This window comes from Nocardia sp. NPDC057668 (assembly GCF_042799795.1).
In the GTDB taxonomy this organism is placed as follows: domain Bacteria; phylum Actinomycetota; class Actinomycetes; order Mycobacteriales; family Mycobacteriaceae; genus Nocardia.
This window is the reverse complement of record NZ_JBHVIC010000001.1, coordinates 2,136,499-2,830,725: the sequence shown is the minus strand read 5'-3', so window position 1 is coordinate 2,830,725 and position 694,227 is coordinate 2,136,499. Positions and strand designations below refer to the sequence as shown.

The 694,227-nt window shown below is 69.3% G+C and carries 606 protein-coding genes, 6 tRNA genes, 2 rRNA genes, 2 pseudogenes and 1 riboswitch (1 of these 617 only partly in view); of the genes and pseudogenes, 358 read left to right on the top strand and 258 right to left on the bottom strand.

Annotation, left to right across the window (positions count from 1 at the left end; genetic code table 11):
- The 7 genes from ACFVBH_RS12925 to ACFVBH_RS12895 all read left to right on the top strand — a co-directional run.
- Positions 1-1,029 (top strand): 23S ribosomal RNA (locus ACFVBH_RS12925); the annotation flags it as partial.
- Between the two features lie 124 nt (positions 1,030-1,153).
- Positions 1,154-1,270, top strand: a 5S ribosomal RNA gene (gene rrf, locus ACFVBH_RS12920).
- A gap of 153 nt (positions 1,271-1,423) precedes the next feature.
- A complete protein-coding gene (nucS, locus tag ACFVBH_RS12915; protein WP_354984681.1) occupies positions 1,424-2,104 on the top strand; it encodes an endonuclease NucS in 681 nt (226 codons plus the stop codon).
- Between the two features lie 10 nt (positions 2,105-2,114).
- The gene (locus tag ACFVBH_RS12910; protein ID WP_379001532.1) at positions 2,115-2,420 is read left to right on the top strand and encodes an ATP/GTP-binding protein; all 306 of its coding nucleotides are present in this window, start codon (positions 2,115-2,117) and stop codon (positions 2,418-2,420) included.
- 120 nt (positions 2,421-2,540) lie between these two features.
- A complete protein-coding gene (locus tag ACFVBH_RS12905) occupies positions 2,541-3,017 on the top strand; it encodes a hypothetical protein (RefSeq protein WP_379001530.1) in 477 nt (158 codons plus the stop codon).
- A gap of 118 nt (positions 3,018-3,135) precedes the next feature.
- Positions 3,136-3,576: a hypothetical protein gene (locus ACFVBH_RS12900; RefSeq protein ID WP_379001528.1), complete on the top strand. Its 441-nt coding sequence runs from the start codon at positions 3,136-3,138 to the stop codon at positions 3,574-3,576.
- Positions 3,577-3,592: 16 nt separating this feature from the next.
- Positions 3,593-4,027, top strand: a complete 435-nt coding sequence (locus ACFVBH_RS12895) for a hypothetical protein (RefSeq protein ID WP_379001526.1) — start codon at positions 3,593-3,595, stop codon at positions 4,025-4,027.
- Between the two features lie 121 nt (positions 4,028-4,148).
- Here the strand turns inward: ACFVBH_RS12895 and ACFVBH_RS12890 are convergent, their stop codons facing one another.
- Together ACFVBH_RS12890 and mce are read right to left on the bottom strand one after the other, a co-directional pair.
- Entirely contained in the window at positions 4,149-5,123 is a 975-nt protein-coding gene (locus ACFVBH_RS12890) for a hypothetical protein (protein WP_354984676.1), read from the bottom strand.
- An 86-nt stretch (positions 5,124-5,209) separates the two neighbouring features.
- Positions 5,210-5,680: a methylmalonyl-CoA epimerase gene (mce, locus tag ACFVBH_RS12885; RefSeq protein ID WP_379001524.1), complete on the bottom strand. Its 471-nt coding sequence runs from the start codon at positions 5,678-5,680 to the stop codon at positions 5,210-5,212.
- Between the two features lie 113 nt (positions 5,681-5,793).
- Here mce and ACFVBH_RS12880 point away from each other — a divergent pair, with 113 nt between their 5' ends.
- The 3 genes from ACFVBH_RS12880 (at position 5,794) to ACFVBH_RS12870 (ending at position 8,488) form a co-directional block, all read left to right on the top strand.
- Positions 5,794-6,975, top strand: a complete 1,182-nt coding sequence (locus ACFVBH_RS12880; RefSeq protein ID WP_354984675.1) for an acetyl-CoA C-acetyltransferase — start codon at positions 5,794-5,796, stop codon at positions 6,973-6,975.
- Positions 6,976-7,203: 228 nt separating this feature from the next.
- Positions 7,204-7,578, top strand: coding sequence for a DUF3817 domain-containing protein (locus ACFVBH_RS12875; protein ID WP_379001522.1), 375 nt, complete (start codon positions 7,204-7,206; stop codon positions 7,576-7,578).
- Between the two features lie 58 nt (positions 7,579-7,636).
- Complete coding sequence (locus ACFVBH_RS12870; protein ID WP_354984688.1) at positions 7,637-8,488, top strand: tetratricopeptide repeat protein; 852 nt, start codon at positions 7,637-7,639, stop codon at positions 8,486-8,488.
- Between the two features lie 108 nt (positions 8,489-8,596).
- Here the strand turns inward: ACFVBH_RS12870 and ACFVBH_RS12865 are convergent, their stop codons facing one another.
- The 4 genes from ACFVBH_RS12865 to ACFVBH_RS12850 all read right to left on the bottom strand — a co-directional run bounded on the left by ACFVBH_RS12865 (position 8,597) and on the right by ACFVBH_RS12850 (position 13,882).
- Positions 8,597-8,845 (bottom strand): hypothetical protein, encoded by a 249-nt coding sequence (locus tag ACFVBH_RS12865; protein ID WP_379001520.1) that lies wholly within the window; start codon positions 8,843-8,845, stop codon positions 8,597-8,599.
- Positions 8,846-8,946: 101 nt separating this feature from the next.
- Positions 8,947-11,148 carry a 1,4-alpha-glucan branching protein GlgB gene (gene glgB, locus ACFVBH_RS12860; protein ID WP_379001518.1) on the bottom strand — a complete coding sequence of 734 codons (2,202 nt, stop codon included), beginning with the start codon at positions 11,146-11,148 and terminating at the stop codon, positions 8,947-8,949.
- Complete coding sequence (locus tag ACFVBH_RS12855) at positions 11,145-13,148, bottom strand: alpha-1,4-glucan--maltose-1-phosphate maltosyltransferase (protein WP_354984671.1); 2,004 nt, start codon at positions 13,146-13,148, stop codon at positions 11,145-11,147. The genes glgB and ACFVBH_RS12855 overlap by 4 nt, the downstream gene beginning before the upstream one ends.
- A gap of 74 nt (positions 13,149-13,222) precedes the next feature.
- Entirely contained in the window at positions 13,223-13,882 is a 660-nt protein-coding gene (locus ACFVBH_RS12850; protein WP_379001515.1) for a PaaI family thioesterase, read from the bottom strand.
- Between the two features lie 185 nt (positions 13,883-14,067).
- Here ACFVBH_RS12850 and glgP point away from each other — a divergent pair, with 185 nt between their 5' ends.
- Positions 14,068-16,635: an alpha-glucan family phosphorylase gene (gene glgP, locus ACFVBH_RS12845; RefSeq protein ID WP_379001513.1), complete on the top strand. Its 2,568-nt coding sequence runs from the start codon at positions 14,068-14,070 to the stop codon at positions 16,633-16,635.
- A 110-nt stretch (positions 16,636-16,745) separates the two neighbouring features.
- On the opposite strand, the gene ACFVBH_RS12840 is transcribed toward glgP, so the two are convergent.
- Positions 16,746-18,665, bottom strand: a complete 1,920-nt coding sequence (locus ACFVBH_RS12840; RefSeq protein ID WP_379001511.1) for an AMP-binding protein — start codon at positions 18,663-18,665, stop codon at positions 16,746-16,748.
- Between the two features lie 295 nt (positions 18,666-18,960).
- On the opposite strand from ACFVBH_RS12840, the gene ACFVBH_RS12835 reads away from it, so the two are divergent.
- Complete coding sequence (locus ACFVBH_RS12835) at positions 18,961-20,322, top strand: NCS2 family permease (protein WP_354984667.1); 1,362 nt, start codon at positions 18,961-18,963, stop codon at positions 20,320-20,322.
- Between the two features lie 161 nt (positions 20,323-20,483).
- Complete coding sequence (locus ACFVBH_RS12830; protein WP_379001508.1) at positions 20,484-21,020, top strand: DoxX family protein; 537 nt, start codon at positions 20,484-20,486, stop codon at positions 21,018-21,020.
- Positions 21,021-21,188: 168 nt separating this feature from the next.
- Here the strand turns inward: ACFVBH_RS12830 and ACFVBH_RS12825 are convergent, their stop codons facing one another.
- Entirely contained in the window at positions 21,189-23,252 is a 2,064-nt protein-coding gene (locus ACFVBH_RS12825; protein ID WP_354984665.1) for an ATP-dependent DNA helicase, read from the bottom strand.
- Between the two features lie 235 nt (positions 23,253-23,487).
- On the bottom strand, positions 23,488-24,057 hold the full coding sequence (locus ACFVBH_RS12820; protein ID WP_379001506.1) for a nicotinamidase: 570 nt from the start codon (positions 24,055-24,057) through the stop codon (positions 23,488-23,490).
- Between the two features lie 147 nt (positions 24,058-24,204).
- On the opposite strand from ACFVBH_RS12820, the gene ACFVBH_RS12815 reads away from it, so the two are divergent.
- Positions 24,205-24,378, top strand: a complete 174-nt coding sequence (locus tag ACFVBH_RS12815) for a hypothetical protein (protein WP_379001504.1) — start codon at positions 24,205-24,207, stop codon at positions 24,376-24,378.
- Here the strand turns inward: ACFVBH_RS12815 and ACFVBH_RS12810 are convergent.
- On the bottom strand, positions 24,353-25,663 hold the full coding sequence (locus tag ACFVBH_RS12810) for a nicotinate phosphoribosyltransferase (protein WP_379001502.1): 1,311 nt from the start codon (positions 25,661-25,663) through the stop codon (positions 24,353-24,355). The two genes, ACFVBH_RS12815 and ACFVBH_RS12810, sit on opposite strands and share 26 nt — an antisense overlap.
- 134 nt (positions 25,664-25,797) lie before the next feature.
- Between ACFVBH_RS12810 and clpS the strand changes: the two genes are divergently transcribed.
- The 10 genes from clpS to rdgB all read left to right on the top strand — a co-directional run bounded on the left by clpS (position 25,798) and on the right by rdgB (position 33,173).
- Positions 25,798-26,184: an ATP-dependent Clp protease adapter ClpS gene (clpS, locus tag ACFVBH_RS12805; protein ID WP_379001500.1), complete on the top strand. Its 387-nt coding sequence runs from the start codon at positions 25,798-25,800 to the stop codon at positions 26,182-26,184.
- A gap of 22 nt (positions 26,185-26,206) precedes the next feature.
- The gene (locus ACFVBH_RS12800; protein ID WP_354984660.1) at positions 26,207-26,776 is read left to right on the top strand and encodes a DUF2017 domain-containing protein; all 570 of its coding nucleotides are present in this window, start codon (positions 26,207-26,209) and stop codon (positions 26,774-26,776) included.
- Positions 26,777-26,807: 31 nt separating this feature from the next.
- Entirely contained in the window at positions 26,808-27,872 is a 1,065-nt protein-coding gene (locus ACFVBH_RS12795; protein WP_379001498.1) for a P1 family peptidase, read from the top strand.
- A 147-nt stretch (positions 27,873-28,019) separates the two neighbouring features.
- Positions 28,020-28,436: a Mov34/MPN/PAD-1 family protein gene (locus ACFVBH_RS12790; protein ID WP_379001496.1), complete on the top strand. Its 417-nt coding sequence runs from the start codon at positions 28,020-28,022 to the stop codon at positions 28,434-28,436.
- 60 nt (positions 28,437-28,496) lie between these two features.
- Positions 28,497-28,796 (top strand): MoaD/ThiS family protein, encoded by a 300-nt coding sequence (locus tag ACFVBH_RS12785; RefSeq protein ID WP_354984657.1) that lies wholly within the window; start codon positions 28,497-28,499, stop codon positions 28,794-28,796.
- Between the two features lie 4 nt (positions 28,797-28,800).
- Positions 28,801-29,763, top strand: a complete 963-nt coding sequence (locus ACFVBH_RS12780) for a cysteine synthase (RefSeq protein ID WP_354984656.1) — start codon at positions 28,801-28,803, stop codon at positions 29,761-29,763.
- Positions 29,764-30,061: 298 nt separating this feature from the next.
- Positions 30,062-30,757: a rhomboid family intramembrane serine protease gene (locus tag ACFVBH_RS12775; protein ID WP_354984655.1), complete on the top strand. Its 696-nt coding sequence runs from the start codon at positions 30,062-30,064 to the stop codon at positions 30,755-30,757.
- A gap of 74 nt (positions 30,758-30,831) precedes the next feature.
- On the top strand, positions 30,832-31,596 hold the full coding sequence (locus ACFVBH_RS12770) for a cyclic nucleotide-degrading phosphodiesterase (RefSeq protein ID WP_379001492.1): 765 nt from the start codon (positions 30,832-30,834) through the stop codon (positions 31,594-31,596).
- Between the two features lie 192 nt (positions 31,597-31,788).
- Entirely contained in the window at positions 31,789-32,565 is a 777-nt protein-coding gene (rph, locus tag ACFVBH_RS12765; protein ID WP_354984653.1) for a ribonuclease PH, read from the top strand.
- Positions 32,565-33,173: an RdgB/HAM1 family non-canonical purine NTP pyrophosphatase gene (gene rdgB, locus ACFVBH_RS12760; protein ID WP_354984652.1), complete on the top strand. Its 609-nt coding sequence runs from the start codon at positions 32,565-32,567 to the stop codon at positions 33,171-33,173. The genes rph and rdgB overlap by 1 nt, the downstream gene beginning before the upstream one ends.
- A gap of 73 nt (positions 33,174-33,246) precedes the next feature.
- On the opposite strand, the gene ACFVBH_RS12755 is transcribed toward rdgB, so the two are convergent.
- The 4 genes from ACFVBH_RS12755 to ACFVBH_RS12740 form a co-directional block, all read right to left on the bottom strand.
- Complete coding sequence (locus ACFVBH_RS12755; protein ID WP_379001489.1) at positions 33,247-33,669, bottom strand: DUF3817 domain-containing protein; 423 nt, start codon at positions 33,667-33,669, stop codon at positions 33,247-33,249.
- The gene (locus tag ACFVBH_RS12750) at positions 33,666-34,145 is read right to left on the bottom strand and encodes a transcriptional regulator (protein WP_354984651.1); all 480 of its coding nucleotides are present in this window, start codon (positions 34,143-34,145) and stop codon (positions 33,666-33,668) included. Before ACFVBH_RS12750 ends, ACFVBH_RS12755 begins: the two co-directional genes overlap by 4 nt.
- 53 nt (positions 34,146-34,198) lie before the next feature.
- Complete coding sequence (locus tag ACFVBH_RS12745) at positions 34,199-35,074, bottom strand: oxidoreductase (protein ID WP_354984650.1); 876 nt, start codon at positions 35,072-35,074, stop codon at positions 34,199-34,201.
- A gap of 113 nt (positions 35,075-35,187) precedes the next feature.
- Positions 35,188-36,174, bottom strand: a complete 987-nt coding sequence (locus ACFVBH_RS12740; RefSeq protein WP_379001486.1) for an RNA polymerase sigma factor RpoD/SigA — start codon at positions 36,172-36,174, stop codon at positions 35,188-35,190.
- 109 nt (positions 36,175-36,283) lie between these two features.
- On the opposite strand from ACFVBH_RS12740, the gene ACFVBH_RS12735 reads away from it, so the two are divergent.
- Together ACFVBH_RS12735 and ACFVBH_RS12730 are read left to right on the top strand one after the other, a co-directional pair.
- A complete protein-coding gene (locus ACFVBH_RS12735) occupies positions 36,284-36,946 on the top strand; it encodes a TetR/AcrR family transcriptional regulator (RefSeq protein WP_379001484.1) in 663 nt (220 codons plus the stop codon).
- Positions 36,947-37,074: 128 nt separating this feature from the next.
- Positions 37,075-39,114: an MFS transporter gene (locus ACFVBH_RS12730; RefSeq protein ID WP_354984647.1), complete on the top strand. Its 2,040-nt coding sequence runs from the start codon at positions 37,075-37,077 to the stop codon at positions 39,112-39,114.
- A gap of 37 nt (positions 39,115-39,151) precedes the next feature.
- On the opposite strand, the gene ACFVBH_RS12725 is transcribed toward ACFVBH_RS12730, so the two are convergent.
- From ACFVBH_RS12725 to ACFVBH_RS12715, 3 genes are all read right to left on the bottom strand, one after another.
- Positions 39,152-40,369 carry an FAD-dependent monooxygenase gene (locus ACFVBH_RS12725; RefSeq protein ID WP_379001482.1) on the bottom strand — a complete coding sequence of 406 codons (1,218 nt, stop codon included), beginning with the start codon at positions 40,367-40,369 and terminating at the stop codon, positions 39,152-39,154.
- A gap of 177 nt (positions 40,370-40,546) precedes the next feature.
- Complete coding sequence (locus ACFVBH_RS12720; RefSeq protein ID WP_379001480.1) at positions 40,547-41,218, bottom strand: PadR family transcriptional regulator; 672 nt, start codon at positions 41,216-41,218, stop codon at positions 40,547-40,549.
- A gap of 122 nt (positions 41,219-41,340) precedes the next feature.
- The gene (locus ACFVBH_RS12715) at positions 41,341-42,138 is read right to left on the bottom strand and encodes a helix-turn-helix domain-containing protein (protein ID WP_379001478.1); all 798 of its coding nucleotides are present in this window, start codon (positions 42,136-42,138) and stop codon (positions 41,341-41,343) included.
- A gap of 122 nt (positions 42,139-42,260) precedes the next feature.
- On the opposite strand from ACFVBH_RS12715, the gene ACFVBH_RS12710 reads away from it, so the two are divergent.
- The 3 genes from ACFVBH_RS12710 (at position 42,261) to ACFVBH_RS12700 (ending at position 44,636) form a co-directional block, all read left to right on the top strand.
- The gene (locus ACFVBH_RS12710) at positions 42,261-43,346 is read left to right on the top strand and encodes an NAD(P)-dependent alcohol dehydrogenase (RefSeq protein WP_379001476.1); all 1,086 of its coding nucleotides are present in this window, start codon (positions 42,261-42,263) and stop codon (positions 43,344-43,346) included.
- A gap of 205 nt (positions 43,347-43,551) precedes the next feature.
- Positions 43,552-44,055, top strand: a complete 504-nt coding sequence (locus ACFVBH_RS12705; protein ID WP_379001474.1) for a hypothetical protein — start codon at positions 43,552-43,554, stop codon at positions 44,053-44,055.
- A gap of 14 nt (positions 44,056-44,069) precedes the next feature.
- A complete protein-coding gene (locus ACFVBH_RS12700; protein WP_379001473.1) occupies positions 44,070-44,636 on the top strand; it encodes a hypothetical protein in 567 nt (188 codons plus the stop codon).
- A gap of 247 nt (positions 44,637-44,883) precedes the next feature.
- On the opposite strand, the gene ACFVBH_RS12695 is transcribed toward ACFVBH_RS12700, so the two are convergent.
- A complete protein-coding gene (locus ACFVBH_RS12695) occupies positions 44,884-45,618 on the bottom strand; it encodes a VIT family protein (RefSeq protein ID WP_379001472.1) in 735 nt (244 codons plus the stop codon).
- 251 nt (positions 45,619-45,869) lie between these two features.
- Between ACFVBH_RS12695 and ACFVBH_RS12690 the strand changes: the two genes are divergently transcribed.
- The 16 genes from ACFVBH_RS12690 (at position 45,870) to ACFVBH_RS12615 (ending at position 61,985) form a co-directional block, all read left to right on the top strand.
- Positions 45,870-48,713: a Na+/H+ antiporter subunit A gene (locus ACFVBH_RS12690; protein ID WP_379001471.1), complete on the top strand. Its 2,844-nt coding sequence runs from the start codon at positions 45,870-45,872 to the stop codon at positions 48,711-48,713.
- Positions 48,714-48,726: 13 nt separating this feature from the next.
- Positions 48,727-49,110: a Na(+)/H(+) antiporter subunit C gene (locus tag ACFVBH_RS12685; RefSeq protein WP_354984639.1), complete on the top strand. Its 384-nt coding sequence runs from the start codon at positions 48,727-48,729 to the stop codon at positions 49,108-49,110.
- Positions 49,107-50,711: a Na+/H+ antiporter subunit D gene (locus ACFVBH_RS12680; protein WP_354984638.1), complete on the top strand. Its 1,605-nt coding sequence runs from the start codon at positions 49,107-49,109 to the stop codon at positions 50,709-50,711. Before ACFVBH_RS12685 ends, ACFVBH_RS12680 begins: the two co-directional genes overlap by 4 nt.
- Positions 50,698-51,225 carry a Na+/H+ antiporter subunit E gene (locus tag ACFVBH_RS12675; protein WP_354984637.1) on the top strand — a complete coding sequence of 176 codons (528 nt, stop codon included), beginning with the start codon at positions 50,698-50,700 and terminating at the stop codon, positions 51,223-51,225. Before ACFVBH_RS12680 ends, ACFVBH_RS12675 begins: the two co-directional genes overlap by 14 nt.
- Positions 51,226-51,229: 4 nt before the next feature.
- A complete protein-coding gene (locus tag ACFVBH_RS12670) occupies positions 51,230-51,493 on the top strand; it encodes a monovalent cation/H+ antiporter complex subunit F (RefSeq protein WP_354984636.1) in 264 nt (87 codons plus the stop codon).
- Positions 51,490-51,816 (top strand): monovalent cation/H(+) antiporter subunit G, encoded by a 327-nt coding sequence (gene mnhG / locus ACFVBH_RS12665; RefSeq protein ID WP_354984635.1) that lies wholly within the window; start codon positions 51,490-51,492, stop codon positions 51,814-51,816. Before ACFVBH_RS12670 ends, mnhG begins: the two co-directional genes overlap by 4 nt.
- Positions 51,817-52,491: 675 nt before the next feature.
- The gene (locus ACFVBH_RS12660) at positions 52,492-53,343 is read left to right on the top strand and encodes an ABC transporter permease (protein ID WP_354984633.1); all 852 of its coding nucleotides are present in this window, start codon (positions 52,492-52,494) and stop codon (positions 53,341-53,343) included.
- On the top strand, positions 53,343-54,206 hold the full coding sequence (locus tag ACFVBH_RS12655; RefSeq protein ID WP_379001469.1) for an ABC transporter permease: 864 nt from the start codon (positions 53,343-53,345) through the stop codon (positions 54,204-54,206). The genes ACFVBH_RS12660 and ACFVBH_RS12655 overlap by 1 nt, the downstream gene beginning before the upstream one ends.
- A 3-nt stretch (positions 54,207-54,209) precedes the next feature.
- Positions 54,210-55,238 (top strand): MlaD family protein, encoded by a 1,029-nt coding sequence (locus ACFVBH_RS12650; protein WP_379001467.1) that lies wholly within the window; start codon positions 54,210-54,212, stop codon positions 55,236-55,238.
- Positions 55,235-56,233 carry an MlaD family protein gene (locus ACFVBH_RS12645; RefSeq protein ID WP_379001465.1) on the top strand — a complete coding sequence of 333 codons (999 nt, stop codon included), beginning with the start codon at positions 55,235-55,237 and terminating at the stop codon, positions 56,231-56,233. Before ACFVBH_RS12650 ends, ACFVBH_RS12645 begins: the two co-directional genes overlap by 4 nt.
- Positions 56,230-57,252 (top strand): MlaD family protein, encoded by a 1,023-nt coding sequence (locus ACFVBH_RS12640; protein ID WP_354984630.1) that lies wholly within the window; start codon positions 56,230-56,232, stop codon positions 57,250-57,252. The genes ACFVBH_RS12645 and ACFVBH_RS12640 overlap by 4 nt, the downstream gene beginning before the upstream one ends.
- Positions 57,252-58,334, top strand: a complete 1,083-nt coding sequence (locus ACFVBH_RS12635; RefSeq protein WP_354984629.1) for an MlaD family protein — start codon at positions 57,252-57,254, stop codon at positions 58,332-58,334. The genes ACFVBH_RS12640 and ACFVBH_RS12635 overlap by 1 nt, the downstream gene beginning before the upstream one ends.
- Entirely contained in the window at positions 58,331-59,395 is a 1,065-nt protein-coding gene (locus ACFVBH_RS12630; RefSeq protein ID WP_379001462.1) for an MlaD family protein, read from the top strand. Before ACFVBH_RS12635 ends, ACFVBH_RS12630 begins: the two co-directional genes overlap by 4 nt.
- On the top strand, positions 59,392-60,348 hold the full coding sequence (locus tag ACFVBH_RS12625; RefSeq protein ID WP_379001460.1) for an MlaD family protein: 957 nt from the start codon (positions 59,392-59,394) through the stop codon (positions 60,346-60,348). Before ACFVBH_RS12630 ends, ACFVBH_RS12625 begins: the two co-directional genes overlap by 4 nt.
- Before the next feature lie 25 nt (positions 60,349-60,373).
- Entirely contained in the window at positions 60,374-61,033 is a 660-nt protein-coding gene (locus ACFVBH_RS12620) for a hypothetical protein (RefSeq protein ID WP_379001458.1), read from the top strand.
- A gap of 139 nt (positions 61,034-61,172) precedes the next feature.
- Positions 61,173-61,985 carry a nuclear transport factor 2 family protein gene (locus ACFVBH_RS12615; protein ID WP_354984625.1) on the top strand — a complete coding sequence of 271 codons (813 nt, stop codon included), beginning with the start codon at positions 61,173-61,175 and terminating at the stop codon, positions 61,983-61,985.
- A gap of 22 nt (positions 61,986-62,007) precedes the next feature.
- Here ACFVBH_RS12615 and ACFVBH_RS12610 read toward each other — a convergent pair whose 3' ends face one another.
- Complete coding sequence (locus tag ACFVBH_RS12610) at positions 62,008-63,024, bottom strand: AraC family transcriptional regulator (RefSeq protein ID WP_379001456.1); 1,017 nt, start codon at positions 63,022-63,024, stop codon at positions 62,008-62,010.
- Between the two features lie 70 nt (positions 63,025-63,094).
- Here ACFVBH_RS12610 and ACFVBH_RS12605 point away from each other — a divergent pair, with 70 nt between their 5' ends.
- From ACFVBH_RS12605 to ACFVBH_RS12590, 4 genes are all read left to right on the top strand, one after another.
- A complete protein-coding gene (locus tag ACFVBH_RS12605) occupies positions 63,095-64,588 on the top strand; it encodes a flavin-containing monooxygenase (RefSeq protein WP_379001454.1) in 1,494 nt (497 codons plus the stop codon).
- A gap of 25 nt (positions 64,589-64,613) precedes the next feature.
- Positions 64,614-65,258 (top strand): hypothetical protein, encoded by a 645-nt coding sequence (locus tag ACFVBH_RS12600; protein ID WP_379001452.1) that lies wholly within the window; start codon positions 64,614-64,616, stop codon positions 65,256-65,258.
- A gap of 123 nt (positions 65,259-65,381) precedes the next feature.
- A complete protein-coding gene (locus ACFVBH_RS12595) occupies positions 65,382-65,978 on the top strand; it encodes an Rv3235 family protein (RefSeq protein WP_379001722.1) in 597 nt (198 codons plus the stop codon).
- A 134-nt stretch (positions 65,979-66,112) separates the two neighbouring features.
- The gene (locus ACFVBH_RS12590) at positions 66,113-66,457 is read left to right on the top strand and encodes an Lsr2 family protein (protein ID WP_354984621.1); all 345 of its coding nucleotides are present in this window, start codon (positions 66,113-66,115) and stop codon (positions 66,455-66,457) included.
- A 93-nt stretch (positions 66,458-66,550) separates the two neighbouring features.
- Here ACFVBH_RS12590 and ACFVBH_RS12585 read toward each other — a convergent pair whose 3' ends face one another.
- Entirely contained in the window at positions 66,551-70,411 is a 3,861-nt protein-coding gene (locus ACFVBH_RS12585) for a BTAD domain-containing putative transcriptional regulator (protein WP_379001450.1), read from the bottom strand.
- A 262-nt stretch (positions 70,412-70,673) separates the two neighbouring features.
- Between ACFVBH_RS12585 and ACFVBH_RS12580 the strand changes: the two genes are divergently transcribed.
- From ACFVBH_RS12580 to ACFVBH_RS12570, 3 genes are all read left to right on the top strand, one after another.
- Complete coding sequence (locus ACFVBH_RS12580) at positions 70,674-70,907, top strand: hypothetical protein (RefSeq protein WP_354984619.1); 234 nt, start codon at positions 70,674-70,676, stop codon at positions 70,905-70,907.
- Between the two features lie 168 nt (positions 70,908-71,075).
- Positions 71,076-73,628: an ATP-dependent Clp protease ATP-binding subunit gene (locus ACFVBH_RS12575; protein ID WP_379001448.1), complete on the top strand. Its 2,553-nt coding sequence runs from the start codon at positions 71,076-71,078 to the stop codon at positions 73,626-73,628.
- A 111-nt stretch (positions 73,629-73,739) separates the two neighbouring features.
- Positions 73,740-74,243, top strand: a complete 504-nt coding sequence (locus ACFVBH_RS12570) for a PaaI family thioesterase (RefSeq protein ID WP_379001446.1) — start codon at positions 73,740-73,742, stop codon at positions 74,241-74,243.
- A gap of 16 nt (positions 74,244-74,259) precedes the next feature.
- Here ACFVBH_RS12570 and ACFVBH_RS12565 read toward each other — a convergent pair whose 3' ends face one another.
- The 3 genes from ACFVBH_RS12565 to ACFVBH_RS12555 all read right to left on the bottom strand — a co-directional run bounded on the left by ACFVBH_RS12565 (position 74,260) and on the right by ACFVBH_RS12555 (position 77,298).
- The gene (locus ACFVBH_RS12565) at positions 74,260-75,687 is read right to left on the bottom strand and encodes a WGR domain-containing protein (protein ID WP_379001445.1); all 1,428 of its coding nucleotides are present in this window, start codon (positions 75,685-75,687) and stop codon (positions 74,260-74,262) included.
- A gap of 119 nt (positions 75,688-75,806) precedes the next feature.
- Positions 75,807-76,631, bottom strand: coding sequence for an MIP/aquaporin family protein (locus tag ACFVBH_RS12560; RefSeq protein ID WP_379001443.1), 825 nt, complete (start codon positions 76,629-76,631; stop codon positions 75,807-75,809).
- Positions 76,632-76,734: 103 nt separating this feature from the next.
- Positions 76,735-77,298 carry a heme-binding protein gene (locus ACFVBH_RS12555; protein WP_379001441.1) on the bottom strand — a complete coding sequence of 188 codons (564 nt, stop codon included), beginning with the start codon at positions 77,296-77,298 and terminating at the stop codon, positions 76,735-76,737.
- A gap of 349 nt (positions 77,299-77,647) precedes the next feature.
- Between ACFVBH_RS12555 and ACFVBH_RS12550 the strand changes: the two genes are divergently transcribed.
- Complete coding sequence (locus tag ACFVBH_RS12550) at positions 77,648-79,039, top strand: sensor histidine kinase (RefSeq protein ID WP_379001439.1); 1,392 nt, start codon at positions 77,648-77,650, stop codon at positions 79,037-79,039.
- The gene (locus tag ACFVBH_RS12545) at positions 79,036-79,674 is read left to right on the top strand and encodes a response regulator transcription factor (protein WP_354984612.1); all 639 of its coding nucleotides are present in this window, start codon (positions 79,036-79,038) and stop codon (positions 79,672-79,674) included. The genes ACFVBH_RS12550 and ACFVBH_RS12545 overlap by 4 nt, the downstream gene beginning before the upstream one ends.
- Before the next feature lie 17 nt (positions 79,675-79,691).
- On the opposite strand, the gene glpD is transcribed toward ACFVBH_RS12545, so the two are convergent.
- Together glpD and glpK (ACFVBH_RS12535) are read right to left on the bottom strand one after the other, a co-directional pair.
- The gene (gene glpD, locus ACFVBH_RS12540) at positions 79,692-81,371 is read right to left on the bottom strand and encodes a glycerol-3-phosphate dehydrogenase (RefSeq protein WP_354984611.1); all 1,680 of its coding nucleotides are present in this window, start codon (positions 81,369-81,371) and stop codon (positions 79,692-79,694) included.
- A gap of 49 nt (positions 81,372-81,420) precedes the next feature.
- Complete coding sequence (gene glpK / locus ACFVBH_RS12535) at positions 81,421-82,950, bottom strand: glycerol kinase GlpK (protein WP_379001437.1); 1,530 nt, start codon at positions 82,948-82,950, stop codon at positions 81,421-81,423.
- Between the two features lie 150 nt (positions 82,951-83,100).
- Between glpK (ACFVBH_RS12535) and ACFVBH_RS12530 the strand changes: the two genes are divergently transcribed.
- From ACFVBH_RS12530 to ACFVBH_RS12520, 3 genes are read left to right on the top strand one after another with little or no spacing between them, the layout of a single operon-like run.
- The gene (locus tag ACFVBH_RS12530; RefSeq protein ID WP_379001435.1) at positions 83,101-83,865 is read left to right on the top strand and encodes an IclR family transcriptional regulator; all 765 of its coding nucleotides are present in this window, start codon (positions 83,101-83,103) and stop codon (positions 83,863-83,865) included.
- 28 nt (positions 83,866-83,893) lie between these two features.
- Entirely contained in the window at positions 83,894-85,408 is a 1,515-nt protein-coding gene (gene glpK / locus ACFVBH_RS12525) for a glycerol kinase GlpK (protein ID WP_379001433.1), read from the top strand.
- Between the two features lie 10 nt (positions 85,409-85,418).
- Positions 85,419-86,252, top strand: a complete 834-nt coding sequence (locus ACFVBH_RS12520; RefSeq protein ID WP_379001431.1) for a DUF72 domain-containing protein — start codon at positions 85,419-85,421, stop codon at positions 86,250-86,252.
- Between the two features lie 63 nt (positions 86,253-86,315).
- Here ACFVBH_RS12520 and ACFVBH_RS12515 read toward each other — a convergent pair whose 3' ends face one another.
- Entirely contained in the window at positions 86,316-87,314 is a 999-nt protein-coding gene (locus tag ACFVBH_RS12515) for an acyl-ACP desaturase (protein ID WP_354984606.1), read from the bottom strand.
- 358 nt (positions 87,315-87,672) lie between these two features.
- Between ACFVBH_RS12515 and ACFVBH_RS12510 the strand changes: the two genes are divergently transcribed.
- The 3 genes from ACFVBH_RS12510 to ACFVBH_RS12500 all read left to right on the top strand — a co-directional run bounded on the left by ACFVBH_RS12510 (position 87,673) and on the right by ACFVBH_RS12500 (position 92,028).
- Entirely contained in the window at positions 87,673-88,917 is a 1,245-nt protein-coding gene (locus tag ACFVBH_RS12510) for a KasA/KasB family beta-ketoacyl-ACP synthase (RefSeq protein ID WP_354984605.1), read from the top strand.
- Between the two features lie 142 nt (positions 88,918-89,059).
- Positions 89,060-90,943 carry a long-chain-fatty-acid--AMP ligase FadD32 gene (fadD32, locus tag ACFVBH_RS12505; RefSeq protein ID WP_379001428.1) on the top strand — a complete coding sequence of 628 codons (1,884 nt, stop codon included), beginning with the start codon at positions 89,060-89,062 and terminating at the stop codon, positions 90,941-90,943.
- Positions 90,944-91,131: 188 nt separating this feature from the next.
- Positions 91,132-92,028: a DUF5995 family protein gene (locus tag ACFVBH_RS12500; RefSeq protein ID WP_379001426.1), complete on the top strand. Its 897-nt coding sequence runs from the start codon at positions 91,132-91,134 to the stop codon at positions 92,026-92,028.
- A 13-nt stretch (positions 92,029-92,041) separates the two neighbouring features.
- Here the strand turns inward: ACFVBH_RS12500 and ACFVBH_RS12495 are convergent, their stop codons facing one another.
- Positions 92,042-93,394 carry a diguanylate cyclase domain-containing protein gene (locus ACFVBH_RS12495; RefSeq protein WP_354984603.1) on the bottom strand — a complete coding sequence of 451 codons (1,353 nt, stop codon included), beginning with the start codon at positions 93,392-93,394 and terminating at the stop codon, positions 92,042-92,044.
- Positions 93,395-93,525: 131 nt separating this feature from the next.
- On the opposite strand from ACFVBH_RS12495, the gene ACFVBH_RS12490 reads away from it, so the two are divergent.
- Entirely contained in the window at positions 93,526-94,332 is an 807-nt protein-coding gene (locus ACFVBH_RS12490; RefSeq protein ID WP_354984602.1) for an SAM-dependent methyltransferase, read from the top strand.
- A 93-nt stretch (positions 94,333-94,425) separates the two neighbouring features.
- On the opposite strand, the gene ACFVBH_RS12485 is transcribed toward ACFVBH_RS12490, so the two are convergent.
- The gene (locus tag ACFVBH_RS12485; RefSeq protein ID WP_379001423.1) at positions 94,426-95,850 is read right to left on the bottom strand and encodes an MFS transporter; all 1,425 of its coding nucleotides are present in this window, start codon (positions 95,848-95,850) and stop codon (positions 94,426-94,428) included.
- A 364-nt stretch (positions 95,851-96,214) separates the two neighbouring features.
- Here ACFVBH_RS12485 and ACFVBH_RS12480 point away from each other — a divergent pair, with 364 nt between their 5' ends.
- Positions 96,215-97,384 carry a lipase family protein gene (locus ACFVBH_RS12480; protein WP_379001421.1) on the top strand — a complete coding sequence of 390 codons (1,170 nt, stop codon included), beginning with the start codon at positions 96,215-96,217 and terminating at the stop codon, positions 97,382-97,384.
- A 49-nt stretch (positions 97,385-97,433) separates the two neighbouring features.
- Here the strand turns inward: ACFVBH_RS12480 and ACFVBH_RS12475 are convergent, their stop codons facing one another.
- Positions 97,434-98,492: an AraC family transcriptional regulator gene (locus ACFVBH_RS12475; RefSeq protein ID WP_354984599.1), complete on the bottom strand. Its 1,059-nt coding sequence runs from the start codon at positions 98,490-98,492 to the stop codon at positions 97,434-97,436.
- An 82-nt stretch (positions 98,493-98,574) separates the two neighbouring features.
- Here ACFVBH_RS12475 and ACFVBH_RS12470 point away from each other — a divergent pair, with 82 nt between their 5' ends.
- From ACFVBH_RS12470 to ACFVBH_RS12440, 7 genes are all read left to right on the top strand, one after another.
- A complete protein-coding gene (locus ACFVBH_RS12470) occupies positions 98,575-100,323 on the top strand; it encodes a GMC oxidoreductase (protein WP_379001419.1) in 1,749 nt (582 codons plus the stop codon).
- 112 nt (positions 100,324-100,435) lie between these two features.
- Positions 100,436-100,972 (top strand): TetR family transcriptional regulator, encoded by a 537-nt coding sequence (locus ACFVBH_RS12465; RefSeq protein ID WP_379001417.1) that lies wholly within the window; start codon positions 100,436-100,438, stop codon positions 100,970-100,972.
- 125 nt (positions 100,973-101,097) lie between these two features.
- Positions 101,098-101,958, top strand: a complete 861-nt coding sequence (locus ACFVBH_RS12460; RefSeq protein WP_379001415.1) for a metal-dependent hydrolase — start codon at positions 101,098-101,100, stop codon at positions 101,956-101,958.
- A 30-nt stretch (positions 101,959-101,988) separates the two neighbouring features.
- A complete protein-coding gene (locus ACFVBH_RS12455; protein WP_379001413.1) occupies positions 101,989-102,867 on the top strand; it encodes a metal-dependent hydrolase in 879 nt (292 codons plus the stop codon).
- A gap of 119 nt (positions 102,868-102,986) precedes the next feature.
- Positions 102,987-103,916, top strand: coding sequence for an SDR family NAD(P)-dependent oxidoreductase (locus ACFVBH_RS12450; protein ID WP_379001411.1), 930 nt, complete (start codon positions 102,987-102,989; stop codon positions 103,914-103,916).
- A complete protein-coding gene (locus ACFVBH_RS12445; protein WP_379001409.1) occupies positions 103,913-104,989 on the top strand; it encodes a 2Fe-2S iron-sulfur cluster-binding protein in 1,077 nt (358 codons plus the stop codon). Before ACFVBH_RS12450 ends, ACFVBH_RS12445 begins: the two co-directional genes overlap by 4 nt.
- Positions 104,990-105,023: 34 nt before the next feature.
- A complete protein-coding gene (locus ACFVBH_RS12440; RefSeq protein WP_379001407.1) occupies positions 105,024-106,229 on the top strand; it encodes a serine hydrolase domain-containing protein in 1,206 nt (401 codons plus the stop codon).
- A 19-nt stretch (positions 106,230-106,248) separates the two neighbouring features.
- Here the strand turns inward: ACFVBH_RS12440 and ACFVBH_RS12435 are convergent, their stop codons facing one another.
- Positions 106,249-107,487: an MFS transporter gene (locus ACFVBH_RS12435; protein WP_354984591.1), complete on the bottom strand. Its 1,239-nt coding sequence runs from the start codon at positions 107,485-107,487 to the stop codon at positions 106,249-106,251.
- Positions 107,488-108,236: 749 nt separating this feature from the next.
- Here ACFVBH_RS12435 and ACFVBH_RS12430 point away from each other — a divergent pair.
- From ACFVBH_RS12430 to ACFVBH_RS12365, 14 genes are all read left to right on the top strand, one after another.
- Positions 108,237-109,970: a thiamine pyrophosphate-binding protein gene (locus ACFVBH_RS12430; RefSeq protein WP_379001404.1), complete on the top strand. Its 1,734-nt coding sequence runs from the start codon at positions 108,237-108,239 to the stop codon at positions 109,968-109,970.
- Positions 109,967-110,629: an SRPBCC family protein gene (locus ACFVBH_RS12425; RefSeq protein ID WP_354984589.1), complete on the top strand. Its 663-nt coding sequence runs from the start codon at positions 109,967-109,969 to the stop codon at positions 110,627-110,629. The genes ACFVBH_RS12430 and ACFVBH_RS12425 overlap by 4 nt, the downstream gene beginning before the upstream one ends.
- The gene (locus tag ACFVBH_RS12420) at positions 110,626-111,642 is read left to right on the top strand and encodes a 3-oxoacyl-ACP synthase III family protein (RefSeq protein ID WP_379001403.1); all 1,017 of its coding nucleotides are present in this window, start codon (positions 110,626-110,628) and stop codon (positions 111,640-111,642) included. Before ACFVBH_RS12425 ends, ACFVBH_RS12420 begins: the two co-directional genes overlap by 4 nt.
- A gap of 8 nt (positions 111,643-111,650) precedes the next feature.
- Entirely contained in the window at positions 111,651-112,655 is a 1,005-nt protein-coding gene (locus ACFVBH_RS12415) for an aminotransferase class I/II-fold pyridoxal phosphate-dependent enzyme (protein ID WP_354984587.1), read from the top strand.
- On the top strand, positions 112,655-113,167 hold the full coding sequence (locus ACFVBH_RS12410; protein WP_354984586.1) for a MarR family transcriptional regulator: 513 nt from the start codon (positions 112,655-112,657) through the stop codon (positions 113,165-113,167). Before ACFVBH_RS12415 ends, ACFVBH_RS12410 begins: the two co-directional genes overlap by 1 nt.
- 192 nt (positions 113,168-113,359) lie before the next feature.
- Positions 113,360-115,162: a long-chain fatty acid--CoA ligase gene (locus tag ACFVBH_RS12405; RefSeq protein WP_354984585.1), complete on the top strand. Its 1,803-nt coding sequence runs from the start codon at positions 113,360-113,362 to the stop codon at positions 115,160-115,162.
- Positions 115,163-115,728: 566 nt separating this feature from the next.
- Positions 115,729-117,540, top strand: a complete 1,812-nt coding sequence (locus ACFVBH_RS12400) for a condensation domain-containing protein (protein ID WP_379001400.1) — start codon at positions 115,729-115,731, stop codon at positions 117,538-117,540.
- A 3-nt stretch (positions 117,541-117,543) separates the two neighbouring features.
- On the top strand, positions 117,544-119,055 hold the full coding sequence (locus ACFVBH_RS12395; RefSeq protein WP_379001398.1) for a glycosyltransferase: 1,512 nt from the start codon (positions 117,544-117,546) through the stop codon (positions 119,053-119,055).
- Positions 119,052-120,011, top strand: a complete 960-nt coding sequence (locus tag ACFVBH_RS12390) for an ATP-binding cassette domain-containing protein (RefSeq protein ID WP_379001396.1) — start codon at positions 119,052-119,054, stop codon at positions 120,009-120,011. The genes ACFVBH_RS12395 and ACFVBH_RS12390 overlap by 4 nt, the downstream gene beginning before the upstream one ends.
- Complete coding sequence (locus tag ACFVBH_RS12385; RefSeq protein WP_379001394.1) at positions 120,008-120,835, top strand: ABC transporter permease; 828 nt, start codon at positions 120,008-120,010, stop codon at positions 120,833-120,835. The genes ACFVBH_RS12390 and ACFVBH_RS12385 overlap by 4 nt, the downstream gene beginning before the upstream one ends.
- A gap of 14 nt (positions 120,836-120,849) precedes the next feature.
- Positions 120,850-122,235 carry a hypothetical protein gene (locus ACFVBH_RS12380; protein ID WP_379001392.1) on the top strand — a complete coding sequence of 462 codons (1,386 nt, stop codon included), beginning with the start codon at positions 120,850-120,852 and terminating at the stop codon, positions 122,233-122,235.
- A gap of 87 nt (positions 122,236-122,322) precedes the next feature.
- On the top strand, positions 122,323-123,330 hold the full coding sequence (locus ACFVBH_RS12375) for a diiron oxygenase (RefSeq protein ID WP_379001390.1): 1,008 nt from the start codon (positions 122,323-122,325) through the stop codon (positions 123,328-123,330).
- Between the two features lie 153 nt (positions 123,331-123,483).
- Positions 123,484-124,986: a flavin-containing monooxygenase gene (locus tag ACFVBH_RS12370; protein WP_379001388.1), complete on the top strand. Its 1,503-nt coding sequence runs from the start codon at positions 123,484-123,486 to the stop codon at positions 124,984-124,986.
- 158 nt (positions 124,987-125,144) lie between these two features.
- Entirely contained in the window at positions 125,145-126,203 is a 1,059-nt protein-coding gene (locus ACFVBH_RS12365) for an aminotransferase class V-fold PLP-dependent enzyme (RefSeq protein ID WP_379001386.1), read from the top strand.
- A gap of 377 nt (positions 126,204-126,580) precedes the next feature.
- Here ACFVBH_RS12365 and ACFVBH_RS12360 read toward each other — a convergent pair whose 3' ends face one another.
- On the bottom strand, positions 126,581-127,285 hold the full coding sequence (locus tag ACFVBH_RS12360) for a hypothetical protein (RefSeq protein WP_354984576.1): 705 nt from the start codon (positions 127,283-127,285) through the stop codon (positions 126,581-126,583).
- A 123-nt stretch (positions 127,286-127,408) separates the two neighbouring features.
- Positions 127,409-128,947 (bottom strand): carboxylesterase/lipase family protein, encoded by a 1,539-nt coding sequence (locus ACFVBH_RS12355; protein ID WP_379001384.1) that lies wholly within the window; start codon positions 128,945-128,947, stop codon positions 127,409-127,411.
- Positions 128,948-129,012: 65 nt separating this feature from the next.
- Here ACFVBH_RS12355 and ACFVBH_RS12350 point away from each other — a divergent pair, with 65 nt between their 5' ends.
- The 3 genes from ACFVBH_RS12350 (at position 129,013) to ACFVBH_RS12340 (ending at position 133,231) form a co-directional block, all read left to right on the top strand.
- Positions 129,013-130,290, top strand: a complete 1,278-nt coding sequence (locus ACFVBH_RS12350; protein ID WP_379001382.1) for an ROK family protein — start codon at positions 129,013-129,015, stop codon at positions 130,288-130,290.
- Between the two features lie 77 nt (positions 130,291-130,367).
- Positions 130,368-131,717 carry a M20/M25/M40 family metallo-hydrolase gene (locus ACFVBH_RS12345; RefSeq protein WP_379001380.1) on the top strand — a complete coding sequence of 450 codons (1,350 nt, stop codon included), beginning with the start codon at positions 130,368-130,370 and terminating at the stop codon, positions 131,715-131,717.
- Positions 131,714-133,231, top strand: coding sequence for a YfcC family protein (locus ACFVBH_RS12340; protein ID WP_379001378.1), 1,518 nt, complete (start codon positions 131,714-131,716; stop codon positions 133,229-133,231). Before ACFVBH_RS12345 ends, ACFVBH_RS12340 begins: the two co-directional genes overlap by 4 nt.
- A 3-nt stretch (positions 133,232-133,234) precedes the next feature.
- Here ACFVBH_RS12340 and ACFVBH_RS12335 read toward each other — a convergent pair whose 3' ends face one another.
- Positions 133,235-133,804 (bottom strand): TetR/AcrR family transcriptional regulator, encoded by a 570-nt coding sequence (locus ACFVBH_RS12335; protein ID WP_379001376.1) that lies wholly within the window; start codon positions 133,802-133,804, stop codon positions 133,235-133,237.
- 110 nt (positions 133,805-133,914) lie between these two features.
- Between ACFVBH_RS12335 and ACFVBH_RS12330 the strand changes: the two genes are divergently transcribed.
- Positions 133,915-135,222: a glycoside hydrolase family 1 protein gene (locus ACFVBH_RS12330; protein WP_379001374.1), complete on the top strand. Its 1,308-nt coding sequence runs from the start codon at positions 133,915-133,917 to the stop codon at positions 135,220-135,222.
- A gap of 977 nt (positions 135,223-136,199) precedes the next feature.
- Here the strand turns inward: ACFVBH_RS12330 and ACFVBH_RS12325 are convergent.
- Positions 136,200-137,669, bottom strand: coding sequence for a DUF222 domain-containing protein (locus tag ACFVBH_RS12325; protein ID WP_379001372.1), 1,470 nt, complete (start codon positions 137,667-137,669; stop codon positions 136,200-136,202).
- Between the two features lie 134 nt (positions 137,670-137,803).
- Positions 137,804-138,796, bottom strand: coding sequence for an LLM class F420-dependent oxidoreductase (locus ACFVBH_RS12320; protein ID WP_354984568.1), 993 nt, complete (start codon positions 138,794-138,796; stop codon positions 137,804-137,806).
- A 167-nt stretch (positions 138,797-138,963) separates the two neighbouring features.
- Here ACFVBH_RS12320 and ACFVBH_RS12315 point away from each other — a divergent pair, with 167 nt between their 5' ends.
- Positions 138,964-139,716 carry a dienelactone hydrolase family protein gene (locus ACFVBH_RS12315; protein ID WP_379001370.1) on the top strand — a complete coding sequence of 251 codons (753 nt, stop codon included), beginning with the start codon at positions 138,964-138,966 and terminating at the stop codon, positions 139,714-139,716.
- Here ACFVBH_RS12315 and ACFVBH_RS12310 read toward each other — a convergent pair.
- The gene (locus ACFVBH_RS12310) at positions 139,617-140,528 is read right to left on the bottom strand and encodes a sterol desaturase family protein (protein ID WP_379001368.1); all 912 of its coding nucleotides are present in this window, start codon (positions 140,526-140,528) and stop codon (positions 139,617-139,619) included. The genes ACFVBH_RS12315 and ACFVBH_RS12310 overlap by 100 nt on opposite strands.
- Positions 140,529-140,625: 97 nt before the next feature.
- Positions 140,626-141,861, bottom strand: a complete 1,236-nt coding sequence (locus ACFVBH_RS12305; RefSeq protein ID WP_379001366.1) for an MFS transporter — start codon at positions 141,859-141,861, stop codon at positions 140,626-140,628.
- Between the two features lie 286 nt (positions 141,862-142,147).
- On the opposite strand from ACFVBH_RS12305, the gene ACFVBH_RS12300 reads away from it, so the two are divergent.
- Positions 142,148-142,612 carry a PaaI family thioesterase gene (locus ACFVBH_RS12300; RefSeq protein WP_379001364.1) on the top strand — a complete coding sequence of 155 codons (465 nt, stop codon included), beginning with the start codon at positions 142,148-142,150 and terminating at the stop codon, positions 142,610-142,612.
- Between the two features lie 204 nt (positions 142,613-142,816).
- Here ACFVBH_RS12300 and ACFVBH_RS12295 read toward each other — a convergent pair whose 3' ends face one another.
- The 8 genes from ACFVBH_RS12295 to ACFVBH_RS12260 form a co-directional block, all read right to left on the bottom strand.
- Complete coding sequence (locus ACFVBH_RS12295) at positions 142,817-143,185, bottom strand: limonene-1,2-epoxide hydrolase family protein (protein WP_379001720.1); 369 nt, start codon at positions 143,183-143,185, stop codon at positions 142,817-142,819.
- A 19-nt stretch (positions 143,186-143,204) separates the two neighbouring features.
- Positions 143,205-144,425 (bottom strand): cytochrome P450, encoded by a 1,221-nt coding sequence (locus ACFVBH_RS12290; RefSeq protein ID WP_354984563.1) that lies wholly within the window; start codon positions 144,423-144,425, stop codon positions 143,205-143,207.
- 202 nt (positions 144,426-144,627) lie between these two features.
- Positions 144,628-145,761 (bottom strand): hypothetical protein, encoded by a 1,134-nt coding sequence (locus tag ACFVBH_RS12285; RefSeq protein ID WP_379001362.1) that lies wholly within the window; start codon positions 145,759-145,761, stop codon positions 144,628-144,630.
- Complete coding sequence (locus tag ACFVBH_RS12280) at positions 145,758-146,345, bottom strand: hypothetical protein (protein ID WP_379001360.1); 588 nt, start codon at positions 146,343-146,345, stop codon at positions 145,758-145,760. Before ACFVBH_RS12280 ends, ACFVBH_RS12285 begins: the two co-directional genes overlap by 4 nt.
- A gap of 7 nt (positions 146,346-146,352) precedes the next feature.
- On the bottom strand, positions 146,353-147,996 hold the full coding sequence (locus ACFVBH_RS12275) for a VWA domain-containing protein (protein ID WP_379001358.1): 1,644 nt from the start codon (positions 147,994-147,996) through the stop codon (positions 146,353-146,355).
- 62 nt (positions 147,997-148,058) lie between these two features.
- On the bottom strand, positions 148,059-149,072 hold the full coding sequence (locus tag ACFVBH_RS12270) for an NADP-dependent oxidoreductase (RefSeq protein ID WP_379001357.1): 1,014 nt from the start codon (positions 149,070-149,072) through the stop codon (positions 148,059-148,061).
- Entirely contained in the window at positions 149,069-149,620 is a 552-nt protein-coding gene (locus tag ACFVBH_RS12265) for a TetR/AcrR family transcriptional regulator (RefSeq protein ID WP_379001356.1), read from the bottom strand. The genes ACFVBH_RS12270 and ACFVBH_RS12265 overlap by 4 nt, the downstream gene beginning before the upstream one ends.
- 5 nt (positions 149,621-149,625) lie before the next feature.
- On the bottom strand, positions 149,626-150,318 hold the full coding sequence (locus ACFVBH_RS12260; protein ID WP_379001355.1) for a type 1 glutamine amidotransferase domain-containing protein: 693 nt from the start codon (positions 150,316-150,318) through the stop codon (positions 149,626-149,628).
- Between the two features lie 124 nt (positions 150,319-150,442).
- Between ACFVBH_RS12260 and ACFVBH_RS12255 the strand changes: the two genes are divergently transcribed.
- Both ACFVBH_RS12255 and ACFVBH_RS12250 read left to right on the top strand, forming a co-directional pair.
- Positions 150,443-151,369: a LysR family transcriptional regulator gene (locus tag ACFVBH_RS12255; protein ID WP_379001354.1), complete on the top strand. Its 927-nt coding sequence runs from the start codon at positions 150,443-150,445 to the stop codon at positions 151,367-151,369.
- 122 nt (positions 151,370-151,491) lie between these two features.
- A complete protein-coding gene (locus tag ACFVBH_RS12250; RefSeq protein ID WP_379001353.1) occupies positions 151,492-152,685 on the top strand; it encodes a hypothetical protein in 1,194 nt (397 codons plus the stop codon).
- A gap of 3 nt (positions 152,686-152,688) precedes the next feature.
- Here ACFVBH_RS12250 and ACFVBH_RS12245 read toward each other — a convergent pair whose 3' ends face one another.
- The 10 genes from ACFVBH_RS12245 to ACFVBH_RS12200 all read right to left on the bottom strand — a co-directional run bounded on the left by ACFVBH_RS12245 (position 152,689) and on the right by ACFVBH_RS12200 (position 169,275).
- Positions 152,689-154,452 carry an oleate hydratase gene (locus ACFVBH_RS12245; RefSeq protein WP_354984554.1) on the bottom strand — a complete coding sequence of 588 codons (1,764 nt, stop codon included), beginning with the start codon at positions 154,450-154,452 and terminating at the stop codon, positions 152,689-152,691.
- A gap of 46 nt (positions 154,453-154,498) precedes the next feature.
- Entirely contained in the window at positions 154,499-155,362 is an 864-nt protein-coding gene (locus ACFVBH_RS12240; protein ID WP_354984553.1) for a 3-hydroxyacyl-CoA dehydrogenase, read from the bottom strand.
- Positions 155,363-155,370: 8 nt separating this feature from the next.
- A complete protein-coding gene (locus ACFVBH_RS12235; RefSeq protein ID WP_379001352.1) occupies positions 155,371-156,024 on the bottom strand; it encodes a TetR/AcrR family transcriptional regulator in 654 nt (217 codons plus the stop codon).
- A 141-nt stretch (positions 156,025-156,165) separates the two neighbouring features.
- A complete protein-coding gene (locus ACFVBH_RS12230; protein ID WP_379001351.1) occupies positions 156,166-157,344 on the bottom strand; it encodes a hypothetical protein in 1,179 nt (392 codons plus the stop codon).
- A gap of 122 nt (positions 157,345-157,466) precedes the next feature.
- Positions 157,467-158,342 carry an alpha/beta hydrolase gene (locus ACFVBH_RS12225; protein WP_354984550.1) on the bottom strand — a complete coding sequence of 292 codons (876 nt, stop codon included), beginning with the start codon at positions 158,340-158,342 and terminating at the stop codon, positions 157,467-157,469.
- A gap of 82 nt (positions 158,343-158,424) precedes the next feature.
- Positions 158,425-159,387: an SDR family NAD(P)-dependent oxidoreductase gene (locus ACFVBH_RS12220; protein WP_379001350.1), complete on the bottom strand. Its 963-nt coding sequence runs from the start codon at positions 159,385-159,387 to the stop codon at positions 158,425-158,427.
- The gene (locus ACFVBH_RS12215) at positions 159,384-160,319 is read right to left on the bottom strand and encodes an SDR family NAD(P)-dependent oxidoreductase (protein ID WP_379001349.1); all 936 of its coding nucleotides are present in this window, start codon (positions 160,317-160,319) and stop codon (positions 159,384-159,386) included. Before ACFVBH_RS12215 ends, ACFVBH_RS12220 begins: the two co-directional genes overlap by 4 nt.
- Positions 160,320-160,520: 201 nt before the next feature.
- Positions 160,521-161,960, bottom strand: coding sequence for an aminotransferase class I/II-fold pyridoxal phosphate-dependent enzyme (locus tag ACFVBH_RS12210; RefSeq protein ID WP_379001348.1), 1,440 nt, complete (start codon positions 161,958-161,960; stop codon positions 160,521-160,523).
- Positions 161,957-168,556: an SDR family NAD(P)-dependent oxidoreductase gene (locus ACFVBH_RS12205; RefSeq protein WP_379001347.1), complete on the bottom strand. Its 6,600-nt coding sequence runs from the start codon at positions 168,554-168,556 to the stop codon at positions 161,957-161,959. The genes ACFVBH_RS12210 and ACFVBH_RS12205 overlap by 4 nt, the downstream gene beginning before the upstream one ends.
- A gap of 89 nt (positions 168,557-168,645) precedes the next feature.
- A complete protein-coding gene (locus ACFVBH_RS12200) occupies positions 168,646-169,275 on the bottom strand; it encodes a GNAT family N-acetyltransferase (protein WP_354990330.1) in 630 nt (209 codons plus the stop codon).
- 449 nt (positions 169,276-169,724) lie between these two features.
- Between ACFVBH_RS12200 and ACFVBH_RS12195 the strand changes: the two genes are divergently transcribed.
- Positions 169,725-171,014 carry a hypothetical protein gene (locus ACFVBH_RS12195; RefSeq protein WP_354990331.1) on the top strand — a complete coding sequence of 430 codons (1,290 nt, stop codon included), beginning with the start codon at positions 169,725-169,727 and terminating at the stop codon, positions 171,012-171,014.
- Between the two features lie 4 nt (positions 171,015-171,018).
- On the opposite strand, the gene ACFVBH_RS12190 is transcribed toward ACFVBH_RS12195, so the two are convergent.
- Together ACFVBH_RS12190 and ACFVBH_RS12185 are read right to left on the bottom strand one after the other, a co-directional pair.
- Positions 171,019-171,918 carry an alpha/beta hydrolase gene (locus ACFVBH_RS12190; RefSeq protein WP_354990332.1) on the bottom strand — a complete coding sequence of 300 codons (900 nt, stop codon included), beginning with the start codon at positions 171,916-171,918 and terminating at the stop codon, positions 171,019-171,021.
- Positions 171,919-171,954: 36 nt separating this feature from the next.
- A complete protein-coding gene (locus tag ACFVBH_RS12185) occupies positions 171,955-173,139 on the bottom strand; it encodes a cation:proton antiporter (RefSeq protein WP_354990333.1) in 1,185 nt (394 codons plus the stop codon).
- 287 nt (positions 173,140-173,426) lie between these two features.
- On the opposite strand from ACFVBH_RS12185, the gene ACFVBH_RS12180 reads away from it, so the two are divergent.
- The 3 genes from ACFVBH_RS12180 (at position 173,427) to ACFVBH_RS12170 (ending at position 179,234) form a co-directional block, all read left to right on the top strand.
- Complete coding sequence (locus ACFVBH_RS12180; protein WP_354990334.1) at positions 173,427-174,167, top strand: glutamine amidotransferase; 741 nt, start codon at positions 173,427-173,429, stop codon at positions 174,165-174,167.
- A gap of 65 nt (positions 174,168-174,232) precedes the next feature.
- Positions 174,233-175,813 carry a bifunctional phosphatase PAP2/diacylglycerol kinase family protein gene (locus ACFVBH_RS12175; RefSeq protein WP_379001346.1) on the top strand — a complete coding sequence of 527 codons (1,581 nt, stop codon included), beginning with the start codon at positions 174,233-174,235 and terminating at the stop codon, positions 175,811-175,813.
- Positions 175,814-175,931: 118 nt separating this feature from the next.
- Complete coding sequence (locus ACFVBH_RS12170) at positions 175,932-179,234, top strand: hypothetical protein (RefSeq protein WP_379001345.1); 3,303 nt, start codon at positions 175,932-175,934, stop codon at positions 179,232-179,234.
- A 282-nt stretch (positions 179,235-179,516) separates the two neighbouring features.
- On the opposite strand, the gene ACFVBH_RS12165 is transcribed toward ACFVBH_RS12170, so the two are convergent.
- The gene (locus ACFVBH_RS12165) at positions 179,517-179,747 is read right to left on the bottom strand and encodes a hypothetical protein (protein WP_379001344.1); all 231 of its coding nucleotides are present in this window, start codon (positions 179,745-179,747) and stop codon (positions 179,517-179,519) included.
- A gap of 102 nt (positions 179,748-179,849) precedes the next feature.
- A complete protein-coding gene (locus ACFVBH_RS12160) occupies positions 179,850-181,190 on the bottom strand; it encodes a putative glycoside hydrolase (RefSeq protein WP_379001343.1) in 1,341 nt (446 codons plus the stop codon).
- A 105-nt stretch (positions 181,191-181,295) separates the two neighbouring features.
- Here ACFVBH_RS12160 and ACFVBH_RS12155 point away from each other — a divergent pair, with 105 nt between their 5' ends.
- The 8 genes from ACFVBH_RS12155 (at position 181,296) to ACFVBH_RS12120 (ending at position 190,872) form a co-directional block, all read left to right on the top strand.
- A complete protein-coding gene (locus ACFVBH_RS12155; RefSeq protein WP_379001342.1) occupies positions 181,296-182,300 on the top strand; it encodes a polysaccharide deacetylase family protein in 1,005 nt (334 codons plus the stop codon).
- 330 nt (positions 182,301-182,630) lie between these two features.
- Positions 182,631-184,670 (top strand): CocE/NonD family hydrolase, encoded by a 2,040-nt coding sequence (locus ACFVBH_RS12150; RefSeq protein ID WP_379001341.1) that lies wholly within the window; start codon positions 182,631-182,633, stop codon positions 184,668-184,670.
- A gap of 162 nt (positions 184,671-184,832) precedes the next feature.
- Positions 184,833-185,681: a hypothetical protein gene (locus tag ACFVBH_RS12145; RefSeq protein WP_379001340.1), complete on the top strand. Its 849-nt coding sequence runs from the start codon at positions 184,833-184,835 to the stop codon at positions 185,679-185,681.
- Entirely contained in the window at positions 185,681-187,195 is a 1,515-nt protein-coding gene (locus ACFVBH_RS12140; protein ID WP_379001339.1) for a nicotinate phosphoribosyltransferase, read from the top strand. The genes ACFVBH_RS12145 and ACFVBH_RS12140 overlap by 1 nt, the downstream gene beginning before the upstream one ends.
- Positions 187,196-187,300: 105 nt before the next feature.
- Positions 187,301-188,473: a cytochrome P450 gene (locus ACFVBH_RS12135; RefSeq protein WP_379001338.1), complete on the top strand. Its 1,173-nt coding sequence runs from the start codon at positions 187,301-187,303 to the stop codon at positions 188,471-188,473.
- A 164-nt stretch (positions 188,474-188,637) separates the two neighbouring features.
- Entirely contained in the window at positions 188,638-189,093 is a 456-nt protein-coding gene (locus ACFVBH_RS12130) for a hypothetical protein (protein ID WP_379001337.1), read from the top strand.
- A 3-nt stretch (positions 189,094-189,096) separates the two neighbouring features.
- Positions 189,097-189,654 carry a hypothetical protein gene (locus ACFVBH_RS12125; RefSeq protein ID WP_354990345.1) on the top strand — a complete coding sequence of 186 codons (558 nt, stop codon included), beginning with the start codon at positions 189,097-189,099 and terminating at the stop codon, positions 189,652-189,654.
- A 6-nt stretch (positions 189,655-189,660) separates the two neighbouring features.
- The gene (locus ACFVBH_RS12120; protein WP_379001336.1) at positions 189,661-190,872 is read left to right on the top strand and encodes an MAB_1171c family putative transporter; all 1,212 of its coding nucleotides are present in this window, start codon (positions 189,661-189,663) and stop codon (positions 190,870-190,872) included.
- A 163-nt stretch (positions 190,873-191,035) separates the two neighbouring features.
- Here ACFVBH_RS12120 and ACFVBH_RS12115 read toward each other — a convergent pair whose 3' ends face one another.
- Complete coding sequence (locus ACFVBH_RS12115; RefSeq protein ID WP_354990457.1) at positions 191,036-191,782, bottom strand: helix-turn-helix domain-containing protein; 747 nt, start codon at positions 191,780-191,782, stop codon at positions 191,036-191,038.
- Between the two features lie 248 nt (positions 191,783-192,030).
- Between ACFVBH_RS12115 and ACFVBH_RS12110 the strand changes: the two genes are divergently transcribed.
- The 7 genes from ACFVBH_RS12110 to ACFVBH_RS12080 all read left to right on the top strand — a co-directional run bounded on the left by ACFVBH_RS12110 (position 192,031) and on the right by ACFVBH_RS12080 (position 198,697).
- Positions 192,031-192,366: a hypothetical protein gene (locus tag ACFVBH_RS12110; RefSeq protein ID WP_379001335.1), complete on the top strand. Its 336-nt coding sequence runs from the start codon at positions 192,031-192,033 to the stop codon at positions 192,364-192,366.
- A 104-nt stretch (positions 192,367-192,470) separates the two neighbouring features.
- Entirely contained in the window at positions 192,471-193,463 is a 993-nt protein-coding gene (locus ACFVBH_RS12105; RefSeq protein ID WP_379001334.1) for an alpha/beta hydrolase, read from the top strand.
- Between the two features lie 2 nt (positions 193,464-193,465).
- Entirely contained in the window at positions 193,466-194,371 is a 906-nt protein-coding gene (locus ACFVBH_RS12100; RefSeq protein WP_379001333.1) for an SDR family NAD(P)-dependent oxidoreductase, read from the top strand.
- 1 nt (position 194,372) lies between these two features.
- Positions 194,373-195,293, top strand: a complete 921-nt coding sequence (locus tag ACFVBH_RS12095) for a ferritin-like domain-containing protein (RefSeq protein WP_379001332.1) — start codon at positions 194,373-194,375, stop codon at positions 195,291-195,293.
- Positions 195,294-195,298: 5 nt separating this feature from the next.
- Positions 195,299-196,813, top strand: a complete 1,515-nt coding sequence (locus ACFVBH_RS12090; protein WP_354990459.1) for an NAD(P)/FAD-dependent oxidoreductase — start codon at positions 195,299-195,301, stop codon at positions 196,811-196,813.
- 107 nt (positions 196,814-196,920) lie between these two features.
- Positions 196,921-197,700, top strand: a complete 780-nt coding sequence (locus ACFVBH_RS12085) for a MerR family transcriptional regulator (protein WP_379001331.1) — start codon at positions 196,921-196,923, stop codon at positions 197,698-197,700.
- A gap of 142 nt (positions 197,701-197,842) precedes the next feature.
- The gene (locus ACFVBH_RS12080; protein ID WP_379001330.1) at positions 197,843-198,697 is read left to right on the top strand and encodes a thioesterase family protein; all 855 of its coding nucleotides are present in this window, start codon (positions 197,843-197,845) and stop codon (positions 198,695-198,697) included.
- Positions 198,698-198,855: 158 nt separating this feature from the next.
- On the opposite strand, the gene ACFVBH_RS12075 is transcribed toward ACFVBH_RS12080, so the two are convergent.
- On the bottom strand, positions 198,856-199,191 hold the full coding sequence (locus tag ACFVBH_RS12075; protein WP_354990450.1) for a hypothetical protein: 336 nt from the start codon (positions 199,189-199,191) through the stop codon (positions 198,856-198,858).
- A 198-nt stretch (positions 199,192-199,389) separates the two neighbouring features.
- On the opposite strand from ACFVBH_RS12075, the gene ACFVBH_RS12070 reads away from it, so the two are divergent.
- Together ACFVBH_RS12070 and ACFVBH_RS12065 are read left to right on the top strand one after the other, a co-directional pair.
- The gene (locus ACFVBH_RS12070; RefSeq protein WP_354990449.1) at positions 199,390-200,298 is read left to right on the top strand and encodes a helix-turn-helix transcriptional regulator; all 909 of its coding nucleotides are present in this window, start codon (positions 199,390-199,392) and stop codon (positions 200,296-200,298) included.
- Positions 200,288-200,497 carry a DUF397 domain-containing protein gene (locus tag ACFVBH_RS12065; protein WP_379001329.1) on the top strand — a complete coding sequence of 70 codons (210 nt, stop codon included), beginning with the start codon at positions 200,288-200,290 and terminating at the stop codon, positions 200,495-200,497. Before ACFVBH_RS12070 ends, ACFVBH_RS12065 begins: the two co-directional genes overlap by 11 nt.
- A gap of 490 nt (positions 200,498-200,987) precedes the next feature.
- Here ACFVBH_RS12065 and ACFVBH_RS12060 read toward each other — a convergent pair whose 3' ends face one another.
- The 6 genes from ACFVBH_RS12060 to ACFVBH_RS12035 all read right to left on the bottom strand — a co-directional run bounded on the left by ACFVBH_RS12060 (position 200,988) and on the right by ACFVBH_RS12035 (position 206,498).
- Entirely contained in the window at positions 200,988-201,839 is an 852-nt protein-coding gene (locus ACFVBH_RS12060; RefSeq protein ID WP_379001328.1) for a hypothetical protein, read from the bottom strand.
- Between the two features lie 558 nt (positions 201,840-202,397).
- Entirely contained in the window at positions 202,398-202,919 is a 522-nt protein-coding gene (locus ACFVBH_RS12055; RefSeq protein WP_379001327.1) for a hypothetical protein, read from the bottom strand.
- Between the two features lie 236 nt (positions 202,920-203,155).
- Positions 203,156-203,677, bottom strand: a complete 522-nt coding sequence (locus ACFVBH_RS12050) for a hypothetical protein (protein WP_379001326.1) — start codon at positions 203,675-203,677, stop codon at positions 203,156-203,158.
- Positions 203,678-203,833: 156 nt separating this feature from the next.
- The gene (locus tag ACFVBH_RS12045) at positions 203,834-204,412 is read right to left on the bottom strand and encodes a hypothetical protein (protein WP_379001325.1); all 579 of its coding nucleotides are present in this window, start codon (positions 204,410-204,412) and stop codon (positions 203,834-203,836) included.
- A 223-nt stretch (positions 204,413-204,635) separates the two neighbouring features.
- On the bottom strand, positions 204,636-205,313 hold the full coding sequence (locus ACFVBH_RS12040; RefSeq protein ID WP_379001324.1) for a response regulator: 678 nt from the start codon (positions 205,311-205,313) through the stop codon (positions 204,636-204,638).
- Positions 205,314-206,498 (bottom strand): sensor histidine kinase, encoded by a 1,185-nt coding sequence (locus ACFVBH_RS12035; protein ID WP_379001323.1) that lies wholly within the window; start codon positions 206,496-206,498, stop codon positions 205,314-205,316.
- Between the two features lie 154 nt (positions 206,499-206,652).
- Between ACFVBH_RS12035 and ACFVBH_RS12030 the strand changes: the two genes are divergently transcribed.
- Positions 206,653-208,158 carry an alpha/beta hydrolase gene (locus tag ACFVBH_RS12030; protein WP_379001322.1) on the top strand — a complete coding sequence of 502 codons (1,506 nt, stop codon included), beginning with the start codon at positions 206,653-206,655 and terminating at the stop codon, positions 208,156-208,158.
- A 171-nt stretch (positions 208,159-208,329) separates the two neighbouring features.
- Here the strand turns inward: ACFVBH_RS12030 and ACFVBH_RS12025 are convergent, their stop codons facing one another.
- Complete coding sequence (locus ACFVBH_RS12025; RefSeq protein WP_379001321.1) at positions 208,330-208,746, bottom strand: hypothetical protein; 417 nt, start codon at positions 208,744-208,746, stop codon at positions 208,330-208,332.
- 170 nt (positions 208,747-208,916) lie between these two features.
- Here ACFVBH_RS12025 and ACFVBH_RS12020 point away from each other — a divergent pair.
- Positions 208,917-209,221: pseudogene (locus ACFVBH_RS12020) on the top strand (immunity 53 family protein).
- A gap of 98 nt (positions 209,222-209,319) precedes the next feature.
- On the opposite strand, the gene ACFVBH_RS12015 reads toward ACFVBH_RS12020, so the two are convergent.
- Positions 209,320-209,502, bottom strand: a complete 183-nt coding sequence (locus ACFVBH_RS12015) for a DUF5708 family protein (RefSeq protein ID WP_354990438.1) — start codon at positions 209,500-209,502, stop codon at positions 209,320-209,322.
- Positions 209,503-209,578: 76 nt separating this feature from the next.
- Between ACFVBH_RS12015 and ACFVBH_RS12010 the strand changes: the two genes are divergently transcribed.
- Positions 209,579-210,163, top strand: a complete 585-nt coding sequence (locus tag ACFVBH_RS12010; RefSeq protein WP_379001320.1) for a TetR/AcrR family transcriptional regulator — start codon at positions 209,579-209,581, stop codon at positions 210,161-210,163.
- 130 nt (positions 210,164-210,293) lie between these two features.
- Here the strand turns inward: ACFVBH_RS12010 and ACFVBH_RS12005 are convergent, their stop codons facing one another.
- Positions 210,294-211,751, bottom strand: a complete 1,458-nt coding sequence (locus tag ACFVBH_RS12005) for a short-chain fatty acyl-CoA regulator family protein (RefSeq protein ID WP_379001319.1) — start codon at positions 211,749-211,751, stop codon at positions 210,294-210,296.
- 165 nt (positions 211,752-211,916) lie between these two features.
- Here ACFVBH_RS12005 and prpD point away from each other — a divergent pair, with 165 nt between their 5' ends.
- The 5 genes from prpD (at position 211,917) to ACFVBH_RS11980 (ending at position 220,226) form a co-directional block, all read left to right on the top strand.
- Positions 211,917-213,419 (top strand): 2-methylcitrate dehydratase PrpD, encoded by a 1,503-nt coding sequence (prpD, locus tag ACFVBH_RS12000; RefSeq protein ID WP_379001318.1) that lies wholly within the window; start codon positions 211,917-211,919, stop codon positions 213,417-213,419.
- Positions 213,419-214,333: a methylisocitrate lyase gene (prpB, locus tag ACFVBH_RS11995; protein ID WP_379001317.1), complete on the top strand. Its 915-nt coding sequence runs from the start codon at positions 213,419-213,421 to the stop codon at positions 214,331-214,333. Before prpD ends, prpB begins: the two co-directional genes overlap by 1 nt.
- The gene (locus ACFVBH_RS11990) at positions 214,330-215,508 is read left to right on the top strand and encodes a bifunctional 2-methylcitrate synthase/citrate synthase (RefSeq protein ID WP_379001316.1); all 1,179 of its coding nucleotides are present in this window, start codon (positions 214,330-214,332) and stop codon (positions 215,506-215,508) included. Before prpB ends, ACFVBH_RS11990 begins: the two co-directional genes overlap by 4 nt.
- Before the next feature lie 111 nt (positions 215,509-215,619).
- Positions 215,620-219,009 (top strand): pyruvate carboxylase, encoded by a 3,390-nt coding sequence (locus ACFVBH_RS11985; RefSeq protein ID WP_379001315.1) that lies wholly within the window; start codon positions 215,620-215,622, stop codon positions 219,007-219,009.
- 128 nt (positions 219,010-219,137) lie between these two features.
- Positions 219,138-220,226: an NAD(P)-dependent alcohol dehydrogenase gene (locus tag ACFVBH_RS11980; RefSeq protein ID WP_354989307.1), complete on the top strand. Its 1,089-nt coding sequence runs from the start codon at positions 219,138-219,140 to the stop codon at positions 220,224-220,226.
- A 101-nt stretch (positions 220,227-220,327) separates the two neighbouring features.
- On the opposite strand, the gene ACFVBH_RS11975 is transcribed toward ACFVBH_RS11980, so the two are convergent.
- Positions 220,328-221,137, bottom strand: coding sequence for a DUF1460 domain-containing protein (locus tag ACFVBH_RS11975; RefSeq protein ID WP_379001314.1), 810 nt, complete (start codon positions 221,135-221,137; stop codon positions 220,328-220,330).
- Between the two features lie 264 nt (positions 221,138-221,401).
- Between ACFVBH_RS11975 and ACFVBH_RS11970 the strand changes: the two genes are divergently transcribed.
- A complete protein-coding gene (locus ACFVBH_RS11970) occupies positions 221,402-222,472 on the top strand; it encodes an alpha/beta hydrolase family protein (protein WP_354989309.1) in 1,071 nt (356 codons plus the stop codon).
- 47 nt (positions 222,473-222,519) lie between these two features.
- Here ACFVBH_RS11970 and ACFVBH_RS11965 read toward each other — a convergent pair whose 3' ends face one another.
- Entirely contained in the window at positions 222,520-223,332 is an 813-nt protein-coding gene (locus ACFVBH_RS11965; RefSeq protein ID WP_379001313.1) for a class I SAM-dependent methyltransferase, read from the bottom strand.
- 145 nt (positions 223,333-223,477) lie between these two features.
- Here ACFVBH_RS11965 and ACFVBH_RS11960 point away from each other — a divergent pair, with 145 nt between their 5' ends.
- From ACFVBH_RS11960 to ACFVBH_RS11950, 3 genes are all read left to right on the top strand, one after another.
- Positions 223,478-223,768 (top strand): hypothetical protein, encoded by a 291-nt coding sequence (locus tag ACFVBH_RS11960; protein ID WP_354989311.1) that lies wholly within the window; start codon positions 223,478-223,480, stop codon positions 223,766-223,768.
- 195 nt (positions 223,769-223,963) lie between these two features.
- Positions 223,964-224,572, top strand: a complete 609-nt coding sequence (locus ACFVBH_RS11955) for a TetR/AcrR family transcriptional regulator (protein ID WP_379001312.1) — start codon at positions 223,964-223,966, stop codon at positions 224,570-224,572.
- Between the two features lie 19 nt (positions 224,573-224,591).
- Positions 224,592-225,212, top strand: a complete 621-nt coding sequence (locus tag ACFVBH_RS11950) for a TetR/AcrR family transcriptional regulator (RefSeq protein WP_379001311.1) — start codon at positions 224,592-224,594, stop codon at positions 225,210-225,212.
- Between the two features lie 29 nt (positions 225,213-225,241).
- On the opposite strand, the gene ACFVBH_RS11945 is transcribed toward ACFVBH_RS11950, so the two are convergent.
- From ACFVBH_RS11945 to ACFVBH_RS11935, 3 genes are all read right to left on the bottom strand, one after another.
- Positions 225,242-226,192: an alpha/beta hydrolase gene (locus ACFVBH_RS11945; protein ID WP_379001310.1), complete on the bottom strand. Its 951-nt coding sequence runs from the start codon at positions 226,190-226,192 to the stop codon at positions 225,242-225,244.
- Positions 226,193-226,493: 301 nt separating this feature from the next.
- Positions 226,494-227,657, bottom strand: coding sequence for an esterase-like activity of phytase family protein (locus tag ACFVBH_RS11940; protein WP_379001309.1), 1,164 nt, complete (start codon positions 227,655-227,657; stop codon positions 226,494-226,496).
- Positions 227,658-227,931: 274 nt separating this feature from the next.
- Positions 227,932-228,013: transfer RNA gene (locus tag ACFVBH_RS11935), tRNA-Leu, on the bottom strand.
- A gap of 389 nt (positions 228,014-228,402) precedes the next feature.
- On the opposite strand from ACFVBH_RS11935, the gene ACFVBH_RS11930 reads away from it, so the two are divergent.
- From ACFVBH_RS11930 to ACFVBH_RS11920, 3 genes are all read left to right on the top strand, one after another.
- The gene (locus ACFVBH_RS11930; protein ID WP_379001308.1) at positions 228,403-237,732 is read left to right on the top strand and encodes a fatty acid synthase subunit beta domain-containing protein; all 9,330 of its coding nucleotides are present in this window, start codon (positions 228,403-228,405) and stop codon (positions 237,730-237,732) included.
- A gap of 156 nt (positions 237,733-237,888) precedes the next feature.
- Positions 237,889-239,712 carry a zinc ribbon domain-containing protein gene (locus ACFVBH_RS11925; protein ID WP_379001307.1) on the top strand — a complete coding sequence of 608 codons (1,824 nt, stop codon included), beginning with the start codon at positions 237,889-237,891 and terminating at the stop codon, positions 239,710-239,712.
- A gap of 64 nt (positions 239,713-239,776) precedes the next feature.
- Positions 239,777-240,199 (top strand): holo-ACP synthase, encoded by a 423-nt coding sequence (locus tag ACFVBH_RS11920; RefSeq protein WP_354989317.1) that lies wholly within the window; start codon positions 239,777-239,779, stop codon positions 240,197-240,199.
- 25 nt (positions 240,200-240,224) lie between these two features.
- On the opposite strand, the gene ACFVBH_RS11915 is transcribed toward ACFVBH_RS11920, so the two are convergent.
- Positions 240,225-240,869, bottom strand: coding sequence for a TetR family transcriptional regulator (locus tag ACFVBH_RS11915; RefSeq protein WP_379001718.1), 645 nt, complete (start codon positions 240,867-240,869; stop codon positions 240,225-240,227).
- 290 nt (positions 240,870-241,159) lie between these two features.
- Between ACFVBH_RS11915 and ACFVBH_RS11910 the strand changes: the two genes are divergently transcribed.
- Positions 241,160-242,491: a hypothetical protein gene (locus ACFVBH_RS11910; RefSeq protein ID WP_354989319.1), complete on the top strand. Its 1,332-nt coding sequence runs from the start codon at positions 241,160-241,162 to the stop codon at positions 242,489-242,491.
- A gap of 150 nt (positions 242,492-242,641) precedes the next feature.
- On the opposite strand, the gene bcp is transcribed toward ACFVBH_RS11910, so the two are convergent.
- Positions 242,642-243,115 (bottom strand): thioredoxin-dependent thiol peroxidase, encoded by a 474-nt coding sequence (gene bcp / locus ACFVBH_RS11905; RefSeq protein ID WP_379001306.1) that lies wholly within the window; start codon positions 243,113-243,115, stop codon positions 242,642-242,644.
- A gap of 148 nt (positions 243,116-243,263) precedes the next feature.
- Here bcp and ACFVBH_RS11900 point away from each other — a divergent pair, with 148 nt between their 5' ends.
- Positions 243,264-243,485 carry a DUF3618 domain-containing protein gene (locus ACFVBH_RS11900; protein ID WP_354989321.1) on the top strand — a complete coding sequence of 74 codons (222 nt, stop codon included), beginning with the start codon at positions 243,264-243,266 and terminating at the stop codon, positions 243,483-243,485.
- A 78-nt stretch (positions 243,486-243,563) separates the two neighbouring features.
- Here the strand turns inward: ACFVBH_RS11900 and ACFVBH_RS11895 are convergent, their stop codons facing one another.
- Positions 243,564-243,863, bottom strand: coding sequence for an excalibur calcium-binding domain-containing protein (locus ACFVBH_RS11895; protein ID WP_354989322.1), 300 nt, complete (start codon positions 243,861-243,863; stop codon positions 243,564-243,566).
- Between the two features lie 370 nt (positions 243,864-244,233).
- Here ACFVBH_RS11895 and ACFVBH_RS11890 point away from each other — a divergent pair, with 370 nt between their 5' ends.
- Entirely contained in the window at positions 244,234-244,689 is a 456-nt protein-coding gene (locus tag ACFVBH_RS11890; protein ID WP_354989323.1) for a MarR family winged helix-turn-helix transcriptional regulator, read from the top strand.
- On the opposite strand, the gene ACFVBH_RS11885 is transcribed toward ACFVBH_RS11890, so the two are convergent.
- Together ACFVBH_RS11885 and ACFVBH_RS11880 are read right to left on the bottom strand one after the other, a co-directional pair.
- Positions 244,686-245,723 carry a crotonase/enoyl-CoA hydratase family protein gene (locus ACFVBH_RS11885; protein WP_354989324.1) on the bottom strand — a complete coding sequence of 346 codons (1,038 nt, stop codon included), beginning with the start codon at positions 245,721-245,723 and terminating at the stop codon, positions 244,686-244,688. The two genes, ACFVBH_RS11890 and ACFVBH_RS11885, sit on opposite strands and share 4 nt — an antisense overlap.
- A gap of 44 nt (positions 245,724-245,767) precedes the next feature.
- On the bottom strand, positions 245,768-246,085 hold the full coding sequence (locus tag ACFVBH_RS11880) for a hypothetical protein (protein ID WP_354989325.1): 318 nt from the start codon (positions 246,083-246,085) through the stop codon (positions 245,768-245,770).
- A gap of 107 nt (positions 246,086-246,192) precedes the next feature.
- On the opposite strand from ACFVBH_RS11880, the gene ACFVBH_RS11875 reads away from it, so the two are divergent.
- Positions 246,193-247,053 carry a GNAT family N-acetyltransferase gene (locus tag ACFVBH_RS11875; protein ID WP_379001305.1) on the top strand — a complete coding sequence of 287 codons (861 nt, stop codon included), beginning with the start codon at positions 246,193-246,195 and terminating at the stop codon, positions 247,051-247,053.
- A gap of 108 nt (positions 247,054-247,161) precedes the next feature.
- Here the strand turns inward: ACFVBH_RS11875 and ACFVBH_RS11870 are convergent, their stop codons facing one another.
- On the bottom strand, positions 247,162-247,857 hold the full coding sequence (locus ACFVBH_RS11870) for an APA family fibronectin-binding glycoprotein (protein WP_379001304.1): 696 nt from the start codon (positions 247,855-247,857) through the stop codon (positions 247,162-247,164).
- 175 nt (positions 247,858-248,032) lie between these two features.
- Between ACFVBH_RS11870 and ACFVBH_RS11865 the strand changes: the two genes are divergently transcribed.
- Positions 248,033-248,977 (top strand): SDR family oxidoreductase, encoded by a 945-nt coding sequence (locus ACFVBH_RS11865; protein WP_379001303.1) that lies wholly within the window; start codon positions 248,033-248,035, stop codon positions 248,975-248,977.
- Positions 248,978-249,195: 218 nt separating this feature from the next.
- Here ACFVBH_RS11865 and ACFVBH_RS11860 read toward each other — a convergent pair.
- Positions 249,196-249,268 (bottom strand) — tRNA-Lys (locus ACFVBH_RS11860).
- Between the two features lie 349 nt (positions 249,269-249,617).
- On the opposite strand from ACFVBH_RS11860, the gene ACFVBH_RS11855 reads away from it, so the two are divergent.
- Positions 249,618-250,841, top strand: coding sequence for an Ig-like domain-containing protein (locus tag ACFVBH_RS11855; RefSeq protein ID WP_354989329.1), 1,224 nt, complete (start codon positions 249,618-249,620; stop codon positions 250,839-250,841).
- Between the two features lie 86 nt (positions 250,842-250,927).
- On the opposite strand, the gene ACFVBH_RS11850 is transcribed toward ACFVBH_RS11855, so the two are convergent.
- Together ACFVBH_RS11850 and ACFVBH_RS11845 are read right to left on the bottom strand one after the other, a co-directional pair.
- A complete protein-coding gene (locus ACFVBH_RS11850) occupies positions 250,928-251,299 on the bottom strand; it encodes a hypothetical protein (RefSeq protein WP_379001302.1) in 372 nt (123 codons plus the stop codon).
- A 134-nt stretch (positions 251,300-251,433) separates the two neighbouring features.
- Positions 251,434-252,099 (bottom strand): cyclase family protein, encoded by a 666-nt coding sequence (locus ACFVBH_RS11845; protein WP_379001301.1) that lies wholly within the window; start codon positions 252,097-252,099, stop codon positions 251,434-251,436.
- Positions 252,100-252,232: 133 nt separating this feature from the next.
- Between ACFVBH_RS11845 and ACFVBH_RS11840 the strand changes: the two genes are divergently transcribed.
- From ACFVBH_RS11840 to ACFVBH_RS11830, 3 genes are read left to right on the top strand one after another with little or no spacing between them, the layout of a single operon-like run.
- A complete protein-coding gene (locus ACFVBH_RS11840; RefSeq protein ID WP_379001300.1) occupies positions 252,233-252,484 on the top strand; it encodes an Arc family DNA-binding protein in 252 nt (83 codons plus the stop codon).
- Positions 252,484-252,915, top strand: coding sequence for a type II toxin-antitoxin system VapC family toxin (locus ACFVBH_RS11835; RefSeq protein ID WP_379001299.1), 432 nt, complete (start codon positions 252,484-252,486; stop codon positions 252,913-252,915). The genes ACFVBH_RS11840 and ACFVBH_RS11835 overlap by 1 nt, the downstream gene beginning before the upstream one ends.
- Before the next feature lie 5 nt (positions 252,916-252,920).
- Entirely contained in the window at positions 252,921-253,799 is an 879-nt protein-coding gene (locus tag ACFVBH_RS11830; RefSeq protein WP_379001298.1) for an alpha/beta fold hydrolase, read from the top strand.
- Here ACFVBH_RS11830 and ACFVBH_RS11825 read toward each other — a convergent pair.
- From ACFVBH_RS11825 to ACFVBH_RS11805, 5 genes are all read right to left on the bottom strand, one after another.
- Positions 253,796-255,289, bottom strand: coding sequence for an amino acid permease (locus ACFVBH_RS11825; protein ID WP_379001715.1), 1,494 nt, complete (start codon positions 255,287-255,289; stop codon positions 253,796-253,798). The genes ACFVBH_RS11830 and ACFVBH_RS11825 overlap by 4 nt on opposite strands.
- A 53-nt stretch (positions 255,290-255,342) precedes the next feature.
- Positions 255,343-256,413, bottom strand: coding sequence for a Glu/Leu/Phe/Val dehydrogenase (locus tag ACFVBH_RS11820; RefSeq protein WP_379001713.1), 1,071 nt, complete (start codon positions 256,411-256,413; stop codon positions 255,343-255,345).
- A 408-nt stretch (positions 256,414-256,821) separates the two neighbouring features.
- The gene (locus ACFVBH_RS11815) at positions 256,822-260,295 is read right to left on the bottom strand and encodes an indolepyruvate ferredoxin oxidoreductase family protein (protein ID WP_379001297.1); all 3,474 of its coding nucleotides are present in this window, start codon (positions 260,293-260,295) and stop codon (positions 256,822-256,824) included.
- Positions 260,296-260,494: 199 nt separating this feature from the next.
- Entirely contained in the window at positions 260,495-260,980 is a 486-nt protein-coding gene (locus tag ACFVBH_RS11810; protein WP_379001296.1) for an Lrp/AsnC family transcriptional regulator, read from the bottom strand.
- Between the two features lie 33 nt (positions 260,981-261,013).
- On the bottom strand, positions 261,014-261,934 hold the full coding sequence (locus ACFVBH_RS11805; RefSeq protein ID WP_354989334.1) for a LysR family transcriptional regulator: 921 nt from the start codon (positions 261,932-261,934) through the stop codon (positions 261,014-261,016).
- Between the two features lie 162 nt (positions 261,935-262,096).
- On the opposite strand from ACFVBH_RS11805, the gene fdxA reads away from it, so the two are divergent.
- On the top strand, positions 262,097-262,432 hold the full coding sequence (gene fdxA, locus ACFVBH_RS11800) for a ferredoxin (RefSeq protein ID WP_354989335.1): 336 nt from the start codon (positions 262,097-262,099) through the stop codon (positions 262,430-262,432).
- A 59-nt stretch (positions 262,433-262,491) separates the two neighbouring features.
- Here the strand turns inward: fdxA and ACFVBH_RS11795 are convergent.
- Both ACFVBH_RS11795 and orn read right to left on the bottom strand, forming a co-directional pair.
- Positions 262,492-262,564 (bottom strand) — tRNA-His (locus ACFVBH_RS11795).
- Between the two features lie 54 nt (positions 262,565-262,618).
- Positions 262,619-263,251, bottom strand: coding sequence for an oligoribonuclease (gene orn, locus ACFVBH_RS11790; protein ID WP_354986598.1), 633 nt, complete (start codon positions 263,249-263,251; stop codon positions 262,619-262,621).
- Between the two features lie 179 nt (positions 263,252-263,430).
- Between orn and ACFVBH_RS11785 the strand changes: the two genes are divergently transcribed.
- Positions 263,431-265,170: a helicase HerA-like domain-containing protein gene (locus ACFVBH_RS11785; protein WP_379001295.1), complete on the top strand. Its 1,740-nt coding sequence runs from the start codon at positions 263,431-263,433 to the stop codon at positions 265,168-265,170.
- A gap of 150 nt (positions 265,171-265,320) precedes the next feature.
- Here ACFVBH_RS11785 and lysA read toward each other — a convergent pair whose 3' ends face one another.
- The 5 genes from lysA to ACFVBH_RS11760 all read right to left on the bottom strand — a co-directional run bounded on the left by lysA (position 265,321) and on the right by ACFVBH_RS11760 (position 271,240).
- A complete protein-coding gene (lysA, locus tag ACFVBH_RS11780; RefSeq protein WP_379001294.1) occupies positions 265,321-266,661 on the bottom strand; it encodes a diaminopimelate decarboxylase in 1,341 nt (446 codons plus the stop codon).
- A 228-nt stretch (positions 266,662-266,889) separates the two neighbouring features.
- The gene (gene cmrA, locus ACFVBH_RS11775; protein WP_379001293.1) at positions 266,890-267,684 is read right to left on the bottom strand and encodes a mycolate reductase; all 795 of its coding nucleotides are present in this window, start codon (positions 267,682-267,684) and stop codon (positions 266,890-266,892) included.
- A gap of 282 nt (positions 267,685-267,966) precedes the next feature.
- Positions 267,967-268,638, bottom strand: coding sequence for a VOC family protein (locus tag ACFVBH_RS11770; protein WP_379001292.1), 672 nt, complete (start codon positions 268,636-268,638; stop codon positions 267,967-267,969).
- On the bottom strand, positions 268,638-270,665 hold the full coding sequence (locus ACFVBH_RS11765) for an FAD-dependent oxidoreductase (RefSeq protein WP_379001291.1): 2,028 nt from the start codon (positions 270,663-270,665) through the stop codon (positions 268,638-268,640). Before ACFVBH_RS11765 ends, ACFVBH_RS11770 begins: the two co-directional genes overlap by 1 nt.
- Complete coding sequence (locus tag ACFVBH_RS11760) at positions 270,662-271,240, bottom strand: PadR family transcriptional regulator (RefSeq protein WP_354986592.1); 579 nt, start codon at positions 271,238-271,240, stop codon at positions 270,662-270,664. Before ACFVBH_RS11760 ends, ACFVBH_RS11765 begins: the two co-directional genes overlap by 4 nt.
- Before the next feature lie 107 nt (positions 271,241-271,347).
- Here ACFVBH_RS11760 and ACFVBH_RS11755 point away from each other — a divergent pair, with 107 nt between their 5' ends.
- Positions 271,348-272,748: an MFS transporter gene (locus ACFVBH_RS11755; protein WP_379001290.1), complete on the top strand. Its 1,401-nt coding sequence runs from the start codon at positions 271,348-271,350 to the stop codon at positions 272,746-272,748.
- Between the two features lie 69 nt (positions 272,749-272,817).
- Here ACFVBH_RS11755 and ACFVBH_RS11750 read toward each other — a convergent pair whose 3' ends face one another.
- The gene (locus tag ACFVBH_RS11750) at positions 272,818-273,438 is read right to left on the bottom strand and encodes a TetR family transcriptional regulator (protein WP_379001711.1); all 621 of its coding nucleotides are present in this window, start codon (positions 273,436-273,438) and stop codon (positions 272,818-272,820) included.
- Positions 273,439-273,647: 209 nt separating this feature from the next.
- Here ACFVBH_RS11750 and ACFVBH_RS11745 point away from each other — a divergent pair, with 209 nt between their 5' ends.
- Genes ACFVBH_RS11745 through ACFVBH_RS11735 form a run of 3 tightly spaced genes read left to right on the top strand, consistent with a single transcriptional unit; the run spans position 273,648 to position 276,269 of the window.
- Entirely contained in the window at positions 273,648-274,709 is a 1,062-nt protein-coding gene (locus tag ACFVBH_RS11745) for a ferredoxin reductase (RefSeq protein WP_354986589.1), read from the top strand.
- 48 nt (positions 274,710-274,757) lie between these two features.
- On the top strand, positions 274,758-275,906 hold the full coding sequence (locus ACFVBH_RS11740) for an acyl-CoA desaturase (protein ID WP_354986588.1): 1,149 nt from the start codon (positions 274,758-274,760) through the stop codon (positions 275,904-275,906).
- Positions 275,907-276,269: a hypothetical protein gene (locus ACFVBH_RS11735; RefSeq protein ID WP_354986587.1), complete on the top strand. Its 363-nt coding sequence runs from the start codon at positions 275,907-275,909 to the stop codon at positions 276,267-276,269.
- A gap of 81 nt (positions 276,270-276,350) precedes the next feature.
- Here ACFVBH_RS11735 and ACFVBH_RS11730 read toward each other — a convergent pair whose 3' ends face one another.
- A complete protein-coding gene (locus ACFVBH_RS11730; RefSeq protein WP_354986586.1) occupies positions 276,351-276,977 on the bottom strand; it encodes a DUF4254 domain-containing protein in 627 nt (208 codons plus the stop codon).
- Positions 276,978-277,428: 451 nt separating this feature from the next.
- On the opposite strand from ACFVBH_RS11730, the gene ACFVBH_RS11725 reads away from it, so the two are divergent.
- The gene (locus ACFVBH_RS11725) at positions 277,429-277,749 is read left to right on the top strand and encodes a hypothetical protein (protein ID WP_354986585.1); all 321 of its coding nucleotides are present in this window, start codon (positions 277,429-277,431) and stop codon (positions 277,747-277,749) included.
- 381 nt (positions 277,750-278,130) lie between these two features.
- Here the strand turns inward: ACFVBH_RS11725 and ACFVBH_RS11720 are convergent, their stop codons facing one another.
- The 3 genes from ACFVBH_RS11720 to ACFVBH_RS11710 are packed head-to-tail and all read right to left on the bottom strand — an operon-like array spanning position 278,131 to position 280,722.
- On the bottom strand, positions 278,131-279,114 hold the full coding sequence (locus ACFVBH_RS11720) for an ATP-binding cassette domain-containing protein (protein WP_379001289.1): 984 nt from the start codon (positions 279,112-279,114) through the stop codon (positions 278,131-278,133).
- Positions 279,111-279,926 (bottom strand): ABC-2 family transporter protein, encoded by an 816-nt coding sequence (locus ACFVBH_RS11715; protein WP_354986583.1) that lies wholly within the window; start codon positions 279,924-279,926, stop codon positions 279,111-279,113. The genes ACFVBH_RS11720 and ACFVBH_RS11715 overlap by 4 nt, the downstream gene beginning before the upstream one ends.
- Positions 279,919-280,722: an ABC-2 family transporter protein gene (locus ACFVBH_RS11710; RefSeq protein ID WP_354986582.1), complete on the bottom strand. Its 804-nt coding sequence runs from the start codon at positions 280,720-280,722 to the stop codon at positions 279,919-279,921. The genes ACFVBH_RS11715 and ACFVBH_RS11710 overlap by 8 nt, the downstream gene beginning before the upstream one ends.
- Positions 280,723-280,971: 249 nt before the next feature.
- On the opposite strand from ACFVBH_RS11710, the gene ectB reads away from it, so the two are divergent.
- Positions 280,972-282,237, top strand: coding sequence for a diaminobutyrate--2-oxoglutarate transaminase (gene ectB / locus ACFVBH_RS11705; RefSeq protein ID WP_354986581.1), 1,266 nt, complete (start codon positions 280,972-280,974; stop codon positions 282,235-282,237).
- Between the two features lie 133 nt (positions 282,238-282,370).
- Here the strand turns inward: ectB and ACFVBH_RS11700 are convergent, their stop codons facing one another.
- The gene (locus ACFVBH_RS11700; RefSeq protein WP_379001288.1) at positions 282,371-284,632 is read right to left on the bottom strand and encodes a protein kinase; all 2,262 of its coding nucleotides are present in this window, start codon (positions 284,630-284,632) and stop codon (positions 282,371-282,373) included.
- Between the two features lie 219 nt (positions 284,633-284,851).
- Between ACFVBH_RS11700 and ACFVBH_RS11695 the strand changes: the two genes are divergently transcribed.
- The 4 genes from ACFVBH_RS11695 to ACFVBH_RS11680 all read left to right on the top strand — a co-directional run bounded on the left by ACFVBH_RS11695 (position 284,852) and on the right by ACFVBH_RS11680 (position 288,761).
- Positions 284,852-285,556 carry an HD domain-containing protein gene (locus tag ACFVBH_RS11695; RefSeq protein WP_379001287.1) on the top strand — a complete coding sequence of 235 codons (705 nt, stop codon included), beginning with the start codon at positions 284,852-284,854 and terminating at the stop codon, positions 285,554-285,556.
- 74 nt (positions 285,557-285,630) lie between these two features.
- A complete protein-coding gene (locus tag ACFVBH_RS11690; RefSeq protein WP_354986578.1) occupies positions 285,631-286,539 on the top strand; it encodes a LysR family transcriptional regulator in 909 nt (302 codons plus the stop codon).
- A 243-nt stretch (positions 286,540-286,782) separates the two neighbouring features.
- Positions 286,783-286,968 carry a hypothetical protein gene (locus tag ACFVBH_RS11685; RefSeq protein ID WP_354986577.1) on the top strand — a complete coding sequence of 62 codons (186 nt, stop codon included), beginning with the start codon at positions 286,783-286,785 and terminating at the stop codon, positions 286,966-286,968.
- A 152-nt stretch (positions 286,969-287,120) separates the two neighbouring features.
- Entirely contained in the window at positions 287,121-288,761 is a 1,641-nt protein-coding gene (locus ACFVBH_RS11680) for a hypothetical protein (protein ID WP_379001286.1), read from the top strand.
- A gap of 2 nt (positions 288,762-288,763) precedes the next feature.
- Here ACFVBH_RS11680 and ACFVBH_RS11675 read toward each other — a convergent pair whose 3' ends face one another.
- Together ACFVBH_RS11675 and ACFVBH_RS11670 are read right to left on the bottom strand one after the other, a co-directional pair.
- Complete coding sequence (locus ACFVBH_RS11675; RefSeq protein WP_354986575.1) at positions 288,764-289,105, bottom strand: hypothetical protein; 342 nt, start codon at positions 289,103-289,105, stop codon at positions 288,764-288,766.
- A gap of 67 nt (positions 289,106-289,172) precedes the next feature.
- Complete coding sequence (locus ACFVBH_RS11670; protein ID WP_354986574.1) at positions 289,173-289,757, bottom strand: hypothetical protein; 585 nt, start codon at positions 289,755-289,757, stop codon at positions 289,173-289,175.
- A 309-nt stretch (positions 289,758-290,066) separates the two neighbouring features.
- Between ACFVBH_RS11670 and ACFVBH_RS11665 the strand changes: the two genes are divergently transcribed.
- Positions 290,067-290,534, top strand: coding sequence for a hypothetical protein (locus ACFVBH_RS11665; protein WP_379001285.1), 468 nt, complete (start codon positions 290,067-290,069; stop codon positions 290,532-290,534).
- 36 nt (positions 290,535-290,570) lie between these two features.
- Here the strand turns inward: ACFVBH_RS11665 and ACFVBH_RS11660 are convergent, their stop codons facing one another.
- From ACFVBH_RS11660 to ACFVBH_RS11650, 3 genes are all read right to left on the bottom strand, one after another.
- On the bottom strand, positions 290,571-291,182 hold the full coding sequence (locus ACFVBH_RS11660) for a dihydrofolate reductase family protein (RefSeq protein WP_379001284.1): 612 nt from the start codon (positions 291,180-291,182) through the stop codon (positions 290,571-290,573).
- A gap of 41 nt (positions 291,183-291,223) precedes the next feature.
- Positions 291,224-292,045, bottom strand: coding sequence for an alpha/beta hydrolase (locus tag ACFVBH_RS11655; RefSeq protein ID WP_354986571.1), 822 nt, complete (start codon positions 292,043-292,045; stop codon positions 291,224-291,226).
- A 129-nt stretch (positions 292,046-292,174) separates the two neighbouring features.
- Complete coding sequence (locus ACFVBH_RS11650; RefSeq protein WP_354986570.1) at positions 292,175-292,756, bottom strand: TetR/AcrR family transcriptional regulator; 582 nt, start codon at positions 292,754-292,756, stop codon at positions 292,175-292,177.
- Positions 292,757-292,856: 100 nt separating this feature from the next.
- Here ACFVBH_RS11650 and ACFVBH_RS11645 point away from each other — a divergent pair, with 100 nt between their 5' ends.
- Positions 292,857-293,894, top strand: coding sequence for a beta-ketoacyl-ACP synthase III (locus ACFVBH_RS11645; protein WP_354986569.1), 1,038 nt, complete (start codon positions 292,857-292,859; stop codon positions 293,892-293,894).
- Positions 293,895-293,983: 89 nt separating this feature from the next.
- Here ACFVBH_RS11645 and ACFVBH_RS11640 read toward each other — a convergent pair whose 3' ends face one another.
- From ACFVBH_RS11640 to ACFVBH_RS11625, 4 genes are all read right to left on the bottom strand, one after another.
- Entirely contained in the window at positions 293,984-294,199 is a 216-nt protein-coding gene (locus ACFVBH_RS11640; RefSeq protein ID WP_354986568.1) for a hypothetical protein, read from the bottom strand.
- Positions 294,200-294,411: 212 nt separating this feature from the next.
- Positions 294,412-294,729, bottom strand: a complete 318-nt coding sequence (locus ACFVBH_RS11635) for a hypothetical protein (RefSeq protein ID WP_354986567.1) — start codon at positions 294,727-294,729, stop codon at positions 294,412-294,414.
- 251 nt (positions 294,730-294,980) lie between these two features.
- Positions 294,981-295,415, bottom strand: a complete 435-nt coding sequence (locus ACFVBH_RS11630) for a hypothetical protein (protein ID WP_379001283.1) — start codon at positions 295,413-295,415, stop codon at positions 294,981-294,983.
- A gap of 561 nt (positions 295,416-295,976) precedes the next feature.
- Positions 295,977-296,050 (bottom strand) — tRNA-Arg (locus ACFVBH_RS11625).
- Between the two features lie 204 nt (positions 296,051-296,254).
- Here ACFVBH_RS11625 and ACFVBH_RS11620 point away from each other — a divergent pair.
- The 8 genes from ACFVBH_RS11620 (at position 296,255) to ACFVBH_RS11585 (ending at position 308,249) form a co-directional block, all read left to right on the top strand.
- Positions 296,255-298,294, top strand: coding sequence for a cytochrome c oxidase assembly protein (locus tag ACFVBH_RS11620; RefSeq protein WP_354986565.1), 2,040 nt, complete (start codon positions 296,255-296,257; stop codon positions 298,292-298,294).
- The gene (locus tag ACFVBH_RS11615; RefSeq protein WP_354986564.1) at positions 298,291-299,265 is read left to right on the top strand and encodes a threonine/serine dehydratase; all 975 of its coding nucleotides are present in this window, start codon (positions 298,291-298,293) and stop codon (positions 299,263-299,265) included. Before ACFVBH_RS11620 ends, ACFVBH_RS11615 begins: the two co-directional genes overlap by 4 nt.
- 122 nt (positions 299,266-299,387) lie before the next feature.
- Complete coding sequence (locus ACFVBH_RS11610) at positions 299,388-299,837, top strand: single-stranded DNA-binding protein (protein ID WP_379001282.1); 450 nt, start codon at positions 299,388-299,390, stop codon at positions 299,835-299,837.
- Positions 299,838-299,847: 10 nt separating this feature from the next.
- Complete coding sequence (gene ettA / locus ACFVBH_RS11605) at positions 299,848-301,524, top strand: energy-dependent translational throttle protein EttA (RefSeq protein ID WP_354986562.1); 1,677 nt, start codon at positions 299,848-299,850, stop codon at positions 301,522-301,524.
- 308 nt (positions 301,525-301,832) lie between these two features.
- Positions 301,833-306,734, top strand: a complete 4,902-nt coding sequence (locus tag ACFVBH_RS11600) for an NAD-glutamate dehydrogenase (protein ID WP_379001281.1) — start codon at positions 301,833-301,835, stop codon at positions 306,732-306,734.
- Between the two features lie 92 nt (positions 306,735-306,826).
- Positions 306,827-307,201: an acyl-CoA thioesterase gene (locus ACFVBH_RS11595; protein WP_379001709.1), complete on the top strand. Its 375-nt coding sequence runs from the start codon at positions 306,827-306,829 to the stop codon at positions 307,199-307,201.
- Between the two features lie 15 nt (positions 307,202-307,216).
- Positions 307,217-307,894, top strand: coding sequence for a hypothetical protein (locus ACFVBH_RS11590; protein WP_379001280.1), 678 nt, complete (start codon positions 307,217-307,219; stop codon positions 307,892-307,894).
- A gap of 148 nt (positions 307,895-308,042) precedes the next feature.
- Entirely contained in the window at positions 308,043-308,249 is a 207-nt protein-coding gene (locus tag ACFVBH_RS11585; protein WP_354986559.1) for a hypothetical protein, read from the top strand.
- 77 nt (positions 308,250-308,326) lie between these two features.
- Here ACFVBH_RS11585 and ACFVBH_RS11580 read toward each other — a convergent pair whose 3' ends face one another.
- Both ACFVBH_RS11580 and ACFVBH_RS11575 read right to left on the bottom strand, forming a co-directional pair.
- Complete coding sequence (locus ACFVBH_RS11580; RefSeq protein ID WP_354986558.1) at positions 308,327-308,644, bottom strand: AzlD domain-containing protein; 318 nt, start codon at positions 308,642-308,644, stop codon at positions 308,327-308,329.
- A 40-nt stretch (positions 308,645-308,684) separates the two neighbouring features.
- The gene (locus ACFVBH_RS11575; protein WP_354986557.1) at positions 308,685-309,386 is read right to left on the bottom strand and encodes an AzlC family ABC transporter permease; all 702 of its coding nucleotides are present in this window, start codon (positions 309,384-309,386) and stop codon (positions 308,685-308,687) included.
- Positions 309,387-309,461: 75 nt separating this feature from the next.
- On the opposite strand from ACFVBH_RS11575, the gene ACFVBH_RS11570 reads away from it, so the two are divergent.
- The gene (locus ACFVBH_RS11570; protein WP_354986556.1) at positions 309,462-310,043 is read left to right on the top strand and encodes an XRE family transcriptional regulator; all 582 of its coding nucleotides are present in this window, start codon (positions 309,462-309,464) and stop codon (positions 310,041-310,043) included.
- On the opposite strand, the gene ACFVBH_RS11565 is transcribed toward ACFVBH_RS11570, so the two are convergent.
- Positions 310,044-310,730, bottom strand: coding sequence for an HNH endonuclease (locus ACFVBH_RS11565; protein ID WP_379001279.1), 687 nt, complete (start codon positions 310,728-310,730; stop codon positions 310,044-310,046).
- A 260-nt stretch (positions 310,731-310,990) separates the two neighbouring features.
- Between ACFVBH_RS11565 and ACFVBH_RS11560 the strand changes: the two genes are divergently transcribed.
- The 5 genes from ACFVBH_RS11560 to ACFVBH_RS11540 all read left to right on the top strand — a co-directional run bounded on the left by ACFVBH_RS11560 (position 310,991) and on the right by ACFVBH_RS11540 (position 314,807).
- Positions 310,991-311,401, top strand: a complete 411-nt coding sequence (locus ACFVBH_RS11560; protein ID WP_354986554.1) for a globin — start codon at positions 310,991-310,993, stop codon at positions 311,399-311,401.
- A 132-nt stretch (positions 311,402-311,533) separates the two neighbouring features.
- Positions 311,534-313,153: a glycoside hydrolase family 13 protein gene (locus ACFVBH_RS11555; protein ID WP_379001278.1), complete on the top strand. Its 1,620-nt coding sequence runs from the start codon at positions 311,534-311,536 to the stop codon at positions 313,151-313,153.
- A gap of 77 nt (positions 313,154-313,230) precedes the next feature.
- Positions 313,231-313,512 carry a hypothetical protein gene (locus tag ACFVBH_RS11550; RefSeq protein ID WP_354986552.1) on the top strand — a complete coding sequence of 94 codons (282 nt, stop codon included), beginning with the start codon at positions 313,231-313,233 and terminating at the stop codon, positions 313,510-313,512.
- Positions 313,499-313,963 (top strand): DUF5130 family protein, encoded by a 465-nt coding sequence (locus ACFVBH_RS11545; RefSeq protein ID WP_354986551.1) that lies wholly within the window; start codon positions 313,499-313,501, stop codon positions 313,961-313,963. The genes ACFVBH_RS11550 and ACFVBH_RS11545 overlap by 14 nt, the downstream gene beginning before the upstream one ends.
- A 511-nt stretch (positions 313,964-314,474) precedes the next feature.
- Positions 314,475-314,807, top strand: coding sequence for a helix-turn-helix transcriptional regulator (locus ACFVBH_RS11540; RefSeq protein ID WP_354986550.1), 333 nt, complete (start codon positions 314,475-314,477; stop codon positions 314,805-314,807).
- Positions 314,808-314,838: 31 nt separating this feature from the next.
- On the opposite strand, the gene ACFVBH_RS11535 is transcribed toward ACFVBH_RS11540, so the two are convergent.
- From ACFVBH_RS11535 to pepN, 3 genes are all read right to left on the bottom strand, one after another.
- Positions 314,839-315,429 carry an ATP-dependent Clp protease proteolytic subunit gene (locus ACFVBH_RS11535; RefSeq protein ID WP_354986549.1) on the bottom strand — a complete coding sequence of 197 codons (591 nt, stop codon included), beginning with the start codon at positions 315,427-315,429 and terminating at the stop codon, positions 314,839-314,841.
- Positions 315,426-316,028, bottom strand: coding sequence for an ATP-dependent Clp protease proteolytic subunit (locus ACFVBH_RS11530; RefSeq protein WP_354986548.1), 603 nt, complete (start codon positions 316,026-316,028; stop codon positions 315,426-315,428). The genes ACFVBH_RS11535 and ACFVBH_RS11530 overlap by 4 nt, the downstream gene beginning before the upstream one ends.
- A gap of 246 nt (positions 316,029-316,274) precedes the next feature.
- Entirely contained in the window at positions 316,275-318,866 is a 2,592-nt protein-coding gene (gene pepN / locus ACFVBH_RS11525; RefSeq protein WP_379001277.1) for an aminopeptidase N, read from the bottom strand.
- 168 nt (positions 318,867-319,034) lie between these two features.
- On the opposite strand from pepN, the gene ACFVBH_RS11520 reads away from it, so the two are divergent.
- On the top strand, positions 319,035-319,868 hold the full coding sequence (locus tag ACFVBH_RS11520; RefSeq protein ID WP_354986546.1) for a phosphoribosylaminoimidazolesuccinocarboxamide synthase: 834 nt from the start codon (positions 319,035-319,037) through the stop codon (positions 319,866-319,868).
- Positions 319,869-319,924: 56 nt separating this feature from the next.
- Here ACFVBH_RS11520 and ACFVBH_RS11515 read toward each other — a convergent pair whose 3' ends face one another.
- On the bottom strand, positions 319,925-320,611 hold the full coding sequence (locus tag ACFVBH_RS11515; RefSeq protein WP_379001276.1) for an NAD(P)H oxidoreductase: 687 nt from the start codon (positions 320,609-320,611) through the stop codon (positions 319,925-319,927).
- Positions 320,612-320,769: 158 nt separating this feature from the next.
- On the opposite strand from ACFVBH_RS11515, the gene ACFVBH_RS11510 reads away from it, so the two are divergent.
- Positions 320,770-321,711: an AraC family transcriptional regulator gene (locus ACFVBH_RS11510; protein ID WP_379001275.1), complete on the top strand. Its 942-nt coding sequence runs from the start codon at positions 320,770-320,772 to the stop codon at positions 321,709-321,711.
- A gap of 54 nt (positions 321,712-321,765) precedes the next feature.
- Here ACFVBH_RS11510 and ACFVBH_RS11505 read toward each other — a convergent pair whose 3' ends face one another.
- From ACFVBH_RS11505 to ACFVBH_RS11495, 3 genes are all read right to left on the bottom strand, one after another.
- Positions 321,766-323,202 carry an RNA polymerase sigma factor gene (locus ACFVBH_RS11505; protein ID WP_379001274.1) on the bottom strand — a complete coding sequence of 479 codons (1,437 nt, stop codon included), beginning with the start codon at positions 323,200-323,202 and terminating at the stop codon, positions 321,766-321,768.
- Positions 323,199-323,600, bottom strand: coding sequence for a YciI family protein (locus tag ACFVBH_RS11500; protein WP_379001273.1), 402 nt, complete (start codon positions 323,598-323,600; stop codon positions 323,199-323,201). The genes ACFVBH_RS11505 and ACFVBH_RS11500 overlap by 4 nt, the downstream gene beginning before the upstream one ends.
- A 118-nt stretch (positions 323,601-323,718) precedes the next feature.
- Entirely contained in the window at positions 323,719-324,939 is a 1,221-nt protein-coding gene (locus tag ACFVBH_RS11495; protein ID WP_379001272.1) for an NAD(P)/FAD-dependent oxidoreductase, read from the bottom strand.
- A 168-nt stretch (positions 324,940-325,107) separates the two neighbouring features.
- On the opposite strand from ACFVBH_RS11495, the gene ACFVBH_RS11490 reads away from it, so the two are divergent.
- A complete protein-coding gene (locus ACFVBH_RS11490) occupies positions 325,108-325,740 on the top strand; it encodes a DsbA family protein (RefSeq protein WP_354986540.1) in 633 nt (210 codons plus the stop codon).
- A gap of 15 nt (positions 325,741-325,755) precedes the next feature.
- Here the strand turns inward: ACFVBH_RS11490 and ACFVBH_RS11485 are convergent, their stop codons facing one another.
- Both ACFVBH_RS11485 and ACFVBH_RS11480 read right to left on the bottom strand, forming a co-directional pair.
- Positions 325,756-326,994, bottom strand: a complete 1,239-nt coding sequence (locus ACFVBH_RS11485) for a M48 family metallopeptidase (RefSeq protein ID WP_379001707.1) — start codon at positions 326,992-326,994, stop codon at positions 325,756-325,758.
- Between the two features lie 445 nt (positions 326,995-327,439).
- Positions 327,440-328,522, bottom strand: coding sequence for a M48 family metallopeptidase (locus ACFVBH_RS11480; protein ID WP_379001271.1), 1,083 nt, complete (start codon positions 328,520-328,522; stop codon positions 327,440-327,442).
- 164 nt (positions 328,523-328,686) lie between these two features.
- On the opposite strand from ACFVBH_RS11480, the gene ACFVBH_RS11475 reads away from it, so the two are divergent.
- The 3 genes from ACFVBH_RS11475 to ACFVBH_RS11465 all read left to right on the top strand — a co-directional run bounded on the left by ACFVBH_RS11475 (position 328,687) and on the right by ACFVBH_RS11465 (position 330,723).
- The gene (locus tag ACFVBH_RS11475; RefSeq protein WP_379001270.1) at positions 328,687-329,160 is read left to right on the top strand and encodes a ribose-5-phosphate isomerase; all 474 of its coding nucleotides are present in this window, start codon (positions 328,687-328,689) and stop codon (positions 329,158-329,160) included.
- Between the two features lie 142 nt (positions 329,161-329,302).
- A complete protein-coding gene (locus tag ACFVBH_RS11470; RefSeq protein ID WP_379001269.1) occupies positions 329,303-330,115 on the top strand; it encodes an Fpg/Nei family DNA glycosylase in 813 nt (270 codons plus the stop codon).
- A 428-nt stretch (positions 330,116-330,543) separates the two neighbouring features.
- The gene (locus tag ACFVBH_RS11465; protein ID WP_354986536.1) at positions 330,544-330,723 is read left to right on the top strand and encodes a hypothetical protein; all 180 of its coding nucleotides are present in this window, start codon (positions 330,544-330,546) and stop codon (positions 330,721-330,723) included.
- Between the two features lie 121 nt (positions 330,724-330,844).
- Here ACFVBH_RS11465 and ACFVBH_RS11460 read toward each other — a convergent pair whose 3' ends face one another.
- On the bottom strand, positions 330,845-331,414 hold the full coding sequence (locus ACFVBH_RS11460) for a TetR/AcrR family transcriptional regulator (RefSeq protein ID WP_379001268.1): 570 nt from the start codon (positions 331,412-331,414) through the stop codon (positions 330,845-330,847).
- Between the two features lie 259 nt (positions 331,415-331,673).
- Here ACFVBH_RS11460 and ACFVBH_RS11455 point away from each other — a divergent pair, with 259 nt between their 5' ends.
- Positions 331,674-332,108: a DUF420 domain-containing protein gene (locus ACFVBH_RS11455; protein ID WP_379001267.1), complete on the top strand. Its 435-nt coding sequence runs from the start codon at positions 331,674-331,676 to the stop codon at positions 332,106-332,108.
- 226 nt (positions 332,109-332,334) lie between these two features.
- The gene (locus ACFVBH_RS11450; RefSeq protein WP_379001266.1) at positions 332,335-332,862 is read left to right on the top strand and encodes a hypothetical protein; all 528 of its coding nucleotides are present in this window, start codon (positions 332,335-332,337) and stop codon (positions 332,860-332,862) included.
- A 54-nt stretch (positions 332,863-332,916) separates the two neighbouring features.
- On the opposite strand, the gene ACFVBH_RS11445 is transcribed toward ACFVBH_RS11450, so the two are convergent.
- The 3 genes from ACFVBH_RS11445 to ACFVBH_RS11435 form a co-directional block, all read right to left on the bottom strand.
- Entirely contained in the window at positions 332,917-334,275 is a 1,359-nt protein-coding gene (locus tag ACFVBH_RS11445; protein ID WP_379001265.1) for a 2OG-Fe(II) oxygenase, read from the bottom strand.
- 76 nt (positions 334,276-334,351) lie between these two features.
- Positions 334,352-334,726 carry a cupin domain-containing protein gene (locus tag ACFVBH_RS11440; RefSeq protein ID WP_379001264.1) on the bottom strand — a complete coding sequence of 125 codons (375 nt, stop codon included), beginning with the start codon at positions 334,724-334,726 and terminating at the stop codon, positions 334,352-334,354.
- A gap of 38 nt (positions 334,727-334,764) precedes the next feature.
- Positions 334,765-335,139 carry a cupin domain-containing protein gene (locus ACFVBH_RS11435; protein ID WP_379001263.1) on the bottom strand — a complete coding sequence of 125 codons (375 nt, stop codon included), beginning with the start codon at positions 335,137-335,139 and terminating at the stop codon, positions 334,765-334,767.
- 98 nt (positions 335,140-335,237) lie between these two features.
- Here ACFVBH_RS11435 and ACFVBH_RS11430 point away from each other — a divergent pair, with 98 nt between their 5' ends.
- Positions 335,238-335,669 carry a MarR family winged helix-turn-helix transcriptional regulator gene (locus tag ACFVBH_RS11430; protein ID WP_379001262.1) on the top strand — a complete coding sequence of 144 codons (432 nt, stop codon included), beginning with the start codon at positions 335,238-335,240 and terminating at the stop codon, positions 335,667-335,669.
- A gap of 6 nt (positions 335,670-335,675) precedes the next feature.
- Here ACFVBH_RS11430 and ACFVBH_RS11425 read toward each other — a convergent pair whose 3' ends face one another.
- The 4 genes from ACFVBH_RS11425 to ACFVBH_RS11410 form a co-directional block, all read right to left on the bottom strand.
- The gene (locus tag ACFVBH_RS11425; protein ID WP_354986528.1) at positions 335,676-336,944 is read right to left on the bottom strand and encodes a glycosyltransferase 87 family protein; all 1,269 of its coding nucleotides are present in this window, start codon (positions 336,942-336,944) and stop codon (positions 335,676-335,678) included.
- 60 nt (positions 336,945-337,004) lie between these two features.
- Positions 337,005-338,342, bottom strand: coding sequence for a phosphatase PAP2 family protein (locus tag ACFVBH_RS11420; protein ID WP_379001261.1), 1,338 nt, complete (start codon positions 338,340-338,342; stop codon positions 337,005-337,007).
- 183 nt (positions 338,343-338,525) lie between these two features.
- Entirely contained in the window at positions 338,526-339,326 is an 801-nt protein-coding gene (locus ACFVBH_RS11415) for a DUF1542 domain-containing protein (RefSeq protein ID WP_379001705.1), read from the bottom strand.
- A gap of 95 nt (positions 339,327-339,421) precedes the next feature.
- Complete coding sequence (locus tag ACFVBH_RS11410; protein WP_354986527.1) at positions 339,422-340,420, bottom strand: GGDEF domain-containing protein; 999 nt, start codon at positions 340,418-340,420, stop codon at positions 339,422-339,424.
- Between the two features lie 399 nt (positions 340,421-340,819).
- Between ACFVBH_RS11410 and ACFVBH_RS11405 the strand changes: the two genes are divergently transcribed.
- Positions 340,820-340,890: transfer RNA gene (locus ACFVBH_RS11405), tRNA-Gly, on the top strand.
- Between the two features lie 47 nt (positions 340,891-340,937).
- Positions 340,938-341,014 (top strand) — tRNA-Pro (locus ACFVBH_RS11400).
- Between the two features lie 173 nt (positions 341,015-341,187).
- Here ACFVBH_RS11400 and ACFVBH_RS11395 read toward each other — a convergent pair.
- From ACFVBH_RS11395 to pflB, 3 genes are all read right to left on the bottom strand, one after another.
- Complete coding sequence (locus ACFVBH_RS11395; protein WP_354986526.1) at positions 341,188-341,856, bottom strand: response regulator transcription factor; 669 nt, start codon at positions 341,854-341,856, stop codon at positions 341,188-341,190.
- A gap of 121 nt (positions 341,857-341,977) precedes the next feature.
- Positions 341,978-342,724 carry a pyruvate formate-lyase-activating protein gene (pflA, locus tag ACFVBH_RS11390; protein WP_379001260.1) on the bottom strand — a complete coding sequence of 249 codons (747 nt, stop codon included), beginning with the start codon at positions 342,722-342,724 and terminating at the stop codon, positions 341,978-341,980.
- Positions 342,724-344,976 (bottom strand): formate C-acetyltransferase, encoded by a 2,253-nt coding sequence (gene pflB / locus ACFVBH_RS11385; RefSeq protein ID WP_379001259.1) that lies wholly within the window; start codon positions 344,974-344,976, stop codon positions 342,724-342,726. The genes pflA and pflB overlap by 1 nt, the downstream gene beginning before the upstream one ends.
- A gap of 107 nt (positions 344,977-345,083) precedes the next feature.
- Between pflB and ACFVBH_RS11380 the strand changes: the two genes are divergently transcribed.
- On the top strand, positions 345,084-346,304 hold the full coding sequence (locus tag ACFVBH_RS11380) for a GAF domain-containing protein (RefSeq protein ID WP_379001258.1): 1,221 nt from the start codon (positions 345,084-345,086) through the stop codon (positions 346,302-346,304).
- A gap of 42 nt (positions 346,305-346,346) precedes the next feature.
- Here ACFVBH_RS11380 and ACFVBH_RS11375 read toward each other — a convergent pair whose 3' ends face one another.
- Entirely contained in the window at positions 346,347-347,162 is an 816-nt protein-coding gene (locus tag ACFVBH_RS11375; protein ID WP_379001257.1) for a hypothetical protein, read from the bottom strand.
- 214 nt (positions 347,163-347,376) lie between these two features.
- Here ACFVBH_RS11375 and ACFVBH_RS11370 point away from each other — a divergent pair, with 214 nt between their 5' ends.
- Positions 347,377-347,856, top strand: coding sequence for an NUDIX domain-containing protein (locus tag ACFVBH_RS11370; RefSeq protein ID WP_354986521.1), 480 nt, complete (start codon positions 347,377-347,379; stop codon positions 347,854-347,856).
- Between the two features lie 70 nt (positions 347,857-347,926).
- Here the strand turns inward: ACFVBH_RS11370 and ACFVBH_RS11365 are convergent, their stop codons facing one another.
- Positions 347,927-350,503, bottom strand: a complete 2,577-nt coding sequence (locus ACFVBH_RS11365; RefSeq protein WP_379001256.1) for a polynucleotide kinase-phosphatase — start codon at positions 350,501-350,503, stop codon at positions 347,927-347,929.
- Complete coding sequence (locus tag ACFVBH_RS11360; protein WP_379001255.1) at positions 350,503-352,146, bottom strand: 3' terminal RNA ribose 2'-O-methyltransferase Hen1; 1,644 nt, start codon at positions 352,144-352,146, stop codon at positions 350,503-350,505. The genes ACFVBH_RS11365 and ACFVBH_RS11360 overlap by 1 nt, the downstream gene beginning before the upstream one ends.
- A gap of 252 nt (positions 352,147-352,398) precedes the next feature.
- Between ACFVBH_RS11360 and ACFVBH_RS11355 the strand changes: the two genes are divergently transcribed.
- From ACFVBH_RS11355 to clpX, 5 genes are all read left to right on the top strand, one after another.
- A complete protein-coding gene (locus ACFVBH_RS11355; protein ID WP_379001254.1) occupies positions 352,399-352,968 on the top strand; it encodes an FKBP-type peptidyl-prolyl cis-trans isomerase in 570 nt (189 codons plus the stop codon).
- 161 nt (positions 352,969-353,129) lie between these two features.
- A complete protein-coding gene (tig, locus tag ACFVBH_RS11350; protein WP_354986517.1) occupies positions 353,130-354,533 on the top strand; it encodes a trigger factor in 1,404 nt (467 codons plus the stop codon).
- A gap of 292 nt (positions 354,534-354,825) precedes the next feature.
- A complete protein-coding gene (locus tag ACFVBH_RS11345; RefSeq protein ID WP_354986516.1) occupies positions 354,826-355,410 on the top strand; it encodes an ATP-dependent Clp protease proteolytic subunit in 585 nt (194 codons plus the stop codon).
- A gap of 33 nt (positions 355,411-355,443) precedes the next feature.
- The gene (locus tag ACFVBH_RS11340; protein ID WP_354986515.1) at positions 355,444-356,109 is read left to right on the top strand and encodes an ATP-dependent Clp protease proteolytic subunit; all 666 of its coding nucleotides are present in this window, start codon (positions 355,444-355,446) and stop codon (positions 356,107-356,109) included.
- A 343-nt stretch (positions 356,110-356,452) separates the two neighbouring features.
- Positions 356,453-357,733 (top strand): ATP-dependent Clp protease ATP-binding subunit ClpX, encoded by a 1,281-nt coding sequence (gene clpX / locus ACFVBH_RS11335; RefSeq protein WP_354986514.1) that lies wholly within the window; start codon positions 356,453-356,455, stop codon positions 357,731-357,733.
- A 130-nt stretch (positions 357,734-357,863) separates the two neighbouring features.
- Here the strand turns inward: clpX and ACFVBH_RS11330 are convergent, their stop codons facing one another.
- On the bottom strand, positions 357,864-358,238 hold the full coding sequence (locus ACFVBH_RS11330; protein WP_354989933.1) for an SHOCT domain-containing protein: 375 nt from the start codon (positions 358,236-358,238) through the stop codon (positions 357,864-357,866).
- A gap of 144 nt (positions 358,239-358,382) precedes the next feature.
- Here ACFVBH_RS11330 and ACFVBH_RS11325 point away from each other — a divergent pair, with 144 nt between their 5' ends.
- Both ACFVBH_RS11325 and ACFVBH_RS11320 read left to right on the top strand, forming a co-directional pair.
- Positions 358,383-359,603, top strand: coding sequence for a cation:proton antiporter (locus ACFVBH_RS11325; RefSeq protein WP_379001703.1), 1,221 nt, complete (start codon positions 358,383-358,385; stop codon positions 359,601-359,603).
- A gap of 178 nt (positions 359,604-359,781) precedes the next feature.
- A complete protein-coding gene (locus tag ACFVBH_RS11320) occupies positions 359,782-360,690 on the top strand; it encodes a DUF389 domain-containing protein (RefSeq protein WP_354989932.1) in 909 nt (302 codons plus the stop codon).
- 54 nt (positions 360,691-360,744) lie between these two features.
- Here ACFVBH_RS11320 and ACFVBH_RS11315 read toward each other — a convergent pair whose 3' ends face one another.
- From ACFVBH_RS11315 to ACFVBH_RS11280, 8 genes are all read right to left on the bottom strand, one after another.
- Positions 360,745-362,133: an ATP-binding protein gene (locus ACFVBH_RS11315; protein WP_379001253.1), complete on the bottom strand. Its 1,389-nt coding sequence runs from the start codon at positions 362,131-362,133 to the stop codon at positions 360,745-360,747.
- A 125-nt stretch (positions 362,134-362,258) separates the two neighbouring features.
- Positions 362,259-362,828 (bottom strand): carboxymuconolactone decarboxylase family protein, encoded by a 570-nt coding sequence (locus ACFVBH_RS11310; protein WP_379001252.1) that lies wholly within the window; start codon positions 362,826-362,828, stop codon positions 362,259-362,261.
- A 340-nt stretch (positions 362,829-363,168) separates the two neighbouring features.
- Entirely contained in the window at positions 363,169-363,732 is a 564-nt protein-coding gene (locus tag ACFVBH_RS11305) for a hypothetical protein (protein WP_379001251.1), read from the bottom strand.
- A gap of 79 nt (positions 363,733-363,811) precedes the next feature.
- Positions 363,812-364,186, bottom strand: a complete 375-nt coding sequence (locus ACFVBH_RS11300; RefSeq protein ID WP_354989928.1) for a nuclear transport factor 2 family protein — start codon at positions 364,184-364,186, stop codon at positions 363,812-363,814.
- 114 nt (positions 364,187-364,300) lie between these two features.
- Complete coding sequence (fdhD, locus tag ACFVBH_RS11295; RefSeq protein WP_379001250.1) at positions 364,301-365,122, bottom strand: formate dehydrogenase accessory sulfurtransferase FdhD; 822 nt, start codon at positions 365,120-365,122, stop codon at positions 364,301-364,303.
- Positions 365,119-367,422, bottom strand: a complete 2,304-nt coding sequence (locus tag ACFVBH_RS11290) for an FdhF/YdeP family oxidoreductase (protein ID WP_379001249.1) — start codon at positions 367,420-367,422, stop codon at positions 365,119-365,121. The genes fdhD and ACFVBH_RS11290 overlap by 4 nt, the downstream gene beginning before the upstream one ends.
- 87 nt (positions 367,423-367,509) lie before the next feature.
- Positions 367,510-370,584, bottom strand: coding sequence for an AAA family ATPase (locus tag ACFVBH_RS11285; protein WP_379001248.1), 3,075 nt, complete (start codon positions 370,582-370,584; stop codon positions 367,510-367,512).
- Between the two features lie 41 nt (positions 370,585-370,625).
- Entirely contained in the window at positions 370,626-371,195 is a 570-nt protein-coding gene (locus ACFVBH_RS11280; RefSeq protein ID WP_379001247.1) for an NADPH-dependent FMN reductase, read from the bottom strand.
- 492 nt (positions 371,196-371,687) lie between these two features.
- Between ACFVBH_RS11280 and ACFVBH_RS11275 the strand changes: the two genes are divergently transcribed.
- Positions 371,688-373,145 carry a DHA2 family efflux MFS transporter permease subunit gene (locus tag ACFVBH_RS11275; RefSeq protein ID WP_379001246.1) on the top strand — a complete coding sequence of 486 codons (1,458 nt, stop codon included), beginning with the start codon at positions 371,688-371,690 and terminating at the stop codon, positions 373,143-373,145.
- Positions 373,146-373,556: 411 nt separating this feature from the next.
- Here the strand turns inward: ACFVBH_RS11275 and ACFVBH_RS11270 are convergent, their stop codons facing one another.
- Positions 373,557-374,147 (bottom strand): hypothetical protein, encoded by a 591-nt coding sequence (locus tag ACFVBH_RS11270; protein ID WP_379001245.1) that lies wholly within the window; start codon positions 374,145-374,147, stop codon positions 373,557-373,559.
- Positions 374,148-374,604: 457 nt separating this feature from the next.
- Between ACFVBH_RS11270 and ACFVBH_RS11265 the strand changes: the two genes are divergently transcribed.
- The 4 genes from ACFVBH_RS11265 (at position 374,605) to ACFVBH_RS11250 (ending at position 383,704) form a co-directional block, all read left to right on the top strand.
- Positions 374,605-375,081 (top strand): hypothetical protein, encoded by a 477-nt coding sequence (locus ACFVBH_RS11265; protein WP_354989922.1) that lies wholly within the window; start codon positions 374,605-374,607, stop codon positions 375,079-375,081.
- Positions 375,078-376,883, top strand: a complete 1,806-nt coding sequence (locus ACFVBH_RS11260) for a hypothetical protein (RefSeq protein WP_379001244.1) — start codon at positions 375,078-375,080, stop codon at positions 376,881-376,883. The genes ACFVBH_RS11265 and ACFVBH_RS11260 overlap by 4 nt, the downstream gene beginning before the upstream one ends.
- A complete protein-coding gene (locus tag ACFVBH_RS11255) occupies positions 376,880-380,431 on the top strand; it encodes a protein kinase (RefSeq protein WP_379001243.1) in 3,552 nt (1,183 codons plus the stop codon). The genes ACFVBH_RS11260 and ACFVBH_RS11255 overlap by 4 nt, the downstream gene beginning before the upstream one ends.
- 207 nt (positions 380,432-380,638) lie before the next feature.
- Entirely contained in the window at positions 380,639-383,704 is a 3,066-nt protein-coding gene (locus tag ACFVBH_RS11250) for an FAD-dependent oxidoreductase (protein ID WP_379001242.1), read from the top strand.
- A 145-nt stretch (positions 383,705-383,849) separates the two neighbouring features.
- Here ACFVBH_RS11250 and ACFVBH_RS11245 read toward each other — a convergent pair whose 3' ends face one another.
- Complete coding sequence (locus tag ACFVBH_RS11245; RefSeq protein WP_379001241.1) at positions 383,850-385,778, bottom strand: FHA domain-containing protein; 1,929 nt, start codon at positions 385,776-385,778, stop codon at positions 383,850-383,852.
- Between the two features lie 181 nt (positions 385,779-385,959).
- Here ACFVBH_RS11245 and ACFVBH_RS11240 point away from each other — a divergent pair, with 181 nt between their 5' ends.
- Positions 385,960-386,373 carry a hypothetical protein gene (locus tag ACFVBH_RS11240; protein WP_354989917.1) on the top strand — a complete coding sequence of 138 codons (414 nt, stop codon included), beginning with the start codon at positions 385,960-385,962 and terminating at the stop codon, positions 386,371-386,373.
- 211 nt (positions 386,374-386,584) lie between these two features.
- Here ACFVBH_RS11240 and ACFVBH_RS11235 read toward each other — a convergent pair whose 3' ends face one another.
- Both ACFVBH_RS11235 and ACFVBH_RS11230 read right to left on the bottom strand, forming a co-directional pair.
- Positions 386,585-388,129, bottom strand: a complete 1,545-nt coding sequence (locus ACFVBH_RS11235; RefSeq protein WP_379001240.1) for a glycerol-3-phosphate dehydrogenase/oxidase — start codon at positions 388,127-388,129, stop codon at positions 386,585-386,587.
- Between the two features lie 62 nt (positions 388,130-388,191).
- Positions 388,192-388,809, bottom strand: a complete 618-nt coding sequence (locus tag ACFVBH_RS11230) for a TetR/AcrR family transcriptional regulator (RefSeq protein WP_379001239.1) — start codon at positions 388,807-388,809, stop codon at positions 388,192-388,194.
- A gap of 141 nt (positions 388,810-388,950) precedes the next feature.
- Here ACFVBH_RS11230 and ACFVBH_RS11225 point away from each other — a divergent pair, with 141 nt between their 5' ends.
- Together ACFVBH_RS11225 and ACFVBH_RS11220 are read left to right on the top strand one after the other, a co-directional pair.
- On the top strand, positions 388,951-390,528 hold the full coding sequence (locus ACFVBH_RS11225) for an FAD-binding oxidoreductase (protein ID WP_379001701.1): 1,578 nt from the start codon (positions 388,951-388,953) through the stop codon (positions 390,526-390,528).
- A complete protein-coding gene (locus ACFVBH_RS11220; RefSeq protein WP_354989914.1) occupies positions 390,525-391,451 on the top strand; it encodes a YegS/Rv2252/BmrU family lipid kinase in 927 nt (308 codons plus the stop codon). The genes ACFVBH_RS11225 and ACFVBH_RS11220 overlap by 4 nt, the downstream gene beginning before the upstream one ends.
- 99 nt (positions 391,452-391,550) lie before the next feature.
- On the opposite strand, the gene ACFVBH_RS11215 is transcribed toward ACFVBH_RS11220, so the two are convergent.
- The 6 genes from ACFVBH_RS11215 to ACFVBH_RS11190 all read right to left on the bottom strand — a co-directional run bounded on the left by ACFVBH_RS11215 (position 391,551) and on the right by ACFVBH_RS11190 (position 398,155).
- The gene (locus ACFVBH_RS11215) at positions 391,551-391,928 is read right to left on the bottom strand and encodes a hypothetical protein (RefSeq protein ID WP_354986245.1); all 378 of its coding nucleotides are present in this window, start codon (positions 391,926-391,928) and stop codon (positions 391,551-391,553) included.
- A 240-nt stretch (positions 391,929-392,168) separates the two neighbouring features.
- Positions 392,169-392,840, bottom strand: coding sequence for a hypothetical protein (locus ACFVBH_RS11210; RefSeq protein WP_354986246.1), 672 nt, complete (start codon positions 392,838-392,840; stop codon positions 392,169-392,171).
- A gap of 124 nt (positions 392,841-392,964) precedes the next feature.
- Complete coding sequence (locus ACFVBH_RS11205; protein WP_379001238.1) at positions 392,965-394,101, bottom strand: cytochrome P450; 1,137 nt, start codon at positions 394,099-394,101, stop codon at positions 392,965-392,967.
- A 402-nt stretch (positions 394,102-394,503) separates the two neighbouring features.
- A complete protein-coding gene (locus ACFVBH_RS11200; RefSeq protein WP_379001237.1) occupies positions 394,504-395,712 on the bottom strand; it encodes a GNAT family N-acetyltransferase in 1,209 nt (402 codons plus the stop codon).
- Positions 395,709-396,998, bottom strand: coding sequence for a DegT/DnrJ/EryC1/StrS family aminotransferase (locus ACFVBH_RS11195; protein WP_379001700.1), 1,290 nt, complete (start codon positions 396,996-396,998; stop codon positions 395,709-395,711). Before ACFVBH_RS11195 ends, ACFVBH_RS11200 begins: the two co-directional genes overlap by 4 nt.
- A complete protein-coding gene (locus ACFVBH_RS11190) occupies positions 396,998-398,155 on the bottom strand; it encodes a 2-deoxy-scyllo-inosose synthase (RefSeq protein WP_379001236.1) in 1,158 nt (385 codons plus the stop codon). The genes ACFVBH_RS11195 and ACFVBH_RS11190 overlap by 1 nt, the downstream gene beginning before the upstream one ends.
- Positions 398,156-398,363: 208 nt before the next feature.
- On the opposite strand from ACFVBH_RS11190, the gene ACFVBH_RS11185 reads away from it, so the two are divergent.
- Positions 398,364-399,233, top strand: a complete 870-nt coding sequence (locus ACFVBH_RS11185; RefSeq protein ID WP_379001235.1) for a helix-turn-helix domain-containing protein — start codon at positions 398,364-398,366, stop codon at positions 399,231-399,233.
- On the opposite strand, the gene ACFVBH_RS11180 is transcribed toward ACFVBH_RS11185, so the two are convergent.
- Positions 399,190-399,981: an alpha/beta fold hydrolase gene (locus ACFVBH_RS11180; RefSeq protein WP_379001234.1), complete on the bottom strand. Its 792-nt coding sequence runs from the start codon at positions 399,979-399,981 to the stop codon at positions 399,190-399,192. The two genes, ACFVBH_RS11185 and ACFVBH_RS11180, sit on opposite strands and share 44 nt — an antisense overlap.
- 475 nt (positions 399,982-400,456) lie before the next feature.
- On the opposite strand from ACFVBH_RS11180, the gene ACFVBH_RS11175 reads away from it, so the two are divergent.
- The 10 genes from ACFVBH_RS11175 (at position 400,457) to ACFVBH_RS11130 (ending at position 414,203) form a co-directional block, all read left to right on the top strand.
- Positions 400,457-403,150 carry a valine--tRNA ligase gene (locus ACFVBH_RS11175; protein ID WP_379001233.1) on the top strand — a complete coding sequence of 898 codons (2,694 nt, stop codon included), beginning with the start codon at positions 400,457-400,459 and terminating at the stop codon, positions 403,148-403,150.
- A 101-nt stretch (positions 403,151-403,251) separates the two neighbouring features.
- Complete coding sequence (locus ACFVBH_RS11170) at positions 403,252-404,622, top strand: bifunctional folylpolyglutamate synthase/dihydrofolate synthase (RefSeq protein WP_379001698.1); 1,371 nt, start codon at positions 403,252-403,254, stop codon at positions 404,620-404,622.
- The gene (locus ACFVBH_RS11165) at positions 404,622-405,044 is read left to right on the top strand and encodes a DUF4233 domain-containing protein (RefSeq protein WP_379001232.1); all 423 of its coding nucleotides are present in this window, start codon (positions 404,622-404,624) and stop codon (positions 405,042-405,044) included. Before ACFVBH_RS11170 ends, ACFVBH_RS11165 begins: the two co-directional genes overlap by 1 nt.
- 158 nt (positions 405,045-405,202) lie before the next feature.
- Complete coding sequence (gene ndk / locus ACFVBH_RS11160; RefSeq protein WP_354986254.1) at positions 405,203-405,619, top strand: nucleoside-diphosphate kinase; 417 nt, start codon at positions 405,203-405,205, stop codon at positions 405,617-405,619.
- Positions 405,620-406,090: 471 nt separating this feature from the next.
- The gene (locus tag ACFVBH_RS11155; protein WP_379001231.1) at positions 406,091-409,384 is read left to right on the top strand and encodes a translation initiation factor IF-2 N-terminal domain-containing protein; all 3,294 of its coding nucleotides are present in this window, start codon (positions 406,091-406,093) and stop codon (positions 409,382-409,384) included.
- Between the two features lie 416 nt (positions 409,385-409,800).
- Positions 409,801-410,112, top strand: coding sequence for a 50S ribosomal protein L21 (rplU, locus tag ACFVBH_RS11150; protein ID WP_354986255.1), 312 nt, complete (start codon positions 409,801-409,803; stop codon positions 410,110-410,112).
- Between the two features lie 51 nt (positions 410,113-410,163).
- Positions 410,164-410,430 carry a 50S ribosomal protein L27 gene (rpmA, locus tag ACFVBH_RS11145; protein WP_354986256.1) on the top strand — a complete coding sequence of 89 codons (267 nt, stop codon included), beginning with the start codon at positions 410,164-410,166 and terminating at the stop codon, positions 410,428-410,430.
- Positions 410,431-410,681: 251 nt separating this feature from the next.
- On the top strand, positions 410,682-412,136 hold the full coding sequence (gene obgE / locus ACFVBH_RS11140) for a GTPase ObgE (RefSeq protein ID WP_354986257.1): 1,455 nt from the start codon (positions 410,682-410,684) through the stop codon (positions 412,134-412,136).
- 99 nt (positions 412,137-412,235) lie between these two features.
- The gene (proB, locus tag ACFVBH_RS11135) at positions 412,236-413,369 is read left to right on the top strand and encodes a glutamate 5-kinase (protein ID WP_354986258.1); all 1,134 of its coding nucleotides are present in this window, start codon (positions 412,236-412,238) and stop codon (positions 413,367-413,369) included.
- A 324-nt stretch (positions 413,370-413,693) separates the two neighbouring features.
- A complete protein-coding gene (locus ACFVBH_RS11130) occupies positions 413,694-414,203 on the top strand; it encodes a DUF4254 domain-containing protein (RefSeq protein ID WP_354986259.1) in 510 nt (169 codons plus the stop codon).
- A gap of 244 nt (positions 414,204-414,447) precedes the next feature.
- On the opposite strand, the gene aztA is transcribed toward ACFVBH_RS11130, so the two are convergent.
- Complete coding sequence (aztA, locus tag ACFVBH_RS11125) at positions 414,448-415,131, bottom strand: zinc ABC transporter ATP-binding protein AztA (RefSeq protein WP_379001230.1); 684 nt, start codon at positions 415,129-415,131, stop codon at positions 414,448-414,450.
- 51 nt (positions 415,132-415,182) lie between these two features.
- On the opposite strand from aztA, the gene aztB reads away from it, so the two are divergent.
- From aztB to aztD, 3 genes are read left to right on the top strand one after another with little or no spacing between them, the layout of a single operon-like run.
- Positions 415,183-417,180 carry a zinc ABC transporter permease AztB gene (gene aztB, locus ACFVBH_RS11120; RefSeq protein ID WP_379001229.1) on the top strand — a complete coding sequence of 666 codons (1,998 nt, stop codon included), beginning with the start codon at positions 415,183-415,185 and terminating at the stop codon, positions 417,178-417,180.
- Positions 417,177-418,085, top strand: a complete 909-nt coding sequence (gene aztC / locus ACFVBH_RS11115; protein WP_379001228.1) for a zinc ABC transporter substrate-binding protein AztC — start codon at positions 417,177-417,179, stop codon at positions 418,083-418,085. Before aztB ends, aztC begins: the two co-directional genes overlap by 4 nt.
- 41 nt (positions 418,086-418,126) lie before the next feature.
- Entirely contained in the window at positions 418,127-419,281 is a 1,155-nt protein-coding gene (aztD, locus tag ACFVBH_RS11110; protein ID WP_379001227.1) for a zinc metallochaperone AztD, read from the top strand.
- 47 nt (positions 419,282-419,328) lie between these two features.
- Here the strand turns inward: aztD and ACFVBH_RS11105 are convergent, their stop codons facing one another.
- Positions 419,329-419,745: a MarR family winged helix-turn-helix transcriptional regulator gene (locus tag ACFVBH_RS11105; protein WP_379001226.1), complete on the bottom strand. Its 417-nt coding sequence runs from the start codon at positions 419,743-419,745 to the stop codon at positions 419,329-419,331.
- 144 nt (positions 419,746-419,889) lie between these two features.
- Between ACFVBH_RS11105 and ACFVBH_RS11100 the strand changes: the two genes are divergently transcribed.
- The gene (locus ACFVBH_RS11100; RefSeq protein WP_379001225.1) at positions 419,890-420,378 is read left to right on the top strand and encodes a MarR family winged helix-turn-helix transcriptional regulator; all 489 of its coding nucleotides are present in this window, start codon (positions 419,890-419,892) and stop codon (positions 420,376-420,378) included.
- A gap of 168 nt (positions 420,379-420,546) precedes the next feature.
- Here the strand turns inward: ACFVBH_RS11100 and ACFVBH_RS11095 are convergent, their stop codons facing one another.
- Positions 420,547-422,655 (bottom strand): RecQ family ATP-dependent DNA helicase, encoded by a 2,109-nt coding sequence (locus ACFVBH_RS11095; RefSeq protein ID WP_379001224.1) that lies wholly within the window; start codon positions 422,653-422,655, stop codon positions 420,547-420,549.
- A 67-nt stretch (positions 422,656-422,722) separates the two neighbouring features.
- Positions 422,723-423,325, bottom strand: a complete 603-nt coding sequence (locus ACFVBH_RS11090; RefSeq protein ID WP_379001223.1) for a TetR/AcrR family transcriptional regulator — start codon at positions 423,323-423,325, stop codon at positions 422,723-422,725.
- A gap of 69 nt (positions 423,326-423,394) precedes the next feature.
- Between ACFVBH_RS11090 and ACFVBH_RS11085 the strand changes: the two genes are divergently transcribed.
- Positions 423,395-424,141: an MBL fold metallo-hydrolase gene (locus ACFVBH_RS11085; RefSeq protein WP_379001222.1), complete on the top strand. Its 747-nt coding sequence runs from the start codon at positions 423,395-423,397 to the stop codon at positions 424,139-424,141.
- 90 nt (positions 424,142-424,231) lie between these two features.
- Positions 424,232-424,711, top strand: coding sequence for a hypothetical protein (locus ACFVBH_RS11080; protein WP_379001221.1), 480 nt, complete (start codon positions 424,232-424,234; stop codon positions 424,709-424,711).
- Positions 424,712-424,832: 121 nt separating this feature from the next.
- Here the strand turns inward: ACFVBH_RS11080 and ACFVBH_RS11075 are convergent, their stop codons facing one another.
- From ACFVBH_RS11075 to ACFVBH_RS11065, 3 genes are all read right to left on the bottom strand, one after another.
- The gene (locus tag ACFVBH_RS11075) at positions 424,833-426,053 is read right to left on the bottom strand and encodes an RtcB family protein (RefSeq protein WP_354986337.1); all 1,221 of its coding nucleotides are present in this window, start codon (positions 426,051-426,053) and stop codon (positions 424,833-424,835) included.
- Positions 426,054-426,115: 62 nt separating this feature from the next.
- The gene (locus ACFVBH_RS11070; RefSeq protein ID WP_379001220.1) at positions 426,116-426,907 is read right to left on the bottom strand and encodes a hypothetical protein; all 792 of its coding nucleotides are present in this window, start codon (positions 426,905-426,907) and stop codon (positions 426,116-426,118) included.
- Between the two features lie 126 nt (positions 426,908-427,033).
- Positions 427,034-428,257, bottom strand: coding sequence for a glutamate ABC transporter substrate-binding protein (locus ACFVBH_RS11065; RefSeq protein WP_379001219.1), 1,224 nt, complete (start codon positions 428,255-428,257; stop codon positions 427,034-427,036).
- A gap of 334 nt (positions 428,258-428,591) precedes the next feature.
- Between ACFVBH_RS11065 and ACFVBH_RS11060 the strand changes: the two genes are divergently transcribed.
- Both ACFVBH_RS11060 and ACFVBH_RS11055 read left to right on the top strand, forming a co-directional pair.
- Positions 428,592-429,044, top strand: a complete 453-nt coding sequence (locus ACFVBH_RS11060; RefSeq protein ID WP_379001218.1) for a MarR family winged helix-turn-helix transcriptional regulator — start codon at positions 428,592-428,594, stop codon at positions 429,042-429,044.
- Positions 429,044-429,418, top strand: a complete 375-nt coding sequence (locus tag ACFVBH_RS11055; protein ID WP_354986272.1) for a DUF5313 family protein — start codon at positions 429,044-429,046, stop codon at positions 429,416-429,418. Before ACFVBH_RS11060 ends, ACFVBH_RS11055 begins: the two co-directional genes overlap by 1 nt.
- Here the strand turns inward: ACFVBH_RS11055 and ACFVBH_RS11050 are convergent.
- The 4 genes from ACFVBH_RS11050 to ACFVBH_RS11035 form a co-directional block, all read right to left on the bottom strand.
- A complete protein-coding gene (locus ACFVBH_RS11050) occupies positions 429,415-429,834 on the bottom strand; it encodes a DUF4189 domain-containing protein (RefSeq protein ID WP_354986273.1) in 420 nt (139 codons plus the stop codon). The genes ACFVBH_RS11055 and ACFVBH_RS11050 overlap by 4 nt on opposite strands.
- Before the next feature lie 160 nt (positions 429,835-429,994).
- Positions 429,995-430,954, bottom strand: coding sequence for an alpha/beta hydrolase (locus tag ACFVBH_RS11045; RefSeq protein WP_379001217.1), 960 nt, complete (start codon positions 430,952-430,954; stop codon positions 429,995-429,997).
- A gap of 70 nt (positions 430,955-431,024) precedes the next feature.
- A complete protein-coding gene (locus ACFVBH_RS11040) occupies positions 431,025-431,783 on the bottom strand; it encodes a glucose 1-dehydrogenase (RefSeq protein WP_379001216.1) in 759 nt (252 codons plus the stop codon).
- A gap of 46 nt (positions 431,784-431,829) precedes the next feature.
- Positions 431,830-432,951, bottom strand: coding sequence for an LLM class flavin-dependent oxidoreductase (locus tag ACFVBH_RS11035; protein ID WP_354986276.1), 1,122 nt, complete (start codon positions 432,949-432,951; stop codon positions 431,830-431,832).
- Between the two features lie 195 nt (positions 432,952-433,146).
- Between ACFVBH_RS11035 and ACFVBH_RS11030 the strand changes: the two genes are divergently transcribed.
- Genes ACFVBH_RS11030 through ACFVBH_RS11015 form a run of 4 tightly spaced genes read left to right on the top strand, consistent with a single transcriptional unit; the run spans position 433,147 to position 437,270 of the window.
- On the top strand, positions 433,147-433,902 hold the full coding sequence (locus ACFVBH_RS11030) for a glucose 1-dehydrogenase (RefSeq protein WP_379001215.1): 756 nt from the start codon (positions 433,147-433,149) through the stop codon (positions 433,900-433,902).
- A gap of 16 nt (positions 433,903-433,918) precedes the next feature.
- Positions 433,919-435,700 (top strand): 3-oxosteroid 1-dehydrogenase, encoded by a 1,782-nt coding sequence (gene kstD / locus ACFVBH_RS11025; protein WP_379001214.1) that lies wholly within the window; start codon positions 433,919-433,921, stop codon positions 435,698-435,700.
- Positions 435,701-435,704: 4 nt separating this feature from the next.
- Positions 435,705-436,436 (top strand): SDR family oxidoreductase, encoded by a 732-nt coding sequence (locus ACFVBH_RS11020; RefSeq protein ID WP_379001213.1) that lies wholly within the window; start codon positions 435,705-435,707, stop codon positions 436,434-436,436.
- 18 nt (positions 436,437-436,454) lie between these two features.
- Positions 436,455-437,270, top strand: coding sequence for an SDR family NAD(P)-dependent oxidoreductase (locus ACFVBH_RS11015; RefSeq protein ID WP_354986280.1), 816 nt, complete (start codon positions 436,455-436,457; stop codon positions 437,268-437,270).
- A gap of 125 nt (positions 437,271-437,395) precedes the next feature.
- Here the strand turns inward: ACFVBH_RS11015 and ACFVBH_RS11010 are convergent, their stop codons facing one another.
- Positions 437,396-439,012, bottom strand: a complete 1,617-nt coding sequence (locus tag ACFVBH_RS11010) for an AMP-binding protein (RefSeq protein WP_379001212.1) — start codon at positions 439,010-439,012, stop codon at positions 437,396-437,398.
- Positions 439,013-439,252: 240 nt separating this feature from the next.
- Here ACFVBH_RS11010 and ACFVBH_RS11005 point away from each other — a divergent pair, with 240 nt between their 5' ends.
- Entirely contained in the window at positions 439,253-441,457 is a 2,205-nt protein-coding gene (locus tag ACFVBH_RS11005; RefSeq protein WP_379001211.1) for a pyruvate, phosphate dikinase, read from the top strand.
- Positions 441,447-442,256: a tyrosine-protein phosphatase gene (locus ACFVBH_RS11000; protein ID WP_379001210.1), complete on the top strand. Its 810-nt coding sequence runs from the start codon at positions 441,447-441,449 to the stop codon at positions 442,254-442,256. Before ACFVBH_RS11005 ends, ACFVBH_RS11000 begins: the two co-directional genes overlap by 11 nt.
- Positions 442,257-442,432: 176 nt before the next feature.
- Here the strand turns inward: ACFVBH_RS11000 and ACFVBH_RS10995 are convergent, their stop codons facing one another.
- Positions 442,433-443,524 carry a winged helix DNA-binding domain-containing protein gene (locus ACFVBH_RS10995; protein ID WP_379001209.1) on the bottom strand — a complete coding sequence of 364 codons (1,092 nt, stop codon included), beginning with the start codon at positions 443,522-443,524 and terminating at the stop codon, positions 442,433-442,435.
- Between the two features lie 254 nt (positions 443,525-443,778).
- Here ACFVBH_RS10995 and ACFVBH_RS10990 point away from each other — a divergent pair, with 254 nt between their 5' ends.
- The gene (locus ACFVBH_RS10990) at positions 443,779-445,245 is read left to right on the top strand and encodes an FGGY-family carbohydrate kinase (protein ID WP_379001208.1); all 1,467 of its coding nucleotides are present in this window, start codon (positions 443,779-443,781) and stop codon (positions 445,243-445,245) included.
- 227 nt (positions 445,246-445,472) lie between these two features.
- Positions 445,473-445,643, top strand: coding sequence for a CopG family transcriptional regulator (locus ACFVBH_RS10985; RefSeq protein ID WP_354986286.1), 171 nt, complete (start codon positions 445,473-445,475; stop codon positions 445,641-445,643).
- Between the two features lie 30 nt (positions 445,644-445,673).
- Here the strand turns inward: ACFVBH_RS10985 and xylB are convergent, their stop codons facing one another.
- From xylB to ACFVBH_RS10965, 4 genes are all read right to left on the bottom strand, one after another.
- Entirely contained in the window at positions 445,674-447,062 is a 1,389-nt protein-coding gene (gene xylB / locus ACFVBH_RS10980; protein WP_354986287.1) for a xylulokinase, read from the bottom strand.
- Positions 447,063-447,078: 16 nt separating this feature from the next.
- Entirely contained in the window at positions 447,079-448,089 is a 1,011-nt protein-coding gene (locus ACFVBH_RS10975) for a zinc-dependent alcohol dehydrogenase family protein (RefSeq protein ID WP_379001207.1), read from the bottom strand.
- A gap of 255 nt (positions 448,090-448,344) precedes the next feature.
- Positions 448,345-449,295: a tyrosine-protein phosphatase gene (locus tag ACFVBH_RS10970; protein ID WP_354986289.1), complete on the bottom strand. Its 951-nt coding sequence runs from the start codon at positions 449,293-449,295 to the stop codon at positions 448,345-448,347.
- Positions 449,296-449,416: 121 nt separating this feature from the next.
- On the bottom strand, positions 449,417-451,810 hold the full coding sequence (locus ACFVBH_RS10965; RefSeq protein WP_379001206.1) for a PEP-utilizing enzyme: 2,394 nt from the start codon (positions 451,808-451,810) through the stop codon (positions 449,417-449,419).
- A gap of 165 nt (positions 451,811-451,975) precedes the next feature.
- Between ACFVBH_RS10965 and ACFVBH_RS10960 the strand changes: the two genes are divergently transcribed.
- From ACFVBH_RS10960 to ACFVBH_RS10945, 4 genes are all read left to right on the top strand, one after another.
- On the top strand, positions 451,976-453,484 hold the full coding sequence (locus tag ACFVBH_RS10960) for an FAD-dependent oxidoreductase (RefSeq protein WP_379001205.1): 1,509 nt from the start codon (positions 451,976-451,978) through the stop codon (positions 453,482-453,484).
- A gap of 174 nt (positions 453,485-453,658) precedes the next feature.
- Positions 453,659-455,416: an alpha/beta hydrolase gene (locus ACFVBH_RS10955; protein ID WP_379001204.1), complete on the top strand. Its 1,758-nt coding sequence runs from the start codon at positions 453,659-453,661 to the stop codon at positions 455,414-455,416.
- Between the two features lie 152 nt (positions 455,417-455,568).
- Positions 455,569-456,729, top strand: a complete 1,161-nt coding sequence (hsaA, locus tag ACFVBH_RS10950) for a 3-hydroxy-9,10-secoandrosta-1,3,5(10)-triene-9,17-dione monooxygenase oxygenase subunit (protein ID WP_379001203.1) — start codon at positions 455,569-455,571, stop codon at positions 456,727-456,729.
- Positions 456,730-457,584, top strand: coding sequence for an alpha/beta fold hydrolase (locus tag ACFVBH_RS10945; RefSeq protein WP_354986294.1), 855 nt, complete (start codon positions 456,730-456,732; stop codon positions 457,582-457,584).
- 45 nt (positions 457,585-457,629) lie between these two features.
- Here the strand turns inward: ACFVBH_RS10945 and ACFVBH_RS10940 are convergent, their stop codons facing one another.
- Positions 457,630-459,948 (bottom strand): LuxR C-terminal-related transcriptional regulator, encoded by a 2,319-nt coding sequence (locus ACFVBH_RS10940; protein ID WP_354986295.1) that lies wholly within the window; start codon positions 459,946-459,948, stop codon positions 457,630-457,632.
- Between the two features lie 306 nt (positions 459,949-460,254).
- On the opposite strand from ACFVBH_RS10940, the gene ACFVBH_RS10935 reads away from it, so the two are divergent.
- Positions 460,255-460,626, top strand: a complete 372-nt coding sequence (locus ACFVBH_RS10935) for an MmcQ/YjbR family DNA-binding protein (protein WP_379001696.1) — start codon at positions 460,255-460,257, stop codon at positions 460,624-460,626.
- 34 nt (positions 460,627-460,660) lie between these two features.
- Here ACFVBH_RS10935 and ACFVBH_RS10930 read toward each other — a convergent pair whose 3' ends face one another.
- From ACFVBH_RS10930 to ACFVBH_RS10910, 5 genes are all read right to left on the bottom strand, one after another.
- Complete coding sequence (locus ACFVBH_RS10930; RefSeq protein WP_379001202.1) at positions 460,661-461,605, bottom strand: alpha/beta hydrolase fold domain-containing protein; 945 nt, start codon at positions 461,603-461,605, stop codon at positions 460,661-460,663.
- 133 nt (positions 461,606-461,738) lie between these two features.
- Entirely contained in the window at positions 461,739-462,968 is a 1,230-nt protein-coding gene (locus tag ACFVBH_RS10925; RefSeq protein ID WP_379001201.1) for a bifunctional 3,4-dihydroxy-2-butanone-4-phosphate synthase/GTP cyclohydrolase II, read from the bottom strand.
- 193 nt (positions 462,969-463,161) lie between these two features.
- Positions 463,162-464,877 (bottom strand): MFS transporter, encoded by a 1,716-nt coding sequence (locus tag ACFVBH_RS10920; protein WP_354986299.1) that lies wholly within the window; start codon positions 464,875-464,877, stop codon positions 463,162-463,164.
- An 81-nt stretch (positions 464,878-464,958) separates the two neighbouring features.
- Positions 464,959-465,630, bottom strand: coding sequence for a PadR family transcriptional regulator (locus tag ACFVBH_RS10915; RefSeq protein ID WP_354986300.1), 672 nt, complete (start codon positions 465,628-465,630; stop codon positions 464,959-464,961).
- Positions 465,631-465,697: 67 nt separating this feature from the next.
- Entirely contained in the window at positions 465,698-466,534 is an 837-nt protein-coding gene (locus ACFVBH_RS10910) for an IclR family transcriptional regulator (protein WP_354986301.1), read from the bottom strand.
- Between the two features lie 246 nt (positions 466,535-466,780).
- Between ACFVBH_RS10910 and ACFVBH_RS10905 the strand changes: the two genes are divergently transcribed.
- The 6 genes from ACFVBH_RS10905 (at position 466,781) to ACFVBH_RS10880 (ending at position 472,263) form a co-directional block, all read left to right on the top strand.
- Positions 466,781-467,293: a flavin reductase family protein gene (locus tag ACFVBH_RS10905; protein WP_379001200.1), complete on the top strand. Its 513-nt coding sequence runs from the start codon at positions 466,781-466,783 to the stop codon at positions 467,291-467,293.
- Between the two features lie 109 nt (positions 467,294-467,402).
- Positions 467,403-468,563, top strand: coding sequence for a Rieske 2Fe-2S domain-containing protein (locus tag ACFVBH_RS10900; protein ID WP_379001199.1), 1,161 nt, complete (start codon positions 467,403-467,405; stop codon positions 468,561-468,563).
- Between the two features lie 11 nt (positions 468,564-468,574).
- Positions 468,575-468,820, top strand: a complete 246-nt coding sequence (locus ACFVBH_RS10895) for a hypothetical protein (protein WP_354986304.1) — start codon at positions 468,575-468,577, stop codon at positions 468,818-468,820.
- Positions 468,821-468,980: 160 nt separating this feature from the next.
- Positions 468,981-470,093, top strand: coding sequence for a 2Fe-2S iron-sulfur cluster-binding protein (locus ACFVBH_RS10890; RefSeq protein ID WP_379001198.1), 1,113 nt, complete (start codon positions 468,981-468,983; stop codon positions 470,091-470,093).
- A gap of 52 nt (positions 470,094-470,145) precedes the next feature.
- On the top strand, positions 470,146-471,024 hold the full coding sequence (locus tag ACFVBH_RS10885; protein ID WP_354986306.1) for a VOC family protein: 879 nt from the start codon (positions 470,146-470,148) through the stop codon (positions 471,022-471,024).
- Between the two features lie 207 nt (positions 471,025-471,231).
- Positions 471,232-472,263 (top strand): zinc-binding dehydrogenase, encoded by a 1,032-nt coding sequence (locus ACFVBH_RS10880; RefSeq protein WP_379001197.1) that lies wholly within the window; start codon positions 471,232-471,234, stop codon positions 472,261-472,263.
- 158 nt (positions 472,264-472,421) lie between these two features.
- Here ACFVBH_RS10880 and ACFVBH_RS10875 read toward each other — a convergent pair whose 3' ends face one another.
- Positions 472,422-472,799, bottom strand: coding sequence for a nitroreductase family deazaflavin-dependent oxidoreductase (locus ACFVBH_RS10875; protein ID WP_354986338.1), 378 nt, complete (start codon positions 472,797-472,799; stop codon positions 472,422-472,424).
- A gap of 327 nt (positions 472,800-473,126) precedes the next feature.
- Positions 473,127-474,182: pseudogene (locus ACFVBH_RS10870) on the bottom strand (NADH:flavin oxidoreductase/NADH oxidase family protein); the annotation flags it as partial.
- Positions 474,183-474,299: 117 nt separating this feature from the next.
- Between ACFVBH_RS10870 and ACFVBH_RS10865 the strand changes: the two are divergent.
- Positions 474,300-474,878 carry a TetR/AcrR family transcriptional regulator gene (locus ACFVBH_RS10865; protein ID WP_354986308.1) on the top strand — a complete coding sequence of 193 codons (579 nt, stop codon included), beginning with the start codon at positions 474,300-474,302 and terminating at the stop codon, positions 474,876-474,878.
- Positions 474,879-474,951: 73 nt separating this feature from the next.
- Here ACFVBH_RS10865 and ACFVBH_RS10860 read toward each other — a convergent pair whose 3' ends face one another.
- A complete protein-coding gene (locus ACFVBH_RS10860; protein ID WP_379001196.1) occupies positions 474,952-475,812 on the bottom strand; it encodes a ribokinase in 861 nt (286 codons plus the stop codon).
- A gap of 488 nt (positions 475,813-476,300) precedes the next feature.
- Here ACFVBH_RS10860 and ACFVBH_RS10855 point away from each other — a divergent pair, with 488 nt between their 5' ends.
- Positions 476,301-477,017: a helix-turn-helix transcriptional regulator gene (locus ACFVBH_RS10855; protein ID WP_379001195.1), complete on the top strand. Its 717-nt coding sequence runs from the start codon at positions 476,301-476,303 to the stop codon at positions 477,015-477,017.
- Positions 477,018-477,070: 53 nt separating this feature from the next.
- Positions 477,071-477,481, top strand: a complete 411-nt coding sequence (locus ACFVBH_RS10850; RefSeq protein ID WP_379001194.1) for a hypothetical protein — start codon at positions 477,071-477,073, stop codon at positions 477,479-477,481.
- Between the two features lie 19 nt (positions 477,482-477,500).
- Here ACFVBH_RS10850 and ACFVBH_RS10845 read toward each other — a convergent pair whose 3' ends face one another.
- On the bottom strand, positions 477,501-479,054 hold the full coding sequence (locus ACFVBH_RS10845) for an MFS transporter (protein ID WP_379001193.1): 1,554 nt from the start codon (positions 479,052-479,054) through the stop codon (positions 477,501-477,503).
- 111 nt (positions 479,055-479,165) lie between these two features.
- Positions 479,166-481,226 (bottom strand): CocE/NonD family hydrolase, encoded by a 2,061-nt coding sequence (locus ACFVBH_RS10840; protein ID WP_379001192.1) that lies wholly within the window; start codon positions 481,224-481,226, stop codon positions 479,166-479,168.
- A 116-nt stretch (positions 481,227-481,342) separates the two neighbouring features.
- Here ACFVBH_RS10840 and ACFVBH_RS10835 point away from each other — a divergent pair, with 116 nt between their 5' ends.
- The 5 genes from ACFVBH_RS10835 to ACFVBH_RS10815 all read left to right on the top strand — a co-directional run bounded on the left by ACFVBH_RS10835 (position 481,343) and on the right by ACFVBH_RS10815 (position 486,138).
- Complete coding sequence (locus ACFVBH_RS10835; RefSeq protein WP_379001191.1) at positions 481,343-481,999, top strand: TetR/AcrR family transcriptional regulator; 657 nt, start codon at positions 481,343-481,345, stop codon at positions 481,997-481,999.
- 103 nt (positions 482,000-482,102) lie between these two features.
- Positions 482,103-483,371, top strand: coding sequence for a glutamate-5-semialdehyde dehydrogenase (locus tag ACFVBH_RS10830; RefSeq protein WP_379001190.1), 1,269 nt, complete (start codon positions 482,103-482,105; stop codon positions 483,369-483,371).
- A gap of 27 nt (positions 483,372-483,398) precedes the next feature.
- Complete coding sequence (locus ACFVBH_RS10825) at positions 483,399-484,283, top strand: MoxR family ATPase (RefSeq protein ID WP_354986316.1); 885 nt, start codon at positions 483,399-483,401, stop codon at positions 484,281-484,283.
- A gap of 4 nt (positions 484,284-484,287) precedes the next feature.
- Positions 484,288-485,790 (top strand): VWA domain-containing protein, encoded by a 1,503-nt coding sequence (locus ACFVBH_RS10820; RefSeq protein WP_354986317.1) that lies wholly within the window; start codon positions 484,288-484,290, stop codon positions 485,788-485,790.
- A 15-nt stretch (positions 485,791-485,805) separates the two neighbouring features.
- The gene (locus tag ACFVBH_RS10815; protein ID WP_354986318.1) at positions 485,806-486,138 is read left to right on the top strand and encodes an MmcQ/YjbR family DNA-binding protein; all 333 of its coding nucleotides are present in this window, start codon (positions 485,806-485,808) and stop codon (positions 486,136-486,138) included.
- Between the two features lie 63 nt (positions 486,139-486,201).
- Here the strand turns inward: ACFVBH_RS10815 and ACFVBH_RS10810 are convergent, their stop codons facing one another.
- Positions 486,202-486,978, bottom strand: coding sequence for an RNA ligase family protein (locus ACFVBH_RS10810; RefSeq protein ID WP_379001189.1), 777 nt, complete (start codon positions 486,976-486,978; stop codon positions 486,202-486,204).
- 125 nt (positions 486,979-487,103) lie between these two features.
- On the opposite strand from ACFVBH_RS10810, the gene ACFVBH_RS10805 reads away from it, so the two are divergent.
- The 5 genes from ACFVBH_RS10805 to ACFVBH_RS10785 all read left to right on the top strand — a co-directional run bounded on the left by ACFVBH_RS10805 (position 487,104) and on the right by ACFVBH_RS10785 (position 489,641).
- Positions 487,104-487,790: a hypothetical protein gene (locus ACFVBH_RS10805; RefSeq protein WP_354986320.1), complete on the top strand. Its 687-nt coding sequence runs from the start codon at positions 487,104-487,106 to the stop codon at positions 487,788-487,790.
- Between the two features lie 133 nt (positions 487,791-487,923).
- Positions 487,924-488,274 carry a hypothetical protein gene (locus tag ACFVBH_RS10800; protein WP_379001188.1) on the top strand — a complete coding sequence of 117 codons (351 nt, stop codon included), beginning with the start codon at positions 487,924-487,926 and terminating at the stop codon, positions 488,272-488,274.
- 146 nt (positions 488,275-488,420) lie between these two features.
- Positions 488,421-488,588, top strand: a complete 168-nt coding sequence (locus ACFVBH_RS10795; RefSeq protein WP_354986321.1) for a hypothetical protein — start codon at positions 488,421-488,423, stop codon at positions 488,586-488,588.
- A 186-nt stretch (positions 488,589-488,774) separates the two neighbouring features.
- A complete protein-coding gene (locus ACFVBH_RS10790) occupies positions 488,775-489,101 on the top strand; it encodes a hypothetical protein (protein ID WP_379001187.1) in 327 nt (108 codons plus the stop codon).
- Between the two features lie 27 nt (positions 489,102-489,128).
- Positions 489,129-489,641 carry a hypothetical protein gene (locus ACFVBH_RS10785; RefSeq protein WP_379001186.1) on the top strand — a complete coding sequence of 171 codons (513 nt, stop codon included), beginning with the start codon at positions 489,129-489,131 and terminating at the stop codon, positions 489,639-489,641.
- A gap of 80 nt (positions 489,642-489,721) precedes the next feature.
- Here the strand turns inward: ACFVBH_RS10785 and ACFVBH_RS10780 are convergent, their stop codons facing one another.
- Positions 489,722-490,357: a TetR family transcriptional regulator gene (locus ACFVBH_RS10780; protein ID WP_354986324.1), complete on the bottom strand. Its 636-nt coding sequence runs from the start codon at positions 490,355-490,357 to the stop codon at positions 489,722-489,724.
- 96 nt (positions 490,358-490,453) lie between these two features.
- Between ACFVBH_RS10780 and ACFVBH_RS10775 the strand changes: the two genes are divergently transcribed.
- Complete coding sequence (locus ACFVBH_RS10775; protein WP_379001185.1) at positions 490,454-491,236, top strand: SDR family NAD(P)-dependent oxidoreductase; 783 nt, start codon at positions 490,454-490,456, stop codon at positions 491,234-491,236.
- Between the two features lie 104 nt (positions 491,237-491,340).
- Here ACFVBH_RS10775 and ACFVBH_RS10770 read toward each other — a convergent pair whose 3' ends face one another.
- Positions 491,341-492,276: an NADP-dependent oxidoreductase gene (locus ACFVBH_RS10770; protein WP_379001184.1), complete on the bottom strand. Its 936-nt coding sequence runs from the start codon at positions 492,274-492,276 to the stop codon at positions 491,341-491,343.
- A gap of 111 nt (positions 492,277-492,387) precedes the next feature.
- On the opposite strand from ACFVBH_RS10770, the gene ACFVBH_RS10765 reads away from it, so the two are divergent.
- From ACFVBH_RS10765 to holA, 10 genes are all read left to right on the top strand, one after another.
- Positions 492,388-493,341: an AraC family transcriptional regulator gene (locus ACFVBH_RS10765; RefSeq protein ID WP_379001183.1), complete on the top strand. Its 954-nt coding sequence runs from the start codon at positions 492,388-492,390 to the stop codon at positions 493,339-493,341.
- Between the two features lie 157 nt (positions 493,342-493,498).
- The gene (locus ACFVBH_RS10760) at positions 493,499-494,197 is read left to right on the top strand and encodes an RsiV family protein (RefSeq protein ID WP_379001182.1); all 699 of its coding nucleotides are present in this window, start codon (positions 493,499-493,501) and stop codon (positions 494,195-494,197) included.
- Between the two features lie 84 nt (positions 494,198-494,281).
- Positions 494,282-494,926, top strand: a complete 645-nt coding sequence (nadD, locus tag ACFVBH_RS10755; protein ID WP_354986329.1) for a nicotinate-nucleotide adenylyltransferase — start codon at positions 494,282-494,284, stop codon at positions 494,924-494,926.
- Entirely contained in the window at positions 494,923-495,336 is a 414-nt protein-coding gene (rsfS, locus tag ACFVBH_RS10750; protein WP_354986330.1) for a ribosome silencing factor, read from the top strand. The genes nadD and rsfS overlap by 4 nt, the downstream gene beginning before the upstream one ends.
- A complete protein-coding gene (locus tag ACFVBH_RS10745) occupies positions 495,336-495,998 on the top strand; it encodes a histidine phosphatase family protein (protein ID WP_354986331.1) in 663 nt (220 codons plus the stop codon). Before rsfS ends, ACFVBH_RS10745 begins: the two co-directional genes overlap by 1 nt.
- Before the next feature lie 82 nt (positions 495,999-496,080).
- Entirely contained in the window at positions 496,081-496,851 is a 771-nt protein-coding gene (gene octT / locus ACFVBH_RS10740) for a diglucosylglycerate octanoyltransferase (RefSeq protein ID WP_379001694.1), read from the top strand.
- 17 nt (positions 496,852-496,868) lie between these two features.
- Positions 496,869-497,711: a DegV family protein gene (locus ACFVBH_RS10735; RefSeq protein WP_379001181.1), complete on the top strand. Its 843-nt coding sequence runs from the start codon at positions 496,869-496,871 to the stop codon at positions 497,709-497,711.
- 149 nt (positions 497,712-497,860) lie between these two features.
- Positions 497,861-499,084, top strand: a complete 1,224-nt coding sequence (locus ACFVBH_RS10730; protein ID WP_379001180.1) for a ComEA family DNA-binding protein — start codon at positions 497,861-497,863, stop codon at positions 499,082-499,084.
- 1,096 nt (positions 499,085-500,180) lie between these two features.
- The gene (locus ACFVBH_RS10725) at positions 500,181-501,155 is read left to right on the top strand and encodes a ComEC/Rec2 family competence protein (RefSeq protein WP_379001179.1); all 975 of its coding nucleotides are present in this window, start codon (positions 500,181-500,183) and stop codon (positions 501,153-501,155) included.
- A 10-nt stretch (positions 501,156-501,165) separates the two neighbouring features.
- On the top strand, positions 501,166-502,137 hold the full coding sequence (holA, locus tag ACFVBH_RS10720) for a DNA polymerase III subunit delta (protein ID WP_354991367.1): 972 nt from the start codon (positions 501,166-501,168) through the stop codon (positions 502,135-502,137).
- Positions 502,138-502,200: 63 nt separating this feature from the next.
- Here the strand turns inward: holA and ACFVBH_RS10715 are convergent, their stop codons facing one another.
- Positions 502,201-502,944 (bottom strand): LGFP repeat-containing protein, encoded by a 744-nt coding sequence (locus ACFVBH_RS10715; RefSeq protein ID WP_379001178.1) that lies wholly within the window; start codon positions 502,942-502,944, stop codon positions 502,201-502,203.
- Between the two features lie 174 nt (positions 502,945-503,118).
- Positions 503,119-503,382 (bottom strand): 30S ribosomal protein S20, encoded by a 264-nt coding sequence (gene rpsT, locus ACFVBH_RS10710; RefSeq protein WP_354991369.1) that lies wholly within the window; start codon positions 503,380-503,382, stop codon positions 503,119-503,121.
- A gap of 213 nt (positions 503,383-503,595) precedes the next feature.
- On the opposite strand from rpsT, the gene ACFVBH_RS10705 reads away from it, so the two are divergent.
- The 4 genes from ACFVBH_RS10705 to ACFVBH_RS10690 all read left to right on the top strand — a co-directional run bounded on the left by ACFVBH_RS10705 (position 503,596) and on the right by ACFVBH_RS10690 (position 507,942).
- Positions 503,596-505,236: a circularly permuted type 2 ATP-grasp protein gene (locus tag ACFVBH_RS10705; protein ID WP_379001177.1), complete on the top strand. Its 1,641-nt coding sequence runs from the start codon at positions 503,596-503,598 to the stop codon at positions 505,234-505,236.
- 55 nt (positions 505,237-505,291) lie between these two features.
- Positions 505,292-506,260: an alpha-E domain-containing protein gene (locus ACFVBH_RS10700; RefSeq protein ID WP_354991370.1), complete on the top strand. Its 969-nt coding sequence runs from the start codon at positions 505,292-505,294 to the stop codon at positions 506,258-506,260.
- Complete coding sequence (locus ACFVBH_RS10695; protein ID WP_354991371.1) at positions 506,257-507,099, top strand: transglutaminase family protein; 843 nt, start codon at positions 506,257-506,259, stop codon at positions 507,097-507,099. The genes ACFVBH_RS10700 and ACFVBH_RS10695 overlap by 4 nt, the downstream gene beginning before the upstream one ends.
- A 63-nt stretch (positions 507,100-507,162) precedes the next feature.
- Positions 507,163-507,942, top strand: coding sequence for an aquaporin (locus ACFVBH_RS10690; RefSeq protein ID WP_379001176.1), 780 nt, complete (start codon positions 507,163-507,165; stop codon positions 507,940-507,942).
- Between the two features lie 65 nt (positions 507,943-508,007).
- On the opposite strand, the gene ACFVBH_RS10685 is transcribed toward ACFVBH_RS10690, so the two are convergent.
- Entirely contained in the window at positions 508,008-508,583 is a 576-nt protein-coding gene (locus ACFVBH_RS10685) for a type II toxin-antitoxin system PemK/MazF family toxin (RefSeq protein WP_354991373.1), read from the bottom strand.
- Between the two features lie 156 nt (positions 508,584-508,739).
- Here ACFVBH_RS10685 and lepA point away from each other — a divergent pair, with 156 nt between their 5' ends.
- The 3 genes from lepA to ACFVBH_RS10670 all read left to right on the top strand — a co-directional run bounded on the left by lepA (position 508,740) and on the right by ACFVBH_RS10670 (position 514,907).
- A complete protein-coding gene (gene lepA / locus ACFVBH_RS10680; protein WP_354991374.1) occupies positions 508,740-510,584 on the top strand; it encodes a translation elongation factor 4 in 1,845 nt (614 codons plus the stop codon).
- Between the two features lie 367 nt (positions 510,585-510,951).
- A complete protein-coding gene (locus ACFVBH_RS10675) occupies positions 510,952-513,096 on the top strand; it encodes a hypothetical protein (RefSeq protein ID WP_379001175.1) in 2,145 nt (714 codons plus the stop codon).
- A 26-nt stretch (positions 513,097-513,122) separates the two neighbouring features.
- The gene (locus ACFVBH_RS10670) at positions 513,123-514,907 is read left to right on the top strand and encodes a hypothetical protein (protein WP_379001174.1); all 1,785 of its coding nucleotides are present in this window, start codon (positions 513,123-513,125) and stop codon (positions 514,905-514,907) included.
- Between the two features lie 240 nt (positions 514,908-515,147).
- On the opposite strand, the gene ACFVBH_RS10665 is transcribed toward ACFVBH_RS10670, so the two are convergent.
- A complete protein-coding gene (locus ACFVBH_RS10665) occupies positions 515,148-517,205 on the bottom strand; it encodes a glycoside hydrolase family 15 protein (RefSeq protein WP_354985043.1) in 2,058 nt (685 codons plus the stop codon).
- A 65-nt stretch (positions 517,206-517,270) separates the two neighbouring features.
- Between ACFVBH_RS10665 and ACFVBH_RS10660 the strand changes: the two genes are divergently transcribed.
- Both ACFVBH_RS10660 and ACFVBH_RS10655 read left to right on the top strand, forming a co-directional pair.
- Positions 517,271-517,507, top strand: a complete 237-nt coding sequence (locus ACFVBH_RS10660; RefSeq protein WP_354985044.1) for a hypothetical protein — start codon at positions 517,271-517,273, stop codon at positions 517,505-517,507.
- Positions 517,508-517,658: 151 nt separating this feature from the next.
- Positions 517,659-517,916, top strand: coding sequence for a hypothetical protein (locus ACFVBH_RS10655; protein ID WP_379001173.1), 258 nt, complete (start codon positions 517,659-517,661; stop codon positions 517,914-517,916).
- A 16-nt stretch (positions 517,917-517,932) separates the two neighbouring features.
- On the opposite strand, the gene ACFVBH_RS10650 is transcribed toward ACFVBH_RS10655, so the two are convergent.
- Positions 517,933-518,991 (bottom strand): M48 family metallopeptidase, encoded by a 1,059-nt coding sequence (locus ACFVBH_RS10650; protein WP_354985166.1) that lies wholly within the window; start codon positions 518,989-518,991, stop codon positions 517,933-517,935.
- A gap of 65 nt (positions 518,992-519,056) precedes the next feature.
- Between ACFVBH_RS10650 and ACFVBH_RS10645 the strand changes: the two genes are divergently transcribed.
- From ACFVBH_RS10645 to ACFVBH_RS10625, 5 genes are all read left to right on the top strand, one after another.
- Positions 519,057-519,146: an Ms4533A family Cys-rich leader peptide gene (locus tag ACFVBH_RS10645; protein ID WP_324192512.1), complete on the top strand. Its 90-nt coding sequence runs from the start codon at positions 519,057-519,059 to the stop codon at positions 519,144-519,146.
- 195 nt (positions 519,147-519,341) lie between these two features.
- Complete coding sequence (locus ACFVBH_RS10640) at positions 519,342-520,382, top strand: sulfate ABC transporter substrate-binding protein (protein ID WP_354985046.1); 1,041 nt, start codon at positions 519,342-519,344, stop codon at positions 520,380-520,382.
- A 137-nt stretch (positions 520,383-520,519) separates the two neighbouring features.
- Positions 520,520-521,314, top strand: coding sequence for a sulfate ABC transporter permease subunit CysT (cysT, locus tag ACFVBH_RS10635; RefSeq protein ID WP_379001692.1), 795 nt, complete (start codon positions 520,520-520,522; stop codon positions 521,312-521,314).
- Entirely contained in the window at positions 521,311-522,120 is an 810-nt protein-coding gene (gene cysW / locus ACFVBH_RS10630; protein WP_354985048.1) for a sulfate ABC transporter permease subunit CysW, read from the top strand. The genes cysT and cysW overlap by 4 nt, the downstream gene beginning before the upstream one ends.
- A complete protein-coding gene (locus ACFVBH_RS10625) occupies positions 522,117-523,112 on the top strand; it encodes a sulfate ABC transporter ATP-binding protein (RefSeq protein WP_354985049.1) in 996 nt (331 codons plus the stop codon). Before cysW ends, ACFVBH_RS10625 begins: the two co-directional genes overlap by 4 nt.
- 193 nt (positions 523,113-523,305) lie before the next feature.
- Here the strand turns inward: ACFVBH_RS10625 and ACFVBH_RS10620 are convergent, their stop codons facing one another.
- On the bottom strand, positions 523,306-524,469 hold the full coding sequence (locus ACFVBH_RS10620) for a CobW family GTP-binding protein (RefSeq protein WP_379001172.1): 1,164 nt from the start codon (positions 524,467-524,469) through the stop codon (positions 523,306-523,308).
- Between the two features lie 107 nt (positions 524,470-524,576).
- Here ACFVBH_RS10620 and ACFVBH_RS10615 point away from each other — a divergent pair, with 107 nt between their 5' ends.
- Entirely contained in the window at positions 524,577-526,283 is a 1,707-nt protein-coding gene (locus ACFVBH_RS10615; protein ID WP_379001171.1) for a PucR family transcriptional regulator ligand-binding domain-containing protein, read from the top strand.
- A 326-nt stretch (positions 526,284-526,609) separates the two neighbouring features.
- On the opposite strand, the gene pucL is transcribed toward ACFVBH_RS10615, so the two are convergent.
- Complete coding sequence (pucL, locus tag ACFVBH_RS10610) at positions 526,610-527,530, bottom strand: factor-independent urate hydroxylase (RefSeq protein ID WP_379001170.1); 921 nt, start codon at positions 527,528-527,530, stop codon at positions 526,610-526,612.
- A 182-nt stretch (positions 527,531-527,712) separates the two neighbouring features.
- On the opposite strand from pucL, the gene ACFVBH_RS10605 reads away from it, so the two are divergent.
- Positions 527,713-529,077, top strand: coding sequence for a uracil-xanthine permease family protein (locus tag ACFVBH_RS10605; protein ID WP_379001169.1), 1,365 nt, complete (start codon positions 527,713-527,715; stop codon positions 529,075-529,077).
- Between the two features lie 126 nt (positions 529,078-529,203).
- Here the strand turns inward: ACFVBH_RS10605 and ACFVBH_RS10600 are convergent, their stop codons facing one another.
- The 4 genes from ACFVBH_RS10600 to glp all read right to left on the bottom strand — a co-directional run bounded on the left by ACFVBH_RS10600 (position 529,204) and on the right by glp (position 532,731).
- Positions 529,204-529,632, bottom strand: a complete 429-nt coding sequence (locus ACFVBH_RS10600; protein ID WP_379001168.1) for a molybdenum cofactor biosynthesis protein MoaE — start codon at positions 529,630-529,632, stop codon at positions 529,204-529,206.
- Complete coding sequence (gene moaCB / locus ACFVBH_RS10595) at positions 529,625-530,830, bottom strand: bifunctional molybdenum cofactor biosynthesis protein MoaC/MoaB (RefSeq protein ID WP_379001167.1); 1,206 nt, start codon at positions 530,828-530,830, stop codon at positions 529,625-529,627. Before moaCB ends, ACFVBH_RS10600 begins: the two co-directional genes overlap by 8 nt.
- Before the next feature lie 304 nt (positions 530,831-531,134).
- Positions 531,135-531,521 carry a nuclear transport factor 2 family protein gene (locus ACFVBH_RS10590; protein WP_379001166.1) on the bottom strand — a complete coding sequence of 129 codons (387 nt, stop codon included), beginning with the start codon at positions 531,519-531,521 and terminating at the stop codon, positions 531,135-531,137.
- A 4-nt stretch (positions 531,522-531,525) separates the two neighbouring features.
- Entirely contained in the window at positions 531,526-532,731 is a 1,206-nt protein-coding gene (gene glp, locus ACFVBH_RS10585) for a gephyrin-like molybdotransferase Glp (RefSeq protein WP_354985057.1), read from the bottom strand.
- Between the two features lie 108 nt (positions 532,732-532,839).
- Here glp and moaA point away from each other — a divergent pair, with 108 nt between their 5' ends.
- The 3 genes from moaA to ACFVBH_RS10570 all read left to right on the top strand — a co-directional run bounded on the left by moaA (position 532,840) and on the right by ACFVBH_RS10570 (position 534,615).
- Entirely contained in the window at positions 532,840-533,898 is a 1,059-nt protein-coding gene (gene moaA / locus ACFVBH_RS10580; protein WP_379001165.1) for a GTP 3',8-cyclase MoaA, read from the top strand.
- Entirely contained in the window at positions 533,891-534,133 is a 243-nt protein-coding gene (locus ACFVBH_RS10575) for a MoaD/ThiS family protein (protein ID WP_354985059.1), read from the top strand. Before moaA ends, ACFVBH_RS10575 begins: the two co-directional genes overlap by 8 nt.
- 320 nt (positions 534,134-534,453) lie before the next feature.
- Entirely contained in the window at positions 534,454-534,615 is a 162-nt protein-coding gene (locus tag ACFVBH_RS10570) for a hypothetical protein (RefSeq protein WP_354985060.1), read from the top strand.
- A 398-nt stretch (positions 534,616-535,013) separates the two neighbouring features.
- On the opposite strand, the gene nadE is transcribed toward ACFVBH_RS10570, so the two are convergent.
- Together nadE and ACFVBH_RS10560 are read right to left on the bottom strand one after the other, a co-directional pair.
- On the bottom strand, positions 535,014-535,853 hold the full coding sequence (nadE, locus tag ACFVBH_RS10565; RefSeq protein ID WP_354985061.1) for an ammonia-dependent NAD(+) synthetase: 840 nt from the start codon (positions 535,851-535,853) through the stop codon (positions 535,014-535,016).
- Between the two features lie 10 nt (positions 535,854-535,863).
- Positions 535,864-536,478 (bottom strand): TetR/AcrR family transcriptional regulator, encoded by a 615-nt coding sequence (locus tag ACFVBH_RS10560; protein ID WP_379001164.1) that lies wholly within the window; start codon positions 536,476-536,478, stop codon positions 535,864-535,866.
- A 281-nt stretch (positions 536,479-536,759) separates the two neighbouring features.
- Here ACFVBH_RS10560 and ACFVBH_RS10555 point away from each other — a divergent pair, with 281 nt between their 5' ends.
- The 6 genes from ACFVBH_RS10555 to ACFVBH_RS10530 all read left to right on the top strand — a co-directional run bounded on the left by ACFVBH_RS10555 (position 536,760) and on the right by ACFVBH_RS10530 (position 543,292).
- Positions 536,760-537,326, top strand: a complete 567-nt coding sequence (locus tag ACFVBH_RS10555; RefSeq protein ID WP_354985063.1) for an NAD(P)H-dependent oxidoreductase — start codon at positions 536,760-536,762, stop codon at positions 537,324-537,326.
- Positions 537,327-538,098: 772 nt separating this feature from the next.
- Entirely contained in the window at positions 538,099-538,338 is a 240-nt protein-coding gene (locus ACFVBH_RS10550; RefSeq protein ID WP_354985064.1) for a redoxin NrdH, read from the top strand.
- A 56-nt stretch (positions 538,339-538,394) separates the two neighbouring features.
- The gene (gene nrdI / locus ACFVBH_RS10545; RefSeq protein ID WP_379001163.1) at positions 538,395-538,865 is read left to right on the top strand and encodes a class Ib ribonucleoside-diphosphate reductase assembly flavoprotein NrdI; all 471 of its coding nucleotides are present in this window, start codon (positions 538,395-538,397) and stop codon (positions 538,863-538,865) included.
- A 32-nt stretch (positions 538,866-538,897) separates the two neighbouring features.
- Complete coding sequence (nrdE, locus tag ACFVBH_RS10540; protein ID WP_379001690.1) at positions 538,898-541,003, top strand: class 1b ribonucleoside-diphosphate reductase subunit alpha; 2,106 nt, start codon at positions 538,898-538,900, stop codon at positions 541,001-541,003.
- Positions 541,004-541,206: 203 nt separating this feature from the next.
- Positions 541,207-542,196 (top strand): DUF2332 domain-containing protein, encoded by a 990-nt coding sequence (locus tag ACFVBH_RS10535; protein ID WP_379001162.1) that lies wholly within the window; start codon positions 541,207-541,209, stop codon positions 542,194-542,196.
- 106 nt (positions 542,197-542,302) lie between these two features.
- The gene (locus ACFVBH_RS10530; RefSeq protein WP_379001161.1) at positions 542,303-543,292 is read left to right on the top strand and encodes an alpha/beta hydrolase; all 990 of its coding nucleotides are present in this window, start codon (positions 542,303-542,305) and stop codon (positions 543,290-543,292) included.
- A 28-nt stretch (positions 543,293-543,320) separates the two neighbouring features.
- Here ACFVBH_RS10530 and ACFVBH_RS10525 read toward each other — a convergent pair whose 3' ends face one another.
- On the bottom strand, positions 543,321-543,563 hold the full coding sequence (locus tag ACFVBH_RS10525; RefSeq protein WP_354985070.1) for a hypothetical protein: 243 nt from the start codon (positions 543,561-543,563) through the stop codon (positions 543,321-543,323).
- A gap of 324 nt (positions 543,564-543,887) precedes the next feature.
- On the opposite strand from ACFVBH_RS10525, the gene ACFVBH_RS10520 reads away from it, so the two are divergent.
- On the top strand, positions 543,888-545,135 hold the full coding sequence (locus ACFVBH_RS10520; protein WP_354985071.1) for a lipase family protein: 1,248 nt from the start codon (positions 543,888-543,890) through the stop codon (positions 545,133-545,135).
- A 201-nt stretch (positions 545,136-545,336) separates the two neighbouring features.
- Here the strand turns inward: ACFVBH_RS10520 and ACFVBH_RS10515 are convergent, their stop codons facing one another.
- Both ACFVBH_RS10515 and ACFVBH_RS10510 read right to left on the bottom strand, forming a co-directional pair.
- Positions 545,337-546,611: a helix-turn-helix domain-containing protein gene (locus ACFVBH_RS10515; protein ID WP_354985072.1), complete on the bottom strand. Its 1,275-nt coding sequence runs from the start codon at positions 546,609-546,611 to the stop codon at positions 545,337-545,339.
- A 138-nt stretch (positions 546,612-546,749) separates the two neighbouring features.
- Positions 546,750-547,409, bottom strand: coding sequence for a histidine phosphatase family protein (locus tag ACFVBH_RS10510; protein ID WP_354985073.1), 660 nt, complete (start codon positions 547,407-547,409; stop codon positions 546,750-546,752).
- A gap of 487 nt (positions 547,410-547,896) precedes the next feature.
- On the opposite strand from ACFVBH_RS10510, the gene mgtE reads away from it, so the two are divergent.
- Together mgtE and nrdF are read left to right on the top strand one after the other, a co-directional pair.
- Positions 547,897-549,414, top strand: a complete 1,518-nt coding sequence (mgtE, locus tag ACFVBH_RS10505; protein ID WP_379001160.1) for a magnesium transporter — start codon at positions 547,897-547,899, stop codon at positions 549,412-549,414.
- Between the two features lie 235 nt (positions 549,415-549,649).
- A complete protein-coding gene (gene nrdF / locus ACFVBH_RS10500; RefSeq protein ID WP_354985075.1) occupies positions 549,650-550,612 on the top strand; it encodes a class 1b ribonucleoside-diphosphate reductase subunit beta in 963 nt (320 codons plus the stop codon).
- Positions 550,613-550,710: 98 nt separating this feature from the next.
- Here the strand turns inward: nrdF and ACFVBH_RS10495 are convergent, their stop codons facing one another.
- Positions 550,711-551,820 (bottom strand): ABC transporter substrate-binding protein, encoded by a 1,110-nt coding sequence (locus ACFVBH_RS10495; protein WP_379001159.1) that lies wholly within the window; start codon positions 551,818-551,820, stop codon positions 550,711-550,713.
- Positions 551,821-552,008: 188 nt separating this feature from the next.
- Here ACFVBH_RS10495 and ctaD point away from each other — a divergent pair, with 188 nt between their 5' ends.
- The 10 genes from ctaD to ACFVBH_RS10445 all read left to right on the top strand — a co-directional run bounded on the left by ctaD (position 552,009) and on the right by ACFVBH_RS10445 (position 562,641).
- A complete protein-coding gene (gene ctaD, locus ACFVBH_RS10490) occupies positions 552,009-553,745 on the top strand; it encodes a cytochrome c oxidase subunit I (protein WP_354985077.1) in 1,737 nt (578 codons plus the stop codon).
- A 216-nt stretch (positions 553,746-553,961) separates the two neighbouring features.
- Positions 553,962-555,188 (top strand): phosphoserine phosphatase SerB, encoded by a 1,227-nt coding sequence (gene serB / locus ACFVBH_RS10485; protein ID WP_354985078.1) that lies wholly within the window; start codon positions 553,962-553,964, stop codon positions 555,186-555,188.
- Between the two features lie 294 nt (positions 555,189-555,482).
- Positions 555,483-555,992: a protease inhibitor I42 family protein gene (locus ACFVBH_RS10480; RefSeq protein ID WP_379001158.1), complete on the top strand. Its 510-nt coding sequence runs from the start codon at positions 555,483-555,485 to the stop codon at positions 555,990-555,992.
- 59 nt (positions 555,993-556,051) lie between these two features.
- Positions 556,052-556,810: a peptidyl-tRNA hydrolase gene (locus ACFVBH_RS10475; RefSeq protein ID WP_379001157.1), complete on the top strand. Its 759-nt coding sequence runs from the start codon at positions 556,052-556,054 to the stop codon at positions 556,808-556,810.
- Positions 556,811-557,087: 277 nt separating this feature from the next.
- Positions 557,088-557,921, top strand: coding sequence for an ABC transporter ATP-binding protein (locus ACFVBH_RS10470; RefSeq protein WP_354985082.1), 834 nt, complete (start codon positions 557,088-557,090; stop codon positions 557,919-557,921).
- A 257-nt stretch (positions 557,922-558,178) separates the two neighbouring features.
- Positions 558,179-558,610: a hypothetical protein gene (locus ACFVBH_RS10465; protein WP_354985083.1), complete on the top strand. Its 432-nt coding sequence runs from the start codon at positions 558,179-558,181 to the stop codon at positions 558,608-558,610.
- Between the two features lie 71 nt (positions 558,611-558,681).
- A complete protein-coding gene (locus tag ACFVBH_RS10460; RefSeq protein ID WP_354985084.1) occupies positions 558,682-559,521 on the top strand; it encodes an NUDIX domain-containing protein in 840 nt (279 codons plus the stop codon).
- Positions 559,522-559,580: 59 nt separating this feature from the next.
- Positions 559,581-560,348 (top strand): enoyl-CoA hydratase-related protein, encoded by a 768-nt coding sequence (locus ACFVBH_RS10455; RefSeq protein WP_354985085.1) that lies wholly within the window; start codon positions 559,581-559,583, stop codon positions 560,346-560,348.
- Positions 560,349-560,384: 36 nt separating this feature from the next.
- Positions 560,385-561,362, top strand: coding sequence for a class I SAM-dependent methyltransferase (locus ACFVBH_RS10450; protein WP_354985086.1), 978 nt, complete (start codon positions 560,385-560,387; stop codon positions 561,360-561,362).
- Between the two features lie 13 nt (positions 561,363-561,375).
- Complete coding sequence (locus ACFVBH_RS10445; protein WP_379001156.1) at positions 561,376-562,641, top strand: class I SAM-dependent methyltransferase; 1,266 nt, start codon at positions 561,376-561,378, stop codon at positions 562,639-562,641.
- Between the two features lie 89 nt (positions 562,642-562,730).
- Here the strand turns inward: ACFVBH_RS10445 and ACFVBH_RS10440 are convergent, their stop codons facing one another.
- On the bottom strand, positions 562,731-563,723 hold the full coding sequence (locus ACFVBH_RS10440; RefSeq protein ID WP_379001155.1) for an SMP-30/gluconolactonase/LRE family protein: 993 nt from the start codon (positions 563,721-563,723) through the stop codon (positions 562,731-562,733).
- Positions 563,724-563,824: 101 nt separating this feature from the next.
- Between ACFVBH_RS10440 and ACFVBH_RS10435 the strand changes: the two genes are divergently transcribed.
- On the top strand, positions 563,825-564,277 hold the full coding sequence (locus ACFVBH_RS10435; protein ID WP_379001154.1) for a MarR family winged helix-turn-helix transcriptional regulator: 453 nt from the start codon (positions 563,825-563,827) through the stop codon (positions 564,275-564,277).
- Between the two features lie 190 nt (positions 564,278-564,467).
- On the opposite strand, the gene ACFVBH_RS10430 is transcribed toward ACFVBH_RS10435, so the two are convergent.
- On the bottom strand, positions 564,468-564,965 hold the full coding sequence (locus ACFVBH_RS10430) for an alpha/beta fold hydrolase (protein WP_379001153.1): 498 nt from the start codon (positions 564,963-564,965) through the stop codon (positions 564,468-564,470).
- Between the two features lie 80 nt (positions 564,966-565,045).
- On the opposite strand from ACFVBH_RS10430, the gene ACFVBH_RS10425 reads away from it, so the two are divergent.
- The gene (locus ACFVBH_RS10425; RefSeq protein ID WP_354985090.1) at positions 565,046-565,447 is read left to right on the top strand and encodes a TetR-like C-terminal domain-containing protein; all 402 of its coding nucleotides are present in this window, start codon (positions 565,046-565,048) and stop codon (positions 565,445-565,447) included.
- A gap of 54 nt (positions 565,448-565,501) precedes the next feature.
- Here ACFVBH_RS10425 and ACFVBH_RS10420 read toward each other — a convergent pair whose 3' ends face one another.
- The 3 genes from ACFVBH_RS10420 to ACFVBH_RS10410 all read right to left on the bottom strand — a co-directional run bounded on the left by ACFVBH_RS10420 (position 565,502) and on the right by ACFVBH_RS10410 (position 568,993).
- Complete coding sequence (locus ACFVBH_RS10420) at positions 565,502-566,761, bottom strand: PQQ-binding-like beta-propeller repeat protein (RefSeq protein WP_354985091.1); 1,260 nt, start codon at positions 566,759-566,761, stop codon at positions 565,502-565,504.
- Positions 566,762-566,993: 232 nt separating this feature from the next.
- Positions 566,994-567,644: a response regulator transcription factor gene (locus tag ACFVBH_RS10415; RefSeq protein WP_354985169.1), complete on the bottom strand. Its 651-nt coding sequence runs from the start codon at positions 567,642-567,644 to the stop codon at positions 566,994-566,996.
- Positions 567,645-567,658: 14 nt separating this feature from the next.
- The gene (locus ACFVBH_RS10410) at positions 567,659-568,993 is read right to left on the bottom strand and encodes a sensor histidine kinase (RefSeq protein ID WP_379001688.1); all 1,335 of its coding nucleotides are present in this window, start codon (positions 568,991-568,993) and stop codon (positions 567,659-567,661) included.
- Positions 568,994-569,222: 229 nt separating this feature from the next.
- On the opposite strand from ACFVBH_RS10410, the gene ACFVBH_RS10405 reads away from it, so the two are divergent.
- The 5 genes from ACFVBH_RS10405 to ACFVBH_RS10385 all read left to right on the top strand — a co-directional run bounded on the left by ACFVBH_RS10405 (position 569,223) and on the right by ACFVBH_RS10385 (position 576,205).
- Positions 569,223-570,758 (top strand): multicopper oxidase family protein, encoded by a 1,536-nt coding sequence (locus ACFVBH_RS10405; protein WP_379001152.1) that lies wholly within the window; start codon positions 569,223-569,225, stop codon positions 570,756-570,758.
- A gap of 139 nt (positions 570,759-570,897) precedes the next feature.
- Entirely contained in the window at positions 570,898-572,349 is a 1,452-nt protein-coding gene (locus tag ACFVBH_RS10400) for an MFS transporter (RefSeq protein WP_379001151.1), read from the top strand.
- Between the two features lie 106 nt (positions 572,350-572,455).
- On the top strand, positions 572,456-573,202 hold the full coding sequence (locus tag ACFVBH_RS10395) for an acyltransferase (RefSeq protein WP_354985100.1): 747 nt from the start codon (positions 572,456-572,458) through the stop codon (positions 573,200-573,202).
- Between the two features lie 70 nt (positions 573,203-573,272).
- Positions 573,273-573,818, top strand: coding sequence for a DUF1697 domain-containing protein (locus ACFVBH_RS10390; protein ID WP_354985101.1), 546 nt, complete (start codon positions 573,273-573,275; stop codon positions 573,816-573,818).
- A 95-nt stretch (positions 573,819-573,913) separates the two neighbouring features.
- A complete protein-coding gene (locus ACFVBH_RS10385) occupies positions 573,914-576,205 on the top strand; it encodes a hypothetical protein (protein ID WP_379001150.1) in 2,292 nt (763 codons plus the stop codon).
- A gap of 83 nt (positions 576,206-576,288) precedes the next feature.
- On the opposite strand, the gene ACFVBH_RS10380 is transcribed toward ACFVBH_RS10385, so the two are convergent.
- From ACFVBH_RS10380 to ACFVBH_RS10365, 4 genes are all read right to left on the bottom strand, one after another.
- On the bottom strand, positions 576,289-577,440 hold the full coding sequence (locus ACFVBH_RS10380) for a serine hydrolase domain-containing protein (protein ID WP_379001149.1): 1,152 nt from the start codon (positions 577,438-577,440) through the stop codon (positions 576,289-576,291).
- A gap of 71 nt (positions 577,441-577,511) precedes the next feature.
- Entirely contained in the window at positions 577,512-578,774 is a 1,263-nt protein-coding gene (locus tag ACFVBH_RS10375) for a glycosyltransferase family 4 protein (protein WP_379001148.1), read from the bottom strand.
- The gene (locus ACFVBH_RS10370) at positions 578,771-580,339 is read right to left on the bottom strand and encodes a 1,4-alpha-glucan branching protein domain-containing protein (protein WP_379001147.1); all 1,569 of its coding nucleotides are present in this window, start codon (positions 580,337-580,339) and stop codon (positions 578,771-578,773) included. Before ACFVBH_RS10370 ends, ACFVBH_RS10375 begins: the two co-directional genes overlap by 4 nt.
- A complete protein-coding gene (locus ACFVBH_RS10365; protein ID WP_379001146.1) occupies positions 580,336-581,118 on the bottom strand; it encodes a class I SAM-dependent methyltransferase in 783 nt (260 codons plus the stop codon). Before ACFVBH_RS10365 ends, ACFVBH_RS10370 begins: the two co-directional genes overlap by 4 nt.
- A 194-nt stretch (positions 581,119-581,312) precedes the next feature.
- Between ACFVBH_RS10365 and ACFVBH_RS10360 the strand changes: the two genes are divergently transcribed.
- From ACFVBH_RS10360 to ACFVBH_RS10345, 4 genes are all read left to right on the top strand, one after another.
- Positions 581,313-582,098 (top strand): electron transfer flavoprotein subunit beta/FixA family protein, encoded by a 786-nt coding sequence (locus tag ACFVBH_RS10360; protein ID WP_354985106.1) that lies wholly within the window; start codon positions 581,313-581,315, stop codon positions 582,096-582,098.
- Between the two features lie 36 nt (positions 582,099-582,134).
- A complete protein-coding gene (locus ACFVBH_RS10355; RefSeq protein WP_379001145.1) occupies positions 582,135-583,094 on the top strand; it encodes an electron transfer flavoprotein subunit alpha/FixB family protein in 960 nt (319 codons plus the stop codon).
- 391 nt (positions 583,095-583,485) lie between these two features.
- Positions 583,486-583,719 (top strand): hypothetical protein, encoded by a 234-nt coding sequence (locus ACFVBH_RS10350; protein ID WP_354985108.1) that lies wholly within the window; start codon positions 583,486-583,488, stop codon positions 583,717-583,719.
- Positions 583,720-583,915: 196 nt separating this feature from the next.
- Positions 583,916-584,374 carry a hypothetical protein gene (locus ACFVBH_RS10345; RefSeq protein ID WP_379001144.1) on the top strand — a complete coding sequence of 153 codons (459 nt, stop codon included), beginning with the start codon at positions 583,916-583,918 and terminating at the stop codon, positions 584,372-584,374.
- Here ACFVBH_RS10345 and ACFVBH_RS10340 read toward each other — a convergent pair.
- Positions 584,371-585,411, bottom strand: coding sequence for a hypothetical protein (locus ACFVBH_RS10340; RefSeq protein WP_379001143.1), 1,041 nt, complete (start codon positions 585,409-585,411; stop codon positions 584,371-584,373). The two genes, ACFVBH_RS10345 and ACFVBH_RS10340, sit on opposite strands and share 4 nt — an antisense overlap.
- A gap of 99 nt (positions 585,412-585,510) precedes the next feature.
- On the opposite strand from ACFVBH_RS10340, the gene ACFVBH_RS10335 reads away from it, so the two are divergent.
- Positions 585,511-586,455: an aminoglycoside phosphotransferase family protein gene (locus ACFVBH_RS10335; protein ID WP_379001142.1), complete on the top strand. Its 945-nt coding sequence runs from the start codon at positions 585,511-585,513 to the stop codon at positions 586,453-586,455.
- A 16-nt stretch (positions 586,456-586,471) separates the two neighbouring features.
- Here the strand turns inward: ACFVBH_RS10335 and ACFVBH_RS10330 are convergent, their stop codons facing one another.
- Both ACFVBH_RS10330 and ACFVBH_RS10325 read right to left on the bottom strand, forming a co-directional pair.
- The gene (locus ACFVBH_RS10330) at positions 586,472-586,888 is read right to left on the bottom strand and encodes a DUF1707 domain-containing protein (protein ID WP_354985112.1); all 417 of its coding nucleotides are present in this window, start codon (positions 586,886-586,888) and stop codon (positions 586,472-586,474) included.
- Between the two features lie 68 nt (positions 586,889-586,956).
- A complete protein-coding gene (locus tag ACFVBH_RS10325) occupies positions 586,957-587,814 on the bottom strand; it encodes a LysR family transcriptional regulator (protein ID WP_354985172.1) in 858 nt (285 codons plus the stop codon).
- 113 nt (positions 587,815-587,927) lie between these two features.
- On the opposite strand from ACFVBH_RS10325, the gene ACFVBH_RS10320 reads away from it, so the two are divergent.
- On the top strand, positions 587,928-589,220 hold the full coding sequence (locus ACFVBH_RS10320) for an NAD(P)/FAD-dependent oxidoreductase (RefSeq protein ID WP_379001141.1): 1,293 nt from the start codon (positions 587,928-587,930) through the stop codon (positions 589,218-589,220).
- Between the two features lie 114 nt (positions 589,221-589,334).
- Here the strand turns inward: ACFVBH_RS10320 and ACFVBH_RS10315 are convergent, their stop codons facing one another.
- Positions 589,335-590,039 (bottom strand): SDR family NAD(P)-dependent oxidoreductase, encoded by a 705-nt coding sequence (locus ACFVBH_RS10315; RefSeq protein ID WP_379001140.1) that lies wholly within the window; start codon positions 590,037-590,039, stop codon positions 589,335-589,337.
- A 113-nt stretch (positions 590,040-590,152) separates the two neighbouring features.
- Between ACFVBH_RS10315 and ACFVBH_RS10310 the strand changes: the two genes are divergently transcribed.
- Positions 590,153-590,821 (top strand): TetR/AcrR family transcriptional regulator, encoded by a 669-nt coding sequence (locus ACFVBH_RS10310; RefSeq protein ID WP_379001139.1) that lies wholly within the window; start codon positions 590,153-590,155, stop codon positions 590,819-590,821.
- A gap of 47 nt (positions 590,822-590,868) precedes the next feature.
- Here the strand turns inward: ACFVBH_RS10310 and ACFVBH_RS10305 are convergent, their stop codons facing one another.
- Positions 590,869-591,273 carry a RidA family protein gene (locus ACFVBH_RS10305; protein WP_379001138.1) on the bottom strand — a complete coding sequence of 135 codons (405 nt, stop codon included), beginning with the start codon at positions 591,271-591,273 and terminating at the stop codon, positions 590,869-590,871.
- 146 nt (positions 591,274-591,419) lie between these two features.
- Between ACFVBH_RS10305 and ACFVBH_RS10300 the strand changes: the two genes are divergently transcribed.
- The 10 genes from ACFVBH_RS10300 to ACFVBH_RS10255 all read left to right on the top strand — a co-directional run bounded on the left by ACFVBH_RS10300 (position 591,420) and on the right by ACFVBH_RS10255 (position 604,301).
- Positions 591,420-592,298, top strand: a complete 879-nt coding sequence (locus tag ACFVBH_RS10300) for a helix-turn-helix transcriptional regulator (RefSeq protein WP_379001137.1) — start codon at positions 591,420-591,422, stop codon at positions 592,296-592,298.
- Positions 592,299-592,411: 113 nt separating this feature from the next.
- Complete coding sequence (locus tag ACFVBH_RS10295; RefSeq protein WP_379001136.1) at positions 592,412-593,539, top strand: tRNA-dihydrouridine synthase; 1,128 nt, start codon at positions 592,412-592,414, stop codon at positions 593,537-593,539.
- A gap of 213 nt (positions 593,540-593,752) precedes the next feature.
- On the top strand, positions 593,753-594,439 hold the full coding sequence (locus tag ACFVBH_RS10290; RefSeq protein ID WP_354985120.1) for an SDR family oxidoreductase: 687 nt from the start codon (positions 593,753-593,755) through the stop codon (positions 594,437-594,439).
- On the top strand, positions 594,436-595,503 hold the full coding sequence (locus ACFVBH_RS10285) for an S-adenosylmethionine:tRNA ribosyltransferase-isomerase (RefSeq protein ID WP_379001135.1): 1,068 nt from the start codon (positions 594,436-594,438) through the stop codon (positions 595,501-595,503). The genes ACFVBH_RS10290 and ACFVBH_RS10285 overlap by 4 nt, the downstream gene beginning before the upstream one ends.
- 247 nt (positions 595,504-595,750) lie before the next feature.
- Positions 595,751-596,590: a GNAT family N-acetyltransferase gene (locus ACFVBH_RS10280; protein WP_379001685.1), complete on the top strand. Its 840-nt coding sequence runs from the start codon at positions 595,751-595,753 to the stop codon at positions 596,588-596,590.
- A 9-nt stretch (positions 596,591-596,599) separates the two neighbouring features.
- Entirely contained in the window at positions 596,600-597,613 is a 1,014-nt protein-coding gene (locus ACFVBH_RS10275) for a lysophospholipid acyltransferase family protein (RefSeq protein ID WP_379001134.1), read from the top strand.
- A 218-nt stretch (positions 597,614-597,831) separates the two neighbouring features.
- The gene (locus ACFVBH_RS10270) at positions 597,832-599,088 is read left to right on the top strand and encodes a family 1 glycosylhydrolase (RefSeq protein ID WP_379001684.1); all 1,257 of its coding nucleotides are present in this window, start codon (positions 597,832-597,834) and stop codon (positions 599,086-599,088) included.
- A 78-nt stretch (positions 599,089-599,166) separates the two neighbouring features.
- A riboswitch (cobalamin riboswitch) is annotated at positions 599,167-599,294 on the top strand.
- Between the two features lie 36 nt (positions 599,295-599,330).
- Complete coding sequence (locus ACFVBH_RS10265; RefSeq protein WP_379001133.1) at positions 599,331-600,929, top strand: ABC transporter substrate-binding protein; 1,599 nt, start codon at positions 599,331-599,333, stop codon at positions 600,927-600,929.
- Between the two features lie 10 nt (positions 600,930-600,939).
- On the top strand, positions 600,940-601,914 hold the full coding sequence (locus ACFVBH_RS10260; protein WP_379001132.1) for an ABC transporter permease: 975 nt from the start codon (positions 600,940-600,942) through the stop codon (positions 601,912-601,914).
- On the top strand, positions 601,911-604,301 hold the full coding sequence (locus ACFVBH_RS10255; RefSeq protein WP_379001131.1) for an ATP-binding cassette domain-containing protein: 2,391 nt from the start codon (positions 601,911-601,913) through the stop codon (positions 604,299-604,301). Before ACFVBH_RS10260 ends, ACFVBH_RS10255 begins: the two co-directional genes overlap by 4 nt.
- A 49-nt stretch (positions 604,302-604,350) precedes the next feature.
- On the opposite strand, the gene ACFVBH_RS10250 is transcribed toward ACFVBH_RS10255, so the two are convergent.
- Positions 604,351-604,947 (bottom strand): TetR/AcrR family transcriptional regulator, encoded by a 597-nt coding sequence (locus tag ACFVBH_RS10250; RefSeq protein WP_379001130.1) that lies wholly within the window; start codon positions 604,945-604,947, stop codon positions 604,351-604,353.
- Positions 604,948-605,001: 54 nt separating this feature from the next.
- Between ACFVBH_RS10250 and ACFVBH_RS10245 the strand changes: the two genes are divergently transcribed.
- Positions 605,002-605,976, top strand: a complete 975-nt coding sequence (locus tag ACFVBH_RS10245) for an SMP-30/gluconolactonase/LRE family protein (protein ID WP_379001129.1) — start codon at positions 605,002-605,004, stop codon at positions 605,974-605,976.
- Between the two features lie 51 nt (positions 605,977-606,027).
- Here the strand turns inward: ACFVBH_RS10245 and ACFVBH_RS10240 are convergent, their stop codons facing one another.
- Both ACFVBH_RS10240 and ACFVBH_RS10235 read right to left on the bottom strand, forming a co-directional pair.
- Positions 606,028-607,596, bottom strand: coding sequence for a sensor histidine kinase (locus ACFVBH_RS10240; RefSeq protein ID WP_379001128.1), 1,569 nt, complete (start codon positions 607,594-607,596; stop codon positions 606,028-606,030).
- The gene (locus tag ACFVBH_RS10235; RefSeq protein WP_354985130.1) at positions 607,589-608,266 is read right to left on the bottom strand and encodes a response regulator transcription factor; all 678 of its coding nucleotides are present in this window, start codon (positions 608,264-608,266) and stop codon (positions 607,589-607,591) included. The genes ACFVBH_RS10240 and ACFVBH_RS10235 overlap by 8 nt, the downstream gene beginning before the upstream one ends.
- Positions 608,267-608,380: 114 nt before the next feature.
- Between ACFVBH_RS10235 and ACFVBH_RS10230 the strand changes: the two genes are divergently transcribed.
- On the top strand, positions 608,381-608,533 hold the full coding sequence (locus ACFVBH_RS10230; RefSeq protein ID WP_379001127.1) for a hypothetical protein: 153 nt from the start codon (positions 608,381-608,383) through the stop codon (positions 608,531-608,533).
- Positions 608,534-608,541: 8 nt separating this feature from the next.
- Here ACFVBH_RS10230 and ACFVBH_RS10225 read toward each other — a convergent pair whose 3' ends face one another.
- Complete coding sequence (locus ACFVBH_RS10225) at positions 608,542-609,510, bottom strand: DUF389 domain-containing protein (protein WP_379001126.1); 969 nt, start codon at positions 609,508-609,510, stop codon at positions 608,542-608,544.
- Positions 609,511-609,738: 228 nt separating this feature from the next.
- Here ACFVBH_RS10225 and ACFVBH_RS10220 point away from each other — a divergent pair, with 228 nt between their 5' ends.
- The 5 genes from ACFVBH_RS10220 to ACFVBH_RS10200 all read left to right on the top strand — a co-directional run bounded on the left by ACFVBH_RS10220 (position 609,739) and on the right by ACFVBH_RS10200 (position 615,502).
- Entirely contained in the window at positions 609,739-610,323 is a 585-nt protein-coding gene (locus tag ACFVBH_RS10220) for a lipocalin family protein (RefSeq protein ID WP_379001682.1), read from the top strand.
- Between the two features lie 170 nt (positions 610,324-610,493).
- Complete coding sequence (locus tag ACFVBH_RS10215) at positions 610,494-611,537, top strand: YihY/virulence factor BrkB family protein (protein ID WP_379001125.1); 1,044 nt, start codon at positions 610,494-610,496, stop codon at positions 611,535-611,537.
- 210 nt (positions 611,538-611,747) lie between these two features.
- Positions 611,748-612,968, top strand: a complete 1,221-nt coding sequence (locus tag ACFVBH_RS10210) for a cysteine desulfurase family protein (RefSeq protein ID WP_379001124.1) — start codon at positions 611,748-611,750, stop codon at positions 612,966-612,968.
- Positions 612,968-614,086, top strand: coding sequence for a tRNA 2-thiouridine(34) synthase MnmA (gene mnmA / locus ACFVBH_RS10205; RefSeq protein ID WP_379001123.1), 1,119 nt, complete (start codon positions 612,968-612,970; stop codon positions 614,084-614,086). The genes ACFVBH_RS10210 and mnmA overlap by 1 nt, the downstream gene beginning before the upstream one ends.
- Positions 614,087-614,440: 354 nt before the next feature.
- Positions 614,441-615,502 carry a methionine synthase gene (locus ACFVBH_RS10200; RefSeq protein ID WP_379001122.1) on the top strand — a complete coding sequence of 354 codons (1,062 nt, stop codon included), beginning with the start codon at positions 614,441-614,443 and terminating at the stop codon, positions 615,500-615,502.
- Positions 615,503-615,670: 168 nt separating this feature from the next.
- Here ACFVBH_RS10200 and ACFVBH_RS10195 read toward each other — a convergent pair whose 3' ends face one another.
- From ACFVBH_RS10195 to ACFVBH_RS10185, 3 genes are all read right to left on the bottom strand, one after another.
- The gene (locus ACFVBH_RS10195; RefSeq protein ID WP_379001121.1) at positions 615,671-616,183 is read right to left on the bottom strand and encodes a hypothetical protein; all 513 of its coding nucleotides are present in this window, start codon (positions 616,181-616,183) and stop codon (positions 615,671-615,673) included.
- Positions 616,184-616,544: 361 nt separating this feature from the next.
- Positions 616,545-617,771, bottom strand: coding sequence for an ATP-binding protein (locus ACFVBH_RS10190; RefSeq protein ID WP_354985138.1), 1,227 nt, complete (start codon positions 617,769-617,771; stop codon positions 616,545-616,547).
- Between the two features lie 57 nt (positions 617,772-617,828).
- Entirely contained in the window at positions 617,829-618,890 is a 1,062-nt protein-coding gene (locus tag ACFVBH_RS10185; RefSeq protein WP_379001120.1) for an endonuclease/exonuclease/phosphatase family protein, read from the bottom strand.
- A 251-nt stretch (positions 618,891-619,141) separates the two neighbouring features.
- On the opposite strand from ACFVBH_RS10185, the gene ligA reads away from it, so the two are divergent.
- Together ligA and ACFVBH_RS10175 are read left to right on the top strand one after the other, a co-directional pair.
- Positions 619,142-621,232, top strand: coding sequence for an NAD-dependent DNA ligase LigA (gene ligA / locus ACFVBH_RS10180; RefSeq protein WP_379001119.1), 2,091 nt, complete (start codon positions 619,142-619,144; stop codon positions 621,230-621,232).
- Between the two features lie 269 nt (positions 621,233-621,501).
- Positions 621,502-622,032: a GNAT family N-acetyltransferase gene (locus tag ACFVBH_RS10175; protein WP_354985141.1), complete on the top strand. Its 531-nt coding sequence runs from the start codon at positions 621,502-621,504 to the stop codon at positions 622,030-622,032.
- Positions 622,033-622,121: 89 nt separating this feature from the next.
- Here the strand turns inward: ACFVBH_RS10175 and ACFVBH_RS10170 are convergent, their stop codons facing one another.
- The 3 genes from ACFVBH_RS10170 to ACFVBH_RS10160 all read right to left on the bottom strand — a co-directional run bounded on the left by ACFVBH_RS10170 (position 622,122) and on the right by ACFVBH_RS10160 (position 623,921).
- Positions 622,122-622,667: a hypothetical protein gene (locus ACFVBH_RS10170; RefSeq protein WP_379001118.1), complete on the bottom strand. Its 546-nt coding sequence runs from the start codon at positions 622,665-622,667 to the stop codon at positions 622,122-622,124.
- Positions 622,640-623,014, bottom strand: a complete 375-nt coding sequence (locus ACFVBH_RS10165; RefSeq protein WP_354985143.1) for a hypothetical protein — start codon at positions 623,012-623,014, stop codon at positions 622,640-622,642. Before ACFVBH_RS10165 ends, ACFVBH_RS10170 begins: the two co-directional genes overlap by 28 nt.
- 256 nt (positions 623,015-623,270) lie before the next feature.
- Entirely contained in the window at positions 623,271-623,921 is a 651-nt protein-coding gene (locus tag ACFVBH_RS10160; protein WP_354985144.1) for an amino acid-binding protein, read from the bottom strand.
- A gap of 243 nt (positions 623,922-624,164) precedes the next feature.
- Between ACFVBH_RS10160 and gatC the strand changes: the two genes are divergently transcribed.
- The 3 genes from gatC (at position 624,165) to ACFVBH_RS10145 (ending at position 628,018) form a co-directional block, all read left to right on the top strand.
- Positions 624,165-624,464, top strand: a complete 300-nt coding sequence (gatC, locus tag ACFVBH_RS10155) for an Asp-tRNA(Asn)/Glu-tRNA(Gln) amidotransferase subunit GatC (protein WP_354985145.1) — start codon at positions 624,165-624,167, stop codon at positions 624,462-624,464.
- Positions 624,461-625,930, top strand: a complete 1,470-nt coding sequence (gene gatA, locus ACFVBH_RS10150) for an Asp-tRNA(Asn)/Glu-tRNA(Gln) amidotransferase subunit GatA (RefSeq protein WP_379001117.1) — start codon at positions 624,461-624,463, stop codon at positions 625,928-625,930. Before gatC ends, gatA begins: the two co-directional genes overlap by 4 nt.
- Positions 625,931-626,053: 123 nt before the next feature.
- Complete coding sequence (locus ACFVBH_RS10145; protein ID WP_354985147.1) at positions 626,054-628,018, top strand: ADP-ribosylglycohydrolase family protein; 1,965 nt, start codon at positions 626,054-626,056, stop codon at positions 628,016-628,018.
- A gap of 45 nt (positions 628,019-628,063) precedes the next feature.
- Here the strand turns inward: ACFVBH_RS10145 and ACFVBH_RS10140 are convergent, their stop codons facing one another.
- Both ACFVBH_RS10140 and ACFVBH_RS10135 read right to left on the bottom strand, forming a co-directional pair.
- On the bottom strand, positions 628,064-629,410 hold the full coding sequence (locus ACFVBH_RS10140; protein ID WP_379001116.1) for an alpha/beta-hydrolase family protein: 1,347 nt from the start codon (positions 629,408-629,410) through the stop codon (positions 628,064-628,066).
- Positions 629,411-630,174: 764 nt separating this feature from the next.
- Positions 630,175-631,104 carry a hypothetical protein gene (locus ACFVBH_RS10135; protein ID WP_379001115.1) on the bottom strand — a complete coding sequence of 310 codons (930 nt, stop codon included), beginning with the start codon at positions 631,102-631,104 and terminating at the stop codon, positions 630,175-630,177.
- A 167-nt stretch (positions 631,105-631,271) separates the two neighbouring features.
- Here ACFVBH_RS10135 and ACFVBH_RS10130 point away from each other — a divergent pair, with 167 nt between their 5' ends.
- Entirely contained in the window at positions 631,272-632,498 is a 1,227-nt protein-coding gene (locus tag ACFVBH_RS10130) for a sensor histidine kinase (RefSeq protein WP_379001114.1), read from the top strand.
- A 26-nt stretch (positions 632,499-632,524) separates the two neighbouring features.
- Here ACFVBH_RS10130 and ACFVBH_RS10125 read toward each other — a convergent pair whose 3' ends face one another.
- Positions 632,525-632,674: a hypothetical protein gene (locus ACFVBH_RS10125; RefSeq protein WP_379001113.1), complete on the bottom strand. Its 150-nt coding sequence runs from the start codon at positions 632,672-632,674 to the stop codon at positions 632,525-632,527.
- A 172-nt stretch (positions 632,675-632,846) separates the two neighbouring features.
- Here ACFVBH_RS10125 and ACFVBH_RS10120 point away from each other — a divergent pair, with 172 nt between their 5' ends.
- Together ACFVBH_RS10120 and ACFVBH_RS10115 are read left to right on the top strand one after the other, a co-directional pair.
- Entirely contained in the window at positions 632,847-633,506 is a 660-nt protein-coding gene (locus ACFVBH_RS10120; RefSeq protein ID WP_354985152.1) for a response regulator transcription factor, read from the top strand.
- A 71-nt stretch (positions 633,507-633,577) separates the two neighbouring features.
- Positions 633,578-636,166: a protein kinase gene (locus ACFVBH_RS10115; RefSeq protein ID WP_379001112.1), complete on the top strand. Its 2,589-nt coding sequence runs from the start codon at positions 633,578-633,580 to the stop codon at positions 636,164-636,166.
- Positions 636,167-636,259: 93 nt separating this feature from the next.
- On the opposite strand, the gene ACFVBH_RS10110 is transcribed toward ACFVBH_RS10115, so the two are convergent.
- A complete protein-coding gene (locus tag ACFVBH_RS10110; protein WP_379001111.1) occupies positions 636,260-636,436 on the bottom strand; it encodes a hypothetical protein in 177 nt (58 codons plus the stop codon).
- 250 nt (positions 636,437-636,686) lie between these two features.
- Between ACFVBH_RS10110 and ACFVBH_RS10105 the strand changes: the two genes are divergently transcribed.
- Positions 636,687-637,568 carry a helix-turn-helix domain-containing protein gene (locus ACFVBH_RS10105; protein ID WP_379001110.1) on the top strand — a complete coding sequence of 294 codons (882 nt, stop codon included), beginning with the start codon at positions 636,687-636,689 and terminating at the stop codon, positions 637,566-637,568.
- Positions 637,565-637,765 carry a DUF397 domain-containing protein gene (locus tag ACFVBH_RS10100; RefSeq protein WP_354985156.1) on the top strand — a complete coding sequence of 67 codons (201 nt, stop codon included), beginning with the start codon at positions 637,565-637,567 and terminating at the stop codon, positions 637,763-637,765. The genes ACFVBH_RS10105 and ACFVBH_RS10100 overlap by 4 nt, the downstream gene beginning before the upstream one ends.
- A gap of 173 nt (positions 637,766-637,938) precedes the next feature.
- Here ACFVBH_RS10100 and ACFVBH_RS10095 read toward each other — a convergent pair whose 3' ends face one another.
- From ACFVBH_RS10095 to ACFVBH_RS10070, 6 genes are all read right to left on the bottom strand, one after another.
- Entirely contained in the window at positions 637,939-638,970 is a 1,032-nt protein-coding gene (locus ACFVBH_RS10095) for an ATP-dependent 6-phosphofructokinase (RefSeq protein WP_354985157.1), read from the bottom strand.
- A gap of 99 nt (positions 638,971-639,069) precedes the next feature.
- The gene (locus ACFVBH_RS10090; protein ID WP_354985158.1) at positions 639,070-639,990 is read right to left on the bottom strand and encodes a hypothetical protein; all 921 of its coding nucleotides are present in this window, start codon (positions 639,988-639,990) and stop codon (positions 639,070-639,072) included.
- Between the two features lie 134 nt (positions 639,991-640,124).
- The gene (locus ACFVBH_RS10085) at positions 640,125-640,901 is read right to left on the bottom strand and encodes a hypothetical protein (protein WP_379001109.1); all 777 of its coding nucleotides are present in this window, start codon (positions 640,899-640,901) and stop codon (positions 640,125-640,127) included.
- Positions 640,902-641,064: 163 nt separating this feature from the next.
- Complete coding sequence (locus ACFVBH_RS10080; protein ID WP_379001108.1) at positions 641,065-642,831, bottom strand: protein kinase; 1,767 nt, start codon at positions 642,829-642,831, stop codon at positions 641,065-641,067.
- A gap of 56 nt (positions 642,832-642,887) precedes the next feature.
- The gene (locus tag ACFVBH_RS10075) at positions 642,888-643,574 is read right to left on the bottom strand and encodes a response regulator transcription factor (protein ID WP_354985161.1); all 687 of its coding nucleotides are present in this window, start codon (positions 643,572-643,574) and stop codon (positions 642,888-642,890) included.
- Complete coding sequence (locus tag ACFVBH_RS10070) at positions 643,571-644,995, bottom strand: sensor histidine kinase (RefSeq protein WP_379001107.1); 1,425 nt, start codon at positions 644,993-644,995, stop codon at positions 643,571-643,573. Before ACFVBH_RS10070 ends, ACFVBH_RS10075 begins: the two co-directional genes overlap by 4 nt.
- Positions 644,996-645,184: 189 nt before the next feature.
- On the opposite strand from ACFVBH_RS10070, the gene ACFVBH_RS10065 reads away from it, so the two are divergent.
- The 5 genes from ACFVBH_RS10065 to gatB all read left to right on the top strand — a co-directional run bounded on the left by ACFVBH_RS10065 (position 645,185) and on the right by gatB (position 652,058).
- Positions 645,185-645,514, top strand: coding sequence for a hypothetical protein (locus tag ACFVBH_RS10065; RefSeq protein WP_354985163.1), 330 nt, complete (start codon positions 645,185-645,187; stop codon positions 645,512-645,514).
- A 30-nt stretch (positions 645,515-645,544) separates the two neighbouring features.
- Positions 645,545-646,315, top strand: a complete 771-nt coding sequence (locus tag ACFVBH_RS10060) for an ABC transporter ATP-binding protein (RefSeq protein WP_354985164.1) — start codon at positions 645,545-645,547, stop codon at positions 646,313-646,315.
- Positions 646,312-648,807, top strand: a complete 2,496-nt coding sequence (locus tag ACFVBH_RS10055) for an FtsX-like permease family protein (RefSeq protein WP_379001106.1) — start codon at positions 646,312-646,314, stop codon at positions 648,805-648,807. Before ACFVBH_RS10060 ends, ACFVBH_RS10055 begins: the two co-directional genes overlap by 4 nt.
- A 191-nt stretch (positions 648,808-648,998) precedes the next feature.
- Positions 648,999-650,375, top strand: a complete 1,377-nt coding sequence (locus ACFVBH_RS10050) for an alpha/beta hydrolase family protein (protein WP_379001105.1) — start codon at positions 648,999-649,001, stop codon at positions 650,373-650,375.
- Positions 650,376-650,546: 171 nt separating this feature from the next.
- A complete protein-coding gene (gene gatB / locus ACFVBH_RS10045; protein WP_379001104.1) occupies positions 650,547-652,058 on the top strand; it encodes an Asp-tRNA(Asn)/Glu-tRNA(Gln) amidotransferase subunit GatB in 1,512 nt (503 codons plus the stop codon).
- Positions 652,059-652,435: 377 nt separating this feature from the next.
- On the opposite strand, the gene ACFVBH_RS10040 is transcribed toward gatB, so the two are convergent.
- Positions 652,436-653,584, bottom strand: coding sequence for a PQQ-dependent sugar dehydrogenase (locus ACFVBH_RS10040; RefSeq protein WP_379001103.1), 1,149 nt, complete (start codon positions 653,582-653,584; stop codon positions 652,436-652,438).
- 136 nt (positions 653,585-653,720) lie between these two features.
- Between ACFVBH_RS10040 and ACFVBH_RS10035 the strand changes: the two genes are divergently transcribed.
- On the top strand, positions 653,721-654,662 hold the full coding sequence (locus ACFVBH_RS10035; protein WP_379001102.1) for a DoxX family protein: 942 nt from the start codon (positions 653,721-653,723) through the stop codon (positions 654,660-654,662).
- Positions 654,663-654,917: 255 nt separating this feature from the next.
- Here ACFVBH_RS10035 and ACFVBH_RS10030 read toward each other — a convergent pair whose 3' ends face one another.
- The 3 genes from ACFVBH_RS10030 to ACFVBH_RS10020 form a co-directional block, all read right to left on the bottom strand.
- On the bottom strand, positions 654,918-655,217 hold the full coding sequence (locus tag ACFVBH_RS10030) for a hypothetical protein (protein WP_354988540.1): 300 nt from the start codon (positions 655,215-655,217) through the stop codon (positions 654,918-654,920).
- A 12-nt stretch (positions 655,218-655,229) separates the two neighbouring features.
- On the bottom strand, positions 655,230-657,071 hold the full coding sequence (gene ilvD / locus ACFVBH_RS10025) for a dihydroxy-acid dehydratase (RefSeq protein ID WP_354988539.1): 1,842 nt from the start codon (positions 657,069-657,071) through the stop codon (positions 655,230-655,232).
- A gap of 149 nt (positions 657,072-657,220) precedes the next feature.
- The gene (locus tag ACFVBH_RS10020) at positions 657,221-657,709 is read right to left on the bottom strand and encodes a PH domain-containing protein (protein ID WP_379001101.1); all 489 of its coding nucleotides are present in this window, start codon (positions 657,707-657,709) and stop codon (positions 657,221-657,223) included.
- Between the two features lie 372 nt (positions 657,710-658,081).
- On the opposite strand from ACFVBH_RS10020, the gene ACFVBH_RS10015 reads away from it, so the two are divergent.
- From ACFVBH_RS10015 to ilvC, 3 genes are all read left to right on the top strand, one after another.
- Positions 658,082-660,034 carry an acetolactate synthase large subunit gene (locus tag ACFVBH_RS10015; protein WP_379001100.1) on the top strand — a complete coding sequence of 651 codons (1,953 nt, stop codon included), beginning with the start codon at positions 658,082-658,084 and terminating at the stop codon, positions 660,032-660,034.
- Entirely contained in the window at positions 660,031-660,534 is a 504-nt protein-coding gene (gene ilvN, locus ACFVBH_RS10010) for an acetolactate synthase small subunit (protein WP_153810031.1), read from the top strand. Before ACFVBH_RS10015 ends, ilvN begins: the two co-directional genes overlap by 4 nt.
- A 108-nt stretch (positions 660,535-660,642) precedes the next feature.
- Complete coding sequence (gene ilvC / locus ACFVBH_RS10005) at positions 660,643-661,644, top strand: ketol-acid reductoisomerase (protein ID WP_354988543.1); 1,002 nt, start codon at positions 660,643-660,645, stop codon at positions 661,642-661,644.
- Between the two features lie 81 nt (positions 661,645-661,725).
- Here the strand turns inward: ilvC and ACFVBH_RS10000 are convergent, their stop codons facing one another.
- Positions 661,726-662,391 (bottom strand): hypothetical protein, encoded by a 666-nt coding sequence (locus ACFVBH_RS10000; protein WP_379001099.1) that lies wholly within the window; start codon positions 662,389-662,391, stop codon positions 661,726-661,728.
- A gap of 78 nt (positions 662,392-662,469) precedes the next feature.
- Between ACFVBH_RS10000 and ACFVBH_RS09995 the strand changes: the two genes are divergently transcribed.
- The gene (locus tag ACFVBH_RS09995) at positions 662,470-663,225 is read left to right on the top strand and encodes a TetR/AcrR family transcriptional regulator (RefSeq protein WP_379001098.1); all 756 of its coding nucleotides are present in this window, start codon (positions 662,470-662,472) and stop codon (positions 663,223-663,225) included.
- A 57-nt stretch (positions 663,226-663,282) separates the two neighbouring features.
- Here ACFVBH_RS09995 and ACFVBH_RS09990 read toward each other — a convergent pair whose 3' ends face one another.
- Both ACFVBH_RS09990 and ACFVBH_RS09985 read right to left on the bottom strand, forming a co-directional pair.
- Entirely contained in the window at positions 663,283-663,615 is a 333-nt protein-coding gene (locus ACFVBH_RS09990; protein WP_354988534.1) for a hypothetical protein, read from the bottom strand.
- A 160-nt stretch (positions 663,616-663,775) separates the two neighbouring features.
- Positions 663,776-664,546: an SDR family NAD(P)-dependent oxidoreductase gene (locus ACFVBH_RS09985; RefSeq protein WP_379001097.1), complete on the bottom strand. Its 771-nt coding sequence runs from the start codon at positions 664,544-664,546 to the stop codon at positions 663,776-663,778.
- A 121-nt stretch (positions 664,547-664,667) separates the two neighbouring features.
- Here ACFVBH_RS09985 and ACFVBH_RS09980 point away from each other — a divergent pair, with 121 nt between their 5' ends.
- From ACFVBH_RS09980 to ACFVBH_RS09965, 4 genes are all read left to right on the top strand, one after another.
- On the top strand, positions 664,668-665,276 hold the full coding sequence (locus ACFVBH_RS09980) for a TetR/AcrR family transcriptional regulator (RefSeq protein ID WP_379001096.1): 609 nt from the start codon (positions 664,668-664,670) through the stop codon (positions 665,274-665,276).
- Between the two features lie 75 nt (positions 665,277-665,351).
- Entirely contained in the window at positions 665,352-666,320 is a 969-nt protein-coding gene (locus ACFVBH_RS09975; RefSeq protein ID WP_379001095.1) for a lipase family alpha/beta hydrolase, read from the top strand.
- A 206-nt stretch (positions 666,321-666,526) separates the two neighbouring features.
- On the top strand, positions 666,527-667,984 hold the full coding sequence (locus ACFVBH_RS09970; RefSeq protein ID WP_379001094.1) for an ATP-binding protein: 1,458 nt from the start codon (positions 666,527-666,529) through the stop codon (positions 667,982-667,984).
- A 14-nt stretch (positions 667,985-667,998) separates the two neighbouring features.
- Positions 667,999-670,938, top strand: a complete 2,940-nt coding sequence (locus ACFVBH_RS09965; RefSeq protein ID WP_379001093.1) for a Z1 domain-containing protein — start codon at positions 667,999-668,001, stop codon at positions 670,936-670,938.
- Between the two features lie 4 nt (positions 670,939-670,942).
- On the opposite strand, the gene ACFVBH_RS09960 is transcribed toward ACFVBH_RS09965, so the two are convergent.
- The 7 genes from ACFVBH_RS09960 to ACFVBH_RS09930 form a co-directional block, all read right to left on the bottom strand.
- Complete coding sequence (locus tag ACFVBH_RS09960) at positions 670,943-671,593, bottom strand: Eco29kI family restriction endonuclease (protein ID WP_379001092.1); 651 nt, start codon at positions 671,591-671,593, stop codon at positions 670,943-670,945.
- Positions 671,594-671,607: 14 nt separating this feature from the next.
- A complete protein-coding gene (locus ACFVBH_RS09955) occupies positions 671,608-672,117 on the bottom strand; it encodes a very short patch repair endonuclease (protein ID WP_379001679.1) in 510 nt (169 codons plus the stop codon).
- 320 nt (positions 672,118-672,437) lie between these two features.
- On the bottom strand, positions 672,438-673,727 hold the full coding sequence (locus tag ACFVBH_RS09950) for a DNA cytosine methyltransferase (protein ID WP_379001091.1): 1,290 nt from the start codon (positions 673,725-673,727) through the stop codon (positions 672,438-672,440).
- An 80-nt stretch (positions 673,728-673,807) separates the two neighbouring features.
- The gene (locus ACFVBH_RS09945) at positions 673,808-674,680 is read right to left on the bottom strand and encodes a GIY-YIG nuclease family protein (RefSeq protein WP_379001090.1); all 873 of its coding nucleotides are present in this window, start codon (positions 674,678-674,680) and stop codon (positions 673,808-673,810) included.
- A gap of 126 nt (positions 674,681-674,806) precedes the next feature.
- The gene (locus ACFVBH_RS09940) at positions 674,807-675,547 is read right to left on the bottom strand and encodes a hypothetical protein (protein WP_379001089.1); all 741 of its coding nucleotides are present in this window, start codon (positions 675,545-675,547) and stop codon (positions 674,807-674,809) included.
- 951 nt (positions 675,548-676,498) lie between these two features.
- Positions 676,499-677,581 (bottom strand): Shedu immune nuclease family protein, encoded by a 1,083-nt coding sequence (locus tag ACFVBH_RS09935; RefSeq protein ID WP_379001088.1) that lies wholly within the window; start codon positions 677,579-677,581, stop codon positions 676,499-676,501.
- A 107-nt stretch (positions 677,582-677,688) separates the two neighbouring features.
- Entirely contained in the window at positions 677,689-677,934 is a 246-nt protein-coding gene (locus tag ACFVBH_RS09930; protein ID WP_379001087.1) for a hypothetical protein, read from the bottom strand.
- 172 nt (positions 677,935-678,106) lie between these two features.
- Between ACFVBH_RS09930 and ACFVBH_RS09925 the strand changes: the two genes are divergently transcribed.
- Together ACFVBH_RS09925 and ACFVBH_RS09920 are read left to right on the top strand one after the other, a co-directional pair.
- Complete coding sequence (locus tag ACFVBH_RS09925; RefSeq protein WP_379001086.1) at positions 678,107-678,988, top strand: helix-turn-helix domain-containing protein; 882 nt, start codon at positions 678,107-678,109, stop codon at positions 678,986-678,988.
- On the top strand, positions 678,985-679,185 hold the full coding sequence (locus ACFVBH_RS09920) for a DUF397 domain-containing protein (protein ID WP_379001085.1): 201 nt from the start codon (positions 678,985-678,987) through the stop codon (positions 679,183-679,185). Before ACFVBH_RS09925 ends, ACFVBH_RS09920 begins: the two co-directional genes overlap by 4 nt.
- A gap of 177 nt (positions 679,186-679,362) precedes the next feature.
- Here the strand turns inward: ACFVBH_RS09920 and ACFVBH_RS09915 are convergent, their stop codons facing one another.
- Entirely contained in the window at positions 679,363-680,193 is an 831-nt protein-coding gene (locus ACFVBH_RS09915) for a DUF559 domain-containing protein (protein ID WP_379001084.1), read from the bottom strand.
- Positions 680,194-680,524: 331 nt separating this feature from the next.
- The gene (locus ACFVBH_RS09910) at positions 680,525-681,340 is read right to left on the bottom strand and encodes a nitroreductase (RefSeq protein WP_379001083.1); all 816 of its coding nucleotides are present in this window, start codon (positions 681,338-681,340) and stop codon (positions 680,525-680,527) included.
- 223 nt (positions 681,341-681,563) lie between these two features.
- Here ACFVBH_RS09910 and ACFVBH_RS09905 point away from each other — a divergent pair, with 223 nt between their 5' ends.
- The gene (locus tag ACFVBH_RS09905; protein ID WP_354988520.1) at positions 681,564-682,013 is read left to right on the top strand and encodes a helix-turn-helix domain-containing protein; all 450 of its coding nucleotides are present in this window, start codon (positions 681,564-681,566) and stop codon (positions 682,011-682,013) included.
- A gap of 129 nt (positions 682,014-682,142) precedes the next feature.
- Positions 682,143-682,646 carry a GNAT family N-acetyltransferase gene (locus tag ACFVBH_RS09900; RefSeq protein ID WP_379001082.1) on the top strand — a complete coding sequence of 168 codons (504 nt, stop codon included), beginning with the start codon at positions 682,143-682,145 and terminating at the stop codon, positions 682,644-682,646.
- Positions 682,647-682,742: 96 nt separating this feature from the next.
- On the opposite strand, the gene ACFVBH_RS09895 is transcribed toward ACFVBH_RS09900, so the two are convergent.
- Positions 682,743-683,810, bottom strand: a complete 1,068-nt coding sequence (locus tag ACFVBH_RS09895; protein WP_379001081.1) for an MBL fold metallo-hydrolase — start codon at positions 683,808-683,810, stop codon at positions 682,743-682,745.
- A gap of 595 nt (positions 683,811-684,405) precedes the next feature.
- On the opposite strand from ACFVBH_RS09895, the gene ACFVBH_RS09890 reads away from it, so the two are divergent.
- Together ACFVBH_RS09890 and ACFVBH_RS09885 are read left to right on the top strand one after the other, a co-directional pair.
- On the top strand, positions 684,406-686,442 hold the full coding sequence (locus ACFVBH_RS09890; RefSeq protein WP_379001080.1) for an ATP-binding protein: 2,037 nt from the start codon (positions 684,406-684,408) through the stop codon (positions 686,440-686,442).
- Positions 686,443-686,549: 107 nt separating this feature from the next.
- A complete protein-coding gene (locus ACFVBH_RS09885; protein WP_354988516.1) occupies positions 686,550-686,768 on the top strand; it encodes a cold-shock protein in 219 nt (72 codons plus the stop codon).
- Here the strand turns inward: ACFVBH_RS09885 and ACFVBH_RS09880 are convergent.
- Positions 686,746-687,549 carry a DNA polymerase beta superfamily protein gene (locus ACFVBH_RS09880; protein WP_379001079.1) on the bottom strand — a complete coding sequence of 268 codons (804 nt, stop codon included), beginning with the start codon at positions 687,547-687,549 and terminating at the stop codon, positions 686,746-686,748. The two genes, ACFVBH_RS09885 and ACFVBH_RS09880, sit on opposite strands and share 23 nt — an antisense overlap.
- A 616-nt stretch (positions 687,550-688,165) precedes the next feature.
- Here ACFVBH_RS09880 and ACFVBH_RS09875 point away from each other — a divergent pair.
- From ACFVBH_RS09875 to ACFVBH_RS09865, 3 genes are all read left to right on the top strand, one after another.
- The gene (locus ACFVBH_RS09875; RefSeq protein ID WP_379001078.1) at positions 688,166-689,347 is read left to right on the top strand and encodes a globin domain-containing protein; all 1,182 of its coding nucleotides are present in this window, start codon (positions 688,166-688,168) and stop codon (positions 689,345-689,347) included.
- A complete protein-coding gene (locus ACFVBH_RS09870) occupies positions 689,338-690,072 on the top strand; it encodes a DivIVA domain-containing protein (RefSeq protein WP_379001077.1) in 735 nt (244 codons plus the stop codon). Before ACFVBH_RS09875 ends, ACFVBH_RS09870 begins: the two co-directional genes overlap by 10 nt.
- Before the next feature lie 121 nt (positions 690,073-690,193).
- The gene (locus tag ACFVBH_RS09865; protein ID WP_379001076.1) at positions 690,194-690,598 is read left to right on the top strand and encodes a globin domain-containing protein; all 405 of its coding nucleotides are present in this window, start codon (positions 690,194-690,196) and stop codon (positions 690,596-690,598) included.
- Positions 690,599-690,692: 94 nt separating this feature from the next.
- Here the strand turns inward: ACFVBH_RS09865 and ACFVBH_RS09860 are convergent, their stop codons facing one another.
- Positions 690,693-691,781 (bottom strand): alkaline phosphatase family protein, encoded by a 1,089-nt coding sequence (locus tag ACFVBH_RS09860; protein WP_379001075.1) that lies wholly within the window; start codon positions 691,779-691,781, stop codon positions 690,693-690,695.
- A gap of 197 nt (positions 691,782-691,978) precedes the next feature.
- Between ACFVBH_RS09860 and serA the strand changes: the two genes are divergently transcribed.
- Together serA and ACFVBH_RS09850 are read left to right on the top strand one after the other, a co-directional pair.
- Entirely contained in the window at positions 691,979-693,577 is a 1,599-nt protein-coding gene (gene serA, locus ACFVBH_RS09855) for a phosphoglycerate dehydrogenase (protein ID WP_379001074.1), read from the top strand.
- 416 nt (positions 693,578-693,993) lie between these two features.
- Positions 693,994-694,227 carry the 5' portion of a 3-isopropylmalate dehydrogenase gene (locus ACFVBH_RS09850; protein ID WP_354988509.1) on the top strand. Its footprint extends 774 nt past the window's final position, so 234 of the gene's 1,008 nt are visible here — the first part of the coding sequence; the start codon lies at positions 693,994-693,996; the stop codon falls past the right edge of the window.

The following is a 694,227-nucleotide window of genomic DNA, read 5'->3' as shown; positions in this document are numbered from 1 at the left end:
TGGCGAAGCTGAGAATTTAAGCCCCGGTAAACGGCGGTGGTAACTATAACCATCCTAAGGTAGCGAAATTCCTTGTCGGGTAAGTTCCGACCTGCACGAATGGCGTAACGACTTCTCAGCTGTCTCAACCACAGACTCGGCGAAATTGCATTACGAGTAAAGATGCTCGTTACGCGCGGCAGGACGAAAAGACCCCGGGACCTTCACTATAGCTTGGTATTGGTGTTCGGTACGGTTTGTGTAGGATAGGTGGGAGACTTTGAAGCGGGTACGCCAGTATTCGTGGAGTCGTCGTTGAAATACCACTCTGATCGTATTGGACCTCTAACCTCGGACCATGATCTGGTTCAGGGACAGTGCCTGGTGGGTAGTTTAACTGGGGCGGTTGCCTCCCAAAATGTAACGGAGGCGCCCAAAGGTTCCCTCAGCCTGGTTGGCAATCAGGTGTCGAGTGCAAGTGCACAAGGGAGCTTGACTGTGAGACCGACAGGTCGAGCAGGGACGAAAGTCGGGACTAGTGATCCGGCACCGGCAAGTGGAAGCGGTGTCGCTCAACGGATAAAAGGTACCCCGGGGATAACAGGCTGATCTTCCCCAAGAGTCCATATCGACGGGATGGTTTGGCACCTCGATGTCGGCTCGTCGCATCCTGGGGCTGGAGTAGGTCCCAAGGGTTGGGCTGTTCGCCCATTAAAGCGGCACGCGAGCTGGGTTTAGAACGTCGTGAGACAGTTCGGTCTCTATCCGCCGCGCGCGTCAGAAACTTGAGGAAGGCTGTCCCTAGTACGAGAGGACCGGGACGGACGAACCTCTGGTGTGCCAGTTGTCCTGCCAAGGGCACGGCTGGTTAGCTACGTTCGGAAGGGATAACCGCTGAAAGCATCTAAGCGGGAAGCCTGTTCCAAGATGAGGTTTCTCACCCCCTTGAGGGGTTAAGGCCCCCAACAGACCATTGGGTTGATAGGCCAGAACTGGAAGTGCGGTAACGCATGTAGGTGACTGGTACTAATAGGCCGAGGACTTACCAACAAAGAAGCTACGCGTCCACTGTGCGGTATCTGAAACAACACACAGATCACCGAGAAGACTTGAACCCGAACACCATTCGTTGTGGGCAGGGGGAGGGGCTCTCTGTGTGACAGTTTCATAGAGTTACGGCGGCTATAGCGGTGGGGAAACGCCCGGTCCCATTCCGAACCCGGAAGCTAAGGCCACCTGCGCCGATGGTACTGCACTCGACAGGGTGTGGGAGAGTAGGTCACCGCCGGAACATCATTCACAAAGACCCCCAGCTTCGGCTGGGGGTCTTTGTCGTTTCCGGGGCCGTTTGCCGGCGAATGGCGAAAAGCGTTTCGCGAAGTCCCCGGGCATTCAGAGCGCGGTTGCATTACAGGTGGTTATGCCGCTGGCATAGACTCGACCGGTGCGCCTTGTAATAGCTCGTTGCCAGGTCGATTACGTTGGCCGTCTGACCGCCCATCTGCCCATGGCTCGCCGCCTGATCATGATGAAGGCGGACGGGTCGGTGCTGGTGCACTCCGACGGCGGCTCGTACAAGCCGCTGAACTGGATGAGCCCGCCCTGCTGGGTGGAGGAGCGCGACTCCGAAGCCGAAGCGGCGAAGCATCTCTGGGTGGTCACCAACAAGGCCGGCGAAGAGCTGCGCATCAGCATCGAGGAAGTCGAGCACGATTCCAAGCACGAGCTGGGCATCGATCCCGGTCTGGTGAAGGACGGTGTGGAAGCGCACCTGCAGGAGCTGCTGGCCGAGCACATCGAAACCCTCGGCGCGGGATACTCGCTCATTCGCCGCGAATACATGACCGCGATCGGCCCGGTGGACATCCTGTGCCGCGACGCGGACGGCGCCACGGTGGCGGTGGAGATCAAGCGCCGCGGCGAGATCGACGGCGTCGAGCAGCTGACCCGCTACCTGGAGTTGCTCAACCGCGATCCCCTCATCGCTCCCGTCACGGGCGTCTTCGCGGCCCAGCAGATCAAGCCCCAGGCGAAGGTGCTTGCCACCGATCGCGGAATCCGCTGTCTCACCCTGGATTACAACGCCCTACGTGGCACCGACAGCGACGAATTCCGGCTCTTCTAGGTTCCATGCCATGCCCCGCCGGAAGCCTCGCCCCAAGTCCTCCCAGGCGCGGTCCCAACCGGAACCGCGCCCGATCGGAGATGTCTTCGGCCGCACCGAAGACGGCCCCGGCGGCGACGACTACATAGTCCGCACCATCCCCGGAACGCGGGCCACCAAGCACTACCGCTGTCCGGGCTGCGATCACGAGATCCCGCCCGGCGTAGCCCATCTGGTGGCCTGGCCCGCCCACGGCGGCGAGGACGACCGCCGCCACTGGCACACCGGCTGCTGGAAGGGCCGCCACACCCGCAGCATCACCCGCCGCTGGTCCTAGCCCCGAAAAGCAGGGGCACCGGTTTCGTTCTGTGCCACAGCATCGCTCGCTACTCTCCCAGTGAAATTGAAGTACATGCATTTCACCTGGGAATGCTGTGGGATCGAACAGAGGAATCGGATGAGCGTGCGCCGAATCAGCCTGGGGCTGAGCACCTTCGCGGTGGTCGCGGTCAGCGTTGTCATGGGAAGCCCGGTGGCTTCCGCGGATATCACGGAGCTGTGGGTAACCACCGATACGAGCGCACACTGGCCGGGCCGGATCTTCAACGATTGGGACGCGACCGCGCGGCTGAGCCCCTGCAACACACTGCCGGTCCATTTCACGGACAACGGCAAGCCGATGCCGGGCAGTCCGGTGACCCCCGATTGTGTTACACAGCCGGGCGATGCCAATGTCTCGATCGCATTCCGCCCGACGACATTGGGTACCCATCGCGTCGTCGCGACCCAGCTGAATCCGGACGGCTCGGTCGCGAGCACATCCGTCCGCGAGGTGAACGTCGACTGCCTGCCGCCCCTCGCCGACCACAGCATAGGGTGCCGCTTCGGCTCCGGAAGCTTCGAGCATCTGGGTTCCGGAAGTTTCGGTAGCTGATCATGACAACGAATCGAATTGTCCTGGTGGCGGCCGCTTTCGCAGTTTCCTGACCTCGGGTCACCCCGGCGCCGACCGACATCGCGGCGCGGGTTCTATTTTCTCTTGGAGATTTGTCATGCGAAAAAACCGAATCGCCGCGGCCGTCGCGGGATTCGCCGCTCTTGCCGCAGTCTGGGCGGGGGCGCCCTCCGCTTCCGCCGACATCGTCGACCTGGACATCCAGTATCGGACGATCGAAGGGTCCGAATTCTTGGTGGTCACCGTCAAGACGGATGACTGCCAGCCGGTGTATCTCTACGCCGACGGCGAGTACTTCGTCAACGGGCCGCTCATTCCACAGAATCCGGCCAATACGCCCTGCACGCCCGGGACGCATGAGGGCTGGCTGGTGTGGAAGCCGAAAAAGCTCGGTATCTATCAGGTTGTCGCCGAGCAGCAGGACAGCCAGTTGAATGTCACCAGCACGATGTCCAGGCATTTCAATGTGATCCACATTTCGTGCGACAAGCCCAAGACCGCCAGCGGCGACTGTCCGTCGACCTCCGGCAGCTTCTGAAGACATGGGGTTGGAAATGAGAACGAATCGAATCGTGTTGGCGGCGGCCGGATTCGCGGGCGTAGCCGCGATCTGCGCGGGGACCCCCGTCGCGTCCGCGGATATCACCGGCGTCACCGCCCATTACGGGGTGTTCGATCTGAGCTGGGGCGGCTCGATCGCCGTGACCACCACCGACTGTTCACTGGTGCGCATCACGGTCGATGGCAAGTATCTGCCGAGTGACCCGTTCGTCCCGGTCAGCACGCGCTTCTCCGGGGAAGCGTGCATCCCGGGGGCGACCAATTACGTAGATGTCGGGTGGCAGCCGTCGACTCCCGGCAGGCACCGCATCGAGGTGGTCCAGCGGGACGCCGACGGCAAGGTCATCAGCACGAAGTCCATCGACTACAACGTGGAGTGCCCGACCGGGATGTCCGGCGGCTGTCGAGGGAACACCGGCAGCTTCTAGTCGGGAGCGTGCCCGGGCTTGCGAGCCGGGCCCGGTATCGCGCCCCATACATAAGGAAGACCGCCCCCGGACCGGGGGCGGTCTTCGTGCTTCGTTGAACGGGTGTCGCCCGGTCGGAGGACTAGCCGGAGATGTCGGCGTTCTCGCGCTCATCCTCGACGAGGTCGTCGTCGCGGACATCGAGGGCCTTGCGGTTGCTGGACTTGCTACCCAGCGAGCGGGGCTCGGGGGAGCCGTCGAGCAGTTCGCTCTCGCGGTTGACCGCGGCGAGCATGGCCGGCACGGAGTCGAGCTGGCCGCGAATGCCGAGCAGCTGGGCCAGGACGCGGCCGCGCAGCACGCGCATCTCCTCGGCAAGTTCCTTGGCGTGCGCGATCTTGCGATCGGCGGTGTTGGTCGCCGAGGTGATGAGGCGGTTGGCCTCATCGGTGGCGTCTTTGATTCGCTGGGCGGCCTCGGCGCGCGAGGTGGCCTCGAGCTCTTCCATGGCGCGGGTGAGCTTGGTGCGGCGCTCGGCCATGGTGACCTCGAAGTCCTGCTGCGCGGCCTTGCGCTTGGCCTCGGACTCCTTGGTGAGGCGATCGGCCTCGGCGTTGGCGGCCTCGACGATCTTGTTGGCCTCGGAGCGGGCGTTGGCGAGGGTCTGCTCGAACTCGATCTCGAGGGCTTCGCGCTTCTCCTTGGTCTCCGAGAGCAGCGACTCGTACTTGCCGCGCATCTCGGTCGCCTGCTGCTCCGCGATGGAGATCATCTCGGCGGCCTCGGCCTGCGCCTGGGCGCGGACCTCGGAGGCCTCGTCGGAGGCCAGGCGGAGCATGCGGGAGATACGATCCGACATGCCTTCGGCGGTGGTCGGCGGCACGGAGAGACGATCGACCTCCTTGCGCAGCTCATCGATCTCGTCGCGCGCGTCCTCCAGCTGGGCTGCCAGGTTGCGTGCCTGTGCTGCGGCGGCATCGCGATCGGTCGCGGTGACCCTCAGCTCGGCGTCGAAACGGTCGAAGTAGTTACGCACCTCATCACGGTCATAGCCCTTCCGCACGACGGTAAAGGGCAGCGCAACGAAGCGATTACGATCGGGCTCAGTGGACGACATGGCACACAAACTACAGCCTGTCGACCACTGATGGTGACCCGACCGCGAATGTTGTTACAGCCTCTTTAGGCTCGCGGAAGTCGGTACTAGTGGGTAGTTTTCGCGGCAGGTTCGACGAGTTCGACCAGCACACCGCCAGCATCCTTCGGGTGGATGAAATTGATGCGCGAACCGGCCGTGCCACTGCGGGGCTCGTCGTACAGCAAACGCAAGCCCCGTGAACGCAGATGCGTGGCGACGGCCTCGACATCGGTGACCCGGTACGCGAGCTGCTGCAGGCCAGGCCCGTTTCGATCGATGAACTTCGCGATGGTCGACGCGTCGTTCAGCGGAGCCAGCAACTGCAAGGCAACAGTTCCCGCCGGAGCGCCCGCATAGGACAGCATGGCCTCGTGCACGGCCTGCGCCTCGTTGATCTCGCGATGCGTCTCGACCATCCCCAGATTGTCCCGGTACCAGGCCACCGCCGTATCGAGATCGGGCACGGCGATACCGACGTGGTCGATCGCGGTGATGTATTCGGTGGGGATGAATTCGGTGTTCTCGGTGGTGCTCACCCTGGCAACGGTAGCGCGCACCTGAGGAAGGTTGTCCGGGTCGGTCGGGTTACCTTTGAGTAGGGCTCCGATGGTTGGCGGAGCCACGACAATCGACGTAAGCGAGGCACATCGTGACCACCACCGTCATCGTCTCCGGCGCGCGCACCCCGGTGGGCAGGCTGCTCGGATCGCTGAAGGACTTCAGCGGCTCCGATCTCGGCGGCATCGCCATCAAGGCGGCCCTGGAGAAGGGCGGCGTCGCGCCGGAACTGGTCGACTACGTGATCATGGGGCAGGTGCTGACCGCGGGCGCGGGCCAGATCCCGGCCCGGCAGGCCGCCGCGGCCGCCGGCATCCCGATGGACGTCCCGGCGCTCACCCTGAACAAGGTGTGCCTGTCCGGCATCAACGCGATCGCGCTCGCCGATCAGCTCATCCGCGCGGGTGAGTACGAGGTCGTGGTGGCCGGCGGCCAGGAGTCCATGTCCCGGGCCCCGCACATGCTGGAGAAGAGCCGTGAGGGCTTCAAGTACGGCGACGTGACCCTGCGCGACCACATGGCCTACGACGGCCTGCACGACGTGTTCACCGATCAGGCCATGGGCCTGCTCACCGAGCAGAAGAACGACACCGAGCCGATCAGCCGCGAGGCGCAGGACGCCTTCGCCGCCGCCTCGCACCAGAAGGCCGCCGCCGCGTGGAAGAACGGCCTGTTCGAGGACGAGGTCGCCCCGGTCTCGATCCCGCAGCGCAAGGGCGATCCGGTCGTCTTCAACGCCGACGAGGGCATTCGCGCCGACACCACCGCCGAATCGCTGGGCAAGCTGCGCCCGGCGTTCCGCAAGGACGGCACCATCACCGCGGGCTCCGCCTCGCAGATCTCCGACGGCGCGGCCGCGGTGGTCGTGATGAGCAAGGAGAAGGCGCAGTCCCTGGGCCTGAGCTGGATCGCCGAGATCGGCGCCGCCGGTGTGGTCGCCGGACCGGACTCCACCCTGCAGGATCAGCCCGCCAACGCCATCGCGAAGGCCTGTGCGCGCGAAGGCATCTCGCCCGCCGACCTGGATCTGGTCGAGATCAACGAGGCGTTCGCCGCGGTCGGCCTCGCCTCCACCGCGAAGCTCGGCATCGACCCCGAGAAGGTGAACGTCAACGGCGGCGCGATCGCGATCGGTCACCCGCTGGGCATGTCCGGCGCCCGCATCCTGCTGCACCTGGCCCTCGAGCTGAAGCGCCGCGGCGGCGGCGTCGGCGCGGCCGCCCTCTGCGGCGGTGGCGGCCAGGGCGACGCCCTGATCATCCGCGTGCCCTGAGCATCGGCCTGATAGCCACCGCCCCGGTTCGTACTACGAACCGGGGCGGTGTCGTGCTCGGGGGAGGCGGATGCTCCGGCCTGGGTCGGTGCGGCCGCTCACCTGGGACCCGGGGGTCCGGGGGCTGGGCACCCGGAATCCCCCCTTCTCCCGGGTCCCGGGGTGGAACCCCGGGTGCCGAACGCATGTGACCAGCTCCACGACACAGCGTCGTAGTAGTCCGGCACAATGGGGGCCGTGAATATCTTCGATCTGAGCACCATTGCCAAACGGTTCCGATTCGTCGCGGTGCTCGAGGCGGTGTCCTGGGCCCTGCTGATCGTCGGCATGATCTGCAAGCGGCTCGACGAGCCGATCATGTGGCCGGTGAAGGTGTTCGGCATGTTCCACGGCGCGGTGTTCGTGGCGTTCCTGATCGTGGCGCTGCTCGCCGCGCGGGAACTGAAGTGGCCCTGGTGGGTTGCGCTGCTCGGGCTGGCGTCGAGCATCCCGCCGTTCTTCACGGTCCTGTTCGAGCTCTGGGCCGCGAAGTCCGGTCTGCTCGGCGAGCTGAGCACCGGCCGCCGGACCGAACCTGCGAGCCCCGCACCCGTTCGTTCGTGACAGACTGGATGTCGTGACTCGACCCGCACGACGACCCTCTGCCGCCGCAGCTGCCGCCATGTCCGGCGCGGTGGACCTGTCCGCACTGAAGCAGCCGGTAGCCACGGATGTTCCCGGCGACCACGCTGTCACCGAGGCCGATTTCGAGCACAAGGTGCTGCGCCGTTCGACGCACGTGCCGGTGGTGGTGGTGCTGTACTCGCAGCGCAGCCCCGGCAGCGTCGAACTGGTGAAGCTGCTCGAGCGGCTGTACGCCGACAACGGCGGCGAATGGGATCTGGCGACCATCGAGGCCGAGGCCAACATGCGCATCGCGCAGGCCTTCGGCGTGCAGGGCATTCCGACCGTGGTGGCCGTGGCCGCCGGTCAGCCGCTCGCCGATTTCACCGGTAATCAGCCCGAGCCCCAGGTGCGCCAGTGGCTCGCGGCCGTGGTGGACGCGGTGCGCGGCAAGCTCGAGGGCGGCGCGCCCGAGGCCGAGGCCGAAGCCGAGATCCCCGAGGACCCGCGCTTCGTGGCGGCCGAAGAGGCTTTGGAGCGTGGCGATTTCGACACCGCCGTCGCCGCTTACAAGGCGATCCTGAACGCCGAGCCGGCCAATGCCGAAGCCAAGGCCGCGCTGCGCCAGGTGCAGTTCATCGCCCGGGTGCAGGAGGTCGATCCCGAGGCCGTCGCCAAGGCCGCCGCCGATCCGAGTGATCTGGACGCCGCACTGGCCGCCGCCGATCTGGAGATGTTCAACCAGCAGCCCGAAGCCGCGTTCGATCGCTTGATCGCGCTGGTCAAGCGCACGGCGGGCGACGACCGCACCCGGGTCCGCACGCATCTGCTGGAACTGTTCGAGCTCTTCGATCCGGCCGAGCCGATCGTCACCGCCGCGCGCCGCAAGCTGGCCGCGGCACTGTACTGATTCCGGCGGCTTCCGCTGCGCCGCACGGTCTTTCGGTACCACGACAGCGAAACGGGCCCCTGCCGCATACCGCGGCCGGGGCCCGTTTCGCGTGCACCCCGCTGGGAACTAGGCGGCGGGGGTGTCCGGGGTGGTCGGCGTCGCCGGGGCCTTCGAGCTGCCCGCGATCAGCTTCTGCACCAGGTCGGTGAGCGTGGTCGCCGAGGAGCCGGTGCCGTTGGGGTTCGGCTCGCCCGGCGCGATCTCGGCCACCGGCGCCAGCGCGACCTGCGCGTCGGCGGCGGCCGTACCGGCCGCGCCGCCGATGATTCCGGCGGCAGCCGCACCGATGATCGCGACAGTGCTCAGCTTCTTCATCAAGATTCGTTCCTATCCCATGAGATTCGATTGACGCCCCGACGGGAGCCAGTTCACTACACGGGAAAGCCTTTGGGCAGACCACACATTCGGTGGCACGGCTATTCGGGTGCGCGCGCGGATCGCGGCCTGGGCCGCGTCGCCGCGGCGGGCGGGTCGACCGGCACGAACCACACGCCGCTGGTGGGCGGCAGGGTGAGCACCGCCGAGGCGGGCCGTCCGTGCCAGGGATCGGCGGTCGCGGTGACCGCGCCGAGGTTCCCGATTCCGTTGCCGCCGTAGGCGACAGCGTCGGTGTTGAGGATCTCGCGCCACACCCCCGCGCCGGGCAGGCCGACGCGATAGTCCCGGTGCTCGGCGCCGGAGAAGTTGTAGACACAGGCCAGGATGGATCCGTCGGTGCCGTAGCGCAGGAACGACACCACGTTGTTCTCGCGGTCGTCGGCGTCGATCCAGGAGTAGCCGCCGGGCGAGGTGTCCTGGCTCCACAGCGCGGGGGTGGCGGTGTAGGCGGCGTTGAGGTCGCGCACCAGCAGCGCGATGCCCCGGTGCAGCGGATTCTCCAGCTCGTGCCAGTCCAGCCCGCGATCGTGGTTCCATTCCCGGAACTGGCCGAATTCCTGTCCCATGAACAGCAATTGCTTGCCCGGGTGCGCCCACATGTAGGCCAGCAGCGCTCGCACCCCGCCGGCCTTGGTGAAATCGTCGCCGGGCATCCGGGTCCACAGCGTGCCCTTGCCGTGCACGACCTCGTCGTGGCTGATGGGCAGCACGTAGTGCTCGCTCCAGGCGTAGGTGAGCGAGAAGGTGAGTTCGTTGTGGTGCCAGGCGCGATGCACGGGGTCGTGGCCGAGGTAGCCGAGCGTGTCGTGCATCCAGCCCATGTTCCACTTCATGGTGAATCCGAGCCCGCCGACCTCGGTGGGGCGGGTGACCCCGGGCCAGGTGGTGGACTCCTCGGCGACGGTGACCACGCCGGGATGGTGTTTGTGCACGGTCGCGTTCATCTCCTGCAGGAACGCCACCGCCTCCAGATTCTCCCGGCCCCCATGGATATTGGGTTCCCAGTCGGGCCGCGAGTAGTCCAGGTAGAGCATGGAGGCGACCGCGTCCACGCGCAGGCCGTCGATGTGGAACTCCTCGATCCAGTACCGCGCGTTGGCGACCAGGAAGTTCCGCACTTCGCGTCGGCCGAAGTCGAAAACGTAGGTGCCCCAGTCGAGTTGCTCGCCCCGGCGCGGGTCCGGATGCTCGTACAGGGCGGTGCCGTCGAAGCGGGCCAGCGCCCACTCGTCGCGCGGGAAGTGCGCGGGCACCCAGTCCAGCAGCACCCCGATGCCTTTCCGGTGCAGGTGATCGACGAACCAGCGGAAATCGTCCGGGCCGCCGAACCGCGCGGTGGGGGCGTAGTAGGAGGTGACCTGGTATCCCCAGGATCCGCCGAACGGGTGTTCCGCGACCGGGAGCAGTTCGACATGGGTGAAGCCCTGGCCCGCAACGTATTCCGCGAGCCGTTCGGCCAGCTCGCGATAGCCGAGCCCAGGCTGCCAGGAACCGAGGTGCACCTCGTACACGCTCATCGGTGCGCGGGTGGGATCCCGGCGTTCGCGGGCACGGACCCAGTCTTCGTCGCCCCAGGCGAAGCCGGTCGCGGTGACGACCGAGGCGGTGGCGGGCGGCGTCTCGGTGGCGAACGCCATGGGATCGGCGTGATCGACCGTGCGCCCGTCCGCGCCGTGCACCCGGTACTTGTACTTGTCGCCGGGCTCGATCCCGGGCAGGAACAGCTCCCACACCCCGGAGCCGCCCAGCCGGCGCATGGGCGCGGTGTGCCCGCTCCACCCGTCGAAGTCGCCGATGACCGTGACCCCGCGCGCGTTGGGCGCCCACACCGCGAACGAGGTTCCGGTGACCTCGCCGTCCAGGGTGGCATAACGCCGCGGATGCGCGCCGAGCACTTCCCAGAGTCGTTCGTGGCGGCCCTCGTTGAACAGGTGCAGATCCAATTCGCCCAGGGTGGGCAGGAATCGGTAGCCGTCGGCGTCGATCACCGTGCGCCCGCCCGCGTAGACGGCGACGACCCGGTAGTCCCACAACCCGTCGAAGGGCAGGACGGTTTCGAAGACGCCGTGCCCGATGTGCTCGAGCGGCAGGTCCTGCTCGCCGACGCGCGCGTGCACCGTGGCGGCGTGCGGGCGCAGCACCCGCAGCACGGTGCCCTCGGCGTGCGGGTGCGCACCGAGCACCGTATGCGGATCGGGATGGGTTCCCGCGGCCAGCAGCAGCAGATCGCGCCGGTTCATCCGAAGGATCTGCGATGGGCGAGTTCGGTGCGGGCCGCGGCGGGCACCGGGGGCAGCGTCAGGATGTGGGCGACCGCGCGCGCGGGGTCCAGTCGCACGTAATTGCTCTGGCCCCAGTGGTATTGCTCGCCGGTGATCTCGTCCAGCACTACCGGCCGGTCGTGCCATTCGCGGCCGATCGCGGGCAGATCCAGTGCGACGGAACCCTGTTCGGCGCCGAAGGGGTTGAGGTTCACCACGACCAGCACGGCGTCCCCGGTGGTGGGGTCGAACTTGGAGAAGGCCAGCAGCGCGTCGGAGTCGGTGTGGTGGAAGTGGATGCATCGCAGCTGCTGCAGTGCCGGGTGGGCGCGGCGGATCTCGTTGAGCCGGGTCAGCAGGGGAGTCAGCGATTCGCCGCGCGCGTCGGCGGCGGTGAAGTGGCGCGGGCGCAGCTCGTATTTCTCCGAGTTCAGGTACTCCTCGCTGCCCGGCTGCACCGCCTGGTGCTCGAACAGCTCGAATCCCGAGTACACGCCCCAGGTCGGTCCGAGGGTGGCGGCCAGCACCGCGCGAATCGCGAACATGCCGGGGCCGCCGTGCTGCAGGCTCTCGTGCAGGATGTCCGGGGTGTTGACGAACAGATTCGGCCGGGCCTCATCGGCTTTGGCGGCCAGTTCGCGGCCGAACTCGGCGAGTTCGTGTTTGTGCGTGCGCCAGGTGAAGTAGGTGTACGACTGGGTGAACCCGCGCCGGGCCAGGCCGTAGAGCCGGGCCGGGCGGGTGAACGCCTCGGACAGGAAGATGATCTCCGGGTTCCTGCGGTGGACCTGGGCGATCAGCCATTCCCAGAAGTCGGCGGGCTTGGTGTGCGGGTTGTCGACCCGGAAGATGGTGACGCCCAACCGGATCCAGTGCCGCACCACCCGCAGCACCTCGGCGTACAGCCCGTCCGGATCATTGTCGAAATTGACCGGGTAGATGTCCTGGTACTTCTTGGGCGGGTTCTCGGCGAAGGCGATGGTGCCGTCCGGCAGCGTGGTGAACCACTCCGGATGCGTGCGCACCCACGGGTGATCCGGAGCGCACTGCAGCGCCAGGTCGAGAGCCACCTCCATGCCCAGATCGCGTGCGGCCGAGACGAATTCCACGAAATCCGCCTCGGTGCCGAGCTCGGGATGGATGGCGTCGTGCCCGCCCTCGTCCGCGCCGATGGCCCACGGCGAGCCGACGTCGCCGGGTTCGGCGGACAGGGAGTTGTTGCGGCCCTTGCGATTCACCCGGCCGATCGGATGCACCGGCGGCAGGTAGACCACGTCGAACCCCATGCCCGCGATGCGCGGCAGATCCCGGGCGGCGGTGGCGAAGGTGCCGTGCACCGGCTTGCCCGCGGCGTCCCAGCCGCCGGTGGAGCGGGGGAAGAACTCGTACCAGGCTCCGACCAGCGCGCGCCGGCGCTCCACCAGGACGCTGAACTGCGGTCCCCGCGTGACCAATTCGCGCAGCGGGGTCTCGCGCAGGATCTCCGCGACCTCCGCGCCGAAGGCGGCGGCCACCCGGGCGGGCAGCTGGGCGTCCCCGCGCAGCGCGGTCGCCGCCGCGTGCAGCACCTCCCACTGCCGTTTGGGCACGGCCTGGGCGGCGCGGTCGAGCAGGCGGGCCCCGATCTCCAGGTCGTTGGCCAGATCCACCGCGCTCTGGCCGACCGCGAGCTTGGCCTCGACCGTGGCGCGCCACGTGGTGAGCGGATCGCTCCAGCCCTCGATGCGATAGGTCCACAGCCCGGCCTCGCCCGGGGTGAACACGCCGTTGAACACGTCGGGCTGATATTCGGGCGTCATGCGAATGCGCTGGGTGCGCGAGGAACCGGGCGCACGGACCGCCAGGGTGGCCGCGACCGCGTCGTGCCCTTCGCGCCAGACGACGGCGCGCACCGGGAAAACCTCCCCGACGACGGCTTTGCTCGGCCTGCCCCCGGGAATCGCGGGGGCGGTGTCATCGATGGCGATGCGGCCGGTCACCCCACGAACCTACTGGGTTGCCGGGTTCGCGCCGCGTTCCGGGCGCGTAGAGCCGATCGGGCGCGGCGGAAGAACTACTGCTGGCCGGGCTTCAGGAGCAGGAACAGGCCGTGGGCCTCGGCGCAGAGGCGGTCGCCGTCGTGCATGGTCGCGCGGACGAAGACCTTGCGGCCCTCCACGCGCTCGACCCAGCCGTGCACCGCCAGTTCGGTGTTCAGCGGGGTGATGGCGCGGTAGTCCACGTGCAGGTACGCGGTGCGGGTGACCGCGCGGGTGTGCACGGCCGCGGTCATGCCGAGCAGGTCGTCGAACCCGAGCCCGATGTGCCCGCCGTGCGCGGCGTTGTTGCCGCCCAGGTGGAAGGTGCGGAAGGTGATGCGCGCGTGCACCCCGTCCTTGGACGCGGAATCCACCAGAAACGGCGGCAGCGTGATGTTGCCGCGCGAGGGCAGGTCGGTGCGATGCCAGGTCGGGGCGGACCATTCGTCGGTCACCACGGTGTCGAGCTTGTCGTTGAGCTCTTTCAGAGTGGCGATGGCGTCGAGCGCGATCTCGTCGGTCGGGTTGGCCAGGCGCACCTTGTCCATCAGGGTGCGGACCTGATCGACGAACTCGCCGTAGTGCGGCCCGCCGACGGTGAAGTCGCGCCCGAGGTCCGCGATCGGGCGGAAGCCACCTTCGTGATGCTCCGCGGTGGGCACGGCGTCAACCGCCTCGACCTGCTGTTCGCTCATGAGAACACGTTATCGGTTGCCCGGAGGATGCTCCCGCCCGGGCTCGTTGCCGAGCCCGTTCACGGCCCGTCTCGTTCTGGACCGAGTGGAGCGGGGGAGCGCAGCGGAGGAGCGGAGGGAGGGAAGAACGAGACTTAGGGGGCCGTGAACTCGCCCGGAGCGAAGCGGAGGGCAGAATGGGCACCGTGAAGGCATTGCGTCGATTTACGGTCCGCGCCCATCTGCCCGATCGGCTGGCGGCGCTGACCGAGCTGGCCACGAATCTGCGCTGGTCCTGGGACATGCAGACCCAGGATGTTTTCGCGCAGCTGGACCAGGCCCTGTGGGTCGAGGTCGGGCGCGACCCGGTGCGGATGCTGGGGGAGGTGCCCGCCGCCCGGCTCGACGAGCTCGCGGTCGACGAGGCGTACACCCGGCGGGTCGACGCCGCCGCCGCGGACCTGCGCGACTATCTGGCGCGCCCGCGCTGGTTCCAGCGGCAGGAGAGCGGGCCGCGCGGGATCGCCTACTTCTCGATGGAGTTCGGCGTCACCGAGGTGCTGCCGAACTATTCGGGCGGACTCGGGATCCTGGCGGGCGACCACCTCAAGGCCGCCTCCGATCTGGGCCTGCCGCTCATCGGCGTCGGATTGCTGTATCGCTCCGGCTATTTCCGGCAGTCGCTGACCGCCGACGGCTGGCAGGCCGAGCACTATCCGGCGCTGGATCCGCAGGGGCTGCCGCTGCGGCTGCTCACCGAGGGCGGCGCGCCGGTGCTGATCCACGTCGCCATGTCCGAGGGCCGGGTGCTGCGCGCGCGGGTGTGGATCGCCCAGGTGGGCCGGATTCCGTTGCTGCTGCTGGACTCCGACATCGCGGAGAACGATCCGGAATTGCGCGCGGTCACCGACCGGCTGTACGGCGGCGATCAGGACCACCGCGTCAAACAGGAGATCCTGGCCGGCATCGGCGGTGTGCGCGCGGTGCGCGCGTACACCCGCGCCAACGACCTGCCCGATCCCGATGTGTTCCATATGAACGAGGGCCACGCCGGTTTCCTGGGCATCGAGCGCATTCGCGAATTCATGACCACCGGAATGGATTTCGACTCCGCGCTGACCGCGGTCCGAGCGGGCACCGTCTTCACCACGCACACCCCGGTCCCGGCCGGCATCGACCGGTTCGCGGGCGCGCTGGTGCGCCGCTACTTCGGCGGCGCGCACGGTGAGCGCGAATCCCCGGTGCTGCCGGGCGTTTCGGTGGATCGCATTCTGGCCATGGGCCGCGAAGCCGATCCGTCGGTGTTCAACATGGCGCACCTGGGCCTGCGCCTGGCCCAGCGCGCCAACGGCGTCTCCCGGCTGCACGGTGAGGTCAGCCGGGACATGTTCGCGCCGCTGTGGCCGGGTTTCGATCCGTCCGAGGTGCCCATCGGGTCGATCACCAACGGCGTGCACGCCCCCACCTGGGCCGCGCGCGAATGGATCGACAAGGCTCGCGCGCTCATCGGCGACGAGCTGGTCGAGGAGGCGCGCGGCTGGGAGCGGCTGTGCGATGTGGACCTGCGCGAATTGTGGTCCACCCGTAACGATCTGCGCGGCCTGCTGGTCGAGGAGGTGCGCCGTCGGGTCCGCGCGTCCTGGCTCGAACGCGGCGCCGCCCCGGCCGAATTGGGCTGGGTGGACCAGGTTTTCGATCCGAAGGTGCTGACCGTCGGCTTCGCCCGGCGCGTGCCCACCTACAAGCGCCTGACCCTGATGCTGCGCGATCCCGAACGCCTGCGCGCGCTGCTGCTCGATCCCGAGCGCCCGGTGCAGCTGGTGGTCGCGGGCAAATCCCATCCCGCCGACGAGGGCGGCAAGGCGCTGATCCAGCAGGTGGTGCGGTTCGCGGACGATCCGGCCGTTCGCCACCGCATCGTCTTTCTGCCCAACTACGACATGTCCATGGCCCGGTACCTGTACTGGGGTTGCGATGTGTGGCTGAACAATCCGCTGCGCCCGCTGGAGGCGTGCGGGACCTCGGGCATGAAGTCCGCGCTCAACGGCGGTCTCAACCTCTCCATCCGGGACGGCTGGTGGGACGAGATGTACGACGGCGAGAACGGCTGGGCGATACCGACCGCCGACGGCGTGCGCGATGACGAGCGCCGCGACGATCTGGAGGCGTCGGCGCTGTACGAACTGCTCGAACGCGCTGTCCTGCCGCGCTTCTACGACCGCGATCACGACGATCTGCCGGTCCGCTGGATGGAGATGGTGCGCCACACGCTGCAGACGCTGGGCCCGAAGGTGCTGGCCTCGCGCATGGTTCGCGATTACGCGGTCGAGTTGTACGCCCCGGCCGCCGCGGCGTTCGCGGCCGTATCGCGGGACGACTTCGCGGGCGCTCGCGAGCTGGCGGCGTATCGCCGCCGGATCGAATCCGCCTGGCCCGCGGTCAAGGTCGTCCAGGTCGACGCGTCGGGGCTGCCGGACATCCCGGTCATCGGCGCGACCCTGGACCTGCGCGCCCGGCTGGATCTGGCGGGGCTGAGCCCCGCCGATGTCAGCGTGCGGGCCGTACTGGGCCGGGTCGACACCTCGGACGATCTCTCCGATACGCACGAGGTGACCATGACGCACGCCGGAACCGATTCGGGCGCGGAGCTTTTCGAGGTGCGGACCGAGGTGCCCATCTCGGGCGCGGTCGGCTACACCATCCGGATCCTGCCCAGCCATCCGCTGCTGGCGGGTGCGGCCGAGTTCGGCCTGGTCGTCACCCCCAGCCCCTGATCCGCACCGGACCCGGAAGCCCGGGGCCGGCTACCGGGCGAGGGTGCACCCGGGGTCGCGTATCGCCATGTGCGCGAACCCCGAGCGCCCCTCGCACCCGGTGACCCGTCCTAACTCGGCTGGGCCAGGGTGCGTTTGAGGATCTTCCCGGTGGCGTTGCGCGGCAGCGCTTCCAGGAAGGTCACATCGCGCGGCACCGAGAAACGGCTCACCCGGTGCCGGATGTAGTTGCGGATCATGTCCGAGTCCAGCCCGGCGCCGGGCCGTTTGACCACGAAAGCCGCCAGCCGCTGGCCGAATTCGCGATCGGGGACGCCGACCACCGCGACTTCGCTCACCTGCGGCAGATGCGAGAGCGCCTCCTCGACCGCGCGCGGGAAGACGTTCTCACCGCCGGAGATGATCATCTCGTCGTCGCGGCCCACCGCGCCCACCGGCAGCCGTTGCCGATCCGGGTCCAGCACAGCGATTCTGGTGCCCAGCGGCGGCCGTCCGGCGGTGGTCGGGGACATGCGCAGATCCGCCGGGTCGGCGATGCTCGCCCAGCTCACCTCGGTGGAGCCGTACACGTTGTAGAGGATGTCGCCGAAGATCTCCAGGAATTGCAGCACCGAGGCCCCGGACAGCGGCGCGCCGCAGCTGGCCACCACCTTCAGGCTGGACAGGTCGTAGCGCTCGCGCACGTGGGCGGGCAGGTCGAGGATGCGATTGACCATGACCGGCACCACGATCAGGGCGGTGATCCGCTGCTCCTGGACGCGCCGCAGGCAGTCCTCGGGGTCGAAGCGGTCGTTGAGCACGATGGTGGCGCGAATCGCGGTGGCGATCTGCAGCGCCGCCAGCCCCCAGGTGTGGAACAGCGGCGAGGGGATGAACAGGGTCTCGTTGACGCCGAACGGAATTCGGGACAGCAGCGCGGCCACTGTGCCGAATCCCCTGGGGTGCGGGCGGCGCGCGCCCTTGGGGGTGCCGCTGGTGCCGGAGGTGAGCACGATGAGCCGTCCGGCGCGCGGTGGCTTCCCGCTGAGGCTCTGCCGGGCGGCGATGAGGTCCTCGATGGTGGTGCGCCCCGCATCGGGCGGCCGGTCGTCGGTGGTGAAACGCGGCAGGTCCGCGGGCGCGTACCGCACCAGGTGCTCGAATTCGCTGTCCACGAACAGCGCCGAGAGCCGGTGCCGGTGCACGATCTCCTCGATCTGGCGGGCGGGCAGTCCGGTGTTGAGCAGGACGCAGTCGGTGCCCGCCTTGCCCGCGGCCACCATGACTTCGACCATGCCGGTGTGGTTGCGGCACAGCAGTCCGACGCCGGTGCCGCCCAGCCCGAGCGCGTCCAGTGAACCGGCAAGTGCGTTGGTGCGCCCGTGCAGCCGGTCGAAGGTGCTCGCGTACCGGTCGTCGATCACCGCGGTCCGGGCGGGGGAGTGCGCCGCGGCCGCGGCGTAGCCGCCCGCCAAACTGAATCCCCATTTGGCCAGGCTGGTCAGCTGTTTGAGGCCGACGCCGGGGTTGTAGGTGCGCACCACGCCGGAGGTCACCATGCGTTTGGCGACCCCGGCCCGGCGGCGCAGCGGGGAGTCCTCGCCGTTGTCGAGGTACGCGGTCGGCGCGCCGGTGATGAGCTCCGCGGCGCGGGTCAGGCCGGTCAGTGTCCAGCCGATCACCGCCGAGTTCGGCACCTGCCGCAGCGCCGGATACGCCTGTGCGGCTTTGAAATAGGTGACGATGACCTTGGTAAGGCCACGGTCCTCGCGGAGCCGGACCGTGGCGAAACTGCCCGAGGCCGCGTGGTGGATCTCGAGGCCCTCGTCCCGGCGGCCGAGCCGGAGCTGCACCTGCAGGGTGTGAATCTCGGTGTCGGAGCTGCCGATCCGCAGATTCAGGGTGGGGTGTTCGGCGGCGGCGTCGACCTGTTCGCACGCGCCGATGCCGCGGAACAACCGCGGGTAGCTCTGCGGCTCGGCGAGCACGCTCCACAGGGCGCTGCGCGGGACCGCGTAGCCGGCGACCGCGTCGATGACATCTGTAACCACAGGCGTGCAATTCTCGTCGGCCGGTTCGAGTCTCGGGTCGGCGGATAACGTATGTGTAACGTCTCAGACAGTTACCCGCAAGCGTTTGGAAATACCGGTGGGTAATGGGTTTAATTGCCCACTGATTGCGCAGGTGATGCTGTGATTTCAAGGGTGAGGCAGGTGCGATTGCTCACGATTCGCCGGGCCGAGTGAAGTTCCGGCGAACCAGACAAGTACGGTGCCCAGGGCACCTGCTGTACCCGCCGGCGCCGCTCCCGTTCCCCGTTACCCGCCGACTGGAGACACCACACTCATGAGCACCGGCGTCCTCACGCGCACCAAGGGGCGCGTCGACGAGTACTTCGGCGTCAGCGCGCACGGTTCCACCATTCGGCGTGAGCTGATGGCCGGAACGATCACCTTCCTGGCCATGTCCTATGTGCTCGCGGTGAACCCGGCCATCCTGGGCGACGAGGGTCCGCTGGGCGACAAGGGCATGCCCATGCAGGCGGTGTTCACCGCCACCGCGGTCGCCGCCGTCGTCGGCACGCTGGTCATGGGGATCTGGGCCAAGTATCCGGTGGCGCTCGCACCCGGCATGGGCCTGAACGCCTTCTTCGCGTACACCGTCGTGCTCAACATGGGCATCCCCTGGCAGGAGGCCCTCTCGGGCACCTTGCTCTCGGGCATCATCTTCTTCATCCTGGCCATCACCAAGGTGCGCGAGAAGATCATCGACGCGATTCCGCTGCAGATGAAGCTCGCGGTCGGCGCGGGCATCGGCATGTTCGTGGCCTTCCTCGGCCTGAAGAACGCGGGCATCGTGGTCGCCAGCGAGGCGACCTTCGTGCACCTCGGCGACTTCCACAAGGGCACGACGCTGCTCGCGCTGTTCGGCCTGCTGGTGACGGTGATCTTCCTGGTGCTGGGCTGGCACGGCGCGGTGCTCTACGGCATCCTGTCCACCACCGTGGTCGGCATCGTGAGCGGGCTGGTGGAACTGCCGGGCTCGGTCGCCGCGCTGCCGCACGGGCTCGATCAGACCTTCGGCCAGGCCATCATTCATCTGCCGGACGCCTTCACCGGGCAGATGATCATCGTGGTGCTGACCATGCTGTTCGTCGACTTCTTCGACGCCTCCGGCACCCTGATCGGCGTGGCCAATCAGGCCGGGCTGCTCACCAAGGACGGCAAGCTGGAGCGCGCCGGGCAGGCGCTGGCCGCCGACTCGGTCGGCACCGCCGCGGGCGCGATTATCGGCACCTCCACCACCACCGCCTACGTCGAGTCCACCGCCGGTGTGACCGCGGGCGGGCGCACCGGGCTGACGGCTGTCTCCACCGCGGGCTGGTTCCTGGCGGCGATGTTCTTCTTCCCGCTGTTCGCGGTGGTCGCGGGCGTGCCCGCGGTGACGGCCCCGGCGCTGATCGTGGTGGGCGTGCTCATGTCCCGCGCGCTCGGCGACATCGACTGGAGCCGTTTGGAATACGCGGTCCCGGCGTTCATCACCGTGATCATGATGCCGCTGACCTACTCCATCGCCAACGGCATCGCAATGGGCCTGCTGTTCTATCCGGTGGTCATGGTCGCCAAACGCCGTGCGCGCGAGGTGCATCCGGTCATGTGGGTGCTCATGCTCGTCTTCCTCTCGTATTTCTGGTTCCTCGCCGAGTAGCGCAGGTCACATCATCGGGGTGCGGCGGGCCGGAATAGCCTGCGGCGCGGCCCAGTTGGTTCGAACTGTCGGCAGCGATGCGGACCGCAGTCCGGTTTCAGGATCGGACCGGTGCGCGGCGTTGCTTCCACGGAATCGGACCGATGAGGAATGAGAGAGCCATGACCACGATCGAAAAGGCCGCCGCCGCTCGGGAATCCGCAGCCACCGGCGTGAACGCCACCGCCTCCGATATCGGCCTGCTGGCCCTGCGGGCCGGCTTCGGCGGCCTGCTGGCCGTGCACGGCGCCCAGAAGCTCTTCGGCTGGTTCAACGGATACGGCCTGACCGCCACGCAGGAATCGTTCGAGGCGATGGGCTACAACCCCGGCGCGCTGTTCGGCACGCTGGCCGGGCTGACCGAACTCGTGGGCGGCCTGCTCCTGCTGCTCGGCCTGGCGACCCCGCTGGCCGCCGCGATCGCGCTGGGCACCATGGTCAACGCGCTGCACGCCACCTGGGGCGACGGGCTCGCGGTCTACGAACTCGCGTTGCTGTTCGCCATCGCGATCACCACGCTGGCCTTCACCGGCCCGGGTCGCTACTCCCTGGACGCGGGCCGGCCGTGGCAGCGACAGGGGCTGGTCTGGGGTCTGGGCGCGGTGGCGCTCGCACTGGCGGCCGGGGTCGGCACGCTGATTCTGAAGTGGGCGCTGTAGGAAACGACCCGAAGGTGATCTCCGCCCGGAAGTTTCGTATCCCCGCGCCGCGTGCAGGGCTTGGCGCGGGGACTACGGACACATCCGATGTGGGAATTGGGGGTCCACCGGCGTATCGACAGCCAATTTACTTCCGAACGGAAACACGAACCAACCTTGTGACTGTTCTCACACGGTAGTCGAGTTTGACGCGGCGCTATTCGTGAGGCGCTCCAATGCCTTTCGCACAACCGCGGGATCCGACGTTTCCCAATAGGGCGGTAATGAGGCCCGCAGATATCCGCCATAACGGGCAGTCGCGAGTCGTGAATCCAGAATAGCGATGACGCCGCGATCATCCACGCTGCGCAACAGCCGGCCGGTGCCCTGCGCGAGCAGCAGCGCCGCGTGATTGGCCGCGATCGAGAGAAATCCGTTGCCGCCCCGGGATTCCACCGCGCGCTGGCGCGCCACCAGAAGCGGATCGTCCGGGCGCGGGAACGGAATCCGGTCCAGGATCACAAGACTCAGCGACGGGCCCGGAACGTCCACGCCCTGCCACAGCGAAAGCGTGCCGAACAGTGAGGTTTCCGGGTCCTCGGCGAACTTGCGCACCAGCGCGCCGGTGGCATCGTCGCCCTGGCACAGGATCGGGGTGTCCAGCCGCTCGCGCAGCGCCTCGGTCGCGGCCTTGGCCGCGCGCATGGAGGAGAACAGGCCCAGGGTGCGGCCGTTGGCGGCGAGGATGAGCCGCTCGATCTCCTCCAGGTAGGACGGCGGCAGGCCGTCCCGGCCGGGCGCGGGCAAATGCTTTGCCACGTACAGGATTCCGGACTTGGCGTGATCGAAGGGCGAACCCACGTCGCAGGAATTCCAGCGCAGTTTCTCGGTGTCGGACGGCGCCTCGACGCCGCTCGCCAGCGCCGGATCCACCTTGCTCGCGTTCTCCGGCGGCAGGCCCCAGGTGACCGCGAGATTGTCGAACGACCCGCCGACCTGCAGCGTCGCCGAGGTCAAAACGACAGTGGCCGTGCCGAACAGGCGGCTGCGCAGCAGCCCGCCCACCGACAGCGGCGCCATGTGCAGGGTGCGCCGGGCCACCCCGCGCACGTCGTCGGCGGCCAGCCAGATGACGTCGCGATGGGCCGCCGGATCGGCCTCCTCGTAGGTGGTGAGCACGCGCACCGCGGCGTCGTGCACCTCCTCCACGGCCGAGAGCGCCTGATTGCGGGCCGCCGCCGATTCCGGATCGGCCTGCGGATTCGCCGAACCCTGCGGCGCGAGCGCGGTGCGCGCGTTCCAGGCTGCGTCGCGGATCAGTGCCAGCACCGGGGCCGCGCCCTCGGGCAGCCGGTCCCAGCGGCCGGGCGCGAGATCGTCGAGCAGGGCGTGCCAGGCCTCGGCCGCGCCCTCGAGCCGATCGACCTCCTGCTCGTCGATGAGCTTGGTGCAGCGTTTGGCCGCGGCGCTGATGCCGCCGGTGGAGAGTTCCGCGGTGGCGACCCCGGTGACCCGGTCGACCAGTTCGTGCGCCTCGTCCACCACGACCACGTCGTGTTCGGGCAGCACCTGGATGCCGCTGATGGCGTCGATGGCCAGCAGCGCGTGATTGGTGACCACCACGTCGGCGGCCCCGGATTCCGCGCGCGCCTTCTCCGCGAAGCAGTCCTGCCCGAACGCGCAGCGCGATTTGCCCAGGCATTCCCGCGAACTCACGCTCACCTGCCGCCAGGCGCGGTCGCTCACGCCGGGCGCGAGTTCGTCGCGGTCGCCGGTCTCGGTGTCGGACACCCATTCGTTGAGGCGCTGCACTTCGCGCCCGAGCCGGGAAATGGCGAAGGCGTCGAACAACTCCGCTTCGGCGGGTTCGTCCGGGATCGCGCTATTGATCTTGTTCAAGCACAGATAGTTGTTGCGGCCCTTGAGAATCGCGAACTGCGCCACCCGCCCGAGTGGTTCGGCCAGCGCGGCGGTCAGCCGCGGCAGATCCCGGTCGACGAGCTGGCGCTGCAGCGCGATGGTCGCGGTCGACACCACCACGGTCCGCCCCGTCCGCACCGCGTGCCGCAGGCTCGGCACCAGATACGCCAGCGACTTTCCGGTTCCGGTTCCGGCCTGCACGGCCAGATGCTCCCCGGTGTCGATGGAGTGCGCGACCGCGGCCGCCATGGTCTGCTGGCCCTTGCGTTCCTTGCCGCCGAGCGCCTGCACCGCGGTGGACAGCAGCTTGGGAACGGGAGGGAGTTCAGGCACGGCGGCCAGCCTAACGGCCGGTGCCGACAAGGTCCCGCGAACCTCGGTCCGGACCGCCCGCGCACCGCGCGGTGATCGCGAACCGACCGTGCGACGGACCGTGGATGCACTGTGCGACGTCCCGTGGATGTGCAGCGTGATGGACTGTCGCCGCGCCGTGCGACGGGCCGCGAACACGCCGCGTGACCGGCGGCAAACCTGCGCGTGACCCGGCGGTGAACGCACCCGCGGGTGGTCAGCGCTCGAGGGCTCCGGCCAGTTCCACGCCCGCGGTGCGCATGGCGTCGAGCGCGGTGCTCACGGTGGCGGGGGTGACCGCCGCGGTCAGGCCCAGCAGGACGCGGGCGTCGAACCCCGCCGCGCGCGCGTCCAGGGCGGTGGCGCGCACGCAGTGGTCGGTGGCGATGCCGCAGATGTCGACGGTGTCGATGTCGTGCTCGCGCAGCCAGTCGGCCAGGGTGGTGGAGCCGTCCGCGGCGGTGCCCTCGAAACCCGAATACGCCGCCGTGTAAGCGCCTTTGGAGAAGACCTCGGCGATGGGCGCGGTGTCGAGGCCCGGATGGAAGTCCGCGCCGGGGGTGCCGACGCGGCAGTGCGGGGGCCAGCTGTCCACGAAGTCGGGATGCTCGGAGAAGTGCGCGCCCGGGTCGATGTGGAAGTCACGCGTGGCGACCACCGCGGTGTAGTCCGAGACGCCCAGGTACCGGCTGATCCGCTCGGCGACCGCCGCGCCGCCGGTGACGGCGAGCGATCCGCCCTCGCAGAAGTCGTTCTGCACGTCGACGACGATCAGGGCTCGGCTCATTGGTCGACCTCCCGGGGCCTGCGGATGAACTGCGGCGGTTCCGCCCGCGTACTGCATTGTGCCGCCCGGGCGCGCACCCCGTCCATTCGCCCGGGCGGCGGTGTGGCGCACCCGGACGGGACGAATTCCGACAACCGGGAGAACACCGTGAATCGCATGGTCATGCTGGTGCTGTTCCTCATCGCCATGGGGATCCTCATCGACATCGCGGGCAATGACACCGTGGCGCTGTACGGCCGCGGGCTCATCCTGATCGTCCTGCTCGGCGCGGGCCTGGATTGGCTGCGGCGGCGGGTCAGCTCAGGAAAGTCGTCGGGATAGCCGGGTCGCCCGCGGAGAGTTTGAGCCCCTCCCACGGCAGGCTGACCAGCCCGCGGGCCACCAGGTCCCGGCTCTCGGCCAGCGTCGGCTGATCGGGCAGCACGGCGCCGGCGCGCACCAGCGGCGTCTGCAGGTCGCGGACCTCGTGGCCGTTCGCCGCCGGCCGCTGCGCGGTCTCGGGGAAGACGATCTCCTCGAGCAGCGTGCCGGTGCGCCGCACCAGGCGCACCGCTTTCTTGCCGCCGCCGCGAGATTCCTTGTGCGAGCTGCGTTTCGCGACCGGAATGCCCTCCACCTCGACGAGCTTGTAGACCATGCCCGCGGTGGGCGCGCCCGAGCCGGTGACCAGCGCGGTGCCCACGCCGTAGACGTCGACCGGTTCGGCGCGCAGCGCGGCGATGGCGTACTCGTCGAGATCTCCGGACACCACGATGCGCGTGCGGGTGGCCCCGAGCCCGTCGAGCTGCTCGCGCACCTGCCGCGCCAGCACCCCGAGATCGCCGGAATCGATACGCACGCCGCCCAATTCGGGACCCGCGACCTCGACGGCGGTGGCCACTCCCCGCGTGATGTCGAAGGTGTCCACCAGCAGCGTGGTGCCCACCCCGAGGGCGTCGATCTGGCTGCGGAAGGCCGCGGCCTCGTGCTGTCCGTCGGCGGCGCTGTGCAGCAGCGTGAAGGCGTGCGCGCTGGTGCCGGCCCCCGGAACCCCGAAGCTGCGCACCGCCTCCAGATTCGATGTCGCGTCCAATCCGGCGAGGTACGCGGCGCGGGCGGCGGCGGGCGCGGCGAGCTCATGCGTTCGGCGCGAACCCATTTCGATCATGCGCCGGCCCCCGGCCGCGCTCACCATGCGCGCCGCGGCCGAGGCGATGGCGCTGTCGTGGTTGTAGATCGAGAGCGCCAGCGTCTCCAGCAGCACGCATTCGGCGAAGGTGCCGCGCACGGTGAGGACCGGCGATCCCGGGAAGTACAGCTCGCCCTCGCGGTACCCGTCGATGTCGCCGGTGAACCGGTAGTCCCGCAGCCACCGCACCGTCGGTTCGTCCAGGAACTTCGCCACGACCGCCAATTCCGGTTCGCCGAACCGGAATTCGGTCAGGGCGGCCAGCAGTCTGCCGGTTCCCGCGACCACGCCGTAGCGCCGCCCGTGCGGCAAACGGCGCGCGAACAGTTCGAAGGTGCACCGCCGCTGCGCGGATCCGTCCCGCAGCGCGGCGGCGAGCATGGTCAGCTCGTACTGGTCGGTCAGCAACGCGGTGCTGTTGACTCCGTCAGCGATCATGGCCTCCATACTGCCCTGAATCGCCGCGCGCAGGACTTTGCCCGATTCCCGTTTCCCGACGCGTCGGCCCGGCGTGTTGCCTGGGTGTTGTTTCTGCTTTGTCGAGTCGTACCCTGGACCCCATGGGTCTGTGCATGGAAGACGCTGTCCGGGTCGCCGCCGGTCCGGCAGGCGTGAACGGGGTCTCTTCGGCGGCACAGGTGGCGACCCGGTTCGCCGCGATCACGGCCTCGGCGCCCCAGGCGACGCCGGAGACGGTCGAGCACACCGAAATTCTGGAGGCCGAGGACCGGCCGTGGGTCACCGTCGTATGGGACGACCCGGTCAACCTCATGCACTACGTGACGTACATCTTCCAGAAGCTGTTCGGCTACAGCAAAGGCAAGGCCACCGAGCTGATGCTCGAGGTGCACAACGAGGGCAAGGCCGTGGTGTCCTCCGGCTCGCGCGACAAGATGGAACACGACGTGCAACGCCTGCACGCGGCCGGACTCTGGGCCACCATGCAACGGGACCAGTGATCCGGACGGCTACGGTTGAACCGTGCGGAAGTGGAGCAGGAAGAACTCCCTGGGCGGGCTGAAGGTGCGTTCGGAGATGGACGAGCACGAGGCAGAGGTCCTGCGCTCGCTCATCGGGGCCGTCTCCGGACTGCTCACCGAACGGGCGCGCTCGGCCCCCGAGGACGAACTGGCGGCCCTGACCGGGCTGCAGACGGGCAACACCACCCCGCCGGATGACCCCCGGCTGTACCGGCTGCTGCCCGACTTCCACCGCAGCGAACCCGGATCCCCCGACGCCGAGCGTGCCGGACTCAACGGCGCGCTGCGCGGCCTGCACGAACCCGACATCATCGAGACCAAGGTGGCCGCGGGTTCGGTCGTGCTCGAGACGCTCCCGCCGCAGGGCGGCAAGATCGTGCTGACCCCCGAACAGGCCGACGCCTGGCTGACCGCGCTCAACGACACCCGGCTGGCGCTGGGGACCGCGCTGGAGATCGGCCCCGACACGCCCGACCATCTCGACGAGGACGATCCGCGCGCACCCAGTCTGGAGATCTACCACTGGCTGACCTGGATGCAGGACTCGCTGCTGCAGGCGCTCGCACCCTGACCCTAGTACCCGGCCACCGGAGGTGCAATCCGTGAACACCGTTGCGGGACCGCGTAATTCGATCACCGACGTGGTGGGTGTGCTGGTCGGGCACCAGCATTCGCTCGACCCGGACGCGACCCTGGGCTCCGGCGCGGCCACCGGCTGCACCGTGCTGCGCGTGCCCGGCGGCGCGACCGCCTCGGTGGACGTGCGCGGCGGCGGCCCCGGCACCCGCGAAACCGATCTGCTCGATCCGGGCAACACCGTCCGGCGGCTGAACGCGGTACTGCTGTCGGGCGGCAGCGCCTACGGCCTCGCCGCGGCCGACGGCGTCATGCGGTGGCTCGAGGAACACGGCGAGGGCATCCCCATGGATCCCACCGATCCCACCCGCGTGGTGCCGATCGTGCCCGGCGCGGTCATCTTCGATCTTCCGGTGGGCGCGTGGCACATTCGGCCCACCGCCGACTTCGGCTTCCTGGCCGCCGAGGCCGCGGCCGTCGATTTCGCGCGTGGCTCGGTGGGGGCCGGCACGGGCGCGCGGGCGGGCTCGATCAAGGGCGGGGTCGGCTCGGCCAGCGTGTATTTCACGGACGGCCCCGCGGCCGGAATCACGGTGGGCGCGCTCATCGTGGCCAATCCGGTCGGCTCGGTCTTCGACCCGCGCACCGGCCTGCCCTGGGGCGCGGGCACCGACGGCGCGGAACGCTTCGGCCTGCGCCCGGCCGCCGCCGGCACGCTGGCCGCCGCCAACGCGCTGCCGGTCAAGGGCACGGTCCTGAACACCACCATCGGCGTCGTCGCCACCGACGCCGCGCTGGACCCGGCCGGCTGCCGCCGCCTGGCCGCCACCGCGCACGACGGCCTGGCCCGCGCCATCCGCCCCGCGCATTCGCCGCTGGACGGGGACACCCTGTTCGCCCTCGCGACCGGCACCGCCTCCCCGTCCGCGGCGGCCTTCCCGCTGCCGCCCGCGTTTCCGGCCGACCTGCTCGTGCTGGACGAATTGTGCACGGCCGCAGCGGTATGCGTGGAGCGCGCGATCGTCGACGCGATTCTCTCGGCCACCGCCGTCGCGGGCATCCCGTCCTACACCGACCTGTTCGGCGGCTGACCCCGGCCCGCCGCGCGCGGGTGTCATCCGGCATGCCGGGAATAGGTTGCCTAGGCTGACCTGTTGACGACAGCGTTTCGACGCTCCGATCCGTGTGATCGAGCGACGAGCCCATCGGAAAGCACGACCCAGCGGAAGGATTCGACGGTGCTGGTGATCAGAGCCGACCTCGTGGACGCGATGGTCGCGCACGCGCGCGCCGACCACCCCGACGAGGCGTGCGGCGTGATCGCCGGACCCGAGGGCGCCGACCGCCCCGAACGCTTCGTGCCCATGGTCAACGCCGAGCGCTCGCCCACCTTCTACCGCTTCGACTCCGGTGAACAGCTGCGCGTATGGCGCGCCATGGACGACGCCGACGAGGAGCCGGTGGTCATCTACCACTCGCACACCGCGACCGAGGCGTACCCGAGTCGCACCGACATCTCCTACGCGTCCGAGCCCAACGCGCACTACGTGCTGATCTCCACCCGCGATCCCGAGGTGCACGAGCTGCGCAGCTACCGCATCGTGGACGGGACGGTCACCGAGGAACCGGTGCACCTGATCCTGCCCCCGGACTGATCCGCGGTCCCGGAAGACTTCCACCGCACCACACTCCGCCGCGACGAAGGAGCCCAACCCATGCCGGTCACCGTGTCCATCCCGACCATCATGCGCACCCTCACCGGGGGCGAGAAGCGCGTACAGGCGCAGGGCGCGACCCTGGCCGCGCTCATCGACGACCTCGAGGCCAATCACACCGGCCTCAAGGAGCGCCTGCTCAAGGACGGCAAGCTCAACCGCTACGTGAACATCTACGTCGACGACGAGGACGTGCGCTTCGCGGGCGGACTGGACGCCGAGATCACCGACGGCGGCACCGTCACCATCCTGCCGGCGGTCGCCGGCGGCGCGCCGGACGCTCCGACCGGCGGTCGGTAGTCCGGTGGCCCGCTACGAGTCGCTGATCGCCACCCTCGGCAACACGCCCCTGGTCGGCCTGCGGAATCTGTCCCCGCGCTGGGACGGTGACGACCACGTGCGCCTGTGGGCCAAACTCGAGGACCGCAACCCCACCGGCTCCATCAAGGACCGGCCCGCGCTGCGGATGATCGAACAGGCCGAACGCGACGGGCTGCTCACCCCGGGCTGCACCATTCTCGAGCCGACCAGCGGCAACACCGGCATCTCGCTGGCCATGGCCGCCAAGCTCAAGGGCTACCGGCTGGTGTGCGTCATGCCGGAGAACACCTCGATCGAGCGCAGGCAGCTGCTGACCATGTTCGGCGCGGAGATCATCGACTCGCCCGCGGCGGGCGGCTCCAATCAGGCTGTGGCGCTGGCCAAGCAGATCGCCGCCGAGCATCCGGACTGGGTGATGCTCTACCAGTACGGCAATCCCGCCAACGCGCTGGCGCACTACGAGACAACCGGACCGGAGATCCTGGCCGACCTGCCCGAGATCACGCATTTCGTGGCCGGGCTCGGCACCACCGGCACGCTCATGGGCACCGGCCGGTTCCTGCGCGAGAAAGTGCCCGGGATCGACATCGTCGCCGCCGAACCGCGCTACGGCGAACTCGTCTACGGACTCCGCAACATCGACGAGGGCTTCATTCCCGAGCTCTACGACGAATCCGTGCTGACCTCGCGTTTCTCGGTCGGGCCGTACGACGCCGTACGCCGCACCCGCGAACTGGTCCTGGAAGAGGGCATATTCGCGGGCATCTCGACCGGCGCGATCCTGCACGCCGCGCTGGGCGTGGCGAACAAGGCCGTCAAGGCGGGCGCCCGGGCGGACATCGCCTTCGTGGTGGCCGACGGCGGCTGGAAATACCTCTCGACCGGCGCGTACGACGGCACCCTGGACGAAGCCGAGGAACGACTGGACGGCCAGCTCTGGGCCTGACGTCGACCCGATGGCGCAGCGCCGCGGCCTCGCAGCCCGAGATCGCCGACGCGCTGAATCCGAGTGTGCGCGCTGCGCCGCCGCCTCGCCGCGGCGGGCACCCGTCGCGGGACGGTCCGGCCGAGCTGGTCTCGGATGGCACCGCGCTCGTGCCCGCCGGCGGAGCCCGCCGGGTGCGGCTCATCTGCCGGATTCGTCCGTCTCGACGGGCGATCGCGGGGCGTCGCCGCCCGATAGCGGCGTGCCCGGCGTGCCCGGCGGTACGCTCGGGGCAGAGTGCGGCCTAGGAGGTCTGGCTATGAGTGGCGGCGTCGGAGCGTCTTTCGACCCGGATCGAATCGGGCGGCTGCGCGGGCAACTCACCGATCCACGCTCGGCCGCGGGCGGTGGCGGAGCGCTGAAACTGTTGTGGCAGCGCGCCATTGCCATCATCCTCGCGTTCACCGCGCTGCTGTACGGGGTCGAGGGCGTCGACTCGGTAACCGGGCATCAGCTGGACCTGGCGATCGGCGTCGAGCCGCGCCGGATGGACGGGCTCAGCGGGATCTTGTTCGGCCCTGTGCTGCATGCCAATTGGGAGCATTTGATCGGCAATACGCTGCCGGTGCTGATCCTGGGCCTGCTGACGTTGCTGACCGGGATCGGGCGCGGGCTGGCCGCCACCGCGATCGTCTGGGTGATCGGCGAAACCGGCACCTGGCTGACCGGCGCGACGGGGTCGGTGCATGTCGGGGCGTCGGTCCTGGTGTTCGGCTGGCTCACCTACCTGATCTCCCGGGGACTGTTCGCGCGGAATGTGGCGCAGATCGCTATTGGCGTCCTGGTGGGGTTGCTGTATGGGTCGATTCTGTGGGGAGTCCTGCCGGGACAGGACGGAATCTCTTGGCAAGGACATCTTTTCGGGGCGGTGGGTGGTCTGGTTGCGGGGTGGGTACTCTCTGGGGATGAACGTCGTCATCGTCGAGGGGCTAACGCCGGCCGTCTCGCGTCGTAGGGGTGACGGTGGCACCGGTCGGCGATTTGGGGGATCCCTCCTTGAGTGAGACAGCAGCGTGGCAGCATGGGGGAATGCGCCTCACCGTGATCGGGTGCTCGGGCAGCGTGTCCGGCCCGGATTCCCCGGCCTCGGGATACCTGCTCACCGGCCCGGATATGACACCCACCGTCATCGATTTCGGCCCCGGGGTCCTGGGCGCGCTGCAGCGCTACCTCGACCCGGGCGAAGTGGATATCTTCCTCACCCACCTGCACGCCGACCACTGCCTGGATCTGCCCGGCCTGCTGGTGTGGCGGCGCTACCACCCGAACCCGCCCACGGGTAAGGCCATCGTCTACGGCCCCACCGACACCTCCCTGCGGATCGGCAACGCCTCCGCGGAGATCGGCGGCGAGACCGACGACTGGTCCGACGTCATCGACATGCGCACCTGGGTCGCGAACGAGCCGATCACCTTCGGCCCCGGCCACGTGGTCGAGGCCCGGCGCATGTTCCACCCGCCGGAGTCCTACGGCCTGCGCTTCAAGACGGCCGCCGGCAAGACCTTCGTTTACACCGGCGACACCGCCATCTGCGACGACGTCTTCGAACTCGCGCGCGGCGCGGACGTGCTGCTGGCCGAGGCGTCCTGGACCCACGACCCCGCGAATCGCCCCCCGGGCATTCACCTTTCGGGGCACGAGGCGGGCCTGGTCGCCGCCGAGGCGGGCGTCGGCGAACTACTGCTGACCCACATTCCCCCGTGGACCTCCCGCGAAGACGTCATCGCCGAGGCGAAGGCCGTCTTCAAGGGTCCGGTACACGCCGTCTCCCCGGGTGAAACCTTCGACATCTGAGGGGCTGGGCTCCTCCGCCTCCCCGGATATTCAGCGCACGGCCTGGGAGCCGTCGGCAGTTTCGTACGCGTGGTGCGGTTGGGTGCGCCGACGATTCTGGGCGTACCCCGGGAGTTACCCCGACACGCACGAAATCAGTTCGCCGGTTCCCCTGAGGAGAATTCGAGGTATCGGCCCCGCTAGGGTTGTGCCGTGTCTAAACGAGCCGATGGTAGGGCGGATGACGAACTCCGCGACGTGAAGATCACCCGGGGATTCACCTCGCATCCGGCGGGGTCGGTGCTGGTCGAGTTCGGGGGGACGCGGGTCATGTGCACCGCGAGCGTCACCGAGGGCGTGCCCGGGTGGCGTCGTGACTCCGGAATGGGCTGGCTGACCGCCGAATACGCCATGCTGCCCGCCGCCACGCACACCCGCTCCGGGCGTGAGTCGGTGAAGGGCCGGGTCGGCGGCCGCACCCAGGAGATCTCCCGGCTCATCGGCCGGTCACTGCGCGCCTGCATCGACCTGTCCACCATCGGCGAGAACACCATCGCGGTGGACTGCGACGTGCTGCAGGCCGACGGCGGCACCCGCACCGCCGCCATCACCGGCGCGTACGTCGCGCTCTCGGACGCCATCACCTACCTGGCCGCCGCCGGTCAGCTCACCGACCCGCAGCCCATCTCGTGCGCCATCGCCGCGGTGAGCGTCGGCGTCGTCGACGGCCGGGTGCGCCTGGACCTGCCGTACGAAGAGGATTCGCGCGCCGAGGTCGACATGAACGTGGTCGCCACCGACACCGGCACCCTGGTCGAGATCCAGGGCACCGGCGAGGGCGCCACCTTCCCGCGCTCCACCCTGGACCGGTTGCTCGATTCCGCGCTCGCGGGCTGCGAGCAGCTGTTCCTGGTGCAGAAGGAGGCGCTGGCGCTGCCCTACCCGGGTGTGCTGCCCGAACGGTCCGAGACGGGAAAGAAGAAGTCCTGATGTCGCGCCGGGTACTGGTCGCCAGCCGTAATGCCAAGAAGCTCAACGAATTGCGCCGCATCCTCGACGAGGCCGGGATCGCGGGCCTGGAAATCGTCGGACTGAACGACGTTCCCGAATACGAGGAGGCGCCCGAGACCGGCGCGACCTTCGAGGAGAACTCGCTGGCCAAGGCCCGCGACGGCTTCGCCGCCACCGGATTGGCCTGTGTCGCGGATGATTCCGGCATCGCGGTGGACGCGCTCAACGGCATGCCCGGCGTGCTGTCGGCCCGCTGGTCCGGCACACACGGCGACGACGCCGCCAACAACGCGCTGCTGCTGGCCCAGATCGGGGACGTGCCCGACGAGCGGCGCGGCGCGCACTTCGTGTCCACCTGCGCCCTGGTCGCCGACGGCGTCGAGACGGTCGTGCGCGGCGAGTGGCCGGGCGTCATCGCCCGGAAGCCGGTGGGCGACGGCGGTTTCGGCTACGACCCGCTGTTCGTCCCCGAGGGCGGCACGGTCTCCGCGGCCCAGCTCACCCCCGCCGAGAAGGACGCCGTCTCGCATCGCGGGCGCGCGCTGAAGCAGCTGCTTCCGGCGCTGAAGGCCCTGGCCGAGAACTGAATTCGGCTGTAAGACTCGAAAGCGCTCCCCGCGGTCATGGCGGGGAGCGCTTGTCGATGTACGGGGGCGTGCGTCAGATCCCGAAGGTCTTGCGGACTTCCAGGGTGCGCTTGTGCTCGAACCAGAACGACAGGAACGGAACCGTGCCCGCCAGGCAGGTCAGCGCCGTGGTGACCGGCTCCCAGCGCGCCTTGATCCCGAGGTCGACGGTGAAGACCAGGTAGATCATGTAGAACACACCGTGCGCCTGGGCGATGTAGAAGAACCACTCCGGGGCGGTGTTCTTGTCCTCGAGCAGCAGGTACTTGTAGACCATCTCGCCGGACAGCACCAGCAGCCACAGGCCGGTGATCCAGGCCAGGATCCGGTAGCGCAGCAGTGCGCCGCGGATCTTCTCGGTGGGGGCGGCGCCGGCCGGTCGGGCCGGGGTCGCGGCATCGGTGCGCACGGCGGGTTCGGCGTCCGTGTTCACGGGGGATTCGTCGCGGGTGGTCACCCGGCGCTCCTCTCGGTGTTGTTGCCCAGTCCCGCGTCCTGAATGCGTTGATCCATGTCGACGGCGTGCAATTCGGCCAGGTACCTGTTGTATTCGGTGGTCTGTGCGTCGGCCTCCGCGGCGGCTTTCGGCCGTTCGGGCAGCAGGCCCGCGGGAATCTCGCGCGGTGCGGCCGACGTCACGCGCCGCGGGCGCGGGGCGGACGCGGCGCCGTGATCGGAGGCGTCCGCGCCGCCGGGGTCACCCTGCTGTGCGACCTCGTCCCGCGCGGCCTTCTCCAGCCGCACGAAACGCACGTAGGCGAAGATGACGAAACCCGCGAACAGCGGCCACTGCAGCGCGTACCCCAGATTCTGGCCGGTACCGCTGCCGGATTCGTAGCGCGTCCACTGCCAGTAGCCCAGTGCCAGGCACGCCGCGAACGCCACGATCACGAACACGATCAGGGCCGGGCGGCGATGGGGTGCGGCGGACACCCCATCAAGGTACCCGGCTACTACGGCTCACGTAGTAGCCGGGTTGTTCCCGCTCAGAACTTGTAGGTGACACCGGTGAGTCGCTCGGACTCCTCCCAGAGGCGGCGCCAGAGCTCACGGTTCTGGGACAACTTGCTGGAGGAGGCGGCCTCGACCGGGCCCTGGGCGCCGCGCAGGCGGTTCGGGCCCCAGTAGACGGTCGGGTCGGCGTCGGTCTCGGTGGCCGCGAAGAGCGAGGAGTGCGCGGCGCGGGCGGGGGAGTGCCCGACCATCGCCACGAACGGCTTGGAGATCTTGTCCAGCGGGGTTTCGGTGCGGGCGAACAGATCGGTGGCCGAGACGCCCGGGTGCACGCCGTAGGAGCGCTTGGCCGACCCGGCCTCGCCCAGGCGGCGCTGGAGCTCGCGGGCGAACATGAGATTGGACAGCTTGGACTGCGCGTAGGCCAGATTGCGCTGGTAGCGGCGGTTCTCGTAGTTGAGGTCGTCGATCCAGAGCTTGGGGGTCTGGCGGTGCGCGATGGAGGCCAGCGTGACCACCCGGTCGCGCATCCGGTCCAGCAGCAGGCCGGTCAGCGCGTAGTGGCCGAGATGATTGACGCCCCACTGGGTTTCGAAGCCGTCGGCGGTCCGCCGGAACGGAATGTTCATCAGGCCCGCGTTATTGATCAGCACGTCGAATTCGCCCGTGCCGTCGGCGAATTCGCGCACCGAGGCCAGATCGGCCAGATCCAGCGCGGCGACCCGCACGTCACCCTCGATGCGGTCGGCCACTTCCTGGGCCTTGGCGGTGTTGCGGCAGGCCATGATGACCGTCGCGCCCTTGCTCGCGAGTACCTTGGTGGTCTGCTCGCCGATGCCGCCATTGGCGCCGGTGATCACGAAGGTGCGTCCGGACTGATCCGAGATGTTGCTTGGCTTCCATGCCATGGCTGTTGACCTCACAGGTTCGGCGTTCGATGTGCACCGTCGCACTCGCTGGCCCGTACCTTACTCCAGAGTAAGTTCGGGCGGTAGTCCGCTCGATCGGACAGTGGGCGTTCTCAGCCAAGCATGCCTTCGAGCGCCCGGGCGCGGGCCGGTTGGCGCAACTTCCCCAGCGCCTTGGCCTCGATCTGGCGCACGCGCTCCCGGGATACGCCGAAGATCCGGCCGACCTCCTCCAGTGTGCGCGGCTCGGCGTCGCCGTCCAGCCCGTATCGCAGCACGATGACCTGCGCCTCGCGCTCGGGAAGTCCGGCCAGCACGCGGCGCAGCTCGCCGCCCAGTGCGCCGTCGGTGGCCACCGCCGCCGGGTCCGGGCCCGGGTCGGGCAGCAGGGACCCCAGATCGGCGTTGTCGTCCTCGCCGATCGGGGTGTGCAGCGAAATCGGTTCGCGCGCATGGCCGAGCAGATCGCGAACCTGCGCGACCGGCAGGTCCAGCTCGGCGGCCAGCTCCTGCGCGGTGACCGCGCGGCCCAGTCGCTGGGACAGCGCGCGCTCGGTGCGCAGCACCCGGTTCAGGATCTCGGCCACGTGGGACGGCAGCCGGACGGCCCGGCCGCGCTCGCTCAGCGCGCGGCCGATGGCCTGCTTGATCCACCAGGTCGCGTAGGTCGAGAGTTTGAAGCCGCGCCGGTGCTCGAACTTGTCGATGGCGTGCATGAGCCCGAGTGTGCCCTCCTGCACCAGATCCAGCATGGACATGCCGGTGGCGGGCGGGTAGCGCTTGGCGATAGAGACCACCAGCCGCAGGTTGGCGCGCACCATGTGGTCCTTGGCGCGCTGTCCGTCCGCGCTCGCACGCAGCAGTTCGCGCCGCTGATGTGCGCTTAATTCGGTTCCCGCGCAGTCGGATTCGGCCAGTCGCTGCCGGGCCAGGACCCCGGCCTCGATGCGCTCGCCCAGGGCGTACTCGTCGGCTGCGGTGAGCAGCGCCGTGCCGCCGATGCGGCGCAGATAGTCCTTGATCGAGTCCTCGCTGAGGGTCATGGGGCTCGCTGCGCCGGCGCCGGTGGTACGGGCGGTGGTGGTCGCGGTGACGGTCATGTGCGGCTCCCTCGGTCTCGCTGCCGTCCCCGGCAACGCGATAAACATAGGTTGAGTCTAAAAATATGTCAACCACGAATTTATGACGAGATAAGCTATGCTCCTTCTCATGAGTCGACAGGCCGCCGATCCCGGCGCTCGCCCGGACGGGCTACGTGCCCGGAAGAAGCAGCGGACCAGGGAGAATATCTCCAGCACCGCCACCGAGCTCTTCCTCGAGCGCGGGTACGACGCGGTCACGATCGCCGAGATCGCCGCCGCGGCCGACGTCGCCAAGATGACCGTCACCAACTACTTCCCGCGCAAGGAAGACCTCGTCCTGGATCTGGCGGGGGAGTACGTCGGCGGGCTCGCGGCCGTCGTGCGGGCGCGGGAACCGGGGGAGTCGGCGCTGCACGCGCTGCGGCGCGCGTACGAGGCGGCCGCGCGGGAGCGGGATCCGGTAGTCGGATTCTCCGGGCCCGCCTTCGCCGGGCTGCTGGTGAGCAGCCCGGCGCTGCTGGCTCGGCTGCGGGAGTTCCACGAAGAGCGCGAGAATCGGCTCGCGGACGCGCTGGCCGCCGAAACCGATTCCGCCGCCGATGATTTCACCCCGCGCGTCGCGGCCGCGCTGCTCGGTTCGGTGCATCGCGCGCTCTTCGAGGAGACCCTGCGCCGCGCGGTCGCCGGTGAGTCGAACGACGTCATCGCCGCGGCCGTGCTCGGATACATCGCGACCGCGTTCGACACCCTGGAACCGGCGCTGGGGACGTACGCGGTGCGCGCCGGCTGAGGTCTCGCGGGCCGAGCAGCGCTGCCCCGCGGCCGCGCCGTTCCCGAGCGGCCGCGCGATGCAACCGAACGGTCTCATTTGCCGTGTCGTTGCTCAATCGCGGCTGGTGAGCGCAACATACTGGGCCGATGACCGGTGCCAGCGCAGCCGCAACCCTCCCGTCGCCACCTCAGCCGCTGAGCAAGGCCCGTATCGACATCATCTTCGGGACCGTGGTGCTCGGCATGCTCATGGCGGCGCTGGACTCCACCATCGTCGCCACCGCGTTGCCGACCATCGTCGCCGACCTCGGCGGGGCCGGGCATATGGCGTGGGTCGTGACCGCGTACCTGGTGGCCGAGGCCATCGCCACCGCGCTGGCCGGCAAATTCGGCGACCTGTTCGGCCGCAAACTCGTCTTCCAGGCCAGCGGGGCCATCTTTATCATCGGCTCGATCATCGCCGGCATGGCGGGCGACATGACCCTGCTCATCGTCGCGCGGGCCATCCAGGGCCTGGGCGCGGGCGGGCTCATGGTCACCTCCATGGCGCTGATCGCCGACGTGATCCCGCTGCGCGAGCGCGGCAAGTACCAGGGCGGGCTGGGCGCGGTCTTCGGCATCACCACCGTGATCGGCCCGACCTTGGGCGGACTCTTCACCGACCATCTGACCTGGCGCTGGTGCTTCTACGTCAACGTGCCGCTGGCCATCATCATGATCCTGGTGGCGGCCCGCACGATCCCGGTGGTCAAGAACACGGTCAAGCCGCTGGTCGACTACCTGGGCATCGCGCTCATCGCGGTCGCGGTCACCTGCCTGATCCTCGGATTGGAGTGGGGCGGACAGGAATACGCGTGGGGCTCGCCGGTGATCCTGGGACTGTTCACGGCCGCGGCCGTGCTCACGGTGCTGTTCGTGCGGGTGGAACTGCGGGCCGCCGAGCCCATGCTCCCCATGCACCTGTTCCGCAGCAACGTCTTCACCGTGTGCTCCATCCTGAGCTTCATCGTCGGCTTCGCCATGCTCGGCGCGATGACCTATCTCCCGGCGTTCCTGCAGTACGTCATGGGCGTCTCGGCCACCGTGTCCGGGGTCCGGACGCTGCCGCTGGTGGTCGGCCTGTTCTTCACCTCCATCCTGTCCGGCACGGTGGTCGGCCGGACCGGGCGCTACCGGTACTTCCCGATCGCCGGGACAGCGGTCATGGCCGTCGGCCTGTTCCTGATGTCCACGATGGACGCGAACACCTCGGTCTGGCTGCAGTCGCTGTACATGCTGATCCTGGGTCTGGGCATCGGCCTGGCGATGCAGGTGCTGACCATCGCGGTGCAGAACAGCGTGCCGTACGCCGATCTGGGCACCGCCACCTCCGGGGTGACCTTCTTCCGCACCATCGGCAGCGCCTTCGGCACCACGGTCTTCGGCGCCCTGTACTCCAATCAGATCGGGCCGAATCTCGGTGCGGCGGTGGCCGAGGCGAAGGTGCCGCCCGAGGTCGCGCAGAACCCGGAAGCGCTGCGGCAGTTGCCGCACGAGCAGGCGCTGCCGATCATCGACGCCTACGCCACCTCCATCGACTACGTCTTCCGCTGGGTGGTACCGGTCGCGGTGCTCGGCTTCCTGGTGGCGTGGCTGCTCAAGGAGGTGCCGCTGCGCGACAGCGCGCGCGGGGAGGCCACCGATGTCGGCGAGGGTTTCGCGGTACCCGACTCCGGCGACCGCGCCGTGCAACTGGAGCGCGCGGTGGCGCAGGTCCTGCGCAAACTCCGCGACAACGCCGTCCCGGACCCGGGAATCCTTGCCGCGGCGGGAAGTTCGCTCAGTCGCGACGAGGCGTGGGCGCTGGGGCAGGTGCGCCTCTATCAGAAACTGCGCGGCACGGCGACGGTCGGCGACATCGCCCGCACGCACTGGGTGCCGTCCGAACTCGTCGAGCCGGTGTACGCCAAGGCCGAACGGGAGGGCCTGCTCCGGCGCGCCGGGGACGAACTCGAACTCACCGATCGCGGCCTGCGCGAGGTCGATCGGGTGCGCGCGGCCTGGAAGCAGTGGCTCGAAACTCAGTTGGAGGACTGGGATCTCACCGATTCCAAGGACCGCGCGCTGCTCGATCAGGCGCTGGAGAACATCGCCACCAAACTCCTCGACGAGGCGGACCGCCCGGACGCGCTGCCCGCGCGCCGCTGAGTGCGCCGCCCGCCCCGCCGCCGAGTGCGGTGCGGCCTCAGGCGCTGACGCGCGCCGGCCGCACCGGGGCGTCCCAGTCGATCCGGAAGCGCTGCTCGGCCCCGAACACCTTCTCCGGGTTCATCATCCGGAACATGACCGGCATCACCGCCGACATCATCCGGCGCGCGATCGGCCCGGCCGCCTTGGTGCTGTTGGTGCGCGCCACCCGGGCCGCGACCGCCTCCACCCGCGGGCGGCGCAGCGCCTCGTAGGCGGCGAAAGCCGCTGCCGGATCGCCGATGTCACGCAGGCAGCGCGCCAACTCGATACCGCTCTCGATGGCCAGCGACGCGCCCTGGCCGGAACTATTGGACGGCGCGTGCACCGCGTCGCCGGTGAGCACCATGCGCCCGCGTGACCAGTTCGGCACCCGCGGCATGATGTACAGCCCGCCGACCACCTCGAGATCCTCGGGCCGGGTCCGCCGCGCCAACTCCGCCCCGGGGTTGTCCTGCGCGTAGGTCTCGCGCAGGATCTCCAGCCACCGCTCGGCCGGGATCGCCCGCGCCTCTGTGAGCGAGAGCTTGCGATCGTGTGGCAGGTTCGCACCCCACATCACCCGCCCGTCCGGCATGGAGCCGTACAGGTAGTAGGCCCGGTGCCCGAACGCGAAAGTCATGCTCTCCGGCGGCAATTCGAGATCGCACGTGGTGTACGAACCGAAGCCGAGCATGCGCAGATAGGTCGGCCCCGGGGCCTGCGGGTCGATCAGCGAACGCGTGGCCGAATGGATGCCGTCCGCGCCGATCAGCACGTCGGCGGTGGCGGTGGAGCCGTCGGCGAAACGCGCGGTGACGCCGTCGGCGCGCTCGTCCACCCCGATCAGCCGCCGCCCGTACTCGATCTCGACGCCCTGGGCGACGGCGTGCTCGTGCAGCACCCGGTGCAGGTCCGGCCGATCGACCAGCCGCAGCGGTTCCACCCCGGCCAGCCGGGGCAGGTCGACGTGTTTGGCGCCGATGGCGGCGGACTGGGCGCTGAACGGCGCGGCGATGGCGCGAATCGCGTCGCCGACGCCGATCACGTCGAGGGCGGCCACTCCGTTCGGAGCCAGCGCCAAGTTGGAGCCGATGCTGTGCGCGGGGCCGGGATAGGCCTCGTACACCCGGGTTGCTATGCCGGCGCGCTGCAGGGCGGCCGCGGTCACCGGACCGGAGATGCCACCGCCGATGACCATGGCGGACCGCACGCGGGCAGTGTCAATGAGGGACATGGGTTTTCTCCCTGGGTATCGATAAAGATCGTTTACCCGAATCCCTGCGCGCGCGGCGAAGCCAGTTATCCTGTAGTTGCCAAACTCGGAGCCGAGTTCGCCTGCACGAACGAGGTTCGGGACTGTGCACATCCGGGTCTCGGCGGTCGTGTTGCAGCACGCTCGCCGGGGCCCGGTCTATCGAGAATTCGTATCCGGCGGCTGCGCCCCGGGCGCTCCTCCCTCCACTTCGGTGACGACCTCGGCGGGCGTCGTTCCGGCTGGATGCCATGCGCGCCACGTCCCGATCTCCGGGAAGGTGCCGTCGGCGAGGGCGTCGCGCGTCGTGCGCGCCCAGTGCGCCTCGGCCTCGAGCATGGCCAGTTCGTATTCGTCCTCGATGAGGAACAGTCGCGGCAAAGTGCTTTCCAGCGTGGACAATTGGGCTCGCTGCTCGGCGATCGTGCGCTCCAGCGCGGCAATTCGCGTCCCGAGCAGTTCCACGACGTCGTCCGGCGGCAGGGCCGCCAGCACCGACAGGCCCGCCATGAAGGGCCGCTGTTCGGGCATGGGCGTGGAGATGAGTTCCCGTGCCCAGTCGGCGAGTTCGGCGCGACCGGCGTCGGTGATGCGGTAGATGGTGCGCTCGGGGCGCGCGCCGTCGCGCTCGCTGCCCGCGATCTCCAGGAAGCCGTGCCGGGTGAGGTTGTCCACGACGGTGTAGAGCGAGCCCCACTTGACGCCCATGTCGCGGTCCTTGCCCCACGCCCGCAATCTGGCAGCGATCTCGTAGCGGTGCATGTCCCCGGTGGCGAGCACCGAGAGCACGGCCAGGGCCATGAGATTGCCTACCTTGCGTTTGCGGGCCATCCGCGCGCCTCCTTACTCGTCTACGAATATACGTCTACGAGTATTCGAGGACAAGGGTCGCCGCGTACGACACCGGGCCCGGCGGGCAATCGCCGCCGGGCCCGGTGTCGCGTGTGCCGGGTTCAGTCCTGCGCGAAGCGGGCGCGCAGCAGGTCGGCGGTGGGCCGGTCCGCGGGCAGGAACGCCTCGAGGTGCAATTCGGCCAGGGTGATGTCGGTGGCGGTGGCGAACGAGGTCAGGGTGGTGATGAGCCGCAGTTCGACGTCCCCCTGCCGCAGCCGCAGCGGTACCGCGAAACCGAGGTGGTTCGGGCCGGGATCGACCGGCGGCAGGTACCCCGTCAACTCGGCGATGAGCGCGTCCAGCTCCGGATCCGGACTGTGCGCCGCGCGATTGCGCAGGCTGTCGACGATGTGCCTGCCCCACTCGGGCAGATTCAGCACCCGCGGCGCGAGGCCGTCCGGGTGCAGGGCCAGGCGCAGGACGTTCGGCGGCCCGGTCAGCAGCTCGGGTGCGCAGCCCTCGGTCAGCAACTCGAAGGCGGCATTGGCCGCGACCAGGACACCGTACGGGCGGGTGACGACCGCCGGGTAGGGCAGGTGGCCGTGCAGGATGGTCTCCACCGCCTCCCGGACCGCCCCGAGTTCCGGTGCGTCCAAGGCGGATTCGGGAAAGGCGGGGGCGTAGCCCGCGGCCAGCAGCAGGGTGTTGCGCTCGCGCAGCGACAGTCCGAGCGATTCGGACAGCCGCACCACCATGGTCCGCCCGGGATGCGAACGCCCCTGTTCCAGGAAGCTCAGGTACCGCTGGCTGGTCTCGGCCCGGATCGCGAGATCGAGCTGGCTGATCCGGCGCAGCGACCGCCACCGGCGTAATTGCTGTGCGAAGGGGCTCGCCGTCGCCACCGCCATGATCGTCATCCCTCCACTGTGTGCCCGGGCGCGCCGCGTCGCGATTCCCCGCGGGGTATCACGACGGCGGCCACTCGATCATTCCCCGCGGGGAATCGCACGGCGGCCGCGCGGCGCACAAACTCGGTCCCATGAGCAACGAACTCGATCAGCGCAATTCCGTCGCCGGCACTTCCCTTGCCGCGGAACCACTTCCGGCCACCTCCCGCGCCTACCGCGCCGAGCCGCTGCGCGGGCTCGACGGCCTGGTTCGGGGTGATCGGCCGGTGCCGAGTCCCGGACCGCACCAGGTGGTGGTCCGCGTCCGCGCCACCTCGCTCAATCGCCGGGACCTCATGCTCCTCGAAGGCACGTACCCGGTGCCGCTGACCCCCGGCATCGTGCCGCTGGTCGACGGCGTCGGCGAGGTGGTCGCCCTGGGCGCGGGAGTCACCCGGGCCGCGCTCGGCGATCGCGTCTCCGGCACCTACTTCGTCGCCTGGAACGACGGCCCGCAATTGCTCGCGCTGGCCTATGAGCAGTACGGCGCGAACAACGCCGGCTGGCTGGCTGATCACGTCGTGCTCGAAGAGGATTCGATTGTTCACGTGCCCGCGCACCTGACCGATGTGGAGGCGGCCGCCATGACCTGCGCGGGCCTGGTCGCCTGGTCGGCGCTGACCAAGCCGCTGCCGGTCGGGCCGGGTGAGACGGTGCTGACGGTCGGGACCGGGCCGGTGGGGCTGTTCGCCGTGCAATACGCGAAACTGCTGGGCGCGCGGGTCGTTTCGATCACCTCCTCGGCGGCGAAGGCCGAGCGGCTGCGCGCGCTCGGGGCCGACGAGGTCATCGACCGGACCGCCACCCCGGATTGGGAGCAGGCGGTCCTGGACCTCACCGGCGGCAACGGCGTGGAGCACGTGGTGGACGCGGTCGGCCTGCTCACCCTGCCGAAATCCCTTGCGGCAGCGGCATACAACGCGCAGGTGACGCTGATCGGCGCCTTCCCCGCGCCCGCCGGCGCCGAACCGGCGGACCCGCTCGGCGGCAAGTTCCTGTCCGTTCGCCGGATCGCGGTCGGCAGCCGCGCCGATTTCGAGGCGATGAACGCCGCCGTCGCCGCGCACCGCCTGCGCCCGGTCATCGATCGCGTCTTCCCCTTCGACGAGGCGGTCGAGGCGTACCGCTACTTCGCCGAGCGCGACCCGTTCGGCAAGGTGGTCATCACGGTGTCGTGACGGTCCGGCGGGTCGGCCGCGATCCGCCCCCGACCGGGGTGAACGGGTATCAGCGATCTTTCCGCAATTCTGCTCAATAGATGCTGAGCTGGAATATTCGTCTCCGGTCGAGCGCGTATAAGTTTCTGGCAAATCTGTGTACCGTGCCTGAAGGACGAGCTTTTCGGATCGGCGACAGCGCTGCTTCGAACGAAGGAGTTCCTCGGTGGCACTGGGCACGATGCAGAAGAAACCCCCCGCCGGACCGGACAACGACGGCACCCCCGGCGTGACCGAGCCCGGGGAGATGTCGCTGCGTTCGGTGGTCGTCATGGGCGCACTCGCCGTCGGCATCGCCTGTGTGCTGGTCGGCGGCGGACTGGGCGCCGGGCTCGGCGGCACGTCCGACGGGACGGAGTCCACCACCACCCCCGGATCCAAGTCGTCGACCATGCAGCCCGTCGATTCGGCGACGCCGCCCGCGCCCGCCCCGCCGCCGCCCGCTCCGGAACCGCCGCCCGCGGAGGCGCCGCCCCCACCGCCGCCGCCCGCCCCCGAGCCCGAGCAGCAGTACATCCCGCCCGCGCCCGCCGAGCCGCCGCCGCCCGAGCCCGCGCCCCCGGCGGAGCCTCCGCCTCCGCCTCCGCCCCCGCCGGTACCGGACATCCTGGCCCCGATCCTGCCGTTCCTGCTGCCCCCGCCGCCCCCGCCGCCGCCGCCCGCCCCGTAGGAGGTAGACCGCCCATGCTCGGTAGCGTTCACGAATCGAAGCCGGCGGACGAGGGCGACATCGACCCCCGGGCACTGCGCTCGGTGGCCGTGGCCTCCGGGCTGATGGTGCTGGCGATAGGCACGGGCATGCTCCTGACCGGCACCGGCGACACCGGCGCGGCCGAGTCCACCCCCACGGTCGCCCCACCCCCGATCACGACCCCCGCGTTGGTGATTCGGGTGCCCCTGGCCCCCGCCGCCCAGGTGCCGCCGGTGGCGGGAGTTCCACCGGTGGCCGGAGTTCCAGCGGTGGCAGGAGTTCCACCCGTAGCCGGGGTGCCGCCGGTAGCGGGAGTTCCACCGGTAGCCGCGGTGCCACCGGTCGAAGGTGTCCCGCCGGTCGACGGCCTACCGCCCGTCGAAGGTGTCCCACCGGTGCCCGGGTTGCCGCCGGCCGAGGTCGTCCCGCCGATCCCTCCCGCCGGCGCGGTGATCGACCCCGCCGTACTGCCCCCGCTCGACGCACCCGAGCCGCCCCCACCCGCCGAACCCGGCCCTCCCCACCCGGTGGAACCGCCGGTCCTGGTGCCGGTGCCCTGATGTCCTCCTAATCGCCGGGCCGGGGTTGTTCGACCCCGGCTCGCTGCCTGGATCGGTGACAAGGAAGTCCCGCCTCTCGGCCGCGGGTGTGGCCGGATTTCGGTCGTTCGGGCGGGTTCCGGCCGCATGCGTGCTGGGCCGAGGACTGCACACCAGCCACCCCGTCCGGTGGAAATGCCAGTGCGACATCCCCGGTCGGCCATCGGTGCACCACCCGGATCGGCGCCGGCGATCCGACGTCAGCCCGTCAGAGGCCTGACACGTCCGCCAGCTGACCGATGCCGTAGGTGACCGCCATGGCCAGCGCGCCGCCGATCACCACGCGGAGCACCGCGCGGCGGGGATCGCTGCGGCCCAGGCGGGAGCTGACGGTGCCGGTCACGGCCAGGGCCACGAGGACCGCGACGAACGTCACCGGGATCCGGTACGACACCGGTGGCAGGAGGATGGCCAGGAGGGGGAGCAGAGCGCCGAGGGTGAACGCCACCGCCGAGGACAGGGCCGCGTGCCAGGGGTTCGTGAGTTCGGTGGGGTCCAAACCCAATTCGGCTTCCGCGTGCGCCCGGAAGGCGTCGTGCTCGGTGAGCTCGGCGGCGACCCGCCGGGCGGTCTCGGCGGAGAGTCCCTTGTTCCGGTAGATCTGCGCCAGCTCGGCGAGTTCGTAATCGGGTGATTCGGCGAGTTCGCGCTTCTCCTTCGACAGCAGCGCCCGTTCGCTGTCGCGCTGCGTGCTCACCGAGACGTACTCGCCGGCGGCCATGGAGATCGCGCCCGCGGTGAGCCCGGCGATGCCCGCGGTGAGAATCGCGGAGGTGCCGGTGTTCACCGCGGCCACGCCCACGACGAGCCCGGCGGTGGAGACGATGCCGTCGTTGGCCCCGAGGACCCCGGCCCGCAACCAGTTCAGCCGAGCGGCCAGGCCCTCGGTCTCATGGGGCTCGTGCGGATGCGCCAGTCCGTCCGAATCGGTCGTTTCGGTCACTCGAAAAGCGTAGGCGTCCCGGTGCGCCGAACGGCGGGACGGCGCGCCGCCATGATGTTGCCCACACCGGCGGGTCCCTCGGCCCGTACCGTGCGCACCCGATGTTTTCGCCGGTGGGCGGGGGTGCCGCCGGGCCGTGCCCGCGGGCGACGCGCCGGGGCGTCTCACCAGCGCGATTTCAGGGCGATGTCCGAATTTGGATAGGATCCTCTCGACTTCCCGTCGACGTACCGCCGACCATCGGAGCCAATTTGCTGCCAGTCCTGCTCGCACTCGCGTTCGCCGCGCTGGCTGCGCCGTGGTGCGTCCGGGTCTTCGGTCGCGACGCTTTCTTCGGTCTGGCGCTCGTCCCCGCCGCGGGACTGCTGTGGGTCATCGCGAATTGGGGCTCCACGCAACAGGTTCGGATCGAGTGGGCGCCCGAGATCGGGATGAACATCGACCTCCGCTTCGATTCGCTGGCCGCCATCATGGCCAGCCTGGTGCTCGGCGTCGGTGCGCTCATCCTGGCCTACTGCGCCAGATACTTCGAGAACGACGAACCCCGCCTCGGTGTGTTCGCGGGTCTGCTCACGGCTTTCGCCTGCGTCATGTTCGGCCTCGTCACCAGCGACAACATGCTGCTGCTGTTCACCTTCTGGGAACTGACGACCGTGCTGTCGTTCCTGCTGGTCGGCCACTACGCCGACCGCCCGGACAGCCGCCGCGCCGCCATTCAGGCACTGCTGGTCACCGGCGCGGGCGGGCTGGCCATGCTGGTCGGCGTCGTCATCCTGGGTGAGGCCTACGGCAGCTACCTGCTCTCGGATCTGCTGGCGGCGAGCGACGTGCCCACCGGCACGGCCGTCGATGTCGCGGTGGTCCTGGTTCTGGTGGGCGCGCTGAGCAAGTCCGCGCTGATCCCGCTGCACTTCTGGCTGCCCGGCGCCATGGCCGCCCCGACCCCGGTGAGCGCCTACCTGCACGCCGCCGCCATGGTGAAAGCCGGTGTGTACCTGGTGGCCCGGCTGGCCCCGGTCTTCTCGGAGTCACCGCTGTGGCACCCGCTCGTGCTCGGGCTGGGCGTGACGACCATGGTGCTGGCCGGAATTCGTGCCCTCCAGGTCACCGACCTGAAACTCGTGCTGGCGTTCGGCACGGTCAGTCAGCTCGGCTTCCTGGTGCTGCTGGTCGGCATCGGCACCCCCGGCGCGGCGCTGGCCGGCATGACGCTCGTGGTGGCGCACTCGCTGTTCAAGGCGTGCCTGTTCATGGTGGTCGGCATCGTCGATCACAGCGCGGGCACCCGTGACCTGCGGCGACTATCGGGGATCGGGCGGCGCGAACCGGCGCTGTTCGGCATCGCGCTGCTGGCCGCGCTGAGCATGGCGGGCCTGCCGGTACTGCTCGGATTCGTCGGCAAGGAGGCCGCGCTCGGCGCGATCCTGGACGCCGGGAATCTCACCGGCATCAGTCGAATCCTGTTGTGCGCCGGTGTCGTAGCCGGTTCCACCCTGACCGTCGCGTACAGCGCGCGCTTCATCTGGGGCGCTTTCGCCGCCAAGCCCGCCACGGACGGTCTCGGCTTCGCCGACTGGCATCGGCCCGGCGCGTTGTTCCTCGCACCCGCCGCGGTGACCGCGCTCGCCGGCCTGCTGGGCGGTCTCGCGGCGCCCTGGGTCGACGGGCTCATCCGGCCCTATGCCGAGACCCTGCCCGGGGAGGCCCCCGAGCACCTCGCCCTCTGGCACGGCATCACGGTCCCGCTGGCGCTCACCGCGGGCATCATCGCCGCCGGCGCCGCGATATTCCAGTACTTCGGCCGCGGCGGTGAGTCCACCCGTTCGCTGCTGGGCAACGCGGACCGTGTCTACGACGCCACCCTGCGCGGCATGGACCGCATCTCCCTGCGCATGACCGGATCGGTGCAGCGCGGTTCGCTGCCGCTGAGCCAGGCCACCATCCTGGGCACCATGGTGGTGCTGCCCGCGGTGATCCTGGCGACCGGCACCCGCACGGGAGTCGAACTGCGCCTGTGGGATTCGCCGTTGCAGCTGGCGATCGGGGCGATCATGGCCGCGATGGCGATCAGCGCCACGGTTCTGCGCAACCGCCTCGCCAGCGTGCTCGTCGTGGGCGTCACCGGCTACGGCTCGGGCGTGCTGTTCGCGATGCACGGCGCGCCCGATCTGGGCCTGACCCAGGGGCTGGTGGAGACCCTCACCCTGGTGGTGTTCGTTCTGGTGCTGCGCGCCTTCCCCGCCGAGATCGAGGAGAGCCGCACCGCCAGCTTCAAGGTCCGCCGGGCGCTGCTCGCGGCCGGCGTCGGCGTGACGGTCGCGGTGCTCGCGGGATTCGCCATCGCGGCCCGCACCGCCGAACCGATCTGGCATCTCATCCCGGCCGCCGCCTACGACGGCGGCGGTGGCAAGAACGCGGTCAACGTCCTGCTGGTCGACATCCGCGCGTGGGACACCCTCGGCGAGGTCTCGGTGCTGATCGTGGCCGCCACGGGTGTCGCGTCCCTGGTCTTCCGCAACCGCCGCTACGGCGCTGCTCCGCGCGCCGCGGACTCGCCCGACTACAACCCCGACCTGCCGAGCTGGCTGCCCGCGGGCAGGCTCGTGGCCAGCGAGAAGCGGTCCATGGTCCTGCAGCTCACCACCCGCCTGGTGTTCCCGACCATCATGGTGCTCTCGGTCTACTTCTTCTTCGCCGGTCACAACGCCCCCGGCGGCGGCTTCGCGGGCGGGCTCATCGCCGGCTTGGCGCTGACCCTGCGCTACCTGGCCGGCGGCCGGTACGAACTGGGCGAGGCGCTGCCGGTGGACGCCGGGCACCTGCTCGGCGCGGGCCTGACCCTGGCCGCGGGCACCGCCACCACCTCCCTGCTGCTGGGCGCGCCGCCGCTGTCCTCGGCGATCATCGAGTTCACCCTGCCGGTCTTCGGGCAGATCAAATTGGTGACCGCGCTGTTCTTCGATCTGGGCGTCTACCTGATCGTCGTCGGCCTGGTGCTCGACGTGCTGCGCAGCCTGGGCGCGCGCCTGGACATGGAACTCGGCGACACCACCGACGACGAATCCGAGACGGCGACGGAAGGTTCCCGAGCATGAGCGGCCGAGCGCGATGAGCCCCAATCTGACGCTGCTGATCCTGATCGGCGTGCTGACCGCGTGCGGGGTCTACCTCATCCTCGAACGCGCCATCTCGAAGATGCTGCTGGGCATGATCCTGGTGGGCAACGCCGTGAACCTGCTGCTGCTCGCGGTGGGCGGGCCCGACGGCGCACCGCCCATCCGCGGCGCGACCGACGCCACCGACACCGAGATGGCGGACCCGCTGGCCCAGGCCATGGTGCTCACCTCGATCGTCATCACCATGGGCCTGGCGGCGTTCGTGCTGGCGCTGTCCTATCGCGCCTACATGCTCACCACGACCGAAGACGTCCAGGTCGACGAGGCCGACGCCGAGGTGGCCACCCGGCGCGACGGAGAGGACCCGGAAGATTGAACGTTTCACCGGACCTCATCCGCGTACTGGCCCCGCTCCCGGTGCTGGTGCCGCTGCTGGCCGCGGCGGCCACCCTGGTCTTCGGGCGCATGCCCAATCTGCAACGCGCCGTCATGCTTTCGGCTCTGGCCGCCCAGGTCGTCATCAGCGCCCTGCTGCTGATGCTGGCCGATCAGCACGGCACCGTGGCGCTGCAGGTCGGCGGCTGGGACTTCCCGATCGGCATCACGCTGGTGGTGGATCGATTATCGGCGGCCATGCTGCTGGTCTCGGCGATCGTGCTGCTGTCGGTCTCGCTGTACGGCTCCGGTCAGCGCCTGCGCGACAGCGGCGACGATCAGCCCACCTCGATCTACCGGCCCACGTATCTCATTCTGACGGCGGGCATCTCGGGCGCGTTCCTGGCCGGTGACCTGTTCAATCTGTACGTCGGCTTCGAGATTCTGCTCGCCGCCTCGTACGTGCTGCTCACCGTGGGCGCGACCACCGAGCGCATTCGCGCGGGCGTCACCTACGTGCTCGTCTCGATGCTGTCCTCGCTGATCTTCCTGATCGGCATCGCCCTCATCTACGCGACGGTGGGCACCCTGAACATGGCGCAGATCGCCGAGCGCACCGGCGTCGTGCCCGACGGCATCCGCACCGCGGCCTTCGCCGTGCTGCTGGTCGCGTTCGGCGTCAAGGCCGCGATCTTCCCGCTGTCGAACTGGCTACCGGACTCCTATCCGACCGCGCCCGCGCCGGTCACCGCGGTGTTCGCGGGCCTGCTGACCAAGGTCGGCGTCTACGCCATCATCCGCACCTACACGCTGTGGTTCCCCGACGGCGGCCTGAACGCGCTGCTCATGGTCAGCGGCCTGCTCACCATGCTGGTCGGCATCCTGGGCGCCATCGCGCAGAACGACATTCGCCGCGTGCTCTCGTTCACCCTGGTCAGCCACATCGGCTACATGGTGTTCGGCATCGGGCTGACCTCGCAGGCCGGTCTGGCCGGTGCGGTCTACTACGTCGCGCACCACATTCTGGTGCAGACGGCCCTGTTCCTGGTGGCCGGTCTGATCGAGCGGCAGGGCGGGTCCACCTCGCTGCGCCGGCTCGGCGGGCTGGCCGCGGCGAGTCCGGTTCTGGCCGTGCTGTTCCTGATCCCGGCGCTGAATCTCGGTGGCATACCGCCTTTCTCAGGTTTCATCGGCAAGGTCGCGCTGTTGCGCGCGGGCGTGCTGGACGGCAGCGTGCTGGCCTGGGTGCTGGTCGGCGGTTCGGTGCTGACGAGTCTGCTCACGCTGTACGTCGTCGCGCGCATGTGGTCGAAAGCGTTCTGGCGCCCGCGTTCCCAGGCTCCCGAGGGCCATCTCGCCGCCGCCCGGACCCCGACGCTCATCGAGGACACGACCGATGTGAGCTGGGACGACCGCGTGGATCCCGGCCGGATTCCCGCGCTGATGGTGTTGTCCACCGGCGCGCTGGTGGCGGTGAGCCTGAGCTTGACGATCTTCGCCGGCCCGATCCTGGGCATCGCCGATCGCGCCGCCGCGGATCTGCACGATCCCTCGGTGTACGTCACCGCGGTGCTGGGAGGTGACGCCGATGCGGATCGATAGTTCGAGCGTGATCCGGATCGGCCTGATCGGCTGGCTCGCGGTGGTCTACACGGCGCTGTGGGGCGATCTGACCGCCGCCAATCTGCTTGCGGGACTTGTGATCGGCTTCGTGATCGTGTTCGGGCTGCCGCTGCCGCGCCTGCCGGTCTCGGGCAGGCTGCGGTTGCTGCCGCTGATCGAATTGATCGCCGTCAGTACGTATTACGCGTTGCTGTCCAGCGTGCAGGTGGCCTGGTACGCGATACGGCCTTCGCCGCCACCGGTTTCCGGGGTGCTGCGCATCGGCCTGACCACCGATTCGGACCTGGTGCTGGTGCTGTGGGCCGACGTCATGAACCTGATTCCGGGCACCATGGTGCTGGAGCTGGATCGCAAGGCGTGCCTGGCCGAGGTGCACGTCCTGGACGTCGGCAGTGCGGCGACGGTGCGCAGTTTCTACACCCAGGCGCTGCGGGTCGAGCAGATGCTGATCGCGGCCTTCGAGCGCCCGATTCCCCGACCGGTCAGGAAGTGATCAGATGGCACCCGTAGTCGCTGTCATTGCCGCGGTATTGCTGGTCGCCGCGGCCATCATCACCAGCTACCGCATTCTGGCGGGCCCCTCCACCCTGGACCGGGTGCTGGGCATCGATTCGCTCATGGCCATCGCGTCCTGCGGGCTGGCGACCTACGCGGCGTTCAGTCGCAACACCACCGTGGTGCCCGCGATCGTGGCGCTGTCCCTGGTCGGCTTCCTCGGTTCGGCGGCGGTCACGCGTTTCCGGGTGAGTGACGACCGATGACGACCCTGCTGACCTGGCTCTCGGCGATCCTGATCCTGTCCGGCTCGGTGCTGGCGCTGACCGCGGCCATCGGCATCGTCCGATTCCCCGACTCCCTCATGCGCATGCACGCGGCCAGCAAGCCGCAGGTGGTCGGGCTGGTGCTGGTGCTGTCCGGCACCGCGATCGAGATTCGCGATCACCGCGACATGTGGATGATCATCCTCGTCATTCCGTTCACGATGCTGACCGCGCCGGTGATCGGGCACCTGCTCGGCCGAACCGCCTACCGCGAGAACTCGAATCGCGGTGAACTGCGCCCGATCGACAAGTCCGGCGAGTGAGGCTCACGCGTTCCAGCGATAGACGCGGCCGTCGCGGAATTCGTAGCTGTCCGGTGGCCTGACGCCCTCGCGGCCCGAGAGCAGGGCCATGACCCGGGTACGCCCACGCGTGGTGATGCCGTCCTAGGTCCAGTGCACGTACGGGTGCACCAGATTCGCGAAGCTCGTCCAGTCGTCGGCGTCGACGGCGCGGAGAATCGCCGACACGGTGTTGTCCACGGGGTCAGTGAACACCCCGGGTGTGAACTGCGCGTGGGTTCGATGCGAACCCGCGGTTCCGGTGCCCGTTTTTCCGATTGCTGCCAGTTCACTAATTTCACGGTTGGGTATGGCCGGACGGCCCGAAGCGGGTGCGCGGGGAGTTCGCCACGAGGGCGGTAGAGGCCGCATTCATAGCTGTTTCGGTCTGATAACACGTTACAGAATCCCAGGTCACATCGCGGAAATGTCCGCTGAACGGGAGTGTAGCCAGGGGTACTGGTAGGTAACTTAGAGGTCTGCATCACACCTGGAGCCGATTTGTTGTAACCGGGCGTAACCATTAGCTTTGATGGCAGGCAGTGTTGCCGATCACGGAGAAGAAGATTTGAACCTCGTCACCCGGCGTCGGCTCCGACGTCTCGTTGCAGCAGTCCCGCGTCGTCCCGTGGAATCTTCGCGAACCTCGGTCAGCGGATGACCCGGACCTTGCCGGGCCAGCGCGTACGCAAGACCTCGGCCGTCCGCATCGTGCGCGACAACTTCTCCGGCACCGCGGTGGCCTCGCTGCGCACCTTCGGCCGCGCCGCGGGCATCGCACAGGAAGCGGTGACGGGCACGTTCGGCGATATCGCGCGCGGGCAGTTCCAGTGGAAAGAAGCCATCCTGCAGGCGTGGCGACTGGTGACGGTCACCGCGATCCCGGCCATCCTGATGGCGATCCCGTTCGGCGTGATCGTCTCGGTCCAGGTCGGCAACCTCATTCACACCCTCGGCGCGGACTCGCTGCTCGGCGCGACCGGCGGCCTCGGCGTCATCAAGCAGGGCGCGCCCCTGGCCACCGGCTTCCTGCTGGGCGGAGCGGGCGCGGCCGCGCTGGCCGCGGACCTGGGCGCGCGCACCATTCGCGAAGAGATCGACGCGCTGAACACCATGGGTATCAGCCCGATTCATCGCCTGGTCATCCCGCGCATGGTCGCCATGCTGGTGGTCGCCCCGCTGCTGAACGTGCTCATCATCTTCGTCGGCGTGCTGGCCGGGTACGTGGTCGCCATCGGCGGCCAGAACGTGACGCCCGGCAGCTACTGGGCCACCTTCGGCTCCTTCACCACCACCGCCGACGTGTGGATCTCGCTGTTCAAGGCCGTCATCTTCGGCTTCATCGTGGTGATCATCGCCTGCCAGCGCGGGCTCGAGGCCAAGGGCGGCCCGCGCGGGGTCGCCGACGCGGTGAACGCGGCCGTGGTGCTCTCGGTGGTCTCCATCGTGACCGTGAACCTGGTCGCCACGCAGATCACCGCCATGTTCCTGCCCACGAGGCTGGCCTGATGTCCGCGACCTACGTCCCGAAGGGACTGCACTGGGCCGCGCGCTTCTATCACCGCCGGGGGCTGCTGCTGCGCCGCGTCGAGGGCCTGGGCTTCGTGCTCGCCTTCGTCTGGCAGGTGCTCTCGTCGATTCCGTTGACGCTGAAGCGCTATCGCGACGAGACCATGCGCGCCATCACCAACATGACCTGGGGCCGCGGCTCGATCATCGTGGGCGGCGGGACCGTGCCGATGATGATCGTGCTCGGCATGGTCATGGGCGCCTCGGTGGCCGTGGAGTCCTTCGCGACCCTGGACATGCTGGGCATGGGCCCGGTGACGGGCCTGGTCTCGGCCTACGCCACCACGCGTGAGCTCGCGCCCATCGCCGCGGCCATCGGTTTCGCCGCGCAGGCGGGCTGCCGCATGACCGCCGAGATCGGTTCCATGCGCATCTCGGAGGAGATCGACGCGATCGAATCGCTCGGCCTGCGCTCGGTGCCGTTCGTGGTCACCACGCGCGTGCTGGCCGGCGCGGTCGCGATCATCCCGACCTTCCTCATCGCGCTCATCCTGTCGTACCTGTCCTGCCGTGGCCTGATCACGCTGGTGCACGGGTCGTCGGCGGGCGTGTACGACCATTACTTCTTCCAGTTCGTCTCAGGCTTCGATGTGATCGCGGCGGTGGTGAAGGTGGCCATCTTCGCCGTCGTCGTGATCCTGATCCACTGCTACTACGGGTTCTTCGCCACCGGCGGCCCGGAGGGCGTGGGCATCGCCTCGGGTAGAGCGGTACGCGCGAGTTCGGTGGCGATCATCGCCCTGGACATGGTGCTCTCGCTCGGGCTGTGGGGATTCAACTCGGCCATCACGTTCACGGGGTAGGGGATGCCGAACTACGGAATGCCCGGCGTCGCCGTGGATCGCAAGCGATCCATGGCCGTCGGAGCCATCGCGGTGGCGCTGGTGCTCGCGGTCGCCGCGAGCTGGGCGCTGTACCGCTCGCAGAAAGCCGAAGTGGGCCTTGCGGTCACGCTGCGCACCGAGCAGATCGGCGACGGCGTGCTCGTCGGCACCGATGTGCGCATGAACGGCGTGCTGGTCGGCAAGGTCACCGACATCACCCCGGACGAGCACGGCACCCAGCGCATCGATCTGCGCCTGGACGATGCCGGGTTGTTCGGGCTGGACGACAGCCTGCGGGTGGACTACGCGCCCGCGAACCTGTTCGGCATCAGTGAGATCGATCTGCGTCGCGGGCCCGGCGGTTCGCCGCTGCGCGCGGGCGCGCTCATCGATCTGACCGGTGCCCGGGCGAGCGCCGTCTACGACGCCACCATGGGTTCGATCCTGCGCAGCGCGTCGCAGGTCGGCGATTCGGTGCTGACCCCGCAGATGGCCTCGGTCATCGCGCAGGCCGCGGCCGACACCGAGGCGCTCATGCCGCTGGCGCAGGCGCTCATCACCGCGACCCGCACGATCGCGGACAACCAGACGATGCCGCTGTCACGACTGCTGGGCGAACTCGGCCCCGCGTTCGACGGCGGCGGCCGGTTCGCCGGGGCCACCGTGCAATCGGTCGACATGATCCTGAGCATGCAGCGCCTGCAGCGCGATCGGGCGCAGTACGACGCGGGCCTGGCCATCGTCACCCAGCAGCTGCTGCCCACGCTGGCGGGCACCCTCGGCACCGCGGGGACCGAACTGTCCGGTCTCACCGACATGCTCGCGCCGGTGCTCACGATGCTGGCCCAGATGCTGCCGCGCCCACAGCAATCCGCGGTCGAACTGCGCACGCTGCTGCAGCGCCTGCACGCCGCCATGCCCGACGACGGGCAGGGACCGGTGCTGAATCTCGAGGTCGATCTGCGCGGCGTGCCCGCGGTCGCGGTGCCGCTGCTGGGAGGTGTGCGATGACCGTCAAGGGTGCGGCCTGGCGGCTGGGTCTGTTCGCCTCGGTGATCGGGGTGGTGCTGTCCCTGGTGCTCACGGCCATTTCGCGGCCGGTCTCCGGGGACACCGAAAACCACGAGGCCCTGTTCACCGACGCCAACGGCCTCAAGGTCGGGGACGACGTGCGCATGTACGGCGTGCAGGTCGGCAAGATCAAGGACATCGAGCTCGCCGGTGCGCAGGCGCTGGTGCGGCTCTCGGTCAAGACCGATGCCCCGATCTACGACAACAGCACACTGGCCATTCGCTACCAGAACCTCACGGGACAGCGGTACATCGATCTGCAGCAGCAGCCCGCGCCCGGGAACCGCCTCGCCGCGGACTCGCGGATCGGCACCGATCGCACCGTGCCGTCCTTCGACGTGACGAGCCTGTTCAACGGCCTGAAGCCGGTGCTGGCCACCATTTCCCCGGAGTCCATCAATCAGTTCAGCGCCAGCATGGTCGCGCTGATCGAGGGCGACGGCAGCGGTATCGGCCCGGCCATGGACGCGATCGGCAAGCTCGCCGCGCACGTGGAGAACCGGCAGCAGGTGATCGGCACGCTGATTCGCAACATGTCCGATCTGGACGACCGGCTGAGCGGACGGGTGCACTACCTGGTGCCGCTGCTGGCCCGGCTCAGCGACATCTTCGAAGCGCTACAGGCGAACATCGGCGGACTGGCGCACTTCGCCATGACCGCACCGTCGGTGCTCGGCCCCATCGACAATCTGCTGCGCACGCTCGGCATCACCAGCGGCAACGACGTGGACGCGCTGATCCGGCAGATCTTCCCGGATGCCGCGGAAGCGGTCGAGGTGTTCGGGCGGCTGCCCGCGGTGCTCACCGCCGCCGACGCCGCCGCGCCCGCCAACGCCACCGGCTGGAAACCGGTGTGCGCCAAGGGCAATGCCGAACTGCCGGAGCTGGTGCAGGTGCTGATCTCGGGACAGCGGGTGGCGATATGCAAGGGATGAGTGTGGCGCGCCTGCGCGACGCGCTGCGGCGCGAGGATCTGGTCATCGACGACGGCACCCGCAAGAAGCGCGAGTTGCGCCGCGGCGTGATCGGCGCGGCCCTGCTGGTCGTGGCGCTGGTCGCGGTCGGGGTGCTGTTCGTGGTGCCGTTCGGCAAGCAGACCTACACCGCCGAGCTGTCCGAGGCGCAGTCGGTGAAGATCGGCGACGACGTGCGCATCGCCGGCATCTCGGTCGGCGAGGTGAAAACGCTGGAGCTGAAACCCGATCGCGTGATCATGACCTTCACCGTGGATTCGGATGTCTTCCTGGGCGATCAGACCTCCCTGGACATTCGCATGCTGACCATCGTCGGCGGCCACTACGTCGCGGTATTCCCGGCGGGGGAGCGGGAACTGGGGTCCTCGGCCATCCCGGCGGATCGAGTTCGCCTGCCCTACAGCCTGGTTCAGACGTTCCAGGACGCGGCGGCCCCGCTCGCCGCGCTCGACGGCAACAGCCTCAACCGCAATCTGGCCGCGCTGGGCGATTCGTTCGCGGCCGCGCCCGACAGCCTGCGCACCACCCTGTCGACCGTGGGCGCCTACGTGGACATGCTCGAACGCCAGCGCACCCAGGTGTCCAACGCCGTCGCGGTGGCCGACGAGTACGTGACCATGTACGACGGCGCCAAATCCGATCTGGGCCGACTCATGGACAACGCGAACCTGCTGGTCACCGTGCTCGAGGACAAGCACACCGAGATGGCCGAGGCGCTGCGCCTGCTCGGCGGCGTCGTGGCCCGGCTGGCCGGCGCCCAACCCGCCTGGGATGAGTCGCTGAAGACCAAACTCACCGACGCGATCGACCAATTGGAAGAGCTGGGAAGGCGTTTCGAGCCCACCCTGGCCGCCGCGCAGAGCCTGCAGCACAGGTTCGCCGAACTCGTCATCCCCGCGGACGGCGTGCACGTCGATCAGTCGCAGCAGACGGTGACCGTGCCGCCGGTGTGCGTGCCGGTGCCCGGAAAGGACTGCTGATGTTCAAGCGCATGCTCGGCTCGCAGGCGTTCATGTCGGTCGCGGGCGCGGTCCTGGTGGCGGTGCTGGCCACGGTCGGCTACTTCGTCTACTTCGACCCCATGAAAAAGACCCAATCCTATTGCGCCCTCATGCCGGACGCGGTCGGCCTCTACGTCGGCAACAAGGTGACGATGCGCGGCATCGCGGTGGGCACGGTGGATTCCATCGCCGCCGAGGGGGCCAAGGTCAAGGTCGCGTTCTCGGTGGACGCGAAGTACCCGGTCTACGCCGACGCCGCGGCCACGACCGTCGCCGATTCCATTGTGGCGGACCGCAATCTGGCGGTGCTGTTCAGTGGCAAGAATGCCGCGCAATGGGATTCGAGCCGATGCATCGACAAGACGCTGACGCCCAAGAGCATCACCGAGACGCTGACCGCCATCGCGGATCTGTCCGCGCAGCTGCAGGCCGCCGACTCCCCGAACGCGCTCGAGCACGGGCTGGCCGGGCTGGACACCGCGACCGCGGGGGCCGGGCCGCAGATCAACGAGATCGTCAAGAAGCTCGGGTCGGCGCTGGCCGCGCCCGACGCGGACATCGGGCACCTGGCGGGCATCTTCGACGCCTTCGCCTCGGTCGGGGTGAAGGTGGAGCAGCACTGGGGCGATCTGCGCTCCATGCTGCTGCGCCTGGCGCCCGCGCTGAACAACGCGAGCACCGAATTGCTCGGTCCCGGAGCGGAATTGATCGACAGCCTCGGCCGGGCGCTGCCCATGCTCAACGACCTGGTCACCATCGCCGGTGATCCGATCATGCGGGCCTTGGACGACACCCTGCCGCTGGTGCGCCTGCTGCGCGCCAACGTCGGGTCGATCTCGGAGATCATGCTCAAACTTCCGGTGCTGACCGGCGCCGCGCGGTCGGTCATGGGTGACGGCGTCACCTACGGCTCACCTCGCGCGGCGTTGCCCGTGCCCGAGGCCGAACGGGTGTGCGCCGCGGTGAACGCCCTGACCCCGGGCGCGTGCACGAATTCCGCCGACGGCATGGTGAACGTGCCGCTGGTGCCGCTGGTGCTCGACATGGCAGGTGCGCGATGACAATTCGAACTTGGCAGCGGCGCGCGGGCGCCGCGGTGCTCACCGCCGGACTGCTCGCGGGCGTCGGCGGCTGCGCCTTCGACCCGTCGTCGGTGCCGGTCCCCGGCACCACGGTCTCGGGCCCCACCTATCGGGTGCACATCGAGTTCGCCAACGTGCTCAACCTGCCCGCCCGCGCCAAGGTGATCGCCAACGGCGCGCAGGTCGGTTCGGTAGCCGGTGTGCGCGTGGTGGATTCGGTGCGTGCCGGCGGCGGCCGTGGCGGTTACGTGGTGGTCGACGCCGACATCTCGGCCGATGTGCGGCTGCCCGCGACCACCATCGCCGAACTGCGCCAGAACACCGTGCTCGGCGACATCCACCTGGCCCTGACCACGCCGACCGACGGCTTCGGGCAACTGCTTGCCGACGGCGGCACCATCGCGCAGGAGCGCACCCGCCCGCCGGTGCAGCTCGAGGACACCATGGCCGCGCTGGCCGCGTTCACCCAGGGTGGCGCGGTGAATCAGTTGCAGGACATCATCAATCGGTTCAACACCGTGCTGCCCGCCGATCCGGGCGAGACCGAGCGCATCGCGCAGAACGCGGCGGCCAACGCCGTGGATCTGGCGGCGAATCTGGACTCGATCGACTCCCTGCTCGAGGGCCTGGGCACCAACGCCCAGGTGCTGCACGACCGCGCGGACTTCCTCGATCACGAGCTGAGTCAGCAGTCGGTGGACGCCATGACCGGCGCGACCGAGTCGATTCGCGGTGTGGCCCAGATCTTCACCGCGCTGGGGCAGATCGGCGGCGCGCTGCCGTGGCTGACGCCGGTGGTGACCGCGGCCGACGGCGCCGCGCAGGCCTTAGTGCCGCTGGCGCTCTCGGGCCGCCCGCTCGACACCTCGGTTCCCTCGAATCTGTCGCTGCTCGTCGCGCTGTTGCGCGACAAGCTGATTCCCTTCGTGGAACGCGGCCCGAAGGTGAATGTCACCGGGGTGCGGGTGGATTCGGTGGCCAAGGACGACCAGGTCGGAAATATCGTCTCGACCCTGCGCATGATCGGAGCGGTGCGATGAAGTGGGGATCGCTGGCCTCGCTCGGCGGTATCGCCGCCGTCACCGTGGTGGGTGCGGGGTACCTGACTTTCGGTGTGGTGCGCGCGGATCCGTTCGCCGAGTTCACGCACGCCTCGATGGTGCTCGCCGATTCCGGCGGTCTCAGCGTCGGTTCGCCGATTCTGCTCACCGGCATGCGGGTCGGGCAGATCACCTCGGTGGCGGGTACCGCGAGCGGGGTGGAGGTCGGCTTCCGGGTCGACGCCGACCGCCGCGTGCCGACCGACAGCGTGATCAGCATCGAGCAGCTCTCGGCGCTGGGCGAGCCGTACGTGGAGATCCGGCCCAAGACCGGCGCCGGGCCCTATCTGCGCGACGGTCAGCGCCTGGACACCGCCACCATCAAGTCCCCGCTGTCGATTCCCGAGGTGTCGCGTCAGCTGAACCAGGTCATGAATCAGCTCGACCCGAAGGTCGCCGCCTCGCTCGCGAGCACCCTGGGCGCGGCCTTCGACGGCACCGAGAGCGTGATGCCCCAGCTCACGCGCGCCGGTGATCTGCTGGCCTCGGCGATCATGAGCCGGGAACCGAAGATTGCTCAGCTACTGAACAGCTTCCAGGCTGCCGCCTCGAACATGGACGGCATCGGTGCGGCCACCGCGGCCGCTGCCCCCGCGTTGTTGCAGTTCACTCGGTCTCTCGAAGAGCTGGTCAACGCTGTCGGTAGACTGGTCGACCAGACCCCCGGACCGCAGTCGTATGTGGACAGCAATGGTCTGGCGCCCTTCCTGGCGAAGCTGACCGACTGGTTGCGGGCGGCCGGTCCCGAATTGAACAGCCTCGCGCCCCAATTGCAGCCGCTCGCGGATGCCGCGCGCACCACGGGCCCCCAGCTCGATATCAGCGCCCTGATCTCGCAGGCCCTCGCGGCCACCGGCGAGAGGGCGGTGCGCGTGCAGGTCAACGTCAAATAGCAGTACCCGAAGAAGGAGAACACGGATGTCCCAGGACACCGATCCGAAGCGCCCTGGCGCCGGCGAATCCGAGTCGGTGGCATCCGCCGGAGCCGCCCCCGAGGCTGCCCCGGTGAACCTGGGCAAGCCCGCCGCCGAGCCGGCGGCGGCTCCCGCCCCGGCGGCGAAGACCGTGCAGCTGAAGCTCTCCACGCTGGGCCTGGCGGCCGCCGCCGTGGTCCTGATCGGCGCGCTCTTCACCACCACCGCACTGTGGCTCTCCGCTCGGCACGACCTCGCCTCGAACGAGGCCGCCGCGAACGATGCCCGGCACGCCGAGCAGGTCGCGACCGACTACGCGGTGGGCGCTTCGAACATCGACTTCACCGACCTGAACGCCTGGAACGGCCGGCTCAAGGCCAACACCAGCCCGGCGCTGGCCGCCAAGTTCGACGCCACCGCGCCCAAGCTCCAGGAGATCCTGGTCCCGCTGAAGTGGACCTCGAGCGCCACCCCGGTCGCGGCCAAGGTCGCCACCCACGACAACGGCCGCTACCAGGTCAACGTCTTCCTGAACGTCACCTCGACCAACGCCCAGAATCCGGACGGCGTGCAGACCACGGTGACCTACAACGTCACCATCGATCCGTCGCAGAACTGGAATATCACCGACGTGGGCGGCAACCTCGCACTCCCCAAGCAGTAGCGGCGGCGCGATCCGAGCGGCAGGGCCCGGACGGCCGCGGCGCGGAAAGTGGTGCCGCACACGTCCGGTCCCGTTCCCGGGACCGGGGTACGGGACGGCCGGTATCATCGCGCGCGCTTGCTGATCACCTGGAGGAACCGTGCCCGCGAATCCCACTGCCGCCGAACTGCTGGCGACCGTCGAAGCCTCACCGCAGGCCGTAGGCGTGCACGACCGCGCCGCCTGGGTGGGGTTGTTCGCCGACAACGGCAGTGTCGAGGATCCGGTGGGCTCGCGCCCGCACATCGGCCGCGCGGCCATCGAGCGTTTCTACGACACCTTCATCGCGCCCAACGGCATCGCCTTCGACGTCGCCAATGACGTCGTCTGCGGTATGACGGTCTTCCGGGATCTGAGCATCGCCACCACCATGTCCACCGGCGTCACCCTGCACGTGCCCATGCACCTGCGCTACGACCTGGCCGAGGTCGACGGCGTGCTGAAAATCCGTGCGCTGCGCGCGCATTGGGAACTGCCGGGCATGATCGCCCAGCTGATGGGTTCGGGCGCGCAGGGCCTGCTGGCCGGCGCGAAGCTCGGTCCGCAGCTGGTGAGCAATCAGGGCGTCGGCGGCGCACTGGCTTTCATGAAGGGGATGAGCAGCGTCGGCAAGGCGGGCAAGCAGGCCGCGGCCCGGCTGCTGGACGCCATCGGCCGCGGCGAGGTCGCGGGCGCGCACGCGGCGCTGGCGCCGGTGCCGCAACTGTCGTGGGCCGGTGACGAGCGGATGTCACTGGAGGACTTCACCCTTCGCGCCAAGGGGCTGCGCTGGAGCAAGCCGCTGGCGGCCGGGCGCAATGTCACCGCCAGCGTGGAGACCCGGGAGGGTCGCGGCATCGCACAGCTCGACTTCACCGAGCGCGGCGCTCGGATCAGCGGCGTGCGGGTGTTCGTGCCGAGTCGCCAGTTGTGAACCGGGGCGCCGGGCCCGGTGGTCAGTTCGGGGCGGCGCTGCCGCGCCGGATCGCCGATGGCGTTGCGCCCCACCAGCGCCGGCAGCACCGGGTGAAGGTCGACTGTTCGGACAGCCCGACCAGCGAGGCCACCTGACCCAGGGGGATGTCGGTGGTGGTCAGGTAGCGCCGGGCCTCCCCGCGCCGCACCTCGTCCAGCAGGGTCGCGAACGAGGTGCCCTCGGCCGCGAGCCGGCGTTGCAGCGTGCGCGGGTGCAGGGTGAGCAGCCGTGCGACAGCGTCGATTTCGGGCGCGGTGGTGCCGAGCAGCTTCTGCAGCGTGGTGCGCACCCGCGGGGTGAGCGCCGCGGCCGCGCCGCCGGATTGGCGGGACAGGAACGCCATGGCGAGCTGATGCAGATTCTCGTCGCCGCCCGACAGTGCGCGCGTGGCCAGGGACGCGGGCACGCGCAGCAGCGCCACCGGCCGCTCGATCCGCACCGGCGCGCCGAAGAATTCCTCGTACACCGCGATGGGCGCGGCGGGCCGGTACGGCAGTTCGACCGAGCGCAGCCCGTAGCGCGGTTCGGCGAGCCGCGCGATCGTGTGGTGCACGAACGCGAGACCGACATCGGTGCCCTGGACGGGGATGGGCAGACCGGGCTGGGTGACTGTGTACCGCAGCGCGATGACGCCGCGATCGCCGTAGGGGTCCGGTCCCATGGTGAGGCTGAGCGAGCGCGCGTGCACGAACAGGTAGCGCGAGGTGCAGTCCAGGACGTCGGCCAGGGTGGGGGAGTTGCGAATGGCCAGCGCGAGCGGGCCGAGCATGTCCAGGTCCTGGCGGCGTGAGATGCGCAGGCCCAGATCCGGGCAGTGCAGCCGATGGGCGGCCAGTTCCATGACCGCGCCCACGGCTTGGTCCGGAACCAGCAGATCGTCGGTGTCCAGGGCTTCGATCGGCAGTCCGCACAGGGTGGCCAGCTCTTCCGGATCTCCGCCCAGCTCGCCGACCGTCGCGCGGAATCCGCGCAATCCGGCGGATCGAATGACCGACATGTCGTACAGAATCAAATACTTGTCGCCCAGAGTCAAGAATGGACCGGACGGCCGTCCCAGACTGGAAGACATGAACGCCGCGACAACCCCCGCCGAACACCTCGATGTCGTGATAGTCGGAGCCGGACTGTCCGGCATCGGCGCGGCCTATCGTCTGCAGACCGAGCACCCGGGCCGCAGCTACGCCGTGCTGGAGAGCCGCGCCGCCCTCGGCGGCACCTGGGACCTGTTCCGCTACCCGGGCGTGCGCTCGGACTCGGACATGTTCACCCTGGGCTACCCGTTCAAGCCCTGGGTCGCGGCCAAGTCCATCGCCGACGGGCCGTCCATCCTGAGCTATATCGAGGAGACCGCCCGCGAGAACGGCATCGACCGGCACATCCGCTTCGGTACCAAGGTGGTCGGCGCCGAATGGGACAGCGCCGCCTCGCACTGGGAGCTGACCCTGGAGCAGCGCACCGGGGACACCGTCGAACTGCGCACTCTCACCTGCGGATTCCTCTACTCCTGCGCGGGCTACTACGACTACGACCGCGGCCACGCGCCGGAATTCCCCGGCCTGGCCGAGTTCGCCGGCACCGTCGTGCACCCCCAGTTCTGGCCCGCCGACCTGGATTACACCGGTAAGAAGGTCGTGGTCATCGGCAGCGGCGCGACCGCGGTCACGCTGGTGCCGGCGATGGCCGAGCAGGCCGAGCGGGTCACCATGCTCCAGCGCAGTCCCACCTGGATCTCGGCGGTGCCGGGCCGGGACAAGCTCGCGGACAGCATTCGGGAGAAACTGCCCCCGAAGCTCGCGCACCGGGTCATCCGCACCAAGAACATCCTGTTCAACATCGGCTTCTATCAGTACTGCCGCCGCCGGCCCGAGGCCGCGCGCAAGCTGCTGACCGGGCTCACCACCCGCATCCTGAAGGACCGGGACCTCGTCGCCGAGCACTTCACCCCGGAGTACGACCCGTGGGACCAGCGGCTGTGCGCGGTGCCGGACGCCGATTTCTTCAAGGCCATGCGCAAGGGCCGGGCCGAGGTCGTCACCGATCACATCGAAAGCTTTGTGCCCGAGGGCATTCGCCTGAAGTCGGGCCGGGTCCTCGAGGCCGACGTGGTGGTCACCGCCACCGGCCTGCAGCTGCTGGCCTTCGGCGGCATCGAGCTGCGGGTGGACGGGGTTCCGGTACAGCTGGCCGAGGAGTTCGTCTGGCAGGGCACCATGCTCACCGGCGTGCCCAATTTCGCGGTGTGCATCGGCTACACCAACGCCTCCTGGACCCTGCGCGCGGACCTGTCCTCGCGGCTGGTGTGCCGCATCCTGGGCTTCATGGATCGGCAGGGCTACAGCGCCGTTGTGCCGCAACCGGATCGGGAGCTGCGCGAGCGGCCGCTGCTGGATCTGGCCTCGGGGTACATCCAGCGGTCCATCGGGCAGTTCCCGCGCCAGGGTGACCGGCATCCGTGGCAGGTGCGCCAGAACTACCTGATCGACGCGGCCACCACCATGCGTACCGACCTGCGCAAGACACTGCGCCCGGTGACCGCCGGCAAGGCCCTCCAGCAGGTTTGAGACACCCCTGGCTAGCATCGGGCGTATGAGTTCCACCTGGAAGTTAGTGCCCCTGGTGGCGGCCGCGCTGCTGGGCTCGGCGGCCGTGGCGACCGCCGGCCCGGCCGCCCCGCCGCCCGCTGTCGCCGATCTGTGGACGGTGCCCGCGGCCCCGGCCGAGTCCGCGACGCTCATCGTCGCGTACAGCTTCGGCAATCGCGTTCCCGCGGGCGTCGATCCGGCCCGCACCGTCGGCGAGCCGGGGCCGGTCAACACCGAACTCGCTGCCGCCGTGGTCGCCGCGCGCGGGGATCGCCGCATTCCGGTCTACGCGCAGACCGAGATCGCCGAGGTGCTGCGGTCCGCGTACGGCATGACCGATGTCATCGCCATCGATCCGGATCGGGCCGCGGACGGCACGCTCGTCTACCTCTCCACCGACGGGGTAGCGGCCAAGATCGCCGAGGTCCGGGGCGGTGCGGTCGCCGGTGACCGCGCGGCGGTGGTGGCTTTCGCCGACCATCTGTGGCGTGCCACCCGCACCACGGCCGCGCACGGCTTCGACGCCTTCGCGCCGGCGGGCGTGGCCATGCCGAATCACTACGATCCGTACTCCGGACAGCTCTGGACGACCAGCCCGGTGCTGTATCTGCCCACCGATTTCGCGGGCAGGCTGGCGCTGCTGCGCTGATTCGCCCGGCGGGCAGCGCCTTCCGGGGGAGTGCGAGGTCCGCGCTCGCCCGCGCCCGCGGCGGGTCGTGTCCGAGGATGGGTTCGAGAGAGCACGGCAGCCGAGGAACGACCGGGGGTGGCCATGGGTTCGGACGGTGGATTCCTTTCCCGCGCACCGGGGTTGGAGCCGCCGCTGGCGCTCGGCGGTGTCGCCGCCGAATACTGGACGGCCGATTTACCCACGTGCGCAACACATTGGCAAACAATGGTGCGCGGCCATTCGGTGTCGCATACGCGCCCGGTCTCCTGTCGCAATGGCGTCATACGAAAAACGGTGGATGCACGTCCCGGAGCCGTTGCGCTACAACGGGCAATAACGCCTTCGCAGCCTGCGAAATCGGTCACTTCCGGCGAAGCGCACACCGGCGCACGGCAATTCGCCCGTGCCGTGCTGCGCGTGGTCCTGGAGGTGCTGGACGGCCGCCGTTCTCCGGCGCAGTTGCGCCCGCTGGCCGAGCCTCCCGTGATCGCCGCATTGAGCACGCTGGCGAGCACGGGGGCGGCGCCCGGGCGTGAACTCGGCGGCGCGACCCTCACCAGGGTGGATGTGATCATGTCGGACTCGCGGTGGGCGGAAGTGTGTGCCGCATACGATCGAGGAATCAGACATTTCGCCCTTGCGGCGCGTATTGTTCGCGGTCGTTCGGGGTGGCGGTTGACCGCATTCCGGGTGTGCTGAAGACCGTCTGGTCTGCGCGGTAATAGCAGAATAGTCTGATCTCGGGTAATTCCAAACGTGCCTGGTTTGAAACCTTCCAGTCATGGCATTAGCATTTCGGCGAATAGCGGCACCTCTACGTGGAAGGGCAGTCCATGGCGAAGAAAGTCACCGTAACTCTGGTTGACGACTACGACGGCGAATCGAAGGCCGACGAAACCGTCTTTTTCTCGATCGACGGGATGGATTACGAGATCGACCTGTCGATCAAGAACGCCGGTAAGTTGCGGGAGTCGCTGGAAGCGTGGACCGAGAAGGCCCGCAAGGTGGGGCGCTCCAAGCAGCGCAAGGTCGCCGTGGCGGGTGGGCGTACCCGTCCGGCGGTGGATCGCGAGGAGAGCACCGCGATCCGTGAGTGGGCACGGGCCCAGGGGCATCAGGTGTCCTCCCGGGGACGTATCCCCGCGGAGATCGTCGAGGCGTACCAGCGCTCGAAGTAAAATAACGGGAAAATCCCGTAGTGAAATTCGGCCGGAGCCGGTGCCCGATGGGTACCGGCTCCGGCCTTATAAAGAGGTTCCACCAGCGCTTATTTACGCGGCACGCAGTGGCGAATCTCCGGCGCGCGGCAGTTCCGCCCGGATTCGTTCCAGCAGTCCGCTCGCCTGTTCGCGATGTACGTCCCCCGCGCCCGAGTCGCCGGCCGCGTCGGCGAGCGCTGCCAGTACCGCGTCCATGGGCCCGAAGGACGCCATCCCGGTTTCGACGCCGATGACCGTGCCGGTATGCGGCAATAGAAATTCGTAGAGCGTTCGAATCGAGTCGGTATTGCCCAGCGCGATCGCGGTATGGGCCCGCAGCGCCGACATCAGCACCGGGTACGGTCCGTCGTGCCGCGGATCGGTGCGCTCGAAGACCGCCCGCGCCGCGTCCATGCGATCCGCGTGCACCAGCGCCAGTGCGTACGGCTGCGCCATCACGCTCGGGAGTTCGGCGTGGCTCGCGGCGATCCGGTCCACCAGCCCCGAGAGATTCCCGCGCGCCCAGCCGATCGCCATGGCGCAGAACAACTCCGACTCGGTGGCGTTGGTGCTGCCCGAACGCCGTATCCGCCTGCCGAACTGCTCGTACAACCGCTCGGCCGCGGTGACCTCGCCGCGCAGCAGCTCCATGGTGGCGGCGAAGCAGCCGACCATGTCCAGCAGCGGCTGCAACTGGCCCTCGTCCGCGCATTCGAGGGTGTGCGCCGCCCGCCGCCCGGCTTCGCGAAGATCGATGCGCGCCACCGCGACCCGGTACCCCTGATAGTGCGCCAGTGCCCGGTAGTCGGCCAGCCCCGCCGCCTCCGCCACCCGTTCCATCTCGGTGGTCAGTGCGACGAACTCCGCGTCGTAGTCGAACTCGACATAGGTCAGCGCGTTGATCGCCGCGCACACCAGTTCCGCGTCGCCGAGTTCGCGCGCAAGCGCGAGTGCCTCGCGCGCGAGTGCCTGCCCCGCGCCGTACTCCTCCAGCCCCGCCTCGAACGACGCCGCGATCCGAAGCCGCACCGCCACTTCGCTCTTCGCGATCGAGCCGGCAGCGTTCACCGCCGCGGAGAACTCCCCGGCCGGGCTGGTCTGCCCGCCCGCGTCCTGCTCCGAGTGCGGTCCGCGGCGCGCTGTGCCGCCCGCGGGGTACACGCTCGCGGCCGCGTCGGCCACGAGCGCGGCGGCCGAATTCCCGGAAGCCGACGCGAGTTCCGCGCCGCCGGCGGGCTCGTCCGTGGTGGTGTAGCCGGTTGCCACGGTGTCAGCGGTCCCTGCGATCTGGTCGGGCTCTGTGGTGCGTTCGGTTGCCGTGGTGTGGTCGGGCTCTGTGGTGCGTTCGGTTGCCGTGGTGTGGTCGGGCTCTGCGGTGTGGTCGGTTGCCGCTGTCCGGTCCGTCGCCGTGGTGTGGTCGGTTGCTGCGGTGTGGGAGGCAGCCGCGGTGTGGTCGGTCGCCGCTGTCCGGTTCGTCGCGGTGGCGCCGGCTCGGTCCGCGGCCTGCGGCGGAAGCGCGTCGAGGCTCGCGAGGGCGCGCGAAAGAGCTTGGCGGACACGGTGATCCGGGTGGCGCCACTCGCGGATGGCCCAGATGACCGGCACCCGCCAGCTGGTCAGGGCGGCGTGCAGCAGCTCGTCGTCGCCGAGCTCCTCGGCCATGGTGAGCGCGCGCAGGCGTTCGGCGCGGGCCTCGCCGTGCCGGTTGTCGTAGGCGAGTGCGGTCACCAGGGTGCAGCGCAGCTCGAGCAGGGCCACGCGGTCGCGGCGCGCGGCGTATTCGCCGGTGTGCCCGGCGAGTTCGTGCAGCTGCACCGCCGATCGCAGGAGCCGGACGGTCTCGCTGCGCATGCGGTGCTTCATTCTGTGGCGGGCCGCAACCCGGACGTATTCGATGGCATGCCAGGCGGTTTCGGGGGTCGCGCCGAGGAAGGCGTGCCGGGCCAGCACTTCGGGGTCCGGGGCGGGCCGGGCGTGCGCGGCCGCCGGGGCCGCCAGGAGTTCGAGGGCCGCCCAGTGCATGCGACCGCGGCGCAGCGGCGGGATACCCAGGTACACCGCGTCGCGAATCAGGGTGTGCTCGAAGTCGATGCGCCCCGAACCCCGGGCGCCGACCAGGCCGGCCGTCTCGGCGGCGGTCACCAGATCGATCAGCGCGTCCCGCGCCACACCCGAGATCGAGCTGAGCGTCCCCAGTTCGATTCCGGTGCCCCAGATGGCGATGTGGCGCAGCACCTCGGTGACGCCCGCGGGCAGGCGCGCGACGCGATCGTCGATGAGTTCGCGGATCGATTCGGGCACCTGCTCCAGGTCGCCGTGCGCGGCCAGCAGTTTCGCCAGTTCCCGGACGAACAGCGGGTTTCCGCCGGTGCGCCGGTGCAGGCGGTGCACCAGGTCTTCGTCCACCGGAGCCAGCCCCGCGGCCCTGGCTACCTGTCGGGTGCCCTCGGGGTCCAGTCCGCTGAGCCGGAGCCGCAGCGCGGTCTGTGGCGCCAGCGCGGCCGCCGTATTGTGCACCCCCGGAACGGCTTCCGATCTGCGCGTGGTGAGCAGGACGAGCACCGGCTCGTCGCGCAGCCAGCTCGCGAGCTGGCGCAGCACCTGCAGGGTGGCGGTGTCGGCGCGATGCACGTCCTCCAGCAGCAGCGCCACCGGCGCCGCCGCACCGGCCCGGTGACACCGCTCGGCCAGCGTCCGGGACATGCCGAAGGCGTCCGCGGGAACGGGCTCGGGCGGCGTCCCGGCATCCACCGCGCCGGCGAAACCCGCTGCGGCGTCCAGTATCTCGGCCCAGGCCCAGGCCGGGGGCGCACCGTCTATCTCGGGGCAGCCGCCGATCGCGACCTGCCACCCGGTGGCGGCCAGCGCGCCCAGCGCCGCCTCGGCGAGCGTGGACTTGCCGATGCCCGCCTCGCCGGTGATCCAGACCAGGCGCAGTCCGCCCGCGCGCACACTCTCGCCGAGGGCGAGCAACTCGCCCAGTTCGGCGGTGTACCCGGTGCCGGCGGGGTGCTCCGGCGCGGCTGTGCCGGCGGATCCCGCCGCCGGTTGTGCTGCGGCACTTGCCGTATGGGTGGCCGCGGGGGTCGAGATGGCGGCTCCGGCGGTCGGCCGTGCCGTCCCGGGGGACCGGGGCGCGTCCGGCGGCGCGCGCAGTTCGGTGGCGTGATTGAGAATCGCGCTCTCCAAATGCCGCACGGCGGGTGCGGGGTCGACGCCGAATTCCCGGCCGAGGAATTCGCGGGAGCGGCGAATCGTGGTGAGCGCCTCCAATTGCTGTCCGGTGCGGTATTGCGCGGTGGCCAGCAGTCGCACGAGTTCCTCGCGGCCGGGATGTTCGTCGAAGAGTGCGCGGAGTTCGAGGACGACTTCGCCGAAACGTTCGAGTTCGAGTTTGGTCTGGGCGTTCATCTCGATCGCGGTCAGATGCAGATCGGTGAGCCGGTCGGTTTCGGCGGCCGCCCATTCGGTATCGGCGAATGCCTCGAGCGCGGGTCCGTGCCAGTGTCCGAGTACCGCGTCCAGTTCGCTGATCCGGCGGGCGGCATCCGGGCGGGCGGCGGGATTGCTGATGAGTTCCTGATACGCGCGCAACCGCTGTTCGAAATACCAGGCATCCACGGCGGTTTCGGCTATCCGCAGCGCATATCCGGACGATTCCGACACAATGTAGCGGGCGGGCGCGCGGCGCGCGCGGTGCGGTTCCAGCAGCCGTCGCAGGGTGTGGATATGCACCTGCAGGACCGCGGCGGCCCGCGGTGGCGGTTGCCCCGACCACAGGTCATCGATCAGTCTGTCGGTGGTGACGGCCTGGCCGCGGGCGACGACGAGGCGGCCGAGCACCGCGCGCTGCATGGGTGTTCCCAGTGGGGCGTCGTGGCCGTCGAGCGACAGGTGCAGCGGGCCGAGCACCCTGATCTCCGGCCCTGCCATTCCGAACGCCCTTCCCGATTCGCCGGCCAACTGGACGTTCGCCGCAAGAAGAGCACTATCCCGCAAAAAGTCGAAGATGCCAAAAGTTTGCGGAAAAGTTGTTCAATAGTTACGACCGAAGAACGGCAAGGGATGATTGCTGTGCTAGCTCCGGCCTTTTCGAACGCGAATTCATGCATATGTTCGAAACCCCGCCGGAAGAGCACCGGAAGAGGCGCGGCGGATACTTTCGGGTGGAACCAATCGAGGAAGGTGATGTGGCGTGATGCAGCAATGTGATTTCCCCGCAGGCGGATTCGGTATCGGTGGAATCGAGCCGTCGGACTCGGGGGTGTATGTGGACCGCGACGGCGATATCTGGGAGAAGACCGGGGACGGCTGGCATCTGTTGTTGCAGCAGGGTGTAGCCGTGGATCCCGGCTCGGCCTGGGATTGGACCGAGGGCTGCGTGCGTGATTACGCACCATTCGCTCCGGTGGTCGCCGAAATTCGCTGAGTCCGGTCTGTCGGCGCGGCGGGTGATGGGGGTCGCCGGGCACGAACTCGTCACGGCCCTTGCCGTGCCGAATTGGGTCACTAGGGTGGAGTCGAGTTCGCCAATTGTTTGCTGTTGCGCGGATCGGCTCGCTGATTCGCTGCCGCGGCCCGACGCGACGAGGTGATGATGACTCAGAGCTGGCCCGGTTCCCGGGGATCATTCGACTCTTTCGACGACATATTCGAGCGCTTCTTCGGATCCGGCATGGCCGCGCAGCCGCCGGTGCAACGTATTGATCTGACCCGTTTGCTGAGTGAAAGCGCGAAGGCCGTGGTCGATGGCGCCCGGGCCGCCGCGCACGAATGGGGCAGTGCGGAGATCACCCCGGAGCATCTGCTCTACGCCGCCGCCGACATCGAGCCGGGCACGAGCATCATCACCGAAATCGGCCGTGATCCCGGGCAATTGCGCGAGCAGATGCGCGCGGCCGCCGGCAGCGGGGTCGGCGCGCACGGCGCCGATCACGCCCTCGCGCTGAGCCCCGCGGCCAAGGCCGCCCTGCGCAACGCGCAGCGCAGCGCCGCGGAGGCCGGCAGCAGCTACATCGGGCCCGAGCACATTCTGCTGGGCATCGCCGCCAGCCCCGAGAGCCCGGCCGCCCAGGCCCTGTCCGGCGCCAAGCTGCCCGCCGCGAGCGCGCCCCGCCCGCCCAGCGATACCCCGACCTTGGACGAGTACGGCCGGGACCTGACCGCCGAGGCCCGGGCGGGCAAGGTCGACCCGGTCGTGGGCCGGGCCGAGGAGATCGAGCAGACGGTGGAGATCCTCTCGCGCCGGCGCAAGAACAACCCGGTGCTCATCGGCGATCCGGGCGTCGGCAAGACCGCCATCGTGGAGGGCCTGGCCCAGCGCATCGTCAACGGCGACGTGCCCGAGACCCTCGCCGGTCGCCGGGTCGTCGCGCTGGACGTGGCGTCCCTGGTGGCGGGCAGCAAGTATCGCGGCGAGTTCGAGGAGCGGCTCACCAAGATCCTGGACGAAGTGCGGGCGCACTCGGACGAGCTGGTGATCTTCATCGACGAGTTGCACACCATCGTCGGCGCGGGCAGCGGTGGCGAGGGCTCGATGGACGCGGGCAATCTGCTCAAGCCCGCGCTGGCCCGCGGCGAGCTGCACGCCATCGGCGCGACGACCATCGACGAATACCGCCGGTACATCGAGAAGGACGCCGCGCTGGAGCGCCGTTTCCAGCCGGTGATGGTGTCCGAGCCCTCGGTGCTGGACACGATCGAGATCCTGCGCGGACTCGTCGACGTCTACGAGGAGCACCATCAGGTGCGCTACGACGACGAGGCGTTGATCGCGGCGGCCGAACTGTCCGACCGCTACCTCACCGACCGCTTCATGCCGGACAAGGCCATCGACCTCATCGATCAGGCGGGCGCCCGGGTGCGTCTTCGCACGAGAACCCGCGCGCCCGAGGCGCGGGAGCAGCAGGAGGAACTCGAGCGCCTGCACCGGGAGAAGGACGCCGCGGTCAACGCCGAGGACTACGAGAAGGCCAACCGGCTCAAGGCCGACATCGCCGCGGCCGAGGGCGCGGCGGCCCCGGCCGACGCCGCCGAACTGCCCGCGGTGACGATCACCGATATCGCCGAGGTGATTTCGCGCCGCACCGGCATTCCGGTCGCCGATCTCACCGTCGAGGAACGACAGAAACTGCTGAAACTCGAAGAGGTGCTGCACAAGCGGGTCATCGGCCAGGACGAGGCGATCGTCGCGGTCGCCGAGGCGGTGCGCCGCGCGCGGGCCGGGCTCAAGGATCCGCAGCGGCCGATCGGCTCGTTCCTGTTCCTCGGCCCGACCGGCGTCGGCAAGACCGAACTGGCGAAAGCGCTGGCGCAGGCGGTTTTCGGGGACGAGGATCGGCTCATCCGCTTCGACATGAGCGAGTTCCAGGAGAAGCACACGGTGTCCCGGCTGGTCGGTGCGCCGCCCGGGTACGTCGGCTACGACGACGCCGCCCAGCTCACCGACAAGGTACGGCGGCAACCGTATTCGGTGATCCTGTTCGACGAGGTCGAGAAGGCGCACCCGGATGTGTTCAACGTGCTGCTGCAACTGCTGGACGACGGCCGGGTCACCGACTCCAAGGGCCGCACCGTCGATTTCAAGAACACCATCGTCATCCTGACCAGCAATATCGGCTCGGACATCATCCTGTCCGCGAAAGACGGTGATCTGGAGGCGATCACGCCGCAACTGGAGGAGCGCCTGCGCAAGCATTTCCGGCCCGAGTTCCTCAACCGGCTCGACGAGCAGATCGTCTTCCATCGCCTGGACCGGGCACAGCTCCGCACCATCGTGGATCTGGTGCTCGACGGCACCCGCCGCCGCCTGCGCGCCCAGGACATCGAACTCGACGTCACCGACAAGGCCATGGACTGGCTCGCGGACACCGGATATCAGCCCGAGTTCGGCGCGCGACCGCTGCGCCGGACGGTACAGCGGCAGTTGGACAACAACCTGTCGAAGAAGATCCTCGACGGTGCGCTGGCCCCCGGCGACACGGTGCGGGTGGACGCCGACGACGCGGGCCTCGTGGTCGAGGCGGTGCACCGGGACAAAGATCGGACGAGTCAGAGTTCGATCGCGACCGCGGGCGCACCCGCCGAGGGCACGACCGAGGCCAAGGCGAAGGCCGACTCCAACGGCCACGGCAAGGGCGGCGAGCACTGACCTTGCCGCTCGTCCCGGCCGGGCGCCGCGCCGAAATCCGATTCGGCGCGGCGTTCACCGCCGTACGGGACGCTTCTCGCTTTGCAACCGAATCTGAGTTAACTTGCTGACATGGACCTCGATCGCGAGTCGGCAGCGCTGCCGTTGGGTGACCTCTTCGCCGAGGGGCCGTTCCCGCCGCATCACCCGGGGTGCTTCGGGTGCGGACCGTCGAACCCGTCCTCGCCGCGCATGGTTTTCGAGCGGCGCGGAAACACGGTGCGCGCGGCGTTCTCGTTCGATGAGCGGCATCAGGGCGCGCCCGGGGTGGCGCACGGGGGCATGGTCGCGGCGGCCCTGGACGAGGCGTCCGGTTCCATCCTGCTGCCGCTGCGCCAGCCCGCGGTCACCGTGAAGCTCGATGTCGACTTCCGCGCACCCGCCCGCCTGGGCCGGGAATTCGTCGTTACTTCCTGGCTGACCGCGTCCCAGCGCCGCAAGCTCTTCATCGAGTCGGAGCTGACCGATGGCGACGACGTGGTCGCCACCGGCCGGGCCATTTTCGTGAAGGTCGAGCAGGAGCACTTCGTGAATCTGGGCGCGAATCCGGGCGAGCTGTTCAGCTCCCACCGCTAGCGCCCGGACCCCCGGTTCAGCCCAGGCGGCGGATGTCACCGCGCACGCGGTAGAAGCCGCCGCGCGCCGACTCCGAGACCGCGTCGACCACGTAGCGCGCGCCCGCCTCGCGAATGTTCTTGGGGAACTGCACATTCCAACCCTGCTGGTAGCCGGGCGAGATCACGTGCACGCGCAGGCCGCCGCCGGTGTCCACGCATTCCACCACGATGCCGTCGCCGGCCTCGGCGGTGATCTCCACCGTGGCGCTGGGGGTCACGGCCGAGAACTCCGGCGCCTTGACCGACACCGTCTGCGGCAGCACGCCCTGCTCGGCGTCGTGAATGGCGGTTTCGCTCACGTCCAGGCAGGCCAGTGAGCCGTTGGTGGTGACCAGGTAGAGCTTCTCGTCGTGGTACTGCATGGAGTACGCCGAACCGCAGCCGGTGCCGAGCTTCCACAGGCGCTGCCCGTTCGAGTCGAAGCAGTAGACCGAGGAGTAGTTGTCGCCGGCGAAGACGTAGCGGCCGTCCGGTGAAGTGGCGCAGGAGAACACGGCATGATCGCACTGGTACGTGCGCTCGGACCGGCCGTCCTTGGCCACCATGCGCACCTGGTTGTGGCTGGTGCCCGCGTACACCGCGTCGGACTCCTGCCAGCCGAACAGCACCGAGCCGCCGGTCTTGACGTCCCAGGCGTTCTTGCCGGTGGCCAGATCGTATTTGGTGACGCCCTTCGAATGCCCGTGGTACACACCGTCGTCGTCGATCCGCACCATCCAGCCGGAATCGCCGGTGCTCTTGCGGGTCCAGAGCGATTCCTCCTCGTGGTCGATCACCGTCAGCCCGCCCTGGCGATCGGAGACGCCGAGGGTGCCGTCGTGGATGTCGAGCCAGTAGATGTCCACGTTGGCGGCGATGTCGTAGGCCGCGCGCGGCACCTTGCCGGACAGGTCGTAGACGCGGCCGTCGTCGCAGCCCGCGTAGATCCAGAAGTCATCGGCCACAATGCACTTCACCGCGTCCGGGAGCTGGAAGCGGCCGGTGACCTCGCCGCCCGGGGTCAGGGTGAACACATCGCCGCGCTCGTTGCCGACCCAGCAGCGGCGCTCGTCCACGAAGATGCCGAACGCGGCGGCGCCGGAGTCGAAGGTCCACAGCACCGGGGCGGACTTGGCGGTGGAACGCTGGGAGACGATGGCGCGGCGGGTGACGGGCCGCTTGCCGCGCGCGCCCATGACGGCGGGGGCGTAGCCCTTGCGGACCTTCTCGCCGATCTTCTTGGCGGCCGCGGCATTCGCCTTCTCCACGGTGGCGAAGGAACTGACCTTTGCGGTGCCGCTCTCGCCGATGCGGCCGTAGCGAATGGTGACCTCGGTGTCGGCCACCACCACCTCGTAGAACTTGTGCGCCGAACCGCTGTCTTCCGACAGTTCCAGGTAGTGGGTGGTGGCCGTAGTGCTCATCGCGTCTCGCTCCGTGCCTGTCCGCTCGTCAACTTGTTACGAGGCGAAAACTAGCAAGTCACACCGACATTCGGGGAGTGAGCCGAAAATCGCTGGTCAGAGCTGCGGCCGGGGGCCGGTCAGAGATACAGCTGCGCGACCAGTCCGGCGAGCGCGCCGCCCAGCAGCGGGCCGAGCACCGGCACCCAGGAGTACGCCCAGTCGGCGTCCTTGTGTTGCGAATCGGCGTGCGCGGGAAGCTGTTCGGGCATGCGCTCGGCGACGCCGCGCCCGGCGTCGGCCGGAACCCGCTGCGCCGCCGGTCGTACCGCGCGGCCGGTGGGCAGCAGCGCGTAGGCGATGCGCGGGCCGAGGTCGCGGGCGGGATTGATGGCGTAGCCGGTCGGCCCGCCCAGTGACGCGCCGATGCCGACGACCAGCAGGGCCGCGGCCAGCGGGCCCAGCCCGCTCGGGGTGTGCCCGAAGGCCAGGATGACGAACACCAGCGCGAAGGTCGCGATGACCTCGGTCAGGAAGTTCCACCGGTAGGAGCGGATGGCCGGTCCGGTGGCGAAGACCGCGAGCTTCTTGGTGTCGTCGGGCTCGGCGTCGAAGTGCTGTTTGTAGGCGGCGAAGGCGGCGCACGCCCCGGCGAACGCGCCGGTCAGCTGCCCGGACAGGTACGCGACGGTGTTGCCGAAGGTCACCGGCACGCCGGGCGCGTAGTCGGCGGATCCGGCGAAGAGGTTGCCGATGGTGACGGCGGGGTTGAGGTGCCCGCCGGTCTTGTAGGCCACGTACACGCCGGCGAACACGCCCAGCCCCCAGCCGAAGGTGATGAGCAGCCAGCCGCCCTCGTAGCCCTTCGACTTGGCCAGCAACGCATTGGCGACCACGCCGGCTCCGAGCAGGATCAGAATTCCGGTACCCAGTGCCTCGCTGATGAATATCGAGCTGAAATCCATGATGGAACCTCCGATCCGGGGTGTCCTCCACCTGACGGTCGTACCGGATCAGACTCTACGGTTTTCAGTTCGGCAAATCTCTGGGAACACGCGTCGGGGCGGATCAGCCGCCGAGTGCGGCCACCCCGGCCTGCGCGAACTTCTCGTCCAGGTCCCCGCTCGGCGCACCGGCGACGCCGATGCCCGCGACCGGTGCGCCCTGGGCGGCGACCGGAGCGCCGCCGCCCAGGAACAGCGTGCCCGGGATGTCGGCGAGCTGCGGTGCGGACGACAGCCGTTCGGTCAGCTTGGAGGTCGGCGCGTTCCAGGACACCGCGGTGAACGCCTTCTCCCGGGCGGCGTCGTAGGACTGCGGTCCCGCGCCGTCGCCGCGCAGCTGCACCAGGGTGTTGCCGTTGCGGTCCACCACGGCCACGCTGACCCGCTGGTTGTCGCGCTGCGCGGCGTCGAGCGCGGCCTGCGCCGCCTTCGTGGCGGCCGCGATGGTCAGATGCGTGCTCTGCTGCAGATTGCCGTCGGAGGCGTCCGGGACGACCGGCGCCTTGGTCGCGGGGTCGGTGCCCTCGGCGTTCGAGGCGACCACGCCCACCACGCCCGCGGTGGCGGCGACGGCCGCGATGCCGCCGGCCAGGAGCCGGGTCCGGAGGCTGATGCTCTTTCTGTTCATGGTGTTTCCCTCGCGTCGTCGGGTGGTACGGCAGGCCGCCGTTCCTTCCCCGCCCATCCTTCGGCTCGGCGCGCGCGCCGACATCGACGCGGCGGCTACATCCGCGCCCCCGCCCGGCCGACACCCGGGTCAGCCGATCGGTTGATCCCGAAACCACCCGAACCCGGCACAATGAGCTGTTCGACCAGCTCACGCCCATCGAGTCGTCGGCTCGCGGGCCACCGAGTCATGGCTCGCGCCACACCGGGTCACGGCTCGCGCCACATCGAGTCACGGCTCGCGACAGATCGAGTCATGGCTCGCGACACATCGAATCGCTTGCCCGGCCCCCACGGAGGAGGTGACGACCATGCACTCCCGTACGCCGCCCGCCCCGGATGCGCGGGGCCTCGGCCTGACCATGGACATCGCCTTCTACGTCCTGCTGGCAGCGTCCCTGGCCCGCTTCCTGGTTCGCCACCAGGACACCCCGCGCACCCCGTGGGTGATCGCCCTGTCGCTGTCCCTGGCTGTCCTCTACGCCCTCGGTTCGCACCGCACCGCCACCTATGCCCCGGCGAAGTCCGCCCGGCCCGAGCTCGGCGTCATCTACTCGCCGGACTCCGCACCGGACCCGGCGGAAGCTGCCGGTTCCCGGGTGGACGCGACGCTCGTTCGCGGGTCCGGGCGCACGGAATCCCATCGGTCGCGGCCACCGGGCGAAGCGACGCGGGGTGGCGGCCTCGACGCCGCTGCGGCGGAGCCGCTTTCGCCGGTCGGCCGGGTCGACGCGCGTGCCGCGCTGTGGCTGGGGCTGGTCATCGCGGTGTGGGCGGTGCTCGTGGTCCTGGGTCCGAGCTTCGCGTGGTGTGCGGTCCCGCTGCTGTATCTGGCGCTGCGGATTCTGCCGTTGCGGATCGCGGTGGGGGTGGTGGCCGCGCTGACCGCGCTGATCGTCGTGACCCAGCTGCGCCTGGCCGGGTGGCTGGATCCGAACGTGCTGCTCGCGCCGCCGGCCGTGGCGGCGGTGGCGACGGCGATGTTCGTGTTCATGCGCCGCCAGACCGAGCGGCAGGCCGCGCTCATCGACGACCTGGTGCGCACCCGGGCGGAGCTGGCGGGCAGCGAGCGGCGCGCGGGCATGCTCGCCGAGCGGCAGCGCGTGGCCATGGAGATACACGACACGCTGGCGCAGGGGCTGTCGAGCCAGGGCATGCTGTTGCAGGCTGCGGACCGGGTGTGGGACGCCGAGCCGGAGCGGGCGCGGACGCACGTGCGCGCCGCCGCCGGGGTGACCGAGCGGAATCTCGCCGAGGCCCGGCGCTTCGTGCACGATCTCGCACCGGCCGAACTGGCCGAGAACGGTTCGCTGGCGGCGGCTCTGCGCACCCTGGCCGACCGCGCGGCCGAGGACGGCATCGCCGCGAGCTTCGCGAGCGACGGCGTCCCCGTGGAGCCGCCCGCGCGCGTCGCGGCCGCGCTGCTGCGAATCGCCCAGGGCGCGTTGGCCAATGCGCGCGAGCACGGCGCGGCGCGGACGGTGACGCTCACCCTGACGCACCTGGGCGACCAGATCGTGCTCGACATCGCCGACGACGGGCGCGGTTTCGACCCGCACACCGTGACCGCCGCCGGTGAGCGCGGCCACGGCCTCCCGGCCATGCGGGCCCGGTTGCGCCAGCTCGGGGGCACGCTCACCATCGAATCCGCACCGGGCGAGGGCACGGTGCTCTCGGCCGCCATACCCCTGGAGCCGTCGTGACCGCCGAATCGCCTGTGCGCCTGATCATCTGCGACGACCACGCGGTGGTCCGCGCGGGCCTGCTCGCCCTGCTGGGCAGCGCCCCCGGCATCGAGGTGATCGGCGAGGCGGGCGGCGGTCCCGAGGCGGTCGCCCTGGCCGAGCGGCTGCGCCCCGACGTGGTGCTCATGGACCTGCAATTGGGCGGGGACATGGACGGCGCGGAAGCGACCCGCCGCATCACCGCGCTGACGGCCCCGGCCCCCCGCGTCCTGGTGCTCACCACCTACGACACCGATGCCGACATCACCCGCGCGATCTCCGCGGGCGCGACCGGCTACCTGCTCAAGGCCGAGAGCGCCGACGAGCTGTTCGCCGCCATTCACGCTGCCGCACAGGGTCGTACGGCGCTGTCCCCGCCGGTGGCCCAGCGCGTGATGTCCCAGCTACGGCACCCCAAGCCCACCCTGACGGCCCGGGAACTCGACATCCTCGCCCACCTGGCCCGCGGCGCGGGCAATCGCGAGATAGCCCGCGCCCTGCACATCAGCGAGGCGACCGTGAAAACCCACCTGGGTCGCATCTACGACAAACTCGGCGTAGAAACCCGCGCGGCCGCCGTCGCCGTCGCCAACGAGCAGCGCCTACTGCCCTGACCGCACCGCCGCGACGCTCAGGCCGTGGCGATCAGGCGGGCCGCGTTGGCCGCCTCGTCGTCGATCGCCTCGTTGGCGGCGAGCTCGGCGTGTACGCGGTCGTAGTAGCGATTGATCTCGGTGTTGCCGCGCTCGCCGTCCCAGCCCAGGTGCGGGGCGATCAGGGCGGCGATCTCCGGGGCGGCCTTCAGGCCGCGGTCCGGCACCTCGATCGAGATGCGGGTGCGGCGGGTGAGGATGTCGTCCAGGTGCAGGGCGCCCTCGTGGGTGACGGCGTAGACGGCCTCGGCGGCGATGTAGTCGTCGGCTCCCGGAATCGGCTGCGCCAGTGCGGGATCGGCGGCGATCAGCTCGAAGATGCCCTCGCTCAGCGAGCCGTAGCGGCCGAGCAGGTGGTGCACGGTCTCGACCGGCAGCCCGGTGCGGGCGGCCACGCCTTGCGCGTCGTCCAGCATCTCGCGGTAGCCCACCGCGCCCAGGACGGGCACGTTGTCGGTGCTCGACGGCGCGACGTCGCCGCCCAGTCGCGCGGCGGCGGCGTCGACCACGTCCGAGGCCATCACCCGGTAGGTGGTGTACTTGCCGCCCGCGATGACGAACAGGCCCGGGGCGGGTTCGGCGACCGCGTGCTCGCGCGAGAGCTTCGAGGTCTCCTTGGACGCGCCGGTCATGAGCGGGCGCAGACCCGCGTAGGTGCCGACGATGTCCGCGCGCGTGAGCGGTTCGCGCAGCAGCGAATTGATGTGGTCCAGGATGTACTGCACGTCGGCGGCGCTGGCGGTCGGATGATTCTTGTCCAGCGACCATTCGGTGTCGGTGGTGCCGATGATCCAGTGCTCGGCCCACGGGATCACGAACAGCACGGACTTCTCGGTGCGCATGATCAGGCCGGTGTCCATGTTCAGCCGCTCGCGCGGCACCATGATGTGCACGCCCTTGGACATCCGCACGTGGAACGGGAACTCCACGCCGGTCAGCTGGATCATGTCATCGGTCCACACCCCGGTGGCGCTGATCACGGTCCGGGCCCGGATGGTATGCGCCGCACCGGTTTCCAGATCGGTGACCGTCGCGCCCACGATGCGCTCGCCGTCGCGCAGCAGGCCGGTGACCTTGGTGCGGGTGAGCACGGTCGCACCGTGCTCGGCGGCGGTGCGGGCCAGCATCATGGTGTGCCTGGCGTCGTCGACCTGCGCGTCGTAGTAGCGGATGGCGCCGGTCATGGCGTCGTCCCTGAGAGCGGGCGCCAATTCCAGTGCGCCGGTGCGGGTCAGGTGCTTGTGCATGGGCACCGAGCGCGCGCCGCCGAGGGTGTCGTACAGCGCCACGCCGGCACCGATGTACGCGCGTTCCCAGACCCGGTGCTGCAGCGGGAACAGGAAGGACACCGGGCGCACCAGGTGCGGCGCGAGCTTGCTCAGCAGCAGCCCGCGTTCCTTCAAAGCCTCACGGACCAGCGCGAAGTCGAGCTGTTCGAGGTAGCGCAGCCCGCCGTGAATGAGTTTGGAGGACCGGCTCGAGGTCCCCGCGGCGAAATCGCGGGCCTCGACCAGGGTGACGGACAGGCCGCGCGCGGCCGCGTCCAGGGCTGCGCCGGCTCCGGTGACACCGCCGCCGATGACCAGGACGTCGATCTCGGTGTCGCCGAGCGCATCGATGGCCCGGGCGCGGTAGGCGGGATCCAGTTGTGCGGACACGAAATTGCTCCTTGTTATCGGTTGAGCGGTGATCGAAGGTATGGGGGATTCAGTCCTGGTCGTCGTCTATATCGACCCAGTCCAGGGTTCGCGAAACAGCTTTGAGCCACCGGGCGTAGCCGCGTTCGCGGCGCTCGGTCGACCAGGTGGGCTCCCAGCGCCGGTCCTCGTGCCAGTTGGCGACGAGTTCGTCGGTGTTGTTCCAGAAGCCGACCGCCAGCCCCGCCGCGTACGCCGCGCCCAGCGCGGTGGTCTCGGGAACCTGCGGCCGCGAGACCGGCACGCCGAGGAAGTCGGCCTGAATCTGCATGGCGAGTTCGTTGGCGGTCACGCCGCCGTCGACCCGCAGCGTGGCCAGCCGCACGCCCGAATCACGCTGCATGGCCTCGACCACGTCGCGGGTCTGGTAGCAGATGGATTCCAGTGTGGCCCTGGCCAAGTGGGCGTTGTTGCTGAAGCGCGACAGCCCGACGATCGCGCCGCGGGCGTCGGGCCGCCAGTACGGTGCGAAGAGCCCGGAGAAGGCGGGCACGAAGTACACCCCGCCGGTGTCCTGGACCGACCCGGCGAGCGATTCCACCTGGGACGCACCGGAAATGACGCCGAGCTGATCGCGCAGCCACTGCACCGCGGACCCGGTGACCGCGATCGAGCCCTCCAGCGCGTACACCGGCTTGTCGTCGCCGAACTGGTAGGCGACGGTGGTGAGCAGGCCGTGCTGCGAGTGCACGATATCCGTACCGGTGTTGAGCATCAGGAAATTCCCGGTGCCGTAGGTGTTCTTGGCTTCGCCGGGCCGGAAGCACACCTGCCCGACGGTGGCGGCCTGCTGATCGCCGAGCACACCGGCGACGAGCACCGAGCCCTTGAACGGCCCGTCCGGGTTGGTGCGGCCGAAACCCTCGGGATTCGCCGACGGCGAGATGCGCGGCAGCATGGCGCGCGGCACGCCGAAGATCTCGAGCAGTTCTTCGTCCCAGTCCAGGGTTTCGAGGTTCATGAGCATGGTGCGCGAGGCGTTGGTGACATCGGTGACGTGTTCGCCGCCACGCGCGCCGCCGGTGAGGTTCCAGATGAGCCAGGAATCGGGGGTGCCGAAGAGGGCGTCGCCGCGCTCGGCCGCGGCGCGCGCACCCGGAACGTTGTCCAGGATCCACTTCAGCTTGCCGCCCGAGAAGTACGGCGCCGGCGGCAGACCCGAGCACTGCCGGATGGTGTCACCGTGCCCGGCCCGGTTCACCTCGGCGATGATGCGGTCGGTGCGGGTGTCCTGCCAGACGATGGCGTTGTAGTACGGGCGGCCGGTGCGGCGGTCCCAGACCAGGGTGGTCTCGCGCTGATTGGTGACGCCGACCGCGGCCAGATCCTCGGCGGTGAGATCGGCGGCGGCGAGCGCGGTCTTGATGACGGTGCGGCTGCGCTCCCAGATTTCGGCGGGGTTGTGTTCCACCCAGCCGGCCTGCGGCAGTATCTGCTCGTGTTCGAGCTGATGCCGGGCAACCACGTTCCCGCCGTGGTCGAACACCATGAATCGCGTGGAGGTCGTGCCCTGGTCGATGGCTCCGACGTACTGCGTCATCGCGGTCCCTTTCCGGAGACTCGTCGTTGAGTCCGTTTGCCCTGGTGAGCTGGTCGCGGCCGAGCTCTACGTCCACGCTACGAAGGTGTGGCCCGCACCGACAGGGTCTCCGTTCGACAATGCTGAATGGTTTGCTGGTAGGTTACGGACATGCCGGGTCCGATTCAGTCGATCGAACGTGCGGCGGCCGTGTTGCGCCTGCTCGCGCGGGGATCCGGTCGCCTGGGCGTGGGCGAGATAGCCGCGGCCCTGGGGCTTGCCAAGCCCACCGCGCACGGCATTCTGCGCACGCTGCAGGGGGTGGGCTTCGTCGATCAGGATCCCGTCAGCGGCAAGTATCAGCTGGGAACCGGGCTGACCGCGCTCGGCTCGCCGTACATCGATGTCAACGAGCTGCGCTCACGGGCCATCAATCGGGCGGACGCGCTGGCCGCCCGGACGGGGGAGTCGGTGCGCATCGCCGCGCCGGTGCACGGCGCGGTCACGGTGGTGCACCACGTCTTCCGGCCGGACAACACCGCGCAGGCGCTCGAGGTGGGACAGGTGCTGCCGCCGTACGCCACCGCGCTGGGAAAGGTGCTGCTGGCCTACGATTCCGAGTTCGCCGCGGCGGTGCGCGCGGGCGACCTGCCCGCGCTCACCCATCGCACGATCATCGCGCCCGCGGAACTGGGCCGGGCCCTGACCGAGGTCCGGCGCACCGGCTGGGCCGGGGACGTCGGCGAATTCCGTTCGGGGGAAGCGGGTCTGGCCGCGCCGATCCGGGGCCGAGGCGGCCTCGTGGTCGGCGCGCTCGGCATCTCCGGCGCGATCGATCGACTCTGTGACGCGAACCTCCGATTCCGCCCCGCGCTGTTGGACCGTGTCCGGGATGCGGCGCACGCGGTTTCGCGCGATCTTGGTGGTGCACAGTGAATTTCCCATTCGACGGGAGTGAACGCGCATGACGCAGCGGTACGTGCTGGCGATCGACCAGGGCACCACCTCGACCCGGTGCATCCTGTTCGATCAGCGGGCGCGCCTGGCCGGGGTGGCCCAGCGGGAGCAGCGCCAGCACTACCCCAAACCCGGCTGGGTGGAGCAGGACGCGCTGGAGATCTGGCGGAACGTGGAGCGGGTTGTTCCCGCCGCGCTGCGCGATTCGGGCATCGCGGTGGACCAGGTGGCGGCGATCGGCATCGCCAATCAGCGCGAGACCACCGTGGTGTGGGATCGCCGCACCGGCACGCCCATCGGCCGGGCCATCGTCTGGCAGGACGTGCGCACCGAGGAACTGGTGCGTGAGCTGCGGGAAACGCCCGGCGCCGAGCGCATCCGGGAGCTGTGCGGCCTGCCGCTGGCGACCTACTTCGCGGCGCCGCGACTGCGCTGGCTGCTGGACAACGTTCCCGGGCTGCGGGGTCGCGCCGAGGCCGGCGAGGTGCTCTTCGGCACCATGGAGACCTGGCTCATCTGGAATCTCACCGGCGGCGCGGATCACGGCGTGCATGTCACCGACGTCACCAATGCCGGTCGCACCCTGCTGATGAACCTCGAAACCCTGGACTGGGACGCGGAACTGCTGCGTTTCTTCGATATTCCGCGGGCCGTGCTGCCGCGCATCGAACCCTCCACCGGGGAGTTCGGCGTGGCCCGGCGGGTGGCCCCGGGCGTGCGGATCGCGGCCGCCCTCGGCGATCAGCACGCCGCGCTGTTCGGGCAGACCTGTTTCGCGCCCGGGGAGACCGAATGCACCTACGGCACCGGTGGTTTCCTGCTGATGAACACCGGGCGCGAGCTGATTCGATCCCAGCACGGCCTGCTCACCACCATCGGCTATCAGGTGGGGCCGGAGCCGGTGTACGCACTGGAGGGCCCGATCGCGGTCACCGGCTCCCTGGTGCAGTGGCTGCGCGACAACATCGGGCTGATCGCCAGCGCCCCCGAGATCGAAACCCTCGCGGGCACGGTCGAAGACAACGGCGGCTGCTATCTGGTGCCCGCCTTCTCCGGCCTCTACGCGCCGCACTGGCGCAGCGACGCCCGCGGCCTGCTCATCGGGCTCACCTCGTACGTCAACCGGGGGCACATCGCGCGCGCGGTGCTCGAGGCCACCGCCTGGCAGACCCGCGACGTCGTCGAGGCCATGAACGCCGACTCGGGACTGCACGCCGCGGCGCTGCGGGTGGCGGGCGGCATGACCTCGGACAATCTGCTCATGCAGATCGTGGCCGACGCGCTCGACATCCCGGTCATGCGGCCCATCGTCGCCGAGACCGTCTCGCTCGGCGCGGCGTACGCGGCGGGGCTGGCGGTCGGGTACTGGCCGGATTTGGAAGGCCTGCGCCACAACTGGCGCGTCGCGGCGCAGTGGATGCCGCGCATGGATCCGCGGCTGCGGGCCGCGGAGTACGACAACTGGCAGCGGGCGGTGCAGCTTACCTTCGGATGGCTGCGCCTGGAGAAGCCCTTGACCTAACGTGAAAGCTATGCGGTTGTACGTGGGATGCGCGATGTGGACTCATCCGGAATGGCAGGAGAAACCTCTTCCCCCGGCGGAGAAACTGCGTACCTACTCCTCCTGGTGCAATGCGGTGGAAGGGAATACGACGTTCTACGCCACCCCGCAGCGTCGCACCGTGGAATCCTGGTCGCGCCAAACGGATCCGGACTTCCGGTTCGTGATGAAGTTGCCCCGCACCGTTACTCACGATCGAAGGCTGGCGGGCATCGACGACGACATGAACGCCTTCCTGGAGGCGGTGGAACCGCTCGGCCGCCGCCTGCACGCGCTCTGGGTCCAGCTGCCGGGGTCGTTCACCGATCTGCGTGCGCTGGCCACGCTGCTGGAGGGACTGCCCCCGCACTACCGGGTGGCGGTCGAGGTGCGCCATCCCGCGTTCTTCGACAATCACCGGGCCATCGCGCAACTGGAGTCGGTACTGGAATTCGCGGGCGCGGAGTGGATTCCGTTCGACACCGCGACGCTGTTCGCGAGCCCGGCGCGCAGCGCCGCCGAGCACGAGGCGCAGTCCAAGAAGCCGCGGCTGCCGGTGCGGACCCGGGCGCTGACCGAGTTCCCGATCGTGCGCTATCACGGGCGGGACGATCCGGCGGCGACCGTCGCGGGCTGGCAGCCCTGGGTCGAACAGACGGTGGCCTGGTTGCGCGAGGGCCGCTCGCCGACGGTGTTCATCCACACGCCCGACAACGCCGGATCCCGCGCGCTCTCGCGCAAGTTCCACGACGAGGTGCGGGCGCTGGTGCCCGAACTGGAGCCGCTGCCGACCCCCATCCCCACCGATCCCATGACCCTGTTCTGACGATCCCGCTCCGGGATCGCGGCGCCGGACAGGTTCCGGCGCCGCTGCGGCCCTGCGGCGCACTCACCCGATGAGCAGCGAATCCCGTTCCCGCCGTTGTGCTTCGCGAGCCAGCGAGCGATCACGCTGTTCCTCGAACCGGAGTACATCGCGGCCGAGCTTCTCGATGAATTCCCCGAGCTCGTTGCGCAATTCGTCACCGCGCGGCCCGAAGTCGGTGCGCTCCCAGATGTTCCACTTCTTGAGCACCGGCTGGATGACCTCTTCCAGGTGCTGGCGCAGGTCGTAGATGCCGTGCTTGGCCATGAGCACGCCGTTGCGCCGGAAGTTCGGCATGCCCGCGCCGGGCATCTGGAACTCGGTGATGACGTGGACGATGGCCTGCATGGCCTGGTCGGGGGAGACGTCCAGGGCCGCGCCGCACATGTTGCGGTAGAAGATCATGTGCAGGTTCTCGTCGGCGGCGATGCGCTGCAACATTTTGTCCGCTATGGGGTCATTGCAGACTTTGCCGGTATTGCGATGCGACACGCGCGTCGCCAATTCCTGAAAAGTGACATAGGCGACGGAGTACATGAATCCGGCAGCGACCTGAATGGCGTTGGTGCCGACGCGTTTCTGAACCAGACTGGTCGGGTTGTATCCGTTGGTCATGTGGGCCATGCGCGCGTGCTCCAGCGCCTCGGGATCCACGCCGCGGGTGACCACCAGGTAGTCGCGCAGCACGATGCCGTGCCGGTTCTCCTCGGCCGTCCAGCGGCCCACCCAGGTGCCCCACGGCCCGTCCTGGGAGAAGTTCTCCGCGATCTCCCGGTGGTAGCTGGGCAGATTGTCCTCGGTGAGAAGATTGGTGATCATCGCGGCCTTGGCGACTTCGCTGAGAACCGACTGCTCAGGATCCCAATCGTGGCCTCCCATTGCTGAGAAGTTGCGACCCTGATCCCACGGCACGTAGTCGTGCGGATGCCAGTCCTTGGCCATGGATAGATGCCTGTTCACATTCTGTTCGGCTATCGGCTCCAGCTCGATGAGCAACTCGAGCTGCGTCAGATTCCGGGCCACGGTCGTGTGCCTCCCTCGAAATATTTCGGCGCTAGGGAATGATGGTGTAGCTCAATACCTGTCAGCCGATGGATGACGGTGGAATACGCTTCGGATACGACGTTTGCCGCCGTGGCGAAAGGGCCGCGGGGAAGTGTCCCGGGGGTGCCCGCGTGTCGCGTGAGGGGACTGGTCGGCTTCGCCTCGGATAATCTAGCCCAGTTCGCCGGAGATTGGCTTCATCCCCCGCCGATGTGTTCACGGCCGGGTGCACTCGCTAGCTGCTTACCAGTCCTTGACAAGCACGGCCAAGTCCAGACAAGTCCACGCGGATCGAATCTTGGTTCGCCGGAGCATTGCTACGGAGAGTGAACGACTCATGCAGACACCCAAACGGACCAAATTCCCCAGCGTCGTGGTGACTTCGGTGGCCGCGACCACCTCCATCGCGGGCGACATCGACTCGACCTGGAAGGGTTTGCTCAACGGCGAGAGCGGAATCGACGTTCTCGAGGACAGCTTCCTCGACGACTTCGGCCTGCCGGTTCGCATCGGCGGTCACCTCAAGGTGGGCCCGGAAGCGGTGCTGAGCCGCGAGGAATGCCGGCGCAACTCCTACGTCGAGCAGATGGCCCTGGTGCTGGGCCGCGAGGTATGGCGCAACGCCGGCAATCCCGAGGTGGACGGCGACCGCCTCGGCGTCGCGATCGGCACCGGGCTCGGCGGTGCGGAAATGCTCATCACCGCCCGCGACAAGCTCTCCAGCGGTGGCTACCGCAAGGTCTCGCCGCTGACCGTGCAGGGCATCATGCCCAACGGCCCGGCCGCGGTCGTCAGTGTCGAGCTGGGCGCGAGGGCCGGTGTGACAACGCCGGTTTCGGCTTGTTCGTCCGGTTCGGAGGCGATCGCCAATGCCTGGCAGCGGATCGTCATGGGCGATGCCGACGTGATGATCACCGGCGGCGTGGAGGGCTCGATTCAGGCGCTGCCCATCGCGGGTTTCTCGATGATGCGGGCCATGAGCACTCGAAATCACGACCCCAAGGCGGCATCTCGGCCCTTCGACCGCGATCGCGACGGATTCGTCTTCGGCGAGGCCGGCGCGCTCATGGTGCTCGAGACCGAGGAGCACGCGCGGGCGCGCGGGGCCAGGATCCACGCCCGGCTCATGGGCGCGGGCATCACCTCCGACGGCTTCCACCTGGTGGCGCCCGATCCCGAGGGCACCGGCGCGGCGCGCGCCATGATGCGCGCCATGGAGCACGCGGGCATTTCCAAAGCCGATGTGTCCCATATCAATGCGCACGCCACCGCCACGCCGATCGGTGACACCGCGGAAGCGAACGCGATCCTGCAAGCGGTCGGCAACCACGCGGCGGTGTACGCGCCCAAGTCCGCGCTCGGTCATTCCATCGGGGCCGTCGGTGCGCTCGAATCGGTGCTGACCGTCCTGAGCGTGCGCGACGGAATCATCCCGCCCACGCTGAATTTGGACAATCTGGACCCTGAAATCGACCTTGACGTGGTGGCGGGCGCGGCGCGCCCCGGCACCTACGAGTACGCGCTCAACAACTCGTTCGGATTCGGCGGTCACAATGTGGCTCTCGCCTTCGGCCGCTACTGAATGCACTTCGCCCGGTACAGAGTGACGTGGATCATGGGCACCTGCTAGTCTTCCCCAGCCCCAGCTACTTCTCGGGCTTCGGTGTCGATTCTTGTTCGGTGTCACTGCACAGTCATAGCTGTGAGTTGAAAAAGGATAGGGAATGATCGGCGAGACCTTCGATGACTATCTGGACGAGCGCGGCAATATCAAGATCCCCAGCAACCTGACGATGATCGACCTGGTCGATAAGCACGCCGCACAGGGGGACGAGCTCGCCTACCGCTATGTCGACTACTCACGTGAACGTGACGGCGAGTACCTCGAATTGACCTGGAACCAGTTCGGCGTCCGGCTCCGGGCGGTGGCCGCGCGCCTGCAGCAGGTCACCCAGCCGGGCGACCGCGTGGCCATCCTGGCGCCGCAGGGGCTCGACTACATCGTCGCCATGTACGCGGCGGTTTACGCGGGCTGTATCGCCGTGCCGCTGTTCGATCCGGATGAGCAGGGGCACTCGGACCGACTGCACGCCGTGCTCGAGGACTGCAAGCCCGCCGCCATCCTGACCGTCGGCTCGTCCGCCGCCGGCGTGCGTGAGCTGTTCCGCGATCTGCCCGCGCCCAAACGGCCGCGCATCATTGCGGTGGAAGCGATTCCGGACAGCGTGGGCTCGGCCTGGGTGCGCCCGGACATCAATATCGACAACGTGGCCTACCTGCAGTACACCTCCGGTTCCACCCGCTCGCCCGCGGGCGTGGAGATCACGCACCGGGCCGTCGGCACCAATCTGCTGCAGGTGATCACCACCGTCGGCATCACCGAGAAGGCGCGCGGGGTCACCTGGCTGCCGCTGTTCCACGACATGGGCCTGCTGACGGTCATCCTGCCGACCATCGGCGGCAAGTTCATCACCATCATGTCGCCGAGCGCCTTCGTGCGCCGGCCGTACCGCTGGATCAAGGAACTGGCCGCGCAGGAGGACGGCGCCGAGATCTTCGCCGCCGCACCGAATTTCGCCTTCGAGCACGCCGCCGCCCGCGGTCTGCCGAAACCGGGCGAGGAACTCGACCTGTCCAATGTGATCGGCCTGATCAACGGCAGCGAACCGGTCTCGGTGACCTCGATGAAGAAGTTCAACGACGCCTTCGAACCGTACGGGCTGCCCAAGACCGCGATGAAGCCCTGCTACGGCATGGCGGAGGCGACCCTGTTCGTCTCGGCCACCCGCCGCGAGGACCAGGCCCGCACGGTCTACGTCGATCGCACCGAGCTCAACGCCGGGCGCATGACCGAGGTCGCCGCCGACGCGGAAGACGCTGTGGCACAGGTGTCCTGCGGATACGTCGCGCTGTCGCAGTGGGCGGTGATCGTCGATCCGGACACCGCCGCGGAGAAGCCCGAGGGGCAGGTCGGCGAGATCTGGCTGCACGGCAAGAACATGGGCATCGGCTACTGGGGACGTCCCGAGGAGACGGTGGCCACCTTCCAGAATCTGCTCGTGACGCGGCAGCCGCGGGGCAGTCACGCCGAGGGCGCGGACGCCGACGCCATGTGGATGCGCACCGGTGACTTCGGCGCCTATCTGGACGGCGAGCTCTACATCACCGGCCGCGTCAAGGATCTGGTGATCGTGGACGGCCGCAATCACTATCCGCAGGACCTCGAGTACTCGGCGCAGGAGTCCAGCACCGCGCTGCGACCCGGCTTCGTCGCCGCGTTCTCGGTCTCGGCCAACCAGATTCCGGCGGAAACCGAGGGCGCCGGCACGGCGCCCGATCCCGGCAACACCGCCGAGCAACTGGTGATAGTGGCCGAACGGGGCACGGGCGCGGCCAAACTCGATCCCGAGCCCATCGCCGAGTCGGTGCGCACGGCCATCGCCAAGCGGCACGGCGTCGCGGTGCGGGATCTGCTGCTGGTCCCCGCCGGGTCGATCCCGCGCACCTCCAGCGGGAAGATCGCCCGCCGGGCCTGCAAGGCCGCCTATGTCGAGGGCACCCTGCGCGGCGGCCACCGTCAGCAGGCGTTCCCGGACGAAGCCGAATAGTATTGCCCCGCATCGCCGGTCGCACTTGCGCGCGATCGGCGATGCGATCCGGCGCCGGGGTTGGCCCGTCCGCGCCGGATCAGGCGCACGCCGGGCGCGGCTCGACCCGACCGGCGACGCGAGTCGATCCGGTGTCTCCCCGGCGCGCGAACTGGTGATTTCCGAGCCGGTCCGTACACTTTTCGGCCGTGTGGACTTCCGCCCGAATCGGGCTCCTGCTGGTCACGACCGCCCTGACCGTCACCGGTGTGGCGCAACCCGCGAGTGCGCGGCCGAGCCCCGCCGTGGCCGCCGCGGTCTGCGGCACCCCGCTGTCCGAGGCCGAACTCGATCGCGTCGCCGCGCTCTCGGACACCGCCGCACTGTCCGGCGACGCGCTGACCCGGCTCGAGACCGCGGTCGCGAACCATCACGAGATCACCGAGATTCTCAGTGCGCACGGGGATCGGCGCGGGCTCTTCGGCATCGGGCTGGACGGGGTCGAGCAGGCGGCGGTCATGCCGCTGCAGCGCGATCCGGCCGCGTTCCGGGACCGCGACTACGCGCACGCCATCAGCCTGGAGTTGCTCGGCCGCTACCTGGACAATCTGCACGGCGAATTCACCGGCGGCCCGGTGGAATGGCACTGGGCGCGCTACTTCGCGCAGGCCACGCGCTGCGAGATGTCCGGCGCACAGGTGGCCATGGCGGGCTACAACGCGCACCTGGCGGTGGATCTGGCCTATTCGGTCGCCGCGGTGAACACCGAGATCGACGACGCGCCGGACTATTTCGAGATCGTCGCGAGCATCGCCGCCGCGGGCGACGTGATCGTGGACCGGACCAAGGCGGTCTACGGCGCGGACCTGGGCCCGCTGTGGCGGTTCTATTTCGTCGGCGAGGGCCTGGACCTGCTGGTGGGCAAGGGCGTGGCCACGAAGCAGCTCTTGATCGCCGCCGACCTGAGTGCGAACGTGGTGATCTTCGGAAACGGCCTGGCCCTGCGGGATCCGGCCCTGCGCGAGCCCGCCGCGGTGGAGATCCGCGCGCTGTCCGACGCCGCGGACGTGGCCTTCGGGGTGCTGGCGCAGATTCACGCGCTCTGATCCGGCCCCCGGCTCAGGGCTCGGGGTGTGAGCGGGCGCCGTGGAACCGCGGTCCGGGCGGCCCGTGCGCCCGCGGTCCGCGCCCGGCCGACTTGGCCCAGTACATGCTGTAGTCCGCGGCCTGCAGCAGATCGTCGGCGGTGGTGTGCGCGGCGTACTCCTCGGCCACGCCCACGCTGGCGGTGACGGTGAGCCGGTGCCCGTTCACCTCGAAGGGCCTGGTGAAGGCGCGGCGCACCTCGTGCGACACCGCGTCGACGTCGCCGCTGGAATCCGGTACCAGGATGACGAATTCGTCCCCGCCCATGCGTGCCACCAGCCGTCCCGGTCCGGTGACGCAGGCGTCGAGCCGGTTCGCGGCCTCGACCAGCAATTCGTCGCCCACCGCGTGGCCGAAGGTGTCGTTCACGGATTTGAAGTGATCGAGATCGACGTAGCAGAGCCCGACCCGGCGGTCGGGGTCGGTGAAGGCGGCGGTGAGCGCGTCGAAGAAGCGGGAGCGATTGGCCAGGCCGGTCAGCTGATCGTGGTGGGCCCGGTAGTGCAGTCGCTCGCGTAGCGCCCGGCGCTCGGAGATGTCCTCCACCAGGATGAGCGTGTACTGCGGCTCGCCGTGTTCGCTGCGAATCAGCGAGACGTTGATATTCGTCCACACCGTGCGCCCGTCGCGGTGCGGATACGCCTTCTCCAACTGCACATTGTCGACCTCGCCGGACAGCACCGCGGCGTACAGCGGCCACATGGCCGGATCGTCGTCGGGGTGGGTCAGATCGGTGACCTCGAGCGCGCACATCTCGGCCGGGGTGTAGCCGAGCATGGTGGCGAAGGCGGCGTTCACCTCGATGATGCGGCCGGTCATATCCGAGAGCCCGGTGCCGATTCCGGCCTGTGCGAACACCGCGCGGAAGCGAGCCTCGCTGGCCCGCAACTGTTCCTGCATCCGCATCCGCGCGGTGATCTCGGCGACGCGCACGCTCTCCTGCTCCGCCAGCAGCCAGGCTCGGAAGGCGCGGACGTAGCCGGTGGTGAAGGCGCCCAGCACAGCGGCCGCGCGGTCGGGCGCGATGCCCCCGTCCTGCTCGAACCAGTCGGCGAGCACCGTGATGGTGCGCCCGAGCACCTCGTCCCCGACGAAGTGCGCCCGCGCCAGTTCGGCGCCGAGCTCGGCCACCTGCCGGGCGGAAGCGCCCCCGCGCGCGGCGGTGTCCACCCGCTCGGCCAACCGGGTCAGCAACGCGCCGGCTTCGTCCCGGCTCATGGGCACGACATGGTCGCGGGCTCCGCTGTCGAGCGCGGCTACCCACTGATCGACCAAGCCGGCGTGCGGGCCACCCTGCTCCGGCCCACCCCCGGGATCCGACGCCATGAGGGACGATGGTAGCCCGACCGGTCGGTGCCGGCGAACCCCGCCCCTGTCGCCCGACTTGGGATACCATTGCGGCGCTTCACGATTGGTTTGCGCGGCGAGTGCCGAGTGCGAAGAGGGGTAGCGGAACGATGACCAGACCGAGTTGGGCTCCCGAGGGCATCGATTTGGATCGCCCCAGCGCCTCGCGCGTGTACGACTACTTCGTCGGCGGAATGCACAATTTCGAGATCGATCGCGAATTGGCCCGCCAGATAGAGCTGTTCACGCCCAACGTCGCGGAAACCATGCGCGCGAACCGAGATCTGTTGCGCCGCTGCGTCCGCTACCTCACGGACAAGGGCATCGACCAGTTCCTGGATCTGGGCTCGGGCATTCCCACCGTCGGCAACGTGCACGAGGTCGCTCAGGCCCGAAACCCGCAGGCCCGTGTGGTTTACGTGGACATCGACCCGGTGGCGGTCGCGCACAGCCAGGCCATCCTGTACGACAACAAGCTCGCGGGCGTGATCCACGGCGACGTGGCCCGGCCCGAGACCATCGTGTCCGATCCGCTGGTCGCCGAACTCATCGATTTCGATCGGCCGGTGGCCGTATTGCTCTTGGGCGTACTGCATTTCGTGCCCGATGACGGCGATCCGGCCGGTGCGGTCGAGCGGCTGCAGGACCTGTGCGCACCCGGCAGCTACCTGGCGATCACCCACGCCACCGCCGACGGTCAGCCCGCGGAAGTGCTGGAGGCGCAGAAGCTTTCCGGCCGCACCAACACCGAGATCAGCCTGCGCACCCGCGACGAGATCGCCGCGTACTTCAACGACTGGACCCTGGTCGATCCGGGCCTGGTCCATCTGCCGCTGTGGCGGCCGGAGGATCCGGCCGATGTCGGCGAGCACCCGGAGAGCTCCGGCGCGTACGGCGCGCTGGCGCACAAGAACTGACGCCGCGGTCCGCGCGGACCGGGATTTCGTCAAGGGCCCTTACGGTTTTCGCCCGCCCACGCGAGGTGGACGGGCGAGAACCGGGTGCAGTACTCAGGCGTTCACCTCCGCCGTCCGGGCGGTGCGGCGGAAGCTGGCCACGGCGACCAGGGCCGCGAGCGCGGCGATCGCGGCCGCGCCGGTGAAGGCGGCGGCGAAACCGTCGGTGAGCGCCGCCTTGTCGTCGAGGCGTTCCGCGCCCGCCGCCGCGGCGACGGCGGTGACCGCGGCCAGGCCCAGCGCCGAGCCGATCTGGTAACCGGTGTTCACGATGCCCGAGGCCAGCCCGCCCTCCTGCGGCGGCGCGGCCGAGATCGCGGTCTGCAGCGAAGGTACGAAGGCCAGGGACATACCGAGCGCGGCGATGAGCGAGCCGGGCAGGACGTCGATCCAGAACGAGCCGTCGGGGCGCACGAACGAGAGCCAGAGCAGTCCTGCGGTCAGGACGAGCAATCCCGTCACGATCATGGTCCGAGCGCCGAAGCGCGCGAACAGCTTCGGGGACAGCGCGATCATGCCGACCATGATGAGCGCGGTCATCGGCAGCAGCGCGGCGCCGGACGGGAAGGCCGAGTACCCGAGCACCTGCTGCAGGTAGAGGTTCAGGAAGAACCACATCGGCACCCAGGCCGCGCCCAGCAGCACCTGGGCGAGGTTGGCCGCGCCCAGGTTCGGGGAACGGAAGATCGACAGCGGCATCAGCGGATCGCGCCGGCGGCGCTGCAGCACCACGAACGCGGTCAGCAGGGCGGCCGCCAGTGCCAGGACTCCCCAGGTGGATCCGGCGAGCCAACCCGCCTCGGGCGCACGGACTATGGCGAACACGGCCGCGCCGAGGCCGAGGGTGGCGGTCGCCGCGCCGAGCAGGTCCACCGTGCCGTGCGGGGCGAGTGCGCCCGCGGGCAGCAGGGCGGGCGCGGCCAGCAGCGCGAGCAGGGCGATCGGGATGTTGATGTAGAAGACCCAGGGCCACGAGGCGTACTCGGTGATGAGACCGCCCAGGAAAACCCCCGCGGTTCCGCCGGCCGGTGCGGCCGCGCCGTAGATCGCGAAGGCCCTGGTGAGCTCGCCGGGATTGCCGCCGAACAACATCATGAGCAGCGTCAGCGCCGAGGGCGCGATGAGCGCGGCGCCCACGCCCTGCACCCCGCGCCCGAGGAGTTCGACGGTGGCCGAACTCGCCAGACCGGCGACGAGCGAGCCCGCGCCGAGCACCGCCCAGCCGGTTTGGAAGACGCGCCGGGCGCCCAGGATGTCCGACAGCTTGCCGCCGAGCAGCAACAGGCCGCCGAAAACGACGACGTAGGCGTTGAAGACCCAGGACAGATTCTCCTGGGAGAAGCCGAGTTCGGTCTGCATCTTCGGCAGGGCCACGCCGATGATCGAGGTGTCCATGATGACCATGAACTGGGCCAGGGCGATCAGGGCCAGGGCGGCCCACCGTCGCGCGGACGGCGGGGCCTGGGTGGGGGTGGACATGGATGCACTCCTTCCGGTGCGCGGCTCACCGTCGGTGTGCCGCAGGGAGATTCAGCTGGTCCATGTATACCCATGGGGGGTATCTTCGGGAAGCGGGTCGCCCCGTGATTCATTTCATACCCCTAGGGGGTATTAAATAGTCGACTGACCTTCTATCCCGCGCGCGGACCCTGGGTCGCCGACAAACTGACCTGTGAATGTTTGTGATTTGTCCCAGCGAGTGGGAGTCGGGGCCGCATCGCCTGTCGGAACTGCGGTTTTTCGGTATCGTGGCGACATGCCGTGCTGTCCCGGACAGTTGTTAACGTTCGGATTCGATTGTGCGACAACTGCATAGAGAGTGTTTGTGCGAGAAGGGCAGGCAATGATGACTGCGAACACCAACCGCTTCGATGAGGCGGCGGTCGGTGCCGAGGGTTCCGGCGCGGCATACGGCGGGCTCGGCCCGGGCCGGCTGCTGTCCGCGGAGCCGATGACGGCCCGGCTGCTGCCCGGTCTGCGGCTGCCCGCGCGCGCCTGGCGTATCGGCTACACCTCCACCGCCGCCGACGGCGCGCTCCTCGAGGTGACCGGAACCGTGCTGGTGCCGCGCGCGCCGTGGCGCGGCCCCGGCGAGCGCCCGCTCATCGCCTACGCCGTCGGTACCCAGGGCCTGGCCGACACCGTGTCGGCCGCGTCCTGGCAGTTCCGGCTCGGACTCGAATACGAGTCGCTCTTCATCACCGCCGCGCTGCGCCGCGGCTGGGCCCTGGCCATCACCGACTACCCCGGGCTCGGCAATCCGGGAACGCACCCGTACGTCATGGGCCGTCATCTCGGTCCCGCGGTACTGGACTCGGTGCGCGCCGCGCGCCGGCTGCCCGCCGCCGGGCTGTCCCCGGACGGCCCGCTCGGGATCTACGGATACTCCGAGGGCGGTTGCGCCGCCGGGTGGGCGCTGCAGTTGCAGCCGTCCTACGCGCCCGAACTCGAGGTGACGGCGGGCGCGGTCGGCTCGGCGCCGGCCGACCTGGAAGACATGATCAAGTTCCTGGACGACACCCCGTACGCCTTCCTGCTGTTCTACGGCGTGCTCGGGCTGGACGCCGCGTACCCCGAACTCGATGTGCTGCAGCACCTCAAGCCGCAGGGCCGGCTGCTGGCGGCGATTCTGCGTCGCACGCACGCGGTCCCGGCGGCGGTCGCCGGCATCGGCCTGGGCGCGATCATCCCGACCAAGGTGTCGACCTACTGCTATCGCCCCCCGTTCGAGGTACCCGAGGTCAGGGCGCGGCTGCTGGAGAACAAACTCGGCGCCCTCGCGCCCGCCGCTCCCGTCCTGGTCGCGGGCGGCACCGCCGAGCAGATCATCCCCTACCCGCAGGCCGTGGCCCTGGCCGAATCGTGGCGCGCGCTCGGGGTGGACGTCACCATGCTGTCGATGAACAAGCGTGAACACCTCACCGGGGCCTTCGCTTTCGCGGGTCCCGCGATGCGCTTCCTGGCCGAGCGGTTCGCGGACGCGCGAGCGGTGGCGCTGCCGCGCGGGGCGTGAGACTCGCGGGGGTGCGTCGCCCCGCCGATGCCGGGTGCGCCCCGGCCGATCACATCCGGCGGTGGGCGCGGCGGTAGGCGGCGGGTGTCGTGCCGGTCCAGCGCTTGAACGCGTGGATGAACGGCGTCGCCTCCGCGTAGCCCAGCCGGATGGCGATGTCGTCCACCGAAAGCGGTGTGGCGGTGAGCATCTCCTCGGCCAGCGCCTGGCGGACCTCGTCCAGCAGTGCGCGATAGCTGGTGCCCGCGGCAACCAGATGCCTGCGCAGCGTGCGCGGGCTGAGGTTGAGGTCGCGGGCCACCGCTTCGAGCGTGGGCGCGGCGCTGAATCCGGTGGCTCCCGCGCCCGGCAGCAGCCGATCGCGCACCTCGGCGGCGATGCCGGTGCGCGCGCTGCGCCGATGCAGCAGATCGCGGCACTGCGCCACGCACAGCGCCCAGGTGGGCTGATTGGCCTGGGGGAGCGGTTGTTCGAGCAGATCCGGATCGATGCCGAAGATGGTGTGCGGGCGGTCGAAGCGCGGCGGAACACCGAACAGCGTGTTCAGTCGACGATCCTGATCCGTTGCCGGATAGGCGAATTCGGCGCTGGTGAAGTTCACCCGGGCCCCGAGTAGATCGCTCATGACCCGGTGCATGGCCACGACGTCGCGCTCCACCAGGAACCGCTGCACGTCGGCGGGAATGGTGTCGTGGTGAATCCAGGTGATCACCTCGCGCGGGCGGGTCTCCACGATCGGGGTGCAGAAGGCGAAGCCGAGCCGGTAGTACCGCAGCGCCAGCGAAATCGCTTCGCGCAGTGTCGGACTGGTCACGCAGGCGTAGCCGAACATGCCGAAGGTGCTGATGCGGTACCGCAGTCCCACCTCCACCCCGAGTGCGGGCACGTCCGCGAGTTCCCGGGTCAGGTTGCGCACCACCGCCAGTTCGGCCTCCGCGGGGATCTGCGCGTCCGCGTCGGTGAGTTCGCGCGCGCCGACGCCGGTGCCGGCCAGGATGGTCTCGGCCGCGACCCCGTGCTCGGCGGCGAATTCGACCATGACCGCGACGCTGGCCGTCCCGCGCGGGAAGTTCCAGGTCCGGACTTCCGGCTCTTCGACGGTACTCATACCCCGATTATGGCCGAAACTATGGATTCTTTGGCCACCGCTCTTTGTCGACCGCATCGGTGCAGGTCGTAGCGTTGAGCGCATGCGATTCGACTACGACGTCATCGTCATCGGCTCGGGTTTCGGCGGCAGCGTGAGCGCCCTGCGGCTGACCGAGAAGGGCTACCGGGTCGGCGTCCTGGAGGCGGGCCGCAGGTTCGCGGACCACGAGTTCGCCGAGACGTCCTGGCGTGCCCGCCGCTTCCTGTGGGCTCCGGCCTTGGGCTGCTTCGGGATTCAGCGCCTGACCCTGCTGAACGACACGTTCATCATGAGCGGGGCCGGGGTCGGCGGCGGCTCGCTGGTGTACGCCAACACGCTCTACGAGCCGCCGGACAAGTTCTACGCCGACCCGCAGTGGGGGCACATCACGGACTGGAAGTCCGAACTCGCGCCGCACTACGACCAGGCCAAGCGCATGCTGGGGGTGACGACGAACCCGGCGACCACCGCGACCGACCGCGTGCTGCGCGAGGTCGCCGACGACATGGGCATCGGCGACACCTTCCGCAGCACGCCGGTGGGGGTGTTCTTCGGCGGTCCCGGCCGCCGCCCCGGTGACGACGTCCCGGACCCATTCTTCGGTGGCGTCGGCCCGGATCGCCGCGCCTGCACCCACTGCGGCGAGTGCATGACCGGCTGCCGCCACAATGCCAAGAACACCCTGGTCAAGAACTATCTGTACCTGGCCGAAAAGGCCGGGGCCACGGTGCATCCCCTCACCACGGTCACCGATGTGCGCCCGCTGCCCGGTGGCGGCTACACCGTCGAGACGGTGCGCACGGGTCGCAAGATCCGCAGGCAGCGCACGAGTTTCAGCGCGGAACAGGTCATCTTCGCCGCCGCCTCGCTGGGCACGCAGCGGCTGTTGCACCGCCTGCGCGATCGCGGCTCACTGCCCGGGATCTCGTCGCGGCTCGGCTATCTGTCGCGAACCAATTCCGAAGAGCTGCTGTCGATTCGATCGCGAAACAGGGACTCGGACTTCACCAAGGGGGTGGCCATCACCTCCTCCATCCATCCCGACGCCGACACCCACGTGGAACCGGTGCGCTACGGCAAGGGCAGCAACGCGCTGGCCCTGATGACCACCGCCATGGTGAGCGGCGATCCGCCGCGCGTGGGCGCCTGGCTGCGCGAATTGGCCCGCCGCCGAAAGGATCTGGTGCGGATGCACACCCTGCGGCGCTGGTCCGAGGAGATGATCGGCCTGCTGGTCATGCAGTCGGCGGACAACTCCATCACCACCTACACCAGGCGCGGACTGTTCGGCCGCCGGATGACCACCAGGCAGGGGGAGGGCACCCCCAATCCCACCTGGGTCCCGGCCGGTCACGACGTGGCCCGCCGGGTCGCGGAGAAGATCGACGGCTTTCCCACGGCCTCGGTCACCAGCAGCGTCTTCAACATCCCGATGACCGGCCATTTTCTGGGTGGCTGCCCGATCGGGGACGCGCCCGGAACCGGCGTGGTGGACCCCTACCACCGGCTCTACGGGCATCCGGGCCTGCACGTGATCGACGGCTCCACCATTTCGGCCAACCTGGGGGTTAATCCCTCGCTCACCATCACCGCCCAGGCCGAACGCGCGATCTCGCTGTGGCCCAACCGGAACGAGCCCGATCCCCGCCCGGCTCCCGCCGAGCAGTACCGCCGCCTCGCTCCGATCGCGCCCCGATCGCCGGTGGTACCGCCCACCGCGCCCGCCGCGCTGCGGCTCTCGATCACCCCGGTCGGCCCCGGAACCCCGGCGCCGGCCGGTGCGGACGGCGAACTCCAACCGCGGGCATAGCGCGGGCGGGGCCGCGCCGCAGGGTCGCGCGGAACTCCGCGCAAACCCTGGACGAACCGCGTCGCCGTGGTGAGGATGGGACCGGAGCGAGCGTCTATTCCGAGGAGGCGATGTGGTCGAGCAGCGCGTGGATTGGCTCGCGGGCGGGGTGCGCCGGTCGATAGCCGGTGAGCGCATAGCGCGCGTCGCGGGTGAGCTGTTCCTGGCGCGGGGCTTCGATCAGGTGGGTATGGACGACGTGGCCGCGGCGGCCGGCTGCTCGCGGGCAACGCTCTACCGCCACTTCCACGGCAAGCCCGCGCTCATCGACGCGGTCATGGCCAATTCGGCCACCGCCGTGGTCGAGCGGGTGGCGGCTACGGTCAAGCGCTACGAGGGTTCGCGGCGCATCGTCGAGGCGATCCTGGTCTCGGTCACCGCGGTGCGCACCGATCCGGCGCTCGCCCGCTGGTTCGCGGACCGGACGGGTGGCAGTGACGAGGTGTTCGCCACCTCGCCCGAGTTGGGCCGGATGGCAACCATGCTCACCGGCATCGCGCCCGATGACGAAGCGGCGCAATGGATCGTGCGGGTGGTGCTGTCGCTGCTGGCGTGGCCGCTGCCGGACGCCGCCAGCGAGCGCCGCATGGTCGAGCGATTCGTGAGCTGATCGCGCGGGCGGCGCGATCGGCGCCCGGGCAGACAACCCTTGTCTAGTGTCTGGGACAGTTCTACACTGGGGTGACATCGAACACTCGGTACCAGGTACTCGGTGTTGCACCAAGGATGGTCGAGATGACAAGTGCGCCTCCCAGTGGCACCTATCCCAAAGCTCGCCGGATCAGATTCCGCTTCGAGCAACACGATTCGAACGACAGGTACTTCGTCGACGGCGACATGGTGTTCAGCCATTTCGTCGCGGGTCTGTCCGGCAGCTTCCCGCCCGGCGAGGAATCCTTCATCCGCTCGGTCCGGCGGGTGGCCGGCCGGGTCACCGACCCCCGGCTGAAGAAGCGCGTCACCGGCTTCGTCGGGCAGGAGGCCATGCACGGCCGGGAACACCGCAGGCTCAACGACAAACTGGTCGAAATGGGTTACCCCATAGGGTGGCTCGACACCGAGGCCGCCCGCGAGCGCGCGCTCCGCCTCGAGGAACGCCTGGCCCCGCTGGTCCACCTGGCCGCCACCGCGGCGGCCGAGCACTACACGGCGGTCCTGGCCCAGCGTGTGCTCTCGAGCCGTGAGATCCAGGACATCCCGGCTTCCCCCGAGTTCTGGAATCTGCTGAACTGGCACGCTTTCGAGGAACTCGAGCACAAGTCGGTGGCCTTCGACGTCTTTCGCGCTGTCGGCGGCACCGAACAGACCCGCATCGCGGTGATGGCGGTGCTGTACAGCCTCACCATTCCACTCACCTACGGCGCGCTCGCGGTCTCCCTGGCCCGCGACCCCGTCGCCCGCCGCCGGCCGGTTCGCCTTGCGCGCGAAGCATATTCGCTGTTCCGTGGCCCGATCTTCCGCGGCCTCATGGGCGAGCTCGCGCTGTACATGCGACCCGGCTTCCATCCCGACGACATCGACACCGAGGCCCTGCTGGAGCACTGGCAGCACGAGCTGTTCGGCGACGAGGGCGTCCTGGTCGATCACCTCACCTAGCAAGACATTCCATCGAGAAAGGACCGGCCAATGACGATCGGTCAGGACGCCACGTCCCTCACCCCCTACCCCAGGGTCCGGCGCATGCGTTTCCGGTTCGGGCAGCCCGAACCCATGTCGCACCATTTCGTGCGGGACGACATTCCGCTCACCCATCTCATCGCCGTACTGTCCGGCGCCTTCCCGCCCGGCGAGGAGTCCTTCATCCGCTCGGTGCGCAAATTCTCCGGCGAGATCACCGACCCCGTGCTCAAGAAGCGTGTGGCAGGGTTCATCGGCCAGGAGGCGGTGCACGGGCAGCAGCACCGGGCACTGAACGACCAGCTCATCGAGCTGGGCTTTCCCATCGTGCGCCTTTTCACCTTCGCGCCGGGCGCGCTGCGCGAGCGCGCGGTGATCGCCGTCGAGAACCTGGTGCCGCGGCATGTGCACCTGGCCTTCACCGCGCTTGCCGAGCACTACACCTCGACGCTGGCGGTGCGAGTCCTGGGCGAGGAGGCCATCCAGTCCATTCCGGGCGATCCGGAGGTCTGGAAGCTGTTGAACTGGCACGCTTTCGAGGAACTCGAACACAAATCGGTCGCCTTCGACGTGTACCGCGCCACCGGTGGTTCCGAGGCCGTGCGCATCGTTCTCATGGCGGGCACCTACGCCGCCACCATTCCGGTCGTCTCGCTCGGCGTCCTGGCCTCCATCCTCAGCGATCCGCGCAGCTGGAGGCCGATCAGGGTTGCGCGACAGTCGATTCGGCTGTATCGCGGTCCGATCGTCAAGGGCCTCATGAAGGAGATCAGGCCGTATATGAGGCCCGGCTTCCACCCCGACGACATCGACAGCACCGAACTGCTCGAACACTGGCGGCGCGCCCTGTTCGGGGCCGACGGCGAACTGCTCGATCGCATCGGCTGAGGACGGCCCATGAGCACCACGAACGACGGCAGGGGTGCGCCGGTCGGGGACCGCCCCGATCACGAGGTCATCGTGATCGGGGCCGGTTTCGGCGGAATCGGCGCCGGCGAGGAGCTCTCGTGAAACTCAACGACATCGACCCCCGCCTGGTCGTGGTGACCGGCGCGGGCAGCGGGATCGGCCGGGCGGTGGCGCGGCGCTTCGCGCGCGACGGCGCACAGGTCATCGTCTCCGACATCGACAAGGACGCCGCGCTCGCGACGGTCGCGCTGATCCAGGCCCGGGGGGACCGGGCGGTCGCGCTGCAGTTGGATGTGACCGATCCCGGGGCCTGGGCCGCCTTCGCCCGCGACGTGCACACGGACCACGGGGTGCCCGACGTTCTGGTCAACAATGCCGGAATCCTGGTCAGCGGCGCATTCCTGGACATGGAACCGGGGGACTGGGAGCGTCAGCTCGGGGTCAACCTGCTGGGCGTGGTCCACGGCTGCCGCACCTTCGGCCGGCTCATGATCGATCAGGGCAGGCGCGGGCACATCGTCAACATCGCCTCGGCGGCCGCGTTCACCCCGACCCCGGTCATGTCGGCGTACTCGGTTTCCAAGGCCGGGGTCAAGATGCTCACCGAATGCCTGCGACTGGAGTTGGCGCCGCGGGGCGTCGGGGTCAGCGCCGTCTGCCCGGGGGTGATCAACACCAATATCGGCGACCACGCCGTCACCGTCGGCGTGGATCCGGAACTGGTCGAACGCGGGAAGGAGATCGCCAGGCGGGTACAGGATCTCGCGGCCCGGCTGCCGTTCTCGCCGATGAGCCCGGATCTGGTGGCGCGCGCGGTGGTCCGGGCGATCCGGTTCGACCTCGCGGTGGTGCCGGTGCGTGCCGAAGCCTGGCTCGGCTACGTCGTCGCACGCGTCGCGCCGGGGGTGAATCGGCGTATGGCACAGCCGATCTCGGTGGAGCGCATGGAGGCGGCCGGGGCCTGGCTGCTCGAACGGTTCGGCGCGCCGCCGGTGGTCACCCGAGGGCGGGGCGGGGCGGTCGAATGAATCCTCGCGCCCATCGGCTCGAGGTGTACGAGGTCGTCGGCGAGACCGCGGAGGCGGTCTCGCTGGTCTTCGAGATCCCCGCCGGCCTCGTTAGCCGGTTCGAGTACACACCCGGGCAGTTCCTCACCGTGCGGGTACCCAGCGCCCGCACGGGATCGGTGGCGCGCTGCTACTCGCTCTCCAGCAGCCCGCACTGCGACGACCGGCTCGCGGTCACGATCAAGCGGACGCCGCTCGGCTACGCCTCGAATTGGCTGTGCGACAACGTGACCGCGGGATCCCTGCTCACCGTGCTGGAACCGGCCGGGAACTTCTCACCGCGTGCCTGGAACCGGGATCTGCTGCTGTGCGCGGCGGGCAGCGGCATCACCCCGGTCATGTCGATTCTCAAATCCGCGCTGGCCCGGGGCCGGGGAAAGATCACCCTGGTATACGCGAACCGGGACCGTGCCTCGATCATCTTCGCGCGCCAGCTCCAGCAGCTGGTGCAGCGCTATCCGCGCAGGTTGACGGTGTTGCACTGGCTCGAATCCGAGCGGGGCGCACCGACCGCGCCCGGCCTGGCGACCTGGATGCGCCCCTATCGCACTTGGGACATATACCTGTGTGGCCCGCCCGGATTCACCCTGGTCGCCAAGCGTGGCCTGGCACAATTGCGAGTATCCGAGCGCGTGATCCGCCAGGAGGAATACCGCTCACTGACGGACAACCCGTTCGAGCCGCCCACACCCGCGTCGCCGATCGCGACCGGAACCCTCGCGCCCACCGCCCCGCCGGGCGTCGCGGGCGCGGCGGGCGACGCCACCGTGCGCGTCGAGATCGACGGCGCGACGCACACCCTGCCGTGGCCACGCGGCAAGAAGCTGCTGGACGTGCTCCTGGACCACGGCATCGACGCACCGTACGTGTGCCGCGAATCCGCCTGCGGCACCTGCGTATGTCGCGTCGCACGGGGCCGGACCCGCATGCTCGTGAACGAGTGCCTCATCGACGAGGAACTCGAAATGGGCCTGACCCTGGCCTGCCAGACCCTGCCCGAATCCGACGACCTGCACATCGCCTTCGATCAGTAAAAGCCCCACCGGCCCGACAATGAGGTTGCCAGCCATGAGTACTCTGCCCGAAGGTATCCGCGGTACCGCCGATCCCCTGTTCGCCGGAACCGCACGCGTTTTCGCGCGCCTGTTCGACAGCTACCTGCGCACCGGCGGCGCGCTCTCGGTCTATCTGCGGGGCGAACCCGTGGTCCGGATCTGGACCGGCACCGCCGACGACGCGGGTGCGGTTCCCTGGGAATTCGAGACCACGGCGCTGTCCTTCTCCACCACCAAGGGCGTCACGGCGCTGGTCATCCATCGGCTGGTCGATCGCGGCCTGCTCGACTACGACACCCCGGTCGCGGAGTACTGGCCCGAATTCGGCGTGGGCGGAAAGCATTCCATCACCGTGCGCGATCTGCTCGCGCACCGCGCCGGGCTCTCGGACCTGCGTCCGCTCGTGCACGGCGCCGCCGACGTCCTGGATCACGAGCTGATGGAACAGCGCCTGGCCGCGGCCACCCCGGACTGGACCCGCGGGCTGCCGGTGTACCACGCGCTCACCTACGGCTGGCTGCTCGGCGGGCTGGCCCGCGCGGTCACCGGATCGAGCATGGCCGAGCTCTTCCGCACCGAACTCGCCGAGCCGCTGGGCCTTTCGGGCCTGCACCTGGGCGCGCCCGCCGACGGCAGCCCGGTCGCCGAACTGGTCGGACCCGGGGTCTCGGCCACCGGCACCGGCCTGGGCCGGCCGATCACCGCCGCCGTGATCCGCCTGCCGCTGGTCGGCACGATCCTGAACACGATGCACTTCACCGGGGCGCAGGACGCGCTGCGCGGACCCGCGCCCGCCCTGTCGCACTCCGAGAACGGCGCCGCCACCGGGGTTTTCAGCGCGGACGCGATCGCCCGCGTCTACGGCGTCATCGCCAACAGCGGCGAGTTCGAGGGCGTCCGGCTGCTGAGTCCGCGGATCGCCCGCGGCCTGGACCGGTACACGCGGACCAATCCCGATCCGTCCCGGCTCGCCTTCTGGCAGTTGGGCTATCACCCGCTGCCGACGCTCGGCGCGCCCCGCGGCTTCGGTCATCTGGGCCTGGGCGGCTCCGGCGGCTGGGCCGATCCCGTGTCCGGGCTGTCGGTCGGCTTCGTCCACAACCGGCTGGACATGTTCCGCCTACCGATGGACATGAGCCTGCTGTCGCTGGTGCTGCCGAGCATCGCGCGCGCCGCGGGCGTCGCCGATGCCGGGCCGGGGGCCGTCCGCGCGGCCTGACCTCGGCGCGGGAGCGTGGTCAGGACAGCGGCTCCTTCGCGAGGGCGACCACCGGTTTCCGGGCGGCGACGGCCGCCCGGAACTCGTCGGCTGTCTGCGGGACCAGCGCCGCGGCGATGATCGCCAGCACCGGGCCGATGATCATGACGGCGAACGCCGAGGTGTAGGAGAGATGGTCGGTGACGATGCCGAACGCCAGCGGGCTGACCACGCCCGCCAGCTGGCCGCCGAAGATGATCACGCCCGACGCCGCGCCCATATAGGCGCTCGGCAGCGCGCGCAACGGCACCGAGAACGCGGGCATGAAGGCCAGCCCGGCCACCAGGCTCATCACGGTGCCCGCCGCGACGAAAGCCGGGAACCATTCCAGGCGCGGCAGAATCAGCAGCATGACGGCGGTGAACGCCATGGACGGGACCACGATCACGCGCGGCCGCCCGCCGAGGCGGTCCGACATGCGCGCGCCCAGCACCACGCCCGCCGCCGCGGCCAGGGTCGAGGGCACCGCGGCCACCGCGACCAGGGTCATCGAGACGCCACGACCCTCGTGCAGGAAGGTCGGCGTCCAGGCCGTGACACCCCACACCAGGACGTCGTAGCCGAAGAAGATGGCCGCGAAGCCCAGCAGCGCGGGGGAGAACAGCACCGCCCGCCGGTCCGCGGCCGGCGGGCGATCGGTCACCGGCGACTCCTGCTGCGCGAGCGGCTCGGGCATCCAGCGCCGCCACGCGAAGATCACCCCGACCCCTAGCACCGAGATGAGCGCGAACATCGCCCGCCAGCCCAGGGTGGGCAGCATGACCCCGGCGATCACCGCGGCCAGCAGAATGCCCACGGCGTTGGAGGAATTGGTCCAGCCCGACGCCGTGGTGCGCTGCTCGGGCAGGGTGCGCTCGGACAGCGCCTTGAGCGCGGCGGCCGGGAACACGCCCTGCACCAGCCCGAACAGGAACCGCATGGCGAGCAGCGCGGAGAAGGACCAGGCCAGGGCGGTCAGGCCGGTGAAGACCGACCAGGCGAGCAGGCCGATGACGCCGATCCGGATCGAGCCGTAGCGGTCCGCCAGCAGTCCGCCGGGCACCTGGGCGATCGCGTAGGCCAGGAAGAAAACCGACACCAGGAGACCGAGCTGGGTGTGATCGAGGTCGAGTTCGTCACCGATCGCGGGGAGCGCGAAGTTGATGACCGTCCGGTCGATGTAATCGACCACCCAGGCCGCGAAGAGCAGCATGACGGTGATCCGGGTCGTGCGTGGCATCGGAGCCCCTTCATCGAATCGAGGCGTGGCGAGATGCCACGATCAGCAGCACGAACGCACCCTCCTGGATAGCCGTCTACGCCAATGCCTTCCGAACCCGCACATAGTAATGAGCGGTGCGGTCCCCGGGGTGCCCTCAAAATCTTGGGCAGCCCGCGCGCCCGGCGGGGCATCCCGGGCGGGGTGGACCCACCGGACAGGTACCTGCCGAGAACGGACATATGCCCTTTAGAGTGTGACCGTCGCCGGTTGCGAAATGGGCAACGCGGGGGCACATGAACGCGAATTCCAGCGGTTCCGGGCTCCGCCGTGGTGTGCTGTTCGCGGCCGTATCCGGGTCCGCGCCCGGCCGATGTGCACGCGCCCAATACAAAGTCTCTCGTACTGTTCTCGCGCACATCGGCAGAAGACGGCGCAGGTTTTAAGGTCCCCTCGCGGGGAGATCGCCGAGTCGATTGAACCCGCACGCCGCCCGGCTCGTTGAACCACATGAGTTGATCGCGAACCGGTTGCGGCCCACCAGCTGATCCGGCGGTCGCCGCGTCCGGATCGGGGTCCCCGCCGGGCGATGCGCGGCGGGGACATCAGGTTCGACGGCACCGCCGCTCTCGGCGTCTGCCGCTCCTAATCGCCTGTCCACCAGCGCTTTTCGAGCAACTCTGTGATTTGTGACACGTTGTTCCGGAGGTTTCGCCGGAGATACATTGTGTCCGATGCATCGCCCACAATGTAATTCGAAGGGGGGTTTCGTGTCCGATAGCAGGAGGGCTTCCGGCACCGTGGCGGATGTGATCGTGGCGCGGCTCGCCGCCCACACCGATCACCTGTTCGGCGTCGGCGGGGCCAATATCGAGGACGTCTACGACGCGGTGGCCCGCGCGGACGGTCTCACCGGCATCGTCGCCAAACATGAGTTCGGGGCCGCGACCATGGCGGACGGCTACGCCCGCGCCACCAACCGCCTCGGCGTCGTGGCCGCCACCTCCGGCGGGGGCGCGATGAATCTGCTTGCCGCGCTGACGGAGTCGTACGACTCACGGGTCCCGGTGCTGGCCCTGGTCGGGCAGCCGCCGATCGGCCAGCAGGGGCGCGGCGCGTTCCAGGACACCGGCGGCGGGCCCGGATTGCTGGACGCCGAGCGGATATTCGGCGCGGTCACCCGGCTCTGCGTGAAAGTGACGCGCCCGCAGGACATTCACGCGGCGCTGGACCGGGCCATCGCCGCCGCGCTGGCGGGCGGCCCGGTGGCGTTGCTGCTGCCCAAGGACATTCAGGCCGCGCCCGTGCTCCAGCGACCCGCCGGAACGGGCTCGGCCACGGCCGTTCCCGTGGCCGGCGCTGAATACGACTCGGCCGGAACCGATCACCGCGAACCGGCGGCGACCCGGCCATCGGCGGGCCCGGGGACAGCGCAGGTGAACGCGGCCGTCGCACTGCTGGCGGCGGCCGCGGGGCCCGCGGTCGTCATCGCCGGACCCGAGATCGCCCGCGCCGACGCCCGGGCCGAATTGGCCGCGCTGGCGGCGGCCCTGGACGCGGTCGTGCTGCTCACCCCCGATGCCAAAGACGCCTTCCCCAACGAACATCCGCGCTTCGCCGGGCTCACCGGCGTCATGGGGCACCCGCACGCGCCGGAGCTGGTGGCCGGGGCGGGGCTGGTGGTGCTGGCGGGCGCGGCCCTGCCGATGACCGCCCGCGCCGGACTGGACGACGCGCTCGCGGCCTGCCCCGCGGTGCTGCACGTCGGGGTGGACGCGCCCTTCGTCACGAACGCGCTGCGCCTGCCCGGCCCGCCGCGGGCGCACCTGCTCGAGCTCGCCGCCCGCGCCTCACGACCGGGATTCGTTGCGGCCCCGTTATATTCGGGGTCGCTGCCCGAACTCGCGGTACCCCCGGCCCCCGGAAGCGGTGTGCGCTACCGCGAGGCCGTGGCCGCCATCGCCGCGCGACTGGAGCCCGGCTCCGACATCGTCGCCGACGCCGGGAACACCGGGGCGGCCGTGGTGCACCACCTGCCGGTCCCCGACGGCGGCCGCTTCCTGATCGCCCTCGGCATGGGCGGCATGGGCTACTCCTTCGGGGCGGGCATCGGTTCCGCGCTCGGCCGGCGCCGCCGGACCGTCGTGATCGCCGGGGACGGTTCGTATTTCATGCACGGGCACGAACTGCACACCGCCGTGGAGTACCGCGTGCCGGTCACCTTCATCGTCTTCAACAACAACGCGCACGCCATGTGCGCCACCCGCGAGCAGCTCTACTACTCCGGGGACTACACCTTCAACAGATTCCGGCCCGCGGAGATCGGCGCGGGCGTTGCCGCCATGTTCCCCGACCTGCCCGCCCGGACCGCGCACACCCTCGCCGACTTCGAGGACGCGCTGGACAAGGCGGCCGCCGAAACCGGGCCGGTCTTCATCGAACTCCGTTGCGACGCGGCGGAAGTGCCGCCCTTCGCCCCCTTCCTGAAGGAGCCCACCCCATGACCGAACTCGCCGACTCCGCCGCCCAGGCGCCGGATCTGGACGTGCCCGGCGTCTATCGCATCGAGACCCTCAGCGTGAAGGAGGGCATGCCGATGGTGCTGGACATGACCCGCGCGGTGTATCCGCACGACGAGATCTTCGGCGACTACTGCACCGTCAACGAGTACATCGCCGCCCCGCCGGACGAGGTCTTCGACTACCTGTCCGACACCCGCAGCCTGGGCGAATGGACCTACAGCATGCGGGGTTTCGAGCGCACCTCCGAACCCGGCCTCTGGGTGTCCGACGACCGCATCGGCTCGCACACCCGCATCTACACCCGCACCGTTGCCAGCCGCGAGACCCGCACCGTGGACTATCACTGCGCCTGGGACCAGGGCGAACACCTGTGGATGATCTACCTCATGCGGGTGGTCGACGCACAGCTGGTGCTCGGTAAACCGGGCTCGGTGGTGCTGTGGACCAACTGTCACCATCCGTTCTACGACGAGAACGGCTACCCCGAGACCGCGCCGCAAGGCCGTCCGGTGTGGGTCGGCGACTTCTGGCACCTCTTCGCCGCCGGGCATCTGCTCGAACTGCGCAATCTCAAAGCGATCTGCGAACACCGGCACGCCAACGGCCTGCCCATCAAGCCCGAATGGATGGACCGCGCATGAGCACCGACACCGTCAGCCTCGTCGACATCGCCGGATACCTGCCCGAGAACGTCGTGTCCGCGGACTATTTCGCGCGCTACGCCGATCCCGAGGACGTCACCGGCAGCCTCATGTTCAAAGCGCCCAAGTTCCGGCGCCACGTCGCGCCGGGCGAGACCCCGGCCGACATGGCCGAGCGCGCGATCGCGCCCATCCTGGCCCGCCGGGGCCGGGAAGTGTTGCGCGAGGTGGACATTCTCATCGTGCACACCCAGCTGCCCGAGACCGGCATCGTCGGTAACGGCGGTGAAGTGGCCGCGCGCCTGGGCATCAACCCCGAATGGCTCATCGATCTGCACAACGGCGGGTGCGCGGCCTTCGTGCACGCCATGAAGCTCGCCCGGCAGCTGCTGATCAGCACCGACGCGCGCTCCGCGCTCATCGTCACCGTGCAGAATTCGGCCGGTCAGATATTCACCCAGGAGCAGGTCCGCGGGAAGCCGCAGGCCGCCATACCCGGCGACGGCGCGGGCGCGGGGCTGCTGGTGAAGTCCGGGGCCTCGCCGATCCTGGACATCGAGACCCGGCACCTGCCCGAGTTCGCGGGGCAGATGACCGTGCTCGCGGATCCGCCGCGCCGCTACTGGGAGGCGGGGCCGGGCCAGATGCATGTCGGCTTCACCGAATCCAAGATCGCCAAGGTGCTCGGCCGCGGCAATCGCATCGTGCCGGAGGTGACCCAGGCCGTGTGCCGGCGGCTCGGAATCCCCAGCACCGAACTGGATCTGCTGGTCACCAACCAGCCCAATCGCGCGTTCCTGCGCAATTGGCGTGACGCGCTGCAACTTCCGGCGGAGCGGCATCCCGACACGTTCGACGAGTGCGGAAACCTCTTCGCCGCGGGCATTCCGGTGACCTTCGACCGGGCCGTGGACGAGGGCCGGGTGCCCGCGGGCGCACTGGTGGTCTTCGCCGGGTTCGCACACGCGGGCGACTTCGCGGCCGCGGCCGCGGTGCGCTGGGGCGGGCGCTGAGGCCGGCCATGGGATCGATCACCCGGGCCGGTCACCAGTTGCAGCTCAACGAGAATCCCTACGGCCCACCGTCTTCGGTCCGCGAAGCCCTGGGCCGGGCCCTGGCCTCGGCCAATCGCTACCCGGAGTTCCTGCCCCGGCGCCTGCCCCGCCTGATCGCCGACCACCTGGGCGTGCGCGCCGATCACATCGTGGTCGGCGCGGGGGCGACCGGGGTGATCATGCACATCGTGCAGGAATTCGGTTCCGCCGGAGCGGGAGTGGTCATGGCCACCCCCACCTTCGACGGCTATCCGATCCTGACGACCATGGCGGGCGGGCGGCCGGTGGCGGTGCCGCTCACCCCGGACGGCAGACAGGATCTGGAGGCCATCGCCGACGCGGTGGACGCGGACACCCGGCTGGTGGTGCTGTGCAGCCCGCACAATCCGACCGGAACCCTCATCACGCCGCGGGAATTCGACTACTTCCTCGAGCGCGTTCCCGCGACGGTCACCGTCGTGCTGGACGAGGCGTACGTCGACTTCGTCGGTCCCGACGCGCGCATCGACGTGCTGTCGCTGCTCGAGCGGTATCCGAATCTGCTGGTCCTGCGCACCTTTTCGAAGGCGTACGGGCTGGCGGCGCTGCGGGTCGGCTACGCCGTCGGAGCGCCGGTGCTCATCCGGCGCATCGCCCGCTGGCAGGTGCCCTTCGGAATGAACGCCCTCGCCGAGGTCGCGGTTCGCGCCTGCTACGCGGCCGAACCGGAGATCGAGGCGCGGGTGGCGATGATCGGCGGGCACCGCCGTCGGCTCACCACCGGCCTGCGCGACCTCGGGCTGGCCGTGCCCGACAGCTACGCCAACTTCTCCTATCTCACGCTGGCGGAGCCGGATACCGACCGGGTGGGCACCGCGCTCGCCGGGGCGGACATCCACGTCAAGCGCTACCCGACCGGGTTGCGCATCACCATCGGCGACCGCTCGGCGACCGACGCGGTGCTCTCCACGGTGCGCAGTACAGTGCAGTAATGCCAGAAAATCCGTCTTCCGCACCCGATGGGCACCGGGCCGGAGCGGACGAGGAGATCGACTACGCACTGCTGTCGCTGAGCGCACAGCTGTGCTTCGCGCTGTACTCCACGTCGCGGTCCATGACCGCCGCCTACCGCCCCTTCCTGGATCAGATGACCCTGACCTATCCGCAGTACCTCGTGCTGCTGACCCTCTGGGAACGACCGGGCATCACCATGAAGGAACTCGGCGAGCACGTCCACCTCGACTACGGCACGGTCTCTCCGCTGGTCCAGCGACTACAGTCGCGCGATCTGGTGGAGAGCCGCCGCAGCGAGAGCGACGGCCGCGCGGTGCTGCTGCACGCCACCCCCGCCAGCCGTGAACTCCAGCTCCCGGCCCAGCGCATGATCCACGCCGTGCTGGATTCGGTGGGCATCGATCTCGAGGACATCGAGGCGCTGCGCGATCAGGTCAACGCCCTCGGGGTGCGCCTGGACGCCATGGTGAGCCTCGCGCGCGGCCGCTGAATCGGTTTTCGCCGCTGGTCCCGGGCACATCGACGTGCCCGTCTCGGTGTTCACGCGCACATTGTGATCCACGGCGCATTTGGCCAGCATTGTGAATCGGCCCGTACCCTGGGCCGCAGCAGCAGTGTGCCCGCGTTCCGGACAGCTCCACTTTCCTGCCCGTTCGGACGCGCCGAAGGAGGTAGTTGACCAGTGGTATCGCCCACGATCGCGCATCGCGAATTCACGGCCGAGGCGACGTACACCATCGCCGAGAACGCCGCCCTGACCGATATCGTCGATGACCTCGAGCGGACTTCCCCGCAGTTCGTGGCCTTCCACAAGCCCACCGCCGACGGCTACGCCGAGGTGACCGCCGCCGACTTCGCCGCCCAGGTGCGCGCGGTGGCCAAGGGCCTCATCGCGTCCGGTGTGCAGGCCGGTGACCGGGTCGCGCTCATGGCCGCCACCCGATTCGAGTGGACGCTCATCGACTACGCCATCTGGGCCGCCGGCGGGTGCACCGTCGCGATCTACGACTCCTCCGCGACCGATCAGGCGCGCTGGATCCTCGAGGACTCCGGCACCAAGCTGCTGATCGTGGAGAACGACCGGCACGCCGAGACCGTCGCGAGCATCACCACCCCCGACCTCACCGAGACCCTGCGCATCGACGGCGGCGCGGTCGCCGAGCTGGTCGCGCGCGGCGAATCGGTCGACGACGCGGCGCTCACCGAACGCCGCGCCGCGGTGCGCGCCGAGTCGCCCGCGACCCTGATCTACACCTCCGGCACCACGGGCCGCCCCAAGGGCGTCATGCTCACGCACTCGAACCTGTTGGCCGAGGCCACATCCGGCAAGCTGGCGCTGAGCCACCTGCTCGCCGAGGGCCGCACCACCCTGATGTTCCTGCCGCTGGCCCACGTCTTCGCCCGCGCCATCTCCGTCGGCGCGCTCTCGGCCAAGGTGACCGTCGCGCACACCTCGGACTGGACCACCCTGGTCGACCAGTTCGGTTCGTACAAGCCGAATTTCGTGCTGGCCGTGCCGCGCGTGTTCGAGAAGATCTACAACGGCGCCAAGCAGAAGGCGCACGACGGCGGCAAGGGCAAGATCTTCGACGCCGCGGCCGACACCGCCATCGAGTGGAGTAGGGCTCAGGAGAACGGCGGCGCGGGTCTGCTGCTGCGCGCCAAGCACGCGCTGTTCGACAAGCTCGTCTACGCCAAACTCCGTGCGGCCCTTGGTGGCCGGTGCGACGGCGCGGTCTCCGGCGGCGGCCCGCTGGGCGCGCGCCTCGGCCACTTCTTCCGCGGCATCGGCGTGCCGGTGTTCGAGGGCTACGGCCTGACCGAGACCAGCGCCGCGGTCACCGTGAACCAGGTCGGCCGGACCCGCGTGGGCAGCGTCGGCGTGCCGATCGAGGGCAACGCGGTGCGCATCGCCGAGGACGGTGAGGTGCTGGTGCGAGGTTCGGTCGTGTTCGGCGGGTACTGGAAGAACGAGGCCGCCTCCGCCGAGGCGTTCGTCGACGGCTGGTTCCGCACCGGTGACCTCGGCACGCTCGATGCCGACGGGTTCCTCAGCATCACCGGGCGCAAGAAGGAAATCCTGGTCACCGCCGCGGGCAAGAACGTCTCCCCGGCCCCCATGGAGGATTCGCTGCGCGCGCATCCACTCATCGGCCAGTGCATGGTCGTCGGCGACAACAAGCCCTTCATCGGCGTGCTGATCACCCTGGACCGCGAGGTACTGCCGGGCTGGCAGCAGCGCAACGACATTCCCGCGGACACCACCATCGAGGCACTGGCCGCGCATCCGGCGCTGCTCGCGGAAATCGAAGCGGCCGTTGCCGAGACCAACACCAAGGTCTCGAAGGCCGAGGCGATCAAGAAGATCCGCGTGCTCACCTCCGACTGGACCCAGGAGACCGGCGAACTCACCCCGAAGCTGTCGCTCAAGCGCAATGTCGTGCTGGAGAAGTACAGCGCCGAGGTGACGGCGATCTACTCCTGATTCGGAGAACAGTCGCCAGGCTCATCGCTGACTGAAACAGCGGGGGCACAACAGAATACGTAGATCACGATGAAGACCCGGACGAAACCCGTTCCGGGTCTTCATTTTTCGCTGCCTCGAGCATGGGCGGCCGGTCAGGGGGAGCGGGGATGGATCGGGAGAGGCTTCCGCGCCGCGGGTAGTCCGCCGCGGCCCCGGGATTGTGCGCCCGCGGGTGTGTTCGCGCGCGTCGAATCAGCCGAAAGTGAATGACGGACCAATTTCATACGAGAAGTGGCCGGGCACACAGTGAAAGGTGTGAGAACCGTCCGTTAACCAATTGTTAGCGTTTCGAACCGTTGCGGGATCGAGATGGAAATGGTGTCCTGGTCGAGCGCCCATCTGAGCGCCCTTCTCGGCAGCGTCGCCGCCACAATTCTCCGACCTGCTGTCACGAAGTCGCTGATCAGCGCGCAGCCCAGCCGGTGAAGGTTCGAAAGGAACAGGTTATGAACGCACCTCGCATGGCCTGTCTCCGCAAATAGCTTCCTGTTCGCCATTCACTTTTGTTTGATGAGGACGTCGCTATGGAATACACCCACCTATCCGAATTCGCCCTGCGACCGGGCGGGCTGACGCTCTGGCATCCGGAACTCCGTCCGGGCCGCGGCTGGGCCCCGGATGATCGGCCGCTCACCAGCGTCCACGCGCGGTACTGCCGCGAGACCGACGCCGGCGATCCGCGCCCCGGGCGCGGCCGCTGGATCGGCACCATCTTCGAACTCGACGCGCCCTTCGACGCCGGCCACTGGCGCACCACCGTGCGGCTGTGGCATGCCCGGCACGAGGGCCTGCGCACCACCGTGGACTGCGACGGTCCCGAGCCGCGCCGCCTGGTCTGCGCGCCGGACGCGGTAGCGGTCGCCGACACCCCCGTGCCCGCCGTCGCCACCCCCGAGGCCATCCACGCCTACCTCGCCGAGGCGCTGGAGATCCGGCTCTCGCCCCTGGTGTGGCCGCACTGCCTGCTCGCGACCGTCGAGCACCCCGAGACCGGTGACTTCACCGTGCTGGTCGCCGCCGACCACTCGGTCATGGACGCCTACTCCCAGGCCATCGTCATTCTGGAACTGCGCACGCTCTACCGCGAGGTGACCCGCGGCGAGCAGGTTCGCGAGTCGATCACCTTCGGCAGTCCCGCCGATTTCGCCGCCCTCGAGCGCAGCTCCGCCGCCGCGCTCACCCCGGGCTGCGAACCGGTGCGGCTGTGGCAGCGGTTCCTGGCCGGCTCGGGCGGCATGCTGCCCCGCTTCGAACCCGCCATCGCGCCCGGCAGCGGGCAGCCCTCCGTGCTGCCGCAGACCAGCGTGTCGCGAAAACTGCTGCCGCTCAACGAACTCGAACTCATCGAGGAGGCGATCACCGCCCGCGGGCACCGGCTCTCGGTCGCGGTGTTCGCGGCGCTGGCCATCGCGTATCGCCGCGCCTACGGGTACCTGTCGCTGCGGGCCATCATGCCCATCGCCACCCGCCCGGATCTGCAATGGCTCGAGTCCATGGGCTGGTTCGTGAACGTGGTCCCGATCGACATCACCCTCGCCCCGGATCCGGACCCGGACAGCGCGCTGGAAGCCACCCGCACCGCGCTGCGCAAGTCCCGCGTCGCCAACAACGCCACCTGGACCCGCGCCCTCGAACTTCTGGACTGCGCCGACCGCCCCCGCTTCGGCATCTCCTTCCTGGACATCCGGGTCCTGCCGGACTATCAGCTGGTGGAGGCGCTGCGCGGGCACACCCTGCGCTCGGAGTCCTACTCCGGCGACGAGGTCTTCTTCTGGGTGGTCCGCGCCGCCGACGGACTCCGCTTCTCCACCCGCTTCCCGGCCGCGTTCCCCGCCGCCGAGATGGACCGCTTCCTGGCCGAATTCACCCGCGCCATAGGCGAGTTCGCCGGGCAGCCGCCCGCCGACCGGGTCCGGGTGGTCGGCCCGGACCACACCTCGACCGCCGACTCCGCGCGCATCACCACCGCCGTCGCACCCGGCAGCACGGTGTCCGACGGTCTTCGAGAATCGGCCGGTGATCCGGCTCTCGCGGGCGTGCTGCTCACGAGCACATCGGAATTCGCCGATGCCGGGCGAGACGCCCACCTCGCACCTGAACACGAGGCCGGACGCCGGCCCGCACCCGCGGTGGCGGTCGCCACCCCGGCCCTCGCCGGTGCGGAACCCGGCCGAGCAAGCCGGTCCGGCGTCGTATGCGACCGGACGGGGCAGCCCGGTGCGGCACCCGACCCGGGCGGGCAGGGAAGCGCGCTGCGGACCGAGGCTCCGCGAGTCGACGCGGACGCGGCGAACCCGGTTGCGGCGCAACTCGTCTCCGCACCGGCGCAGGGCTGAGTCATGCGGGTGCTACTGGCCTTCGCGGGCAGTCGAGGTGACGCGCAACCGGGCGTGCTGCTCGGGCGGGAACTCCTGCGCCGGGGACACGACGTGACCTTGGCGGTGTCCCCGAACCTGGTGGAATTCGCCACGGGGCACGGAATTCCGGCCGTCGGCTTCGGGCTGGACAGCGCCGAGCTCTTGCGTGCGCAGGAAGAGGACCGGCGGGCCGGTAGCTGGAACCTGCGCGCGCGCTTCCGGGCGCTACTGGAGCTGCAGCGCCGCGGATTCGCCGAGGCCGCACGGGATCTGCTCGCCGTGGCGGACGCGGCCGAGCTGCTCGTCACCGGCATGGCCTGTGAGGAAGTCGCCGCCGAAGTCGCCCGTGGCCGCGATATTCCGCTCGCTGCCCTGCACTTCTTCCCCATACGCCCGAACCGCGCGGTCCCCGTACTGCCGACCGCACTGGGCGTCCACCTGCCCGGAGCGCTCAACCGCGCGGGCTGGCGGGCACTGACCGCGCTCAGGGCCCGCGCTCTGGCCCGGGAAATCGCTGCCGTACGTTCCGCGAGCCCGCGGAAACACCTGCAACGCACCAGTATTCAGGCATATGACGCGGGGCTTTTCCCCGGTCTCGCCGCCGAGCTCCGCGGCGACGAACCGATCACTGGCTTCCCCGTCGTGCCGGACTCGGGAACCAGGCGCACCGCACAACTCGCATCCGGTCGGGAACCTGTCCGTCTCACGCCCTCCGCCGCGTACCGCGACGCTCCGGCCGCCGGTCTCGCCGCAACGGGCGCTGCGCCGCCGGACGTTGCGATCGACGCCGCGGTCGCCGAACCGCCGTCGACCGAATCCGTTTCGCGGCAGAAAGTCTCGGCGCAGCGGCCGGGTGGAACCCGCGAACCCGCGGTGCGCCGGCCCGCCGCGGCGCCCCGGGGCATTCCGTTCGATTCCGAACTGCACACCTGGCTGGATGCCGGCGATCCGCCCGTGTACGTCGGCTTCGGATCCATGCGGGTCGGTGACCCACACGATCTCGAGCTGCTGGTGCGCACCGCGTGCAAGCGGCTGGGCCGGCGACTGTTGCTGACCGGCACGGCCTTCCGGCCCGGGTTCACCCCCGGCGTGGCCGTGGTGGACCAGGTCGACCACGGCGCGGTGCTGCCGCGCTGCGCGGCCGCCGTGCACCACGGCGGCGCGGGCACCACGGCCGCCGCGCTGCGGGCCGGTGTGCCGCAAGTGATCTGCGCGATACAGGCCGATCAGCCCTTCTGGGGGCGGCAGATCGCGACGCTCGGACTCGGCGCCGCCATGCCGTTCGGCGCGCTGTCGGCCGACCGGCTCGAACGCCAGCTGCTGCGCGCGGCCGACCCGGACGTCGTGCTGCGGGCCGCCGCGTACGCCGCCCGCTTTCGCGACGACGGTGTCGCGCGGGCCGCCGATGTCATCGAATCCCTTGTGCCGTCCGATGTTCCGGCAGCGTCGCCGGAGCGATCGATCGCACCCGTCAGGATCGGAGGTGCCTCATGAGCACCGAGTTCGCCATCGAGACCCGGGGGCTCGGCAAGAGCTTCGGGTCCCTCACCGCCGTCGGCGGTGTGGATCTGCGGGTCGCCGCGGGTACCGTGTTCGGATTGCTCGGCCCCAACGGCGCGGGCAAGACCACCATCGTGCGCATGCTCGCCACCCTGTTGCGCCCGGACAGCGGCAACGCCCTGATCTTCGGCCACGACGTGGTGCGCCAGGCCACGGCGGTGCGGTCCATGATCGGGCTCACCGGCCAGTACGCCGCGGTGGACGAAAACCTCACCGCCATCGAGAATCTGCGGCTCTTCGGGCAGCTGCTCGGACTGACCCGCCGTGCCGCCACCCTGCGCGCGCACGAACTGCTCGAGGAGTTCGAGCTCACCGCCGCCACCCAGCGCCGGGTCGGCACCTTCTCCGGCGGCATGCGCCGCCGCCTGGATCTGGCGGCCACGCTGATCACCCTGCCGCCCCTGATCTTCCTGGACGAGCCGACCACCGGCCTGGATCCCCATACCCGCGAACGCATGTGGTCGGTGGTCCGCGGTCTGGTCGACCGGGGAGCGACGATCCTGCTCACCACCCAGTACCTGGAGGAGGCCGACGCGCTCGCCGACCGCATCGCCGTCATCGACAAGGGTGTCGTGGTGGCCCAGGGCACCGCGGGCGAGCTCAAATCCTCACTCGGAGAGGAGATGCTGCGCATCGATCTCGTCGACGCGGCCCAGCGCCCGCTCGCCGACGCCGCCGTGGAACGCATCATCGGGGTGACCCCGCTGCACGGGGACACACCAGCCACCCTCGCGGTACCGCTGAACGACATCGACAGCGCCGCCGATGTGCTCACCGCCTGCCGCACCAGCGGAATCCGTTTGCGCGGCTTCGCCGTCGACCGCCCGGACCTGAATTCGGTGTTCCTGGCGCTCACCCAGCACTCGACAGACAGCAGGGCCGCGTCATGACCGTTCTCGACACCGCACCCGCCCGGCCCGCCGCACGCGTCCAGCGCCGCCCCACCGTGGTCCACCTCGGACCCCGTGCGGGCCTGCGGCAATCGCTCATCATGGCCCAGCGCGGCATGCTCACCTTCCGGCACAGTCCCCAGTTGCTCTACGACGCGGTGCTGCTGCCGATCATCGGCCCGCTGCTGTTCGGCAGCGTGTTCGGCACCGCGATCGCGGGCAGCATGCACGCCTACCTGCCCACCCTGATTCCCGGTGTGCTGGTGCAGATCGTGCTCACCTCCTCGGTGGCCACCGGCGTCCAGCTCTCGGAGGACATTCGCTCCGGCGTCTTCGACCGCTTCGTGGCCATGCCGATAGCGAGGTCGGCGCCGGTCACCGGGGCGCTGGTGGCGGGCGCGACCCGCTACGTCATCGCCGCGGTGATGGTGCTGCTGGTCGGGTTCGGTATGGGTTATCGCCCGGAGCATCCCGGCGGTCTCGTGCTCGGCGCGCTGCTGGTGGTGCTGGCGACCACCGCCATGAGCTGGATCTTCGCCTTCATCGGCGTGACCGTCGCGCGCCCGGCCGCGGTGCAGGGCATGTCCATGCTGGTGCTGACCTTCCTCAGCTTCGCCTCCAACGCCCTGGTGCCCGAGGAGGCCATGCCGGCCTGGTTGCGGCACGTCTCGGACTACAACCCCGTCTCCCACCTGGTGGCCGCGGTGCGCACCCTCGCCGACACCGGCGCCGGCGGCAGCGACCTGCTCTGGTCGGTGGTGGCCGCGCTGCTCATCGCTCTCGTCTTCGCTCCCTTGACCGTTCGCACCCTGCGCAAGCGCTGATCAGGAGGATTCACATGGCCGCACCCACCGTGTCCGCGCCCGTGTCCGCGCCGGTCGCAATGAACCGGCTCACCGCCGACGACGACCTGTTCCTCAAACTGCACGATCTGTACGGCAACGCCATCGTGAACCAGGTGGCCTGGCGCTTCGACGCACCCGTGGACCCCGCGGTCCTGGCGGGTCTGCACGCGCAGCTGGCACACGGATTCCTGGCCCGCCGGGTGCGCACCACCACCGTGCCGCTGGCCCGGCCCTGGTGGGTGCGCGCCGAGTACTCCCTGGCGCTGGGCCGGGACACCGACCCGATTCCCGAGAACGGTGTGCTGGATTGGTTTCTCGCCCAGACCCGGGTGGATTTCGATCCCGTCGCGGGGCAGGTGTGGCGCCTGTCCGCCGCGCCCACGACCACCGGCGGCACCCTGCTGTCGCTGGTCACCTCGCACGTCGGCGCCGACGGCGGCGCGGTGCTCTACGCCCTGGGCGACGCGCTGTACCGGCTCGACACCGGGGCCGCGCCGTCGGCGGCCGATGGTTCGGGCGCGCTGGTGGGCGGCACACCGCGAGATGGTCTGTACCGCAGGCATTTCGCCGACGCCGCCGCTCAGATCACCGCTGCCGCGCGGGGAGTGCGCGCGGCGGTGGCCGCCCGCGCGGTCACCGAACCCGCCCGCAATCCGCGCCCCGAAGCGCCGGCCCTCGACCTGCCGGAAACCTATGCCCCCGCCGACCTCGTCGTGGAAGTACCTCTCGCGGAATGGAACTCCGTCGCAGCCGCCCACGGCGGCACCGCGAACGGCCTCATGATCGGCGTCGGAGTCGGCGTGCTGGGCCGTTCGGGTCGCATCGCCGACGGCGCGCGGGTGCGGGTCGACATCCCGCACTCGATGCGCGGCCCGGACGACCCGCGCGGCAACGCCACCACCGGCCTGCCCATCGCGGTGCCCTACCGCGCGGGGGAGCGCACCGATCTCGCGCTGGTACGCGCCGCCATCAAACAGGCCGCGCGCGCCTACGCCGATCCCGCCACCACTCCCGCGCTGCAACACCTGCAACCGGTGCAGATGATGCTGCCGCGCTTCGTGCTCGGCTACTTCTCGCGCACCGCCAAGGCACCGGAGTGCCTGTGCACCAACCTCGGTGAGACCGGGCGCGCGGTGGCCACGATCGGCGGCGTGCGGGCGCGCACCGTGCTCATGCGCCCGGTGGTCTGCGCCGGTCCGACCGAACTGTTCCGCCGGATCGAGGTCGGCCTCAACCTGTCCTGGTCGAGTGACGGTGACACCGTGACATTGGCGGTGACCGGCGCGGATCCCGATCGCTTTCCTTCTCGCGCCGCGCTGCGCGAGTGCGTCGCGGCCGAATTCGCGGCCTGGGGCCTGGATCCGGTCTTCTGGAGCTGACCGGGCGGCACGGCGGCGGTTGACGCCTCCGGGGATAAGTGTAACCATGAGATACAGTAATTTTGGTCACTCCCAGGAGGCCTGACAATGGTGTCAGTACCCACTACCGCCGATTCCGTGCTCGCGCTCGCGCAGAGCTACGCGGACAAGGTCCTGCTGCTCTCGCAGGGCTCGGTCGACAAGCATTTCGATCCCTACGCCGACATCGATTGGGACAACTCGGCTTTCGCGGTCATCCCGAACGATCCCCGCTGGATTCTGCCCGCCGCGGGCGACATGTTCGCTCGCCATCCCTGGTATCAGGCGCAAACCGAGGATCGCAAGATCGAGATCGGGCAGTGGCGGCAGGCCAATATCGCCAAGGTCGGGCTGCAATTCGAAACCCTGCTCATCGGCGGCATGGTGCAGCAGACCTTCAAGCTGCCCAACGGATCGCCCGAGTTCCGGTACTGCACCCACGAGGTCATCGAGGAGTGCAACCACACCCTGATGTTCCAGGAGATGGTGAACCGCATCGGGCGCGACGTGCCCGGGATGGGACCGATCCTGCGGCGGCTCACCTACGTGGTCCCGCCGCTGGCCGCGCTGTTCCCGAACCTGTTCTTCATCGCCGTGCTCTCGGGCGAGGAGCCGATCGATCACATTCAGAAGGCGATTCTGCGCGCGGGTGAGGACATTCACCCGATCATGCGCGGGGTCATGGCGATTCACGTCGCCGAGGAGGCCCGGCACATCTCCTTCGCTCACGAATACCTGGAACACCATGTGCCCGAGGCGAATCAGCTCGCTCGCTTCGTGCTCTCGCTGGCCTTCCCGATCGTCATGTGGATCGGCGGGCGGGCGATCATCATTCCGCCGCGCGCCTTCTTCCGGGAGTTCGGCATCCCGGAGCGGGTGCGCAGGGAGGTCTTCTTCGGGCTGCCCGACTCCAAGGAGACCTTCGCCGGGTACTTCGGCGACGTGCGCGCGCTGGCCCAGCGCATCGGGCTGATGAACCCGATCGCCAAGACCGTGTGGAAGGTGCTCGGCATCGGCGGTTCGACCACGCGCTATCGCTCGGAGCCGGATCGCTCGGGGCACACGCGCGCCGCGTAGTCGCGGATATCCCCAGGTCGGTGGACCGCCGTCACCCGCACCCCGGACGGCGGTCCGCGGCTATAGTAGACGTTACCCCGGATAACACGTAACATCCCGGGGACGCTCGGACGACGAAGCCCGGGCGGACGACCAGACGAAGCGAGTACCTCAATGACGCGGCATGTCGACGTACTGATCATCGGCGCGGGCCTGTCCGGTATCGGCATGGCCTGCCATCTGACCCGGGAGAACACCGGGCGCAGCTACCTCATCCTGGAGCGGCGCACCGCCATCGGCGGCACCTGGGACCTGTTCCGCTACCCCGGCATCCGCTCGGACTCGGACATGTACACCTTCGGCTTCGGCTTCCGGCCCTGGATCGGCACCAAGGTCCTCGCCGACGGGCCGAACATCCGCCAGTACATCGAGGACACCGCCGCCGAGTACGGCGTCACGAAGAACATCCGCTTCGGCCGCAAGGTCACCCGCGCGAGCTTCGACAGCAACGAGAGCCTGTGGACCGTCCAGGTGCTCGACGAGCAGACCGGCGAGACCGAGACCTACACCAGCGACTTCCTGATCGGCTGCACCGGCTACTACGACTACGACAAGGGTTACCAGCCCAGCTTCCCCGGCCAGGAGGACTTCACCGGGCAGATCGTGCACCCGCAGCACTGGCCCGAGGACCTCGATTACACCGGCAAGAAGGTCGTGGTCATCGGCAGCGGCGCTACCGCCATCACGCTGATCCCGTCCATGAGCAAGGACGCCGCGCACGTCACCATGCTGCAGCGGTCGCCCACCTACATCGCGGCGCTGCCCGCCGACGACCCGGTCGCGGTCGGGCTCAAGTTCGCGCGGGTGCCCGCGGCCGTGGCGTACAAGGCGGGCCGCGCGCGCAACATCGCGCTGCAGCGCGCCAGCTACCAGCTCTCGCGCACCAACCCCAAGCTCTCGCGCAAGCTCATGCTGGCCGCGGTGCGCGCGCAGGTCGGCCCGAACATCGACATGCGGCACTTCACCCCGTCCTACGACCCGTGGGATCAGCGTCTGTGCGTGGTGCCCAACGGCGACCTGTTCCGCATCCTGCGCAGCGGCAAGGCGTCCATCGCCACCGATCACATCGAGACCTTCACCCCGAAGGGCATCCGCCTGCGCTCGGGCGAGGAGCTCGAGGCCGACATCATCGTCAGCGCGACCGGGCTGACCGTGCAGATGCTCGGCGGCGCCGCGCTCGAGGTCGACGGCGAGACGCTGGCGACCCGGGATCTGGTGGCCTACAAGGGCGCTCTGCTCAGCAACGTCCCCAACGCCATGGTGATCCTGGGCTACACCAACGCGTCCTGGACGCTCAAGGCCGATCTGGCCGCCGAGTACTTCTGCCGCCTGCTCAATCACATGAAGGCGGAAGGCTATTCGCAGGTCGTGGCCGTTCCCGAGGAGGGCGATCGGTCCGAGGCCTCGCTCATGGGCGGTGCGCTCACCTCCGGCTACATCCAGCGCGGTGACGGCGTCATGCCGCGTCAGGGCACGCGCGGGCCGTGGCTGGTCATCAACAACTACTTCCGCGATCGCGCCATGCTCCGCAAGGGCGCCATCGAGGACGGCATCCTGCGGTTCCGCCGCGAGGTGAAGCGCGAGGCCGTCGCCACGGCCGAATCACGCTCCGCCTGACTGGATTTCGACCGATCGGCGCGGCGACCGCCGACCCCCCGACGCGGTAACCGCCCCCGGTCCGCGTCGAACCGGTCGAATAACGGTGGGCCGGGAACAGACCAGTTCCCGGCCCACCGGCTCTTTTCCGGGGTCGCGGGGGCGGGGACCATGAGCTGATGACTCTTGCTCGCACCCCCGATCTGCTCCCGGCCGCGATCCGGAACGCGTTCGCGCCCAGCGTGACCTATCTCAACGCCGCCAGTTACGGGTTGCTCCCGGCGGCCGTCGCCGCCGAGGTCGCCGCGGCCGAACAGCGGCGCGTGCGCGGCGAATTCGACATCCCGGCGGTCGACGGCATCGTCGCGAACTGCCGCACGGCTCTGGGCCGCCTGGTCGGCGTGGACGCGAGCAGGGTGGCCATCGGCGCGCACGTCTCCCAATTCGTTGGGCTGGTGGCCGAGAGCCTGCCGGTGGGTGCGAATGTGCTGCTCCCGGAATCGGAGTTCACCTCGGTAATCTGGCCCTTTTTGGCGCGCAAGGATATTCGCGTGCGCACCGTCCCGTTCGCCGAGCTGACGACGGCGGTGCGCTCGGGCGACGACGTGGTGGCGGCCGCGGTGGTGCAGTCGGCCGACGGCGCGGTCATGGACGCCCCGGCGCTGGTCACCGCCGCGCACGCCGCCGGAGCCCGGGTGCTGCTGGACGTCAGTCAGGCCGCGGGATGGTTCCCGGTGCACGACACCGGCGCGGATTGGCTGGTCGGCGTCGGCTACAAGTGGCTGCTCGGTCCGAAGGGCACGGCCTTCCTGGCCGGTACGGCCGCCGCCCTCGATACCCTGCGCCCGGTCGCCGCGGGCTGGTATGCCGGCGACGACCCGTGGGATTCGGTGTACGACGCCCCGCTGCGGCTGGCCCCCGACGCCCGCCGCTTCGATCTCTCCCCGGTGTGGCCGGCCTGGATCGGCCAGCTACCCGCCCTGGAACTACTCCTGTCGACCGGCATAGAGAACATCCGCGCTCACGATGTCGCTCTCGCGAATCGGCTGCGTACGGGACTCGGTCTGCCCCTGGGGGATTCGGCCATCGTGTCGGTGCCCGCGAATCAGGCGACCCTCGATCGCCTGTGCGCGGCGAAGGTGGTCGGTGCGGTCCGCGCCGGACGGCTACGCCTGGCCTGCCACCTCTACAACACGGCCGCCGACGTCGACCACGCGCTGGCGGTGCTCGGCGGATAACATTCCCGCCCAGCAGATCACGGCACGACCCTTCCACCGTGCAGGGCAGGCGCCCGAGCGTCCCGGAGCTGTCCGACGTCAGGTGAACCGACCCACATCTCGCCCTGACCGGCTGCGGTGCGGCGGGATCAGAGGAGTGGATGCTGTCACCGAGGCTGACAGCGCACATCGGCCTGCCGAACGCTGTTTGCGGGTGGGCGTGGAACACGTTGCGGTGCTGCGGGATTCGTTGCGCAGTACAAAGCCGCCGGTGTCCGTTGCACCCGTTGCCGGACGCGGTGCGTGTTCCGGCCGGGAACTTGCCGCCGGGGACCGAGTTCACGCGAGGGTAGGCATGGCCTCGGTGCCGGGCCGCGGAGGCGCCGTGTCCGCGGTTATCAGATGGGCTGGAAGCCCGCGCCCACGCCCTTGCCCGCGTCCACCGCTGCGCGCACCGAATCGAAGGAGACCGCGACGACGGGGGTATGGAAGGGGTTCAGGGCGCTGGTGCAGGTGAAGCGCATGGCCCGGGTGTCGTTGATCAGCGGGCCGGAGACCAGGCCGACCAGCCGATCGCCGAGCAGCAGCGGGCCGCCGGAATCGCCGTAGCTGGAACAGGCCTGCTCGATGAAACCGCCGGGGCCCGCGGACCACACGACGCCGCACGCCTCGCCTATGGTGCGGCCGTTCTGGCAGACCACGTCCCAGGCGCCCGGGGGAGTGGCGGCGAGACCGGCGATGGTGGTGCCGCCCACCGAGCGCAGCGGGGTGACCTTGGCCGGATCGAATTCGATGACCGCGTAGTCGAGGGTGTCGTCGGAAGTGACCACGCGCCCGACCGCCCCGGCGTCCGGGAACTGCTCACCGGCGACCGGGGTGCCCGGTTCGCCGCAGTGCCCCGCCGTGAAGCCGACCAGGCGGCCCGCGTCGTCCCGTCCGATGGTGGTCAGGCTGCATTTTGCGTGCCCGCCGAGCACGATGCCCGAACCGCCGCCGAGTGCTGCCCGCTCCTCACCCGGCGCCGCCGATGCCGGGGCTGTCGCGGGGAGTGTGGCAGCGGCGATCAGTACGGCGGGTGCGACCCACCGGCGAAATCCGAGCATTCGAAACCATCCGTCCATCGCGACGTGCTGGGCAATCCATCCTGCCGGGGTAGTAGCCCCCAGTTTGCCATTTGAAACAGCGGGGCCCGCACGGGAGCGGCTCCGTCGCGACGGACACGCCGGTCAGGCCAGCCAAAGTCCCCGCTGAGCGGCGAACGGATCGGCCTGAACGCGCGGGTTCTCGGCCCAGATCATGGTCTCGCGGCGATCCCGGGTGTAGCGCGGCCAGCCGGGCCCGGGGTCGGCGGTGGTGATGAAGGACACCCATGCGCGGTGCACGGCGTCGGCCAGCGCCTGGGGCGGATTGTCGCCCGCGACGGCGGTGACGCCCTGCGCCCGCAGGCAGTCGAAGGCGAAGGGTAGATCCAGGCAATGGAAGGAGCTGCTCTTGTAGTCGGGAGCCGTTGAGGCCCAAGTGAATTCGTACAGCCAGGTGGCCTGGTTGTGGGCCGCGCGATCCTCGGCGACCCGGTAGGTGGGTGCGCGCAGCAGGGTGTCGCTCTGTGCCTGGCCGAGAAGTTCGGCGGCGGAATCGCCAGGGTAGGCGGCCCGGAAGGCCTCGATGCTCGCGGGCGGCAGACCCAGGACCGCGAAGGCGGAGGGCAGGGTGGCGTCGGTGACCGGCTGGTCGCGGGTCATGGCGTTGAACTCGTCGCGGGTGAAACCGAGCAGCAGCGGAACATTGGTCGCCGCACCGTTTTTCAGCAGTTCGGTGCTGTCCAGCGGGATGGTGGCCCCGTCGGCGAAGGGCGCGAGCGCCAGCGCCGGGACCGTCTCGCTGCCCGGCCCGATCTCGCGCATCTTGTCCTCGCAGGACTGGATCTGATCGTCGGTGAGATCGCGCAGTGCGGCGGCGGTGGCGGGCAGACCGGTGCGGGCGGTGAACAGCCGCGCCACCGCGAGGCCCGCGTCCCGGGAATTGGGCTGGGACAGCGCTCCCGAGGCGGAGATGCCGGCGTGGAACAGTCCGCGCGCGGACGGGGCCGCCATGAGCGCCCACACCGCGCCGCCGCCTGCGGACTGTCCGGCGACGGTGACCCGGCCGGGATCGCCGCCGAAGGCCGCGATGTTGTCGCGCACCCAGGTCAGCGCGGCGATCCAGTCGAGCACCGCCCGATTGTCGGGTGCGCCGTCGACGTGCAGGAAGCCCTCGATACCCAGCCGGTAGCCGATCGACACCACGACCACGCCGTCCCGGTTGAAGGCCGCGCCGTCGTACCAGGGACTGGCCGCCGACCCGGCCACGAACCCGCCCCCGTGAATCCACACCAGCACCGGCAACCCGGCGTCGGCGCCCGCCTTCGGGGTGAACACGTTGAGATTCAGCACCCCGTCCCCCGCGATGCTCGGCTCCGGAATAGCGGTGACCTCGGTCAGCGACTTGCGCTGCGCGGTCGGCCCGTAGGTGGTGCAGTCCCTGGGCTCCGCCCACGGCGTCACCGCCACGGGCGCGGCGAACCGCAACTCACCCACCGGCGGCTGCGCGTACGGAATCCCCAGAAACGCGACCCCCGTCTCCCGCTGCTCACCCCGGACGGGCCCCGACGCCGTGTCCACGACGGGCCCGCTCGCGCTGTTCGACTCCGTGGAACAGGCGCCGGCCAGCGCCAACACCCCCGCCCCCACGAACAGGTTCCGACGTCCGAATCGCTGCACAGCCATGTCAACCTCTGGTCGCTATTTAAGTCAATGGTTGAAATAATTGAACCTCAGCATAATCTCGATCTGTGAATCCCGCATCCGAGCCCGCAGACTCCGCCGCCGTGCGCCGGGCGAACCTCGGCCGGGTGCTGCGGCATATCGCGGAGCACGGGCCGTGTGCGCGGACCGAGATCGCCTCGGCCACCGGGTTGGCGCACGGGTCGGTGACCGCGCTGGTGGGGGATCTGATCGAGCGGGGGCTGGTCGGGGAGGACGAAGCACCGCGTGGGGGCGGGCGCGGGCGGCCGGTACGGCCGGTGCGGTTGATTCCCTTGCGGGCGTTGAGCATGGCCGTGCAGATCACCGCCGAACGACTGTGGGTGGCGGTAGCCGATCTCGGGGGAACGGTGGTGTGGCGCGCGGACGAAGCGCATCACTGCCCGCCCGGACGGCCCGAGGTCATGGCCGACGCGGTGGCCGCCGCCGTCCGCCGGGCGGCCGCGGCGAACGGCATCGCCGGGTGGATTGCCGCCGCCCCCGGAATCGATCCGGGCGCGCCGCCGCCGGAGTTGCTGCGCGTGGTGATCGCCATGGCGGGACCGGTGCTCGACGACGCGGCGCAGACCGTCGCCGTCGCACCGGATTTCGGGTGGCTGCGACCGGTGCGATTGCGAGAGCTGTTGGCGGAGCGCCTGATCGGATCCGGATATGTGATCGACGTGATCAACGACGGCAACGCGGCCGCGTTCGCGGAATTTCACGCCCGCCCGCGGGCGCGCGGGCTGGTGTTGATCGAAGCCGGGACCGGCATCGGCGGCGGGGTCGTGCTGAACGGGCGAATCCAGATCGGCAGTCACGGCGTCGCGGGGGAGCCGGGGCACATGCCGGTGGCCATGGACGGTCCCGCGTGCGTGTGCGGGGCGCGCGGATGCCTGGTGGTCTACGCGGGGCCCGAGGCCGTGCTGAACGCGGCGGGACTGGGCGACACGTTGCGCGAAGCCGGTCTGTCGGCGGCGAATTCGCTGTTCATCGCGGCCCTGACCGCGGGCGAGGCCCGGGCGCTCGCGGCGGCCGATATCGCCGCGCGGGCGCTGGGCGTCGCGGTCGTGGGCATTCACGCGCTGCTGGACGTGGAGGAAATCGTGCTCGGCGGGACGCTGGCGGAATGGTTCCCGTGGCTGCTGCCGGGCATCGAGGATCGCCTCGCGGGCCGCCGCGCGCTGACCCCCGCGCTGGATCTGACGGTGCTGCCCGCGGTGCTCGGCGCGGACGCGATGCTGCTCGGCGCGATCGAATACGCCCGGCGCGCAGTGCTCGCCGATCCGGCGGCGGTGCCGGTGCTGTCGTCGCGCACCGGTGGCTGAGACCGGCCCGCCGATTTTCTCGACAAAAGTCGCCACAGATTCGCTGATCTAGCGTTCAGTAGTGGTTTCATGAGCGGATGGATCTGCGCCCCGACCTGCGTAGCACTGTCAACGACCTCATGCCCGACCTGAAAGAGCTGCTCAAACAGCTGGTAGCGATTCCCTCCATTGCCTTTCCGGAGTACCCCAAGGCGAATGTGCAGGCGGCGCACGACCTCATTGCTGAAGAGTTGCGAAAATCCGGTGTCGAGGACATTCAGGTGCTGACGCTGCCCGAGACCTCGCCCGTCATCTACGCCCGCATCCCCGCCCCGCCCGGCGCGCCGACCGTCCTGCTCTACGGGCACTACGACGTCCAGCCCTCCGGGGATGAAAGTCTTTGGAATACACCGCCTTTCACCCCGATCGAGAAAGACGGCGCGATCTACGGCCGCGGCGCGGCGGACTGCAAATCCAATGTCGTCGCCCATATCGGCGCCCTGCGCGCCTTCGGTGGCAAGCCCCCGGTCGGGATCACCCTGGTCATCGAGGGTCAGGAGGAGTACGGCTCCGGCTTCGACGACTACCCGGCCGAGCAGCCCGGTCTCTTCCAGGCCGACGCACTGCTCATCTGCGACGCAGGCAATATCCGTGCCGGTACCCCCACCCTGGTCACCGCGCTGCGCGGCGTCGCCGATGTCTTCGTCGAAGTGCGCACCCTGGCCGCACCCGTGCACTCGGGCCAATTCGGCGGCGCCGCACCCGATGCCCTGCTCGCGCTGACCCATGCCCTGGCCACCCTGCACGACGCGGACGGCAATGTGGCCGTCGAGGGACTGCGCCGTGACACCTGGACCGGCGCGAATTACACCGACCGGGAATTCGCCGAAGTCACCGGCATGGAACCGGGCATGCCCCTGCTGGGCACCGGCCCCATCGGTGAGCGCATCTGGTACGGACCGGCCATCACCGTCATCGGATTGGACGCACCGCCGGTGAAAACCGCTGCCTCCGCGGTAGTTCCGTACGCACGCGCGTATCTGAACGTCCGCGTGCACCCCGAGCAGGATCCGGCGCAGGGTCAGTGCGCGGTGATCGAGCACCTGTCGAAGGTGAAACCCTTCGGCATCGAACTGCGAGTCACCGGCGGCGACGTCGGCGCCGGATTCGCCGCGAGCACAACGGGTCCCGCCTATTCCGCCATGCGCGAGGCCATGGGCAAGGCGTGGAACACCGAAGTCGTGGACTCGGCCATGGGCGGTTCCATCCCGCTCACCAATTCCATGGCGGCCGCCAACCCCAACTCCGAGGTGATCATGATCGGCGCCGAGGATTCCAGCTGCAACATGCACGGCTTCAACGAGCGCGTGCTGCTGAGCGAGCTCGGCAACGTGGCACTGGCCGAGGCCGAATTCTTCCAGCTGTTCGCGAACAGGATGCGCAAATGAGCGACACCGCGATCGCGGATCCCCAGCCCGCCTCACACCGGAAGAAGCGGTCCTTCCCCTCGACGTACACGATCCTCGCCGGCGTGATGGTGGCGGTGTGGCTGGCGGCCTTCGTGATTCCGGCGGGCGCCTACGAGCTGGACAAGGACGGCAAGACCATTGCCGGGTCCTACCATCGCATCGAAGCGACAAAGAGCTTCGGCGAACGCGTCCGGGATCTGTTCCTGGCCCCGATCAACGGGCTCTACGGTATCCAGGATCCCGCGACCGGGCAGGTCGCCCCGGACGTGAGCGGCGCGCTGTACGGAGCGGCGGCGGTCTTCCTGTTCGTGCTCGCGGTGGGCGCGTTCATCACCGTCGCCTTCGCCACCGGAGCGCTGGACAGCGGAATCGGCAGGCTCGCTTACAAATTGCGGGACCGATCATTCCTGCTCATCGTCGGCATCATGGTCATCTTCGCCATCGCGGGCACGGTGGAGGGCTTCGCGGAGGAGACCCTGGGCTTCTACGCGCTGCTCGTACCGCTGACCCTGGCGCTGGGGTACGACCGCATGACAGCGGTCGGTGCGATCATCGCGGGCGCCGGTGTGGGCGTGCTGTGTTCGACGGTGAACCCCTTCGCCACCGGCACCGCGTCCTCGGCCGCCGACGTGCCCATCGGCGACGGCATCGTGCTGCGGCTGGCCATGCTGATCGTGCTGACCGCGGTGACCATCGCCTACGTGCTCTGGTACGCCCGGCGGGTGAAGAATGACCCGGGCAAGTCCTGGTCGGGCTGGCAGCCGGGTGATCGCGATATGAAAGCCGAAGAGCACGAACCGGATCCGATGACCCGGCGGCAGGTGCTGGTGTTGTGGCTGGTCGGGCTGACCTTCGCCTTCATGATCTTCGCGATCATCCCGTGGGCGACCGTCATCAAGGGTGACGGCGCGACATCGTTTCCGTGGGAACTGGATTGGTACTTCCCGGAGCTGACCGCGCTGTTCCTGGTCGGCGCGGTGGTCATCGGGCTGGTCGGCGGATTGGGCGAGGGCAAGATGTCCGAAGCCATCGGCAAGGGTTTCGGCGACTTCGTCGGCGCGGGCATCGTCATCGTGCTGGCGCGCGGCGTCACGGTCATCATGAACAACACCGAGATCACCAGCACCGTGCTGCACGCGCTGGAGGGCGTGGTGACCGGCACCTCCTCGGCAGTATTCGCGGTGGCGGTCTTCCTGGTAAACGTGCCGCTCGCCTTCCTCATCCCGTCGACCTCGGGGCACGCCACCCTGGCCATGCCCATCATGGCCCCGCTCGCCGACTTCGCGAATGTGCCGCGCTCGCTGGTGGTCACGGCCTGGCAATCGGCCTCGGGGTGGGCGAATCTGGTCACGCCGACCACGGCCGTGGTGACCGGCGGCATCGCGCTGGCCAAGGTGCGCTACGACCGGTACGTGAAATTCATCGTGCCGCTCATGGGCATCCTCTTCGTGCTGATCTGTGTATTCCTGGCGGTGGCGGCCTGGATCGGGTGAGTGCTAGCGATCCCGGATCATGCTGTGCCAGGCGGCTTCCAGATGCGCCGTCATATCGAATTCGCGGTCGATGAGCCAGCGCGACTGCAGGCCATCGGCCAGCGCGAAGAAAATAGCGGCGGTGGCATCGGCATCCAGGTGAGCGGGCAGCAGGCCCGCTCCCTGTTGCCGGCGCAGCGTCGCGGCGAAGGCGGCCGTACCGCGTTCGTAGCGCAGTCGCATGTACTCGTGCGCGGGATGGCGGGGATCGGCGGCAGCGGCCTGCATGTGCGTGAAGAGCTCGATCAGGCCGGGTACCTGGGTATTGCGGCGGATCACCTGGATCAGATCGGCGGGAGTGAGGGCATCCAGCGTCGCGATATCGATTTCATCGCGTTTGCGCAGTACCGCGACGAACAGGTCCTCCTTGGAGCCGAAATAGTGCAGCAGACCGCTCTGGCTCAGGCCGGCGGCCTCGGCCAATTCCGCGACGGAGGTAGCCAGGAAGCCGCGCTCGGCAATGGTGTCCAGGGCCGCGGCCAGGATCTGTTCCCGGCGTTCGATGCCTTTGCCGTAGGGGCCGCGTTTTGCCACGAGGAGAGTCTAGAACCCCGCCGACCAGCCTTGTGTAACTAAAACCGTGCGTTGTACGGTTTTCATGCGACCCCGCGATCGGGTCGTTCACAGCGAAGGAGAGACATCCGATGCGACTCCGGCTCCACACCCTCGTCCCGGCCGTACTGGCCATCGCGCTCGCATTCGGCGCGGCCCCGGCCACAGCGGCGCCGCCCGCACAGCTCGCACCCATGGGAGAGGACTTCCTGTGGGGTGTGGCCGCCTCCGGATTCCAGTCCGAGGGCAGCGCACCGGACAGCAACTGGACGCGCTACATCGCCGCGGGCAAGACCGATGATCCGTATCGGGATTCGATCGACTTCTATCACCGCTATGCCTCCGACATTCAGCTCGCGAAGCAGCTCGGCGTGCGCGTGTACCGCATCGGCATCGAATGGGCGCGCGTGCAGCCGCAGCCCGGAGTGTGGGACGAAGCCGGACTGCGCTTCTACGACAGCGTGATCGGAGCCATCACCGCCGCGGGTATGCGGCCCATGCTCACCCTGGATCACTGGGTGTACCCGGGCTGGGAAGCCGATCGCGGTGGCTGGAACAACCCCGGCATGGTCACCGACTGGCTGGCCAACGCGCGCACGGTGGTCGATCGCTACGCGCGCTTCGATCCGCTGTGGGTCAGCTTCAACGAACCGGCCATGTACCTGATCAACGAGACCAGGCACGGCGGTCTGCCCGCGACCTCGGTTCCCGCCATGCAGGATCGAATCGCGCAGTCGCACAACGAGATCTACGACTACATTCACGCGGTACAGCCGGGCGCGCAGGTGACCAGCAATGTCGCCTACATCCCCGCGGCCGAGGACGTGGTGAACGGTCCGTTCATCGACAAGATCGCGGCCAAGCTGGACTACGTGGGCATCGACTATTACTACGGCCTGTCCCCGAGTTCGGCCGGCATGTTCACGAACTTCACGCAGCTGTGGAAGAACCCCCTGCAGCCCGAAGGCATCTACTATGCGCTGCAACACTATTCGAATAAGTTCCCCGGCAAGCCGCTGTACATCGTGGAGAACGGCATGCCGACCGAGAACGGCCTGCCCCGCGCCGACGGTTACACCCGCGCCGACGATCTGCGCGACACGATCTACTGGGTGCAGCGCGCCAAGGCCGACGGCATGAACGTGATGGGCTACAACTACTGGAGCCTCACCGACAACTACGAATGGGGCTCCTACACCCCGCGTTTCGGCCTCTACACGGTGGACGTCCTGACCGACCCCACCCTGACCCGCCGCCCCACCGACGCGGTCCCCGCCTACACCGAGATCACCGCCAACTCCGGCGTCCCCGCGGACTACGTCCCGACCCGCGCCCCGGCGACCTGCTCCCTCGTGGACGGCCTCGCCAGCTGCCTGGATCCGGCGGTGGCGCCCCGCTGATGTTTCGCGCTCTACGGGTCGCGGGTGCACACGGCAACGCTGCCGCATGCACCCGCGGTGCGTGGCGGGGCGGCAGTGGCCGCGCTTTCCTGCGTGCCGGGGTGAAGAGGGATAGGTGGTGTGGATGCGTGGCCCGGCCTGGGAGCTATCGGAGCGTCGGGAGATGGCTGAGTTGGCGGACGACTGGATAACGACAACCAGCCGGGTCCGGTAGTGAGATCGGGTGCGGTTCCAGCCCTTCCGAGGCAGAGCAGCCTGGACAGCGAAACCCAGCCGGGACCGGTTGGGGAGGTCGGGCTGTGGTTCCAGCCCTTCCGGGGGCGGGCGGCCTGGACGACGAGTACCAGCGGGGGCCGGTTGAGTGAAGGCTGCGGTTCCAGCCCTTCCGGGGGAGCGGCCTAGATAACGAGTACCAGCGGGGTGTGGTTGGGGAGGTCGGGCTGCGGTTCCAGCCCTGCCGGGGGAGAGCGGCCTGGATAACGAGTACCAGCCAGGACCGGTTGGGAGATCGAGTGCGGTTCCGGCCCTCCCGGGGCAAAAGCAGCCTGGATAACGGGATACCAGCCGGGCCCGGTGGGGAGCCTCGACGGCGGTACCGGCCCTCCCGGGCCGATAAACGTGATTCACCACCGGCGGGGGTACAAGCAAGCCTCGAATCGACTACCGCTCAACACAATCACCCTCTGAGGCAGTGCTGGTATTCAGCGATGACGGATCTTGTGTCTGTAAGTCTCGAGAAGGTGCCCACGGCCATCCAGCCAGGCTGGGAGGGCGAATCGGCTCCCAGCTGGGGAGCCGAAGTCGGGTACGGCAGGCGAAGTAACCAGCACTGCCTCGTTGTACTTGCTCGTTCTCCCGAACCCCGCTGGAAGGCGCACGGCGCGTGCGGGTTCGGGCTACGTCGGCCACTGGAGCGAACACCGATGCCGCTCTTGGCTCTTGGGGTGTGGCTTTGGGTTTCGGCTGCGGGCTGCGTGTTAGCAGAGTCGCCGCGCTGGGATACCCGGGATCCCCGAGGGGCCGCGCACTTGCGGGTGGTGACGGAAGTTCACCCGGGGTCTGCGAGCGGGATCGATATGCGGTGGTGGGATCCACCCGGTTTTGCCCGGATGCTCCGAATCTTCGGGCATGACTATCGTTTTCCAGCCGTTCGGGCCGGTCTTGACCTGGGCGTGGCAGGCATCGCAGGCGAATGTCAGGTTTTCGATGTCGGTTTCGCCGCCATCGGCCCATTCCTTGATGTGGTGCACGGCCGAGCGGGTGGCTGGGGCGTCGCATCCGGGGCGGGTGCACCCGCGTTCGACGGCGGTGAGTGCCAGGCGCTGTTCGGGGGTGGCGAGGCGTTCTCCTCGTGCGAAGTGCAGTGGTCGGCCGTCGGCGTCGATGATGACCAGGTACGGGGTGGCGTTGGCAGCGAGTTCGACCGCGTCCCGGATCGAGAGCGTGCCCCCGGTGGCCGTAGTCGCTTTGCCGGTGCGCTGTTCGAGGTCGTTGATGCTCATCGTGATCACAGTCGAGACAGGCAGTCCACGGTGGTTCCCGAGCCGGGTCGGTCCCATGTCGGGGCGCAGAAGCGCGATCACCGCGTCATGATTGCGTTGGGCGGCGGTGCGGTGATCGCGCGTGGCCGCTGCTTGCAGCTTCGCCCGCGTACCGGCCTTGGTGCTGTTCTGGTCGTCGGTGGCGGTATCGATCGCGAGTTCGGCAGCGCTCCACGGGCTCTCGGGATCGTCCGGGTTACACATGCCCGGGCGGGCGAGCTTCTCCAGGACCGGGGTGACTACCGCCTGGAACTGCGGGGTCACCCACCCTGATACCGGTGCCATCCCGTCCGCGCGCGGATGCCCGATCGTGAACCCGCGCCGCATCTGCTGATCCCGATGCTCGGTCAAAGATCCATCGGGATCGATGTGCAACAACACCCGAACACCGAGCGTGGTGATCCCGGCTGGATCTCCTTGGCGCGCGTACACGGTCAAGTTCCGCTCGACGAAGTCCTTGGCTTCCGCACCCGCGCGGGCGGGGATCTGCTTGATCACCTCGTGAATAGCCCGAATGTGGTCGAGGGAGATCTCACCGGCCCGCTGCGCTTGGGCGACCAACGGCAACACCGGCGGCCGCTCGAACGTGCCCTCGGACACCGTCGACAGCAGCTCGGTATTCCGCACCCGCGCCGCGGCATCACCGTGGGAAAGCCGCAGTGTCTCTTGCAGAAACCGGACCGGGCTCTTCACCCCCGCCCGCGCGGGCAGATTCCGTGTCCCGCATTCGAGCACGAGCCGTTGTTTCGCGGCATCGAGTTGGCGTGTGATGGTTTCGATGTCCTGCATGAGTTCGATGACCTCGTCATCACTCATCGAATACAGGGGCGCTTCGAGCAGGGTTTCCGCCGCTGCACCGAGTGCGAGTGCACCCTGCGCGGCTGTGGATTCCCCTCCCGAATTCATACCTCCATTCTACGCCTCAATAGCAATCGAGAATAGCCCAATTCGATTGTGATACAACAATATTCAGAATAGGCCGACGTCCACATTCCCGGAAGAACGCGAAACGCCGGCCACCCCTCAACCCTACGGAAACATCACCGCAGAGCCGGAATAACTTCCTTCTCGAAAAGCTCGATCCCGCTCGTGTCGTACGCCGACTCGGGGAAATTCAGGATCGTATAAGCCAGCCCCAGATCCTTGACCTTGCCGAGGTTTTCGATCACCTGCTCGGGCGTACCCACCGCAGCCGATCCCCGGAAGATGTTGTCGATCTGAGCCTTCGCCGCCTCCGCGCCGGTGAAGGGCGTCAGCCGGGCTTCCAGCGCCGCCAGGCGATCCTCGACCTCCGCCTCCGTCTCGGCGATGGCGACGTTGAAGTTCGAGCTGCGGGTGATCGCGTCGAAGTCCGTGCCCACGGCCGCGCAATGGTCGCGCAGCAGCGCCGACTTGTGGGCGAACTCGTCGAGCCCGCCCGCGAAGTTCGTGTACTGCGCGTACTTCGCGGCGATCTTCAGCGTCACCTTCTCGCCGCCGCCCGCGATCCAGAGCGGAATCCCGCCCTCCTGCAGGGGAAGTGGGCGGACGATCGCGCCGTCCACCTGATAGTGCTTGCCGTCGAGCGTGGCGCTGCCGGTCGTCCAGGCCTGCTTGAAGATCTGCACACCCTCGTCCAGGCGGCCGAGACGCTCACCGGCGGAGGGGAATCCGTATCCGTACGCCCGCCACTCGTGTTCGTACCAGCCGCCGCCGATGCCCATCTCCACGCGCCCGCCGGAGATCAGATCGACCGTCGCGGCGACCTTGGCCAGATACGCCGGATTGCGATAGCTGATCGCCGTGCACATCTGACCGAGGCGGATCCGCTCGGTCGTCGCCGCGAACGCCGACATGAGGGTCCACGCCTCGTGGGTCGCCTCCTCGGTGGGCACCGGCACGGTGTGGAAGTGGTCGTACACCCACAGTGATTCCCAGTCCGGATTCGCGTCGGCGCGCTGCGCCAGCCCGCGCATCACGTCCCACTGCGCAGCCGGCTCGATGCCGACCAGATCGAGCCGCCAGCCCTGCGGGATGAATAGGCCGAAGCGCACGAGTTCTCCTCCGTTTGCCGAGCAGTTTCCGTCCGCGTGAAGACGCGGTCCGAGATCCACTGTTCTCGCCCGCCACGCGGCGGGCAACCTTTGCGCGCCCCGCGCATCTAATTCCATCCGCCCGATGCCCGAAATGGTTGTCCCAGACGGGATAGGATGCGCCGCAGGTGATCGTTTCGACCAGTGGGGAGGGCTCGGCGATGAGCGCGATTCAGATGCCCGCACCGGATGGACCGGTATCGGCGGTATTCGAGACCCCGTCGGGGGACGGGCCCTGGCCGGGGGTCGTGGTGCTGCACGACATCGCCGGACTCAGCGGCGACATCCGGCGCAAGACCCGCCTGCTCGCGGACAACGGCTACCTCGCCGTCGCGCCCGACCTCTTCTCCCGGGGTAAGGCGCGCTGCGTGCCGAGCGTCTTCCGGGACATGCTCAGCAGCAAGGACGGCCGGGCCACCCGCGACATCCAGGCCGCCCGCGCGCTGCTGATCGCCGACGAGCGCTGTACCGGAAAGGTCGCGATCGTCGGTTTCTGCCTCGGCGGCGCCTTCGCGCTGCTGCTCGCCCCGCAGGGCTTCGACGTCGCCGCCCCGTTCTATCCCTCGGGGCGCGGCAACTACGAAGAGGTGTTGCGCGGCGCGTGCCCGATCGTGGCCAGCTACGGCGCCAACGACCCGGCCAACCGGGGGCGGGGCGACAAACTCGAACGCGTCCTCACCGAGTACGGCATCGACCACGACGTCAAAACCTATGCGGGCGTGGGCCACTCGTTCGCCAACGACCTGCCCGCCCAGGGCCTGCTGCGCGTGGCCGGGCTCGGCTACGACGAAGCCGCGACATCCGACGCCTGGGCGCGGATCTTCGCCTTCTTCGACACCCACCTGTCCCCGGGCTTCCAGCCGGGCGGCCCGAACGTGTAGCCGAGCCAGTCCCGAATCCGACCGGTGGAGCGCAGATCCCGCCACAGCGCCCCGAACTCGTAGTACTGCAGCGTCAGCAGATTGTCGCTGTCGACGTTCTTGGTGAGTCCGTAGGTCGGCCGGAAGGTCTCCGCGCGGAAGGTGCCGAACATCCGGTCCCACAGGATCAGGATTCCGCCGTAGTTCCGGTCCAAATACTCCGCGTCACTGGCGTGGTGCACCCGGTGGTGCGAGGGCGTGTTGAACACGAACTCGAACCAGCGCGGCAGCTTCCCGATCGTCTCGGTGTGCACCCAGAACTGATAGATGAGATTGAACGACCACGCCGTGAACACCATCCACGGCGCGACGCCCAGCAGCGGCAGCGGAATCCAGATGAGCAGCTCGAACCACGGATTCCACTTCTGCCGCAGCGCGGTGGCGTAGTTGAAGTACCGGCTGTTGTGGTGCACCTGGTGCGCGGCCCAGATCAGCCGGACCCGGTGCGAGGTGCGGTGGTACACGTACCAGAGCAGATCCACCCCCAGCATGACGGCCACCCAGCTCAGCGGATTGCGCGGATCGAGCTGCCAGGGCGCGTGCACGTACAGCACCGCGTACCCGAGCAGCGCCACGAACTTGGCCGCCCCGCTGACGAAGACCGAGACCGCGCCCATGAGCAGGCTGTTGCGCGCGTCGGCCCGGTCGTACCCGGTGCGGTCCTCGCCGTGCTCGCGCAGCGCGAGCACCTCGACGACGAGGGCGAGCACGAAGAACGGGATCGCGTAGGTGACGGGCTGATTGATCTGTTCCCACAGGTCCACGGTGCTCACTCCACTCCCGCGCCGATGAACACGCGGTTACTTCATCACCCCGACTGTAAGGCTCGGATCGCGGGATTCGGAAGGGGCGATCCGCGTGACCAGCGGTTCAGCCCCGTCCTGCGCGCGTGACCAGGCCGAGGCAGCCGGCCGCGGCGGCCGCCAGCGCCAGGAACATCGCCGGATAGCCGAACCCGGCGTGCTGGTGCAGCACCGCCATCACCGCCGGGACGCCGAACCCCAGGTAGCTCACGGCGTAGAAGACCGCGGTCAGGCCCGCCAGGTCGTCGGGCCGGGCCATGCGCTCGATCTCCAGCAGCCCGGCGACCAGCCCGATGCCGAACCCCGCGCCCAGCAGGACCGCGGTGGCCACGGTCAGCCACAGCGTCAGCGCACCCGAGGCCACGGTGGCCAGCAGCATGCCGGTCACGGTCAGGCACAGCCCGAGCACCGGCAGCCGCAGGGTGCCGGGCCGGTCCAGTCGGCGGGCCAGCGACTGCACGGCGAACCCGCAGCCCAGCGTGATGACGGTGATGAGCGCGGAGAAGGCGATGGGCGCACCCTGCACCTTGGGCATCATGAGGGTGGGCATGATCGCGTAAGCCGTTGCGGCGGAGGTGAACAGCCATACCGACAGCGGCAGTGCGACGAGCCGGAAGCGGCGGTTCGCGGCGGCCGGGACCTTCAGATCGTCCAGCAGCCGGGCCGTCACGGGTTGCGGCACAATCGTTTCCGGTGCGCGCAGCACCCACGCCGCCGCGCCCAGGCAGAGCGCGACATTGAGGAGATAGGGCAGGGTGTCCGGCAGCGGACCCCACTGCGCGAGCACGCCGGCGACGCCCGCTCCGACACCGAATCCGCCGGTGAGGCTCATGGCCGAGCGCCGCGCCCCCGCGCCGGCGGCGGACCCGGCGGTGTAGGGCGGTTGGGAGAGTTCCTTGAGCCAGCTGCTGCCGACCGCCATCGCCAGTCCGAGCGCGATGCCGGACAGCACCCGCCCGGCCGACAGCATGGGCACCGAGCCGGCCCCGAAGGCGAGCAGCAGCGACCCGGCCGCGGCTACCAGGGGTGCGGGCCGCATCAGCGGCCTGCGGCCGTAGCGGTCCGACAGCGGCCCGCCGATGAGCAGCGCCGGAATGATGCCGAGCACGTACTCGAACAGCAGCAGGTCGACCGTCGCCAGCGGCAGTCCGTCGCGCTTGTACATGACCAGCAGCGGAGTGAATTCGTTTCCGCCCCAGGCGATGGCGAAGATGGCGGCCGCGACGCCGACCCAGGCGCGCTCGGCCGCGCGGGTCGCGGGTGCGGTGGTGGTCAGCGCCGGTGCGGCGGACGGCGTCGGCATCGGAATCCTCTCGCGGTGCGACGCCTGGGCACTGGCGTCGGGGGTGCGGCCGGGGCGGGCGGCGAAACCGGTGGGATCGCCCGCCTCGATGTGCGCCGCGATCCGGGTGCGGACGGCGATGGGCCTCGGTCGATCCTAGGAGCGCGACCGCCGGTATTTGCTGGGATGTGGCCGGGTTCACCGCCCGGACCCGCGACCGACCGGGCGGACTTGCGCGAGACGCGCCTCACGCACGATGATCTGTGCTGTTGGCATATTGCCAGTAAGTTCAGACACGGAGGTCCGCATGGCGAACGACGCCACCCCGCCGCTGCACGAGGTAGTGAACAGCGCGCTCGAGTTCACCATCCCCATCGCGCACAAGATGGGCGTCACGGCCACCGAGGTGCGGCCGGGCTACGCGGCGACCAAGGTGCCGGCCGAGGGCAACGGCAACCACTTCGGCGTCATGTACGCGGGCGTGCTCTTCACCGTGGCCGAGGTGCTCGGCGGCGCGCTCGCGCTGGCCAGCTTCGACACCGCGAAGTACTACCCGCTGGTCAAGGACCTGCACATCTTCTTCCGCAAGCCGGCCGGCACCGATGTGATCGCCGAGGCCTCGCTGTCGGAGGCGGAGATCGCCCGTATCGCCGAGGAGGCCGACCTCAAGGGCAAGTCGGACTTCACCCTGACCGCGAAGGTCATCGACGCCAACGGCGTGGTGGTCGCGGAGACCAAGGGCCTGTACCAGCTGCGCGCCCACGGCAAGTAGGGCAATCGCACGGAACGCGACGGCCCCGGCGTCGGTATGACGCCGGGGCCGTCGCGCCAGGCCGTCTTGCCGAACCGTCGCTCCGGGACGGTCGTGCCAGGATCGCGGACGCGAAATCCGGATATCGCCGATGGTCGGCCTGAGCCGAGCCCGGCCGAGCCGCGTTGAGCCCGGCCGAGCCGAATCAGGTCCGGCTGAGTTGCGTCAAGACTGGCCGATCTGCGCGAACTGTGCCATGTCGAAATAGTCGCGCCAGGCGGTGATCTTGCCGCCGGAGACCTCGAAGATGCCCATGACCGGCAGCTCGATCGGCTTCTCGCCCAGGGTGAAGCGGTCGGTGCGCTCGTTGAGCACGGTGCCGCCGTTCGCGGACTGGTGGTGGATCGTGAACTCGATCCCGCCGAACGCGCCGATGAACCCGCGCAGGAACTCGAGGATGGCCGCCTTGCCGAGCAGCGGCGCCATCGGGATGTTGTGGTAGATCGCGTCGTCGTGGAAGTACTCGGCGATGGATTCGGGTGTGCCGGTGAGCCATTCGGCGCAGAACGCGGTGACCAGGGCTTCGGGGGACAGGTCGGTCATGTCGGGCCTTTCAGGAGATCTGCAGGGTGAGGCTACGGTGCCGGCGCGCGAACAGGCTCGGAAACCATTGCGGGGGAGCGTCGTCGGCGAGTGTGAAATGCGAGCTGCGTTCCAGCAGCGCCGTCAGCGCGGCGGTCGCCTCGAGCTTGGCCAGCGCCGAGCCGACGCAGAAGTGCACGCCGCGGCCGAAGGCGAGGTTGTTCGCGCCGCTGCGCCGGTCCAGATCCAGGGTGTCCGGATCCTCGAATCGGGCCGGGTCGCGATTGGCCGCGCCCCACAGCAGCAGCACGTGACCGCCCGCGGGCAGCTCGACCCCGCCCAGCACGGTGTCGGCGGTGACGTGGCGATGATGCGCCCGGAAGGGTGATTCCAGGCGCAGCGCCTCGTCCAGCAGGGCCGGCAGCAGCGCGGGCTCGCGCCGGATCTCCCGCTGCAGTGCGGGATCGGCGGCCAGCATGCGCGCGGCGGTGGACACCAGGCCCGCGGTGGATTCGCCGCCCGCTCCCACCAGTTGCACCAGCACCAGGACCGCGACGGTGTCGGTCAGCTCGCCGGCGGCGCACGCGCGCGCCAGCACCCCGAGCAGGTCGTCGCCGGGATTCTGCTGGGCGGCCGCGAATTTCGTGTACAGGTAGCCGGTGAGCTCGGCCGCCGCGCCCACCGAGCGGGTGAAGCCGTCGGCGTCGACCACGCCGCCCAGCATCTCGGTGCTCTCGTACGCCCACGACAGCAGTTGCGGCACATCGGCATCGGGGAGCCCGATGATGTCGGCGACCAGCGCCAGCGGCAGTCGGTCGGCCATCCCGGTGGCCCAGTCGATGCGCCCGTCCCGCAGCCCGTCCTCCCACAGCGTGCCGACCAGCGCGTGCACGGTGGGCGCGAGGCCGCGAATCCGCTTCGCCAGCAGCGGCTGTACCAGTTTGCGCTGGACCAGGTGGGCCGGGTCGTCGGCGGTGGCCAGCACGTGCACGGCCTGGCCGCCGCCGTCCATGTCGAAGGTGATCGGCGGGCCGTCGGGTTGCCGCAGCAGCACGCCGGTGAGGTTCGAGGAGAAGATCTCGGGTCTGCTCACCGCCTCGGTGACCAGGTCCCAGGTGCTGACCAGAAAGAAGTCGGTGCCCGGGACGCGGTACACCGGGGAATGTTCGCGCAGCAGCCGGTAGAGCGGATTCGGGTCGTCGAGGTGGGCGGGATCGAAGAGATCGATCGCGTCCGGTGAGATCGGTGTCATTGCCACTCCGGGTCGGGGAACCTGCCGTCGGCACACGGTTTCCCGGGGGTGGATCGGGTGTCAAGAAGTGTCTCGGTATGAGAATTTCAGAGGTACGCGCTTTCCCGGTATGACAGGGAAAGCATCGATAACACCTGGTGAGAGACATTTATCGGCGATACATATATGACAGAATGTCTCGCCTCGAGATTGCTCCCGGTTCTCAGGAGCACCTGTTGTCGCGCACACACCCGAGCAGCAGCAGTGTCACATCCGCCTTGGGTGGCGCCGTCCCGCGCGGCTGAGCGGCCAGCGGAATCCGGGCGAAGTCCGCGGCGGCGGGCGCACCCAGCTGGGTGGCCGAGCGAAAGCCGTACCGCTGCCAGGCGATCCGCTGAACGTCGGGATCCTGCAGCGCGGTGATCAGGCGCTGGGCGTCGGCCGTCAGCGCGAGCACCGGATTGCTGTTGAACAGCGTCGGATCCGGATACAGCATGCGCGTCCCGGCCAGCAGCGCGTCGGTGGCGGCGGGATTGTCGCGGTAGGCCGCCAGTTGCTGCAGGACCTGGTTCTCGTAGCCCGCGTAGAGCATGGCCGCGCCCTGGATCAGCCACTCCCGGAAGCCGCCGTTGGAGCTGTCCGACTGCAGGCCCTGGGCATCGTAGAGTCCGCGCACGGTGGGCAGTCCGGCCTTGGCTTCGGCGACGGTGGGCGGCTGGAAGACGTCGCCGGAGGCGATGACCGTCAATTCCAGTTGCAGCAGGCTGAATCCGGAGTTGGAGGTCGCGGGATCGGTGCTGGTGATGCGGATCGGGCCCGCCAGGTTCTGCGCGGCCAGCGTCTCCCACTTCTGTTTGGGCAGTACGTAGTCGAGCAGCAGGCGTTTGAGATCGACTATGAAGTAGGCGTTCTCGCGCTGGGCGACGATGCCGGCCTTGATCAGGGCGTCGGTCGCGGCCGGTCCGGCGTAGACGACTTCCGGTGTCTCCAGCACCGATTCGGCCCGGTAGCCGGGGAAGTCGTTGATGTCGTGCGTCGCCTCGAACACGCTGCGCGCGCTCGCCGAGGACGGCCACAGGCAGCCGACGCCCTGACTCCGCAATTGCGCGGTCGGCACCTGGACCAGGTCGTAGGAACCGCGCTGGTCGAACTTCACGGCCAGCCCGTAGTCGTCGCGCAATATCGCCTGGACGTCGGCGTCTGCCATGAGCGCGGACTTCTCCGAACCGCCCAGGCAGCTCAGGGTGGTGACCGCGGCCGGGGTGGCCCGGGAGCCGCGAATCACCGCGACGCCGACCACGATCACCACTATCGCGACGACGGCGGCCAGCAGCACGGGCAGTCGGGACTTGTTCATCTGTCCTCGCTCGGGGGCAGTACGGGCGGATAGCTCAGTTCCAGGCGGGCAAGATCGGTGAAGAAGGACTCCAGGTCCGGATCGCCGATCTGCTCGGCGGTATGGGCCGCGAAATGTTCGAAGCCGCGCAGTATCTCGCGGCTGCGCGCGAGCAGCCGGTCGGTGTCGCGGAAGCGCGCCGGATGCTCCTGCATCTCGAGATAGCGATCGAGCACCGATTCCACGCTCGCCAGCCCGCCGCGCAGACCCGCGGCGAGCGCCGGAAGCTGCCCGGGGTCCGCCCGCTCGGTGCGCTCGACCAGGCTCGGGATGATGTCGCAGGCCCGCAGCAGCGCCGCGCGGGTCTCGGGATCGGCGACGCGCCCCGCCCGGGCCGCCACGCGCAGGGTGGCCGCGCTCAGCTCGCGAGACAGCGCGCCGCGTCGTGCGCGGTCCGAAAGAGCCTGTCCGGCAAGCGCTGTCAGGACCGCCGCGCCGGCCGCGACGCAGGCCGCGCCGGCCGCGGAGCCCAGCATCGCGTACAACCCGAGGAAGGACAGGACCAGCACCGCCAGGGTGGTGATCAGGACGGAATTGCTCGGCAACGCGCTCCTATCGGTAACCAACGGCCTGGCGCAGGGCCGCGACCATATTGTCGGAACTGAAGTAGGAACCACCCGTGCGCTGGGCGATCTCGTTCAGCGCCTTGGTGTTCACGGCGCTGCCGAAGCCGATGGTCACCACCGGCACACCGCTGCGCGTGATCGCGTCCAGCCCGCCGCCCTCGGTGTCGGTGCCGTCGGTCATCAGGATGACCAGGCGCTTGCGGGCGGGGTCGGGCGCACCCTCGAACGCGCTCGCCGCCGAGGCGAGGCAGCGGTAGATTCCGGTGCCGCCGTTGGGCTTTCGATCGCGCACGACACCGCGCAGGGTTCGCAGGGCGGGTGCGGCGTTGCCGGCGGTCCACGGTACGGAGATGGTGACGCTGTCGAAGACCAGCACCGCGGTGCGGTCCTGCGGTCCGGTCTGCAGCAGGTATTTCTTGGACTCCACCGGGTCGAAGAGCAGGTCCGCGGCCTGCTGGACGCCGTCCCAGCCGCCGTTGGTGCCCATGCTGCCCGAGGCGTCGATGCAGTAGACCAGATCGGTCGGGGGTCGATAGGCGGTCTGGTAATTGTCCAGTGCCGCTTCGATGACCGGCGCGGCCGGATAGGTGATGGGCTGCTCGGTCAGCGTGGCGCGGATGCCGCGATCGGGATCGAACACCGCGCGCGGGGCATCGGGCAGCGACAGCCCGATACTGGTGATGGGCCGCCTGCCCAGCTCGGTCAGCCGATGCTGGGTGCCCGCGGTGAGCAGGAAGTCCTGGAGCTTGGTGAAGTTGGCCAGCTTGGCGGGATAGTCGCCGTGCGGCAGGAAGCCCAGCGGTGCGTCCGAGATGGCCAGCACCCCGCGGGGATACACGACGTGCAGCGGTTCCCGACCGGCCGCGATCAGGTCCCGATTGCGCTCGATAACCAGGTCCTCGTAGGTGAACAGCGTCCGGCACTGCTGCGGCGCGGCCAGGCATTCGTCCATGAGCAGCCCGGTCGAGGGTGGGGTGCGCGCGAAAGCCCGGGCGAATCTGGTGATTCCGGTTCGCACGGGTTCGGAGTTCAGCTGGTCGGCCGTGAGCGCCACCCCGGGTCCGTTGCCCGCGAAGTGATTCAGGAAGCCCAGCAGCACCGTCGCGCCGGAATTGGACTGGGTGGGATTGGTCATCCACGCCGTGGTGCGCTTGGCCTCCACCGCCGCCAGGATCTCTTCGATCCCCACGTCGCGACCGGTGAACCCGAGTGCGTCCAGGTCGCTCTTGCGCCCGGCGTAGACCAGCGGGGTGCTGAACATGGGCTGGACCCGCTGCAGCCGGTGCTCGGTGTCGCCGAGCTGTTGAAAGACGCTGCCGGCGAACCAGAACGCGTCGTAGGGGGCGTCGCCGCCCTGGAGCAGCCGGGCCTGATCGACCGACCCCATGGCGGTCATGGTGCACGTCAGGCCCTGTTCCCGGCACCACGGCTGCACGATGTGCTCGAAGACCGCGGCGTGTTCGGAACCGGCGACGATATTGATCACATCGGCATTCGGATCGTGCGCGGTGACGGGGCCCGTCCCCGGCTCGGACCCCGTACAACCGGCGACCAGTGCGGCCGCCGTGACCAGCAGTGCGACAATCAGTTTCGTGTGCGGGCGGACCCGCCGCGCCACCTTCCCCTCCATGTCGAGAGCCTAAACACGGCGGGGTGTGGCGCGGGTGAACGGCGGATGAGCGCCGGGCGAAATCAGTTGTGCGGTAGTCGAACCAGCATCTTGCCGGTGTTCGCGCCGTTCATCATCGCGGTGAAGGCGTCCAGGGCCTGGTCGATCCCCTCGACGATTGTCTCCTCGGTGCGCAGTGAGCCGTCGGCCAGCCAGCCGCCGGCCTTGGCGAACCACTCGGGCAGCTGGTGCATGTGATCGCTGACGTTCATGCCGCGCAGGGTGATCCGCTTGCCGATGGCCAGCGGCAGGTGACGCGGGCCGGGTGCGGGTTCGGTGTCGTTGTAGATCGAGATCGCGCCGCACAGCGCGATGCGGCCGTAGCGGTTCATGGTGACCAGGGCCGCGTCCAGGTGATCGCCGCCGACATTGTCGAAGTACACGTCGATGCCCTCGGGCGCGGCGGCGGCGAGCTGTTCCGCCAGATCGCCCGCGCGGTAGTCGATCGCGGCGTCGAAGCCGAAGTCGGTGCGCAGGCGCGCCGCCTTGCCGGGGCCACCGGCGGAGCCGATCACCTTGGCCGCGCCGAGCTGTTTCGCGACCTGCCCGGCCACCGAGCCGACCGCGCCCGCGGCCCCGGAGATGAAGACCACGTCGCCCTCCCGCACGGGCGCGATCTCGGTCAGGCCCGCGTAGGCGGTCAGGCCGGTGGTGCCGAGCAGGCCCAGATAAGCCTGTGCCGGAGCGGTTTCGGTGGAGACGACCTGCGCCGAGCCCGCGTCCAGCAGCGCGTATTCGCGCCAGCCCGCGAAATGCGACACGGTCGCGCCGACCGCGACGGCGTCGGATGCCGAGGCCACGACCGTGCCCACCGCGCCGCCGGTCATCGCCTCGTCGAGAACGAAAGGCGGAATATAGGATTCGACGTCGTTCATCCGTCCCCGCATGTACGGGTCCACGGACAGCCAGTCGTTGCGCACCAGCACCTGACCCGGCGCCGGATCGGGCAGATCGACGGTGGCGAGTTCGAAGTCCGCGGGCTTCGGTTCGCCGAACGGGCGCGCGATCAGACGCCACTCACGACTGGCTACGGTCATAGCTGTTCTCCTTCGAGATGTTTCGAGTGCATGCCGTGCAGGACGGCGGTGGCGGCACGGGGCACCAGGTCGGTGCGGCGTGCGGCGAGCAGGCCGATGGTGGTGGCCAGCAAGATGTGTGCGGTGTCCGCGGGATCGCGCAGGTGTGCGCCGGTGAGCGTCGCGGTGAGGATGCCGTGCAGATCGCCGGTGAAGCGGCGGCAGATATCGCCGTTGAGCCGGGCCTGCTCATCGAGAAGCTCGGCGGCGTGCGGAGATTCGGCGAACGGGCCGGAGGTCAGTTCGACCTTCGCCGCCAGAATCCCGTGCACCCGTTCGGCCAGTGGGGCATCCGCGTTCGCGGCCGCGCGAGCGTGTTCGAGTGCGGCGCCGTGCAGTCGCTCGGTGAGGCGCCGCACGGCATCGTCCTTGCCGCGGACGTACTGGTAGACCGCGGACCTGGAAACGCCTGTCTCGGCGGCGATGTCGTCCATGGTGGTCCGGCGCACCCCGTAGCGCAGCAGGCAGCGCTGGGTGGCGTCGAGTACGTCCGCGGTCCGGTCGGCCATCGAACTCAGAGCGCCTTCAGCAGCTCCGCCGCCAGCGGAGCCGAGGACGCCGGATTCTGGCCCGTGTACAGATTGCGGTCGACCTCGATCTTCGGCGCCCAGGGCTCGCCCTCGCGGTAGTCCACGCCGAGCGCGACGAGCCGATCCTGCAGCAGCCACGGGGCCTTGTCGGCCAGGCCGGCCTGGGTCTCCTCGGCGTTGGAGAAGGCCGCGACCCGGTACCCGGCGAACGGGGAACGCCCGTCGGCATCGGCGGTCGCCAGCAGGGCGGCGGGCGCGTGGCACACCACACCGAGGGGCTTGCCCGAGGCGAGGGCGGCCGTGAGCAGCCGTGCGGAGTCGGCGTTCACGGCGAGGTCTTCCATCGGGCCGTGGCCGCCGGGGTAGTAGACGGCGTCGTAGTCGTCGAGCCGGACATCGGCGAGGTCGATGGGCCGGGTCAGCTCGGTGGCCGCGCGCAGCGTCTCGGCGACCTTCTCGGCTCCGGCCGGGCCCCCGTTGGCATCGGCGGCGAGGCTGCCGTGATCCACCGTCGGCACGACCGCGCCGGGTGTCGCGACCACGATCTCGTGCCCGGCCCCGCGCAGTGCCTCGTAGGGTGCGGCGAACTCCTCCGCCCAGTACCCGGTCGGGTGTTTCGTACCGTCGTTCAGCGTCCAATGATCGACGCCGGTCATGACGAAAAGAACCTTGGCCATGAAATCTCCTCGAATCGGAACGGGCTGCGGACTGGATCACCTGACATTTCGTATGCGATGTGTCAGGTCGTCGTGCCACCCACGCTAGGCACTCTCGGATCGACTGACCAATAGACTCGCCTATATGAGACATAGGCAGACCGATGGTTCGGTGGATCTGGCCCAGCTGCGGACCTTCCTGGCCGTCTACCGAGCCGGATCCATCACGGCCGGCGCCGCGCAGGTCGGGCTGTCACAGCCGACGGTCACCACCCAATTGCAGGCGCTCGAGCGCGGCATCGGGCGGCCGTTGTTCGAACGGCTGCCGCGCGGGGTCACCCCGACCGCCGCCGCACACGATCTCGCCGTCCGGGTGTCCGATCCGCTCGACGCGCTGGAGATCGTGGTCGGGAACGCGCCCGCCGAGAGCGCCGCGGAGCCGCCGGTTCTGCTGGGCGGCCCGGCCGAATTGCTCGCGGCCCTGGTGTTGCCCGCGCTCGCCCCGCTGGTCGCCGCCGGTGTGCGGCTGACCGTGGTCACGGGCCTGGCCGATGATCTGCTGGCCGATCTGCGGGTCGGCAAGCTCGATCTGGTGCTGTCCACCATTCGCCCGCGCGGGCGCACGCTACTGGCCGAACCCCTCGCCGATGAGGAATTCGTGCTCGTCGCGGCCCCGGCGGTGGCGGCGGGCGTCGATCCGGAGCGTTTGCGCGCCAATGACTTCACCGGGGTCCCGCTGGTCAGCTATGCCGCGGACCTGCCGATCGTGCGCCGGTACTGGCGGCACGTGTTCGGCACCCGGCTCGAAGCCGAAGCGGCCCTGGTCATTCCGGATCTGCGGGCGGTGCTCTCGGCGGTCGTCGCCGGGGCGGGCGTGTCGGTGCTCCCGCGCTATCTGTGCTCGCGTGAACTCGCCGCGGGAAATCTCGTCCTGCTGCTGGATCCGCAGGACGCGCCGATCAACACCGTCTACCTGGCACGGCGGGTCGGGGGACCGCCGCGTGTACACGCCGATCGGATTCGGGACCGGCTGCTGGAGACGGCGGGGATCTGGCGGGCCTGCGCCGACTGACTCGGCGGTACCGGATCGGACCGCATACCTACCGGGGAGTATGTCCGTTTTGGTCTTATGCTGACCGGCAAGGCGGAACGGGATGCAGATCCGCCTGCGCACCAAGGAGATAGAGGGATTCGATGTCACCGGGATACCGTCGGCCCGACGACGACACGTGGACGCAGAGCGCCGAGCCGTGGTCGCGGGACAGCGACCCGCGGTCGCGGGAGGCCGAATCGCGGTCGCGGGACGGCGAGCCGTGGTCGCGGGACGCGGGCAGGCACGCGCCCGGCGCCGACCTCTGGTCGCAGGTCACCGATGTCTTCGAGCCCATCCGCGATGACTACGCGCCCACCGGTGACCCCGAGCCCGGCGGACCGGCCGCTACCCCGCGGTCACCCCGGCGCACGCCCGCCCGTGCTCGATCGCAGGCCGAACGGGCCGGGCTGATCGCGCTGGCGGCCGTGGTGCTGGTGGCACTGGCCGTGGGCACGTTCTTCACCACCCGGCACTTCATGGGACCGAGCGACACCGGCGTTGCGGCAGCGCCCACGGTGACCGAGACGACCCCGCCGCCGGTCACCACCACCTCGGCACAATCCAAACCCCCGGCCGCCGGGGCCGCGCTGTCCTCGGTGCTCACCTGGATCAAGGCGGGCACGCCCGCCGACGACGCCGACTTCCACACCGTGACCAACACCTCCGGCGTCACCAGCGATCTGGGTTCGGCCGTCGCCTTCACCAGCCCGACCGGCAAGATCCGGTGCATGACGCCCAAGCGCGCCAACCCCCAGCAGCAGGGGCTGACCTGCATGGCAGACCTGGACAACCCGCCCGAGCGCCCGTCGAAGGCCTCGGGCAACTGGGTCGGAAACTGGATCGACTACCCCGGGGCGACCCTGGGCATCGGGCGGATGCAGGGCGACCCCGGGCAGTTCACGCTCGGCGACGGCCACATCCTGACCTACGGCAGCCGATTGGATTTCGACGACTACGTCTGCCGCATGGACAACGCCGGGCTGTTCTGTGTCAACGAAAGCGCCGGAACGGGTGTGCAATTCAGCTCGGCCGGCCCGGTCGCCTTCGGCTGCCTGTCGGAGTACACCTCCAAGCAGTACGGACTCTGGTACTCCTGCGAAGCGCCGGTGCCGACCACCACCTCCGCCGCGCCGACCACGACCGCGACCACCCCGAGCGGGAGCGCGGGGCCCGTGGTCGCGGGCGTGGAAGGTCAGCCGTGCAAGAAGGCCGGGCAGCGGGGCCGCGCCCCGGACGGCACCGGCCTGTTCTGCGATGCCGCCGGTGGCTCGGGGCTGCGGTGGTTCGTCGAGTAGCCGCTACTTCTCGAGCAGCCCGAATTCGGTGAGCAGCTCACCGATCTCGGTGCCATCCAGCCGCTTCATCAGGCGCTTGCGCAGGATCTGCGGGCCGGGCAGGTCGATGGCCTCGCCGTCGCGCAACCGGCTGGTGGCGGCCAGCAGCGACCGGATGTCATAGGTCGAACCGAAGACCTCCGGCACGCCGCGTTCGATGTCGAGCAGCTGATACGCGGCCTCCATCCCCGTGCGCACCGAGTACTCGGTGGTGAAGATGCAGTCGCGGGTGGTCTCGGCGAACTGGCCGATGAAGGCGAAGTTCACCGCGCCCTCGGGCACCACCTGCGGGCGGTCACCGGCGGTGCGCGGCATGAAGAACGCCGTCACGTACGGCATCATGACCGGCACGCACTTGGCGGCGTTCGCGGCCAGCTCCGGAATGTCCTCGACCGGAACTCCCATGTGGTACAGCCACTCCTGGGTGATCTCCTCGCCGGTGCACTCCTGCATGGACTTCTTGACGTAGTCGCCGGGGGTGTCGACGAACAGCGCGTACACCCACACCACGATCTGGTCCTTGGGCTGCTTCTTGAAGTGCGGCTGGCGGTTCACCGTCCAGCTCATCAGCCAGCTCGAATCCTTCACCGTCACGATGCCGCCGGTGACGACCTTGCCGCTGAAGGGATCTCGCTTACAGATCTTCTGAATGTATTCGGGGATGCGCTGATCCAGGGTTGTCACCGTCGCGGATTCCCACTTGGTCTTGCTGATGTCGCCGGCGAAGACCTCGGGCCGCCCGAACGCCGGATCCTTGGCGGCTATGGTGCGCCACAGATCCCAGGCCGGGGCCGGGCCTTCGTCGAGCTTCGCCGGGGTGTGCTGATCGCCCTCGTCGGAATTCTCGGTGAGGGAGCCGATCGTCATGAGCAGCAGATCGTCCGCGCCCAGGTCGACCCCGCCGGTGACGCCCTCGGACACCCAGTGGATGCGCTTGGCCTGCTTGCGCGACGCGGTGATCTCGAAATCCACGTCGGTGACCGTGGTGTCGAACTTGAACGTCACGCCCTGGTCCAGCAGCCAGCGGTAGAGCGGCAGCACCAGCGACTCGTACTGGTTGTACTTGGTGAACTTGAGCGCCGAGAAGTCCGGCAGGCCACCGATGTGGTGGATGAAGCGGTGCAGGTACAGCTTCATCTCGAGCGCGCTGTGCCACTCCTCGAACGCGAACATGGTGCGCCAGTACATCCAGAAGTTGCTCTCCAGGAAGTCCTTCGAGAACACCTCCTCGATGCGCTTGTTCTCCATCTCCTCGCGGGTGGCCAGGAAGACCTTGATGATGTCCTTCTGCGCCTTCTCGTTCAGGGTGAACAGGCCGTCGGTGTGCGCGTCCTGACCGCGGTTCAGGGTGGCGCGCTGCAGCGAGAAATTCGGGTCATCCTTGTTGAGCCAATAGAATTCGTCCAGCACGCTGGCGTCGTCGATCTCCATGGAGGGGATGGAGCGGAACAGATCCCACAGGCACTCGAAGTGGTTCTCCATCTCGCGCCCGCCGCGAATGACGAAGCCCTTCTTCGGTTCCTTGATGCCGTCGAGCGCGCCGCCGGGCAGCTTCAGCTCTTCCAGGATGGTGATCTTGTTCCCGGGCAGCCGCCCGTCGCGGATGAGGAAGGCCGCGCCCGAGAGCGAGGCCAGGCCGGACCCTACGAACCATGCCGTCTTGTCCTCGACGCCCGCGGGCTTGCGGGGCCGGGCGAACGCTTCGTAGTTGCCGTTGCTGTAGTACATCTGGCTCCTTCTCGAATCGTTTCGAACATGGTGTGCGGCAGGAGAATTACGCCGAGTACTTGTAGAAGCCCTCCCCGGTGGCGATGCCGAGCTTGCCCTTGTCGATGTAGTTGCTCTTGAGCCACGCGGCCAGCTTCTTGCCGTTCTCGTCGTCGCTGTTGACCAGGATGTTGTAGGGCGTGGTGAGGCCGATGACGTCCAGGATCCGGAACGGGCCCATGGGCGCGCCGGTGGCGATGCTCCAGGTCTTGTCCACCGCCTCGGGATCGGCGTAGCCGCCCGCGCTCAGTGCCATGGCCGCGTTCAGCAGCGGCACGAGCAGCGAGTTGAGGACGTAACCCGCCTTCTCCTTGTGCAATTCGATCGGCACCATGCCGATCGCCGAGGCGAAGTCGACGACGGCCTGGTACACCTTCGGGTCGGTCGCGGGGGTGCCCATGACCTCGGCGGTGTTGAACTTCCACACCTGATTCGCGAAGTGCAGCGCCAGGAATCGATCCGGGCGGCCGGTGAACTCCACCATGTCGCTGGGCAGCAGCGTGGAGGAGTTGGTCGCGAAAATTGTTTTCTCCGGGGCGGATTCGCCGAGCTTGCGGTAGGTGTCCTGCTTGATGGACAGCACCTCGGGCACCGCCTCGATCACCAGGTCGGCGTCCCGCACCGCTTCGGCCAGATCCGACGTCAGCGTGATGCCGGCCGCGGTCTGTTCGGCCTTGCCGTCCCCGCCGCCGGCGACGTCGGTCTTGTAGATCGCGGCGAGTTTGTCGAAGCGGTCCTGCGCGGCCTTCAGCGCGTCGTCGCTGATGTCGTACGCGGTGACCTCGAAGCCGCTGAAGGCGGTCTGAAAGGCGATCTGCGAACCGAGCACGCCGGTTCCCAGGACGGTGACCTTGCGAATATCGATGCTCATGCTCTCTCCTATCGGTGGGTGAGTGCGGCGAAGAATCCGGTGACCAGCAGGGCGATCTGCGCCCGCAGATCCTCGATCGGGTCGTGCTCGGGATCGACGCCGGTGGCGGGCCGGGCCAGTGCCAGGTGCAGCACCGCGAAGATGCCGCGTCCGGTCAGCCGGGCCTGTTCGTCCACTCGCGGGTCGTCGATGCCACGGGCCCGGGCGTCGGCGGCCAGCCGGCCGGCGAACATCGCCTCGGCCCGTGCCACCAGCTCCAGGCCCTGGACGCGGTACTTCTCGGCCGGTGATCCGAACAGCAGTTCGCGCTGATAGATCGCGGTGTTCTCGGCGCCGCGGCGGGCGGCCGCGGTGATCGGCCGCACCATGGCGAGCAGCGCCGGTACGGAATCGGTTTCGGTGCGGGCCGCCCGGTCGCCCGCGTCGAGCGCGGTGCGGAAATCCCGGTTGAAGACCATGAGGAACAGCTCGCCCTTGGAGGCGGCGTACCGGAACAGCGTGCCCGCCGCGATGTCGGCGCGATCGGAGATCTGCTGGGTGGTGACGTTGGCGAAACCGCGCTCGGCGAACAGCGCCGCGGCGGCCTCGAAAATGCGGTCCTGCTTGTCGAGCATGCCGCGCGTACGCCTGTTGACCTGTGCCGGTTGGTTGTTGACCGCCATTCGACACCTCCGCTTCCGCATCCCGTAATGAGTGGACTCATTGAAGAGCGTACGCCTGGCTAACGAGTTTGCAACCCGCCGCCGGTCACGATCGGCACGCCGGAACCCGGCGCGGATTCGAGCTCGCGCCGGGCGGATGGATCAGAAACGCAGGACCGCGATGGCGGCCGGGGCGGCGGTGCTGGCCGGGAACAACCCCTCGATCTGCTCGGCCGCGAGCAGGTAGATCGCGCCCTTGTGTTCGAGGGTGCGCACGATGGCGTACTCGGCCAGGTCGATCACGGAAGTGCCGGGCTCGGAATGGGTTTCGACCGCGTCGGTCATTTCGTCGAAGCGGCCCCACTCGGCCGCGCCCTGGGTGACGAGCAGCGATTCGACGCGTCCCTGGAAGGCCGCGCGCACCACCTCGCCGATGGTGACCGCGACCCGGGTGGGACTGTCGGCCAGCAGTTGCGCCGCGTGCTCGACGGCGGCGCGCTGAGCGGCCTCGAAACGCGGCCGGACCACCTCGTAGGCGGCGGCGTGCAGCTTCGGCCCGGTCAGCGCCGCGGGGTTGGTGTCCACCGTGCCGGCCAGCAGCGGGCCCAGGGTGGTGCGCTTCTTGAACTGGCCGGTCATTTCCGGATCGGCGACCAGCACCAGCGGGATGGCGGTGTCGGTCAGGTGCCGATCGACGGCGGCGGCCACCTTGCCCGTCCACTCCTCGAGGGTGGTCTTGCGCCAATCCGCCGGGGTGACGCCGTAGGCCTGGGTGCTGGCGCTGGTGCGGCCGCCGGTGTGCGGGCGTGCGGCGGGGGTGGCCTGCACGCGGTTCTGGCGGTCGTCGTCGAGATTGTCGGTCGGGCTGCCGGGCAGGCCGCCGTCGTAGTCCTCGGTCATGGCGAACCGGGAGGCCGAATACAGGTGCGCGCCCTCGGCGGTCATGGTGAGAACGGCGAATTCGCCGTCGGCGGCCAGCAGCGGGAGCAGCGGCTTCACGTAGAAGTCGCTGCCGACCACCACCTGTTCGGTCAGTTCCAGGGGCACCCGGTGGCGGTACTGGGTGCCGTCCGCGCCCAGGAACAGGGCCAAGCCCTGATCCCGGTGCTGCCAGAAGGGATAGTCCTCGATGAGCGCCTCGGCGGGGGCGAGCAGCTCGCGGGCCTCGGTTTTGCTCGCGCCCGCGGCCAGCAGTGCGGTGTGCGCCTCGGTCAGCAGATTCCGGAAGCGAATCGGATCCTGCCGGGTCTGCGGCCCGCTCACGTGGGTGGGCAGAAAAATGGAAACACCGCGCCCGGGCGCGGCTTTGATCAGGGTGGAAAGGTCGGACTGTGTGAACATCGGCCGTCCTTAGGTTGAGGTTGCCGGTCATCCCCAGGCGTTAGCCAGGGTAATGGCCAGGTCCGGTTCCGGGTGGGCCTCGACCGGATTGAGATGACCTTGTTCCTCAACGAAAACCCAGATCAGACCGGTGTATCGGTGACCTTCTGTGAAGTAGCCAAGAAGTCGCGAAGAATCTCCGCGAGCCGTTCGGGCGTCTCCACGTTCGGGCTGTGCCCGGCCTCGTCGATGAGTTCGAAGCGCGCGCCCACCGCGGTGTAGCGATCGCGGGTGCGCTGCCAGTCGTACATCCCGTCGTGCCGCCCGTGGACGACGAGCGCGGGCAGCTCGGTCATCTCCAGCTGGCGGTCCAGGGGATTGGCGGCCAGGGCCCGGCGGCGAACCGCGCTGACCTCCCGATAGGCCCGCCACGACATGGCCCGATGGTCGCTGATCATCTGCGCCGGACCGGGTACGGCGGCGTCGAGATCGAAGCCGCGTGCGAAGCCCTCGGACAGCGCGCGCCGCACCAGCGGCTCGGGGGCGAGGTGCTGCACCAGCATCGCGATCGGGGCGAACGCGAGCACGGGCGCACCCGGCGTGACGGTGAGATAGCTCAGATCCGGGGCCTGATCGATGATGACCACCTCGCTGACCCGCTCGGTGCGGGCGGCCACCGCGAGCGCGGCGTCCGCGCCCCAGGAATGACCGACCACCGCCACGTTCTCGATGTCCAGGGCGGTGAGCAGGCCCGCGAGCATGTCGCCCTGGCCGTCCTGATCGAAGCCGGAACTGCCTCCGGTGCACCCGAATCCGAGCAGGTCCGGGCGGATGACCCGGTAGTCGCCGGACAGCAGCGGGGTGAGCGCGTCCCACCAGTGCAGCGAGCCCTCGAAGCCGTGCAGCAGCAGCACCGGCTTGCCGTCGGCCGGCCCGTCCTCGCGCACGTGCACCTCGCGATCGAGGACCGGGATCATCTCGCCGACCCGTGTGCGTGACCTGGTTGCGCTGGACTTCATCGTCTTCACCCACCGACTGCTCGAAATGACATGACCGTCAGTGATCCTGCCATCCCGGGCGGGCGACGGGCCGGGGAGTGTCTCAGACGTGTGCGCCGGGCTCGTATGCCGGTGGCTCCCAATAGGTTTGCAAGCCTTCCCGCTGCGGGAGCCGTTCGGCCAGGCGCTCGGCGGCGCGCAGCACCTCGGGCCGGTCGATGAGCAGGCGGCCCAGGCGTTCGAGTTCGGGGCCGGTGATCACCCGGAGTGCGCCGCGGGTGAGGTTCGGGAATGCTCGGGCCACGCGGTAGCCCACCCACGATTCCGGGCGCAGCGGCAGTACCGCCTGATTGCGCGCGGCCGCCGCGACGATCTTGCGGCCCGCCTTGTCCGGGTCCATGCCCAGGTAGGTCATGGCCTTGATCATGGCCTTCTTCCCGATCTCGACCTGATCGCCGGTGAGGGTGGCGACCGCCGCGGTGGCGGGCAGATTCGTGGCGATCAGGCCGGGGCAGACCACGGTGACGCCGATGTGCTGGGCGGCCAGCTCCGCGCGCAGGGTCTCGCTGAAGTGCTTCACCGCGGCCTTGCCGATGCTGTACGGGCCGGTGAGGCGGGCGGGTGCGAAGGCCGCCATCGAGGCGATGTTCACCAGTTGCCCGCCGGTGCCGCGCTCGGCCATCTGCGCGCCGAATATCCGGCAGCCGTGGATCATCGCCATCATATTGATGTCGATGATGCGCCGCAGATCCTCGAGCGGGACGTCGAGAAATGGCCCGCCGACGATGATCCCGGCATTGTTGACCACCACGTCCGGCACCCCGTGCTCGGCGCGCACTGTTTCGGCGAACGCTTCGAGGGCGGGAGTGTCGGCGACGTCGAGCGCGTACGCGTGTGCCGAACCACCCTGTGCGCGAATCACTTCCACCGTGTCGAGCGCGGTGGCGAGATTGATGTCGGCCACGATGACCGAGGCGTCGCGCTGGGCCAGCGCCTTGGCGATGCCGCGCCCGATGCCGCTGCCGGCGCCGGTGACCACGGCGACCCGGGGGTGGAAGTTCGTCATCGCACGGCCTCCGTGTCGGCGGGGAACTCCGCGGGCAGCAGCCGCGCGAGGGTGTCGTCGACGCGGTCCAGCACGGCGTCGGGGACGTAGTGCGTCACCAATTCCACCAGCTGCCGGGTGTCCATGAAGCGCGCGGCCAGGCGAGCGCCCGCGGGGGAGATGCGGGCCGCGGTGCAGACGAGGCGGGCCTCGATCGGGGTGACGGCGATGGCGGGATTGCGCCCGGCGATGCGAACGATGTTGCGGCCGATCGTCTTCGGGTCGCGGGCGACCAGCTTGGCGACCAGCACCGAGATGTCGCGCCCGCGCGCGGCCATCCGCGGATCCAGGCCCACAACCTGGGCCGAGGGGTAGAAGCCGGTGTTGATGAAGGCCGGAAGCACCGCTGTCACACCGACTCCGGTGCCCGCGAACTCCAAACGCAGGCATTCGGTGAGCATCTGTGCCGCGGCCTTGCTGGTGCAGTACGGCGTGCTGAGCGGAATGGGCACCACCGCGGCCGGTGAGGTGACGTTGAGAATGCGCCCGCCCGCGCCGTCGTCGACCATCTGCCGTCCGAACAGCCGGCTGCCGTAGACCGGGCCCCAGAAGTTGACCGCCATGATGCGGTCCCAATCCTGGGCCGAGTGGCCGAGAAACGGTCCCGCCGTGGTGTATCCGGCGTTGTTGACCAGGACCGCCGGGGTGCCGTGGGCGGTGTAGACGTCGGCGGCGAACTCGGTCATCGCCTCGGGGTCCGAGACGTCCACCGCGTACGGGAAGCCCTGCCCGCCCAGTTCGGCGACGGTGTCGGCGGTGCGCTGGGCGCCGTCCTTGTTGATATCGCTGATCACCACCCGCGCGCCCTGTGCGGCAAAGCATTCCGCGGTCGCGCGGCCGATGCCGCTTCCCGCGCCGGTCACCACCACGAGCTTGTTCCGGAACTTGGACATGCACTCTCCTCGGCCTCGTCGCCACCGCTGAGCCGCGACACGGCGGGCTCACCGTCCCGACAGTCTACGCCAACTGTCCCAGACAGTGAAGAGGCGGCGTGCGGGGCCGCGGGAACGAGTCAGCCGCCGACCGGAGTCGGCGGCTGAGGCGGTGCGGAAGGCGCTGTGCGGCAGCGCCTTCGCGGGTGGTGCGATCGAGTGTCAGACGGCCGCGCCCTCGGGGACGTGATTCGCGAGTGCGACCGTTTCGGCGAGCAGGTCGGCGGTGCCGAGCAATTGCTGTTCGGTGTGCTCGGAGGTGATGAAGAAGCGGAGCCGCTCCTTGCCGAGGGGGACGGCGGGGGCCGAGATGGCGCCCGCGTAGACCCCGCGCTGCAGCAGCATGGCCGAGACGAATCCGGCGCGGATCTCGCCGGGAACGATGACCGGCACGATCGGGGTGCCCTGGGAATCACCGAGATTCAGTTCCCGCTCGCGCAGGGCGGTGTGGAAGAACTCGGCATTGCGCCACAGCCTGCTGATCCGCTTGGGCTCGGCGTCCATGACCTCGAGCCCGGCCAGGGCCGCGGCGATGGTGGAGGGCGCCGGGCCGCCGGTGAGCATGGCCACGCCGGGGGCGCTGGCCTTCATGGCGGCGATGAGGTCGGCGTCCCCGGCGATGAATCCGCCGCAACTCCCCAGCGCCTTGGACAGCGTGCCCATCCAGATGTCGACCTCGGACCCGAGCATGCCGTAGTGCTCGCGAATGCCGTGCCCGCGTGCGCCGAAGACGCCGAACGAGTGCGCTTCGTCGACCATCACGGCGCAGTCGAATTCCCGTGCGACGGCGGCGAGTTCGGCGACTCGGCCGACCGTCCCGTCCATGCTGTAGTGCCCCTCGAGCACCACCAGCGCGCGATCGAAGCCCGAGCGCGACATGCGCAGCACCGCGCGCAGCGACTCGGGGTCGTTGTGCCGGAAATTGATGCGGCGGCAGCCCGCCCACTGGGTGCCCGACACCACGCTGCCGTGAATGAGCGTGTCGCAGAAGGCCACATCGCCCTCGCCGAGCAGGAAGCCGATCACCCCGGCGTTGGTGAGGTAGCCGCTGGTGGTCACCATGGCGTCGCCGACGTCGTAGGTGTCGGCGAGCCTGCCCTCCAACTCGCCGTAGAGCGGGATCTCACCCGAGACGATGCGACTGGCCGAGGCCGAGGCGCCGTACTCGTCGAGCGCGTTCTTGGCGGCCTGCACCACCCGCGGGTGACTGGACAGGCCCAGGTAGTTGTAGGCGCTGAAGTTGATCAGGTCCCCGGTTGTCCCCTCGGCCCGGATGACGGTGTCGTTGGGGCTGGTTCGCGGCAGGAACACCGGGCTCGTCATGCCGGACTGCTCGCTCATCGACGCGATGAGCGCCCGCTTCTGCACGGCCGCGGCGACCTCGGGATGGTCGGTGAACTGCCGCCCGGGTCCGCGCGGGGCCCGCGCGGCCGCACCGGACGCGCCGGGCCGGGCCGCCGCTCCCGTGCGCACCGCCGGGCCGTTCGCGGACCCGGCTCCGGGCAGCGTGCCCGGCGCCGGGCGCGGGCTGCCGCCGGACTGCGCCGGAGTTCCGTTGCCCGCCAGGAGCTGACGGGCCAGGTCGCGAGCCGATGCGGTCATGCCTGCACCTCCGTGCTGTTCGTGGGGGCGGCGGACGCGCTCACGACGAGGTCTGCGCCGTCGGAAACGAAGTCCGCCACAGTCGAATCCGATGCGCCGGCGGCGAGGTCGGCGTCGGGCAGGGGCACGGGATCGGCCGTGCCCGACGCCGTCGCCGCGCTGTCGAGAGCCGGATCGGCGGCAATCGGGGACGCGGCCGCCGGCGACGGTTCCGCCGTCGCGATCGCGGGACCGTCGGGCGTGGCCGGCGCGTTCGCCGTGGCGATCCCCGTCTCCGAACCCGTGTCCCCGACCAGGAATTCGGCCGCCCGCGCGCCCGCCTGCTCGAGGGTGAAGGTACGGCCCATCTTGAGTGAGGTCAGGTCGATGCCGAGGGTCTTGCCCACCAGCGCGCCGAACTCGACGGCCATGAGCGAGTCCAGGCCGAGTTCGGGCACCGGAACCGTGAGGTCGATCGAGTCCGCGTCCACGCCCATGACCGTCGCCAACTGCTCGGCGAGCATGTGCGCCACCACGTCCCCGCGCTTCTGCTCGTCGAGCGCGCGCAGCGCGGCCACCAATTGCGAAGCCGCCGAGTCGTCTTCGGCCGCGGCCGCGATCTGCGCGGCGACCCGGGCGAGCATGCTGAAGTGCGGCGCGGTCGAGGCGACCTTGCCCCAGTCCGTCGGAATGATGGCGACCTGGTGGTGCAGGCCGAGTTCGAGCGCCTTGCCCAGGAATTCGGTGCCCTCGTCCATGGTGATGGAGTCGAAACCGGTGGCGACCAGGTAGCGCGCCACGGTCTCGTCCGCCTCGGCCATGCCGCCGCCGGACATATGGCCCCAGCCCACGGCCAAGGCCGTGCCGCCGTCGCGCACCACCACGTCGGCGATGGATTGCAGGGCGATGTTGGCCGCGGTGTACGCGTACTGCCCGACACCGGCGAAAATGGCGCTGCCGGAGGAGAACAGCACGAACATGTCGAGTTCGGCCCCGGCGGCGCCGATCGCGTGCCGCAGCGCCTGCGCGCCCTCGATCTTGGGCCGGAACACCGACTCCAGGCTCGCGCGGTCCATGACCGAGAGCCGCTTGTCGTCGACGATTCCGGCGGTGTGGAAGACGCCGCGCAACGGGTGCTCGGGGGAGTGCGCCCGGGCCACGACCGCGGTGATCGCCTCGACATCGGTCACGTCGACTTTCTCGACGGTGACCTCCACCCCGGCGTGCTCCCACGCCGCCAGCTGATCCCGGCTCGCCGCGCTGCTCGCTCCGCCGCGCCCGAGCAGCGTCAGCCGCGTCGCGCCGAGACCGACCAGCCAGCGTCCCACGGCCAGGCCGAACGCGCCGAACCCGCCGGTGATGAGGTACCGCGCCGCGGGATCGATCCGGACACTCGGAATCTGCGGCCGGACCAGCGGTGCGGCGTGCTCCAGGCTGACGGCGATTCGGCCGATCTTGGTGGAGCGCGCCACGTCCTCGAACGCCTTGGCCACCTCGTCGGTGTCGTACACCTCGAACGGCAGCCGCCGGTAGGTGCCCTCCACCAGGTGCGTCTCGACCCGGTTCATCAGCGCCACGCTCTCGGCCCGCCGCATGCCGAGCATGCGGTCCAGGTCGAAGGAGTGGTACGAGACGTTCTTGTCGAAGTACCGCAGGTCCAGCACGCCGCCGGTGTAGATGTCCGCCTTGCCGATCTCCACGATGCGGCCGAACTCGGCCACCGCCTTGAAGTTCCGGCGCAGGATCTCCCCCGGCGCGGTGCTGATCACGACGTCGGCGCCGCGCCCGGCGGTGAGCCCGAGCACGTCGTCGGCGAAATTCAGTGAGCGCGAATCGAGTACGTGATCGGCGCCCTGGTCGAGCACGTAGGCCCGCCGCTCGTCGGTGCTCGCGGTGCCGATGACCTGCGCGCCGTGCAGCTTCGCGATCTGCACCGCGGCCGAGCCGACGCCGCCGGCCGCGCCGTGCACGAGCACCACGTCTCCGGCGCGCACGCGCGCCAGTTCCAGTAGCGCGTGCTCGGCGGTGGCGAAGGAGACCAGATTGGTGCTGAAGCCCGGCCGCGATTCGGCGGGCACCTTGGACATGAGATCGCGCGGCGCGGTGTGGAACCGGCTGATCATGCCCCGGGAGGACAGCATGACCCGATCCCCTGGGGCGAGGTCGGTGACGTTCGCGCCCAGCCGGACCACGACCGCGTCACCCTCCATGCCGGGGGTGGTGCCGAAGTAGGTGCCGGCCAGGTCGTCGGCGCCGAGCACGCCCAGCACCTTGAGCGGGTCCTTGTAGTTCAGGCCCACCGCCAGCATGCGGACCTCGACCTCGTCCGCCTCCGGGGCGCGCCGGTCGCAGCCGCGCCAGCCCAGCCGGGACAGCACCCGCGACTTGGGCAGCTCGAGGGTGAAGTTGGCCTCCGGATCATGCAGCGGCACAGCCTGATCCAGGGCATCGATGCGGCCGGGCAGCGAGGCGTCCACGACCGGGACCCAGCGCAGTCCGGTGCGCAGGAAGACCTCGTCGGTGTCGTCGTAGCCGAAGGAACCGGGGATCGCGAGCTCGGCGTCCAGTTCCGCGTCGCCGGTGTCGGGCTCGACGTCGACCAGTCGCCAGCGCAGCCGGGGCTGTTCGTTGAGCAGGACGCGGCGTGCTCCGGCGAGCGCGGCGTGCGCCGGGTCGGGCGCGGTCTCTTCGTCCGGGTGCGCGAAGGCGCGCTCGGTGACCAGGGTGACGTGCAGTGAACCGTCGCCGGTCATGGTGACCTCGACGCCGCGCCGCTCCAGCCAGGCTTCCAGGAAGCCCTCCAGGGCGACCGCGAGCCGGCGCAGCGTCCACAGCGTGTCCAGATCCGCGAAGTCGTGCCCGGCCACCAGCACGAGGTGCAGGCGGTCGATGTCCGGAACCTCCAGGGCCGCCCAGAGGCGGTCCAGCACATCGGTTTCCAGGTCGGCGCGGGTCGGATCGCCGATCGCGAGCAGCTCGCCGTGCCGCGCGGCGGACGCGATGCGGGCCGCCCGTTCGCCGGTCTCGGCGCCGAGTTCGACGACGAGGGTGTGCACGGTGTCCGCGCCGGGCAGACCGGTGCGGTCCACGGGTTCCCGCATCTCCCAGCGGTCCTCGAAGAAGAAGTCCGTCATCCGTTGCAGCGCACCGCGACCCGGGGCGATGGAGCCGAAGCGCATGCCGATGATGCGCATGACCACCTGCTGCTCGCCGTCGAGCAGGTCGATGTCCGCGGTGGGCGCGGCGGCGGTGTCGAGCCGGGCAACCACGGTCACCTCCTCGGGAATCGCCCCGAACACGCGGACCTCGTCCACCCCGACCGGAACCATGGCGCCGTCGTCCTTGGCGCCGGTGCCGGCCAGCAGCGCGGCCACGCTCTGCAGCGCCGCGTCCACCACGCAGGGGTGCGCCAGATGTCCGGAGTCCCGGGCGATGGCCGCGTCCAGGGTCGCGAGCACGGTCGCGCCCGAGACCTTGACCGAGGTGGCGCGCTGGAACGCCGGTCCGTACTGCAGTCCGCGCGCGGCCAATCCGGCGTAGAAGGCGGCGGGATCGATGGTGTGCAGCTCGTCGGTGTCGGGCAGGTCGACCTTGGCGGATTCGAACGTGCCCTCCACCAGCCTGCCCGTGGCGTGCACCGTCCAGAGGGCGTCGGGGGTGTTGCGCGAGCGGATGGTGAAGCGCCGGGTGGCTTCCTCGACCTTCACCTCCATGGTGGGCACGGCGCCGTCGTCGATGATCAGCGGTGCGACGAAGCGCACCTGTTCCACCGCGACCCGGTTCGACTCGGTGCGCACCGCGGCCGCGCTCAGGGCCGCGTCCAGGTAGGCCGCGCCGGGCAGGATGCGGGCGCCGCCGACCACGTGGTCCGCGAGCCACGGCAGGGCTTCGACCCCGAGCTGCACCCGCCACGAGGTGGTCGGGTCGTCGGCGTTCGCGTCGCCGAGCATGGGGTGACCGCCCGGGGTGCCGTACTGCTGCTGCCGGAAGAACGGCAGTTCGGTGCGCAGGTGCGTGCGCTGCCAGGGGTAGCGCGGCAGGTCGAGGTGCGGGGTGACGAGGTCGGCGAACAGCGCCTCGATCGGCAGCACGCCCGCGGCGTAGAGCCCGGCCAGGGTCTGGCGCACGCTCTCGGCGTCGGCCTGCTTGCGGTTGAGGGTCGCCACGGTGGTGCCGGTCTCGCCCGCGCCGATCAGGATCTCGCGAATGTTCGCGCCCAGCACCGGATGCGGGCCGACCTCCACGAAGACGCGATTGCCCGCCCCGATGAGTTCGGTGACGGCGTCGGCGAACCGGACCGGCTGCCGCACGTTGGCGCACCAGTATTCGGCGTTCCAATCGGCCCCGGTGACCTGTCGGCCGGTGACCGTGGACAGCAGCGGCAGCGCGGGCTCGGACACGTCGAGATCGGCGAGCACCGTGCGCAGTTCGTCCAGGATCGGATCCATGAGGTAGCTGTGGTACGGCACCTCGACGTGCAGCAGCTTGGCGAAAACGCCCTGTGCGGTGAGGTCTTCGGCGATCGCGTCGAGCCGCTCGCGCGCGCCCGCCAGGGTGACGGCGCTGGGGCTGTTGACCGCGGCGATGTCGACCAGCGGGTCGCCGGCGATGAGTTCCTGCGCCGCGGCGGGAGTCAGGCCGACGGCCAGCATGCCGCCGGAACCGGCGGTCGTGGCCTGCAGGCGCGCGCGATGACAGCTGACCAGCAGCGCGTCGTGCAGCGACAGCATGCCCGTCACGTAGGCCGCGGACACCTCGCCCACGCTGTGGCCCACCACGGCGGCGGGCCGGATGCCGTGCTCGGCCAGCACCGCGAACAGCGCGACCTGGACCAGGAAGTTGGCGGGCTGGGCGATGGCGGTCTCGGTGACCCGCGACTGTTCCTCCGGCCGCGCCAGCTCCTCGAGGATGGACCAGCCGGAGATCTCCCGGAACACGGCGTCGATGCGCTCGGCCTCGGCGGCGAAAGTGCCCCCGGCGGCGAGCAGTTCGCGGCCCATACCCCACCACTGCGGGCCCATGCCGGTGAAGACGAACACCGGTTCGGCGACCTTGGAGGCGATCACCTTGGTGGCTGCCTTGCCGCCGCCGGTGGCGAATTCGACCAGGGCGGTGACCAATTCGGTGTCGTCGCCGAAGGTCAGCCCGGTGCGGAACTGGTGGTGGGTGCGGCGGGTCCACGCGGCCTCGGCGAGCGCGGCCGGATCCGCGCCGTCCGCGATCAACTCGGCGAAGCCGCGCGCCAGCTCGCGCGCGGCCTTGTCGGTGCGCGCCGAGAGCGGCAGCACGCCGAAGTGCCGGGGTTCGCGGCCCGGGTCCGCGGTGGGCACGTACTCCTGCAGGATGGCGTGCGCGTTGGTGCCGCCGTAGCCGAAACCGTTGACGGCGATGGTCATTCGCTCGACCTCGGGCCCCACCGGCTCGGCCTCGAGCTGGAGCCGCACCCCGAGCTCGTCGAACGGGATGTCCGGGTTGGGGGTGTCGAGCCAGCCCTGCGGGGCGATGGTGCGCTTGGAGACCGCCAGCGCGGACTTGATGATGCTCGCGATGCCGGAGGCGGCCTCGGTGTGCCCGAGCTGGGCCTTGACCGACCCCACGCCCACCGGCGCGGTACGGCCTTCGACCTGCCCGTACGCGCGGCCGATGGCGCGCATCTCCAGCGGGTCGCCCACGGGCGTGCCGGTGCCGTGGGCCTCGACGTAGGTGACCTCGTGCGGGGCGATCCCGGCCCGGGCGGTGACCGTCCTGGCCAGCGCTTCCTGCAGATCGGCGTTCGGGACGGTGATGGCGGTGGTGCGGCCGTCCTGGTTGGAGCCGGTCGCCTTGATCACGGCGTAGACCCGGTCCCCGTCGCGTTCGGCGTCGGCCAGCTTCTTGAGCACGACCATGCCCGAGCCCTCGCCGCGGCCGTAGCCGTCCGCGGCGGCGTCGAAGGGCTTGCTGCGCCCGTCGGCGGCCAGGAAGCCGCCCTTGCACATCGAGACGAAGGGTTCGGGCTGCATGAGCAGGGTGACCCCGCCCGCCAGCGCGACCGAGCAGTCGTCGTTGGCCAGCGCCTGACAGGCCAGGTGCAGCGCCACCAGCGAGGAGGAGCACGCGGTGTCCACCGTCATCGCGGGTCCGACCATGTTGAGCGCGAACGCGATTCGGTTCGACAGCATGGTGTACGACGCGCCCGCGGCGGTGTGCATGTCCACGTACGGCAGGGCGGCGGTCGTGTTGGAGACCGCGAGCTGATCGAGGGTGAACGCGCCCACGTAGACGCCGATCGGCGCGCCCGCGATGCGGCCCGCGATGCCGGCGTCGTCCAGGGCTTCCCAGGCGACCTCGAGCACCAGGCGCTGCTGCGGATCCATGGCCGCGGCCTCGCGCGGTGAGATGCCGAAGAAGTCCGGGTCGAAGGCCCAGGGATCGCCGGTCATGAAGGCGGCGCGCCTGGTGTACATGCGGCCCGGCGTGCGCTTGTCCGGGTCGTAGTAGCGCGTGTAGTCCCAGCGCTCGGCCGGGATCTCGGTGACACCGTCGCGCTTATCGATAATGAAGTCCCAGAACGCTTCTGGGGAATCGATACCGCCCGCGTATCGGCACCCGATTCCGACAATGGCAATATCAGACACGACGACTCCTCGGCAAATCGGATCGAAACTGGCATTCCCCCCGAGACGTGGGTCGACTCCCCACGGTGTGTTTCCGCTGAACGGCGCGGTCAGTCGATGCCGACCGGAACCGGCGGCCGCAGTACGAAATTCATCTCCGGGCCCCTGCGCCCGATCTTGGCCCTGCGGACGAACTCGAATCCGAAAGCCTTGTAGTAGCCGACATTCGCGTCCTTGCAAATGCCGCACACCGCCGCCTGTTCGCGGTCGGATTCGGCCGCGAGCCACCGCACCAGCGCCCGGCCCACCCCGGAACGCTGTACCCGCGGCTCGCAGCCCAGGTAGACGAGATAGTTGTGGGCCGTGGCCGGTGTGGTCTCGGCGATGGTCGCGTCCACATCCATGCCGCGCCCGGTCGCCCCGGCCATGGCCCACAACAGTTGTGGCCCGGAAATCGCTTCCCGCCACAGGGATTTGCCGTATCCGGCCGGGTACCAGAGCATCGCGCCGACGATCTCGTCGTCGATGGTGGCCACCGCCGCGCCGCCTGCGGGCAGGAAGCGGTGCCGGATCATGATGCGCAGCATGCGCGGTGACCTGCGGTGCCGGTCGGCCGGGTCCGGAAAGACGTAGTCCTCGATCGGGTCGTCGGTTGCGAAGGCCCGCGAGATGATGCGCGCCATGTCGTCGATGTCGTGCTCGGTAGCACGGCGAAAAACCGGTGCGCCCAACTGATTCAAAGCCGTCCCTCTACCCTGTGCCGCCCACTGCCCGACAGGCGTCGCGGGGCTGCCGCACGCCTACGGGCCGACCCACCTTGCGATGCTACTGATCGGTAGTACTGGTCAGTAGGTTACACGCGCTCGATCGGGGTGGCAGCGGTAGTTGTTGTGGCATAAAACAATTCATGACCTATTGCCCATCCCGCCGACATGGCCTAGAGTCGCGCGATCGAAAAGCATTGGAGTGCAATGCTATTGGCTGGGACAGTGTGAAGTCCGAGCTATTCGGTGGGTTGACTGGTCAACCAGTGCGATATTTGTCCGAATTTGCGCGGAGTGGCAATGGGGCGGCCTCCGACACTCCGGGACACCGCCCGTGCGCGATGAACCCCGGATGGCCGCCCGGCGAAGTCCCGCGGGCGATCGCATCGGCCTTCGGGGGTTGTCGCCCGCATTCGATGCCCGTGATGTCACACTTGTCCATGCCGCGTCATCTATTGCTCGAGTTGATCACCATTCCGCTGTTCACCGGCGTCATCGGGTACATCACCAACTGGACCGGCATACTCATGCTTTTCGAGCCCATTCGCTTTCACGGCTTCCGGGTACCGGGCCTGCGCTGGGTCTACCCGTACCTGCCGCGCCGGATCCAGGTCCTGCCGCTGCTGTCCCACGACGGCCGCTTCGGCTGGCAGGGCATCGTGCCCTCGCGCGCGGAGAAGATGGCCAGCATCGCGGTCGACAAGGGGCTGTCCAAGCTCGGCAGCATGGCGGACTTCTATCGCGAGCTCGACCCGGACAGCATCGCCGAACAGCTGGTCGATCTGATCCGGCCGCAGATCCCCGGCATCGTGCACCGCATCATGGTGCGGCGCAATCCGCAGCTCTGGTACAACCTGCCCGCCTCGGCGCGCGAACTGATCTACCGCCGGGTCGCCGAACAGCTGCCGGTCAGCGCGCGCGACATCACCACCGGTATCGGCGAGCACATCGAGGAGCTCATCGACCCCAAATGGATGACCATCCGCCACCTCACCGCGCATCCCCGGCTGATCAATCGCATGTTCCGCGAGATCGCGGCCAACGAGCTGCGCTTCATGCAGAATTTCGGCTTCTACTTCGGCTTCCCCATGGGTTTCCTGCTGGTGGGGATCCTGCACTTCTGGCCGTACTGGTGGGTCCTGCCGCTGGGCGGGGTGGTGATCGGCTACGTCGTGAACTGGGTCGGCATCACCATGATCTACGAGCCGCTGACCCCGCGCTGGTGGGTGCCGTGGCGGCAGGGCCTGATGCTGCGGCGCCGCAACGAGATCGCCGACGGCTACGCCGAGATCATCGCGGGTGAGGTCATGACACCCCAGCGCATCGCACACGAACTGCTGGCCGGCCCGCGCGCGGATCGCACGCTGTCACTGCTGGAGTCGGTGATGGGCGCCTCGGTCGACGAGGCGGCGGGCCAGGCGCTGCACGCGGTGCGGTTCTCACTCGGCCGCGCCGGGTACGAGCGAATCAAATCCGACGTGACCCCGGAACTGCTGCTGCTGACCGAGACGGCGTTCGCCGATCCGGATTTCCTCTCGGCCCAGAGCGCGCGCGTGCGCGAGTACGTCGCCGTGCAGATGCGCGCGCTGGACCGCAAGGACTTCGTGGAACTGCTGCGCTCGGCGACCCGGCAGGACGAGTGGCTGCTCTTCGTGCACGGCGCGGCCCTGGGTGTGGTGGGCGGATTGATCCACCTCGCCATTTTCGGTGTGTGAGCGTCTATTTCGTGGTTCGTGCCAGATCGACCAGCCGGGCGCGCACCAGATCCGGACGTTCGTCGACGATGAAATGCCCGCAGCCCGACACGGGTTCGAACTCGTAGTCGTCGGCCTGCGCGGTGTCCGCGGCCGCCATCGAATGATGCACCGCCACATCGTCCACCCCGAACAGCGCGCGCACCGGAATGCCGATTCTCCGGCGCTCGGGGGTCTTGGTGGAGTTCGGGATCTCGTGCAGCCAGAAGGTGCGGTAGGTGTCGGTGGCCGCGCGTGCGCACACCGGATCGCGGAAGCGGTCCGAATAGCTGCGCACCACATCGGGACTGACCGCGTCGCGATCGGTCATCGCGCCCGCGATCAGCCGTTCGAGGAAACGGGTGCGCTGTTGCAGCGGGACCCCGACGGTCGCGATGAGCGGCTGATAGGCCAGGAACCGCCACACGTGGCGCAGCACCACCTGCGACGGCACCCACGGGTGTGCCATGTTCAGCACCAGGAAGCCGTCGAATCGCTCGGGTTCGCGCAGCACCATGCGGTAGCCGATGAAACCGCCCCAGTCGTGCCCGGCCAGCAGCACGTCGCGCAGTCCCATGGCGTCGAGCAGGGCCAGCAGATCCGAGGCCACCTCCTCCTTGGCCCAGCGGTGCGGCGGCGGCCCCGACCAGCCGTAACCGGGCAGGTCGGGGACGATCACGCGCAGTCCGGCGGGTGGATCCGCGAGTAGGTCCCGGTACGCGTAATGGTGCTGCGGCCACCCGTGCAGCAGCACCACCGGCCGGCCGCCGGCCGGCCCCGATTCGGTCACATGGAACCGCACGCCGCGCGCCTGGACGAAACTGCGGCGCACCCCCGCGATGGCCGGGGGCTCGGACGAGCTGGTGGTGTAACCGGATTCGGACATGCGATCACGATAGTCAGTGCGCGGCCCCCATCGTGACTATTGCGCGGCCCGGACCCGGCGTTCGTCCCACCTGCGGACCGCCGGTTCCAGCCCGCGTGCCGCGATCGGGCCGAAGGCGGCCATCAACAGTACGTAAGTGGTGGCCAGAGCGGCGAATTCGCCCGGCGCGGCCCCCGCCGCCACGGCCAGTCCCGCGATCACGATGGAGAACTCGCCACGGGCCACCAAAGCCGATCCAGCCCGGGCGCGTCCATACCGAGAGGTCCCTACACGCGCGGCGGCCCACCAGCCCGTCGCGACCTTCGTCGCGGTGGTCAGCACGGCCAGCGCCACCGCCCATGCCAGCACCGGCGGAATGCTGGCCGGATCGGTGCTCAATCCGAACAGCACGAAGAACAGCGCCGCGAACAGATCCCGCAGCGGCTCCAGGATTTTCGTGGCGTTGTGCGCGGTGGAATCGGAGATCGCGATGCCGAGCAGGAAAGCCCCGACCGCGGCCGAGACCTGTAGCGCCGAGGCCACACCCGCGACCAGCAGGGCCGAGCCGAGGATCTTCAGCAGGAAGATCTCGCGGTCGTCGCTGTCCACGATCATGGAGACGTAGCGGCCGTAGCGCAGCGCCACCACCAGTACGACGGTGACCGCGGCCAGGGCGATGCCGAGCGTCTGCAACCCGGCCGCGAAGCCGGCCCCGGCCAGCACCGCGGTCAGCACCGGCAGATACGCGGCCATCACCAGGTCCTCGAAGACCAGGATCGACAGAATGGTCGGGGTCTCCCGATTGCCCAGTCTGCCCAGATCGTCCAGGACCTTCGCGACGATGCCCGAGGAGGAGATGTAGGTGACCCCGGCCATGGCCACCGCGCCGGTCAGCCCCCAGCCCAGTACGAGCGCGACCAACACCCCGGGTGTCGCGTTCAGTACCAGGTCCAGGACGCCGGCGGCCCAGGATTGCCGGAGGCCGGTCACCAATTCACCGGCGGTGTACTCCAATCCGAGCAGGAGCAGCAGCAGGACCACGCCGATCTCGCTGGCCATGTGAATGAACTCGTCCGCCTGTGGCAGTTCGATCAATCCGCCGGTGCCGAACACCAATCCGCCGATGAGATACAGCGGAATGGGCGAGAGTCCGATGCGGGCGGCCACCCGCCCGAGTAATCCGAGTCCGAACAGCACCGCGCCCAGTTGAATCAATCCGAGGGCGGTGTCGTGTGCGACCATCGCCGCTTACCCGTCGGTTCGAATCAACGCGGTGGGTGGGCAGGAATTCGCGCCGCGGCGGCGGTCGGGTATCCGCTCCGCGGGGTGCGTCGTGATGGATGAAAAGCCTTTGCGCACACCGATACTCGGCTGCGGTTTCGGGTCTGTATTCACGCCCCACTATAACCGGGCAAATTGGACAGTCTGTCCGGTACGGCGAATTCTCGTGGATATCCGAGGCGGATCGCGGGGACGGGATTACGGCCGGTTGCGCCCGAACCGGGAGATCGCCGCACATAATCTTGGCTATGCCCAAGCCGTGCCTACTACTGCAGCTGCGGCCCGAGACGGCGGCCGCGGACGACGAGTACTTCGCGGTGCTGCGCAGCGCGCGCCTGGAGCCGGAGGCGGTGGTGCGGGTGCAGATGGATCGTGAGTTTCCCGCACTCGCGCTGGATGATTACTCCTCGGTCATCGTCGGCGGCGGGCCGAGCAATCTGAGCAATCCCGAACCGGAGAAATACGATTACCAGCGGCGTTTCGAACCGCTGCTGCGGGAACTGCTCGCCGAGATCGTGGCGCGGGATTTCCCCTATCTCGGCGCGTGTTACGGGCTCAGCATTCTGGCCGAGGCATTGGGCGGCACGGTCAGTGACGCGCGTTTCGGCGAGCAGGCGGGCGCGCAGACCATCGAATTGACCGCGGCCGCGCGCCTGGATCCGCTGCTGCACGATCTGCCCGAGCGATTCCGGGCATTCGTGGGGCACAAGGAAGCCTGCCAGGCGGTGCCGCCGGGCGCGATGCTACTGGCCGGATCCGCCGACTGCCCGGTCCAGATGATCAGGTTCGGGGACAATGTGTACGCCACCCAATTCCATCCCGAACTGGACGGCGACGGGCTCGCGGTGCGCATCGAAACCTACCGGCACGCGGGCTATTTCGATCCCGCCGAGGCCGACTATCTGATCGCGCTCGGGCATCGGGAATCGGTCCCGGTCCCGGCGGAGATCCTGCGGCGCTTCATTACGCGTTACCCCGCCGGCCGGTGAGCCGCGGCGGCGGGCGCTCGCGGCCGGGGGCTCCAATCCGGCTACAGCCCTGTAGTTTCGAACGTGTGAGTGCGTGGTTGGGTCGCAAGTTTCATCGAGTCGGGCGTTTCGATCAATCGGTCAGCGGGGCGGTCGCGCGAATTCCGCTGTCCGGAGCCGACGGCGGGATGCTGCGGCTGACCCGCACGGCCGACAAGGGCGTGCTGTGGATGCTGGTCGCTGCGGTACTGGCGTCCAAGCAGGGCTCCACGCGCCGCGCCGCGCTGCGCGGGGTGATCTCGATCGCCGGAGCCAGTTTCACCGTCAACCTGGTGCTGAAGAACATGTTCGCGCGGCGCCGGCCCGCGGCCGAGGAACTGCCGATCAGCAGGCGGCTGATCAATCAGCCGACCTCGTCCTCGTTCCCGTCCGGGCACAGCGCCTCGGCGGCGGCGTTCGCCACCGCGGTCGCGCTGGAGAGCCCGCGCACCGGTCTGGTGATCGCGCCCGTCGCGGCCGCCGTCGCCTATTCGCGGGTGCACACCGGCGTGCACTGGGCTTCGGACGTGTTCGTCGGGGCGGCGGTCGGCACCGGCGTCGCGCTGGCCACCAGGCTGTGGTGGCCGGTGCGCGAATCCGACGAGGCCGCCGCGCATCTGGTGCGCGAGGCGCCGATGCTGCCGGACGGCGCGGGGCTCATCGTGGTGGTCAACCCGGTGTCCGGGGACCCCGGATACGATCCGACCGCCGATGTGGCGGCGGCGCTGCCCGCGGCGACCGTGTTGCGCACCGAACCCGGTCTGGACTGCGTCGATCAGCTGGAAGCAGCTTTGGAGCAGGCGCTTTCGGGTCCGGAGAAGATTCTGGCGGTGGGCGCCGCCGGTGGTGACGGCACCATCGGCGCCGCGGCCACGGTGGCGCTGCGGCACGGGCTGGCGCTGGTGGTCATCCCGACCGGCACCCTCAATCACTTCGCCCGCGATCTCGGGGTCTACGACCTGCTCGAGGTCAGCGACGCCACCGGCGCTGGCGAGGCCGTGGCGGTCGACATCGCCTCGGTCGAACTGGAATCGGAATCCGGGACGCGCACCCACCACCTGATCAACACCGCGAGCCTGGGGGCATACCCGGAGCTGGTGCGACTGCGTGAGAAGTGGCAGGGCCGCTGGGGCAAGTGGCCCGCGTTCGCCATCGCCCTGGTGGTGATCCTGCGCCGCGCGGAGCCGATTCGCATTCGCTTCGAGGATCGCTGGCACGAGGTCTGGTTCGTCTTCGTCGGCAACGGCCCGTACCACCCGCACGGCGCGGTGCCCGCCTTCCGCGCCCGCCTCGACGCCAACCTCCTGGACGTGCGCTGGCTGCGCGCCGATGTCCGCTTCTCCCGCACCCGCGCCGTGATCGCCCTGTCGCTGGCCGCCATCGGCCGCAGCAAGGTCTACGGCGAACGCCAGGTCCCCGAACTGACGATCCACCTGGACGCTCCCGAGGCCGTGGCCGCCGACGGCGAGGTCCTCGGCGAGGCCACCACCGTCCGCTTCACCGTCGCCGGCCAGGTGACCGCCTACCGCCGCAACGAGGAGAACCCCCGCTGGGCCACCCGCCCCCGCCCCCACCACCGCGAGCTACCCCTGTCCCGCCTGGCTGCCCTCTTCAAACGCGCCGCCTGATCCCTGGCGCGTGGGGATGACCCGGCAGCTGTGACCCGGCGCGTGGGCGGATGGGTCAGTCGCCGGGCGAGCCGTTGTTTCTCGGGTGCGGCGGGCCGCGCGCGGTAGCGTGGCGGCCGTGACTGCTTCGGGGAGTGAGCTGTTGGGGGTGGTGGCCGCGTTACCCGCGCCCGCGCGGATGGCGGCGATCGCGGGCGAGGCCCGGCGGCTGGTGGGGCGGGGGCAGTTGGATCCGCTGCTCGAATCGCTGTGGGCGGGTGGGCGATACGAGCGGCGCATCGCGATCCAGATGGCGCTGTGCGGCGGGGCCCGGGATTTCCTGCTGGCCCGGGTGCAGGACCCGGACCCGGAGTTCGCGGCGCGGGCCCTCTCCGCCTCGATCCGGCTGGGCGTGTCCGCGGATGTGGTGGTGCGGCGACTGCCCGTGCTGTCGCGGTGGGCGCGCAAAGGCGTGTATCGCGCACTGAGCCGGGGTGATCGGGCGCAGGTGGCGGATGCGCTGCTGGCGCCGGTGCGCGAGCTGTACGGCGATGTCGAGGCCGCGCGGCTGCTCGTGTACTGCTCCCCGACGGTGGTGGCCGGGGCGCTGGGAGAACTGGCGTACGCGGTGCCGAGCTGGAAAGTCCTGTCCGCCAGACATATCGGCGTGGTCTTCGAGTACGTGCGGGCGGCGGCCGAGACCGCCGGGCGCGACGAATGGCGGGAGTTGTGGCCGCGACTGACCGCCCATCCGCTCGCGGCGGCCGAGCACGATTCGGCGGAACTGCTCGCGCTGGCGGCCCGGGCGATCGCGTATGTGCCGGTCGGCCGGTTGCATTCGGTGGCCGGACTTCTTGCCCGCCGTGATCCCGAGGCCGTGTTCACGCTGCTGCGCAATCCGAACCGGCACGGCCGGGACCTGATGGGACCCGCCCTGTGGCGGGCCATGCTCGCCCTGCCGGACGATCGGCTGCGCGAGCTGTACGTCGCCGCCGCGCCGCGCGAGCGTGCCCGCTTCCTGCGCCGGGTGCCGCCCGCGCGGCGAACGGCCGTCGCGGGCGCGCAGCTCACCCGGCCCGGAATCGCGCCGGGGGTCATCGATCTCGCCGAACTCGACACACTGCCGCGCCGGGACCGCGCCGTACTCGCGCGCGAACTGCTCGCGCGCCCCGGCGGCGCGGACGTACCCGGCGTCGCCGATCGGCTGACCGCGAGGTTGCCTTGGGAAGAGGCCAAACCCGTACTGCTCGAATCGATTCGACGGCCCGATGCCGACGATCGCGCGATCGCGTATCCGCTGCTCGTTACCGCCGCCGTCGGCAGCCGGGACCCGGGCGCGGTCGGCGACCTGCTCGAGCTGCTGCGCCGCCTGCGCAACGAACAGGATCCGGTGCGCCGCTGCGCGCTGCGCGCCGTTGCGGCGATTCCGATGTCCCTGTTGGCCGCGGAGCATGTGCCCGCCCTGGAACAGCTGGCCGTGGACGGCCTGGACGCACGGGACCGCTCGCACGAAACTTCCTCGGCCGTACGTGATCTGGTGCGCACCCTGCTGATTCGCGGCGCGCAGACCGGGGAGACCGACTTCACCGCGGCCGCGCTGCGCCTGATCGCTCGACTGGCCGAGCTCATGATCACCATCGACGTCCGCGGCCTGCATCGGAATCTGCCGCGCGGAATCGAAATCCGCCTGTTCGAGGCCCTGCGCCCGCGGCTGGAGGCCGACGCGGACCGCGGAAGCTTCGCGCTCGCTCTGGATCTGGCGGACGGCCTGGAGGTGCGCGGGTACGGGATCGATGGATTGCGCGCGCTGCTGCTGCGGGCCTGCACCACCACCGACGACTCGACGGTGAAGCGCGCGGTGCGGCTCGCGCTGGAAGACCGGGCCACCCGCGACGCGTGTGTGGGGGACCTGCTGCGCCGCGACCGGTCCCTCATCGCGCGGTGGGAGGTGCAGGATCTGCTGTCCTGGCGGCGCACCGATCTGCTCGACGCCGTGCTCACCGGACCGAACACGGGCCGGTTCCTCGCGCGGGATGTGCGCTTCGTCCCGATGTTCGCGGGTGGTTTCGAGCGCTGGATGCCCTCCCAGATAGAGCTTTACGCGGGCGTGCTCGCTGACTACGCCACCCACCCGAAAGTGTCGATCGGCGAACGGGCCATGGCCGTCGCGCAATTGGGCCTGTTGCCCGGTTGCTTCGATCGCGTGCTGCCTTTTCTGGCCTCGGCCGACCTCACCGTGGCCGAATCCGCGCTCACCGCGCTGGGACGCAGCGACGAGCCCGAGCGCGCCATCGCGCTGCTGAGCGAGCAGGTGCGCGGCGACCTCGCGCGGGTCACGGTCAGCGGCATCGCCTCCCGGGCCAGGTATATCTCGCCGCCGCGCCTGGCCACGGTGCTGGAACCACTACTGGACTCGCCCAAGATCACCGCGATGAAGGAGGGCCTGCGCCTGCTCGCGGTCCTGCGCGCCCCCGGTGCGGCCGCGATCATCCGCGAGTGCGCGAACCGCCCCGGCACGCACCGCGACGTACGGCGCGCCGCCGTCCATGCCACCCGCTTCCTGTTCGACGAGGACGAGACCTGGCAGCTGCTCGCCGAGCTGGCCACCGATCCGGAGGTGGCGGACGCGATCCTCGACATCGCGCCGTCGCACCTGCCGACTCGACTGCGATTCCGGTTCGCCGGCTTCGTCCGGGAGCTGGCCGCGAGCGCCGATCACCGGGTGGCCGCGCAGGCCCTGAGCGCGCTCGCCGTCTGGTACCCCTGGCTGCTGCCGAGCCCCACCGACATCCGGGTGGACCGGCTCACCGACCTCACCGAGGTCGGGCTCTGGTCCACCGCCGCCCACGCGCTGCTCACCGCCGCGTCCGGCACCGGCGATCCCGCCCCGCTGGTGGCAGCCCTCGAACGCCTGCTGGCACAGACGAACACCGACTTCCCGGATCGGGATCTACCGGCCCGTCAGCGCATCGCTTTCGTGCTGAACCGGCTGGTTTCGACGCTGTGTCTACACGAACACACCCGGCCGATCGGGTCCCGCGTCTGCGCGCTGCTCCTGCCCGACCCGCTGTGGCACGAGCAGGTCATCGAACTCACCTTCGCCGCCACGCGCTGGACCGAGATCGATGCCACCGTCGCGGCCGTTCGGGCGCTCGCGCCCATAGCTACCGGAGCCCTGACCGACTGCCCCGCACGTCAGCCGGCGTCACGATCGACGACCCCGGTGACCGAACTGCCGCCCGCCGCACTGGAATCCATCGCGAGTGCGCTGGCCCCGGATCCGGACCCGGCGACCGCCCTGACCGCTACGGCCCTGATCGCCCAGTGCGGCAGGCACTTCGGCTGGTCCCCACCCTGGACCACCCTGCTGACGACCCTGCGCGCGCACCCCGCCCCCGATGTCCGCCGCGCCGCCCACGCCGTCTTCACCGCCCCGGAGTAGGCCGCCGGGTCACTCGCCGCACCCCGGTCGGGCGAGGCCGCGTCACCCGGTGGCTCGAACCGGCAGCACGGTGACCGTGTGCCCGGCAGCGAAGGTCGGCGGTCGCCGAAAGGCCGCCGCCGTCCCGTGTCCGCGGCACGAAACCGCGCTGGATGCGCCGGGCGAAGCCGGCCGGTGTACCCGGCACACGCGCCGTGTCCGGATGGGCCGGCGCGACGTCTCACAGCGTCCCGGCGTCGGTCCCCGCCCCGAGTGTGTGCTCCGGCCGCCCCGGACTCGGCACTAGCCGTTGCGGCGACGCCGGGACATCAGGATCCCGGTCAGCCAGCCCACGGCGAACATGACCAGCAGGACCAGCCACATCGGGGAGGTGATGGTCATGAGCAGGAACTCGATCGAGACCTTGGTGCGGTTGGCGGCGATGAAGATGACCGCGACGACGACCAGGGCCAGGGCCAGCCACTGGGTGGGGGAGATGCGGGAGAGCAGCGAAGGCTTTGCCGGGGTGGTCATGCGAACTCCTCGCGGACGGTTCCGGATGGGTAGCTGATTATTCGCCACTATTCCGTACGCCGCGAGGAAATCGGACAACTCGGGCGGGTGAGTTCGGTTTCGTCAGCTGGGGTCCAGGGCCCCGGCGTGGTAGCGGGTGGCCGCGTTCCAGAGGAAGAAGCTCGGGATGCGCTGGGCGGCGGCGGCGTCGACCTGGGCTCGGACCTGGGCGTCGTTGTAGGTGAAGCCGAGGCTGAAGTCCTGCAGCCAGGGCGCTATCTGGGTGCCGGTGCCGTCGAGCAGCCGATGGAAATCCTCCAGCGAGCGGAAGATGATGTCGTACGGCTGGGCGTTGGGATTGGAGACGTCGTATTCGCCGGGATTCCAGTGCGAGGGGTACAGCATCGGCGCCACGTAGTCCACGTGCCTACCCATCATCGGGATGTCCTGGGCCACGGCGTCCGGCCGGGTGGCGGCGATGCCGAACACGGCCGCGCTCTGGAACGCCCCGGCCGCCCGCACCGGGTCGCGGCTCTCGCGCAGGAATTCGGCGATGGAGACCGTCGGCGCGTCCGTCAGCCCCGGGAACACCATGCTCGACAGCGATCCGTCGGGCCGGCGAATGTAGTCGTACATGACCTCGTCGAAACCGAGTTTCGCCGCCTCGACCGCGAGATCGATGTTGTAGCGCCGCATTTCGGCGTTGGCGAAATTGGTGAAGGCGATCGCGCCGTAGTGGCTGGAGTACGGCTGCCCGGACGGGCTCTGGATCACCCAGTCCCGCCGTCCGGAGTTCCATGCCCATTCGGCCATGGTCGGATCGCGGAACGCGACGATCCGCCCCACCACCCGAACGCCCATATCGTGCAGCTGCTTCAGCGCGTCGGGGGCGTTGTAGATCGTGCTCGCCGCCCCGGACTCGCGGGCCAGCGGCACCTGCGAGTCGTAGCCGACGACCCCGTCCTCGTCCTTGATATCGAGCTGGACGGTGTCGATGCGCCGCTCGCGCACCATGTTCAGCACGTCCTCGCGCAGCGGCTCGTACGACCAGGCGTGCGCGGTGACGTGCACCGCCCGGATCCGCGGCACCACGGCCCGGGTGGTGATCGGCTGGGTCACGGTCTTGCCGTCGGAGTCGGTGGCCACCAGCGCGCCGCCCACCGGCAGGCCCGCGAGGGTGACCTCGAACGCGCCGTCCTCGGCGAGCGGCACCGGCTGCCCGGCGGCGGTGAGGCTCTCGGCGCCGACCGCCTTGCCGCGCAGGGCGATCGGCGCGCGATAGGACGACACCGTGTCGGGCTGGCTCACCTCGAGGGCGAGCGGCAGCGCCGCGGCCTCGGTGCGCGTGGCGCCGGACCTGGCCCACAGCACTCCGGCGGCGAGCACCGCCACGACAACCATCGCCACGACAACCGCCAGGCGGCGACGCCCGGTGGCCGGGACCCGCTTCAGCAACGCGCACACCAACTCTCATTCGAAGTTCCCCAAACTATCCGCTGCCGCGGCACCGCGCGCGCGAGAATCCCGACTCTGCCCCGTAACGGATTGGCGGACATTAGAGTTCGGTGGATGGCCAGACTCGGGTTCGGCGCGGCCGGTGCCGCCGTCGTGGCACTCATGATCACCACCACCGCCTGCGGAACCGCCGACCGAGCGGCCGTCGCGCCCGAGGCGAACACCTCGGTCATCGCCCCGCCGCCACCGCCCGACCCCGCCACCGTCGGCGCGAACGAACTGGGCCTGGTGCCCATTCTGATGTACCACCAGATCACCCCCGCCCCGGCCGGGGACTACGACCAGACCCCCGAGAAGTTCCGGGCGGAGCTGGATCGGCTGCTGCGCGAGAACTATCGGCCGATCACGGTGTCCCAGTACGTCTCCGGGGCGATCGACCTGCCGGCGGGCGCCCACCCCGTCGTGCTGACCTTCGACGATTCCACCACGAGCCAGATCTCGTTCACCGCCGCGGGCGTCCCCGCGCCGGACACCGCCGTCGGCATCCTGGAGCAATTCCGCGCCGACCATCCGGAGTTCGCGCCCACCGCAACCTTTTTCGTGAACAACGAGGCGTTCTCCGGCGAGTCGCGCGCCCTGCCCTGGCTGGCCGCGCACGGCTACGAGATCGGCGCGCACACCGCGACGCACGCCAACCTGGCCCGCCTGGACAGCGCGGGCGTGCAGCGCGAGATGGTGGAGAACATTCGCGCCGTCACCGCCGCGGTGCCCGGCGGTCAGGTGCGCAGTCTGGCCCTGCCACTGGGCATTTCCCCCGTCGATCGCGCGCTGGCCGTCGCGGGGTCCTGGGGTGGACAGCCCTACGCCTTCGGCGCGGTCATGCTGGTGGGCGCGGAACCGGCCCCGTCGCCGTTCGGCGCGCTCGATCCCACCGCCATTCCGCGCATTCGCTCCGGCCGCGCCCCGGTGCCCTTCGATTCCACGCACTGGCTCGACCGGCTCGCCGAGAACCCGGACCAGCGCTACACCGCCGACGGTGATCCGGCCCGAATCTCCTTCCCGCGTGCCCTGTCCGCCGAGCTGACCGCGCGCTGGGCGGACCGGGCGACGGCGTACTGAGACGACCTCCCGGTCGCCGGCACGCGGCCGGACCGTGCGCCGATATCCGCGGAAGATTGTGCGGAAAGCGAATTCGACACTGCCCCAGACAAACTCTGCCCTCTCCAGGGCGGGGCGCCTCGGTAGCTGCGCCGAAGCGGCCGGGCCTCGGCATCCCGGTGTCCCAGCCGCGGCGGGATGGGAGCCCCGGCATCCCTTGTCCCTGACCGCAACCGCCAATCTGACAGGTGTGACAGGTCACGGTTGTGCATCGTTCGTGACGGGCGTTACTGTAGCGACTCGTTGGTAGGAACTGCGTCGTTCCTCACCACGGGGAGGATGCACGATCGCATGATCAGATATCGATTGGCGGCCAAGGTGGCGGCCGCGACCACCGCTGTTCTCACGGTGATCGCGGGTGCGGTGCTCGCCGCCGGGCCCGGGCAGAGCACGCCGGACACCGATACCCTCAATGCCCAGCTCACCGCCACTCATACTGGCCCGCAACAGTATCCGCGGGTCTTCATCGAGTGGGACGTCCCGATCACCATGAGCGACGGCACGGTGCTCAAGGCGAACGTCTACCACCCGGCCGACGCGAACGGGCAGCCGATCGCCGAGCCGACGCCGACCATTCTGAATCTGACGCCCTACACCAAACTGCTCGGCAACATCGCCGACTCCGCGCTGGCCGTCCCCGGCCTGTCCGATCTGCTCATGCCGGTGCTGGCCAATCTCGACTTCTCGGCCTTCGGCCTGGGCGGGCTCAGCGACCTCGGCAACGCTGTCTCAGGCGGCGCGGGCCGCACGTTCGCCGTCGACCGCCAGCTCATTCAGAGCGGCTACACCCAGGTCGTGGTGGATGTCCGCGGAACCGGTTTCTCGCAGGGCGTCTGGCAGGTGTTCGGCGACCGGGAACAGCAGGACGGCGCCGAGGTGGTCGACTGGGCCGCGGCCCAGCCGTGGTCCAACGGCAAGGTCGGCATGAGCGGCATCTCGTACTCGGCCATCAACCAGATGCACACCGCCGAGCGCAAACCCGCCGCGCTGAAGGCGATATTCCCGATCGTGCCCGGCAGTGATCTGATCCGCGACGTGGCCGCGCCCGGCGGCGCGCTGGGCATCGGGTTCATTCCGGAATGGCTGGCGGCGGTGAACGTCACCAAGCTGATGCCGGATCTGGTCGCGCTGCTGTCCGGCAAGTTCGACGGGGTCTGGCTGAAGGATCGGATCAAGGATCCGTTCACCTTCTTCAACGTCGTCATCGCCGCGCTCACCACCCCGAGCATCGATGAGATCCCGCCGTACCTGAACGACATCCTGGACGACGAGAGCGCGTTGCGCACCGCCTGGGTCGGCGATCCGTCGCAGATCGAGGTGCCCACCTTCATCTACGGCGGCTGGCACGACATCTTCACCTACTCCTCGGCGCGGGCCTTCAACGAGATCAACGTGCCCGACAGCCAGAAGAAGCTGGTGATGGGCAATACCTACCACGTGACCACCGGCGCGGGCCTCGGCCGGCCGGGCGCCCCGCCCGCACTCGATGTGCTGCAGCGCGCGTGGTTCGACAAGTGGCTCAAGGGCATCGACAACGGCATCGACGGCTACGACCAGGTCACCAGCTGGCAGCAGGGCGGCGGCTGGACCACGAGTCCGGCCTTCCCGCGCCCGGACGCCGATTACCGCCGGATGTACCTGAACGGCGCGCCGTCGGGTTCCGCCCCGGGCAGCCTGCGCGACGCGAGCCTGACCACGGCGCCGGGCGAGGCCGACCGGCTCACCGTCGCACCGGGTCTGACCACCGTGTGCTCGCGCGACACCGCGCACGGCACCGCGGGGATCGTCGCGGCCTTCGACATCTGCGCCGAGGACGCGCGCATCAGCGAGACGAACGCGCTGACCTTCACCACGGCGCCGGTGACGCAGCCGACCCAGATCTCGGGTCCGATCGCGGTGCATCTGAACACGGTGCTCGACGCCACCGACGGCTACTGGACGGTGACGCTGAACGACGTTGCGCCCGATGGCCGCTCGCAGGTGTGGACCACCGGTCAGCTCACCGCGTCGCTGCGCGCGCTGAACGAGGAGAAGTCCACGCGGTCGGCGAACGGCGACTACACCTCCCCGTACCCGTACCTCACCCTGGACACCCGCCGGCCGCTGGTGCCCGGCGAGGCCACCACCATCGATCTGGGCCTGTTCGCCACCGACGGTATCCTGCAGCCGGGTCATCGCCTGCGCATCGACGTCTTCGCGGGCAACTTCCCCAGCAGCATCCTGCTGCGCCCGCTACTGAACGAGAGCGAACTGCGGCCGCAGCACATCGAGATCGATCCGAACCGGCCGAGCTGGGTGAACATCCCGGTGATCGGTGATCCGGGCTGGTGAGTCAGTCCGATAGGTAGACAGAGCGGCGATGCCCGGGCCGGGTGGTCCGGGCATCGCCGTGTTCCGGGCCGGATCCCGGTGTATGGAACGCGCTGAGCTGGCCGAATGCCCGCATCGAGATTGTTCTAGTCAAACTGACTAAAACAATGCTACGGTGGTCGCATGATCGAAGCGATGGTGCGAACCGACACCGGGGCCCGGCCCGACGACGTCGAGTTCCTGCGATTCCCGGGCGGAGAGTGGTTTCTCAAGACCGGACCCGAATTCGACCCCGCCGCAGCTCGTTTCGCGGTGGTGCGCGGCGGATTCCCCGATGACCTGCTGGCCCTGGGCATGTGGTCGGATCTGGTCCGCGGGCTCGGACAGCCGGCTCGGGTCCTGATGCCGTACATACCCGCCGCGCGCACCGATCGCGATGTGCCCTGCGGCGCGGCGGTGTACGCGGCGGTCGTCACGGCCTTCGCCGACGAGCTGATCTACGCCGACATCCATTCCCCGCTGGCGGAATCGAAGCTGACCGGCACGACGCTGACGCCGATTCCGCTGGGGCCCTTGGCCGCCGCCGCGGTGCCGGGTGACTACCAGGTCGTGATCGCCCCCGACGCCGGGGCGCGGGACCGGGCCGAGCAGGTCGCCGCCGCGCTCGGCGGAATCGAGGTGCGCTACGGCCGCAAGCACCGCGACCCCGCCAGCGGACGGCTCGGCGGCTTCGAACTGGATCCCGGCGCCGTCGCCGGGCGCCGGGCCCTGGTCGTCGACGATGTCTGCGACGGCGGCGGCACCTTCGCCGGTCTGGCGGCCGCGGGCGAGTTCGCGGCAGCCGAGCGGGTGGACCTGTGGGTCACCCACGGGGTCTTCTCCGGCGGTGCGCGGCTGAGTGCCAACCTCGCGCCCTACGCCCGGGTGCACACCACCGACTCCCACCCCGGAGCCCGCGCCGGCCTGCTCGAGCCGGACCGGCTGCGCATCGTTCCCATCGTCGAACACGCTCTCACGCAAGGAATCCTGTGATGTTCCGCAACACCGTCGACCCGCTGTTCCTGACCGACGCCTACAAGCTGGATCACCGGCGGCAGTACCCCGCCGGGACCACGCGCGTGTATTCCAATCTGACGCACCGCGGTTCGCGGATTCCGGGGGTGGAGCACGTCGTGCACTTCGGCCTGCAGGCGTTCATCTCCGATGTGCTCGAGGACGCCTTCGGCCGCTTCTTCGCCGCCGACGCCGACCGCGTCTGCGCCGAGTACGAGCGCCGCGTGACCGCGATCCTGGGGCCGAACGTCATCGGCAGCGCCCACATTCGCGCACTGCACGCGCTGGGTTACCTGCCGCTGTCGATCCGGTCGCTGCCCGAGGGCACCCTCGCCCCGGTGAAGGTGCCGGTGCTGACCGTGGAGAACACTCACCCGGAGTTCTTCTGGCTGACCAACTACATCGAAACCGCGCTCTCGGCGGCGATCTGGCAGCCGTCCACCTCGGCCACCACCGCCTGGCGACTGCGGACCCTGCTGACCGAGCGGGCCCGCGCCACCGGCGCGCCGATCGAGGCCGTGGACTTCCAGGGTCACGACTTCTCCTTCCGCGGCATGCCGGGAATCGAGGCCGCCGCGGCCTCGGGCGCGGGTCACCTGCTCTCGTTCACCGGGTCGGACTCGCTGGCCTCGGAGGACTGGATCCGCTACTTCTATCCGGACGACTCCGGCGAGACCCTGCTGGCTTCGGTTGCCGCGACCGAACATTCGGTCATGTGCGCGGGCACCCGGGAATCGGAGGACGAGACGTACGCCCGGCTGCTCGAGCTGTATCCCAGCGGGATCGTGTCGGTGGTGAGCGACACCTTCGACCTGTGGCGGGTGCTGACCCACACCCTGCCCGGCCTGCGCGAGCGCATCCTGGGCCGGGACGGCACCCTGGTCGTGCGCCCCGACTCCGGTGATCCCGAGACGATCCTGTGCGGCACCGGCGCCGACGACAGCCCCGCCGGGCTGGGCGTGGTGCGCCTGCTCTGGAACGCCTTCGGCGGCACCGTCAACGCGGCCGGATACCGGGTGCTGGACCCGCACATCGGCGTCATCTACGGCGACTCCATCACCTACGATCGCGCCGATGCCATCACCGCCCGGCTGGCAGGCATGGGATTCGCCTCCACCGCGGTCGTTTTCGGCGTCGGCTCGTACACCTACCAGTACGTCACCCGGGACACCTTCGCCTCGGCGATGAAGGCGACCTACGTCGAGGTGGACGGCGCGGGCCGGGACATCTTCAAGGATCCGGCCACCGACTCGGGCACCAAACGTTCGGCGCGCGGCCGGCTTTCGGTGCTGCGGGACGACGCGGGCGAGCTCTACGTCCAGCAGCGGGCCACCCCGGAGCAGGAGGCGGCGAGCGAACTGACCGAGGTGTGGCGCGACGGCGGGTTCCTGCGCCGGGAGGGCTTCGCCGCGGTGCGCGCCCGGCTGCGGTCGGAAACGCAGCGGCACGCCGCCCGGACGGGCGGCCCCGCGATCACGACCGCCGCCGTGTGAGCGGGCGCCCGGCGGCGCCATCGCGCCGCCGGGCCGGGGTCCACCGGCGGCGCCGTCCACTCGTCCGAATGAGACCCTTTGTGGCGCTTGGGAGATGATGGGTCGGTGCTGAGCATTTTCGATGAGGAGTTCGCCCGCGATCCGTGGCAGGTGCTGCGGTCGCTGCGGGACGGTGGGGGAGCGCATCGGGTGGCCACACCGGATGGGCCGCCCGCCTGGCTCGTCACCCGGTACTCGGACGTGCGCGAGGGCCTGCTCGACGCACGGCTGTCGACGAATCTGCGCTACAGCGCCGGTGCGGACTACCGGGGCTTCGCGGTGCCCGAACCGCTGGATGTGTTCCAGCGCAGCGACCTCGACGAGCTGGCGCGCCTGCGCGGCCGGGTGACCGGGCAATTGCGCCGGGCCGGGGAATGGTCCGGGCAGGCCGGCAAACTGATGCGGGAGCGGCTGGCCGAGCTCGACGGCGCGGGCGATTTCGACTTCGTCGAGCAGGTGGCGCTGCCGCTGCCCGCGCTCATTCTCGGGGAGTTGCTGGGGCTGCCCGACGTCGAGCGCGACGCGCTCGCGCGGTGGGCCGCGGCGACCCTGCGCCCCGAGGCCGCGCCCCGCGCCCGCGACACCCTCGCGACCATGGCCGAGATCGTCGAGGCCGTCATCGCGCACGGCCGGGCGGGCTCGGCGGACACCATGCTGGGCCGCCTGGTGCGCGACGAGAGTCACGGTCCGGCAGCCGATTCCGGTGAACTGCCCGGATTGCTGTTCTATCTGCTGTTCGTCTGGTATGAGGTACTGATGGATGTGCTGGCGGGCGCGGTGCTCACCCTGTCCGGCCGCCCGGATCAGCTCGCCGCGGTGCGCACGGCAGCGGAGTCGGCCGCACCGGTCGACGAGCTCCTGCGATTCCTGTCGCCGCAGGTGCTGGCCGGGCCCCGGTTCGCCGTCACGGATCTGGTGATCGGTGGCAAGACGGTCGCCGCGGGTGAGACCGTGCTGCTGTGCCTGGCCGCTGCCAATCACGATCCCGAGCGCTTCGCCGATCCCGGTGTCCTGGACCTGGCTCGCACCCCGAATCCGCATGTGGCACTGGGGCACGGCGCGCACGCGTGCGTCGGGGCGGGCCTGTTGCGGCCGGTGCTGGGTGCGGTGCTCGCCGAGCTGTACGGGCACTGGCCGGGGCTGCACGCCACCGTGGCCGAGCGGGAGGTGCGGTGGCGGTCGGGATTCCGGCATCGAGGGCCGTTGCGCCTGCCGGTGCATCCGGGAGCGACTTCGTGAAGGGGGCGAGCGACTCTGGTCGCCCCGTTCCGACTCCGTGTACGAACCTGGTGGATACCGCTGTCCTCCCCTTCGGGGACAGCGACATCTACGAACGGAACGAAGTAGGGACGAGTATATGATCGCCATCACCACCGCTGTCAACTGCAGGAGACAGGATTAGAATGGTTGCCGCACAACAGCATCCGTTCACCAGCGCGCTCAACAGTCTCATCGGGGGCATGCATCCGCCCGTGACCAGGGACTGTCGTGAAGTGGAGATCACGCACCGGGCGCTGGCCGAGGATATCGCGCGCACCACGGGCGTCGGCCTGTCGGCGAACTATCTGTGGAAGCTGCGTACCGGGCAGACGGTCAATCCGTCGTTCGAGACGCTGGAGGCGCTGCGCGTCTACTTCGGGCTGGACAGTCTCGACCCGCTGACCAATACCGAACTCGCCGTCGCGCGCGGCCGGGAACTGGCTCTGGTCAACGCGCTCAAGGGAAAAGCCGACTCGGCGGCGCTGGAACTGGTGCTGCGCGATGGTCTGGCGCACGGTACCGTGCGGGCCGAGACCATCGTGGCGATGCTCGATGTGCTCCGGCGGATCGAGGCCGAAAACTATGGGGAAGACTTGTGAGACATGCGGATCGCGGTCTGGGAGAGCTCGGGGGATGAGCAATCCATGATGGATCATCGCCGGCTGCGGCGCGGGTTGCGCGACCTGGGCCTGCCCGGTCGCTTCACCGTCGCCGAACTGGCCGAGGCCCTGGCCCGCCGACGCGGGCGACCCCTGCGCCTGCGCCCGGAACCCTTTCCGGTGGCCGGGCTGTCCGGCGGTCTGCTCGTGACCAGGGACATCGATTTCCTGGCCTACCAGAGCAATACCAGTGAGCTGCACCAGGATCACATCGTGTGCCACGAGTTCGGGCATCTGCTCGCCGGGCACGAACCGGTCACCGTGACCGGCGAGGACGCCCTGCGCCTGCTCGCCCCGAACATCGATCCCGCGGTGGTGCGCCGCATGCTCGGGCGTTCGTGCTCCTCCGCGGCCGAGGAGCACGAGGCCGAGCACATCGCGGATCTGCTCATGGCGCACCACATCACGCGCTGGACCCCGCGTGCGGAGTGGGTGCTGCCCGACAACACCCCGGCGGGCGTCCGGCACCTGCTCGATACCCTCGGACCTGGAATCGACTGATAAACGGTGGAATTCGCTCTCGTCTACGGCAGCGTCGGCACGCTCGCCGCGGTGGTGTTCACCTGGCGTCTCATCCTGGCGGTGCGCGGGCCGCGCGGCAGCGCACGCTGGGCCGTGGCCATCGCCATCGCCTGCACGGCGGTGGGTTTCGTCACCGCCATGCCCGCCGCGTACGAGTGGATGGCACGGGTCACCGGCGTCCCCAATCTGGCCACGCTCATCGTCTACTCCGCCATCACCACCGCGGTCATGGCGCAGATCGTCTGGACCACCTACCTGGTGGGTCCGGATGATGCCCCGCCGCAGGGCCCGAACGTGAACGCCCGCAACGTGATAGTCGCGAACGCGGTGGTCGTCGCGATCATGGCGGGGCTGTTCCTGGCCGCGCCGGTGCACGACACCCCGCACGCCACCGACTTCGACCACCACTACGCCACCGAGCCCGTGGTCGACGTGTTCCTGGCGATCTATCTCAGCGCCTACACCCTCGCCCTGCTGCGCATCGTGGTGCTGTGCCGGGCGTGGCTGCCGCACGTGCGCGAACAGCCCTGGCTGCGCCGGGGCCTGCGGCTGCTGACCGTGGGATCGATCATCGCGGTCGGCTACGCCATCGGCAAGGTCGTCGCGGTGGCGGCGGCCTGGGCGGGCATCGACGCCCGCACGCTCAACAGTGACATCGCGCCGGCGTTCGCCAGCATCGGCGCGACGATCATGCTCTTCGGGTACCTGTGCCCGTCGCTGCTGCCGCAGGCCGTCGCCGCGGTCCAGCGGATCCGGGCGCTGCCGCGGTTGCGGCCGCTGTGGACGGCGCTGCGCACCGCGGTCCCCGAGGTGGCGCGGGCGGCCCCCGAGACCCGCCGTGCGCCCCGGGACCTGGTGTACCGCAGGGTCATCGAGATCCGGGACGCGCTGCTCCTGCTGCAACCCCACCTGACCCCCGAGGACACCGCCCGGGCCGAGCGGACGGTCGAACGGCTCGGGGTGCGCGAGCGCGACCGCGCCGCCGCGGTGGAGGCGGCGCGGATCGCGATGGCCCTGCGCTCCTACCGGGCCGGCGCGGTGGCCGTGGATTGCGGGGAGAGCTTCCGCCGTCCGGACCGGCCCACCTTCCTGGGCGAACTCGGTTGGCTGGTGGCGGTTTCCACCGCGTACCGCGGCTCGCCGGTGGTGCCGGCCGTGCTGCTCGAAACCGGCGATTCCCTACCGGTCGAACAGTGAAAAGCCCTGTACAAGACCGTATTACGGTCAGGTTGCGGAAATCTCTCGGTACTCCGACCTGACGAATGCGAAAGTTGGGGCTATCCTTTCCGATGCGGGGGCGGTGTTCGGTATCCCCTTCATCGAACACCGTGCCCGTCCAAATCGCTTGCACCGCTCCGGTTTACGGCCGGAGTGGTGCTTGTTCACCCGGATCCGGCAGCAGGGTGTACACCCAGCGGCCCCGGTGCGGCTCCTCGCCGACCCAGATGCGCACGTGCACCGCCCGCCAGTCCCCGCCCTCGAGCGGCCGGATGAGCATGGGCCGCCAGTCGAATTCCGCGGGCGGGATGTCGGTGTTCCACAGCCGTTCGAAATCCGGGGAGCGGGCGCACTCGCGTTTGATCTCCTCGATCCGCGCCGGATCGGTGACGCCGGGCGCCATGTGCCGGAAGGACTGCACCAGGATGTGCGCCTCGCGTTCCCAGTTGTGCAGCACCACGCGGGCACGCGGGTCCAGCAGCGTGTACGCGATGATGTTCATCCCGGGTTCGAGTCCCGGGAAGGTCTGCCGGAAGGGCTCGTTCGCGGCCAGCAGATCCAGCGCCAGCGCGGTCAGGTAGCAGGACGGGGCGGGCAGGCCGTTCAGGAATCGCATCTCGGCCGCGTTCGGCGCGGACTGCTCGATGGCGATGGTCGTCAGCTCGGGCTGCAGGACGGTGTTCGCGTAGTCCCGATACATTTGCGGCACGTTCAACGCTTCGAAGAGCGCGCTCAGCGTGGTGTGGGTCGGCGGCCGGGTGCCCTGTTCGAGCTTCTGGATCAGGCCCTCGGAGACCCCGGCGATCCGGGCCAGCTCGCTGCGGGTCAGTCGGGACGCTTCGCGGCGTTCGCGCAGGTAACCCGCAATGGCCATATGCGGCTCGACCATCCGCCCTACCTCCAAGAACCCACTGCGCACGCCTGTCGTTGCTTCCGCGACAAAACTACCCGCCGGGTGCGGCCGGTTCGCACCGGGCGGTCGCGGGGCGGTTGCCGGGCCGGGGTGCGCGGGGCGGCCGCGGGGTCCGCCGCATTGCCGCAAAAGTGATCTTTCGTGTGCCGCCCGACAAAGCCGGGGCCGGGTGATTTACTGGGGGCTTGCTGCTGGAATGCGTTCTTGTTCTGCGAGGTAGTTCGATGGCTCGAAGGGTCCACAAGCTCGGCGCCGGAACCGGTGTTGCCCACCACGGGCCGAGCGATCCCGTGCCGATGATGCCGCAATGGCTGGTCCCGCCGCCGGGATCCCTTGTCGCGCAACCGGTGTCGAATCCGGTCGGCACGCAGGGTCTGCCGCCCGACGACGGGGCTCCCGGAGGTGAGGTGCTGTTGGCCCTGCTGGGTGCGCTGAGTCTGGGCGCGGCCGCCGTGCTGGCCGCGCACGGCCACGTCCTGATCGCGCTGCTGCTCCTGCTGACCGGTGGCTTCCTGCTCCACTTCGCGAACGTCATCCGGTTGCGCCGTCGCGCGATCTGACCCGGTCGGGCGGGTGGTTCGCGCTATCCGGCGTCTCCGCGCGTGACAATCCGTAATCAATGTGCCATTGACAAATGGCGCATTGATCGATGATTGTCTGAGGTATGACGAGAACAGGGTCAAAGGCGACCTTTGTATCGGCGGTGGTACCCGAGACGGCCTCGCGCCAGGCACGGCTCGCGGCACACGCGTCGGTGGTGGGCCTGCGCCGGATCAATGGTTTGCTACCGCGCAATCGTGTCGGCATCCAGGCGGGACGCGGGCTCATCGCCGGCGTCATGGCCGCCTTCGGGCCGCCGCTGCCGGGCACCCGGGTGGACACGGTGCGTTCGGGCCGGGTGCGCGGGGAGTGGGTGCGGGCCGCCGGGGTCGAGCAGGGCGAGCGCGCCATCTACTACATCCACGGCAGCGGCTACGTGGTGTGCTCGGCGCGGACCCACCGCGGCCTGGCCTCGCGCCTGTCGAAGCTGACCGGCCTGCCGGTCTTCCTCGTCGACTACCGCCTCGCCCCCGAACACCGCTTCCCGGCCGCCGCCGACGACATCGCCGCCGGGTACCGCTGGCTTCTGGACAACGGTCACCGCCCCGAGGACCTGGTGATCGGCGGTGACTCCGCGGGCGGCCACCTGGCCATGGACCTGCTGCTGCAGAACCAGCGCGCGGGCACACCGCAGCCGGCGGGCGTGTTCATGTTCTCCCCTTTGATGGACCTCACCCTGACCCTGGCCGAGCGCCGCGATCGGGAACTGCCCGATCCGATGGCGCCCGCGCTGACCGGCCGCCGCCTGATCGAGCTGTACACCGAAGGGCAGCAGCCGGATTCACCGCGCCTGCGCCTGGACATCCCGCCGGGCTCGGCGCTCCCGCCGCTGCTGGTGCAGGCCAGCGCGGGCGAGATGCTCGCGGGCGACGCGGAACTGCTGCGCGACATGGCGGTCGCCGCCGGGGTGCGCTGCGACCTCGAACTGTGGCCCGGGCGCATCCACGTGTTCCAGGCGTTGCCGCTGCTGGTCCCCGAAGCCGTGCCGGCGCTGCGCCGCACCCGGGAATTCATCTCGTCCGCGCTCGCGGACGCCGCCCGCGCGAAAGTGAGCTGATCATGGGCATATTGGACGGGATACTGCCGGTCTTCGGCGCCCGGCGATCACATGCGGCCAAGGCCGTGGTCACGGGGGCGGGCAGCGGCATCGGCCGGGCCTTCGCCCTCGAAATCGCCGCGCGCGGCGGTGAAGTGGTGTGCGCCGACATCGACAAGGATCGCGCCGACGAGACCGCCCGGCTGATCGAGCGCACTTACGGGCGGCCCGCGCACGCGGTGTTCTGCGATGTCTCGCGCCGCGCCGACGTCGAGAGTCTGGCCCTGCACGCCGAGCTCATCTTCCACGGTCCGCCCACCCTGGTCATCAACAACGCCGGGGTCGGCATCGGCGGAAAGCCGGTGGGGCAGATCGGATTCGACGACTGGCAGTGGGCGCTGGGCATCAACCTGTGGGGCGTGGTGCACGGCTGCGAGATCTTCGCGCCGCAGCTGCGCGCCGCCGGGCGCGGCGGCATCATCAACGTCGCCTCGGCGGCGGGTTTCGCGGCGGCCCCAGGCATGGCGGTCTACAACGTGTCCAAGGCCGGGGTGCTGTCACTGTCGGAGACCCTGGCCGCGGAGCTGTCCGGCAGCGGGGTCGCGGTGACCGTGCTGTGCCCCACCTTCGTGCAGACGAATGTGGTGCGGGACGGGCGCATCGGCACCGGGGCCTCGCGCCTGGCCGCCGAACTCATGCGCTGGACCGGCTTCTCGCCCGAACGCGTCGCCCGCACCACCCTGGACTCGCACGATCACGGCCGGCTCTACGTGCTGCCCCAGCTCGACGCGCATGCGGTGTGGCTGCTCAAGCGGCACTTCCCGGCGCTCTACGCGCAGGGGCTCGGGCTACTCAATCGAGTACTGCCCCAGCATGATTCGCCCGCCCCGGCCACGACCGGGACTAGCACGGAAAAGACGGGAGTCTGACATGTCCTTCGACTTCGACAAGATGCTCGGCATGATCGAGGCCAAGCAGTGGGCGCTGGCCGATATCGACTGGGACGCACCGGGCGCCGAGCTCATCGCCCCGGACCTGCACGCCAAGCTCAAGCCCTTCATGGCCGATCTGATGTGGATCGAGAACGTGGGCGCGCGCGGGTTCGCGGCCATGGCGCAGAAGGCGCCCACCGAGACCCTCAAGCAGATCTACCGGTACTTCCACGCCGAGGAACAGCGGCACGCCAACGCCGAACTGGCGCTCATGCGGCGCTGGGGGATGCTCGACGGGGACGAGATCCCGGAGCCGAACATCAACGTGAAGCTGGTGATCGACTTCCTGGACAAGCACGCGGACGACATGTCGCTCTCGTTCCTGGGCACCGTCATCCCCATGCTCGAGGTGGCGCTGGACGGCGCGCTCATCAAGTTCATCACCGACGAGATCGAGGACCCGGTCGCGCAGGAGGTGTTCAAGCGGATCAACAACGACGAATCCCGGCATCTGGCCACCGATTACGCGGTCATGGAGCTGCTCGGGCACGCCACCGCGCGCAAGCTCGCCGCCGAACTGGTCGGCGGCTGGGTCAAGCCGTCGTTCCTCATCGGGGTGCTCAGCTACGTGCCGCTGCTGAACAAGATGCGCGACAACATCGTCGAGATGGGCGTGGACGAGGAGAAGCTCTACGCGGCCATGCGCAAGTTCAAGGCGGTGGGCGAGCGGACCCCGATCGCGAACCGGGTGCCGATGTACCGGATCGTCAAGATGCACAGCGGCTGGGTGATCAATCGCGATCATCCCTACCACCTGTTCGCCGACGCCATGGTCAAGGTGACCGCGCGGATTCCCGAACGCTTCCTGGGCGCGGCGCCGAGCTGGTCCAAGGAACTCACGTACGAGCCGGTCGCGTGAGCGCCATGAACAAGCCGCTGGACGTGGCCGTCATCGGCGCTGGATTCGCCGGTATCGGCGCGGCGATCCGGTTGCGGCAGAAGGGCATCACCGACTTCGCGATCTTCGAGCGCGATACCCGGGTCGGCGGGACCTGGCGGGACAACACCTATCCGGGCGCGGCCTGCGACATCCCGTCGCGGCTGTACTCGTTCGGGTTCGCCCCGAATCCGGACTGGTCCCACACCTACTCCGGCAGCGGCGAGATCCTGGGCTACATCGAGTCCATGGTGGAGAAGTTCGGGATTCGCCCCTACATTCGCTTCGGGCACACCGTGACCGGGATGGTGTTCGACGAGACCAGCGGTCTGTGGGACATCTCCTTCGGCGCCGGTCGGCGAAAGGTGAAGGCGCGCACGGTCATCGTCGCGTCGGGACCGCTGTCCAACGCCAGCTTCCCGAAGATGCCGGGCATCGACAGCTACACCGGGCACAAGATCCACAGTGCCCGCTGGGATCACGACTACGACTTCGCCGGTAAGAAGGTGGCGGTGATCGGCACCGGCGCGAGCGCGGTGCAGATCATTCCGGAGCTGGTGAACACGGCCGCCTCGGTCAAGGTGTTCCAGCGGACCCCGGGCTGGGTGCTGCCCCGGGTGAACCGGCGCACGAACGCGGTGACCAAGCAGCTGTACCGGCAGGCGCCGCTGACCCAGAAGCTGGCGCGCGACGCGTGGTTCTGGGGCCACGAGTCGGTGGCCCTGGGCGTCGTGTGGACCTCGCCGCTGACGCGCGTGGTGGAGTCGGTTGCACTGGCGCACTTGCGATCCCAGGTTCGGGACCCGTGGCTCCGGCGGCAGCTCACCCCGGACTTCCGGGCCGGATGCAAGCGGCTGCTGATCAGCAACGACTACTACCCGGCGCTGCAGCGCGAGAACTGCAAGCTCATCACCTGGCCCATCGCGCAGCTGTCGCCGAACGGCATCCGCACCGCCGAGGGCATCGAGCACCAGGCCGACTGCATCGTGTTTGCGACGGGCTTCGATGTGTCCAAAGCCGGTGCACCCATTCCCATCACGGGGCGGGACGGGCGCGTGCTCGGTGAGGAGTGGAGCCGGGGCGCGTACGCGTACAAGAGCGTCACCGTCGCCGGCTACCCGAATCTGTTCCTGACCTTCGGGCCGAACTCGGGACCGGGGCACAATTCGGCGCTGGTCTACATGGAAGCCCAGATCGAGTACCTGACCGACGCGATCGCGCTCCTGCTGAAGCGGGATCTGCGGATGCTCGAGGTGCGCCGCGACCGGCAGGACCGCTACAACGCCCGCATCCAGGCGCGCCTCGGGGCCACCACCTGGAACTCGGGCTGCCGCAGCTGGTATCTCACCGAGGACGGTTTCAACTCGACCATGTTCCCCGGCTTCGGCACGCAGTTCGTGCGGCAACTCGCCCGGGTGGAGCCGGACGACTTCCTGCTCACCCCGCGGGACGCGGCCCGGGTCACGGGTGCCGACCACGGAATTCCCGTCTCGCTCGGCTAATGTCGTCACCGGGGGTGCCGCCCGTCTCCGCGATGCTCACGCGTCCCGGGGCGTGGGCGGCGGCCCCGGTCGACCGGCAACCGCGCGACAGGGAGGGCGAGCACAGGATGGCGGAGTACCGCATCGACGATCTCGCCCAGGCCGCGGGGATGACCACCCGCAACGTGCGCGCGTATCAGGAACGCGGCCTGCTGCCCACGCCGACGCGGCGCAGCGGGCGCGCGCTCATCTACGACGAGTCGCACCTGGGCCGGCTGCGCATCATCGACGCGCTGCTGCAGCGCGGCTTCACCTCCGCGCACATCGCGGACTTCATCACGAGCTGGGAGACGGGCAAAGATCTGACCGAGGTGCTCGGGCTCCAGCAGGCGGTCACCGCCACGTGGGGGAAATCCGAAGCGCCACTGGAGGTTCCGCGCGAGCTGGTGGATACCTTCCTCGGTGATGCGGAGTCGGCCCCGGTGACAGGGGCCGAGCTCGAGCGCCTGGAGGACCTGGGCCTCATCCGCTCGCACGCGGACACCGTCGAATTCACCCAGCCCGAACTGCTCGCGACCTTCGCCGCGTTGCACGGCTACGGCTACGGTCTGGACGGCCTCATCGACGTGTACGCCGAGGTCGGGCAGCGGGTCGACGACATCGCCCGGCTCATGGTGACCGCGGCCAAGGATCAGATCATCACCGACCACGGCCCGGGCTGGCTGCCGGACACCGACGCCGAAACCGCCGCGCTCACGAAGATGCTCAACCATCTGCGTGAACTCGGTGTGACTGCGGTCCAGAACACCCTCGCCCAGGCGCTGGATCGCGTCCTGCAGAAGGAACTCGGCTCGTATCTGGAGACGGCCGCCGAACAGCGCGGGGCGGAAAAGCGGCCGCAGACCTGACGGTGGGCGCCGTCCGCGCGGGTCGCCGCGTTCACTTGTTCGGTGCCGCCGAGGCGTCGACCAGGGGGATCGTTGATGTGCTGGCCACGACACAATGCGAGCCGGACGTTTAGCTTGGCGAAGGGGTTGCTACCGTGACGCGGTGACCCGAGCCACTGACGCGACCCAGACCGAAGCCCCGGCGGACGACGCCGTGCGGGCGTACTTCCTGCCGCTCGGCGCGGTCTCGGACGGTTACGACCGCCTGCTCGCGACCGAGTCGACCACCAGCGTGTGGGCCTCGACCATGCAGCACGGCGCGCCGCCCTCGGCGCTGCTCGCGCGGGCGGTCGAGTTGTGCGAGCCCCGGGCGGACGCGCGCATCGCGCGGCTGACCATGGAGATCCTGGGTCCGATCCCGGTGGCGGAGATCGATGTCCGGGCCTGGATCGAGCGGCCGGGCCGTCGCGTGGAACTGGTCGCGGCCGAACTCGCGTCGATCCAGCCCGACGGGTCGCGCCGCGTGGTCGCCACCGCGCGGGCCTGGCGCATCGGCACGAGCGATACCGAAGCGGTCGCCTGGGCCGGCGACCGCGCCCTGCCGCCCGTGCCCGAACTCGACGCCATCGACTGGGAGTTCCCGCCGGGCTGGGATGTCGGCTACGTCAAGACCGTGGACATGCGCCCGGTCTCGGACGCCGGCGGCGCGCGCCGGGTGTGGGTGCGCCCGCGCGGCGTCGTCGTGGAGGGTGAGGAGATCAGCCCCCTCGTGCGGGTGTTCTCGGTCGCCGACGTCGCCAACGGCGTTGGGGCCCGCCTGGATCCGGCGCAGTACACGTTCCTCAACACCGATCTGACCGTGGACCTCTACCGGCTGCCGGTCGGCGAGTGGATCGGCCTGGCGGTCGAGACCTCCATCGGCCCGGACGGTGTCGGCATGTGTGCCACCGAGCTGTACGACGAGCGCGGCCCGATCGGCCGGGTGCTGCAGATTCTCGAGGTCCGCGCCCGCGGCTGATCCGCCGGCGGTACGTGCTGCGCTACCGCCGATGTCCCTGCGAGGGTGTGTGTCCGGAGTGTCGTCCGTAACTGGTCGCGGTGGTCCACCACATCCCGGCTCGACATCCGGCCACACCCACGGTGACAAGGCTGAGCATCCAGAGCGCGAGCACAGTCTCACCGCTCGAATTCGACGACGACATCGTGCACGAGCACGGCGAAAATGGCGGTGTCCCAGGGATCGGCGTCGGCCCCGTCGAGGATCGCGTCCAGCAGTGGCGCGTACACCAGGTTGCCCTGCCCGTGATAACCCGCTGCCCGCGCACTGGCCAGCACGGCCTGAATCACCAAGGCGTACATGCCCGCTCGCGAGGCGGCGATGACGCTACCGTCGCTCTCGATCCGCCGCAGCAGTTTCTCGGTGCACTCGATGACTTCGGTGAGCGCGCGGATCTCGATGTCGCGCAGTGCGCCGAAGTCCCGGATGGGGGTGGAGTCGGAAAGATCGAACATGGTGGGACCTCCCGTGTTTCGGGTGGTGAGGGGGGTGGATGGGTGCGTGGGGACAAGCACAGCAGCCGGTTGTGGATCGAATTGTGAATTCTGAATATTCAGATCAGTTCATGCAAAACGCCATGATGCGACTCGGATTGGCGGAGGATTGTTAGGCACATTTCGGTCGATCGATTATTCGGATTCGAGGTGCCAGCCATGCCGGAGCTTGATGAAGGTTTGTCGTCCACCCTGCTGCGTCGTCAGTTGGGTCGGTTCCTGCGAGAGGCTCGGGAGGGGACCGGCCTGTCAATCGTGAACGCGGCCAAGGAAGTTCAACTGAGTTTCAACGCGTTGCAACGTTTGGAGACCGGCCGGACGGCGAACCCGCGCCGGCAGGATGTCCGTGAGCTGTGCTCGCTATACGACGTCGACGCCGAGGAGACCGAACGTGCCGTCGGCCTGGCTTCGCGTGCCGCCGCGACAAGGGGCGAGAACGATGTGACCGCGATGGGCGGCCTTTTCTCGGACGCCTTCAACATGTATGTGGCGATGGAGCGCTCGGCTCGGCAGTTGCTCTCCTACCAGGAGCTGATCCCCGGCCTGCTGCAGACCGCAGAGTATGCACGGGCGATGACTCGTGCGTTCTTCGTCAACGGCACACACGAGGACATCGAGCGGCGCGTCCGAATCCGGCTCGATCGCCAGGTGCTGATCACCCGCAAAACGCGCCCGCTCGAGTTGGACGTGCTACTCCACGAGTCGGCGTTGCACCGCAGGGTCGGTGGCTCCGAGGTGATGGCCAACCAACTTCGGGAACTCGCCGAGGTCAGCAAACGCCCGAATGTCCGTGTCCGCGTACACCCGTTCTCGGCCGGATCGGTCTGGGGATTGCCCGCATTCCCGTTCGTACTGCTCGACTTCGGCACCGACGCCAGGGGCAAGCCCATCGAACCGCCCATCGTCTACCTCGACGGCGCGATGAGCAGCGATCTCTACATAGAGAAGCGCGAGGTAGTAGCGCGTTACCATGAGTTCGCCGATGCCCTGCGTCGCGACGCACTGGACGAGGCGACAACGCGAGACGTATTGCGCCAGGCTGCAAGGAGATTCGACAGTGAACGCTGATTCGGCAGCGCCGCGGTGGTTCAAGAGCAGCTACAGCGAGACCAGCGGCCAATGCGTGGAGGTAGCCTTCCTCGCCGCCGACGCGGTCGGCGTCCGCGACTCGAAGAACCCGTCGGCCGGCGCGCTCGTCTTCAGCTCCAAACAGTGGGCAGTCTTTACCTCGGCCCTCGGCAACAGCGGATTCGCCCCCTCCGAATAGCCCGAACGATCGAACTCACCGGCGGAAGATCATCCGGCCGGTTCGGCCAGCGCGATCGGCGGCAGTTGCGGACGTTCTCGCGCATGCGGGTGCGGATGGTTCTCTTTGGCATCGGATGGGCGGCGCACCTCGCAGCGGCGAATTATCGTGCACTATCGCCGGAGATCTGGCGGAAACCGCCACTGAAGGGCCGATAGTGCACGATAAGTAGGGAGTCGCGCTGAATTCGGCGTGTCAGTGCGTTAGCTGCTGCTGAACCGGCGTGGCCGGTTGATCTTTCGCTCGCAGCACCACGTGCGAGGTGGAAGAGGCTGCCGGTGTGCGCTTTGACGGTGGCGGCGGTGACCCGCATCCGGGCCGCGATATTCGGGTTGCCCAGCCCCTCCGCGACGGCTCGTGCGGGTGCGTCTCCGGCAGCGAACGACCGATACGGCCTGATATCGATTGAACTGCAGTTTGTGCGTATCGTCCCGGCGTCGTCGGTCGATTTCTAGGGACGCTGCCCGATGATCGAGTTCACCGCGACGCCGATGTGGTGAACGTTGGCGCGGTCCTGGTCGATCGGCGCGCTTTCCTGTTCGGACGCGGGCCCGCTCTGGATGTTGAGTATTGATCGGCCGTTTCGGTCATTGTCGACCGAGACGACGATGGTTGAGCCGTGGCTGGTGAGGCTGGTTCCGGTGAGTGCGGTGCATCGGAGGTTCTTCCAATCGATGTCGGGCGTGCGAGTGGGAATGTGCTCCAGCGCGCGCAGGGCCGCCGAGAACACTCGATGTGGCGCGGAATCCACTGGGAATCGCGCGACTTGCGCGCCCCGGACCGGGAAGATGTCGAACTCGTGGACCGTGCTGTTGCTCGAAGCCTTCAGCCGGCGGACAAACACCCAGGTTGTTCCGGCCACCACTGCCGCTAACAGACCGAAGCCCACCGCGACCGAGCCACTCGCACCGAGAATCGACACAAGCAGCCACACCGCCACCGCGGCGCCGGACACGATCGGAATGAACGAGGTCGCGCTTGGTTCCACGAAATGGCTGTCTCGAGTTCGAGTCGAGGTCTGCGAGCGACCCAAGCCCCGCTGTTCCGGCTGACTCGATATCTGGGTCTGGTTGCGTGCGCGACGAACAAGGACCGTGGCGATGACGGCCATGCCCAGAACGAATCCGGTCCCCGCGATGCCCGCTGCCACTCCCATGCTCTGCCAGGCGTCCGAGGGGGTTCCCTCGCCGACCGCGACCGTTACACCGGTCGTGTAATCGGCTGTCAGCCTGTAGATTCCGCCTTGATCGGCGTGGAACGTGTATCCCGCGCGGCCTTCGACATCGTTGATGCCGTAGGACATCGTCGAGGTGACGCTCTGTAACCGGACGAGTTCGCCGTTGGGGTCGGTCAGGGTTACGGCGACGTCCTCGGCCGGCGGTCGTTCCCCCGCGCCCGCGTATTCGAAATGAATGGTGTAGTCGCGATCCGCGGCCAGCATGATTTGACCGGAGCCGGGTGTCTCGATGCGCTGGAACTGTCCGATCTTGTCGGGAAGTTGGACCAGAGAATTGATTCCGAAGATCGCGGCACCGATGATCCCTGCCACGATCGCGGCGATACCCGGGACGATCCACCACAGCGACGGCGTGGGTTGCGGAGGCCGGGACCAGGTCGGCTGCGGCTGTGGGTATCCCGGATAGCCCATGTCGAATCCTCTGTGGCGGTGCTGGACTCGGCCCAGCACGGCGTTCCCGGCCCGGTCGAGTAAACCCGAGTAGAACGGAGCACGCCTATTTCGTGTCAATACACAACACTACAATGCGACTCCGACAGACGGTGCGGCGTTCGGGAGCGCCGCCCAGCGATTCGTTCGACCGCGACAAGCTCCGGCTTTCGAGAGACGGTGTCGGCCTGCGCGCTATCGGGATTCAGTCGGTGCCACAAGCAGACTCGGATGGTAGTGCTGCATTTCGATGAGGATGGCCTCGACCGAGTAGGGGTGAAGTCTTTCCGGGGATAGGAGTATTGCCCTATGGCCCCGAGCATTCGACGCCGTCGCTTGGAGCACAGGTCCGTCCAACGGCATTGTCGGCTCCCACGGCGCCCGCTCGTTGAGGATGATCTCGACCGTGTAGGAAGGTCCGATCCTGCGTAACCGGACCGCGGCTACCCGGTGCCAGAGAATCTTGTCCATCTCCGGAATCAGGACGCCTTCTCGGTCGAGGACGAGTTCGGGCTTGTTTCGAATCAACGCTGCCCACGAAACCGCAGTGGCTCCCAGAGAAAGCACGAGCATGCCTCCGCCGTACACGATTCGCTGCGGCAGGCCCATCTCCTCGACCAAGATAAAGAGAACGGCCATCACAACAAACACCGGGGAAAGTGCGGCGAACATGATCTGCACAGCGCGCGAACCCGGATAGATCGTCTGTTCGCTCATCGATTCCCCAACACCCAGATCTCTACCCGCGCCGCCGTGACCTCAGCACGCCCTCGGCCGCAGGATTGCTCCGAACTCGACCCGTCGCATCACCGCCCCACGGCTGGCCGTTATGCCGATCCTCCCCGACCCGGGCTCCGAACTCAACTCCCGCTGAACCGCACCCGAGCGAGCCGGCGAGCAGATCTGGAGACGTCCCATCGCATGCGAATCTTCCGGTTCAATGCTGTTGTAGGTCAGCTTGGTTCATCACTTTGGGGTCGAGTCCCGATGTCGCGCACGGCAACGCCGATGCGGTAGACGTTGGCGCGGTCTCTGCCGGGGGAGGAGGGGCGGGACGGACCTGGCGGACCGCTTTGGATGTCGACGACGGATCCACCGTTGCCATCGTCCTCGACCGAGACGTGGATGGCTTCACCGTAGCCGCTCAGACCGTATCCGGTCAGTGCCGTGCATCGCCTGTTTTCCCAATCGATCTCGACCGTGCGGGGCGGGATTTCCTCCAATGCGCGCATCGCGGCAGAGAACACTCGAGCCGGTGGTTTCGATACCGGGAAACGCGCGAACTGAGAGTCGTGGACGGGAAGGATGTCGAACCCGCGGATCTCCCGGCTGTCGAGGTGCTCGGGGCGACGAATCAGGAGCCAGATGCCGCCGACCACGATGGCGGCCGCCACCGCGTATCCACCGGCAACCAGGTTGCTTTCGCCGAGAATGACCGCCACTGCACCCACCAGGAGTGCGATACCGCTGATCACTCGGATGAATGTGTCGATAGGTACTCCCACCAGCGGCCTTTCAGTCCTATGGGATTCGAGGTGATTGATACTCGATGGAGAATCTGACGCCGGGCAGCCTCGGAGCATTCGGCCGACCACGAGATCGCCGACGAAGAAACATCATCGGCGGTGTCGCTAACCGGCCCAGAACCCGATGAGATCCTTTTTCTCGGTGACGGATCGGCGGAACCACATGGCGAGAGGACCCGCATAGCCGCCGTGGTCGTCGGGGCCCGCGGCGTTGGCTTCCCATTCGGGTAGCAGTTCGGCGCAGCTTTCCTTGCCGATAGAGCCCCAGCCGCACGAGTCGGTGAAGGGAAACAGGTCGCCATCCATGTCGCCGGCCAGGCTGAGGATCTCCTCGGGAAGTCGCTTGTAGCCGAACCAGAAATTGACGTCACCGATGTAGGGGCCGAGATCCTCGCAGACCAGTTCCAGCGCGGAGATGTAGCCATCGGCGTGGTTCTCTTCGAACGGCCCGCCGGCGAAGATCGCCTGGAGTGCCTGCGGATGCTGCGCGTCCTCGCAGCGGTAGCACTCCTCGCACTCGGCGCCTTCGCAGTCCGCGGCATCGCACGGCTCGCAACAGCCTTCGCCGGGATCATGGTTCGGCAGTTCGGCCAGCAGCCGCTCGAGAAACTCCTCGTCCTTGGACCCGATAACGGCCTCGATCTCCGCGAGATCGACCAGATACACGTGCAAGATATGTGACACGCTCGAATTCTATTCAGCACCAATGACATCTGGGCCTGGTTGAGTTGACCGCCCAGGGTTCGGCTTGGGGAATGAGGGCCGCCTTCGGGTGCGTTTCAAGGACTACCTCGTAACGGCATTCGTGTCGGCAGATCGTTGTCTAACAATCTGATTGGCCTTCCAGATAGCCGGGTAGCCACCTTCGGGGAGGAAGAGGCTGCCCGACATGCCATGTAGGCACGTTTCACTGTTCCGCGTCGCGGACCAGCAGCGCGATCTGTACCCGATTGGTGACTCCCAGCTTCGTGAACAGGTTGCCGGTGTGCGCCTTGACCGTGGCGACGGTGACACGCATCCGGGCCGCGACCTCCGGATTGCCGAGCCCATCCGCGATGGCCCGCGCGGTCTCCAGCTCGCGTTCGGACAGGGCGGACAGGCGTTTTCGTGCGGCAGCGCGGGAACCGGCGCGGGACTCGGCGGAACCCGGGCCGGTGGCCGCGGCGATCACACGTGCGGTGACCGTGGGGGACAGCACCGGGTCGCCGGCCGCGACGGTGCGTACCGCTTCGGCGATTCGAGCGGGTGGGGTGTCCTTCAGGACGAAGCCGAGGGCCCCGGCGCGCAGGGCGCCGAGTACCAACTCGTCGGAGTCGAAGGTGGTCAGCATCAGGATCGCCGGTGCGGAGGGGACGGTGCGCAGGTACCGCGTGGTGTCGACGCCGTCGCGGCCGGGCATTCGCACATCCATCAGCACCACGTCAGGACGGTATTCGTCGACGACCTCGATCGCGGCGTCCCCGTCGGCTGCCTCCGCGACGACGGTCAGATCCGGTTCACCGTCGATCACCAGGCGCAGGGCCATTCGGACCAGCTGGTCGTCGTCGACGATGACCACGCGCACAGGTTCCTGTTCACTGTGCACTCATGCTCTTTTCTCGCGGTCGTGCTCCGGCCAGGGAAGGTGCGCGGTGAGAACGTACCCGTCGTCGGAAGTGCGGTGATGGTCGAGTCTGCCACCGGCGAGGGAGATTCGTTCGGCGAGGCCCAGCAGACCGAAACCCGAGGCCGGCGGCCGGGAGACAGGCGCGGCGGCCGCTGAATTGCGGACGCTGACGTGCAATTCCCGGCCGGGCGTGCCGGCCACGGTGATGTGCACCGCCGCGGACGGCGCGTGCTTCGCGGCGTTGGTCAGTCCCTCCTGAACCACCCGATAGCCGGTCCGCCCAAGAGTTTCGGGCGGAGAGGCCGTCACCGTGCTGGCGAGCGTTATGTCCAAACCTGACGAGCGAGCGTCCGCCACCAGATCAGGGATCCGGTCCAGTGTGGGTTGCGGGGGTTCGGGGCGGTCGGTGTCGGCGCGAAGAACGCCGAGCACGTCCCGAAGTTCTTCCAGCGCTTGGCGAGAGCCGTCGGCGATCCCGCGGATCAGCGTGCGTTTGTCCGTGTCCGCGAGGTCGTCGCGGTGTTCCAGGACCCCGGCCTGCATGGCCACCAGCGAGATTCGGTGCGCGAGTACATCGTGCATTTCCCGGGCGATGCGGTTGCGTTCGGTGGCCTGTGCCTGCGCCGTGCGGGCGGCCTGTTCGCGTTCCGCGCTGTCGGCGCGGTCCCGCAGCGAGCGCAGTTCCGAGCGCCGGGCGTCGATGGCCACCCCGGTTGCCACCGCGATCCCCGCGCTCGCCACCGGCAGCGCGAGTGACAGCCAGATCGGGGCCGGTGGCGTGTCGAGGGGGTACAGGTGCTCGCTGAACTGCGCCGCCGCCACATACGCCGACACGACCACTCCCAGCTCGACCGGACGGCGGCGAGTAGCGAGCGAGCACAGGGCCAGCAGCGCCGCACCCGTGGCCAATGCCGATGCGGCCGAAGCGGTCACGACCACCAGGGCGACGGTGAACGGAAAGCGCCGCCGCCACAGCAGTGCCGTCAAGCAGCCGAGGGCGATCAGCGGATCACCGGTGATGAACCAGGAGCAGGTATCGGCCGCACAACCCACCGGCAGCGCCGTGGCGACGGAGAACCAGAAGACCGTGCCGAGTATCGCGGCCGCCGCCAGCCGCCAGGTCTGCTGCCATGCTCCGAGCCGAGGAGCGCCGACGGTGTCCATCGGGCCATTATCGCGACACCCACCCGCCGGAAGCAGCAGCCCAGCGGCCGATGCGCGATGCGACTCGGGTCGGACAGCCGCCTCGACTTTCGTCGAACACGAGGCCCCTCGCCGGAGCGATGTGCGGGCCGAGGGGGCGCGAAAGACTTGCCGTATGAGTCGACAACAGTTTCGAAATCTGAGTCTGCTGGCCGTACTCGGGCTCGCCGCGGCGCTGGTCGGGGCCTTCGTCGTGACCGCCCGGCCGACCGAAGACCCCGTGACGCAGGTGCGGTGGGGCGCTTGTCCGGAGGGCGTCGAGGATCCCGCGTCCGGGCCCGCCCGATTGCAGTGCGCGACTGTGCCGGTACCCCTGAATTACAGCGAACCCGACGGCGAGCGGATCGAGATCATGATCTCTCGGCTGGCGAGCGGGAATCCCGGCAAGCGGCGCGGGGTGTTGTTGCTCAACCCCGGTGGCCCGGGCGGCTCGGGACTGGATCAGCCCGCGTTCCTGGCCGCGCAGGGACTGCCCGCCGACGTGCTGGACAGCTACGACGTGATCGGCATGGATACCCGTGGTGTAGGACGTTCGGCGGCGGTGAGCTGCGGATTCACCGATGACCAAACGTATTTCGGCAACATCCCGCCGTATGCGGCGAACGACGCTGCGGTCACCGAGCGGGCCGCGGTCGCGCAGGGCGTCGCCGAACAGTGCGCGGCCAATGATCACGAGGGCCGGTTGCGGTACATATCGACGGCGAACATGGCCCGTGATCTGGACCGGATCCGGGCGGCGCTGGGTGAGGAGAAGGCCAGCTTCCTCGGCTATTCCTACGGGACCGCGCTGGGCGCCGCCTACGCCTCGATGTTCCCGGAGCAGGCCGACCGCATCATCCTCGACAGCAATATCGGCAACACCTATCTCGACCACGACGGGATGCGCCTGTACGGCCTCGGAATGGAGGAGACGTTCCCCGACTTCGCCGCGTGGGCCGCCGCGCGCCACGACACCTACGGTCTGGGCCGCACCCCCGAGGAAGTGCGGGCGACGTACCTCACCCTCGCCGAGCGGCTCGACGCGAACCCGGTGGATGGGTTGGACGGCGGCCTCTTCCGGTTCGGCGCCTTCTTCACGCTCTATCGCTCGACGCTGTACGCGCCGACGGCCGAGAGCTGGAAGACACTGCTGGAAACCGGACGTCCGGGACCCGAGGGCGGCCGCCCGCCCGGTACCGGCGCACCCGCGCCGACCGATAACGCCTGGACGGTCTTTCTCGCTGTGACCTGCAACGATGTCGAGTGGCCCGAGGATGTCCGGACCTACCACCGTGCTGTCGCCGAGGATCGGGAACGCTACCCGCTCTACGGCGCCGCCGCCGCGAACGTGATGCCCTGCGCCTACTGGAAGCTAGGCCCGTCCGAGCCGCCGGTACGGATCGACAACACCGGCCCGGCCGACGTACTGATCGTGCAGAACCGCCACGACCCGGTCACCCCGCTCCGCGGCGGCGAGCTGCTCGACGAAAAGTTCGGTGAGCGTTCACGTTTGGTCACCGTCGACGGAAGCGGGCACGGGGCATACGTTCTCGGCGAGAACCGCTGTGCGACCGAGGTTGTCACCGGGTACCTGGTGGAGGGCGCGATGCCGGAGAACGACCTGACGTGTCAGGCGGGCTAATGCCGGTGCCGACCCAGCATGGTTCCGGACGGTGGTCGCCGGCGCGGTCCCTGCCGTCCCGGGGCCGCTCGTCGGCTCGCACAGTCACCTGTTGCGAGCGATCGGTCGCGCTTCACCGCAGCTGTTCACCGAGAACGGGTCTGTCGTGGTGCGGCCGTGGACCTCGAACCGTCACGGACGCCAGGCCTTCCACGGTTCCGTGCTTACCGCCTCGGTCAGCGCGGTATGCGGCAGTAGCGGATGGCCACCGGTGGCGTGGACTGAACCCTCCTCGTCGTAATTCGCCTGTGGCGGGTACGGAGGATCGTCTGGAGTTTCGCCTTCGAAGATGAACCGATATGCGCGGCCGAGGAAGTCATACAACAGTTCGTCGGAATCGATCGACACACCGGTCAACTGCTCGTAGTCATCGGCAGACATCCATCGTGACTGCAAGAGTTCTGCGAACTGGGTCCTGAGTTTCGCCGGAAAGTCCGGATTCAGTTCCAAGAACCGCGGGACCTTCAGTTGATCTCGTGCGAACTCGGACCAGTCGTAGAAGATCTCGTAGTTCATCGCACCCAGGATGTACTCCAACTCCTTCTCCACACCAGCAGCTTAGGTCTCCACTCGGCAACCTGAGCACTCGACAACACACCAAACTCGGCATGTGCGGGTGTTTATCGGGACGATCGACTCGGGAGACGCAACGGTTGAGGCATCCCTGCGCAGTGCAGATTTCCGCGCGTTCGAACTCGTTGTGATTAGCATCGGCGTTCATGTCCGAGCATGAACATGTCCTCGACTGGCTACAGAGCTGGTACGCCGCGCAGTGCGACGGCGACTGGGAACACGGATGGGGTGTGCGGATCGGGACGCTCGACAACCCGGCTGGATCGTCGAGATCAACCTCGAGCAAACAGATCTGGAAGATCAGAAATATCCTCGACAGCAGATCGACCGGAGCGAGCACGATTGGGTTCATGCGTGGACCGCTGGGCGGACCTTCCACCTGGCCTGTGGTCCGCGCAACCTGACCGAGGCGCTCGCTCTGTTTCGCGTCTGGGCATCGACGCGAGACTGAGCAGTGCGGCGTCTGTGCCGATCAGCGCCGAACCCTTCAGCGATGGTGCGTTCGGAAGCGCCGGCGGCCAACCGGGTCGAGGTGTCGAGAGTCTTGCGTCACTGCCTGACCATGGCGAACCCGGATCTCGCGACCTCGAGGCCACCGATGATCGCCACCACCACGCCCACCTTGTGCAACGAGATCACCGGTGTCTCGATATCGCGGGCGAACAACCACAGCGCCAGGCCGACGGCTAGCACTGCGACGCCGATCAGGATCGAAATGACGTGGTTGCGCATGCTTCTCCTTCGATTACAGGTTTCGCACAGCCCCGCGGCTGTCATTTGCTAACACGACTGTACTACCATAACGCAGGTGCCCAAACTCATCGACCATGCGCAGCGACAGCAGGAGATTGCCGAGGCGGTCTGGCGGGTGATCCAGCGCGACGGTGTCAGCGCGGTATCGGTCCGGGATGTGGCCGCGGAGGCCGGGATTTCGGCCGGATCCCTGCGGCACGTGTTCGCCAGTAAGGCGGAACTGCTGGCGTACTCGATGCGGCTGGTGCAGAAGCGAGTTCGCGAACGGGCCGAGGCGCATGCGGCGATCACCGACCCCTGGGAACGAGCTCTCGCGGTCATCGCCGAGTTTCTGCCGCTCGACGCCAATCGGCGCTGCGAGATAGATGTCAATCTCGCACTCGTCGCCGAGAGTCCGGCACACCCCCTACTGAAAGACATTGCGCTGGACGCCTACCGGGAACTGCGCGCGGGTTGCGTGACGGTGCTGACCCGGCTGGCCGATTGTGGACTGATCAGGCCCGCACTCGACCTCGATGCCGAAGCGACCCGACTGCACGCACTGATCGACGGTGTAGCCCTGCACGCACTGATCGGCGATGCCGACGCTGCGCACACGGCAGAGGGCGTCATTGCTCATCATCTGCGGACCCTCGCCTGAAACCCGGGAGAAGGGGAGTATCCGCATGAAATCGGCCGTCACCGGTGGGCGCGGTTACGCGTCGGACCATGACTTGCGGCCGGTCCGTCCATCCTGCTTGCCAAGTGCAGTCCGGCACCGCCGCAACGAGTTACGCCTCTGTGAGAGGCATCGGCGCGTACGGGGTGGGGAAGGCGTGATTGTCGTCTACCTGGACGGGCCTGCCCAGTTGGGGGAACGCCCGCTGGCCGCAGTCGGCGCGTTCGCAGACCTTGCAGCCCGCGCCGATGGGGACCGCCGAGCGGGGATCGTCGATCGGCAGGCTGTGGGAGTAGACCAGTTTGTGGGCGTAGGCCAGGTCGCAGCCGAGGCCGATCGCGAACTCCCTTTTGGGGGAGAGATATCCGGGGGTGTTCTCGTCGGTCGTGCGGGCCAGCCACAGGTAATTGCGGCCGTCGGGCATTTGCGCGATCTGGGTGCGGATCCGGCCGGGAGTCGAGAACGCCTCGTGTACCACCCACAGGGGGCAGCTGCCGCCTACCCGGGAGAAGTGGAAAGCGGTGGCGGACTGGCGTTTCGAGATATTGCCCGCCCTGTCGGTGCGGACGAAGAAGAACGGCACGCCGCGCTCGCCGGGGCGTTGCAGGGTCGAGAGGCGGTGGCAGACGGTCTCGAAGCCGACCTCGAATTTCGATGACAGCAACTCGATGTCGTAGCGCAGGGATTCCGCCGCATCGCGGAACTGCCTGTACGGCAAGATCAATGCCCCGGCGAAATAGTTCGCCAAGCCGATCCGCAGGACGCCCTGTGAGCGTTCGGGTACCGACTCCGCCGCGTCGATGAGCGCGGCCATGGTCGCGGATTGAGTGAGAAAAGCCAGCTGCGTGGCCAATTGGAAAGCGCGCTGGCCGGGGGAGAGCCGGCGGGCCAGTACCAGCAGGCGATCGTTCGGGTCGTAGCTGCGCTTGGGGCCGGGCGCGTCCGGATCGTCCGTGCGGATCATGACCGCGACACCGTGCTGTTCCCGCAGTATCCGCGTCAGTTGCAGATCCAGACCGCCGATCGTCAAACCGTTGCGCGCGAACAGCTCTTCGGCGGCGGCGTCGAGTTCGGGTATGTGATTGCGCCGGTCGTAGAAGTAGTCCCGGACATCCTCGTAGGGGCGCGACACCGTGGGATCGGTTGTCCCACCGTCTATTCCGGCCGACATCCGCTCGATCTGCTCGGTCGCCCCGCGCAGCCGGCGATGCAGCCCGACCAGCATGTGCGCGGCCGCCGGAACGCGAGCCACCAGATCGTCGATCTCCGCCGTGGTGATCCCCGGACCGTCGGCGCCCTCGAGGCCAAGCGTCATCCCGGAGTCGTCGGCGAACACATCGTGCAGCGCGGCGATCAGCCGGGCATCGGTGTCGGCGGCGAAGAACCCCATGTCCAGATCGAAGGTGGAGTTGAGCCGCAGCAGCACCGGGACGGTCAGCGGGCGCTGGTCGTGCTCGAGCTGATTGATGTAGCTGACCGATAGCCCCAGGGTCTTGGCCATGGCGGACTGCGACAGGCCGCGCTGCTCCCGCAAAGTGCGCAACCGCCCGCCCGCATACATCTTCTGCATGTCGCCCAATCTAGCAACACGCACTTTTACAACTTTCACAGTTTCACAGCCCCGCTTCCGCAAAAATCGGCATTTGCGGGGTATTTCCGGCTTCCACGGCGCTGTGTAGCGTGCGAAAAGTACCGATGAATTCGATCCGAATCCGTTTCCAGGAGGTCCCGGCCCGTGAAGAACCATCTCGTCCGCACCCACCGCTCCGCGGAAGTCTTCCCGCGTGAGGAGCACCTGGCCTGGCGTATCGCCGAGGTCGCCGCGGATGCCGTGGAGGTTGCTCCGGAGACCGAGGAGATGATCGTCAACCGGATCATCGACAATGCCGCCGTGGCCGCCGCCTCGGTCACCCGCCGCCCGGTGGCCAACGCCCGCGCCCAGGCGCAGCGCCACGCCTACACCCCGGGCGCGACCGTTTTCGGCATCGAGGGGACCTTCTCCCCGGAGTGGGCCGCCTGGGCCAACGGCGTCGCGGTCCGCGAACTCGACTTCCACGACACCTTCCTGGCCGCGGAGTACTCGCACCCGGGCGACAACATCCCCTCGATCCTGGCCGTCGCGCAGCACACCGGCCGCAGCGGCCGCGACCTGATCCGCGGTCTCGCAACGGGTTACGAGATCCAGGTCGACCTGGTCAAGGGAATCTGCCTGCACGAGCACAAGATCGACCATGTCGCGCACCTCGGCCCCTCGGCCGCCGCCGGCATCGGCACCCTGCTCGGCCTGGACACCGAGGTCATCTACCAGGCCGTCGGCCAGGCGCTGCACACCACGACCGCCACCCGGCAGTCCCGCAAGGGCGAGATCTCCAGCTGGAAGGCGTACGCCCCGGCGTTCGCGGGCAAGATGGCCGTCGAGGCCGTGGACCGCGCGCTGCGCGGCGAGGGCGCGCCCTCGCCCATCTGGGAGGGCGAGGACGGCGTCATCGCGTGGCTGCTCGGCGGTCCGACCAAGGAATACACCGTCCCGCTGCCCGGCCCGGGCGAGGCCAAGCGCGGCATCCTGGACACCTACACCAAGGAACACTCGGCCGAGTACCAGTCGCAGGCCCCGATCGACCTGGCGTTCCGCCTGCGTGAGCGGGTCGGCGACCTGAGCCAGATCGCCTCGATCGTGCTGCACACCAGCCACCACACCCACTACGTGATCGGCACCGGCTCCAACGACCCGCAGAAGTTCGACCCCAAGGCTTCTCGCGAGACCCTGGACCACTCGATCATGTACATCTTCGCGGTCGCGCTGCAGGACGGCGAGTGGCACCACGAGCGCTCCTACGCCCCCGAGCGCGCGCAGCGGCCCGACACCGTCGAGCTGTGGAACAAGATCTCCACCGCCGAGGACGCGGAGTGGACCCGCCGCTACCACTCGATCGACCCGAACGAGAAGGCCTTCGGCGCGCGCGCCGAGGTGACGCTGAAGAGCGGCGAGGTCATCGTGGACGAGCTGGCGGTCGCCGACGCGCACCCGCTGGGCGCGCGGCCCTTCGCCCGCGACCAGTACATCGCCAAATTCCGCACCCTCGCCGAGGGCGTCATCGCCCCCGCAGAGCAGGACCGCTTCCTCGAAGTGGTCCAGCGCGCGGGCGAGCTGTCTGCCGCAGAGCTCTCCGAGCTGAACTTCGTCGTCTCGGCAGACGTGCTCGCCCGCGCGCCCCAGTCCCCGAAGGGTCTCTTCTGATGACCGGCCTCCTCGCCGCCACCACCTCCGCCGCCGACAAGCGCGCGGCTTTCAAGGCCGGACTGACCTCGGGACGCATCCAGCGCTTCCCCGGAGCCTTCAATCCGTTGGTGGCCAAGCTGATTCAAGAGATCGGCTTCGAAGGCGTCTACGTCTCGGGCGCGGTGCTGTCGGCCGACCTGGGACTGCCCGACATCGGCCTCACCACCCTCACCGAGGTTGCCGGGCGCGGACAGCAGATCGCCCGGGTCACCGATCTGCCGGTGCTCATCGACGCCGACACCGGTTTCGGCGAGCCCATGAGCGCGGCCCGCACGGTCACCGTCATGGAGGACGCGGGAATCGCGGGACTGCACCTGGAGGACCAGGTCAATCCCAAGCGCTGCGGTCATCTCGACGGCAAGGCCGTGGTGCCCACCGAGGACATGGTCCGGCGGTTGAGCGCGGCCGTCGCCGCGCGCCGGGATCCGAACTTCGTGATCTGCGCGCGCACCGACGCCGCGGGGATCGAGGGCATCGATGCGGCGATCGATCGGGCCAAGGCGTACGCCGACGCCGGCGCGGACCTCATCTTCACCGAGGCGCTGCACACCCCGGCGGAATTCGAGAAGTTCCGGGCAGCGGTCTCGATTCCGCTGCTGGCCAACATGACCGAGTTCGGTAAGTCCGAATTGCTCGCGGCCGAAGTACTCGATTCGATCGGCTTCAACGCGGTCATCTACCCGGTCACCACACTTCGCCTGGCCATGTTCGCGGCCGAGGCGGGACTGCGTGAGATCTATACGCAGGGAACACAAGCGGGGCTCCTGGACAAGATGCAGCATCGCAGCCGTCTGTACGAGCTCCTGCAGTACGAGCGCTACAACGAATTCGACACGGATATCTTCAATTTCACTCTGGGGAGGAACCAATGAGTGCCGTATCGCGGAGCGATTCTGTGGGGGGTGGTGGTCGGGCGGCGGGTGGGCCGGAGACCGCGATTCAGGCCATATACAAAGGTCTCGCCGGCGTCGTCGTCGACACCACCTCGGTCTCCAAGGTGGTGCCGGAAACCAACTCGCTGACCTACCGCGGCTACGCGGTGCAGGATCTGGCGGCCAACTGCAGTTTCGAACAGGTCGCCTACCTGCTGTGGTACGGCGAACTGCCCAATGACACCCAACTGTCACAGTTCCTGCAGCAGGAACGCGCATCTCGGCGCGCGGACCGCTCGCTGCTGTCGCTCATCGCCAAGATGCCCGACAACTGCCACCCGATGGACGTGGTCCGCACCGCCATCAGCTGGCTCGGCGCGGAGGACCCCGAGGAGTGGGACAACTCGCCGAAGGCCAACCGCGCCAAGGCTCTTCGCATGATGGCCGTGCTGCCCACCATCGTGGCCGCCGACCATCGCAAGCGGCACGGGCTCGAGCCCATCGCTCCGCACTCGCACCTGGGCTTCGCGGAGAACTTCCTGAACATGTGCTTCGGGAAGGTCCCGGCGCCGGAGCTGGTCAAGGCGTTCGAGGTCTCGCTGATCCTCTACGCGGAGCACAGCTTCAACGCCTCCACCTTCGCCGCCCGGGTGGTCACCTCCACCCTGTCGGACATCTACAGCGCGGTCACCGCCGCCATCGGAGCGCTCAAGGGCCCGCTGCACGGCGGCGCCAACGAGGCGGTCATGCACGACATGATCGAGATCGGCGATCCGGCGCTGGCCGAGGAGTGGATGCGCAACAAGCTGGCCAACAAGGAAAAGGTCATGGGCTTCGGCCATCGGGTCTACAAGAACGGTGATTCGCGGGTTCCGACCATGAAGCAGGCCTTCCTGGACATCGCGGCCGCCACCGACGGTCAGCGGTGGGTGCAGATGTACGAGATCCTCGACAGGACCATGACCGAGGCCACCGGCATCAAGCCGAACCTCGACTTCCCCACGGGCCCGGCGTATTACCTGCTGGGCTTCGACATCGAGGTGTTCACGCCCATCTTCGTGATGAGCCGTATCACCGGCTGGACCGCGCACATCATCGAACAGGGTGAATCCAACGCGCTGATCCGTCCGCTGAGTGAATACGTCGGCGTGCCACAGCGTTCCGTCGTCGCCTGATATCGACGTCCGGAACCGGGACGGCCCGCGCACACCCGCGCGGGCCGTCCACCGTTTTGCCCTGCGACATAACGCATTCGAGACTCTCCGACTCATGAGGTAGATCCACGTATGTTCTCCAAAGTGCTGGTGGCCAATCGCGGCGAGATCGCCATTCGCGCGTTCCGGGCCGCGTACGAACTCGGCGCGAACACCGTCGCGGTCTTCCCGTACGAGGACCGCAATTCCCCGCACCGGCTCAAGGCCGACGAATCGTACGAGATCGGTGAGGTCGGGCACCCGGTCCGCGCGTACCTGTCGGTGGACGAGATCATCGCGGCGGCACGGCGTTCGGGCGCGGACGCGGTGTATCCCGGCTACGGCTTCCTGTCGGAGAACCCGGCGCTGGCCGCGGCGTGCGCGGCGGCGGGGATTACCTTCATCGGGCCGTCGGCGGAGATTCTGGAGTGGACCGGTAACAAGGCCACGGCCATCGCCGCGGCCAAGGCCGCCGGGCTGCCGGTGCTCGCCTCGTGTGCGCCGTCCGCGGATGTGGACGAGCTCGTGAAGGCGTCGGAGAGCATGGAGTTCCCGGTCTTCGTGAAGGCCGTGGCCGGCGGCGGCGGGCGCGGTATGCGCCGCGTGGAGGACGCCGTGCTGTTGCGCGAGGCCATCGAAGCCGCAGCGCGCGAAGCGGAGTCGGCGTTCGGCGACCCGACGGTGTTCCTGGAGCAGGCGGTGATCAATCCGCGCCATATCGAGGTACAGATTCTGGCCGACACCCACGGCAATGTCATTCACCTGTACGAGCGCGACTGCTCGCTGCAGCGCAGGCATCAGAAGGTGATCGAGCTCGCCCCCGCCCCGAACCTGGATCCTGCACTGCGCGATCGTATCTGCGCGGACGCGGTCGCGTTCGCGAAGCAGATCGGGTACAGCTGCGCGGGGACCGTGGAGTTCCTGCTCGACGAGCGCGGCAGGCACGTGTTCATCGAGATGAATCCGCGTATTCAGGTGGAGCACACGGTGACCGAGGAGATCACCGATGTGGATCTGGTGCAGTCGCAGATGCGGATCGCGGCGGGGGAGTCGCTGGCGGATCTGGGTTTGAGCCAGGAGTCGATCGTCATCCGGGGCGCGGCGTTGCAGTGCCGCATCACGACCGAGGATCCGGCCAACGGATTCCGCCCCGACACCGGGCGCATCACCGGGTATCGCTCACCGGGCGGTGCGGGCGTGCGTCTCGATGGTGGCGCGAACGTCGGCGCGGAAGTGGGCGGCTACTTCGACTCCATGCTCGTCAAGCTCACCTGTCGCGGGCGCGACTTTCCCACGGCGGTGGCTCGAGCCCGGCGCGCCGTGACCGAGTTCCGCATTCGCGGTCTCGCCACCAATATCGGCTTCCTACAGGCTGTTCTGGACGACCCGGACTTCCGGGCCGGGCGGGTCACCACGTCGTTCATCGACGAGCGGCCCGAACTGCGCACCCGGCGCACCTCGGCCGATCGCGCGTCGAAGATCCTGGACTATCTGGCCGATATCACGGTGAACAAGCCGCATGGCCCGCGCCCGACCAAGGTGTACCCGCACGACAAACTGCCGGCCATCGATCTGGCCGTGCCGCCGCCGGCGGGCAGCCGCCAGCGGCTTCTGGAGCTCGGGCCGGAGGGGTTCGCGCGGGCGCTGCGCGAGCAGAAGGCCCTCGCCGTCACCGACACGACGTTCCGCGACGCACACCAGTCGCTGCTCGCCACCCGCGTGCGCACCAACGGCCTGCTCGATGTCGCGGGGCACGTGGCGCGCATGACGCCGGAGCTGCTGTCCATCGAATGCTGGGGCGGCGCAACCTATGACGTGGCGCTGCGGTTCCTGTACGAGGACCCGTGGGAGCGCCTCGCCGCGCTGCGCGAGGCGGTGCCGAACATCAACCTGCAGATGCTGCTGCGGGGCCGCAACACCGTCGGATACACCCCGTACCCCGAAAAGGTCACGCGCGCATTTGTTTCCGAGGCCGCGGCGACCGGCATCGACATCTTCCGCATCTTCGACGCCCTCAACAACGTCGACCAGATGCGCCCCGCGATCGACGCGGTCCGCGAAACCGGCACCACGCTGGCCGAAGTCGCGCTCTCGTACACCGGCGACCTGTCGAACCCGGACGAGGATCTGTACACCCTCGACTACTACCTGAAGCTGGCCGAGCAGATCGTGGAAGCCGGTGCGCACGTCATCGGCATCAAGGACATGGCCGGGCTGCTGCGCGCTCCGGCCGCGACGACGCTGGTGACGGCGTTGCGCCGTGAGTTCGATCTGCCCGTGCACGTGCACACCCACGACACCCCCGGCGGTCAGCTCGCGACCTACCTCGCCGCCTGGCAGGCCGGAGCCGACGCGGTCGACGGCGCGAGCGCGCCCATGGCGGGAACCACGAGTCAGCCCGCGCTGTCGGCGATCGTCGCCGCGACGGCGAATTCGCCGCACGACACCGGTCTGGACCTGCAGAACGTGTGCGACCTCGAGCCGTACTGGGAAGCACTGCGAAAGGTATACGCGCCTTTCGAATCCGGGCTGCCGGGTCCGACCGGTCGCGTGTACACCCACGAGATTCCGGGTGGTCAGCTCTCGAATCTGCGTCAGCAGGCCATCGCGCTGGGTCTGGGTGATCAGTTCGAGGAGGTCGAGGCGAAATACGCTGCTGCGGACAGGCTCCTGGGCCGGCTGGTCAAGGTCACCCCGTCCTCGAAGGTCGTCGGCGACCTCGCACTCGCCCTCGTCGGCAAGAACGTCGAGATCGACGACTTCGCCGCGGACCCCGCGCGTTTCGACGTCCCCGATTCGGTGATCGGTTTCCTGCGCGGGGAACTCGGCACCCCGGCGGGCGGCTGGCCCGAGCCCTTCCGCAGCCGTGCGCTGGCCGGGCGCGGCCCGGCCAAGCCGGAGACCCGGCTCACCGCCGAGGACGAGGCGGGCCTGAACGGCAGTTCCGAGGAGCGCCGCGCCACGCTCAACAACCTGCTGTTCCCCGGACCGACCGCCGAGTTCCGCGCGCACCGTGAGAAGTACGGCGACATCTCCGCCCTGTCCGCCAACCAGTTCTTCTACGGTCTGCGTCACGACGAGGAGCACCGCGTCCAGCTCGACAAGGGCGTCACCCTGCTGATCAACCTCGAAGCGGTCTCCGAGCCCGACGATCGCGGCCTGCGCACCGTCGTCTGCCTGCTCAACGGTCAGCTCCGCCAGGTCCAGGTCCGCGACCGCTCCCTCGCCCAGCAGGTTCCCCTCGCCGAGAAGGCCGACCCCGCCGACCCGGCCCAGCTGGCCGCGCCCTTCTCCGGAGTGGTGACCGTCGCGGTGTCCCAGGGCGACCGCGTCGAGGCCGGTGACACCGTGGCCACCATCGAGGCCATGAAGATGGAGGCCGCGATCACCGCACCCCGCGCGGGCGTGGTCGATCGCGTGGCGATCGGCAGGGGCCGGCAGGTCGACGGCGGGGATCTGTTGCTGGTGCTTTCGGGGAGCTGACCGAGCAGCTGTCAAGGCATGTGTCCACCAACTGAAACAGGTTCTAGAAATACTTGCTTCGGTCGCCTAGGGTGCAGGTGAATCGGCGTGAGAGTCGCTTCGCCGACCTTGGGAAGGGAAGTGTCCCGGTGGACATCACAGCCGCGGTTGCGCGTGGGGCGCAGGCCCCGCTCGGGCTCGAAGCCATCACCCTCGAGGAGCCCCGCGCCGACGAGGTGCTGGTGCGGATCGTCGCGAGCGGGGTGTGCCACACCGACCTGGTGACCAAGAGCGTGTTCCCGGCGGAGCTGCCGATCGTGCTGGGGCACGAGGGCTCGGGCATCGTCGAGCAGGTCGGCTCGGATGTGGACGACGTCAAGGTCGGCGATCACGTGCTGCTGACCTACAGCAGCTGCGGGGACTGCGGGCAGTGCGCGGCCGGCGTGCCGTCCTACTGCGAGAACTTCGTGGTGCGCAACACCTCGGGCGGCCGCTCCGACTTCACCTCACCGCTGAGCCAGGACGGCGAGCGGGTGATGGGCGTGTTCTTCGGGCAGTCCAGCTTCGCGACCCACGCGCTGGTCTCGCGGCGCAGCGTGGTCGTGGTGGACGACGACGTCGATCTCGTCGCCAGCTCCCCGTTCGGCTGCGGTGTGCAGACCGGCGCGGGCGCGGTCGCCAACGTCATGCGGCCTGCGGCCCATGAGTCCATCGTGATCTTCGGGGTCGGCGGAGTCGGCATGTCCGCGCTGCTGGCCGCGCGGGCGCTCGGGGTCGAGAACGTGGTCGCGGTCGATCTGTCGGCCGAAAGGCTCACCCTGGCAAAGGAACTCGGAGCGGCGGCGACCATCGACGGCGCGGCCGAGGATGTCGTGGCCCAGATCCAGGCGGCGACCGGCGGCGGCGCGAACTTCGCCTTGGACACCACCGCGGCCAATCCGGTCATCGCCAAGGCGCTGCTGGCGCTGGCCCCGCGCGGCACCCTCGTGCTGGTCGGGCTGGGCGAGGCCACCATGGACTTCGAGATCGGTCATCTCATCGGCAACGGCAAGGCCGTGCGCGGCTGCATCGAAGGCAGCTGTGACCCGCAGGAATTCATCCCGCAGCTGATCGAATGGCATCGGGCGGGCAAGTTCCCGATCGAGAAGATCTCCCGGCGCTACGCGTTCGACGAGATCAACACCGCCCTGCACGACGCCCACGCGGGTACGACCATCAAGCCCATCCTGGTGCTGTGAACCGCATGCACCCGGCGTGATCGCCGGGCACGAGATGGATCGAGGGCCGCACCGGATACCGGTGCGGCCCTCGATCGCTCATCGACGACGCGGGTGAGCGATTACTGCGGGCGCAGGACCACCAGGCCCGGGGTGGTGCCGACGTACTCGGCGAACGGGGTGTCCACCACCTGGTAGGCGGCCAGTGAACTGGCGTTGCGGAAGACCGGGCCGTTCGGCGTCCGCACGAAAATGCCCACGTGCGTGACATCGAGGCCCGGCAGATCCGCGTAGGCCGCGACGTAATCGCCGGTGCGCAGCTGCGAGACGACCGCCTCGTTCACCGCGCCCGCCGGGATGTAGGTGATCGCGCGATCCACCGCGGGCAGCCCGGGCAGGTAGGAACTGCCGTCGCCCTTGATGTTCAGCCGCTTCGGCACGCTGACCGCGGCGGCGGAGAGGGTCCCGGTGATGTCCGCGGCCGCGATCCGGGGCGTGTTCGCCCAGTCGGTGAAGAAGTGCTTGCGCTTGGTGAACGCGACTTCGCCGCCGGAGTACCGGGTTTCGACCAGGTTCGCGACGAACTCCGCGCGGGTGGTCGACCGCGTGAGGGCCTCGACGTAATCGAGGAAGGTGAAGCAGTCCACCCGGCGCAGGTCGACGATCAGCTCTTCGGGCCGGTCCGCGGCGCCGACGAGCATGTTCGCCCCGTACGGCGTGCCGAGGAAGTGGGCCGACAGCAACTCGATCAGCTCGCCCTTGCCGATGCCCGCGGGCGCGGCGCGGCGCACGGCCAGCAATTGGTCGATCTCGCCCGCGCTGACGTCGTCGATGACGGGATCCGCCGGGACGGCGACCGCCGCGGGACTCAGCAGCCCGGCGCCCCCGGCCAGCATCAGCACGACGAACAGTATGCGAGCGATGACGCGCAAATCGCCTCCACGGAAGGGCCGAGCGGTGAACAGATGCCCTCCACCGTAACCCGCGAGCGGCCGCCGCAGGGGAGTAAGACTCCGCGGGAGCAGAACAACCCCCGCTGTCAGGATTTGGAAACCTGCCGTTTATCAACGGCTGCCAGACTTCACACACCCATACCCGCCGAATCTGTCGTAGGGTGCGGGCGTCGTTACAGCTAATCGGAAGTTGAACGCCGCTGTGTGCCCCAGGCAGCGGTGCGGAAGAAGTAGGCCCAGCAGGTGTTTTCTCGCTCGACCACGCGCGCCGCGGCTGCGCTGATTGCCGCAGGCATTCTCACCGTCCTCCTGCCGTCGGCCCCCTGTACCGCCGCACCGGAACCGAGCGAACCGGGCGCCCGGCCCGGCGTGGCGGCCGCGCCGCCCGGCGCCGTGGTCGCACCCGACGGGTCGTACATCGTGCGCTCGCGGGTCGACGAGGACAGGCACCTGGAGTTCACCGTCTACTCGGTCGCGATGGATTCGGAACTCACCGTCGAGGTGCAGCGCCCGGCCGACACCTCCGCGCCGCGCCCGATCCTGTACCTGCTCAACGGCGGCAGCGGCGGCATCGGCATCGGCACCTGGGATCACCAGACCCGCGCGGAGGAATTCCTGGCGGACAAGGGCGTCAACGTGGTTCAGCCGATCGGCGGCGCGGGGTCGTACTACACCGATTGGCGCTCGCCCGATCCGCGCCTGGGCGTGGTCAAGTGGAAGACCTACCTGACCGAGGAACTGCCGCCGCTGATGGACGCGGCCCTGGGCTCGAACGGCGTCAATGCCATTGCGGGCGTGTCGATGTCCGGCACCTCGGTGCTGCAGTTGCCGATCGCCAAGCCCGGCCTGTACAGCGCCGTGGCGGCCTACAGCGGGTGCGCCCGCATCTCCGATCCCATCGGCCAGGCGTTCGTCCGGCTCACCGTCGGCTACAGCGGCAGCGACGCGGCGAACATGTACGGCGGCTCGGAGGATCCGCACTGGGCCACCAACGATCCGTACCTCAACGCGGAGGGCCTGCGCGGCATCGAGCTCTACCTCTCCAGCGGCAACGGCCTGCCCGGCCCCTACGACAAGGTCGGCGACCGCCGCATGGTCGGCACGGGCGTGGGCGCGCTGGCGAATCAGCTGCTGGTGGGCGGCATCATCGAGGCCGCCACCGATCAGTGCACCCGGAGCATGGGCGCCCGCCTGGAGGAGCTCGGCATCGCGGCCACGGTTGTGCTGCGGCCCTACGGAACCCACTCCTGGGGCTACTGGGACGACGAGCTGGTCGCGTCCTGGCCGGTGCTCGCGCGCGGACTCGGCGTCTAGCCGGACCGTGCCCGCCCCGAGTGTCGGGGCCGGGCGCGGGTCCGTGCTCAGGCCGGGTCGGTGATGAAGAGGTTGAGCTTGTAGGTCGTGACCGGCGGCGCCCAGCCGAAGAGCTTGGCGATGGCGCGGTATTTGAACGGCCATTCGCGGGCCACGGCCGGTTGCGGCTGAGCGAAGGTGCGCGATTCGCGCAGGCGCAGGCCGTGTACTTCCAGCGTGGCCGGATCGTCGCAGATCCACTGCATGCGCGCGCTGACCGCCTGGAAGACCGGGTTGCGATCCTGGCTCTTCATCATGAGCTGCCCGCCGGTGTCGAAAGCCAGTGGGGTGTCCGGGAATCGGGTGGCCAGCTGCCGCAGCACCGCGTGCACGCGCTCGGCAGGGAAGTAGAGCATGACGGCCTCGCTGAGCAGGAACAGCGGACCGGGGCGTTCGGTGACCGGCTCGAACCAGTCGGTGTCGAACAGCGAACCGGAAATCATGGTGTAGCGGTCGCCGTCCTGGAAGAACCTGCGGCGCAGGGCCATGGTGTCCTCGACATCGAGGTCGAACCAGCGCAGGCGGCCGTTGTCCAGGCGGTCGAATCGGGTCGAGAGGCCGCAGCCGAGATCGACGACGGTGCCCTCGGGATGCTCGCGCAGGAAGCCGCGCACGTATTCGTCGAAGATGGCGGCGCGCAGTACCGACCCCGACAGGGACGGACCGCGGAATTTCGTGAAGTCGTAGTCGATGGCCTCGACGAGCTCGATCGCCCGCCGGTCGTTCAGGACGCTCGGCTGTCGCCGCGCGTCCTCGGCGCGGCCGTACAGCGGAATCAACAGTGTTTCCTGGATCGCACCCAGCGATACCGATTCACCCATGATCGCAGCCTAATTAAGGATGCCCTTACCTGCCAGGGGTTTTCGTGGCGCCGGATTTCGCCCCGGCGATTCGATCGCGGCCGCCCGGGTAGTGCTGGGGCTAGAGGCAGTCGGAGCGCGCGAACGCGTGCGCAGGAGGTGTGACATGACAGAGAGCCGGACATCGGGAATGCGGTTGCGCCGGACCCCGCGCAAACACGCGGGTGAGGGCATCGAAGACGGCGTCAATGTGCTGGGGATCCTGCTCTTCGGGCTGGGCATCGTGGCCGTGGGTATGGCGCTGGTCGCGGGCGGGTACGGATTCGGCGGCTGGGCGCTGGTCGCCGGGGTGGCGGCGGCCGTGCTGTTCGTCGCCGGCGGGGTCGTGCTGCTGCTGGAGTGGCGGCGGCGGCATCCGCGGGGTGGGGTGAACGAGCCTGTCCGGCAGGGGCATTGAGCCCACTTTGGCGTGCGGTCGCCCGGCCGATGACCGATCGCCGGGCGGCGCCGGGCCCGCCGGTGTGACCGGCGACCGGGCCCCGGCTTGATAGCGTAAATATCGACCGGTTGATCGTTTATTGACGGGCGGCCGCCCGCGGGGCGGTGCGCCGCCCGGTTCGACCGCCCAGCGTGGGAGGAGTTACAGGTGGGGGTGACTCGCCGAACGCAAGCGGAGCGCCGGGCCGAGACGAGCGGACTGCTCATCGACGCGACCATTCTGACCATCCTCGAGGCCGGATACGTCGGGGTGACCGTCAAGGAGGTCTGCCGGCGCGCGGGGGTATCGCACGGCGGGCTCTTCGGGCGCTTCGACACCCTGGCAGACCTGGTGGCGGCCACCGCCGCGGAGGTCGGCCGCAGGCTCATGGAGGAGTTCATCGCGAAGATGGCGCAGCTGTCCGAACGGGGCGACGTGCACACGGTGCTGGCGCTGTGGCGCTCGGCCGCACGGGATCCGCTCAACACGGTCTGGCTGGAGCTGACGGTGGCCGCGCGCACGGATCCCGCACTACGGGAACGACTTTCGACGGCGCGAGCGGACTACGCGGCGGCCCTGCTGGCCAGCGGCAGCAAGATGTCCGCCCTGCGCGGGTTGAGCTCGGACCAGGTCTTCGTGCTCGGCTCGATGGTCGGGACGTTCTTCGACGGGGACGCCGTGCACCACGGGCCGTTCCCGCTGCCGGAGCTGGACGGGCCCCGGCTCGAGATCCTGGGTGCGATGCTCGGCCGGTACCTGGACGGTGCGCGAACGCCGGAATGAACGGATTACCGTGGGAGGTATGACCGAGGTCCGGCGCCGGACGCCCACGCAGCGCAGGTCCCGCGAGACCGTGGAGATCGTGCTGGAAGCCGCCGCGCAGATGTTCTCGCGCGAAGGACTCGCGGCGACGACCAATCGGATCGCGGAGCGCGCCGGCGTCTCGATCGGCACTCTCTACCAATACTTTCCGGACAAGCACGCGCTGTTGCGCGGGCTCGCCGAACGGCATCTGCGGGAAGGCGCGGCCCGGCTGGAGGTCGTCTTCGCCGAATTGCGCCGCACCGAGCCATCTTTCGAGCAGACCGTGCGGACGATCCTGGACACCGTCGTCGAGTTGCACCGTGATCGGCCGGTCCTGCACGCGCTCATGCACCGGGTCGCCCCTCGCGACATGGTGGAACTGGCCGAGCTGCGCGCGTTCGAGGAACACCTCGCCGACGAAGTCGCCCATCACCTCACGCGCTGCGGGCGCGGCGGCACCGACCCGGCGCTGACCGCCCGGACCGTGGTGCACGGGCTCGACACCCACCTGCACCGCGTCCTGATCCACCGTTCCGTGGACACCGACCAGCTCCTGGACCTGGTGTACCGGCTGCTCGGTGACCCGCGCCCGGAGCACCGGGTCCGACGGGCCGAGTGACGGGCGCGCCGATCGGCCGGGCGTTCCGGCTACTCGATCGTCCGTGCTGAACCCGGGGCGGGTGCGCCGGTCGAGCGCACCGCCGCGAGTACCTCGCGCAGGGCATCGCCCAGCCGATCGATGCCGGGCTCTTCGACGGGGAAGTGCCCGCACCCTTCCAAGAGGACGAGTTCGGTAGGCGCACCGAGCCTTTCGAGGAAACGAACGCTCAGCTCCGGCGGCGTCCAGCGATCCTCGGCGGGATGTACAAGGGTGACAGGGGTTTTCGGGAACAGCTCCGGTGCGGTGTGGCGGTATCGGAGGAAGCTCGACAGGAATCCCAGCGGCACCCGCACCCCGCCGCCGCGCGGATCGTGTGCGCACAGCCGCGAGAGGGCGGGGTCCAGGCTCATGTTGCGCATGTCGACCAGCCAGCGGATCGGGACCCGCACCCCGCCCAGCACCGGTTCCACCGCACCCAGCAGCGCGGGCGCGAACGGGCCGGTGAACGACCAGCGCGCGGCGGCCCGCCGGGCGTCCGGGTCCGCGGGATCGAGCAGACAGGTCGCCACGACGTGCGCCACCATGCCGGTCCGGGCCGCAACCTCGTAGGCGAGCATGCCGCCCATACTCGCCCCGAACACCACCAGCGGTCGCGGATCGGATACCGCCTGCTCCCTGACGAATTCGCACAGCAGCTCGACCCAGTCGCCGTACCGCACCGCTCGCGGCCGCGGCTCGACCGTGTCCCCGTACAGCGGGAGGTCGATGGCGAGGACCTCCGCGCCCGCCGGCCCCGCCTGCGCGGCCAGCGGCCACAGCAGTCCCGCGTGCCCGCCCCCGCCGTGGATCGCGAGCACCCGCACCGGCGCCTGCGGGTCGACCGTCCGCGCGATGTGCACCCGGCGGCCCCGCCACTCCCACCACGTCGACACAGGTTCGGTGAACGGCTCCGGCACATGCTGGGCCGGAATGAATCTCAGATACTCGCGATACTCCATGCCCCCAGCGTCATGCCGGTCGCACGCGGTGACAACTCGCGTTCACCGTCCGGAAATGGGGTCTGGAAATAGCTATCTACCTGTGGATACGGTGCACTCCCGCGCGGGGCCGCACCCGTTGCTCAGGTTCGGCTTGCGCGTCCCCCGGACCAGTGCGGCATCTGGGCTTCGTGGTGCCGAACGTGGGACCCGTCCGGTGCGCCGCCATGGACGACGCCGTCGAAGCGGCGGATGGCGTCGTCGGGGAAGCGGGTGGTGACGGTGGTGTGGGCGATGAGGGCGAGGTCGGTGCCGACCGTGCTCAGCTACCGCTGCTGATTCCGCCACCGCCACCGCTGCCGGAACCGCCGCCGTCGACCGCGAGCAGATGGAACGCGGTCTTGCCCGCCAGCCCGAAGTTGTTGTCCGACACCAGGATCAGCGAGCGTGCGCCACCGCGCAGCGCCGGGCCCCAGGTCATGCCCTCGGCGCACTGCGGATCGATCCCGTTCGCGGTGAAATCGAACAGCAGCTTCTTGCCCATCGGGCGGGCGGTCGCGGGTGCGACCGCCATGCCCGTCACCGGATCCGCACCGGCGAAAGAGGTTTCGTAGATGCGGGCGGTGAAACCGGTGCGCGGGTCGTAGCCGCGTTCCAGGGTCAGGAAGCGTCCCGCGTCGAGCGGGAGGATCTCCGCGACGCCGGCGGCGGACGGTATCGCACCCGGCGCGACCCGATCGGTCGGATAGATGTATTCGGCGAGATTCGCTCCGGTGCCGATCTGGATCTGCACCAACCGGGCTCGGCTCTCGGCGTCGGTCCCGGCGGCCGGGCCGTCCTGCACGAGCGCGTTCTCGCTGACCGCGATCAGCGCGGTGTTGTCGAACGACGGCGCCATGGCCTCGAATCCGAGATTGTCGCGAATGCCCGCGACCGGGACGCCCGCATCGTCCAGTTCCGGGGTGAACGCGGCCGGGACGGGCAGGTCGCGCACGTAGGACCCGTCCATGGCGGCCTGCCGCAGGAAACCCGGGCGACCGGTCTTGGCCTCGCCCTCGCTGGTGTAGTAGAAGCCCTGTTGTGTCGGCAGCCAGCGAATGGACTCGGTGTCCGCCGCGCGCGGCGCATACGGCTGACCGTCGATGTCGCGCAACCGAATCAGTGTGTCGAAGCGCGGATCACCCAGCTTGCCGTCCGCGCCGATCGGCAGATCCAGCGTGTAGGCCCGGACGGGACCCTGCTCACCGCGGTTGTCGCTGATCGCGAGGTAGCTTCGCGCGGCGGCGTTGTAGTCGATGCCGGACAGCCCGCCGACCTTGAAGCCGTCGAAGCTCAGCTCGTCCGGCAGTGTCACCGAATTGACGTAGCGCAGGCCGAGGCCGCCGAGGTCGGCGTGCGCGGGCGCGGGTTCGGCGATCGGGGTGATCGCGAGCCCGAGGCCGGCGGCGGCCGCGAGCAGAACGGTACTGGGTCGGGAGAACGTCATCGTCCGAGAGCCTTTGCGGATAGGGGCACTGTGCGCCGTCAGCGTGACCACCGTCCGGCCCGCCTGCCAGATCCCGTCCCGCTCAACGACTTCGCGTCGGGATTACCCCGGCGGGCCGCCGCCCGCGTGACATGATGCCGCCTCGTTCGCGGGGACCGGACCCGCGAATAGCGTTTGCCCGATAGTTACTGTCGCGCTGGGGAACTCCCTGGCAACCTGCTGAAACGGAAAATCCCGGCACCGCCGGGGTGGGCGGTTTGCCGGGATCTTGAAGTGCGCGAGGCGGGACTTGAACCCGCACGTCCGTGGACACCAGAACCTAAATCTGGCGCGTATGCCAATTTCGCCACTCGCGCTAACGGTACGACCGTCCAAACTCTACCGGGCTGAACGGGGAACCAGAAGCACCGGGCGGGCGTGGCGTACTGGTCGGTAACCCTACCTGGGCTTATAACGATTTGGTAACCGCCAATATGAGGAAGCCTCACATTTCCTTCACTCATGTAACCGGCCTCACCAGCGCCTTCAAACATGAGGGAGGGTCATGTTTCTGAATCTTCTGGTACGTACGTACCGAAATACCCGGGAGTACGCCGGAGGGCCGCGACCAAACATGAGGAGATCCTCATGATTTTGTGGAATCCTCGCCATCTACCAGGGCCAGTAGGCCGGAGGAACACCTGCGCACCGTGAGCGCGGCCCAGTCCTGTGGGGGCGGGCCGCCAGGAGAAGGAAGTCGAACGTCTTGACGATCAACGAGAGCACCGGAACCGGATCCAAGGCCAGGCTGGCGGGGAAGAGTCGGGAAAGCGGAGTCAGGTCGTCACTGCTCGATCGGTTGCTGGCGGGCGCGCCGTACGCGCTGGCCTTCGGTGGCCAGGGCGCCGCGTGGCTCAGTGAACTGGAGGAGATCGGGCGCGATTCCGCGCTCGAACCCGAGCTGACCTCGCTCGTCAACGAAGCCGCGCAGGCGCTGGAACCCGTTGCGGCGCAGCTGCTGGTGGTCCGGCCGGTCGGTTTCGACCCGGTTGCCTGGATGCTCGAGGAAGACCTCGCGGACCCGGACCAGGGGGAGGTGTCGGCGGCGCCCACAGCGCAGGTGCTGCGCTCCGCCGCCGTCTCCATGCCCGGTGTGTTCCTCACCCAGATCGCCGCCCTGCGCGCGCTGCGCCTGCAGGGCCTGGACATCGTCACCCGGCCCCCGGCCGCGGTCATCGGCCACTCGCAGGGCCGGATCGCCGCCACCGCCGCCGAGGCGCACGGGCACCGCGACGCCGAACTGCTCGCCGTCGCCCAGCTGATCGGCGCCGCCGCGGGCCTGGTCGCCCGCCGGCGCGGCCTCATGCCGATCGGTGACCGCTCCCCGATGGTCGCGGTCTCCAACGTCGACCCCGAACAGCTGCAGGCCGTCGTCGACGAGCTCGCGCTCGGCGTGGACGAGTCCAAGGCCGCCGTGCTGTCCATCCGCAACGGCCGCCGGCGCGCGGTGCTCAGTGGCCCGGTCGCCCAACTCGACCGAGTCCGTCAGCGCTGCACCGAGATCCACGACGAGCAGGCCGCCGAGCGCGAGTCCAAGAAGCGCGGCGGCGCGGTCTTCGCCCCCGTCTTCGAGGACATCCCGGTCGAGGCCGCCTTCCACCACCCCGCCCTCGGCGAGACCGTCGATATCGTGCGCGGCTGGGCCGAGCAGTGCGGCTTGGACGCCGAGCTGGCCGCGGCCCTCACCCAGGAAGTCCTCGTCGATCCCATCGACTGGGTCACCATCGTCGACACCACCGTCGCCGACGGCGCGCAGTGGATCCTGGACCTGGGCCCCGGCGACCTGCTGACCCGCCTCACCGCCGGTTCGCTCAAGGGCACCGGCGTCGGCGTGGTCGCCGCCTCCACCCGCCCCGGCCAGCGCAGCCTGTTCACCCCCGGCGCGGCCCCCGAGGTCGCCCCCGCCTGGTCCGAGTTCGCGCCCAAGCCGGTGCGCCTGCCCAACGGCCGGGTCGTGGTCGAGACCGCCTTCACCCGCCTGACCGGCCGCTCGCCCATCCTGCTCGCGGGCATGACCCCGACCACGGTGGACGCCAAGATCGTTGCCGCCGCGGCCAACGCGGGCCACTGGGCCGAGCTCGCCGGCGGCGGTCAGGTCACCGAGCAGATCTTCGCCGACCGCGTCGCCGAGCTGAAGCAGCTGCTGCACCCGGGCCGCTCGGTCCAGTTCAACTCCCTGTTCCTGGATCCGTACCTGTGGAAGCTGCAGCTGGGCGGCAAGCGCCTGGTGCAGAAGTCCCGGGCCGCGGGCGCGCCGTTCGACGGCGTCATCGTCACCGCCGGCATCCCGGAGCTGGACGAGGCCGTCGCCCTGATCGAGGAGCTCAGCGAGGTCGGCATCACCCATGTCGCCTTCAAGCCCGGCACCGTCGCCCAGATCCGCGCCGTGCTGCGGATCGCCGACGCCGCACCGGATTACGCGGTCATCATGCACATCGAGGGTGGCAAGGCCGGTGGCCACCACTCCTGGGAAGACCTCGATGACCTGCTCATCGACACCTACGCCGAACTGCGCAGCCGCGCCAATGTGATCGTCTGCGTCGGCGGCGGCATCGGCACCCCCGAGCGCGCCACCGAATACCTCACCGGCGTCTGGTCGCAGGGCTACGGCTACCCGGTCATGCCGCTGGACGGCGTCCTGGTCGGCACCGCCGCCATGGCGACCCTCGAAGCCACCACCGCCCCCGAGGTCAAGCAGCTCCTGGTCGACACCCCCGGCACCCCGGACTGGGTCGGCGCGGGCACCGCCGAGGGCGGAATGGCCTCGGGCCGTAGCCAATTGGGCGCGGACATCCACGAGATCGACAACTCCGCCTCGCGCACCGGCCGCCTGCTCGACGAGGTCGCCGGCGACGCCGAGGCCGTGGCCGCCCGCCGCGACGAGATCATCACCGCCCTGAACGGCACCGCCAAGCCGTACTTCGGCGACGTCGCCACCATGACCTACACCGAATGGCTCGAGCGCTACGTCGAGTTGGCGGTCGGCCTGGACCGGCGCCGGGACTTCGACTGCGGCGGCGACTTCGCCGACGCCATCAACGACGCCACCGCCTCGGTCTGGCTGGACATCACCTGGCGCACCCGCTTCGCGGAGATGATGCGCCGCACCGAGTCCCGGCTCAACCCGGCCGACCGCGGCGAGATCGAGACCCTCTTCGCCGACGACGCCGCCTTCGAGGAGCCGGTGCGCGCGCTGTGCACGCTGAAGGAGCGGTACCCGGCCGCCGCGGCGACCGTGCTGCACCCGGCGGACGTCCCGTTCTTCGTCACGCTCTGCAAGACCCCGGGCAAGCCGGTCAACTTCGTACCCGTCGTGGACGGCGACGTGCGCCGCTGGTGGCGCTCGGATTCGCTGTGGCAGGCCCATGATCCGCGCTACTCCGCCGATCAGGTCTGCGTCATTCCCGGCACCGTCGCCGTCGCGGGCATCACCCGCGTGGACGAGCCGGTCGGTGAACTGCTGGACCGCTTCGAGCAGGACGCCGCCTACTCCCTGGTCCGCGCGGGCGTCGTCCCGGCCGCGGTCGACGGCCGCCGCCGCGCCGACGTCACCGCGGGCGCCATCGACATCGTGCTGGCCGCCCCGGACGTGCAGTGGTCCGGCCGCACCACGGTCAACCCGATCCACCGCCTCGGCGACCTGAACGAATGGGTCACCACCGAGCAGGGCGCGAACCACCCGCCCACCGGGTCCACCCTGACCCCGGTCACCGGACCCGAATCCGACCACTCCTACGTCGAATTGGCGGTCCCGCTGCTCGGCCGTGACGCCGTCCGCATCCGCGTCACCGTCCCCGTCACCGTGTACAACGGCGGCGCGCCCGTCATCACCGAAGCCGATGCCGACGTCGCCATGTCGGCGCTGCTCGGCGTGGCCGCCGGGCAGTCCCTGCCCGAGGTCAAGGACGCCGACGGCGTCAAGGTCGCGCACCTGAACGTGGCCTGGAGCCCGGACCTGATCGCCGATCACGCCGGTGTCACCGGCTCCGGCCTGCCCGACGGCCTGAGCACCCTGGGCCGCACCGTGCCCGACGTGCTGGTCGGCGCGTGCTGGCCCGCGGTGTTCGCGGTGCTCGGCGCCACCCGCACCGCCGATGACCGCAGCGTCATCGAGGGCATGCTCGACCTCGTGCACCTGGATCATCAGATCCAGCTGAACGGTGAACTGCCTTCCGCCGCAAGCGTGCTCGCGGTCAAGGCCGAAGCCGGCGAGACTCTCGACACCGATATGGGCCGGGTCGTGGAGGTGCGCGTGCGCATCTCCGGCATGCTCGACAAGCCCGAGACCGGCATGTCCATGCCGACCGTGGCCACCCTCACCGAGCGCTTCGCCATCCGCGGCCGCACCGGGGCCAACGAACTCAGCGATCCGCCGCGCGCCGGCGGCGTGCTCTCGGAGCAGGCCAAGGACACCCCGCGCCGCCGCCGTCGCGACGTCACCCTGGTCGCCCCGCGCGCCATGGCCGCCTTCGCGCAGGTCTCCGGTGACTTCAACCCGATCCACACCAGTGACGCCGCCGCCAGGCTGGCCGGGCTGGGCAGCCCGATCGTGCACGGCATGTGGCTCTCGGCCGCCGCCCAGCACGCGGTCTCGGCCATCGACATCGCCGACAAGGTGCCCCCGCGCACACTGTCCGCCTGGACCACCCGCTTCCTGGGCATGGTCCGGCTGGGCGCGCAGATCGACGTGCGCGTGGAACGCGTCGCCATGGATCAGGGCGCGGAGGTCATCGAGGTCTCCTGCCGCATCGACGGCGATCTGGTCATGACCGCCACCGGTCGCGTCGCGCCGCCCAAGACCGTCTACGCCTTCCCGGGCCAGGGCATTCAGACCAAGGGGATGGGTCTGGACGCGCGCACCCGCTGCAAGGCCGCCAAGGCGGTCTGGGACGACGCCGACAAGCACACCCGCGAAGCCCTCGGCTTCTCGATTCTCGCCGTGGTCCGCGACAACCCGACCTACCTCAAGGCGCGGGGCGTGGAATACCGGCACCCGCAGGGCGTGCTGCACCTGACCCAGTTCACCCAGGTCGCCATGGCGACCCTCGGTGTCGCACAGGTCGCCGAACTCCGCGAGGCGGGCGTCTTCATCGAAGGCGCGATGCTGGCCGGCCACTCGGTCGGCGAGTACAACGCGCTCTCGGCCGTGGCCGGGGTGCTCCCGCTGCACGCCGTCCTCGAGGTGGTGTTCCAGCGCGGCTCGGCCATGCACGAGCTGGTTCCGCGTAATGCCCAGGGCCTGAGCGACTATCGGATGGCCGCCATCCGGCCCTCGCAGATCGGCGTCGCCGATCACGAGGTCGTCGACTTCATCACCGGCATCGGCGAAGCCTCCGGCGAGTTCCTCGAGGTCGTGAACCTCAACCTGCGCGGCGCCCAGTACGCCATCGCGGGCACGGTCGCCGGACTCGACGCCCTCGAAGCCGAGATCGAGCGGTTGCGCGCTATCACCGGCGGCAAGCGCGCCTACATCCTGATCCCGGGCATCGACGTGCCGTTCCACTCCACCGTGCTGCGCGCCGGCGTGCCCGACTTCCGCACCAAGCTGCAGGGCCTGCTGCCCGCGGACCTGCACCCGGAGGTGCTGGTGGGCCGCTACATCCCGAATCTGGTGCCGCGCCCGTTCAGCCTCGAACGCGAATTCATCCGGGAGATCGCGGATCTGGTGCCCTCCGAGCCGCTCGCCGAGGTGCTCGCCGCATGGGACGAGTGGGCCGCCAAGCCCATCGAACTGTGCCGCGTGGTGCTCGTCGAGCTGCTGGCCTGGCAGTTCGCCAGCCCCGTGCGCTGGATCGAGACCCAGGACCTGCTGTTCACCGACGTCGAGCACGGCGGCCTCGGCGTCGAGCGGTTCGTCGAGGTCGGCCTCGCCGCCACCCCGACCACCGCCAACCTGGCCTCCAATACCCTGAAGCTGCCCGGCTTCTCGAACACCGTGGTCGAGGTGCTCAACATCGAGCGCGAGTCCGGCATCGTCTACGCCACCGACACCGATCCGGCGCCGGTCGACGAGCCGGAGGAGACTCCCGCCGAGACCGCTTCCGCCGCAAGCGCTCCCGCCGCTGCCGCCCCGGCCGCAGCCCCGGTGTCCTCGGGCGGACCCCGCCCGGACGACATCGCCTTCGGCGCGGCCGACGCCACCCGCATCCTCATCGCGCTGTGGACCAAGCTGCGGCTGGACCAGATCGGCCCGGTGGACACCATCGAGGGCCTGTGCGACGGCGTCTCCTCGCGGCGCAACCAGCTGCTGGTCGACCTCGGCGCGGAACTCTCGCTCGGCGCCATCGACGGTGCCGCCGACGCCGACATGGGCGCGCTGTCCGCCACCGTCGAGCGCCTGGCCCGCACCTACAAGCCGTTCGGCTCGGTGCTGTCCGACGCCATCGGCGATCACCTGCGCAAGGTCTTCGGCCCGTCCGGCAAGCGGCCCGCCGCCATCGGCGAACGCGTCAAGAAGGTCTGGGACCTGGGTGACGGCTGGGCCAGCCACGTCACCGCCGAGGTCTCGCTCGGCACCCGCGAAGGCGCCAGCGTGCGCGGCGGGGACATGGGCGGGCTCGTCACCGGCGGGCTCAACGACGGCGCCGCCGTGGACGCGGCCATCGATGCCGCGGTCCAGGCCGTGGCCGCACGCCGCGGGATCGCGGTATCCATGCCGTCCGCCGGCGGCGGCGGGGGAGCGACGGTCGACGCCGCCGCCCTGGGCGAGTTCACCGAGCAGATCACCGGCAACACCGGCGTGCTCGCCACCACCGCCCGGGTCATCCTGGAGCAGCTCGGGCTGACCGAGCAGATCTCCGCCCCCGAAGCCTCCGACGACACCCTTGTCGATCTGGTCTCGGCCGAATTGGGCACGGACTGGCCGCGTCTGGTGGCACCGGCCTTCGACGCCCGCAAGGCCCTGCTCATCGACGATCGCTGGGCCAGCGCCCGCGAGGATCTCGCGCGGCTGTGGCTGGGCGTGGACGCCGACGTCGCCGACCTGGATGTCGAGGGGTACCTCGGCGCCGGCGCTGCCGTTGCGACACAGGCCAACTGGTGGCGTGAGCGCGCCAAGAGCGAAGCCCGCTCGGTGCTGGCCGGGGTCTACGGCCGCATCGCCGACGCCGCGGTCGCCACCGAAGAGCCGGGCGTGTGGTCCTCGGACATCGCCGTGATCACCGGCGCCAGCAAGGGTTCCATCGCCGCGGCCGCGGCCGGGCGCCTGCTGGCCGGTGGCGCGACGGTCATCGCCACCACCTCCTCGCTCAACGACGACCGCATCGGCTTCTACAAGAAGCTGTACCGCGAGCACGCCCGCAACGGCGCGACCCTGTGGGTCGTGCCCGCGAACATGGCGTCCTACAGCGATGTCGACGCGCTCATCGACTGGATCGGCAACGAGCAGGTCGACAACGCGGGCGGCGCGAAGGTGCTGGTCAAGGAGGCGATGATCCCGTCGCTGCTGCTGCCCTTCGCCGCGCCCCGCGTGGCCGGTGACCTGGCCGACGCCGGGGCCCGCGCCGAAATGGAGATGCGGGTTCTGCTCTGGTCGGTCGAACGCCTCATCGGCGGGCTGTCCAAGGTCGGCGCGGATCACAACGTGGACGCGAAACTGCATGTGGTGCTGCCGGGTTCGCCCAACCGCGGCATGTTCGGCGGCGACGGCGCGTACGGCGAGTCCAAGGCCGCGCTCGACGCCGTGGTCGCCAAGTGGCGCGCGGAGAAGTCCTGGGCCGAGCGGGTCACCCTGGTGCACGCGCTGATCGGCTGGGTGCGCGGCACCGGTCTCATGGGCGGCAACGACCCGCTGGTCGAGGCCGTGGAGAAGGCCGGCGTGCACACCTGGTCCACCGCGGAGATGGCCGACGAGCTGCTCAAGTGGTGCACCTCGCGCGCTCGCATCGTCACCGCGACCGGACCGCAGCAGATCGACCTGACCGGCGGGCTCGCGCGCGCCAAGCTGGATCTGCCCGCCCTGGCCAAGGAGGCCCGCGAGCAGGCCGAAGCCGTCGGCGCGGACGCCGAAGAGGCTGCCGCCGCGACCATTTCGGCGCTGCCCGCGCCGCCGACCATGACCTCCGCGCTGCCGGTCCCCGAATGGGGTTCGGTCACCGCCGATCTCGACGACATGGTCGTCATCGTCGGCGCGGGCGAGCTCGGACCCTACGGTTCGGCGCGCACCCGCTTCGAGATGGAGGTCTCGGACCAGCTCTCGGCCGCCGGCGTGCTCGAGCTGGCCTGGACCACCGGCCTGGTCACCTGGGAGAACGATCCCAAGCCGGGCTGGTACGACACCGAATCCGGTGACTACGTCGCCGAATCCGAGCTGGCCGAGAAGTACCACGACACCGTGGTCGAGCGCTGCGGCGTGCGCCGCTACGGCGACGACGGCGCCATGATCGACAACACGGTGCCGCTGCTCACCTCGGTCTTCCTCGACAAGGACCTGACCTTCGTCGTGAACAGCGAGGCCGAGGCGCGGGCGTTCTACGCCTCCGGCCCCGAGCAGACGATCATCACCCCCGTCGAGGGTTCGGGCGACTGGCAGGTGACCCGCAAGGCGGGCACCGAGATTCGCGTCCCGCGCAAGACCAAGCTCTCACGCTTCGTCGGCGGCCAGATCCCCACCGGCTGGGATCCGACCCGCTTCGGCATCTCCGCCGACATGGCGGCCTCGGTCGACCGGGTGGCGCTGTGGAACATCGTCTGCACCGTGGACGCGTTCCTCGGCTCCGGCTTCAGCCCGGCCGAGCTCATGCAGTGGGTGCACCCGGCCATGGTCGCCAACACCCAGGGCACCGGCATGGGCGGCATGTCCTCGATGCGCTCGCTGTACATCGACAACCTGCTCGGTGAGCCGCGCGCCAACGACATCCTGCAGGAGGCGCTGCCCAACGTCGCTCTCGCACATGTGGTCCAGAGCTACGTCGGCTCCTACGGCGGCATGATCCACCCGGTCGCGGCCTGCGCCACGGCGGCGGTCTCGGTCGAGGAGGGCGCGGACAAGATCCGGCTCGGCAAGGCCGACCTGGTCGTGGCCGGCGGCTACGACGACCTCGGCATCGAGGGCATCGTTGGCTTCGGCGACATGTCCGCCACCGCGGACTCGGCCATCATGTCCGCCAAGGGCATCAGCGACCGCTACTTCTCCCGGGCCAACGACCGCCGTCGCGGCGGCTTCGTCGAATCCCAGGGCGGCGGAACGGTATTGCTCGCCCGCGGCAGCGTCGCGCTGGAGATGGGCCTGCCCGTGCTCGGCGTCGTCGCCTACGCCCAGTCGTTCGCCGACGGCGTGCACACCTCCATCCCGGCCCCGGGCCTGGGTGCGCTGGGCGCCGGTCGTGGCGGGCCCGAGTCCAAGCTGGCCAAGGAACTCGCCAAGCTGGGTGTCGCGCCGGACGAGATCGCGGTGATCTCCAAGCACGACACCTCCACCGCGGCGAACGATCCCAACGAGTCCGAGCTGCACGAACGGCTGGCCACGGCCATCGGCCGCTCGGAAGGCGCTCCGCTGTTCGTGATTTCGCAGAAGACCCTCACCGGTCACGCGAAGGGCGGCGCGGCCGCGTTCCAGATGATCGGCCTGTGCCAGGTGCTCGAGCAGGGCGTCATCCCGCCCAACCGCAGCCTGGACTGCGTGGACGAGAAGATGCGCGCCTACCCGCACCTGGTGTGGGTGCGCGAGGCCATGGATCTGGGAGATCGCTTCCCGCTCAAGGCCGGTCTGGTCACCTCGCTCGGCTTCGGCCACGTCTCCGGCCTGGTCGCGATCGTGCACCCGCAGGCGTTCATCGAGGCGCTCGAGCCCGGCAAGCGCGAGGAGTACCAGCGCCGGGCCCAGGACCGTCAGCTCGCCGGCCGCCAGCGGATCACCGAGGCGATGTGCGGCGGCGCTCCCCTCTACGAGCGCCCCGCCGACCGCCGCCTCGGCGGCGACGGCACCCCCGCGAAACAGTCCCGCCAGCTCGAGGCCGACATGCTCCTGTCCCAGCAGGCCCGCCTGGGCAGCGACACAACCTATGTCGCCGTCCCCCCGGGACCGGCCTGCCGGTAGCGCAAGTGCCGCGCACGTCGCGGCGCACAGCTGAGTTCACGACCCGCGGAGCCTACGAAAACGTAGGCTCCGCGGTCATGAGTTGATGGTTGCTGCGGCCCGGGGCATCTCGCGGGCACACTCCGAATCGTTCGAGGATCAAGAGAAGTGGGTCCGGTGAATTACCCCGAGGCAACCGATACGGATGGACCCGCCTCGGCACGGCAATTCTCTTTCACGACCCGTCCCGTCACGGCCGTGGACGATGCGACCGGAGAGTCGATCGGACTTGACGAAATCGAATCCCGAATCGGCTGGCTTCTCGCCCTGGTGACAGTGGCGGGATCGGACTTGCTCGCACGGCTCTGGCAGCCTGCGACTTTCGACATACTCGCCACAGGTCGCGACCGGCAAGGTCGAAAGTTGCCTGCCCATGGTCACGTCGCGGCGGCGAGACTGGGCTGGACGCCGGTCTACCCGGACGGGGTCTACGTGCCGTCGAGGGTGACCCGGGTGGTGGCCACGCAGACGGTGGCCACATTGCGGACCATGGCCTACCGCGATGCCATGGTTTCGGCACATTCGGCCCGATTCGACCCAGAGCCGCGTTGTTCGGCGCTCACGGCCGGATCGGATACCGCGATGCGGCCGGGTTTCGCACGGGGAGCGCTCCGGCAGATCGTCGCGCATGCGGAGGCCGGCCACCGCGCGTTCTCGAGACCACTGCGGATCACCGACATGCAAAGTGCGCCTGGAATGGCCGCTATGGCTCAGTTGTCCGCAGCAGATCGCCAGTTCGCTCACCTCGTCGTGGTCGATGGCACACTGCAATTGACGGTGCAGCTTCCGCTCTGCTGGGCACCGACGGGGCGTACGCAGTGGAGACGCGTCCGTTTGACCGCCGTCCTGCCGGCCCATCTGCGAGGCCGAGTGGTGCGGGACTGGCACCTGCCAACCCTGATCGTCGATCGCCGGGGCGTGCTGTGGCGCTGCGCGGCAACGGAAATGGTCCCTGCCCGCGAACCCACGACGGCAACGACAGCGGTCGGAGTCGATTGGTCGCCGTCCACACTCGGCGCGGCCGCCGTCGTCCGCCGGGACCGCGACGGGTTGTTCTCGGATTTTCGCGGGTGGACCTACGATGATCGTGGGCTGGGGGTGAAGTTGGCACGACTGCAAACGGAAGGTCAACGTCTACAGCGCAAGTCAGTACGGCTCTCGCAGTTGGCTCGCCGAGCCGACCCGGAGGTGGCGGCGATACTCGAGGCGAAGATCGCGGTGCTCACGGAACAGCGGATCGCTGTGGGGGCCAAGCGGAGGCGGATAAATAGGGAATTGGCCTTCCACTTCGCACGTCAGATCACCGACTACTCCGTCACCGCGGGAGCGCGTTTGATCGGGGTGGAGGATCTGGCCACCTTCGAGCCCCGTGGGCGAGGTCGCCGGAACAACGATCGCGCGGCGCAGTCCGCTCGCGGGCAGGCGGTTGCCGCTCTCGCGCACACCGCCGCCGGAGCGGGGATCACGGTCGTATCGGTACCTGCATCGGGGACATCCGCGCTGTGCCCGAACTGCGATGAGCTCCTGTCGCGTCCGGATGGTTATCACTCCGCATGGTGTGAGCGCTGCCGACTCGGTGGGAATCGAGACCATATGGCCGGGGTCAACGTGGCCAAGCGCGCGTTGTCGGCGAAGCCGCTTGCTACTCGACGCGGCGGCAGGGTGGTGATTTCGGCGAGCCGCGTCTCCGTTCCGGTTCGCCGGTGCCGTGCGAAGAACGGACCGACGCCGCCTCGCCCGCGGCACCGTCGGGTGCGTCGTAGCTCGTCCTCGCCGGTCACGCCTGAGGGGGTGAATCTTCGACGGAACTTTCCCGCACCCCAAGCGTCGGTGTGGGACATGGTCGAACCGGCAGTGCCGCAATGCGCTGTGGGTAGCCGTGACACACGTAATTCTCGGCCGACCGCTGCATCTCCGGCGGTTGGTATGAGAGCTATGTAGACGCTCCGCTGGTATGTTGCGCCCATTCGATCGCACACAAGAAGGAATCGAGGAGTCCCCACAAGTGACAATCCTTGGTATCGGGCTGGATTTGGTTTGCATCTCCGAATTCGCCGAACAACTGGAACGCACCGGAACCACCATGATCCGGGAGAGTTTCACCGCTGGAGAACGGCGCTACTGCCAAAGCAAGGGCACCGATCCAGCACGCAGTTACGCCGCCCGCTGGGCAGCCAAGGAAGCGGTGATCAAGGCCTGGGCCTCATCACGTTTCGCGCGCAGCCCGCAGATCGGCGACAACCCGTATCCGCTCATCGAGGTCGTCAACGACGCCTGGGGCCGGCCCAGCATCAAATTGCACGGGCTGGCGGCGGAATTCCTGCCGCGGGTGCGCGTGCACCTGTCGCTGACCCACGACGGGGACACCGCGGCGGCCATGGTGGTGCTGGAAGATCCGGGTGAGCTAGCGGACCTGCTCCAGGGCTGAACGACTCGGCTCGCCTCGGGACAACTCAATTCGCCTCGGGTTCGAGGGAACTGCGCTGCCCCCCGGTGCGCGATTCCTTCTCCGCGATAAGCAGATACGCGACCATCAGTCGCTTGAGTTCGGCCACGGCGTCCTCGTGCGCCAGGCCGTCCTGCACCGAGAAATTCAGCATCGAGTACACGACGTGCACCAGCACCTGCGCCATCATGGAACGGCGCACCCGCGGCGTGCGCGGCATGAGCTGGCGCAGCATCTGCGCGACCGCCTCGGCGAATTCCTTCTCGTGAATCGCGCCGGTAGCGCGCGTGGAGGGCGTGGACTGCATCGCGAGCCACACCTCGCGGCGCGAGGGGTCCGTCATCCACAGGTCGGCCAGATGGTCCACCAGCGCGTTCATGTGCCGCAGCCAGTCCATCGACGGGATCTCGCCGTGGAAGTCGGCCAGCTCCTGTGAAACCGCCACCAGGTCTTGGCGATTGAGTTCGCAGACGATCACGTACTTGTTGGCGAAGAACTGATAGAGGGTGCCGATCGGCACTTCCGCGCGCGCGGCGACCTCTTCACAGGTGAACGATTCGAAGCCGACCTCGACCAGCAGTTCACGCGAGGACTGCAGCAGGGCGTCGAACTTGCGCTTGCTCCGTTCCTGCGTCGGACGGCGACGCGGCATGAGTTCCTGCGGGTCGTCCTGCAACTCCAACGCAGGGTCCGGTCGTCGAGTCGACCTGGTTCCCGTACGCGCATCCACGTCCACAGCCTAGAGGTAGCGACACTCCGATGACACGCTGCGGTAGTTCGTGTGTCCCTATGTCGCCCCGTTTTTTACCCATCCGCACCCGGGAATGGCGACGAACCTTCATCGCAGCTGCTTCCCGGCAGTCTCGACAAGAGGGTAATGACCAGAACTTAGCGACCTTGGAAGGCTGATCTGTGGTTCCCACCTCAGTAGTTCGTTCCGCGGTGACCATAGGTGTCGCCACCGAACGCGGCACCGTCCGTGCCGTGGCTCTCGCCGACACCGGTGACAAGTTGCCGGAGCGCGTCGTGCTGGAGCGGGTGGAGAAGATCCCCGGCGATACCAAGGCCGATCTGGCCGCCGCCGTCGAGCTGGTGCTCGAAGAGCTCGCGGGCAAGTTGGGCCCCGATCGCGAGATCGTCGGCGCGGCGGTGGCGTACCACGACGCCGCCGAGCGCCGCGCCATCGTCACCAAGCTGGCCGCCGGCCCGTGGCACGAGGCCTCGATGGTGTCGGCCAAGGCCGCGCACCTCGCGGTGGCCCGCGCCATGACCTGGGTGGACGAGTTCGAGGATCTCGCCATCTGCGAGGTCGTGCCCGGCGCGCAGACCTTCTCCCTCATCGATCCCGAGCGCAGCCGCGTGCGCGCCTCGGTCACGCTGAACGGCGGCGGCACCACCGAGGAGGCCATGCGCGCCGCGGTCACCGCGGCCTGGGATCAGTTCGACGCGGCCGGGGTCAAGCCGGACGCGGTGGTGCTGATCGGTTCCGCCGCAAGCGGTCCCGCGGTCGTCGGCGCGCTGGAGGCCGGCTTCGGCGCACCCGTGATTCCGTGCTCGGTCGCCACCGCGGCCCCCGCCATCGGCGCGGCGCTGTCCGCGCTGCCCGAGGTCGAATACGCCGGTGAGGCCGCCGAGCGGATCCGCCGGGCCCGGGGCACCGCCGCGCTCTTCGCGGCCGCGAGCGTGCTGGCCGGCGGTCTGGTCGTGGGCGGCGTCTACTCCGCGAGCAGCGGTTCCAAGACCGTGCCCGAACCCATGCTGGCCGATGCCCGGGTCACCACCGACGCGCAACCGGTCGATCACCACACCACCGCCCCGGTCGAAACCGCCCCGGTGGACACCGGTTCGGCGGGCGAGTTCGCGGACGCCCTGCCCACGGACGCCCTGCCCACGGACGCGCTGCCCGAGGGCGCGTTCGCGCCCACCGAGGCGCAGGCGCCGATGCCGATGCTGGAAGAGCCTGCCCCGGAACCGGATCCGGAGATCATCGTCATCGATCCGGCCACCCTGAACCTGGGCGGGGCGCTGGAATCCCCCGCGGATGCCCGCCCGTCGCGCCCGCTGGTGAAGTCGCAGCCCGAGCCCGAGACCGGCGCCAATTTCGACTCCATCATTCCCGCGCCGACGCATCCGGTCGGGTCGCCCACCGAGGGCGGCCTGTTCGCGGGCGAGATCGCGCCGCCGCCGGTGGGCACCGCCGAGTTCGCGAACTGGTGGGACGGGCACTGGCGCATGATGCTGCAGTGGGCCGCCCAGACCATGCCCCGCGTCTGAGGCACTGACAGCGCGGCCCGCGTTCGCGACGCGGGCCGTTCGCGGCGGAACCCGTTGCGCGGGAACCGGACTCTCGGCGCGTGCGGGGGCTGCACCGAGTTCGAGTAGTCCCGGCCCGGTGGGGGCCGGGACTTCTCTGTTCTCCGGGTGTCAGACGGACAGTTCGCGCCGCAGCTTGGCCACGTGGCCGGTGGCGCGCACGTTGTACTGCGCGACCTCGATCTTGCCGTCCGCGTCGATCAGGAACGTGGAGCGGATGACTCCGGTGACGGTCTTGCCGTACATGGTCTTCTCGCCGAAGGCGCCGTAGGCCTGCAGCACCTCTTTGTCCGGGTCCGACAGCAGGGGGAAGGTCAGTTCCTCGTTGTCGCGGAACTTGGCCAGCTTGGCGGGCTTGTCGGGCGAGATCCCGATGACCTCGAGCCCGGCGCCGTTCAGTTCGGCGAGGCTGTCGCGGAAATCGCAGGCCTGCTTGGTGCAGCCGGGCGTGCTGGCGGCCGGGTAGAAGTAGACGATCACCTTGCGGCCGCGGTAGTCGGCCAGGGACACCTCCTTGCCGTCGGCATCGGGAAGTGTGAAGGCGGGCGCGGTGTCGCCGGGACTGAGTCGGTGGTTCTCGGTCATGCCGCAACCGTAGTAGACGGGCGCGACGCGGTGTGAGCGATACACTCCACAGCACCGCTCGTAAGCGGGCGCGCAGCCGCAGTCCGGCAGCGCGCGGGGCCTCGAGACGACAGTGCCGCTGAGCGCGGCTTTCAGACAGGAGTGTGACGTGGCGAGAGATACCGAGGCGATCGAGCGGGAGATCGAGGCCGCGCGGAGCCGGCTCGCGAACACCCTCGACGAACTCGCGGTGCGGGCCGATCCGCAGCGGTTGGCCGACAACACCAAGCACGCGCTGATCGCGAAGGTGAACGAGCCCAAGATCAAGTACAGCCTCATCGGCGCGGGTGCGCTGGTCGTGACGCTGGTGCTGGTCAAGATCTTCCGCTGAGCCCGGTGTAGCGAAACCGGACGCAAGAGAAACCCCCGATGCCGACGGCACCGGGGGTTTCTCGTTGTCCGAGCTCGATCAGACCGTCGGGCAGGCGAATCCGTCGCCGTCCGGGTCCAGGTGCGGTCCGTAGCCGGGCTCGCCGCGGAAGAGCGGGGCGTGGCCGGCGTGGCGGGCCTCGTCGCAGTTCTTGTACGAGCCTCCGGCGGAACCGGTCTGGGCCAGATTGGCCGAACCGGTGGCGCCCGAGCCGGTATCGATGGTGGACGACCCGGTGCCGGAGGAACCCGTGGGCACATCGGCGAAGGCAACCCCCTGGGCTGCGAAGGTCGTCAGTCCCGCGACGCTGGCGGTGACGAGAAGCCGGCGAACGTTCATGTATTCCTCAATGTCGGCGCAATAGGTTGGTATAGGCCCGATTCGGCGCGGATTGCCACCGCTGCCGCAGGGTTGCGGCACGGTGGCCGGTACGGGTCCGGCGTCTACTGTTTCTGCGGACCGTTGCATTGTCAACCGGATGAGCTATTCATCCAGGTAAAAGCTACGGACCGACGCCCCCGCGAAGGTGTTCCGCGGGAAGGGGTCCCGTCCGTTCGCTCCGGAAATCGCTACTGCGGGTAATGATCTCCGGCCGCGCGTCTCGGACGAATTGCCCGTACTTTACGACACGTTCGGCGCCGCGGGTGTGTGCGCGCCGATACACCGACTTTAGTGTCCATGTCAACTAGTGCGGGATAGGATGAAAAGCATGGTCCGCTGGCTGAGCGACGAAGAACAGGCAACCTGGCAATCCTATATCCGGCTGCGGCAGCGCATGGATGCCGCGATCGCCGCCGGGCTGACCCGCGACGGCCTGTCCACCTCCGACTACGAGGTGCTCGTGGCGTTGTCCGCCGCGAGCGGGCAGCTGCGCGCCAAGGATCTGGGCGCGGAGATCTGCTGGGACAAGAGCAGGCTCTCCAAGCATCTGTCCCGCATGGCCGCGCGCGGGCTCATCGATCGCTGTCAGGCGGTCGACGACGCCCGCGGGCGCGAGGTGCGCCTGACCGAGGCCGGGCGCCGGGCGCTCGAGGCCGCCGCGCCCAATCATGTGGAATTGGTGCGGCGGCTGTTCATCGACGGGCTGGACGCGGGCGAGGCCGCCGCGCTGCGCTCGCTCGCGGACCGGGTGGTCGCCGAGGCCGAGCGTACCGACCTGGGCTAGCTCTCGTCCCGCGGGCGGTCGAACTGCGCGCGCTTCCAGTCGCCGAACGGCTCGTCGCGCTCGCGGACGGCCTCGCGGAAACCGGCGGTGGCCGAGCGCAATTGGAAGGCGTAGCCCTCCCTGGTGTGCCGGGAGATCCCGTCGAACACGGTGCTGATCATGCCGGAGTTGAGCACGCCCTGATTCAGCAGCGCGCTGTTGAGCGCCAGCTTCGCCATGATCAGCTGATTGATCGGCACCTGTGAGATGCGGTGCAGCAGATCCTCGGTGCGCTCGTCGAGCTCGTCCGGGGCGGGGGCCTCGATGGCCAGGCCCCACTCCGCGGCCTGCGCGCCGCTGAGGCTGTCGCCGGTGAACAGCAGGCGTTTGGCGCGCTGATCACCGACCCGGTGCGCCCACATGCCCGCGGCCGGAATGCCCCAGGTCCGGGTGGGCGGATAGCCGAACCGGGCATCCGCGGCGCAGATGATCTGATCGGCGTACAGCGCGATGTCGGTGCCGCCGGCGATGGCGAACCCGTGCACCTTGGCCACGGTCGGCTTGTTCGCGTGCAGCAGGCTGGCGAAGCCGCGGTTGAAGCGCGACATCATGGCGTAGTCCACCATGGGATCCCAAGTGCCCCACGGATTGTGATTGCGGGCCTGGACCACCGGGTCCAGGACGGTGCCCTCGGTGGGCTGCGCGCCCGGTGCGGGTTCCATGCCGTTCTCGGCGAAGATCGACAGGTCGTAGCCGCCGCAGAAGCCCTTGCCGCGCCCGCTCACCACGATGACGTGCACGCGCGGATCGAGATCGGCGCGTTCGACGGCGGTCGCCAGTTCGATCGGGGTGTCCGCGGTGATGGCGTTGCCGCGTTCGGGCCGGTTGAAGGTGATGCGGGCGATGCGGCCGGTCACCTCGTAGGTGAGGGTGCGGCCGGCGAATTCGCCGCCGGGTTCGGGGCGATCGGCGAAGAGCGAGGCGTCGCCGCCGGTCAGCTCATCGCGCCAGGCGGCGGGGCGGGTTCCCGCGTGGTTCTCGAAGTCGGGTGACACTCAAGCAGTGAACCCCCGTTCATTTCTTGCTGTCAAGGGTGCGGCTAGCTGAGCCACGGTGTGACGGGCGGTTTCACCCAGAGAATCTTCTCGTCGGCCTGTTCCCGGCGAGCCGCCGGATGCCCGGGATTGCGGGCCGCCCAGGAATCCTTCTCGGTGAGCAGGCGGGCCACCACCTGCCAGGTCTCGTCGGTACTCGGCGGATTCGCCTCGGCCGCGCGCGCTAGTTTGCGGCGTTCGGGCATGGGCATGGCGAGCAGTTCCGCTCCGGAGATGTCGCGGTGCCAGGTGTAGGCCGCCAGACGCCGGGCCTTGTCCATACGGCTGCTCGACGCGGAATCGGAATGGGCGAAGTCGTTCATGGGCTGCTCACAGGGTTGGGGATCGGGGGCAAGCCTAGTCCAGCGGGGTGACACCGATCTGCGGCAACTCCGGCCGCGGGCGCCCGGTCCGCGGTTACCGTTGGAGGATGCCGGATGCGACGGGTGCCGCTGACGTACTGACCATCGGGACGGCGACCGCCGCGGATTGGGCCGTGGTCCGCGAATGGGCGGCGGATGAGGGCTGGAATCCGGGCGAACGCGACATCACCGCCTTCTTCGCCCAGGATCCCGAGGGCTTCTTCCTGGGCCGCATCGACGGCGAGCCGGTGTCGGCGGTGTCGGTGGTCAACTACGGCACCGACTACGCCTTCCTGGGGTTCTATCTGGTGCGCCCGCGCTGGCGGGGGACCGGGCTGGGGCTGGCGACCTGGAAGGCCGGTATCGCGCACGCCGGATCGCGCACCATCGGGCTCGACGGCGTGCCGGACCGGCAGGGGGACTATCGCCGCAGCGGCTTCGAACTCGCCTATCGCAGCGCGCGATTCGTCGGCGTACCGCGCCTGCCCGGCGCCGACGGCACGGTGCGCCCGGCCACGGCCGCCGACACCGCCGCCCTGCACCGCTACGACTCCGGCTGCATGCCCGCCGACCGGCCGCGTTTTCTCGGCGCCTGGCTCGCCGAGCCCGGTCATCACACCGTTGTCCGCGAGCAGGGCGGGGTGCTGACCGGCTTCGGAACCGTCCGTCCCGCACGGGATTCCCTGCGGGTGGGGCCGCTGTTCGCCGATTCGGCCGAGGCGGCCGGGCAGCTGCTCGCCGGGCTCGGCGAGTTCGCCGCGGGCCGGCCGCTGGCGATCGACGTGCCGCTGACCAACGCGGCGGCCGTGGAGTTGGCCGAGTCTGCCGGGCTGACACCGAGTTTCGATACCGCGCGCATGTACACCGGGCCGGTGCGGGCGCATCGGCAGGATCGGGTGTTCGGGGCGACCAGTCTCGAACTGGGCTGACGTGAGGGGCTTTCCGAGCCGGGTCTGCGGGTTCGGCCGACGGGCGGGCGTTTCCGGGCCGAGCTCTCGAGTGAACGGCCTCGAACTCTGCTGCCGGCAGGGCCGGTGCTACAGGGGCCGAATCGATTCGGCCAGCCGGGCGGCCGCGGCCTGGTCGATGGGGGAGTCGGTGTCGCTGAGCCAGGTGAGCCACCAGCGCTGCTCGCCCGAGCGGACCACCGCGGTGTAGACCTCGGCGGTCGTGGCGCCGGAGTCGTCGAAATCGACCCGGTAGAAGCAGGATTTGCCGGTGGTGCCCCGGCCCGTCAGGTCGTGGCTCGACTCGTCGATCCGCTGCCCGGAATCGGGAAAGAAGAACTCGCCCATGCCGCCGCCGAGCGAGCAGGCCGCGCGGGCGTCATCGGATTCGGCCGCGGCGAACAGGGATTGGTCCAACCGGCCCAGCAGCACCATGCCGTCGGCGCCGTCGGTCCGGCGCAGTGCGGACTGACCGAAGACGAGTTCGCCGTCCTGCGGGGGGATCTCCTCCCAGCCCGCCGGGGAGACGAAGCTCATGCCCGCGGCGGCGCTGCTGATCCGGTCCGCCGCGCCGGTGTCCCGGGTGTCCCGCCACTGCCCGAGCGCGAGCACGCCCAGCGCGGCCACCGCGGCGATCAGCGCGGCGACGCATCCCAGCCCGATCCAGCGCGCGGCCCGCGGCGAGACGGTGGAGTCCGCGGTCGGCGCGCCGGAATCCGTGGCCTGAGCGGCGGAGTCCGTGGGCGGCACGGTGGGTTCCGGCGACCACTGCTGGTTGGGGTCCACCCGGCGACGCTAACAATCACGCCGAACCGGACAGGGCGGCTCGCCGCGCCGGGAGATCACGATCGGGCCACCCGAAATGTCGGAAATCTGCGGTTCCCGGTCTGGACCGGAGCCCGGGGGTAGCGTCACGCGACAGCGTTTCCGTGGAGTCGGCGACACCATTGGGAGAGTGCACATGGCAGGCAAGGTCATCGACATCGACGTCCCCGATCTGTCCGGCAGGCGCGCCGTAGTCACCGGGGCGAGCGACGGCATCGGCCTCGGGATCGCGGCCCGCCTGGCCGCCGCGGGTGCGGAAGTGCTGCTGCCGGTGCGCAATCCGCGCAAGGGCGAGGCGGCGCTCGCGAGCATTCGGGAGCGGACGCCGGACGCGCGGGTGTCCCTGCGCGAGCTGGACCTGTCCTCGCTCGACTCGGTGGCCGCGCTCGGCGCGACCCTGCGTGCGGAGGGCTCGCCGATTCACCTGCTGATCAACAACGCCGGCGTGATGACACCGCCCGAACGCCAGACCACGGCCGACGGTTTCGAACTGCAATTCGGCACCAACCACCTCGGCCACTTCGCCCTGGTGTCGCACCTGCTACCCCTGCTGCGGGCGGGCCGGGCCCGGGTGACCTCGCAGATCAGCGTCTCCGCGAACAGCAACGCCATCAACTGGGACGATCTGAACTGGGAGCGTTCCTACACCGGCTCGCACGCCTACTCCCAATCCAAGATCGCCCTGGGCCTGTTCGCCCTGGAACTCCAACGCCGCAGCGAGGCCGGCGACTGGGGCATCACCAGCAATCTCTCCCACCCCGGCGTGGCACCCACCAACCTCCTGGCGGCCCGCCCCGAGGTCGGCCGCGCCCGGGACACCCTGGGCGTCCGCGTGATCCGCTTCCTCTCGGCCCGCGGCATCCTCCTCGGCACGGTCGAGTCGGCCCAGCTCCCCGCCCTCTACGCCGCGACGTCCCCCGCCGCCCGCCCCGGCCTGTTCTACGGCCCGAGCGGCCCGGGCCACCTCGGCGGCCCACCCGCCGAACAAAAGCTCTACACCCGCCTCCGCGCCCCCGCCGACGCCACCCGGATCTGGACGATCTCCGAGACCCTGACCCACACCACCCTCGGCCCGGAATAGGTCCCGTCCGGAAATTCGGTGCCCTGCGGCTGCGATTCGCTTGGGATGGGGTGGCGGAGTGGGTGATTCGGAAACCGAGTGGGTGTGGTTCTGCTCACGTTCGGGGTGGCGGGCGGGATCGGGGGTATCTTGGCGACCCGCCGGGAGGGGAATGGGCCGGCATCGATTCGGCAACAAAAGAAGAAGGCCCCCGGCTGGTAGCCGGAGGCCTTCTGAAGTGCGCCATCAGGGACTTGAACCCCGAACCCGCTGATTAAGAGTCAGCTGCTCTGCCAATTGAGCTAATGGCGCATGCCCTGTGCTTCGTGGCCTCTCCCTCTCGGTGTTGGCCTCTCTGCGGTGCGGTAGAAACATTAACAGGCGATGCCGCCAAACATGAAATCGCCTGGTTGTTGGGGGTTTTTGCGTGGTTCGAAGATCTCGTCGAACGGTGTTAACGAAGTGCGGCCTCCAGGTGATGAACCGGTTGAACCCCGAGGGGGTGGGACGCGTTGTCGTTTGTCAGGTCGGTGGTGCCTGGCAGAATGACTTGCAGGCGTGATCTCGACCGAAACCCCGCGGGCGTGGTGGGTCGAACACGTGTGGTCGGGGCCGAATCCTCGGTGTCCAGCTGCGCACCGAGACGTGAAGTGGGGTTGCAATGAGTATTGGTCAGGGTCGGCTCCGGTCGAGCCGGCGCCGTTCGACGTGGCTGGGCTCGACAGCGGTGCTGTCCGTGCTCGCCCTCGCCCTGGTGGGCTGTTCGTCGAGCACATCCGATTCCTCTTCGGTCGCAATCGATTCCAACCCCATCAGTGAACTCGTCAAGCCGAAGCTGATCGCGCCGGTCAAGGATGGGCAGAAGGGCTTCTCGCCCGCCGACCCGCTGGTGCTCAAGGTCGAGGACGGCAAGCTCAGCTCGGTCGCGCTGACCAACCCCGAGGGCCGCGCGGTCGCCGGTGAGATGGCCGCGGACGGCCGCTCCTGGAAGCTGACCGAACAGCTGGGCTTCGCGCGCACCTACACCCTCAAGGTCGAAGCCATCGGCCTGGGCGGTGCGAGCAGCACCTCGCTGAGCTTCGCCACCATCTCCCCGAACAATCGCACCCACCCCTACCTGCTGCCCGGTGAGAACGAAGTGGTCGGCATCGGCCAGCCGGTCGCCATCCAGTTCGACGAGAACATCCCGGACCGCAAGGCCGCCCAGGCCGCCATCAAGATCACGACAACCCCCGCGGTCGAGGGCGCGTTCTACTGGGTGAACAACCGCGAAGTCCGTTGGCGGCCCGAGCATTTCTGGGCCCCGGGCACCAAGGTCGATGTGGCCGTGCAGGTGTACGGCCGCGACCTGGGCAACGGCCTGGTGGGCGACACCGACATCAACTCCAGCTTCACCATCGGCGACGCCACGGTCTTCACCGCCGACGACGACACCAAGCAGGTGACGGTCGAGAAGAACGGCCAGGTCGTGCGCACCATGCCGACCTCGATGGGCAAGAACAGCACGCCCACCGACAACGGGATCTACATCGTCGCCGACCGGCACGACAAGATCATCATGGATTCCTCGACCTACGGCGTCGCGGTCAACTCACCCGACGGGTACAAGACGCCGGTGGACTGGGCGACCCGAATCTCCTACTCCGGCATCTTCTTCCACTCCGCGCCGTGGTCGGTCGGGGCGCAGGGTTCGTCGAACACCAGCCACGGCTGCCTGAACCTGAGCCCGGAGAACGCGCGCTGGGTGTACGACAACGCCAAGCGCGGCGACATCACCATCGTCAAGAACACCGTGGGCGGGACGCTCTCGGGCGTGGACGGCCTGGGTGACTGGAACATCCCGTGGGCGCAGTGGAAGGCCGGCAACGCCGACGATAACCGCTGACCCGAAGACACGAAAGGGGCGCCGACCGAAGTCGGCGCCCCTTTCTCATGCTCGAGGTGCGTTGCGAACCCGTCGGGGGTTCGGCGTCAGAATCCGTCGCCGGGCTTCTTGTCGAGGCTGCCGCAGCCGAAGCTGGTCTCGCCGAGCACCGTCCATGCACTGCCGGTGACCGCGCAGAGCGTGTCGAACGGGCCGAAGAGCAGCTTGTCGAGGTTGGGCAGGCCGAACGAGCCGGTGCCGGTGGAACCGGTGGTGGCCAGGCCACCCGAGGTGCCGGTGTTGATGTCGTCGGACGAGCCGCCGGAACCGGGGGCGATCGTCTGCATGGGATCGTCGTTCTTCTTCTTTTCGGCGACCGAGTTCGGCACCTCGGAGAGGACGATATCCGCGCTGGCGGCGGGGGCCGCGACCATGATGGCCGCGGTGGCTAGCAATGTGGAGACGGCGGAACGATTCACGTGGTGGATCTCTCTGGTCGAGCATTGGTAAACGGGGGCCCCGACGCCGCCCGTGTGTCGCCCAGCAGTTTACGAAGATCGAGTGTTCCGCGCCACAAATTCCGATACAGTGCCACATCCGTCACAGCGAAGCGTTATGCCCGAACCCTCGCCGCGGGGTGAATCCGGGCCACCGCGCGCACCGGAGCGCCGTCCGCACCCGGGATATGCAGCGGAAACAGTGACGCTTCGACCGTGTCACCGGCCTCCTGCGCCGCCAGCACCTCCGCGAGGTTCGTGAGGTTCTCCGCGATCACCGCGTGTGCCCGGCACAGCGCCAGGGGCGCGGGAATGTCGTGCGCGGGGGTCGGGTCCACGCTGAGCGCGTCGATCCCGACGGTCCGGATTCCGGCGTCGACCAGATACCGCGCCGCCCGCACGCTGAGAAACGGATGCGCGAGATACTCGTCCGTCCCCCAGAACCGGGACCACCCGGTACAGATCAGCACGATCTGCCCCGCCGCGACCCGCCCTTCGAACACCTCCGCCCCGATGGCCGCCCGCGCCCCGAACTCGCGCGCGTCGATAACCACCGCCGCCCCCGCGAACCGTTCCAACGGCACCTCGTCCAGGGCGGGCAGCCCGTCGTCGATATGCCGGGGCGCGTCGACATGGGTCCCGCTCTGCGACCCCATATGCACCCCCAGCACGTTGACCCCGGCCCCCGCCACCGTCAACGCCGCCTCGATCACCACCTCCGGGTCCCCGGGATAAACGGGCATGCCACTGCGCAGGGGAACCGACATATCAATGAGCCGCACCCCGCCAGCCTCGCGAACGTTCCCGGTGTGCCGCAACAGGCGCGCCCACGACCTGGCGAAAGTGCCCGATTGCCGGTGATATCAGGCGGCTGAATCGCTATCATTGATAGCAAATGCGAGGAGCTGATATCAGATGAAGAGTGTCGTGGTCCGGAACCTATCCGAAGAAGTGCATCGCGCCATCAAGCAGCGCGCGGCCGCGCACGGACGCAGTGCCGAAGCCGAGCTGCGGCAGATCATCACCGATGCCGTGCTACCTCCCGGCCGCATCAAGCTCGGTTCACTCCTGGTCGATATCGGACGGGAAGTCGAGCTGACCGATGCGGAACACGCGGTCTTCGACAACCGGGACCGCACCCCGGCCGAGCCCCTGGAGTTCGAGTAGTGATCATCCTGGACACCAATGTCATCAGCGAACCCCTGCGTAAGGCTCCGGACCCGCGCGTCATCGCCTGGATCGACGCCCAGGCCGTCGAGACGCTCTACCTGACCGCCGTCACGGTCGGCGAATTGCGTTACGGTGCTGCGGTATTGCCGGATGGGCGTCGTCGTGAAGTGCTGCACGAACAACTCGAGAACCACCTGCTTCCCCTGTTCGCCGGGCGAATCCTGCCCTACGATCTGGCCGCGACCCGCCGCTACGCGCGCCTTATGGCGGCCGCCCGGGCCACGGGCTCCGCCATCGCGACGGCGGACGGCATGATCGCCGCCATCGCCGATGCCGCGGACTTCAGCATCGCCACCCGCGATACCGCGCCCTTCGTCGCGGCGGGGATTTCTGTCGTAGACCCCTGGGAGGATTCGCGGCACACGTAACGGAGATGGAGGGCAGTGCGGTGGTCGGTGTCGAGCGGAACGTCGAGAACTCGGGAATCGTGTTGAGCACGGAGGCTTTCGGGGACGCGGGGAACCCGGCCATCGTGCTGCTGCACGGGGCGGGGGACTCCATGCTGGCGTGGGACGAGGAGTTCATCGAGCGGTTGGTCGCCGGCGGACGGTTCGTAATCCGCTACGACGCCCGGGATTCGGGCCGGTCCTCCACCTTCGAGGTGGGTGCGCCGCCGCACGGGCTGGCCGACGTCATCGCGGACACGGTCGCGGTGCTGGACGCCTACGGCCTCGAGCGGGCGACGTTGTACGGGATGTCGGGTGGCTCGGCGCTGGCGCAGCTGGTGGCGCTGGCGCATCCGGAACGGGTTGCGGCACTGGTGCTTTCCTCCGGAACTCCCGGCGGGCCCGGGCACGAAGCCACCGACCTGCCGGGCATGACCCCCGAGCTGGCCGCCTTCTTCGGTGGCGAGATGCCCGAGCCCGACTGGTCCGATCAGGCCGCGGTGGTCGACTATCTCGTCGCCTCCGAGCGTCCGTTCGCCGCGACGAGCCGCCCCTTCGACGAAGCCGCCCGCCGCGCCCAGGCCGCCCGCGTCGTGGCCCGCGCGTCGAATATCGCCGCCCAGCTGACCAACCCGTTCCTCATGGACGCCGGCCCGGCCTGGCGCGATCGCCTGGCCACCGTCACCGCCCCGACCCTGGTCCTGCACGGCGACGAGGACCCGCTGTTCCCGCTCGCGCACGGGAAGGCCCTCGCCGCCGCCATTCCCGGCGCGCGCTTCCACATCCTGGCCCGGACCGGCCACGAGATGCCCCCGCGTGACGAGTGGGACGCGATCGTCCCGCAGATCCTGGCGCTGACCCCCTAGCTCACCGGCGTACCGTCCGCGACCGGCTGATCGTTCTCGGCCGGTGCGCGGCCGACCGGTTGCCTACGCAACATGGAATGTCCGCGCCCGTAGGCGAAGTAGACCACCATGCCCAGCGCCATCCAGATCACGAACCGCAGCCAGGTCTCGATCGAGAGGTTGAGCATCAGCCACAGGCAGGCGACTGCGGCCAGGATCGGGATCAGGGGGACCAGGGGGACGCGGAAGCCGCGGGGCAGGTCGGGGCGGGTGCGGCGCAGGATCGGCACGCCCACCGCGACCATGACGAAGGCGACCAGGGTGCCGATGTTCACCATTTCCTCGAGCGTGCCGAAGTCCACGAAGCCGGCCAGCAGCGCGCAGACGACGCCGACCAGCACGGTCAGCCGGACCGGGGTGCCGTGTTCGCCGGTGCGGGCCAGCGAGCGGGGGAGCAGCCCGTCCCGGGACATGGCGAACAGGATGCGCGTCTGCCCGAGGTACATGACCATGACGACGGTGGACAGGCCCGCGATCGCGCCGATGGAGATGATGTTCTTCACCCAGGTGTCGCCGTGGATCGCGAAAGCCGTTGCCAGGGTTGCATTCTCGCCCTGCAACTCGGTGTAGGACACCATGCCGGTCAGGATCAGCGAGACCGCGACGTAGAGCACGGTCACGATGGCCAGTGAACCGAACAGCCCGCGCGGCACGTCACGCTGCGGATTGCGCGTCTCCTCGGCGGTGGTCGCCACCACGTCGAAGCCGACGAAGGCGAAGAACACCAGGCTCGCCGCGGACAGCAGCCCGAACCAGCCGAACGCCGTGCCGCCGGATCCGGTGAGCCAGGCGAACAGCGACTGCCGCACGCCTTCGGCATGCTCGGACGGCTGCGGCGGCGGAATGTAGGGCGAGAGATTCGAGGCCTTGAAATAGGTCGCGCCGACCACCAGCACCAGCGCGATGACGCCCAGTTTGATCGCGACCGCCACCGCCGAAACCCGGGACGACAGTTTGGTTCCCGTGGCCAGCAGCGTGCCGACGATCGTGATGATCGCCACCGCGCCCCAGTCGAACCGCAGCGATCCGAGCTCGACCGTCACCTGATGACCGAGCAACTCGCCGAGGTATTGCGACCACCCCTTGGCCACCACCGACACCGCCAGGGCGAATTCCAGGATGAGATCCCAGCCGATGATCCAGGCGATCACCTCGCCGAAGGTGGCGTACGCGTAGGTGTACGCGCTGCCCGCCACCGGCACCGTCGAGGCGAACTCGGCGTAGCACAGCGCCGTCAGCCCGCAGGCGATCGCCGCGAAGACGAAGGCCAGCGAGACCGCGGGCCCGGCCACCGTGCCCGCCGTCCGCGCGGTGAGCGTGAAGATGCCCGCGCCGATGACCACGGCCACACCGAAGATGGTGAGGTCGCGGGCCGTCAGGTCCTTGCGGAGCTTGGAATCCGGGTCGTCGGTGTCCCGGATCGACTGTTCGACCGATTTCGTGCGGAACATGCCGCTGGTGATCGCCACGTGCTGTCTCCTCCTCGAAACTTCTTGCGCCGCGGTCAGTTCGATCGCGGGATGGCGTCCAGGCGGCGCTCGGCGAACCGGTTCGCGGCCGCGCCGGCGCCGATGCCCGCGCCGCGCGCGACGGTGATGATGTCGCGGCAGCGGTCGTAGATGCGGGCGACGTCGGCCTCCACGACCGAGGCCGGGGCGGAACGCAATTCGCCCTCGACCTGGATCAGCCCCCCGGCGTTGGCCACGAAATCGGGGACCCAGGTGATGCCGCGCTCACCGAGCGCGTGCTCCACCACCGGATGGGCGAGCTGGTTGTTGGCCGCCCCGCACACGAGTTTCGCCTCCAGTGCCGCGGCACTGTCCTCGGTGAGCGTGCCGCCCAGGGCGCACGGCGCATAGATGTCCACCGGAGCGGCGGCGACCGAGCCCAACAGCCGGACGGCCGGGTGCCGTTGCGAAATGCGCTGCAGGGCTGCCTCGTTCACGTCGCTCACGCAGACCTCCGCCCCATCGGCGAGCAGCAGTTCGACGAGTTCGCCACCGACCTTGCCCGCACCCTCCACGCCTACGGTCCGGTTGGCCAGCGCGGGCGTACCCCACACGGCCTCGGCCCCGGCGCGCATGGAGTGGAAGACCCCGAGCGCGGTGAGCCGGGCGCTGTCGCCGGAACCGCCCGCGGCCACACTGCGGCCGGTGACGTGCGCGGTGTGCCGGCCGATCACATCGAGATCGCCGGTGTTCGTGCCGACATCGCCCGCGGTGATGTAGCGCCCGCCCAGGGTGTCCACGAAGCGGGCGTATGCGCCCAGCAGCGCTTCGGTTTTCGCGAGCGCGGGATCGCCGATGATGACGGCCTTGCCGCCGCCCAGGTTCACCCCGGCGGCCGCCGCCTTGTACGTCATGCCCCACGACAGCCGCAGCACGTCCTGCAGCGCGGCGGATTCGTCGGCGTACGGGTAGAACCGGGTGCCGCCGAGGGCGGGACCGAGCGCGGTGGAATGAATGGCGATGATCGCCTTTAGCCCGGTGCGGTCGTCCTCGCAGAACACCACCTGCTCGTGGCTGCGCGGGCTCAGCTCGTGCGAGCGGGCGAAAACCCCTGCGTCGGTGTGCATTGCGGTCACGGGTGCTTCCTCTCTGGATGCCCTGCCCGAGGCGGCCTGGTGGGCCGTACGGGGCGGGGCGCTGGTCGCCGCTGGTGGCGGCGCTGGGCCGGGGTCGGCCGGGGCGGTGGCGTGTCGGGGCATGGCCGGGTGGTGGGCGCGACCTGTTCCGCCGCGCCGCCGTGCCGGGTGATTCCTCATTTACGTTGCGGTGCAAACTGTTTCGGTCGAGCTGCTGTTCGCGGCTGCGGCCATGCGCACTCCACCGGGGCGTGAGCACCGCCGACGTTGCGCCCAGGGCAGTCGATTCGGGCCGTGCCCGATGGCCGGCGCGCACGGGCGGCTCGCGCCGTTGCCCGGATCGCCCGGTCGCCCCTCATGCGACCGGGTGACCCGGACCCCGGACGAGCCGGAGCCGGATCAGTAGTCGATGCCGAGCTCCCGCAGTCCGGAGCGGTAGAGCTCGACGTTGCCGAGCTTGATGTCCTCGTACCCGCGCACGACGTCGTGCAGCGCGGCGGCCCGGACTGCGGTGTCGTAGCCGGTGGCGCTCAGTTCTGCCGCTAGCCGGCCCACCATGCCGGTGTAGTGGGACAGCAGCTCGCGCTCCACTTTTCGCACGTGGGCGTACCCGAACGGATCCAGTTTCGTGCCGCGCAACGCCCTGCCCGTGGCGAGCAGCCGCAGCGCCACATGGGATTTCGGGCCGAGCCCGATCTTCTTCTTGCGACCGAGCGCCCGCAGGACGGGCGGATGCAGCTTGTACGTGAGCTTTTCGCCCCCGGGTACCTGCGCCCGAACCTCGGCCAGGAACGCCGGATCCACGAGCAGGCGCGCAACTTCGTACTCGTCCTTGTACGCGGTGAACTTGAACAGCCCGCGCGCCACGGCGGCGCTGAAGTCGGTGCGGTCGGTGATCGCGCGTTCGGCCGACCAGGCCAGCTGCACGGTCTCGAGGTAGCGACGGGCGACCTTCACGTTCTGATAGCCGATCAGTTCGGCGGCGCGGCGTTCCACGAGCTCGCGCACCTCGCCCTCGAAGTCGGTGCCCGCCAGCAGGTCCGCGGGCACGACCGGTGTGGTGACCCGCGGTCGAGCCGCGTCCACCGCGGCCGCGAACGCGGCCGGATCCGCGATGGCCGCCCGCCCCCAGCGGAAGGCGGCGACGTTCGCCGCGACCGCGACGCCGTTGATCCCGATCGCCTCCTCGATGGCCGCGGCGGGCAGGCGCAGTCCGCCGGTCTGCACGGCCGCGCCGACCATCAGGAAGTTCGCCGCCGCCGTGTTCCCGAACAGCCGCTCGGCGGCCGCCAGCGCGTCGAAGTGATGTAGCGAGCGCGACACGGTCGCCAGTCGATCCAGCAGCTCGGCGATCGGCGGATGCTCGATCGACCTGTCGTACACCATGTCTCCGGTCGGTGTCAGGCTCGTCGAGGCCACCACGATGGTGCCCGCCGGATTCCCGTACCCGAGGTAGCGGCGGTCGGCGGCGGTCAGCAGATCGATGGCGAGCACGCAGTCCGCGCTGCCGGGGGTGAGCCGGTTGGACGGCTCCAGCCGGCCGGTCGCGAACCGCAGGTGCGACACCACGGGACCGGCCTTCTGGCTCAACCCGATCTGGTCCAGGCTCTCGACTTCGTAGCCGGCGCGCAGCGCGGCCGTGGCCAGAACCTGGTTCACCGTCACGATGCCGGTGCCGCCGATGCCGGCGAGCAGCACGTTCTGCGTGCCGATCGGTGCGCCGAGCCCGGGATCCGCCACCTCGGGCGGTTCGGCGGTTGTGCGAACGGAACCCTTGCGGCCCTTCTTGTCCGGGGTCACCTCGACGGTGACGAAGGACGGGCAGTCGCCGTCCAGACAGCTGTAGTCGGTGTTGCAGGAGGTCTGGTCGATGCGGGTCTTGTCGCCGAACTCGGTTTCGACCGGTTGCACCGACAGGCAATTGGACTTGGTCCCGCAGTCGCCGCAGCCTTCGCACACCGCCTGGTTGATCACCACGCGGGTGTCGCGGGTGGGCAGGGTGCCGCGCTTGCGCTGACGCCGTGCGTCGGCGGCGCAGTGCTGGTCGTAGATGATCACGGTGACGCCGGGGACCTCGCGCAGCAGCCGCTGCGCCTCGTCGAGCCGGTCGCGATGCCACAGCAGCGTGCCCTTGGCCAGCGCCCGCCGGTTGTGCCGCTGGGGTTCGTCGGCGCAGATGATGATGCGGCGTACGCCCTCGGTGCTGAGCTTGTGCGTCAGGCCCGCGACGGTGAGCCCGCCCTCCACGTCCTGCGCCCCGGTCATGGCGACCACTTCGTTCCACAGCACCTTGTAGGTGATGTTCACCCCCGCCGCCACGCACGCCTGCACCGCCAGCTGCCCGGAGTGGAAGAAGGTGCCGTCGCCGATGTTCTGGAACAGGTGCGGCACATCGGTGAACGGGGCCTGCCCGATCCACTGGCTGCCCTCGCCGCCCATCTGGGTCAGGCCGGTGACCGCGCTGTCGCCGCGCCCGGACATGGTGACCAGGGTGTGGCAGCCGATCCCGCCGCCGCCGATCGACCCCTCGGGCAGCGCGGTCGAGCGATTGTGCGGGCAGCCGCTGCAGAAGTACGGCTTGCGTTCGGCGGAGAGCACCTCCAGTGAAAGCGGCGGCGGCGCTGCCTTTTTCAGTTCGACGCGGCCGCGCAGCACGCGCCGCAGCGGCCCGAGCAACCGGCCGGGGGTCAGTTCGCCGTCGGACGGCATCAGCGTCGCACCGCGCTCGTCCCGCTTGCCGATGATGCGCGGCGGCGCGACCGTGCCGTAGAGGATCTCGCGCATCTGGGTTTCGATGAACGCGGTCTTGTCCTCCACCACGACGATCTCTTCCAGGCCCCGGGCGAACTCGGTGACGTGTTGCGCGCCCAGTGGATACGGCATGCCGATGCGCAGCAGTCGAATTCCCGCGCGATGCAGGGCGGTTTCGTCCACGCCCAGGTCGAGCAGGGCCTGGCGCACGGCATCGAAAGTGGTTCCGGTGGCCGCGATCCCGAGCCGCGCGGCGGGCGGATCCACCTCGATCACGTCGAGGGTGTTCGCCGCCCCGAAGGCGCGCACCACATCCCAGCGCGGACCGTACAGATCCGCCTCGGCCAGCACGCTGTCGGTCGGGGCCGCCATCGGCCGCTGCCGGTAGCGGAAAGGCCTTCCCTCCCACAGCACTTCGGGCACCGTCACCGTCAGATCGGCCACCGAGCCGTCCACCGTCCACGCGCCGTCCGCGACATCGGCCACGATCTTCATGGCCACCACGCAGCCCGAGGCCCGCGACAGCGCGACCCCCCGCATGCCCATGGTGATGATCTCTTCGGCGTTGCGCGGGAACAACACCGGCACGCCCATGGCCGCCAGCGACCGCTCGCTGACCGCCGGCACCGTGGAGGATTTCGAGGCCGGATCGTCACCGACCAGCAGCAGCACCCCGCCGCGGGCGTTGACCCCGTACATGTTCGCGTGCCGGATGGCATCGGTGGCGCGGTCCACGCCCGGGCCCTTGCCGTACCAGACCCCGACGACCCCGTCATGGGTCGCATTGCCGGCCGGGAGATCGGCCTGACTGCCCCAGACCGCCGTGGCGGCCAGTTCCTCGTTGAAGCCGGGCACGAAGGTGATGTCGTGCTCGGTGAGCACGGTCGGCATGCCCAGCAGCATCTTGTCGACCCCGCCGAGCGGACTGCCCTGGTAGCCGGAGACGAAGGTCGCGACCCGGCGCCCGGCGCGCATGTCGCGCACGTGCTGTTCGACCAGCAGTCTGGCGATGGCCTGAACGCCGGTGAGCAGGACCGGGCCCGAGCCCGAGCGATAGCGGTCGGCCAACTCGTACGGCGCGGTGGTCCGCGGTAGCGAGGACGGGCAGGCAACGCTGGTCATGAACTGTCACCACACTTCCCACGGCCCAGGTCGTGAACCGCGAACGAAGGTACGTAAAGCAATCGGTGCAGCGAAACTTGCCGGGAAGGGTTTCAGATGTCAACAGTTGGTCGAAAAACTGATCAGACTGCTCAAAAGTGATCTACGGCACTCGAATGGGAGCGGCATTCTGCTCGAGCGCGGAGAGATCCGGATCACATCAGGCGGAACCGGGGTTCCGGGTCGAATGCTCGACCAGCGGCAGGGCGCGGTATTCGATCGGCGTGGCCAGGGCCAGCATGGTTTCGGTGTGTTTGACGCCCCCGATGGTGTGCACCTGCTGCATGATCGCCAGCAGATCCTGTTGCGACCGGGCGGCTATGCGCACCAGCAGATCCGCGCGGCCGGTGGTGGCGTGCACCTCGAGGACGTTCGGAAACGCCCGCAGCGCTTCGACGATCGCGTCCATCCTGTTCTGGTCGAGTTCGACGCCCACGTACGCGTGCACCGCGAAGCCGAGCGCCTGCAGATCCACATTCGGCGGATAACCGCGCACGGCCCCACTGGATTCCAGCCGTTTCATCCGGGCCTGCACGGTATTGCGGGCGACCCCTAGTCGGGACGCCAATTCCAGGATCGGAGTGCGCGGGTCGCGCGCCAATTCCGCCAGCAGCGCGGAATCCAGTGCGTCGATCTTGATGGTCATGCCGCATTCTGGCACAGCGAATCGGGCGGGAAATCAGGCTGCGCCGTGCGCTCGCTCGAATTGTTCGGCGATGCGAACCAGCAGGTCGGCGGGGTCCGCGGGCGGCGCCTGCCGCCGCCACACGGCCCGGAATTTGCGGGTCAGGGCCGCGTCGGCGACCGGGATGCCGACCAGTGCGCCGCTGCGCAGATCGGGTTCGGCGATCAGCCTGCTCAGGATGGCCGGGGCCAGGCCGCTGCGCGCGGTGGCCAGGATCGCGGCGGCCGAGCCCAATTCGGCTGCGGGACGGGCGGGTTCGGCCTGGGCCGCGAGCAGTTCCCAGACGGTGTCGCGCGTGCCCGAGCCCGGTTCGCGCCACAGCAGGGCGGTGCGGGCCAGTTCGGCCACGGTCACCGAACTGCGGCGTGTCCAGCCGTGCCCGGGCGCGACCACGACCACGAGTTCGTCCCCGCCGAGCACCCGGCTGACCAGTTCCGCCGGGGCGTGCGGGCCCTCGACGAAGCCGATGTCGGCCTGCGCGTGGCTCACCCAGTCCTGGACCTGCCGGGAATTGCCGACCTCGAGGGCGACGGTCACCTCCGGCCGCGCGGTGCGCAGCGCGGTGAGCCACTGGGACATGCGGTGGTCGGCAATGGTTTTCGAGGCCGCGATGCGCAGGCTCGGCTGGTCGGCGGTGCGCAGGGCGGCCACGCCCGCGGCGAAGGTGTGCGCCGCCGCCAGCAGCGGTCGCGCGTACGCGACGACCGCGCGCCCCGGTTCGGTGAGGCTGGACCCGGTCGGCCCGCGCTCGAGCAACCGCAGGCGCAGCCGACGTTCCAGCGCGGTGACGCGCATGCTCGCGGCGGGCTGGGTGATGCCGTGCCGGCGCGCGGCGGCGCCGAGACTGCCCAGTTCGGCGACCGAGGCGAGCAGGTCGAGCACCTCCAGGTCGGGCGTTCCCGGGGGCAGGGTCATAAGGCTGAATTATGCGGGCAGGCCGTCGCCCGCGCCCGCCCGGCCCATAAGCCGCCCTTATGAGGTGCGCACCGTTCGGCGGCTACCGCGCCCGGTCCGGCACGCGCATCGTTGACGGTGCCCCGACCTGCTCGACGGGGCATTCATTCGAGGGAGGCTTTCATGACTTTCGTCATCGGCGCGGATTGCGTCGACGTACTGGACCGCGCCTGCGTGGAGGAATGCCCCATCGACTGCATCTACGTCGGCGGCCGCATGGCCTACATCCAGCCCGACGAATGCATCGACTGCAACGCGTGCGAACCCGCCTGCCCGGTGGAAGCCATCTACTACGAAGACGATATGCCCGACGGCCAAGACGATTTCATCACCGAGAACGCCCGCTTCTTCACCGAGACCCTGCCGGGCCGCCCAGAGCCCCTCGGCTCGCCGGGCGGCGCCGCGAGAATCGGTGTGGTGGGCGCGGATACGGAGTACATCGCGAGTTACCAGCCGTAAGCCAGAGAGTCCGGAGAACAGCGAAGGCCCCGATCCACTGGATCGGGGCCTTCGCTTCGGGTGACCGACGGGACTCGAACCCGCGACAGCCAGGATCACAACCTGGTGCTCTACCAACTGAACTACGGTCACCATTGCCGGTTGTTTCCGGCGCGATAGATCGTAGCGCGATCCGGCGCCGACTACCTAATCGGCTGGTTGGGCGGTATTTTCGGTCTGTTTCCGGTCGTTCAGCTCGGCGGCGACGGCGGCGATCTCGGCGGTCGACGGGCCGGGAGCGGGGACGAACGCGGTGCGGCGGTAGTACCGGAGTTCCTTGATGGATTCCTGGATGTCGGCCAGCGCGCGGTGGGCCAGGCCCTTCTCCGGCTGGCCGAAGTAGATGCGGGGGTACCAGCGGCGGGTCAGCTCCTTGATCGAGCTGACATCGATCATCCGGTAGTGCAGGTGCGCGTCCAGGATCGGCATGTCGCGAGCCAGGAAACCGCGGTCGGTGGCAATGGAATTGCCCGCCAGCGGCACGGTGCGCGGGGTGGGGACGTACTGCTTGATGTAGTCCATGATCTGCTGCTCGGCCTCGGCCAGGGTGACCGTGGAGCGGCGGACCTCTTCGGTGAGCCCGGAACGCGCGTGCATCTCCACCACCACCGGCGGCATGGCCGCGAGCGCGGCGTCGTCGGCGTGGATCACGATGTCCACACCCTCGCCGAGGATATTGAGGTCACTGTCGGTCACGAGTGCGGCGACCTCGATCAGCTTGTCGCTGTCCAGGCGTAGGCCGGTCATCTCGCAATCTATCCACACCACTTTGTCTGACACCTGGGAAAGGGTAGTCGTTTCGCCGTCGCCGACCCCCGCGCCCGGCCGCGTCGGCCCACTCTTGCCGCGCGACCGGGCATTATCTTTGCCAGCGAGCCGCGAGAACCAGGCGGTCGGCATGTTGGTTGGGCAGTTCTTCAGAGCAGTCGCAGTTGGCAGAGCAGACGGAGGGAAGCGCGATGACCACCCCGCAGGAGAAGGCAGCGGCGGCACGAAAGGCCGCCGAGGACGCGGCGCGGCTCGCTGCCGAGGCGGCGAAGGCGGCCGACGCCGCCGAACAGGAGGCCGCGGCCCAGGAGGCCGCCGACAAGGCCGCCGCGGCGCCGGCGCAGACCGAGGCGAAACCGGACGCGAGCAAGGCGGACGCCGCCGCTGACAGCGCCGCCGACGCCGACACCGCCGCCGCGCAGACCATCGCGGCGGGCTACGCCTTCGAGGGCCTGGCGCTCGAGCTCGGTACGGTCATCGTGAACGGGGCGGTGCACCCCGACGCGCGCGTGCGCATCCCCATGAAAACCATGAACCGCCACGGCCTCATCGCGGGCGCGACCGGCACCGGTAAGACCAAGACCGTGCAGGGCATCGCCGAACAGCTGTCCGCGGCCGGGGTGCCGGTGGTGGTGGCCGACATCAAGGGGGACCTGTCGGGTCTGGCGCAGCCGGGCCAGGAGAACGACAAGATCCGCACGCGCGCACAGGAAACCGGTGATCCGGACTGGAAGCCGACGGGCTACCCGTGCGAATTCGTCTCCCTCGGCACCGAGGGCATCGGGGTGCCGATCCGCGCCACCATCACCTCGTTCGGCCCGATTCTGCTGTCGAAGGTGCTGGGGCTCAACGAAACCCAGGAATCCACCCTCGGGCTGATCTTCCACTGGTCCGATCAGAACGGCTTCGCGCTGCTGGATCTGAAGGATCTGCGCGCGGTCATCCAATTTCTGACCAGTCCCGAGGGCAAGGAAGAACTCAAGGGCATCGGCGGCGTCTCGGCGACCACGGCCGGCGTCATCCTGCGCGCGCTGGTGAATCTCGAGGCCGACGGCGGCGACACGTTCTTCGGTGAACCCGAACTGGATCCGGCCGACCTGCTGCGGGTGGCCGGCGGGCAGGGCGTCATCACCCTGTTCGAACTCGGCGCCCAGGCCGCGCGCCCGCAGATGTTCTCGACCTTCCTCATGTGGGTGCTGGCCGACCTGTTCCAGACGCTGCCGGAAATCGGCGACATGGACAAACCGAAGCTGGTCTTCATCTTCGACGAGGCGCATCTGCTGTTCACCGGGGCGTCCAAGGCGTTCCTGCAGCAGGTGGAGCAGACGGTCAAGCTCATCCGCTCCAAGGGTGTCGGCGTCTTCTTCTGCACCCAGCTGCCCACCGACATCCCGAATCCGGTGCTCTCGCAACTGGGCGCCCGCATCCAGCACGCGTTGCGGGCCTTCACCCCCGAGGACCAGGCGGCGCTGTCCAAGACGGTGCGCACCTACCCCAAGACCGCCGTCTACGATCTCGAAAAGGCGCTCACCTCCTTGGGAATCGGTGAGGCCGTGGTGACCGTGCTCTCGGAGAAGGGCGCGCCGACCCCGGTGGCGTGGGCGCGCATGCAGCCGCCGCGCTCGCTCATGGACACGATCGGCGACGACGGAATCCGTTCCCGCGCACAGCAGTCCACGCTGTACGGCAAGTACGGGCAGACCATCGACCGCGAATCGGCCTACGAGATCCTGACCGAGAAGCTGGCCGCGGCGGCCGCGGCGGCTCCGGAAGCGCCCCCCGCGCGCGGCCGGGCCAAGGCCGAACCGGTCGACGAGTCCGTGGCCGAGAAGATTCTGAACAACTCCGCGTTCAAGAGCTTTCTGCGCTCGGCGAGCACGGTCGCGGGCCGGGAGATCAGTCGCAGCATCTTCGGCACCCGCAAACGCTGAATCTTCGGCACCCGCGAGCACCGAATTCTCGGTGCCCGCGAGCGCTGACCGGCCGGGAGTCGGTTGCGGCGGCGATCGGACTGTGCCGCAAACGATTCGGGATGCGCTGTCGCACGGGCGCGGCCCGTGTCAGCGCTCCGGCCGACCCGCTCACCCCACGTCGCGGGCGAGCAGATCCGCGATGGTCTCCCGGCGCACCAGTTCCCGGCTCTGCCCGTCGTTGACGGCGACGATGGGCGGTCGGCCGACGCCGTTGTAGCTGGAGGCCAGGCTGTGGTGGTACGCGCCGGTGCACGGCACGGCCAGCACCTCGCCCGGGCGCAGATCCGCGGGCAGGCGGATGTCGGTGGCGAGGATGTCCCCCGCCTCGCAGTAGCGGCCCGCGATGGTCGCGGTCATCTGCGGGCCGGTGGGATGCCGGTTCGCCACCACGGCCTCGTAGTGCGCCCCGTACAGCGCGACGCGGGGGTTGTCGCTCATGCCGCCGTCCACCGTCACGAAGGTGCGGCCCTCGATGTGCTTGATCGACAGCACGCGGTAGAGCGTCACCCCGGCGCGGGCGACGATCGCGCGGCCCGGCTCCAGCGCGATCTTCGGGCGCGGGAAGCCGTGCCGGGCGCAGGCCGCGTCCAGGCCGTCGTCGATGATGTCGGCCAGTTCGGCCAGATTCATCTCGGCGTCCCCGCTGCGGTACGCGACCGCGTGCCCGCCGCCGAGATCGAGATCGCCCAGTGTGATGCCGAAAGCCGCTTGGATGCGCGCCATTTCGCCGATCATCCGGCGCACGGCCTCGCCGTAGTGGAAGGGGTCGTAGATCTGCGATCCGATATGGCAGTGCAGACCGATCAGATCCAGATTGGATTGGCGCGCAATGCGTTCCACGGCCTCGGCCACCAGATCGCTGCCGATGGGGAAGCCGAACTTCTGATCGGTGACACCGGTGCGGACCGCCGGGTGCCCGTGCACGTCGATGTCGGGGGAGATGCGCAGCAACACCTGCTGCGGGCGGGTGGCCAGCGCGGCCAGCAGTGGAATCTCGGTGAGCGAGTCGATCACGATGCGGCCCACGCCGCAGTTGACGGCGGTCTCGAGTTCGGCGAAGGGTTTGCCGTTGCCGTGCAGGATGATTCGGCGCGGATCGGTCCAGGAGGACAGCGCGGTGGTGAGTTCGCCCGCCGAGCACACGTCCAGGGATAGGCCCTCATCGCCTATCCATTCCGCGACCGTGCGGGTGAGCAGCGCCTTGCCGGCGTAGATGATCTCGGCGTCCGGGAAGGCCCGGCGATAGGCGCGGCAGCGTTCGCGCACCTCGCCCTCGTCGAGCACGTAGGTGGGGGTGCCGTACTGATCGGCGATGTCCGCCAGGGCCACGCCGCCGACGGTGATGCGGCCGTCCGGGTCGTAGTGCGTTTCGCGCGGCCACACCGCCGGATCCAGGCGGGGCAGCATGCCTCCCGACCGCAGCGACGGGAAGATGTCGAGCAGCGTCACGGTGTCTCCTGTGTCGTCCCCGTCGTTCGGTGGGCGGGGCCTGACTCCAGGACTACGCCGGTGCGGGCCGCGCGCGGCACCCGACTACGCGGCCTTTACGAGTGCGCGGCCGATCTTGACGGAAACCGGTCGGCGGACATCCGGCGAGAGGTTCGCCGGACATGAAACGGCCCGATCCAGCGGGCTCAGCGCCTGCGGATCGGGCCGTGGAAGTCGTGCGGGGTGGGGTCAGCCGCCGAGCTTCTTGTAGGCGGCCCCCGCGACAACAGACGTGATCGAGCGGGGGCCGAACTGGCCGGCCAGGCTCATGCCCTTGCTGATCAGGCCCGGGACCACGCGCATCTTGTTGCGGGCCAGGGCGTCGATGGTGATCTTGGCGGTGTGTGCGGCGGTGACCCAGATGAACTCGGGGATCTTGCTGCCGACCTCGTCCTGATCCGGGTTGTCGGTGCGCACCGGGCCGGGGGCCAGCAGCGTGACGTGCACGCCGTGTTCCTTCATCTCCCCGCGCAGCGATTCGGCGAAGGTGTTGGTGAACGCCTTGGACGCGGCGTAGGTGGCGTTGTTCGGGATCGGCATGTTGCCCGCCGCCGACCCGGTGACCAGGATGCCGCCGCTGCGCCGCTCGATCATGTTCGGCAGCACCGCGAGGGTCAGGTCCTGCACGGCGACGGCGTTGAGCTCCATGATGTCGCGCTCGTAGTCCAGGTCCAGCTTGGCCAGCGGGCCGAAGGTCGCCACGCCCGCGTTGTTGCACAGGATGGCGATGTCGCGGCTCGCCAGCTCCTTGGCCAGCGGCGCGCGCTGCTCGCGGTTGGACAGGTCCACCGCCCGAACCTCGGCGACGATCCCGTACTTCTTGGTCAGCTTCTCCGCCAGCGCGGTCAGCAGCTCCTCCCGCCGGGCCACGAGAATCAGCGAGTACCCGCGCGAGGCGAGCTCCTCGGCGAGGGCGACCCCGATCCCGGACGAGGACCCGGTGACGACGGCACGATTTTCAGCGGTAGGCGCAGGCAAGCTCACGAGGGCGAAGCCTACCCATAGATACCCCGCGCGCGGAGAGCGAGTGCGAAGCGAATTCGCCCCGTGCGCGGTAGGCGGTCCATCCTCGCACCGCTGCGGGCACGAGCCGACCCGGACAGTCCGGTGACGTCGCGGCGCGCCCGGCCGTGGGCTACGGCCGCATCCGAGCAGTCGATGAACGCAGCGCGCCCAGCCGTGGGGAGCGGCCGCACCCGGACCTTCCGGTGACCCGAGGCGCGCCCGGCCGCTGGGACCGGGCGGCAACCGTGCGAGTTGCGAGGATCAGGGCCGGGGTTTGGGTTCCATGAAGGCGACGCCCCAGTGCACGTGGCCGCGCCAGACGCCCGCGATCCGGCCGCCCTGCACGGCGGGTTTCGGATCGCCGATGGGGCCGCCCGCGGCGCGCACAGCCGCAACCGCGGAGTCGAGGTCCGGGGTCAGGAACGCGACGCCCACCAGGGCGGCGGGCAGGCCGGAGGCCACGGCTTCGATGAAGGGTTCGCCGACGCGGTAGAAGGCCATCTCGGGACCTTCCGGGCCGCGCGGGAAGAAGCGGCGGCGGGGCGGAATGCCCAGTACCGCTGAGAGATCGGCGACGGCGGCATCCATCTCCGGCGCCCAGTAGACGACGTGGTCGATGATGGTGACGCCGTTCGGGTGCGCGGTCGCGACCGGATCGGGTGCGGCATCGCCGCTCGCGCCCGGGCCGGGATGGTCGGGCGGCGTGCCGCCGGGAGCCGGACGCGGCTGCCGATCGGCGCGGGAATCGGCAGCGCCGAGGTACGGCACGCCGAGAGTGTCCGGGGCGGCGTGGGTTTCGTCGAAACCCCAGGCGGCTTCGCCCAGGACGCAGGTGACCTGCCCGACGCGGAACGTGCCGTCGGTGACGGTGAAACCCAGTGCCGCCCAGGCCTGCTCGGTTCCGGGCAGGCCCAGGCGGGTGAGGTTCGGCATTACAGGGCTGCCGCCAGGCGGGTGCCCTGGTTGATCGCGCGTTTGGCATCGAGTTCCGAGGCCAGGTCGGCGCCGCCGATCAGGTGGAACTTCACGCCCGCCTCCCGCAACGGCGCTTCCAGGTCGCGCACGGATTCCTGTCCTGCGCACAGGATCACGTTGTCGCACTCGATCACGGTCGGGCGTTCGCGCTTCTCGCCGTAGCTGATGTGCAGGCCGCGGTCGTCGATGCGCTCGTAGTTCACGCCGCCGATCTGCTCCACGCCCTTGGCCTTGACCGCGGCCCGGTGCACCCAGCCGCTGGTCTTGCCCAGATCCTTGCCGAACGAGGAAGCCTTGCGCTGCAACAGCACCACCTCGCGCGCGGCGGGGGAGGGCTTGGGCGCGGTGAGGAAGCCGCGCGCGTCCGGATCGTCGGACACGCCCCACTCCTCTTCCCACTCGTCCAGCTTGAGGCTGGGATGTCCTTCGATGGTGAGGAATTCACTCACGTCGAAGCCGATGCCGCCCGCCCCGATGACCGCGACCTTCTTGCCGACCGGCTTGCCCTCGCGCACCAGTTCGGCGTAGGTGAGCACCTTGGGGTGATCGACGCCCGGGATGCTCGGGATGCGCGGCTTGACGCCGGTGGCGAGCACGATCTCGTCGTAGCCGCCCGCGATGAGCCGCGCCGCGTCCACCCGGGTGTTCAGATGCACACTGACACCGGTGATTTCGAGCTGGCGCGTGAAGTAGCGGATGGTCTCGTTGAACTCTTCCTTGCCCGGGATGCGCCGCGCGATGTCGAACTGCCCGCCGATCTTGTCGTCGGCTTCGAACAGGTCGACCCGGTGTCCGCGCTGGGCCAGGCTCACCGCGGTGGACAGGCCGGCCGGGCCCGCGCCGACGACCGCGAACCTGCGGGTGCGCCGGGTCGGCAGCAGCACGAGTTCGGTCTCGTGCCCCGCGCGCGGATTCAGCAGGCAGGACACGGTTTTCATCTGGAAGGCGTGATCCAGGCAGGCCTGGTTGCAGGCGATGCAGGTGTTGATCTCGTCGTCGCGCGCCTCCTGGGCCTTGCGCGCCCATTCCGGGTCGGCCAGCAGCGGCCGGGCCAGCGACACCAGGTCCGAGTCGCCGCGGGTGAGGATCTCCTCGGCGGTCTCGGGCATGTTGATGCGGTTCGAGGCGCACACCGGGATGCTCACCACGTCCTTGACCTTCGCGGTCCACTTCACGAACGCTCCGCGCGGCACCGAGGTCACGATGGTCGGGACGCGGGCCTCGTGCCAGCCGATGTCGGTGTTGATGATGGTGGCCCCGGCGGCCTCCACATCCTTTGCCACGGCCTCGATCTCGTCCCAGGTCTGCCCGTTCTCGACGAAGTCGGCCATGGACAGGCGGAATACGATGATGAAGTCGGGGCCGACGGCCTTGCGCACCCGGCGCACGATCTCCCCGGCGATGCGGCGGCGGTTCTCCGAGCTGCCGCCCCACTTGTCCTTGCGCTTGTTGGTGCGCGGCGCCAGGAACTGGTTGATGAAATAGCCTTCGCCACCCATGATCTCGACGCCGTCGTATCCGGCGAACTTGGCCAGGTAGGCGCAGCGCGCGTAGTCGTCGATGGTCTGCTCGACGCCCTTGCCCGAGAGTGCGCGCGGCTTCAATGGATTGATCGGCGCCTTGATGGCCGAGGCCGAAACACTGCCGGGCATATAGGAATAGCGCCCCGCGTGCAGGATCTGCAGCGCGATCTTGCCGCCCTCCGCGTGCACCGCCTTGGTGATGGCGCGATGCCGGTAGGCCTCGGTCTTGTTGGTGAGCTTCGCGCCGAACGGCATCAGCCAGCCGGTGCGGTTGGGGGCGTAACCGCCGGTGATGATGAGGCCCACACCGCCTTTGGCGCGTTCGGCGAAGTACGCCGCGAGCCGGTTGGTGTGCCAGGCCCGATCCTCGAGACCGGTGTGCATGGAACCCATGACCACGCGATTGCGCAGCGTCGTGAATCCCAGGTCCAGGGGTTCGAACAGATGCGGGTAAGCGCTCATCGCGGAGTGCCTTTCGGGTCGGACGCCTGCGACCGGGCTGAGTCGCGTTCGAGGGCGTCGAGTACTTCGTCACACCAGTCGACGAATCCCTGTTCGACGCGAATTCCCCCGCGCAGAACCAGGTACTGGTGCAGTTTTCGCCCGGAGAGCTGTTCCGGGTCGGGGTAGTCGGTCTTCTCGAAGGTGCGGTAGATGTCCAGCCGCTGGGCGTGCTGATCGCGATGGCGCCGCCATTCGGCGATCAGGGCCGGAACATCGGCCAGCGCGGCCGCGCGCAGTTTCACGCCGAGTTCGTTGCGCATCGGGCCGGTGTCGCTGGGTTCGGCGATCCAGCGGGTGAGTTCGGCGCGGCCCGCGTCGCTGACCGTGTACACCTTCTTGTCGGGGCGGCCCTCCTGCGCCACGGCTTCGGCGCTCACCCAGCCCTGCTCCTCCATACGCTTGAGGACGCGATAGATCTGCTGGTGGGTGGCGTTCCAGAAGAAGCCGATGGATTTGTCGAAGCGCCGCGCGAGGTCGTAGCCCGAGCTGGCGCGTTCGGTCAGCGATACCAGCAGCGCGTGTTCGAGGGCCATGCGACGAGGGTAACTGAGACGGTACGTACTATGCAATTGAGTGCATAGTGAACTTTCGTGGCGCGATTCGGCACGACGACGGGGCCGTGGTCGCCTAGTCTGCGCCCATGGCGCAAGCATCCGGACGGGTCCCGGGCGACGAGGCGATCGGCCAGGCCACCGGACGCGGTCCGGTGCTGGCGTGGGGACTCTGGGACTGGGGATCGGCGGCCTTCCAGGCGCTCATCCTGACCTTCGTGTTCTCGGTCTATCTCACCGACAAGGTGGGCGAGAACCTGCCCGGCGGCGTGTCGGCCAGTGCCTGGCTGGGCTGGGCGCTCGGCGCGGGCGGTCTGCTGGTCGCGGTGACGGCCCCGATCAGCGGGCAGTGGTTCGACGCCGCCGCGCGGCGCAAGTTCTCCCTCGGGGTGCTCACCGCGCTGACCGTGGTGCTCATGGCCGCGATGTTCTTCGTGCGCGACGACTACCACTACCTGTGGCTGGGCCTGGTGCTGCTGGCGCTGGGCACGGTGACCTTCGAGCTGGCCGGCGTGCCGTACAACGCGATGCTGCGCCAGGTGTCCACCCCCGCGACCGTCGGCCGGATCTCCGGATTCGGCTGGGCCATGGGCTATTTCGGTGGCATCGCACTGCTGCTGATCTGCTACGTCGGCTTCATCGCCGGTGACGGGGACACCCGCGGCGTGCTCGGCATCACGACCGAGGGCGGGCTCAATATTCGCCTCGTGGTGCTGCTGGCCGCGGTGTGGTTCACGGTCTTCGCGCTGCCGCTGTTCTTCCGGGTGCCCGAGGTGCCGCGTACGGACGCGGATCCGGGTGCGGCCGTTCGGGTCTCGGCGCTCGACGGCGCGACCGGGGCCCGGAGTCGCGGACCACTGCGCTGGCTGCGCGCCATCGGAGCTTCGTACCGGGTGCTGTGGCGCGACATCCGCGAACTGTGGGTGACCGATCGGCGCACGGTGTGGTTCCTCATCGCCAGCGCCGTGTTCCGCGACGGTCTGGCGGGCGTGTTCACCTTCGGCGCGGTGCTGGCGGTGCGCGTCTACGGCTTCTCCGATTCGGATGTGCTGCTGTTCGGCATCGCCGCGAATGTCGTTGCCGCCATCGGGGCGCTGGCCACCGGGCGCTACGACGACCGCGTCGGTCCCAAGCCGGTGATCGTGGTGTCGCTGGCCGCCATGATCGTGTGCGGTCTGGCGCTGCTCGCGGTGTCGGGCCCGGCGCTGTTCTGGGTGTTCGGCCTGGCGCTGGCCGGTTTCGTCGGTCCCGCCCAGGCTTCTTCGCGGTCGTTCCTGGCACGGCTGGCGCCGCCCGGCCGCGAAGGCCAGCTGTTCGGTCTCTACACGACGACCGGCCGCGCCGTCTCGTTCCTGGCACCCACCATGTTCGGCCTGTTCGTCTGGGTGACCGATTCCGAGCGCTTCGGCATCATCGGCCTGGTCCTGGTGCTGATCGCGGGCCTGATCGCGCTGCTGCCGGTGCGGGATTCGGACCTGAAGAACCGCTGATGCTCCGGTTCGGGTCCGGGCGGACCGGCGTCCACCGGGGTTGACGCGCACGGGCGCGTCGAAAGACCCCTATGTCCGCCAGGACGCCATGCCGAGCGCGATGAGCCGCACCTGCAACACCGCGCGCTCGGCGATGCGGGGCCGTTCGCGGGCCTCGGCCACCACGTAATCGGCGATGCGATCCGCGACCGTGGAGACGATGAGATCCGCGGCGAGCTCCAGGTCATCGGGGGACCAGGCGTCCAGGGCGCGCACCCGGGACAGGTCGACCACCAGCTCTCGGACGATGAGCTGCATCTCGACCGCGATGGCGCCGCGCAGGGGCGCCGAACCGCCGTGCCGCTCGCGAATGAGGAAACCCCACAGATCGCGTTTGTCGTCGACTTGCTGGAAGACGAAGCGGACGGGGGCGGCCAGCCCGGCGTCGGGGGTCCGCCGGGTCTCGCGCAGCGCGAGGCGCAGCTGGCGCACGCCCTCCTCGACGAGCGAGGTGCCGAGTTCCTCGAGTGAGGCGAAATGCCGGTAGAACGCGGTCGGGACGATGCCGGCCGAGCGGGCGATCTCACGCAGGCTCAGCGCTGCGAAACCGCGTTCGGCCGCGAGCGCGAGGGTGCCCTCGAGTAGCGCGGAACGGGTGCGCTCCTTGCGCTCGACTCTGGTTGCTGCCTGCTCGCTCACGTCGATGAGCATACATTCGTTCACATTCGTCCCCTTGCTCAGATGTCGTGCGCGTCACATGAACTGCCGGTTGAACTGGACGGCCTCTACCCGGCAGACTAGCTGAGTGTACAGATGTACACCGAAATTGAGAGAGTGTGAACGAGACTCCCGATCCGGTGCTCATCGAATGAATGCGAGGCATCGCCGGCAAGCCCCCGGTGATGCGACAGGAGGCCCGCATGGTTGGACTCATCGACCTCGTGCAGACACTGACCAGTCCGCACCCGCTGGACCGCTACCTGGAGCTGGTCCGCCCCACCCTGACGCTGCGCGACCTGCGCGCCGAGATCACGCACGTGCGACGGAGCGCGGTCGGCTCGGTGACGCTCACGCTGCGCCCCAATCGCAAGTGGTCCGGGCACGAGGCGGGGCAGTACGTGCAGATCGGCGTCGTCATCGACGGCATCCGCCACACCCGCTGCTATTCGCCGGTCAATGCCGCGAACCGCCGGGACCGTCACATCGAGCTCACCATCAAGGCGCACCCGCAGGGGCTGGTGTCGAACTACCTGCACGAGAACGCGATTCCGGGGATGGTCGTCGATCTCTCACCGGCCATGGGCGTTTTCGCGCTGCCCGAGCAGCGGCCGGATCGGCTGATCCTGCTCAGCGGCGGCAGCGGCATCACCCCGGCGCTGTCCATGCTGCGCACCCTGGCCAACGAGGGGTACCGCGGCCGGGTGCTGTTCCTGCATTACAACCGTTCGCCCGAATGGGTGCCGCATCGCACCGAACTCGAAGCGATCGCCATGCAGCACAACAATATTCAGGTCGAGATGCGCTACCCTGAATTGGGGCAGGACCCCAACTTCGGGTACGACGAGCTCGAGCGGCTCGCACCCTGGTTCGCGACGGCGCAGACCTACCTGTGCGGCCCGCCCGGTCTCATGAAGGCGGTCCGCACCGTCTACGAGGCCGAACAGCTCACCGACAGACTGCATTCGGAGGAGTTCACCCTCACCGCGGCACCGGCCGACCCGGCCGACGTCGACGGCGAGACCGTCTTCTCCGGCAGTGGCAAGACCACGGCCAATACCGGCGCCAGCCTGCTGGAGCAGGCCGAATCCGCCGGGCTCACCCCGGAATACGGCTGCCGCATGGGGATCTGTTTCTCCTGCACCTCGATCAAGGTCAGCGGCTGCACGCGCAACCTGCGCACCGGCGAGGTCGACTCGGATCCGGATCAGCCCATCCAGCTCTGCGTCAGCGCCGCGGTCGGCGACGTCGAAATCGCCATCTGACAACTGCTTTCAGACCCATTGCTATCTGCACCAGCAAGGAGACAGATCATGGCAATTCTCACCGAAACCCCCGACGGCCCCCTCGTGCTGAGCCCCGAGCAGGTCGAGGACATCGGCCGTGAGCTCGACGAGATTCGCGCCCGGATCGTCGCCGATCTCGGCGAGCGCGACCGCGAGTACATCTACTCGATCATCAAGGCGCAGCGCGGCTTCGAGATCGCCGGGCGCGGCCTGATGTACCTGGGCTTCCTGCCCCCGTTCTGGCTGGCCGGCGTGGCCTCGCTGTCGGTGTCGAAGATCCTCGACAACATGGAGATCGGCCACAACGTCATGCACGGTCAGTACGACTGGATGCGTGAGCCCGGCCTGAACTCGCGCGTGTTCGAGTGGGACACCGTGTGCCCGGCCGACCAGTGGCGGCACTCGCACAACTACATGCACCACACGTACACCAACATCCACGGCATGGACCGGGACATCGGCTACGGCATCCTGCGCATCGACGAGCAGCAGAAGTGGAACCCGCTGTACCTGGGCAACCCGGTCTACGCGTTCTTCCTCATGCTCGCCTTCGAGTGGGGTGTCATGGGCCACGACCTCGAGGTCGAGAACATCGTGCAGGGCAAGCGCAAGTGGACCGATATCAAAGCCCTGGTCAAGGGCCAGATGCGCAAGGCCGGCCGGCAGGTCCTCAAGGACTACGTGGTCTTCCCGGCGCTGACCGGACCGCTGTTCCTGTCCACCCTGGCCGGTAACTTCACCGCCAACATCGTGCGCAACCTGTGGACGTTCTCCATCATCTTCTGCGGGCACTTCCCCTCCGGCGTACAGACGTTCACCCAGGAACAGACCGAGAACGAGACCCAGGGCGAGTGGTACGTGCGCCAGATGCTGGGCTCGGCCAATATCGACGGCGGCCGGCTGTTCCACATCATGAGCGGCAACCTCTCGCACCAGATCGAGCACCACCTGTTCCCGGACCTGCCCGCGAACCGGTACCCGGAGATCGCCCCCGAGGTGAAGGCGCTGTGCGAGAAGCACGGTCTGCCGTACAACACGGGGTCCTTCAGCAAGCAGATCGGCTCGGTCTGGGCGAAGATCTTCAAGCTCGCGCTGCCGCCGGTGCTGGCTGGGAAATCGCAGTCCAGCGGTGTTATCGTGATGCGCCGGGGGCAGGCTAGCGAAGTGGGCGTGTAAATGATCGGGAAATTCGAAAGCAACAAGGATCTCATCCAGGAATTGACGTCGTCCGGAGCACGGCACGTCGGCAATATCGCATCGATCATCACCGGAACGGTCGCCGAGGTGACCAAGGAGATCGGTGACTGGATCACCGACGCGATCGAGATGCGCGAGGCCGCGGCCGTGGCAGCGCAGGACGCCGCCGCGCAGCGTGCCGCGGCCGCCGATGCGGAGTTCGACGATGTCGATCCGGCCTACGACGCGGATCCGGCCGGATACGCGGGGGACAGCCGGGTGGCCGAAGGTACTGCGCCACAGGCGGATTCGGCCAAGTCGGAGTTCATCGACGCCGAAGTCGTCGAACACCGCAATTCCTGAGATTCGGGTGCGCCCGGGTGCGAGACCCCGGGCGCTACCGTCCGAAAGTGGTTGCGGCGCGGTGAGATTGCCGAACGGTCGTCACCAGACCGGCAGTCTGCGCCGATGCTGCGCCACCTCGGTGATCAGATCCTTGTAACCGTCGGCGAGCTCGGCGAGGCGATACCACTGCAGGTGGGCCTCGCTGTCCACGGCGTGCCGGGCGGCGTCGCCGTTGCGACCCTCGCCCAGGTGCGGGCCGGTGCGTCGTCGCATCCGCCCGTCGGTGCTCTTCGATCGCGGCGCATCCGGCACTGGAACTCCCAGGGCCTGTTGCGCCGCAACCCATTTCGAGGCCATTCGATCGATGACCGCGCCCAGGGTCTCGGTGTGCAGCGAGGCGCCGGAGCGGTGCGGGATGTTGGCCGCCACCCAATCGTTGATCCGGTTCACCAGCAGCAGCCTGCGCTCGTCGATGGCTTCGAGCAGGCGGCTGTGCTCGGCGACCTCGGCCGCGGTGTCCGTATCGTGTGCGGCGGCGTGCGCTCGATGCCGGCGCTCATGGCACAGCGCCAGCTCGTGGGCGGTTTCCAAGACTTCGTGGTCGCGGCTTCGCGAGTGCGGTGAGCCGTTGGGTGGATCGGTGATGGGTTCCCGGAAGGCGCGCAGCAGCATTGATGGCGATGGGAGCTCGGCCCCGAACCCCGCTCCGGTGTAGTCGGTTGCCATGGTTTCCCACCCTCAGCGTTGTGTCTGGATGCGCCAGGGCCGAGGGGGATTCGGGGAGGGGCTCCCCTCGGCTCCGGCGCAGACCCGTACCCCGGGATGCACAGCCCACCACAAACGGCACGGAAAAAAACCGGGAATTTCGCGACGATGCGATGGGGAGACTGTCCGGGAAATACGGGACATATTCAGGAAAGCGCGATAGTCGGACGGGCGCAACCATCCGGCGCTAGATCGTCCAAGCTGCCGGAGAATCGTTATACAGCATTACAACTCGGTCACGTGGGCGCCGCGTTCGGTGGCGGATCGACACCTGCGCGCTGCCGGTCGGCGCGTGCCATGGCCGTGCCGTTCTCCGGGGTCGCCGCACGAGGCGATTACTGAGGCTTATGAACAGCTATTCCTCCGGCGCGCCGGACGCGCCGCGCCGCGCACTCGATTAGCCTGGGTATTCGTGCCCGCCTATGCGTCGTCACCCGAATTGCGGTTCGGTTTCATGTTCGCGCTGGAAGACCCGGAGCGAATCGCCGAAGTCGTGCGCAACCTCATCGTTCGCCGCAGGGTGTCGGTATTCCGCCTGGCGCACCTCTCGGACGACAACGGCCCGCCCGAGCGGTACGTCGTCAACTGGGCTGCGGTGCCCCAGATTTCGGTCACCACCGCCGCGCCCGACCCCGATGCGCTGCGCTCGAGTGGAACGATGCTGGTCAACGCATTTCTGGGCGAGGACGGCGAAGTCAGCCTGTACGCGGCCGACCCGCCGGCCCCGCAGTAGTGTGGCTGGCGACACACCCCAACTCAGCAATCTCTCAGCTACTGGCCAGGGCGCTGTAAGGCTCGGTCGGCAGGGTGGGTCACGTCGCCGGTTGGAAAGCCCGACCGGCGGTGCGATCAACAGAGAGGTTGAAAAATGATCCCGGTCATCATCGACACTGGTTCCGCCGCGCTCAACGGCCTGTTCAGCACCGGCTCGGCCGCCCTGAGCGGAATCCTCAACACCCTCTTCACCGGTTCCTTCGGCTAAATCCTAATCCCGCGAAGGGTTTTCGGGTACACGCCCCGGATGCGATCAGCATCCGGGGCGTTTTCGGTGTCCATGCCGGCGCGCCGCTCGGTGTCCGTACCGGCGCGCTCGGTGTCCGTGCCGCCGCGCTGCTCAGCTCAGTGCGCGGGGCACGGCTTCGTAGATGCGCCGCACCACGTCCTCGATGTCGGGCTCCTCGATGGACAGGTCACGCACCTCTGCGCGGGCCGACACCGCGGCGAGCAGCTGTGCGGCCGTGGTGTTCTCGGTGTCGAACGCCAGCCGCTGCCGCATCCCCTCGCCCGCGCTGTCCAGCAGCTTCGCGCCCGGCAGGTCGGTGAGATCGGCGGTCGGCTCGGCCAGATCGACCGTCAGCACCCGGCGCGCGCCCACCGTGGCGGCCAGCCCGGTCAGCGATCCGTCGTAGACCAGGCTGCCGTGATCCACCACCAGCACCCGTTCACAGAGTCGCTCGATGTCGCCCATGTCGTGGGTGGTCAGCAGCAGCGTGGTGCCTCGCTGGGTGCGCTCGTGGCGCAGGAACTCGCGTAATCGCTGTTTGGACAGCACATCCAGGCCGATGGTCGGCTCGTCCAGGATCACCAGCTCGGGGGAGTGCAGCAGCGCCGCGGCGACCTCGGCGCGCATGCGCTGACCGAGCGAGAGCTGGCGCACCGGGGTGTCCAGCGTGCTGCCCATCTCCAACTGGTCCACCAGTTCGCCGGTGCGGACGGCCGCCGCGCGCGGTTCCAGGCGATGGATGGCCGCCAGGATCGAGAACGATTCGCGCAGTGGCAGATCCCACCACAGCTGCGAACGCTGCCCGAACACCACCCCGATGCGCCCGGCCAGTTCCCGGCGGCGGCGCACCGGATCGAGTCCGCAGGTGCGCAACCGGCCCGCGGTGGGCACCAGGATGCCGGTGAGCATCTTGATCGTGGTCGACTTCCCCGCCCCGTTCGCGCCGATGTAGCCCACGGCCGCACCGGGTTCCACGCGGAAGGTCATATCGGCCACGGCCGTGAGCACTTCGCGTTTGCGCCGTCGCCCGCCGTCCTTGCGGCGCAGCACGAATGTCCGGGTCAGTCCCGTGGTCTCGATGATCGCGTCGCTCATCCCCCGCCTCCCTGATAGTGCCGTGTGCCCAGCCGCCACGCGGTCAGCGCCAGCACCCACACCCAGAGTGCCGCCACCGGTGAACTCCATGCCAGCCACGCGGGCAGCAGTGCGGGCCCGGGTATTTCGAGCAGCGCTATCGCGGGCAGATAGGAGGTGAAGGCGACCGGGACGAGAAATCCGAAGACGAGTTTCATCGGGGTCGGGAACACCGACGCCGGCTGCATCGAGGCGTAGGAGCCGCCGTAGGTGAATGCGCTGGTGAGCTCCGCGCCGTCGATGAGATAGAACTGCACCCCGGCCGCGCAGACGAACAATCCGGCGAAGATGGCCACGCCCGAGACGAGCGTGATCGCGAACAGCGCCAGATGCGCCGCGCTCCAATCGATGTCGTTGCGGGCGATGCCGAATCCGAGCACCGTGGCGGCCACCGCGATGCGGGCTATGCGGCGCAGGGCGATATCGCTGGTCACCAGTTGCAGCAGCAGCGGCTGCGGGCGCAGATAGAAGGCGTCCAGGGTGCCCATGCGAATGTAGGTGGGCAGCGTGTCGGCGTGCCCCACGATCATGTCCGCCAGCGCGAAAGCGGTGTTGCTGAGCCCGAACAGCAGCAGCATGGCGTTCAGGTCCAGGCCGCCCAGCTGCGGCACATTGCTGAAGATGACCCACATCTCCGCGAATTCGAGCAGCCCGATCAGGAAGGCCGCCGCGACGTCGGTGGCGAAGGACATCGGGTAGGCCCGCTGTGCGCGGATGCGCGAGGCCAGCACCGCTCGGTAGGGCGCGAAGCGCGAGGGCCGGGTCTCAGCCACCCTGCACCTCCAGCTTCCGGCGGCCCCCGCGCAGCAGCACCTGTCCGAGCGCGATGAGTGTCACCAGCCAGAACAGCTGTACCGCAACGATGTACAGCGCGCCGGCGCCGACGGTGCGACCGGAGATGACGTCGATGGGCGACTGCAGCATGGATGGGAACGGGGTGGCGTAGGCGATGGTCTGCAACCAGCCTGGGAACACGTGCACGGGCGCGAAGAGCCCGGCCAGGAAGGTCCCGCAGATCATGTGCAGCGCCCGCAGGCCGCGCGTCTCCACCAGCCAGAACCCGCCGAGGCAGACCGCGAACATGGACAGGAACGAGATGGTGATGGCCAGCAGCAGGCTGACCGCGCCCAGCAGGTAGGGGCCGGGGGTGGCGGGCAGGGCGAGTCCGAAGGTGAGTGCGCCGATGGCGACGCTGGGCGCCGCGCGCGGGATGAGCGTGCACAGCGCCCGGCCGAGATACTCCGCGAGGTGGGCGAATTGGATGTCGATGGGGCGCAGGAAGTCGATGGCGATGTCACCGGTGCGGATGCGTTCGACGATATCGGGCAGGGTCCAGAAGGCGATGGCGCCCAGCAGGCCCTGCGACAGCCAGGTGTAGGCGCCGATGGTTCCGTGGTCGTAGCCGCCGAATCCGTTGTTGGCGGCGACCGCGGCCGAGAGCACGGCGGCGCGGACGAAGCCGAACACGACATTGGTGACGAGCCCGGCGGCCATGGCCAGCCGATAGTGCGACTGCCTGCGGAATCCGGCTTTCACCAGCTTCCAGTAGACCCCCGCCTCCGCATGCACAAGAGGTTGACACTACAAGTGGGCGGGGGTGTGCGCCAGCCGAATACGGCCATCTGTCCGAAAAATGTGGAATAGGGGTGGTCACCGAAGGTTCGCGGCGTTATGCTCGCCGCGGCTCCCACGAGACCCAGGTCACTCATCCCAGCGGCTGGGAGCCCGCCGGTGGATTCGCCGAAAACCTTCGCACTCCGCGTCCCGCAGTGATAGAAACAATCTCGTTTCACTTTGCTGCGACGCTAGGACCCACCGATGACCATTGCCGAGACGACCGTTTTCGAGACGCTCGAATCCAATGTGCGCGGCTATTGTCGGTCCTGGCCGACGGTGTTCGACACCGCGCGCGGCAGCTGGATCACCGACGAGAGCGGCAGGGAGTACCTGGACTTCTTCGCGGGGGCGGGTGCGCTCAACTACGGGCACAACAACCCCGTTCTCAAGGCCGCGCTCATCGAGTACCTCATGCGCGACGGGGTCACCCACAGCCTGGACATGGCCACCTCGGCCAAACGCCGACTGCTGGAGACGATCCGCGACGTGGTGCTCGCCCCGCGCGGCCTGGACTACAAGGTGCAGTTCCCCGGGCCCACCGGTGCGAACGCCGTGGAGGCCTCGCTCAAGCTGGCTCGCAAGATCACCGGCCGCACCACGGTCCTGAACTTCACCAACGCTTTCCACGGCATGACCCTGGGTGCGCTGTCGGTCACCGGCAACGCGGCCAAGCGGGCGGCCGCGGGTGTCCCGCTGGTGCACTCGACCCCCATGCCCTACGACGGCTATCACGCTGCGGGCGATGATCTTTCGTGGATGCGCAAGGTCCTGGACGACACGTCCTCGGGCGTGGACAAGCCCGCCGCGGTGATCGTGGAGACCATTCAGGCCGAGGGCGGGGTCAACGTGGCCCGCGCCGAATGGTTGCGGCACCTGGCCGAACTGTGCTCCGCGCGTGGCATTCTGCTCATCGTCGACGACGTGCAGATGGGCTGCGGGCGCACCGGGCCCTTCTTCTCCTTCGAAGAAGCGGGCATCACCCCCGACATCGTCGCCCTGTCCAAGTCCATCGGCGGGTACGGTCTTCCGATGGCGCTGGTGCTCATGCGCTCCGACCTGGACGTCTGGGCGCCCGGCGAGCACAACGGCACGTTCCGCGGCAACAACGCGGCGTTCGTCACCGGCGAGGTCGCGCTGCGGCACTACTGGTCCGACAACGCCCTCGAGACCGCGACCCTGGCCAAGGGCGAACTGATCCGCCGGCACCTGAGCGATCTGGCCGCCGAGTTCCAGGGGATCTCCACCCGGGGCCGCGGGCTGGTGCACGGCCTGGTCTTCGAGAACGACGCCTCCGAGGCCGCCAAGGTCAGCCGGATCGCCTTCGAACTCGGGCTGCTGGTCGAAACCTCCGGTCCCTGTGAGGAAGTGGTGAAGCTGCTGCCGCCCCTGACCACCACCGAACAGGAGCTCTCGCACGGCCTCGGCCTGCTGAGCCAGGCGGTGGAGATCGTCCGCGGCGCGCACTAGCGCGCCGTCCGCCGAGCGCGTCAGCGCTCACCCCGATCGTGCCCGCGAGGGCACCACGAACGTCGGCGCCGCCCACACCGGTGCCGACCGGTGCCGGGCTCCCAGCTGCGGAGGGAGCCCGGCATCACCTATGTCAGCCGAAGTTGCGCAGGAACCAGGCCTGCAACTCGGCTTCGGTCTTGGGCCCGTTCTCCGGATCGTCCGCGGCCTGCGCGCAGATCACGTAGATCAGGCGGGCGGCGTTGTGTGCCGCCAGCAGACAGGATTTCGCCGGGGTGTAGCTCGAGTCGGTGTAGCAGAGGAAGCGGCCGACCTCCGCGCCCGCTTTACGCCACTCCGCATCCGGGGAGGCGCCGCCGCCGCACGCGCGGCCGGGGAACTGGGCCAGATCGGCCTGATAGATGGCCGCGGTGGTGCGTTCGTCGGGCAGGCCGAGGATCTGCACGAAGGGACTGCCGACCCGGCCCGAGCAGACCAGCACCGACGTCGCCGCGCCGACCGGAGGATCCGAGTGCACGCAATTGGCTCGGGTGTAGGACTTTTCGGCGCGGGTGAGCAGATCGCGGTCCGCGTCGGTGAAGAAGTCGGGGTCCAGGCCGTACTCCGGGGCAACGAACTGCCCGTGATGGTTCTTGGCCACATAGTCGCGCAGCGCGGATTCGCTGGGGCGCGCCCAGCTGAAAACCGCCAGGGCCAAGGCTGATTCGTTGGTCACCGCCAGGCTGGGCTGGGGCGCGTCCGGGTAGACGGTGCGATCGGCGAAGCAGGTCTGCCTGCCCGCCGCCTTGCCGTCGATCCCGAGCGAGACGCCGTCCCTGCCCGCCGGATCGTGCGGGCAGTTCGTGCCCCGGAAGGTGCCCAGGAAGATCTGGGTGTAGTAGTCCCGCAGTTGCTCGACGGTGCGGAAGCGCCAGAACTGCGCGGTGGGCGCGGAAGCGTCGGGGTTGGCGGCGCAGAACACCACGGCGGTCGTGGTGTTGTCGGTGTTCACGTGCTGACAGTTGACCCGCTTGTAGCCCGCTCCCGCCGCTATCGAGAGCAGTTCGACGTCGGGACCGTTCAGCGCGGTGTTGTCCGGCACCGGCGTCCCCGCGAGCCCGGGCCGGGTCACCGCCCACCCCGCGAATCCGAGCGACGCGGCGACGAGGATGAAAACGCCCAGCAGCGTGAGGATTCGGCGGGTGCGACCGGGGTGCGGGGGCTGGTCCGCCGGCGTGGATCCGGTGCTCCCGGCCGGTACCGGTGCTGCCGGTGTGGTTCCGGGATTCGCCGGCGCGGGCGAATCCGGACGCGTGGACGACTGTCCGGCGGTGAGATTCGCCGCCGAGCTGGGAAGCCCCGGTGCCACGACCCCCTGCGCGGCGGTGAATTTCGGAGTGGAGCCGGAGGCCCCGGGCCGCATGAAGGTCTGTGCGGCAGTGGGATTCGTGCCGTGGCCGGGGCGCCCCGGCTGCGCGGGGTCACCCGGCCGGCCGGACATCGGTTGATCCGGCTGCGGGGCAGGCGAATCGGGGCGAACCGACGTGGGATGCGGCCGTGCGGAGGTGGATCGCGCGGGCGTGGTGAGGGCCGCGCGGGCCTCGGCCGCCAGTTCGCCCGCGCTGCGGAAGCGGTCGGCGGGATTCTTGGCCAGGCCGCGGGCCACCACCGCGTCCAGCGCGGCGGGGATTCCCGGGCGCAGGGCGCTGGGTGCGGGCGCGGTATCGAACAGGTGCGCCCGCATGAGCTGGACGTTGGTGTCGCCGGTGAAAGGTCTGGCGCCGGTGAGGCATTCGAACAGCACGCAGGCCACGCCGTAGATGTCCGCGGCGGGGGTGAAGTCGCGGGCGCTGAAGCGCTCGGGCGCCATGTAGCGGAACGAGCCGACCGCCGCGCCGTCGGTGGTGAGTCCCTCGTCGCCCGCCGACTGCGCGATGCCGAAATCCACCAGATACGCGAAGCCGTCGCGCGTGAGCAGGATGTTGTCCGGCTTCACATCCCGGTGCAGCAGGCCGTCCGCGTGCGCGGCGTCCAGGGCCGCGGCCAGCTGCTCGACGATGCCCACCGCGCGCTCGGGCGACCCGGGTCCGGCCCGGTCGAGCAGGTCGCGCAGATCCTCGCCGTCGACCAGGCGCATGTCGATGAACAGCCTGCCCTCGATCTCCCCGTAGTCGTGAATCGGGATCACGTGGGCTTCGCGCAGGCGCGCCGCGGCCCGGGATTCGCGCTGAAATCGCTGCCGGTACACCGGATCGTGGGCCAGCCGCTCGGGCAGCACCTTGATCGCGACCGTGCGGTCCTTGATCGTGTCGTACGCCTGATAGACCTCGCCCATACCGCCGCGGCCGATGAGCCGATCCAGCCGGTACGGGCCGAATCGCGTGCCCACCGCGATGGTTCGGTGCTCACCGGTCATCTCGCGTCCTGCTTTCCGCTCGCCCGAAGTCGGTCAGGGAACGGTGCGCACGTCGCATCCGCCGACGGCCCCGTCGTCGAGTTATCGAGTGTGCGCTCGCGGGTGGTAACGCCACGCCGGAGAAGACCGCCGGGCCGGTGGGCGGCGGCGGGCCGGGCCCGACCCGCGCCGCCACGCCGCAGACATCGCCCGTTCACGAACATCGCGCACAGTGGGGCGATGAGCGGCGAACACGACTGGGCGGCTGAACTCGGCGTCGGCGCGGCCGAATCCGTGGGTGGTATGGCCGGACCCGGGGGTGGTACGGCCGAAGTCGGGGGCGGCGCGGTTGAATCCGGGGGCGGCGCGGCCGAACTCGGCGGCATCGCGACCGTGCGCGGCATCGCGACCGTCGATGAACTCCTGGCGTTGCTGGCGGACTGCGCGGACGCGTGGGACATGCCCGACCGCAGCGGGGACCCGGTCGACATCCTCGACCACGACCGGCAGTGCGCCGAACTGTTGCGCGGAAGCTTCCCCGCCGACGCCGAACTCCAGGTCGCCGGGCTGGTGCACGACATCGGGCACGTGCTGGTGCCCGGGGACGACGCCGGGCACGGGCGGCACGGCGCGGACGCGGTGCGCGGACTCCTCGGGGACCGGGTGGCCCGGCTGGTGGAACTGCACGTCACCGCCAAGCGCTACCTCGCGGCCGCCGACCCGGCCCACGCCGCGGCGCTCTCGCCCTCGAGTCAGCGCACCCTGGTCGCCCAGGGCGGCCCCATGACCGCCGCGGAACGCCGGGCCTTCGAGTCCGACCCGGATTTCGAGGCGGCCCTGGCCCTGCGCCGCGCCGACGACGCGGGCAAGGTAGTCGGCCTGACCGTCCGGCCGCTCGGCGAGTGGCGACAGCTGATCGAGCGGGTCGCCGCGGCCGCGGAGTAATTCGGCGTCGAGTACACGGGCGTGCCAACCTCACCGCCGCGAGGCCCTGGCGGTGAGAGGCATAGGATCGATCTATGCCACTGTCGCCGCGGGTCCCGGATCTGGCCGCGCTCGAGCTGCTGCTGTCGGTGATCGAGCAGGGGAGTCTCGGGCGGGCGGCCAAGGCACACGGCATCAGTCAGCCGTCGGCGAGCTCCCGCATCCGGTACCTGGAACAGCTCGTGGGCGTCCCGGTGCTGGAGCGAACCACCCTCGGCTCCCGCCCGACCGCGGCGGGCGCGCTGATCGCGGAATGGGCGCGCGAAGTGGTGGACGCGGCCGCCCGCCTGGACGCGGGCATAGACACCCTGCGCGGGCAGCGTGATTCGCGACTGCGGGTGGCGGCCAGCGCGACCATCGCCGAATACCTGTTCCCCAAATGGCTCGTGGCCCTGCGTTCCCGCGCGCCCGACACTTCGATCGCCCTGGTGTCGGGCAATTCCGCCGACGTCGGCCGAGCGGTGCTCGAGGGCCGCGCGGAGATCGGTTTCGTGGAGAGTCCGCAGGTCCCGGGCGATCTGGAGAGTCACACGGTGGCGCGCGACCGCCTGGTGGTGGTGGTCGCGCCGGGCCACCCGCTGGCGCGGCGCCCCACGCTCGGCGCCGCGGAACTGGCCCGGACCCCGCTCATCTACCGCGAGCCCGGCTCGGGCACCCGAATATCGTTCGAACAGGCCATGACCCGGGCCATCGGGGCGTGGAGTCCGGCCGTCGTGCTCGAGCTGTCCTCCACCACCGCCATCAAGACCGCCGTCGCCGAGGGCGTCGCCCCCGCGGTGCTCAGTTCCCTGGCGGTGGCCGGGGAACTGGCGGACGGCACCCTGGTCTCGCCCGAGGTGACGGGTCTGGATCTCGAGCGCACCCTGCGCGCGGTCTGGCCGCGCGGCCAGCGACCCACCGGCCCGGCGCGCGATCTGTACGCGATCGCCGGCCGCCCGGCGTGAATCGCCTGCGGCTCAGCGTACTTCCAGCGCACCATTCCCATCAGTCTCATCCGTCACCCGTTCGCCGTCCTACCGTTTCCTCGCAGGGTTCGCAGCGTGAAGGCTCAAGTGCGCCAACAGGTCCCGCCGCCGCGACCTAGGGGTTATGGTCACGACATGGTGCGAACCGCCGTCGCCGCAGACTCGGACGAGCCAGACCGTCCCTCACCTGCACCGCGACCCCGTCTGGAGGTGGTGGCCGGTGTGCCCGAGCCGGAAACCCCTCAGCTACCCCCGCTCGGCCCGAATGTGCTGGCAGCGGCCGATATCGAACGGCTACCGGCCGGCGCCCGGCATCGGATAGCCGCCTTCGTGCATCTGCAGCTCGCGGAACTGGAAGAAATGCCTGATCCGCTGCCCCCGCGGCAGCCGGAGACCGGTAGCCCGTAGCCTCCTCGATACGGGGTACTTGCGAAGTTTGTGCAGACCGCCCGCGTATCGACGACGTTTCCTGGGATATTGCCGGATAGCTTGCCCGCGGACGAGCTGGCAGGGTGCTTGACATCACGTCGGGTCACCATCTGCATCGCGGAGCAACGCATATGAGTCTTTCGGCCGGCGGCGGCTTCGCCCGCGTCTCGGCACTGGTCTGTACCCTGCTGGCCTGCGGTGCGCACGCGGCGGCAAGCGTTCGGGCCGAGCCGGATTCGACCACCTGGTATGTCAGCGCGGCGGCTCCTATCGGCGGCGACGGGACCCGCGACGCGCCTTTCGGATCACTCGCGGCGGTGGAAACCGCTTCGCGAGCGGGGGACACCATCGTGGTGCGCGCGGTCGCGCCCGATGTCGCGCCGCTGGACGGCGGCATCGCACTCAAACCCGGCCAGCGGCTGCTCGGCGAGGGCCCGGCCGTCATCGGCGCCCCGGCGGGTACGGCCCTGCCCCGCATCGCCAACACCACCGCCGCCAACGACGGCGACGCGGTCCGGCTGGCCGAGCGCACCGAGGTCGGCAATCTGGTGATCGCGGGAGCGCAGCGCGGCGGCGTCTACGGCCACGACGCCGTCGACACCGTGATCACCGGAAACGATGTCTCCCAGACCAATCGAAGCTGCGCGGACGGCTTCCTGATCGGCCCCTTCACCCTGCCGCCCGGCCTGCCGTTCGGCGTGGCCCTGCCGCCCGCGCCGGACTTCATCACCCTCGACAACGGCTGGGCCGCCATCATGACCGACTTCACCGCCGGTGCGGGATTCACCCGCATCGCGGGAAACAGCGTGCACGACACCGCCTGCGGCGACGGCATCGACGTGCGCGCGCACGGCACGAGCCGGGTGCACGCCGAGGTCACCGGAAACGACCTGCGCACCATCAATCTCGGGCCGGGCAACCTGTCGGTGCTGGCGCTCGGGGTGCAGGCCGGGGATTCCGCGCAGCTCACCGCGACGCTGAACGGCAACGCGCAGAGCGAGATCGCCTCGCCGGCGTCTTCCCTGCTCAACGAGATCGCGGACAGCGAAGGGGTCTTCATCAACGCCGAGGGCCGGGCGCGCATGGATGTCACCATCGACGACAATCGCTTCCGCGACGGCTACGGGAACTTCTCCGCCAACGGCCTCGAATACGTGAGCACCAACGGCTCACCCGTGAGCCGGGTGCGGGTCACCGACAGCAGTTTCGAGAACGTCACCGGCGACATCATCGAGAATTACAACCTCAGCACCGAGGGGGCGCAACAGTCGCTCACCCTGGAGAACGTGCGCGCGCACCATTCGGAGTTCCCGGCCGCCGTCCTCAATTCGCTGATCCCGGCCAACCTCGGAACCTGCCTGGTGACAACGAATTTCGGCCGGGATGCCCGCACCGAGCTGCACGTGACCGATTCCAGCTTCGGCGGCTGCAGCGCCGACGGCATCGGGCTCATCGCCTACACGCCGGCCGGAGGTGTTCCGGCCACGTCCGCGCTGACCTTCGACATCGGCGGCACCGTGATCGAGGGCGCCGCCGCGCACGGCATCAACATCATCAACGTCGGCGACACAGCGGTGCTGCGCGGCACCGTGGCGCGCACCAGCGTGAGCGGTGCGAACGGGAGTCTCATCCGTGTCGATAGCAACGGCGTCATCGCGGGCGCCGCACTGGAATTCGGTGCGGGAGAGTTGGACGGCAGCGCCCGGTCCTGCCTGGCCGAACCGCATCCCCGGGTGCGGGTGTCGGGGATCGCGGTGACCTGCGGCTCGTGAACTCAGCCGGTCTGGATCCCGGAGGCGATCTTGACCACGACCTGGTCCGTGGTCACCTCCTGGACGGTGACGTTCATGCCGTCGGCGGGCTGGGTCTCTCCGACCGGAACGCGGACTTCCTGCCCGGCGACCTTCAGCGTCACCGTATTGCCGTTCACGGCAACGAGTTCGGCGTCCACCCCCAGCACGCTGGCCTTGGCGTTCACGCCCCGGGTGAAGGTGATGGTGCAGCCGCTGATGGTGCAGTCCGACTTGCTGCCCGGCCCCTCGGCCGAGCAGGCGGACAGACCCAGCGGGACCAGCAGGGCGAACACGGGCACGGCCACCAACCGTCGAAAGCGCACAGCGTCAGTGTAGTGCGCGTTCGACGGTCATTCGTGCCGCTGGGCAGCGTTATTCAGCCGCGGTGCGTCACGCGCAGTAGAAGCAGACCCCGTTGGCGGGCAGCTGGGTGAAGCAGTCCGAGCACACCGGTGCGCGCACGGGCTCGGGGTCGGGCTCCGGCACGGGGGCGGCGGCGGCCTTGCCCATTGTCATCCGGCGCTTGGCCGCGACCTTGGGGGTGAGCGGCGGTACCCCGCCGTCGGCCGGGATCTGCGCGCCGTAGAACTGGTAGCACTGCCACCGGGCGTAGGCGGCGTGCAATTCCAGGTCGTCCGGGATCGGCAGGCCCGCGAGTTCGAGCACGTACTTGTAGGCGTCGCCGACCGTATGGTTCTGCCGGACGCACAGCGCCGAGAGCGGCGGTTCGCCCGCGCTGTGGCAGCGCCGGGCGACCTTGCGCAGAATGGCGTCCATCCAGGTGCGGGTCGGGGCCTTGGTGTGTACGCCGGAGGTTTCCTGCACCCGCTCGGCCAGTTCGTTGACTGTGACGAAATGTCCGTACCCCGTTGCGGTTTCGGCCAATTCGGTGTGCGCGGCCAGCGCCCACGCAATTGTCGCCTCACGGAACGGCACCGCGGTGCCGTCGCCCGCTCGCCATGCTCCCGCCGTCATGGATACGGTCTCCTTCATCACCCGTCCAAGTTATCGCGCCGGGTACCGCGGACGCCAATGGACTCCCGAATTCTCGCGAGATTTGTCGCAAACCGACTGGTTCTCAGTGTGGATTCCCCTGTGCGGCAAGACGTTTTATCTCGCCGCGCCGGGTCGCGGCGATAGAATGAGCCACATTCCCCACTCGCGGCCACCGCGGTCGCGGTCGTTCCCGCGGCCGCGTTCGCCCCGGTCGTGGTGGGTTCGCGCCGATTCGCTCCAGCCCCCGGGCGGCTCGGACGCCGCTGCTAGCTGCCCGAGGGGGCCGATATGTACGCCAGCGAGAACATCGGCGGCAGTTGTGATTCGGGCAATCATGCGCCGGGGCGGGCATCGTGTTCCGGGCCACAACGCGGTGAGCGATTCGACCGGTTCGACGCCGTTGGCGACGGCGACGGCGATGCGTTCCGGCAATGGGCGGTGGTGGCGGTGGTCCTGCACGCCGGGGCGGTCGCGCTGCTGCCCATCGGCGTGGTCATGGCGGCCGATCTCGCACTGGCCGCCGACCAGGTGTGCGCCCGGCTGCCGGCGCCCACCGCGGTGGTGGGCACGCCCTACCTGGTCGCCTCCCCGTGCACGCCGGAGGTGCGGGCGGGGGATGTGGCCGGCGCTCGATTGCTCAGCTGGGTGAACCGCCCGCACTGGTGCGGGAGTTGGACTTCGACCGAATGGGTGCCGGCCTCGGGCGGGTTGCGCGTGCTGGATCCGGAGAGCTGGCGCGCGTCCGGGCAGCAGTGAGAGGCCGGTGGCGGCCTCCCGCTGCTGCCCCGCTCGCTACTGATCCGCCTGCGGCAGATGTGCTTTGGCGTCGTCGTAGTCGCCGGACCGCGCCGGGCCGGGGCCGTAGATCAGGTGCAGCACACCGGTTTCGAAGGGCTGCGCGGAGATCAGTCGCAACGGAATCGACTCGCCCTCGGTGAACAGGCGCAGACCCGTGTTCACGACCAGGGGGTGTACCAGCAGGTGCAGTTCGTCGATGAGCCCGGCGGCCAGCAACTGGCGCACGATCGACGGCGAACCGCTCATGGCGATGTCGGTGGCCCCGGGCTGCGCCTTGAGCTCGCGTACGCCCTCGATCAGATCGCCCTTCAGCTGTTCGGAATTTCGCCAGGTGAAGTCCAGATCCTGATGCGAGACAACGATCTTGCGGGCATCGCCCAGGGCCGCGGCCATACCCGCGTCCGCCCCGCCCGCGGCCTCGCGATCCGGCCACGCGCCCGCGAAGCTGTCGTAGGTCACCCGGCCGATGAGCAGGGTGTCCGCGGTGGCCAGTTGGGCGCCGACGGCCGCGCCCATCTCGTCGTTGAAATACGGGAAATGCCAATCCTGGGGTTCGCCGATGACGCCGTCGAGGGAGATGAAGAGGCCGGCGGTGATCTTGCGCATCGAAATGCTCCTTGAAAGTCGAGGGGGTGGGAAGTGGGAAATCAGGCGGATACGAGGAATTCGCCCGCGGGCGGGGTCAGCATCGCGATGTTCGGATTGTGGCTCAGCTTCGGCAATTCCACGTGGCGCGCGTCGGGCAGCACCTCGGTAATGGCGCCGGCGGCGACGCGCAGCAGTTTGTCGCTCTTGCCGCCGGAAATGACCAGCGTCGGGACGGTCACGCCGGCCCAATCCGCCGCGCGCAGCGCCTCGCCGCGCATGTACGGCTCCATGACCGCCCAGCAGTGCGCGGTCGAATTCGCGGTGGCGAGCAGGTTCTTCCACATCGGGGTGAAGCGCATGACGGCGGTGAAGAATCGGGGAATCCCCATGGCGTTCGTCATGTAGAAATTCACCGTCTCGGCCCGCTTGTTCTCCTTGATGAGCGAGTGCAGCGTGGCCGCCAGTTCCGCACGGGGCACGAAGTTCTCGTGATTCACCACGAACGGCGGTTCGAATGCCACCACCTTGGTGATGCCGGGAATCCGGCCCGACGCCGCCGCCCGCAGCGCGAGTCCCGCGCCCGAGGACCAGCCGAACAGCGCGGCCCGGCCGCCGACGGCGCTCACCAGGGCGGCGAGGTCGGCGATCTCGTTGTCGGCGTCGTACACGCCCGGGGTGTCGGTGCTGTCGCCGCGCCCGCGGCGGTCGTAATTGACCACGGTCAGGCCGTAGTCGTCGGCCAGTCGCCGGGCCAGTTCCACCATTTTCGGGAACTCCCGGTAGCTGAAGGCCCCGCCGATCAGAATCACCGTTCCGGCCGTGCCGCCCTCGACGCGATCGAAAGCGATGGTGTTGCCCGCCGGAGTAACGATGGTCTCCATTGTCGGATGCCTTTCTTCGAATACCTGCGGCCAAAGTTGTTGTGCCGTCGGATGTTGAGACGGCGGCCGATTCCGGGATTCATCGGAAGGATTCGAAGTCGCTGCCGTGACCTGGGTCACATCGCGGGGTCAGTCGTTCGCGAGGTGATGGCGCAGCAGCACGGCGAGCTGGTTGCGGGCGTCGTCGAAGGGGTGGCTCGATTTCAGCGCGCGGGACTGCACGATCGCGCCCTCGATGACCGAGAGCAGCAGGCCCGAGAGCGAGCAGGCGGTGGCGCGGTCGATGCCGGCGTTCACCAGCCCGTCGGCCAGGCGGGCGGTCCATTCGGCGAAGGCCTGGCCCGCGGCGGACTGCACGGTCGGATCGAGTTCGTCCAGGGCCGCGGCCATCATGAAGGAGCCGGCGCGATAGTCGCTGGACTCGAGCTCGAGCCGCCAGAAGGCGAGCAGGTCGTCGAGCCAGCGTTCGGGGGAGGTGGCGGTGGCCAGCGCGTCGGCCATCCGGCTGACGTGCGAGTACACGACCCGGGACACGATGCGCGCGGCCGCTTCGACGAGTTCCCCTTTGCCGGCTGGGAAGTGCTGGTAGAGCGAGTTTCGTGAGGCGTTGCTGCGCTTGAGCAGTTCACTGAGGCCCGCCGCGTGCACGCCGTGCTCCTGCACCGTCGCGATCGTGCTCGCGATCAGCCGAGCCCGCGGTCCCGCAGTCATGAATGGTCCTCCAACTTTTACCGTCAACCCTTGCTTGAACCGATCGGTTCATGTTAGACGTATCTCTGTGAACCGATCGGTTCATTCGGAGAGGAACCTCATGCCCGCCCACATCGCCACCGCAGCCCCGGTGACCCATGCCGCCACCCTCGGCCTGGGCGTCTATCGACCCCGCCGGGTAGTCCCCAATTCCGAGATCGTCGACCGCATCGACTCCTCGGACGAATGGATCCGAACCCGTTCCGGCATCGAGGCCCGGCACTGGGCCGATCCGGACGAGACCATCGTCTCCATGAGCACCGCCGCCGCGCGTGCTGCCCTCACCGCAGCGGGCATCACCGCCGAGCAGATCGACGCGGTCGTGCTCGCGACCTCCTCGCAGATGGTGCTCGGGCCCTCGGCGGGCGCGGTCGTCGCGACCGAACTCGGCATGCAGGACACCGCGGCCTACGACGTCTCCGCCGGCTGCGCGGGCTTCTGCTACGCCCTCGGCAACGCCGCGGCCCTGGTGCGCGCGGGGCAGGCGCGGTACGTGCTGGTCATCGGCGTGGAGCGGCTCTCGGACCTGCTCGACACCAGCGACCGGACCTGCGCGTTCATCTTCGCGGACGGCGCGGGCGCGGTCGTGGTGGGACCGTCCGAGACCGAGGGCATCGGACCGGTGGCCTGGGGTTCGGACGGCAGCCAGACCGCCGCCATCAAGCAGGACAAGGACTTCGCGCAGTACTTCGCCGAGGTGGCCGCCGCCGAGGCGAGCGGCGGGACCACGGTGCGGCCCTACATCCGGATGAACGGGACTGCGGTGTTCCGCTGGGCCGTCACCTTCCTGGAGAAGGCGTGCCGGGACGCGCTGGACAAGGCGGGCGTCTCCGTCGAGGATCTCGACGCCTTCGTGCCACACCAGGCCAACAGCCGTATCACCGACGCGCTGCTCCGCGCGCTGCACATGCCGGAGAGCATCGCGGTGGCCCGCGACATCGTGGAAACCGGAAACACCAGCGCCGCTTCGATTCCCATGGCGATGGAACAGTTGCTGCGCTCGGGTGCGGCCAAGCCCGGCGACACCGCGCTGCTGCTCGGCTTCGGCGCCGGGCTCGCCTACGCGGGTCAGGTCATCACCCTGCCCGCCATCTCCTGACCCGCGGCCGTACGCGGAACGGGCCCCGGTGCGAGGTGATCGCGCCGGGGCCCGGGGTGAATGTTTCGGTGTCGGAAGGTGTTTCGAGTTCAGTCCGGGCGGGCGTGCCTGCCCCCGCCCAGCGGCGTCGCGACGATCGGCGCGAACAGCGGCTGTGCCCGTCCGGCTATGTCCGCCTCCGTGATTCGGGGCAACTCCGTGGTGGGACGATCGGCGCCGTGCCGCAGACTGTTGATGAAGGCATCAAGAGTTCCGTAGCGATTCAGAATCTCCGCCAGCAAGCGCTGGGCGTCGGGTCCCTGCATGGATCGCAACGCTAGCCGTGAAAGCGCCGGTGATCGACGGTTGTGGTCGGTCTTGGCACGAAAAGTCAGTGGTCCAGCGGTATGTATTCGTGCCGGTCGCTTGGGCGTTTCGCGGCTCGAGTCACCGATGAGGTCCATGATGCGGACGTGGTGTCCGCGAACCGGCCCGAATTCGGGCGAATCCCCGGCTGTCCCCCCGGGCGGCGCGGCGCTCAGTTCTTCTTGGGGACAAGGATTCCGGTCAGATCGGCGTTGCTTATCGGGGTGTCCGGGTTGGCCTGCGCTTCGCACATGAGGCCGATGGCGGTGATCGAGGCGTCGACGCTGTCCGGGCTCGGGTCCGAGGTGGAGCCGTCCTTCTCGAGGTACTTGCGCACCGTGATGCGCTGCTTGTCGCGCGACTGCTCGGTGAATTCGCTGCAGGGCGTGTCCCCGCCCTTGTTCACGATCTCCTCCGCCTCGGTGCAGGCACCGAGCAGCAGTACCGCCAGCAGTCCGGACAACACCATGGGCGCCCGGCGGCGTCGCATTCGATGACTGTTCATGGCTCCGCATTTCCCCCGCGGCTCTCGATCAAACGCGGGGCATTCGCCCGAATAGCCCGGATTTGGTTGGGGCGGTGCGGGTGGTGCCGTGTTGCTTGTCCGCCCGCCTCGAGACCGGCTGCCGGGGCGGGCGAAATCGGTTCGGTGCGTACGAAAACGGGCCCGGTCGCTCCGCACGGAGCGACCGGGCCCGTCGTGGGCGCCCGGGGCGCGAACGCGCGCGCCCGGTGCGTGTCCTACTTGGCGCCGGCCGAACCCGTCAGCGCCTTGATGATGTCGGTGATCCCGCCCGGCAGCGCGGTGTTGCTCTCCGCGCGCCCCGGAACACCCACGGACAGCGTCGAAGTCGCGGTGCCCTGGGTAATGGTGATCTCGTACTTGCCGTTGGCCGGCGGCGTCCACGGCACGTTCACCGAGCCGGCGCTGGGGGTGACGGCGCTGGCGACGACGGCCCCGTTGGCCGTGATGGTCACCGGGCTGGTCGCGTCCGCGCCCGACACCGTCACGACGATCCGGCAGGCGGTCGCCCCGACGACGCAGTCCTTGCCGGTCTCGGTCCCCTCGACCTTGGCGCCGGTCACCTGCGCCGACGCGGGCGCGGCCAGCAGCACGGGCGCCAATGCGGCGGTCAGCCCCACCGCGGCCAGGGTTCCGATCGAAAGTTTCGTCATATCTCCACTACTTCTTCCCGGTGACCAGGCGATCACTCGATCCGAAGAGTAGTGAAATGCCCTTGTTTCAACAAGGGTGAATTCCGAATATGCGAACTACTTCGCACCCTAACCGAATTGGCCTTTCCGTCACCCCGATTCGCCTATCCTGCGCGGTGCGCCCCTGCGATCCGCCCGTGGCGGTCCGCGCGAGCCTTGCCCAGGGGGTCTCCGCGCGCAGATCGCGCAGCGAGTAGTTCGTTACTTCTTCGCGGGCCGGCCGGAAATGATCTCGGGTTTCGGAATGGCGGGCGGAATTCGGTGAAGGGGTCGTTGCCGTATCGATGATTTGTCGGTATCGGGCTCGGGCGTGGCGCGCGGGGCCGGTGCGGTCCCGGGGCGGGGTGCGGACGCGGTGTGGGCAAGGTCGCATCGGGGGGCGGAGGCTTCGCGCGCGGATGGTGGCGTGCGGCGTGGCGGCTCGCCGGGGTGCGGGGGAAGGGCTGGCGCGCTTGCGGTTTGGTGGACGCGCGAGACGGGTACCTCTGAGCCTGGCTTGTGGGCACAGGTCAGAGGTCTCGGCGCCCCCGGCAGGAATCGAACCTGCGACCTAGGGATTAGAAGGCCCTTGCTCTATCCAACTGAGCTACGGAGGCAGCGCGGTGCATCGTGGGCGATGCGGCCACCAAACACCATTACCCATATCGGGCGCGGTGTCCAGCGCGTTGAGTATAGCGAGCGTCCAGATTAGGTAAGGGCGCTTAGCTAGCAACCGATCGGCGCGTCGGGCCGGTAGTGCAGACCGCAGGACCGTAAACCCCCGGGAAGTCCGGACCCCCGCTCCGAACTACCCTGAGCGTATGTCGTCACCGCAGGACTCGCCCGCAGCAGCTGAGGTTCAGGCGCATCGGTCGGGATCGGGGGTGACGTTCACGGTCATCACCGCGCTGGCCGGTGCGATGGCCGCGGTGGCGGCGGCGCTGGTGGTGGGGCTTTCGGCCTCGCAGGCCCTGAGTTTGCTGGGGATTCCCGACCCGGGACCGCTCACCACGTACGGTCTGCCCGCGGTCCGCGCGGTCGCCGATCTCGCCGCGGCGATCGCGGTCGGATCGCTGCTGTTCGCGGCGTTCTTCGTGCCGCCGCAGGCCAACGGGGTGCTCGACGTCGGCGGCTACCGGGCCTTGCGCCGCGCCGGGAACGCCGCGCTGGTGTGGGCCGGGTCCGCCGCGTTGCTGGTTCCGCTGACCCTGTCGGACACCACCGGGCAACCCTTCCTGGACTCCCTGCGCCCGGAATCGGTGTGGCGCGCGGCGAATCAGGTCGACGTGGCCGGATCGTGGCGCTACACCGTGTTCTTCGTGCTCGCCCTGGCCGTCGGCTGCCGCATCGCCCTGCGCTGGGGCTGGACCCCGGTGCTGCTCGTGCTCTCCATCGTCTCGCTGCTGCCGGTCGCGCTCACCGGGCACTCGTCCTCGGGCGGCGCGCACGACATCGCCACCAACAGCCTCATCCTGCACCTGCTGGCCGCCTGCTTCTGGGTCGGCGGGCTGTTCGCGGTCCTTGCCTACGCGCTGCGCGACGGCAAGTACACGGGCCTGGCCGCCCGGCGTTTCTCCAAGGTCGCCACGATCGCGTTCGTGGTCATCGCCATCAGCGGCGTGATCAACGCCTGGGTGCGGGTGCCGTTCGGTGAACTGTTCACCTCGACCTACGGCCGGCTGGTGCTGGCCAAGACCGCCGCCCTGCTGCTGCTCGGCCTGATCGGGCTCATGCAGCGCCGGCGCGCGCTGCCCGCCCTGGAACGCGACCCCGCCGATCGCGGCGCGCTGATCCGCTTCGCAGGCGTCGAGGCGCTGATCTTCGCGGCCACCTTCGGCATCGCGGTCGGCCTCGGACGCACCCCGCCGCCGGATCTGCGCGTGGTGCCCACCCCGTCCGAGGTCGAGATCGGCTACAACCTGGCCGGTCCGCCCACCGCCGCGCGCCTGCTGTTCGACTGGCGCTTCGACCTGATCTTCGGCACCCTCGCGCTGGTGCTGGCCGTGCTCTACCTGCGCGGCGTCCTGCGCCTGCGCGCCCGGGGCGACGCCTGGCCGATCGGGCGGACCATCGCCTGGCTGTCCGGTTGCGCGGTGCTGTTGATCGGCACCAGCTCCGGCATCGGCCGCTACGCCCCGGCCATGTTCAGCGTGCACATGGGCCAGCACATGATGCTGTCGATGCTCGCGCCGATCCTGTTCGCCCTGGGCGGCCCGGTGCTGCTGGCCCTGCGCGCGCTGCCGCCCGCGGGCCGCGACGCGCCGCCCGGGCCCCGCGAGTGGATCATGGCCGGGGTGCACAATCCGGTGTCCCGCTTCATGACCCAGCCGGTGGTGGCCTCGGTCTTCTTCGTGGCCGGTTTCTACGTGCTCTATCTCGGCGGGGTGTTCGATCAGTTCGTCGGCTCGCACGGCGCGCATCTGCTGATGAACTTCCACTTCCTGCTCAGCGGGTACCTCTTCTACTGGGTGGTCATCGGCATCGACCCCAAACCGCGTCAGGTCGAGCCGCTGGCCAAGCTCGGCATGGTCTTCGGCTCGCTGCCCTTCCACGCCTTCTTCGGCATCGCGCTGATGAGCATGACCGCCGTGCTGGGCGGCTGGTTCTATCGCGGGCTGGGCCTGGACTGGAACAGCAACCTGCTCGACGATCAGCACACCGGCGGTAGCCTCGCGTGGGCCAGCGGTGAGATCCCGCTGGTGGTGGTGATGCTGGCGCTGCTCATCCAGTGGTCGCGCAGTGACAAGCGGCTGGCCACCCGGCTGGATCGCGCCGCCGAGCGTGACGACGACGCGGATCTGGCCGCGTACAACGCCATGTACGCCGAGCTGGCCCGTCGTGATCGAGAGGTTCGCAAGTGAGTGACTGCTGTCCCGCACCGCCCGACAGCCGGGCACGGAAGATCAAGCGGCTCTATCGATCCGATGTGCGCCGCGCGCGCAGGCTGCTGCTCGGGCACACCCGCAAGACGCCGGTGTTCCACACCGAGGTCCTGGGCCCGCGCGGTCCGATCCCGGTCACGCTGAAGCTCGAGCATCTGCAGCACGGCGGCACCTTCAAGGTGCGCGGCTGCCTCAACGCCCTGCTGCAATCGGACTCGCGCACCGGCAAGGTGGTGATCGCCTCCGGCGGCAACGCCGGGATCGCCGCGGCACTGGCCAGCGCGCTACGCGGACTGTCCTGCACGGTGGTGGTGCCCGAATCCGCGCCGCACACCAAGGTCGCGGCCATGTGGTCGCACGGGGCCGAAGTGCTGTGGCACGGAACCACTTACGCCGAGGCGCACCGCTACGCCTGCAAACTCGCCGGTGAGCGCGGTGCGATGCAGCTGCACGCCTACGACCTGCCCGAGATAGTGGCGGGCGCGGGCGTGGTCGGACTGGAGATCGAGGAGCAGGTGCGCGGCAGACCGCCGGTGCTGGTCGCGGTCGGCGGCGGCGGACTGGTGGCCGGGATCGCGGTGGCGCTGGGCCTGCGCGGCCGCGTGATCGGCGTGGAGCCGCAGGGCGCGCCGACCCTGCACGCCGCGCTGGCCGCGGGCCGTCCGGTGGACGTCGACGTGTCGAGCGTGGCCTCGGACGCGCTGGGCGCGAACCGGATCGGCGCGATCGCCATGGAGGTCGCCCAGCGCTACCAGGTGCGCTCGCTGCTGGTCAGCGACGACGCCATCGTCATGGCCCGGGAGTACCTGTGGCGCGAATTCCGCATCGTGGTCGAGCCCGCCGGCGCGACGGCGCTGGCCGCCGTCCAGAGCGGGGTATACGTCCCGGCGCCGGGGGAGCGCCCGGTCATCGTCCTGTGCGGCGCGAACACCGACCTCGCCACACTCTGATTCGTTCGTTGTCCACAAGCTCGCGGGTTGTCCACAATCTGACATAGCCGCTGGTGCGGTGGCGTGCCGGGGGTCACGCTGGATGGGACAGCGAGACCGGCGAAACAGCGAGGGGGACAGCGATGTACGAGGCCAACACCACCGTGATCGGGCGGGTGGTCACGCATCCGGTGCGCAGGCAACTGCCCAGCGGCGAGCAGATGCTCAGTTTCCGGCTGGCCAGCACCACCCGCCGCTACGACGCCTCGCACAGCGCGTGGGCCGACGGCGGCACCCTCTACCTCACCGTCACCTGCTGGCGGCAGCGCTTCGCCGAGGGCGTCGAGGCGTCCCTGCAACGCGGCGATCCGATCATCGCCTACGGTCAACTGCGCTCGAACGAGTACACGACGCGGGACGGCGTGGAGCGCACCGACCTCGAGATGCGCGCCACCGCTCTCGGGCCCGACCTGGGCCGTTGCGTCGCTCCCGTCCAGCGCAAACACTTCGGCCACGCCGACCTTCCCGACCCGGCGTCACAGCCGCCCACCGATGCCGACCGCGCCGGAGAACCGGCAACTCAACACAGTTAGGCTTGACCATATGGCTGAGTTCATTTACCAGATGACCAAGGTTCGAAAGGCGCATGGCGACAAGGTCGTGCTCGACAATGTGACCTTGAACTTCCTTCCCGGTGCCAAGATCGGTGTCGTCGGCCCGAACGGCGCGGGTAAGTCGAGCGTCCTGAAGATCATGGCCGGACTGGACCAGCCGAACAACGGCGATGCCTGGCTCGCGCCGGGCGCGACCGTCGGCATCCTCATGCAGGAGCCGGAGCTCAACGAGGAAAAGACCGTTCGCGGCAATGTCGAGGAGGGCCTCGGCGAGATCAAGGTGAAGCTGGATCGCTTCAACGAGATCGCCGAGCTCATGGCCACCGACTACTCCGATGAACTCATGGAGGAGATGGGCAAGCTCCAGGAGGAACTCGACCACGCCGACGCGTGGGATGTCGACTCCCAGCTCGAGCAGGCCATGGACGCACTGCGCTGCCCGCCGCCGGACGAGCCGGTCACCAACCTCTCCGGTGGTGAGCGCCGCCGCGTCGCGCTGTGCAAGCTGCTGCTGAGCCAGCCCGATCTGCTGCTGCTCGACGAGCCCACCAACCACCTCGACGCCGAATCGGTGCTGTGGCTGGAGCAGTTCCTGGCCAAGTACCCCGGCGCCGTCCTCGCGGTCACCCACGACCGATACTTCCTGGACAACGTCGCCGAGTGGATCCTCGAGCTCGACCGCGGCCGCACCTTCCCCTACGAGGGCAACTACTCCACCTACCTGGAGAAGAAGGCCGAGCGCCTCGAGGTGCAGGGCAAGAAGGACCAGAAGCTGCAGAAGCGCCTCAAGGACGAGCTGGCCTGGGTCCGCTCCGGCGCCAAGGCGCGGCAGGCCAAGAACAAGGCGCGCCTGGGTCGCTACGAGGAAATGGCCGCCGAGGCCGACAAGATGCGCAAGTTGGACTTCGAGGAGATTCAGATCCCCGCGGGTCCGCGCCTGGGCAGCATCGTGGTCGAGGTGAACAACCTGGACAAGGGCTTCGGCGATCGCCAGCTCATCAAGGATCTGTCGTTCACCCTGCCGCGCAACGGCATTGTCGGTGTCATCGGCCCGAACGGTGTGGGTAAGTCCACGCTGTTCAAGACCATCGTCGGGCTGGAGCAGGTCGACAGCGGCACGGTGAAGGTCGGCGATACGGTCAAGCTCAGCTACGTCGATCAGAACCGCGCCGGCATCGACCCGAACAAGAATGTGTGGCAGGTCGTCTCCGACGGTCTGGACTTCATCCAGGTCGGCAATCAGGAAATGCCTTCGCGCGCCTACGTTTCGGCGTTCGGCTTCAAGGGCCCGGATCAGCAGAAGCCGGCCGGGGTGCTCTCCGGTGGTGAGCGCAACCGCCTGAACCTCGCGCTGACCCTCAAGCAGGGCGGCAACCTGATCCTGCTCGACGAGCCCACCAACGACCTCGACGTCGAAACCCTGGGCTCGCTGGAGAACGCGCTGGAGAACTTCCCCGGCTGCGCCGTGGTCATCTCCCACGACCGGTGGTTCCTGGACCGCACCTGCACCCACATCCTGGCGTGGGAGGGCACCGACGACAATCCGGCGGCCTGGTTCTGGTTCGAGGGCAACTTCGAAGCCTACGAGGCCAACAAGATCGAGCGACTGGGCCAGGAGGCGGCGCGCCCGCATCGTGTCACCCATCGCAAGCTGACTCGCGGATAAGAATTCCGCGAAACGCTGCCCGCTGTTTGCCGGGGGCCACTCGTTGGCCTCCGGGTGAACGGCAATCGAAGAGCGAACTCGGCGTTCACGCGTTCGCCTTATTGCGTGAATTCTCTTTTGGTGCAAGGTTTGTCGTGTGCGACCTGGTAATTTCGGTCAGTCATAGCTAGCGCCGTACCGTCCGGTTTGTCCGGAGTGTGCGACGCGTAGTGACATTGGGAGAAATTGAGCCCGGCGCTCCCGGTGCCCAGCTACTCTCGGACCGGCGTCACTTGATTGCGGAAACCGAATCCCCGGGAGTTGGCGAAATGACGGTCTCGTCCGAATTGTCTAGCGCGGCATGGGCTGCGAGTTTGCCCGACTCGTTGCGCGGCAACCTCGTATCGCTCGAGGAGGCGTACTTCCGCCACGTCGACGCGGGCGACGCCGACTGCGCGGTGCCCGCGACCTCCACCCAGATCTTCCGCTGCCACGTGGATCTCGCGGTCAAGCGCGTGCCCGGCACCGCCAATGTGCGTGTGTACCACCACGATGACGACACCGATCTCGGCGCCGCCGTGCAGCTGGTCACCGATGACATGCCGCTGCTGGTGGAATCGGTCACCTCCTTCCTGAGCCGCATGGGTGTGAGCCTGAGCGAGGTCGTGCACCCCATCTTCGAGGTCACCCGCAACGGTGACGGCCTGCTGGAAACCGCCGTGCCGCACGAGGTCGACGGCAACGGCGCCACCGGCCTGCGTGAATCCTGGATGCATCTGCAGCTGCACCCCTCCGTCAGTCGCGAACTGCTGGAGAAGGTCGAGACCACGCTGCCCGACGTGCTCACCGACGTCCGCCAGGTCATCGAGGACACCAGCGCCATGCGCAAGGCGCAGGAACAGGTTGCCGGCGAACTCGTCGCGGCGGTGGCCGCGGGCACATCCCCCTACCCCGCAAGCGATCTCACCGATTGCGCGAACCTGCTGCACTGGCTGGCCGACGGACACTTCACCGTGCTCGGCTACGCCCGCTACGAGCGCACCTCGATCGACGGTCATCCCAAGTCGACCATCGTGCCCGGCACCAGTCTCGGCGTGCTGCGGCCCAACGTGGGCACCGACTTCCGCGTACCGGACAACAGTGGCGATCAGCCGCTGCTGATGCTCACCCAGGGACTGGTGCCCGCCACCGTGCACCGCGCGGTCTACCCGTACTTCGTCGGCGTGGCCGCCATCGACACCGACGGCACGGTGCTGGGCGTCCACCTGTTCATCGGCGTCTTCACCGTCACCGCGCTGCACGAGAACGTCCTGGACATCCCGGTCATCGAGGGCCGGGTGCACTCGATCATCGAGTCCAGCGGATTCGACCTGGACTCGTTCTCCGGTCAGGAGATGCTCGAGGTCATCCAGTCGTTCCCGCGCACCGAGCTGTTCTCCTCCGACGGCGACACCCTGCGCCGGACCGCCAGCCAGGTCCTGAATGTCGGTATGCGGCGGCAGGTTCGGCTCTTCATGCGCATGGACACCTACGGCCGCTTCGTGGCCTGCATGGTGTACCTGCCGCGCGATCGCTACACCACCCGGGTCCGGCTCGAGATGCAGGACATCCTGGTCCGCGAACTCGCCGCCGACTCGATCGACTATTCGGCCAGAGTCTCCGAAAGTGACCTGGCGAGTGTGTATTTCACGGTCCGCCTGCCGGATCAGGGCGGTGCGGCCGACACCTCCGAGCCGAACCGGCTGCGCATCCAGCACCTGCTCGCCGAGGCCAGCCGCACCTGGGACGACCACCTGCGCGACGCGGTCGCCAACTCCACCACGGTGGATCCGGCGGTGGTGCAGCGCTACGCCGACGCCTTCCCCGAGAGCTACAAGGAAGACTTCAAGTCCTCCCGGGCCCTGGCCGATATCGTTCGGCTGCAAGGACTTCGGGAAGGCGGGATCGAGCAGCATCTGTACCGGCGCGCCGATTCCGATCCGGGTTCCTGGCGCTTCACCCTCTACATCGGCGGCACCGGCATCTCGCTGAGCCAGGTGCTGCCCGTGCTGCAGAGCCTGGGCGTGGAGGTGATCGACGAACGCCCGCACCAGATCGAGCTGGGCCGCGGCTCCGAACAGTGGATCTACGATTTCGGCCTGCTCGCCCGCCCGGAGCTGCTGCGCAGCGCGCTGGACAGCAACCTGGACGCCGAACTGGTGGAATCCTCCGCCCGCATGGCCGCCCTCGACGATCACGTGCGCGGCTTACGCGAGCGGTTCACCGAGGCGTTCGAGGCGCTCTGGTACGGCTACGCAGAAGCCGACGGACTCAACGAGCTCGTGCTGCGCGGCGGCCTGGACTGGCGCGCGGTATCGATCCTGCGCGCCTACGCCAAATACCTGCAGCAGGCCGGATTCCCGTACAGCCAGGCCAATATCACCCGCGTGCTGCTGGCCTACCCGGACGCCGCCCGCATGTTCGTCGACCTGTTCGGCGCGCTGTTCGATCCCGACTCCGCCGACGACGAACACGCCCGCGATCTGGAAGGCGCGGTGCGCCATCGCATCGACGAGGTGGTGAGCCTGGACGCGGACCGCATCCTGCGCGCCATCCTCGGCCTGATGAAGGCGACGCTGCGCACCAACTACTACGTCACCGACGCCGAAGGCCAGTCGCGGCACTACCTCTCGTTCAAGGTGGAGCCGCGCGAGATCGCCGAACTCCCCAAGCCGCGACCGCAATTCGAGATCTTCGTGTACTCGCCCCGGGTGGAGGGCGTGCACCTGCGCTTCGGCCCGGTCGCGCGCGGCGGCCTGCGCTGGTCGGACCGCCTGGAGGATTTCCGCACCGAGATCCTGGGCCTGGTCAAGGCCCAGGCGGTGAAGAACGCCGTCATCGTCCCGGTCGGCGCCAAGGGCGGGTTCGTGGTCAAGCAGCCGCCGGCCGCCACCGCCGATCCGGTCGCCGACCGGCAGGCGCTGCAGAACGAGGGCGTGGCCTGCTACCGCACCTTCATCTCCGGCCTGCTCGACGTCACCGACAACGTGGATCGCGGCACCGGCGAAGTCATTCCGCCGCGACGGGTTCGCCGCCGCGACGGGGACGACACCTACCTGGTCGTCGCCGCCGACAAGGGCACCGCCACGTTCTCCGACATCGCCAACGCCGTGGCCGAGCACTACGGCTTCTGGCTGGGCGACGCCTTCGCCTCCGGCGGATCGGTGGGCTATGACCACAAGGCCATGGGCATCACCGCGCGCGGCGCGTGGGAAAGCGTCAAGCGGCACTTCGCCGAGATGGACATCGACACCCAGACGCAGGATTTCACCGTCGTCGGCATCGGCGACATGAGCGGTGACGTGTTCGGCAACGGCATGCTGCTGTCCCGGCACATCCGCCTGGTCGCGGCATTCGACCACCGGCACATCTTCCTCGACCCCGATCCCGACGCGGCGACCTCCTACGCCGAGCGCGAGCGCATGTTCGCGCTGCCGCGCTCGTCCTGGGCCGACTACGACCGCTCGCTCATCAGCGAGGGCGGCGGCGTCTGGGACCGTACGGTGAAATCGGTTCCGGTCAGCGCGCAGGCCCGCGCGGCCCTGGGCCTGGCCGACGACGTGACCGCGCTGTCTCCGCCCGAACTCATGCGCGCGATCCTGCAGTCCCCCGCGCAGCTGCTCTGGAACGGCGGCATCGGCACCTACATCAAGTCGGCCGCCGAAACCAACGCCGAGGTCGGCGACAAATCCAACGACGCCATCCGCGTCAGCGGAAAGGACCTGCGCGTCAAGGTGATCGGCGAGGGCGGCAATCTCGGCGCGACCGCGCTCGGCCGCATCGAGTTCTGCCTGCACGGCGGCAAGATGAACACCGACGCGCTGGACAACTCCGCCGGCGTGGACTGCTCGGACCACGAGGTCAATATCAAGGTGCTGCTGGACGGCGTGGTGTCGGGCGGACAGCTGCCCGAGTCCGAGCGCAATCCGCTGCTGGCCTCGATGACCGACGAGGTCGCCGCACTGGTGTTGCAGGACAACGTGTCCCAGAACTTCCTGATGGGCCTGTCGCGGGCCGAGGCGCCGCGCATGCTGAACGTGCACAAGCGCGTCATCGAGGAGTTGGAGGAGCGGCGCGGGGTCGACCGTGAGCTCGAGGCGCTGCCCAACGACGCCGAGATCAAGCACCGCACCGAACTCGGCATCGGCCTGACTTCGCCCGAGCTGTCGAATCTCATGGCGCACGTCAAGCTTTCGCTCAAGTCCGACCTGCTCGCCGGTGATCTGCCGGACAGCCCGTACTTCTCGGCCCGGCTGCCGCACTACTTCCCGACCGCGCTGCGCACCCGCTTCGGCGCGGCCATCAAGAAGCACCGGCTGCGCCGCGAGATCACCACCACCATGCTGGTGAACGAAGTGGTGGATCTGGGCGGCATCACCTACGCCCATCGCCTCAACGAGGAGATCGGCGCGACCGCGTCGGATTCGGTGCGCGCCTTCACCGCGGCGACCCAGATCTTCGGCCTGCACTCGATCTGGGAGCGCATTCGCGCGGCCGAGGTGTCCACCGCGGTTCAGGACATCCTCGAGCTCGAGACCAAGCGCACCCTGGATCGGGCCTCGCGCTGGCTGCTCAACAACCGGCCGCAGCCCATCGCGGTCGGCGCGGAGATCCACCGGTACACGCGCGAGGTCGCCGAACTCGCACCGCAGGTGCAGGGCTGGCTGCGCGGGCATCACATCGACAACCTGCACGGGCAGTCGCAGACCCTCATCGATCAGGGCGCGCCCGCGGATCTGGCGACCGAGGTGTTCGCGCTGCTGAATCTGTTCCCCCTGCTCGATGTGATCGATATCGCCGACATCACCGATCGCGACGGTGCGGAGGTGGGCGCGCTGTACTACGCGCTCAACGATCACCTCAAGATCGATTGGCTGTTGCAGGCGGTCAGCCACCTCGAGCGCGGTGATCGCTGGCACGCGCTGGCCCGGCTCGCGCTGCGCGACGACATGTACGGCTCCCTGCGCTCGCTGACCCTCGATGTGCTCTCCGGCGGTGACCCGGAGGAGACGGCCGAGGAGAAAATTGCATACTGGGAGTCGAAAAATCAGTCCCGGCTGGGTCGCGCCCGCGCTGCCCTCTCGGAATTGTTCGAATCAGGAACCCACGACCTCGCCACGCTGTCGGTCGCGGCGCGGCAGGTGCGCAGCATGGTGAGCGGGGTGGGAGCCCAATCGGAGGTACCGCGTTGACGAGTGTCGATTCGCTGAACGGCCACGAGCAGGCTGTGCGCAGCGGCGCACCGCGCCGCTTCCACACCAAGGTCGAGGTGCGCTGGTCGGATATGGACGCCTTCCAGCACATCAACCATGCCCGCATGGTGACCCTGCTGGAGGAAGCCCGGATTCCGTGGCTGTTCACCGATGACCGCCCCACGGTCCGGCTGCGGACCGGGTGCGTGCTCGTCGATCTGCGCGTGCAGTACAAGGGCCAGCTTCGGCACGAGGATTCCCCGCTCGATGTGTCCCTGTGGATCGAGCGGCTGCGCGCGGTGGACTTCCGCGTCGGCTACGAGGTGCGCGCCGCGGGCGCCGATCCGGATTCCCCGCCCGCGGTGATCGCTTCCACCCAGCTGGCCGCGTTCGACATCGACACCCAGCGACTACGCCGGATCACCCCCGAGGAGCGCGATTACCTGGCGCTGTGGCTGGCCGACTGAGCCGACCTCGCGACAGTGACTTCGGGAGAACTCACCCTCCACGTTCCCGACCCCGCCGAACGCGAGAATCTCGCGGCCTTCCTGACCCATGCGCTGCGCCTGGATCCGGCGGCGGTGGTCCGGCTGCGCCGGCGCGGTGATCGGTACGTATCGGCGTGGGCCGGAACAGGTTTCGAGGCGCTGGCGGTCCGCACCGTGGTCGCGACGCTGGGCATGGACGATGTGACCGTCGCCGGTGACGTCGTGCGCTCCGGCCTGCACGGCCCGGATTCGGCCGCACCTTTCGCGCTGGGCTACGCGATGGATTCGGCCTGGCGCACCGCGCTGCCGCCCGAGTCCGGTTTCGTGCACGTGGACGATGTGCCCGCGCGCATGCTCGTCGAACTCGCCGAGCGCGGTGCGGAATTGGCTCAGGAGCACGGCAGCGGTCACGGCCCGCCCGCCTCGCTGCTGGACCAGACGGTGCTGACGGTCTCCGGCGCCGGCCAGGAGGTCGGTGTGCCCATGCGGGTCGTATTCGCGCTCACCGCAATGGATTTCATTCCGCACGGCGGTGAGAAGGTTGATTCGCGGCGCATTTCGGTGGACGAGATCGTCCGGGTCCGGGCCGCACCGACCTGGCTGCGCCTGGATGCCCGCTACGGCTCGGTGGCTCGCCGCCGCGGTTCGGGCCTGTCCCTGTTCACCAACTGAGCGCGGCGCCCGCCCGGGAAACGCTGGAATTTCCTTGGCGGGCACCGTTTTTCCGTAATTCGGGTGTTCACCCGGCCGGGAAGCCTCATAACCGGCAGCAAATCGCAACACAGGTGCGCTTTGCGCGCGGCCGTGTTGAAATCTAGCCATGACAAACCCCAAGCCCCCGACCTGGGCTGTTCTGGTTGTCCTGGCCGTGGCGGCCGCCGTGGCCCTGTCCGCGCTCTTCGTGGTGGTCATCGCGGTGACCTCCGATACCCTGCCGCTGCTGGTCCCCGGTGTTGCCGCGCTCGTGCTGGCCGGCTGGGTCGGCAATCGCGGCCTCCAGCTGCGCGCCCGCAGCACCGCCGACTGACGCCGGGCGCGAAAACCTGTGCGCGGCTGCCGATTCACGGCAGCCGCGATTCAGTGCACCCCCCAGAAACCCGCGGTTCAGTGCACCCCGAGAAAGCGCAGCCCCGCCGTGACGAACGCGGCGGCCAGAATCACCACCAGCAGCGGTGCGCGCCGCCATGCCAGTGCGGTGGCAACGACCACGCCCGCGGGTAGCGCCAGGCCGATCTCGGTGTCGCGCGCGGGCATGAGGGTGGTGACCACCAGGGCGGTCAGCAGGACGACCGAGGCGATCTCGAGGAGCTTCACGATCCGGGGCGAGACCTTGACGCGGCTGCGCAGGGCCGGACCGGCGAAGCGAAAAGCGAAGGTGCCCAGCGCGAGTGCGAACGCGCCCAGCAGCAGTGCCTTGGTCACGGCCGCCTCCGGTGGCGGGCGGTGGCTGCGGACGAGTGCCTCATGCCGGTTCGGCCGTCTGCTCGGCGTCGTCCGGCGCTGCCCGGCGCGCGACCAGCAGCACCGCGGTCAGGGCGAGCAGCACCGGTAGTCCCGCACCGACGAACGGCGTGGTGATCGCGGCGACCGCCGCGCCCGCGAGCGCGGCGGTGCGGGTGAGCGGGTCGCGCAGCGCGGGCAGCACGAGGGTGATGAGCACGGCGGGGAAGACCGCGTCCAGGCCGAAGGCGTTGGGGTCGGGCACCACCGAGCCCAGCGCCGCGCCGATGGCCGCGCCGAGTGGCCAGGCCGCCACCACCGCCAGCCCGCAGGCCCAGTAGGCGGCGTGCCGGCGCGGCCGGTCGGGCTGGGCCAGCGCCATGGCGACCGATTCGTCGTTCATGACGTGGGTGCCGATCAGGCGTCGCCAGCCGGTGCCGACCACGTCCGGCACGGACAGTCCGTACGGCACGTGCCTGGCGTTGACCAGCAGGCCCGCCAGCACCGCGGCGACGAGTCCGCCGCCGGCGGTGATGATGCCGATGAACACGAACTCCGAGCCGCCGGCGACCACCGCCACGCTGAGCAGGATGGGCAGCCAGGCGGGCAGCCCGGCGGTGACGGCGTTCGCCCCGTAGGAGACGCCGATCATGGCCACGGCAAGGCAGATCGCCGCGATACCGGTGAGCACACCCCGATCCAGTGTTCGCCATATCGAACGCATGACGTCTATATTGAACGCACCGGGCGCGGTTAGTCAAAGCCGAATCGGTCACGGCGGGTACTGTGTGTATCCGTCATGACGCAGTCCGAAAGTCCTTCGCCCCGGCCGGCCCAGCCGCCGCAGCAGACGATCGCGGCCGCGCTGCGCCGCGAGCGCACCCGCGCCGGGCTCTCGCTGACCGAGGTCGCGCGCCGCGCCGGGATAGCGAAATCCACACTGTCGCAACTGGAATCGGGCGCGGGCAATCCGAGCATCGAAACCCTGTGGGCGCTGTGCGTCGCGCTGGACATTCAGTTCTCCCGACTGCTGGATCCGCCGAGCCCGCAGGTTCAGGTGATCCGGGCGGGCGAGGGCGCGATCCTGGCCTCGTCCCAGGCAGAGTATCGGACGACGCTGCTGGCGGCCTCACCGCCGAACGCGCGCCGCGACATGTACCGGGTCACCGCCGAACCCGGCCACCCCCGCGAGTCGGACCCGCATTCACACGGCGTGGTCGAGCACATGGTGCTGGGCGCGGGCCGTGCCATGGTCGGACCGGCCGAGGCCCCCGTGGAACTGGGTCCCGGGGATTACATCTGCTACCCGGGCGACCGCCCGCACGTCTTCGAGGCGCTGGAACCCGGTACCTGGGCGCTGCTGATCAGCGAATACAGCTGATCAGGCCGCGCCCTCGCCGAGATACTGCAACCACGTCGGATCCAATTCCGAACTCGCCGACAGCAATCGCCAGTGCGGTCCCTTGGGGGAGACCAGCTGATGATGCAGCGTCCAGCCGAGCTCGCTGAGCAGCTTGTCCGCCTTGCGGTGGTTGCACGGCGCGCACGAGGCGACGCAGTTCTCCCAGGTGTGCGGCCCGCCGCGACTGCGCGGGATGACGTGGTCGATGGTCTCGGCCTTCGCGCCACAGTAGGCGCAGCGATATCGATCGCGATGCATGAGCGCCGCGCGGGTCATCGGCACCCGGGCGCGATAGGGGACGTGCACGTAGTTGCGTAGTCGAATGACCGAGGGGAGCGCGACCGAGGTGCCGGCGGAATGCACGACCGGGCCTTCGGGATTGTCGTGCACGGTCTGGGCCTTGTCGCAGATCAGCAGGACGATCGCGCGGCGCGCGGACAGTGCGGTGAGCGGCTCGTAGGTGGCGTTGAGCAGCAGGACGCGGCTCTTGGACCAGACCGAGACGGCCGGTGTTTCGGGCGGGCGATGCGCGGAATGCGCGCCGGGATACGAATGGTCGGACAAGATGTGCAGCGGAGTAGCCCCCGAGCCACGATTGTGGACGTCGGCGGGCTGGAGTTGTCGATGAGTGCGCGCCTCGTGCCGGGCGCCGTGCCGCTGCTTCATTGGGCATACCCCGAGTTCGTATTCGTCCGATGGTGTGGTATCTCGGCAGACTGCCACCCAGTTGACCATGGAATCCCGCAGATTGCACGGTGATTTCGCACATTGTCGGGCACAAACGGATGAACGGCCCGTGACAATCCGGAATGGGCCCTTCACCGGCGCGGAAGCGGCCCGTCCGGGCGGTTTGCGCGGGCGGTGCGCGGGATGCGAACGGCCCGCGGGCGGCCGCCCCGGCGCGGGGCCGAAGTGGACACTGCACAATGGATGCCGTGACTGGCGAGCAGACAGCGACATCGTTCTATGAGGCCGTGGGCGGCGCGGAGACCTTCGATCGGCTGGTCTCGGTCTTCTACCGGGAAGTCGCCCAGGACGAACTGCTGCGCCCGCTCTATCCGGAGGAGGATCTCGGTCCCGCCGAGCGCCGCCTGCGCATGTTCCTCGAGCAGTACTGGGGTGGCCCGCGCACCTACGGCGAGGAGCGCGGACATCCGCGCCTGCGCATGCGCCACCATCCGTTCAAGGTCGGTCCGCTCGAGCGCGACGCGTGGCTGCGCGCCATGCACATCGCGGTCGCCGAGATCGAACCCGAACTGCTGGACGCACCGCATCGTAAGCAGCTGCTCGACTACTTCGAGATGGCCGCCAATTCGCTCATGAACTCGCCTATCTGAATTCATTTCGCAGAAGTCCCACGCTCCCACAGCGTTTCCTGTAGGGCGCGTTGTCCGCTCATCATTTGCTGAATCTGGACAAGTGTCGCCGACGCGCCTCCAACGGCGCTGGGCTTTGGCACCATTGCGGCTGTGAACGAGAACTCCGCCGCCCTGCCCGCCGCCCTATCCGCGCCGGCGGCGCCGTGGTGGAGATCGGCGGTGTTCTATCAGGTGTATCCGCGCTCGTTCGCCGATTCGAATGGCGACGGCGTAGGTGACCTGGGCGGGTTACGCGAGAAGCTGGGATATCTCGAACTGCTCGGGGTCGACGCGCTCTGGATCTGCCCGGTCATGCTCTCGCCCATGGCCGATGGCGGATACGACGTCGCCGACCCGCGCGATATCGACCCGCTCTTCGGCGGGCTCGCCGCGATGGACGCGGTGCTCGCCGAGGCACACGACCGCGGTCTGCGGGTCACCATGGATCTGGTCCCCAATCACACCAGCGATCAGCACCTCTGGTTCCAGCAGGCCCTGCACGCACCGCCCGGCAGCCCGGAGCGCGCCCGCTACATCTTCCGGGACGGCCGCGGTCCGAAAGGCGCGGAGCCGCCCAATAATTGGCCGAGTATCTTCGGCGGCCCGGCCTGGACCCGCGTGATCGAGTCCGACGGCCTGCCCGGGCAGTGGTACCTGCACATCTTCGCGCCCGAGCAGCCCGATCTGAATTGGGAAAACCCGGAGGTGGCAGCCGATTTCGAGGACACCATCAGATTCTGGCTGGCCCGCGGGGTCGACGGATTCCGGATCGATGTCGCGCACGGTATGGCCAAACCCGCCGGCCTGCCCGATATGGCGCATCCTGAAGGGCAGTTCGACGGTGACACCCTGGTGGTGCACGACGACGGCGATCCGCGTTTCAACGATCCCGGCGTGCACGCCATTCACCGGCGATTACGCACGATCATGGACCAGTATCCGGACACGGTCGCCATCGGCGAAGTCTGGGTCGACGACAATGTGCGCTTCGGTGAGTACGTCCGACCCGACGAGCTACATCTGGCATTCAACTTCCGTCTCGCCGAAACACCATTTCACCCGGACCGAATTCGCGCGGCCATCGACAATTCGCTGCGCGCCGTGGAGGCGGTCGGCGCGAGTCCGACCTGGACCCTGTCCAATCACGATATCGAGCGCGAGGTCACCCGCTACGGCGGTGGTGCGGCCGGCCAGGCCCGCGCTCGCGCGATGATCCTGCTCGAACTCGCATTGCCCGGCGCGGTATTCGTTTACAACGGAGCCGAATTGGGCCTGCCCAATGTCGATGATCTGCCCGAGTCGGCGCTGCAGGATCCCACCTGGGAGCGTTCCGGGCACACCCTGCGCGGGCGGGACGGCTGCCGGGTGCCGCTGCCGTGGGAGGGGCAGCGCCCGCCCTTCGGATTCTCCACCGCCGATCCCTGGCTGCCGATGCCCGGGCAATGGTCCGCGCTCACCGTGGAGAAGCAGCTCGAACGGCTGGATTCGATGTTGTCGCTCTATCGGATGGCCATCGAATTGCGCGGCGCGCGGCCGGAATTCGGCGGGTCCGGGCTGGAGTGGTATGCGAGCCCGCCGGGCTGCCTGGCATTCCGGCGGGACGGCGGCCTGCTGTGTGTGCTCAATGCCACTGAATCACCGATTCTGCTGCCCGCCGGCGAGGTGCTGCTGACCAGCGCCCCGATAAGATCTAGAAAACTTCCGGCAAACTCTACCGCCTGGCTTGTGTGAGCGGAATTCCGGCGACACGTGCGTGTGCATGCTCACCGGTCGGTGATGTCGATCCGAGCATCCATTACCGTTGGGCTGTGAGCATTCTCCAGACAGTGCTGATCTACGTCGGCATCCCGCTTGCGATCTATCTGGTGATCGCCGGATTGTCGTTCCTCGGTAAGCCGCTGCCCGGTAAGAAGCCGGACCCCTTCGTGCTCGGCGCGAAGTGGACCCAGCCGCCGGTGCTGTGGAGCGCGACCGATGAAGTGACCGGTTCCGGTCATCACGACAATGCTGAGTCGTCGCATGGCAACCATGCGGCTATCGAATCCGCGCATGCGGACCTGATCGGAGGCCGGGCAAGTGGCAAGTTCTAATTGGCCCGCGGTGAACGAGGCCGACCTACCGCACGGCTCGGCGCTGACCGCCAGCGGCCGGGTGTCCGCCGTGCACGAGGCCGGCGACGTGTTCAGCGAAGTTCCCTTCACCGATCACGATCGGCTGCTGATCGACAACGCGCTCACCGATGCCACCCGGTCCACCAAGGTGCGCTTCAACATCTACATCGGCGACCTCGGCGCGGATTCCGCCGCGGGCGCCGACGCGATCTTCCCGGGCACGCCCGAAGCCGCCCGTTCGGTGCTGATCGCCGTGGATCCGAACACCAACTCCGTCGAGATCCGCTCCGGCGCCGACGTCGCCGACCGCGCGAACGACCGGGTCTGCCAGCTGGGCGCCACCGCCGCATTGAGCCCCTTCCGCCAGGGCGAGCTGATCGACGGCCTCGTGGCCGCGGTCCGCAACATGGCCGCCCACATCGGGCGGTAGAAGAGAAGACCCCATCCCCACATCTTCAGCGCACGGCCTGGAAGCCGTGCGCTGAGCTGTACCGCCTCTCCGTATATCCAGCGCACGGCCCGTAGCCGTGCGCTGAGCTGTACCGCCTCTCCGTATATTCAGCGCACGGCCCGTAGCCGTGCGCTGTTCGCATGCGTGGTGCGGTCGGGGGCGCAAACGATTCCGGGCGTACCCCCGGAGTTACCCCGACCGGAACTAAATCAGGCGTCGCCCTGTGCGACGCCGAGACTCGTGAGGCCGAGACTCGTGAGGCCGAGACTCGTGAGGCCGAGACTCGTGAGGCCGAGACTCGTGACACGAAGTCGGGGGCTGGGCTGCAGTTGGGTGCTTTATCTGCTGTGAGCAGAACGGGGGGTTGGGGGTGGGGCGGGGGACTTAGGCTCGGGGGATGTCCGAGTTGCCGCGTCTTCATTCCATTCCCGGTGGGCGTCAGGATGACGACCGTGCGCCGCAGTCCGCGCGTGGAGCGCGGAGGGGCGGGGTGCGGTCGTTGCGGCCGGCCCCGGGGGCCGAGCGGCAGGGGGCCGCGGAGCGGGAACCGCTGTGGCGGGAAGTGCTGGGGGAGAGGTTGCGCGCGTTGCGGCTCGATCAGGGTGAGAAGCTCACCGAGACGGCGGGGCGGGCGGGGATCTCGCCGCAGTATCTGTCCGAGGTGGAGCGGGGGCGGAAAGAGCCATCCAGTGAGATGATCGCGGCGCTGGCGGGGGCGCTGGGGACCACGCTGGGGCACCTCACGTCGGAGGTCGCGGCGGATCTGTTGCGGCGGCAGCGGACTCGGCTGCCGATCTCCGGGCCGGTGCTGATGGCGGCCTGACCCGGAGATCTGGGGCAGTCGGTTCCGGGCCTCAGTTCCGCGGGCCGAGCACCTGGTCGACCAGGCCGTAGTCCATGGCCGCCTGTGCGGTGAAGACGCGGTCGCGGTCGGTGTCGCGGCGCAGGGTCTCGGGGGTTTGACCGGTGTGCGCGGACAGGATCTCCTCGATCTCGGCGCGGATCCGCACCACCTCCTCGGCCTGCAGGATCAGGTCGGGGATCGTGCCGCGGCCCTGGGTCGCGGGCTGGTGCAGCACGATTCGGGCGTGCGGGAGCATCATGCGGCGGCCGGGCGCCCCGCCGGCCAGCAGCACCGCGCCGACCGCGATGGCCTGGCCCACGCAGGTGGTCACCACCGGCGAGGAGATGTGCTGCATGGTGTCGTAGACCGCGAGCATGGCCGACAGGTCGCCGCCCTCGCAGTTGATGTAGAGGTTGATCTCGTGCCCTGGGCTCTCGGCGTCCAGGTGCAGCAGCTGGGCGATGAGCGCGTTGGCGACCCCGGAATCGATGGGGGTGCCGAGGTAGACGATGCGCTCGACCAGCAGGTGCGAGTAGACGTCCATGATGCGCTCGCCGCGCGGATGCTGGGCGATGACATTGGGAATGGTGTAGCTGCTCATGCGATTCCCACCTTGTGCCGCTGCGGAACGACCTGCCAGAACGAGTCGACGATGGCGTCGATGAAGCCGTACTCCTTGGCCTGCGGCGCGGTGAACCACCGATCGTGCAGGGAGTCCTCGTAGATCTGCTCGTACGGCTGCCCGGTGTCCGCCGAGATCAGCCCGAGCACGGTTTGCACGGTGTGACGCAGGTCGTCGGCCTGCACCTGCACCTCGACCGCGCTGCCGCCGATGCCCGCCGAGCCCTGATGCATGAGGACGCGGGCGTGCGGCAGGGCGAAGCGTTTGCCCGGGGTGCCCGAGGACAGCAGGAATTGCCCGGCGCTGCACGCCAATCCGAGCGCGAGCGTGGAGACCTCGCAGGGCACCAGTCGCATGACGTCGCGAATGGCGAGCATGGCGGGCACCGAACCGCCCGGTGAGTGGATCCACAGGGAGATTCCGGTGTCCGGATCCTCCGCGGCCAGGGTGAGCAGCTGCGTCATGAGCAGCGCCCCGTTGTCGTCGTCGAGCGGGCCGTCCAGCACCAGGATTCGCCGCCCGAAGAGTTGTTCGCGTGTGCGCCAGTTGAAGCTCGGCGTCTTCTCCTCGTGTGCCATGACCCCACCGTGCCCGCCCCGCACCGGGTTTCGCGCCCCACGCTGCCCACAGCAGATCCGCCCACGGCAGCGTGCGGATCATGCCCAGCTCACGGGCCCCGCGCGTGGTCTCGGTGCACTGCCGCGGCCGGGAGACATCGACTCGCTCGTGCCCGGGATGGACCCCGAGCACACCGGAACGACCGCAGCCCCTTTCGCGACTGCGAAAGGGGCTGCGGGGGGCGATGTTCCACCGCCGATGTGTTCCTACTGCCGGTCGAACGCGCGGGCGCGCAGCGAGCGTTCGATGCCCGCCTTGCCCTCCACGACCAGGCGGCGCAGCGAGGACGGGTGATCGCCGGACAGGAACTTGTCCGCGATGGCGACCGCCTCATCACTGATCGCCCAGTGCGGGTAGAGCCCGACCACCACGGTCTGGGCCACCTCGCTGGAGCGGCGCTCCCACACCGCGGGGATCTCGGCGAAATACCGCTCCACGTACGGGGTCAGCAGGTGCCCCTGACCCACCGGCGCGAAGCCGGTGACGATCGCGCGGGCGGTGATGTTCGGCACCGAGTCGTCGTCCATGACCGTGGCCCACGCCTGCGCCTTGACCGGGATCTGCGGCCGGGCGGTGGCGGCCGCGGCGGCCTGGCGGCGGCCCGCGGCGGTGGGGTCGCGCTCCAGTTCGGCGTCGATGACCGGGGATTGGGTGCCGTCGGCATCGAGGTCGCCGGCCGCGGCCAGGGCCTGGATGAGCCGCCAGCGCAGATCGGTGTCCACCGTGAGGCCGGGCAGTCCGGCGGTCTCGGGATCGGACTCCAGCACCTGGCGCAGCGCCTCGATGTGCCGCACCGACAGGTGCGCGCCGGTCAGGGCGTTGACGAACGCCAGCTGTTCGTCCGAGCCGGGCGCGGCGGCCCGGGCCAGTTGCAGCAACCGATCGGCGAACTCCGGCCAGCCCGTCTCGACGGCCCAATTCGGATCGGCGTAGGACGACAGCGCGGTGTGCGCCTGCATCAGCAGCCGCTGCACCACACCGATTTCGGTCTCGGCGCCGACGCCGCTCTGCACCAGCGCGACGAAATCGCGGGCCTTCATCTCGGCCTGGCGGGTCATCTCCCAGGCCGCCGACCAACACAGGGTGCGGGGCAGCGGTTCGGCGATATCGGCGATGCGGTCGACGACGGTCTCGAGCGAGGCCGGATCCAGGCGGACCGAGCAGTAGGTGAGATCGTCGTCGTTGACCAGCACCAGCTTGCCCCGGGCAACCCCGATCAGATCGGCGACGCCGGTGCGCTCGGCCGGATCGATGTCGAGTTCGACACGCTTGGTGCGCACCAGCTTTCCGTCGACATCGTCGTAGACGCCGATGGCCAGGCGGTGCGTGCGGCGCTCGCCCGCGCCCGGCTGCGCACCGTCCTGCACGACGGTGAACGAGTCGTAGTTGCCGTCCGCGTCCACGGTGAACTCGGGGCGCAGGATGTTCAGGCCCGTGGTCTTGAGCCACTGCGCGCCCCAGTCGGACAGGTCGCGGCCCGACGCCTTCTCCAGCGCACCCACCAGGTCGTCGAAAGTGGCGTTGCCGTAGGCGTGTTCGGTGAAGTAGTCGCGCAGACCCGCCAGGAACGGCTCCTGCCCGACGTACGCCACCAGCTGCTTGAGCACCGAAGCGCCCTTGGCATAGGTGATTCCGTCGAAATTCACCTCGACCGCGTGCAGGTCCGGGATGTCGGCGGCGATGGGGTGGGTCGAGGGCAGCTGATCCTGCCGGTACGCCCAGGACTTCTCCACATTCGCGAAAGTGGTCCAGGCATTGGTGTATTCGGTCGCGCTGACCTGGCACAGCACCGAGGCGAAGGTCGCGAACGATTCGTTCAACCACAGGTCGTCCCACCACTTCATGGTGACGAGATCGCCGAACCACATGTGTGCCATTTCGTGCAGCACGGTCTCGCAGCGGCGCTCGTAGGAGGCGCGGGTCACCTTGGAACGGAACACATAGTCTTCCAGGAACGTGACCGCGCCCGCGTTCTCCATGGCGCCCGCGTTGAACTCCGGCACGAACAGCTGGTCGTACTTGCCGAACGCGTACGGCACGCCGAAATTCTCGTGATAGAAGCCGAAACCCTGTTTGGTCTCGGTGAAAAGCCGTTCGTGGTCCATGAATTCGGCCAGCGAGGCGCGGCAGTAGATGCCCAGCGGGATCTCGCCGTGCCCGTCGCTGAAGCTGTCGGTCCACTTGGCGTACGGCCCGGCGATGAGCGCGACCAGGTAGGTGCTCATGCGCGGGGTGGTCGCGAAGGTGTGCTCGACGACCGCGCCGATGGTGCGGGTGCCGGCGGCCGCGCCGTTGGAGATGACCTCCCAGTCCGCCGGGGCGGTGGCGATCACGTCGTAGGTGGCTTTGAGATCCGGCTGGTCGAAGCAGGCGAACATCCGCTTGGCATCGGCGGTTTCGAACTGCGAGTACAGGTAGACCCGGTTGTCGGTCGGGTCGACGAACCGGTGCAGGCCCTCGCCGGTGTGGGAGTACTCGCAGTCGGCCTCGATGACGAGTTCGTTGCGCTCGGCCAGGCCGGTCAGGGTGAGACCGGCCGACTCGTCGTAGCCGGAGACGTCGAGCGCGACGCCGTTGAGTACCGCCGAGCGAATGCCCGCGCCCACGAAATCGATGAAGGTCTGCGCGCCCGGGGTGGCGGTGAACGTCACCGTCGAGCGCGAGAAGAACAGATCGCTGGTCGCGGCCTCGGCGCTGGTCGGCTGCCCGGTCAGATCCAGTTCGACGCGGTAGTTCTCCACCTGGACCGTCGCGGCGCGTTCGATCGCCTGTTCGCGGGTGAGGTTCGGTGCGGACAAGGGGGCTCCTTCGCTCTCGGAAGCTGTGCGGTGCGATCGGCCGCGCGGGGCCGGTGCGCATCGCGGCCTTGCCAACAATGCCATGCGCGCCGATCCGGTGGCGGCCACACGCTCGGGTTTTCGCCCTCGGTAGGGTGTGTGGCGGCAGCACGTCTACGAGGAGGACCGTTGAAGCACATCCACGCCGGTAAGGTGCGCGATCTGTACGAGGACGGCGATTCGCTGATCCTGGTCGCCTCCGATCGGGTGTCGGTGTACGACGTGGTGCTGCCCACCCCGATCCCGGGCAAGGGCGCGATGCTCACCCAGCTGTCGAACTGGTGGTTCGACTTCTTCGCCGACGTGCCCAACCACATTCTCTCCACCACCGACGTGCCCGCGGAGTTCGCCGGGCGCGGGGTGCGGGTCAAGCCGCTGAAGATGCTGAAGGTGGAATGCGTCGCGCGCGGTTACCTGACCGGCGGCGGCCTGGCCGAGTACAACCGGACCGGCACGGTCTCGGGCATCGCGCTGCCGCCCGGCCTGCGCGACGGCGACAAGCTGCCCGAGCCGATCTTCACCCCGTCGACCAAGGCGGACGTCGGGCATGACGAACCCATCTCCTTCGCCGACGTCGTGAACCAGGAGGGCCGGGAGCTCGCCGAGCGGCTGCGCGACCTCACCCTCGACATCTACTCGCGCGGCGCGGACCACGCCGCCGCGCGGGGGGTGATCATCGCCGACACGAAGATCGAACTCGGTTGGGACGGTGACGTTCTCACCCTCGGCGACGAGGTCCTCACCTCGGACTCCTCGCGGTTCTGGCCCGCCGACGACTACGAGCCCGGCCGCCCCCAGGCGTCCTTCGACAAGCAGTTCGTGCGCGACTGGTCGACCTCCACCGGATGGAACAAGGAATACCCCGGCCCCGAGATTCCGGCCGACGTCGTCGAGGTCACCCGCCGGAAGTACGCCCAGGCCTACGAACTGATCACCGGCAACGCCTGGGAGCCCGCGAACTGATCCGGTGACCAGCCGCGAATGGATACCGCTGGGCCGCACACCGTTTCGGCCGTAGATCAGGCCGGGACGCGGTCCGAAGCCAGGAACTCCTCGACGAATCCTGCCGCCTTGGCCTCGAATTCGAGGAAGTGGGCGGCCTTGGCGTCACCCGCGATCGCGTCGCCGATCGACAGGTTGCCCTCGGCGTCCAGGCGCTGGGGACGCTCCTCGGCGTCGGGGAGCAGGCCCACCCGGGAGTCGGAAAAGCCGCAGTAGTAGGCGATTCCGGCGCTGAGCTGGGCGTCCAGGGCCTCGGTCATCGCGGGGACGATATCGTCGTCGGCGGTCGCCCCGGCCAGGGCGAGCCACAGGATGCGCTTGCCCGCCAGACGGGGTTTGCTGCGGCCGTAGGCGAAGCCGTAGTTCCAGACCCGGTCGATCCAGCCCTTGAGCAGGGCGGGCGGGCCCATCCAGTAGACGGGGAAGGCGACGACGACGATGTCGGCGGCCAGGATACGGCGCATCTGCGCCTCGGTGTCCGCGGAGTAGACCTTGTCGCGATCGCCCCAGTCGGGCTGATCGGCCACGGTCATGCGCGGGTCGTAGCCCTCGGCGTTCAGGTCGAGCAGGTCGACCTCGTAGCCTTCCGATTCCAGTTGGCGCACAGTGCGATTGCCGATGTGCGCGGTCAGGGAATCCGGGCGATGATGGGACACCACGACGAGGGCGGTGCGGCGGGCATTCGGGGCGTCGTTGTTCGACACGATGGACTCCTCGGGGCTCTGCGATCTCGTGGATGTTCGCCGCGACTGCGATGTTCGCCGGCGATGTGCTGCTGTGACGTATTCAGTACATCCCGTCCGCCGTGGACGATCCATGGGTGAGAAGCTCGCATCGATAGGAATTCGTCTACGCTGAGATCGTGGATCCCCTGAGTTCATTGCTGAGCGGTATTCGAGCCGAGGGTTCGGTCGTCACCCACGCGGTGCTGCGCGCGCCCTGGACCATTCGGTTCCCGGATCGCGCGCCACTGACCATGATCAGCGTGTTTCGCGGCGGCGGGACGATCATTCTCGAAGACGGCTCGCGCACTCCCGTCGCGGCCGGTGACACCGCCGTCGTGCGCGGTGCGGAGCTGTTCTACCTCGCCGATCAACCCGAATGCGATGGCACGCCGCACACCGAGTACGAGATCGCCTGCTTCGGCCCGAACGCCGATCCGTCCGGCTGCGGGGCCGAGGAACTGAGCGGAATCCGCTGGGGCACAGGCCCGGCGGAGGCCACCGCGCTGATCGTCGGCGCGTACCGCACATCGAGCCGCAGGCACGAACGACTGCTGCGCGCGCTGCCGCCGGTGCTGGTGGTCGGTGAGGAAACCGCGGTCTGCCCGTGGCTGGAGGTGGCGGCCGTCGAGGCCGCCGACAAGAGCGCGGGGTCGCAGGCCCTCATGGACCGGCTGCTGGACTGGGCGCTGGTGTGCGCCCTGCGGCTCTGGTTCGACCACGCGGGCGAGGCCGCGCCCGGCTGGTTCCGCGGCCTGTCGGACCCGGTCGTGGCCCCGGCGCTGGAGGCCGTGCACACCCGCCCCGGCGACGCGTGGACGGTGGCGAGCCTGGCGGCCGAATCCGGGGTCTCCCGAGCGCTTTTCGCCAAACGCTTCAGCGGCGTCATGGGCCGCCCGCCGCTGACCTACCTCACCGAGTTCCGGATGGACGAGGCGGAGGAGTTGCTGGCCGAATCGGACCTGACCGTCGCCCAGGTGGCCAAACGCGTCGGCTACGCGGACGCCTTCGGCTTCAGCGCCGCCTTCAAGCGCCGCAAAGGTCTGAGCCCCACGGCTTTTCGGGCGGCCGCCGCCGCCTAGTTCCCACCCGGCGCGGGTACGCATGATGCCGGTCTCCTCGGCAGCGGCCGTAATTCACTGCGCGGGAGATGATTTCAGTTCGCGGAGGTGGGCCGCGCGTAGGGTGAGATAGTCCCGTTCCGGGAGGCTGGTCGTTCGCCGGGCGGCGGAGAGATAGGCGGTGATGGCGGCGCTGTGGTCGCCCGTCATCTCGTACAGGTGGCCGCGGACCGCGTCGAGGCGGTGCGAGCCGGCGAGCGGTTTCTCCAGGGTGGCAGCCAGTTCCAGGCCGGCCTCGGGTCCGTGCACCATCGCATTGGCCACCGCGCGGTTGAGGGTCACCATGGGACCGGGCGCGACGCGTTCGAGCGCGTTGTACAGCAGCAGGATTCGATCCCAGTCGGTGTCCTGCGGGCGCAGCGCCTGTGCATGCAGCACCGCGATGGCGGCCTGGATGCGATACGGCCCGAGCAGCCCGCCCGCGACCGAGGCCGAGGCCAGCCGCACGCCCTCGATGATCATCGTGCGATCCCAGAGACTCCGGTCCTGCTCGGTGAGCGGAATGAGCTCGCCGTGCGGTCCCGAACGTGCCGCCCGCCGTGCGTCGGTGAGCAGCAGCAGCGCCAGCAGTCCGGTGACCTCGTGATCCTCGGGCAGCAACCGGTGCAGCGCCCGCGCCAGCCGAATCGCCTCGACCGCAAGGTCATTGCGCCGCAGCTCCGAACCGGCCGCGGAGTGCCCCTCGGTGAAGATCAGGTACAACACCCGCAACACCGCGCCCAGTCGCTCCCGCCATTGCGCCGGATACCCGTCCGGCCGCTCCCGGGGCGATTCGGCTGTCCCGGAGCGATATCCGAGCGGCCCCGCGGTGCCGCGCGGATCCCCGGCCCGCGCGATCGACTGCTCGCCCGTGCCGGCCGGAACCGGAGCTGTTCCCCGTGCGGCCGCCCGCCCGCCCGCCTCGGCCGCCGGAAGCCGGCCGTCCCGCTCTTCGTCCCCCGGCATGGCGAAGGGCCGGTCGACGTCCGCCAATCGCTTCTTCGCACGCGAAATGCGCTGTGCCATGGTGGCTTCGGGCAGCAGGAACGCGCGGGCGATCTCCTCCGTCGTGAGCCCGCCGACCGCTCGCAGGGTGAGGGCGATGGCGCTGGCGGGGGAGAGCGCGGGGTGGCAGCAGAGGAAGAACAGGGTGAGGGTGTCGTCCTGATCCGTCTCCGGCGTGGGGTCGGCGGGCTGCACTTCGCCCAGCGCACTGGCGGTTTCGCGAGTGCGCCGCGATACCTCGGCACGGATGGCGTCCACCAGCCGCCGCTGCCCGACCTGGATGAGCCAGCCGCGCGGGTTGTCCGGCCTGCCCTCGCCCGGCCACTGGGTGGCCGCCGCGAGCATGGCCTCCTGCACCGCGTCCTCGGCCGCGTCGAAGTCCCCGTACCGCCGCACCAGCACCCCGAGGACCTGTGGTGCGAGTGTGCGCAGCAGATCCTCGGTCTCGCGATCGAGCGCCGGGGTCACGCGTCGGTGACGGGTGCGCTCATGATCGCCCGCACCTCGATGTACTCGCCGATCGGCTTGCCGCCGGGACCGGGGGCGGCCGAGGCCTGGGCCGCGATCTCCACCGCGCGCTCGGGGCTCTCGACATCGACGATCCAGTACCCGGCCAGGAATTCCTTGGTCTCGGCGAACGGCCCGTCGGTGACCATGGGCGCGGACCGCCCGTCCGAGCTGACGATGCGCGCCTCGTCCGGCCCGGCCAGGCCCCGGGCGTCGACCAGCTCACCGGATCTGGCCAGTTCCGCGCTCAGCAGTCGCTGGAAATCGATGTGGGCGGCGATCTCGTCCATGCTCCACTGCTCGATCGGGATGGGGCAGTGCGCGGCGGGGCCGTAGGTCTTGAGCAGCATGTACTTCATGGTGTCCTCCGTGTTCGCCGGGCGCCGCGGTGGCGCTCGCACAGGTAGGTCGAAGCCGGGCCCGCGATTTCGACGTACTTCGCGAGCGTGCCTGTGAGCGTAGCCACCGCGGGGCGGGTCAGAGCGGTACGGCGGTATCCGCGAGACGGTCCGGATCTGCGGGCGCACCGCTCAGGATCAATTCCTTGATCCGGTCGGTCACGTCCCACACGTTCACGTTCATGCCCGCGAGCACCCGATTGCCGGAGTCGAGCCACAGCGCCACGAACTCGCGCGCGCCGACGTCACCGCGCACCACGACGCGGGTCTCCTGCTTGCGCGCGACGTACCCGGTGTACTCCATGCCGAGGTCGTACTGATCGGTGAAGAAGTACGGCAGCCGGTCGTAGACCGCGGGCCTGCCGAGCATGGTCGCGGCCGCCACCGCGGGCTGATTGAGCGCGTTGGCCCAGTGCTCCACGCGAATTCGCCGCCCGAGCACCGGATGCTGCTGATCGGCGATGTCACCCACCGCCACGATGTCGGGGTCGCTGGTGGCCAGGCTCTCGTCCACCAGCACGCCGTCCGCGGTGGCCAGCCCGGCGTCCACCGCGAGTTCGATGTTGGGCCGCGCGCCCACCGCGATCAGCACCGCGTCGGCCTCGACGATCGTGTCGTCGCTCAGGCGCACCCCGGTCGCCCGCCCCGCCGCCGTGGTGATCTCCGCGACCCGCACGTCGGTGCGCAGATCCACCCCGTGCTCACGATGCAGGGCGGCGAATACCTCACCCATCTCCGTGCCGAGCACGGTGCGCAACGGGGTGGACAGCGACTCCAGGACGGTGACCTCGAGCCCGGCCGTGCGCGCCGCGGCGGTGACCTCGAGCCCGATCCAGCCCGCGCCGATCACCACCAATCGCCGGGCGGCGCCGAACATTTCGAGCAGCGCCTCGGAGTCGGGCGCGGTGCGCAGCGTGTACACGCCGTCCGCGTCCGCGCCCGGAACGGGCAGCCGGCGCGGGCGGGACCCGGTGGCCAGCGCCAGCTTGTCGTAGGGCAGCGTCGTGCCGTCGGGCAGTTCGACGGTCTTGGTGGCCCGGTCGATGCCGGTGACGGTGGTGCCGAGCAGCACCTCGACATGGTGATCGCGATACCACTGCGCGGGCTCGACCACCGCCTCCGCGGTCGTCTTCTTGCCCAGCAGGCAGTCCTTGGACAGCGGGGGCCGCTCGTAGGGCAGCCGTTCCTCCCCGCAGACCAGGGTGACGGTGCCGTCGAAATCGTTGGCGCGCAAGGCCTGTGCGAGCTTGGCGGCGGCGAGTCCGCCGCCTGCGATGATGAACCCGGGAGCCGTGGTCATGGGGGTGACCTCCCTGCGCCGCACATCCGCGGTCGCGACGACGAGGTTGACATCCGACCCTATCGCGCGGTGCGTATCGGCCGGAGGAAATATCGGCAAGATTGTGTGTTGTTACCCATCACGGACAGCCGTGCCGGCTGTGACCGCATGCGAAAGGGAGACACCCCCGTGAGTGACACCAAGAAGGACCGGGTCGATTTCTGGTTCGACCCGCTGTGCCCGTGGTGCTGGATCACCTCCCGCTGGATCCTCGAGGTCGAGCAGGTCCGCGACATCGACGTGAACTTCCACGTCATGAGCCTGGCCGTATTGAACGAGGGCCGGGATCTGCCGGAGAACTACGCCGAACTGATGAAGACCGCCTGGGGCCCGGTGCGGGTGGCCATCGCCGCCGCGCAGGCCGAGGGCGACAAGGTGCTGTCCGGTTTCTACACCGCGCTCGGCACCCGTATCCACGACCGCCGCGCCGAGTACGAGACGCGGGAGAACTTCCTGTCGATCATCATCGACGAGGCGCTGGCCGAGGTGGGCCTGCCCGCCGAGCTCGCCGCGGCCGCCGAGTCCGGCGACTACGACGAGGCGCTGCGGGTGTCCCACCACGCGGGCATGGACAAGGTCGGGCCGGACGTCGGCACGCCCACCATCCACGTGAACGGTGTCGCGTTCTTCGGCCCGGTGCTCTCGCGCATTCCGCGCGGCGAGGTCGCCGGCACGGTGTGGGACGGTGTGGTCGCGCTGGCGTCCTACCCGCACTTCTTCGAGCTCAAGCGCACCCGGAACGAAGACCCCGTCTTCGACTGATCCCGCTGCGGCCGCTCAGTTACCGCGGCCCGGTGGGTAATTCGGTGGCTGCTCGCCGTATCCGGTCCCCGGATACGGCGGGTAGGAGCCGTAGGGGAGCGGGGGCTCGGTGAAGCCGCCGCCCGCGGGGCGCGGGGGTTCGGTGAAACCGCCGCCCAGCGGCCGCGGCGTGTCCGGGAAGCCGCCGCCGTACGGTCCGGGCGGCGGGCCGCCGGGCGCGACCGGCAGGGCCGGGGGATCGGGACGCAGGAACAGCTTGCCGTGCCTGCTGCGATCCCGCAGCGCCCACATGCGCCAGGTCAGCACCGGGTGGCTGGACAGCGCGTTCACGATCCAGACCCAGAAGCCCCGCTCCTGCGCGGCCCGGTCGGCCATCTCGTCGAAGCCGGTGATGCTGTTGAGGTACTTGCCCGCCGCGAGCGTGCGCATCGCGCCCGACGCGCCCTCGTGCCGGAAGCAGTACCCGTGATTGTCGGCCGTGTACTCCTGGGAGCGGATCAGCGCGTTGCCCAGGAACGGCAGGAACGGCACCAGGAACATGCCGAACTGCCGCCAGTACGAGACGTGCCCCGCGGCGATGTGCCCGACCTCGTGGCCGATGATGAACGCCAGCGCCTCGGGTTGCCGTGCGGCGCCGCCGACTTCGAACAGATCGCTGTAGACCGCCACGTAGCGGCGGAACCCGTGCCCGGAGGCGAATGCGTTGATCTGCCCGTTGCCGAGCACCACGAAGGCGTCCGGCGCCTTGGCCATGCCCAGTCGCTCGGCGGCCTCCTGCACCAGGCGATAGCCCTCGGGGAACTGGGTCGGCGACATCTTCACGCCGTTGACCCGCATGGTCGCGTAGTTCATACCGCGGCCGATCCACAGGATCGCGGGCGCGAACACCAGGATCAGCACGTACTGGTTCCACTCGCCGAAGACGAACATCAGCAGTGCGAACAGATACGCCAACGCGGTGGTCAGCACGACCAGGACCAGCAGCGGGATCTCCCAGCTGTGCCGCGCGGGATTGCCGAAAGGCGAAAGCCCCCAGCGACCGTCGTTCGGCGGCACGCGCGGCGGGGTGTACCCGGCCTGCGGGGCCCAGCCGGGCGGGCCCACGCGCGGATCCCACCCGGTCAGGCCGGTGGCGGGATTCCAGCCGGGATGCCCGGCCGCGGGCGGCTGGTTCGGGTGGGGGCCGCCGGGCGGCTGGGCGGGATAGGCGCCGGTGACCGGTTGTGCGGGATACGAACCCGTCGGCGGGTACACCGGGTGGCTGCCGGTCGGCGGGTGCGCGGGATGCCCGGCGACCGGCGGCGGAATCGGGTGACCTCCGGTCGGCGGGTGCGCGGGACCGCCGGTGGCGGGCGGGGATTCGCGGTGCGCGACCGGCGGCGGCAGCTCCGGATACCGCTGCCCCGGAGGCCGGGCGGGCTGCGGAGCCTTGACCGGCTCGTCCGCCTTGTCCATGGTGACGGGCGGTTCCGGTTTCGCGGTGTCGTTCTCGGGTCCCCCCACGGAGCCCTCGGCAGGTGTCGGCCCCGGTGCTGCGTTCGGCGGCTGCGACTGATCGTCGGACGTCATGAGATGAACTCTATTCAGTTGTGCCAATGGCGCTACCGCCCGGCGGATTGACGCGCCCGCCGGGCGGATTCGAGCGGCCGGCACACCGGGCCGGAATGGCGGCCCGGGCGTCGGCCGGACCGTCCGCGCGTTATCGGGCGAGCTCGGGTTGCTTCGGCCATTGCGCGGCGGGCGGAACCGGGACCGAACGCGGCGGGCTGGGGCGCAGGAAGAGTTTTCCGTGACGGCTGCGATCGCGCAGCGCCCACATGCGCCAGGTGTGGACCGGGTGGCTGGCCTGGGCATTGGTGAGCCAGACGAAGAATCCGGTTTCGGTGAATGCGCGATCGGCCATTTCATCGAAACCGACCAGAACATTGAGGTATTTGCCGCCGGCGAAGGTCGTCATGGTGGGTGCGGCGCCGGTGTAGCTGTAGCTGTATCCGTGATTGTCGGCGGTGTATTCCTGTGAGCGACTCAACGCGGGTCCGAGGAAGGGAATGAATTGCATGAGAATGGTGCCCAGCTGCCGCCAGTAGGAGGTGTGCCCGGCGGCGATATGGCCGACCTCGTGGCCGATGACGAAGGCCAGCGCCTCGGGTTGCCGTGCGCGCCCGCCGATTTCGAACAGGTCGCTGTACACGGCCACGTACTTGCGGAAGCCGTGCCCGGCCGCGAAGGCGTTGAGCTGCCCGTTGCCCATGATCACGTAGGCGTCCGGCGGCTTCTTCATGCCGAAGCGCGCGGCGGCCTCGGCGACCATGCGATGGGCCTCCGGGAACTGCGTGGGCGACATCTTCACCCCGTACACCCGCGCCTGCGCCCACTGCGAGCCGCGCACGAACCAGATCAGGATCGGCGCGAACGCCAGCAATCCCAGATACACGTTGTCGGTGCCCTTGACCACCGCGTACAGCGAGAACGGATAGGCCACCACGGTCAGCAGCACCACGATCACCAGCAACGGGATCTCCCAGCTGTGCCGGGCGGGCCTGCCGAACGGCGACAGATCCCGCACCTGCGGATCCCGCGGCAGCGCGGGCGGAATGCGTTGCGGCCGGGTCTCGTCCCGCTCCGCCGGACCCCAGCCGGGCGGACCGGTGCTCGGATCCCAGCCGCTGAGCCCGGTCACCGGGTTCCACGCCGCGCGCTCGGCGGTGCGACTCGCGCCGGGCGCCGATCCGGCGACGGCCGCCGATGCGGGGGAGTCGGTTTCGTGTTCGTCATAGCGCATGGCGCACCTTCGATTCGAGGGCCTGGTAACGGGGGGCGCGCGCCCTCGGCGAGGGGTGCCGCGGGGTACGTGCGCACCCTGTTATTCGGGGTTTCGATCAGTCGGCGTTAATGGGTTCGACACCCCGGTGAACCGGGTGTGCGCGGCCTGACAGAATTGCGGCCATGCGCGTATACCTGGGTGCCGATCACGCCGGCTTCGAACTGAAGAACATCGTCAAGGCTCACCTCGAAGGACAGGGCCACGAGGTCACCGACTGCGGCGCTCTGGAATACGACGCCGTCGACGACTACCCGGCCTTCTGCATCGAGGCCGCCCGCCGCACCGTCGCCGATCCGGGCAGCCTGGGCCTGGTCTTCGGTGGTTCGGGCAACGGCGAGCAGATCGCCGCGAACAAGGTGCCCGGCGCGCGCTGTGCCCTGGCCTGGAGCGTGGAGACCGCCCAGCTCGCGCGCCAGCACAACAACGCCCAGCTGATCGGCGTCGGCGGCCGCATGCACAGCACCGAGGAGGCGCTGGCCATCGTCGACGCCTTCCTGACCGCCGAATGGTCCGACGAGGCCCGGCACCAGCGCCGCATCGACATCCTGGCCGACTACGAGAAGACCGGTGTCGCGCCCGAGGTTCCGGCGTACTGATCCGCTCCGCCCGGTAGCCGCCCGCGCCGTCGCGAACTCCTCGTTCGCGGCGGCACCGTCGTTCCGGGGCACGCGTTCGGGCTGAGCCGCCTGTCCGCGACGCTCCCCGGTGACGCGGACATCCGTCAGAGAGGGTCGCATCGTGCCCGAGGGCCACACCCTGCATCGCCTGGCCGAGCTGCACGACAAGCGTCTGGCCGGCGGGGTCGTGCGCGTGTCCAGCCCGCAGGGGCGGTTCGCGGCCGAGGCCGCGCGGCTCGACGGCCACGTCCTCGAGCGCGCCGACGCCTGGGGCAAACACCTGCTGCACCACTACGATTCGGGCCTGGTCGTGCACGTGCACCTGGGGCTGTACGGCAAATTCTACGAATCCGCGGTCCCGATGGGCGCTCCCGTCGGCGAGGTCCGCATGCGCATGTTCGGCGACGGGCGCGGGACCGAGCCGTACGGAATAGACCTGCGCGGCCCCAACACCTGCGAGATCCTGCTGGACCCCGAGGTCGACGCACTCACCGCGCGCCTCGGCCCCGATCCGCTGCGCGGTGACGCCGACCCGGACCGCGCGTGGGCCCGCATCAGCCGCTCCGCCCGCCCGATCGGCTCGCTGCTGATGGACCAGAAGGTCCTGGCCGGGGTCGGCAACGTGTACCGCGCGGAAGTCCTTTTCCGGCACAACATCTCACCGCATCGCCCCGGCAAGTCGCTGTCCCGCACCGAATGGGACGCGCTGTGGCAGGACCTGGTCGAGCTGATGAAAGTCGGCGTCCGCCGCGGGTTCATGCACGTGGTGCGCCCCGAACACGACAACGGCGCACCCTCCTACGCTCCCGACCGGCCGCGCACGTACGTGTACCGCCGCGCCGGCGAGCCCTGCCGCCTGTGCGGCAGCACGGTCCTGCACTCGGTCATGGAGGGGCGAAACCTCTTCTGGTGTCCCACCTGCCAGCCTCGGTGACCGCACCGCGGGCCGCCAGCCCGGATCATTGAGCCGGTTCGGCCGAGTTGGCATCAATTCACGTAGCCGGGCGATAGCCATCGCACGGGACTCGGCCTGAGATCTACGGGTGCTCCGCTGTGGCCGGTGCGCGCCGAACGCCGTACGGGCTACCTCGATCCGGAAGCGGGCTGAGATCGGAGCGCCTGGACCCGGACCTGTGCTTTTGATCAGTCCGAGTCGAGCAATTCTTCGACAGCAGCGCGCGGAGATCGGCATTCCGCGCTACGGAATCGCGCGAATTGTGCAGGCCAATGGTCCCGAGACAGCCCTGGCGAGTGCCCGCCGCTGTTCGGGATCGCGGTCGGCGGTTACGAACCAGAGAATTTCTAGCTATCGTTAGAGATAGGAGTTTTCTCCTGGAAATCTGTGCCAAGGAGTTGATGGAAATGATCGCACGAAGGATTGCCGGCGCGGTGGCCGCGACCGTGGTCGCGTTCTCACTCGGTGTCGCGGGAGCGGCGGTGGCGTCCGCGAGTACGCCGGAGGCCGCACCGGTGGACGGGTCGGTCGGCATTTGTTTCACGATCCCGCTGCCGGGATCCGCTGATCTGTTCTGGTGCCTCTGAACAACTGAACTGATTCCCATCCGGCTCGGGCCATCGGGGGCCGGCCGTTCGATCGAGCTGTGTGCGCCGAGCTGTACCGAGCACCGAATCTCATCGCCGCATCCGCTGAACCGGACGTCGGTCACCCACGCAGGTAGGGGTCGAGTAGGTCTTCCACACGGGCCAGGATGGTGGCCGGGTCGGCGCCGGTATCGACGAGTCTGCTCGCGGAATGCACGATAGCGTTGATCAGTTCGGCGGTCAGGCCCGGATCGGCGTCACCGAGTTCCTCGAGAGCCGTGACGAGCGGGGTTTTGAGCCGATCGTGCAGGACGCGGGCGCGGGCGGTCAGTTCCTCGCTCGGCAGAGCGGTCGCGAGGGCGCGCGTCACGGCGTGCTCGCCCTCCCGGGTCAGCTCGATATTGGCTGCGACATAGGCGATTACCCGGCTCGCCGGATCCGGGGCCCGGCTCATCTGCTCGGCGATCCGTGTCGTCCAGCGGGGTAGTACGTCTTCCATGACGGCGACCAGCAGGTCGTGGCGGGAGCGGAAGTACTGGTAGACGCTCGGGCGGGCCAGCCCGGTGCGGGCGGCGACATCGGCGAGGGTGGGGACCTGTCCCGCCGTCAGCATGGTGCGGGCCGCGTCCAGGAGAGCGTTCCGCTGCGTCGCGCGATGTTCGGCGAGGGTGGCGGCCTGAATCTTCGGCACTGCGGCGGTTCCTCCCGGACGGATTCGTACTGATCAGCCTGGACAGTGTCCCATCGAGCGGCCGGCGGGGTGGACGGTGCCTCCGTTCGGGGCGGACGTGCGGCGAGTTGACGGAGCCGGTGCGCGCGCTGCTACAGTCCTGCCTCGCGGATCTTACCGACGCGGTGTCGGTAAAAGATCGGCAGACAGGTTATGAGGTACCGGCAATGAATCAGTTCCCCGGAGTCGACGGCTTCTCGGCACCCGTGCGTCGTGGGCGATGGACGTCATGGTGTTGGTGATGGCGCTCGTGGTGGCCGTCCTGGCGTGGAGCGTCTATCGGGTCAGGGTGAATCGAAAATTCGGTCTGCACAAAGTAATTCAGATCGTGCTCACGGCGGGCCTGTTGCTCGCGGTAGTGCTGTTCGAGCTCGACGTGCGCTTCAACGGCTGGCAGTCCCGTGCCGCCGGGGTGGTGGGCGGCGACGCCTCCGTCATCGTGTGGACCGCCCTCGCCGTCCACCTGGCCTGCGCCGTCTTCTCGGTCGTCCTCTGGTTGATAGTGATCGTCCGTGCCGCACGCAATTTCGGGTCACCCCCGAGCCCGGGCGCCCATAGCCGCTGGCACCGGCGCTGGGCGCCGATCGCGGCCATCGGTATGACCCTCACCGCGGTCACCAGTTGGATCTTCTACGGACTCGCCTTCGTGGACTAAAAACCAGGGTGATCTTTGCGTTCTACCTGCGAAGTGGTTGCGGGCGGGCTAAATTGGTCGCGCGTCCAGGTAATCTTCGGGCAATGCGCCGGGGGTCGACTGGGTGACCCCGCTGCTCGAAGTGCCTGCATCGCAGTGTGATTCGGGCGGAGGGTGCAGCGGTGGAGGGCGGGTTGCCGCAGACCTCGCCTCATCCGCCGACGGGATCACACGAGAGCAGCTATTCATGCGAAATACCATTCTGGCCACCGGATTCATCGGCATCGCACTCGTCATGGGAGGTGGCACCGCCGCCGCCGTGCCACTCACCGTGGAGGACGCGAGCGTTACCGCGGTCGACCCCGCCGAATCCGTCGAATCCCCGGGTGTGGCACCGGGTGCGGCCTGCCCGGAAGCCTTCCTGACCGGCTCGGCCAAGTCCGGCGCGACCGGATCCGTCACCGGCTCCGCGATCGGATTCCTCGGCGGATCCTCGGCCGGACCCCAGGCCGGCTCCGCCGCCGGTGCGACCAACGGGATCCTCAACGGCCTGGCCGCGGGTTCCGGTGGCGGAGCTGCCAATTGCGCGCTCACCGAGCTCGGCAACAACGGACCGGATGCCCTGACCGGCTCGACCGAGGGGCCGGGCAAGGGCTACCTGACAGGTTCGGCCGCCGGCTTCAACTCCGGTTCCCGCAACGGTCTGCCGAGCGGTCTCGGAATGAGTGTGCTCTCGGGCCTGTTCGGTGCTCTGACAAGCGGTTCCGCGAAGTAGTCGGGTGTCGGCGGGAACCGCTACCGGTTCCCGCCGGCCTTCGCGCACCGTGCGTTATCGGCTCGCCGACGTCGCGGCGGAATGCACGACGATGGCGGCCCTGCGGTACCAGCGATCCACGGTGTTGCCCTCGTTGCCCATGTAGCCGGTGAGCCGGTATCCGAAGGGTTCCAGCGGGGAACCCGTTGTCCCGGGACAGAGTTCGTCGTCGTGGACGTACTGCCCCTCCGACGTCGTGGTCGCGCCGGCGCGATCCATCCACCACTTCAGCGTGATGGTCGGACCGTAGGAATCGCCGAGCACGACCTCGGCCAGGTACTCCGGATGGTCGGCGGGCCGGTCATTCCCGTGATCGAAATCGGCGCCGTAGTAGTCCTCTTCGCCGTCGATGGACTCCCAGTTCTCCTCGACGAGGGTCCAGGTGTTCTCGACCAGTTCCCATCGACGCCGGCGTCCGCACATCCATTCCTCGTCCTCGAGGTAGTCGCACGCGTTCGCCTCCCGCACTTCGGCGAGTGCCAAAGTGGGCTGGTAGCCGCTATTTTCGGCGGCCGCGACGAGGGCGGCCGCCCGCGCCGCGTCGACCCCCTTGAGCTGATCCCACCCGATGCCGCGCTGTGAATACTGGTGTTCGAGCAGGTAGACCAGGCGGGTGGGCGGCTGGTGCTCGGGGCCGTCGCCGCGACGCCACTTCGGCATCGGAACGGGGGTGGTGAAGTACGCGCGCACCAGTTCGGCCAGCGCGCCGACCTCGCCGCCGCCCGTGTCGCTACCGCCGGCGGCGGCGATCAGGTTGTAGGTCAGCGTGATTCGATAGCCCGCGGTGACCGGCAGCACCTCGTGATCGCAGTCCGCGTAGAAGGCGACCAGGGCGAGCTCGCCCGGCGCGCCGGCATCGCTCACCCGCTCTCCCCGATGCTCCACCACCAGCTCCCCGCCGCTGAACTCCGAGGGCAGGGTCACCACCAGCGTGCCGATCATGCCCTCGGCCTTCTCCGAATCCTGGTGCCGGTGGAAGAACTGCCCCTTCTCGTACACCAGCATCGAATGCAGCTCGGCCGACAGCGTGCGGTCCGCCGGCAACCCGAGGTCGGCGCGCACGTCGTCCAAGATCGACGCGAGCGCTGTGCCCCAGCACTTTTCGTCGATGCGCACGAGTTCGCGCGGCACCTGCCAGGTATCGCGCACGCTCGTGTCGAGCAGCGTCTGCTCGCGCAATCCGTAGTGCGCCGGCCGCGCGACCGAGCACAACTGCCGCGCCTGTTCCGGCGATACGGGCCAGCTCAGCACGCCCACCCCCTCGACCTCGAGTTCGAGATCGGCGGCCGGCGCGGTGCGGCGGGTGGCGTACGAGCCCGTCGTCCGCGTCGCGTCCAGCAATGTCCCGATCGTCGCGAGCGTCTGCTCCGTCATTCTGTTCTCCCAGCCCCGGCATTCTCGTAATGCCGCCTCGGCCAGCAGTATTACCGAGCCCGCCGACAATCCAGAATCAGCGGAACCAGGGGGCCACGATCGGCGGCTGACCGGGGATCAGGCCGTGTCCGCCGACCGGGAGGACGACGACGGCCTCGAACGGCTCGCCGTTCGGGTTGGACATCGCGAACAGCTGGTGGGCGGGGACTATCAGGGCGTCTCCGGCTGCGACGGTGAAGGTTTCGTCGTTCATGGTGACCGTCATGGAGCCGGAGAGGGCGATGAAGATCTCCTCGCGGTCGAGGGAGTGCGCGGGGGCGGCGGTCCGGGGCTTGATGGACAGCCGCCAGGCGCTGTTCTCGGTGGAGCCGCGGCTCGGGGCGGCCAGGCCGATGAAGGTGGCGTGGTCGTTCTCGAAGCGGGGAGCCTGGTCGGCGGTGACGAGTGGCACGGTGTCTCCTCGGTTGTCTGGGGAAGCGGTGTTCGGGGCTACTGGGCCCAGGGCGGGGCGACACGGTCGCCGCCCGGCGCCTGCGCGTAAGCGCCCACGGGCAGGATCGCGACGGCCTCGAAGGGTTCCGCACCGGGCACGGCGAGCCGGAAGTTCGTGTGCGCCGGGATGATCAGCGCGTCACCGGCGTTCATTTCGCGCGTCTCGCCGTCGAGGGTGATCTCGGCGCGGCCGGCGAGGGCGATGAAGATCTCCTCGCGCGAGACCGAGTGCTCGTGGCCCGGGTTGCCCGCCGCCAGGGTGAAGCGCCAGACGCTGTTCTCGGTGGAACCCCGGCTCGGGGCGGCGAGGCCGACGGCGGTCATGCCGGGGCCGGTGAACGTGGGTGCGTCGGCGGACTTGATGAGCGGCATTGCGGTGTCTCCTAACATTCACGCAAGATGTTCAACCAAGGTATTCAACTGAAGTTGAACAACTAGAGTTGAACATATTCGCGAGAGAGGAGTCAAGGGTGGATTTCGGCATTCTGCTCGGCCGGGCGTACCAGGGCTTCGTGGCCGACCTGCACGCGCACATGGCCGAGCGCGGGCATCGCATGCTGGGCGCCTCGTACGGCTACGTGATGCGCGCGCTGGACGAGAAAGCGCTCACCGCAAGCCAACTGGGGGAGCGGCTGGGCATCACGGCGCAGGGCGCGGCCAAGGTCGTGGACGAGATGGTGCGATACGGCTACGTCGAGCGCCGCCCGGACCCGGGCGACAAGCGCGCCAAACTCCTGCACCTGTCCGCGCGGGGCGTCGATCTGCTGGAGACCGTGCGCGCCTTCCACGCCGCATACGAGAACGACCTGATCGCGCGCATGGGCGCGGATCAGGTCGCGACGGTCCGGGCGGTGCTGGGCGAGATCGCGAGCACGGACCAGCCCGGATTCCGCCCGCTGTGAACGGGCCTATCCGGGGCTGGTGACCGCCGCCGAACGCCGGGCCAGCAGCAGGTACATGCCCGCCGCGAGCAGCGCCGCCCCGGCCAGGATGTAGCCGTCCCCCGGAATGTGCTGCCACCACGCCCATCTCAGCTCGCGATCGTCCCCGTTCGGCACCAGCCCGGGCCCGATCAGGAACAGCGCCGCGAACCCGGCGATCATGGCGATGGGTACGCGGCCCGGCCGCGTGCTCGCCCACGCTCCGGCGGCCACCAGCGCCGGGCCCACCCACACCCAGTGGTGCGTCCAGGACACCGGTGAGATCAGCAGCAGCACCGCCGCGTTCACGAACAGCGCGACGACCGAGTAGACGGTCACCGGCGCGCTCGCGGCCAGGCGCTCCAGGCCGAACAGGTGATGGATCAGCGCCGCGCCGAGGCAGGTCACCACCACCGCCAACCCGAGCCACACGGCCGTGGAGATCGTGTGCGGCAGCCCGAGCCGGAAGATCGTGCCCTTGATCGACTGATTGCCGACGTAGTGCGGCGACCCGATGCGATTGGTGTCGCTCACGGCGTGGAACCAGTACGCGCGGGATTCCTTGGGGAACACCACGAATCCCGCTCCCACGACGGCCGCCGCGGTGAGCGCCGCCCGGCCCGCGGCCTTGAAGTCACCGCGAATCAGGAAGAACAGCACGAAGGCCGCCGGGGTCAGCTTGGTCACCGCGGCGATGCCGATGAGCACCCCGCGCGGCCAGCGCGGCTTCACGCTGAGGGTGTCCAGCGCGACCGCCGCCATGAGGATCAGATTGATCTGCCCGAACCACAGCGTGGTGCGGACCGGCTCCACCGCCAGCAGCGCCACCACGGCCGCCGTGCTGATCGTGGCCTTGGCGCGGGCGTCGAGATCGGGCCGGATGCGCGAGAGCACCAGCCAGATCGTCACCCCGAGACTGCCCAGGGAGCTCGCCGTCACCGCGAATTCGGCCAGCCACAACGGCATGAGCGCGAGCGGGATCATGAGCACGGCCGCGGACGGCGGATAGGTGAACGGCAGATTGGTGTGCCCGGCGACCGGCAGGATGGGACCGTACAGTTCGCTGTGGTGCAGCCAGGCTCGGGTTGCGACCTGATAGACCTGCAGGTCCAGGAATCCGTGCAGCGCCGAGACCAGCGCGACGATGGAGATCGAGAGCACGATACCGAGCACGATCGGGATGCGCGGAATGTAGCTGTGTTCATCGGACTTCGGTGTGCGCGGCAAGCTTCCCCGCCCCGTGCGCATCGTGATCATTCGGCCGACACTAACCTTTCGGCATTCGCATAAGTTGTCCGGATTGCATTGTGCAAGTGGCTAATTGATGGCTAGCGGTTGTCCCGCGCGGCCGCCCCACCGGGCCGCTCGACCCTCCGGCGCGGCGAACCAGGTCGCGTGGAAGGTGAACACCACCGCGCCCAGCACGCCCAGGACGACCAGTCCCGACGGGACGGGATGATCGGCCATGGTGGTCGCCAGGAATCGGTAGGACAGCAATAGCCCGGCGAATACGGCGATTCCGAGCACGACCGCGCGGACCCGATACCGGTTCCACCCGCGCTCGGGATCACGCAGCGCCGACTCCACGGTCAGGCACAGCACCGCGCCCGCCACCAGATCGACGCCGTAGTGATAGCCGAAACCCAGCGTCGCGAGCAGCGTGCCCACCAGCCAGAGTCCGCCCGCCCAGCGCAGCCATCGCGGTCCGACGCGCGAATGGATGAACAGCGCCAGCGCCCAGGCGGTGTGCATGGACGGCATGCAGTTGCGCGCGGTCTCGGTGTCGAAGGGCAGCGCCGCGGGTATGAAGTTCAAGGTGGGCAGGACGTTCGGCCAGTCGCCGAGTTGCAGGCCGTTGCCTTCGGGCCCGTAGGCGAACACCGGGCCGACGACCGGGAACAGCACGTAGATCAGCGGCCCGATCATGCCGAGCACGAGGAAGGTGCGCAGCAGATTGTGCCGGGGCCAGGGGCCGGTCGTCACCCCGCGCAGCTGCCACACCGCGACCACCATCGCCGCCACGGGCAATTGGATGTAGATGACGTGCAGGATGGCTTTCGGGATCGCGCCCCCGGCCTCGAGCAGCGCGCCGACCACCCAGGACGGTTCGCCCAGCGCGTGATCGGCGAGCAGGAGATACGGGTCCAGGACGTCCGGGCCGGCGGCGATGCTGATCATCAGCCAGGTGTCGGCCAGTTTGGACGCCATGATCAGCAGCACGCCGAAGGCGATGGCGCGCATGGCCGCTCGCCGCGGGGGACCGTGCCAGCGCGCGACGGTCAGCGCCAGACCGGTCAGGGCGAGTGTGGGCCCGGTGCCGATCGAGACGTGCCAGCCGCACAGCAGTTGCAGTCCGAGGGTGAGCACGTCGAGGACTGCGGCCGCGCCCAGGGTGATGACCCGCAGCCGGGCGGGCACGCCCACGCACGCCAGCCCGAGGCCGGCCCAGGACACGAACGCCGACTGCGGATTGCCCAGGAAATCGGCGACCAGGCTCAGCAGGGGACCGAGGTGCCCGTGCGTCGAGGCCCAGAATTGCGATCCGCCCAGCAGGACCGCCGCCACGCCCAGCGCGGCGAGCGGGATCACCCGCGGATCCGTTCTCTCGCCGGACGACACCTCGCCGGCCGCGTTCACCTGAGGGTCGACCAGCACCGTCAATCCCTAACACAGGGGAAACGGAGGCACAAATTCCGGTTAGCGTCCGGGAAACTCGAGCGGGATGATCAGCGTGTCCCGAAGGACGTGCCGGGGTGGTGGCGCGAGGCCGGGACGCCCCGCCGGTGGAGACAGGCGGTAGAACGCCCGGCCGGCGGTCTGTGCCCGGAGCTTCGGGGCCTAGAACCCGCCGTCGAACCCGCCGCCGTCGAACCCGCCGAAATCCCCGAATCCGCCGCCGCCATCGGAGCCGGGGTCGATATAGCCGCCCTGATCGCCGTAACCGGGGTCATACCCGGCGTCGGCGGTGCCGGGGTCGTAGCCGCCGTCGCCCGCGCCCGCGTCCAGGCCGTCCTGATACCCGTCGCCGTAGCCGGATTCGAAGGCGGCCGAGTCGTATCCGACCCCGGACATGCCGGAGAACAGGGAACTGAACAGCAGCGCCGATCCGACGCCCCAGGCGCCCGCGACCAGGGCCGTGCGCCACCAGGGTTCGGAGTACCAGCCCGCGGGGACCGGGCGGCCCGCCACGCGCCCGCCGGGGTAGTAGTTCGGCGTCTGCGGCGAGGGGCTCGGCGAGGCCGCGATCTCGCGGCCGTCGTAATCGATGACGCGCTCCTCGCTGACCCGGCCCGCCGCGCGCTGCCCGTCGAGTTCGGGGACGGCGGGTCCGGGATCCATGCCCATGGCCGTGCGCGCGGCGCGGACGTAGTAGAGCCCTTCCAGGGCGGTTTCCTTCGCGAGCCCGGCCTGGGCGGGCGTGGCGGCCTGGTCGATCTGCGAGCCCGCCGCGGTGAAGCGTTCGGCGGCGTCGGCCAGGGCCTGCCGGGAGGGAGCGTCCGATCCGGTGAGCTGATACACCTGCCCGCCGAGGCGTTCGATGACCCGCCGGGCGTCGGCCTTGGCGTCGGCGAGCCTGGTGCTCGCGCGGGACCGTTGCCCGCGATTGACCACCAGGACCGCGAGCAGCACGCCGACCATGACGAGGAGTAGTACTACAACCGTGGCCACGATGATCAGCTTACGCGGCAGCAATAACTGACAAGTTGCTCAAGCCGATTGCCGATCGACGGGGGTCAGCCCGCCACTGCCGCGAAACGTGCCCCCGGGTTCTCTGAATCGACCTCCTCGTCGAGGTCCGACATGGCGAACTGGCGTTTGCCCGCCGTCTTGGCGGTGTACATGGCCCGATCCGCGCTGCGCAGCAGATCGGCGAAGTCGCACTCGCGCCCGGGCGGGCAGAACGCCGACCCGACGCTGGCCGAGGCGGGCACCGGGCCCGCCGCGGTGAGCACCGGTTCGCACAGTGCCGCGAGCACCCGGACGGCCAGTTCGGGCAGTATGTTGCGGCGCGCGGCCAGGGCGACCACGAACTCGTCGCCGCCGTACCGGGCGATGACCGTCTCGGGCGGGCAGGCCGCGCGCAGCCGCTGGGCGATGGCGACCAGGACCTCGTCGCCCACCGAATGCCCGTAGCCGTCGTTGATCTGCTTGAAGTCGTCCAGATCGATCAGCAGTAGCCCGACCCCGCGCGAGGGATCGGTGGACATCATGCGCACCCGCTCCTTGAGCAGCGAGCGATTGGCCAGATCGGTGAGCGCGTCGTGGGTCGCGTCGTGCCGCAGCCGGGTCTGCAGCGCGGCGATCTCCTGTACCCGCACCGATACCGCTTCGGTCAGGCTCCGTTCCTGCTGGGCGAGCGCGCGCTGCTGCAGCGCCTCGGCATAGCTGTCGATGGCCTGGCTGGCGATGAACGGCCAGCGCGTGGCGATGAGCGATCCGGGCTCCCCGGGCGCGAGCCCGAGCAGGGCGCGACTGGCCGGCGCGAGCATGCGGGTCCGGTCGAACGGCGACTCGGCGAGGCGATGGCCGATGGCACGGGCGGCGGGCACCGGAAACGGTTCGGACCCGGCCAGTTCCAGGAGGTCATCGATGACGCGGCCGAAGATGCGGTGCATGTCCTCGGGTGGTAGTTCGGGACCGCCGCCCGCACCGTTCGGATGGACCGCCCGCACCCACTCGCGGATGGTGGCCGTGACAACGATGGTGGTTCGAGTGTCGATTCGGATGGGCATGCGCGCTCACCCTGCGTCGTGCATAAGGTCGGAGCCAGCGGCCGTGCCGGTGACACCTCTCAGATCGAACTGTCTACCTTGCGGTCGGCATGTTCGGTGCATGCTCACCGCCCCCTTTCCAGATACACCCCCGCGTCCGGACAAAAAGGATCCTAGCAAGCCACCCGGCATCGAAATACCCTGTTTCAGAACGGGTTCCCGCTGCCTCGCGAATGGCGATCGGATGCGTTATCGCTCGGGGGCCTCCGGTGTTACACACTTTTTCGGCGCGCTGACGCGACTCGCCGCAGCCCGTCCGTGAGCGGGGGCGACCTGGGTGAACGCGGCCCGATTGGCATATGCGGAGTGAGGTTCGGTACAGTGCTCTCGCAAGCCGCACCGGTTCCGGTGGGTGTGCACGCGGGTGTAGTTCAATGGTAGAACTTCAGCCTTCCAAGCTGATAGCGCGGGTTCGATTCCCGTCACCCGCTCTTCTCCCGTCCGCGGGGATGTCCCGCCGACGAGGCCGGACGGGTTACGGGGTGTAGCGCAGCTTGGTAGCGCATCCGCTTTGGGAGCGGAGGGTCGCAGGTTCAAATCCTGTCACCCCGACCATCTTTCACTCTTCTGGGAACAGGTTTCAGAAGTCTGTTGTGTCCCGCCCGGGGGATTCGTTCGGTGGGGGCGATCCGCGGGTTTTTCCCGGCCTGCGGTGTGCTCGAGATCACGGCTGGTGCAAGGGATCTCGACAGACTGCTCGGCATGTCGCGCCCGGCGCGTCGGGGTGGTCAGGAGTCGTGGGCCCAATCGTCGCCGTGTTCGTGGCGCAGGTGCTCGGCCAGGATCGCGGCTTGGGAGCGGCGGGCCAGGCCCAGTTTGCCCAGCAGGGCCGAGACGTAGTTGCGAATCGTCTTCTCCGAGAGGAACACCTGGGCGGCTATCTGCTTGTTGCTCAGCCCCTGCCCGATCAGGGCCAGGATCTGGCGTTCGCGGTCGGTGAGGTCGGCGGTCGCCAGCGGGCCGGGAGTGGCCGGGCGGGCCGTGAGTTCGGCCGCGACGTCCGGATCGATGAGGGTTTCCCCGGCGGCCACGCGGCGAATCGCGTCGACCAATTGCGGTCCGCGAAGCTGTTTGAGGACATAGCCTTTGGCGCCGGCCAGCACCGCGCCCAGCAGGGCCTCGTCATCGGAGAACGAGGTCAGCATCAGCACGTTCAGGTCCGGCAGCTCCGAGAGCAGGTCGCGGCAGACGCTGATGCCGTCGCCGTCCTCCAGGCGCACGTCCAGCACCGCGACGTCGGGGCGCACGGCGGGAATCCGGCGCAGCGCCTCGGCCGCGCCGCCGGCTTCCCCGGCGACTGCGATGTCGCCCTCGGCCTCGAGCAGATCCTGGAGCCCGCGCCGCACGATCTCGTGATCGTCGAGCAGGAAGACGCGGATCTTTCCTGAGCTGTCCACCCGGTCATCCTCGCAGGTCACCGGGCTCTGGCCGGGGATCGGACGCGGCGAGCGGCGATCCGCATCAGCCACCCGCCGCGTTCCTTTCCGGCACCGGGACGCTGTTGGCCCGGTGCGGTCTCTAATACGCGATCAGGCCCTGTTCGCGAAAGGTCATGCGCGCCCGTTCGACCTGCGCCGCCGTGGGCGCCGGGGTGTCGGCGAGTACGAACCTGCGGCCCAGCTCCGCCCATTTGGCGCTGCCCAGGGTGTGGAAGGGCAGGACGTCGACGCGGTCGACGATGCCCAGCCCGGCCGCGAAACGCGCGACGGTTTCGACTTCCGCCGGCGCGTCGGTGATGCCCGGCACCAGGACGTAGCGCACCCACACCGGTGTGCCCCGGGCGGCGAGGCGCTCGGCGAAGCGCAGTGTCGGGTCCAGATCACGGCCGGTGAGCCGTCGATAGGTCTCGGGCTGCCCGGCCTTGATGTCCAGCAGCACCAGATCGGTGGCGTCCAGCAGTTCGTCCGAGGCCGCGCGCCCGAGGAACCCGGAGGTGTCCAGGGCCGTGTGCAGGCCGAGTTCCCGGAAACCGCGCAGCAGCGCGCTCGCGAACCCGGGTTGCTGCAACGGCTCTCCGCCGCTGATGGTCGCGCCGCCACCGCTCGCGGTGATGAACGGCACGTATTTGGCGGCCTCGCCCAGCATGTCGTCCGCGTCGCACCGAATGCCGTTGCCCCGCGCCCAGGTATCGGGGTTCTGGCAGTACAGGCAGCGCAGCGGGCACCCGCTGAGGAAGGCGACGAACCGGGTGCCCGGCCCGTCCACGCCCGTGGAGATGTCCCAGGAGTGCACCGAACCGGTGACCGGCGCGAGGGCGGCGGTCATCACAGACTCGCGTGGAAGGTGCGATTGATGACGTCGAGTTGCTGTTCGCGGGTCAGGCGCACGAAGTTCACGGCATAGCCCGAGACGCGAATCGTCAACTGCGGGTACTTCTCCGGATGCTCCATGGCATCGGTGAGGGTGTCTTTGTCCAGGACGTTCACGTTCATGTGGAAGCCCCGGGTGGCGATGTACCCGTCCAGGATGCCGACGAGATTGCCGACCCGTTCGGTGGCCGTGCGGCCCAGGCCCTGCGGGGTGACGGTGGTGGTGAGCGAAATGCCGTCCCGTGCGTGCTCGTACGGCAGCTTGGCCACGGACATGGCCGAGGCCACGATGCCGTGCCGATCCCGGCCGTTCATCGGGTTCGCGCCCGGGGAGAACGGCTCGCCCGCCCGCCGGCCGTCGGGCGTGTTGCCGGTCTTCTTGCCGTACACCACATTCGAGGTGATGGTGAGCACCGATTGGGTGTGCTCGGCACCGCGATAGGCCGGGTAGTCGCGAATCTTGGCCATGAACCGCTGTACGAGTTCGGCGGCCATGGCGTCGACCCGATCGTCGTTGTTGCCGTACGCGGGGAACTCACCCTCGATGCGGTAGTCCACCGCCAGCCCGGTATCGTCGCGCAGCACATGGACTTTCGCGAACCGGATGGCCGAGAGCGCGTCCGCAGCCACCGCCAGCCCGGCGATGCCGCAGGCCATGGTGCGGCGCACGTCGGTGTCGTGCAGCGCCATCTCGATGCGTTCGTAGGCGTATTTGTCGTGCATGTAGTGAATGACGTTGAGCGCGTGCACATAGGTCCCGGCCAGCCAGTCCATGAGCCCGTCCAGCGCCAGATCGACCTCGTGGTAGTCGAGCACGTCCGAGGTGATCGGTGTGAAACCGCGTGCGACCACCGTGCCGGTGCGCTCGTCGCGCCCGCCGTTGATGGCGTACAGCAGCGTCTTGGCGAGATTGACTCGCGCGCCGAAGAATTGCATCTGCTTGCCGACCTCGGTCGCCGAGACGCAGCAGGCGATGGCCGTGTCGTCGCCCGAGACCTGGCGCAGCAGCTCGTCGGATTCGTACTGGATCGAACTGGTGTCGATGGAGACCCGTGCGCAGAAACGCTTGAAGCCCTCGGGCAGTCGCGGCGACCACAGCACGGTCAGATTGGGTTCGGGGGCCGGGCCGAGGTTGTAGAGGGTCTGCAGCAGCCGGAAGCTGGTGCGCGTCACCAGCGGTCGCCCGTCCACGCCGAGTCCGCCGATCGATTCGGTGACCCAGGTGGGGTCGCCGGAGAACAGCTCGTCGTACTCGGGGGTGCGCAGGAAACGCACGATGCGCAGCTTGATCACGAAGTCGTCGATCAACTCCTGGGCGTACTCCTCGGTGATCAGCCCGGCGACCAGGTCGCGCTCGAGGTAGACGTCGAGGAAGTTGGCGACGCGGCCCAGCGACATCGCCGCGCCGTTCTGCTCTTTCACCGCGGCCAGGTAGGCGAAGTACAGCCACTGGATGGCCTCGCGGCCGGTGGCGGCGGGCCGCGAGATGTCGAAGCCGTAGGTGGCCGCCATGCGCTTCAGCTCGTCCAGCGCGCGGATCTGCTCGCTGACTTCCTCACGCAGCCTGATGGTTTCGTCGTCGGCCCAGCGGGCGTCCAGGGCTGCGTGATCGGCGCGCTTGGCGGCGATCAGCCGATCCACGCCGTAGAGCGCGACCCGGCGGTAGTCGCCGATGATGCGCCCGCGCCCGTAGGCGTCCGGCAGGCCGGTGATGATGCCCGCGCCGCGGGCCGCCCGGATGTCGGCGGTGTAGGCGTCGAAAACACCGTCGTTGTGTGTCTTGCGGTACGTCGTGAAGATCTCCGCGACCCGCGGATCCTCCTCGACGCCGTAGGCGCGCAGGCTCGACCGCAGCATGCGGTAGCCGCCGTTGGGCATGATGGCGCGCTTGAGCGGCGCGTCGGTCTGCAGGCCGACGATGAGTTCGGCCCCGGCGTCGATGTAGCCGGGCGCGTGCGCGGTGATGGTCGAGGGGGTGTGCTGGTCGACGTCGAGGATGCCGCGCTCGCGTTCGGCGGGAAACAGGGCGCCGAGCTTTTCCCACAGCCGCAGCGTGCGGTCGGTCGGGCCGCACAGGAAGCCGTCCGCGCCTTCGTAGGGTGCGTAATTCTGCTGGATGAAGTCCCGCACGTCGATCTCGTTGCGCCACCGGATGCCCCGGAACTCGTCCCAGGCGCCGAGACGGGTCACGTTTTCGATCATGGTCATTGCGGGCTCCTTCGCGGGTCGGTCCGGTGCTGTTTCCAGCCTGCTGCGGTCCGACACTCCCGCACAGAGACAAATGTCCCGAGGTAGCCAGTGAGTAACCTCTCGTTATGCCGACCGATCCGTGGGGTGGGGTTCCGGATGAATTGCGCGGTTTGTCCGCGCCGCGCGAGCGCCTGCACGATCTGGTCGAAGCCGTGTACGCCGTGGTCTCGGACCTGGACGTGGCCGTGGTGCTGCGCCAATTGGTAGCGGCGGCCACCCGATTGGTGAACGCCGACTTCGGTGCCCTGGGTCTGCTGGACCCCGAGAGCGACCCCGGCGACCGCGCGCTGGCGGAATTCATTCAGGTCGGAATGGACGCGGCGACCGTGGCCGCCATGCCGGGCTGGCCCCGGGGGCGCGGGGTGCTGGGGGTGGTGCTGGCCGGCGATCGCCCGGTGCGGCTGGACGATGTCGCCGTGCACCCGGCGTTCGAGGGCTGGCCGCCCGGGCATCCGGTGATGCGGGGATTTCTCGGCGTGCCGGTGCGCTACCGGGGCCGGGTGCTGGGCGACCTGTATCTCGCCAGTGCTCGTACGGGCGCGTTCACCGCCGAGGACGAGCGGATCATCGAGGCGCTCGCGGTGATCGCGGCGGTGAAGATCGCGAATGTGCGCATGTACGAACAGGTCCAGCGGGACGCGGTGCGCAGGCACGAGGATTCGATCACCATCGCGGTGATGAGCGATCGGGACCGGATCGCCAGGGACCTGCATGATTCGGTCATCCAGCGCATCTACGCGGCGGGGCTCACCGCGCAGGGCGCACTCCGGCTCGAACCGGCGCCGGAGGTCACGGAGCGACTCGAGCGCGTGGTGGCGGCGCTGGACGAGACGATCCAGGACATCCGGGCGACCATCTTCTCGATCCGGTCACCGGCGCCCGGTGTCGCGGGATTGCGCGGGGAGATAGCGGAATTGGCAGCCTCGGCGGCAGCACACCTGGGTTTCACCCCCGCGCTGGAGCAGACGGGGCCGATCGACGGGGTGCCCGGGGATATCGCCGGGCAGGCGCTGGCGGTATTGCGCGAGGCGCTGTCCAATACCGTCCGGCACGCGCACGCGACGCGCGTTGATATCGCCGTTTCGGTTGAATTGGGCGATTTGCGAATTTCGGTCGCCGACAATGGCATCGGCCTCGGCGACAATGGCCTCGGCGACACCGAGCATCGCGGGGGATTACGGAATATGGCCGAGCGCGCGCGGGCGCTCGGCGGAGAACTCGACCTGTCGCCCGGGATGGACGGCCGGGGCGCGACCGTCCTGTGGCACGTGCCGTTGCCCGGCTGAGGGTGCGCCGCCCCGGTGCCCGGGGCGAGCGCTGTGCCCCGGCTAGTTCGGCTGCGTGGAAACGCCGGGCTGGGCGGCGGGCTCGGCCGCGGGCTGCGGGTCGGCCGCGGGGATCTGCCGGCGGTCCGACCACTTGGTGGTGTCGCTCGGCGCGTTCATCGTGGCGAGCAGGTCGATGCCCGCGGCGATCAGGGTCGGGCCGCCCACCGCGAGCGTGCCGATGATGCCACCCGCCGCCGCGCCGGTGGTCAGGCCCGGAATGCAGCCCGCGACCAGGGTGGCGATGCAGCCGATGGTGGCGCCGATCGCGGTGCCGATGAACCCGCCGATGGTGGTGGCCAGGCCGAACTGAGTGATGAACGCGTTCAGCGCGCGGTCGTTCTCCAGCTGCGAGGCAACGGGTTTCACGGTCAGCGGGCCGGCGAGCTCGAGCCCGGCGGGCTTGGCGGCGGTGAGCGTGAGCACGGTGTTGTGCTGCTCCAGCAGCGGTGCGACCGGGATGGCGACGCCGCCCACGCGGAAATCCAGCGGCAGGGTCAGCAGAATGCCGCCCCGCGAGTCCTTCACGTCGACCACGGTCACCGCGTCGGCGGGGGCGACCGCGGCGCCGTCGGCGGCGAACAGCGCGCCGTCGCGCTCGACGAGGCGGGTGGTGATCCCGGCGGCCAGATCGGCGCTGCGGGCTTTGGAGAGTTCGAACATGCCGCTCTCGAGCTTGGTGACGACCGACTTGTCCACGAGCTTGGCCGAGTAGGCGATGCTCGCGGGGTCGGCGGGCTCGGCGTGTGCCACGCCGGTTGCCGAGGTCAATGCGCCGATGGTCAGGGCGGCGGCCGCGGTGACGCTGCGGAATTCCATGCGGTATCCAATCCGTCATCAGGTAAGGGCCGAACAAATCCGGAAGCCTAATGGGAAATCCCAGCGCAGGAGGGGGTTTCATCGGAGTGATGACCGACTGGATCAAGATCGCGTGAATTGCGAATTTTGACCGGGAAATTCCATTTGCTGGAATATTGCCCACTGCGCCCGACCCCGATGTGCGCGAGTGGCGCGCACGCGGCAGACTGCCGGAATGAGTCTCAGGTACAGCGCGGGGGTCCTGCTCTTCCGGCGAGCGCCCGCGGTGGAAGTGCTGATCGGGCATATGGGCGGGCCGCTGTGGGCGCGCAAGGACGCCTCGGCGTGGTCGATTCCCAAGGGGGAGTACGACCCCGCCGAGGAGGGCGCTCAGCTCGCCGCGCGGCGCGAGTTCACCGAGGAGCTGGGTCTGCCCGTGCCCGAGGGGGATTGGCTGCCGCTGGGCGAGGTCGAGTACGGCAGCGGGCGCGGGCGCAAGCAGGTCGCCATCTGGGCCGTGGAAGCCGATCTCGATCCCGCCCTGGTGGTTCCGGGGCTTTTCGACATGGAATGGCCGCCCCGTTCCGGGCGCGTGCAGCAGTTCCCGGAGATCGACCGCGCCGAATGGTTCACCCCGGATCTGGCGCTGCCCAAACTCGGTGCGGGGCAGCGTCCTTTCCTGGAACGCCTGACCACCCTGATCGCCGCGCGCTGACCACGCCGGTTGTCACACGCCGTGCGGCCCGGGCCGTAAAGGCCCGGGCCGCAGGTTTTCCGGTAGGGCGCTACAGACGCGGGTCGATGGGCGCGGTCTCGAGTGCGAGAACAGCGAACACCGCCTCGTGCACCCGCCACAGCGGCTCCCCGGCCACGAAGCGGTCCAGCGACTCCAGGCCGAGCGCGTACTCGCGCAGCGCGAGTGAGCGCTTGCCGCCCAGACCACGCTGGCGCAGCCGGCCGAGGTTCTCCGGGCGCAGGTACTCCGGGCCGTAGATGATGCGCAGGTATTCCGGGCCACGGCATTTCACGCCCGGCTGCACCGGCCGACTGCTGCGCGACCCGGTGCCCGCGACCAGCGATTCGGCCGGTTTGACCACCATGCCCTCACCGCCCGCCGCGGTCATCTCGGTCCACCACGCGGTGGCCGCGGCCTCGCTCTCGGGATCGTCGAGATCGACCCGCAGTCGCCGGGTGGTGGTGAACAGCTCCGAATCGGCCTCGATCAGCGCGTCGATGCGTGCCAGGTGCCAATCGTGCTCGCGCACGGCGTAGTTCGCGCCCTGTGCGGCCAGAATCTGGAACGGCGCCAGCCGCACCCCGTCGAGTCCGTCGACCGGCCAGCAGTATCGGCCGTACGCGGTGGTGAACGCCGCAGCGTCCGACTCGCGCGCCAGGGTGCGCGCGGCGAGTTCGCCGACGTCCTGTCCGCGTTCGGCCACCGCCGCGAGCACCCCGGCGGCCGCGCCGAGCGACGCCCGGGCGGCCGCGCCGACCGCCGCGTACTGGGTGCGCAGCAGTCCCATCGCCTTGGCCGACCACGGCAGCAGTTCCGTGTCCAGCACGAGCCAGTCGGAGCCGAGTTCGTCGAACAGGCCGGACTTCTCGGCGGCGGCGCGCACCCGGGCCAGCAGCGCTTCGGTGCGCTCGCCGTCATCGAAGAAGGGCCGTCCCGTGCGGGTGTACACCGCGCCGGTGCCGCCGTCCTCGACGCCGAACCGCGCACGGGCCGCGGCGGCCGAGCGGGCCAGCACCACGACCGCGCGCGAACCCATGTGCTTCTCCTCGCACAGGACCGACCGCACACCTTCGGAGCGGTAGTACTCGAACGCCTGCGCCGGGTGCTCCAGGTAGCCGTCCACCGTGGATGTGGCACAGGGCGACATCGTCGGCGGCAGGTACACGAGCCAGCGCGGATCGACGGCGAACCGGCTCATGACCTCGAGCGCCGCGCTCGCCGCGTCCTCCTGCACGCCGACCCGGCCCAGGTGCTTGGTCTCCACCACGCGCCTGCCCAGCACATCGTCGAGATCGAGCACGCCGGGATCGCGGTGCACCGCGCCCTCGGCGGTGGCGAAGGTCGGCAGCAGCGGCCGCGTCGGCTCGTACCAGACCTGTTCGGCGGCAACCGAAACCGTCTCGCGCTCCGGGTACCGCAGCGCGCTCAACCGGCCGCCGAACACCACGCCGGTGTCCAGGCAGAGGGTGTTGTTCACCCACACCAGATCCGCCACCGGGGTGTGCCCGTACACGACCATCGCCTTGCCGCGATAGTCGTTGGCCCACGGGTAGCGCACCGGCAGCCCGTAATCATCTGTCTCCCCGGTGGATTCGCCGTACATGGCGAACTCGCGCACGCGCCCCGACGCGCGGCCCTGGAACTGCTCCTTGAGACCGGCGTGCGCGACGACGAGGTTGCCCTCGTCCAGCACGTAGTGACTGACCAGGGCGCGCATCCATTCCTGCACTCCCTTGCGGAAGTCCGCGTCCTCGGCCTCGAGCTGGCTCAGCGATTCGGCGAGGCCGTGCGCCACCTTGACCTTGCGGCCGTCCAGCGCGCGCACCAGCTTGAACTCGTGATTGCCGGTGACGCACAGCGCGTTCCCCGCGCGCACCATGCCAGTCACCAGGCGCAGCACGCCCGGGGTGTCCGGGCCGCGATCCACCAGATCGCCCACGAAGACCGCCGTGCGCCCCAGCGGGTGTCGCGCGTCGACTGCCCGCTCGGCGGCGTCCCGGGTGATCTCGTAGCCGAGTTCGCCCAGCAGCGTTTCCAATTCGGCGCGGCACCCGTGGACATCGCCGATGATGTCGAAAGGCCCGGTCAATTCCCGCTTGTCGTTCCAGAGCCGCTCGAAGGTGAACGTGGCGGCGTCGATCGCCTCGACCCCGCGCAGCACGTGCACCCGGCGAAAGCCCTCGCGCTCCAGGAACTTCAGGCTGCGCCGCAACTCCCGCTGCTGGCGGTTCACCACGTGTGCGGGCAGGTGCGCCCGTTCGGCGCGGGCGGCGTTGCGGGCCAGGCACTCCGCGTCCGGCACGTCCAGCACGATCGCCACCGGCAGCACGTCGTGCGCCCGGGCCAGGTCGATCAGCGCCTGGCGGGCTTTGGGCTGCACGTTGGTGGCGTCGATGACCGTGCGCAGCCCGCGCCGCAGGCGCACGCCCGCGATGTGGTGCAGCAGCGCGAAGGCGTCGTCGGTGGCCGACTGATCGTTCTCGTCGTCGCTGACCAGGCCGCGGCAGTAGTCGGAGGAGATGATCGCCGTGGCCGGGAAGTGCTTGCGCGCGAACGTGGATTTCCCGGATCCGGTGCTGCCGACCAGAACAACGAGCGACAGCTCCGGGATGGTGAGTTCAGCCATTACGCGGCTCCTTTCTCGTCGGTCTCGCCGGCCCCGGCGGTGGGTGTCGTGCCCGCCGTGGCGTCGGATTTGGTGAACAGGGCGAGCTGGGTGGGCGCGCCGCGTTCCGCGTCGACCGGGCCGACCGGCTCGAAACGCACCGTGTAGCGGTAGTTTTCGCACACCCGCCCGGCCCACGCCGCGAATTCCGTCCGGCTCCACTCGAATCTGTGGTCGGAGTGCCGGAAAGCGCCCGCAGGCAGCGTCTCGTACAGCTCGTTGTACTCCCCGTTGGGGGTGGTCACCACGACCGCGCCCGGCGCGGCCGCCCCGAACACGGCCTGCTCGAGCGCGCCCAGCCGCGGTTCGTCGACATGCTCGATGACCTCCATCAGCACCGCGGCGTCGTACCCCCGCAGCGAGGCGTCGGTATAGGTCAGCGCCCCCTGCCGCACGCTCACCCGCCGTGCCTGGAACTCCGGCAGTCGCCGCAGCCGCCGCTCCGCGATCTTCAAAGCCCGCACCGAAACGTCAACTCCCACAATCTCACCGAACTCCCTGGCCGCTGCCAGCTCCAACAGCAGCGCCCCTTCGCCACACCCCAGGTCCAGCACCCGCCCGGCCCCCGCCGCCCGCAGCGCACCCAGCACCGCCGCCCGCCGCTGCACCCCCAGCGAAGGCCCCCGCCCCGAGCCCTCGGACTCGCCGCCCGCGGTCACACCGGCACCGTCGGCGACGTCGCCCGACGGCTCGCCGGCCGCGGTGGCTGCGCTTGTCCCCGTCGTGCTCGTGCCGGGCGTAGGTCGTGATTCGGCTTGCGCGTCCTGTTCCTGCTTCGAGATGGCCTCGGGGACAGTGGTTTCCGTCTCATCCGTGCTCGTGTCGACCGCGTCGAACTCCTCCGGTTCCGCGTCGTCCAGCTCCGCCAGCCGCGCGAGCGCGGTGCGGACCAGGGTGTGGCGGCGGGTCAGGTAGCGGCGGGTGATCCATTCGCGGTCGGGGTGGGATTCGAGCCAGCCCGCGCCGAACCGCAGCAGCTTGTCGATCTCGGCGGCGTCCAGGTAGTAGTGCTTTGCCCCGTCCAGGGCCGGGAGCAGGACGTAGAGGTGGGACAGGGCGTCCGAAAGGCGCAGCACGCCGGTCAGTTCCAGGCGCACGTAGTGCGAGTCGCCCCAGTCCGGGAACGCCGGATCCAGGGGCAGCGCGGTGGCCGTCACCGTCCAGCCCAGGGGCGCGAAGACGCGTTCGGCCCACTCCGTGCCGCCCTTGCAGGGCACCGCCGGCAGCTCCACGCGCAGCGGCAGCGCGGTCTCGGCCAGCTCCGGGCGCTGGGCGCAACGCCCGTGCATGGCCGAGCCGAAAACCTGGGCGATCGCGACGGCCAGCAGCGACGAGGCCGCGTACGGGCGGTCGTTCACGTACTGCGCGAGACTGAATTCCGGTGTGCCCCTGGTCTTTCCGCGCACCAGCCGCACCGGATCGATCTCCAGCAGCAGCGCGGCGGTGCAGCGTTCGGCGGTCGCCTCGGGGTAGAGCACATGCGCCACCCCGTACGACTGCTCGAAGGTTTGTACGCGCGCGGGGTTCTTGTGCAGCAGGAAGCCCAGTTCGTCGGCCGCCCAGGCGGCGCCGTCAGGTCGCGTACAGGTAATGGTCAACAGCACCCCGCGATGCTCCCGCACCGTCCACGAGCGCGGCAATCACTTTTCCACGGCCCGCGCGGGCGGGGCGGCGTGCCCGGTGGTCCTCGGGCGGGATGGAACGGGCGCTGGTCACCGCCACGGCGAGCCCAGGCCGAACACGGCGCGCCGGGCCCGAACCAACCTCGGCGCGCCGCGGGCCGCTCGCGCCGTGTAGGTTTCGGCGCGATGCCGTAAGCCTTGCGGCGGTCCGGAACTCGACGAGCAGGAGCGGGAATGCGCGTGGTGGGCAAGGTCGGTGCGATCGGAATGGTCGCTGCCGCGGTACTGCTGGTGGCGGGCTGTGGTGGCGATGACGACAGCAAGGCCGATTCGTCCGCGACGACCACCGCGGCGCGCTCTGCGGCGGCGACCACGACGCCCGCGAGCAAGGGCCGCGAGTGCACCGCCGACGACATCAAGGTCGACGGCGGCTACGGCGAAGCCCCCAAGATCACCATCCCGGACGACTGCGATCCGCCCAAGCAGCTGATCGTCAAGGACCTGGTCGCGGGCTCGGGCCCCGGCGCGGTCGCGGGTCAGCCGCTGTCGATGAACTACACCCTCATCACCTGGTCCGACAAGAAGAAGCTGGACAGCTCCTTCGATCGCGGCAAGGAATTCACGCTGAACCTCGGCGCGGGCGAAGTCATCAAGGGCTGGGACCAGGGCCTGGTCGGCGTCCAGCAGGGCGCTCGTCGCCTGCTGATCGTGCCGCCGGACCTGGGCTACGGCGCCGGCGGGCGCGGCATGAAGCCGAACGAGACCCTGGTCTTCGTGACCGACGCCGTCAAGGTCGGTTCCTGACCGTTCGACCGCTGTACCAGGGCGGCTGGTGAATCACCAGCCGTCGCGGTGCCGTCTGCCACGACCGGTTACACGCCCCCCGGACCGGTCAACTACCCTGGTCGGGATGCGTTCGGGGGGACCTAACGTCAAATGTTGAACTACGAACAAGGAGCATGTCCGTGAAGAGCACCGTCGAGCAGCTGAGCCCGACCCGGGTCCGGATTAACGTCGAGGTGCCCTTCGAGGAGCTGAAGCCCGACTTCGACAAGGCCTACAAGGCCCTGGCCGGTCAGATCAAGATCCCCGGTTTCCGTCCGGGCAAGGCTCCGGCCAAGCTCATCGAAGCGCGCGTCGGCCGTGGCGCCGTGCTCGAGCAGGTCGTCAACGACGTGCTGCCCAAGCGCTACAGCGATGCCGTGATCGCCACCGAGGCCAAGGTCATCGGCCAGCCGGAGATCGAGATCACCAAGATCGAAGACGGCCAGGAGCTCGCCTTCACCGCCGAGGTCGACGTCCGCCCGGAGATCACCCTCCCCGACTTCTCCGCGATCGCCGTCACCGTCGATCCGATCGAGATCAAGGACGAGGACATCGAGGAGCAGCTCACCTCGCTGCGTCAGCGCTTCGGCACCCTGACCGCCGTCGAGCGCGAGATCGCCGACGGTGACTTCGTCTCCATCGATCTGACCGCCACCGTCGACGGCGTCGAGGTCGAAGAGGCCTCCACCACCGGTCTGTCGCACGAGGTCGGTTCGGGCCAGCTCATCGAGGGCCTCGACGAGACCCTGATCGGCCTCAAGGCGACCGAGTCCAAGGACTTCACCTCCAAGCTGGTCGCCGGCGAGCACGCCGGTAAGGAAGCCGTCATCACCGTGACCGTGCAGTCGGTCAAGGAGCGCGAGCTGCCCGAGGCCGATGACGAGTTCGCCCAGCTGGCAAGCGAATTCGACACCATCGACGAGCTGAAGGAAGACCTCAAGGGCCGCGTCGAGCGCGTCAAGAAGGTCACCCAGGCCGGCGAGATCCGCGACAAGGTGCTCGAGGCGCTGCTCGAGGCCACCGAGATCCCGCTGCCGGAGAAGGTCGTCCAGGCCGAGATCGACGCCGTCGTGCACGACGCCGTCCACGGCTTCGACCACGACGAGGCCAAGCTGGCCGAGGCCCTCGAGGCCCAGGGTTCCTCGCGCGAGGAGTTCGACAAGGACACCAAGGAGTCGGCCGAGAAGTCGGTCAAGACCCAGCTCCTGCTGGACGCCGTCGCCGAGGCCGAGAACACCCAGGTCGGCCAGGACGAGCTGTACGAGCGGATCATCTTCCAGGCCCAGCGCTACGGCATGAGCCCGGATCAGTTCATCCAGCAGATCCAGCAGGCCGGTCAGCTCGGCGCGGTCTTCGCCGACGTGCGCCGCGGCAAGGCCCTGGCCGGTGTGGTGACCTCCGCGGTCGTCACCGACACCACCGGCGCGAGCGTCGACACCGCCGAGATGTTCGGCAGCCCGGCCGAGGAAGCCGAGGAGATCTCCGCCGAGGAGCTCGCCGAGGTCGCCGACGCCACCGAGGCCGTCGAGGCCGAGGCCAAGTAACAACTACATTCAACGGCCGGTTCGTGCGGGAGACGGGGTGAATTCCCCGGCTCCGGCGGGCCGGGTATCCGGGGGCTCGGTTCCCGAGAACCCCCCGCGAGTGCGGCCGTGTCAGCGCCCACGTAGTTTTGCGCTGTGAGCGAAGCAGGGCGGTACCGGGAGTTCGGTACCGCCCTGCTTCGTTAGGGTTTGTGTCAGCGCTGGAACTTCCTAAGTGATCAGTAGGGCTTGGTGGGACCGAGCCGGTGAGAGAGGGCAGGTATCCGTGACAACTAATCGGGCAGGGGTGCAGATGGCATCCGCGACTGCTGGTCTGAACCTCAGTGATTCGGTGTACGAGCGGCTGCTGAGCTCGCGCATCATCTTCCTGGGCAGCCAGGTCGACGACGACATCGCCAACAAGCTGTGCGCCCAGATCCTGCTGCTGTCGGCCGAGGACGCGGAGCGCGATATCTCGCTCTACATCAACTCGCCCGGTGGTTCGGTGACCGCGGGTATGGCCATCTACGACACCATGCAGTTCGCGCCCTGCGACATCCGCACGGTCGGAATGGGTTTGGCCGCGTCCATGGGCCAGTTCCTGCTCGCCGCCGGCGCCAAGGGCAAGCGTTTCGCGCTGCCGCACTCGCGGATCATGATGCATCAGCCGTCCGCCGGTATCGGTGGCTCGGCGTCGGACATCGCCATCCAGGCCGAGCAGTTCGCCTACACCAAGCGCGAACTGAATCAGCTGCAGGCGCTGCACACCGGCAAGTCCGTGGAGCAGGTCACCGAGGACGCCGACCGCGACCGCTGGTTCACCCCGACGGAGGCGCTCGAGTACGGCTTCATCGACCAGGTGATCACGCACGCGCGCCAGGCCGACGGCGTCAGCTAGTCACCGACCACCCCACAGACTTTGGAGACGCATATGTCGATCGATCCGCGTGCCGCGGGAATCACTTTCGCCGCTGCCGGTTCGCTGCCGCAGTCGCGCTACATCCTGCCCCAGTTCACCGAGCAGACCACCTACGGCGTCAAGACCTCCGACCCGTACAACAAGCTGTTCGAGGAGCGCATCATCTTCCTGGGCAACCAGGTGGACGATATCTCCGCCAACGACATCATGGCGCAGCTGCTGGTGCTCGAGTCCCAGGATCCGGACCGTGACATCACCATGTACATCAATTCGCCCGGTGGCTCGTTCACCGCGCTGATGGCCATCTACGACACCATGCAGTACGTGCGTGCCGATGTCGTCACCGTCTGCCTGGGCCAGGCCGCCTCCGCGGCCGCCGTGCTGCTCGCGGCCGGCGCCCCCGGCAAGCGCGCCGCGCTGCCCAACGCCCGCATCCTGATCCACCAGCCCTCCAGCGGCGGCATTCAGGGTCAGGTCTCGGATCTGGAGATCCAGGCCGCCGAGATCGAGCGCATGCGCCGGCTCATGGAAACCACCCTGTCCCGCCACACCGGCCGGGACGCGGAGACCATCCGCAAGGACACCGATCGCGACAAGATCCTGACCGCCGACGAGGCGAAGGACTACGGGATCGTGGACACGGTTTTCCAGTACCGCAAGCTCAGCGCCCAGAAGTGAGGCGCGGGGGTGGCGGGGTTCCATGATCCCCGCCACCCGGTCGGTTTCGTGTCGGCTCGGCGGGGAAGTCCTTGCGATACGGCGGGGGACGGTGAGTCGAGGCACATGTTCGGCGAGAAACGTGCCGAAGTTGTCGACCTCGGTCGCCCGCAGCGGGTACGGTCACACTAGGGACCTTGGCTCGTGGTTGTCGGCTCCGCCTTTGTTCGGCTCGCTTTCGTCGGACTCAGCCGAACCGCTGTATCCGCATTCCTAGCGGAAACGGCATACGCTTTATAGGTGGCACTTCGCCGGCAACCGAGACAGACGGTTGCACGCGGACAAGGAAGTAGGGACCCAAACGATGGCGCGCATCGGTGATGGCGGCGATCTGCTCAAGTGCTCGTTCTGCGGAAAGAGCCAGAAGCAGGTCAAGAAGCTCATTGCGGGACCAGGGGTGTACATCTGCGACGAGTGCATCGATCTGTGCAACGAAATCATCGAAGAGGAGCTCGCTGAATCCAGCGAGGTCAAGCTCGACGAACTGCCGAAGCCCGCGGAAATCCGCGACTTCCTCGAGCAGTACGTGATCGGACAGGACTCGGCCAAGCGCACGCTGGCGGTCGCTGTCTACAACCACTACAAGCGAATTCAGGCCGGCGACAAGGGTCGCGACTCCCGAGGTGAATCGGTCGAGTTGGCCAAATCGAACATTCTCATGCTCGGCCCCACGGGTTGTGGCAAGACATATCTGGCGCAGACGCTGGCCAAGATGCTGAACGTCCCGTTCGCCATCGCCGACGCCACCGCGCTGACCGAGGCCGGTTATGTCGGCGAGGATGTCGAGAACATTCTGCTCAAGCTGATCCAGGCCGCCGATTACGACGTCAAGCGCGCCGAGACGGGCATCATCTACATCGACGAGGTCGACAAGATCGCCCGTAAGTCGGAGAACCCGTCCATCACCCGCGACGTGTCGGGCGAGGGCGTGCAGCAGGCGCTGCTCAAGATCCTCGAGGGCACCCAGGCCTCGGTGCCGCCGCAGGGCGGCCGCAAGCACCCGCATCAGGAATTCATCCAGATCGACACCACGAACGTGCTGTTCATCGTGGCGGGTGCGTTCGCGGGCCTGGAGCGCATCGTGCAGGACCGGGTCGGCAAGCGCGGCATCGGTTTCGGCGCGGAGGTGCGCTCGAAGGCCGAGATCGACACCGCCGATCACTTCGCCGATGTCATGCCCGAGGATCTGATCAAGTTCGGCCTGATCCCCGAGTTCATCGGCCGTCTCCCGGTCGTCGCCTCGGTCACGAACCTGGACAAGGAGTCCCTGGTTCGCATTCTGGCCGAGCCCAAGAACGCGCTCGTCAAGCAGTATGTACGCCTGTTCGAAATGGACGGCGTGGACCTGGAATTCACCCAGGACGCGCTCGAAGCCGTTGCGGACCAGGCCATTCTGCGCGGCACCGGCGCTCGTGGCCTGCGCGCCATCATGGAGGAGGTCCTCCTCCCGGTCATGTACGACATCCCCAGCCGCGACGATGTCGCCAAGGTCGTCGTCAACGCCGACACCGTGAACGACAACGTGCTGCCGACCATCGTGCCGCGTAAGCGTCAGTCCCCGGAACGCCGCGAGAAGTCGGCGTAAGGTACTTCACCACGGCGGCCCCGCGAGAATTTCTCGCGGGGCCGTCGTCGTCGTGTCGGCATCGGCGCGCCCCGGGAAATACGAATGCCCGCACCGTGCGCGGTGCGGGCATTCGGCGTGAAAGAGATTCTCAGGACAGCGCTTTGGCCTTGAGCGCCTCGAACTCGGTGGCGGAGATGGTGCCCTCGTCGAGGAGCTTCTTCGCGTCGGCGATCTGGGAGGCGGGATTGGTGCCCGCTGTCTCCCGGATGTATTTGGTCTCCGCGTCCTGGAACTGTTTGGCGGCGGTGGCCGAGCGGGCGGCCATGCCGTTGCCGCGCGCGATCAGATAGACCAGTGCGGTGAGCAGGGGAAGGAAGAACAGGAAGACGACCCACACCGCCTTGACCCAGCCGGAGGTCTCGTGATCCCGGAAGAGGTCGGTGATGATCATGAACAGCAGGATCAGGTAGGCCACGAAGGCGAACGTGGTGAGGATGAGCCAGAAGACGTCCCAGAAATCCATGACGTGAGTCCCTATCTAGTTGGTTAATTCATGGCTACGTGACTGGTCGTTTGATTGAAACATGTGCATCGGGTCGATGTAAGGGGTCTTCGCTGCGAGTTTGAGCGTCGTCGGGCCCGTTTTGCGTGACACGATTGCCGGATGATGGTGCTTGCTGATGGGTTGCCAAACGTGCAGCCCGAGCCCATGGTGTCGCTGTTCTGGATAGCCCTGGCCGCCGTGCTCGCGCCGCTGGTGTCGCGGCTGCTGCGCGGGGTGGTGCCGGCCGTGGTGCTGTTGCTGCTGGCCGGGGTGGCGACCGGGCCGCACGCGCTGGGCTGGGCGGGGACCGCGGGCGGGGTCGACCTGCTCAGCGAACTCGGGCTCGGAATGCTCTTCCTGCTGGCCGGGTACGAACTCGATCCGAAGCTGCTGGGCGGGCGCTCGGGGCGCACCGCGTGGTTCACGTGGTGCGTCAGCGCGGTCGTGGCCATCGCGCTGGTGACCGCGTGGGCGGCGGACGCCGACATCACCGCGCGGATCGCGGTCGCCATCGCCATGACCTCCACGGCGCTCGGCACCCTGCTGCCGATCGTGAAACAGGATGGGCTGCTGGACAAACCGCTGGGGCGCGCGGTGCTGGCGCACGGCGCGGTCGGTGAGCTGGCACCGGTGCTGGCGATGTCGGTGCTGCTCACCAGTCGCAGCGTGGGCGCGGCCCTGGTGACGCTCGTATTGTTCCTGCTGGCAGCGGCTTTCATCGGCCTGGTGCCGCAGCGCATGCTGGACCGGGTGCCGAGTTTCGGCCGGCTGCTCGGCGAGTCGAACAGCACCGAGCAGCTGCCCGTGCGCGAGGTCTTCCTGCTGCTGATCGTGCTGATGACCATCGCCGAGGTGTCCGACCTGGATGTGGTGCTGGGCGCCTTCGCGGCCGGGCTGATCCTGCGCAGACTGGTCGCGGCCGGGCATCCGCAGGTCGAATCCTCGCTCGAGACCATCGGTTACGGGGTGCTGATCCCGATCTTCTTCGTCGTCTCCGGGATGGGCATCGATATCGGAGCGGTGGCCCGGGAGCCGCTGCTGTGGGGACTGTTCGTGCTCTCGATCGCGGTGGCGCGGGGTGTTCCGGTCCTGTTGAGCGAGCGCTTCATCCAGCACGGCGCGAACCTCGCCGACCGTCGCGAGCGCGTGCAGCTGGCCCTGTACGCCGCTACCGGTCTGCCCATCATCGTCGCGGTCACCAACGTCGCGACGAGTAGCGGGCTGATGCCGCAGGATCTGGCGTCCACCTTGGTGGCGGCGGGCGCTACGACCGTCCTGCTCTTTCCCCTGCTGGCCCGGCTGCTGGGGCGCGAGACCGGCGCGCCGAAAGCGCTGGGCGCGTGAGCTGTTCCACCGGGCGATCCGTGCCTGGACCGCATGCACGTCGGCCGCCCGTCGCCGCACACCGTCCGGGCGCGATGTGGCGGTCGGATCCGTGCCCCGCGAACCCACCGACCGGGGTAACTATCGCGTCGTATCGGAGGCCGGTCCCGGCCGCGCTGCCGGGCGGAGAGGAGTTCGGGTGCTGCATCTGCGGGTGATCTGTCCGGGCGAGGTGACCGAACGGGCCATGGCGCTGCTGGCGGAGGACCCCGGAACCACCCACCTCACCCTCGACCGCGGGGCCGCGGTCGAACCCCGCGGCGATCTGATCCAGGCCGACGTGGCCCGGGCCTCGGCCAACGAGATGCTCGCCGCGCTGCGGGCGCTCGGCGTGGACCGAAGCGGGAGCATCACCTTCGTGCCCACCGGGACCGTGCTCTCGGCGGCGGGCGAGCGGGCGAGGGCCGGAGCACCCGGGCGGCCCGATCAGGTCGTGGTGTGGGAGCAGCTGCTGAGTCAGGTGCGCGAGGGTTCCCGGTTGACCCCGACGTTCCTGGCGTTCCTGAGCATCGCGTTCCTGCTCTCGGCCGTCGGGGTCACCACCGCCTCACCCATCACCCTGGTGGGCGCGATGGTGGTCGGACCCGAATTCCGGCCCCTCGCAGCGCTGTCGGTGGGTCTGGTGCGCCACGACCGGCGGCTCGTCCGGCGTTCGCTCGCCACCCTGGCCATCTCGTTCCCGGCCGCCATGGCGATCACCGCGCTGTCCACCCTGCTCTGGATTCGCCTGGGCTGGCTCGGCAACGGGGATGTGGCCAATGCCCGGGGTTTCGACTTCATCTACGAGGTCGGTCCGTTCTCGCTGGTGGTGGCGCTGCTCGCGGGCGCGGCCGGCATGCTCGCGATGGTGACCTCCAGCTCGGCGGTGCTGGTCGGGGTCTTCATCTCGGTCACCACCGTCCCCGCCGCCGGGCTGGCGGTGGTCGCCTCGATCGCGGGCAAATGGCATGTCGCGGCCAGCTCGCTGGGTCAGCTCGCGGTGAATCTGATCGGCATCGTGCTGGCGGGGGTCATCGTGCTTTTGCTGCGGCCTCGCGCGGCGGGCTGATCGGCTGTCGGAGGGGTCCGGCGCCGGGACCGGACACCGTGACGACGACCGCGGTCAGCGCATGGGTACGCCGACGTCGCTGCCGCCCTCGCGGGTCAGGCGCGCGCGGACCTTCACCAGCGATGGGGCCGGGACGAAGCCGCCCGCGAACAGGGCCTCGCCCTGGCGGAACCAGGGCGAGCGGTCGAGCAGGGCGGAGGGTGCGTAGCCGAAGTAGGTGCCGAGCTCGGCCAGGTCGGTCGGCGAGGTCATCTTCATCAGGGCGAGGTTGTCGCACTGGGACAGGATGCCGGGGTGCACCTTCGAGGGGCGCTGGGTCGAGAGCAGCAGCCAGAGGCCGAATTTGCGGCCCTCGGCGGCGATTTGGATGAGGCGCTCCCGCACCGCGATCGCGATGGGGGAGTCCAGGCGCGGGGAGGCGAGGTTGTGCGCCTCGTCGATGGCCAGCAGGACCGGGCGGCGTTCCTCGCGGCGCGCCCAGAGGTCGTCGAGCAGGGCGAGCGCGATGACCAATTGCTGTTCGGGCGTGGAGAATCCGCCGAGATCGAGAACGGCCACGTCGGGGCGCTCCGCCACCACGTCGGTGACCGGCGCGTCGCCCAGCGCCCACACCTCCCAGTCCAGCAGGCCGAGATTCTCCACGCGCTGCCCGAGTCGGCGCTGCGCGGGATTGTCCGAGGCCAGCAGTCGCGGGCGCACCTCGAACAGCTCCCCGGATTCCATGACCGTGCGCAGATGGATGAGTTCGTTGAACTCCTCGCGATCGATGATCGGATCTATCTGCAGGATGGCGGCTTTGGAGGTCAGCGGCAGGTCCAGGAAACGCGCGCGCAGCCGCGCGCCGGGTGCGGCGTTGGGCCGCAGGACACGAATGTCCCGCTCGCGCAGGGCGTTCGCGGTCGGCCCGGTCGCGGCCGGGTCGACCTCGCCCAGGTGCACGAAGTCCGAGTTCGGATCGAAGATGACCACCGGCAGCGCGGTGTGCGCGATGAGCTGTTCCAGTACGACGCCCAGGGCGTAGGTCTTGCCCGACCCGCTCTGCCCGCACCAGAAGGTGTGCCGGTTGAAGCGCTGCGGCAGCAGCCGGGCGGGCCCGCCCGGCTGGGTCAGGTTCACCCCGACCTCGAGCATGGCCCCGGTGGTGTCGTGCAGGGCCTGCACGGTCGCGGTGTCGGCGCCCTCCACACTTCCGGTAGCGAAAGAATGGCTGGAGCGGGTGTCGATGCCCTCGTCGGTCAGTTCGCCGACGAGGCGGCCGCGCAGTCGCACGGGAGTGGTCTCCGAGCGTTCCTCGATGAGCGCCAGCTGCCTGCGTTCGGCGCTGACTATCACCACCAGCGATCCGGCGACGAAAGCGCTGTCGGACGCGTCCCCGACGACGAAGGATCGCCCGTCGTCGGAGCGCGCGGACAGGGCGGAGGCGATGGTGATATCGGCGGGCATGCCCTCGATACTCGCACAGTCAGCGAATTGACAGCTATCTCTGTCCGGTGGCCCGGCTCGCTCCGTGAGCGGCCCGGCCGGCGATGATCGCGCCGATCACCGCCGGTCCGGTTTCGCGCCCGGGCTCAGGCCCAGGGCACCCGGCAGGCGTCCTGGCTGAAGCCCTGATCGGTGATGCCGAGCGCGAAGTAACTCCGGGCCCGGGAGTTCTCCAGGCCGATCTGATAGGTCAGTTCCATGAGCCCCTCCGCGCCGAAGCGCCGCTTCAGGTCGGTGACCTGCTCGTCGGTGACGGTCGGCGGGGTGGCGGTCATGGCCGCCGCGTAGGCGACGGCGGCGCGTTCGTCGGCGCTGTAGGCGGGGGAGGTGGCGTAGTCGTCGATGTGCCGGAGGCGGTCGATGTCGAGGCCGGAGAGGCGGCTGAGCATCGTGCCGAAGTCGACGCACCAGGAGCACCCGACCGTGCGGGCCACGTAGAAGACCGCGATCTCGCGCACGTTGTGCGGCAGGACGGTCGACGCGCGTTCGACCATGCCCTCGTGCATCGAGGCGGCCAGGAACAGGCGGGGATGGTTGGCGGTGACGGCGAAGGGCTCGGGAACCGCACCGAAACGCCGCTTCATGTACCGGTACGCGAGGCGGATCAGCGGTCCGGCCTGCTGCGGGGCGACGGCGGGGAGGCGGGTGGCGCTCATGGGGTCTCCTACGAATCCGAGGATGCTGCTACCCCTTGGACGAGGCGGCCCCGCGAGACGTGACGGGGGCGCGGTATGCGCTGCGTCACAGGATGATTCACCTGCAGTGTGCGCTGTCCCGGCCCTGCCGGGCCGTGCGTGGTCGGCCGGCCGGGGCAACGCGAACTCGTCGTTATTCGGCTATGTCGCAATCGGGAGCCGGTGACGATCGGCCGGGGGCCGGTCGCGCCCTGATCGGGAGTCCTCGTTGACTCCCCGGGTTCGCCGTTGAACCTTTACTCCGTTACCCGTAATTCGGTGTGTTCACCACACCTGTTACGACGGCGCGCGGGCCCGGAATTCATCGCGGCGGGCGATTTCCCAGCCCGCGGGCGGACTTGCCGCGCCGGGGGAAACGGAAGGTGAGATCGTTGGGCTCGGGCACCCGGGTGCGCTCGCGCGGGGCCACCAGGATCAGGGCCGCGCCGAGTGCGGGCAGCAGCAGCACGCTCAGCAGGCTCAGGGTGAAGCTGACCCCGCCCATGGCCTCGGGTTTGTGCAGGGCGTGATAGATCAGGTGCGGCACGCCGAAGACCAGCCAGGCCAGGCCCGCGACCCGGGCCAGCAGGCTGTCCAGGAACCACAGGGCCGCGGCGGTGACCGCGCCCAGCGCCAGGAAGAACGCCCCGACGTCGCCGGTCAGATGATGGTTGTAGGGCCCGTCCGGCTGCACCCAGCGCATGCCGAAGCCCGGGAAGCTCGTGTAGAACGAGTGCGGTGCGAACGTGGCCCAGAGTCCGGTGAACAGGGCCACGGCCAGCAGCACGCCGAGGATGATCTGCACCGCGAGCCAGCGCCGGCGGTTCACGTCCAGGCGCATGCGCACCCGTAGTCCGTCGCCCGTGCCGTGCAACGAGATTCGCATCGACTCTTCCCCTCCGCCGCCGAATCACCAGGTGGTGCAACGGTAATTCGGCGGCCGGACGGGAGCAAGGGTCAGGCGGTCAGACCTTCTCCATGACCATGTCCTCCGGGCCCCAGTAGGCCCGCATCTTGGTGATCTTGCCCGCGTCGTCGAACTCCATGATGTCGATCGGGGTCAGCGTCATGCGCTGATCGCCGAAGTAGCTCACCAGGGTGAAGTAGGCCGAGGCGTGATTGCCGTTGACCTTCACCGCGTGCAGTTCGGTTTCCTTGTTCTGGGCGTGCTCGAGCGCGGCGTACAGCTCGCGGATCGCGGCGTGCCCGACCCGGGTCGGGGTCCCGATCGGGTCCTCGACCGTGGCGTCCTCGGCGTAGAGCGCCACGATTTCATCGGTGGCGCCCGCGGCCACCAATTTCACATACTGCTCGATAACATCGCGAGGCTGCGCCGCCATGGATTCTCCCGGGTAAAAGTGAAACGTGTTCCACTTCGGAGCGTAGCAGCTGCGGGCCCCGATCCGGCCCGGGAGATTCACTCTCCGGGACGGTCCCGGTGACCGGCGCGGATCTCAGTGCCGGACGCGCTGTGCGCCCGCGTAGACGTTCATCGATTCCCCGCGCAGGAACCCGACCAGGGTGAGCCCGGCCTCGGCGGCCAGGTCCACCGCGAGCGAGCTCGGGGCCGACACCGCGCCCAGCAGCGGTATGCCGGCCATGACGGCTTTCTGGACCAGTTCGAACGAGGCCCGCCCGCTCACCATGAGCAGCAGATCGTGGGCCGGGATGCGGGATTCGCGCAGCGCCCAGCCGATGAGCTTGTCCACCGCGTTGTGCCTGCCGATGTCCTCGCGCACCGCGAGCAGGGTGCCGTCGGCGGTGAACAGGGCCGCCCCGTGCAGCCCGCCGGTGGCGTCGAAAAGCGCCTGGCCGGAACGCAGTTGGGTGGGCAGCGAGGCCAGCGTGGCGGTGTCGACCAGCGGCCCGTGCTCGGGCAGCGGAAAACGGGTGCGGGTGCGGACCTCGTCGAGAGCGGTCTTGCCGCAGAGCCCGCAGGCGCTGTTGGTGAGGAAATTGCGGGGCTTGACCGCCGCTGCCGGGCGCGGGTTGCTGAACTGCACGTCCAGCACGTTGTACGTGTTCCGGCCGTTCTCGTCGGTGCCCGCGCAGTAGCGGGCGGTCCGAATGTCCCGCGCGGATTCGATGATGCCCTCGCTGAACAGGAACCCGTGGATCAGGTCGATGTCCGCGCCGGGGGTGCGCATGGTGACTGTCAGTGCCTGGCCGCCGGTGCGGATCTCCAGGGGTTCCTCGACCGCCAGGGTGTCCGGGCGGTCGACGGTTCCGGTGGGGGAGATGCGCAGGGTGCGGCGGCGGGCGGTTACTCGGCTCACGATGTCCTGTGGGTATGGCGTTCGAGGCGGACGGTGACGCCCTTGGAGACAGGGGTATTGGAGCGCCGGGCCACATGGTCGAGGGGGACCAGCGGGTTGGTCTCGGGGTAGTAGGCGGCGGCGTTGCCGCGCGGGGTGGCATAACCGACCAGGCGGAAGCCCTCGACGCGGCGTTCGGTGCCGTCGCTCCATTCGGAGATCACGTCGACGAGATCGTCTTCGGCGAAACCGAATCGGGCGATGTCCTCCGGGTGCACGAGCACCACGCGGCGGCCGTTGTGGATGCCCCGGTAGCGGTCGTCCAGGCCGTAGATGGTGGTGTTGTACTGGTCGTGGCTGCGCAGGGTCTGCAGGATCAGCCTGCCCTCGGGCACCGGCAGCCAGTGCAGTTCGTTGGCCGCGAAATTGGCCTTGCCGGTGTCGGTCCGGAACTCGCGGGCGTCGCGCGGCGGATGCGGCAGCTGGAATCCGTTGCGGCCCCGCACCTTCGCGTTGTAGTCCGCGCAACCGGGCACCACCGCGGCGATGGCGTCGCGAATGGTGTCGTAGTCGCGCTGGAACCGCGCCCACGGCACCGGGTGGTCCGGCCCGAACAGCGCCCCGGCGAGTTCGCAGACGATGGCGACCTCGCTGCGCAGCTCGGCGCTCACCGGGGTCAGGCGGCCGGTGGACAGGTGCACCATCGACATCGAGTCCTCGACCGAAACCTGCTGTCGCCCACCGGCCTGCACGTCCTCGTCGGTGCGGCCCAGGGTGGGCAGGATGAGCGCGGTTCGCCCGTGCACCAGGTGGCTGCGATTGAGCTTGGTCGAGACCTGCACGGTGAGTTCGCAATTGCGCAGCGCGGCCTCGGTGACCTCGGTATCCGGTGTGGCGGAGACGAAATTGCCGCCCATGCCGAAGAAGACGCGGCCGCGCCCGTCGCGCATGGCGCGGATCGCGTTGACGGTGTCCCAGCCGTGTTCGCGCGGGCTCTCGATGCCGAAGCGCGCGTCCAGGGCGTCCAGGAAGGCGTCGGGCATCTTCTCCCAGATGCCCATGGTGCGGTCGCCCTGCACGTTGGAATGCCCGCGCACCGGGCATACGCCCGCGCCGGGCTTGCCGATCATGCCGCGCAGCAGGAGCAGGTTGGTGGCCTCCTCGATGGTGGCGACGCCGTGCACCTGCTGGGTCAGGCCCATGGCCCAGCAGATGATGACGGCCTTGGATTCGGCCAGCAATGCCGCGGTGCGGTCGAGGTCGGCGCGGCTCAGGCCGGTGGCCTGCTCGACGACGCCGAGATCGACCGCGCGCATGTGCTTTTCGTAGTCGGCGTAGCCGGCGGTGTGTGCGTCGACGAAGGCCCGGTCGACCACCGTGCCCGGGGCGCGGTCCTCGGCCTCGAACAGCAGTTTGCCCAGGCCCTGGAACAGCGCCATGTCGCCGCCGAGGCGAATCTGCAGGAAGTCGTCGGCGATGGTGATGCCGCCGGCCAGTCCCTTGACCGTCTGCGGGTCGCGGAAGCCGATCAGCCCGGTCTCGGGCAGCGGATTGACCGCGATCACCTTGGCGCCGTGGGCTTTCGCCTCGCCGAGCGCCGAGAGCATGCGCGGATGGTTCGTGCCGGGGTTCTGGCCCGCCACGATGATCAGGTCGGCCTTCTTGAAGTCGTCGATGGTGACCGAGCCCTTGCCGATGCCGATCGACGCGGTCAGGGCGGTGCCCGAGGACTCGTGGCACATGTTCGAGCAGTCGGGCAGATTGTTGGTGCCGAAGCTGCGCACCAGCAGCTGGTACAGGAACGCGGTCTCGTTGGCCGTGCGGCCCGAGGTGTAGAACACCGCCTCGTCCGGGGAATCGAGGCCGTTCAGCGCGTCGGCGACGATGCGGTACGCCTCGTCCCAGGCGATCGGCGAATAGTGGGTGTCGCCGGGGCGCAACACCATTGGATGCGTGAGCCGGCCCTGCTGGCCGAGCCAGTAGCCCGACTTGCCGGACAGCTCCGCGATCGAATGCGCGGCGAAGAACTCCGGGGTGACGGTGCGCAGCGTCGCCTCCTCGGCGACGGCCTTGGCCCCGTTCTCGCAGAACTCCGCGGGGCGGCGGCGGCCCGTCGGCTCGGGCCAGGCACAGCCGGGGCAGTCGAAACCGTGTCGCTGATTGACCCTGGCCAGCGTGCGCGCGGTGCGCACCACGCCCATTTCCTCGACCGCGTGCTCGAGCGCGATCGCCACCGCCGGGAAGCCCGCGGCCTCGGTTTTCGGCGGTGTGACGGTCAGCGCGGCCTCATCGATGTCCTTTTTCGGCGCGGCACGATGCATGGCGACCATTCTCCTCTGCGGCACGGCGATGGACCGGTCAGGTCCTACGCATCGTATGCCGGGCCGCCCGGGCGGTCCCGGCCGAGATCACGTGTGTCCGGCGAAGACGGCCGCGAGTTCGTGCCGGGAGGTGAGCCCGAGTTTCGGATAGGCGTTGGACAGGTGATAGCCGACGGTGCGCGGGCTCAGGAACAGCTGTGCGGCAATGTCCTTGTTGGACAGGCCGGTCGCGGCCAGCTGTGCGGTCTGCAGCTCCTGCGGGGTGAGGCGGGTGAGCAGGTCGCCGCCGGATTCGGTGGCGCGGGTTTCGCCGGTGGCCCGGAGTTCGGTTTCCGCGCGCTCGGCCCAGGACAGCGCCCCGAGGTGGCGGAAGGTCTCCGCGGCGGTGCGCAGCGGGCCGCGGGCGTCGGCGCGGCGCTGCCTGCGGCGCAGCCATTCGCCGTAGAGCAGTTCGGTGCGGGCGCGATCGAAGGCGAACTCGGTGTCCCGCCGATGGGCCGCCAGCGCCGCGGTGAAATGCGGTTCGGCCGCGTCGTCGGCCGCCAGCAGGGCGGCGCAGCGCAGCGAAATCGCCTGTATCCAGGGCTGATCGATGTGATCGGACCATTCGCGGTACCAGGCGTACGGCGCGCGGGCCTGCTCGAGCCGGTCCGTGCGGTGCGCGGCTTCGACCAGGTCGGGGATGCTGGCGATGGCGCCGTGCCGGTTCGCGCCCGCGAGCAGGGCGGTGAGCCGGTCCACGGCCGCGTCGGGACGACCCAGCCCCAGGTCGAGCAGGCTCAGCGCCGCGGCCGCGTGCACGCTGCTGGGCGCGATGTCGCGGGCGAGCGGGGCCGCGGCGTACTCGTGACAGGCCTGCTCGTCGCCGCGGATCGCCGCGAGCAGGGCCAGGGTCGCGGACTGGTAGACCTCGATGGCCCGCTGACCGGTTTCCCGGGCCAGGCGCAGGCCCTCGTTGGCGGCGGTGCAGGCCGCGGTGGGGTGGCCCAGGAGCAGTTCGGTGCGGGCCTGCCAGCGCAGCGCGTGCGTCAGCACCCCGATCGCGCCGCGCCGGCGGCAGTCGGCGGCCAGGGCGGCGGCGATGTCCCGGGCGGCCGCGGGGTCGGCGAACAGCACGTGCCAGTGCGCCATCTGCACCCGCTCGGCGAGCTGGTCGGGATCGACGGTGTCTAGCAGGAAGCGCAGTGCGGCAATGCCTTCGGCGCGCTGCGCGCCCGGATTGAGGACCGCGACCAGATCGGCGAGCGCGCGCACCCGGGCGGCGTTGGGCACCGCGAGCGCCTCGGCGCGCTCGGCCGTCAGCGTCACGGCCGGCAGATCGCCCGCGCCCCAGGCCGCGCGGGCGGCCTGGAACAGCAGGTGACCGGCCAGCGCCGGATCCCGGTCGATCACGAATCCGGCCGCGGCGCCGGAGGATCGGTAGGCCTCGCGCGGCTCGTCCTGCTCCAGCGCGATCTCCGCGCGCAGGGCCGTGAGTGCGCCGAGCGCGGCCGGATCGGTGGTCAGCGCCATGGCTTCGTCGGCCGTCGCGGCGGCCTCGGTGAGCAGTCCGGCCTCCACCAGCGCCTCGGCCGCGACGGTCAGGCGCCGCCCGCGAGCGCGGGGGTCCGGGCTCAGCTCGGCCGCGCGCCGGGCCGCGCCGGCGACCTCGCTCAGCCCGCCCCGCCGCCCGGCCCGCTCGGCGGCCGCCTCCAGGGCGAGCGCCACGGCCTCGTCCGGCCCGGTGGCCGCGGCCGCGCTGTGCCAGGCCCACCGGTCCTCACATCCGGGCCCGGCGAACTCCGCCGCCAGCGCCCGATGGGCCTCGCGGACCCGCGCGGGCTGTGCCGAATCCAGCGCCGCGGCCCGGATCAGCGGATGCGCGAAGGTGATTCGCCCGTCGCGCAACCGCAGCAGCCCGGCGGCTTCGGCCCGCGCGAGGTCCGCTTCGGCCCGCGCCATATCCGCTTCGGTTCGTGCCGGATTTGCTTCGGTTCGTTTCTGGTCCGCTTCGGCCCGCGCCGGATCCGTCTCGGTGGCGCCGGTCGCGCGCTGCATTCCGGTAGCGAGCGCGAAGCCCTCGGCCGCGTGCGAAATCGCTTCGGCGGCGGGGGTATCCGTCTCGGTGGAGGCCACCGGGGCGGGCGGATGAGTCGGCAGCCACGGACTCGGCCCGTGCGCTTCGGTGGGTGCTGCCGTGCCGACGGGTACCGCGGTGTCGATCGGCCGCTCATCGGAGTCGGTCATGACACCGAGGGCGCGGGCCGATCGTTCATCGGAGCCGGCCACGGCGTCGAGGGCGCGGGCCGGGTGTTCGGCGGCGGTGTTCAGGCGGTGGGCGGCGGCCAGGATCACGGCGGTGTCGCCGGAGCTGTCGGTCGCCGCCACCAGCAGCAGGGTGCGGGTTGGGGCGGGGAGCTGGGCGATCCGGTCGGTGAAGGCGCGCTGGATGCGGGTGGGGATGGGCGCGGTGTGCTGGAACGGGGAGGCGTAGCGGCTCTCGGCGCGCTGGACGGTCGGCAGCACGCGCAGGGCGAGCGGGTTGCCGTGGGATTCGCGCAGCAGCCATTCGGTGGCGGCGGGCGGCAGCGTGCCGTGCGCGGCGGTGAGCAGCTCCAGCGCGGCGTTGGGGTCCAGGCCGGTGAGAGTCAGTGTGGTGGCGGGCAATTCGCCGAGTTCGGGGAGGAGGTCGTCGCGCACGGCGAACACCAGCAGCAGGCGTTCGGCGTCGAGGCGGCGGGCCACGAACTCGAGGGTTCGCAGGGTGGCGCGATCCAGCCACTGGGCGTCGTCGATCAGGCACAGCAGGGGAGCGTCCTCGGCCAGTTCGGCGAGCAGGGTGAGGGTCGCGACCCCGACCAGGAAGCGTTGCGGTGCAACCGATTCACCCGAGTCCAGGGCCGCGCGCAGCGCCTGCGCCTGTGCTTCTGGGAGCCGGTCCAGCCCGGCGCGGGCGCGGCCGAGCAGCAGGTGCAGCCCGGCGAAGGCCAATTCGGACTCGGTCTCGGTGCCGGTGACGCGCAAAACGTGGAAGCCGGCGGCCAGTTCCGTGGCGCGTTCGAGCAGTTCGGATTTCCCGACGCCCGCCTCGCCGCGCAGCACCGTCACGCCCGCGCGCCCGCGCTCCGCCCCGGCCAGTTGACCGGCCAGGACGGAGAGCTCGGGAGCGCGGCCGTAGAACACCCCGCGACACTATCGAATTCGGATACGTGACCCGCGACACATCACGCGCCGTAGGGCCGCCGGGCGCGGGCCTCGCGCAAAGCCTCACCCCACCAGGCGATCTGGTCGAGCATGGTTTTCGCGGCGGCCGCGGCGGCCGGGTCCAGGGCCGCGCCGTCGGGGCCGAAGCGCTCCCACGCGCCGTGGAAGCTGACGGTGTCGCGCACCGTCACCGCGTGCAGTTCGGCGAACACCGGGCGCAGGTGCTCGACCGAGCGCAGACCGCCGGCCAGTCCGCCGTAGGACACGAAACCCACCGGCTTGGCCTGCCACTGGGTGTAGTGCCAGTCGATGAGGACCTTGAGCGAGGCCGGGTAGCTGTGGTTGTACTCGGGCGTGACGATGACGAACGCGTCCGCCGCGTCGAGCCGATCGGTGAGCGGCTGCATGGCGGGATCGGGGTTGTTGCGCAGCACCGCGTCCAGGGGCTGCTCGGCCAGGTCGATCACGTCGACCTCGAAATCGCCGTGCGCGGTGGATTCACCGGCGAACCAGTGCGCGGCCGTGGGGCCGAAGCGGCCTTCGCGGGTGCTGCCGATGATGACGGCCAGGCGCAGGGGAGTACTGGACATGATGACCTCCGGGGGATCGGCGGCGGCTGGAATCGCCGCTCTGTGACGTCCTGAACGCTATGGGCGGCCGGTGGTCGCTCGCCTCTGTCGATGTACCTGGTTCGGGCGGGGGCCGATACCTGGGCGGCCCGGCCCGGCACACCCCGGTCATTCGACAGAGGCGGCCCGGACCCGGCGATTCCTAACGTTCTCGGTATGAAGACGACCTTCCGGACCCGCGGCCCAGTGGCTCGGGCACAAGCCGCCCCGGGCGGGGCACATACCGCGACCATCGACACCGCCGCGCCGGTGGGGAGTACGTCTGCGTCGACAGGGAGTACCGCTGCATCGGCGGGAAGTACTGCTGCGTCGGCGGGAAGTACTGCTGAGTCGGCGGGAAGTACGTCTGCGTCGGCAGGGACCACCGCTGTGTCGGCGGGGAGTACTGCTGTGTCGGCGGGGAGTACCGCTGCGTTGGCGGGAAGTACTGCTGCTTCGGCCGGTACGACTGCCGTGCGCACCGCGAGTCTGGCCGCGACGGCCGCCGTGGTGATCACCGCCTCGATCATGACGGTGCTGGACATGACCATCGTCAACGTGGCGCTCAACAATCTGGCGACCACGTTCGAGACCTCGCTGGCCACGATCGCGTGGGTGGCGACCGCCTACACCCTCGCGCTGGCCACGGTGATCCCGGTAACCGCCTGGGCCATCGGCAGATTCGGCGCCAAGCGGCTGTACCTGGGCGCGATCGCGCTGTTCGCGTTCGGCTCCCTGCTGACCGGGCTGGCGTGGAACGTGCCCTCGCTCATCGGGTTCCGGATCGTGCAGGGGCTGGGCGGGGGCATGATCATGCCGATCGGCATGACGATCATGATGCGGGCCGCGGACCCGGCGCGCATGGGGCGGACCATGGCGCTCATGGGAATTCCGGTGCTGGTGGGGCCGCTGGCCGGACCGGTGCTGGGCGGCTGGCTGATCGATCAGGCGAGCTGGCGCTGGCTGTTCCTGATCAATCTGCCGGTGGCGGCGGTCGCTCTCCTGGGAGCGCGGCGCGTGCTGGCCGGCGACCCGCCCGCACCGGCCGCGAAGCTGGATCTGCCCGGGCTGCTGCTGTTGTCGCCGGGTCTGGCCGCGCTCATCTACGGCGTGGCCACCGGCGGTGAGCACGGCGACTTCACCGCGCTCTCGGCGCTGCTGCCCACCGCGGCCGGCGTCGCGCTCATCGCGGGGTTCGTGATCCGCTCGCGGCGGGTGCCGCGACCGCTCATCGATCTGAACCTGTTCCGGCACGGGCCGTTCCGTTTCGCGGCGCTGACCCTCGGGCTGTTCAACGCCGCCTACTTCGGTTCGATGATGCTCGGGCCGCTGTACTGGCAGGTGGTGCGCGGGCAGGGGGCGACCGAGGCCGGGATCCTCGGGATCCCGCAGGTGCTGGCGACCGGGATCACCATGCAGATCGCGGGGCGGCTGGTGGATCGCATGCCGCCGCGCAGGCTCGTGCTCGGTGGAATCGCCGTGGCCGCCACCGGATTCGCGGCTATGACCACGCAGATCCATGCCGACACCGAATACTGGCGGATCGCGCTGGCCGGGGTGGTCATGGGCATCGGCGTCGGCGCGACGATCATGCCTACGATCACCACCGCCACCAGGTCGCTGCCGTCCGCGCAGATCCCGGCCGCCAGCACCGCCGTCAGCATCGTGCAGCAGATAGCGGCCTCGATCGGCGCGGCGCTGATCTCGGTGCTGCTGAGCAACGCGCTGGTGCGCGAGGTGCCCGGGGCGAGCCTGGACACGCTGGCGCACAGGGTTTCCGGCGACCCCGCTGATCTCGAGGAAACCCTGGCCGGCGCCTTCCGGAGCACCTACGGCTGGGCGGTGCTGGTCCTGACGCTGGCGTTGCTCCCGGCGCTGCTGCTGCCCCGCGGGCGCGCCGCGGGGGAAGCGGAGGAGGCCGCCGCGAGATGACGGCGACGTGACGGTCCGTGGATCGCGGGCCGAGTGGAGATGACCGCGCCGTCCCCCGAAGTTGGGGGCGGAGATCCGGGCCCGGTGTGTGAACGCGCACCGGGTCTTTCGCGATTCATGAGCACGGACTCGAGCGGTCGGCTGCCGGGTTCACATGCTGTTCGGGCTCGGGAACCGGTGTGTAACGCCCGGGTGAGAAGACGCCGCGGTCGTGCTCTCGGGCCTTACCATCGAACCAGCGAGGTTACGCCGGATGGACATACGCGAATATTTCGGTCCGCCCGCCGGAGCAGGTTTCCGGTACGTGAAAGCCGCACGCCTCGCACGCGTTTCGAACCACGCACGGCGAGTCCTCGCCATCGTGGTCGCACTACTGGTCATCGGCGTGACAGGCGGTCTCGGGACCTCCGATCAGGCTCCTGCCGCCGCGCTGCCCGCGACGCTCGCCGGGTCGCCCTTGCTCGTATCGTCGCCGTTCCCCGTCGAAATGCCGCTCGCCCAGCGTGATCCGGCCGTCACCGATACGAGCGAGCCCGCCCCGGCCGAACCGCCCGGCGTCGCGGGCGGGGACTGCGGCGGAACGGGATGCGGCGGCGGCACCCACGACGGCGGCGGCACACAGGACGGTGGGGGTACACAGGACGGTGGGGGTACCCAGGGCGGTGGGACCGACCGCTGCTTCGACAGCGGTGGCTGCGGCAAACCGGTCGAGTACTGCGCCGACGGCACGGTGAAGCCCGCCACCGGCTGCCCGGTCACGAAACCGGAGCCCAAGTATTGCCCCGACGGCTCGCTGCAACCCGACAGCGGAATCTGCCCCACCACCACATGTCCGGACGGTTCGGCCAAGCCGCGCAGCGGCAAGTGCCCCGCCACGACGTGTCCGGATGGTTCGACGAAACCGAGCGGCGGCGAGTGCCCCGCGACGACCTGCCCCGATGGTTCGACGAAACCGGCGAGTGGTGAGTGCCCGGCGACGACGTGTCCCGATGGTTCGGTCAAACCGGCGAGCGGTAAGTGCCCGGCTACAACGTGTCCGGATGGTTCGGCCAAGCCGAGCGGCGGTGAGTGCCCCGCGACGACGTGTCCGGACGGTTCGACGAAACCGGCGAGTGGTGAGTGCCCGGCGACGACGTGTCCGGATGGTTCGGCCAAGCCGAGCAGCGGTGAGTGCCCCGCGACGACGTGTCCGGACGGTTCGACGAAACCGGCGAGTGGTGAGTGCCCGGCGACGACGTGTCCGGACGGTTCGGCCAAACCGAGTAGCGGCAAATGCCCCGCCACAACATGTCCGGACGGATCCGCCGCACCCACCGGTGGTGACTGCCCGGCGGGAAAGTGTCCCGACGGGTCGGCTCGTCCGGCCGACGGGCAGTGCCGGGTGGACGCCGGGAGCGGCGGGAACCCGGGCGGCGGCAACCCCGGATCCGGTGGCGGGCGGCCCGATTCGGGGCCGGGCGTGACCACCGAACCGGGCGTGACGCCCGAACCGGATCCGGTCCCGGCCACGCCGGAGCCGGGCGCGGGCAATCCGACCACCACCGGTGGATCGAATGACGTATTCCCGGCGGGCACCGGTTTGGAGTTGAATCCGCCCGCGGTGTCGCCGGGTGCGCCGGTGGCCGTGGCCGGGCGCGGCTGCGATCCCGGTGCGCGGGTGCAGGTTTCGATCGGCGGTGCGGCCGTCGCCGATACCCGCGCCCGGGCCGACGGCGGCTTCGACACGACCCTGACCACCGGCACCACCGAGATCGGCCATCACGACGTGACCGCCGAATGCGGCCCCAAACTGGCGGCCGCACTGGACGTGGTGTTGGTCAGCGAGGTCGGGGGCGGCGCGGCGACCGCGACCGTCCTGCTGTTCTTCCTGCTCATCGGCGGCTGGTTCTACGGCCACCGCCTGGTATCCCATCTGCCCGCCCGGAGGCCCCGATGACCAGTCTTCGCCTCGCCCCCGCCGCGGCCGTCCTGCTGTGCCTGGCGGCCTGGTTCGCGATCGCGCCCGCCGTCGCGGCCGATCCGGTGCGCGCCACGGCGACCGTCGACGGACGGGACATCGCGGGCGCGAACGCCCGGGACCCAGTGCGCCTGGAGCCGTCGACAGTGGCGCTGGTGGTCGTGGAGGTCACGAACGAGTCCGCGGATCCGGTGACCGTGCGTCGCGTGGACCTCACCGGTCACGTGCTGGGCCTGAACTTCTTCTCGTACTCGACCTCGGTCGAATTGACGGTGGCCGCAGGCGCGACCGGCAAGCTCACCTACCGACTCGATCCCGCCGGACTGGGCGGGCAGGCCACCGGACTCATCGGCTCGGACATCACGGTCATCGGCGCGGACGGCGAACCCGTCGCGACCGTGCCCACCGTGATCGACGTTCGCGGCTCGCTGGTGTCGGTGTACGGCCTGTTCGGGATCATCCTGACGGTGCTGACCCTGCTCGCGATCGCCGACGCGGCGCTGAGCATCGCCCGGCACCGGCTCGCGGCCAACCGCTGGCAGCGCGGACTGCGGGTGCTCGCGCCGGGCATCGGGCTCGGGCTGATGATCGGCTTCACCGCCTCCATCGCGCGCTGGTGGGTGCCGGCCACCTCGCTGTGGCTGGCCCTGGCCGGCGTCACTGCCACGATCTTCTTTCTCGCGGGCTACTTCTCGCCGACCCCGCGCCGCCCCGACTACCTCGGATTGGACGCGGAAGATCTGGCCGCCGCCCGCGAGCTCGACGCCCAGGGTTTCACCGCCGATGCGTCAGGTCGAGATTCGGCGACCGCGTTCGGCCGAGATTCAGCGCCGGCGTCCGGCCGAGATTCGGCGCCCGCGTTCGGCCGCGATCACGCCGCCGCGGGCGGTTATGACGCGGGCGGTTATGACGCGGGTGGGTACGACGCGGGTGGGTACGACGCGCGATTTGCCGCCGTGGGAGCGGGATTCGATTCCGGATCCCGGGTCGACGACAACCGGGAGACGGAATTGCTCGGCGGCGGGCAAGCACGTGTCGCCCCGGGAGCGGAGGCGGGGTTCGCCGATGGGCCGCTGCCCGGTGGATCCGAGGAGTCTTCGCCCGGTCGCTCCGGCGGCCCGATTCCCGCCGAGTTCGACAATGCTCCCGTGGCCCGCCCACTCGCCTGGTCGACAGAACCGGGCGCGGGTCCCGGCGGTGGCCCACCGGCCCCGCCCCGGCGGTGGGGTTGGCAACCGGCGCCGAACGAGGAACCGACGCAGGTGGTGAGCCCGCGGCCTGTACTCCCTAAGCCCGCTGCGGGACAGCTGGATTCGGCAGCGCCCACCGGCACGGCGGCCTTCGATCCGCGGAAACCTGCTGTCGTGCTGCCGGATTCGTTCGACGAAACGGGCGAGACGACAGTCGGCCGGAGCGATCGGCAGCCGGACGCCGCCGCGTCGGCCGCGCGGGATGCCGGCCGCACCCCCGATACCGGCGACGAGGCGACACAGGTGGTCGGACAGCCGCTCGACGTGCGTAAACCTGCTGTCGTGCAGCCGGACTCGTTCGGTGTCGAGGGTGAGACGACTCTCGGCCAGAGCGATCACCACGGCTACGCCGGCGACCCGGCCCACCTCGGCGATCACGGGTCGAACGCGCGAGGTGTTGCCCGCGCAGCCGGCCCCGGCGACGAGTCGGTCGGGCGGGATGCGAGCAACGCCACCGATCCCGCCGATGAGCCCACGATCCGCACCTCGCCGCGCATCCAGCGCTTCCGGCCCGGCGGAGTGGCCGGATGAGCGTGCGGGATCTGAAGCAGGGCGACATCGCCCGGGTGCGTGCGGCGCTGCCCGGGTACGAGGTGGGCGGGCAGATCGGGCGCGGTGGGTGCGGGGTGGTGCTGGCGGGCACGCACCGGGGGCTGGCGCGGCGGGTGGCGATCAAACAGATCCCGCCGCAGTTCGCCGGCGACACCCAGGTGCGGCGGCGGTTCGTGGCGGAGGCGCGCGTGATGGCCGCGCTGGATCATCCGCACGTGGTGCCGGTCTACGACTACATCGAGCACGAGGACATGTGCCTGCTCGTGCTGGAGTTCCTGCCCGGCGGCACGGTCGAGAATCGTTTCGTCACCGCGGGTTTCGAGGCCACCGCCGCGGTCGCGGTGGCGCTGGCCTGCGCGGCGGGGCTGGACGCGGCGCACCGGCACGGTATCTTGCACCGCGACGTGAAGCCGTCGAACCTGATGTTCGCGGCCAACGGCACGCTCAAACTCACCGACTTCGGCATCGCCAAGATCGTCGGCGGAGAGGAGACGCTGGTGACGCGGGCGGGCGACATCGTCGGCACCCCGTCCTACATCGCGCCGGAACAGGTTCGCGGCGAGTCGCTTTCCCCCTCGACGGACGTCTACGCCCTGGCGACCATGCTCTACCAGCTGCTCTCGGGCGTCCTGCCGTTCCCGCCCGGCACCGACGCCATCGCCATGCTCTTCGCCCACGCCTACGGCGACCCGATCCCCCTCACCCACGTGGCCCCCGCCGTCCCGCAACCGATCGCCGACGCCGTGATGCGTGGCCTGGCCTCCGACCCCGCCGACCGCTTCGACACCGCCGAGTCCTTCGGCATAGCCCTGGCCGAGCCCGCGGCCCACTGCTGGGGCGCCCACTGGCTGACCCCCGTGGGCATCCCCCTGATCGGCGCGGACACCATCATCGCCGCGGCCACCGGCGGCCGCCTTCGCCCGCCCACCCTGCACGCCGCACCCCCGCCCACCCTGCTCAATCCCGCGACGCCCCCGCGCCCCCACACCCCGCCGGCCTTCGGCCCGCAGGGCACACGTTCTGGCCGACAAGAATCCAACCCCGGATCGCCGGGTGCCGCCCCTGGCACGCAGGGGCCCTACTTCGAACGGGATGGCGCGCATCCGGGACGGCAGGGCGCGCACTCGGGGCCGCCGGTAACCGGCCCCGCCGCGCAAGGCCCCTACCCCAGGCCGGGTGGGGCACCCTCCGGGCCGCAAGGCGCGCACCCCGGCTCGGAGCGCGCGCGTCCCGGCCGACAGGGCACACATCCGGGATCGCAGGGCACCCGTCCCAGCGCGGGCGGGGCGAACGCCGGCCCGAAAACCGGCCCCCCGGAACACAACTCACCCCCGGCCCCGACGATGCTCAATCCGGCGACCCCGCCCGGCCCGTACGGTGCGGTTTACCGCCCGGGGACCGGGGTGGATCGCACCCACGATTCCGCACCCTCCTCCGATCCCGAAACCACAGCTCTGCAACAGAATTCACCCTCGCCCACGACATCGAACAACTCCGCGGCGTCCGGGCCGCTCGACCCGCCGCGGGGCAAGCCGGCGCCGGGTGCAGGCCCGAGCGCCGATCCCGCCCGCTTCGGGGAACCGCCGACAACAGCCATGGCCCACAGCCCGTCCGAGTCGCCGACCACCCTCAACCCCGCGACCCCGCCGCGTCCGTACGGTGCTGCGGCAGGGGCAGGTCGCAATCTCGATGCCGCGCCGCTCGCCGACCCCGAAACCACAGCTCTTCAGCAGAATGCGGCCCCGCCCGCCACCGTTCTCAACCCCGCCGTCGCGTCCGGCCCCGCGCGGGATTCCGCCGTGCAGTCCCCGGGGGCAAGCCAGGGAGCCGGTCTTCCCGGCGAACTGCGGCAGAACCCGGCCATCGCGCCGACCACGGTCAATCCCGCGACCTCGCCTCGCCCCTACGGTTCGGTGCCGAACCCGCCCGCGCCCGGCGCAGGCCAAGGGCCGTCCGATCGCGGAAGGCGTAGCGACCCGAAACAACCTCTGCCGCCGCATCGTTCGTCGGCTGCGGAGACGATGCTCAACCCGGCGGCAGCACGGGGAGGGGATTCAACGGGCGCGGCTGAGGATCCTGCGCGGCGGGGCTTCTCGCCTGGCTCTTCCGATGACGCGGAGACTCGGCTCGATGCGGCGGGGCCTTCGGCGCGCGGTGGATCGAATGCCGCAGGGGCAGGAGGTTTCGGAACGCGGTCGCCCGCGGGGCACTCGCCGCAGCAGGGCGCCGCGCGAGTCCGGCCGCCCGCGGGGTTCAGTCCCGCCGCGGGACAGCCCGATCCGCGGGCAGCTGGTCCGGGTGTGCGGACCGGGCGGCCCTGGGATCCCCGGCAGGCCGGTGACCCCGCAGGGTTCGGGCGGCCCGGTCAAGGAGGCGGTCCGCAGCCCATTCCCGGTGCCGGAAGCGGTGAGCGGCGGCAGCGGCCACCGGTGTCGTCGCCGGAGACCGTGGTGCGGCCCGCCACCCCGCTGTGGCCGGGGCGGAGGGACGACGATCGGGAGCAGCGGGGGCCGACCACCTGGCGGGACGACGACCGGGAGCAGAGAGGGCCCACCACGTGGCGGAAGGACGACCCGGAGCAGCGGGTGCCGACCGTGCGGCGGGACGGGTCCGGCAGCAGCGGGGGAGCGTCCGGGGCACAGCGGGTTTCGCCGCCACCGGCGCAGCCGGCGCGGGTCGGGTGGAGCGCGGTGAGCATGGTCCGGGTGCGGCCGCTCGAACCGATTGCGGGGGGCGGGGTTCGGCTGGTCGACGTCGACCGGAACGAGCTGGTGCCCGTGCAGCGGGTGGTGAACCTGAAACCGGCTCGGGTGCCGTTGTCTTCGGCGGGGGTGCTGGCCGCGTTGGTCGCGGGGACGGCGGTGCTCGGGCTCGGTGGTGCGCCGGAGCGGAATCTGCCCGTGCAGGGGACGGTTCGGATCGCGGGGATGGACCCGGCGGTGGCGCGGGCCGTCGAGGTGGATCTGTCCGAGCCGGTGCCCATCGAGATCAGCGGTGTCGACGCCGACGCGGCGCGCCTGTCGGTGCGGCTGCCGGGTGCGAGCGTCGGCGGGAGTGCGACACCGCTGGGTGCGGGCGGGGCGGGCAAGCTGCCGCCACCGGTCAACGGGTACGTGCTCGCCGGGGATCTCACGGCGGAACTCACCCTGTCCCGCAACGGGTCCGAGGTTGCCGCCTATCGGTTCGGCGTCCACACGGCGCAGCGCGGGACCACGACCGTGACCGCCGCCGTCCTCGTGCTGCTGACCCTGTTCGCCGCCGCCTACACCGAGTCCAACGCCCGCACCCTGCGGCGCGGGAGCGCCCGCTTCGCCGCCACCATCGGACTCACGGTCAGCACCGGCCTGCTCGGTGTCGCGGCGTCCGGGGCGTCCTGGCTCCTGCTCGGCCACGAGCCCACGATGCCCGGGCTCGTCGCGGCCACCGCACTCGCCGCCGCCGCGGGCGCCGTGGCCTCGATCGGCTTGCGCCGCATGGGAAAGCGCTTCCGCTACATCCGTGTCCTGCGCCTGCGGGAACGGGCGTGAGCGCCCGTACCCGCGCCCGGCGCGCCGGGCCGCGCCGTCGGCCGGGCTCACCGAACATGCCGACCGATCCGCGTTGCGCCCGCGTGGCCGGTGGCTCGCGTTGTGCTCGCGGGCACGGGACCGAGTCGCCGCGCGGGTAGCGCTCGCGGGCTGTTCATCGATATACACACGACGCCCCGAGCGGCGTGCGTGTGGAGGGGAGGCACGGTGACGGCAGGGGAGCCACTGATCGAGATCCGGGAGTTCGGCCGGCCCGCGCGGCGGCGGCAGCTGGCCGGGCCGCTGATCTTCGGGCGCGGCGGGAACAGCGAAATCCTCTCCGACAGCGAGGTTTCCCGGCAGCACCTGCGCCTGGTGCCCACGCCCACCGCCCTGTCGGTGGTCGACCTGGGCAGCCGGAACGGCACCACGGTCAACGGGGTCACGCTGTCCGGGCGACATGTGCTGGCGGTGGGCGACGTCGTGCGCCTGGGCCGCACCGAGATCATCGTGCTGCGCGCGCCCGATCCCGGTGCGCCACCGGAGATCGGCGTGGACACCCACGTTCCGGCCGCGGGCCACGTCGTCCCACCGCCGCCGGGCGAACGGCGGGTGAGCACCGCCGTCGCGCTGGCCGAGCGCATCCTCGACATCGACGCCACCGGCACGCGCAACATGTTCCCCACCTTCCCCGAAATGCCCGCGCGACTTCCGCTGCGCGCCTGGCAGGTCGCCCGCGCGATCAGCGTGACCGCCTACCTAGCGCTCGTTCTCACCCTCTTCCTCGACCCCACCACCGGGCTGCTGCTCTTCTTCGGCGTGCTCGTCCCACTGCTGCCCGGCCTGTTCCTGCTCGCCCCGGGCCTGTGGCGCAACACCTGCCCGCTGGCCGCGATCAATCAGGCCCCCAGGCTCTTCGGGATCGGCCGCGCCGCCACCGCACCCCGATGGATCCAGCGGTACGGCTACCTCGTGGCGGTCGCCCTGTTCTTCGGCATCGCGGGCTCGCGGCTGGCGGGACTGGACCGCAGCGGCGTGGCCACCGGCTGCGTACTGCTGGCCGTGGCGGTCGCGGCCGGGAGCGGCGGGCTGGCCTTCAAAGGCAAGAGCGGGTGGTGCAGCAGCATCTGCCCGCTCTTCCCGGTGCAGCGCGCCTACGGTCAGACGCCGTTCGTCACCGTGCCCAACAACCACTGCGAGCCGTGCGTCGGCTGCGCGAAGAACTGCTTCGACTTCACACCGCGCGCCGCCTACCAGGCCGATCTCGACGACCCGGATCCCGCATGGAGTTCGGCGCGCAAGCTCTTCGCCGCCGCGCTGCCCGGCTTCGTCCTCGGATTCTTCATTCTCGCAGGCAGTTCGGGTCTGCGTGTGGCGCAGCGCTACGAACTGCTGGCGCTGTTCCTGCTGGCGGCGGTGGGCGTGTTCTTCGTGCTGGAGTCGACCACCGCCGTCGGCGTCCGCATGCTGGCGGCCGGCTACGCGGCGGCGGCGCTGAACTTCTTCTACTGGTTCGCCGGACCGGTCCTGTTCGCCGCGCTGGGCACCCTCACCGGGGTGAGCGCGCCGTGGCTGCGCTGGCCGCTCAGCCTGCTGGTGCTGGTGGCGAGCCTGCTGTTCCTGGCGCGCACCCGGGTCAGCGAACTGCAGTACGCGCGCGCCACCGGGGACCGCGACGAACCGGTGCTGCTGCCCTTCCCGCGCCCCCGCGCCGCCGCCGAGAGTCTTACCGCGGCAGCGGCTTCGGTGGTCTTCGAACCCGGCGGCGGCCGGGTCGAGGCCGATGCCGGCATGAGTCTGCTCGACTGCGCCGAACGCGCGAATCTGCCGCTGGAGGCGGGCTGCCGGATGGGTGTGTGCGGCGCGGACCCGGTGGCCGTGCTCGCCGGCGCGGAATCGCTCGGCCCGGCCGGTGGTGAGGAGCGAAACACGCTGCGGCGATTGGGGTTCGCCGAGAACACGCGCATGGCCTGCGCGGCCCGGGTCCGGGGCGGTGAGGTGCGGGTGTCGCTGACCCCGCAGCCCGGCAGCGGAAACGGCAGCACCACGGCGCATTTCGACCGATCCATCGTCAGCGTGGTGATCGTCGGCAACGGCATCGCCGGGGTCACCGCCGCGGACTTCATCCGGCGCGGGCATCCGGACTGCGAAATCCACCTCGTCGGGCGCGAATCGCACGACTTCTACAACCGCATGGGCATCTCCCGCCTGGTCTACGGGCGCTCGGCCATGCAGGGCCTGCACCTGCTCCCCGAACAGTGGTACGCAGATCACCAGGTCACCGCCTGGCTCAATACCCTTGCCGCCCGGCTCGATACCCGCGCCCAGCGGGTTCACCTGGGCACCGGCGACGTGCTGCCGTACGACCGGCTGGTGCTGGCCATGGGCGCGAGCGCGGCCGCCCCGCCCATCGAGGGACTGCACCGGCCCGGCAGCTTCGTCCTGCGGGAAGCCGCGGACGCCCTGCGCATTCGCGCCTACGCCCAGCGGCACGGCAGTGCGCGAGCGCTGGTCGCCGGCGGCGGTCTGCTCGGCCTGGAAGCCGCCTACGCGCTGCACCAGCTCGGGTTGCGCGTCACCGTCCTCGAACGCGGCGCCCGGCTGCTGGGTAAGCAACTCGATTCGCGCTGCTCGGAGCTGGTCCTGGCGCATTTCACCCGGCTCGGCATCGACGTCGCGCGCGGGGCCGAAACCGCCCGGCTGCTGGGCGAACCCGGCGTGCGCGCCGCGGTGCTGACCGACGGCCGCACCCTGCCCTGCGACCTGTTCCTGGCCGCCACCGGCATTCGCCCGAACATCGAACTGGCCCGCCGGGCCGGGCTCCCGGTGTCCCGCGGCATCCTGGTCGACGACCGCATGCGCACCGCAGCCCCGCACGTGTACGCCGCCGGTGACGTCGCCGAACATCGGGACCGCGTCCCCGGCCTGTGGCCGATCGCCGCCGAACAGGCGCAGGCCGCCGCGGTGAATGCCCTGGGCGGCAATCAGATCCTGACGGCCGAACTCCCGGCCACCCTCCTCAAGGGTGTCGGCCTGGAACTGTTCGCCATCGGCCGCACCACCCCCGCCCCCGGCGACGAACTGATCGTCGCCGAGAACCCCGCCGCCCCCTCCTACCGCTCGCTCACGCTCTCCCTGGGCCGCTGCGTAGGCGCGACGATCCTCGGCCACCACCCCGCCGACGTGGCCGCCGCCGAATCCGCCGTCCGCGCCCGGGCCCCCTTCCCGCCCCACCTCCGCAACTCCCTGCGCGCAGGCGACTGGACCCCCTTGTCCTCGATAGCACCCGCCTGACCCACAGGGTCCAGAACACACCACGAGTTCGACAGAGCCGCAACCGAATCCCTGCATCAGACGGTGGCCACCCGACTTCAGCGCGGGTCCTCACTCTCGGCACCGTGGAGGCCGAATGCCTCAGGCCGACGTGAGCGGGGGTAGATCAGCGGCGGGGCTGCTCGGGGCGGTAGGTCAGGATCCGGGCGCCTATTCGGAGACTCCAGCCGGGTTTCAGTTCGTGGGGGCGCTGGCCGACGCGGATCCAGTCCTGGGCGCCGGGGGCGGCCACGTAGGTGCCGCCGGGGGTGGCCGCGTCGCGGATCAGGACGATGCCGTTCTCGATGAAAACGTAGGCGTGTACGCGGGATACGTGCCGATCGCGGGGGATCACGATGGGGGAGGAGGCGGCCCGGCGGACCGACTCGTCGATCAGCGGATCGCGGCCGATCACGTACGGGCGGTCCAGGGGATAGACCGCGCCGTCGGCGGTGGTGAGCGCGCCGCCCACCGGGCCGAGGGCGCTCGTTTCCGGCGGCACCGGATCGCGGCCGCTCGCGCGTTCGGTGGCCGCCGGTTCCGCGGCCGCCGCCTCGGCGTCGAACGCCGCGGTCGGGGGCTGGTCCGCGGGGTCCGGGCGCGTGGGCTCCGGCCGGCCCGGGCGTCGCGCTGCCGCGCCGGCCGAATTCGGCTCTGCCGAAGCGTCTTTCGACAGGCGAGGCTGATTGCCCCGGGACGGGTCCGAATCCGGAACGGTCAGCCCCTCGGGCACGTCCGCGTCACCGTCGATCTTCGGAACGACCCGGGTTTCGGTGGGAATCGCGGACTGCGGGTCGCTGGGATCCAGCGGCCGATCCGACCGTGCGGGCTCCTGCGCTCCGGACCGGTCCGGCTGCGGGACAACCGATTCCGCGCCTCCGATCGGACCGCTCGCGGGCCGGGATGGCCGTTCGCGCGGCGCGCCACGGGTTTCCGGCGGCTCTGCGGGCCGATCGGCATCGGCCCGGCGCTCACGCGGCGCGTCGGCCCGGTGGTCACCGGCGCGGCCGGCGGACCGGGCGGCCGGTGCGTCGGGCAGCTCGGCCGGACGCCCGAAGGCGCCGGCGGCCTGGGTCTCCGGCGGTTCGGGGTGCCGCTTGCCCGCGGTCGCGCCGCCCGGACGCGGCTGCGAATGCGAGCCGGAATCGGCGGGCCTGCGGCCGCCGGGGGACTCCGGTCGCGCACCCGAACCGGGGTAGCTCGGCGGCGGAGCGTCGTGGGTGGTCGGGGCCGCGGCCGACCCGTGGGGGTCGGCCCGGGTGGGCAGCGGACCCGAATCCGGGCCACCGGCCTCCGGTCCCCGATTGCCCGGCGGCCGCGCCGGCGAGCCCGGTCCCGGGAAGCGGGTATGTGACGGAGTCGGCAGCGGAGCGCGGCGGGTGGGGTCCGGCAGGAGTCCGGGGGAGTTCACGCGCGGCAGCGAACCACCGGTTCCCGGCGAATCGGCGGCAACCGGACCCGGCCGGGCGCTCGCGGGATCGGCACGGGAGTCGCGCGGACCTTCCGGCATCGGTTCGGCGGCAGCTTCGGACGCGGCGGAGCGCGGGGTCGAGCCGGTGTTCCCGCGCTGCGCGGGCAAGCCGGAGGGCGGGGCGTGCAGCAGGAAACCGCCGCCGGGAACCACGCCCACCCGCAGGTTGGTGTGCGGCACCTCACCGCCCGAGGTGCTGTCCGCGGCGATGGTGAGCCGGCGGACCGGGTCCCGCAGGATCTCATCGGCCCAGGTCATGGCGCGTACACCGGAGAACTGCCGCGTGCCCTCGGGCCCCTCGACCAGGGCACGCACCGGCCCGCGCAGCAGCACGAGGATCCCGCCCTGCGTCGGCGCGACCACCCCGAACGACGGCGGCTGCGCCGAGCCGCCGCTGAAAACGGTGGCGGCCAGTCGCTGCGCGATGGCCACTCCCGGATCCGCGGACCCGGCCGCGGTCTCGGCCGCGCCCAGGATCCGCTCCGTGGACGGGCTGGTCCCGGCCAGGTAGATCACCACGCTCCCGAACCGCGCGATCAATCCCTCACCGCGCAGCAATCCGACGGTTGTCGGTATCCGCCCCATTCGCGCCTCCTTGTCCGGCGCTCACAACATCGTTGCCAAGCATAGGACCGTTCACACGCCGGCGGTTGCGACACGGAATCCGCCGGATCGTGGCAATACTGCCCGAAGCGACCCCCGGGGCGCGAGGATCGAACAATCGTGCCGGTGCATCCGGCTCCGGCGTACCCGAAGGACCGAACCTATGGGCACGATCGACACCAGCGGCGCCGTACGCGGCGCCGGAACCGCCATCGCGGCCGCCGCGGCGCTCACCGTCCTGTGCGCTCCCGCCGGGGCCACCGCCACCCGGGTGGGCGTGGAACCCGGCATCAGTTACGGACCGGCGACGAACTACGGCACCGGCTGCACCTACCCGGTCAACGGCTACGTCGACGATCCCTCGGCCCCGGTCGTGTTCTACGACAACGGCATCGCCTTCGCCACCGCCGTCCCCTCGGGCCGGATCGCGGTCGGCCACTGGACCCCCGCCACCCCGGGCGTCCACCGCCTCCAGATCGTGCAGCACACCGTCCCGGGCGCGGACGTGGTCCCGTACGTCGACATCACCGTCGGCACCGGCCTGCTCACCGGTTCGGGCTGCGTGGTCCTGCACTGACCCCGGGCCAGCACCGGGGCGACGCGTCCGCAACGAAGTCGCTGCCTGTCTCGGATCTCGTTGACTTTCGGAGGAGCCGACGCGCCCGGTTACGGCCGCGCCGACCCAGGGGCGGGGCCTGCACGCGACGTGTCCGGGCGGAATCCCCTGTCGCCCGGGCGAGACCGTGCCGATCGAGTTCCGCGGCGTGGTGCCTCGACGTGAAACCCGCTCAGTGCCCGGCGAATGCCGCCTCCGCCGCGGGGGCGGCGGCCTTGCGGTCGGTGTCGACCAGGCCGATCCGGGTGCGGCGGTCCAGGAGATCGTCGGCGTCCAGCGCGCCCTCGTGGCTGACGGCGAACGCGAATTCGGCTGCGAGCACGTCGATCCCGGGCGCGACCGGCTCGGCCAGCGCGGCGTCGGCGCGCGCGAGGTCCAGCACCGCGGCCGCCTCGCTGCCGTACCGCTCGACCAGCCGGGTCGGGGCCTCGATCCGATCGCGGGCGACCCCGGTCACCGCGCCGACCAGCGGCAGGTCGCGGGTGCGGCAGGGACCTGCCGTCAGATTCGCGTGTGCGACAGCGGCGTTCACCGTGTCCTCGGCCATCTTGCGGTAGGTGGTGAGCTTGCCACCCACCACGGTGATCAACCCGGTGGGCGAGGTGAGCACCGCGTGCTCGCGGGAGATGTCGGCGGTACTGTCCGCACCGGTGCGCAGCAGCGGCCGCAGCCCGGCGAAGGTGCCGCGAATATCCTCCCGGCGCAACGGTTCCCGCAGCACCGTGTTGACGGTGTCGAGCAGGAAATCGATCTCGGACTCGGTCGCGTGCGGCACGTCCGGCACCGGCCCGGGAGCCTCCTCGTCGGTCAGGCCGAGGTAGACCCGCCCGTGCGCGGCGGGGAAGGCGAACACGAAACGGCTGGTGCTGCCCGGAATCGGCACGGTCAGCGAGGCGGAGAGCCCGCCGAAGGCGGCCGCGTCGAACACCAGGTGCGTGCCGCGCGAGGGTCGCAACTCGATGCTCGGATCCACCTGATCCGCCCAGACGCCGGTGGCGTTGACGACCGAACGCGCTCGCACGGAAAGGGTTTCGCCGGTCAGCTCATCGCGCAGGACCGCCGTGGTTCCGGTCGCCTCGGTGGCCGCTACCCGGGTGAGAACGGACGCCCCGTGCGCGGCGGCGGTGCGCGCGATCGCCACCACCAGGCGCGCGTCGTCCACCAGCTGCCCGTCCCAGGCGATCAGCCCGCCGCGCAGCCCGGCCCGGCGGACGGTCGGCGCGTAGCGCAGCGCCTCGGCCGCGGCCACCCGCCGCGAGCGCGGCAGCACCGCCGCCGGGGTGCCGGCCGTGCGGCGCAGCACGTCACCGGCGGCGAAGCCCGCCCGGACGAGGGTCTTCTGAGCCGCGCCGATGGTCGGCAGCAGCGGCACGACCTGCGGCAGCGCGCGGGTCAGATGCGGTGCGGTACGGGTCAGCAGGATGTCGCGCTCCACCGCGCTCTCGTGCGCGATGCCGACGCCGCCGCTTGCCAGGTAGCGCAGTCCGCCGTGCACGAGTTTGGAACTCCACCGGCTGGTCCCGAACGCCAGGTCGTGCTTCTCCACCAGCACCGTGCGCAGCCCGCGCGCGGCGGCGTCCAGGGCCACGCCCACCCCGGTGATGCCCCCGCCGATCACCAGCACGTCGATGGTCTCGCTCGCACCGAGCGCGAGCAGTTCCCGCTCGCGCCGTGCGGCGTTGAGGGCGGAGCCGGGCTGAGCCGAAGTGCCGGTCATGACGGGACCTTTCGATTCGATGCGGTACAGCGGGTGCTGCGCACCGCCCGGGCGGGCGGCGATCAGGGCGCCGGGGGCGCGAGGTATCCGGTGATGGCGTGCGCGAGTTCGACATCGAGGCGCGCGGAGTCGAGCAGTTCGGCGACCGTGCCCGCGGACTGCACCGCGGACTGCGCCATGAGCAGGAGCATCGTGCCGAGTTGTTCGGGATCCCCGGCTCGAATGGACCCGTCGCCCTGGCCTTCTCGGACCGCGGCCGCGAACAGGTCGATGAGCGCGCGCTGATTGCGGCCCAGCCGTTCGAAGACGTAGGTGAGCATGACGTCGGCATCGGTGCGGAAGATCTTGGCGAACAGCGGATTCCGCCGGATCGTGGATCCGCCGCCGACGATGGCCGCCACCAGCCGATCGCGCGCGGTGCCGCTGTCGGGCACCGCGTCGGCGATGATCTCGCGCAATTCGCGCACCAGCAGATCCGCGACCAGGGAGCCCGTGTCCGGCCAGCGCCGGTACACCGTCGGCCTGCTCACGCCCGCCCGCCGTGCCACCTCGGTGAGCGTGGTGCGCCGCACGCCGAACTCGGCCACGCAGGCGCGGGCGGCGTCCAGGATCGCGAGATCGACGGCGGAGGTGAGCTCGGGGGCGGCGAGATCGGGGGAGGACGGTTCGGTCGAAGCCATGTGCACCACCCTTCCATCACCCGCTCGATCGGCGGTTCTCGTTACTGCTTGACATTCTATGTCAGACTGTAACGCATGGTCGACACACAAGCAGCATTCGCTTCGCCGGGAAACCCGGGCGAGCCGCAGGACCGCGCGAGTATGGTGTGGGACGCCTGGGGATCCCCGTCCGGACACAAGCCACTCTCGGAGCAGATTCGAGGGCTGCTCACGCAGGTGTTCGGTGTGTCCGGGGAACCGGCGACCCGTCGCGATGAGGGCGACGTGCCGCTGCGTGACTCGACCCTGACGCCGGAACACCGGGCGGGGCTCGTCGCGGTGGTCGGTGCGGATCACGTCTCTGTCGACCACCGCGATCGGCTGCTGCACGCGGGCGGCAAATCCACCCCCGACCTGCTGCGCCGTCGCGCCGACGGCCCGCAGGACGCCCCCGACGCCATCGTCTTCCCCGCCGCGCACGACGAGGTCCAGGCCCTGCTCGAATACTGCTCCGGCGCGGGCATCGCCGTGGTGCCCTTCGGCGGCGGCACCAGCGTCGTGGGCGGCCTCGACCCCGCACGCGGCGCCTTCGCCACCGTCATCGCGATCGACCTGGCCCGCCTGGACACCCTCACCGAGGTCGATCCCGTCAGCGGCACCGCCACCCTGGGCGCCGGCCTCTCCGGCCCGCGCGCCGAGGAACTGCTTGCCCGGCACGGTCTTTCGCTCGGGCACTTCCCGCAGAGCTTCGAGTACGCCACCATCGGCGGTTTCGCCGCCACCCGCTCCTCGGGACAGGCCTCGGCGGGGTACGGCCGGTTCGACGACATGATCCAGCGCCTGCGCGTGGCCACCCCGGCGGGCAGCCTCGACCTGGGCCGCGCCCCGGCCTCGGCCGCGGGACCCGATCTGCGCGAACTGTTCTCCGGTTCCGAGGGCGCGCTCGGCATCATCACCACCGTCACCCTGCGCGTGCATCCGGTACCCGAGACCACCGCCTACCAGGCGTGGTCGTTCCCCGACTTCGCCACCGGAGCGGCCGCCCTGCGCACGGTCATCCAGGCGGGCGCGGCGCCCACCGTCATGCGCCTGTCCGACGAGGCCGAGACCGGCCTGAACCTCGCGCGCGCCGGTGACATCGGCGGTGCGACGGTCGGCGGGTGCCTCGCGGTCACCACCTTCGAGGGCACCGCGGCCCACGTCGCGGCCCGCAGCGCCGAGGCGATCGACCTGTTGCGCGCCGCCGGCGGCACCGCCCTGGGCGAGACCCCCGCCCGCGAATGGGAGCACGGCCGCTTCTCCGCCCCCTACCTGCGGGACTCCCTGCTGGACGCGGGAATTCTGTGCGAGACCCTCGAAACCGCTACCACCTGGGCCAATCTGGCCAACCTCAAGGCGAAAGTCACCGCCGCCCTGACCGATTCGCTCACCGCGCAGGGCACCCCGGCCCTGGTCATGTGCCACATCTCGCACACCTACCCGACCGGCGCCTCGCTGTACTTCACCATCGTCGCCAAACAGGCCGATGACGCGCTGGCGCAGTGGGCGGTCGCCAAGCGCGCGGCCGGAGACGCCATCGTCGCGGCCGCGGGCACCATCACCCACCACCACGCCGTCGGCGCGGACCACCGGCCGTGGATGGGCGCCGAGATCGGCGACCTGGGCGTGCGCGTGCTGCGCGCGGTGAAACAGGAAGTCGACCCCGCAGGCATCCTCAACCCTGGGAAGCTCATTCCGTGAGAGAGATTCGCTCGATTCTGCTCGTGACCAATCCGCTGTCGGGTCACGGCAAAGGCGTGCAGGTGGGCATCGCCGCCGCCGATCGCTTCGCCGCGCGCGGCGTGGCCGTCACCGAGATCCGCGGGGTGTCCGCGGCCGACACCGAGGAACAGGTGCGCGCGGCACTGGCCGATCCGGCCGCCCGCCCGGACGCCGTCGTCGCCGCCGGTGGCGACGGTCTGACCTGTGTGGTGTTGCAGGCGCTGGTCGGCACCGGCGTCCCGCTGGGCCTGGTGCCCGGCGGCACCGGCAACGACCTGGCCCGCGAGGTCGGGGTGCCCGACGACACCGACGCCGCGGTGGACGTCGTGCTGGCCGGCAACGCCCGCACCATCGACCTGGGCACCGTCCAGGCTCAGGACGCCGATCGGCCCATGTGGTTCGCCACGGTCACCGGCACCGGCTTCGACGCGCGAGTCACCCTGCGCGCCAACGCCCTGGTCTGGCCCAAGGGCCCGCTGCGCTACACCCTGGCCGCGGTCATCGAACTGGCCGGGAAACTGGCCGTGCCCTATCGCATCGAGCTGCACGGTTCGCCGGATCATCCGGACGGCACGGTGATCGAGCTCGACGCCGTGATGGTGGCGGTCGGCAACACCCGGACCTACGGCGGCGGCATGCTCATCGCGCCCGACGCCGTCATCGACGACGGGCTGCTGGACCTGACGGTGGTGGGCAAGATGTCCCGGCTGGACCTGCTGCGACTGCTGCCCGCGCTGTCCTCCGGCAAGCGCATCGATCATCCCGCTGCCGGGCAGTACCGGGCGGCGAAGGTGGTGCTGTCGGCGCCGAACGCGCCCGCGACCGCCGACGGCGACCCCGCGGGCATGCTCCCGGCCACCTTCGTGTCCCGGCCCGGCGCCATCGAGGTGCTGGTGCCCTGAGCGGGTCCCGGCGAGACTGTGCCCCGCGCCGGAATGGCGCGGGGCACAGTCTTTTCGGAGGGTGCGGTGAAGTCCCGGTCACCCGTGGCCGGTCCGGGCTTACCAGACCTGGAGTACGGCCACGCCCTCCGAATCCACGAGCACATCGACCGACCCACCCGGCCGGGACGCCGCTTCGCGGACGATGTCGTTCAGCCCGGCGAACACCCGGTCCCCGTCCCGGGGGAGTGCGGAGTCGGGCTGGATACCCACGCTCAGCGCACCGCGCGGTACATAGCGATCGGCGAGGGCGGGAACGGGACTGTCTGCGAGGGAACCGGTTTCGGCGGGGCTCAGTTCCAGTCCGACCGCGCCGACGTCCGGGATCATGAACGGTGTCGCGGCGGACGCTGTCGCCGCGCCCGCGAAGCCGGTGACGGCCGCAGCGCCGAGTAGCACGGCGATGCCGGTGGTCCGCTTCGAAGCTCTGACTCGCATGGTGACCCGCTTTCCAACGGTGGACACGAAGTCCGGGGAGGGGTTGCCGAGCTGTGCGTGGATCCGAGCTGTGCGTGGATATGGAGTGCCCGGCGTGAAATGCGTGAAGTGGAGTGGAAGCGACTGGCGCCAGCCGTATAGCAAGAACACATCACCGCAGGTGAAGCGGGCAAGTGTTTGCGAGCTGCCTCATAGAATCCGGGTGCGGTGACCCGGGTCACACGACCGTTCGTGCCGCGCTCAGGCCGCGAAAGTGACCTCGTGCAGCGCCGTGACCGCCGCCCGATCCAGGATGACCACGGACTTGGGCGCGGGCCGGGGTTTGACCCCCGCGCCCGCCAGGCCGATCAGGCGCTGCCAGCGCAGGCAGTGCCAGCGGAAGCTCATCCGGCCCACCTCCCGCCCGCGCGAGATCTGCCCGGCCATGGCCAATTCCGCCGTAGCGTCGATCATGATCAGGTGCACGGTCCGGCCCGCCGCCCGCGCCCACACCGCCACCAGCCAGCGCACCCAGTCCCGGGTGCCGCAGTCGTGAATGATGACCGGCCCGGCCGCGCGGAACAGCGCCATCCGGATGCGCAGGTAGTGGGTGACGTGCACGATCGGCAGCCACAGCGGGTACGGCACCGCCTCCAGTCGCGGCTGCCACCAGTTGCGCGAGTGCTGGGAATCGAGCAGCAGCGCCCCGTCCGGGCTCAGCGCCGGCTGCACCGCGTCGGAGGTGCTGCCGAACAATTTGCGCAGGGCGGTGCTCTTGCCGGCCCCCGGCACCCCGGCGACGATGACCGCGGCCGTTGCGGGATAACGCAATTCGTGGATCGCGACGCCGCGCAGATCATGCACCTGATGCGGTGTCACCACGCGGGGTGCGGAAGACAACGGGGTGGAGCCGGGGTCAAGCGGGGGGTTCACATCTCCAGGATCGGCAGCGAAAAGGGTTCCTGCAACCGGGATATCCCTGAAATCGCCCCCGAACCGCCGCCGGGGCCCCGGCTGCCTGCGCGGGAACACCCGTTGTGAACCTCCCGGCCGGGTGTCACCACGTGACCGGGAGCGCGGTCAGGCCCCGGGTGAAGACCTCCTCCCGCTGGGTCGGGCCCGCCGGGCCGGCATCCAGCGCCATGGTGGGGAAGCGCGCGGTCAATTGCCCGATCGCCGCCTGCATTTCGATGCGGGCCAGCGGCGCGCCGATGCAGTAGTGACTGCCGAAACCGAAGGTGACATGCTGCCCCTGCGCACGGGCGAAATCGACGCGGGCGGGATCGGGGAACACCGTCGCATCGTGATTGGCCGAGGTCAGCCCGAGCAGCACGAGATCGCCCGCGGCCACCTGTTCCCCGCGCACCGCCAGATCGACGCGGGCGTACCGCGGCAGGTTGGTCGGCTCGCAGGCGCGCAGCAGTTCGTCGACGGCGGCGGGCACCAGCTCCGGGCGTTCGTGCAGGGTCCGCCACAGCTCCGGCTGCTCCAGCAGCATCAGCGCCGCCACCCCGATCTGCACCACCGAGGTCTCGTGGCCGGCGAACAGCAGCACCATGGCGAACATGGCGACGTCGTCGTCGGTCAGCTCCGGATCCGCGCACAGCCGCGAGGTCACGTCGTCGCCGGGGTGGGCGCGCTTGTGCTCCACCGATTTCCGGCAGTAGCCGAAGATGTCGGCCGCGCCCTGTTCGGCTTTCCCGCGATCGGCCACGTCACCCGCGGCGGCCGTCCACTCCCGGAAGCTGTCCCGATCCTCGAACGGCACCCCGAGCAGCTCGCAGATGATCTGCAACGGCAACGGGACCGCCAGCTCCGCGTGCAGGTCCGCGGGCCCGCCGCGGGCCGCCAGGACATCGAGCAACTCGGCGGTGACAGCGTCGACCCGCGGCCGGAACGCGCGCATGCGACCCGGCGAGAAGTGCCGTTGCAGAATGGATTTCATGCGCGCGTGGTCGGCGAGCTCGGTGTCGAAATTGCCTATCGGGCCGCCGAAGAAGGCGGACTCGCCGATCCGCGCGGCGGTCTCGGGCGTGCGATGCGAGCGTCCCAGCCGGGCGTCGGCGAACAGTTCGCGCACCAGGTGATAGCCGGTCGCCAGCCAGGCGGAATCGCCGGTGGGCGTGGTGATTCGGGTCAGGCCGGCCGCACCGGTCACCGGGCACACGCCGGTGCTCCGCTCCGTGCCGGTCATGCCGTCACCTCGCCGCTCGCGGAAACGCGGGCGCGCACCGCCTCGATGATTCGAATCCGATGTGTCACGGAGTTCCTGCCTTTCCTGGGTCATGGTCGGTTCCGAAATGATTCGGGTGCTGAGTGCTGAGTGCTGAGGCCGCGTGGGCGGGAGGCGCGGCCTCGCCCGTATGCCGAATCACCAAGCGAGTACTCGTGCCCCGCGACGACGCCTCACCGGCAGGAGGATTCACGATGGGGCGCACCTCGGCCGGCGCGGGCGGTAGAACGATCACCGGGGTCGTGCGCGCCGGGGAGTCATCCGTTTCGGCGACCGCTGCGTCCCTCGCGTCGTGCGGCCGTGTGCCGGGGGCGGTAGCTCGGGCACCGGCGATTTCGCGCCGCGCGGCGCCGAGACGGGTGGTCAGAACGCCGTGTTGTTGAAGGGCCGTCGAGTGACCGCGAGCGCCCGGTCCAAAGCCGCGACCGTGCCCGGGACGAACTCCTCGACGCGACCGGCGCGGTGGAGTTCGGTGACGGTGTGGGCGCCGAAGTAGACGCTCGTCAGCTCCAGCGGGCCGATCCGCAGATCCGGGACGGCAGTGGGACCGGCGTCGGTCCACGTGCCCGCGCCGTCGCGGACTGCGAGAACGCTGGTGCCCGTGCTCATTCCCCACGGGTCGGCCAGCTCGATCACGCCGTGGAAGTCGGCGGCGAAGGTGCGCGCTGTGATCGCGGCGGGCAGGTCCAGGATCCACATCCACAGACTCGCGCCGACACCGGCCACCGCGGCCGTGCGCAGGTCCTCGAGCAGCAGCGGGGTGGGATCGTCCACGGCCGTGGTCATCTCGACGGTGTCGTACTCGCCGTGACCGAGCAGACAGCGCAGCAGCTCGCGATGGGCGGCGGTGGTGACCGCGCAGAAATCGCGGACCGACACCGTCGTGCCGGTCAGGTCGTAGATGACGTATCCGTCCGGGTGGGTGATCACGCAGGAGTCGTCGGCGAAGGTGCTCGGCCACCAGAACTCGTTGCGGCTCAGCGCCCCGGGCGTCACGCGCTGCCACCGGTCGTAGATCTCGCGCAGCAGCGGGATCGACTCGGAATACCGGCGCTCGCGAGCCGGTCCCGAATCACCGGGCGCGGAACGCAGTTTCGCGCGCCTGCGATCCACTCGCAGCCGGCGGGCGTACGCGCCGACGCCGACGTAGCCGTAGTTGCCGCCCGGTCCGGGCATGGCGGCCAGCACCTGCGAGCCGCCGGACAGGGCGATGGCGGCCAGCTCGCTCTGAATCTTGGCGTAGATACCGCGTTTCTGATGCGTGGTGGCGACCATGCCCTGCGCGCACGCCGCCACGCTCAGCTGCCCGCCGCCGGGCACCGTCACCCGCATGCGGATCACCGAGGCGGTGCCGACGATGAACGGTGCGGACGGATCGGAGACGTCCTCGGCCACCGCCACGTCCGCGAGGCGGAACTGCCGCTTCCAGAGGTCGAAGTCGCGGGTGTGCACGCCGCCGAAGGCGCGGAAGTAGCAGTCCCGCAGTGCGTCCCAATCGGCCTCGGTGGCGCGGCGCACCGCGATGTCGTCCAGTACCCGGCTGTCCCAGTCCGAGAGCAACTCCGAAGTCATACCGCCACTTCCTGTTCCGGGGCCGCGCCGCGCGGGCGGTACGCCGCGCGCACCTTGTCCAGCGCCGCCAGCAGATCGTCGATATCGCCGCGTTCGCCCAGCAGCACGCTGTGATGCAGCAGCAGGGTGTGTTCGCGGTAGTGGTCCGCCCCGGCGAAGGTGCGCTCGGAGGTGTCCGCGCCGTCCCAGATCCGGGCGAAGCGCGCCTTGGTCCGCGGGCGCAACAGGGCGCTGCGATGCAGGGGCGGACGCGGCGGGTACACCTTCGTGCCGAGTTCGGCGGTGAGCGCGGCCGCGACCCGCTCGACCGGGGCCGCACCGAAGACGCCGGGCTCGAAGCGGATGCCGTACTCGTAGACGGCCCGCCGATCCACCTGTGCCGGAACGGGAATCGCGCTCAGTCCGGGCCGGGCCGCCAGGCCTGCCTCCAGCTCGCCGGCGCGCACCGCCCGGTGGGCGTGCTGGGCGTCCAGCCGGGGGAGCTGATCGAGCAGCACGCCCGCGGTCAGCTCGGACATGCAGTAGTTGCCGCCCATGATCTCGCAGTCCTCGACGAGTTCGTATTCGCCCGGGCGCGGCGCGTCCGCGAGGTAGCCGCGCGAATCCGCGCGCAGCATGAGCATGCGGCGATAGAGGGCCGGATCGTCGGTGACGGCGGCCCCGGCCTCCCCGGCCGCCAGGGTCTTGGCAGCGCCGAGGCTGAAGACGCCGATGTCGCCGAAAGTGCCCAGGGCCCGGCCGTTCCACCGCGTTCCGTGCGCCTGCGAGCAGTCCTCGATCAGCGCGACGCCCGTCTCGCCCGCCAGCGCCGCGAGTTCGTCGACCCGCGCCGCGGTGCACGCCAGGTGCACGGCGATGACCGCGCGGGTGCGCTCGGAGAGCGCGCCGCGCACGTGATCCGCTGTCACGCAACCGGTCCCGCGATCCACGTCCACCAGCACCGGCAGCGCGCCCACCCGCAGCACGGCGGTCGCGGGGGCCACCCAGGTCAGCGCGGGCACGATGACTTCGTCACCGGGCCCGACGCCCAGTGCCTCGAGGGCGATCACCAGGGCGCTGGAGCCGTGATCGACGCTGACCCCGTACGCCGCCCCGGTGTAGCGCGCGAACTCCGCGGCGAAACGCCGCTCCCGCGATTTGCCGCCCGCCGGGGCGTACCAGCTCACCGACCAGCGCGACGAGCGCAGCGCGGCGAGCAATTCGCGTTCGGTGCCCGCGTCGTACTGCGGCCACACCGGCCAGGCCCGGCCGGCGCGAATCGGCGCGCCGCCTTCGACGGCCAGCATCACACGCCCACGGCACGGACGCAGGCGGCGGGCAGCGCGAGCGCCTCGAGCGCCGCCCGTATCTCGTCCATCGACACGTGCACCAGCGGCAGCGCACCGGTCCGGGCCGGCGTGCCCAGACCGTCCAGCAGGACGAAAGGCACCGCGTCCGAACGGGCTTCGAGATAGCCCTTCTTGTTGTCGTCGCCGATCACCGACAGCACATCGGCGATGCGCACCGCGGCGGGCAGCCGCGGTTCCACCCCGAGCCCGGTCACGATCTCGTAGTGCACGCGCAGCTCCCGCTCGGTGAGCCGGCCCCGCGCGTGCGAGATGTGCGCCGCCACCAGCATTCCCACCGCGACCGCCGCGCCGTGCGACAGCCCCGCCGCGCCCCGGGCCCGGTGATCACAGATCTCGATGGCGTGCCCGGCGGTGTGCCCGTACTCCAGCACCAGCCCCGACCCCCGTTCGAAGGTATCGGCACGGGTGACCGCCGATTTGGCCGCGATGCTGGCGTCCAGGAGCCAGCGCAGCGCGGCGGGCGTGGCCGGCGCGCCGGAATCGATGACGGCGCGCAGCTGTTCCAGGGCCGCCGGATGAATGGCCAGGCAGTTCTTGGCCATCTCGCACAACCCCGAGCGCAGCTCCCGCGCGGTGAGGGTTTCGAACAGGCGCACGTCGGTGTAGACGGCCGCCGGCGCGTAGTAGGTGCCGATGTGGTTCTTGCCGACCGGGCTGTTGATGGCCTGCTTGAGGGAGAGCACCGAGTCCATGGCGGCGATCGTGGTGGTCGGGATGTGTACCAGCCGCACCCCGCGGAACAGCAGATTCGCCATGAGCCCGGCCAGATTTCCGGGCACGCCGCCGCCGAACGCCACCACGACCGAACGCCGGGTCACCCCGGCGCGCAGCGCGGTTTCGAGGTGCGCGGTCAGACAGGCCAGGGTCTTCATGGACTCGCCCGCGCGATGGCTCAGCGTGATCGCGGGAGTCGTGCCCGCCAGCCGGGACAGCGCCCGGCCGTGCAACTCCAGCACGTGATCGTCGGTCACGAAGACCAGGGTGTCCGCGGCCAAACCGGCGATCTCCGCGGCGATCTCGTCGAGGCAGTCCTCACCGAAGGAATACGGAAAGGACTGATCGCCGATCCGAATGGTGCGTGAAGTCATTGCCATGCGGGAAATTTCAAGTGACACAACAGCGTTTGGCAAACGGTGAGCTGCCCCAGTCAGAGCCTGCCCCGCGCGCCGGTACCACTGCCCGGACCGGCGCCCGGGCGGGGTACCACCGGCAGGGGTAGCGCCCGCCGCGACTTCGCCGCGAGGACCGGTTCCGCGCGCGGTACTGTGCAATTCCGGCAGGTCACGAAGGCTGCCCGGGCGAATGGGAGAACTCTTGCCGGACAATGACATCGGGCTGCCGGGCAGCCGCGGCGCCGGCGCCTCCGCACTGCGCGCGCCCTCGCTGGCCGAGTTCGTCCGCGAGCGCCGTTCGCGGGGCACCGCCCGGCATCCGGCCGGACTGACCCGCAAACAACTGGCGGAGGCCACCCACGCCAGCCTCGGCTACATCGCCAAGATCGAACAGGGCGATGCGCTCAACCCCGGCCCCGCCATCCTCGACTCCCTCGCCACCGTGCTGGGCCTGGACGCCGCCGAACGCGTGCACCTCTATCACCTGGCTCAGCAGCAGCCCGCCCGGCGCAATCCCCGGCAGCTGCGCCGCGACGACCCCGTCGTCGACACCGTGCGCCGCACGCTGGACGCCCTGCTGCCGCACCTGGGCGCGGCCCTGGACGACGGCTGGCGAGTGGTCGCCTGCAACAGCGCCTTCGACGCGGCCTTCCCCGGTCTGCTGCGCGGCGGGCACGTGGTGCGCTGGCTGTTCACCGATCCGCGCGCTCGCATCGTCATCGAGGAGTGGGAGCACGAGGCCCGCCTCATGGTCGGTCGATTCCGCGCCTACGCCGCGCAGGCGCACGGGCGCGCGGAGATAGACGAACTGTTGGCGGAACTGGGCGAGCACGCGGACTTCCGCAGGCTGTGGGCGGACGCGCACGTGCGCATCGGCCGCCCGGACTCCACCTTCAAGCTGCGAAATCCCAAGACGGCCACCATCTTCGACGTGGTCGTGCAGCGCTATCGCAGCACCGCGCCGGACACCTCGCACCAGCTGTTCATCGGGCTGGTCGGTGCGGAGCCCGCCGCGGCTACCCGGGAAGTCCCGCCAGAAAGTCCCGGAAGATCTCGTTGACCGCGTCGGGATGGGTGAGGTTCGGGACCATGGACGCGCCCGCGATGGTGTGCAGTGCAGCCGGGCCGCCGAAGGCCGCGGTGATCTCGAGCGCGTCCCGCGGGCTCGAGGCCTGATCGCTGGATCCGCGCAACACCAGTGCGGGACAGTCGATGTCGCCCAGCAGCTCGAACACCGAATCCCGGTTGATCAGGCATTCGGTGGTGAGCCGGACCCGGCTGCGATCACCGGCCATCCACTTGTCCCACCACGGCAGCTTGTCCTCGAGGGTGCCGCCGATGGTCAGCGCCGACACCATCTTGATCGTGGGGGTCAGCGGGCCGTCGCCGGCCCAGTAGTCCAGCACCTCGCGGTAACCCACCCGCCGATCCGGCGGCATGGCGCGGGCGGTGCACCCGATCACGATGACCCCGCGCACCCGCGGCGGCGCGAGCAGCGCCATGCGCAGCGCGGTGGACGCGCCGTCCTCGACACCGCCGACCACGACCCGGTCGATGCCCAGGTGATCGACCACGGCCCAGGCGTCGCGCGCCAGATCCCAATAGCTGAACGGCGTTCCGTCGTCCGAGCTGGGACCGTGACCCCGGGAGTCGATGGCGACGATCCGGTACTCCCGCCCCAAGGCGGATCGCTGCGGTTCGAACATCTCGTTGTCCATGAGCATCGAGTGCCCCAGAACTATGGCCGGCCCTGCACCTCCCGTATCGGCGTAATGAATCTTCGTTCCCCCACGAGCGACGAACGGCATATTTCGGACTCTACGACAGCCTTTCGCCGCGGGAGCCGGATCCCGGCCGGTGCCCCCGACCGCGCGCGACAGTGCGCCCGACGCAACGTGAATGCAACGAATACCGGTCTACCCTGGGCGATTTGGCCGAATCCTGAGAATTGCTTATGGATTCGGGAATCCGGCTCGAACCCCCGGTAGTCTTCTTGTTGAGGCGGGGCTTCCGGTGTCCCTCATCCGCCGGTAGTCCCGCCCCTATCTTTTGCCTCCGCGTCTCTTTTGCCTCCGCGTCGCTCCGGCGGGTTCGCGGCCCCCTTTGGCCCGGTTCTTCCCTCCCTCCGCTTCGCTCCCCGCTCCACTCGGTCCAGAACCGGGCGGGCCGAGAACTGCGAGCCGGAGTTGTCGCGAGCCGGAGTTGCCGACAGCGTTCAGCGGCGAGGCTGCAAAGCTCGGCGGCGCTGTCAAGCCCTGCGCGGGCCTCAATTAGAATCGCCAGGTGACCAGCACAGCCTCTGAGAACCCACGTAATCGTGCCGATGCCCTCCCCAAGAGCTGGAACCCCAGCGACGTAGAGAGCGACCTGTACGAGGGCTGGGTACGCGCTGGTTACTTCACCGCCGACGCGAGCAGCGACAAGCCCGCCTACTCGATCGTGCTGCCGCCGCCGAACGTCACCGGCAGCCTGCACATGGGCCATGCCCTGGACCACACCCTCATGGACCTGCTCACCCGCCGCAAGCGCATGCAGGGCTTCGAGGTGCTGTGGCTGCCCGGCATGGACCACGCCGGCATCGCCACCCAGAACGTGGTGGAGAAGCAGCTCGCCGTCGACGGCAAGACCAAGGAAGACTTCGGCCGCGAGCTGTTCATCGACAAGGTCTGGGACTGGAAGCGCGAGTCCGGCGGCGCGATTCAGGGCCAGATGCGCCGCCTCGGCGACGGCGTCGACTGGAGCCGCGACCGCTTCACCATGGACGACGGCCTCTCCCGCGCGGTGCAGACCATCTTCAAGCGCCTGTACGAGGCGGGCCTGATCTACCGGGCCGAGCGCCTGGTCAACTGGTCGCCGGTGCTGCAGACCGGCATCTCCGACCTCGAGGTCGACCACAAGGAGGTCGACGGCGAGCTCGTGTCCATGCGCTTCGGGTCGCTGAACGACGACGAACCGCATGTGATCGTCGCCACCACCCGCGTGGAGACGATGCTCGGCGACACCGCCGTCGCGGTGCACCCGGAGGACGAGCGGTACAAAGCCCTCATCGGCACCACCGTCTACCACCCCATCACCGGCCGCCAGATCCCGATCGTCGCCGACGACTACGTCGATCCCGAATTCGGCTCCGGCGCAGTGAAGATCACCCCCGCGCACGACCCCAACGACTTCGAGCTCGGCCTGCGCCACAACCTGCCCATGCCCACGATCATGGACAAGACCGGCAAGATCGCCGACAGCGGAACCGAATTCGACGGCATGGACCGCTTCGAAGCCCGCGTGAAGATCCGCGAACGGCTCGAGGCCGAAGGCCGCATCGTCGGGCGCGTGTACCCGTACAAGCATCAGGTCGGGCACTCCGAGCGCTCGGGCGAACCCATCGAACCGCGCCTGTCCATGCAGTGGTGGGTCAAGGTCGAGGGCATCGCCAAGGCCGCCGGCGACGCCGTGCGCAACGGCGAGGTGAAGATCCACCCCGCCAGCCAGGAACCGCGCTGGTTCGACTGGGTCGACAACATGCACGACTGGAACATCTCCCGCCAGCTGTGGTGGGGCCACCGCATCCCGATCTGGTACGGCCCCGCGGGCGAGATCGTCTGCGTCGGACCGGACGAGCAGGCCCCCGAGGGCTACGTGCAGGACCCCGACGTCCTGGACACGTGGTTCTCCTCCGGCCTGTGGCCCTTCTCCACCATGGGCTGGCCCGAGACCACCGCCGAACTCGAGAAGTTCTATCCCACCAGCGTTCTGGTCACCGGGTACGACATCCTGTTCTTCTGGGTCGCCCGCATGATGATGTTCGGCATGTTCGTCTCCGACGATCCGGTCATCACCGCGGGTAAGAAGGCCGAGGCCAAGCAGGTGCCGTTCCAGGATGTGTTCCTGCACGGCCTGATTCGCGACGAGCACGGCAAGAAGATGTCCAAGTCGCGCGGCAACGGCATCGACCCGCTGGACTGGATCAACGAATACGGCGCGGACGCAACCCGATTCACCCTCGCGCGCGGGGCGCAGCCCGGCAGCGACCTGTCCATCGGAACCTCGCACGTCACCGCCTCGCGCAGCTTCATCACCAAGCTGTTCAACGCCACCAAGTTCGCGCTCATGAACGGCGCGCAGCCCGGCGAGCTTCCGGCCCGCGAGACCCTCACCGACTCCGATCGCTGGATCCTGGACCGCCTGGACCAGGTGCGCGCCGAGGTGGACGCCAACTTCGACCGCTACGACTTCGGCAAGGCCTGCGAGCAGCTCTACCACTTCGCGTGGGACGAATTCTGTTCCTGGTACCTGGAATTGGCCAAGGTGCAGTTCGCCGAGTCGCAGGAGCGCACCGCCAGCACCCGCATCGTGCTCGGCAACGTGCTCGACGCGGTGCTGCGCCTGCTGCATCCGGCCATCCCGTTCGTCACCGAGGAACTCTGGCGCGCGCTCACCGGCGGGGAATCGGTGGTCATCGCGGCCTGGCCGCAGGCCAGCGGCGTTGCCGCCGACGAGGTTTCGGCCCGCCGCATCGCCGACACCCAGCGACTCATCACCGAGATCCGCCGCTTCCGCAGCGATCAGGGCCTGGCCGACAGCCAGAAGGTCGCCGCCAAGCTCATCGGACTGGACGCCGCCGACGTGCTCGCCCAGCAGACCGAGATCGCCAACCAGGGCCGGCTCACCGCCCCCGGTGACGACTTCGCCGCCACCGCCTCGCTCGAGGTGCGCCTGAGCAACGCCACCGTCACCGTCGAGATCGACACCTCCGGCACCGTCGACCTCGTCGCCGAGGCGCGCCGTCTCGAGAAGGACCTGGCCGCGGCGCAGAAGGAATTGGCCGGCACCACGGGCAAACTCGGCAACGAGGGCTTCCTGGCCAAGGCCCCCGACGACGTCGTCGCCAAGATCCGGGGCCGGCAGGAGATCGCCGCCTCCGAGGTCGAGCGCATCGGCGCCCGGCTGGCCGAGATCGCGAAACTGGCGGACCGCAAATGAGCGACGACCACGATCACGACATCGACGAGCAGCCGGACGAGCAGCGGCCCCGGTACGCGGAGGGGCCGCTGGCCGGCACCTCCCCGGTGGATCTGGCCGAAATGGCGCTGGTCGAGGCCGAACTCGACAAGCGCTGGCCGGAAACCAAGATCGAGCCGTCGCTGACCCGCATCGCGACCCTGATGGACCTGCTCGGCTCGCCCCAGCACGGCTATCCGGCCATCCACATCGCGGGCACCAACGGCAAGACCTCGGTCACCCGCATGATCGACGCGCTGCTCACCGCGCTGCATCGGCGTACGGGCCGCATCACCAGCCCGCACCTGCAGCTGGCCACCGAGCGCATCGCCATCGACAACGCGCCCATCACACCCGGACGCTACGTCGAGCTCTACCGGGAACTGCTGCCCTTCCTGGAGATGATCGACAAGCAGTCCGACGCCGCGGGCGGTCCGGCCATGAGCAAGTTCGAGGTGCTCACCGGCATGGCCTACGCGGCCTTCGCCGAAGCGCCGGTGGACGTCGCGGTCGTGGAGACCGGGATGGGCGGGCGCTGGGACGCCACCAACGTGATCGACGCGCAGGTCGCGGTCATCACCCCGATCGGCCTGGACCACACCGAATACCTCGGCCCGGACCTGGAATCCATCGCGGGGGAGAAGGCCGGGATCATCAAGAAGGCCCCCGACGACGGCCTGGTCGCGCGCGACACGGTCACCGTCATCGCGCAGCAGGAGCCCGAGGTCATGGAGGTGCTGCTGCGCCGAGCCGTGGAGATGGACGCCGCCGTGGCGCGCGAGGGCTCGGAGTTCCGGGTGCTCACCCGCGCGGTCGCCGTCGGCGGCCAGGTGCTCTCGCTGCAGGGCCTGGGCGGGGTCTACGACGACATCTTCCTGCCGCTGCACGGCGAGCATCAGGCCCGCAACGCGGTGCTCGCGCTCGCGGCGGTCGAGGCGTTCTTCGGCGCGGGCGCGTCCCGCCAGCTCGACATCGACGCCGTGCGCGCCGGATTCGCGACCGCGGTGAGCCCCGGCCGGATGGAACGCATGCGCAGCGCGCCGACGATCTTCCTGGACGCCGCGCACAATCCACAGGGCGCCCAGGCCCTGGCGGCCACGCTCACCGGCGAATTCGACTTCCGCAAACTCATCGCCGTGGTGGCCGTGCTCGGCGACAAGGACGCCGGCGGCATCCTGGACGCCCTCGAACCCATCGTCGACGCGGTCGTGGTCACCGAGAACGGCTCGCCGCGCGCGCTGCCCGTCGACGACCTGGCCAACCTGGCCGTCCAGCGGTTCGGTGATGAGCGCGTCGCGGTCGCCAACGACCTCACCGACGCCATCGAAACCGCCATCGCCCTGGCCGAAGAGGGCGAACATGGCGAAATGGTCTCCGGTGCGGGCATTGTGGTGACCGGATCGGTCGCCACCGCCGGGGCGGCCCGCTCGCTGTTCGGAAAGGATCCCGCGTGATGGCGGAGCAGACCTCGATTCCCGAACCCGCCACCGACCCCTGGAAGGGCTTCCGCGGGGTGATGGCCGGGACGCTCATCCTCGAAGCCATCACCGTGCTGCTCGCGCTGCCGGTGGTCTCGGCCGTGGGTGGTGGCCTGGAATGGTGGTCCATCACCTTCCTGGTCGGCCTGGCCGTGGCGATGTTCCTGGGCGCGGGCGTGCAGGGCAAGCCCTGGGCCATGACCTACAACCTGGTCCTGCAGGCGCTGCTGATCATCGGCGGCGCCTTCATGCAGCTCTCGATCCTGGTCATCGGCGTGGTCTTCGCCATCGTCTGGGCGTTCATCCTGTTCCTGCGCGCCGACGTCCGCAAGCGCATCGCGGCGGGCCTCCTGCCCAGCCAACAATCCCGCCTCCCCGGAACTCGAGCGCCCGGCTGAGAGCCGCGACAGTCCCATTCGCGTGGGATCGTAAGGTGCGCCATCCGCTCTGGGCGTACCCGGCGAGTTACCCCGAACTCACGAAATCAGTCGTCACGGTGGGGGAGGGCCCAGAGTGCGCTTAGGTCCTGGCAGCGGCGGCCAGCTAGGATTTTCGCGTGACTGAGCAGACGTTGGTACTCATCAAGCCGGACGGCGTGGCCCGGGGCCTGGTCGGGGAGATCATCACCCGCATCGAGCGCAAGGGTCTGAAGATCGCGGCGCTGAAGCTGGTGAACGTTTCCGAAGAGATCGCGGTCGAGCACTACGCCGAGCACCGGGAGCGGCCGTTCTTCGGTTCGCTGATCGAATTCATCACCTCGGGTCCGGTCGTGGCGGCCGTGCTCGAGGGTAACCGCGCCATCCCCGCCTTCCGCCAGATCGCGGGCGGCACCGACCCGGTCGAGAAGGCCGCCACCGGCAGCATTCGCGGCGACTACGCCCTCGAGACCCAGTTCAACCTGGTGCACGGCTCCGACTCGCCCGAGTCCGCCAAGCGCGAAATCGCCCTCTGGTTCCCCGAATTCACCCTCTGATCCGCTCCCGGGCTCCGCATCGTGTGGGCCGATTACCGGCCGCACCGGGTGCGCTCGCCCGAACCTCCGGCACCACCGGCGACGGGGTGTCGGGGGTTCGTGGGCGCGACGCCCCGAGGTGGTGTGGGATACTGGCATCGGAAGTGACCGCTGCCCGCCATTAGCGGCAGGTGAGGGCCACCTCCGACTGACTACACGGCACGACGGACGATCATCGCTGCCGCCGACGGCTACCGAGACTCGGCTGTCGGGCGGCCCGCTGGATGAACGCTCGTGTCGTGGGGTCGAGCCAAACAGCCAGGCGCCACGTGACCACATTCGCCCGAACGACGACAACATAGGTGATAGCGGGCACGCGGCGCGCAGACCATACGCTCTCGCGCCCGATGGGGTGTGGGACGAGACAGCGCCCCCGCGTCGGCCGCGTCACTCACATCTGAGGGACGCGCCCGGGGGTCCCGAGGAGATTTCGTGGCCGATCAAGAGCCGCAGGACGCATCGCAGGTGAACGCCGGAGAACAGGGAGCGGCGGCCGACCCGGTCGCCGAACAGCTTCCCGAACGCATCCGGGTACACGCCCTGGCGAAGCTGCTGGGAGTGACCAGCAAACGAATCCTGGCCCACCTGACCGAAATGGGCGCGCAGGCGCGCAGCCCGCAATCCAGCCTGGACCGCACCGTCGCGGAATCCGTGCGCGACGCCTTCGGCCCGCAGGCCGTCGAGACTGCGGCCCCCGCCACGGTGGACGAGGCCATTCTCGCCGGTGACGTGCTCGCCGCCGACGAATTCGCCGCCGAAGAGGTCGAGGCCGCCGAGGCCGTCGTCGTCGCCGAGCCCGAGGCCCGCCCCGCGCGCAAGCGCGCCCCCAAACTTTTCGCCAGCCCGTTCCAGCAGCCGGAGCTGCCGATCGGCGAGCCCATCGTCTACCAGCCCTCCGCGCCGGTCGCCGCGCCGCTGTTCCTGTCCCCGGACATGGCCGCGGTCGAGGAGACCCGCCGTAAGCAGCGTGCCGAGCGCAAGCCCAAGGCCGAGTCCGTCAAACCCGAGGCCGTCAAGCCCGAGACCGCCAAGAACGAGCCGGCCGAGAACGCGGACCGGTCCGGCGCCGACACCCGCGGCGAAGCCCGGTCCCGCACCGAGAACAAGGCCAAGGTCGAGGTCGAGGCGGCCGAGGACAAGGCCGTCGAGGATAGCGCCGACGATGCCGAGGACGACCAGGATTGGGACGGCGACGACTCGCGTTCCGAGCGTGGTGACGGCGCGTCGCGCCGGCGTCGCCGCGGCCGTCGCGGCCGGGGCCGGGGCCGGGGCGAGCAGTCCGCCGACGGTGACGAGTCGGGCGAGATCGATCCCGAGATCGAGGATCAGCTCCGGGCCGATGCCGAGGAAGAGGCCGACGCCGAGGACGACGCCGACGACGAGATCGTGCCCGAGGGCTCGAGCAGCCGTCGCCGCCGTCGCCGTCGCCGCCGCAAGGGCGGCGAGGACAACGAGCCCGAGAACACCGAAGACGATCCGCCGAACACCGTCGTGCACGAGCGCGAGCCGCGCAGCAAGCGCCGCGCCGCCGCGGCCGCCGCGGCCAAGGACGTCGACGAGGTGCAGGGCATCAGCGGTTCCACCCGCCTCGAGGCCAAGCGCCAGCGTCGCCGGGACGGCCGCGAGGCCGGTCGCCGCCGCCCGCCGATCCTGACAGAATCCGAATTCCTGGCCCGCCGCGAGTCGGTGGACCGGGTAATGGTGGTGCGCGACAAGCACTTCCCCGATCACCCGAGTTCCACCACGCAGGTGGCGGTGCTCGAGGACAACATCCTGGTCGAGCACTTCGTGACCAGCACCGGGTCCGCGTCCATGGTGGGCAACGTCTACCTGGGCAAGGTCCAGAACGTGCTGCCGTCCATGGAGGCCGCGTTCGTCGACATCGGCCGCGGCCGCAACGGCGTGCTGTACGCGGGCGAGGTGAACTGGGAGGCCGCCGGTCTCGGCGGCCGCGAGCGCAAGATCGAGCAGGCGCTCCGGCCCGGTGACACCGTGCTGGTGCAGGTCTCCAAGGACCCGGTCGGCCACAAGGGCGCGCGCCTGACCACGCAGATCAGCCTGGCCGGTCGCTTCCTGGTGTACGTGCCCGGCGGCACCTCCACCGGTATCAGCCGCAAGCTGCCCGACACCGAGCGCAAGCGCCTCAAGGAGATCCTGCGCGACATCGTGCCGCAGGACGCCGGGGTCATCATCCGCACCGCGTCCGAGGGCGTGGAGGAGTCGGAGCTGGCTCGCGACGTCGAGCGGCTGCAGCAGACCTGGCGGTCGATCGAGGATCAGTCCAAGAACGGCTCGAACGCGCCCAAGACCCTCTACGAAGAGCCCGACCTGCTGGTCAAGGTCGTTCGCGACCTGTTCAACGAGGACTTCTCCAAGCTCGTCATCGAGGGCGAGCGCGCCTGGAGCACGGTCGAGAACTACGTGCGCACCGTGGCCCCGGATCTGCTTGTCCGCGTGGAGAAGTACGAGGCCAACGGCAGCGTCGACGTCTTCGGCAGCCTGCGGATCGACGAGCAGCTGGCCAAGGCACTCGATCGCAAGGTGTGGCTGCCCTCGGGCGGCACCCTGGTGATCGACCGCACCGAGGCCATGACGGTCGTCGACGTCAACACCGGCAAGTTCACCGGTGCGGGCGGCTCGAACCTGGAAGAGACCGTCACCCGCAACAACCTCGAGGCGGCCGAGGAGATCGTGCGCCAGATGCGGCTGCGCGACATCGGCGGCATGATCGTGGTCGACTTCATCGACATGGTCCTCGAGTCGAACCGGGATCTGGTGCTGCGCAGACTGACCGAGGCCCTGGGCCGCGATCGCACGCGTCATCAGGTGTCCGAGGTGACCTCGCTGGGCCTGGTCCAGATGACCCGCAAGAAGCTGGGAACCGGTCTGGTCGAGGCGTTCTCGACCACCTGCGACACCTGCCACGGCCGCGGTCTCATCGTGCACAACTACCCGGTGGAGTCCGCTCCGGCCGGGGACGAGGGCGTGGGCCGTCGTGAGGGCTCGCGTCGCCGTCGCAAGGATCGCGGCAATGCCGCGGCCGAGCAGGCCCCGCTCACCGGCGTGGTCGAGGCCGCAGCCGCCCCGGCTGCCGAGGAAGAGGTCAAGGAGACCAAGGAGAAGGCCGCCGCCCGGCGTGCGCATCCGGTCGCCCTGGCCATGGCCGCGCACCACGACGACGACATCGACGTGGCCGACGAGGTGGCTTTCGCCACCGAGGCGGTCGCCGCGGCCGAGGCCGCCGGCGCCGAAGCGGTGTCCGAGGCCGCGATCCGGGACCCCGAGCCCGCCGCGCGCGCCTCGACCAACGGCACCGGGCGGCACACGCCCGCGGCCGAATCCGCCGCCGACGCGGTGGTGGCCGAGGACGCCGTTGTCGCCGCCGCCGAAGCCGCGGTCTCGGTGGCGGACGCGCAGGACGCGACCGCGGTGCAGACCGCACCCGCGGAGCCGAAGACCGTCGAGCCGAAGCTCGCTGTCGCCGCGCCGGAGGTCACCGAACCGGTGAGCGCCGAACCGGGTCGCCGTCGCCGCCGCGTGGCGCGCTCGGTCTCCACGCCGGCCTCGACCAGCGAGGGCGCGGTGTTCGTGCTGTCGAGCACGGATCAGCCCGCCGCGCCGGCCCTGTCCCTGCAGGACCTGGCACCGGCCGAGGTGCCCCCGCGCACCCGTGCGCGGCGCCGGGCCGCCGGTCGTCCCGCCGGGGCGCCGGAGGGCGGGAACTAGCCCCGCCGAAGCTGTTTCGCGGTCCGGCCCCGGCGTCATCACGCCGGGGCCGGACCGTTTCGGCGGGCGCGAGAGCGTGCGACGTGACGCACGCGACAGCCCCGCGGGCAGCCTCGGCCGGCCCGCTGAGCTGTGCCTTCGGCTCCGATTCGGGTGGCGCGACCCCGGTTTGGCCGGGTCTCCCCGGTCCTGTACTCTTGGACAGTCGCTGCCCCCGGCGACAGCACTCTGCTGTGCTGCTTGATTCGAGCAGATGCTGTGAGAACGAGGGCCAGGTTCCCAAGAGGACCGACCGGCCCCAGGCGGCGTGCAATACCAGACCAGTCGTACGGCGGTTTCCGGTGTGAACCGGAGGATCAGTCGTGTGAGCAAAGTGTTGACACCAGCACTAGTACAGGAAGAAGGGCAGCCGACCGATGGCAACGTACGCAATCGTCAAGACCGGCGGAAAGCAGTACAAGGTCGCGGTTGGTGACCTGGTGAAGGTCGAGAAGATCGAGGGTCTGCCGGGCACTGCCGTGTCCCTGGCGCCGGTGCTGGTCGTTGACGGCGCCGAGCTGACCACCGATGCTGACAAGCTGGCGAAGGTTTCCGTGTCCGCCGAGGTCGTCGAACAGACCAAGGGCCCGAAGATCCGCATCCACAAGTTCAAGAACAAGACCGGCTACCACAAGCGTCAGGGCCACCGTCAGAAGCTGACGGTCCTGAAGGTCACCGGCATCAACTAAGTTTCCGACCAGGGGATCGCTGGTTCGATCCCCGGCACGAGGAGTTCTGAAATGGCACATAAGAAGGGTGCATCCAGCTCGCGCAATGGTCGCGATTCGAATGCCCAGCGGCTCGGCGTGAAGCGCTTCGGCGGTCAGGTCGTCAAGTCCGGCGAGATCCTGGTTCGCCAGCGTGGCACGCACTTCCACCCCGGCGTCAACGTCGGCCGTGGCGGCGACGACACGCTGTTCGCCCTCGCGGCGGGTTCGGTCGAGTTCGGCACCAAGCGTGGCCGCAAGACCGTCAACATCGTGGTTGCGGAGCCGGCGAACGCCTGACCGGCGAGCCGGAGCTGAGCTCCACAATCTCTCCCGAAGCGGGTCAGGGTGCGATGCCCTGGCCCGCTTCTGCTTTGCTCGGCCTTCGTACCCCCGCAACTCTCAGTTCGCGGCCGTCTCGTTCTGGACTGAGTGGAGCGGGGGAGCGAAGCGGAGGAGCGGAGGGAGGGAAGAACGAGACATAGGGGCCGCGAACTCGCCCGGAGCGAAGCGGAGGGCAAATAGGGCACAGCAGGAGGATGATCACCGATATGTCCAAATTCATCGACCGTGTCGTGTTGCACGTGCGTGCGGGCAAGGGTGGGCACGGGTGTTCCTCGGTGCGGCGTGAGAAGTTCATGCCCCTGGGTGGACCCGACGGCGGTAACGGCGGCAACGGCGGGGACGTGATCCTCGAGGTCGACGCCAATGTCCACACGCTGCTCGACTTCCATTTCCACCCGCACGCCAAGGGCGGCAACGGCAAGCCCGGCGAGGGCAGCAACCGCAACGGCAAGCAGGGCGACGGCCTGCTGCTGAAGGTGCCGTCCGGCACGGTGGTGATGAGCCCCGAGGGGGATGTGCTGGCCGATCTGGTCGGCGCGGGCACCCGGTACGTGGCCGCGCTCGGCGGACGCGGCGGCCTGGGCAACGCGGCGCTGGTGTCCAAGGCGCGCAAGGCCCCCGGTTTCGCACTGCTCGGTGAGGACGGCCAGGAGCGCGAGCTGGTGCTCGAGCTCAAGTCGGTCGCGGACGTCGGCCTGGTGGGTTTCCCGTCGGCCGGCAAGTCCTCGCTGGTCTCGGTGCTCTCGGCGGCCAAGCCGAAGATCGCCGACTACCCGTTCACCACGCTGGTGCCCAACCTCGGTGTGGTGCAGTCGGGGGAGACGACGTTCACCGTGGCCGATGTGCCCGGTCTGATTCCGGGCGCGAGCGAGGGCCGCGGTCTGGGCCTGGACTTCCTGCGCCATCTCGAGCGCTGCGCGGTGCTGGCCCACGTGGTCGACTGCGCCACCCTGGACCCGGGCCGGGATCCGGTGTCGGACGTGGACGCGCTCGAAGCCGAACTGGCCGCGTACCAGCCCGCGCTCAAGGGCGATGCGGGGCTGGGTGATCTGGCCGATCGCCCGCGGGTGGTCATTCTCAACAAGGCCGATGTGCCCGACGCCGCCGAGCTGGCCGAGATGGTCACCCCGGAGTTCACCAAGCGCGGCTGGCCCGTGTTCACCATCTCCGCGGTGAGCCGGGAAGGCTTGCGGCCCTTGACCTTCGCGCTGGCGAATCTGGTCAAGGAGTACCGCGAGTCGCGGCCCGAGGTCGAGGTCAAGCGCCCGGTCATCCGCCCGGTCGTCAAGGGCGACAGCGGATTCCGCATCGTCAAGGATCCGGACGAGCCGGGTGGCTTCGTGGTCATCGGTGAGCGGCCCGAGCGCTGGGTCGCGCAGACCCCGTTCGACAACCCCGAGGCCGTCGGTTACCTGGCCGATCGCCTGGCTCGCCTCGGCGTCGAGGAAGAGCTGGTCAAGCTGGGTGCCGAGCCGGGGTGCTCGGTGACCATCGGCGATTACTGCTTCGACTGGGAGCCGCAGATCTCCGCCGGTGTGGAGACCCTGCTCACCCGTCGTGGTGTGGACCCGCGACTGGACCAGACCGACCGCATCGGTGCGGCCGAGCGCAAGCATGCCTCGCGTGCGCGCCGTGGTCTGGTCGGCGACGAGGACCAGTAGGCAACGCCCGCGACCGATTCCACCGTGGTGGAATCGGTGGCGGTGCGAGTTCGAAGCGGCGATACCGCGGTATCGTGGACGAATTGAGGTGTGGTGCGGGTGAGTTCGAGTATCGCAGGGGCGGAATCGGAGTCGAGCGCGGCGCGGCACGCCGTCGCCACCGCGCGCAGCGTGGTCGTCAAGATCGGTTCGTCGGCGCTGACCAGCCTCGAGGGCGGTCTCGAGACCGAGCGGCTGGATCGGCTGGCCGACGCGGTCGAGGCGCGGATGCGCGCGGGCTCGGATGTGATCGTGGTGTCCTCGGGCGCCATCGGCGCGGGCATCGCGCCGCTCGGATTGTCCAAGCGGCCCACGGACCTGGCGACCAAGCAGGCCGCGGCCAGCGTGGGGCAGCTGGCGCTGGCGCACGCGTGGGGCACCTCGTTCGCCCGGTACGACCGGGTGGTCGGGCAGGTGCTGTTGAGCGCGGGGGATTTCGGCCGCCGCGAGCATCACCGCAATGCCCAGCGCACCCTGGACCGGCTGCGTTCGCTGCACGCCATCGCGGTGGTCAACGAGAACGACACCGTGGCCACCGAGGAGATCCGCTTCGGCGACAACGATCGGCTGGCGGCGCTGGTGGCGCATCTGGTCGGGGCCGACGCGCTGGTGCTGCTGTCCGATGTGGACGGGCTGTACGACGGTGACCCGCGCAAGGGCGCCGCGAATTTCATTCCCGAGGTGCGCAGCAGCGCCGATCTGGACGGTGTGATCGCCGGCAGCGGTGGTGCGCTGGGCACCGGGGGAATGGCTTCGAAGCTGTCGGCGGCCCGGCTGGCCGCCGACGCCGGGGTGCCGGTGCTGCTGGCCGCGGCCTCGGACGCGGCGGCGGCCCTGGACGGCGCGAGCGTGGGCACCGCCTTCGCGGCGCGGCCGGTGCGGCTCTCGGCGCGCAAGTTCTGGGTGCGGCACGCCGCGGACAGCCGGGGCGCGGTGCATATCGACGCCGGCGCGGTGGCGGCGGTGGCCGAACGCCGCAGGTCGCTGCTGGCGGCCGGAATCACCAAGGTGGACGGGCGTTTCTACGGCGGCGATGTCATCGATCTGATCTCGCCGGAGGGGCTGGTCGTGGCGCGCGGGGTGGTGGCCTACGACAGTGATGAGCTCGAGGCCATGAAGGGCCGATCCTCCAGCGAACTCGCGGAAAGCAATCAGCGGTCCGTGGTGCACGCCGACGATCTGGTGACGATCTAGCTTCTTCGAAGCCGATCGGTCGGTACGTGAGATATCGCGAACCGGTCGGTCGTGCAGACCGAAACATTAACGCGTGTAACTCTTCTCGGCGCCGTGATTTTCCCGCGCGATCCGCGCCAAGGGCATCGGAAGGCCAGAGGAAGGGCAGTGGGCGGACGCCGCCGACGGGGCATTCTGTAAGTGCACTCGGCGCCGCATCGTGAGATGTGCCCTTCGCCGATAGCGGTTGCCAGGATCCGGCGCGGTCCGCCCTTGCCGCGCCGGGCTCGCGGTCCGGTGACCGCCCGCGGCGTCGGGTGCACCCCCATCGCCGTGGAGGCAGCCATGTACATACGGCAACCGGACAGCACACACCCGTGGCCGACCAGTTTCCGGCACAACGACTTCGAGATGCACGCGCACCTGCCGGATTGGCACGAACTGCTGGCCGCCTTCTGCGGGCATATCGGGGACCGCTCGCAGGACCACCCGGTCACCAAGCTGGCCCGGGCACTGGCCGAATTGCACCTGGAGCGTTTGGAACTGCGGCTCGAGCATCGGGTGGAGCCCGGGGAGACCGGTCGCATCGACGAGCTGCGCGCCGGGATCGTCGTTCGCATCGACGAGTGGGTGGCGAACCGCGCGCGCCGGAGGGGAGCGCGCGCCGAATCCCTCGGCGCGGTCGTGGACGCGATGGCCGCGGCGCACGTGCACGCGGTACATCTGCTCAAGACCGCCGAACGGGTCTCGGACGAGGAGGTACACGCGGCTTGGTACCTCCTCGCTCAGATGGCCGACGGCTGGACCGATCGCGCGGCCGGGGTCACCGGCCCGCGAATTCGGCGGTCCGCATAGGGAATTCCGGTCGCGACGGTCCGATCCACCGTTGTCGCCGGAAGGAGGCGCTTCCGCCCGGAGCGCCTCGAGCGGGGCGCTCCGGGGTTGGAGCGCGCCGGTTCGGGCGCTCGAGGTTGGAGCGTTCCGACAGGGGTGCTGGGGTGCCGGGGTAGGGAGCCCGGGCTCGGCGGCGCGAGATTCGCCGGCGGGCCCGGGCGTTGCCCGGTGCCCCGGCGCGTGGTGATCGGTGCACGGGGGCCGATCACCGCACGGGGGTTCCCAGAACCTCGCGCGGGGTTCCGGCGCCGGCCACCTCGCCCGCGCGCAACAGCAGGCAGTGCTCGGCGGCGGCGGCCTCGGCGCGATCGTGGGTCGCCAGCACGACGGTGGTCCCGGCCGCGACGATCTCGGCCAAGGTGCGCGAGATCTCCTGCTGCGCTTCGATATCGAGACCGGTGGTGGGTTCGTCCAGCAGGAGCAGATCCGATTCCTGGGCCAGGGCGCGGGCCAGCAGGGCGCGCTGGCGCTGGCCGCCGGACAGATCGCTCAGGCGGCGATCGGCGAGATCGGTGATGCCGAGGCGCTCGAGACAGGCGCGCACCACCGCGTGATCGGCCCGGGTGAGCCTGCGCCACGGTCCCCGGTGCGCCCACCGTCCCATGGCCACGGTCTCGCCGACGGTGAGGGGCAGGGTCGCGGGAACCGCGCTCTGCTGCACCACGAATGCGGGCCGCCGCTGCCCCGAGCGCTCCACGCTGCCGGCCGTGGGGGTGATCACACCCGCGATCACCGCGAGCAGGGTCGATTTGCCGGAACCGTTGTGCCCCACGATCGCCGTCATCGCACCGGCGGGGATATCGGCCGTGACCTGCCGAAGTACGGCCCCCGCCCGATATCCGGCGGTGAGTGCGCCGAGTCGTACCGCGGGTGTGCGCTGTCTGTTCACCGAGCCACCTAGATTGTATTGATAATCATTTTCATATTATAGTCCGCTGTCATGGAATGGCTGATCGCCCCGTTCGAGGTGACATTCGTGCAGCGGGCACTGTGGGGCGGGCTGCTCGTCTCGGGCATCTGCGCACTGGCCGGGACCTGGGTCGTGGTGCGCGGCATGGCATTTCTGGGCGAGGCGATGGCGCACGGCCTGCTGCCCGGGGTGGCCGCGGCCGCGCTGTTCGGGGTGAGCCCGGTACTGGGCGCGGCGGTGAGCGCCACCGCGATGGCGGCCGGTGTCACGGTGCTGGGCCGCAGCCCCCGCTTCGCCGCCGATACCGCGATCGGCCTGCTCTTCGCGGGCATGCTCGCGCTCGGGGTGATCATCGTGTCGCGCTCGCAGTCCTTCGCGGTGGATGTCACGGGCCTGCTCTTCGGCGACATTCTCGCCATCCGTCCCCGCGACGTGGCGTATCTGGCCGTGGCGCTGGGGATCTCGCTGATCGTCGCCGTGCTCGGACATCGCGCGTTCGTGGCCCTGGCCCTGGATCCGCGCACCGCGCACACCCTCGGGCTGCGGCCGCGCTGGGCGCAGGGCGCCCTGCTCGCGCTGCTGACCCTGGCGATCATCGCTTCCTTTCACATCGTGGGCACCCTGCTCGTGTTCGGGCTGCTCATCGCGCCCCCGGCCGCCGCGACCTACTTCTCGCACCGGATTCCGGTGATCATGGCGCTGGCCGCCGCGCTCGGTGGATTCGCCACCGTCGCAGGGCTGTTGGTGTCATGGCACACCGGGACGGCGGCGGGCGCGACCATCGCGCTGATCGCGGTCGCGCTGTTCTTCGTGGCGGCCGTCGCCGCGCGGCTGCGCGCACTCCGGTCCGGCGCCGGGACGCAGGTGCTGGTGACGGTGCTCGCGCTCGGCGCGGTGCTGCCGCTGGCCGGATGCGCGACACCCGAGCCGGAGCCGCCGGCGCAGGAACGCCCGCACGGGTACGTCGAAGGCGCGGAGGAGGCCGACGGTCCCCAATCTCGTTTGGTGGCAGTCGATTCCGATGGCGCGGTGCGGGTGGTCGATCTCGTCACCGGGGAGATCGCCGACGGCGGCCGCGCTCCGGGCACGCAGGGCATCGCGGGCGACGGGCGCTTCGCCTACCCGGGCGCGGCGACCACGACGCGGATCGTCGACGGCGGATCGTGGACCGTCGACCACGGCGACCACATGCATTACTACCGCGCCGCCGTGCGCGACATAGGCGATGTGCCAACGGGACCGGTGACCGGTGCGTACACCGACACCGTGCTCACCGGCCTGATCACCGAGACCCCCGCACCCCGCACCGTCCTGCTGGATCGGGCCGCGCTGGAAGCCGGGACCGTGACCGAACGCGGCGTGGTGGACGGGCTCGCGGTGCCCTACGCCGAGCACGTGGTGGTCGTCACCGGCTCCGGCGGCGTCCAGGTCCGCGATCGGGCGGGCGCGGTGGTGCACCCGCTCTCGGAACCGTGCCCCGCACCGCGCGGCACGGCCCTCACCCGGCGCGGCGTCGTCTTCGGCTGCGCCGATGGCGCGGTGGTGGTTTCGGCCGAGGCCGGGGAGTTCACCGCGGCGAAGATCGCGTACCCGCACGCGGTGCCCGCGGGTGAGCGCGCGCAGGACTTCGCCCATCGCGCCGGCAGCACCGCGCTGGTCGCACGCGCCGGCGAGCGCGGGGTCTGGGTGCTCGACAGCCGGGCGGGAAGCTGGCGTCTGATCGAGACCGGCCCGGTGCTGGCGGCCACCACCGCGGGGGAGGGCAGCGCGCTGCTGACGCTCACCCGAGACGGCGTTCTGCATGCTCTCGATCCGGTCACGGGCGCGGAAAGTGCCAGGGCACAAGTGCTTTCGGAACCGTACGCCGACGGCCCACCGCCGGTGCTGGAGATCGACGCCAATCGCGCCTACGTCAACGACGCCCGGGGACGGGCGATCCACGAGATCGACTACCGCGACAACCTGCGCCGCGCGCGCACGTTCGAGCTCGACATCGCACCCGCGTACCTGGTGGAGACAGGCAGATGAACCCGACGCTCCGCACGGCGCTGGCCGTGCTGTTTCCGCTGCTCCTGCTGCTACCCGGATGCTCCGGCGCGCAGTCCGATCGCATCGAGATCGTGGTGACCACCAACATTCTCGGCGACATGACCCGTGTCCTGGCCGGTGACGCCGCGAACGTCACGGTACTGATGCCACCGGGGGCCGATCCGCACCAGTTCGCGATCTCCGCGCAGCAGGCCGCGCGCATCGATCGCGCCGGACTGCTCGTCCACAACGGCCTCGGGCTCGAGGAGGGCGTGCAGCGGCACGTCACGGCGGCCGAAGACGCGGGTGTCCCAGCGCTTTCCGTCGGCGAGTTGGTCGGCCCGCTGCCGTACCGCGACAGCGATCGGCCCGACCCGCACTTCTGGACCGATCCCGCCCGTGCGCGGCGTGCCGCCGAATCGATCGGCGCCCGCCTGCTCGAACTGCCGGGGATCGACACCGCCGTCGTGCGCGCCAATACCGAGCGCTACCTCGCCGAACTCGACGCCCTCGACGCCTGGATGACGGAACGGTTCGCCGCCCTCGCCACCGAACGGCGGCGATTGGTCACCAACCACCACGTATTCGGCTATCTGGCACAGCGTTTCGGCTTCGAGGTGATCGGCGCGATCGTGCCCGGCGGCGCGGCGCTGGCCTCGCCGAGCGCCTCGGACCTCGCGGAGCTGGCCGGCGCCGTGCGCGCGGCGGGGGTCCCCGCGATCTTCGCCGACTCGTCGCAGCCCGATCGGCTGGCGCGGGTGCTCGCCGAACAGGCCGGTGTGAACGTGAAAGTCATTGCCCTGCACACCGAATCGCTCACCGCGCCCGGCGGGGGAGCGGCCACCTACCTGGAGATGATGCGCGCCAACACCGAGTCGATCGTGACCGGTCTCGGCTCGCGCTGAATCGCGCCGCACGACGTAACACCGAGATGAGGAGCACTACCATGGCAATTCGCACCCGAGCGCGGTCACGCGCGGCGCTGACCGGCCTGGCCGCCGTGCTCGCCCTGAGCGCCTGCGGCGCGCAGGACGAGCCCGCCGCGACCGAGATCGCCGATCCGCTCGCGGTCAGCTACGACGGCGGCATCTACCTGCTCGACGGGCAGAATCTCACCGTCGCGAAGAAACTCGAGCTCGCGGGATTCAATCGCCTCAACCCGGCCGGGGACGACCACCATCTGATGGTGTCCACCAAGGAGGGGTTCCAGGTCCTGGACGCGGTGCACGGTGAGTTCACCGACATCACCTTCCCCGGGGCCAAGCCGGGCCACGTGGTCCGCCACGCCGATCGCACCGTGCTGTTCACCGACGGCACCGGCGAGGTGCGGATCTTCGATCCGCACGAGCTCGAGCACGGCGCGCCGAAGACCGTGAACTACAAGGCCGCCGCGCCCCACCACGGCGTCGCGGTCGAGCTGACCAACGGGCAGCTGGTGGTCACGCTGGGGACCGAGGAGAAGCGCACCGGCATCGTGGTTCTGGACAAGGACCGTAGGGAGATCGCGCGCAACGAGGACTGCCCCGGCGTGCACGGCGAATCCACCGTGGCCGGCGAGGCGGTGGTCATCGGCTGCCAGACCGGCGCGCTGGTCTACCGCGACGGCGTCATCACCAAGGTCACCAGCCCGACGCCGTACGGGCGCATCGGCAATCAGGCGGGCAGTGACGCCTCCCCGATCGCGCTGGGCGACTACAAGCAGGACAAGAACGCCGAACTGGAACGGCCCCAGCAGGTTTCGCTCATCGACACCCGGAACAACTCGCTGCGCCTGGTTCCCCTGGGCACCAGCTACACCTTCCGCTCGCTGGCTCGCACCGCGCAGGGCGACGGGCTGGTGCTGGGCACCGACGGCCGCATCCACGTCATCGATCCGGTGGCCGGCAAGGTGACCCGCAGCTTCCCGGTCATCGGCGCGTGGGAGGAGCCGCTCGAGTGGCAGCAGCCGCGACCGGCGATCTTCGTGCGCGGCGGCGATGTGTTCGTCAGTGATCCGGCCACGAAGCAGATCCATCGCGTGGATCTGGCCGGCGGCAAGGTCGCGCAGTCGGTGACCCTGGAGTCCACCCCGAACGAGATCAGCGGCGTCCTCGCCCACTGAGTCCGAGTTCACCCCCCGGGCCCCGGCAGCCGTGCCGGGGCCCGGTCTCATTCGTTGCCGCCCACCAGGGGCTCCAGATTGAGTGTCATCCGTTCGAGGACGGTGACGGCGGTGCGGTATTCGTCCGGGGTGATACCGGTCATCGAGTCCGCGCGGAAGCCTGCGACGGCCGCGGTGACCTCATCGTGCCGGTCGCGCCCGAACGCGGTGAGGGACAGCCCGGCGCCGGTGCGCTCGGCCCAGCCGGCGGTGAGGATGAGATCCAGGGCGGCCAGCCGGGTTTCGCGGTCGGCGTTCGCTTCCAGTTCGGCGTGGATCCGGGTTTCGGTGGCCTCGGGTTCGGCGCGGATGACATTGAGGGCCTGCCAGGCCAGGCGGGTGAGTCCGAACGCGGCCAGGCGCCGGTCGAAGTAGGCGGTGATGGCGCGGTCTGCGCGATTGAGCCAGAAGCCGATGGGTTTCACGGGTGTTCTCCTGCGGCGGTAGTGGGTCCGCGCGGGGTTTCCGCACCGCGTTCGGATCCATGCTGTTGTACATATCCATGCTGTCAGTCATGTAATTGACAGTCAACACATATATTCGTCAGGTCACGGATATACGATGTGCGCATGACAGCGAAGGACGCGCGGACCGCCGACGAACTGCTCGACGCGGTCGGACCGGCCTTCGCCAAGCTGCGCCGCACCAGCGCGCTGCAGGTCGAGAACCCGCTCTCAGCCAAGGACTTCAGCCGCACGCTGGTGCTCAACCAGGTTCACGAACACAGCCGCGAGCCCGGCGCGGAAATCACCGTCGGCCGGGTCGCCGAACTGCTCGGCGCCGATCCCTCGGTGGCCAGCCGGATGGTCAGCGACAACATCAAGGCGGGTTACCTGGTCCGCGTCGCCTCGCAACAGGACGGCCGTCGGACCGTCCTGCGCCTGACCGCCGCGGGCGAGAAGCTCATGGCACGGTTCCGCGCACACCAGCGCGAGGCTTTCACGCAGGTGACCGCCGACTGGCCCGAGTCCGATCGCCTGACCTTCGCCCGCCTCATGCTCCGCTACGTCGACTCCCTCGAAGCGCTTCAGGACCGCCGATCCGCCGAGGACGTCTAGATCTGCCGACGACCTGGGCCGGTTCAGGGTCGCGATGCCGCGAACCGACCCGAATCACTATGACCGGCACGAGTTTTCCCGTCGACCCCCCATCCGCCCGGCGTGGCGGGGGATCTCGTACGGGCGGATGCGTGGTCCAGGTGAACCAGGCGGCTTCGGGTGTGGATGTCAGGACGGGGTGGCCAGGGCGAACGGCAGGACCGCATCGGCGCCGGCGGCCCGGAGCGCGCGGGTCGCCATCGTGAAGGTCCAGCCCGAATCGGTCAGGGTGTCGACCAGCAGGATCGGGCCGTCCACCTCGCTGAGATCCGGTGTGTCCCACGCATTGTCGAGGGCGGCCACGCGGTGCGCGGAGTTGGCGGCCGAGACCGGGGGCAGATCGGGGCGCAGGTGCAGGGTGCCGAGATCGCGCAGGCGGCCCACCTCGGCCAGGCGGGCGGCCAGCGAGGTGGTGAGCAGGCGGTGGCGCGGGGTGTCCATGGCAAGCACCGCGGTGGGACGTTCGGTCCAATTCCATTCGCGCAGCACGACCGTGCAGGCCTTGAACACGTCGTCGGGGACGGGGGCATCGGGTGCGTCCAGCAGCGCGCGCAGGCGCTGACCCCAGCCGAGATCGCTGAGCCTGCCCAGCACGCGGCCGGTCTCCGCGCCCTGGGAGATCTTGCCGGACAGGGAGACTCCGAGCTTGGCCATGCCCGTGGGCCACTGTTTGCGCGGCGCCAGGTCGATGCCGGGGCGATCGAGGCGGGCGCGAATGGCGGCCATGTCGCCGGCGTCCACCGCGATGTCCTGGCGGGTGCCGGTGCAGTTGTCACAGCGCCCGCAGCCGGGGGAATCGGGCAGCAGACCCGGATCGTCGAGCTGGCCGCGCAGGAAATTCATGCGGCAGGCGTCGGTGGCCTGGTAGTCGATCATGGCCTGCTGTTCGGCCTCGCGCGCGATGTTCAGGCGCTCGTAGCGTTCGGTGTCGTACACCCAGGGCTGTCCGGTGCCGATCCAGCCGCCGCGCACCCGCTGCACCGCGCCGTCCACGTCCAGGACCTTGAGCACCATCTCGAGCCGGGAGCGGTTCAACTCGACCAGGGGTTCCAGCGCGGCGGTGGACATGGCCCGATCGCTGTCGAGCGCGGCCAGCACCGAGCGCACGATGTGCTCGCGCGGGAACGCCACCGAGGCGAAGTAGCTCCAGATCGCGCGGTCCTCCGGCCCGGGCAGCAGCACGACCTCGGCGCGCTCGGTGCCGCGACCGGCACGGCCGACCTGCTGGTAGTACGAGATCGGCGAGGACGGCGCGCCCACGTGCACCACGAAACCCAGATCGGGCTTGTCGAAACCCATGCCCAGTGCCGAGGTGGCGATGAGCGCCTTCACCTCGTTGTTCAGCAGCGCGGCTTCCAATGCCTCGCGCTCGGCCGGATCTGTCTGCCCCGTATAGGCGGCGACGTGATGCCCGTGTGAATTGAGCACATCGGCCAGATCCTGGGCAGCGGCCACGGTGAGCGCGTAGACGATGCCCGAGCCGGGCAACTCGTGCAGGCGTTTGCTGAGCCAGGCGGTGCGGGCCACCGGGTCCGGAATGCGCACGACCGACAGGTGCAGCGACTCGCGATCCAGGCCGCCGCGCAACACCAGAGTGTCCGTGCCGATCTGGGTCGCCACATCGGTGACCACGCGGTCGTTGGCGGTGGCGGTGGTCGCCAGCACCGGGACCTCCGAGCCCAGATCGGCGATGAGCGTGCGGATCCGGCGATAGTCCGGCCGGAAGTCGTGGCCCCAGTCCGAGACGCAGTGCGCTTCGTCGATCACCACCAGCCCCGCGTCGGCGGCGAGCTTGGGCAGCACCGCGTCGCGGAAATCGGGATTGTTCAGCCGTTCCGGGCTGACCAGCAGGACGTCGACCACACCCTCGGCGACCCGGGCGTGAATCTCGTCCCACTCGGTGACGTTGCCCGAATTGATGGTGGAGGCGACGACGCCGGCGCGTTCGGCCGCGGCCACCTGGTTGCGCATCAGGGCCAGCAGCGGCGAGACGATCACCGTCGGCCCGCGGCCGGCCGCGCGCAGCAGCTTGGCGGAAATGAAGTACACGGCCGATTTACCCCAGCCCGTACGCTGCACCACCAGGGCCCGGCGCTTGTGCACGACCAGCGCCTCGATGGCGACCCACTGATCTTCCCGCAGCCGGGCCGACGGCCCGGCCAGCTCCCGCAACAGCCGTTCGGCATCCTCCCGCAGTGCGCCGGAGTTCTGGGTCTGGGTCGCGTCGGTCGAGGTCACGCGGTCCATGGTGCCTCACCGCACCGACACCGCGCCGACCGGCGGCAACCTCGCACCCCCCGAATTTTCAGCCCGCCGCGGCCAGGTGGGCCTCGACCAGGGTGCGGACCAGGGCGTCCAGTGGCGGCCACGGGAAACTCGGCCGATCCTGGCGCAGGGTGATCAGCCCGTGCATGGCCGCCCACAGGCAGACGGCGGTGCTCCGCGGATCGGCGCAGGCGCAGGCGGCGGCCGCGTCGATGAGCATCCCGAAGGTGGGCAGCCCGGGCAGCTGGGCCGCCGTCGGCTCCCAGCCCGGCTCGCCCGCGGTGCCGAACAGGACCCGGTAGTGGCCCGGATGTGCGATCCCGTAGTTCACGTAGGCGTGGCAGATCGCGGAAAGTCGTTCGGCGGGAAGGGTTTCCGCGATCTCGTCCCGCGCGTCGACCAGTACCCGCTGCAACTCGGCGAAGCGCACCGCGTAGACGGCCGTGAGCAGCTCGCGGCGGTCGGCGAAGTGCAGGTACACGCTCTGCGGTGCGATGCCGGCGGCCCGGGCCACCGCGCGCAGCGACAGCGCCTCCTGGCCGTCGAGGTCTTCGAGCAGGGTGGAGGCGGCGGTGATGAGTTCGGTGCGCAGCAGCGCGCCTTCGCCGCGGCGATTCCGGCTTCGAGCAGGTTTGTCCGACACCTTGACACCATACCAAGACGGCCGTCTACTTACATCCGTAAGCAGACGGCTGTCTTGTTAAGGAATCCCATGCTCACCATGACCCGCGTAGTCCACGCCAGCGTCCTGCTCGATTTCGGCGGCGCCCGCATCCTCACCGATCCCTGGCTGTCCGAACGCCGCTTCTACCGCCAGGGCGAACCGCGCAGCGTCGCCACCGCCGCCGACCTGCCACCGCTCGCCGGGATCGTCATCAGCCACGACCACTACGACCACTGCGACCTCGACGCCCTCGTCGACTACCCGGACCGGACCGTGCCCTTCGCGGTGGCGCCGGGGCTCGCCGCGAAGGTGCGCGCGGCCGGATTCGTCAACGTCGTCGAACTCGCGCCGTGGCAGCACACCCGGCTGGGGCCGGTCGAGGTCACCGCGGCCCCGGCCGGGCACAGCGTTCCCGAGGTCACCTTCGTGCTGCGCGCGGACGGGCACACCGTCTACTTCGGGGCGGACACCCTGCGCATCCCCGAACTCGACGAGATCGCGCACCGGTTCCCGGATCTCGATCTGGCGCTGCTGCCGATCAACGGTCTGCGCATCCGGCCGGCCCTGAACCGGCAGGTCGTCATGGACGCCGCCGAGGCCGCCGAACTGACCCGGGTGTTGCGCGCCCGCGTGGCCGTTCCCATCCACTACGCGTTCTCCAGCGGGCCGATCGGTGACCGTGTCATGACCAAGGCCGAGCGCAACCGGCCGGATCTGTACCGCGACGCCGTGGCGGACCTGGCCGCCGACACGACCGTGCACATCCTGGATCCCGGCCGGCCGCTTCGGGTGTAGGGCACGGGTGAGGGGGCGCGGAAACGGCGGGCCGGGCGGACAATGAGATCCCGGGGACCGCGCGGTCGCCGGGGAGCAGGGGAGGCGCTCATGCCCGAGAAGTTCCCGTCGCCGGCGGGCTGGACGCCGCCCGGTGCGCAGTTCCGCAGCAGCGGAACGGTTTCGCGGACGCTGATCGGGGTGGCGGCGGGGTTGATCCTCACGCCGATCGGGACGGCCTTCGCCGCGCGCGGGGCGGCCGACACCAAACGCTGGGTGATTCTCGGTGATCTCGCGGACCGGCTCGGGTCGACGCTGCAGATTCTGCTGGGGGCGCTGCTGCTGTTGGTCGTCGCGGCGCTCGCGGCCTATTCGCCGCTGGGAACCGTTGTGGCGGGGGCGGTCTGGGGCGTGCTGCCCGGGATCATTCACCTGATCTTCCCGGACGACACCTTCCGGATCATCGGTGATCTGCCGTTCTCCGACGAGATGCACATCGCGCTCTACGAATGGCTGCAGACCGGGTTTCCGCTCATCGTCGGGTTCCTGTTGATCGGCGCGGGGGTGGCGGCGACGCTCGGGCGGCGCTGACGCGTGGCGAATGTGTGTCGTGGCCCCGGGCTTTCGGCCCGGACCGGGCGTGTTCGGCTCCGCCCGTGGAAAAACCGAGGCGCCGTACCCCCAACAGGTACGGCGCCTCGGCCACGGCGGGTCACCCCTTGACGCAGAGGACCTGCCGTAGGGTCGCAACAATATCCACCAGGTCTCGCTGCGCCGCGATCACCTGGTCGATATCCTTGTACGCGGCCGGGATCTCGTCCACGACCCCGGCGTCCTTACGGGACTCGACGCCTTCGGTCTGCGCGATCAGATCCTTGACCGTGAACTGCCGCTTGGCCGCGTTCCGGCTCATCCGCCGCCCTGCCCCGTGCGACGCGGACTGGAACGAGGCCGGATTTCCCCGGCCCCGCACCACATACGAGCGCGTGCCCATGGATCCGGGAATGAGCGCGAGCTCCCCGGCCCCCGCCCGCACCGCGCCCTTGCGCGTGACGAGCATCGGCATTCCGTCGATGGTCTCCTCGGACACGTAATTGTGGTGACAGGAAATGGTGTCGTCGAAAACGACCTCTTTCCCGGCGAACTCGTCCCGCACGGCCTTGCACACGAGCGCCAACATGACGGCCCGGTTCCGCGCGGCGTATTCCTGCGCCCAGCTCAAATCCCGCCGGTAAGCGTCCATCTCGGCCGTCCCCGCCAGGAACACCGCCAAATCCCGGTCCGGCAGTCCCTGGTTATGCGTCAGCTTGCGCGCGACGGCCATATGCCGCTCGGCGAGTTCCTTGCCGATGTTCCGGCTCCCGGAATGCAACAGAATCCACACGCGCCCTTCCAAATCCAGACAAACCTCGCAGAAGTGGTTGCCGGAACCAAGTGTTCCGATCTGCTTGTGCGCCTTGGACTCGAGTGACTGCACACCCGAATCCAGCGATCCGAAGGCCTTCCAGAACTTCTCCCACCCCGAGCGGAGCACCACGCCCGCACGATGTCCGGAGACCTCGTTGTTCAGCCGGTTCACGTTCACCGGATCACTGTGCGCCGCAAAGCCGACCGGCACCGCGGCCTCGATCCGAGCCCGCAAACCCCGCAGGTCGTCCGGAAGATGTGACGCGGTCAGCGAGGTCCGTACGGCCTCCATCCCGCACCCGATATCGACACCGACCGCGGCCGGCGCGACGGCGTCCTTCATAGCGATGACGGAGCCCACGGTGGCCCCCTTGCCCAGGTGCACGTCCGGCATGACCCGAACCCCGTGCACCCATTCCAGTTCCGCGATATTGCGCAACTGTTGCAGCGCGGCCGGCTCGACCTCGTGCTCGTGGGCCCACATGAGCGTCTGCGCTCGGGTACCGCGCAGCTCTACGGGAAACATCAGACGGTCCTTCCTTTGGATTTCCCCTACCGTAGGTCGGCCCGTCCCTGAAGCGCACCGGATTATTCGGACGGTCGTGCTCCTCGCCTCAGCCGCCACCGACGCAGATTGACACTCTGTGTGGTTCGGCCGAGCAGTGCTGCCGCCTCGGCGATAGAGTGGCTCAGCGCGACCACGTCTTGCTCGGGTGTCCAGGCTTTGATCGAACGCCCGAACCCCGAATGCGGTGGCTCCCACAGCGCGACCTTGCGTGCGGCCGTGTACTTTCGCTCGATCGTCGGTGCGGCTCCGACCGGATAGCACCAGTTGGCGAGCGAGACGGCGGAAGTATTGGCCACCATGATATTGACCACCCCGTCGCGTTTGTTCGGCCGGGCGGACCGTGCAACGCCGCATACCGCCTTGATTTCGGCGCAAAAGTGCTGCGCGAGAGTTGAGCTGGCGGTGATCAGGCTGATGAACGGATACCCCTGAGCGGTGAATCCTATGGATCCGTCGCCGTCGAGGATCCCGCGCAAATAGTCGGAGCGGCTGAACTCCCCGGGCGGAGGCCCTATCTTGTCCGATTTTTTGCCCGTGGGGACTCCGAATCGCTCGAACTCGGTGCGCGCGGCCCGGGAGTAGATGTGCAGGAAGCACGTGCTGGAGTCGGATTTGAAGTTCGTCGTTCTGGTCCGACTTCCCAGCAGTGTGTGAACGGGTATGTGCCGCTGCAGCTCGGTGAGCACACCTGCGTCACGTGCCGCCAGCTCGATGGATAGACGTCCTTTGCTCGCGGTGCTGCCATAGTGCGTGCCGTCGGTCTGGAACAGGCCGACCATGTACGAGACCTCGGGTGCAGTGAGATCGAACATGGAAGGAGCGTATCGACTTCGAATACATGTTCGATAGTTTCGCGGAATGTGTTCCGATTCATGCTGTTTCATGGTCGGTTCTGCGGCGCGCCGGGTCTTCGATGCCGGGCGCGCCGTAGCCCGCCCTTACGGTTCCACGAAATCCGCGTTCAACGTGCAGAGCTTCCAGGAGCCTTCGCGGCGGATCAGGGTGCCGGTGTAGTTGATGTCCTTGAAGTAGTTGCGGTATTTGTCGGGGACGTCGGTGAACTTCTCGTTCAGGACGAACGTCGCGGTGTCGGGGTCGGGCTGGGTCACCGCGGTCACCGTGTGGGTGAAGCCGGCGGTGGTCAGCTCGGGGCCGAGGTGGGTGTCGTAGCGGGGGGTGTAGTGGGTGACTATCTCGTCTATGTCGTTGGCGGTTTCGGGGCAGACCAGGGTGCGGAAGCCTTCCCAGTCGTGTGCGTTCGAGGTGGCGGCCACGGCGTTGGTGACCCGGACCAGGTCGGGGTCCAGGGTGGCGGGGTCGGCGGGGGGCACGGGGCGGTCGGGGGCGTTGAAGACGACGGGCGCGGCCTGCGGGCGGAAACCGTTGGCGGTCAGGTGGGTTTCCATGGCGCGGCGCCAGGATCCGTCGTCGATCATGGTGCGGATGGCGTCGGTGATGCGGGCCTGCAGGGCGATATCGCCCTTGCGGACGCCGATTCCGTAGCGCTCGCGGGTGAACTGGTGCCCGACCACGCGCAGGGTGCCGTCGTATTTCTTGGCGAAGCCGGCCAGGATGACGTCATCGGCGGTCACGGCGTCCACGACGCCGGAGATGAGGTCGGCCGCGCATTCGGAGTAGGTGTCGCGGGTGGTGAGTTCGACCGTGCGGGCGAAGCTGCGCCGGATGCGGTCCGCGGCGGTGGAGCCCGCGGTGGTGCAGATCGCGCGGTCGTGCAGGTCCTCGGGGCGGTCGATGTGCCGTTCGCCGTGGCGGACCAGCAGGTCCTGTCCGGCGATCAGGTAGGGCCCGGCGAAGGAGACCTGTTGCTGGCGTGCGGCGGTGATCGAGTACGAGGCGGCGATGAAGTCGACGCTGCCGTTGTTCAGAAGCGCTTCGCGCTGTTCGGGTCTCGCTTCGCGCCAGGTGATGTGCTCGGGGTCCACCCCGAGTCGCCCGGCGATGTAGACGGCGGTGTCCACGTCGAAGCCCCGGGGTCTTCCGTCCGGACCTCGGGTCGACAGTCCGGGTTGGTCTTCGGCGATCCCGATGGTGAGGGTGCGCGCGGGCGGCTGGGGTGCTTCCGGCTTCGGAGCGGCTTGCAATGCGCATGCGGTGAGGACCAGAACGGTCGCGATCGAACCGGTGTAGAACACGCGCTTCATCGGTGACTTATCTCCTTTTTCGCAGGCTAGCAACCATTCAGCTTATCGAGCATCCAAGCATTGGTGTGACCAAAAGTCGCGGATATCCACCGTCTGAAATTGCGATTCGCCAGATTATTCGGCGGGGAATAATCGCGATCATTTCCGGAGTGCCCGGAAAACGCCGAGAATGGCAAATTGTTAGCAAATAGAATTCTCCGACCGGTTGGTCAACCCGGATCGAGAGTCGGCGTTCGGCGGGGTGTGACCTGAAATACTCTCGAATCGCGTGCCAATAGTTAGTGCGTTAACTATTCTGGCACTAACGATGGGGCGACCGAGGAGGACGGATCCGATGGAGGCGGAGGACCCGCTGCGGCTGGACCGGCAGGTGTGTTTCGCGCTGGCGGTGGCCAACCGCGCGGTACTGGCGGTCTACCGCCCGCTGCTGGAACCCATGGGCCTGACCCACCCGCAATACCTGGTGATGCTCGCGCTCTGGGGTGAGGCCCCGATGTCGGTCAAGGACATCGGCGAGGCCATCCAGCTCGATTCGCCCACCCTGTCCCCGCTGCTCAAACGCCTCGAGGCCGCGGGCCTGATCACCCGCCGCCGCGACGATCGCGACGAGCGCAACCTGGTGATCGATCTGACCGAGGCCGGCCGGGCGCTGCGCGCGGAGGCCGAGCGGATTCCGCCCGCGGTGGTGGAGCGCCTCGGGGTGGGCCTGACCGATCTGGAGCACCTGCGCGATGCGCTCAACCGTGTCAACGCGGCCGCGCGCGCGGCCGACAAGGGAGTTCGATGATGAAGCGCCCCAACCCGATACAGTGGCTCGGCTACGCCTGCGGCCGCCGCCTGCCGGACACCATGCTGGACTGGGTCCGCAACGACCTGACCGGAAAGTGGGCGGGCCCGCGGCATCTGGTGCGCGGCCTGGTGCCGATGCTGCCGATCTTCGCGCTGTTCCTGCTGTTCCCCGGTGAGCTGTGGTTGCGCGCGGCGATGATTCTGCTGGCCCTGCTGCTGGCCATGTTCTACATCGTGGCCTACATGCCGATGAACCGCGCGCATCGCCTGCGCAAGCACGGCCTGCCGGAGGATCTGGAGAATCCCGCCCGCCGCGATCGCCGCGCCGCCGAGCGCGCCGCGTACGAGGCGCGCTACGGCGGTCTGCGCTAGCCGGCGTTCTTGGTGCAGGCCGAGGTGATCACCTGGGCCGGCCGCGGGGAGGCGCTGCCGAGGTCCGGAAACGGCGGGTTGCTCTCCCCGAGCGAGGCGACCGCGGCGCCCTCGGCCTCGGCGCGGCTGCCCGCCGCGGCCCAGCCCCACGTCCCGTCCGCCCCGCGGGCGACGGCGGCGCAGCCGTCGCTGAAGCGCAGCACGATTTCGCAGTCGTAGTTGGCGCAGTCGCGAATGGCGGCCGCGTCCGCGGAGACCTTGCCCGGCATGTCGGTCGAGACCACCGCGGCGTTCTTCAGCCGGGACAGCGCGACGGTGCCGTAGTACTGCGCTGCGGCGGAAGCGTTTCCGGCCGCGGCCAGCGCGCAGGAGACCGTCATGGCCGCGGTGACCGCGGTAAGGCGTGCAACCGACAAGGCAAACCCCGATATTTCAGAAGTGGGCGAACGAGGCCGATGGTAGACGATCGCCCCTCCGTGCGAGGCACGTTCGGATTACCGGTTCTTTACTCGCGGGTGAAGCCCTCGCAACGCCCGCGCGCGTCAATCCGGGTGTGGCAGGGCGATTTCCGGCGAGCTAGCGCGACGCCTGCAGCGGCCGGGTCAGCGCGGTGCGCAGCGCCTCGAACGCCGCGGCGTTGGCCCGCTGGGTCTCCGGCAGGTGGAAGGCCATGGACATGAAGCCGTGCACGGTGCCGTCCCACCGCTGCACCTGCACGCGCACGCCCGCTTCGTGCAGCAGCCGGCCGTAGGTTTCGCCCTCGTCGCGCAGCGGGTCGAATTCCGCGGTGGCGATGTAGGCGGGCGGCAGTCCGGTGAGGTCGGCGCGCACCGGCGCGGCGTACGGGTGTTCGGCGTCGGCGTCGGCGCGCAGGTATTGCCGCCAGTACCACCGCAGGTGGGCGGCGGTGGTGAAGTAGCCGGTGGCGTTGTCGGTGTAGGACTCGCTGTCGGTGGCCGGGTCGAGCATGGGGTACAGCAGCAGCTGGAAGGCGATGTCGGGTCCGCCGTTGTCCCGGGCCCGCAGCGCCGCGACGGTGGCGAGGTTGCCGCCCGCGCTGTCCCCGGCGACCGCGACCCGCGCCGGATCTCCGCCCAGGGATTCGGCGTTGTCCGCGACCCAGCGCAACACCGCGTACGCGTCCTCGGCCGCGGCGGGGAACCGGTCGTCCGGTGCGCGGCGATAGTCGACCGAGATCACGATGACCCCGGACTCGTTGGCCATCATCCGGCAGAAGCGGTCGTGACTGTCCAGGCTGCACAGCACGAACCCGCCGCCGTGATAGAACACCACGACGCCGGGGACGGTCTCGGCGTCCAGCGGCCGGTACAGCCGCACCGGCACCTCGGGTGCGCCGTCCGGTCCCGGCACGAGCCATTCCTCCACCGCCGCAACCGGAATCGGCGCCACCGGCGGCACGGCCCGGGCGGCGAGGAAGGCGCGCGCCGCGGTGGCGTCGTGCACCTCGGTGCCCAGGGCCGGGAAGGCGGCGGTGGCCGCGTCGACGAAGATTTGCCATTCGGGCGACAGGGACATCGCTGACTCCTCCGGGAGACGGTGTGGTTGGTCGAAGTGGGGGTGCCGGAACCGGTTCGCGCGCAGCGGGTTACAGCTCCATGCCGCGCGGAATGAACTTGCCCGCCGCGAGCCCGCCGTCGACGGTGATCTCCGCGCCGGTGATGTAGGCCGAGGCGTCCGAGGCCAGGAAGGCGACGAGTTCGGCGACTTCCTCGGGCAGGCCGGTGCGCTCGAGCGGCAGGGTGGGGAAGCTGCCGGGCCCGGTGGTCAGGTACGGAACCATCGGGGTGGCAATGGGTCCGGGGTGCACGGAGTTGACGCGAATCTGCTGGGGACCGAGTTCCAGGGCGGAGATCTTGGACAACCCGCGCAGGCCCCACTTGGACGACCCGTAGGCGGAGTGGTTCATCAGGCCCTCGAGCCCGGCCTGCGAGGAGATGTTCACGATGGAGCCGCCGCCCGCCGCGGTCATGGCGGGGATGACGGCCTTGATGCCGTTGAACGCGCCGATCAGGTTGACCTTCAGAATGCGTTCCAGCTCTTGCGAACCGGTCTCGACGAGCGGCTTCATGAGGTAGATCGCGGCGTTGTTGACCAGTACGTCGAGCTTGCCGAAGGTGGAGACGGCGACCTCGACCGCGGCGGCCCAGCTGTCCTCGTCGGTCACGTCGTGGCGCACGAATCGGGCCGCGTCACCGAGGGATTCGGCGAGTTCCTTGCCTTCGGTCTCGAGCACGTCGGTGATGACGACCTTCGCACCGCGCTCGGCGAACAGTCGCGCCTCGGCCGCGCCCTGGCCGCGGGCGGCTCCGGTGATGAGGGCGACTTTGCCGTTCAGGTCGGTCATTGCTGTGTCCTAACTGGTTGTGACGGTGTGGATGTGGATCGGTGATTCAGCGGAAGCGGGGGATGACGTGCTCGCCCCACTGCCGGATGGTCTCCAGGCACGCCTCCTGCGGGACGGTGCCCATCTGGATGAGGCACAGGATCTCGTCGGCGCCGGCCGCGGCGAGGCGTTCCACGTAGGCGATGGCGTCCGCGGCGGTGCCGTAGGCGTGTTCGGCGTTGAAGATGGCGGCCGACCCGGATTTCACCGGGATCTTGGCTTCGTGCAGGTAGGCGATGTGCTCCGCGCCGACCTCCCGGATCCTGGCCATTTCGTCCGCGCCGGGGTCCACGGCCTCGTCGGGTGCGGGTCCCATGCCGTAGTAGTGCTTGACGGCCTGGGCGAAGAAGCGCTGCCCGCGCGCGCCGATCTGCCGGGCGCGCTCGCGATCGTCCAGGACGATGGTCGGGCACAGCGCCGCGAAATGGTCGTTGACCACGGTGGATACGAGCCGGTCACCGCTGCGCTCGGCGATGGCCCGGTCGTAGATGCCGCGCAGTTCGGCGATCTCCTCGATGCCCGCGAACCCCAGCACCAGCGCGCCGACGCCGTACTCGGCGGCCAGTCTCAGGGTGTCCTTGCGGGTGCAGGCCATGAACAGCGGCGGATGCGGGCGCTGCACCGGCCGCGGCAGCAGGTGATGCGGCTCGACGGTCAAAAGCTCACCGCGGTAGGAGAATTCGGCTTCGGGGTCCTGCCAGGCGGCCGCGATCATGCGCAGCGATTCCTCGACCTCGGCGGCGGTGCGCCCGGGGTCGACCCCGCACATGGAGGTTTCCACCGCGGTCGCCCCGCGGCCCGCGCCCAGGTTCAGCCGCCCGTTCGAGAGCACGTCGAGCATGCCCGCGCGTTCGGCCACGCGGACCGGATGGTTGAAGTTGAACGGCATGCACACCACGCCGTGCCCGATGCGAATCCGCTCGGTCCGGGCCGCGACCCAGGTCAGGAAGATCTCCGGTGCGCTCATGTGCGCGTACCACTTGAGTCCGTGGTGCTCGACGGCCCACACGGTGTCGAAGCCGACTCGATCGGCCAGCACGGCCTGTTCGACGCAGTCGCGCAGCACCTGGGCCTCGTGCGCGGCGGTGGGGTCCGCCATCTGCGCTTCGAAGATCATCGAGAACTTCATCCGGGTGTGCTCCTCAGCTCGCCGGCTTACCCGGGGACCGCCTGTTCGGCAAGGTCCGGTCGCTATGCCTAACCGGAATAGTTCAGTACCCAAACCTTCAGGTCATTCGGTTGTCTCAGTGGCCGGGACCACACCTGCCCGCCCCCGGGGCATCGCCTTAGCGTCGATTCGAAACGTGAGGAAGGACGGGAACCTGTGGGACAGTTGGACGGGAAAGTCGCGCTGATCACCGGCGGTGCGCGCGGCATGGGAGCCGAGCACGTGCGCCGCTTCGCCGCCGAGGGCGCGCGGGTGGTGTTCGGCGATGTGCTCGACGAGGAAGGTAAGGCCCTCGCGGCCGAGCTGGGTGCGGACGTCCACTATGTGCACCACGATGTCACCAGTGAAACTGACTGGCAGGCAGCGGTTTCCGAGACCGTCGAGCGTTTCGGCCGGCTCACCACGCTGGTCAACAATGCGGGCATTCTGCGCTTCAAGCGTCTGCTCGACATGAGCCTGGACGAGTGGAACACCATGCAGGCGATCAATGTGACGGGCAGCTTCCTGGGCATCAGGTCCGCGGCTCCGGCGCTGATCGACGCCGGTGGCGGTTCCATCGTCAACGTGTCCTCGGTGGAGGGTTTCGTCGGCGCTGCCGGGTTGTCCGCCTACAGCGCGAGCAAGTTCGCGCTGCGCGGGCTCACCAAGTCCGCCGCCCGGGAGCTGGGTCATTCGGGTATCCGGGTGAACTCGATCCATCCCGGCGGCATCGCCACCCCGATGACCGCGTCCGTGGCGGGCGCGAGCGGGGTGGACGGCAACAGTTTCTTCTCCGAACTGCCCATCCCGCGCTGGGGTCAGCCGGTCGAGGTCTCCGAGGTGACGCTGTTCCTGGCGTCCGAGGCCTCGAGCTACTGCACCGGCGGCGAATTCGTCGTCGACGGCGGCATGCTCACCAGTTGCGGCTACTAGAGGACAGACACCACTCATGGAATTCGAATTCGACGTCGTCGTCGTCGGCTCGGGCGCGGCCGGTATGACCGCCGCGCTGACCGCGGCCTATCGCGGCCTGTCGGTCACGCTGATCGAGAAGTCCCGCCTGTTCGGCGGCTCCACCGCGCGCTCGGGCGGCGGCATCTGGGTGCCGAACAACCCGGTGCTGAAGGCCGCGGGCGTGCCGGACAGCCCGACCATGGCCAAGACCTACCTGAAAGCCGTTGTCGGCGATCGTGTTCCCGATGCCAAGCAGCAGGCGTTCCTGGACAACGGCCCGGAGATGTTCGAGTACATCGGCACCCGCTCGCGGTACTGGGAATTCGATTACGACCGCGGCTATTCCGACTACCACCCCGAGTTCCCGGGCGGTCTGGCGCAGGGCCGGTCCATCGAGCCCAAGGTGATCGACGGCCGGCTGCTCGGCGGTGATCTGCACAAGATCAACCAGCCGACCATGTCCGCGCCCGGCGGGCTCGCCATCACGGTCAGCGATTTCCACGACCTGAACATGATCGCGCGCACCTGGACCGCGAAGAAGACCGCGGTCAAGGTCGGCGCGCGCACCGCCCTGGCCCTGGTCAAGGGCGCAAAACCGCTGAGCCTGGGCAAGGCCCTGGCCGCGCGGCTGTGGCTGTCGCTGCGCGACGCCGGGGTGCCGGTGTGGCTGAACACCCCGCTCACCGAGCTGATCGTCGAGGACGGCGTCGTGGTCGGCGTGCGTGCCGAGCACGAGGGCAAGCCCGTCGTCATCAAGGCCACGCGCGGCGTGGTGCTGGCGGCAGGCGGCTTCGAGCACAACCTGGAGATGCGCAAGAAGTACATCTCCGGCCCGCAGTCCACCGAATGGACCGTGGGCGCGGTCGAGAACGTCGGCGAGGGCATCGTCGCGGGCCAGAACGCCGGTGCGGCCGTCGATCTCATGGACGACGCCTGGTGGGGTCCGTCGGTGCGCAGCGCCACCGATCGCCCGCCGTTCTTCTGCCTGGCCGAGCGCGCCCAGCCCGGCGCGATCATGGTCAACGACGAGGGCGAGCGTTTCGTGAACGAGTCCGCGCCGTACGTCAACGTGGTGCACACGATGTACGAGGAGGCCGCGGCCGGGCGCAGCACCGGTCCCGCGCACTTCATCTTCGATCAGGACTTCCGCGACCACTACCTGTTCCTGGGCAATTTCCCCAAACGCCCGCTGCCCCAGGGCTATTTCGACAAGGGCATCATCAAGCAGGCCGACACCCTCGAAGAGCTGGCCGCGCAGTTGAACATCCCGGCGGGCAAGCTCACCGCCACCGTGGAGCGTTTCAACGGCTTCGCGAAGGCCGGTCGCGACGAGGACTTCCAGCGCGGCGATTCGGCCTACGACCGCTACTACGGCGATCCCACGGTCAAGCCCAACCCGAACCTGGCCCCGCTGGCGCGCGGCCCGTTCTACGCGGTGGAAATGGTTCCCGGCGACCTGGGCACCAAGGGCGGCCTCGTCACCGACGAGCACTCGCGGGTGCTCGACGAGCAGGGCGGGGTCATCGCCGGTCTGTACGCGGCGGGCAACAACTCGGCCGCGGTGATGGGCAACGACTACGCCGGCGCGGGCGCGACCATCGGACCCGCGATGGTGTTCGGTTACATCGCCGCCAATCACATGGCGGATCGGGAAGACGCCGCGGCCCAGGCTGTTCCGGGCGTCGCGAAGGCCGCCGAACCCAAGCGCGCCGCCAAGCGCGGCGGAGCGGTCAACGGCGCGGCGGCGACCGCCGGCGCGGGACGGAATCAGGGGTAACGCCATGGGACGGGTCAGCACCAAGAACGTCATCGTCACCGGCGGCGCGCGCGGCATGGGCGCGGCCTTCGCGCGCAAGCTCGCCGCCGAGGGCGCCGCGGTCGTCATCACCGACGTCCTGGTCGCCGAGGGCGCGGCCCTGGCCGCCGAACTCGGCGACCGGGCGCTGTTCCTGCCGCTGGACGTGACCGACGAAGCCGCCTGGAACGATGTCGTCGCGCAGGCCGAGTCGGCCTTCGGACCGGTCTCGGGCCTGGTCAACAACGCCGGCATCGTGCACGTGGACCCCATCGACAAGCTGGCCGAGGCGGACTACCGCCGGGTCATCGACGTCAATCAGGTCGGGGTCTTCCTGGGCATGAAGGCCGTGATCGGCTCCATGCGCGCGGGCGGGGTCGGTTCGATCGTGAACATCTCCTCGACCGGCGGGCTCATCGGCTACTCGAACATCCTCGGGTACGTCGCCTCCAAGTGGGCGGTGCGCGGCATGTCCAAGACCGCCGCCCAGGAGTTCGCCGCCGACAACGTCCGGGTCAACTCGGTGCATCCCGGGATCGTCGCGACCGAGATGGTCGCGGCCTCGGATCGCTCGAAATCCATTGCGGCCAACCAGCCCATCGCCCGGCCGGGCACGCCCGAGGAACTCGCCAACCTGGTGCTGTTCCTCATCTCCGACGAATCCTCCTACAGCACCGGGGCGGAATTCATCGCCGACGGCGGCTTCACCACGCAGTAGCGCGAGACAGGAAAGATCATGAAGGACTTCCACGGCAAGGTCGCCGTCATCACCGGTGCGGGCGCGGGCATCGGGCGCGCGCTGGCGGTCGAGCTGGCCAAGAACGGTGCGCAGCTGGCGCTGTCGGGCCGCAATCTCGACAGTGTCGCCGAGACGGCGGCGCTGTGCGAGAAGGAGGGCGTCAAGGCCCGCGCGTACAAGCTCGACGTCACCGACCGCGCGGCGGTGTACGAGCACGCGGACGAGGTGGTGTCGGACTTCGGCAAGGTCAACATCGTCATCAACAACGCCGGTGTCTCGCTGACCGCCAATATCGAAGACGTCACCTGGGAAGATTTCGAATGGATCTTCAACATCAACTTCTGGGGTGCGGCGTACGGCACCAAGGCGTTCCTGCCGCACGTGATCGCCTCCGGTGACGGTCACATCGCCAATGTCTCGAGCATGTTCGGACTGGTGGCCTGCCCGAGCCAGAGCGGTTACAGCTCCTCGAAGTTCGCGATGCGCGCCTTCACCGACGCCCTGCGCCAGGAGATGATCATCGCGGGCAACAACGTCGGCGTCTCCAGCGTGCACCCGGGCATGATCAAGACCGAGATCGCCTGGAAGGCGCGGGCTTCGGCCAATCGCGACCGCGACGCCCTGGCCAAGAACTTCGACGGCCTGGCCAAGACCACGCCCGAGCAGTGTGCCCGGACCATCCTCAAGGGCATCGGGAAGAACGACCCGCTCATCCTCATCGGTACCGACGCCAAGGCGATGAACTGGATGCAGCGCCTGCTCGGCTCGGGCTACATGAAGCCCCTCACCGCGCAGATGCGCAAGGAGATCTGACTCCGGCCCCGACCGCGCTCGGCGACCGGATGACCGTGGCCGCACACCTTCTCGGGTGTGCGGCCATCGGTCGTCTCGCCGGTTCCGGGCATGTTCCGCCGATGGCGGACGGTCGATCTCGACGCTCAGGCGGGGTCGCGCAGCCGATCCTTGAGGACCTTGCCGCCGGTGTTGCGGGGCAGGGCGGGGGTGAACACCACCTCGCGCGGGACCTTGTAGCCGGCCAGGCGTTGCCGGGACCATTCGATGATGGCGGCGGCGTCGGCGGCCGCGGGATCGGCCGGGACCACCACGGCGCGGCCGACCTCGCCCAGGCGCGCGTCGGGAACGCCCACGACGGCCACATCGCGAATCTGCGGGTGCCCCAGCAGAACCCGTTCGATCTCGGCCGGGTAGGCGTTGAAGCCGCCGACGATGAACATGTCCTTGAGGCGATCGGTGATGCGCAGGTAGCCGTCGTCGCCGAGCAGCCCGACGTCGCCGGTGTGCAGGTAGCCGTTCGCGTCGACGACCGCCGCGGTGGCCGCGGGATCGTCGAGGTAGCCGAGCATCACGTTGGGCCCCTTGACCAGGATCTCACCGGGCTCGCCCGGCGGCATGTTGCTCCCGTCCCGGCCGACGATGCGAATGTGGCTGCCGGACAACGGTTTCCCCACCGTTTCGGCGAGCAGTTCGGTGGGCGTGCCGGGCGGGCAGACCGAGACCACGCCCACCGATTCGGTGAGGCCGTAGGCGGTGAACACCGACGGCACCCCGAGCTCGGTGCGCACCCGCTCCACCAGCTCGGCGGGTATGGTCGCCCCGCCGGTACCGGCCAGGCGCACCGAGCCGAGCAGGTGGCCCGCGTGCTCGCTGTTCAGTAGATCGGTGAAAAGCGTTGGCGGACCGGCCAGCACGCTGATGCGCTCGCTCTCGATCAGCCGCAGCGCGGCGTCCGGCTCGAACCGGGCCAGCGGCACCATCGTGGCGGTGCACAGCACGCAGGCGATGATGCCGGCCTTGTACCCGAAGGTGTGCGAGAACGGATTCACCAGCAGGTACCGGTCGCGCGGGCGCAGCGCCACCGCCTCGGCCCAGGCGGTGAAGACCTCCAGGGTCTGCCGATGGGTGGCGAGCACGCCCTTCGGGGCGCCGGTGGTGCCGGAGGTGAACAGGATGTCCGAGATCGAATCCGGCAGTACCTCCGCCGCACGGTCTTTCGCGGCCGACGCCGGGATCACCTGGCCCGGGGCCAGGAATCCGGCCCACGAACTGGTGTCCCAGCCCGCGGCGGCGGCGCCGGGTGCGTCGTCGAGCAGGATCAGGTGTTCGAGATCGGGCAGCGCGCCGGCGGCGGCGAGCATGCCGGGATAGTCGTTGCCCAGGAACTCCTGCACCGTGCAGACGGCTTTGGCGTGCGCGCGGGCCAGGATGTCGGCGGCCTCGGGTCCCTTCAGCCGGGTGCTGATCGGCACCAGCGTGACCCCGGCCCCGAGCATCCCGAGCGCGGTGACGATCCAGCGGTCGCTGTTGGGCGCCCACAGCCCCACCCGGTCGCCGGTCTCGAGTCCCGAGGCGATGGCGGCACGGCTCACCTCCGCCGCCTGCTCGGCCAACTCCGCGTACGTCACTCGCCCCGTGGGCCCGGCGATCGCGACGGCGTCCGGATACCGCCGGGCGCGGTCGGCCACGAGGGCCGGAATGGTGCTGACCGGGCCGGACGCCGAAGTTCCGCCGATGGATGCCGCATGCCGCCGATCCATTCGCCCATCCTGCCCCACCACCCCCACCCGATTGCCCGTTTTTCCCGTGCCATCCCGGTGACCGGGCGTGCCTTCGGGCGGCGGTGCGCGATTCCGCTGATCGGGATGCGGGTTGGGCGTGAGGGCCGTCACCCGGCACGCTCGGTGACAGGGATATTTCTGGGCGGCATATGCCCGGTAGGCCGCAGTCGAGCGGCGAGCGCTGGAGTGCTGATGAATTCCGAACCTCGAAGGAGTGACATGACCGCGGGAGCCGAGCTGGAGCAGCGACCCGATGTGGCCGAGCTGATCGCCGGCCCGGCCGGTGCCGCCGTGACCGTCGCCGAACTCGACGGCGCCTGCGGGCTGTCGCGGGAGCGCATCGGCGGCAAGGCGTGGAGCATCGACCATATGCGGGCGCTGGGCCTGCCGGTCCCGCCCGCCTTCGTCATCACCACCGACGCGTGGGCCGACTACACCCGGCGCGGCGTGATCGCGGACGAGATCTGGGAGCGGGTGCGCGCCGGCATCGCCATGATCGAGCGCGGGACCGGGCGGTCCTTCGGCGCGGCGCAGCGGCCGCTGCTGGTGTCGGTGCGTTCGGGTTCGGCGGTGTCCATGCCCGGCATGATGGACACCGTGCTCAACCTGGGCATGACCGACCAGGTGCAGGCCGCGCTCGCCGCGAAGACCTCGAACCCGGTGTACGCCAACGACACTCGTGAGCGTTTCGTGCACCAGTACCGCGAGACCGTGCTCGGCGCGGCCGACGGCGTGGTGCCCGCCGATCCGTGGCAGCAGCTGCGCGGCGCGATCGAGGCGGTGTTCCGGTCGTGGGATTCCGCGCGCGCCAAGACCTATCGCCGCAATCGCGGGGTGCCCGACTCGCTGGGGACCGCGGTCACGGTGCAGGCCATGGTGTTCGGCAACCTCGACGAGCTCTCGGGCACCGGTGTGCTGTTCAGCCGCAACCCCAACACCGGCGACGGCCCGGTCTACGGCGAATGGCTGGTGGGCGGCCAGGGCGAGGACGTGGTCTCGGGCCGCCTGACCCCGCGTCCGCTCGCCGACCTGGCCGCGACCCAGCCCGAGGTGCACGCCCGCCTGATCGCCGCCACCGAACTGCTCGAACGCGACGGCCGCGATATGCAGGACATCGAGTTCACCGTCGAATCGGGTGCGCTGTGGATGCTGCAGTCGCGTCCGGCCAAGCGCACCGCGCGGGCCGCCGCGCGCACGGCCGTGGCCATGGTCGCCGAGGGCCTGATCGACGCCCGGCAGGCCCTGGACCGGGTCACCGCCGACCAGGTGCGCGAGGTGCTGCGCCCGGCTTCGGGCGACACGACCGGGCACGAGCCGCTGGCGCGCGGTGAATCCGCCTGTCCCGGACTGGCTTCGGGTGTGGTCGTAACCGATCCCGACGAAGCCGAGGCCCGCGCCGAGGCGGGCGAGGACGTCATCCTGGTGCGCCCCACCACCAGTCCGGACGATCTGCACGGCATGATCGCCGCGCGGGCCATCGTCACCGAACTGGGCGGCACGACCTCCCATGCCGCGCTGGTGAGCCGGGAACTGGGCCGGCCGTGCGTGGTCGGCTGCGGGCCGGGCGTGGTGGACGCGCTCATCGGCCGGACCGTCACCGTCGACGGCGGTGCGGGACTGGTGCTCTCGGGTGAGATCACCGCCAAACCGGTCGAGCAGAGCGTGCTCGACGACGTGGCGCAGCTGGCGGCCTGGGCGGGCGTCGCGCCCGCGGATCTTGCCGACCGGCTCGAACAGCGCTCCGCCGCAACCGAGTCCGCCGCAACCGAGTTCGGCACCGACGTCCCGGAGCCCGGGCGCGCCGACGCGCCCGTCACCGAGCTGTCACTGCTGCGGCTCGTCGGCATCAAGGGCCGGGTGAGCGCGGACAACCTGGCCGCGAGCCTGGGCGTGGACGCCGGCGAGATCGCCGCGCACTGTGCGGATCTGGTCGCGGCCGGCCTGTGCGCGAGCACCCCCGCCGGCTTCCGGCTCACCCCCGAAGGCCGCCCCCGGCTGGCGGAACTGCTCGAGGCCGAGCGGGCGAGCGCGGATCACGCCGCCCTGACGGCCGCCTACGACGAATTCTGTGTCTACAACGCCGATCTCAAGGTGATCATCACCGACTGGCAGATGAAGGATCCGGCGACGGTCAACGACCACGCGGACGCCGACTACGACGCCGCCGTGCTGGCCCGTCTCGCCGCCACCCACCGGGCGTTGCGCCCGCTGGTGCACCGGCTCGGCGGCCTGGCCCCGCGCCTGATCCGCTACACCGACCGCCTGGACCGGGCCGTCGAGCGCATCGCCGAAGGAGACCTGACCTACGTGGCCCGTCCCATCATGGACAGCTATCACACCGTGTGGTTCGAACTGCACGAGGATCTGATCGGCCTGTGCGGTCTGACCCGCGCCGAGGAAGCGGCGGCCGGCCGTGCCCACTGATCCCGCGCTCACCGACACCGCTCCCCGTGCTTCCCAAGAGTCCCAGGGGCAGCGGTGGGTCGAGTTCGCCCAGATCGACAACGTCCGCGATCTGGGCGGGCTCCCCGTAATCACCGGCGGCGTAACCCGTTTCGGCATGGTGCTGCGTTCGAGCACGCTGCAGCAGGCCACCGCCGCGGACCTGAGGAAACTGCTGGAACCGCTGGGCCTGCGCACGGTCATCGACCTGCGCCTGCCCGACGAGGTCGAGCGTGAGGGCTACGGCCCGGTCGCGGGCAGCGGCGTGCGCATCGCGAACCTGCCGATTCGCAAGTCGCCCCAATCCTCGCTGGCCGCACGGGATCTGGTCCCGGACAAGACCCGCGTGGACCTGACCGACCTCTACGGCCAGTTGCTGGCGGGCAGCGGCGAGCACATCGTCGCGGCGGTGCGCCTGATCATCGACCCCGAGCGCCGCTCGGTGCTGTTCCACTGCGCCGCCGGCAAGGATCGCACCGGTGTGCTGGCCGCGGTCCTGCTGGACGCGGTCGGTGTGGAACACGAGGCCATCGCGCACGACTACGTGCTCACCAACGAGCGCATGCAGCGCGTTCGCGACCGCCTCGACGCGCTGCCCTCCTACGCGGGCCTGCCCCCGGCGAACACCGGCATCCTGGCGATCACCGCCGACGTGATGCTGCGCTTCCTGGCGAACCTGCACGCGGACCACGGCGGTGCGGCCGCCTGGTTGCGGGCCAACGGGCTGACCGCCGCCGAACTCGACCGGCTCCGCGACACCCTGGTGCAGCCTGTCGAGTAGGCGCTGCCGGGCCGGTGGCGCGGGTATCGATCCCCCTCGCGCCTCGGCTGTTCCGACTGCGGCGCGGATCGGCCGCTATCGACGGTCGCCGCACGGGCACGCCCCGGGCCGGGCTCGGACAGCGACGTGGTCGCCGCACGGGCACGCCTCGGACCGATCTCGAACAGTCCTCCGGCTCAGACCGATTCGACGATGACCTTGCCGTCCTCGCCCGGTGCGATGAACGGCAGCAGTGCCTCGGCCTCGGCCCGGACCTCGGCCCGCGCCGTGCCGGTGAACGGGTGCCACGGCGTGACGCGAATCGTGGCGTCCTCGACCGCCCAGGTCCCGTGCACGAACCCGTCGACCAGGTACATCGGCACGCCCGCCGAGGCGATCCGGTTGATTCGCGCGCGGTCGGCGTCGCTGATGATCCGGCGGCGATCGCGGTGGCCGAGGGTCGCGTTGTCGAACGCGGGCAGAAAGCGCACGGGCACCGGCAGATCGGGGTCGGCGAGCGGCGCCTCCGGCAGATCGAACAGTTCGCGGCCGGTGTCGTCGTGGTGGACCCGCAGGTTCGGGCGCAGCCGCGCGACCACCGCCGCCAGTCGCGTCACCCCGGACCACGCCTGCATATCGGCCACGCTCGCCGGTCCGAAAGCCGCCAGGTAGCGCAGGATCAGGGTCTCCGGATCCGGCGTCTCGTGCACGGGTTCGCCGATCCAGTCCGGGGCGAGCGAGACCGAGACGCGCCGGTTGCGCCACGCGCCCCACACCCCGGCGGCGTCGTCGTGGATCAGCGGCAGCACGACGCCCAGCGCCTGGGCGAGCCGCCCCGGATGCGGGCTGGGGAAGCGCTCGGCCAGCGCCAGGCCCAGCTCGCGCCGGGACAGGGTGCGCCCGGCGAGCAGTTCCGCACCGGCGGAGCGGAATTCGTCACGGTCGGCCGTTCCGAGCGCCTCCTGGAAGTAGGCCGCCGAATACAGCTGCTCGACGGCGGCGCGCACGGTCGGGTACAGCCAGCGGTAGTCGTCGGCGGCCGCCAGATGCACCGTGCGCCGAATCATGGTGGAGCGCACCACGGTCCGATCCCGCAGCAGGGCCGCCAGCTCGTCGTGGCCGAAGCCGGCGAGCCGGGTCCACAGCCCCACGTACGGCCAGTTCGGCTCCTGCCCCTGCACCGCGACGAGCCGGCGGACGAGATCGGCGGCGGGCAGCTCGGCCCGCTCGACGAGCAGCTGCCGCGTGAGCAGGGTCCGGTTCAGCGTGCGCAGCGAGATTTCCGTCATGAGATCAGTCTGGCGGGGGATTAGGTCAGCTCCTGTCCTATCTCGGCGGAGCAGACCGATCTTCCGGATTCGGGCATGCGCCGCAGGCGGAGCTGGGATTCTGGGGGAGAGTCGAGAGTCCACCCACCGCGGGGAGGCAAGGCATTGGCCCGGATCGGCACCACCCTCGTTCCCGACAGTCCCCGCCTACCGGTTCGCAGCCCTTCCGGCGCGCTCCTCGGCAGCGCGCACCGACCGGCCCCGCGGCGGCGATCATGCTGCTCGGCATAGACATCGGCACCTCGGCGTCCAAGGGGGTGCTCGCCGATCATCGCGGCCGGGTGCTGCGCCGGGCCGAGCGCGCCCACCGGGTGTCCATGCCCCGGCCCGGCTGGTTCGAGCACGACGCCGAGACCGTGTGGTGGGCGGACTTCCGGGCGATCGCGCGCGAACTGGGCGCGGTCGGTCAGCCCATCGAGGCCCTGGCGGTGAGCGGCATCGGCCCCTGCCTGTTGCCGGCCGACGACGGCGGGCAGCCGTTGCGCCCGGCCATCCTGTACGGCGTGGACACCCGCGCCGGCCTCGAAATAGCCGAGCTGACCGACGAATTGGGCGCGGACACCGTCCTCGAGCGCTCGGGCTCACCCCTGACCAGTCAGGCCGTCGGCCCCAAACTGCGCTGGCTGGCCCGGCACGAACCGCAGGTCTGGAAAGACACGCGCATGCTGCTGATGGCGAGCTCCTTTCTGGTGCACCGGCTCACCGGCCGCTACGTCCTGGACCACCAGTCGGCCAGCCAGTGCGTGCCGATGTACGACCTCGTGGCCTGTGACTGGGCGCGGGACTGGGCGGATTCGGTCGCACCCGGCCTGCCGCTGCCCGAATTGGCCTGGCCCGCCGAGATAGTCGGGCACCTGACCGCGCGGGCCGCCGCCGAGACCGGACTGCCCGCCGGGCTGCCGGTCACCACCGGCACCATCGACGCCTGGGCCGAGGCGGCCGGGATCGGCGCGCGCGAGCCCGGCGACACCATGATCATGTACGGCACCACGTTGTTCCTGACCCAGGTGCTCACCGCGCCCCGGCCGCACCCCGGCCTGTGGACCACCCGCGGAACCCGGCCCGGCACATACACGTCCGCCGCGGGCATGGCCACCTCCGGTGCGGTGACCGAATGGCTGCGCACCCTGGTCGGCGGTGAGTTCGGCGACCTCGGCGACGCCGCCTCGGCGGTGCCGCCCGGCAGCCGCGGGCTGCTGGTGCTGCCCTACTTCGCGGGGGAGCGCACCCCGCTGTTCGATCCGAACGCCCGCGGGGTGATCGCGGGGCTCACCCTGACCCACGCGCGCGCCGAGCTCTATCGCGCGGTGCTCGAGGGTATCGGCTACGGCGTGCGGCACAACCTCGAGGCCATGGCGGACGCGGGCGGGGCGGCGGCGCGCTTGATCGCGGTGGGCGGCGGCACCCGGGGCGGGCTGTGGACCCGCATCGTCTCCGACATCACCGGCCTGCCGCAGCAATTGCCCGCCGAGACCATCGGCGCCGCGCTCGGCGACGCCCGGCTCGCCGCCGAGGCTCTGGGCCTGCCCACCGCCGACTGGAATCCGATCGTCGAGACGGTGGAGCCGGACCCGGCCCACACCGCACAGTACGACCGCTACTACCGGCACTACCGCACGCTCTACGAATCCACCCGGGCGACGGCTCATTTCCTGGCCGCCGAACAGCACCGCACATCGTAGGTACCCGGCGCGCGAGCCGAGCTGTCATCGGCGTCGGACCGGCCCGGTGTGCGAACAGCCTTCGCGGGCAGCGGAACCGGTCGCGAGGCCGGGCACGCGTGTCGCCGGCCGGGCCGCAGCGTCGGCCCGCATGTCCGAATTATTCCTTTTCTGTATGGTGCGCCGCGGGTAGCTCCGCGATCGCGGAACGCAGGACAGCGCGACGCGGAGGTGATACAACTTGCGCCGTGGCATGGACGTTGCGGCTCAACGCTGATCAAGAAGCTGCGCTGAGCGCGCAGGCGGTGGTGGAGGGACGGTCGAAACAGGAGATCGCTCGGGATGCCGTGCGCACCTATCTGGAACGCCACGGCACCTGGGACGAGTTCCTGTCCGACCACCCGGTCGTCTTCGGCTGAGCACGGCTCCCACCGGCTGAGCCGACCGCCTCACGGGTAGTACCGGCCCCGTATCTCGGCATAGCGTTCGCGCACCGCCGCCCCCTGTCCCGCTGCGGGCGCATGGAATTCGGTGGCCTGCGGCGTCGGCCAGCGCGGCGGCCGCGGCCCGCCGCGCAGCGCCCAGGCGGCCTGCCGGGCGGCACCCAGGGCCACGTACTCGTTGGCGTGCGGCACGGTCACGGTGCGCCCGAAGATCGTCGCGGCCGCGTGCGCGATCAGTCGCGAACGCGCGGCCCCGCCGATCAGCAGAATGCGCCGTGGCGTGGTGGGCAGTCGATCGAAGGCCTCGGCGATGTTGCACAGCATGCCCTCGATGGCCGCGCGCGCCAGGTGGTGCGGGCGCATGGTGGCCGGGCGCAGCCCGTGCAGGCTCGCGGTGGCGTGCGGCAGATTCGGCGTGCGTTCCCCGGTCAGATACGGCAGCAGCGTGAGACCGTCCGCGCCCGCGGGTGACTGCGCCGCCAGCACCTCCAGTCCGGAGATGTCGGTGCCGAGCAGCGTCGCGGTGGCGTCCAGCACGCGGGCGGCGTTGAGCGTGCACACCAGCGGCAGGAACGCGCCGGTGGCGTCGGCGAAGCCGTTGACCGCGCCCGAGGCGTCGGTGCTGGGCGCCGCGGACCGCGTGAACACCGTGCCGCTGGTGCCGAGCGAGACCACGACGTCCCCGTCCACGATGCCCAGACCCAGTGCGGCGGCGGCATTGTCGCCGGTGCCCGCGGCGACCACCCGCCCGCCCGGGGTGTGCCCGGCCACCCCGGCGGGCTCGAGTACCCGCGGCACCTCGGGGGTGCGGCCGCGGAACGCCAGCGCCAGCAGATCGGGCCGGTAGCTCCCGGCGCCGGGGGACCAGTAGCCGGTCCCGGAGGCGTCGCCGCGATCGGTGGTCGGCGCGTGTGCGGGATCGCCGCCGCGCAGGCGCCAGGTCAGGTAGTCGTGCGGCAGCAGCACGCGCTCGGTCCGGTCCGCGAGGCCGGGCTCGTGGTCGGCGAACCAGCGCAGTTTGGCGATGGTGTGCGCCGCCAGCGGCACGCTGCCCACCGCGTCCGCCCACGCCTGCGGCCCGCCCAGCTCGGCCACCAGCTGGCCCGCGGCCTCGGCCGAGCGAGTGTCGTTCCACAGCAGCGCGTCTCGCACCGGGTCGCCCGCCGCGTCCAGCACGACGAGCCCGTGCTGCTGGCCGGCGACGGCGATCGCCTCCACGTCGCGCATCATGCGATCGCAGGCGGCCTTGAGGGCCTCCCACCACAGCGCGGGTGCGACCTCGGTGCCTTCGGGATGCGCGATCTGCCGTTGCCGCAATACCGTTCCGGTATCGGCGTCGCACACCACGATTGTGCAGGATTGAGTCGAAGAGTCCACTCCGGCAACGACCGTCATTGGTCCCAGCCCGTCTCTATCGCGCCGGGCCCCGTCCGGGACGCAGCTGGATCTTGCGGCCCGCGCCCGCACGGAAAGTGCGCAGCGCGTCACCGAATTCGTCGAGCGCGAAATCGTGGGTGATCATGGTGTCCGCGTCGATGACGCCTTCGCCCAGAAGATCCACGGCCCGCCCGAAACTGTGCAGGACCGCCATCGAACCGACGATGGTGATCTCGTCGTTGTAGATGCGAAAGGGCGAGACACTCGCTCGCGCGTCCGCAGGTGCAACCCCGAATTGCTGATAGGTGCCGCCACGCCGCACCCGGGACAATCCATCCTCCATGGCGGAAACCGTTCCGCTGCACTCGATGACGATCTCCCAGCCCTCGGGCCGGTCCATATCGCCGGCGTCGGTCGTCGCCGCGTCCGCCCCGAGGGTGCGGGCCACGGCGAGCCGGTCGACGTTGGTGTCGACCATCGACACCGACGCCGCGCCCGCCGCGCTCGCCAGTTGCAGCATGAGCAGGCCCATGGTGCCCGCCCCGTAGATCAGATAGTGCGCGCCGAGTCGCCTTGGCAGCACATCGAATCCGTGCACCGCGCACGAGAGGGGTTCCACCAGAGCACCGTGCACGGCGGTGAGATGCCCCGGTAGTCGATAACAGTTGGCGGCGGGCACTTTCACGTACTCGGCCATGGCGCCGTCGACGGTGTCGCCGATCGCGCCCCAGTTCGCGCAGAGATTTCCGCGACCGATCGCACAGTAATGGCAGCGCCCGCAGAACAGTGAGGGGTCGACCGCGACCCGATCACCGATCCGGACCCCATCGGTATCGGCACCGAGTGCCACTACCTCCCCGGCGAATTCGTGCCCGGGGATGATGGGATAGGGCGTCGGCGGGAATTCACCCGCCACGATATGGATATCGGTACCGCATATCCCGACCGCGTCCACCCGCACGACCGCTTCCCCCGCACCGGGCGTGGGATCCGGCACCGTTTCGACCGAGAACTGTCCAGGCTTCTCGACCAGTAACGCGCGCATAGCAATACCATGCACCCGATCACCGCGAGTTCGGCGCGTTTTACGCAATAGCAATCGTATTCGTGACTGGGTTTCGCCCCGATTACGAACTCGCCCGGGCGAATGCGCGAGCCGAAATTCCCAGCGCCGCCGCAAAAGTGCCCCCGGTACGCGAATGCCGGCGCCGTCCCACACGACGACGCCGGCATTCGGCGGTACTACCCGCGCTGTGCGGCCGGACCCGGCGTCCGGTTACAGCGCACGATCAGCGAACGCTCAGAACGAGCCCGTGCCGAACGAACCGGTGTTGCCGCCCTTGTCGATCAGGCGACCGGTGATCTTCTTGAAGGTGGCGTCGTCGATGCCCAGCCCATTGCTGACGAAGACCGGGAACGAACCGTAGGAGGCGACGGCCTGGTTCATGAACGCGTCCAGGAACTCCTTCTGCACACCGAGCAGCGGCTCGAACAGGGTCCGGTCGGTCACCCGGCCCGAAGACACGAGGTAGTCCAGGGTGGCCTTGTTCGTCGCCGCGAGCCGGTCGTTGGACTCGAGGAAGTTTCCGTAGATCTGGTTCTGCGGAGTGCCCAGAATGCTCAGCAGGGTCGCGGTCATGACACCGGTGCGGTCCTTGCCCGCGGTGCAGTGGTACAGCACCGCGCCGTCGGCGTTCGCAATGTCCTTCAGTGCCGCCGACAGCTGGGCGCGCGCGGTGGCATCGGTGACCATCCACCGGTAGTAGTCGGCCATGTACTGCACGTTCTTGCCGTTGCCGAGCTTGTCCGCCTGCACGTCGGGGCCGCCGGCGATGATGGTGGCGAAGAACGTGTAGAAGTCGTTGTTCGGATCCCAGATCGGGTACGCCACACCCGGAATGGAGGCCGGCAGCTTGTCGGGAGCCGAACTGCTCTCGCTCGGGGCACGGAAGTCGATGACCTTGGTGACGCCCGCGGAGATCAGCGTCTGCTGATCGGCCTCGGTCAGCTTGTTCAGTGCGTCGGTGCGGTACACGAGGCCGGACTTGACCTTGCCACCGGTCGCGACCAGGCCGCCGATGTCCCGGGCGTTCGGCGCGGTCTGCAGGCTGAAGGCCGCGCTGACCGGAGCCTGCTGCAGGATCGAGACATTCGGGGCCGAGAGCGCCGGGGTGGCCGTGGCCGGGAGGACGGCGATCAGCGCCGCGGCCACACCGGTGAGGGTGCCGCGTACTGCGCGCGAAATCGTCACTATGGGGATTTCCTTTCCATCACGGGCCGAACTGTGGGTATCCGGCCCGGGTTCCGACGGCGCGACCGTGAGATCGTCACGGCCGCACCGAAGTCGGGGCCGCCCGCGGCGGCAGCGGGCGCTACTCGGCGTCGGCGAGCAGGGTGATGGTGCCGGCCGCGCCGTCCACCCGGACGCGCTGGCCGTCCCGCAGCGCGGTGCTGGCGGTCTTGGTGTCCACCACGCAGGGCACGCCGAACTCACGCGCGACGATCGCGGCATGCGAAGCGGCGCCGCCGATGTCGGTCACGACCGCGCCCGCGTAGCCGAACATGGCGGTGTGGCCGGTGTCGGTGACCGAGGCGACCAGGATGTCACCGGGCTCGATGTCGTCGTCGATGGAGAGCACGAGCTTGACGGTGCCCTCGACGACGCCGGGGCTCACGCCGAGCCCGGACAGGCTCTCCCCGACCGGGAGCGCGCCGGAGATCTCCTCCGGCTCCCAGTCGCCGTTGATCACATCGGGCATGCGGATTCCCTGGTAGCGCGTGCGCTCGGCGCGGCGCCGGGCCACCCGCTCGGCCATATCGGCCGGGGCCCAGAGGATTTCGTCCAGCGTCAGGAACGCCGAATCCTCGATCTCGGTCAGCCTGCCCGCCTTGATCAGGCGCGCCGCGCGCTCCTGGGTCACCAGGCGCAGGCAGTTGGTCACCCGGACCACCGCGTCGCGGGCGCGCTCGCGGTAGATCGTGGCCCCGACCGCCATCTTGGCCGTGCGCCCGGTCGGCTCCGCGACCGGTTCCCGCTGCGGCGCGGGCATTTCCGCGGCCCGGCCGGCGGCCGTCACCAGCAGTTCGGGCCGATCGCCGAAGGTGGCGTTGATGAGTTCGCACTCGCCGGGGCCGCGATGGCCGATGCGGGCGAGCTCTTCGTCCAGGGCGCGGGCGAACTCCGGGGACTTCTCCCGCGCGGCGGCCACGTCGCCGCTCTTGGCGACGCCCTGCAGGCCGGAATCCTTGCGGCACAGCGCCGCCAGGCGTTCGACCGCCAGCATGGTCCTGGCCGACTCCAGGCGTTCGAGGTTGATCTTCACCTCGCCCTTGTGCGCCGCGGTGGCCGCACCGGTCATCATGACGCCGATCGAGGCGGCCATCCAGCCCTGGTTCAGGCGGTCCCGCCACAGCAGCGCGCGGGCGTGCAGTTGCTCGTCGGTCAGCTCGGCGATGCGATCGCGGTCCAGGGCTTCGGTGTGCGCGGCGGCGTTGATGAGCTCGGCCGACTTGCTGTAGCTCAGCGCGGTCGAGGCGACGCGGCCCAGCGCCTTGAAAGTGCCGAGCCTGGCGCCGATTCCGGTGGCCATGGCCGGGCGGCCCTTTGGGTGCAGCTCCACGTCGCCGATCGCGCCGTAGACGTCGCGGCGCACGCTCTCCTCGTCCCAGCCGGGCATGTTCTCCGCGGAGAACACCCCGATCGAGGCGTTGATGTACATGTGGTGCCCCATGACGCCGGTGACGCGGGAAACCCAGTGCTCGAGCGCGACTCCCTCGATGGCGATCATGTGGCCCATGGCCTCGTTGCCGAGCCGGATCGCGCCGGCCTGCAGATCGATGGTGAGCGGGGTCAGCGGCCCGGGCAGCGCCTCGGAGGTGTTGGTGGCGGTGAACACCGGGATGCGATCGTCGAGCAGGTCGTCGAACTCGCCCTGCAGGCCCTGCGGCGCAGAGGCTTTGAGCTGGTAGCCGTCCGAGGTGGGGGCGTTCTGCGGCACCACGTGCGAGGGCAGCGGGATCGCGCCGCGCTTGTTCTTCATCCCCGAACCGCTCGACACCCGCCCGTGCAGGCCGCGCGCCACATCCTCGACGGTCTCGCGGGCGGTCCAGCCGTAGCGGAAACCCCAGTCGTCCCGGGCGGCGGCGGTGTCCACGACGGCGCGCCCGGCGGCCGAACGGCCCAGCCACGCCGTGTATTTGACGCCCGCGTCCGTCAGGGTGCGGCGCACGTCGTCGCCCGAGACCTCGCCGGGCGCGGCCAATCCGACCGTGCCGCCGCGCTGGGACAGCGCGGCCAGCACCAGGAAACGTTCGAAGTCGTCGTAGTGCAGGACCTGCATGGCCCCGGCGCCGCGCGCGCCGGCCAGATTCTCCAGGACCCGCCAGGTGCCGCCGTCGACGCGGCGGCCGGCGATCAGCGCGGTGCGCACGATCAGCGCGTCCGCGCCACTGGCGGCCACGGCCCGCTCGACGCTCGAATCCGATTCCGCCACAACCGGAACCACGAGCCGGACGCCGGCCTCGCGGGCCGCGGTGGCGATCGCGCCGACCGGGCCCTGCGCCAGATGAACCACCGCGTCCGCGCCGGTGAGGGCGCGCGCGGCGAGCCCCGCGTCGGCCGGATCCCCGGCGATCGTCTCCACGCGCGGGTCCACGTAGCGATTGCGCTGCCGGTCCAGGCCGATGACCTCGTGCCCGGCCGCCAGCAGCATGCGCGCTACGGAACGACCGCTCGGCTCGGTGACTCCGGTGACCAGAATCCGCATTGACTCTCCTCCTCGTGAGGCGTCCCCAACCAACGTGACGCCGTTCACACACCGTCCCTGCCGGCCGGCCCCGGACAGGGTCGCAGTCCCGGTCAACGGGATATCGGATTCGCTCACCAAGATGCCGCGCTATGTCCGGGGGGTGCGGGCGGGCACCGTCGAGACATGACAGTGCGTGAATCGGTGCGGCCGCTGGCCGCGAGCGAGGTGGGCGACTACGACATCGAGACCGAGGTGCTGGTCGTCGGCTACGGCGCGGCGGGCGCGTCGGCGGCGTTCGAGGCCGCCCGGGCCGGGGCGCGGGTGCTGGTGCTGGACCGCTCCGGCGGTCCCGGCGGCGCGTCGGCCATGTCCGGCGGTGAGATCTACCTCGGCGGTGGCACGCCGATCCAGCGGGCGTGCGGGTTCGAGGACACCCCCGAGGCGATGGCGGCCTTCCTGACCGCGGCCCTGGGCGCGGGGGCGGACGCGGCCAAGATCGAGGCGTACTGCGCGGGCAGCGTCGAGCACTTCGGCTGGCTCGTCGATCGCGGCGTGCCGTTCAAGCCGACGCTCTGGGACTCCCCGACCTGGGTGCCGCCCACCGACGACGGGCTCATGTGGCTCGGCGAGAACAGCTGGCCCTTCACCGAACTCGCCACCCCGGCGCCGCGCGGGCACCGGCCCACCGCCAACGACTTCGGCGGCAAGCTGCTCATGGAGTGCCTGACCGAGGCGGCCGAAACCGCCGGTGCGACAGCGCTGTTCGACATCCACGCCGACGCGCTCATCGTCGACGACTCCGGCGTCGTGGTGGGCGTGACCGCCCGCCGCTACGGCCGGGAGGTGCGCATCCGCGCGCACCGCGGTGTCGTGCTCACCACCGGCGGCTTCGTCGACAACGACCGGATGCTGGCCGCGCACGCACCGGAACTGCTCGGGCACACCAAGGTCAGCGCGGGCACCGACGACGGCAGCGGCATTCGCATGGCGCAGGCCCTGGGCGCGGCGGTGCGGCACATGTCGGCGGGCCAGGTCGGCATGTCGCTGATTCCGGGACTGGCCGCGCGCGGCATGGTCGTGAACGCGCGCGGGCAGCGGTTCATGAACGAGGACACCTATCCCGGCCGCATCGGCCAGGCCGCGCTGTACCGCCAGAACATGGGCGGCAGCTGGGCGGGCGGTGACACCGCGGTGTGGGTCATCGTCGACGAGGAGGGGTTCGAGGCCGTCCCCGAATCCCAGCGCTGGGGCGTGCGCCCGCACCAGGTCGCCGAGACCCCCGCCGAGCTCGAGGAGCTCACCGGCCTGCCCGCGGGCTCGCTCACCGCCGCGATCCGCCGCTACAACGAATTCGCCGAGCGCGGCGCCGATCTCGACCACCACAAGGCCGCCCGCTGGCTCCGCCCGCTCACCGCGCCCTTCGCCGCCATCGACGTCAAGGCGGGCGTGCGCCCGCCGGCCGAGTCCGGAAACCGCAAGGGCACAGGCGCTTCGGTCTTCACCCTCGGCGGCCTGCACACCGACCTCGACGGCCACGTCCTGGATCTCGACGGCGCGCCCATCCCCGGCCTCTACGCCGCGGGCCGCGCGGCCAACGGCCTGCACGGCTTCGGCTACATCTCGGGCACCTCTCTCGGCGACGGCACGTTCTTCGGCCGCCGCGCGGGAGTTTCCGCTGCCGCCCGGGCTTGAACCCGGGCGGCGGGAGCGGCGTCTCGGTCGATCCGGCGTAGCGCCCGCTGCGGTGAACGCGGTCGGTGGTGTGCGGCCGCGCCGGAGAAGTGGAGTCGGACGGACGTCCGGCAGTAGCTGATCGGTTGCGTGTCGTGGTCCGGAATCGGCGCAGTGGGCGGGAAGACTCGGGTCATGACGACCGCGCCACAGTCGAGTCCGTCGCTGCCGCAACGCGTGCTGGGCGTGCTCAGCGCCGCCGAGCACGCGATCAAGCCGAACTACACCGGGGTGGTGATCGGCGCGATCTTCTTCGCCTGGTCCGTCTCGCCCTCGCTGCTGCCGCGCACCTGGATCTTCCAGGGCCTGGTCAGCGGCATCAGCGCGGTGATCGGTTACGGGGTCGGCTGCGTGCTGGAGTGGGCGTTCCGCAAATGGGCCTGGCCGCGCATCCCGGCCCGCACCCGCGCCCGGGTGCGACTGGCTCAGCCCGGGGACCGGATCCGCCAGATCGTGAAGCTGGTGATCGTGCTCGGGGCGGCGCTGGGCGCGGCGGCCATCCTCGCGCGCTCGGCCCGCTGGCAGCGGGATCTGCAGGTGCTCATGGGGATGGAACCCACCGAGACCTCCAGCTATCTGCGCGCCGAACTGCTCGCCGCCGCCACCGTGGCCCTGGTCATCGGTCTCTTCCGGCTCGTGCGGTGGCTGATCCGAACCATTGTGCGGGTGCTGAACATCAACTGGCACATTCCGCGCGCGATCGCACTGCCCGCCGGGTTCGTGGTCGTGGTCGTGCTCAGCGTCATGCTGTTCCAGGGCGTACTGGCCAAAGCGTTCTTCTCCGTGGCCAATTCGGCGTTCAGCGTCCGCAACAGCAATACCTCCCCGGCCGCGGTGCAGCCGGTCCAGCCCGAGCGCTCGGGCAGCCCGGGATCGCTCGCGCCCTGGGACACGCTGGGCTCGGAGGGCCGCTGGTTCGTCTCGTTCGTGCCCACCGCCGAACGCATCGCGCAGGTCACCGGCGCCCCGGCCCGCGATCCGATTCGCGTCTACGCCGGGCTCGAATCGGCCGAGAATCCCGAAGCCATCGCCGAACTCGTGGTCAAGGAACTGGACCGCACCCGGGCGTGGGAACGCAAGGTGCTGGTCATGGTGACCACGACCGGCACCGGCTGGGTGGACTCCACCACCGCCGAATCCATCGAGTACATGTACGGCGGCGACTCCGCCATCGCCGCCACCCAGTACTCGTACCTGCCCAGCGTGCTGTCGTTCCTGTCGGACAAGTCCAAGGCCGCCGAGGCCGGCCGCCTGCTGGTGCACGCGGTCCACGAACGCTGGGCACAGCTGCCGCCGGACGCCCGGCCCAAACTGCTGGTCTACGGCGAGAGCCTGGGTTCACAGGGCTCCGAGGCCGCCTTCACCGGACTCGACGACATCCGCACGCTGGTCGACGGCGTGCTGTGGGTGGGCCCGCCGAACTCCAACCGCCTCTGGAATCAGTTCACCACCCGCCGCGATCCGGGCACCCCGGAGATTCTGCCCATCTACGCCGACGGGCTCATCGTCCGATTCGCCGCCGACGCCCCCGACCTGAACCGGCCGCCCACCGCGTGGATCGACCCCCGGATCGCGTACCTGCAGCACGCGTCGGACCCCATCGTCTGGTGGTCCTCGGATCTGCTGTTCGAGCAACCGGATTGGCTGCGGGAACCGCGCGGCTCGGACGTCTCCAAATCCATTCGCTGGTGGCCGGTGGTGACGTTCTGGCAGGTCAGCGCGGACCTGGCGCACGCGCAGAAGGTGCCCTCGGGGCACGGTCACCGCTACGGCACGCTGGTTCTCGACGGCTGGGTCTCGGTCGTGCAGCCCGAGAACTGGAATCCCGACCTCGAGGCCCGCGTCCGCCAGGCCCTGAACGAGGACTCCGACTGGGAGATCGAGCACAAATAGCCGGGAGATCGCTGATCGCCCGGTCCTGCGCGCCGATGGACCCGTCACGAGACGCCGCGTCCGATTCCGCCCACCGGGACTTTTCCGGTCGGCGGGGTCCGGACGCCATAGCGTCGAGTGCAGGAACCACCGCACGAGGAGGAAACACCCGCATGACCAACAAGGTGCTCGATCAGGTTCGGGATCTGCTGCCCTCGATCCGCGAACGGGCGGTGGAAACCGAAGAGCAGCGGCGGGTGCCCGACGCCAGCATCGCGGAGCTGACCGAGGCCGGTGCGTTCCGGATGTTGCAGCCCAAGCGATTCGGCGGCGCGGAGGACTCTCCGGTCGACTTCTACCGGGTGGTGCGCGCGGTCGCGAGCGCGTGCCCGTCCACCGCGTGGGTCACCTCGGTGCTCGGCGCGCACCCGTGGCAGCTGGCGCTGTTCGACGACCGGGCGCAGCAGGACGTGTGGTCCGAGAACCCCGACACCCTGGTGTCCTCCTCCTACGCGCCGACCGGCAAGCTCAGCGCGGTCGAGGGTGGCTTCGAGATGTCCGGCCGCTGGAGCTTCTCCTCCGGCTGCGATCACGCGCAGTGGGTGTTCCTGGGCGCGCTGCTGCCCTCGGAGAACGGCATGGACTACTACACGGTCCTGGTGCCGCGTACCGACTACCGCATCGACGATGTGTGGCACGTGTCGGGCCTGTCCGGCACCGGCTCCAACGACATCGTCATCGACAAGGCGTTCGTGCCCGCGTACCGCCTGTACTCGGCCACCGATCAGGCCAACCTCATCGGCCCCGGGCAGGAGGTGAACACCGCTCCGCTGTACAAGATTTCGTTCGGCAGCGTCTTCTCCAACACCATCACCGCCCCGATCATCGGCGCGGCCGAGGGCGCGTACGAGGCGCACATCGCGCGCCAGCAGGAGCGCGTGCGGCTGTCCTACGGCGGCCAGAAGGTCTCCGACGATCCGTTCGCCCAGGTGCGCATCGCCCGCGCCGCCAGTGAGATCGACGCCGCCATCCTGCAGATGGAGCGCAATACCTCCGAGCAGCTGCGCTATGCCGAAGCGGGCGAGGACATCCCGTTCGAGCTGCGCCTGCGCGCCCGCCGCGACCAGGTGCGCGGCACCGAACGCGCGCTCGAGGCCATCGATCTGCTCTTCAAGAACTCCGGCGGGCATTCCATCCGCCGCCCCAACCCGATCGAGCGGCACTGGCGCGACGCGCACGCGGGCAGCGTGCACGCGATCAACGACGTCGAGCGCGCGCTGGCCATGTTCGGCAAGGGCGCGATGGGCCTCGAGGTCACGGATCGGATGCTGTAGATGACTCTCACGGTGGAGAACACCGAGCGCTGGGTCACCGTCGACGGCAGCAAGCTGCGGTACCACGAGGCGGGCTCCGGCGCGCCCCTGGTGCTGCTGCACGGCTCCGGCGCGGGCGTCTCGGGCTGGGCCAACTTCGGCGGCAACCTGCCGGTGCTGGCCGAGCGGTTCCGGTGCCTGGTGCTGGATCAGCCGGGCTTCGGCGCGAGCGGCCGCCCGGAAGTGTACGAACGCAACTACCTTCGGATCGCATCGGACGCGGTGATCGGGCTGCTGGACGAGCTCGGCATCGAGAAGGCGCATCTGCTGGGCAATTCCATGGGCGGCGGGGTGGCGGCGCTGACCGCGCTCGAGCACCCGGACCGGGTGGACCGCGTGGTGCTCATGGCGCCCGGCGGCGTCGGGGTGAATGTGCTGGGACCCGAACCGTCCGAAGGCATTCGGCGACTGATGGAGTTCAACGCGAACCCCACCGACGACACCGCCATGGGGTTCCTGCGCGCCATGGTCAGCAACGAGGCCACGCTCACCGAGGAACTCGTCGCCACGCGCCTGAAGGCCGCCGCCGATCCCCGGGGACAGGCCGCGCTGCGCGATGCCTACGCGACCTTCTACAACCCGAAGATGGCCGAGGCACTACCGCTCTGGGCGCGGCTGAAGAACCTGCGCCACGAAGTCCTCATGCTCTGGGGCCGCGACGATCGCGTCACCCCGGTGGAGGGCGCGCTGTTCCCCTCCAGGCAGCTGCCCAACGCCGATCTGCGCACCTTCGCCCGCTGCGGGCACTGGGTCCAGATCGAGCGCAAGGACGCCTTCGAGCGTTCGGTGCTCGACTTCCTCACGAACGGACTGTGATTCGGGCGCGTCAGATCGGGGACGCGCCGCGGCCGGCGCACGGACTCAGAGCTGATGTTCGTGCGCCCAGGCCGCGACCTGGGTGCGTGAGGTGAAGCCCAGTTTGGTCAGGATGTGCTCGACGTGGGTTTCGGCCGTGCGAATGGAGATGACCAGATCCGCGGCGATGCGCTTGTTGCTGTGCCCGGCCGCCACCAGCCGCGCCACGTCCTTCTCACGGCGGGTCAGCACATTCGTTTCCGACACCGCGACCGCCGACTTCCGGGGCGCGCGCGTGACCACCGGTTCGAGCGCGGGGGCGGCGGGGGCCGGGGCACGGCCCATCGCGTAGTCGATGGCCTCCTCCAGCGGCATGTTCGCGCCCGCGCCGAAGGCGGCGCGGAACGCGTCCTCGCCCAGGGCCGCGCGCATCTTGCAGCGCTCCTTGTCCCCGACCGCGACGGTGATGGTGTGCGCCAGTCGAATCGTGCTGCGCTGCAGCGATTCCGCGGCGCCCAGCAGCCGGGCCGCGCGCTCGGGGTCGCCCGCCGCGGATACGGTCCAGGCCAGGCCCTCGAAGGCGGAGGACAGCCAGATGCAGCGGTCGAAGAGCGCGAGCTGTTCGATGGCGCGCCGGTGATACTGCGCCGATGCCTCCAGATCGCCCAGCCGCCAATGGTTTATGCCGACCGTCCACAGCGCCAGTCCGCCCAGCAGATGGGATCCGCTGGCGGTCGTCAGCTTCAAGAAGCCCTCGGCCAGCTCGGTGCGGCCCGGCGCGTCCAGCACCATCGCGCACATGAAAGAGAAGGCGTGGCTGTCCATCTCGATGGCGTCCTGCCCGTGTGCGGCCGCCAGATCGATGGCCTCGTGGCCCAGTTCCAGGGCGTAGGCCTGATCGCCCTCGGCGAAGGCGAGCAGTGAGCGATCCAGGGATGCTTCGGCCATGATGTCGGAATCGTCGAGGCTGGCGGCCAGTTCCAGGCAGTCCGCGACCAGCTTGGCCGCGGAGTGCTGATCCCCGAGCAGCGCGGCCAGCGAGGCGGCCGAGGACAATGCCTTGGCGCGTTCGGCCGTCGGCTCCGGATTGCGCGACAGCGCGTCCACCAGCCAGCGGTACCCCTCGGACAGGAAACGATTGTGCTCCCAGAACGGGCGCAGCACCGTGACCGTCGCCATGGTATCCAGCGGTTCGTCCTCGAGCCCGGTGCGCAGCGCCGCACGCAGATTCGCGTGTTCGCGGCTCAGTTCGCGGAACCAGGCCACGTCCTCGCCGGTCCAGTACGCGGTCTGCCCGCGCATGGCCAGCTGCCGGAAGTGCGCGCGATGGCGGGCGCGCACAGCGGCCGATTCGCCGCGTTCGGCGAGCCGGTCCACCGCGAACTGGCGAATGGGCTCGAGCATGGAGTAGCGGGCGGTGTCGCCGTCCAGGCGCAGCAGCACCACCGATTTGTCGACCAGCCCGGTGAGCGCGTCCAGCAGCGCCCCCTTGGCCTTGCGCGGCACGCCGAGTTCGCACACCGCCTCGGCGGCCTCCAGGTCGAAACCGCCGGCGAAGACCGAAAGCTGTTCCCACAGCAGCTGTTCGGCGGGGGTGCAGAGGTCGTAACTCCAGCGGATCGCGCCCTCGATGGTCTGCTGGCGTTCGGGCGCGGTGCGCGGCCCGGCGCTGAGCAGTTCCATGGTGTCGTCGAGGCGGTCGAGAATCTGTTCCGGGGTGAACATCCGCAGCCGCAGCGCCGCCAATTCCAGGGCCAGCGGCATGCCTTCGAGCCTGCGGCAGATCTCGGCCAGCACCGGCCGGTTGGCAGCGGTGACCACGAACGCCGGATTGGCGGCGCTGGCCCGTTCGGTGAACAGCGTCAGCGCGTCGCCGTCGAGCCCGGAGTCGTTGTCCGGCACCGTCAGTGGCGGTACCGGCATGACCTGCTCGCCGGGGATGCCGAGCACCTCGCGGCTGGTCGCCAGCACCCGCACGTCCGGGGTGGTGGCGATGATGCGCCCGACCAGTCGCGCGCATTCGTCGATGAGGTGTTCGCAGTTGTCCAGGATGAGCAGCAGGCGCTTGTTCGCCAGGAACTCGGTCAGCCGGGGCAGCGGCGCGGTCGACTCGTCGCGGAGATCCAGGGCCTCGGCCACGGTGAGGGTGACCAGCTCGGGGTCCTGGACATCGGCCAGTTCGACCATCCAGACGCCGTCGGGGAACGCCCGCGCCACCAGTTGCCCGATCTGCCGGGACAGCCGGGTCTTGCCCATGCCGCCCGGACCCAGCAGGGTCAGTACCCGGGTGGTGGGCAGCAGCCGCTTCGCGGTAGCCAGTTCGTCGCGGCGCCCGACGAAACTGGTGACCTCGGCAGTCAGATTTCCATTGCCACGCCGTGCCATGCGCACCAACCTATGCGATTTGTCGGGTTCCCTGCCAGCGACGCCCCATAAGCCCTGCTCGTCGCCGATCGCCAGGCGTGCTCGCGGGCACTGTGCCCCGGCTTACACCCCATGACGCTCCGAACAGGCATCATTCCGGCTCATCGCCCGATTTGTCGGGTTTTGCGATGTGAAGACGGCATGATTTCCGACCTGCCCCATATGCCGCCTTTGCCGTCTGTGCCGGAGCCCGGCGGCTACCCTCGAAGGGTGCCGACCAAGCCGCGCTGCGCCCGTCTGGCGGATGTGCACGACCTCGCCCTGGCGATGCCCCACGTGACCGTCGAATACGGCCCCGCCGAGAATCCCGTGTACCAGGTGGGCGCGAAGTCCTTCATCTTCTTCCGGACGCCCCGGCCGGACGCGGTCGATCCCGAGACCGGGGACCGCTATCCGGACGTCATCGTCTTCTGGGTGCCGTCCGAATCCGACAAGCAGGCCCTGGTGCAGGACCCGGACTCGCCCTTCTTCACCACACCGCATTTCAAGGGCCATTCCTCGGTGCTGTTGCGCTCGGCGCGCCTGCCCGAACTGACGCTGCAGGAGCTGACCGAGATCATCCAGGACGCGTGGCTCAGCCGTGCCTCCGCGACGCGCGCCCGCGCCTGGCTGGCCGAGCATCCGCGTCCGGGCGACTGATCGCGGCCGTTCCGATCGCCGCGGGGTGTCCCGCCTAGGTTCCGGGTTCACTTGGCGCACGGGGCTTTTCCTCGGTTCCGGCCAGTGCCCGGGCGAGAGTGTCGAGCAGCACCGCCCGCGCGGCGCGGCCCTCGCGCACCGGGATCAGCGGATGGACGTGCACCAGCCCGGGCGCTTCGTGGTAGTCGATCTCCACGTCCGCCGCCCGGGCCTTGGCGACCAGCAGTTTCACATCCGGCCAGACGATGTCGCGGGTGCCGCTGAAGACCGTCAGCGGTCCCAGCCCGTCCATGTCGGCCATGAGCGGGCTGACCCGCGGATCCGACAGCGGCAGCACCCCGCGCCAGAGCTCGATGAAGACGCGGGTGCCCTCCTTGCCCAGCCAGGGGTCGGTCGGCAAGACGACGTCGATCTCGGGGTTGGCCAGCGACAGATCCAGCGCGGGGGAGATGAGCACCGTGCGCGGCAGGCGAATGCCGTGCTCGTCGCGCAGCACCGCGGCGGTGGACAGCGCGATCTGCCCGCCCGCCGAATCGCCGGCCAGGCAGACCTCGCCGTAGCGGGAACGGTTGGCCAGCACCAGCTCGCACACGCCGGCGACCACCTCCTCGGCGGTCCCGAAGGGCACGAGCGGATAGATGGGGACGGTGACCGTCGCACCGGCCGCGACGGCGATGTCCGCGGCCAGCGCCCAGTGCTGCGGGGAGATCTCGTTGACCCAGGCTCCGCCGTGCAGGTACACCACGTTGCCGCGCACCCGGCCGGTGCGCGGCGTGATCGTGTACACCGGCCAGCCGCCCACGTGATCCGCGCTGACCGCGACGCCGGTGCGCAAACGCCGGGGCGGTCCGTAGCTCTTGGGTCGAATGGTGCGTTCGCGCAGATGTTTTCGTGCGCCGTCGGGACCCAGGTACGGCCGATTCGCGCGAATGAGCCGAAAATAGTTCGGCAGCACCACGCGGCTGAGAAAACTCGGCACCTTGACCTCCTGCGACTGCCCGCGTCACGTTGCGCGACCCGACCCTACCGAATGCGCGTCCGAACGGCCGGAAGTCCGCCAACAGCGGCGGGATGGACTTTCCGCCCGGTGCGTTGCCGCCGTCCGGACACGATCAGTGAAAGCCGACCGCGGCGTCGATATCGGGCAGCTGATGGCGCATGCGATCCCTTTTGGTGCGCAGGTAATGCACATTGTGTTCGGTGGGCGCGGTGTGCAGTGGAACCCGCGCGGTCACCGAAATGCCGTGCGACTCCAGCCCGAATTGTTTGGCCGGGTTGTTGCTCAGCAGCCGGACCGAACGCACGTCGAGATCGGCGAGGATGCGGGCGGCGGCACCGTAGTCCCGGGCGTCGATGGGCAGCCCGAGCCGGACATTGGCGTCCACGGTGTCCGCGCCCTGATCCTGAAGTTCGTAGGCGCGCAGTTTGTTCAGCAGGCCGATGCCCCGGCCCTCCTGCCCGCGCAGGTACACCACGACCCCGCGCCCGTGCTCGGCCACCGCGGCCAGCGCCGCGTCGAGCTGTTCGCCGCAGTCGCAGCGCCGGGACCCGAAGGCGTCCCCGGTCAGGCATTCCGAGTGCACGCGGGTCAGGGTGTCCGCGCCGGCCGGATCGCCGTACACCAGCGCCAGATGTTCGGTGCCCGAGTGCTCGTCGGCGTAGCCGACCACCCGGAAGTCGCCGAAGCGGGTGGGCAGGCGGGTCTGCACCACCCGCGCGATCCCGTTCTCCAGCCGCCGGCGGTACTCGATGAGATCGGCGATCGAGACGATCGGAATGCGGTGCGCGCGAGCGAAGATCAGCAGCTCGGGCAGGCGCGCCATGGAGCCGTCGTCGTTGACGACCTCGGCGATCACCCCGGCCGGGCGCAGTCCGGCCAGCCGGGCGAGGTCGACCGCGGCCTCGGTGTGGCCCGGGCGGCCGAGCACCCCACGGGGATTCGCGCGCAGCGGGAAGACGTGCCCGGGCCGGGACAGCTCACCGGCGCGGGTGCGCGGATCGGCCAGCAGGCGCATGGTGTGCGCCCGGTCGGCGGCCGAGATGCCGGTGCTCACACCGGAGATCGCGTCCACCGAGACCGTGTACGCGGTGCCCTTGGGATCCTGATTGATCGCGGTCATCGGCGGCAGCTGCAACCGGTCCAGATCCTCGCCCGCCATGGGAACGCAGACCACGCCGCTGGTGTGGCGCACCAGGAAACCGATGTTCTCCGGGGTCGCCTTCTCGGCCGCGAGCACGAGGTCGCCCTCGTTCTCCCGATCCTCGTCGTCCACCACGAGCACCATGCCGCCTGCCGCCATCGCCGCTACCGCGGTTGCGATGCTGTCGAGCTCACCGGTCATCGTCGACCACCTCCTTCGGGTATTTCTAATAGAAATATGCCCGGCGCGGAACAACGAGGCAGGATCCCGCTCAGTGGTCGCGGATGTGCGCCCCGAATCCGGATCGGGCCATCATGGGCGCGGAGTTGTTTCCAGTACGCCCCAACGGCCCGAAGGCGATATGCCTTCGGGCCGTTGGGGTATCGGAGGTGGATCAGTGCGCCGTGCCGCCGGTGGCGGGGGTGCGGCCGTGCTTCATCAGGATCGCGCCGATCAGGGCGATGACCGCCGCGCCCGCGATGAAGTAGAAGCTGATCTCGTAGCCGGAATCGGCGTACAGCAGCGGAATGTCCTGGGTGACGGGTTCGGCGCCCATCACCGTCACCACGGCCTGCACCGGATTGGCGTTGAGGAACGCGGTGGCCACCGCGAGCCCGATCGCCACGCCCATGGCCTGCATGACCCCGAGCATGCCCGCGCTGATGCCCTGTTGTTCGGCGGGCACGCCCTCGACTATGAGGTTCGGCATGGCCGCGTAGTACAGGCCGAACGCGATGCCGAACACCGCGCTGACCAGGGCCAGCGTGCCCCAGGTATGGGACATCAGGGCATAGGCGATGGAGGAGCCGATGAAGATCGTCAGGGCCACGATGAGCGGGGCTCGGGCTCCGGAGCGGCGGATCCAGAGACCGCCGACGAATCCGAGGATCATCGAGATCACCGCCTGCGCCAGCGCGATATGGGTCGCGAAGCCGAGCAGACTGAGTCCGTCACCGTAGGTGTAGCCGGGATCCAGTTCGACCTGGACCATGTCCGGGGGCAGCTGGGAGTACACGGCCTCGGGCGGCACCACGACCGCGCCCGGCGGCAGCTCCACCCCCGGCGGCAGCGCGGCCTTGGCCTGGGCCTCGGCGCCCTTCTGCGCCTGTTCCAGCGCCCCGGCCTTGACCTGATCCCAGGTGGCGGCCTTCACCTGCTCCACGACCTCCGCCGCGGGCGGCGACTGGGTCATGTAACCCACCGCGTAGGACTGGTAGCCGATGGTGAACGACGCCAGCAGCGCGACGAACAGCACCACGCTCACGCGCGGGTTCATCAGCAGCTTCATGTCCATGATGGGCTGCTTGACCTTGGTCTCCACGATCGGGAACAGCGCCAGCAGCACCAGGCCGCCGATGAGCCACGCCAGCGAGGAGGGCTTGGACCAGCCCCAGTGCTGGCCGTTGTCCAGGTAGATCAGGGTCAGCACCAGACCCGCGCCGAGCAGGGACGCGCCGAGCAGATCGAGCTTCTGCGGGGTCCGCAGCTTGGACTCCGGCACGATCACCCAGACCAGCGGAATCATCACGACGGTGAAGGCGAACAGGAACCAGAAGATCGCGCGCCAGCTGTAGTTGTCGACGATGAAGCCGCCCAGCAGCGGGCCCGCCAGGGCCGCGACGCCCAGACCGGTGGAGGCGATGCCCAGGCCGACCGGAACCAGCTTGCGCGGCATCAGATCTCGAATGAGACCGTACGAAATGACCGCGGTGGCAATGGCGGTGGCCTGCAGGCCGCGCCCGACGAGGAACAGCATCCAGTTGCTGGTGATCGCGCAGATGACGCAGCCGATCATGAACAGGATGCCGCAGGTGAGGAACATCTTCTTCTTGCCGATGATGTCGCTCAGTTTGCCGATCAGCGGCGAGGTGGCCGCGCCGACCACGCCGAAGACGATGATGGCCCAGTTGATGTTCGCGCCCTGGCTGGGGAAGGTCGGCGCGATCTGTCGCAGCGCGGCCGAGACCATCACGTACTGCATCGGGGCGACCTCGGTGAACAGCACGATCACCGCTAGGACGGAGAAGATCCGGAGCTTCGATGCACCATCGAGGCGGCCGGTGTCGTCGACGACGCCGTCGGGCGTCGTGGTTTCGACAGTGGTGGACATTGGCGCACTCCAGGTGAGTAGGTAACACGTTTGATGTGAACCGTGTCACGCTGTGTGCGCGCCGACTATGAAGAAGTCCGTTCAGTGGGAATCAGTCGTTTCCCGGTCCGTTGAACGGGAATCTTCGGGATTCGGCTTCGCCGCGGACCTGCGGCGACTACGCTTTCGTGCCAATTTATCCAGATCGGCCAGGAGGTCCTCGGCGAATTCCTTTTCGGCCTCGTAATGCTTGACGCACCAGCGCAATACGGCACTGGGATAGGCCCATTCCGGATTGGCGTCCGCGCCGTCCGCGTCGGCCTGCGCGCGCCGGCGCTGGGTCTCCGCGTAATCGATGTGCTGGCCCAGGATTTCGCGCATGCGATCGGGCTCGGCCAGATGGCCGAGCCAGGCACGCAGCATCACACTGTGTTTGAGCACAGGCGCCTCGACGGGGGAGTGATTCACCCAGTGCGAAGCCGCTTCCCGGCCGCTGTCGGTGATGGCGTACATGCGCTTGCCGCGCATGCCGTCCTCGGAGACGACGGTTCGCGAGATGGCGAATCCGTGTTTCTCCAGCCGTTTGAGTTCGGCATAGATCTGACTGAACGACGGGCTCCAATAGAAGAACTGCAGACTCCAGTCCGCCCATTTCTTCAGGTCGTACCCCGAGAGTTCCTCTGCGTGCGAGAGCATTCCGAGCACGGCCCACGCCGTGGTCGGCAACTCCGGGATCGCCTGCTGTTCCTCGGGGCGCGCGGCGCCATCGGTCATCATGGAACTGTATCGCCCCCGCATGTGCCTGCCTTCTGAAGTTCCGGGCAACCTGGATCGGCCGCGTTCAGCGCCAGTGCGCGCGACGCGGGAACAGCGCCCGGCCGGCCTCGTGTGCGACCTCGAGCACGACGCGGGCCAGCCGGTCGTAGCTCATGCCGTCGGCGCGGCCCGAGAGCGAGAGGGCGGCGGGCGCGGTGCCCCGACCGCGCAGCGGCGCTGCGACACAGGCGATTCCGACCACGGCCTCTTCCCGGTCGATGGCGATGCCCTGGCGCAGGCGGATCTGGGCGAGTTCGCGGGCGAGCGCCTCGGGCTCGCAGATGGTGCGCGGGGTCAGGCGCGGCAGCCGGGTGCGCAGCGCGGCCTCGGCGATGTTCGGCTCGAGACAGGCGAGCATGGCCTTGCCGACGCCGGTGGCGTGCGCGGGCATCCGGCCGCCCAGGCGGGTGGGCAGGCTCGCGGCGAAGCGGCCGCCGGCCTTGTCCAGGTAGACGACGTCGCGCCCGTCCAGCACCGCCAGGTGTCCGACCATGCCGGTGCGCTGGCTCAACTCGTGCAGCAGCGGGCTGACCGCGTCGCGAATCTCGTTGTGGTCGGCGGTGAGTCCGCCGAGCTCGAGAGCGCGCATGCCCAGGCGGTAGCCGCCCGAGGTGTGCGCCAGCCAGCGCAGCTTGATCATCTGATCGAGAATCCGGTGCACGGTGGAACGCGGCAGCCCGGTGCGCTCGACCAGGCCGAGCAGGGTGAGGGTGGGGGTGGAGGCGTCGAACGCGTCCAGGATCAGCGTCATCCGTTCGATCATCGAGACCGGCACTTCGGCGCTGGTGTTACGAGATTCCTTGGAACGCATGGGGTTGTGAGCGATTCGAGCTTCCGCCGAGGCGAGCGTGGCGACGGACATATGAGCCTCCGTTGGATCCGACATCCAGTCTAGGGATATTCCGAATAGGCATGTGCCGGTTTCGGACCTTGTGCTACCCATCACAGTGCCCTGGACCACACCCGGAGGAATCGGGAGAACTACGTAGGTTTCGTCCCGATCTACGGATTCATGTCTCGGTGACCGAACCCGGATATTGACGCCTCCCCGGCCCGACCTGCTGTCATGACTGCCAGCTATATGTCGAATCGAAATAGAGGAGTCACCGTGGAACCGGTGCTGGAGGTAGATCTCGTGGCCGCACGGATCGATCCCGCCGCCTTCAAGGCAGTGCTCGGGCGCTTCGCCTCGGGGGTCACCGTGATCACCGCCGTGGACGCCGGCGAACCCGTCGGGTTCGCGTGCCAGTCCTTCGCCTCGCTGTCCATCGACCCGCCGCTGGTGAGTTTCTTCCCGGCGCGCACCTCGAGCACCTGGCCGCGCATTCGCCGGGTCGGGACGTTCTGCGTCAACATCCTGGCCGAGGACCAGACCGAGATCTGCCGGCAGCTCGGGCGGCCCGGCGCGGACAAGTTCGCCGGCATCGACTGGATTCCCTCGGGCAACGGGTCGCCGCTGCTCACCGGCGCGCTGGCGACCATCGACTGCACGCTGCGCGAGGAGGTCGACGGCGGCGACCACACGGTGGTCATCGCCGACGTCACCGGCCTGAACGAACACTCCGACGCGACGCCGCTGCTGTTCTACCGCGCGGGCTTCGGCCGGTTCGACGCGCACTAGCCGCGGCGTCTCGCACACCAGTAGCAACCTCCCGCCCAGTGAGACATCCGTTGTCATCGGCGTCACATCGGCGGGAACCATCGAAGTAAGGCAAGGGAGAGGAATTCACATGAGCACCGATGGTGTGGCATCGGCCGAAGTGCGGGTCATCGACGCGGGCGCACCGCCTGCCCGGTTCGCGCGCGGCTGGCACTGCCTGGGTCTGGCCGACTCCTTCCGGGACGGAAAGCCGCACACCGTCAAGGCTTTCGGCACCGAGATCGTGGTCTTCGCGGCGGAGGACGGCACCCTGAACGTGCTCAACGCGTACTGCCCCCACATGGGCGGCAATCTCGCCGACGGCACCGTCAAGGGTGATTCACTGGCCTGCCCGTTCCACGACTGGCGCTGGAACGGCAAGGGCAAGTGCACCGGCATTCCGTACGCCCGCCGGGTGCCCCCGCTGGCGCGCACCAAGGCGTGGCCGACGATGGTCGAGAACCATCAGCTGTTCGTCTGGCACGACCCGGAGAACAAGCAGCCGCCCGCCGAGGTCGCGATCCCGCGCATCGACGCCGCGTTCAGCGACGAGTGGACCGACTGGACCTGGAACACCATGATCGTGGACGCCAACTGCCGCGAGGTCGTGGACAACGTCGTGGACATGGCGCACTTCTTCTACGTGCACTACGGCTTCCCGACCTTCTTCAAGAACGTCTTCGAGGGCCACACCGCCAGCCAGTACATGACCTCGGTCTCGCGCGAGGACATGATGGGCGAGACGGCGAAAGCGCTGGGCGGCAAGAACGTCCTGCAGTCCGAGGCTTCGTACTACGGGCCGTCCTACATGATCGACTACCTGAAGTCCGAGAGCGCGAACGGCCTGGTCGTCGAGGGCTACCTCATCAATTGCCATTACCCGATCAACGAGAACCAGTTCATGCTCATGTACGGGGCCATCGCGCGTAAGCCCGACGGCGTCCCGGCCGAGCAGGCGGCGGAGATCGCGCAGAAGTTCGTGGGCGGGCTCGGCAAGGGCTTCGAACAGGACGCCAACATCTGGAAGCGCAAGTCGCGCATCAACAATCCGCTGCTGTGCGAGGAGGACGGGCCGGTCTACCAGCTGCGCCGCTGGTACGAGCAGTTCTACACCGACGCCGCCGCGGTCACCGAGGAGATGACCACCCGCTTCGAGTTCGAGGTGGACACCACCCGCGCGGTCACCGCGTGGGAGGCCGAGGTGGCCGACAACCTGGCCAAGCGCGCCGAAGCCGCCGCGGCGCAGGGCTGAGAGGCGCCGCCATGGATCAGGTGTCGTGCGGGTCCTGCGGGACCTGCGTGCTGGTGGAGAAGTTCAGCCCGCAGCACACCAGCGTGCAGTGGAACCGGGTCGCCGAGGCCGCCTGCACCGAACTCGCGGGCGCGGGCCTGAAATCGCACACCTGCCACGCGCTGCGGGACAGCATCGAGGCGGCGGTGGCGGCCGGTGCCCTGGGCGCGAGCACCCGCGACGCGGACGTGCGCACCCGCGGCCGGACCCTGGCCTAGGGCGGGGCGGTTGGCGACGGGCCGCCGCCGAGCGTCAGCGACGGTCCGCCGCCAAGCCTGAGAAACAGGCCGCCCGGCAGCGTCGGCGGTCGACCCTCGAATGGGCTACCCGGTAGGCCCGGAAACGAAACAAAAGCAGACGAATGGAACTGGTAAAGCGATGACGGTGGTAGACCTCGAACCGGATACGGCACAGTCCGACGCCGACGACGCGGTGCGGACCGCGCGGCAGGCGGGCGGCGCGGCCACGGTGCGGGTCGTGCGCGTGGTGCGCGAGACCGCGGACGCGGTCTCACTCGAACTCGCCCCGGATCCGGCGCACGCCGATCGCTTCGGCTACCGGCCCGGGCAGTTCCTGACCCTGCGCATTCCGAGTGAGCGCACCGGCTCGGTGAGCCGCTGCTACTCGCTGTCCAGCGCACCGCACGAGGACGGTCCGCTCAAGGTCACCGTCAAGCGCACCGCCGACGGCTACGGCTCGAACTGGCTGTGCGACAACGCCGCCGAGGGCATGAGCCTGGACGTGCTGCCGCCCGCGGGCCTGTTCACCCCGGCGTCGCTGGACACCGATCTGCTGCTGTTCGGCGGCGGCAGCGGGATCACCCCGGTGCTGTCGATCCTCAAGGCCGCCCTGGCTCAGGGCTCGGGTCACATCACCCTGGTCTACGCGAATCAGCACGAGAACGCGGTGATCTTCGCGGCCGAACTGGCGGAACTGGCCGCCGCGCACCCGGATCGGCTGTTGGTACTGCACTGGCTGCAATCGGTGCAGGGTCTGCCCAGCGTCGCGCAGCTCACCGCGCTGGCCGCGCCCTGGGCAGCGCGCGAGGTCTTCGTCTGCGGCCCCGGCCCGTTCATGGACGCGGTCGCGGCCGCCATGACCGCGCTGGGCGCCGATCGCGGCCGCGTGCACGCGGAGAAGTTCGTCTCCCTCGCGGGCAACCCGTTCGAGATCGACACCGCCCCGGTCGACATGGACGCCGCGGCCGCCGCCGGCGACAACGCCGTCGCCCGGGTGGAACTCGACGGCGAAAACCACGAGGTCACCTGGCCCCGGCAGCAGACCCTGCTCGACGTGCTGCTGGCCAAGGGCCTGGAAGCCCCCTACTCGTGCCGCGAGGGCGCGTGCAGCGCGTGCGTGTGCCGCGTGGTGTCGGGCGAAGTATCCATGCGTCGCAACGAGGTACTCGAGGACGCCGACCTGGAAGAGGGTTATGTGCTGGCCTGCCAGGCGGTTCCGGTCACCGACGACGTCTCGATCACCTATTCCTGACCGCTGTTCCCGAAATCGCTACCGCTGTTCCCGAAATCGCTAGGAGTACAACATGGCAGCCTTCAGCTCCCTCGGCTACGTACGGGTGCGCATCGCCGACGTCGCGGCCTGGCGTGAATTCGCCTTCGACACCATCGGTTTCGCCGAGGGCTCGGGACCGAATCCGGAATCGGTGTACCTGCGCACCGACGAGCACACCTACCGGCTGGAACTGGTGCCGGGCGAGCGCGACGAAGTCATCGCCGTCGGCTGGCAGGTCGCCGACCGCCGTTCGCTGCAGCTGGTGCGCGAGACCCTGGACAAGGCCGGGGTCGCGGTCACCGCGCTGAGCGCCGAGGAAGCGGCGAACCGCCACGTCGAGGAGGCCGTCAGCTTCGTCGATCCGGCCGGGTTCACCGTCGAGGTCTTCCACGGCCCGCTGCTCGACCACAGCCCGGTGCTCACCCGCCACGGCGCGCGTTTCGTCAACGGCGATCTGGGCCTGGGGCACGTGGTGCTGCCGGTGCCCGACATCGAGGCCGCGCGCCAGTTCTACACCGAGGTACTGGATTTCAGCTCGCGCGGCTCGTTCCGCGTCGGCCCGCCCGCACATCCCATCTGGATTCGCTTCATGGGCGTCAACCCGCGCCACCACAGCCTCGCGCTCATTCCGGGCAGCCGCCCGGACGGGCCCGGCATCGTGCACATCATGGTCGAGGTGGACTCGCTGGACGACGTGGGCCGGGCGCTGGACCGGGTCACCAAGGCGGGTTACCACCTGTCCTCGACGCTGGGCAGGCACACCAACGACAAGATGATCTCCTTCTACGTCCGTACCCCCGGCAACTGGGACATCGAATTCGGTTGCGAGGGCATGCTGGTCGGCGACGACTACGTCGCCGAGGAGATGACCGCGGACAGCTACTGGGGTCACGAATGGGCCCGCGGCTGAACCTGTGACCCGGTCCGCCGTCCCGTGACGGCGGACCCCGAGCGCGCCGCGGTCAGAGCCTCGGCCCGTGCGCGCCCGCCTCGGAGCACCCCTGCCCACCTGCCGAGGAGCGTTGAAAGTTGTTCCAGTCCACATCATCCGGACCATCGCGCCGCGGTCTTCGCCCCGCGTCCGCGCGCCCGCCGACCGCCGTGGGAGGTGCGTGAGATGCGCGCGGTGGTCATGCGCGATCGCAAGCTCGTCGTCGACGAGGTCCCCGAACCGGTGCCGGGTCCCGGCCAGGTGCTGGTCGAGACCATCGCCTGCGGGATCTGCGGTTCGGACAAACAGGCCCTGGACTACACCGACGAATTTCTGCAGGCCTCGCGCGACAGCGGGGTGCCCACCTTCCTGTTCGACCCGCACCGGGATCTGGTCATGGGTCACGAACTCGCCGCCCGGGTCATCGGGGCGGGCCCGGACACCCCGTTCGTCGAGGGCCAGAACGTGGTCGCGCTGCCGTGGGCGCTGGACTCCGCCGGCGGTATCCACGGCGTCGGCTACTCCAACGACTTCCCGGGCGGGTACGGCGAGCGCATGGTGCTGCAGGCGATGGCGCTGGAACCGATTCCCGCCCATGTGCCGCCGCACGTCGCCGCACTGACCGAGCCGCTCGCGGTCGGGTTCGGCAACGTGGCGCGCACCGGCATCGGGCCGGACGGCAGCGGCATCGTGATCGGTTGCGGCCCTGTCGGATTGGGTGCGGTGGCGGCGCTGTCCGAACGGGGCGTCGCGCCCATCGTGGCCTCGGATCCATCGAAACTGCGCCGCGAGGCCGCCCTGCGGCTGGGCGCGCACCGGGTCGTCGATCCGGCCGTGGAGGATCCGGTGGAGGTGTGGCGGGACCAGGCCGCGCCCGGGCAGCAGCTGCACGTCTGGGTCTGCGCCGCCGTTCCGGGCCTGCTCAACGACCTCATGTACCGGGCGCCCCGCGAGACCCGGATCCTGCAGATCGGCGCGGTCATGACCGACGACGTCATCCGCCCGATCGTCGGCATCTACAAGGACATCTCGCTCGAGATGTGCATGGTCTACCCGCACGAGGAATACGCGCGGACCCTGCACCGCATCGCCGAGGGCACCGTCGACGCGGCCTCGCTCATCACCGGCGAGGTGGGCCTGGACGGGGTGGCGGGCGCGATCGAGGCGCTGCGCAACCCCGACGATCACATCCAGATTCTGGTGCGCCCCGGCCGCTGAGGGCGCGCGCCGCGCGATGCCGCTGTCGGCCCCGCGGTATGGCACCGCCCGCACCGCTGTATCGCGGTGCGGGCGATGATGATTCGCGAGACGGGCACGGCCGGTTGGCGCGGCGGGCCCGGCCGATTCGCCGGTCGGGTCGAGTTCGCCGGGCCGGATCAGTCGGTGAAGGTGATGCGTACCGTCACCGGGTTGGTCTCCAGGGCGGCGAAGACGCTGCGCGCGGCCGGGGCCAGCAGCGGATGCGGGGCGAAGGTGTGCGAGCGGGCCACCACGTCGTCGTCCGGGAGCAGGACGGCGGTGCCGGTGCGCCACCGATCGCCCTGGCGGACGCGGACTTCGGGGTTCGCGGAGATGTTGAGCCCCCAGCCCGAGCGCAGCCCGTGCTGGCAGATGGCCCACGCGCCCTCGGCGTCGAAGAGCATGGAGATCGGAACCCGGCGCGGCTCACCGGATTTACGGCCGATGGTCTCGATCTCCGAGGCCAGCGCGGTGCGCACGCCGATCCTGTCCAGGGCGCGCACGGCCGGATTCATGATGTACCGGCCCAGGGTGCGCTCGCGCCGGAACTTGCGGGCCGCGGGATCGGCGGCGGGCCGCGGGGCAGCCGACCGCTTGCTGCGGAAGGCGTCGAAACCGTTGCGCCGCACGATGAGAACGGCCGTCTTCCACGGCGAGCGCTCGGGATCGGGGTCGCTGCCCGCGCCGAGCAGATGCAATTGGTCGGTGTGCCACTGCAGATCGAGGGCGCCGTCGAAGGACTTCAGTGTGGGATTGGCCGCGAGCCGGGCGGGCAGGCCCAGCGAAATCGCCGGTGGCCGCAGCACTTCGGTGCCGTTGGTGAGCAGCTGTGCGGCGGCGTCCGGGAAGAGGATGGCGGGCCGGCCCAGGCCGATGAGGTCGCACTTACCCTCGGCCAGCGCCTCGGACATGGCCGTGCGGGAACGGAATCCGCCGGTCACGGCGATCGGGACCGTGCCCGCTGCCTGCCGCACGGATTCGGCGTACTCCAGGAAGTACGCCTCGCGGGCCCGGGTGCTGGCGGCCTTGGTCTGCGGGCGGTTCAGCATGGCCGGGGAATCGTAGGTGCCACCGCTGATCTCGATGAGATCCAGGCCCTCGGTGGAGAGCGCCTCGACGACCGCGCGCGATTCCTCCTCGGTGAAGCCGCCGCGCTGGAAGTCCGCGGAGTTGAGTTTGATGCCGAGCCCGAAGCCCGGGCCGACGGCCGCGCGGATGCTGCGCGCCACCTCGATCACGAATCGCCTGCGCCGCTCGGGGTCTCCGCCCCAGGCGTCGGTGCGCTGATTCGACAGCGGGGACAGGAACTGCGACACCAGGTAGCCGTGTGCGCCGTGAATCTGCACGCCGTCGAAGCCCGCGGCCTCGGCCACGCTCGCGGCGACGCCGAAACGCTCGATGATGTCCAGGATCTCGGCCTCGGTCAGCGCCCGCGGCGTGGGCGCGCCGGGAATGGCCATGGCGACGGCGGACGGTGCGACCGAGCGGTTCCGGGTCACCAGCGGATTGGCCTGGCGGCCGGGGTGATTGATCTGCACCCAGACCTTGCTGCCGCCGGCCTTGGCGATCTCGGCCCAGCGGGTCAGCGCCGCGAGATGCTGCTTGTTCTCGACCGCGACGTTGCCCGGCTCGCCCTGGTGGCGGCTGTCGACCATGACGTTGCCGGTGACGATGAGGCCGTAGCCGCCGGTGCTCCAGCGGGCGTACAGGCGCTCGAGCCGCTCGTCGGGCGCGAAGTCGGTATTGCCGAGGCCCTCGCTCAGCGCCGACTTCATCATGCGATTCGGCAGCACCTGCCCGCTGGCCAGCGGCAGCGGATCGGACAGGCCGGGGACCTCGGGGGCGGGGGCCGGCACGGTCCGCTCCGGCTTCGCTCTGCCGCGGGATGATGTCGCCATGACGGGTGCTCCGATTCATCGTCGAAGGGGATTGCGCCGGTCTACACTCGAGTAGACCAATCGGTATATCGAAACGGTAGTACACCGATCGGTATACAGCAAGGAAGGGAATCGACCATGGGAGCGCGCGACCGCCTCATCGACAGCGCCATCGCACTCATGCGCTGCAAGGGCATCGCCGGAACCGGAATCGCCCAGCTCCTCGAGCACAGCGGCATCTCGCGCCGCTCGGTCTACCTGAACTTCCCCGGCGGGAAGTCCGAACTGGTCGCCGAGGCGACCCGGACCGCCGGCCAGGCGTCGAGCGCGCTGATGCGGACCGTCACCGCGGGCGCCGACCTGGCGACCGTCATCGCGGCGTTCCCGGCGATGTGGCGGGAGGCGCTGGTCTCGAGCGATTTCACCGCGGGCTGCCCGATCGTCGCCGCGGCGCTGGGCCGCGCCGAATCGCCCGAGGCGGCCGATGTCGCGGGGGAGACCTTCACCGAGTGGGAGGGCATCCTCGCCGATCGGCTGGAAGCCGAGCAGGTGGCGCCGGAGACCGCGCGCACCCTGGCCACCACGATCGTCGCCGCGATCGAGGGCGCGGTGATCGTCTCCCTGGCCACGCGCACCACCGCGCCGCTCGAGCGGGTGGGCAAGCAACTGGCGGAACTGGTCGCGCTGCATACGGGAAAGGCTCCGGCGGCGGCGTGAGATATCCGGCCCGTGCGCGCACGGACACCCCGACGGCGGCGAATTCCGCCGAGTAGAGGGGATTGTTGCACGATCAGGCCGGGCCCAGCACCCGTTCGATCTCGGCCAACTCCGGAATGGCCACGCTCGCCCCCAGTTTCGTGGTCGCGAGCGCTCCCGCCGCGCACGCCCACCGCATGGCGGCCTCGGGCCCCTCGTGCCAGTGCGCCGCGAGCACACCGGCGAAGGTGTCCCCGGCCCCGGTCGTGTCGATCACCTCCACCTCGATTCCCGCCCGCGGGATCTTGCGGCCGTCGAGCCCGCGATACACCGCGCCCGCCGCCCCCAGCGTGGTGATCACGTGCGGCACCACGTCCAGCGCCGCACCGAATTCGGCGGCCTCGCCCTCGTTGACCACCGCGATGTCGACCGCCGCCCACAGTCGCTCGGAAAGCTCTTGCACCGGTGAGGGATTCAGCACGACCGTCACCCCGTTGGCTCGCGCGTGCTCCGCGGCCGCGAGCACCGTCGGCACCGGAATCTCCAACTGGCACAGCAGCACGTCGGCCCCCGCGATGACCCCGAGGTCCGCCGAGCTCAACTCGGTCATGCGCGAATTCGCCCCGCCCACAACGATGATGCTGTTCTCGCCACCCCCGTCGACCACGATCGCCGCGACCCCGCTGGCCCCCTCGACCCGCCGCAGTCGCGAAACACCCACGCCCGCGGCGCCGAGCACCCCCGCCAGCTCACCCGCGAACACGTCGTCCCCCACGGCCCCCACGAACTCCACCTCGCCCCCGCCCCGCCGGGCGGCGATCGCCTGGTTGGATCCCTTCCCGCCCGGCACCAGCGCGAACGATTCCCCGCTGATGGTCTCCCCGGGCTCGGGCCGCCGCCCCACGGTGGTAACCAGATCCATATTGATGCTGCCCACCACCACGATCCGCGCCATCCCCGCACCCTAGACGAGCCCCCGCCGCCCCCGCACACGCCGCGCGCTCCCGCCCGAATATCGCCGGGTTCCCGGGCCCGCGGCACCTCCCGCGCCCGCCCGCAAAGCTTCTGGCCGCCGCAGTCCGAGGGTTTGTGACGACCGCGTCTTTGTGTCGCCGATGGATTCGTGCAGCGACTCCTCGTGCCCGGCCCGGCGAGCCCGCCTGGCTCGCGGCCGCCGCTGTCCCGCGGCCGTGCCGTCCGCATCGTCGCGTCGCCGATTGCTCTCGCGCCGCAGGGATCAGCACGCGTCGGCTGAGCTTCCGGCCGTTCGGGTCGCAGGCTGCGGGCGAGTCATGAGACCGGCGTCCGTGGCGGTTCTTCCCGTGTTCGAGTGAGGGGGGATGGCGACTATCGCCGTGCGAATGGGATGACCCGACCGGTCTTTCGGCCGGTCGAGTCCGGTTTGCCCGGAGTTGTGTCGTACCCCCGCGTGAGAATGCGGGGGTGACCAAGACCGAGCGGCTCTACGCGCTGGCCGAGGAACTGCGGGCGTACAGCCCGCGGCCGCGGAGCGCGCGGCAGTTGGCGGGGCGGCTGGAGGTGACGCCGCGGACCATCGTGCGCGATATCGCGGCGTTGCAGCAGTCCGGGGTTCCGGTGCGGACGGTGCCGGGGCGCAACGGGGGCTACGCGCTGGACCGGGGGCGCACGCTCGCGCCGGTGTCGCTGACAGCGACCGAGGCGACCGCGCTGCTGGTGGCGCTGCCGACACTGGCCGGCACGCCGTTCGCGCCCGCCGCGCGGTCGGCCGTGCACAAGGTGCTGGGCGTGCTGACCGAGGGCGATCGGTCGGCCGCGGCCGAGCTCAGCGCTCGAATCCGCCTGTTGCCCGGGGAATCCGCCACCGCGCCGCCGCAGGTGCTGGAGGCGCTGATCGGCCGCCGGGTGCTGCGGCTGGCGTACACCGACCGTGACGGCGTCACCAGCGCGCGGCTGGTGGAACCGCTCGGCCTGATCGTGGGCGCGCACTGGTATCTGTCGGCGTGGTGCCTGCTGCGCGGGGCCATTCGCGGCTTCCGGCTCGATCGCGTGGTGTCCGCCGAAGTGCTGCCGGATCGCGTGCCGGACAGGGGAATCGACCTGTCGCTCATCTCGACCGGCGACGGCAAGCTCATCGATGTGGCGGCGATCACGGACATACCGTTGTCGCGCAAGGACTGAATGCTCGGTGGTGAGCCCGCGGACGCGAGTTCCACGACCACACGGGAGCAGTCATGACCGCAGTATCGACCGAGATCACCACCGCCGACGCCTTCGCCGCCGCCTGGACCGAGATGTGGAACGGCGCACCGGAACTGGTGAACACCCTGTGCGGCGGCGACTTCCGCATCGCCTTCGGCAAGGACGCGGGCGACGGCACGCATCCCGCCGACGAACTGCGCGGCCCGGCGGAGTTCGCGGAGTTCTTGCGCGAGTACCTGGGTTCGCGCGCGGGGATCCGATTCGCGATCGACGGCTCGGCGGTGGGAACGTTCTCCGCCGCCGGCCCGAGCGCCTTCGCCTGCCGCTGGTTCGCCGAGCTCCCGGACGGCAACGCCCGCAGCGGAATCGACTTCTTCGAAACCCGCGACGGCAAACTCACCCGGGTCTGGTCCGTGACCGGCGAACGCCGCTTCCCGTTCTGATCCGGCGCACGTCCCGGCGCTAACTCGGCCCGTCGCCCGGACCGTGCGCGGCCACCCGCCGGTCCGGTTCCAGCGGCGGGGCCGCGACCGTCGAGAAGGTCCGGCACTCCGGCGCGGCGGAGGCGGGGGCGGCGCGCAGGGCATTGTCGTCGACGGTCAGCACGGTGAGCACGGCCGCGACGACCATGAGTGCGACACAGGTCAGGATGGCGATCCGGAAGCCGTGCTCGAACTTGCCCGGATTGGTGTAGGCGTCGCCGGTGAGCCCGGCCAGCGGCGGAATGGCCGCCACCGCAAGCAATCCGGCCGCCCGGGCCACGGCGTTGTTGACCCCGCTGGCCACGCCCGCGTGCCGTTCGTCGGCGCTGGCCAGCACGGTCGCGGTCAGCGGCGCGACGGCCAGGGTCAGTCCGATGCCGAACACGATGGCGGCGGGCAGCACCACCCCGGTATAGGAGGTGTGCTCGCTGACCCGCGTCATCATGAGCATGCCCGCGGCCGCGAGCAGCACGCCGCCCGCGATCGGCCACCGGGGCCCGACCCGCTGCGCGAGCGCGCCCGACCGCGCCGAGAACAGCAGCATGAGCACGGTGCTGGGCAGCAGGGCGGTGCCGGCCGCGATCGGGCTGAAGCCCGCCACCACCTGCAGGGTCAGCACCAGCAGGAAGAACACCACGCCCATCGCGCCGTACATGACGAAGGTGACGGCGTTGATGGCCGTGAACTGCCGCGAGGCGAAGACGTCGGTGGGCACCATGGGCGCGGGGGTGTGCGGCACGGCATCGCCGGCCTCGGCGAGCGCGCGCGCCGAGCGCCGCCGCTCCACGATCACGAACGCGACGCCGGCGAGCGCGCCGGCCACCGCGCACCCGGCCACGATCGCCCGGTTCGCGCCCGCTTCGGCGACCGTGGTCAAGGCGTAGGTGATGCCCGCCAGACTCAGCGCGGCCAGCGTCGCGCCCAGGATGTCGAACTTGCCGCGCGCCTGCGCGTCATGGGTTTCGGGCACGTGCCGCGCCGCGACGGCGATGACCACCAGCGCCAGCGGCACGTTCAGCAGGAACACCCAGCGCCAGCCCGCGTACTCCACCAGCCACCCGCCCACGAACGGCCCGATCGCCCCGGCCACCCCGCCGAGTCCGGACCAGGCTCCCACCGCGCGCGCTCGATCCTGCGGCACGAACGACGCCTGAATGATGGCCAGCGAACCCGGCGTAAGCAGTGCCCCGCCCACCCCCTGCAGGGCGCGCGCGGCGATGAGCATCGAAATATCCTGCGCCGCACCGCACAGCGCCGAGGCCAGCGCGAACCACACCACCCCGATGATGAACACGCGCCGCCGCCCGTACCGATCCCCGAGCGCCCCGCCCAGCAGAATCAGCCCGGCCAGGGTCAGCGCGTAGGCGTTCACGGTCCACTGGAGTCCGGCCATGGACGCCCCGAACTCGTCGGCGATCCGCGGCAGCGCCACGTTCACCACGGTCGCGTCCAACATCGCCATCCCCGACCCCAGGACGGTGGACAGCAGCACCCAACGCCCGGCGGCCGAGGACAGCCGAATGCTCGCGGTCATGCGCCCACGGTAGCCCGCACGGCTCGGACTCCCGGCCCGATTCGCACCCGGGCGCGTTGTCTGGGATGCCGGGATCGCCGGCCCGGGCCGAGGCGGCGTCTGCTGGTGGCCCTACAGCGGCCGGTCGGTGGGGATGTTGATCCAGCTCGGGGACTCGGGGTCCAGCACCAGATGCTGTGGGCGCAGCTGGGATTCGATCAGCAGCGCGGGAATCAGCATGCCCTTGGGGAAGTTCGAGGCGAAGACGTCCACGCGCAGGCGGTGGCCGGGCTGGAGCACCGCGTCGGTCGCGGCCAGGGCGATGTCCAGGGTGGTGGGCTCACCGGGAACGATCGGCTGCCGAGTTTCCAATGTCAGATGGTGGTAGGGGTCGGTGTAGTCGCCGTTCGCGGAGCGCTCGCTCTTGTCCTCGTCGATCGCCCGCAGCGAGGACACCAGCTGACCCGAGGTCAGCACGGTGGACTGCCCGTCGGGCGCGACGTCGTTGACGGTGACGGTCCAGTACCCGTCGGTGGCGTCCAGCACCGTGTTCAGGTGCACCGCAACGGGTCCGGATATCCGGGTGGGTTCGGCCACGGGAGTTCCGGTGAAGGTGAGCGCGGCGGTCTCGGCGATCCGGGAATCCTTGGCGCAGGCGTCGATGAGCGAGAGCACGCCCGCGGTGATCTGGGCGGCGTCCCGTGAGCACAGGGTGGACAGTCCCGGCGCGACGGTGAGAGTCGCCGGACCGGGTACGTCCGCGCTCAGCGAACCGTCGTGCACGACCGGTCCCGTTGTGCCGCTGGGATTCGCGGACAGATACACGCGCCGGTGCTCGGCCGCGGCGGCCGGGTATTCGCCGCCGCTGACCCAGCCCGCGCCCTGCTGATACACGGTCGTCGGGCCGAACCGATCGATCCCGTTGTCGATGCCCTTGAGCCACCTGTCGAACCATGCGCGCTGCAGCACGTCCAGCCGCGGCGGCGCACCGGGCGTGCCCAGTCCGGACCCGGCGGTGACGTGGTACCAGTCACCCATGAGCAGCTGTTTCTGCCCGGGCGGCAACGGGATGTCGCGGTAGATCTGCGGCTCGCTGTAGGCGAAGATGTCGTGCCAGCCGCCGACCACGAACGTGGGAACGCGAATGTTCTCCGGCCGGGCGAACAGCCCGCTGCGGAAAGCGCCGTCGGGGTTCAGGAACTCGCGCAGGTGCGGTGGAATCGCATCCACGCTCGGTACGAACAGCGCCTGAATCATCAAGTCCAGGTAGGTGACCGGACTGGCGACCCGGTCCGCGAGCCACTTCCAGTCGAAGCGGCCCTGCACCACCGAGGCGAGATCGGGCAGCAGCTTCGACGCGTCGATCGCGCCGACCCAGAACGGCAGGAATCCCACTCCCACACCGCCGCCGGGCGCCGCGGTATCGCGTACCAGATCCGAACCCGGCACCACCGGGAAGATCGCTTTCAGAGCCGCGGGCTGCTTGCCCGCGGCCTGCACCTGATTGATGGCGGAGTAGGACACCCCGGTCATGCCGATCGAGCCGTTCGACCACGGCTGGTTCGCCGCCCAATCGATGACCTCGAGGGTGTCCTGCTGCTCGCGTGCGCCGAATGCCTCCCAGATGCCCTGGGAGAAACCGGTTCCGCGCACATCGACCACGACCTGCGTGTAGCCGCTCTGCAGCATTTTGCGATCCACCGCGAAGTTGCGCAGCAGCCCGCCGGACAGCGTCCGCACCAGATCACCCGCCCCCGACACCGGCGTGCCGTTCAGATCGAACAGATCGAATCGGTTCATCAGGGTGACGAGGGAGTCGTAGAGCACCGGCACCGACATGGCCGAATCCCCGAGCATCGACGCGAGTTTCGTATAGGGGGTGAGGTTCACGAGGGTCGGCGTCGGCGTCTCGACGATGCGCCCGCCGGCGTCCATGGGGCGATAGACGTTGGCCTTCAACACCGTTCCGTCGCTCATGGTCACCGGCACGTCCCAGTCGATGTGCACGCCGGGGTAGAGCGGCGCCTGCTCGTAGGTCGCGTTCCATTCGGGCGCCCCCGCGACGGGATCGACCCCCTCCGCCGTCGACACGGGCGTCGCGAGCGCGCCCGCCACCGTCGCGGCCACCGCCGCCACGGCCAGCCGCAGCGCGGCGCCGCTGAATCTCCTCATGACGTTGATCTGCCCCTTCATCACTGTTCCCCGGCCGCCGTGCCCCTGCCGACCGGATAGAAACTGTTGCGTACCCAACTGTCGGGGCTCACTGTAACCCGCGTCACTCACCCGGACAAGGCCGATAGGCTGCACGCATGGCAATCGCATCGCAGGTGTCGCGGGAGCGGCTGCGGCCCGGGCCGAGTGCGCTCACCCGAGAGGAAGTGCTGGCCTCCCAGCAGGGCCGTCTCGGTATGGCGGTCCTGCACGCGGTCGCCGAATCGGGCTATCTCGCCACCACGGTCGCCGATATCACCAAGCGCGCGCAGGTCTCACGGCGCACCTTCTACGAGCTGTTCACCGGCAAAGAGGAGTGCTTCGCCTACGCATTCGACACCGCGATGGACATCCTGCACCAGCAGCTGGGCGCGGTTCTCGAGCCGCACGCGCAGGCGGATTGGCAACTGCTGGTGCGTCGTTCGCTCGAGTCCTACCTGGCGATCCTCGCCGCCGAACCGGCCGCCGCGCGGGCCCTGCACGTCGAGGCCCTGGCCGCCGGGCCCGCCTTCGCCCAGCGCCGAGCGCGCATGAAGAAGATCTTCGCCGACCGCATGATTCGAGCCCACGCGCTGGGCGTGGACCGCGGCGAACTCGCCGGCGCGCCCTCGCCCGGCGTGGTGGACCTGCTCATCGGCGGCATCGAGGACCGCATTCGCGATTGCCTGGAGACCGACGGTCCCGAGCGGCTGCCGGACCTGGCGGCGGATCTCAGCATCGCGGCCGTCGCGCTGTTGCGGGCTCCCGCGCGGTAGGGCGGCCCCGGCGTCCGGTCGCGGTGCGACGGCGACCGCCGACCGCGGCGGTCCCGCCCAACTCGGCGAAAGCGCCGGACGAGCCGGTCGTTAGGCTGTACCCATGACAGCTTCGACCGCCACCGAACTGGACAACGTCCGCGAGGCGGTGCACGCCGCGGCGCGCCGGGCTCGGGTGGCCTCGCGCACGCTCGCCCAGCTCACCACCGCGCAGAAGGACACCGCGCTGCACGCCGCGGCCGACGCGCTGCTCGCGGCCAAGGATCGCCTGCTCATCGCCAACGGTGAGGACATCGAGATCGCCGCGGCCGGGGGCACCCCGGAGGCGCAGCTCGATCGCCTGCGGCTGACCGCCCCGCGCATCGACGGCATCGCCTCGGGCCTGCGGCAGGTGGCCGGGCTGCCCGATCCGGTCGGCGACGTGGTGCGCGGTTCGACGCTGCCGAACGGCCTCGAGATCCGTCAGGTCCGCGTCCCGCTGGGCGTGGTCGGCATGGTCTACGAGGCGCGGCCGAACGTGACCGTCGACGCCTTCGGGCTCACCCTCAAATCCGGCAACGCGGCGCTGCTGCGCGGTTCGTCCTCGGCGGTGCGCTCGAATGCCGCACTGGTCGAGGTGTTGCGCGAAGCGCTCGGCGCGCAAGGGCTCCCGGCCGACGCGGTGCAGCTGCTGCCCGCCGACGACCGGTCCAGCGTCACCCATCTGATCCAGGCCCGCGGGCTCGTGGACGTGGTCATTCCGCGCGGCGGCGCCGGGCTCATCAACGCCGTCGTGCGCGACGCGCTGGTGCCGACCATCGAGACCGGCACCGGCAACTGCCATGTCTTCGTGCATCGCGACGCCGACCTGGACATGGCCGAGAGCATCCTGCTCAACGCCAAGACCCGCCGCCCGAGCGTGTGCAACACCGCCGAGACCGTGCTGATCGACGCCGCCGTCGCCGACACCGCGGTACCCCGGCTGCGCGCGGCGCTCGAGGGCGCGGGCGTCACCATCCACGGGGATCTGCCGGGGCTGGTACCGGCCACCGACACCGACTGGGCCGACGAATACCTCTCGCTGGACATCGCGCTGAAGGTCGTCGACGACCTGGACGCGGCCGTCGAGCACATCAACCACTGGGGCACCGGCCACACCGAGGCCATCGTCACCGCGGACCTCCGGGCCGCCCGCGCGTTCACCACGCGGGTGGACGCCGCCGCGGTCATGGTCAACGCCTCCACCGCCTTCACCGACGGCGAGCAGTTCGGCTTCGGCGCGGAGATCGGCATCTCCACCCAGAAGCTGCACGCCCGCGGCCCCATGGGCCTGCCGGAACTGACCTCCACCAAGTGGATCGTGTGGGGCGACGGCCAGATCCGGCCCGTCTAAACGCTTTTCGAAGAAAGGGCAGCACCCGTGGCTCCTTCAGCAGCACCGATTCAGGAGCCGATCTTCTCGTCGGTCGACGATGTGATCGAGCGCCTGGCCGGCACCGGCTATCTCGCCGACAAGGCCACCGCCACGTCGGTCTTCCTGGCCGACCGGCTCGGCAAGCCCCTGCTCATCGAGGGTCCGGCCGGCGTCGGCAAGACCGAGCTGTCCAAGGCCGTCGCCCAGGTCGCGGGCGCGGAACTGGTGCGCCTGCAGTGCTACGAGGGGGTGGACGAGGCCCGCGCGCTGTACGAGTGGAACCACGCCAAGCAGATCCTGCGCATTCAGGCGTCTTCGGAGAACGATTGGGCGGAAACGAAATCCGACGTCTTCACCGAGGAGTTCCTGCTCTCGCGCCCGCTGCTGACCGCCATCCGGCGCAGCGATCCGACCGTGCTGCTCATCGACGAGACCGATAAGGCCGACGTCGAGATCGAAGGCCTGCTGCTCGAGATCCTGAGCGACTTCTCGGTCACCGTGCCGGAATTGGGCACGATCACCGCGACCCGCAAGCCGTTCGTGGTGCTCACCTCCAACGCCACCCGCGAGCTGTCCGAAGCGCTCAAGCGCCGCTGCTTGTACCTGCACATCGACTTCCCGGACGAGGATCTCGAGCGCCGGATCCTGGCCAGCCGGGTGCCCGAGCTGAAGCCCGCGGTGGCGGCCCAGCTGGTGCGCGTGGTGCACGTGCTGCGCGGCATGCAACTCAAGAAGCTGCCCTCGGTGGCCGAGACAATCGACTGGGCGCGCACGCTGATCGCGCTGGGCGCAAAGGATCTCGACGACAAGACCGTGCGCGCCACGCTCGGCGTGGTGCTCAAGCATCAGGCCGATCACCTGCGCGCGCAGTCCGAGCTGAAGCTGGCCTGAGGCCATGAGCGGCGGTTCCACCTCGCCCCGGGGCTTCGTCTCCGCGGCCGTGCGCGCGGTCACCGGCGGTGGCGCGCCCGCGCCGCGACCGGTCGCCGCGGTGCCCGGCCCCACGGCCGAGCACGGGTTCTCCGGGCACCTGGTGGGTTTCGTGGAAGCCTTGCGCGCCAGGGGAATCCCGGTCGGGCCGTCCGAAACGGTGGACGCCGCACAGGTGATCACCGTGCTGGACCTGATGGATCGGGAGGTGCTGCGCGAGGGCCTGGCCTGCGCGCTGTTGCGCCGGACCACCCAGCGCGCCACCTACGACGGACTCTTCGACCTGTGGTTCCCGGCCGCGCTGGGGGAGCGCATCGGGGCCGCCGAGGTCGAAATCCCCTACAAGCCCGACGGTTCGGTGAACATCATCGAGCTGCGGCAGATGCTGGCCGAGCTGCTCCTGCAGGAGCCCTCGCCCGAACAGGAGCAGCAACTCCAGGCGCTGGCCGCGCAGATGGTCGAGCAGATGGGGCAGTATCAGGCCGCGGGCGGGCCGTCCTTCTCCAGTTACCAGACGCTCAAGGATCTGCAGCCCGAACTGCTGGTCGCCAAGCTGCTGGCCGGGCTCGCGGCCGGAATGGACAACTCCGACTTCGACACCGAGGTCGCCCGCCGCACCGCGCGTCAGCGCATCAAGTCGTTCCGGGGCACCGTGGAGGCCGAGACCCGTCGCCGGGTCGCCGAGCGCATCGGCCGGGAACGGGTCGCGAACTACGGCGTGGCCCGCCAGGCCGAGGACGCGGACTTCCTGCGCATCTCCCAGAACGAGCTCGACGATCTACGCCGCAGCAGTCAGCGGCTGGCACGAATCCTGGCCTCCCGCTTGGCTTCCCGGCGGCGCAAGGCGCGGCGCGGGGAGATCGATCTGCGCAAGACGCTGCGCAAGTCCATGTCCACCGGTGGGGTGCCGGTCAACCTGGTGACGCGCAAGCCGCGGCCGGGCCGGCCGGATCTCATTCTGATCTGCGACATCTCGGGTTCGGTCGCGGGGTTCTCCAGCTTCACCATGGTGCTTGTCAACGCATTGCGCGAACAGTTCTCGCGGGTGCGGATTTTCGCCTTCGTGGATCGGGTCGACGAGGTGACCCAGCTGTTCGACGCCACCACCCCACTGGACCAGATCACCCGCCGCATCTTCACCGAGGCGAAGGTCGTCGGCATCGAGGGGCACTCCGACTACGGTTCCGCCCTGGAGGGTTTCGCCGAGCAGTTCCCCGACGCGGTCACCAGCCGCACCTCGCTGCTGATCCTGGGCGACGCCCGCACCAACTACCGTGATCCGGCCCTGGACACCCTGCGTCAGCTGGTCGGCGTCGCCAAGCACGCGTACTGGCTCAACCCCGAGGCCGAGAAGATGTGGGGCACCGGGGATTCGGCGGCCAAGAAGTACGCCGAGATCATCGAGATGCACGAATGCCGTTCGGCTCGGCAGCTGACCGCGGTTGTCGGGCGGTTGCTGCCCATCTGATTCGAGGAGCGCGCCATGGATGTACTCGCCTACTGCCTGGCCAAACCCGGTGCGTGGCAGGACGAACCGTGGGAGGGCGATATCGTCGCGAAGGTCGGCGACAAGATCTTCGCCTTCCTCGGCAACGGTGACGCGATCGGTCTGCAGTGCGGGACGCGGGCCGAGGCGGACGAGCTGATCGCGGTGTACCCCGAGGACGTGTCGGTGTCGGCCTACATCGGGCGGTACGGCTGGAACAGCATCAAACTCGGCGGGAAGATTCCCGAGGACGAGCTGCGGGAACTGATCGATGGATCGTACGAGACCATCGTCGCCAAGCTGCCGAAAGCCAAGCGGCCCCGGGTATGAGACGGGCCCGCGCCGCGCGGAACGCTCCGCACGGCACGGGCCGCTCGTGGTCGTGTCGGGGAGCTACCGGGCCGAGCGCCGTCGGCGCAGGGTGCGCTCGTAATCCTCGAAGCGGGCCTTGGCGATCACGGACCGGTCGGGGGTGCGCAGCACGATCCCTTCGGGCCGACCGCCCGCCTTCTCGTCCAGGCCGCACCGGGTTTCGGGCAGGTGCTCGGTGAGGAAGTCGCGGGTCGCGCCGAGCTCCCGGGGCAGGTCCGCACCGTCGAGGGTGAACAGGCGCGGGGTCGGCTCGACCCCGGCTCGCGTCGCGGCCGCGCGCAATTCGGCCTCGCCGACGAACGACTGGCCACCGGCCTCGCGCCAGGCCGAGATCTCCTTGACCGGGCGCGCGAACAGCTCGGCGTGACCCGGCAGCACGGCCACGTCGAACAGCCGGTAGCCGACCGTCAGATTTCCCGTGTACTGCTTGCTCGCCGCGGTCACCTTGCCGCCGTAGGTTTCCAGGAAGTACACGCGCACGGTGTCGTCCGGGGCCGCCAGCGCGTCGGCCACCCCGCGCAGGGCAGCCACGATGCCCTGCGCGGGATTGCCGATCAGATCACCCTTGGCGCACAGCAGTTCCTCCCGGCTGCCGAGCAGCCAGGTGCCGTCGGGCAGGCAGATGATCCGCGAGTTGCTGCCGTCGACCTTCTCGGTTCCGATGACGGGCCCGGAGAACTCGGTGACGGCGTCGGTCAGGGCCCCGCGCTCCCCGAGCCGGTGATAGGTCGGGATCGACGGGTACTTGGTCGCGCTGTTGATCACCTCTAGGTCTGCCGTGCGCAGCTCGAACGTCATCGCCGTATCGTGCGGGCCGCCCGGACCGGCTGTCCACTCATTTCGGGCACGCCGAATCGGGCCATCACGGCATTTGTCATGAGAGTGTTGACCCCGTTGACTTTTCGACGGAAAGATCCCACCGCATGAGCCCCTACCCGTCCCCGCCCGCTCCGCCGAGCCCGAGCAGTCCGCTGCTGCCGCCCGGCCTGGGTTCCGGACAGCCGACGCCCCCCTCGTCGACGACCAAGCTGCGCACGGCGCTCGCCGCGGCTGTCCTGGCGTTCGTGAGCCTGCTCGGCATTCTGCTCGGCATCGTCGCGATCGAGTCCAATGACGATGCCGCGGTCGCGGCCCCCACGTCCACCACGACGGTGGCGAGCCTGCCGCTGCCGGTGGTCGTCCCCGTGCCCACCACCGAGGCGCCCGCCGGCTTCCCCGGCTGGAACGAGGTCTACGCCGACCGGGCGCTCAGCATTCCCGCCGCGACGACCGCCTGCGCCCAGTCCGGCGTCGACTTCGACCTGCCCGCCGGCCAGCCTACGACCACCCGCGACACCGATCTGACCGTAAAGATCGGCTGCGGCGGCGCCCTGACGACCGGCGCGGGCCAGGCCCTCGGCCTGTCGGTGTCCGGCGCGACCCCCGAAGGCTGCCGCACCGACGCCTTGGAACAGCCGATGCCGAAGTCGACTGCCCTCCTCCCCGTCGGAGCCGAGTACTGCGCGATCACGAGCAAGAACGCCGTGGTCTATTTCCGAGTGACCGCCGATGTCCCCGACGACACCCAACTCCGGGAGCTCACCGCCACCCTCTGGACCCGCGAGCCCTGAGACCGCACCACGTCGTGGATCATCACCCGGAGCGGTCGGACCTCGAAAGTAGGCTGTAGGCAGAGAGCGGCTGCGATTTTTCCGGTTTCCGTCGGGCGTGTGGCTCGGGGTGCTCGCGGACGGAACGCTGTGGATGGGCACCAGCGGACCCCTGAGCCGGGTCCATGATGAACGGCCACTCGCGCTGCTACCGCTGGTGAGCTTCGACCGTGACCGGGTCCTCGCCCAGATCGAGCAGCCTCTGCACGGTTCGAGGCACGCCGATCGGATTGTCGGTGAAGTCCTTGCCCCCGCGGCGATGCTGCGCATGGCGACCTACACACAGAGCGTCTATTGGGCGGAACTGGCGCTGCGATGGGTCGAGTCGAGCTCGGTCTCGGATGCGGAGTGGGACGAGTTGCTGTCGCTCCTGGAACAGCCGTGGATCACCCGTCACGTCAGATCTCGCGCCCTGAGGCAACTGAAGCGATGCGATGCCGATTGACCATTCACTCCCACCGCGGGTGCTGACCGGGTGGTCTTGTCGGACCCCGAAAGTACGATGTAGGAAGCAGATTCGAGCTGGACCACCGCTCCGGTGCGGGTGCCTCCGCATCGCCGCGGTGTGCCGCCCCGGCGAAGGAGTCCACGATGACAGGCTGGTTCCGGCCCGCAGCCCTCTCACTCGGCCTGGCGGTCTTCGCCGGTGCTCTGCTGCTGGACAATTGGGCTCCCGCGCGGGCGGCCTGGTACGTCGCGGGCTGGCTGGTGGTGACGGTGGCTATCTTCTTCGGGGAGTATCGGCGTCAGAAGGTCTGAGCCTGTGGCGCGTGCGTGCGTGCGGCTCGCGACCGAGGTGCGCGAATCCGCTGACGGGCTTGGGTATCGGGCCGTTGTGCCGCGTCGAAAATGGTTCGACGCACCGGCTCCCGCGTTCGTACCCTGCGGCCGTGTGCATTTATCTGAACACCTCCCACCGGGTGTGCCTGGACTGTCGGGTGTCTCATGGGCACCCTGCTGCTGGTCGAGCGAGCGATGGTCAAGCTGCCGGCGTCCCGGTCGTCGGCGCGGTGCCCGCGGTGTCGTCGCGGGATGATCGACGCCGGTTCGCATCTCGCGGTGCCGCGTAAGCTCGACGGGGCCGGGTGGCGGGTGCTCACGACGGTGCTCGGCTCCGGGCTGACCTTTCACGGCGGATGCTGTGGTCAGGGTCCCGGGTATCGCCCGCGGACCCTGTTCGAGGTCCGGGAGCGGCTGAATCTGGCCGAGCGGCGGGGGATTCCGGTCGCCGTGGCGTTGGCGATGGGGGACACAGCCGTCGCCGGCTCGTAATCGAGACTTTCCAAGGGGGCGGAAGTTGTGGCAGCAGAACTCGATTCGGAGAAGCGACGCGTATTCACTCGACCGGACGGCGTCCCGCGCGACCCGCTCGCGCTACTGGTCGTACACCCCGCGATCGCCCCGCCGGAGTACGCGACCCGGCTACGCCACTTGATCTCGGCGGCCCTGACGGTCACGGACTCCACCGATGATCTCCCCGGCCTGGACCCACTACCCCCGTGGTTCACACGCTTCGACGAGGTCGCCTACGCGGCCAACCGCCGCTACTCCGAGGCCCGGGCCGAGGAACCCTGGACGATCCGGGAGTGGGTCGGCTGCTTCGCCCCGCCCCGCCGCCAATGGTCGTGGTGGGATCTGACGCTCCGCACGGACGGAACCGTCGCGGTCTGGGCCGACACCCTCGGCGCGCCCCACCCGGCCTGCGAGGAACTCTGGTGGGCGCTCTACGTCTCCGGGGCCCGGGCGGTCGACCCACTGACCCTCGAGGAGGTCCCCGCATGGCAGGCCGAGGCTCGCGGCCCGAATCCGTAGGGGCGCTTGCGGTCAGACACCTCCGGAGCGGCGCCGTCGGCCGCGTCACGACAGGGCGGAGAGTGAGATCCGGGCCTGGTCTAGAGCAGTGTTCCCTCGGCCAGGTGGGTCAGGTAGGTGTCGACCACGTCGGCGGGGGAGGTCTCGCCGGTGGTGGCGGCCCAGTGCTCGGTGGCGAGGCGGACCGCGGTGTTGGCCATCGCGGCGGTCAGGGCGACCGAGATGTCGGTGGGGGAGCGGTTCGTGCGAGTCGCGATGATCGGGATCAGGCGGGTTTCGGCGTCCTGTTGGACGCGGAGCCAGGTGGAGCGGAGGGCGGGGAGTTCGGTCACCGCGCGTAGGACGGGGTGCAGGAGGGTGTCGGGGATGCCGGCCTCGGTGAGGGCGTAGGCCGTGGCGGAGCGGTAGGAGCGGGCCAGGGCCTCGCGGAGGGGGAGGTCGGGGGGACAGGCGGCCAATTCGTCGGCCCAGGCGGTGGTTCCGGCGGCCAGGAGCGGGGCGACCACGTCCTCCTTGGCGGGGAAGTAGCGGTAGAAGGTGCGCAGGCCCATGCCCGCGGCGGCGGCGATTTCCTCGACGGTGGTTGCGGCGTAGCCGTTTTCGGCGAAGAGTCGGGCGGCGACCAAGGCCACCTGGCGGCGGGTGGCCGCGCGGCGGGTTTCGCTGAGGGCGGGACGTCCGGGGCCGGGCGTGGCCGTGGTTCGGTCGCTGGTCACAGCCGCACTCTACAGAGCAGGAAAGATTTTGTGGCGCGGTGTGCCATTTATGGCATATCGTGTCACTAAAGCACTCAACGTCGAGGAAGAGATCTCATGAACCGTCTCGAACAGCGCCGCATCCTGGTCACCGGCGCGGGCTCCGGCATCGGCCAGGCCACCGTCCTTCGTCTGCTGTCCGAGGGCGCGATCGTCGTCGGCGCGGATGTCAACGTCGAGGGCCTCGCCCTGACCGGCAAGAGCGCCGCCGAGGCGGGCACCGATGCCCGCTTCACCGCCCTGGAGATGAACATCGGCGACGAAGCCGGCGTCATCGCGGGCGTCAAGAGCGCCGTCGACACCCTCGGCGGCCTCGACGCGCTGGTCAACGCCGCCGGCATCCTGCGCGCCGCGCACACCCACGAGACCTCCCTGGACCTGTGGAACCAGATCATCAACGTCAACCTCACCGGCACCTTCCTGGTGATCCGCGAGGCCCTGCCCGCCCTGCTGGCCAACCCCAGCAGCACGATCGTGAACTTCAGCTCCACCTCCGCGAACTTCGCCCACCCCTACATGGCCGCCTACTCCGCCAGCAAGGGCGGCATCCAAACCCTCACCCACGTCCTGGCTCTGGAGTACGGCAAGCAGGGCCTGCGCGCGGTCAGCGTGGCCCCCGGCGGCATCAAGTCCGGCATCACCGACGCGACTCCCGGCTACCTGCCCCAGGATTCGGACTGGTCCCTGTTCCAGCGCCTCATCGCCGTTGTCCCGCAGGACAATCCGGCCGAGATGGCGGGCCCGGAGAATGTCGCGGGCGTGATCGCGATGCTGGTCTCGGACGACGGCCGCTTCATCAGCGGCACCGAGATCCGCATCGACGGCGCCGCGCACACGTAATCCACCGGGACGCTCGGGGCGGGTCTCGAACTCGCCCCGAATGTTTCGGCCTACCGGTGGCGCTGTTGGCACCGCTGGTGGCCGGATATCACGCGCGGCCGGGGTCAGGGGTGGAGGATGATTTTGCCGCGGGTCAGGCCGGCCTCGCTGCGGCGGTGAATCTCGGGCAGGTCGCGCAGGGGGCGGGACTCGGCGATGTCGACCCGGAGGTGTTTCGACCCGACCAGCGCGCTGATCCGCGCCAATTGGGCTGCGTCGTTTCGGGTTACGAAGTGGACGGCGTCGGGGGCGGGGATCGGGGTCGCGATGGATACCAGGCGACCGCCGGGGCGGATCAGGGGTGTGAGGGCGGACGCCGCGCCGGGGGTGAGGGCGGCCAGGTTGATGACCGCGTCCAAGTCGGCGGGTAGCGGCTGCGCCGTGTAGTCGATGGTTCGATCGGCTCCGAGCTCGCGAATCGCGGCGGCGCTGCGTGCGCTCGCGGTGGCGAGGACCCGCGCGCCGGCGCGCTTGGCCAGCTGGACCGCGAAGCCGCCGACGCCGCCGCCCGCGCCGTTGATCAGGACACGTTGTCCGGGTGACACTTCCGCGTGTTCGTGGACCGCTTGCCAGGCGGTCAGCGCGGCCACCGGAATAGCGGCCGCGTCGGTCAGCGGCAGGCCCGCGGGAGCCGGAGCCAGGAGATCGGCGGCGGCCGCGACGTACTCGGCCGCCGCGCCGCCGGTATCCAACCGGGCGATCACCCGGTCGCCCGGGCCGAACATCGTGACGCCCGGGCCGACTTCCGTGACGATTCCGGCCACATCCCAGCCGAGCGTGTAGGGCAGCGGCAGCGGCAGGACATGTCGTAGCGCGCCGGAGCGCAGCGCCGCCTCGGAAGGGTTGAAAGAGGTTGCGGCGACGCGGATCAGCACCTCTCCGGGGACGGGGTGCGGCACCGGAACCACGTCGTCCGCGATGACGTCGGGCGCGCCGTAATCGTGGATGCGGGCCGCTCGCATGGTGACGACCGGGGTGGCGGGCGCGGGCTGTGTAGACATTCGGGTGTGTCCTCTCGTTCGGCTGATACCGACGGTATTTGCCGCTTTCGAGACGAACAATGCGTTGATATCTTTGTTTTATACGTCAAAGTCTCCACGTATCCTGATCGAGTGGATGTTCTCAGTGATGTGGTCGCGAGTATGCGCACCGGGCGCGCCAGCTCGGCGCGCATCGAATGGCGTGCCCCCTGGGGCCAGCGGTTTCCCGGTCGTGCGGGCGCGGCCGGATTCCAGGTCGTCCTGCGCGGCTCGTGCAAACTCTTTCCACCGCAGGGGGATCCGATCACCCTGAACGTCGGCGACGTGGCGTTCTTCCCACACGGTGACAGCTACGGACTGGCCGACGAGCTCACCACCCCGCTCGCCGAACCCCGATGCGATCCCGTCGAGGACACCGACCTGTTCGTCTCGGACTTCGTCGGCCGCGACGGCCAGGCGACGGTAACCCTCTGCGGCGGTTACGAACTCGACCCCGAGCGAGTGCATCCGCTGCTGCGTGATCTGCCCGAGGTGATCCACCTCCCCGCCGAGCTGGGCAGGCACCCCGAACTGCGTTCCGCGATAGAACTGCTGGGCGCCGAGGCGGCCAACCCCCGGCTCGGCGCGGACATCATCGTCCGAGCCCTGCTGGACATGCTGCTGCTGTACCTGTTGCGCGCCTGGTTCGAGGACCGCCCGGCCGGCGCGGAAGTCACCGGATGGGCTGCGGCACTGAACGATCCGGACATCAGCGCCGCCCTGCGCGCCATCCATCGCGCCCCCGGCGAGCCGTGGACGGTGCAGACCCTCGCCGACGAGGCCGGTCTCTCCCGGGCCGCCTTCGCCCGCCGCTTCCAATCCCTGGTCGGCCAGCCGCCCCTGACCTATCTGACCTGGTGGCGCCTGGCCACCGCCGGCCGCCTGCTGCACGGCTCCGACGCCCCGCTCCACGAGATCGCCCGCCGGGTCGGCTACACCTCGGAGTTCGCCTTCGCGGCCGCCTTCAAACGCGAGTACGGGATCGCCCCCGGCCGCTACCGCCGCACGCCCCCGCCCGCCAGGACCAACCCCCCGATCCCCGGCTGACCAGCCGGCGGCCACGGCGTCGCGGGCTTTGCCGGCCTCGGCGTCACGATCGGTGACCCACGCCCATTGGTCTGTCGTTAGGGAACCGTTGGCGGGTGTCGCGACAGTAATGGCAACGCCGGGAACAGCCCGGCAGCTTGCGATTTCGGAGAGCGACATGGGGCAGCAGCGTAAGACCGTTCATCTTCTACTCGCCATGGTGCTGGCGGCGCTCACCATGGGCGCGGTCAGCGTGGTGGCCAAGGGCGACATCATCGTCGGATTCCGGTCGAGCACGTACACGCTCGAGGGATACAACTACAAGGTCGACGTACCGCGATTCGACATCGACGGGGTCGACGGGGCCTACCTTCAGGCCCGGGACGTCTTCAACCGCTCGGTCCGCCGCGCGGCCGACATCTACATCGCCCGGGCGGGCGACCACGTGGACGTCAAGACCGGGACGAACTACGTCTACACCAACCAGCAGGTGCTCAGCACCAAGTTCTCGGTGAGCATCTACAACGAGGGCGCGGCGCACCCGTACGAGGACTTCATCACCCACAACACCCGCACCGAGACCGGCAAGGCCCTCGTGCTCCGCGACCTGTTCACCAATGTCGACAGCGGACTCTCGGTCCTGCAGCAGCAGGCCGCCATCCTGGTGCCCAAGGCCACCGACGGCGAGCCCTACTACAAGGACGCCCTGCTCCCCAAGGAAGACAACTACCGCCACTGGGCGGTCGCGAAGGACGGCCTGCGCGTCTACTTCGGCGAGATCGCCTCGCACGCCGCCGGGAACATCATGATCACCGTCCCGTGGCAGGCCCTGGACAAGGTCCTGAAGCCCGACATGAAGGCCGCGCTCACCGCCTGACCCACCCACAACCGAACCCACAACCGAAAAATGACAACCGCCGGGACGACGTTCCGGCGGTTGCCCCCGGTAAGCTCGCTATTCGTGCATACGACAGGGCGCCGCAAGCTAGGGGTGATGGGCGGCACCTTCGACCCCATCCATCACGGGCACTTGGTTGCCGCCAGCGAGGTCGCGAACACCCTCGAACTCGACGAGGTCATCTTCGTCCCGACCGGGCAGCCCTGGCAGAAGGCCGACCGGCTCGTCAGCCCGGCCGAAGACCGCTATCTGATGACCGTCATCGCCACCGCGTCGAACCCGAGCTTCTCCGTCAGCCGGACCGACATCGAGCGCGGCAAGAAGACCTACACCATCGACACCCTGCGTGAGCTGCGCGAACAGTATCCCGACGCGGATCTGTACTTCATCACCGGAGCCGACGCGCTGGCCAGCATCCTCACCTGGCAGGATTGGTCCGAACTGTTCGAACTGGCGAAATTCGTCGGGGTCAGCCGTCCGGGGTACGAATTGAACATCGACCACCTGGCCGACTATCTCCGTGATCACCCCGCCGACGCCGTCACCATGATCGAAATCCCCGCCCTGGCCATCTCTTCGAGCGAATGCCGGAAGCGGGCGAGCGAGGGCCGGCCGGTGTGGTATCTCGTCCCGGATGGCGTCGTGCAGTACATATCGAAGCGGCACCTCTACGTGTCGCACAGCAATGGGAAGGTGGCGGCAGGGTGAGCGCATCAGTCGAAGCGGTCAAGATGGCGACGGTGGCGGCCTTGGCGGCCGACGAGAAGCTGGCCGCGGAAGTCGTCGTCCTCGACGTCTCCGAACAGCTTGTGATCACGGACTGCTTCGTGATCGCGTCCGCGCCGAACGAGCGCCAGGTCAACGCCATCGTCGACAACGTCGAGGACAAGCTGCGCGACGCCGGATACAAGCCGGTGCGTCGCGAGGGCACCCGCGAAGGCCGTTGGGCGCTGCTGGATTACGTCGACATCGTGATCCACATCCAGCACAACGACGAACGCGACTTCTACGGCCTCGAGCGCCTGTGGAAGGACTGCCCGCAGATTCCGATCGAGGGCATCGAAGAACAGCGCGCCAAGGTCGAGGCCGAAGCGAACGACGAGGCCGGAGACGAGTAGTGGCCAGTAAGCTCGCCGGCGTCCGCCGGCTGATTCTGTTGCGCCACGGGCAGACCGAATGGAATGCCGGCGACCGCATGCAGGGTCAGATCGATACCGAACTCAGTGAACTGGGCCGCCGTCAAGCCAAGGACTGCGCCCCCGACATGGCCACCAGCGATGTCATCCACATCGTCTCCTCGGACCTGCGGCGCGCGCACGACACCGCGCTCGCCGTCGCCGACCACGCCGGACTGCCGGTGGTGACCGACACCCGGCTGCGCGAAACCGATCTCGGGCAGTGGGAGGGCATGACCCACCACGAGGTGGACTCGTTGTATCCCGGTGCGCGCAAGGAATGGCGCATGGATCCGACCTTCACCCCGCCCGGCGGCGAATCCAAGCTGGAGGTCGGCGCCCGCGCGCTGCCCGTGGTGCACGAGTTCTTCACCGAGCGCCACGACTGGCCCGGTAATACCATCGTGCTCGTCGCGCACGGCGGCCTGATCGCGGCACTGACCGCGGCGATCCTGGACCTCCCGCCCGTGAACTGGCCCGCCCTGGGCGGGCTGGCCAATACCAGCTGGGTGCAGTTGACCAGCCACGGTCCGAGCATGGACCGGCCCGGCTGGCGGCTCGATGTGTGGAACGCGGTCGCGAAGGTAGCCCCCGATGTCCAGTGATACCGCCGATGAACGGCAAGTCTCCGACGAACTGCTGCGGCAGGCGTCGGAGGTGAGAAACGTCCGGCACGCGCCGGACGCGTTGTTCGGCGGCGCGCCCGAGCCCGAGAGCGCGGCCGAACCCGGTCCGCGCCCGGTGCTGCTGGTGATCGGTGACTCGCTGTCCTACTTCGGGCCCAAGGGCGGGCTGTCCGCGGATCACCCGCGAATCTGGCCCAATCTCGTTGCCGCCGAACTCGGCTGGGATGTCGAGCTGGTCGCGCGGATCGGCTGGACCTGCCGGGACGCGTACTGGGCGCTGATCGGCGACCCGCGCGTGTGGGCGAGCGTGCCGCGCGCCGGTGCGGTGGTCTTCGCGACCGCCGGAATGGATTCCCTGCCTTCGCCTTTGCCGACCGCGCTGCGCGAACTCATCCGCTACGTGCGGCCGGCCGGCGCTCGCCGCCGGGTCCGCGAGGCCTATAACTGGCTGCAGCCCAAGCTTTCTCCGCTCGGGTGGCCGGTGGCGCTGCCGCCCGCGGTGAGCGTGGACTACCTCGAACAGTCACGCAACGCGCTGGCCGGGTTGCGGCCGGAGCTGCCGATGGTGGCGGTGCTGCCGTCGGTGCATCGGTGCGACGCGTACGCGCGCGTGCACACCGGGCGCGAGCCCATGGTGCGGGCCGTGAGCGACTGGGCGCGGGACAAGTCGGTTCCGCTGGTCGACCTGGGTGAAGCCGTGCGGGACAACGTCTTTCACGGTGAGGCGAATCCCGACGGGATTCACTGGGGCTGGGAGGGGCACAGCGCCGTCGCCCGCGCCATGGTGAAGGTGCTGTCCGAGGTCGCGGTGCGCGAGGGCAAGACTGCATGAGAGAGGTTCGCTAGCGGATGGCCGTCGTGGTTGTCACGGACTCGTCGGCCAGCCTGCCCGCCGACCTCGCCGCCGACCTGGGCGTGCTCACGGTGCCGCTGCACGTGCTTGTCGACGATCGTGAGATCCGCGAGGGCGTGGACGATTGCGAGATCGACTACAGCTCTTCCGCGGTGACCACCTCCGGGGCCTCGCCCGGTGATCTGCGTTCGGCGTACGAACGCGCGCTGGACATGAGCGGCGGCGACGGCGTTGTCGCCGTGCATATTTCGCGGCAGCTGTCCGGGACCTGGGAAGCCGGCCGCACGGCGGTGCGGGACATGGACGCCGCCGACCGGGTGCGGCTGGTGGATTCGCTCAGCGCCGGGCTCGGGACCGGGTTCCCGGTGCTGGCTGCTGCGCGGCGCGCACGGACCGGGGCGCCCCTGGACGTGGTGTACGACTCCGCGGTGTCCGCGGCCAGTCGCGGGCGCACGTTCATCGTGGTGAATCGGACCGAGCAACTGCGCCGGGGCGGGCGATTGAGCAGTGCCGCGGCGTTCTTCGGCACCGAGCTGGTGACCAAGCCGATCCTGCAGATCGTCGACGGGCGCATCGAGCTGCGGGAGAAGGCGCGGACACGGTCCAAGGCGTTCGCGAAACTGGTCGCGGCGGCGGTGGACGCGGCGGGCGAGGACGGAGCCGCGGTCGCGGTGCAGCACCTCGGGGCGGAAGAGGCGGCGAACACCATCGCGGGACAGCTTCGGGATCTGGTCCCGGGGATTCGCGAGCTGATCGTGAGCGAGTTCGGGCCGACGCTGGGCGTACATCTGGGAATGGGCGCGGTGGGGGCGCTGGTCGTGCCCGGTGGCTGTGGGTGATCGGCGAAACCGCTGATCACAGCGGTTGGAGGCGGGCGTGACCCGCGTCAAAATCTGGCTTTCCACAACGGGATTCGCTATCCACAGGCGCGCTGAAACCCCAGGTCGGCGCACCGGTGGGTTCGGGCTCGAGGCATACCGTCGCCCGCATGACACGCATCGACGAACACTCTCCCGCGGGCCGCAGGCTCGACGCCCTCTCGGACCCCGAATCCGTCGCCCCGCCTGATCCCCGGGCACGCAGCGGGTCTCGCTGGGACGAGGATTCGGCCGAGGCGTCCGCCCGCGAATCCGGAGACCGCGGGGCGGACGGATTCGCCCCGGGGCGGTCGTACCGCACGCCCGCGGGTGCGCGGCGGCCGGCGCGTGACCCGCGACCGCCGGGCGGGGCCTACGAGACGTCCGATGAACGTGAGCTGTCCGGGCACACGGCGCGGCTCGATCATCGAGCGCCCCGGGCCAGCGGGGCGCGGGAGGCACGGGATCCGGGTGGATTGTGCTCTCCCGCCTGGTTGTCCGGGGTCGGCGGGGGCACCGTGCCCTGGTACGAGCGCGTGGTACCGGAGCGTTTCCGGGGGACGCGGTGGGATCCGGGGCCGCGCGGGGTCGTGGTGCTGGCGGTGGTCGCGGCGCTCGCCGTGCTGCTCGCGGGATTCGCCGCCCTGCGCGAGGAGCCGGAGGTGTACGCGGTGCCGCCCATCAGCCCACCGGCGAGCGCCGGGCCGGTATCCGCCGCGGCTCAGGACGGTTCGGGCGGCGGCGCTCCGAACGCCGATGGCGGAGAGAGCGGCGGCGCGGGCTCCGCGCCGCAGGGCGGGCCGGGAGCCGCGCAGGCATCGGTACCGTCCCGAAACCCCGCCGCGCCCAACCCCTCCGAGGTGAACGGCCATCCCGCGTCCACCGGCGAGCTGGTGGTCAGCGTGATCGGCTTCGTGGACTACAGCGGCCTCCGCCGCCTCCCTGCCGGCTCCCGGGTCGCCGACGCCCTGAAATCCGCGTCCCCCCGCCCCGACGCCGACCTCTCCGCCCTGAACCTGGCCCAGCCCCTCGTGGACGGCGACCAGATAGTGGTCGGCAAACCCGTCCCGCGCGCCCAGCAGGTAGCCACCACGATCATCAATTCCGCCAAACCCCCGTCCGCCCCACTCGATCCCACCTCGCCCCGCCCGGCCACCCCCGCCGCCAAGATCAACCTGAACACCGCCACCGAAGCCGAACTCGATGCCCTCCCCGGCGTAGGTCCCATCACCGCCAAATCCATCGTCACCTGGCGCACCACCCACGGCCGCTTCACCTCGATAGACCAACTCGCCGACATAGACGGCATAGGCCCCGCCCGCCTGGCCCGCCTCCGCCCCGCGGTGACGATATGACGAACCCGTCCACCGCCGTCCGCGGCCCCACCTCGAACGCCGACGCGTTCCATGTGAGCCAGAAAAGCGTTGTGGGACCGCATATCCGACCGATCGACATGGTCGACGCGGGTGAACCCGCTGCTCCCTCTACCCTGCCGGACGACTTCGGCCGCCGGTGGTCGCGTATGTACACGGGGGAATCGCGGTGCCGCGCTGCGGCAGCACGCTGGGATTCGGCAGACACCGCTGAGCACACGCGGGTCAGCGGTCGACACCTGGGCGCCGAGGACACGGAGGCCGTGTCCGCCGGAGGCCGGGATACCGGCGGGCAGCGGTTTCCCGCGCGGGGAGCGCTGGATCGGGTGGCCGAGCTTGGGGGTGAGTGCGGGCGGGGCGTCGCCAACCGCGCGAACTCGGAGAGCGATAGATCGGTGGAACCCCGGTGGTGAGGCGGGGGACAGGGCGCGAGGTGGAGGATGCGGGGGAATTCGCCGAGGCTCCGCAGGTTGTGGACGCTCGGTTGGTTCCAGCGGCTGTGTGTGCCTGGGGCGCGATGATCGTGGCGTTGGCCGGCGGATGGCGGGCCGGGGTCGGGGTGGGTGTCGGGTGCGGGGTCTTGGCGGTCGCGGGGTGGGGCGTTCGGCGTCGGACCCCGCAGGGGATGTGGGTTGTGTTGGCGGGGTTGGTGGTTGGGGCGGGATTCGGGATGGCCGGGGGGTGGCAGGCGTATCGGGTGGCGGAGCATCCGCTGGGGGCGGTGCCGGAGGGGGAGCGGGTTCGGGTTACCGCGGTGGTGGCGGATGATCCGAAGAAGTTGAGTGGGGCGGGGTTTCGGGGTCGGGACTGGATCGTGCGGCTGGAGCTGGTGGAGTTTCGGCGGGGTGAGGCCGGGGCGGGGAAGCGGGCGGGCGGGCGGGAAAATTCGGGTGGGTCCGCGTCGGGTGACGGGCAGACCGGTGGCGGGGGCGGCACGCGGGATGACGCCGGCGGAGTGGAGGCGGTGCGGGGTGGGGGTGAGGTGATCGCGTTCACCCGGGAGGCGGGGTGGGCCGGGTTGTTGCCGGGGCAGCGGGTGGTGTTTCGGGGGGAGGTGGACCGGGGGTGGGCGCGTGGGATGACCGTGGGAGTCGTTCGGGTGGAGGGAGTTCCGACGCTCGTGGGGGAAGCGCCGTGGTGGCAGCGGGTGGCCGGTGGGGTGCGGGCGGAGTTCGCGGGGGTGGCACAGCGGGCCCTGGGGGAGGAGGCGGCGGGGTTGTTGCCGGGGTTGGTCATCGGGGATGTGTCGCGGGTTTCGGAGAAGGTGCGGGGGGATTTCCGGGAGGTGCATCTTTCGCATTTGACCGCGGTTTCCGGGGCGAATGTGACGATTTTGCTAGGGGCGGTGTTGCTTTCGATGCGGGTGCTCACCGTGGATCTGCGGGTGGGTGTCGCCGTGGCCGCGGTGGCGCTGGTCATGTTCGTGGTGTTGGCACGGCCCTCGCCGAGTGTGTTGCGGGCCGCGGTCATGGGGGCGGTGGCGCTGCTGGCGATGGTGGGCGGGCGGCGGAAGCAGGCGGTTCCGGCGTTGTGCGCGGCGGTGATCGGGCTGGTGGGGTGGTCGCCGGGGCTGGCGGTGGATTGGGGGTTCGCGCTGTCGGTGGTGGCCACGGCGGGGCTGGTGGTTTTCGCGCCGGGGTGGTCGGAGTGGTTGCGGGCGCGGGGGTGGTGGCGTGCGCCCGCGGACGCGGTGGCCGTGTCCGCGGCGGCGTTCGTGGTGACCACGCCGATCGTCATCGCCATGACGGGCCATGTGAGCCTGCTCGCGATCGTGGTGAATGTGCTGGTGGAACCCGTGATCGCACCGATCACCGTACTGGGGGCGCTGGGCGCCGTGCTCTCCTGCGCGTGGTCTCCGGCGGCGGAAGCGGTCGTCCGCTGTACCGGGCCGCCGCTGTGGTGGCTGCTCACCGTCGCCGATCGGGCGGCGGCGCTGCACGCCTCGGTGCAGCTGCCCGGCGGCGTGCGGTCGGGTGTGGTGGCCGCGGTGCTGTGCGCGATTGTGCTCGGCGCGCTGCGCCCGCGTCGGGGAGGTGTCGGGCCCGACTCGTAGGATCGGGGTCGTGAGCCAACGACCCGCGTCCCTGCATCTCGTGCTCGGTGATGAAGAACTGCTGGTGGAGCGGGCGGTGGCGGCGATCACCGCGCAGGCGCGGGCCGCCAGCCCGGACGCCGCCGCCATGCCGGTGGACAGGCTGCGGGCCGGTGACGCCAGCACCGCGGAACTGGCCGAGCTGCTGAGCCCCTCGCTGTTCGCCGAGGATCGCGTCATCGTGCTCGAGGCCGCCGCCGAGGCCGGCAAGGACGCCGTCGCGGTGGTCCAGGACGCCGCCACCGACCCGCCCGAAGGTGTCGTGCTGGTGATCCTGCACTCCGGCGGCGGCCGCGCCAAGGCCCTCGCCCCCGCGCTGCAGAAGCTGGGCGCGGTGGTGCACCCGGCGACCAAGGTCACCAAAGCCGGTGAGCGAGTCGAATTCGTGCGCAACGAATTCCGCAACGCCAACGTGCGGGCATCCGGCGACGTGGTGCAGGCCATCATCGAGTCCGTCGGCTCGGAGCTTCGCGAATTGGCCGCCGCCACTTCACAATTGATCGCCGATACCGGTGGCAAGGTCGACGTGGCCGCGGTGCACCGCTACTACTCCGGCCGCGCCGAGGTCACCGGTTTCGACGTCGCCGACCTGGCGGTCTCCGGCGACCGCCCGGCCGCGATGGAAGCCCTGCGCTGGGCCACCGACCGTGGCGTTCCGGCCGTCCTGCTGGCCGATGCCCTCGCCGATTCGGTGCACACCATCGCCCGGGTCGGTTCCGCGGGCCGCGGCGACCCGTTCAAACTCGCGGGCGATCTCGGCATGCCGCCCTGGAAGGTCAAGAAGGCCCAGGGTCAGGCCCGCGGCTGGAACGGCGCCGCCATCGGCGCGGCCCTGCAGGTCGTGGCCGCGCTGAACGCCGACGTCAAGGGCGGCGCGGCCGACACGAACTACGCCCTCGAACACGCCCTCGCGCGCATCATCGACCTGCGCGAATCCGTCTGAGCCCGAACGAGAGAACCCGCCCGCGCCATCGAGGCGTCGAGCGGGTTCCCGGGTCGTCGGGGATCAGGGCTGCCAGGTGAGCTTGCCGCCCTGGAACTCCTGGGCCTTGCCGCCCTCGTAGTCGTATTCGTCACTGGTCGGGAAGCCGTACCGGCCGTTCTCCGCGCCGTTGCGCACCCACTCGTCGCGGATGGCGCCCCAGATCGTCCGGGTGCCGGTCTTCTGCGTGGAGTAGATCGCGCCGCCCTCGAACAGGGTGTACTTGCCGCTCTCCTTGGTGGTCTTGCCCTCATCGGTGATGGGGAAGCCCAGCGGGCTGTTCTCCCAGCCGGCCTTGCCGTACTTGTCGAGGATCACACCGGTGAGCACGTGCGCCGCGGTGCCGACCGACCAGTAGATCGAGCCGTTCTGGAAGTGCTGGAAACGTCCCGGCTTTGCCGTCGCGCCCTCGCTGACCACCGGGTACTTCAGCGCCCCGCCCTCCGCGCCCTGCTGCCACCACTTGTCCCGGATCGCGCCGCCGATGGCGCGCGCGTCGGTCGCGGGGGTCCAGTAGATCGACACGTTGCGGTTGAAGTCCTGCTTGCGGCCGCCGCCCGCGGCATCGACCTCGGGACCGACCGGATCGCCGAACGCGTCGAAGCCGCCACCCCGGTCGTACTCGACCTCGATCGCGCCGCCCACCTCGAACGGGCCGATGGGCCGGGCGGCGGCGGTGCCGAGGCCGGTCGTGAGCGCGACCGCGACGATACCGGCGGCCGCGGCGCCGCGGGTCCAGGACTGGCGAGTACGGCGTAGCGGTGTCAAGGGTGCTCCCAACGGGGGTGGTCGATCCAATAGCCTGACGGTCGCAGGCCATCCTGCAGGGAACCGTCGGCCTCGGCAAGTCTCGGCAGCGAGGATACGACAAAAGCCGCCGTGGTCGTCGTGGCCACGGCGGCTGTTCGAAGCATGCTTACCGGAATGGAATACCGGTGAAAATCAGCCGAGCTTGTTGAAGGCCAGCGACAGCGCCGACTTCTTGTTGGCGGCCTGGTTGGAGTGGATGACACCCTTCGAGGCGGCCTTGTCCAGGCTCTTGCTCGCGGACTGCAGCAGGGTGAGGGCCTTGTCCTTCTCACCGGCGGCGGCGGCCTCGCGGAACTTGCGGATCGAGGTGCGCAGCGAGGACTTCACCGACTGGTTGCGCTGGCGCGCAAGCTCGTTGGTACGGATCCGCTTCATCTGGGACTTGATGTTGGCCACGCCTGTTTCCTCGTGTTCCTTCGTTTGGTGTGTATGAGGTAAGTACTGAAAGTCTCCGGGCGCACACTGACGTTCCTGTAGCGCAGCACCGACGGTCGAGATTACCAGGCAACACGCCGGTGTATGAAATCGGCCCTGTTCGCTACATGGACGATACGAGAAATTTATCCGCGTCCAACTGCGTGTTGCCCCTGCGTGATGGACTATTTTTGCATGACCCCCGTAGCCGGAGCACGATCGGCCGCGGCCGCTCCATCATCGAACGGCCGTGCCGAGATCGGCAGTGCCGTGGACGGGGTCTTCGCGGGCTACCGACCCGGCCGCTATGCCGACGCGTATGACGAGATGTTCGACCCCTCCGGCCACCCGCGCGCCCCCTACCGGGGTATCTTCGCGGCCCTGGCCACCGCCGACGCGGCGGACCTGGAGGCCCGGGCCGAGGCGCTGGCGCGCGCCTTCGTGGATCAGGGCATCACCTTCTCGCTCTCGGGCCAGGAACGGCCTTTTCCGCTGGACCTGGTGCCCCGGGTAATAGCCGCCGCGGAGTGGACCAAACTCGAACGCGGCATCAAACAGCGCGTGCGGGCGCTCGAGGCTTTCCTCGCCGACGTCTACGGCGAACAGACGATCCTGCGCGACGAGGTGATCCCGCGCCGACTCGTCACCTCCTGCGCGCACTTCCATCGCGAGGCCGCCGGGCTGGTGCCGCCCAACGGGGTTCGCATCCACGTCGCGGGCATCGACCTGATTCGCGACGAGCACGGTGACTTCCGGGTCCTGGAAGACAATCTGCGCTCCCCGTCCGGTGTCTCCTACGTCATGGAGAACCGCCGCACCATGGCCCGGGTGTTCCCGGACCTGTTCGCCTCGCATCGGGTGCACGCGGTCGGCGACTACCCCAGTCACCTGCTGCGCGCGCTGTGCGCGGCGGCCGCGCCCAACGAGACCGACCCGACCGTGGTGGTGCTCACCCCCGGGGTCTACAACTCCGCCTATTTCGAGCATTCGCTGCTGGCCCGGCAGATGGGCGTGGAACTGGTCGAGGGCCGGGACCTGTTCTGCCGCGACAGCGTCGTCTACATGCGCACCACCGCCGGCGAGCGCCAGGTCGACGTCATCTACCGCCGCATCGACGACACCTTCCTGGATCCGATGCAGTTCCGCCCCGACTCCATGCTGGGGGTGGCCGGGGTGCTCAATGCCGCGCGTGCGGGATCGGTGGTGCTGGCCAACGCGGTCGGCAACGGCGTGGGCGACGACAAACTCGTGTACACCTACGTGCCCGCGTTCATCGAGTACTACCTCGGCGAGAAGCCGATCCTGCCCAACGTGGACTCCTACCGCTGCTGGGAACCCGACGAACGCGACGAGGTGCTGGACCGGGTGGCCGAACTGGTGGTCAAACCGGTCGAGGGCTCGGGCGGGTACGGGATCGTCATCGGGCCCGACGCCGCCCCGAAGGAACTCGAGGCGATCCGCCGCAAGGTGCGGGCCGATCCGCGCGGGTGGATCGCCCAGCCGGTGGTCCAACTGTCCACCGTGCCGAGCAAGATCGGCGGCGGGCTGCTGCCGCGGCACGTGGACCTGCGGCCCTTCGCGGTCAACGACGGCGACGACATCTGGGTGCTGCCCGGCGGATTGACGCGGGTGGCGCTGCCGGACGGGTCGCTGGTCGTCAATTCCAGCCAGGGCGGCGGCAGTAAGGACACCTGGGTGCTGGCCCCCAGAACCTCTGTGGCACAGCGAGAATTGGCCGGCACGCAATTGGTCGGCGAACAACATATTCCGCAGGACCGGGACCAATCCCGTGAACCCACGCCCCATCGGGCCAGTCAGCAACAACAATCGCAGTAGACGTTCGAACCGCAGCGTGGCGGAGGTAAGCAGTAGGACCCGTTAGGCGGTAAACATGTTGGCGCGCAATGCCGAATCCCTTTTCTGGATCGGCCGATACGTCGAACGCGCCGAGTACACGGCGCGCATTCTGGATGTCGCGGTGCATCAATTGCTCGAGGACGCGACGGTGGACCCGGATCGAACCTCCAGGGTGCTGTTACGGGTACTGGGCATCGAACCACCCGAATCCGAACTCGACGTGTGGTCGGTCACCGAGCTGGTGGCCTTCGGCCGTGAACACGGCGGATCCATTGTGGATTCGGTGCACCGGGCGCGGGAAAATGCCCGGGGTGCACGGGAAGTCACCTCGACGGAAATGTGGGAGTGTCTCAACGCCACCTACAACGGGCTGGCCGCGGCCGAACGCGCGGCCCGCGCCCTGGGCCCGCACGAGTTCTGTCACTACATCACCGACCGCGCGGCCATGTTCGCCGGACTCTCCGATTCCACGCTCAGCCGGGACGACGGCTACCGGTTCCTGCTGCTGGGCCGATCCATCGAGCGCGTCGATATGACCGTGCGCCTGCTGCTTTCGCGGGCGGGGGACCGCACCTCCTCGCCCGCGTGGGTGACGGTGCTGCGCTCGGCCGGGGCGCACGACCCCTATCTGCGCACGCATCGCGGGGTGCTGGACGCGAATCAGATCGCCGAATTCATCCTGCTGGACCGGCTTTTCCCGCGCTCGGTCTTCCATTCGCTGCGCATGGCCGAAAGTTGCCTGCAGGAACTGGATCAACGCCCCAACAGTCGTTTCGCCGCGCGTCAGGAAGCGCACCGGCTGCTCGGGCGCGCCCGCAGCGAACTCGAGTTCCTGCCCGCGGCCGAACTGCTCGAGGACCTGCCGAGCCGGCTGCTCTGGTTGCAGGCGACCTGTCACGAGATAGGCGAGGCGGTGGCGCTGCAGTACTTCCACGCCGAATCCTGGGTGGCCTGGACGGGGCTGCACGGGCTCAACGGCTTCCGGGTCGGAGAATCGGTATGAGCTGGCGCATGCGGGTGGTGCACACCACCGGATACGTGTACGACGCACCGGTCACCCGGTCGTTCAACGAGGCGCGGCTGAGCCCGCGCGCGGACAGTCGCCAGAACGTCATCCTCAACCGGGTCGACACGGTGCCCTCGACCAGGTCCTATCGCTACACCGACTACTGGGGGACCACCGTAACCGCCTTCGACCTGAACGCACCGCACACCGAACTGGAGGTCACCGGCGCCTCGGTGGTGGAGACCGAGCCGTTCGCCGGACCCGCCGAGGAGCTGTCCTGGGAGGAACTGCGCGCCGATTCGGTCGCGGATCGATTCGACGAACTGCTCACCCCCACCGACTACGTCCCGCGCGAACGCCGCCTGGCCCCGGTGGCCCGCCAGCTCGCCAAGGGCGTGCCGCCGGCCAAAGCCGTTGTGCGCGGTGCGGAATGGGTGCACCGGGAAATGACCTATCTGGCCGGAACCACCTCGGTCCACACCTCCGCGGTGCAGGCGTTCGCCGAACGGCAGGGCGTTTGCCAGGATTACGCGCATCTGACGCTATTGCTGTTGCGCAGCATGGGAATTCCCAGCCGCTACGTCTCCGGTTACCTGCACCCGGACCCGGGCGGCGAGGTGGGGCATACGGTTGCCGGCCAGATGCACGCCTGGGTCGAAGCCTGGACCGGGCAATGGTGGGGTTACGACCCGACCAACAACATCCCCATCACGGAGCAACACGTTTCAGTTGGCGTCGGTCGCGATTACGCCGATGTGCCCCCTTTGAAAGGTATCTTCAGCGGCAGCGGCTCGACCGATCTCGACGTGGTTGTGGAGATCACTCGGCTCGCCTGATGCGCGACACGGCAGGACTCAGATGCTCTCCGCACACCGCGGGACGATCCGGGAAGGTGGCTCATGTCCCCTACAGCGCAGGAATTCGCCGAAGAACTGGCGGAACTGCAACCGATCGCATTGGGCCGGAAGCTGTTCGCCGAGGCCCTGGGCACCTTCGTGCTCGTGCTCGGCGGCGTCGGCACCGCGGTCCTGGCCGGTGAACGGGTCGGTGCGCTCGGTGTGGCACTGGCGTTCGGTTTCACCCTGGTGTTCCTGGTGTACGCGATCGGCCCGATCTCCGGCTGCCATGTGAATCCGGCCGTCACCGTCGGCCAGTTCCTGCTGGGCCGGATCAACGTCGTCACCCTGGGCGCGTACTGGGTGGCCCAGCTCCTCGGCGGTCTGGCGGGCGGCACGGTCGTCTACGCCATCGCGAAGAACCTGCCCTCCTACGACCGGGCGCAGAACGGGCTCGCGGCCAACGGCTGGGGCGCGCACTCACCGTCCGCGGTCGAGCTGGGCGGGGTGACCACCAACGGCTACGGCCTGGCCGCGGCGATCACCGTCGAGGTGGTGCTGACCGCGCTGCTGGTGTTCGTGGTGCTGGCCTCCACCGATCAGCTCTCGGACGTGCCGCTGGCCGGTCTGTCCATCGGCATCACGCTGGCGGTCATCCACCTCATCTCGATTCCCGTGGACTACACCTCGGTCAACCCCGCGCGCAGCCTGGCGGTGGCCTTCTATCAGGACGGCGCGGCCGGGCAGTTGTGGGTGTTCCTGCTGTTCCCGTTGGTCGGCGGCGTGCTCGGCGCGCTGGTCTACAGCCTCATGTTCGGGCGCTCGCGCAATCCGCTGAGTTGAGATAGCCGCGTGAAAAGCCCGGGCCCCGTTCCGATTCGGAACGGGGCCCGGGTGCGTTCGGGTTCCTAGTGCCAGTGGTACTCCGCGCAGAGGCGGTGCGCCACCCGGTCGAAGGTCTTGCGCGGGACGATCGCGCCCTCGCGGCGAATCCCGGTCTCGGGCACGTCCAATACCCGGTCCAGGCGCACCCAGCTGTCGCGGCCCTGGTTGTCCCACGGACCCGAGCCGATGCCCACCCAGTTCGAATGGTGTTCGTGGTCCTCGTTCGAGGAGAGCATCAGCCCGAGCAGCAGGTCCCGCTCCCTGCCCACCACCAGCACCGGGCGGTCCTTGCCGTTGTTCGGGTCCTCCTCGTAGGGCACCCAGGTCCACACGATCTCACCGGGATCCGCGCGCCCGTCCAGCTGCGGGCTGTAGACGATGAGCCGCGCCCGCTCGGTGGACGGCACGCCCGCCGACGACGTCGGCCGCACCCGGGGCGGCGCCGGTTTGGGCGCGACCGCCCGCACCGCCCGGTCCCACACCGAGGACTTCTGTACCCGCCCGATCAACTTGGGCGCCTGCTGCTTGACGAGCTGGGATCCCTGCTCCTTGGCTACGATCCCCAATTGCTTCCCCAGAGCGTTCCACCTGCCGGCCATGTCGGGCAGCCTAGCCGCGCGGGGCCGGGTTCTCATCTGCTCCGATTTGCCTGTGCCGAGCCGCAGTTCGGTGCGGGGGTGCTCCGCTGGTCAACCGCGTTCCCGGCGCACCGTAGACTTCCGGGTTGACATGCCGCTGTTTCGCCATGCCGAGGAGTGACTCCGATTAGCAGCTTCGCCGACACGACGTTCACCGATCCCAGCCGGATCAGGAACTTCTGCATCATCGCCCACATCGACCACGGGAAGTCGACGCTGGCCGATCGCATGCTGCAACTCACCGGTGTGGTCGAGGAGCGGGCCATGCGCGCGCAGTACCTGGACCGGATGGATATCGAGCGCGAGCGCGGTATCACCATCAAGGCCCAGAACGTGCGGCTGCCGTGGCAGGTCGACGGTGAGGACTACGTCCTGCACATGATCGATACGCCCGGGCACGTCGACTTCACCTACGAGGTCTCGCGGGCGCTGGAAGCCTGCGAGGGCGCGATCCTGCTGGTCGACGCCGCACAGGGCATCGAGGCGCAGACCCTGGCCAATCTGTATCTGGCCATGGACAAGGACCTCACGGTCATCCCGGTGCTGAACAAGATCGACCTCCCGGCCGCCGACCCCGACCGCTACGCCGCCGAGATCGCGCACATCGTGGGTTGTGAGCCCGAGGATGTGCTGCGCGTATCCGGTAAGACCGGCGTCGGCGTGGCCGAGCTGCTGAACAAGGTGGTCGCCGAGGTGCCGGTACCGGTCGGCGACGCGGATGCCCCGCCGCGCGCCATGATCTTCGACTCGGTGTACGACACCTACCGCGGCGTGGTCACCTACGTGCGTGTGGTGGACGGCAAGCTCACCCCGCGCTCCAAGATCAAGATGATGTCCACCGGCGCACAGCACGAACTGCTGGAGATCGGCATCGTCTCGCCCGAGCCCAAGCCCACCCGCGGCCTCGGCGTCGGCGAAGTGGGTTACCTCATCACCGGTGTGAAGGACGTGCGCCAGTCCAAGGTCGGTGACACCGTCACCAACGCGCGCGACGGCGCGACCGAAGCGCTTGCGGGATACCAGGATCCGCGGCCCATGGTCTATTCCGGTCTGTACCCGGTCGACGGCTCGGACTACCCGAACCTGCGCGACGCCCTGGACAAGCTCCAGCTCAACGACGCCGCGCTCACCTACGTGCCGGAAACCTCGGTTGCCCTCGGCTTCGGCTTCCGCTTGGGCTTCCTGGGCCTGCTGCACATGGAGATCACCCGCGAGCGCCTGGAACGCGAATTCGGCCTCGACCTGATCTCGACCGCGCCCAACGTCATCTACCGCGTGATCATGGAGGACGGCACCGAACACGTCGTCACCAATCCGTCGTACTGGCCCGAGGGCAAGGTGAAGGAGATCTACGAGCCCGTCACCAAGTGCACCGTGATCGCGCCGAGCGAATTCGTCGGCACCATCATGGAGCTGTGCCAGTCCCGGCGCGGTGAACTGCTCGGCATGGACTACCTGTCCGAGACCCGCGTGGAGATGCGGTACACGCTGCCCATGGCGGAGATCATTTTCGACTTCTTCGACTCGCTGAAGTCCCGCACCCGCGGCTACGCCTCGCTCGACTACGAGGAGGCGGGCGAACAGCAGGCCGCGCTGGTGAAGGTGGACATCCTGCTGCAGGGCGAGGCCGTCGACGCGTTCTCGGCCATCGTCCACAAGGACGCCGCGCAGGCGTACGGGCACAAGATGACCACCAAGCTGCGCGAGCTGATCCCGCGCCAGCAGTTCGAGGTGCCGATCCAGGCGGCCATCGGCTCGAAGGTGATCGCGCGCGAGAACATTCGCGCCATCCGCAAGGACGTGCTCGCCAAGTGCTACGGCGGTGACATCAGCCGTAAGCGCAAGCTGCTCGAGAAGCAGAAGGAGGGCAAGAAGCGGATGAAGACCATCGGCCGGGTCGAGGTGCCGCAGGAGGCTTTCGTGGCGGCGCTGTCCACTGATTCGGACAAGCCCAAGAAGTAAGGGTGCTTGGCGCACCCCCGCGTGCCCCGTCGTCCTCGGACGGCGGGGCACTTCGCGTATCCAGGGCCGATGCTCAGTTTTTCCCGCCGCGGGTAGCCGGATCGATAGGAAAAAGTTAGAAAACAAGCCGATTGGTACGTGGGTGAGCTGAGCAGCTGAGCAGGGAAGCGGCCGGTTCGCTAGTCAGGTGAAAACAGGGTCTTCCGTCCTGATATGCAGGATGACAAGCTATGTCTCGCACCACTGGGCACTACGTCTCCTACCAGGAGGATGTGACAGACCGGTTATCCGGAAATAGGGTGTGAAACGAGTTTGAGGACGACGGCCCGCCGCGGTGGGCCGCCGGATCATCGAGAGCGGAGCCTGTATGACGCGTGAGCTGCCCTTCGACGACGAAACCGGGGCCGGCGACGAGTACTCGGGCGACACCGCGTATCGCATTGCCACCGGGGTCGCGCGCGTGACGAGGGCAGGCGCGTATGTCACCGGCGGTGCGCTCGTGGCCGCGGCGGGCAGCCGCGGCGAACAGAGCCCGATCAACCACGACAGCCGCAACGTCGGCTGGTCGCAGGTGAACGATCCGCAACCCGACGTGCCGAGCCCGACCCTGACCTTCCCCGATCTGACCCCCTCGGGCATGCCCCAGGCCGGCTACGGCGGCGTGTCGCCGGTGGCCGAGACCCAGCACCACGGCACCGACGCCGGGCTCTTCCCCTCGCACTTCGGCGAATCCTCGTCGAGCAGCGCGAGCATGGCCGGTTTCGGCGGCCTCGGCCTGCCCGACTCCGACGCCGGGTTCACCCTGCCCGTCTCGAACGCGAATCAGGGCGGCGGCTTCACCCTGCCCGGCGTGGACTCCGACGCCGACCCGGCGCTGCCCGGAGCGGGCGACGCGGACTTCGCCCTGCCGGGCGCCGAGCACGGCTTCACCCTGCCGGGAATGGAACCGGGCGCGAGCTTCTCGCTGCCCGGGTTGAATCTGCCCGGTCCGGACGGCGGCGTGCACATGCCCGGTCTCGGCAGCGGCTACCGCCCGCCGGAGCTGGGCGACCTCGGAAGTCCTTCGCTCCCCGAGGGAGTCAACTTCGATCAGCTCGGGCTCTACCTCCGCACCGATTGGAGCGTGGACGCCCACATCGGACTCGACGGGATCCGCTTCCAGTCGGACCTGAAGGTCGACATCGGGTTCGGCAACGTCGGCGATCAGCTCGATCAGTTCGGACAGGATCTCGGACAGGGGATTTCGCACATTCCCGGCGGCCCGGCCGCGCCCGGACTCGAACAGCCCGCTCAGCCCCTGGCCGCGGGTGCGCGCCCGGCGGACGGGCAGCAGCCCGCCGCCACTGTGGGCCAGCACCCGGCGGACGGCGCCATCGGCGCACCGGGAGCACCGAGCGCTCCCGGTGCGGCTCCCGCTCCCGGTGTCTCGCCCGCGAGTGCGCCGGCCGCCGCCGCGCCCGCCGGTGGTTTCACCCTGCCGAGCGCCGGCGCCCCGGCCCCCGCGCTCGCGCCCGCCCCGGTCGCGCCCGTCGCCCCGGTCGCGCCGGTGGCCCCCGCCGCCCAGATCGCGCCCGTCGCTCCCGTGGTGCCCGCCGTGGTCGCCCCGGTCGCGGTCGCGCCGGTCGCCGTGGCCCAGCCCGTGGTGACCACCCCGTTGCAGACCACCATTCAGCCGGACGCGGCGACCCAGCCCATCGCGAATCTGCTGAGCATGCCCGGCCAGTCGCCGCTGACCGCGCCCGCCGCGATCGCGCCGACCCTGTTCGATCACGGCCGCCCGCCCGCGCTGACCACGACCAAGCCGGGGACGCACGACGATTCGGGCACGGTGGTCGCGAAACCGTTGCCGGTCACCGACATTCCCGGTTCCACCGTCCCCTCGGTCAGCGTGCCGACCAAGGACCCGGTCCTCACCACCGCGCCGTCACTGCCTTCGGTGACCAAGCCGCCGGTGGTGACCGATCCGGCCACCACGAAACTGCCCGCCGTCACCCTGGTTCCGCCGACCACCGCGCCGGAGGTGACCACCAAGCCCGATCCCTCGGACAACGACGGGGGTACCACCCGCCCGAGCGTGCCCAGCGACGACAGCACCCCGCCGACCACCCGGCCGCACGACGTGGACACCGGGCCGTCCCATCAGCCCTCGGTCAGCAATCCGACCAAGCCGCCGGTGGTGACCGATCCGGATGTGACGGTCCCGACCGTCGCGCCCACCGTGGACGTGCCGACCCATCAGCCGAGCGTCTCGCTGGATCAGCCCGCCCCGACGGTGCCGACGGTCAACCCGATGACCACCCAGCCCAAGCCGGTGCCGGATCTGCCCAAGCCTGCCAAACCGGTTGCCGAGGTGCAGGATTCGAGCCACGGGCTGCTGCCGGTCGCGGCGGATGCCGGACTGCACTCGCCCTACCTGCTGCACGACGGCGGGCTGTCGACCCACCTCATGCCCGAGACCTTCGCCGAGACGCACTACGAGGTACACGGCGTATACGACCACGCGCTGCTGTGAGCGGCGCCGAACACAACAGAATCGCTGTGAAGAACCCCGAGGCGATGGGCCCGCTGCTGGGCCTGCTCGACGAATTGCTCGAGCCGGTGCACACCGCGGGACGGGCCGACCTGGCCGGGCGGCTCGGTGTCGCCCGGGCCCGGCTCGCCGATCCGCGGGTGCGCCTGGTCGTGGTCGGTGAGTCCAAGAGCGGGATGAGCACGCTGGTCAACAGCCTGGTCGGCACGCCGGTGAGCGCCACCGAGGGACAGCTGAGCGTGCCTGTGGTCGCCGAGTACGGCGAACAGGCCACCGCGACGCTGGTACGCGTGGCCGCGGGCGGCCGGGCCGAACGACAGGTCGTGGATGCCGAATACGCGCTGAACGCACTGTCCGAGGGCGTGATTCGCGCCGAGTACACCGCGCCCAGCCCGCTGCTGGCCGAGGGGTTCGTGGTGCTGGACGCCCCGGGCTCGCCCGCCGAGACCCCGGCCACCTGGTCGCTGCTGGCGGTCGCCGACGCGGTGCTCTACGTCGCCGACGCGGTGAAGCCCTTCACCGCGGATCAGATCAACCAGCTCAAGCGCATTCAGCAGGTGTGCCCGACGGTGATCTGCGTACTGAACAAGATCGACCAGTATCCGCAGTGGCCCCAGGTGCAGCAGCACGACCGCCGCCTGCTCGACGCCGCCGAACTGGCCTTCGCGGTGGCGCCCGCCTCCGCGCGCCTGCACCAGCAGGCCTTGACCTCCGGCGATCAGCAGCTGGATCTGGAATCCGGTGTGCCGCAACTGCTCGATCATCTGCGCGACTACGTGCTCGGGCGCGCCGACGTGGTCGCCGCGGAGGCGGCCGTGCGCGACATCGGGCTCATCACCGATCACCTGGCGCTGTCGCTGCGCACCGAAGCCGAGACGCTGCGCGATCCGCGCCGGTACAGCGTCATCACCGAACAGCTGCGCCGCACCCGCGAAGAAGCCGAGCAGCTGCGCCAGCGCTCGGCCAACTGGCAGGTGACCCTGGCCGACGGCGCGGGCGAGCTGATGGCCGATACCGAACACGATCTGCGGCATCGCCTGCGCAGCCTGATCCGCGACGCCGAGGCCGACATCATGCAGCGCGATCCGGCGCGGCGCTGGCCCGAGTTCGGGGCCGAGCTGGACGCCAAGATCTGCGAGGCGGTGGAGGAGAACTTCGTCATCGCGCACTACCGCTCGGTCGAACTGGCCGAACAGGTGGCCGCGAAGTTCCCGGACCGGGGCATCCCGACACCCGAACTGCGCCTGGACAATCCGGGTGAGGTCGGCGCGGTGCTGGAGCCGGTGGCGCCGATCGATACCCTGGACAGCGCCAAACCCAGTGTCACGCAGCAGGCTTTGAGCGCGCTGCGCGGTTCCTACGGCGGCATCCTCATGGTCGGCCTGGCCACCAGCCTGCTGGGCATGTCCCTGGTCAACTGGTACTCCGCGGGTGCGGGCGTACTGCTGGGCGTCAACGCGCTGTGGGACGACCGCAAAGCCCGTCGCCAGCGCCGTCAGGCCGAGGCGAAGGTGGCCGTCGCCCGGCTCATGGACGATGTCATCTTCCAGGTGAGCAAGGAGTCGCGCTACCGCCTGCGCGGCGTACAGCGCAGTCTCCGTGACCATTTCACCGAGATCGCCAACGAGACGCTGCGCTCGGTGGACGCCTCGCTGCGCGCGGCCGAGGAGGCCGCGGCCGTGCACTCGGGCCAGCGTCGCGAACAGCGCCTCACCGAGATCGAGACCTCCCTGGTCCGCCTGCGCGACCTCCGCGAACGCGCCGACACCCAGGGCGACGCGCGCCCCTATTGATCGAGGGCTCGACAGACCACGGAACCGGCTGCGATGCGGCCGGTTCCGTCGTTTCGAACCGGGGTCGGCCCATTGCCGATGGTCGGCGCAACCGCTCGAAGAGGCGGGGCCACCGGACTCGCCCCGTGTTCAGCAGGCCCGGTTCGGGCGGGTGTGGGTCCGCTAAAGGTCGCGCCCGACCCGGTCATCGGTGTTCTGCGCCCGGGCCGTACGGCCCGGGCGGGGCTCACCCGCCCGGGCTCAGCGGCTCGGGTGAGCCGGGTGGAACTGGCCCGCGGTGTGCGACTCCTCGGCCCTGATGACGTGCATGACGGCGTTGATCTGGGCCAGGTGGGTGAAGGCCTGCGGGAAGTTGCCCAGGTGCCTGCCGGTGCGGGTGTCGATCTCCTCGGCGTAGAGCTTGAGCGGGCTGGCGTAACCGAGCAGGCGTTCGCAGAGCGCGCGGGCGCGATCCAGTTCACCGATCTCGACCAGCGCCGAGACCAGCCAGAATGAGCAGATCGTGAACGAGCCCTCCTCGCCCATGAGGCCGTCGTCGGTGGTGTCGGTGCGATAGCGCAGCACCAGCCCGTTCTCGGTCAGCTCGTCGGCGATGGCCAGCACGGTGGCGCGCACCCGGTGGTCGGTCGGCGGGAGGAAGCGCAGCAGCGGCACCAGCAGCAGTGAGGCGTCCAGGGTGTCGCTGCCGTAGGACTGGGTGAAGACCCCGTCGGCGTTGACGCCGTGATCGAGGATGTCCTGGTGGATCTGATCCGCGATGTCGTGCCACTTCTTGGCGTAGTCGTACTCCCCGTGCCACTCGGCCAGTTTCGCGCCGCGGTCCAGCGCCACCCAGCACATGACCTTCGAGGAGGTGAAGTGCTGCGGTTCGCCGCGCACCTCCCAGATGCCGCGATCGGGCTCGGTCCAGTTGTCGATCGCCGCCCGCACCTGTCGTTCGAGCATGGGCCACAACGTTTCCGGCACCTGCTGGCGCGACTTCACGTGCAGGTACACCGAATCCAGGATCGTGCCCCAGATGTCGTGCTGGTCCTGGTTGTACGCGCCGTTGCCGATGCGCACCGGCTGCGCGCCGTCGTAGCCGGACAGGTGCGGCAGCTCGGTCTCGGTGATCTCGCGTTCCCCGCCGATGCCGTAGAGCACCTGCAGCGGCAGGGTCTGCCCGTTTCCGTCGGTGGTCACATCGTGCAGGAAGGCGAAGAAATCGTCGGCGTCGCGATCCAGTCCGAGGGTGTACAGGCCCCACAGCGCGAAGGTGGAATCGCGTACCCAGGTGTAGCGGTAGTCCCAATTGCGTTCCCCGCCCGGTGTTTCCGGCAGCGAGGTGGTAGCAGCGGCCAGCAGCGCCCCGGTCGGGGCGTAGGTCAGGCCCTTGAGGGTGAGCGCGCTGCGCTGCAGATAGCCGCGCCAGGGATGATCCGGGAAGCGGCCCAGGGTGATCCACTGCCGCCACGATTCGATGGTGGTCCACATCTTCTGCGCCGCGTCGGCGAAGGTGCGCGGCGGCGGCAGCTCGTCCGACCAGGACAGCGCCACGAAGGCTTCGTCGCCCTCCTTCATCCGGGTGCGCACGCGCGCCTCGCGGCCCTCGAGGCCCAGGCGCAGATCGGTGGTCAGGGTCAGGTTGGCCACGCCCTCGACGTTGCAGGTGGCCGTTGCCTGTTCGTACACGTCGCCGCTGTACTCCCAGCGCGCGGGCGCACGGTGGTAGTCGAAGGCGGGTTCACAGCTCACCTCCAGCTCGACCACGCCGTTCACGCATTTCACGGTGCGCAGCAGCATGTGCTCGGCGGACCAGTCCATGGGGGTGCGGCGGTGGGTGCGGCTGCGTTCCTCGTTGTCGTGCCAGGGGCCCAGCACCAGTGCGTCGCGCACGATGATCCAGCCGGTCTCGGTCTGCCACGTGGTCTCCACGATGAGCCCGCCGGGCAGATAGCGCCGCGCGGCGGGCACGCTGCGCCCGTACGGCCCGAGCCGGAAGTGCCCGGCGCTGCGGTCCAGCACGGCCCCGAAGATGCTGGGGGAGTCCGGGCGCGGCACGCACATCCACTCCACCGCGCCGTTGCGGGCGATCAGGCAGTTGGTCTCGCAGTCGGACAGGAACGCGTAGTCGTCGATGGGCGGGAACGGGGATTTGTGGGAGGTGCCGCCGGCGACGGACGGCAGGTAGTCGTCGCCGATCGAGGCGTCGGGCCGTTCCACGGCGTCCCGGGGCGGGCCGATCGTCACCGCGTCGAGAGCGGGGTTGTCACCGCGGCGGGGCTTGTCGTCGTACTCCGGTTCGTCGAAGGACTCCATGCCACCATGATCGGTCCGATCGGCCCGAATCGTCCACCATCGACTCGTCGGCCTAGGCTGATGTCGTGCATCGGATCGCAGGATGGTGGGACGGCGTCGAGTTGTGGGTCGCCGGTCTGCCCTTCGTCCCCCAGTTCGCCGTGGTGCTCGTCACGGTGGTGCCGGTCTGTTTCGTCATCGCCTACGTTCTCGACCGGGTGCTGCGCTTTGCGCTGCATGCGCTGGGCCGGGATCGCGTGGCTGTTCAGGAGGCCGCGGCGCCCGCCGCCACGCCGCGTCGTTTGAAGAAGGAAGCCGCCTGATGCCGCGTTCACGCGTCCAGCTCGCCCTGATCGCGCTGCTCGTCCTGCTGGTCGTCGCCTGGTTCTTCGCGCGCTGATTTCGCCGGCCGTTCATCGGGGGAATCGGACTTCACTCCCTGCCGGGCGAATGCTGCGCGTACGCTGCTGCACCATGTCAACCGATGAAGGCTTGGAACTCGACACGCTGCTGCTGTCCGAAGAGGATTTCGAGGACGAGCCGCGCCTGATCGCCACCCACCTGTGCGGCCCCGACGATGCGCTGGAAATGGTCAAGGCGGCGCAGCTGCTGGGCCTGGGCGTCCGGCTCGCCAACCGCATCCGCCCCGACGAGGACGATGCCGAGACCGCCACCGAAGAGTGGATTCTCGACATCCTGGAGACCCCGCCGGTGGTCGAGGGCGACGAATAGTCACCCCCGCCGTCGGTCAACTCACCTGACCGTCCCGCCATTCGCTGAACCGTTTGCCGATCTTGGTGACGGTTTCGCCGACCTCCTGACCCACCGTGCCGACCGTGGCCGCCGCGTCGCGGCCCAGGTTGCGCACGGTGCGGATCAGCGGATCCTCCGACTGGTCGAAGTTCGCCCGGTACGACCGCGCCGCCTCGCGCACCTGATCGCTGACCTTCGCGGTCTTGTCCTGGTCGCGATGCGGGTAGCGCCCGTCCAGAATCCGGTCGTAGTCCCCGCTGGTGATCCAGCGGCGCAGCTCGGCCGCGCGCAGCACCGAGAACGGGTGCGTCTGCAGTTCCAGATTCAGCAGTTTCAGCACGCCGTCGCGCAGGTCGCCGGAGCGCGCGTAGTCGTCGGCCTGGGCCAGGAACGCCGCGTGGCTCATCTCGTCCACGCGGGAGCCGCCCGCCAGCTTCATGTGCACGCGCACCGAGGCTTCCACGTCCTGCCCGACGAGCAGTCCGGCGCGATCGCCGGACAGCTCGGATTTGCGGCTCCACTCCATGAGCGCGGCCACGATGGCCCGTAATGCCCAGCCGCCCACCGGCATCCAGCCGACGTTGGAAGCCAGCCGCATCAGGTGCATCAGCATGGTCCGGTACACCGCGTGCCCGGACAGCGCGTGCCCGAGCTCGTGCCCGACCACGAAGCGCAGCTCCTCCGGATCGAGCAGATCCAGCAGGCCGGTGGTCAGCACGATGAACGGCCGGTCCATGCCGATGGTGAAGGCGTTGGCGTGCGGGTCCTGCAGGACGAACATCTCCGGCGTGGTCCGCGCGTCCAGGATGCGGACGGCGTCCTGGCGCAGGTGATGCACCTGTTTGAACTGGCGTTCGTCCACCCGGACCGCGGTCGCCAGGTACAGCAGCCGGTGCTGTCGCTCGGCCAGCAGGCCGGAGAGTGTGCGCAGCACCAGGTCGAAGCCCGACAGCGAGCGCAGCATCACCAGCGCTGTCCGGTCGGCCGGGTGTTCCCAAGCGCGCGTGGATATTCCGGGAAATTCCCGGCGGAGTCGTGCGGGACTGGTCATGATCTTCCCCCGTGTGCAGGTTCACAGTGAGTCGCGACGTGTCGCGTTGCTCTGCTACAGTCTGCCGCGTGTCATCGAGTGTTGTTCCCCAGGTCCGCCATGAATTGGCGTTGATCGCTGTGGGCTGCCTCGTGGTCGCGGACATTCACTGTCGTTGATCGCTGACCGAACACCGCCGCACATCTCTTCAGTAGACTGGCGCGCGCACCTCCGTGGCCTGTGTTCGAATCCCGGCGGACCCTCCCGGGTCTTCGCGTCACCGTCCCTTTGTCCGGGGACGGGTCTACGGCAGTACGAATCTTCTTCCCGTCGAGCATCTTTCGCGCGACGGGCCCCCGGAAAGGTCCACCCAGATGTCCCCCAGCTCGCGGCTCTCGCGCCGTTCCCTCGCTGTCGCCCTCACCGCGGTCGCCGCCACCGTCCTGACCGCGTGCAGCGGCGGCGCGAGTGACTCCACCGACGAGAGCGTGGCCGACGGCAGCGGCGGCACCATCAACCTCTACGCCTACGCGGTTCCCAAGCCCGGCTACGACAAGGTTGTCCCGGCCTTCAACAAGACCGACGCCGGCAAGGGCGTGCAGGTCCAGCAGTCCTACGGCGCCTCGGGCGATCAGTCCCGCAAGGTCAAGGACGGCGCCGAGGCCGACCTCGTGAACTTCTCCGTCGAGCCCGACATCACCCGCCTGGTGGACGCCGGTCTGGTCGACGCGAGCTGGAATGCCGACGCCAACAAGGGAATTCCCTTCGGCTCGGTCGTGTCCATCGTGGTGCGCAAGGGCAACCCCAAGGGCATCAAGGACTGGGACGACCTGCTGAAGCCGGGAGTCGAGGTCGTGACCCCGAACCCGTTCTCCTCGGGCTCGGCCAAGTGGAACCTGCTGGCCCCGTACGCGGCCAAGAGCGAGGGCGGCAAGAACCCGCAGGCCGGTCTGGACTACCTGTCCAAGCTGGTCTCCCCGGAGCACGTGAAGGTGCAGCCGAAGTCGGGCCGCGAAGCCACCGAGACCTTCCTGCAGGGCACCGGTGACGTGCTGCTGAGCTACGAGAACGAGGCCATCTTCTCCGAGCGCAAGGGCGACCCGATCGAGCACATCAACCCGCCGGTCACCTTCAAGATCGAGAACCCGGTCGCCGTGATCAAGAACGGCAAGAACGCCGCCAAGGCCACCGCGTTCAAGGACTTCCTGTTCACCGAGGCCGGCCAGCGCGCCTGGGCCGAGGCCGGCTTCCGCCCGGTCGATCCGAAGGTCGCCGCCGAGTTCGCCAAGGACTTCCCGGCCCCGGCCAAGCTCTACACCATCGCCGACCTGGGCGGCTGGAAGACCGTGGACAAGGAGCTCTTCGCGCAGGGCACCGGCAGCGTCGCCATCATCTACGACAAGGCGACCAAGTAGTCGAGTGACCTGAAGCACAAGCGATACTCGATACCGTGAGTGACAGCAGCACGAACGCCGGGACCGTCTCCGGTCCCGGCGTTTCGCTAACCAAGAAACCCGCGAAACGCGGCCGCGATCCGCGGTCGTGGCTTCGGGTGACCGGCTCGGTCGGTCCGCTCGGCATTGCCACGGCGGTGCTCTGGCTCAGCATCATGGTGCTGCTGCCGCTGGCGGCGCTGACCGTCAATTCCTTCGAGGACGGCTGGTCCGGCTTCTGGGACGCGGTCACCGCGCCCCGGGCGATCGACTCGCTGAAGGTGACGATCTTCGTCTCGATCATCGTCGCGCTGATCAACGTCTTCATGGGCACCCTCATCGCCTGGGTGCTGGTGCGCGACGAGTTCCCGGGCAAGGGGATCGTCAACGCGCTCATCGACCTGCCGTTCGCGCTGCCCACCATCGTGGCCAGCATCGTGCTGCTGTCGCTGTACGGGCCGCAGAGCCCGGTCGGCGTCCATCTCAACGCCACCCAGCCCGGCATCATCGTGGCGCTGGCCTTCGTGACGCTGCCCTTCGTGGTGCGCTCGGTGCAGCCGGTGCTCATGGAGGTCGACAAGGAAGTGGAACAGGCGGCCGCGTCGCTGGGCGCGGACAACTGGACCACCTTCCGTACCGTGCTGCTGCCGACGCTGGCCCCGGCCATCATCAGCGGCACCGGGCTCGCCTTCGCCCGCGCCATCGGCGAATACGGCTCGGTGGTGCTCATCGGCGGCAACATCCCGGGCACGACCCAGATGACCTCGCAGTACATCCAGCAGCAGATCGAGGTCGACCGGCCGGTCAACGCCGCGGCGGTTTCGGTTGTGCTGCTGGCGATTTCCTTCCTGACCCTGCTGGTGCTGCGCGTCTTCGCCGATCGCACCGCGCGAAAGGAGCAGGAGGCGCGATGAAACTCGCTCCCTGGGCCCGTATCTCGCTGCGCACGGTCGCGCTGAGCTACCTGGCCGTACTACTGGTGCTGCCGCTGGTGATCATCCTGTGGCGCACCTTCGAACGTGGAATCGGCGCGTTCTTCGACTCGATCACCACCCCCGCCGCGCAGTCGGCGTTCCAGCTGTCGCTGATCATCGTGGCCATCGTGGTGCCGGTGAACGTGATCTTCGGCGTGCTCACCGCCATCGCGCTGGTGCGCGGAAAGTTCCCCGGCCGCAACCTGGTTCAGGGTCTGGTCGATCTGCCGTTCGCGGTGTCGCCGGTCGTGGTCGGTGTCTCGCTGATCCTGCTGTGGGGTGTGCACGGCTGGTTCGGCGGTATCGAGAACCACGGCATCAAGGTGATCTTCGGCCTGCCGGGCATGGTGCTGGCCACCATCTTCGTCACGCTGCCGTTCGTGGTGCGCGAGGTCGAGCCGGTGCTGCACGAGATCGGCGACGATCAGGAACAGGCCGCGGCCACCCTGGGCGCGTCGCGGTGGCAGACCTTCTGGCGCATCACCCTGCCCGCCATCCGCTGGGGCCTGACCTACGGCGTGGTGCTCACCGTGGCGCGTTCGCTCGGTGAATTCGGCGCGGTCATCATGGTGTCCACCGGTCTGCCCGGTGTGTCGCAGACCCTGACGCTGCTGGTGCACGGCCGCTACATCGACGACCACAACACATTCGGCGCATATAGCGCGGCGACCCTGCTCATGGCCATCGCCATCGTTGTCCTTCTCCTGATGACACTCCTCGAACGCAAGCGGGGCACTGCCAAATGATCACCGTGACCAACGCGAACAAGAACTACGGTTCCTTCGCCGCTCTCGACGACGTCAGCCTGGAGATCCCCTCCGGTGAGCTGACCGCGCTGCTGGGCCCGTCCGGTTCGGGCAAGTCGACGCTGCTGCGCTCGATCGCCGGCCTGGAATCGCTGGACAGCGGCGTGGTGGTGATCGCGGGCAAGGACGTGACCCGGGTGTCGCCGCAGAAGCGCGACATCGGGTTCGTGTTCCAGCACTACGCGGCGTTCAAGCACATGACCGTGCGCGACAACGTGGCCTTCGGCCTCAAGATCCGCAAGCGGCCCAAGCCGGAGATCAAGAAGAAGGTCGACGACCTGCTCGAGATCGTCGGCCTGGACGGCTTCCAGCACCGGTACCCCGCGCAGCTGTCGGGCGGTCAGCGTCAGCGCATGGCCCTGGCCCGCGCGCTCGCGGTGGACCCGCAGGTGCTGCTGCTGGACGAGCCGTTCGGCGCGCTCGACGCCAAGGTGCGCGCGGATCTGCGGCAGTGGCTGCGCCGCCTGCACGAGGAAGTGCACGTCACCACGGTGCTGGTCACGCACGACCAGGAAGAGGCGCTGGACGTGGCCGACCGGATCGCGGTCATGAACAAGGGCCGCATCGAACAGGTCGGCACCCCCGAGGACGTGTACGACCGTCCGGCCAACGATTTCGTCATGTCGTTCCTCGGCGCGGTGGCCAAGCTCAACGGCCACCTGGTCCGCCCGCACGACATCCGCGTCGGCCGCGACCCCAGCATGGCCCTGGCCGCGCACGAGGGCACCGCGCAGTCGGCGGGCGTCACCCGCGCGACGGTGGAGCGCGTGGTGCACCTGGGCTTCGAGGTCCGCGTGGAGCTGCGCAACGCGGCCACCGGCGACCTGTTCACCGCCCAGGTGACCCGCGGCGACGCCGAGGCCCTGCACCTGGCCGACGGTGAGACGGTGTACGCCCGTGCGACGCGGATTCCGGAGCTCCCGGTCTCCTGAGACATGTCCCGAAGGCCCGGCCGCGACTGAACCGTCGCAGCCGGGCCTTTCGCTATGGGTCCGGCGGGCAAGTTACCGAGGCGTGGAAAACTCGGTCGCCGTGCGAGGTTCGAGTCCGGGTGCACTGACACTGTTCCCATGTCGACCGGTCGGAGCAAGGAGTCCGGTGAGATGTGCCCTGCGGGTTGGGGACTCAGCTGTCGGCTGACTCCAAGTCGGCGGGGGCGTACCGCCACAGGGGGAGGAGGGCGTTCTCGTCCAGCGGGGTGGGGTCGGTGTGAACGGTGGACTCCAGGCGCGAGGTCGCGTCGGCGGAGTTCAGGGTCGTGCCGATCAGGACCAGATCGGTGGTGGGGGGTTCGTGGCGGGGGCGTGGGGTCGGGGTGATCGTGATGTGGCGGCCGACCATGTGCAGGACGAACTTTCGGGGGTCCTCGGGGACGGCGAAGGACAGGACGCCCTTCGCTCGGAACAGGCCGGCGGGCGGGTCTTCCAGGAAGGCGATGAGGGAGCGGGGATTCAGGGGGGCGGTGGAGGTGAACGAGACGCTGGTGTAGTCGTCGTGCAGGTGGCGGTGGCCGGGGTGGGCGCCGGTGCACGAGTGGCCTTCGGCGCCATGGGATTCCGCGTCGTGGCAGGCGGCCGGGTCGAGGGGGAGTCCGTGGTCGTGGCCGCCGCTGTCGTGGTCACCGCTGTCGTCGTCGGCGGCGAAGATCAGTTCGTCGAAGCTGAGTTGCTCGCCGACGCGGGGCTCGCGCGCGTCGCGGGTGGGGATGTCGAAGAGCAGGCCGGGGTCGAGGTGACCGCGGGTGGTGGCGTAGACGGGCACCTGGCCGACCAGGTCGGTGATCTCGGTGCGCAGCGTGTGCAGGGCCTCGGGGGTGACGCGATCGGACTTGTTGAGGACCACCAGGTCGGCCATGCGCAGGTGGGTGGCGAGTTCGGGGTGGCGGGCGCGGGACTCGGCGAAATGCTCGGCGTCGACGACCTCGACGAGCCCGCCGTAGCGGATGCGCGGGTTCTCGCTGTTGATCACCATGCGGATGAGGTTGCGTGGTTCGGCCAGCCCGCTGGCCTCCACCACGATGACGTCGATCTTCTGCTTCGGATGCGAGAGCCTGGTGAACAGGTCGTCGAGTTCGGTGACGTCGACCGCACAGCACACGCAGCCGTTGCCGAGCGAGACCATGGCATCCACCTGGCCCGCCACCAGCATGGCGTCGATGTTCACCGCGCCGAAGTCATTGACCACCACGCCTATTCGCAGGTCGCGATTGCGCAGCAGGCGGTTGAGCAGGGTGGTCTTTCCCGCGCCGAGGAATCCGGCCACGATCAGGACAGGGATGCGCCGACTCACCCGGCCACCCTACCGAGGGGCTGTGCGCCGCCCGCAGCATGGCGGAAACGGGCCGGAAATACCGGCGTCCTACCGTGGCGGACATTCGACCGAATCGGAGGTGCGCCGTGCGGGTACGGGACATTCTCGACGCGCCGCAGCTGCGTATGCGGCTGTTGCACGGGGACGAGGCCGCGCTCGAACGGTCGGTCGCCCGCGTGTGCACGACCGACATGCCCGATCCGCGGCCTTTTGTGACGCCGGGCGCGCTGGTGTGCACCGGGCTGGTGTGGCGGCACGCACCGGGTGACTCGGACCGCTACATCGAGATGCTCGACGCGGCGGGCGTGGCCGGTGTGGTCGCGGGCCGCGCGCTGCACGGGCACGTGCCCGAGGACGTGGTGGCCGCGTGCGAGCGACGCGGCCTGCCGCTGCTGGCTTCCCCGCAGAGCGTGCCCTTCAGCCGGGTCGTCGAACATCTGGCGGAGCAGGCCGCCGAGGCGCGCTGGGGGCGCGTGCGATCGGACGCCGAACAGCAGCGCAGGCTGCTCGCCGCGGTGGCGGGCGGCAGCGACATCGGTGAGCTCCTCGCGGACGTCGCCGCCGCCCAGCGGATCTCGGCCTGGCTCGTCACGGCCACCGGCCGCGTCGTCGCCGGCACCGCGCCCCTGACGGAGGACGAACTCAACCCCGTGGTCGCCACCGCCCTCGGCGCGCCCCGCCTCCCCGCCGTCGCCGCCGGGGCGATGCGAGTACTCCAGGTCGGCACGGGCGACCGAATGACCGCCTGGTACCTGGTGATTCGCCCCTCGACCCCCGACCCGGCCCCCGTGGCCGCGGATCTGGCCGCCGTCGCCGAGCTCTATCGCCGCCGCGCCGCCGACCGCCTGCACCTGGACTGGGAACTGACCGACCGCTTCTCCGCCCCCCACACGGATCAACCCGCCGCGCCGACGGTCGCGCTGGTCTGCGAGGTCCAGCTACCCGGCGCCCATGTCGCCGCCCCTCCGTTCCCGTTCGGGGCCGGCTCGGGCCTCTCCGATGGTGATACGAGGAATGCGCCGGGTCGCGCGCCCGACAGCGCGGGAATCTCGCTCGGCCGCGCTCCGATTCGCACACCCGGTGGCGGGGGGACCGTGCCCGGTGGTGAGTCGGGACGTGCGCACCCCACTGATCCGGGCCACACCGTCGAGGCGGGCCGAGTCAGCTCACGCGGGCGCGCCGATGTTGTCTCCGTCGTCCGCGCCGCGCTGCACGATGCCCTGCCCGGGATCACGACGAGCGTCGACGCTGAAGGCCGCCTCGTGGGTGTGTGCGCTGGAGCGCAGGACGAGGTCGTCCGGGACCTGCGCCGCCGCCTCGGGCGATTGACCCCCGCGCTCAACGGGATTCGTTTGACCCTCGGTGTCAGCGCGAGGCAGCCCGGAGAATCGATGTCGGGGGCCGTGGCCGCCGCGGCGGCCGCCGCCACCGTCCGCGACGACGAGCGCCCGATCGCCGTCCGCGCGGCCGACCTCGACACGGCCGCGGATCTTTTCACCGCTGTCCCCGGCGGCCTGCGCCGCCGCTTCGCCGAACGCGTGCTCGGCCCCGTCCTCGACTACGACCGCAAGAACAACGCCGGCCTGCTCGACACCCTCGAGGTCTTCCTCGCCTGCGAAGGCTCCTGGCGCGAGTCCGCCGCCCGAATGCACCTGCACCTCAACACGGTTCGCTACCGGATCGGCCGCGTAGCGGACCTGACCGGCCGCGACCCGAACCGCCTCGACGACCGCCTCGACCTCTACCTGGCTGTCCGGACCCTCTCGGGCCGGGCAGCCCTCGCCGAGGGGTGAGGTCCGTAACTCGGCGGGTTGCACGAGTGCGAAGCATGCGGCCGGTGCAGGCGCGGTGGCCAGTCACCTGCGCACCGCATTCGCCGATCCGCCAGCCGAATACTCTTGCACCACACATGCATTGCCGCCCCATCGGGCGCATCGAGGAACTCGCCGATGAGGGGGCCACGAACTCGCCGACCGCGTACACGCCCGCGAACCAGTTCCCCCTCGGGGGCCGTATCGCCCGGTGGTGGCCGTCGGACAGCGGTTCGTGCGGTCAGGCACCCGTGCCTGGGAGACATCGGGCAGGCCGTGCTGTCGGCCGCGGGCTCGTCGGGGCGGGGTCAGGCCAGGCCGGTGTACGGGTCCCAGGCGGTGCCCGGGTCGGGGGCGTCGGCGCGCAGGACGCTCGCGTGGATCAGGCCGTAGGGGCGGTCGTCGGCGTAGAAGACCTCGCCGTTGTTCTCGACGCCGAAGCGGGCGATGTCGAAGGACCAGTGGTGTTTGTTGGGGGCCGACAGGCGGATCTCGGCCAGGCAGGGGTGAGCCTCGAGGGCGGCGCTGCCCATGTCGAACAGGGTCTGCTGCAGCGCTTTCGAGTGGCGGGTGGCGAACGTGGCGATCATCGTCGAGCGGATGCCGGCGTAGGTGGCGTCCCAGTCGGCCGGGTCGGCGGCGAAACGCCAGCGGGCGGTCAGGGAGGTGGCGAGCACGCGGTCGTCGGCGGGCTGCAGCACGGTGAACTCGTCGGTCAGGAAGCCGGTGAACTCCGAACCGGTGGACTTGAGGATCACCAGGTCCTTGAAACCGCCGATCACCCACTCCCGCTGCGCGGTTCCCGCACCGCTCACCGTCACCGCGGCGGTGCGCACCTCCGGGCCCAGCCGGGTCCAGGTGTGGTCGTGGCCTGCACCGTCGACCGGAACCCGGTGCCACGCAAACTCTTCGATCTCGATGCGCGCGGATTCCACCGGCTCGACGTCGTCCACGAAATGCCGGGCCAGCGCCCGCCCGTACTCCTCGACGCTGCCGTCGCCGTGCGTCTTGGCGTAGGTGAAGATGGTCTGCTTCTGCGAGTCGGTCGGCAGCACCGCGCCCTGATCGCCCACGGTGTGCGCCTCGTCGAAAGCTCCACGCAGGCAGGACGATACGTTCAAGTCGCGAATGCGATGCCGGGCGGTGTCGCGGTAGATGCGCACCACCCGGTTCTCGGCCTTGCCGTACTGGTGCGGGCCGAGCACGATCTTGCCGGACAGTTCGGACATGGTCGCCTCCCGTGGTCGATGATCACCTTGCCCCACTGTGGCCCATCCCCGCCGCCGCACACGCTGGTTCCGAACACAAAACACCGCCTCGGCCGGGGCCCGGTATCAGTGCATTTCGACAAACCGCCCTCCCGTCGCCGCTGCCTAGCCTGACCAGAACCGACGCGCCGCAAGGAGGCACCATGACCGCGCCCCACCCCGTCGATACCCGGTTGCCCTGGCATCGGCTGCTGGTCTTCGGCATTCAGCACGTGCTGATCATGTACACCGGCTGCGTCACGGTCCCCCTGGTGTTCGGCGCCGCCGTCGGTTTGGACAAATCGACGATCGCCATGCTGATCAGCGCGGACCTGCTGGTCGCGGGCATCATCACGCTGGTGCAGAGCCTCGGTCTCGGGCGCTTCGCGGGTGCGCGGCTGCCGATCGTCACCGGCGCGACCTTCGTCGCGATGAGCCCGATGATCCTGATCGCCAAGGAATACGGGCTCCCGGCGGTGTACGGATCCATGCTCGTCGGCGGCATCCTCGGAGTGGCCCTGGCCTGGCCGTTCGCGAAGGTGGTGCGGTTCTTCACGCCGCTGGTCAGCGGCACCGTGCTCACCGTGGTCGGGATTTCGCTCATCGGGGTGGCGGGCGGCCTGATCGTCGGCAGCGACCCGAAGTCGGCGTCCTACGCCGCGCCGTCGAACATCGCCCTGGCCGCGGCGGTGCTGCTCATCGCGCTCGTGTGCACCACGCTCGGGCGCGGGGTGTGGTCGCAGCTCGGCGTGCTCATCGCGCTGATCGCCGGCGTGCTGATCGCGATTCCGATGGGACTGGTCCAGCTCGGCGGCGTATCGGACGCGTCGTGGCTGGGCGTCCCGCATCCGTTCTACTTCGGCGCCCCGGAGTTCCCGCTGACCGCCGTCGTGGCCATGAGCATCGTGATGGCCGTGGTCTTCGCCGAATCCACCGCGAGCATGCTCGCGATCGGTGAGATAACCGGAAAACCCCTGCGGCAGGCGGACATCGCGCGCGGCCTGGTCGGCGACGGACTCTCGGCCGTCCTGGCGGGCGTGTTCAACTCCTTCATCGACACCGTCTTCAACCAGAACGTCGGCGCGGTCGCCGGCACCCGCGTGTACAGCCGCTACGTGACGGCGGTCAGCGGCGCGATACTGGTTCTGCTCGGCGCGATCCCGCGCATCGGCGCGGTGGTGGCGGCGGTGCCGAAACCCGTGGTGGGCGGGGTGGGGTTGATGCTGTTCGCGACGATCGCCGTCATCGGCATCGGCATACTGCGTAGGGCCGATCTCGCCGACCGGGTGAATCTCGGCATCGTCGCGATCGCCATCGGCGTCGGGCTGGTACCGGTTCTGACCAAGGGGATGTTCGACCGGTTCCCGAGCTCGCTGGAGATTCTGCTCAACAGCGGCATCACCCTGGCGGCGGTCACGGTGTTCGGTCTGAACCTGCTCTTCAATCACACCCGACTGGGTGAATTGGCCCGCGGCGCAACCGATCCGGAACCGGTCGACCCGGTGCCGCCGGACCCGGTCGCCGCCTGAAGCCCCGCCTCCTCATCGGGGACGAGGCCGCGGGTTCCAGCGCCGTGAGCTCTCACCTCGGCGTCGCCGGAACCCGCGGCCTCGGCTGTCATCCGCCGTGGAGTGCGTGCGTTTCCGACTGCCGACCTACCCGCAGGCGTTGACCCATTCGGACATGCCGTCGGCGAACAGCTGCCGTTTCCAGATGGGCACTTCGTGTTTGATGCGATCCACCAGGTCGGCGCAGACGGTGAACGCCTCGCGGCGATGCGGGGCCGCGACCGCCACGGCGATCGCGATATCGCCGATGGTGAGCGCGCCGATCCGGTGCAGCGCGGCCACGGGCAGGCCCGACTCGGCCGCCACCTCGGCGCAGACCCGGGCCAGGAACTTCTCGGCGTCGGGGTGGGCGGAGTACTCCAGCGCCGAAACCGCCTGCCCGCCATCGTGATTGCGGACCTTGCCGGTGAACACCACGACCGCGCCGTGTTCCGGCCCGGTCACGGACTTCTCCACCTCGTCCGGATTCAGCGGCTGATCGCTGATGCGTGCGAGCAGCGCGTGCGTCTCACTCATGGTTGCCTCCTCCGGCCACCTGGGCCAGCAGATGATCGAGCAGCGGTTCGAGCACCGCGATGCCGTCCTTCACCCCGCCCGGCGAACCCGGCAGATTGACCACGACGGTGCGTCCCGCCAGCCCCGCCACGCCGCGGCTCAGCGCGGCGAGCGGGAACTTCGCGGTGCCGCGCTGCCGAATCGACTCCGCCACGCCCGGCAGTTCGCGGTTCAGCACGGCCAGGGTGGCTTCCGGGGTGCCGTCGGTGGGGGAGGCTCCGGTGCCGCCGGTGCTGATCACCAGCGCCGGTTCGCCGGCCAGCGCCTCGGCCAGTCCGAAGGCGATGTCGGCGTCGGCGTAGACCAGGGGACCGCGCACCGAGAAGCCCAGTCCGCCCAGCCATTCGGCGAGCACCGGCCCGGTCGTGTCTACGCGGGTACCGGCCGCGGTACCGGTGGAAGCGACCAGCACCACGGCCGCTCGCCGTGCACCGAAGCCACCCGGTTCGCCCTGTGTCGCGGTGCTGGAAGCATTCTGTGCCACGGTGTCGGAATCGGTCCGCGCCACAGCATGTTTCGGGTCCGGATGCGCACCGGACGCGGCACTGTGCCGCCGAGTCTGCTCGTCCGCTTGCCCGGCAGGCGCTTCCGGGTCGCCCGTGCCGCCCGAATCCGCCCCGGCGTCGTGCGGCTGGGTATCCTCGCCCGACCGCGGCGCGACGTCGCTGCCCGGCTCGCCGGACGTCGCCGCCGACCGTTCCCAATGTCCGCGCTTGCCACCGTCTTTGGTGAGCAGCCGCACCCCGTTGAGGGTCGCCGCCGGATCCACGGCCTTGATCATGTCGTGCAGGGTGAGCCCGGCGACCGCGACCGCGGTGAGCGCCTCCATCTCCACACCGGTCGGGCCCTTGGTCTTGGCCACGGCCTCGATGGTGATGGTGTCCGCGGTGAATCCGAAGCTCACGTTCACCGAGGACAGCGCCAGCTGATGGCACAGCGGGATCAGCTCGGAGGTCTTCTTGGCCCCGTTGATCCCGGCCAGGCGCGCGGTGGTCAGCACGTCCGCCTTGGGCATGTCGTCCGCCCGGACCAGGGCCACCACCGCCGCGGTGGTGTGCAGTTCGCCGGCCGCCACCGCGATGCGGGCGGTGTCGGCCTTCGCGCTCACATCGACCATGCGCGCGCGACCTTCCTGGTCGACATGCGACAACTCACTCATACCCGCAAGCGTAGGCACTGTCCCGCGCCCGGGGTCGCACGGGGCGGCCCGGTGTTCGGCCTCACCGCGGGCGGATCGAGATGGTGAGTGCACTGCCGTCGGCGGGTGCCGGGTGGAAACGACGCGATGCCGGGCGACTACCCGGTGAGCTCGTTGCGATGTGCGGACACCCCGGCGCTCGGCAGCCTCGGACCGGGCTCGAAGTCCGCAGCACCGGTGTCTGAACAGTCGGTCGCGGTGGATGCTCGCCGGGGCGCATCGCGTAGGTCCCACACCGGGAACCCGAGGTCGCCGGGGCGGGACGTCAGCCCGGGCGGACCGGGGTGATGTGGCTGTGGACGCAGAACCAGCAGTCGTCGCGGCGGCGGAAGACGTCGGTGGTCCATTCGTCGGCGTCGAAGCGCCTGCCGTTGTAGTGCGCGGTATTGGTCACGCGGGCGGTGACGATCGCGGTGTCGCCGTACACGCGAATGTGCGGCTCGCCGATCCGATCCATGGCCGAGTGGGTGAGCCGGCCGGACAGGATCTCGTCCAGGAACTCGCCCTTGGTGGACACGCCCGTCTCCGAGACGATCACCCATTCCTCGGCCATGAAGACCGAGATCAGTTCCGCGTCGTTGGCGACGATGGCGGCCGCCCAATCCTCGGCGAGCCCGCGTAGTTCCGCGACGGTCTGCTCATCGGCGCTCATACGGTCACAGCTCCCAGGTCGTGAGGGGTGTTCCGGCGGGCACCTCGGTGACCTCGCCCGGAATCTCGATCAGTACGTCGGCCTGGGCCATGGTCGCGATCAGGTGGGATCCCGGGCCCGCCACCAGTTCCACGCCGTCGCCGGTGCGCCGGCCACGCAGGAACTGCCGTTTTCCGGCGGGGGACCGCACCGAATCCCGCAGCGGCAGTGCGACACCGGCGATCTCGGGCAGTCCGGCCAGTGCGCGCAGCAGCGGCCGGGCGAAGACCTCGAACGACACCATGGTGCTCACCGGGTTGCCCGGGAAGCTCAGCACGGGCACCCCGTCCACCACGGTCAGGCCCTGCGGCCCGCCGGGCTGGATTGCCACGGAACCGAATTCGCCGCCCAGCGGGGCGAGCACGTCCTTGACCACCTCGAAATCCCCCATGGAGACCCCGCCGGAGGTGAACACCAGATCGGCGGTCGCGGTGGCCTCGCCGAGCCGGCGGGTGAACTCGCGCGGATCGTCGGTGGCGTGCGCGACCGACACCACCTCGACCCCGTTGTCCGCGAGCGCGGCCGCCAGCGCGATGCCGTTGGAGTTGTAGATCTGCCCGGGCAGCAGGCTCAGCCCGGCCTGCACCAGTTCGTCGCCGGTGGTGATGACCGCCGCGCGCACCCGCCGCCACACCGGCAGCTCGACCAGGCCGACCGCCGCCAGCGCCGCGATGTGCCGGGGCTTGAGTACCGTGCCCGCCGCCACCAGCAGTTGCCCGGTGCGCACGTCGGTTCCGGCTTCGCGGATGAAATCCCCCGCGGAGCGGCTCTTCTCGATGGTGACCGTGCCGTCCGTCCCGGCGGTGTGCTCGACCGGCACCACACAGTCCGCGCCGACCGGAATGGGCGCGCCGGTCATGACTTTCAGCGCCGCGCCCTCGGGCAACGTTGGCGCACCGGTGTTTCCGGCCGCCACCACGCCCGCGAGCGGCAGTGTCACGGGCACGGTCGCGATCGAATCCGCCCGCACCGCGTAGCCGTCCATCGCCGAGTTGCGGAAGACCGGCAGATCCAGGGGGGAGTACACGTCGGTCGTGAGTCGCCGGCCCAGCGCGCGGGCCATCGGAACCGCCTCACCGCCGCGGTCGGCGAGCGGTGCGAACAAATTTACGATGCGTTGCCGATGGTCTTCGACGGAGCGGGCCGGGACCGTGGCGTGCCGGGAACTCATGCGGCTGAGCCTATACGCGGCCGATTCGGGCCCTTTCCGCGCGACACTGTGACCAATCCCCGGCGCTCGAACGGCGCCGGGCGGTATCGGTAGCGACATAATGGTCGAATGACCGTGGTCGCGATGGGCATGCCTGCCATACGAGCCGGGCAGCCCAGTGTCGACGGCCGCCCGGATACCCCGTATCTCGTCGACCGTTTCGGCCGTACCGCGCGCGATCTGCGGGTTTCCATCACCGAGAAGTGTTCCCTGCGCTGCACGTACTGCATGCCGGAGGAGGGCCTGCCCGCGATTCCGGCGGACGAGTTGCTCTCCACCGCCGAACTGGTGCGCCTGGTGGTGCTCGCGGTGCGCGAACTCGGGGTCCACGAGGTGCGGTTCACCGGCGGCGAACCGCTCATGCGCCGTGATCTCGAGCAGATCATCGCGGGCTGCCGGGCCGAACTGCCGGACACGCCGCTGTCCATGACCTCCAACGGGGTGGGCCTCGAGCATCGCGCCCGCAAGCTCGTCGCGGCCGGGCTCGATCGGATCAACATCTCCCTGGACACCGTGGATCGCGAAGGCTTCGCCCGGCTGACCCGCCGCGATCGGCTGGATTCGGTGCTCGCCGGCATTCGCGCCGCCCGCGCCGCCGGGCTCTCGCCGGTCAAGGTGAACGCGGTGCTCATGCGCCAAACCCTGAGCGGCGCAGCCGATCTGCTGGCGTGGTGCATCGCCGAGGGCGCCGAGCTGCGGTTCATCGAAGAGATGCCGCTGGACGCCGATCACGAGTGGGCGCGCGCGAACATGATCACCGCGGCCGAACTGCTCGAGGTGCTGGGGGAGCGGTTCACCCTCACGCCGGTCGGGCGCGATGACCCGTCCGCGCCCGCCGAACAGTGGCGGGTCGACTCCGGTCCCGCGACGGTCGGCATCATCGCCTCGGTGACGCGCAGCTTCTGCGGCGACTGCGATCGCACCCGGCTCACCGCCGACGGCCGGCTGCGGTCCTGCCTGTTCAGCGATCAGGAATACGATGTGCGCGCGGCCTTGCGCGCACACGCGGGCGACGCCGAGATCGCCGAGCTGTGGCGCGGGGCCATGTGGAACAAGTCCGCCGGGCACGGCATCGACGCCGCCGGTTTCGTACCGCCCGAACGAACGATGGGAGCAATCGGTGGTTGAGGTGCGTTACTTCGCGGCGATCGCCGACGTGATCGGCAAGCCGGGCGAGCTGCTCGACCTGCCCGCCGGTGCGACCGTCGCCGACCTGCGCACCACCCTCACCACCGCCTACGGCCCGAAACTGGACCCGATGCTTGCGGTCTGCGCCTACCTGATCGGCGACGAACTGACCCGCGACGGCACGGCCGCCCTGACGCCCCGCGTAGACGTCCTGCCCCCCTTCGCGGGCGGCTGATCCGCTCGCTCCGGGGCCTGAAGGCCCGGGAGGCGACCGCACGTGCCCGTTTCGAATGGTGCGCTCTCTCGAATGCCGGGCTGGTCGTGCGCCGGCCGAATGCCTCTGTGGCGTACCGGAGGCGTCTGTGGAGTACCGAATCATCCACCCGATGCGCTGCTCTCGGTGGTAGCCAACCGCTCCCGCCGGAGTGGCATTCTGCTGCACCGAAGTCGTTTGACCAGGTATATTTGGTCGGACGATCAGATAATGGATCGGTAACGGAACGGTCGCCGACCCGATATCTGAATGTCCGATCCGCCTATTCGGGAGGTGGCGCCATGGCGCGACTCGTACCCGCTCTACTCCTCGGCGCCGTCGTGGTCGCCTTCGCCGTCTCAGCGCTCATGAACGGCGTATCTCTCAAGTCCCTGCACTGTCAGCAGGCTTCGACCGTCGAATACCAGACCGTCGCGCCCAGAGTCGACCCCCTCCGAATCTGACTCCGGCCGAAGCCTTTCCGGCCCCGCGCCGCCTTCTCGCGCCCACACCGCTCGCTCCGGTGCGGCGCAGGCGTGGTCGGGCCGCCCGCCGTGGCCTCGGGATTTCGCACAGGGTGCCGCCCGCGTCATGTCGGCGCGGCTGCCCATGTCACGTCGAGTGTCTCCCGCGTCGGGTTGCCGCCCGGGCCACGTAGGTCGTCCGGGCACGCGTCGGGATGCCGGTCAGGTCGCGTACCGGTTGCACCCGTGTGGCGATGAGACGGCGTCGGGAAGGTGGTTCGCCGACTCGCCCGTGCGGCCGGTAGCCCGTCGAACCGGCATGGGCGCGAAGGTCTTTCCTGGATACGACCGTGCCCGCCGCATGTGAGTGCGGCGGGCGTGAGAGCCGAGAGCCCCCGCTACTTCCACCAGGTGTCGTGCGGGGTGACCGGGACGGTGCGCTTGTGGCGAGTGTTGCGGAAGATCGTCTCCACCCGTTCGGCGACCTCGGGGGCGACGGGCTTGCCCTCGAGGTAGTCGTCGATCTGGGCGTATTTCAGGCCGAGGGCCTCCTCGTCCGGCAGGGCCGGGCGGTCGTCCTCGAGATCGGCGGTGGGGACCTTCTGCCACACGCTCGGCGGTGCGCCCAGCTCCTGCAGCAGCGCCGCGCCCTGGCGCTTGGTGAGCCCGGTGAGCGGGGTGATGTCCACGCCGCCGTCGCCGAACTTGGTGAAGAAGCCGGTGACCGCCTCGGCGGCGTGATCGGTGCCGACCACCAGCAGGTTCAGCTGGCCGGCGATCGCGTACTGCAGCACCATGCGCTCGCGGGCCTTGATGTTGCCGCGCACGAAATCGCGCAGGCGCGTCTCGCCGCCCAGCAGTTCGGCAACGCCGGCCGCGACCTGTTCGCCCGCGGCGTCGGCGCTGGGCTTGACGTTCACCGACACCGAGCGATCCGGTGCGATGAACTCCAGCGCGATCTGGGCGTCGTGCTCGTCGGCCTGCACGCCGTAGGGCAGGCGCACGGCCACGAACTCGGCCTCGTCGCCCTCGGCGCGGAGTTCCGCCACCGCGAGCTGGCAGAGCTTGCCGGTCAGCGAGGAATCCTGGCCGCCGCTGATGCCGAGCACGAAACCCTTGGCGGGCGTGGCGCGCAGATACTCCTTGAGGAAGTCGATGCGCCGCCGCACTTCGGTTTTGGGCTCGATGACGGGCAGCACGCCCAGCTCGGCGATGATCTCTTCGCGCAGGTTCCCCATGGCGCTCACTCTACTGCGCGACGCTCGGTACGACGCGCCGGACGAGGGCCTCCCAGTTGTCGCCGACCTGCTCGCGGGTGAAGCCGAGCACCCGCATCTGATGCAGCACCAGGGCGGCGTCCAGGGGTGCGAGGAGACTGTCGGCCAGCAGTGAGATCTCCCCGTCGGTTCCGGCCTGGCGCAGGAGCATCGAGACGTGGGTCTTGGTGACCGCGTAGGGCGCGCCCTGGAACTTCTTGGGCTGGTCGGTGGCGGCGCGCAGCACGTCGCCCTCGATCTCGGTGAACGAGAGCCGCGCCCGGCCGTAGGCGATCAGCCGGTCCAGCGGCGGCGCACCGGGGCCGAGCGGGGGCGGGCCGAACATGTAGGCGGCCTGCAGCTTTCGATCCGATTCGTCGAGCAGGGCGTACATGAGCCCGGCGCGATTGCCGAAGCGGCGGAAGACCGTGCCCTTGCCGACGCCCGCGTGTTTGGCGAGTGCGTCCATGGTGAGCGCGTCCGCGCCGTGGGTCTGGACGAGTTCGGCGGCCGCGTCGAGCAGCAGCCGTCGATTGCGCGCGGCATCCGCGCGTTCGACGGGTTCGCCGTCGGCGAGCGGTAGTACCAGCGGAACGTCCCAAGACACGGCTTCGACCCCTTTGTCGGCATCTGCAATCGGACCATGGTCCGCTTATAGCTTAGCGCATCCGGGCCCGGGTCGCCGCGAGGTCTCCACTCGCCGCGCAGGGGCCCGGCATTGGATTCTGCTCGAGTGAAAGCGGTGCCCGAGCCGGGGTCCGGCGGCCATTGTGGGCTGTGGCGCGGGTCACGGCACGCGATCGCCGCCCCCGGGAATGGAATCGGACCACGGTCCGGTTACTGTCTTCAGAATCCCGCCAATGGATCAGCATCGTAGGAGTAGTCACCATGTCGCAGACCCGCCTTCTCGCCCTGGTCGGCAGCCTTCGCGCCGCCTCGATCAACCGCCGCCTCGCCGAGGCCGCCGTACAGGCCGCGCCCGAGGGCGTCGAGGTCGTGCTGTACGAGGGCCTGGCCGACATCCCCTTCTACAACGAGGACCTCGATGTGGAGGGCCAGGTTCCGGCCGCCGCGGCCGCGTTGCGCGAGGCCGTCGCCGCCTCGGACGGTCTGCTCGTGCTCACCCCCGAATACAACGGCACGCTGCCCGCGGTGCTCAAGAACGCCATCGACTGGGCCTCGCGCCCGTACGGCGCGGGTGCGCTCAAGGGTCTGCCGGTCGGCGTGATCAGCGCGTCCATCTCCGCCAACGCGGCCAAGTGGTCGCACGCGGACGCGGTGAAGGCGCTCGGCGTGGCCGGTGCGGCCGTGCTCGAGGACGCGTCGCTGAACTTCGGCGGCATCGGTCAGCGCTTCGGTGAGACCCATCCGGCCGACGACGCCGAGGCGCTCACCCAGCTCGCCGCGACCGTGCGTTCGCTCGCCGCAGCTGCGAATGTGTCTGCAACCATCTAGTAATTGGCGGCTGTACCGCTGAATCCGGCATGATGCCACGGTCTTTCGGCCGTGGCATCACCCGTTTCCGGAGACGTTGCGCTAGCTTCTCCGCATGAAGCAATCTTCTGGCTACGCATGGGTGTCCGGGAAGGACCCGCCGCTGCCGATCGCGCGCCGGCTCTCGGACCGACGGCGGGCGAGACGCTTTCGCCGAAGGCGTCCGATGCTCGCGACCGTACTACCTGCGCGATTCGTCGAATCGACCGGTGGGATCGCATGATCGAGGGGCGCGCACGCCTACCGGCTACCGCTCTTCGCTCGGCACCGGCACACCGGCGGCGGCACTCCGTCGCTCGCGACACGCTGGGGCCGACGGTGATTTCGGAAGCGCGCGGGTGCACGCTCGAACCCGCCGGAGTCCGCTCCGCAGGTACGCGTGTGACTCGCGTGAAGGGTGTTGATCAGCGAGAACAGTGTGTTTGCTGAGAATGTGCTGATCGCTCGAAATGTGACCTGCACCTCAGTCGTGCGGAGTTGCGAATCGAGCGTGCTGGCACTTCGCTGATCCGAATCCCATCTTTGTTAGTCGCAACATGTCGTGTCGTGTGTATCTGTCGGCCACTAGGTGTAGTGTCTTGGGAGCTGGAAGGGCGTGCGGCGAGACCCTCGAAGGGAGCCGCGCGACCAGGGACTTCGGTCTCGCGTCCAGGGGTTTGCGCACTTACTACATGGTTCTTGTTTCAGCCGTGCACTGCATACGGATCTAAGGCAAGGAGAAGGGGAGATACCAATGACCGTCACCGTTTACACCAAGCCCGCTTGTGTCCAGTGCAATGCCACGTACCGCGCCCTCGACAAGGCCGGCGTCGCATATGACGTCATCGATATCTCGGAGAGCCCGGAGGCCCGCGATTACGTGATGGCGCTGGGCTACCTGCAGGCCCCCGTCGTGGTCGCCGGTGAGGATCACTGGTCCGGCTTCCGTCCCGATCGCATCAAGGCGCTGGCCGAGTCCGTCGCCGTCGCCTAGCGGACCGGACCCGCTGATCAAGAGTCAGCGGGTCTCCCGGTGCGAAAGGAGTTGAAATGACCGAGTTGTCCACGCGGACACCGAATCTGGTCTACTTCTCCAGCGCTTCGGAGAATACGCACCGCTTCGTGGAACGGCTGGGCGTGCCCGCCGTCCGCATACCGCTTCATACCGCCGACAGTCTGCGAGTCGACGAACCCTACGTGCTCATCGTCCCCACCTACGGTGGCGGTAAGCACGTGCTGGGTGGTGAACGTTCGGAGAAGGAATTCGTGCCCCGGCAGGTGGCCAAGTTCCTCAACGATCCACACAACCGCGCGCTCCTGCGCGGCGTCATCGCGGCCGGCAACACGAACTTCGGCGATACGTACTGCTATGCGGGCGAAGTCATCTCGCGCAAGTGCGGAGTCGAGTACCTGTATCGCTTCGAACTCATGGGAACAGCCGAGGACGTCGAGCGCGTCCGAGAGGGATTGGGATTGTTTTGGCAACGACAACCGCACCGGTCGGAAAGACTGCCCGCGTAGAGCGCCCCGTCAGCGGCGAGTCCACCGACGGGATGGACTACCACGCGCTCAACGCCATGCTGAACCTGTACGGCCCCAACGGCGAGATCCAGTTCGACAAGGACCGCGAGGCCGCGCACCAGTACTTCCTGCAGCATGTCAACCAGAACACCGTCTTCTTCCACAATCTGCGGGAGAAGCTGGACTACCTGGTCAAGGAAAACTATTACGAGACCGAGGTGCTCGACCAGTACAGCTTCGACTTCACCAAGAAGCTGTTCAAGCAGGCGTACGCCAAGAAGTTCCGGTTCCCGACCTTCCTCGGCGCGTTCAAGTACTACACCTCGTACACCCTCAAGACCTTCGACGGTAAGCGCTACCTGGAGCGTTTCGAAGACCGCGTGTGCATGGTCGCGATGACCCTGGCCGCCGGCAACGAGACCCTGGCCTCGGAGCTGGTCGAGGAGATCATGGAGGGCCGCTTCCAGCCGGCCACCCCGACCTTCCTGAACTCGGGCAAGAAGCAGCGCGGCGAGCCGGTGTCGTGCTTCCTGCTGCGCATCGAGGACAACATGGAGTCCATCGGGCGCTCCATCAACTCCGCGCTGCAGCTGTCCAAGCGCGGCGGCGGTGTGGCGTTGCTGCTGAGCAACATTCGTGAGACCGGCGCGCCGATCAAGAAGATCGAGAACCAGTCCTCGGGCGTCATCCCGATCATGAAGCTGCTCGAGGATTCGTTCTCCTACGCCAACCAGCTGGGTGCGCGTCAGGGTGCGGGCGCGGTGTATCTGCAGGCCCACCACCCGGACATCTACCGCTTCCTGGACACCAAGCGGGAGAACGCGGACGAGAAGATCCGCATCAAGACGCTGTCCCTCGGCGTGGTCATCCCGGACATCACGTTCGAGCTGGCCAAGAAGAACGAGGACATGTACCTGTTCTCGCCGTACGACGTGGAGCGCATCTACGGCGTGCCGTTCGCGGACATCAACGTGACCGAGAAGTACTACGAGATGGTCGACGACAAGCGAATTCGCAAGTCCAAGATCAAGGCTCGCGAGTTCTTCCAGACCATCGCCGAGCTGCAGTTCGAATCCGGCTACCCGTACATCATGTACGAGGACACCGTGAACCGGGCGAACCCCATCAAGGGCAAGATCACCCACTCGAACCTGTGCTCGGAGATCCTGCAGGTCTCCACGCCGTCGCTGTACAACGACGATCTGTCCTACTCCCATGTGGGCAAGGACATCTCGTGCAACCTGGGTTCGCTGAACATCGCCAAGACCATGGACTCGGTCGATCTGGCCAAGACGGTCGAGACCTCGATCCGCGCGCTCACCGCGGTGTCGGATCAGACGCACATCGTCTCGGTGCCCTCGATCGAGCAGGGCAACAACGAATCCCACGCCATCGGCCTGGGGCAGATGAACCTGCACGGCTACCTGGCCCGCGAGCGCGTGCACTACGGCTCCGAAGAGGGCATCGACTTCACGAACATCTACTTCTACACGATCGCCTACCACGCGGTCCGGGCCTCGAACCTGATCGCCAAGGAGCGCGGGCAGTACTTCGGCGGCTTCCCCGAGTCCAAGTACGCCTCGGGCGAGTACTTCGACAAGTACACCGAGCAGGAGTGGCTGCCCGCGACCGAGCGTGTCGCCCAGATCTTCGCCGACGCCAACGTGCACATCCCGACCCAGGACGACTGGCGCGAGCTCAAGGCCTCGGTCATGGAGCACGGGATCTACAACCAGAACCTGCAGGCGGTCCCGCCGACCGGTTCTATCTCCTACATCAACCACTCCACCAGCTCGATCCACCCGGTGGCCTCCAAGATCGAGATCCGTAAGGAAGGCAAGATCGGCCGCGTCTACTACCCGGCCCCCTACCTGACGAACGAGAACCTCGAGTACTTCCAGGACGCCTACGAAATCGGCTACGAGAAGGTGATCGACACCTACGCCGCCGCCACCCAGCACGTGGACCAGGGCCTGTCCCTGACCCTGTTCTTCAAGGACAGCGCCACGACCCGCGACGTGAACCGCGCCCAGATCTACGCCTGGCGCAAGGGGATCAAGACGCTGTACTACATCCGTATCCGCCAGATGGCCCTGGAGGGTACCGAGGTCGAGGGCTGCGTGAGCTGCATGCTGTAAGGCGCCGAACTTCGAAGGGCGCCCCCGGTTTTCACCGGGGGCGCCCTTCTGGTTTCGGTGCGATGCCACCGGCGGAGGTGAACACGGGCCGACCAGCCCCGTGGTGCCGAATCCTGTTCGGGGGTAGGGGATCACCCGAACGGGTGGGAACCTCCGGGCGGTGTGGCGAGCCTGAACCGGATACCGTGGGTGATCATCGGGGAATGGGGGCGGGTGTGCGGGACTCGGAACGGTATTCGCGGTTTGCGGAGCTCGAAGTGCGGGGGTACTCGGACTGCTACGCGGAGTGGGCGTCCGGGGTGGCCGGTGACCCCGGGACGCTGGAGCTCATCGGGGGACTGCCGGTGGCGAAGCGGCAGCCGCAGTTGGTGTTCGGGGCGGTGCGGTACCTGGGCCTGGGGGTGGTGTCGTACGGCGAATTCCGGGAGTTCCTGGTGGAGAACCGGGATGAGGTGCGGGAGATCGTCATGACGCACCGGACCCAGACCAACGAGGCCGGGCGGACCGCGGCGTTGTTGCCCGTGATCGGGCAGTTCGCGGGGGAGCCGGTCGCGCTGATCGAGTACGGGGCCTCGTCCGGGTTGTGTCTGTATCCCGACCGGTACAGCTATCGATACGACGACGGGCCGATGCTGGATCCGGTGGACGGGCCCTCCGAGGTGGTGCTGTCGTGCTCGACCTCGGGGCGGCCGCCGATTCCGGACGTCCTGCCCGAGGTGGTGTACCGGGCGGGCTTGGACATCAACCCGCTGAACGTGGCCGACGCGGAGGACATGCGGTGGCTGGAGATGTTGATCTGGCCCGAACAGCGGGACCGGCTCGAGCGGCTGCGGGGTGCGGTGGAGATAGCCCGGCGTGACCCGCCGGAGCTGCGGGCCGGAGACCTGGTGGACTCGATCGCCGAGTTGGTGGACGCTGCCCCGCGCGGGGTTCCGGTGCTGGTGTTCGGCAGTGCCGTGCTGACCTACCTGGAGCCCGAGCGGCGCGCTGTCTTCCGGGAACTGATGCGTTCGCTGCGCTGTCACTGGATCACCAACGAGGGCATCGGGGTGCTGGGCTTCGGCGCCGCCGCACTGCCGCCCGCGCGGGCGGGGGCGAACATGGTGCTGGCGCTGGATGATCGGGCGGTGGGGTACGCGGCCCCGCACGGGCAGTGGGTGGATTGGTTCGGGGGTGGTGGGGGCGGGTTGTGATGGACTACAGGGGAATTGGGGTGGGGTAGGGCAGGCGTCCAGGGATCGGGCAAAGTGAAGTACTGGTGGGTAGGAACGGTTTAGCTTCTCGTGCATGATTCGACGCGTGGCAGTGGGCTTGGCCGTGGTGCTGGCGGCGATGGCGGGAGCGCCGGCGGAGCAGCCGCGGGACACGGTGGCATTGGCGGTGCGCGGCGAGCCGATTCGAGTCGAGCGGTACGGCGCGGCGCAGGAGCGGGTCTGGATCGAATCGGCGGCCATGGGACGGGTGATGGCCGTGGATGTGCTGCGCGGCGTCGGCGACGGGCCGCTGCCCACGCTGTACCTGCTGGACGGGGTCGACGGGAAGCTGGTGTCGGACTGGCTGACCAAGGGCCGGGCGGCGGAGTTCTTCGCGGACAAGCCCGTCGACGTGGTGCTGCCCGCGGGCGGCGCGGGCAGCATGTACAGCGATTGGGAACAGCCGGACCGCGTCCTGGGCTGGAACCGGTGGGAGACCTTCCTGACCGAGGAACTGCCCGCGGTGGTCGAGCCGTACCTGAACGGGGACGGGCGGCGCGCGGTGGGCGGGGTGTCGATGGGCGCGCAGGCCGCCATGATGCTCGCGCACCGGCACCCGGGGCTCTACCGCTCGGTCGCGGGCATCAGCGGCTGCTACTCCACCACCGACGCCCCGGGCCGGGCGGTGACCACCATGACCGTCGGCTCCCGCGGCGGCAATGTCGAGAACCTCTGGGGCCCCTGGGGTTCCCCGGAATGGCAGGCGCACGACAGCCTCCTGAACGCTGAGGGCCTGCGCGGCACCGCCGTGTACGTCTCGGCCGCCACCGGCGTCCCCGGCGTCCTGAACCTGGCCGAGGCGCTCACCGCCCGCGACGCGGTCGAGGCCATGGGCGTCGCGGGCGGCGGCATCAGCCTGGAGGCCGGCGCGCACTACTGCACCGAACGATTCGCCCAGCGGCTGAACGAGTTACAGATTCCGGCGACCGTGCTCTACCTGCCGACCGGCATCCACTCCTGGCTCGACTTCGCGGTGCAGCTGGAGCCCGCGTGGCGCAGCATCGCCGCCGCCTTCGGCACGGCGCCGGGCAAATGAGACGGGCCGGCGTGCGAAACGCGCTGTCTCAGAACCGCTGCCGGGGACTCGGCAGCCGCCGCAATCCCGGCCGCACCTTGCCGTCCACGGTGACGAGCATGCCGGAATGCACTGCGGTGACGATGTATTCGTAGGCTTCGACCCGGGTGGCCGCGTATTCCATGACGAGTTCGGCGGCTGTCCCCGGCGTGCCCACGTACACCGTGACCCGATGGGTGAGCGCGTCGCCCGCGGCCTGCCGCCGGGTCGGTTGATCGGCGATGTCGGTCATTGCGTAATCCCCTCCACAAGTGTCTGCTGCGGATGCGGCCCGGCGCCGGTGACGGTTCCGCCCGTGCCGTCGACGCTAGTGGGATCCCAAGTCCGGTAACGTGTTTCACTTTCTCGCTGTAATATTCACAGCGCCCCGCCGCGTCCCCTTGGTATCTGTGTCAAACGGTATCGTTCAACACCACAAGCCCCCGCGCGGCACGTTGTGACTTGTCGGGAAATCCGCGTCGTCCGTCCGGAATCGGCGCGCGCCTCCATACCCTTCTCCCAGGCACCGGTCCGTGATCACGACGGACCGGAAATCGCTTCGGAGGGAACGATATTCATGCATCGTCCGGAATCGATCAGAAGGCCGGGCGTGCGCGCCCACCGGCGATGGCGCTGGGCGACGGCGGGAGTCCTGGGCGCGGTGGCCGCGCTGACCCTCTCCTGCGGCGTCGCGATCGGCGAACCGCGCTACCCCACCCCCGACCCCGACCCGTTCTTCGCGGCGTCCGCCGACCTGGCGGACAAGCAACCCGGCGAAACCCTCGGCACCCGGGCGATGCCGCCGCTGCCGCTGTTCCCCGGCATCGACATCACCCTGGTCAAGTTCCGGTCCACCGATTCCACCGGACATCCCATCGTCGCCACCACGACCGTGCTCTCACCCCGCAACCGCAAGCCCGACACCCCGCTGCTGTCCCTGCAGCACATCATCAACGCGCTGGGCGCGCAGTGCTCGGTCTCCCGCGTGCTCTACACCACCGATCAGAACCTCGTGGTTCGCGAGGCCCCCGCCTGGAACCTGCTGCTGGCGCGCGGCTGGAGCATCGCGCTCCCCGATCACCTGGGTCCCCGATCCGCCTACGGCGCCGCCAAACTCGGCGGCCAGATCACCCTCGACGGCATCCGCGCGGTCCAGCAGGTGCCCGAACTGCGCGTGCAGCACAGTCCGGTCGGCCTGATCGGCTACTCCGGCGGCGGCATGGCCACCGCCTGGGCCGCGGCGCTGGCCCCGACCTACGCCCCGGATCTGAAACTCGCCGGCGCGGCCATGGGCGGGGTGCCCATGAACCTGGTGACCATGCTGGAAACCCTCGGGCTGGGCCGGCATCCGGTCTTCGGCCTGGCCCTGGCCGCCGGTCTGGGGCTCGAACGCGAGTACCCGGATCGCTTCCCGATCAGCAGTCAGCTCAACGCCCAGGGCCTCGAGATCCGGGATCGCCTGACGGACAGCTGCACCAACGACATCATCGCCGCCGGCGCGGGCCGCGGCGCCCTCGACGTCGCCGAGACGACCGTCATGACCGAGAACCCCGACGCCCGCGCGGTGGTGGAGGAGAACAGCCTCGAGCTGTACGGCGGCGTGCCGAATATCCCGGTGTTCGAATGGCATTCGCCCATCGACGGGCTCATACCGATCGACGCGGTGCGCAACACCGTGCGCCGCTACTGCGCCGCGGGCACCCGGCTGCAAACGGAGGAGGTCCCGGTGCCGGACCACCTGACCGCGGCCGTGCTGGGCATCCCGTCCGCCCTGGGCTGGCTGGACGCCCGCTTCCGCGGCGAGCCCGCACCGAGCAACTGCTGAAAGGTACGCCGGCACAACCCAACCCAGAACGTGCGTGGCCGGGTTCCAACGCCCCAACGTCGCCCGGCCGCGCATCCTCCGCCGTCGGACCCGCACCGAGCCGATCGGCTCCGACCCGCGCTGAGGTCGGCGCGCCGAAGCGGCGGAGACGCGCCTGCCGGGTGGCATGCAACCACCACCCGGCAGGCGCCGCACCGGTTGTCAGCGCGCGGGGTACGTCCGGGCGACCAGCGCCGAGCGCAACTGCCACAGCCCGGCGGCCTGGGTCGGGTCGAAGCCGGTCAGCTGGCCCACGCGTTTGAGCCGATAGTCGATGGTGTTGGTGTGCACGTGCAGGAATCGGGCGGTGCGCTGGCGATTCATGTTGTTGCTGATGTGCGTGCGCAGGGTTTCCAGCAGTTCGGGATGCCCGTCCAGGGGATCCAGCAGCGACCCCAGATGATCGCGGCCGGGTCCGGGCCGGGTGAGCTGGTATTCCAGGGCGAGTTCGTCGAAGCGGTACAGGCCCGGTTCCAGGGCGAGCCGCTGCACGATGTCGAGCAGATCGTGCGCGCGGTCGGCCGCGTGCGGAATCTGTTGCGGCTCCGCCGAAACCACGGTCGCGGTGATCGGCACCCGGGCGGCCTGGGAGAGCTGTTCGATCAGCGCGCCGAGCTCCTCCTCGGGGATGTCGGTGGTGGGCACCAGCACGGTCCCGCCGTCCACGCTCAGCAGCGCCAGGGGCTTGTTCGCGGTGCGGGTGGCCAGCTCGGCCTGCACCCGCCGCAGTTTGCGGCGCGCGACCACCTGCGAGTTCAGCGCCGGGGCGTGCTCGTCGGAATGCGCCGGAAACGCCAGCGCCAGTACGTGATACGAGTCCGCGATCTCGATGCCGCATTCACGCGCCATGGTCGAGGTCGAGTGCCCGCCCAGCAGGGCCGAGGTGAGGGTGTGGACCGCGGTGTGGTGTTCGCTGACCACGGCCCGCAATTCGCGCACGTAGGCCAGCGACACCGCGGCGGTCATCCGGTCCAGGATGTCCACCACCCGGCGTGCGCCGTCGGTGATGCTGTCGTAGTCGCGCACGCTGATGACGAGCATGGCGTCCGCGTCCGGCCCCGCCGCGCGGCGCTGATCGGCCACGGTGTGCGAGGTCACCAGATCGAAGCCGATCTTGAAGCCCTCGTGGATGGCGTGGTGGATGGTGTCGATGGGAATGCCCTCGCGAGCCCACTGCGCCGCCGCGTCCTGGAGCCGCTGCGTCTTCTCCGGGATATCCAGGCCGTCGAGCATGGCGACCGCCAGTTCGAGGCAGATGCGGGTGATCGTGGTGATGTCGCCGTTGATGGCGTCCCCGGGCAGCGTCCCGCAGGGCGCGACCGTCTCGACGAAGTGGCCGACCATCTGGCGGGCCAGGTTCCGGACGTCCCGAAGTGGCGAGGACATGGGCGTGCCGGACACGGTGATTTCCGCGCTGATCGTGCTGTCGGTGGACACGGGCGACTCCTTCCACCCCCTTGTGATTACGAAAAGGTAACGCACCCGGGGCGGGTGTTCATTACCTTCCAGTAACCCCTGTGACGGAGTCCAACGCGACCGGCCGGATCGTTGTGAACGATCACAAATGTTCCGCGTTTACCTGGGCAAGTGACCGACTTCGCCGTAAAGGGCAGGCACGAGGCCGGATTCGCCACGCTCCCAACGGGTTATGGAGGCGTTGGGCAGCTGGGTGCTCTCGATCCGCAGGACCGTGGGCTCGTCGAGTTCCTCGAGAATGTACCTGGTCAGCACCACCACGTTGTCGTGCGCGAAAACCAGTACATCCCCGTCCAATTCGCGCAGCAGCGAGCGCAGCCGCAGCGCCACGTCGGTCCAGGACTCGCCGCCCGGCGGCCGATAGTAGAAGCGGCCCATGCGCTCTCGCTCGCGATGCTCGAGCGGATACCGCCGGCGGATGCCGAGCGCGGTGAGGCCCCACAGCAGGCCGACGTCGCGATCGCGCAGCCGCTCGTCGTAGCGCACCCGCGGCGTGCGGACCGATCGCAGTGCGATGTCGGCGGTTTCGCGCGCGCGCAGGAACGGCGAGCACAGCACCGAGGTGGGCGGGCGATCCTGCTCGGCGAGCCAATCGCCCACCGCCGCCGCCTGTTTGCGCCCGAGCTCGGTCAGCGCGATGTCGGGATCGCGCGGACCCTTGTCGTATTCCTCGGCCCCCGCGCGCCCGGCGGCGGCCGCCGCCTCCGCGTTCGCCGTGCTCTCCCCGTGCCGGATCATCGTCAACGATTGCAAAGCCACGCGTGGTAGCCCAGCACACTCGGGCGTCACCGCGCTACCGAATCGGCCGCCCACACCGGGGGTTCCGCCGCGTGCGGCATCGGGCCGGGCGCGACGGGTCGTGCGGAGCGCCCGGGCAGCCCGCGCCACTGCTCGGAGTGTCGTGCGGGATCGCTCGGGGTGTCGCACACCACGCGGGCGCGATTTGGCCGGAGTCGGTATCCTGCACGAGGATGCTCTGTGTGTCGTACGAGGGTTGATCCTCTCATCGCTCCGCACGACCTCCCCCGAGACGGTTTCGGGATTGACGATATCGGTGCACGACGGCTTCGAGGAGGTGGGTCGCATGCGTAGCGAGCCCCCTAGTCGAAGGCCGCGCGGCACCGGCCCCTCTTTTTCTCGCCTGTAGTTCTCTGCGGCGTGCGTACGGGCGGGTTGGGTGCCCCGCGGTGTGACCTGGTGCTGCCAACCGTTCACCCCCGACTCGCCACTCGGCTGAGGTTCCGCCATGACGCAGACCGATCTGCCCGTCGTTTCGACGCTGCCCGCTGCCCGTCCGCTGCCCGCGACCGGCACCGCCGTACTCACCGGCCCCCGTGAGCCGCGCCCGCGCGCCGCCGACGCCCTGTCCGGCGGCCGCGAGACGCTGCCCGCGGCTCGGGACTCACACTCCGCCGGGCGTGAAACCCTGTGTGCCGAAGGCGATTCGCTTCGCGACATCGTCGACTGCCACCACCTGGGCGCCACCCTCGAGTGGCTGGACAATCACCCGCCGCACGTCATCGCCGACGAACTCGCGCGCATGGACGCGCTCTCGGCCGGCATGGCGTTCCGCCTGCTCGACAAGGATCGCGCCCTCGACGTCTTCGAGGAGCTCGAGCCGGTCGACCAGCAGCAGATCCTCACCGGACTGCGCGATCAGAGCTTCCGCGAACTCGTCGAGGAGATGGATCCCGACGATCGCGCCCGCATGCTGCGCGAGGCCCCGGCCAAGGTCGCCAAGAAGGTGCTCGCCGGGCTCAGCCCGCACGAACGCCGCATGACCGCGATTCTGCTGGGCTACCCCGAGGGCTCGGTCGGGTTCTACATGACCCCCGAAGTCGTTGCGCTGCCCCGCAATCTGCCCGTCGCCCAGGCGCTGCAGATGGTGCGCACCGAGGGCGGCAACGCCGAGACCGTCTACACCCTGCCGGTGATCGACGCGGGCCGCCGCCTCATCGGCATCGTGGAACTGCGCGAACTGGTGCTCAGTTCGCCCGACGCCATGATCGCCGATCTGGTGGAGTCCGAGCCGGCGTTCATGCGCGCCACCGACTCTGCGGAGAAGGCGGCCCGCCTCATGCAGGGCGCCAACCTCATCAACCTGCCCGTGGTGGACAGCGAGGACCGCCTCGTCGGCCTGCTCACCATCGACGACGCCATCGAGGTCATCGAGGCCGCGGACAGCGAGGACATGGCCCGCCAGGCCGGCACCGCGCCGTGGGAGGGCCACTACATGGCCGCCACGGTGTTCCAGCTCGCCCGCTACCGGGCGCTGTGGCTCATGCTGTTGCTGCTGGCGGCGATTTTCACGGTCAGCGTCACCGACATGTTCGCCGCGACCCTGGAACAGGCCGCGCACCTGGCTCTGTTCATCCCGCTGATCATCGGCGCGGGCGGCAACGCGGGCGCGCAGGCGGCCACCTCGTGCGTGCGCGCGCTGGCGGTCGGCGAGGTGCGCGTATCGGACCTGTTGAAAGTCGTATGGCGCGAATGCCGGGTCGGGCTGGTCCTCGGCGCTATGCTCGCTGCGGCCGGGCTCGTGATCGGCGGAATCTTCGTCGGTGCGAAAATCGGTGCGGTGGTGGGCATTACGCTGGTGCTCATCTGCGGCTGGGCGGCCACCATCGGCGGCACCATGCCGCTGCTGGCCAAGAAGCTGCGAATCGACCCGGCGGTGATCTCGGCGCCCATGGTGACCACGCTGGTCGACGCCACCGGCCTGATCATCTATTTCACGACCGCGAAACTGGTGCTCGGCATCTGATCCGCAACCCGAGGGCCCGGGGCGACCGCACACGCCGCCCCGGCCCGCTGTGACCGATTGCACCGCTGTAGATTTCCGATCGCTGGCGTGTGTTCACGCACCCATTCGAGCGTTCTTGCTGGATAGCCCAAGACACAAGGTCTTGTGTTGTGTGTCGATGTCATACACCAGTAGTAGTGTTCAGGTTAAGGAAGTCCGCAACGGGCCGGTGGGCAGGGAAGGGTGAGTAACCAGCGTGAAAACGATCGATCGAGCATCCGCGATCAACTGGAACCGCGTAATCGACGAGAAGGACGCGGAGGTCTGGGATCGGCTCACGGGCAACTTCTGGCTGCCGGAAAAGGTGCCGGTATCCAATGACATTCCCTCGTGGGCCACGCTCACCGCGAGCGAGAAGCAACTCACCATGCGGGTCTTCACCGGGCTCACCCTGCTGGACACCATCCAGGGCACGGTCGGCGCGGTCAGCCTCATCCCGGATTCGCTGACCCCGCACGAGGAAGCGGTGTACACCAACATCGCGTTCATGGAGTCGGTGCACGCCAAGAGCTACAGCCAGATCTTCTCCACGCTGTGCTCCACCAAGGAGATCGACGAAGCCTTCCGCTGGTCCGAGGAGAACCGGAACCTGCAGCGCAAGGCCGAGATCGTCCTGAGCTACTACAACGGCGAGGACCCGCTCAAGCGCAAGGTGGCCTCCACCCTGCTCGAGTCCTTCCTGTTCTACTCCGGCTTCTACCTGCCGATGCACTGGTCCTCGCGGGCCAAGCTCACCAACACCGCCGACATGATCCGCCTGATCATCCGCGACGAGGCCGTGCACGGCTACTACATCGGCTACAAGTACCAGAAGGGCCTGGAGCTGGTGTCCGAGGCCGAGCGCGAGGAGCTCAAGGCCTACACCTTCGAGCTGCTGTTCGAGCTGTACGAGAACGAGGTCGAGTACACCCAGGACCTGTACGACGAGGTCGGCCTGACCGAAGACGTCAAGAAGTTCCTGCGCTACAACGCCAACAAGGCGCTGATGAACCTCGGCTACGAGGGGCTGTTCCCCAAGGACGAGTGCGAGGTCAACCCGGCCATCCTCTCGGCGCTCTCGCCCAACGCCGACGAGAACCACGACTTCTTCTCCGGCTCGGGGTCGAGCTACGTGATCGGCAAGGCCGTGAACACCGAGGACGAAGACTGGGAGTTCTGAGTCGAGCCCGACTCGTACACCGGAAAACACAAGCCCGGCTCTCGAATTCACGAGGCCGGGCTTTTTCGCGGGGCGGGCCGGTCGACCCGCGGTGCGGGTCAGTCGATGACGTAGCCGTTGAGGGAGTTGCGCATGTCCTCGAGCAGCGCCTTGGCCGCGGTCACCCCGGATCCGTGCCAGATGGTGTCGGCCACCGCGAAGTCGCGCTTGTCGCTCACCGCGCTCAGGGACTTCCAGTCGTCCCCGCGCATCACCGACTCGCCGTACTTCTGGCCGTCCGCGCCGTCGAACATCAGGTAGATGATGTCGCCCTCGGCCCGATTGCGTTCCTGTTCGGTGTCCAGGCCCGGCAGCTCGAAGGACGCGCCGCGCTGGGCCTGCGGCCGCTGCACCCCGGCGTCGCCGAGCACCTGCCCGGCGAAGGTGTCCCCGCCCTGCACGCGAATGCCCTTGGCGTCGAAGCGCAGTACCGAGGCCTGGCTCAGGCTCGCGTTGACCGCGATAACGCTCTCGCGGGCCACGGTGCGGTAGTCGTCGAGGGCTTTGACCGCCGCGCCCTCGCGGCCCACGGCCTCGGCCAGCGCGCTGAACTCGGCCTGCCAGCCCTTGTCGGTGCCGACCAGGACGGTGGGCGCGATGGCGCGCAGCGCGTCGTAGTCGGGCTTGTCGCTCGCCGCGCCCAGGATCAGATCCGGTTTAAGCCCAGCCACTTTCGCCGGATCCGGGTCCGAGACCGCACCGACGCCGGGAATCTCGGAGATGCCCGTGCCCAGGTAGGCGGGTTGCGGGGTGGGCCCGGAAATCGTTGCCGCGCCGACCACCCGCTCCCACAGTCCGAGCGCGCAGACCGCGTCCAGGGCGGCGGTGGACAGCACCACGATCCGCTTGGGATCGGCGGGCACCTCGGATTCGCCCGCGGTGTGGGTGATCGAGCGCGTCGCGCCGGCGGCGGCGTCGGCCGGACCCGGTAGCGCGCACGCGGTCCGGGTGTCGCGCTCGACCCCGACCACACCCGCCCCCGCGATATTGGTGGTGGTTCGCACGATCGAGCTCATGGCATCGTCGGACCCTTTGGAGCAGCCTGCCAGCAATCCCGCGGATAGCACCGCCGCGGCGGTGGTAACCGCGCCCCAGGTGCGCAAACGTCGCGCGGGGGCGGGGGTGGAGGCGAACGTGATTCGGGTGGAAGCGGACTCGCGCACCGGCATGGCTGGCAGCGTACAGCCGTGCACCGCGACGCCCAATTACGACACAGAGTAGGACCAGCCCGCGACCCCTGTGGGAGCACGGTTTACGATCCATGGAGCGCTACGCCCGCCGCCGTTCGTCATGCGTCGAACCGGATGCCGGAAGCACTGCGTGCGAACGACCAGAAGGCACACGTTCAGGAGGAAGAGTGACTGCCGTAGAGCCACAGCCAGTCCGTCAAGTGGAAGCGGCTCGGCCATACCCGCAACGTGTGGGTCCGAAGGGTTCGTTTATCTACAAGATGGTCACCACGACGGACCCGAAGGTTCTCGGCGTCATGTACCTGGTGACGGCGCTGTCCTTCTTCATGATCGGCGGCCTGATGGCGCTGCTCATGCGCGCCGAGCTGGCCCGGCCGGGCATGCAGTTCCTCTCGCCCGAGCAGTTCAACCAGCTGTTCACCATGCACGGCACGATCATGCTGCTGTTCTACGCGACGGCGATCGTGTTCGGCTTCGCCAACATCATCCTGCCGCTGCAGATCGGCGCGCCCGACGTGGCGTTCCCGCGCCTGAACGCGTTCAGCTACTGGCTGTACCTGTTCGGCGGCACGATGGCGACCGCGGGCTTCATCACCCCCGGCGGCGCGGCCGACTTCGGCTGGACCGCGTACACCCCGCTGTCCGACATCGTGCACTCGCCGGGCGTCGGCGCGGACCTGTGGATCCTGGGCCTGGCCGTCTCCGGCCTGGGCACCATCCTCGGTGGCGTCAACATGATCACCACCGTGGTCTGCCTGCGCTGCCCGGGTATGACGCTGTTCCGCATGCCGATCTTCACCTGGAACATCCTGGTGACCTCGGTGCTCGTGCTGCTCGCGTTCCCGCTGCTGACCGCCGCGCTGTTCGGCCTGGCCTACGACCGGCACCTGGGTGGTCACATCTATGACCCGGCAAACGGTGGTGCACTGCTCTACCAGCATCTGTTCTGGTACTTCGGTCACCCCGAGGTGTACATCATCGCGCTGCCGTTCTTCGGCATCGTCTCGGAGATCTACCCGGTCTTCTCGCGCAAGCCGATCTTCGGTTACACCACGCTCGTGTACGCCACGCTGGGTATCGCCGCGCTGTCCATCGCGGTGTGGGCGCACCACATGTACGCCACCGGCGCCGTGCTGCTGCCGTACTTCTCGTTCATGACGTTCCTCATCGCCGTTCCGACGGGCGTGAAGTTCTTCAACTGGATCGGCACGATGTGGCGAGGTCAATTGACCTTCGAGACACCGATGCTGTGGTCCATCGGCTTCCTGGTGACCTTCCTCTTCGGTGGTCTTTCGGGCGTCATCCTGGCCTCGCCGCCGATCGACTTCCACGTCTCGGACACCTACTTCGTCGTCGCGCACTTCCACTACGTGCTCTTCGGCACCATCGTGTTCGCGACCTTCGCCGGCATCTACTTCTGGTTCCCGAAGATGACCGGCCGCATGATGGACGAGCGCCTGGGCAAGTGGCACTTCTGGGCCACCTTCGTCGGTTTCCACACCACGTTCCTGGTGCAGCACTGGCTGGGCAACGAGGGCATGCCGCGTCGCTACGCGGACTACCTGCCCACCGACGGGTTCACCGCGCTGAACACCATCTCCACGATCGGCGCCTTCATCCTGGGCTCGTCGATGCTGCCGTTCATCTGGAACGTCTTCAAGTCCTACCGCTACGGCGAGGTCGTGACCGTGGACGATCCGTGGGGCTACGGCAACTCCCTCGAGTGGGCCACCTCGTGCCCGCCGCCGCGCCACAACTTCTACGAGTTGCCGCGCATCCGCTCCGAGCGCCCCGCGTTCGAGCTGCACTACCCGCACATGGTCGAGCGCATGCGCGCTGAAGCCCATGTCGGCTGGGGCTCGAAGTCCCACACGGTCAAGGAGCTGGAGAAGATCTCCAAGTAATCGGAGTTCTCCACCACTGAATCGACAGCGGCGCCCGTCCCGAGAGGACGGGCGCCGCTGTCGTTGTAAGACCGCCGCGGCGTTGGTCTTTCACCGCACCGGGGTGATCCCCGCCACCGGGGGATCGGGCGGCGCGGGCGGGCCGCGGCCGACCTGACAGAATGAGCAGCGCCCTCGCACGTCACGCGGGGGATGGGCGCGAGAACGGAGTTTCGATTGAGCACGTCTGATACGACGGTTCTGGTCACGGTTACCGGACCCGACAAGCCGGGCGTGACATCGGTGCTACTCGCGGCCCTGGCCAACAACGCGGTCAGCCTGCTGGACGTGGAGCAGGTCGTGATTCGCGGGCGGCTGACCCTGGGCGTGCTGGTGTCGTGTCCCACCGATCCCGAAGCGCTGCAGGATCAGCTCGAGGACGCCATGGCCACCGTCGGCATGCAGGTCGACGTCTCCATCGGCGAGAACGCGGCGGGCGCGCGCCTGTCCACGCACGCGGTCGTGGTGCTCGGCAGCCCGGTCACCGCCCGGGCCTTCTCCAACATCTCGCGCAAGCTCGCCGAGCAGGGCGTGAACATCGACTCCATTCGCGGCATCGCCCAGTACCCGGTGACCGGCCTCGAACTCATGGTCACCGTCGCGAACCACACCGCCGAGACCGAGACCGCGCTGCGCACCGCCCTGGCCGTGGTCGCGGCCAAGCAGTCGGTCGACATCGCGGTCGAGCGTGCGGGCCTGGCGCGCCGGGCCAAACGGCTCGTCGTGTTCGACGTGGACTCCACCCTCATCCAGGGCGAGGTCATCGAGATGCTGGCCGCGCACGCCGGCGTCGAGGACGAGGTCCGCGCGGTCACCGAGGCCGCCATGCGCGGCGAGATCGACTTCGCCGAATCGCTGCGCCAGCGCGTCGCAACCCTGGCCGGACTCGACTCCAAGGTCATCGACGAGGTCGCCGATCAGATCGAGCTGACCCCGGGCGCGCGCACCACCATTCGCACCCTGCGCCGGCTCGGCTTCCGCTGCGGCGTGGTCTCCGGCGGCTTCCGCCAGGTCATCGAACCCCTGGCCCACGAGCTGGAGTTGGACTTCGTCCAGGCCAACACCCTCGAGGTCATCGACGGCAAGCTCACCGGACACGTGGTCGGGGAGATCGTGGACCGCGCCGCCAAGGCCGTCGCGCTGCGCCGCTTCGCCGCCGAGACCGGGGTGTCCATGGAACAGACCGTGGCCGTCGGCGACGGCGCCAACGACATCGACATGCTCAACGCCGCCGGGCTGGGCATCGCCTTCAACGCCAAGCCCGCCCTGCGCGAGGTGGCCGATGCCGCCCTGTCGCATCCGTTCCTGGACGCCGTGCTGTTCATCCTCGGCGTCACCCGCGAAGAGGTCGAAGCGGCCGACGCCAGAGACGGTGGCGTGCGCCGGGTTCCGCTGACCCGCTGACATCGGTTTCGGCCCCGCCACGCTGAGCCGGACCGGCAACGCCGCCGGGGTATCGATCGACGCTCCGCTGACGCCGGCTTCCGGCCGATGACCCCGTCGCCGGACCGGCGCGCTCCGAATTCGTTCGGCGACGGGGCCGTTTCACCTGCCACGCGGCAGTGAATCCCCTGGGTAGCGTGTGGCCCCGTACCTACGGTCCGGAGTGTCCACACGATCACCGGGACCTGGCCGCGGCCACGGTAGCCGCCCGCGTCAGCTCCCGCTCGGCGATGGGAGACGGTTGTGCGAGTACGGATGACGCTGGCGGTACTGCTGGCGGCGGGCCTGGCCGCGGCGGGCTGCGGGGACAATCGCAATCCCAACGAGGTGGTGGCGTCCACCACCGGCGCGGCGGTAACCTCCGCGCCCGCAACCACTTCCGAGGCCGCGGTGACGGCATCGCCGGTGGTCACCACCGGTGAGGCGCCCGTCCCGGACCCGCTGCGACTGGGGCCGGACGCCAACGGGCAGGTGGTTCGCCTCGCGGTCGGGCAGTCGCTCTCGGTCTGGCTCGCCGCCAATCCCAGCACCGGATACGCCTGGGATGTGGCCATGCTCGACCAGAACATCGTGAAGCAGAACGGCGGCGCGGAGTACGAGCAGGACCCCAGCCCGGACGGCATGGTCGGGGTCGGCGGCAAGACGCTGTGGAGCTTCACCGCCGTCGCACCCGGCGCGACCCGCCTGCAACTGCAGTACCGCCGCGCCTGGGAGCAGGGCGTGCCGCCCGCCGAAACATTCACCCTGGACCTGTCCGTCGCGTGAACGGGACGTTCGCCCGGCGTGGCTAAGCTGGCCGAAAGTCGTTGTCCAGGACAGGAGTGATGCCGGTGTCGAGCGTCGAGTCCACGATCGATGCCGGTTTCGCGGCCCGGCACGCGGAGCTGGCGCGCGGGTACGGCGGCGGTGGCGATCCGCAGGATCCGGCGCTGGTGCAGGCCATGCAGATGGTGCTGCACATTCCCAAGGACGTTCCGCCCGAGCGCAACGCGCTGCTGGCCGCGGCCGCCGCGGCGGTGGTGGCGCTGTGCCTGGACGAGCGGGTCGGCGCGGGCGGGGACTGGGAGGACCGCTATCTCACCTGGAAGCGCTCGCGAATTCGCAAGGTCGCGCGGCGTGCGCGGGGCGCGCAGTGGCTGGCCGCGCAGGAGGTCGACGGCGTGACCGTCGAATTCGGCGGCGCGCAGGCGCGGGCGCTGGTCCCGGGACCGGTCGGGAACATCGATCCGCGCATCCGGCGCCTGCAGATCGGCGGTACCGAATTGCCTTCCGGTGAACCCGGATTGATCGTTCCCGAGTATCCAGGGCTATGGGTGGATCCAGAATTGGGTATGTCAGTGGGTAAGGCCGCCGCACAGGTCGGGCACGCGAGCATGCTGCTCGCGGGAGCCCTGCCGGTGCGGGAGGCCAGGGACTGGGCCGCGAGCGGATTCCGCTGCGGCGTGGCCGAAGCCGATCCCGAGCGCTGGGTGCGGTTACAGCGCCGGGTGAGCGCGGGCTCCGCCGTGGCCGTCCGCGACGCCGGGTTCACCGAAGTGGCCCCGGGCTCGATGACGGTCATCGCGGTGCCGGGCGGGCGATAGGGAGTTTCCTCGGGAGGAAACACGGATATGACGACACTGCTGGTGATACTCATCGCGTGGGTTGTGCTCTCGATTCCGGTGGCACTGCTCCTGGCGCGAATGTTCCGCTCCACTCGCCACGACGCGCGCACCCGGGGCGACGCCGATTCCGAGCTAGTCAGGCGCCCGGAATTCGACCGCACCCCCGGCGGATTCGCGTCCGGAATCACCGTGGAAGAAGGTGACACGCATCGAGTTTTCCCACCGCGTTGAGCAACTCCGGGACGGGTGAGCCAAGATGGACCCCGTGCCGCAACCGGATCTCGATCTGCTCATCGATTTCAACGATGTCACCGTCCGACGCTCGGGCCATACGCTGGTCGGGCCAGTCACCTGGCAGGTGGAGCTCGATGAACGCTGGGTAGTGCTCGGTCCCAACGGCGCCGGCAAGACATCGCTGCTGCGTATGGCAGCCGCCGAGATGTATCCGACCTCCGGCAGCGCCGTGCTGCTGGGCGAGACGCTCGGCAAGGTGGACCTGAACGAGCTACGTCCCCGCATCGGCCTGTCCTCGGCGGCGGTGGCCAGCCGGGTGCCGCGCGATGAGAAGGTCGGCGATCTGGTGGTGTCGGCGGGCTACGCGGTCATGGGCCGCTGGCGCGAGCGCTACGACGAGGTCGACAACGACCGGGCCGTGGACATCCTGGAAAGTCTGGGGGCGGAACACCTTTCCGACCGCGCCTACGGGACGCTGTCCGAGGGCGAGCGCAAGCGGGTGCTCATCGCCCGCGCGCTCATGACCGATCCGGAACTGCTGCTGCTGGACGAGCCGGCCGCCGGCCTGGATCTGGGCGGGCGCGAGGAACTGGTGGAGCGCCTCGGCGATCTGGCCGCGGACCCGGACGCACCGGCCACCGTCCTGGTCACCCATCACGTGGAGGAGATTCCGCCGGGTTTCACCCACGCCATGCTCCTCAACGAGGGCGACGTGGTGTCGCAGGGCCTGCTCGAGGATGTGCTGACCGCCGAGAACCTGAGCGAGGCGTTCCGGCAGTCGATCGCGCTCGATCGCATCGAGGGGCGCTATTTCGCGCGCCGCGCCCAGCGCTTCGGGCGGCACAGAACTCGGTGATTCGGCCGGGTCCCGGTTCGGGGCCCGGTATCCCACGGTCCGGTCCCGCGACTTCGGCGCGCTGCCATTGCATCACTCGCTCGTGACGGGCAAACTATCGGCAACGCATTGGTTATTGCGGTAGTCGGTGAATTGAGCTGTTACACCTAGGCACTCGTTGATGATTTGTCATTAGTGGCAAATATTCGGCATGGAGCGGTGGCGAATTCGGCCGCCGCTGACGGAGGGAGCTGGGGTTGGGTCGCAGACTCGGTGCGGTGGCGCTCGGAGCCATCGCATGCGCCGCCGTGGGGTGTGCCGCCGATCCGGCGCCGCCGCACAAGGTTTCGGCCTCCGAGGCCGCCCAGGGGGTCGCGCCCGCCGCTCTGCCCGCGAATCTCCACGGCAAGACCGTGCAGATCACCTATGACAGCGGCTCCGGCGGCACCGCCACCTATTCCGAACAGGGCGACACCCTCACCTACGTCGCCGCCGACACCGGCCGCAGAACCACCGCGCCGGTCGCCATCGCACCCATCGAATCCGGGATCTTCCTGGTGACCTGGGCCGAGGACGGCACCGGCGCGGTGATCAGCCAGGTCCAGGACTACCGCACCGGCAAGGTGCAGGGCACCTGGGCGCGCCGGCCGGATCCCGCGGCCCCCTTCACGTTCGAAACTCGCAGCGGGGCAGTGCACCTCACCGATTGACCGCACCCGCGAACACCGGTAACCGAACCAGGTTCTGTCGCTGCGACCGAGCAGGGGTTAGGGTGCGAATTGTGAGTGAGACAGTTGCCCAGCCCGAATCCCAGCCCGCCACCGCGCCCGTGAAGGACGCGTCCACGGTGGTCCTGGTGCGCGACGGTGCGCGCGGGCCCGAGGTGTTCCTGCAGCGCCGGGTGGCCGCGATGGCCTTCGCCGCCGGTATGACGGTCTTCCCGGGCGGCGGTGTCGACCCCTCCGACGCCGAGCTGTCCCTGGAGTGGGCCGGGCCCGACGCGCGGTGGTGGGCCGATCGCTTCGACACCGATGTCGCGCGCGCCCAGACCCTGGTCTGCGCCGCGGTGCGCGAGACCTTCGAGGAGTGCGGGGTGCTGCTGGCCGGGCCGACCGCCGACTCCGTGGTCTCGGACACCTCGATCTACGCCGAGGCGCGCGGAAAACTCGAACGCCGCGAGCTGTCCTTCGCCGAATTCCTCACCACCGAGAACCTGGTGCTGCGCGCGGACCTGCTGCGCCCCTGGGATCACTGGATCACCCCGGTGGTCGAGCCCCGCCGCTACGACACCCGCTTCTTCGTGGCCGTGCTGCCCGAGGGCCAGCTCGCCGACGGCGCGACCACCGAGGCCGACGTGGTCACCTGGTGCACCCCGAACGAGGCCATCGAACGCTGGCAGCAGGGGCTGGACGTGCTGCTCCCGCCCACCTGGACCCAGCTGGTGGATCTGGCCGAATTCGCCACCACCGCCGACATTCTCGACTCCGCCCGCACGATCGACCCGATCATGCCCGTCTACGACCCGGAAGCCAGTCCGGCGCTGGCCTTCCCGCGTGCGGACCAGTACTTCGCGGCCATGCCCAAGTCGGCCCGCATTCGCGGTTCGCAGCGCCCCGAGTAGCCCCCGGCAGCGGCCGCCCGGCCGGTGCCGGGGCGCGCGGCGGCAGTAGGGTGACCGCTGTGGCCGAATTTGTGACCGTGGACCGGGATGTCGCGCAGGGCGTTGCCGTCCTCCGGATCGCGCGCCCGCCGATGAATCTGATCGATCTGCAGGTGGCCCTGGAGGTCGCCGGCGCGGTCGAGGAGATCGCGGGCGACGCGAGCGTCTCGGCGGTGATCGTCTACGGGGACGAGCGCGTGTTCTCCGCCGGGGACGAGATGGCCGAACTGGCCGCGTTCACGCCCGGCCAGGCCGAAGCCGTGGTCGCCGACTTCCAGGCCGCGCTGAACAGCCTCGCGCGACTGCCGCAGCCGACCGTGGCCGCCATCAGCGGCTACGCGCTGGGCGCGGGTCTGGAACTGGCGCTGGGCGCCGATCACCGGATCATCGGCGACAACGTGAAGCTGGGCCTGCCGCAGATCAAGGCCGGCCTGATTCCGCTCGCCGGGATCCGCCGCCTGAGCCTGCTCATCGGCCCGTCGCGCGCCAAGGATCTGGTCTACAGCGGCCGGTTCGTCGACGCGAAGGAAGCCGCGGCGCTGGGCCTGGTCGACGAGGTCGTCGCCCCCGACGATGTCTTCGCCGCCGCGCTGCGCTGGGCCGCCCGATACGCCGGCGCCCCGGCGCTGGCGATCGCCGCGGCCAAACGGGTCTTCGAGGCGGGCACCCACGGCCACGATCGCGCCCGCACCGAATGGGCCGCGCTGTTCGGCACCGAAGATCAGCAGGTTGGAACACGTTCTTATGAGGCATCCGGCCCGGGAGCGGCCGGTTTCGTGGGCCGATAGGCACCCCCACCGGGGCATTCATTAGGCTGCCCTGTTATGACCGTTCGTCCTGAAGACCCCGCGCCGAACCCGCACGCCACCGAGGCGGAGGTCCAGGCCGCGTATTCCGACAACAAGCTCGCGCAGGTCCTCTACCACGACTGGGAGGCCGAGACCTACGACGAGAAGTGGTCCATCTCCTACGACGAGCGTTGTATCGAATACGCGCGCGGGCGTTTCGACGCGGTGGTCCCGAATGCGCCCCTGCCCTACGACCACGCCCTCGAACTGGGCTGCGGCACCGGCTTCTTCCTGCTGAACCTGATGCAGGGCGGCGTGGCCAAGCGGGGATCGGTCACCGACCTTTCCCCCGGCATGGTCAAGGTCGCCACCCGCAACGGCCAGAACCTGGGCCTGGACGTGGACGGCCGGGTCGCCGACGCCGAGACCATCCCGTACGACGACGACACCTTCGATCTCGTCGTCGGTCACGCGGTGCTGCACCACATTCCGGACGTGGAGCTGGCGCTCAAGGAGTGCCTGCGCGTGCTCAAGCCCGGCGGGCGTTTCGTGTTCGCGGGTGAGCCGACCACCATCGGCAACATCTACGCGCGCCGCCTGGGCCAGGTGACCTGGAAGGTGACCACCGAGATCACCAAGCTGCCGTTCCTGTCCGGCTGGCGCCGCCCGCAGTCCGAACTGGACGAGTCCTCGCGCGCCGCCGCGCTCGAGGCCGTCGTGGATCTGCACACCTTCGATCCCTCCGACCTCGAGGCCATGGCCCGCAGCGCCGGCGCGGTCGAGGTCAAGGCCGAGACCGAAGAGTTCGCCGCCGCCCTGTGGGGCTGGCCGGTGCGCACCTTCGAGGCCGCCGTGCCCGAGGAGAAGCTGACCGTCGGCTACCGGATGGCCCAGTACCGGGCGTGGCTCGGCTTCAGCTGGCTGGACGAGAAGGTGCTGCGGCACGTGGTCCCGCGTCAGTTCTTCTACAACGCCATGATCACCGGCGTGAAGCCCGGCGCTTCCGCCAAGTAGTCCCCGAGAACCGGTGGGCTCCAGCGGGTTCGCTTTCACGCGCGACGACGTCGCCTACCTCGCGAGCGCGGCCGCCACGGCCGCGCTGAGCGAGGTGGCGGCTTTCGCGCTCACCCCCGCCACACTGCTGCGCGACATCGAGCGGCTGCGGCGCGATCACGGCGAGCACACCGCGGCCCTGGTGGAAACGGTCCGGCTGCGCCGCCGGGCCGTCGTCAAGCTCGACGGGGCACGGGACTGGCTCTTCACCGACGACGCCCTGCAGCAGGCCACGCCGACCGCGGTGGCCCGCCATCGCGCGCAGCGGCTCGCGGGTCGCACGGTGCACGACGTAACCTGTTCCATCGGTGCGGAATTGGCCGAACTGGCGCGGGTGTGCCCGGCCGTCGTCGGCAGCGACCTGGACGCGGTGCGGCTGGCCATCGCCGCGCACAATCTCGGCGTCCGGGCGGTGGGCGCCCCTGTGCGCCGGGGCATCACCGCGACCGGTGAAGAGTTCGAGCCCGCCGGGGACGAGCATCGGACGGCCGCGGCGGCAGGCCGAAACATCGTGCTGGCCAAGGCCGATGCGCTCGTGCCGTGCAGCACCGCCGAGGTGGTGATCGCCGATCCTGCCCGCCGGGCCGACGGCCGCCGCACCCACGACCCCGCCAAACTGCAACCCCCGCTGCCGGATCTGCTCGCCGCCTACGCCGGACGCGATCTGGCCGTGAAATGCGCTCCGGGACTGGATTTCGACAAACTCGCGTGGGCCGGCGAGATCGAGGTGGCCTCGCTGGACGGCTCGGTGCGCGAAGCGTGCCTGTGGTCGCCGGGCCTGGCCGCGCCCGGGGTGACCCGCCGGGCGACCGTGCTGTCGTCCTCCCGGGATCCCGAAGTGCTCACCGACGCCGACCCGGACGAGATTCCCGAACGGGCGCCGGGGGAGTGGATCGTCGATCCCGACGGGGCGATCGTGCGCGCCGGTCTGGTGCGGCACTACGCCGCCAAACACGGCCTGTGGCAACTGGATCCGCGCATCGCCTATCTCACCGGCGACAAGGTGCCCGACGGGGTACGCGGGTTCCGCGTCCTGGATCGCATGGACTTCCGGGAGAAGCCGCTGCGCGCCGAACTGCATCGGCGGGACTGCGGGCCGCTCGAAATCCTCACGCGCGGTGTGGATATCGATCCGGACCAGTTGCGTGCGCGGCTCAAACCCAAGGGCTCGCAACCGCATACGCTCGTCATCACGCGAATCGGCAAGACCGCCAAGGTTTTTCTCTGCGCGACGCCCTGAGCGCGCGGCGGCCCGGCCCTGTCCGGGCTCCGGGTGGATGCCGGCGCCGGGTTCCGAAGCCGTCGGAATCGTAGGAGCCGTCGGAGCTGTCAGAGGCCGTCGATGGCGACCACGCGGAACGGTGTGGTCGGGGTGCCCTCGCCCATCGGGCCGCCGCGGTCGAATTGCGACACCACGACCAGCGCCCGATCGCCCGCGTGCGCGATGGTGGTGGGGATACGCAGGGCTTCGTCGGTGACCAGATTCTGGAGTTCGGCGCTCGTGCCGTCGGCGGACAGGCGCCAGCGGCTCACCGAATTGTCCTTGTTGTGCACGGCCCACAGGGTGTCGCCGCGCAGTTCCAGGCCGTCGCCGAACAGCATGTTGCCCTTGTCGAGTGCGACCTTGCTGATCTGCGGCTCGCCCTGCAGCGTGACCCGGTACAGATCGCCGGTCGCCATGCAGACCGTGAGCAGGTACCGGCCCGCCGGATCGGAGACGATGCCGTTGAGCAGCAGGGTGGCGGCGGGATCCTTGGCCGCGCTCAGATCGGTGAAGACCGCCAGCTCGGCGCGCCCGCCCGCGGCGACGGCGGCGTCGAGTTCGGCGGGGGTGATGCGGTAGATCACCGGCCGCACGCTGTCGGTCAGGTACACCGCGCCGTCCGGGGTGACGGTCAGATCGTTGAGGAACGGGTTCTCGGTGGCCGCGTCGAAACGTGCCACGAGAGCGCGGGTTTCGAGGTTGTAGACCGTGACGCCCTTCGTGTGGTCGATGACCCAGAGCCGGCCGGAGGCGTCCACGCGCAGGCCGTTGGCGGTGCGCCTGCCGTCGGCGCCCGGGGGCAGGAAGATCTCGGCCTTCGGATTGCCCGATGTGCCGCGGTAGATCGCGCCGGTGGTGAACGACCCGACGTAGACGTCCCCGGTGCGGCCGTCGACCGCGATGCCTTCGGGGTAGGCGCGCTCCTCCGGTAGCTCGTAGGCGGTGCTGATCCGTGCGGCAGGGGTGGCGGGGGATTCCGCGCTGTTCGAGCATGCCGTCAGGGCGAGCAGCAACGCCGCTGCGGGGAGTGTGAAACGTAGGCGGTGCACGCGAGACATGGGGTGGACCTTCCGGTGGAACCGTACTTAAATTCGGACACGAACATAGATTAGAGTTCTAATGATCGTCAAGACTCGAATGACAGGAAGGGTCGAATAGGATGGCTCCCGTGACGTCGATGCCTGCCGGGGAGCGCCTGGGTTCGTACATCAAGCGCGCCGAACAAGCCCTGCAGGGCGCGAAGAACCCGGCCGTGAAGCCCGCCGGGGTGACCGTGCCCCAGTACGCGGCCCTGCTCGTGCTGAACGGCAACCCGGGGATCTCCGCCGCGGCCCTAGCCCGCGAGTGCGGCGTCACCCCGCCGACCATGAACACCGTCCTGGCCAACCTGCGTGAGCGCGGCCTGATCGAGCGCACCCCCCACGCGTGGCACCGGAACATCCTCGAAACCAGCCTGACCGCCGCCGGGGCCGCCGTCCTCGCGGACGCCGACGCCCGCGCCATCCACGTCGAACGCACCCTCGCGAAGGAATTCACCCCCGAGGAACGCGAAACCCTGATGGCCCTGCTCGACCGCGCCTCGGCTCGCCTGGACGCGATCCGCCCGGAATAGTCACCGCCGCAAGGGCTTCGCGCACACGCGCTGAAACGAGTTCGGCCGCCCCGAGGGTTCGGGGCGGCCGGGTCGAGTCGCAGAATGCTGTCCGGGGGTCCCGTGCGGTGGCGCCGCCCGCGTCCGTTGCGGGCGCGGAGGGCCGTGGTGATGCGCCGCCGCTGCGGGCGGCTCGTCCCCGGTGATCCGGTCAGGGCAGCAGGTCCCGCACCAGATCCACCGCTTCGTGCAGCTCGCGCCGGTTCTGGTGGCGGCTGAAGTGGATGCCGTCCGGGGTCACCAGGGCCTTGGCGCCCAGGTGGGTGGCGAAGAGCTGGACGTGCTCGAGCGGGGCGGGGGTCAGGACCGGGTCGTCCACGGCGACCAGGACGCGGAAACCCTTGGCGGCATTGCGAATCCGGTCCCAGTCGAAGCCGCCGTCGAAGAACGGCGCGAGCTGGTCGTAGCCGACCTCGTGCGCCATCGCGGCGACGAGCACCAGTCCGGCGAAGGGTTCACCCTCGTGGCGCTCGAGCGCGCGCAGCATGGTGACGCCGCCGAGGCTGTGCCCGACCAGGACGGTGTCGGCCGGGTCGGTGATCTCGGCCCGCACCGCGTCCAGCCACGGCTGCGGTTCGGGCGCTTCGGGATTCGGCATCTGCGGCACCCGGACGTCATGGTCGCCGAGGGTCGCGGCGAGGTCGCGCACTCACCATCGAGAAGATCGCCGCGCGCTCGGGGGTCGCCAAGAGCACCATCTACCGGTGGTGGCGTTCACTGCCCGAACTCGTGCTGGAGGCCTACGCCCGCACCGTCGCCGACCGTATGCCGGTGCCCGACACCGGTTCGGCGGCACAGGATCTCACGGAGTTCATGGCCGCGCTGTACGCGGTCGTGCATCATCCGCTGCGCATGGAGTCGCTGCGCGGGATGATGGCCGCCGCACAACTCGATCCGGACTTCCGCGTCGCCTTCACCGCGTGGACCGGTACCCGCCGGGCGGTCGTGGCGGACCTGCTGCGGCGGGGAATCGCCACGGGCGAACTCGATCCGGGCCTGGACGTCGACTACGCCGCGGACCTGATCTTCGGCCCGTTCTGGTACCGCATGCTGGTCGATCACGCGCCCCTGGACCCGGCCCAAGCCGCCGGGCACCTCACCCGATTGCTCGCGGGGTTGCGGGCGCGGTGAGCGCGCCCCGCACCGGATCCGGTGCGGCGGCACGCGCCCGGCCGCGAGGAGCCGCTACTTCTTCTCCGGCTTGTAGACGAAGAGCTCGCCGATCCGGGTCGCCACCACGACCTCGCCTTCCGCGCCGATCGAGGTGCCGGACGTGCTGCCTTCCGCGCCGGGCAGGTCATCGGAGTCGACCGTCTCGCCGGTGCGGCTGTCGAAGGTCACCAGGGTGAGGCTGTCGCCGATGGGGGCCACCGTGTAGCCGGTGCCGCCGTCCGTTTGGACGGGGCGGCCGCGCAGGGCCAGATCCTTGCGCTCCCAGGCGATCTCGGCGCTGTCGCCGCGGTCGCGAATGGCCAGCAGGTGACCGCCGTCGCCCGAGGGGATGAGCAGGCCGTCGGCCGCGGAGATCGCGCCGCGAGCGGGGAAGCCGAGATCCTGCGCCCATTTGGTGCGGCCGTCGGCGGTGTCGACCGCGAGCAGGCGATTGTTGTTGTCGCCCACGTACACCGTGGAGCCATCCGCGGACAGGGTCGGGCTGGTGGAACTGCCGCCCGCGAGCATCTGCGCGCTCCAGTCCTGACGAATCTCTTTGCCGTCGTAGGTCAGTGCGACCAGGTCGGCGGCGCCGGAACCGGGCCGCCACACCGTGACGAAGAACCTGCCCGACTTCTCGTCGACCGCGGACACATTCGCGACGGGGCAACTCGCGCCGCCGATGGCGCACTCCTCGAGGCCCTCGCCGTCGGGCGGCCGATTCAGGTTGGGGTACTTCATGAAATCGGGCTCGCCGAGCAACTGCATGCTCGAGACCCGGCGCTCGCCGGTCTGCCGGCTGAGTACGTCGATCTGCCCGGACTGGGTCACCGACAGCACATTTCCGTCACCGGTGAACTGCACCGAGATCGGCACCCCGGCCTGCGGCGTGCGCCAGCGCGGCTGACCCAGCGCGTTGAAAGAGTACGTCCCGCCGTCGTCGCCGACGTAGATGTTGGTGGTGCCGTCCACGGCGGTGCCGCCGTAGATCGCACTGGGCCCCATGGGATTGCAGAAACGCTTGCGCCCCGTGGGCATGAGGAAGGAGAAGATGTTGCAGGAGGTGGTGCGGGTGGTGACGAAGAGCTGACCCTCCGGGCCGATCGTGACCGGCGCCGCGATCGGCCCGCCCACGGGCCGCGACCAGCTCAGCGTCAACGCACGCGAACCGGTGACCGGACTCGCCGCGCTGTTGCGCGCGTCGTGGAACGCCAGCGGCCAGCCATCGCCCGGCCCGACCCGGATGTCGTCGACCGTCGTACTGCCGCACGCGCTCAGGGCCAGTACGCTCACCGCCGCCACCGCGAGGGGACCCGTCCGGCGCCAGGACAGGGCGCCGCGATCGGGGACGCGAGGTCCGGAATACGATCGCCGCTCGTCACGCCCGGTCTGCCGCCTGCCGTTTCGCACCTGCTGGTGTCCCTTCTGCCAGTACGGAGTCTCTGGTTTCTCGTGGGGCTGATGCAACCGGAGCACAGCCTACTTTCGGTACCGACCGCCGGGATCGATACCCCATGCGTAGTGCCTATCGCGGTGGTGTGCGGGCGGTTCGGAACGCGTACACCGCCAGTCGCACGCGATTGTCGCAGCCGGTCTTGTCCATCAGATTGGCGACATGGGTTTTGACCGTGGTCACTCCCAGGTGCAGGCGGTCCGCGATTTCCTGATTGCTCAGTCCTTCGCCGACCAGGGTCAGGACCTCCCGCTCGCGCGGGGTCGTATCCGCCTGCGCGGGAACGGATTCGGCGGGTTCGGTGACGGCGACCACCCGTTCGACCAGGCGGCGCAGCAGCGGCGGCGAGAACAGCATGTCGCCCTCGGCGGTGCGGCGGATGGCGGTCAGCAGCTCGCCCGGCTCGGTGTCCTTGACCAGATAGCCGGTCGCCCCGGCCGCGAGCGCCGGGTACAGGTGCTCGTCGTCGTCGAAGGTCGTGAGCACCAGGACCTTCGACCGGGCGCCGCTCGCGGTGATGCGCTCGGTGGCGGCCACGCCGTCGAGTCCGGGCATGCGCAGATCCATGAGTACGAGATCGGGGGAGAGTTCGGCCGCGAGCCGGATCGCCTCCACGCCGTTCGCCGCCTCGCCGACCACGCGCAGATCCGCGGTGGATTCGATGAGCATGCGCAGTCCGGCGCGCACCAGGCGCTGGTCGTCCACCAGCAACACGGTGATCATCTGCGGCACGGTCGTCATCGGCCCGCCTCCTGAGTCGGAATGTTCGGCAGCCACGCCCGGACCGTCCATGCGGCGTCGGCGGGGAATCGGTGCTCGCGTCCACCGTGATCGGCCTGCGCGGGGTCCGCGCCGTCGATGGCGAGCCGCCCGCCCGCGAGCTCCACCCGTTCGCGCATACCGATGATGCCGTGCCCGGTCACGGCATTCGCCGGGCGCTCGTGGCGGCCGCTGCGCACGGTGAGTGCGATACCCCCGTCGGCGTCGTCGACGGTGAGCAGCACCGGGCGCGCGGGATCGGCGTGCTTCATGACATTGGTGAGCGATTCCTGGACCAGCCGCAGCAGGGTGAGCCGCCCGATCGCATCCAATCCCGCCACGCTCGCGCGGATCTCGGCGCGCACGTCGAAGCCGGCCGCCCGCACCCGATCGGCCGCGGCCCCGATCTCGGTCCGCACCGCCTCGGCGTCCACCAGCGCGACCTCGCCCAGCGCCGGATCGCGCAGGGCGGTCAGCAGCCGGCGGATGTCGGCGAGCGCCGCGGCGGCGGTGCCGTGCACATCGTCGAGCACGGCGGGCAACCCGGACCCCCGCGGTCCCGCGCTCGAATGTGGTTCGACCGCTTCGGATCCGGGCACCACGATCTCGGCCGCGCCGTGGGCTGTCGTGGAGCCGTCCGGGAAGGTCCGCGCATCCGGGGTGCTCGCCCCCGCGTCGGCGAGCACGTGCCGCGCGACTCCGATGCGCAGCACGATCGAGGCCATGTGATGGGCGACGAGGTCGTGCAGTTCGCGGGCGAGGGCCTCGCGTTCGGCCGAGCGCGTGCGCTGCTCGGCGTCGGCGCGGCGCATCTCGGCCTCGGCGGCGCGTAATCGCAGGGTGGCGGCCAACTCTCGCTGCCCGCGCAGGTACAGCCCCAGCAGCACCGGCAGCCCGACGTAGGTGCCGACCTCGAGGACGAGGGTGGCGCGCGAGACGCCCGGATCATGGGTGGCCCCGCGCCCGATCACCACCGCCGCCGTCCAGCCCGCGACCGCGAGCAGCACCGGGGCGTTGCGGGGCGTCCGTCGAATCACGTCCACCAGCGCCACCGCGCCCAGAAACGGCACCAGTCCCGAGAGCCCCCACGCCGGAATCCGGAACATGGGCACGGCCAGCGCCGCCAGCAGCAGCGACACCGCCAACGGCCACCGCGCGCCCAGCGCGAACAGCACGCTCGCGGCCATGGACAACATCCAGTAAACCCACGGCACCCGGTACTGCCCGGGGAAGGTGCTCGCCGCCAGCAGCAGTGGGACCAGCACCACCGGCAGCCAGCGCACGGCTGCCTCCGGATGCCATCGGGACCACATCTCGCTCACGCCCCCACCGTAGGGGACCGGGTGTGGCGGCGTGCGGCCGAGGCTCGGGTGAAACGCCGTCGAAAGCGCTGGTTAGCACGTTTCGGAGACCGCCACAAGGGTCGTGGGGAGGAGGTGCGCGCGGTGGGGACCCGGCCGCGCGCAGGAGTCGCGGTTACCCCGGGGCAATCGATGCTGGAGGTAACTCGGCGGCAGTCGATCGCCGGTGGACGAGTAGGAGTTGGTCGTGGTCTCGAGACGAGGCTTTCTCACCGGATTCGCCGTGGCCTCGGTGGCCCTGACGACCGGGTGCGCCAGTCGCGGCGGATCCGCCGGTCCGTCGGGTTCGGCGGCGCCCGGTCCGTCGGGTTCGACCCGCCCGCTGCCCGTGCCACCGCTGGCCGACTCGACGATCGGCCCCGGCGGTGTGCGGCGCTTCACCCTGCGCGCCGCCGCGGGCACGACCGAGATGCTGCCCGGAAAGTCCACGCCCACCTGGGGGTACAACGGCTCGGTGCTGGGACCGACGCTGCGCGCCCGGCGCGGGGAGACCGTCGCCTTCGATATCCGCAACGACCTGCCGGAGCCCACCACCGTGCACTGGCACGGCATGCACGTCCCGGCGAGCTGCGACGGCGGCCCGCATCAGACGATCGCCGCGGGCGGGACGTGGCAACCGAGCTGGACCGTCGATCAGCCGGCCGCCACGCTCTGGTACCACCCGCATCCGCACGGCTCCACCGAGAAACACGTCTATCGCGGCCTGTCCGGGTTCTTCCTGGTGGATGATCCGGCCGCTGACCCCGGTCTCCCGAACGACTATGGCGTGGACGACATTCCGCTGGTCATCCAGGATCGCCGGCTCACCCCGGCCGGTGCGCTGGACGAGTCGGATCCCAGCGATGTCGGCCTGCTCGGCGACGTCATCGTCACCAACGGCATCGCCGGCGCGCATCTGGACGTGACCACCGAACGGGTGCGCCTGCGGATTCTCAACGGTTCCTCCGGCCGCCTCTATCGGCTGGCGCTCTCGGACGGGCGCGAGTTCCGGCTGGTCGGCACCGACGGGGGACTGCTCGCGGCCCCGGTTCCCTTGCGCGCCATCCAGATCAGCCCCGGCGAACGCGTCGAGATCGTCGTGGATCTGCGCGGCGGCGAACCCGTCACCCTGCGCTCGCTGCCCATCGAGCAGCGCGCCGGGATCGATCACGCCGCCGCGTTCGGCTTCGACGACACCTTCGACATCCTGCGCCTGCGACCCGCCGCACAGCTGAAACCGGCTGCGGCCGTGGCCGATTCGCTGGCGGTCATCGCACCCCTGGTGCCCGTGGGCACGCAGCCCGCCCGGCACTTCGATCTGAAGTGGTTCATGATCAACAACCAGCGCATGGACATGAACCGCATCGACATGACCATTCCCGTCGACACCACCGAGGTCTGGTCCGTCCGCAACAGCGACAACTGGCCGCACAACTTCCACGTCCACGACGTCCAGTTCCAGATCATCGACGTCGATGGCCGCACCCCGTCACCGGAGCTGTCCGGCTGGAAGGACACCGTCTACACGGCCCCCGGCTCGACCTACACCCTCGCGATGCGGTTCACCGGCCACAGCGACCCGACCTACCCGTACATGTTCCACTGCCACCTGCTCCTGCACGAGGACAAAGGCATGATGGGCCAGTTCCTGGTCCTGGCCCCCGGCGAACAACCCACACCCATGACGATGCCCGAGATGCCGGGCATGGGCGCCTCCGGCCACGGCGGGCACGGCTGACCCGTCGACGTCGCCCGGTCGAGTCGGCGGCGGTCGGCAACCATCCGGAAGTCCCAGGTGCGCAAGCCCTTCGGTGGCGTATCGATCCAGGTCACAAGGGCTGTACCTCAACAGTGGTTCAGGTAATACGGTCGAGCGCATGACCGAAGTCAGGGAGCCCGTGGCGGGCCGATCCGAGGACGAGACCGGCGCGGGTGGCGACGGGTGGCGAGCGCTGTTCGAGGCGCGGCGGCTGGCCGCGGTCACCGTGCTGGCGGGTGGCGTGGCGTTGTACGCGACCAACGAATACGTCACCGCGGCGCTGCTGCCCTCGGCGGTCGAGGAACTCGGCGGGGACCGGTTCTACGCGTGGGTGACCACCGCGTTCCTGTCGGCCTCGGTCGTGTCGGCGATGCTCGTCCCGCGGGCGCTGCTGCTGTGGGGTGCCCGGCGCGCGTACGCGGTGGCATTCGGGATCTTCGCCCTGGGGTCGCTGATCAACGCCGTCGCCCCCGCGATGGAGATCATCGTCGCGGGGCGGGCCGTGCAGGGTTTCGGCGGCGGCCTGCTCTCGGGGCTGGGGTACGCGGTGATCCGGTCCGCCCTGCCCGCGCCGCTGTGGGCGCGGGCGACCGCGCTCGTGTCCGCCATGTGGGCGGTGGGCAATCTGCTCGGGCCCTCCCTCGGCGGGGTGTTCGCCGAATTGGGTTGGTGGCGGGCGGCATTCGCGGTGATGATCGCGCTGCCGCTGGCGCTGGCCGTGATCGCGCGCAGGGTCCTGCCCGCGGCGCCGGTCACAGGCGGCGAGCGTCCCCGGCTGCCGGTCACGGCGCTGATACTGCTGACCGCCGCGGCCGCGCTGTTCAGCGTGACCGCGGTGCTGCCCAGGGGAATCGCGACGGTCGCGGGCCTGGCGGCCGGTATCGGCCTGCTGATCGCCTTCGTGCTGGTGGAACGCCGCTCGGCCACCTCGGTCCTGCCGCGGCTCACCTACCGGGCGGGCAATCCGCTCAAGTGGGTGTACCTGACCCTGGCCGCGCTGAGCGGCGTGGCCATGGTGGAGGCGTTCCTGCCGCTGTTCGGCCAGCGGCTCGGCGGTCTCACCCCGGTGGTGGCCGGGTTCTTCGGGGCGGCCCTGGCGGTCGGCTGGATCGCCGGGCAGCTGACCAGCGTCGGAATCACCACCGCGCCGGCGCGGCGCCGGGCCGTGGTGGCCGGTGCGCTGACCCTGACCGCCGCGATGACCGGATACGGGATGCTGCAGGCCGAATTCGCGAGCGGCCCGCGCATTCTGGGCTGGGTCGCGCTGCTGTTCCTGGCGGGGGTCAGCATCGGCTTCGCCTTCCCGCATCTGAGCGTGGCGGCCATGAGCAGCACCGACGACGAGGCGGAGGCGGGCAAGGCCGCGGCGGGCATCAGCGTCACCCAGCTCATCGCCAACGCGATCGCCTCCGCGCTGGCCGGGGTCCTGGTCAATCTGGGCAGCCCGGTCCTGCTCGATTCCGCGCGCTATCTCGCCTTCGGGCTGGCCGCCATCGCGGCCGCGGGCGCGGTCACCGCGACGTTGTCGCAGCGCCGCCGCGACGATCGGCGATATATCGCACGGCGGTAGCGGGCCGGACGACGCGCGAGGCGCCGACGGCGCGGCTTGTATGGTGTGTACTCGTAGCAGGCCCGGCCGGGGCGTGAACCCGGCCACAATCACAGGGAGCAAGTTCGTGACGAGCATGTGGGGCGCACCGCTGCGCACGCGTTGGGCCGGGTCGCGGCGCCGCGACCCCGAGCAGGCCCGCTTCCTGACGGTCGCCTCCTTCAAATGGATGCTCGCCAACCGCGCTTACACCCCGTGGTACCTGGTGCGTTACTACCGGCTCTTCAAGTTCAAGGCCGCCAACCCGCACATCATCCTGCGCGGCATGGTCTTCCTCGGCCGCAACATCGAGGTGCACGCGACCCCCGAACTGGCCCGCCTGGAAATCGGCAAGTGGGTGCACATCGGCGACGGCAACGCCATTCGCTGCCACGAGGGTTCGCTCCGCATCGGCGACAAGGTCGTGTTCGGCAAGGACAACGTCGTGAACACCTACCTCGACATCGAGATCGGTGAATCGACCCTCGTCGCGGACTGGTGCTACATCTGCGACTTCGACCACGTGGTCGACGACATCAACATGCCGATCAAGGATCAGGGCATCGTGAAGTCCCCGGTGCGCATCGGCCCCGACACCTGGATCGCCGCCAAGGTGACGGTGTTGCGCAGCACGCGCGTGGGCCGCGGCTGTGTGCTCGGTGCGCACGCGGTGGTCAAGGGCGATATCCCGGACTTCGGCATTGCCGTGGGCGCGCCTGCCCGGGTGGTCAAGAACCGCAAGGACGCCTGGGACGCGGCCGCCGAGGCGCGCGCCGCGCACATGGCGGCCCTCGAGGACATCGAGCGAAAGAAGAACGGCGTCAGCGCTTCCTGAATCGCGCAAACCACGAATGGCCGGGCTCTCGGGTCCGGCCATTGTCGTTCGCACCCGATAGGTTCGGGGCATGAATCGCTACGCCGCTTTCCTGCGCGGGATCATGCCCACCAACCCGAACATGAAGAACGAGAAGCTGCGCGGCGTGTTCGAGGGCCTGGGTTTCGAGCGGGTGGGCTCCCTGCTGACCAGCGGCAACGTGTATTTCGACAGCCCCGAGACCGATGTGCCCGCCCTGGAGGACCGGATCCAGCACGCCCTGCAGGCCGAGCTCGGGATCGGCGGCGGCACCCTGATCCGCAGTCGCGAACAACTCCGCGAGCTGGTGGACACCAACCCCTTCCCCGGCCTGACCCACTGCCGCGAGACCTACCTGACCGTCACCTTCGTGAAGGACCCCGAGGCGGGCCCGCCCGCGAAACCCTCGGACACCCTCGCCGAGGCGGTCTCGATAGTCCGCTACGACAGGCCCGCCGCCGCGATCCTCACAATCGTCGACAACAGTGACCCCCGCACCACCACCTTCATGGCCTGGCTGGAAAAGACCTACGGCAAGGACATCACGACCCGCACCTACCTGACGGTGGAGCGCACCCTGAAGAAACTCGAATCCTGACCCCGGACGCCCGGATTTGGTGCGATCCGTTGCACCGGGCTCATCTCGGACGATGCGTGTAGGGAGATCGGTTCCGACACGAGGGGGTTCGTTCGGTGACAGTCGAGACAGCGTTGGCCCGCGCAGCCGCACCGGCCCTGGGCGCGGGCGCCCGCGGTGTGTACCGCCGTATCCGTCCCGATGTCTCGCTACCCGCGCTGCGGGCGCACGCGGAAGAACTGGCCGAAGGGGTGCGCCGCCGGGAGCGTTCGCACCTCGATCATCTGGGAGTGACCGCGGGCGAGGAGATTCCCCGCGCCCTGCGGGTCACCGCCCGGCACGACGACGTCCCCGGCTCGGACCGGATCACCAACCTCGGCGGATATTTCGCGGCGCTGCCGGCGCGGCGGCTGCTGATCCTGGGTGATCCCGGCTCCGGAAAGACGGTCGCCGCAGCCCAGCTGGTCCTGCGGTTGTTGGCCCTGCGTCCCGCCGACGCCGACCGGCCCGCCCCCGTGCCGGTGCGGGTGGACGCCTCGAGCTGGGATCCCGAGCTCGAGTCGTTCACCTGGTTCCTGGTCCGCCGTCTGGTCGCCGGTTACCGGCTGCACGCCCGGGTCGCCACCGAGCTGCTGGCCGCCGACCTGATCCTGCCCGTCCTCGACGGGTTGGACGAGATCCCCGCCGCGCCCGCCGATTCCGCCGTAGCAGCCGGTGACGGCCCCGATGCCGCCGATGCCGCGCGGGCGGAGGGCACCATGGGCAGCGCGACGGGCGACGCCGGAGCGGCGGCGAACACGCGCCGCGGCGTGGCGCGGGCGGTCGACCGGCTCAACGAACCGCTGTGGCGGGGAAGGCCATTGGTGGTGTTGTGCCGAAGCGCGGACTACCGGGCGGTCGGGGGCGGCTCGTTGTTCGCTATGCCGGTGGCCGAGCTGCGGGGACTGCGGACGGTGGAGATCGAGGCGCATCTGCGGCGGTGCTGCGCGCTGATCAATGGTGATCCGGCGCAGTGGGATCCGGTCTTCGGCCGACTGACCGGGCAGCCGCGCGGCGTGCTCGCCGGGGCGTTGCGGTCACCCGCGCGGCTCACACCCGCGGTGCACCTGTTGCGTGTCGAGGGCCGGTCGGCGGCTGGCCGGCTGGCCGCCTGCGCGGACGACGCCGAGGTGGAGGCGCTGTTGTTCACGGCGCTCATCGATACGGCGGTGGCGGGGGAGCCGCCGACCCGGCGGGCGGGCAAGCCCCGGTATTCATCCGCGCAGGTGCACACCTGGCTGCGCACCTGCGCGCGGCGTGGGGCGCCGGGACCCGCCGCGGGCGGGAACATCGCGCTGGGGGAGATCTGGCGCATGGCTGGCGCCCGCTGCCGAGTCCTGCACGCGATCGCATTCGCGTTGCTGAGTGCTGTTGTGTTCCAAGGCTATTCGATCCTGGCCGGCCCTGTGCTCCAGGTGATCCTGGGCGCCGAGACCTACGCCGCCACCACTGTGTTCCTGCGGACGCAGGAGCCGGGGTCCGTCGGATCGTGGTGGGGTATCGCCTGTCTGGGCGGTGTGGTCACGGCCGTTCGGCCCTGGTCGGCCGCGCCACGCCGCTGCGCCCCGCTACCCGCGCGCTGGGCCGAGATCGGGCTGGCGGCGGGACTGGTGGGCGCGATGGCGGCCCTCGGGGCGCTGGCCATGTTCCCGCCGTCCCCCGACGAGGGGCCGGAGGGTCTCGGACTGCCGTTCGTTCTGACGCTGGTGGCAGGCACCTTGCTCGCCTGCCGGCGGGCCACCGCACGTCGTGCGCCGGGATCGCCTGCCGGACAGCCGATATCGGCGCAGCTCGCGGCGGCAGGGTTGGTGTTCGGCGCGTTCGTGCTGTGCGAACGGCTGCTGTGGGTCCTGCCGGTGGCCGACGCCGCGCAACGCCGGGTCCTGCTGTGGGCGCCGCTGGTCGCCGCTCAAATCTGGTGTGCGGCGGTGTTCCTGTGTGCGGGGCTCGCCCTGCTGGCGACCGTCACGAGCAGGTGGGTGCCCGAACCTCGTCCCGATGAACTGTCCCTGCGCCGTGCGGGAGTCCGGTACTGGACCCCGTTCCTCGCGATCGGACTATGGCTCGTCGTAGCCACTCCCACCGCTACGCACCCCGGTGCGCTGGCTGCACTGGAAGTGGGGTGGTTCCTGCTGGTCGCCTGGGTGGTCACCGGCGGCGGTCCCTGGACGGCGGCGCTGCTGCGCTACGGTTGCGCCCGCCTGGTATTCGCCCGCGGCTCAGACTTCACCGCCCATCCCGCGGCGTTCCTGGCCTGGTGCCGCCGCACCGGCCTACTGCGAGTCACCGGCAATATCTTCGCTTTTCGCCACGACGCTTTTCGACGCTGGCTCGCTGACACCCCGCCCGCTCGCTCCGATCACCCCTGACACGCCGACATTCGCCCTGTCGGGCCGACCCGCGCCGACGGAACTCCGCGCACCGCGCCAGGTTTCAGATGATCGCCCGTCCGTCACAGCGCCGCGTAAACCGACTCGACGAGGTTGTAGGCGCGGCGGTCGCCGGCCATCCAGTCGCGGCGCAGGTTCGGGATGAAGGCGAAGGACAGGAGGGAGTTCGGGTCGGCGAAGGCCAGTGCGCCGCCGGCGCCGGGGTGGCCGAACACGCCGGCGGGGACCGCGGGCGGGACGATGAAGTTCTCGCAGGGGAGCATGTAGCCGAGGGCGAAAGCGCTCTCGGAGAGCAAGACCTCGTCGGGGCCGCGCACCTGTTCGGCGGTCGCCTCCATCCGGTACCGGGGGTGCAGATATCTGCCCTGCATCAGGGTTCGGTAGAACCTGGCCAGGGTGTCGGAGGTGGTGACCAGGCCGGTGGCGGGCCAGCCGCCCGCCAGGACCTCGGGATCGTTGTAGCGGCCGAGGGGGTTCGCGGTGGCGCGCAGGGTGAGGGAATCCCGATCGCGGAAGGCGGCGGCCATCCGGTCCGCGGTCTCCCGGGGGATGGGATCGATATCGTCCCAGGCCATTTGGTCGGCGTGCGGGAACTCGGTGCGGGCCGTCTCCGCGCGCACGGCCTCGTCCGCCCCGATGTACAGGCCGGCTTTCAGATACCGCAGCGCGTAGTCGCCGACCGTCGAATCCGTGTGCCGCCGTACCAGTTCCCCGGCGAGCCAGCCGAATGTCTGTGCGTGGTAACCGTGCCGGGTGCCGGGCTCCCAGACCGGGGTCTGCGCGGCCAGCAGTCCCGCCATGTGCGCGGGATCGGCGGCCTCGGCCGCGGAGATCGGCCGATCGAACGCGGGCAGGCCCGCGCGATGGGCGAGCAGGTCGGCCGTTGTGGTGGCTTCCTTTCCGGCGCAGCCGTATTCGGGCCACCACCGGGTGACGGGCGCGTACAGATCCACGCGGTGCTTCGCGGCGACCTGCAACGCCGCGGTGGCCGTCACGGCCTTCGTGCACGAGAACGTCGGGCACGGCGTGCCCCGCTCCCAGCGCCGCCCGGTGCGCGAATCGGCCACCCCGCCCCAGAGATCCACGACCAATCGCGTGTTCGCGTATACCGTCAGTCCCGCGCCCAGGTTCTGCCCGTCCGCGAAACTCTCCTCGAAGATGTCGCGGACCGCCCGGAATCTCGGATCCACGAAGCCGTCGACCTGTCCACCCATGCCATGAATTAGAACACGTTCTAGTTCATGGCAGAAGGGTGTCCCGCGGAACCGTCGCCGGTTCCGTTCGTTCAGAACGGCTGGTTCGGATCCCGTTCCGGCAGCGGACGTTCGGAGATCTCGGGCCGGCCCAGCGGGTTCCGGACACCGCGCTTGGCGGACTGGTAGACCAGCGCGGTCTCCTGCGCGACCACGTCCCAGGCGAAATCGGCGGTGAGACGTTCCCGCGCCGCCCAGGCCCGATCCTGCGCGGCGGCCGGATCGTCCAGCACCGTGCACACGGCCTCGACGATGCCGTTCACATCGGCCGGTTCGAAGGACGCGCCGGTGACGCCGTCGGTGACCAGATCGCCGAGCCCGCCCGCGGTGGAGGTGACCAGCGGGGTGCCCGCGGCCGCGGCCTCGAGCGCCACGATGCCGAAGGGTTCGTAGCGGCTGGGCAGCACGATGGCGTCGGCCCCGTGCAGCCAGCCCAGCAGATCCGTGTGGTCGAGGCGGCCGACGAAGTTCACCGCGCGCGCCACCCGTGCGGCCCGGGCGCGCTCGCGCAGCCAATCGAACTGGGTGCCGATGCCCGCGATGGTCAGGGTGGTGCCCGGGTACTGCTTGCGAATGCGCGGCAGTGCCGCGATCGCGTCCTGCACGCCCTTCTCGTACTCGAGCCGCCCGACATAGAGCAGCCGCGGCGGTCCCGAACGCGGCGCGCGTTCGCGGAAGGTCCACGAGCTCACGTCGATGCCGTTGCGGATCACCGTGATCGGCGAGCGCTCGGGCCGGTACAGCCGCTCGACCTCGTCCTTCATCGATTCCGAACAGGTGATGAGCGCGTCGGAGTCGTGCGCGAGCCACCACTCCACCGAGTGCACCTGCTTGTTCACCCGCCCCGAGACCCAGCCGCTGTGCCGGCCCGCCTCGGTGGCGTGAATCGTGGAAACCAGTGGCACGTCATAGTGTTCGGCCAGCGTGATACCCGGGTGCGCGACGAGCCAGTCGTGCGCGTGCACCACATCGGGGGTCCAGCCCTCGCCGATGCCGGGCTTGTTCAGCGCGATCCCGGCCCGCACCATGGCGTGTCCCATGGCCAGGGTCCAGGCCAGCATGTCGTCGCCGAAATCGAAGCAGGGCGGATCCTCGGCCACCGCGACCACCAGCACGCCGTCCTCGATGAACGTGTGGGTGGGATGGGTGGAGGCGTCGGTGCCCATGGGACGCCGGGCGAGGACGACGACCTCGTGCCCGGCGGCGGCCAGCTCGGTGGCCAGGTGATGGACGTGACGGCCCAGCCCGCCGACAACGACGGGTGGGTACTCCCACGACACCATCAATATCTTCATTGGGGTCCTTCTGAGGAGGGGCCGAGCCGGCGCGCATCCAGCGCTGGGAAGAATCCGTCGGCCGCATACCATCCTGCCGCCAACTGCTCCGCTTTGGCGAGTTGCCCGCCGGAAACTGCGGCCGCGATCTCGCGCACCGCGTGGGCGTGCTCGTGGGCACGGTCACGCGCGTACCCCGCCGCGGAGTCCTTGGACACCATGAACGCCCAGTCGCTGGAGACCGCCAGGATCGCCTCCCGCAGGAGTTGGTCGGCGACCGGATTCCGGAGGCCCTGCAAACCCGTTTCGCCGGTTTCCGAGGCGTTCGCGCCGGTTTCCACCCGCATCTTGTCGAGGGTGTCCAGCGCCAGCTGCACCACCTCCGCGTTGAGGTCGACCAGATCCTGAACCTGGTCCCCGGCCCATACTCGCCAGTCCTTGCCCGAACCCCACGAGGAGTCGCTGAGCTGCACCGATTCCCCGACATAACCCTTGGCCCGGGCGTCGGCCAGGGTCCCGACCTCGATGCCTGCCTCGGGCAGCGCGCGCAGGACCTGCTCGAGCCACTGCGGTCCCTCGTGCCACCAATGGCCGAAGAGTTCGGTGTCGAAGGCGGCCACCACGAGCGCCGGGCGGCCGATGCGCTCGGACTCGGAGATCAATCGTTCACGCACCGTTTCCACGAAGTCCGCGACGTGTTCGCGAACGGCCGCCGCGGCGAGTTCGGGATCGTAGGGAGCCTTGTCCGCACCCGCGACCGTCTTGCCGGTGACCCGGGACGGTTTGAGACCAGTGGCGTGATCGTAGTGATGGAAATCACGGTAGGCGGCGTGGCCCGGATAGCCGGATTTCGGCGACCACACGCGATAGCTGACGTGCAGATCGCGCCCGAAGGCCACGACGTCCGAATCCCACACCGGGCGGCCCAGGGTGGTGTCGCCGCGCAGCGCGGGCCCGTCCACCATGAAGTGCGTCACACCCGCGGCGTCGTATCCGCGTTCCATGCCCGGGGTGAACCCGCACTCGGGCGCCCAGATGCCGGCGGGGGTGTGACCCCAGCGCTGGCGGGCGTCGGCGAGTCCCTCGCTGAGCTGATAGGCCCGCAGTCGCGGGTCGAGCAGCGGCTGGAACGGATGCGCCAGCGGTCCGCCCAGCAACTCGATGGCCTCGGCGTCGATGAGCCCGCGCCACACCGGCGACGCGCCGTGCCGCCAGTTGGTTTCGAAATCGGCCAGCGCGGCGTTGGCCAGCCGGTGCTCGTGCCCGCCCAGCGCGGTGTTGTCGGACATCGACGCCTCGTCCGCGCGCAACCGCCAGTTGCCCAGCCAGTGGTGCATGCCCGCGAGCGAATGCGGATCGTCCAGCTGCGCCGCCAGCACCGGCGTGATGCCCAGGCTCAGCAGATGCGAACGGCCCTCGGCCGCAAGCTTTCCGAGCACCTCGGCGACGGGCAGGTAGGAGGCCGCCCAGGACTGATAGAGCCATTCCTCGCCGACCGGCCAGCGCCCGTGATGGGCCAGCCACGGAAGGTGGGAGTGCAGGACCAGGGTGAACTGGCCCGGCACGGAGTTCGAGGACGAGGTCACGGCTTCACCGCGATGGCGACCAGGTCGAGGCTGGCATCGATGTCGCTCTCGGCGTCGGCGAGCAGGTCGAAGTCGTCGGTGCGCACGGCGGCGACGTCCGCGGTCAGGTCGGCGGGCCACGGCTCACCGGCCAGTGCGCGCTCGATCTGCGCGTCGATGATCGACCCGCCCCACTTCTCGTCCAGCGCGACCAGCGGCGCGCCGTGGAACACGCCCGCCATCAGCTCGAGCCGGAAACCGGCCTCGACGCAGAGTTCGGTGAGTTCGGCGGCGTTGAGCTCGCGGGTGTGGAAGGGGTTGAGCGGGGTGTCGCGCCCGGGGGAGAAGGTGATCCGGTTGGGCGTGCTGATCAGCAGCTTGCCGCCGGGCTTGAGCACCCGCAGGCATTCGCGGATGAATTGTGACTGATCCCAAAGGTGTTCGATGACTTGGAAATTCACCACGATGTCCACGGACGCGTCGTCGAGCGGCAGGTCGGCCAGATTGCCCTGGATCATCTCGACCGCGGGGTACTTGGCACGCACGTGCGCGACGGCGCTGTCGTCGTAGTCGAGGCCGATCACACGCTCGGCAACCCCGGCGATCATGTTGGCGCCGTAGCCTTCTCCCGAACCCGCCTCAAGCACGATCTTGCCTTCGCAACGCTCCAGCAAACGCACGTAGGCGATCTCGTGGCGGCGGAACCAGTAGTTTTCCTCGGCGATGCCGGGCACCGTCCGCTCACCGGTCAAAGGCAGGGGATCGGTGTGGTTTTCGGTGGGTATCACGGCCTCGCTCATGGGTCCGACGTTAGCGGTTGTCCATATCACAGCGGCACCCGGATCCGATGGTGGAGAAACATCACAGCCTAAGTTACCCGCGAGTAACTTAACGTAGGGTAATCTCCTGGCCGAGCTACCTGTGGACGTACGGACAACCCGATCGTGCGACCGCCACACCCGTGCCACCCAGAACAGGAGGTCGACGAAGACCCATGCCAAACATCGTCGTACTGATCAAGCAGGTTCCTGACACCTGGTCCGAGCGCAAGCTGACCGATGGTGACTACACCCTCGATCGCGAAGCCGCCGACGCCATCCTCGATGAGATCAACGAGCGCGCCGTCGAAGAGGCGCTGCTGATCAAGGAGGCCCAGGGCGGCGAGGTCACCGTGCTGGCCATGGGCCCGGCCCGTGCCACCGATGCCATCCGCAAGGCGCTGTCCATGGGCGCCGACAAGGCCATCCACATCCAGGATGACGCCATCCACGGCTCGGACGCCGTGCAGACCTCCTACGTCCTGGCCGCCGCTCTCGGCCAGATCGAGGGCGTCGAGCTGGTCATCGCCGGCAACGAGGCGACCGACGGCCGCGCCGGTGCCGTCCCCGCGATCATCGCCGAGTACCTCGGCCTGCCGCAGCTGACCCACCTGCGCAAGCTCACCGTCGACGGCGACCGCATCTCCGGCGAGCGCGAGACCGACGAGGGCGTGTTCAAGCTCGAGGCCAGCCTCCCGGCCATCGTCTCGGTCACCGAGAAGATCAACGAGCCCCGCTTCCCCTCCTTCAAGGGCATCATGGCCGCGAAGAAGAAGGAAGTTCAGACCTTCACCCTGGCCGATCTGGGCGTCGACCCGGAGACCGTGGGCGTTGCGAACGCCGGCACCCAGGTGACCGGTGTGACCCCGAAGCCGGCGCGCACGGCGGGCGAGAAGATCGTCGACGAGGGTGAGGGCGGCCAGCAGATCGCCACCTACCTCGTTGGTCAGAAGATCATCTAAAGCCCCCGAGCCGAACCAACTTCAGGAGAAAGACAAATGGCAGAAGTACTCGTGCTCGTGGAGCACGCCGAAGGTGCGCCCAAGAAGGTCACCTCCGAGCTCATCACCGCCGCGCGTGCCCTGGGCACCCCGGCCGCCGTCGTGGTCGCCGCCCCCGGCACCGCCGACAAGCTGGCCGACGCCCTGGCCGCCGCGGGCGCCGAGAAGATCTATGTCGCCGAGTCCGAGGATGCCGAAGGCTTCCTGGTGACCCCGAAGGTCGACGTGCTCGCCGGTCTGTCCGAGTCGGCCGCTCCGGCCGCGATCCTGGTCGCCGCCACCGCGGACGGCAAGGAGATCTCGGGCCGTCTGGCCGCGCGCATCGGCTCCGGCCTGCTCGTGGACGTCATCTCGGTCGACGCCGACGGCACCGCCGTGCACTCGATCTTCGGTGGCGCGTTCACCGTGACCGCCAAGGCCACCGGTGACGTCCCGGTCATCTCGATCCGCCCGGGCGCCGTCGAGGCCGCCCCGCAGGCCGGCGCCGGCGAGAAGGTCGCCGTCGAGATCCCCGCCCAGGAAGAGGGCGTCACCAAGGTCGTCTCGCGGGAGCCGGTCGCCGGTGGCGATCGTCCCGAGCTGACCGAGGCCGCGATCGTGGTCTCCGGTGGTCGTGGCGTCGGCTCGGCCGACAACTTCGGCAAGGTCGTCGAGCCGCTGGCCGACTCCCTCGGTGCCGCCGTCGGCGCTTCCCGCGCCGCGGTCGACTCCGGCTACTACCCGGGTCAGTTCCAGGTCGGTCAGACCGGTAAGACGGTCTCCCCGCAGCTGTACATCGCCCTGGGCATCTCCGGCGCGATCCAGCACCGCGCGGGCATGCAGACCTCGAAGACCATCGTCGCTGTCAACAAGGACGAGGAAGCTCCGATCTTCGAGATCAGCGACTACGGCATCGTCGGCGACCTGTTCAACGTCGCCCCGCAGCTCACCGAGGCTGTGAAGTCCCACAAGGGCTGACGCTGACGCCCTGACGGGCGCAAGCTGATTCGATGACCCCCGGCCGGAAACGGCCGGGGGTCATCGTCGTCGAAGGGGAGGTGCCGCCAGCGCGATGCCGCGGCACCCGGTGTCCGCTCCGGACGGGTGGCGATCCGCGTCCTCGCCGCCCCGGCAGCGGTGCCCCGCGCGACCTCCGATCCCGAATCGTCGGCTGCCGGTGGACAATTCACCCACCTGTGGCGGTATCGACCGCCGAGCACCGCGGGCGGTAGCCGGGCGATGGGCGCGGATCGTGCCGGAAACGACTCGGGGACAGTGGTTTCGGCGCCCCGAAAATTGGGGGCACGAGGCGCGAGTGATGCTACAGCATAGTGAAATTGCTGTATTTGAACTTGAAAGGTGTTCCGCCATGCGTTCTCTCATTGCCGCCGTAGGTGTCTCCGGCATCCTCATCGCCGGGGCCGGGCAGGCCACGGCCGCGCCGCTGACCTTGACCGAACCGTCGACGACACAGGTCGCGCAGGACCAGCCCGAGCTGTCCGGCTCGGCGAGCACCGCCTACGCGGTGCTGTTCCTGCTCGGTTCGTCCGCCGTCACCGCGTGTGCGGTCATCAGCGGCTGCGGTATCCCCGGCACGAACTGAGTCCACACTGTTCCGTAGCATCGCGGACCATGGTCACGCGAGTTCGCTGCGGTGGGCGGCCCCCGGTCGAAACGACCGGGGGCCGTCGGCCGTTCGCAGCGGCGCCGGTGGCGCGGTTTGTGCCGACTCCCAATGCGAACAGCGAGGTTTTCATGTGAGGATCGGTGATCGGCTGGGTCGAGCGGGGGAGCGGTACATGGGGCGACGATCCAGGGAGGCGGCGCCGGACGACGCCGGCGGATCGGCCGAGCGCGGGGCGCCGGACCGCGACGAGCTCACCGCGGTGGTGGCCGCGCTGCACTTCGACCTGGCGGAAGTGCTCGGAACCGATTGCGCGCCCAAGGTTTTCGACCGGGTAGCGGCGGCGCTGGACGAGCAGTTCACCTCGGTGGTCACGACCGGGCAGACGGTGGACCGCGAGATGCTGCTGACGGGGGTGTGGTCGGCGCGAAACACGCAGCCGGGGTTGGAGATCGCGGTCTCCGATGTGCGGGAGATCGCGCGCAGCGGCAATCTCGTGATCGTGCGGTTCACTGCGGAGAACCGCATGGCGGGCGCCCTCACGCGGCGCGTGTCCACCGCCGTGCTGGTGACCGACGGGCGCACCCATCTGTGGCGTTCGGTCCACGAGACGAGTACGCCCGCCGAGTCCTAATCTTCTTCTGGCGCTTCGGTTTCGAAGAATCCGACGCTGGTCAGGGTGAAGAAGTCGAACGGGCTGGGGAAGCGCCAGGAATCGTGGGCGACGTGTTCGGGTGAGGCGAATCCGAAGCGGCGCAGGAAGTGCACGGTGAGTTCGGCGACCTCGATCAGCGATGCCCGGTCATCGGGCAGCTGGCGCACCTGCACGCCGTCCTGGCCCGGGTTGAAGGCCTTGGCCTTGAGCTCGGCCCGCCACTCCGGGTGCTCGCTGACCGCGAGGGTGACCGAGTCCGGGTAGAGCGCGATCTGCACCTTCAGTTCCGGATCGACCGTCGTCCAGTCCTCGTCGTCGGGGTCGTCCTGATCGTCCGGGCCCCGGTACGCGTCCGGATTGCCCTGCAGGGTGATGACCAGCCGGTCCGGCCCAGCGACCGAATCGTCGTCCTCGGTCCCCAGCGCCCGCATGGCCAGGTGCACGTCGAGCAACGTGTCGGCCAGCGCGTCGGTGACGTCGTCCCACTGCGAGAGCACCTTCTCGCCGTAGGTGAAATCGTCCATGCCGGGGCCGTCCATATCGGCCATCCAGGTGAACGGCACCTCGTTCAGGTCGTCCTCGAGTTCCCAGGCGCGCTCGTACCAGGCTTCGAAGGCCGGGGTGGATCCCGCGCGCACGGACAGCGCGCCGTTGCGGTCCAGCGACAGCTCCCGGAAGGTCGCCGCGTCCCGCCAGCGCACGAAGACGTTGCGGCAGCCGCCGAACCAGGACGGCTCACCCCAGACGTCGATCGCGGTGTCGAGGTATTCGTGGAATTCCTCCGGATCGGCCTGCGTGATCCGAATGCCCACCGCCTCCATCTCCGGTGCGCCCGAGCGCCCGGGAATCGAGTTCTCCGCAATCCACGCCGGGCGCCCGATCCCGGGGATGTCGATGCCGTCGCCGGTCAGCGTCCAGCCCGCCGCCTTGCTCACCGTCGCCACATCGGCCCGGCTCCAGGCGCCGAAATCCGACGCCAGCCCGGTCAGCACGGCCCGGAATTGTTCCTCTGTCATCCCTTGCACCCCGCGAGGCTACCGGGCGCGGGGTACGCCTCGGACGCGCCGGGCGATTAACCGATGGCCGCGCGCGGCGGGATTTGAGAGGCTGGCGCCATGCCCATCACCCTGCCGCCCGAGGTCGCCGAGAACATCGCCGAAGTATTCTCCGAACGCGGGAAGCGGTGGCTGGCGGAGCTGCCCGGGGTGGTGGCCGAGCGGTGCTCGGCCTGGGAGCTGGAGATCACCGGCGAGTCCTTCGGCGGCGGAACGCACTCCTATGTCGCGCCGGTCCGGCGCGCGGACGGTTCGGTCGCGGTGCTGAAGGTTCCGGTGGTGGACGAGGAGAATATCGGCGAGCCCGCCGGAATGTGGGCCTACGCCGGCGACGGCGCGGTGCGACTGTACGAATACGATCCGGGCTCCGGCGCGATGCTGCTCGAATGGGCCCGGCCCGGAACGGAATTGGTGGTTCAGCCCGGATTCCCGAGCAATGAGGGCAGGCCGGAGAATATCGAGAGGGTCGAATTGGCCTGCCGCCTGTATCGGCGTTTGCGCCGCCCCGCCACCGCGATTCCGCCGGAGTACCCGGCCATTCCGGCGGCGGCGGACATGGTGGCCGAATGGCGGGAACTGTTCCTCGATCCCGAACCCGCGGTCGCGCGGCTGATTCCGGCCGCACTGCTGGCGCACGCCGCGTTCCGGTGCGCACAATTGTCGGTTCCCGACGGCCCGCTGCTGATCGTCAATCGTGATACCCATCTGGGCAATATCGTTGCGGCCGAGCGGGAGCCGTGGCTCATGATCGACCCGAAGCCCTATCTGGGCGAGGCGGCGTTCGACGCCGGATTTCTGATCATGATTCAGGTGCAGAGCGCGCCCACCCCGGAACACGCACGCGCGGTGGTGGATCGGACCGCGGCCGCGTTGGAGATCGACGCGGATCGGGCACGGGGGTGGGCGTTCATGCGCGCGCTGGAGGAGGTCGTCTGGGCGGAGCAGGACGAGGAGCCGGAGGATCTGCGCCTGCACCTGGCGGTGGCGACGGCGCTGCTGGGCTGACGGGAAGCGCTGTCGCTCAGCGCTTGTGCGGACCCTTGCCCCCGCCGCCGCGATTGGTGACGATGCCGATGAATGTCGGAATCAACAGGGCGGCGCCCCACGGTCCGGCCACCCAGCCGGGCCAGAAATATCCGGCGCCGGTCGCCAGCCAGATCCCGGTGACCAGCAGGCTCACCACGACCCACGGGATCCACATGATGACGACCCACTGCGGCACGGCGTCCCCGCCGAGTTGCGGCGACCGCGAATTCCGTTGGGCGGGCAGGTCGGACAGGATCGGCGCCAGTTCGCCGTAGGTCTTCGCGGCGTAGACGTCCTTGAGCCGGGCGTCGTATTCGTAGATGGTGAGCCGGCCTTCGTCCATCGCTGCCTGGAGCCGGGTGACGATCTGTTCGCGGTCGGCATCGGAGGCCCGCATGTTCTCCTGGGTCACGACCACAGACTAGGTCGGACGCGGTCTCCCGCGCTACGAATCGGTGCACCCGCTAATCAGTCCGGGGACTAGGCGCAGTGCAGGGCCGCGAGCAGCGTGGCCAGGATGGGCGATTGGCGAATATCGCTGCGCACCACCGCGGAAACCGGCACCCGCAACGGGTGGCCCGCGAGCTTCAGGGTCGCGATGCCCTCGGTCTGCGAGTCCGCGTAGAGGATGGTCCACGCGTCGGGCCGATTGATGAGCTCCATCGTGGCGGTGTGGTCCGGCGGAATGGGCGGGCCGTAGGCCGGGCCGGTGGGCAGATCGGCGAAGGCCGCGCGCACCACATTGTGTAACAGCACCTGATCCAGTTCCGGCGGCAGCAGCAGCGGGTAGGCCCCGAGTTCGGTCAGGACCACATCCTGGCGGCCGGCCAGGGGGTGCGCGGTGGAGGTGGCGATGACCAGATCCTCCACCCAGAGCTTCTCCACGGTCAGTCCCGGCTGATCGACGCTGCCCCGGATCAGCGCCAGATCGCAGTCCCCGTCGGCCACCGCCTGGATGCGCTGGCGGAACGGTTTGATGACGAATTCGATCTCCGCGCCGGGATGCGCTTCGCGTGCTCCGGCGATGGCGGAGAGCGATCTTGTTGCGAAGCTCATATTGGCCGCGAGGCGAATGCGCGGTCCGGATGCCCTTACAGCTGCACGAATGGCGGATTCCAGGCTCAGCATTTGCTTCGCAAGAGGAAGTAGCCGAGTGGTCGCGTCGGTGGGTACGACCGATCTTGTCGAGCGTTCGAACAGCGGTACCCCGAGGTCGCGTTCGAGCCGTGCGATCTGGTGGCTGATGGCCGATTGCGAAATGAAGCACCGGGTCGCCGCCCGGCTGAAGCTGAGTTCTTCGCAAACGGCGACAAAGTAGGCCAGCTGTCGCAGCTCCACGGCACTTCTCCAATTCATGATCAATCTAGATAAGAGTCATATTGATTATGCGCCCTGACCCCTGGAACATTCGCACTTCGAATCACGGTTAGTCATGAGAGAAGGAGGCTGTCATGCAGATCGCGGATGCGGGTGTCGAGTCCGTAGAGGTTGTCATCGTTGGTTCGGGGTTCGGTGGGCTCAGTGCCGCCAAGCAGCTCAATAAGTCGGGAGTGCCCTACGTTCTGATTTCGAGCACGCCCGAGCACCTCTTCCAGCCTCTCCTCTACCAAGTTGCGACGGGTGTGCTGGCCTCCGACGAGATCGCCCCGCCCATCAAGAACATCCTTCGGCACCACCGCAACGGTGAGACGCGCGTCGGCCGGGTCGTCGCGCTGGACGCCCCGAACGCGATCCTGACCTACGAGACCCCCGAGGGCCCGCGCAAGATCCGCTACGGATCGCTGATCGCCGCGACCGGTGCGAGCCAGTCCTATTTCGGCCGTGACGATTTCGCCGACAAGACCTATTCGCTCAAGACCATCGACGACGCCAAGGCGCTGCGCGCGCAGATCGACCGGGTGTTCACCGAGGCCAAGGACGCCGACCCCGAGACCCGCCGCCGGCTGCTCAGCTTCGTGGTGGTGGGCGCGGGTGCGACCGGCGTCGAGGTGGCGGGCCAGCTCAAGGAGCTCGCCAAGCGGTACTACAACACCGACGACTCGGTGACCCTGGTCGAGGGCGCGGGTGTGGTGCTGCCGCCGTTCGGCGGCGGGCTCTCGGAGTACGCGAAGAACTCGCTGGCCAAGAGTGGTGTCGAGGTGCTGACCGACACCTTCGTGACCGATATCGACGAGGGCAAGGTCACCGTCAAGAGCAAGGACGGGGTCGAGCGCCGGATCGCCGCGGAGACCGTGGTGTGGTCGGCCGGCGTGCAGGCGGGCGGGTTCGCCGAGATCCTGGCCGAGGCCACCGGCTGCGAAACCGACCGCGCCGGGCGACTATTGATCAATCCGGACTGCACCGTGGGCGGGCACGCCGACATCTACGCCATCGGCGACATGACCTCGCTCAAGGGATACCCCGGGCAGTCGCCGGTCGCGATGCAGGAGGGCCGCCACGTCGCGGACATCATTCGCGGCAAGAAGCAGACGGCCACCGAGTTCACCTACTGGGACAAGGGCAGCATGGCGGTGATCAGCCGTTTCAGCGCGGTCACCAAGCTGAACGACAAGATCAAGTTCACCGGCACGATCGCCTGGTTCACCTGGCTGGCCGTGCATCTGTTCTACCTGGTCGGATTCCGCAACCGGTTCGCCGCGGTGTTCTCGTGGCTGGTGTCGTTCATCGGGACCGGGCGGCCCGGGTTCGCCGAGGTCGAGAAGGCTTCCGCTGCACGAAGAGTGGAGCCGCCGCGGGCGGCGTGACGCCTCGCAGCGCCCGCTCGCAGCGCAAGAGATCGAGAGAGCCGCCCGGGTCACCCCGGGCGGCTCTCTCGCGCAAAGTCCCTCGAGTCCGTCGTGCGACGTTCGCGGGTGGGGTCAGGCGGCTCGTTCCACCTCCGTGTCCGTGGTGGCCATCAGGTACAGCTCCTCGGCGAGCTCGTCGGGGTGCACGCGCGGGAACTCTTCGGTGGTCACCTCGTCGAAATGGCCGGACTCGACCAGCCGCGCGGCCGCGCTGCGCTCGATCAGGCGGCCGATCAGCAACCCGCCGACGCGCACGCCGTGCGGGCGGACCTCCTCGTTCACCGTGTGCAGGTAGGTGAGCAGTCCCGACTGCGGCACGTTGACGCTGGCCAGGGCCGATTGTGGTTGGCGCGCACCGGAACCCAGGGCGATCAGGGCCGCGCCCGATCCGCGTTCGGTCATGGCGGGCAGCAGCGTGTGCAGCAGGTGGACCGGGGTGAGCAGGTGCAGCGGCAGCCAGCTGCGCAGGGTGTCCAAGTCCAGGGCGGTCGCGTTGACGGGCAGGCGGCTGACGTCGCCGGGGCTGTAGACCACCGCGTCCGGCAGTCCGTGCCTGGCGTGCAGTTCGTCGAGTGCGGCGGTGACCGCGACGGTGTCGGTGAGGTCGGCGACCAGGTGGTCGACGGTGACGCCCGCGGCGGTGAGCTGTCGCTCGAGCTGCCCGAGCACCTCGGTGTTGCGGGCGATGAGGGTGACCGAGTATCCGGCGCGGCCGAAGCGCTGCGCCGTGGAGAGTCCGAGCGCGGGACCCGCGCCGAACAGGGCCAGATGCGGCATTGCTGACTCCTTGGAATCGAACGGCAATGAAGTTGAGGGAGCACTCAAATTTGAGTGTGCCCTCAACTTAGCGCAGAAATCGAGGGGGCGCTCAACTTGTTAGGATCTGCCGTATGAGCGAGGTGCGGGCGGTGGCGGACCGGCAGCGGCGGCGCGATGCCCGCGACAATCGCGATCGGGTGCTCGCCGCGGCCCGGCGCCACTTCGCGGCCGAGGGCCTGGACGCCTCGCTGTCCGCGATCGCGCGGGCGGCCGGCGTCAGCATCGGCACCCTCTACAACCATTTCCCCACCCGCGATCTGCTCATCGACGCGGCCCTGCGCGATCTGGTCCTGGATTCGGTTCGCCACGCCGAACGGTCGCTGGCGGTCCCCGACCCCTGGACCGGCCTGGTCAATCACCTGACGGCCCTGGCGCAATGGCAGGCCGCCGATCGCGGCTTCACCGACATCTGCGTCCGCTCCCTGCCCCCCGACAGTCCCATCGAACAGGCGAAATCCGAAGGCCACCAACTCTTTCAGCGACTCCTGCAACGCGCCTGGGACAGCGGCCAACTCCGCCCCGACGTGGACCTCACCGATGTCGGATTGATGCTCTGGTCGGTGGTCCGCGCGACCGAAACCGTCCGCCCCCTCGCCCCCGACGCCTGGCGCCGCCACGTGGCGATCCTGCTCGACGCCCTCCGCGCCGAGGCCGCCCACCCCCTCCCCGGCAGTCCCCTGGACCCCGACACCCTCCGCGTCGCGATGACCCCGGAAAGCCCTGCCCCGAAACCGATCTGACCGACACTCTGTCGTGGTGACGGATTGGGGCACTACAGGTTTCGGAATCAGTTGGGGGCCAGGGCGACTACCTCCACCTCGATCAGCCAGTCGGGCTGGGCCAGGGCGGTGATCTCCAGGAGGGTGTCGGCGGGGTAGGGCTCGGCGAGGAACTCGGTGCGCAGGGTGATCACGTGGGGGAGGTTGGCGGGCAGGTCGCGGACGAAGATCCCGACCTTGATCACGTCGGTGAGGTTCGCGCCCGCCTCGGCCAGGACCCGTTCGACGTTGCGGAAGGCCTGGCGGCCCTGGTTCAGGAAGCCGCCGGGGACCGTGCCGCCGTCCTCGGTGAACCCGGCCTGGCCGGAGACGTAGATCAGGCCGCCCGCGGTGATGGCCTGGGAGATCCGGTACGGGTGGTACCAGTCGGGGCTGGTGGCGATCTTCTGGATACGCGGATTGCGGTCGCTCATCGGGCGGTTCCTCACGGTTGGTCGGCTGGCGCACCGGCGCGGCGCCGGATATCAGCCTGTCCGGCGGCGGATCGGGGTACCAGTGCCGCCGCAACCGATGGCCGCCGAACCGAGGTCTGCCGGACCCACCCTAGAATTCGGTACTCGTGGACAGCGCAGAGCACATCGGAGGGTTCCTGGCCTCCCGTCGTGCGCGCCTGCGCCCGGAGGACGTCGGCCTGCCCTTCTTCGGCACCCGGCGTCGCGTGCCGGGTCTGCGGCGCGAGGAACTCGCCCAGGTGGCCGGCGTCAGCGTCGACTATTACGCCCGGCTCGAACAGGGCAGGCTGGAGAACGTCTCACCGGCAATTCTGGACGCAGTGGCGAGCGCCCTGCGCCTGAGCGCGGACGAGCGCACCCACCTGTACAACCTGGCCCGTCCCCCGCACACCCCCGGCGACACGGACGACGCTCCCGCCCTGCGCCCCGCGCTGCACGCGCTGCTCGCCGCGATGGAGCAGATCCCCGCCTACATCGTCGGCCACCACACCAACATCCTCGGCTGGAACCGGGCCGCGGAACTGTTCTTCGGCGTGGATTTCGCCGGAGTGCCTCCCGCGCACCGGAGTTGGGCACACCTGGTCTTCCTGGATCCGCAGATCCACGCGCTGCTGGCCGAACAGCAGCCCGGCCTGGCCCGCCAGATCGCGAGCGACCTGCGCCTGCGCGCCGGCCATCGCCCCGGCGATCCGGAATTCACCGAGTTCATCGCGCGAATGCGGTCGAACAGCAGGCAATTCGACGAACTCTGGAGCAGTCACGATGTCACCGACGTCGCGTTCGGCAGCTACAGCTTCCGGCATCCGGTGCTGGGCCCGATCGAGTTGAACTACGAATTCCTGCCCCTGATAGGCGATCCCGGCGCTCGCGCACTGGTGACCTACACCGCCGTGCCCGGCACCCCGGCGCACCGCGCGCTGCGGGATTTCCTGTCCGCGGACAATCCCGATTCGCCGTCCGCCGACCAGGTCGAACAGCCAGGGTAGTTCTGCCGGACCCAGGTTGGCGAGTCAGCGGTGAGGCAGGCGCTGGCGCCCGTGCGCGCGGTCGATGAGGGTTTCCCCGAACAACGTCGGACGCTTTTCGAGGAGACCTTCGCATGACCACCGCCGCCAGGCAGTCCACCCATCCCGCGCTCGAGCCCGTCGAACTCGGTGCGCTGCGCCTGCGCAACCGGCTCGCGGTCGCCCCCATGACCCGGGTGTCCGCCGCCGCCGACGGCACCCCGACGGCGGCCATGGCCGAGTACTACCGCGAATACGCCACGGGCGGTTTCGGTTTGATCATCACCGAGGGCGTCTACACCGATGCCACCCACAGCCAGGGCTACTTCGGCCAGCCGGGCCTGGTCACCGCCGCGCACGTGGCCGGGTGGCGGCCGGTGGTGGAGGCCGCCCACGAGGCGGGCGCGGTGATCATCGCGCAGCTGATGCACGCGGGCGCGATCTCGCAGGGCAACGCCGGCGGATTCGAGACCATCGGCCCCTCGGCGGTCCCGCCGCGCGGGCAGATGATGGCCGACTACGGCGGGGTGGGCGGCGCCTGGTCCGCACCCCGGGAGATGACCGCCCGCGACATCGACGAGGTCGTCGCCGGATTCGCCGCCGCCGCCGCGAATGCCCGCGCGGCAGGCTTCGACGGCGTCGAGATCCACGGCGCCAACGGCTATCTGCTGGACCAGTTCCTGACCGACTACACCAATCTGCGCACCGACGAGTACGGCGGCGCGGTCGCCGATCGCATCCGCCTCACCGCCCGGGTGCTGGACGCGGTGCGCGCGGCGGCGGGCGACCTCGCGGTCGGCGTGCGCCTGTCGCAGACCAAGGTCAACGATTTCGGCTACCGCTGGCCCGGCGGCGAGGCCGACGCCCGCGTGGTGTTCGCGGCGCTGAGCGCGGCGGACTACCTGCACGTCGCCAGTGAGGGAAAGGATTTCATCGAGACCGCGCGCTTCGCGAGCGACGACACCATCACCCAGCTGGCGCGGGCGGTATCCGGCCGGCCCGTGATCGCCAACGGCGGCATGCACGTGCTCGAGCAGGCCGCGGCGGTGCTGACCGGCGGGCACGCCGACGTGCTCACCCTGGGACGCGGCGCGCTCGCCAATCCCGATCTGCCGCAGCGTGTTCGATCGGGTGTCGCGCTGGCGGACTTCGACTACGAGATGCTGCATCCGCTGGCGAATCTGGAGTCCGCCGCGGCCTGGCGCGCACGGTCCGGGCGCTGATCCAGGGTGCGCTCCCGCTGCGAGCCGCGGCCACTCGCCGCCGCCCCCTTCGCCGAACCCGGCCCGCTGCGGCGAAATTCGCGTAGGCAGGCGTGGGTGAGTCCCGAGCGCGGGACGGCGCCGGCAACGAGATGGAGGCCCCGGTTCTGCCCTGGGCAGAAGGCGGGCCGATGCCATTGACCTCAATATAAGTTGAGGTTGAACCATGGCCGTATGGAGCGAAACAAGAAGGCACTGATCACCGGGGCGTCGGCGGGATTCGGGCGGGCCGTCGCGCTCGAACTGGCGTCCCGGGGCTGGCAATTGGTCATTTCCGCACGCGGGGCCGAACGCCTGGCGCGGGTGGGGGCCGCGACCGGCGCGACGGCCGTGGCCGGGGACATCGCGGATCCGGCGCATCGGCGCGAACTGGTCCGGGCGCTCGGCGGCGAGCCGGTGGACCTGGTCCTCAACAACGCCGGTGGGCTCGGTCCCAGTCCGCTGCCCGCGCTCGAGCGCTACCCCCTGGCCGAGTTGAGGACCCTGTTCGACACCAATGTCATCGCGCCCCTCGCCCTGACCCAACTCGCCCTGCCCGCGCTGCGCGCCGCCGACGGCGTCGTGGTGAACATCAGCTCGGACGCCGCCGTCGCCGCGTACGCGGGCTGGGGTGGGTACGGGGCGACCAAGGCGGCGCTGGATCAACTCACCGCCGTGCTGGCGGTGGAGCATCCCGAACTCCGGATCTACGGTTTCGATCCGGGCGACATGCGCACCGGGATGCATCAGGCGGCGTTCCCCGGTGAGGACATCTCCGACCGGCCCGAGCCCGATACGGTCGTCCCCGCCCTGCTGCGCCTGCTCGGCGGAGAGCTGCCCAGCGGACGCTACGCGGCCTCGCAACTGGTGGTGGCGTCATGACGGTCGATCTGGCGGGCCTCGACTTCACCCTGCCCGCCGAGCTGTCGGCGACCAGGCCGCCCGAAGCGCGCGGGGTCGCGCGCGACGAAGTACGCCTGCTGGTCAGCGACGGCGACACCCTGACTCACGCCCGTTTCCGCGAGCTGCCGGCGTTCCTGCGTCCGGGAGACCTCGTGGTGGTGAACAATTCGGCGATGCTCGCCGCGGCGGTGGACGCCGAACTCGACGGCGTGCCCGCGGTGCTGCACTTCTCCACGTGGCTGACCGGACACCGCTGGGTGGTGGAGGTCCGGGATCCGGCGGGCACCCCGTGGGCCGGGCGGCCGCCGGAATCCGTTGCCCGGCTGCGGCTTCCGGGTGACGCCACCGCGGTGCTGCGGGAGCCGTGGCTGCCCGGCGCGACCCGCCTGTGGGTGGCCGAGGTCGACTCCGAGGTCCGGGAGGTGCTCGCCCGGCACGGCCGCCCCATCACCTACTCCTATGTCCCGGAACGGTGGTCGGCGGACTACTACCGCACGGTCTTCGGCCGCGAGCCCGGCAGCGCCGAAATGCCCAGCGCCGGTAGGCCGTTCACCGAGACGCTGGTCACCGAGCTGGTGGCCCGCGGTATCGCGCTGGCTCCGATCACCCTGCACACCGGGGTCTCCTCGCCGGAGACGGGCGAGCCGCCGCATCCGGAACGGCTGGTCGTCCCCGATCTCACCGCGCGCCTGGTGAATCTGACCCGCGCGGCGGGCGGGCGGGTGATCGCGGTCGGCACCACGGTGACCCGCGCCCTGGAGTCGGCCGCCGACGATCGGGGCCGGGTGCACGCCACCGCAGGCTGGACCGCGCTGGTGCTGGACGGTTCGCGCCCGGCCCGCGTGGTGGACGGCCTCATCACCGGCTGGCACGCGCCCGGGGCCTCGCACCTGCACCTGCTGGAATCGGTCGCCGGGGCCGAGGTGGTGGGGCGCGCCTACCGTGCGGCCGTCGACACCGGATACCTCTGGCACGAATTCGGTGACACCGCACTGCTGTTCCGCCGCCGACCCGGTGCGCACCCGGGCGCGGCGGTGGCGTAGGCTCGCGTTCTCATCCGCCGCCCGAGGTGGACCGCGCCCCGAAGCCGGGCGTCGCGGCAGCCTCGAATCGGGCCCGGTACCCACCCGGAATACGAGCGTTTGTCCTGGTAGGGAACGTTCGGAAGCGATCCGATGAACTCCGGGTTGCGGCCCCGCCGCGTTCATCGGACTGGCATCGACGCGCCATCTGGCGGTCGCTCCGGCGCAGTTTGGGCCTGGCTTGATCAACGACATGACCAGCATGGCAGTGTCGAAGTCCAGCCTGCTCCCCGCAGCGTCTTCCCCCCTCGTGCGCCCGGAACCGCCTCGTACCCCGGGTGGTTCGCAGTACTCCCTGGTCGTTTCCTCCGATGCCGAGCATCGCGAGGCCGCGCAGCGGCTGCGTTACCAGGTGTTCGCCGCCGAACCGGGTTTCGCCATCCCCGACAACGAGCACGGACTGGACGCCGATCGTTTCGACGATCACTGCGATCACCTGCTGGTCCGCGACGAGCTCACCGATCAGTTCGTGGGCTGCTACCGCATGTTGCCCCCGGACAAGGTGACCGCCGCCGGCGGCTACTACACCGCCACCGAATTCGATGTGAGCGCACTGGATCCGGTCGGCAACCGGATGGTGGAGATGGGCCGCGCCTGCGTGGTGCCCGATCACCGCAACGGTTCGGTGCTGACGCTGATGTGGGCGGGCATCCTGCACTACATCCAGCTGACCGGTTACGAATGGATCATGGGCTGCGTCTCGGTCCCCATGCAGCAGACGCCCGAGGATCTGCCCGGCTCGAACGTGCGCGGGGTCCGCGACCTGATTCTGCGCAAGCACGGCCTGGCGCCGGAACGGCATGTGCGCCCGTACAACCCGGTCGTCGTGCAGGGCCGCACACTCGACGAGATCGAGCCGCCGGCGCGCCCCAAGCTGCCCGCGCTGATGAACGGCTACCTGCGACTCAACGCCCAGATCTGCGGCGAACCGGCACACGACCCGGATTTCGCGGTCGCCGATTTCGTTGCCCTGCTCGGTCTGTCGACCGTCAATACCCGTTACCTGGAGCGCCTGCAGTCCGCGGTCGCCAGTATGGATGCCCGGTGATGAATCATGATGCCTGCCCTGCTTTCCCCCGGAACGGCCGGATTGTCTTGTCCGCCCGCTGAATCCAGCGCGCACGCGTGGATGCCGCACAGCCCCTGCGGTCCCGAATGCGTGCGCACCGCGCCCGAGGCGAACACGCTGCTCATGGCGGCCCGCATCCTCGGGTTCGGTGCGGTCCTGGCGTCCTTCCCGCTGGCCCACGTGCTCACCCCGCGCCGTCGCCGCGCGGCGCTGCAGAGCGGCTATGCGCGAACCCTGCTGCACTGCTGCGGAATCCGCGTCCGAGTGATCGACAACCGCACCTCCGGGGACAGCGCCGACACGGTTCGCGCGGGGGAGTCGGATACCGAGTCCGGTACGACCGACGCCGCACGGGGCGTGCTCGTGGTCGCCCCGCACATCGGCTGGACCGACGTCATGGCCCTGTCCGCGGTCGAGCCCACGTCCTTCGTCGCCCGCGCCGATCTCATCGACTGGCCCGTGCTCGGCGCGGTGGCCCGCAAGGTCCGCGTCATCCCGATCGAACGCGAACGCCTGCGCGCCCTGCCCGGCGTCATCGCCGAGATCGCCACCCGCCTGCGCGCGGGCGAACGCGTCGGCATCTTCCCCGAGGGCACCACCTGGTGCGGCCGCGCCCACGGTCACCTGCGTCCCGCTCTCTTCCAGGCCGCGGTGGACACCGGCACGCCGGTGCAACCGATCCAGTTGCGCTATCTCGACGCCCACGGCGAGGTGTCCACCGTGCCCGCGTTCGTCGGCATCGACACCATGGCCGACTCGATCCGGCGGGTATTGCGCTCACGCGGCGTCGTCGCCGAGATCACCCTGCGCCCGGTGCTCGCCCCCGGCACGGACCGGCACGACCTGGCCCGCCGCTGCGAACGCGCCATCGCCGACGCGGGTATCGACCGCACCTTCGCCGACCTGGTCCACCTGGCCGAGCACGAGCGCGTCGCGGCCCAGGTGGCGGCGCTGGAGGAACGCCTGCTGCAACCCTCGGCGACCCTGTCCGACCGCGGCTGAGGCGCGTCCGGCCGCCCGGACACGGATTCGACTGTCCCGGAGTCTTGTTCGCGATTCCTGGCGTACATCGCGGAACGCGCCGCATACTACCGCGTACACCGGCGTGTTTCGATGCGCCGGTGTATCGGTAGAGCTCGGTGGACCGGAGGGTCGAAGTGCGGCAGCGGTGGTCGAAGGTGTGTACGGCGGGGGTGGCGGCGGCCTTCTCGTTCGCGACGATGGCGGTGGTGGGGACCGCTCCCGCCGGGGCGGAGACGCCGGGGCTCGGGCCCGAGTTCGAGTTCGGCGTCGCGCAGTCCGGATTTCAGTCCGAGGGGTACAGCGCCGATTCCAATTGGCTGCGCTACGGCGATCAGGGGCGGGTGCGCGAGCCCATCGGGAACTCGGTGGATTTCTTCCACAACTACGCGGCGGACATCGAGCGGGCGCGGGGGCTGGGGGTGCGGATCTATCGCACCTCGGTCGAGTGGTCCCGCGTGGAAACCGCTCCGGGCAGCGACGATTCGGCGGGATGGGCGTTCTACGACGCGGTCATCGCCCGGATCGTGGAATCCGGCATGCGGCCGATGATCACCCTGAACCACTGGGTCCATCCGGGGTGGGAGGTGGATCGCGGCGGGTGGAACCGACCGGAGATGTCCTCGGAGCTGGTCGATTTCGCGCGGCGCGTGGTCGACCGATACTCCTGGGCGCGCCCGTTGTGGATCACCTTCAACGAGCCGACCGAATACGTCCGGCGCGAACTCATGTACGGCGGCCTGCGCCTGGAGAACGCGGGGCGCATGGCGGACGGCATCGTCTCCGCGCACCGGGAGATCTACCGCTACATCCATTCCGTGCAGCCGGACGCCGAGGTGTCCTCCAACCTGGCCTACATTCCCATCCCGGGCGTGCAATCGATGCTGGAGCAGCTCTTTCCGGAGCCGATGCGCGACACCCTGGATTTCATCGGCGTGGATCACTACTACTCGACCTCGATCACCGACCTGTCCGCCGCCTACGGTGCGACGGGTGAATTCTGGAAGAGCACCCAGGCCCCGGAGAGCATCTACTACGTGCTGCGCCACATAGCGTCCCGTTTCCCGGGCAAACCCATCCGCGTGATCGAGAACGGACTGGCCACGGGCCCGAACGGCGTCCGCGACGACGGGTACACGCGCGGGGATCATCTGCGCGACACCGTGTATTGGTTGCAGCGCGCCAAACAGGACGGCGTCGACGTCGTCTCGTACAACTACTGGAGCCTGACCGACAACTACGAATGGGGCGACTATTCGGCCCGCTTCGGCCTGTACACCGTTGACGCCCAGCATGATCCGAGCCTGACCAGGCATCCCACCGACGGCGTCGCCGCCTACCGCGACATCACCGCGCACGGCGGGGTCCCGCGGGGCTACCGGCCGACGCGCGCGCCGGTGACGTGCTCGCTGGTCGCCGTACCGGACAGCTGCGCCGCCCCGGCGGTCGTCGAGTAACCCGCGCGCGGCGGTCGCCGGCCGCCCGATGTGCGTCCCCGCGCGCCCGTTCCGTCCCGTAGGGTCGGTACCCGGCGTAGGGAACACCGGTGTGAATCCGGGGCTGTCCCGCAACTGTCACCGGGGAGCAATCCGCCGAGTAATGGCCACGACCTGCCCAGGTTGGAAGGCCGGCGGGGTGTGTCGATCCGGGAGCCAGGATACCTGCGCCCGCGGTATCGGGATCACACCAACGAGGATTGATGAACAACTACACACCGGGGCGGCCGGTTGCCGGCCGCCGTACATTCCTGTTCGGCAGTGCGGGCGCGCTCGGAGCCGTCCTGCTGGGTACCACCGGCGTCCTGGCGGGCTGCGGCTCGGATACGACCGCGCGGACCGCGGCCTCGGGTCCGCCCCGGCCGGGCGGCCGCCTGCGGACGGTGATCGCGGGGCGCTCGGCGAGCGCGGACGTGCTCGATCCGCATCAGGCCGGCAGCTCGGCCGGCGGCGCGGTATCGAAGAACGTGTGGGACAAACTGGTCGCCTACAACAACGACCTGACCCTGCGGTACCGGCTCGCCGAATCGATCGAGCCCAATGCCGACGGCAGCCAATGGCGTATCAAGCTCCGGCCGGGCGTCGTGTTCAGCGACGGTTCCCCGCTGACCGCGCGCGATGTGCTGTGGAGTTTCCAGCGCATGCTCGATCCGGCGAAGAAGTCCTCCGGTGACCTGTCGGCGGTCGACATGTCGCGCACCCGCGCCGAGGGCGATCTCGTGGTGGCCGTGCAGATGAAAACGCCGCTGGCGGACTTCGGTTCGGTGCTGGCGGGCTGGTACTGCTACATCGTCAAGGACGGCACCGGCGCCATCGACGGCTCGGTGCTGCCGGTGGGCACCGGCCCGTTCGCACTGGTCAAGTGGTCGCCGGGCGACCGGACCCTGTTGCGCCGCAACGAGAAGTACTGGGGCGGGCAGGTGTTCCTCGACGAGGTCGAGATCATCCAGATCGCCGAGACCGAGGCCCGGGTGAACGCCTTCCTGTCCGGGGAAGCCGATGTGGTGCACGAGATCTCGTACCTGCAGGCGCGGAACCTGTCGGGGGACGGCGACATCACGGTCGTGACCCCGCCCGCCGGTCTCATGGGCGCGTTCCAGATGCGGGTGGACACCGCGCCGTTCGACGACGTGCGGGTGCGCCAGGCCATGCGGCTGGCGGTGGATCGTCAGGCGATGGTGGATTCGGTGTACTACGGCTACGCCGAGCTCGGCAACGACATCTACGGCAAGGGTGCGCCGTTCTACAACGACGCTCTGCCCCAGCGCGCCTACGATCCGCAGCGCGCGCGTGAACTGCTGCGCGCGGCGGGCAAGGAGAACCTGACGGTCACGTTGCCGACCGCCGACGGCTTCCCGGGCATGCTGGAATCCGCGACGCTGTTCGCCGAGCAGGCCAAGGCCGCGGGCATCACCATCGAGCTCGAATCGGTTCCCGCCGATACGTACTTCTCACAGGTCAGCGGGAAGGCCGCGCTGTCCCACATCGGCTGGTGGAACTACAGTCTCGACTACTTCTACGGCCAGACCATGACCGGTGACGCGCCCAGCAACGGCACCGGCTGGAAGCGGCCCGGCTGGGACGCCAAGTTCGCGCAGGCGCGCGCGGCCATGGATCCGGCTCGCCGGGCGACGCTGTATCGCGAACTGCAGCAGGAACTCTGGGACGAGGGCGGCTACATCCTGCACAGCTTCGCCAAGCGGCCCGACGCCGCCCGCATCCATGTGGGCGGGGTGCGCGACGGTGTGCCGGGCACCGACGACTGGGCCAACTACGCGACCACCTGGCTGGCCGAGCAATGATTCGGCGGTCGTGATCGCCTATGCCGCCCGGCGGGCCGGCGGCGGGATCGTCGTACTGTTCGTCGTCGCGCTGCTGATCTTCGGGCTGTTCGAGTCGCTGGACTCCGACGCGGCGACGGTCATCCTGTCGCGGGCGGGCGGCGGCGACCCCACGCCCGAGCAATTGGCCACCCTGCGTGCGCAATTGGGACTGGACCGGCCCGCGCCGGTGCGCTTCGCCGAATGGCTGGCCGGGTTCGTGCACGGCGATTTCGGCGACTCCCTCATCTCGGGCAGGCCGGTGGCCGAGGTGCTGCTCGGGCGGGTCGGCAACAGCGTGGCGCTCGCGGCCGTCACCGCGGCCCTACTGATCCCGATCGCGCTCGCGCTCGGTCTGCTGGCCGGTGCGCGGCCGGGGACGCGGACCGATCGGTTGATCAGCGTCGGGTCGCTGGCGGTGGAATCCATGCCCTCCTTCGTATTCGGCGTGCTGCTGGTCGCCACCGTGTCGCTGTCGTTGCGGTTGCTGCCCGCGGTGTCGCTGCTGCCGACCGGTGCGAGCGTGTGGAGCCGGCCGGAGATCCTGGTGCTGCCCGTGATCTGTCTGCTGCTGGGGCTGCTGCCGCACCCGGTGCGGATGGTGCGCGCGCAGACCACCGAGGTCATGGCGAGTCCCTACGTGCAGACGTTGCGGCTCAATGGAATCGGCGGGCCGCGGCTCATGCTGCGCCATGTCGCGCCCAATGCGCTGTCGGCCTCGATTCATCCGCTGGCCGGATCGGTGGTCGGGTTGATCGGCGGTGTCGCGGTGGTGGAGACGCTCTTCGCGTTCCCCGGGCTCTCGCAGGAGTTGTTGCGCGCCATCGAGGCTCGTGACTTCCCGTTCGTGCAATCGGCGGCGGTGCTGCTGGCCGGGGTCGGGATCGGCGTGTATCTGCTGGCGGATCTGCTCACGCTGCTGGTGAGTCCGCGTGCGCGGCACGCGGCGATGGGGGAGCGGGTATGACGGGTCGTCTCCGATCGCTGTGGCTGCTGATTCTGGCGGCGATGCTGCTGCTCGTGGTGCTGGGACCGGTGCTGGCGCCGCATTCCCCGACGGCCTCGGCGGGGCCGCCGTTCCAATCGCCTTCGGGTCGGCATCTGTTCGGAACCGATGTGGTCGGGCGCGATGTGTTCTCGCGGGTGCTGCACGGCGGGCTGCCGCTGCTGGCCATCGCGCTGCCCGCCCTTGTGCTGGCGTACGTGCTGGGTGTGGGGCTCGGCCTGCTCGCGGGCCTGCGCCGCGGCTGGGACCGCTGGATCATGCGGCCGACCGACGCCGTCATCGTGCTTCCCTGGTTTCTGCTGATCGCCGTGATCGCCACCGCCGTCGGGGCGGGACCGGTCGCCATCGCGCTGACCGCGGCGCTGGCGTCGGTGCCGTGGATCATCCGGATCGTGCGGACCCGGGTACTGGAACTCGCCCCGTCCGGCTACGTGGAATCCGCTCGCGCGCGGGGCGAACCGCTGTGGCGGCTGGCCGTGGTCGAGGTGCTGCCCAATCTCCGGCCGTTGCTGCTCGCCGACGCGGGTGTGCGCATGTCGGCGACCATCTCACTGGTCGCGGTGAGCGGCTTCCTCGGCCTGGGCATGCGCCCGCCGTCCTCGGACTGGGCGCTGATGATCACCGAGAACCGGCCCGGGTTCGGGGTGCAGCCGTGGGCGGTGCTCGCCCCGGCGCTGGCGATCATGGTGCTGGTGGTGTCGGTGAACATGGTGACCGATCGGGCCTACGGCGCGGGCGCGCCGAGTGTGCCGCCCCGGCCGGTCGACGCGGCGGCCGGCACGGGTTTGTCGATGACCGGGCTCACCGTCCGCGATGCGAGCGGACACGCTGTGTTGGAGGACATCTCGCTGGAGCTGCCGGTGGGCTCGAGCGTGGCGGTGGTCGGCCCGTCCGGTGCGGGCAAGACCACCTTCGCGCTGGCCGCCCTCGGCGCGCTGCCCGCGGGCATGACCGTCTCCGGTGCGGTCGGCCTGCACCGGCGGGCGGGCCGCCGGACCGTCGGCTACGTGCCGCAGGACCCGGCGACCGGCCTCAACCCCGCCCTGCGCATCGGCGTCGCCCTGCGCGAGATGGCAAGACTGCACGGGAATGTCGACGGCGACGCCGTGATCGCCGACGCCCTGCGCCGCGTCGATCTCCCCGCGGATCGCGCCTTCGTCCGCCGCTATCCGCACCAGCTCTCCGGCGGCCAGCAACAGCGGGTGCTGCTGGCCCAGGCTCTCCTCGGCGATCCGGCCCTGCTGGTGCTCGACGAGCCGACCACGGGCCTCGATGCCCGGACCCGGTCCCTCCTGCTCGACACCCTGACCCGGGTCCGCGCCACCACCTCGACCACCTTGCTGGTGATCACCCACGATCTGGACGCGCTCTCCCCGCTCATAGATCAGGTGCTGGAACTGTATTCGGGCCGCGTCGCATCCCTGACCGCGTCCGGCGCGGCGGCGGGCGTCCTCGTCCCGACGCCGAAAGCCGCGCTCTCGCCGCCGCGCGTGCGGGATTCGGCCTCCGGCCAGAGCACGCGGACGATGCGTGTGGAAGATCCGGCGGTGGCATCTGCGCGGGCACCGTCCGCGACGGCCGCCCAATCGGTGAACAACGTTGTCGGACAGGAGTTGTCGGCATCCGAAGTGCGGGAATCCGACGGTGAGCCCGAGAGCCGGCCGGTGATCGGGGTGCGGGATCTGACCGTGGCGCATCGCGGTAGTGCCGCACCGGTCGTCGAGGGGGTGTCGTTCTCGCTGCGGGCGGGGGAGTGCCTCGCCATCACCGGGAGATCCGGGGCGGGCAAGACCACCCTGGCCCGGGCGCTGGCCGGCCTGCACGTTCCGGTGCGGGGTGAGATCGAGTTGGACGGCGCGGTCCTGCCACCCCGGGTCGATCGCCGGACCCTCGACCAGCGCGGGGCGATTCAGCTGGTCTTCCAGAACCCCGCCACCTCGCTCAACCCCTCGTACCGCATCGGTGATCAGATCGACCGTCCACAACGCCTGCTGCGCAACAGTTCCGCCGCCGCCGCCCGCACGCGAACCCTCGAGCTCCTCACCGGCGTCGAGCTCGCCCCATCCCTGGTGAACCGCCATCCCGCCCGTCTCTCCGGCGGTCAGCAACAACGCGCCGCGATAGCCCGCGCACTGGCGGCCGAACCCCGCGTCCTCATCTGCGACGAGGTCACCTCGTCCCTCGACCCCCGCACTCGCGCCCGCATAGTGGATCTCCTGGACGAATTGCGCTCCGCCGGAACGGCACTCATCCTGATCAGCCACCAGACCGAGGTGATCGACCGCCTCGCCGACACCGTACTGACCCTGAACGCCGCCGATTCCGAGCGGACGATCGAAACACCGTGAGATACAGCCGATTCGACGGGGTACGACCACGGCGGGAAGCTGCCGGAGGTTACGGGGCCACCGCGCGGCAGGACAGCTCCACGAGCTGGTCGGCGGCCGCGCGGGTCATGGGCTCGCCCGCCACCAGCCAGCGGTAGACCAGGGGGCCGAAGATCAGGTCGCGGATCAGGTCCGGGGCGAGATCGACGCGGAGCTGGGTCGTGGCCTGCGCCCGGGTTATCAGCGTGTGGACGGCGGCGGCTCGGGGCGCGAGGTAGGAGGCGAACAGGTGGTTCGCCAGCTCGGGGTCGTGGCGGGCCTCGGCGTGCAGGACGAAAGTCACGGGGGCGTGCGGGCTTTCGGTGAAGGCGGTGATGAAGTTCGTGGCCACCGTGCGCAGGTCGGCCAGGGGATCGCCGGTGTCGGGGGTGGCCAGGGGCGGCAGGCCCGCGGCGAGGGCGTGGGCGACCAGGGCGGCCTTGCCGGGCCACCGGCGATAGATCGTCGGGCGGGTGACGCCCGCCGCCTTCGCGACCGCCTCCAGGGAGAGCGCGGAGTACCCCTGGGTTGCCAGGATGTTCAGGGTCGCCCGCAGGATGTCGTGGTCGATGCCGGGGCGGCGGGGGCGGCCGCGCGGGGACGGGGCGGCGGGGTCTTGACTCGGCACCCGATCATGCTACTTAATTTACGGATCGTATCGTAAATGAAGAGGGGTGGGCGCGTGCGCCGATCGACTATGCGCGGCAACCGAACCGGGGGCGGACTGCCGATCGCGGCGCTGCTCGCACTGGCAGTGATCACGACGGGCGGTGCGCAGGCGTCCGCGCGGCCGGGGGACGTGGCGGGGGTCGCCGCACCGGGCTGTGCCCCGGCCGTCCAGGTCGGCGGCGTGCGCGCGACGGCGCCGGTGCTCGACTGGGCGGAGAACCTCGGCTACGACGCTCGCGGGAACCTGTGGGTCGCCCGGATATTGCGCGGTGAGGTGCAGCGCTACGACGCCACCGGCCGGCTGACCGCCACGGTCGCGGTCCCCGCCCCCGGCGCGGTGCGACTCGGCCCGGACGGCTGGATGTACGTGGCGTCGGGCGTGCTGCCCTGGAATCTGGTCACCCCCACCCTGAACGGGTCGGTCGTTCGCTTCGACCCGGACGCGGAATCCCCCGTGGCGCAGCCGTACGCGACCGGACTCGGCATGCCGAACGGCCTCGACTTCGACGCCGCCGGGCGCCTGTACATCGCCGACAGCAGGCTCGGCGTCCTCCGGCTGCTGCCGGGCGGCGCGGCCGACTCGGCGTGGAACGCGGTCGCCCCCAAGAACCTCGACCTGGCCAAGAACGTCAACGGCATGACCCTGAACGGTGCGGCGATCCTGGGCTCGGACCTGTATGTCACCGTCACTTCGAGCCCGACGGCCCGGGTCCTGCGCATCCCGCTGGACGCCCCGGACCGCGCCGAGGTCGCGGCCGATCTGCTCTTCGCGGGCACCGCCCTCCCCGACGACCTGCTGGCGGCGGGCGAATCGCTCTACGTGGCAACGACACTCGGCCAGGTGATCCGGCTCGATCCGCGCACCGGCGCGACCTGCACGGTCCTGTCCGGCCAGCCCGCGACCGCCCTCGCGTCCGCGCCGGACGCTCCGCACGAACTGGTCGTCGCCACCGAGTCCGGCGACCTGATCCGACTCGACCTTCGATAGCGAGCCGGCCGCCGCCGCCACGCTCGAACCCCGGGCATCCCGGTTCGCTCGTCAGCTTCCGCCCGCCGTCTCCAGATGCTCCGGGACGCGGGCAGTCGCGTCGAGCGCGCACCCGCCGATCCCGGGCTGCTCGGAGTGCCGGGCGTGCTGACCGATCGCGCCCGGCCGGGTCGCCGACCCACGGGTCACACCGCTCTCGCCGTCGGCGGCAGGGAAGCGAGCGATGAACAACGCGCCCCCGCATGCGGATTCGCTCACCTCGATCGACCCGCCGTGCCGCCTGATCACATCACCCGCGATGGCCAGTCCCAGCCCGGTTCCGCCGTGGTCCCGGCTGCGCGCGTTGTCCAGGCGCACGAAGCGTTCGAAGATCCGTTTGCGGTCGGCCTCGGGCACGCCCGGCCCGTCGTCGGCCACGGCCAGTTCGACGGTCCGGCCCGCGCGGACGGTGACGTGGACGGTGCTCGACGCGTGCCGCTGCGCGTTGTCCACCAGGTTGTCCAGCACGCGACCGAGCTGAATTCGGCTGCCCAGCAAGACAACCGGTGCGTCCGGCAGATCGGCGCGGACGGGTTGGCGATCGGCGATGCGCCGCAGCAGCGTCTCTCGCACGAGCACGGTCAGATCCACCCGATCCGGTCGCGGCCGCTCGCCCGCGTCGAGGCGAGCGAGCAGCAGCAGATCGGTGGCGAGCTGCCCGAGCCGCACGGTGTCGTCGAGCAGCCCGTCCAGATCGAGCAGGTTCGGATGCGCCTGGGAGATCTCGAGGTGCGTGCGCAAACTCGCTATGGGACTGCGCAATTCATGTGCGGCGTCCGCGATGAACTGCCGCTGCTGGCGCGCGGACTCCTCCAGCGCCGCCAGCGTCGCGTTGGTGGTGGCCGCGAGCCGGGCGATCTCGTCCCGCGACGAGGGTTCCGGCACGCGCCGTGACAGGTCGCCGCCCATGATCTCCACGAGCTCGGCCCGAATGGACTCCACCGGCCGCAGCGCGCGCCGCGTCACCGACCAGGTCACCGTCGCCACCAGGGCGAGCAGCGGGAGCAGTCCGATGAGCATGGCGTCGCGGACCTCCAGCACCGCCTCGTCCGCGGTGGCGAGGGAGGCGGCCGAATAGATCGTCACCGCCCGCCCGTCCGGTCCGGTGACCGCGATCGCCGCCACCCGGAAGTCGTAGCTGCCGGTATCCTCCTCGGCCACGGGCAGTTTCATGTCCCGGAACGTCGCTCCCGTCACCGAGCCCGGTTCGAGTTCACCGTCCTCCCACAGGTCGTCCGCGCTCGCGTCCTCGACCGGCGCGGCGGGCGCGAAACTCGCGAAGGGTGGCAGCCCGAGCAGCTCCTCGTCGGCGGCGAGCACCCGCCCGTCGGCCGAAACGACCTGCACCGGTTGGTCATTGGGATCCGGCAGCCTGAGCGCGGAATACTCGGCGCCCGTGGTGATCTGGGCCGCCACCTCGCGCGCCGTCATCTCCGCGTGCAGGCTCGCCGCGTCGATCAGGTTGTGCCGCAACACCAGCAGCACCGCCGCCCCCGCCACGATCATCGCCGCCGCGACCACCATGGTCGCCACCGACGTGGTGCGCGCGCGAACCGAGCCGAGCCACCGCGGTTCAGTCATGGCCCGATGTCAGCCGATATCCCGCGCCGCGCACCGTCGTGATCGACCTGCACCCGAACGGGGCGTCGATCTTGCGCCGCAGCGCGCTGATGTAGACCTCGACGATGTTCGCGTCGCCGTCGTACTCGTTGTGCCAAACATGGTCCAGGATCTCGTTTTTGGGCACCACCTGCCCCGCCCGTGCCGCCAGGTACTCCAGTACCGCGAACTCCTTCACCGTCAACGGCAACTCCTGGATCCCGCGCCGGCAGCCGTGCGTGTTCGGGTCGACCACGAGGTCCCCGACCTGCAGCACGGTGGCCCGCTCGCGCCCGCCCCGGCGCAGCAGCGCCCGGACCCGGGCCAGCAGCACGACGTACGAGAACGGCTTGCGCAGATAGTCGTCCGCGCCGGTGTCCAGGCCCTCGGCCTCGTCGTACTCGCCGTCCTTGGCGGTCAGCATCAGCACCGGGGTGGGGATCCCGGCGGTGCGCAGCGCCGAGCACACGCGGTAGCCGTTCATACCGGGCAGCATGATGTCGAGAATGATCAGGTCGTAGTCCCCGGCCCGGGCTCTGTGTAGTCCGTCGAGGCCGTCGTAGGCGACCTCCGCCGCCAGCCCCTCCGCGGTCAACCCTTTGGCCAGCACGTCGGCCAACCGCTTCTCGTCCTCCACGATCAGCAGGCGCATGCGGTCAAGCGTGGCAGATCCTTCCTGAAGAACCCTTCAGGTGTCATCGCCCCTCGTGTCGGCCGCGGGCTGTCAAGGTGGGCTGCGAACGAGTCCACGTCCCAGGAGGCCGTCATGACGATCGTCCGCCGCACCCTCGCCCGTCTGCGTTCCCCGCTCGTCGTCGCCGCGATCGTCGGCTTCCTGATGATCGGCGGGACCGTGCTCACCGTCACCGCCCTGAGCCTGCACGGCACCAGCAGCCTGACCACCCCGAGCGAGGACTGACCCCGCGATCACCTGTCGCCGATGCGGCTGCCGACGGTGTGCACGATGACGACCCGCGGATTCCAGGGGACCAGGTCGTCCACCCGGTTCTGCAGGTCATCGGCCGGCGGCAGATCGCCCGGTGCGAGCACCGAGATGGTGGCCGTGTCGCTGTGCAGCGTCACGCCGGTGACCTCGGCGCCGGGAATCCCGTTCAGCCAGGCGCGGGTGGCGTCGGAGATCTGCCCGGCCCACAGGGTCGACATGGTGTTGATCACCATCGGCACCGCGACCAGGATCAAGGCGGCGGTCAGCACGACGTAGGCCCGGCCGCGGCGGGCGGCGGCGACCCCGGCCTGGCGGCCGTAGCCGGTCGCGATCAGCACCACGGTGGCGGTGATGACCATGGCCACCATGTTGGAGGCGAAGAGCACGAAGGCTCCGAGCGCCAGACCCGGTGCGTGCGAGCCCAGGCAGACGCCCACCACACCCAGCGGCGGCACCAGCGAAATGGCGATGGCCACGCCCGGCAGGACATCGCCCACATCGCGGCGGGTCATGGCGATCACGCCGACCAGCCCCGTCGCCAGGGCGGCCGTCAGATCCATGAGCTTGGGTGAAGTGCGGCCCAGCACTTGGGAATTGGACAGCACGTCGTCCGGACTCGGCAGCACCTGCGCGAACAGGAGCCCGATCGCGACCACCAGGGCGATGCCCGCGCCCACCAGCAGCAGGCTGCGCCCGATCAGCGCGGCCCGGCCGGTGGCGATGCCCAGTCCCACACCGAGGATCGGCACGGACAGCGGCGCGACGATCATCGCGCCGATCACCGTCGCCGTCGAGTCCCCGACCACGCCCGACACCGCGATCACCGCGGACAGGGTGAGCATGATCCAGAACGCGGACCGTTTGGCGCGGGTGTCCCCGGTGCTCAGGTCGAGCCGGTCGACCAATTCGTCCAGCGTGCGCCGCTGGCTCGCGGGTACCAGCACCGACATGGGCGCTCCTGGTTGGGTGATCGACGCATATCGAGAAGACCTTCGGCGGAACGATACGACCGGGCTCGGCGACGGCGCTTCGCCCGGCGCGGGTGAACTTCGGCGTCGACCGCGAGCATTCGCGCTCCCGGATGAATGCATCGGTTATGCATCGATCATGGCTAGGATGGCCGCACGTGACCAAGGAGGAACATCGTGAGTCCTGCTCGCTCGACCGTCGCCCTGACCATGCTGGCCGCCGCCACCGCCGCCGCCGGTTTGTCCGCACCGGCCTCGGCCGCGCCGCCCGCGCCTGTTCCGCAACTGGAACTCGAGCGCTACCTGGGCGCCTGGAATCAACTCGCCGCGATCCCGCAGTACTTCAACCTGATCTGCGCGCGCGACACCCGCGCCGAGTACGACCTCGATGCCGCCGGTGATGTTTCGGTGCGCAATACCTGCACCACCTGGGGCGGAACCCTGAACGAGATCCCCGGTACGGCAACGGTCAACGATCCGGACACGGGCGCGCAGCTGCACGTCAGTTTTCCGGGCGTGCCCACCCAGGACATGCGATACGGCCCGACGAACTACATCGTCACCGCCCTCGGCGCGGACTATTCGTGGGCACTGGTCACCGACCCCTATCGGCTGTCCGGCTTCGTCCTGTCGCGCACACCCGCCCTGGCCCCCGACCAGTGGGACCGGGTCCGCACGGCCATCACCGACGCCGGCGAAGATCCCTGCCTGTACCTCACCTCACCGACCACCGGCGGACTGCAGAACATCGCCCCGCTGTGCTCGGGTACCGCCTTGACCGCCGCTGACCACTAGGCGAGCGGCGGGCTCGGCCCGTGTGCTCGTTCCGCGGGCGGTAGCGGCAAGCGGAAATGTGCCGGTGCTGGCAATTCGGCCGCCGGGCGTTTACCGGAGGCCGGTCGTGGGTCATACGTCCTTGTACAGAAACGGGCGTGGTCGGTCACGACGGTGCGGGAGGTGTGGGGTTGACTGTCAAGCAGCAGTGGGGCCGGCGGTACTCGATCATGCGGGCGCGATCGGTTCGGGTGGCGATTCATACGGTCCGGGCGGCCTGGTCCGACGAGCTGTCCGATCGGGCGGCGACGCTCACCTACCACGGCATGCTGTCGCTGTTCCCCGCCTTGCTGATCGCGATGGCGGTGCTCGGGTTGCTCGAACCCCGGTCGGCCGAATCCATCGCGGAGGCGGCCGGGCGGCTGGGCCCGGCCGACGGCAGAACGGCGCTGGCGGAGTCCATTCGACACCTGCAGCCCTCGGCGAACTGGTCGGGACCGGTGGCGATCATCGGGCTGGTCTTCGCGGTCTGGACGGTCTCGTGTTACCTCGGGGCCTTCATGCGCGCGGCGAACGCGCTGTACGGGGTTCCCGAAAGCCGTTCGGCGGCAAAGACGATCGTGCTCCGTCTGGTGCTGAGCGTGTTGCTCGTCGCCGCGATCGTCATGGTCGTCGTGGGATTCGCCCTCACCGCCGGTGTGGCGACCCGGGTCGGCGGTTCGCTGCACGTCAGCTCGACCGTGCTCGACGTCTGGCGGGTCCTGCGCTGGCCTCTCCTGGCCTTGATCGCGAGTGTGGTGCTGGCGCTGCTGTATTGGGCCGCACCCAACGTGACGGGACAGCGCCTGCGGTGGCTGACGCCTGGCAGTCTGCTCGCGGTGGCGACCTGGATCGCGGGATCGCTCGGGTTCGCCTTCTATGCCGATCGATTCGATTCGTTCAACCGGCTCTACGGCTCGTTGGCCGCCGCGGTGATAGTGCTGGTCTGGATGTGGCTGTCCAACTTCGCGCTGCTGCTGGGGGCGGTCATCGACTCGCAACTCTCGCGGCAGCGGCTGTTGCGCGCCGGTGGGGGAGAGCAGCGGGAGTCCGCCGCCGTCGAACCGAACGCTCCCGAGGTGCGCGGCTGTGATGCCCCGAAGGTGCTCGACAGAATACTGCCCGTCATGACGCCCGACCTGGGCGCCGGGCACGAAACGACGGCAGTGGGCGCGGCGCGGCACGCTCGCGGTTGACCCCGAGCCGCCCCGCGCCCGGTGATCGCCCGGTCGCGCCCCGCATCCGCGGTGTTTCGCCGAGCGTGCCCGGCAGTCCTGAGCAAGACCCGATTGTGGTTGTCTTGCCTGCGTGATGATCGACCTGGCGGAGGTATCGGGGTGGGGTTGTGTGGCTGGCGGGTACGGCGGGAATATCGGCGAGACGGCGGCGGCTATCCTTTATCAGTCATGAAGTCGGCTTTCCCGGGGTCCATCGGTGCCCAGACGGTCTACCTCGATCACGCGGCCACTACTCCCATGTTCCCGGTCGCCGTCGAGGCGATGACCGCTGTGCTGGGGTCGGGCGGTAACGCCTCCTCGCTGCACGGGTCGGGGCGCGCGGCGCGGCGGCTGCTCGAGGAAGCGCGCGAATCCATCGCCGCGGGGCTCGGCGCCCGGCCCTCGGAAGTGATCTTCACGTCCGGCGGGACCGAGAGCGACAACCTCGCGATCAAGGGCATCTACTGGGCGCGGCGCGACGCCGATCCCCGGCGTACCCGGATCCTGGTCAGCTCGGTCGAGCATCACGCGGTGATCGACACCGCGGAGTGGCTCGAAGAGCACGAGGGCGCGCAGGTCACCTGGCTCGAGGCCGACGCGGACGGCATCATCACCCCGCGCGTGCTGCGCGACGCCCTGGCGGCGCACGCCGACGAGGTCGCGCTGGTGAGCGTGATGTGGGCCAACAACGAAGTCGGCACGATCCAGCCGATCGTCGACTTGGCCGCCGTGGCACAGGAATTCGACGTTCCCATGCACAGCGACGCCGTGCAGGCGGCGGCGCAGCTGCCCATCGACTTCGGCCGCAGCGGACTGGCCGCGGCGAGCTTCGCGGGCCACAAGGTCGGCGGGCCGCACGGGGTCGGGGTACTGCTGCTGGGCCGGCAGGTCGGTGCGGTGCCGCTGCTGCACGGCGGCGGGCACGAGCGCGACGTGCGCTCGGGCACCTCCGATGTGCCCGCGGCGGTGGGGCTCGCGGCGGCCGTGCGCGAGACCGTCGCCGGAATGCGGGTTCGCGCCGTCGAATTGGAGCGGCTGCGCGATCGGCTCATCGACGGCGTGCGGGCCGCAGTGCCCGACGCCATCCTCAACGGCGCGACCGGTGAGCGCAGGCTCCCGGGCAACGCCCACTTCACGTTCCCCGGCTGCGAGGGCGATTCGCTGCTCATGCTGCTGGACGCCGCCGGGATCGAATGCTCGACCGGATCGGCCTGCAACGCCGGTGTCGCCGGACCCAGCCATGTGCTGCTCGCCATGGGTGTGGAACCGCGGCTGGCGCGCGGGTCGCTGCGATTCACCTTGGGACACAACTCGACCGACGCCGACATCGACGCCGCGCTGGCCGCGCTGCCGCAGGTCGTCGAACGGGCGAAGGCGGCCGGCATGGCCGGGGCGAAAGGAGGCTTCTAGTGCGAGTACTTGCCGCGATGAGTGGTGGTGTGGATTCCGCGGTAGCGGCCGCACGCGCCGTGGACGCCGGACACGAGGTGGTGGGCGTGCACCTGGCGCTGTCCGCCTCGCCGGGCACGCTGCGCACCGGATCGCGCGGTTGCTGCTCCAAGGAGGACGCCGGTGACGCCCGGCGCGCCGCGGACGTGCTCGGAATCCCGTTCTACGTCTGGGATTTCGCCGACCGCTTCAAGGAAGACGTCATCGACGACTTCGTCGCCGCGTACGCCGCGGGGGAGACCCCGAACCCGTGCCTGCGCTGCAACGAGAAGATCAAGTTCTCGGCGCTGGCCGATCGCGCGGTGGCGCTCGGCTTCGACGCCGTGGTCACCGGGCACTACGCCCGGCTCGAGGACGGCGTGCTGCGCCGCGCGGTCGACGCGGACAAGGATCAGTCGTACGTGCTCGCGGTGCTCACCGCGGATCAGCTCTCGCGCGCGATGTTCCCGGTCGGCGACACCCCGAAGCCGGCGATTCGTGAGGAGGCCGCCGAGCGCGGGCTCGCCGTCGCGAACAAGCCGGACAGCCACGACATCTGCTTCATCCCCTCCGGCGACACCCAGGCGTTCCTGGGCGCGAAGATCGGCATCCGCCCCGGCGCGGTGCTCGACGCCGACGGCACCAAGCTCGGTGATCACAAGGGCGTGCACGAGTTCACGATCGGTCAGCGCAAGGGCCTGGGCCTGCCCGGGCCGGCCGCCGACGGCAAGCCGCGCTACGTCACCGGGATCGACCCCGACTCGGGCGTGGTGACGGTGGGCTCGGCCCAGGATCTCGAGGTGTGGACGGTGCTTGCCGACCGCGCGATCTGGACCTCCGGCGAGACCCCGGACGGCCCGATCGAGTGCGTCGCCCAGGTCCGCGCCCACGGCGGCACCGCCCCGGCGGTCGCCGAGGCCGCGGGGAACGGCCTGGTGGTCCGTCTGCGCGAGCCCCTCACCGGCGTGGCCCGCGGGCAGGCCGTGGTGCTGTACCGCCCCGATTCCGACGGCGACGAGGTGCTCGGCAGCGGCACGATCTCCGGCACCGATCGCGAACGGCATTCGTACCCGGGGGAATTGGTCTCCGACAAGGCGTAGCCGGGAGTCGGGTCGAACGCGGGGGCGCCGCGGTGACCGCGCCGTACCGAGTGTGAACGGATATGTTCGCCGCCCGGGCCCGCGCCCGTGCCCGTGCTCGACTGGCACGGAATTCGTCCACCCGGGGTCTCCGGCCGCGCATTTGGCCGGGATTCATGTCCTGAGCACAATGGAGCGCGGCCGTTCCGCGCGAATTGGCGGAACGTGAGCGCTGTGAGTCCGGGTCCGGTGGCTGTTCTCCGAAATGTTGTGCCCGGTCCGTCGCACGGATGCGGGCCTGTGCGAAGGTTCGCGTAGTCGTCACCGGGCGGCTGCGAAATATCGGGTACGACCGAGTGAACGGTGGTGGCGCGGATGAGTGACGTCGACGACGGGGTTTCGGTGCTGCGCGGCGGCATCGCGACCGGCATGGGCTCCTGGCCCGGCGTCGACGCGCGTGAGTCCGCCGCGACCGTGGTCGGGGAACTCGGCGGCCTGCCGCATCTGGTGGAGTTGCCCGCCCGGGGCGTCGGGGCCGACATGATCGGCCGGGTGTCGCCGCTGCTGGTGGACATGCGCTTCGACGGCACCACGCGCGGGTATCGGCTCGCGGTCCGGCCGGGTGCGGTGGCGCGGCGGGCTCACGATCTACTGCGCGAGGATCTGGATCGACTCGAAGAAGCCTGGGAGACAGCGGGTCTCGCGGGATCGGGGCGGACGGTCAAACTTCAGGTCACGGGACCGCTGACTCTCGCGGCGGAGGTGGAGCTGCCGCACGGGCACCGGGTGCTCACCGATTCCGGTGCGGTGCGCGATCTTTCGGAGTCGCTCACCGAGGGCATCGCCCGGCACGTCGCCGAGGTCGAGAAGCGACTCGGCGCGAAAGTCCTGCTGCAGCTGGACGAACCACTGCTGACCCGGGTGCTGGAGGGGACCCTGCGCGGGGTCAGCGTCCTGAACACGGTGCGCGCCCTGCCCGAACCGGAGGCGCTGCACATCCTCGACACGGTCATCACCGCCCAGCCCGGCCCGGTCCTGCTGCACAGCTGCTCGGCGAGCCCGGCGCTCGGGTTCCTGCGCAAGTCGGCCGCCGCGGGCGTCGCCTTCGACATGGCCGCGATCGGCGTCGCCGACCTCGACCGCGTCGGCGAATTGCTCGACGACGGCAGGCATCTGGTGCTCGGCCTGGTCCCCACCACGCCGCCCGACCTGCCCATCACCTGGCGCGACGTAGCCGAACCCGGTGTGCGCCTGATGGATCGCCTGGGCTTCCCCCGCCGCCTGCTGGCCGAGCAGATCCTGGTCTCACCCGCCTGTGGCCTCGCCGGTGCGTCGCTGGAGTGGGCGCGCAAGGCCCTGACCCTGGCGACCGAGACGGCCGCCGTCTACGCCGACGAGCCCGAGTCCCTGGACTTCACCGACCCGGCGACTCGCTGACGCGGGGCAATCGGTGGCGCGTCCGAAGGCCGCCGATGGACGCGGTATCGCACCGTACGACAGGGCACGAGCCGCCCGGATGACCAGGGCCGCGGGGTTGCCGGCCGCGGCCTCGCGGCTCGATGCCCGGTAGCGCTGGTCGCCGTGCGCGGCGTCGCCGGTCGAGACTCAGGGGCGCTGGTCGCCCGGCTGGTCGGGCTTGCGGAACGGATCCTGGCCCGGCTGGCCCGGCTGGCCCGGCTGGCCTGGCTGACCGGGCGTGCCGAACGGGTCCTGGTTCAGCTGCTCGTGCTGCGGGAAACCTTGCTGCCCCGGCCCCTGTTCCCGCGACTGCTTGGACCCGAAGTACGGCCGCGCCCCCGGATGCGCGATGGACCAGCTGTCCGGTTTCCCCGCCGGGTACACGACCGCGATCTGATCGCCGACGGACGGCCACTGCGTGGTGTCCCACGCGAACCGCCCGTACACCTCGTGCGCGACCACCGACGGCCCGGAGATGCTCCCGGTGAGGGTGACGTACTGCTCGCCGGTCACCTGCGGATGCGGGCTGACCCCGTGGACGTACAGCGTCCCCTCTTCGGCGTTCGCCCCCAACGGCGCGCCGTCCCGCGCACGCCGGTAGTACATGAGCGACGCGACCAGCACGCCGACGAGCAACACGACGAACGCAAGCTCCAGCATGAAGCCCATGCTAGGCCCCCGGATGTCCGTTTCTCCGCCCCGACCCCGCCCCCGCGCGGCGACCACACCCGCGACGAGCTCCGCCGCGACCGGCGACCACCCGCGCCGACGACAGCCGCACCCGGCCGCCCTGCTACGCGACCAGCGTCATTCCCTCGCCCGCAACCTGTGGTGAATCCGTTGTGGGCCGCACCGGTCATTCGATGCGCGATGCGCCGCATGGGCCGACGCCCGCCGGCCTGCGCGGCGCGGCCACCCGCTGTCCGGAGCTGCGCTCACATATGGACCTGCGGGCCACCGAATTACGCGGTGGGGGTTCGGCACAGACCGGCCGCCGGCGTCCACCGCCGTCGCACCACCCTCACTGCGGAGTGAGGTCCGTGATCCCGAACTCCCCGCGCCGCAGCTGCCACACCGTCGTCCGCTTGGTCTGGGACCGCCCGTTGCCGCGGTCGATCAGACTGCGATTCGCGGTGGTGAACACCAGTTGCGCGCCTTGGGTATTCGTCTCCGGGTTCTGGAACAGCTGGATCAGGCGATCCGCCACCTCGGGGGTCAGGTGCGCGTCGATGTCGTCGACCGCGAGCACCCCGCCCGCGTCCAGGGCGTCGAGCATCGGCGGCAGCAGCCGCAGCATCGACAGCGTCGCGCTGGACTCGTCGGTGATGTCGAACGCGGTCTCGATCCCCTCGTGGGACAGGCCCAGGCCCACCCCGCGCCGCGCCACCATCCGCGAGTACAGGGCGTCGCGCGCGGCGTACAGATTCGCCAGCTCGCGGCGCAGCAGGGTCACGGTGATGCCGTGCTCGAGGAACATCTCCTCGGCGTAATTGGCCGAGATCGTGCAGTTCTCGACCTCCTTGGTGGTGGCCGCGATATCGGTGTCCAGGTCGCGCAGGTAGTCCGCGTACATCGGATCGTCCTCGGGCAGCAGCAGATCGGTGATGCCCAGGTCCGCACCGCGCAGCAGCGTCAGCAACCGCATGGCGTGCTCGGTGGAACGGGAGATGTGCGCGCCGACCCGGTGCGCGATGTCGCTCGGATCGGGTTGCCCCACCTGCACTTCCAGCAGCGACTGGAACCAGCGGTAGGCCGGGACCAGCGGTTCGGCGTACAACTGCCCGGACAGGCTGAGCAGCAGGGCGTTCGGCCGCACCAGCGGCACCACCGCGCCCAGTCCGTAGCGGGCGGCCTCGAACATGGGCCCGATGCGGATGTCGTCCCCGTGCCGGTCGAAGACCACGCGCTTGCGGTTGTGCGGATGCGAATGCAGCCATTCCGCGCTCACATCGGCGTTGTCGAGTTTGAAGCCGTACGTATACGGGCATCCCTCGGCGACGAAGTGCGCGACGAATTCCGAAGGGCGGTCCGCGAATCCGAGATGCGGGGTCCGGACGGGCCCGGAGAACGGGTCCCAGCCGGTGACCGAGTTCAGCACCGCGTCACGCATGCGGTCCAGGGCGTCGACCAGCCCGGTCTTCCCGGTGGCGGCCGCACCGTATACGGCGGTGACCGGGGCGGCAACCGGGCCATTGCCGCGGGTGAGTCGCAGCTCCTGCGGCTCGGCGAGGGATCGGTGGTTCGTCACCTGAAAACTGCGCAACACCCTGGTCATCCTGCCGGTAGCGAGCCCGAAATGCGACTCTCACCTTTCGGACAACCGTCCCGGTGAACGCGACACACCGGCACGGGTCCGCGACACACCGGAGTAACGGGGCCTCAGCTGGATTCGCGCCACGAGCGCGCGATGATCCGCGCCCGGCAACTCGACCGTTTCCACCGCCGCCGCGTGCGCGCCGGACAGCAGGATGTGATCGATCCCGACCAGGGGTGGCCAGGGCTTATCGGTCGGATAGGTGCGCAGGTAGCCCGCTCCGGCCTGTTCGGCGGCGTCGGCGTAGCGGCCGGAAACCATTGCGCGATACTGCGCGTGGTTGTAGGTGGCGTTCAGATCGCCGCCCGCGATGACGGGCCGGTCGGCCGGCGCCGCGTCCAGAATCGCGCGCAGCCGGGACAGCTCGTCGGCCCACACGTCGGTGCCGTAAACCGGCGGAACCGGGTGCAGGGCAAAGACGGTGACGGGCCCGATCCCGGGCAGGGTCGCCGTGGCCGAGAGCTGATTCAGGATGTAGCCGTCGTACTCGACGGTGTCGGTGAGCGGATACGCGCTCCAGATCCCGGTTCCGGCAGCTGTTTTCGCGGGGGAGACGTACTTGTACGGCAGCAGCTGATCCAGTCCCGCCCGGCCGAGCGCCTCGATCGCCGGCGCGGTGAGCTCGTTGACGGTCAGCAGCGTGACGTTCCGGTTCCGCACCTGCTCGACCAGCACGCCCGGATCCGCCCCGTCGAACAGCAGATTCGCCTGCATGACCGTGATCTCGGGCCCCTCGCCTTCGGGATCGCCGGCGAACAGCGGAACCTGCGTCGCCACGGCGACGCCCAGCACCGCGACCGCGATCCCGGCTCCGGTCCAGCGCCGCGCGACCCCGAACACCACTGCGCCCACCAGCGCGCAAGCCATCAGATACGGCGCGAGCGAGGCCGCGAGCACCAGCGGCTGCGCGTCGGATCGACTGAAGTGCAAGCCGATTCCGAGCGCCCCGGCCGCCACCGCGCCCCACCCGAGCACCTCGACGGCGATTCGCACACCCTTGGATTTCGCGAGCCGCACCGATGTCACGGACTTCGCCGACCCTGCAGACTCCACGCCGACAGCCAACACGAGACCGGGCCGCCCGGCCAAGCCGGGAGTTCTGCCGTCTGCGCGCCCGCGGCCGGAATGCCGCTGCCGGGCGACCGCGAAATCACGCCCGCGAGAGCCGAATCCGGCACTCGGCCGCCGGGCCCGCGCGGCCCGCCCCGGACCGCGAACCGGGCTCCGAAAATCTCGGAAAAATGCGCCCCGACGTGCGGGAATGTCGCACGAACCTGTCGGTGGCCTGGACTATCGTAGGGGTTGTGAGCGAATCGGAAATCGAGATCACCCCGGCGAGTGGCGACGAGCGCGTGCGGTGGCAGCAGCTGGCCGAGCAGGTGCGCGATCACCAGTTCCGGTACTACGTCCGGGACGCACCCACCATCTCCGACGGCCAATTCGACGAGCTGTTCCAGCGCCTGAGCGCGCTCGAGGACGCCCATCCGGATCTGCGCACCCCGGATTCCCCGACCCAGGTGGTCGGCGGCGGCTTCACCACCGAGTTCGCGCCGGTCGATCACCTCGAGCGCATGTACTCGCTCGACAACGTCTTCAACGCGGAGGAGATGCGCGCCTGGGTGGCGCGCGTGGAGACCGAGACCGGCGCGGACACGGACTTCGTCTGCGAGGTCAAGATCGACGGCGTCGCGCTCAACCTGGTTTACGAGGACGGCAGGCTGGTGCGCGGGGCCACCCGCGGCGACGGCGCGACCGGGGAGGATGTCACCCTCAATGCCCGCACCATCGACGACATTCCGCACACGCTGACCGGCACCGCCGAATTCCCGATCCCGAAGCTGCTGGAGGTGCGCGGCGAGGCGTACATGACGCTCGCGGACTTCGCGAATCTGAACGCCTCGATCGTCGCGGAAGGCAAAGCGCCGTACGCCAATCCGCGCAACACCGCGGCCGGATCGCTGCGGCAGAAGGATCCGGCGGTCACCGCCCGGCGCCGGCTGCGCATGATCTGCCACGGTTTCGGCCGTTCGGTGGGGTTCACCGCCGCCTCGCAGCACGAGGCGTACCGGGCGCTGGCGGCCTGGGGCCTGCCGGTGTCCGCGCACACCGTGCGGGTGCGGGGCGTGCAGGCGGTGCTGGAGCGTGTCGCCTACTGGGGCGAGCACCGGCACGACATCGAGCACGAGATCGACGGCCAGGTCGTCAAGGTCGACGATTTCGCGCTGCAGCGCCGGCTCGGGGCGACCTCGCGCGCGCCGCGCTGGGCCATCGCCTACAAGTACCCGCCCGAGGAGGTGACGACCAAGCTCCTGGACATCCAGGTGAACGTCGGGCGCACCGGCCGGGTGACGCCGTTCGCGGTCATGGCCCCGGTCACCGTCGCGGGGTCCACCGTCTCGATGGCGACCCTGCACAATGCCTCCGAGGTCAAGCGCAAGGGTGTGCTCATCGGCGACACCGTCACCATTCGCAAGGCCGGTGACGTGATTCCCGAGGTGCTCGGCCCGGTGGTCGACGCCCGCACCGGGGCCGAACGCGAATTCGTCATGCCGACGCTCTGCCCCGAATGCGGCACCGAACTCGCCCCGGCCAAGGAGGGCGACGCCGATATCCGCTGCCCGAACCAGCGGTTCTGCCCGGCCCAATTGCGTGAGCGCGTCTACCACGTGGCCGGGCGCGGCGCGTTCGACATCGAGGCGCTGGGCTACGAGGCCGCCGTCGATCTGCTGAAGTCGAACGCCATCGGCGACGAAGGCGACCTGTTCGACCTCGACGCGGACAAGCTGCTGACCACGTCGCTGTTCACCAACAACAAGGGCACGCTGTCGCAGAACGGCAAACGGCTGCTGCAGAATCTGGAGTCGGCCAAGGACCGTCCGCTGTGGCGGGTGCTGGTCGCGCTGTCCATCCGGCACGTCGGGCCAACGGCCGCACGGGCTTTGGCCTCGGCGTTCGGCAGCATGGAGCGCATCCAGGAGGCCTCGGCCGAGGAACTGGCGGCCGTGGACGGCGTCGGCCCGACCATCGCGACGGCGCTCGAGGAATGGCTGACCGTGCCGTGGCACCTCGACATCGTCGACAAGTGGCGCGCCGCGGGGGTGCGGATGGAAGACGAGCGCGACGAGTCGATCACCCGCAATCTGGAGGGCCTGTCCATTGTGGTGACGGGTTCGCTCGTGGACTTCACCCGCGACGGCGCGAAGGAGGCGATTCTGCTGCGCGGCGGCAAGGCCGCGAGCTCGGTCTCCAAGAAGACCGCCTTCGTGGTGATCGGCGACGCCCCCGGCTCCAAGGCCGCCAAGGCCGAGGAGCTGGGCGTGCCCATCCTCGACGAGGAGGGGTTCAAGCGCCTCCTCGAAGACGGGCCCGACGCCGTGACCCAGCCGGACGAGTAGGCGACGCCGCCCCGGCACGAGGTGCGGGGGCCGGTGCGCCTTCCCGATGTCGCGCCGCGTTGTCGCGCAGCGCCCCCGAGTTGCCACGGGCCGCCACGGTTCGGGCGGAAACCTCATCGGACCGCCGATCGGTCGTGGTGCTCACCGCGCGGGAATCTATGGTCTCCACAACCGCGTTGCCGCCAGTGGCGCCCGTGGTCGAATCGGGTGCGAGGCTTGTCGCCGACGCGTCGGCGTTCGGAATCGGTGAGGTGAACGGAGTGGTGAGCATGGGTGCACGAGAGCGTGTCGTCGAGATCCGTGACGCGCGGGCCGGGGAGTACGACGCGGTCGGCCGGGTCACGGTCGACACCTACGTGGGCGAGGGCTTCATCAACCCGGCCAGCGCGTACGTCGCCGAGCTCGCCGACACACCCGCGCGTGCCCGGGCCGCGCAGATCCTGGTCGCGGTGCACGAGGGCGAGATTGTCGGCTCGCTGACCGTGGCCCGCCCCGGCACCGCGTTCGCCGACATCGCCCGCCCCGGCGAGCTGGAGTTCCGCATGCTCGCGGTCGCCAAGGCCGCGCGCGGGCTCGGGGTCGGAACGGCGCTGGTGGACGCGGTCTTCGAGATCGCCCGCGCCGAGGGTTTCGACGCGGTGGTGCTGACCACCATGCCCGCCATGGTGGATGCCCGGCGCATGTACGACCGCATCGGGTTCGTCCATGCGCCGGAAAGGGATTGGTTCACCATGGCGGGCTTGCCACTGACCGTCATGCGGTTCGCGACCGGTCCGGATCAGGCCGCGTCGCCCGCGTAGCACCAACCGGCCCTGCCTCGGATCGACCAGGCCGGACAGCTGACAGGGCGGTCTGGGCCCGCCACTCTCTCGGGCGAAACCATGCCGCCTCAGGCCATATTGCCGTCGTTGCACGAGCTGGTGCTGCGCCAGGTCTCGGCGGGCCGTACCGAATCCGGCCCGCTCGCGGCGAACGGCCACTGGGAGATCGGCGCGGCGGCCTTCCAGAACATCCGCCCGTCGGGGAGGCGGACCACCTGGTAGACGTCGTCGGTGCCGGGGATCAGCTGGTAGCCCACGCAGTAGTCGTTGTAGCTGGTGCCGGGTTGCCGTGCACCAGCGCTGAATCGGCCCTGCGGCGCGCCGCTCGCGCCGGGGTTGGCGACGGTGCTCGTCGCGCCGGGAGCGGCCGTGCGGAACCAGTACGGTGCGCCGGCCTGGCTGCCGCAGCGGTAGGAGTCGCCGCCCGCGACGACCGTCGCGCCGGAGCGGTAGGGCGCGCCGTCCCACAGGCAGGCCTGGGCGGCGTCGGGGGCGATGCCGCGGGCCTGCGCGGTCGCGCCGGTGAAAGGCAGTGCGGCGGTGGCCAATGCCGCGATGGTCAGGGGGCCGAGTAGTCGTCGCACGATCAGCACCAGCTCGCCTGCGGGCGGCACACGGCCCAGCCGTTGCCGTCCGCGTTCCCGGTGGGCGTCCAGGTGGCCGCGCCGTTGCCGTCGGCGGGCGTGCGCGGGGCCGGTCGCTGGCGGGCGTGATAGTCGCGCAGCGCGTCCTGATGCTGCCCCTGAGCCAGTGGGCTCGAGTCGGTGTGCCCGTAGCCGAACGGGTCGATGGCGTGCGCGCCGGTGGTGTCCCGCCCGCCGGGACCGGCCCCGGCGGGTGCCTGCCGGTTGGCCGCGGCGCCGGAGTTGCCGGGGGAAACATCGCCCCGGGACAGGGATTCGGCGCCGGCCGCGCCCGCGGTGATGGTCGCGGCGGCGGCCGCGCCGAGCAGGTGTGCCACGGTCAGCGAGAATCGCCGGGCACGGGGTGTCGAGGGTGATCGGTACTGCTGCATGGGCGTCGTTGCCTCTCTCGATCTTCGACTCAATCTACGTACTCAGATAGTAGGTAATCTACGTACCCGGATAGTAGGAAGAGCCTGAGAATCGGCTGGGCGTTTCCGGCAGCGGCGTGAAAATACTTGGCGCGCACAGCAAAACGCGCCGGTATGAATGACCTCACACCGGCGCGCGAAAAAGGAAGGGAGAAGCGGCGACTCAGCCCAGAACGGTAGCCACTATCCCGGCGAGATAGCCCAGGCGCGCGACTTCCGAGGGCCGGAAGTCCGGCCCGCCCGGGCGGCCCAGCAGCAGCACCTTGCCGGTGTTGCCGAGCGGCGCGGCCGCCAGCTTGGTGTCCATGTCGCTCCACAGCTGCGGCACCCAGTCCGCTTCGCCGTCGAGCGCCGCGGGCTTCTCGAGCGGCATCCAGGGCACGTTGGCGGCCTGCGTGGACGGCGCGCTCTGGCTGCCGACGACCCGGAACGCGCCCGAGGGACCCATGTCGATGATCGTGCTCCAGCCCACGCGCAGCACCCGGGGCACGCCGTCGACCAGCACCTGCAGGCGGTCGTCCCGGGCGTTGGCGACCTGATCGATGAGCTCGAGCTCGCGGTGCGTGTCGAGCATGCCCGAGTACGGGCGCAGCGAATCGACCTGCACATCGTGCAGCGACTCGGCGGCGGTGATCAAAGTGTCCGGGAGGGCGCCCGTCGGAACCTCGACCACTATGTCGTCGATCGCGAAACCGTCACCGCGTTCGACGACATCCAGCGAGAGGATGTCGGCGCCGACGGAACCCAGTGCGAGAGCGAGTGAGCCGAGACTGCCTGGACGATCCGGAAGTTGCACGCGAAGCAAATAGGACACGTGCCTTCCTTTCTTTCCTGTGCGACCGAAACTTTCGGACGGGTACCCGAGTCCCGCAATATTTACACCCTCCATCGCTGGTTATCGAATCGAAGCGATGTGAGTGATGTGGGTCACTTACCGAACGGTTACCTATCGACCGTATCCCAGTATGCCGACAGCCTGTGGCCGACTGCCAGTCACGAGTCGCTAGGCTGTCCTCGGCCGAATCTCTCGCCCGAACCTGCCGAAAGGGGTCCCGCGGTGCCCGCCATCTCCAGGGACGAGGTCGCACACCTCGCCCGGTTGTCCAGGCTTGCCTTGACCGATGACGAACTCGATCTGTACGCCGGTCAGCTGGATGTCATCCTGACCCACGTGGCGTCCATCTCCGAGGTCGCCGCCGCTGATGTCCCCGCCACCGCGTCCCCGAATCCGGCGACCAATGTGACGCGCCCGGATGTGGTGCAGCCCAGTCTGACTCCGGAGCAGGCCCTGGCGGCCGCACCGGCCGTCGAGGAGCAGCGCTTCCTGGTTCCGCAGATTCTGGGAGAGGGCGAATGAGCGACCTGACCAAGCTGGACGCGTCCGCGCTGGCCGAGAAGATCCACGCGCGCGAGATCTCCTCGGTCGAGGTGACCGAGGCGCACATCGCCCGGATCGCCGAGGTCGACGGCGAGATCAACGCCTTCCTGCACGTGGCCGGTGAGCAGGCGCTGCTCGCGGCCGCCGAGGTGGATCGCGCCATCGCCGGCGGCGAGGTGGCCTCCGCGCTCGCGGGTGTTCCCTTGGCGCTCAAGGACGTTTTCACCACCACGGACATGCCCACCACCTGCGGATCCAAGATCCTCGAGGGCTGGGTCTCCCCGTACGACGCCACGCTGACCACCAAGCTGCGTCAGGCCGGCATCCCGATTCTCGGCAAGACCAACATGGACGAGTTCGCGATGGGCTCCTCCACCGAGAACTCCGCCTACGGCCCGACCCGAAACCCGTGGGACACCACGCGCATTCCGGGCGGATCGGGCGGCGGCTCGGCCGCGGCGCTGGCGTCGTACCAGGCCCCGCTGGCCATCGGCACCGACACCGGCGGCTCGATCCGCCAGCCCGCCGCGGTCACCGCGACCGTCGGCACCAAGCCCACCTACGGCACGGTCTCGCGCTACGGCCTGGTCGCGTGCGCGTCCTCCCTCGATCAGGGCGGGCCCTGCGGTCGCACCGTGCTGGACACCGCGCTGCTGCACGAGGTCATCGCCGGGTACGACCCGCGCGACTCCACCTCGCGCAACGTGCCGGTCGCGCCCGTGGTCGCGGCGGCCCGCGAGGGCATGAAGGGCGATCTGACCGGTGTGAAGGTCGGCGTCGTCAAGGAACTGCACTCGGACAGCTACCAGCCCGGCGTCATCGCGTCCTTCGACGCGGCCGTGGCCCAGCTCAAGGATCTCGGGGCCGAGGTCATCGAGGTGTCCTGCCCCAACTTCGAGCACGCGCTCGCCGCCTACTACCTGGTCATGCCGTCGGAGGTGTCGTCCAACCTGGCGCGCTTCGACGCCATGCGGTACGGCCTGCGCGCCGGTGACGACGGCACGCACAGCGCCGATCAGGTCATGTCGCTCAGCCGTGAGGCCGGGTTCGGCCCGGAGGTCAAGCGCCGCATCATGATCGGCACCTACGCGCTGTCGGCGGGCTACTACGACGCCTACTACGGTCAGGCGCTCAAGGTCCGCACCCTCATCGCGCGCGACTTCGACCGCGCGTACGAGAGCGTCGACGTGCTGGTCTCTCCGACCAGCCCGTTCACGCCGTGGAAGCTGGGCGAGAAGGTCAACGACCCGCTCGCCATGTACCTCTCGGACCTGTGCACGCTGCCCACCAACCTGGCCGGGCACTGCGGCATGTCGGTGCCGTCCGGGCTCAGCGCCGACGACGGGCTGCCGGTGGGTCTGCAGATCATGGCCCCGGCGCTGGCCGACGACCGGCTGTACCGGGTCGGCGCGGCCTACGAACTCGCGCGCGGTCCGATCGCCTGAGTTCGGCCACAACCGCTGTAACCGCACCTCTTTCGTTTCGCGCCCTCGGCGTGTCATGAAAGGGGTGCGGTGCGTCGGCGACCCGGTAGGCTCCACATGTTCTAGCGGTGGAGGAAATTGGGGATGTTGCGGCCGGGTGAGATCTTCGCGGGCTACTCGATCGACCGCGAAGTTGGTCGCGGCGGAATGGGTTCGGTCTACTCCGCCCGGCATCCGCGCCTGCCCAAGCTCATCGCCCTGAAACTGCTGCACCGGAACCTGTTCGGCAATCCGGACACCCGGGCGCGCTTCGAACGCGAAGCCGATGTGGTCGCGCTGCTGGACCACCCCAATATCGTCAACGTCTACGACCGCGGGGTCGAGGACGAGCAGCTGTGGATCGCCATGCAGTACGTGGACGGCACCGACTGCATGGCGCTGGACGCGCGCACACTGGCCCCGGAACGAGCGCTCGAGATCATCACCCAGACCGCCGCCGCGCTGGACTACGCGCACCTGCGGGGCGTGCTGCACCGGGATGTGAAGCCCGCCAACATCTTGCTGTCCGCCTCGGCCGGCGCGGGCAGCGGATTCAGCGAGCGGGTGGTGCTCAGCGACTTCGGCATCGCGCGGGTCCTGGACGATCCCGTGGTGCTGACCCAGACCGGAATGCTCAACGCCACACTGGCGTTCGCCTCGCCGGAACAGCTCACCAACGCCAAGCTGGGGCCGCGCTCGGATCAATATTCCTTGGCCTGCACGTTGTTTCGCATGCTGACCGGGCGCGGGCCCTTCGACTCCGCGCACATCGGCACGGTCGTCATCGGGCACATTCAGCAGCCGCCCCCGGCGGCGAGCGCCTTCCGGGCGGAGTTGCCGCAGGCGGTGGACGCGGTGCTGCGGCGGGCGCTGGCCAAGGACCCGCAGGATCGGTATCGCTCGTGCGCGGAATTCGCCGACGCCGTGGCGCGGGCGCTGAGTGCGCCGCAGGAACCGCGGATGGCCGCCGCGGCGGGGTTCAAGCGCCCGGCCTTCGAGGTGGTGCACGGCTGTCTGCTCGGCGGCGCGGTGGGTGACGCGCTCGGTGCGCCGGTGGAATCCATGCCGTTGCCGGATATCTTGCGGCGCTACGGTTCTCGCGGGGTGACCGGGGAGAAGGATTCGTACAAGGGCCGGATCTCGGACGAGACGCAATTGACGCTGTTCACCGTCGAGGCGCTGATCCGCGGCGCGATCCGCGAGCGTGCGGGCAGCAGCGGGGTCACCGTGTCCGGGCTGGTGCAGATGGGGCTGCTGTCCTGGTTGCGCGGGCAGGGTGTCCAGGTGCCGGAGCAGCCCGACCCGCTCGGCAGCGCGCTGACCAGGTATCCCGAGTTGATGACCTACCGGGGGCCGACGCACGCCACCACCTCGGCCATGCAGTCCGCGGCGCAGCGGCTCGAGCCGCGGTCCCCACTGGGCACCCGGGACCGGCCGATCAACGACTCCAAGGGCTGTGCGGCGGTGGTGCGCTCGGCGCCGTTCGGGTTCACGCATTCGCTGCGGTACGCCTTCGAATCCGCGTGTGACGCCGCGGCGTTGACCCATGGCAACCCGAGCGGGTGGCTGCCGGCCGGGGCTTTCGCGGGGATCGTCTTCGGGCTGTCCTGCGGGCTGGATCTGCGCATGTCGGTGGAGCTGGCCGCCAGCGAACTGACCCGCTACCGGGGGCACGAGGAGACCGCCGACGGCCTGGCCACCGCGGTGCGCATCGCCGACGCGAGCACCCGCCGGGGCGGGCCCATGCCGGAACCGGACATGCTGGAATCACTCGGCTACGGCGTCATCGGCCCCGACGCGCTGGCCATCGCCGTGTGCGCGGCGCTGTGCGCGGAGACCATCGGCGGCACCGCCGAACAGATCTTCCGCAACGGGGTGCTGCTGTCGGTCAACCACTCCGGCGACAGCGATTCCATCGGCGCGATCTGCGGGGCGCTGCTCGGCGCGCGGCTGGGGGCGCGCGCGGTGCCCGAGCAGTGGCGGCGGCGGTTGGACGCGGCGGCGGTCATCGAACGGCTCTCCACCGATCTGTGCCGCGAGCTCGGCCCGCAACCGGACCCGGCCAACTGAGGGAAGAGGTCGCGGCCGGGATCCACGACGGCGGTTCCGCAGGTGTCAGCACGACCCCAGCGCCGTGCCCTGGTCCGTCCCGTAACGGTGCCCGTGGCGGGGCGGGGCGTCGAGCGCGGCGAGCAGATCCGCGCTGGTCTGCAGGAAGCTCAGCACCGGAATCCATGGCGGGACAGGGGCGTCCGGCCGGGTGCCGGTGAGATCCGGTGCGCGCCAGAGCAGAGCGGGGGAGAAGTGCACGACCGGGTCGGAGGCGTTGGCCAGTATCGTGCCGCCGGCGCGGTGGGCGGCGTTGGCGGGCGGACCCGCCCACAGTGCGGCGCAGGTGCGATCGTCCTGTTCGGCGTCGCTCCCGAAGATCGCGCTGCCACCGACCGCGCCCAGGCTCTGCCCGTAGACGTAGAGCTTCGGTGGTTGTGCCAGTCGCGAAATCCGTTCCTCCACAGCGTCGAACAGCTTGCGCGCCGATTCCTCGGCCGCCGCCCGCCCGAACAGGAACGTGGCCCAGCTCGGCGCGTTCGAGTACTGCACGCCCACCAGGGCCACGTCCCCGCCGAACCGCTCGTCCAGCCCGCGCGCCGCGTCGCCGTCGATCCATCCGGATCCGGTGGGCACGGTCACCACCAGGTGCCCGCGCTGAAAAGCGCCGGTCCGCTCCAACTCCCGGATCGCGAGGGCAACCCGGTCGTCCACGCCGCCCGCGGAGGAGATGCCCACGTAGACCCGCACCGCCCGCTCGGGTGATCCGGCGACGAACCTGCGCCCCTGCGCCCCGAGCGACGGCCAGCTCGCCGCCGACACCGGACTCCCCGACCGGGCAGGCGAATCCGGTTGCACCACCGCCGGATCCACGGCCGCGTTGGCCGCCGCGTAGGCGGACTTCCGCCATTCGACGATCGTGGGCACCATCATGAACTGCGTCAGCAACGCCAGCGCCCCCGCGCCCGCGAGGCTGCGCACCCTCCCCAATCGCCGTACCACCCAGCGCAATCCGGCCCACAACCCAACCATCACCCCGACAATGACCACGGACTCCGCCAGCCACAGTCCCCAGTAGCCGGGCCCGATAGCCGCCACCCCCATGACCCCGCGCAGCCGGTTCTGCCAGTGCTCGGCCCGCGCGACCGCTGCCGCGACCGCGAGCACGACGACCCCCAGCGCAGGCGACCGCCACCGCCCCCACCGCGCCGTATCGATCCCGAAGCGCCGCACCCCGATCCGCACCACCCCCGCCACCCCCAACCCGAGAATCACCAGCACCGAGGTGACGATCGCCTGCGCCGACGCCGTCCGCGGCAACAGCCCCGGCGCCAACGACCCCAGCACCCCCGCCCCGGCCCCCGCCGTGACACTCAACCGCGGCGCGACGATCCGCCGCACCACCCTCGACACCGCCCGCTCCGCTTTGTCGATTGTCCTCGCGCTCAGGCGAACACCGGGGCTCTCTCGACCCCGGCGCGATTCCACGCACCGGTCGTGATGTCGGGCTCTGTCACCGAGCGCCACAGGTTCGAGACGATCCTGGATACCCGCGCGTCGCACCGGCGATAGGAATCCTCGCCCCGCACGCGATACGGCCGCTCTGCCCGGCGCGCCGGAGCGCAACGGTGCGAGACCTCCTGCTTCGCCCAATGATTCGACCCGAGCCGGAGTGACGGGCTGCGTGCCCGGGTGATACTCGGCCGCGTTGTCGCGCGGCGTTTCGTACACGTCGTCGTCGATCGACTCGCCCGAGGTGGCGGGATCCGTTCGCCGCGCCTCCGGTCTGCGCGGTGTGGCGGACACGTCGGCGTGTTCGTGGCCGGAAACGTGTCGGACGCGGGCCGGGCGCTCCGCGTCGGCCAGAGGCTCGTTGTCGCTGGCCGCCGGGTGCGAGCGGGACGGGCATTTGGGCGGTGCGGCATCGACTGAAGGGTTGCGCCGTGTGGTCGCGGGATCCGTTCGTCGCGGCTGCGGTCTGTGCGGCGCGGCGGGGACGTCGGCATCTGCGTAAGCCGACTCGCGTGGGACGCGTGTCGGGTCGGTCAGCGACTTGTCGTCGCTGACCGGCGGGTGCGATTTCGGCGGGCGTTCGGGCGGTGCGGCTTCGACCGAGGGGGTGCGCCATGTGGTCGGGGTGGAGCCGAATTCGGCTGTGGGGCGGGGGCGCTGGATGGTCATTCGGGAGCCTCCGGGGTGGTGGGGCGGGTGCGGTTCCGGCGGGTGATGCGGGTGGCGAGCGCTGCGGCCGTGCCGATTCCGGTGACGAACAGGGCGACGCCGGCCGCGGGGGAGAGGGGGCCGGGCGTGCGGTCGAAGGGGGATGTCTCGTGGACCGGGACGCCGTAGTCCTGGCGGCGGGAATTGAGGTCTACGAACGTGGCGGCCACATCGGCCATGAACTCGCAGCGGGTGCGGGACAGGGGGTTCGGGCGGGCCGCGCAGGAGTCGTGCATGCGCTCGTCGAGGGCGGTGTCCAGCGCCTGGCGGGCCCAGGGGCCGAGGGGCTGGTCGTGGTCGCCCGCGTAGCGGAGCAGGTCGTAGCCGAGATCGTGTGCCTTGCAAGCCAACTCGAACTCGGCGGGCAGCGGGACGGGGGAGGAACAGCCGCCCTCGGGATTGACCAGCAGGCCCGATTCGATGGCGGGCCGGTACCCCGCCGCCGCGGCGAAGTCGGCGGGCAGCGCCAGGGCGTCGGGGGTGACGGCGTTGGCGGCCAGGACGGCGGTCCGGGCGCCGGCGTTCTCGGTGCGCGGGGGTGCGGGCACGGCGGACGCGCTCGGGGCGAAGACCACCGCGACGGAGAAGAGCAGGGCGCTCGCACCGGCGAGCAGCGCGGCCCGGTGCAGCGGACCGTGCGCGCGGCTGTCATCGGGGTGCGCCGGGGCGCGTTCGCCGAGCGCGGCCGTCCCGGAGCAGCCCTCAAACGGCAACGGGTCGTGCGCGGGCGTCGTGGCGACGCCCACCACCACGGCGGCGGCCTCGACCGGCACCGTGCGGGTGGTCGAGGCAGCCGGCGCCATGTGGGCGGTCGACCCGGGCACGGGCCGGGTGTGCTCGGAGTCCCGGCGGGGTGCGGAGCCCGGGGTGTTCGGGAACGCTCTCATGGGGAACGACGCTAGGAATCCGGGCCTGAGCGGGGCTTCACGCCAGAGGACGGTTCCGGTGTGGGCGGTGCGGGGGAGCGGGGGCGTGGCCCGGTACCGGGGTAGGGGGTGGTAGTTGGACCCTCGGTATGAGGCGTCGGCCGGATCGGTTCTCTACCGTCGACGTCATGGTCGGTACTTTGGCGAAAAAGAATCGCCGCTCGTTGGCGTCGCGCTACTGGTTCGATGCCTCGGTCGTGGCGGTCGCGCTCATCCTGCTGTCGATAGCGTGGCCGACCCTGCACGTCACGCATCGGGTACCCATCGCGGCCATGCCGTTCATCGCCGGGTTCGCGGCGTTCCCGATTCTGCTCGTGCGCGTCAATCCGGCACTGGGCTGGGCGGTTTCGGCCGGTTCGGCGCTGCTGATCGCGCTGGCGGTACCGCATCAGCCGGGCAGCGACATCCCCTTCCAGGTCGTGCACATCCTGACCCTGTTCGCGCTGGTGTTCGCGGTCGCGGTGCGGTCGCCGCTGCAGATCGTCGGCGTCGCGTGGATCTCCACCTCGCTGCTGTTCGCCACCACCATGGCCCAGGCCGGGGACAGCTTCGCCGAGGCGGGGTTCGGCTGGCCCATAGCCATCACCGGCCTGGTGGTGTTCGGCCTGCTCATCCGCTGGGTCGTGGTCTCGCGCCAGGCCCTGGTCAAACAGGAGGAGGAGACCGAGCTCGAACGGGCCCGCCGCGCCATCCTCGAGGAGAAGGCCCGCATCGCCCGCGACCTGCACGATGTGGTCGCGCACCACATGTCGATGGTGGTGGTCCAAGCGCAGACCGCGCCCTATCGCATCGACGGTCTCTCGCCCGCCGCCCGCGAGGAGTTCGAGTCCATCGGCACCGGTGCCCGCGCCGCGCTGAACGAGATTCGCGGCCTGCTCGGCGTGCTGCGCAGCGACGGCCAGCTCCCCGAACACGCCCCGCAACCCGCCGCCGCCGATATCGCGACCCTGCTGGAGGGTGCGCTGCGCGCGGGGGTCCCACTGACCTGGACCGTCGAGGGCAGCCTCGACACGGTGCCCGATACCACCGGTCTCGCGCTGTACCGCATCGTTCAGGAATCACTCGCCAATGCCTCCCGGCACGCGCCGGGGGCGCCGGTGTGGGTGCGCATCGTGCGTGACCACGACCTGACCCTCGCGGTCACGAACGGTCCCGCCGTCGGCACCCGGGCCGCCGACCCGTCCGGCACTCCCGGCAGCGGGATCACCGGCATGCAGGCCCGCGCGACCGCGGTTGGCGGGGACCTGGTCGCCGCTCCCCGACCCGACGGCGGGTTCGAGGTCCGGGCGCAGTTGCCCCTGCCCGCCGCCACGCTCGGCCCGGACGCCCTGTCCGCGCTCGGGACCGCCGGCTGACCGCCGCGCTCCCGCTCCGCCGCGGTCTACTCCCGGGACCGTCCGCTCTTGCGGGTCGTGGCCCACGAGACGGCGTTGCCCGCCGGTATGCCGATGAGTACCGAGACCACGATCACCCAGATCGAGCCCCCGGCGCCGAAGCCGATGATCAGCACCATCGCTACGAGTACGGCCACCAACGCTCCGAACGCGGTTTCACTGACAAACGTGCCGAATCTCCCCATGCGGACAAAATTACCGAGTGGGTGGTTGCCGCACCGTGGAATTGCGGGAGGGTGCGAAGCTTGTGGTGCGGGGGACCGGGGGCGCCCGGCGTGGCAGACTCGTTGGCGTGCGTGAGGTGCGGCAGTGGCCATAACGGTGTTGATCGCCGACGATCAGGCGATGGTGCGAGCGGGATTCGGGGCGCTGCTGGGCGCGCAGCCCGATATCAGCGTGGTGGGTGACGCGCCCGACGGCAAAACCGCTGTGGCGGAGGCGAAACGGCTGCGCCCCGATGTGGTGCTCATGGACGTGCGCATGCCGGAGATGAACGGCCTGGACGCCGCGCGCGCGATCCTGGCGGCCGGGTTCGATCCGCCGGTGCGGGTGCTCATGCTCACTACCTTCGACATCGACGACTACGTGTACGAGGCGCTGGGCATCGGCGCCAGCGGGTTCCTGCTCAAGGACGCCCCCGCCGAGGAATTGGTGCGCGCGGTCCGCGTGGTCGCCGCGGGTGACGCGCTGCTCGCGCCGACGGTCACCCGCCGGCTCATCGCCGATGTCACCAAGCGCCGCAACCGCCGCACGCCCGCGCCCGCGCTATCGGTCTTGACGCCCCGCGAACGCGAAGTACTGGAGTTGGTGGCACGGGGTATGTCCAATGTCGAGATAGCGGAGAGCCTGTTCGTCGCCGAGCAGACCGTGAAGACCCATGTGTCGAAGGTTTTCGCCAAACTGAACCTGCGTGATCGGGCGCAGGCGGTGGTGCTGGCCTATGAATCGGGACTGGTCACACCGGGCTGAGACGGCGGGTCGCGGCGCGCTCCGCCGGATAGGCTCACGGACTCGTACGTCACCGGAAGGGGGTCGTCACAGTGTTGAACAGCGGTGACGTATTCGCCGGTTTCACCGTTGAACGACTGCTCGGACAGGGTGGTATGGGTTCGGTGTACCTGGCCCGCCATCCCCGGCTGGGGCGGCTGACCGCGCTGAAGCTGCTGAATCGGGAACTGTTCGCCGACCGCGAGATTCGGGCGCGGTTCGAGCGCGAGGCGGATCTGGTCGCGCAGCTGGATCACCCCAATATCGTCGAGGTCTACGATCGCGGCTCGGAGAACGAGCAGCTGTGGATCTCCATGCAGTACGTGGACGGGGTCGACGCGGCCAGCGTGAACGTGACCCAGCTGCCGCCCGAGCGGGCGGTGCAGATCATCGAAGGCGTCGCCGCCGCACTGGATTACGCCAACAGCATGGGTGTGCTGCACCGGGATGTGAAGCCCGCCAACATCATTCTGGCCCGGGCGGTCGCGGGCCACGGGGAGCGGGTGTTCCTCAGCGATTTCGGCATCGCCCGCCTGCGCGAGGATTCCACCCACCTCACCCAGGCCGGCATGTTCACCGCGACCCTGGCCTACGCCTCGCCGGAGCAGATGACCGGCGCGCCCCTCGATCACGCCACCGACCAGTACTCGCTGGCCTGCGCCCTGTACTGGCTCCTGATCGGCATGGGCCCCTACGACTCTCCCCATCCCACCGAGTTGATCCGCGGCCACCTCCAGCTCCTGCCGCCCCCGGTCTCCCTGCGCCGCCCCGGCCTCACCCCCGCCATGGACGCGGTCCTCACGAAGGCGATGGCCAAACGCCCCGCCGACCGCTTCCCCACCAGCACCGACTTCGCCAAGGCGGCCCGCCGCGCCCTGGCGCCGCCCGGCACCCCCGTCCCCCCGTACCTGGGTCCGGTCTACGCTCCCGCACCCCCCGCCTACCCCGCCCAGCCCCCCGCCTACGCCCCCTACCCCCCGCCCTACCCCGCACCTCAGAATTACCCCCCACCGCCGAATCCCCAGTCCCCCCAGGGGTATCCACCCCAGGCCCCTTCGTACGCGCCCGCGTATCCGGCCCTGGTCCCCGCCCCTCATCCGGCCCAACCCGCTCTTCCCGCCGGTCACACACCCCAGCCCGCCGGCCATCCGCAGCAGCCTGCCGGCTTCGAACCGCAGCCCGCCGGCCACGCGCCCCAGCCCGCCGGCTTCGCACCCCAGCCCGCCGGACCGGTGCACCAGCCAGGCGGTCATCCCGAGCATCCTGCGGGTCATCCGTCCCAAGGCGTTCCCGCGCAGCCGCCGGGAACCCAAGGGCCGCAAGGGGATTCCCCCGACCAGCGCACCGACCTGCTTGCTCGCCCGGATTCTCACGCCCCCGATCAGCACCCCGGTGAATTCCGGAACCCCCACCCGCACGCACCCGGCTCGCACCCCGCAGGCCCGTCCTCAGCTGCGGCTGCCGGACAGGTGACCGACGCGGTCCTCTACGCCGAATCGCCCCCGGCCTCCCGCACCGCCGAATCCGAACGGTCGCCCGCCCATACCTCCGGACCGCTCGATCCCCCCGATTCCGCCGTGCATGAGGCGAAACAGAGTTCGGTGCAGGGTGATTCGCCGGATTCGACCAACCCCTCCGGCTCCGACGGCCCCGCCGAGCCCGCCGCCCGCGCAGCCGAGCGTGCCGCCGTCGACCGCGGTGCGGTCGGTGGGGATGTCGCCGCGAATGCTCCCGGCCTTGAAGACGTGGACGCCGCCCCTGCCTCGCCCGCGGGAATCAATGCACGGTCCGGCGGCCCCCAGGATCCGAGTGGCTACCCGAAAGACACCCCGGCACAGAACGATCCCGTCGTGCGCGCCGCCGGGAACCAGGACTCCTCCGTGGGATCGCAGCCGGTAGATTCCGGGCGCACCGCACGCAGGGATCCGGACTCTTCCGGCGGTTCGGATCCGGTGGATTCGGGGCGCATCGCAGGTAGGGATCGGGACTCTTCCGGCGGTTCGGATCCGGTGGATTCCGGGCGCACCGCACGGCCGGACCCCGCAGGTTATCCGGGTGCCTCGCTGCGTAATCCGATGTCGGGAGCCTTTGTCCCCTCGGCCGGGGTCGGCGCTGCCGCCGGCCGATACGAGAGCGAACGTGTGCGCCCCCGCGACACGACCCCGGACGCCGAACCCGCTGAGGCCGGGACGACTTCGCCCGATGACGAGCGGGACGGGCATTCCGCGGAAGCCGCACCGGATGCTGTTCTGTCCGAGTTGGATTCGCCCGCCACGGCCGTCCCCGGCTCGCCCGCCGCGGAGCCTGAGACGCCGCATTCGGTGGACGCCGAGCCGCGTTCCGTCGAGCCCGGGCACGCGCCGCCGGACTCCGCTCCCGGCTCAGCGGACTTCGTTTCAGTTGTGCAACAGCATGTTCCGCCCGGTGTACCGTCGCCGGAGTTCGGTGCGCAACCACCGGGCGGCGCGTACGGCCCACTGCAAACAGGTCCCTACGCACCCAACGGGGCCCCACCGCAGGGGAACGCAGGCTGGCGAAACGAAGTGGATCGCACCCAGGTGAATGCGCTGGTCGTGTCCGGCCTTGCGGTGCTGGTACTGGCTTTGATGCTGCTGATACTCGCGGTAATGGTGCTCGGATAGCCAGGCAGGCCTCGACCGCCTCGCCCTCTCGGACCCGTTCGCCCCCAGTTCTGCCCGTGCGCGTGATTTCGGGCCCGGCCCGATCCATTCGCCTCAGATCGTCTGCAAGGGGCGGGTATCGCCGGCCGGGGCCTGCCTCGCGCGGCGTAGCACCTCGCACTCCGGCTCGGCGCAGTGGCGGTGGATCTGGGCCGCCTCGCGGGCCAGGGGCGGGGGCAGCTCGCCGGGATCGGTGGTGCAGTCGAAGATCAACATCACGGGGCCGGTCATGACGTCCCTCCGTCGGTGCGCGGGGACGCTCCGGTCGGGCGGTGGGTGCGCCCGGCTCGGGGACGAGTGGGTCCGAATTCAGGGCTCCGGCTCTCACCGGGCGCGACTCCAGTTCAGCACCGCCCGCACCGATCCGGCAACGACACCGCGGCCGGCGGCGGAAACTTTGCGAAAGCACCAGGTCAGCATTCATATCGCATGGGAGCATCGTTCACAGTGACCGAAAACCGCCTTCGTGGGGGAGGACTCGATGTCCGAGCAAGGTTCCACTCTGCCGCGCCGCCAACTGGGCCGATATCTGCGCGAGGGGCGCATGCAGTGCAATATGACGATTGCCGAAGCGGCCGCCCTGATGGAATGGAGCGAGTCGAAACTACAGCGGCTGGAAACCGGTAACGCCGAGAAGATCCGGGTCCTGGATATCCGGGAACTGTGCCGCATCTACGACTTCGACGACGAGTTCAGCGCTGCCGTCATGGGCCTGGCCCAGCAGGCCAGCGTCAAGTCCTGGTGGCACGAATACGACGACATCGTGCCCGAGGGCTTCAACGTGTATGTGGGCCTGGAGGCCTCGGCCCGGGGCCTGGTCTCGTACCAGCCCGATCTCATCCCCGGACTCATGCAGACCGCGGAGTACGCGCGCGTGCTGATCGGTGATTACTGGCCGGATGCTGAATGCGATCAGATCGACCGCAGAGTGCAGTTGAAGACCCGCCGCCAGAGCCTGCTGACGCGCAAACGCCACCCCGCGAGCCTCGACGTGATCGTCCACGAAACCGCGTTACGCAGGGTCGTTGGCAATCCGAAGGTGATGGCGGCGCAGCTGCGGCACGTCGCCGACATGTCGACACTCCCAATGATCGCTGTGCGTGTACTACCCTTCTCCGCGGGCGTTCCCATCGGGCATTCCGTGGGGCCGTTCGTGATTCTGGACTTCGGCCGGGACGGCGGAAACCGACCGGTCGAGCCCACGGTGGTGTACCTGGAGAATTTCCTCGGCGACCTCTACCTGGAGAAGCAGGCCGCGGTCGATCGTTATCGCCAGGCGTACCAGGCTCTCCAGCGCTCGGCGCTGGACGAGGCGAGCAGTAGAGATCTCTTGCGGAAGGCAGCGAAGGAGTACGCGACGTGAACGTCGAACCGTCCGGCGTCAGGTGGTTCAAGACCGCCCGCAGCACCGGGGCCAAGGAATGCGTGGAGATCGCGTTCCTGGACGCCGGTGTGGGAGTACGGGACAGCAAGAACCCCACCGGCCCGGCACTGGTATTCGGCCCGGCCGAATGGGATCGCTTCACCGCCGCGCTGACACGGGGTCGATTCGATCACTGACGCGCGGTATATGTCCCGATAGATCTGGATTGAGTGGATAAATAAGGACAATTGGGGCCTCGCACAAAGTGTGAGACCCCAATCCCTATGCGGGAGCGCTCCCCCGGGAGCAAAATAGGAGAGCCGCCCCACGAAAGTGGGGCGGCCCATTCATTTCCGGGATTCGTCCCCGCTCAGCCGAAGAACGCGGCGGCCTCGCGGTACCGGTCCTGCGGAACGAGTTTGAGCTGCTTGGTCGCCTCCGACAGCGGCACCAGCGCCACGTCGTTGCCGTGCAGCGCCACCATCTGCCCGAAGTTCCCCGCGTGCACCGCCTCCGCGGCATGCACCCCGAAGCGGGTGGCCAGCACCCGGTCGTACGGGGTGGGCGTGCCGCCGCGCTGCACGTGGCCCAGCACCGTCACCCGCACCTCCTTGCCGATGCGCCGCTCGATCTCCGGCGCGAGCTGCTGCGCGACACCGGTGAACTTCACGTGCCCGAATTCGTCGATGCCGCCGTCCCGCAGCGACATCGAGTCCGGCGCGGGCATGGCCCCTTCGGCCACCACGCAGATGAAGTGCGAATCCCCGCGCTGGAAGCGCCGTTTCACCATGGCGCAGACCTCGTCCACGTCGAACGGCACCTCCGGCACCAGGGTCAGGTGCGCGCCCGAGGCGATGCCGCAGTTCATGGCGATCCAGCCCGCGTGCCGTCCCATGACCTCCACCAGCATCACGCGCTGATGCGATTCGGCCGTGGTGTGCAGCCGGTCGATGGCCTCGGTGGCGATGGCCACGGCGGTGTCGTGCCCGAAGGTGGTGTCGGTGCAGTCGATGTCGTTGTCGATGGTCTTGGGCACGCCGACCACCGGCACGCCCTCCTCGGCCAGCCAGCTGGCCGCGGTGAGGGTGCCTTCGCCGCCGATCGGGATGAGGGCGTCGATGCCGTTGTCGTCCAGCGTCTGTTTGATGCGGGGCAGTCCGGCGCGCAGGATGTCCGGATTCGTGCGTGCGGTGCCGAGGATGGTGCCGCCCTTGGTGAGCAGGCGATCGGTGCGGTCGTTGTTCAGAATCTGGATCTTGCGATCCTCGAGTAGCCCGCGCCACCCGTCCTGGAATCCGACGATGGCATCACCCCACCGGCCGTTCGCGGTACGAACGACAGCACGGATCACCGCGTTCAGCCCTGGGCAGTCTCCGCCTCCGGTCAAGACTCCGATGCGCATGCGCCCTATCTTGCCCGTAGTCCGGGTTTCCGTCAGGTTGACCCCCGGGAAGCCCAGGTCAGCACACTCTGGACCGACCGTCCGGTGTGCGCTGTGTGCTCAGGAACCGCCCGCGCACCGCCCGCCGCGCAATTCGTCCAGATGCTCCCCGACCAGGGTGGAGATCTTGGTCAGCATGGTGGTCCCCTCGTCGAAGGAACCCGAATCGGGCTGTGCCGCAATCACCACGGCCAGCGAACCACCGTCCACCGGGATCAGCCCGAACTGGCGGACCAGGTAGCCGCCGCTGGTGTCCGGTCCCCAGCCGCCCTTGAATTCCGCGCCGGTGAGTGTGCCGAGCCCCCACCGCTGCCCGGAGGTGATCTTGCCCATGAGCGTGGTGACGGCGTCGGACTCCGGCAGGCAGGGCAGCCGCGCGGCGAAGGCGAGCTGATCGGTGACCGACCAATCCGCCTGCCCGAAGGCCGAATAGTCCGTGCGGGTGCGCGTGGCGGGCACCTGGGTGACCGAGTCACCGCCCTCGCGCAGCACCTCCTCGACATCGGCCGCCGCGGTGGTACCCGACCCCAGGGCCTGCCACAGCGTGTCCGCCGCCGCATTGTCCGAGTAGGTGATGGCCGCGGTCGCCGAACTCGCCAGCCCGGCGTTGGCCCGCAGCGCGGCCAGCGACAGCGGCACCTTCATGGTCGACCAGGCCGGCCCGCTGCGCCAATCACCCAGGGTGAGTGCGCGATCGCCGCCGACGGGCAGCAGCGCCAGCGCCACCCGGCCCTTCAGCGTGGGCTGTAGATCGTTGATGAACTCCCAGGCCAGGGTGCCGGGCACGGTCACCAGCGGGGTGCCGGTGGAGCCGGGGTTCGCGGTCGTGGTGGCGCGCGGCTCGGGCACCATCAGGGGGTCGCTCCCGCCGCAGCCGGCCAGTACGCCCGCCGCCAGCGTCACCGCCGCGCAGAACGCGCCGCGTGCGATCCGGCGGCGCCGTACGCCCTGTTCAGCGGTTCGCGCATACGGTGCGTCCACCCCGATACCTCCAGTTCCGGGGAATCGGCGCGCCCGCGTTTTTCAGCGGACACGCCGATACCCGTCAATCGCAAGGATTGTGGTGGGTCGCGGCGGCGGGGTCAAATGCGGTGCGTATGGGTACTTTTCGAACCCTACTGACCGCAGAGCCCGCCGCGCAGCTCCGGAAGGTGTTCCCCGAGCAGCAAAGCCATCCGGTCCATCATGTCGGTGGCGTCCTCGAAGGTGCCCGAGGCGGGTTCGGCGGCCAGTGCCACCGCGACCGGACCGGCCAGCGTCGGGATCAGCCCGAACTGGCGCACGGTGTACATGCCCGTGTCGTCGTCGGGACCCCAGCCGCCCTTGAACTCCGCGCCGAACAGATGACCCAGACCCCAACTCTGGCTGGGCGTTATCTCGCTCATCAGCGAGATGACCGAACTCGCGCGCGGCAGGCAGGGCAGCTTGGCGGCGAAACGCGCCTGATCGGTCAGCGTCCAATCGGTGGCGCCGAAGGACAGCAGATCGTCCGAGCCCAGCGTGGCGAGCCGGGTGTGGCGCATGCCGACGTCGGTGTAGTCGTCCCCGGCCTCGTGCAGGATGGCCTGCACCGCGTCCGCGGCTTCCTCATCGGTGCCGAGCGAATTCCAAAGCTGCTGTGCCGCATCGTTGTCGGAGTACGTGATGGCGGCCTCGGCGACATCACGCAGCTCGCGGTCCCGGCGCAGCGCGGCCAGCGCGAGCGGCACCTTGATCGTGGACCAGGCGATGCCGGTCGACCAGTTGCCGAGCACGGTCATGTCGCCGCCCCCGACCGGCATGGCGGCCAAGCCCATGCGCCCGTCCAGCGCGGCCTGCAATTCGGCGAAATCCGCCGCCAGGCTCACCGATTTCGGCAGCCCGAACAGGTCCGGGAGGTCCGGCGCGATCATCGACAGATTCGAGGCGCCTGCCTCCGCGACCGGGAGAGCCTCGGCGGGACTCGCCGATTCGGCCGGTCCAGGGGAGCCCGCTTGCACGCCGCACGCGGAGACCGCCAGCAGCGTCGCCACCGTGACGCATCGCGCAAAGGCCTTGCGACAGGCCGGAATAGGGTCAGTAGACATACACCACCGCGTTCTCGCCACCGATGCAGGTGACCAATTTTCCTGTCGCCGTGCAGTTCATCGTGTAGGCCCGGTTGGTCACCGGACTCACAGCGACAACACTACTTGCCGAACCCGGTCGGCCCGACGTCGAGTCGGCATACACCCTGCGTACCTCTTCCGCGAAAGGGCAACTGGTGACGGTGGATCCGATCGCCGAGCCGGTGTAACCGTTGAGCACCGGGTACACCACCGGGCACGGGGTCGCGCCCGCCGGCAACTGCGCCGCGGTCGTCGTGGGAGCGGTCGACGCGGTGGTTCTCGGTTGCGACTGCGACGTGGTGTAGCCCGGACCCTCCGATGCCGCGGTCGTCGGAGAGTCTTCGTCGCGGGAGCTGTCCAGGACTTGCCAGCCCACCGCACCCGCGATCGCCGCGACCGCGACCACCAGGACGCCGATCGCGGCCGGGACCGCCACCGACCTGCGGCGCGGCCGGTAGGCGGGCGGCGGGGCGGGATCGTAGCGCGGATGATCCGAGGTCGGGTACAGCGAGGGATCCGGCGTCGGCGCGTACGGGAAGTCCTGCTGCGGCCCGTGCGCGTGCCCCCAGACCGGCGGCTGCGGCTGCGCGGGCTGCGCGCTCTGCGGCAGCGGCGTGTAGTGGAAGTCGCTGACCCGCACCATGGTCGGATCCGACGGCACGATCACCGGCAGATCCGAGGTGGCGGGCGGCTCGCCCTGATCGGTGTAGGGCGGGAACGCACCCGTCGAGTACGGCCCGAAGGTGCCGGTATTGCGCTGCACCACAGTGGGATCCGAGCTCGGCACCGGCAGCACCGCGGTCGGCTGCGCCGGTGGCGGCTGGTTCGGCGGCGGCGCGAAGGCCGCGGGCGGCACCGTCCGGCCGGGCTGCGCGACGGGGCCGGGAGGCGGGGCGACCGCACCGCCGGCCAGCGCCATCCGGGCCGCGCGCGCGAACTCGCCCGCGGTCAGGAAGCGATCGCCGGGGTCCTTGGCCAGGGCGCGCGCCACCACCGTGTCCAGCGCGTCCGGGATTCCGCCGCGCTGGGCGCTGGGCCGGGGCGGCGGCTCGGACAGGTGCGCCCGGATCAGCGCGCTCACGTTGTGGGCGGGGAAAGGCTTGTTGCCGGTGAGGCATTCGTGCAGCACGCAGCCGAGGGAGTAGATGTCGGCGCGCCCGGTGACCGGTCCGGTGTCGAAGCGCTCGGGGGCCATGTAGGCGTAGGAGCCCACGGCGGTGCCCGCCATGGTGATGGCCGTGTCGCCCTCGGTGCGGGCGATGCCGAAGTCCGCCAGGTACGCGAAATCGGCGTCGGTCACCAGCACATTGGCGGGCTTGACGTCCCGGTGCACCAGGCCCGAGTAGTGCGCGGCGTCCAGTGCCGCGGCGATCTGCTCGACGAAACCCACCGCGCGCCACGGCGGCAGCGGCCCGTTGTCGTCGAGCAGGGTGCGCAGATCCTGCCCGCGCACCAGCCGCATGTCGATGTACAGCACACCGTCGATCTCGCCCCAGTCGTGAATGGGGATGATGTGCGGTTCGGCCAGCCGCGCCGCGGCCTGCGACTCGCGGCGGAAACGTTCCTGGTAGGAGGGGTCTTTCGCGAGTTCGGCGGGTAGCAGCTTGAGGGCGACGACACGGTCCTTGGACGCGTCGTAGGCCTCGTAGACCTCTCCCATGCCGCCCCTGCCGAGCAACGAGCGCAATTCGTACGGCCCGAACCGGCCGCCCGCGCGCGAAGGCGGTGCATCCACCCCGTCTAACCTCCAACTCCCGGATCGGCCGCGGCGAAGCGCCCGCGACCAACCGCTCAGGACCTGGATTCTCCTGGGGAAACCACACCGTGGTCAAACGCGAAGACGATCGCCGCGGCGCGATCGCGTAACCCCAGCTTCCCGAATATGTGTCCTACGTGGCTTTTCACCGTTACCTCCGAGATGCCCAGGTCGCGTGCGATCTCGCCGTTCAAGCGGCCGCGCCCGATCAACTCGAGCACCTCGAGCTCCCGCACGGTGAGATCGGACAGCGTCCGCTCGCTCGGGACCGGCGCCGGACGCACCGAGCGATAGGCGGTGAGCACCCGCGGGGTGACCGAGGGATCGAGCCAGGACCCGCCGCCGGCGACCGTGCGGGTGGCGCGAATCAGATCCTCGGCGGGGGAGTCCTTGAGCAGGAAGCCCGCCGCGCCCGCGCGCAGTGCGCCCGAGAGCAATTGGTCGTCGTCGAAGGTGGTCAGCACCAGCACCGGCGGCGGATCCGGGCGGGTGCGCAGGGTCCGGGTGGCCTCGATGCCGCCCATGCGCTTCATCCGCAGGTCCATCAGCACCACGTCGGGCCGGTGCGCGGTGACCGCGGCGGGCACCTCGTCGCCGTCGGCGCATTCGCTGACCGCGAAACCGTCACGGCGGCGCAGGATTCGGCGCAGACCGCCGCGTACCAGCTCCTGATCGTCCACCACCAGTACGGCGATGAGCTCGTCGTCGGCCCGCTCGGTCACCGTTCCCCCTTCGCGTGTGCGTTCGGCAGTAGCTGTTCCGTTGTGGCCGAGGGCTTTCCGGCGGCGTGCTCGCCGTTCTCCGGCTCGTCCTCCGCGCGTTTGCGGGTCATCGACTGCAGCACCGTCCACAGCGAATCCTCGGCGCTGACCGCCATGCACGCCAGGTGCCCGCCGGTCAGTGGAATGCGCGCGTGCACGTGCCAGCCGTCCGCCAGCGGACCCGCGGTGAGCGTGCCGCCGAGCAGGGCCGCGCGCTGACGCATGCCGGAGATGCCCATGCCGCGACCCGTCCGGGGCAGCGCGCCCGCGGCCAGGGTGTTGCGCACTTCCACCGCGACCTCCCTGGTGCTCAGGACGATTCGCACCGTCGCGCGCGCCCCCGGGGCGTGCTTGGCGACATTGGACAGCGATTCCTGGCCGATCCGGTACAGGGCCAGGCCGATGCCGGCCGAGACCCGCGCGGTGTCGCCGCACAGCGAATAGTCGACCTCCATTCCGGCGCGCACGAAATCCTCGACCAGCTCGGGGATGTCGTCGAGACCGGGTTCGGGCGTCTGCGAGGCGGGCCGCTGATCGAGCAGGCCCACCGTGCGCCGGATGTCGGCCATGGCTTGACGGCCCAGCCGCTCGGCGTCCGCGAGCGCGTCCACCGCCTCGTCCACGTCGCGATCGGTCTGCAGCGCGTGCCGGGCCGCGGTGACGTGCAACAGCGTGATGCTCAGCGAATGGGCGATGACGTCGTGCACCTCGCGGGCGATGCGCCTGCGCTCCTCGTCGGCGGCCTGTACGGCGCGGACCTCCTGGTATTCGCGTTCCTGATAGAGGTAGCGGCGCTGGTAGTTCATCATCTGCCCGGTCATCCAGCCGCACAGCACCGCGAAACCGTAGATGGGCAGGCCGAGATCCACGTGTCCGATGGACTCGAAGAACATCAATTGCACGATCATCGTCAGGGCGACCGGGATGCTGACGATCATCGGGGCGATGGCCGCGACCTCGCCGGCCACGGCGATCAGGATGAACGGCGCCGCGTCGTTCTGCACCGGCTGGGCCAGGAACAACCCCACCGCGCCGAGCGTGAGCGCGGTCAGCAGCAGCGGACCGGGCATGACGTCGAACAGCACGTGCAGCGGCCAGTGCGCCAGGGTCAGCAGCGCCGCCAGAAAGGGCAGCACGCTGGGCAGGTAGCCCTCCCCGATCCGCTGCCCCACCGCGATCACGGAGATCGCGAGCACCACCACGTCGATGAGGAAAACGACCTGGCTGGGATAGCCGAACCCGGTCCGCTCGACATTGATCCGGAACTGTTCGACCGGGTGACGGGCGAACAGGCGGATGCGCTCCGCGCTGTCCCGCAGCATGAGCCGCACGTCGCCCAGCGCGTGCCCGACCGAGGTGGGGGTGGCGCCTGTCACGTTCATTCTGTAAGGCTAATGGCCGAATTGGACGGCGTACATCGTTCGCGGGCAGGGGCCGGTCTCCTACCGGGGTAGGAGGACAAGTCGGGACCGCGGCACGACGACATCGCGGCGACGTCTCCGTAGCGTCATGACCATCGCCACCGTGCTCGGGTCCGATCGGATCCGCAGCGAGACGAAAGGCTGGGGGCCATGACCTGGGCAGACCTGCACGCTCGCACCGATATCCTGCACACCGTCCTAGATCGCGCGGCCCGAAATCCCGCCGACCCGAACCTGTTTCACCGGCTGCCCGAGCTGGACCGGCTCTTCGGCGGCCCGGACGGCGTACTGCTCGCGCTGCGGCACCGATGGGAGAACCATCTCGGAGTGAAATTGGAAAACGCACTGGCGGAAGGAAAATCGGCGATCGAGGTACACCGCGAACTCGCCGCCGAACAGCCCGCCCTGCGTGCCGTGCTCGACACCTACGACACCGACCAGCTCTACTTCCGGCCGCGCGTGCGCGCACTGGCCGGCTGATTCGCCAGAGGGAACACGAGGGGAACGACCATGCTGGAATTGACCGACGTCACCAAGGAATACCGGATCGGCGGGCAGAGCGTGCGCGCGCTGGACGGCATCAGCCTGCGCATCGAACCGGGGGAGTTCACCGCGATCATCGGTCCGTCGGGTTCGGGCAAGAGCACACTGCTGCATCTTCTCGGTGCGCTCGACTCGCCGGGATCGGGATCGATCCGGTTCCAGGACAAGGAAATCGGCGATCTCGATGACGATCGGCAGTCCGAATTCCGGCGGCATCAGGTCGGTTTCATCTTCCAGTTCTTCAACCTGCTCCCGACCCTGACCGCGTGGGAGAACGTCGCCATCCCGAAACTGCTGGACGGCACCGGATTACGCAAAGCCAAGCCGCGCGCGCTGGAACTGCTGGATCTGGTCGGACTCGGCGAGCGCGCTGAACACCGCCCGGCCGAGCTCTCCGGCGGGCAGATGCAGCGCGTGGCCGTGGCCCGGGCGCTGATCATGGATCCGCCGCTGATCCTGGCCGACGAGCCCACCGGCAACCTGGACTCCAAGACCGGTGAATCCATCCTGCGGTTGCTGGGCGACATCACCCGCCAGGGCAATTCGGTGGTCATGGTCACGCACGACATGGGCGCGGTGCGCTACTGCGATCGCGTGATCACGCTGCGGGACGGCAAGATCGGGGCCACCGAACGGGTGGAGCGCACCGATGACGGCGAGGTGCGCACCGTTCGAGAAACCGGCCCGGCCGAAACCGGCGCGGCCGAATCCGATGGTGCGGGCGTGGTGCGCGCATGATCGCAGCGATGTGGGATCGCCTGCGGCTGTTCAACATCGGTGAGCTACTCGCCCACCGCGGCCGCACCTTGCTGTCCATGGTGGTCATGGGCGTCTCGGCCGGACTGCTGGTCGCGGTCTTCAGCATTTCCGGATCCATCACCGGATCGGTGGACAAACTCACCCGCAGTCTGGGCGGGGACGCCGTGCTGGAGATCACCGGGGTCACCGACGCGGGCTTCGATCAGGCACTGCTGCAACAGATTCGATCCACGACCGGGGTCGGCACCGCGGTGCCCATGGTGCGCCAGGGGATCGGCTCGGGCGAGAGCCGCGCGCTGCTGATCGGCGCGGACGCCAGCATCGCCCAGCTCGGCAACGATCTGGGCGGATCACTCGACGCGCAGGCCGGCAAGCTGCTCACCGCCGCCAACGGTGTACTGGTCGGCTCGGCCATGGGGCATCACGAGGGCGATCGGGTGCGGTTCGGCGCCGTGGACGCCACCGTGGTCGGCGTCATCGACGCCGAGACCTCCGCGAAGGTCAACGGCGGGCACATCGTCATCGCGACGCTGCCCGTGGCGCAGAAGATCGCCGATCACACCGGCAAACTGGACTCGGTGCAGATCCTGGCCGCGCCCGGGGCCGACGTGGACGCCCTGCGCTCGGCGCTCACCGGGGTCGTCGCCGGTCGCGCCGTGGTCGCCGACCCGGATCTGCGCAGCGCGCAGGCGGGCGGTTCGGTGCAACTGGTGCGCTACTCCACCCTCGCGTCCTCGGCGGCGGCGCTCATCGTCTCCGCGTTCCTGATCTACAACGCCATGAGTATGGCCGTGGCACAACGCCGCCCGATGTTGTCGCTGCTGCGCGCGATCGGCGGTAGGCGCACGCCCATGGTGCTCGGCCTGCTGGTGGAGGCCGCGCTGCTGGGCCTGATCGGCGGTCTCGCCGGCTCGGTCGTCGGCATCTTCATGGGCCGCGTATCCATCGGCAGGCTGCCCGCGGCGATCGTGCAGTCGGTGGAATCGCGGACCGAGTACATGGTGCCCGGCTACGCCATTCCGGTGGCCCTGGCCGCGTGCGTGCTGGCCAGCGTGGCCGCGGCCGCCATCGCCGCCCGCCAGGTGTACAAGGTCGCGCCCATCGAGGCGCTCGCCCCGGTCGGCACATCCTCCGCCGACGCGGTCAAACCGCTGCTGCGCTGGGCCGCACTGGCCGCGGGCCTGGCCGCGATCGTGGCCGGGGTCTTCATCGCCAACGCCGACATCGGCAGGCTGTCGCTGGCCGCCATCTCCACCTCCATCGCGGGCGCGGTGCTGGTGTGCTTCGCCGCCACCGGTCCGATCGTGCGCGTCATCGGCGCGGTGTCCCGGCTCTTCGGCGCACCCGGCGCGCTCGGGGCGACCACGGTCGAACGCGCCCCGCGCCGGGTGTGGGCGACCGCCATGACCGTCATGATCGGCGTCACCGCCGTCGTGGCCATGGGCAACGCCTCGCGCGACATGGTCGACGCGGCGGGCTCGACCTTCGAAGGGCTCAGTCGCACCGACGTTTTCGTCAGCGCCACCGCGATGGAGCAGTTCCCGACCGGTCCGATCCTGCCGGGCGATCTCAAGGACAAGCTCCGCGCCGTTCCCGGCGTCGAGGACGCGGGCGCGGCGCAGATGGCCTTCGCGACCCTGGGCCGGGGCCGAGTCATGTTGCAGGGCTACGAGGGTGGCGTCGCCCGCAGCTCCGCCCTGGAGGGCACCACCGAGGCCGACCTGGCGCGCATGGCCCGGGGCGAGGGCGTGGTCATCTCCCGGGACGTGGCGCGGCAGCTGGACGTCAGCGTGGGCTCGACGCTGCAATTGCCCACGCCCACCGGCATTCACGACGTGACCGTGCTGCGGGTGGTCCCGTACTTCTCGGCCATCGCGGGGATCGTGGTGCTGGACCTGGACATCCTGCGGCAGTGGTATCAGCGGTCGGGCGAGACCATCATCGGCGTCGACTTCGTGCCCGGCGCGGATCCAGACGTCGTGCTGGCCGCGGTGCGCGCGGCGGTTCCGGCCGAGTTCCAGGTCGAGACCGGCGCGAGCGCGCTGGCCGCCATTTCCGGCAGCATCCGCCAGGGCAGCTCCATCAGCGCCGCCATTCTCTGGATCGTGGTGCTGGTGGCGACCGTCGCCCTGCTCAACACGCTGATGCTCTCGGTGCTCGAACGCCGCCGTGAACTGGGCGTGCTGCGCGCCATGGGCACCAGCCGCCGGTTCCTGCTGCGCAGCGTGCTCGCGGAGGCCGCCGGTATCGGATTCGTCGGCGCCGCACTGGGTTTGGTTGTCGGCTCCGGCGTGCACTACCTGGCGACCGTCGCGCTCGGCAACGCCATCTCCATCGACATCGCCTACCGGCCCAGCCCGCTGCTGCTGATCTACGCGGTGGTCGCGCTGGCGCTGGCGCTGCTGGGGTCGATTCCGCCGGCCGTGCGGGCGGCGCGCCTGCCCATCGTGGAGGCGATCGCGCTGGACTGAGGGAGCTATCGCTCGGCACCGGCGGGGGCGTATCGGCCAGTTCGGCCGATACGCCCCCGCCGGCATTCGGCAGCCGGGCGATTCGCCGCCGAGCGCGCGGCCGGTGGCAGGGGCGCGGGCCGATTTCGGCCGCGTTCGCCGGTGAGCTGCGGCGACCGAGATCCGGACCAGGCATCGGTAGGGTGGCGCGTATGCGGAGTGGGCGACTGATCGCGTTGGTGCTGTTCGTTGTTGCCGCGGTGGTGGCCGGATGCTCGTCGGATTCGGAGCCGAGCGAACCCACGATGGGGGAGTGGCACGGCGGCATCCAGACCCCCGGCACGCCACTCGACATCGGGGTGACCTTCACATCGGACGGGGCCACCATCGACATCCCGGTGCAGGGCTTGGCCGCCGCGCCGCTGAAGGATGTGCGGTCCGAGCCGGACGACGTGCACTGGGCCATCGCGGACGTCCCGGGTGATCCGAAGTTCAAGGGACGCTTCGACTCCGCGAGCGACACGATCATCGGTGACTTCACCCAGGCCGGCCAGAGCTTCCCGCTCACCCTCGAACGCGGCCGGGTCGCGCCGATCGCCCGGCCGCAGGAGCCGAAGCCGCCGTACCCCTATCGGTCCGAGGATGTGAGCTATCGCAACGGCGAGGTGACCATCGCGGGCACGCTCACCGCCCCGCAGGGCTCGGGACCGTTCCCGGCGGTACTGCTGATCAGCGGCAGCGGACCGCAGGACCGCAACGAAGAACTCATGGGGCATAAGCCCTTCCTGCTGCTCGCGGACACCCTCACCCGCGCGGGTTACGCGGTGCTGCGCGTGGACGACCGCGGGGTCGGCGGCACCGGCGGCAAGCTCGACGAGGCGACCTACGACGATCTCACCGCCGATGTCGCGGCGGGCGTGGGTTTCCTGCGCGCTCGCGCCGACATCGACCGTGACCGCGTCGGCCTGCTCGGGCACAGCGAGGGCGGCTACCTCGCGCCCAGGACCGCCGCCCGCCCGGACAGCGGCGTCGCGTTCGTCATCTCCATGGCCGGTCCCGGCGTCTCCGGTCGCGATGTGCTGATCGAGCAGAACAGGGTGATCCTCACCGCGGGCGGGGCGACGCCCGAGGAGGTCGACGCCCAGGTGCGGTACGTCACCGAGTGGACCGAGGTGCTCGCGCGCGGCGATCTCGCCGGGGCCAAGCAGGTTCAGTTGCGGCACAACGAGTCCGTGCCCGCCGAACAGCGGCAGTCCGAGGCCGCCCTGGACGCGGTGAACACCAAGTACATGGCGTCGTTCCTGGGCTACGATCCGGCCCCGGACCTGTCCGCACTGCGGGTTCCGGTCTTCGCGTTCTTCGGCGACAAGGACGTGCAGGTCCCGCCCGCGCAGAGCGCCGAGCCCATGCGGGCGCTGCTCGCCGGCACCGATTCGACGGTGAAGATCTACCCGGGTCTCAACCACCTCATGCAGCCCGCCCCGACCGGGCAGGTCACCGAATACGTCACCATCGAGACGACCATCGCGCCCGAGGTGCTGACCGACGTGACCGCCTGGCTGACCCAGCGGTTCCCGCCGAAGAAATAGGAGCAGCCGCTCTCGCGGGTCGCCGAGCGATTCGCGTCGGGATTCGACAGTACGGAACCATGTCGCGCCGCATACCCCGTGACGTGCTGGGATGCCTGCGGTCCGCTCCTGACCCGGCCATCGTCGGGGCCGTGGCGTTTCATACCTCACGCGACTCATAGGATGGACCTCATGAGTGCAGCCACGGTCGAGTTGATGGATTACGCCGACGTCATCACCCGCTACGAGCCGGTGCTGGGCATGGAGGTCCACGTCGAACTGGGCACCGCGACCAAGATGTTCTGCGGCTGCCCGACCGAATTCGGCGCCGAGCCCAACACCCAGGTGTGCCCGGTCTGCCTGGGCCTGCCCGGCTCGCTGCCGGTGGTGAACGAGAAGGCGGTCGAATCCGCGATTCGCATCGGCCTGGCGCTGAACTGCTCCATCACCCCGTGGGGGCGGTTCGCGCGCAAGAACTACTTCTACCCGGATCAGCCGAAGAACTACCAGATCAGCCAGTACGACGAGCCCATCGCGACCGACGGCTACCTCGACGTGGTGCTCGACGACGGCGAGATCTTCCGGGTGGAGATCGAGCGCGCGCACATGGAGGAGGACACCGGCAAATCCACCCACATGGGCGGCGCGACCGGTCGTATTCACGGCGCCTCGCACTCGCTGCTGGACTACAACCGTGCCGGGGTGCCGCTCATCGAGATCGTCACCAAGACCATCGAGGGCGCGGGCGAACGCGCACCCGAGGTGGCCCGCGCGTACGTGACCGCGCTGCGCGAGGTGCTCAAGTCCCTGGACGTCTCCGACGTCAAGATGGAGCAGGGCTCGCTGCGCTGCGACGCCAACGTCTCGCTGATGCCGGTGGGCGCCAAGGAATTCGGCACCCGCACCGAGACCAAGAACGTGAACTCGCTCAAGAGCGTCGAGGTCGCGGTGCGCTACGAGATGCGCCGCCAGGCCGCCGTGCTCGCCGCGGGCGGCACGATCACCATGGAGACCAGGCACTTCCACGAGGCCGACGGCTCCACCTCGGCAGGGCGGCCCAAGGAGTCCGCCGAGGACTACCGCTACTTCCCGGAGCCGGACCTCGAGCCCGTCGCGCCGGACGCGGCCTGGGTCGAGGAGTTGCGCGGCACCATCCCCGAGTACCCGTGGCTGCGCCGCGCGCGCATCCAGGCCGACTGGGGCCTGTCCGACGAGGTGTTCCGCGACCTGGTCAACGCCGACGCGCTGGACCTGATCATCGCGACGGTCGACGCCGGCGCGTCCGTGGACGCCGCTCGGTCCTGGTGGGTCGCCTACCTGACCGAGAAGGCCAAGGGCCTCGAGGTCGCCCTGGCCGAGCTGCCCATCACCCCCAAGCAGGTCGCCGACGTGGCCGCGCTGGTCGAGGCGAAGACCATCAACAACAAGACCGCCAAGCAGGTCGTCGACTTCGTCCTGGCCGGCGAGGGCGAGCCCGCCGCGATCATCGAGGCCAAGGGCCTGGGCATGGTCAGCGACGATTCGGCCCTCGAGGCCGAGGTCCAGAAGGCCCTGGCCGCCAACCCCGACATCGCCGAGAAGATCAAGTCCGGCAAGGTCGCCGCGGCCGGCAAGGTCGTCGGCGACGTCATGAAGGCCACCCGCGGCCAGGCCGACGCGGCCCGCGTCCGGGAGCTGGTGCTCGCCGCCTGCGGCGTCTCCTGATTCCCACTACCGCGTGAGCCCCACGCGGTAGCAGAGCCACCGACTTCGGCGCACGACCAAATGGTCGTGCGCCGAAGTCGTTCGGGGGCATGCCGACAGGGTCACCGTGGTCACGGGCTCAACGCCACCCCCGCTGGTTGTGCCACCTGCGGTGCCTGCGCCACCTCGTGCGCTGCCCGTGCTGCCCGCGTCGGGCAAGGCGGTGCGACGGGCGTGGATTGTTGTCACTGTTCGTGTCCCTGTCTGCGGCGGTCGTCGCGGGCGTGGCTCGGTTCTGTACAGGGTTCCGAACAGCGGTAGTGCTGAATGGCGGTGGCGCTGAACGACAGTGGCGCACAGCGATTGCTGTGCGCCACTGGTCCTCGAGCCGGTGCGGGTTAGTCCGGTCCGCTCCCGCTGCCCGAGGAGGGCGGCGGAATCCGTACGACGCGATCGTCGTACTGGTTCGGCTGCCCGTCGGTCTTGTTCACGGTCGAGACCCAGATCGTCCCGTCGCCGCCCATGGCCGCGCCGTCCAGGCGGCCGTACTTGTCCTGCGCGTACAGCGACGGGGCCGCGGTCACCGCGTGGGTCGTCTTGTCGGCCTGCGCGATCGCCAGCGCCTTCTGGTTGGTGAACGAGATCGCCACCCCGTCCGAGGCCGCCGCGCAGCCGGCCACGCCCGGACGGTCCGGCCAGCTCCACGCGACCGACGCGGCGCCGTCACCGGCCACGCGCTGCAGGCGATCCTCGGTGGCGGTGCGATCGGTGACCCAGATCGAGTCGGCGTGATCGGAGCACACCCCGCCCGCGGTGCCGATGCCGGCGAGCATCACCTGCGCGCTCGCGCCCGGTGCGGGACCGGTCACGCTCAACAGCTTTCCGGCCAGCGAGCCGTTGTCCGCCGCCGCGCCCGGGTTGCCGGTGTCGCCGGTCAGCACCAGCATCTTGTCGCCGGAGTGGAAGTCGATCGCGCCGCGATTGCCGGTGGCGCCCTTGGGGATTCCGGTCAGAATCGGCTTGGCCTCGCCGCCCTCGAGCGACACGCGCACCACGCGGTTGTCGCCGCCGGTGGTGGTGTAGGCGTAGATGAGCCCGTCCTCGCCGAAGCTGGGGGACAGGGTCAGCGAGGTCAGCCCGCCGTCGCCGGTGGGATCCACCGGCACCTTGGCCACCTCGATCGGCGCGGGCGGCTCGCCCTCGTCGGTGGCCACCACCTTGAGAATGCGGCCGGTGAGCCGCTCGCCCACCAGGGCGCTGACCCCGTCCGGCAGCGAGACCAGCCCGCCGGTGGTGTCCAGGCACGAAACCACCACGGCCGGATCGGGATCCACGCACGGCAGATCGGGGCGCTTGGGTGCGGAGGAGGGCGCCTTGGGATCCTTGGTGCCCAGATCGGCGTCCTGCCAGGCGGGCTCGGTGGTGAACGGGCTCGAGGCGCGATCGTCGAATCGCGCGCAGCCCGACAGCAGTACGGCACCGAGGGTCACGACGAGCGCGACTTTCCGCGCGCCCACCCCGACACGGCCGCCAGCAACCAAACTCATGCTCCAGACGTTACGGAAAACCCGGCGCGGATGCGCGGACGGGGGTGGGCCATTCTCCGCACGCCCGACGAACTGGACGGTGGACACGCCCGCGACTGCCGTGTGTCGAGCGCCTCGGACGCATACGCTGACCCGCGTGACAGAGAAGCCTAACGAGCCGTCCACCGGTGCGCCGGGCGGCGAAACGCCCGCGACCGCACCTCGGCCGGTAGGTGAACCGGTCCGCTCACCGTACGATTCGGCGCCGACCGAGCAGTTCACCACCTCCGGCTCGCTCCCCGCGTTCAGCAAGGATCAGCCCGCCAAGGATCTCCCGCGCACCGACGAGGATCTGGGTCTGGATCCGGAGGTGCCGGTCTACTCCGCGGTCCGGGAGGAGATCACCGCGAGCTCGGGCGCGTCGCCCGCGAACGCCGCGCCCGCGAGCGAGCCCGCGGCGGCCGATGCCGCGGCCCCGACCTACGCCTTCGCCAGCATTCCGCCCGCCCCGCCCGGACCGGGCGAGTCGAACGGCAGGCTGCGCCGGCGCGGCGACGATCGGCGCGGCACCCTCGACCTCGGACTCCTGCTGCTGCGCTTGATGATCGGCGGCACCTTCATCTACCACGGCCTGCAGAAGCTGACCGGCTGGTTCAACGGCCCCGGCCTCGAGGGCACCCGCGACATGATGGAGAGCGGCGGCTGGAAGCACGCCGACATCGCCGCCAGCCTGCTCATGGTCGGCGAACTCGGCGGCGGCATCCTGATCGTGCTGGGCCTGGCCACCCCGCTGGCCGCGGGCGCGGTGCTCGCGGTGATCCTGGACGCCTGGATGTGGAAACAGGGCATGATCCCCGGCTTCCAGTACAACGCGGGCACCAAGTCCGGCGTGGAGATCGACTCGATCCTGGCCGGCGCGGCCGCCGCCCTGATCCTGACCGGCCCCGGCCGCCTCTCCCTCGATCGCAACCGCGGCTGGGCCACCCGACCCTTCCTCGGCTCCCTCGCGGCCCTGGTCGCCGCGATCGCCGCCGCGATCGCGACCTACATCTACCTCCACGGCGGCAACCCCCTGACCGGCATCGGCCCCTTCGCCTGAGTCGGTAGAACCGCGAACGGCCGGGCGATCCACTGGATCGCCCGGCCGTTTCACATCCCACGGGGCTCGCGGGTTCAGCCCCGCGAGGGTTCCACGTCCGCTTCGGTCGGCAGGCAGGGCTCACAGGGTAGAGCCCCGGCGACCTACTCCCGCTTCGCGCCGTTGGGCTGGGCACGAGGGGGTTCGCGGGGGAAGCCCCCGCGAATCTCTCTTCATCCCATGGGTGTCAGCGGGGGCTCGCCCCCGTAAACCCCGTCACCATTGGGTGGCGTTGAACCGCTCCCATTCCTGGAACGTCTCCTGGTGCAACCGCAGCACCTCGCCCGACTTCGCGTCGATCTGCTCGGTCAGCATCGCGCGATGCTGACCGATCCGCGCCGCGTCGGCGGGGGCCGCGAACAGCTCGGCGTTGTCGAGCTCGCGCGCCTCGGCGGCGAGTTCCTCCGCCTCGGCGAGCAATTCGCGCGCCCGGGAATTGCGCAGGTCCGAGCGCTCCAACATGGCCGAGTACTCGGCCAGCATCGTGTCGGCCTTGCCGACGTATTCGATTGTCATCTCAGCTCATTCCTACGGCACGTGCCGCACGGCGCCCTTGTCGGCGGAGGTGGCCAGCGCGGCGTAGGCGCGCAGGGCGGTGGTCACCGGGCGTTCCCGGTTCACCGGCTGCCACGGACGTTCGGAGGCTTCCATCTTCGCGCGGCGCTCGGCCAGCACGGCGTCGTCGACCAGCAGTTCCAGTGCGCGGGTGTGCACGTCGATCCGGATGCGGTCGCCGTTCTCGATCAGGCCGATCGCGCCGCCGCCCGCCGCCTCGGGCGACATGTGCCCGATCGACAGACCGGAGGTGCCGCCGGAGAACCGGCCGTCGGTGATGAGCGCGCAGACCTTGCCCAGGCCCATGCCCTTGAGGAACGAGGTCGGGTGCAGCATCTCCTGCATGCCCGGCCCGCCCTTGGGACCCTCGTAGCGGACGACGACGACATCGCCGGGCTGAATCTTCTTGCCCAGGATCAGCGAGACGGCCTCCTCCTGGGATTCGACCACCACGGCCGGGCCCTCGAAGGTGAACAGTTCCTCGTCGATGCCCGCGGTCTTGAGGATCGCGCCGTCGAGCGCGATGTTGCCGCGCAGCACGCAGAGCCCGCCCTCGACCGTGTAGGCGTTGGCGATGTCGCGGATGCAGCCGCCGGCCGCGTCGGTGTCCAGCGAGGACCAGCGGTTGTCGGTGGAGAACGGCTCGGTGGTGCGCACACCGCCGGGCGCGGCGTGGAAGAGTTCAACGGCCTCGTCGGAAGCCTTGCCGGAGCGGATATCCCACTCGTCCAGCCACTCGTCGAACGAGGCGGTGTGCACGGTGCTGACATCGGTCTCGAGCAGGCCGCCGCGGCGCAATTCGCCGAGCAGGGCCGGGATTCCGCCGGCGCGGTGCACATCCTCCATGTGGTAATCGGAGTTGGGCGAGACCTTGGACAGGCACGGCACGCGGCGCGAGATCGCGTCGATGTCGGACAGATCGAAGTCGATCTCGCCCTCCTGCGCCGCGGCCAGGGTGTGCAGCACGGTGTTGGTCGATCCGCCCATGGCCACGTCCAGGGCCATGGCATTGCGGAAAGCCTTGACATTGGCGATGTTTCGCGGCAGCACCGAGGCGTCGTCGTCGCGGTACCAGCGGTTGGCCGCGTCCACGATGACCCGCCCGGCCCGCTGGAACAGCGCCCGCCGCGCGGAATGGGTTGCCAGCGTGGAGCCGTTGCCCGGCAGCGCCAGACCCAGGGCCTCGGTGAGGCAGTTCATGGAGTTGGCGGTGAACATGCCCGAGCACGAGCCACAGGTCGGGCACGCGCTGCGCTCGACCTCGCTCAGGCCCTCCTCGGTGACGACCTGCGAGGCGCTGGCGGAGATGGCGGTGATGAGGTCGGTCGGCGCGTGCGCCACACCGTCCACCACGACGGCCTTGCCGGCCTCCATCGGCCCGCCGGAGACGAACACGGCCGGGATGTTCAGCCGCATCGCGGCGTTCAGCATGCCGGGAGTGATCTTGTCGCAGTTGGAGATGCAGACCAGGGCGTCGGCGGTGTGCGCGTTGGCCATGTATTCGACCGAGTCGGCGATGATCTCGCGCGAGGGCAGCGAGTAGAGCATGCCGCCGTGACCCATGGCGATACCGTCGTCGACCGCGATGGTGTGGAACTCGCGCGGTACGCCGCCAGCCGCCCGGACCGCCTCGGCCACGATCTCGCCGACGTCCTTCAGATGCACGTGGCCCGGGACGAACTGGGTGTACGAGTTCGCGATGGCGACGATCGGCTTACCGAAGTCGGAGTCGGTCAGGCCCGTCGCGCGCCATAGCGAGCGAGCGCCCGCGGCATTGCGTCCGACGGTGGTGGTTCGTGAGCGAAGCGGTGGCATGAGTTTCGGGTCCTCGGATTTCTCGTCGCAGGGGGCTGTTCGGCGACTGCGCCGCATGGGTCGGCGGAGTGCACAACGTTACTCCCGCGCCCGGTAATCCCCGTCAGCGGCCGAAACCTCGCACCCCGACACGCGGCGTGTGCGGATGTCTAGGAGTTCTTGTCGCCCTCGGTGCCGTTGTCGCCCTCGGCTTTCGGCGTCTGCTCGCCGGGTGCGGCGTTCTCGTCCGCCACCGCTTCGATGTCTTCGGCATCCTCCGCCGCGTCCGCGTCCAGCGGTTCCACGAACGGATCCGGGATGCGCCCGTTGGACGCCTCGACCAGTGCCGAGAGCCGGTCGTAGCTCACGCCGGGCAGGCTCGCGTCCGAGTCGTCGGCCAGATGCAGTTGCAGCCAGCCGCGTTTGGGGATGCGCAGCCCGCGCACGTCCGCCCAGTCGATGTGCCGGCTGGAGAACATGCTGCGGGTGTCGATGCCGGATTCGGAGACCCGGGTCCGGGAGCGCTCGATCCACACCGCCAGCGCGAGCGGTATGGCGAACAACACCCACAGCACCTTCGGGGCCCCGAAGAACGGGAAAGCCACGGAGAACAGCAGGAGGAAGACCCCGAGATGCGCGAGTCGCGGGAGGCGGATCACGCGACCCGTGTCCGATCCTGCGTCGGGCGTATGGGACGATCGAGCCGGTGGCACGGACTGATGCGGTGATGACACACCCCCATCCTCGCATTGTGTTGAACGAACCCGAACAACCGCTCTGTCTCACATAATGAGACACACATGGTCAGATGTTTGACTCAGCGGCTCATGCACACATACCGTCGTGCGCGTGAATCGATTCGAGTTGCTCGTAATCGGCCGGCGCGTCCAGCGCTGAGCCGACGACTATAGGTCTATTACGTCAGCTCGCAGCTGCGACGCGCCACCCTCGAACAGCCATGGCTGTCGAGGGCTTTTTTGTGTTCAGGCAAGTCCATGAACTCCGAACGACAGAGCAGTAAGGAACAGACGGTGAGCGCACCTACCGCCCGACCCGGGCCCTCGGCCCGGCGGCCCGCGCCCGCGGCCCCCGCGGCCCCGGCTCCGGCCACCCCGAATCGTCGCCAGGTCCCGCCCGAGCGGGTCACCGGCGCGCAGTCTGTTGTCCGCTCCCTCGAGGAGCTCGGCGTCGACACGGTATTCGGTATTCCGGGCGGTGCGATTCTTCCGGTCTACGATCCGCTGTTCGACTCGGTGAAGGTCCGCCACGTGCTGGTGCGGCATGAGCAGGGCGGCGGCCACGCGGCCACCGGCTACGCCCAGGCCACCGGCAAGGTCGGTGTGTGCATGGCCACGTCCGGTCCGGGCGCGACCAACCTGGTGACCCCGATCGCCGACGCGCAGATGGACTCGGTCCCGCTGGTGGCGATCACCGGTCAGGTCGGCCGCAGCCTCATCGGTACCGACGCGTTCCAGGAAGCCGACATCTCCGGCATCACCATGGCGTGTACCAAGCACAACTTCCTGGTGACCGACCCGATCGACATCCCGCGCATGCTCGCCGAGGCGTTCTACCTCGCCGCGTCGGGCCGCCCGGGCGCGGTCCTGGTCGACATCCCCAAGGACGTGCTGCAGGCCCAGACCACCTTCAGCTGGCCGCCGGAGATGCGCCTGCCCGGCTACCGTCCGGTCACCAAGCCGCACGGCAAGCAGGTGCGCGAGGCCGCCCGCATGATCATGGAAGCCAAGGCGCCCGTGCTCTACGTCGGCGGCGGCGTCATCAAGGCCGACGCGCACGCCGAGCTGCTCGAGCTGGCGGAACTGACCGGCATCCCGGTCGTGACGACCCTCATGGCCCGCGGCTCGTTCCCCGACACGCACACCCTGAACATGGGCATGCCCGGCATGCACGGCACCGTCGGCGCCGTCGCGGCCCTGCAGAAGTCGGACCTGCTGATCACCCTCGGCGCGCGTTTCGACGACCGCGTCACCGGTCAGCTGGACTCCTTCGCGCCCGGCGCCAAGGTCATCCACGCCGACATCGACCCGGCCGAGATCGGCAAGAACCGGCACGCGGACGTCCCGATCGTGGGCGACTGCCGCGAGGTCATCGCCGAGCTGATCGAGACCCTCAAGTCCGATCCGGCCGCCGGCGACGCCCCGCTGCTGAACCTCACCGAATGGTGGACCTACCTGTCCGGCGTGCGCGATCAGTACCCGCTGGGCTGGAAGACTCCTTCCGACGGTTCGCTCTCGCCCGAGTTCGTCATCGAGAAGCTGGGCCAGCTCGCCGGTCCCGACGCGATCTACTGCGCGGGCGTGGGCCAGCACCAGATGTGGGCCGCGCAGTTCATCAAGTACGAGAAGCCGCGCACCTGGCTGAACTCCGGTGGCCTGGGCACCATGGGCTACTCGGTGCCCGCCGCGATGGGCGCCAAGATGGGCATGCCGGACCGCGAGGTCTGGGCCATCGACGGCGACGGCTGCTTCCAGATGACCAATCAGGAACTGGCCACCTGTGCCGTCGAGGGCGTGCCGATCAAGGTCGCGCTCATCAACAACGGCAACCTGGGCATGGTCCGCCAGTGGCAGACCCTGTTCTACGACAAGCGCTACTCCAACACCGATCTGGGCACGCACACCCTGCGCATCCCGGACTTCGTGAAGCTCGCGGAAGCCCTGGGCTGCCACGGCATTCGCGTGGAGAAGGAAGAGGACGTCGAGGCCGCGATCCGCGAGGCGCAGTCGATCAACGACCGGCCCGTGGTGATCGACTTCATCGTCGGCAAGGACGCGCAGGTGTGGCCGATGGTCGCCGCCGGCACCTCCAACGACGAGATCATGGCCGCGCGCGGCATCCGCCCGCTGTTCGACGACGACGAGGCCGTCGACGAGCCCGCGGTGATCCACGAGGCCATGTCGCACGAGAAGGCCACGCTCACCGCCCACGAGAAGGCCGCCCAGAAGGGGACCGAGGAAGAATGAGCACGACCCACACCCTCTCCGTGCTCGTCGAGGACAAGCCCGGTGTGCTCGCGCGCGTCGCGTCGCTGTTCTCCCGCCGCGGGTTCAATATCGAGTCGCTGGCGGTGGGCGGTACCGAGATCCCCGAGATCTCGCGTATGACCATCGTCGTCACGGTCGAGGATCTGCCGCTCGAGCAGGTGACCAAGCAGCTGAACAAGCTGGTCAACGTCATCAAGATCGTCGAGCAGGACGACGACAGCTCGGTTGCCCGCGAACTGATCCTGGTGAAGGTGCGCGCGGACGCCAGCGTGCGCACCCAGGTCATCGAGGCCGTGAACCTGTTCCGCGCCAAGGTGATCGACGTTTCGCCCGACGCGCTCACGATCGAGGCGACCGGTACCCGTTCCAAGCTCGACGCCCTGCTGCGCATGATGGAGCCGTACGGCATCCGTGAGATCGTGCAGTCCGGAGTCGTCGCGGTGGGCCGCGGACCCAAGTCCATCACCGCAACTCGCTAGTAACCGGCCGCCCCGGCGGCCAATCGATCGTCATCCCGGCAAGCTGTGCCGGGATCACACATAGCTCAGACACAGAATCAGAAGGAGATACCCAAAGTGGCAGTCGAGATGTTCTACGACGACGACGCCGACCTGTCGATCATCCAGGGCCGCAAGGTCGCCGTGATCGGCTACGGCAGCCAGGGCCACGCGCACTCGCTGAGCCTGCGCGATTCCGGCGTCGAGGTCCGCGTCGGCCTGACCGAGGGCTCCAAGTCCCGCCCGAAGGCCGAAGAGGCCGGTCTGACCGTCGGCACCCCCGCCGAGGTTTCCGCCTGGGCCGACGTGATCATGGTCCTCGCGCCCGACACCGCGCAGGCCTCGATCTTCACCAACGACATCGAGCCCAACCTGAAGGACGGCGACGCGCTGTTCTTCGGCCACGGCCTGAACATCCACTTCGGTCTGATCAAGGCTCCGGCCAACGTCACCGTCGCGATGGTCGCCCCGAAGGGCCCCGGCCACCTGGTGCGTCGTCAGTACGTCGACGGCAAGGGCGTTCCGGCCCTGATCGCCGTGGACCAGGACCCGAAGGGCGAGGGCCAGGCCCTGGCGCTGTCCTACGCGAAGGCCATCGGTGGCGCGCGCGCCGGCGTCATCAAGACCACCTTCAAGGAAGAGACCGAGACCGACCTGTTCGGTGAGCAGGCCGTGCTCTGCGGTGGCACCGAGGAGCTCGTCAAGACCGGCTTCGAGGTCATGGTCGAGGCCGGCTACGCGCCCGAGATGGCGTACTTCGAGGTCCTGCACGAGCTGAAGCTGATCGTCGACCTCATGTACGAGGGCGGCATCGCCCGCATGAACTACTCGGTGTCCGACACCGCGGAGTTCGGTGGCTACCTGTCCGGCCCGCGCGTCATCGACGCCGGCACCAAGGAGCGCATGAAGGCGATCCTGTCCGACATCCAGGACGGCACCTTCGTCAAGCGCCTCGTGGCCAACGTCGAGAACGGCAACACCGAGCTCGAGGGCCTGCGCAAGGCCAACGCCGAGCACCCGATCGAGGTCACCGGCGCGAAGCTGCGCGGCCTGATGAGCTGGGTCGACCGCCCGATCACCGAAACCGCGTAAGGTTTTCTGGTCGCTGAAAGGCTCGGCACTCCTGGTGAGTGCCGGGCCTTTCGCGTGTCCGGGAGTTCGTTGCCGCTCATCTCAGTGTGCGACCGCCCGCTCCGGAGTGCCGGGCTCGGCTCCGGCCGGGGTGCGGACCAGCGCGATGCCCGCTGCGACGAGCCAGGTCATGGTGAGCCCGCCCATCGTGGCGGTGGTGCCCCAGCCGTTGGCGGCGTAGAAGTTCGCGGGGGTGTTCCCGAAGAACAGGGACGGGGTGAAGGCCAGGTTGATCGCCGCGAGCAGGTAGGCCGTGCGGGCGGTCCAGCGGGGGAGCAGGGCCGTGCGGGTGATCGCGTAGGCGGTTGCGGCGAACAGGAGTGTCTCCAGGAAGCGGGAGACCGTGCCGTAGAGGATGTAGGTGCCGCTGACGGTGATGGTCGGGTCGATGGGGTCGGGGGACTGGATCGTCGCGCCGACCTCGAGGCCGGTGGCCACGAGAACCATGGCGAGCCAAAGTAATCCGGCGTTGGTGATCAGCGCCCCGAGCCAATCCAGTTCGGGCAGTGCGCGCTTGACGAGTTGGCCCAGGCCGGTGAAGAACACCAGCAGCGCCATCATGCCCGCGAGGCCGAACAGGGCGCGGGTCAGGATGTTCCAGTCCGGCGGGGGACCGGCGTAGACGAAGTAGAGCGGGAGCTGGACGAAGGTGAGTCCGGCGCCGAGCAGGGCGGCGGCTCCGGTGAGGCGGCGGAGGTCGATGGCCATGCACGCAATAGTATAAGACTTATACTATAAGGTCTATGCTAAAGTTTCCGGTCGCAAACCCAGTGATCGGAGGCGTTGGTGTCGGACCGCGAAGTACCCGGTGATCTGGCGCGCCTGTGGCGGTTGCCCACCGGCTCGCGCCTGGGCCGGCGCGCGGAACTGGATGTGGATCGCGTCGTCGCGACGGCCGTGGAACTGGCCGATCGCGAGGGCGCCGCGGGCGCGACGCTGCCCAAAATCGCGGCCGCGCTGAGCGTTACGCCGATGTCGCTGTACCGGCACATCGGATCCAAGGACGAACTCGTGGCCCTGATGGGCGACGCAGCCTTCGGCCCGGTGCCGGAATCGCTCGCGGCGCGGGGGGAGTGGCGTGCGGATCTGCGCGAGTGGGCGCTGGCGCAGTGCGCGGTGTTCCGCGCGCATCCGTGGCTGGCGCAGTGGCCGATCACCGGTCCGCCGCGCGGGCCGCACGCCATCGCCTGGATGGACGCGGGCCTGCGCGCGCTGCGCCCGACCGGCCTGGACTGGGGTGCGAAGATCGGCGTGATCACCGTGCTCGGCGGTTACGTCCGGCAGGGTTTCGACCTGGAGCGGCAGTTGCGCGACAGCAGGACCGCGGCCGCGCTCGACGAATCGCAGGCGCTGGCGAACTACGGCCGCGATCTGACCGGATTGCTCGACGCCGGCCGGTTACCCGATATCGCGGCGCTTTTCGATTCCGGGATCTTCGAATCGATTCCGCCGGAGCCGGACTCCGCCGCCGCGTCGATGAGCGAGGATTTCCACTTCGGCCTGGAGTTGATTCTCGACGGGGTGGCGGCCGCGGTGAAATGACACCGCGCACGAAAAGGCCCGGCGCCCCCAACAGGCGCCGGGCCTTTCATTCTCGGGTCAGCTGCTGCCGAACATGCCGCGCGGCACGACCTGCTGCCACCCGTGGTTATCGCGCCAGCCGGGCTTGGGATTGTCGTTGTGCCACCGGCCGTGGTGATGGTTGTCGTTGTTGGCCCACGGGTTGTCGGCATTCCAGCCGGGCCAGGGGTTGCGATCATTGCGGTCCGGTCCGTGCGGCCGGGACACCTCGGTGACCTGGGTATCGAGCGGAACATCCGCCAGGGCCGGTGCGGCCGCTGCGGCAAGGGGTACCGCAGCGATCGCGCCAACGATGGCTATCCGAGCAATAATCTTTTGTGCGGAAACAAATTTCGTAGTGCTCATGGACACACACTGTGCCTCATGTGGCTACCGGAAAAACACAGTCCGCAGCAGATTCACAGATAGTTCAGGGCGGGCGTACACCTTCGGGATGACTCTTCTCAGGGTGTTTCCCCGAGTTTCACCGTGCGCCAACCCCACTGGACATTTCGGACATACCGCCGACTGATCAGTAGTGCGTGCCGCCGTCGATGCGGATCTCGGTGCCGGTGATGAAAGCGCCGTCGTCCGAGGCGAGCATGGCGACCACCCCGGCCACGGTGTCGGGCGAGGCGAAACCCTGTCCGATGCCGGGCGCGAGCTTCATGAACAGGCTCAGGTCGGCGTCCTCGGGCAGGCCCGGCCCGCGGCCGTCGGTCATGTCGCTCGAGATCGAACCCGGCGCGACGGCCACCACGCGCAATCCCTGCTTGCTGTATTCCGCGGCGAGCGCGTGCGTCATGGACATGATGCCGCCCTTGGACGCGGCGTACGCGCTCATGTAGGGGTGCGCGAAGAACGCGGAGGTGGAGGTGAAGTTGACGATCACGCCCTTGTCCGAGGCCAGCAGCGCGGGCAGCGCCTCGCGAATCATGAGGAAGGTGCCGGTGAGGTTAACGGTGATGATCTTGTTGAAGTCGTCGAGGGACATCTCGTGGGTGTGTGCCGAGCGCAGGATGCCCGCGGCGTTGATCAGCGCGTCGATGCCGCCGAGCGTCTCGACAGCGGTGGCCACGCCCGCTCGCACCGACTCCTCGTTGCCGATGTCGATCGCGACGGTCCGCAGTCGATCGGCGTGCCCCTGGTCGGCGGCCTGCTTCGCGGTCTCGGCGAGCCCGGCCTCGTTGATGTCGGCTGCGACGACCTGCCCACCCTCGGACAGGACCCGGTGCACGGTGGCCCGGCCGATGCCCGAACCCGCGCCGGTGATCAGTACTCGGCGATCGGTGAAACGCTCCATTGCGAACTCTCCTCTTTGTCTGCCCCCAATATCTGACACGTTACGCCTGAGTGGCACGTCGTGCCATGCTGGCATCCGAAGACTAGGATGAGCTCGACCACTCACCGAGCAAAGGACCCGCATGCCCACCTCGGAGCCCGGCCGTCCCTCGCTGGCCGAACGCCGCCGCGCCGAGACGCGCCTGGACATCGCGCGCACCGCCGCGCGCCTGTTCGCCGACCACGGGACCGCCGAGGTCACCGCCGAACAGATCGCCGCGGCCTCGGGGGTGGGCCTGCGCACCTTCTACCGCTACGCGCGCACCAAACAGGACGCGGTCGAGCCGATGCTCACCACCGGCGCGCAACGCTGGTTCGAGACGATCGCGGCGGGCCCGCGCCGGCTGCCGACCCTCGGCGAACTCGAGGCCGCCGCGGTGCGGGCGCTGAGCATCGCCGACGGCGAGGACTTCGAGCTCACCCGGGGACTGTTGCGCGCCATGGAGAACGACCCCGCGCTGCGGGACGTGTGGCATCGCATCAATCTCGACGGCGAACGTGAATTGCGCACGGTACTGGCCGAATTGGCCGGTCCGGACGCGGATCCGGTCCGCCTGCGCCTGCTCGCCGCCGCGGCCGCGGGCGCGATCCGCATCGCCCTCGAGGAATGGGCGGTCGCGTCCCCGTCCGATCCGGTCGACCCCGCCGCGCTCGTCGTGCGCTGCATGCGGGCGCTCGGCGCCGGTATCTGATCGGCGTTTCGTCCCCATTCCGCTGGTTTTCGACCGATAAGGTACGCCGAGCGATCTTCTGGCTACCCACTGTCCGTGTCGACCAGCGGAGGCATCGAGTTGCATCGAATCTGTAGTCGCATAACCCTTTCCCTGGCCGCGGTGACGGGGCTTTTCCTGGCCACCGGCACCGCCGCCGCCGAGCCCGAGCAACTCCCGGTCAATTACTCCGTCGCGCAATGGTTCATCGACGCGAACACCGCGAAGCCCCCGTTCGACCCGCCGGGCGCGAACGACTGGTCCTGCGTCCCGACCGCCGCGCACCCCGAACCGGTGGTCCTGGTGCACGGCGTGCTCGGCAACGGCGGCGGCTGGCCCGCCATGGCACCGCTGCTGCACAACAACGGCTACTGCGTCTACTCGGTCACCTACGGCATCTACCCGAGTCAGTCCGGCCCAATCGCGGGCATGGGCGGTATGGAGCCGATCCCGCAGTCCAGCAACGAGTTGCGGGACTTCGTCAACCGCGTCCTGGACTCGACCGGGGCGTCGAAGGTGAACCTGCTGACCTGGTCCGAGGGCACCCTGGTCGGCGCGCACTACCTGCTGTTCAACGGCGGCGACCAGGTGGTGTCGAAGACCTTCAACCTCGTTCCGATCTGGGCGGGCACCCACGTCGCCGACCCGGTGGTGAACGCGGCCGCGGGCCTGGGCGTGGACCAGGCGGTCTTCGACGCCCTGCGCCCGATCTGCCAGGGCTGCGTGGACATGCTCCCGGTCTCGGACTTCATCAAGAATCTGCAGGCCGCAGGGGTTTACGCACCGGGCGTGCAGTACACCAATCTGGTGACCCGCGCCGACACCGAGGTCGTGCCGTACACCAGCGGTGTGCGCGAGGCCCCGAACGCGACGAACATCGTGTTGCAGGACGTCTGCCCGGTGAACTTCGCGGGGCACAACAGCGTGTCGGTGGATCCGACGGTGGCGGCGCTGATGCTGAATACGTTCAGCCCGGGGTCGGTGGCCGAAATCCCGTGCGCGCCAAGCCCGAGTCCGTACATCTGATCGAATCGGTGTATCCCGAATCCGGGTAGATCGGTCAATTGATCGGTTACCCACGCGTATTCGGTAACGCCGGCACTCGAGTCGCGAATCATTGGCTAGAGTGCTCGTTCGGGTGTTATCTGTTCTCTGGGGTGGTCATGGCGCAGGCGTGGAAGTTCGATGTCCCGACAATCGGGAGTAAACGACTTCCACCCGATGCGCGCTATATGGAAGCGCTGACCAGTCAGGGCTACGGCTTCGACGCCGCCATCGCCGATCTGGTCGACAATTCCATCGACGCCGGCGCGCGGGACGTGGTCATCCACTTCCTGCGCGACGGCGATCGGCTGGTGAGTCTGCTGATCATCGACGACGGCCGCGGCATGACCGAGGACGAACTCGACATCGCCATGACGGTCGGCGGCCGCCGGGATTACAGCGCGGGCTCGCTCGGGATGTTCGGCACGGGCCTCAAGTCCGCGTCGCTGAGTCACGCCGCCGCGGTGACGGTGGTCAGCCGCACCCGCACCAGCCGCCCCGCCGGCCGCCAATGGGTGATGGAACACGCGAAGTCCGGGTTCCAGTGCGACATAGTCGAACCCGGCTACGCCCAGCAGCTGATCGACCGCTACAACGGCAACCCGATCACGTGGCAGGGCACGGTGGTGCGCTGGGACGGGGTGAAGGACTTCCCCCGCAACGGCGGCCTGGAACAGACCGAGCGCTACTTGTCCCGCACGATCAATTCGCTGAGCATGCACCTCGGGCTGCAGCTGCACCGCTACCTCGCGCGGGAGAACTTCAACATCACGATCGCCGTGGAGGACATCACGTCCGGGACGGTGGTGATGGATTTCGGGGTGCTCCCGGTGGACCCGTTCGGCTACCCGGTAACAGGCAACCAAGACTTTCCCCGCACGTTCACGGTGGATCTCCCCGCGGCGGGACCGACACAACTCTCCGCCCACATCTGGCCCCCGAAATCCTCCCTGCCGCAGTTCCGCGCGATCGGCTCGCTGCAGAGCACGCAGGGGTTCTACCTGTATCGGAACGATCGTCTGGTGCAGGCCGGCGGCTGGAACAACTATCGGCAGCCCGAACAGCATCTGGTTCTGGCGCGGGTGGCGGTGGAGCTGCCCGACAATGCCGGTCACACGTTCCGCCTGACGGTGAAGAAGGACGGCGTGGAGGTGTCGCCGGAGTTCATCGCGGCCCTCGACACGGCGGTGGACGACACCGGCACGAAGTTCGCCGAGTACCTCACCGCCGCCGACCACACCTACCGCGAGGCCCGCAAACGCGCGGGCGTGGAACGCAAACCGGTGATCCCCCCGGGCAAGGGCCTGGATTCCTCGGTGCGGGAAGCGATCTCCGAAGAGCTCCCGTACCTGATCGGCGAGGAGCCGATAGCCCTGCGCTGGGAGCCGTTCGAGACCGACGCCTTCTTCGACCTGGACCGGGAGGGGCGGGCGATCCTGCTGAACCAGCGGTACCGGGCGGCGATCCTGGGCGGGCGGCGCGGAGGGTTGAACGATGCGCCGGTGATCAAGTCGCTGCTGTATCTGATGCTGCACGAGGTTTTCCAGCGGGATCGAACCGGGCCTCGCGAGAAGGACACCCTCGCGCTGTGGCAGTCGGTGCTGACCGCCGCTGCGCGCACCGAACAAGCTCGACTGGAAGTCTAGGACGGGGAACCTACATGGAAATCGACCTTCGAATCGCGCTGCACTCGCTGGTCTTGGCGGACATGGAGTCCAAGCCGAAGCGCTTGTTGCGGGCCATGCGGTACCAGGTAGAGGATCTGCTGGGTGCGGAGGTGTTCGCGACGGAAGAGGACTTTCGTCAGCGTCTGCATTCGCCCGACTCAAACCGACAGCTCGTTGACATGTGGCGAAAGTGGCTGCGTGCGCATGACTTCGCGAAGAGCCCGCAGTGGACGGTAACCGCACCGTGTTCCGACGAACGCCGCACGGCGGTTTACCTCGAACTGGCTCTGGAAACGACCACGGCCAAGCTTCTCGACGACCTCATTCCGATCATCAAGGCACCCATGCCCGTGGTGATCAGCAACGAATTCCTGCCCTGGTACGCCACTCATCAGGGTAGGTCCTTCTACTGGCCGATGTACGCGGAGCTCCTGAGCCGCAAGGGCTGGCCCGATCACGCGATCACCGCGCTGGATATGGCGACCGAAAGTGTGGTGGAACGACTTTCGGACCCCACCCGGCCCGAGGCGTACCAGTCGAAGGGTTTGGTCGTCGGTTACGTCCAGTCGGGTAAGACCGCCAACTTCACCGGTGTGATCGCGCGCGCGATCGACGCGGGGTACCGATTGGTCATCGTCCTCGGTGGCACGCTGAACCTGCTGCGTGACCAGACTCAGCGTCGCCTGGACATGGAGTTGGTGGGCAGGGAGAACGTGCTCCGCGGCGCGAGCGAGTACGAATCCGATTACGCGGACGATCCGGACTGGATTCAGGGCAAGTTCGTCGAGTTCGGGAACTCGCCGGCCGTATTGGGCGGCTTCGACATTCACCGGATGACGACCCGATACGACGACTACAAGAGCCTGCTGCAGGGCATCGTCGCGCTGGAGTTCGAGAAGCAGGATCCGGCCCGGCCGCTCTACGACCCAGTGAACCTGCATCGCGCGCCCGCGCGACTGATGGTGGTCAAGAAGAACAAGTCGGTGCTGACCAAGCTGGTCAAGGATCTGAACAAGATCCTCACCCCGCTTCACGAGATTCCGGTTCTGATCGTCGACGACGAATCCGACGAGGCGTCGGTGAACACGACCAAGCCCAAGCCCGACGCGGAACGTACCGCCATCAACCAGAAGATCTCACAGCTACTGACGATGCTGCCCCGCGCGCAGTACGTCGGCTATACGGCGACGCCGTACGCGAATGTCTTCATCGACCCGAGCGATACTGCGGACCTCTTCCCGAGGGACTTCATCATCTCCCTCGAACGGCCGGATGGCTACATGGGAGCGGCGGACTTCCATGATCTGGATTCCGATGTCCTGGAAGAGGATCGGACGGTCGCGAACTCGAATCAACTGGCACATGTGCGTGACGTGACGGTCACGGATGACGATGACACCGGTCCTCTTCGCCGTGCCATGGATATGTTCGTGCTGACCGGCGCCATGAAGATGTATCGCGCTGAGGTGGAGAGCGGTGCCGCGGATCGATACCGCCACCACACGATGCTCGTTCACGAATCCAATTGGGTCGAGTCCCATCGTGAGCTGCTTGGGCGTGTGACCCAATTGTGGTGGCAGGCAGGGTATACCAGTGCCGAAGGCTTGGAGCGATTGCGCGAGCTGTTCGAATCCGACATCGCCCCGGTCTCGGCGGTTCGTGCCGAAGGCCACGCCGTGCCGGCCTCGTTCGACGAGTTGAAGCGCTTCATCGGCCCCGCGTACGTGAACATCGGCGGTGACAATCAACCGATCATCGTGGTCAACGGGGACAAGGATATCGAAACCGGCACAGCGGATTTCGACCGTCGTCCGATCTGGAAGATCCTCGTCGGGGGCCAGAAGCTCTCCCGCGGCTTCACCGTGGAAGGATTGACCGTCACCTACTTCCGCCGCCGCGCGGCCAACGCGTCGGCTCTCATGCAGATGGGACGCTGGTTCGGCTTCCGCAAGGGCTACCGAGACCTGGTGCGGCTGTATATCGGACGCGAGGAGGAGCACGGCAAGCGTGGCATCGATCTCTTCAAGGCGTTCGAGGCCGTGTGCTTGGACGAGGAGACATTCCGTCAAGAGCTCGAGCAGTACTCGGTGATGGTTGACGGCATGCCGCAGATCACGCCTGCGCAGGTGCCGCCGTTGGTCTCCCAACACCTGCCGTGGCTGAAGCCGACCAGCAACAACAAGATGTACAACGCGCGGCTGGTGGAGGTGCGGACACCCGGTCGCTGGAAGGAGTTCTACGACTACCCGACGCCCGGTCCCGACCTGCGCCACAATGCTGAGCTCTGGGCGCCTGTCGTGGCCCAACTCGATACGACGCCAACGGAGTTCAAGTATCACATTCCCGAGGGAGGCGTTACGCACCAGTTCCGCGCCCTCACCGGTCGAATCGAACCGGGGGAGTTCCTGAGGATCCTCGAGTCCCTGCGCTGGCGCGTCCCCTCGCTGTTCACCCCCCATCTCGAGTACCTGCGTGACATCTCCACTGGAGCCAACAGAGGCGTCGATGAGTGGATTGTTCTGGCGCCCCTGCGCGCCAAACACGCGAAGGGTATCGCGCTGGACAACTCCGATCGTCGCTACGACTGGTGGGAGCGCGGCCGTACCCGCGACTCGATGTTCTCCCGCGTCAGCGAACCAAAACAAAACAGCGTCGCCATGCGAATCGCAGGCGGCCTCCCCAATTCCAGCGACCCAGTAACCGAAGGTTTCGTAGCCCCCCGCCGCGGAGTCCTCATGCTGTTCCCGATCGTCCAGCCAGACCACACCTCGGAAATCTCGGAAAATGGCACCATCGATCCTCGAAAGCTGGTCATGGCCTTCGGATTCGCCGCCCCAGTCTCAGCAATCGGCCGAGACGACCGACTGATTCGCTTCGTCACGATCGACTCATCTCAGGACTCCGCGATCATTGATGCGGAAGGAATCGCCTGATTGGTCAGTCTGGATCTACCAATATATCAATGCTTGGGTGAGGCCATGGAAGTTGCGCGTATTCGCTGGTCTGCTGCGCAATTCGTCTGGTGACGGCCTCGGCAAGGTCATCAGACTTGTGTACGACGCCACCATCTGTACGCGACCGGCCGGAGTGGAGTGTGTCCCACTTGGTCCTCGCGCTCGTTCGTGTAGCTGAACCCTGCTCGTTGCTCCCGAATCCATTCAAGACATCATTCCATACCGGCTGATATCCGACTCGCAGCCCGTTTTCGCCAAGATCGGCATGCACATCTGGCATCAGGAGCGCTCGGAATCTAAATTCATCGACAGGTAGTCCGCCGCCTAGCATTGATTTCCTGTGCATTTTGAGGCGGTTGCGTACGGCAAATGGCGTCTTCTTCTTTTTCCCCGTAGCGCTGTTGCTCGAGCGTCCCTGCCCTGCGTATACCGGAATCTGTAGTACGGAGAGGGGTTGATATAGTGCGACGCTGCTTCCGCGGTAGTAGATCGCGTAAAGACCCGATCCTTCGAAGTTCGGAATTTCCTTTGCCATTGAGACAAGGGGTTGGCGCTCGAAGATCTCACATATCGTGTTCGTGAGCTGAGTTGTCGACAAAGGGTCGAATGATTCGGGAGTGTAGATGATACTCACGCTCTCTTGTCGATTCACTGTTCTGGATTGCGTACGGTGGGAGGTTCGTTCAGCCGTGGAGTTCGGCCGCTTCTGCCGGTGCTGACCGCAGCCGCGACTCGGGCAGCCGCAAGCTCTGGATCCTCGTGTTCCCAAATTCGGATTACCCGCCAACCAGCATCCGTCAGGAGTTGATCGGTCTCTCGGTCTCTCGCGCGATTGCCAACGATCTTCGAGGTCCAGAAATCACTGTTCTTCTGTGCCGGTCTGTAGTGGTCAGGGCATCCGTGCCAGTAACAACCATCACAGAAGACAGCGACCCGCGGGCCAACAAAGACGACATCAGCCTTTCGTCGGACATGGGGGAGTGGCTGCATGTCCACGCGATATCGGAGGAGTCCGTGCGCACGTATGGCAGATCGGAGCGCCAGTTCCGGGCGGGTATCCTTTCGGCGGTTTGCGCGCATTACCGATCGAACTGCCGGCGTGCTGGCCCAGGAGTTCGACGGCTCCGCGGGACGAGGCAGTAATTTCCTGTCACACACCAGAGTCCATGCCTGGACCAGGTTCTGACGCCGCGTTCGCCCGTCCACCTCGCCGACGTACTTGGTGGGGTACTTGCCGCGATCGGACCACCTGATGTACGCACGGATTCGGCGAGTCTTGGCGTAGACCTTCAGCTCAACCGAGGCGGACGACACGCGACCGTCTCCGAGATCGACGAGACGGTTGTGTCGACCTCCCGCCGCCCGATCCTGCTCTGCGGTACGTGCCGCACGACCCAGACCGGATCGACACCTCCACGCACGATCAGGCGGCAGACGATCGTTCCATTTTCCTGTTTCGCTGTCGGGCACTGCCGTGTCTACTTGGTGGACTCGGCATCTTTGAGCACAGTTGCGACCGCCCCAGCGAAAGTCTTTCCGAGGAGCACAGGTACGGCATTGCCGAGCTGCCGCATCTTCTCGCCGCGTGGTCCCGCGAGCTGCCAGTCGTCAGGGAAGGTCATAACTCGCGCGGTTTCGCGAACCGTCATATACCGATGAGTTCCGTTGTCCAGCAGCATTACGGACTCACCACCTGGCACGCCATGAACGCCAGCCTTCACCGTCTTCGCGGGACGGTCCAGCTCATTGGGTGTATGCCCAGCGTAGATCCGCGCATCCGGCCAGCCAATATGGTCGGTGAACCCGCCGAGGTTGTGTTCCTTGCGATCAAGGAAATTTGGTGGAACATCCGGCAGTGGCGGCTGCCCGTCGATTCCCTTCAGCGCATCGCGAAGTGTCCGCCACGGAAGGAGTCGTTCGCCCTCTCCCGCTTGGAGAGTTTGCTGAGGAACCGGGATTCGTGCCATGACACGTTCTCGAACTGTCTTAGGGACCTCTGGATGCCGTTCCCAGTAAGCGCCGCTGTGCATGTCCTCGTACAGGCTCGTGTCGGAGTACTGGGACCTAACCAGTTTCTTGAACTCTCCCATGTTCACCCCGAGATCCCGCCGAAAAGCGATGGCGATCACCCGATTCCGGATCTGAGGCACGCCAAAGTCGGCGGCGTTGACCGGGAAGTGATCGACGTCGTAACTCTCATCCAACTCGACGTGCGCTGAATCCTCCATGTGCCGCAGGATCGCGTCATGGTCCCGCCAGTCCGACCCTTCCGCGCGCTCCTCGAACGGAAGCGATAACTCCCGCTTGATGTAGTCGAAATAGGGTTTGAACGACGGCCGGAGCAACCCCCGCACGTTCTCGCAGATCACGGCCTTGGGACGCATCTCACGGATCGCACGGAACATGTGCGGGAAGCCGTTGCGGTCGTCCTCGTCACCCTTGGCGATACCGCCGAGTGAAAAGGGTTGGCACGGAGGGCCTCCTGCCAAGACGTCGACCTTGTCCCGGAGATACTCAAAGTCAACCTTCCGTACGTCGCCGACAATCAACGGTGGCCGCTCGTTCCGGCTGGGTATTGTCGGAGCCTGCCCTTCCTCTAGTGGCGTCGCACAGTTCGCGGCGAGCGTCTCACAGGCCCGCTTCGCGAACTCGTTGAGCAGCAACGGCCGAAACCCCGCTTGTTCGACGGCCATCGCCAAGCCACCACCGCCAGCGAAAAGCTCTACGCTCGTACGCTTGGTATTGGCTGCTCGCCGCTGCTTCGACATGCCGAAACCATACCGCGGTCTCCATTCGAACGCACGTGCGACACGCCTTATTGCGGGAGTGTTGAATGACTCGCCGATGGTCAGTCGTCTTCGTCCTCGGTTGTCGAGCCGACTTCGCCCGTCTCATCCAGGAGATCCTTGCCCGCGAACGGCTGGGCCCGGTCGTTCACCTTGCGCCAGAACATCCTCGCGCTGTCGTAGTCCTTGCTCTCGTGGTAGAGGATCGCGTAGCCGGGTAGGACCGTGGCTTGCCAGCCACCAGGTAGCGCCTGAATCGCTAGTTGCATGAAGTCCGCCGCAGTCAGGGGGTACGGCGGGATGACAACCGCGGTGCCGTTCAGCTGCTTCTTAAGCGACTGGTCCCTCGACTCGTACCGGAAGGTATACGGTAGGTCGGTCTTGGCCGACTTGAGTGCGAGGCTCAGCGGTTGTGAGCCAGCGGCGATTCCCTCGATCTTCCGATCGATGTCAATCGGATACCGCGCGTCGAAGTGCTTCGCCTTGACGCGTGTATCGTCGCGATTGCGGCCCGGATCCTTGTTGCCGAAACCCATTGTGTTCCAAGGGGCCTTGCCGTTGGCCCGATACGTGTTGATCAACAACTTCTCGGGAGCCGCCGCCTCGAGATCCTCGTCGACATACAGGCAGACATAGCCGATTTCCTCGATCCCAAGGTTCGTGCGGCCGGAGAGCTTTGTGAGATGATTCCCGAGTCTGTCACGCAGGTTCTGACTCGCCTTGCCGACGTAGACCAGATCCCCGTTCAGATAGAGCTGGTAGATGCCTGGCCGATCCTCGATCTGGTCGAGGTTCGTTTGGTTGAGGAAAGCCGGGCGCAGCCTGTTGAGCTTCTCGCCGAGCTGGTCAGCCAGTGCGCGAGTGATACTCAGTTTGAACTCGGCTCGAGCCTGACCGCCTGGCCCGTAGAGGCCGCCATTTGGCTGATTGTTCACCAAGCTAACGTAGCTCAGGAATGGTCTTGGAACCAGTCGATTGAATGGGGTGGGTTTGTTTGAGCGACGGCTGGGCAATGCCGGGAGCTGTTGTGGCCCTTTGATTGTCGTGGTGTGAAAGACTGGCTAATCGCTATCCGAGCCCGCCGAGCTCTCGAAGTCGGCGTCTTGGATCGATCCGTTGGTGGCCATGTGCTCCTTGAGTGACGTCTTGTACATGGGAAAGTCTGGGAGCTTCGACCACGACAAGGTCTCGCCCAGCTGCTCCGCGACCAGATCGGCCAGGTGGGTTGCCGCACTCTGGTAGATGCGCGCGCAAGTTATCGCTCCGTGCAGGACGAGCGAGTGTTTGTCGTCCTTCATCGGGTTCAGGACCGATGAAGCGGAGGTCTGGTTCGGATTCAGTGGGCCTGGCCAGACCTCGCTTTGCCAACCGCTGGCAAGGCCGTGCGACAGGCAGTGCCGCACCTGCATCCAGCCTTTCGCATCATCTCGCGCCTGCATCCAGTTCAGTTCAACGGCATTCCACAAGCGCTTGTGGGCCTCGGGCGGATACCAGACGTCAACAGCGAAATCGATTCCGATCGCCGACTTGGCGCCCGTAAACCCCTTCGCCACAATTCCTTCGAACATCTGGATGTCCGGGTTGTTGATCTTGCCGAGTTTTGTCGCGATCTGTCCGAAGCTCTGCCCCTGGCGGTACAGGGCGGTGGCCACGAAATCCTCAACAAACCCCTCGAAAGCCGAAATCACGCCGAGCGTGATCGCTGGCGCCAGGGCGGCGGCGTTTCCGGGTCCGCCGGCCTTGCGGGGATGCAAGGCCAACAGCCTTGACGGAACGATAAGCGCCCGCGCGTAGCGATCCACGCTGGCTTGGAGGCTGGGTGCGAGTACAGCTGTAGTCACGACACTCCCCGATGACGGAATACGCAGGCAGAGAGAGCTTCTCACATCCCGAACTGGCTGGCGCAGTCCCTCCCCTGGGCTTCCCTCGGACTTCCGGAAAACCAGGGGGAGGCCAACCAGTCCGGGAAACAGCGGGAACCTCACTCATGCGTTCGCATGTCGGGTGGGAACTCTGTCCGCCGAAGCGGCTCAACCCCTGTTGGAATCCCTCCGCTGGTGTGCTCCAGGTCAGTTCGAACCACACCTGGCCTACCTTCGCGAGACCACGAACCGCGCCGTGGTCGACGACTGGACTGTCCTGGCGCCTCAGCGCAATAGAGCGGGGAGACGAATTCGGCTCGGCTCCAGTGCTTCCGACGTCTGCTGGTTCGAACGAGACCGGCGCCGCTCCCCTCTGTTCGGTGCCGTCAGCGACCCTAAACATCGAGTGGTGGCGTTCGCATCGCCGGCGGATTGAGGTTGCTTTGGCGAATGGGCGAGGCCTCCAGTGGTTAGCGATTAACCGAACCGGAGACAACTGGAACCCCTGGTCAGCGTAGTGTCGGCGGTGCGGGCGGTGCCCGATGCCAATGAACGCGGCTGGAGCCGTCACTGTCCTGCCCGAAGAAGTCGGGTCGCCCGCTGAAGCGGCGGGGCCGGCCGAACCACTGGCTGGGCAGGGTGAGTGCGGGCCCGTTGATCGCGCGTGTGGGCGGACCAGCAGTTGCAAGGCGTGTGGCAGAGACGCTGTTGGTGCGGTAACCGCAGGCAGTGAGAGACAGTTCACAGTTCACCGCAGTGCTCGATGGCATTTGGTGCGTGAGCACTGCCGGATCGCGGTCATAGGCTTGTGGCTGCCACATCATTGAGGATGGTCCGCAGGCCCGCCCTCGACAATTCGAGACACAACCTAGCTGGCAGCACTCACAATCTTCACTGATCGACTTCTGGGATCAAGTCTATCGGTGTCGACTCCACGATCCACTCGGCCCTGGCCAGTAACTCGTCGAAGGTCAGGACCTCCGGTTCCGTGAGATGCCGGCGGAACAACTCGAACGATTTGAACTTGTCCTCGTGTACTCCGCCGGCCTCGCCGTGGAGGCCGTTCAGATTTCCGGCGATCAGGTACGAGCGCGGGCGTAGTAGGTATGTGTAGTCGCCGGGAATGTCGCTGCCGTCGGACGCCTGTTGCTGGAGTCGACGGCCGATCTTGTCCACGGTTCGGTGGATTGTTCCCTGGACTTGGGCGACGGCGCCGGACAATTCCGCAGAGGGCGCCCAGCAGCCAGAGCGATAGGGTTTGTCCTTGAGGAGTGGGGTCCGGTGGGTCTTGATCTCCGCGAAGACCATTGACTTGATACGTCCGGAGGTGCGCATCAAGGCGTCGGCCCGTTTGCCGACCCCGCTGATCGAGCTGCCCACTACGACCTGCTCCAGCTTCTCATCGCTCCACTTGGTAAGAAGCTGGCCGGACAGTGATACGCCGAAGATCCACGGATTCTCCTCGAAGAACCTCTGCCATACCGCTTCCGGGCTCTCCTTCGGTACCTCTTTGGCTTCTTCGGCGAAGTACTCGTCATCCTCCAGCAACCGCTTGAAACGGGCTACCTGATTCCTGCGTCGCGCCATAGCGACTACGTCGTCGGCGGCTTCGTCGTTGCCGATCAGCTCCCGGAAGAGTTCGGGGTTCTTGTTGTAGGCAGCTGTCAAGCTATGCAGGTCGACGGTGATGTCCGACGGAAAGACCACGTCCATGCTCGGCGGGATGCCGAGTTCATCGTCTCCGAAGGTATCGCGGAAGACCTGTGTAAGCCCGGCGGCGATCTTGGCATCGAGTTGCAACGACTGGCTGCTCTTGGGATGCGAGACACGGTCTTTCGAACCGAACGTCGTCAGGTGCAGCAGTGTGGCGCCATCGGCGTCGGTGACGGTTTGGTGTTCGCAGACGACGCTCTTCTTCGGTTCATGCGCTTTGATTCGCTGGGTGTTGGGGCTCAGATCGCGAATTCGTGCCACCTTCTGATTGTGTGTATCTCTGTACCGATCGTCAACCGGTATAGGCGGCCTCGGCGTTTCGGGCAGCGGGTCTGACGGTCGTCGGCCCGAGATCGACATGCCGTCGCTCATTCGGCACGCGTCGCGTGGTCGTTCTCGAACTCTCGCTTGCTCTGCGCCTCGACGAGGCGCAGAGCGGCAGTGCAGTGTTGAACCAAGCTGGCGAGAGCTGTCGGGTCGAGCGAGATCTCGAACTCGCGGGGCGGGCTGCCGAAGACCGCGGTGGCGGACTCTCGGCACTCGTCGACTGTCACGCGAATCGGGCAGGTCCTGGTGATTTGAACCCATGCGCCGACTTCCAGGTGGTTGAACATCGTACGGCTCCTTCCGGTCGGGATCAGTGATACCGAAAGCACATCACTGTGCAGTGGAAGTGGGTAGCCTGAACTGGGTATCCCAGTTCAACCGATCCGAACTTGCAGGACGGCGATCGGTTCGGGCCGTTCCGTCGCCCAGTACGGGTGGTCGCCGTTTTGGGGAGTCGTCATGGAAGACGTTGGATCCACGCTGCCCAGGCGACAGCTGGGCCGGTATTTGCGAGAGGCCCGGTCTGCGCTGGGGATGTCTCAAGAGAAGGTCGCCAAGTGCGCAGACGTCAGTTCGTCCGTATTTCAGCGGTTGGAGCGCGGCGTGCCTACACGTTTGAAAGTGCGTGACCTACAAGCGATCTGCGACGTCCTGGAGATGCCGGAGGGCTCGACGGCCGCCATGGTGACGTTGCTTCAGCAATCGACCGAGAAGAGTTGGTGGTACGAGTACGGGAGTCTGATGCCCGCGGACTTCGATGTGTACATCGGACTGGAGGCCGCGGCTCGGAGGGTGACCACCTATCAGCCGGCCCTGGTTCCAGGTCTACTGCAGACCGCTGAATACGCCCGCACCTTGATTCGTGCCGCGAAGCCCACGGAGACCATTTCGGAGCATGGGCGTCGGGCGGAGTTGCGAAACAAGCGGCAGGCGATCATCACTCGACGGCATCAACCGCTGCAGTTGGAGGTCCTTCTGCACGAAGCGGTTCTGCGGAGCGCCGTGGGTGGGCGGCAGGTGATGGCGGCGCAGCTGCGACATCTGGCGGAGATCGGGAAGCTGTCGAACGTCCGGGTGCAAGTGCTTCCATTCAGTGCAGGTGCGCCGGTGGGAGATCCGGTGGGGCAGTTCGCGATCCTGGAGTTCGATCATGATCCGCACGGACTTCCCTCGGGGCCTCCGGTGGTCTATCTGGAATCCTTCACGGGGTGCATGTATCTGGAGAGCGATGCAGATGTGCAGCGCTACGATCAGGTTCTCGAAGCACTCCGGCGCGAGTCTCTGGACGAGTCGGCGAGCCGGGTTCTGCTGCGGCAGATGATGAAGGAGTTCGCGACGTGATCGCTGATCTATCCGGGGCCGAATGGTTCAAGAGCAGCTACTCCGGAGACAAGGCCGATTGCGTCGAAGTGGCGTTCGTCGAGAACGTCGTCGCTGTAAGGGATTCGAAGGCCCCATGTCAACCTGGGTTGGTCTTCTCGATCGGGGCGTGGGAAGAGTTCGTCAACGGAGTTGCAGGGCAGACGTTCACGTCGTAATGACCAGCCGGGCTATGTCGGACTGCGACGGCGCTTCGAAGGCCGTTTTGCCCTATGCGAACTCCAGCCATTCTCAGTGCTGGACCGGGCTTCGGGTGGGGTGCGAATTATCGTGCACTATCGGTCACGAAAGGGCTGCTTGCTGCCACGCGGACGGTGATTGTGCACGAAAATCGGCTACCGGCGAGCACGCCTGCGCCGGCGAACCACCGCCGCTGCCTGGTCCGCGCACTCATCCAAAGCGTTGAACACGTCGGCCGCGGCGTACCGCAACACCAACCACCCCTCGAGGACCAGCCAGTTCTGGCGTCGGCGATCGTTGCGGAACACCGGCGGCGCGCTGTGGAACTCGCGGCCGTCTATCTCGATGATCGTGCGGGAGCGTTCGTCTACGAAGTCGCAGATGTACGGGCCTACGGGGTGATTCGCGAGGAGGCGGAGGCCTCTGGCCGTTAATGACCGGGCGAAGAGGCGTTCCGGTTCCGAGGCGTGGTGGATCGCCGCCTCGTGGAGTTGTTTCCGGAGCGCCTTCGTGCCGGTCACGGTTGATCGGCAGAGGGCGAGGGCGTCGGCGGGGGAGACCGTGCGGCCCAGTTGGGTGTCTACCAAGGCGGCGGCCTCGCGGGGTGGGAGGGTTGCCGCGCAGTCGAGGAGGGTGAGGGCGGGGGACGTCGTGGGGAGGTCGAACGTCGTTGACACCTGGTCGATGGGGATATCGCGGCGGTGGAGGCGCAGCCAGGGTGGGGGCTTTCGGTAGACCGTTCTTGGGACCGTCGCTTCGAGGTATGGGGGCTCGGGGAGCATGCCTCGGAGCCAGGCGGCGGTGCGGTGGCTGAGGACGGCGGGTGGGAGCCACGCGGATACCGCGCGGTGGCGGTCCAGGGGAGTGGCGTCGCCGCAGAGGTAGACGCCTGGGAGCAGGCGGGTGTACGTGCCGCGGTGGCAGCGGCGGGCTATCGCGTCGGCGGAAACGCCTTCGGCGCGGAGTTCGGCGCGAGTGGTGATCACGGAATTGACGGTGACAGATCGGCGGTGGTGTCGCGGCGACGTGAACTGGGACAACGGGTCGGCTGTGGACAGGCCGCCGCTGTGCACAATGGGGTCGGAGGTCGACCGTGGCCGACCGTGGACACGGCCGTGTCGCCGCCCCGACGGGCGAGCGGCTCGGACATGGCGCAGTTGCCCGCCACCCAGGATGCCGCCACCGCCTGCCAGGGGCTGCGCGCTATTCGCGGGTACGCATTGGGGCCGGTGGGGCTGACCAGCATTAACTTGTTCGACAGGACGAGAACGGCCCCGTAACCACCCGCCGATCAGCGGTACGGCGTTGGCGCGGTGGCTAATTCGAGTGCCACTTCACCACGTCCCCCAAATCCGCACGGGTTGTGCGAAACCCGTTCGCCGGGTGGTTCGGATCGCCGTAGCCGAACGAAATACCGGCGACTATCTGGCGGTCCTCGGGGATCGCGAAGTACTCGTGGAGGAACGGGGAGTAGGTCGCCAGCGCCGCTTGGGGAGCTGTTGCCACGCCCAGGCTTTGGGCCGTCAGGAGGAAGGAGGTCAGGTAGAGGCCGCAGTCCAGGACGCCGTAGGAGCCTTGGGCCGTGTCGGTTGTGATCAGGGCCAGGTGGGGTGCGTCGAAGAACTCGAAATTGCGGACCAATTGGCGCATCGTCCCTGCGTGGTCGCCGCGGGGGACGTCCACCGCCGCGTAGAGGGCCGCGGCGCATTCTCGGCGGCGGTCGCGGTAGACGCCGTGGTACGTGGGGAAGGGGATGTCGGTGGCCGGGGCCGCGCCGTCGATGTGGGCGAGCAGGGACTCGCGGAGGCGGGCCGTTGCCGGCGGCTCGGTCACGATCACCTGCCAGGGTTGGGCGTTGCAGCCGGAGGGGGTGCGCTGGGCGGTGGTCAGGATCTGGGTGATCGTCTCGCGGGATACCGGATCGGGGCGGAAGGCGCGGCACGTGTGGCGGTCGTCCAGCAGGGACCGGAGGACCTGGTAGGGAGCTGGGCCGGTCGTATCGTGGGGCCGCTCGGTGGAGGCCACGGCCGGGGCTTGCTCAGCGGCGAAAGGGCTGCCGGCGGCAGAGTCGCTACCGGGGGCGGCGCGCTCATTCTCGGCGGTGACCTGGTGGCTGTCGATTGGGTTCGCCAACGGCGGTGATGCTGCTGTAGTGCGCGGAAGGGGCGCTGGATCCGCCGCGACATGGTCGTCGGCGGGCGCGTTGCTGGTCAGGCTGGGACCCGAAGCTTCGGCGAGCAGGTCGGTTTCAACGGTGGCTCGGTGGTTGGGCATGGGACCCCCTACGGGTGTGGTCTCATTTCGGGACCGATGAGATTTGGTCTCATATTAAGACCACTCGGCTAGCATTGGGAAGATGCGGTACGAAGAGCTGGCCGAGGAGCCGTGTTCGATCACGCGGGCGCTGGTGGTGTTCGGGGACCGGTGGACCCTGCTCATACTCAAGGCCGCGTTCGCGGGGGTGCGGCGGTTCAACGGGTTTCAGGGGTATCTGGGGATATCCAAGGGGAGGCTGCTCGACCGGCTGGATCGGCTGGTCGAGCACGGGATCCTGAGCAAGGGGCCGGCCGAGGTCGGTGCGCACGAGGAGTATCGGCTCACGCCCAAGGGGTTCGACGTCTATCCGATTCTGCTGGCGTTCAAGGACTGGGGGGACGCGCACGTCGCGCCGGACGGGCCACCCATGCTGTACGGGCATCGCGACTGCGAGGGGCAGGCGCATGTGCGGCTCGAATGCGACCACTGTGGGGACGAACTCACCGCGCGCGACGTCGTCCCTACTCCGGGGCCGGGCCTGCTGGGCTGAGGTCCGGGCGGGTTACAGGCTGCCTGCCCGAGGCTGAGCCGGCGGACCGGTGAGGGGCGATCCGCGATCGACTGCATCCCCCGGAAACGCCCGCGCGCGCCGACCTCCACGAACCGTATAGTCCCACCCGTGTCCAGCGTCATCGTTCGTCCGGCCCTGCCCGCAGACGAGAATCACCTGTGGTCCATGCTCTTCGAAGCCTCTTACTCGGCCGACCAGGGGCGAACGTCGCCGGACGAGTTGCGCGCCATACCGGCGCTCGCGCACTACGTCGAGAACTGGGGTGCGCCTGGGGATCTCGGTGTCGTCGCCGAGCAGGACGGGGAACTGCGCGGGGCCGCGTGGCTGCGACTGTTCACCGGTGACAACGCCGCCTACGGGTACATCGACGACGACACCCCGGAACTGGCCATCGGAGTCGTGCCCGGTGCGCGCGGCACGGGGGTCGGCACCCTGCTCATGGAACAGCTGCTGGTGGACGCGCGAGCTGCCTTCAAGCAGGTGAGTCTCAGTGTGCGGGAAGAGAACCCGGCGCGCCGGCTCTACGAACGGCTCGGCTTCGTCGAGATTCCGGACTCCGCGCACCCGAGTCCCACCGGGAGTACCAGTCGCACCATGCTGCTCCGCTTCTGATCGGCTTCGGCGGACGAACGGCCCGCCTGCATGGCGCGCGAGCACAGCCGCGCGGCCTGCCATGGGCGCGCATCGCGCACCATCGAGGGGGCGCGCTCACCCCAGCGGGAACTCCAGCACCCCCGGCGCCAGATAGTCGTCCCGATCGACCAGCATCCGCACCCGCGGCCGCGCCTGTTCCGGAATCCGTGCCAGCTCCGCTTCCACCGGACTCCGGAACGCCTCCCCGCGCGCGGTGAACACCGGCAGCCAGTTGTCATGATGGTTGGGCACGAACACCTTCGGGCGCAGCGCCTCGATGTAGCTCCGCGGGTCCCGCAGCCCGTTGGTGAACTGGTTGAACCCCTGCACCGCGCCGACGTGCACGTCCGAGGCGGGTAGCGAGCGCAGCACGTCCAGCACCTCGGGGGCCTTGTCCAGCAGCGGCCCCGAGGAATCGTGCCAGGTCAGGGTGAAGCGATCGGTCCGGAACTGGTAGAGCAGCACCCCGCCCTCGGGCGCGGCGATATTGCGCGCCAGATGGGCGGCATGGGCCAGGGACGGTGGGAACTCCCGGATATCGCACGGACACGGCTTGGGGCGCACCGGATCCGAGCCCGCGGGACTCTCGTCGCGGGCGGTGCGGGCGGAGTGCACGTGCCGGACCGCGGTCACCGCGACGCCCGGCGCGAGCTCGAAGTCGTATCGATCACCGTACGAGGAATCAGCGGAACCCAATTCCACACAGTCGAATCGGGGATCGGGGACCTGCCCGCGTACGGTCGCGCAGTGTTCCGTGGTCCCGTACACCACGGCCCCGCTCGCCTGCGCGATGGGCCCGGCGTCGGCGGCGTGATCGAAATGCCCGTGGCCGATGAAGATCGCGGCCGGGCGCAGGGCCGCCACCTCGGCGACGGTCGTCGGCACGTAGCCCGAGGTCGCGCCGCGCGGCACCCACGCGTCGAGCAGGAAGACGGTGCCGCCCAGCGAGATCGCGAAGCTCGCACAGCCGAACCAGGACACCAGAACTCGATCCGGGCTCACCGCACCGGTTTCCGGGTCAACCGCCGCGTTCCCGAAGAACCGGCGCCGCGCGGCGATGGTCGCGGCCAGGGTTGGCGCGGCCGGTTCCGGGGTGGTCAGACGTTCGGACAATGCCGCCAGACCTCGCGAAATCGGATTCACCCGTGCACCTCTCACCTCTACCGCCCGCCGGCACCGTGCCGCGCCCCACGCATTCTTCCCGTCTCGGACAGTCCTGTCACCGGATCTCCCGAGGTGACGGACCGATGGACCCGCACCGCGTAAAGAGCAACCGTGTGAAGGCCGGGCAGGCAAGCGTGCCCTCGTCCTGGTCGATCAACAGGTGAACGGATGCCTTGCCTGCGCAGAGTCCCCGGTCCAATTGCGGGATCGCCGCGGTGACAGGCTGCGGGTCCGGTCGCCCTGGCGCGCACCCCACCGCGCGAAAGCGCAACGGCGCGAGCGCCGCACCTGGAACCGCGTCCGCAACCCGGCCCATTGCCGGGTGTTTCGCGCCTTCCGGGCCGAATGATGCCCGCCTGCCTACACCCCGATCGCGACCGCACGGACGCCCACCCTCCGCCCGATCCCGATAGCCGAGACCTAGCCGTTGCCTCCGGCTACCCCGTGGTGAATCCGGAACCCGACCGTGACGAACCGGTACGCAACCGTTCAGCCTTTCGTTAATCACGAAGCGTTGCATCGATACCAGGGGTAGCTGAACGAAGGCTGCCGTGAGGGCAATTGGGGGCCCACCATGTACAACGAGGTGCATGCGGCCGCGCTGGATCGCGACGACCACCGGTACACCATGCGGATCAGCCGGCTGGCGATCGACAAACTCGGCATCCGGCTCTACGACCGGGTGTCGGCCGTGCTGGCCGAACTCATCGCCAATTCCTATGACGCAGACGCCACCGAGGTGGATGTCGCGCTGCCGTGGGGCGTCACGCTGGCGGGGACCATCCGCGCCGCGGACGAACCCGCGTACCGGATCGTGGTGTCGGACAACGGACACGGCATGACGGCGTCGGAGATCAATGCCCACTACCTGATGGTGGGCTCGGACCGGCGCAAGCGCACCGGCTCCGACCTCTCGCGTGAGCAGCAGCGACCGGTCATGGGGCGCAAGGGAATCGGGAAGCTCGCCGCCTTCGGAATCTGCCGGACCATCGAGGTCATCAGCGCGGGGTCGACCCCGACCGACCGTACGCCGCAGGGTTGGCCGGTCGCGCACCTGATCCTGGACCTGGACGACATGCTGTCGGACACCGAGCGCGACTACTACCCGAAGCCGGGCCCGCTGGACGGCACCTTCACCGGCACCCGCGGCACCACCGTCATTCTGCGAAACTTCTTCCGCAAGAGGGTGAACAGCGGCACCGAGCTGAGCAGGCAGCTCGCTTCGCGCTTCGGCATCGAACGCTCGGACTGGCGCGTGCAGGTGCGCAACAGCGCGGGTTCGGAGTCCTTCACACTCAGTGATCTGCCCATCGACGTCATGGAGGACACCCGGGTCGACGTGAGCCGGGTGCCGGTGCGTTTCGGGCACAAGTTCCTGCCGGTCTCGGGCTGGATCGCGTACTCCAAACAGCCCTACCGCGACGAGGCGATGGCGGGTGTCCGGATCTACGCGCGCGGCAAGATCGTCGCGCAGACCCGCGATTTCGGCATACCCGCCGGATTCACCGGCGAGTTCAAGCTGCGCTCCTACCTGGTCGGGGCAGTGCACGTGGACTGGCTCGATGACGAGGAGGATCTGGTCCGCTCCGACCGCCAGGACATCATGTGGAACTCCCCGCGCGGGGAAGCGCTGGCGCAGTGGGGGCAGGCGCTCATCAAGGAAATCGGCAGGCTCGGTGAGAAGTCCATCCGCCGCCGGGTCTGGGAGGAGTTCGTCGAGCGCTCCCGGATTCGCGAGATGCTGGAGGGAATCGCGCCGGGGGACCGCGTGTTCCGGGACTCGGTGCTGGAAGCGGCGCGAATCCTGGTGGCGCACAAGGACCGGGCCTCGCTGGACGACCCCGCGCACATCGAGAACATGGTGCGGCTGGCACTGTCGCTGGGCCCGCAGCGCAGCCTGCTCGAGACGCTCAAGGAGATCGCCGAGGACGCCGAACCCGAACTCGACGTGGTGGTGGCGCTTTTCGAGCGCGCCCGGGTCGCCGAGATCTACTCCCTGGGCCAGATCGCCAGCGAGCGGGTCGCGGTGGTGGATCGGCTACGCGCGCTCATCGACGATCGCCGTTCGCTCGAGCGCCCCTTCCAGGAGCTCATCGAAACCGCGCCGTGGCTGCTGGCACCGGAATGGACGCCGCTGGGCATGAACGAATCGCTGCAGCGGGTACGGGCCAGCTTCGAGCGCTGGTACGCACAGAAATTCGGATCCATGTTGCAGACCAGCGCCGTCGGCAGCCCCAAGCGCGAACCCGACTTCGTACTGCTGCACGACTCCGGTGAGCTCTGGATCGTGGAGATCAAGCGGATGGACTACCACCTCACCGATACCGAGTACAACCGCGCGGTCAACTACCTCTACGAACTCGACCGTTTCCTGGAGGAGAATCCGCGCATCGGGGCCCAATTCCCGCGCCGGCGACTGACATTCATCGTCGATCACATCGACCGGCTCGGCCCGGCGTCGCTGTCCTCGCTGTTCAGCGACAGCCGGGTGGACCGCCGCACCTGGCGCGAGCTGCTGGATTCCACGCTGCGCGCGCACCGGGACTTCCTGGACCGGGTGTACGCCATGCGCGGATCGGACGACGAGCCGGGCGCGGCCCGGGCGGGATGAGGCGGGTTCCGGGACGACCGCGCCCCGTGACACCATGGGGGCGAGGCGCGCGTGGGGACGTGGCCGATTCCACGGTTTTTCCAGGGCATTCGACGAGGTATGGGGTAATGGTGCACGGCACTGTGAAGTGGTTCGACAGTGAGAAGGGCTTCGGCTTCCTCACCTCCGACGACGGCGGACCCGACGTGTTCGTCGAGTACACCGCCGTCGAGGGGCAGGGCTTCCGGTCGCTGGCCGAGGGCCAGCGGGTGGAGTTCGAGGTGCGCAGCACCAAGCCCGGGCCCGAAGCCGTGGTCGTGCGGGTCATCGGCCGAGCTGGCGCCTGAAGAACTCGTTCGACAGCGCCCGTGCCCGCTCCCGGTGTGCGGGTTCGTTGCCGGTGAATTCCGCCTCCGCACGGTCGAATTCGCGGGTGATGAAATCCGCGATGGGCGCGGGCACCTCGCCGGCGCCCATCTCGCGGGTGCGGGCCTTCAACTCCGTGAGCGTCCGGATCGATTCGACCAGATCGGCGGGCAGGTCGCACTCCGCGAGCAGCGTCGGCAAATGCATCGGCGCGACGGTCTTATCCGGATGTTCGCGCAGCCAGCGCAATGCCATGGCCGGTCGCAGCGAATAGAACACCTTCTTCAGCGACCGGTTGGTGTCGAACAGTCGCCATTGCCGGGCGCCCAGGTGCAGGTAGTGCCGGGCGACCTGATCGCGGTCGGCGACGGCGTCGGCCAGCTCCCGCAATTCGTCACGGAACGCCGAGTCCGCGGAATACACGATGGGCGACATGAGCCATTCGATCAGGACCGCGTTGCCGCGCACCAGCAGTTGCAGCGCCTTGACCAGATCCCAGCCGTTCACATCCAGCAGGCCGATCAGCGGCGTCTCGATGACATCGCGCCCGGGCCACGGCGTGAGGTAGTCCTCGAGCGGGCGGAGGTAGACGAAGCGGCAGTCGTAATCGGAGTCCGGGGACGGAAAGCCCCAGGCCCGGCTGCCGCTCTCGATGGCGAGGCGCACGTCGACCCGGTGCTCGCGCTCGATCCGGCCGAGTTCGGCGTCGATCGTCGCGACCACCGCCGGGTCCATGGCGTCGGGGATGTTGCGCAGGATCATGGTCGCCGAGGCTAGCGGGCGCGGCCCGCGCCGGTCCATTTATTTCCCGGCCTGAGCAGGGGTTATCTGCGCGAGATATGCGTGTTGTCGGCTTTGCTGGGATCGAGTACATGAAGCCCCGCGCGATATCGAATAACTGGGATGCATGTCACAGTGCGTTAATGTTCCGTAACGGGTGCGCAGAACGCGTCGATATGCCGTGCGTCGGAAGTTCGATTGGTTTTTTATCGAGAGGCTTTACTAAATGATCCCCGTTATCATCGAGACCGGTTCCGCTGCTCTGAACGGCCTGCTCAGCACCGGCTCGGCCGCGCTGCACGGCATCCTGAGCACCCTGTGGACCGGCTCCTTCGGCGGCTGATCGTCGGCAAAAGCTGAAAAGGCCGACCTCGGGTTTCGCAGCCCTGAGGTCGGCCTTTCGCATTTCCTGAGACAATTAGAAGCCGTCAGACTATTTGCCGCAGAACTGTGGCCTCCGTCGCAAATTGATGATTTGCGAATGATTTGCCAGATTTCTCGCTTCGACAGCTCCAAGCCCATGCCTTAGGTTGTTCGTTATTCGGACAGTCGTCCAGGCGAAAGGGAGTGTGTTGCAGAACGAGGATTTGCGCCGCGGATGAATACCGATGCCCTGCAGGCGAGTTGGCGGTACGTCGAACGTGCCGGCGACGAGGCCACCCAGTACTTCTACGCACACCTGTTCCTCGCGCACCCCGAGGTCCGGGACATGTTCCCGACCCGGATGACCGCCCAGCGCGCCAAGTTCTTCGCGGCCCTGGGCCGCATCGTCAGCAACGTCGAAACCCTCGCCGCCGATTCGGAATTCGTCGCCCAGCTGGGCCGCGATCATCGCCGCTTCGGCGCCGTCGCCGCGCACTACCCGGCCGCGGGCGCCTCGCTGCTGGCCACCCTCGCGCATTTCCTGGGCCCGCGCTGGACCGCCGAACTCGCACAGACCTGGACCGGCGCCTATCAGGCCGTCGCGGGCATCATGGTCGAGGCCGCCGATCGGGCCGCGAACACGCCCGCGTGGTGGGACGCGGAGATCGTGTCCACCGAACGTCGCAGCATCGACGTCACCGTCATCACGGTGCGCCCGCTGCACGAGTATCCGTACGAAGCGGGTCAGTCACTGGCGGTGGAGATTCCGCAGCGGCCGCGGCTGTGGCGCTACTTCACCCCGGCCAACGCTCCGCGCGCGGACGGTACCTTCGATCTGCACGTGCAGGTCGTGGACGGCGGCGAGGTCAGCGCGACCTTCGCTCGCACGATCCGCCCGGGCGATCAGGTGCGACTCGGCGCACCCGTGGGCACCGCCTTCGTCTTCCCGCCGCAAGCGGTGGACAACCTGCTGCTCATCGCCGGCGGCTCCGGGCTCGCGCCCATGCGCGCGATCATCGAGCGCATCGAGCAGGAATCGCGGCACACCGGATACACCCCGCGGGTGCAGCTGTTCCACGGCGTGCGCACCACCTGGGATCTCTACGACCACGAGGCCCTGACGGCGCTCACCGAGAATCCCTGGTTCACCTACACCCCGGTGGTGTCGGAGGATCCCGGCTTCCACGGCGTGCAGGGCATGGTTGGCGCGGTGGCCGCGCGCGGTCGCGACCTGACCGGGTGCACCGCGCTGGTCTGCGGTTCCCCGGCCATGGTCGCCGCCACCGTCGCGGCGCTGTCCGCCGCCGGGATGCCCAGGCACGCCATCAGATACGAGACATTCGGCCAGGCGCCGGCGGCAGGCTCCGCCGCCCCGGCCGCCGACCGCGGCTTCGACAAGGTTGACCAATGGATGTGACACCCGACGAGATCCGATCCGCCACGTTCAAGGGCGCGCGACTGGGGCGGCGTGGCTACGACGCCGAGGAGGTCGACCGCTTCCTCGAGCGGGTGCACATCGCGGTGGCGCGGGTGGCGCGGGAGAACCGCCAGCTCACCCTCACCAGCAACTCGCCGGAACTGGCTCGGCTGCAACGGGAGAACATGCAGCTGGCCGGCAAGAGCGAAGCGATGCAGATGCAGATGCAGACCATGGCCTCCGCCGGTGAGGTGGCCGAGCTGCAGCGTCAGCTGGCCAACGCGAACTGGGAGATCGCCCGGTTGCAGGAGGAGACGGCCAAGGACGCCCTCGGCATCAGCAATCAGGCCGTCGAAACCCTCAAGCGCGCACAGGCTTCCGCCGACTCGATCGTGGAACAGGCCGAAGAGCACGCGCGGGAGCTGATGCGGGTCACCCGCGCGCAGCAGCGCGAGATGCTGCAGCAGGTGCACGCGGCCGGGCCGCAGCGCGGTGCCTACGCCGATCCCGAACTCGAGGATCAGCGCCTGGCCCAGCTGCAGTCCTACTCCGGACTGCTGCGAAACCAGTTGCAGGCCATGATCATGACGTTGTCGGTGGAAGTCGACAAGCTGGCCCTGCTGCCGCTGCCGGGCATCGCCGAGTCGCTGCCGGACATCGTGCCGGCCTCCGGGTATCAGCGCGACCTGCCGATCGGCGGGAAGGGTCATACCCCGCAGGACTGATCGGGCACATCCCGATCCCACATCGTCCACGGACACAGAGGTCCCGAATTCGGTAGCAGCCCTGCCGATTTCGTGGCGTGTAAGGAATCAGGCACGCAGACAAGGGAAGTGGGGAACCCACATGAATATCGAAGCATTGCAGTCGAGTTGGCAGCAGGTCGGCGCGGTCGGACCCGAGGCCGTGGAGTACTTCTACGATCATCTGTTCGCGGCGCACCCGGAGGTGCGGGACATGTTCGCCGAGGACATGACCGTGCAGCGTGAGCGCTTCCTGTCCGGCCTCGGCCGGATCGTCACCAATGTCCAAACCCTCGCGGACGACCCGTCTTTCGTGCAACAGCTGGGCCGCCACCATGCCCAGCTCGGGGTGGTGGCCGCGCACTACCCGGTGGCCGGGGCATCACTGCTGGCCACCCTCGAACACTTCCTCGGTGCGCAATGGACCGAGGAACTCGCCGGGACCTGGGCCGCGGCCTACGGCGCGGTGGTGGAGATCATGCTCTCCGCCGACGAGGTCAAGGTCTGACCGTTCCCGCGAGGAACGGCGAACCGGTCCCGGATGTCCCGGGACCGGTTCGGCTCGCATCCGTCGCGGATGCCGAATTCGACAGTGCGGCTGTCTATTTGTGGTCGCTGCCGGACGAACCCCCGGCCGAGCCGCTGCCCAGGATGCAGAGCGGGTTGTTCACCATGGCCGCCTGGGCCGAACCGGAGGACGAGCCCGTGACGCCGGAATCGACCGGCGGGGTGTTCGGCACCGGCGCGCCGGGGTCGCCGGAACCGCCGGCGAGCATCGAGACGCCGTCCAGGTTCGCGGGGGCCGCCACCCCGAGCAGGTCCAGGACGGTGGGGGTGATGTCGGCGAGGGTGTACCCGTTGTTCTGCGCGCCCGCGGCGAAGCCCGGACCGCGGGCGATCACGAAACTCGCTGTCTCATAGGCGCTCTGGCCGCCGTGCCCGCCTTCGGGCTTGTGGCCGTGATCGGTGGTGACCAGGATGGTCCAGCGCTCGTTCGAATGCGCGGCCATGCGGGCGTCCACCGCCTGGGTGATCTTGCCGACCAGGCCGTCCGCGCGCGCGATGGCATCGCGGTAGGACTGCGGCCAGATGCCGCGCAGGGTGTGCCCGACGATATCGATCTGGTCCAGGTGGGTGAAGGTCAGATCCGGGCCGTCCGCGCTGATGGCCGCGGCCACCTGGGTCGCGGCGTTGGAATCGGCGATGGTCTCGCAGATGCCCGCACCGGTCGGGTCGATTTGCGTCACTGTGACTTTGTCGGCCTTGGGGTTACCGGTGCGCGCGATCATGCCGATCTTGTCCCAGGTGCCCAGCGAGACCGTCGACAGGCTCGGCTGCGCGGCCTCGAGCTGCGTGAACACCGTCGGATATGGCGCGAAAGCCCCCGCGTTGCAGGATGCGTCGTTGTCCACGATGCCGTGCTTGGTGTCCCACACCCCGGTCAGCGCGGTCGCCCACGAGACGCAGGACATGGTCGTATGCCCGGCGATGGAGGTGCGCGCCAGGGTGCCCTCGGCGACCAGGCGGTCCAGGTTCGGGGCATTGGCGGCGGCGATCTCGCTGTACAGCGTGCCGTCCAGGCCGATCACCACGACCTTGTTCACCACCGGCGCGGCGGGGGCGGGGGCCGCGGCGGTGAGGGGGACGGCGCACAGCGCGGCGGCCGCGAGAATCCGATGAGTCCGAGACATGCCGGGCAACCTAGCCGGGTGGCGGCGAGTTCGCAGCGTATTTGGACAATTGACCACAATAGTTTCGGTGAGCGGGAAAACCGGCATGTCACCGGTCTGACGGCACCCGCCTACCGGGCGGTAAGGCAAGCCAAATCTTCGCCCATTAAGATTGCGCCCGTAAATCCCGGACCCCTTTCCCGCAGGAGTACCCCACAGTGAGCCAAGCAGGCCGCCCCGTAGTTCTGATCGCCGACAAGCTCGCCCAGTCGACCGTCGACGCGCTCGGTGACGGTGTCGAGGTTCGCTGGGTCGACGGCCCGAACCGCCCCGCACTACTCGAGGCCGTCGTGGACGCCGACGCGCTGCTCGTGCGCTCGGCCACCACGGTGGACGCCGAGGTCCTCGACGCCGGTAAGAACCTGAAGATCGTCGCCCGCGCGGGCGTCGGCCTCGACAATGTCGACGTGCCGGCCGCGACCGAGCGTGGCGTCATGGTCGTCAACGCGCCGACCTCCAACATCCACACCGCCGCCGAGCACGCGGTCACGCTGCTGCTCTCGGCCGCGCGCCAGATCCCGGCCGCCGACGCCACCCTGCGCGAGCACACCTGGCAGCGCAGCAAGTTCAACGGTGTCGAGATCCTCGGCAAGACCGTCGGCGTCATCGGCCTGGGCCGCATCGGCCAGCTGTTCGCGCAGCGCCTCGCCGCCTTCGAGACCAAGATCGTCGCGTACGACCCCTACACCTCCCCGGCCCGCGCCGCCCAGCTCGGCATCGAACTGCTGACCCTGGACGAGGTGCTCGAGCGCGCCGACTTCATCTCGGTGCACCTGCCCAAGACCCCCGAGACCAAGGGCATTCTCAACGCCGCCTCGATCGCCAAGACCAAGCCGGGCGTCATCATCGTCAACGCCGCGCGCGGTGGCCTGATCGACGAGCAGGCCCTGGCCGACGCCATCAAGTCCGGCCACGTGCGCGCTGCCGGCCTCGACGTGTTCGAGACCGAACCCTGCACCGACAGCCCGCTTTTCGAGCTGCCGCAGGTCGTGGTCACCCCGCACCTGGGCGCCTCCACCTCCGAGGCCCAGGACCGCGCCGGCACCGACGTCGCCAAGTCCGTCAAGCTCGCCCTCGCCGGTGAGTTCGTCCCGGGTGCGGTCAACGTCACCGGCGGCGCTGTCTCCGAGGACGTCGCCCCGTGGCTGGACATCGTCCGCAAGCAGGGCGCGCTGCTCGGCGCCCTCGCCTCCGAGCTGCCGGTCAGCCTCGAGGTGCAGGTCCGCGGCGAGCTCGCCGCCAGTGACGTTGCGGTGCTGGAGCTTTCGGCTCTGCGCGGCGTCTTCTCCGCCCTGATCGAGGATTCGGTCACCTTCGTCAACGCCCCGTCGCTGGCCAAGGATCGCGGCATCGAGGCCACGGTCACCACCGTGACCGAGAGCCCCTCGCACCGCAGCCTGGTCGACCTGCGCGCCGTGTTCGGCGACGGCCGCACCCTGAACGTGGCCGGCACCCTGACCGAGCCCTCGCAGGTGCAGAAGATCGTCAACATCAACGGCCGCAACTACGACATGCGCGCCGAGGGCCTGAACCTGGCCGTCATCGCGTACGAGGACAAGCCGGGTCAGCTCGGCCGCCTGGCCACCAAGCTCGGCGACGCGGGCATCGACATCCTCGCCGCCCAGCTGACCCAGGACCTGGACCAGGACGGCGCGACCGTCGTGCTGCGCGTCAACGCCGATGTTCCAGCCGAGGTGCAGTCCGCCATCGCCGAGGCCGTCGGCGCGGTGAAGGTCGCCCAGGTCAACCTGGACTAGTAGGTACCGGGCCGAGCCCGGAAACGATTGCCGCCGCGCCCCCGCCGTGAATCACGGCGGGGGCGCGGTCGTATCAATAGGCTCCGGAATTGTGGAAGCTGATGCCCAGCACCCGCAGCAACAAGCCGATGATGTGCAGGTTGCTGTCGCCGCTGCCCGTCGAGTTCTCCAGTGATCCCATGTGTGCCCGTCTCCCTCGCGCTACCGGTCGAGCGGACGGTACCGCGTGACGAGGAGCTCGGCGGCACGCAGATTTCCGGGTCTTGCACAGCCGCCGTCCCAGTGGTTGGGAGGGGTTCGCCCTGGTGAACGGGGTGCTCGGGGCACCCGCTATCGTGGCGGGCGGACTCTTCGCCCGCGTCGGAACACGGGCGCCGAGAGTGTTCAGGGTCGCTAATCCGAACGGAGCATTGTTCATGAAACTCGCTGTCATCCCGGGCGACGGAATCGGTCCCGAGGTCATCGCCGAGGCCCTCAAGGTCCTCGACGTCGTGGTCCCCGGTGTGGAGAAGACCGAATACGACCTGGGGGCCAAGCGGTTCCATGCCACCGGTGAGATCCTGCCGGACAACGTCATTCCCGAGCTCAAGCAGCACGACGCCATCCTGCTCGGCGCCATCGGCGACCCGTCCGTGCAGAGCGGCGTGCTC

What these genes read in the sequence shown, in the direction of transcription:
- ACFVBH_RS10290 (WP_354985120.1), top strand. Translation starts at nt 593,753, where the DNA reads ATGGAGCGAAACAAGAAGGCACTGATCACCGGGGCGTCGGCGGGATTC.
- ACFVBH_RS10830 (WP_379001190.1), top strand. Translation starts at nt 482,103, where the DNA reads ATGACAGCTTCGACCGCCACCGAACTGGACAACGTCCGCGAGGCGGTG.
- glp (WP_354985057.1), bottom strand. Translation starts at nt 532,731, where the DNA reads ATGAGTTCCCGGCACGCCACGGTCCCGGCCCGCTCCGTCGAAGACCAT.
- ACFVBH_RS10900 (WP_379001199.1), top strand. Translation starts at nt 467,403, where the DNA reads ATGAGCACCGATGGTGTGGCATCGGCCGAAGTGCGGGTCATCGACGCG.
- ACFVBH_RS12140 (WP_379001339.1), top strand. Translation starts at nt 185,681, where the DNA reads ATGTTCCGCAACACCGTCGACCCGCTGTTCCTGACCGACGCCTACAAG.
- ACFVBH_RS11635 (WP_354986567.1), bottom strand. Translation starts at nt 294,729, where the DNA reads ATGCGACGCCGCCGGGCGCCCATGGTGTTGTCCGGACTGCTGGCGGTA.
- ACFVBH_RS10875 (WP_354986338.1), bottom strand. Translation starts at nt 472,799, where the DNA reads ATGAATCCGGCCGTGCGCGCCCTGGACAGGATCGGCGTGCGCACCGCG.
- ACFVBH_RS10705 (WP_379001177.1), top strand. Translation starts at nt 503,596, where the DNA reads ATGACCCCCGTAGCCGGAGCACGATCGGCCGCGGCCGCTCCATCATCG.
- ACFVBH_RS11770 (WP_379001292.1), bottom strand. Translation starts at nt 268,638, where the DNA reads ATGCCGAACCTCACCCGCCTGGGCCTGCCCGGAACCGAGCAGGCCTGG.
- ACFVBH_RS09890 (WP_379001080.1), top strand. Translation starts at nt 684,406, where the DNA reads ATGTACAACGAGGTGCATGCGGCCGCGCTGGATCGCGACGACCACCGG.
- ACFVBH_RS10535 (WP_379001162.1), top strand. Translation starts at nt 541,207, where the DNA reads ATGGGGGCGGGTGTGCGGGACTCGGAACGGTATTCGCGGTTTGCGGAG.
- ACFVBH_RS11375 (WP_379001257.1), bottom strand. Translation starts at nt 347,162, where the DNA reads ATGGAATTCCGCAGCGTCACCGCGGCCGCCGCCCTGACCATCGGCGCA.
- ACFVBH_RS10605 (WP_379001169.1), top strand. Translation starts at nt 527,713, where the DNA reads ATGACCGCGCCCCACCCCGTCGATACCCGGTTGCCCTGGCATCGGCTG.
- ACFVBH_RS10235 (WP_354985130.1), bottom strand. Translation starts at nt 608,266, where the DNA reads ATGCGCCTGCTGATCGTGGAGGACGAGAAGCGGTTGGCCGACGTGCTG.
- glgB (WP_379001518.1), bottom strand. Translation starts at nt 11,148, where the DNA reads ATGAACCGGCGCGATCTGCTGCTGCTGGCCGCGGGAACCCATCCCGAT.
- ACFVBH_RS12305 (WP_379001366.1), bottom strand. Translation starts at nt 141,861, where the DNA reads ATGCCGACGCCGTCCGCCGCACCGGCGCTGACCACCACCGCACCCGCG.
- ACFVBH_RS10440 (WP_379001155.1), bottom strand. Translation starts at nt 563,723, where the DNA reads ATGTCTCGCGTGCACCGCCTACGTTTCACACTCCCCGCAGCGGCGTTG.
- ACFVBH_RS09865 (WP_379001076.1), top strand. Translation starts at nt 690,194, where the DNA reads ATGAATATCGAAGCATTGCAGTCGAGTTGGCAGCAGGTCGGCGCGGTC.
- ACFVBH_RS10055 (WP_379001106.1), top strand. Translation starts at nt 646,312, where the DNA reads ATGATCGCAGCGATGTGGGATCGCCTGCGGCTGTTCAACATCGGTGAG.
- ACFVBH_RS11875 (WP_379001305.1), top strand. Translation starts at nt 246,193, where the DNA reads ATGCCGGATGCGACGGGTGCCGCTGACGTACTGACCATCGGGACGGCG.
- ACFVBH_RS09980 (WP_379001096.1), top strand. Translation starts at nt 664,668, where the DNA reads ATGCCCACCTCGGAGCCCGGCCGTCCCTCGCTGGCCGAACGCCGCCGC.
- ACFVBH_RS12395 (WP_379001398.1), top strand. Translation starts at nt 117,544, where the DNA reads ATGCGGGTGCTACTGGCCTTCGCGGGCAGTCGAGGTGACGCGCAACCG.
- ACFVBH_RS10955 (WP_379001204.1), top strand. Translation starts at nt 453,659, where the DNA reads ATGACGACCGCGCCACAGTCGAGTCCGTCGCTGCCGCAACGCGTGCTG.
- ACFVBH_RS10210 (WP_379001124.1), top strand. Translation starts at nt 611,748, where the DNA reads ATGAAGTCGGCTTTCCCGGGGTCCATCGGTGCCCAGACGGTCTACCTC.
- ACFVBH_RS10375 (WP_379001148.1), bottom strand. Translation starts at nt 578,774, where the DNA reads ATGAAGATATTGATGGTGTCGTGGGAGTACCCACCCGTCGTTGTCGGC.
- moaA (WP_379001165.1), top strand. Translation starts at nt 532,840, where the DNA reads ATGACCGTGGTCGCGATGGGCATGCCTGCCATACGAGCCGGGCAGCCC.
- ACFVBH_RS11535 (WP_354986549.1), bottom strand. Translation starts at nt 315,429, where the DNA reads ATGAGCAGCTACACCATTCCCAATGTCATCGCCCAGCATCCGCGCGGC.
- ACFVBH_RS11200 (WP_379001237.1), bottom strand. Translation starts at nt 395,712, where the DNA reads ATGACTTCGGAGTTGCTCTCGGACTGGGACAGCCGGGTACTGGACGAC.
- ACFVBH_RS11185 (WP_379001235.1), top strand. Translation starts at nt 398,364, where the DNA reads ATGGGAGAACTCTTGCCGGACAATGACATCGGGCTGCCGGGCAGCCGC.
- ACFVBH_RS11945 (WP_379001310.1), bottom strand. Translation starts at nt 226,192, where the DNA reads ATGGAGTATCGCGAGTATCTGAGATTCATTCCGGCCCAGCATGTGCCG.
- ACFVBH_RS11985 (WP_379001315.1), top strand. Translation starts at nt 215,620, where the DNA reads ATGTTCTCCAAAGTGCTGGTGGCCAATCGCGGCGAGATCGCCATTCGC.
- ACFVBH_RS09875 (WP_379001078.1), top strand. Translation starts at nt 688,166, where the DNA reads ATGAATACCGATGCCCTGCAGGCGAGTTGGCGGTACGTCGAACGTGCC.
- ACFVBH_RS12670 (WP_354984636.1), top strand. Translation starts at nt 51,230, where the DNA reads ATGGCACCCGTAGTCGCTGTCATTGCCGCGGTATTGCTGGTCGCCGCG.
- ACFVBH_RS11620 (WP_354986565.1), top strand. Translation starts at nt 296,255, where the DNA reads ATGTCGTCACCGCAGGACTCGCCCGCAGCAGCTGAGGTTCAGGCGCAT.
- aztC (WP_379001228.1), top strand. Translation starts at nt 417,177, where the DNA reads ATGAACCCGACGCTCCGCACGGCGCTGGCCGTGCTGTTTCCGCTGCTC.
- ACFVBH_RS11465 (WP_354986536.1), top strand. Translation starts at nt 330,544, where the DNA reads ATGATCGCACGAAGGATTGCCGGCGCGGTGGCCGCGACCGTGGTCGCG.
- ACFVBH_RS10655 (WP_379001173.1), top strand. Translation starts at nt 517,659, where the DNA reads ATGTCAACCGATGAAGGCTTGGAACTCGACACGCTGCTGCTGTCCGAA.
- ACFVBH_RS12445 (WP_379001409.1), top strand. Translation starts at nt 103,913, where the DNA reads ATGAATCCTCGCGCCCATCGGCTCGAGGTGTACGAGGTCGTCGGCGAG.
- ACFVBH_RS11260 (WP_379001244.1), top strand. Translation starts at nt 375,078, where the DNA reads ATGACCAGTCTTCGCCTCGCCCCCGCCGCGGCCGTCCTGCTGTGCCTG.
- prpB (WP_379001317.1), top strand. Translation starts at nt 213,419, where the DNA reads ATGACCGGCCTCCTCGCCGCCACCACCTCCGCCGCCGACAAGCGCGCG.
- ACFVBH_RS11700 (WP_379001288.1), bottom strand. Translation starts at nt 284,632, where the DNA reads ATGACCGGTGAGCACCGAACCATCGCGGTGGGCACGCGATTCGGCCCG.
- ACFVBH_RS10775 (WP_379001185.1), top strand. Translation starts at nt 490,454, where the DNA reads ATGAACCGTCTCGAACAGCGCCGCATCCTGGTCACCGGCGCGGGCTCC.
- ACFVBH_RS12585 (WP_379001450.1), bottom strand. Translation starts at nt 70,411, where the DNA reads ATGGCAGGGCCGGAGATCAGGGTGCTCGGCCCGCTGCACCTGTCGCTC.
- ACFVBH_RS10800 (WP_379001188.1), top strand. Translation starts at nt 487,924, where the DNA reads ATGGGCACCAGCGGACCCCTGAGCCGGGTCCATGATGAACGGCCACTC.
- ACFVBH_RS11190 (WP_379001236.1), bottom strand. Translation starts at nt 398,155, where the DNA reads ATGGCAATGACTTCACGCACCATTCGGATCGGCGATCAGTCCTTTCCG.
- ACFVBH_RS12220 (WP_379001350.1), bottom strand. Translation starts at nt 159,387, where the DNA reads ATGACGAACTTCCACCCCCGGGTCGCCGTGGTCACCGGCGCCGGCAGC.
- ACFVBH_RS12820 (WP_379001506.1), bottom strand. Translation starts at nt 24,057, where the DNA reads ATGAGCCGAGCCCTGATCGTCGTCGACGTGCAGAACGACTTCTGCGAG.
- ACFVBH_RS11645 (WP_354986569.1), top strand. Translation starts at nt 292,857, where the DNA reads ATGCCCGCCCACATCGCCACCGCAGCCCCGGTGACCCATGCCGCCACC.
- ACFVBH_RS10060 (WP_354985164.1), top strand. Translation starts at nt 645,545, where the DNA reads ATGCTGGAATTGACCGACGTCACCAAGGAATACCGGATCGGCGGGCAG.
- ACFVBH_RS12650 (WP_379001467.1), top strand. Translation starts at nt 54,210, where the DNA reads ATGCCGAACTACGGAATGCCCGGCGTCGCCGTGGATCGCAAGCGATCC.
- ACFVBH_RS10470 (WP_354985082.1), top strand. Translation starts at nt 557,088, where the DNA reads ATGGACCCCGTGCCGCAACCGGATCTCGATCTGCTCATCGATTTCAAC.
- ACFVBH_RS11740 (WP_354986588.1), top strand. Translation starts at nt 274,758, where the DNA reads ATGGCAATTCTCACCGAAACCCCCGACGGCCCCCTCGTGCTGAGCCCC.
- nrdI (WP_379001163.1), top strand. Translation starts at nt 538,395, where the DNA reads ATGACCGAGTTGTCCACGCGGACACCGAATCTGGTCTACTTCTCCAGC.
- ACFVBH_RS12775 (WP_354984655.1), top strand. Translation starts at nt 30,062, where the DNA reads ATGAGTGGCGGCGTCGGAGCGTCTTTCGACCCGGATCGAATCGGGCGG.
- ACFVBH_RS12480 (WP_379001421.1), top strand. Translation starts at nt 96,215, where the DNA reads ATGATGACTGCGAACACCAACCGCTTCGATGAGGCGGCGGTCGGTGCC.
- ACFVBH_RS10910 (WP_354986301.1), bottom strand. Translation starts at nt 466,534, where the DNA reads ATGTCCGTCGCCACGCTCGCCTCGGCGGAAGCTCGAATCGCTCACAAC.
- ACFVBH_RS10840 (WP_379001192.1), bottom strand. Translation starts at nt 481,226, where the DNA reads ATGAAGGGGCAGATCAACGTCATGAGGAGATTCAGCGGCGCCGCGCTG.
- ACFVBH_RS11475 (WP_379001270.1), top strand. Translation starts at nt 328,687, where the DNA reads ATGCGCGTATACCTGGGTGCCGATCACGCCGGCTTCGAACTGAAGAAC.
- ACFVBH_RS10965 (WP_379001206.1), bottom strand. Translation starts at nt 451,810, where the DNA reads ATGCGGATTCTGGTCACCGGAGTCACCGAGCCGAGCGGTCGTTCCGTA.
- ACFVBH_RS10640 (WP_354985046.1), top strand. Translation starts at nt 519,342, where the DNA reads ATGTCCCCCAGCTCGCGGCTCTCGCGCCGTTCCCTCGCTGTCGCCCTC.
- ACFVBH_RS12255 (WP_379001354.1), top strand. Translation starts at nt 150,443, where the DNA reads ATGAGACATAGGCAGACCGATGGTTCGGTGGATCTGGCCCAGCTGCGG.
- ACFVBH_RS12910 (WP_379001532.1), top strand. Translation starts at nt 2,115, where the DNA reads ATGCCCCGCCGGAAGCCTCGCCCCAAGTCCTCCCAGGCGCGGTCCCAA.
- ACFVBH_RS10865 (WP_354986308.1), top strand. Translation starts at nt 474,300, where the DNA reads ATGGGAGCGCGCGACCGCCTCATCGACAGCGCCATCGCACTCATGCGC.
- ACFVBH_RS12330 (WP_379001374.1), top strand. Translation starts at nt 133,915, where the DNA reads ATGCGACTCCGGCTCCACACCCTCGTCCCGGCCGTACTGGCCATCGCG.
- ACFVBH_RS12870 (WP_354984688.1), top strand. Translation starts at nt 7,637, where the DNA reads ATGTCCGGCGCGGTGGACCTGTCCGCACTGAAGCAGCCGGTAGCCACG.
- ACFVBH_RS11560 (WP_354986554.1), top strand. Translation starts at nt 310,991, where the DNA reads ATGGATGCCGTGACTGGCGAGCAGACAGCGACATCGTTCTATGAGGCC.
- ACFVBH_RS11670 (WP_354986574.1), bottom strand. Translation starts at nt 289,757, where the DNA reads ATGACGGCGGGAGCATGGCGAGCGGGCGACGGCACCGCGGTGCCGTTC.
- ACFVBH_RS11950 (WP_379001311.1), top strand. Translation starts at nt 224,592, where the DNA reads ATGACCGAGGTCCGGCGCCGGACGCCCACGCAGCGCAGGTCCCGCGAG.
- ACFVBH_RS12300 (WP_379001364.1), top strand. Translation starts at nt 142,148, where the DNA reads ATGGCGAACGACGCCACCCCGCCGCTGCACGAGGTAGTGAACAGCGCG.
- ACFVBH_RS10435 (WP_379001154.1), top strand. Translation starts at nt 563,825, where the DNA reads ATGGCTCCCGTGACGTCGATGCCTGCCGGGGAGCGCCTGGGTTCGTAC.
- ACFVBH_RS11965 (WP_379001313.1), bottom strand. Translation starts at nt 223,332, where the DNA reads ATGGGTGAATCGGTATCGCTGGGTGCGATCCAGGAAACACTGTTGATT.
- ACFVBH_RS12340 (WP_379001378.1), top strand. Translation starts at nt 131,714, where the DNA reads ATGAGCGACACCGCGATCGCGGATCCCCAGCCCGCCTCACACCGGAAG.
- ACFVBH_RS09925 (WP_379001086.1), top strand. Translation starts at nt 678,107, where the DNA reads ATGGAAGACGTTGGATCCACGCTGCCCAGGCGACAGCTGGGCCGGTAT.
- ACFVBH_RS10085 (WP_379001109.1), bottom strand. Translation starts at nt 640,901, where the DNA reads ATGATCGCGCCGGACCTCCCGGACCTGTTCGGGCTGCCGAAATCGGTG.
- ACFVBH_RS12185 (WP_354990333.1), bottom strand. Translation starts at nt 173,139, where the DNA reads ATGGTCGCACACGACACCGCCCTCGGATTGATTCAACTGGGCGCGGTG.
- ACFVBH_RS11425 (WP_354986528.1), bottom strand. Translation starts at nt 336,944, where the DNA reads ATGATCACGATGCGCACGGGGCGGGGAAGCTTGCCGCGCACACCGAAG.
- ACFVBH_RS12510 (WP_354984605.1), top strand. Translation starts at nt 87,673, where the DNA reads ATGCAGACACCCAAACGGACCAAATTCCCCAGCGTCGTGGTGACTTCG.
- ACFVBH_RS11080 (WP_379001221.1), top strand. Translation starts at nt 424,232, where the DNA reads ATGCCCGAGAAGTTCCCGTCGCCGGCGGGCTGGACGCCGCCCGGTGCG.
- ACFVBH_RS12245 (WP_354984554.1), bottom strand. Translation starts at nt 154,452, where the DNA reads ATGTACTACAGCAACGGCAACTACGAAGCGTTCGCCCGGCCCCGCAAG.
- ACFVBH_RS11820 (WP_379001713.1), bottom strand. Translation starts at nt 256,413, where the DNA reads ATGCACACCGACGCAGGGGTTTTCGCCCGCTCGCACGAGCTGAGCCCG.
- ACFVBH_RS12520 (WP_379001431.1), top strand. Translation starts at nt 85,419, where the DNA reads ATGCGGTTGTACGTGGGATGCGCGATGTGGACTCATCCGGAATGGCAG.
- ACFVBH_RS09930 (WP_379001087.1), bottom strand. Translation starts at nt 677,934, where the DNA reads ATGTTCAACCACCTGGAAGTCGGCGCATGGGTTCAAATCACCAGGACC.
- ACFVBH_RS12850 (WP_379001515.1), bottom strand. Translation starts at nt 13,882, where the DNA reads ATGAGCGAACAGCAGGTCGAGGCGGTTGACGCCGTGCCCACCGCGGAG.
- ACFVBH_RS10065 (WP_354985163.1), top strand. Translation starts at nt 645,185, where the DNA reads ATGACCTGGGCAGACCTGCACGCTCGCACCGATATCCTGCACACCGTC.
- ACFVBH_RS10790 (WP_379001187.1), top strand. Translation starts at nt 488,775, where the DNA reads ATGGGCACCCTGCTGCTGGTCGAGCGAGCGATGGTCAAGCTGCCGGCG.
- ACFVBH_RS11755 (WP_379001290.1), top strand. Translation starts at nt 271,348, where the DNA reads ATGGCGCAAGCATCCGGACGGGTCCCGGGCGACGAGGCGATCGGCCAG.
- rdgB (WP_354984652.1), top strand. Translation starts at nt 32,565, where the DNA reads ATGTCGCGCCGGGTACTGGTCGCCAGCCGTAATGCCAAGAAGCTCAAC.
- ACFVBH_RS11785 (WP_379001295.1), top strand. Translation starts at nt 263,431, where the DNA reads ATGACCACCCCGCAGGAGAAGGCAGCGGCGGCACGAAAGGCCGCCGAG.
- ACFVBH_RS10975 (WP_379001207.1), bottom strand. Translation starts at nt 448,089, where the DNA reads ATGCGCGCGTTACTGGTCGAGAAGCCTGGACAGTTCTCGGTCGAAACG.
- ACFVBH_RS11655 (WP_354986571.1), bottom strand. Translation starts at nt 292,045, where the DNA reads ATGGAGACCATCGTTACTCCGGCGGGCAACACCATCGCTTTCGATCGC.
- ACFVBH_RS10225 (WP_379001126.1), bottom strand. Translation starts at nt 609,510, where the DNA reads ATGTCGGTGCTGGTACCCGCGAGCCAGCGGCGCACGCTGGACGAATTG.
- ACFVBH_RS10450 (WP_354985086.1), top strand. Translation starts at nt 560,385, where the DNA reads ATGACCGTTCGTCCTGAAGACCCCGCGCCGAACCCGCACGCCACCGAG.
- ACFVBH_RS11890 (WP_354989323.1), top strand. Translation starts at nt 244,234, where the DNA reads ATGGTCCGCTGGCTGAGCGACGAAGAACAGGCAACCTGGCAATCCTAT.
- ACFVBH_RS12005 (WP_379001319.1), bottom strand. Translation starts at nt 211,751, where the DNA reads ATGCAGAAGATGTATGCGGGCGGGCGGTTGCGCACTTTGCGGGAGCAG.
- pucL (WP_379001170.1), bottom strand. Translation starts at nt 527,530, where the DNA reads ATGTCCGAACTGTCCGGCAAGATCGTGCTCGGCCCGCACCAGTACGGC.
- ACFVBH_RS10295 (WP_379001136.1), top strand. Translation starts at nt 592,412, where the DNA reads ATGACCACCGCCGCCAGGCAGTCCACCCATCCCGCGCTCGAGCCCGTC.
- ACFVBH_RS12900 (WP_379001528.1), top strand. Translation starts at nt 3,136, where the DNA reads ATGCGAAAAAACCGAATCGCCGCGGCCGTCGCGGGATTCGCCGCTCTT.
- ACFVBH_RS10380 (WP_379001149.1), bottom strand. Translation starts at nt 577,440, where the DNA reads ATGGGTGGACAGGTCGACGGCTTCGTGGATCCGAGATTCCGGGCGGTC.
- ACFVBH_RS11130 (WP_354986259.1), top strand. Translation starts at nt 413,694, where the DNA reads ATGTACATACGGCAACCGGACAGCACACACCCGTGGCCGACCAGTTTC.
- ACFVBH_RS10400 (WP_379001151.1), top strand. Translation starts at nt 570,898, where the DNA reads ATGACCGAAGTCAGGGAGCCCGTGGCGGGCCGATCCGAGGACGAGACC.
- ACFVBH_RS09950 (WP_379001091.1), bottom strand. Translation starts at nt 673,727, where the DNA reads ATGTCGAAGCAGCGGCGAGCAGCCAATACCAAGCGTACGAGCGTAGAG.
- ACFVBH_RS11830 (WP_379001298.1), top strand. Translation starts at nt 252,921, where the DNA reads ATGGAGGGCAGTGCGGTGGTCGGTGTCGAGCGGAACGTCGAGAACTCG.
- ACFVBH_RS11290 (WP_379001249.1), bottom strand. Translation starts at nt 367,422, where the DNA reads ATGCATCGTGCCGCGCCGAAAAAGGACATCGATGAGGCCGCGCTGACC.
- ACFVBH_RS11665 (WP_379001285.1), top strand. Translation starts at nt 290,067, where the DNA reads ATGTACGCCAGCGAGAACATCGGCGGCAGTTGTGATTCGGGCAATCAT.
- ACFVBH_RS11205 (WP_379001238.1), bottom strand. Translation starts at nt 394,101, where the DNA reads ATGACCGGCACGGAGCGGAGCACCGGCGTGTGCCCGGTGACCGGTGCG.
- ACFVBH_RS11230 (WP_379001239.1), bottom strand. Translation starts at nt 388,809, where the DNA reads ATGGCTTCGACCGAACCGTCCTCCCCCGATCTCGCCGCCCCCGAGCTC.
- ACFVBH_RS10070 (WP_379001107.1), bottom strand. Translation starts at nt 644,995, where the DNA reads ATGAACGTGACAGGCGCCACCCCCACCTCGGTCGGGCACGCGCTGGGC.
- ACFVBH_RS12130 (WP_379001337.1), top strand. Translation starts at nt 188,638, where the DNA reads ATGGTTGCCGCACAACAGCATCCGTTCACCAGCGCGCTCAACAGTCTC.
- ACFVBH_RS11630 (WP_379001283.1), bottom strand. Translation starts at nt 295,415, where the DNA reads ATGACGAAACTTTCGATCGGAACCCTGGCCGCGGTGGGGCTGACCGCC.
- ACFVBH_RS11035 (WP_354986276.1), bottom strand. Translation starts at nt 432,951, where the DNA reads ATGAAGTTCTCGATGATCTTCGAAGCGCAGATGGCGGACCCCACCGCC.
- ACFVBH_RS12270 (WP_379001357.1), bottom strand. Translation starts at nt 149,072, where the DNA reads ATGACCGTAGCCAGTCGTGAGTGGCGTCTGATCGCGCGCCCGTTCGGC.
- ACFVBH_RS10880 (WP_379001197.1), top strand. Translation starts at nt 471,232, where the DNA reads ATGCGCGCGGTGGTCATGCGCGATCGCAAGCTCGTCGTCGACGAGGTC.
- ACFVBH_RS12265 (WP_379001356.1), bottom strand. Translation starts at nt 149,620, where the DNA reads ATGGCCGACCGGACCGCGGACGTACTCGACGCCACCCAGCGCTGCCTG.
- ettA (WP_354986562.1), top strand. Translation starts at nt 299,848, where the DNA reads ATGGCTGAGTTCATTTACCAGATGACCAAGGTTCGAAAGGCGCATGGC.
- ACFVBH_RS12090 (WP_354990459.1), top strand. Translation starts at nt 195,299, where the DNA reads ATGAACAAGCCGCTGGACGTGGCCGTCATCGGCGCTGGATTCGCCGGT.
- ACFVBH_RS12895 (WP_379001526.1), top strand. Translation starts at nt 3,593, where the DNA reads ATGAGAACGAATCGAATCGTGTTGGCGGCGGCCGGATTCGCGGGCGTA.
- ACFVBH_RS10415 (WP_354985169.1), bottom strand. Translation starts at nt 567,644, where the DNA reads ATGATCACCGTGTTGCTGGTGGACGACCAGCGCCTGGTGCGCGCCGGA.
- pflB (WP_379001259.1), bottom strand. Translation starts at nt 344,976, where the DNA reads ATGACCATGATCGAAAACGTGACCCGTCTCGGCGCCTGGGACGAGTTC.
- ACFVBH_RS12070 (WP_354990449.1), top strand. Translation starts at nt 199,390, where the DNA reads ATGCCGGAGCTTGATGAAGGTTTGTCGTCCACCCTGCTGCGTCGTCAG.
- ACFVBH_RS12385 (WP_379001394.1), top strand. Translation starts at nt 120,008, where the DNA reads ATGACCGTTCTCGACACCGCACCCGCCCGGCCCGCCGCACGCGTCCAG.
- aztD (WP_379001227.1), top strand. Translation starts at nt 418,127, where the DNA reads ATGGCAATTCGCACCCGAGCGCGGTCACGCGCGGCGCTGACCGGCCTG.
- nrdE (WP_379001690.1), top strand. Translation starts at nt 538,898, where the DNA reads ATGGACTACCACGCGCTCAACGCCATGCTGAACCTGTACGGCCCCAAC.
- ACFVBH_RS10270 (WP_379001684.1), top strand. Translation starts at nt 597,832, where the DNA reads ATGGCGGTGGTGGGGACCGCTCCCGCCGGGGCGGAGACGCCGGGGCTC.
- ACFVBH_RS12460 (WP_379001415.1), top strand. Translation starts at nt 101,098, where the DNA reads ATGACAAGTGCGCCTCCCAGTGGCACCTATCCCAAAGCTCGCCGGATC.
- ACFVBH_RS11060 (WP_379001218.1), top strand. Translation starts at nt 428,592, where the DNA reads ATGGAGGCGGAGGACCCGCTGCGGCTGGACCGGCAGGTGTGTTTCGCG.
- ACFVBH_RS10520 (WP_354985071.1), top strand. Translation starts at nt 543,888, where the DNA reads ATGCATCGTCCGGAATCGATCAGAAGGCCGGGCGTGCGCGCCCACCGG.
- ACFVBH_RS10805 (WP_354986320.1), top strand. Translation starts at nt 487,104, where the DNA reads ATGAGCCCCTACCCGTCCCCGCCCGCTCCGCCGAGCCCGAGCAGTCCG.
- ACFVBH_RS12730 (WP_354984647.1), top strand. Translation starts at nt 37,075, where the DNA reads ATGACCGGTGCCAGCGCAGCCGCAACCCTCCCGTCGCCACCTCAGCCG.
- ACFVBH_RS12485 (WP_379001423.1), bottom strand. Translation starts at nt 95,850, where the DNA reads ATGTCCACCCCCACCCAGGCCCCGCCGTCCGCGCGACGGTGGGCCGCC.
- ACFVBH_RS12260 (WP_379001355.1), bottom strand. Translation starts at nt 150,318, where the DNA reads ATGGCCAAGGTTCTTTTCGTCATGACCGGCGTCGATCATTGGACGCTG.
- ACFVBH_RS12015 (WP_354990438.1), bottom strand. Translation starts at nt 209,502, where the DNA reads ATGCGCAACCACGTCATTTCGATCCTGATCGGCGTCGCAGTGCTAGCC.
- ACFVBH_RS10355 (WP_379001145.1), top strand. Translation starts at nt 582,135, where the DNA reads ATGGCAGAAGTACTCGTGCTCGTGGAGCACGCCGAAGGTGCGCCCAAG.
- ACFVBH_RS12030 (WP_379001322.1), top strand. Translation starts at nt 206,653, where the DNA reads ATGAGTCGACAACAGTTTCGAAATCTGAGTCTGCTGGCCGTACTCGGG.
- ACFVBH_RS10480 (WP_379001158.1), top strand. Translation starts at nt 555,483, where the DNA reads ATGACGCTGGCGGTACTGCTGGCGGCGGGCCTGGCCGCGGCGGGCTGC.
- ACFVBH_RS12495 (WP_354984603.1), bottom strand. Translation starts at nt 93,394, where the DNA reads ATGGCGTCGGATCCCGGGGGTGGGCCGGAGCAGGGTGGCCCGCACGCC.
- ACFVBH_RS12835 (WP_354984667.1), top strand. Translation starts at nt 18,961, where the DNA reads ATGAGCACCGGCGTCCTCACGCGCACCAAGGGGCGCGTCGACGAGTAC.
- ACFVBH_RS12575 (WP_379001448.1), top strand. Translation starts at nt 71,076, where the DNA reads ATGACTCAGAGCTGGCCCGGTTCCCGGGGATCATTCGACTCTTTCGAC.
- ACFVBH_RS12770 (WP_379001492.1), top strand. Translation starts at nt 30,832, where the DNA reads ATGCGCCTCACCGTGATCGGGTGCTCGGGCAGCGTGTCCGGCCCGGAT.
- ACFVBH_RS11480 (WP_379001271.1), bottom strand. Translation starts at nt 328,522, where the DNA reads ATGCGCTATGACGAACACGAAACCGACTCCCCCGCATCGGCGGCCGTC.
- ACFVBH_RS10700 (WP_354991370.1), top strand. Translation starts at nt 505,292, where the DNA reads ATGTTGGCGCGCAATGCCGAATCCCTTTTCTGGATCGGCCGATACGTC.
- ACFVBH_RS10845 (WP_379001193.1), bottom strand. Translation starts at nt 479,054, where the DNA reads ATGACCGCGAGCATTCGGCTGTCCTCGGCCGCCGGGCGTTGGGTGCTG.
- ACFVBH_RS12660 (WP_354984633.1), top strand. Translation starts at nt 52,492, where the DNA reads ATGACCCGGACCTTGCCGGGCCAGCGCGTACGCAAGACCTCGGCCGTC.
- ACFVBH_RS10890 (WP_379001198.1), top strand. Translation starts at nt 468,981, where the DNA reads ATGACGGTGGTAGACCTCGAACCGGATACGGCACAGTCCGACGCCGAC.
- ACFVBH_RS11165 (WP_379001232.1), top strand. Translation starts at nt 404,622, where the DNA reads ATGGCGGAGCAGACCTCGATTCCCGAACCCGCCACCGACCCCTGGAAG.
- ACFVBH_RS11745 (WP_354986589.1), top strand. Translation starts at nt 273,648, where the DNA reads ATGGTTGGACTCATCGACCTCGTGCAGACACTGACCAGTCCGCACCCG.
- xylB (WP_354986287.1), bottom strand. Translation starts at nt 447,062, where the DNA reads ATGACGGTCGTTGCCGGAGTGGACTCTTCGACTCAATCCTGCACAATC.
- fadD32 (WP_379001428.1), top strand. Translation starts at nt 89,060, where the DNA reads ATGATCGGCGAGACCTTCGATGACTATCTGGACGAGCGCGGCAATATC.
- ACFVBH_RS12610 (WP_379001456.1), bottom strand. Translation starts at nt 63,024, where the DNA reads ATGTCGGTCATTCGATCCGCCGGATTGCGCGGATTCCGCGCGACGGTC.
- ACFVBH_RS12630 (WP_379001462.1), top strand. Translation starts at nt 58,331, where the DNA reads ATGACAATTCGAACTTGGCAGCGGCGCGCGGGCGCCGCGGTGCTCACC.
- ACFVBH_RS11255 (WP_379001243.1), top strand. Translation starts at nt 376,880, where the DNA reads ATGAGCGTGCGGGATCTGAAGCAGGGCGACATCGCCCGGGTGCGTGCG.
- rplU (WP_354986255.1), top strand. Translation starts at nt 409,801, where the DNA reads ATGGCAACGTACGCAATCGTCAAGACCGGCGGAAAGCAGTACAAGGTC.
- ACFVBH_RS11170 (WP_379001698.1), top strand. Translation starts at nt 403,252, where the DNA reads ATGGCGCTGGTCGAGGCCGAACTCGACAAGCGCTGGCCGGAAACCAAG.
- ACFVBH_RS12420 (WP_379001403.1), top strand. Translation starts at nt 110,626, where the DNA reads ATGAGCACCGACACCGTCAGCCTCGTCGACATCGCCGGATACCTGCCC.
- ACFVBH_RS11650 (WP_354986570.1), bottom strand. Translation starts at nt 292,756, where the DNA reads ATGACTGCGGGACCGCGGGCTCGGCTGATCGCGAGCACGATCGCGACG.
- ACFVBH_RS12865 (WP_379001520.1), bottom strand. Translation starts at nt 8,845, where the DNA reads ATGAAGAAGCTGAGCACTGTCGCGATCATCGGTGCGGCTGCCGCCGGA.
- ACFVBH_RS10600 (WP_379001168.1), bottom strand. Translation starts at nt 529,632, where the DNA reads ATGAGTGAGACGCACGCGCTGCTCGCACGCATCAGCGATCAGCCGCTG.
- aztB (WP_379001229.1), top strand. Translation starts at nt 415,183, where the DNA reads ATGGAATGGCTGATCGCCCCGTTCGAGGTGACATTCGTGCAGCGGGCA.
- ACFVBH_RS12410 (WP_354984586.1), top strand. Translation starts at nt 112,655, where the DNA reads ATGCCAGAAAATCCGTCTTCCGCACCCGATGGGCACCGGGCCGGAGCG.
- ACFVBH_RS12475 (WP_354984599.1), bottom strand. Translation starts at nt 98,492, where the DNA reads ATGAGTACCGTCGAAGAGCCGGAAGTCCGGACCTGGAACTTCCCGCGC.
- ACFVBH_RS10030 (WP_354988540.1), bottom strand. Translation starts at nt 655,217, where the DNA reads ATGACAATCGAATACGTCGGCAAGGCCGACACGATGCTGGCCGAGTAC.
- ACFVBH_RS11340 (WP_354986515.1), top strand. Translation starts at nt 355,444, where the DNA reads ATGTCGATCGATCCGCGTGCCGCGGGAATCACTTTCGCCGCTGCCGGT.
- ACFVBH_RS12785 (WP_354984657.1), top strand. Translation starts at nt 28,497, where the DNA reads ATGCCGGTCACCGTGTCCATCCCGACCATCATGCGCACCCTCACCGGG.
- ACFVBH_RS09860 (WP_379001075.1), bottom strand. Translation starts at nt 691,781, where the DNA reads ATGTCTCGGACTCATCGGATTCTCGCGGCCGCCGCGCTGTGCGCCGTC.
- ACFVBH_RS10895 (WP_354986304.1), top strand. Translation starts at nt 468,575, where the DNA reads ATGGATCAGGTGTCGTGCGGGTCCTGCGGGACCTGCGTGCTGGTGGAG.
- ACFVBH_RS12325 (WP_379001372.1), bottom strand. Translation starts at nt 137,669, where the DNA reads ATGAATTCGGGAGGGGAATCCACAGCCGCGCAGGGTGCACTCGCACTC.
- ACFVBH_RS10990 (WP_379001208.1), top strand. Translation starts at nt 443,779, where the DNA reads ATGCTGCTCGGCATAGACATCGGCACCTCGGCGTCCAAGGGGGTGCTC.
- ACFVBH_RS11415 (WP_379001705.1), bottom strand. Translation starts at nt 339,326, where the DNA reads ATGGTCGGCGTGCTGCTCGCGGTCCTGGTGGTCAATCGCGGGCAACGG.
- ACFVBH_RS12180 (WP_354990334.1), top strand. Translation starts at nt 173,427, where the DNA reads ATGCCCAAGCCGTGCCTACTACTGCAGCTGCGGCCCGAGACGGCGGCC.
- ACFVBH_RS12875 (WP_379001522.1), top strand. Translation starts at nt 7,204, where the DNA reads ATGGGGGCCGTGAATATCTTCGATCTGAGCACCATTGCCAAACGGTTC.
- ACFVBH_RS12115 (WP_354990457.1), bottom strand. Translation starts at nt 191,782, where the DNA reads ATGGTCGAGCCGCATATGGCCATTGCGGGTTACCTGCGCGAACGCCGC.
- pflA (WP_379001260.1), bottom strand. Translation starts at nt 342,724, where the DNA reads ATGACCGCCGCCCTCGCGCCGGTCACCGGTTCGGTGCACTCCTGGGAC.
- ACFVBH_RS11245 (WP_379001241.1), bottom strand. Translation starts at nt 385,778, where the DNA reads ATGGGGCGGATACCGACAACCGTCGGATTGCTGCGCGGTGAGGGATTG.
- ACFVBH_RS10275 (WP_379001134.1), top strand. Translation starts at nt 596,600, where the DNA reads ATGCCTGCCCTGCTTTCCCCCGGAACGGCCGGATTGTCTTGTCCGCCC.
- ACFVBH_RS12250 (WP_379001353.1), top strand. Translation starts at nt 151,492, where the DNA reads ATGTCACCGGGATACCGTCGGCCCGACGACGACACGTGGACGCAGAGC.
- ACFVBH_RS12700 (WP_379001473.1), top strand. Translation starts at nt 44,070, where the DNA reads ATGCTCGGTAGCGTTCACGAATCGAAGCCGGCGGACGAGGGCGACATC.
- ACFVBH_RS12620 (WP_379001458.1), top strand. Translation starts at nt 60,374, where the DNA reads ATGTCCCAGGACACCGATCCGAAGCGCCCTGGCGCCGGCGAATCCGAG.
- ACFVBH_RS11015 (WP_354986280.1), top strand. Translation starts at nt 436,455, where the DNA reads ATGAAGGACTTCCACGGCAAGGTCGCCGTCATCACCGGTGCGGGCGCG.
- ACFVBH_RS11765 (WP_379001291.1), bottom strand. Translation starts at nt 270,665, where the DNA reads ATGAGCGCTTACCCGCATCTGTTCGAACCCCTGGACCTGGGATTCACG.
- ACFVBH_RS11570 (WP_354986556.1), top strand. Translation starts at nt 309,462, where the DNA reads ATGACGCAGTCCGAAAGTCCTTCGCCCCGGCCGGCCCAGCCGCCGCAG.
- ACFVBH_RS12230 (WP_379001351.1), bottom strand. Translation starts at nt 157,344, where the DNA reads ATGTTCACACAGTCCGACCTTTCCACCCTGATCAAAGCCGCGCCCGGG.
- ACFVBH_RS11495 (WP_379001272.1), bottom strand. Translation starts at nt 324,939, where the DNA reads ATGACCACGGCTCCCGGGTTCATCATCGCAGGCGGCGGACTCGCCGCC.
- ACFVBH_RS12210 (WP_379001348.1), bottom strand. Translation starts at nt 161,960, where the DNA reads ATGACCGCATCGGCTCGCGACCTGGCCCGTCAGCTCCTGGCGGGCAAC.
- ACFVBH_RS11940 (WP_379001309.1), bottom strand. Translation starts at nt 227,657, where the DNA reads ATGACGTTCTCCCGACCCAGTACCGTTCTGCTCGCGGCCGCCGCCGGC.
- ACFVBH_RS10730 (WP_379001180.1), top strand. Translation starts at nt 497,861, where the DNA reads ATGACACGCATCGACGAACACTCTCCCGCGGGCCGCAGGCTCGACGCC.
- ACFVBH_RS12905 (WP_379001530.1), top strand. Translation starts at nt 2,541, where the DNA reads ATGAGCGTGCGCCGAATCAGCCTGGGGCTGAGCACCTTCGCGGTGGTC.
- hsaA (WP_379001203.1), top strand. Translation starts at nt 455,569, where the DNA reads ATGACCAACAAGGTGCTCGATCAGGTTCGGGATCTGCTGCCCTCGATC.
- ACFVBH_RS12455 (WP_379001413.1), top strand. Translation starts at nt 101,989, where the DNA reads ATGACGATCGGTCAGGACGCCACGTCCCTCACCCCCTACCCCAGGGTC.
- ACFVBH_RS12165 (WP_379001344.1), bottom strand. Translation starts at nt 179,747, where the DNA reads ATGACCACCCCGGCAAAGCCTTCGCTGCTCTCCCGCATCTCCCCCACC.
- ACFVBH_RS12105 (WP_379001334.1), top strand. Translation starts at nt 192,471, where the DNA reads ATGACGAGAACAGGGTCAAAGGCGACCTTTGTATCGGCGGTGGTACCC.
- ACFVBH_RS12365 (WP_379001386.1), top strand. Translation starts at nt 125,145, where the DNA reads ATGACTCTTGCTCGCACCCCCGATCTGCTCCCGGCCGCGATCCGGAAC.
- ACFVBH_RS10240 (WP_379001128.1), bottom strand. Translation starts at nt 607,596, where the DNA reads ATGACTGAACCGCGGTGGCTCGGCTCGGTTCGCGCGCGCACCACGTCG.
- ACFVBH_RS11005 (WP_379001211.1), top strand. Translation starts at nt 439,253, where the DNA reads ATGACCGCGGGAGCCGAGCTGGAGCAGCGACCCGATGTGGCCGAGCTG.
- ACFVBH_RS11445 (WP_379001265.1), bottom strand. Translation starts at nt 334,275, where the DNA reads ATGACGGAGCAGACGCTCGCGACGATCGGGACATTGCTGGACGCGACG.
- ACFVBH_RS10320 (WP_379001141.1), top strand. Translation starts at nt 587,928, where the DNA reads ATGCAGATCGCGGATGCGGGTGTCGAGTCCGTAGAGGTTGTCATCGTT.
- ACFVBH_RS11195 (WP_379001700.1), bottom strand. Translation starts at nt 396,998, where the DNA reads ATGCTGGCCGTCGAAGGCGGCGCGCCGATTCGCGCCGGCCGGGCCTGG.
- ACFVBH_RS11530 (WP_354986548.1), bottom strand. Translation starts at nt 316,028, where the DNA reads ATGGCACACGAGGAGAAGACGCCGAGCTTCAACTGGCGCACACGCGAA.
- ACFVBH_RS12100 (WP_379001333.1), top strand. Translation starts at nt 193,466, where the DNA reads ATGGGCATATTGGACGGGATACTGCCGGTCTTCGGCGCCCGGCGATCA.
- ACFVBH_RS11640 (WP_354986568.1), bottom strand. Translation starts at nt 294,199, where the DNA reads ATGCAGGGACCCGACGCCCAGCGCTTGCTGGCGGAGATTCTGAATCGC.
- ilvC (WP_354988543.1), top strand. Translation starts at nt 660,643, where the DNA reads ATGTTCTACGACGACGACGCCGACCTGTCGATCATCCAGGGCCGCAAG.
- ACFVBH_RS10130 (WP_379001114.1), top strand. Translation starts at nt 631,272, where the DNA reads ATGGTCGGTACTTTGGCGAAAAAGAATCGCCGCTCGTTGGCGTCGCGC.
- ACFVBH_RS10770 (WP_379001184.1), bottom strand. Translation starts at nt 492,276, where the DNA reads ATGTCTACACAGCCCGCGCCCGCCACCCCGGTCGTCACCATGCGAGCG.
- glpK (WP_379001433.1), top strand. Translation starts at nt 83,894, where the DNA reads ATGACGCAGCGGTACGTGCTGGCGATCGACCAGGGCACCACCTCGACC.
- ACFVBH_RS10915 (WP_354986300.1), bottom strand. Translation starts at nt 465,630, where the DNA reads ATGACCGATGGCGCCGCGCGCCCCGAGGAACAGCAGGCGATCCCGGAG.
- ACFVBH_RS12400 (WP_379001400.1), top strand. Translation starts at nt 115,729, where the DNA reads ATGGAATACACCCACCTATCCGAATTCGCCCTGCGACCGGGCGGGCTG.
- ACFVBH_RS09880 (WP_379001079.1), bottom strand. Translation starts at nt 687,549, where the DNA reads ATGATCCTGCGCAACATCCCCGACGCCATGGACCCGGCGGTGGTCGCG.
- ACFVBH_RS11305 (WP_379001251.1), bottom strand. Translation starts at nt 363,732, where the DNA reads ATGCGAATCTCGTTGCACGGCACGGGCGACGGACTACGGGTGCGCATG.
- ACFVBH_RS12725 (WP_379001482.1), bottom strand. Translation starts at nt 40,369, where the DNA reads ATGTCCCTCATTGACACTGCCCGCGTGCGGTCCGCCATGGTCATCGGC.
- ACFVBH_RS12590 (WP_354984621.1), top strand. Translation starts at nt 66,113, where the DNA reads ATGGCGAAGAAAGTCACCGTAACTCTGGTTGACGACTACGACGGCGAA.
- ACFVBH_RS12240 (WP_354984553.1), bottom strand. Translation starts at nt 155,362, where the DNA reads ATGAGCATCGATATTCGCAAGGTCACCGTCCTGGGAACCGGCGTGCTC.
- ACFVBH_RS10935 (WP_379001696.1), top strand. Translation starts at nt 460,255, where the DNA reads ATGCCCCACGTGACCGTCGAATACGGCCCCGCCGAGAATCCCGTGTAC.
- moaCB (WP_379001167.1), bottom strand. Translation starts at nt 530,830, where the DNA reads ATGAGTGAGTTGTCGCATGTCGACCAGGAAGGTCGCGCGCGCATGGTC.
- ACFVBH_RS10945 (WP_354986294.1), top strand. Translation starts at nt 456,730, where the DNA reads ATGACTCTCACGGTGGAGAACACCGAGCGCTGGGTCACCGTCGACGGC.
- ACFVBH_RS10690 (WP_379001176.1), top strand. Translation starts at nt 507,163, where the DNA reads ATGTCCCCTACAGCGCAGGAATTCGCCGAAGAACTGGCGGAACTGCAA.
- ACFVBH_RS10475 (WP_379001157.1), top strand. Translation starts at nt 556,052, where the DNA reads ATGCCGGTGTCGAGCGTCGAGTCCACGATCGATGCCGGTTTCGCGGCC.
- ACFVBH_RS12685 (WP_354984639.1), top strand. Translation starts at nt 48,727, where the DNA reads ATGAGCCCCAATCTGACGCTGCTGATCCTGATCGGCGTGCTGACCGCG.
- ACFVBH_RS11240 (WP_354989917.1), top strand. Translation starts at nt 385,960, where the DNA reads ATGGGCACGATCGACACCAGCGGCGCCGTACGCGGCGCCGGAACCGCC.
- ACFVBH_RS10495 (WP_379001159.1), bottom strand. Translation starts at nt 551,820, where the DNA reads ATGCCGGTGCGCGAGTCCGCTTCCACCCGAATCACGTTCGCCTCCACC.
- ilvD (WP_354988539.1), bottom strand. Translation starts at nt 657,071, where the DNA reads ATGCCACCGCTTCGCTCACGAACCACCACCGTCGGACGCAATGCCGCG.
- ACFVBH_RS10885 (WP_354986306.1), top strand. Translation starts at nt 470,146, where the DNA reads ATGGCAGCCTTCAGCTCCCTCGGCTACGTACGGGTGCGCATCGCCGAC.
- ACFVBH_RS11280 (WP_379001247.1), bottom strand. Translation starts at nt 371,195, where the DNA reads ATGTCCAGTACTCCCCTGCGCCTGGCCGTCATCATCGGCAGCACCCGC.
- ACFVBH_RS11500 (WP_379001273.1), bottom strand. Translation starts at nt 323,600, where the DNA reads ATGAAGTACATGCTGCTCAAGACCTACGGCCCCGCCGCGCACTGCCCC.
- ACFVBH_RS12225 (WP_354984550.1), bottom strand. Translation starts at nt 158,342, where the DNA reads ATGAAGTCCAGCGCAACCAGGTCACGCACACGGGTCGGCGAGATGATC.
- ACFVBH_RS12710 (WP_379001476.1), top strand. Translation starts at nt 42,261, where the DNA reads ATGAGCAACGAACTCGATCAGCGCAATTCCGTCGCCGGCACTTCCCTT.
- ACFVBH_RS10095 (WP_354985157.1), bottom strand. Translation starts at nt 638,970, where the DNA reads ATGCGCATCGGAGTCTTGACCGGAGGCGGAGACTGCCCAGGGCTGAAC.
- ACFVBH_RS10850 (WP_379001194.1), top strand. Translation starts at nt 477,071, where the DNA reads ATGACCGCAGTATCGACCGAGATCACCACCGCCGACGCCTTCGCCGCC.
- ACFVBH_RS11055 (WP_354986272.1), top strand. Translation starts at nt 429,044, where the DNA reads ATGAAGCGCCCCAACCCGATACAGTGGCTCGGCTACGCCTGCGGCCGC.
- ACFVBH_RS10695 (WP_354991371.1), top strand. Translation starts at nt 506,257, where the DNA reads ATGAGCTGGCGCATGCGGGTGGTGCACACCACCGGATACGTGTACGAC.
- ACFVBH_RS10920 (WP_354986299.1), bottom strand. Translation starts at nt 464,877, where the DNA reads ATGTCCACCACTGTCGAAACCACGACGCCCGACGGCGTCGTCGACGAC.
- ACFVBH_RS12530 (WP_379001435.1), top strand. Translation starts at nt 83,101, where the DNA reads ATGCCGGGTCCGATTCAGTCGATCGAACGTGCGGCGGCCGTGTTGCGC.
- ACFVBH_RS10760 (WP_379001182.1), top strand. Translation starts at nt 493,499, where the DNA reads ATGGGGCAGCAGCGTAAGACCGTTCATCTTCTACTCGCCATGGTGCTG.
- ACFVBH_RS12550 (WP_379001439.1), top strand. Translation starts at nt 77,648, where the DNA reads ATGCACTCCCGTACGCCGCCCGCCCCGGATGCGCGGGGCCTCGGCCTG.
- ACFVBH_RS10255 (WP_379001131.1), top strand. Translation starts at nt 601,911, where the DNA reads ATGACGGGTCGTCTCCGATCGCTGTGGCTGCTGATTCTGGCGGCGATG.
- ACFVBH_RS11690 (WP_354986578.1), top strand. Translation starts at nt 285,631, where the DNA reads ATGCCACTGTCGCCGCGGGTCCCGGATCTGGCCGCGCTCGAGCTGCTG.
- ACFVBH_RS11880 (WP_354989325.1), bottom strand. Translation starts at nt 246,085, where the DNA reads ATGAACGACTTCGCCCATTCCGATTCCGCGTCGAGCAGCCGTATGGAC.
- ACFVBH_RS12380 (WP_379001392.1), top strand. Translation starts at nt 120,850, where the DNA reads ATGGCCGCACCCACCGTGTCCGCGCCCGTGTCCGCGCCGGTCGCAATG.
- ACFVBH_RS10555 (WP_354985063.1), top strand. Translation starts at nt 536,760, where the DNA reads ATGTCGCAGACCCGCCTTCTCGCCCTGGTCGGCAGCCTTCGCGCCGCC.
- ACFVBH_RS10195 (WP_379001121.1), bottom strand. Translation starts at nt 616,183, where the DNA reads ATGCTGGAGCTTGCGTTCGTCGTGTTGCTCGTCGGCGTGCTGGTCGCG.
- gatA (WP_379001117.1), top strand. Translation starts at nt 624,461, where the DNA reads ATGAGCGACCTGACCAAGCTGGACGCGTCCGCGCTGGCCGAGAAGATC.
- ACFVBH_RS12150 (WP_379001341.1), top strand. Translation starts at nt 182,631, where the DNA reads ATGATCAGATATCGATTGGCGGCCAAGGTGGCGGCCGCGACCACCGCT.
- ACFVBH_RS09905 (WP_354988520.1), top strand. Translation starts at nt 681,564, where the DNA reads ATGCGGTACGAAGAGCTGGCCGAGGAGCCGTGTTCGATCACGCGGGCG.
- ACFVBH_RS10570 (WP_354985060.1), top strand. Translation starts at nt 534,454, where the DNA reads ATGGCGCGACTCGTACCCGCTCTACTCCTCGGCGCCGTCGTGGTCGCC.
- ACFVBH_RS12625 (WP_379001460.1), top strand. Translation starts at nt 59,392, where the DNA reads ATGAAGTGGGGATCGCTGGCCTCGCTCGGCGGTATCGCCGCCGTCACC.
- ACFVBH_RS12440 (WP_379001407.1), top strand. Translation starts at nt 105,024, where the DNA reads ATGAGTACTCTGCCCGAAGGTATCCGCGGTACCGCCGATCCCCTGTTC.
- ACFVBH_RS11410 (WP_354986527.1), bottom strand. Translation starts at nt 340,420, where the DNA reads ATGCCCATCCGAATCGACACTCGAACCACCATCGTTGTCACGGCCACC.
- ACFVBH_RS10665 (WP_354985043.1), bottom strand. Translation starts at nt 517,205, where the DNA reads ATGGAGTCCTTCGACGAACCGGAGTACGACGACAAGCCCCGCCGCGGT.
- fdxA (WP_354989335.1), top strand. Translation starts at nt 262,097, where the DNA reads ATGACTTTCGTCATCGGCGCGGATTGCGTCGACGTACTGGACCGCGCC.
- rpmA (WP_354986256.1), top strand. Translation starts at nt 410,164, where the DNA reads ATGGCACATAAGAAGGGTGCATCCAGCTCGCGCAATGGTCGCGATTCG.
- ACFVBH_RS12675 (WP_354984637.1), top strand. Translation starts at nt 50,698, where the DNA reads ATGCGGATCGATAGTTCGAGCGTGATCCGGATCGGCCTGATCGGCTGG.
- ACFVBH_RS11225 (WP_379001701.1), top strand. Translation starts at nt 388,951, where the DNA reads ATGGTGTGGGACGCCTGGGGATCCCCGTCCGGACACAAGCCACTCTCG.
- ACFVBH_RS11010 (WP_379001212.1), bottom strand. Translation starts at nt 439,012, where the DNA reads ATGGATCGGCGGCATGCGGCATCCATCGGCGGAACTTCGGCGTCCGGC.
- ACFVBH_RS10590 (WP_379001166.1), bottom strand. Translation starts at nt 531,521, where the DNA reads ATGAGCGCCGATGAGCAGACCGTCGCGGAACTACGCGGGCTCGCCGAG.
- ACFVBH_RS10365 (WP_379001146.1), bottom strand. Translation starts at nt 581,118, where the DNA reads ATGAGCGAGGCCGTGATACCCACCGAAAACCACACCGATCCCCTGCCT.
- ACFVBH_RS11895 (WP_354989322.1), bottom strand. Translation starts at nt 243,863, where the DNA reads ATGAACGTTCGCCGGCTTCTCGTCACCGCCAGCGTCGCGGGACTGACG.
- ACFVBH_RS11960 (WP_354989311.1), top strand. Translation starts at nt 223,478, where the DNA reads ATGACAGAGAGCCGGACATCGGGAATGCGGTTGCGCCGGACCCCGCGC.
- ACFVBH_RS10685 (WP_354991373.1), bottom strand. Translation starts at nt 508,583, where the DNA reads ATGGCCGGCAGGTGGAACGCTCTGGGGAAGCAATTGGGGATCGTAGCC.
- ACFVBH_RS09885 (WP_354988516.1), top strand. Translation starts at nt 686,550, where the DNA reads ATGGTGCACGGCACTGTGAAGTGGTTCGACAGTGAGAAGGGCTTCGGC.
- ACFVBH_RS11840 (WP_379001300.1), top strand. Translation starts at nt 252,233, where the DNA reads ATGAAGAGTGTCGTGGTCCGGAACCTATCCGAAGAAGTGCATCGCGCC.
- ACFVBH_RS10815 (WP_354986318.1), top strand. Translation starts at nt 485,806, where the DNA reads ATGGATGTACTCGCCTACTGCCTGGCCAAACCCGGTGCGTGGCAGGAC.
- ACFVBH_RS10995 (WP_379001209.1), bottom strand. Translation starts at nt 443,524, where the DNA reads ATGACGGAAATCTCGCTGCGCACGCTGAACCGGACCCTGCTCACGCGG.
- ACFVBH_RS12235 (WP_379001352.1), bottom strand. Translation starts at nt 156,024, where the DNA reads ATGGCGGTCAACAACCAACCGGCACAGGTCAACAGGCGTACGCGCGGC.
- ACFVBH_RS10360 (WP_354985106.1), top strand. Translation starts at nt 581,313, where the DNA reads ATGCCAAACATCGTCGTACTGATCAAGCAGGTTCCTGACACCTGGTCC.
- mnhG (WP_354984635.1), top strand. Translation starts at nt 51,490, where the DNA reads ATGACGACCCTGCTGACCTGGCTCTCGGCGATCCTGATCCTGTCCGGC.
- ACFVBH_RS12215 (WP_379001349.1), bottom strand. Translation starts at nt 160,319, where the DNA reads ATGTCCAAGTTCCGGAACAAGCTCGTGGTGGTGACCGGCGCGGGAAGC.
- clpS (WP_379001500.1), top strand. Translation starts at nt 25,798, where the DNA reads ATGGAAGACGCTGTCCGGGTCGCCGCCGGTCCGGCAGGCGTGAACGGG.
- ACFVBH_RS10285 (WP_379001135.1), top strand. Translation starts at nt 594,436, where the DNA reads ATGACGGTCGATCTGGCGGGCCTCGACTTCACCCTGCCCGCCGAGCTG.
- ACFVBH_RS12435 (WP_354984591.1), bottom strand. Translation starts at nt 107,487, where the DNA reads ATGCCACGCACGACCCGGATCACCGTCATGCTGCTCTTCGCGGCCTGG.
- ACFVBH_RS11720 (WP_379001289.1), bottom strand. Translation starts at nt 279,114, where the DNA reads ATGAGCGACGCGATCATCGAGACCACGGGACTGACCCGGACATTCGTG.
- ACFVBH_RS12645 (WP_379001465.1), top strand. Translation starts at nt 55,235, where the DNA reads ATGACCGTCAAGGGTGCGGCCTGGCGGCTGGGTCTGTTCGCCTCGGTG.
- ACFVBH_RS11345 (WP_354986516.1), top strand. Translation starts at nt 354,826, where the DNA reads ATGGCATCCGCGACTGCTGGTCTGAACCTCAGTGATTCGGTGTACGAG.
- bcp (WP_379001306.1), bottom strand. Translation starts at nt 243,115, where the DNA reads ATGACCGAGAACCACCGACTCAGTCCCGGCGACACCGCGCCCGCCTTC.
- ACFVBH_RS11600 (WP_379001281.1), top strand. Translation starts at nt 301,833, where the DNA reads ATGACGGTCTCGTCCGAATTGTCTAGCGCGGCATGGGCTGCGAGTTTG.
- ACFVBH_RS11810 (WP_379001296.1), bottom strand. Translation starts at nt 260,980, where the DNA reads ATGACCATCAAGATCGACGCACTGGATTCCGCGCTGCTGGCGGAATTG.
- ACFVBH_RS11330 (WP_354989933.1), bottom strand. Translation starts at nt 358,238, where the DNA reads ATGGATTTCTGGGACGTCTTCTGGCTCATCCTCACCACGTTCGCCTTC.
- ACFVBH_RS10340 (WP_379001143.1), bottom strand. Translation starts at nt 585,411, where the DNA reads ATGACAGAGGAACAATTCCGGGCCGTGCTGACCGGGCTGGCGTCGGAT.
- ACFVBH_RS10175 (WP_354985141.1), top strand. Translation starts at nt 621,502, where the DNA reads ATGGGTGCACGAGAGCGTGTCGTCGAGATCCGTGACGCGCGGGCCGGG.
- ACFVBH_RS10310 (WP_379001139.1), top strand. Translation starts at nt 590,153, where the DNA reads ATGAGCGAGGTGCGGGCGGTGGCGGACCGGCAGCGGCGGCGCGATGCC.
- ACFVBH_RS10230 (WP_379001127.1), top strand. Translation starts at nt 608,381, where the DNA reads ATGACGATCGTCCGCCGCACCCTCGCCCGTCTGCGTTCCCCGCTCGTC.
- ACFVBH_RS12285 (WP_379001362.1), bottom strand. Translation starts at nt 145,761, where the DNA reads ATGAACAAGTCCCGACTGCCCGTGCTGCTGGCCGCCGTCGTCGCGATA.
- ACFVBH_RS11735 (WP_354986587.1), top strand. Translation starts at nt 275,907, where the DNA reads ATGATCGGGAAATTCGAAAGCAACAAGGATCTCATCCAGGAATTGACG.
- ACFVBH_RS10925 (WP_379001201.1), bottom strand. Translation starts at nt 462,968, where the DNA reads ATGACCGGTGAGCTCGACAGCATCGCAACCGCGGTAGCGGCGATGGCG.
- ACFVBH_RS10000 (WP_379001099.1), bottom strand. Translation starts at nt 662,391, where the DNA reads ATGGCCATCGACCTCCGCCGCCTCACCGGAGCCGCCGCCCTGCTCGGC.
- ACFVBH_RS11235 (WP_379001240.1), bottom strand. Translation starts at nt 388,129, where the DNA reads ATGACCGGCACTTCGGCTCAGCCCGGCTCCGCCCTCAACGCCGCACGG.
- ACFVBH_RS10145 (WP_354985147.1), top strand. Translation starts at nt 626,054, where the DNA reads ATGTTGCGGCCGGGTGAGATCTTCGCGGGCTACTCGATCGACCGCGAA.
- ACFVBH_RS12715 (WP_379001478.1), bottom strand. Translation starts at nt 42,138, where the DNA reads ATGACGATCATGGCGGTGGCGACGGCGAGCCCCTTCGCACAGCAATTA.
- ACFVBH_RS12190 (WP_354990332.1), bottom strand. Translation starts at nt 171,918, where the DNA reads ATGTCCGAATCCGGTTACACCACCAGCTCGTCCGAGCCCCCGGCCATC.
- ACFVBH_RS12640 (WP_354984630.1), top strand. Translation starts at nt 56,230, where the DNA reads ATGAGTGTGGCGCGCCTGCGCGACGCGCTGCGGCGCGAGGATCTGGTC.
- ACFVBH_RS12370 (WP_379001388.1), top strand. Translation starts at nt 123,484, where the DNA reads ATGACGCGGCATGTCGACGTACTGATCATCGGCGCGGGCCTGTCCGGT.
- ACFVBH_RS10305 (WP_379001138.1), bottom strand. Translation starts at nt 591,273, where the DNA reads ATGAGCGACCGCAATCCGCGTATCCAGAAGATCGCCACCAGCCCCGAC.
- ACFVBH_RS09965 (WP_379001093.1), top strand. Translation starts at nt 667,999, where the DNA reads ATGGAAATCGACCTTCGAATCGCGCTGCACTCGCTGGTCTTGGCGGAC.
- ACFVBH_RS10105 (WP_379001110.1), top strand. Translation starts at nt 636,687, where the DNA reads ATGTCCGAGCAAGGTTCCACTCTGCCGCGCCGCCAACTGGGCCGATAT.
- ACFVBH_RS12125 (WP_354990345.1), top strand. Translation starts at nt 189,097, where the DNA reads ATGCGGATCGCGGTCTGGGAGAGCTCGGGGGATGAGCAATCCATGATG.
- ACFVBH_RS12055 (WP_379001327.1), bottom strand. Translation starts at nt 202,919, where the DNA reads ATGAGCGAACAGACGATCTATCCGGGTTCGCGCGCTGTGCAGATCATG.
- ACFVBH_RS12085 (WP_379001331.1), top strand. Translation starts at nt 196,921, where the DNA reads ATGGCGGAGTACCGCATCGACGATCTCGCCCAGGCCGCGGGGATGACC.
- ACFVBH_RS09985 (WP_379001097.1), bottom strand. Translation starts at nt 664,546, where the DNA reads ATGGAGCGTTTCACCGATCGCCGAGTACTGATCACCGGCGCGGGTTCG.
- gatB (WP_379001104.1), top strand. Translation starts at nt 650,547, where the DNA reads ATGAGTGCAGCCACGGTCGAGTTGATGGATTACGCCGACGTCATCACC.
- ACFVBH_RS11450 (WP_379001266.1), top strand. Translation starts at nt 332,335, where the DNA reads ATGCGAAATACCATTCTGGCCACCGGATTCATCGGCATCGCACTCGTC.
- obgE (WP_354986257.1), top strand. Translation starts at nt 410,682, where the DNA reads ATGTCCAAATTCATCGACCGTGTCGTGTTGCACGTGCGTGCGGGCAAG.
- ACFVBH_RS10625 (WP_354985049.1), top strand. Translation starts at nt 522,117, where the DNA reads ATGATCACCGTGACCAACGCGAACAAGAACTACGGTTCCTTCGCCGCT.
- ACFVBH_RS12565 (WP_379001445.1), bottom strand. Translation starts at nt 75,687, where the DNA reads ATGAGCACTACGGCCACCACCCACTACCTGGAACTGTCGGAAGACAGC.
- ectB (WP_354986581.1), top strand. Translation starts at nt 280,972, where the DNA reads ATGACCATTGCCGAGACGACCGTTTTCGAGACGCTCGAATCCAATGTG.
- ACFVBH_RS10725 (WP_379001179.1), top strand. Translation starts at nt 500,181, where the DNA reads ATGACCGTGGGAGTCGTTCGGGTGGAGGGAGTTCCGACGCTCGTGGGG.
- ACFVBH_RS11045 (WP_379001217.1), bottom strand. Translation starts at nt 430,954, where the DNA reads ATGTCCCTGTCGCCCGAATGGCAAATCTTCGTCGACGCGGCCACCGCC.
- ACFVBH_RS11825 (WP_379001715.1), bottom strand. Translation starts at nt 255,289, where the DNA reads ATGTTCCGCACGAAATCGGTCGAACAGTCGATCCGGGACACCGACGAC.
- ACFVBH_RS10335 (WP_379001142.1), top strand. Translation starts at nt 585,511, where the DNA reads ATGCCCATCACCCTGCCGCCCGAGGTCGCCGAGAACATCGCCGAAGTA.
- ACFVBH_RS10675 (WP_379001175.1), top strand. Translation starts at nt 510,952, where the DNA reads ATGACGCGTGAGCTGCCCTTCGACGACGAAACCGGGGCCGGCGACGAG.
- ACFVBH_RS12375 (WP_379001390.1), top strand. Translation starts at nt 122,323, where the DNA reads ATGGTGTCAGTACCCACTACCGCCGATTCCGTGCTCGCGCTCGCGCAG.
- ACFVBH_RS11380 (WP_379001258.1), top strand. Translation starts at nt 345,084, where the DNA reads ATGCCGACCGATCCGTGGGGTGGGGTTCCGGATGAATTGCGCGGTTTG.
- ACFVBH_RS11085 (WP_379001222.1), top strand. Translation starts at nt 423,395, where the DNA reads ATGCTCACCATGACCCGCGTAGTCCACGCCAGCGTCCTGCTCGATTTC.
- ACFVBH_RS11310 (WP_379001252.1), bottom strand. Translation starts at nt 362,828, where the DNA reads ATGAGCGCCACCCGCCTCCCCGCCGTCGCCCCGCAGCAGGCCGGACCG.
- ACFVBH_RS12425 (WP_354984589.1), top strand. Translation starts at nt 109,967, where the DNA reads ATGACCGAACTCGCCGACTCCGCCGCCCAGGCGCCGGATCTGGACGTG.
- ACFVBH_RS10820 (WP_354986317.1), top strand. Translation starts at nt 484,288, where the DNA reads ATGAGCGGCGGTTCCACCTCGCCCCGGGGCTTCGTCTCCGCGGCCGTG.
- ACFVBH_RS11680 (WP_379001286.1), top strand. Translation starts at nt 287,121, where the DNA reads ATGAGTCTTTCGGCCGGCGGCGGCTTCGCCCGCGTCTCGGCACTGGTC.
- ACFVBH_RS11760 (WP_354986592.1), bottom strand. Translation starts at nt 271,240, where the DNA reads ATGGCCCTCGAACACGCGCTGCTGGTATCGCTGACCGAACGCGCCAGC.
- ACFVBH_RS12720 (WP_379001480.1), bottom strand. Translation starts at nt 41,218, where the DNA reads ATGGCCCGCAAACGCAAGGTAGGCAATCTCATGGCCCTGGCCGTGCTC.
- ACFVBH_RS10835 (WP_379001191.1), top strand. Translation starts at nt 481,343, where the DNA reads ATGGCAATCGCATCGCAGGTGTCGCGGGAGCGGCTGCGGCCCGGGCCG.
- ACFVBH_RS12035 (WP_379001323.1), bottom strand. Translation starts at nt 206,498, where the DNA reads ATGGACACCGTCGGCGCTCCTCGGCTCGGAGCATGGCAGCAGACCTGG.
- ACFVBH_RS11660 (WP_379001284.1), bottom strand. Translation starts at nt 291,182, where the DNA reads ATGCGCAAGATCACCGCCGGCCTCTTCATCTCCCTCGACGGCGTCATC.
- ACFVBH_RS11020 (WP_379001213.1), top strand. Translation starts at nt 435,705, where the DNA reads ATGGGACGGGTCAGCACCAAGAACGTCATCGTCACCGGCGGCGCGCGC.
- ACFVBH_RS10350 (WP_354985108.1), top strand. Translation starts at nt 583,486, where the DNA reads ATGCGTTCTCTCATTGCCGCCGTAGGTGTCTCCGGCATCCTCATCGCC.
- ACFVBH_RS10860 (WP_379001196.1), bottom strand. Translation starts at nt 475,812, where the DNA reads ATGGCGCGGATCGTGGTGGTGGGCAGCATCAATATGGATCTGGTTACC.
- ACFVBH_RS10040 (WP_379001103.1), bottom strand. Translation starts at nt 653,584, where the DNA reads ATGAGTTTGGTTGCTGGCGGCCGTGTCGGGGTGGGCGCGCGGAAAGTC.
- ACFVBH_RS11855 (WP_354989329.1), top strand. Translation starts at nt 249,618, where the DNA reads ATGAGTATTGGTCAGGGTCGGCTCCGGTCGAGCCGGCGCCGTTCGACG.
- ACFVBH_RS12490 (WP_354984602.1), top strand. Translation starts at nt 93,526, where the DNA reads ATGACCAGACCGAGTTGGGCTCCCGAGGGCATCGATTTGGATCGCCCC.
- ACFVBH_RS12595 (WP_379001722.1), top strand. Translation starts at nt 65,382, where the DNA reads ATGGGTTCGGACGGTGGATTCCTTTCCCGCGCACCGGGGTTGGAGCCG.
- ACFVBH_RS11075 (WP_354986337.1), bottom strand. Translation starts at nt 426,053, where the DNA reads ATGTTTCCCGTAGAGCTGCGCGGTACCCGAGCGCAGACGCTCATGTGG.
- ACFVBH_RS12110 (WP_379001335.1), top strand. Translation starts at nt 192,031, where the DNA reads ATGGCTCGAAGGGTCCACAAGCTCGGCGCCGGAACCGGTGTTGCCCAC.
- ACFVBH_RS11355 (WP_379001254.1), top strand. Translation starts at nt 352,399, where the DNA reads ATGCGCGTGGTGGGCAAGGTCGGTGCGATCGGAATGGTCGCTGCCGCG.
- ACFVBH_RS10135 (WP_379001115.1), bottom strand. Translation starts at nt 631,104, where the DNA reads ATGAGAGCGTTCCCGAACACCCCGGGCTCCGCACCCCGCCGGGACTCC.
- ACFVBH_RS10735 (WP_379001181.1), top strand. Translation starts at nt 496,869, where the DNA reads ATGGCCGTCGTGGTTGTCACGGACTCGTCGGCCAGCCTGCCCGCCGAC.
- ACFVBH_RS11435 (WP_379001263.1), bottom strand. Translation starts at nt 335,139, where the DNA reads ATGCCGCTCATCAAGTCCGCCGACGCACCCACGTTCACCGGCCCCGGC.
- ACFVBH_RS12060 (WP_379001328.1), bottom strand. Translation starts at nt 201,839, where the DNA reads ATGTCCTACGGCATCAACGATGTCGAAGGCCGCGCGGGATACACGTTC.
- ACFVBH_RS11865 (WP_379001303.1), top strand. Translation starts at nt 248,033, where the DNA reads ATGGCAGGCAAGGTCATCGACATCGACGTCCCCGATCTGTCCGGCAGG.
- ACFVBH_RS10050 (WP_379001105.1), top strand. Translation starts at nt 648,999, where the DNA reads ATGCGGAGTGGGCGACTGATCGCGTTGGTGCTGTTCGTTGTTGCCGCG.
- ACFVBH_RS11565 (WP_379001279.1), bottom strand. Translation starts at nt 310,730, where the DNA reads ATGAAGCAGCGGCACGGCGCCCGGCACGAGGCGCGCACTCATCGACAA.
- ACFVBH_RS12745 (WP_354984650.1), bottom strand. Translation starts at nt 35,074, where the DNA reads ATGGCATGGAAGCCAAGCAACATCTCGGATCAGTCCGGACGCACCTTC.
- ACFVBH_RS11315 (WP_379001253.1), bottom strand. Translation starts at nt 362,133, where the DNA reads ATGCCCGCCGATATCACCATCGCCTCCGCCCTGTCCGCGCGCTCCGAC.
- ACFVBH_RS12415 (WP_354984587.1), top strand. Translation starts at nt 111,651, where the DNA reads ATGGGATCGATCACCCGGGCCGGTCACCAGTTGCAGCTCAACGAGAAT.
- ACFVBH_RS10110 (WP_379001111.1), bottom strand. Translation starts at nt 636,436, where the DNA reads ATGACCGGCCCCGTGATGTTGATCTTCGACTGCACCACCGATCCCGGC.
- ACFVBH_RS12390 (WP_379001396.1), top strand. Translation starts at nt 119,052, where the DNA reads ATGAGCACCGAGTTCGCCATCGAGACCCGGGGGCTCGGCAAGAGCTTC.
- ACFVBH_RS12740 (WP_379001486.1), bottom strand. Translation starts at nt 36,174, where the DNA reads ATGACCGTCACCGCGACCACCACCGCCCGTACCACCGGCGCCGGCGCA.
- ACFVBH_RS12735 (WP_379001484.1), top strand. Translation starts at nt 36,284, where the DNA reads ATGAGTCGACAGGCCGCCGATCCCGGCGCTCGCCCGGACGGGCTACGT.
- ACFVBH_RS11215 (WP_354986245.1), bottom strand. Translation starts at nt 391,928, where the DNA reads ATGCGAGTCAGAGCTTCGAAGCGGACCACCGGCATCGCCGTGCTACTC.
- ACFVBH_RS11585 (WP_354986559.1), top strand. Translation starts at nt 308,043, where the DNA reads ATGACAAACCCCAAGCCCCCGACCTGGGCTGTTCTGGTTGTCCTGGCC.
- ACFVBH_RS12195 (WP_354990331.1), top strand. Translation starts at nt 169,725, where the DNA reads ATGTCACACTTGTCCATGCCGCGTCATCTATTGCTCGAGTTGATCACC.
- ACFVBH_RS12095 (WP_379001332.1), top strand. Translation starts at nt 194,373, where the DNA reads ATGTCCTTCGACTTCGACAAGATGCTCGGCATGATCGAGGCCAAGCAG.
- ACFVBH_RS12635 (WP_354984629.1), top strand. Translation starts at nt 57,252, where the DNA reads ATGTTCAAGCGCATGCTCGGCTCGCAGGCGTTCATGTCGGTCGCGGGC.
- ACFVBH_RS12360 (WP_354984576.1), bottom strand. Translation starts at nt 127,285, where the DNA reads ATGCTCGGATTTCGCCGGTGGGTCGCACCCGCCGTACTGATCGCCGCT.
- ACFVBH_RS11610 (WP_379001282.1), top strand. Translation starts at nt 299,388, where the DNA reads ATGTACGAGGCCAACACCACCGTGATCGGGCGGGTGGTCACGCATCCG.
- nadE (WP_354985061.1), bottom strand. Translation starts at nt 535,853, where the DNA reads ATGGGGAACCTGCGCGAAGAGATCATCGCCGAGCTGGGCGTGCTGCCC.
- ACFVBH_RS10410 (WP_379001688.1), bottom strand. Translation starts at nt 568,993, where the DNA reads ATGTGGTCCCGATGGCATCCGGAGGCAGCCGTGCGCTGGCTGCCGGTG.
- ACFVBH_RS11100 (WP_379001225.1), top strand. Translation starts at nt 419,890, where the DNA reads ATGACAGCGAAGGACGCGCGGACCGCCGACGAACTGCTCGACGCGGTC.
- ACFVBH_RS10795 (WP_354986321.1), top strand. Translation starts at nt 488,421, where the DNA reads ATGACAGGCTGGTTCCGGCCCGCAGCCCTCTCACTCGGCCTGGCGGTC.
- ACFVBH_RS12830 (WP_379001508.1), top strand. Translation starts at nt 20,484, where the DNA reads ATGACCACGATCGAAAAGGCCGCCGCCGCTCGGGAATCCGCAGCCACC.
- ilvN (WP_153810031.1), top strand. Translation starts at nt 660,031, where the DNA reads ATGAGCACGACCCACACCCTCTCCGTGCTCGTCGAGGACAAGCCCGGT.
- ACFVBH_RS12655 (WP_379001469.1), top strand. Translation starts at nt 53,343, where the DNA reads ATGTCCGCGACCTACGTCCCGAAGGGACTGCACTGGGCCGCGCGCTTC.
- ACFVBH_RS11575 (WP_354986557.1), bottom strand. Translation starts at nt 309,386, where the DNA reads ATGCGTTCGATATGGCGAACACTGGATCGGGGTGTGCTCACCGGTATC.
- ACFVBH_RS09970 (WP_379001094.1), top strand. Translation starts at nt 666,527, where the DNA reads ATGGAAGCGCTGACCAGTCAGGGCTACGGCTTCGACGCCGCCATCGCC.
- ACFVBH_RS10390 (WP_354985101.1), top strand. Translation starts at nt 573,273, where the DNA reads ATGAATCGCTACGCCGCTTTCCTGCGCGGGATCATGCCCACCAACCCG.
- ACFVBH_RS10315 (WP_379001140.1), bottom strand. Translation starts at nt 590,039, where the DNA reads ATGCCGCATCTGGCCCTGTTCGGCGCGGGTCCCGCGCTCGGACTCTCC.
- ACFVBH_RS11040 (WP_379001216.1), bottom strand. Translation starts at nt 431,783, where the DNA reads ATGACCGACCTGAACGGCAAAGTCGCCCTCATCACCGGAGCCGCCCGC.
- ACFVBH_RS10810 (WP_379001189.1), bottom strand. Translation starts at nt 486,978, where the DNA reads ATGACGTTCGAGCTGCGCACGGCAGACCTAGAGGTGATCAACAGCGCG.
- ACFVBH_RS11750 (WP_379001711.1), bottom strand. Translation starts at nt 273,438, where the DNA reads ATGCTCATCGACGTGAGCGAGCAGGCAGCAACCAGAGTCGAGCGCAAG.
- ACFVBH_RS12275 (WP_379001358.1), bottom strand. Translation starts at nt 147,996, where the DNA reads ATGGAGGGGAAGGTGGCGCGGCGGGTCCGCCCGCACACGAAACTGATT.
- ACFVBH_RS12355 (WP_379001384.1), bottom strand. Translation starts at nt 128,947, where the DNA reads ATGGCTGTGCAGCGATTCGGACGTCGGAACCTGTTCGTGGGGGCGGGG.
- ACFVBH_RS11695 (WP_379001287.1), top strand. Translation starts at nt 284,852, where the DNA reads ATGAGCGGCGAACACGACTGGGCGGCTGAACTCGGCGTCGGCGCGGCC.
- ACFVBH_RS12890 (WP_354984676.1), bottom strand. Translation starts at nt 5,123, where the DNA reads ATGTCGTCCACTGAGCCCGATCGTAATCGCTTCGTTGCGCTGCCCTTT.
- ACFVBH_RS11070 (WP_379001220.1), bottom strand. Translation starts at nt 426,907, where the DNA reads ATGTTCGATCTCACTGCACCCGAGGTCTCGTACATGGTCGGCCTGTTC.
- ACFVBH_RS11595 (WP_379001709.1), top strand. Translation starts at nt 306,827, where the DNA reads ATGGACGCCTTCCAGCACATCAACCATGCCCGCATGGTGACCCTGCTG.
- ACFVBH_RS12155 (WP_379001342.1), top strand. Translation starts at nt 181,296, where the DNA reads ATGGCCAGACTCGGGTTCGGCGCGGCCGGTGCCGCCGTCGTGGCACTC.
- ACFVBH_RS12560 (WP_379001443.1), bottom strand. Translation starts at nt 76,631, where the DNA reads ATGGATTTCAGCTCGATATTCATCAGCGAGGCACTGGGTACCGGAATT.
- ACFVBH_RS10200 (WP_379001122.1), top strand. Translation starts at nt 614,441, where the DNA reads ATGAGTGACGTCGACGACGGGGTTTCGGTGCTGCGCGGCGGCATCGCG.
- ACFVBH_RS11815 (WP_379001297.1), bottom strand. Translation starts at nt 260,295, where the DNA reads ATGACCAGCGTTGCCTGCCCGTCCTCGCTACCGCGGACCACCGCGCCG.
- ACFVBH_RS12470 (WP_379001419.1), top strand. Translation starts at nt 98,575, where the DNA reads ATGCGATTCGACTACGACGTCATCGTCATCGGCTCGGGTTTCGGCGGC.
- ACFVBH_RS11730 (WP_354986586.1), bottom strand. Translation starts at nt 276,977, where the DNA reads ATGGCAACCGACTACACCGGAGCGGGGTTCGGGGCCGAGCTCCCATCG.
- ACFVBH_RS10220 (WP_379001682.1), top strand. Translation starts at nt 609,739, where the DNA reads ATGCTGGCCGCCGCCACCGCCGCCGCCGGTTTGTCCGCACCGGCCTCG.
- ACFVBH_RS12555 (WP_379001441.1), bottom strand. Translation starts at nt 77,298, where the DNA reads ATGAACAGAAAGAGCATCAGCCTCCGGACCCGGCTCCTGGCCGGCGGC.
- cysW (WP_354985048.1), top strand. Translation starts at nt 521,311, where the DNA reads ATGAAACTCGCTCCCTGGGCCCGTATCTCGCTGCGCACGGTCGCGCTG.
- ACFVBH_RS10265 (WP_379001133.1), top strand. Translation starts at nt 599,331, where the DNA reads ATGAACAACTACACACCGGGGCGGCCGGTTGCCGGCCGCCGTACATTC.
- ACFVBH_RS10525 (WP_354985070.1), bottom strand. Translation starts at nt 543,563, where the DNA reads ATGACCGACATCGCCGATCAACCGACCCGGCGGCAGGCCGCGGGCGAC.
- ACFVBH_RS10960 (WP_379001205.1), top strand. Translation starts at nt 451,976, where the DNA reads ATGACAGTGCGTGAATCGGTGCGGCCGCTGGCCGCGAGCGAGGTGGGC.
- ACFVBH_RS11300 (WP_354989928.1), bottom strand. Translation starts at nt 364,186, where the DNA reads ATGGCGGCGCAGCCTCGCGATGTTATCGAGCAGTATGTGAAATTGGTG.
- ACFVBH_RS11325 (WP_379001703.1), top strand. Translation starts at nt 358,383, where the DNA reads ATGGTGCTTGCTGATGGGTTGCCAAACGTGCAGCCCGAGCCCATGGTG.
- ACFVBH_RS10940 (WP_354986295.1), bottom strand. Translation starts at nt 459,948, where the DNA reads ATGGCACGGCGTGGCAATGGAAATCTGACTGCCGAGGTCACCAGTTTC.
- ACFVBH_RS11990 (WP_379001316.1), top strand. Translation starts at nt 214,330, where the DNA reads ATGAGTGCCGTATCGCGGAGCGATTCTGTGGGGGGTGGTGGTCGGGCG.
- mgtE (WP_379001160.1), top strand. Translation starts at nt 547,897, where the DNA reads ATGACGCAGACCGATCTGCCCGTCGTTTCGACGCTGCCCGCTGCCCGT.
- ACFVBH_RS12145 (WP_379001340.1), top strand. Translation starts at nt 184,833, where the DNA reads ATGATCGAAGCGATGGTGCGAACCGACACCGGGGCCCGGCCCGACGAC.
- ACFVBH_RS12290 (WP_354984563.1), bottom strand. Translation starts at nt 144,425, where the DNA reads ATGACACCGATCTCACCGGACGCGATCGATCTCTTCGATCCCGCCCAC.
- glpK (WP_379001437.1), bottom strand. Translation starts at nt 82,950, where the DNA reads ATGACGCAGTACGTCGGAGCCATCGACCAGGGCACGACCTCCACGCGA.
- ACFVBH_RS11805 (WP_354989334.1), bottom strand. Translation starts at nt 261,934, where the DNA reads ATGACCCTGCCCCCGGGAACGCCCGACCTGGAGGTGCTCGACCTGCTC.
- ACFVBH_RS11370 (WP_354986521.1), top strand. Translation starts at nt 347,377, where the DNA reads ATGAGTCTCAGGTACAGCGCGGGGGTCCTGCTCTTCCGGCGAGCGCCC.
- ACFVBH_RS11365 (WP_379001256.1), bottom strand. Translation starts at nt 350,503, where the DNA reads ATGGCTGAACTCACCATCCCGGAGCTGTCGCTCGTTGTTCTGGTCGGC.
- ACFVBH_RS11180 (WP_379001234.1), bottom strand. Translation starts at nt 399,981, where the DNA reads ATGCCGTTCGTCGCTCGTGGGGGAACGAAGATTCATTACGCCGATACG.
- clpX (WP_354986514.1), top strand. Translation starts at nt 356,453, where the DNA reads ATGGCGCGCATCGGTGATGGCGGCGATCTGCTCAAGTGCTCGTTCTGC.
- ACFVBH_RS12345 (WP_379001380.1), top strand. Translation starts at nt 130,368, where the DNA reads ATGGATCTGCGCCCCGACCTGCGTAGCACTGTCAACGACCTCATGCCC.
- ACFVBH_RS12810 (WP_379001502.1), bottom strand. Translation starts at nt 25,663, where the DNA reads ATGATCGCTGACGGAGTCAACAGCACCGCGTTGCTGACCGACCAGTAC.
- ACFVBH_RS10345 (WP_379001144.1), top strand. Translation starts at nt 583,916, where the DNA reads ATGGGGCGACGATCCAGGGAGGCGGCGCCGGACGACGCCGGCGGATCG.
- ACFVBH_RS10550 (WP_354985064.1), top strand. Translation starts at nt 538,099, where the DNA reads ATGACCGTCACCGTTTACACCAAGCCCGCTTGTGTCCAGTGCAATGCC.
- ACFVBH_RS12570 (WP_379001446.1), top strand. Translation starts at nt 73,740, where the DNA reads ATGGACCTCGATCGCGAGTCGGCAGCGCTGCCGTTGGGTGACCTCTTC.
- ACFVBH_RS12600 (WP_379001452.1), top strand. Translation starts at nt 64,614, where the DNA reads ATGAGTTCCACCTGGAAGTTAGTGCCCCTGGTGGCGGCCGCGCTGCTG.
- ACFVBH_RS12075 (WP_354990450.1), bottom strand. Translation starts at nt 199,191, where the DNA reads ATGTTCGATCTTTCCGACTCCACCCCCATCCGGGACTTCGGCGCACTG.
- ACFVBH_RS12605 (WP_379001454.1), top strand. Translation starts at nt 63,095, where the DNA reads ATGAACGCCGCGACAACCCCCGCCGAACACCTCGATGTCGTGATAGTC.
- kstD (WP_379001214.1), top strand. Translation starts at nt 433,919, where the DNA reads ATGGAATTCGAATTCGACGTCGTCGTCGTCGGCTCGGGCGCGGCCGGT.
- ACFVBH_RS11065 (WP_379001219.1), bottom strand. Translation starts at nt 428,257, where the DNA reads ATGAAGCGCGTGTTCTACACCGGTTCGATCGCGACCGTTCTGGTCCTC.
- ACFVBH_RS11915 (WP_379001718.1), bottom strand. Translation starts at nt 240,869, where the DNA reads ATGCCGCGTCGCCGTCCGACGCAGGAACGGAGCAAGCGCAAGTTCGAC.
- ACFVBH_RS09870 (WP_379001077.1), top strand. Translation starts at nt 689,338, where the DNA reads ATGGATGTGACACCCGACGAGATCCGATCCGCCACGTTCAAGGGCGCG.
- ACFVBH_RS11455 (WP_379001267.1), top strand. Translation starts at nt 331,674, where the DNA reads ATGGACGTCATGGTGTTGGTGATGGCGCTCGTGGTGGCCGTCCTGGCG.